The sequence below is a fragment of the Sorangium sp. So ce381 genome, assembly GCF_051473845.1.
In the GTDB taxonomy this organism is placed as follows: Bacteria; Myxococcota_A; Polyangia; order Polyangiales; family Polyangiaceae; genus Sorangium; species Sorangium atrum.
The window spans coordinates 5098383-5750000 of record NZ_CP150336.1; the positions used below are offsets into that span (position 1 = coordinate 5098383).

Consider the following 651618-nt stretch of genomic DNA (forward strand, 5'->3'; position numbering starts at 1 on the left):
GAGCGAGAGCCCGCGCGAGGCGGACAGGAGCAGGTTGCGGAACGGCAGCTGCGTCTGTCCGGCGTGCGGGGCCCAGCTGCTCCGGTGGGCGCCCGCGTTCGAGTCCGCCGTCCAGCTCACCACGGCGTCCGCGCTGACGAGCCAGCCCGCCCACCAGATCGGGCGCAGCCCCTCGACGGTCGCCGCGCGCGAGAGATCCGACGGCCGGAAGAAGCCGAGCGTCGACATCCACTGGCGCAGCGCCTGATCGGCCTGATCGGGGGGCACCCCGAACGGGAGAAGCCAGTCGGCCTGATCGATCGGGTCGACGGGCTGCTCGATCCGCGTGACGGCGCCGCAGAAGCGGCACTTCGGCGCCTGGGCCTCGGCCGAGTACGAGACCGCGGCGCCGCACTCGGTGCACCGCAGCACCTGCACCGCCTGCGGGGCCGGGGCGCGGCCCTGCGGCGCGGCGAGGCCGCAGACGGCGCAGCGCAGGTCTCCCGGCTCCAGCGGCCCCTGGCAGCGCGCGCAGCACGGCCCCGTGGCGCTCGTGGTGGCCGAGGCGACGTCCATGCTCACGCTCATCGGGTCCCTCCGGTCGGTGCAGGCCTGCCCCCGCCGGGGCGGACGCCCTCGGTCGGCGCGGGGGCGGCGGCGGGGGCGGGCGGCCGCGCGGCGCCGCGCCGTTCCGCGGGATCGCGGCCCCGGTCGCGCGCCGCGGCGAGGACGAACGGCGCCGCGATCAGCGCGAGCACGAGCACGACGGCGAGGGCGATCTTGATCCAGGAGAGGGGGGCCTTGCCGTGGATCGCGCCGGTCTGGCCGTTGATGAGGACCCGGAAGGGCGGCTTCTGCGGGTCGTGCCGGACGGCGAGCACCCAGAGGGGCACATAGAGCAGCTCGAGCGTCTCGCGGTCGAGGCGCGTCTCGTGCGTCAGGCCGTGGTAGCTGTCCCCGGGCATGAAGCCCGAGAGGTCGCGGCCGATCTTCTCCAGCGCCTCCCGCCGCGCGAGGCCGTAGCACTCGGCCTGGGTCATCGTCGGCTCCTCGGCGATCCAGCCGCTGAGCACCGCGGGCGTGTAGCGCCGCATCGTGCGGAGGTCGAACGGCTCGATCGCCTCGAGCTCGGCGTTCGGGACGGCGCGAGACGCGACGACGAGCACGTCCATGACGTAGGTCGCGTGCTGGCCTTCGAGGTGCCGGTGCTCGGTCCTGGTGACGACGCGCGTCCGGGTGACGCTGTTTCCCTTGTCGTCGGTCGTCGTGTACGTCTCGGTTTCCTGGTAGTCCTCGCCGATCTGCGCCGCGTAGCGCGTCTGCGCCATCGCGGAGTACAGGTAGGCGGGCGTGTAGACGCCGCGGATCGAGTCGACCGTCGCCGTCTTGACGCTGGACTGCGCGAAGAGGCTCCGCTTCCCCAGCCACGCCTTGACCGCGCCCTGCGCGTTCTCCCGGGTCGTTGTGAACCCGAGGACGAAGTGCGGCGACGGCCGATCGTTCGAGGGCGGCCGCTCCACGACCGACGGCGAGGCGCAGTAGGGGCACACCGCGGTCCGCTGGTCCGCTTCGACGCGCAGCGAGGCGCCGCAGGTCTCACATTCGAGTTGCACCGGCGCCCGAGAGAACCGCACCGGGGGGCGCGGCGTCAACAGGGAAGGGGGCGCGCGGCCTAACGCCCGCTCCCCCCCCATCAGTCACCAACGTGAACGTGAACGTGGTCGCGGTCGTGGTCGTGGTCGTGGTCGTCAACGGTAAGCCGTGAACGACCACGACCACGACCGCGTTCACGACCACGACCACGTTCACGACCACGACCGCGTTCACGACCACGACCACGACCACGACCACGACGTTCGGATGTCGGAGAACGCGGCGCGACTCTTGGCTAACACGGAACGGGCGGCGGGCGGCTCCCGAGGTCGGCGGGAGATGCCGAGTCGCCGGTGTCCTGCTGCGGTGTCTGCCGGACCAGCGGTGAGCGCGAGCTCCGCGCCCAGCGCCTGACCGCGGCGTCCGGCCAGGGCTGCCACCGGGGGCTGGCCTGCGGGGCGCGCGCCCCGGCTGCGGACGCCCGCGGCGCGCGCGCCCCGGCGCGCAGGCGCGCGGCAGGCCGCGGCTCGTCGAGGAAGCGGAGGAGATCGGGGGCGAGCTCGCTCACCGCTTCCCGGTGCGGGTAGTGCCCCGCCTTCGCGAAGCGCCGCACGGCCACGCCCTCGAGATAGCGATCGATGTCTGCCGCGTGGCGCGCCGGGATCACCTGGTCGCGCTCGCCCCAGTAGACGGCGAGCGGCGGTATCTCCGGGAGCCGATGAGCGATGTCCATGAGGTGAAGGCGCTGGCCGCGCAGGTCGATCGCGTGGCGGAGCGTGCGCGACAGGGCGCGCGCCGTGCCCGGGCGCGCGTTCATCCGGGCGAGGTGCCTGCGCTCTTCCGCGTTGAAATCGCCGCCGAGCACCAGCACCCCCGCGTGCGTGCCGACGCCCATGAGCACCGGCGCGGCCATCTCGATCAGCCCGGTCACCGCGGCGAGGCGCAGCGGCAGCGCGACCTCGGTCCCGATGCCGCCCGCGGCGACCAGCCCGACGCGGTGGATGCGCCCTGGCCGCTCGGTGGCCACGCACATTGCAATGCTGCCGCCGAACGAGTGCCCCACCAGATCGAAATCGCCGAGCCGGAGGGCGCGGATCCATTCAGCGACCACGCCCGCATACCACGCGACCGTATAGGGAGCGTCGGGCCGGGCCGAGTCGCCATGGCCGGGCAGGTCGAGCGCGACGACCCGGCGCCCTGCCGCAGCGAGCGCGGGGGCGAGGCGGTTCCAGGTCCTACAGCTATCGGACAGGCCGTGCACCAGGACCACGGGACGCTGGCCCTCGCCGCCGTTCCGGGAGGGGCTCCACTCTTGCCAGTGGACCTCGCCAGCAGAAAGCACGCGAACATGGCTGCGACACGTGACCGACATGTTCTTCATCAAGAGTTCGCACGAAGTGCCGCATCTGTCCAGATTGCACGGATGAGATGGGAAGCTCGGGGGAGGGGGCGCCGCGAAGCGAGCTTCGCGTCCAGTGTGGGTTTTGCAGCGCCGGCGTACGTGATCCTGGGCGCACTCGCGGGGTCCCCGGAGGGCCGCCGCCCCTGCCTCTGCCCTGGCCCGGCATGTCCCTGCCGCCGTCCCACTCCCTTGTCGCCTTCCCATCCTGGGTCAGCGGAGCAGTGGGGCGCCTGATACACTGACCGTCCGCCACGCATTGGTGCGCGGCCAGAGTCTGTGTCCCTGATCACCCACCAAAGAGATCAGGAGCTATCACGAGCGTTTGGAGACCTTGTTGCGCTCGTCGAGATCGTGGCGAGCCGCGTGCGTCCTCGCCGAATACGAATACATTTACCTTCGAGCGACATCTACAGGCCGTTAGTGGTATATCGTGATGGGACCTACCCAGGCGTACCCGCCGGGCTGAGACTCCCATCGAGCGTAGTACTCTTTCGGGTACCCCGGCCACTGGCCGAAGAGCTCGGAAAAGCTGAATCCGTGGATGATGCCGCCACCGCTGATTGTCTTGCTTGCATGGTCCACCCCCCAGGGCTCGTACGTGCCAACCTTGAGGTACATCGTGCCTGCCGTGCTGAAGTTCGAGCCGTCCGCTTTGCTAATGGTGAAGGTTCCGGTCCCGCTGGCGGAAATTGACACACACGTCCTGAGAATAGCGCCCCACGTACCTCCTCCGCTGACTGTGCAGTCCGTGCTCGACGTGTAAGCCGACGCGGCCTCGTCGGCGTCCGCCAGCGTTTCTGGCGACTCCTCTACCCCGGAGAGGTCTTCGTTACCACTGTAGGCCACGCAGCCGCCGGCACCGAGGCTGAGGCCAGTCATCACGGTGAACAGAAAGAACACGTTGGTTGAGCTGTGGCACATGGCTGTCTCCTGTCCCGAGGGAGCTCCCGGCCAGCAGTCGCTCCAATCAGCGCATCCAGCGCAGATAGCCTCCCATCGATTGGCCTATTATGGGAGAGCGCTGGAAGCCGCTGCCATACGCAAATCTACGAATCGACGTGACCCCCCCTGACTCTCCCGCGCGTTCTTGCTCCTCTCCTCGCTGAGCTCGCTCGCGCTGGCGCCCGCCTCCTTACTCGACCCAGCTTCCGAGTTCGTCGGGCCAGCTGGAGATCCAAGTCGATCGAGCACGACCGACCGGCGCGGCGAAGCGGCGCCGTGGTGGAGTCCATCCTCGTTCTCCTCCCTGGCCTCGAATTACGGTTTTCAGTCCATGACTTCCGTCATGGACGACGATGCTCCTTTATCATAACCGCAGTTGTATCCAGAGCTACGCGAATCCATGGTAGGATTCGCTGGATGAGCAGCGCGACGTGCTGTACCACATACGAGGAGGATCCATGAGCGTGCTAACCGGCAGCGAAAGAAGGCGCATCGATACCGCCGCTCGCGCACTGCGGCGCGTTCCCGCACAGGGATCGCCGGAGGCCGTGCTCGACGCGCTCGCGCGCTGCGCTCCCATCGTTTGCGGGTCCGTCGGAACAATGAGCGGACGGGAATCCAATTCGATCGTGAGTCATTTCATACGGCTCCCACCCGAGGTGTCCGAGGGATGGGTGACCACGCCGCGCGCTCACCTCACACGTATGCTATCATCCCTCGTGCCCGCGTCGCCAGGTACGCTCATCTCCGACACAGAGGCGATCACCGGTCATTTTCGAGAGGAGCTGGTGCTCCTTCAGCGGCTTCGCGCCGCTGGGTTGGGAGAAGGTGCTGGCTACAAAGTCTCAGCTCGGCCCACGGAGGCCGGGACGAGAGCGCATCGCTTCATGACGTTTGCCCTCGATGATGGCCAGACGTTCACGCGCGAGCACCATCACCTGCTCGCGCAGTTGCAGCCCGCCGTTCACGCGGCACTCGACCGCCTGTGCGTACCGCTCGTCGCCTCCCAGTCTATTCTCGCCCAGATCGTGGAGGAGCAGACCATCGGCTTCATGTGCCTCTCGAAGAACCGCGCGATCGTCGAGACCAACGAGCGCTTCCATGAGCTCGTGATGCGGTTTTCACATGCTGCCAGCGTGGAGGGCGGGCGCCGCGTGCTCCTCCAGTTCGTGGAACGGATACTGGATGAAACACGAGGGCAACGCGTCTGGTGCTTGCAACACAAGGACGGCGCTGCTCAGGTCAAAATATCGACGCATCACCTCGCGAAGGAGTCGCATCTCGTCGGCGAGGACGTGCAGCTCGTCATGATGCAGGAGTTCTCGGCGCATCCACCTGCGAGGCCGCTCGATCTCGCAGGCCTGACAGGCAGGGAGCAGGAGATCGCAAGACTGCTCATCGAGAAAGGCCTCTCTTGCAAGCAGATCGCTGATCATCTCGCCGTTAGCCCCCGCACGGTCGGCAAACATGTCGAAAACATATACCGCAAGCGGAACGTGCATAGCCGTCCAGAGCTCGTCGCCCTCTTTCGCTGAGCGATGATGCCCCCCATGTCAGGGAAGCTGGTGCGCCCGGCATGCGCGCGGAGCTGGTGTCTCGAACCGTCGCGTGCAGCGGAGCGACACCGCGCCGTGACGCGCGCTCACTCCAGCAGGAAGTAGCGTGCGTCTCGCTTGATATCGAAATGGAAGTGGTTCGCGTGCGCCTCGTTCGCGTTGGGCGTGAGGACGACGTTGAACAGCCCGCTCGTAGAAATGGCGCAGATCAGCTCCCTCAGCTCGAGCGCGTGGGCGCTGGGCGCCGTCGGCTCCGACCCCGGACCGCACGGCGGCGCGCCGATGGCGCCGAGCCAGTCGGCCTTCACGTCGAGTCGAGTCCCGTCGGCCTTCACGAAGGCAGCCACGTCGATGGCGAGCCCGAGGGCGTGCTGGTTGGGGCGCCCGGGCGCCGCCGCCGGCTTCTTCGCGGCGTGTTCACCCGGCTTCGCCGCCTTGCCGGCGGCCTTCGGGGCCTTCTTGCCTGCCGGCGGCTTCGCGGGCGCTTTCGTCGGCGACACAGCGCCCGCTGGACCGGGCCGGTGCATGCTGAAGTGCACCACCTCGACGATCCCGCGCGTCGCGAGGAAGGCGGCGAGCTCGTCGAGCGCGAGGGCCAGCCGGCAATCGGCGATGTCGAACGGGGAGGCCGACCTGGGCTTCGCCACGCCGTCGCCGCGGAAGGTGACCCCGTGCAACGCGCCCGTGATCCTGATCGGCCGGTCGACCAGCGGGGCGCCGCGCGCCGGGGCGTGCGGGATCCCGCGGCGCCTCATCTCCCTGTCGCACGCGTCCGCCGAGAGCCCTCCGTACGTGGCCGCGCGGGACGAGGCGGACCACTCGGGCAGCTCGAACCGCGCGCCGACCACGTCCCCGCCGCCATCCGCGACGCCGGCCCCGCCGCCATCCGCCAGCGAGAGGGCCTCGCCGCCTTCCAGGCTCGCCCCTGCGTCCGGGAGCGCCGTCGCCGCGCCGGCGGACCCGGACGTCGCCGCAGCTGGATCTCCGGCCTGCGCATCGACCCGCTCCGCCTCGGCGCGGCGCAGGGAGGCAATGCCGAGCGGGGTCAGCAGCGCACCGCCGAGAAACACCGCCCCGAGGGCCAGCGCACGGCGAGAGCGGGAAGGGAGCGCGCTCATCCTCGGCGCAGCTTACCTCCCTCCGGCGTGAGGGAGCACGCCTTGCCGCTGTCCACGGAATTTGCTCGACTCCCGCGATGTCTCACCCCCGCGCCGCGCTCCTTCATCACACCGCCGCCCTCGGGATCGCGCTGGCCGCGCTGCTCGCGCCCCGCCAGGCCCCGGCGCGCGGCGCGCCGGCCGGCGGCGGGCCAGCGCCGTCTGCGCGCCCCGGCGCGCCCTCGCTCGTGACCGAGGCCGAGCGGACCGGCTTCCGGCGCACGGGTCGTTATGCCGAGGTCGAGCGGCTATGCCGCGCCTTCGAGGAGGCCTATCCGGGCCGCGCCCGCTGCATCCGTTTCGGCACGACGCCCGAGGGCAGGCCCATGCTCGCCATCGCCGCCTCCGACGACGGCACGCTCGACCCCGCGGCGGCGCGGGCGAAGCGGCGCCCGGTGATCCTGTTCCAGGGCGGCATCCACGCCGGGGAGATCGACGGCAAGGACGGCGGCTTCTGGGCGCTCCGCGAGCTGCTCGACGGCGCGATGGCGCCCGGCGCCCTCGCGGCGGCCACGGCGGTGTTCGTGCCGGTGTTCAACGTCGACGGCCACGAGCGGTTCCGTCGAAACCAGCGGCCCAACCAGCGCGGCCCCGAGGAAATGGGCTTCCGTGTCACCGCGCAGAACCTCAACCTGAACCGCGATTACATGAAGGCCGAGGCGCCCGAGATGCGGGCGATGCTGGCGCTCCTCGACGCCTGGGATCCGGTGGTCCAGGTCGACCTGCACACGACCGACGGCGCGAAGTTCCAGCACGACATCGCGGTGGTCGTGGAGCCCTCGGTGCCTCACCCCGGCGGGCTCGACGCCGTGGCGCGCGCCCTCTCGGGGGAGCTCCAGGCGCGCCTCACGGCGCTCGGTCACCTGCCGCTCCCGTTCTATCCGGCCTTCCGCGAGGACGACGATCCCTCGTCGGGGATCTCCACCGAGCCGGGGCCGCCGCGCTTCTCGCAGTCCTACAGCGCCGCCCGCAACCGCATCGGCGTGCTCGTCGAGACGCACAGCTGGGCCACCCACGCCGAGCGCGTGCGCGCGGTCCACGACCTCCTCGCCGCGCTCTTCGAGCGCGTCTCCTCCGGTTCCGGCGCGGGCGCGCTCCAGGCCGCGGCCGAGCGCGCGGACGCCGCGAGCGCGCGCCTCGCCGGCGCCCCGTTCGCCCTCACGCACCGCGCGGGGCCGGTCTCGCGCATCTTCCCGTTCCGCGGCTTCGCTTACGAGAAGCGCGCCTCGGAGATCTCGGGCGGCACGTGGACCCGTTACGACGAGTCTCGCCCGGAAGTCTGGCGCGTGCCGCTGTTCGACCGCATCCAGCCGGACCTGACGGTCACCGCGCCCGAAGCCGGCTATGTCATCCCGGCGGCGTACGCGGCCTGGGTGGCCGACAAGCTGCGCCTGCACGGCGTGCGTTACCAGGTCCTCCCCGCGGCTCGCCCCGGCTTCGCCGTCGAGGCGTTCCGGGCCGACACGGTGACGTTCGAGCGGTCCTTCGAGGGTCGGACGCCCGTGGAGCTCCAGGGCGCCTTCCGGCCGGAGCGGCAGGATCTTCCGGCCGGCTCCCTGTTCGTTCCCATCGCGCAGCCGCGGGCGCCGGTCGTCCTGCACCTCCTCGAGCCGCTCGCGCCCGACTCCCTCGTCGCCTGGGGCTTCTTCAACGCCTCCTTCGAGCGCAAGGAGTACATGGAGGCCTACGTCGCCGAGGAGGAGGCGCGCCGCATGCTCGCCGCGGATCCGGCGCTGCGCAGCGAGTTCGATGCGCGCCTGCGCGATCCTGCGTTTGCGAAGGACGCAAAGGCTCGTCTCGATTTCTTCTACAAGCGTCATCCATCCTGGGACGAGCGCGTGAATCTCGTCCCGGTGTTCCGCGTCGCCGCGCCGCCGCTCCCGGGGCCGCCCTCCGCCGGCGCAATGCGAGGAGGGCCGTCCCCCGCCGCCGCGCCGTCGTGAAGCGGCAGCCTGGATGCTCGGGATTCTTCAGCGAGGGCGCGACGGCGCGAGTTCCGAAGGCGCGCCGGGGCCACGAGCCTCCGTGACAGGCCTCTCCTTCGTTTCGTCTGCTTCGCCTGCAGTCCGGCTCTGGTCGAATGTCCGTGAGCCCCACAGGCCTCACATCATTCGATGGATTCCGGCCAGTCTGCGGCGCCGCGCCGGGCGAGGGGGCGCCGCGCGGGTTGCGCGGAGCGCGCCGCCATCGCATGCTCGTCACGACATGTCGGCCGGCGTGCGACAGCGGTGACGCGCGCGCGCCGGCGACGACGCACGGCGATGTGATGTCGCCTGACGGCGAAAGGGGGGGACGATGTTCCTGCGATGGGCGTTCGGCTTTTGTTCGGCGTTTTTCTTCGCTTTTCCTGCGCTGGCGCAGAATACGCGGATCGCGAACTTCACCTATGCTGGCAGCGGCTGCCCTGTCGGCTCCGCTGCGGGGGTGATCTCGCCTGATCAAAAGGCCTTGACCGTCATCTTCGACCAGTTCGAGGCGCACACCGGCCCGGGCATCGGCCGCGCCGCGAACCGCGCTTTCTGCCAGCTGGCCGTGGATCTGCGGTTCGATCCGGGGTGGCAAGTCGCGGTCTTCGACGCCACGTACCGGGGGTTCGCCGACCTGGAGGCAGGCGTCCAGGGGCTCCACGAGACATCGTATTACTTCTCGGGGTCGCCGCTCACCTCGGGGCCGCTCACCTGGAGCATGATCGGACCGTTCACGAACAACTTCTCGCGCACGGACACCTTCACGACCTCGGTCTGGTCCGAGTGCGGCACCGTGCGGCCGCTCAACATCAAGACGAGCCTCTATGTCACGAACCGGCTTGCGCCGTCGAGCTCCGGGGTGTTGACCAACGACACGACCGACGTCCAGGTCCGCATCGAGTACGGCCTCATGTTCCGGCCCTGTCCCGGCCCCTGAGGTCGGCAGGGCGCCCGGCGAGCCTGGCGCGGCGGTGCCGCGCCGGGCTCGCTCACGCCGTCAGGCAGCCGGCCGACGACCCTTGCATCGGCACGATGGCCATGATCTCCCCGGTGTCCCCGAAGATCAGGAGCCGCGCGACGATGGCCTCCTTGCCTGTGCCGCACAGGGGCAGGAGCGCGAGCCGGACCGCTGGCCCGTTGCCCCCCTCGAACTTGAGGGCGAGCAGCTGTTTGTCGTCGCACTCCTCGAGGAGCTCCACGTCCGCCTCGATCTGGACCGGCGCCACCCGCGTGCACGCCTTGGCCTCGCCGAAGCTGTCCACCGTGCAGCGGTTGGGATCGAGCGAGATACAGACCCGAGGCGAGCCCTGTCCGCCCACCGTGGTGATCTGGATCTGATGAACCGCAATCCCCTTCTGGAGCGGGATGGGCTCCACGAGATAGCCTGTTTCCAGCCGCAGATTCTTGATTTTCATCGGACCCCCGCCTCTCGGCCGTGCGTCCCGCGATCTCCGCCCATCGCGGCGCCGCGGCGGCGCGCCTGCTTCCAGGAGAAGCACCGGTTGTGCCGGCGCGCGCGCGCGGAGCCCGCACGCGCGCCCTGCTCCACCATCGCGCTCGGCGGAGCGCCGTAAGCCGCCGCGCCGCCCGCTCGTCGAGGCTCAGACGAGCCCGAACTTGTAGGTATCAAGGAGCCTGGCGAGGAGCGCGGCGTTCGCCGGATCCACGAGGGAGCCGAGCCGGGTCACCTCGAGCTCCGCGCTGACGCGCTCGAAGAGGGCGGCGCAGATGCGGGTCGGATCGTGGCGCGCGGCGTACGCGATGCCGTCGGGTCGCCTCGGGTGGTCATGGATCGCGCGCGCCCAGCGGTTGGCGGCCCGATAGGACTCCCCCGACGTGAGGCGGGCGTCGGCCCCGAGGCGCGCGAGCCCCGCTCCCGTGAGGTTCACGAGCCGCAGCGGCCGCCGCGGCGCGATGCGCGCGAGCCCCCGCGCGGCGAGCTCGCTCTGCTCCACGAAGCGCACGCCGGTCGCGTGGCCGAACACCTCGATGAACGCGCAGCGCGCGTCCTTGCCGGCGTACAGCACGCCGAACTCGCCGTCCGGCGCGTCGAAGCGGTTGTCGCCCGAGCGACCGAAGTGCATCGGATCGCGCGTGAGCCAGTGGATCCGGAACCAGCTCCTCCGGAAGATCGCGATGGGGAGCGGCGACGCCGCGAGGTCGAGGGGCGGGTCCGGATGGGCCTCGAGCGTTGTCTTCATGGCGACTCTGTTCCGCACGGACGAGCGACAGGACGGTCGACGCGCTCGACGTCCAGCACGTGCTCCGAACCCGCGTGTCCGGCGTTCTTTGCGCGGAGCGCATTCGCCCGGATCCCTGGCGAGCGCGACGCCCTCGTCATCGCGGCGCGTTCTCAGGCCGCGCCTTGCTCACCGAAGGTGCGCGCGGCGAGCCGCACGGGGTCCAGCTCGCCGCGGCGGAGCCAGTCGAGCGGCCGCTCGCCGTCGAGCCGGAGGTTGCCAGAGAGGAAGAAACGGATCTTCGCCAGCGGGGGGTGCTCGTCGAGGAGGGCCAGGATCTCCTCCATTCCCGGCAGCAGGCCCTCGTCCGCGAACTGCCATGCGGGGTAGAGGTGGCCACGACCGCCGATGCTGACGGCCAGCAGCCTTCCGGCGGCGCGCCGCGCTTCGATCGCCTGGGGCGAGAGGTGCAGCCCCTCGCCGACCTCGTCGGCGGTGAGCGTGCCCCCTTCGGCCGCGAGGAGCGTGTCCCTCGCCTGCAGGCCGCGGAGGCGGGCCGGCATGAGCGGATCCGCAGCGGAAAAGAGGCCGACGGCGCTCGGCTGCGTCAGCGCCGTCACCAGGGCATCCGCGTTGCTTGGCGACGCGACCACCTCGCCAAGCTCGCTCTGATCGAGCCGCTCCGCGACCTGGGTGAGCGCGTCGATGCCGCGCGCCAGGAACTGGACCCGCAGCGGCTCACCGTCGTACTGGTGGAGTCGCTCTGCAATTTCCGCCAGCGCGCTGGAGTCCCGATCCTTAGCCATGGCCGACCCAGTGGACGATGCAGCGCGCGCGCAACGCCGTCAACCAAGCGCGCGCCGCCTTTCTGCGTGATTACGACCATGCTGAACGGAACGTCAGTGAAAACCATTCCCGGTATCGCTGGTGTCGTTCTTCTTCGGTGAGCTCACCGGGTCCTGAGTTTGTCGGGGGCGTCGGGAATCGGGAAGAGGATCAGAGCCCGATCTGTTTCAGCATCGCGCTGGTGATCGACTGGCGCACGCTCGTGAGCTCCGCCCACGGGTCGCGGATCGTGGCGAGGCGCTGCGGCACGGTCTCGATGGTGAACGAGGCGGGATCGAGCGGCGCGTCGAGCTCGTCCCACGCGAGCGGGGTCGCGACGGCCGCGCCGGGGCGCGCCCGCGTCGAGTAGGGCGCCACCGCGGTGGCGCCGCGCCCGTTCCGCAGGTAGTCGACGAAGACCTTGCCGGTGCGCTTCGCCTTCGACATCGTCGCGGTGTACCTCGCCGGATCGAGGCGCACGAGCGCGTCGGCCACGGCCTTCGTGAACGCCTTCACCTCGTCCCAGCCCCTGCGCGGCGCTATCGGGACCACGACGTGGAGGCCTTTGCCGCCGGTCGTCTTGACGAAGCTCTGCAGGTCCAGCGACGAAAGGAGGCGCCGGGCCGTCCTCGCGGCGTCCGCCACGCGCTCCCACGGGAGATCCGGCGCTGGATCGAGGTCGAACACCATCCTGTCGGGCTGCTCGATCCGGTCCACGCGGCTCCCCCAGAGGTGCACCTCGAGCGCCCCCATCTGGACCAGCGACACGAGCCCTTCGGCGGTTTCGATATAGAGATAGGTGCGCTCGCCGTCGTCCTCCTCGACGGCCATCCGCTGGATCGCCTCGGACAGCCCCTCGGCCTCGTGCCTTTGAAAGAAGCATGGCTTGCCCTGGCCCGCTGGGCAGCGGACCAGCGTGAGCAGCCGCTTCTCGGCGTGGGGCAGCATGTGCTCGGCGATCTGTTCGTAATACCGGGCCAGAGCGAGCTTCGTGATCCCCTGCGCGGGATAGAGCACCTTGTCGGGGTTGGTCAGCGGCACCCCGGCGAGATCGACCCGCCCTGCGCCGCTGCTCCGGCCCCCGCGCGCGGCCTTGCCCCCCGTCGTGCTCGCGGTCCTCCTCGGCGCCGCGCCGGTCGCTCTGGTTGGCGCCGCATCCGCGGCTCGGCTCGGCGTCGCGCCCGCCGCCTCGCCGGGCGGCGATCGCGGCGGCGGCTGTTCGCGCTCGACGGTGACCGACTCCGGGGTGCGGTCCTCGCGGAGCCCTTCGAAGGAGGGGTGTCGCAGCCGTCCGTCGCGCGTCCACGCGGAAAAGCGGACCTCCGCGACGAGCCTGGGCTCGACCCAGCGCGCGCCCCGCATGCGCGGCGCCCCTGAACACGCCGGCGTGGAGCGTACGATCGACTCGAGGCGGCCGCGCAGGGTCGTCAGCGTCTTGCTCGTGAAGCCCGTGCCGACCTTGCCGGCGTAGGCGAGCTTGCCTGATCGGTTCACGCCGACGAGGATCGCCCCCAGCCCTTTCCGGGCGCCGGACGGCTCGGTGAATCCGACGATCACGAACTCCTGGCGCCGGCCGCACTTCACCTTGAGCCAGCTGTCGCCGCGCCCGCTTCGGTAGGGAGCCTCCGGGCGCTTCGCGATGACGCCCTCGATCCCGAGCTCGCACGCGTGCTGGACGACGGCCAGGCCGTCCTCCGCGACGTGCTCTGTGTAGCGGAGCGTCCCTTCCTCGGGCGCTTCCGCGAGCAGCGCCTTGAGCGCCCGCTTGCGGGTGAGCTGTGTACACCCGCGGAGATCGCGGCCGTCGAGGTAGAGCAGGTCGAAGGCGAAGTACATCAGGCGCCCCTCGCGGCTGCCATTCCCGTCGCTGAGCGCATTCTGGAGGGCCTGGAAGTCGGTCACGCCGTCCGGCCTCACAACGACGATCTCGCCGTCCAGCACGGCCTCCCGCGCAGGCAGCTGGGCGAGGTCGTCGCGCACGCCCGCGAACCGCTCGGTCCAGTCCTGGCCGCGGCGGGTCAGGAGCGTCACGCGACCCCCGCTGAGCTTCGCGAGCATGCGATAGCCATCGAGCTTGACCTCGTAGAGCCACCCCTCGCCCGGGGGTGGCTCGGTGACGAGCGTCGCGAGCTGGGGCTCGATCTCTCCCGGGAACGGCCCCTTCCGGGCGCCTTCGAGCGCATCCGCGTAGGTCAGCGTCGGGCGCGGGATCGCCGCGGTCGCGTCCGCCTCTCCCGTCGCCGCGGACGAGCGCTGGATGTCCACGTCGGCCGCCGTTCCGCCGCGTTTGCGGCGGGCGATGAGGGTTGCTGGTCGCACCGCTTGAGTCCGCCGCGCGGTGCCCTGCGCTTTCCTTTGTCCGGCTATCATGATGCCACCGTCTCTTTTTGTGGAAAAAGCAATTCCGATACCGCAATGGCATCTTCGTCTGCCGGTGATTTCCCGCTCCCAGGCCGTGGCGCAGCCGGCTGAGCTCGGCACGCGCGCCCCAGCCTGCGGCGATCTGCCACGCACGCATCCTCACCCCTGGCGGGCCAACCGCAGCTCTGCGCAGCGGAAGCTCCTCGGATCCCGGGTGCACAGGCTCCCGCGCAACATCCGAGTTTCCACGCCTGCCACGGCGTCTGAAATGAACAGGTGCGCAGGACCGCAGCAGTGGCTTTAGATCAAGGAAGGACGGACTCGGGGAAATCGGCGATAGAACGCGCGCGGCGACGATGGTGATACGCGTTATCGCCGCTGTGATCGTTGGATGGTCGTTCCGGACAGCGTGGACGGGTCAAGCGCTGCCGTAAGGGGCGAGCGACAGGGGTACGCCCGGTGCCGGACCGAGCTACTGCAGCGCCTCGGAGGCGCTCGTCGCGGTGATGGCCTGGTCGTGCCACCGCTCCAGGGTCGCCAGCTCGACGCACGCCTCGATGCGAGCGTCGTCCAGCGGGCTCAGCGCGAGTTGCCGGCGAGCGATCACACGTCGCAAGGCGGCGCGGGCCTCGGCCAGACGTCCCTTGCCGATGCCCCTCTCGACGAGCCGCTCCTGGACCTGTGGGCTCGCTTCGAGAAGCACCTCGAGGATGCGCTGCCGCCGGGCCTCCACCTCCGGGTCCTCGGCCTTGCCGAACCTCCACAGGAGCTCCTCTCGGGTCGTCGCTGACATCGCCAGGTACTCTAGCATGGCCAGCACCCACTCGATGGGCCGACGTCCGGCTACCCACCGGCCGAACTCGTCGAGGGCTCGCCCGGAACGGGCGACCAGGAAAGCGATCAGCTCGTCACGGAGGGGGAGCTCGTTCGCCGCGACCCACAGCACCCAGTGCCCGAGCGGCTCCACGCGGTAGCAGCCGGGCGCGAACCGCGTGGGCGCGTACACCCGTTGCAGCCACTCCGGCACGTGCGGAGCGACCAGCCAGAGCGGCTCGTGGCCCACCCAGGGCGGCGCCTCCTCCTCCTGCTCGACCCGCTGCAACTGCCTCGCCTGCCGCCGCAAGAGGGCTCGCTCTATCGCCTTCCGATCCACGTGATCCCCGGCGAGCTTCAGCTCGACCATCACCTCCTCGTGACCACGCGCCTCGGGCCAAGGCGCTGTCAGCTCCACCAGGAGAGCCGGGCGGTGGATCAGGAGCAGGCCATCGCACTGCACCTTCTCGAGCCGGATCTCCGGTGGGTCCTGCCAGGTGATGGCGCCTCCAGTGAGGCGCTCCGTCTCTTCGGCGAACGTTCGTTTGGCGAACAGGTCCGGTTGACCCATCGCGCAGCGCGGTAGCAGAGGACGATCGCTGGAGCCAGGGTCAATCGCAGCTCAACGAGATCCGGTGGCCGCCTTTCTCACCAGCACTCGTAATCTATATGCCCAAGGCCGCCCCGTGACGAATTCTCAAATGAAGACGCCCCGGTCTCCGTAATACGCGTCTCCGTACCGACAGCTCGCGCGCCCCCGACACGCCACCCCTCATTGCGCGGGCGGCTCGCTCCAGTAACGCACCAGATCAGGCAGGGCGGTCTCCGCCATGCGGGTGAGGTGCCTCACGTGATCTGGCTTCTGGGTGCCCGGATAGCCGCGGACGTGGAACGCGCCCCTGTGCGCCTCGGAGAGGGGGGCGAACCGGAGCTTCGCCTCGCTCGCCTCCCCGGTCAGGTCGTAGATCGCCTGCTCGTCCGCGCCCGGGCCCGGGGTGCGCTGCGCGCCCGTGAGCTTGAGGAGGGCGTCCGTGCTCTCGTGGGTGCCGGCGTAATCGCCGTTCGGGGTGATCTCCGAATGGGTGATCGACATCAGCTTCTTGCCCTCGGCCGCCAGCTCGGCGAAGCGGCTGAACGGCTTGAGGCGCTCCATGTCCAGGCTGTGGTCGAGCGGCATGTAGCCGGTGTGAATGCCATCCAGGAGAAGCACGGCGTCCACCTTGTCGGTGAACCCCGGCTGGTTCAGGAGCCCGCGAACCGCGCCGTACCCGGCGCTGAACGCCGAGAGGGCGACGCGCCGGAGACGGGCGCCGCGCAGCCCGCGCGCCTCGAGCGCCACCTGCGCCTTCGCCATCAACGCCGGCAGATAGGAGCGGATCGAGAACTGGGTCTCGTACGCCCCGGAGCTGATACCCAGATTGACGATCATCACAACCGCGTTGAGCCGGGCGCGATCGAACCCCGCCTGCACAACGTCGTTGACCCCGTGGAAGTGGATCACCAGATCGTACGCCCCATCTGCCGACGCGAAGCCCGCGGGGATGGTGATGATCCCGTCTGGGATGGGGATCACCGCGGTTCGATCGAGCGTCGCGTCGGCACGATCGGCGGCAGCGAGGGCCGGCGCCGCCGTTGCTGGCGTCGCCTGGAGCGGCGCGGCCGTTTCGGCCTTCGCCTCGACCCGCGCCGCCACCCCCGTTGATCGCAAGACGGCCGCGGCGGCCGCGGCAGGCTGGAGCGCCGAGCCCGCGCGGAGATCGAAGCCCGCCGCGCCGAGCTGCATCGAGACGAGCGCGCCCACCACCGCCGCGAAGCCCAGACCGGCACCCGCGCTCAAGGCGATCAGGCGCGACGTGGAACGCCGCGTCGGAGATGCCATGACCGGAGCCGGCGATTCGAACGGCATCGCCATGCCCCCAATCGACGCCGGCGGACGACGGAAAATTAAAGTGGGCTCGTCATCGTCATGCGGCAGTTGGACCTCCGCGCAAGGGGGCTCAGCGGGGAACATGTCAGCGATGATGCGAGGCCTATGCCACTTATGGCAAGAGCTAAAATTCTTCATGATAGGTTCGCATGCGCATGCGTCAAGGAAGTGGACCTGGTCCGACGTAGTCCCATGGTGGTTCATCGATTGCCCAGGGAAGCGCCCAGGGAAGCACCTTGCCCGCTCGCTCGCGCACGTGGCCCCACGATTCGTGAGCGCTCGTGAGCACCTGTCAGCCGTCCGTGCTCCAACGTGGCACGGCGTGGTACGACGTGAATTATCAAGCGCCAGCAGATCAGAAATGACGCGTTCCGGCAAAATCTCTCATGAATTGGCCACTATACACCGCCGCCTTGGTCGCGCTGCGTCATCGCCTGTGCCTCATGGGAACTCGGGACGCCCGAGCGCCGGCGCGGTGGGGTCGAGGCCGTGCCGAAGCAGGCCAGTCCGCCCTCCGAGGATGATCTGGATGGCTCCCGCGCTTCGCGCGGAGCGCGTAATCGACTTCGCGCCATCCACCGCACGATCGCTCATGGCCGGACTGACCTCCATGCGCCGGGGTGTCTCGCCGGTCCCTGCACGTCGACCGTTGCACGTCCAACGGTTCACCGGGAGGGCGCGCTGAGCGCGGCGCGCGCCCGGCGGGCGATCTGGCGCGACAGGTGCCGCCCCGACGTCAGCGACGGACGGACGCTGCGCTGCGCTCTGGAAATACGGCGCGACCGAGGCGCGGCGCACGTGGACCTTGACAGCGAGGGGCGCCTCTGGATCTCCTCTTTCCTCCCCACTCACCCGCACGGGCCCCCATGACCAGCTTCCCCCGCGTCTACGACGACAACACCCAGAGCATCGGCCGCACGCCGCTCGTGCGCATCCGCCGCGTGATCGACGGCGCGCGCGCGACCGTGCTGGCGAAGATCGAGGGCCGCAACCCGGCGTACTCGGTCAAGTGCCGCATCGGCGCGGCCATGGTCTGGGACGCCGAGCAGCGGGGCGTGCTCGGCCCAGGCAAGGCGATCGTCGAGGCGACCAGCGGCAACACCGGCATCGCGCTGGCCTTCGCCGCCGCCTCGAGGGGGCTCGAGTGCGTGCTCAGCATGCCCGAGACGATGAGCATGGAGCGGCGCAAGGTGCTCGTCGCCCTCGGGGCCAAGCTCTTGCTGACGCCGGGCCCCAAGGGGATGAACGGCGCGATCGCCAAGGCCGAGGAGCTGGCCGCCTCCGACCCTGGCCGGTACGTGCTGATGCGGCAGTTCGAGAACCCGGCGAACCCCGCGATCCACGAGACCACCACCGGCCCCGAGATCTGGGACGACACCGGCGGCAACGTCGACGTCCTCGTCTCGGGCGTGGGCACCGGCGGCACGATCACCGGCGTCAGCCGCTACTTCGAGCGCGGCCGCGGCCGCGCCCTCCACTCCGTCGCCGTGGAGCCGGTCCACTCGCCGGTCATCTCGCAGACGCTGGCCGGCCAGCCGCTCACCCCGTCCCCGCACAAGATCCAGGGCATCGGCGCCGGCTTCGTCCCCAAGAACCTCGACATCTCCTTCGTGGACCAGGTCGAGACGGTCTCGAACGAGGAGTCCATCGCCATGTCCCGGCGCCTCGCGTCCGAGGAGGGCATCCTCTGCGGCGTCTCCTGCGGCGCGGCCATGGTCGCGGCGGGCCGGCTCGCGAAGGATCCCAAGTGGGAAGGAAAGACCATCGTGGTCATCCTCCCGGACGCCGGAGAGCGGTACCTCTCGGGGCCGCTCTTCGAAGGCATGTTCTCCGAGGTCGAGGCCATGAAGGCCTCGTGAGGTCGACGTGAGCAAGAAATGTGATGCTGCCCCCTCCGAGGCGTCGGCCGACCTGCACGGCATCGTCGACGCGCTGATCGCGAGCTACCGGGCGGATGCGCGCGGGCATCACATCAACAAGCGCTTCACCCCGTCGCGCCAGGAGATCACCGAGATCATCGATCTCCTGCTCCAGATCTTCTACCCGGGCTATCACGGGCGGCAGGACCTGTCGGACGAGGATCTGCTCTACCACGTGGGCACCCTGGTCTCGACGCTGCGGGACAAGCTGGAGCGGCAGATCGAGCGCTGTCTGTGCTTCCAGGACGAGACCGTCGACGCGGGCCGCCTCGACGTCCCGAGGTGCCGGCAGCGGGGGCGCGACGTGGCGCGGATGTTCATCGCCCGGCTGCCGGAGGTCCGGCGGCGCCTCCTGCTCGACGTGCAGGCGGCCTACGACGGTGATCCGGCGGCGGCCTCGATGGACGAGGTCATCCTGGCCTATCCGGGCCTCCTCGCCGTGACGGTGCACCGGGTCGCGCACGAGCTCTATCAGCTCGGCGTGCCGCTCATGCCCCGGATCATGAGCGAGTGGGCGCACACGAGGACGGGCGCCGACATCCATCCAGGCGCCAACATCGGTGACAGCTTCTTCATCGATCATGCCACCGGCGTCGTGATCGGCGAGACGACCGACATCGGCGAGCACGTCAAGCTCTACCAGGGCGTGACGCTCGGCGCCCTCTCCTTGCCCCAGCACTCGCGGGGCGCGCGCGGCCTGAAGCGCCACCCCACGGTGGAGGACAACGTCACCATCTACGCGAACGCCACGGTCCTCGGCGGCAAGACGGTGCTGGGGCAGGGGAGCGTGGTCGGCGGCTCGGTGTTCCTCACGAAGAGCGTCGCCGGCGGCCAGCGCGTCGCGATCGAGGCCCCGAGGCTGCGCGTCGCGTCGCCGCCCCATGGCACCCCCGCCGTCGGCGGCTCCGAGCTCGACAGCATCCTCGACTTCGACATCTAGAGCGACGGTCACCCGCTTCGGATACGGGCCCACCTCGACGTTTTCGGTGCTCAGCGCACCGGAGTGCGCTTGCGCGCCGAAAACGCCGATCTGGGCCCGTCTCCTGTGCGGGAGACCGCCGCTCTGCATGGTGCAGAGGGGGGCGGAAACCGCTGTAGAGGCCGGGCACCTCTCATCGATCGGAGTGGCCGAGAGGGCGCTCGGGGGCGACGCGGTCGCGGATCGCCTGCTTGAGCTCCTTGGGCTCGGGGAAGCGCCCTTCGACGGCGCGCGAGAAGAGCAGCGCGCCGTCGAGCGTGATGTCGAAGATGCCGCTCGCGCCCGGCGACAGGAGCACGTCGATCTCGTCAGGGAAGGTGATCAGCAGCTCCTGAGCGAGCCAGGATGCGCGCGTGAGCCAGCGGCACTTGGGGCAATACCGGATCGCGACGAGCGGCCGTTGCGGGGCGGGGGCGGTGTCCATCGCAAGATCGTAGCGCGAGCGCGCCGCGGGCGGGCAGGCTCAGACGAGGAACGCCCTGGCGAGCCCAAGGAAGATGAAGAAGCCCATGCTGTCCGTGGTGAACGTGAGCAGGACGCTCGACCCCTGGGCCGGATCGCGGCCCAGGCGCTGGAGCACGAGCGGCACCGCGCACCCGACCATCGCCGCCACCACGAGGTTCAGCTGGATGGCCGCGGCCATCACCAGGCCGAGCGGGACGCTTCCGTAGAGGGCGGCGGCGGCGAGCCCCACGACCGTGCCCCAGACCGCGCCGTTCATCAGGCCGACGAAGAGCTCTTTCTTCAGGAGGTGTCCCGTGTTCGCCCGCGTGAGCCGGTCGAGCGCGAGGCCGCGGATCACGAGCGCCACCGTCTGATTGCCCGTGTTGCCGCCGACGCTCGCCACGATGGGCATCAGCGCTGCCAGCGCCACGAGATCCTGAATGGTGCTCTCGAAGAGGCCGATGACCCGCGAGGCCAGGAATGCCGTGAGCAGGTTGACGAAGAGCCAGAGCCAGCGGTTCTTCGCGCTCGTCCACGCGGGCGCGAAATAGTCCTCCTCTCCCGCGAGGCCCGCGCGCAAGAGCGCCTCGCTCTGGGCCTGCCGCCGCAGGAAGTCCATCACCACATCCACCGTCAACCGGCCGACGAGCTTGCCCCGCTCGTCCACCACCGGCGCGGCGATGAGGTCGTAACGCTCGAACGCCCTGGCCGCGTCGCTCGCGCGCTCCTGGGGCGTGAAGCTCACCACGTCCGTGGACATGATCGCGCTCACCTGCGCGCTCGGCTCGCGGAGCAGCAGGTCCTTGAGCGAGAGCGCGCCGCGGAGCACGTTGCGCGCGTCGACGACGAACAGCGCCTCGGTGTGCGGCGGCAGCTCGCCCCGCCGGCGCACGTCCTCCAGCGCGCCGCCGAGGTCCCGGCCGTCGCGCACCGAGACGAGCTCCGGGCTCATCAGGTGGCCCACCGAGCCGTCCGGGTACGCGATCGTCGACTGGAAGAGCGACTGCTCGCGCGCGTCGAGCGACTGGTACACCTCCGCCACGATCTCCGGATCGACCGACTCGCTGATGTACGCCAGATCGTCCGGATCGAGCTGGCCGAGCAGCGCGACGAGGCGAGGGCGCTCCGTCTCCGCGACGAGCCAGTCGCGGACCGACCACGAGGACTCGAGCAGCACCTGTGCGGCGCGGTAGGGCTCGAGCTCAGCCCACACCACAAGGCGGTCCGCCTGCGGGAGCACCTCGATGATGTGGGCGAGGTCCGCCGGGTGCAGATCCCTGAGCTTCCTCTGCAGCAGGGCGAGATTTTGCCGGTGGACCAGCGCCTCGACGAGCTCTTTGTTCTTGCTCTCCTGCTTGTGCGTCAGCGTCTCGATGACGCGTTGCTTTTCGAGCAGCGTAGTCACCAGGTTCAGGCTCTCTTGCAGTCTCTCCTGGGACCTGGACGTGCTCATGGCGGCTCCGGACGCGGGGGCGCGCCGAGCATAGCCCGGGTCCGCGCGGCCGGGCGTATGCCGCGTGCGGTCGCGCTCGCCGTATTGACCGGACCCCATGGCTCATGGTTCTGTCGCCCCGATGAAGCGCGCGTTCGATTTGTGCGTGGTTGGGCTCTCGCTCGGAGCGATGGCCTGTGGACCGGGCCTGGAACCCGAGGTGGTCGTGCATCCTCCCCGGCCCACTGTCTCGCCGGAGAGCACCGCGACCACGACCAGCGGCGGGTGTCCTGCCATCGGCCACGCCGAGCCGCTCATCGTCGACTGGCTCACGACACGCCGCTCCGATCTCGGGCTCGCGATGAAAGACGGCATCGCCGTCGTCTCCTACGACTGCACGACGCTGAAGCTGCTCGCGCAGTGCAAGCTCCCAGGGAGCTACTCCTTCGCTGGCGTGACCCGGGCAGAAAAAGTAATACAATTAACAAACCCTGCGGAGATGCAGGCGAACGTGCCCTTCGGGGCCCCGGCGCTGAGCACCGCGATCGAGGGCGGCGGCTCGGCCGCGATCGACGTGGCGCTCGTGCCGACGGGGAAGATGGCGACCACGGTGGCCTCCTCCTCCGCGCAGGATCTCTCGGGCAGCTGCGATGGCGCCACGCACTTCGTGCGCGCCGCGCTCCTCGGGGCCTTCGCGATGGCGCCGGGCAGCCGGGGCACGGCGCGAACGGTGGATCAGGTCTTCACGGCGGTCGGGGCGGCCGCGGCGGCGAGCCAGGGTGGCACAACGAGCAAGGAAGGGGAGCTCGACGCCTGCCGGGCCGCGAAGTCCGACGCGCAGGCGCCGACGGAGCGCTGCCATGCGCCGCTGCGCCTGGAGCTCGTCCCGCTGCTCACGAAGAAGGCGGCGGCGGCCGAGGCTCCGGTGAAGCAGGCAGAAGACGAGTTCCCGAAGCTGTCGAGCCCGTGCCCGCTCGGGACGGTGCTGAGCGGAGCGAAGTGCTCCCCGCCTGCGCTCGCGCCAGCGCACCTGTGCGAGCCCACCGACGCCAGAGCCTGCGCGGCGGAGTGCGGGAAGGGCGATGTCGGCAGCTGCTATCACCTCGGGATTCAGCACCTGGGCGGCAAGGATTTTCCGCGCGATGACGCGAGGGCGGCGGAGCTGTTCGAGAAGGCGTGCGGCGCCGGCGTCACGCAGGCCTGCTATGCGAGGGCGAAGCAGCTCCTGCGGGACATGAAGAGCGCCAAGGTCCCCCCGGACGCCGCGGGGCGGGCCAAGGTGCGAGAGTTCGCCGACAAGGCGTGCGAGATGGGCGACGGCTGGGCGTGCTTCAGCGTGGCCGAGTGGTACCTCAGCGAAGGCCCGCAGGCGGTCCTCCCGAAGGACCCGACGCGCGCCGTCGCGTTCCTCCGGCGCGGCTGTGATCTCGGGCACGGGCCGAGCTGCAGCGCGCTGGGCAAGATGCTGGTCGAGGGGAAGCTCGCGGCGAAGGACGTCGGGGTCGCCGTGGGCGTGCTCCAGCGCGCGTGCGAGGGCGGCCAGTCCGAGGACTGCGTCGATCTCGGGGACATCCTGCGCAAGGGGCAGGGCGCGCCGAAGGACGGGGTGAAGGCGATCGTGGCATACGGCAGAGGTTGCAGCCTGGGGGACATGCGCGCCTGCAACGCCGCCGGCGCGGTCTACGCGCAGGGCGACGGTGTTCCGAAGGACGTCGCGAAGGCGTATGCGTTCTTCGAGAAGGGCTGTCCGGAGAAGGGGTTCGGGGCCGAGGCGTGCTTGAGCCTCGCCGGGATGTACGAGAAGGGGAACGGCATTCCGAAGGACATGGCGCGCGCGGCGGCGCTCTATGAGAAGGTGTGTGGCACGGGCGGCTGCCTGCGGGCCGCGGAGATCTGGCAGCGCGGCGACGGCGTGACCGCCGATCCGGAGCGGGCCTACTCGCTCTACGAGAAGGCCTGTACGCAGTGGGGCGAGAAGAGGGCGTGTGAAGCGTTCGGCCCGCTCCTGGAGCGCAAGGACAAGGAGCGGGCTCGGACCTTCTACGCAGATCAGTGCATGCGGACGCAGGACAAGGCGGCATGCGCGGCCCAGAAGCGGCTCGGCGGCGCCCCGCGTTAAAATAGCTTCATCTGACGATCGGCCCCGGCGCGTGATCCCCTCTGCGCCTCGGGCGACGGGCCGACCCGCAGGAGCAGCCGCTCCTCCACCTCGCGCACGAACGGCGATACCTCGGTCTCAACCACCTTGCCGTGCCGCGCGCGTTGCATGGCGCGGGTGAGGAACAACCGCTCTCGCGCCCGCGTCATGCCCACATAAAAGAGCCGGCGCTCCTCGGCGACGTCCGTCTCGTCCCTGCCGGGGAAGCGGAGCGGGAGCAGGCCGTCCTCGCACCCCACGAGGAAGACCACCCGGAACTCGAGCCCCTTGGCCGCGTGGAGCGTCAGCAGCGAGATGCGGTCGGCCCGCGGATCCCACGCGTCGATCTCGGCGCACACCGCGAGCTCGATCAAGAAGCGATCGAGATCGCCGCCGCAGCGCTCCGCGAGCGCGAGGTGCAGCTCCAGCGCCGCGTCGACGTCGGCCTCGCCGAGGACCACCGCGCCCTCCTCGGCCGCGCCCGCGGCGGGTGGAGCGCCGTCGAGCCCGGGCTGCGCGACCTCCTCGCGGAGGCGCGCCGCGGCCGCCTTGAGGCGCGCCGCCAGCGGCCCCGGCGGGGCGCCGGCGACTGCCCGCGCAAGCGCCTCCGAGCCCGCGCGCTCGGCGAGGCGGCGATCCGACCGCCGCTGGAACGGCATCCCCGAGCGGGCGAACGCCTCCCGGAGCCGCTCGGACTGCGCCTCGGTCCGGTAGAGGACCGCGAAATCCGAGAAGGAATACTCGCCGCTCCCGGCAGGATCACCCACCCGCCCGCTATCCATCGAGAAGAACGTGGACCCGCCGAGCATCCGCTCGATCGTGTGGACCACGCGCTCGGCTTCGGCGGCTTCCGTCGGCGACTCGTGGACCGCCACGAGCTCCACGCCGCCCGCGCTCGGCAGGAGCTCCCGCGCGCCGAGCGTCGGTGAGGGCGCGATCACCTGGAGCGCCGCCTCGACGATGGGGCGCGACGAGCGGTAGTTCCGCTTCAAGCGCACAACGTGCGCCGCCGGGAAATCTTGCTGGAAACGGAAGAAGAAGCCCACGTCCGCGCCGCGGAACCCGTAGATCGCCTGATCGGGATCGCCGATGGCGCAGACGTTCCCGCCGGGAGCGACGAGCGTGCGCACCAGCCGGTACTGGCGCTCGTCGATGTCCTGGTACTCGTCGATGGAGAGATACCGGGCGCGCTCGCGCGCCACGGCGAGCGCTCCGCTCTGCTCCTCCAGGAGCAGGACGGCGTGGCCGATCAGGTCGTCGAGGTCGAGGAGCCCGCGCGCGGCGAGCTCGTCCTCGTACACCTTCCACGCGCGATCGACGTGGTGGTCGATCTCGCCGGCGGCCAGCGCCCCGCGCGCGTCGGCGTGACGCGGGTAACGCCGTTTCAGCGCGGCGATGTCGGCGAGCAACCTGGCCGCCCGCCGGTCCGGGACGCCGAGCGCCGCGGCGAGCAGCGCCGTCCGCTCGCGCTCGCCGGCGATCGCGGGCGGCGCGGCCCCCGCGCCCTGCGCGTGCTCGCGGAGCAGGGAGAGGCCGAGCGCGTGGAAGGTCATGGCGGGCACGCGGCCGCCGGCCTCGCCGAGCAGCGCGCCGAGCCGCTCCCGCAGCTCGTCGGCGGCGCGGCGGGTGAAGGTGATCGCGAGGCACTGCTCCGGCGGGACCCCGAGATCGAGGACGAGGTGCGCGATCCGGTGCGTGAGCGTGCGGGTCTTGCCCGTGCCTGGCCCCGCGAGGAGGAGCAGCGCGCCGTCCGTGATCTCCGCCGCGGCCCGCTGCTCCGGGTCGAGCGCGTCGAGCGGCGCCGCGCCGCCCAGCGCAGGCGGCGCGCCGCGGGGCAGCTCGCCGGCCGGCGCCGGGCGAGGCTCCGCGTCGGCGCGGCCGCGGCGCGGAGGGGGGCGTGACGCCGCGGGAGGGCGCGCCCCCGAGGGAGGCGGCCGCGATGGCGCGGCCTCCGGCTGGAAGAGGAGCCCGCCGCCGCGGCGCTGCGCGAGCTCCTCCTGCTGGAAGACCCGGATCGCGCCGTACTCGCCGTCGTAGCCCGCGTCGCGGATCACGCGCCCTTCGCGCATCCGCGCGATCGCCTCGGCGAGCAGGGGCGTGCCGGCGCGCTCGATCTCGTCGAGCGGGGCGTCGCCGAGGAGGAACAGCTCGGGGCCGATGCGCGACAGCACCCCGTCGTAGCTCCGCTGCACGACCTTGCTGGAGGCGCCGACGCCGTGGAGCTCGGCCAGCACCTCGGGCAGCGGCACCAGGTTGCGAAACTCGCTCGCGCCCTCGGGGCGCACGCCCTCGTCGCGATCGGCCAGCTCCTCGACCCGGTGCAGCACGCCCACCGTGACGGGGTGCCCGCACACGGGGCAGGCGAGGGAGAGCGCCCGCGTCTCCGCCGGCGAGAGCACGACATTGCACTTGCGGTGGCCGTCGAGGTGGTATTTGCCCTCTTCCGGGAAGAACTCCACCGTGCCCCCGAAGCCCTGACCGGTCTCCAGGGCGCGCCGGATCGCGAAGTAGTCGAGCGGGGCGTCGAAGGCCGTGGCCTCGCGCCCGAGCTTCGCGGGCGAGTGGGCGTCCGAGCTCGAGACGAGCCGGTACCGATCGAGCCCGGAGATCCGCCAGTTCATCGCAGGATCGGACGAGAGCCCGGTCTCGAGCGCGAAGATGTGCGGCGCGAGATCGCCATAACACTCCTCGACCGCGTCGAAGCCCGCCTTGGAGCCCAGCACCGAGAACCAGGGAGTCCAGATGTGCGCCGGTACGAGGTAGGAGCCCTCGTCGGACTCCAGCACGATCTCGAGCAGGTGGCGCGAATCGAGCCCCAGGATGGGCCGCCCGTCGGCGGTCAGGTTGCCGATCTTGGCGAGCGCGCGGGCGATGCGCTCCGCCGCGTCGAAGCTTGGCGCGTAGAGGAGGTGATGGATCTTCCGCGTCCGATCTCCCTTCTTGTAGATCGTCGAGATCTCCACCGAGAGGACGAAGCGCGTCGCTCCGCGGCACGCCCCGGGGAGCCGCTCCGAGACCGCGCGGCCGAGATCGTCCCGCAGGCGGAAGAGCCCGGGCTCGGCGGGCACGAGGTGCTCGCGGAGCTCGGCCATCCACGCTGGATGGGTGAAGTCCCCCGTGCCCAGCACCGTGATGCCCTTGCGCTGAGCCCAGTAGCTCAGATGCGCGAGGTCGCAATCGCTGCTCGTCGCGCGGGAGTACTTCGAGTGCACATGGAGGTCTGCATAAAAACGCATGGTGTTCCGCCGTGGGGTGTCGTTTACCTATCGAGCGCCCTCGCGCTGTCAATCGCGGATACCAGCAAACTCGATGAAATCTGGCTGGAAATTGAGGTGAGCTGACCGCAATGCGCTGCGATGCATGAGAGTCGCAGTCCTGTGACAAAATGTGCTCGCTCGATGCAATGCGGTTCAACGGGCGCGCTCGTGTGGCAAAACGCGTCCGCTCGGTGCAAGGCGATTCAACGGGCTCGCCTGGACGACACGTTCACGTTCACGCCGTGAGGGCCGACCGCGCCGCAGGAGCCGCACGAGGCCGCACGGCGAGGACCGACCGGCGCCGGCAGCCGCCGCGCCGCGCGCAGCGGTCGGGCTGGCAGGCGTCCGCAAGCCTTCGACGGCGGCTCGATCCGAGCCTACACGCGTGGGCGCGCGGCCCGGTCCGGAGGGGACCGCCGGCCGCAGCGAGGCGTCACGGGGTGGCGGTCGAGGGCGCCGGGGTCTTGCGGGTCAGGTAGAAGAAATCGCGCAGGGAGCGCTTGCGGATGTACTCGTCTTCTGAGAACTCGAAGCCGCTCGCCAGCGCGACCGGCGCGAGGGCGCCGCCCTCACCGGGCTCGTAGAGAAGGAACTTCGGGTACGACCAGTTCACGTCGAGCTGCGCCACCGTCGAGGCGCCGGCGTGCTGCATCCCGAGCGCGATGGCGGGCGCCGTCGTGTGATTGCTGATCCCGACGTAGAGGACCTTGCCGTCGCGGTCGAGCCCCACCGCGGAGCGGCGGATCACCGTGTTGCCGTCCAGCGTGGCGCCCCAGTTGCGGACCTGCGGCGCGCGGAGCAGCGGGTGCAGCTCGCCCTCGTCGACCATGCAGCTCGGCGTCTGCCGCCACCACTGCATGTCGCTCTCCTCCGTCGAAAGCCTGGTCCACGGCGCGATCTGCATCCGCCCGTCGCGGCGCCGCGCGAGCGTGCAGCCCTGGTCCCGGGGGCGCACAAGCGTCACGCCGTCGACCCGCATCCCCCACTGGCCGTGCTCGGTCATGAAGCCGCCGTTGAACGCCGCGAGCAGCCGCTCGTGGTCCGCCTCCGGGATCTTCGCGGGCCGCTCGTAGGGCTTGCCCTCCTCGGTCGTCGCCGCCGGCTCGCGGGAGCCGGCCATGAGGTGCACATCGACCCTCGCGAGATCCACCGCCACGATGAACAGCTCCGCCCAGGAGCGGTTCGGATCCGGGTGGAGCAGCGTCTTGTAGAGGCGCGGCGCGTCGCTCGGATGGACGCGATCCGCGATGGGCACCCACCGCCCGTCGCCGGGGGCCGACCAGGCCGCGTGCGCGGGGCCGACGTCCGTCGGCCGGAACGCCGCCGGGCCGGCGCCCCCCGCCGCCGAGCCCGGCGTCGCCGCCGGAGGCGGTGACGCCGTCGTGGCAGGAACCGGTTGCTCGGGCACCTCCCAGTACGTCTTCGGCGGCTCGTCCTTGCGCCAGAACCGCTGGACGCGATCCTCCAGGGCGTACGCCGTCTCCTCGAGCGCTGTCACGTTCTCGGCCCCGATCACCGAGCGCAGCCCGTTCGCGACGAGCGGGCCCATCCATGGAATGCGGTGCACCGCGATCCACAGGCCGGCGCCGGAGAGCACCGGGATGGCGACGGCACCGAGCGCCCAGCGCCGCAGACGGGATCGGGGCAACCGAAGGCCGGGGCGCTCCGGAGCGGAGTGCCCGACCCGAGCCGGCGTTTTCGAGGCTTCGGCGGTTTCGGCCATGGCGTGCTGCACTGCTTCGAAGGAGCGGGAAGACGCTGGAAGTCGCGGGCGGATGCGACGCGAACCACGAGCGCGAGCGCACGAGAAGCAGGCCCTCCGCTCGGGCGACGGTCTAGCACGGTGCGCCGCGCGCGCGGAGCCCGCTCCGCGCACCGCGAGCGGAGCGATGCGATCGCGGCTCGGGCGGCGTCGTAGCAGGTAACCGCAGCGGGAAGCGCGAAGCGAGAAGCGGCCAAGGCAAAGCCGGAACCCGAAGCCGAACAACGAGCGACGTGAGCAACGCGTGACGGCTCGCTGTTGGCTCGCGGTCGCTGCTCGACTTCCTCACCACGCCGTACTAGAGTCGCGGCCTCGGACTGACCTGGCACGGGTCGCGGTGCTCGGTCGCTGTCATTGGTCCTCGCAGCCTCCGCTCAGGGGGCGCGAGGCGGCAGCTCTCCGTGATCGAACCCTCTCCACAAGGAGGGCGCGGTGCCGCGGCGTACCTTCCGTCCTTGCTCAGGAGGGGCTGTCCTCCAGCCCGATGTCCATGCAATTTGCCGATCTCAAGCTCATCGAACCGCTGCTCCGCGCCATCGAGGCCGAGGGGTACAGCGCCCCGACGCCCATCCAGCAGCAGGCCATCCCGCCCATTCTCGAGGGCAACGACCTCCTCGGCTGCGCGCAGACCGGCACGGGCAAGACCGCCGCGTTCGCGCTGCCGATCCTGCAGCGCCTCGCGCAGAGCGGCGGGCCGAAGCAGGGCGGGCTCCGCGTGCTCGTGCTCACCCCGACGCGCGAGCTCGCGGCGCAGGTCGCCGAGAGCTTCACCACGTACGGCAAGAACCTCGGCCTGCGGACCGCGGTCGTCTTCGGCGGGGTGGGGCAGCGCCCCCAGATGGAGGCGCTGCGCCGCGGCGTCGACGTGCTCGTGGCGACGCCGGGCCGGCTGCTCGATCTCTGCTCGCAGGGCATCGCCCCGTTCGGTCGGCTCGATACGCTCGTCCTCGACGAGGCCGATCGGATGCTGGACATGGGGTTCATCCACGACATCCGGCGCGTGCTCGCGATGCTGCCCGAGCGCCGGCAGACGCTCCTGTTCTCGGCCACGATGCCGCCGGACATCCTGAAGCTCGCGAACAGCATCCTGCGCAGCCCGGTGCGCGTCGAGGTCGCGCGGATCGCCACGACGGCCGAGAACATCGACCAGCGGGTGGTCTTCGTCGAGCGCGGCGACAAGCGCGCGATGCTGGAGCACGTGCTCAAGGATCCCGCGCTCCGCCGGGCCATCGTGTTCACCCGCACCAAGCACGGCGCCAACCGCGTGGTCCAGCAGCTCAGCCGTGCGCGCATCGAGGCGGTCGCCATCCACGGGAACAAGTCCCAGGGCGCGCGCGAGCGGGCGCTCGCGAGCTTCAAGCAGGGGACGACGAGCGTGCTCGTCGCGACCGACATCGCGGCGCGCGGCATCGACATCGACGACATCTCGCACGTGATCAACTACGACCTCCCGAACATCCCGGAGAGCTACGTGCACCGCATCGGCCGCACGGCGCGCGCCGGGGCGTCCGGGGTGGCGCTCTCCTTCTGCGACAGCGAGGAGCGCGCCTATCTCGCCGACATCGAGCGCCTCATCCAGAAGCGCCTCCCGCTCCTCGCGGACCCCGGGGTTCCGGTCTTCCAGATCGATCCCAGGCCCGCATCGCAATCGCACGGGCAAGCTCGGCCGCAGGCGCAGGGCCGGCCCCAGGGACAGGGCCGTCCACACCCGCAGGGGCAAGCTCGGCCCCAGGGGCAGGGCCGCCCACAGGGGCAAGCTCGGCCGCAGGGACAGGGCCGCCCGCACCCGCAGGGGCAAGCTCGGCCCCAGGGGCAAGCTCGTCCGCAGGGACAGGGCCGCCCACACCCGCAGGGGCAAGCTCGGCCGCAGGCGCAGCCTTCCGCGCAGGCGCAGCCCCCGGCGCGGCCGCAGCCGCGGCACGACACCCCTCGCTTCGAGAACTGATCCTCACCGCGCTGCCCGCCGCGCTCGATCCATCCCGCCGCGCATCGTCTGATGCGCGCGGCGTCGCGGCCCGGTGCTCGTGGCGCTCGTCACGCGCCAACGAGGGTGAGGGTGCCGCGCCGAGGCGCGCACGTCGTCTGCAAGGCGCACGGGTCGTTTGCGACCGGTACATGCCTGCATGACGCGCATCGACATTATCTCGTCGATGCGCGGAAACTCTGGCACGATCGCCGCCATGCGCGTCCCCGTCATCGTTGTAAGCCTGCTCACGATCGCTGCCTGCGATCGCGGTGCTCCTTCTTCGAGCTCGTCCACCACGGGCGCCCAAGCCTCCGCCGATCCGGCGCCGATTGCCTCCGCCGCCCCGCCTGCTTCCGCGAGCAGCGCGCCGGCCGAGGCGCCCGACGCCAGCGCCGCCCCCGCGGCGGCCGACACCGCCGATGCCGCGGCGAGCGCGGCGCCGGCCGACGCCGGGCCCCCCGCGGCCGACGCCGGGCCCCCCGCGGCCGACGACAGCCGCCTCGCGGTGGAAGGGCGTGCCGTCCAGGGAGGGCTCCTGCGCGCCAAGCTGAACGGCAAGCTGCGCCGCATGGCGTTCCCCGGCCACCGCGTGACCGTCAGCGACGAGGGGGAGTTCCTGATCGCCTTCTCGCGCAACGCGCCAGCGCAGGAGAAGCTGACCATCACGTTCGACGACGGGCAGGTGCTGGAGAAGCTCTTCGACGTGGAGCCTCGCAAGTTCGAGGTCGACAAGGTCGACCACCTGCCGGAGAACATGGTCAAGCTCGACATGGCGACGCGCGTGAAGCTCACGCAGGCCGAGAAGAAGCTCGACGCGATCCGGAACAAGTACACGAAGAGGAACTGCTACAAGAACGGCTTCATCTGGCCGTCGAAGGGCCCCATCACCTCGCGGTACGGCCAGCCGCGCCTGCTCAACGGCACGGACGGAGGTATCCACTGGGGCGTGGACATCGCGGTGCCCGTCGGGACCCCGGTGCGCGCGCCTGCCTGTGGCAAGGTAGTGCTCGTCGAGAAGGACCTCCCGCTGAGCGGTCACACCATGATCATCGATCACGGGCAGGGACTGACCTCCACGTTCATCCATCTGCACGGCTTCGCGGCGAAGGTGAACGACGAGGTCAAGCAGGGTCAGGTCATCGGGACCGTCGGGATGACCGGCCGCACGAACGGGCCTCACCTCGACTGGCGCATGAATCTCTTCGAGACACGCGTCGATCCCGAGCTCCTGATCTCCGCCGCGAAGTGACGCACGGCGGGGCAATCTGCCACACGAACAGCGAGCATGGCTGAGGCCCTCCGGGCGGAAACGTGGCTCGGGTCGGGCTGTCGAAGCGGCCGGCGCCTCCAGGCGCACGCCCGCTGTTCTTTTTTTCCTGGCCGATGGATGATCGAATGGCCGCCGTGGTCGCCGCGGAGGATAACCTCTCTCCGCGAGCCTCTCGACGGCATACCCCTTGCAAATTTCCGGGCCGACAAAGGCACTCAATCCGGACATCGATTTTGCAAGGAGTCGGTCATGAAGATGCTGTCGCCTCGAGCTCATGGGTTTGTGGACTATGCGGTTGCGGCCCTGTTCCTGCTGGCCCCTTCGCTGTTCGGCTTCGGCGGGCTCCCCGAGACGCTCTGCTACGTCCTCGGCGCCGCGCACCTCGCGATGACGCTGCTCACCGCGTTCCCGCTGGGCGCCGCGAAGCTCATCCCGTTCCCTGTCCACGGAGCGATCGAGGCCACGGTCGCCGTGCTCCTCGTCGCGGCGCCTTGGCTGTTCGGCTTCGATGAGGAGCCCGCGGCGAGGAGCTTCTATCTCGTGTCGGGCGTGGCCGTCGGCCTGGTGTGGCTCGCGACGGACTACCGTTCTTCCTACGCCACGACGACGGCGAGCGCTCGTTACCGGCCGGAGCACCGGTCGTTCTCCTGAAGGTCACGCGCGCGTGGCTCGCGATCGGCGCGGCGGCCGGGGTGGTGGATCGGCCGGATTTACGGCAAGCTCATGCGTGGCGGGAGGACAGACGCCGTGAGCGACCTGAAGAAGCCGGATCCGATGAGCCTGCGGGTGGGTGACTTCCTCGTGAAGGTGGTGCCCGTCGGCGAGACGAGCGACGCCCTCGATACCGAGGCGAACCGCGAGCGGGCGCAGCGGGCCGAGGAGGACCAGCGGGCGGCCCAGCTCGGCGCGGGCGGCGAGGGGGCAGGGGAGGCCGCACGGGAGGCAGCGGAGGCAGCCGTGGACGAGGCGATCGAGGAGGCGCGAGCGCGCTTGAGGGGCGCCGGCGAGGACGTGCCGATCTTGCTGCGCGATCCCGTGACAGGAGCGGCGTTCACGATCGAGTGACGGAGGTCGGCACCGTCCATCCGGCGTCCCTGCGCGCAGCGGCTGCGCCTGGCTCCTCGTTCCCACACGCACCTCGACCGCCATGGAACGGCCTTCCGGCGCCTGTTCTCCGAGACTCCCCTCCTGAGCGCGCCCGCTTCACGGGCCCTGTTCGGCCAGGGCGGCAGCGATGGCTGCCGTTATCGTGGATGTTCCTCTGTTTGGTTCGGCCGTCCATCCGCTCCGTCCGGAGCCCTGTCCGCTCCCGTGGAGGAAAGCACGGCGCTCCAAGTCTTCAATATTGCTCCGATCCGCTCAGGGAGTTACGCCACTTCCCGCAACGACTGACCGAGGGGAGAGCCATGATGAACATGCCGATGAGCGCGATGCCGATGATGCCGATGATGGGCATGATGCCGAACATGATGGGCATGATGCCGAACATGATGGGCATGATGCCAAACATGATGGGCATGATGCCGAACATGATGGGTGGCATGATGCCGAACATGATGGGCATGATGCCAAACATGATGGGTGGCATGATGCCGAACATGATGGGCATGATGCCAAACATGATGGGCGGCATGATGCCGCACATGATGGGCATGATGCCGAACATGATGGGCATGATGCCGAACATGACGGGCATGATGATGCCCGCGATGATGATGCCGAACATGATGGGCATGATGATGCCCGGCATGAGGATGGCGGCCTGAACCAAGGAACGTTGGCCAGCGGCTCAACTCCGATGGTCGGTAGCGGGCGCTCCTGATCTGCGGGGCGCGACGCCTCCGCTGCGAGGCGCCGCGTGTGGGGGCTCGCCCCGTCCGGTCACGCGCCCGCTGATTCCTGCGGCTTCGGGTGCTGATCCCGCGACACGAACACCGCTGCTGCCAGGTCCCCCACCACGTTGATCACGGTCCGGCACATGTCGAGGAACCGATCCACCCCGAGGACCAGGCCGAGCCCCTCGGGCGGGATGCCGAGCATCCCCAGGATCATCGCGATGACGGGCAGCGAGCCGGCAGGGATGCCCGCCGTGCCGATCCCACCGAGCACCGAGATGAGCATCACGGTCGCCTGCTGCCCGAAGGTCAGCGAGACGCCGTATACCTGCGCCAGGAAGAGCACCGTCACCCCCTCGAACAGCGCCGTCCCGTTCTGGTTCATCGCGGCGCCGGCGGTCAGCACGAAGCGCGCGATGGACGGCGGCAGCTTGAGCTCCTCCTCGGCCACCTTCAGCGCGGTAGGCAGCGTAGCGTTCGACGAGGCGGTCGAGAACGCCGTCACGATCGCCGTCCGGCTCCCACGAAAGAACGCGACCGGCGACATCCCGCCAAGGAAACGGACCGAGAGCGAGTAGACCACGAACATGTGCAGGCCGAGGCCGAGCAGCACCGTGAGCACGTACGCCGCCAGCTGCTGCATGATGCCGATGCCCATGCGGGACGTGATCGTGAAGAGCAGCGCTCCCACGCCGATCGCCGCGAACCGGAGCACCCCCTCGATGAGCCGCATCGAGACGTCGAGCAGCCCCTGGATGCACTCGCGGAGCCGCGCCGCCGCGTCGGTCTGGGTGAGCGACAGGCCGATGCCGAAGAGCAGCGAGAACGTGATCACCGCGAGCACGTCGCCCCCTGCCGCCGCCTTGAAGATGTTGTCCGGCACCATCGCGATGATCATCCCCACCGGCGAGGTGTCGACCGGCGCGGTCGCCGCCTTGATCCCCCCGCCGTGCGCGAGGTTCCGGACCGCCTCGGGAAGGCCGTCCCCCGGGCGGATCAGGTTCACCAAGACGAGGCCGATCAGCACCGCGATGCTCGAGACGACGGCCGTGTAGCCCAGCGTCCGCAGGCCGAGCCGGCCGACGTGCTTCAGATCGAGCTCGCAGACGCCCATGACGAGCGCCGAGAACAAGATCGGGAGCACGAGCATGAACAGCAGGCGCAGGAAGATCTGGCCCACCGGGTAGGTGATGTGATCGACGATCCAGGTGAGCGTCGGGTGCCCTGCCGCGACGGCGTTCGCCGTGAGACCGCCCGCTGCCCCGACCGCGACGCCGAGCAGCATCGTTCGATGCGATGACATGGCGCCACCTTACACAAGCCGCGGCGCCGCGATCCGTGGAGTTGACGCCTCGCCCCCGGGCCCTCCGCGGCCAACGGGGCGTCCCGCGGCCGCGGATCGACCTCCACACGCGCCGCTCCCGGCCAAGGGCCGCCTGTCCAAGCCCGCGCGGATCCATTAGGCTCCCCGCCGGCAATGCTGAAGCCGGGCGATTCGTTCGAGCGGTACACGATCGAGGCCGCCATCGGGCAGGGGGGGATGGGCTGCGTCTACCGGGCGCACGACGCGCGGCTCGGGCGGCGCGTCGCGGTCAAGGTGATCGCGGGCGGCGCCGTGGACGAGGACGCCGGCGCGCGCCTGCTCCGCGAGGCGCGCGCCGCCGCGGCGCTCGACCACCCGAACGCCGTCTCGATCTTCGACGTGGGTGAGCTCGATGGGACGCCGTTCATCGTGATGGAGCTCGTCCCGGGCCGCACCCTGCGCAGCGCCATCGACGGCGCCGACGCGCCGGCCTCGACGCGGGTCGCCTGGCTCGCCGACGTCGCCCGCGCGCTCGCTACGGCGCACCGGCGGGGGCTCGTCCACCGGGACATCAAGCCGGAGAACGTGATGGTCCGGGACGACGGGGTGATCAAGGTGCTCGACTTCGGCATCGCGCGCCGCGCCGCCGGAAACGCCGATCCGAGCGCGTCCACCGAGGCCCCCGCGCTGCCGACGCTGACCGCGCTCGGCGTCAAGCTCGGAACGCCGGTCTACATGGCCCCGGAGCAGATCCGCGGCGCCGAGCTCGACGGGCGCGCGGACCAGTTCGCGTGGGGCGTGCTCGCCTTCGAGCTCCTCACCGGCAGGCTGCCCTGGCGCGGCGCCGGCGACGTGCTCGCCGTCGTCGCGTCGATCCTCACCGACGAGGCCGACCGCGCCCTGCTCGACGCCGCCGCCGTCCCGCCCGCGGTGAGCGCGGTCGTGCTGCGCGCGCTGTCGAAGCGCCCCGACGATCGGTTCGCGTCGATGGACGAGCTCCTGCGCGCCCTCGAGGCGGCCGGCAGGGGTGAGGCGCCCGCCGCGCCCGCGGCCGCGACGTCGGCGACGTCCGCGCCGCCCGCGCAGGCGCCCGGCGCGAAGGGGAGCGAGGCGCCTCGCGGCGGCGAGACCGCGGCGCAGCGGTTCTCGACCGAGGAGGTCCGCGACGTCCTCGCGCAGGCGATCGAGCGCCAGGCCGCCGCCGACGGAGGCGATGCGCGCGCCCCGCGGGGCGACGCGCGCCTCGGCTTCGACGACCTGCTCGCCGCGGCCGAGGAGGTGGGCGTGGCCCCCGAGGCGCTGCGCGAGGCGAGCCGCGCGCTCCGCGCGCGCGAGCGCGACGACGTGGAGCGGAGGTCGAGCGCGGCGACCGCCGCCGAGCGCGCGGCGTGGCTCCGGCGCAAGCGCCGCGATTTCTACCGGCACCTCGGCGTTTACCTCATCGTCAACGCGGTGCTCCTCACGCTCGGCTTCCTGCTCGGCGTCGCGTTCTGGGTGTCGATCGTCCCGCTGCTCTGGGCCATCGGCCTCGGCATCCACGCGCTCGTCGCGTTCACCGCGCACGAGGACGACTGGGCGGAGGAGGCCGAGCAGATGCGGTGGTGGCACGAGCAGCATCGCCGCAGGCACGAGGTGGCCATGGCGAGGGCGATCGGGAAGGACTGGCGCCCTGCGGCGGCCCCACGCCAGCGCATCGGCGCGGCGGAGGAGGGGGACCGTCGGGGCAAGCTGCGCGTCGAGACGGACACCGCGCGCTCCGCGGCGGAGCAGGCCGAGGAAGAGGCCGCGGTCGCGGTGAACAAGCCACAGAGGCGGCGGCGCTGACGTGAGGGCCGCGCCGCTCACGGCCTGATGAGGCGCCGGGCCGGCATGCGCTAAGCTCGCCTCCGGAGGGTCTATGTCCCAGCTGAACTTCATCGCCCGCTCGCTCGCGCCGCTCCAGGCGCTTCCGTCCTTCCTTCGCACGCGCGCGCAGAGCGTGCTGTTCCAGCGCATGGTGCCGTTCACCGGGACCGCCGGGGTCCAGTTCGACGAGGTGAGCTCGGATCGGGTGGCGCTGCGGCTCGCCAACGGGGGAAGGGTGCGCAACCACATCGGCGGGGTGCACGCCGCCGCGGCGGGGCTCCTGGCCGAGACGGCGACCGGCTTCGTCGTCGCCGTCAACCTGCCCGAAGACAAGCTGCCGCTCCTGCGCAGCATGAAGATCGACTACACGCGCCGCGCCCGAGGCGGCCTTCGCGCGGTCGCGACCCTCACGCCAGAGCAACGCCAGTCCTTCCTGGACCAGCCGAAGGGGGACGTGACAGTCGCCGTCACGGTGACGGACGAGAGCGGCGCGTCGCCGATGGAGTGCGAGTTCGTCTGGGCCTGGGTGACCAAGGGGGTGTGACGCCGCGGCGCGAGCGCTGTCAGTTGCGGCGGAGGCGCTCGATCTCGGCCCGCGCCTCGGCGAGCTGACGCTCCAGGTCCGACGCGCGCCTGGCCTCCACCTCGGCGCGCCTGGCTTCCGCCTCGGCGCGCCTGGCCTCCACCTCGGCGCGCCTGGCCTCCGCCTCGGCGCGCCTGGCCTCCGCCTCGGCGCGAAGCTCCGCCTCCTCGGCGCGGCTGGCCTCGTCCGCGGCGCGCAGCTCCGCCTCGTCCTTGCGCGTGAGCACGTCGTCCAGCATCACGCCGAGCCGCGCGATCAGCTCATCCGCCTCCTCCAGCTTCGCCGTCCCGCTGAAGAAGCGCAGCTTCGAGCCCTCCACCGCGAGCTCCAGCCCGAGCACCTGCGACGCGAACCGGCCTGCCTGGGGCAGGACGGGCTGGTAGCTCCGCGCCCTGCGCGCCGTGTCGGCCGGCGGGAGCCTGTACCCGCGGAGGCTCAGCCGGCGCCGGTCGAAGATGAAGTACTCGGAGATGCCGAGCCGGGCGTAACGCTCGACGTTGGTCTCGAAATCCTTCGTCAGGTTGCCCGCGTAGGCCACCTCCAGGACCAGATCGAGCCCCTTGCGCTCCGCGCCGACGACCCATTTCATCCTTTCGCCAGGCTCCACGTCGAGGACGGCGAGCAGATCCGGCGCGAAGGCAGGCTCGTCCGGGTAGAACACCGCGAGGTTCGAGGACAGGTAGATCCTCCGCCCGCTCCGGCGGAAATAGGCGTCGAGCGTCGCGATCACCTGCGCCGCGGCCACGCGGTGCGGATCGCCCTCGGGCGGCTCGAGCTCGAACTCGGACGGAAGCATGTCCACGACCCGCGCGCGCTCCTCGTCGGTCATGCGCTCCCACGTCGCCTCGGAAGGCGCGCGCGGGTCGTCGGGATCGAACGCGTAGCCGTGCTCGAGCGCCTGCCGCATGGGCCATCATCCTAGCATTTCCCAGGATCCTCGGCCTGCGAGCGCGCGGGCGCAGGCCTCAGCGCGGCGCTCGGAGCGTCAGGAGAGCGTCAGGATCTCGCAGCCGTCCCGCGTGACGAGCACGGTGTGCTCGAACTGCGCCGAGAGGCTGCCGTCCTCCGTGACCATGGTCCACCCGTCGTCGAGCGTGCGGATGCGGTGCGAGCCCAGGTTGACCATCGGCTCGATCGTGATGGCCATCCCGGCGCGGAGCCGCATGCCCGCCCCACGCACCCCGGTGTGCGCGACGTGCGGCGGCAGGTGCATCCTCCGCCCGATGCCGTGCCCGCCGACCTCGCGGACCACGCCGCACCCCTCCGCCCGCGCGATCTCCTCGATGGCCGCGCCGATATCGCCGAGCCGCGCCCCGTCGCGCACGACCGCGATGCCCGCGTCCCGGCAGCGCCTGGCGACGTCCACCACGTGCAGCGCCTCGGGGCTCGGGTCCCCGATGAAGAACGTCGCGGAGGTGTCGCCGTGGTAACCGCCGAGCTCCGTGGTCACGTCGACGTTGACGATGTCGCCCGGCAGGAGCACCTCGTCGCGCCTCGGGATCCCGTGGCATACGACGTGGTTCCGGCTCGTGCACACGGCCGCAGGGAAGCCCTTGTAGCCGAGCTGACTGGGGCGGCCGCCGCGCCGCGCTGTGTCCTCGCGCACCCACTGATCGATGTCCGCCGTCGTCACGAAGGGCTGGAGCCGCGCCCCGACGGCCGAGAGCGTCGCCGCCGCCGCGCGCCCTGCGCGCCGCATCGCCTCGCACGCGTGAGGCCTGAGGAGTTCCACGTTCATGCGAGGCGTATGCGCGCGCAGCGAGCGGCCATCCAATACCGTTTTGATCTCGGGTCCTCGCGCGCGGCTCCCCGCGCGCGGGGTTCGGGCTAGAATCGGCCGCGTGAGCCTCTCGCAGATCCGTTACTTCATCGCCGTCGCCGAGGAGGGCCACGTCGGCCGCGCCGCTCGCCGGCTCCACATCGCGCAGCCGCCCCTCAGCCGGCAGATCCGCGGCCTGGAGGACGAGCTCGGCGCGCGGCTGTTCGAGCGCACCGCGCGCGGCATGCGGCTCCTGCCGGCCGGCGCGGCGTTCCTCGACCACGCCCGCACCATCGTCGCGCAGGTCGACGCGGCCGTCGCCGATGTGCGCGGCTACGGCGCCGCGCCTCCCCCCGGCGATCTCGACGCCGGCCACCGCCAGCGCGCCGACCTGGGGTAGGGTGCCTCGCGTGGAACCAGGGGAACGGCATGGGCTACGACGCTGAGCTCACGCTGGCCGTCGATGCGGCGCGACGCGCTGGCACGCTCCTCCGCGCCGAGTTCCACCGCCCGGGCGGCCCACGCGGCGCCGGGACGAGCGCCGACGTCGACGTGGAGGTCGAGCTCCTGCTGCGCGACGCGCTCACCGGGGCCACCCCCTACGCGTTCCTCGGAGAGGAGACCGGCGCCCTGAACGGCGTGGACCCGTCGCACCGCTGGGTCGTCGATCCGCACGACGGCACCGCGTCCTTCCTGCACGGCTACCGCGGCGCCTCGGTCTCCATCGGCCTCCTCCGCGAGGGCACCCCGGTGCTCGGCGTCGTCTTCGCGTACGCCTATCCCGACGACGACGGCGATCTCATCGCCTGGGCCGAGGGCGCCGGGCCGATCCGGCGCAACGGCGCCGCCGTCTCGTCGTCGCTCTCCGGCGGCGCGCTCGATCGCTACGCCGTCGTGCTGCTCTCGCAGTCGGCGGATTACCTCCCCGCCCGCAACGCCCGCTGCGTCGCCCCCGCGCGGTTCCTCGCCCTCCCGAGCCTCGCCTACCGGCTCGCCCTGGCCGCGGCCGGCGAGGGCGTCGCCGCGGTCTCGCTCAGCCGGCCCCGCAGCTGGGACTATGCCGCCGGGCACGCGCTCGTGCGCGCCGCGGGCGGCGAGCTCGTCGACGACGACGGCGCGCCCATCACCTACACCGCGCAGGGCGACGGCGAGGTCTGCCGCCTCTTCGGCGGCGCCCCCGCGGTCGTGCGCGAGCTCGCGCGCCGCCCGTGGAACGCCGTCATCCACGGCCGCATCCCGCCGCCGCAGGGCACGTACGGGCTGCTGCGCCCCTCGCACAGCCTGCTCGTCGAGGGCGCTGGCACGCTCTCACGCGCGCAGGGCTGCCTGCTCGGCCAGCTCGCGGGCGACGCGCTCGGCGCGCTCGTCGAGTTCCGCACGGCGGAGGCGATCGCGCCGCTCTACCCGGACGGCGTCCGCGACCTCGCCGACGGCGGCACGTGGGGCACGCTGGCCGGGCAGCCGACCGACGACTCCGAGATGGCGCTCATGCTCGCGCGCTCGATCGTCCGCAAGCGCGGCTTCGTCGCGGAGGCCGCGCTCGACGCCTACGTGCACTGGTACGGCTCAAGCCCGTTCGACATCGGCAACACCACGGCGGCCGCGCTCAGGGCCGCCGCGGGCGCGCCGCTGCCCGGCGCGCGGCGCGAGCGCGCCCGCGCCGCCGCGAGCCTGACGAGCGAGGCGAACGGCTCGGTGATGCGCGCGGCGCCCCTCGGCGTCCTCGGCGCTGGCCGCCCGCGGGAGGCCGCGGCCTGGGCGCGCGACGACAGCGCGCTCACGCACCCCCACCCGGTCTGCTGCGCCGCCTCCGCCGCCTTCGTCGCGGCCATCGCGGCGGCGGTGGGCGGCGCCGGCGTCGAGGGTGCCTTCGCGGCCGCCCTCGACGAGGCGGAGCGGAGCGGCGAACGCGCGGTCGTCGCCGCGCTCACGGCCGCGCGCAGCGCGCCGCCCCGGAGCTTCTCGCACCAGGCCGGCTGGGTCCTCATCGCCCTGCAGAACGCCTTCTACCAGCTCCTCCACGCGCCCTCGCTCGAGCGGGGCCTCATCGACACGGTGATGGCCGGCGGCGACACCGACACGAACGCCGCGATCGCCGGCGCGCTGCTCGGCGCGGCGCACGGCCGGGACGCTGTCCCTGACCGCTTCCGCCGCCTCGTGCTCAGCTGTCGCCCGCTCCCCGAGGCAGGGGCGAAGCACCGGCGTCCGCCCGAGCTCTGGCCGGTCGACGCGATGCTCCTCGCCGAGGCGCTCCTCGCCTCGGGGCGCTAGGATCGCGACTCGACCTCGCCAGCGCTTCATCGTTCTTCGGCGCGGCGTGTGGCGCTCCTGACCAGGCGTCTTGCATGAGCATGAGAAAGCGGGGGAGGACGGGTCACTCCACGCTGCGCAGCCACCGCCCCGCGAACGCCACCTCATCGGCGGCCGCAAGCACGGCCTCCTCCCCTCCGGCCTGGCGAAAGACGCGCGCGAGCTGCGCCACGCTTGCCCATCCCTGGAAGACGCCGGCCAGCGACGGAATCCCCGAGGCGTCGAACAGGCTCGTCGAGAGCAGCCGTGCCGCCTCGGCAGGGCTCATCCACGGCGCAGCCTCGCAGAGCTCGCCGAGCACGTCGGCGTCTGCGCCTGCTGCCTCGAAGGCGAGCACCGCACGTCGGGCCGCCTCGGCGCGCATCGCTTCAGGAAGCGCCTTTACAAGCCGTGCCAGTGCGACGGCCCGAACGTAGCTCCCGGAGGACTCGACGCAGTCCCCTGCGATACGTAAAGCCGCTTCCGCCCCCAGGAGCGCGACCGAAGCGGAAGGGTGCTCTTTGATCAAATTGCATCGCTCCTCCGGGGCGAGCTCCTCGAAGAGGGCCTGGACCTCCTCCACCGGCCGCCGCCCCGGAGGGAGCCTCTCGCCGAGGCGAAGCAGCGCGTCCGCCCGGTACCTTGCGCTGCTCGCCGCCCATCGCAGCACGAGCGCGCGAGCGTCGGCCTCTCGCCCGAGCGAGATTAGCCTCGCCCCGAGAGCGTGCACCGGCCAGACCGGGACCTCCTCGAGCGCCCTCTCCAGGAGAGCGTCGGACAGATAAGGCGCCACCGCCTCGGCCTCCTTCTCGCTCTCGAAGCACCAAGGCGTCCAGAGCCGTTCGATCTCCTGGACAGCGTGAACCTTCGCCTCTTTCGGCAGGTCCGCGAGCAACCGGGCGAGGACGCGAACTCGCTGGGGCGCTGGCAGGGAACGCGAAGCTCGCTCCAGCGCGACGGCGGAAGCCTCGCTGACGCCAGGCTCAGGCACGATCGCGGGCGGCGCTCCTCCCGCGCGCGCGATGGCTTCTGCGGCGACCTCCTGGGCTTCCTCTTCGGGGAGCAGGCCCGCCGCCACGACGAGCGCCCGGGGCGCATCTTCCCCGTCCGACTGGCGCGCAGCTTCCAGCGCGGCGCGCGCATACCGGGTGCGCCTCTCGCCCTCCGCGGCCTCGGCCATGGCGATCAGCGCCGAGGCGCTCGACCACCGCGCGCCCGTGCGATCGGCGATCTCGAGCGCTCGCTCGCAGACCCCGGCTTGGGCGGACGGTGAGACCTCCGCAGCGAGGGCAAGCAATGCCAACGCGCGCGCCGCGTCCGCATCGAGCAGTGGAGTCGCGAAATCTGCGTCGGCACTCTCCCACGGCTCCGCATTTCCCAGCGTCGCCGCCGCGCCCTGCGCTGCCGCGCAGCGGACGAGCGCTGCGGCGAGGGGGGGAGGCAGGCTCCTGCAACGCTCCACCTCTTCTCCTATTCGATCGCGCAGGCGGCGGAGATCTGTGAGGGCATACGCGAGCGCCTCGGCAGAGTTACCCGCTACCCAACCCGGCTCGGCAAACGCGAGCATCGAAGCGATGGGAGCGCCGCCGAGCGCGAGGTGTGCGCTCGCATAGCGGCGGAAGTAGGCTGGCCGGCGGCCGGCGGGCTCCGCCGTCCATCGCGCGATCGCGCCGCGGTAACGCGCCTCGATCGCCTCCTCCCGACCGGCGTTCCTCTGCTCCCACGCGACCCGCAGCGCCTCGTGCTGGAATCGCACCGCGCGCGCCGGCCCATCCCGGCGCAAGATCCGATCGAGGATCGATCCGTACACGAGCAGGCGACCGCGCACGGCACGGACCTCGATCTCCAGGAGCTCCGCGACATCCTCTGCATCGAGCGGCGCGAGCGCGCGGGCCAGCACGGAGAGCATCTCCAGCGCGACATCTCCGTCCTGGAGGAGTCGGAGCTCACGCTCGACTTGCGCGGCGAGCGCCTCCGGCCCGCCGTGGCCCCCTGCTGCTGCCCAGCTCGGCATGCCTCGCCTCTCCGCTGCCGCGGGGGAAGGTGGCGCAACCTCGACGAGACGCGCATCACAGTCCATCCACCCGAGGCGCTCCCTCCAGGCGTGCGCCTCACCCTCGCCGCCGGTGACGGAGACGATGCACCGAACGCGCTTTCCGAGCTCTCGAAGCGTCGATTTCCAGGCGTCGCGAGGCCAGTCGACGCATTCCTCGAGACCGTCGAGCACGAGGAGTACTTCGGGCTCGTCCTCATCCTGGCCATTCGCCAGCCTGTTCCGGAGATCGGAGCGCAGCTTTAGTGCATCCCGCGGAGGGTGCAGCACGTCTTCGCCGAGCTGATCGAGGAGCGATGCGAGGATCTCATGCTCGGAGATGAGGCGGCTCGCTCGTCCTACCTGCACCGCTGCGGCGCATACCCCGTCACGCTCGCCCGCCTCGGCGACCAGCCGTGTACACAGCGCCGTCTTGCCGGCTCCAGGAGGGCCGTGCAGCAGGCACGCGGAGCCCGGAGCAGCGCGCCATCGCTCGATCGCTTCACGGGCGCGCTCTTCCCCCTCGGTCCAAGAGACGGCCTCGGGCGATCTTTCCTTTTCCTCACGATGCATTCGCACCTCGGTGGGGGACTCTCGTCTCCTGTTCTAGGTGTTCTAGGCCCGGTAGACTCCGTATTGACCTTTCTTGCCCTTCATCCCGACGACGTGCTCTTGAATGCCGAGCCTTTCGAACATCGCTCCGCATCTCTCGCACGGGTCGACCCGCTTCCGCATCTTCGCGCTGTCGTACGTCTCGATCGAGAGGCCTTCGTCCTGGAACTTCTTTTTGATGCGTCGGTTCACCTCGGCGTCGACCTGCTCGGGGGTCATGCGATCCTGAACGCGCACCTTCTTCTGCTCTTTCATCACGTCTCTTCGAATGTTCTCCCCCATGACCGTCAAGACCTGCGCCTCCGCGCACGGCTTGTCGCTGATGTGACCGGCGGGCGTGACCCTGCCGCCCTCGCTCGGGTTCCTCCCCACATACGGCTTCGTACTTTGGTCTTCATCCACGTACGTAAGGATATTGCCGTCCTTGTCGAGGATGCGGGAATAGATGAGCCCATCGGGATCGACGATCGTCCACGGCTGGTTGCGCGCGTACCAGTAGGCGTTCAGCTCGCCGTCGATCTCTGCGGGATCGGGCGAGATGTACCTCCCGAGATCTGGATCGTAGTAACGGTGCCTGTTGTAGAAGAGCCCCGTCTCCACGTCCTCGTACTGCCCCAGGAAGCGAACCTGTGTCGGCGCGCTGCATCCGGCTTTGGACGTCACCTTCCCCCATGCCGTGCGGAGCAGCTCGCCCGCGACCTCACCTTTCCCATCGACGAGGCGCTCCGGATAGCCCGTCATGGCTTCGTTCAAATAGAAGAGCCATGGCCCCGCTACCGACCCCTCCCCAGTATGCCTCGTGTCGCGGTGAGCCCAGGGAGCCCCGCTCTCATCGAAGCAGTAGGTGCGCTCCTCGATCTCCCCGCCGGGGATCCCCGCGATCTCGTGGGCGAGGGTCATCGCGTCCCAGCAGAAGCGCGTCGTGCGCAGGAGGCGCACATCACCGCTCTCTCCCTTCTGCCGCACGGTCTTCTTCACCCTCCGCGCAAACGCGTCGTACATGAACTCAACCGTCATCCCCTCTGGCCCCTCGATCTTCGAGAGCATTCCGCTCGCCGACCAAGCATAACGTGTCACGTGGTCGTCCCCGGCGGCGTCTCGCGCCCTTTTCTCGATCAGCCGGCCCTGCGCGTCATAGAGGAAGCGGGTGGAGCCCTTGGTCTCCAGCCGGCCCCCGCTCTCGTAGCGGCGCACCTCCGCCCCTTCGCCGTGCTCATGGAGGTTTCCGGCGGCATCATAGCGGAAGCGCTCGACAGCATGGGGCCACCTGGCCGCGAGCCCATCGCGCGCTTCCTCGGGGATCACGGCCAGCAGCTGGCCGAGCGCATCGTGTTCGAATCGCTTGTGTCCGAAGTGCGCATCCCACGCGGCTGCCAGATGCCCCGCCGAGGTATATTGAAACGCCTGATCCACGGTCACGTTGGGCATACGGGGCCCCATCCACTCCGGCTCGCCTGGACGCAACGCGGGCGAGCTGGATGAGGACCACACCCGCCGTGCAACGAGCCTGCCGATCGCGTCGTACCGCGCGTCGATGCGGCCTCCGCCCGGCAGGTGGGTCTCGACCGTGAGTCCCCGTTCGTCGTGGCGCGAAAAGATCTCGTCGCGGCCGTCGAGCCGCGTGCGCGTACAGCGCCCGGCCTCATCAAAGGCCCACTCTACCGTATGACCTCGGGACGTCGCCCTCCGAAGTGCAGTCCCGACCCGATCGCAGGTCACCTCGACCTGAAACGCCTCGCCGTCCACGACCTGCTTCTCCCCGATCACCCATCCGACCGCGTTGCGTCGCAGCTCGACCGTACAGCCGCTCCCCTCCGCCAGGATCACCTCGCCACGGCCGTTGTATGAGAAGTGCTCCTCGGCTCCGTCGTCGTAGATTTTCTTCACCACGCGTCCGGCGAGGTCGCGCTGGAGCTCTGTTGTTTCGCTTCCACGACGGATCAGGAGGACGCGCCCGAGCGCGTCGCGTTGATAGCGAATCTCCCGACCATCGAACGTCCTCTCCGCGATCGGGAGGCCGAGAGCGCCGACCTCGATCGAGTACACCTCCCTGTTCGCATTGCGGATCTCGACGAGGCGCTCCTCGCGGTCGTACCGGAGCTGAATGACGCTCCCGTCCGGCAGGATGGCGTCCGCCAGCGAGCCGGTGCCTCCGCGCACGAGGCGGGTCGTCCGGCCGTCGACATCTGTCACGCAGATAAGGTTCTCGTCTCCATCGTAGTCGTAACGCGTGACAGCGCCATTCGGTTCGTGCACCGCGAGGAGCAGCCCCTTGTTGCTGTAGGAGAACTCGGTCACGCTTCCGATCTCGTCGCGCTCCGCCGTCCGCCTCCCGAGCTCGTCGTACGCGGCCGTCCAGCGCGTGCCGGAGGCGCGGAGCACCTCGACGAGATTGCCGTGTTCATCGTGACGGTAACGCGTCTGATGCCCCGTCGGAGCCACGGTCGCTTCCATGAGGCCGCGAGCGTCGAAGTGGACCTCGAAGGTCGCGCCGACCGGATCGGTCCAGAAGATCGCTCGCTCGGCGTACCCAACCTCCGTCATGCCGCCTTCCGGATCGATGATCTTGCGGATATCGCCGTTCCGCAGCCGCTCGATCACCGTCACGTTCCCGAGCGGGTCCACGATTCGTGTCTCGTTCCCGAAGATATCGCGCGTCCAGCAGGTCGTCGCTCCGAGTGGATCGGTGAACGAGCGCAGGTGGCCCCGCTCGTCATACGTGCGCGTATACACGCTTCCGGCTGTGATGGCCTTGTCGACCTTCCCGTGCTCATTGCCGAAGTAACGGTGAAATGTGACCGAGTCGGTGGCCTCCGAGTAGCCATCGGGATAGAAGTCGAGTCGAACGTGGTGCATTCCCTTCGCCGGCGTCTTGCCATCCGACAGAAGCGCCGGGACAGAAGCGGCGAGGCACGGGTCGACCGCGCCGGGGTAGTCTGCCCATGTCTCGACGCATCGTCCGGCGGGATCGTATCGGTAATGGAACGTCAGCCCGGTCGGCCTCTGCTGCCAGACGAGCCGGTGCTCGTCGTCGTAGCCGTACTTCGTGGTGTTTCCATCCGCATCGGTCACTGCGACGAGATCGCCTGCTTGGTCGTGCTGGTAGCGCGCGAAGACGAGCGAACGCCCCGTGGACACGCGGCTCACGAACTCGATCTGACCGATACGTCCCGCGGACGCTGGTCGAATCCGTAGTACGCGCCCCACGCTGTCGGTGACCTGGGCCAGGCGACCTTCACTATAGGTGAGGGCGATTCTGTTGTTGAATGCATCTACCTGCGCGGCGAGGCGGAAGCGATGCTGCGTGCGGTCGCCCGGATCCGGCTCGAACAGCAGTCGATCTCCGTCCGGAAAATCGAGGGGAAAGCCGTCGCCCTCCTTGTGGAGGACCCAGCCATGCGGGCCGAGGACGCCAGCGTCCCGCGGAACGAGTCCGAATTCCTCCTCGTTGCCGTCGGCCGTGACGACGATGGTGGTCCGCCGGCGAAGCTCGATCACCCATGCGAGGCTGTGGGTCCATCCGAAGCCGAGCCCGACGTCCCGCCCACGCGCCTGGCTGCCGTACGACCGAACGATCTGGAGAGGAAGGGGACCCGGGATGTCGACATCCGTCTCAGGGACGGTGAACACGCGGCCGGTGACCACATCGACCGGATCGCCCTGGGCGATCTTTCCGCTTCCGCGGCCCCCATGGTGGTTCGGGCAACCGCCGCCGTCTTTACCTGCGCCGCAGGCGTTTTTTCCACCGCCCTTCGCCTTGTCACCGCCGTTCTTGCCGCTGGCCCCCTGTCCTCGCGCCTTTCTACCGCCTGAGGCTCCGCCGCGCCCACCGACGACGGCGCCTCCTCCCATGATAAATACTCCCGGGTTCATGCCAGGAATCGCCGGAATGTTCGGGACAGGGGCGGTGCGGGCCATGACGGCAACGCTGCCAGAGGTCGGTTCTGGCCGTCAATCTCGCCTCAGCCCCCCGTGGGGCGCTCCAGGTGCCCGCCGAACTTGTGCCGCATCGCGGAGAGGACCTTCTCGGCGAAGGTGTGATCGTGGCGTGAGCGGAAGCGCGCGTAGAGCGCGGAGGACAGCACCTCGGCGGGGACGGCCTCCTCGATCGCCGCCATCACGGTCCAGCGGCCCTCGCCGGAGTCCTGCACGAACCCGCTGTACCCGGCGAGCTCCGGGCTCTCGGCGAGGGCGATCGCGGTGAGGTCGAGCAGCCACGAACCCACCACGCTGCCCCGCCGCCAGACCTCGGCGATCTCGCCGAGGTCGAACGCGTACCGGTGCTCCTCGGGCAGGCGCTCCGTGGCGGCGTTCTTGAGGATGTCGAACCCCTCCGCGTAGGCCTGCATGAGGCCGTACTCGATGCCGTTGTGGACCATCTTCACGAAGTGCCCGGCGCCGACTGGGCCGCAGTGCAGGTAGCCGTCCTCCGACGTGCTCTGCGCGCCGCCCTGGGCCTCCTGCCTGCCCGGCGTGCGCGGGATGTCCCCCGGCCCCGGCGCGAGCGTCCGCAGGATCGGCTGCACCAAGGCGAACGCCTCGGGGGCGCCGCCCACCATGAGGCAGTAGCCGCGGTCGATCCCCCACACGCCGCCGCTCGTCCCCACGTCGACGTAGCGGATGCCCTTCGGGGCGAGCGCCCTGGCGCGGCGGACGTCGTCCTTGAAGTAGGTGTTGCCCCCGTCGATGATCACGTCGCCCTCGCCGAGCTGCTCGCCGAGCTCTCCGACGACGCGCTCGGTGGGCGCGCCCGCGGGCAGCATGACCCAGACCACGCGCGGCGACTCGAGCTGCGCCACCGCGTCGCCGAGGGAGGAGGCCGTCGCCGCGCCCTCCTCGCCGAGCCGCTTCACGCTGTCCTGGTTCAGATCGAACGCGACGACCTCGTGGCCGCCGCGCATGAGCCGGCGCGCCATGTTGGCGCCCATCCTGCCGAGTCCGATCATCGCGAGCTTCATCCGTCACGCTCCTGTGTGGGACCGCGGGCGTATCACAGCGGGCGGCGCGCGGCGCGCGGCGCGGTCGACACCGCTCCGGTCCGGGCGCTCCTCCGGCTGCGGCGGCTACCGGCGCGCCGGCTGCGCCTGCTGCCGCAGCGCGCCCACCGCGTGCTCGAGCGCGCTCTTCAGCGTGCTGAACACCGGGATCCCGTCGAGGCTGCCGCCGGACTCCAGGATGCGCCCGACCATCGCCGTCGGGACGCCGGAGACGATGCACCGGCTGCCGAGCAGCCTCGTCGCCGCGAAGATCCGCAGCAGGTGATCGATGGTCGAGGTGTCCGCCGCCTGCGCGCCGGTGAGGTCCACGATCATGAAGCGGGCGCCGTGCCGGACCACCGCGTCGAGCACCTCTTCCATCATGCGGGCCGCCCTCGCGCTGTCGATCGTGCCGATCACGGGCAGCGTGAGCACGCCGTCCCACACCTGGATGATCGGCGTCGACATCTCGAGCATCGCCTCGTGCGCCGCGCGGACCCGGTCGAGCTGCAGGCGCAGCTCGATCTGGACCCGCTCGAGCTCGTCGTTCTGCTCGCGCAGCTGCGCGCTCGCGGCGGCGAGGTCGAGCGAGTTCTTGAGCGTCGTGTACGTGGCCCCGACGTACAGCGCGTACGTGGTCGCGCTCGCCAGCGCCTTCCGGTCGATCTGGCGCTGGTCTTCCAGGGCGAAGAGCATCGTGCCGATGGTCTTCTTGTAGACCTGGATCGGCACGTGGAAGACGACGTCGGGTTCGTCCGCGAGGAGCCACGCGCGCGCGCGATCCGCCTCGCGCGCCTCGTCCCACGGCCCCCTGAACCACGCGGGGCGCTGCGCCTCCAGCGCCGCTACCATCCAGGCGTCCACGACGACGCCGCCGCCCTCGGGCGCCCCGTACTCGAAGGTGCCGCGCTGGTACCTCGCCGCGATCCTGGCGCCGCCGCCGTCGTTGGCGAGCACGACGCAGAGCCGCTGGGACGGGACGATCCAGCGCGCGCTCGCGCAGACCTCTTCCCACAGCGACCGCAGGTCCGGCTGGTTGGCGAGCTTGAGGAGGATCTCGTTCAGGACGCCGAGGACGATCCATCCGCCGCCGCCGGCTTCGGGGGGCTGGCCAGGCTCTGGCGTCAGCATCAGCGATCGTCGGATCTCGGCACGGTGAACACTCCTCGCGCTCGGCGCGCAGCCGCATCCTACCGCGCAATCCGCCCGCGGTGGAGGGGCTCTTGCCCGAGGCGGCGGGCCGGGGGCTGCCGCGCGGGAGAACGCGCTCGACGCTCCTGCGTGCTACCGCTAGGTCATGAAGATCAAGGCACGCGACGGCAAGGTCTACGAGGTTGCCCCTGCTCCGCCCGGCGGGAGCCACGAGGTGCGGCTCGACGGCAAGGTGGTCGGCTCGTTCGTGCTCCTGCCGGATGAGACGCAGGTCACCGTGAAGAGCAAGCCCGCCACCGACGCGCTCCTCGTGGACATCGCCGATCGGTTCGTCGCCGAGGGTGGCGCGCCCATGGGGATCAGCTGAGCCGTTACCGGCGTCCTGCGCCCCGCCGTCCGGCGCCGTCGGGGCGCCCGCGTCGGGACCTCCCGCGCCCTGCGCCTCCGAGGGAAAGGAGAGCTTGCCTGGACGAGACGACAGGATCACGGAGCGCACATTGGACGTCGAGCCCGCGAGGTACACCACGTCGGCGCTCGCAGCGGCCATCCCCGTGGGCGAGAGCCCCTGGCCCTTGGGGAACGTCGCGCGCGTATAGACACCCTCCCTTTTTCCGGTGGAACAGCTCCACCCCGTCGCCCTCACCGAGCAGGATCCAAAGCGAGCCATCGGCGGTCGCGAGCGAGGCGTCCGTGATCGGCTTGGTCGAGGGGAGCGACAGCGGCACGGCCGTCGCGCCGGCCTCCGCCACGTCGATGCGCGCGAGGGTGCTCGACGCGAACGCGTGAGAGTCGTGCTCGGCGCGAGCGTCAGGGCGGTGGCGAGGAGCAGCGCGGCGGGGGGCTTGGCCGGCAGGCATGCCTCGTCGTGCATCGACCAACGATTACTTCTGCCGCTTCCGCGCGGCGAGCGGAGCCGGTGGACTGTACCTGCCCGCTGGCATCCGGCCGTCCATGCAATCGGGCGGGCGTCCTGGGCTATCCAGCCCAGGGAGAGGTCTGTAAACTCGCCGGAGCAAACTGCAGCTCTGTGCGCGCATGCCGAAGCCGGTTCGTCTCTTCATCTCGTCTGCCCCGGAGGACGCCGCGTTGCGTGCCGAGGTCGAGGTCCACCTGAGGCCCATCGAGCGCAGCGGGTTGATCGAGGTCTGGCACGACGACCGGATCGCCGCAGGGGGAGAACCGGCGGCGGAAGCGCGCGCGCAGATCGAGGCGGCTGAGGTGGTGGTGCTGCTGGTGAGTCCCGCTTTCCTCGCCTCCGATCGTCACTTCGATGAGGAGGCAGCGCGCGCTCTCGCCCGGCGCGCCGCAGGCGAGGTGGTGGTCGTGCCCGTGCCTGTCCGACCTTGCGACTGGGGTTGGACCGAGTTCGGCAAGCTTGCTCCGCTCCCCGAGGGCGGGCGGCCTGTCGAGGGCTGGCCGGTTCGGGGCGAGGCGTGGACCGAGGTGGTGCGTGGCTTGCGCGCCGTGGTCGAGGGCGTGATGAGCCGGCGGGCGGCTCCGGGAGGACGGAGCGCCCTGGCCGCGGGGCTGCCACCGGCGGAGCTGTGCATCGGCCGGGGTCTGGAGGTGGAGGCCATCGTCGCGGCGCTGGTGCGCGAACCGCCGGGACGCGTGCTGCTCCTCGGCGCTGCGGGCGTCGGCAAGAGCACGGTCAGCCTGGCGGTCCTGCACCGCCCGGAGGTGGTGGCTCGCTTCGGGGAGCGGCGCTTCTTCGCGCGGCTCGACGCTGCGCCAGATGCCGAGTCTGCAGCCGTCGCGCTGGCCGGCGCGCTGCGCGTCGCCTCCGGGCCGGATCTGTGGCAGCGGGCGATGTCGTTCCTCGCAGCAGGCCCGGCCGTGCTCGTGCTGGACAATCTGGAGACGCCCTGGGATGGCGACGACCAGCCCGGGACCGAGGCGCTGCTCGCGGAGCTCGCGGCCGTGCCGGGCCTGTCGCTCGTGGCGTCGGTGCGCGGCGCGGGCCGGCCGGGGAGGGTGACCTGGAATTCGCCGATTGATCTCCGAGCGCTGCGACATGCCGAGGCGGAGGCAGTGTTCTGCGCCATCGCGGGCGAGGAGCACCGGAGCAAGCCGGCGCTCTCGGCGCTGCTTTCCCTGATGGAGGGTATTCCGCTGGCGATCGCGTTGCTCGCGCACGCGACGCACGGAAACGACCTCATCAACCTGAAGGACGAGTGGGAGGCGCGCCGCACGGCGGTGCTGGAGCGCGACGGCGGCGCGCGCGATCGGCTCCGGAGCTGGAAGGCGTCGCTGGAGCTCTCGATCGGCTCGCCGCGGATGACAACCGGCGCGCGTCGGCTGCTCTCGGTGCTGGCGGTGCTGCCGGACGGAATCGCGCAGCGGGATCTCGCGGTGCTCCTGCCGGGAATGGGGCCGGCGGCGGCGCGCGCGCTGGCGCAGGTGGGGCTGGCCTACTTCGAGGGCGGCCGGTTCAAGATGCTCTCGCCGGTGCGCGAATACGTGGCAGCGGAGTACCCGCCGATCGTGGAGGACCTGGGGCGGGCGATGGATCACTATGGGGACCTCACGTGCACGCTCGGGCCAGTGCCGGGGAGTCGCGGCGGCACAGAGGCGGCGGCGCGGCTCGCGCCGGAGACAGCGAACCTGGATTCGGTGATCCGACGCGGGCTCACGGAGGTCGAAGCGGGGCGATGGATCGACGCGGCGACGGCGTTGACCAACTTCGCGCGTTTTTCCGGGCATTCGGCTTCATTGCCCCTTGGTCGGGCGCTGGAGGTGGCGCAGCGCACCGGGGACGGACGGCGAGAGGCGCTGTGCGCCCAGAGCCTTGGAGACGTCGCGCTCTCGCGCTCTCAGCACGACGAGGCGAGAGCGCGCTACCAGCAAGCCCTGCCGCTCTACCGGCAGGTGGGGGATGTGTTCGGTGAGGCCGACTGCATCAAGAGCCTCGGAGACATCGCGCTGAGGCGTTCGCAGCACGACGAGGCGAGGGCGCGCTACCAGCAAGCCCTGCCGCTCTACCGGCAGGTGGGGGATGTGCTCGGTGAGGCCGACTGCATCAAGAGCCTCGGAGACATCGCGCTGAGGCGTTCGCAGCACGACGAGGCGAGGGCGCGCTACCAGCAAGCCCTGCCGCTCTACCGGCAGGTGGGGGATGTGCTCGGTGAGGCCGACTGCATCAAACGCCTTGGAAACCTCGCGCTCTTGCGTGCGCAGCACGACGAGGCGAGGACGCGCTACCAAGAAGTGCTGCCGCTCTACCGGCAGGTGGGGGATGTGCGCGGTGAGGCCAACTGCATCAAGAGCCTTGGAGACATCGCGTTGAAACGTTCGCAGCACGACGAGGCGAGAGCGCGCTACCAGGAAGCGCTATGGCTCTACCGGCAGGTTGGGGCTGTGCTCGGGGAGGCCAACTGCATCCAGAGCCTTGGACACGTCGCGCGGGAGCGTTCGATGCACGATGAGGCGAGGGCGCGCTACCAGGAAGCCCTGCCTCTCTATCGGCAGGTGGGGTCTGTGCTCGGTGAGGCCGACTGTATCAAGAGCGTTGGAGACATCGCGCTGGAACGTTCGCAGCACGACGAGGCGAGGGCGCGCTACCAGGAAGTGCTGCCTCTCTATCGGCAGGTGGGGTCGGTGCGCGGTGAGGCCAACTGTATCAAGAGCGTTGGAGACATCGCGCTGGAACGTTCGCAGCACGACGAGGCGAGGGCGCGCTACCAGGAAGCCCTGCCGCTCTACCGGCAGCTGGGGTCTGTGCACGGCGAGGCCAATTGCATCAAGAGTCTTGGAGACATCGCGCTGGAGCGCTCGCAGTACGACGAGGCGAGGGCGCGCTACCAAGAAGCGCTGCCGCTCTACCGGCAGGTGGGGTCTGTGCGCGGCGAAGCCGACTGCATCAGGCGCCTCGGAGAGATCGCGCAAGCCCACAGCGATACAAGCGCAGCCCGTGCTCGCTACGAAGAAGCCCTCGCGCTGTACCAGCGCATCCCGGAGCCCTGCTCCATCGGCCGGACCCATCACCGTCTTGCCACCATCGCGCCCGACGCTGTCACCCAGCGCCAGCATGTCGAGGTTGCGCGCAGCGCATGGCAAAGGATCGATCGGATAGACCTGATCGCTCGTTTGGACCAAGACTTCCCCTCCTGAGCTCTGGCGACGCCGTACGGTCGTCCGGGAGCGAGCGCACCAGCGGTAACTCCTCGCTCGCGGCGCTTTCGGCCCGCTCACAGCGCGGATGGTTGGCCCCGCCCGCCCAGTTCGATAGAGATGCCCCTTGGGCACGACCCGGACAGCCTGGCCTACTACGTCGACGAGCCCGAGCGCCTCGAGCAGCGGAGCGATCTGTGCGGCGTGCCCTACCGTTCACTGCGCGCCGTGTACCCCGCTGTTCACTGCGCGCCGTGTACCCCGCTGTTCACTGCGCGCCGTGTACCCCGCTGTTCACTGCGCGTCGCGTATCCCGCCGTTCACTGCGCGTCGCGTATCCCGCCGTTCACTGCGCGTCGCGTATCCCGCCGTTCACTGCGTGCGACGGCGCCAAGGAGCCATGCAACAGATGCACGCGCACCAGCCAACCAAAAACCTCTCAGGGTTGTTGTATGTTGTCTAAACTAAGAATATAAGAAGAATCATGCGATACTTCCATACGAGCGCTGCTAGCGCTTGCTTCTCGCTCCTCGTGCTCGCAGGGATTTCCGGGACGGCCTTGGGAGCACCGACCGCGATCACGTTCACCATCAACCACGCCGATTGCGGCGCCGGCGCGTTCTCGCTGTACCTGAATGGGGTCCACCTCGACACGGTCGCGAGCACCAACGGCTGCGATTGCAATACGGCGACGCTCCAGAGGACGTTCACCGAGCCCGACGTCCTCGCCCTCTACAATCCCGCAGCATGCAATGATCTCCAGGTCGATGTCGTCGACGGCGGGTCGACGGCCGTCGGCTTCGCCCGCGTGTACGTCGAGGCGACCGAAGGCGCGTCGCTCCTCTGCCTCTACGATGCGGTCTCCGGCCCGATCCCCTGCGCGGATCGCGACGTCTGCGACGGCTACGAGATCGGGCTGTCGTCGCTCTCGAGCGACGACGGCGACGACATCGCGCCGGGCCTGGGCGCGGGTTGCGACAACTGCGCCAACCGCGACAACCCGGACCAGGCCGACGCGGACGGAGACGGGATCGGCGACGCCTGCGATCCTTGTCCGCTCGGCGATAGCGACGGCGATTCGTTCTGCGATGCGATCGACAACTGCGCCAGCGTCGCCAACTGGGACCAGACCGACAGCGACCTCGACGGGATCGGCGACGCCTGCGACAATTGCCCCGCTGCCGCGAATCCAGATCAGCTCGACAGCGATGCTGACGGCCTCGGAGACGCGTGCAAAGACGTGTGCGTCACCCTGCAGCGAGGCGTCTTCGGCGCGGTCGAGGACGCCGATATCTGGGAAGCCTTCCCCCGCTACAGCGACGGCCACATCCCTTACAACTACTCTGGCGACACCCGCGGCGCGCGCAAGCAGGCGCTCTACCGGTTCGGGCTCGACGGCATCCCCGCCGGGGCCACCGTCACGTCGGCAGAGTTCGGCGTCGTCGCCTTCGGATCGAGCGACCAGACCGTCCGCGCTCACCGGATCACCGCGCCGTGGCGCGAAGACACAGTGACCTGGCAGGATTTCGCCGCGAGCTACGACAAGGCCGCCGCGGCGGAGCTCACCTATGTCGGCCCCTATGCCATGAGCGCCGATCTGACCGGGCTCGTCCAGGCGTGGGTCGACGGCACGACCCCGAACTACGGCTTCCTCGTCGAGGAAGGTCCGGACGGGCGCACGTCGTACCGCTCGAGCGATCACCCGCTCCAGAGCGACCGCCCCTGGCTCGAGGTCTGTTATCTCGCCCGCTGATCCATTCCGCGCGGGGGCTCCTCCGCCCCATCACCCACACCACGCAGCCGCTCCTCGGCGCTCCGATCCACGCCGCGCGGCCGCTCCTCCGCCCCGTCGTCCGCCGGGTAAGGCTTCCCGAGCGCCGCGGGAGGCGTCGCGTCGAACGCGCGCAGGAGCGGGCGGCGCGCGGCGCTGGGCAGCAGCGCGGAGGCGCGCTCCAGGAGCCCGCTCGAGGTGAGCCCGAGGACCGCGATCATCAGCGCGAACGGCGCCACGCTGAAGACCTGCGTCGGCACCGAGGGGAGCGCGCTCTGGCCGAGGCTCGCCGCCGACGAGAGCACCCCGAAGAGGTACGCGCCGAGCGCCGCCCGCACCGGATGGAAGCCGCCGAAGATCACGATCGCCAGCGCGATCCAGCCGTAACCCGCCGTGTGGCGGTGGCTCCAGCCGGCCTTGAAATCGAGCGAGTACGCCGCGCCGGCGATGCCCACGAGCGCCCCGCCCGCGAGCGTCGCCGCCGTGCGCACCCGCGTCACATGCGCCCCGCGCGCGTGCGCCGCCGCCGGCTGCTCGCCCACCGCGCGGAGGAGGAGCCCCGCGCGCGTGCGGTAAAGGAAGAGCCACGCGCCGGCGACGAGGACGTAGCTGCCGTACACCAAGGGATCGCTCTGGAACAGCAGCGGCCCCACGAGCGGCACGTCCCGCAGCACCGGGATCGACGCCGCCGGCACCGTCGGGCCAGGGACGCGCACGTACGGGCCGCCGAGCACCGACGAGAGATCGGCGCAGAGCATCGCCAGGACGAAGCCGACCGCGATCTGGGAGCGGCCGAGGTAGATCCCGCCGATCGCCACGACGAGCGCGACGAGCGCTCCGGTCGCGGCCGCGGCGGCGAAGCCGGCGAGGACGCTCCCGGTCGACAGGGCGGCCGCGAAGCCGACCATCGCCGAGAGCATCATCGCGCCCTCGGCCGAGAGGTTGATGACCCCGGCCCGCTCGGTCAGCGTCTCGCCGACCGCCGCATAGACGAGCGGCGTCGACGCCGCGAGCGCGGTCGCGAGCAGCGAGAGGAACTCGGCGCCGCCGTCGCTCATGAGGGCTGCTCCTCCCATCCGAGGCGTCGTTCCATCACGCCTGCCCCCATCGGCCTCGTCCCTTCGGGCCTCGTCCCATCAGGCCACCTCCGAGCGGCCGCCGCCGCGCGCCGCCCTGGGGGACAGGAGCGCGAACAGGACGAGCGCGCCCTGGAGCACACCCGCCAGCGAGGACTCCAGCCCGAGGGTCATCGGGAGCTCCAGGCTGCCGACGTTGAGCGCGCTGAAGAACAGGGCGATCGGCGCGACGAGCGCGGCGCGCCGGCCGGCGAGCATCACAACGAGCAGCGAGAGGAAGCCGAGGCTGCTCGAGACGCTCGGGATGAGCCGGTGGAACGTGCCGAGCACCTGCAGCGCGCCGGCGACGCCGGCGAGCGCGCCGGAGACCGCGAACGCGAGCAGCACCTGCCGCGCCGCGAGCACGCCGAGCACCTCCGCGGCCGGCGGGCTCAGCCCCACCGCCCGCAGCCGGAGCCCGAGGTGGGTCCGCCCGAGCACGACGGCGGTCCCGAGGAGCGAGAGGACCCCGAGCAGGAGCGCGACGGGGCTCAGATCGGTGCCGCCCAGCGTGGAGAGCCAGAGCGCGCCGTCGAGCGGCTCGGTGCCGGCCATGGATGCGACGCCAGGGCGCTTCCACGGGCCGAAGACGAGGTACAGGACCAGCCCCTGGGCCACGAAGTTCATGCCGAGGCCGGCGAAGATCTCGCTCACCCGGACGCGCGTGTGCAGCGCGCCCGTGAGGGCGCCCCAGAGCACCCCGCCGAGCGCGCCTGCGCCGACGCAGAGCGCGACAACGGCCCCCGCCGGGAGGTGCGGCCACAGGGCGCGCGCCGCGCCCGTGGCGCAGACGGCGCCGAGGACGAGCTGACCCTCGACGCCGAGGTGGTACAGGCCGGCGCGGAACGTGAAGAGCAGGCCGCTCCCGCAGAGGAGCAGCGGCGCCAGCGTGGCGAGCACCCGCGCGGCGCGGTCCGTGGAGCCGAACGCACCCTGCCACAGGCCCGCGGCCACCGCCGCCGGCGAGGCGCCGAGGAGCGCGCAGAGGCCCGCCACGAGCGCGAACGCCAGGGCGAGCGGCGCGAGGCGGAGGAGGAGGGAGACGGCCCCGCGGCGCGCGGCGGGCACCGATCGTCGAGCGGCCGGATCGGAGCTCATCGGTCGGACCCCGCGGGCGCCGGCGGCGGCGCAGGTGCAGCGAGCGCCGAGGGCAGGGCGGCGTCGTCGAGCTCGCCGCCGATCATCCGCCCGAGCCGGTCCAGGGTGAGGTCGGCGGCGCCGACGGGCGGCGAGACGCGCCCGCCGCTGAACACGAGGACACGGTCGCTGTAGCGCATCAGCTCGTCGAGGTCGGACGACGCGAACAGGAGCGCCGCGCCGGCACGGCACCGCGCGAGGAGCTGCTCCCAGACCCAGCGCGCCGACGCGATGTCGAGCCCCCGGGTCGGCTGCTCCAGGAGGAGCAGCGCGAGATCCGCGGGGAGGAGCGCGAGCTGGGTGCGCTGCTGGTTGCCGCCGGAGAGCCGCTCGACGGGCGTGTCGGGCCGGCCCCGGATCCGGAGCGCCTCGATCGCCCGCTCGGCGGCGCGCCGGATCTCCCGCGGACGCAGGAAGAGCCCGGGCCGCGGCGCGCGCAGCGCGACGTGCTCCTCGATGGAGAGGCCCGCGATGAGGCCCTCGCGGCGGCGATCGGCGGGCAGGTAGCCCACGCCGGCGCGCAGGAAGGCCGGGTAGGGGCGGCCGGTCAGGTCGGCCCCGCCCACGACGACGCGCCCCCGCCGCGCCCGGAGCAGCCCCGCGCAGGCGCGCAGCAGGAGGCGCTGGCCGCTCCCCTCGAGGCCCGCGAGCCCGAGCACCTCGCCGCGGCGGACGGCGAGGTGGGCGATGTGCACGTTGAGCCGGTGATCGCCGAACGCCACGCCCTCGAGGGCGAGCGCGTCGCCCCCGCTCGGCTCGGGGAGGCGCTCCAGCGGCGCGAGCGCCGCGCCGCCGCCCGCCTCGAGGGATCGCTCCTGAGACGCGAGCGCCTCGCCGAACATCAGCGCGACGAGGCGATCGGCCCCGGCCGGCATCTCCGCCTCTCCCGCCACCTTGCCGTGCCGCAGCACCGTCACGCGATCGCAGAGCGCCTCGACGTCCGAGAGCTTGTGCGACACGAGGACGATCGCCTTGCCGTCCGCCTTGAGCCGCCGCAGCGCGGAGAACAGGGCTTCCTGCTGCGCCCCGGAGATCCCCGTCGTGGGCTCGTCCAGGAGCAGCGCTCGGACGCCCAGCGAGAGGAGCCGCAAGAGCTCGATCTGCTGGCGCTCCCCGAGCGTGAGCCGGGCGACGTGCTCGTCCGGGTCGACGGAGAAGCCGAAGCGCGCCGCGAGCGCGAGGAGCTCCTCTCGCGCCGCGCGCCGGGGGAGGAAGACGCCCGCGGCCCGGCCGTGGCCCGGAAGCAGCGAGCGCGCACCGCCGCCCGCGCCGGCCGCGCGGGGCCGGGCGACGAGGTAGCTCTCCAGGACGGTGAGCGGCGGGAAATCGAGCGGCTCCTGGTGGAGCACGCCGACGCCGGCGGCGAGCGCGTCCGCCGGGCTCGCGAGCGCCACCGGGCGGCCATCGAAGAGCAATCGGCCCGCGTCCGGGCGGACGAGCCCGCCCAGGATCCGGAGGAGCGTGCTCTTGCCGGCGCCGTTCTCGCCGAGCAGCCCGTGGACGGCGCCGGCCTGGATCGTCAGCGACACGCCGTCGTTGGCCTTGACCGGGCCGAACCGCTTCGCGACGCGCTCGATCTCGATCCGCATGGATCACCGCCCCGAGGCGGCTACTTGCTCGGCCCGGTGATCCCTCGGACCAGCTGCGGCAGATACCAGATCTGCTGGGGCGTCGCGGCCTCGCCGTCCTTCAGGAACTCGGTCCCGTCCTGGAACTTGAGCGGCCCCTTGAAGAGGTCGAGCCCGTTGGCGAGCTCGATGACGAACGCGCCGAGCGGCGCCTGCGCCTCTCCCAGCGCCGCGCCGGGCCCGAAGCCGACGACCGACGAATCGCCGTTCAGGTCGCGGAAGTCCGGCCCTTGCCAGACGAACTCGCTCGCGTACTTGCCCGCGCGCGCCTTCTCGATCGTGTCGCGGTAGAGCGGCGCCCAGTTGTAGTACGCGACGCCGAGGCAGATCTCCGGCGCCAGGTCGCAGCCGGCCTTGTGATCGTAATGGACGTACTTGACCTTCTTGCCAGCGCCGCTCGCCTTCTTGGCCTGCAGCGCGGCCTCGGGCGTGTCGAGCCCGGTCATCAGCACGTCGAAGCCGCCGCCGATGAAGTCGTCAGCCACCTTGGTGGGGTCGAGGGTGACGCCCGGGATGTTGAACCAGAAGCCGATCCACGTGACCTTGAACGTGAGATCCTCCGGCTTCTTCTTCTGGTACTTCTCCCAGCAGTACCGCGCGCCGAGGTACGCCGCGGTGACCAGCCGGCGGGTCTCGTCGTTCACGAGCGGGCCGACAACCCCGATCTTGCCCGTCTCCGTGCCGAGCGCCGCGGCGCACCCGGCGATGTGCTGGGCCGTCTCGATACGCCCCATGAAGTTGCCCAGGTTGGGCTGGGGCTTGTGGTTCTTGCCCTCCTTCCAGGCGTAATCGCCGGAGACGTGGATGACCGTGACCTCCGGGTGCTTGCGCGCGGTCTCGAGGGCGTCGTCCTTGTAATCGTCGGAGTTGTAGACGACGAACCGCGCGCCCCGGGAGATGAGATCGTCCGCGACCTGGGACCCCTTCACGTTCGGGCGATCGGACGGGTTCACCTTGTCCACATACTCGAAGCCGACGTCCGGCATCTTGGCGAGGACCGACCGGATCCCGTCGTAATGCGCCTGGTTCCACCCTTTGTCGTTGTAAGGGCCGACCAGCACCATGCCGACCTTGTATGCAGCGGCCGGCGCCGCGGGCGCAGCGCTCGCCGGCGCCGCGGCGCTGGGGCCGGCGGTCTTGTCCGAGGGCGGGCTCGTGCTCGTCGATGAGCCCTGGCACGCGCCGGCCAGCAGCGACAGCGCAACGGTGAGGACGGCGGGCGGGCGGGCAGCCGGGCGCGGGACAGCGAAGGCCTCAGGCGACTTCGGCGGGCGATGTGTCACCCAGGCATCGTGGGCGGGAATGTCGCAGGGTGTCAAGAACCACCGAGACGGACGACGCCGAGCGCAGGTGTGCTCGGTGTCGTCCGTGTTTCACTGCGGTATCTCGATCACGTCTTCGCAGGTGAAGTCGACCCCCAGGGCCGCTTCGGGGTCCGCCTGGATCGTGGCGCACGTGCTGTCGCAGAGCACGATCTGGCTCGGGTTCGCGGCGCTGTCGTAACGCCAGGCGTTCTCGCTGGCGCACTCCTGGTCGTAAGCGAGCGCCGTCGGGTTACCTCCGCCGCTCTGGTACGTCACGCGGACCCGCTGCGCGTCGAAGGTCCGCCCGTCGGGAGCGGGCGGGATCTCGACCGTGCAGGAGACCGACGCGCCGCGGATCGCGTCGATCGCCGCCTTGAATGCGGCCGAGGTCGCCCCGGGATTGCCCGTGTCGATCAGGTAGGCTTGCCCCGTCCCGCCCGCGTCGGCGATGTCGTGCAGATTGTCGAGGTCGTGGGGCGCGCCCTCGACCGGCGGGTTGTCGACCCCGATGACGTACGTCGGGACGCCGTCCCCGAGCGCGCCGGCCGCCGCGTCCGCCACGGGCTGGATCCTGTTGGCCCGATCGCCGCAGCCCGCAGGATAGCCGTCCGTGACGAGGACGATGGCGTACCTGCCAGGCGTGGCCTGCCGCTGGGCCTCGACGAACGAGATCGTCCCCTGCATGACGAACAACGTGGGCGTGCCGCCGCGCCAGTCGGCGCCGGGCGCCGGCGTGACGGCGTCGATCGCCTCGGCGAAGCGCGCAGAGGGCAGCGCCGTCATCGGGACCTCCGGTGTCTCGTAGGTCTCTGCCGAGCACTTCTCGTCGCGGTCCTCGTCCTCGCTCGGAAAGAACCTGAGCGACGCGTTGATGCCCTCGGAGAGGGGATCATTGAAGAACTGCTTCGTCGCCGCGACGACGGGCTCCCACTTGAGCTCCCTGTCGTACCAGGGCTCGTCGCCCATGCCCATGCTGCCGGACACGTCGAACGCGAAGGCCAGGTACACGGGCTGGAGGTCGGCGCTGGCCGACTGGGTGGCGCACGCCCCACCTTGGCCCGAGGAGCTGCCGTTGCTCGAGGAGCCGCCTTGCCCCGAGGAGCCGCTTGCGCCCGGACCGCCCGACCCGAAATCGCCGGTCGTGCTCTGGGAGCTCCCTTGGCCAGAGCCCCCGCTCCCCGAGCCGCTCTGCGAGCTCCCGTCGCCGTCGGTGGCGCCATTGCCCCCACATCCAACGCCGATCGCACCCACTGTCAGCAACACAATGGCCATCGTGGGCAATCTCATAAGTCGAACCCTCCATGAAGCGCGGCCCGGCGCGTGTCGCCGGCGCCAAAGCCGTCGATTCTGCGTGAGGCACCCGGAGCAGACACGGCCGTGAAGCTCGCTCCCGGTGCCCGCCATCCGGGAAGCATAGCTGACCGATGTGGCAGCCGTACGACGCACGGACCAGAAATGATGCATTGCGGCCAGACGCCGCAGCGACCCTGCATATCGTGCAATGTAGATTTCTGTCTCACCGCGGACTCGGCTGTGTCCGGCGGCGCCGGCGCGACGGGCCCGGCATGCCGCCCTCCGCTTCATCGGAGAATCGGCGCTGACTTTACTGAGCAGTCGTGTCGCTCATCTCACGACACGGCCGCCTCGGCTGGGGCCGGCGGCGCGGGCACGGCAGAGCGTGCAGGGCGGAGCGGGTGCGTCTCGACGCGCCAGATGCCGTCTTCCGTCAGGCGGATCGCCGCGAACCTGGCGACGCCATCGAGATAGCCATCGGTCTCGTGCCCGAGCGTGGACGAGGGGTGCGCGTACACGCTGACGCGGCCGCCGCTCTTCGAGCGGTAGTGGCCGAAGAACGCGAGGTGCTTGTGCCCGTGGAGCACGAGCGCGCTGTTCTTCTTCGGGTTCTTCTGCTGATACGCCGCGAGCATCTCGAGGAGGCGCGGGCCATCCATCGCGATCATGAACGTGTCGTTGAGCGAGATCGGCCCCGCGAGGCGCGCCACGTGGTGGTGCAGGAGCACGATGACGGGCCCGGACCCCCGCCTCAGCGCGCGGGCGAGTCGGCGGAGCTGCGCGCCGCCGATCTGCCCGATCGCGTTCGACCCCACGAACCGCGAGCGGTAACGGTTGGAGTTGAGGCCGAAGATCCGGATACCCCCCTCGAGATCGAGCCGCCTCGGATACAGGCCGGCGATCGCGCGCAGCCGCCGCCGCGCGCGCTTGCGGGCGGGGACATGAAGGGGAGGCTGGAAGGGGCCGCGCTCCACGCGGGTGAGCACCTCGATGAAGCGCTGCTCGCGCTCCGCCCGCTTCGTGAGGTACGGGTCCGGCGCCGTGCCGACGTTGATGGCGACATCGTGGTTGCCAGGCACCATGAGCACCTGCGAGGAGGCCGGTATGCCGGAGAGCGCCGCCTCGAGCTCGTCCCACTGCGCCTCTTCCCCGAGATCGGTCATGTCGCCCGTCAGCGCGACGAGCGGCGGCTTCATGGCGGCGATCTCCGCCACGAGCCGCCGGAGGCGGCCTGTCAGCTCGGCGGTGTCGGGGCGAGGGGCCCCTTCCGGCCACGCGGCAGAGCCCTCCTCGATCTCGTACGGCTCGCGGCCGCCCGCCGTGATGTGGAGATCGGAGATCTGGCAGAGGACGAGCCGCCCGCCGGGGATCGCGTCGCCGGGATCGGGGAAGAGCGTCGCCGCGCCGCCATACCGCAGGATCACGCGGGTCGCCTCGCCCAGGGCAGACGCGAGCCACGCATAGAGCGAGAGCCCGAGCGCGAGCGCCGCGAGCGCCGTGCACCCGGCCAGGACGAGCGCGGCCCCGCCCCCGAAGGAGAGCCGGCCGCCCGCGGGGAACAAGGACGCGAGGAAGGAGAGGAACGACCCATCCAGCCACGCGGAGAGCCAGGCGGGCACCCCGATATCGAGCAGGTACACGGCGAGCCCGCCGGCGCCGCAGGCCGCGGCGAGGACGACGAACATCAGGATCAGGCGATCGCGGACGACGTCGATGACGTCGACGACCTCGCCGAGCCTCCCCCGGAACGACGAGCGGAAGTAGCGGCTCCCGTAGGAGATCTTCTTCCATGTCTCCGGCCGCCACACGCGGCCTTGGCTCGCGACGCTCGAGACGACGAGCACTGGGGCGACGACCAGCGCGAGCAGGACGAGCACCGGCAGGAGCGCCAGGTAGAGGACTCGGAGGGCCGCCCTTCGCGCCATGCCTCATTTGACGTGCCCCGGGCAGGACCGTCAAGGAGCGGCTCGGTCGGCGAGCGCCCTGAAAGTTGCCGGAATCGATGGATGCTCGTAGCAGTAAGCGCGAGCTCGCGCGCCGATGTCCTGCACCGAGACGCCGATAGAGCCGCCCTGCACCCCGCGATCACCCGCGTCGAGCGACCCGCTGCCGGCGCTCTCGACCGGCGCGCGCGCGGCCCCTGCGCGCCGGCGCGGCAGAGCCGCGGCCCTCGTCGTTGCGGGCGCTGCCGGCGCGGGAGCGGCCGTGTGGACCAGCGCGGCCGTGGCCGTGTGGAGCGGGGCGCCCGCGACGGCGGCGCGCAGCGCGGCGCCGCTCGTGGCGAGCGCGGCGAGCGCGCTGCCGGAGGGCGCGCCGACAGCGCCACCGGAGCGCGTGACGCTCACGGCGGATGACGAGGACGACGAGCCCGGCACGCTGGAAGAGCAGCGCCTCCGGCTGTTCGCGCGGATGCGGCGCGAGCTCGCGCTCCCCGACGAGGCGATGCGGCAGGTCGAGGCGATCTTCGCGGCGTCGACGGTGCTCGGCCAGGGCAACCCCGCGCTGACGCGCCACCCGATGTCGCGATCGGAGTGCCGCCGCATTCGAGCGCTCTCGGGCGTCGAGCCGGCGCGCGAGCCGGCCTGCGGCGCGCCGGGGATGGTGCCGCTCTTCGATCCCACGCGCGGTCAGACCGCGGCGGACGCCCCCGTGTGCATCGATCAGCTCGAGTTCCCGAACGTGCCCTGCGAGTACCCCGTCGTGCACGTCCGGGCGCGCGAGGCGGCGCTCCTGTGCAGGGCGGTCGGGAAACGGATCTGCGATGCGCACGAGTGGGAGGGGGCGTGCGCCGGCGCCCTCCGGGATCCGGACGTCGAGTACGAGTGGGCGCGGCCCCGGAACGAGGCGAGCTGGCACCACAACCTCCTGCGCGAGAAGGTGTGGAGCTACGGCCCCGCAAAGAACCACGCGCTCTGCGGGACGGGGAGCTACCGCACGCCGGGCTGTCCAGGCGGCGGGTGGGACCGCTGCGGCTCCAACACGTATCCGGCCGGCGCGTTCCCCGCGTGCCGGAGCAGCCTCGGTGTCTTCGATCTGCACGGCAACGTCGCCGAGCACATGAGCCTGCCCATCCTGCCCGAGGAGCTCGCGCGCTACGGCGATCGGGGCTTCACCGAGATGAAGGGCAGCTGGTTCGCGTTCTCGTCGATGGAGGTCCACGCCGACGACTGCCGCTTTCGCGCCCCCGACTGGCACGCGACGCGCCTCATGAGCAAGGGCAGCCACGCGAACTACCACCTTGGATTCCGCTGCTGCAAGGACATCGCGCCACCGGACGGCGCCGAGCGGGGCGAGGGCGTCGACCACCGGGGCGCCAGCGGCGCGCAGAGATAAGGACATCACGAAGAGGGGGCGGCGATCAGGCCTCCTGGAACCCATCATGGCGAGCGGCCCGCGGCCCGCGGCCCGCGGCGTGCGCCGGGCCCTTCCGTCTCGCTCGATATGCGCACGCGCCCTCCGGAGAAAAGTCCTTCAGTTCGCCGGCCGTGGTTGGGCCGCCGGGTGCGCACACGACGTGCGTACGATGAGCGGCTGGAGCCACCCACATAGATTTGACCACATGATCCCACGTGCGCGCATCGGGTGGTCTACAGGCGCAGGATCTCGCTGACGCGGCTCGTTTCGAGCGCCCGCCGCGAAGTTACGGTGGCGGAGGCAGAAGATTACGGCCCGAGGCGATCGATTCGTGTCGTGCCTCTGTTGATGCACAAACGGCGCAGCCTGAGCACGTCAGGCGCAGAGGGTCCGACCTCGTGCGCAGGTTGCGGCCCGGTCAGACGGGCGGCGGGGAGGCGCCGCGCGCCGTCGTCAGCGGGCCTCGCGCGGGGCTCGGCGGCTCTCGTTCACGACGGCCGCGGTGCGTGCGGGAGCGCAGGTGCTCTGCTCGAAAGCCCGCGAGAGCGGCGCTGCGCGTGGCGCTCGGCGCCTGCCGCCGAGGCGTTGAGTTCGCCATCTCCAGCATGCGGCGCGCGGGCCGCGGGCGATACGCCCTCCCATCGGGGGCCGTCCCGCCGGTCTCCGCGTTGAGAACCCGGAAAACCAAGGCCGGCGTCGATCCAGAGAATGCCTTTTTGCGGATGCGGCAAGGCCAGTGACACGAGCTCGCAGCGGCAGTGTCTGCACACGAGGGCTGAGGCACACACCCTGCTCTTCGATGAGCCCAAGGTGGCTCGGACCTTCCGGCCATCACGGGATATTGAGGAGGACGACACATGCTCTCGATTCATGGCAAGGTGCTGGGGCTCGCGGTGGTGATGGCGGCGCTGGGCACGGGGTGCGCCGTTGATGCGGTGAGCGACGCGGATCGCGACGAGGCCGGCATCGACGAGGTCGAGCAGGTCGATTCGACGACCGCGGCGCTCGAGGCTGGCGCGTCGGCGAGGGGCGGGTATCAGGGGCCGTACGGTGGCAAAGGCGGGCCGATCGGCGCGCAGGGCCCCATGGACCTCGGCCAGGGGCCTGTCGGCGGGCAGGAACCGGTGAGCCCCGGCCTGCAGGCGCCGGTCGGCCAGCTGGGGCAGGGGCCTGTCGGCCAGGGGCCTGTCGGCCAGGGGCCCGTGGGCCAGGGGCCTGTTGGCCAGGGGCCCGTGGGCGGGCCGGGTGGTGTGCCGGGCGTCGGCGGCGTGCCGGGCGTCGGTGGCGTGCCGTTCGGCGGCGTGCCGTTCGGTGGTGGCTTCGGTGGCTTCGGCGGCTTCGGCGTGCCTGCGGCGCTCATCTCGAGTTGCACCACCTTCAACACCGCGTTCGTTCCCGACTGCTTCCCGTGCAACAACTTCGGTCCCCCCTGCTGCTGCAACCGGCCGCCCCACAACCCCTGCAATCCGGCGGGCATCGGTGGGCCGCTCAACGGCGGGTTCTCGGCCGGCCCCTGCGGCGGCGGGTGGCCGGGCCCCTGCGGCAACAACGCCGGGTTCGCGGGGAGCCCCTGCGGCGGCGCTGGGTTCGCGGGGAACCCCTGGGGCGGCGCCGGGTTCGCGGGGAGCCCCTGCGGCGGCGCTGGGTTCGCGGGGAACCCCTGGGGCGGCGCCGGGTTCTCGGGGGCCTGCGGCAACAACAACGGGTTCGGCTGGTAGCGACAGGGCCTCGGGCCTCGGCTGCTAGCGCCGACCCCGGCGGCCAGCGGACGGCGGGGACGTGACGGCAGCGCTCGAACGGCTGCAACGGCAGAGGCTGGGCCCGCGCCGGCGGGGGCGACCCATGTGAGGTGAGGTCGTCGCCGCCAGCGCGGGTCGCGGACGCAGGGGGGACGGCGCCACACGGCCGTGCCCCCGCGGCTCGCGCGGGATGGCGGCGTGGCGGGAGGATGGATGGCCGGTGTGAGACGCGCTGCGCCGCGGGAGCGCGGCGCGGTCCGCGAAATTGCAGCCGAATGCAGCGAGGCCGCGCCGGCGGCGTGCGCCGCCTTCACGGGCGTTGCTACGCCGTGCGCAATCCCTTAGAGTGGCCCTAACGCTGTGATCGGCACGATCATCGACGGCAAATATCAGATACGCAAGCTCCTCGGCGAGGGCGCCATGGGCTCGGTTTACGAGGCCGAGCACACGGGGACCGGCCGGCGCTGCGCCGTGAAGGTGATCAGCTCGGCCGATCTCACCCGCGACCCGAAGGTCGTGAGCCGCTTCCAGCGCGAGGCGCGCGCGGCAGGCGCGATCGACACACAGCACATCACGCAGGTGCTCGACGCCGGCGTCGATCGTGGCTCGAACCTGCCGTTCCTCGCGATGGAGTTCCTCGCGGGCGAGGATGTCCACGAGCTCATCAAGCGCGTCGGACCGCTCGCGCCCGACCTCGCGCTGCGCATCGTCGCGCAGTCGTGCATCGGGCTCCAGAAGGCGCACGAGGCGAGCGTCGTCCACCGCGACATCAAGCCGCACAACCTGTTCCTCGCGCGCCGCGACGCCGGCGAGATCCTCGTCAAGCTGCTCGATTTCGGGATCGCCAAGGTGAAGATGGACCGGGCGAACGAGACCGAGAGCGCCGATCTGACGCGCACCGGGAACCTGATCGGCTCGCCGCTCTACATGTCGCCCGAGCAGGCGCGCGGCCAGAAGGAGATCGACCACCGCACCGACATCTGGTCGCTCGGCGCCGTGCTCTACCAGCTGCTGACCGGGCGGACGCCGTACCATCACATCACCGCGCTCGGTGAGCTGATCATCGCGATCTGCTCGGATCCTCCGCCGCAGGTGCAGGACTTCGCCCCGTGGGTGGCGCCCGAGATCGCGGCGATCGTGCACCGATGCCTCCTCCAGGCCCCCGGGCAGCGCTACCAGAGCGCGCAGGAGATGTTCGGCGCCATCCGGCCGCTCCTCCCGTACGGCTGGGGCATCCACGAGAGCATGCTCGTGCCGCTGCCGGAGGCCGTGCACCGGCAGTCCGCGCCGCGGCTCGCGGCGAACGCGCCGGCCACGAACCAGGGCGGCGCGTATGCAGCGGCCTCGCCGGCAAACCAGAGCGGCGGGTACCCCGCGATCTCGCCCGCGAATCAGGGCGGCGCGTACGCCGCGACCGCGCCGGCGAACCAGAGCGGCGGGTATCCCGCGGTCCCGCAGGAGCACCGCGGAGGCTACTCGTCGTTCGCGCCGCCCCCGCTCCAGAGCGGGCCGCCGGCGGCGATCATTCCGGCCACCAACCACGCTGGCGCCGCGACGACGGGGGCGCTCACGCAGTCGCACCGCGGCACGCAGCCCGGCGTGCCGCGGGTGCCGGTGGTGGCCGGCGCCACGCTCGCCGCCGCGGTCATCGCGGCCGGCGTGTACTTCATCAGCCGGCCCTCGGCGGAGCCGATCGTGCAGCCGGAGACGAAGGCGACCGTCGAGACGCTCCCGCCTGCGGCGGCCACGCTGACATCGACAGCCCCGACGCCGACGCCGGCCGCGACGCCGACGACGCCGGAGGTGGTCGCGGCGGCGGTCGAGCCGCAGCCGAAGCGCGTTCAGGTCGTCATCCTGCCCGCCGACGCCTCGGTCGAGGTCGAGGGCAAGCGCGTGACGACGCGCAACGGGATCCTCGATATCACCGGGCCGCCCGGGAGCGTGCACAGGGTGCGCGTCTTCAAGAAGGGTGGAGGCGAGGCCATGGCCGACGTCGTGGTGACCGACACCGGCGCGTTGCCGCCGAAGGTCGAGCTCACGCCGACGTCGGGGAAGGGCGGTCCTGCGGCATCGGCGAAGAGCGCCTCGGCCGCGTCGCCAGCGCCTCCGCCCGGGCCCACGACCCCCAAGGGGATCATCGACAACACCGACGAGTTCGGAAAGTAGCAGCGGAACGACAGGCTGAGTACGGTGCTCGATCGAATGGATCTGCGTACGCGGCGCGGCGGCTCTCGTCCTCTCTCCCTCGCGCGGCGTGCCCGCGCGGCGCCGCGGCTGCGCGCGCTCTCGGCCGCGATCGCGGCCGCGGTCGCCGCCGGACCGGCGCTCGCGCAGCCGGCGCCGCCGGCCAAGGAGCCCGCCACGCCGGTCAAGGAGGGCGCCGCGCCCGCCGCTGAAGCCGGCGCGCCGGCCAGGGAGGGCGCCGCGCCCGCCACGGGCGCTGCGGTGCCGGCCGAGGAGGCGCCCGTCTCCGAGACGGACCGGCAGGTGGCGCGGCTCCACTTCGAGAAGGGGCTCACGCTGCTGCGCGAGGAGGCCTGGGGCCCTGCGCTCGCTGAGTTCCTCCTCTCGCGCAAGCTCTTCCCGACGCGCGTGGCCACGAACAACGCCGCGATCGCGCTGCGCAAGCTCCAGCGCTACGACGAGGCGCTCGAGATGTTCGAGACCTTCCTCCGCGATTTCACCATGTCGACCGCCGAGCGCGCTGCCGCGCAGCGGGAGATCGCCGAGCTGCGGGCGCTCGTGGGGACGCTCGACATCACGAACGCGGAGCCCGGGGCGTCCATCGTGGTGAGCGGCGAGGAGCGCGGGCAGTACCCGCCCGTCAAGCCGATCCGCGTGGCGGCGGGCGCGCACGTCCTCCGCGTCTTCAAGGAAGGCTACGAGCCGGTGGAGACGCGCGTCGACGTCGCCGGCGGGCAGACCGTCACGGTCAACGCGAAGCTCCGCAGGCTGACCCGCTCCGGCCGGCTGCGCGTGGTGGAGCGCGCCGGCAAGACGGTCGACGTGCTCGTGGACAACGTGGTCGTGGGGCAGACCCCGTGGATCGGCGCGCTGTCGGTCGGCGATCACATGGTGGCGCTGCGCGGCGCGGGGAAGCTCGGGACGCAGCCGACCGCGGCGCCGGTGAAGCCGCAGGAGCTCACGACGCTGTCGCTGCTCGCCGAGGATCTCGACGCCTCGCTGCGGGTCGACCCCACGCCGCCCGGCGCGAGCGTGTGGATCAACTCGGTCAACGTGGGCAACGGCGTCTGGCTCGGCCGGCTCAAGGTCGGCACGCACCGGGTCGAGGTGAAGGCCGACGGGTTCGTCACCGGGACGCGCACGGTGACGCTGCAGAAGGGCCAGCGCCAGAGCCTCGACATGGGGCTCGAGCGCGACGAGGACGCGGACATCTGGCGCAAGCCGCCGAAGATCACGCTCGACGTGAGCGCCTCGTTCCTGCTGGCGCCGACGCTGGGCGGCGAGATCACGGACGGCTGCGACTCGGGCTGCTCCAGCTCGCTCGGCCTCGGCGGGCTCGGCATGATCCACGGGGGCTACGAGCTCGGCTCGGGGATCGGCGTCGGGATCGAGCTCGGCGGCCTGTTCGCGGCGCAGCAGCTCGACGAGCGCTCGGCGGCGCTCAGGCCGGTCGGCTACCGGGATCCGCTCGACGGCACGGCGAGCGACACGCTCCGCCTGGGCGGCTTCCTGGCCGGCGCGACGTTCGGATACCACTTCGGCGAGCGCTTCCCGGCGCTGCTCCGGCTGGGCGCGGGGGTGCTCGTGGGCGAGGTCCGCGACGAGCGGACCGGCAGGTTCAGGACGACCGGCGGGGAGTCGTTCAACACGTTCCCGGTGGTCGACTTCGCCTCGGCGACCTACTTCTACGCGGATCCTGAGGTGCGGCTCGGCCTGCGGCTCGGAGAGCGGTGGGAGGTGGCCGGTGGCGTGAAGCTGCTTCTCCTGATCGGCCTCAGCAAGCCGAAGTGGGACAGGACGATCGAGCTGGCGGCGGCGAGCGACGGGATCGGCACGTACGAGCCGGAGTCGCTCATGGGCGATTTCGTCCTGATGATCTCGCCTGGGGCGAGCCTGCGTTACCAGTTCTGACGAGACCCGAGCCGGTGCGCCGTGCGCGGTCGCGAGGCGCCGCTCCGCGTCGCGTGCTCCCGATCCCGCTCGGCGCTGCTCGTACCTGACGAGGCGCGGCACCGATGTGTGGGCGCGCCTCGTCTGCCCTTGGCAACCTAGCGATGGGAGGTCCGCCGGCGGCGAAGCCCGGCCAGCGCTGCGGCGACGCCGAGGAGGACGGAGAGGCGCGCGGCATTGCGCTCGGCGGGGGCGCCGACGACGCTGCAGGAGCAGGACGGGACCTCCGACGGATCGATCTGCGGGACGCACTGGTTCGCGAGGTTGCACACCATGCCATCGACGCAGTCGGCCACCGATCTGCACGGTGAGGCGCAGGCGCTGCCGCCCGGCGGGCAGGTGTACGGGGTGCAGTCCGTGTCAGCGCCCGGGGACCGGAGCGTGTGCGCGCCGTCGCAGCTCGGTCCGATCTCCTCGAGGTCGGCGCAGACGCCGTCGAGGCAGACGAAGTCCTGGATGCAGTCGTCGTCGGAGGCGCAGGATGTCTTGCAGGCGGTCTCGTCCGCGCACTTGAACCCGCCGCAGCGCTCGACCACCGGCTCGTTCTCGCCGCCGTCTCCAGCGCAGAAGAAGCGCGTGAGCGTCGCGGGACCCACGATGCAGCCCTCGTCCGGGCAGGAGCACGTGAAGGTCCTCGCGACCGCCCCCTCCACAGGGAACATGCACTTGGCATCGGTGGCGCCGCCGCAGTAGCCGGCGCACGCGCCGTCACCGGGGCACGCCTCGCGCTGGAAGGTGCCGCCCTCGTTGGGGTGCGGCGATTCGTGGTCGACAGGCGTCCCGACGTTCGTGCACCTGCCGACGTTGTTCACCACGTCGCATGCCTGACACTGGCCATCGCACGCGAAATCGCAGCAGAACCCGTCGACGCAGTGGCCCGAGATGCACTGGCGATCGCGAGCGCACTCGGCGCCGTTGGCGAGTCGATCGAGGCACAGACCCGACCCGGGCGGTGCGCCACCGGATCCTGCGGACGCGCCGCCTGCACCCGCGCCGCCCGATCCAGCGGACGCGCCGACTGCACCAGCGCCGCCCGATCCGGCGGACGCGCCCCCTGCGCCCGCGCCACCCGACCCGGCGGATGCGCCGACTGCACCAGCGCCACCCGACCCAGCGGATGCGCCCCCTCCGCCCCCTGCACCTCCGCCGCCTCCAGCAGATGCGCCGCCTGCACCAGCGCCACCCGATCCAGCCGATTCGCCGCCCGCGCCCGCGCCGCCCGACCCAGCGGACGCGCCGCCTGCGCCACCTGCACCCGCGCCGCCACCACCCGTCCCGGAGGACGCACCTCCGGCGCCGCCGGCCTCGCCGCAAGCGTTCGGATCGCCGACGCCGACGTCGCACCAACCGCTCTCGTCACAACCGCAGTCGTCGAGGCAATAGAGAATGCACCTGTTGTTGCTGCCGCAGCGGCCCGGCTTGCAGTCCTTGGTGGATTCATGAGCCAGCGCGTGCCCCAGGCCATCGCAGCGGTTGTGCACTTCGATCTGGTTGACGCAGACGATCGGGAGCTCCGTGTCGAGCTTCGCAGGACCACAGGTGCCATCGCTGCCCGTCCCCTTGCCCGACGCCGTGCACGAGAAGCACTCCTGATCGCACGCCTCGTTGCAGCAGACGTTCTCCGTATCGGAGCAATGCCCTGATGCACACTCCTGATCGTGCGCGCACGCCTCGCCGTTCGCCTTGATGAGCAGCTGCGCGCTGGCGAGCGGCTGCGTGCTGGTCGCCCCGATGCCGCCCGCGACGAGCACCGCCCGGCCTGCGACGCGGTCCGTGCCGGCGTTGACGACGACGGCGACGTGCTCACGACGAGCCTCCTGCGCAAGCGAACCGGCCGGCAGGCTGAGGGGGCTGAACTTCCTGGTCAGCGGATCATAGATGGCGGCGCTCGAGAGCGAGGTCGTGCCGTCGAACCCGCCGGCGATGAGGACGTCGCCCGTCGGCAGCAGGCTCGCCGTGTGGTTGGCGCGCGCGTTCGCCATGGAGATCGGCGTCGGCTGCAGCTCGAAGCCCCGCTTCGTCGGATCGGTCACGCCGTCGTGGTAGATGTCGATGGTGCGGACGTAGGCGCCTCCAGAGACGCGGGTGGTGCCTCCGACGAGGATCACCTCGCCTGAATCGAGCGACGTCGCCGTCTGACCGCCCAGCGCCTCCGTACGGTCGATGAGCGTCGCCGTGTGGAAGCCGCGGAGGGCGCTCATCTGCGCCGTCATCGGGGTCGCGGAGGGCGAGAGGACGGAGATCGGCCGGAAGACGCCCTCGTCCTCGTGGAAGATCTCGGCCGAGGTGAGCGCGGCGCCCGAGAGGACGAAGCCGCCAGCGACGAGCACATTCCCCTTCTTCAGGCGGACCGCCGTGTGGGCGTGGCGCGAGGTCGCCATGCTGCCCACGGCGGCGAGCGTGCTCGTGACGGGCGCTCCGCCGTTCGGTCCGAAGGAGCTGAACGTGTAGAGGGAAGCGGTGCTCGTGGGCTGGTTGAGCGGATCCGCGAGGCCGCCCGCGACCAGGACCTCGCCAGGAACGAGGAGGGTGGCCGAGTGGTTGAACCGGCCCAGCGAGGCCCCCGCGTCCCTGATGAACTGGCCGGTGGCCGGGTTGTAGACCTCGATGGCAGCGACCGGCGTGCCGCTCGTGCGCTGGCTGCTGCCGCCCACGACGACGACCGCCGGCGGCGGAGGCGCAGGATCCGACGGCGCCGCCGGGGCGAGCTTCGTGACCGCCGTGGCGGTGTGGGCGCCGCGCGCGACGTCCATCGCGTCGGTGCTCGCGAACGTGCGGTCGAGCGGAAAGTACAGCTCCGCCGTCGCCAGCGCGCCCCCGGACGCGTCGAACCCTCCCGCGAAGAGCACGGGGCTCGCAGGGTTCGCCGGGTCGATCACCGTGGCGGTGTGACGGGCGCGCGGCGTGATCATCTGGTTCGTCGTGGCGATCCACTGCGGGTCGAGGAGCGCCGGGTACTGAACGCCGGCGGGCTGCCATCCGACGATCACCGTGCACGCCGGCGCGCCCGGCGGGGTGACCGGCCGGCCCCACGGGGCGCGAGGGCTCGTGTCGACGGCGCAGCCCTCGACGGAGAGCGAGGCCGGAACGCGCGCGCCGGTCGCGTCGACGAGGTACGGGGGCGCGACGCGCAGGCGGGGCGAGCCGCCGGCGTCGAGGAACTCGAGCGTACGCTCCACGAGGCGGAGGCCCGCGGCGGCGGTGACATCGACCCGGTAGCGGAGCTCCTTGCGCGCTGGCTCCTGCTCGAAGACGACGAAGTCCTCGGTGCCGTTCGGGAGGACGCGGTGGAGGACGTCGCGTGCGCCGCCGTCGGCGCGCAGCGCGCCTGCGTAGAGGACGAGGCCGCTGTCGACCGCCGCCGGCACGTCGGCGGCGTCGACGAGGGAGAAGGCGATCGAGACTCGAGACGCGCCATCGGCGAGGCGCACCGGACCGGCGGCGCGCGCCGGGAGCTCGACGGACGCCGCGGCCCCCTCCGGGGCTGCCGCGCGCAGGGCGCCGGCCGGGGTCGGCGCGACGATCTTGACGGGGCTCGAGGCGATGGCGTCGGCGAAGCGCGCGCGGATCGCGGCGATGCGGGCGCGCGCTCCGGGCGGCGCAGCCTGAGGTGACGCGGCGCCGGGCGGTGGGGAGCGGCGCGACGCGCCCTCGTCGGAGCAGCCAAGGACCTGGGGGAGAATGGCGCACGCAGAGAGCAGCGCAGCCGTTCGCAGCCTGAAGCCGAGTCGCAGCACGCGGTGGTTTCGCAAGGGTCGTTCCGTGGTCGGCGCGGCGCGCGCGACGTGAGGGGGCGGATCTGGGCCATCCTAACAGAAGGCGGCCCGCAGCCGAACAGCGAGGCGGCGCGTGCGCGTCGCCAGAGCGGCGCGGCTCCTCCGACGTGGCGTCCGACAGGGGACGCGGCGGCGGGCGATCGCCGCTCCCTCGAGCGCGCGGCCGAGGAAAACCTCCCCAGGAGGAGGGCGAAACTGGGTAGGCTTACGGGGGCGCTGTCGCGTACGGCGCGATCTGTCTGGAGGAGCCGCGATGACTTTCCCCGCCTTGCCCTGGATGTCCCGCCACCTCGCGCACGCCGGCGCCGCGCGACGCGGGATCTTGCCGCTGCTCGCGGGCCTGCTCGCGCTCGTGGCGCTCGCGCCCCGGCCGGCGAGCGCGACGCTGTGGGACACGGACAACGACGAGGTCGCGAACGCCGTCGACAACTGCCCTGGGGTCAGCAACCGGAGCCAGTACGACGGCGATGGCGACGGTCAGGGCGACGCTTGCGACGACGACGACGACAACGACGGCATCCCGGATGACGCGGATCTTGACGACGACAACGACGGGCTAGCGGACACCGCAGACAAGTGTCCGACCATTCCCACGCCCATGGCTGCGGATCCAAACTTCGACGGCGACGGCGACGGCGTCCCGGATGTCTGCGACAACTGCGATGGAGATCGCAACGAGGATCAGCTCGACAGCGATCGCGACGGGCGGGGGAACATCTGCGAGACCGATAACGACGCGGATGGCGACAGCGACTTCAACGATAACTGTCTCAACGTCTCGAACGGCGACCAGCGCAACGCCGATAGCGACAACTACGGCGACGCCTGCGACAACTGCCCCACTGCATTCAACAACGATCAGCGGGACAGGGACAACGATGGCATCGGGGACGACTGCGACAACTGCGCAAACGCACCGAACACCGATCAGCACAACCCTGACGGCGACCTCTTCGGCGACGTCTGCGACAACTGCCCGGACGCGGCCAATAACAGCCAGGTTGACAGGGATCATGACGGGATCGGCGACGCGTGCGACAACTGCCCGGACACGGCGACGACGAACCAGGCTGACGGCGATCGCGACGGGGTCGGCGACGCGTGCGACAACTGCCCGGACACGCCCAACAGCGGCCAGGAAGACGTGGACCACGACGGGGTCGGCGACGCGTGCGACAACTGCCGAGACCGCGCGAACGCGGACCAGGCGAACAGGGACGGCGATACGGTCGGCGACGCGTGCGACAACTGCCCTGGCGCGCGCAACGACGACCAGGTTGACGACGACCGTGACGGGACGGGCGACGCGTGCGACAACTGCCTGGGCCGCTCGAACGATCAGCAAAACGAGGACGGCGACGCCTTCGGAAACGCGTGCGATCTCTGCCCGTACGTGGCAACCCTGACCCAGGTCGACACGGACGGCGATGGCTTCGGCGACGCGTGCGACAACTGCCCGCGCCTCATCACCGCGAACCAGGCCGATGGCGACGGGGACAATGTCGGCAACGCTTGCGACAATTGCCCTGAGGTCGCCAACACGGATCAGATCGACAGCGACGGCGACGGCCTCGGCAACGCGTGCGACAACTGCGCCAGCATCGCCAACGCCGGCCAGCTCGACGATGACCACGATGGGGTCGGCAACGTCTGCGACAATTGCCCCGCGACACCGAACGGGCCGCACGACACGAACAACCAGGGCGACAGCGATGGCGACCGGATAGGCGACGCGTGCGACAACTGCCCGACCACGGCGAACGCGAGCCAGACGAACACCGACGCAGCCACCGGCGACACGCAGGGCGACGCGTGCGATGACGACGACGACGCCGACGGCGTGCCCGACACCGCCGACAACTGCCCGACCGAGCCGAACACGAGCCAGCGCAACACGGACCGGAACCTGCCCGGCGGCGACGCGCTGGGCGACGCGTGCGACACCGACGACGACGCCGACGGCGTGCCCGACGCCACCGACAACTGTCCGCTCCAGCGCAACCTCGATCAGACGAACACGGACGAGGACCTGACCGACGGCGACGGGTTCGGCGACGCGTGCGATGACGACGACGACGCCGACGGCGTACCCGACGTGAACGACAATTGCGTCACGACGCCGAACAGCGCGCAGGCCAACACCGATCTGCACCTGCCCGGCGGCGACGCGCTGGGCGACGCGTGCGACACCGACGACGACGCCGACGGCGTGCCCGACGCCACCGACAACTGCCAGTTCGCACCGAACAGCACGCAGATCAACACCGACCAGAACCTCGCCGGTGGCGACGCGCTGGGCGACGCGTGCGACACCGACGACGACGCCGACGGCGTGCCCGACGCCACCGACAACTGCATCACCACCCCGAACCCGGGGCAGGAGAACAACCGGAAGAACGGGCCCGAAGACGCGCTTGGCGACGAGTGCGACGATGACGACGACAACGACCGCGTCCTCGACGTCGACGACAATTGCCAGTACGACATCAACACCAACCAGGTCAACACCGACAGTGCCCAGGGCGACGGCGATGACGCCGGGGACGTCTGCGACGACGACGACGACAACGACCTCCTCACGGATGCAGAGGAGGCGGCGCTCCGGACCGACCCGACCAGCGTCGACTCCGACGGTGACACCATCGGGGACTTCGAGGAGGTGCTGAACCGCGACAATCCTGGCGATCCGGTCAACAACACCGACGATGACGCGTTCATCGACGCCGTGGACCCGGACAGCGACGGGGACGGGGTGCTCGACTCCGAAGAGGCCGGGGATGCTCTGCTGAACACGCCGGCAATCGACACAGACGGCGATGGGACCCCGGACTACCGGGACACCGACTCGGACGACGATGGCGTGCTCGACGGCGACGACAACTGCCGCCTCATGCAGAACCCGCCGCCTGCGCCGGGCGAGCCGCAGGTCGACACCGATGGCGACGGCAAGGGCGACGTGTGCGACGGCGACTCGGACAACGACGGCAAGCTCGACGTCGACGACAACTGCCCGAGCGTGCCGAACGCCGGGCAGCAGGACGCCGACCGCGACGGCATCGGGGACGCGTGCGATCCTGACGGCGATCCGGACGCTGACGGGGTGATCAACGACGACGACAACTGCGATTTCGCGGCGAACCCGCCGCCTGCGCCCGGCGAGCCGCAGTCCGACCTCGACAGCGACGGCCTCGGCGATCCCTGCGATGATGACGCCGACGGCGACTCGATAGCGAATGATGACGACAATTGCCCGCTGATCGTGAATCCCCAGCAGGAAGACGCCGACGGCGACCGCCACGGCGACGTCTGCGACAATTGCCCGCTCCTCCCGAACGCCGGGCAGGAAGACACGAACGGCGATGATCTCGGCGACGCCTGCGATCCCGACGGAGACGGTGAGGTGACGGAGACCGACAACTGCCCGACCGTGGCGAACCCCGAACAGACCGACACGGACAAGGACGGCGTGGGTGATGCCTGCGAGACGCCGGATCCGACCAGCGGCGGCGGCGGCGGAGCCGGCGGAGCGGGCGGCGCCGGCGGCATGGGCGGCGCCGGCGGGGAGGCCGTGGCGACGACGGCGACGAGCGGCGGCGGGACGTCGCCCGATTTCCAAGGTGGCTGCGACTGCCGCATGGGACGCGCGCCGATGCCCCGGGAGGCATGGGGGATGCTGCTGATCCTCGCCGCCGTGCTCCGGCGGGGAGGCCGGCGGCAGCCACGGCGGGCGGCGTGATTCCACGCCGCGGAAACTGGGCTCTGGCGATCAGCTGAGATATACGCCCGGCGAGCGCGACGGCTCCTCGTCGACGCAGCCGTCCGATACCGTCAATCTTGGATAGCGAGGTGCAGATCCGTGTGATACGGGCTCAGCCGCCAGGCAGGCGAATGAGGCGTACGAAAGTACGCCGCAGCGCGCCGAACGAGGCGGATGAGCCCGCAGCGCACGAAGATGCGCCCCGCTAACTACGGAGCTTCAAGGAGGACCCTCATGCAGGCATCTCGGTGGATCGCGGTATGGATGGCGATGGGCGCATTCGTCATCGCCGGCACGGGCGCGGGGTGCGGCGGTGATGACGGCATGGGGGAGGCGACGACCTCGAGCTCGACGACGACCACCACCGCGGGTGAGGGCGGCACGAGCAGCGCGGGAACGGGCGGCGAAGGCGGCGCGGGAACAGGCGGCTCTGGCGGTGCGGAGACAGGCGGCGCCGGCGGCACGGGAACAGGTGGCGCCGGCGGCTCAGGAACGGGCGGCGAAGGCGGCGCGGGAGTGGGCGGAGCGGGAGCGGGCGGCGAAGGCGGCGCGGGCGGCACATCGGGCGAGAGCTTCAACTTCACCCTCCGCGGCACCGGTTACGTTCCCGCCTACACCGCTGGTGACATGGTCTACGTGGCCGTCGTCGCCGCCGGCGAAGCCGCGCCGGCCCTGAGCGCTTCGGACGCGATCGAGGCCGACGGCACGTTCACCGTGACGGGACAGATACCCGGCGACAAAGCGTACAAGATGCACTGGTACGTGGACCTTTCCCAGAATGGGACTTGCGACGCGGCTCCCACGGATCACGTCTGGACGCAGGACATCCCCACCGTCACGGCGGATATCACGCGCAGCGTCGTACCCAACAGCGCCTTCGGTGACTGTCCGTGAGGCGCCGCGCGCGGCCATCCCATAGCCGTTGATCGTCCCTGGCACGTCGCGCGCGCTCTGCGCACCGTCGTCCCGTGGCCACCCCAGTGGCAAAGTCAAACGCGGCGAGAGCGCGGGCGCTGACCGCCACCTGGACCTCGCCCGGGATCGCCGCGGCCAGGGAAAGCGGATGTTGCCCCCCGCCACGCGCCCCCGCTATCGTGCCCGGCCGATGAGGCCTTCCTCCGTCGCAGCGGTCGCGTCCACGGCCGTCCTCATGACGCTCGCCGGCGCCTCGCGCGGTCAATCCACCGGCGGGTTCTCCCTCGACCGGTTCGAGCCGGCGCCCGCTGGAGACGCCTTCTTCGGCGTGCCCTCTCCGGCCGCTCCCGGCCACCTCGCGCCGCGCGCGTACGTGATGCTCGATTACGCCCACCGCCCCATCCACACCAGCGGCGACACCCCCGTCGACCTCGTCTCCTCGCAGACGTTCCTCCGCCTCGACGCCTCGCTCGCGCTGTGGGATCGCCTGCTGCTCTCGATCGACGCCCCCCTCGCCGTCGCGCAAGGGGGCGACGATCCAGGCATCCCCGGCGTCGTGTTCACCGAGCTGACGGCCCCCGAGCTCGGCGACCTCCGCTTCGGCGCGCGCCTCCGCGTGCTCGGGAAAGACGCAGGCCCGTTCCAGCTCGGCATCGGCGGCTACCTGTTCGCGCCCACCGGCTCGCCGGCGCAGTACACCGGCGACGCGGAGGCCCGCGGCGCCGTCCACGCGAGCCTCGGCGGGCGCGTCGGCTCGGCGGAGTCGTCGCTCGGCTTCCTCTGGAGCGCGAGCGGCGGCGTCGAGCTCGGCGGCGGCCCCAACCGGCCGCAGCGGCTCACGTTCGGCGGCGCCGCGGGGCTCCTGATCGGCGGCGATCTCCTCCAGCTCGGCGCCGAGGCGTACGGCGGGGCGCCGCTCGGCGAGGAGCTCCTGCTCTCGAGCACGCCGGTGCAGCGCGACCAGGCGAGCGTCAACGCCGAGCTGCTCTTCGGCGCCAAGCTGCGCGTCCTCGACGGCCTCACGTTCGGCGCCGCGGTCGGGCCGGGCCTGACGAACGCCATCGGCACACCGCCGGTCCGCGCGGTCGGCATGGTCGGCTGGACGCCGCTCCCGAAGCCGGCCCCGGAGCGCGCTCAGACCGCCGCCGTCGCGGGCGACAAGGACGACGACGGCATCAACGACGACATCGACGCCTGCCCCGACGTGAAGGGCGATCCGTCGCCCGATCGCGCGAAGGACGGATGTCCTCCGGCGGATCGCGACGGGGACACGGTGCTCGACATCGACGACGCGTGCCCGACCACCCCGGGCGCCCGCAGCGCCGACGCCACGCAGAACGGCTGCCCCGAAGACTCGGACGACGATGGCTTTCACGACGGCATCGACGCCTGCCCCACCGTGCGCGGCGGGGCGAGCGACGACCCGAAGAAGGTCGGCTGCCCTGGCGACGCGGACGGCGACGGCATCGCCGACGCCTCGGACGCCTGCCCCAAGGTCAAGGGACCGGCGAACCGGGACCCGAAGCAGAACGGCTGCCCCGACGATCCGGATGGAGACGGCGTCCGCGGCGCCGCGGACGCCTGTCCGAACGAGCGGGGGCCCTCCGACCCCGATCCACGACAGAACGGCTGCCCCAGGTTCGTTCGCGTCAACGCCGACGAGATCAAGACGTCCAAGCCGGTGCAGTTCGTCGTCTACGGCAAGACGCGCGCGGAGACGGTCGATCCCATCTCCGACGAGATCCTGTACGAGGTGCGCGACGCCATCCAGCAGAGCCCGGACATCGAGCTCATCGAGGTGCAAGGCCACACCGACGACAACGGGACCGAGGAGTACAACCTCCGCCTGTCGCAGCAGCGCGCGGACGCGGTCCTCTCGTGGCTCGTGGCCGCCGGGGTGCCCCGGGAGAAGCTCGTCGCCAAGGGCTACGGCTTCGAGCAGCCGCTCGGGGACAACCGCGTCAAGACAGGGCGCCAGAAGAACCGCCGCGTGCAGTTCGTGATCGTCAAGCGCAAGGGAAAGCCCTAGCGGGCAAGCGGCGGCGGGCGGCGGTGTGGTGCAACGACCACGACCACGACAACGAGCGACACAACGCCCAAGACACCACAAATCCCGACAGCCGCCCAGACGCGCAGGCGCCGATACCTCGCAGTCCAGGGCGATCGCAGCGTCGCGGCACGTCATGCTGCGCCGCGCCCGCATGCGCCTCCGCCATCACCCGACCCCCGGCCGTGACCGTTCCCTGACGGCCATGGACGGGCGCGTGTGTCACCTTATCGAATGCTCCATACGGTGGCGATCTCAGATATCCATCTTTGCGAGCTCGAGCCGGGTGACGGCCTGTGGATGCGCTACCGCCAGGCTCCTTACTCCCCCGACAGCGAGGTCGCGGCGATGCTGGACGCGCTCCGGGACGAGATGAGGCAGGGCACGGCGCGCGGCGCCGGGCGCGATGAGCTCACGCTCGTGCTCAACGGCGACGTGTTCGACTTCGATGCGCCGCGCGTGATCGATCAGCAGAGCGTCTTTCACGATCTCCCCCGCAGCGCCGAGCACGCGGTCCCTGCGATGGCGGCGATCCTCGCAGATCACCCGGTGTTCATCGAGGCGCTCGGCCGCGTCGTCGCGGACGGGCACACCGTCGTGTTCATCTCCGGCAACCACGACGTCCAGCTCACGTTGCCCGAGGTGCGCGACCTGGTCCGGGCCCGCGTCGTCGAGGCGGCGCTCGCGGCGCTGGGCGACGCGTCGCTCTCCGGCGCCCCGCACGCGCGCGCGGCGCTGGGCGCGCGCGTCGTGTTTCGCGCGTGGTTCCACAAGACGCCCGACGGCATCATCGTGGAGCACGGCAACCAGTACGACGCCTATTGCAGCTACCGGTACCCCATGGTCCCGTTCGGGCGGAAACCGGGCGAGATCCAGCCCACCATGGGCTCGCTCGTGTGCCGGCTGCTCGTGTCGCGGATGGGCTACTTCAACCCGCACGTGGACTCCTCGTTCATGCTGTCCGCGTTCGGGTACCTCGCGCACTGGGCGCGTTACTACATGTTCTCCCGCCGCTCGCTCGCGGGGGCGTGGGCCCTCGGCGCGCTCCGCACGCTCGTCGAGCTCGTGCGCCGGCGCGAGCCGGAGCGGCGCGCTCGCCTGCGCGAGAGCCTCGCCGCCGCGGCGCAGGAGACGGGCGCCCCGCTCCGCGCCGTGGCCCGTCACGCCCGCCTGTTCGCGCCCCCGGCCGAGGATCGGCTGGGGCTCGTCGCGCGCGAGCTGTGGCTCGACCGGGCCGCGCTGGGGCTGCTCGCGGTCGCGGTGGCGCTCGTGTGGCTGCTGCTCGCCCCGCTCTGGTTCGCGCCGGCGGCGCTCGTCGCGCCGGCGGCGCTCATCGTCTATGAGCGCCTCGTGCCGAAGCTCCCGCTCGACGCGACGTGGCAGCGCGTCAGTCGCGCCGCGCGCCAGGTCGCCCGCGCCCATCGCGCCAGAGCGGTCGTCTTCGGTCACACGCACACGCCCGAGGGCACCTGGGAGGGCGGGCTGTTCTTCGGCAACACCGGCTCATGGTCCGCCGCCTTCGAGGACGTGGCCTGCACGAAGCCGGTCTTCGCCGCGCGCCCCCTGGTCTGGCTGAGATCCGAGCCGGGGGCGGGCAGCGCCGCGCGCCTCTCGGGAGGCCTCGTGACCTGGAAGAACGGCCGCTTCGAGGCCCTCGCGGCCAGCGTACCGCCCCCTGCCGGGCAGCGCAGCGAGCCGCAGGGCGCCCATCCGGCGCTCCAGTCGCCCGCGACCGCTGCGCTGCGCACGTGACCCGCGTGACGCGGATGACGCCCGTGCCCAAGCAGGCCGGCGCTCTTCGCCCGAATTGAGCGCCTTCCTGACTTGCGCGAGGCGTCCCGCCGCTGGATGCTCCGGGCATCGACACGCGTCCCGCTGACGAGGAAGCTCTGTGAACCCCCCGCTCCATATCGAAGCCGCCGGTGACAGCGACGTTGGCCACCAGCGCGAGCACAACGAGGACAGCTTCGCGGTCGATCTGGATCTCGGCCTCTTCGTCGTCGCGGACGGCATCGGCGGCGCCGCCGGTGGGGAGGTCGCGTCGCGGATGGCGGTCGACATCGTGCGCTCGTACTGCAAGGACGGCGAGGGCGAGATCACCCAGCCGACGGGGTACGACGAGGAGGTGACGCCCCTCGAGCTGCGCCTGGTCTCGTCCATCTGGCGCGCCAACGAGCGCATCTTCGAGGTCGGGCAGCGCGACCCGCTCTGCTACGGCATGGGGACGACGTTCGCGGGCGTCTACGTCGACGGGAGCTCGGCGTGCATCGCGCACGTCGGCGACAGCCGCGTCTACCGCTACCGAAAGCACAGGCTAGAGCGGCTGACCGAGGATCACTCGCTCTGGAACGAGCACCTGAACAGCGGCGAGCAGCTGCCTGACGATGTGGATCCGCTGCTCGCCCGCAACGTCGTGACGCGCGCGCTCGGGATGGGGAAGACCGTCGACGTGGCCACGCGCGTCGAGCGGCCCGAGGCCGGAGATCTCCTGCTGATCTGCTCCGACGGGCTCTCCGGCCCGGTCTCCGAGCCGGAGATCGCCGAGCTGCTCGCGCAGGAGAGCGACCTCGCCGCGACGGCGCGGTCCCTCATCGACCGCGCCAACCAGCACGGCGGCCCCGACAACGTCACGTGCGTGCTCGTGCGGTGGAACGCCGGCGGCTGACGCGGCTGACAGCGCCGCGCCAGAGCGGGATGCAGGCTCGTGTGAACCGGGCTCAGCCGCCAGGCAAGCGAGTGAGGCGCGCGAAAGTAGGCCTCGACGAGCCGAACGACGGGGATGAGCCCGCAGCGCACGACGATGCGCCCTGCTCTACGGGAGCGTCTTGAGCCGGAGCAGATCGGCGGACCTCGTCATGTCGCTGGCGAGCGTGCCCGGGGTCGCGTCGTCGCTCTCGTGCTCCACGAGCGAGAACAGCTTCCCGAACGGCGTCGCGAGCTGCTCGTCGGTCGGCTCCGCCTCGCTCCACCCCTCCGGAAGCGGCGGCAGCGCGTCGCCTTCGATCGCGTCGTACGCGCTCGACAGCCGCTCGAAGCCGTCGAGCACCGCCTTGTCGACCTCCGCGCCTTCGGCGCCCTTGGTCAGGATCCACGGCTGGAAGGCCTCGTAGGTCGCCACGCCGGCCGCGATGTTCGCGCGCATGTCGGCGAGCGTGTACTGGGCGTAGCGCGACTCCTCCTCTCCGGTCGCCGCCTTGCTGGTCTTCTCCACCTGCTCCGCGATCGAGGCGATGACCCCGCGGTAGGCGGACGGCGCGTCGAGCGCGAGCGAGCGGAAATCCGATTGCATCTTCGCCGCGTCGGCCGCGAGGCGCGCGCAGAGCTCGTCCTTGAACGAGGCGGCCTCGGCCTCGGTGGCAGGGAAGGCGGCCTCGCTGTAGTTGTCGAGCTCCGACTCGAAGGCGAGGACGGGCTCCGGGATCGCGTCGGCCCAGAGGATGCGCTCGATGGCGTGCACGCCGGTCACCCCCTCACCGTCGAAGAGGTCGTCGTCGGCCTGGACCTCGATGAACGCGTCGTAGCGGGCGTCCGTCGAGTAGTCGAGATCCGGAAAGACGACCGCGATGGCTCCTTCGATGCTCTCGTAGGCTTGCCGTGCCTTCTTCCACTCGGCCTTCATGGCATCGACGGCCTCCTTGTCGCTCGTCGCGCTCCACCCGTCGGCATCTGGCGCGGGCGCGGCCGCCTGAAGCGCGGCCGTGGCGGCGGCGAACTGGTCGATGTTGCCCTGGATGAAGGTCTTCACGTCGGACACGGCCTGCTGCTCGTACTCCGCGTCGGTGAGCAGCGTCTCGTTGTCGCTTCCACACGCAGGAAGCGAGAGGGCGGCGGCGGCGATGGCCAGACCGGACCGCAAGCGGGCGGGGATGTGCATGATGTTCGAGCTCCTTGTCACCGCTCGCGCGGGGCGAGCGCGCGATGCGGATTGGTGCGTGTGCGTCGCGGTGGACGTCGATCAGAGCGAGCGCACGAAGTCGATGAGCGCCCCGCGATCCTCGTAGGAGAGCGCGCGGAACGCGGCGATCGAAGCCGCGGCCTCCGAGCCGGGGCCGTCATGGAGCAAGATGGCCTGCTCGATGGTCCTGGCGCGGCCGTCGTGGAGGTACGCGGTGCTGTGGCGCACGCCGATGAGCGGCGCCGTCCGCCAGGCGACGGAGCTGGCCGACTCGTCGGCCAGCCCATCGGCGAGATCGGGGCCGAGGTCGTGCAGGAGGAAATCCGTGTAGACGGGAGCGTCGATGTCCGCGAGCTGCGCGATCGGGTAGTCGGCGCGCGTCCTCAGCGAGGGGACGTGGCAGGCGGCGCAGTCGGCCTCGACGAAGAGCGCCTGGCCGCGCGCGTCGGCGGGCGCGCGCCTCGGGATCTCGAGCAAGCGCATGTAGTCGGCGACGGCGTTCACCGTGTCGAGGACCACGTCCTCGCCCAGCTTGGCGTCGTCCGTGAGCCCGTCGGGGTTCGGCAGCTCGTCCGGCCGGAGCGGCGAGGTGATGCCCATGTCGCCCTGGTACGCGTCGGCCGTGAAGTCGTCGAGCGTGGCGACGCGCGCCTTGAACCCGAAGCGGCCGATGAGGTTCTCGTCGCCCTCGACGAAGGCGCTGAACGACTCGTCCCCGCTCTTCTTCGAGTGGAACACCACGCGGTTGATGCGCCCGCGGATGGCGTCGCCGCGCGCGGCCTGCTCGGCCGCGACCCGCTCGATCTCGGCGTCGTCGACCGCCTCCATGTAGCCGCGCCCGAACACCGGCGGGCCGAGGCGCTTCGAGACCTTGATCGTCGCCTCGGTCTCGGGCTCCGAGAGCGTCGTCGCCCCCCCGACGGCGTAGGGCCGCAACGTGTGGCCGTAGGGGAGCCCCCCCTGATCTGCCGCCGGCGTCACGCCGTCGTCCTCGACGAGCGCCATCTTCTGGACCGCGCCCGGGCCGCGCGAGGCGCCGTCGTGGCAGCCGGCGCACGCCGCGCGGATGTAGAGCGGCCCGAGGCCGTCGCGCTCGCGAAAGACGAAATCGAAGAGCGCGTCGCCGTCCTTGAACCGAGCCACCTGCTCCGCAGAAGCGTCGTGCAGCGGAATGTCGGTGAGGTCATCGCTGATCAGCTCGATGCCAGCCAGAGGATCGTCGGGGGCGGGCTCCGAACCGCAACCCATGTTGAAGACCAGCGGGAGCGTGAGAAACAGGGCAAATCGTGACATGTCGTCGCCCGGAACCGTAGCCGTAAATGAAAGTCAGTGTCAATAACCCACGCGGCGCGCTCGCCGGGCTGGTGTGAAGGATCGCGCACGGGCGGATCCCTCCTCCTTGCGAAGCGTGGCGGAGGCTCGGGCGTTACATTGCCCGAGCCGGCGCGGACGGGCTCACGCTGGAGGGCAGCGGATGAAGCAGCGAGATGACGAGCGACGCGCGGCCTTGAAGGCCCTCCGGGACGGATTGCGGGAGATCGAGCGGAACGAGGAGCGCCGCGCGGCGCACAAGGAGCTCAGCGCCAGCTGGCTCCGGTACATGGGCCCCGGCTACGGCAACGACGTCTGCTCGATGTGCGGCGCGCTGCTCGAGCGGGGCACGGCCTACATGCACTGCGCGCCCTGCCTGGCGACGCGCGGGATCGACGAGCAGGCGCTGCTCGGCGTGTGCGCGCAGGCGATGGCAGAGGACTGGCCGTTCGAGGATCGCCGGCTCGACGGCGGGCGCTGGGCGCGCGCGCTGATCGCGTTCTGGCGGAACCACGTCGATCCGATGGAGTCGAAGGCGATCCCGTACCGGAACAACACGCTCCAGTCTGCCTTCTACTACATGAAGCGGCGCCTCGCAGAGGCGGGGGTCGCGGAGATCTGGACCGTGCCTGACGAGAGCCAGCGCGGGCTCGATCCTGCGATGGTCGTGCGGGCCCGCGGCGGCGCGCTGGCGATCGGCGTCGCCACCCAGCGGCGCATCGCGACCGCCGACGATGGCGCGCGCGGCGCGCACATCGCGCTGTTCGACGAGTTCCTCCGCCTCGCGGGCGCGCGGGAGGGCTTCCTGGTGGTCGAGAAGCTGAGCCGACGCGCGCGGCGCGACACGCCCGTTCGGGAGATCGTGGTGACCACCGCGGAGGGAAGGCGCGTGACGCAGCTCCGCTGCATGCAGGAGGATCGGAGTTGGCCCGCGCCGGCGGCGCCCGGTTAGCGCGGGCCTCACGCCGCGTTACTGCCTGAATTGCTGCTCGATATCGTAGATCTCCGCCGCCACGCCGTCGGCGCCGTCATACGCCTGGCTGGCCCCGCGCCCTCCGATCCCGGCCTCACCGACCTCGATGGTCGTGTTCGTGAGCGAAGGCTTGAAGCCCGCGTACGCGACGGCGATCGAGTGGCCGCCGAGCCCGCCGCCGCCCCGGCCGCCATGACCGCCCCGGCCACCCCGACCGCCGGGGCAGGCGGCGTTCAGCCCCGTAGCCTCGCCTCGGGACCCGGCTGCCCCGTGGTCGCCGCCCTCGCCGCCCGCCTGGCCCTCGCCCCCAGCGCCGCCATTGCCGCCGCGGCCGGTCTTCAGGACCACGTCGTTCAAGTCGACGACCGCGCTCCCCACGAAGAGGGCGATGCTCACCCCGCCGGCGCCTCCGCCGCGGCCGCCGAGCCCCCCGCACCCGCCTGCGCCCCCGGCGCCGCCGCCGGCGCCGGCCGCAGAGGCCTCGAATGGACACATCTGCGCGCCGGTGCCGCCCTTCGCGCCGCCGCCTCCTCCGCCGCCCTGGCCCCGCCTGCCCGGCGCCCCGTCGCCGGCGAGCGGACCGGTATACCCATCCAGGAACAGATCGCCGAAGCCCGTCGCACCGGCGCCCGGACTCCCGTCGACCCCGTCCGCGCCATCCTGCCCCGCGGTGCAGCGCCGGGTGCTGGTCTCGCCCTTGCCGCCGTTCATCACAGTAGTCGGAACCCCGTTGGTTCCATCACCCCCGGACGCCAAGCCACCCGTCCCTCCCGTGCCGCCGCGCGAGTCGTCCGACCGATCGTCGGGCGTCCCGCAGCTGTTGTTCACGGGGAGTCCGCCGGAGACCGTCGCGGCCGAGCACGCGGCGTTGCCGAAGTTGCCGATCATCCCCTTCGCGGCAGCGCCGTCCACGAACGCCCCGTCGCTCGCCCCCGGCGCCCCGTCGCCCGCCTCGAGGATGCACCGCGTGAAATCGACAGGGACCCCGGAGCTGTTCGCGGCGATCGCCGATCTGCCTGCCAGCTCGGTGTGGGTCGCCGGGATCGAGCGCGCGATCACGTGGAGATCCTCGATCACCGCCACGCCTTCGCCGTTGTCGAACGAGAGCGGCGTTTCGCCTTCGGGAGCGGTGAGGGTGGTCTTCTGCTTGTCGCCTGTCCAGCGCCAGCCGTCGTCGCAGTCGAGCCCGCCGAACAGCGCGTGTCCTCCCGGCACGATCACCGCCTCATCGAACGTCTGGGCGCATATATAGATGCGCCTTCCCCTGTCCGGGGAGAGCTGGAGCGCCTTCGAGATCGTCTTCAGGGGCGCCGTCGAGGTCCCCGCGTTGCTGTCGTGCCCAAGGGAGCTCGAGACCCACACCCCGCAGCCCGAGGGGACCGTCTCGTGCTTGCTCGCAGTGCAGGCCTCGTCGGACACCTCGTCTTCGATGTTCCCGATCCCGATGATATCTGCTGGCTCCTCGAAGCAGCCGCTCAGCGCCATCGCGACCGGAATGAGCCCCAACACCCGTGCATCAACCTTGAATCGAATCCTCATACTATTCTTATTCCGGTCAGCCCTGCGCGTTTTCCAAGCAAAGCGACCTGCGCGTGACGCCAGTCGCGATCGCCACGCCTGCCCCGTCCTTATTCCGGTCAGCCCTGCGCGTTTTCCAAGCAAAGCGACCTGCGCGCGCCGCCAGGCGCGATCGCCGCGCCTGCCCCGTCACGTACGCGCTCGCCGGGGGCGTCCCCGGAGAGGGAGGGGCCGCCCGGGTGGCGAGCGCGTGAGCGCGCAGCCGCCCCGCGCCTGCCGGCGCAGGGCGCGTCGGCCCAGTTGCCCATCGCCGGGTATTCCGTGCGAACATCCGCCCATGAGCGCGAACCTGAGGGACCTCGTGCGCGAGCTGATCGAGGCCGGCGGCGGCGAGCCGATCGAAGGCGGTCGCTTCCTGCCGCTCGTCACGCTGGAGTCCGGCGCCCGGGTGGGGCTGGACGGCTCGGGCGCCTGGATCTTCGCGCCCGAAGGCGGAGGGGCGGCTCAGGTCATCGCGGCGGAGCGCGGGCGGGCCTTCTTCGAGGTGCTGGAAACGAAGCGGGACGACTTCGACGCGAGCATCGAGGCGGCGGCGACGGCCGCGGGCCTGCCCCCCGAGGAGGTGGCCTTCTCGTTCCCCGCGGCCGACGTCGTCCGCGCGGTGCTCGCGAGAGGCCTGCCGAGCATGACGCGGCTCGCGCTCTCGTGGCTCCGGTTGACGGAGGTCCGCGCGCTCCGCGCCGAGATCATGGCCGTCTCGCGCGACCCGACGATGCCCGTGCCCGTCCGGGACCTGGCGGAGCGGCTCACCGTCCCCGAGTGAGCCCGCGCCGCGCGGCCGGGCCCCCGCCCGGAGGCGGGGCCGGCGCGGGGAGGGGGGTCAGACGGTCGCGAACGCGTCGGCCGGGATGTCGAGCGCGGACGAGTCCTCGCGCCCGAGGATCTCGGCGGAGAACTTCGCGTGCGGCAGCACGTTGGCCGCGAAGTAGAGGGCCGCGTGCTTCTTGCCCTCGTAGAAGGCGCGGTCCTTCGCGCCGGCGTCGCCGGCCGGGAGGCCCTCCATCGCCTTGAGCGCGATGACCGCGCCGTCGAGCAGGAGCCAGCCGATCGCGAGCTCGCTCATCATCTCGAGGAAGCGGTTCGCCGCGAGCGGCACCATCGGCATCTTGCCCATCTGGAACCACGAGAGCAGCCGCATCGCGGTGCCGGCGACGGCCTCGTGCGCCTCGCGGAGCTCCTTGATGCTCGCGGCGAGGACGGGGTGCTTCTCGTTGGCCTTCACGAACTCGGCCACGTCGTTCAGGAAGGCCTGCAGGTTGACCCCGCCGCCCTGGCCGAGCTTCCGCCCGACCAGGTCCATCGCCTGGATGTGGTTCGTGCCCTCGTAGATCGAGAAGACCTTCGCGTCGCGGCAGTACTGCTCGACCGGGTAATCCTTCGTGTACCCGGCGCCGCCGAAGGTCTGGATCGCCGTCTCGCAGACGCGGAACGCCTGGTCGGACGAGTAGGCCTTCACGAGCGGCACGAGCAGGTCGACCTGGCCCTGGTTGTAGGCGGCCGCGCGGTCGTCCTTGCCCTGGTAGACGGCGACCGCGTCCTGGTGGCGCGCGAGCTTGATGATGAGCGCGCGGATGCCCTCCACGCGGCTCTTCATGTCGAGCAGCATCCGCCGCACGTCCGGGTGATCGATGACCGGCACGCGCGGCGCGGTCGCGTCCTTCCACTGGAGGATCGACGAGCCCTGCTTGCGATCCTTCGCGTACTCGAGCGCGTTCAGGTACGCCGAGGACGCGACCGACACGCCCTGCAGGCCCACGGAGATGCGCGCGCCATTCATCATCCGGAACATCTGCGGCATGCCCTGGTGCTCGACGGTGCCGACGAGCTCCCCGAGGCACGCGTCGCTCTCGCCGAAGTTGAGCACGCACGTCGACGACCCGTTGATGCCCATCTTGTGCTCGATGTTGCCGACGACGACGTCGTTCGACCCGCCGAGCGAGCCGTCGTCGTTCACCCGGATCTTGGGCACGACGAAGAGGCTGAGCCCCTTCGTGCCGGGGGGCGCACCCTCGACGCGGGCGAGCACGAGGTGCACGACGTTCTCGGTGAGGTCCTGATCGCCGCCGGAGATGAAGATCTTCGTGCCGCGGATGAGGTACTTGCCGTCCTTCTGCTTCACCGCGCTCGTCCGCGACGAGCCGACGTCCGACCCGGCCTGGGGCTCGGTCAGGCACATCGTCCCGCTCCACTGCCCGCCGTACATCCGCTTCAAGAAGAGGTCGCGCTGCCTCGGCGTCCCGAAGTGCTCGATCACCTCGGCCGCGCCGTACGTCAGCCCGGGGTACATGTTGAGCGCCGCGTTGGCGCCGCAGAGGAACTCCTCCACCACCGTGTAGAGCGTGAAGGGACCGCCCTGGCCGTCGTAGGTGGGCGAGACCGAGACCGACTTCCACCCGGCCTCATACAGCTTGTCCCACGCCTCCTTGAACCCCGGCGGGGTCTTGACCTGCCCCCCCTCGATGCGACAGCCGACCCGATCGCCGACCGCGTTGAGCGGGCCGAAGACATCGCACGCGAACTTGTACGCCTCGTCGACGACCATCCCGACCTCGTCGCGTCCCCACGCGTCGTAGGGCGCGCTGCCGAGCAGCTCGTCCAGGCGGAATTGCTCGAAGAGGAGGAAGCGGATCTCGCGGAGGTCGGCCTTGTAACGGTTCTGTTGGGTTTGAGCGTTCGACATGGGAGACCTCCTCGTTGCCGCGGCAGGGAGGCGCTGGCAGCCGGTTCCCTTCCCGGTCTTCCGCGCAGCTGCGGCACAGTTCTGCATTCGCCTAGCATGTCGCCGCGGCGCGTCAACAACCGTCCGCAACATGTGGAGAATCTCGTGGAGATCCGTGAAGATCGGGGCATCCGAGGCGGGTCCTCGGCGGGGCTTCCGCGCCGGGATTCATGGCGTTGAACTGGCGAGCGGCGCGGCGTAGGCTCGCTCGCGCTCGACCATGTCCGACCCGGCTTACATCACGCCCAGCGGGGCCAGGAGGCTGTCCGAAGAGCTCGCGCGGCTCCGCTCCGTGGAGCGGCCTCGCATCGTCCAGGAGGTCGCCGACGCGGCGGCGCAGGGCGACCGCTCCGAGAACGCCGAGTACATCTACGGCAAGAAGAAGCTGCGCGAGATCGACCGGCGGATGCACTACCTGACCAAGCGGCTGGAGAAGGCCGTCGTGGTCGATCCGTCCGAGCAGCGCGGCGACAAGGTCTTCTTCGGCGCGACGGTCGAGATCGAGGACGAGGACGGCGCGCGCCGCACGTACCAGATCGTGGGCGAGGACGAGATCGACAGCGCGGCAGGGCGCATCAGCTGGCGCTCTCCGGTCGGTCGATCGCTCCTCGGCAAGCGCGCGGGGGACGTGATCACGGTGCGCCGCCCGGCGGGCGAGGCGGAGATGGAGCTCATCTCGGTGCGTTACGGCTGAGCGCCGCGCTGGCGCCAGGGCCGGAGAAGGAGACGGGAATCGGCATGAGGATCTTGCACACGATGCTTCGGGTCGGCGATCTCGAGCGCTCGATCGGCTTCTACAGGGACGTGCTCGGGATGCAGCTCCTGTCGCGGCAGGACTACCCGGAGGGCAAGTTCACGCTCTGCTTCCTCGGCTACGGGAAGAACCCCGAGCACGCCGAGCTCGAGCTCACGTACAACTGGGGCGTGGACAAGTACGAGCTCGGCACGGCGTACGGGCACGTCGCGCTCGGGGTCGACGACATCCGCGGGGCCTGCGACCGCATCCGGGCGGCGGGCGGGAAGATCACGCGCGAGCCGGGCCCGATGAAGCACGGCACGACCGTGATCGCGTTCGTCGAGGATCCGGACGGCTACAAGGTCGAGCTCATCGAGGAGTCGAGCCGGAGCCGGTAGCCGGAGCTCGAGGCCGGCAGATCGAGGTCATCGAGGCGCGTCGACGCAGGGGAGGGCGCGGAGCGGCCGGAGGCCCAGAGGAGCCTCCGCGCTGCCCGCGCCTCATCCCTGCTGCGCGCTCGCTTCGAGTCCGCGAGGCGCGGACGATCAGGCGCTCACGACCGGCGCGGCGTCGTTCGCCGGCTCGGGGGACGAGAGCTCGCCGCCCTCTGCCGCGGACGCCTCCTCGTCGGGCGCCTTGGCCGGCGCCTCGGACGAGGCGCTGCTCGCGGCCGCCGCGGCCTTCTCGGCGTTCGGGCGTCGGCCGCGCGGCTTCTGCAGCAGCGACGGGGCGAGGTCGCCGTCGCCGCCCTCGTGCCAGCGCAGGTACGCGACGGCGCGGCGGCACTCCTCGTACGCCTTCGCGACCAGCGAGATCGCGCGGGCGCGGCGATCGGCGGCGTCGGTGATCTTCGGCGCCGCGGACGAGCCCTTGCCGGGCTTCGCGGCGAGCGCGGCGAGGAGGCGCACGCCGAGATCCGCGGCGCGCTCGAGCTCCTCGTCCTCGACCGCCGTCTTGGCGCGGACCTTGTCCCAGGAGCCGCGGAAGAGCTCGGCCAGGGCGATGAGATCGCTCGCGAGATCCGCGTGCCCCTTGCCCTTGCGGATGTCGGCGACGCGCTGCTTGTCGAGCAGGTTCCTGTGACCGAGCGCCTCGGCGGCGACGAGGAGCCCCTCGCGCAGCGTGCTGGCATCTTCGGTGAGCTTCTTCGCATCGAGCTCGCTCGCGGGCGTGCTGTAGAGGAGATCGGCGTACCAGGCCGCGAGGGCGTAGTCCTCGAGCTCGTCCAGCATCGCGATCGGATGGTTCGGGAGATCCCGGACGATCTCGTCGCGGAGCTCGCGCAGGTGGGGCAGGGCGGAGAGCACGGAGCTCACGGCCCTGGGGACCTCGACGTAGACGGTCACGAGATCGTCGGGGCCGAGCTCGAGGAGCTTCGGCTCAACGCGGCCGTACGCAGCGAGCGCGGCGGCCGGCGAGGACGGGAGAACGGGAGCAGGTGCTGCTTTCGGGGGTCTCGCCATACAGGTGTCTCCAGCGGAGGGCGCGCACACTGCCAGACGGAAGCGCGAAGGGAAAGGGGGACCGCGCGATTGCCGCCGGAAGCTCGGCCGGAGAGCGCCCTGGCGCGAACAGACTCTCCGACCGGGCGCGCTGTGCTCTGGTAGATTGCGGCGCGAGGACTCACGACATCATGTACGCGATTGCGATCATTCGTTACAGGCGACCGCTCGACGAGGTGCTCCCGGCCGTCGACGCCCACCGCGCCTATCTGAAGGGGCTCATCGAGCAGGGACTCGTGCTCGTGTCAGGGCCGCTCGATCCCCGCTACGGCGGGGCGCTCCTGCTCCGGGTGCCCGACGAGGCGGCCGGGGCGACGCTGGATCGGATCCGGGACGGCGATCCTTTCACGGAGAAGGGGCTGGCGCAGTACGAGCTCCTGCCCTGGGCGCCGGTGTTCGGAAAGGAGGAGCTCGACCGGGCCTTCGCCCCGAAGCCCTGAAGGGGGCGCCGGGCTGTTCATCGCCCCGGCGCCGTCCGCGCGGCCGCGGCGCGTTGCGCGCTACGGCGTGTCGAACGAGAGCACGCCCGCGTCGTCCGTCGTGGTGCGCCCGCCCGGCGTGATGCGCATCGCGAGCTCCGGCTCCCGGGAGACGACGGCCACGTCGTAGCCGGTCTTCGGCAGGAGGCCGGTGATCACATGCCTGCGCGTCGCGCAAGGCACCTGATAGGACAGCGGCGCCGAGCTCGGCTGCGGGTCCGAGCGCAGATCCGAGCGGAAGAGGACGACCGTGCCTGCCACGAGCGCGCCGTCGAAGCCGGAGCCCTGCGCGCTGTCGATCCGCGTCGCCGTATCCACCGCCGCGCCCGCGTCCGCCCCTTGGAGCACGTGCAGGAAGCGGACGTCCGTCGGAGCGGTCGGATCCTCCACGACGAGGCGGTGGGTCGTCGGCTCCATGGCCGCCGGCTTGTCGACGTTCTCGATCGGCACGGCCGTCATGCGGGCGTTCCGCGGCAAGAGGCTCTGGATGAACAGCGTCTGCCCCCGCGGGGTCACGGAGCTGGCCGTCCGGCCGGCGATCCGCGGCGCCGAGGTGGTCATCAGGTTGAACCGCTTGAACCGGCCGGCGGTGCGCGACGTCGCGCGGTCGTAGAGGACCACGTGATCCGGCTGCAGCCAGACGACCGACCGGCTCGCATGGACCATGTCGCGGGCGGCGTCCGTCGGCGTCCAGACGTTCTCGCGGGTGTTGTACAGATCCGTCGCTATCCCCTCGGCGAACACGTAGCCGGCGCCCCGGGTCATGCGCGTGATCGGATCGCCGGCGGCGCGCCCCTCGCGCCACTGGCCGCCTCGCGCGACGATCTCCTTCTCGAACCAGCGAATGTTCGACGGCTTGTCGTTCTGCAGCGAGAGGGTGTTGTGGTAATCGGTCGTGGCCCCGATCAGGTTGTTCGAGTAACTCGTGTGCTCCTTCGTCAGCCACTCTCCCTTCCGGTAGAGCTCGATCTGATTGCAATCGCCGATCTGGTGGTTGATGGTGACCCAGCCGCACCGCCAGGTGAACCACGTCGCGCCCGCCGTCCAGTCCGAGCGCGCGCGGAGGGAGCCGCGCCCCTGCGCTCGCTCGAAGAAGACGGTGGGCATCGCCGGGCGGGGATCCGGCGGGAGCGGCGCGGCCGGATCGAAGAGCATGAAGCTCAGGATCGCCCGGCTCGGGGCGGGCGATCCCCAGATCTTGGACGTGCGCGCGTAGAGCTCGGGCGCGCCGCCCGCGATCGTGTTGGCCACGATCCAGCGCGACCTCTGCAAGCGCGCCGTGTTGCCCGTGAGCTGGTCGTAGACGCCCAGCGAGCCGAACAGCTCCGCGAAGCGCGGCTCGACCCAGCTCTGCAGCGTGTCGCCGTAGTTCGCCACCTCGTAGACCGGCCCGAGGTCGCTCCTCGACGGGTAGGTGATCGGGCCCGGCGCAATCGAGTGCAGGAACCCGTCCGTGAAGCGGTCCCAGGTTCCGCTGCGCAGCAGCCCGATCTGAGGTCCTGACTGGGCCTGGGCGCCGTAGCCGGCCGTATAGAGCCCGAGCAGCGCCTGGTGGAGGGTCGCGACGCCGCCGCTGCCGTAGAGGAAGCCCTCCACGGGCATGCCGCCGCTGGCCACGCCGAGCCCGTCGGACGGGACCCCGAGCTGCTTGGCCGCGGTCTCGGAGGCCTCGAAGACGGCGAAGGCCTGGTAGAGCCACGCCCCGGTCGCGTCCGCGCGGTAGCTGCGCAGCGTGTTGCCGAGCGCCCCCGCCGGCGCGCTGGGATCGAGCGGAGGGTCGTCCGCGTCGTCCATCGAGAGCGACATCAGCGTGACGTTGCGCAGATGGCCGAGATAGTAGTTGTTCGCAGCCCACCTGAGCTGGAGCGGATCGCGGAGGAGCGCCGGATCGTTCATGACGCCGACCGGGTGGGGGTGCTCGTTGCCCGCCGTCGAGGCGTGGAGGTTGTCGTCAATCCACCTGAGAAAGACCTGCCGTATCTTGGCCTTGTCTCCGGCGGAGAGCACCGGACGGCCGCCGCTGTCGGTCGCGCCGTAGATCCAGTCGACCGTCAGCGGGAAGCCTTCACCCCACCAGCGCGAGCGGTCGCCGGTCGCGAACCCCGGGCGGCGGAAGGGCTCGCCGTCGGCCCTGCCCTTGCTCGCCTCCTCGATGGCATGCATCAGGAGGTTGCGCGCCCTGACAGCGTGGGTGGGGCGGGCCGCTGCGTCGGGATCGATGAGCGACATGAACGCGAAAAACTCGGCATACGCCTCGGTCGGATACTGCTCGTAGGCGTTCGTGCCGCCGTCCGGCCACGTCGGGTTCGGCCGGCCATTCGGATAGAACCGGCCTTCGTAAGCTGCGATCGCGCCCCGAAGCGCGGGCACCATGGCTTCCGTGTACACGCGGTTTCGGCCGTCCGCGGCCCACCCGCGCAGCCTGGGGAGGTGTTCGTTCGTGAGCCAGAGTCGCGGGTGACCGGCGACAGGCTGCGCGGCGGCGCGCCCCTGCGCCCCGACAAGGCCCAGAGAGAGCACCGCGGCGGTGAGGATGTGGTGAATCGGTCGCATGCTGGTTCTCGGTATCGCTGGGCGCGAACAGCCGCGCCGGCCAGCGTTGACCCACGCTGAACAGCACGCGTCGTGCCGAGTATCTGCGTGCGCGCCGCGCGTCGCCAAGGAAGGAGCAGTGCGCGTCCGTGTCACATGGCCAACATCGACGGCGCCGCCGAGCGGCCCGCGCGCTGCGACCTCATCAGCCCTCGGGCCGAGACGCGCGCATCATCCCTGTGATCGAGCGGCGGAGGACGGCGCCGCGCACGTCGCGCCGGTGGTAATGTCGCATACCATTCATCTGAGAAGGAGACGCCATCGCGGATGAGGTGGCGCTCGCGCATCGTGGGGCAGGACGGCGGCGACGTAGAGCGGCGTAGAGCGGCGTAGAAATAGCGAGCGCAATCGAAATATCGAGCGGGGTGAGCCCTCGCCTCCGCGCCCCTCCGCGGCCCCGGAAGGCGCGGACACCTCGGAACCTCGGAGGACACGCGCACGGCGGACCGAGGGCACATGACGCGAATCCGCCACACCTCCGCGCGGATCTGTCGCTATACTCGGCGAAGATAGGAGCGCTCTGCAGTATGCCGACGCCAGACTCCTCCCAGTTCCTTGGCGATCCTCGGATCCTCCGCGAGGGGAACCTCGTGAAGGGCACCCTGATCAGCTCCCGCGCCGAGGCCCTGAGGCAGAGCTATGGCGAGCGGGTCGTGGCGGATCTGAGCCGCCAGCTCTCGCCGCAGGCGGCCCGCTACCTCGACGATCCGCCGATGCCGCTGGCCTGGCACGACATGGCGCCGCTCCTCGAGATCGACTGCGCGCTCCTGCATGGGCTCTTCGGCGGCAGGATGGAGAAGATGCGCTTCTTCGGCGCGGAGATCGCCCGGAAGGACCTGACGACGACCTACAAGACGATGGCGGCGGTGGGCTCGCCGTCGGTACTCTTCAAGCGCTTCGGCCTAGTGTACAAGACCTATTTCAGGTACGGCGACTTCAGCGCGACGGCCATCAGCGACGCCGCGGGGAGGGCCACCCTCTCGGGCGGCGGTCTGCCGCTCTACATGTGCAGCCATGGTATCTCGGGCTGGGTCGAGGCGGGCCTCGCGCTCCTCGGCAGCCGGCGCAGCTCGGTCGAGCATACGTCCTGCAGGCACCGCGGCGCGCCGCGGTGCACCTGGTCGATCTCGTGGTGATCCGCCCTTGGCTCTACTGCGGGAAGTCGGCCGGGGAAGCGAACCGCCAAGCCGCCAAGGGCGCCAACAAAACCGGGGAATAGGGGGGATGCCCGGACGGCCCCCTTTCCCCTCTTCCCTTGGCGGCTTGGCGACTTGGCGGTTTTTCTGCTGATCCGGGGCAACTTCCCGGAGTAGAGCTACGCGGCAGCCCGCCCGTCGTCCCCGAACGCCGCCCGCGCGAGCAGCCGCCGCAGCGCCTCGGCGCTCTCCTCCCACGACGGCGGCGCCGCCTCGGCGAACGCGTCCTCGTCCCAGGCGCGCGCGAGCGCCTCGCGGAGCGCCCGGCCGAGCGCCCCCGCATCGCGCGGCGGGACGAGCAAGCCGGTGCGCCCCGGCGTCACCACGTCCGGGATGCCCCCGACGCGCGTGGCCACCACAGGACGCGCGGCCGCGAGCGCCTCGAGCACCACGTTCGGGGTTCCCTCCGCCCAGCTCGGAAGCACCAGCAGATCCGTCGCGGCCATGTGGCGGGCAACCGCGGAGAGCGGCCGCGCCCCGACGGCGATGATCCGGCCGCGCCCCTCGCGCAGATCGGCCGGCGCGCGCTCGCGATCGCGCCGCGCGGCGGCCTGCTCGACCGCAGCCCGCTCCGGGCCGTCGCCGACGATCACGAGATGGACAGGCTCGCTGCCGTCGCTGCCGAGCGCCTCGAACGCGCGCAGCAGCTCGTGGATCCCTTTCTCCCGGCTGACGTGCCCGACGAAGGTGACGATGCGCCCGTGCGCCGGGAGCCCGAGCTCGCGCCGGGCCGCGCGCCGGTCGGCAGGGCGGAAGAGCGCGCGGTCGACCCCGTTGCGGACGAGGACCGCGCGTTCCTTCGGCGCGCCGAGCGCCACGAGCGCCTCGACCATCGGCCGGCTCACGCCGATCGCGCAGGCGGCGGACCGGAGCGCGCTGCCGACGAGCGGCCGCACCGAGCGCCAGCGCGCCACGACGTTCACGTCCGTGCCGTGGGCCTTCACAGCGTAAGGGAGGCCGAGCATCCGGGCGAGCAGCGCCGCGGCGCAGGCGTCGGGGTAGAGCCACGCCCCCAGCACGACATCGAACCGCCCCCGCAGCCGCGGGACGTACGGCAGGAGCCCCGCCAGGTAGAGCGGCGCGTTCACGGGCGCCAGCACCCGACCCGCCCCCGGGAGGTACGGCGCGCGCGCGTGGACCACCGGGACGCCATCGATCTCGTCGCGCGCAGGCACCGCCACCAGCCGGCCCGGACGCGTGCGCTCGCCCAGGAGCGATACGCCCGGGTGGTACGGGATCGCCGCGAGCACCTCCACCGCACAGCGGCGTGACAGCGCCGCGAGCTGCTGCCGCTGGAATGCGCACGACAGCGGCTCAACCCGGTTCGGAAAGATGCGCGTCACCCAGAGGACGCGCGGCTGCCTCGGCCAGCCCGCCTCCTTCATGCCCACGTTCACGCCAGGCTTCATGGTGTAACATTTGTTACACTCCATGGGTCCGCCCTCAGCGGGGCAGCGATGGACTCCGAGGTACGTCCTGCCCTGTCGGCGCACGTCCACACCGCGAGCGCGCGCCTCGCACGACCTGGCCCGCTCTCCGGAGCGTCCCTGGCAGCGCCGCGCAAGCCCGGCGCGCCGCGCTCCCGTGACATGCGCATGCCGAGGCCAGATTTGTAATGTTGCAAACATCATCGAACGTGGGACGCTCCGGGCGCCGGGCGTGCTGCCGGGGAGGGGAGGGCGGCCGATTCGGGTCGCTCCGTGCCGCGGGGCTTGCCGCTCGACAGCGAGGGGGCGCGTGTTCTCGTTCGTCTTGCCGATGTGGGACTCCGACGTGACGGCACGGGCGGCGGTGGAGCAGAGCGTGGCGTCGAACGTCGGGGACGTGGGCTCGGGAGCGCTGATGGCTGGCGTCGTGGGCTCGCTCGAGGGCTCTCTCCGGGGCGAGGTGTCGCGTTATGGACTGAGCGTCGATGGGAGCTACGAGCGGGTATTTCAGGTCTCGCTCGACTCGGCTCGACTCACGCCCTCCGACAGCGCCTCGGCGCGGCTCGGCGGGGGAGCGGGCTGGACGCTCTCGCCGCTCGCGGACCTCTCCATGGCCGCGGCCGGCTACCTCGCGACCCGCCTCGGCGTGCGCGCCGACGACGCGCTCGCCGCGCGCGATCCCTTCCTGTCCGGCGATCGCCTGCAATACACGCTCTCCGCCGGGCCGGCCCTCTCCATCACGGCGTCGCGGCGGTCGTCGGTGCGCCTCGGCGCCGGCTACGAGCAGGCGGGCGCGCTCTCGGCCGACGACCCTGCCGCGGTCGGGATCGACGCGCACACGGGGCGCGCCGAGGTGAGCACCTCGTTCGACCTCGGCGCGCTGGACACGCTGACACCCGAGCTCCGGTACGAGGTCACCCAGTACCGTCACGCGCTGCTCGACACCGATCTCACGCGCGGCGCGGCCCGCGTCCACGCCGGCGCCGCGCTCCTCTCCGAGTCCCACGAGCTCACGCGGAACGTCTCGACGCGCGTCGCCGGCGGCGTGACCGTCGCGAGCCCGCCGCCCGTGCTGTCGTCGCGCGACGCGGTGATCGCGCCGGCGGCGCGGATCGGGCTCACCTATGTCGAGCAGCGCTATCGGCTGACAGCAGGCTACGCCTATGCCTACACGTCGCTCGGGCCGAGGATCGGATTCGGGCACGAGCACGAGGCGTCCCTCGAAGCGAGCTTTCGGCCCGCCCGGGGCGGCGCGACCCGCGACCTCATCGTCACCGGCGTCGCCCGCTTCTCGACCGGCAGCGCCCCCGTCGCCGCCAATCCGCCGCTCCACCTCACCCCCGGCGCGCCGGCGCCCTCCAGGGAAGGGTCGCTGTCCACGACCACGGCGCTCGCCGGCGCGCAGATCTCCTATCCCCTCTGGCGCGGGATCGCGCTGAGCGGCGGCGTCGATCTCGAGTACATGCGCGCCGCGCTCGATCCGGCGCCGAGCGCAGGCGAGGCCGGCGGCTCGCTGAGGAGCATCGTCAGCGCCGGGATCTCGGGGACGCTGTCGACGGATCGACACCGGACGCTCCGCCGCGATCCCGACGGCGCATGGGATGACGAGCGCCGCAGCGCGATGATCCAGGGGATGCCCTCGGGCCGCTGGCAGGCGCCCGAGCCAGGCCGCGAGCTCGACGATGGCGGCGACGCCGCCGGCGAGACCCCAGACGCCTCCGGCGAGACCCCGCCCACGCGCGCCGCGCAAGCCGGCCCGCGCGCGATGCGCGACACGCGATAACCCCCCTCGACACGCCAATCGCTCTGCCGGCCGGGAGCGGCGCGCCCACCCGCGCGACGGCTCAGCCGCCGGAGAGCCGCCGAGACTACAGCGCACCGAGCGGCGCCCCCCTGACGTGGCGCGCAGCGGCTCCGCCTCGGTCCACATGACGCTAAGGACTCGACGTATGCAATCCGTCGACGGCGTTACTCGTGCCGCGACTCCCCACGACAGCGCGCACGTCATCGTCGCAATCCGGCCGCGAAATCGCCAATTTCGCCGGGCCCGGCCCCGCGCGCGGCGGCTCAGTCCGCCGTCATGAAATGAGATTCGTCGGAGGCATCTGGCGATCTGCCCCGGTCTGCTCTAATGTAGGTTCAACTACAACCGTATGTGCCCTGTCAGAGGCGACGCGCCGTGGTGTGCGGCCGCCCGGGGCCGACGAGTGGAGGGACGATGCTGGAGCTGTTCCGGTCGCCGCGCCGGGCCATGGTGTGGTTTGTCGAGGCCAGCCTGGTCTCGCTCCTGGTGTGCTGCGCGCCGGGCGTGCTCGTGGGCTGGGAGCACACGCTCGATGGGGAGCGCTTCGGACGGACGGCGAGCATCTCGTTGGTGGCGCTGGCGTCGCTCTATTATCACGGCCTGTACGGGCCCGAGCCTCCCAGGGCACGGGCGCTGGTCCTGACGACGTTCCGGGCGCTCGGCCTGGCGGCGGCGGTGCTGTGGCTCGCGTTCTGGCTCGTGCCGGACGCGCAGATCAGCGATCGGGTGATCCTGACGTCGCTCGGGGCGGCGGCGCTCGTGCTCCCCGCGTGGCGCGCGGCGTGTGATCGGGTGATGAGGAGCGAGAGCTTCTCGAAGCTCGCGGTCGTGCTGGGCTCGGGCGAGCTCGCCCGCTCGTGCGCGGCCCTCATCCGGAAGGATGGACAGGTCCTCGGGCTGCGCCTCGCCGGCCGGCTCGTCCGCGACGAGGAGCCGATCGACGAGGCCGAGATCGCGGGGAGGTACCGAGACCTCCGGCGCCTCGTCGAGCAGCGCGGCGTCGGGGCGGTGATCGTGGCGACGTCCGAGCGCCGCGCCGCCTTCCCGCTGGAAGATCTGCTCGATCTGAAGCTCCGCGGCGTCGAGATCGAGGAGGGCATGGATTTCTACGAGCGGGTGACCGGCAAGATCTGCGTGCGCGAGCTGAAGCCGAGCCAGATCATCTTCTCTCACGGGTTCAGCGTGCGGCGGCGGACGCTTTTGGCGAAGCGGATCTTCGACGTCGTGTGCGCGACCGTCGGGCTCGTCCTCGCGCTGCCGCTGATGGCGCTCACGGCCGCCCTGGTGAAGCTCGACTCCAGGGGGCCGGCGCTCTATTCGCAGATCCGGACAGGCGCTCTCGGGAAGCCGTTCAGGATCCACAAGTTCCGCTCGATGAGGACCGACGCCGAGAAGGACGGGGCGGCGTGGGCCACCGAGAACGATCCGCGCGTCACCCGCGTCGGGCGGTTCATCCGGAAGACGCGGCTCGACGAGCTGCCGCAGCTCTGGAACGTGCTGGTCGGCGAGATGAGCATGGTGGGGCCGCGGCCCGAGCGCCCCGAGTTCATCGACGCGCTGGAGAAGCAAATCCCCTTCTTCCGGCAGCGGCTCTTCGTGAAGCCGGGAGTGACGGGACACGCACAGGTGCGCTGCCGTTACGGCGCGTCCGCCGAGGACGCGCTGGAGAAGCTCCAGTATGATCTCTACTATATGAAGAGCTTCTCGCTCTGGTTCGATATCTCCATCCTCATCGACACCGTGAAGGTCGTGCTCTGGCGCATCGGCGCACGGTGAAATGATCCGGCTGCCGCGCCGTGCAATGGCTGCGCTCTTTAACGCCGGGCCCGGTGGCGCGCCCTCTGCAGAGCACGCGCCAGAGATCGGCGGGCGTCGGTCTCCGGGGGGATTCGGCGATGAAGACGTGGAGATGGGCGAGCGTCGTGAGCTCGGTGCTTCTGGTGCAGGGCTGTGCGGAGCTCGACCCGACGCCGGGAGAGAGCGTCGCCGTCGCGGAGAGCAGCCTGAACGTCTCGACCTTCCGCTTCACGGAAGGCGGAGAGTTGCCCTATGTGCTCGGCTTCTCGCCCGAGACCGGCCAGATCCTCGGCGGCGCGCACCAGCTCCTCATCCCTCGAACCGGCGGTCGTGAGGCGATCGACGGCGCCAACCTGCCCTCGCAGCTGCACCCCGACCTCCGGGGCTCCCTGCTCCAGCTCAACTCGACGCTCCGGGAAGGCGAGGCGCAGTCGACCGCGTTCGCCTCGAACTGGTGGCCGCAGCGGCAGAACGGGATCGCCGATCGCTGGAACTCGGCCAACAAGAACTACTCCGATCGGACGTCCGACCCGGACAACCTCTCTCCCGCCGAGAAATACGATGTCCTCTTCCATCCGGGGCAGATGGAGAGGCTCGGGGGCATCGCCGCGTGGAGCATGGACGACCTCAGGCGGCCTCCGTACCTGCGCAATCCTCCCTATATCCAGCCGGCGGTGGTCGTGGCCGGCCCGGTCACGCGCTGGGAGCTACAGCATCACGGGCTCTACCAGGGTGTCTATCCGGAGTACTGGTGGGGGCATTGCAACGGGTGGTCGGCCTATGTCGCCGCCGAGGGGGCCGGGCCGCGCCGCGACGTGCGGGTGAAGCTCTCCGGCTCGACCGTGACCGAGTGCGCCGCGGCGGAGACCGGCTGCGTCCTGTTCCGCATGGCGGACATCGAGGCGCTCATGAGCGAGCTCTACTTCAGCGACTCGGTGACCTTCTCGGGGCGCCGCTGCGAGACGCGGGCGGATCGGACGATGCGCGACGTCTACGGCAGGCCCATCGACCCCGCCTGCCGCGACCTCAACCCGGCCACGATGCACGTGGCCATGACCGGGCTGCTCGCGGTCGGAGCAAAGCCGCTCCACGGCGACTCGACAGAGCGACAGAAGCTCATGTTCATCGTCGACCACACCTGGGACGTCGAGGTGTGGAGCTTCCCCGTCAAGCAGTTCTCGATCGATGTCATCGAGGAGGTGGACGCCCAGCAGGCCGCGCGGCTCCTGTGCGGCGGCGCGTACATGGGCGCCGACTGCTACAATTACCGGTTCAACCCGAGCGCGACGCGCTTCGTCCGCGTCGCCGCGCGCTTCTGGATGATCTCCGATTCGGTCACCGGCGAGACGCTGCTCACGCCGCCCGAGCAGCGAACCGTCCCGCTCTCCGTGTCGGAGCTGCACTATGTGCTCGAGCTCGACGACAACCTCAACATCCTGGGCGGCGAGTGGATCAAGAACCCCTCGATCGTGAACGGGATCAACGGCAAGGAGCTCCACCCGGATTATCTCTGGATCCCGGTGCGGGCCCAGGGCGCGGGCGAGGACGACGACGATCTCGGGGGCAGCGAGGACAACCCCTACATCTCGTACTCGAAGGTCAAGGCGCTGCTCACGCTCTCGCGGCGGGACGACTGAGGCGCAGCGCCTTGCACGCCACGCGCGCCAGAAGCGCCCGGTCCCGCCAGGAGCGGCGGGCGACCGCGGACGGCGGCGCGGCGGAGATTCAAGAAGCGTTGGCGGGGTGGACGGGACTCGAACCCGCGGCCTCCGGCGTGACAGGCCGGCGTTATAACCAACTTAACTACCACCCCAGACGTCAGCGAACCGATCGCTCAGCGAGCGCCGAGCCTGCTCGGCTTTCCTTCCCATGAGCAAGCTCGCCACGAGCCAGACCTCCTCGCCTGGCCTGCACCGAGCGATGCAAGCCAACCGAGGGAGGCTCAGGCGAGCATCGGCTCAGATGATAGGGAAGAAAGCTGGCGGGGTGGACGGGACTCGAACCCGCGGCCTCCGGCGTGACAGGCCGGCGTTATAACCAACTTAACTACCACCCCAGACTGACATCACTACAGATCACCCAGGCCCCTAGACCCAGGAAGTGGGCGGGACAGGGGTCGAACCTGCGACCATCGGCTTGTAAGGCCGACGCTCTGCCGCTGAGCTACCCGCCCCGTCGGAGAGGTGCGCGACTGTACTCGCCGAACGGAGTCCGTCAAGATTTATTTCTCGCGGCCTCCGTCCCTGGCTGATCGAGCCCGCGTCTGCTCCGGGATCTCCGTGGCTTTCGCCACGCGCCGCGCGCCTGCCGCGCGCCCGTCGCCACGCTCGCGATCCGCGTCCAGGCCTCGCGTCGCTCGTTTGCTGCGATGGCAAGCGCCGTCACGAACGCCGAACGGACGTGCGAACAGAGCTGCTGAACCGTGTGACAACCTGATTCATCGATACACTTATGGCGCAAAATTCCCGTGTGTCCGCGCTACGCTGTGCGTCAGCGGCGCCAGCCGCGCGTAGGCGTAGTGGGAGGAGCAAGCAACGTATGGCGGAGAAGATCGGCATCCTCGTCGGCTGGGAACAGTCGTTCCCTCAGGCGTTCCTCGAGAGGTGCAACAAGGTGCCCGGCGTCCGGGCGGAGATCGCGAAGCTCGGCGGGACGCCCGAGCGGTTCGAGAGCCCGTACCGGGTGCTCATCGACCGGATCAGCCAGGAGGTGAAGCACTACCGCTTCTACCTGAAGGCCGCCGCGCTCGGCGGGGCGTTCGTGATCAACGACCCGTTCTGGTGGAGCGCGGACGACAAGTTCTTCGGCTACTCGCTGGCGTCGCAGATCGGCATCGCGACGCCGCGCACCGTCATGCTGCCCCAGCGCGACTACATCCCGGCGATCGTCAAGGAGCGCAGCCTCCGCAACCTCGAGTATCCGCTCAACTGGGAGGCGATCGTCGACTACGTGCGCTTCCCGGCCATCCTCAAGCCCGCGGACGGCGGCGGGTGGAAGGACGTGTCGGTGGTGCGGAGCCAGGAGGAGCTGCTCGCCGCCTACAACGCCTCGGGGCAGAACGTCATGACCCTGCAGGAGTTCATCGACTTCGACGACTACGTCCGCTGCATCTGCGTCGGCAAGGATCGCGTCCTCCCGATCCAGTACGACCCCAGGGCGATCGGCCCCACGGGGCTCCGCGGCTGCTACGTGCAGCACGACAGCGAGCGGTGGCTCCCGAAGGCGCTGCACGACCGCGTCATCGAGGACGCGATCAAGATCAACAAGGCGCTCGGCTACGACATGAACTCGATCGAGTTCGCGATCCGCGACGGCGTCCCGTACGCGATCGATTTCACGAACCCGGCGCCGGACATGCACATCGAGCACCTGCGGGAGCGGTACTTCAACATCGCCGTCGACTGGATGGTCGCGTTCGCCGTGGAGTGCTCGCGGGGCGACCGGCGGACGCGGGACGGCTACGCGTGGTCGAGGCTCGTCCGGCCCTCCGTGGGCAAAGTTCGGCTCGGGGCCACGTCATGACCGACGTCGAGGGGCTCCTCGACGGCCAGTTCACGCTGGGCATCGAGGAGGAGTTCCAGATCGTCGACGCGGAGACGCGCGAGCTGCGGTCGTACGTGAGCCAGCTGCTCGAGGGGGGGCCGGGCCACGAGCTGCTGCGCGGCCGGGCCCGCCCCGAGATGCACCAGTCGGTCGTGGAGACGGGCACCGGCGTCTGCCGCGACATCCGGCAGGCGAGGGGAGAGCTCACCGAGCTGCGCGGCAGCCTGAACACGCTCGCGCGGCGAGGGGGGATGCGGATCGTCGCGGCCGGGACGCACCCGTTCAGCGACTGGAAGAAGCAGGACATCACGGACGGCGAGCGCTACCGGTGCATCGTCGAGGACCTGCAGGACGTCGCCCGCGCCAACCTCATCTTCGGGCTGCACGTCCACGTCGGCGTCAAGGACCGCGAGGTGGCGATGGCCCTCGCGAACCAGGTCCGCTACTTCCTGCCGCACATCCTCGCGCTCTCCACGAGCTCGCCGTTCTGGCTCGGCCGCCCCTCGGGGCTGAAGAGCACGCGCAGCGAGATCTTCAAGCGCTTCCCGCGCACCGGGATCCCGGGGCCCTTCGAGTCGTACGGCCACTTCCAGCGCTTCGTCGACCTGCTCGTGAAGACGGGCTGCATCGACAACGCGAAGAAGATCTGGTGGGACGTCCGCACGCACCCGTTCTTCGACACGGTCGAGGTCAGGATCTGCGACATGACCACGCGCCTCGACGACACCGTGGCGCTGGCCGCGCTCGTCCAGGCGGTCATGGGCAAGCTCTACCTCCTCTACCGGCGCAACCTCGGGTTCCGCGAGTACCGGCAGGAGCTCATCGAGGAGAACAAGTGGCGCGCCGTGCGCTACGGCCTCGACGGGCAGCTCATCGACTTCGGGAAGCAGGAGCAGGTCCCCGTCCGCCACCTCGTCGGCGAGCTCCTCGAGTTCGTGCGAGAGTCGGCGGAGATCTTCGGGTCGCAGGGCGAGCTCGAGCGGATCCGGGCGATCCTCCGCGACGGGACGAGCGCGGATCGCCAGCTCGCGGTCTACGCCCGGACGAAGAGCTTCCACGCCGTGGTCGACGACCTGATCGAGCAGTCGAGCCTCGGGCTGTAAGGCCCCGAGCGGCCCGGCGGCGGAGGCCGCCGCGGGGATGCCGCGCGCCGGGAGGGGTCCTCCTCCCGGCCGCGGGCGCCTCCGGCGGAGGCGCTCGGCGGGGCATGGGCGGCGGGACGGCAGGACGCACCGCGAGGTGGCCGCCGGTCGAAGGGCGCCGCCGTGCGAGAATTTCTGCTCGCGCGCCGGCTCTGCTACCGTGCGGCCGTGGGAAACGCTCCGCATCGCTGCGCCGCAGCTCTCTCGGTGGGCTGTCTGCTCGCGCTGTCCGCCGCCGCGGGCGCCGCGGGTTGCGCGTCGACCGAGTACGTCAACGAAGGTCCTGGGCAGCCGACGCCGCGGGCCTCCGGCTCGCTGCCTCCCGGATCGGTGGGCGCCTGCAAGCAGCCGTTCACGAAGCGGCCGCCCATCGTGAGCGAGGAGCTCTGGGCGCACGCGAAGCCGTGCACGCCGCGCACGCCGCCCTCGTACATCCGGCTCGGCTACGCGAAGGACGGCTCCGCGGGCGCCGATCCGGAGGCGGAGCAGCTGGTCGAGAAGGTGCTGGCGGCGCTCGCCGAAGGGACGAAGCCCGACGGCGGCAACAACCAGGTCACGAGCGCGATCCGCGCGGTGCGGTCCTACGCGGCGAGGAAGGACGAGCTACGCGCCCGGATCGCGCGGGACTCCGCCTCGGATCAGGCGTGCGACGTGACCTACCTGCTCAACACGATGTCCGCCGCGCGGAGCAAGCTGTCCGGAGGCGACGCCTGCACCGCGGAGGTGTTCGACCCGGAGACGCGCGCCGACGCGTGCCTCTTCGACGCGAAGCGGCCCGAGGGGCTCTGGCTGTCGAGCGGCTGGTCGTGCATGACGTTCACCGGGGAGCTCGGGAACGAGGCGTCCTGCCATCAGCTCTGCGGTTACGACGACTACTGCGCGCGGCAGGTGTACTGCGCGGCGGGCGACGTCAACCTGCTGCTCTGCACGCTCGGCGTCTGCCTGCCGGAGCCGTCCGCCGGCATCAAGTGACGGCCGCGCGGCCGCGCGAAGCTGGTCGGCGTTAATCGGCGCTAATCGGCGCTAATCGGCCAATAGCGCGCTCAGCCGCTCGAGGACGCCGCGGAGCACCTCGCGCGCGCCGCGCAGGAGCGCGCGCACGTCGCGAAGGGCGTCGTGGACCTCGCCGGGCACGGGCAGGAGGCCCGCGCGGGCGGCGAGCGCCGCCCCCGAGACGAGCAGCAGCACCACGACCAAGGCCAGGAAGACGCGGCGGGGCCACCGCCGCCGTCGGCGGGGCGCCGGCGTCATCAGGGCCGGAGGCGCGGACTTGACCGGCAGCTTGCGGCTGGACGGTGGCGGCGGGAAGGAGGACTTGGGCGGCGGCTCGTCGAGAGAGACGGGGAGGATGCCGGCGAACGTGGCGGGGAGCGGCGTGTTCCCGGCGGGCGGCCGCTTGCTGCTGCGCGGCTCGCCTCGCCGCCCGGACGTGGAGCGGGGCTCCCCGCGCGACGACAAGCGGCTGTCCGCGAGCTGGATCGCCGTCGCGAGCTTCTTCCGGCGCTCGGCCACGGCGTCCCCGAGCGTCTCGCGGACGAAGCGGCCGACGTCGCCCTCCGTGACCGCGGCGCCGAGAGAGATCGCGATCTGGTCGAGCGTTCGCTGGAACGACGCGCAGTCGCTCCAGCGGTCCGCCGGATCCTTGGCCAGCGCGCGCTCGATCGCCAGCGCGAGATCGAAGGGGACGTCCGGCACGAGCTCGCGGATGGGGACGGGGGCGAAGCGAATGATGTTCTCCATCGTCTTCGCGTCCGTCTTGCCGCGGAACGGGTGATAGCCGCTGAGGGTCGTGTAGAGGAGGACCCCGAGCGAGAAGATGTCGGCGCGCCGATCGACCTTGCCCGACGTGAGCTGCTCCGGCGAGAGGTACGGGATCTTGCCCTTGAGCTGGCCGGCGACGTGCGTCTCGTGCAGGCGGCCCGTGGCCTTGGCGACGCCGAAGTCGACGATCTTCACGATGCCGTCGAACGACACCATCACGTTCTGCGGCGAGATGTCGCGGTGCACGAGGTCGACGAGCCTGCCCTCGTCGTCGCGCAGCTCGTGCGCGGCGTGCAGGCCGGCGCAGATGCTCGAGGCGATGCGCAGGAGGATCGGCAGGGGGACGCCGACGCCCCCGGTCGATTTCACCTGCTTGTTCAGCGTGGCGATCGTGTCGCCGTCGACCCACTCCATCACGATGTAGAGCACGCCGTTCTCGTCGCCGAGCTCGACGATCTCGACCGCGTGGGGGTGCCGGATGCGGGACGCGAGGCGCGCCTCGTCGAGGAACATCGCCTCGAAGGCGGGGTCGTCGCCGAACTCCGGCAGCATCGTCTTGATGGCGACGATCTTCTGGAAGCCGCGGGATCCCACGAGGCGCGCCGCCCAGACGGCCGCCATCCCTCCGCGGGCGACCGGCATGAGGAGCTCGTAGCGGCCCAGCGTGTCTCCAGGCTTGAGGTCCGACAGGATCTGCACGCGGTGGTCGTCCTACTGGATGGGGAGGCGGAGTTTGGAGGGGTAGGGATCGAGTGCCGCCGTTACGTTCGTGGAGGCCCGTAGCCTCGACGTCTGCCGGAGCGACGCAGCGCCATCGCGCCTGCACGTCACGAAGGAGGTCCCGCAAAGCCAGGGTGCCACGAAGCGTATACGGACCTCAAGCTCGGGGGCGAAGGCGCCTCGGATGGACGCATCGCAGCGGAGGGTAGGCGAGCGCGGCCCGAAGAGAGAGCGCAGCGAGCGCGGCCAGGGCGATCGATGTGACGCGCGAGGAGATCGGAACGGATGCGAAGCGATGCGAAGCGACGGGAACGGATGCGAACCGATGGGAACCGAGCGCCGCGAAAGGGAATGATTCGTTGCGTGTAAAGACGCGTGTAAAAGTGCGCGTAAAGGTGCGAAAAGTGCGCCAGCTCGCGTTGAAGACGCGGGCGCTGGAGTCGTGATACACGGTGAGCGACCTGCTCGACGAGGCCTCATGGAAGCCAATTTGCGCCCGATCCCGCCGCCGCACGACGAAGACAACGAAGACGTGCACTGGGCGCTGTCGACCGCGACCGCGCTGTGGGGGCGCGGGGAGCGTGACGAGGCCCTGAAATGGCTGCGCCGCGCCGCGGAGCAGGCCTCGGATGCCAACGCCGACCTGCGCGCCCTCGAGCTCTTCAAGGCCGCCGCGGAGGTGGCGCAGAAGATCGCGGCGCTCGAGGCGGACACGGCCACGGCCTCGCAGCCCCCGACCGCGAGCGCGCCGCCGAACGCGGCCTTGAGCGCGCCGCCCCAGGGGTCCGGCGCTCCTCCCGCAACGGCGAGCGCGCCGCCGCCCAGGCCGAGCGCGCCGGGGGCACCGGCGAGACCGTCGCGTCCGCCGGGCGCGGAGGCAGGGCGAGCCGAGCGCGGCGGCGCGGGCACGAGCGCGCCGCCCGCCGCGATGCGGGCGCCTTCGGTCCGCGCGCCTGCCGGCGACGCGCCGACAGGGCCGCTCACCTCGGCGGTGGCGACGTTCCGCGACGGAGCCGTGCCCAGGCCCGCGGCGGGGCTGGGCCGGCCGGCGTCGGTGGTGCCGGGGCGCGCCCCTGCGCCGGTGAGCGCAGCGGCGCTGCGCGAGGTGACCCCGACGCAGCTGTCGCCCGCGGCCCGCACGCCCAGCCACGCGCCAGGGCTCCCGGCGCGCCCCGGCGCGGCGACGAAGACCGGCGCCCCGCCGGGTGCGGCTGCCTCGACGGTCGGATCGCCGGGCCGCGCTGTCCCGGCGAACGCGCGTGCGATCACCGGCTTCGCGGCGTCGCCCCACGGGAGGGTGTCGTCGACGACCGCGGTGACCGAGGAGGTCCCGGTGGTCAAGCTCCCGGCCGCGAGCGCGTTCGCTGGCCAGGAGCCAGGGCAGGGCGCGTCGGAAGCGGCACGCGAGAGTGACAGCGGGGAGCAGCCGGCCGACGCGGATCCGCCGGCCGATCAGCGCGCCACGGTGCCGACGCCGACGGCCATGGCCGCGGCGCTGGCGCGGCGGCCGGCGGTCCCGCTCGGCGCGGGCTCTTCGCAGGAGGCGACCGAGCGGCGCCCGGGGCTCTGGCCGAGCACGGACGAGGAGGGCACCGCGCGCCGCCCCCTGACCCCGCAGGAGCAGCGGGTGCTGATGGAGCTCCGGATCGAGGACCTGGACGAGGAGACGCCGATGCTCGCCCTGGAGCAGCTGGCGGGCGACGGCAAGGCGCCCGCTGCCGCACCGGAGGCGGGCCCCGCGTCCGATGACCGCGCCGACTGGACCGAGGCGGAGCCGGATGAAGCCGACGCTGGCATCGCGTCTGCGGATCAGCAGGGAGACGGGGAGCCCTCGGACGCGGTGCAGGGCCGGGGCGCGGAGGAGGCGGCGTCCTGGTCGCAGGGAGCTCCCATGGACGATCGTGGAGGCTCGTCGGAGGACTCGTCGTGGAGCGATCCGCCGTACGAAGGGGAATGGCAGGCGCCGCCGCCGCGGCTGCCCGCGTCGCAGATCGAGCCGCTGCCGGCGCTGCGGATCGCGGTGATCGGCATCTCGAGCGCCGGGGAGCTCCGGCTCGTCCCGATGGACGGAAGGAACGCTCCGCCGCGGGGCGCAGCGCTCGGGATCCTCGTCCCGTTGAGCCCCGGGGACGGCGAGACGATCGCGCGGCTGCTCCAGCTGCGCAGCTGAGCTGCCGCGGCGCCGCGCGTGCACGTTCGGCAAGAAGTGGGGCATCCCGCGCATCGGCGGTAGCCTCGGGGGATGCATGACGAACGGACGGCCCCGAAGCGGATCCGCGTGACAGGACTGCAAGAGGCCCAGCTGCCGGCGCTCGTGGCGCTGGAGCAGGCCTGTGCGGCGATGCACCGCGAGGCTGGCCCTGGGGTGGCGGAGGTCGAGGCGCGGACGCTCGCCGATCTCGCCGCGCTGACGCGGCGGCACGACGTGCGCGTGGCAGAGGCGGACGACGAGGTAGCCGGCTACCTGGCGTGGCGCGACGAGGCGCCTGGGGTCGCAGTCCTGGAGGAGCTCTCGGTGCACCCGGACCACCAGCGATGCGGCGTCGGCACGCGGCTGTTCGCGGAGCTCCAGGAGCGGGCGCGCGAGCTCGGCCTGGAGCAGGTCGTGGTGCGCTCCAGGGAGAAGGCGAGCTGGACGCGCGCTTTCTGCGAGAAGATGGGCTTCGAGCGGCTCGGCGACGGCGCGCCGGCGAAGGTCCGGACGTGGTGGAGCGAGCAGGAGGACTCCGGGAGCCCGCTGACCCGAGCCGGCGAGGTCATCCTGTGGGCGGCCATCCCGCCGCAACGCCCCGAAGCGCTGGACGAGGGCGACGCGGGCGACGAGCGCGGCGAGAGCTGAACCCGGCGGGGTGAGCCGTTCGCTCGGGGCCGTCGTGAGCCGGCGGGCGCCCGGGCGAAGGCGCGCGGTTGCAGAAGCGCGCGGACGACTCGACCAGGGTTCGCCTGGCTGCGCTCGGACCAGCCGTGGGGCCTGGAACCCCGCCCGGGCGCGCGAGTTTACATAATGTTTCTTATGCGATCCAAGGCCGGTGCGGCGGGCAGGGGAGCTCGGCTCGATTTCACGAGCAAATTCATGCATCTGGGGCCGATCGGGCCGCATCCCGCGGCGGTCGCCGCCGTTGCCGCAACCCCGGTCGGCTTCGCCCACGGCAACCTGGGTCCGGCGCACCGGTCGCCGCCGTTGCCGCAACCTGGGTCGGTCGCCTCGCCGTTGCCGCAACCCCGGTCGGCCTCGCCCACGGACGGCAACCTGGGTCGGCCTCGCCCACGGACGGCAACCTGGGTCGGCCTCGCCCACGGCCGCCGCCCCGCCGGTGCTGCCCGCCACGAGACCTGGCCGGAGGCCCCCGTCCAGCGTCCCCCCGAAGCACGCCTCAAGGCGTCGGCAGCAACGCCCTACGCGCCCCTCGGCCCGCCGGCATCAAGCCGCCGCGCTTCAGCCTGTGCGTGTGTTCAGCCCTTCGGAACCGGGGGCGTCTCGACGTCCAGGCTCAGCAGCGAGCCGCCGTTCGTCAGGACGAACGCGCGCCGGCCGTAGGCCGCCGGCGTCATCGCGATCCCGCCGCCGGTCTCGATGCCGTCGATCACGGCCCCGTCCAGCGGAGAGAACAGGAAGATCCCGTAGCGCGTGGTCGTCACCAGCAGCGCCCCCGAGAACGGCACGGGGGCCGAGATGCCGCCGTCAGGCAGGTCCCGGCGCCAGATCGTGCGGCCATCCTCCGGATCGAGCGCCCACAGGCCGGTCATGCCGGAGGACGCGAGCAGCACCTTCCGCGCGGGCACGCTCGGACCGCCTCCGCTCCGAGGCTGGTGCGCAGGCTGCTCCCACAGGAGAAGCTCGGTCACGCCGACCGCCGCCTCGTTCACCCAGGCCCGGGTCCCGTTCTCGGCGTCGAGCGCGAAGACCCCGCCCGCGTAACCCGCCACGAAGACCACATCGCCCGAGGCGATCTTCCCGAGGACCGGCGTGGTGTCCGTGTCGAGGTACTTCGGCGTCTGGCCGCCCGCGCTCTGCTCGGCCTCGGCGGCCAGGTCGACGAGCGCCCACTGCTCGGACCCGTCCTTGAGGTCGTAGGCCATCACGACCCCGTCCGAGAACGCGGTGTAGACCTTGTCCCGGCCGAGCGCCGGCCCCGCGTACCCGGCGATCTCCATCCCGCCCGCCGGCGTCCTGTGCTGGTGCCAGCGCATCGCCCCCGTCGCCGCGTCGAGCGCGATCAGCGTGTCGTTCGCGTTCGTCACGTAGAGCACGCCGTCGCGCAGCACCGGCCGCCGCGCGACCTTCGCGTTGGTCATGAAGCGGTAGAGCAGCGTGCCGTCCGACGCGCGCACCTTGTAGAGCGCGCCGTCGTCCGAGCCGAAATAGACCGTGTCCGACGCGGCGTCGTAGAGCGGCTCGCACTGCACCGGGCCGAGCGTCTCGAAGCGCCACAGGACGTCGCTCGTGTCCGCGCGCACCGCGTACAGGCCGTGATCGCTCGATCCGACGAAGACGCGCCGGTGCGCCACGTCGATCTCGGGGCGGCCGCGCTCGTAGGCCTCGCCGACCTTGCGCGTCTCGGCGGTGATCTCGCGGCGCATGGTGATGCCGAGCGCGCCGCCTGGATGGTGCAGCCAGAGCGGCGCATCGGGCGCCGCAGCGACGCCCAGGTTGCCGCAGCCGCTGAGCGGCGCGAGCCCCAGCCAGACGAGCGCGACGCCCGCTGCGCGGCTAGTGCGGCGCATCGCCCGCCTTCTTCTCCGCGTTCTCACGCGCCCGGCGGAGCAGCTGCTCGATCTCCTCCGGCGTCATCGACTGGCCCTTCGGACCGCCGAACGCGGCGCGAGGCGGCACGGCGGCCGGATCGATCTTGCGCAGCATCTCCTCGACGACCGCCTCGAGGAACTGGAACGGGCGGCCCTCCGTCGACGGCGCCTGGAGCTTCTCGTGCGCGCTCTTGAGCAGCTCCTTCGCCTTGTCGGTGTCGCCCTTGGCCAGGTAGAGCCGCGCCTGGTGGTACAGCGCGAGCTCCTTGTAGCCCTTCATGTCGATCGCCTCGAGCTCCTTGAACGACGCGAGCGCGCCGTCGAGATCACCCTTGCCCTCCCGGGCGAAGGCGATGCCCTCGATGGCGCGCCCCTTCACGTCGGGATCGGCCCCGGCCAGCGGCGACGAGACCACGACGCTGTACGCGTCCAGCGCGTGAGCGTAGTCCTTCTTGTCGAGCAGCACCCCGGCCTGCCCGAGCTTCGCCAGGGTCGCCGCCCCGGTGCCGGCGTGCTCGTCGATGACCTTGTTGTACTCGGCGAGCGCGGTGGCCGACCGCTCGTCCGCGGTCTTGAAGGTCCTCGTGACGTCGAGCTCCTTCTCCTCGTCGGTGCGCGTGTCCTCGGCGAGCACCCTGCCCCGATCCGCGGCGACGGCCGCGACGAGCGCCGACGTGGACGCGGCGTCCTTCTTCTCGGCCCGCGACAGGTAGAACAGGGCGCCGCCGGTCGCGACGATCGCCGCCACCACGCCCCACTGGACGATGTGGAAATTCGTCTTGATCCACCGGCCAGCGCCGCTGGTCATCCGGCTGAGCGCGTCCTCGACCATCTCGCCCGGCAGCAGCTGGACGGGGCGGCGCCCCTCGGCCTGCTCCCTGCGGCGAGCGAGCAGCTCCTTCGCGCGGGCGTTCTTGTCCTTGGGCAGCTCCTCGCCGGTCGCCTTCTTCTTGCGGCGGCGCGCGGTGGCCTCGTCGCGGCGGCGGGCCGCGCGGTTCGGCGCTACCTCGACCGCCTCCTCGCCCGCCGCCTCGCCCGCCGCCTCCGGCGCGGTGGCATCTTCCGCCTCGCCGACGCCGAGCGCGTCGGCCACGCGCTGCGCGGCCTCGTCGTCGCCATCGCCGCCGGCGTCCTTCACCGGAGCGCCGCGCGGCGGCCTCGCCGGGGCCGCCTCCGCGGCCCCGTCCTCGTCGCCATCGCTCCGCGTGGCAGCGACATCGCCATCGCTCTGCGCGGATTTCTCTTCGGCCTGCTCTCGGTCCTTGTCCGACACGCGGCGGACTCTAGTCTCGCGGCCTGCGGCGTCAATCTGGCCGGTGAGCGGCGGGTGCTTCGTCGCCCGAGCGCGCCGGCGCCCCGGCCTCGTCGGGCGACCAGGGCGCAGGCGGCGGGGGCGGGATCTCGTCGGCGAGCGGGACGACCGCGCACGCGGACACCTCGACGTTCTGGGTCGCGTACACCACGAAATCGCCGTAATTGCCGGCCTGCGCGCCCGCCGCGGGCGGCAGCGTCGCGAACGCCTCGGTCGGCTCGCTCCCCGGCGGGATCGCGAGCGTGACCGCGCGCTCCGCGTCGAGCTCCGGCGCGCTGGCCGGGACGAGCGACGCGCCGTCCCGCTTCGGCGGGCGCCAGCCGCGCGTGGGCCTGCCGAACCGCACCTCGCCGGGGCGGCCGTCGTCGGTCCGCGCGCGGCAAATGACGCGCACGCCCTTGCCGTTGCCGGCCTTCGGGATCACGACGCCGAGGCCCACCCCGCTCTTCGCGAAGCGGCGCAGGCGGCCGAGATCGCGCTCGCGCGGCCCGCCGAGCAGGTCGAGGATGTCGGCCCGGAGCGCGAGCCCGAGCCCCCCCGGAAGCGGATCGGGCGTGCCGAGCATGCGCAGGAGCGGCGCCCGGAGCTCGGGGCCGGCGCCGAGCTTCACGAGGGCCTCGGCGATCGCGACCCGCGCGGTCTGGTACGGCTCCTGACTCAGCCGCTCCGCGAGCGCCGGCCGCGCGGCGTCCTCGCCGATCGCCGCGAGCGCGGCCGCGGCGTACGGGCGGAGCCGCACGTCGCCGAGCGCCGCGATGAGCGGCGGCAGCGCCGCCTTCACCCGGATCTTGGCGAGCGCGTCCACGATCTCGCGCGCCCGCTCGAACGAGGTCACCTCGCCCGCGTCGGCGCCGCCGTCCTGCTCGGGGCCGCGGACCACCTGCCGCAGCCACGCCACGAGGACATCGTCGCCGCGGCGATCGCCCGACTCCGCCAGCGCGAGCGCCGCGAGGCGCCGCCACTTGCGATCGCGATCGACGACGAGATCGCGGGTGAGCGGCGCGCCCTCGCCGAGCCGCGTGAGGGTCAGCGCCGCCCAGCGCCGCACCTCGTCGTCCTCGTCGCGCACGAGCGCGAGGCGCAGCGAGGGCGCCGCCTCGGAGCGGCGCAGATCGAACAGCACCTCGCCCGCCTTGCGCCGGATGGCGACGTCCGCGTCGTCGAGCAGCGCCGCGACCTCCACGACCGCGTCGGCGTCGCCCGCGATGCCGCGGCGGAGCGCGTCGGGCCATCCCTTGCCCTCCTGCCGGAGGCCGCGGACCTCGTAGCGCCCGTGCGACGCCTCGATCGCGCGCAGCTCCGACCGCATCGCGCCGAGCTCCGCCGGGCGCAGCGCGGAGATGTCCTCCAGCTGGCGCGGATCGGTCGCCACGTCGTAGAGCGCGCACGCGCCGATCTTGCGCGCGCAGACGAGCCGCAGCGTGCCCTTGGCGAGCAGCGTCTGCGCGTCCGTCTCGGCGAAGGCGAAGCCCGGGAGCGAGGGCGGCCCGCCCGGCGGGGCCGCCTTGCCCTGCTCCGCCGCCTCGTCGCCGGAGGCGAGCAGCGGCCCGAGGTCGGCGCCGCGCACGCGCGCCGGCCTCGGGATGCCGAGCCCCGCGAGCACCGTCGGCAGGAGATCGACGAGCTGCACCGGCGCCCGGACCACGCGCGGCGAGAGCAGGCCGGGCGCGCTCACCACGAGCGGCACGCGCGCCTGCTCCTCGTACACGGTCGTGCCGTGGTAGCGACCGCCGTGCTCGCCGAACTCCTCGCCGTGATCGGCCGTGACGATCACGACGGCGTCCGGGCGCCCCTTGCGGACCTCGTCCACGATCGCCCCCACCCCCGCGTCCGCCACGGCGATCTCCGCGTCGTAGCGGTCGATGTCGCGGTCGCCGAGCGGGTGCTCCGGGTGCGCCTCGTACGGCTCGTGCGGCTCGAAGAGGTGCACCCACATGAACGCGCGCTGCTCCGGCCCGAGCCCGCCGAGGTAGCTCCGCACCTGCTCCAGACGGAGCTGGACGCTCGCGAACTCGACCTTCCGGTACTCGAAATCGAGCGCCCGGTCGCGCAGCGCGCCGAAGCGCTCGCCGTCGATGAAGAACACCGCCGGCGGGTAGAAGCCCGCCGTCTTGTAGCCGTAGCGGCGGAGGTGCTGCGCGAAGGTCTCGGAGTCCTCCCCGAGCCCTTGCAGCACGAGCGGGCGGATGTACTTGCCCGTCATGAGCGACGACACGGCGTACGACGTGTGCGGCGTCGGCGTGTACGCCGCGTCGAACCGCACGCCCTCGGCCGCGAGGCGATCGAGGTTCGGGGTGATCTTCCTGTCGTAGCCGTACGCCCCCACGTGGTCGGCGCGCAGGGCGTCGATGCTGATCAGCACGATGTCGCGCCCCCGCAGATCGATGGCGTGCCCGCTCGCGCGCTCGTCGAGCGGCGCGGCGTCGAGCGCCTCGGGCGGCGACAGCACGGCGGCGAGCTCGACCACGTGGCCGAGCAGCGGGCTGTGCGTCGCGTAGATCAGCCGGATGTTGTCCGCCAGCGCGAGCCTGTCCGCCGCGCCGGGCGCTAGCGCGGCGCCGAACGCGAAGAGGACGAGCGCGAGCGCCGCGCGCACCAGCCTGGGCGAGCGCCGCCCGTGCGCGTCCTCCAGGCGGGCCGCGCGCGCAGGCAGCGCCGGCGTCGCGAAGGTCGCCGCCGCGAGCGTGAGCGCCGCGAGCCCCAGGTGGAAGGCGGCGTAGAGGCGCGGCAAGACGCGCACGTTCGCGACCTCGAGCAGCACGATCGCGCAGATCGCCGCGAGGAGGAGCCACCTGCCGGCGGCCGCGGCGCGCGCCCGCTTCAAGGCGCGCGCGGCGCGCGGCGCCGCGGCGAACGTCGCCGCGGCGGCGAGGAGCGCGAGCGCCGCGATGAAGGGCGCGCGCCGGCCGCCCTCGAGCATGCGCCCCGTCGAGACCCCGAAGGCCACCGCGCCGCCGAACGCGCCCGCGATCAGCGCTGCCGCGGCGCGGAACGCCTTGCGCTCGGCGCGCATGACGATCTCGAGCACCGCCCCGAGGACGGCGGCGCACGGCGCCGCGGCCGAGAGCGCGAGCGGCAGGAGGTCGCGCAGGGCGCGGCCGAGCTCGTAGGGCCCGAGGAGCTCTCGCCACCGCCACGCGCCGACGACCAGGAGCTCGGCGAGCGCGAGCGCCGCGATCGCGAGGTAGGCGTCCGCCATGCGCCACCCGATCTCCGTCTCCAGCTTCCGCGGAGGCGCGTCGGAGTTCCCGCTCGGGAACGTGGCGCGGCTCGGCGCGGGCGCCGGCGTGGACGGGCGCGCCGGCCCGGTCTGCGGGCGCGGCGCCGCCGGGGCCCGGTGGCCGGCAGGCCCCGGAACGACGCCCTCCCCGGCGGCCGTCGTGTCAGGCCGGCTCCCCAGCAGGGGCCGCCCGGAGGGCACGGGCCCCCCGGGAGGCCGGCCGGCGCCCCCATGGCCCCGCGGGCGCATCGGAGCGGCCCCGTTGCGCTCGGTCATGCGAAGGAGACTTCGAGGATCTCGTACGTGCGCGGCCCGGCCGGCATGTTCACGCGGACCTCCTCGCCGACCTCATGGCCGAGCAGCGCGCGCGCGAGCGGCGACGCGATGGAGATGCGCCCGACCTTGAGATCGGCCTCCTCGGGCCCGACGATCTGGAAGCTCTGCTCCTCGTCCGTGTCCACGTTCGCGAGCTTGACCTTGGCGCCGAACTGGACCTTGCTGCCGCTCAGCTTCGACGGATCGATCACCTCGGCGCGCGAGAGCGTCTGCTCGAGGTAGCTGATGCGGGCGACGATCATGCCCTGCCGCTCCTTGGCGGCGTGGTACTCGGCGTTCTCGGAGAGATCGCCGTGCTCCCGGGCCGTGCCGATGTCCTTGACGACCTGCGGCAGGTCGATCTCTTTCAGCCGTCGCATCTCTTCGCGGAGCCGCGCTTGCCCCTCGGGCGTCATCGGTACTTTCTCGGACATGGTGGGACGCTTTTAGCATGGCTCCCGGCCGGGAGACGACGGCCCTGGGCGCGCCGATCGCCCGAGGCGCCAGGCGCCCGGACCGCAGCGCGGGCTCCGCGCCGCCGTCGCCTAGCCGCGCCAGCGGACGATCTTCCGCGGCAGCCGCCGCGCATGGGCGTCCGCTGACTTGGTCGCGCTCCGAACGAGGGCCGCCGCCGTCTTGGAGAGCTCCTCGGGAGACGGTCCGCCGTGCGGGACGGCCGCGGCGTCCACCGTCGCCGTGGCCGCGCCGGTCGCCTCGGCGACCCGCACCTCGACCGGGACGTCCGCGGCCGGGAGCCGCACGAGGCCCCGGTACACGAACTCCCCTGGCGTATCTCCGGCGTCGGCCTGCTCCAGCACGTAGCGCGCGCCGGAGGACGGCCGCCCGACAGCCTGCGTCACAGCTGCGGCCCCGCGGGGGCGCGGCCCGACGCCGCCTTCTTGGCAGGCGCGCCACGCGGCCGGCCGGCGCCCATCTCGTCGAGGAACCGGCGCGCGGTCACGGCGAACGGGCCGCCCCAGTCCCGGATGACCGACTCGAACACGGCGCGCGCCTCGTCGGACTTCTTCATCTTGAGGAGCGTCTCGCCCTTGAGGACGAGCGCCTCCGGATCGAGCCCGGAGCCCGGGAAGGTCCGCAGCGCGTAGTCGATCCGCGCGAGGGCCGCGTCGAACGCGTCTTCCTTGAGGTAGTAGCGCGCGACGTAGAGCTCGTGGCGCACGAGCCGCCCCGTCACGACCTCGAGCATGTAGGCCGCGTCCTCGCGGTACCGGCTGCGCGGGTACTGCCGGAGGAACGTCCGGATCTCCTTGTAGGCCTCGAGCGTGGTCGCCTGATCGCGCTCCTCGGCCGGCGGCAGGAACACCGTGTCGTCGATGTCCAGGTAGAGCGCCTTCGCCATCCGGTACTTCGCGTACTCGACGTTCCGGTCCGTCCGGTGCTCCTGGATGAACGCGCGGTACTCCGAGATCGCCTCCGGGTACTTTCCCTGCTCGAAATCGAGATCCGCGATCCTGAGATCGGCGAGCCGGGCGTAGCGGCTGTAAGCGAAGAGCCGCTTCACCTCGCCGAAGAGGGCGCGCGCGTCCTCCCAGTCCTTGGCCTGGAAGGCGGCCATCGCCTCGTTGTACGCGGCGCGCGCGTCCTCGGTGTACGTGAGGGTCGCGGTGCGGCCGTCGTTGAGCTCGAAATCGCAGCCCACGAGCCCGCCGAGGGCAGCGAGGCACCCGGCGAGGGCGAGGACAGCGGCGGAGGGTCTCATCGAGCAGGCCTCGTACCCAATCCGGCGCCGGCGCGCCAGGGCTTCCGCCGCGGGGCCGGGCCTGTGCTCCCTCGCTCCCCGCGTCGTGGCGCACGGCTGAGCTGGGGTATGGTCGACCCATGCCCGCTTCCTCTCCGCCGCCCGCCGCCCCGCCCGGAGGCGCCGCCGCGCCCACCGTGCTCGTGGTGGACGACGAGCGCAACATCCGCCGCACCCTCGCCCTGGTGCTGCAGGGCGAGGGCTACCAGGTCGCGGAGGCGCCGAGCGCCGAGGCGGCGCTGGAGCTGCTCGCGCACGGCGACAGCCCCGTCGACCTCGCCCTGGTCGACCTGCTCCTGCCTGGCATGAACGGCCTCGATCTCCTCCAGCGCGTGCGCCAGGACGACGCCACCCGCGAGCTGCCGGTGATCGTGATCAGCGGCCACGCGACCGTCAACGACGCCGTGAAGGCCATCAAGCTCGGCGCCAGCGACTTCTTCGAGAAGCCGCTGAACCGCGAGCGCGTCCTCGTCGGCGTGAAGAACGCGCTGCAGAACTCGCGGCTCGCTCGGGAGGTCGAGGACCTCAAGGCGCAGGTGCAGGCGCGCTACGAGATGATCGGCCAGAGCGCGGCGATGCAGCGGCTGTTCAAGGAGATCGATCGCGTCGCGCCCACGAAGGCGAGCGTGCTCATCACGGGCGAGAGCGGCACGGGCAAGGAGCTCATCAGCCGCGCCATCCACCGGCTGTCGCCGAGGGCGCGGGGCCCCTTCGTCCGGGTCAACTGCGCCGCGATCCCGCGCGAGCTCATCGAGAGCGAGCTCTTCGGCCACGAGCGCGGCGCGTTCACCGGGGCGAGCGGACCGAAGCGGGGCTTCTTCGAGCAGGCCCACGGCGGCACGCTGTTCCTCGACGAGATCGGCGACATGGACCTCGCCGCCCAGGCCAAGGTGCTGCGCGCGCTGCAGTCGGGCGAGATCTGCCGCGTCGGCAGCGAGCACAGCCGGCACGTCGACGTCCGCGTGCTCGCCGCGACAAACAAGGACCTCTCGCGCGAGGTCGCCGCGCTGCGCTTCCGCGAGGATCTCTTCTTCCGCCTCGCCGTGTTCCCCATCAAGAGCCCGGCGCTGCGCGACCGCATGGACGACCTGCGCGCGCTCGCCGACGCGTTCATGGCGGCGTTCTGCAACGAGAACGGCCTCAAGCAGAAGGGCATCGATCCCATGGTCTACGCCGCGCTCGAGCGCCGGAGCTGGCCGGGCAACGTCCGCGAGCTCAAGAACGTGATCGAGCGCGCCGCGATCCTCTCGGGCGACGTCGTCACGATCGCCGATCTCCCGGAGGATCCACACGAGAACCCGTTCGAGGACGACGCGCAGGGGGCCGCCGGAGACGGCCCGGCGGCGCCCCCCGGCGCGGCCGAGCCGCCCGCGGGCGCGGCCCGCCACGAGCCGGAGCGCCCTCGCCTCACGCTCCGCGAGTTCCGCGATCGGGCCGAGCGCCGCTACATCGTCGAGGTGCTGGCCAGCCTCGACTGGAACATCTCGCGCGCGGCCGTGCTGCTCGGGGTCGAGCGCACGAACCTCCACAAGAAGATCCGCGCGTACGGCATCAAGCGAGGTGAGGCGCCGTAGGCACGGCCTGCGCGTCCCGCCTACGCGGCCCCCTCGAGCGCCCTGCGGACGGCGCGGAGGAGCGACTCGGCCGTGAAGGGCTTCCCGAGCACCGCGGCGCCTGGCCGGACGGCGAACGGGCCGTCGAGGGCGTCGCCCGTGTAGCCGGACATGAAGAGCACCTTCATGTCCGGCCTGAGCTTCACGAGGCGAGCGGCGAGCTCGCCTCCGGACATCTCGGGCATCAGCACGTCGGTGAGCAGGAGGTCGACGCGCCCGCGCTGCGCCTCGCAGACGCGCAGCGCCTCGCGCGGCCCGCGCGCCGTCAGCGTCGTGTAGCCGTGCTGCCCCAGGATCCGGCTCGCGAGCGTGACCACCGCGTCCTCATCGTCGGTGACGAGCACCGTCCCGCCCTCGCCCGGGCGCGGCGCGGCGCGGCGCTGGTGCGCGGCGCGCGCGCGCCGCGAGGACGCCCCGCGCGCGGAGAGCGGCAGGTAGATCTCGACGCGCGTGCCCTGTCCTGGCTGGGAGGCGAGCTCGATGTGGCCGTGCCACTGCTTGACGATCCCGTACACGGTGGCGAGCCCGAGGCCGGTCCCCTTCCCCCTCGGCTTCGTCGTGAAGAACGGCTCGAAGGCGCGCGTCCGCACGTCGTCGCACATCCCGCTGCCGGTGTCGCTCACGACGAGGCGCGCGTACCGGCCAGGCGGGACCGCCGGGTGCGCGTCGTGCAGGCTCCCCGCGGCGCCGACGCGGACCGCGCGCGTCTCGATCGACAGCCGGCCGCCGCCTTGCATCGCGTCGCGCGCGTTCAGCGCGAGGTTCATCACCACCTGCTCGAGCTGCCCTGCGTCCGCCAGCACCCGGCAGGCCGACGGGCCGAGCGCGATCGCGAGATCGATGCTGCCGCCAACGGCGGCGCGGAGCGCGCCATCCATGCCGCGCACGACGTCCCGCAGATCCAGCACGACCGGCTGCGCGAGCCCCCGCCGGCTCACCGTGAGCAGCTGCCGCGTCAGCGACGCGGCCCGCTGCGCGGCGCGCTTGATCTCGGCGAGATCCTTCTGCACCGGGCTCTGCTCGTCGAGCTCCTCGATCACCAGGCTCGTGTAGTTCAGGATGATCGCGAGCAGGTTGTTGTAGTCGTGGGCGATCCCGCCCGCGAGCCGCCCCACCGCTTCCATCTTCTGCGCCTGGCCGAGCTCCTCCGAGAGCTCGCGCCGGCGATCTTCGGTGCAGCGCGCGGAGGAGACGTCGACGATGGCCCCGACCACGAGCCGCTCGCCGCGCGCTTCCGCGACGGTCTCGGTCCTCATCACCCGGACCGCCGACCCATCGCGGCGCGTGAGGAAGCCGTCGACCACGCCGGCCGACGTCGGCGTCGCGCCCGCCGCGCCCCCGCCGAGGAGGAGATCGGCCGCCGCGAGCGCCTCCTCCCGCGAGCCATAGCCGAGCAGCCGGGCGAGCACCTCGTTGCAGTCGACGAGCTGGCCGCCGGGCGCGGCGACGTAGAGCCCCGCCGGCGAGCAAGCCGCGAGCAGCGGGCTGTGCGCCACCGGATCCCTCGACGATCGTCCGCTGCTCATCGACGCATTGCCGTTGAAAAACGTTCCGTCGGAGAGACATCTCCGACAACCAGAACTGAAGCGCGGACTCCCCGTCTTTGCAACGTCGTTCACACCGGCCGCACCGCGAGCGTCACTGCAGGGCGGCGCGGCGAGCCGCGCAGCGTGGACGGTGTCGCCGTCTGCCCTTCTCCCCTTCTCTATTGCATCGAACTGGCCTAGACCGCGCCGGGGCTCGCGCGAGCCCGCTGGAGCGATCCATGTTCTTCCTCGACAGCTCGAACCCGGACGAGATCAAGGAGCTCTTCTCCTGGGGCGTGCTCGCCGGCGTGACAACGAACCCGCTCATCCTCTCGCGCGACGCGGGCTGCGTCGATCTCGAGCGGCGCATCCGCGAGGTGCTCGCGGCGTCGGCGGGGCCGGTGTCGGTCGAGCTGACGAGCGAGGACGAGGCGGCGATGCTCGACGAGGCCCGCGGCTATCACGCGTGGGCGCCCGAGCGGATCTGCATCAAGGTCCCGTTCGGCGACGTCGGCCTCAAGGTGACGCACGCCCTCGCGAAGCGCGGCGTGCGCACCAACGTCACGTGCGTGATGAGCTTCAACCAGGCGTACCTCGCGGCGCTCGCCGGCGGCGCGTACGTCTCGATCTTCAGCGGGCGCATCCGCGACATGGGCTACGCCGCGACCCCGGTCATCGAGCGCACGCGCGCGAGGCTCGATCGCGAGCGGCTGGGCGCCGAGATCATCGTCGGCTCGATCCGCCACCTCATGGACGTGAACGAGGCGCTCGACGCCGGCGCGCACATCGTGACCGTGCCTCCCGCCATCTTGCGGAAGATGCTCCACAACCCGAAGACCGAGGAGACGATCCGCGAATTCAACGCCGCCTGGGAGAAGCGTGCTAAGTAGCCGCGCGTGAACGCCGAGCCCGGCCACGCGCGAGCAAACGGGGACGACGGGGACGACGGAGAAGATCGCGGGCCGCGCCCTCTGGATCACGGAGACGCCCCGGGTCGGCGCTCGCCGCCCCGCGCCGCGCCGGAGGCCCTCGCCGGGCGCAAGTACGCGGTCGAAGAGGTGAACCGGGCCCTCGTCGCCGCCGCCGGCCGGCCTCGGACGGCGCTCGACGTCGGCTGCGGGATCGGGCTCAACGGCGCGGCCGTCAAGCGCACCGGCGCGCGCGTGACCGGGATCGAGATCGCGCCCGGCTCGCTCGCGCGCGCCGGCGCGGCGCTCGACGAGGTCCTCGCCGCCGACATCACGAGCGACGCCGCCGTGCGCGAGGCGCTCGGCGACCGGCGCTTCGACCTGCTCCTGTTCGCCGACGTCCTCGAGCACACCGCCGACCCGCTCGCCGTGCTCTGCCGCTTCCTGCCCCACCTCGAGGAGGACGGCCACGTCATCGTCTCGCTCCCCAACGTCGCGGCCTGGCCGGTGCGCCTCGGCCTGCTCGCCGGCCGGTTCGACTACGAGCCGAGCGGCATCCTGGACGACACGCACCTCCGCTTCTTCACCCGCGCGTCGGCGGTCCGGCTCATCGAGCGCGCCGGGCTCGAGGTGCTCCGCGTCGAGCAGAACCCGATGCTCGTCCGCGGCGCCAAGGGGCTCATCCTCCGCGGCCTCGGCGCGGGCGACGACCCCACCGATCTCGCCAGCTCGCTCCCCTACAAGGCGTATCACGCGCTCGTCCGCCCGCTGGAGGACGTTGTCGCCGACCGCGCGCCCGGCCTCCTCGCGTTCCAGCACGTGATCGTCGCCCGGAAGCCGCCGCGCCCGCGCCGGATGCGGCTCACCGTCGGCATGCTGACCATGGATGAAGAGGAGAGCGTCGGCGCCATGATCGGCGAGATCAGGAAGGCCGCGCCCGACGCGGAGATCCTCTGCGTCGACAGCTCCACTCGGGACAGGACCCCCGAGATCGCGGCCGGCCTCGGGGCGCGCGTGCTCCGGCAGGTGCCGCCCCGCGGCCACGGGCCGGCCATGGAGCTCCTCATGTACAGCGCCGCCGCCCGGAGCGATCTCCTCATCTACCTCGATTGCGACTTCACCTATCCGGCCGAGAACATCCCCGTGCTCAGGCGCCTCGTCGAGGAGGAGGGCGCCGACGTGGTGAACTGCGCGCGCACCCGCACGAGGCCGGCGGCCATGCCGGTCCCGAACTACATCGCCAACCGTGCCTTTGCCGCCATGACACACGCGATGCACGGCATCCCGACGTCGGACGTCCATAGCGGAATGCGCGCCTACCGCTGCTCGGTGATTCGCGCGTTCGATTTCGACGGTGAGGGCGACGCGTTGCCCATCGACACGCTGCTCTTCCCCGCGAAGTGCGGCTATCGCGTGGTGGAGATGCCCATCGAGTACAACGAGCGGGTCGGCACCTCGAAGCTGCGCAAGCTGGCTGGCACGGTGTGGACCATGATTCGCCTGCTGCGCGCGCTCCCCGTCGGCGCCCGGCTCGGCGACCGCTACGAGCGCCGCTAGGCGTCGCGCCGAGCTCCGCAGGGCGTCGCGCTCATCGGGGCGTGACGTGAATGTGGCGATAGCGACGCGGTGCGGCGTCACCCCGACCGCGTGGTCATCGCATTTCCGCCGCCTATACTCCGCACCTTGCAACACCGAAGGAGGCAAGAGATGCGGTTTTTGAAGTGGTTTTGCGTACTAGGTGTGTCCGCATTGATGGGCTCGGCGGCGGGGGCGGGGTGCGGGGGCGATGACGCCGGCGAGACGAGCTCGAGCTCAGCAGGGGGGACCGGCGGCGGGGCTCCTGGCGACTGTACGCCGAAGAACCCGGTCTGCACGGCTGTCGCTTCCGATTGCATTGCCGTCCACGACAATCAGGGCGCGACCAAGTTCGGTCTGCGGATGGCGCAGCTGACGGTCACGAAGCCCGACGTGCTCGCGGTCGGCTATATCGCCCGCCTCGTCGCCGAGGGCCTGACGATGAATCTGCCCGTGTGCAACTTGAATGGCACCGGGACCTTTTCCTGGTTGCTCGAATTCGACACGGCGACCGGCAAGCTGCGCACCGGCGGCGCGATGCCCACGAGCGACCCGCTCGCGGGCTACTGCTTCGCCAACATGTCTGCAGGCGAGTTCGAGATCGCGCCGAAGGAGCTCGACGCCCCGCTGACCGACGGCGCCTGGAGCGGCGCGGCCGACATCCTGAACGTCCCGATCTTCCTGGACACGGGCGCGGGAGACGCGGCCGCCGAGCCGATCGTCCTGCCCATGCACGAGGTGCAGCTCACCGACGCGAAGGTGTCGGCGGACAACAACTGCATCGGACGGTACAACCGCGAGGGGCTCGACCCGACGGAGGCCTGCCTCCCCGGCCCGGACGGCGATCCCCCTGCGTTCATCAACGGCGGCAAGCTCACCGCGTTCATCACGCTGGAAGAGGTCGATCGGGTGATCATCCCCGGGATCGAGCAGAGCCTCTGTGTCGTGCTCTCGGGCGATATCGGAGAGTACGGCACCGGTGAGACCCCGAATACGTGCAAGCGCGACGAGAGCGGCAAGATCGTGCTGAAGGGCGACTGGTGCAGCGCGACGAACTCGGCCGCGACGGACGACTGCGCCGACGCCTATGCGCTTGGCGGCGAGTATGCCGCGAGCGCGGTCAAGATTACCGGTCTCTGTCCGCAGTAGCGCTTGCGGGGGGCTCTCCGGGGAGCGTACGATCTGTCGTGGCGTCCTGAAGCCCGCGTCCAGCGGGCGCGGCGCTGCGGGTCGCGCTCCCCCGGAGGGTTCCTTATGCCCCGCCTCATCAAGCATTTCTCCGCCATCCTTGCTCTCCTCATCATCGCCGGATGCGCCGCTTCGGGCGGCGGGTGCGCCGGCTGTGGAATGACCCCCCTCCCCGCCGGCTTCAAGCCCGCGGATCGCATCGAGAACGCCGGCGCGGCGCGGCTCACGCAGTCGGGCGTCGAGTTCCTCGAGCAGAACCTGGGTGTCCTCGGGCGCGCGCTGCTCGGGGGTGGGGACGGCGGCGTGATCACGTTCTCCATCCCCAGGTCTTCTGGGACCGGCTACACGGTCTGTCCCGGCGGAGCCGACCCGAACGCGAGCCCGCCCAGGTGCACGGCGGAGATCGACGTGGGGAGTGCAGCGCTCCAGATCGAGCCGAGGACGCCGCATAACCTGCGAATCCGGGGATCTCTGCCCGTGCGCCTGCAGAACCTCCCGATCCTGGTCAACCTGCTCATCACGGACAGCACGGTCATCGCGACCCTCAACGGCAACGACGCGTGCCCACCCGACGACCAGACCTTCACGAACATCAACCTCGACGTCGAGCTCTCCGTCGAGATCGACGTCAATCCGCAGCACTCGCGGCAGGGCTACTCGCGCGTCAAGATCGTCCGGCTCGACATCGGCAAGGATCAGCTCGAGTCGAGGCTGCGGCTCAACTGCGGCGACTCCATCGCCGGCGACATCCTCGATTTTCTGCGCCCCATCGTCCTCCCCCTCCTGACCGGCTCGCTCTCTGAAACGCTGAAGGCCCAGCTCGACCAGCAGCTCTGTCTGAAGGCGGATCCGACGCAGGACCAGGCCTGCCCCGACGGCACGAACGACATCGGCGGCGTCTGCCGCTACGGCACGCACGCGAACGACGAGTGCGCCTCGATCCTGCTCGGGGTCGAGGGCCACATCGATCTCGGCCGGCTGCTCGCGAGCATCTCCCCCGGCACGCAGGGCGGGTTCGACCTCCTGCTCGCCGGCGGCGGCATGAGCGAGCGGGACGACGGCTCCGATCTCGCGTGGGGCGACCTCAACCCGGTCGGCGACGGGCTCACCCTTGGCCTCTATGGCGGCGCCGAGCCGGTGCCGACATCGAAATGTGTGCCGCTGTCGAACATGGCGCTCCCGGCGGGCATCCCGATTCCCGATGAGCTCGTCGCCAACACCCTCTCCGACTGGCCAGCCGACCTTCCCGGCCCTCACGTCGGTCTCGCGATCTCCGAGCGCTTCGTGAATTATGCCATGAACGGTCTCTACAACAGCGGCCTGCTCTGTCTCGGCATCTCCACGGAGACGGTGCCTCTCCTCAACTCTGGCACGCTGGGGCTGCTGACCCCTTCCGCAAAGGATCTCGCGCTGCAGCGCGAGTCGCAGCAGGTCGCTGTCGTCATCCGCCCGCAGGCGCCGCCTCGGGTCACCTTCGGTGATGGCACGAACGGAAGTGACGACCCGCTGATCCGCATCCGGCTGGACCGGGCGAGCTTCGATTTCTACATCTGGTCGCTCGACAGGTTCATCCGGTTCATGACGGCGACGTTCGATGTGGACGTGCCCATGAACCTCTCGGTCACCCCCGAGGGTCTCACGCCGGTGATCGAGGCGCTCAGGGTCGAGAACGGCGAGGTGACGAACAACGGGCTGCTCCGGGAGAACCCCGAGAACATCGCGGAGGCGCTGGGCGGCCTCCTCAGCGGTCAGCTCGGGCAGCTGATCGGCGGCGGCATCCCGGCGATCGATCTCGACGGGCCGCTCTCGGCGCTCGGGCTCTCGCTGGTCATCCCGGAGTCGGCCGAGGGCGCGGGCTCCCCCGGCCTGAGGAAGCTCACGAAGGGGCAGGACAACTACCTCGGCATCTTCGCGGCGTTCGGAACGACGGCGCAGCAGCGCTCGCCGAGGAGCGACACGCAGGCCGAGCTGAGCCGCAAGGAGGTGCGCGCCGAGGGGCTCCGCCTGCCCACGATGACCCGCGACAACGGGCCGACGGCGCGTCTCGTCATGAGCTCGCCGCTCGACGACGGCACGCGGACCGTCGAGTACTCGTACCGGATCGACAGCGGCGTGTGGCGCCCGTTCAGGCGCGAGCGCGTCGTCGACCTGCACGACGACTGGCTGCGGCTCCAGGGGCGTCACGTGATCTCGGTGCGATCGCGGATCGCGGGCGCTCCCCTGTCGCTCGATCCCACGCCGGCGACCGTCGAGATGGTGGTCGACGTCGATCCGCCGGTCATCTCCGTCGGCGCCGCGGTGGACGGCCGGGTGCCGATCGAGGTGAGCGATCGGGTCTCGGACGCCGCGCGCGCGAAGGTGCGCGTGCGGCTCGATGACGGCGCGTGGTCGCCCTGGTCGACGGCGGCGGAGACGACGTCGGTGGAGGTGGGCGACGCCGTCGAGATCGAGGTCGAGGCCGTGGACGAGGAGGGGAACCTCGGCACGGCGCGGCAGGCGATCCTCCGCGGCCGGGTCCCCGTCGACCCGGCGGCGGGCTGCGGATGCGTCATGGCTGGCGGCGCCGGCGAGGCGCCGTCGGGCGTCCGCTGGCTCGGCCTCGTCGTCGCGGCGGCGGCCTTGCGGCTCGCGCGGCGCGGCGACCGGGGCTCGTCGCCTCGGCGCCCTGCGCGGCGCGGCGCGCGCGGCGTGAAGGGCGCGCTGGCCGGGGCCGCCGTCGTCGCGCTCCTCGGCTCGCACGCCGGATGCTCGTGCAGCGAAGAGCCGGAGGAGGTGGAACAGGGGTGCGTCGCGCCCGACTGCACGACGCTGGAGCACGGGCTCATCGGCGCGTACACCTCGGTCGCGGTCGCCGCCGACAAGCGCACGGTCTGGGTCGCCGGCTACGCGGAGGCCGACTGGCGCAACGCGTTCGCTTGGGGCGACCTCGTGGTCGGCACGTGGGACGGCGAGGCGGTCGCGTGGGAAGCGATCGACGGGGTGCCCGCGGAGCCCCCGGTCGACCCGGCCAGGTTCGACGTGAGCGGGTTTCGCGGGGGCCAGACCGAGCCCGGCGACGACGTCGGCCTCTGGACGTCCATCGCGGTCGGGCCGGACGGAAACCCGGCGGTGGCCTACTACGACCGCACGAACCGCGCGCTCAAGTTCGCGCAGCGGCAGGGAGACACGTGGGCGGTGAGCTTCGTGCAGCAGGCGCCGAGCAGCGATATCGGCCGCTACGCGAAGCTGCTCTTCGTGAAGGAGTTGCCCGTCATCGCCTACCTCGCGATGGAGCCCGGCGAGGGCGGCTCGGTCACGTCGAGCGTCCGGATCGCGACCGGCGAGAGCGCCTCGCCCGGGGAGGGCGCGTGGCGGTTCGAGGACGTGGCGAAGGACGAGGCGACGCCGTGCCGCGCGTTCCTCTGCGGCGCCGGGGCGAAGTGCATCCGGAGCACGGGGCGCTGCGCGACACCGCGCGCGGCCGGCGACTGCGAGCCGGGGTGCGCCTCCGGGCAGGCGTGCATCGACGACGGCGGCTCGCCGGCGTGCGCCGCGATCTCCGACGGCAACCGGCTCGAGACGTACCCCGAGGCGATCGGCGACTACATCGCGATGGCGCCCGACGATGCGGGCGGGTTCGGCCTGGCGTTCTACGATCGCATCCACGGCGACGTGGTGATCGCGTCGAAGTCGATGGGCGCGTGGGAGACCCGCATCGTGGACGGCGCGGCGCCGGACGGGACGGACACGGGCGACGTGGGCATGGGGACGTCGCTGTTCATCGATCGCGCTGGCGACTGGCACCTCGCCTACGCGGACGGCCGCTCGGAGGGGCTGCGGTACGCGCGGGTGAAGGGAGGCACGGAGGTCGAGCCCTCCGAGGTGGCGGACGACGGGCTCGGGATCGAGGGCGCCCCCTTCGAGGACGGGCAGCACCTCATCGGCGACGACGCGAACGTGTTCGTGACGGCGGCCGGGGAGGTGCGCATCAGCTACCAGGACGCGACGAGCGGGACCCTGCGGCTCGCGATCGGGACGAAGAGCGGCGACGGCCACAGCTGGCTCATCCGGGCGATCGAGCAGGAGGGCTTCGCGGGCGCCTTCTCGCGGATCGTGGAGGTGGACGGGCGGCTGCTCATCGCGAACTGGTGGCGCGTCGGCGGACAGACCACGAAGGGAGACGTGGCGCTCGTCGCTCCCTGAAGCGCGCGCCGGGGCGCGAGCGCCTGGGCCGTGAGATGACCGGATCGCCGCGTGCGGCGTCCCCCTGGAGCGCTCGGCCGACGGATCGCCGTTGAGCAGGCGATCCGCCGACTGGGTATGCTCCTGGGTCGGCGCGGCCAGGGCGCGGGTGCGCCTTCTGCGAGGATCTGCAGGCAGAGCGAAGCGTCACAGGAAAGGCTTGGGACGATGAGAGCGACGGAACGAACGAGCAGCAACGCGGTGAGCAACGCATCTGCGCCATCCGGTGGAGCGCAGGACCAGGCCGGCGCGCCCGCGCGGCGCGCCGCGCGGCGGCGGATCGGCGTCCCGTTCTCTCTGTGGCTGCTCCCCGCCGCGTCGGCCGTCGCGGCGCTGCACCTCGCCGGGTGCTGGCCGCTGTCCTACGCCGAGGATTGCAAGGAAGACTCGAGGTACTGCCCCCCCGAGCCGACGGGCGGCGGCAACGACCCTGGCCCCACGTGCGAGCCGGACCCGACCCAGGACGCGAGCACGGTGGTGGACCGGTGCGCGGTGTTCGCGAGCGCGGGCGCGGCGTCCGGAGGAGACGGGACGAAGGCGAGGCCGTACGCGTCGCTCTCGGAGGCGATCGCGAGCGCGAACGGCAAGCGGGTGCTCGTGTGCTCGAGCGGCGTGTTCGAGGAGAGCGTCACGGTCAATGCGGCCATCGAGGTGATCGGCGGCTTCGACTGCAACGCCGGCTGGACGTGGAGCCCGGCGGCGCGAAGCACCATTGGAGGGCCCGCGAACAAGGTGGCGCTCACGCTGACCGAGGACGCGGGCGGAACACGGGTGCGGAGCTTCACGATCAGCGCGGCCAACGCGACGGCTACGGGCGGGTCGTCGATCGGCGTGGCGGTCGCGGACATCGACGCGCAGCTCGATCACGTCGACGTCATCGCAGGCAACGGGATGAACGGCGCGAACGGCGAGACGCCGGCGGTCGCGCAGGACGGCGCGAACGCGCTGGAGGACGTCTCGAGCGCGTGCCTCGTGGCGGTCTACAGCGGCCAGCCCGGCGTGACGACGTGCGAGGACGGCGAAACGAGCGGCGGCGTCGGCGGCCTGGGAGGACAGCCCGCGGTGGATGAGGGGCGCGGACAGACCGGTGGCGACGGCACGCCTCCGGCGGTCTCCCCGACCGAGCTCGGCCTCGGCGGCACCGGACACGGACAGACGGGGGGTACGGGAGAGACGACCGAGTGCAGGGACGGCGCGAGCGGCGCGAGGGGCGCCTCCGGCAGCGCTGGCGCAGCTGGCGACCGCACCACGCTGACGCTGGTCGGCGTCACCGGAGGCGACGGCGGCGCAGGCGTCAGCGGGACGCGCGGTCAAGGCGGCGGCGGCGGCGGTGGCGCGAAAGCAGGACGCTTCTGCATGGCCAGCGGAGGTGGCTACATCGACGGCGCGGGCGCAAGCGGCGGCGGCGGCGGGGCCGGCGGCTGCGGTGGAACGGGAGGCGGCGGTGGCAAGGCCGGCGGGTCGAGCGTCGGGATCCTCAGCCTGGGGACCAAGCTGGCGCTGACCGATGTGACGATCGCCGTCGGCAAGGCGGGCAATGGAGGCGAGGGCGGGGGTGGAAGCCCCGGTGGCTCGGGCGGCATGGGGGGCAAAGGGGGCAGTCGCGTCGCCGGCGCCGGCTCGCTCGCGGGTTGCATGGGCGGCAAGGGCGGTGCGGGCGGCGATGGCGGCCCTGGCGGCGGCGGCCGAGGCGGCCACGCGGTGGGCATCGCCTACAAGGTCACGCCCAGCCCCGCGGCCGCCGAGGTGCCGTTCACCGGAGGCACGGCTGGCAACGGCGGCTCCGCCGGGCTCGGTGGCTCCCCCGGGAGCGACGGCGCGGCCGGGGTGAGCGGCGCCTGCTGGGATTTCGCCGGCAACACGAGCTGCCCGCAGCAGTGATCGGCGCCGACGCGCCGTCAGGCGACCAGCGACGCCGCGCCGATCTCCGCCGTCGCCGGGCCGCTCACGCGCGCGCGCTCCGCGGCCACGAGATCGAGGAGCTCTTTCCGGGTCGCCTGCCCGCTGTCGAGCAGCGCGCGCATCGCGCCGTCGACGCAGCCCTTCACCCGCGCCAGGCGGGGAGCGCTCTCCCCGCCCTCCTGCGCGGTCAGCATGTCGTGCAGCATCCGCCTGAGCCCCGCCATCGCTTCGGTCTTCGTGCGCATCGCCATCACCTCGCCCGATCGGCCTAGCGGAGGCGGCGCGATCCGGCCAAGTTTCAGGCGCGCGGCAGCTTGCCCAGCGCGAGGTCCGCAGCGTCGCGCTCGATCCCCGCGAGCGCGACCCCCGGGCCCTTCCGCGGGACGAGCACCACGCGGCAGCGGCCGCGCGTCGCCGTCTCCAGGTGCGACAGCCCGAAGTCGAGCGCCGCGCCGAAGGCGAAGACGAGCGCGCCCATGCCGAGCAGCTCCGGGGAGCCCGCGCGCGCGCCGTCGACGAGCAGCGACACGCCCAGGTACGTCCCCAACCCCAGCGCGACGAGCCCTGCGTAGAGGGCGAGCCGCGGGTAGCGCACCTCGCGCGTCGCCCGGAGGAGCGCCTCGACCGGGATGTACGTCTCCCGCTCCCGCAGCGTCCGGCCGAACAGCTCTGTCCGGCTCCGGACGGTCACGCCCTTCGGGCCGACCTCCAGCTCGGCGGGCCGGCGGTACCGCAGAAGGAACCGCCCGGCGAGCCGGAGGACGTGCATCACGAGCAAGATCCCCGTCGCCGCCAGCAGCACGAGCGCCACCGGCCCGCGCGGCGGCGGTGACAGCTCGCCCGCGAGCCGCGCCGTCGCCCCGCCGTCGCGCTCCGGCGCCCACCTCTCGTCCCCGGCGGCCCCGGCGCCCTCCTGCGCGGCCCCGCTGGCGCTCGGCGCGCGGCTCGGTCGCCTGCCGGGCGAGAGCGCGTCGCGCAGCAGCGAGCGCACGATCGGATCGCGCACGTCGTCCACCAGCGCCGCGGCCTCGGCGCGCGCGTCGGGCGAGGTGCTCCCCCGCACCGCCGCCGCGGCGATGATCGCGCCCGCCCGGCCGAGCTGCGGCAGCGCGCCCTGGTCGGCGCGCCGCACCAGCGCGGCGATCGACCGCCAGAGGCCCGCGGCGCGCTCGCCCAGCGCGGCGTCCAGCGCGGTCAGCGCGTCGACGGAGGTGTACGTCGCCAGCCAGACGAGCGCCTCGGCGACGCGGCCCTCCGCCTCCGGCCCGTCGGGCGGTGAGAGAGCGACCCCGCGCGCGAGCAGCGTGGCCAGGAGCACCCGGGTCGCGCTCCCCGCGCCCTCGCTCGTGCCGCGCTCGAGCGCCCGGACCACGTTGCCGAACCGGGTCTCCGCGTCGGCGACCGACAGTCCCGCCCGGTCGACGAGCTCCGCGAGGCCGCCCTCCAGGGTCGTTCGCCGCTCATCCGCGGCGGCAAAGGCCGCGGTGTGGACGACCCGCGCGAGGTCGTCGCCGCGGGGGTGTCCGGCAAGCTCATCGAGCACGGCGTACGGAGAGTGTTCGGGCGTCATCGGCGCGGGCTGGTCGGATTAACTGAACGCCGCCGCTTTGGCTAGTGTTCCGCGCGGCCCGGGCGGCACTCCGCCCCGGCGCGGCCGCCTTCGCCCCGGCGCGCTACGGCTTCCGCGCGCCGCCCTGCTCCAGAAGCGCCTTCTCCACGAACCCCATGATCAGCTTGAGCTGCCGGTTCGTGACGTGGAGCTTCGACCAGATGACCTTCCCGTCGGTGTTGAAGGCGATCTCATCCACCACATCGATCCTCGTGATCCCCAGGTCGATGGTCCGGATCGCGTTCAAGGTCTTCGTGAGCTCCTGCGCGTGAACCAGCGCATCTTCAGCGGATTCATCGCCCGCCGTGAGGGCGAGGTCCGCGCCCCCATCCTTGGTCGGCGTGACGGTGAGCCGCATCCACGCGAGGCTGCGCGGGATCGCCTGGACCCCGCGGAAGGCGTTCGCGGGCGTGAGCATCGAGATGACGATGCCTGCCGCCGAAGATTTGTTGAATCCTTTCATGGACTTCAACTTGTACAGCTGATCTTCTTCAGCAGCGGGAAGGACCACGAGCAGGCGCCGGTCCGGGACCATCGCGAAGATGCGCTTGCTGCGGTCGGCGGTGGCCCGGGCGGCGGGGACGGGGGCGTCTTCGATCCACGAGCCGTTCGATCGCTGCACGATGACGTCGACCGCCGCGCGCATGGTCTCCTCGGGCGCCCGGTAGTCCATGACCGCGACGACCTTGCTGGAGTCGCGGAGCTGCGGCCCGGCGATGAGGAGGTGGTCGATGTCCCGGATCGGGTCGACGGCGGTGTCGCTGAAGAAGGACTGCCACTGGGGGATGGTCGTCAGGATCCGGCCGAACCACGCGCCGAGCTCGTGGCTGCGGAGCCGGTCGCCGGCGATGAGCACCTGGACGTTCGGGTCCTTCGACGCGAGCTTGCCCGGCGCGCCCGCGGCGCTCAGCGGGGTCCGCAGGTTCGGGTGATCGCCGTCGTTCTCCGTGCCCCCGTCGCCCGACGCGTCCGGGCCTGCGTCGCCAGGCGGCTTCCGGCGCGGCCGTTCGGGCGCGCCCGCGTCCGGCGCCTCCGGCGAGGCGCTCGCCGACGCCGTGGGCGGCGTCGCGGGCGACGGCGTCGCGGGCGCGGCGGCGCCCGCCCCGGAAGGCGCCCCCTCACCGCCGCTCGCGGAGGGCGCCGCCGCCACCGCGCTGGGGTCGTCCGCGAGGAGATCCAGATCGATCGGCACGATCGTCTCGCCGGCGTCGTAGTCGGCCAGCTCGCCCCGGAGCGCGAACATCGCGTCGAGCCACGCGAACAGCGGGGTCGGGAGCAGGGGCAGGTGCAGGAGCGCCGCGACGGCGGCCGCGGTGACGAGCGCGCGCCTGGATGCGGCGCGAACGAGCGGAACCGCCGCGGTGCCACGGCCCACGCGCTGGGCCTCCGTCGTGTTGTTCAAGCCACGCCCCGGGGTCCGTTCCGCCACGGCGGTACCCTAGCAGCAGCCGTCCGAACGGCATCCGAGCCCCGGAGCGCGCCCTCACCGCGCGTCGCGGCTCCGTGGCACGTCGTTCGCTCGGGCGATGGTCATGCGATGCCGCCTGCCCCGGCGCCCGCCATCGCCAGCTCGAGGGGCGCGCGCTCCGCAGAGAAGTGGATCGACACGTGAGTGACCAGGTACTAAGACCGCCGAGCCGACCCGACCCTACGGGTCGATCATCAGACCGCGAGGATCGGGAAGGCCGGTCCTCGCCCAACGCTGTGGATGCGATGAACCGCTCTCAGGCGCCCCGCCCCCGCGGGCAGAAGGACCCCGCTCGATCGCACGGCAGCGGCAATGTCCGCACCGACGACCTGCGGAACCCGCAACCGGCGCCGGGCGCCGAACGCGCCGGGGGCGGCGGCGTGCGCACCTCGCTCGTGTCCAGCGTGCTCGGGTTCGTCGCCGCGGCGGCCTTCGCCGGCACCGCGGCGTGGGCGAGCGGATGCCAGGGCGAGGCCCCTCCTGGCCCCTCCACCGAAGGCAACTCGCCGCCCGAGCGGACCTCGTCCCTCCCCCGCCCCACGCCGACGTCCTCCGCGCGCGCCGCCGCGTCCGCCGAGGCGCCCAGGGAGGCCCCGGCCGCCGCGCCCTCCGAGGCCCCGGAGCCCCCCGCGCCCGACAAGCCGTACACGGGGCCGCTTCTCGGCTCGATCGTGCCGCAGGCGGCGGTCTATCCGACGATGGAGTTCTCCAAGCAGCGGCTCGGCTACATCCGGCTCGGCGGCAAGGTGCCGGTCGATCCGAAGCCCATCAAGGGCGGTAGCTGCGCCAAGGGATGGTACCGCCTCCTCGACGGCGGCTACGTCTGCGGGAGGTCGGCCACGACGGACCTGTCGAACCCGCAGGTCCGCCTCGGCATCACGCCGCCGAACCTCGACGACGTCCTCCCGTACAAGTACGCCTTCAACACGACGCACGGCACGCCCCTCTACCGCTCCGTCCCGTCGAAGGACGAGATGATGCGCTACGAGCCGTACCTCGAGTCCGCGAAGCGCAAGCGGAAGGAAGAGGAGAAGCAGCGCGCCGAGGCGCTCTACGAGGAGACCGAGAAGGAGGTCGCCGCGGCGGCCGCCGCCCGCGCAGAGGCCGCCGCGAACCCCGCGCCGGTGGCCGCGATCGCGGCGGATCCGGCAGCAGTCGAGGACAAGGCGGCGGCCGTCGCCGAGGCCGCGTCGCTCGGCATCGCGCCGGCGCCCGTCGAGGAGGAGCCCGAGAAGCCCTGGTGGGAGAACGTCGACGACAAGGGCAGGCCGCGCAGCGTCACGCTCGCCGATCTCGACAAGGACGCCGACTCGACGGTCGCGAAGCGGATGGTCAAGGGCTTCTTCGTCGCGGTCGACAAGACCTTCGGCTGGAACGGCCGCAGCTGGTACAAGACGACCGCGGGCCTCGTCGCGCCGAGCGACCGCATGTACATCATCAAGCCGCCGGCCTCGCAGGGCATCGACTTCCCCGAGGGCGCGAAGTCGGTCGGCTTCATCCTCGCGAAGTCGGCGAGCAAGTACCAGTTCGACGCCGAGAAGAAGTCCGTCACCGTGGCCGGCTCGCTCGAGCGCTTCGCGGCGTTCGGCCTCACGGGCGAGTCCCACACCCACAAGTCGACGGTCTACCGGAAGACCACCGAGGGCTGGTGGATGAAGGGCGCCGACGGGACGTACACCGATCTCGGCACCCCGCCGCCGGATCTCGCGCCGGGCGAGAAGTGGATCGACGTGAACCTGTCGCGCAAGACGCTGGTCGCGGTCGAGGGCGACAAGCCCGTCTTCGCGGCGCTCATCTCGCCGGGGAGGCGCTCGAAGGACAAGAAGAAGGATCACCCCACGCACACGGGGGTGTTCCGCATCCGCGAGAAGCACATCGCGACCACGATGGACGGCGACGGCACGGTCGCGGGCGATCTGCCCTACAGCATCGAGGACGTGCCGTTCGTCGCGTATTACGACGGCTCGTACGCCCTCCACGGCGCCTTCTGGCACGGAAACTTCGGCCGGGAGATGAGCCACGGCTGCGTGAACCTCTCGCCGCTCGACGCGAAGAAGGTGTTCTTCTGGAGCGAGCCCAGGCTCCCGCGCGGCTGGCACGGTGTCTGGGCCACGCCGGAGAACCGCGGCACGCTCGTGTCCATCCACGAGTGAGCGGGCCGCGCGCCGATCGGCCGCGCGGACGAGGACGCAGCAACACGGTGCGCTCCACCTCGAGCGGGCCGCGCGTGGACCGGCCGGACCGGGCTCTCCGCGACGCATGAGGACGCCGGACCGGGCTCTCCGCGACGCATGAGGACGAGCGCGCGTCGGAGCCGCGCCGCGCCTCGCCTGGGCCCGCCAGCGGGCCTGCCCGCCCGCCGCCCTGCCTCCGCCGGTCGCTGGAAATCCGGGCGGGTCGTGCTCGCAACAGCTTGAACGGTCGCTTTGACAGGGCTCCCTCTTGACTCGGGGCTCCCCTTCGCACACTTGTGGAGCCGCCATGGACCAGTTCTCGGCGCACCTCGACCGCGGGTGGGATCTCGTCCAGCGCGGGGACACGCGCGGAGCAGAGGCGTCGGCCCGGCGGGCGCTCGAGCTAGATCCGAACTCGCCGGAGGCTCACAACCTGCTCGGCTTCGTCGCGGCCCTCGAGGGCGAGGGCGAGGAGGCCATCGAGGCGTACCGCCAGGCGATCGCCCTCGATGACACCTACTTGGAGGCGATGCTCAACGCCGCCGAGGTGTACATCCATCCGCTCGGCGATTTCGATCAGGCGATCGAGATGTGCGACCAGGCGCTGGATCTGGCCGAGGTCGACGAGGAGATCATCGACGCGCTCCTCCTGAAGTTCGACGCGCTCCTCGGCAAGGGCGATCTCGACGAGGCGGCCCAGGTCGCGGCGAAGATCCCCGAGGGCCCCTACGACAACCCGAACCACACCTTCCTCGTCGGCCGCGCGTTCTACGAGATCGGCCAGGCTGACAAGGCCGCCGCGCTCATCGAGGAGGCGGCGCTCAAGGACCCGCGGCACGCCGAGGCCCACTACTACCTCGGCCTCATCCGCGACGAGCGGGGCGACGTCCGCGGCGCGACGCAGGCCTTCCTGCGCTCCCGCGAGCTCGACGTCGAGCTCGGCATGCCCCCCTGGGCGCCGAGCCGCGACGGCTTCGTGACGCTGGCGCAGAAGACGGTCGCCGCGCTCAACCCCGTGCTCCGGCGCTACGTCGAGGGGGCGGAGCTCTACATCTCCGACGTGCCCGGGATGGAGCTCGTGGCCGAGGGCGTCGATCCCCGCGCGCTGGTCCTCCTGGACGGCCTCAACGCCGACGAGCGGGAGCGGGGCCTCCGCGGCAGCGCCGATGTCCATCCGTGCGCGCGGGTCTTCGTCTACGCCCTCAACGTCGCCCGCCTCGCGGGCAGCATCGAGGCGCTGGAGCGCGAGATCAACCTGGCGCTCGAGCGCGAGATCACCGCGACGTTCCTCGAAGCCGAGCAGAACGAGCGGACCGAGAAAGAGCTCAACTGAGCGGGCGAGGGCGCTCCTCGCCACGGCCGCCGTGCCGCGTGGGCGCGCGGGCCGCCGCTTACTTCCACTTGACGGCGATGATCTCGGTGCTGATGCCGGGTGACGAGCGGATGATGACCGAGCTCATCAGCCGATGCACGGCCCCGAGCCCGACGCCGAGCCCCTGACCGGGCATCCTCGGCGTCAGCCGCGCAGAGCTCGACGAGGACGGGCCGCGATCGCTCTTCGGCCCTACCTCCTCGAGCAGCGCCAGCTTCGGGTCCAGGCCTGGGCCGGAGTCGCGCACGATCACCTCGACGCCCCACCGACCGCCGCCCGTCTGCGTGTCATCGCGGAGCGCGCGGATGCTGATGCTCCCGCCGCCGCCGTGGCGCACCGCGTTCGACACGAGCTCGGCGATCGCGATCGCGAGCTCGTGCTGGGCGCGCTCCGAGAGCCCTGCCCAGCGCGCGATGTGCGCGCCCTCGGCCGCGCAGGCGAAGCGATCCTCCTCGCGCGTGACGGGGATGCTGAACGCGGGCGGGGACCTCTGCGTCACGCCGCGCCCCTGTCGCGGACCACGGCGACGACGCACGTCGCGTCGTCGAACGACTTCTTGTGGACGTCGACGATCCGGCGCGCCATCTCCTCGGGATCGAGGTCGCGGAACGCGCCGAGATCGAAGCCGCTGGAGATCCCGTCGGAGTGAAGCAGGACGACGTCGCCGGGCGAGATGGGGAAGCGAAAGCTGCGGAGCCGCCGCACGCGCCGCCCGAGGATCCCCGCCGAGCAGAAGCTCGGCATGGCCGTCCGCGTGATCGCCTTCATCGCGATGTTGCCGACGCCCGAGAACTCGAGCTCGCCCACGCTCTCGTCGATGCGCAGGAGCGCAGCCGCGGCCCCTCGCGTCGACGCGAGCTGCTCCCCTGCCCCGGTCAAGAGATCCTCGATCGGCATCGACGCGTGCTCCTCGACGTACCGGCAGAACGCGGAGGCCGCCTGCGCGGCGTGGGGACCGTGACCGAGCCCGTCGGCGAGGCCGATCAGCACCCAGGGGGACTGTCGGACCACCACCACCTCGTCGCCGGCGATCTCCTCGCCGGCGGCGACGCAGCACGCGGTCCCGATAGCGACCGTCATCCGAGGTACTTCCTGACCGTCACGGTCGTCCCCGCGCCGGGCGCCGTCTTGACATCGAACGCATCCATCAGCGCCTTCGTACCGCGGAGGCCCGCGCCCATACCGTGACGCGAGCGGTACTTGCCGCTCAGGATCTCCGGCAGGTTCGTGATCCCGGGCCCGTTGTCCTGCGCGACGATCTCGATCGCACGCATCGGCGAGGTGAGCGAGCGGACGACGACCTGTCCGCTGCCCGCGTACCTGACGATGTTGCGCCCGAGCTCCGAGATCGCGGTGACGATCTTCGTCTGCAGGACATCGCTGACGAGGTGCTCGATGCAGAGCTCGCGGCCGGCTGACCGCGCGCGCAGCACGTCCTCCTCGTTGCGCACATCGATGGTGATCTCGCGCGGCGCAGGGGCGGCGTGGTCGAGCTCGCCGAGCTCGGAGATACACCGATCGAGCTGCGCCTGGTCGCGGACGAACAGCTTCACCCCGCGCTTCACCTCGACGAGGAGGCGCCGGAGATCACCCTCGCGCGCGACCATCGGATCGACCTTCGCCTGCCGGATCCCGCAGTCGATGACGCTCTTCCTCACCGCAGGCGAGAGGAACTGCGCCAGCACCGTCTCGATCTGATCGGTGATCGAGCGGCCGACGATCTGCGGAGACGACGGCACGGGGCCTCGCGCCGACTGCGGCGTACCCGGCATGCGCGTCGACACCGGTCCGCTGGACCGGCTCGACGGCGGCCCCGTGGCGCCGCCGCTGGAGGGCGGTCCGTCACGAGGAGGGATCTTCATGCGACACCTCGTTCGTGAGCTCCGGCGGCATCATGTCGTCCTCCGCGGACGGCGCGAGCATCTCGACGGCGCGCTCCAGGTTGAGCGCCGTCACCACGCCAGGGATCTCGAGATCCATCTCCACGAGCGCGATCGCGACCGCGGGGCGCAAGCCGCACACCGCCGTCCGGACGCCCATCAGCCGGGCCGTGAGCGCGATGTCACGGATGGCGCGGGTGAGATAGCTATCGAGAATCTCGACACCGGAGAGGTCGACGATGAGGCCACGGGGCGATCGCGCTTCGATCGACCCGGTCACATCGTCGCGCAGCTGCTCCACCTGGCCGTCGGTGAGCCCGCCCTGCACCGAGACGATTAAGTTCCCGAAGAGGCCCACGATGGGGACCCTACCCGCTTGCATCAAGTGGACGTCTCCTTCCTCGCGCTGAGCTGCAGCTGTGTCGTGGTCATTGCACCGCTGCCCGACGGATCGAAGGCGGCCCGTGGGCCGCCAGGGGTGAACGGCTGTCCTGTCTGCTTCTCGTTGTCTTTGGCCGCGCCGCGGCGGGCCCCCATGAGGGACGCGGGCGTCGGCTTCTGGCCGGCGAGCGCCATGCTCTCGCGCAGCGCATGCTTGAGGTTGCGCGCTGCGCGCACGGTGCCGAGGTTGATGCCGAGCTCGACCATCGTCTGCGCGACGGCGGGCCTGACGCCGGTGATCCGGCACCGCGCGCCGAGCAGCTCGACCGCCTTCATCAGCTTCATGAAATGGTCGGCCGTCCGCGTGTCGATCACCTCGACGCCCGTCACGTCGATGATGACGTAGCGCGACTGGCGGCGGACGATCTCGTCGAGCAGCCGCTCCATGATCTGGGCGCTCCTGCGCGAGTCGACGACGCCGATGATCGGCAGCGCCAGGACGTCGTCCCACAGCTCGAGGATGGGCGTCGAGATCTCGTCGATCGCGTAACGGAGCCGCTCGACGAGCTCGCCCTTGGCGCTCTCGCTCTCCACGAGATCGCGGTTCTTCGCCTCGAGATCCTCGATGAGGCGCTTCTTCTCGGTCGCGTCGCGGAACACGGCGACGGCCCCGGAGATCGACCCGTCCTTGCCCCGCATCGGGCTGGCGCTGACCGTCAGGAACAGGCCGGACACCGGTCCGTGCTCGATGCGCGGCTCGGTGAACAGCGAAGGCACGCGGACCGACCGCGGCTCGACATCGTCCCCCTGCGGCCCCGCGGTGGGCGCGAGGGTCGGCATCGCGCCGCCCGCCATGCCGTTGGAGCGGCGGGCGACCCGCCCGTCCTGGTCGGCGGACTTCCTCGCGAAGAGCTCGACCTGATCGACCGTCTCGCCGCGCAGCGCGCGCGACAGCGGGTGCTCGGACATCGGCCAGGGGGTCGCGCGATCGGGGAAGAACAGCGTGGCGTCGCCGGGCCCCACGTCGTCCCCCGAGGTGAGGTCGAGCGGCGCGCGGCCGAGCATGTGCTCCGCGGCCGGGTTGCGCATCAGGAGCTCGCCCCTGTCGTCAACGACGGCGACGCCGTCCGCCATGCTGTCGAGCACGAGCTTGAAGATGCCAGCCTGTCGCCGCAGCTCCTCGTCCGATCGGGCCAGCTGCTCGCCGCGCTCGCGCGCCTCGCGCGTCGCCCGGTCGAGCTGCGCGGCCTGCTCCTTCGCCGCGCGCTCGTGCCCCTCGATCTGCTGCTCGAGCGTCGCGATGCGCTCCGTGAGCCTCGCAATCTCTTGCCGCAGAGCTTCTTCGCTCATCGCGAACTCCCCGTCGTAAGCCCGCGCGCGCCGTGCGTGGCGCTAGGCAGCGCGTCCCTCCGGTGCGCGGCGCCGCGGATCCCCTTGCAGGATCGCTCCACATGCGCGTGCCGGGAGGATGAGCCGCGCGGGCCAAACGAGACGGCCGCGGAGAGCGCGTGGCTCTTCGCCGTCCTGTCCGTCCTTTGCACGCTCGTGACGCTCATTTCTTCTCCTCGCAGGGTGCCCTGTCCCGAGCGGGGACCGTGTCCAGCACCAGTCGAGAAACACAGCTTATCGCCAACCGGGCAACCCACCGTCAAGCTTCGCGTCGGCCATGCGTGTCGCTTATGGCGACGGCATCCACCGTCGCCCAGCCGAGGTAGCCCGTGTCCGCACAACTGCGCCCGTGCCCCGCGTCACGATCGACCACGCCAGCAGCAGCCTATGCCGCGCCGCAGCGCAGCCGAGCTCGGTCGGCGCGCACCTTCTGCTTCCGCTCCTCGGATGTGCGGATGGAGAGGGCCGGAGCTCACGTGAGGTTCCCCCCATGCGACGCGGGCTGTTCACCAGCGCGGATCGCGTGATCGGAGCCACGCGCGGGACGATCGAACTCAATCGCCGAGGCTCTGACGCTCGCGAGCGCGCCGTCGCTTGGCCTTGCGCTTCGAGTCGGCCGGGCGCTGAGGGTCTGGGCCGCTCTCGCCCGTGGTCGGAGCGCCCGCGTCGAGCCAGCGCCACAGCGCCATCTGATCCGCGGTCGCCCCGTGACGGATGGCGCGCTTCAAGATCTTCTTGGCGAGCACCAGCTTGCCGCATCGGGCGAGCGCGTGCGCGTAGCTCGCGGCGATGTCGGCCTCGCCTGTCTGCGCCTCGGTGGCCTGCGCCAGGAGCGGCAAGGCGTCGTGCGGGCGGTTCAGCGCGACGTCGTAGAGGTGCCCCAGGTTGTGCGCGTACCACGGGTTCTCGGGCACGATGGCCAGCGCGCGCTCGTAGGCGCGCGCGGCGTAGCGGTAGTTGCCGAGCAGCGACTGCGCCAGGCCGAGCACAGCCCAGGCGCCGTCGTCCTCCTCGTGGAACTGCAGCACGCGGCGCGCGAAGAGCGCGGCGCGCCACGGATCGTGCTCCACGCCCATCTCCGCGAGGTGGCGGTGCGCGTAGAGCCACGGCTCGCTCCCGGGCGACGTCGCGCGGGCTAGGCGCGCGAGCAGCGGGAGAACCCTGTCCGCGTCGAGCTTGTCAGCAAGCGCTCGATCGATGTCCCGTCGAAGCCGGTCGATGTCCTCCGCTCCACTGCGCCCCATCCCTTCCGTGATACGACCAGTGGGCGAGCTTGGCTAGCGCGTTGCGCGCCGAGAGGCGACGCCTGGACGACGTCGCACGCAAGCCCTCACCTGCGTACCATCGACGTGCGCCGGCGGGCGGTGTCGTGCGCGCGCGGAACCGCGCGAAACGCCGCGTGGAGCCCGCTCCGCCGCCATGTGGCGGCGGACAGACGCTTTTGCGACGATCCGCGCGACTCGCGCGACCCGCGCTCAGGCGTCCTCCGCCACCTCTTCGGCGCTTGACGTGCGCTCACGAGCCTGCTCCGCGCGCGCCTCCTTGCCCGCGATCGTCGCGCCGTTCAGCGTGGCCACGACCCGCGCGAGCTCGGCCTTCGGGACGCTGACGAACGCGTTGCGCTCGCGCACCCGGATGCGCCGGATGTCCCCCTTGGCCATCCCGCCCCGCTCGATGAGCGCGCGCTGGAAATCCGCCGCGCGCGCGCCGTCGCGGCGGCCGAGGTTGATGAAGACCTCGACGAACTCTCCGTCCGCCTCGTCGCGCGCGGGCTCGGCGCGCGGCGCTTCGCCGGCCTCGCCGCTCTCGATCTCGACCGCGGCCTCGCCGGGGGCCGACGGCACGGCGCCGCTCGCGCGCTCTCGATCGCCGCCGCGCGACACAGGCGAGCCGGGCGCCGGCGACGGAGGCTCGCCGAGGATCGGCTCGTCGTCGCCCTCCTCTTCGGGCGGCTGCCACATGGTGAAGTCGGCGTGACGCGAGAACGGCTGTCCCGCCGTGCCGCCGTGAGGCCTGCCCGGCGCGGCGCCAGCGGCGCCAGGAGCGCCGGCGGTGCCAGGAGCGCCGGCGGTGCCAGGAGCGCCAGCGCCGCGGCGCGCCGACAGCAGCGTCGCTGCGGGCCGTTCGCGCAGGCGCTCCGGGCCGCGGCCCGACCCGCCCTCGCCTCGCGGCGGCTCGATCCGCATCAGCGGCTCCGGCCGCGTGAGCGGCTCGACCGAGACGGGGCCGTCGTCCCGCGTCCGCGCCCCCTCGGGCCGGCGGGGCTCTTCCCCCCCGGGCGCGTCCGCGCCGCGAGGGCCTCGCCGCCCCTCGTCCCGGCGGAGGCGCAGCGATCGCCGATCGCGCTCCCGCCCCCGGTCCCGCTCGCCCTCGCGCGCGAGCTCGCTGCGCTCTGTCTCGGGCGAGCGCGGCTCGGCCGAGTCGGCCGCGCGGGGAGTCGCGTCCCGCGCGGCCCGCCCGCGCGCCGCCGGCTCGGGCTTGGTCGACGGATCCGTGCCGCGCCCCTCGCTGTCGCGCGCCGCCGCGCGCTGCGGCTGCTGGGCGCGCCGCGCGGCGCTCGCCTCCTCTTGCGCCGTCGGCCGCGCGCCGAGGTGATCGCGCAGGAGGCCCGCCACGATCGCCTCGGCCTGGTCGTGCGTGAGCAGCCGGCGCGCGAGCGAGAGATCGTCGCGGTGCGTGCCCTTCGACAGGAACGCCTCCGCGAGCATCGCGACGAGATCGGCCTCGGCGCGCGTCTTGAGCTCCCCCTCCGAGGGGAGCTGCTTCTCGAGCGGGCGGATCTTGTACGTCAGCCGGAGGATGTAGAGCGGCCCGACGTCCTGCGGCGTGATCAGCGCGATCGCGGTGCCGGTGCGGCCCGCGCGGCCGGTGCGGCCGGTGCGGTGCACGTACGCCTCGGCGTCCTGCGGGAAGTCGTAGTTGATGACGTGCGTGAGGTGCGAGATGTCGATGCCGCGCGCGGCCACGTCGGTGGCGACGAGGAAGCGCAGGCGCCCCTCTCGCGTCGCGCTCATCACCTTCTCGCGATCGGACTGCGGCAGATCGCCGTTCAGCCAGTCGGCGTCGTAGCCCTGGCGCTTCAGCGCCCCGGCGACCGCCTCGGTCTCGTCCTTGGTGTTGCAGAAGATGACCGCGTTCTCGGGGTTCTCGACCTCGATGATGCGGACGAGGGAGGTCAGCTTGTCGCCCGTGATCAGGTAGACGTAGTGCTGGATCTGGAGCGCGCCGACGGCGTCGCCCGAGAGGGTGATGAACTCGGGCGACCGCAGCTTGCTGCGCGCGATGCGCTCGATGTCGGGCGGGAGCGTCGCCGAGAACAGGAGCGTCTGCCGCTCCGGCGGCAGCTCGGCGAGGATCGCGGTGAGCTCGCGCTCGAAGCCCATCGAGAGCATCTCGTCGCACTCGTCGAGCACGAGCAGCCGGATGTGCTTGGCGACGATGGTCCCGCGGCGCAGGTGGTCGAGCACGCGGCCCGGCGTGCCGACGATGACCTGCGCGCCCGCGGCGAGCGCGTCGATCTGCCGCTGCATCGGCGCGCCGCCGTACACGGCGACCACCTTGATGCCCTTGCGCTTGCCGAGGCGCTCGACCTCCGCCGAGACCTGGAGCGCGAGCTCCCGCGTCGGGCACAGCGCGAGCACCTGCGCCTGAGCGAGCGAGCGCTTCACGGCGTGATCGACGATCGGGAGCCCGAACGCCGCCGTCTTGCCGGTGCCGGTGCGCGCCTGCACGACGGCGTCGCGCCCGCGCGTCACCGGCTCCCAGACGGCGAGCTGCACCGGCGTCGGGTGGACGTAGCCAATCTCCGCGAGGGTCTCGCGCAGCTCGGACGACAGGGGCAGCACATCGAAGGTAGGCGGCGGCTGGGGCTTGTCGCCGGTCTGCGCTTCACCCGCCACTGCGGCAGGGGGAGAAGGAACGGTCATGTCGGTCATATCGTCCTGCGTGATCGCCGCGTCGGGGTATTATCTCGGGGACGCGGGCCCAAGCTGGCCATCGACGATCGCCCGGACCCGCCGCCGCAGCGGAGCCAGATCGCCTGCCTCGCGCCGCGCTGCGTGCTCCTCCGCATAGCGGAGCCGCTCGATGGCGTCGAGAGCGCGCTCGTTGTCCTCAGAGCCCCGGCACGAAGCGGCGACTCCGTCCCGGTAAGTCCACGCCGGAGCGAGCGTGCTCCTGAACCGGGCGAGGGCGGCGTCCTCCCCGTCGGTCCCTGGGGCGGCCTCCCGGGCGCGCTCGACGGCCCGGACGAGCGCCAGGAGGCCCTCCTCGCAGCTCGCGTAGGGCGACGGCGCGGCCGACAGAAAGAAGACCTGCCGGATCAGCTGGAGGGTGCACGAGGTGATGATGAGCGCGGCGAAGCTGTAGTACGCGACCAGGGCGATGCGCCGGCCACGGGCGCGGGGCCCGCCAGGGCGGCGCCGCGCTCCAGGAGGGCGCGCTCGCGCCTCGGTCCCTGGCACGGCCGGGGCGGGAGCGATGGGCGCGGGAGCTTGAGCGGGCATGAGAGCTGCGATTCCTCGGGCGGGCAGGGGTGCGCGGCCGCCGCCGGTCGGGCTCCGCTTCTGCGGTCCCTTCCTTGCGGGCCAGTGCTATCACCTCGCCGCGGGCGCGACGAGATGCTGTTGGACGGGAGCAGCGCGAGGTGACCGACATGACCGCGGCGCTCCGCATCATCGCCCGCCGATCCGCTGCGGCGCTCTCCGCGCTGGCCCTCCTCCTGGGCCTCCCCGGGGCCGCGCTGGCTCAGCCGCTCCAGGACAACGCCTACACCATCGACCTCTTCCAGGGGCCCATCCTGGCGCCGCTGCGCGTGACCGGGATCGCCGGCGCTTACGCCGGCTACGCCGAGGGGATCGCCGGCATGGTCGCCAACGCCGCGGCGCCCGCGCTCCGCGAGCCGTTCAGCATGCGCTGGTTCGAGTGGGACGTGGCCGCGTCGATCTCGCTGCCCATCGAGCTCTTCGAGAACAACGACTTCGACAACAGCGGCGACATCGATCTCGATTACTCGAATTTCGTGTACCTGACCCTCGGCGGCCAGCTCCAGGCGGGCGACTTCGGCGTCGGGGTCAACGCCGAGCTGCAGCGGTACTCCCTGACGGACGAGGCCGGCGCCGAGACCACGGTCGTGATCGGCAAGTACCATTTCCTCGGCGGCGTCCGCCTCCTCGGCGACGCGCTCGTGCTGGGCGCCGGCGCGCGCGCGGTGACGCTCAACCTCGGCGCCGAGCAGACCGACCTGACGATCGCGGGCATCTCCCCGGAGCTCGGGGTGCTCGTGCGCCCCGACTGGGCCTCCTACCGCCTCGGCGCCACGTTCCGCTTCCCGGTGAACGGCGGCGGCTTGCTCGGCGAGGGCGTGGTGATGGACGGGAAGGTCCGCCGCGCCGGCGGGCTGATCCTGCCGAACGAGGTCGTCCTCCCCTGGGAGCTCGAGGTCGGGCTCGCCGTGCAGGTCGGACCGCGCCCGCTCAACCCGGCGTGGATCGATCCGCACGTGCAGGAGCGGGAGCTCCGCGAGGCCGTCGCGCGCAGGCAGGCCGCGCGGGAGGAGCGGAGGGAGCGCGAGCTCGGCGCCATCCACGACCCGGAGGAGCGCGCGCGGCGCGAGCGCGTCTTCACGATGGAACGGGCGCGCGAGCGCGCCGCCGACGAGCGCGAGCTCGCCGCGGGGCCGGCCGTCCTCGAGGCGGAGCGGCGCGCCCGCTACTGGAACTGGCCGCGCGAGCACCTGCTCATCACGGCGGAGCTCCTCGTCACGGGCCCTGTGTCGAACGGGGTGAGCCTGGAGCGCTTCCTGGCGCAGAAGCAGCCCGGGAGCGAGCACGGCCCGTCGGCGGTGGGCACCTCGGGCGCGCACGTGAGCTTCTCGCCGCGGTTCGGGATCGAGACGGAGCCGATCCCGGGCCGCGTGCACACGCGGTTCGGCAGCTACTACGAGCCGAACCGCTTCGGGCGCCTGGGGAGCGGGCGTGTCGGCCGGCAGCACTTCACGTTCGGCGCGGACGTCCGCGTGCTGTCGACGACCTTCTGGGGCCTGGTCCCCGACACCGCCTTGACGCTGCAGGCGTCCATGGATTTCGCGCCTCGCTACGACAGCGTGAGCGCCGGCATCGGCGTCTGGCACTGAGCGCCGCGCCGCCGCTCACGCGCCGATCACGCTGACAACGTGCGGCGGTGCTGCTCCGCGAGCAGCACGCGGAGGTGGCTCATCCGGGCGGGGTCGCGCTTGCCGAACTCGTCGAGCGCCGCGGCGACCGCGACCGGAGCGCCGCCGCGGGGCTCCTTCCGGAGCGCCCTCGCCGCCAGCGCGAGCGCGCGGGGGCACAGCACCTCCTCGATGCAGAGCCGCGCGGGCGGCGGCCGCCACGCGGCGTCGCGGTAGCCCCCCGGCGGCGTGGGCTCCGCGAGGAGCGCGAGGCCGTCCGCCTTCGCTTGCAGCGCCGACAGGATCTCGCGCTCGATCGCGCTGCCCTCCTCGCGATCGCCGCAGCGCTCGATCGTGAACATCGGCATGGGCGCGCCGCGCCGCGGGGCGCCGAGCCAGCCCTTCCGCCAGCGCACCGCCGTGGCCCTGCTGATGGTCGCCTCGCCGCGCGCGACGAGGCCGGTGAAGGCGCTGAGCATCAGCACCTCGAACGGCGAGAACGCGTCGCCGCCCTTGGCCCCCGCGATGCGCGAGAGGTTCGCGGCGACGACGGGGAGCCCCGCCTCGATCGCATCCGAGGAACAGAAGAGCGTCGAGCCCGCGCTCGTCGGGTGGAACCCCGTCAGGCTCACGCCCTCGCCGGCGCCGTACCACCCGAGGAGCGTGCGCACGGTCCCCCGGCGGGCGCCGTCGGCCGTGCAGTAGGCCCACGTCGTGCCCCAGAGATCGAACAGCGACCGCACGATCCACCGCGCGAGCCTCGCGCCGAGCAGGACGCTCGCCGCGAACAGCGCCGCGGCCGGCAGGGAGTCGTCCGCGGCCCCGGCCAGGCCCGAGAGGAGCAACCCGTAGAGCGCCGTGTACGCGAGCAGCAGCCCGCTCGTGATCGCGCTGAGGAACAGCTCGATCTTCGGCGACGCGCCCCGCGGCTCGGACCGCCGCCACACGGCGCGGTGAGGCGGCTCGCCGCAACGAGCGCAGGGGTCCGCGGGGCCGCATCGCCGCCGCGTACCGCAGCCGAGGCAGATGTCGATCGGGGGCAACCGGCTTGGCATCGGTGGTCCAGAATAGTGGCGCATCCGCGTTTCGTCGCCACGACCGTGACCCACGGCGGGGGCTCGCCGCGCCCACGGTTTCGCACACGCGCACAGGGCGGGAGCCCGCCCCTGCCCGCTTCGGGCTTGTCGTCGCGCCCTGTCCGGCGCATCGAGTCGCGCATGCTCCATCGCCGGCTCCGCATGGTCGCTGTCAGCCACCTCGCCGTCCTCGCCCTGTGCCAAGGCGTCGCCCTCGCGCAGCCGGCGCCTCCCCAGGGCCGACCGGGCCAGCAGGCTCAGGCGCGACCGGGCCAGCAGGCGCCCGCAGCAGCCGCAGCGACGGCGCCCCCGACGGCGGCCGCCGCGCCGGCGGCGATGCCGCAGCGCATCGAGGTGAACGACCCGGCGCTCGCGCCGCTCCCCCCGCCGGCGCGCACGCTGGCGAGCTGGAACGACGCGCGCGCGATGATCGAGCAGCGGTCGGTCGACTTCGCCATCGCCGTGCAGGAGGTCGCCCGCGCCGAGGGGGTCGCGCGGCGGGCGCTCGCCGCGGCGCTCCCGAGCCTCGACGCGCGCGGTGAGGTGAATCACGAGCTGGCGGGCGGCGGCGCCGTGAGGCTCCCGCCGGGCCTCGCTCCCGCCCCTGGGGAGCCGACGGGAGCGTTCCAGGATGTCGAGGATGCGCCGACGACCTTGAGGGCGTCGCTCACGCTCCGCCAGCCCATCCTCGCCCCGCGCGCCTGGTACGGCATCGGCACCGCCAGGCGCTCGGTGGACGTCGCCAGGCTGAGCCTGGAGGATCGACGCCGCATCACCGTCGGCGCCGCGGCGGACGCCGTCGTCTCGATCGTCACGGCCGAGCGGGTCAGCGAGATCAACCGGGTCGGCCTGCGCAGCGCGCTCGAGCGGCTCGAGCTGACCCGGCGGCGCGAGCGGCTCGGCACCGGCACGAAGCTCGATGTCGTCCGCGCGGAGCAGGACGTCGCGCTCGCCCGCGCGACGCTCGTGTCCGGCGACGAGGCGCTGCGCAAGGCGCGGGAGGCGCTCGGGGCCGTGCTGGGCGAGCGCGGCGAGGTCGGCGTCCCGCAGGGCTTCTCGCTGAACGCGATCGCGGCGGAGGTGCAGTCGCAGTGCGCCGAGGCGCGCTCGGATCAGCGCGCCGACGTCCGCGCCGCCCGGGCCGAGCTCGAGATCGCGGAGCGCAACCTCACCGACGCGAAGCTCGCGTTCGCCCCGTACGTCGATCTGTCGAGCACGCTGAGCGCTCAGACCTCGCTCGGGGACGAGTCCACCCGCCGGGCGCGGTCCTGGGGGTGGTCCATCGGCGCCGTGCTCACCGTCCCCCTCTGGGACGGCGGGGCGCGCTACGGCGATCTCGAGATCAACCGGGCCGTGGTCGAGCAGCAGCGGGTTCGCCTCGGGGCGGTGGAGCGCACCGCGGGGCTCGAGACGACGCAGGCGGTCCGGGGCGTCGCCGTCGCCGAGCAGGCGCGCGCGGTCGCCGAGCAGTCGCGCGACCTCGCGCGCGAGACCGCGCGCCTCACGCAGGTCGCGTTCGAGGCCGGCACCGCGACGAGCTTCGATCTGGTCGAGTCCGGCCGCAGGCAGCGCGAGGCCGAGCTCGATCTCGCGGTGAAGGAGTTCGAGGTGGTGAAGGCGAAGATCACGGCGCTGCTCTCGTCCGCCTCGTGCAAATGAGGTGCGCGCAGGACGTGCGCGCGCCGAGCGCGGCCGCAACGCGGCGCGCACCGAGCGCGACCGCAACGCCGCGCGCGGCCGCGACCCGGCGCGCGCCGAGCGCGACCGCAACGCCGCGCGCCGCCCGGCGCGGGGGTTGTGCCGAGCGACCGCGCGAGTAGGCTACGCGCCCGATGGAGCGGCTCGAGAGCTACGTCCAAGGTCAGTGGCGCGCCGGCCAGGGCGCGCAGCACGTGCTCGTCAACCCCGCGACCGAGGAGCCGCTCGCCGAGACGAGCACGGACGGCCTCGACCTCGCGGCCGCGGCGGTGTTCGCGCGCGCCGAGGGCGGACCCGCGCTCCGCGCGCTCACGTTCGCGGAGCGCGGCGAGCTGCTCCGCGCCATGTCGCGCGCCGCGCACGCCGAGCGCGACGCGCTCATCGACGTCGCCATCCGCAACGGCGGCAACACGCGCAGCGACGCCAAGTTCGACGTCGACGGCGCGATCGGCACGCTCGCCTACTACGCCGACCTCGGCGCCCAGCTCGGCGACGCGCGGCTGCTCACGGACGGCGACGGCGTGCAGCTCGGGCGCTCGCCGCGCTTCTTCGGCCAGCACATCCTCGTCCCGCGCCCCGGCGTCGCGGTGCACATCAACGCCTTCAACTTCCCCGCGTGGGGGCTCGCGGAGAAGGCCGCCTGCGCGCTCCTCGCGGGCATGCCCGTCATCACGAAGCCCGCGACCAGCACCGCGCTCGTCGCGCTCCGGCTGATGAAGATCTTCACCGAGCGCGCCCCGCTGCCGCGCGGCGCGCTCTCCTTCGTCGCCGGCCCGCCGGGCGATCTCCTCGCGCACCTCGGCGGCGAGGACGTCCTCGCCTTCACCGGATCGAGCGCCACCGGCGCCGCGCTCCGGCTCATGCCGGGCCTCGCGCGGGAGGGCGTCCGCGTGAACGTCGAGGCCGACAGCCTGAACGGCGCCGTCCTCGGCCCCGACGCCGCCCCCGGCTCCGAGACGTACGCGATGTTCCTGCGCGACGTCGCGCGCGACATCACCCAGAAGGCCGGCCAGAAGTGCACGGCGATCCGCCGCATCTTCGCGCCCGCGGCCGTCGTCGACGCCGTGCGCGACGACCTCGTCGACCGCCTCCGCGACGCGCGGGTCGGCGATCCCACGCAGGACGGCGTCACGGTCGGTCCGCTGACCACGGCCGATCAGCTCCGCGGCGTGCGCGCGGGCATCGAGCGCCTGGCCGCGGATGCCGCGGTGGCGCTCGGCGGCGCCGGGCCCTTCGAGGCGATCGGGGTGCCCCCGGGCAAGGGGTACTTCGTGCCGCCGACGCTGCTCGTCGCGAGCGACCCCGACGGCGCGCCCGCCGCGCACGAGCACGAGGTCTTCGGCCCCGTCGCCACGCTCTTCCCGTACGACGGCGGCGCGGCGCACGCCGTGGCGCTGCTGCGCCGGGGCCGCGGGAGCCTCGTCTGCTCCGTCTACAGCGACGACCGCGCCTTCGCGGCGGAGGTGCTGCTCGGCGTCGCGCCGTACCACGGCCGCGTCCTGCTCGGCAGCGAGAAGATCGCCGATCAGGCGCCAGGCCCGGGCACCGTCCTCCCTCAGACGATCCACGGCGGCCCGGGCCGCGCCGGCGGCGGCGAGGAGCTCGGCGGCCTGCGCGGGCTCCATTTCTACTCGCAGCGCACCGCCGTGCAGGGGTCGCGGCCGGTCCTGGAGGCGATCCTCGGGGCGAAGGGCGAGCCCCGCCCCGCGCCGGCGAAGCCGTAGATCGCGAAGGCCGTGGTAGCTCTTTCCGTGGACTTTATGGTGAAGTCTCGCCCATGAGCGCCGGCCCGCAACTCATCGGCAAGACGATCGCAGGGCGCTTCCGCGTCACCGGGTTCATCGGCGAGGGCGCGATGGCGGCGGTCTACCGCGGCGAGCAGGACGCGGAGCCGCGCGACGTCGCCATCAAGATCATGCACCCGCAGCTGCTCGGCGACGAGACGTTCGTCACCCGCTTCTACCGGGAGGCGAAGGCGGCGTCGCGCCTCCACCACCCGAACACGGTGCAGATCCTCGACTCCGGCGTGGAAGGGCACCTGCCGTACATCGTGATGGAGCTCGTCGCCGGGCAGGACCTGTTCGAGGTCCTGCTCGCCGAGCGCCGCTTCTCCGAGGCCCGCGCCGCGCGGTTCCTGATCGGCATCACCGACGCCCTCGCCGCGGCCCACGCGCGCGGCATCGTGCACCGCGATCTCAAGCCCGAGAACGTGATGGTCGTGCGGGATCCGGCGGATCCGGCGGTCGAGCGCGTGAAGGTGCTCGACTTCGGGATCGCGAAGATGGTCGAGAGGAACGGCCGGTCCGGCGACGACGGGCCGAACAGCGCGCCCATCAGCGTCTGGGGCTCGGTCACCACGGTCGGCGTGGTCGTCGGCACGCCCGCGTACATGTCCCCGGAGCAGTGCCGCGGCGACGTCATCGACGGGCGCAGCGACGTGTACGCGTGCGGGGTGCTCCTGTTCCTGCTCGTCACGGGCCGGCTCCCCTTCCCGCCGACGGCCGCCGCGTGGGAGGTGGCGATGGATCACCTCCGGAAGCCGCCGCCCGCGCCGAGCCAGTTCCTGCCGCAGATCCACCCTGCCCTCGAGGCGATCATCCTCACCGCGCTCGCGAAGTGGCCCAACCAGCGCCAGCAGAGCGCGGCCGAGCTGCGCGACGAGCTCGAGCGGCTCCTCCCCCACCTGTCGGACGCGCTGCTCCCAGCCGCCCGGACGAGCGCGCCCGAGGACGCTCCGACCCTCGAGGTGGCGATGCCGCCGTCGCTCCGGAGCTCCATGACGGCCGCGCCGCCGATGCGCGAGGGCGACATGCCGCCGCCGGCGCAGCGGGGCGAGGCGCTGGCGAAATCCGTGTTCCGCGAGGCGCCGCTGACGGAAGGGCCGCCGTCGAGCGCGATCCTGTCGCTCGCCGCGACGCTCCCTGGCGTCGCCCTCCCGCGCGAGGCGCCGGCTGGACCGACGTCGGACGACTTCTCGCGCACGCTCCCGGCGGTGCGGCGGCTCGTCGCGCCGACGAGCGATCCGCCGGCGAGCGACGTCGTGATCCACGATCGCAAGGACTTCGGGCCGCTCTTCCCCGCCGCGGGCGCCCGCGCGCCGTCCCCCCGGCCGGACGCGCCGCGAGGCGCCGGCGCGACCGCCGCCGCGCCGCCGCGGCCGCCCTCGCGGTCCTCGGCCGAGAGCGTCATCGAGATCGCGCCGGCGCCGGTCCGGCGCGACCGCCGCCCGCCCGCGCGCCCGACGGACCTGTGGATGGTCAAGCTCGTGGTGCCGCTGGCGCTGGTGATCGGGCTGGCGCTCGGGGTGCTCGCCTTCTTCCTGAGCCGCTGACGCCTCGCGCGCCCGGCGCTGACGGGCGCCTCGAAGGCGGCCGTTCTTCCCGAGCCGCGGGCGCCTCGCCCCTCAGGCGCTGGCCGGCGTCACGCGCGCCTCGAAGGCGGCCCGGAGCGCCTGCGCGCGCAGCTCGACCGCCGCGGACGCCGGCGGCGGGACCGGCGCCTCCGCCTCCGCCGACAGCGCCATCGCGAACGCGTCGATCGCGGCCTCGACGACGCCCTCGATCGGGCGCGCCGCGAGCTCGTCGGGCGCGTCGTGCACCGCCACCATGCCCATCAGGACGGCGCGCACGTGGGCCGCCGCCCGCGGCGACGGCGCGGCGCCCCCTTCGTCGGCGCCGCTCGCGCCGCGCACGCCGCGCGCCGCCGGCTCCGCGCCGGCCCGCGCCGCCCTCGCGATCTCGGCGGAGAGCGGCCAGCTCAGCCGCGCCACGAGCCGCTCCTGCACGTAGGCGCGGACGCTCGCGTCCGTGCGCTTGCGCTCCTCGGGCAGCGCCGCGATCGGGCGCAGGTCGGACGCGAGCTCCCGGCGCGCCGGCTCGAGCGCCTTGTCGATCGCCGCGGCGAGCGCGCGCCGCTCGCGGCGCAGGTACGCCGCGCTCGCGCGGAGCCGGTCGGCCTCGGCGCGCGCCCTCCGCCCGGCCTCGCGGTCCTCGGCCGCGCGCGCCGACGCCGTCTGGGCGAGCTCGGCCGCGATGCGGCCCGCCTTGCGGCGGAGCGCGCGCTCGCGGAGCGCGTCGCTCGCGTCGACGATCTGCTCGGCGAAGAGCGCCTCGACCTCGGCCCACCCCGACGCGGCGAGCGCCGCCTCGTCGCCGAGGCGCCCCTTCAGCGAGAGCCGCGCAGAGAACGCGATCGGCGGCGTCAGCGAGGCGATGGCGCTCGCCGCGAGGCTGTCGCGCACGTGCGCGAGCACCGTCTCCAGGGCGTCCGGCTTGAGCCGGTCGGCCTTGTTCGCGAGGATCTGCACGGGCACCCCGAGCGCGCTGATCTCGGAGAGCACCCGCCGCTCCGACTCCTTCATCGCCTGGGGCGCGTCGAGCAGCCAGATGGCGACGTGGGCCTCGTCGAACGCCCGCCGCGCCTCGGCGATGTGATCGGGGTCGGGCGCGTTGAAGCCGGGCGTGTCGAGGATCTCGACGCGCTTGAGCCGCTCGATGGGCGCGTAGATGAACACCCGCGCGACCTTGTCCCCGGCCGCCGCGAGCGCGCGCAGCGTGTCCTTCAGCGCCGCGTGCGGCACGACGCGGTCCTGCCCGCCGCGCACGACGATGCGCGCGAACGGATCGGGCGCCCAGGCGACCCAGTGGAGCGTCGCGGTCGTCGGCAGGACGCCGGTCGGCGCCACGTCCTCGCCGAGCAGCGCGTTCAGGAACGTGCTCTTGCCCGCGTTGAACTCGCCCACCACGGCCGCGCGGAGCGGCCGCTCCCGCTCCACCGCGAGGGCCTCGATCGCCGCGAGCAGGTCGAGCCGGTCGAGGAGCTTGGCCGTGCGCGCGAGCTCGCGCAGCACGTCGCTCCACGCGGCGGCGGCGCGGGCCCCGGCGGGGCCGTCCGCGGGGGGCACCCACGCCTGCGCGATCGCGCGGCGCATGTCGTCGGCCCACGCCGCGCCCTCGCCGGTCACCGCGTCGAGCGCGTCGAGCGCGCCGCTCCCCTGCCCCGCGGACGCCATCGCGGCGGCGTCGCGGAGCCGGACGAGGTCGGGCGGGAGCGGGGGCGCGGCCGCTCCGCGCGGCTCCTCGTCGTCGTCCTTGGCCTTGCCGCGCGCGGCGAGCGCGTCGAGCGCGCCGAGGTCGCGCGTCTCGACGGCCATGCGGAGCAGCGCCGCCGCGGCGGCGCGGTCGCCCGCGGAGAGGCCGCGCGCGAGCGCCTGCCGCGCGTCGTCGCGCCGCCCCTCGGCGAAGGCGAACGCGGCGGCCCAGGTCGGCTCGTCGAGCGCGCCGGCGGCGCGGACGACGCGGCGCACGCGGTCGACGACGAGCACGTCGCGGGAGGCGGCGACCAGGGCGGCGCAGAGCTCCGCAGCGCCGGGGACATCGAGCACGAGCGCCCGCAGCCCGAGGTCGAGCGCCCGCCCCACCACGGCGGGCGGCAGGGCCGCGGAGGAGCCCGCCGCGGAGGAGGCCGCCGCGGCGCTCGCCTCGGCCAGCGCGAGCCGGGCGAGCACGAGGGCGGCGCGCCCCTCGATCGCGGTGGGCTCGCCGAGGATCTCCGCGGCGGCGCGCGCGCCGTCGAGATCGCCGTAAGCGAGCGCGCACTCCGCGCGGCGGAGGGCCACGTCGCGGTCGGGCACGGTCGTGAGCGGCGCCGGGATGCGGTCGAGCCAGCGCTGCGCGCGGGCCGGGTCGCCCGCGGCGAGGTCGAGGTCCGAGAGATCGAGCAGCGCGAGGCGCGCCGCGTCGCGCTCCTCCGGCGCCGACGTGGCCCGCTCGATCGCGTCGCGCGCGCCGTCCCAGCCGACGCGCTGCCCCGCGCGCCCGAGGCGGAGCCACACGTCGGCGCGCCAGGGGACGCGCTTCGCGAGATCCGTGAGCGCGGCGACGACCTCCTGGTCGAGCCACGCGTCCTCCGCGGCGTCGGCCCAGAGCGCGAGCCCGACGGCCGAGTCGGGCAGCACGGACAGGATGGTGCGGGCGTGCTCGCGGGCCTCGAGGGGCATGCCCTTCGCGAGCGCGACCTCGGCGGCGCTGCGCTCGTTCTCGAGGCCGAGCGCGAGGATCTCGACCCGCCCGAAGAACCGGTTCAGCGCCTCGACGAGCCTCGCCATGGGCCGGATGAAAGCCTTCCGGGAGGGCGGTCGTCCAAGGAAAAACGAAGGCCGGCGCGGCGGGCGGCGCGCGGCGGGGGATCAGGCCGGGGGCCGGCCAGGACTTCGCCGGAAGGGCTATGGGTCGCGCGCGAGGTCATCGGCAGTGGAGCCGGCCGGGTGACCGCAAGCAGCGCGCTGGCCTTCGCTGGTGCTGCGCATGCGCCACCGACGGACGGACCGGCAAGGACAAAAGGTACGCCGTGCCAACACGCTTGGGGTACTTACGAGGGCGCCGCGGACCGCGCCGCGGGGGTCGGTAGCGATCGTCATGCCAGACAACCGCATCACGGAGATTCACGTAAGGGGGCTGCGCTCGCTCGCCGATGTGCGGCTCCAGCTAGACGGTCTCACCGTCCTCATCGGGGACAACGGCAGCGGCAAGAGCAGCCTGATCGAGGCATGCGAGCTGCTACAGCGCGCGGCCAGCGAGAGCTTCTTCGAGGATCTGAACAAGATCCACGGCGGTCTCGGGGGCCTGCTCCGCGTCGGCGCCGAGCACCTGGAGCTCGGCCTGGTCTTCGCGCCCGACGCTGACTCCTACACCACGTACGAGTACTCGTTCGCGCTCGACAGGACCGGAGCCATCCTGCGCGAGCGCCTTGATTGGGTCCGCGGTGAGCTCGATGAGAGCGGCGCTGTCGTCGAACAACGTATCGGCATCATCTCGCGCGAGGGAGGGCTCTCCAGGAGTAGCTCCTTCAGGTTTCTGATCGACGAGACAGAAACTCCACCTATCGAAAGACCCATCGATCCCAGGCGGCTTGCGCTCTCTTCCTTCGGCGAGTTCCCACCGCATTGGCTCGTGCGTGAAGCGCTCGCCGTGCTCCGCGCGATCGACGTCCACGTTCCCTTCGACACCACGGCGCGCTGGGTGCAGCGCTCGCGCGGCCAGCCTTCGCCCTTGCGCGGCGCGGCGACGATCGAGCCGGCGGAGGCGCTCTCGCGTTTCGGGGCCAACCTCCCGAACGCATGGAGCGCGCTCAAGAACGATCTCTCCGAGGCACACTGGCGCGAGACGATGGACTACGTCCGTCTGGGCCTCGGTCCCGATGTCGAGTCCGTCAACGTGCGCGCCGATCCAGGCGGCGGTTCGATCGCCCTGCGGCTCAAGTACGCCGGCCTCGACGAGCAGATCCCTTCGTTCGCGATCTCCGACGGCACGCTCGCGTACCTCGCGTTCGTGGCCCTCTACCGGCTGAACACGAAGAAGCGCCTCATCGCCTTCGACGAGCCCGAGACCCACCTGCACCCCGAGCTGCTCCAGCGCGTGCTCGGGTTCTTCGAGGCCATGGCGAAGGAGCGTCCGGTGCTGCTCGCGACGCACTCCGACCGGCTGCTCGACGGCCTCTCCGACCCGGCCCGCTCGGTCGTCCTCTGCGAGCTCGATGAGCGCCGCGCCACGAGGCTGGTGCGACCCGACCCCGAGGCGCTGCGGGACTGGCTCACGGACTACCGCGGGCTCGGCGACGTGCGGGGAGCCGGCCACGCCGCCTCGGTCCTGACGCGGCGGGAGGGGGCGTGACCCCGCTCGCGGTGATCCTGTACGAAGATCAGCGAGGCCCGGAGAAGGAGTTCGGCCTGCACAACCTCGTCGTCGCGTGCGTGGCCGACGACGCCGGGGAAGACCGCTTCGCGCTCCGGAGAACGCTCGACGGCCGGCCGATGAAGGGCGTGCAGAACCTGCTGCGGAGCTGCCGGAAAGACATCCGCCGTTTGAGCGCGAAGGGCCAGCAGGTCTTTGCGCTCGTCGACAACGACGCCATACGCCACCAGCTCAAGCATGAGGGCATCACGGAGAGCGCCGACGACGCGGCGGTGGTGCGTGCAGGTGCGACGCTCCGGAGCGGCTCCACGTGTTCCTGTTGAAGGAGAACACGGAGACCGTCATCAAGGCAGCCGAGCAATGCGACAAGGACCTCGCGCGATCGCTGGTGGCGCAGGCGCTCCAGAAGGACGTCAACGCCCGCGACGCGATCTTCAACAGGATCTCGTGGCAACCGGATCGCGCCGTGCGCGATTGCATCCGACAGCGCGTCGAGGCGATCCTGGAGATCGTGAAGGCGCTGACCGCGCTCGTGCGCGGAGGCGACATGAGCGCCTGAACGGGGGCGGACGAAGTCGGCCGGGTCTCGACCTGGACCACGCCCGCAAACGAGGGGGCCGACAGGCGCGGGCCCAGCTCAGCGCCTGGCGACGAGCGCTCGGACAGGTCTCGACCTGGACCGGACCTTGAAAACGAGCGGATCGCCAGATCTGGGCCTAGCTCCGCGCCTGGCGACGAGCGCCTTGCCAGGTCTCGACCTGGACCGGGACCTGAAAACGAGGGGGCCACCAGATCTGGGCCTAGCTCCGCGCCTGGCGACGAGCGCCTTGCCAGGTCTCGACCTGGACCGGGACCTGAAAACGAGGGGGCCACCAGATCTGGGCCTAGCTCCGCGCCTGGCGACGAGCGCCTTGCCAGGTCTCGACCTGGACCGGGACCTGAAAACGAGGGGGCCACCAGATCTGGGCCTAGCTCCGCGCCTGGCGACGAGCGCTCGGCTGGATCTGGACCCGGTCACAGCCTGGCCACGCGCGCTCGGCCAGGTCTCGACCTGGCCCGAGCCCGGAACGTGAGCGCTTGTTGTTAGAGTGGACCCGTGCCAGCGGACATCGTTACAGGGCGCGTCGACGCGCTGATCGTCACCGCGCTGCAGGACGAGCTGGAGGCGGTGCTCGCCCTCGGCGCGGGCGGTCGAGACGGCTGGCGGGAGGCGCGGGATCCGGGCGGGTTCCCGTACTTCGTCCGCGACCTCCCGAACGACCGCGGCGAGCCGCTCCGCGTCGCCGCGGCGTGGTCGGGGCGGATGGGCGAGAGCGCTGCGGCGGCGAGGGCGCAGAGGCTCATCGAGGAGCTCGATCCGGGGTGCCTCGCGATGTGCGGCATCTGCGCCGGCAAGCGCGGCGAGGTGTCGCTCGGCGACGTCATCGTCGCCGACCGGGTCTACAGCTACGACGAGGGCAAGCGCGTCGCCCAAGGCGGCGGCGAAGGCGCGTTCTTCCACGGCATCGAGACGTACAACCTCGAGCGCACCTGGAACATGGATGCCGCGCTCTTCGCGCGCGAGTTCGAGCGGCAGGCGGCGTTCGCGGCCGAGCGCCCGCCGTCGAGGCCGTCGCAGGCGTGGTGGCTCCGGCACGCGCTCTACGAGAGCCAGGTGGAGGGGGGACCGCCGCCCGTCTCGCGGCCGGAGCGCGCAGCGCGTTGCCCGGGCTGGACCGAGCGCATCGGCGAGCTGGAGGCGGCGGGCGTGCTCCGCATCGGCGACGCCGGCCTCGAGCTCACGGAGGCGGGCGTGGCGCAGGTCCGCCGGGATCGCCTGCTCCACCCGGACGGCCCGCCGCCGGCCCGGCCGTTCCGCGTGCACATCGGCCCGATCGCCACGGGCAAGGCGGTGCAGGAGGACGCGGGGCTGTTCGAGCGGCTGAAGCCGATCGGGCGGAAGGTGCTCGGCGTCGAGGTGGAGGCCGCGGCGATCGGCCACGTCGCGGAGCGCCTCGGGAGGCGGTCGATCATCGCGAAGGCGGTCTCGGATCACGCCGACAACGACAAGGACGACAGCTCCCGCGCGTTCGCGTGCCGCGCCTCGGCGGAGTTCCTCGTCGCCTTTCTGAGGCGCTATCTCGCGCCTGCGCGCGCCGAGCACGCCGGCCGAGGCCCGAGGCTGCGCCGCTTCCCGGCGCGGGCGCGGGGCGGCCACGCGGATCCGCACGGCGACGACATCCTCCTGCCGGGGGAAGGGCGCAGCGACGATTTCCTCTCGCGGGTCGAGCGCGTGTGCAGGCTGCGCGAGCCCGAGGGCGTCAAGATCGAGTGGTTCGACGCGCCCCTCCCCTTCGGCGTCTACCTTCGCGTCTCGGTCAACGAGGGCGGCATCGTCCGGATCGCGCCGCTCGCGGCGCTCGAGAGCGGCATCTCGACCGAGGCGGTCTCCGCGTTCATCGAGAGCATCGACGCCTCGTACCGGCGCGAGGATCCGGGCCTCGTGTCCACGCTGGTCTACGGCGGCGAGCCAGCGCCGGAGGAGCTCGTGCGTTACGCGAGCGCGCGGCGCGTGCGCCTCGTGCGGTTCCTCGAGTACCAGGGGCTCATCGACTTCCGCGGCTACCTTGCGTGGCAGAACGCGAGCCTCGAGCGAGACCCCACGTATCCGCCGGATCTCTACGTCGACCAGCGCGTCGCGCTCACGACGGGCCAGGAGGAGGTGGCGCGCGAGCGCGCGCTCGACGCCGTCGCGGAGCTGCTCGACTCGGAGCACAGCCGGTTCGTGCTGGTGCTCGGCGACTTCGGCACGGGCAAGACGTTCCTCCTGCACGAGCTCGCGCGGCGAATGGGCAGGGCGGGCGGCCCGCTGACGCCGGTGCTCATCGAGATGCGCGCGCTGGAGAAGGCGCGCGACCTGAACGCGCTCATCGCGCAGCACCTGGCGCTCGCGGGGCTCGGCAAGATCGATCTGCCCGCGTTCCGGCACATGCTGGCCGAGGGGCGGATCGCCCTCCTGTTCGACGGCTTCGACGAGCTCGCCTTCCGCGTGACGTACGACCGCGCGGTCGAGCACTTCGACACGCTGATCCAGGCGGCGCAGGGCAAGGCGGCGAAGGTGGTGGTCACGAGCCGGAGCCAGCACTTCATCTCGGAGCAGCAGGTGCGGTCCGCGCTCGCGGAGAAGGCCGCGCTCTTGCCCGGCTACCGGCTCGCGCGGCTCTTGCCGTTCACCGAGGCGCAGATCCGCAGGTTCCTCCTCAACCGGCTCGGCGGCGAGGAGGCGGCCGACGCGCGCATGCGGTTGCTCGCGGACGTGAAGGATCTGCTCGGCCTGTCGGCGAACCCTCGGATGCTGGGGTTCATCGCCGAGATCGAGGAGGCGCAGCTGCGGCAGGCGAAGTCGGGCGACGGCGAGATCACCTCGGCGGGGCTCTACAGGCTGCTCCTGGATCGGTGGCTCGTCTGGGAGTACGAGCGCGCGCACCCGAAAGGCGCGCAGCCGGGGCTGTCGGTGGCGCAGCGGTGGCGGGCGGTGACGGAGCTCGCGACCCGGCTGTGGCAGCGGACGGAGCAGAGCGTGAACGTGCGCGAGCTGCCGGCGGAGCTCATCGCGGCGCTGCAGGCGCTCGGACGGCACGAGCTCGATGTCGGGGTGACGGCGCACCAGATCGGATCGGGGACGCTGCTCGTGTGGGACGACCAGGAGAACTTCCGGTTCATCCACCAGTCGGTGCTCGAGTGGCTCGTGGCGCGGGAGGCGGCCGAGGAGGTGCAGCGCGCCGGGCAGGCGGCGGCGCTCGAGCAGCGCGAGCTGAGCGACCTCATGGCCGATTTCTTCGGGGCGCTCGCGGGCCGGAAGGCGGCGGAGGCGTGGGTACGCGCGGCGCTCGGCGGGGCGTGGGGGACGGTGGCGGCGGCGAACGCGCTGCGGATCGACGGGCGGATGGGGCTCGGGGTGAGCGAGCGGATGAACCTCGCGGGGGCGGACCTGCGGGGGCAGGACCTCTCGGGGAAGGACCTCAGCGGGTGCGACTTGCGGGGGGCAGATCTACGGGAAGCCAAGCTCGTAAGGGCGAACCTGAGCGGTGCGCTGATGGCGAAGGCGCTGCTCGACGGCGCGGACCTCACCGGCGCGAACCTCACCGGGGCGGATCTGACGGGGGCGACGGCGATCCGGGGGCGCCTTGTGGGCGCGGATCTGACGGGGGCGACGCTCGCCTCGACGAGGCTGCGCGGGGCGAAGCTCGTGGGGGCGCGGGGGGCGCGCTTCGACGGGTGCGACACGTTCGGCGCGGCGATGCCGGAGGCGGCGAGGTTCGAGCCCGCCTGGGTGCAAGGGAGCCGGTGCAACGCCGTGGCGATCAGCCCCGATGGGACCCTGCTCGCATCGGGTCACTCCCACGGGATCGTGGTGTGGGACATGGCGACCGGGAGCGCGCTGCGCAGGCTGGACGGCCATACCGACAGGGTCACGAGCGTCGCCTTCAGCCCTGACGGGGATACGCTCGCGTCCAGCTCGGCCGATTGCACCGTCCGGCTGTGGGACGTGTCGACTGGCAACGTGCTCTGCGTGCTCAAGGGGCACTCTCGACACGTGAACAGCGTGGCGTTCAGCCCTGATGGCGAGACGCTGGCCTCCGGCTCTTCCGACCGCACCGTCCGGCTCTGGCAGGTGGCCACCTTCCAGCAGATCGCCGTGCTCCTCGGCCATCTGGATGGAGTGATGGCCGTCAAGTTCAGCCCTGACGGCGAGACGCTGGCCTCCGGAGCCCACGACACCATCATCCGGCTCTGGAAGGTCGCGACGGGCGAGACGCTCCGCATCTTGAGCGGCCACCGGGCTGGCGTGCTCAGCGTCGCGTTCAGCCCCGACGGCGAAAGGCTGGCCTCCGGCTCCCTGGACTACGACATCGGCCTCTGGCGCGTATCGACGGCCGAGGTGCTGCACATGCTGAAGGGCCACGCGCGACATGTGAGGAGCGTCGCGTTCAGCCCCGACGGCGCGACGCTCGCCTCTGGATCGAGCGACGGGACCGTGCAGCTGTGGAATCGATCGGGCGTCGCGTTACACGCGCTCGAGGGCCACTCGGGTGGCGTGACGAGCGTCGCGTTCAGTCCTGACGGCGCGACGCTCGTCTCTGGCTCGAAGGACAGCGCGGTGCGGCTGTGGCACGTGACGACCGGCGGCGCCTTGCGCGTGCTGGAAGGACAGCCGAACGTGTCCATGGCGATGGCGTTGAGCAGCGATGGCGCGACGCTCGCGCTCGCCTCCGAGGACTTTGGCGCTCATCTCTGGCGGATGTCGACGTGGACCGCGCTGCCGCCGCTCATGGATAGCGGCATCTCCTCCGCGAAGCTGGCCTTCAGCCCTGACGGCACGACGCTGGCGTTCGCACAGCGCGACCACACGGTCTGGCTCCGGAGGCTCGGCGCAGACCGCACGGCGCGCGTGTTGAGCGGGCATTATCATGACATCACGGAGTTCGCCTTCCGCCATGACGGTGCCGTGATCGCGTCAGGCTCGCTCGACAGGACAGTGCGACTCTGGCACGCCGAGACAGCGGAGCCGCTTCGCGTGCTGGAAGGCCACGACGATGCAATCAGCAGCGTGGCGTTCAGCCCTGATGGATCGACGCTGGCCTCAGGATCGGTCGATCGAACCATCCGGCTGTGGAAGGTGGACGGCGAAGGAGCGGTGCGCGTGCTGGAAGGTCATGGCCACGTCGTGCAGAGCGTGGCGTTCAGCCCTGATGGATCGACGCTGGCCTCGGCATCGGACGACACGACCGTGCGGCTCTGGCCCCTCGCCGAGGGCGGTGAGCCACGCGTGCTGCGCGGCCACGCCGGCCCGGTGATGAGCCTGGCTTTCGGCCCCGACGGTACCTGGCTCGCATCGGGGTCCGACGACGGCAGCGTTCTCCTCTGGCGCGTGTCCGCCGGCGAGATGGCGCGCGTCCTCCAGGGGCACACCGGCGAGATCGTGAACGTGGCCTTCATGCCGGATGGCGAGACGCTGCTCTCCAGCTCCACCGACGGCACCGTCCGCTTCTGGGACGTGCTGACCGGCGCTTGCCGCGCCGTGCTCCTCAAGCTCCCCGAGGGCTGGGTCGCCTTCAGGCCCGACGGCCGCTACAAGCTCGGCGGCAACGTCGCGGGAGGCTTCTGGCACGCCGCGAACCTCTGCCGCTTCGAGCCGGGCGAGCTCGACGCGCTGGTGCCTGGCCTGCGCATCCCGGACGACGAGCCGCTGCTGCCCGTGTCGCCTGCGCTCCACGCCTCGACGGCCAGGGAGAGCGTCTCGACGACCAACCGAGTCCGCCTCTTCTTCAGCTATTCCCACGAGGACGAGGGGCTCCGCAACGACCTGGAGAAGCACCTCGCCCTCCTCGAGCGCGACGGCCTGGTCCGGGGCTGGCACGACCGCCGTATCGCGGCCGGCGATGACTGGGCTGGCCAGATCGACAGGAACATCGAAGACGCGGACGTGATCCTGCTCCTCGTGAGCGCCGATTTCCTCGCCTCCGATTACTGCTTTGACAGGGAGATGAAGCGCGCCCTCGAGCGGCACGACGCCGGTCAGGCCCGCGTCATTCCGGTCCTCCTCCGGCAGACCGACTGGCACGGCGCCCCCTTCGCCCGGCTCAAGGCGCTCCCGGCCGATGGCAAGCCGGTCACGTCCTGGCAAAACCAGGACGAAGCCTGGACCGAGGTGGCCAAGGGCATCCGGCGCGCGGTCGAGGCGCTCCGCGTCGCCAAGGCGCGCTGAGGGCTCGGTTGATCTCCTACGCCGTCTCGCCGATCGCCTCGATCACGATCCCGCCGAACCGGGCCTCGTCGGCGCGGCACCGCACGCTCCGGATGACGCATGCGTGGCTGTCCCGAGGCTCGCCGGTATCCGCGTAGCGCGCCCTGAAGCCACCGTCGAACGACGTGTTGAAGAACTCGAGAGGTCGCCCGGCCTCGTCCGTGGCCTCGTGCTTGCAAAGCCCGCACACCGCGCGCGGGTGGCGTGGCCACATGTCCAAGGGATCGCCGCAGATCGGGCAGCGGTGCGTCCCGTCCGGCATCCCGCTCCCGTCGGCGGTCACGAGGCGCGCGCCGCGCTCGCCCGCGGCGGACCGGTACGGGCCGCTGACCCCAGCGATGCTGGCGCGGTCCTCGCTCGCGACCGCGAACAGGCCGGCGCCGGCGAGGGTGACCGCGTCGAGCGCCGCCGCGAAGCCGGGCCGGTCGCCGATGTCCTCCCCGCGATCCTCGTGCCAGGCGGCGATCTCGACGCCTTCCCGGCTGGCCCAGGCCTCGATCGCCTGGCGCTGCTCTGGAGCCGAGGCGCACGCGGCGTCCGTGGAGATGCGGACGTAAGCCACGGCGCGCGCGGGGCTGCCGCGCTTGAACCGGCGAGGTGTCATCCGGGGTGAGAGAATCCTGGACGGCGATAGTTGTCCAGCGGGGCGTGATCGCGCGGACACGGGTGGCTCGTCTACGAGCGGCGCGCGCCGGAGGTTCGCAGCGCTTACTGTCAGCTCAGAGGCGGCGCCTGCGCGCTGCGCGTCTTCGAGATCGACGCGGCCGCAGAGGCAGAGGACGACGATCTGCTACGCTTGTTCGGGTTCGGCGAGGCCCGGACCGCACAGGCTCGACGATGGCTCGTGCGGCAGCTTGGATCCGAGGAGATCGCCGTGAAAGTCAAAGACTTGGAGGGCTTAGAAGAGGAGATCCTCACGCTCCTGGCCACCCTCCCGCCCGAGCGGGTGTTGTCGGCTTACACGCCCGAGCAGCGGATGGCGGGGCTGTCGCCCGAGCAACGGATGGCACGGCTCCTCTCCTCGTCCTCTCGATCTCGTTCGCGCTGTTCGTTGTCCTCGGGCGCCTCGGCGTCAGGCACCTCGGGAGCTGGGTGACCTGCTTGCGGTACGCCCTCGCGGCGATGTTCCTGCTGACCGGATCGGCCCACTTCGGGAGCCGGCGCGCAGAGCTCGTGGCGATGGTGCCGCCGGCGCTGCCCTACCCCGAGGTCCTCGTGGCCGCGACGGGGGTCCTTGAGATCGCAGGCGCGGCGGCGCTCCTGGTGCCGCGGCTCGCGCCGTGGGCGGCCGCGGGGCTGACGGTGCTGCTCGTGGCGATGTTCCCTGCGAACGTCCATGCGGCGCGCGCGGGGCTCACGCTGGGCGGCACCCCGGTGACGCCGCTGGTGCCGCGAACGCTGATGCAGATCGTGTTCGTCGGTGCGACGGTCGCCGTGGCGATCTGCGCCCGTGGCGGGGAGCGGACAAAGCGTGAGCGAGCTCGGGGTGCGCTGCGCGGCGCGCCAAGCGCTGCCGATCGAGGCGACCGCGCCAGCCGGGTGACGGGTTAGCTCAGGTCGTCTCCCAGTCCTCCAGACGGAGCTTCGTAACGCGGGAGAACTCGGAGATGTTGTGCGTCACCAACGTGAGATCGTTTGCGAGCGCGATCGCGGCGATGAGCAGGTCGTTGGCTCCGATGGCCTGTCCGCGTCCCTCGAGATCAGCTCGAATCACGGCGTACCTCTCTGCGGCCAAGTCGTCGAACGAGAGCGATCTGTAGCGAGCGAAGAAGGTGCGCTGAACGGCGAGGTTCCGTTCGCGCCGCGCGCTTCGCTCCGACCCGTAGAACATCTCCGCCTTGACGACGCTGCACACGCAGATGTCTTCATCGGGTGTCTCGGTCAGGCGATCGATGAGCACCTGCGACCGTTGGTTGAGGAATCGGATGCAGGTGTTGCTGTCGAGGAGGTACTTCATTCGATCGGCAGCCGGGTCTCGAGGAGCGGCTGTACGGGACGCGCGATGGGATCATCGGACAAGGCGCCGGCCAGCGCCTCGAGCTCGGCCCGCTTCTTCTCCAGCGCCTCCGGCGGGATTTGGGGGGCATCGATCTCCTGCCAGACGAGCACGACCTCGACTCGACGGTGAGGTGCGCCGACCTCCAGGTCAACGCGCACTGTGCCTTGCTCGTCGCTCTCGTACAGCTTGCGAACCGTGTTCATCCAGGGTGCTCCTCCGGCACGAGCGGATAGGGTGATCTTTCTAGCACGTGGAGCCGGCGATGAGGCAGCAGGCTCAATGCTGCGGCTACCGTCGCTTCTCCTCGCGCCGGGTTTGACGTTCGGATCGCTGGGACCGGCGCTGCAGCGGATCGAAGGGGGGACGCGGAGACGCTCTGCCGCTCGCGCCAACGAGGAGGTCGTCTGTTAGACTTCCGCGGTGGCGAGAGACCTCATCGACTTCGGCATCGAGCGCAGCCGCCACGAGCAGTTCTTCGGTCGAGAGGACGTGCTCGCGGCCATCGATCGCCACATCGATAGTGCGGGCGCGTCGGGCCGCTGGGTGCTCGTCACCGGCGGGCCCGGCATGGGCAAGAGCGCGATCCTCTCGCGGTGGCTCGACGTAGAAGAGCAGCGCGGCCACAGGGCGCCGCACCACTTCCTGCGGCGCGACGTGATGGACTGGGATCGCCCCGAGGCGGTCGTGCGCTCCCTCTCGGCGCAGATCGAGGCGCTCTACCCGGCACAGAAGGACCCCGAGGCGCGGCCAGAGAGCCGGCTGATCGAGCTCCTGGCGAAGGTCTCCAAGCACGAGCTCGTCCCCCGCGGAGAGCGCCTGGTGCTCGTCGTGGACGGCCTCGACGAGGCGCGGAGCGACGGCGCCGGGCAGAACCCGCTGCCGAGCTTCCTGCCATACGCGCTGCCGCCGCGCGTGCACGCGCTCTGCGCCTCGCGCCCGCAGTACCCGCACCTCGGCTGGCTGCAGAGCCGCGGCAAACTGCGGCGCATCGACCTCGACGCGCCCGCGTGGGCAGGCTCGAACGAGCAGGCCTGCCGCGCGTTCTGGAGCGATCAGGCGCCGCGGTTCACGCCGCGGCTCGGCCCGAGGCTTGTACCCGAGGCTTGTAGAGGAGGCGGTCGCGCGGGCGGAGGGAAACCTGCTCTATGCGGTGAAGCTGCGGGAATGGCTTGAGGAACAGCCGGTCGAGCAGAGGCGCGTGGAGCGCCTGCCTCGCGGACTGAGCGGGTTCTTGGAGCAGATCTGGCAGCAGCTGCGGAGCCTGCCGCGCGAGCAGTTCGGGCTGGTCGCGAGCGGTCTCGGGCTGGTGTGCGCAGCGCGCGAGGCGCTGCCGATCGAGGAGATCGACGCAGCGGGGGGCTGGAACGAGGTGGAGACCGGCGAGGACTTCCTTCGCGCCGCGCGGACGCTGCTCCTGGAGGAGCCGGCGTCGTGGCGCGGCGCGCGGGCGTACCGGCCGTACCACGAGGCGTTTCGCGCGTTCGTCGCGGAGAAGCTCGGGCCGAAACGCATGGCCGAGCTGCACCGGCGGCTGCTGGAGACGACGGCGCGGTGGCCGGTGGAAGAGGGCGAGAGCGATTTCCGGAAGAGGTATGCTGCGCGCCACGCGATCGCACACGCGCTCGCGGTGGACGAGCGGGAGAAGGCGCGGGGGATGTGCCGGGATCTCGGGCTCCTGGAGGCGCTCTGCTGCGACGAGGGACCTGCGGCGCTCGAGGACGCGCTGCGCCTCGGCGCGAAGGAGCTCGGGGATGGCGAGCTCGACCTGCTCCACAGGGCGGTGCAGGCCGAGTCGCACTGGCTCCGTGATGCGCCGGGGGCGCTGTCAGCGCTGGTCTACAACCGGCTGCGCTCGGCCGGATGGAAGGCGGAGCGAATCGCGCGGACGCTGCAGTTCCCGCGCGGCTTGCCGAAGATGCGGCTGCGGCATCCGATACGAATGTGGACTGGAGCGGAGCGCACGCTGCCGGGCCACTCCGGTAACGTCACGGCCTGTTCGATCAGCCCCGACGGCCAGCGCATCGTCTCGGCCTCCGACGACAGAACGCTCAAGGTGTGGGACCTTGCGACCGGACAGCTCCTCTCCACCCTCGAAGGCCGCTCCGATCGCATCAGTCCCTACGCGATCAGCCCGGATGGCCAGCGCATGATCTCGACCTCCTTGAACCACACGCTCAAGGTGTGGGACCTTGCGACCGGGCAGCTCCTCTCCACCCTCGAGGGCCACGCCTATCACGTCGCTGCCTGCGCGTTCAGCCCGGATGGCCAGCGCACCGTCTCAGCCTCCTACGACAAGACGCTCAAGGTGTGGGAAACGTCGACAGAGGAATGCCTAGATACGGTGCATGGAATCATGCCCATTCGTGAGCGTGGCGGTATCGCAACAGCTTGTCTGCGCAGGCGACGCACACGGCAACCTTTGGCATCTCTATGCCATGGCTCCGACACTTCTTGGTCAAGGCCTTCCGACGAAGCAGACCATCCGCCTCTTCTTCAGCTATTCCCACAAGGACGAGGCGCTCCGTGACGAGTTGGAGATCCACCTCGCCCTCCTCGAACGCGAGGGCCTCCTCCAGAGTTGGCATGACCGCCGCATCGCTGCCGGAGACGCGCGGGCTAGCCAGATCGACAAGAACCTCGGCGAGGCCGAGGTGATCCTCCTCCTCGTCAGCGCCGACTTCCTTGCCTCCGATTACTGCTTCGACAGCGAGATGACGCGCGCCCTCGAACGTCACGACGCCGGCCAGGCCCGCGTCATCCCGGTCCTCCTTCGGCCGACCGACTGGCACAGCGCGCCCTTTGCCAGGCTCCAAGTGCTACCCAAGGATGCCAGACCGGTCACTCTCTGGCAGAACCGGGACGAAGCGTGGACCGACGTGACCCTCGGCATCCGGCGTGCCGTCGAGGCGCTCCGAGGGCGCGCCGAGTAGCTCCGCAGGCCCTTTGCCGGGCGCACGCACACCCCGAGCCATATCGCGACATGCCTGCCCGCCCTGCCGGCAAGCCGCCGCCGATGTCGCGACATGACCACCTGCCCTGCCGACCAGCCGCCCGCCCATATCGCGACATGCACACCTGCGCCGCCGACCAGCCGCCCGCCCATATCGCGACATGCCTGCCCGCCCTGCCGACCAGACCCGGGGCCATATCCGACATGCCGCCCCGCCCTGCCGACCAGCCCCCGGCCATATCTCGTCCCCGCCCTCGCTCCCCCTCACCGATACGGCCCGCCCCGCCCCTCCCCCCGCATCTGCCGCGCGAGCGCCAGCATGGGCCGCAGCACCTCCCGCGCCGCCGCCGGATCCGCGAGCGGCGCCCCGATCACCACCGCGATCGCGCCCGGCGCCACCGCGACCCCCTCCTCCGCATCCGCAACGCCCCCGACGCGCGCCGCCTGCTCCAGGATCGCCGCTGCGATCGCCTGCTCCGCCGCGTTCCTCGGCCTGGCCGCGCCCTCGATCGGCGGATCCAGCCGCAACGAGACCCGTGTCCTCGCCGGAACGGCCCCCTTGAACAGCGTCTCCAGCTCGAAACGCGCCCCTTCGAGCGTCCCCGAGAGCCGCATCGAACCGGCCCGGAGCGCCCCGTCGCTCTCCTCCGCGAAGCGGCGCCACGCGGGCAGCCACGCCGCCATCGCCGCAGGCGGCGGCAGCGCCGCGCCGGCCTCCGCGAGCGCCTGCGCGAGCGCGTTGACCTGCGCCAGGAACGCGTCGAGCGCCTGCTCGTCCGACGCCTCCGCGGCGCTCCACACCCACGCCTCCCTGTCGTCCACGTCGGCCCGATGGAAACCACGCAGCGCACGCCGGAGCGCAGGCCCGAGCGCGGCCAGCACCTGCGCCTCCTCCCGTCCCACCACCCGGAAGCGCCGATCGAACCCCTCCTCCCCCGTCTCCAGCCCATCGAGCTCCAGCACGCGCCGCCACTGGACGTCGAGGCGCAACCCCCAGGGCTCCGCGAACCGCACCGTCGCGCCAAGGCCGGGCCTCAACCCCTTCACGGCAGAGGTCACCTCGACGGTGCAGCCCGCGCGCACGCCGCGGAGCCGCAGCCCCCGCTCCAGCGAGAGCCCCACCCGCTTCCCCGCGCGCGCCCAGACCGCGCGCCAGCGATCCGCGCCGACCCGGGGCCGCTTGCCATCGCGCCCGGTCCGCGGCTCGAACAGGCCGACGATCACCGGCACGCGGTGTCGCACCAGCTCCCCGCCCGCCAGGTGCTCGATCGTCACCTCCAGCGCGTACTCCAGGGCAACCTCGCGGAGGCTGAAGGACGGCGCGAGATCGCTCGGCAAGGAGATGCGGAAAGGCACCTCCGTGCCCTCGGCGATCCCTGTGACATCTTGAAAGAACACGTTCGGGCAGCTCTCGTACGAACCGCTGCGCGCGTTCACCTGCTCCACCCCATTGCCGACCAGCGCGACGCGGAGCCCGAAGGGGTAGCGCCCCGGGAGACCACCGAAGGCGACGGCCCCGGTCAGGATCGCGCCCGGGGTGAGGGTCCGGCCCGGCAGCGACACCTCGACGAAGGCGCCGCGCCCGCGGTGGCTCGCGTCGATGAACGGCCCGTCTTCCGGCCGCTGCGCAGACCTGGGCCGGACGAGGACCTCCTGGCTCTCCCGCGCGTCGAGCCACCATGGAATGGAGACGTGCGCGCGGACCTCGCACCGGCACGCCTGGAAGGCGCCGGCGAAGGTCGGCGGGAGATCACCAGGCAGCGCGAACGAGACCCGGTAGCGGTGTATCCCCTCGCCGAGCCGCCCCTCCCCGGCCACCTCCTCGCTGAGGAGGAGCAGGTCGCGAACCTCGAAGGTCCCCTCGCCCGGAACCATCTGCTCGTGCGTGTGCCGCAGGGCCACGCGGACGAAGTTGATGGGCGTCTTCGCGGCGCTTTCGAGCGAGAGCCCGACGTCGAACGCCTCGCCCGGATGCACGACCCTGGGGAGGCGCAGCGTGATGAAAGGGCGGCTCCTCATCGCCGCCGTTCAGTGTAAACGACCTGGCCGACCGCCCTTCGCCGGGACGCCATGCCGCTCGTCGAACGACGGCGCGGTTGCCCTACGCACCAGCAGCGCGCCCTACCCACCGGCAGCGCGCCCTACCCGCCGTGCAGCGCACCTCCGCCGCGCGTCATGTACGCGGCGAACAGCGCCGGCGCGAGCCGCTTCATCGCGCGCCGCGCCTCGATCACCGCCTCCCCGGAGCGGCGCGCCTCGCGCGACGACGCCTCCGCGAGCGCCGCAACGAAGCGGCGCGCCCTCGAGAGCGCCTCGGCCTGCCCGGCCGCTCGCGGGCGCTCGTCGACGGCTCCCCCGGACGCGACGCGCTCCGCGAGGCCCACCTCGTCCAGCGCGATCCCCACCGGCGGCGGCAGCACCCCCGTCACGATCCCCACGGGCGCCGACCACGCGGCCGGCTCCTCCTCGATCTCGAGCTCGTAGCGCGCCACGTCGGGCAAGCCGCGCACGGCCTCGTCGCGCGCCGACGCGAGCGCCGCGTCGAATGGATCGCGGAGGAGCGCCTCCAGGTAGTATCGCCGCGCCGCGGGCTCCCCGAGCGCCGTCGCAGCGTCCGCGAGCAGGAACAGCGTGCGCGCGCTCCGCCGCACCTGCGCCGCGCTCGACAGCGAGGCGCGCGCCTCGGCCGCGTCGCCCGTAGCGAGCCAGTAGTACCCGGGAGGCTGCCCCTCGAGCCGCCCGTCGTCGCCCTCGGCCTCGCGGAGCGCCTCTGCCACACGGCGCAGGAGCACGCTGTGCAGCGACGCGAACACGCCGCTCGCGGGATCGAGGCCGCGCGCGATCCCGAGCAACGCAGCCGCCGGCGCGGCGGAGCCCCGCGCCCGCGCGAGCTTCCGCTCCAGCGCGGCGACCCGCTCTGACTGGCGGCGGAGGTCGGCGTCCGCCGGATGGATCGCCACGAGCTCCGCGAACAGCCGCCGCGCCTCGCGCAGCTCCCCCGCGGCGATCGCCTCGGACGCGAGCGATAGCCGCAGCGTGCGCTGCGCGAACAGGTCGAGCTGCCCTGCATGCGCATCCTCGCCGGGCGAGAGCGCCGCGGCGCCGTCGACCGGGACCGGCTCCACCGGGAGTGCGCGGCCTTCGAAGAGAGACAGCTGTCGCATCGCGAGATCGAGCTCCGCGCAGGCGCGCCGAGCCTAGCTCGAGCGGCCCAGGGTCGATGGCATTGCATCGACAGCGGCCGGTTTGCCGTTTCCTGGGATGTGGCCACGTCGCCGCCAGCCGCACCGCGTAACCGCTCGCGCGCATGCGTCCGCGAGCGGGGGTGTCGCACCACCCGCTCGCCAGCGGCGACGAGCGCGCTCGGCTACTCCGCCGCCTCGCCCAGCCACGCGCGCGCGAGCTCGAGCGTGCGCGCGTTGTCCGCCGCCCGCTCCAGGAAGTGCGCCCGGAACGCGCGGTCGCTGATCTTCCCGGCGCGCGCGAGCAGGCGAGCGCGCGCCTCGGCGATCGCGCGCGCGGCCTCGGCGCCACGCCCGCAGACCGACAGCGCCTCGGCGTAGACCAGGCGCACCACCGACTCGCCCTCCTCCACGCCCACCTCGTCGAGCAGCGCGCGCGCACGCTCGGCGGCGGCGAGCGCGTCGCCGGGGCTGCCGAGGTGGAGCAGCGCGCGCCCGAGCACCGCGACGGCGTAGGCGCGCATCGGCGGGGCCCGCTCGAGGATCGCGTCCGCGGCCCGCGCCTCGCGCGCCGCCGCCTCGGGATCGCCCGCGAGGAGCAGGATGCTCGCGAGGTAGACGCGCGCGCAGCCCTCCATGCGCACGTCGCCGTGGCGCTCCAGCATCGCGCACGCTGTCTCCTCGACCGACCTCGCCTCGTCGAGCCGGCCTCGGTGGGCGAGCACCAGGCCGAGGTTCTGGAGGACGTACGCCGTGGTGCCGCGCAGCTCCATCCGCTCCGACTCGGCGAGCGCCAGCCGCAGCGCCGCCTCGGCCTCCTCGAGCTGACCCACCTGGCCGTAGGAGTAGCCGAGGTTCATCCGCGCCATGCACGCCCGCCGCACGTCGCCGGCCTGCTCGAACGCGGCGAGCGCCGCCTCGATGCCCGCGAGGCTCGCGCCGGGGTCGCCGCCCGTGTGCGCGCGGATGGCGCGCGCCTCGTGGAGGTTCGCCACGGCCTCGAGATCCGGCGCCGGGGCGCCCTCGATCGCGCGCTCCGCGCCCTCGATCAGCGCGTCGGCCAGCGCGTAGCGGCCGCCGAAGATCAGCATGAGCGCGGCGGAGCTCAGGCACACGCTCTTCGCGGAGCTCCCGTCCTCGAGGGGCGCAGGCGTCTCGCGCGCGACGGCGGCCCAGCGCTCGACGCGCTCGAGGCTGCCCGTGGCGCCCGCGGCGATGATGATCCGGGTCAGCGCGGCGAACCAGGCGGCGGAGCCCTCCGCGAGGTGCTCCGCGGAGACCGCGGCGCGCTCCTCGGCGAGCGCGAGATCGCCGCGCCAGAAATGCGCCTGGCTCTCGAGCAGGCGGAGCTCGCCCACGGTGGCGGGCGCCGGATCACACGCGATGCCGCGCGCGGCGCGCGCCAGCACCGCGCCGAGGTCGTTGCCCCGGAGCGCCTGCCGCGCGGCCGCGAGGTACGCCGTGGCCGCGCGCGCGGGCTCGCCGCCGCGCTCGAAGTGCTCGGCGAGCGCCATGGGATCGGCCTCGCCGCGCTGCGCGAGGAAGCCGCCCGCGAGCGCGTGGCCGAGCCGCCGGTCGCCCTCGGTCAGCATGCTATAGGCGGCCTCGCGGATGAGCGCGTGGCGGAACCGCAGCGCGGCGTCGCCGGCCGCGCTCCGCGGCCCGATCCGCACGATCGCCTCGTGCCGCACGAGCTCGTCGAGCTCGCGCGCGACCTCCGCCCGGCCCACGAGCGCGGCGACCCCCGCCTCGGAGAACGCCTCGCCGAAGACGCTCGCGGCGCGCAGCACGCGGCGCGCCTCCGGGTCGAGCGCGTCGAGCCCGGCCTGCACCATCGCGAGCACCGTCTCCGGCGGCGCCGCGGTCCGGCCGCGGGCGGCGGCGCGGATCTGCTCCTCCAGATAGAACACGTTGCCGTCGGCGCGCTCGACGAGCGTCCTCACGAGCTCCGCGCTCGCCCGGGCGCCGAGCGCCTCCCGCACGAGCTGCTCGCCGCCCGAGGGCGCGAGCGGCGAGAGGCGGACCTCCCGGACGAGGTGAGGCCCCCAGAGCCCCGGGAAGAGCTCGTGCACGCCGGGCCGCGCCAGCGCGAGCACCGCGAACCGCCTGCCCTTGAGGTTGCGCAGCGCGGCCTCGACCAGCGTCACGGTCGGCAGATCGCCCCAGTGCAGGTCGTCGAGCACGAGGAGCACCGGCTGGGCGGCGCACTCGGCGTCGAGGAAATCCTCCCACGCGAGGCGCAGCTGGTCGCTCATCAGGAGGGGGCGCCGCCGCGCCGCCCTGAGCTGCACGTCGTCGTCGTCCGGGAACGGCGCGCCCGCGAGCTCGCCGAGGAAGGGTGCGATGCGCGCGGCCGCCGCGGCGCCGCAGCGGCGCTCGACGCGCGCGCGGATCTTGCGCCGCTTCGACTCGAGCGGCTCGCCGTCGCGCAGGCCGAGCCCGCGGCGGAGCGCGCGCTGGAGCAGGCCGAAGGCGGAGCCCGCGCTCATCGGATCCGCCTGGCCGAGCCACACCGCGAGGGGCTCGGCGCGCGACCCGAGCGCGCGGACGAGCTCGTAACAAAGGCGCGATTTGCCCGACCCCACCGCGCCCGTCACCAGCACCGCGCCCGGCGCCGCCCCGCGGACGCAGGCGTCGATCTCGGCCTCGATGAGCCCGAGCTCGCGCTCGCGCCCGACGTAGGGCGCCGGCCGGCCGAGGAGCGAGGGCTGCGTCTCGGGCTCCTCGCGCGCGCCGTGGAGCCAGCACCCCGACGCGTCCCGGGTGGCGTCGAACCGCGCGCCGAGCAGGCCCGCCGTCGTGTCGTCGATGCGGATCGCCGCCGGATGGAGGGGCTCGCGGCTGCCCTGGACGAGCTGCACGAGGCGATCGATCACGGCGCCGACCGGCAGCCGCGCCGCGACCTCGGCGCGGCCGGTGACGAGCGAGAGGCGGGCGCCGCCGAGCAGCTCCCTGAGCGAGAGGGCGCAGCGGGCCGCCTGCGCCGCGAGGTCCGTGGGCGCGGCCGAGCCCGAGAGCGTCACGAGCAGCCACCGCGCCTCCAGGAGCTCGATCCGGCCGCGGTGGCGCTCGACGATCTCGCGGATCGCCCGCGCCCTCGCCTCGTCCTCGACGTCGGAGAGCGTCGCCGCCGCGTCGGCCTGGCCCTCCCGGGCGAGGAGGAGGCACATGACCTTCCGCTCGCTGGTCGTGATCTCGCGGCCGCGCTGCGCCGGCGGGTGGGACGACGGGGGCTGCAGCGACGGCGGGCCCGCGTCGAGGCGCGGATCCAGCGCCTCCGCGGCGAGCGCCGCCGCGACGACGCCCGCGTCGCGCGGCCGGGACTCCCGCGCCTTCGACAGCATCCGCGCGACGAGCCGGTCGAGCCAGGCCGGGACGTCGTCGCGGAGCTCCCTGAGCCGCGGCGGCTCCTCGAGGAGGACCTTCATGAGCACCGAGAGCGGGTCGCTGCCGCCGAACGCGGCGCGCCCGGTGACGCACTCGAAGAGCACGCTGCCGAGCGCGAACACGTCGGCGCGCGCGTCGATCTGCGGCTCGCCGCGGGCCTGCTCCGGGGCCATGTACTGGGGCGTGCCGCGGATGTCGCCGAGCGTCGGGAACTCCTCTTCATCCCCGGAGAAGCGCGAGACGCCGAAGTCGATGAGGCGGACGCGCTGGAGGTCGCCGCCCTCGAGGATGAGGTTGTCCGGCTTCACGTCGCAGTGCACGAACCCCAGCTGGTGGACGGCGGCGAGCGTCTCGGCGATGCGCGCGGCGAGCGTGGAGGCCTCGGCGAGCGTGAGCGGGCCGCGATCGAGCCGCTCCGAGAGGGTCTCGCCGTCGAGCCACTCCATCGCGAGGTAGAGCCGGCCCCCGCCCGTCGCTCCGTGCGCGACGTAACGGGCGACGCCGGGGATCGCGAGCGTCGCGAGGGCGAGGTGCTCGCGCGCGAGGGCGCTCAGCGACGCCGTGGCGGCTGTCTGGAGGAGCTTGAGCGCGACGAGCTCGCCGGACCGGAGGTCGCGCGCGCGGTACACGCGCGCCGTCGCGCCCGAGGCGGCGTGCTCCTCGATCTCGAACCGGTCGTCGACGACCTCTCCTGCCTGCATCGAGCTGACGCGCTCCTGGCGGGCGCTCTGCCGCTATTGCACAGCGTGCCAGCGGCGCGCGCCGTCCGTCCACTGTCACCTCGCTCGACGCCGCGCGCCGTGCGTGCCGGCTCACCGCGGCCGATCACCGCGCGGGGACGCATGTCGCGGCGCAGGCGCTCGCGTCGGCGCGGCGCACACGCTGGCGCACCGGCGCGCCTCGCCGACTCACCTACCTGTCGCGCTGCGCGCCCGTGTCAGGGGGCGCTTCGCCTGCATCCGCGTCGCCTGCGCGCCGCCGCAGCACCACGTAGCGGAGGTGCGGGACGCCGCTCACCGCCACCGGAGCGAACGCGTCGCCAGCGCCGGGCAGGCGCGCGACGCGCTGCTCCACGCCGCGCGCGAACCGCGATGCGGTCCACGGCGACGCGGGCGCCTCGCCCTCGGCGAGCAGCAGCACCAGCGCGTCCACCCGGCGCGCGTCCAGCAGCGCCCCGGGGATCCGCTTCGTGGTGTGCCCGCCGGGCAGCGCCGCGATCGCCGGATCGGTGACCCCCGCGAGATCGACGAGGGTCGCGCCCGTCGCCGCCCCGAGCCAGCCGATGTCGAGCGCCGCGACGACCTCCGCCCCGGCGAGCGCGCCGCGGAGCTCCTCGACGACGCGCAGCCGGTCGCTGCCCACCCGCGCGGCGGTCGGCCCGACCCGGACCATCACGAAGAGCTCCCCCGCGAGCGCGAGCGCGAGCCGGAGCGCCGTGGCGCGCGCGTCGGCCACCGAGGCGACGTGGGCCGCCGCAAGCACCACGGCGGGCAGCGCCGGGACGACGAGCCGCGAGAGCGGCATCCAGTCGCCGCCCGCCGCCGCGACCGCGAGGAAGTGCGCCGCGACCGCCGCGAGCAGCCCGCGCGGCCACGCGGGGAGCGCGCGCCACGCGGCCGGCGCGATCAGCGCCACCGGCCCGGTCAGGAGGAAGCACGCGAGCGCGTACCGGGCCCCGAGCGCCGCGTCCGGCGCCTTCGCCAGCGCAGAGAGCGGCGCGGCCCGCCCGAAGATGGAGAGGCGCGCCACGGCCACGGCGACGAAGGGGAGGCCCGCGAGCGCGAGCGCGGCGAGCGCTCGGGCCCACGCGGGCCGCGGCGGCGCGTCCCCTGCGGCGTCGCGGCGCGGCGCCGCCTGGGCCGAGAGCGCGACGATGAGCGCGAACGGCAGGAGCTCCGGCCGGAGGGCCGCCGCCGCCCCGGCGCAGGCCGCGCCGGCGAGCGCGCCGCCGAGCGCTGGCAGCGCGACGGCGAGCGCCCCGAGCGCCGCGACGACGCCCGTCTCCATGCCCGCCACGCTCCAGGCGGCGAGCGGCGCCGACGCTGGCACGAGCGCGAGCGCCGCGAAGCGCGCGGGCCGGGCGGACGCCCGATCGACCGCGAGCGCCAGGACGCCGGCGGCGAGCGTCCACGCGAGGGCGCCGAGCGCCTTCGCGGCCGCGAGCGCGGCGAGCGGCCCGCCGGCCGCGAACGGCGCCAGCACGAACGCCCACCCGAGCGGCGTCACGCCGTCGGTCACCGGCCCGGCCGCGTTGAAGCGGTAGCCCAGCCCCCGAGCGAGGTGGTGCGCATAACGCGCCGTGATCAGGGCATCGTCGACCGTGAACCCCGAGAGCGCGAGCGCCGGGAGCAGCGCCGAGAGCGCGCCGGCGAGCGCAATGAGCAGCGAACGCTCCCGCCGCGTCACGCCGCCTGTGCGTCCGCGCGGCACTCCGATGGACACGAGGCGGAGGCGCCCGCGCTGGACAGCAGCCCGCGCCGCTCCGCGCGATCTCCATCGAGGACGCACCGACAGCGGAGCAAGCGCTCAGGGTGGACGGCGATCAGCACGCAGCGATCCTGTGACAGGCGCACGAAGGACGCAATTGCGCTCGTCTGCTCGCAATCATGCGAGCAGGCGAGATGCGAGATGCGAAACGTGACCACGCGGACGCGCGGTCACGTGCGCGAACGTCGCGAACACCTGGGCTCGCCGCGGGGCGCACGCCTCGGACAGCGGCTGCGCCGCTGCGCCTGGTGGCAGCCATGCGCCCTCGTGGACGGTATAGTTCCCCGCATGGCACTTCCCGCCGCGCTCCTGGCCGCCGTCGAGCGGCATTCGTGTTTTACCGGCTGCTATCGCAGCGAATCGGAAGTCCAGGTCTGCATCGATCCGGCGCAGGCGCTCGCGTCGACGGTGCCTGTCTGTTGCAGCGATTGCCTGAACTTCCACCCGGCGGCGCTCGTGAGCCTCTTGCCCCTCGGCATGACGTCGTACGCGCTCGCGAACGCGCTGACGACACACGTGCGCTCGCTGCGCGGGTACAAGTGGGCGACCGGCGGCTATCACACCGCGGGCACCGGCTTCTGGCTCAACGCCGCCTACTACGGCAATGGCCTCTTCCTGGTCGACGCCGCGCGCAACCGCAACGCGAGGACGGACGTCGACATGCTGATCGAGGCGTTCCAGCACGGGATCGTGCAGCCAGAGGATCCGCGCATGCTCGATCCGGCGCTCTACACGATCGAGCTCGCCTACATCAACATGTCGCGTCCCATCCTGCCGGTCCGCAACAAGCAGGATCTCCTCGCGTCGCCGCAGCGCAGCGCCACGCCGAGGCAGGGGTTCTCGCGCGTGTCGATCGTGGAGTTCCAGCCGCTCGCCGTCGCGGGACCGTCCCCTTCCGCGCAGCCGGCGAAGCCGGCGCCGCAGCCCCGGGAGCTCAAGCTCGGCGAGACGTGCCCGACGTGCGGCGCCGCCGTGATGGAGCGACCGCTGTTCTCGGGCACATTCGTGGGCTGCCTCTGCTGAGGGCGCGCCGCGGGCCACGTCGACGACCGGCTCGGCGACCGGCTCGGCGACCGGCTCGGCGACCGGCTCACGGCGACGGCGGCGTGGTCGCGCGCCACGCGGTCTCGCCGGTCGCCGGGTCGATCGCGCGCAGCGCAGCGCCGCTCACCGCGGCGCCGCTGACGACGTAGACGTAGGGGCCCGACGCCTTCGCCGCCGTGAGCCGGTCGCCGAGGTAGGCCGCGGCGCGCTCGTACCGCACGGCCCCGGACACCGGATCGAGGGCGATGATCCGCGGCTCGGTGCCGTTCACCACGTCGACGCCGACGACGACGGCGGCGCCGCCGCTCGCGACGAGGAACAGGTCGGGCCGCCCGCCGGAGAGCGGCGCGCGGGCGGCGAGCTCCTTCTTCCAGAGCGACTCGCTGCCGCGCCGCCCCTCGGCCGTGAGCCGCGGCGGGCCCTCGGTCGGCACGGTGAGCACGACCTCCACGCCGCCGGCCTGGACCACCTGGGGGTTCTTCTTGCGCTCCCAGAACTGCCCCGTGATCGCCGACGGCTGCGGCGCCGTCGGGCAGTCGGCCGCCGCGCCCCCTTCGAGCTTGATCCCGGTGGCCGTGCCGTCCTTCATCACCACCGTCGCGCAGCCGTTGCCCCCTGCGATCTCGTCGGGGACCCCGGGGAGGTTCGCCACCCACCGCTCCTTGCCGGTGCGGGCGTCGAGCGCGCGCAGCGCGGCGTCGCCCCCGCCCGCGAGCACCATGTTCGGGTCCGGGCAGGCGAGCGCATCCGGCTCCTCGATCTCCCGCGAGGCCCAGATCCCCTGCCCGCTCCGCCCGTCGATGGCCACCACGCGCCCGCGGGTCTTGCCGTCCTGCCACAGCACCGGGTCGGGCGCGTCGTCGCCGTTCGCGTCCACGAAGCAGAGGGCGTCGAGCTGCGTGGAGAGTGGGCGCGCGCGCGGCGCGGGCTCCTGCGGCGGCTCGACGCGCGCGAAGAACATCACCGCGAAGCCGATCCCGACCGCAGCCATCGCCACGGCGAGGAGCACCTTCGTCGCCCGGGACGGCCCCGGCGCGGGCGCGGGCGCGCCCTGCGGTGCAGCCGCGCCTGCGACGCCGGGGGCATCAGCGCCGCAGCGCGGGCATGCGATCCCATCATGACTTGCCTCCAGCGAGGCACCACAGCTCCTGCAGGGCCGCATCCGGGCAGTCTATCGCCGCCGGGTGCCCGTGATCGAGAGCGACCGTGCGCGGCCCGCCGGACCGGGGGCTTGCCTCTGCTACTTCGCCCAGAGCACCGAGAGATCGATCTCGATGGCCTCGAAGGGCACGGCCCGGACCCGCGCCGCGTCGCGGTGGACGGGGCCGGGCTCCCAGCCCCCGCCCGCCGCGAGCGAAAAGACCTCGAGGGTGCGCCGGATCGGATCGACGAGCCACGCGTGGAGCACGCCTTCGCGCGCATAGAGGGGCATCTTCTCCGTGCGATCGACGTCCTCGGTCGACGGGCTCAGGACCTCGCAGATCCAGTCGGGAGCGAGCGGGAAGAAGGCCGTCTCGGGCAGCTCGGGCATGCGCTCGATCCGCCATCCGGCGAGGTCGGGCACGAGCGCGTCGAACTCACCAGCCGTGTGCGGGTCGGGGAAGTGCAGCTCAGGCTCGACCAGGATGGTCCAACCGCCGGGCCCGCCTTCGCCCAGGTCGAAGGGGCCGGACAGCTTCCCTCCAAGCCTGGACGCGGCTCGCGCATGTCGCGGCGCCGGCCGGGGGAACACGTGCAGGGTGCCGCGGACGAGCTCCGCCACCTTGTTCGACGGGACGGCTTCGAGGTCGGCGTACGTGGCGCGGGGCTGCTTCTCGGCGGGCTGGCCCATGACCGGAGCCTGCCTGGGCGCCCAGGGAGAGGCAAGTCGTGTGGCGTGACGAACCCGAGCGAGGCCGGCGCGCGTCGGCGCGTACCCGCCCCTCCCCGGCGCGCGTCGGCGCGCGCCCGCCCCTCCCCGGCGCGCGTCGGCGCGTACTCGCCCCTCCCCGGCGCGCGTCGGCGCGCGCCCGCCCCTCCCCGCTACGGCTTCGGTATCCTCAACGTGCCGCTGACCATGGCGCTGCCGCTCACGGCATAGACCAGGCTGAGCGGGTGGAACACCCAGGGGCCGATCGCGATGGACCCGAGCCAGAGCTGCTCGTGCACGCGCTCCTTGGCGAAGAGCACCCCGAAGAGCAGCACGATGAGCAAGCTCGTGGGGATCGGCGTCCCCTCGTAGTAACGCACCTTTCCCCGCTCGTCCGACAGCTCGGCGGCCGTCACGTTGTACCGCGCGAGGCGGCTGATCCCGCAGGCGACGAAGTACACGAGGGAGGCGGCGTCCCACAGCCCGCGCAGGCCGAGCGCGAAGCCGAGCACCGCGGGCGCGACGCCGAACGAGACCACGTCGGCGAGCGAGTCGAGATCGGCCCCGAGCGGCGAGTGCTTGCGACGCCAGCGCGCGATCGTGCCGTCGAGGATGTCGCACGCCAGCGCGAACGGCAGGAGCCCGAAGGCCACCCAGATGTACATGCGCTCGCGCTCGGCCACATAGTTCAGGCAAAGCAGGATGCTCAGCGTGCCGCTCGCCGCGTTCGCCAGCGTGACGAAGTCGGCGAGCGCGAACGATCGGAGCATCGAGAAATGGGGCGGTCTATCAGGAGGCATGGCGCTCGGGGCGCGCAGTGTCGCACGTCCGGTTCGATTGCCAAACAACCTGCGCGGCGCGCGCCGCCGTCATCAGGCCGTCATCGACCCATCGACGCCTCCTCATCGTCGCCTCGTCGCAGGGCGCCTGGGGCCGCGGCGCGCCCGGCGCGCCCGGCGCTGGCGCCGTCTAGCCAGGTGGCACGTGCTTGTCCACTCCGCGGCGATCCGCGCACAAAACTTAGGATCAGGCCGCGCGCTGCCTAGCATCCGTCGGCGGATGCCCGGACTGTCACTTGTCGCCGACAACACCCGATGCTCACCGGAGCCCGAGCGCACGTCGCTGCACGATGTGCTCGACTTCGTCCTGGAGGGGGCGCGCAACGCGTCTCCTCCGCTCGATGGAGCGGCGCTGCCGCTACGCGCCGAGGCCGAGGCGCTGCCGCTGCTCTGCGAGCTCGCCGAGGCCGCGGGGGAGCTCGCCTCCGGACGCCGCGCGCGCGCCGTCGTGCGCCTGTGCCTCGAGCCCGACCCCTGGGAGCTCGGGCTGGAGCGCGTGGGCCGCGACCTCCTCGTCACCGTCTTCCAGGGCGGAGACGTGCCCGAGGTCGCCCTGCACGAGCGGCGCTTCGACGGCGAAGCGCTCTGCGCGCGCCTCCTCGCGGCCATCGACCGGTTCGCCTCGCGCAGGGGCCCGGGCGCGCGCCGCGACGCCGCCTTCGCCGACAACGACGCGGATCTCGGCGGGCTCGGCGGGCTCGGCGAGCAACGGCTCTCGGCCGCCCGGCGGTGCCTCGCCGCCTCCCTGCCGTTCTCGCCCGACGAGGCGGGAGGAGAGCCGGCGATCGTGGGCGTCGAGCCGACCGGCGAGATCCCGATCGCCATCGCGGCCGAGGCGCTCCTGCGCACGTCGCAGGGCGCTGCGCTCACGCAGCCGGCCGTGCTCCGGGCCGACCTGTTCTCGCTCCTCTTCCGGGGCAAGATCCGCGTGCTCGTGGGCGAGGAGGCGCGGGAGCTGCCCGACGTCTTCGTCTTCCCGTTCGCCGAGCAGCTCGCGTCGCTGTCGCTCGAGTCGCTCGACGCGTGGGCGCGGCGCCAGCCCTACCACCGGCGGCTGACCGTCGGCGGCGCGATCCTCGGCGTCCGGCTGCACAGCGAGGGGGCGCTGTCGCTCACGCTCGGCGTGCCCCGCGTGGGCCGCGTACCCTCCGCCGATCCCCGCGCGCCCGGCCCTGGCCGCGCACCCTCGTTCGCGGCCGCCGAGGAGCGGGCGCAGACCTGGACCTTCCCGGCCGTCGACGTGGCGGCGCTCGCCCAGGGCGTGGTCGCGTTCGGGCGGGCGCTCGCGCGCAGCCTGGTGCGCCGCGATCGCGGGCAGACGTCGAACCTGCGCCTGTTCGAGTTCCGGGCGCGCGTCCGCGAGCTCGCCGAGCGGCTCCGCGAGCTCACGCGCAACGACGCGAAGATCAACGTGGCCCCGGAGACGTACCGCGCCTTCGCGGCGGCGGCGCGCCCGCAGGCCGCGGCCGAGGACACGTTCGGGCGGACGCGCCTGCGCTTCACGGCCCGGTGGATCGCGGCGATCCCGTCGCTCGACCTCCGCGCCACCTTCCTGTGCGGCGACGTGCTCGTGGTGGGCTCGACGCGCGAGCTGACGTGCATCGATCGGCGCACCGGCGAGTGCCTGTGGCGCAAGCCTGCGCCCCGCGCGGTCTCGGTGATGACGCCGGTCGGCCTCGGGAGGCTCCTGCCCGACGGCACGCTGCAGCTGCACGATCTGGCGAGCGGCGAGGTCGCCTGGTCGACGCGGCTCTCGCCGCGCGTCGGCGCGAACGCCTCGGGCGCGGTGGTGAGCGCCCCCGGGCTGCCGCGGATGCTCATCGTGAGCGAGGGGACGCGCCACCTCGCGGCCGTGGACCTCTACTCCGGCGAGGTGCGCTGGCGCTACGCGGCGCGGCGCGGCGAGAACTTCCGGCTCCGCCGCGCGGGCAAGCTCGTCCTCGTGGGCAGCGGCGAGCCGGCCCTCGCGGCGCTCGACGTGCTGAGCGGCGAGGTCGTGTGGCGCTTCTGCGACCGGCTCCCGTTCGCGTCGCCGGTGGCGGTCGATCACGACGCGCTCTTCGCGCTGGCCGGCGACGGCGCCTTCGTCGGCCGCGGCGGGGCGCGGCTGCACCACCTCGACCCGTGGTCCGGCGAGGCGCGGTGGACGGTCGATCTGCCGAAGCACGTGGCGCCGGTCGGCGCGCCGCTGCTCGGGCCCGAGACGGTGTGCGTGGTGACCCACGGGCGGCGCGGCACGGGTCTCGTGGGGATCGATCGTCGCACCGGGGCGACGCGCTTCGACCTGACCGCGTGCGCGGCGACGGCCTCGTGCCTCATGGTGGACGATGTGGTCGTCGTGAACAGCGAGGCAGGCGAGATCGTCGGTGTCGGCGCGCACGACGGCGCGGTCCGGTACCGGCACGTCATCGCGGGCGGCGTCGAGGGCGACAGGCCGCGGCGCCTCGAGCCGGTGCTCCGCTCGGGCGCGCTGTTCGTGCCGCAGAGCGAGGTGCACGTCGTCCGGCCGCGCGACGGCGCGCTGCTCGGCAAGGTGCCGACGGACCTCATCCCGGATCTCCTGCGGGTGGACGAGCGGTGCGACGTCTACGTCGCCGAGGAGAGCGGCCACCTCGCGGCCTTCGCCGCGGCCCCGCGGCTCAGCCTCGTCCAGTAGGGGCCGCGGCGCGCGCAGTAGGGGCCGCGGCGCGCGTCAGCGCGGCCCCCGGGCCGGTTTCCAGATGAGCTCGAGCGTCACCTGGGTGATGCCGTCCTCGATGAGCCCGATCCGCTCGGCGGCCTTGCGCGACAGGTCGATGATCCTGCCGCGCTTGAACGGGCCGCGGTCGTTGATCCGAACGCGCACGCGGCGGCCGTCCCGGCGGACCACGTCGACCAGGGCGCCGAAGGGCAGCGTCCGGTGCGCGGCCGTGAGCGCGCGCGGGTTGTAGCGCTCGCCGCTCGCGGTGCGGCGGCCGTTGAACTTGTCGGCGTAGTAGGTGGCGCGCCCGCGCTGGATCGGTGTCCCTTTCGCCGCGCTCCGCGCGCTGTGGGGCGCCATCGGCGTGGAGATGCCGTCGCCGTCGTCCGCCTCGTCGCCCTCGGCCTGGTGGCGCCGGGGCGCCGGCGGGGTGCTCGGCGCGACGCCGAGCGCCATCGGAGCGTCGGCTCCCGTGCGGGGCGCTGCAGGCTGGTGAGCGGAGCAGGCGGGGGTGAAAAAGAGGAGGAGGAAGGCGAGCGTCCTCGCCACGCCGCGGCGTCCACCCGGCATCATCACGTCGCCTCGGGCGCGGCGCGATCGGCCGACGAGGGGTCGAGGTCGGCCGCGGGCGAGGTCACCGCGGCGACCAGGGCCAGGGCCGAGGGCTCGCCGCTCCCTGCCCCGTCAGCGGACGGCGCCGCCTGGGCCCTGGCCTTGGCCCGCACGAACCCGGCCAGCTCGCGGAACGGCACGCCGGTCGGGCAGATCCTCTCCTTCTCGGCGAGCACCTCCTCCGGCACGTGCGCGAGCGCGAGCGCCGCGGCGTCGAAGTCCGGCATGCTCCGCGACGACGCGAGCACCACGGTCATGAGGCCGCGGTAGGCCCCCTTGGAGGCCGCGATGCGCTCGGCCTCCCCGAGATCGCAGCGCCCGCACGCGATGCAGCGGGAGAAGCGGGGCAGGGCCGCGCGCTCGGCGGGCGAGAGCGGCGGCAGGCCGTCGGCGTCGTAGTTCTCGCGGAAGAGCGCAAGCCCGCTCGGACCGTCGTCGAAGAGACGGCGCACCGCGACCTTGAGGAGCGACCACGCAAGGACCGCGAGGGCCAGGGCACGACCGGAGAGCACGATCCGTCCATAACCCGAAACAGGCCCGCGCGCCGAGCCGATGCGCGCGGGGTCTCCAGAACGGCGCCGGGCACGTGAACCCGCGTTAACAGCGCCTCGCGCACGCGCAGGTCCGCGACGACCCGCCGCCGCTGCGATGACGCCTGCGGCGCGCGCTCGTCGCCCGATCTCCGCGGCGCCCGAGATCGCGGGCCGCGCCGGCGAGTCGCGGAAGATCGCGCGACGGGGGCCGCCGCCGGGCGAGGACGCCGCGCAGCGACGCGACCCCTCCGCGCGTCGGTCCTCGCTGGCACGTCGGGTGCACAGGCGCCAGGCATGCCCAACGACTTGCTTCTCTGCGACAACGGACGCTCGGAAAACCTCGGCGAGCTCGCCGAAGGTGCGCTGGTGGAGGCGATGATCGCGGGGGACGAGCGCGCCTGGCGCGCCTTCCACGCCCGCTACGATCGGCTCGTCCACCGCTGCATCAGCGGCGTGATCGCCCGCTTCTCTGCTGTGGTCGCGCAGGACGACATCCGCGACATCCACGCTACGCTGCTCGTGCAACTGCTCTCGAACGACATGCGCAAGCTGAGGAGCTTCGACGCGGGCCGCGGAACGCGGCTGAGCTCCTGGATCGGCACGCTCGCCGTCCACTGCGCGTACGACCATCTGCGCTCGAGGAGGCGCGCGCCGCGCTGTGCCCCGCTCGACGACGCGGCGGTCGAGCTCCCCTGCGAGCGCCCCTCGCCGCAGGAGCAGGCCGAGCGCCGCGAGCGCGCCGCGCTCGTGGGGCAGGTGCTCCACGCCTTCTCCAACAAGGACCGCGAGTTCGTCGCGCTCTACTTCGCCGAGGGCCTGCCCCCGGAGCAGATCGCGGAGCGGATGGGGATCAGCGTGAAGACGGTGTACTCGAAGCGCCACAAGATCCAGAGCCGCCTGGAGGCGATGCTGTCCAGCGTCAGCCTCGCGGCGTGACGTTTCCCTCCCCCGAAGGGGGCTCGGCGGCCGTCGGCCCTGTGGTATGAGCCGGAGTGGATGGCTCGACCGCCCCGCACCTGCTCCGCGCTCCCGCTCATCGCGGCCGCCGCCCCGCTGCTCGGCGCGTGCGGCGGCGGCGACGGAGACGCCACCGCGATCCCCCTCGCCGACGAGCGCGGCGGCGGCGCTCGCATCGCCGAGATCGTCGGTGACGCCGGGTGGCTCGCCCCGGAGGACGAAGAGAGCCGGCGCTGCGCCGTACCGCCCGCTCGCCGCGCGCACGTCACCGGCGCCACGGTCGTCGCCATCGACCGCTTCGACGAGACCGGCGAGGGCGCGCGCGGCAACTACTACGTGCAAGACAGCGCCGACGAGCCGGTCCCCTACTCGGGGATGACGGTCTTCCAGCCCGCGTTCAGCCCCCCGGACCTGCGGCTCATCCCCGGCGACGTCATCGACGTGCTCGGCGAGATCACCGAGTTCCTCGGCCCCTCCGCCGGCCGCTTCGGCGGCTGCCGCACCCTGCCCGAGATCGGCGGGACCTTGAGCTTCCGCTTCGAGGACCACCCCGCCGTTCCGATCCACGTGCCGCTCGCCCACCTGAGAGGCTACGCGTCGGCGCGCCCGTACATCGGCATGCTCGTGCGGGTCGAGGGCGTCAGCATCGCCGGCGACCCCTCGAGCCGCGACGGCCGCTACGCGGCGTCGATCGACGTCGGGGCCGGCGTGCCCCCCGCCGAGGTCCCGCGCCTCTCGAACGAGCTCTACGACCTCGAGCGCGAGGGGCCGCCCCTCGCGGACGGCGCCTCCTTCCGGTCCGTCACCGGCGTGCTCACCTACTTCTACGGCTTCAAGATCGCCCCGCGTTGCGCGGCCGATTTCCAGCTGGAGGGCGCGCCGCCGCCTTCCGACGACGCATGCGCTCCCTGAGGCCCGCGCTCCTCTCGCCGCTCGTCCTGCTCGCGGCCTGCGGCGGCGCGCCGCCCGGCGGCCCGCCGGCGCCGGGGCACGCGCTCGCCTCGACGCCCGAGGGAAGCGTCGGGCGCATCGAGGTGCGCAACCTCGACGCCCGGCCGCGGCTCACGCTCGTCTCGCGCGACGGCGATCCCGCGCCCGCGCTCGTCGTCTCGGTCGCGACCGATCTCGGCTCGGTCGCGACCACGGCGCTCGCCAGCGTGGTCGAGGCGCGCCTGCTCGCGGCCGGCTTCGACGTGGACGCGCGCATCGACCGCAGCGCCTTCCGCGTGCGCCTGCTCGTCAGGGACGCGGCGCGCGTGGCGCCGTTCCTGCGCGCGCTGTCGGCGGCGTTCGCGCAGCCCATCGCGGCCGGCAGCCCGGAGGTCGCCCGGGCCGCGGAGCGGACGCAGGCGCTCCGATCCAGCCCGCTCGACGCGCCGGAGCTCTCGCCGATCGCGGCGTGCACCGGCCAGCTGGGCCTCGCGGGCGCGGAGCCCGTGGTCGACCTGGCGACGCCCGCAGGCGCGCGGGAGCTCGAAGGGTGGCGCGCCGCGGCGCTGCACGCCGGGCGCACCTCGATCGCCGCCGTCGGCCCCGCCGCGTTCTGCGAGGAGGCGGCCCGTGCCGCGGAAAGCATCGACGCCTGGCCGGCGGGCAGCCCGCCCGCGGACCCCTGGCCGGCGGCGGACACGGTCGGCGTGTACACGACGAACCAGCTCGGGCGGCGGGCCGCCCGCGTCACCGTGGCCGCGCGTGTCGCGAGCCCCCAGGCGGCCGTCGCCGCGGCGGAGCGGCTCGGCGCGCCTGGGTCCCCGCTCCGGGCGCGCCTCTCGGCGCTCCCCTCCCCGTTCCGCGCCGTCGAGGTGCTCGGGGTCGCCCGCCCGCGCGGCGGCTGCGTGAGCGTGACCATCGAGGCCGCCGATCTGCCCACGGCCCCGGCCGTCGAGGCCTCGGCGGCGCTCGCGGCGGCGGTGGCGCGGCAGGAGATCCGCCGCGGCCTCTCGGCGCCGCCGAGCCCCGCCGTCGCCACGCGGCAGGTCCTCACCGCGCAGGACCCCCGCGACGCCGGCGCGCGCGCCTCGTGGTGGGCGCTCTCCGGGAGCGCCCCGGGCGCGCCGCCGGAGCGGTGGGCGACGGCGCTCGGCCTCCCTCCGAGCGCCGACCCGCCGAAGCCCGCGGCGCCGGGCGAGGCCGGCGCGCGGCGCTTCGAGGCCGAGCTCTCGCGCGCGCTCGCGCCGGGAGCCCAGCCCGCCCTGGAGCGGCGGGCGCTGGTCGAGCGCGGGCAAGGCGAGGTCTGGGTCCTGCTCGCGAGCCCGTGCGGCGTCGCCGAGGAAGGGCTGTACGACGCCGGCGCGACGGCGCTCGCCGCGCTCGCCGCCGTGCAGACCCGGCGGCGCGAGCTCGACGTCACGATCGAGCCGTGGGTCACGGCGGATGCCGTCGGCGTGATCGCGCACGCGCCGTTCCGCGACGAGCGCGAGACCCCGGCCGAGCTCGGGCGCCGCGTGGCGAACGCCGCCGCGCGCACGGTCGCGGCCACCACGCCGGGCCCCGAGGCGCTGACGCTGGCGCGCGCCGCGGCGCTCCAGCACCTGGAGCACCTCTCCGGAGGGCGCGCCGCGGCGCTCGAGGCCTTCGCCTCCGCGATCGCGCCCGACCACCCGTCCTGGATCGAGCCGTTCGGCGTCTGGGACCGGGTGGCGAGCGGCGCGCTCGAGACCGTGCAGCTCCGCTGGCAGGCGCTCGCGACCGGCCCGCTCCGGCTCGCGGTCCTCGCGAACGCCGACGCTTCCCAGGCGGCCGCCGCGGCGGAGGCCGCCGAGCGCTGGCTCGCGCCGCGGCTCACCGCGCGCGGGTGCGGCTCACCGGACGGCGCGGTGGTGCCCCGGCTCGGTCACCACGACGCCCGCCTGCCGGCCGCGGCGGCCCTCTCGCAGGCCGTCGTCGGCGCGCGGCTCCCTGCGGCGCGCGAGGCCGCTCCCACGGCGCGCGAGCTCGCCGAGCTCACGGTCTCCGCCCTCAACGGCGAAGGCGGCCTGCTCGCGGCCGCGCTCTCTCCTGCGGCGAGCACGGCGTCCCCGGCTCCGGCCAGCGCGGCGCCGGCGAAGCGGCCGCTCGCGGCCCGCGCGAGCGCGCGCGTCCTCGGCGGGACACGCGCCGCGGCGCTCGCCGTCGAGATCAGGGCAGAGGCCGGCGAGCTGAGCGAGGCCTCGGCCCGCGTGAAGGAGCTCCTGGCCGGTCTGGCGCAGCGGGTGACCGACGCCGATCTCGGCCGCGCCGACGCACACCTCGCCCGGCGGGAGCGCGACGCGCTCGCGGAGCCCAGGCGCAGGCTCATCCAGGTGTTCAACGGCCGCCCCTCCCGCGCGGCCGCCGCGAAAATCACGCTGGCCGCGTGGCGCGCCTTCCTGGCGGGCGCGCTCGGCGCGGACGCGATCGTGACCGTCGAGGCCCGGCCCGACTGATCACTCCCCGCCGTCGAAGTCGCCGGCGTCCTCGAGCTCGGCCGTCCGCCCGGCGCGGGTCGCCTCGAGGCCCTCGTCCTCGGCGTCACCGTCCGCGCTCGTGGCCTCTTCCTCGTCCCCGTCCTCGTCGACCTCGTCCTCGTCGTCGTCGTCCGGCTGGGTCAGCACGGGGAGCCGGCGCTTGCCGACCGGACCCTCATCGACGTAATCGCGCAGCGCCATCATGTCCTTCAGCGCCTCTAGCTTCGCGAGCGCCTTGACCTCGACCTGGCGGATCCGCTCGCGGGTCAGGTTCATGATCGCCCCCACGTCCTCGAGCGTCGTGCCGCCGCGATCCGCGACGTCGAGCGCGCACGTCTCGTTCATGTCCCAGACCTCGAGATCGGGGAAGTTCAGCTTGATGGCGCCCGTCCTGGCGGAGACGTCGAGATAGAGGTGGTGCTGGCACGAGACGTACGGGCACGGCCTCGGGCCGTCGACGCACTCGGCGCGGGCCCGCGGCTTGTAGTAATCGGTCTCGGGGTAGAGCATCCGGCCGATCTCGAGCTCGCGCTTGGTCATGCGCTTGACGCTGATCGTCCGCGCCCGGATCTCGCGCTTCCGCCGCGACCTGCGCTGCTCGCGCGTGATGGCGTTCCCCGACTCCGCGGGGTCCGCCTGGAGCGCGAGCGCGCCCTCCACGACGGGCTCCGTCGAGCCCCCGGGGTCGCGATCGCCCTCCGCCGCATCCGCACCGTCCAGGCTGAAGATCTCGAGCTCGCTGTCAGACACCGTCGCCATGCGCTGCCTCCGTTTGGTAGCGTCTCCGCTCTCAAGCGCGCGCGTCTCTCCCCGTACGTCCGAGTCCCAGCTCGAGCGCAGAGGGATCCGCTCCTTAAGCCCGACGTAAAGCCGGATGCCGTCCCTAAAAAATTGCGACGAAACGAGCCGATGCCCGTCCCGTCGATCGCATCAAACCCAGGCGGGGCCGCGCCCGCGGCCCCATCTACTTCACGACGACGAAAGCCCCGCGACTCGGCCCCTCAAGAGGAAGCCGCCTGTTTCGTGAGCCGCGCCTGCGCCATCAAGCGCTCTTCTATCAACGCCAGCTTGGCGACGAGCTCCCGCGCGAGCGACTCTGCGCTCGCGAGGTCCTGGGCTATCGCCCTGCCGCTCGTCTCGCTCCGCCTCTCTTTGGCGGCATCCCTGAGCGCATTGAAGACCTTGGCCATCGTGCGCTCGAGCTCCTCGATATCACCTCTCACGAACAGGAATTCACGCTGGATCTCTTCGATGGTGTAGTCCTGGGCCATCATCTCTTTGATGCGCTGAACCTGGCGGACTACCGTGGCCGGATACATCCCCTGCGAGCCCTGGTGCTTGCCCTTGCGCCCCACGCGCACGCTGCGCGGGAGCAAGCCGAGCTGCACATACTTCCGGAGCGTCGCCTCGCTGAACTTGATGCCATGAGCCGCGAACAGCTCGAGGATATCGCTCGAAGTGATCCCCTGGGCGTGCTCCCGCTCGATGCGATCAAGCACCTCCTCGGGGATCCTCTGCACCGGTCCTCCCATCGATTGCCGGAGGCCCTACCCAACCGACGCGGGCGACTCTATTCCACTGAATGGAATACAGTCAATTGACGCGACTACGATTATTGTGTGGCTGTCGCGAGACGCGGTGCTTTGCCGGGGTTCTTGACATGCCTCGGACATTTTTCGTCCGTCGGAACGACGCGTCGGCCCGCCCGGCACGGCGCAGGTCGGCGGTCGGGGTGGGAAAAAAGCGACGCTCGGTGCAATGGGTGCGAGCAAGGGGGCGTCCGACACCCAGCGGGGCTCGTGCAGCGGCATGCCCCGCACCCTGACACACATCGGTCATTTCAGACAAAAGGGCTGATAGTCTCGCCGCCATCATGGCCAAGACCCTCGCCAGCGAGGGTCGGAGCTCGGCCTCGCCCGCCGCCCCCCGACCCGTCGAACGCGTCATCAGGGATGTCACCGCCCGGGGTGTCAGGATGCGGGTCCTGGTCGCCGGCGCGGGCAACGGCCCGGCGCTGCTCCTGATCCACAGCTTCCTCGTCAGCCACCTGGAGTTCGATGACGTGATCGACACGCTGGCCCAGCGGTTCCACGTCATCGCCCCGGACCTCCCGGGCTTCGGCGAGAGCGAGAAGCCGAGCCCGGCGCGGTACGCTTACGGCATCGAGACGTTCGCCGAGGCCGTGGCCGACCTCATCGCCGCCTTCGGCGTCGGCCGCGCGCACCTCGTCGGCCACGCGATGGGCGCCGCCGTCGCGATCACGCTGGCCGCCAACCACCCGGAGCTCGTGCAGCGGCTCGTCCTCGAGGACGCGCTCTGTTACCCGTTCCCGATGAGCTTCAAGATGAAGCTCCCGCTCCTGCCGATCGTCGGCGGCATCGTCTTCAAGCAGCTCCACGGCCGCGGCACGTTCCGGTCGTACTTCCGCGACGATGTGTTCCGGGCGGACGCGGCCGTGCCGCTATCGCGCGTCGATCGGCACTACGATCTCTTCAACGCCCCCTCGGCGCGCGAGAGCGCCCACGCGGTGATGCGCGCGGTGCTCGACGCGCGCCCCGTCGTCGCGCGCCTCACCCGGATCACGGCGCCGACCCTCGTCGTGTGGGGGCGCGACGACCGCATCTTCCCGGCGGCGAGCGCGCAGCGGCTCGCCCGGGAGATCTCCGGCGCGATGCTCGAGATCATGGACGCCGGACACTCGCCCCACGAGGAGCGCCCGGGGGAGTTCGTCGCGCTCGTGACGCAGTTCCTCGAAGGGAAGCGGTGACGGCGGCGGCGCGCTGGGCTCGGCTTTCGCGCGGCGCGGCGCGAGCGGCCGAGCGCGCGGGGCGCGCCGTCCTCGGCGAGGACGCGGCGCGGCGGTTCCTCGGGGACCGCTCGGCGCTGCTCGGCCTCGGGATCGTCGCGCTGCTCTCGCTGTTCGCCGCGGTGGGGCCGGCCGTCATCGCCCACGACCCGAACGCGAGCGACTTCACCCTGGCCCGCGACGCCTCCGGAGCGCCGCCCGGGCCGTCGGCCGCCCACTGGCTCGGGACGGACCCGCTCTTCCGCGACCTGCTGGCGCGCCTCGCGCACGGCGCGCGGCTCTCCCTCGCCATCGCGCTCTCGTCGACCGCCCTCGCCACGGGGCTCGGCGCGCTCGTCGGCGTCACGGCCGGCATGGCCGCCGGCACGCGGGCGGACGCGCTCGACGGCGCGCTCATGCGGCTCGTCGACGTGATCCTCGCCCTGCCGTACCTCCTGTTCGTGACCGCGATCGGCGTCGCCGTGGGGCGCGCGGACGTGGGGACGATCCTGCTCGTGCTCGGCCTCACGGGGTGGACCGGCGCGGCGCGGGTGGTCCGGGCCAAGACGGCGGAGCTCGCGCAGCGCGATTTCGTGGCCTCCGCGCGCGCGCTCGGCGCGGGGCCGCTGCACGTCGTCCGCCGGCACGTCCTGCCGAACGTCGGCGGGACGCTGCTCGCGCTCGCGACGATCAGCGCCGGGCAGATGATCCTCGCGGAGGCCGCCCTCGGCTACCTGGGCGTCGGCGCGCAGCCGCCGACCGCGACCTGGGGCCGCATGCTGCACGAGGCCGAGCCGTACCTCGGGGTAAGGCCGCTCCTTGTGGCCGCGCCGGGCTTCGCCATCGTGCTCGCCGTGCTCGGCTTCCACCGCGCGAGCGAGGGGCTCCGCGACGCGCTCGATCCGGCCGGCGCGGCGCTCCCGCGCGGCCGTCGTCTGCCGGTCGATCTGCTCGTCGCGGGCGCTGCGCTGCTCCTGCTCTCGGGCGGCTCGGCGGGCGGCGTCCGCGCGCCCCTCGGCGGCGAGCCGGCGTCCGGCGCGCCCGTGCGCGGCGGGACGCTGCGCCTCGCGACCACGGTGAACGCGCGCGCGCTCGATCCGGCGATCGCGTACGACGAGCTCTCGAGCACCGTCGCGGAGCTCGTCTTCGCCCGCCTCGTCGCGTGGGACCAGGGCGGCCGCATCACGCCCGATCTCGCGCGCGCGATCGAGGTGGAGCGCGGGGGGCGGACGTACGTCTTCACGCTGCGCGAGGGCGTGCGGTTCCACGACGGCGCGGAGCTCCGCGCCGCCGACGTGAAGCGCTCGATCGAGCGGACGCTCCACCCGAGGACGCCGAGCCCGGGCGCGAGCCAGTACGACATGATCGAGGGCTTCGCCGCGTACCGCGCGGGCGCGGCGCCGCACCTCGCCGGCGTGCGGGTGCTCGGCGACCATGCCGTGGCGATCGATCTGCGCGCGCCGGACGCGACGTTCCTGCCCCTCATGACGCTCGCGTTCATGGCGCCGGTGTGCCCCTCGTCCGGGGCCGTGGTCGACGCGGCGAGCCCGCCGCCGCCGTGCGGCGCCGGCCCGTTCCGCGTCGCGCGGTGGGACCAGGACGGCAGCATCGGGCTCGCCCGCCACGAGGGGTACTTCCGCCCGGGCCTGCCGTACCTCGACGCCATCGAGTGGCAGACGGGCGTGCGCGCGACGACCCAGCGCTACAAGTTCGAGGAGGGCGAGCTCGACACCCTGCGCGATCTGACCGCGATCGACGCGGCGGCCTACCGCGCCGCGCCCGGGTGGGAGGGGCACAGGCGCTGGGTGACCCGCAACAGGACCAACGCCGTCTTCCTCAACACCGAGCTCGCGCCGTTCGACCGGCTCGCCGTCCGGCGCGCGGTCGCGTTCGCCCTCGACCCCACCGTGCTGGAGAAGGTGCGCCCCGATCTGCTCGCGCTCGACCGGGTGCTGCCGCCGTCGATCCCGGGCCCGCTGCGCGACGCGCCGATGCGGCAGCACGACCTCTCGCGCGCGCTCGAGCAGATGGCCGCGGCCGGTTACCCGTTCGATCCGGCGACCGGGAGGGGCGGCTACCCGGGCGTCATCGACTACATCGCGGTCCCGGACACGCTGGAGCAGGCGATCGGCGAGATCGTCCAGCAACAACTCGCCAGGATCGGCCTCCGCGTCCGCCTGCGGCTCGTCAGCTGGGCGACCTACCTCGCCGAGGCCTCGCGGCGCCGCGCCGTCCCCATGGGCTGGGTCGGGTGGCAGGCCGATTTCCCCGACCCGGCGAGCGTCTTCGAGCCGACGCTCTCCACGCGCGCCATCCGCGACGAGGGCTCGCAGAACTACGCCTTCTTCAGCGACGAGGAGCTCGATCGCACGCTCGACGCCGCCCATGCCGAGCAGGATCGCGCGCGGCGCCTCGCGCTCTACGACCGCGCCGAGCGCATCGTCCGCGATCGCGCGCCGTGGGTGCCCACGTACACGGCGCGGCAGCTGGAGCTCTGGCACCCCTACGTGCGCGGCCACGAGGGCGCCGCCGCGCTCACGTCCCGCCTCCACGAGGTCTGGCTCGACCCGTCCGCGCGGCCCGCCGCCGGCGGAGGGCCGCGCGCCGCCGCGCCACGAACCGCGACGCCCCTCCGCGCGTTGCTCGCGCGCGCGGCCCTTCCCCGATGAGCACCACGCGCGCGCGCCGCGCCTCCACGCCCCGCCCGGGCCGCGCCTCCGCGGTGGGCTCCGCGCTCGCGCGCCTGCTCCGGCGCCTCGGCTGGGCCGCGATCGTCATCGCCGGGGTCACCGCCGTCTCGTTCGGGATAGCGTACCTCCTGCCGGGAGACGCCGCGCGGATGCTCGTCGGGCCGCAGGCCTCGGCGGCGGACCTCGAGCGCGCGCGGGCCATCCACGGGCTGGATCGCCCGGTCCCCGTGCAGTTCGCGCGGTTCGTACGGCGGCTCGTCCACCTCGGCCCCGCGCGGGGCGGCGACGGCAGCGCCGCTGGCCCCGACGCGGGCGCGCGCGCCGATCCGGAGCACCGCAGCTGCGCGGCGGGTCCGCTCGGCCTGCACGTCGACCTCGGGTACAGCTTCCATTACCGCAAGCCGGTCGTGGATCTGCTCGAGGCGAAGGTGCCGCGATCCGTCGAGCTCGCGCTGGCCGCCCTGCTGGTGCAGCTCCTGCTCGGCCTCTCGCTCGGGATCGTCGCGGCGGCCCGCCGCGGGACGGCCTGGGAGGACGCGGCGCTCGGCGCCACGCTGCTCGGCGCCAGCGCGCCGACCTTCGTGATCGGCCCCGCCCTCCAGTACGTGCTCGCCTACAAGCTCCGGCTCTTGCCCTACGACGGGTACGGCGCCACGGCGGCCGATCACCTGCGCTCCCTCATCCTGCCGGCGCTGACCCTCGGCGTGTTCGGCAGCGCCCTCTACGCGCGCATCGTCCGCGAGGAGCTCCGGACGCTGCTCCGCCAGGACTTCATCCGCACCGCGCGGGCCAAGGGCGCCTCTCGCCTGCGCGCGCTCGTCGTCCATGCGCTGCGCAACGCGCTCTTGCCGCTCGCCACGCTCGCCGCGCTCGATCTCGGGGCGCTGGCGGGCGGCGCGATCGTCACGGAGAAGCTCTTCCGCTGGCCCGGCGTCGGGAGCATGGCGGTCGAGGCGCTCCAGAACCGGGACGGCCCGCTCATCGTCGGGACGGTGCTCTTCTCCGCGGCCACGATCGTGCTCGCCACCGTGGCGCTCGATCTCGCGGCCCTGGCCCTCGATCCCCGGCTCAGGTCGCGGTCGCGCTGAGCGCGGGCCGCGCGCTCACTGCATGCCGGCGAGCGCGCGGCACTCGGCGCCGAGCGAGGACTCGGGCGAGGAGAGCTCGGCGCACTTGCGGAACGAGGCCCGCCCACCGCGCCCGGCTGCCTGCTCTGCAGCGCCGCGCAGGTGCCACGCCGCGGCGCTCCCCGGGGAGGCGGCCGTGAGCTGCTGCGCGAGCTGCACCGCCTTGCCGGTCTGCCCCGACTCCAGGGCGCGCATCACGCGCGCCGAGAGCGGCCCGCCTTCCTCGTCCGGCGCGGCAGGCGCGGACGCGGCCGGCGCGGACGCGAGCGGAGCAGCCGTGCGCTCCGGCTCCCGCGCCGGTGCGGCGGCCTGGCTCGCGGTCGCCGCCGCGCTCGGCGGCGCCGCGTGGGCGGCCGGCGCGTGCTCGGAAGGCGCTCCGACCGGCGCGATGGGTTTCGCCCGCGCGCTCGCCGAGGCTGGCGCGGCCGGCTGGCCCGCCGGAATGTCGGCAGGGGTCGTAGGGGTCGTCGTGGAGAGCCCCGCCGCCGAAGCGGTGGCCGGCTCTCCCTCCGGCTCCGGCGCGGCCGGAGCCGCCGCGGTCGCGGCCGCGGAGCGCTGCCCGACCAGCACCTCCTCGGGCGAGGGCGCATGGACCGGCGCCGCTGGCACGGGGCGCCCCGTCTGGCCGACCAGCCACACGCCGGCGGCCCCGAGCGCGAGCGCCGTGGCCAGGCCGGCGACGATCCGCGCGATGCGGCCCCGGCGCTCTTCGTGGCGGGGCCCGAAGAGCGTGGCCTCGACGGCGCCGGCGGTCGTATCGGCGTCCTCGGCCGAGCGATGGTCCTGCGCCGCCATCCCCTCCGGCGCGACGGCCCCGCCGCCGAGGAAGAAGCGCTCGCTCTCGCTGATCGGCCCGGGATCGCCCGGGGGCGCGTCGTCCTGCGCCGCCGCGAGGCTCGCCGCCGGGGCGGCGCCGGCCGGCGCGGCGTTCGGCAGCGGCGGAGGCACCGCGATCGGGCGCGCCTCCGCGGCCTTCGCTTCGATGGGCTGCAGCGCCTGCGCCCGCTCCGCCCCGCGCGGGACGGCGACGGGCGGCGGCGCATCGCTCGGCGGGCGGGGGCGCAGCGTGGGGCTCGTCGAGGCCGCCGCGGCGCGCTCCTCGCCGGCGGGCGGCGCAACGCCTGCCGCCGCCGCAGGCGCGGGCGGCGCTGCCGCAGGCGCGGCCGGCGCCGCGGGCTCGGGCTGCGCCGCTGCGGGCGCCTCGGGCGCCGCGGGGGGCGTAGAGCGAACGCGCTGCTCGGCGGGAGCGGCCGCGGCAACGGGCCTGTCGCTCCTCGTGGAGCGCTGCTTCTGCGCGAAGCTGCGCGGCGTCACGAGCGGTCGCGTGAGCGGGGCCTCATCGCTGCTCGCGAGCGTGGTGTCCTTGTCGAGATCGATCTCCGCGCGCGACCGCGTAACCCGCGCGGCCTCGGCACCCGATGCGGCGTTCCGCGGCGGCTCCGACGGCGCTCGGCCACCCGCCGCACCGGGGTGCGCCACGGCGGTCCGCGGCGGCTCCGACGGCGCTCGGCCACCCGCCGCACCGGGGTGCGCCACGGCGGTCCGCGGCGGCTCCGACGGCGCTCGGCCACCCGCCGCACCGGGGCGCACCACGGCGTTCTGCGGCGGCTCCGACGGCGCTCGGCCACCCGCGGCCCCGGGGCGCACCACGGCGTTCCGCGGCGGCTCCGACGGCGCTCGGCCCGCTGTCGCACCGGCGCGCGCCGCCGCGGCCGACACGGTGCTCCGCGGCGGCTCCGACGGCGCTCGGCCCCCCGCCGCGCCGGAGCGCGCCGTCGCGGCCGACACGGCGCTCCGCGGCGGCTCCGACGGCGCACGCGCGCCCTCCGGCGCGGACCGCGCCACGGCGGCGCTCGCGCTGGCCGCTCGGCCGACCGCCCCTGGCCCGTGCACCGCGCTGCGGGTCGTCACGGGGCGCCCGGGGGCCTCCGCGTCCGGGTCCCCCGCCGGCGAGTGCAGCTCGTGACCGGGCCGGGAGCGCGGGAGCACCGCCGGGGAGACCCGATTCGAGAGCGGCGCCGGGACCACGGCGGCGTCCTCGAGGTCGTCCGAGCCGGCGTTCCCCGGGCTCCCGTCGGGGTAGTTGGAGCGCCGCGCGCTCGACGGCGACGAGAGCGGCGAGAACTCGTCGTGGAACGCCGTCTCCGGCTCGCTCGGCACCACGTCGTCGGGCGGGAGCGCCGCCGCGGGCACCAGCAGCCCCTCGAAGTAGAGCTTCGAGATGGTCGAGAGCGTCGAGAGGTCCTCGAACGGGGACGCGTCGACCACCTGCATCAGCGTGCGCTTGCCGTCGAACAGGCGCAGGATCCCGTTCAGCTCGTCGGGGATCTCGTTCAGCCGCTCCAGGAGCTCTTCGCTGTCGACCTCGAAGACGGTCGCGAGCGACGGCAGCGCCTCGAGGAGCCGGCCCCACTCGTCGACGCGGCGCATCCCCTCCATGAGGAGGCCCTGCGTCGACGTCTCGATCCCGTCGGGGTTGTCGACCTTGCAGAACTCGACCTCGAACGTCCCCTCGTTCCACAGCAGCGCGCGGTAGACGGCCTCCTCGCCGCAGAGCCGGCCGAGCGTCGCGTCGACGACCTTGCCCTCGCGGAAGTAGACCTGCGCCTCGTTGTCCGCGTGCGACAGGTGGACGATCCCGCTCTTCCGGCTCACCTCGAACGTCTGCAGAAGATCCACGACGTTCATGTCGAGGATCGACCCGGAGAACCTGGTCCGCCCCGTCGTCGAGAAGTGGCGCGTCGTGATCCCCTCGCGCGTCCGCCGCGCGAGGAGCAGCGTCACGCGCGCGATGAGCTCGCGCACGAAGATCGGCTTGGTGAGGTAGTCCTCGACGCCGAGCTCCAGCCCGCGGATCTTGTCCTCGATGGACCGCTGGCTCGTGAGGAAGACGACCGGGATCGAGGCCCAGTCGGCGTGCTCCTTCATCTTGCGGACGAGGGCATATCCGTCCACGTTGGGGAGGCGCGTGTCGCTGAGGACGAGGTCCGGCGTGGAGACCTCGAGCTTCGCGAGAGCGTCCGCTCCGTCCTTCGCGGTGGTCACGCTGTAACCGGCCTTTTTCAGGCTGACCTCGAGGACCCGAACGCTGCGCGGATCCGCGTCGACCAGGAGGAGCTGTTGCTTGGCCACTAGAGGTTTCCGCCTCGCGAAGGATGGCGAGCCAGAACGGACGCTGTCAAGCGCCCCGCCCTGAGCGTCGCCGCTGCCGTCGATCGCTTGTCCCGCGGCCGCGGGCCCGGTGCTCGACGTCGTCCATCGTGCACACAGGACGGCGGGGAAGGCCAGGTTTCGTCGCGCGCCGATCGGGCGATCAGCGCTTCCAGGGATCGACGATATCGCCGGTTGCTTGCGGCCTTACCATGGAGGCCGTGGGCGCCGTGGTCGCCGCCGGACGGCCCGTCGCCGCGGTCGGCTTCGCCGGGATCGGGACGGCTGTGCCCTGGGTGCGGGGCGGCTCCTGCGCGAGCGGCGCGGGCGCCGCCGTCGCTGCCGCGGTCGCGACCGCGGGCGGCTCGTCGATCACCCTGGCAGGCGCCGTCTCCGCCGGGAGGGCGCCGGGAGCGCCGGCGGAGGCGGCCTCGGGCGGCTCCTCGGCCGCCGCCTCGGGCGCCGAGGCGCGCAAGGCGCGGACGCCGAGGGCGATGACGATGGGCACGAGGACCGCCGCGAGCGCGATCGCCACGCGCGCGGCCATCGAGAGCGGCTCGGGCGGCTCCGCGGGCGCCTGCACCGGGGCGAGCATCTCCTCGTGCGCGCGCGGCCGGATCGACTCGTGCGCGCGCGGCCGGATCGACTCGTGCGCGCGCGGCCGGATCGACTCGTGGCGAGGCAGCTCGCCCGGGGGCGCGACGGAGACCCCGCGGCCCGGCGGATCGAGGGCGAGCTCGATGGCCTCGACGAGGTCGGCCATCGAGGAGAAGCGCTCCTCGGGGTTCTTCGCGAGGCATCGCATGACGATCGGGCCGAACGCGCCCAGCGTGGTGGCGTCGGGCATCACCTGCTCGAGCGGCTCGGGCGACATGTACATGTGCTTGGTCAGCACGCCCATGTACGTGTCCGCCTCGAAGGGGACGCGCCCCGCGAAGCACTCGTACATGAGGACGCCGAGCGCATAGATGTCGGCGCGGGCGTCGATGCGCTTCCCCTCCGCCTGCTCCGGGCTCATGTAGTGCGGCGTCCCGAACACCATGCCGATGCGCGTGAGCCGCTTGCCGCCGGTCACCTTCGCCACGCCGAAATCGAGCAGCTTGACGAACTCCTGATCGCCGTTGCGGACGAGGTACACGTTGTCGGGCTTCAGGTCGCGGTGGATGACGCCCGCGGCGTGCGCAGCCCCGAGCGCCGCGGCGCACTGGAGCATGATCTGCCCGACCCTGTCGGCCGGCAGCGTCTTCTCGGTGCGCAGCAGCGACGCGAGGGAGGTCCCGGAGAGGAACTCCATGACGAAGAACGGCAGCTCTGCCTGCCCCGTCTCGACCTCGATCGCGCCGAAGTCGCTCACCGCGACGATGTTGGGGTGGCCGATCGCCGCGGCCGCCTTGGCCTCCTGGATGAAGCGGGCGACGAGCTCCGCGTCCTGCGCGATGTCGTGCCGGAGCACCTTGAGGGCGAAGAGGCGGCCGAGCGACTTGTGGCGCACCTCGTACACCGTCCCCATCCCCCCTTCACCCACGACCGCCTGCACCTCGTAGCGGCCGTCGATGGTGCGCCCGAGCATCGGATCGGCCGACGGATTCCAGTCGGGCGCGTCGGCGAGCGGGTCGCCGTCGAACGGGCAGAAGCGGGAGTCGCCGGAGAAGGTCTGCTTGCAGGTCGGGCAGCGGCGCGCGCGCGGGGTCTGCTTCGCCCTCCCCCGGCGCGCCGGCCCATCGAAGCGCGCCGGCAGCGGCGGGATCGCCGGGCGCGCGTCGACGGGCGCTGGCAGCGTATCCGCGCGCGGCGGCACGTCGCTGCGGAACGGCACATCGCTGCGGGGCGGCGCGTCGCTGCGGAACGGCACGTCGCTGCGGGGCGGCACATCGCTGCGCAGCGGCGCGTCGCTTCGGGCTGGCGGCACATCGCTGCGCGCCGGAGGCAGATCGCTTCGGGCTGGCGGCACATCGCTGCGCGCCGGAGGCTGGGCAAATGGCTCGTCTCCGTGCGGCCGCGGGATGTCTTCCCGATGGAACAGCTCGGCAGCCTCGGACTCGCCGGCGGTCATCTCGGGCTGAGCATCCCCGGCCATGCGGAGCGTCACTGGCACCCCATCGAGTCTAGCCGAAAGCGCGCTCAGTGGTTCGGATCAGATGGCGCCAGTTTGGCGACCGCCGTGGAGCGCCCCCCCGAGGGTCGCCGCGCGCGGCGGACAGCGCGCCTGGAAGGACTCAGATCTCTTCCAGAATCTTCGCCTTGCGGGCCTGGAACTCCTCGTCGGTGATGAGGCCCTTGCTCTTGAGCTCCCCGAGGCGCTCCAGGCGCTGCTCGATCGACGGCGCTGCGGCGGGGGCAGCCTGCGGCGCGCCCGGATAGCCCTGCGGCGCGCCCGGATAGCCCTGCGGCGCGCCCGGGTAACCCTGCGGCGCACCCGGGTAGCCCTGCGGCGCACCCGGCTGCTGCATGTGCGGCGGCACGAACTGCGGCTGGCCCTGCGCCGCGAGCGCGGGGTTCATCGCCTGCGCCAGGCCGGCGCCGATCGCCACCTGGGCGCCCAGCCCCGCGACGCCGCTGCCGTCGCCGCCCTGCGCCATCCCCTGGCCGGCGCCCATCATGGCCTGGCCGGCGGCGTAGTTCTGCCAGTTGCCCGCCAGCTGCTGCACGTACCGAGCGTCCTGCTGGAACCGCTGGTCGAGCTCGAACTGCTTCGCGCGGGCGGTGTCCTGCGCGATGCCGACGCCGCGGCGCGCATCGCCGCGCGCCTTGTTCGCCTCGCGGAGGAGCTTCTGCTCCTCGGCCGAGAAGTTGATGTTGAAGTTGCCGATCTCGAGGATCTTGCAGCCGATCTCCTCGAGGTTCGGCGCGGACTGCACGATGCGGGCGCCGAGCTCGATGCTCATGCCGCCGAGGTTGAGCAGGCTCTTCTGCTGCTGCGCGCAGACCTGGCCGATCACGGTCTTCACGCTCATGAAGAACTTGCCCTTGATCCAGCTCAGGACGACGTCGTTGTCGCCGCTGCCGCCGCACTGCCCGTGGTACCCGACGACGAACCGCACCGGATCGACCACGACCAGCGAGAACTCGCCGAAGATGCGCGGCGTCACGAACTCGAAGAGGACGGGGTCCTCCATCGACTCCAGCGGCCCGCCGAACGGCACGCCGCGGACCGGCTGCGTCTTGACGAAGAAGATCTCGGCGATGAAGACGTCCCCGCCCGTGAACTTGTTGACGAGGTTGTTCAGGAACGGGATGTTCTGGGTCTGGAGGGTGTGGCGCCCTGTGGGCAGGTAACCCATGTACCTGCCGTCCTTGAAGAAGAGGGCACACTCATCGCTGTCGACCGTCAGCTGCGACCAGAAGGGGACGTTCTGATCCGGGTGCTTGTAGACGATGAGATGCTTCGCCGCGTCCGGGCGCGCGATCATCATCTCGCGGACGCCGCTCTTCACGAAATCGAAAATCCCCATGTCGCGCTCCTCTTCGGTGTGCTCGGTGTGCTCGGTGTGCTCGGTGTGACGGACCTGCCGGTCCCCTGCCCCCCGGGACCTCGGGCTTCATTCCGGCAGGCGGCGCGCAGGGCCCGCGCCGTTCGTTCTCCGTTGACGATCGCCGCGCCTTTCAGGCACACAGCGGCCTCAGGATAATCCGCAGATCGCAGGGCAGCAATGCCCGCCGGGAGGACCGTATGCCCGTTGCTCCGCTCGCTCTGCCAGCTCTGCTTGCTCCGATCGAGCCGCTGGCGCCACATGGGGCCGCGCCGGCGAGGGCGCCTCGATGACCGCGCCGATCGACGTCGGCGCCCTCTCGGCGCCCGCGCAGAAGCTGGTGCAGCCGAGCGCGCCGCAGAAGCTCAGGGAGATGGCGGCGCGCGGCATCGCCCCCGGGCTCAAGCCGGGCGATGTCGTGACGGTGCTCGTGCTGCTCGCCTCGCGCGAGGACGAGCCGGCCCGCGAGACCGCGGAGAAGACGCTGGCGGCGCTCCCCGAGCCGCTGCTCCAGGGCGCGCTCGGCGCGGATCTGCAGCCGCCGGTCATCGATCGGCTGGCCCGCGCATACGCAGACCGCCTCCCCGTCGTCGAGAGGCTCTGCGCGATGCCGGGCATCGCCGCGGAGACGCTCGAGGAGCTCGCGCGGACCGGGGGCGAGGCGGTGACGGAGCTCATCGCCGTCAACGAGGAGCGGCTGCTCAAGAACCCGCGCGTCATCGAGAAGCTCTACCTCAACAAGAACACGCGGATGTCGACCGCCGACCGCCTCGTCGATCTCGCCTCCCGCAACGGGGTCGAGCTCACGGGCATCCCGGCGTGGCGCGAGGTCAGCGTCGCGATCAAGGACGAGCTCATCGCGGAGCCGTCGCCCGAGCCCACGCCGGACGACGTGCTGTTCAGCGAGACGCAGGCGCTCGCGGAGGCGCTCGCGGCGGACGAGCCGGTCGACACCCACGTCGAGGACGAGGAGGGCAAGGAGGAGATCAAGGAGCAGTACGTCCCGCTCTACAAGCGGCTCGCCGACATGACCATGTCGCAGCGGATCCGGCGGGCGATGCTCGGCTCGCGCGAGGAGCGCATGCTGCTCGTGCGCGACTCGAACCGCCTCGTGGCCAGCGCCGCCGTGCGCAGCCCGCAGATGCAGGAGGAGGAGGTCGTCCTCATCAGCCGCAACCGGAACATCTCGGACGAGGTGCTGCGGATCATCTCGACGACGCCCGAGTGGCTGAAGAGCTACACGGTGAAGCGGAACCTCGTGGAGAACCCGAGGACGCCGGTGCTCGTCGCGACGCGGCTGGTCCAGCACCTGCGCGAGTCCGATCTCCGGGGCATCGCGAAGAGCAAGAACGTGACGTCGCCGGTGAAGGACGCCGCGAGGCGGCACCTCGAGCGGCGCAAGAGCTGAACGGGGGACGAGCGATGAGCGACCTGGTCCGCTTCGGCGTGGCGATGGATCGCGCGCTGCTGGCCGACTTCGATCGGCGCATCACCGCGCAGGGCTACGAGAACCGCTCGGAGGCGCTGCGGGATCTGGTCCGCGCCGACCTGACGCGCGCCGCCCTGGACGAGGGGGCCGAGGTGGCGGCCACGCTGACGCTCGTCTACGAGCCCGAGGTGCGCGAGCTCGTGCTGCGGATCTCCGAGCTGGAGGAGCGGCGCGCGGGTTTGGTGGTCTCCAGCCTGCTGGTCCGCCTCGACGCGGCCCGGCTGCTCCAGGTGATGGTGCTGAAGGGCCGCGGACAGGAGCTGTCCGAGCTCGCCGGGCAGCTCGCCGGGGCCAAGGGGGTGCTGTCCTGCGCGCTCACGCCGGCCGCGGCGCTGCCGGGGGCGGCGCGCCGGTAGCAGCGGCGGCGCCCGGCCGCTGGGCTGACGCGGCGGGGCGAAGGCGGTCACTTGCGCAGCTTCACCACCGTGCCGGCCCCCTGGTTCGCCCAGTACACGTAGCTGTCGTCGACCGCGATGCCGCTCGGACCGTCCTGCTCCGAGGCGAGCACCTCGGCCTCGCCGCCCGCGATGGGCACCCTCATCACCGAGCCGTTCGCCGAGCCCTCGGCGCCGGCGTTCGTCCAGTAAACGTGGTCGCGGTCCACGGCGAGGAACCCGGGGTGGTCCTGCCGGACGCGAGCTCGACCGGATCGCCGCCGCCGAGCGGCGCCTTCATGACGGTGCCGCCGTCGCTGGTCGTCCAGTAGACCGAGCTGTCGTCGACCGCGATGGCCCTCGGGTTGTCCTGCTCCGTGGCCACGTCTCGGTACGTCTCGTCGACGAACGACCAGGCCCGGATCGCGTCGTCTCCCGCGGTCGCCCAGTAGATGCTCTGGCCTTTCACCGCGACGCCGGTCGGGTCGTTCGCGCCTTCCCAGACATGGATCACGCCGGGCGTCTGGATCAGCAGCGCCTGGACGTGGTTGGTCCCGCGGTTCGTCCAGTAGACGTCGCCGCCGGAGACCGCGAGGCCCACGGGGCCTTGCCGCCCGGTGACGACCGGGTCCGGCTTCTCGCTGCCGTCGAGCGACACCTTCATGATGGTGCCCTCGTCAGGCCTGTTCCCCGCGTAGTTCGTCCAGTAGACCCAGCTCGCGTCGACGGCGATCCTGACCGGCTCGTCGAGCCCGTCCTGGAGCGGCGGAGGCGTGGTGCTGCTGCCGTCGAGCGGCGCCCTGAACACGGAGCCGTCCTTCGCCTCCGGGGTGCCGCGGTTCACGCAGTAGACCTGCGTCGCGTCCACGGCGATGCTGACCGGCCGGTTCTGGCCCTCGGCCAGGACGAAGGGGGCGCACACGCCGATCGGGCACCCGCCGCCGGAGCCGCCCGACCCGCCGGAGCCACCCAGCCCCCCTGAGCCGCCGACTCCGCCGGAGCCACCGACTCCACTGGAACCACCGACTCCCCCTGAGCCGCCGGAGGCCCCTGCGCCGTCGAACCCGAGCTCGTCCAGCCCCGAGAGCGCGTTGCACCCGCACAGCGCTCCAAGGCTCGCGACGAGGAACGTCATCGCGGGCGGCGACAGCACGCGCCGCGCCGTTCGTGCAGACATCGGATGAGGGCTCTCCAGAGCTCCTGGTTTACGCGTCGTCACCGGGGCTGTCAGCCACTTTCACCGTGGTCTTGGGCGGGTCGACGATGAACGTCACGAGGCGCTCCTTGGCCTCGAACTCCTGCCGGTAGATCACGGCCGAGCGCTTGTACTTGAAGGGGCCCACGCGCACCCGGTGCCAGAGGCCGCGGCCCTTCACGTACGCCGGCTCGACGTACGCCTTGTGCCCGCGCCGGCGCAGGGCCGCCGCGAAGTTCTCCGCGTCGGTGGGGTCCTTGAACGAGCTCACCTGGAGCTGGTAGGCGCCAGGCCCTCCCCGCTCGGTCTCGGGCCCCTCCTCGCGCGACACGTGGCGGGCCATCGCCGTGAGCGTGTCGTTCGGGGCGACCTCGCCTCCGGAGGGCCCGAGCACGTGCTGCGCCGGCAGCGGGACCACGGGCAGCCGGTCCGCGGCAAGCGGCGGGGCGGGCGCGGCAGCGAGCGCCTCGGCGGAGGTGGCCGCCTTGGCCGCCCGCGGATCGCGCACCGCCTCGAGCGCTGTCGTCGGGTGCTCCGCGTCCGAGAGGACCGCGGGGAAGGTCACGTCCTCCCCGATCGTGGCGGGGCGCGGGGCCGGCTTCACGCCGGCCGGGTGGGCGCGCGCGACCAGATCGCCGAGCGGATCGGCGTTGACCGGCCGCTCGCGGTGCGGGGCGCGCAGGAGCGCCACCGCCGCGAAGACGATGCACGCCCCGCCGAGCGAGGCCAGCACCAGCGCGCCCGCGCGCGACGGGCGAGCCCCGGGATCCTCTTCCTGGATCTCCTCGAGGTTCCGCACCGCCCCGGTGTCCATGCTCTCGCCCTTGCTGCGCCTCATGCGTCCTCCTCACCCCGTCTACCCTGCCCCGCCGGCGGCCAACAACTTTCGTGTGCTACTTTATCCTACATCTTCCGGACGGGTCCGGTCGCTGCGAGCGCTCTCGGGCGAGCGCGCGCTTCGGCGGGGCCGGGCAGCCTCGCATGCGCGGCGCGCGCGGGGAAAGTTCTCGGCCGGCGCCGGGCGCGCGCTGCCCGCCCTGTTCCCGCGGGCTTCGTCCGCGGTGAGCCGTCCCGCCACGCTGCCGTGACTCAAGGGGGCCGATCGGATCACGAGCGGCAGGAGGCGTTCGGTCATTCCCAGCGGAGCCCCACGACCATGGTGATGCGCGCCGGCGCTCTCGCCCCCCCGCGACGGCTCGGCGTGGTCGCGTACGCGAGCGACGAGGCGCTCGTGGAGGGCCTCCGCGCGAGGCATCCCGCCGCGCTCTCCGCCTTCCACGAGCGCTTCTCCGGGCACGTGCTCCGCGTCCTCGGCCGGCTGCTCGGCGGCAGCCGCGACCTCTCCGACGCTCATCACGACGCCTTCGTCCGCGCGCTGTCCTCCCTCGACACCCTGCGCGATCCGGCAGCGTTGAAGGCGTGGATCACCTCGGTCGCCGTGTTCACGGCGCGGACCTGCATCCAGCGGCGCGCGCGCCGGAAATGGCTCCTCTTCTTCGCCCCCGACGAGCTCCCACACCTCGTGGAGCCCCCGTACCAAGGTGAAGTCCACGAGGCGCTGCGCGCGACCTATCGCGCGCTGGAGCGGCTCCCGGCCGACGAGCGCATCGCGTTCGCGCTGCGGCGCATCGAGGGGATGGATCTCCAGGAGGTCGCCGGCGCCTGCGGCGTCTCGCTCGCAACCATCAAGCGAAGGCTGGCCCGCGCCGAGGTCCACTTCCTCGAGGCGGCGCGGGACCAACCCGCCCTCGAGGAGTGGCTGAAGGGAGGCACGCCATGAGCGATCATCCGTCGCTCGATCGTCTTCGTGAGCTCCGCCGGGCCCAGGATGAGGAGCTCGCGGCGCAGGGTCTCGATGGTGCGCGCCGGCGGTTCCTGGAGGTCGCGGCCGGCGGCTCCTCCCGTCCCGGGGCTGCCCGCCTCGGCCCCGCGCGTGCTCGGTGGATCGCGCCGGCGGCCCTCGTGGCGCTGGCAGGAGCTTGCGCCGCGCTGCTCCTCGTCCTGCTCCCCTCGTCGCGGTCGCTCTCGTTCGCGGTCGGCTCGGCGCAAGGCCAGGTCGGGGCGTGGATCGCCGCCGGCGCGGACGCTCCTCTGGCGGTCGCCTTCTCGGACGGCACGTCCCTGGCGCTGGACGCGAACGCCCGGGCGCGCGTGGTGGCCGCCGACGCGCGTGGCGCGCGCGTGCTGCTGGAAGGCGGCCGGCTCACGGCGACGGTGACCCACACCGCGACGAGCGCCTGGAACTTCGACGTCGGCCCGTTCGACGTGCTGGTCACCGGCACGCGCTTCGAGCTGAGCTGGTCCCCGGTGAGCGAGGAGCTCAAGCTGGTGCTGCGGGAAGGATCGGTCGCCGTGTCGGGGCCGCTCGTGGGGGGGCGGCGCACCGTCGCTGCGGGAGAGACGCTCGATGTCTTCTGCAAGGAGCAGCGCTTCGAGCTCACGCGCGGGGAGCTGCCCGCCGCCGCCCGGCCTCCGCCGTCTTCCACGCGCATCGATCAGGCGGCCTCCGAGCCGGCCCCCGCGGCCACCGGCACCAGCGAACGAGCGAGGATCGCGAAGGCCGCGGACGCCTCCCCGCGCCCGCCGAGCTGGCGCGATCTCGTGGCGGGCGACAGGTACCGAGAGGCCATGACCGCGGCCGAGGCCGAGGGCTTCGACGGGCTCGTCGCCCGCGCGAGCGCGGCGGATCTGCTGATGCTCGCGGACGTCGCCCGCTTCTCCGGGAAGCCGGATCGCGCCGCGGCGGCGCTCACCGCGGCGCGGCGCCGGTTCGCGGGCTCCGGCGAGGCGGCGAAGGCCGCCTTCCACCTCGGCCGGATGGCGTTCGACCAGCGGCGATCGTACGCCGAGGCCGAGCGCTGGTTCCTCGTGTACCTCGAGGAGCAGCCGGGCGGCTCCTTTGCGCAGGAGGCGCTCGGAAGGGTCATCGAATGCCGGGAGTCGATGGGGTCGGCCGGCGAGGCCCGCGAGGCCGCGCGCCGCTACCTGGCGCTGTATCCGGCGGGGCCGCACGCCGCGCACGCCAGGGATCTCCTCGAGGGGGAGTGAGTGCCGCCTCGAAAACCGGCTCGCGCGGCGCACGGCGGAGCCTGGGCGCTCGGGCTCTGCCTCCTCGTCGCCCCCGAAGCGCGCGCGGCGCCGCCCGAGCCGCCGCCGGAGCCGCCGCGCCCGAAGGTCGTCCTGATCGCCGATCGCCGCTCGGACCCCATCATGGCGCGCGTCTACGCCGAGCTCGCGACGCTCGGATTCACGGTGGAGGTCGTGCGGGTGCGAGGCGCCGATGCGCCCTCCCACGGACCCCTCGAGACGAGCGCGCGCGAGGCCGGAGCGGCGGTGGCGCTCCGCGTGGCGGAGGTGCCAGGCGGCGTCGAGGTCTCGATCGACCAGGGTGCGACGGGCAAGTCGGTCCAGCGCACCGTGATGGCCGACGATCCCGCCACGATCGCGATCCGCGCGGTGGAGCTCCTGCGCGCGAGCCTCCTGGAGGTGCGCTCTCCGTCGCCATCGCGGGGCGAGGTTGAAGCCGATCCGGCGGCCCCCGCCGTCGTCGACGCGCGAGAGCCGCCGCCGGCCAGGCCCGCGCCCGTCGCCGCCCCCCTCCCGCGAGCCGACGGCGCCTCCCAGGCGCGCCCTCCTCCGCCATCCACGCCGGTCGCACCCCCACGAGCACCGGCGACGTTCGGAGTCGGGGCGGCGCCCGCGCTGCTGTGGAGCGCAGGCGGCCTGCCCGCGACCCCGATGCTCGACGTATCGGGCTATGTGATGATGGGAGCGCGGCTGGGGCTCTCCACCTTCGTCCAGATCCCGCTCACCAGCGCGAGCCGCGAGGGCAAAGAGGGCACACGGCGCACGCGCGTGGCGCTCGCTGCCCTGGGGGTGCGCGTCCCGCTCGGCCCCACCGACGCCGCGTGGCTGCCATCGGCCGGCGCAGGGCTCGCCGCCGCCTGGCTGCACGTCGAGGGCGAAGGCCGCTCGCCCAGGTACGCCGGCAGGTCGGAGGACGCGTACGCGGTCGCGGCGTACCTGCGCGCAGGGCTCTCGTTCGCGCCGACTCCTCACCTGCGGATCAGCGAGCACCTGCTCGCCGGGATCGCGGCGCCGCGCATCGCGATCGACGCCGCAGGCCGCGCGACCGACACGTGGGGTCGCCCGTTCCTGGGCGCGTCTCTCGGGGTGGAGCTCGCGCTGCCATGAGCCGAAACGGGCAGCTGCCGTGACCTCAGCGCAGACCATCTGGACGCCGGGCGCGTCGGCGCGCGGCGTGGAGGATCCAATGAAGATCACGGCTACGAAGCTCTGGGCTCTGGGCTTGTCGGCGGCCTTCGCGTCCGCGCAGGCGGCGTGCGGCGACCGCCATGTCGATCCGATCGTGGAAGTCCACCTGGCGACCTCCGTCGAAGGCGCCACCGAAGGGCCGTGGGCTGCCTGCGTCTCCTCCGGGGACGAGGGCAACTTCGCCCTCCCCCACGTCTGTCCGGATCCCGAGCCGAGCGGAGAAGAACGCAGGTGCAGGGTGGCGTACGTGGCCGAGCGACAAGACGATGGATCGACGTGGTGCGATGTGGCGGCGCAATGCAATTACGAGTGCGAAACGGCGGAGGACTGCCCGCGGCCGCCGAGCGGAACCGCAACGCCGGTGTGCAACTCGATCTGCGAGCTGCCCTGCGACGAGAACACAACGTGCCCGAGTGGCATGGAGTGCTGGCACATGTTCCACGGACCTGGCCTCTCGGACGAACAGGGCTTCTGCATGTGGAAGTACGAATGTGACTGAGGGTCGACAGGGCGATCGCAACGCCGCCCGCCTTCGTGGCACGAAGCTGCAGGCCGACGACGGCCAACGCTGCGTGAACCGCGCGAGCGTCTGCGGATCAGGCTCGGCACCGCAATACTTGTCGAGCGCCGCAACGAGCGCACCCTCGTTGGCAGCGGCGCGTGCGAACAGGGTCATCGACGAGCGAGACTTCATGTCCTCGGGACTATCGCAGATGTCGTACAGCGAACGCCCCTCGACCTGGTTTATGAGGCGAGCCCACTCAAGCAACCTCGGGCCGCGCGTCGGGTGCTGCAGATAGGCTTCGGCTTCGGCCTTCGGAGCGATGCCATACGTTCGAGCCATGGCGCTGTGGCCCGGAGCGTTCGACCTCACCCGTTCGCACCGGACCCGTTCCCACCCGCGACGCTGGGTACAGGAGGCAGCTGGAGGTCGGCGGAGGCGTAGAGCGTGTAGACGAGCCCGAGGGGATTATGCCGGTGCAGCAAGGCCCAGCGCGCCTCCAGCAGCGCGTCGGCCGCGGTCTCGCCGCGGAGGAATGACGCGAGAAAGAGCTCGCCGAACTCCGCGGCGAGCGGCTCCCAGACCTTCACTTCGGTCGTGATGACACCGCCCGCGCCGCGATCGTCCACGAGCGCCTGGAGGAACGGGCTGAGCGCTTTGGGCGAAAAACCGCCGGTGCTGCAGGCGTTGAGGAACACGAGCGGCGCGTTCTCCCAGCGCATCCCGCTCGATAGCGCCCTCGCCGTGATGGTGCCCTCGCTTCGGCCGATCGCCTGGACCAGCAGCGCAGGATCGAAGCTTCCCTTCGGGCCCTCGCGCCGCGCGTGGCAGTAAAAATAGATGACGTCGAGCAGCGGATTCTGGAGGCAATCGAGGATCGGGTTGCGCTCGTCACGGCTGTCCACGCGCGCGACGCTCGGCTCGGCCTGCTTGAGCGTGGCGAGGTGCCGCTCCGCAAGCGGCAAGCTCGCGTTGCGTCCGACGAACACGCTCGCTGGGCGCCCGCCCGACACTCCATTTCTCGCCGGCGGGCCGTCCTGTCCGATGATGCCGTCCATCGCCTGCGTCTGCCGCTGGGGCAGCTCGATCCGGTGCTGGAAACCCCAGAAATGCAGCGGGCACACGACGGTCCGGGCGTCGGGGGCGCCGGCGCGTCGCAGGACGCAGGACGGAGCGTCGCTGCAGCGCTCGGGGCGAGGCCGGCCCTGGAGCGGAGCGAGGCACACCGTCGGCTCCCCTCGCTCCGGGTCGAACTCGCGATCGTAGACGACCGCCCATGGCACGACCTTGTCGCGGACCACGTGCGCGGCCTCGATGGTGCGTCCGGAGCCGTCGAGCAGGCGCGCGATCCGCTCGCGATCGTGGCTTGGAACGAGGGCTGCGAAGATCTGGAAGCCGTACTGCGCGAGCCTCTGGAGGGCGTCGCGCAGATCGGCCTCGCTCCCGCGGTTTTCCTCGCCAAAGCGGTACGCGGGGGGCGCGTCGAGGTCGTCGGGATTGAGGCAGATCGTCGACAAGTCGTCGATCGTGCTGCGGACGTTCGTCACGTAGTCGGGCAGGTTCTCGTCGATCCGGACGTCGAAGCGGCCGGCGCTCTTCACCGAGAGGACGTACCGGCCCTCCCAGTCGTTGGCGACGATGCTGAGCGCACGCTTCGGCCGCCTGCGAATGGCTTCGAACCCGGTGACGCCCCCGTACTCGGCACGGAGCAGGTAGCCCGCGTCGCGGAGCCGCTCGTCGTCGGGCTGCGCGTCGACCGCGGCGGCGAGCGCGCGCCTGCGGAGTTGAGGCGCCACGTCGGGCTCGCCCTCGGCGAGGACCAGCGCGGCGAGGCGGAGCGACTGCACGACGGCGTTGCGGAAATACAGGCACACGCGCAGCCGAGCGGCTCCGGGTGCGCGCGGGCGCACGGCGAAATAGAGCGGCTCGCTCGACCCCTTCCGCGGCAGCCAGAGCTCCTGCACCGGATCGCCGATCACGTCGAAATCGAGCCCGGTCACCGCGACCTCCAGCCAGGCGCCGTGCTCCTCCGGGCTCAGCTTGATGACCTCGTCGAGGAGATCGAGCGCGCCGACGACGGGCACGGGCCGCCTCCCCGGTCCGATCTGCACCTCCAGGTGGTAGACGCGGCCCGCACGGAGGCGGCCGTCTCGCGGATCCACGAAGACGAGCGCGCCGTCGTCGCCCGCCTCGTGGAGGGAGGCGCTCGTATAGCGGCGCTCCTCACCGGACGTGCGGCGGGGATCCAAGGTCTCCGGAGCCATACCTTCCAGAGCGGCGCGGCGCGCGCCGGGCTGCACCTGGTCGCGGAGCTTGGCAAGGCTCTTCCCGAACGAAACGAGCTGCTCGGGCCGCTCCGGCTCGAACCTCTCGGCGCGCGTCACGACTTCCGAGAGGGCTTCGTCGAGCGCGTCGGGCGGCGGCCCCAGCGCCAGCTCGTACAGCTCGTCATCGACACCCGGAGCGGCTGCCTCGTCCTCGTCGATCACCTCCTCGAAGCTCTCGAACGCGTCTTCATCGCGGCGCCGCCGCACCGCGCTTGCGAGCTTGAGATGATCCTGGATCGCGCCGAGCCGCGAGATCCGCAGCCCCTCTTCTCGCCCGGCGCCGACATGCAGCGCGCTGCGGCGGCCCCACCATCCCCGATTGCGGGCGTGTGTCGCGTCGAGCGGCTCGTCGCGGAAGAGCGCCGCGACGGCTTCGGTGACCCGGCTATCGTCCTCCCACCAGGGTACGACGAGCACGGCCGGGCCTCCCCGCCCCACGAGCGCGGTAGCGAGCTCGGAGAGGTGGCTGCGTCCACCCCGGTGCGGCCAATCCCACGGCCAGAGGCCCGGGTCGCGCAGCACCAAGAGGCGGGTTTGCCAGCGTTCGGTCAGACGGGCAAGCCAGCCGAGCGTATGCGGGCGCTCGGGGTCGGCGGTGGAGAGGAGCGACTCCTTGTCGTCCAAGGGCCACGCGGTGCGCTCGAAATACACGACGTCGGCCGTGGGCCAGTCGCCGCGAAGGCTCTCCAGCTCACGCACGGGCCGCGCATCGGTGCGTACGACGCTGTCGAGGCCTTCGCGCTCCCGCATGTCGAAGGCGGCGCGAACCGCAGCGTCGAGCGGACGCGCCTCCTCCGGATCCACGTGGAGCAGGCGCAGCGGGAGCGCGAGCGGGATGCTGCGCGCGCGAGGGAGCACGGGCGATACCCGCGCTATGCACTCGCCGACCTCGAGCAGCCCCTCGAGCAGCGTCTCCCACGGCACCGCGGCGAGCTGCGCGTCGTCGAGAAGGAGGGCGAGGCGCGGCACGACCCGCACCGACGGGTCGGTCGCGGCGGTCGCGCAGCGCTCTCTCCACGCCGCGAGGCGACGCCGGAAGCCGATCTCGCCGAGGAGCACGAGCACGGAGGCCCAGTCGCCCCGGTCCAGGTCCGCGATCGGCAGCCGGCCCTCCGCATCCGCGCCCGTCCCAAGGATCGCGGCGCTGCCGTCCGGTGAGCGCCGCACCTGCAGCTCGAGATCGATACGCCGGTACCGTGTCGCCACCCCCCTGCCTCCTCACTCGCCGAGCTGCCTGCGCAGCGCCGAGATGCCGCCGAAGACCGCGCCCGAGACCTGATGGAGGCCGAGCCCCCACAGCAGGGCCTCGAGCTGGTCGATGCCCGTCCCCCACGTCGGCCCCTGGAGCTTCAGCGCGTGGACGCCGGAGACGATCGCAATGGCCACGAGCACCAGCGCCACGCCGGCCTCGGTCAGCTCTGTGGAGCGGTCGAAATCGGCAAGCTCGGGGAAGAAAGGCGCCTCTCCGGACCCGTACAGCGTGACCGGCTCCATCGCGCTCGCCGGACCGGGGGGCGCGGGCTTCTGGGGGATCTGCCCCGGCGAGCCGAGCTGCGTCCCTGTGATCGCTGCGATCGCCTTGTCGAGGTCCTCGCCTGCGGAGACGGCGTCCGCATACTTCCTCACTGCGCGGCCGAGGCTCATCTCGTCCAGCGCCTTCGCGGCGTCATTCTTTGCGGTAGTGAAGGTCGTGACGTCGACCTGCTTCGCGCTGTATTTCTCGGCTGCAGCCTTGTACGTCTCCGCCTTCACCGCGAGGGCGCCGACGAGCTGGCGCAGGTAGTCGAGGTGCGTCGACCGGTAGCGCTCCAGCGCGCGCGCGCCTTCGGTCTCCTCGGCGACGGCCCTGAGGAGCCGGATCGTCCGCGCGCTCACCTCTTTCCATGCCTCGTCCTTGAACCCGGCGGGCCTCGTTTCGGGGAGCGAGGCTTCGAGGGTCCGCGCCAGCGAGCGCGCGTAGTCGCGCTGCACTTCGTCGATGAGCGGCCGCGCTCGCCACGGCGCGCCTGCATCGAGCGCCTGCTTCGCTTCGCGGAGCTTCGGGGTGAGCACCCGTCGGAGCTCCGCAGGCTGCTCGGCGAGCTCGTTCTCGATCGTGCTGAGCGGCTTGCGCAGATGCGTATCGATCGCCTTCGCGAGCCCGGGTTCCGCGCTGGCGAGCTCGCTCGCACAGGTGTCCAGCTTGGCGGACGCCGCCCCCGGATCGCAGAGTGCCTTGGCCGCGTCGGCGATGGCCCGATCGATGGGCTCCGCCGCTGTTGCGTCGAGCCCGGCAACCGCCTCCGCGCGGCGGCGCATACGCAGCCACGGGTCCACGAAGAGCTCGACCTTCTTCTCGATCGCCTCGATCTCGGCTTCAGCCGGCGCGGAGAGGCCGGCGTAACGGCGCGCAGAGATCCGTCGGATCTCGCGGTAGATCTGCTCGATCACCGCGCCCTCGTCCGCTTTGAACGGCGCCGCCGACGCGCGGGTCGCCTCGAGGCGGCGCAGCGCGAGCATCGCGCGGCGCCTAATCGAGCGCGATGGGCGGGAGACCACGAAATGGCGGCGAAGCAGGTACGAGATCGCCACGCCTAGCGCGACGAGCGCGACTCCACGCCAGGGGCTGCGGCGGAGCAGCACCTTCACCGTCTTCTGGGCTGGCTCAGCGCCGTCGACCGCGAGCACGAGGTCGACCTCGCACGCTCCTGCGGATGGCAGCCCGTTGACCTTGAGCGTCGGCGTGCTGGTGCCCTCGGGCGCGGTCGCGATCGGCGGAGAGTCGAGCGTCACGCCACCCGGGTCGGCTTCCGCCGCATCTCCGGCCTTGCAGCGCACCCCGACGAGCCGGGGTGTCGGCGTCGACGGGGGCAGGACCCTCTTGTCGCGGACGAGAAGCCGGATGGTCGCGCCCCCGTCCTCTCCGGCGACGACCGCGGGCGCGCTCACGTCCCATGGGGTTGGGCCGAGGGCGCGCGTGATCTGCAGCGGTCTAGGCTCGCGCTTCGCGTGCACCAGCACCAGCGCGCCGGAGTGGACCCCGACCAGGCCGAGCGTGGCGCTGAGCACCACGTCGGCCGAGCCGTACCTATCGAGGCGCACGCCGTCCTTGCAATCGCGCCCGGCGATCGCGCACACGACGGGGACGGCGCTGCCGTCGGGGCCCGTGAGTCGCGCATCGACCCGGAGCGACGGCACCTCGGCGCCGCCGGTCTCCTCGATGTGGAGCGTCCTCTCGAGGCCGGCGGACAGCTGCGTGACAGCGATCTCGTTGCCTGGCGCCTCGGCGATCGTGAGCACCGGGCCGCCGTCGCCCGCCGCCGGACGGACTGCTGCAAGCCCCGCCGCGAGCGTCAGTACAGCCGCCGCGCTCCGCCTCGCGCTCATCGTCCGGTGCCGTCGAGCATGTCGGGCCGCTGCATCCAGAGCAGCGCGAGCGCCGCCAGCGTGAGCCCGTCGTAGAGCTTGCCCTCGCGCTGAAGCGCCAGAAGCTCGCGCCGCGAGAAGAAGGCGATCCGCCCCAGGATGCCCTCGGACGGCTCATCGACACCGGCGGCGTCCGAGAGATCCATGCTCCCCCACGTGGCCACAGACAGGTGCGGGCTGAACGCCGTGTTGTCGCAGATCGGGCCGAGCGCCTGGACCTCGACAACGCGGCCTCGGGTCTCCTCCGCCGCCTCTCGCGCGGCCGCGCGCTCGGAGGGCTCGCCCCGCTCGCTGAAACCACGCGGCACCTCGTACGAAATGCGCCCGAGGCCGGCCAGGTCGACGTCCGGAAGGGACGCCGTGTATCGCTCAGGCTCGCGCGCCTGCGGGCGCCACACCGGCTGCAGGCCCACGCGGCCCCGCTCGTCGATCGGCACGAAGACCCCGCCGCCCCGCTCGGCGCGCAGGACCTGATCATAGAGAATCCGCTCGCCGTCCATCAAGGCGACCCGCACGAGGTAGACACCCAGGCGGGGGTTCTCCAGCACGCTGCCGCGCCCGGCCATCCAGCCGGGCTCGACGCCTTGCGCGTGGAAGAGGGCGGGCTCGAATCTCGCGATGCGTCGGGTCATGGCAGCGATCCCTCGGGGGTATAAGGTCATCCGCTCCGGCGCCTCAAAGATAGAGCGCGAGTGGGCAGGCCTCGATGGCGTCGCTGACGAGCTCCCACTTCGCACAGCGCTTGGCGTAGGTGCGGCGCAGGTGCTCGACCATGTCGAAGACCTTCCGCGTGTCGCGCGCCCACGCCGCGCCCTGGAAGAGGGCATGGATGGTGCGCTCGACCTCGATGTTTCGCACGTTCCAGTGGGTCAGGCCGATCGCACCGCTGCCGGCGGCCATCAACGCGCGCAGGAAGCCGCCGATCTCGCCGCCATCAAGGCTAGCCCCGCGACCGGTGACGCAGGCGCCGAGCAGCGTCAGTTTGTTGCGCGGCAAGCTCACCTTCTGGGCGACATCGAACTGCGTCAGCCGGAGATCGCCGAGGACGAGCACGGGACCGATGTCGGCGTGCGCGTCGTCGAACTCGCCATGGCCCGAGAACACGACGAGCTCCGGACGGAGCTCGGCGATCTGCTGCAGCGCCTCGTGCGCGTCGCCGGAGAGCGCCGTATAGGCCTCGCGCTTCAGTCCAACCGGCGCGTTCCCGAAGACATGGAACCGATCGGCCGGCCACCGCAGGCCGATGAGCTCACGCCCTTTGGCCGCCTGGTCGGCGTGGACGAGCGCGCAGAGGTCGTCCATGGCGGCCACCCGGAAGCGGCCAAAGCGGTGGCGGTCCCGATCGACATGGGCCACCGCGCTCACGGAAAAGCAGAGCTGAGTCGCCGCGGCGAGCGGCAAGCGGCCCGTTTGCTCGCCGAGCGCGACGTGGAGGGGGAGGCTGAGCAGCTCGTCGGCCGGCACGAGGACCAGCCGGGTACTGGCATCCAGGGGCCCCACGCAGCGCGACACCGGCTCGATCAGGCGGGAGAACATCAGCTCGGCCAGCTCGAGGGGTGGCGCCTTGAACAACGCCCAGGCCTTCGCGTGCTCGAGGACCGGTCCGATATCGAGCGGCTTGCCGAGGATCTGGCTCTCCCCCCGGCGTGAGACGAAGGCGCGAAGCCGCCGGCCCTCGCTGCCGTTCTCATAGAAATAGCGAACGAGGACACGCCGGTCGTCCTCGGCGGTGAACATCCGGATCGCATGCGCGATCTCGGCGTTCACGCTGACGGTGGCGACGGGCGCGCGCAGCGCGGCCTGCTCGAACGCCGCGTACTGGCGCACCAGCGCCTGCACGGCGTCCTTCGAGAAGGCCATGTTCCGGCGCTCGCGGCGGAGTTCCAGATCGGTGCCGTCCTCAGGCTCTGCCCGGGATCCGCTCGACAGGGGGGCGTCGCTCGGGGGTGCCGGCGATCCGCTCGCCGGTGCCGGCGATCCGCTCGCCGGAGCACCACTATCCACGTCGCTCTCGGGGATTTCTTCGTACGGGTCGCGCCGTGCGCCCATGCTCGCGGCAAGCGCGTCGAGCAACTCGCGCCCGGTCGCCTCTTCGGCGAGGAGCAGCACGCTGTCGTCGATCTTCTCTCGCACGCGAGCGTCGCTCACCTTCGCGGCGCGCGCGAGGCGCAGCGCGGTCTCGGCGCGGAGGGCGGTGACGACGTGCCTCGCGTAGTCGCGCTTGTACTGCGCGACCTTAACGATCCGCCGGACGGTCCGGATGGAGTGCAGCCGCTCGCGCCTCGCGCTGCGCCGGAGCTCGCTGTACTGCTTGCCGAGCCGCCCCTCGTGCTGCCGTATCAGCTGCTCGAAATGGTCGATCGTCGTCGCCTCGAACGGCAGATCGTCGCCGATCTCTGCGCCAGGGCGCGCCCGTTCGCGCGCGAACTCGGCGAAGAGCGCGCGGTAGGCGTCGACAGCCTTCGACACCGCGTCGTCTCCGGTGCCTTCGCCGGTGATGCGCGCGAGGTGCTGGGCGGCGATCCGCCGCCCCCGCCCCCAGCCCAGCCGGGAAACCTCTTCGAAGCGGCGCCGCGCGTGCGCGAAGTCGCGCTGCGCAACGTCGTGTCGGTCTTCCTTCGAGGCGAGCTTACCGCGGTCGAACAGGAGCCGGCCCTGGTGCACGAGCACCTGCGCGCGCCGGTAGTCATCGCGCAGGGCATGACAGAGGCGCTCGGAGAGCTCCGATTTCGCGAGCGATGCCTCGGTGTCCTTGGCGCTGTCGAGCGCGATTGCGCTGTTGTGGAGCACGTTGGAAAGGCCCCGGAGCAGCTCGCGCGCCTCGACGGATCGATCGCGAAGGTCGTCCGGGCATCGCTCCAGCTCGGGCAGCCCGAGCGCGCGGGCCTCGACACGGACCTCCACTTCGAGCTCTGCGTACTGCGCGACGAGCGGCGCGTAGTCGACGCGTGCCTCGGCGAACGACGCACGCGCCGCCCGCTGCTCCTCGAATGCGGCGCGGATCTTGTTGCTGCGGAGGTCGGGCAAGCAGCTCGTGTGGTGGCTCTTCCTCGCTTCGGCGATGGCGCTCTCGAAGCCCAGCCGTGCGGTGGAGAAGTCGCCTAGGCGATAGTCGATCTTCGCCTTGGCATCGAGCCAGCGGGCGAGGGCGTAGCGCGCGAGCTCGACCCCGTCGGCGCCCGGCGCCTCCTCGATCTGCTGCCGAAGCCGCTCGGCGCCGAACTGCGAATCGGCGATCGCTTCGAGCGCTTCGAGGTACCGGTACCCGATGTCGGCCCGAACGATCCGGCAGATGCCGGCCGTGATGAAGCCGAGGAGTTGGTCCGGATCGTCGTCGTCGGGGAGGTCGGTGGCCCCAAGCAGGATGAGCAGGCCGAGGCAGCGGTCGTGCTTGAGCGGAACGTCGAAGTCGACGTCGAAGCGGCGGGCGATCTCGCGGATGAGCCGCCTCCTTGCAGCCTGGTCGCCGAGTGCGGAGTCGATCGCCTCGCGACATCGTAGGAGCTCGTCCGTGCTGTGATCCACGCCTGGTCCCTCCGGATCCGCGAAGCTTTCCCCAGCGCCGCGGATAGTACAGGGACATTCCGACTTTGGGAATTGGACGCGAACTGCTCCTGGAGATGGCCCACCCCTACAATCGCCGGCGTCCGCGTAACCATTGACGATCCCTCAGGGATACCGCGCCTTCGCCCGGGTTGCTCCTCGATCTCCATCCGAGCCTCCCGCGCGACGCGCGGGGCGCAGCTCGTGATGACCGTTTCAACCACGATGACGGTTCCGGCCTCGCGACGAGGGCTTCTCCTCAATGCATCGTGGGCATGGCCCCCGCGAGCCTCCGCGGAGGATTCGATCCATCGGAGCGCCGCCGACGCGCTATGACTCCGCCCCATGGACCACCCCGACACCGCGTCGCGCCCTGCGGGCGCTCGGCCTGCTCTCCGCGGCGCGACGGATCCAGCAGCGCCGCGCGACGGCTCGCCGCAGGGCGGCGCAGCTCGACCGGATGCGGCCACGGCCGGGGCGCACGGCCACCACGGCGGCGCGGCCGCGCTCGCCCTGGCCGCGCTCGGGGTCGTCTTCGGCGACATCGGCACGAGCCCGCTCTACGCGCTCAAGGAGTGCGTGAGCGCGACGCACGGCGTCCCGCCGACGCCCGACAACGTCCTCGGGCTGCTCTCGCTCCTCTTCTGGTCGCTGATGATGGTCGTCACGGTCAAGTACGTCACCTTCATCACCCGGGCCGACAACGACGGCGAGGGCGGCATCCTCGCCCTGCTCGCGCTGGTGCCGGAGCGGCTGCGCGCCAGCGGGACGCAGGGCGTCGGCTGGCTCGCCGGGCTCGTGGTGCTCGGCGCCGCGCTCCTCTACGGCGACGGCGTGATCACGCCCGCCATCTCGGTGCTGAGCGCCATGGAGGGCCTCGAGGTGGCGACGACCGCGCTCAAGCCGTTCGTCGTGCCGCTCACCTGCGCGATCCTCGTCGGCCTCTTCAGCGTGCAGCGCTGGGGGACGGCGCGCGTCGGCAAGGTCTTCGGCCCCATCATGGTCGTCTGGTTCACAGCGCTCGCCGCGCTCGGGCTCGTGTTCATCGCCAGGAACCCGGCGGTGCTCGCCGCGCTGAGCCCCGTGCACGCGGCGCGCTTCTTCGTCGCCCACGGCCTCCACGGGGTCGCGATCCTCGGGTCGGTCGTCCTCGTCATCACGGGGGGCGAGGCGCTCTACGCGGACATGGGGCACTTCGGGCGCGGCCCGATCCGGCTCGCCTGGTACGCGCTCGCGCTCCCGGCGCTCGTTCTCAACTACTTCGGCCAGGGCGCGCTCCTGCTGCGAGCGCCCGAGGCCGCCGCGAACCCGTTCTTCGCGATGGTGCCGAAGGGCCCCCTCACCTACGCGCTGGTCGCGCTCGCCGCCATGGCCACCGTGATCGCGTCGCAGGCGCTGATCTCGGGCGCCTACTCGCTCACGCACCAGGCGATCCAGCTCGGGTACCTGCCGAGGACCCAGGTGCGCCACACATCGAGCGAGGCCGCGGGGCAGATCTACATCCCCCTGACGAACTGGGCCCTCGCGGCCGGGTGCCTCGCGCTCGTGCTGATCTTCCAGCAGTCGAGCCGGCTGGCCGCGGCGTACGGCATCGCGGTGACCGGCACGATGGGGATCACGTCGATCGTCTTCTTCGTCGTGATGCGCCACACGTGGCAAGCCCCGCTCGCGAAGGCGCTACCGCTGCTGATCCTGTTCCTCTCCTTCGATCTGCCGTTCTTCGGGGCCAACCTGATCAAGTTCCTCGACGGCGGGTACGTGCCGGCGGTCATCGCCGCGGTCCTGTTCATCATGATGGTGATCTGGAAGCGAGGCCGCGCGATCCTGGCCGAGCGCTTCACGCGGGCGGCCCCCTCTGTCGACGCCTTCGTGCGCGAGCTCGACGCGAAGTGCCGCGCGCGGGTCCCCGGCACGGCGGTGTTCCTGAGCTCGCGCGCAGGCAAGACGCCTTATGCGCTGACGCACCACCTCAAGCACAACAAGGTGCTCCACGAGACGGTGGTGATCTTGACGGTGGTGACGGAGCACGTCCCGCGGGTCGCCGACAGGGAGCGTCTCGACGTGACGAGCCTCGACAAGGGGGTTCACCAGGTCGTCATCCGCTCGGGCTTCATGCAGTCGACCGACGTGCCGGCGCTCTTGCGGCGCGCCGCGGCCACGCATGGACTGCCCATCGATTTCGCGGACGTGGCGTATTACCTGGGCCGCGAGACGATCCTCGCCACCGACAGGGGCCGGATGGGCAGGATCACGGAGACGATCTTCGCGGTGATGGCGCGGAACGCCGGCGCCGTGCCCGACTACTTCAGGCTGCCGCCGGAGCGGGTTGTGGAGATCGGCGTGCAGGTCGACCTGTAGCGGGTGGTGGAGATCGGCGCGCGGCGCGATCGGCCCACCTCCGCTGGGCTTTCGCGCGCCCGAGGCGCTATGACTCGGCCCTCATGAAGATCCCGCCCCTAGGCCGTGTCCTGCCCGCGCTCGGCCTGTCGCTCCTGGGCTGCGCGTCCGAGCCGTGGACGCTCACGGTCGAGGTCGTGCCGGGGCACGAGGCGACCGCCTTCCAGGAAGATCCGCCCGTCGCCCGGATCGAGGTGACCGCGACGGCGGCCGAGGGGGACGTCACCGTGTCGGCGGCGGCGGCGCCGGGCGGCGAGCTCGATTTCGGCGAGATCCCGGCGCAGCGGGCGTACACGTTCGAGGTGCGCGGCCTCGACGCGGGCGGCGCGACGGTGGTGCGAGGCCGCTCCGCGGCGGGCATCTACCTCGCCGCGCTGACGGGCGACGTGCTGCCGCTCTTCGCCCAGCGGACCGGCCGGTGGGCGCGGCCGCCGGGCGAGCTCGCGGCGTCGCGCGTCGGCGCGCCCGGGGCGGCGCTCGCGGAGCGGTACCTGGTCCTCACCGGCGGGGCCGCGGCCGGGGGCGCCGCGGCGGGCGACGTGGACCCGGCCCGGCTCGACGGGTACGATCTCGCTGTGTGGGGCGGGAGCGCCTCCAGCGGCGCGCTCCCGCGGGCGGCGCGGTCGCTCGTCGTCCGGGGAGACCTGCTGCTCACGCTGGACGACGAGGGCGCGACCTGGACCGACCTCGCGGGGGGGCAGAGCGCCGAGGCGTCGCTGCCCGAGGGGCTCGGCTCGTTCGCGGAGGTGGCGGGCGGCCGGACGATCGAGGCCTCGGACGGGCGCTCGTTCGTCGTCGGCGCGACGCGCTCGGGCGCGGCCACGGGGGCGCCGGGCGAGCCCTCGGACAAGGTGCTCGTCGTCGGCGCGGACGGGGCGCTCTCGGTGGCGAAGCTCCGCCATGCGCGGGCCGGCGCCGCGGCCGTGTGGGTGGAGGGGCTGGGCCTGGTCGTCGCCGGCGGGAGCGCGGACGGCGCGGGGCTGGAGGTGCTCGGCGACGGCGCCACCGCGTTCTCGCCGAGGCCGTTTCCCCCGGACCCGTCCGAGGGGGCGGGCGCCGCGGTGACCGGTCCCGGGGAGATCGCGCTCGTCGGCGGGGTCCAGGGCGGCGCCGCGGCGCCGACGCGGCGGCTCGCGCCGGGGTGCGCCGCGACCTGCGCGGCGGTGGAGGTCGAGGGCGCCGCGCTGACCGCGGCCCTCGGGGGCGTCGCCGCGTTCGCGCTGCCCGGCGGCCGCATCCTCGCGGTGGGCTCCGAGGCCGGCGAGGCCGGGCTGACGCGGAGCTTCATCGTCGACGTCGCGGCGGCCCAGGTCGAGGAGCGGCCGCTGCGGGAACCGCGGCGCGGCGCCGCCGTGGTGCCCGCGCCGAACGGGACGCTCGCGGTGCTCGGCGGGGTCCGCGAGGACGGGACGCCGGCGGTCACGGTCGAGACGTTCTTCCCGGAGTGAGCGGGCGACAGGCGGGCTCGCCGGGCCGGCGCAGTCGGCGTCTTCACAGTTCGAAATAATTCCTTCGTTCGCGTAACACAATTTCGTCACAGGATCTCCATCGACCACGCGAGCACGGGAGTGAATCGATGGAGATTAGATTCCTTACGACCACGGCGACGGCCGTTGTGCTGGCCACCGCGGCGCTTCAGGGCTGCGGCGACTCGGCCCCTGACTCCGACGGAACCACGGGGGCGACCGCCAGCACGGGGATGGGAAGTGGAGGCGCAGGGGGAGCGGGCTCGGGCGGCGGGGAAAACGACGCCAAGGAGGACCCCGACTACGATGCTGCGTTTCCGCAGGACCGCGTGCCCCGCCTCGATATCACCATCACGCGGGAGAACTGGCAGGCCATGCTCGACGACATGACCGCCCAGGTGGGCGCCTTCGGCGAGGGCGGCCTCGGCGTCCCGGGCGGGCCGGGCGGCGAGGGCGGCAGCGCCCCGGGCGGCCCCGGCGCGCCGCCGCAGGAGCTCTTCGACGCGTGCACCGGGCTCACGCTCGGCGACGCCTGCGCCGCGCAATTCGCAGGGAACGAGCTCGCGGGGACATGCGCCGAGTACAGCGACGGCAGCCTGTTCTGTGAGCCGAGTGGTGGGGCGGGAGGGCCGGGAGGGCCGGATGGCGGCAGCATCGATCTGATCGACGACACGCCCATCTACGTCGAGTGCGACGTCGCGACCGAGGACCGGGAGTGGCATCACGTCGGCATCCGCTTCAAGGGCAACTCCAGCCTGGCCATGTCCTGGTCGCAGGGCAGCTTGAAGCTCCCGCTCCGCCTGTCGTTCGATAAGTTCGAGGACGATTACCCGGAGATCAAGGACCAGCGGTTCTACGGCTTCAAGAACCTGAGCCTGGCCAACGGCACGGGGGATCCATCGCTCGTGCGCGAGAAGATCGCGACCGAGATCTTCGCCAGAGCGGGCGTCCCGTCGCCGGCGACCGCCTTCTACCGCGTCTTCATCGACCACGGAGAGGGGCCCACGTACTTCGGGCTGTACACCGGGATCGAGCTCCCCTCGGACAAGGTGTTCCTGAAGACCCAGTTCGACAACGACGAGGGCAACGTCTACAAGCCCGACGGCGCCGGCGCGACCTGGGCTACGTGGGATCCGGACACCCTCGGCAAGGAGAACAACGAGGACGAGGCCGACTTCTCGGACGCGCAGGCGCTCTTCGACGCGTTGCACGCGGACCGGACCGACGCCGCGGCGTGGCGCGCCGGGCTGGAGGCTCACCTCGACGTCGAGGGCTTCCTGCGCTGGCTCGCCGTCAACACCGTGATCGAGGACTGGGACCAGTACGGCCGCATGGCGCACAACTACTTCCTGTACGCGGACGAAGACAGGGACGGCCAGTTCCGGTGGATCCCCTGGGATCACAGCTTCGCGTTCGCGACGAGCGGGGGATTCGGCCAGGGGCTGTCCCTCTCGCTGGACGAGTTGACCGACGAATGGCCGCTGATCCGCTTCCTCCTCGACGATCCGGTCTACGCCGAGACGTACCGGGACGACCTCGCCCAGACCGTGCAGGTCGATTACGAGCCGGCCGCCGCCGAGCAGCGCTTCCGCGAGGCGCACGCGCTGATCGCACCGTACGTCGTCGGCCCGGAGGGCGAGATCGAGAAACACACCTTCGTGGAATCGGAGGCCTCGTTCAACGAGGCCCTGGACGAGCTGATCGCCCACGCCAGCACGCGCCACGAGGACGTGACCACGTTCCTCGGGCAGTGACGCACAGGGATCGCTGACCGGCGAGCGCCGCGCGGAAGGGCCATATGAACGAGCTGTTCGAGCCTGTCATCACCGGGAGCGCCTTCGAGTGGCGCAGGGCCGTGGTCGCCCTCCTGCTCGCCTTCGGGCTCGGCCAGGTGATCGCCGCCGTGTACATGGCCACCTTTCGCGGCCTGTCGTACGCGCGGACCACCGTGCATGGGATGGCCATGGGCAGCATCATCACGTGCATGCTGATGCTCGCCGTCGGCGCCAACGTCGCCGCGGGCGTCGGCGTCGCGGGCGGCCTGAGCGCGGTCCGCTTCCGCACCACCATGCGCGATCCGCGCGACATCATCTTCGTCTTCGCGGCGCTCGGCGTGGGGATGGCGAGCGGCCTCCAGGCCTACGGCGCCGCCATCGCGGGGACGCTGATCTTCGGGGGCGGGGCCGTGCTCCTCCACGTCACGGGCTACGGCGCGCGCCGTCAGCCGGATGGCCTCCTCCGCTTCGTCGCGCCGCCGGAACAGGGGGTCGAGGAGGCGATCGCCAGGATCCTCCGCGCGCACTGCCGCACGTTCTCCCTGGTGACGCTCCGCGAGGCCGCGCAGGGGACGCTCATGGAGCACGCCTACCAGATCAGCGTCCTCACCCCCGAGCTCCGCACCCCGCTCGTCACCAGCCTTCAAGCCCTCCCGGGGATGCGCGACGTCGCCCTGATGCTGCAGGAGCCGACCCTGGATCTCTGAATCAGGGGCCTCGGATACCCACGCTACCGCCGGCCCCTGCCGGCTGCTTCCTTGCGCACCGCGTGGAGCCAGAGACCCAGAACGAGCTTCGAGGGCAGTGGACAAGTGCCGTTGATTCATTGCGCTGTTCAGCGCGCGAGGATCCTTCCATGATGATCACCCACCGACTCCGCGCGGCGCTCCAGGACGCCGCCCCCTGGATCTGCCTGGTCGCCACCCTCGGCGTCACCTCGTACCTCCATTTCGGCGGCGACGATCGCGGGCCCATCGTCGGCTTCGAGCAGCCGGTGCTCCAGGCGCTCGCCCCCACCGAGATCGCGCGGGTGGCGTCGATCCACGTCGGCCTCAACGACGAGGTGGCCCCGGGGCAGATCGTGGCCACGCTGGACACCTCCGCGATCGACGCCGAGATCGCCGTCGCCCAGGCGGAGGTGGCGCAGATCGAGGCCGAAGCGCGGGCCGAGCAGACCCTCCTCGCCCACGAGCTCGACCTGACCGTCGAGGAGCGTCAGCGCGATCTGGCGCGGCAGCGCGAGGAGCAGCTCCAGGCGAGCGCAGAGGCCAAGGTGCTCGGCGACGAGGTCGCCAGGGTCAAGCAGCTCGTCGAGGACCGGCTGGCGGTCGTCGACGACCTCTCCAAGCTCACCGTGCAGCAAGCCGGCGCCGCGGCCCTCGCCGCGGAGAAGCCCCGCACGCTCGGCCTCCTCTCCCGGCAGATCCAGGTCGCCGAGCAGCGCCGGCAGGAGGCGGAGGGGCAGCCGCCCGCGGCCGCGGCCAAGCTGGAGGCCGACCTGCTCGTCGCCCGGCGCAACGTCGAGGTGCTCGAGCAGCGCCGGGCGGGCTACGCGCTCCGCGCCACGAGCGGCGGGCGCGTCGCCGGCATCGACAAGCAGGTCGGCGACGTGGCCGCGCCCGGCGAGCCGGTGGTGCGCGTGGTGAGCCCGCGCGGCAGCGTGGTCGCCTGCGTCCCGGAGCGCTCCGCCCTCGGCCTCGCCGAGGGGGACGCCGCCCGGCTCTGGGTCCGCGGCCAGCGCGGCGAGCCGCTCCCCGGCAAGATCGCCGCGCTGGGCCCGCTCGTCGCCGAGCTGCCCATGCGCTGCTGGACGTCGCCGCGGCAGCCCATGTGGGGCCGCGAGGTCACCATCGCGCTCGACTACCCCGTGGACGTCCCCGCTGGCCAGGCGTTCGACGTGGTGTTCAAGCCCGGCCACGCCGCGCTCAGCGCCGCCCCACCGTCGCCCGCCGCGGCGGTGCGCGCGCTCGCCATGCGGGTGCCGCCGGCGCTCTCGCAGCGATCGCGGTTCGAGCCCTCGGGGCTCCTGGTTCGCCCCGCCGAGGGGCGCTACCTGATCATCAGCGACGACACGGGCCATGACGGCAAGGACGACGAGGGCGCGCCGTGGCTCTTCGCGATGTCCGCGACCGGCACCGTCGACCCGGAGCCTGTCGTGGTGCAGGGCGTCGACGAGCTCGTCGACGTCGAGGGGATCGCCGCCGGCGACGCGGGCGAGATCTACCTCCTCTCCTCGCAGAGCTACAACAAGAAGGGGCGGCGCAAGCCGGGCCGCACGGCGCTCCTCCGCCTGCGCAGCGACGGGCAGGGCTTCCGCGTGGACGGCGAGGTCCACCTCGCCGAGATGCTCGACGCGAGCGCCGAGCGCGCCGCGGCGCTCGGGCTCCCGCGCGGCACGCGCGAGCTCGACATCGAGGGCATCGCCTTCCACCAGGGCTCGCTCTACCTCGGGCTGAAGGCCCCGCTCGACGCGCAGGGCAACGCGATGATCTGGCGGATCGCGTCGCCGGGCGCGCTCTTCCCGGAACGGCGGCCCGCGACGGGCAACGCTGGCAAGGGCAAAGGGAGCGAGCCCCCGGTCGACCCGAAGCTCCTCGAGGACTCCGGCCTCTCGCTCTGGGCACGCGCGCGCGTCGACGTGGATCTCGCGGGCCGGCCCACGCCGGGCGGCATCTCCGATCTCCTGTTCTTGCCCGACGGCTCGCTCGCCCTCACGTCGACGCCCTCCACGGCGGACGGCGACGCGGGCGCGCTCTTTCGGGTCGACGGCCCGCAGCCCGGCACCCTCGCCCCGCGCCTCGTGCAGCGCTTCCCTGGGCTGAAGCCCGAAGGGATCGCCCCCTCGCTGTCCGCGGGCAAGCTGATGGTCGTGTTCGACGCCGGCAGCGGCGTGCCGTCGTTCCAGGAGATCTCGTGGGACCGCTGAGGGTCGAGCGCGTCCTCCTCGCCGCGCTGGGCCTCGCGCTCGCGGGCTGCTACGCGCCGAGCAGCGCGCCCGGCGTCGAGCGCGCCGTCGCCCTCTACCGCCAGGACCACGCGCGCGGTGGCGCTCACCCCGCGCCGCGAGGAGGCCCCACGCTCCACCCCCGCGCGCGCGCGGGGGGGCGGAGCGCGGCGCCCGCCACGCTGACCGTGGACCAGGCGGCGGCCATGGCCAGGGACAACAACCCGCGCCTCGCCGAGCTCACCGCCCGCGCGGACGCAGCCGCAGCCGCAGCCTCGCCGGAGAGCCACCACGAGAACCCGGAGCTCCGCGTCTCGCAGCTGCGCCTCGACGAAGTCCTCGCCGGCGAGCCACGGCTGGCTGCCGGGGTCCGCTTCCGCCCCGCGCGCCCGGGCGAGATCGACGCCGAGGTCGCCGCGGCGCGCGCCGAGGAGGCCGCCGCGCGCGCGGAGGCCCACGCCGAGGCGCTCGCCGTCGAGGCGGACATCCGCTGGCTCTTCGACGACGCGGTCCTGATCGAGGCGGAGATCGCGGCCGCGGACGCCCTCGTCGCGGCGCGCCGGGCCATCGCCGCGAACGCCAGGACCCGGGTCCAGGCTGCCGCGGCCACGGCGCTCGACGAGGCCAAGGCGGAGCTGTCCGCGATCGAGGCGGAGCAGGATAGCGTGGACCACCGCGCGCGCCTGCGCGCCGCGCGCGGCGAGCTCCTGGAGCGCGTCGGGCTCGACCCCGCCGCGCCCGTGCGCCTCGTCGGCGATCCGCTGGCCGCGTGGCCGCCCCCCGCGCTCCCCTCGGAGGACGCGCTGATCGAGACGGCGCTCAGAAACCGCCTCGAGGTCGCCGCCGCGGCCGCGCAGATCGACGCCGCCGACGCGCAGGCGTTCATCGAGCGCCGCAAGCGCTGGCCCTGGTTCTCGTTCCTGGAGCTCGGCTACGAGTTCTCGCCTGGCACCGAGCGCGGGCTGGGCTGGACGTTCGAGGCCGGCATCGAGCTGCCCATCTTCAACTCCAACCGCTCGGCTACCCTCGCCGCCGAGACGGCGACCCGCGCGGCGCGGAGCGGCCTCGCCGCCCAGGTGAGGCTGGTGGCGCGCGAGGTGCGCGCGCGCCTCCGGGAGGTCGAGGCCGCCGCGACGCTGGTCACCGAGCTCCGCGCCCGGGCGCTCCCCGTCGCCGAGCGCGCGTCCACGGCGGCCCGGCGCGCCCTCGAGGACCGGGCCCTCCCCGCCGTGGACGCCCTCTCCACCGACGAACAGCGCCTGGAGATGGAGATCAAGCTCCTCGAGCTCCTGCGCCGCCATCGCACGGCGCTCACCGAGCTGCGCCGCGCCGTCGGCGGCCACCTCCCCGCGGCGCCGGGCGGCGCTGCGCGACGATGAAGATGAAGGGTGGATGATCGGCGGCTCACCCGCCGCGCCCACCCCTCCGAAGAGCGGCGCGCGCTCAACGCGCTTGATCGTAAAACAACCGACGATGGAACTCGCAAGAGGAGGAGTCGACTCCCATTGTTTTCATTTGTTAACGAGGTGTTTTGGTTCGTTTGCGCGCGTTGACGCGCCCCGGGATGGCGGATTATCAACTCGGCATGGGATTAATCCAGGACGCCTTCTTCTTCGACGCCCTCGCCGAGCACGCGCAGAAGAGCGCCACGGCGAGCAAGCTCCTCCTGGAAATGCTCGACCGGCTGGAGGACGCCCCGGCCATCGCCAAGAGGATCAAGGAGATCGAGCACGAGGGGGACCGGATCACGCACAGCTGCCTGGCTGCGCTGCACAAGACCTGGATCACCCCCCTCGATCGGGAGGAGATCCACGCGCTGATCACCCGGCTCGACGACGTGCTCGATTGCATCGAGGCTGCCAGCGAGCGTATCGTCCTCTTCGAGATCCGGAGCGCGATACCGGAGGCGCGCCTCCTCGCGGAGTCGGTGGTGGCCGCGTGCTTCACCATGAGCGCGGCGACCAGCTCGCTCCGCGACGTGAAGAACCGCGCCCGGCTGCTCGAGTTCTGCGTCGAGATCAACCGCCACGAGAACGCCGCCGACGCGCACTACCGTGTGGCCCTGGCGGCGCTCTTCAAGCAGGGCAGCGACCCGCTGCTCGTGATGAAGTGGCGTGACATCTACGATCAGCTCGAGAACGCCACGGACCGGTGCGAGGACGTCGCCAACGTCATCGAGGGCGTGGTGCTCGAGCACGCATGACGACCTACGTCATCGCCATCATCGTCGTCGCGTTGGCCTTCGACTTTATCAACGGCTTCCACGACGCCGCCAACTCCATCGCCACCGTGGTCTCCACGCGGGTGCTCTCCCCGCGGAGCGCGGTGGTCTGGGCCGCGCTCTTCAACTTCATCGCGTTCGCCCTGTTCGAGCCGACGGTCGCCCGCAACATCGCCAAGGGCGTCGAGCCGGCCTTCATCACCCCCAACGTGATCCTCGCGGCGCTCGCCGGCGCGATCCTCTGGAACCTGCTCACCTGGTGGTGGGGCCTGCCCTCGTCGTCCTCGCACGCGCTCATGGGCGGCTTCGCGGGCGCGGCCGTGCTCAACGCCGGCCGCGTCTCTGTGCTCGACGCGAAGATCTTCGGGACGACCGCGGCGTTCATCGTCGTCTCGCCGCTCGTGGGCTCCGCGCTCGGGTTCGTGCTCATGCACGCCATCCGGCGGCTCGGGCGGCGCTCGACGCCCGGCACGGTGGACATGCGGTTCCGGCGTCTGCAGCTGCTCTCGGCAGCGGCCTATTCGCTCGGGCACGGCGGCAACGACGCGCAGAAGACCATGGGCATCATCACCGCGCTGCTCGTCTCGACCGGCGTCCAGGAGGGCGGCGCGAAGATGCGGCCCATGCTCTGGGTGGTGCTGGTCTGCCACGCCGCCATGGGCCTGGGCACGCTGTCGGGCGGGTGGCGGATCGTGAAGACCATGGGGATGAAGATCACGAAGCTCAGGCCCGTGGGCGGCTTCGCCGCGGAGACCGCGGGCGCGGCCACGCTCTTCAGCGCGACCGCGCTGGGGGTCCCGGTGAGCACCACGCACACGATCACCGGCGCGATCGTCGGCGTCGGCGCCGTGAGCGGCCGGCTGTCGGCTGTGCGCTGGGGCGTGGCTGGCCGCATCGTCTGGGCCTGGATCTTCACCATCCCGGCCTCGGCGCTGCTCGCTGCCCTCACCTACGCCGCGGCCCGCGCGGTGACCGGAGCGCCCTGACCGAGGCCTGCCAACGCGGGGGCCGGGGCGCCGTGCTCGCCTCGAGGCGAGCAACACAATCGCTCACAATCCGTTCACACCTCCAGAACAGAGATCCCGCAGGCTCGGGGATACAGCTCTATGGAAAAGAAAGTCTCGTCGCTGTTCGCCCTCGCACTCTTCACCACGCCGATCTCGATCACCGCGTGCTCCAGCGAGCCTCCGGCGCAGGACCCGTCCACGGCGCAGGGAGGATATCCCCAGCAGGGAACCACGCAGGCATACCCGCAGCAAGGGTATCCGCAGCAAGGGTATCCGCAGCAAGCATACCCGCAGCAGGGGTATCCGCAGCAAGCCTACCCGCAACAGGGGACCACCGCGGCGCCCACGACGACGGCGACCGCGGCCGGAATCACGACAAACCCTCTGGCGTTGCCGTGTCAGTCCGACTCGAGCTGCGGGACGCACAGGTGCAACCTGACCGCGCAACGATGCTCGTTCCCGTGCGCCGGAGCGCAGGACTGCGCGGCCGGCAACAGCTGCATGATGGGCCTCTGCGTGCCCGGGGCGGCCCAGTGACGCCATGCGAGGCCCGCCGGCTCGGGCCTGGAACGTCGTTATCCCGCGACCGCCGGGGGCGGTGGCTTCCTCGAAACACCTAGAGCACCGATCGGCTTGGAAGCCGCGAGATCAACGCAAAGGCGCAAAGGCGCAAAAAAGAGATCTTCTCTTTGCGCCTTTGCGCCTTTGCGTTGAATTCTCGCGCCTTCTTCGCCTTTTCAATCCGTTTGTCGCTCTAGCCTTTGCCGCGATCATGCGCGGGCATCGAAGGTGACCGGCGGCCGCGGCACAGGCGGAGGCCTTCGACCACGCTCGGCTCTCCTCAGGGCTCGACGCGACCGTCGTCGCGACCAGCCGCCGGCGCGCGCGCGATCGGGAGCCGCACGCGCGCGCGCGTCCCCTTGTTCGGGGCGCTCACGAGCTCGATCTGGCCCCCGTGGGCGTCGACGATGCGCTTCGCCAACGTAAGGCCGAGCCCCAGGCCTCCAGTCGTGCGGGTGCGGCTCCTGTCGGCGCGAAAGAACGGTCGAAATACGCGCGGAAGGTCCGCGGCGGCGATGCCGACGCCTTCGTCGATCACCTCGATCGTGACCTCGCTCCCACCGCGCGCGACGAGCTCGATCGCGGCGGAGGTCCGCTCCGTGTACTTGTGGGCGTTCTCCAGCAGATTGTCGATGACGCGCCGGAGGAGCACGGCGTCGGCGTCGATCGAGGGCAGATCCTCGGGCACGTCGATCCGCAGCGTCCGCTTCGGATGCGCCGCGCAAAAGCGCGACGCCGCGTGCGCGAGCAGACCGGCGACGTCCACGTGCTCGCGCCGGAGCGGGGGGATGCCGCCTGGCGAGGCGGCGTCCTCGAGGTCGAGCCGCGCGGCGGTGAGGACGTCGGTGATGAGCCGCTCGAGCTCGTCGAGGTCGCCGCCGACGTCGGCGAGCAGCTCCCGCGCCACGGCGACGTCTCCCTCCGCCTCGGAGATGAGCGCGAGTGCCATCCGGATGCGCGACAGGGGCGTGCGCAGCTCGTGCGAGACGTTGGCGAGCAGCTCCCTCTCGGCCCGCAACAGCGCGGTCACGCGATCGGCCATCTCGTCGAAGGCGCGGGACACCTCGCCAAGCTCGTCCCGGCTCGGGAGGACGGCGCGGGCCTTCAGGTTGCCGCCGCCGAAGGCGCGCGCGGCAGCCGACAGCTGGCGCAGCGGGCGCGTGAGCGTGCGCGCCAGGAGCCACGACGAGACGCCGACCACGACGAGGACGAAGGCGATCACGCGCAGCCCGCTGAACGGCGGCGGCGGCGGCGGGGCCATCAGCTCGACCAGCCCGTCCCGGCCGTCCGGAAAGCGTACCGGAGACGTATAGCAGCGCGGTGTCTCGGAGTCCGGCGGCCAGGCTGAGCCCGTCGGGGCGCAGCGCAGCGCCCCCGCGGGGGCGCCGCTCGCGCGGACCGCGCCGTCCGGATCGATCACGGTGATCGTGGCGCCCAGCTCTTCGCGCGCGCTCGCGAGTACGCCCTCGAGCGCGCGCGGATCGTGCGGATCGTGCGGATCGTGCGGATCGTCGATCGAGCGGGCGATGACGCTGGCGATGAATCGGAGCTGTTGCCTGCCGGGGCTCTGGCCGGTCCGCCGGTTCAGCTCCATGACGGCGATGAAGCCGGCCACGACGACCGCGATCTGCGCGAGCCCCACGAGGTAGATGCGGAGCGCCAGCCGCCCGCGCAGGAGATCCCGGATCGCCATGCTTCACGCGTCGTCAGCGAAGACGTAGCCGATGCCGCGGACGGTCTTGATGATCCGGGGGCTCCTCGGATCGTCGCCGAGCTTCCTGCGCAAGTGGGAGATGTGCACGTCGATCGACCGATCGAACGCCTCGTCGGCGCTGCCCCGTACGAGATCGACGAGCTGCTCGCGCGTGAGCACGCGCCCTGCGCGCCCGGCCAGCGTGTAGAGCAGATCGAACTCGTAGGTCGTGAGCGACAGCTCGGCGCCGTCGAAGATCGCCCGCCGCGCGGCCGGATCGATGGCGAGCGAGCCGGTGACGAGGCGGCGCTCCGAGGTGGGGCCCGCGAGCCCGCGGGCGCGCCGCGCCTGCGCCCGGATGCGCGCCAGGAGCTCCCGCGCCGAGAACGGCTTGGCGATGTAGTCGTCCGCGCCGCCTTCGAGGCCCAGCACGCGATCCGTCTCCTCGCCGCGCGCCGTCACCATGATGATCGGCGTATCGACGCGGGCGCGGAGCTTCTGGCAGACCTCGAAGCCGTCGATCTCGGGGAGCATGAGATCGAGGAGGATGACGTCGGGGCGCTCGCGCAGGACGCAGGCGATGCCCTCGCGGGGCTCGGCCGCGACGGTGACGCGCATGTTGTGCGATTCGAGGTACCGCGCCGTGAGCCGCGCGAGCTTCTCGTCGTCCTCGATGTACACGATCGACGCTGCGCACCTCTCCACTGCCATCGTCACCGAAGCGTAACATTCGCGCGCTGGGCGGAGGCGCCCGCTAACCGTTGCTTAACATCGATGCAGCGGGCATGCGGCCGCGAGCGTTGCACGAGCACCGAGGCCCCCTGCCGTGCGCATGACTCACGCCGCCTCCCCCGCCTCCGCCGGCAGCGCGATCCGCGCCGTCGTCCCCTCGCCCACCCGGCTCTCGATCTCCAGCCGGCCGCCGTGCGCCTCCACGATCCGGCGCGCCAGCACCAGGCCGAGGCCGACGCCGCCGGTCGCGCGGGTGCGGCTCCGGTCGCCCCGGAAGAAGGGGCGGAAGAGGTTGGGCCGATCCTCCTCGGGGATGCCGGCGCCGCGATCCTCCACCTCGATCACCGCGGCGCCGCCCTCGACACGTGCGTAAAGCCGCACGGGCGCGTCGGGATCCGAGTACTTCTGCGCGTTGTCGAGGAGGTTGTCGATCGCCCGCCGCAGCAGGGATCGATCGGCCGTGAGCCACGCGGGCCTGTCGAGATCCACCACGAGGGCGAGCTGTCGCTCGGGGGAGCGCGCGCGAAAGCGGGTCGCCGCGCCCTCGACGAGCGCGCCGAAATCCATCGGCGCGCGCTCGAGGCGCGGGAGGCCGCCCGGAGCGATCGCGAGATCCAGCCGCGCGGCGGTGAGCACGTCGCCGACCAGCCGCTCGAGCTCGCCCAGATCCTCCGCGATCTCGCCGAGGTAGCCGCGGACGCGCTCGGGATCGCCCTCGCTCGCGAGATCCAGCACCACCCGGATCCGCGAGAGGGGCGTGCGGAGCTCGTGAGAGACGTTGGCGAGCAGCTCCTTCTCGGCGCGGCGCAGGACGACCAGGCGATCGGCCATCTCGTCGAAGGAGCGGGCGAGATCGCCGATCTCGTCCTGCCGCGCGATGGCCGAGCGCTCCTCGAGCCGGCCCGCGCCGAAGGCCTGAGCCACCGCGCGCAGGCGCTCGATGGGGCGCGCCACGGATCGCGCGAGCGGGATGGATCCGACCGCGAACACCAGCAGGACCGCGAGGAAGGCGACCACCGCGGGCGTGAGGCTCGGGGCGGGCGCAGCGCCTCCGGTGATCGCGTGGCCGACGCGGCGGCCGCCGACGACGAAGGCGACAGCGTGCCTGTGCAGGGGCTCGATAGGCAAGGTGACGCCGGGCTCGAGGCGCGCCGCCTCCTCGGCGGGGAGCGGTGGCAACGGGGGATGGACGTTGGTCGCGATCAGCGCGCCGCGCGTGTCGTAGAGGGACAGCTGGATGTCCAGGCGGTCCCGGACGGCGGCGATCTCGCGCTCGAGGCGCGCCGGATCGCCGGCGGAGAGGGCCGCCTGGTCCACCACCCAGGTGACCATCCCGTAAAGCCGCTGGTCCATGGCGGGGCGCGCCATCAGCTCCAGCACCAGGAAGACCGAGGCGCCGGCGAGGAGGATGAGGAGCAGACCGTGGAGATAGACCCGGACCAGAAAGCGGCGCAGCGCGCGGCCGATGCGGCTCACGGGTCCACCTCGTCGTCGGCGAGCACGTAGCCGGCGCCGCGCACGGTCTTGAGCAGCCGCGGTCGCTTCGGGTCAGTCTCGAGCTTCTGCCGGAGGCGCGAGATGCGGACATCGATGGAGCGATCGAAGGCCTCCTCCGCGGCGCCCTTGGCCAGATCGAGCAGCTGCTCGCGGGTGAGCACCCGGCCCCGGCGCTCGGCCAGCACGCGGAGCAGGGTGAACTCGTAGGCGGTGAGCGCGAGCTCCCTGCCGCCCAGGGTGGCCCGCAAGCTGCCGGTGTGGAGCACCAGAGGGCCCACGCGCAGCACCCGCGGCCCCGAGGTGACCTGGCCGCGGGCGCGGCGGACCATGGCGCGGATACGCGCGAGCAGCTCGCGCGAGGAGAAAGGCTTGATGAGGTAATCGTCCGCGCCCATCTCCAGGCCGAGGACGCGATCGGCCTCTTCGGCCCGGGCTGTCACCATGAGGACCGGCACGTCGGAGCCCTCGCGCAGGGCCTGGCAGACGTCGAGGCCGCTCCGGCGCGGGAGCAGGAGGTCGAGGATGATCACGTCGTGGCCGCCGCGCCGGCCCTCGCGCAGCCCGGCCTCGCCGTCGGCGGCGTGGGTGATGGAGACGCCGTGCTCCTCCAGGTACTCGCAGGTGAAGCGGGCGAGGCGCTCGTCGTCCTCGACGAGGAGGGCGCGGATCGGAGGCTCCAGGGTATCCATTCGAGATCCGAAGATAGCCCCGGGCGGGGCGGGGCGAGCCCGCCTGAAACACTCCGACACAGTCCAGCAACGACGCCCACATGGCGTGCGGCCATCGTCGCGGGCGGGCCGGGCGGACGTGGAACGCCTTCGTGAGGAGAGCGGCCTTCCTCCTCTCGATCACCGGCGTCGCCGGCCGAGCAAAGAAGGCGCCAAGGAGAACTGACATGGTTCACGCTCGATTTCTGCGATCGGCGGCAGGGCTTCCAGCCCAGGCCGCGCCTCTCGGCCGCTCGGAGCGACTCATGTTGAGAGACGTGGGAACGGACTCCGCCTCCTCGGGCCGGGGCAGCGGGAGCGCCAGAGGGCTCTCGCCCATCGCGCTCTTGCTCGTCCTCGTCCCGGCGTCGTGCACGAAGACGACCGATGATGCGCAGGCCGACACGGGCACACACACCGGAGAGCATGCCCTATGCGGCACACCCTACGATCTAGATCCGCGCGACGCGACGATGACCGGGGAGCCCATCCGGATCACCACGAGCGAGGGCGACCCGGACGATCCCTCGGACGACCAGTACGACCTGCAGTTGCCTCAGGAGATGGTCGACTGGCTCGAGGAGCAGAACTGGGTCCAGGAGCACGGCGACTGGCACAACATCCGGCGCTGGGATCTGGGCTGCATGCAGAGCCCCCCAGGAGGAGGCGTTTGCGAGGGCGCCGAGGTCATGGAAGCGCGTGGCTTGTGGCGCGCCGAGATCCAGGAAGGCGAGCCCGGCGACGGCTATGCGTTCCTCGTGATGCATCGCCACATGATCCGTGGATTCAAGGAAGCGTTCCCCGAGCACGCCGCCCTCATCAGCGGCTTCAAGGAGGTGCCGCTGACCCAGGACGATCCCGAGAACCCGTTGCCGTGGGTCGACATCCGCTGGAGCGAGGACCAGCTGGCAACGATCGCGCTCCTGCAGGACATCGAGAACAACCTCGATCTGTTCGAGAGCGAGGACGACTTCGGAAAATGGATCCAGCTGGGAGACGGCGGGTTCCCGCCCGGCGGGCTCCCGCCCGGCGAGTTCCCGCCGGGGGGTCCTCCCGGCTTTGGCGGTGGACCGGGCGGGAGCGACGGCGGACCGGGCGGGAGCGACGGTGGAACGGGCGGGAGCGGCGGATCGGGCGGCGGCGACGGAACGAGTGGAGGTGGTGGCGGATCGGGTGGGAGCGGTGGCGGATCGGACGATTCCGGCCGTCCTTCGGGCAGCATCCACGGCGGGCTGCACTCACAGTGGGCCGTGCCAGGCTCGCCGTACAACCTGGTCAACAACAACGTCAATGTCGTCCTGGTGTCCTTCTGGCGGCTGCATGGCTGGATCGACGACATGTGGGAGCGCTATCGGGTCGCGAAGGGCATCGGCGAGGACGACGCGAGTTACAAGACCGAGATGCTCGCCCAGTGCGAGGAGATGCATGCGCTCGGTCACGCGGCGCCGCCGTCCAGCGGCCCGACGACCACGGAAACGGGCGTGTTCTCGGAGAAGGTGGCGCCCATCCTGAACGCGTACTGCACCGGCTGCCACGGCGCGGTGGCTGCTTCCCAGGGGCTGGTGCTCAGCGGTGTGGCCGCCTCGAAGGTGCGCGAAGCCCTGGTCGGGGTGACGGCCACTGAGGTCGAATTGCCGCTGGTCGATCCGGGCTCCCCCAGCACGAGCTGGTTGATCCGCAAGCTGACCGGAGACTTCAGCGACATCGAATGCACCGAGTGCGGCACGGCGATGCCCCCCGCCGGCGTGAAGCCCACGGACGAGGAGATCCAGACAATCCGCGCCTGGATCGAGGCGGGCGCCACCGCGGAGTGACGCGCGCCGGGCGGCCAGGGGCCACCAGGCGTTCTTCGCTCAGCGGCGGCGCTGACCGCCACGAGACGTCGGATGTTCCAGGAGGAAGAGATGAGAGACGAGATGAAGCAGAGAAAAGCGCCACGTGCCCTCACGCGGCGCGATGTTCTTCATGGCCTCGGCCTCGCCTTGTCGGCGGTGCCCCTCGCTGGCCTCGCCAGCTGCGACGATACGAGCGCGAGCGCCGGCAGCGGCGGCGCAGGAGGCGCCGGCGGCGCTGGGGGTACGGGGGGCACCGCGAGCGCCGGCGGCTGGGCCAGCGGCGGCACGGCGTCGATGTCCGGCGATTACCCCGATCCCTTCAAGGACGGTGTCGGCGCCACGTGCGCCATGACCTGCGCGCTCATGCTTGGCCCGTGTTATGCCGAGACCATCGAGCGAAGGGACATCAGCGAGGGGTACCCGGGCCTGCCCGTCCGGCTCGCGCTCCTCGTCGTCGACGAGTCCTGCGAGCCTGTCGAGGGCGCTTCCGTCGATATCTGGCACACCCGCAATGCAGGCCTGTACTCTGGCAATGACGCGGTGGACATGTGCACGTTCGATGACGCCGACGCGGAGTCGCACCGTTACTTCCGCGGCGTACAGACGACCGGCGCCGACGGCCGGGTCGACTTCAACACCTGCTATCCGGGGTGGTACCAGGGGCGCGCCGTCCACATCCACTTCACCCTGCGCGTCGGAGGTCAGGAGTACGTCACGTCCCAGCTCTTCTTCCCCGAGGATCTGACCGCGCAGCTCTTCGCCGAGCACGCGGACTACAAGGAGTTCGGGCAGCCGGACACGAGCAACTCGGCAGATAGCATCTACGCGGGTGACGGGGCCCTGCTCTCGACCGCGCTCCAGCCCGACGGCGCGCTGCTCGCGTGGAAGGTGCTCGTGATCCGCTCGTCGCTGGAGGAGACGCTCTGTGGCGACGCCGACGGCCCGGTCCCGCCCGGCGCCGGCGGTGGCCCGCCCGGCTTCGGCGGTGGTCCGCCCGGCTTCGGCGGTGGTCCGCCCGGCTTCGGCGATGGCCCGCCCGACGACTGAGCCGCAGCGACCCGTCGAGGCGAGCTGGCTGCCACCTCGGCGGCCCTTGGGGCCTTTGGAGCAGCCATTTCACCGATGGGCTTCGCCCGGAGATCGGGTGCAGCCCGTCGGCCGTCCGGCGCCTCCGAGGGCAGCCACCGACCGAGCGCAAGATCCTCCAAGTCGGCCGGCCCGCCGACGCGTAACTTCCACGAGGTCGGAAGGAGGACTCATGATCGGTGGCATCAAGCGCGCGCAGGCCAAGACGGGTTCCGAGGCGGAGTTCGAGGCGATCTTCAGGACCCACGCGGCTGCGGTCCGGGCCCATGAGCGGGGCACGCTCAGCTACGACCTGTTCAGGGACGGCGCGCCCGGGCGCTATGTGGTCCTGGACCGCTATCAGGACGGGGAGGCGCTGGCCGCCCACTGCGGCTCGCCTCACGGAGCCGCCTTGTTTCCCCGCATGCGTGCGCTGCTGGAGCGCCTGGAGGTGAGCTACTTTCCAGGCCACGAGCCCGGGGACACGCGATATACAGCCCTCGCCCTGACGCGCGCTCCCCTGGACACGGCGTTCCGTCTGGCCGCGGACATCCGCCTCCTGCCCCGCTGGGGCACCCGCTTCTGCCAGGGAATGCGACAGGACGGGGAGCGCTGGATCGTGAGCTCCCCCCAGGGAGAGGTGCGCTTCCGCTACGAGGCAGATCCGTCCGCGGGCGTCGTCTGGCACTGCGTTGATCCAGGCAGCGGAGAGCTGCGGATGCCCATGCGCATCGTGCGACACGGCCCCGGGAGCCTGCTCCTCTTCACCCTACAGAGGCCGCCGGGGTGCTCCGAGGCGGCTTTCGACGAGCAGAGAGGATGGGTGGATCAGGAGCTGACTCAGCTGCGAGATCTTGTCGAGGGGTCTTGAGCACTACAGCCGCCTCGGACCCAATACGGCTGTAATACCAGAGCTCGCCGACGCCCCCATCGATCGGCTCGCCGCCCGTCACCGCCCCGGCGGCACGGGCAGCGACTTCGCGGCCTGGGCTTGCTGCCAGCCGCGGACGCAGCGGAAGCCGACGTCGACGAACTCCATGACGAAGAAGTGGAAGCCGCCGTCCTCGCCGTGCGGCTCGATCACCCGCACGACGCCGTGGTGATCGAGCCCCGCCATGCGCTGGGCCCCCCGGAGGAAGCGCTCGCGCCGGATCGCGTCCTCCGCGAGGCTCGAGTGCAGCGCCTTGATCGCGACGACGTGGCCCTGCTCGTCGTCGCGAGCGCGCCACACGTTCGCGAGGCCGCCTCGCCCGACGCGATCGAGGAGCAGGTACCACAGTCCTCGCGGGTTCGTACGGCTCGGCCTGACCTGAGCCCCTGGAATTGACTCTTAACGTAACCGCCCTGGCCTGGCCGACGGCACTCTTTGCGACCTGCCCTCTCGCGCGCACCGGGGGCGGCAGCGCCCCCCACAGCTCGTGTCTCCGCGTGTCGCCCTCCAGGTTCCATACAGTTCCTGGCGGGCGGTCAAGCCGTGAACCTGCTTGATCAAAGGACAACCGACCTTCCGGTCGGCGATTGTTCGGCCGGTCAGACTCGCACACGGCTCATCCGCCGTCGTCTTGATGACGACCTCGCAAAATGTTGCAAGCGATGCAGATGCGATGCAGACCGCGCAAACAGTGCAATTTGCAAAATTTTGCGGGTGATGCGGATGTGATGCAGTCGTTGCGGACCACGCAAACAATTCAACGATGAACGAGCTGCCGGGTGCCGGCATCCCATGTCCGAACCACGGAATCATCGTCTTCACGTCTTGACATGCATGCGTGAGCGGCAGACCATGGATGGATATTTGTCTTGGGCTTTTGCAGCGACTCACGCCGCACCTCGCCTCGTTCCCAGCGCTCATGACCGTGGGGCTACACGACTCTGGCCTTGCGCGCGGCGAAGCCTTGCGCGGCGAACCACAACGTCTGTCATGGAGAACCTTTGTATGAGAGATAAGATGAAACTACTCAGCGCCCTGTGCGCGGGCGTGGCGAGCGCCCTCGCGGCCTCGTGTGGCGCCGATCCCGGCGGCGCGGGCGACGGCGGCGGCGAGAGCGCGGCGCGCGCCGCGCAGGCACTATCGACCGAAGGACAGGTGTGCACCACCGTCCAGCGCGGCGCCGGACCAGCGGGCGTGGACGATGTCGTGCTCTGGCAGAACGCGCCGACCTGGAACGACGGCGCGAACGTGGCGCTCAGCTCGGGGACGAGCGCGAGCGGCGGGATCCGGCGCAGCCTGCTCCGTTCGACCTCTCCGGCCTCCCATCGAACGCCGAGGTCGTGTCGGCGAACCTGTCGCTCTCGCAGATCTACAAGACGGACACCAGCACGGTCCGCATCCACCGCGTCACGAGCGCCTGGGCGGAGTCCACCGCGACCTGGGGGAGCTTCGGAGAGTCGTTCGATCCAGCGATCGTCGCGTCGTTCACCGGCGGCGGGGCGGCCGGTGTCCGCTCCTCCGACCTCACGGCGCTGGCGCGCGCGTGGGTGAGCGGCGAGGCCGAGAACCACGGCGTCCTCATCGAGGAAGATCCGGTCGTGAGGAGCGAGTTCAAGAGCAGCGAGCGGCCGGAGATCGCGAGCCGGCCGAAGCTCGACGTCTGCTACGTCACGTGCGACGACGGGATCCAGAACGGCAGCGAGAACGGCGTCGATTGCGGCGGCCCGTGCGCGCCCTGCGGCGGCGAATCGTTCGAGGGGCCGCCGGGCGGGAGCCCCGTCGACCTCGAGGGCACCGGCGCGACCTATGCCTGGTCGGTCGGCGATCTCGACGAGCTGCCGGAGTCCATCGCAGCGCAGGGCACGCAGGAGCCGTGCACGACCGGCGAGGACTGCCAGTTCGACCAGCACTGCGACAACCCCGCGCAGGGCGCGTGCGCCCACGATCCATGCGCGACGGGCTCCTCGCTGCTGTCGACGTGCAGCGGCTGCGTCACGAAGGTCTGCGACGCCAACCCGAACTGCTGCACGCCGACGGCCGTGCCGGGCGATTGCGCGCACGACGCCTGCGTGGCGGCTCCCGGCGCCGCGACCAATATGACGACGACCTGCGGCGACGCGTGCATCGCGACCATCTGCGCGAACCATCCGCGCTGCTGCGACATCACGTGCAGCACGACGGCGCAGTGCACTGCGATCATCGGCACGGGCAGCACCTGCGTCTTCCCAGGCCGCTGCACCGCGCCCAGCGGCGCATGTCCCCCGGGAACCATCCTGTCAGGCGGCCGCTGCACGGGGGTCTGGAGCGCGACCTGCGCGGGTTATGTCGCCACCGAGTGCGCCCCCAAGACGTGCAGCGCGACCACCCCGCAATGGGACGCGAGCTGCGTCGCCCTGGCCGGGTCGTTGTGCGGCTCCAGCTGCGAGACCGATCCGGGATGCGCGCACGACAAGTGTTACACCGGCGAGCGGTTGAACGCGGGCTGCAACGCGTGCGTGTCGCAGATCTGCGATGTCTCGCCGAGCTGCTGCGCGCCGGGCGGCGCCTGGACACAGAGCTGCGTCGACCTCGTGGAGAGCGTCTGCGGCGAGACCTGCCCGGAGCAGGGCAGCTGCAATGCCTACCTGCCGGGTGAGACGAACCCCGCATGCTCCCTCCCGGACCTGACGATCGGCGTGCCCTGTGGCGGGACGATCCCCGTCTGCAACCGCGGCACCACCCAGGCGCCCGCGGGCATCGCCATCCACCGCTATGCTGCTGGCGCGGGCCAGCTCCCCTCCTCGGCTCCGAGCCGGATCCTCGACGTCTGCAGCCCGAGCGGCGGCACCCTCGCCTGCACGACGGCGTAGCCGATCGAGCCGGGCGAGTGCATCAGCGTGACGGGCTGCACCGGCGTCACCGACGGCATGGAGCTCATCGTCAACCCGCCGGGCGCGGGGCAGATCGCCGAGTGCCAGTGCGGCAACAACGGGAGCGTCTATCAATCGGGAGAGTGTGGGTCGCCCGCCTGCACCGCCACGGCCAGCGCCACGCAGTCGAGGCCGGTCACGATGTTCGTGGCGCTCGATCGATCCACCTCGATGCGGCGGAATCTGAGCTCATCGTTTGACGACACGATCAACGATCGATGGATTCCGGCCACGAACGCCCTCAAGGCATTCTTCCAGGATCCGGCGTCGGCGGGGCTCGGCGTCGCGTTCCGGTTCTGGCCGCTCGACAACCCGGGCCCGTGCAACGAGACGCCCTCCTGTCCGCCCGCCGGCGGCGGCGGCTGTGCGCTGCCGCTCGTCCCGTTCAACGGCGCCGCGGCCGACAGGCTGATGGAGGAGTCTGGGGCGATGGGGGACCAGCAAGAGATCAAGCTCATGCAGGCCTTCAGCAGCTTCCCGACGCCCACCGGCGAAACGCCGATGTACCCGGCGCTGGACGGCGCCACGACCTGGGCGATCAACTACAAGAACGCCCACCCCGAGGAGGCGGTCGCGGTCGTGTTCATCACCGACGGCGTCCCGTCGAGCTGCAACACCGTGCCCAACGCCATCGGAAACCTGGCGCGAAACGCCTTCGTGAACCACGGCGTTCGCGTGCACGCGGTGGGCTTCGGCAACTCGAATACGACGCTCATCAACCTCATCGCGGATCAAGGCGGAGGTCAGGCGTACAACCTCATCGCTGGCCCGACGTTGCAAGCGAGCGTCCTCGATGCGCTCGTCTCGATCCGCGGAGAGGCGCGGTCCTGCGACGTCGCGGTCGCCAGCGCGGGCGCCTCGGATCCCGCCTCGGTGTCCGTCGTTTACGAGAACGCCGCCGGCGTGGAGACGACGCTCACGCCCCGGGCCGGTCTCGGCAGCTGCGGCACGGGCTGGTACTTCACCGACGCGACGCACACGACCGCCAGGCTCTGCCCGCAGACCTGCTCCGCCCTCCGCGAGAACCCCGGCGGCAAGATCCGGGCGACCGTCCCGTGCGCGGCCGAGACCCTCTCGCCCATCACCACGGCGTGGGAGCGCTACCACGGCGTCTGCCCGCCGGGGACCAAGGCCCGGTGGGAATACCTCACCTACAGGACGACCACCCCGGGCGACTCGAGCGTCGAGTTCTTCGTGCGATCGGCGGACGACACCGCCGATCTCGGCGCAGCGGCCGTCACGCTCGCCGCAACCGCCCACGCCACGCCGGCCGATACCCAGGTGTGCGACGGCACCTCGACGCCGCCGTGCGCCGTCGATCTCGGCGCGCTGCCGGGAGCGCAAGCGGATTACCTCGAGCTCCAGGTGACGCTGAATCCGACGAGCGACGGCGCGGGCGGAGTCCAGGTGCAGGACTGGGAGATCGGGTATTCGTGTCCCGACGCGGAATGAGCCTGGGCACGTTCGCGATCCCTCCGGTGTCGGATCACCTCTTCCTGCCCGCGCGCTGAGGCGCCGCCGCGCCGCGCGCCCCGTAAACCGCTCGTAGATCCTTCGCGATCTCCCGGAGCCGCGCCCGCAGCGCCGCCGGCTCGACCACCTCGACGCACCTGCCCAGCCCGACGATCTGCGAGATCGCGATCGACTCCCGCTCGAAGTCGACCGTCACGGCGCTCGTCCCGTCGCGCCCGCGCTTCCCGCGCCCCCACCGCTCGTGCTCGCCGCCGGGCCGGACCCGCCGGAGCGCCTCTTCCCCCTCCCCGGTCACGCGCAACGTCACCACGTAGCTCGCCCTGCGCTCCGCGAACCGCCCGCTCAAGGCCTTCCAGCACGCCGCCAGGTCGAACCCCTCCGGCCGCGCAAACGCGGCTTCGAGGAGCCGCGCCCCCGCCACCCGCGCTCCCCGGAAGATGCTCGGCCCCCGCTCGGTGCCGGCGACGAGGTACCAGCGGTCGGCCTTGATCACGAGCCCGTACGGCTCCACCACCCGCTCGCTCGCCTCGCCGTCGAAATCCCGGTACGCGAGCCACACCTTGCGATCCTGCCAGACCCCCTCCCGCAGGACGTCGAGGTGCGGCACCACCTCCCTGCCCTGGAACCACCCCGACGCGTCCACGTGGAGCCGCTGCCGCGCGTGCTCGGCCAGCGACCGATGCACGGCCGGCAGCGCCGCCGACAGCTTGATCAGCCCGCTCTCCAGCGCCGCCGAGAGCCCGATGTCGGCCAGCGCTCCGGGCGCGGCGACCGCGGCGAGCGCCTGCACCTCGGGCTGCGTCAGCCCGGTCAGCGTCGTCTGCCACCCCTCCGCCAGCGCGATCCCGCCGCTCGGGCCGCGCTGCGCATAGACGGGCACGCCCGCGGACGACAGCGCGTCGAGGTCCCTGTAGATCGTCCGCGCCGAGACCTCCAGGCGGCGCGCCAGGTCCTCGGCCGTCAGCTGCCGGCTCTTCGCCCGCTGCAAGAGCAACATCAAGCTGAGCAGCCGATCCGCGCGCATGACCGTCCGTGGCTCCCGACCCCGAAATGACCCGCCCGAGAGGCTACGCGCAATTCATGACAGGAGACGTCAGGAATTCTCCCGTAGCGTCGCGGGACGACCGGAACAGGCCGGAATGCAAGGGCGCGCGCCGCAGGAGCCCGCGCGCGTCCGCGGCGACGCCGGTCGCCAAGGAGGAGACATCGTATGAGACCGCTCGAAGGACAGGTCGCCCTCGTCGCCGGAGCCACGCGCGGCGCGGGGCGCGCCATCGCACGCTCGCTCGGCGAGGCCGGCGCCACGGTCTATTGCACAGGGCGCAGCGTCCGCGGCCGGCCCGCCACCGGCCAGCGCCCCGAGACCATCGAGGAGACCGCCGAGCTCGTGGCCGCGGCGGGAGGGCGCGGCGTCGCCGCGCAGGTCGACCACACCGTCGAGGAGCAGGTCGAGGCGCTCTGCGCCCGGATCCGGCAGGAGCAAGGGAGGCTCGACGTCCTGGTCAACGACGTGTGGGGCGGCGATGAGCTCACCGAGTTCGGCCAGCCGTTCTGGAAGCTCTCCCTGCCCAGCGGGAGGATCCTGCTCGAGCGGGCCGTCACCTCGCACATCATCACGAGCCGCCACGCGGTGCCGCTCATGCTCGAGCGCGATCGCGGCCTCATCGTCGAGATCACCGACGGCGACCACTTCGGTTACCGCGGCAACCTCTTCTACGATCTGGCGAAGATGTCGGTCATCCGCCTGGCCTTCGCCATGGCCTGGGAGCTGCGCCGCCACCCCGCCGTGACGGCGCTCGCGGTGACGCCCGGGTTCCTGCGCTCGGAGGCCATGCTCGACCACTTCGGCGTCACGGAGGCGAACTGGCGAGACGCCGCCGAGAAGGAGCCGCACTTCATCGAATCGGAGACGCCGTTTTACGTGGGCCGCGCCGTCGCGGCGCTCGCCGCCGATCCGCGCGTCGCGGCGAAGTCCGGCCGCGTGTTCAGCTCGTGGGATCTCGCGAGGGAGTACGGGTTCACCGACGCCGACGGCCGGAAGCCCCACTGGGGCGAGTACTTCGAGCAGCACCTCGGCAGGTACAACAGGGCCGGCGAGGCGGCCTATGCGAGCTGGTTCAACGGACCGATGGAGCTCGCGTGCCCCGACTGGCCCAAGGAGTGACCGGCGCTCCGCCTCAGTGGGCGTAGGGCTCGCCGCGCAGCAGGGTCATCGCGCGGTAGAGCTGCTCGATCAGCACGAGCCGCGCGAGGCGGTGCGGGAACGTGAGCGGCGAAAGGCTCCATCGGTCGTCCGCCGCTGCGGACACGTCGGGCGGCAGCCCGTCCGCGCCCCCGATCAGGAACGTGACAACGCCCTTGCCGCGCGAGCCCCAGCGCTCGACGCCGGCCGCGAACGCCTCGCTGCCGAGCGCCTTGCCGCCCACCTCCATGGCGATGACGCTCGCCCCCGCCGACGCGCGCGCAAGGAGCGGCCCGACCTTCGCCGGCGGGCCGTCCTGGATCTCGATCTCGTCGCACGCCACGTAGCGGCGGATGCGGCCGAGGTACTCGTCCATCGCCGCGCGCAGCGGCTTGTCCTTCACGCGCCCGACGGCGGCGACGACGAGTCGCACGGCGCGCTCAGCTCGGATCGAACCGCGGGGCGGGCTGCGCCCCCGGCGGCAGGCTCTCTTCCGGGACCGGGACGCGCCCCGCGTCGATCCAGAGCCCCTCGATGTCGTAGAGGCGGCGCGTCTCCTCCTGGAACACGTGCACCACCACGTCGCCGAAATCGATGAGCACCCAGGTCGCCGCGGCGAGGCCCTCCATCGAGAGCGGCGCGAGCTTCTGCTTGCGCACCGCCTCCTCCAGCCCCGTCGCGATCGCGTGGACGTGCCGGTCGGAGCGGCCGGTCATGATCACGAGGTAGTCCGCGTAGTCGACGCGCCCCACGACCTCCAGGATCTCGACGCCGATCGCCTTCTTGTCGAGCCCCGCCGCGGCCAGCGTCAGCGCGAGCTCGCGCGCGGGTGCCGACGGCTCGGGGACGGGCGGCGGCGTGCTCCTGCGCGAGCCGGCGCGCTTCGGGCCGGTGAGCGGCGACTTGGCGCGCGCGGGCGACCGCGCCGCGAGCGGCAGCACCGCCTTCGCGCCGCCCTCGCCGCCGCCGCGCGCGACCCGCGGGGCCGGCGCGTCGCCGTCGTCGCGCGCCGGACGCCGCGCCCTCGAAGCCGGCCGATCCGCGGGGATCGGCCGCTCCGCGCGCTCCAGCGGCTCCGCCTCGCCGCCCGCGCGGCGCGCGCGGACCACCTTCTTCTTCGCGCCGGCCTCGCCGACGCCCGCGTGGGAGGCGCGGATCCGGGGAGACGCCGGCCGCTTCGGCTTGGCCGCGGACGACGCCCGGCCGGCCGCGCCCGCCTTGGCGGTGGTCGCCTTCTTCCGCGCCGGCGCGCGGGGCTCCGCGCCCTCGCCCGCCTTCGACCCCGACTTCGCCCGCGGCTTGCTGCTCCCCTCGCCTGCGTCCTTCTTGCTCGCCAACGTTCTCTCGCTTTCTTGCGCCCGGTCGATGACCGGCGCCCCTCGTCTCGCCCGCGTCAGCGGGTCTGGCCCTCGCCGTACGCGATCCACTTGAGCGTCGTCAGGCTCGCCAGCCCCATCGGGCCGTAGGCGTGGAGCTTCGTCGTGGAGATGCCGATCTCCGCGCCGAGGCCTAGCTCGCCGCCATCGTTGAACCGGGACGACGCGTTCACGAGCACGCAGCTCGCGTCGACCTCGCGCAGGAACCGCTGCGCGTGATCGTAGCGGGGCGTGCAGATGACCTCGGTGTGCATCGAGCCGTAGCGGCCGATGTGCTCGATCGCCTCGTCGAGCGACCTCACCACCCGCACCGCGAGGATGGGCGCGAGGAACTCCCGCCCGTAGTCGTCCTCCGCGGCCTTGCGCGCCGACGGCACGAGCGCGCAGGTGGCGGCGTCGCCGCGCAGCTCGAGCCCGCGCTCCGAGAGTGCGGCCACGCGCCCGAGCAGCGGCGCCGCGACGCCCTCGTGGACGAGCAGGCACTCCAGCGCGTTGCAGACGCCGGGGCGCTGGAGCTTGCCGTTCTCGACGAGGCGGTAGGCCATCTCGACGTCGCAGCCGGCGTCGGCGAAGAGGTGGTTCACGCCCTTGTAGTGCTGGATCACCGGGACGCGCGCGTTCTCGGCCACGAACCGGATGAGGCCCTCGCCGCCGCGCGGGATGGCCAGATCGATCATGCCGGTCAGGCCGAGCAGGATCCGCGTGGCCTCGCGGTCGAGCGAGGGGACCATCTGCACGGCGTCGGCTGGCAGGCCGACCGAGCGCAGCGCGTCCGAGATCAGCTCGCCGAGGGCCGCGTTCGAGCGAGCCGCCTCCTTGCCGCCGCGGAGGACCGCGGCGTTGCCGCTCTTCAGGCAGAGCACCGCGGCGTCGACCGTCACGTTGGGGCGCGACTCGTAGATCATCGCGATCACGCCGAGCGGGACGCGCACCTGCCCGACGAGGAGCCCGTTCGGCCGCCGTTCCATCCCGACGACCTGCCCGACCGGATCGCTGGCGGAGGCGACCTCGAGCACCGCGCCGGCGATCGCCGCGAGCCGCGCCTCGTCGAGCACGAGCCGGTCGACGAGCGCCTCGGAGACGCCGGCGGCGCGCGCCGCGGCCACGTCCTCGGCGTTCGCGGCCAGCACCGCGGAGCGCTTGCCCTCGCCGGCCTCGGCGCGCAGCCGCTCGGCGATCGCGCGCAGCGCGCGGTCCTTCTGGGCCCGGTCCAGCGGGGCGAGGGCCCGGGCAGCCGTCCGGGCGCGCTGGCAGAGCGCGCGAAGCGTGCCCTCTAGATCGATGTTGCTCTGTTCCACAGCGGGAACCTAGCTCGCCTCCCTGCGCGGGCCAACCGTTCTCCTGCGCGTCCATGCTAGCGTACCCGCCGTGTCCGGCGATCTCCGAAGCTCGAGCCAGGCGTCCTTCGCACCCGGATCCCGAGACGCCGGCCGCGCGCCGCGGGCAGGCAGCGCGCGGCGCGGCGCGGCGCTCCTCGCGGGGGCGCTCGTCGCCGTGATCGCGCCGGCGTGCCGCGGCTCGGACGCAGGCGCAGACGCGCCCGCCACGGCGAGCACGGGCATCCCCCTCGCGGCGCCGGGCGCGCTGGGGGCGCCGCTCGACGCGCCGCCGGCGGCCCCCTCCGTCCCCTCCTCGCCTTTCGCCGATCCGGAGGGGCTCCAGGTGCCGCCCGATCCGGCCGGCCCTCCCGAAATACCACCGTATCGTGCTCCTCCCGCGAACAGCGGGGGGAGCGGAGTGGAGCTATGACACGCGCCCGCCACGCCTCGCCGATCGCCGCGCTCGCCGCGATCCTCGCCGCGCACCTCGCCGCGGCGTGCTCCTCCGCCGCGCCGAAGCCGCTCCCGCCCGGTCCGCCGCCCGAGTACGAGCGCCCGCGCGCGTATGACGGCGGCGTCGGCGACGCGCCCGCCGCGCCGCCCGACGAGCCGGATGCGACGCCGGGCGCGCCGCTGCTCGCCCCGTCGCCGGGCGCGCCGCCCGCGTCCACGCAGCCGCCGCCCACCACGCCGCCGCCGCCCACGCAGCCGTAGCGCAGGGCGCCGCGAGCGGGCGTGCGGCGAGCGCCTCGGCCGCGCGACTCTGGCGGATCCAGCCCCGCCATGCTAGCGGCAGCCATGCTCTCACCCCGGCGGGACTTCGTCGTCATCCTCGATTTCGGCTCTCAGTACACGCAGCTCATCGCCCGGCGCGTGCGCGAGTCTGGCGTCTACTGCGAGATCCACCGCTTCGACGTGCCCATCGCCGAGCTGCGCCGGCTCGCGCCGCGGGCGCTCATCCTCTCGGGCGGCCCCGCCAGCGTGTACGGAGACAACGCTCCCCGCTGTTCCCGGGAGGTGCTGGAGCTCGGCGTCCCGACGCTGGGCATCTGCTACGGGCTCCAGCTCATGGCGTATCACCTCGGCGGCAAGGTCGAGCGCGCGCACACGGGGGGCGAGTACGGCCCCGCGGCGGTGCGCGTCGAGCGCCCGACGGGCATCTTCTCGCGCTTCGCCGAGGGCGACTCCCTCGACGTCTGGATGAGCCACGGCGATCGGCTCACCGCGATGCCGGAGGGGTTCGTGTCGCTCGGCACCACGACCGGCAGCCCGCTCTGCGCCGTCGCCCGCGAGCGCGACAAGCTCTACGGCCTCCAGTTCCACCCCGAGGTCGTCCACACGCCGCGCGGCAAGGAGATCCTCCAGTCCTTCCTGTTCGACGTCGCCGGCCTCTCGCCGACCTGGACGCCCGCGTCGTTCGTGGAGGAGGCGATCGCCGCGGTCCGAGAGAAGGCCGGGCCGAGCGACCGCGTCATCCTGGGCCTCTCGGGCGGGGTCGACTCCTCGGTCGCCGCCGTGCTCTGTCAGCGCGCCCTGGGCGACCGGCTGACGTGCATCTTCGTCGACAACGGCCTGCTGCGCGAGGGCGAGGCGGAGAGCGTCGAGCGGACCTTCCGCGGCCACTTCCACATGAACCTCGACGCCGTCGACGCGTCGGCGCGGTTCCTCGAGGGGCTGCGCGGCGTCGTGGATCCGGAGCAGAAGCGCAAGGTGATCGGCCGCCTGTTCATCGAGGTGTTCGAGGAGGAGGCGAAGCGGGTCCAGGGCGCGAAGTGGCTCGTGCAGGGCACGCTCTACCCCGACGTGATCGAGAGCGTCTCGTTCAAGGGTCCGAGCGCCGTCATCAAGAGCCACCACAACGTCGGCGGCCTGCCCGAGCGGATGAACCTCGGCCTGATCGAGCCCCTGCGGGAGCTCTTCAAGGACGAGGTGCGGGCCGCCGGCGAGGCGATGGGCATGCCGCGGGACATCCTGTACCGCCAGCCGTTCCCCGGCCCGGGGCTCGCGGTGCGCTGCCTCGGCGAGGTGACGCCGGAGAAGCTGCGCGTGCTCAAAGCGGCCGACGCCATCTTCGACCAGGAGATCCGCGCCGCCGGGCTCTACGAGTCGCTCTGGCAGAGCTTCTGCGTGCTCCTCCCGGTGCGCTCCGTGGGCGTGATGGGCGACGAGCGCACCTACGACGAGGCGATCGCGCTCCGCGCCGTGCACTCGACCGACGGCATGACGGCCGACTGGGCGCGGCTGCCCTACGACCTCATCGCCCGGGTGAGCTCGCGCATCATCAACGAGGTGCGCGGCGTGAACCGCGTGGTGCTCGACGTGTCCTCGAAGCCGCCCTCGACGATCGAGTGGGAGTGACGATGGCCAGCGCGAGCGCGAAGCGGACGCGCGCCACGGCGGCGCTCCTGATGCTCGGGCTGTCGGCGTGCGTCGCTCGGACTCCGGCGACGGTCTCGCTGCGGGTGAAGGGGAACGTGCCCGACGCGTCGGTCACCATCGACGACCAGTACATCGGCGCGCTCGCCTACGTCGCCGCCCACGGCGTCGCGCTGCCGCCCGGCGCGCACCGGATCACCGTGGAGAAGGTCGGCTACTTCGCCTGGGACCGCCTGGTCGAGGCCAGGAGCGGCGCCCCGCCGATCCACCTCCAGGTGCAGCTCACGCCCGTGCCGGATTGACGATCTCGCGGGGCCGACACCGGCCGGCCCCGGCGCCGCCGCACATCCGCCGGCGCGCAGGCGAGAGGGCACAGGACGAAATCATCCCCAGGCGGTCTCCGTAATTCATGCGGTGGATGCACGTGGCATCCATCGCGATCTCAACCTTACGGGGGACCGAATCATGCCGAATCGGAGCAGTCCGAAGGCGCGCGTGACGAAGACGCGCGCGCCTTCCATGCACAAAGCAGCCCGGCGCGCCCGCCGGTGCGCCACCCTCGATGTGTGCGGTCCCGAGAGCTGTCGCCCGGGAGGCCGCCTGTTTCACGCCCTGTGCGATCTCGCCGATCGCTTCCTGCAACGCCGGGGAGATCCGCGGGCGATGCAGCTGGGCACCGTGCTGTTCTATGTCGCGTTCCACAGCGCCCGGGCCGCCGAGGACGACGACTTCCGCCTCTCTCTCCGGACCTCCCTGGACATGCTGGTCGAGCTCGAGCCGGTCGAGCGCTGGCTCCGGCCGCCGCCGGCGTCCGATCTGCCGGCCGGCCGGCCTGCGCCGCGCCCCTACCCCACCTGCGCCGGCGCGGAGCTCCCGGCGCCGCGAGGGTCCGGATGACGCCGCCGCGTTCCTCGCCGTCCGCGCCGCCGTCCGCGCCGGCGCGCCCGTCGTTCGAGACGGTCTATGCCGTGGGCTTGCCGTTCCTTCATCACGCGCTCCGCTGGCTGGGCGTCTCGGTGAACGATCTGGACGACATGCTCCAGGAGGTCTTCCTCGCGGCCTATCGGGGCCTGGCCAGCTACGAGCCATGGCGTTTCCACGCGGCCCCTGCGGGCGGCCTCTCCGCGTCAGGGCCGCCGCCCCTTCGCATCACGCCCGAGGCGGCGCTGCATCGGTGGCTGTTCGGCATCGCATGGAGAAAGGCGAGCCACTACCACGCGCGCGCTCACCGGCGCCGCGAGATCCCCTCCGGGGCCGGCGTGTCCTGGCCGTTCGACGGGCGCGCCCCCGCGCCGACGCCGGAGCAGTCGCTCGCGAGCGCGGACCGCGCCGAGATCGTGACGGCGCTGCTGCTGAAGGTCGCGCCCGAGCGGCGCGTGATCCTCGTCATGTACGATCTCCTCGGTGTCGCGGTGGCCGACATCGCCGGCGAGCTTTCGCTCAACGAGAACACGGTCCGCTCCCGCCTGCGCCTCGCCCGCGAGGACTTCCGCGCCGCGGTCGCGCGTCAGTCGGCCGAGCGCCGCAGCGCCCTGTGCGCCCTCACCGCGTCGGAGCGCCCCGTCCACACGAGCGCCGCAACGATGCTCCACACCGTGCGCGCGTTCCCTGCCGTCCCCGCGCCCGCTGCACGCGCGCTCTGGCGCCGCCTCCAGCAGCGGATCGCCGAGCGCTCCGCGATTGCCAGGACCACCCCGCCAGCGCTGTGGTAAGTGCCAGCGGGCCAGCGCCACAAACGCAGGGACGATAGGGACAGAACGCAGCGCACACGGCGCCGCACACGACAACGCAACACGCGACCACGCGACCACGCGACAGCAAGAAGCAAGACGAGAGCGAAAAATACGAAGCGGGCGACCCCACTGGCAGCTTGACGCCCCGGCACGTTTGTGTAGTCTCCGCCGCCCTCGCAGAGAAAGTCCTACGATCATGGCCAATACTCCGAAGTGGAATGTCCGTCTGCGTCACGAATGGCTCGCCACCCCGCTCAAGAAGAAGCGCCTGAAGCGCTGCCAGAAGGCGCGGATCGGCCTGCTCGATGCGGAGCAGCGCAAGGCTGCCAAGCAGAAGCCCGTCCAGGTCGAGCAGCCCGCGAGCTGACGGGGCGACCACCCGTTACGCACCGCGCGACACTTGCCAGTCCGGCCGCGCGAACACCTCGAAATCACGAGCCGCTCACGGTTCCGCAGGTCGGCGCCCTCGCGCGCCGCGATCCGTGGTAGCGTCGCCTCGCGGTGTTCGCCCGCGCGTTGGCGACGAATCGTCGATCCCCACCTCTGGTGAGGGTCGACCCGGATCCATGGGAGCGAGGCCCTGAGCGTGTCGGATTCGAGCTTTTCGCCCGGTCGCTCGGGCACTCCTGCCGTGCCATCGTCCCGCGCGCCCTCCACGGGAGCCGAGGAGGGCGACGGACCCACCCGCGTCATGAGCGACACGGAGCGGCAGGCCGCGCTTGCCGCCGTGCGCGGAGCGCAGGCCGCGGCAGCCGCCGCTGCCGCCACCTCCACGACCGCGGAGACGGTTCGCCCTCCGCCTCCCCCTCCGCCCGCGGCGGGCGCAGCGGCTCACGAGCTGGCCGCCGAGACGGTCCGCCCCGCTGCCCTCCCCAAAGGGCTGGCAGCGGCGGCGGCGCACGACGCGACCGCCGACACGGTCCGTCCACCCGCTCCTCCTGCGGGGAGCGCGGCGGGCCCCCCGGACAGCGCGGCCGGCGGGCAGCCGGCGGAGGCGGACCCGCTCGTCGGCACCACGGTGGCGGGCGCGTACCACGTCATCCGCATGCTCGGCGAAGGCGGCATGGGCCGCGTCTACGAGACGCACCACACCCGCATCCCGGGCAAGCGGTTCGCGCTGAAGACGCTCCACCCCGAGCTCGCCCAGCAGCCCACCGTCCTCGCGCGGTTCCAGCGCGAGGCCGAGGCCGCGGCGTCGATCCGGAGCCCGCACGTCGTCGAGATCTTCGACGTGAACCGGCTGAGCGACGGCCGGCCGTGCATCATCGCCGAGTACCTGGAGGGCAAGGGCCTCGACGAGCTCCTCGCAGGGTCGGGAGGGCGGCTGCCGGCCGGCGCCGCGGTGCGGATCGCGCGCGAGGTATGCGAAGGCATCGCGGCCGCGCACGCCGCGGGCATCGTGCACCGGGACATCAAGCCGGAGAACATCTTCCTCACGGGCGACCCTGCGTGCCCGACGGTGAAGGTCCTCGATTTCGGCATCTCGAAGACCTCCGCGCCGTCCACGCTCACGAGGACGGGCATGGTGCTCGGAACGCCGGCGTACATGGCCCCGGAGCAGGCGAAGGGGGAAGATATCGACCCTCGAGCCGACATCTACTCCGTGGGGGCGGTCCTCTACCACGCGCTCACGGGCCAGCGCCCCTTCGAGCGCAGCGACCCGACGGCGGTGCTCCTCGCCGTCATGACGGAGGAGCCGCCGCCGCCGCGGTCGCTGAACCCGGAGATCCCGCCGGGCCTGGAGGTCATCGTCCAGCGCGCCATGGCGAAGCAGCGAGAGGGCCGCCACGCCTCGATGGGCGAGCTCGCCGGCGAGCTCGCGCCCTACGAGGAAGCGGCCGCGCCCGGGCCGCCCAGCGCTCGCGCGTCGCTCGCGCGCGCGTCCGTCGTGCTCGGGCGGCCTTACGCGCTCTCGCACGCGTTCGGCCTGCCCGGCTCCGCGTCGTCCGAGGCGTACCTGACGCGGCAGATGGTCTTCCTCGTGGTGAGCCTCGGCCTGGGGTGGCTCGGCGCGGGCCTCGTCAGCTGCCTCGCCGGCTTCGCGCGCGCGGCGCGCGGCGACGCCGCCGCGATGTCGGGCCAGGGAGCCACCTTGCTCACGCTCGGGATCCTGTGCGCCCTGTTCGGCGTCGGGCTGCTCGGCGGCTTCTATATCTTTCGCCGCGTCTGGCGGGACGACGCCCGGATGAGCGCGCTCGCGCCGCGGCTCACGACGCCCGTCGTGCTCGCCCTCGTGGCCTACGGGTCCGCGTCGCTGCTCGTGCGGCTCGTCGAGGCCGTGTTCCTGCAGCGCGCCATCGGCATCGCGTGGCCGGTCTGGGACGCGTTGCTCTTCCTCATCAGCGTGCTCGCCGCGGGCGCCGCCGCCCTGTTCCAGTGGCGAGGCCAGCGGCGATGAGCCCGCGGCCGGGCCACCGGACGTGAGCCATGGGCCGCCGTCCGGGCGTGTGTTAGGGGAGCGGGCCATGCCAGCGCAGGCATCTGGGACGGGCGCCAGCCAGGCCAGCACCCCTGACAGACCGGGCGCACAGGCGGGAACAACCACCGTGCTCGGCGCAGGCGGCAACGCCTCGGGCTCGCGCCCCTCCCTGCTGGCGCGGACGCCGCCCGCTGCGCTGTGGCTTGTCACGGGCGCGGCTGCCCTCGTGGCCGTCGTGATCGCCGCGGCGCTGCTGCGCGACGGCGACTCCCTCTCCCGGCTCGAGGCGGCCTCGCTCGCCGAGCGCGCGACGCCGTCGAGCTCCGGCCTCCGGCGTCCGGTCGCGCCGAAACCCTCCGATGCCGTCCCCGCCGACGAGCTCGCGACGGCGACCGCGGGCGGCGTGCTCGCGCTCGAGGCGCTCGCCTCGCGCTACCCGAAGGATCCGGCGATCTTCCGCGCGCTGATGCTGCGCCACGCGCTCCCGCCGCCTTACCACGCCGCCGCGCTCACCGCGGCGAAGCGGCTGCTGGAGCTCGATCCGGGGGCGGCGGCCGACGACGACGTGGAGCGCATCGTCTCGAGCGCCGCCGGCGGACCGCCCGAGGTGGCCTCGGCCGCGCTCGATCTGATGGCGAGCGGCATGGGGAGCTCCGGGCCGGATCTGCTCTACGAGCTCGCGGTGGGCAGCTCCGCGCTGAAGGAGCGCGCCGCGAAGCGGCTCGCGGAGGCCGCGGTCCTGGGGCGAGCGACGCCCGCGCTGCGCATCGCCAACGAGCTCCGGGTCGCGCCCTCCTGCAAGGCGAGGCAGGCCTTGCTGGCGCGCGCGACGACCGACGGCGATCGGCGCGCCATCGATGTCCTCGCGCCGCTCATCACCAGCAAGGGCAAGGGGTGCGGCTTTCTGGGCATGAGCCGCTGCACGGCGGCGTGCGCCTCGATCGCGGGAGAGATCAAGGCGGCGATCCAGGCGATCGAGGCGCGCACCGGGCCATCGCCCCGGGCGGCGGACGCGCCTGCGAGCCGATGACCGCGCCTGCGAGCCGATGACCGCGCCTGCGAGCCGACGACAGCGTCGGTGAGCCGATGACCGCGCCCGCGAGCCCATCGCCTCACGCTCGAATCGATGACGTTGACCGAGGGTTGCGCAGGTGGGAGCCTTGACATAGTAGGGCTCAACTCATGTACGTTCCTGCTCAACCCTGGTCGCCGGATTCATGGCGTGAACGTTTCAACGCTGCGCCCCTCCCGTATGACGAGCCCGAGGCCGTCCAGGCGGCCGTCGAGAAGCTCCGGGCGTTACCGCCGCTCGTGACCTCGTGGGAGGTCGAGCGACTCAAAGGCTATCTGGCCGAAGCGCAGCTCGGCCGCCGGTTCGTGCTCCAGGGGGGAGACTGCGCGGAGACGCTCGACGACTGCCGCCCGAACATCGTCACGAACAAGCTGAAGATCCTGCTCCAGATGTCGCTCGTGCTGGTGCACGGCGCCCGCCGGCCGGTGGTGCGCCTCGGGCGCTTTGCCGGGCAGTACGCCAAGCCGCGCTCCAGCCCGGTCGAGACGCGCGATGGCGTGAGCTTGCCCAGCTATTTCGGGGATCTCATCAATCGTGCTCCCTTCGACGCCTCCGCCCGGCGCCCCGATCCGAACCTGATGATCGCGGGATATCAGCACGCGGCGATCACCCTGAATTTCATCCGTTCCCTGTCGGAGGGTGGCTTCGCCGATCTGCACCACCCGGAGTACTGGGACCTGAGCTTCCTCGAGCGGGCGGATCTGCCCGGCGAGCTGCGCGAGCGATACCAGCGGATGACGGAGCAGGTCGGGGAGGCCCTTCGGTTCATGGAGGCGCTCGCGGAGGTGCCGGTCGGGGAGCTCTCGCGGGTCGAGTTCTTCACGAGCCATGAGGGGCTCAACCTGCACTACGAGTCCGCGCAGACGCGGAAGGTCGCGCGCCGGCCCGGCTTCTACGACCTGACGACCCACCTGCCCTGGATCGGCGAGCGCACGCGGCAGCCGGACGGCGCGCACGTCGAGTTCTTCAGCGGCGTGGAGAACCCGCTGGGCATCAAGCTCGGCCCGAAGACGCTCCGGGACGACGTGATTCGCCTCCTCGACAGGCTCAACCCGGCGGACGAGCCGGGCAAGATCGTGCTCATCGTGCGCATGGGCGCGGGCCGCGTGCGCGACGGGCTCCCGCCGCTCATCGAGGCGGTGCGGTCCGCCGGGCGCAAGGTGCTCTGGATGTCCGACCCGATGCACGGCAATACACTGACGACGTCCGGCGGGATCAAGACACGGAATTTCGAGGATATCCTCACCGAGATCGAGGGGAGCTTCGAGGTGCACGAGTCCATGGGATCCCACCTCGGCGGCGTCCACTTCGAGCTCACGGGCGACGATGTCACCGAGTGCGTCGGGGCCGGGCTCACGGAGTCCGATCTCGACCAGCGCTACGCGAGCCTGTGCGACCCGAGGCTGAACTACCGCCAGTCCCTCGAGATGGCGTTCCGCATCGCCCACCGCATGACGGAGGCCTCCCGGCGCGCGAAAGGCTGAGTCGAAGGGCAGGAGTCCCCTGCTGGCGTTCCGTCGAGACTGCCCAATGAACACCCGCAGGGGGTAGTTCGCCATGCAGACCATCTCGACGGAACAGGGTGAGAGCCGACAGGGCGGAGAGCAAGCCACGGATGCCTCGCACGGGTGCCCGCAGCGCTCCGGCGCCAGCCCCACGCTGCTCGAGCATATCCTGCCGGAAGCCGATATCGTCATGAACCACGCGATCGTGGTGATGGCGCCACCGGAGGTGACGTACGCCACGCTGAAGAGGGTGGATTTCGCGAGGAGCCGCTCTCTCCTCTTGCGCGCGGTCTTCGCGCTCCGCCTGGCCGCCGTGCGGCGCGCCCGGCGCAGGCTCCGCCTCGCGCCGCTCCCGGCGCGCGCGCGGATGTCGCTCCAGAACATCGAGGATTACGGCCAGTCCAAGCTCGCCGAAAAGGAGGGATCCGAGATCGTCATCGGCTCGATCGCGCGCCTGTTCAACGTGGAGAGCATGTTCACGAGGCGGACCGCCGCCGAGTTCAAGTCGTTCGACTGCGCCGGTCACTTCAAGGCGGCGGCGGGCTTCGTCGTGATGCCCTACGGACAGCGCCGGACGCTGCTCGCGTACGAGGCGCGCGTCCGCGCGACCGACACGCGGACGAGGCGGCGGCTGTTCCTCCTGGACGCGCTGACGGCGCCGCTCGGGAGGCTCGTCATGCGCCGGATGCTCCGCGTCGTCGCCAGGGTCGCCAAGTACCAGTGCGCGGCGCCGGCGCATCATCGCCAGCAGGCCATCTAGCGCGATCACCGGCGATCACCCCGCCGGGAGCGCAGCCGGGGCGCGCCTTGCGCCTCGGCCCTCGCTCGTGCACCCTACGCGGCGAAGGAGGCCCGCCATGCACCCCATTGCATCGACGAGCCTCGGCCTGACGCGCCGCTGAGCGCGCCGGCGAGGCTCACATCCCCGAGCTCATCTCGCGTGTCGCTGGAACCGCGCGGCCGACGCGTAGGTGCGTCGCCGCGCCCTCGGGAGCATGGCATGGGCAAAGATCGATCGCGGAGCCGCGAAAGCGCGCGCTCCGTCGTGGATGCAGGTTCGTTGTTCGGTGGGACGGCGGCGCGGAACGCGCAGCGCAAGGAGCGCCAGCTCTGCCGTCAGGTGCAGGAGGCGGTGAGCGACGCGCTCGCCGCGCTCCGCGACGACGTCCTCCAGGGCGTCTGGGTGATGGGGGTGGAGCCGGCGCCGGACGCCAGCCGGCTCGCGGTGGTCGTGCAGGTCAGGCCTGGCACGCCGCCGGAGCTGGCGGCGGCGCGGCTGGAGAAGGTGGCGGGCTACGTGCGCTCGGAGGTCGCAGGGGCGATCACCCGCAAGCGCGCGCCGACGCTCGCGTTTCAGGTGCTGCCGCCGGAGGGAGAGCCGTGAGCGCGCGCATCTCCGCGTGGCTCCCGGAGGGCGCGAGCGCGGCGCTCAGCGCGTCGCTCTCGCGGCTCGCGCGCACCGAAGACGTCGCGCACATCGCGGTCATGCCGGACGCGCACGTGGCCGACGACGTGTGCGTCGGCACGGTGACCGCCACGACCCGCCGCCTCCTGCCGGCGGCGGTCGGCGGCGACATCGGCTGCGGCATGGTCGCGCTGCGGCTCCGCGCGGACGCCGATCTGCTCGCGGATCGCGATCGCGCGGCGCAGCTCCTCTCCGCGCTGTGCCGCCGCGTCCCGCACCTGTTGCGCCCCGCCGCCGGCGCCCCGCCGCTGCCCGGCGATCTCGCCGAGGCGCGGCTCGCCGCGCCTCGCCTCGAGGCGATGAAGCACCGCGAGGGCCGGATGGAGCTGGGCACGCTCGGCCGGGGCAACCATTTCCTGGAGGTGCAACGCGACGAGGAGGGCGCGCTGTGGCTGCTCCTCCATAGCGGCTCGCGCGCCATGGGCCCCGCGATCCGGCAGCACCACGAGGCGCTCGCGGCGCGCGACGCGTCGGGCGTCCGCTTCCTCGACGCCGACAGCGAAGCCGGGCGCGCGTACCTCGATGACGCCGCCTGGGCCGCAAGGTACGCGCGGGCGAGCCGCGCGCGGATGGTCACCGAGGCCCTCTCGCTCTTCGCCGAGCTGTTCGGCGTCGACGCCGACGCGTCGTCGCGCGTCGAGGTCGATCACAACCACGTCCGGCGCGAGGAGCACGGCGGACGCGCGCTGTGGGTGCACCGCAAGGGCGCCATGGGGCTCCGCGAGGGGGAGCTCGGCGTCGTGCCCGGGTCGATGGGGAGCCCGAGCTTCCACGTCGAGGGGCGCGGCCACCCCGAGGCGCTCGGCTCGTCGGCGCACGGCGCCGGGCGCGCGCTGCCGCGGGGCGAGGCGCGCCGCCGCATCGGCGCGCGGCAGCTGCTGCGAGAGGCCGAGGGCGTGTGGTTCGATCACCGCCTCGCGGACCGGCTGCGCGAGGAGGCGCCCTCGGCCTACAAGGACATCGGCGTGGTCATGCGGGCGCAACGCGACCTCGTGCGCGTCGCGCGCCGGCTCTGGCCGGTGCTCGTCTACAAGGCGCCATGAGCGGACCCGTCACGGCCGATCGAGGGTGACGACAGGCGACGTCCACGTCTCCCAGTGCGCCTCGTTGTCCGGATCGCCGAGCGCACGGAGCGCGCGGAGCTTGATCAGGTAATCCCCGTCCGGCACGACGGTCAGCCTCCCGTCGAGCGTCGTCGTGCCCTTCCATCCGTACCGCGTGACCGACGTCGCGGAAGCGCTCTGACCGACGTGGGACAGCATCAGCGCGCGCCCCCACGGCTTCGCCGTGGCGGCGTCGACGATGTCCAGCGTCAGGCGCTCCGCGCCGTGATCGAGGTGGACGACCACATACGGCACGTCGTCCGACTGCAGCGTGTAGGCCGCGCCGCGCGGCTGCTGGGTCAGGCGCGCCCCGCTCAGCTTGCCGAGCCACGGAGCCCCGAGACCCGACGGCTTGAGGACGGGCAGGCTCTGATAATCGCCCTTGAAGCCCGCATACGGCACCCGCAGCAGGCCGTCGGCCGCGCCGCCCCGCGGCGTGAACACGAGGTAGCCGCCGAACAGGCCGCCTTCCGCGAGCGCGTCGCTCGCCGTGACCGTGACGGAGACGGTCGCGCTCCCGGCGGCGGGCACCGTGACGCTCGCGGCGCTGAAATCGACGCGCGCAGCGCCGGTCGTGGCGCTCGCCGGCGCCCAGTGGTCGCCCGCGGTCGCGCACGCCGCGGGCACGTGCGACAGGTCATAAGTGACGTCGTGCCCGCTCGAGTTCTCGAGCGTCAGCGTGCGCGCGGCGGGGCCGGCCTCGCTCTCTCCCAGCGAGAGCTTTCCAGGGATGATCATGGTGGTCGCGCGGATCGCCCGGTCGACGCGGATCACCCCTGCGCCCTGCCGATGCGCGCTCTCCGGCACGCCGGCGCCCAGATCTCCGCTCCACGGCGCGGGGACCGCGGTGTTCTGCAGGACGTCGCGCACGCGCGCCGCGGACAGCTCCGGGCGCGCGGCGAGCAGGAGCGCGACGGCCCCGGCCACGTGCGGCGCCGCCATCGACGTCCCGCTGAGCGTGTCGTACGAGCCTTGCTCGATCGGCACCGTCGAGTAGATCGTGCCCCCGGGCGCCGCGAGATCGGGCTTGAAGGACAGCGCCGCGCTCAGGCCGTACGAGCTGAAGCGGGAGACGAGGCCCGCGGTGCCGTTCCGCGCGGCCACGGCCCGATGGGTCCAGCTCTGGGTCACGGATCCCGCGTCGAGGCGCGCGTTGAGGAGCTCGCCGTCCGCCTGCGCGATCCCCACGACCGGGATGGTGATCGGGTCGTCGCCCTCCACGGACGGGCTCATCGCCCCGGCCCGGTCGTTGTAGAGCACGACGCCGACGGCGCCCGCGGCCTGCGCGCGCGCGGCCTTCAGGTGGAACGAGCAGCCGCCGCGCCGGACGAGCGCGATCTGGCCCGCGAGGCTGCCGGCGGGGAGAGCGGCGCACGCGTCGCGCGCGCTGGTGATCGTCCCCGTGCGCGCGAGGGCGGCGCTGCCCGAGAGCGGCGCGGGCGGGCTCCCGGCGGCGCGAGCGTAGCCGATCACGGCGTCGCCCGGCGAGACGGTGAACGACAGGGTGGTGACGCGGGAGCTGTCGACGGACGCGGTGCCGATGACCGCCTCTCCCACGCCGGGCGCGCCGGCGGCCCAGAGCCCCTTTTCGCCGCTGTTGCCGATCGACGCGACGACCACGACGCCGCGCCCGACGAGCGCGCTCGCCGCCGCCGCCGTCGGGTAGTCAGGCCACTGGAACGGCGTTCCGATGCTGATGTTGATGACGTGCATGCCGTCGCTGGCTGCCCGCTCCATCGCCTTGAGGATGATGTCCGCGCGAGAGCCGCCGCGGCAGCCGAACACGCGGTAAGCGCCGAAGGTCACGTCCGGGGCCACGCCCTGCACGACCCCGTTCGCCCCGATGATGCCGGCGACGTGCGTGCCATGGCCCAGGCAATCGTCGGGCTGTCCGTCGGGCACGGGCGGCTTGCTCGGGTCGCCGGCGACGAAATCGTCGCCGACGAAATCGTAGCCAAACGCCACGCGGCAGCCCGGGCCGAAGCAGCCTCCGAGATCGGGGTGATTGTAGTCGATGCCGCTGTCGATCACGCCGACGCGGATGCCCTCGCCGGTCACGCCGAGCTCTCGGCGCACGACGTCCGCGCCCGACATCTCGCCTGCGACGGCGAGGTCCGGGTCGACCGTCGGCGCCGCGCGCGTGGTGTCGAGCTCCACCGGCACCACGGGGTAGACGGCCTTGACCCCGGGCATGTCCGCGAGCGCGGCAGAGCTCTCCTGCGCGACCCGGACGGAGAGGCCGTTCCAGAGCTCCTCGAACGAGAATCGTTGTTTGTACCGGAGCCCGCGGGCCGCGGCGGCTCGCCGGAAGAGCTCCCGCTCCTCCTCGGCAAGGCGCTTGACGCGGTCGCCCCCGCTGTCCCTCGCGGCCGGCGCTCGCTCGAACTCCACGAACCAGAGCTCCGTGGCCTCCGCCGGCGCGAACGTCGCTTCGCCTGGCTCCGAGTCGTCTGGAGGGGCAGTGTCGTGGCCCGCCTCCTTGTCTCCAGTCTCTCCGCTGCACCCTGAAATGGCGAACCAGAGAGATGCCAGAACGAGCCGGCAACCACCGCACCTCACAAGCCCCTTTCCGCGCGCTCCGATCATCGATCAGCTATGTTCGATGACGCGAATCGGTCAAGCGTGAGCGGCGCGAGAACGGCGAGAGGCGCGCGCCACGGACCGTCATTGTCGCAGAGCATGGAAGAGTGGTTGTTTCGGAGCAGCCGCCCATTCGGGTGGGGCGTAACGAGGACCGCGCTGTGCGGCCCTGCCACGCGCGGCGGAGCGGTGTCCACGAAGCCCAGGGCGCCCTGAGAAGCCCCCTCGAGAGATGTCGTTATCTCGCGATGTCGTCGCTGTCCTGCCATGCCGCGGCGTCCGAGCTCGTCGCGCTCACGAGGCCGCCTCGGCCTCCAGCGGCGCGTGTCCGGCCCCGGGCGTTGCCGGTCCTCGGGCGCTCGACTAGCGTGGCGCGGCTCTCCGGCGCGGGCGGCGCCGGGGCTCGGATGCACGATGACGGTCCTAGAGCGCGCCTTGTTCTCCTTGCACCATCGCCTGGTCCACGTGCCGCGCGTGGCCCGCGTCGCGCGGGCGCTGGCCGCGCAGGTGGGCCCTGCGGCGTCGCTGCTCGACGTGGGCGCGGGCGACGGCACGGTCGCGCTGGAGGTCGCGCGCCTGGTCGGGGCGCCCCGCGTCGTCGGCGTGGACGTGAAGGCGCGTCCCGGGGCGGCGCTGCCGGTCATCGGCTATGACGGCGAGCGCCTCCCCTTCCCCGACGCGGCGTTCGAGGCGGTGCTCCTCTCCGACGTGCTGCACCACGCCGCGCGCCCCGGCGCGCTGCTCGCCGATGCGCTGCGGGTCACGTCCCGCGTCGTCGCGCTCAAGGATCACTTCCGGTTCGGCCCGGTCTCGGAGCGCGTGCTGCTCTGGATGGATCTCGCCGGGAACGCCGCGCCCGGCGTCGAGGTGCGGGGCACGTATTTCACGCCGGGCGGGCTCGTCGATCTCGTGCGCGGCGCGGGCGGTCGCATCACCGGCCTCGAGTGGCCGCTCCGGATCCACGATCTGCCGTTCCGCCTCGTGACCCAGGATCGCCTCCAGTTCGCGGCGCGGATCGAGCGCCTGGCCTCGGGGATCGCGGGAGCCGCGGGAGACGCGTGATGAAGGAGCTCAGGTCGTTCGTCGTCGGCGGCGCCGGGTTCATCGGGAGCCACCTTACCGATCGCCTGGTCGAGCGCGGCCCCGTGACGATCTACGACAACCTCTCTGTCGGGCGCCGCGCGTTCGTGGCGCCGCACCTCGCCTCCGGGCGCGCGGCGCTCGTCGAGGCCGACGCCCTCGATCTGGAGCGGCTCACCGAGGCCATGGCGGGCCACGACCTCGTCGTGCACCTCGCGGCGAACCCCGAGGCGCGCTGGGGGCTCGCGCGGACGCGGCTCGACCTCGATCAGGGCACCATCGCTACGTACAACGTGCTCGAGGCGATGCGGCGGACGGCCGTCGGCCGGCTGATCTTCTCGTCCTCCGGGACGGTCTACGGCGACACCGCGCGTCGGTGCGCGGAGGGCGATCTCGGCGCCTTGCCCATCTCGCTCTACGGCGCGAGCAAGCTCGCGGGCGAGGCGCTCATCAGCGCCTATGTCGAGTGCTTCGGCCTCACGGCGTGGATCTACCGCTTCGGCAACGTCGTCGGGCCGCGCGGGACGCACGGCGCGGCGCTCGATTTCCTGAAGAAGCTGCGCGATCGGCGGACGGAGCTCGAGGTGCTCGGCGATGGGCGCCAGTCGAAGCCGTACCTCGATGTCCGGGACTGCGCGGAGGGGATCCTGTTCGGCTTCGATCAGGCCAGGGAGCGGCTCAACATCTACAACCTCGCGCCCGAGGACACGACGAGCGTCTCGCGCATCGCGGAGCTGTGCGTGGCGGCGTCGCCCTATCCGGACGCGGTGATCCGGTATCAGGGAGGCGAGCGCGGGTGGCCTGGGGACGTGCCGCGATCGCGGATGGATCCTGGCAAGCTGGCGGCGCTGGGCTTCCGGGTGCGCCACACGAGCGACGAGGCGGTCCGCATGGCGGTGGAGGCGCTGGCGAGCGAGGTGTTCGGGGGCGAGCTGGCGCGACGAGCGCGGTGAGCGCGCCGTCGACGCGGCCGCCGCCGCGCGTGTCGACCGCGGTGGTAGACTCCGCGGATGGCTGAGCTCACCCTCTATATCGGGAACAGGACCTATTCCTCGTGGTCGCTCCGGGCCTGGCTCGCCCTGAAGCAGGCTGGCGCCGATTTCGAAGAGGTGGTGATCCCCCTCCGGGCGCCCGGCACGCGCACGCTCGAGATCCAGCGTTACTCTCCGTCGGGCAAGGTGCCGGCCTTGCAGCACGGGGCGCTCACGATCTGGGAGTCGCTCGCGATCGCCGAGTATGCGGCGGAGATCTTCCCCGCGGCGAAGCTCTGGCCGGAGGCGCGCGACGCGCGCGCCGTCGCGCGATCGGTGAGCGCCGAGATGGCGAGCAGCTTCACCGCGCTCCGCACCGCGCTGCCGATGAACGTGCGGCGGAAGATCCAGGGCGTGGCGCTCACCGAGGCGGCGTCGGAGGACATCGCGCGCGTCCAGGTGATATGGAACGACTGCCGATCGCGCTTCGGCCAGGGAGGCGAGTTCCTGTTCGGGCGCTTCAGCGTGGCGGACGCCATGTACGCGCCGGTCGCGACGCGGTTCGACACGTACGGCGTCGAGCTCGACGCCGTCTCCCGGCGCTACGTGGCGTCGATCCTCGGGCTGCCCGCGATGCAGGCGTGGGTCGCCAAGGCCAGGGAGGAGCCGCACATCATCGAGGCGTACGAGGCCATCGGCGTCGTGGGCGTGTAATAAGTGAATATGTAAGCAGAGGCGAGCGGTCCGGACCGCGCTCGCGATCGCCGGCGGCGCCGCACCGCGATGCGGCGGCCGGCGACGGAAAGCGCTAGACCCGGACATGCCGCACGAACTCGACCTCATCCTCACGATCACGGGCGGGCTCACCGCAGCCCTGGCGCTCGGCTTCGTCACCCAGCGCCTGAGGCTCTCTCCCATCGTGGGCTACCTGCTGGCCGGCCTCCTCGTCGGCCCCTTCACCCCGGGGTTCGTGGCGGACAAGCGGCTCGCGGACCAGCTCGCGGAGATCGGGGTCATCCTGCTGATGTTCGGGGTCGGCCTGCAGTTCCACGTCCGCGAGCTCCTCGCCGTGCGCAAGGTCGCCGTGCCAGGCGCCCTCATCCAGATCGCGGTCGCCACGGCGCTCGGCGCCATGGTCGGCCGCGCCGCGGGCTGGACGTGGGGCGCGGCGGTCGTGTTCGGCGTCGCCATCTCGGTGGCGAGCACCGTCGTGCTCACGCGGGTCCTCAGCGACAACGACGTTCTGCACACCCCCGCTGGCCACCTCGCCATCGGCTGGCTCGTGCTCGAGGACGTCTTCACCGTGCTGGTGCTCGTGCTGCTCCCCGCCGTGATGGGCGAAGCCGCGGGCGCGGGCGCGGCGGGCGTCGCCGTGTCCGTGGGGATCGCGGTCCTGAAGCTCGCCGGGCTCGTGGCGTTCATCTTCATCGTCGGACAGCGCGTCATCCCCGCGCTGCTCGGGTACGTGGCGAAGACCGGCTCGCGGGAGCTCTTCACGCTGACGGTGCTCGTCGTCGCGCTCGGCGTCGCCGTGGGCTCGGCCATCCTCTTCGGATCGTCGATGGCGCTCGGCGCCTTCCTCGGCGGCCTGGTCGTCGGCCAGTCCGACTTCAGCTCGCGCGCCGCGTCGGAGGCGCTCCCGATGCGCGACGCGTTCGCCGTGCTGTTCTTCGTCTCGGTGGGGATGCACCTCGACCCGGCGCAGCTCGCCGTGGGCTGGCAGCTGGCCGCGGGGACGCTCGCGGTGGTGCTGATCGGCAAGCCGCTCGCCGCGCTCGCGGTGACGACGCTGCTCCGCCGCCCCCTCCAGACCGGCTTCGCCGTGGCCCTCTCGCTCGCGCAGATCGGGGAGTTCTCGTTCATCCTCGCGGCGCTCGGCAAGAAGCTCGGCGTCCTCCCGGTCGAGGCCGAGCAGGCGCTCGTCGCCGCCGCCATCGTGTCGATCACGCTGAACCCGGTGCTCTTCGGCCTCCGGGATCGCCTCGCGCGATGGACGTCCGCGCTCTTCCTGCGGCGCGAGGCGGCAGCCGAGGCCGCTCCGGCGGACGAGCACGCCCACCGCACCGTCGTGGTGGGCTACGGCCCTGTCGGGAAGACGCTGACGCGGCTGCTCCGTGAGAACGGCATCGCGCCGACCGTCGTCGAGCTGAACCTCGACACGGTGAAGCAGCTGCAGGACCAGGGCATCCGCGCGATCTACGGCGACGCCACGCAGCGGGAGATCCTCGAGCGGGCCGGGGTCGGGACGGCGGACAGCCTGCTGTTCACGGCGGCGGGCGCGCCCGGGGACGGCGTCATCGAGCAGGCGAAGGGCGTGAACCCGCGGCTGTTCGTCCTCGCCCGCGCCTTCTACCTGCGCGAGGTGACCGCGCTGAAGAAGGCGGGCGCGGACGTCGTGGTGACAGGCGAGGCGGAGGTCGCGTTCTCGATGACCGAGCGCCTCCTCGTGCGGCTGGGCGCGACGTCCGAGCAGCTCGAACGCGAGCGCGATCGCGTCCGGAGCGAGCTCTTCGGCGGCGGCTCACCAGGGCCTCGCCCCGCGGTGCACGACGCCTGACCTCGCGGCGGGCATGCGCCGCGCCCCGCGGCCCCGGCGCTCCCGAGCGGGGTGCAGGTTCACTTCGACTTGCCGAGCCAGGTCACTCCGCCCACGACCAGCGCGAGCCCGGCGACCTGCTGCCACGTGGCCGGCTCGCCCAGGATGACCCAGGAGAACGCGATCGTGAGCACCGGGCCGAGCGTCGAGAACGTCGCCGCGCGGCCCGCGCCGAGCCGCCGGATGGCGGCGGCGAGCAGCACGATGGGGAGCACCGTGCTGATCGTCGCCATCGCCGCCGCGTACCCCCACACCGACGCCGGGAGCTCGCCCAGCCTGGCCGGGCTCCCCGTCACCGCGTAGTGCGCGAGCACCATCACGCACGAGGCCGCCCCGCAGTAGGCGGCGAGGCGCGTCGAGCCGACCCTGGAGGCGAGCTTGCCGACGCCGATGTAGTAGAGCGCGTAGGTCACCGAGCTCGCGAACACCCACGCTCCGCCGACGGCGACGGCCCGCACGTCTCCGGTTTGCTCGAGATCGTGCCAGACCGCCGCCGCGAGCCCGAGGTAACACACGGCGAGCGCTCCCCAGGCCTTCCCGCGCACCGGCTGCTTCAGCCACGCCGCGCCGATCAGGAGGACCAGCGTCGGATACACGAACAGGATCAGCCGCTCGAGGCCGGTGCTGATGTACGTGAGCCCGATGAAGTCGAACAGGCTGGAGAGGTAATATCCGACGAACCCGACGATCAGCACACCTCCCCAGAGGCGGGGCGTCAGGGGCCCTTCGGCGGCGCCGTGCTCCCTCCGGGCGAGCCACAGGAAGAACGGCAGCGCGATGCCCATCCGCAGCGCGAGCAGCGTCACCGCGTCGACGGGGTGCGCCGCGTAGGCGAGCTTCACGAAGATCGCCTTCAGCGCGAACGTCGCCGCCGAGAGGACGGCGAACGTCCGGCCGTCGTCGAGGAGGCCAGCCCGGATCTCGCCCGTCGACGCGCCCGCGCCCTCATGAGGGGACATCGCATCTGCTTCTCTGCTCTTCACCAGGCTCGCTCCACCAGGGATCGGACATCGTCGCCGACAGCCCGCCTCCGGGCCGGCGCGCTCCTCCGGCGAGGCGCGCCGGCATTGCGCGCAGGAGCGCGCGTTCGCCATCGCACGAGACGGCCTCGGGGTGAGGCGGGCACATTTCAGGTAGAGGACGATCTCCTGTTTGGGTAGCGGTCTCGACCTCTCGGGCGTCGGCCTCCCGGGGCGCCAGATCGCGCCGCGCTCCCCGGGGGCCTTGGGCTAAGCTCCGGTCTCCCATGACGTCTCCTGCTGGCCCAGGCACCGCCGCGCGCGCTCACGGCGGCGGCGCGCTCGCCTCGTCCGGCGCGCCTCCCGCGCCACCCGTGAAGCGGCCGCGCGCGCCGCTCGCGCAGGAGCCCTCCGGCGTCCACCAGCTCGGCGGCTCGTTCCTCCAGATCGCCGCCACCGTGGGCGGCATGGCCGTGCTCGCGGGCAAGATCGCGGCGCGCGTGGCCACGCTCCGCGTCGATGGCGCCGAGTTCATGCGCAACCTCTACAGGATGGGCGTCAAGTCGATGCCCATCGTCATCGTGACCGCCCTCTTCACCGGCGCGATCATGGTCATCCAGGCGGCGCCGCTGGTCGAGCGCTTCGGCGCGCACGGCCTGCTCGGCTGGGGCGCCGGCTTCGGCACGCTCCGCGAGATCGCCCCGCTGCTCACGGCGCTCATGATCAACGGCCGCGTCGGCGCCAACAACACCGCCGAGCTCGGCACCATGGTCGTCACCGAGCAGATCGACGCCCTCCGCGTCCTCGCGATCGACCCGGTGAGCTTCCTCATCGCCCCGCGCTTCCTCGCGATGGTGCTGACGCTGCTCCTCTCGGTGATCTTCGCCGACGCGCTCGCCCTGCTCGGCGCCGCGCTGACCGGCGACCTCCTCCTCGGCGTCGCGCCGGCCGTCTTCTACAACGGCCTCACGAGCGGGCTGCTCGACATCGGCGACGTCACGAGCGGCCTCGTCAAGAGCGTCGTCTTCGGCGTCGTCCTCGCGCTCTCGAGCTGCCAGTACGGCCTCGGCGTGACCGGCGGCGCGCCCGGCGTCGGCCGCGCGGTCAACGCGACCGTCGTCGCCTCGGCCGCCGGCATCTTCATCCTCGACTACTTCGTCTCGTTCACGCTCGACTGATCGGCGGCGCCGCGCATGCCCTCCCCGGACAAGAGCTCCCCCGATCGCCCGAGCGCCGGCCCGCCCTCGAGCGAGCTCAGGGATCTCGCGCCGGAGGCGTCCGGCGTCGCCGCGCTCGGCGCCGCCGCGCTGTCCCTCTTCCGGTCGGCGCACGAGCTCTACTCGGTATTCGTGAGGACGCTTTACTACTGCGCGAAGGGGCGCCGCGAGCCGGGCGCGGTGCTCCTCCAGATGTACGAGATCGGCAACAAGTCGCTGTTCTTCCTGACGGTCGTGATGGGCTTCATCGGGATGATCATGGTCTTCCAGGCCGGCCAGCAGGCGAAGCGGGTCATCCCGGATCTGACCATGCTCGGCGCGACGTACCTCGAGCTGCTCGTCCGCGATCTCGCCGCCTCGATCGCCGCGCTGATGCTCGCCACGCGGGTCGGCGCGGGCATCGCCGCCGAGATCGGCTCGATGGTGGTGACCGAGCAGGTCGACGCGCTCCGCATGTGCGCGGCCGATCCGATCGACTACCTCATCAAGCCGCGGTTCATCGCGAGCGTCCTCATGACCACGTGCCTCATCGTCTGGAGCGCCGCGGTCTCCTTCACCACCGGGATGATCACCGCGTACAGCATGTTCGACGTCAGCCCCGAGACGTTCATGAACGTCAGCCTCGTCGACGCGGGTGATCTCGCGACCGGCCTCGCGAAGTGCGTGGCCTACGGCGCCGCGATCCCGGTGGTCTCCGGCCACTCCGGCCTGTCGACCTTCGGCGGCAGCGAGGGCGTGGGCTGGGCGACGACGCGCGCGGTCGTGAACTCCTCGCTCGCGGTCATCGTGCTCAACATGCTGATCTCGGCGGCCGCTTTCCTGATCTTCCGCTAGGCGGGCGGCCCCGCCGCGCCGCGCCGGCGCCTCACTCGATCGGCCCCTCGGCGCTGCCGGTGATGAACTGCTGCACGACCGCATCCGGCGAGCCCTGGAATGCCGCGCGATCCCCGAGCAGGCGGACGAGGCCCTGATAGAGCATGACGATGCGGTCGGCGATCGTGAAGATGCTGACGAGGTCGTGGCTCACGACGATGCTCGTCACGCCGAGGGTGTCGCTGAGCTCGCGGATCAGCTTGTCGACGCGCCGCGCGCTCACCGGGTCGAGGCTGGTGGTCGGCTCGTCGAAGAGCACGTAGCGCGGGTCGAGCGTGAGCGCGCGGGCGATGGCGACGCGCTTGCGCATCCCGTCGCCGAGCTCCGGCGGGAAGCGGTCCCCGAACTCGCGCATATGCACCTGCTCGAGCCGCCGCCGCGCCTCCGCGAGCGCCTCCTTCGGCCTGAGCCCCTTGTGCTTGCGGAGCGGGAGCGCAACGTTCTCGGCGCACGTCATCGAGTCGAACAGCGTCGAGTGCTGGAACACCATCGCGCACTTCATCCTCACCGGGTACATCCGGGCTTCGTCGAAGCGGCTCACCTCCTCTCCGTCCAGCCAGATCTCCCCGCCGTCCGGATAGAGCAACCCCACGAGGTGCTTGATGAGCACGCTCTTCCCGACCCCCGACTGCCCGATGATGAAGAACACCTCGCCGTCCTCGACGTCGAACGAGACGTCCTTGAGGACATCTTTGGGGCCAAAGGATTTCCTGACATTCCGGAACGAAATCATCGGGGCCTGGCAATCTGGGAAGAGGCGGGAAGAAGCGAGAAGCGCGGTTGCGTCAAAGCAATGGCTGCGCGAAGCGTCACGCCGCCCGCTCGAATATCGCGCCGCGGCAGGCGGATCTTGGCCTATTTCCCTCACCCGGCCGCCGCCAGATCGGAGAAGATAACGAACTCATGGCAAGCCCGCGATCGATCGAGGTCAAGGTCGGGATCCTCATCCTGACGGCGCTCGGGCTCCTCGCCACGTTCATCCTCGTGATGGGCGGGGTCAACTTCCAGCCGAAGTACTCGATCTACGTCGAGTTCGACAACCCGGGCGGCCTCCAGACCGGGGCGCCGGTGAAGATCGCGGGCGTGGAGGTCGGCAAGCTGAGCGAGATCCACTTCAGCGGCGGCAAGCTCGGCAAGGACGGCAAGCGCGAGCCGCTCGTGCGGATCCAGCTGCGCCTCGAGGAACGCTACCAGCAGAGCATCCACGACAACGCCACGTTCTACGTCACCACGCAGGGCGTGCTCGGCGAGCAGTTCCTCGCGATCGAGCCCGGCTCGACCGATCGGCCCGTGATCCCGCCGAACGCCGTCGTCCGGGGGCTCGATCCGCCGCGCCTCGACATGCTCCTCGCCGAGGGCTACGAGCTCCTGCACGCGACGGTCTCCGCGATGCGCGAGCACCGCGAAGAGGTCGGGGAGGCGTTCGACGGGCTCCGGAAGACGCTGAAGGGCACCGGCGACTTCATGCACAGGAACCAGGATCGGCTCGATCGCATCGCCGAGAACGTCGAGCAGATGAGCGTCGACGGCACCGATCTCGTGAAGGACGCGCGGCAGCGGTACGTGAACAACCCGCAGATCGACCGCATCCTCGCGAACACCGATCAGCTGACGGGGACGGCCGCGCGCGATCTGCCGCCGCTCATGGCGGACGCGCGCGAGACGCTGGCGAACGCGCGCCGGCTCTCGACCACGGTCGGCGGGGAGACGGAGCAGGTCAAGATCAGGAAGACGCTCGACGACATCGCCGAGATCGCGGGCAGGGCGAGGGCTGCGACCGCCGACGCCCAGGAGGTCCTCGCCCACGTCAAGCGCGGCAAGGGGACGGTCGGCGCGCTCGTGATGGATGAGCAGCTGTTCGACGACCTGCAGGAGCTCGCGCGAGACCTCAAGCACAACCCCTGGAAGTTCTTCTGGCGCGAGTGAGCGGCGCGGCGCGCGTCCTGCGAGGGAGCGCCGCCACGCGACCGCACTCACGCGCCGAGCGAATGACCCGGGCGTGAGCGCGATGTACGTCCGTGGACGGTCGGGCCCCCGCCCGCCCTGACAGCCGATCAGGCCAGCCTGACCAGCGGGGCGCCTTCCGTGACGGCTGCCCCCTCGGTGATGAGGATCTCCTCGACCGTCCCCTCTTCCTCGGCCTCGACGGGCATCTCCATCTTCATGGACTCGAGGATGACGACGACGGTCCCCTCTTCGACCTCGTCGCCCGGCTTGACCTCGATCTTCCAGACCGTACCGGTGATGTGCGCCTTGATGAGCTTCGCCATGGGCGCGCGACGCTACCGGAGAGCCACCGAGAATCCAACGGGGCCGTCGTCAGCGACGGTGCTCTCCGTCGGGCGGCCCCCTCTTCCGTGATGCCCCGGGCGCCCTCCACGACGGACCAGTTCGTCTGGCGGCGCAGGCGCGCGGTGAACGACCGGGGGGAAGCGGAGGTGAGCCAAGGAGGACCGAGGGCGCCCGACGTGGCCGACGTGACCTACGTGAAGACGTGGAGGTGAGGTGGAAGGGACGGAGCGCAGCGATTTCCGCTGGTACCTGCGGTGCACCACGGCGATACTCTGGCTGGCGGCTCCGCGGCGCCTCGACATCACGAGGGTCGTGGCGTTCGCGAATAATTGCGTCAAAGCCGCTCTGCGGGTCAGAATCGTCCTGCTCGGTGGCCCTCCGAGGGCGACCTGCAGGTCCCCGCACCGCCCCTTGGTAGCCAAACCGCACGCGCTCGATCGAAGGAGCCACGAGGTCATGTCGGAACAGAAGGAAAGCTCGGTCCTGTTCTCGCTCAAGGAGCTGATGAACCTCGAGGAGGATCGCATCAAGAGCGAAGAGGCCCAGAAGGCCGCCGCCGCCGCCGCCGCCGAGAAGGCGCGCGTCGAGGCGGAGCGCGCCGCGCGCGATGCCGAGGAGCATCGCATCCGCACCGAGGAGGAGCGCCGCCGCAACGAGGAGCGCCGGTCCCGCGAGGAGGCGGCGCGGCTCGAGGCGATCCGGCAGGCCGAGATCGAGAAGGCGCGCGTCGAGGCCGAGCAGAAGGCGCGGCTCGAGGCGATGGCCGCGCAGCAGCACCACGAGCGCTCGCTCGCTGCGCTGCAGCAGGACGAAGGGAAGAAGAAGCTGCGCAAGCTCCTCATCGGCGGGGCCATCGCGAGCGTGCTGGTGATCGGCATCGTCACGGTCGTCGCCGTCGACTCGGCGCAGAAGAACGAGGCGCGCATCCAGGCCGAGGCCGCGAGGGCCCGCGAGCTCGAGGAGGCGAACAAGCGCCTCGAGGCGCAGTTCAAGGAGTCCGAAGGCAAGATGGCCGGGCTGCGCGATCAGCTCGCGACCGCCAAGGACGAGGCCACGCGCCTCGCCCTGCAGAAGCAGCTCGAGGCCGAGCAGCAGAAGCAGGAGCAGCTGCGCCGCGGCGGCGGCGGACGCCCGGCCGCGGGCGGCGCGCCGGCGAGCGGCGGCGGCACCAAGGCGCCCTGCAACTGTGCCCCTGGCGATCCGCTCTGCAGCTGCCTCTGACGCGGAACGGGGTCCCCGCATGGTCAACTTCAGCTCCGTCAGGCAGAGAACGAGCCTCGGCAGCGGTTCGCTCGACGAGGCGCGCCGCAGGCTCGTCTTCCCGCTCGACTACGCGAACCTCGACGACGCCAGGGCGGCGGCGACCCGCATCGCCCCCTCCATCGGCGTGCTCAAGGTCGGTCTGGAGCTGTTCGTCCGCGAGGGGCCGAGGGCGGTCGAGTTCGGCAAGTCGCTCGGGCTCGACGTCTTCCTCGATCTGAAGCTGCACGACATCCCCGAGACGGTGGCGCGAGCGGTGGCGGGCGCCGCCGCGCTCGGGGTCCGGTACCTGACGGTGCATGCGGCCGGCGGCGCCGAGATGCTGAGGCGCGCGGCCCTCGAGGCGGCGCGCTCTCAGGACATGATCCTGCTCGCCGTCACCGTGCTCACGTCGCTCGACGACGACGATCTCACCGCGCAGGGCGTGCAGGGCAGCGCGTCCGAGCACGTGGTCCGGCTGGCGCAGCTCGCGCGCGGCGCCGGCATCCACGGGTTCGTCGCCTCGCCGCACGAGGTGCCCGCGCTGCGGGAGGCGCTCGGGCGGGGCGAGCTCATCGTGACGCCGGGCATCCGCCTCGGCCCAGGCGCAGGCGGCGCGCAAGGCGATGATCAGAAGCGCATCGCCACCCCCTCGGCCGCGATCTCGGCCGGCGCAGATCTCCTCGTGGTCGGCCGGCCGATCCGCGACGCGGCCGATCCGCTCGCCACGGCGCGCTCGATCGTCCAGGAGATCGCGCACACGCTCCACCCCCCGCGCTGACGTGAGCCGCCTCGTTTACGGTCTCCAGCCGGTTCGTGAGGCGATCCGCGCGCACGGCGCGCGGGTCGGGTGGGTCCTCGTCCAGCGCGACGGCGGCCCGAAGCTCGACGCGCTCGCGCGCCTCGCGGAGGGTCAGGGCATCCCGACCGAGCGCGCGCCCCGCAACGAGCTCGATCGCCGCAGCGCCGGAGGCCGCCACCAGGGGGCCGTGGCCTCGGCGCCCGAGCTGCGGATCGTCGGTGTCGACGAGATCCCGGTCGTCGAGGAGGGCCAGCCCGGCGCCGGCACGATCACGGTGGCGCTCGACGGCGTCATGGACCCGCAGAACTTCGGCGCTGTGATCCGCAGCGCCGTCGCCCTGGGCGCCCGGGCCATCCTGTGGCCCGAGCACAGCTCGGCGCCGCTCACCCCGGCGACCTTCCGGGCGTCCGCGGGCGCGATCGAGCACGCGAGGCTGTGCCGCGTCCCCTCCTTGCCCGACGCCCTGGAGGCGCTCGCCGCCCGAGGCGTCGCCGCGATAGCGCTCGACGCCCAAGGTCCGGTGGAGCTCGGCGAGCTGCCCCTGACCGGCCCTGTCGCGATCGTCATCGGCGCCGAGGACAAGGGCACGCGCCGCTCGGTCCGCCGCGTCTGCCAGCACGTCGCCCGGCTCCCCATGACCGGCCCCATCGCCTCGCTGAACGCCTCGGTCGCAGGGGCGATCGCGCTCTACGAAGTCGTCCGGCAGCGCCGCGCATCGAGCGCGTAACGCGTAATCGGACAGCAAGCTCGGCCTCTCGCGAGGCGCCTCCAGGTGATGGTGACCCGGGCGCTCGCGCGCCGTGACGTCGCCTGGCAGCGCCGCACGTCGAGCGCGAGGTCACCCGAGCGCTGACCAGGACGCCCCTCGATCAATGCATCCGGAGCCAGCGTGATCGCGCGCCGCGAGCTCGTCGGGCAGCGCCGCAGGGTGACCCCTTACATCAACAAAATTGACAACAAATTCGAACAGATACAAACGAAACCTGAAGCAGAATCGAGCACCTCGTCGAACGCTGAACAGGCTCACAGCAAAACGACCGATTCGATCCATTCAATGGATCGACCTAAAGAATCCACAGCCCCCTCAAAAAGCTCAATCGCTACGAAGAGATACCCCTGTGGACTCACCCTTTTCTGCGCGCTAATCCGGAATGGCTCGAGGGATGGTTCAAGAATCGACGGGTTCCCGGTAAGCGACGGGATCGGCTCAGCTTCCGGCTCGAAGCGATCGCAGGCGGGAGAGCACGCGGGCCACGCGGCGCGTGGCTTCGACGAGCTCGGCCTCGGTCGTGTCCTCGCCGATCGAGAAGCGCACGGCGGACGCCGCGCGCTCTGGCCCGAGCATCGCCGTGAGGACCGGGGAGGGCTCGGCGGTCCCGGCGCTGCAGGCCGCGCCGCTGGACACGGCGACGCCCTCGAGGTCGAGCGCGGCGCACAGCTCGTCGCCGCGCCAGCCGGGCCAGGAGAGGTTCGTGACGTGGGGGGCGCGGTCGCCGTCCCCGTTGCGGATCGGCGCGGCGCCCGCCGCGCGCCCGATCTCGACGAGCTCGGCCTCGAGGCGATCGCGGAGCGGGGCGAGCGCTGCGTAGCGGGCAGGACCGCCGATCGCGCGCCGCGCGGCGACGGCGAAGCCGGCCGCCGCGAGCGGGTCCTGCGTCCCGGGCCGCAGCCCGCGCTCCTGGGCGCCTCCGAGCAGGACGGGGCGGAGCCGGATGCCCGGCCGGACGGCGAGGGCGCCGATGCCCTTCGGCCCGCGGAGCTTGTGGGCCGCGACCGACGCGAGATCCGCCCCGGCCCACGCCTCCGGCGGGAGGCGTCCCACGGCCTGGACGGCGTCCACATGGAGGCGCGCCCCGCGGGCGTGGACGATCGCCGCTGCCTCGGCGATCGGCTGGATGACCCCCGTCTCGTGGTTCACCGCCTGGAGGCTCACGAGGCGCACGGGCGCGACGGCCGCCGCTCGATCCACGGCGGCAGCGATCGCCTCCGGCGCGACCCGGCCGGACGGCTCGGGATCGATCCACGCGACGTGCACGCCGCGGCCGGCGAGCGCCTCGGCGGCGCGGGTCACCGACGGGTGCTCGATCCGCGAGACGACGAGCGCCCCGGATCGCTCGTCGAACGCGTGGCAGAGCGCGAGGTTGTTGGCCTCGGTGCCGCCCGAGGTGAGGACCACGTCGCGCGCGTCGAAGCCCGTCAGCCGGGCGACCGCCTCGCGCGCCTGCTCGATGAACGCGCGCGCCCGACGCCCGGGTCCGTGGACGCTCGCGGGGTTGGCCCAGGCCACCTCGGCCGCGGCCTGCATCGCCGCCAGGACCTCGGGGTGCGGCGGCGTCGTGGCGTTCCAGTCGAGGTAGATGGCGCGAGCGGCCGGGTGCATCAGATGGACGACGAGGGATCGGTGGGCGGAGACGAGGGCGGGCCGAGCCGGCCGGGGGAGCTGCCATCGTCCTGGAAGGGCGCTCGCCGGGCGACCGTCAGGTAGAACGCGGCCCCGGTCAGCGTCTCCCCCTCGATGATCTCGTTGCTGGGAGACGCGACGCGCACGTCGCCGCCGAGCCCCCGGGCGGTGCGCCGCGCGATCGCGAGCCCGACGCCGACGCCGCCGTAGGCGCGCGTGGCCGAGCCGTCGACCTGGTAGAACGGCTCGAAGATGCGCGACTGGCGGTCCGCCTTGACCCCGGGCCCGGTGTCGGCGACGCAGAGCTCGTAGTGCCCCGACTGGAGCACGGTGACCCGCACGCCCGCGGTGCCGCCGGCCGGCGTGAACTTCGCCGCGTTCTCGAACAGCTGGATCATCGCCCGCTGCAGGCGGCCCGCGTCGCCCCACGCGGGGAGCGGGCCGCGCGGAAGATCCTCGACCAGCTGGACCTTCCCCTCGGCGAAGCGGTCGGCGACCTGGGCGAGGGCGCGCCGCGTGGTGTCGAGGAAGTCGTACTCGGAGTGCATGAAGCGCATCCGGCCCGTCTCGATGCCGGTGACGTCGAGGAGGTTGTCGATGAGCGAGCGGAGCCTGCGGACGCAGTCCTCCATCGCGAGGAGCGCCTTCTTCTGCGCCTTGTTGAGCGGACCCAGCTCCTCGTCGGCGAGCAGCTTCACGTACCCGACGATCGGGGTCATCGGGGTCGCGAGCTCGTGGGAGATGTTGCGGTAGAACTCGGTGCGCGCGGCGTCGAGCTCGCGGAGCCGGGCGTTGGCGCGCGAGAGCTCGGCCACCTTCTGCTCCAGGTGGGCGACGATGCGCTGGCTCTGCTCGCGCAGCCGGAGCGGCCCCTGGGACGCGGGGAGCTCCTCGCGCGCGCCGCTGAGGTACCGGGCGATGATCGACGGGAAGGAGCGCGCGTCGATCGGCTTCTGGAGGAAGCCGTCACAGCCGACGGCGAGGCTCGTGTCCCTGTCGCCCTCGGCGGTGATCGCCACGATGGGGACGCCGGCGAGCGACGCCTCGCCGCGCAGGCGCAGGGTGACCTCGAATCCATCGAGGCCCGGGATGTTCAGGTCGACGAGGACGAGGTCGGGGTGCTGCGTACAGGCGAGACGTACCCCTTCGAGCCCGTCGGCGGCCTCTAGGACCTCGTAGCCCGCGTTCTGGAGCAGCTTGCGGACGAGCAGGCGGTTCGCGGGGTCGTCCTCGATGTGAAGGATTTTCGACATGGGCTCTGCGTGCGCATAGTAGTCGCGATCGCGGGGGTTCAGGCACGTTCTGCGCGAACTTCCACCGCCTGGCCAGGCTGCGCGGGCGCGCCCAGCGCCGGGATCGTCCGCTCGGAGCGCTCGTTTGCGGTGCGGGTTGCCAGGCTCGCGCCGAGCGGGTCGCCAGGCTCGCGGCGAGCGGGTCGCCAGGCTCGCGCCGAGCGGGTTGCCAGGCTCGCGCCGAGCGGGTTGACGGAGGGGCAGCGTCCCTTCAATACGGGGGCCGCCATGCTCGGCCCTTCCAGGTTCCACCGCGCCGCCGTCACGACGGCGCGCTGCCTTCCCTTCCTCGGGCGCTCCCGATGACGACCGCGCACCAGCAAGAGAGCGAGGCTGCCGTCGCAGACGCCGGGGGTGGAGAGACCGCCAGCCTCCCGCTGCCGGACGCGCCGCGCAGCGGGGGCGCCCCCCCGGCGAGCGCGGGGAGCGCCGCCCGCGCGCTGCCCGCCCGCCTCGCCTATGCGCTCGCGGCGCTCAGCGGGCTCTTCTACTTCCTCGGGTTTCCTGGGGTGGATCTCTGGCCGATCTCGTTCTTCGGCCTCGTCCCGCTGATCGTCGCGCTGCGCGGACAGACGCCCGGGCGCGCGGCGCTGCTCGGCTGGATCGCCGGCTTCGTCATGACGATGACCGGCTTCTACTGGCTGCTCGAGATGCTGCGGGTGTTCAGCGGATTCCCCACGGTCCTCTGCGCGCTCTTCATGGCCATCCTCTGCGGCTATCAGGCCGGGAGGATCGCCCTGTGCGGCTGGCTCTACGGGCGGGCCGAGGCGCGCGGATGGCCTGGCTCGGTGGCCTTCGCGCTCGCGTTCGTGGCGAGCGAGCTCGTCTACCCGCTGCTCTTCCCCTGGTACTACGGCGCCTCGGTTCACAACGCGCCGGTGATGGGCCAGGTCGCGGATCTCGGCGGCCCCTACCTCGTCGGCCTGGTGCTGGTCGCCGCGAACCTCGCGATCGCCGAGCTCGTGATGCACCGGCTGGATCGCGCGCCCCCGAGCCCCGCGCCGGGCGACGCCGTCCCGCCGCGGCGCGGCCGCCCGCTGAACCGCGCGGTCCTCGCCGTGGGGATCGCCGCCCCCGCCCTCGCCGCCGTGTATGGCGTCCTCCGGATCCGCGCCGTGGACGCGGCCGCCGCCGCGGCCGAGCCGATCAAGATCGGGATCGTCCAGCCGAACCTCGCGCTCTTCGACCGTGGGAACGCGCTCAAGATCCACGTGAGCCGGACCCGGGAGCTCGCGCAGCAGGGCGCGGAGCTCGTCGTGTGGAGCGAGGCAGGCGTGCCGCAAGCCTTCCGCGAGTCGGCCTACCAGAGAGAGGTCCAGCGGTCGCTCACGCGCCGCCTCGGCGTCCCGACGGTGGTCGGCACGGTCATCCACCGGCAGGCGGCCGACCGGAACGAGCGCGGCGTGAGCTTCAACACGGCGCTCATGGCCGGCAAGGACGGCGAGATCCTCGGTCGGTACGACAAGCAGTACCTGCTCGCGTTCGGCGAGTACCTCCCGTTCGGCGAGATGGTCCCGTACCTCTACAAGCTGTCGCCGAACTCGGGCCGCTTCAGCTCCGGCACGTCGTTCGCTCCGCTCGAGTGGGAAGGCCACAGGCTCGCGACGATGATCTGCTACGAGGACATCCTGCCCCACTTCGTGAACAAGCTGGTCGCCCAGGGCGATCCCGACCTCCTCGTCAACCTCACGAACGACGCCTGGTTCGGCGACTCGACGGAGCCGTGGATCCACCTCGCGCTCGCGAAGATGCGCTCGATCGAGCACCGCCGCTACCTCGTGCGCGCCACGAACAGCGGCGTCTCCGCGATCGTCGACCCGGTCGGGCGGGTCGTCACGCACAGCGACACGTTCAAGGAGCAGTCGCTCCTCGGCGAAGCCCGGTTCATGCACGGGCAGACCGTCTACGGAACCGTGAACGACATCCCGTGGTACGTCGCCGCGGCCGCGAGCGCCGCGATGGCGCTGTTCACGCGGCCGAAGCGCTGGCGGCTCCGGCGCGGCGAAGCCTGAGCTGCGCGCGCATTCGCGTCGTACTCGCCGACGCCGCGCGCGCGGCGCGGCGGACGCTGGAGCGACGGAGCGACCAGAGAGCTGCGGTCACCCGCACAGGAGACGGGCCCAGATCGGCGTTTTCGGCGCGGAAGCGTACTCACGTACGCTGAGCACCGAAAACGTCGAGATGGGCCCGTCTCCGAAGCGGGTGACCGCAGCTCTAGAGCTTCATGGCCTTTTTGAAGCGCTTCGCGTCGGCGAACATGTCGACGTTCGTGAACACGTACGTCGCGTCGTCGTGCTTCGCGCCGCGCGCGATCTCCGCGAGCCGCTCGATCGCCGGATCCTCGTAGCGCGACTTGTGCCCCGCGGGACCGTGCAGGCGGTAGTAGGCCACCTTCAGCCGCGAGAGGCCCGCGTTCAGCGGATCGCGCGCGGCGAGCGCGCCGACCTCCTGGGTGAGCTCGTCGCACTCGTCCGGATCCCACCCCGGCGGAGGCTCGAAGACGACGCGCTCGAAGCGCTTCTTCACGTTGACGAGGAAGTCGCGCAGGATGGCCTTGTTCGCGCGCGTCGGCGTGAACTCCGGGGGGCCGACGAAGACGGCGAGCTTCGCCTCGAGCTCGTCCGCGACCGCCTCGATGCTCTTGAGCGCCGTCTCGATCACCTTGCCGTCCCGAAACCCCTCCTGCCCGATCTCGCGCGGACCGAGCAGGGCGAAACGAAAGCCGCCCGGAGCTTCGCGCCGCCAGCGCCGGATCGTTCCAGGTCCCGGGAGGGACACATGGGTCTCCTGCACCTCCACGAACATGAACTCGCGGAAATAGCGCGTCGCTGGGACGGGAAAACCGGCGCAGCCGACGGTAATCATCGCCCCCACCCTAGCCCACGCGCGAGCTGGCGAGAAGCCAGACCGATGGATTTCTCGCTCGGCTCGCCTGGACGCCCGAACGAGACGCGGCGCGCGGCGAGGTTGCGGGTGAGAGGACGCAGTGGATGCCCGCTCACTCCTCGCCCTCGCGCCGCGGCGCCGCTGGCTCGGAGCCTGGGCGCGCCGCAGCGCCGTCGCCCGCGCCCGCGCCCGCGCCGGCGGCTTGCCCGAACGGCAGCGCGAGCACGGCGGCGCTGCGATCGACCTTGCGCTGCAGGCGGGCTCGGCGGCGGGCCTGCGCGGGCTCGGGCTCCGCGGTGCCCTGGTCGGCCAGCTCGAGGGCGCGGGAGAAGGCGCGCACGTGGTGCTCGTAGAGCTTCGCGAGCTCGAGGCGCACCGAGGGGTCGTCGATCTCGGCGGCGAGCGCCTCGTAGTCCGCGAGCGCCCGCGCCTTGTCCCCGCGCGCCTTCGCGATGTCGCCGCGCGCGCGCCGCGCGACCGCGCCGCCGCCGCGCTCGACGGCCGCGTCCGCGAGCTCGGCCGCGCGATCGAGCGCGCCCGCCCGCCGCAGCGTCGCGGCCGCCCCGGCGAGATCGCCGGCGGCGAGGCTGCCGAGCGGCTCGCCGTAGAGGCCGACCAGCGCGACCATCGCGAGGACGTCGGCGGCGTTGTGCTCGACGACGCCGAGCAGCGCCTCCTCGTCGCCGGTGCGCAGGAAGTGGGCGTAGCACGCGACGATCTCGCCGCCGGGCACGTCCCCGACGCGCACCCGGCCGAGCACGTCGTGCTCGAGGGCGATGAGGGTGCGGCTCTTCAGGCGGGCCTTGTGGATGCGGCGCGCGACGTGGACGAGATCGAGGTGCGGCAGCTCCGGCGGCGGCGGAAGGCGGTTCATCACGTAGCGCGCGCGCAGGAGCGGCATGTCGAACGCCTTGCCGTTGTACGTGACGATCATCGAGGCGCCGGCGAGGCGCTCGGCGAGGCGGCGCAGGATGGGCTCCTCCTCGCCGAGGCGGCGCAGGAGGAGCTGCTCCATGACGAAGCCGTCGGACGAGGGCTCGCCGAGCGGCCCCGCGCTGTCCGCCCCGGGGTCGAACCAGGCGAGGCCGATCAGGAACGGCACGGTGCCCGTGCCGCCTGCAAGGCCCGTGGTCTCCGTGTCGAGGAACAGCGCCCGCCGCACGTCGCAGCCGGCGAGCGCCGGGTCGAGCGACAGGAGCGCGAGCATGGCCGGGTCGGCGTCGCGCGCGGCGACGAGCGGCGCGCGGCCGACGCGGGCCGCCGCGAGCGAGCGGGTGCGGCTCGCGTAGAGAGGCCCCCCGGGCGTCTGCTCGACATGGAAGGGGAGCTCGCCGCGCGCGGGATCGGCCCTGGGGGTCGGCGGCGCGCCCCGGGCGACGATGCGGGAGATGCGCTCGCGCAGATCGTCGAGCGACGGTCGAGCGACGCCCGTGGAGGGAGACGCAACCACCGCGGCCGGCGCCGCGTCGCTCAGAGCCGGCGCCGCGGGCGGCGGTGCGGGAGGAGCATCGGAGGGGCCGGCGCCGTCCACAGCGGGCTCGCGGTCGCGCGACGCCGGCGCGGGGGCGAGCGGCGCAGCGCCGCGCCGCTCCGCCGGGAGCGGCCCGAGCCGCGCGAGCTTCGACTTGAACGACGTCATCGGCCGGTCGCGAGGTTTCCACGCCGGGCACTGCGCATCAAGTCAGTGGTCCAGCGGATGCCGATCAGGGATCCTGGCCCGATCCCTGGCGCGCGGCGCTGGGACCGACACCGAGCTTCGCCCGGATCGAGGCGAGCACCTCGTCGGCTTGCCGCTCGGTCGCGGCGCGATCGCCGGAGTTCTCGATGACGTAGTCGGCCACCGCGACCTTGCGGGCGAGCGGGAGCTGCGCGGCGAGCCGGGCCCGTACCTGGTGTTCGGTCGCGCCGTCCCGCGCCATCGCGCGGGCGATCTGGACCGCCTCGGGCACAGCGACCACGACGAGCGGGCGAAACGCGTCGGCGACCCCGTTCTCGACGAGGAGCGCCGCCTCGTAGCAGGCCAGCGGCTCGCCCTGCGCCTGGAGCTCGGCGGCGCGCTCCAGCGTGAGCGCGGTGATGCGCGGGTGCACGACCGCGTTCAGCTGGCGCCGCTTGTCCGGGTCGGCGAACACCACAGCGGCGACGCGCGCGCGATCGAGCGAGCCGTCCGGCGAGACCACCTCCGGGCCCAGGGTGCGCACCACCTCGTCGAGCCCCTCGGTTCCCTTCGCCACCACCTCGCGGGCGAGCGCGTCGGCGTCGATGACCGGAAGCCCCCGCGCGCGAAAGTGAGCCGCCACCGTGCTCTTGCCGGATCCCAGGCCGCCGGTGAGCCCGAACAGGACGATCCCCATGGCCGCCTCACCCCCCTCCCTGGAGCGACCGGCACGCCTCGCCGCTGCCTGATCTCGACCCAGCGTCATAACGCATAGCGTTAAATCTGACCTCATCGTCCTGGAGGTCGAGCGCGGCGGGCGCCGGAGGAACGTGCAACCTGCGTCGGCACCCACGTCTGCCCGGAGCGCCTGCTCGCCTCGTGACCACCACGACCCCAGCCTACCTCGAAGGGGGGTCTGCGACCGTCGAGTTTCCTCGCCGTCGGCGCTTAAGAAGTCCGCTTCTCCGGGAATGCAACTACCATAACTGGGTGGTGGCAAAGATCGATGACCGGCCGGAGTCGAGCCTGCACGCCGCGTTCGATCGCTCGGACGTGCACCGCGGCTCGCCGGACAAGCAGCTCGTGGCGTGGTTGTCCGAGCTCGACGTCGGCGTGATCGAAGTCGACGCCGAGCAGCGCGTGGTGCGCGTCAACGGCGCAGCGGAGCGGCTGACCGGCTGGTCGATCGTCGAGGCGCGCGGCGCGCTGCTCGATCGCGTGCTGCGGCTGATCCCGGCGGCGGGGACGACGAGCGGAGATCCGGACATCGACGTCGGAGAGATGACCGAGCTGTTCGACGAGGGCGCGCCGGCGAAGGCCGCTCCGCCGCCCGCGCTCACGCCGCGGCGCGAGCCGGTGGCGCCGCTCGCGCCGGTGATCATCGACGAGGGCGCGCTGCGCACGCCGGGCGCGCCGCTCGCCGCGCCGGACGCCGCCGCGGCAGGTAGACCGACGTCCGCGCGGTACACCGCGCTGCTCGAGCGCCGCGACGGCTCCGTCATCCCCGTGCTCCACACGATCGGCGCGCTCGCGGGGCGCCCCACGCGCGAGAGCCAGCGCGACTCGAGGCCGCCGCCGCCCCCGCCCGGACAGATCATCCTCTTCCGCGAGCTCGGCGCGCCGGGGCCGTTGCCGATCCACCCGGCCAAGCCCCGCTACGACGCGCTGACGCGGCTCCTCGATCGGTACGCGATCATCGATCGCATCGAGGAGGCGCTGAACGACTGCAGGGCGAACAACACGCCGTACGCGCTCTGCTACATCGACCTGGATCGCTTCCGGCTCGTGAACGCCACCTGCGGGCACGAGGCGGGCGACGATCTGCTCCAGTGGGTCGCGACGCGCGTGCACGAGATCGTCGGCCCGAAGGACGCGGCCGGGCGGATCGGCGGCGACGAGTTCGTCCTCTTGCTCGCGGACAAGAACGAGCGGGAAGCGGAGCGGATCGCGCGCGATCTGCAGATCTGCCTGCTCGAGTTCCGGTTCGGGTGGGCGGAGAAGACGTTCTCGATCGGCGCGAGCATCGGGCTCGTGGTGCTGACCCCGCACTTCGAGCGCGCGGTCGACGTGCTCGGCGCCGCCGATCACGCGTGCCGGATCGCGAAGGAGAACGGGCGCGGGAGGCTGCAGGTCTACCTCGACGACCAGCAGATGACGACGAGCCGGCGCTCGATGCAGTGGGTCGCGAGCCTGCAGCGCCACCTCGCCGAGGGGCGGCTCCGGCTCTACTCGCAGGGCATCCACCCGCTCATCAAGCCGGGCGCGGCGCACACCCCCCGCGGCGCGCACTTCGAGGTGCTCGTGCGGCAGCTCGGCGAGGACGGCCGGTTCTACTCGCCGGTCGGCATCATCCAGGCGGCGGAGCAGAGCGGCCTGATCCACGTGATCGATCGCTACGTCGCGCGCCAGGCGTTCCGGCTCATCGGCGCGCTGCCGCAGCACGCGCTGAGGCGCCTCGACACGTGCTCGATCAACCTGTCGGGCGTGTCGCTGCTGCGCGAGGGCCTGCTCGACTTCCTCGTCGAGCAGCTGCACCGGGCGCAGGTGCCGCCGAGCAAGATCTGCTTCGAGATCACCGAGACGGCGGCGCTCGCCAACCTCGGCGAGGTGCTGTGGTTCATGCAGGAGCTCGGCGCCATGGGGTGCCGGTTCGCGATCGACGACTTCGGCAGCGGGCACGCGTCGTACGGCTACCTGGAGAGCCTGCCTGTCGACTACGTCAAGATCGACGGCATGTTCGTGCGCGATCTGAAGGACAACTCGCTCCACCGCGCGATCGTGGAGTCGGTGCACCGCATCGGCGACACGCTCGGCATCAAGACGGTCGCCGAGCAGGTGGAGAACCAGGAGATCGCCGAGCTGCTCACGTCGATGGGCATCCACTACGCGCAGGGGTGGCACTTCGACAAGCCGCAGCCGCTCGTGGACCTCTGCGGGTCCCTGCGCGCCCAGGGAGAGCCGAGCATCCCGGACGCGACCGGCTCGCCGGAAGGCCGCTGACGCGATCGCGGCGGGCGCGCGGCCGCGCCGCCCGCCGGGCTCGCCGCGCGATCCGCTGGATCCTACCTAAAAGAGGAGCGCCGACGACGTCGTGAGCGTGACGCCTGCGGCCTGCATCTCGGCGAGCGCGGCGGCGACCCCGGCCTCGGTGATGCCGGCGACGGCGTCGGTCAGGAGCGCCGTGCGGTAGCCGCGCTGGGCGAGGCCGAGGGCGGCGGCGCGGACGCAGTAGTCGGTCGCCACGCCGTAGACGACGAGCTCCGGCGCGTCGCCGAGCGCCGCGGCGAGGTCGCGCAGGAACGCCTCGGCGAGCGGGTTCGCGAAGAGGCTGTAGACCTCCTTCTCGAAGTAGACCGCGTGGCTCCGGCCCGCCGCGAGCTCGCGCACCGCCGCGTCGATGGGCGCGCGCTCCACGTTCGGGAGGAAGCGGAAGCGCGGCGGCAGCGTCCCCTCGACCTTCAGCCAGCCCGGCGTCCCCTTCACGCAGTGGTCAGGGAAGCCCGGCTTGCCGCCCTCGGGGGCCGGCGTGTCGTTCGACGCGAACTCCCACGCGTCCCACGCGTGCGAGTCGACCGAGCCGACGATGGGGATCCCGTGCGCGACGGCGTGCTCGGTGAGCCTCCGGAACAGCGCGTTCGGCGAGCCCTGCACGTAAAGCGCGCCGGTCTCCTCGCAGAAGTCCCGCTGGACGTCGACGTCCACGAACACCCTCGGGGGCGATGATTGCCGCGTCCATTTACCGCTCGCCATGTGCTCGTCTCCTGTCGTGGGGGGAGCGCGCGGCCGCGGCCGCGCACGCCAGGGGTCTCGCTCGCTACGGGTGTCCTGCGCCGGAGACGACGCGGGCGCGCACCGCCTCCACGAGCGCGCCGAGCCGCGGCGACACCTCGGCCGCGAAGGGCGCGCCCGGCTCGGGCTCGTCGTCGATGGAGAGGAGCGCCTCCGGGAGCCCGGCGAGCTGCGCGCGCGCGCGCAGCCGGACGGCGTCGAGCCCCTCGCGCGGCGCGACCCGGGCGCCGCGCGCCATCACGGGCGCGAGCAGCGGCTCTGCGTCGGGGCTCATCGGCTCGCCCTCGAGCGCGATCACGTCGCGAGCCAGCTTCCCCGAGCGATCGCGGAAGCGGTGCACCTGGTGCGCGCCCGGCAGCGTCGCCTTCCCTTCCGAGAACTTCGCGATGGGCGTGCGCTCTCCGCCGGCGGCCCGCTCGACGTCGCCGATCTCCACGAGCTTGTAGACGCCGCCCAGCGCCGGAGCGTCGATCGACGTCACGAGATCCGTCCCGACGCCGTAGAGGTCGATGGGCGCCCCGGCGCGACGGAGCTCGGCGATGCGGTGCTCGTTCAGATCACCCGAGGCGACGATCTTCGCCGACGTGCAGCCTGCGTCATCCAGGATCCTGCGCACGGCCACGCTGAGCGCGCCGAGGTCGCCGGAGTCGAGCCGGACCCCCTTCAGCTTGTCGCGCGCGATCGCCGCGGCGCGCGCCGCGCCGACGAGCGTGTCGTAGGTGTCGATGAGCAGGATCGCCGCGCTCGGGAAGACGGCGACGTAGGCCTCGAACGCGGCCTGCTCCGTCGGGTGGGCCATGGTCCACATGTGCGCGGCCGTCCCGAGCACCGGGATGCCGAAGCGCATCCCGGCCTCGACGTTGGAGGTGCCGACGCAGCCGACCGCGTACGCGGCGCGCGCCGCGTCGATCGCCGCCTCCGGGTGGGCCCTCCGGGTGCCGAACTCGATGACCCCGGCGTCGCCGGCGGCCAGGACGATCCGCGCGGCCTTCGACGCGATCGCGGTGGCGTGGTTGATGGCGGACAGGGCGAACGTCTCGATGAGCTGCGCCTCGATGAGCGGCGCCGTGACGCGCAGGACCGGCTCGTTCGCGAAGAACACCGTCCCCTCGGGGATGGCCCAGACGTCGCCGTGGAAGCGAAAGTCCCGCAGGTAGCTGCAGAACGCCGGCGTCATCGCGTCCGCGAGGGCGGGCAGCGCGCTCAGATAGGCGATCTGCTCTTCGGTGAAGCGGAGCTCCTCAAGGTAGCGCACGACCCGCGCGAGGCCCATCGCGACGAGGAAGCGCCGGTGCGGCGGAAGCCGCCGCACGAAGAGCTCGCACGTCGCGACGCGCGAGGCCATGCCGCGGTGGAAATAGCCCGCCGCCATGGTCAGCTGGTACAGATCGGTGTGCAGCGCGTCCACAGATCATGGCTAGAGACGCTGGAGGTACGGGTCAACCCGAAGATGGCGTGACGTGAGGCGGTGAGCCGGCCATCCTCACGATCGGGCCACAGGCCGCTGCCGGCAGCGCCCCCGCGGCGGCCGCGGGTGGACTAAGCTCCGCGGCGATGGCGGCGAAGATCCTGGACGGCAAGGCGATCGCGCAGAAGGTCCGCGACGAGGTGCGGGAGGGGGCGGCGCGCTTCGCGGCCGCCCACGGTCGGCCCCCCGGCCTCGAGGTGGTGCTCGTCGGTGAGGACCCGGCCAGCGTGACCCATACGCGGAGCAAGGAGAGGATGTCGAACGAGGTCGGCATTCGAGGCCGGCTCCGCACGCTCCCTGCCGCGACGACCGAGGCCGAGCTGCTCGCGTGCGTCGCGGAGCTCGACGCGGACGACACCGTCGACGGGATCCTCGTCCAGCTGCCGCTGCCGGCGCACATCCGCGCGCACGCCGTGCTCGACGCCATCGACCCCGCGAAGGACGTCGACGGCCTCCACCCGATGAACGCAGGGCTGCTCGCGATGGGCCGCCCGGGCGCCATCGCGCCGTGCACGCCGGTCGGCTGCATGCGCCTGCTCGCGGAGGCGGGCGTCGAGCTCGCCGGCGCCCGCGCGGTGGTGGTCGGGCGGAGCAACCTCGTCGGCAGGCCGATGGCGCAGCTGCTGCTCGCGCGGCACGCGACGGTCGCGATCGCCCACACGCGCACGCGCGATCTGAAGGCGCTCTGCCGCGAGGCCGACGTCCTCGTGGCCGCGGCGGGCAAGGCGAAGCTCATCGGCGGCGACTGGATCAAGGAAGGGGCCACGGTGATCGACGTCGGCATGAACCGCGACGACGCGGGCAAGCTGGTGGGCGACGTCGATTTCGACGCCGCCAGGGAGCGGGCCGCCTGGATCACGCCGGTGCCCGGCGGCGTCGGCCCCATGACGATCGCCTCGCTGCTCGCGACGACGCTGCGCGCCGCGGAAGCGCGCGTCGCGAAGCGGTAGCGCCGCCGTGACCAGGGAGCACGCGCCCGCGCCGCAGCGCGACGCCGACGCGGAGGCCGCCTCCGCCGCCGAGCGCGCCGCTGCGTTCGTCGCGCGCGAGACGGCCGTCGCCTGTCCGCCGTTCGTCCCCGAGGTCAGGCTCCACCTGGCGACCGAGGTCACGCCGCTCTGGCACGCGACCGAGGCGGCGCTCGCGCGCGCGGGCGTGCCGCCGCCGTACTGGGCGTTCTCGTGGGCAGGCGGGCAGGCGCTCGCGCGGTACCTCCTCGATCATCCCGCGACGGTCGCCGGCAAGCGCGTCCTCGACCTCGCCTCCGGCGGCGGCGTCGTCGCGATCGCCGCGGCGCTCGCCGGTGCGGGGCGCGTGAGCGCCGCCGACATCGATCCGTTCGCCGCGGCGGCGCTCCGGCTGAACGCGGCCCTGAACGGCGTCACCGTCGACGTGATCACCGAGGATCTCACGGCGAGCGCCGCGACGACCGCGTGGGACGTGATCGTGGCGGGCGACGTCTGCTACGAGCGCGCGATGGTCGACCGCGTGCTCCCGTGGCTGCGCCAAAAGGCCGCGGGCGCCACCGCGGTGCTCGTCGGCGATCCCGGCCGCGCCTATTGCCCCTCCGAGGCGATCGAGGAGCTCGCGCGGTACCTCGTCCCCACGCCGCTCGACCTCGAAGGGCGCGAGCAGCGCGAGACGCGGGTGCTGCTGCTGCTGCCGCGCCCTTCGGACCGCGGCGAGGGGCAGCCCAGCCCGTAGGCGGCGTCCGGGGGCGCGTCGCCCCGCGGGCCGAGGCGCCCGCCCCCTACTCCTCGCTGAGCCGCCCTCCGTTCAGCCGGCGCACGTGCCCCCCGATCGCCGCCGCGAAGGCCGTGTCGTTCGTCGTGAGGAGCGTCGCCTTCCCCTCCGCGCGGCGCTGCTCGATGAGCTCCAGCACCGTGCCCGCCCCCTCGGCGTCCAGCCCATTGGTCGGCTCGTCGATCACGAGCAGCCAAGGATCGCCCACCAGCGCCGCGAGCAGGAGCGCGCGCTTGCGCTGACCGAACGACAGCCCGGAGAGCCGCTGCCGGTAGAAGGCGGCCGCGCCGAGCCGCTCGATCCACGCGCGCCACACACCGTCGAGCGGCGGCGCCAGCTTGAGCGCGCGCACGAGGGCGCAGAGCTCCGCGACCTGGAGATCGGGCAGCGCCTCGGTCGCGTCGGGCGCGTAGCCGAGCCGGCGCCGCGCCGAGGCCGCGGCGCCGTGGACGGCCTCCCCCGAGAGCGTCACGGCGCCGCGATCGGGCTCCAGCAACCCGACGACGACGCGCAGCAAGGTCGATTTGCCGGCGCCGTTCTCGCCCATCACGACCGCCACCTCCGAAGGTCCGCAGCGGAGGTCGACGCCCGAGAGCACGTCCCTGCCCGAGAGCCGCTTGTGGATCCCCGTCGCCTCCAGCGTCACAGCGCCCTCCCCTCTCCTGCCGCCGCGCCGCGCCCGCGGCGCGGGGAGATCCAGCGCGCCCCGACGGGCCCCGCGAGCAGCGCGGCCGCCGGGGCGAAGGCCGCGAGCGCGAGCTCGCCCAGCGTCCACGCGGCCGCGATCGACGCCGCGATCGCGGCGAGCACCGAGAGCAGCACCCGGCTGCTGTCGCGGCCGTCTTGCCGAACGGACCACCGGACGCAGCCGAGCGCGATCGCGGCGAGGAGCAGCCCCGCGAGCCCCGCGCCGCCGACCAGGCGCAGCGCCAGCGACGGCGCCGCGCCGGTGAGCGCGCCGACCACCGCGCCGTGCCCAAGCGCGAGCGCCGCGAGCGGCGCGGCCACCGCCGCGGCGACGGCGCCCGCGCGGAGCCCGGCCGCCGTGCCGCACGCGTCGAGGAGCCACGCGAGCCGCCGCTCCTCGCGCAGGACCGGACCGGAGAGGCCAGCGCCCGCGCAGAGCGCGACCGGCGCGAACGCGACGAGCGACGCCGCCGCGAGCGGCTCACCCCCGAGCCGCCCGCTGTTCCGGGCCCAGGCCGCCGCGGCGAGCGCGCCGATCGCGGCGAGCGCGAGGCCCCGCACGAGCACCGCGCGGTGGCCGCGGAGGAGCGCCGCCAGGTAGGCGAACGAGAGCGCGACGAGCGCGGGCGCCGCCGATGGGATCATCGAGCGCTCGCGGCCGGCAGCGACCTCCGGCGCGCGGACGACGGCCGCGCGCAGCCCGACGGCGAGCGCCGGCGCGGCGCACGCAAGCAGGACCGACGCCGGGGCCCCGAGCGCGATGGCGCCCGCGAGCAGCGCGAGAGCCGAGAGCTCGCGCGCCCCGCGCGGCCGGGCCAGGAGCATGCAGCGCGCCGCCAGCGCCGCGGCGCAAGCGGCGCAGCCGGCGAGCGCGCCGGCGCCGACCGCCCAGAGCGCCACCCACGGGAGCTCCGCGACGGCGAGGAGCAGCGCATGAGCCGAGAGCAGCTCGCGGCGCGGGACCGGCAGCGCGCGGAGAAAGAACGTCGCCGGAGCCCCGAGCAGCGCGCGCGCCGCCGGCGTCCCGACGAGCAACCACGCTCCCCACAGCGCGACCCGGAACAGGGGCGACTCGCCCGCGAGGCCCGTGAGCTGCGACGGGTGCATCCCGTTGCCGCCGAACACGACCGCCGCGACGAGGCCCATGCCCATGTACAGCGGCATGGCGCGCGCGAAGGCGTCCTTCCCGGCCGTCGAGACCAGGACGCGCAGGACGAGGGCGAAGCGGCGCAGCACGCCACGTGCTTGTACCCCACGGCCGCCCGGATGCTCCCCTCGGAAGCGCATGCGCCACCGGCGCAGGCCGGCGCTGCCGCTCCGCGCCCGGCGCGCCGCCCGTCCCCCTGCCGCGCTGGCCAGCGCAGCGGCCCTCCCCGCCCGCGTGGCCGATGTCGCGGAGCGCGCCGGAAGCAGTAGACTCGACCGGGTGAGCCGCTCCCCTGGGCGCCGCGGCGCCGACCCATCGCAGCTCTCGCTGTTCGGTCCAGCGCCGGAGCCCGCCGCTGTCGAGGCGGCGCGCGAGCGCGACGCGATGGCGGCGGTCTACGACGACGCCGCCCGCCTGGCGGCGCGGCTACCGCCGGGGCTCCACCTCGGCACGAGCTCGTGGAGCTTCCCCGGCTGGCAGGGCCTCGTGTACGCCGCGCGGCACAGCACGGAGGAGCTCGCGCGCGATGGCCTCGCCGAGTACGCCCGGCACCCGCTGCTCACGACGGTCGGGATCGACCGCAGCTTCTACGCCCCCGTCCCCGACAGCGATTTCCGCCGCTACGGAGCGCAGCTGCCGGACGGCTTCCGCTGCGTATCGAAGGCGCTGCACGCGGTCGTGTCCCAGACGCTGGAGCGATCGCAGACCCCGCCGGGCGAGGACGAGGGGCGCAGCGCGGGCCCCGCTCGCCTCGAGCCGAACCCGGATTTCCTCTCGGTGCCGCTCTTCCTCTCGCGCGTCGCCGCGCCGCTGCTCACGGTCTTCCGGGCGCACGCGGGGCCGGTGCTGCTCGAGCTGCCGCCGGTCGGCCCGCCCCACCGGCTCCCGCCTCGCGCGTTCTTCGAGCGGCTCGACGCGTTCCTCGGCGCGCTGCCGCGCGAGCTCTCGTACGCGGTCGAGCTCAGGGAGCGCGCCTATTTCACCGGCGAGTACCGGGAGATCCTCGGCGCCCGCGGCGTCGCCCACGCCTACAGCTACTGGCGCAACATGCCGTCTCCCGGGGCCCAGGCGGAGGTCGTGCCCGTCTCGAACGCCCCGTTCGCGGTCGTCCGGCTCTCGCTCAAGCCCGGCCGCCGCTACGAGGCGGAGAAGCGCCGGTTCCACCCGTTCAACCGGGTGGTCGAGCCGGATCCCGAGATGCGCGCGGAGGTCGCGCGGATCCTGTGCGAGGCCGCGGCGCTGCGCATCGAGAGCTTCACGCTCGTGAACAACAAGGCCGAGGGCTCGGCGCCCCTGACCGTGCGCGCCATCGCCGAGGACGTCGCCGCCGCGTGGCGCGCGCCGACGGCGCCCACGACGACCGCCGGCGGGTGAGCCCGACCAGGGCAGGACGGAGCGGGCCGGAGCGACGCGCGCGCCTGCGCCGTGGAGAGGACAGGCTGGAAAGGGTCGCCGTGCGGGCGGCCTCGGGGCCGGCGCTGCGCATCCCCCCGGCTACCGCGCGCGAAAAGGACTCTCCTCGCCGCACCATCCGTGCAACACCTCGTGCGCCACGGCCCGAACGCCGGCGCGCCGGCCGCGGCAGAGGACGCGCACAGCGCTTGGAGGTGCCCAGTGAAACCCAGTGAAGCTCCGGCCCGCGCCGATGTGGTCATCGTCGGCGCCGGCCACAACGGTCTCGTCGCCGCGGTCCTCCTCGCCCGCCGCGGGCTCGACGTGGTGGTGCTCGAGGAGAAAGACGCGGTCGGCGGCGCGGTGAAGACCGAGCACCCCTTCCGGAACGCGCCGGGCCTCGGCGTCTCTAGCGGCGCCTACCTGCTCGGGCTCGCCCCCCCCGAGCTGCTCCGCGAGGTCGGCGTCACCCTCCCCCTGCGGCGGCGCGATCCGCACTATTTCCTCCCGACCACGGACCGGCGCTACCTGCTCTTCGGCTCGGATCAGGCCGCGATGAAGCGGCAGTTCCTGGAGTTCTTCTCCCAGGCGGACTGGGACGCGAACAGCGCGCTCCAGGCCGAGCTCGCCGCGCTCCGGGACGACATCGCCCCGACGTGGCTCGAGGAGCCGCTCTCCATCGAGGAGACGGCGGAGCGCTACGTGCGGCCCGCCCTCCGGCAGACGTTCGTGGCGCTCTGCCGGGGCACGATCTCCGACTACCTCGCGCGGTTCGGCTGGAAGAGCGACCTCCTCCAGGCGATGTACGCCGTGACCGACGCCTTCTCGGGGCTCGCGGGCGGCTTCGAGTCGCCCGGCACCGGCATGAACTTCCTCATCCACAACATGTGCCGCCTCCCCGGCGCCGACGGGACCTGGATGATCGTCGAGGGCGGAATGGGCACGATCTCCCGCCTCTTCGCCGAGAAGGCGAGGGCCGAGGGCGCGACGATCGTCACCGGCGCCCGCGTCGCGCAGATCGAGTCGTCCGGGGGCGCCGTCTCCGGCGTGCTCCTCGAGGACGGCGCGCGCATCGCCGCGAAGGTGGTCGTCTCGAACGCCGATCCGTACCGCACCCGCGCGCTCGCCGGCGAGGCGGCGATCGGGGCCTCGCTCTCGGCGCGGCTCGGCGCGCTCGCGAAGGACGGCTCGACGCTCAAGGTCAACATGGCGCTGACCGGACTGCCCACGTTCACGTGCCTCCCGGAGGACCGCGGGCAGTTCGGGCCGACCATCCACCTCCTGCCGGACGAGGACGTCGTGATGGACACGCTGCGGCAGGCCCACCGCGACGCGATGAGCGGGCGCCTCCCGGAGTTCCCCGCGATCGAGTGGTACTTCCACACGCCGATCGACCCGAGCCTGCGCGACGCGGAGGGCCACCACAACGCGGCGCTCTTCGTGCAGTGGGTGCCCTACGCGCTCGCGAGCGGCGAGACGTGGGACCAGGCCGCGCCGCGCTACGTGAAGCACCTCCTCGCGATCTGCGATCGCTTCGCGCCTGGGATGAGCGACCTCGTGCTGGAGACGTTCACGCTGGCGCCGCCGGACATCGAGCGGCACTTCGGGATCACGAAGGGGCACATCCACCACATCGACAACAGCTTCGGCTTCGCCGATCGCGTGCCCTACCGGTTCGGGCTCGCCGGGCTTTACTCGTGCAGCGCGGGGACGCACCCGGCCGGGTCGGTCATCGGCGCGGCGGGGCACAACGCCGCGAAGGCCGCGCTCGCCGACCTCGGGAAGTGAGCCGCGCGCGGCGGTCACGCCGCCGCGCGCGCGACCGTCCCCTTCGCCGTCACCACCGCCCGCTCGAGCGGCGCTCGGGCCAGCGCGCCCGGCCACACCACGCACCCGCGCAGCGCGCCGGCCCCCTCGACCCGCGCCCCCGCGCCGACCACGCTGCCCGCCACATCCACGCCCTCCGCGACGGACGCCCCCGGGCCGACGTAGCTCCGCTGGCCGCGCTGCGAGAGCCAGCGCGCGTTCGCCGCGAGGTAGGCGGCCGGCGCGCCGATGTCGTGCCACACGGCGGGCGCCGCGAACGTCGCGAGCGAGCGCCCCTCGCGCAGCCAAGGCAGGTACACGTCGCCCACCATGCACCCGCGCGGCGGCAGCCTTCGCCGGAGCGCCTCGCCGATCACGTGGACGCACACGAAGTCGCCGCCCGCGATCTCCTCGCCGAAGCGCTCGCCGCGCAGCCGCACCACCTCGCCCCGCGCCCCGACGCCCACCGTCCCCTCCCCGGCCGGCCGCGGCGCGACAGCGAGCGTCGCGCCCGCGCCGCGCGCCGCGTGCGCCGCCGAGAGCGCCGCCACGTCGAGGTCGATCAGGACGTCGCCGTTCCAGATGACCACATCGCCCTCGCCGAGCGCGCCCGCCGCGTTCGCGAGGCCCCCGGCGGTGCCTAGCGGCTCCGGCTCGTGCAGGACCTCGACGGGCACCGGGAACGCCGCGAGCAGGTCGCGCGAGAAGCGCTCCGCGAGGTGGGACTTGTTCACCACGGCGCGCTGGACGCCGCCCGCGGCGAGCCGCTCGGCGATGTGCGCGATGAGCGGCCGATCGCCGAGCCACAGGAGCGGCTTCGGCATCTCGTCCGTGAGCGGGCGGAGCCGGGTCCCGAGCCCCGCGGCCAGGATCATGGCAGAGGCCATGGCCGCGAGGATCCCCCCATCACGAGAAACTTTCAAGAAATCGAGGGCGAGGCGACCGCGCCCCGCGCCAGGGGAGCTCGAGGCCATCCAGCCGCCGGGAGCCGGCTCCCTCGTTCAGCTCACTCCCCCCGCTCGGGCAGCCCCCGCGCCGCGCGCTCGAGCAGCTCGTGCCCCGTCGCGTCCCCCTCCTCGAGGTGCGCGACGCCGATGCGGAGGGTCATCCGGAAGGGCGTCGTGGCTGCGCGCCGGAAGCGGTGCTGGCGCACCTTCTCGCCGAGCACCTTCGCGAACGCGGACGACCGGGTCCGGCCGATCCCGGGGCAGACGATCGCGAGGGTGTCGCGGCGGTAGCGCCCCAGCAGCCCGCCTTCCGGCACATAGATCCTGACGATGCGCGCGAGGTCGCCGAGGATGCGATCGACCCCCGCGCGCCCCTGCGTCTCCTCGACGCCCTGGAGCCCCTCCACGCTGAGCAGCAGCAGCGAGAGCCTCCTCGTCCGCTGCTCCTTGGCGCGCTGCACCTCTTTCTTCAGGAAAGCCCGGAGCCGCTCCTCGTGGACGACCGCGGCGAGGTCCTCGTCGCGGTGGCGTGACTCGCCGGCCTTGGGCCCAGGCTCCGGGGGCTTGGGCCCCGGGTCCGACGGCGAGCTGGCGCGCCGGTCGTCCGTCTCGCCCCCGCGGCTCTCGACCCCGCGGCGGGACGACGGCGGCGGGTTCGTGGGCCGATCGGGCGCCGGGGGCGGGGTCGACGGGGCGGGCGCGCCGAGCGCCTCCGCCATCAGCGTGACGGCCGCCGTCGCGCGCTCGAAGCGGTCCTTCGGGTCGATCGCGGTCGCCTGCTGGAACCACGCGTCGAAGGCGGGCGGCAGCCGGATGCTGCTGCGGCGCCGCGCGGCGCGGACGCTCGGCGGCTCGGGCAGCCCCGCCACCATCCGCTGGAGGAGCGCGTAGACCGACGGCAGGACGTTGGCCTCGGTCAGCCAGTACGGGCTGCCCACGAGCAGCGCGAAGGCGACGTGCGCGAGCGCATGGATATCGGTCTTCGGCCCGACGGCGACGTCGCCGCGGATCTGCTCGGGCGCCATGTAGAGGGGCGTCCCGACCATCGCCGTGCGGTCCGCCACGCTGCGGTGCGCCACGACCTTCGCCAGCCCGAAATCCAGGACCTTCACGCAAGGGGAGCCGTCGTCCCGCCTCGTCAGGAAGAGGTTCGCCGGCTTGAGATCCCGGTGGACGATGGCGGCCGCGTGCATCTTGTCGAGCGCGCGCGCGACCTGGCCCAGGTAGAGGACCACCTCGGCCGGCGGCAGCGGGCCGCGGCGCGCGGACAGGCTCGCGAGCTCCTCGCCCTGGAGCAGGTCCATGACGAGGAAGGGCATCCCCGAGTCGGCGTCGATGCCGGCATCGGAGATGTGGACGATGTGATCGCTCTCGATCGCGCCCGTGATCCTGGCTTCCTGGGCGAACCGGGCGCGCTGGGCCGGGTCCTGGATGGATCCGGGGAGCATCACCTTGAGCGCTCGGCGGCGGTCCGTGACCTCGTCCACGACCTCGTACACCGCTCCCATCCCGCCCGTCTTGATGGGGCGCACGACGCGGTACCGCCCATGGAAAGGCGTGTCGGGTCGGAGCTGCGCGAGGCTCGGCGGATCCATGGGGTGATCGCGGCCCTTGGAGCATAGATCGGACCGGGCCCTGTCCGGTCGCCGTTCGCGCCCCCGAGGTGGGGTGGGCAGCTGGTGTGCCTGAAAACTCGACGCCTCCGGCGGCCGCGTGGTAGCTCCGCCGGGTGGGTTCGTCTGCGCTCGCCGTCCTCTCCGCCGCGAGGCGGAGCTCCGCGCCCTGGGCCGCGGCCGCGTTGCTCGGCCTCGGCGCCGTGACCGTCATCACAGCGCCGAGCTGCGGCAACGACGCTGTGGGCGTCGACGCCTGCCGGCGCATCGAGCGTGCCCGGTGCGAGGCGGCCGCCGTGTGCCCGGAGTGGATCGGCTCTGGGGACGCCGAAGAGCGGGTGAACACCTGCGTCGAGTTCTACTGGGACCAGTGCCTGCACGGCATCGAGAGCGGCGCCGGCGGCGGCCCGGCCGCTGCAGAGCCGACGACCGCCCAGGTCGATGCCTGCGTCGCCGCCGTCGGCGAGGCGCGCGCCTGCGCCAGCGCGAAGGTCGCCTCCATGGCGGAGTGCTCCGCGGCGCCGCTCGCCGAGGGGATCGACCGCGCGATCAGCCCCTGCGTGGTGATCACCGCGCAGGCGGAGGCGCTCGAGGCCTGCGCGTTCGTGGCCGCCCCGAACGGCGGCGGCGCCGGCATCGGCAGCGGGGGCTCTGGCAGTGCGGGCAGCGGCGGCTCTGGCAGTGCGGGCAGCGGCGGCTCTGGCAGTGCGGGCAGCGGCGGCTCCGGCGGCGACAGCGCCGGCAACGGTGGCTCTGACGGCGCGGGCAACGGTGGCAGCGGCGGCTCCGGCGGCGGCAGCGCGGGCGGCGGTGGCAACGGCGGCTCCGGCGGGCCCTGATACCGCTGCAGGAAGGTCCCTCGGACCGCTCTCAGGCTGATCGCCCACCCCGCACCAACCTGCTAGGTTCAGGGAGGAGTTCGACCATGGCTACGCCGGCAACAGTCCACGTTGATGTGGAGCTCCCTTCCGATCTCGCGCAGCTCCGCCTCCCGGCGGGGGTCGATCGCAGGCTGCAGGCGCTCCTGGACAAGCAGGACCGCGGGGAGAAGCTGTCGGCGGATGAGGCCATCGAAGCCGAGGGGCTCGTCGATCTCGCCGAGCTGCTCAGCTTGCTGCGCCTCCGCGCATCGCGGAAGGAGCCTGCGCTGACGCGATGAGCCGCGACAGCGTGCCCGCGGCGCTCCAGCGTCGCGTCCGCAAGCGTGCCGCCGATCGATGCGAGTATTGCCGGCTCTCCCAGGTCAGCCAGGAGGCCGCGTTCCATGTCGATCACATCCAGCCGCGGCACGCAGGTGGCCTGACCACCCCGGAGAACCTGGCGCTCGCCTGTGTGTCGTGCTCCCTGCGCAAGGGAGCGCGGACCCATGGAGAGGATCCGACCACGGGCGACCACGCGAGCCTCTTCCACCCTCGCTGGGGTCGCTGGGAAGACCACTTCGACGTCACGAGTGATCTGTTGATCGCCGGAAAAACACCGACAGGCCGCGCCACGGTCGCGCTGCTCCGGATGAATCGGCCTCTCGTCATCGAGATTCGACGTGAAGAGGCGTTGCGGGGTCGATTCCCGTAGAGGGCGCCCGCTGCTTCCGCGAGCTCATTTCAAGCCTTGCAGCGGCCAGGCCCCCGGCGTCCAGGCGCAGCCGCGGCGCCGCCTCGCGCGGGCGGCGCATCGGGCAGCTCGCCCGCGAGCGCCGTCGTCCCCGGCGCCTCCTCCCGCCGGCCTCGCTCGGCCGCGCGCCGCGCCGGGCGCGGCGCCCGCGCAGCGGGGCCGCGTTTCATGTGGCGCCGTTCCCCGGCTTGGACTAGTGCCCCCTGCCGATGGGCCGAGCTCGAGCTGGTTTCGGAACCTTGTTCGCAGCGGATCGCGCGCGCGGGCGCTCCCCGCGACCCCGGGCCGTCCGGTGCGCCCTGGCGCTCGCCGTGCTCGCGCTCACGGCCTGCGCCGACGGGTCCAACAGCGACGACGACCTGCAGCTCGGGACGTCGGTGACCATCGACCCGCTCGCCTTCCTTGGCGACGTCCAGTGCTCGGGCTCGGACGAGCCGGAGGCCATCCGCAGCTACGTCGCCACGCTCACCGACAACAGCGCGGAGGGCGGGCCGTCCCCCCTCGCCTCGTCGCCGCCGATCTCCTGTGCGTGGAGCGTGTCGTTCACCTCCGTCGTCGAGGGGCACAAGTACACGGTCAGGATCGACGGCTACGGGGGGGAGTTCGCCGACGAGCTCACGCCCGAAGGTGGCGAGACCTCCGGGAACCCCGACATGCTGCTCCCCAACGGCGACAAGGCCGACCCGATCTGGACGTGGGAGTGCCCCGGCCCCGACCCCGACGCCCCGGACAGCGCCGGATCGATCGTGGCGGAGAAGGACGTAGAAATCGTCGTCCGGAACTGCGCCCCGCCCACCCGCTTCGAGCCCTGACCCTTCCGGCGCCCCCGTTGCGCCGCCTCAAGCTCCCGCCGCGCTGTCCAGCGCCCCCGCCCAGGACGCTCCTGCGCTCCCACCGCGCTGTCCGGCGCCCCTGATGCGCCCTCGGCAGCGCCTCGCGGCGTCCGCAGAGGAGCCGGCGGCAGGCCGCGATCCGCGCCCGCCGCGCGCGGGGAGGAACGCCCTCTGAGGCCGGCAAACCCTTTGCGCCAGCCTGCCCCTTGGAGTACCTGAACGCATCCGTCGCATCCCCTGAACAGCGTGGGTCATAGGGCGCGCGGCGAAGGCCGGGCTCCACCTCGTCGCTCGTCGATCGAGGCCAGGGCCGCTTCTGCCGCTCCGCTCGACGCTCGATCCGCGCTGGGATGGGCCTCTACGACGGGGGCCGAGCGCGCGCCGCGCCCGCCCCCCGCGCCTCGGGTGCAGGTCCCCCATGGAAGAGACGTCGAACATCCAGCAGAAGGTTCCGGTCAGCATCCAGGACGAGCTCCGGACGAGCTACCTCGACTACGCGATGAGCGTGATCATCGGCCGCGCGATCCCGGACGTGCGCGACGGCCTGAAGCCGGTGCACCGCCGGATCCTCTACTCGATGAACGAGCAGAAGATCGGCCCCACCGGCGCGCACAAGAAGTGCGCGCGCGTCGTCGGAGACGTGCTCGGCAAGTACCACCCGCACGGCGATCTCGCGGTCTACGACGCGCTCGTCCGGATGGGGCAGACCTTCAGCCTGCGCTACCCGCTCATCGACGGGCAGGGCAACTACGGCTCGGTCGACGGCGACTCGCCCGCCGCCATGCGGTACACGGAGTCGCGCCTGTCGCGCATGGCCGTCGAGCTGCTCGCCGATCTCGACAAGGACACCGTCGACTTCGTCCCGAACTACGACGACTCGGAGCTCGAGCCGAGCGTCCTGCCGGCGAAGTTCCCGCAGCTCCTGGTGAACGGCTCCGGCGGCATCGCCGTCGGCATGGCGACGAACATCCCGCCGCACAACCTCGGCGAGATCATCGACGCGACGATCGCGATCATCCGCAACCCCGACGTCACCCTGGAGGAGCTGCTCCACCTCGTCCCGGGCCCCGATTTCCCGACCGGCGGCCTCATCTACGGCAAGAGCGGCATCGTGCAGGCGTACACGACCGGCCGCGGCTCGATCACGATGCGCGGGCGCAGCCAGGTCGAGAAGACGATGAAGGGCGACCGCGAGCAGCTCGTCTTCACCGAGATCCCCTACCAGGTGAACAAGGCCCGGCTGGTCGCGAAGATCGCCGAGTGCATGAAGGAGAAGCGCATCGAGGGGATCAGCGAGGTGCGCGACGAGAGCGATCGCGAGGGGATGCGGATCGTCGTCGAGCTGAAGAAGGACATCTTCCCGCAGGTGGTCCTGAACCAGCTCTACCGGCTGACGGATCTCCAGGCGACGTTCGGCGTCATCAACCTGTCGATCGCGAACGGCCGCCCCGCGGTGCTGAGCCTGAAGGACACGCTCTCGCACTTCATCGAGCACCGGCGCGAGGTCGTGACGCGGCGCTGTCGGTTCGAGCTCCGGCAGGCCGAGTCGCAGCGCGAGCTCGTCGAGGGGCTCGGGATGGCGACGAGCGACATCGATCGCATCGTCGCGACGATCCGCGCGTCGAGCGATCCGGACGACGCGCGGGAGAACCTGCAGAAGCTGCCCCTCCGGGGGCTCGGCGAGTTCCTCCGGCGCGCCGGCCGGCCGGAGCCCGAGTGCGCCGAGGCCGACACGCGCGGCGACTACTTCCTGTCGGAGCGGCAGGCCAAGGCGATCCTCGAGATGCGGCTGTCGCGCCTGACCGGCCTCGAGCGGGAGAAGCTCGCGAAGGAGTACGGCGAGCTGTCGCAGACCATCGAGCGGCTCCGGGCGATCCTGGCCGACATGGGGCTGCTCATGAACGTGATCGTGATGGAGCTCGAGGAGATCAAGGCGCGCTTCGGCGACAAGCGGCGGACCGAGATCGTGCCGGCCGAGGCCGAGATCCAGATGGAGGACCTGATCCAGGAAGAGGACATGGTCGTGACCATCTCGCACGCCGGCTACCTGAAGCGGACGCCGACGTCGACGTACCGGGCGCAGCGCCGCGGCGGCAAGGGGATGGTGGGGATGGAGGCGCGCGAGGAGGACTGGGTGAGCCAGCTCTTCGTGGCGTCGACGCACTCGTACGTCTTCTTCTTCAGCGACAAGGGCAAGGTCTTCGTCAAGAAGGTCTACGAGATCCCGCAGGCGCCTCGGAACGCGAAGGGCCGGGCGATCGTGAACTTCGTCGGGATGGAGCCGGGGGAGAAGGTCGCGGCGATCACGCCGGTGCCGAGCTTCGACGGCGAGACGTTCGTGGTGACGCTGACCCGCCGCGGGCAGATCAAGAAGACGGCGCTCAACGAGTACGAGAACTACCGGGACAAGGGGATCATCGGCGTGCGGATCGAGGAGGGCGATCAGCTCTTCACGGCGGCGCTCACCGACGGCAAGCGCGAGCTCGTGATCGCGACGCGGAGCGGGATGAGCATCCGCTTCCCCGAGGACCAGGTGCGCCCGACGGGCCGCGCGACGATGGGCGTGAAGGGCATCGAGCTCGACGAGGGCGACGTGGTGGTGGGCCTCGGCGTGAGCGGCGACGGGCGCGACCGGGTGCTCGCGGTCTGCGAGCGCGGGTACGGCAAGCAGACGCCGCTCGAGGAGTTCCGGCTCCAGAGCCGCGGCGGCAAGGGCGTGATCCTGATCGACGCGAGCGAGCGGAACGGGCCGGTCGTCGGCGTCGCCATGGTGAGCCCGAGCGACGAGGTGCTGATCGTGACCGATCGCGGGCAGATGATCCGCACCAAGACGAGCGAGATCCGCGAGACGGGGCGCAACGCGCAGGGCGTGCGGATCATGCACGTCGGCCAGGACGAGCGGGTCGTCGCCGTCGAGGCCTTCGCGGCGGAAGCGGCCGAGGCCGAGGAGGGCGGGTCGACGCCGCCGGCAGCCGGCGCGGACGGGACCAACGGGGTCGCGGATCACGCCGGCGGGAACGGGAGCAGCGAGGTCAACTAGAGGTCGACCGGGCGCCGAGCTCGGTCGACGGCCCGTCCGCAGCCCCCGCCGCGCGACCGCCACACGAGGGGCCGACGGTGGTCCTCGGGTCGACCGGACGGGGAGCTCGGTGGCCGACGAGGGCCGCTAGCTCGGTCACGTGCTCGTCGTGGGCGCCCATCGCCACGAGCGCGTCGGCGAGCCGCAGGACGTACTCGACGTTCGAGCCGCTCGGGCCGTGCGACGCGAGCACCTGCGCGGCGATCTCGGGGAGCGGCGCAGCGCCCAGGTAATCGGGGTTATCCGGCGTGGCCAGGTACACGATGGCCGACCGGGCCGTGATCTCCGCCCGCACCGCCGCCCCGTCCACGAGGTGGAGCGGCACGTCGTGGCGCGCATATCCGCCCTTCTCGCGGTGGTCCAGCGCGCGGAGCACCTCGCCGAGCTCGGCCTCGCCAACGCGATAGGCCATCCCCCAGCAGAGGGCGCCAGGCGACGGGATGAGCGTGACCACCCGCCCGGGCGCCCCGGGGACGCCCCGATGGTCTGTGGACCCCTGCCAGAAGCGGCGGGCCCACCCCGTGATGTACCCGGGCACCATCTGCTCGAAGCGGAAGGCAGGCCGCCAGATCAACGAGCCGTAACCGAAGATCCACGCCTCGCGGTCCACGGGGCGATTGTACCAAACCGCGCCGGCCGTCAGCCGCTGCAGCTCACCCCTCCAGCAGCTCGAACCGGATCCCCGCCGCCTGAAGCCGCTCGATGAGCCGCTCCCCCATCGCGACGGCCGGCGTGATGACCCCGGCGCGCGCCGGCAGCCGCTCGCGGTCGAACGCCATGCAAAGCGCCGACTCCGCCACCATCTTGGCCGTCTCCGAGTACCCCGGATCGCCGCCGCTCACCCGCGTCACCACCTTGCGCGACGCGCTCTTCCCCTGGAAGGTCACCTGGAACCAGCTGCGCGCCCGCTCCTCCGCGCTCGGCCCCTCCCCCGGACTCCGCACCTTGCGGAGCAGCTCCCGCGTCGGTCCCACCTTGGCCAGCGCCGTGACCGCGCCGAAGCCGGCGATCCCCATCACGAGCTGCAGCCCGGACTTGACCTGCACGTTGTGGCTGTACTGGAAGTCGGGGCCGTAGGCGTCGAGCTCCCGCGCGCTCCGGAGCACGACGAGCGGATCGATGCTGGGCATCGGACAGAGCCATGCGCGCAGCCCCTTCTCGTAGCGGATGCGCGCCTTGAGCCCCCGCACCCTGCGCGCCCCGTGCGCGCCCTCGCCGCGCGCGGCGCCCTTCCTGGGGCCGGCGTGCGCCATGATCTCGAGCAGCGACTGCCAGGTGCCGCCGGAGAAGCTGCCGTGCGCGCGCACGATGCCCTCCACCACGATCGGCTCGCCCGCGGGGAGCTTCGTCACCGTGAAGAGCACCCCGAGGTCGTGCGGGATGCTGTCGAAGCCGCAGCAGTTGACGATCCGCACGCCCCGCGCGCGGGCAGCCTCGTGGTGGCGCTCGATGAGGCGGTCGACGAACCCAGGCTCTCCGGTGAGATCCGCGTAGTCGGTGCCCGCGCGGATGCACGCCTCGACGAGCGGCTCGCCGAGCGCCGTGTAAGGACCGACCGTCGTGATGACGACGCGCGCCTGGCGAGCCATGCGCTCGAGCGACGCCGCGTCGTCCGACGCCGCCTCGATGACGCCCAGCGAGGAGCACGCCGGATCGATCGCCTCCATCGCCGCCTTCACCTCGGCGAGGCGCCCCGCGTTCCGGCCAGCGATCGCCCAGCGGATGGGCCGCTCTTCTGCGCCACGGGCGGAGGCGTCCTTGCCCTTGGTGGCGAGATACTCGGCGACGAGGCGACCGGTGAAGCCGGTCGCTCCGAAGACGATCACGTCGTACGCGCGGTCGCTGGTCATGGGGGGCAGCCTTGATACCACGACCGCGGGCGGGAACGGTCAGCGCCGGCACCACGAGAGAGACGGCGGCACCCAGCCGCCGAACGAGCGCTCCAGGTGCTCCGCCACGGCGATCGTCACGTGATCGTTGCCGTGGATCGCCGCCACCTGGACGCCGAGCGGCAGCCCCTCGCCGTTGAGGCCCAGCGGCACCTGCGTCGCCGGCATCTCCATGACGTTGAGCACCGCGGTGTATGTCCACTGGAAGGGCGGCAGCAGCGGCGCGTAGTGCCGCGGCGCGGGGCTCGGATAGGACGGGTAGAGCATCACGCCCTGCTCGCCGATGCGCGACACGAGCTCCGCGCGCAGCGCCTTGCCGAGCTCCAGGGCGCGCTCGACGCGCGCCGGCAGCAGCCCGCCGACGTCCTCCAGCAACGCGAGCCCCAGCGCGGGCAACGTGTGCGTCGAGCGGCGGACCGACCAGCGGGCGAGCTCACGCGGCAGGCTGACCGGGCGGCCGCCACCGAGCAACGCCCGGAACGTGACGCCCCCGGACGTGCCCACCATCGCCGTCCAGATGTCGAGCGCCCGCGCGAGGAGGTCGATCCTCGCCTCGACCACCGTCGCCCCGCAGGCGGCGAGCGCCTCCGCAGCCTTCCGCTGCGCGGCCACGAGATCGGCGCTCACCCGGCGCACGCCGTCGTGCTCGACGGAGAGCACCGTCAGCGCGCCGAGATCGACCGAGGCCGGATCGCCGAGCGGCAGCGGCGCACAGCCCGGATCGCGCGCGTCGGGGCCGGCGAGGATGCGGAGCACCGGCATGAGATCCTCGGCGCGCCGCGCGATCGGGCCCGTCGTCATGAAGCGGAGCCCCCGCTCGCCCGGCAGCGGGAACTGGCCCGTGGTCGGCACGAGCCCGCCGGTCGGCTTGTGGCCGAAGACGCCGTTGAAGAACGCGGGCATGCGGATGGATCCGCCGATGTCCGAGCCGAGGCCGACCGGCGCGCCGCCCGCGCCGATCACCGCGGCCTCGCCGCCCGAGCTGCCGCCCGCGGTGCGCGCCGGGTCGTAAGGGTTGTTCGTCCGGCCGTAGAGCCGGTTGTTCGTCTCCATCCACATGCAGAGCTCCGACACGTTGGTGACGCCGAGCGGGATGAAGCCTGCGGCGCGCAGGCGCGTGACCGTCACGGCGTCCTCCTCCGCGCGCACCTCGGCGCGGGCGACGAGCCCCGCGGAGTTCGGCATGCCGGCGACGGCGAAGCTCTCCTTGATGGAGCACGGGACGCCGAGGAACGGCGGCGCGCCCGCGGCCCCGCCCTGATCGAGGAGCGCGTCGACCGCGCGCGCCTCGGCGCGGGCGGCCTCGAACCGGTCCGCCACCATCGCGTTGAGCGTCGGGTTCACGCGCTCGATGTGCCGGATATGGGCCTCCACGACCTCGGCCGACGTCACGGCTCGTTCGCGGATCAGCGCAGCGAGCCGGGTCGCGGAGAGCAGGAGCAGCGGATCTCGTGAAAGCATGCGTGCGACCGAGGATCAGGCTCGGGACGACCACCCAGGTCAAGGGTCCGTCACCCCGGGTCCGTCGATCGCCCCCGCCCCATCCCGGGCGCGAGACGCGCGCGGCCCTCGCCGAGCGTCCTCCTGGGCGCCGGGGGCGCTGGCCGCCTACTCCTCCGCGGCCTGCGCCGCGCCCCCTGCCTGCCCAGCGCCCGCAGCCTGCCCCGCGCCCGCGCGCTGCATCGGCGTGGCGGCGACCGCGCGCTCCCGCGCTCGCTGCGGGAAGGCCCAGCGCACCGCCCCCGTCACCAGCCAGTCGACCGCCCCCCGGTCGTCGACCTGGATGCCGGGATCGAGGTATACCTGCACCCGTTCGCTGAGCTCTGCGCCGACCTCCAGCACGCTCGTCGACACGACGCGGTGCGCGCCGCGGTGGTCGATCGAGAACGCCTGGTCCGGGCTCACCCAGAACCCGCGCGGCAGCTCGATGATGGCGAATTCCCTTATCGTCGACTTCTGGATGGCGTTCCGCCCCGGGTCGCCGCCGAACGACACAGAGTGCTGCAGCTGGGCCCCGAGCCGCGCGGGCCGCGCCACGCGGACGTACGCCTGGACGAGGGGCGCCACCTGGTTCTTTCCCGAACCGAGCGCGCGCTTCGTCGCCGAGTCGAGGACGAGATCCGTGCCGAGGACCAGCGCGAACCGCGGCGTGCCGACCACGCGGACGAGCGGCCGGATCAGGATGTCGCCGAGCCCCACGTCGCGCTGGCCCTCGATGTCACCCGCGTACGCGAGCGGCAGATCTGCGCGCAGCGAGAACGTCCTGGTGAAGGCGTAGTCCCCCCGGAGCACCGCCGCGTTGAAGAAGCTGGTCTTGCTTTGCGAGTAATCGTTCCGGAGCTCGAGGAACGTGCTGAAGTTGGCGGCCGCCCTCGGTTGCGTCCGGGGCGCCGCTGCGGCGGGCCGCTCCGGCGCAGCAGGTGGCTGTGCAGGCGGCGCGGGCGGCAGCGACGGCCGCGCGGGCTGTGCGCCCGCGAGCGCCATGGGATCCGCTGGATGCGCAGGATCGGCGCGGGCCGCGGCGGCGCCGGTCGAGGCGCCGCTCAACACGAGGAGCCCGACCGTGCCGAGAGAGGCCACGCGGCGGCGCTGCAGACCACAGGGCGAGACCGGTCGATCGGCAGGGCGCGCCTGCGCGACGCGATGCGCTTGCATGCCAGGTTCATGGGTGTGTCGCGCGATCTGGCGGCAGTCGGTTCAAGACAGCAGTCTGCACCTCGGGCGCGCATGATCCGACGTCCGGTGTTTGCGCACCTCTCCCCCGGCGCCGCGGCATCCTGGCCGCGCCCTCGCCTCCGCGCGCTCCACGCGACGCGCTCGGCGCGCCTCGCTCGACTCGCCCGGCGTCGCGAACGAGTCGCGCTCGAGCGACGCATTCGTGCACATCGAGCGCGGTGCATCGCCGTTCGAGACATCGCCGCCCGAGCTCCCGGACATCGCCGGTTCGTGCCGAACATCACGCGGTTCACGTGCGCGTGCTCGAACAAAAAACTGCACGAAATGCCGCAGAAACAAGCGTTCTGTAAAGAAACAACTTGACGCGACGCAGCAGCTCTGTAGGGTAGAAGCATCTACGCCATGCAGAAGCCGATGTGCACCACCAGCGCCCACGCCTCCGGCGACGGGACCCCCGCTGAGAAGGTTGTGCACCACGCTTCGTTGGCGTCCTCGACGACGCGTTCGTTCGTCGTCGTCGAAGGCGGCGTGTCCGTCGGGCTCCTAGCGGGCCTAGCCATTCCTGCGCTCTTCAGCCTAGTTGACGTCGTCGGGCTGATTCGCGTCGGGAACGGTTGCGGGCCGCCGCTCTGAGCTGAAACAGCATGGAGATTGGCCCCCGCACCGAGATGGTCCGGGGGCTTTCGTTTTTTCGGCCTGAGGGTTCACGGAGAGCAGCCGTCGTCGAAGGAGGATCAGGTGAGCAAGGAACATTCGAGGAAGAATCGGGAGGACGCCTCTATCGAGGCCGTCGACCAGCGCATCGCGGAGCTCGCAGAGCTCGTCGCAGCGGGATGTGGGGGGCCCGTCGCGTCGAGCGCCGTGCGAGAGGAGTTCGAGGCGCTCGTCGACGAGATCCGCGCCCGAGCCAGCGGGGGCGCCGTCCGCGCGCCCCAGCGCTCCTCGACGCACCTCAAGGGCGCGCGCCCGCACGGCGACGCCGCGGAGGCCTCGTTCGAGTTCCATGCTGACCCGCCCTCCGCTCGCTCCAACGTGGACCAGCGCGCCAAGCCGGCGAGCGCACCGAGCAGCTCGCGCGTCGTGTCGCTCGACGACGCGCGCAGGGTGCTCGACGCGCTCCGCCGCGAGGAGAGCAGCGGCGGCGGCCCTCGGGAGGATCTGCAGCGCGCGATCGCCTAAGTAGCTGAGCCTCTGAGAAACGGCAGAACCCCGCGGCCAAGGCGCCCCCATGGGCCCCACCTTCACCCGCGTGACTCGATGGAGTCGGGAATTATGAAACGAACCGGTGCACAGATTATCTGGGAAGTCCTCGTCCGCGAAGGCGTGGACGTGGTCTTTGGCTATCCGGGCGGCGCAATCATGCCCGCCTATGACACGATCCTCGGCTACCCGATCCGCCATGTGCTCGTCCGGCACGAGCAGGGCGCGTCGCACATGGCAGACGGGTACGCCCGCGCCTCGGGCAAGGTCGGCGTTTGCGTCGCCACCTCGGGGCCGGGCGCGACGAACCTCGTCACCGGGATCGCGACTGCGATGCTCGACTCCTCGCCCATCGTCTGTATCACCGGGCAGGTCTCGTCCAAGCTGCTCGGGACCGACGCCTTCCAGGAGACGGACATCACGGGCGTCACCCTGCCCATCACCAAGCACAACTACCTGGTGACCGACGTCCAGGACATCGCTCCTACCCTCCGCGAGGCGTTCTACATCGCGCGCTCGGGCCGCCCGGGCCCCGTGCTCGTGGACATCACCAAGGACGCCCAGCAGGCGTCGATCGATTTCGAGCCGCCGAAGGGCGAGGTCCGGCTGCCCGGCTACCGCCCCTCGCAGCACGCCGTCCAGACGGACATCGAGAAGGCGATCGACCTCATCGACGAGGCCGAGCGGCCGCTCATCCTGGCTGGTCAGGGCATCGTCAGGGCGGAGGCGACGCGCGAGCTCCTCTCCTTCGTGGAGAAGACGGGGATCCCCGTCGCCTCCACGCTGCTCGGCCTCGGGGGCTTCCCGGCGACGCACCCGCTCAGCCTCGGCATGATGGGCATGCACGGCGAGGCGTGGGTGAACAACGCCATCCAGGAGGCCGACCTCCTCATCGCGCTCGGGATGCGCTTCGACGACCGCGTGACCGGCAACCTCAAGACCTACGCCGTGAAGGCGAAGAAGATCCACGTCGAGATCGACCGGTCCGAGATCAACAAGAATGTCAAGGTCGACGTGGGCCTCATCGGCGACGTCCGGGACACGCTCCTGTCGCTCATCCCCGGGTGCAAGCAGCGCAACCGGGGCCCGTGGGTCGAGCGCATCAACCTGCTGAAGGGCGACTCGGCGGTCCGTGACATTCAACAATTGCCGTACAACGATAAATTGTACGCCGCGCACGTGATGCACGACCTCTGGCGGCTCACCGACGGCAAGGCGCTTGTGGTAACCGACGTCGGCCAGCACCAGATGTGGGAAGCGCAGTACTACAAGCACGATCACCCGCGGAAGCTCGTCACCTCCGGCGGCCTCGGCACGATGGGCTTCGCCCTGCCGGCGGCGATCGGCGCGCGCTTCGCGAAGCCGGAGGACGAGATCTGGGTGGTCGTGGGCGACGGCGGCTTCCAGATGACCGCGTGCGAGCTCTCGACCTGCGCGCAGGAGGGGCTCAAGGTCCACGTGGCCGTCATCAACAACGGCTACCTCGGCATGGTGCGGCAGTGGCAGGAGTTCTTCTACAACCGGCGCTACTCGGCCACCCCGATGCGCAGCCCGGATTTCGTGAAGCTCGCCGAGGCCCACGGGCTGACGGGCATCCGCGTCACGAAGCGTGAGGAGATCGCCGGCGCCGTGGAGCGCGCCCGCGCCACGCCGGGCACCGTGGTGGTCGACTTCCGCGTCGAGCAGGAGGATAGCGTCTATCCGATGGTCCCCGCCGGCGCCGACCTGAACGACATGATCCGGCGCCCGAGCCCCATCGTGGAGACCGGGGAGGATCCGTGAACGCGCCCGTAGACCCACGCGCCCAGGGCGCGCGCTCCAGCGTGAGCGTGCGCCCGTCGGACGGGCGGGGCGCGCCCGAGCGCGCCGCGGCTGGAGCCGCGCGCACCATAGACAAGAGGGACTTTCAAGAGGCATCCATGGATCGACCCATCCTGCGCACGTTCATCGCCTACGTCGAAGACCGCCCCGGCGTGCTCAACCGCGTCGCGTCCCTCTTCCGGCGGCGCGCCTACAACATCGAGTCGCTGAGCGTCGGGCGCACCCACATCGCCGGGATCTCGCGCCTGACCCTGGTCCTCGAGGCGGACGAGGACGGGGCGCGGCGCCTGGAGGCGAACCTCTACAAGCTGGTCAACACCCTCTGGGTCCGGGACGTCACCCACACCGCCTCCGTCGCGCGCGACCTCGCGCTCATCAAGGTGAAGGCGGACGCGACGAGCCGGGCGCAGGTGCTCCAGCTCTGCGAGGTGTTCCGCGCGCGCACCGTCGACGTCGCCCCCGAGGCGCTGACCATCGAGATCACCGGGACCGGCGACAAGATCGAGGGCCTGCTCGAGGTGCTCCGCCCCTTCGGGATCATCGAGATGGTGCGGACAGGGATGATCGTGATGACCCGCGGCGCCGAGGAGGCCGAGGCCAGGTTCGACTCCATCCCCGTGCGCACGGCCGAGAACGGCGCCTCCTGACGGCGCAAGACGGTGTAAATAGCGCGCGCCAGACGTGAATGACGTGAAGGACGGGAGCCGCGAGGTGCGGGTCCCGGTTGTAAGGAGAGAGAGATGGCTAAGATTTTTTACGATAACGACGCGGATCTTTCGCTCATCCAGAGCAAGAAGGTCGCGATCGTGGGCTATGGCTCCCAGGGGCACGCGCACGCGCTGAACCTGCGCGACAGCGGCGTCACGGTGATCGTCGCCCTGCCCGAGGGCAGCAAGAGCCGGCCCAAGGCGCAGGCCGCGGGGCTGCAGGTGGCCACGGTGTCCGAGGCCGCGAAGGCCGCCGACGTCATCATGATCCTCGCCCCCGACACGTCGCAGGCGCGCATCTACAACGAGCAGATCGCGCCGCACCTCGGCCCGGGCAAGACGCTCATGTTCGCGCACGGGTTCAACATCCGCTTCAACACGATCACGCCCCCCCCGTCGGTCGACGTGTCGATGATCGCCCCGAAGGGCCCTGGCCACCGGGTGCGCGAGACGTTCGAGGCCGGCGGCGGCGTCCCGGCCCTCCTCGCCGTCCACCAGGACGCGAGCGGCAAGGCGGAGGCCCAGGCCCTGGCCTACGCGAAGGGCATCGGCGCGTCGCGCGCCGGGGTGCTCCTCACGACGTTCGCGGAGGAGACCGAGACCGACCTCTTCGGCGAGCAGGCGGTGCTCTGCGGCGGCGCGAGCGAGCTCGTGAAGGCAGGGTTCGAGACGCTCGTCAACGCCGGCTACCAGCCGGAGATCGCGTACTTCGAGTGTCTGCACGAGCTCAAGCTCATCGTCGACCTCATGTACCGCGGCGGCCTCAACTACATGCGGTACTCGATCAGCGACACCGCCGAGCACGGCGACTACGTGTCGGGCCCGCGGGTCATCACCGACAAGACGCGCGAGGAGATGAAGCGCATCCTCGGCGAGATCCAGAGCGGCGAGTTCGCGCGCAAGTGGATCGCGGAGAACGAGGCGGGCCGGCCGAAGTTCGAGGCGACGCGGGCGAAGGAGCGGGAGCAGCGGCTCGAGATCGTGGGCGCCAACCTGCGCAAGATGATGCCGTTCATCGATCCCGTCACCATCAAGCCCGGCGACTGAGCCTCTCCACTCGTGGGAGGCGGCGGAGAACACCATGCCTGAGATGATTGCCAATCAAGCGATGCCCCCGTCCGATTACGTCCGCATCTTCGACACGACGCTGCGCGACGGCGAGCAGTCGCCGGGCGCGACGATGACGTCGTCGGAGAAGCTCGAGATCGCGCTCGCGCTGGCGAAGCTCGGCGTCGACGTCATCGAGACGGGCTTCCCCGCCGCCTCCCCCGACGATCTGCTCGCCGTCCAGACGATCGCCGAGCGCGTGGGCGCGGCCGCGGTCCCCGGCCGCCCGGCCGCGACCCCGCCGATCATCTGCGCCCTCGCCCGCGCCACCAAGGTCGACATCGACAAGGCGTGGGAGGGCGTCGCTCGGGCCGCGCACCCGCGGATCCACACCTTCCTCGCCACGAGCGACATCCACCTCAAGCACAAGCTCCGGATGACCCGGACCGAGGTGCTCGACCGCGTGCGGGCCATGGTCGCGTACGCGCGCGACCTGTGCGCCGACGTGGAGTTCAGCCCCGAGGACGCCGGCCGGAGCGAGCCGGAGTTCCTCTACCAGGTGCTCGAGGCCGCGATCGCCGCCGGGGCCACCACGCTCAACATCCCGGACACGGTCGGGTACACCATCCCGAGCGAGTTCGGCGCGCTCATCGCCGGGATCCGCAAGAACGTGGCGGGGATCGACCGCGCCATCGTCTCGGTCCACTGCCACAACGACCTCGGGCTCGCGACGGCCAACGCGCTGGAGGGCATCCGCGCGGGCGCGCGCCAGGCCGAGGTGACCATCAACGGCATCGGCGAGCGCGCCGGCAACACCGCGCTCGAGGAGATCGTCATGGCGCTCGCGACGCGCCGGGCCGTCTTCGGGCTGCGCACCGGGATCGACACGACCCAGATCGCCACCGTGAGCCGCCTCGTCAGCGCGGCGACCGGCTTCAACGTCCAGCCGAACAAGGCGATCGTCGGCGCCAACGCCTTCGCGCACGAGTCCGGCATCCACCAGGACGGGATGCTGAAGCACCAGGAGACGTACGAGATCATGCGGCCGGAGATGGTCGGGGTGACGCAGACCCGGCTCGTCCTCGGCAAGCACTCGGGCAGGCACGCGCTCCGCAACCGGCTGGAGGAGCTCGGCTACCACCTCGACGAGGCCCAGCTCGCGGCGGCGTTCGCCAGCTTCAAGGCGCTCGCGGACAAGAAGAAGCACGTCACCGATCCCGACATCGAGGCGATCGTCTCGACCACGCGGGCGCAGGCCGACGATCTCTACACGCTCGACGCGCTCCAGGTCGCCTGCGGGACCACCGGCATGCCCACCGCCACGGTCCGCCTGCGCGGGCCGGACGGGGCGCTGCACGTCCGCGCCGCGATCGGCACCGGGCCGGTGGACGCCGCCTACCGGGCGATCGACGAGATCGTCCGCGTGCCGAGCAGCCTCCTCGAGTTCTCGGTGCACGCGGTGACCGAGGGCATCGACGCGCTCGGCGAGGTGAGCGTCCGCGTCCGGGCGGACGCGACGTCGAACAAGCGGCACCCGCAGCACGACGCCGCGGCGCGGGTCTTCCACGGCCACGGCGCTGACACCGACATCCTGGTGGCCAGCGCGAAGGCATACCTCACCGCCCTGAACCGGCTCCTCGCGACCTACGGCGTCGAGCCCAAGGACGACGCGGGGGCGTCAGAGAGCAACCAGAGCGGCCACGGCGCCGCCGTCGAGACCGCGAGGTAGGGCCGTGCGCCGAGCGCAGGAGGCCCCCCGAGGGGCGACGAGCTCGGCGACCCGATCTCGCTGCACGAAGGAAGTCGAATCTTATGAATCCGCCTCATAACGGCGCGGAGCAGGGCGCCCGCCCCGCGGACCGCGTCGACGTCTACGACACAACGCTACGGGACGGCACCCAGCGCGAGGGCATCTCGCTCGCGTGCGAGGACAAGCTGCATATCGCGCGCCACCTCGACGCGTTCGGCCTGGCCTTCATCGAGGGCGGGTGGCCTGGCTCGAACCCGAAGGACGCGCAGTTCTTCGAGCGGGCGAAGGACATCGAGTGGAAGCACGCGAAGATCGCCGCGTTCGGCTCGACGCGCCGGGCCTCGCTGGCCCCCGAGGACGACCCCGGGCTCCGCGCGCTCCTCGCCGCCGGGACGAGCGTCTGCACGATCTTCGGCAAGAGCTCGGTCCAGCACGTGACGGCGGTGCTGCGCACGACGCTCGACGAGAACCTCCGGATGATCGAGGAGACCATCGCCTTCCTGCGCGCGCACGGCCGCCGCGTGATCTACGACGCCGAGCACTTCTTCGATGGGTTCGCGCTCGACAGGTCGTACGCGACCGAGACGCTCCGCGCCGCCGTGCGCGGCGGGGCGGAGGTGGTCACGCTCTGCGACACGAACGGCGGCTCGATGCCCTGGCAGATCGAGGCGGTGGTGGCCGAGATGAAGGCGGCGCTGGGCCACCCGCTCGGGATCCATGCCCACAACGACGGCGAGTGCGCGGTCGCCAACTCGATCGCCGCCGTGCGCGGGGGCGCCCGCCACGTCCAGGGGACGATCAACGGCTACGGTGAGCGCTGCGGGAACGCGAACCTCTGCGCGATCATCCCGAACCTGGAGCTCAAGCTCGGCCTCCGGGCGCTCCCGGACGGGGCGCTCCGCGGGATCACCGAGCTCTCGCACTACGTCGCCGAGGTGGCGAACCTCTCCCCCGACGATCACATGGCCTACGTCGGGCGGAGCGCCTTCGCGCACAAGGGCGGCGTTCACGTCGCGGCGATGCGGCGCGAGCCTGCGTCTTACCAGCACATCGATCCCGCGCTCGTGGGCAACGCGATGCGGACCGTGGTCAGCGAGCTGTCGGGCCGCGGCAACCTCCTCAGCAAGGCCGAGGAGTTCGGGCTCGATGTGCCGACGGGCGCCGAGGTCGAGGTGCTGGAGCAGATCAAGGAGCGCGAGGCGCGCGGCTCGTCGTTCGAGGCGGCCGAAGCGTCCGTCGCGCTCCTGCTCCGCCGGAGCTCGCCGGGCTACAAGCCGCCGTTCCGGCTGCTCGACTTCAAGGTCATCGCGGGCCAGCGCGAGGGCGTCGGCACCTTCGCCGAGGCGATGATCAAGATCGCGGTCGACGACGAGGTGGTGATCACGGCGGCCGAGGGATCCGGCCCCGTGAACGCGCTCGATGGCGCGCTCCGCAAGGCGCTCGCGCCCGTGTTCCCGGCCGTGCGTGACATCCAGCTCGTCGACTACAAGGTGCGCATCCTCGACGGACGCGACGGCACCTCGGCGACGACGCGCGTGCTCATCAACAGCCGCGACGCGCACCGCGAGTGGAGCACCGTCGGCGCGTCGACCAACATCATCGATGCGTCCTGGCATGCGCTCGCGGACGGGATCGAGTATGGGCTCACGCTCGCAGCGAGAGAGCCGCAGCAGTTCACATCCACGTTGCCTGCCAGCGAGGTCGCATGAAGGCCAATATCGTTCTTTTGCCCGGCGACGGCATCGGCGTCGAAGTTGTCGCCGAAACCCGCGCCACACTCGACGCTGTCGCCGCCCAGTTCGGCCACAGCTTCAGCTACTCGGAGCACCTCATCGGCGGGTGCGCGATCGACGCGACCGGCACGGCGCTGACGCAGGAGACGCTCGACGCGTGCCGCGCGGCGGATGCCGTCCTGCTCGGCGCCGTCGGCGGCCCCAAGTGGGACAACCCGAGCGCGAGCGTCCGCCCCGAGCAGGGGCTGCTCGCCCTGCGTCAGGGGCTCGGCCTGTACGCCAACCTGCGGCCGATCCGCCTGTTCCCGGAGCTCATCCAGGCCTCTCCCCTCAAGGCCGAGCGGCTCGCGGACGTCGATATCCTGGTCGTCCGTGAGCTGACGGGCGGGCTCTACTTCGGCAAGCCGCGCATCCGCGAGGAGGTGAACGGGCGCCGGCGCGCTGTCGACACGCTCGAGTACACGGACGAGGAGATCCAGCGCGTCGTCGAGCTCGCGTTCCGCCTCGCGTCGTCGCGCAGGCGCCTCGTCACGTCCGTCGACAAGGCGAACGTCCTCGAGTCGTCGCGGCTCTGGCGCACGGTGGCGACCGAGGTCGCCGCCCGCCACCCGGAGATCCGCATCGAGCACCAGCTCGTCGACTCGTGCGCGATGCGGCTCATCACCTCGGCCGCGGCGTTCGACGTCATCGTCACCGAGAACATGTTCGGCGACATCCTGACCGACGAGGCTGCCGTGCTCGCCGGCTCGCTTGGGCTCTGTCCGAGCGCGTCGCTGGGCGATGGGACGCGCGGTGTCTACGAGCCGATCCACGGCTCTGCGCCCGACATCGCCGGCAAGGGGATCGCCAACCCGATCGGGACGATCCTGAGCGCCGCGATGCTGCTCCGGCACTCGCTTCGGCTCGACAAGGAGGCGGCCGTGCTCGAGCGCGCGGTGGCGCAGGCCATCGCCGGCGGCGCACGGACGGCGGACCTCGGCGGCAAGCTGTCGACCCAGGGGATGGGCGACGCGGTCCGCGCGAAGCTCGCGGGCTGAGCGCTCCCTCCAGGCGGCCTCGGGCGAGCCCCTCCACGGAGCTCGCCTCGCGCATCGACGGCGCGCTCGCGCTCTTCGCGCCCCTTCCCTTCGCAGCCATCGACGCGTGGACACAAGGCCCCTTCGCGGGCCGCTCCTGCGCGTTGCTCCCACGTCGTCCAGTCCACCGCGTTTCTTTCGCTCGAATCCACCGGTCTTCGCACCCGACTATCGACCAGGACGGGACGTGGCGCGCCGTCGGCTGGTTCGACGATGGGCCTGACCCTCTCCGGTGCGAACCGCGAGCGCATGTGCTCCGAAGGCGCAGTTGCGGAAATCTCCTCATCGCCTTCACGCTGGAGATCCGGGCGGACGACACGGTCGCGCGAGCCTTGATGAAGCCGCGTTCGCCGCGCGCTGCGCCTGCCGCGCGGCGATCCCTCGCGGCAAGCGCCTGGGTGCTCCGCGCCATCCGCTCCATCTCCGTTGATCGAGCTGTTCACTTTCCAGGCACCACCATCGCAGCCTCATGAGGACAGGCCCTCCCGGGGCCGGTCCTCGCCAGCATCGCAGTCCGGCGCGCCTGCGCTCCTCCGCGCTGGCCAGCGAGAGCGATGACGCTGCGCCCGGCGCGCGGGATCAGCGCAGAGCGCGCGGCCCCACCGGAGGGCGCGGGGGCCGGTGAACGCCGCGCGGCCGCGCCTCGCGCCCTCGCGGAAGGAGCGCGCGATGCTGCCCTCTCCGCGCGCCGCCGACCTCGCAGAAAGCGTCCATGGTGTCTCAGGTGTCCTTTATGGGGTAATCGACATCACCTCCCGGACACCACACATGATCGTGCGGCGGGGGATCTCAGGTCCCCGCGTGTCAACGCTCGTCGCCATGACGGGCGATGACTCCATTCGACATGGATTGATGTGCACAGGAGAACGGGAACATGAGCCAATTGACGAAGTTCGCATCGCTCATCGCCCTCTCGACGGCCCTCTCTGCGGCAGGTTGCATGGCCGAGGCGGCGACGTCGGACGCGCCCACCGACGACGTGATGAGCGAGACCGACGAGGCGAAGCAGGCGTTCCAGGCCGAGACGGATTCCGCTGATCAGGAGTCGAGCGCGAATCCGGCGATGGACGAGAGAGCGACGGACCCCAGCGCAGCAAGCGCCAGCGCGCCGGCCCCCGGCGCGCCCGATGTCGGCGCCGCGGACCCCGGCTCGACGAGCGAGAAGCCCGATGCGGCGCGCTGGTGGGGCGGCGGCTGGGGCGGCTGGGGCCGGCCCTGGGGTTGGGGCGGCGGCTGGGGCGGCTGGGGCCGGCCCTGGGGCTGGGGCGGCTGGGGCCGGCCCTGGGGCTGGGGCGGCTGGGGCGGCTGGGGCGGCTGGGGCCGGCCCTGGGGCTGGGGCGGCGGCTGGGGCGGCTGGGGCGGCGGCTGCGGCGGCTGGGGCGGCTGCGGCTGGTAGCGTGCCGCGCTCGCCATCACGGCTACCCGCATGACGGGGAGCCCTGCTGACGCTCGCTCCGCGCCCCCTGCGGCGCCGCCGCGGCTCGGTCCTCGCCATGGCGAGGCGCCGGCAAGGGGTCATGAGCGGGCGATGAAGCGACGGGCCCCCTGACGGGTCGAAGCTCCCTCACGCGGCCGCGGACGGAGCCTCGACCGCCACCACGGTGCCCCCGGATCGCCCGCACGGGTCTGCGAGCGGTCCGGGGTACTCCGGGCTCAGGCGTCGGCCTCGGCGAGGCTCGGGGCGCAGCGTAGGAGGAAGCGGGGCCTCATGCAGCACCACCACATGACCCCCATGCAGGTGAGGTAGTCAAAGTCGACATCGCTCCTCCTCACCGAGATCGGGGCGCTGCCGCCATGAACCATGGCGAATCGGAGCGGCCGAGGCACGTTCAACCCACGCTCGACATCGATCCTCATCTCCTACATTGAATGATCCGAAAGCGCAGCTTCTCGTGCGTTTCCGCGCCGCTTCGATGCGCTTCTACCGTGCAGCGTCGATACCGCGCGGTCGCCGGCGCGGCGCGACGGCGCGCTGGCTCTATCGGGCGGAGGCGGTCCGCGTCGAGCCCCCGCGCGCCGTCGTGGGGCGCTCGAGCGGCGCTTCCGGGCGGCCGAGCTTCTCCGCGCGCTCGGTCACCCAGAAGCGCTCCGCGTCGGCCGCCGTCCAGGCAGACTCGTCGAGCAGCGGGAGCAGCGCATCGAACAGCGCGCGCGCGCTCTGGAAACGGTGGCGCGGGTCCTTGGCGAGGCACCGCAGGACGAGGCGATCGACCGCGCGAGGGACGGTCGGGCCGCGCCGCACCGACGGCGCGTGGGGGGCCTTCGTCATGTGCGCGACGAAGAGCTGCCCCGACGACGAGCCCTCGAACGGCAGCTCCCCGGTGAGCAGGAAGTAGAGCGTGCCCCCGAGCGAGTAGATGTCGCTGCGCGCGTCCGCCCGATCACCGCGACACACCTCCGGCGCCATATAGGCCGGCGTCCCGCAGAGCATACCGCTGTTCGTGAGCTCGGCGTCCCGGCCGCCCTCGACCATCCGCGCGACCCCGAAGTCGAGCAGCTTGAGGAAGTCGTGATCGTCGCCCACGCGGGTGACGAAGAGGTTCTGCGGCTTGATGTCCCGGTGGATGATCCCTGCCTCGTGCGCCTCGATGAGCGAGCGGCAGGCCTGCAAGGCGAAGCGCAGGGCGCGCGCCACGGGCATGGGGCCGTAGCTGCGCACGATCGCGGCGAGATCGGCCCCGCGCAGGTGCTCCATGGCGATGTAGTAGATGCCGTCGTCGCTCGCTCCGAAATCGAAGATCCGGATGGTGTGCGGATCGCTGAGCTTGCTCGCCGCGTGCGCCTCCTGCTCGAAGCGCTTCGGCACCGCGGGGTCCGGCGCGTCTCGCGTCCTCAGGAGCTTGAGGGCGACGTCGCGGTGGAGCGTCTCGTCCCACGCGAGCCAGACCTCGCTCATCCCCCCTTTGCCGATCGGCGCCTCGAGCCGGTACCTCCCCAGCTTGCGCGCCTGATAGACCTGCTGCTGCGCGGCCCACACGACGTGGCTCGACAGCGCCCCGATCACCCCCGAGGCGGGGACGAAGATGTAATGGCTCGCGGCCGTGAGCAGCGTCGTCGGATCGAGCCACGCCGCCTGGATCGACGGGGAGAAGATCGCGGCGATGCCCATCGTCGCCGGGAAGGCGAGGAACATCGGCGCGGAGGCGAGGAGCGCCTTGCTGAACGGCGCGGGGACGAGCGCCGTGCGGAGCAGCACGACGATGGAGAGCCCGTGCATGTACGCGCTCGTCAGGCCGCCGAAATCGAGCGCCATCAGCGAGATGAAGATCGCGGCGGTGAGGAACGCGGCCTCGTACCCGAGGAGCACGACGCGCCCCGAGAGCGTCGGGCGCCCCGAGAGCCGGTACACGGCCAGGGAGAGCGCCTGCTCGACGACGCGCAGGACGATGCAGCGCCACACCGGCGCCGCGGGGTACAGCACGGTCGCCATGAACATGTCGACAAGCGTGAACGCGGGCCATATCCAGAGCGCGACCCGGAAAGCGCGGCGGACCGCGCGGCGGACGCTCTCGGTGTCGTGGGCGCCCGTTGCGCTGCGCCGCGTGCCGAGCGCGCGAGTCTCGCGCTCTCTGAGCATGCGCGCCGCGGCCGATCGCTCAGCGCGGAGAGCCTCTCGGAGCAGCGCACGCTTCATGGCAATCTCGAGGGTCGCCAGAGCCACGCCGAACGTCAAGCGAGCGTTGTTGGCTTCTCGCGCGGCTGGTTTCCTCGGCCACGACGCCGGGCTGCGGTGCCCGCCGTCTCCCACCCCGGATCTCGTACCAACATGACCGTTCGCTGCCCCACATGCCGTGTTCGTCCACCCTGCGCACACAAGCCCGCGAGGTCATGAATCCTGTCAGCGCCTCGGGGGAGCGGCGTGACGGGACGCCGAAGCGCGGAGAGGTGACCGGGGCGCCTGGGGTCTCGCTCTCGCCTCGGCCGCCGGCCCGCGGCCCTGGGCAGCCGCGACGCCGCTCGCGCCTCGACGCCGCGGGCTCGAGCTCAGCGGGCCCTTGCGCCTCGTGCCGAGGCGGTCGCCCTGGTCAACCGGCCGGATCCATGCTTGAAAGCTCGCCACCGTGCCGCTCTCGCCCGAAAGCTTTCGCCGGCTGTTCGCAAGCCGCCCCGTCGTCCTCGCGCCCATGGAGGACGTGACGGACGCCGTGTTCCGCCGCATCGGCCGGGAGCTCGGCGCCGAGCTGTGCGTGACGGAGTTCGTCAACGTCGAGGGGCTGCTGCGCGGGTGCAAGACCGCGCGGCGCAAGCTCGCCCTGGCCGACGGCGATCAGCCGACGGCGATCCAGATCTACGGCGCCAACCCGGAGCGCCTCGCCGAGGCCGCGCGCGTCGCCGAGCAGGCCGGGCCGGCGTTCCTCGATATCAACTGCGGCTGCTGGGTGCCGAAGATCGCCGGTCGAGGCGCGGGCGCGGGCTGGCTCCGCGATCCGGAGGCGATGGTGGCGATGGCCCGCCTCGTGACGCGCTCTGTCGCGCTCCCGGTCACCGTGAAGACGCGCATCGGCTGGGGACCGGAGTCCCATATGCCGATCGTCGACCTCGCGCGCCGCCTCGAGGACGCCGGCGTCGCCGCGCTCACGATCCACTGCCGCACGGCCCAGATGGGGCACAGCGGCGCCGCCGACTGGGGCTGGGCCGCCCGGGCGCGCGAGGTCGTGTCCATCCCCGTCGTGGTGAACGGCGACATCAAGACCGCCGACGACGCGGCCCGCGCCCTCCGCGAGACGGGCTGCGCCGGCGTGATGGTCGGCCGCGCCGCCATCGACCACCCCTGGATCTTCCGCGAGGCCCGGGCCCTCCTCGACGATGGCGTGCACCTCCCGCCGCCGACGGCCGAGGAGCGGCTCGCCCTGTGCCGCGCGCACCTCATCGCGAACACCGAGGCGCGCGGCGAGCCGCACGGCGTGCGCGTGACGCGACGCCACCTGACCGGCTACCTCCGCGGCCTCCCCGGCGCGTCGGCCCTCCGGCGAGAGCTGCTCTTCTGCGACAGCCTGTCGGGGTGCCTCGACATCCTCGACAGCGCCGCGCAGCGGCTCGCGGCCTGAGGCCGCCGCCGCGCGGCAAGCCGGCGCCGGCGCCGGCGCCGCCTACATGCCCACGGGCGTCGCGTCGTCGACCGGGGCGGGCTCTCCGTTCTGCCGCTCGGCGCCCGGCGGTGCGCCCATGGGATCGTGCGGCAGGCTCCCGCGGTGCGAGCGGAGCAGCACGTGAGGCGTCGCCAGGAGAAAGTTGGAGACGCGGGACGTGTAGATGTCCGCCGAACGCTCGATCTGCCGGGCCAGGTGGCTCTTGTCGTTGCCCGTGCGGAGGAGCAGCCCCCACCTCGGGTTCAACGTCTCGGCCGACGCCTTCGCGAGCGGCGCGATCCGCGCGTCGAGCGCCGCGAGGCTCGCCTTGAGCTCGTTCATCTTCACCTGGATCTCGCCCTCCGTCGCCCCGGAGACCGGCCCGTAGCCGGCGCGCATCCGCTGGAGCTCCAGGCGCAGCCTGGCATAGACGCGCTCGGCGTCCTCCTTCTCCCGCATCCAGAGATCGAGGCGCGCCTCGGCCCCGCGCGCCTCCTCGATCGCGACGATCTCGTCCTCGAGCTCCCGGATGATGAGCGCCGTGCGCCACCGCAAGGCGCTCTTCGACACATGCACATCTCCATAGATGTGATCGCCGATGTAGAGGATCTCGTCGCCGGACAGCCCCAGGTGGTGCTCGACGAGCCCCGCGTTGCCGCCCAGGTAGTGCCCGCCCACGCGCAGCCGGCCGGCCGGGCGCAGGAGGCCGTCCTCCGTGACCACCTCGAAGAGCGGGCTGCGGCTCGAGAAGAACTCCGGCTTTCGCGCGGAGACGATGACCACGTCGAACAGGTCGCGCCACGTCATGCCGCCCGGCAGGAAGCGGTCGAACGCGTAGCTCATCATCGCGCGCGTGTAGACCCACTCCGAGTTCGTGATCAGGACGAGCTTCTTGCCCGCCTCCCTCTGGTCGAGCAGCGTGAGCGGGATCTCCGGATCGAGCAGCACGAACCGGTCCGGATCGCCGATGATCTCGGCCTTCAGCTGCCCCTCCATGTGCGTCGCGTCGAGGCGATCCTTCACACGGCGATAGAGATCGCTGTAGCCGAGCACCTCGGGCAGCCGGCGCTGATCGAGCAGATCGACCAGCTTCGCGTACATGCACCCCTCCGAGAGCGAGAAGAGCGTGTTCAGGAAGACGTAGCGCCCGTCCGCGAGGTCGACGATCGTCCGCGCGTACGTCGCGCGCTGTGTCTCGAAGTCGATCGGCTTCGTGCCATGGTAGGCCCGCTTCACGTAGCCGAACCGATTCACCTTGAGCAGATTGCCGAGCTCGGTGTCCAGGATGAGCCCTCGGATCACGAGGTCCGGCTCGAACGTCAGGTCCCCGACCGGCCAGCCCTCGCTCTCCAGGAGGTGCCGGAGGTGCTCATAGGCCCGACGCTCCCACGCCTCCACCCGGTAGTGGATCAGCGTGTAATCCATGTCGTATCCGATCGCCTTGATCGAACGGAGATTCAGCGTCCGGTTGCAGAAGATCCCCCGCTGCTTGGGCGGCGGGGCGGCGAGGCAATCCAGCTTGTCCATGGTGATCGCCCGGAGAGCGGTCGTGAGGCATACCAGGGACCCACGGCGTTGCCCACCCGGACAATCACCGTCACCCTGCCGTCAGGCGGGCGCGTTCGGCGTGTCGATGGCGTCGTAGACGTAGACGCGCACGCTCGGCCTCAGCGGCGCCTGAGCCGGCTCTTCCCGCTCTGCCGCCGATCGAGGCTCGTCGTGGGCCGAGGTGACCGCCCGTTCGTCGGCGATCGGCGGGCGTCGCCGCGGTCGTCCGCCTCCCACCCGTCGTCGTCCTCGTCGTCCTCGTCCTCGTCGTCGAACAGGTCGTCGTCGTCCTCGTCGTCGTCCTCGTCGCGCGCCTCGGCCCTGCGCACCTCGAGCCCGAGCATCGTGAGCGCCTGCTCGAGCGTCAGCGCCGTCTTCACGGCCTCGAGCTCGACCCCCATGGCCTGGAGCGTCATCGCTATCTCGGGGCTCAGCCCGGACAGGATGGTCGGTGTGCCCATGAGCCGCGCGGCGGAGGCAAGGTTCGAGAGCACCGCGCACAGGTGGCTATCCATGATCCAGACGGCCGTGAGATCGATGACCAGCCCCTTCGCGCCGCTCTCGTGGATGGCCCGCAGCACCTCGGTGTTCAGCTGCTCCGCGAGGTCATCGGTCACGTCCCCCTGGATGGGCACCAGGATCCGGTCCCACAGGTTGATGATCGGAAGGCGCTTGAGCTCCATGGTCATCCTAAGGTTCGATGTCGGCGATCAAGACCGTTGAGTCATCGTGCGAGCGCCGGTGTCGGCTCATGAGGGCGCGGCAGGCATCCGCGGCCTTCATTCCACGAAACAGCGATAGATCGAAGCGAGGGGAGACCCCGTCGGTGAACACGACGAGACGGTCGCCCCGCGCGAGCTGCGCATCGAAGATCCGGACCTTGCTGAGCGATGCGCCGAGGATGCCCGGGCTCTGGAGCCACTGGACGCGCGTGCCGTGCGACATCAGCTCGACGTTGCCGATGCCGCAGCCCTGGAGCCGCCCCTCCCGGAAGCGACAGATCATGCCGGCGGCGCCGCGGGTGCCGCGGAGCCGCACGTGGAGACGATCGACGAGGGCGCGGACGTCCTCGCCGCTCGGCGCGTCGGCGAGCGCCTTGAGCGCGACGTTCGCCGCGGCCGCCGCGTGCTCGCCGTGGCCGAGGGCGTCGATGACCGCGAAGAGGACGCCGTCCTCCCCGGCCCGCACGAACGCGGCGTCGCCGCTCACGAGCTCTCCGTCCTTGGGGAGGATCGCGTACTCCACGGAGAGCTTCACAGGTGGACCTCGATCTCCACCCGCGTGCCCTTCGGCCCCGAGTCGATATGAAAGCGATCGGCCAGCCGCTTGACCCCGATGATGCCGCGCCCCATACCGGTCTTGCTCTTGTAGCGCCCGGCGAGGATCTCCTGCAGGTTCTGGATGCCTGCGCCCTCATCCACGGCGACGATGAGGAAGCGGACCGGGCTGTCGCGCTGCACCGCGAGCTCGATCGTCCCTCCAGGGGTATAGTGGACGATATTTCGCGCGAGCTCGCTGACGATGGTCGCGACCTTGTGCGACGTGAAGCTCTTTGCGCCGGCCGCATCGCAAACGGCCTTCGCGCTCAGGCGCGCCTCGCTGATGTCGGCCTCGACGTTGATGGCCATGACCTTCGAGCGCCGAGAAGGCCGATCGCCGCCAATCGCCGAAATTTCCGACCTGAGCCGACCGAGCCGCGTCGGATCGACATAGAGACGGGCTCGGCGCTCGATGCTCGGAAGGATGTCGGGGAGGTCCTCGAGCGAGAACTCCTCGGGCTGGATCTCCGCCTCCCGCATGGCCCGGAGCAGGACTCCCTCTGCGTTCATCGCCGAGAGATAGCCGAGCAGGACGTTGAGAATCTGTTCGTGCGCGGGAGTCATCCGGAAAGCGCCTGGACCGGCAGGGTACCGGGGCCCTGGGTCCGCGTCGAGTACGCGGCGACGGCATCGCCGGGTTCGCCAGCTGTGACGCGGAAAACGCCGGGCTCCGGCCGGTCAGCGCCAGCAGGGCTCGGTCGGTCCGTCGTCTGCATCGCGCACGGCGTCGCCTGGCCCGTGCCCGCGCCGACCGGACGGTCTACGGTCGGCTCCAACGAATGCGCGGCCGGATCCAGGCAACGTGCGGCCGGATCCAAGCAACGCTCGTGCCTGGCTGGCCGGCCCATCGATGTCGCTCAGGCCGGGTAGTACGACGTCTGGCCTTGACGCAGCTCCTCGGTGATCTTGTTCTCCGCGAGGAGCTTCTTGAGCGGCTCTTGGAGCTCCGCTGCAGGGGTTCCCATCGCCAACGCAAGGTCGTCGATCCCTTGCCCAGGCTCGATCTCCACATGGGCGAGCAGCGCCTCGGCGATCTCGTCCCCGGAGCTCCCGGACGGCAAGCTCACCGGGCTCGCCGGAGCGGCCTGTTCGGCGGCTTTCACGGGGGCCGCGACGGCGGGCGCCGGGGTGCGCGCGGCGCGCGCCTTCGGCGGAGCGGCGGCCGGACGCGCGCCACCACCGGTCGTCCGCGGCGCGGCTGCCTTCTTGCGCGGCGCAGCGCGCGTCGGCGTCTTGGGCGACGGGGCGCTGCGCGGAGGTGCGGCCGGGCGGCTCGGCGCCGGAGCGCGCTCGGCCTTGCGGACCGGCTTGGCGGGAGTCGCGGCCGGCCCGGTCGATATCCCTGCGACGCTGATGTCGACTTGCAGGTACTGCGCAGCGGCCCGGAGAACGTCCTTACGGACCAGCGCTCTCATGCCCTCCAGGAACTCGGCCACGGAAGCACGAATCTCATTCTCGATCTCGACATCGGATATCACGCAGCCGCCGTCTCATGAATCCCCCGGAATGTCAACGTCTTCCACGCACAGTGGCCCGCACAGGCCGGAGAAACCAGGCGTTCCTGCGCCGGTCGGCGCTCGCGACCGGGCGCCGGATCCCTCGCTGGGGCCGCGCGCGTCCGCTGTGAATTTGCCGTTTTATCAAATGAATTGCTGGCAAGTTCTGAAACGCATCGACAGATCATGTCGGGCCCCTCCGTCCGCACACATGACCCTCGCGCTCGGGCAGAGGTCGACTCGCCGCTCGCGGCCACGCCAGGGGGGCGGCCCTGCGGGTGTGCTCAAGCAGCCTTGACAGCGCGGAGCGACGCGCGGCGCAACGGGCGAAGCTGCGACGCCGCAAAGGCCGCGCCGAGGGCGAGCCCGCGGAGCGTCAGCCGCATGTGAAGGACGTCGAGATACCCCTCGCGGTGCAGGGCGGTGATCGCCCGGCGGACGTCGGTCCGGCGCACCTGAAGGGCCGTGGTCAATGTGTCGAGGGTCACCGTCTTGCCCTCGCTCTGGAGGGCAACCAGCGTCCGGAGAAGATGCGGAGCGAGGTCCTTGTTGGTCATGGCGCGCACCGTAACCGCCGCCTGAACGGCCGTACAGTTTGTGGCGATGTTTTCTCCGAGCCGCCTGCGGGGAGCGCTGGAGACGCCCCGAAGACAGCCGTCGTCTGTGGTAGGTCCTGCCCGTGCGCGCCGACGTCTCACCCCCTCAAGCCGTGATCCTCGCCGGCGGGCTCGGCACCCGGATGCGCCCCCGGACAGAGCGCACCCCGAAATTCCTGCTGCCCGTGGCCGGTCGGCCGTTCGGGGCGTGGCTCCTCGAGCGGCTCGCCGCGGCGGGCTTCGCCGAGGTGGTCCTCTGCGTGGGTCACCTCGGCGACGCCATCCGACAGGCGATGGGCGACCGGTTCGCGGGTCTGCCGCTCCATTATGCCGACGACGGCCCCGATCTCCTGGGCACGGCCGGCGCGCTGCGCCGCGCGCTGCCCCAGCTGGCTCCTGTGTTCCTCATGACCTACGGCGACTCCTACCTCCCTTTCGACTACCTGGCCCCGCTCCGGGACCTCTGCACACACCCCGGCGCGCTCGGCACGATGGCCGTGTACCGGAACGAGGGTCGGTTCGACGCGTCGAACGCCGCGATATCGGGCGATCTGGTGGTGCGTTACGAGAAGCGGCGCGCGGGCGCGCCGTCGGACCCTGCGCTCGACCACATCGATTACGGCGCGACCGCGCTCCGCCGCGAGGTCGTCGAGGCGCTGCCAGCCGACGCGCCGCTCGGCTTCGAGGTGGTGCATCGCGACCTCGCGGCGCGCGGCCGCCTCCGGGCCCTCGCGGTCGCGGCGCGCTTCTACGAGATCGGCTCGGAGCAGGGCCTCCGCGATCTCGAGGCCGCGCTCGCGACCGCGGCCGCGACGGAGGCGCGGGGATGATCGTCTCTCGCGCTCCGGTCCGCTTCTCGCTCGGCGGCGGCGGGACCGATCTGCCTGCGTACTCCGGCCGCTTCGGCGGCTACCTCGTGTCGGCCGCCATCGACAAGTACATCTACGTGACGGCCAACAAGCGCTTCCACCGGGACATCCGCCTCGCGTACTCCAAGACCGAGATCGTCCCCTCGGTCGACGCGATCGAGCACCCGATCTTCCGGGAAGCGCTCCGGATGCTGGGAATCGAGCACTCGATCGAGCTCACGAGCGTCGCGGATCTCCCCGCGAACTCGGGCCTCGGCTCGTCGAGCTCGTTCACGGTCGCCCTCCTCAACGCCCTGCACGCGTACAAGCGCGACTTCGTGTCGTCCGAGCAGCTCGCCCGCGAGGCCTGCTCCATCGAGATCGAGCGCCTCGGAGAGCCGATCGGCAAGCAGGACCAGTACATCGCCGCTTACGGCAACGTCACGGCGTTCACGTTCTCTCCGGACGGCTCGGTGCACGTCGAGCCCGTCCCAGTCCGCGACGAGGTGCTGGACGAGCTCGAGAGCAACCTGCTCATCGTGTGGAGCGGCGTCGAAAGGCCGGCCAGGATCGTGCTCTCGGAGCAGGGCCGGCGGCTGCAAGACCTGGAGCCCGAGGTGGTCGAGCGGATGCACCGCATCAAGGAGATCGGCCGCGACGTGCACCGCATCCTCGTCACGGGCAGGCTCGACGACTACGGCGAGCTCCTGCACGCTCACTGGACCCAGAAGCGTAAGCTCGCGTCCAAGATGACCGACGAGGTCCTCGACGAGATTTACGAGATCGCTCGAGGCGCGGGGGCGCTCGGCGGCAAGCTGATGGGCGCCGGCGGCGGCGGCTTCTTCATGTTCTACGTCCGGCCGGCGGAGCGGCGCCGGGTGCTGGAGGCGCTCGCCGCGAAGGGCCTGCGCGTCCTGCGCTTCCGCTTCGATCTCGACGGCGCGCGCATCGTCGCGAACCTGCACCGATCGTGAGCGGGCGCGCCGGCGCGCCCCCTCCTGCTGGGCATTTCAGCGGGACTCTGGCTATAGATCGGCCATGCCTCAGAGCACGCACGACTTCGTCGAAAAGTACCTCCGCGAGACGTCCGAGATCGCCCTCGCGACGAGCCCCGACGACATGGCTCGCGTCATCGAGATCCTCTTCGATGCGTACAGGAGCGATCGCACCATCTACACGTGCGGCAACGGCGGCTCGGCGGCCAACGCGAGCCACCTCGCCTGCGACATCGCCAAGTTCACGTGGGTCGACGGCAAGCGGCGCTTCAAGTGCACCTCGCTCTGCGACAACGCGGCGCTCCTCAGCGCCCTCACCAACGACGTCGGCTTCAACCGGATCTTCCTCGAGCAGCTCGACGGCCGCGTGGTCGCGGGCGACGTGCTCGTGTGCCTGAGCGTGCACGGCGGCTCGGGCGCCGATCGCGCCGGCCCGTGGTCGCAGAACCTCGTCGCCGCCGCGGATTTCGCGAAGAAGGCGGGGGCCAAGGTGGTCGCGCTCGTCGGCTACGACGGCGGCGCCCTGCGCCAGATGGCCGACGCCAGCGTGATCGTGCCGAGGACGCGGGCGGGCTACACGTCGACGCCGCACGTGGAGGGCTTCCACGAGGTTTACCACCACCTCATCTGCGAGCGGCTCCTCCAGCTCGTGGCCGAGAGCTGAGCGCCGCATGGCGAGGCGCGGGATCCTGCTCGACCGCGACGGCACGCTCATCGACGTGGTGCGCGATCCCGAGCTCGGCGTCGTCGTGACGGCGTTTCATCCGGATCAGATCCGCCTCCTCCCCGGCGTACTCGAGGGGCTGCGGCGCCTCGCGGGTGCCGGGTTCCTGCTGGCGATCGCGACCAACCAGCCCGGCGCGGCGAAGGGCCAGGTCCCGTGGGGGGCGATCGAGCGCACGAACCGCGCGCTCGTCGATCGGCTCCGCGAGGCCGGCGTCGCGATCGCGGCGCTCGCGGTGTGCCCGCACCACCCCGAGGGCGGGCCGGGCGGCGATCCGGCGCTCATCGGCCCGTGCGATTGCAGGAAGCCGAAGCCGGGCATGCTCACCGCGCTCGCGCGCGATCTCGATCTCGACGCCGCGGCGAGCTGGATGATCGGCGACGCGCCGAGCGACGTGGCGGCCGCACGCGCGGCGGGCATGCGGGCGGGCCTCATCATGGATGGACGCCGCTGCGAGCTGTGCCCGCTCCGCGGCGAGGCCGATCTCCCGTGCCCCGATCGCGCGGCGCCGCGCCTCGATCTCCTGGCCGCCGAGATCCTCGCCGAGCCGCGCGGCTAGCGGGCTCTGGCGCGCCACGCCGCGCCGCGCCGCCCGATAGCCCGCGCGCGGTGTGCTACCGTCCCGCCGTGACGCCTCCTCCGGATCACGACGGCGGCGCGCTCGACGATCGGGGCGCCCGCGACGACACCCCGGCCACGGCGGCCGAGCTCGATGCCCGCCTCTCGGCGGCCCGCTACATCTCCGATCCGTCGACCTCGCTCGCGCTCTGGCTCGCCCTCCGGATGGATCGGCCGCTCCTGCTCGAGGGGCCGGCGGGCGTCGGCAAGACCGATCTCGCCCGCGCCGCCGCCGAGGCGCTCGGCCGAGGGCTCATCCGGCTCCAGTGCTACGAGGGCCTCGACGAGGCGAAGGCGCTCTACGAGTGGGACTACGCGAAGCAGATGCTCTACACGCAGCTGCTGCGCGACGCCGTCGCGAAGGAGATCGCCGGCGCGGCGAGCCTCGCCGCGGCTGCGCGCGCGATCGCGGGCAGCGAGGCCTCGTTCTTCAGCGAGCACTTCCTGATCGCGCGCCCGCTCCTCGCGGCGCTCCGGAGCGCCGCGCCGGTCGTCCTGCTCATCGACGAGGTCGATCGTGCGGACCCTGAGTTCGAGGCGTTCCTCCTCGAGGTGCTCTCCGACATGCAGGTCACGATCCCCGAGCTCGGCACGATCCGCGCCGCGCGCCCGCCGCTCGTCCTGCTGACGACGAACGCGACGCGCGAGATGACCGAGGCGCTGCGCCGCCGGTGCCTGCACGCGTTCCTGGACTACCCGCCGCCGTCGCGCGAGGTCGCCATCCTGAAGGTCGCCCTCCCGGGGATCGAGCCCCGCCTCGCGGCGCAGATCGTGGCGTTCGTCGGCGCCCTGCGGGCCATGGATCTGCGGAAGTCTCCCGCGATCAGCGAGACGATCGACTGGACCCGCGCGCTGCTCCTGCTCGGCAAGCGCGCGGTGACGCCGGAGATCGCGCGCGACACGCTCGGCGTCCTGCTCAAGCACCAGAGCGACCGCGGCGACGCGGAGGCGAAGCTCGGCGCCCTCGTGCGGGCCGCCGAGCACGCGGGCGCGGGCGAGCCGGCTACCTGAGCTCGGCCACCTTCTCGCCGAACAGCTTCTCGAGCCGCCCGAGCATGGCGTCGTTGGGCTCGACGCGGAGATCGCGCCCCAGCGCCAGCACCGCCTCTGCCCCGTCGTCGAGCTGGATCACGAGCTGCACCGGGCACACCCCGGGGCTCGCCCGCAGGAGCGCCCCGAGCCGATCGATGTGCTCGCGCCTGGCGCTGCGCGACTTCAGCGTGATCGCCACGCTCCGGGTCTGCGCGAGGATGGCGTCGGCGAGCGGCTGCACCTCGTCGAGCAGCAGGGTCGGCTCGCGCGGCGCGGCCTCGGCCTCCTCGGCCCCCTCGTCCACCATCGGGAAGCTGATCTTCCCGGAGATCAGGACCGGCTCCCCTCGGTTCAAGAGGTCCGCGTAGCTCTCGATCTGCTTCTCGCGCACCTTGACCTCGACCCGGCCCGTCGTGTCCTCGAGCACGAAGAACGCGATCTTTCCGCCGCCCCCCTTGAAGATGCGCTCGCGGTAGCCCTCGACCATCCCGCCGACGCGCACCCTGGCCCAGGCATCCATGCCGGCGAGCGCGCTCACCGCTGTCACGTCGAAGCGGTTCAGATCCACGCCGTACCGATCGAGCGGGTGCCCCGAGACGTAGAACCCGAGCGACTGCTTCTCCCGCGAGAGCGTCTCGCGCAGATCCCAGTCCTCGGTCATCGGGTAATCGTCCAGCCTCACCTCGCTCTTGGACGCCACCGCCGCGAACAGGCCGATCTGCGCGCTGTTCCGCTCCTTGCTCGCGGAGCGCGAGCGCTCGAGCGCCCTGTCGATGCCGGCGAACGCCCTCGCCCGCGAGATGCCGCGCGCGTTCAGGCTCGCGTCGAACGCGCCGCACTGCACGAGCGCCTCGAACACTCCCTTGTTGACCCGCCGCGGATCGACCCGCTCGGCGAAGTCGAACAGATCCGCGAACGCGCCGCCCGCGTCCCGCGCCTCGAGGATCGCCTCGAGCGCCGACTCGCCGACGCCGCGGATCGCGCCCATTCCGAAGCGGATCTTCGGGTCGTACGGGTCCCTCACCCGCGAGCCTCCGCGGCGGGTGCCGGCCATGCGCTTGCCGTTCGTCGCCGGCTTCGCGCTGTAGACGACGGTGAAGTCCGTCTTGGACTCGTTGATCTCGGGCGGGAGGATCTCGACCCCCCACGCGCGCCCCTCCGCGATGATCCGCACGACCTTCTCGATCTTGTCGCGGTCGGCGGTCATCAGCGCGCAGAGGAACTCGACCGGGTAATGCGCCTTGAGGTACGCCGTCTGGTAGGTGAGCAGCGCGTACGCCGCCGAGTGGCTCTTGTTGAAGCCGTAGCCCGCGAAGTACTCGAGGAGCCCGAAGATGCGCTCGGCGTCCTCGCCCTTCACCCCGTTCTTGAGCGAGCCGTCGACGAACGTCGCCTTCTGCTTCGCCATCTCCTCGGGCTTCTTCTTGCCCATGGCGCGCCGGAGCAGATCGGCGCCGCCGAGCGTATAGCCCGCGAGCTTCTGGGCGATCTGCATGACCTGCTCCTGGTAGACGATGACGCCGTACGTCGGCTGGAGGAGCTCGTCGACGAGCGGGTGCATCTTCTCGATCGGCTTGCGGCCGTGCTTGCAGTCGACGAAGTCCTTCACCATGCCGGTGCCGAGCGGACCGGGCCGGTAGAGCGCCACGGCGGCGACGATGTCCTCGAAGGCGTCCGGCTTGAGGTCCTTGAAGAGCTGCTGCATGCCGCTCGACTCGAGCTGGAACACGCCCGTAGTCTCGCCCGACTGGAGGAGCGCGTAGGTGGCGGTGTCGTCGAGCGGCACCGTGTTCACGTCGAAGCGCTTGCCCTCCTTGTCCGCGAGGTCCGGCCGCGCGTTCACGAGCCGCACCGCGATGTCGATGACGGTGAGCGTCTTCAGCCCGAGGAAGTCGAACTTCACGAGCCCGGCCAGCTCGGCGTCGTCCTTGTAGTACTGCGTGACGAGCTGCTCGCCGTTCTTGAAGCAAGGGACGTGATCCCAGAGCGGCCCCTCGCTGATCACGACGCCGGCGGCGTGCATGCCCGCGTGCCGCGTCAGCCCCTCGAGCTTCTGCGCCTGCTTCAGGAGCTCCGCGACCGTGGGATCGCTCTCCTTGAGGGCCTTGAGCTTCGGCTCGATGTCGAGCGCCTCCGGGATCGTGTACATGATCCCCGGGCTCTTCTGCGGGATGAGGCTCGCGATCTTCTGCGCCTCGTTCGCGGGGAACGCCATCGCCCGCGCGACGTCCTTGATCACGCTCCGCGCCTTGAGCTCGTGGAACGTCGCGATCTGCCCGACGGAGGGTTTGTCGGCCTCCTTGCTGTACTTCTTGGTGACGTAGGAGATGACCTCGTCGCGCCGGTCCATGCAGAAATCGACGTCGAAGTCCGGCATGCTCACGCGCTCCGGGTTCAGGAAGCGCTCGAACAGCAGGTTGTACGGCAGCGGATCGAGATCGGTGATCTCCATGGCATAGGCGACGAGCGAGCCCGCGCCCGAGCCGCGGCCCGGCCCGACCGGGATGCCGTGGTCCTTGGCGTACTTGATGAAGTCCCAGACGATGAGGAAGTAGCCTGGGAAGTCCATCTGAACGATGACGTTGAGCTCGACGTCGAGCCGCGCGCGGTAGGTCGCCTCGTCCACTCTCCTGCCCGTCTGCGCGATCTGGGCGAGCCGCTTCGTGAGGCCGTCGTGCGCCACGTGCCGGAAGTACGACGCCGAGTCCGCGAACCCGCTCGGCAGCGGGAACGTCGGGAGCATCGGCTTGCCGAGCTTGAGCTTGAGCGTCGAGCACCGCTCGGCGATCTCGAGCGTCGAGCGCACCGCCTGCGGGTGGTCGCGGAACAGGTGCATCATCTCGTCGGCGGGCTTGAGGAACATCTCGAAGCTGCCGTGGTGCGCGGCGCTCGCCTCCGCGAACGTGCGGTTGGCCGCGATGCACGACAGGTAGAGCTGCCCCTCGCCGTCCTCGCGCGCGCCGAAGTGCGCGTCGTTGGTCGCGACGAGCGGAAGCCCCAGATCGCCCGCCGCCCGCGCCAGGATGCCGTTGAGCACCGACTGCTCGACCAGCCCGTGGTCCTGCAGCTCGACGTAGAGGCTCCCCGGCTGGAAGCAGTCCCTGAGCCGGCTGAGCGCCTCGCGCCCCTCCCCCTCGCCCTGCTCGAGGATCCGCTGGGCGACCACGCCGCCCATGCAGCCGGTCAAGCCGATGAGCCCCGCGCTGTACTGCGCCACCGTGTCGAGCCGCACGCTCGGCGCGAGCCCGCTCGCGGGATCGACGTGCCCCTTGGAGACGATGCGGACGAGGTTCTTGTAGCCCTCCTCGGACGCGGCGAGCAGCACGAGGTGATCGACGGGCGTCTCGTCCACGCCCGAGCGCGACACCTGCCCCGCGGACGCGCCCCAGCTGCGGGCCACGTTGACCTCGCAACCGATGATCGCGCCGATGCCCTGGTCCTTGCAGGCCTTGTAGTGCTGAATCGCCCCGAACATGTTCCCGTGGTCGGTCAGGGCGACGGCGCGCATTCCCAGCGATTTGGCGCGTGCGGCGAGGTCCTTGACGCGCAGCGAGCCGTCGAGGAGCGAGTACTGCGAATGCACGTGGAGGTGGATGAACTCAGCGGTCACAGCAGGCTTCCAGGTGGCTTCTCATCGTGGTGGTAGTCGGGAAAGACCGGTAATCGGGGAGAGGGCGCGGCGAGCGAGAGCGGGAGGCGTCGGGACAATCCACCAGCGCTCGCCGGCGAGCTCACATATAGCGCATTGCGCAGCGGGGATCGCGCTTGATGAGCCGCGCAGGCCGGCGCTAGCATGTGCGCCCGTCTGAGAGCACTTGCCTGATCTGGGGTGGGGTTTCCAGAAAGTGAGGTCGATGATGCGTCAATCCCGTATCGCCGTCGCGGTGTATTTGGCGACCGCGCTCGTTTCCGTTGCCGGTTGTGGCTCCGAGGCCGCGGCGCCTGTCGTTCAAGACGTCGACCTCGGTCAGCCGCCCGCGCCGGGCCCGGAGCAGGCAGGGGATGGCGAGGGCGTCGCGTTCGCGATCGACCGGCTCTTCCTCGGCGATACGGATCGCGACGGGAGGAAGGCGGCCGGCAGCTGGAAGCAGTACGGATTCAACCTCGACGGCAAGGTGTCCAGCACCGTATCACAGGACCTGTGCAAGCCGGTGGACGACACCGGCCCTTCGGAGGTCTATCCGGACGGCGCCGACGGGATCGACAACTCCTTTGGCAGCAAGCTCGTCGGCCTCATCTCCAACCTCCTGACCGACCCGTCGACCAGGGTCAGCGACGCCATTGGTAAGGGCGATTTCACGGTGATCTTCAAGGTCGACGGGCTCGGCGAGCGGCCTTCCTACAACCCCCTCACCGCGAAGCTCTACGGCGGCGCCACGCTGGGCGCGGCGCCCACCTGGGATGGCACCGACCGGTGGCCTGTCGTGCCTGAGCTCCTTGACGACGCTCAGGACGTCGAGAGCTCCAAGGTCGTGTTCCCGGCCAGCTACGTCGTCGACGATACATGGGTGTCGGGCCCGGATTCACAGGTCACGTTCCGGCTGAACCTGACGGTCTCGGACACCATCATCGGTCTCACGATCCGCAATGTGAGGATCGCGATGGATCTCGCGCCCGATCACAAATCGGTGGTCAAAGGCACCATCGCGGGTGTGCTCGAGACGGCTGTCCTCGTCGAGGAGCTCCGCGGCGTCATCGGCGCCGTACAGCCGAATTTCTGCGAAGGCGCGGCGCTGGAGACGATCCTCGACCAGGTCCGCCGCGCGTCGGACATCATGAAGGATGGCGGCCAGGACCCGAGCAAGGAGTGCGACGCCATCTCCATCGGCATCGGGTTCACCGCGAGAGCGGTCCAGCTGGGCGAGATCGCGCCGCCTGCCGTGACGACCGGCGTGCCGTGCCAGCCGGCGCCCGCAGACGGAGGCTGAGCGCCGCGCGACTCCCCTCCACCGGCGGCCGCTGCGTCGAGCACGCCTCCTGGGCTTTGCGGGCACCTCCCGGGTGCCCGCGCCCGCCGGAATCCACACAGCCTGCGACGTACAACCTGCTCGGTCGGCTCCGACCGTCCGCGAAGATCGTGCTCGCGCTTGAGCCGTCGCGCCCCCTGCGAGCGTCTCAAGGAGCGACCCCGCCCGTCCAGGGTACGCGCTCAGGCGAGGGAGGTCTTGCCAGCGCGCTCTCTCGGTCCGCCCGCTGGTGGGCGGGCCGCGAGGCGCCCTCTTCCTGGTTTCGTTCGTCCTGACTTTTCGCTAGAAGGCGGCATCGCTTCGAGCGTCCACCACGCAAGTACCCGATGGCGGTGAAGATTCATGGCGAGCTGCCGTCCAAGGGCGTCAGCCCGGCGGGTCGCCGACGCGAGCTCTGGCTCGTGCCCCTCAGAGGAGAACAAGGTCCATGCGTAGATACGTCGCTTCCGTTCTGTGCGCCGTGATGATGATTGGCGCTGCCGCCGCGACGGCGGGTTGCACGGCCAGCGCCTCGTTCGGCTCCGGCAAGGAGCCGGCGGCCGCACCCCCGCCCCCGCCTCCGCCGGAGCCGAAGCCCGAGCCGAAGGAGGAGAAGAAGCCCCGCCCGCGCTTCAAGCTGACGTTCAAGCTCAAGGGCAACGAGGTCGCTCTCCCCGGCCCGGTGGTCTTCGAGACGAACAGCGACAAGCTGCTTCCCGAGAGCGACGAGGTCCTCAACCTCGTCGACGACTTCCTGAAGCAGCGGGAGGACGTCAGCCTGCTCCGCATCGAGGGCCATACCGACTCGGACGGTGAGGACGCCGCGAACCAGACGCTGTCCGAGAAGCGCGCGATGGCGGTCGCTCGCTGGCTCGTCGCGAAGGGGCACGACTGCAAGCGCTTCATCGCCGTCGGGTTCGGCGAGACCAAGCCGGTCGCCGACAACGGAACGCCCGAGGGCAAGGCCCAGAACCGCCGCACCGGGTTCTTCATCGCGGCGATCAAGGGCAAGGCGGTCGACAAGCAGCCCGTCGACGGCGGCGGCAAGGTCGCCGGCGACGCCTGCAAGTGATGCCGCTGCGCCCGGGCGCGCTTCGGGCCGCGCACCGCGATCACCGCGGGCACGGGCCGTCGGGGCGTTCGCCTTGGGCTGATGGCAGACGGCTGCACCCGGTGGCCGGCGCGCAGCGCCCTTCGGGGCGTGCCGGCCGCCGGCGCCGCTGCGTTCTCCGCGCTCGCCGGAGGCCAGCGCCGCCCCGCGATCCTTCTTTTCTTGCCTCCCCCACCAGCTTCACTATCGGTACGTCTCCACGACATGCGGAGACGTCACGACAAGTCCCTGGGTCGCCTCCTTTCCATAGCCGTCCTCTGGGTCGGCCTCTTCGGCTGCAACTCCGGGGCGGGCGACGTCCGCCAGTGGACGCGGGACGACCACGATCCGCCGAACCCCGGCGAGGGGCAGGGCGGCAAGGTAGCCGCTCGACCGATCGCGTCGGATGAGACCGATCCGGGGCTGATCGAGCTCGCCTGGCAGCGGAACTGCTCCACCTGTCACGGCAGGGCCGGGCGCGGCGACGGCCCGCAAGGTCCGATGGTCCGCGCCCCGGACCTCACCGATGCGGCGTGGCAGGATCGGGTGACCGACGCCCAGATGGCCGACACGATCAGGAAGGGCAAGAACAAGATGCCCGCGTTCGACCTGCCGCAGCCGGTGATCGAGGGCCTCGTGAAGCGCGTCCGCACCAACCGCGCGCGCTGAAGCCCGATGAGCTCGACCTCGCAGCACGATCTCGATGAGGCGCCGGAGGAGAGGCCGCCGGAGCCGGAGACCCGACCGCCGTGGCTCCGACGTCTCGCGCCAGCGCTCCTCCTCCTGGGTGCGCTTTATGCGGGGAGCATCTTCTTCAAGCGGATGCCCGAGGAGCGGGAGGTCGAGCTGCGGCTCGATGACGCAGCGACGGTCGAGCGGCTCGACGTGACGTGGACGGATTCTTCTTCGGGCGACCGCGCGGACGACGCCGCGCCGGTCATCGACAGCTCATGGCGGTTCGCCGAGGGGACGGCCCCACGGGCTGTCTTCACGAAGGTGTCGCTCCCGGACGGCGTCTACCAGGTGGCGATCACGGTCAGCAGGAAGGGCGAGCACGACGTGACGAGCCGGGCCGTCACGCTCGCAGACGAGTCCCGGATCACGCTGTTCGTCCACTGAACGGCGCCCCGCGCGCTCCCGCAGGCCTCGCGGAGCGCGCTTCGGTCGGCGCTCCTGGAGCGAGCCCAACAGCATCCAGATGGGCCGGAGACCTGCTGCCGCTCATTGCGGTCGCCCGGCGCACGAGACCGTTGACGCCCGGAAACCGACAAGCAAGGCAGCGCCGTGAGTTGGAGGCGTGTCTCTGAGGTACCACCTCGCGTCCAGCAAGCCGCACGCAGTCCTTGATGAAAAACCTTCGTCTTTGAATACAAGACATTGTTATTGCTGATGTTTTACTGCTTCCAGTGGCAGCGTTTCGGGTGGGAATGGAATGTGAGAACGAATTCCCTTGATGCGTTCCCCCCGAAACCGCTACTTCTTGGCCCGCGGAAGCAGGGCGTGGCACCTTATCCTACAACCACTTACACGCTCTAACTGGGACGACCGTGGTGCATCGTGGTGCCCCCCCGGAGGGAGCGACCATGCGGCCTTTACAGTGCCGCTGGAGGCGGAGAAGGAGAACCGATGAGGATCACCCCGTGGTATCTGGCTGCGCTCGCCCCGTTCGCCGCCATTGGTTGCAGTGGCGCCTATCTCGGCCACGCCGCCGTTGTCGCATTGACGATCGGCATCTTCCTCGGGACCCTCTCGCTCGGCCGCACCCCGAGCTCGAGCCCCGCCCCGCCGAACGCCCCTGTCTCCTGACTTTCTCGCCCAGCTACCGCCTGCTGCACCTCGACGCGAGGGTTTCCCGAGCGCACGACAGCGCTGGCGCTTACGCTCGGGGAGCGTGAGGTCATGACGCAAGACGCCTCCGTCGGCCGACTCAAGCGGCTCGAAGAGTTCACGCTCATGGACCTGGAGTCCGTGCACCTCATCCTGCGCGGCGACTCGGTCATCGACTGGAGGCGGCTCAACCTGCAGGGCGAGCAGGCGGCGCGGGATCTCTTGCTGGCGCAGGAGTTCCGCCCGGACGAGCCGGGGGATCGCGCCCACCTCGAGAGCGTCAAGAACGAAGCGATCGCGTACCTGCGCCGCCATTTCGAGTTCCCGATCCCGAGCCCTGTCGCTCGCGCCTCGGTCGAGGAGATCCTGCTGCTCGCCTCGGGCAAGGGCCACCGCCAGCTCTGCGCCTGCACGATCCTCAAGGCGATGCACATCATCCATCACCTGGCCGGGCGCGAGCTCCTCTTCTCGATCCCCATGTCGGACCAGGACGTCTTCCACCTCGTCGAGGAGAAGGTGTACCGGGTGATCGGCGGCATGCTCGCGGCGGGCTTCCCGATCACCGAGTTCATCGGCGGCCGGAAGAACAAGGACTCGCTCTACACGAAGCTCCTGTCGAAGACCGACACGACGGCGGCGGCCATCTACGACAAGCTCCGCTTCCGCATCGTCTGCCGCACCGTGGACGACCTGCTGCCGGTGCTCCTGTACCTGTCCGAGCGGCTGTTTCCGTTCAATTACGTCGTGCCTGGCGAGAGCACGAACACGATCCTGCGGTTCCGGAGCTACTGCGAGACGCGGCCCTTCCTTCAGCCGATGCTCGACGCGTTGCAGACCGACGTCGACGACGGACTCACGGCTGGCGACAACAGCTTCAGCGATCGGAGCTACCGCGTGATCCACTTCGTCGTCGATCTGCCGGTCCGACTCCCCGCCGAGATCCTCGACATGGCGCCGCCCGCGGCCTGGGCGCTCGGGCCGATCATCTTCGTGCTGTGCGAGTTCCAGCTGATCGACCGAGAGACCGAAGCGGCGAACGAGGTCGGCGAGGCGAGCCACGCCAGGTACAAGGAACGGCAGAAGCAGGCCGTCATGCGCAGGCTCAAGCTCGGGGTCCGCTCCACCCGTGACCCGGCGAGCGGCGGACCCAAGCGAGAGCGCTAGGCGCCGCGGGATACCGTCGAGACGCCACGGCGACGAGGCCGCCAGCGCGCAGCGCACTGGACCGGGCAGCGAGCCTGTACCGCGCGGCGAGACCAGGCCACACAGCGCACTGGACCGGGCAGCGAGCCTGGACCGCGCGGCGAGCCCACGCCGCGCAGCACACCCGACCGCGCAGCGCACGGACAGGATGTCCGCGGCGGATGTGTTGGGGCAACACCGCGACGAATCGAGCGGGCAGACCGGAGAGATCCGCGGAATATCCAGGGGTGGGTGCCTGGAGAGAGGAACGCGTGAGCAGCGCGGCGAACGCCGCTGCGACGCCGGGAGCAGTAGGGCTGTCGGAGCAGAGGCCGCCGAGCGAACAGCCTGGACGGTGCCCGACGGCGCTCGATCGAGGAGGCCTTGGGACCCCTCAACGACACCGACGGACGAGCGGGCTCAGATGCGGCCCTTCAGCGCGTCGCGATCGAGGACGACGATACGGCGGCGATCGATCTCGATCACCCCCTTGCGACGGAGATCGCCCAGGGTGAGCGTGACGGTCTCGCGCGTGGAGCCGATCATGCTCGCCATCTCCTGATGGGTGAACGGCGCGGAGATGAGCACCCCGCGCGGATCGGGGATGCCCCAGCGCGTCGCGGCCTTGAGCAGGAACTCACAGAGGCGGGCCTCGACGTTGCGGAAGAGCATGGACGCCAGGCGCTCCTCGGTGTCCGTGTGCCGCTCGACCAGCGTGGTCACGATGGCGGCGGCGAAGTTGGCGTCGCTCGCCATCAGGTTGCGCACCGTCGCGAGCGGGACGAGGAGCGCCTCGACGTCCTCCGTGGCGATCGCGCTCTCCCGGTGGGCCGTGACGCCCCCGAGCGCAGCCTCGCCCAGCACGTCGCCGGCCCCTCTGTAGCCGAGCGATAGGCTGCGCCCGTCGCTCATCCCACGCACCAGCCGGACTCGGCCGAGGCTGAGCATGGCGAGCGCGGTCGCGGCGTCGCCCTGCGTCACGAGGTGACGCCCTTTCGCGACGCGTTGAATCGTCCCTCCGTCCGCCAGCGCCGACTGCGTGGCCGGGGAGGCCGCGTTGCCGATCGCGCCGCGCCGGACAACCCGCCGCTTGCGGGAGTCCAGGTCGAGTCCACCGTCGTTCCCGAGCGCGCCAGGCTGGACCCTGACGCTCCGTGCCATCGCATCCTTACCCATCATCATCGCGGCTGCTCCTGCGGTTTGCGGTGTCGCGGTCCTACTGTTCCGGGGGGCCCCCACCGGCCGGGGGGGGCCCGACTTGTGCCGGAACCTCCCACTTGCGTTGACATCCTGGATACGCGGCCCGTACCTTTCGGTTCGAGCCGGGCACGCCCCGTGAATGAACCCCTGCACGGGGGAGCCAGTTCGACCGCTCCTCCAGCTACGGACGTTGGATGCGCCTCTTTAGCGGCAAAATTACTCCCCTCACAGAAGAACTCGTCCGCGCGCTCGTGGACAACCGCGATATCGAGTGCGAATCGAAGAAAGAGGTCGCGCTCGACGTCGAGTCGGTCTTCACGAGCTACCTGCACGCAGAGCGGGAAGCGACCGAGCGGGCGAAAGAGATCCTCCAGGCACGCGGACTGCCTCAGGGCGAGTTCAACCGGGTCAAGCGCCTGGCCGCGGAGCAGAAGGGGATCAAGACCGGCGAGGAAACAATGGATTATCTCCTCGATCAGCTGCTCGAGATGCTGATGCACTCGAACAACGTCGAGGAGGTGTTCGTCGAGGACCACGACCTGCGCCGCCGGATAAGGCCCATCCTCCGGAAGTACCTCGAGATGGACGAGGCGCTGGACACCGAGGTGCGCGGCAAGCTCCGCCACGTGCAGGAAGGGTCCCGCACCTGGGAAGTCGAATACCAGCGGGTCATGGGCGAGATCCAGCGACGCAAGGGCCTGCTGTAAACGCCGCCGCCGCCAGGCAGGCCAGCTCTACACCGAGCGAGCGAACCGTCTGTGACGTTCGCTGGTCCAGCAAGACCCCACGCGACCCCGCAGCGCTCGCTTCGCGGGACGCCGCTGTGGGATAGGCACGCACTATCTACGACCGTACCCTCCGCGGAGCGTTCCTTCTGCCAGATCGGGCTTCGTCGTGGTACCGGAGGACATCATGAGCTGGATTCCGAAGGTCGAGGCGAAGCGCCACTTCTGTCATAAATGCAAGAACGAGCTCATCTTCGAGGTGAAGCTCCAGCGTGCGGACACCTGTCCCCACTGCGGTGTCGACCTCCACTGCTGCAGGAACTGCGAGAACTGGGACCCGGCCGCGCACAACCAGTGCAAGGAGCACATCGCCGAGTACATCCCGGATCGGGAGAGAGCGAATTATTGTACTTTCTTCACGTTCAAGAACGGCGTACCGGAAGACAACTCGAAGCGCATCGCGGATTCTCGCTCCAAGCTCGACAACCTTTTCAAGAAGAAGTAGGCGCCCGCTGGGGGAGCACGCACATGTCCACGCCTCGCTACTTGGTCACCGGCGGTGCCGGGTTCATCGGAAGCAACCTCGTCGCGGCGCTGACCGCCGCCGGCGAGCGGGTCCGCGTCCTCGACAACCTCGCGACCGGCCGATGGGAGAACCTCGACGGGCTCCCCCACCAGTCGCTGATCGAGCGCATCACGGGGGACATCCGAGACGCGGCGGCGGTCGCGGCGGCGGCCAAGGGGGTCGAGGTCATTCTCCACCAGGCCGCGCTCGGCTCGGTCCCGCGCAGCGTCGAGTCGCCCATCGAGTCGAACGCCGTGAACGTCGGCGGCACGGTCACGGTGCTCGACGTGGCGCGCCGGCAGGGCGTGCGCCGCGTGCTGTTCGCCGCGTCGTCCAGCGCGTACGGCGAGACGCCCGTCCTCCCGAAGCACGAGGGCATGGAGCCGATGCCGCTGTCGCCGTACGCGGTCACGAAGCTCGCCTGCGAGCACTACATGAAGGTCTTCGCGGGCATCTACGGCATCGAGACCCTGAGCCTGCGTTACTTCAACGTCTTCGGGCCGAACCAGACGCCGGACGGCGCCTACGCCGCGGCGATCCCGCGGTTCGTCGACGCCGCCCTGCAGAACCGGCCGATCCCGATCTTCGGCGACGGCGAGCAGACGCGCGACTTCTGCTTCATCGAGAACACCGTCCTCGCGAACCTCCTCGGCGCGACGTCGTCGAAGAAGTTCAAGGGGGAGGTCATCAACATCGCCGGCGGACGCAGGATCGGGCTGAATGAGCTCTGCAAGGAGATCTCGCGGGCCCTCGGGCGGGACGTCGCGGTCGAGCACCTCCCCGCCCGCGCCGGGGACATCCGCCACTCGCTCGCCGACATCTCGCGCGCGGCCGAGCTCATCGGGTACGAGCCCCGCGTGCGCTGGGAGGACGGCATCGCCCCCACGGTCACGTACCTGCGGACGCTCCGTGAGAAGGGCCCCGCGGCCGCGTCGGCCACGGTCACCTGTGGCAAGGTTCCGCTGCCCAAGGCCCAAGGGGCCTCGGACATCGGACAGAAGGCGAGCTAGGTAGAGCGGGGCGGCTCGTGCGGAGCATGACCGGCTTCGGGCTCGGTGACGCTTCGCTCACCGATGGGCGTGTCGTCGCCGAGATCCGCTCGGTGAACCAGCGCTTCCTCGACGTGCGCGCGCGGCTCCCGCGCGAGCTCGTCGATCTGACGATGTTCGCCGAGCAGGTGGCGCGCGAGCGCCTGCGGCGGGGGCGCATCGAGATCATCGTGCGCACCGAGGGCGCGGTGCTGGCCCCGAGCACGCTCGACAAATCGAAGGCGCGCGCGGCGTTCCACGCCCTGGCGGAGCTCCGCGACGAGCTGGCGCCGGGCGCCGACGTGCCGCTCTCGCTGCTCTGCGCCGTGCCGGACCTCTTCGCCCCCGCCGGCGGCCACGAGATCGCGGCCGTCCGCGCGGCGCTCAAGCTGGCCATCGAGCGCGCGATCGACGCGATGGAGGGCATGTGCCTGCGCGAAGGCGAGGCGCTCGCCGGCGACATGCGCGGGCGGGTGGCCACGCTGCGCGCGCTCGCGTCCGAGGTCGTGGCGCGCGCGGACGAGGCGCGCGAGGCGCTCAGGCGCCGCCTGCGCGAGCGGGTCGAGCGCCTGCTCCAGGGGGTCGAGGCGGGCTTCGAGGCGACGCGGATCGAGGCGGAGGTGATGCTGCTCGCCGAGCGCAGCGACATCACCGAGGAGATCACCCGCCTCCGGAGCCACCTCGACCAGTTCGGCGGCGCGCTCGCGGCGCCGGGCGGCGACCCTTGTGGAAGGAGGCTCGACTTCCTGCTTCAGGAGATGGTACGCGAGGCGAACACGCTGGGCTCCAAGGCGCAGGACGCCGCCATCTCCCATCACGTCGTGGCGATGAAGGTGGAGCTCGAACGCCTGCGGGAGCAGGTCCAGAACATCGAGTGACAGGAGAGCATGTCGACCGAAGCACTCAGTGACGACTTCCTCCTCCTCATCGTGTCGTCCCCGTCCGGCGCGGGGAAGACGACGCTCTGCGGGAGGCTGCGCAGCGAGTTCCCCGATCTGCGCTTCTCGGTCTCCCACACGACCCGGCGCCCGCGCCCGAACGAGGTCGACGGCCGGGAGTACCACTTCGTCGACCCGAACACGTTCGAGCAGATGATCCGCATCGGCGCGTTCGCCGAGTGGGCCAGGGTGCACGATCACCTCTACGGCACGAGCCTGAAGGAGATCGAGATCGCCCGCGCCACCGCGCGCGGCGTGCTGTTCGACATCGACCACCAGGGCGCGCGCCAGATCAAGGCGAGCCTGCCCGAGGCGGTCGCCGTGTTCATCCTTCCCCCGTCGCTCGCCGAGCTCGAGCGGCGCCTGCGCGGGCGCGGGACCGAGGACGAGCCCACGACGCTCCGCCGCCTCCGCAACGCGAAGGGCGAGATCGAGCATTACGGCTTCTTCGATTACGTCATCGTGAACGACGAGATCAACCGCGCCTACGAGCAGCTGCGGTCGCTCGTCTTCGCCGAGCGGTGCCGCCGCCAGCGGCGCGCGGCCCTCTGCGAGCGGCTGCTCTCCGAGCGGAGGTTCGAGCGATGAGCGCCAGCGGCGCGGGCGACGTGCTCGCCATCATCGGCGGCAGCGGCGTCTACGAGATGGGGTGGCTGGAGGACGTCGAGGAGGTCTCTGTCTCCACGCCCTTCGGGCTGCCGAGCGACGTGGTGCTCCGCGGGCGGGTCAAGGAGGGCGACGCGACCGTGCTCTTCCTGCCGCGCCACGGCCGCGGGCACCGCTTCTCGCCGTCGACGATCAACTACCGAGCGAACATCTGCGCGCTGAAGATGCTCGGCGCCACCCACGTGCTCAGCGTGAGCGCGGTCGGCTCCCTGCGCGAGGACATCGCGCCTGGCGACCTCGTCGTCGTCGACCAGTTCATCGATTTCACGAAGCGCCGGATCTCGACGTTCTTCGACGAAGGCCTCGTCGCCCACGTGCCGTTCGCCGATCCGGTGTGCCCGATCCTGGCGAGCGCGGTCCATGACGCGGCGCTCGCCACCGGCGCGCGCGTCCACCGCGGCGGCACCTATGTCTGCATCGAGGGCCCGCAGTTCTCGACGCGGGCCGAAAGCCGCATGTTCCGGACGTTCGGCGCGCACGTCATCGGGATGACCAATCTGCCCGAGGCGAAGCTCGCCCGCGAGGCGGAGCTCCCCTACGCCACGCTCGCGCTCACCACCGACTTCGATTGCTGGCACGTCGGCGAGGAGGCGGTGAGCGTCGAGGCGGTCATCACCGTGCTCAACCGCAATATCGTGGTTGCGCGGGACGTCGCGAAGTCCCTCGCCCGCAATCTCCCCGACGTGTCGCAGAGCCCGGCCCGCCACGCGCTGGAGAAGTGCATCATGACCTCGGCCGGCGCGTCATCGCCCGACGCAGAGGCGCGGCTCGAGTGGCTCATCGGCCCTCGGCGCAAGGCCGGCTGAGCCGCCCTCGGGCCCACTCGGCTCTGCGCCCGCTCCTGGAGGGGGCGCAGCGGGCGGGAGGGGCGCGGCCGGCTCTGCTGGCGTCGGGTGCGGCCGCGGCGCAGCGGCGCCGTCGCAGAAACGAAACGCGCGGCTAGCGGCTACGAACAAACCTGGCTAAGAGGCGTCCTGTGACGACCTCATCCGCGATCCTCATCATCGGCTCGATGGCCTTCGACGACCTCGAGCTCCCCTCCGGCAACGAGAGAGACGTCGTCGGTGGCTCGGCCACCTACTCGGCGTTCGCTGCCTCGTGCTTCGCTCCGGTGCGCACCGTGGCCGTGGTGGGCGATGATTTCCCCGAAGAGACCCTCGCGGCGATGCGATCCCGAGGGATCTCGATCGAGGGCGTCGAGCGCGCTCCTGGGAAGACGTTCCGCTGGGCCGGGCGCTACGACGTGGATCTCATCCATCGCACGACGCTGGACACGCAGCTCAACGTGTTCGCGTCGTTCGCGCCGAAGCTGCCGGAGACCTACCGCGACACGCCCTTCCTCCTGCTCGGCAACATCCATCCCGCGCTCCAGCTCGACGTCCTCGAGCAGGTCCGCACGCCGCGCTTCGTCCTCGCGGACACGATGAATTTCTGGATCGAGGGGGAGCCGAAGGCGGTCGCGGCGATGCTGCGCCGCATCGACACGCTCGTGGTCAACGACGAGGAGGCGCGCCAGCTGTCGGGCAAGTACAACATCCGCCGCGCGGCGAAGGAGATCCTGTCCCGTGGTCCGCGCCGGCTGATCATCAAGCGCGGAGAGCACGGCGCGCTGCTCTTCGACGAAGAGGGCGTGTTCGCCGCGCCCGGCTTCCCGCTCGAGGACGTCATCGACCCCACGGGCGCCGGCGACGCCTTCGCCGGCGGGCTCATCGGTTACCTGGCGTGCCAGCCGGAGATCACGCCGCTCGCGCTCCGGCGCGGTATGCTCCATGCGACGGCGACGGCTTCGTTCTGCGTCGAAGCGGTTGGCACGCGGCGGATCGCGACGGTGACGCGAGCCGAGATCGCGGCGCGACTGACCGAGATCCGGGCGCTGTACGAGTTCGGCGCGAGCACGATGTGAAGCAGTCTGCCCTGGAGCGGCGCTGGCGCGAGGGCCCGCCGTGTGCGGTCGCTGTTCACCTTCCGGCGCATAGCCGTGCTAGACGACCGTCAAAGTGAACATGAACCTCACCACCCGTACTTTCGCAGGCATCGCCTTGCTGGCCCCCCTCGTCTTCGGCTGCGCGGCCCGTACTGCGCCGTTCGACGAGATGGACAAGGCGCAGATCACGGTCCTCCGCCTCCAGGGGCAGGAGCTGGCTCCGACGCCCGCGGCGACGACCGGGGCCCCCACCCTCATCCCGGGCATCCCGCCCGAGCTCCAGCAGATGGGGCAGGCAGCCCTGCAGGGGCTGCAGCAGGCGCTGCCCGGGCTGATCCCGCCGAACCTCATCCCGGGGCAGACCGCCAGCACGCCGGTCCTGCCGGCGCAGCCGCGCTTCAAGAACTTCGTCATCCTCCAGCAGCGTCAGCTCACGACCAGCGACGCCGACGAGGAGCTCAAGGACCAGATCCTCGACGTCTTCGGCGACGAGGACAGCTTCACCGCGGACCGCGGCAACTGCTTCTATCCCGGCCTGGGCATCTCGCTGGTGCGGCCGAACAACCCCACGCCGGTCGATCTGCTCATCTCCTTCTCGTGCAACCAGGCCATGGGAGACGGCTTCCGCTGGCCTTACGCGACGAACGGCTTCTCGGCCGAGACCCACCAGAAGCTCAGCGAGATCTACCAGCAGCTCTGGGGACAGGCGGTCCCGCCCGGCGCGTGATCCCCTGCCGCGGCGAGGAGTTCGCCGCCTAATTTGTAATCAGCACCACATATCGTGACCGCAGGGTCCGGATGGCTAGACTTGATCGAGCTTCCGAGGTCCCGCGTATCGGTCAGGAGCGCGCCGCACGACGTCATGATCCCCCAACCCCAGCTGTTGCCGGGAAAGGAGCTCGGGCACTACGAGCTCCTCCTGCCCATCGCGCAGGGGGGGATGGCCACGGTGTGGGCCGCGCGCCACAAGGGTCGTCGTGGCTTCCAGAAGACGGTCGCCATCAAGACGATGCTTCCGTCGCTCTCGGATGATCCCCAGTTCGAGAAGATGTTCCTCGAGGAGGCGAGGCTCGCCTCGGGGATCCATCACCCGAACGTCGCCGAGATCCTCGACCTCGGCGAGCAGGACGACGTCCTCTACATCGTGATGGAATGGGTCGACGGCGAGGCGCTGTCGGTCATCGCGAAGGCGGCGAGCAAGAGCGGCGTGGCCATCCCGCTGCGCATCGCGCTCCGCATCCTCGGCCGCGCTTGCCTCGGTTTGCACGCCGCGCACGAGCTCCGGGACCCGCAGAACGATGATCTGCTGCTCGGGCTCGTGCACCGCGATGTGTCGCCCCAGAACATCCTCGTGACGTACGACGGCCACGTGAAGCTCGTGGACTTCGGGGTCGCCAAGGCGACCAACCGCGGGCACAACGATACGACCGCGGGACAGATCAAGGGCAAGGTGCCGTACATGTCCCCGGAGCAGGCGCGAGGCGATCGGGTCGATCGGCGCACCGACGTCTTCGCGATGGGGATCGTGCTCTACAAGTTGACGACCGGAGAGCACCCCTTCGCCGCAGAGAACGATCTCCTCACGCTGAAGTACATCACCTCGCGACCGGCGCTCTCACCTCGCCTGAAGAACCCGGATTTCCCGCCCGAGCTGGACCAGGTCCTGATGACGTGCCTGCAGAAGGAGCCGGAGCGCCGATACCAGACGATGCTCGAGCTGGAGCGCGCGCTGGAGGCCGTGCTGGCCAAGGAGCCGACGGTGACCGACCACGACGTCGGGGCGTTCGTGCGCGGGCTCCTGGGAGAGCGCAACCAGCGCCGGCGCGCAGCGCTGCGGGACACGGTCCGCGTGCTCGACGAGCGCGCCTCCAGCCCGCCCGAGGTGATGCTCCTTCGCGACAGCATCAGCGAGCTCTTCTTCACGCAGCTCCCTCCTGGTCAACCGAGCGCCCAGCTCCCCGCGCCTCGCCGGAGCACCCCCGCGCCCTCGCGGCCGGCGCTGCCATCCGAGTCGCTGATCCCGAGCTCGCCTGGCCATGAAACGCAGCTGGGCCCGATCGAGGTCCCGGCGGCGCGCCGCCGCTCGGGGACGCGGGTGGCAGCCGCCGCGCTCGCGCTCATCACGTTGCTGGGCGCCGGGGTGATGTGGTTCGGGCGACCCGCGCCGGAGCAGAGCGCGTCCGAGCAGCTCCCGGCGCACGCCCGCGGCGCTGACCCTGCGGCGACCGCAGCCGCGACGGGCGCACCGCCAGGGCCGGACGGCGCACCCACGCTCCTGGCCGACCACGTGGGCGTGGGAGCTCAATCCGCCCCCGAGGCGAGCGACCCGGGGCGTGGAGCGAGCGCTCCGGACCCGACGGCCAAGGGCGCGACGGCCACCGCAACCCCTAGCGCGACCACTGCTGGATCGAGCACCAGCGCGCGTAGAACCAACCCGGGCAAGCGCCCCTCGACGAAGTGGGTACCTACCGTGACCAATCCCGGGTTCTGAGCGGCCGCAGGGCACGGCAGCTCCGCGACGCGCTCCTCCTGGTAGCAAGCCTGGGCGTTGTCGGCGGCGCCGTGTCGTTGCGGCGGAGCCGAGCGTCCAGCGCGTCGCCGACCCCGGCGCTGGCGAGCGCGCCCGCGGAACCGTCGCCCCTGCCCAGGGGCGGTGAGACCGAGCGCGCAGCGCTCGACGAGGATGAAGCGCAAGCAGGGTGCGGCTTTGCCGACCATGGCTTCGGCGTCTACGAGCGATGGCGCCCGCTCCCGCTGGGCAGGCTCCTCGTCCCGCCGGCAAACGCGATTCGCTCGGACGGCGGCTACGATCTTCTGATCCACTTCCACGGCGCCGAGCCTGTCCGGAAGGTGCTTGCTCCGAGGGGCATGGATCTCGTCATCGCCGGGGTCGACCTGGGGACCCGCTCGAGCGACTACGCGCGCGCCCTCGAGGGCGGCGGCTGGGACGCGCTGCTCCAGGCGATCGATCGCGAGGTCGAGAGCGCCTCCGGGAGCGCGGGCGCACGCGTCCGCCGCCTGGTGCTGTCCTCCTGGAGCGCTGGATCCGGCGCGATCGGCAGGATCATCGAGCGCGGGAGCAGCCACGTGGATGCGCTGATCCTGCTCGACTCCCTCTATGGCTCCTACATGCCGGGGCAGACGTCGCTCGCGCCGGGGCAGCTCGCCCCCTACGTGGCGCTGGCCAACGCCGCCGCGCGCGGCGCGCCGGTCTTCTACCTGACGCACACCGACATCCCGACCAGCGGCTACGCGTCCACGAAAGAGGCGGCCACGTTCCTACTTCGTGAGCTTGGAGCCACCCCCATCGCGGTGACCTCGAGCGGGGACGACGGGCCCTCCGCTGCGCCGGGCGATCGCGCCGAGGGGGCAGGAGACGCGCTGCGGCTCACCCGGATGTACGACGGCGGCAGCCTCTACGTGCGCGGCTACGCCGGAACGGGCCCCGGGGAGCACTGCGCGCAGCTGCGGCTGCTCCCCGCGATCCTGACGGAGCACGTGCTCCCCGCCCTTCGCCGTTGAGGCGCCGCTGCTGCAAGGAAGCGCGCGGCGCCTTTTCCGCGCCGACGGGTCGGCGCACGCCCGGCGAACCGCGGCGGCTCAGTACGACTTCGCGAACACCACGCGCCGCGGGCTGGGCTTGCCGGTGAAGATGCACTGCCCTTCACCCGTCAGCGCGTCGGCCCACGGCGCCCCTTCGAACCCCCCGGTCGGGATGCAGCGGATGGTCACCTTGTGCGCATCCTTCACTTCCGTCTCGATCTCGGGATCGCCGGACCAGTGCGCCAGCGCGAACCCGCCTTGCGCCTCCTTCCCCCCGGTCGACGCGAAGAACGCGTCGAAATCTGCGCGGCTGTTGATGACGTGCGTGTTGCTGTCGCGCACGGCGAGCGCGCGCGCGTAGAGCGTCGCCTGGATGTCGCCAAGGATCTCCGTGATGCGCCCCACGAGCTCCCCGCGCGCGATGCTCGACTTGTCCTTCGGCGAGCGGTCCCTGCGCATCACCATGGCCACGCCGGCGTCGACGTCGCGCGGCCCGATCTCGATGCGCAGAGGGACGCCCTTCTTCACCCACTCCCACTGCTTCTCGCCGCCGCGGATGTCGCGCCGATCGATCTCGACCTCGACGCGGCGCTCGCCGAAGCGCTGCGCCCGGAGCTCCTTCGCGAGCCCGTCGATGTACTCGTCGATCTTGGCTCGCGTGTCGTCGCCCCGGTAAACGGGGAGGATCACGACGTGCGCGGGCGCGAGGCGCGGCGGGAGCACCAGGCCGTCGTCGTCGCTGTGGGTCATGATCAGCCCGCCGACGAGGCGCGTCGACACGCCCCAGGACGTCGTCCAGGCGTACTCCTCGGTCTCCTCCTTGGTCTGGAACTTGATGCCGCTCGCCTTCGCGAAGTTCTGCCCCAGGAAGTGGCTCGTCCCGGCCTGCAAGGCCTTCCGGTCCTGCATCATCGCCTCGATCGCATAGGTGTCGACCGCCCCGGGGAAGCGCTCGCTCGCCGTCTTCGGCCCCTCGAGGACGGGCATCGCCATGAAGTCGCGCGCAAACGTCGCGTAGACCCCAAGCATGCGGAGCGTCTCCTCGCGCGCCTCGGCCGCGCTCGCGTGCGCCGTGTGCCCCTCCTGCCACAGGAACTCCGCCGTCCGCAGGAACAGGCGCGTCCGGAGCTCCCAGCGCACGACGTTCGCCCACTGGTTGATCAGCAAGGGGAGATCCCGGTAGCTCTGCACCCAGCTCGCGAACGCCGCGCCGATGATCGTCTCGGACGTGGGGCGCACGATGAGCGGCTCCTCCAGCCGGGCCTGAGGGTCGGGAATGAGCCCGCCGCCAGGGCCGGGGACGAGCCGGTGGTGGGTGACCACGGCGCACTCCTTCGCGAACCCCTCGACGTGCTCCGCTTCCTTTTCGAGGAACGACTTCGGGATGAACAGCGGGAAGTAGGCGTTCTTGTGCCCGGTCGCCTTGAACATGCTGTCGAGCTCGCGCTGGATGTTCTCCCAGATCGCGTAGCCCCACGGCTTGATGACCATGCAGCCGCGGACCGGGGAGCTCTCCGCGAGGTCGGCCGCGCGCACGACCTGCTGGTACCACTCCGGGTAGTCCTCGTTGCGGGTGGGCGTAATAGCGGTCTTCGGCGCTTCGTTCTTGGCCACGGTCTCTGCTCTCCTCGATGGGCGGCTCGGCCGGCGGCCTTCGACCGGGCCGCCTTCGTCCCGCTGCGGACGGTCGGCTGGCGCCGGCCCCCGCTCCGGGCTGAGCGCGCGACGTATCAGGAGCGCGGCAGGGTGTCGAGCGCAGCGGTCCCAGCGCCGGAGCCTCGCGGCCCTCCCGCTGGCTGGAGCGATGCCGCTCGCCCCGCCGGCCGCCGCGCGCCAGGCTGCCTTCGCGGCGGCGCGCCGTCGTGGTACGCGCAGGAGAACGACGTGAACTACGTCATCCTCACGCACGGCGGGGTGACCGCGCCGCAGAGCGGCTCGGAGAGCTGCGCCAGGGCCGCCGACGAGGCGCGCCGCGCGCTGGACGCGGGCGGAGAGGCGCTCGCGGCGGCGATCGGGGCGACCGCGCGCCTCGAGGACGACCCACGCTTCAACGCCGGGACGGGCTCGAACCTCCGCCTCGACGGGCGGACGGTCGAGATGGATGCGGCCGTGATGGCCAGCGATGGACGGTTCGGCGCAGTGGCGTGCATCGAGCGCGTGAAGAACCCCGTCCTTGTCGCCGCGAAGGTGGTGGAGACGCCGCACCTGCTCCTCGCCGGCGCCGGGGCGACGGCGTTCGCTCGCCGGCTGGGGTTCGCGGACCATGATCCGGTCACCGAGGAGGCGCGCCGGAAGCACGAGCGCGCCCTCGCGGCGCTGCGAGGCGAGGGCGGAGACGACGAAACCACGAACGATGCGGCGCGCTTCCATGCGCTCACGGCGACGCGGTTCTGGAACTTCGACGCCGAGCCGATCGAGTGCGACACCGTCGGGGCCGTCGTTCGCGACACGCACGGCCGGTTCGCCGCCGCGGCGTCGACGGGCGGGTCGACCTACTCGCTCCGCGGCCGCATCGGGGACGTGCCGCTCCTCGGCGCGGGGATCTACGCCGGCCCTCACGGCGCCGTGGCGGCGACGGGCGTCGGCGAGGAGATCGCGCGCCGCTTCCTCGCGCGGACCGTGTACGACTGGCTCGCCGACGGCGTCGCGCCCGCGCGCGCCGCGCAGCGCGGCGTCGCGATGTTCCCCGACGTGCTCGCGGTCGGCGTGCTCGTCGTGGGGCGGAGCGGCCAGGCGATCGCCTCGAACCGCACCATGCCGAGCGCGCAGCTCGTGGGCTGAGGAGCCGCAGACGACGATGCAGAGTGGAGACCCTGATGCGATCGTGGTGGGCGCGGGACCGAACGGCCTCACAGCGGCGGCGTACCTCGCCCGCGCGGGCTTCTCGGTGCTCGTCCTGGAAGCCGAGCGAGAGCCGGGCGGCGCGGTCCGCACGCGCGAGGTGACCCTCCCGGGGTTCCGACACGATCTCGGCGCGGCGTTCTTCCCCTTCGGGCAGACGAGCCCGGCGCTGGTGCCGCTCGATTTGCCGGGGGCCGGCCTCGTGTGGCGGCACGCGCCGATCGACAGCGCTCATCCGGCGCCCGACGGGACGTGCGCCTCGATCGCGCGGGACGTCGAGGCGACGGCGCGGTCGCTCGGCGAAGACGGCCCCGCCTGGCGCCGGATCGCCGGCTGGCACGCGGCCACCCGCGAGCGGATGCTGAACGCGCTCCTGTCCACGCCGCCCGCCCTCGGGCAGCTGCTCCGGCTCGGGCCCCTCAACCTGCTCCGCCTCGCGCAGGTGGCCCTCTCGAGCGGACGTGGCTTCGCGACGCGCACCTTCCGGACCGAGGCGGCCCGACGCGTCGTCCCCGGGCTCGCCCTCCACACCGACGTGGGCCCGGACGATCCCTGCGGAGCGATCGTCGGCTTCATGTTGACCGTGCTCGCCTCGAGCGGCGGCTTCGCGGTGCCCGAGGGCGGCGCCGGCTCGATCACGAGCGCGTTGCTCCGGCGCGTCGAGGAGCGCGGGGGCGCCCTCCGCTGCGGCGCCCGGGTCGACCAGATCATCGCCAGGCAGGGCCGGGCGGCCGCGGTCCGGCTCGACGACGGCCAGGAGATCCGCGCCCGCCGCGCGATCGTCGCCGATCTGGCCGCGCCGACGCTCTACCTCCGCCTGCTCGCGTCAGAGCTGGTTCCCGAGCGGGTGCAGCGCGCCATGCGCCGGTTCCGCCAGGGGTTCGGCACCTTCAAGATGGACTGGGCGCTCGACGGCCCGACGCCGTGGTCCCACGAGGACGCCGCGCGCGCTGCGGTCGTGCACGCGGGCGACAGCCTCGACGATCTCTCGGCCTTCACGCGGCAGGTGCGCGCCGGGTCGCTCCCCGAGCACCCCTATCTCGTGATCGGGCAGCAGTCGCTGGTCGATCCGACGCGCGCGCCGGCCGGCCGCCACACCCTGTGGGCCTACTCCCGCGTCCCCTCCTCCATCGAGGGCGGCTGGGCGGGCTCGCGCGAGCGCTTCGCCGATCGCATCGAGGCGCGGATCGAGGAGCTCGCCCCCGGCTTCCGGCAGAGGATCATCGCCCGGACGATCTGGGCGCCGGACGATCTCGAGGCGATGGATGCAAACCTCATCGGCGGCGATCTCGGCGGAGGCTCGGCCGACATCCGGCACCAGCTCATCTTCCGGCCGGTGTTCCCCTATTTCCGCTACCGGACGCCGCTCCGCGGCCTGTACCTAGGCTCGTCCTATGCGCATCCCGGCGCCGGGGTCCACGGCGCGTGCGGGCGCAATGCGGCCCTGGCGGTGCTGGAGGACGAGGGCTAGCGCGGCGCGCTTCGCTATTTCGACCGCGACGACGGGCCGTCCCGGTAGTCGGAGCGCTTCAGTCCGTGGCTCGCGATCTTCTCCTGGAGCGTGCGCAGCGGCATCCTGAGCCGCCGGGCGGCCATCGCCAGGTTGCCGTTGGTGCCGCGGAGGGCATCGAGGATGATCTCCGTCTCCAGACGGTCCATCTGTGCCTTGAGCCCGATCGCCGGCGCGGAGCTGGGCGGCCCTGCGAGCTCGATGGGAGGCCGATCCGGCGGCGGCGTGGTGCGTTTGGGCGCCGAGAGGGAGTGGATGCTCTCCGGCAGGTCGAGCGGGGTGATGACATGCCCCCGCGCGATGACGACGGCGCGCTCGATGGCGCTGCGCAGCTCGCGCACGTTGCCCGGCCAGGGATACTGCTCCAGGAGCGCGAGCGTCTCCGGATCGAGCGAGCGCACGTTCCTGCGGTGCACCTCGCTCGCCTGCCGGAGGAAGCGCTGCGCCAGCGGTCCGATGTCCTCGCGCCGCTCGCAGAGCGGCGGGATGCGCAGCGGCACCGCGTTGAGCCGGTAGAGCAGATCCGAACGGAACGTGCCCGCCTCGCACATCGCCTCGAGATCGCGGTAGGTCGTCGCGACGACCCGCACGTCCACCTCGATCTCCTTGGTCGAGCCGACGCGGACCATGCGACCGGTGTCGAGGACGTGCAGCAGCGCGGCCTGGCAGGACGGAGGGAGGTCGCCGACCTCATCGAGCACCACGGTGCCGCCAGCGCACGCCTCGAAGACGCCCTCTTGCGCGTGGATCGCGCCGGGGAAGGCGTCGGCCTCGTGGCCGAAGAGCGTGCTCTCGAGGAGCTGGGCAGGCACGCCGCTGCATCCGACGCGGATCATCTGCATCTTGTGGCGGGGGCCAGCCTCGTGGATCAGCCGCGCGAGCACGTCCTTGCCGGTCCCCGTCTCACCCTGGAGCAGCACAGGCGCGGACGAGCGCGCGAGGCGCATGGCGGTCTCGAGCACCGGGCGCATCGCGGGGCTGCGCATCACGAGCCCCTCGTCGCCGACCGTGCGCAGCGCGCCCACCGGCGTGGGTCCGCCCACCAGGTTCTCGATGCTCGGCATCTTTCTCCGTTCCGGGGCGCCACGACGCCCGTCCAGCGCGTCGAGGTTCAGCACCGGCAGCTCGGCGCTCGCGATCACGCGCAGCGACGCCGTGATCTCCCCGAGCACCACCTCGTCGCCGGGCTTCAAGACGCCGTGCTCGACGCGCTGCCCGCTCAGGAAGGTGCCGTTCGTGGAGCCGAGATCCTGGATGAGCACGTCGCCGCGCTGGAACGTGAAGCGCGCGTGGCGTCGCGACAGGCTGCGCTCGGGGATCGCGACATCGGCGCTCGGATCGCGGCCGATGACGACGCCGACCCCCTCGATCAGCCGCACCGTCTCGGCGCCCTGCCGGTGGTAGATGATGAGCAGCACGTGCGGCTGCGTCCCGCGCTCGCGGCTCAGCTGCGTCAACGCATCACGGACCTGCGACATGGCGATCGGGTCCGTCACGCCCAGCTGGGACTCGTACTGGACGTCCTGTGCTCCGAGATCGTCGTGCGGCATGGATGGCCGTGCGACCTTGGTCTCCACAGGCAAGTCGACGCCAGCGTGGCCTTCCTCGGACGCGCCCGGCTCGCGGACGTCCGGCGAAGATAGACTCGTCGGAGCGGCCGGACGCGGGTGATTCATGCCTTCTCTCTCATGCGTGCCCGAGGAGCCTCCGGCTCGAAATGTTGGCCCGCGAGCCCTGCTCGCGCTCGTCCCGTTATCCTATGACCATAAGCTAGAGGTCGCCCAGCGCGCAAGGCGCGAGCAGCACTTCGTCGGCGCTGCGGCGTTGCCGCACGCAGCACGCGCAGGCATCCACGTAGCCACGCAGCCACGCAGCCACGCAGCCACGCATCAGGCGCCACGCGGCATGCAGCCCACTGAGCCGCACGGCTCTCCGCCCCTTCTCTCCCTTTTACGACTTTACCGCTTTGTTTCCTCCCCTTCCTCCTCTCGCTCGCTGCCTTTGTTGCCTTTGCCTCTACTGCCTCTACCTCCGAGTTCTTTCTCTTTCGTTTCTGCAGTGTAGCCCTCGGACGCACACTTGCAGGCGGCCTCGGCGCTCCGCTCAGATCTCGCGCACAACGCGTTCGCCAGAGCCGGGCGATCGCGTGGGCGGCGCGGACGCCTCCTCGGCGCGGCAGTGCGCGTTGAAGCGAGAGCACGGGACGTCCTCGAGCGATGGGAGCTCCGCATAGCCGCGGGGACCGGCGATCTCGTTGAAGCAGCGCCCGAGCCAGCCCGGAATGACGAGCGCGTAGGTGCGCGCGAGCCGGCGAGGATCGTCGAGCGTGCGCAGCATCGCAAGATAGGTTACTTCTCCATAGGCCGCCTTGAAGGCAGCCGCCTGCTCAGGGCGCGCCAACCAGCTCATGACGCCGGCGCGATCCGCTTCCGGGTGGAACTGGACCGCCTCGACGCCGGGCGCGACCTGCAGACCGAGGATCGCCCGACCCTTGGAGATGCCGTCACGGCTCTCGCGGGCGAGGAGCTGGCCGCCGAGGGAGCTCAGCCGGCGCTCGTCGAGGTTCACCGCCTCCCAGTTGCGGTGCTCGAACGCGAAGAGACGGTCGCCGAACGGCGCCAGGAGCGGGTGTTGCTGGCCGACGGGGGTCGTGTAGATCGGCATGACGCCGAACTTGCGATCGGCGCGCGGCACCACGTCGGCCAGCTTGTAGTGATGGACGACGAGCTCGAACGAGTAGCAGATCGCGAAGAGAGCACGCCGGTGCGCGCCCCCCTGGCTCGCCGACTCGACCACGCCGTCCACGAAGCGCGCAAAATCCTGCGTCCAGGGCTCGCCCTCCCCATCAAAGGGAGAGCCGGGCCCGCCTGACGCGAGGTACAGATCGCAGTCCGTGGGGATGGGTGCGTTGGTGTCTCTGGGAGATACCTCGACGACCTCGCAGGATAGGCCGGGATTGTGCGCCTGGACGCGTTCGAAGAACCCCGCAGCGAGCCCGCGTAGACAGCGCATCGCCTGGTTCACGTGGCCATTGTTCATGTCCACGATGCACAACCGCAGCGGCCGGCCGTTCGCGACGGTAGCTTGCCGGCCGGGAGTAGGTGGAAGTGGATTCGAGCTCATCGGAAGGTGACTGTTTGCAGACGTAGACCCCCGCGTTTTTTACCCATACCACCCCTCCGACCTCGCGGAAAGAATGGTTTTCTCGGTTACGCCGGTTACGCCGGTTACGCCGGTTACGCCGGTTACGCCGACTGTTCCCGCTACTTCGACTTCATCGGTCGATCCCTTTACATCGACCACATCCGTCACATCCGTTCCGCTCGTTATGCCAATCACACCAGTTGCGTACCTTACAACGGTTACATCTGCTTCAGTTACGTCCGCTACGTCCGTTTCATCGATTACGCAGCGGACGATTCGTCACCTCTGGAGGAGACCAAAACTCCTTCATCGGCCCCGCGTTCGTGCGAATCCTGTGTGTGATGAACAAACGGAATGGTTCGACGCGTGATCCTCTGACCCGCCGCCATGTGCTGACCGGGCTCGGCGCTGCGCTCGGCGCCTCGGCCTTCGGATGCAGCACCCCAGAGGGCGCGATGGTGCTCGACAACGCCCCGCCGAGCATGGGCGGCGCGGGCGAGAGCGACGGAGCGGGCGGCGCGGGTGGCTCAGGAGGAACAGTCAGCTCGGGACAGCCGGAAAATGGCGAGGCCGGCGGCGCTCTGGATCGTTGCGCGGAGACCGGAGGTCTGAGCCCGGCGGAGCTGCTGGCGCCCATCAACACCATCGTCGTTCTCTGTATGGAGAACCGCTCCTTCGACCACTATCTCGGCTCGCTGCTGCTGAAAGAGGGCCGGCGCATCGACGGTCTGACAGGCACAGAATCGAACCGAGCGCTCGATGGGACGCTGATCTCGCCCTTCCAGCTCGACAACTTCACGCCCGCCGACCCGCCGCACAGCTGGGACGCAGCCCACACGCAGTGGAATCAAGGGAGGAACGACGGGTTCGTCATCGCGCACGCAGGGCCCGACCAGCGCGACGTCATGGGCTATCACGTGCGGGAGCAGCTGCCGATCCTCTACGCGCTCGCAGACGCGTCGGCGATCTGCCAGCGCTGGTTCTCCTCGGTGCTCGGCCCGACGTGGCCGAACCGGTTCTTCCTGCACGGCGCCACGTCGAGGGGCGTCTCGAGGAACGTGCCGGTCACCGGCTTCACGAGCGTGTTCGAGCTGCTGAGCGACGCAGGGATCTCGAGCAGGAACTACTTCCACGACGTCCCGTGGTGCTCGGGTGCGTACTTCAGATTCAAGGGCGTGTCCGGGATCGAGCGCTTCTTCGAGGACGCGGCCGCGGGGATCCTCCCCTCGTTCTCCGTCATCGATCCCCAGTTCTTCGGCGCCACCGCGAACGACGATCACCCGGACCACGACGTTCAGCTCGGGCAGGTGCTCATCGCCAGCATCTACAACGCGCTGGCGAAGAGCCCGCAGTGGGGCCAGTGCCTCCTCGTGATCACCTACGACGAGCACGGCGGCTTCTTCGACCACGTCGCGCCGCCGACGACGACGGACGACGACCCCCTGTTCACCCAGCTCGGGTTCCGGGTGCCGTCGATCGTCGCGGGCCCGTTCGTCCGGAGGGGCTGCGCGGTGAGCACCGTGCTCGACCACGCGTCGGTGATCCGCACGCTGGAAGCGCGCTTCGATCTCCCCTCGCTGAACGCGCGCTCCGCCGGCGCGAACGATCTCTCGTGCTGCGTCGATCCGGCGCTCCTCCGCGATCCTCAGGCGCCGATCCTGCTGCCCGCGATGGACATCTCCCTGTCGCGGCTGCGCTCGCGCGCCGAGTCCGGGATCTCTCAGCCGGAGCTGTGGGAGGCCGCGGAGCGCGGGCTCATCCCGCGGCACCTCGACCGCCGGGGCGAGGGTCCGGCCATCGCCCGGCGAGTGCTGGCGCACGCGGAGCGGCTCGGCACGGCGAGGCTCAGGGACTGAGGTGCCGGCCAGCCGGCGCCGAGGTCGCCCGGAGGCGGGAGGTCTGATAGAAGCGCCGCCGTGCCGCCCGATCTCGATCCGCCCGCCGCCATTCAGGCAGGGACCACGCCGGCGAGCGCAGCCCCGGGCGCGCCCGCGGCGACCAGCGCAGGCCCGCCGGCGGCCGGGCAGGAGACGGCGACCAGCGCGGCGCGCTCCTCGGCGATGGTCACCGCAGGGATCATCCTCTCGCGGCTCGTCGGGCTGCTCCGCCAGCGGGTGACGGCGCACTTCTTCGGTACATCCGAGCTCGCGGACGTGCTCGCGGCGGCGTTCCGCGCGGGGAACATCACCCAGAACCTGCTTGGCGAGGGGACGCTCTCCGCGACCTTCATCCCCGTCTACGCGCGCCTCCGCGCGGCCGGCGACGCGCGACGCGCGGCGCACTTCGCCCTCTCCGCCCTCGGGCTCCTGCTCGTCGCCGCCGCGGCCGCGTCGATCGCCGGCGTGCTCGCGGCGCCGTGGCTGTCCTTCGTGGTCGCGGCAGGCTTCGACGCCGACAAGCTCGCCAGCACGACCCGGATCGTCCGGATCATCTTCCCGATGACGGGCCTGCTCGTGCTGTCGGCGTGGGGGCTCGGCGTGCTGAACGCGCACCGGCGGTTCTTCCTCCCGTATGCCGCGCCCGTCGCGTGGAGCGCCGCCCAGATCGCGGGGCTGCTCGCGTGCGGCGCGTGGCTCGGCATGCGCGGGGAGCCGCTCGCCGAGGCGCTCGCGTGGAGCGCGCTCGCGGGCGCGGCGCTGCAGCTCTCGCTGCTGCTCCCGTCGGCGCGCGCGCTGCTCGGCGGGCTCACGCCGCGCCTCGACGCGCGCGACCCGAGCGTCCGCGAGGCCGGCAGCAAGCTGCCCGCCGCGCTGCTCGGCCGCGGGATCATCCAGGTGTCCGGGCTCGTCGACACGCTCCTCGTGAGCTTCCTCGGCGCGGGCGCGAACGCGGCCTTCAACTACGCGCAGACGGTCTACCTCCTGCCGATGAGCGTCCTCGGCGTCGGCGAGGCCGCGGTCGCGTTGCCCGAGATGGCGCGCGACACGGCCGAGGCCGACGTCGCGCGGCGCAACGAGGCGCTGTCGCGCCGGCTCGGGGCGTCGCTCGCGCGGATCACGGTGCTCACCGTGCCGGCCGCGGCCGTGTTCATGGTGCTCGGACGGGAGCTCATCACGCTGCTGCTGCAGACCGGGACGTTCGACAAGGCGTCGACGGCGCGGGTCGAGCCGCTCGTGTGCGCCTACGGGCTCGCGCTGCTCGGGAACGCCGCCGGGCGCGTGCTGATCACCGCCTCGTTCGCGCTGGGGGACACGAGGACCCCGGCCCGCTACGCGCTCTATCGCGTGGTCGTCAGCACCGCCGTCGCGCTCCTCCTGATGCGGTGGCTCGACGTGCTCGGCGTGGTGCTCGGCGCCGTCATCGCAGGGTGGGTCGAGGCGATCGCCCTCGGGCACCGCGTGCGGCGCGAGATCGGCGGGCTCGGGCTGGATCAGATCCGGATCGGCCGCGTGGCCTTGCTCGCGGCGATATCGGTCGGCTGCGGCGCCGCGTTGAAGGCGGCGCTGCCCGAGGCGGCGGCCGCGGCGCCGTGGGGTGCCGCGCTCATCCTCGCTGCGTGCGGCGGCGCCTTCGCCGTCGCGGCGCCCGCGCTCGGGCTCTTCAGCCTGAAGTCCCTCCTGCGCCGGAGGTGATCCCGGGCGGCGCCGCGCGCGCACCGCCCTCCGCGTGCTCTCGGTGCCACGCGACGTAGCGCTCGACGAACGCGCGCTGCGCGGGGCTCAGCGCGACGCGCGGGCGCCGTCGCTCGATGAGGGCGAGCGCGTCGCCCACCTCGATGCCGCCGCGGGTGGCGAGGTAGCAGAGCGCGAGCGTCACGCTCCTGCCCACGCCGCTCGCGCAGTGGACGTGGACACGGTGGCCAGCGACGATATGCCGCTCGAGGAACGCCACGCCGCGCGCGGCCTCCTCGAGCGCGGGAGCGCACATGTCCCAGCAGGGGATGCGCAGGTACTCGACCCCCGCCGCGCGCAGCGCGAGCACCGGATCGTACAGCTCGCGCGACACGTTGATCACGGCGCGGACGCCGAGGCGACGGAGCTCGGCGACGTCGCCCGGAAGAAGGAACCCCCCGATCAGGAGGTTCGAGCTCACCCACGTGCGCCACGGGTGCCGCGGCCGGAGCGACGCGGAGGCGCGGCGCAACGCCAGGAATGCATAGAAGACGAGGGCGTACGGCGCGAGCAGGAGGAACACCAGCGCAGGGCGAAGGCGCACGCGCACCTCATGGCGTCGACGCTGGCGCTGTGCCAGCGGCCGGGCGGCACGCGCGCTGATGACGCGCGCCCATGACACGCGCGCCGAGCGGACCGACGATGCGCCGGCGACGCCACGGAACTTGGCCCAGCGCGCGCCAGCCGGGCATGCATCGACGGATGCCGCTCGCTTCCATGCCGACGGATCTCTCCCGCTCGGCCTCGTCTCCGCGCCGCCGGACGCCGCTGATCTGCGCGCCACGGCGCACCGAGGGCGGCCCCCGCGCGCGACGCGTCGATGGGCGGCTCGCAAGCTTGCTCGTCGCGCTGACCGTGTGCGGATGCAAACCGGCGGGCGCGGCGGTGGAGCTGTCGAAGGAGGGGGCGAGCGACGACGGTGCGCTCGAGGTCGCCGCGCTGCCGGCGGACGGCCCCAAGCTGGTCGCGCTTCGCGCAGGGACGCCCGTGCTCGCGGGTCCGCAGGCGGGCGCTCGCAAGCTCGGCGAGCTCTATCCTGGCGCCGCCGTCGTGAGGTCCTCGGAGCCGTACGGACGCGCGGGGTGCAGCGGCGGATGGTATGCGGTCCGCCCCCGCGGGTTCGTCTGCGCAGGCGACGGCGCGACGCTGAACACCGACGTGCTCGCGCTCTTGCCGGCTCCACCCGACACGTCGCGGCCCCTCCCCTACCGCTACGGCCGCGCGCGCACCCAGGGCACCCCGGTGTATTTCGGGGTGCCCAGCCGCGAGGAGGTGCAGCACGCCGAGCCGGATCTCGATCGCCACCTCGAGCGTGTGCAGCGCAGCGACGCGCAGCTCGGCGCGTCAGCCAACGACGTCCCGCTGGACGCGCGCGGCGTCTCCTCGGGGCCCCCGGTGCTGCTGCCGCGCGGCGACGGCATCGGCGAGGACGGGCGCAGGACCGAGGCCGGATTCTTCTTCTGCCCGATCGCCGACGCGGTCGCGCCGCTCCCGCCCGTCGCCGCGCTCGGCATCGACATCGGCAGAAAGGACGGCGCCCACGTCGATCTGCGCGCCGCGCTGAAGACGGTGGCGCTGCGCAAAGGCAGCGGGGTCGCGATCACCCGCGCGTTCACGGCGGGAGCGGCCGACGGGCGCAGGTTCGGCGTGACGCCCGACGGACGGCTCATCCCGGCCGACCGGCTCCAGGCCGCGCTCGGATCACCGTGGCACGGCCTCGATGTCGAGAAGCTCGGCCTGCCTGTGGCCTTCGTCCATCGCCACGACGTCCACACGTGGTCCCTCGGCCGCGGCAAGGCGAGCGAGAACGACGAGGAGCTCGAGCGCCACACGGGCGTGCCGCTCACGGGCAGGTTCAGGACGGTGGACGGCGTCCGTTTCGAGGAGGCGCGCGACGGCTTCTGGCTGCGCGCGCAGGACCTCGTCGTCGTCGTGCGTCGCACCAAGCTCCCCGACTTCGCCAAAGGCTCGCAGCGCTGGCTCGACGTCAGCCTGGTGAACCAGACGCTGACGGCCTACGAGGGGCAGAAGCCCATCTACGCCACGCTGATCTCGTCCGGACGCGACCAGCTGCGCGACCCTGAATCGAGCGCGTCCACCGCGCGCGGCACCTTCCGCGTGCGGAGCAAGCACGTCACGCGCAACATCGATCCGCGCGAGGTCGCCGACAGCTTCGACGTCACCGACGCCCCGTGGGTGATGGACCTCGCGCCGGGCCAGGCGATCACCGGCATGTACTTGGGCGCAGGGGTCGGCGAAGCGCAGGGCTTCCACGACATCGCGCTGACGCCCATCGATGCGCGGCGCATCTTCCTGTGGGCCGAGCCGGAGCTCCCCGAAGGCTGGCACGCTGTGTACAGCAACGACGAGGAAGGAACCCTCGTCCACGTGCGGCCTTGATGTTCACTCAGCCACCGCTGGCCCTCCGAGGGAGGCCAGCGGCCGACTGTCACCACTGCTGGTGCCGAAGGAGGGAATCGAACCCCCGACCCGGCGCGTATGAAACGCCTGCTCTAGCCAGCTGAGCTACTTCGGCAAAAGTGAGGGCGGACTAGTACCGCCACGTCTCCACTCTGTCAAGCGAGGTCGTGCGCGTCGCGACACACGGTCATCGCGGTCATCGCGGTCATCTCCGTCTTCACGGTCATCACGGTCACCGCAGTCATCCCAGAAGATTGCTCGGGATCACCGTTCGCGCTCTCGGTGCTTCGGCAGGACGGCCGGGTTTTTCGCGTCGAACGGCATCGACCACCGGAAGCTCTCGCCGAGCTCGGGCGGCACCGGAGGGTACGGCGAACCGCGCAGCACCGCGCGCCGGCAGTTCTCATCGAACTCGGGGATGCCGCTCGGCCGCGTCACCGACGCGCTTCCCACGGTCCCATCCGCGCGGATCACGAAGGTCACGATCACGGTCCCCTGAAGCCCCTCGCCCGCGGCCCACTTGGGAAACGCGTCGGCCCACAGCGGGTGCAGCTTGGCCATGACCTGCCTCATGTAGTGGCTGCGCCTGCGATCGAGCGGATCGTTGTCGAGCAGCCGGCCGCGCCCCGAACCGAGCGCGCTGGAACGCGCACCGCGGCCCGCCACGCCACCCGCGCCGGTCGCGCCCGGTCCTTCCTGTCCGCCTGGCCCGAACCCACGCGCCCCTCCGGCCGAGCTGGCGTGGACGAGCGACTGGATCGCCGTCGCCACCTCCTGCTCGCTGTCCACCGTGTCGTTCGGATGCCCCACGGCGTCGGCGGGGACGGATGGCGTGCCCACCGCGACCATCGGCCGGGCCAGCGGAACCGCCGCGCTCTCGCGGTGATCCTCGCCGGGCCGCGCGTCGCGAACGCCCAGCCCCGCGGACGCGCGCTCGCCTCCCTCGACGGCGCCGCCGGTGGCGCGCGGGCTCGCCCCCAGGGGGAGCGTCGCGTCGCGCGCAGCGGGCACGTCGCTCGCGCCGTCGATGCCTGCAGGCTGGGCCGCAGCGCCGAGCACGCCGCCTCGACGCTGGGGCGCGCCGCCATCGCGCGCCCCGAGCGACGGATCGCGCTCGGCCGACGTGCGTCGCTCGGACCGGCGGCCCACCCGCCCTCCCGCGAGGAACGTGAGCTCCATGGGCTCCCGGCTGGCTCGCCAGTCCTCGCGCGACGCGCGCTGGGGCGACGAGCGGATACGCTGGATCTGGCTCCTGTCGAGGCGCGAGCGGATCTCTGGAGACAGGAAGATCGCGTCGTCCCTGTCGGCGAGGTTCAACGCAGGCAGCTCCGCCGCGTCGGTGCCGCCGCGCCCGCTCGTCCCCGTGTCCGGCCGCGGTGCGGCTTCCCCTCCGCCCCGCGAAAGGAGGACGGCCGGCTCGGGCGCGGTCGCCGCCGCGCGGTCGAGCGTGCCGTCCGAGACGACGGGCAGCTCGATCTCGATCGGCGCGCTCACCGCGGCTGGCGACCCGACCGTCCGTGCGCGCGCGACCTCACGTGCCGAGAACGAGCCTGCGACGGCCAGCGCGCCTGCGCCCACCAGCCCTGCGTGGGCTGCGACGGAGAGCGCCCACGCGGAGGCGATCCGGCGGCCGTCGCGAGACCTCTGCGCCATCGTGCTGTCACTATGCCTCGAGGCGTGCCTGGGGCGAGCCCGCAGGCGCAGACCGCGCGCGCTCGTCTCAGCCGGTGGGCGCGCCGTCCAGCGGGAGCCGCAGCCGCCTGCGGGTGTTCTCCGCCGTGCGCGCGGCCAGCGCCTCGAAGGGCTCGCCCCGGAGCTCCGCGACGAAGCGCGCCGTGTGCAGCACGTGCCCTGGCTCGCACCGCTTCCCCCGGAACGGCACCGGCGCGAGGTAAGGGCTGTCCGTCTCGACCAGGATCCGATCCGCCGGAGCCCAGGCGGCGACCTCCTGGATCGCACGCGCGGTCTTGAAGGTGACGATGCCCGAGAACGAGAGGTCGAAATCGAGCGCGAGCGCCCGCTCGGCGAACGCGCGATCCTCGGAGAAGCAGTGAATGATGCCGCCCACGTCGCTCGCCTGGGCGCGCTCCAGGATCGCGAGCGTGTCTTCCGGCGCCTCGCGCGTGTGGATGACGATGGGCTTCTCCACCCTCCGAGCGAGGGCGACGAGGTCGGCGAAGACGCGCTGCTGTGTGTCCTTCGACGAGTGCATGTAGTGGTAGTCGAGGCCGATCTCGCCGACGGCCACGACCTCGGGCCGGCGCGCGAGGACCTCGAGCTCCGCGAGCATCCGGTCGTCCACGGCGGAGGCGTCGTGCGGATGGACGCCGACCGCGGCGTGCACGTCGGCGCGCCGCGCGGCGAGATCCGCGGCGAAGCGCGCCGCGGAGAGATCCGCGTCGACGCCGACGACCACGAACGCGTCCACGCCGGCGGCCCGCGCGCGGTCCAGGACGGCGTCCGCTCCCTCGCGGAAATGACGCGGATCGACGTGGCAGTGGGAGTCGATGATCATGCTTCGCTTCAGGTGACGAGCTCCGCGAAGCGCGCGCGGAGCAGCGCGCTCGCGGCGTCGAGCGCGCAGCGGTCGCAGTAGCCCATCCCGCGCAGCCGCTCGAGCGCGCGGGTCGCGTTCCTGCGCTCCTCCTCGCGCAGCTCGCCCCAGCCCTTGTCGGACTTGCCGTCGCCCTGCGCGTCGCGGAGGAGCGCGACGAGATCGCGAACCAGGAGCGCCACGCCCTTGCGCCGCTCCGTGAACACCGCCTCCCGCAGCTTGCGGATCTGCTGCGGGAACACGACCGCGTTGACGATCTTCTGGCCAGGGTGGTCGATGGCCCACGCCGCGATGGCCGAGATCAGGCCGCGCCGGTGATCGTCGTGCTTCGTGCGGACCCCGAGGAGCGCCTCCACCTCGCGCATCATGCGCTCGTCCGGGTTCTCGAAGTCGCCGGTGTGCGGGTTCCTGATCTTCTCCCCCTTCACCCAGACGCCGACGTGGGAGACGTACCGATCGAACAGCTCGGCGTAGCGCGTCTCGTCGACGAGGCCGCTGGCCGTCCGCATCTCCTCCTCGGTCGTGTCGAGCAGGCGCGTGCGCACGACCTCCCGGAAGAGCCGGTGATCGTGGTAGCCGCCCGCGAGCTGCTTCTCCTTGAGCCAGTCGTACTCCGCCTGGCGCTTGCAGAGCGCGTCGAGCTCCGAGAGCACGGCGAACGGGGAGAGGCACGCGTGATCCTCGCTCTGCGCCGCGTCGAGCAGGAGCGTCCGAACCTCCCGCGGCGAGACGCCGAGGCGCCCCTCGAAGTCCACGGACGCGTCGCTCTCGTGGTAGATCGCCTCGATGCCCGCGCGCAGGACCTTCTGCGCCTCGGCGTCGAACCGCTCCGGCGCCGTGCCCGTCGCGAACAGCTCCATCTTCTCGACGGCGGTGAGGCTCGAGACGAGCGGCGCGAGCGCGTCGGGGTACCGCTTCGCCTCCGGCTGCCGCATCCGGGTGAGCACGGCGAACTGCGCGGCGACGCGCGTCGCGTGCGGGGCGACGTGGCGGGTCACGAACGGGACGATCTGCGTGTCGTAGATCGCCTGCTCGTCGGGGTAGCTCCGGAGGTAGGGCGCGCGCAGGAGCTCGAAGCGCCCGCGGAAGCTCGGGAACTCCGGGTGCTCCCGGAAGGCGTTGAGGTGCACGTCGTTGGCGCTGCCGATCATCACGACGTTCGTCTGCACGGTCTGCTGCGGCAGGCTGACCTCCCCCGTCTCCAGCGTGAGCTGGAGGTACCGGAAGGCGTCGAGCGGTCGCTTGAGGAGATCGCTGAACTCGAGCACGCCCCCGGCGGCCTCGATGAGCTCACCGTGCGCCTCGAAGAGCGTCGTCGCCTGGAGCGATGTCGGGAGCGAGGCGAGCGAGCGATCTGCCGTGATCTGCCGCTCGCCGGCGTCGACCGAGAGCTCCGGGCCGATCGTGACCGCGCCGACGCGGTAACGGCGGGAGATGAAGTACCGCTCGACCTGGACGTGCCGCAACGTCTCGACGAGCGAGCCGCCGCTCGCCACGAGGAGCGCCTCGAAGACCTGCTGGTTCTTGTGGGACAGCTTGCCGCTCATCAGCCACTCGGGCGGCGGCTCCGTCGCGCCGGCGTCCTCGTAGAGCTTCAGGATGAGCGCCCGCCGCTCTCGCACCGGGAGCAGGAACAGCGGGTGATCCCTGAGCTCGATCACGAGCCGGGCGTCGATCTGATCGTCCTCGAGGTGGGCGTAGCTCGTGCCGTCCGCGGCGCTCGCCTTCACGTCGCCGCCGAAGCCGATCGAGCCGCGCATCGTCTTGCGGCTCGGGAACACCCAGTGGAAGCGGTACACGGCTCCCTCATCGAGGGTCGAGTAGTGCTCCAGGGCGCGCAGGATGCAGGCGGCGAGCGTGCTCTTCGCCGAGCCGTTCGGCCCGTGCATCAGGACGAGCCTGTTGGCCCTGCCCTCGCGCACGAAGTTGCAGAGCACCCGGTAGACCTCGGCCTGGAGCTCTTCGTGGCCGATCAGCGCGAAGTCCCGGCCGTGGTAGGAGGCCGCGGCCGGCGCGCCCTGCTGCGCGGGCTCGGTCGCGGGGAGCTCCCACGGCAGATCGAAGAGCTGGAACCGGGTCAGCTCCCCCCAGGGCTTCTTGATCGTCCGCGTGCCGAAATGGTCGAACATGTCGCGGACGTAGCGAGCCGCGTCGCGTCCGAAGCGGACCGGATTGGAAGCGAAGAGCTCCAGGTACTGCTGGAACGAGAGGACCCGCTGCTCTTCGTTGAAGCGCCGCGCCATCGAGGAGGCGATGGCATCGAGCTCGGAGAGGGCCTTTCGAGCCCGCTCAGCCGCACTGCCTTGGACCGTCTGGCTGGGGCCGACCTCGCTGGGCTGGCCCCCCTGGCAACCGGAGGTGTCGTTGTTCACGTGAGGCTGAGTTTACCGTTCTGCCTACTGCACGTCGACGACCGCCTCGAGCTCCTGCTTCTGCATCAAACAATTCGCGGCGCTGCAGATGCTGAAGGAGAGCACGCCCGCCACCTTGGTCTTGCCCTTCTTGGCCGCCACGAACGGGACCTTGAGGAGGCCCTTGCTCTCCTCGAAGGTGCCGTCTTCGCGCTTGAGCAAGGGCTTCGGGTACGAAACGCCCTCGGCGGCCGCCTCGGTGACCTTGAACTTGATGGGGTATTTGTCGTTGATGTGGTAGTCGCCCTTCGACAGGAGCGACACCTCCACGAGCCCCTCCTGGCCGGCCTTGTACGTCCCCGTCGGCTTCATTTCGAGGGTGTAGACCGCATCCTCGACCTTCGATTTTCCGCCCTGGGGTGGGGCCGCAGGTGCTGCCTCGGGGGCGCCGCGAGAGGTCGCCGCTTCGCTCTGGCTACAGCCGAGGACGGGGAGCCCGGAGAGCGCGATCAGGCACATCGCGGCGGAGAGGGGCTTGCGGGTCCGAGTTGAAGGATGAGTGCTCATGGTCAACACAAATAACACAGCGGCGGCGCCAGCGCGAACGCGGGGCCCCGGCGCCCAGGACGATGGCGCACTGAACCGGAGCGCGCGCGCTTTACGCCCCAGCCGCCGCCGCGGCGCGTAAGGCGCAACGTTGCACGAGCGCGCGGCCCGGCGCCGCCGTCAGCGCGAAATCAGCAGCGCGACGAGCGCACAGAGCAGCACCGCCGCGCCAGCCGCTGCGGGGATGACCCAGCGCGGCAAGCGCTGTGGCACGCCCATCACGATGTCCTCGGCAAACGCCTCGGCAGCGTCCGGCGAGGGCGCGATGGCCGCGGCGGCGATCGATCCGCCGCTCGCACCGGCGGGGACCGCGCCGACTCTCGCCGGGGCATGCGCCTGGCGGGCCAGGACCGACGGCAGCGCGGCGCGGATCCGGGCCGCGAGCTCCTTCTGCGGCAGGTACGCCCAGTCGCGGTGCGACCCCGCGAGACCATACGCCTGGCCCACGCGATCGGCGAGCAGGCCGACGGAGGGGAGGCGCGCCTCCGGGCTCTTCATGAAGGCCTCCTCCATCACCGGATCGAGCGAGGCCGGCGCCCCGTAAGCCTTGCCCGCCACGCTCGGAGGCAGCGGGTTGCTGCCCATGATGGCCACGAGGATCATCGGACCGGTCGGCGCGTGGAACGGGACCTTCCCCGTGACGCACTCGAACACGATCGCCGCGACCGACCAGACGTCGGCGCGATGGTCGAGCGCGAGCAGCCCCTGCGCCTGCTCGGGGGACATGTAGAAGGGCGATCCGATCGTCGTGCCGACGACGGTCAGCTTCTTCGCGCCCTCGCTGTTGTCGCGCACGCTGCCGAAGTCGAGGATCTTCACCATGTCGCCGTCGTGCGTGCCGACCAGGAAGATGTTGTCCGGCTTGAGATCGCGGTGCACGACCTTGCGCTTGTGGGCCTCCTCGAGGCCGAGCGCGATCTGCGACAGCATCCGCACCAGGCGCTCGGGGGGCAGCACCTTGTCGCGCTTGAGGACCGTCCGCAGCTCCTCGCCCTCGAGGTACTCCATGACCAGCGCGAAGCTGTGGTCCTCGGTCTTCTCGAAGGCGAGCACGTCGACGATCTGTTCGTGGGGCAGCGACGCGCTGACCTCGAACTCGCGGTGAAAGCGCTCGACGCTCACCTCGTCGAGCGCGACCTCGGGGTGGAGGATCTTCAGGGCGACGCTGCGGCCGGTCCGCAGATCGAGCGCCTGATACACGCGCCCCATGCCGCCGTCGGCGACGATCCGCCAGACCTGGTAGCGCCCACCGCAGAGGGTCGCGCCGACGCGCCTGTCCTCCGGGTGGACCGGCGGCGATACCTCAGCGACCGGGATGAGGCGCTGCCCGTCGACCGGACAGAAGCCGCTGTCGTGCGAGAAGAGCCTGAAGCAGGCGGAGCACGTCTTCAAGCCGCACCCGGGATCAGGCGCGGGAGGGGTCCGCGGCCGGCGTGCTGCCCGTCGCGGGCTCCGGCGGCATGTAGTAGAGGATCCGGTTGCAGTTCGGGCACCGCTCGAACTCCTCCTGGCGGCGCATCTTCTGGAACATCATCGGCGGCACGGACAGGTGGCAGCCGAGGCATGTGCCGTCGTAGGTGCGGGCGATCGCGACGGGCCTGCGCGTCCGGATCGACTCGTAGCGGCGGTACAGGACGACCGGCAGCTTGCCGACCACCTGCTGGCGCGCCTCGGCGCGCTGGCCGCGCTCGGTCTCGAGCGCCGCCAGCGACGCCTGCGTCCCGGGCGCGCTGCCGTCGATCGCCCCCGCCAGCTCGACGCGCTTCGCCTCCGCCACATCGATCGCCGAGCGCGCCCCCTCGGAGGCCGAGTTCAGCCGCTCGATCTCTTCCTCGCGATCGCGGTGCAGCTTGCGCAGCTCCTCGATCTCGCGCTGCGCCGCGTTGGACTCGCGCTCGTTCCGGGAGCGCTGCAGCTTCTCCCGCGAGCGCTCGATCTGGCTCGACATCTGGCGGAGCTCGACGACGAGCTCGGAGCGCGTCTTCTCCATCGCCGCCAGGGTCTCCCGATCGCCCTTCAGCCGCTCCTCTAGCCGCTTCAGATCGGACCGCATCCCTTCCAGGCTGCCGCGCTGCTTGTCGAGCTGCTCATCGATGCGGCGGATCTCGCTGTCGATGGCCGACAGCTCTTCGAGGAATGCGATCTGCTCGCGGATGCTCACGTGCTTCCTTGTCTCCTTCTGTTTCGTGGCTTTCGTGGGCCCACCTGGACTCGAACCAGGAACAGCCCGGTTATGAGCCGGGGGCTCTGACCGATTGAGCTATAGGCCCTGGTACAAGGGCGAACCCCCGATCGGGTCCGCCCACTTTCGCACCGGCGGACAACGTAGTCCAAGCGGCGCGCAGTTGGAAGGGGAGCGGTTCGGCCGGACCGGGTTCCCCGATGGCGCCACGGCGATCAGGGGTGGCTCGGCCGTGAAGGAAGCCCGTCCGCGGACGGGGCGCAGCGCGACGAGGGGCCTCGCCGGACATCGCGCACGGACATTGCGCCGGCGTGCGCGGTCAGTCCGCGCCCGAGGCCACGCCCGAGGCCACGCCCGAGGCCACGCCACAGGCCGCGGCCCCTCACGGCCCCTGCCGCCCGCCCGGATCGACCATCGGGCTGCGGCGCGGGATGCGCGCCGTTTTGGCTGCCGGGGTCACGGCCTTGCCGCCGTCGAGCGCGTCGGAGCAGCACCGGAACCCGACCTGATAGAAGCGGAACCACCGGTTGTGCGTCGACGTGACCGGGCGGCATCGCGAGCGGATCGGCCCCCAGTACCCCCCTTTCAGCGTCGATCGAAACGGCTTCTCGTCCAGCATGCCGAGCTCGTTGTTCACCCACTCGTCCACGTTGCCGGTCATGTCGCGCACGCCGAAGGGGCTGACGCACCGGCTCATCTCCCCGGACGCAACCCGGCGATCGAGCCGCTCGACCTCCGCCGAGATCTTCCATGGGTCAGCGAACGTCTCGAGCACCGGCATCGAGATCTTCCTGTCGATGTTGCAGGCGTCGGGATCGCGAGCGATCCCGTAGGGATAGGGCCACATCTGCGGCCCCTCGCAAGCGAACTCCCACTCCTCGCCGGAGCAGAGCCGCTTGCCCTCGATCTCGCAGGCGCGCTTCGCCTCCAGCCAGTTGACCATCACCACCGGGCGGACGCCCTCGATGTTCGGGTACTCGAAGACGTCGATGCAGAAGCGCCGGTGCTGGAGGCGCCCCTCGCAGAGGACCTCCGGCTCGAACCGCGCGCAGATGTCCTTCTCCTCGTCGATGTACGCGGCGCAGTGGTGCCCGACGTACGGGCAGTAGATGCCGTCGACGAGCACCATCCCGCCGAGGCACGCCGTGCGGCTCTCCGGGTCGACGCGCACGTACGCAGGCAGCGGCGGAGGCGCCTCGGGCGCCAGCGCGGGCGCCGGCGGGGCCGGCTCCGGCGGGGCGACGCTCGCGACCGGGGCCGCGCTCGCCGCGTCGAGCGGCCCAGGCGGCCTCTGGAAGCGGGGGGCAAAGAGGAGCGCGCTCACCAGGGCGGCGACGACGAGGGCGGCGATGAAGGCGATGCGCTCGCGCATGTCAGTCGTACACGCCGTCCTTCTCGCGGTCGCGCTCGATGAAGGGCCGCGGCGGCGGCGTGACGACGCCGTCGACCGTGTCCGCGCAGCAGCGGAAGCCGACCTGGTAGAACTTGAACGTCGGCCCGTGCCCTCCGGTCGTGAGGCGGCAGGTGTTCCGAACAGGACCCCAGTAGCCGCCGTTGAGCGTCGCCGGGCGCGATGTGCCCGGATCGTCGGCGAGGTTGTCGGTCCACTCGTCGACGTTGCCGGAGAGGTCGTACGCGCCGTAGGCGCTGATGCAGTTCGGGTGCGATCCGATGGGATCCGCCTGCCACAGCCGGGCGATCTCGCCCTCGCGGGTCGCCTCGTCCACCATGGCGTCGATGTCGAACTCGATCGCGGCGCGGTCAATGTTGCAAGGGCTGGGCGTGCGCACGAAGCCCCAAGGATACGGCAGGCGCTTCGGGCCTTCGCAAGCGAGCATCCACTCGGAGCGCCGGCACAGCCGCCTGCCGATCGAGGCGCAGAGCGACTTCGCCTCGTACCAGTCGACGTAGACGCGCGGGAGCTCGCCCACCCGGTTCGGCCACTCGTGGCGGTCGATGCAGAAGCGCCGGTGATCCACCGGAGCCCTGCATCGAGCGCCGCGCCCGTACTCGGGGCAGCCATGGCCAGCTCCCTCGCCGCTGCGGGTGCAGACATACGGGAGGGATGGACAGAAATCGCCCTCCACGAAGGTCATGTCGGCGGGACACGCAGCGCGCGCTACCGGATCCGCCGCGAAGGGATCGACCAGCGGGGCCGCCGCGGTCGCCCGCGGGCTCGCGCTTCGCGAAACCGCGGCCGCACCGGGAGGCGAGCCCGGCGCGGGCGCCGCTGGCTCTCCCTGACCGACGGCCGTTGCGGGTGCTGGCGTGAACGACGCGGGCGCCGCGGGCCCGGCAGAGCGCGCCGCAGCGGGACCGGGCTCGAAGCGCCCGGACGGAGAGGGCGGCGCGAGCAGCAGCGCGTCGAGCTCAGGCGCGTACCGCGCAAGGAGCGCGACCACGCCGAGCGCAGCGCCGGCGCCGACCGCCATCAGGACACTCCTTGCACGCGCTTCCACCTGCGCGCCCTCTCATAGTCCAGCTCGCAGCGCAGCGACGTGAGAAGAATTGCAAGACAACCGGAAGACCGCGCCCGCGCCGTGCGCGGCGCGTCGCGGCGCGCGACGACGGGGCGGGGCAACAGAGCCGACCGAGCAGCGAGCGGCGAGCAGGAGCGGCGCCACGCCCGCTTCCGTGTGTGATAGCTCTCCGGTTCCCCCTATGGATCGACTGGTCGTTCGAGGCGCCCGGCAGCACAACCTCAAGAACGTCAGCGTGTCGCTTCCGCGCGACCGCCTGGTGGTGATCACGGGCCCGAGCGGCTCGGGCAAGTCGTCCCTGGCGTTCGACACCATCTACGCGGAAGGGCAGCGCCGCTACGTCGAGTCGCTCTCCGCCTACGCGCGGCAGTTCCTCGAGCAGCTGTCCAAGCCGGACGTCGAGTCGATCGAGGGCCTCTCGCCCGCCATCGCGATCGAGCAGCGCGCGCTGGCGAAGAGCCCGCGATCGACCGTCGGCACGGTGACCGAGATCTCGGACTACCTCCGCCTGCTCTTCGCGCGGGTCGGCACCCCGCACTGCCCCGCGTGCGGCAAGCGGATCGAGGCCCAGACCGTCCAGCAGATCGTCGACCGCATCCTCGATTTCGGCGACAAGACGCGGGTCACGATCATGGCGCCCATCGCGCGAGGCCGCCGCGGAGAGCTGAAGCTCGACATCGAGCGGCTGCGCCGGGAGGGCTTCGTGCGAGCGCGCATCGACGGCGAGATCGTCGATCTCGGCGACGAGATCGTCCTCGATCGGACGCGCGCGCACGACCTCGATGTGGTCGTGGACCGGATCGTGGTCAAGGACGGCATCAAGGGCCGGCTCACCGACTCCGTCGAGCTCGCGCTCAAGCTGGGCGAGGGCAGGCTGCTCGTCGACATCTCCAGCGACGGCATGAAGATCGAGCCGCTCTGGATGAGCGAGCGCTTCGCGTGCATCGACTGCGGCATCTCCCTGCCGCCCATCGAGCCGCGGATGTTCTCCTTCAACGGCCCGCACGGCGCGTGCCCCGCCTGCGACGGCATCGGCGCGAGGACCCGCATCGATCCGGACCGCGTGGTCCCCGATCCTCGGCGCACGCTCCGCGAGGGCGCGGTGGTGGCCTGGGGGCGGCGCGGCTCGCTCTCGCTCGCCACGGAGACGGAGCGGGCCGTCAGCGCGCTCGGCTGCGATCCGGACGTCCCGTGGGCGAAGCTGCCGGCGGCGGTGCGGCAGGCGATCCTCGAGGGGAGCGACGCCCCGGCCGCCGGCGGTCGGGGGAAGAAGAGGGCCGCCTACGAGGGGATCATCCCGCGGCTCGAGCGCCTGCTGAGCAGCGGCGAGCCCGCCCTCACCGACGAGGAGGAGGCCGATCCCGACGAGGACAGCGCCGCGCTCTCCGACGAGATCGGCCGCTTCGTCATCACGCGCGTGTGCGACGCCTGCGACGGCAGGCGCCTGCGCCCCGAGGCGCTCGCCGTGCGCCTCGGGGATCGCAACATCGCGGACGTCGGCACCCTGCCGCTGCGCACGCTGCGCGTCTTCCTCGAGGGCCTCATGCCGCCGAAGGAAGGGGCGCCGCGGGCCCGCGCCGATGGGCAGGCCGCGGGCGAGGCCCACGTCGACGGGGCGCTCGCGCCGCGCGAGCGCGCGATCGCCGAGCCGCTGCTCCGGGCGGTGATCGCTCGCCTCGGGTTCCTCATCGACGTCGGGCTCGACTACCTCACGCTCGACCGCTCCGCGCAGACCCTCTCCGGCGGCGAGGGCCAGCGCATCCGCCTCGCGACGCAGATCGGGGCCGCGCTCGTCGGCGTGCTCTACGTGCTCGACGAGCCCTCGGTGGGCCTGCACGCGCGCGACAACACGCGCCTGCTCGAAGCGCTCAGGCGGCTCGTGGACCTCGGCAACACCGTGGTCGTCGTCGAGCACGACCGCGACGCCATCCTCGCGGCAGACCACATCGTGGACATGGGCCCGGGCGCGGGCGTGCACGGCGGCAACGTGGTGGCGCAAGGCACGCCGGAGGAGCTGAGCGCCGATCCGGCGTCGATCACGGGCCCCTACCTCAGCGGCAAGAAGCAGCTGGCGATCCCCACGAAGCGCCAGCGCCCCGACGGGCGCTTCATCCGCGTGAGCGGCGCGCGGGCCCACAACCTCCTCAACGTCACGGCCGAGATCCCCGTCGGCCTCTTCTGCACGGTCACCGGCGTCTCCGGCTCGGGCAAGTCGAGCCTCATCGTCGACACGCTGCTGCCGGCCGCGAAGAACGAGCTGTACAGGAGCTCCGCCCCGATCGGCGCGTGCGACGGCATCGAGGGCCTCTCGCACATCGACAAGGTCATCTCGATCGATCAAGCCCCGATCGGCCGCACGCCGCGGTCCAACCCGGCCACGTACACGGGGGTCTTCGGGCTCCTCCGCGAGCTCTACGCGGGCCTCCCGGAGGCGAGGACGCGCGGATACAAGGCGGGCCGCTTCTCGTTCAACGTGAAGGGCGGCCGCTGTGAGGCCTGCCAGGGCGACGGCGTGCTCCGGATCGAGATGCACTTCCTGCCCGACATCTTCGTGACGTGCGAGACGTGCGGCGGCCGCCGGTACAACCGCGAGACGCTCGAGGTGCTCTACCGCGGGATGTCGATCGCCGACGCGCTCGACCTGACGGTCGAGCAGGCGATCGACCAGTTCGAGTCGCTCCCCCGCGTCCGGGAGCGGCTCGCCGCGCTCGCGCGGGTCGGCCTCGGCTACATCACGCTGGGGCAGCCGGCGACGACGCTCTCGGGCGGCGAGGCGCAGCGCGTGAAGCTCGCGCGCGAGCTCGCGCGCAAGGCCACCGGTCGCACGCTCTACGTGCTCGACGAGCCGACGACGGGCCTGCACTTCTCCGACATCGAGGTGCTCACCGCGAGCCTGATGAGCCTGCGCGACGCGGGGAACACGGTCCTCGTGATCGAGCACAACCTCGACGTGATCGCCTGCAGCGACTGGGTGATCGACCTCGGCCCCGAGGGCGGCGAGCGCGGCGGGACGATCGTCGCCGCCGGCACCCCGGAGGACATCGCGCAGGAGGAGGCGTCGTTCACCGGCGCGTACCTGCGCGATGTGCTCACGGCGGCGAAGCGTCGCACCCCGCAGCAGCCGCGCGCCCGCGCGGTCGCCCGCAAATAGCAAAACGGGCGTGGCCCCGTCCCGTCCGCACGACACGGACCAGGAGCGGGAGCGCACGCCCGACGGCGCGGAGGCACCATCGCGCGTGGAGGCCACCGACGGGCGGCCTCCGCGCGCGGCGCAGCGTCAGCCGTAGTCCTTCTCGACCCGCTCCTGATCCTCTTTGCAGCGGATGCACAGGGTCGTCTCGGGGCGCGCCTCGAGGCGCTTCGCCGAGATCTCCTCCTCGCACTCCTCGCACTTGCCGAACGAGCCGTCCTCGATCTTCACGAGGGCCTTCTGGATCTTGTCGAGGAACGACTTCTCGCGGCCGCGGAGCCGGAAGGTGAACGACTGCAGGTACTCGCTCGACGCGAGGTCCATCTCGTCAGGGAGATCGTTCGCGTCGAGCATCATGTCCTCGGTCAGCGTTTGCTTGGCCTTCTTGACGATCTCGTCGCGCTTCGTCTCAAGCAGGGTCTTGAACTTTTTCAGCTGGGCCTTGTTCATAGGTCCTCTCGCGTCGAATGCGCCGTTCGGCGCTGCCGTCCTGAGCTCCCTGGCGCATGCAAGCCGCGGGGCGCTGACCCCGGCTGCCGGGACGGGGCTTACGGCTCCGCGACATGTCCGGAGAGGCCAGACACCCCCCCGAAATTGCGAGGCGCGGGATTCTAGGCGTGGGAGCCGAGCCCGTCAACGACGCCTCCGTCGCAGGCAGAGATCGCCCGATATCACCGCGGCCGACGCCTCTCGATTCGCCATCAGTCATCACGCGCATCACGCGCATCACGCGCATCACGCGCATCACGCGCATCACGCGCGTCACGCGCGTCGTCACGCGCCATCTCGCCCGCGACCGACCGGACGCTGCGGCATCGGTCGGCATCGGTTGTCGGGACAGCGTGGAAAGCATCTGCGGGAAGTCCCCGAGCCACCGGAAAAGGCGGCGGACTTGGCCTCAAATCCGCATGCTCGCCACAGAGCACGCCGGAAGTGAGACGCAGCGGACGGTTTGACGAAAGGCAGCTCACGTGGAACAAATTTATCCCATATTGCTGGATTTCGATCAGAACCGAACCCCTGTCCGTCCCCGCGATGCCTCGACGGTGATCGTCCTCCGTGACGGTCGCGCGGGGATCGAGGTGTTCTGCGTTCGCCGCCACGCGAGCTCGAGCTTCATGGGAGGCGCCGTGGTGTTCCCCGGTGGGAAGGTGGACGCGCAGGACGGCGCGGAAGTCTGGAGGGATCGGGCGACCGAGCCGCCGGCGCGCGCCGCTGCGTTCGCGACGGGCGAGACGCCTGCGCGAGCGCTGTGCGTGGCCGCGTGCCGCGAGACGCTGGAGGAAGGGAGCATCCTGCCGACCGATCCGCCGCTGTCTGGCGATGACGTCGACGAAGTCGGGCGGGAGCTCGCCGCCGGGGCGCCGCTCGATGCGGTCCTCGCGCGGCGTGGCCTGAAGCTCGCCCTCGCGGCGCTCGTCCCGTGGGCGCGGTGGATCACGCCCGTCGCCGAGGCGCGGCGCTTCGACGCGCGCTTCTTCCTGTTGCCGCTACCGCCGGGCCAGATCGGGCGACACGACGGACACGAGACGACGATGAGCTTCTGGGCGGCGCCGTCCGAGGTCCTGGAGCGCGCCGCGCGTGGGGAGATCCTTCTCGCTCCGCCGACTTCACGCACGCTCGAGCTCCTCGCCGCGGCCCTGGACGTGCGCAGCGCCGTGGCGCTCGCGGAACGCCAGTCGCTCTTGCCGATCTGTCCGCGCTTCGTCCCGGGCGACGGGGCCGAGCCGCCTTACCTGGCGCTGCCAGGCGACCCTTCGCACGAGGCGCGCGATCGGCGCGCCGAGGGGCCGACCCGTTATGTCCTGCGCAACGGGCGCTTCGTCGCCGAAGAATGCTGCGCACATGGATCCCTGATCCACATCAAACAGGAACGAGAGCCAGATCCACCCGTGCCGACCAGCTTCGACGCCCCCCAGACGAATGCCCCCTCCGTGCCGGCGACGCCTGATCTCGAGGAGTGAGCCATGGAAACGAACCCGAAAGAGAACACGACGCAGCCCGAGCTGTTCACCGCGAGCGACGTCGCGCGCTTCTGCCAGGTGGACCTCAAGACCATCCACAATTGGGCGGACAAGGGGGAGATCCGCCACTTCCGCACGCCCGGACGGCACCTCCGCTTCCGGCGGCTGGACGTGCTCGATTTCCTCCGAAAGTACGGCTACCCGATCCCGGAGATCCTCCGGATGGGCAAGCCGAAGGTCGTCGTGGTCGACGACGACCCCTCCGTCCTCGCCGCGCTCCGCAAGACGCTCTCGCGGCGGTTCGACCTGACCACGTTCCAGGATCCGTTCGACGCGCTCGTCGCGGTGGGCAACCTCCAGCCCGACGCGCTCATCCTGGACATCATGATGCCGGGCCTCGACGGCGTGCGCTGCCTGGAGCGGCTCCGCTCCATCGACGCGACCTCGCACATCCGCTGCATCGTGTACTCGAACCACGAGGACATGAAGAAGAACGCGACCGAGGCGGGCGCCTACGACTTCATCAAGAAGGGCGAGGCCGGCGAGCTGCGCGACTCGCTGGAGCGGCTCATGGGCCTCGAGCGAGGGTGACGCCAGCGCTGGCGACGCCAGCGCGGCCCGCGCACGCCGGCGGCGCCCCTCACTTGCCCTCGCGGTAGGCGCGGATCGCGTTGACGATGGCGTCCGCCATCTTCTGCCGGAAGTCGGCGGTCGCGAGGCGAGCCTCGTCCTCGGGGTTCGAGATGAACGACGTCTCGAACAGCGCGGCCGGCATGTCGGCGCCCGCGAGGACGAAGAAGCCCGCGCCCCTGACGCCCTGATCCTTCGTGTCGGGGTAGCGGGGCGAGAGCGAGGCGAGCGACGACCGCTGGAGGAGCTCGGCGAAGTGGCGCGAGCGAGCCGCCATGTCGCCGACGTTGAGGTTCGACAGGATCGCCGCCACCTCGAGGCGGGCGCCGGGATCACCCAGGTCCACGCCCTGCCCTCCCCGCTCGGCGCGGGCGGCGTTCTCGCGCGCCGCGAGCTGCGCCGACGTCGCCTCGCCGTCGTGAGGGGCCGCGAGCGAGAACGTCTGGACCCCACGAGCGCGGCCGTTCTCGCTCGCGTTGCAGTGGATCGAGACGAACAGGTCGGCGTGGAACGCGTTCGCGCGCGCGGTGCGGAGCTCCAGCGGCACGTAGGTGTCGCTGTCCCGCGTGAGGAGCGTCTCGATCTTGAGCTCGCGCGCGAGGAGCGGGGCGACGCGGTGGGCGACGTCGAGCGTCACGTCCTTCTCCTTCAACCCCGTGGGGCCGACGGCGCCGGTGTCGTTCCCGCCGTGCCCCGGGTCGATCGCGACGCGCCGGACCTCCCGCGCGCCGCCGGGGTTGTCCTTGTCGTCGCGCAGCGGAGCGCGGGTGCTCACGTCGACGACGATCCGGAACGGATCGGGGAGGTAGAAGACCCGCCGGTGCAGGTTGGCGGCGAGATCGAGGACGACGCGCGTTCCGTTCGGCTGGACGCCGACGCGCACCCGCCGCAGGACGCCGCCGACCTCGATCTCCCGCGCGACGCCGCGCGACGTCGCCCTCGCGATGTCGACGAACACGCGCGCGTCCTTGCCGGCGCTCTCGTCCGCCGCGAGCGTGCCGACGTCGAACGTCGTCGGCGCGGAGAGCTCGACAACGACGCGCGCCCCTTTGTCCGAGCCGTGCCGCTCGATCGAGGTGATCTTCACCGGGCCGGTGGGCGCGGCCGGCGCCCGGGGGGCGACGACGACATCGCCGGTGGCTTCGGCGGTCGTCACCTGCACCGGCGCCGCGGTCGCGGAGCTCGCGGGCGCGGCGGAGGAGCCCGGCGCGGGCCCCGCTGCGAGCGCGAGCGCGACGCCCTCGACGCGGTGCCCCTCCTGCTCCAGCGCGCGGAGCGCATCCCCGCTCGGCCGGTAGGCGGCGGCTTGCGCGAGCGCTAGCGCGAGCGCGCCCAGGCACTGCGAGCGCGGCCCGCCGCCGGACGGCGCGGGCGGGGCGAGGGCCGCGTAGCGCCGCGAGACCAGGTAGAGCTCGCGGTACGCGACGGCCGCGTCGTGAGCGAGCTCGCCGGCGAGCAGCGCGCGGCGGCGCTCGGCCTGGCACGCGCGCTCGACGTGGGCCGGATCGGCCGAGGCGCGGAAGGCCGTCGCCGCCGCGCCGTAGAGCTCCATCGCCTCGCGCGCGTCGGTGACCGCCTGATCGAGGCGGAAGAGCCGCATGCGAAGATCGCCGGCCAGCTCCGCGAGCGAGGCCGCCTGCGCCGGCGCCCCGGCGCGCGATGACGCGATGGCGACCGCATCGGCGAGGGCGACCGTCTCGGCGCGGGGGGGGAGGAGCGCAGCCGGATCGAGCAGCGCGGCGGCGCGCTCCTCGTCGGAGATCCCGGCGGGCGCGGCCGGCGCGCTGCCCTCCGCGCTGCACCCGAGGGTGGCGTGCGCCACCACTGCAAAAAGCGCGATCGCCGCGAACGCCGGGGCGCTACGATGCAACCACGCCGGGCTGATGAGCTGTCGGCTCGCCAGTTCAGCCCCGCGCGCCGAGCGACTGGCGATGCGTCCAGGAGGTTTCACGTGCCCGACCTCACGCCCACTTCATCCACAGGACCCCTCTACGCGGACCGCGCGTCGGGGGAGAGGTTTGCCGACGCGACGAGCATGGTCAACGCGTATCTCGCCCGGTACAACGCGAGCTCTCAGGGCGGGGCGAGATCGCCGAGCGGCGCTGGCGCCAGCACGCTCGACGAGACGGGATACGCGCAGCTCCAGCACGGGAGCGCGACGATCGGCGTCAACGTGCTGGAGGCTCAGGGCGTCCTGATGGTCTTCTCGCCCATCATGGCCGTCCCCCTGAGCGGGCGCGAGGCCTTCTACAGGCGCCTCCTGGAGCTCAGCTTCGTCATCACCTCCGACGCGGCCTTCGCGATCGACAAGTCGCGCAACGAGGTGGTGGTGCGCTGCCTGCGGCGCCTCAGCGCGCTCGAGTACGAAGAGTTCGAGGATATCGTGACGACGGTGAGCCAGGTCGCCGACACCTGGGATGACGCGTTGCTGCGCGAGGTGCGCGGCGGGTGAGCCGTTCGCTGTGGTTTCCGGGGGCGCCAGGGGGCGCGCGTTCCCGCCGTGCGCGGCAGCCGGTGATGCGCCGATCCGTCGCGAGATTGCGGTGCAGCAGACGCGGGTGGTAAGTTCCTCACCGCGATGACTGCGGGGGAGCAATCGACAACCGCGGAACCTGGTGAGCGCTCCCTCTCTGCGGAGGAGGCGGAGCGGATCGCTTCGTCGATCCGGCCATCCTGGGAGGGGTTCGACGAGCTGTCGGGCGCCCGAGGCGACGCGCGCGGCGGCGCCGTAGCTCAGGAGCCCGGCGCATCCGCTGCGAAATCGTCGGAAGCTCAGACGGCCTCCCCCGCCGAAGCGCCGGCGGCGAAGCCTGGACCCGCGGCGGCGCCTTCTCCTGCTGCACCCGCGGCGCCCACGACGCGCGTGCTCGAAGCCCTCCCAGCCGGCGCGGCCGGCGTGTCCGACACCGTGATCGAGGGGGTCCCGACCATCGCCATCGGCGACGACCCGCCGGGGCCGCCCGCGGCGGGGGCCACGTCCCGCGACGCGGGAGCGGCGGGGGCCAGTGAGCAGGCCGGCCCCGCGCCGCAGGCGCTCATCGACGCCCGGACGGCCGGCGGCGCCGCGGACGCGGGCTCCCCGATCGCCAAGGAGAGCGGCGCGGTGACGCGGGACCAGCACCCCGCGCCTGCCGGGAAGACACAGATGGGAGTGGGTGAGCCGGCGTCTGAGGCTGGCGCGCCAACCGCCGAGCCGGAGGCCGCGGGCGGCGCGCACGCCGCAGAGCCGCGGCCGCGGGTGAAGCAGTCCCCCTCCCCGCCCCCGGAGAATGAACCGCCGTCGGCCCGGCCGGCGCGCAGGGGCTCCCGCGCGGCGCAGCCGGCCAGGGAAAGCGCTGATTCCGTGGCCGCGTCCGGGGTCCGCACGGAAGACCACGATCCGATCGAGATCCCCGTGTCCACGCCGAACAAGACGGCGCTGCGGGTCGTGCTCGCCCTCGCGGGCCTGGCCTTGCTGCTCGTCGTCGTTCGCACCTTGCGTCGAGACGACGCCGGAGAGGATCCCGGACCCCCGGCGGCATCGTCGGTGGCGGAGACCCCCGCCACAGCGACCACGCCCCCCGCCGCCTCGCAGGCGCCCCACGGTCCATCGACCGCCGCCGCGGCTGCGGACGACGGCGCCTCGCCGGCGCCGAGCGCGTCAGCGCCGTCGCCTCCTCCGGCTCCCGCTGCGACGACATCTGCCGGCGCGACGCCGTCTGCCTCTGTCGCGGCGCCTCCCGCGGCCACGGCGCCTGCTTCTGCCACGGCGCCCGCTTCCACCGGGAGCGCAGCGACGCCCGCGGTGCCAGCGACCAGGCCGATGGCGGCCCCCCCTGCACAGAGGCCCGCGCCTCCAGCGCCCGCGCAGCGTGGCACGAGCTCGACCGGTGGCAGCAAGGGCGGCGGCATCATCCGCGATGCGCCGTTCTGAAGCGCACCTCTTTCTCGCCTCGGCAGCGAGGCCTGCTGCAATCGTACCCTTTCGCGGACGCCGACGAGGCGAAGCCCGATCTGAGGAGCCATGAAAACACGCGCCTGCGCCCCAGTCCTCCTGCTCTCGCTGATCGCTCCCGCCGTGCTCACGGAGGCCGGGCTCCCCCCTTCTCTCCTCAGCGAGCCGCTGAGCTTCGCGCAACCGTCCGATCCCGTGACCGAGGTCGCGCGCCAGCGCTACGAGGAAGGGGTCAAGGCGTACGACGGCGGTCGCTTCGAGGAGGCGCGCACCGCCTTCCTCCAGGTCTACGCGCTCAAGCGACACCCGGCCGTGCTGCTCAACCTCGGACAGAGCGAGCTTCGCTCCAATCACCTCGAAGACTCCGGCAAGCACCTGCAGCAGTTCCTGCGCGAGCACGCCGCGGCGACCCCGGAGCAGCGCGCCGCAGCGGAGAAGGCGATCGCCGATGTGAAACGGAAGACCGGCTTCCTCATCGTGAGCGCCGACGCGAATGGCGCGGACATCAGCGTGGACGGCGTCCTCATCGGCAAGGCGCCGCTGCTCGATCCGGTGTTCGTGAAGCCCGGCAAGCACACCTTGTTCGCGACCTACCAGGACCGATCAGCGACCACCCAGGTGGACGCGAAGGTCGGCACAGCCACGCCCGCGACGCTCACCCTGGGGACGACCGGCGCGACGCCCGCAACGCCGCCTGTCGGCGCGCCAACCCCGGCGACGCCGACCGGTGCGCCCACCTCAACCACGGCGCCGCCGGCGCCAGCACCGCCTCCAGCGACGAACATCGCGCAGCCGGCGCCGGGCGCGCCCGCCCCCGGCGCGACGCCTCCTGGCGCAGCCGCGCCGAGCCCCTCACCATCACCCGCAGCGCCGACGGGCTCCGGCGGCTTCAGCGTCTCGACGAGCAGCACGATGGGTTCCATGGGCCCGGCGCAGGCCTCCGGCGGACGCGAGCCGTTCTTCCACTGGTACGCGCGCAAGCCGCTCGCCTGGGCGGGGACCGGCGTCGCCGGGGTCGGCCTGGTCATGGGGATCGTCGGCTCGGCCATCACGGTCGACGCGCGCAGCAGCGCCGACGACATCGGGGGACAGATCGAGGCGTACGTCGCGGGTCACCAGAGCGCGATCCCCGCGAACCGCAGGTCTCAGCCGTGTGGCGCGCGCGAAGATCCGTCGGGCGACCTGCCCGACTTCAGGAACGCGTGCGGAAAGCTCCGCGAGAAGCTCGACCGCTTTGACGGCGCGGTCCCTTGGGCGATCACCGGGTGGGTCCTCTTCGGCGTTGGGGTCGTCGGCACCGCGACCTACGCCATGATCGATTGGTACCCGCAGAAGCAGCAGACCGCGGCGGACGGGCCGCGCATCACCGCGATAGCGCCGTTCGTGGCGCCAGGTCAGGCCACGCTCAGCGTCGCGGGTACCTTCTGAAGAGATCGAGCGCGCCAAGAGCGACATCGGAGTGGGCGTCCTTGTAAAGCTGGCCGACGTGCTCGGCGTCCGGCCTGGGGTGCTGTTCCGCCAGCGGGAGCTACCGGCGGTGAAGCGTGGCCGGCCACGCAAGGCACGACGCGCATCGACGGGCCGATGTACGCTACGTACCTCGCCATCACGGACGAGGTGACCGAGGCGGAACGCGACGACTACCTGCGGCTCTTCAGCCATCGCTCCGCCCTGCCGGGCGAGGCAGCACGGTGGCTGAAGCAGTGGATGAGGGACACGAGGATGAAGCAGCCGGACATCGAGGAGCTCCCGGGGTACGAGGAGATGTTCCAGAAGCTGGTCGAGGCGATGCCTGTGGAAAAGCGGCTCGCCGGGCTCGCCCCCGAGCAGCGGCTCGCCGGGCTCGCCCCCGAGCAGCGGCTCGCCGGGCTCGCCCCCGAGCAGGTGATCCTCGCGCTCCCGGTGGAGGTGCTGCGCATGCTCTCCGAGGAGCATCTCCATTCGCTCCCCGCCGACGTTCGGGAGACGATCAAGAAGCGCCTGCGGGGCACCGCCCATTGACGCGCGGATCGCGAGAGCAAGGCCAGCCCTGGCGGAGCGCGACCGGTTGAGGCAGGCGCTCCTGCCAGCGTGACAGCGGGGTTGCGGTGCGTCCGCAGCGCTGACACGCCGCGTTTTCGATCGGGAGTGGCTTCAGACCGGCGAGGGCTCGACGGGCTTGGTCTCGACGGGCTTGGCGTCGGTGGGCTTGGTTTCGACGGGCGCCGGCTCGTCCGGCGCGGCGGCGCTGCCGCGGCGCTTCGGGCGGAGCCTCCGCAGTGCGTCGCGGAACGAGGTGGCGCTGAAGCGGCGCTTCGCCTCGGGGATGTCCCAGCACGCGTTGACGCCGGCGGCGCGCGCCTCGTTCCCGAGCAGCGTGGCATACGTCACGATGGAGTTGCGCAGCACCATCGCCTCTTCCCGGTTCCGCAGACCGAGGATGCCGAGCAGGTCACGGCCGCTCACCTCGTCGAGCAGCGCGCTGCCTTCGCGCAGGAAGTCTTCGGTGAGGCCGACGGGCGAAAGGCGGGCCTGGTGCTGCTTGGCGAGCCGGAGCAGCATGGCGAGATCGCTGGTCTCCTCGGTGAGCGTGCCGCTCGTGTTGACGTCGGCGAACTGCTCGGCGACGTCCGGCTCGAACGCGAACGCCTGATCGGCGAACGCCTTGAGCCGCGCGCGCCACGGCCGGCTCGCCTTGATCACCTGGTCGACGGGCCGGACCTGGTAGGCGCCGGTGCGCTTGCCCTCGCCGAACCAGAGGTTCGCGGTGTCGAGCAGCTGGATGGCGCCGCGGAGCAGCGCGCGGCGCTCGGGGCCGTAGGCCTTGCTCGTGAGCTGCGCCTCGTACTGGACGACGGCCAGATAGAGGTCCCGGAGCTCCGTGAGGGTGGTCGAGATGGGTTGGCTCGGCTCCATGACCTCGCGGACGATGCGATCCATCTCGGGCCGCGCGGTATCGAGGAGGGCCTGAAACTCCGCGGGGGTCGCGACCGCGCGGGTCTCCTTCAGAACGGCGTGCTGCTCTTGTGAGAGTTCGATTCGCATAACCTACCTCCAGTGGGGTGGCGATCGGGCAGGCGTAGCACGACGGCAGAGCTCGCAGCAGCCCACGCAGGCTCTGGCGATCCGGAGAGCACGGTTGTGTCGCCATGGGCTGCGCCAGCGCGCCCGGAGTGCGCCCCAGCCGACCGGCGCGCGACTCCAGCGCGCCCGGAGTGCGCCCCAGCCGACCGGCGCGCGACTCCAGCGGACCGGGAACGCGACCAGCACCGCCGAGACGGCCGGGAGTCGTGTCAGCAGCGCCGGGGAGTCGCACCAGCAGCTCCGAGGGGCGGTATCAGCAGGTCCGAGGAGCTGCACCAGCAGGTCCGAGGAGCTGCACCAGCAGGTCCGAGGAGCTGCACCAGCGGATCCAGCGAGCCATACCAGCAGGTCCGAGGAGCCGTACCAGCAGGTTCGAGGAGCTGCACCAGCGGGTCCGAGGAGCTGCACCAGCAGGTCCGAGGAGCCGTACCAGCGGGTGCTGGCAGGCATCCCGGGGTTGCTGGGGAGCCGCCGGGAGGCGCTGGCATGGCGCCGGGAGGTGCTGGCAGGGCACGGCGGTGCGCCGGGAGGCGCGCTCCAACGGTCGGCTCTGTGCTGATGGCGTCTGGCTGCGTGCGATGGATGGACGCCTCGCTCCGGCACGTCCAGGGGGCGCGCTTCGACCGTGCGCCTCTCTGCGCCGCGACATCTACCCGCTCGAGCGCTGCACGGCCATCGACGCCTCGCTCGCGCGCCGCGCGGCGAGCACCTGCCGGCGCATCGAAGGGGGAGAGCCCGCTCAGGACGGCGAGGAGCGCGGGGACGATGGGCCGTTGCCGGTCCGCCGTCCCTCGTTCCGCGACGTTCATCCATCGCGTATGCTGCGTGGGCTTTGATCGGGGCGATGTTCAACGGAAAGTACCGGGTGCTCCGCTTGCTCGGCCAAGGGGGGATGGGCTCGGTCTATGAGGTCGAGCTGGTCGAGACCGGCGAGCGCCTGGCGCTCAAGTGCGTCGAGAGCGAGCTGCTGAACCGCAGCAAGACCAGCGTCGGGCGCTTCCAGCGCGAGGTGAGGGCGATGGGAGCGCTCGACACCGAGCACATCGTCCGGGTGCGCGACGCAGGGACCGATCCTGCGACCGGGGCGCCCTACATGGTGATGGAGCTCCTGGACGGGGAAGACCTCCAGCGCCTGCTCGACAGGGTCGGCAAGCTCGAGCCCGACACCGCCCTTCGCATCGCGGCGCAGGTCTGCGTGGGTCTTCAGAAGGCCCATGAGGCGCGCATCGTCCACCGGGACATCAAGCCCGCGAACCTCTTCCTCGCGCGCCGCGCGGAGGGTGAGGTCGTGGTCAAGATCCTCGATTTCGGCATCGCCAAGATCAAGCCGGAGCCGCACCAGGGCGGCCCGACGACGGGCCTCACCCGCACCGGAGGGATCCTCGGCTCGCCGCTCTACATGTCGCCCGAGCAGGCGCGTGGCCTCACCGACATCGACTATCACACCGATCTCTGGTCGCTCGGCGTGGTCCTCTACCGCGCGCTCTCGGGGAGGGTTCCGCACGAGCACATCGAGGCGTTTGGCGATTTGATCATGGCGATCTGCTCTGTGCGCCCCGAGCCGATCCAGGATCTCGCGCCCTGGGTCGGCCCGGAGGTGGTGGCCGTGGTCCACGGCACGCTGAAGTTCGATGCCGGCGATCGCTTCCCGAGCGCGGCGGCGATGCTCGACGCGATCCGCCCGCTCCTCCCCCACGGCTCTTCGCTCCGCGAGGAGCACCTGGTCCCGGTCAGCGAGGCGACATGCGCCGTGATCGCGCCGAAGCGTCCGATGTCGCTCCCACTGGACGACGCACACCGGCAGAGGATCACGCGGATCGCGGTACGCGTGGGGCACGCGGCCTCCGAGTCGGCGGCGACCGAGGAGTCGGCGGCGACCGAGGATGCGCCTGGGATCCTGCGAGAAGCCGCCGCCGGCTCCACGACGATCGGGCAGTCGACCGTCACCAGGGGCAGCGGCGACGCGGCGGCGCGGTCGAACGGCCGGAGCGATTCTCGCTCCCGCGCGCGCCGCGTGGCCGCCACGGCGATGGGGCTCACGGCGGCCGCCGGCGTCATCGCCTTCAGCTTCTCGATGGCGGCGAACCAGCAGGACAGCGTCTCGCCCAGCGAGGCCGCGGCGATCTCGGCCCCTGCGACGGAGCCGGCGCCGGCCGCGCTGCCGGAGAGCACGGCGCCCGTCGTCGCCGTGCCTCCCCCTGCCCTCCAGCGTGCGAGGCTCGCCGTGTCGCCGGCCGACGTATCGGTGGAAATCGACGGGGCGCCGGCGAAGGTCGACGGCGGTGAGGTGACGCTCGAGGGCGCGCCCGGGAGCCGGCATCGCGTCCGGCTCTTCAAGGGCAAGGACGAACTGCGGGGCGAGGTGATCCTGACGGAGGCCGGCGCCGCTCCGGCCAGGATCCAGCTCGACGTGGCAAAGCCGAGGCCTGCGGCGCCGGCGGTCGGGAGGGTGACGGGCGCACCGGCGGCGACCGCGGCGCCCGCGCCCCCGAGTGCGACCGCCACGGCGGGGTCGTTGATCCCCGACACTTTCCGATAAGCTGTATTCTCCCCCACCGTGCTCCGGAGCCGAACCAGAGCGATCGCGGTCCTGCTTGCCGCCTCGCTCGTGTCGCCGGGGGCTGTGCTCGCTCAGCCTGAACCGCAGGCCGGCGAGAGCGCGCCGCCCGAGGACAAGAAGGGCGAAGCGGCGTCGCGCTTTTACAAGGGCAGGAAGCTCTACCAGGAGGGCGCCTTTAGCGCCGCGCTCGCGGAGTTCCAGGCATCGAGGGAGCTCTACCCGAGCGAGAGCGCGACGGTCGGCGCCGCCGAGAGCCTGAAGCGCCTCCAGCGCTTCGACGAGGCGCTCGATCTCTTCGAGGTCGTGCTGCGCGACTTCTCGGAGGCCCTGGAGGCCCCGAGGCGGGACGCGATCCAGCGCGAGGTGATCGCGCTGCGCGGGCTTGTCGGCACCGTCGAGCTCGAGCAGGCCGAGCCCGGCGCGGCGGTCACCGTCGACGGGCAGCGCCGGGGGGATTTTCCGCTGCTCGCGCCGCTCCGGGTCGCGGCGGGCAGCCACGGCGTGCGCGTGTACAAGGAGGGGTTCGAGCCGTTCGAGACGCGCGTCGAGGTCGCGGGCGGGCAGACCGCGCGCGTCGCGGCGCGCCTGGTCCGGCTGAAGCAGGTGGGGACGCTCCGGGTCGTCGAGGCGCGCGGGCGGGATCTCTCGGTGGTCGTCGACGGCGTCGAGGTCGGCAGGACCTCGGGGGCGCCGCTCTCGGTGCCGCTCGCGCCCGGCGCGCACGTGGTGCTCCTGCGCGGCGCGGGCCGCCTCGGCACCGCGCCGGTCCGCGTGAGCCTCCGGGTGGACGAGGTCGCGCTGGTGCGGCTCGAGGCGGAGGAGCTCGACGCCGCGCTGCGCATCGCGCCCGTGCCCGTGAACGCGCTCGTGTCGCTCGACGGCGTGTCGCTCGGCCGGGGTCCGTGGGAAGGGCACGTCCGCGCGGGGAAGCACACCGTCGAGGTCACGGCCGAGGGGTTCCTACCCCTGACGCGCGCGATCGCGCTCGCGCGTGACGGGCGGGAGGTGCTCGCGGTGGAGCTCGAGCGCGATCCCGGGTCGCCCTTCTGGCGCAAGCCGCCGCCGCCGCCGCGCTTTCTCGTGGAGCTGGGGACGGCGTTGCTGATCGTGCCGAGCTCCGGGGGCGACGTGGCGGGCACGTGCGGGACGGGGTGCAGCGCGGGGGTGGGCGCCGGGAGCTACGGCGTACTCCGCGGTGGGTACCAGCTGAGCTCGGGCATCGGGTTCGGGGCGTCGATCGGCGCGCTTTCGGTGACGCAGGCGCTGCGCGGGCGGCGCACGTCGCTCAACCTCATCGGGGATCCTGCGCGGGCGACGAGTGCGATGGACGCCGCGGGCGCGGGCGATACGGCCGTCGCTGGCCAGGTCGACGACGTGCTCCGGCTGCGCGGCCTGTTCGTCGGCGCGTGGGTCGGCTACGCGCTCGACGCGGGCTTGCCGATCCACTTCCGGCTCGGCGCGGGCGGCGTCTTCGGGTCGATGTCCGACGCGCGGCGCGGATCGTTCACCGCGCGCACGGCGGGCGCGCCGGATTACTCGGTGGGAACGGTCGTCGGGACGCAGGCGGCGCGCTTCGTGTTCGCCACGCCGGAGGTGCGCGTCGGGTGGTCGCTCAGCGAGCATGTCGAGCTGAACGCGGGGCTGGAGGTGCCGGTGCTGTTCCCGGTGTCGCGGCCGGCGTGGCGCGAGGCGGACGGTATCCACGCCGGTCCCGACGGCTATGGGTGGTTCAGCGCCGAGACGCTGGTGGGTCGTGTCGTCGTCGGCGTGGCGCCGACCGTGGGGGCGCGGTTCGATCTTTGACGCTTGCGGGAGAGGTCATGGGTTTCGCGTTGCTGCCGAGGTGCGGGCTGCTTGGCTGCTGGGTATTGCTGCTCGTGCTGGCACTCGGGGCGCTGGTCGGATGCAGCGGCGCGGGCGAGCCTTCGCAGGGGCCGAGCGAGGTGCTGCGCGCGCGCTTTCCGGAGCAGGTGACGCAGGTGATCGCGGCAGGGGCGGGGTTCGTCGCGACCGGTGAGGGGTTTGTGGCGAGGTCGCGGGGGGAAGTGCCGGGAAGGTTTCGGCCGGCGGGAGAGACGATCGAGGCGGTGCTGCCCGCGAAGGGCGAGCAGGGGCTGCGCTTCCGCGGGCAGCGGGGGTTTGCGTTCGCGGTGCGCGAGATCGGCGTGGCGGGCGAGGCGGCGCTCGAAGGCAGCGCGGTGACGTATGCGCGAACGGGAGGTCGGTCGTACTGGACGGCGATGACGGGCGGGGGCGTGGAGGAGTGGCTGCTGCTCGAGGCGGAGCACGTGACGAGCGATGCGCCGGTCGCCGTGTGGGAGGTGGACGGCGCGGCGCTGCGGCAAGAGGGCGAGGCGGTGGCGGTGGTGGACCAGGGCGGCAGAGCGCGGATGCGGGTCATGGCGCCCGAGGCGCATGCCGACGGGGGGAGAGCGATCGAGGCGCGGCTCGCGGCGCGGGGGCAGCGGATCGAGCTGTGGGTGCAGGCCAGCGGGGAGGCGGTGCTGGTCGATCCGGTGTGGCAGGGGACGGGGGGGATGAGCACCGCCCGCTCTGGTCACACCGCGACGCTGCTGCCGAGCGGGCAGGTGCTCGTCGCGGGCGGCTTTGACTGGGCCTCCGGTGGTCCTCGCGCGAGCGCGGAGCTGTACGACCCTGCAAGTGGAAACTGGCAGCCCGCCGGCTCGATGGGCACCGCCCGCTCTGGTCACACCGCGACGCTGCTGCCGAGCGGCCAGGTGCTGGTCACGGGCGGCTTTGACGACATCTTCGGTGCTTCTTTCGCGAGCACGGAGCTGTATGACCCGGAGACGAACACCTGGCAGCCCGCCGGCTCGATGGGCACCGCCCGCTCTGGGCACACCGCGACGCTGCTGCGGAGCGGCCAGGTGCTGGTCGCGGGCGGCGTTGACGACCCCTCCCTCGCAAGCGCGGAGCTGTACGACCCGACGACGGGAACGTGGCAGCCCGCCGGCTCGATGGGCACCGCCCGCTCTGGTCACACCGCGACGCTGCTGCCGAGCGGGCAGGTGCTCGTCGCGGGCGGCTTTGACCGGGCCTCCGGTGATAATCTCGCGGGCGCGGAGCTGTACGACCCTGCAAGTGGAAACTGGCAGCCCGCCGGCTCGATGGGCACCGCCCGCATTGGTCACACCGCGACGCTGCTGCCGAACGGGCAGGTGCTCGTCGCGGGCGGCCATGGCAACGTCTTCGATGGTTCTCTCGCGAGCGCGGAGCTGTACGACCCCGCGACGGGAACGTGGCAGCCCGCCGGCTCGATGGGTACCGCCCGCTTTCTTCACACCGCGACGCTGCTGCCCAGCGGGCAGGTGCTCGTCGCGGGCGGCGTTGACTATGTCTCCGCCAATTCTCTCGCGAGCGCGGAGCTGTACGACCCGGCGACGGGAACGTGGCAGCCCGCCGGCTCGATGGGCACCGCCCGCTCTGATACCACCGCGACGCTGCTGCCGAGCGGGCAGGTGCTCATCGCGGGCGGCGACGCCTTCGGTGATGCTCTCGCGAGCGCGGAGCTGTACGACCCGGCGACGGGAACGTGGCAGCCCGCCGGCTCGATGGGCACCGCCCGCTCTGGTCACACCGCGACGCTGCTGCCCAGCGGGCAGGTGCTCGTCGCGGGCGGCTTTAACTTTGCCTCCGGTGATTCCCGCGCGCGCGCGGAGCTGTACGACCCGGCGACGGGAACGTGGCAGCCCGCCGGCTCGATGGGCACCAACCGCTATGACACCACCGCGACGCTGCTGCCCAGCGGGCAGGTGCTCGTCGCGGGCGACAGCGGCTCCCGTAATTCTCGCGTGAGCGCGGAACTGTACGACCCGGCGACGGGAACGTGGCAGCCCGCCGGCTCGATGGGCACCAACCGCTTTAGTCACACCGCGACGCTGCTGCCCAGCGGGCAGGTGCTCGTCGCGGGCGGCAACGGCACCGCCGGCCCGCTGGCGAGCGCGGAGCTGTACGACCCGGCGACGGGAACGTGGCAGCCCGCCGGCTCGATGGGCACCGACCGCCGTGATCACACCGCGATGCTGCTGCCGACCGGGCAGGTGCTCGTCGCGGGCGGCGTTGACTACGCCTCCGGTGATTCTATCGCAAGCGCGGAGCTGTACGACCCGGCGACGGGAACGTGGCAGCCCGCCGGCTCGATGGGCGCCGACCGCCATGATCACACCGCGACGCTGCTGCCCAGCGGGCAGGTGCTCGTCGCGGGCGGCGTTGACCACGCCTCTGGTTCTCTCGCGAGCGCGGAGCTGTACGACCCGGCGACGGGAACGTGGCTGCCCGCCGGCTCGATGGGCACCGCCCGCTCTCGTCACACCGCGACGCTGCTGCCGACCGGGCGGGTGCTCGTCGCGGGCGGCGTTGACTACGGCGCCTCTGGTTCTCTCGCCAGCGCGGAGCTGTACGACCCGGCGACGGGAACGTGGCTGCCCGCCGGCTCGATGGGCACCGTCCGCTCTGAACACACCGCAACGCTGCTGCCCAGCGGGCAGGTGCTCGTCGCGGGCGGCGACGCCTCCGAAGGTGATCTCGCGAGCGCGGAGCTGTACGACCCGGCTGGGCGCTGGGCAACCGCGGGGTCAATGCTCACCGGCCGTGTCCACCCCACCGTGACGCCGCTGCCCGACCGTCGCGTGCTGGTCGTCGGGGGACTCAGCCACGCCGGCTACGAGGCGCGCGTAGAGCAGTACGATCCGGCAAGCCGAACCTGGCTCCCGGCCGCCAGGATGAACAGCGCCCGTCACGCCCACACCGCGACGCTGCTGCCGAACGACCACGTGCTCGTCGCGGGTGGCAACAGCTCCGACGGCCCTCTCGCGAGCGCGGAGCGGTACGACCCGGCGAAGGAAACCTGGCTGCCCGCCGGCGCGATGAACCGCGCCCGCACCTACCACGCTGCGGTTCGGCTCAAGAACGAGCAGGTGCTGGTCGCCGGCGGTTGGGGGAGCGGCGGCGCGCTCAGCGATGTCGAGCGATACGACCCGGGCACCGGTCAATGGACACCCGGCGGCGCCATGCAGGCGGCCCGCTGGCAGTTCACCGTGACGCTGCTGCCGAACGGACAGGTGCTGGCTGTCGGAGGCTGGGGAGATGTTGGCGCTCGCAGCGACGCAGAGCTGTACGACCCGAGCACCGATCGCTGGGAGCTGGTTCCCGCAGCGATGAGCAACGCCCGCACCGGCCATAGCGCCACGCTTCTGCGGACGGGTCACGTCCTGATCGCTGGAGGCGCGGGTAGCGATGGCGTCCTTGTCCGGGCAGAGCTCTTCGATCCGGAGACCATGTCCTTTTCGCTCGCGGCGCCCATGCGCCATGCGCGCACGGGCCATGTGGCCACGGAGCTGCCGGACGGACGGGTGCTGGTCGCGGGTGGCGCCGACACCGGCGGCCCGCTGGCGAGCGCGGAGCTCTACGACCCGACCGCGAATGTCTGGCACGACGCCCGCTTGTTGAGGACGCCCCGGAGCAAGCCCGCGGGGCTGTTGCTCGACGATGGGACGGTGCTCGTGGTCGGTGGCGTCGGTGCGGGCGGGATCCCGCTGGCCACCGCCGAGCTGTTCGAGCTCTTCTCCAATGGCACGCTGTGCCGCCAGACGGCCGACTGCCAGAGCGGCTTCTGCGTCGACGGCGTCTGCTGCAACGCGGCCTGCGACGGCTCCTGCGACGTTTGCGCGGTCACCACGGACATCGCCCTCATCCCCATCGGCGCCCGGATCCCAGGCACCTGCGGGCCGATTGACGACGTCGCCTGCGACGACGGCGACGCGTGCACGCAGAGCGACGTTTGCCAGGGCGGCGTATGCGTGGCCGGCGAGCCGAAGACCTGCGCATCGCATGCGTGCGACAAGGTCACAGGACAGTGCCTGACCCTCTGCAAATCGGTCCGCGATTGCATGGACGGCAAGGTCTGCGACCGGACGCATCAGTGCGTCGATGCGCCGCCGGACGCGTACCACCACGACACCAGCGACTGCGCCCTCGCTGCTCCCGACGCCCCTCCCCCCTCGCCCCGGGCGCTGACGGCGCTCTTCGTGCTCGCCCTCGCCGCCCTGGCTGCCCGGCGCCCGCGCGCCGTGGCATGAAGGCGCCCGCGATCGATCGCGACACGGGAGACCCGCCGACCCCGCATCCACGCCCGTAGCGCCGAGGGGAGGGTCTGCGCGGCGGCCGCGGGTGGGCGCGATCCAGCACCGACCGAGGTGCCATAAGGTCCCTGCAGGCTCCACGTCTCAGGCGCGCCTTGTGTGGCGCGCGACGAAACGTCCCAGGTGGCATGGCCCGAAGGGAGACATGCCGGGTGGTGTTTCATGCGCAAGCTCCCCCGTCCCCGTCTTGGCGGATGGCGAGCGCCCACCCGCGGCCGCCGCGCAGACCCTCCCCTCGGCGGGTGCTCCCAGGAAAGCGCCCCGGCCCCGAGCGCCGCCCTCACCTCTCCTTCGCGACACGAAGCAGGTCCCGCATCGTCGACCGCGGGATATCCGCAAGCCGCGCCGCGGCGCTGACGTTGCCGCCCACCTCCTCGAAGGCGCGGAGCGCATCGGCGGGCGTGATCTTCCGGCGGACCGGGGGCTCACGATCGGCGATGACCGCCGTGATGTGCTCGGGCAGCACACGGCCGTGCGCGCGCAGCGCGGCCTGAATCAGCACGTTCCGCAGCTCCCGGACGTTGCCTTGCCAGCGGTGCGCCCTCAGCGCGGCGAGCGCCCCAGGGGACAGCTGGCGCCGGCCGATCTCCGAGCTCGCCAGGAGGTGCTCGGCCAGGAGCGGGATGTCGTCGGCCCGATCGCGCAGCGCGGGGAGCTGGATACGGCACACCGCCAGGCGCTCGTAGAGATCCGCGCGGAAGCAACGCTCGGCGACGAGCGTCTCCAGCGGCTCGCAGGTCGCGACGATGAGCCGCACGTTGATCTGCATCGCCCTCTCTGCCCCCAGCGGGCGGACCATCCCCTCCTCCACCACGCGCAGCAGCTTCGCCTGGACCTCCAGCGAGAGCGCCGCGATCTCGTCGAGGAAGAGCGTCCCGTGGTTGGCCTCGACGAACGCCCCCTGACGCTCCCGAACCGCGCCGGTGAACGCGCCCCGACGATGGCCGAAGAGCTCGGATTCCGCGAGCTCGCGCAGGATCGTGGCGGCGTTGAGGACCACGAACGGCCGGTCGGCCCGCGTGCTCTCCGCGTGGATCGCCCGGGCCACGACGTCCTTGCCCGTGCCCGACTCGCCGCGCAGCAGCACGGGGAGCTGGAGCGGCGCAACCCGCCGGACCGCCGCGGCGAGCTGTCGCATGGGCCGCGAGCGGCCGATGAGACCGGGGAGCGGCGGCCCATCCTCCTCGATCACCGGCACTTTTCGAGCCGACTCGACGCACATCGCCGTGCGACCGATCTCGAAGCAGCCGCCAGGGACGAGCATCGCCTGCCGCACGCGGACGCCGCCGACGCGAACGCCGTTGCGAGAGCCGAGGTCCGTCACCTCGATCGAGGCGCCGCGGTGCGCGACGCGGCAGTGCCGGGCGCTCACCGCGGCATCGTCGAGCCTCACGTCCGCAACCGGAGCGCTGCCCAGGGTGAGCTCGGCCCCGGGCGCGACGGCGATGCGCACCGGAGCGCCTCCGCCGGGGTGCTCGCAGCGGAGCCACACCGTGGCGAGCACGTCGCTGTCGTCCACGAGCTCGAGCGTGACGTCCCGGGTCGAGAAGGGCTCGCCACCGCGCACGCCAGGGTCCGATCGATCGCCGGGCGCTCCGGCGAGCGCTCCCGGCAGCGCCATGAGGGGCGCGGCCGGCGCCGGCGGCGGCGCGGACGCCGCCCTATCGCGGCGAGCAGAAGTGAGGGGTCTGGAAGGGCTGTCGTGGTCGCTGCAGATCGGTGCGTTGTCCATGTCCAGGAGGTCTGTCGTCGGCACGCGAGGAGCAGTTGCGTCGAGTCGCGTCGCCCGCACCCCCCGGGCGACATTCCTGCTCGTCGGCGCGCGCCCCCTTTGCGCTCGGGACCGCGCTGTTCTAGAGGCCGTTCGTGAGATCGCGCTCGACAAGGTGGACCGCGCCGGCGCTCGGCGTGGCGGCAGCGGGCTGGGTGCTCTCGGCCAACCAGGCCCTCGCCCAGCCCGCAGATCAAACGACGGCCGCAGCCGAGGTAGCTGAGGAAGAAGAGGCCGGGCCGGAAGCCGGGGTGAAGCGCCCCGCCGGGCCCGACGAGCGGAGCGGACACCTCCTGCTCCAGGGGCGGGCCGCGTACAGCCAGCCGTTCGGCGGCATGGCCGCCGGTCAACCGGCCACCAACACGGTCTCGGGAGGGTTCGCCTTCGGCGCCAACCTCGGCATCGGCTTGAGCCGTGTGACCGTCCTGGAAGCAAGCGGCTCCTACACCCTGCTCCCGGCAGCGGCAGGCTGCAGCGACTGCTCCGGCCGAAGCCTCGACCTGGGTCTGGGGTTCGTCTACCACGTCGCCCAGGGGATCGCGGTCGACCCCTGGATCAGCTACGGCGTGGGGTACCGGCGAGCGGTCTTCACATGGCCGGAGGCCTCGACGGCCGGTTCATCAGCGACCGATCACGTGTTCCACGGTCTCGATGTCGCCCGCATCGCGCTGGGCGCCGACTTCTACCCGGCGCCGATCCTTGGCGTCGGTGTGTTCGCCGAGCTCGACGCCGGCACCTACCTCTCGCGCCCTGACGAGGGCTCCGACCCCACGGCTTACGGATTCTTCCAGATCGGTGTGCGCCTCGCGCTGGATCCCCTACCCCGGGGCACGCGACCACCGGCGGCCTCGGCCGGTACATCACCGAGGATCGCCGCTCAGGCGACCGGCTCCCAGGGAGCAGCCCGCCGCTAAAGCAGCCGGAATGTGGGCGGTCGAGAGCGAGGGGCAGGTATAATCTGCCGCGAATGGGCGAGTTCAGGACGAGCAGCCGCACCCGACCCGTCGCGGCTGCCGTGACCGACGTAGGTCGCCAGCGAAAGCACAACGAGGACAACGTCCTCGTGAAGTCCGAGCTCGGCCTCTTCGTCGTGGCGGACGGCATGGGCGGGCACAACGCGGGCAACGTCGCCAGCGCGCTCGCGACCAAATCGCTCGACAACTTCTTCGAGGCGACGCGCGCCGGCAGCCTGCCGGGTCCCGTCCCGGCCGACGAGCAGGAGCTCGATCCGGAAGCGCGGCGCATCGTCGCGGCGATCCGCAAGGCGAACCACGATGTGTTCGTCATCTCGAACACGTACACCCAGCACCAGGGCATGGGCTCGACGGTGGTCGCCGCCTACGTGTCGTGCGAAACCGAGCAGATCCACGTCGGGCACGTCGGCGATAGCCGCTGCTACCGGATCCGACACGGCGAGATCGAGCAGCTCACGAAGGACCACTCGCTCATCAACGACGCCCTCGCGCTCAAGCCCGACCTGAGCCAGGACGAGCTGGCGAGGCTCCCGAAGAACATCATCACGCGCGCGCTCGGCATGAAGGACGCCGTGAAGGTCGACATCCGCTCGGAGCCCACCCAGCCCGGCGACGTCTTCCTGCTCTGCTCGGACGGGTTGAGCGGGATGATCTCGGAGCAGCAGATGCTCGATGTGGTCGACATCACCCAGGATCCGCACGAGGCCTGCGAGCTCCTCATCGAGATGGCCAACGAAGCGGGCGGGACCGACAACATCTCGGCGCTGATCGTCCGCATCCAGCTCGACGCGCAGGACGAGCGGCAACCGAACAGCGCCGAGCTCGACGACACCCGGCCCCTCCACGTCGATGAGTTCGGCGACGCGCTTCCGCCCGCGGTGGTCAACGACGCACAGCTCCCGGGCGAGGAGGTCGATCTCGACGCGGCTGCCTCGTCAGACAGCGAGCGCATCGCGGCGCACCAGATCCACTCCATCGCGGACAACGGCCTGCGGAGCCAGGCCCACGGCGCGCCTGGCGCGGTGTCGCGCATGGCCGCCGCGCCGCTCACGGATCGGCGCTCGCGGGCCGCCGCTGGCTCGGGCCGCTACGCTGCCGTGACGACGGCGGCGAGGCCTCCCGTGAAGGAAGCCCCGTCATCGAAGCCCGCGAAGCGCCAGACCGAGGTGCGGGTCGCGCGGTGCGCGCACTGCAAGCACGAGCTCTTCATCGGCAACCGGTTCTGCGTCGAGTGTGGCGCCCCCATCAAGCCGTGAGCAGCGCCGCGGGCGCTTCGTCCACGTCGACCTGCGCACCGCCCCGAGCGCCGGTCGCGCGCAGCGGCCGACGCAGCGGGGCCGACGCAGCGGATCACTTGACCGCGAGCAGCTCGACCTCGAAGACGAGGGTCGAGTTCGGCGGGATCACGGGCGGGAAGCCGCGAGCGCCGTAACCGAGCTCCGGCGGGATCGTCAGCTTGCGGAGGCCGCCGATCTTCATCCCGGCGACGCCCTGATCCCATCCCTTGATCACCTGCCCGGCCCCCAGCTTGAACGAGAAGCCCTGGCCGCGGTCGCGCGAGCTGTCGAACTTGTCGCCGTTGGTCAGCGTGCCGACGTAGTGCACCGTCACGAGCTGGCCGTGCTTCGCCTCGGCGCCTGTGCCTTCCTTGAGATCCTCGATCCCGAGCTCTGCTTGCATGGTCGATTCCTTTCGGCGCGATGGGAGGAGCGCTGCGCGGTCGCGTCAAGCCGAAGCAGCAGACGAGCTCTCCGGACGAGCGCCCGCGAGCGCAGAGACGCTCGGGAAATCGTGGCTCAGCCGCCGAAACCGGGGAACGTGAACACGGGCGCGCCTCCGGTCATCCGCCAGGTGTTGGCGGTCTGCTGGACGACGGGCTGCCGCAGCAGCGGGTGCGGGTGCGTCTGCTCGAAGGCAAACAGGATCGAGGCGGGCGTGAGCTGATCGAGCGACGCGAAGAAGCCGAGCGTGAGCATCGCGCCCCCCTCGGTCCAGCGGTACCCCTGCTGCCGCGCGCCAGCGGAGAGCAGGTTGTTCACGCCCGCCACGTCCGCCGCGATCTCGTTCGGCTGGTTGAAGATGGGGAGCGTGCGCGACAGCATCCGCCCGAGATCCGCGGGCGTGACGCCCCGGCTCCCCCCCTGCCCGTTCGCGCAGCCCGTGTGCCCGAGGTGGTGGTGGCCGAGCTCGTGGCCGAGGACGAACGCGAGCTGCTCGTCGTAGAGCTGGCGCTGCCGCTCGACCTTGCGCGCGTCCGTGTGCTGCACCGGATCGACGAAGCCCGCCGGCGGCCGGATGATCGGCTGCCCAGGCCGCTGTCGCTGCGCGAGCATCCGCAGGAACTCGTCGAGCTTCCTCGTCCCGAAGACCTCGTCGGTCGCCTTGAACTGCGCGATCTGCGCCTCTACCTCGAGCAGCCCGTCGGTGATCGCCATGAACGGCATCCGCTGGTCGTCACAGCCGGCGAACGCGTTCACCTCGCCCACCGTCGGATCGGCGATGAACGGGATGCCCCTCACCTTCTGCTGCGAGGCCGCCGGCAGCGCGCCGATCAACGCGCCCATGACGACGCCGGCCTCGGACTGGAGCCAGCCGATGTTGATGTCGTTGATGGGATCGCCGAGCACCGGCAGCCCCGGCATCGTGGGCACGGTGAAGGTAGGCGCCGGCACGGGCCCGGTCTGCGCCGGCGGATACCCGGGCTGCTGCGGATACCCGGGCTGCTGCGGGTACCCGGGCTGCTGCGGGTACCCGGGCTGCTGTGGAGGAGCACCCTGCTGGGGCGCGCCGTACGGAGGATAGGCCTGGCCGTACGACGGCTGAGACGCAGGCCGGCGCGAGCTGCCTCGCTGACAGCCTGCGACCAGTCCGAGAGCCAGAACGAGGGCGCCGATCGGTCGAAGCAGATTCATCGCCGCGAGCATAGCGCACGGCGAGGGGGTCATCCTCGCCGCGGCGCACGCAAGATCTCGGCGCGCGGCCGCGGTCCGCGGCGCGCGCCGCGGCGCCGCGATGAGCCGAAAGCCGGGCGCCGGGCGTCAGGCGCAGGAGGACCGATGAACAGACACCGTGCCTGGTCTCCCGCAGCCGCCACCCTGTGGATCAGCGCCGCCGCGCTCTCGGGCTGCGGCGGAGCCTCCGTCGCGCAAGCCCCCGCGGCGCCGGAGGCCGCCGGTGCGACCTCGATGTCGCCGCACAAGGGAGGCTCCATCGAGACGGCCGACGAGGCGCTCGCGGAGCTCGAGCGCGCGGAGGACGAGCTCGATCAGGCGATCGGCGCGCCCGCGCAGCGCGACGAGGGCCGGGCCGTGGCGGAAGCGGCGCAGCCGGGAGCGCCGCCGCCGGCGGCGCCTTCACCGCCGAGTCCGATCGTACCCGACAGCCGCACCGCGCCGTCACCGCGGGCGACGGCCGCCGGCGGCGAGCCCCCGGCCAAGAAGATCGAGGCCGAGCCGAGGTCTGCGCCGCCCTGTGAGACCGCGTGCCGCGCGCTCGCGTCCATGAGCCGCGCCGCGCAGCACCTCTGCGGGCTCGCCGGCGATGCGGACCAGCGGTGCGATGCCGCGCGCGCCCGGGTCAAGAGCGCGACGGACCGGGTCGAGGCGCGGTGCCCGCGCTGCGCCGAGCTCTGAGCCTCGACCAGGGACGCACCGCCGACGGCTCCAGCTCGACCTGAGCGGCGCTGCCGTCATGCACAGCTGTACCCACCTCGAGACGGGCCGAGCGCGCCTCCCGCTCGGACGACGGCGTCAGGGGCTCGGCGCGAGGAGCTGAAGCAGCCGCACATTTTTGTACATGTCCCCGAGCGAGCCCGCCGCCGCATGGCCGGCCTTCGCGAGCAGCTCGATCTCCTCGGGGCGCACCTCCGCCTGCACCGTCAGCCGGCCGGCGCCCGGCTCCACGGCGAGCGTCGCGCGCTTCGCGATCTCGGCGAGCGCCGCCCCGGGCTCCGGTCCGACGAGCGCCTTCAGCGCATCGACGTTCGCGCGCTTCTCTTCGAGGAGCTTCCGGAGCTCTTCGGCCGCGTCGGCCGACGCGGCGTCGATCGCGACGGTCACCGAGAGCCCGCCCTTCGTCGAGACGCCGACGGTGACGGCGCGCGGGCCCGTGGAGCCGGTGAGGATCGCGCGGAGGCTCGGCTTGCTCTCGGAAAGGAGGGCGACGCCCAGGAGGGGACGATCCCACCCGATGTGCGCGAGGCGCGACGTCGCCTCGTCCCGGCTCGCCAGCGACGTCCCGGCCTCCTCGGCGTCGATGCTCGCGCGGATATCCGGCTCGGCGCCGTACAGCAGGATCGACCCGTTGCGCACGGCGATCGCGTCCTCGCCGGCGCGGAGCAGGTACTTCACGCCTTTGTACTCTGCCTGGACGTAGCTGTGCGTCGCCAGGCGCTCCGCGAGCTTCTGCTCGTTGAAACGCCCGCGCGCGACCACGAGCGACGGGGCGACGACCAGCTTGTCGACGTCGAACCCGAGATCGATGCCCGTCGCCTTCTTGATGTCGTCTCGGGTGCGCTCGATGTGCAGCCGCACCGAGCCCCCCTCCGCGCCGAGCGCCTTCAGGTCGATCTGATGAGGGTCGACGATCACCACGCCCGGGACGCTGCCTTGGACATATTCGAGCAGCGATTCGTCTCTCGGGAATGTTGCAGCGCGGAGGTGCGCCACGCCGAAGCCGAGGAGCCCCGTCTGCTGGGCGAGGACGACGATGAGCACGAGGCCGACGAGCACGATGTACTTGGCCTTGCCCCGCTTCTTCGTAGCTCCGGCGACCTGGACCGGCTTCGACGCGCTCTCGGTGCTCATCTGTGCTCGCTGCGCCCTCTCTGGGATGCCGCACGCCGCCAGGGCCCTGCGGGGACCGCCTCCGCAGGACCGCGAGCGCCGCTCGTGGACCCGGGGCGCGCTGCGGCAGAGCATAACCGGAAGCGAGACGCCGGCCAGGCCTTCCGCCGGGGCCGCTGGCCGGTTAGAACCGACGCGACGTGCCTCGATCCTCGTCCTCCGATGGCGGCGGCGCGCTCGCACAGCCGAGCGATAGCTCCGTGCTGCCCGCCGCCCTCGGCCGCTACCACGTGCAGCGCCTCCTCGGCGAGGGAGCGATGGGGCGCGTGCTGCTGGCGCACGATCCGCTGCTCGATCGCGACGTCGCGCTGAAGCACCTGCGCGACGACCTGCGCATCCCGCGCGACGTCCGCGAGCAGCTGATCGTGAGGATGCGCCACGAAGCGCGCGCCGCCGCCCGGGTGACCCACCCGAACCTCGTCACGCTCCACGACGTCGGCGAGGACCCGGACTTCGGGCTCTACCTCGTCTTCGAGTACGTCGAGGGGCCGACGCTCAAGCAGCACCTCCTCGAGCGGCCGCTCTCGGCGGCGCAGGCGGCGCGCCTCGCGCGCGAGCTCGGCGAGGCGCTCACGATCGCGCACAGGGCAGGCATCGTCCACCGCGACATCAAGCCGGAGAACATCATCCTCTCGATGAACGGCGGCAAGATCGCCGACTTCGGCATCGCGCGGATCCCGGACTCGACGCTGACGCACCAGGGAGGGCTCATGGGGACGCCCGCGTACAGCGCGCCGGAGACGTTCCGCGTCGGGAAGTTCTCGCCCGAGAGCGATCAGTTCTCGCTCGCCGCCGTCATGTACGAGGCGATCTCCGGGAGCCGCGCGTTCCCGGGCGACGACGCGGTCTCGGTCGCGTCGCGGATCGCGACCGACGAGCCGCCGCCGATCGCGAGGGAGCTCGGCCTCCCGCCGTCGCTCGATCAGGTGCTCGCGCGCGGGCTGTCGAAGCGACCCGAGGACAGATACCCGAGCTGCGACGAGTTCGGCGCCGCGTTCGCGAACAGCCTCGAGTGGGCCGCCTCCAGCCAGATGCCGAGGCGGATGCTGGACAGCGCCGTCACGGCGACGCCGGCGCTGTCCGCCGAGCCAGCCGCGGTGCGCGCGGATCCGCTCGACATCAACTTCCCTCCCCGCGAGCGGAAGGCGGGGCAGATCGCCGTGGGCGCGGCCGTGGTCGTGGCCACGGCCGCGCTGCTCCTCCACACCGCGCTGCGATCTGCAGACGCGCCCGCCGAGGAGCCCGCCGTCGGAGCAGCGCCGATCGCGTCGTCGGCGACGACGGCGCCGCGACCGCGCCCCGCGCCGTCGACGCGGCCTGCGCGCCCGAAGCACGACCCCGCCGACACCACCGCGCGCGCGACGGTCAGCGCGGAGCCCAGCGCCGCGGAGCCCAGCGCCGCGGAGCCCAGCGCCGCGGAGCCCAGCGCGAGCGCGCCGGGCAGCGCCGCGCCCTCGCCCGTGTCGACCGCGCTCCCCGAGGACGAGCAGGCCGCGGACGCCGGAACACCGGAGACCGACGACCTCGACGTCCCAGAGACCACAGAGCCCGGCGCGCAGGACGCCGGTGGTGCCGATGCTGCTGCGCGTTGAACGCGTGACATCGCGGATGCGTTGTCACGCGGAAAAAACTCCCGTAAAGGAGCCCGAGTAAGCACCGTCGCTGTCCTGCACGGCCGACGTCAAGCGGCTCGCTGGGTCCATCGCAGGACCCGGAGAGGCGCCCTGGATTCACGCCGACCTCTGCCCTAGCGACTGTCTGAATTGCTGTTCTGCCCCTTGAGATCTCCGCGATGACTACCCTGACAAACGGCGACGATCTCCATCTGTCGCTCTACCGAAAGATGTTTCAGATACGCCGCTTCGAGGAAGAGGCGGCCCGCGCGTACGCGCAGAGCAAGATCGGTGGGTTCCTTCACCTGTACATCGGTCAGGAGCCCATCGCCGTCGGTGCCTCCGCGGCGCTCCGCCCCGACGACTACGTGATGACCACCTACCGCGATCACGGGCTCGCGCTCGCCCGCGGGATGAGCCCGCGCTCCGCGATGGCCGAGCTCTACGGCAAGGTCACCGGGTGCTCGAAGGGGCTCGGCGGCTCGATGCACTTCTTCGACAAAGAGCACAACATGCTCGGCGGCTACGGCATCGTCGGCGGGCACATCCCCATCGCCGTCGGGACCGCGTTCGCGTCGAAGTACCGCGGCGAGGACCGGGTCTCGATGGTGTTCTTCGGCGAGGGCGCGGTGAGCATCGGCGACTTCCACGAAGGGATGTCGCTCGCGGCGCTGTGGAAGCTGCCGATCGTGTTCGTCTGCGAGAACAACGAGTACGCGATGGGGACGCCGCTCTCCCGGACGCTCTCGGTCGAGGACGTCTCGCTGAAGGCGCTCGCCTACGGGATGGAGCGCGATCGCTTCAACTCCGAGCACGTCCTCCAGGTGCGCGATCGCCTCGCCGAGGCCGTCGCGCGGGCGCGCACGAACTCGGAGCCGACGCTGGTCGAGATCAGGACGTACCGCTTCCGGGGCCACTCGATGAGCGATCCCGGCAAGTACCGGACGAAGGAGGAGCTCGAGGAGCGCAAGAAGAAGGATGTGCTCCTGCGCTCGCGCATCGAGCTCGAGGAGAAGGGCCACAAGGCCGCCCTCGAGGCGATCGAGAAAGAGGTGGAAGACGAGATCACCGACGCGATCCGCTTCGCCGAGGAGAGCCCCGAACCCGGGCCCGAGGTGCTCGAGCCCACAACCTATGCAGGACCTTTTGCGCGATGACCGTCCTAAGATTCCGTGAGGCGGTTCGCGCCGCCATGGTCGAGGAAATGGAGCGCGACGAGCGGGTGTACCTCGTCGGCGAGGAGGTCGGGCACTACCAGGGCGCCTACAAGGTGACCGAGGGGATGCTCGACAAGTTCGGGAGCAAGCGCGTGATCGACGCTCCCATCACCGAGAGCGGGTTCACGGGCATCTCGATCGGCGCGGCGATGGTCGGGCTCCGGCCGATCGTCGAGTACATGACGTGGAACTTCTCCGCCGTGGCGTTCGACCAGATCCTCAACAACGCGGCGAAGCTCCGGCAGATGTCCGGCGGGCAGCTCAGCATCCCGCTCGTGCTGCGGGCGCCGAACGGCTCGGCGAAGCAGGTCGGCTCGCAGCACTCGCACGCGATGGAGCACTTCTACGCGCACGTCCCCGGCCTCAAGGTCCTCGCGCCCGCGATGCCGGCGGACGCCAAGGGTCTCCTGAAGTCGGCGATCCGGGACGACAACCCGGTGCTCTTCATGGAGAGCGAGACGCTCTACGGCGTGAAGGGCGAGGTGCCCGACGATCCCGATTTCATCGTGCCGCTCGGGGTCGCGTCGATCGTGCGCGAGGGGACCGACGTCTCGATCATCGCGTGGAGCCGGATGGTGCACGTCGCGCTCGAGGCGGCCGCGGAGCTGGAGAAGGAGGGCATCAGCGCGGAGATCGTGGACCTGCGATCGCTGCGCCCGCTCGACGAGGAGACGATCGTGAAGAGCGTCACGAAGACGCACCGCGCGGTCGTGGCGCACGAGGGCTGGCCGTACGGCGGCGTCGGCGCGGAGATCGCCGATCGCATCCAGCGGCTCGCGTTCGACGAGCTGGACGCGCCCGTGCTGCGCGCGACGACGCTCGACGTCCCGATGCCCTACAACGCGCGGCTGGAGCAGTACGTGATCCCGCAAGCGTCGCGGATCATCGAAAATGTTCACCGCGTTCTCTACAAAAGCTGACTGAGCGGACCCACATCCCCGATCAAGGTTGATAGACCCATGGCGAAGGTTCTGGAACTTCCGAAGCTGTCCCCGACCATGGAGGAGGGGCAGATCAGTGCCTGGCACAAGAAGGAAGGCGACGCGATCGACATCGACGATCTGCTCGCAGAGGTCGAGACCGACAAGGCGACCATGGAGTACAAGTCCTTCGATCGAGGGACGTTGCTCAAGATCCTCGTGCCTGCGGGCAGCGTGGTTCAGCTCGGCCAGCCTGTCGCGATCATCGGCGCCCCGGGCGAGGACGTAAGCGCCCTCGCCGGCGGGAGCGGCGGCGCTGCCGCGGCGAAGCCGAGCGCGGCGGAGGCCCAGCCCAAGGGAGAGCGCGCCGCGCCGCAGGCCGGCGGCGATGCGCCCGTGACGAGCCCGCCGCCCGCGGCGCGCGGCGAGGCGGTCTCGCCGCCCACGCAGCCGGCCGCGCCGCAGCCGTCGTCGAACGGGCGCGTGAAGGCGTCGCCCTACGTGCGGAAGCTCGGCCGTGAGCGCGGGCTCGACCTCAGCAGCGTCGCCGGCAGCGGCCCGCGCGGGCGCATCGTCGCGCGCGACCTCGAGGGGCTGAAGCCGGCGCCGGCCGCCGCGGCGGGCAAGGCGACCGCCCCCGGCGAGCTCGCTGCGCCGGAGGTGCGGCCGCTCAGCATGATGCGCAAGGCGATCGCCCGGCGCCTCACCGAGTCCAAGCAGACGGTCCCGCACTTCTACCTCTCGATCGACGTCGACGCCGATCCGCTGAACGCGCTGCGCGAGCAGATCAACGCGGATCTCGCCGCGACCGCCGCCGAGGGGGAGAAGCCGGCCAAGGTCAGCTTCAACGATCTCCTCGTCAAGGCGTGCGCCATCGCGCTCGTGCGCGTCCCGGAGTGCAACGCCCAGTTCACCCCGGACGCGATCCTCGTCCACCAGCGCGTCGACATCTCGGTCGCGGTCGCCGTCCCCGAAGGCCTGGTCACGCCGGTTGTGCGCGACGTCGATCGCAAGCAGGTGCTCGACATCGCGGCCGAGGTGCGCGAGCTCGCCGGGCGGGCCAAGGCGAAGAAGCTGCGGCCCGAGGAGATGGCGAACGGCACGTTCTCGATCTCGAACCTCGGCATGTACGGGATCGACAACTTCGGCGCCGTCATCAACCCGCCCGAGGGCGCGATCCTCGCCGTGGGCCAGGTCCGCCAGGAGCCCGTCGTGCGCGGCGAGCAGATCGTGCCGGGCCGCCGCCTGAGCATGACGCTCTCCTGCGATCATCGCGTCGTCGACGGCGCGGTCGGCGCGACCTTCCTCAAGGTCCTGCGCCAGCTCCTGGAGCACCCGACGCAGATCCTGCTCGGCTAGCTCCGCACACCCAGGCTCAAGGAATAGCCAGGACGCAGCGAACGCCGGGGCTCTTCGCCCTGGCGTCCTCCTTGCGGGGCGCTCAGGTCGCCTCGGCGCTGCTCCCGAGGGCGTCGCCGAGGCGCGCAAGGTTCCGCGAGAAGATCTGCACGGACGGGTGCGACGGCCCGAGCGCCTTCGTGGCGATCGCCACGGCGCGCTCGATCTGCTGCCACGCCCCCGACAGATCGCCGAGCGCCTGCAAGACGCGCCCGAGGTTGTTCACGATGCTCGCCACGACCGGATGATCCGGACCGTACGTGGCTTGCGCGATGCCGAGCGCGCGCTCCAGCTGCTCGCGCGCCCCAGGCAGCTCGCCGAGCGCTTGCAGCACGCTGCCGAGGTTGTTGCAGCCGATCGCCACAGCCGGGTGGTCCGGGCCGTAGGTCGCCTCGGCGATCTTCAGCACGCGCGCGAAGTTCGCGCGCGCGCCCTCGAGATCGCCGAGGTCCCGCAGCACGCTGCCGAGGTTGTTGATGTCCCGCGCCACGTCCGGGTGGTCCGGCCCGTAGGTGTCCTCGACGATCGCGAGCGCGCGCTCGAAGTCGGCGCGCGCGCCGGCCAGATCGCCGAGATCGCGCAGCACGCGCCCGCGGTTGTTCAGCGCGAGCGCGAAGCGCGGGTGGTAGAGGCCGTAGCTGTGCTCGTCGATCTTGAGGGCCTCCTCGAACTGATCGCGCGCTCCCTTGAGGTCGCCGAGATCGTGGAGCAGCCGACCGAGGTTCGTGCGCCCGATCGCGACCGTCGGGTGATCGGGACCGTAGGCGCGGATGTCGATCGCGAGCGCCCGCTCGAGGTGCACGCGCGCGCCCGCGAAGTCGCCGAGGTCGCGGAAGAGCGCGCCCAGGTTGTTGAGCCGTATCGCGACGCTCGGATCGTCCGGGCCGTACGTCGCCTCGTCGATGGCGAGTGCGCGCTCCAGGTGCTTGCGGGCGCCCGGCAGATCGCCCTGATCCATGAGGACGCTGCCGAGGTCGTTCACGTCGCGCGCGACGTCCGGGTGATCGGGGCCGAAGCTCGCGATGTCGATCGCCAGCGCGCGCTCCAGGTGTGCCCGCGCGCCGCCGAGATCGCCGAGGTCGTGGAGGACGCTGCCGAGGCTGCGCAGCACGGCCGCGACCTTCGGATCGTCGTGGCCGAACACCGCCTCGTGGAGCGCGAGCGCCCGCTCCAGGTACCCCTTCGCCTCCGCGAACGCGGCGCGCCCCTGCAGGTAGACGGCGAACCGGGCGAGGAGCCGCCCGCGCACCTCCCTCGCGACGTCGTGCGCTTCGGCCTGGCTCGCCGCGGCGAGCGCGTGCGGCAGCCATCGGGCGCAGAAGGGCCACGTCTCCACATCGTCGCTGCTCTCGGGGAACGCGTGGTCGACGAGCCGGACCGCCGCCTCGGCCCACACCTTCCGGTCCTCGGGCGAGAGCCGATCGCGGACCACCGCCTGGACGAGACGGTGGACCGAGAGCGCGCCTTCGTGCACGTCGATGAACGAGTAGCGACGGAGCGCGGCGACCGCCTCGTCGAGCATCAGCGGATCGCTCAGCGCCTCCGCGAGCGCCGCCGGCAGGTGCGGCGCGGCGTCGGCGAGGCCCTCGCGCGGGATGTCATCGGGCGCCAGGTACGCGCACAGGCTCAAGAGGTCGACCGCGACGGGCGAGAAGCGCTGCGCCTCCTGGAACGCGAGGCCCCAGGTCGTGGCGATCGGCGTCGGGTAGTCCATCGGCATGCCGCGGAGCAGGAGCCCGCGCTGGTGATCGCCGAAGGCGGCGTGGTAGGTCGCGATCGACGATCCCGTCTCCTTGATGGTCGCCGCCGCCTGCACCAGCGCGAGGGGGAGATCCCCGAGCGTCTCGGCGAGCTTCTCCGCGGCGCGCGCGTCGCTCTGCCCTGTCCGATCGAGCAGGAACTTCACCGAGTCGGCGCGGTCGAGCGCCGGCACGGTGAGCGGGGTGGCGATGCCGCGGAAGCTCGGGTTGCGCGAGGTGATGAGGATGTGCCCGGTGCGCGGGTGCGGCAGGTACGGGGCGACGTCCTGCGGATCGTTCACGTTGTCGAAGATGAGGAGCCACTTGTCGTTGCGCGACAGCCACGACCGGGCCGCCTCGATCGCGATCCGGTGATCGGCCTCGTTCTGCTCTGGCAGGTCGAGGGCCGCGGCGAGGCGCGCGAAGTCCTCGGCCGCCGTGGCCGGCTCCTCGGCGCGGATCCACCAGACGACGTTGTACTGGCTCGCGTACCGGTGCGCGTACTCGGCGACGAGCTGCGTCTTGCCGACGCCGCCGAGGCCGCTGATCGACTGCGTGAGCGCCGCGGGCCCCCCCGTCGTGAGCGTGCTCCGCAGCTCGCTCAGGAGCTGGTCGCGCCCGGTGAAGCCCGGGTTGCGCGGCGGCAGCTTCTTGATGTGCGGCTCCGCGTCGGGCGAGCTCGACGGCCTTCGAGCGGCCGGCCGCTGCGTCGGCGGCTCCGTCTCGCGGACGGCGCTCCGGATCCCCTTCGCGATCTCCGTGAACGCCTCGCTCTGGTTGGGGTAGCTCGTCACGGGCCGCGCGCGGCTCGGCAGCGGCTGCAGCGCACCGAGCAGCGTCTTCTCCCAGGCACAGGGCCGCAGGATCACGGGGATGACCCGGCACTCGCCGGCCTCGTGGCGAGCGATCGCCTCCCGCATCTCCGGAGAGAGCCACGCGTCGGTGGAGAGGAAATCCGCGCTCACGAGCAGCAGCACGACCCGGGCCTCGCGCAGCCTCGCGGCGGTCGCCTCTCGCCGCTCCCGCCCTCCGCCGAGCGCGAAGCCCTGGTAATTCCGGATGACCCCCTGCCGTTTCAGCGCGTCGAGGTGGGTCTCGATCTTGGGCCGCAGGTCCTCGTCCCTCGGAGAGTACGAGAAGAACACATCGGCGGGGCTCGTCGCCAAGGCAACCATAGTTCCTCTCGCGGGCCTTAAAGTCTCACGACGGACCTGACGCGCAACGAGAATACGCGGTCGGAAAAGACCCAGGAAGAGACGGTAGTTGACGCTGTCGGCGGGTACATGCGGGTCGAACCTCCATCGTCTCGTGGGGGGCTTGCCTTACCCCGACTCCGGCTCCGTCCTACCTTCGCGCTCTTCTTCCGTGCTCGGGGGGATCCGGCCGGAAGCCTGAACGATGCGGCGCGCCGCTTCCATCCATCGCCGCCGATCGTCCCGCCGCAGCTGGTTGCGGACGACGATCTTCACGAGGCGGTGGACGCTGAGAGCGTGCGGCCGCACCTCGATCAGCGAGTGCAGCCGCAGCATCGCGATGGCGTCGTCGAGCGCGAGCGGGTCGTACTCGCCGAGCGACCGCCGAGGGATCGCGTCCATCGGCAGGAACGAGCACAAGCTGAGGAGCTCTGCCGCTGCCTGGTGGCTGAACACGGCCGCGAGCGCGCTCTCCCAGGCGGTCGCGACCGTCACCGGGAAGCTGGCGGGGCGCTCCAGGAGCGCGGCCGGCCGCTGTCGGAACAGGGCGAGGTACTCCGCGAGCGGGCGCCCGGTCTCCTCGATGTACGCGCCGGCCTGCGCCAGGGCGAGCGGCAGATCGCCGAGCTCCTCTGCGAGCGCGTCGGCCGACTCCGCGTCGGTCTCGCCCGTGCGCTGGAGCAGGAAGCGCACCGACTCGGCGCGCTCGATACCGCGGACGTTCACCGTCGTGAGACCGCGCCAGATAGGGTTCTGCGACGTCGTGAGCACGCGGCCGCCGTGGGAGACGCTCGGGATGTAGGGCTCGACCTCGCTCGGGTCGCGCACGCCATCGAAGAGGAGGAGCCAGCGCCCGCGACGCCCGAGCTTGCTGCGCACCGCGGCGACGGCGCGCGCGGGATCCAGCTGCTCGTGCTCGGGCAGCCTCATCTCCGCGGCGAGCGTGACGAAGGAGGCGTCCATCGTCGCCTGGCTCTGGCCGTCGATCAGGAAGACGGTGTCGTAGGCGCCGGCGTTGCGGTACGCGTACTCGATCGCGAGCTTGGTCTTGCCGGTGCCGCCGAGCCCGCAGAGCGGCGCCACGCCGCGCCTGGCGAGCGCGGCGCCGATCTCGGCGAGCAGATCGTCGCGCGCGGCCAGGTTCCGGCTGGTCGACGCGGGGACGCTCCAGATCCCGGGCGGCGGTGGCACCTCTGAATTGCTCACCGGCTGGGCGCCGGCGCTCGGTGAGCTCAGGAGGGGTTTTGGGTGAGCTGCTCGACCTGCTTTCGGATGCCCTTTGCGATGTCGGTGAACGCCTCGCTCTGGTTGACCCAGCTCGTCACCGGGCGCCCGCCCCGCGGCAAGCTGGCCAGCCTGCCGAAGGGCGCGCCCTCCCAGTCGCAGGCGTCGAGGATGACGGGGATGACGCGCGCCTCACCCCGATCGTGGCGCTCGATCGCCTTCTGCATCTCGACGTCGTAGCAGAAGTCCGACGCGAGGAAGTCCGCGCTGATGAGCAGGAGGATGACCTTCGCGGTCTCGAGGTGCTCGGCGAGCGCCGTGTCGCGCTCCTCGCCAGCGCCGATCTCGCCGTCGTGCCACCCGCGGATGACGCCCTTGCGCTTGAGGATGGCGAGGTGCGTCTCGAGCTTGTCGCGCAGCTCGCGGTTGCTCTCCGAGTACGAGAAGAACACCTCGATCGGGCTCGCAGGGGGCTCGGAGACGCGCTCGCGCCGCGCCCCTTCGAGCGCCCCCGTCATCGTGACCGTGTCGTCGTACGCGGCCGAGTCGGGCGGGAGGTCGTACGGCGCGCCGAGCGGCGACGAGGAGGGCGGGAGCTCGAGATCGGGGATCGGGGGCGGAAGGATCGAGCGGCCGCGCGACGTGACCGCGCGCGGCCGGGGCGCGCACGTGCGCTCGAGGATCGCGAGCACCCGGTCGTGGCTGCCGTCGGGGGTGTCGTAAGGCAGGAGCAGGAACCCCATGTCCGCGAGCGTCTTGCGGCGGTGCGGCGTCAGGCTCGCGCCCGGGGCGATGACGAAGCGGGGCGGCGGCGAGGCGCCCGAGAGCGCGTGGATGTCCGCCAGCATCTCGTCGAAGTTGCCGTCGGCGCGCCCGAAGCCGATGAAGAGCACGGGGCACCGCGAGAGCACGGTCGTGAGCGACTTGCGCACGTCGGGCGGCGCGATCGACGCGAGGAAGCGCTCGCGCGCGAACACCCAGCTGTGCGGCTCCTTCAGCGTGCCGTGCAGCTTGAGGATGAACCGCCGCCGCCACGCGACCTCGTCGGTGACGCGCCACAGGGTGTCCCACTCGAAGCCGAAGGCGCGCTCGAGCAGGTGGTTCAGGTTCGTGGTGAGCACCGCGCGCAGCTTGTCTCGCAGCGCGGCGATCGCGATCGCGATCCGCGGCGGATCGAGCCCCTCGTCGTCGAGCGCATCCTCGACGAACGCGTTGAACTCCGCTGGGCCGAGCGCTTGCTCCGCCGCGCCCAGCGCCTCGCTGTAGCGCTGCGATCGCGCGAGCGCCGCGACCTCGGCGATCGCGACCTCGTCGCTGGCCTGCTCGCGCACCCTCTCGACGAGCAGGTCGACGAGCTGACGCCACGTCGGCAGCCCGGCCGCGGCCGAGATGCCTCCCCCCACGAAGAGCACGAGCTCTCCGCTCTCGAGCGCCTCATGCAGCGCCTCGATCACCGCGGCGTCGACCTCCGCGCTCACCGTGTTCGCGTTGTCCATAAGGGTTGACATCGAGCCCCTCGAGTCTATCGCTCCTCGGCGCCCAGCGCACTTTTGCGGCGCGTCGCGCGGCGAGCGCCACGCGTGACGCGCGGCGAAGGTGCGCCGCAAAAGTGCGTCGCGCGACGCTGGATCGACCGCTCGACCAGGCGACCCGCCGTGTTCCTGACGTCCCAGACGACCGACCGCCGCCTCGAGCGAAGTCGGAAGAGGGGGAAACAGTCCGCGAGGCTGGAGCATGCTACGTCTCCGACATGCGCCCGGCGGCCCTCTTCACGCTGGCCACGGTGGCCTCGCTCGTCGCCTTCTCCCTGGCCGGCGCGGCCGCTCCACCGCCCCGCGCGCGGCGCGCCCCGCGCCTCCCGGCGCGCCCGGAGGCCGCGCTCTCGGCGGGCGCCGAGGGCCAGCGCGCGCGCTCGCCCGCGAGCGTCGTCGCGCTGCGCGCGCCCGGCCCGCCCGCCGTCCTCGTGCGCGCAGGGAGCTTCATGATGGGATCGAGCGAGGTCGAGATCGCGCACGCGGTGACGCTCTGCAAGCTCGAGCCGGCCGGTGAGCTGTGCGTCGATGAGACCGAGGCGAGCTTCGCCAATGAGCTCGTGCCCCACGAGGTGTACCTGTCGGATTTCTGGATCGATCGAACCGAGGTGACCGTCGCGAGCTACCGCCGGTGCGTCTCGGCCGGCGTCTGCGCCGAACCCCCGTACGCCTCCGGCGGGCAGCGGTTCGATCGGCCCGAGTATCCGGTGGTGCTCGTCTCGTGGAGCGACGCGCAGCGCTACTGCGTCTGGGCCGGCGGTCGCCTGCCGACCGAGGCCGAATGGGAGCGGGCTGCGCGCGGCGTGGCCGGGCGCCGCTACCCCTGGGGCCATGTCTACAACCCTTTCCACGCGAACCACGGGAGGCTGTCGTTCGACGAGCTCGACGACGGCGACGGCTTCCTCGAGCTCGCGCCCGTCGGCTCGCTCGTGGCCGGCCGCACCCCCGACGGCATCGACGACCTCGCCGGCAACGTCGAGGAGTGGGTCGCTGATTACTACCATCCCGAGTATCCAAGCGGCAGCGCGAAGAACCCGCGTGGGCCCGACATGGGGGAGGAGCGCGTGCTGCGGGGCGGCAGCTACATCCTGGGCCGGCCCTGGCTGCGCGGCGCAGCGCGGGGCCACGACTCGCCGACCAGCCGCCGCGCGTGGCGCGGCTTCCGCTGCGCGCGCGACGCCTGAGCCGTTGCGGGCGACGCTCGATCCCAGGAGCGCGGCGGTGGGCCGCCGCGCGGGCCGAGGCGCGCGGCGGTTGGCCGCCGCGCCGGAAGAGCCCATACTGCGCTCGTGAGGATCGCGCACCTCTCCGACCTGCACCTCCTCTCCCTCGAGGGGGCCATCCCGTTCCGGCTCCTGAACAAGCGTCTCACGGGCTACCTCAACCTCCGCTTCCGGCGCCACGCCATCCACAAGCCGCACGCGGTGCACGCAGCAGCGCGGGAGATACGGCGGCTCGGCGTGGACCACGTCGTCATCACCGGCGACGTCTCGAACCTCGCGCTCGAGCGAGAGTTCGTCCTGGTCCGCAACTTCTTGCAGAGCGATCTCGGTCTTCCTCCCGAGCGGGTGAGCATCGTCCCGGGGAACCACGACGCGTACACGAAGGGCGCGCACCGCTCGCAGCGCTTCTCTCGGTACTTCGCGCCGTACCTGCGCTCCGACCTCGTCCTCGACGCGCCTGGGAAGAGCGACGACGGCGGGGCCGGCCGCGATGACGCAGGTTCGGCGTTCCCCTTCGTGCACCTGCGCGGGCCGGTCGCGATCATCGGCCTCTCGACCGCCTGGCCGCGTCCCCCGCTGGTGGCATCCGGGCGGCTCGGCCCGGTCCAGCTGCGCGCGCTCGAGCGAGCGCTAGCGCACCCGGAGGTGCGACGGCGAACGCCGGTCGTGCTCCAGCACCACCCCTTCCATAACCCGGCGAGCCGGGCGAAGACCTTGCTGGAAGGCCTGGGTGACGCCGCGGCCGAGGGGCGGTTGCTGCGGCAGGTTCGCCGCGGCTTGCTGCTGCACGGGCACCTGCACCGGCGCATCCACCGCAAGCTGCACACCGAGCGGGGTCACATCGACGCCGTGGGCGCCACCAGCGCTTCGCTCCTTCACGACAGCGATGAACGGATGGCCGGGTTCAATGTCTACGAGATCGACGACGCGGGGACGATCGGGGGCATCACGTCGCACCGCTTCGTCCCGGGTCAAGACGCGTTCCGCGAGGTCCCGGTCCCCGAGCGATGAGCCCGCCGCGCGCTCGGCCCTCCGCCGAGCGCTCCCCTTCGAATCGACGCTCCGCCGAGCGCCCCACCGGAGCCGCGCGCAATCCATCCGCCACGCGCAGGGCCCTCCAAGCGGGCGCGCGATGTTCGGGGCTCGGCGATGCCGTGACTCGAGCGCAGCGGGGGCGCTGCGCGGGCAATCCGGTGGGGCTCGGGTCAGGAGGAAAGTCAGGCGGTGGCGCGGATCACGTTGACCGCCTGCAGACCTTTGGGACCTTCTTTGATCTCAAATTCAACGGTCTCGTCCTCGAAAAGACGGCGGCGCCCCTCCCCGTTGATCTGCGAATAGTGAACGAAGACGTCGGGGCCAGTCTCTTGCTTGATGAAGCCCCAACCCTTCTCGTCGTTGAACCACTTAACCTTGCCAACTGCCATATTTCCTCCACTTCAGAGCTCGTCGATACCCGAGGCGCGCAGGCTGGCAGTCGGGAGGTGACCACGGGTGCGGTCCCTGATTCCGATGCGGGCTTGGCTGCATGCAGCAAACCCCCCTCGTAGACAGATCCAGCTTGCGCAGGGCGGCTGCCCAGCCGCTGGTTGATGTGCGTGCGCGGCGACTTCGACGATTCTCCCCGGTCCGAGCGGGCGCCAACGTAAACGGCTCGATGCGCCAAGGTCAAGCAGCGATGATGGTTCGGCCGGTGCTTACGCGAGGCAGTACCGCTTCACCGGCAGTCTCCGGTTGCAGCAGCCTCCGACGAGAATTTCGCGCCGTACAGCGGATCCCGACGGCAGTACACGATCACGCGTGGTGACGGCGCGCCGTGGGGTGCGAAGCAGGATTCGCGCAACCGTCAAGATTTGCGCTCTTATCGAAGAGCCTTGTCCTTCGACCCGCGCAGGGCGTCGCTTGATCCGTGAGGGCCTCGGCATGTCACGCAGCGAGCCTCGCACGTCGGGCGGCGATCTCCTGGCCTCCGCCGCGATGGGGCGCGGGGCGCGCTCCTCGTGCAGCGCGCTCGCCGAGCGCGAGCCAGGCGCTTGCCGAGCGCGAGGCAGGCGCTTGCCGAACCTTGCAAAGAACATCGATCGAGCGCCTCACCTGAGCAGGCGGCCTGCTCGGAGGGCGCCAGGCGCCGGGCGGCACCGGCTCAGCCTGTTCGACGAGGTGCTCCCGACGCACGGCTGGGCCGGAAGCTCGGCGGATCGATCCCAGGACCGGCGTCGCGCGCTCGACCTGCACCGCGCCGCGTGCGCTCAGGGGCGCAGGCGGCTCAGTCCCGGGCTCGAGCCCGCTCGCCGCCCGGGAGCAGGAATCGAAGGCACCTCGTTGACATGTCTGTTCGAGCTTGCTCGTATGGCGTGGCGAGGGCATCGGGTCTCACCTCCGCCCTGGCCCCGCGAGGCGACGAGATGTTCTCGGTGATCATCAGCGAGAAGGGGGGCGCGGAGCGCCGCGAAACCTTCGACCGGACAGAGATCAACGTCGGCCGCGTGCAGGGCAACGACCTGATGCTGCCGAAGGGCAACGTGTCGAAGCGGCACGCTCGGCTGCTCTTCCGCGACGGGCGCTTCATCGTCACCGATCTCAAGAGCACGAACGGCACGTACGTCAACGGCCGGAAGATCGCTCAGGCGACGATCGTCCGCGAAGGCGACAAGATCTACATCGGCGACTTCGTGCTGCGGATCGAGACGGCGGCGGCCGGGACGGCCCCTCCGGACAGCACGGCGCCCCCGCGCGCGCCGGAAGAGATGTCCGGAGAGCCGGGACCTCTGCCCGATCGCGGGCCGCCGCCGTCCGCCGAGAAGGGGCTGCACCGGTCGGCGCCGCTGCCGCTGATCAACGAGAGGGGCGAGCCGTCGCGCACCAGCCAGGGCGTGATCAGCCACTTCCCCCTCGAGAACGATCCGGACGAGTCGGTCGACGCGGCCGCGGCCATCCCCGTCCCCGGTCCGCCGCGCATCCCCTCGCCTCGCCCGCCCCTCTCGCCGAGCGGCGCGTCCATCCCGCCGCTGCCTGCGCACCCGGCGGCGACCAACGCCCCGCCGGCGCGCGACGGCCGCGCCGTCAACGCCGCCATCCCGCCCCCACAGGCGCCGCGCCCGTACGCGACAGCGACCCCGCTCCCGGCGCAGAGCGCAACGAGCACCGCCGCGGTGTCGCCGCAGGGCGCCTCGAACGTCGCCGTCCACCCCAGCGTGGTCCCCATCCCGAGCCGGCGAGCCATCCCGCCCGTCTCGGATCGGGTCGACCGGGGACAGGGGGACTCGGCGCAAGCCGTGGCGCACCGCCGGGCGCTCGCGCGCCTCATGGAGCGGCTCGCCGACGTGGTCGACCTCGCGGCGCTCGACGGCGGCGCCCCGCCGGACAGCGCGCTCGCCCCGCGCATCACGCAGGCGATCGCCGCGGGCGCGGAGGCGCTGCGCGCGGCGGGCGAGCTCCCCCCCGAGCTCGACGTCGAGGCGCTCCTGGCCGACGCGCAGCGGGAGCTCTTCACGCTCGGTCCGCTCGACCGCTTGCTCGAAGACGCCGAGGTGAGCGAGATCCAGGTGTTCCGCTACGACCACGTGATCGCGATGCACGGGCGCCGGCGCGTCATCGCGGAGGTCGGGTTCAGCAGCGAGCGCGCGGTCGGCCGGGCCATCCGCCGGCTCTGCATGACGGCCGGCCAGCCCATCGAGGCGGGCGCGAGCTTCATCGAGCGGACCCTGCCGAAGGGGCGCCGGCTGTTCGCCGTGCTGCCGCCGGCCGCGAGCTCCACCCTGGTGATCCGGAAGCCGCAGCGCCCCGACGTCACGCTGGACGACCTGGTGCGCAACGGGACGATCTCGCGCGCGATGGCCGGGCTGCTCGCCCAGTGCGTGCTCGGTCGCGGCAACCTCCTCGTCACCGGGACGCGGGACGCCGGGACGGGCTGGCTGCTCGGCGCGCTCGCTGCCGCGGCGCAGCCCGACGACCGGTTCGTGGTGCTCCAGGAGGAGGACGAGCTCGCCCTCGATCAGCCGAACACGCTGTCCATCGCGCTCGGCGCCACGACGGACGAACGCACCCGGGCCGTGCGGGCGGCCGTACGGATCCGGCCGGAGCGGGTCGTCGTGAGCTCGTTCTCGGGCCACGTCGCGGCCGAAATCGTGGACGCCATCGGCGGCGGCATGGACGGCGTGCTCGCGGCCTCACGGGCGCCGACGCTGCGGCAGGCAGTGACGAGGCTCCCCGCCGACATCGCCGCGACCCGCCCCGGGATCACGCCGGAGACGGCGCGCGAGTGGCTGGCCTCGTCCTTCGACCTCGCGATCGAGATCGCGCTGCTCCGCGACGGTCGCCACCGGGTGCTCCGCATCGCGGAGCTCGCGGTGGAGGGCGGGCAGATCGCCATTCGCGACGTCTTCACGTTCGTGGTCGAGCGGACGGCCGCCGGCGGCGCGCTCGAGGGGACGTTTCACGCCTCCGGGCTGGTGCCGGACATCGTGGAAGATCTTCAGTCCCGCGGGCTCAGCGTCGATACGTCGACCTCGTTCCGACGAAATCGCTAGCGGCTGGCCGTACAAACGGCGGCCGACGCGAAGCACGCAGAGCACGCGGAACCCGCGAGATGAGAGCGTCTTGACGAGCGCCGGCTAGGAACGGAGGTTATGATGCTCAGTAGCCATGGCCATCCGCACCATCCTCCACTATCCCGACCCGCGCCTGCGCCAGAAGGCACAGCCGGTCGGGGACATCACGCCCGAAATCACGAAGCTTATCGACGACATGGCCGAGACCATGTACGCGGCGCCCGGCGTCGGCCTTGCGGCCACGCAGATCGGGGAGCCACACCGCGTCTTCCTCGTTGACATCGCCGCAGACAACGAGCCGAGCAACCTCCTCGTGTTCATCAACCCGGAGATCGTGCGCCAAGAGGGGCAGCTGACTGGCCCCGAAGGGTGCCTCTCGTTCCCTGGCATCAGCGAGGACATCAAGCGAGCCGAGCGCGTCACCGTCCGCGCCCGCGGCCGCGACGGGGCGACCTTCGAGATCGCGGCCGACGGCCTGCTCGCCGTGGCCATCCAGCATGAGCTCGACCACCTCGACGGCGTGCTGATGATCGACCGGATGGGCACGCTCAAGAAGCGCATCGTCCAGCGGAAGATGCAGAAGCGCGGCGCAGAAGCCGCGAGCTGACCGGCCCGGGCGCCCCGCGCTCAGCTGCGCGCCGGGAAGGCGAGCGGGCCGTTGACGTATGCGTCGCGGCCGCAGAGCTCCCAGCGAGGATCGACGATCCGGGGCGCGTCGCCTGGCGTGTCCGGGCCGGCCCAGTCGACGGCGCCCGGTCGGCCGCGGGGGCCGAGCAGGATCGGGGCGACGAAGGCGTGCAGCTCGTCGGGCAGGCGCGACGCGAGCAGGCTGCCGGCGAGCTCGGCGCCTCCCTCGACCAGGATGGAGACGATCCCCTGCGAGGCGCAGAGGCGCATCGCGGCGGTCACGTCGACCCGGCCCTCCGCCGAGGTGGGCGCGCGCAGGACGACGCAGCCAGCGTCGACGAGCACCTGCTCCGCCTCCTCGGGCGCGTCGGCGCCCGTGAGCACCCAGGTCGGCACCTCCCGCGCCGTCTGGGCGAGACGCGTGTGGAGCGGCAGCCTGAGCCGCGTGTCGAAGACGAGCCGGATGGGGCTCCGCCCCCCGGGCGCGAGCGCAGGCTCGCGCAGGGTGAGCCGAGGGTCGTCGGCGAGCGCCGTGCCGATCCCGATCGCGACCGCGTCGTGGCGCGAGCGGAGCTCCTGGACCTTGGCGCGCGCCTCGGGGCCGGTGACCCACTTCGAGGCCCCCGTGCGGGTCGCGATGCGACCGTCCAGCGACAGGGCGAGCTTGAGCGCGATGTGGGGGATGCCCGTCGTGATGAACTTGGTCCAGGGCGCGATCAGCGCGCGAGCCTCGGCGCCGGCCACGCCGATCTCCACGGCGAGCCCGGCGTCGCTGAGCCGCTGCGCCCCGCCGCCGACCACCGCAGGGTTCGGATCGGGCGCGCCGACCACGACGCGCTTGATGCCGGCGCTCAGCACCGCATCCACGCAGGGCGGCGTGCGCCCCTCGTGGTTGCAGGGCTCCAGCGTCACGTAGAGCGTCCCGCCGCGCGCCGCGTCGCCGGCGGCCGCGAGCGCCAGCCCCTCCGCGTGGTCCTCGCCCGCGCGCGCGTGGTGCGCGACGGCGACGACCTCCCCCGCGGCGTTCAGCACCACCGCGCCGACCGGGGGGTTCGGCGACGGCATCGCCTTGTGCGCCTCCTCGATGGCGAGGCGCATCATCGCGACGTCGAGCTCGGGATCGGGGCTGGGGGGCTTCGCAGACATCGAAGTGCCGGATCTACTAGGGCGCCTTGGCCTTCACAAGCTTGCCAAGCTCGACCATGAACTGGTCAATGTCCCGAAAGGAACGATAAACACTTGCGAACCGGACATAGGCGACCTCATCGAGGGTACGCAGGTGGTTCATGACCCGTTCGCCCAGCTCGGTCGACAAGATCTCCCGCCGCTCGGACTCCTGCGCCTCGCGCTCGATCGCGTCGGCGATGGCCTCGATCTGGTCGGTGGACACGGGCCGCTTGTTGCACGCGATCCGCAGCCCTCGCACGAGCTTCTGTCGGTCGAACGACTCGCGCCGACCGTCCTTCTTGACGACCGTCGGCAGGATGTCCTCGACGCGCTCGTACGTCGTGAACCGGCGCTCGCACGAGGCGCACTCGCGCCGACGCCGGATCACCTCACCCGCGCCGCCAGCGCGGGAGTCGATGACCCGGTCCTCGAGATGGCCGCAAAATGGGCACTTCATCGAGTCATCCAGCGCGGCGCGCGATCAGCCGTCGAACTGGGAGAACACGAGCGACACGTTGGTGCCACCGAACCCGAACGAGTTCGACATCACATGCTTCAGGCGGCGCTCGCGAGAGGTGAACGGCACGTAGTCGAGGGTGCACTCGGGGTCGGGATCGTCCAGGTTGAGCGTCGGCGGCACGGCGCCGTGGCGCAGCGCGAGAGCGCAGACCGCCGCTTCGACCCCACCTGCGCCCCCGAGCAGGTGGCCCATCGCGGATTTCGTCGAGCTCACCCAGAGGCGCTTCGACGCCGCGTGATCGCCGAACGTCTTGAGGATCGCCCGGGTCTCCTCGATGTCCCCCTGCGGGGTCGAGGTGCCGTGAGCGTTGATGTAGTCGATCGCGTCCGGCGCGAGCTTGGCGTCGTCGAGCGCCATCTTCATCGCTCGCTGCGCGCCAGCGCCGTCGGGCGCCGGCTTCGTGATGTGGTACGCGTCGCACGAGGCGCCGTACCCGACGACCTCTGCGTAGATCTTCGCGCCGCGCTTCTTCGCATGGGAGAGCGACTCGAGCAGCAGCGACCCGGCGCCCTCGGAGCAGACGAAGCCGTCGCGTCCCTTGTCCCAGGGGCGGCTCGCCCGCTGCGGCTCCTCGTTGCGCCTAGAGAGGGCGAACATCGCGCAGAAGCCGCCGATGCCAAGGCCGGTGATCGTCGCCTCCGCGCCGCCCGTGAGCATGATGTGCGAGCGACCTCGGCGGATCCACTCGAACGCCTCTCCGAGCGAGTGCGCGCTCGACGAGCACGCGCTCGTGTTGCAGTAGCTCGCGCCCCGCAGGTCGAGCGCCAGCGCCACCTGCCCTGCAGCGAGGTTGGCGATGACCGTCGGGATGAAGTAGGGGCTGACCTTGTGAGGCCCCTTCTCGTGCAGCGTGATCGAGTGCTGGAACAGGTACTCGAGGCCCCCGAGGCCGACACCGATGAACGTGCCGCACTGATCGCGGTCCTCGTCGGTGAGCTCGATCCCCGAGTCCTGCATGCACATCTGCGATGCGGCGACGGAGAGCTGGGCGAAGCGGCCCATCTCCTTCACCTTCTTCTTGGGGATGTACTCCTCAGGCACGAAGCCCTTCACCTCGCCGGCGAAGCGCGTGGGAAACGTGCTCGCGTCGAAGAGGGTGATGGGTGCGATACCCGACTGACCAGCCAGCAAAGATTGCCAGGTGGCCTGCGTCCCGAGGCCGTTGGGCGTAGCGAGCCCGATGCCGGTGATGACAACGCGTTCCATGGCTCTTCTTGCCCTAGCGCCACCACAGAGGTGAGAGCGCGTGCATCGGCGAAGAGCAGACCCTTCGCTGGCTCACGCGCCAACCCACCTCCATGGTGACGCCGCGTCCGGTAGGGCGGTGGGGACGCTACTTCTTGTCCTTGGCATTCCTTTCGATGTAGTCAATCGCATCCTGGACAGTCCGGATCTTCTCCGTGTCCTCGTCCGGAATGTCGATCTCGAACGCCTCCTCGAACGCGAGGACAAGCTCCACCAGGCCCAGCGAATCGGCGCCCAGATCGTCGATGAAACTCGCCTCAGGCTTGATGTCCTTCTCGTCGACGTCGAGCTGTTCCTTGATGATCCGCTTTACTTCGGCCGTGATGTCGCGACCTTCAGCCATGGTATTCCTCCCGGGAAAACGGAACCCCTAGTAGCCCATCGCCATCAGCGTTGCACCATCGAATTACCTGCGACCGCTTTTTTCGTGTGCGCCTGGTTTGCCGCTGTGCGTGACGCCTGGCAGACGGGGTCCTCAAGCCAGCGCTCTCACACGTACATTCCGCCGTTGACGCGCAGCGTCTCGCCCGTCACGTAGCTCGCCTCGTCGGAGCATAGGAATGCGATCGCCGCGGCGACCTCCTCCGCTCGGCCCGTGCGCCCGAGCGGGACCATCTTCGTCAACCCCTCTTTCATCTCCGCGGTGATCGTCGTCGTCATGTCGGTGTCGATGAACCCGGGCGCCACGGCGTTGACCGTGATGCCGCGCCCCGCGTACTCGCGGGCGAGCGACTTCGTCACGCCGAGCAGGGCCGCCTTCGTCGCGGCATAGGCCGCCTGGCCCACGTTGCCCATCTCCGCCACAACGCTGGAGAGGAACACGATGCGGCCCGTGCGCGCGCGCATCATGACCTTGGTCGCGGCGCGCGCGGACGCGATCGAGCCCTTCACGTTCACGGCGAAGAGGCGATCGAGGTCTTCCTCCTTGATCCGCAGGAGCAGGCCGTCGATCGCAATCCCCGCATTCGCGACGAGGATGTCGAGCCGGCCAAGGCGCTTCGCCGCCTCGGCGATGGCGGCCTCGGTCGCCTGCAGGTCCGCGACGTCGAAGCCGAGCGCCTCGGCCTTGCCGCCGCGCGCGGTGATCGCCTCGACGACCGCGCGCGCCTCGGCTTCGCCGCGCACGTAGTTGACGATGACGTGCGCGCCCTGCGCCGCGAGGGCCTCCGACGCGGCACGCCCGATTCCTCGCGATCCACCCGTGACGATCGCAACTTTGCCCGTAAGGTCGAACATCGATGCCTATGCCTCCGAAAGGAACGCGTTCACGCGCTCAATCCCCGCCATGTCGCTCACGCTGAGCACCTTGATCTGCTTCGTGATCCGCTTCACCAACCCGGCGAGCACCTTGCCAGGGCCGATCTCGAGGGCGTGCGTCACGCCGTCCTCCGCCATGCGCTCGATCGTCCGCATCCACTGCACGGTTCCATCGATCTGGCGCAGGAGGAGCGACCGTACCCGCTCCGGATCGGCGTTCGGCGTGGCGTCGACGTTCGCGATCACGGGGAAGGCGAGCGGCATCAGCTGGGTGCGCTCGAGCTCGGGACGCAGGCGTTCCGCCGCGGGTCGCATCAGCGCGCAGTGGAAGGGGGCGCTCACCTTGAGCGGGATGGCCTTGCCGCCGCGGGCGACGGCGAGCTCGCCCGCGCGCGCGACCGCGCCGGCGTGCCCGGCGATCACGATCTGCCCCGGCCCGTTGTAGTTCGCCGGGGCGACCACCTCGCCTTGCGCCGCCTCGGCGCAGATCGCGAGCACCACCTCCTGGTCGAGCGCGATGAGCGCCGCCATCGCCCCCTCGCCCGCCGGCACGGCCTCCTGCATGGCGCTGCCCCGGATCCGGCAGAGCCGCACCGCATCCTCGATCTCGAGCGCGCCGGCGGCGACCAGCGCGCTGTACTCGCCGAGCGAGTGGCCGGCCGCGTACAGCGGCGGCTCGAGGTTGGGCAGGTGCTCGATGAGGGCCGCGGCCACGGCGCAGCTCGTCGCGACGATGGCGGGCTGGGTGTTGCTCGTCTGCGTCAGCGCCTCCATCGGCCCCTCGAAGCAGAGCCGCGAGATCGGCTCGCCGAGCGCTGCGTCCGCTCGCGCGAACGCGCCGCGCGCGGCCACCGAGGCCTCCGCGAGGGCCTTGCCCATCCCCACCTCTTGCGCCCCTTGCCCTGGAAACAGCCAAGCGATTTTCACGTTTGCCCTCAATTCCAAGCCAGGGAGGCGGACGCCGTCCGTCCCCCGAACCACGTCATGCGGCCGGCGCGCGCGAGACTACCTCAGGCCGGATCGCCCGGCGAGCTCGACCGCCACGTGTAGACCCCGACCCCGACGCAGGCACACGCGCATGGGCCCGTTCACATCCGGATGACGGACGCGCCCCAGGAGATGCCAGCGCCGAGCGCGCAGAACAGGACGTTTTGCCCCGGCTTGATGCGCCCATCGCGGACCGCCTCGTCGAGGGCGATGGGGATCGATGCGCTCGACGTGTTGCCGTACTCCTCGATGTTGAGCACGAACCTCTCCAGGGGGAGGTTGAGCCGCGCGGCGACCTGGCTGATGATCCGCAGGTTCGCCTGATGGGCGACGACCCAGTCCAGGTCCGCAGCCGCCATGCCCGCCGTGTCGAGCGCGATCAGCGACGCGCTGGACAGGTTCTTCACGGCGACCTTGAAGATGTCCTGCCCCACCATGTGGACCTTGTTGCGGCTCTGCTCGATGCCCTCGGCCGTCAGCGGCTCGGCCGTGCCGCCGCCCGGGATGACCAGCGAGTTCGCGAGCACGCCGTCGCTGAAGATCCGGGTCGAGATGATGCCCCTGCCGTCGCCCGACGCAGGCCCGAGCACGACCGCGCCCGCGCCGTCGCCGAACAGGACGCACGTCGTTCGATCCTTCCAGTTCAGGATGCGCGAGAGCAGCTCGACGCCGATCACGAGGACGTGTCGGGCCACGCCGTTCGCGATGAACTGATCGGCGATCGTGAGGCCGTAGACGAAGCCGGCGCAGGCCGCCGAGATGTCGAACGCGGGGATCTCCTGAGCGCCGAGCTTCTGCTGCACGTACACGGCGCAGGAGGGCATCGGGGTGTCGCCGCTGATCGTCCCGACGATGATCATGTCGAGATCGGCCGCCGAGAGCCCGGCGGCGTCCAGAGCAGAGCGGCCAGCCGCGGCGGCCATGTCGCTCGTGAGCTCTCCCTCGGCAGCGACATGGCGCCGACGGATCCCCGTTCGCTCGCTGATCCAGCTGTCGGAGGTGTCGACGATCTTCTCGAGATCGGTGTTGTGAAGGACTCGGGCGGGCGCGTAGCTGCCCGTCCCGAGGATGCGGCTCCTCGGCTGCGTGGAGCTCATGCGACGGCCCCTCGCGCATCCGCGCGAGCCGGCGCCGCGCCCAGGTGCGCGGGCGCAGCGTTCGCGCGCGCCGGCGCACCCGCGCCCGTCATGAGGCCGCGGTCGCCTTGGTCGCCTTCGCCTTGCGCCCGTTGTAGTGCCCGCAGGCGCCACAGGCGCGGTGCGGGAGCCGGGCTTCCCCGCAGTTCTCGCAAGAGACGAGCTGGACGGGGGTCACCTTGTCGTGGTTGGCGCGCCGCATGTCGCGCTTGCTGGGGGTGGTTTTCCTCTTGGGGACGGCCACGGAACTACTCCTTCTTGGTCTTCTTCTTCGGTGTCCCGGCCTTGGCCGGGGGGGTCGATGCAGGTTCTGCGCGCCTGTCAGAGCCGCTGGGCTTCTGTCCAAGCTTCTCTCGGAGCGCGCTGAGCGGCGCGAGCCGCGGATCGAGGCCTGGAGCGGCCTCATCCTCCTCCGCCACCCCGCGGACGAGGGCCGAGGAGCCGCCTTCGCGGTCCTCTCGGGACGCGGCAGGACCGATACCCGGGCAAGCCTCCGAGCACAAGGGGAAGTTCGGCATCTCGAGGAGAATGGCCTCGCGGATGAACGGATCGAGCTCGACCGTCTCGCCGTCGTACGTGTCGACGTCGGCCTCTTCCGACGTGAACTCGTACTCGGGCTCCTTGGCCTTGCTGCCCCCCGCCTTCGCCGCGCCGTTGCGGGCGGCGTCGTCCCGCCGGTGGTGGCCGTGGCCGTGCCCGTGGCCGTCCGCCTTCGGGGCAGGACGCAAGAGGAGCGAGAGCTCGGCGTCGATGTCCAGCGCAGCAGGGGCAAGGCACCGCGCGCAGGGCGTGGCGACGGGCGCCTTGACGCGGCCGCGCACGACGATCTCGTTCCCCGTCCGCGAGAGGCGGGCCGTGATGTGGCCTGGCGCGCGCCCGGTGACGTCGGCGTCAGCGAGCGTCGCGTTCATCCAGTCGAGCGGCAGCGGCAGGTCCAGCGAAATGCCGGAGATGTCGATGTCGTTGGCGGAGACGGCAAACTGGGACATGGGTTCCGGTCCAGTGAAAGCGGAGCGTTTAGCGCGGGGTGCGTTGGCTCGCAAGAACGACCCGCAGCCGCCGTCACATCGGGCTGCATGATAGCGTCGCCCGCGCATGGACCGCAGCGCCACGCCCGAGGCCAGGCCCCCGCCGCCGCCGGGCGCCGCCGATCGGCGGCCGGAACCTTCAGGGGAAGCACGGCGAGCAGGCCGCCGCGCGGCGATTGCGATCGCCCTCTATGCGCTCGTGACGCTCGCGTACGCCGCGAGCTCCTCCCGCGAGATCTTCGGCGTCCACACGCCCTACAACCACTACGCGCTGCTCGCGGAGGCGTGGCTCCACGGCCGCCTCGATCTCGGCGGACCGCCGCCGGCGCACGCGGGCGGCAACGACTTCGCCGTGTTCGGCGACCGCTACTACGTCAGCTTCCCCCCCTTCCCCGCGGTCCTCATCGCGCCGCTCGTCAAGCTCGCCGGCGGCGCCGAGCGCGTGCGCGACGGGCAGTTCTTCCTGGCGTTCGCCGGCATCGGGCCGGCTGTCCTCTTCCTCGCGCTGGAGAAGCTCTCGGCCTCACGCCGCAGCCACCGCGCGCAGGCCGAGAACGTCGCGCTCTCGCTGCTCTTCGCGCTCGGGAGCGTCTACTGGTTCAGCGCGGTGCAAGGGACGGTGTGGTTCGCCGCGCACGTCGTCGGCGTCGCGCTGGCGTGCGTCTATCTCTACTGCGCGCTCGAAGCCGCCCATCCGCTCGCGGCGGGGCTCGCCCTGGGCCTCGGCTTCGCGACCCGCACGCCGCTCGGCTTCGCCCTGCCGCTGTTCCTGTTCGAGGCGCTCCGCGTGGACCGCTCGGACCCGCGCGCCCTCTTGCGCCGGCTCGCCCTGTTCGCCGCGCCGGCGGCGCTCGTGCTCTCGGCGCTGCTCTGGCACAACCACGCGCGCTTCGGCGACGCTGTCGAGTTCGGCCACCGGTACCTCCACATCGCGTGGCGCGCGCGGATCGAGAAGTGGGGGCTCTTCTCGTACCACTACCTGCCGCGCAACCTCGCGGTGGTGCTCACCGGTCTGCCGTACACCCATGTGCAGGGCGCCCCCTTCCAGATCAACGCTCACGGGCTCGCGCTCTGGGTGACCACGCCGATCTATGCGTGGGCCCTCTGGCCCCGGCGCACGCCGCCCCCGTTCTGGGCGCTCGCCGCTACGGTATCCGCGGTCGCGCTGCCGAGCCTCCTCTACCAGAACACCGGCTGGCTCCAGTTCGGCTACCGCTTCTCCAACGATTTCGCCCCGTTTCTCTTCGCCATGATCGCCGTCTCCGGCCGCCGCTTCGGCGTGCCGTTCTACGCCCTCGGGGCGGCCGCGATCGCCGTCAACGGGTTCGGAGCGCTCACGTTCCAGCGCGCGGGCTTCGAGCGGTTCTACTTCGTCGAGCGCACCCAGCGGGTGCTGCACCAGCCCGACTGAGTCGGCCCACGCCTCCGCGCCGCTGCCGCGACGCCGCGCCGAGGACGCTCCTCCTCCTCGGCACGCGGCCGGAGGGGGCGCGCTCCCTCGGGCGCGCGGGCGATCCAGCGGGCGGCGCACGCGGCCCTTGGGTGCAGGGCGCTCGCCGTGCTAGCCCTCGCCGCGCCATGGAAGCTCTGCTCGACCCGGCCGCCATCGGACGCGGCCTGCGGCGCGTCGCGCTCCAGATCGCCGAGCGCGGCCGCGGCATAGACGATCTGGCGCTCATCGGGATCCGACGGGGCGGTGAGCCGCTGGCCAAGCGGCTGGCCGCGCTGCTCCTCGAGATCGAGGGGCACGCGCCGCCGGTCGGCGCCGTCGACATCACGCTCTACCGCGACGACGCCGCGACCGCCCTGCCGAACCCGCGCATCGGCCCAAGCCACATCTCCTTCCCCGTCGACGGCCGGCGCATCGTGCTGATCGACGACGTGGTCTACACCGGTCGCACCATCCGCGCGGCGCTCGACGCCGTGCTCGACTACGGGCGACCGCAGCGGATCGAGCTCGTCGCGCTCGTCGATCGCGGCGGCAGGGAATTGCCGATTCACCCCGACTACGTCGTCCGCGCGGTCGAGCTCGCCCCCGGGCAGCGCGTCGACGTCGTGGAGCGCGCGGGCGAGCTCTGGGCTCTCGTCACCGCCGCCGGCACAAAGCTCTCGGAGCCCCCCCCGCCACCGGAAGGAACGTAAGCCAGCGCATGAGGAGGATCTACCCGCACCGACACCTGCTCGGCATCGAGGGTCTCTCGCGTACCGAGATCGTGGCCCTCCTGGACGCCGCCGAGTCGCTCTTCGACGTCTCCCGGCGGAGCGTGCGCAAGGTGCCCACGCTCCGCGGCAAGACGGTCGTGAACCTCTTCTACGAGCCGTCGACGCGCACACGTACGTCGTTCGAGCTCGCGGGCAAGCGGCTCAGCGCCGACGTCATCAACATCAGCGTCTCCACGTCGAGCGCGGTCAAGGGGGAATCGCTGCTCGACACGGTGCAGAACCTCCAGGCGATGCAGCCGGACGTGCTGGTCATCCGGCACGCCGCGTCGGGCGCGCCGCACCACGTCGCCGCGCACACGCGCGCCGCGGTCGTCAACGCGGGGGACGGCACGCACGAGCACCCGACGCAGGCGCTGCTCGACGCGTTCACGATCCGGCGCGCGAAGGGCCGACTCGAAGGGCTGGAGGTCGCCATCTGCGGCGACATCGTCCACAGCCGCGTGGCCCGCTCGAACGCGCACCTGCTCACGACGATGGGCGCGCGGGTCCGCTTCGCCGGCCCGCGCACGCTCCTTCCGGTCGCGGGCGAGTCGCTCGGCGCGACCGTCTACGACCGGATCGAGCCCGCCCTCGAGGGCGCCGACGTCGTGATGATGCTGCGCGTGCAGCGCGAGCGGCTGAGCGGCAGCTTCCTGCCCAGCACGCGCGAGTACAGCCGCACGTTCGGGCTGAACCCGGCCCGGCTCGCGCTCGCCAAGCCGGACGCGATCGTGATGCACCCGGGGCCGATGAACCGCGGCGTCGAGATCGATCCGCGCGTCGCGGACGGCGCGCAGAGCGTGATCCTCGACCAGGTCGAGGCCGGCGTCGCGGTCAGGATGGCCGTGCTCTGGATCCTGGCCGCGGAGGCCAACGAGTTCTCCGCGACCGGCGAGCCACGCCCAGCGCCCTGACGACCGCCCCGGCCGCCCGAGCGGGGCGTGGCGGCGTGGCCGGGGCAGACGGACGCTCTGGCCCATGGAACCCACGGAAGCATGATGAAAGACGCGGCCCCCGCGCGCGGCTCCCGCCGGCATATGCCCGCTCGCAGCGAACAGGGTTCCCTGTTGCGCCCCGTTTTAATAGGCTGGTCCATCTTTTTGAAAGGGTGGAGCCAACCATGTTTTCGCGAGACGTCCTCAGGATCGATGCCCCGGCAGTAGCGCAAGAGATCGAGCAGGCCATCCGGGATCAGGTGTTCGGTACGCTGCGGCGGCGCGGGGCCGTGGTCGGGATCTCGGGCGGGATCGACAGCTCCGTCGTCTCGACGCTGTGCGTCCGCGCGCTCGGCAAGGACAAGGTGCTGGGCATCTTCATGCCCGAGCGCGACACCTCCGATGACGCGCTCCGCCTCGGCAAGCTGCTCGCCGAGGGGCTCGGCATCGAGGCGGTCATCGAGAACATCAAGCCCGCGCTGACCGGCCTCCGCTGCTACGAGCGGCAGGACGAGGCGATCCGGATGGTCTACCCGGACTACAACGAGAGCTGGAAGTTCAAGATCACGCTCCCCTCGATCCTCGAGAGCGACAGGCTGAACGTCTCGCAGCTGACGGCGCAGCCGCCCGGCGAGGAGCCGCGCGTGAAGCGGATCCCCCTGAACGCGTACCTGCAGCTCGTCGCCGCGACGAACTTCAAGCAGCGCATCCGCAAGATGATGGAGTACTACCACGCGGACAGGCTCAATTACGCCGTCGCCGGCACGCCGAACCTGCTGGAGTACGATCAGGGCTTCTTCGTCAAGCAGGGCGACGGCGCCGCGGACTTCAAGCCGATCGCGCACCTGTACAAGAGCCAGGTCTACGCGCTCGCCGAGTACATCGGCGTCCCTGCCGATATCCGCAGGCGCGCGCCGACGACGGACACGTTCTCGATGCCGCAGGGGCAGGACGAGTTCTACTTCGCGCTCCCCTACGACAAGATGGACCTCTGCCTGTACGCCTACAACAACAACGTCCCGGCCGCGGACGCGGCGGCCGCCGTCGGCATCACGCCGCAGCAGGTCGAGCGCGTGTTCAAGGACATCGAAGCGAAGCGCCGGGTAGCGCAGTACCTCCACGCGCAGCCGATGCTCGTCCGCGATCAGGGCCACGCCTGACGAGCCGCGCCGCCGGACCGCGCTCGTCGCTGTCAACGGCATTCTCAACCTGGTACGCCGTTCCCCTGGCGTGAAACCCGCCGGAAACAGCGTGGAGCCGCGCTGACATTCACTCCCGTTGACGACGGTGACGGACGGGCTCGCAGCGAGATCGTCAGTCGCCAATCTCACCTAAGCGGCGTGCCCTGGCGGCGGTCTTCGGACGCGGACGGCACGGGGGACGCCGCACACGAACGAGCGCGGACGCGAGCGTGAGCGATGAACCGCAACCGCAACGGAAGCTGCGTCCTGCCGCGATCCGCGCGTTGGCCGTCGCTCCGCGGAGTGTTCTCGACACGAAAGCCGGGGGGGTGATAGACGTTGAGACTACCTCCATGAGCACTTCCAACATCGAATCGACGATTCGCAACTTCCTGGTCACCTCGTTCGGATACCGGGGCGCTACCGCCGATCTCGGGTCCGAGGTCGCTTTGCTCGATCAGGGGATCCTGGACTCGACGGCCGTCCTCGAGATCGTTCAGTTCCTCGAGCAGGACCTCGGCATCCAGGTCGCCGACGAGGAGATGGTGCCGGAGAATTTCGGCTCGATCGCCAGGCTCGTCACCTACGTGAGCGGGAAGAAGAACAGCAACTAGCCCGAACCCCGGGGGGCGCATGAGCACGCAGCAGACCGCTCGTCGCGATCCGCGCTCGGATCGCTTTCTCATCGACTCCGGGCTGCGATCGTTCGCCGCCTCGCGCCCCGACCACGTCGCGCTGGTCTGCGAGGGACGGCGGATCACGTACCGGGAGCTCGACGCGCTCGCCGATCGCTGCGCCGCCCTGTTCCGCGAGGCGGGCGTGCAGCGCGGCGATCGCGTCATGGTCGCGCTCGACAACGGCGTGGACGCGGTCATCGCGTACTACGGAGCGCTCCGGGCCGACGGCGTGCCGTCGCTGCTCGGCACCGCGATGCGACCGCGGCGCCTCGGTCAGGTGATGGAGCTCGCCGCCCCCCGCGTGTTTGTGGCGGCGCGCGGCATGCGCGAGAGCCTCGCCGCCGTGGCCGAGCTCCCGCCCGGCGCGAGGCCGGCGGCGACCTTCCTGAGCGGCGCGGCTCCCCCGGCCGCGGCCGGGCCCCCGCCCGACGGGCGCGACTTCCAGGAGGCCCTGGCCGGCGCGCCCGGCGAGCCCCCTGCGCGCCGCGCGATCGAGCTCGATCTGGCGACGCTCTGCTGGACGAGCGGCAGCACGGGCGAGTCGAAGGGGGTCATGCTGACGCACCAGAACCTCCGCAACAGCACCGCGGCCATCGGCGCGTACCTCGAGCAGACGGCGGACGACGTGATCCTCTGCGTGCTGCCCCTGTCGCACACCTACGGGCTCTTCCAGCTGCTCGTGACGCACGCGTTCGGCGGGACCGTCGTGCTCGAGAAGGGCTTCTCCATGCCGTGGCCCATCGTCCAGCGGATGGCCGAGGAGCGGGCGACCGGCTTCGCGGGCGTGCCGACGATCTTCGCGTCGATGCTCTCGCTCAAGAACTTCGCGAAGGCCGATCTCTCGGCGCTCCGGTACATGACGAACGCCGCGTACGGGCTCCCGGCGCCGCAGCTCCTGCGCCTCCGCGAGCTCCTGCCCAACGTCTCGTTCTTCGCGATGTACGGCCAGACCGAGTGCACGCGCGTCTGCTACCTGCCGCCCTCGCTGGCGCTCGAGCGGCCGTCCTCCGTGGGCATCGCGATGCCGAACGAGGAGCTCTGGATCGAGCGGGAGGACGGCGCGCACGCGGAGCCGGGCGAGGTGGGCGAGCTCGTCGTGCGCGGGCCGAACGTGATGCGCGGCTACTGGAGGAACCCCGAGGCGACCGCCCGCGCGCTCCGGCCGGGGCCCCTCCCGGGGGAGGTCGTGCTCCACACCGGCGACCTCTTCAAGATGGACGAGGACCGGTACCTCTACTTCGTCGCGCGCAAGGACGACATCATCAAGACCCGCGGCGAGAAGGTGAGCCCCCTCGAGGTCGAGTCCGTGATCTGCAAGGTCCCGGGCGTCGTCGAGGCGGCGGTCGTCGGCGTGCCGGATCAGGTGCTCGGGGTCGCGGTGAAGGCCGCCGTGGTGAAGGCCCCTGACGCCGCGGTGACCGCCGACGACGTCCGCAAGAAGGTGCGGTCCGAGCTCGACGAGGTCGCCGTGCCCAAGTTCGTCGAGTTCATGGATTCGCTCCCCAAGACGGCGAGCGGCAAAGTCAAGAAGAGCGAGCTCATCTGATATGTGCGGTATCGCCGGCCTCATCAACCTACGCACCGACGCGCCGAACCCCGACCGCGAGCTGGCCCTCAAGATGGCGCGGGCGCTCCGCCACCGCGGCCCCGACGGCTTCGGCATCTACCGCGATCGCCACGTCGCGCTGGCCCACTCGCGCCTGTCGATCATCGACCTCGACGGCGGCTGGCAGCCGATGGCCAACGCCGACGAGACGCTCTGGGTCTGCTTCAACGGCGAGATCTTCAACTACATCGAGCTCCGCGAGGAGCTCACGGCGAAGGGCCACCACTTCCGGACCAAGAGCGACACCGAGGCGCTGATCCATGCCTACGCCGAGTACGGCGAGGCCATGGTCGATCGGCTGAACGGCCAGTGGGCGTTCGTCATCTGGGACGTCAAGCGGCGGCGCGCGTTCTTCTCGCGCGACCGCGTCGGCATCAACCCGCTCTTCTGGACGGTCCACCGCGGCGTCCTCCGGTTCGCCAGCGAGGTGAAGTCGCTCTTCCAGGACCCCACCATCCCCCGCGCGATCTCGCGCGAGGGCCTCGACGAGGCGCTGACGTTCTGGGCGCCGATCGCCCCGCTCACGCCGTACGAGGGCATCCAGCAGATCCCGCCGGGCGCGGTGGCGACGCTCGATCTCGATCGCGACGTGGCGCCGCGCGTCTCGGTCCGCTTCCGCCCCGAGTTCCCCATCGGGCGCGCGCCCGGCGGCGACGAGGCCGGGCTCGTGTCCAGCGTGCGCGAGGCGGTCCGCGGCGGCTCGACGATCCGCCTGCGCGCCGACGTCCCCGTCGGCAGCTACCTGAGCGGCGGGCTCGACTCCACGATCGTCGCGGCGCTCATCGCGTCGAACCGCGAGGTGCCGCTGCGCACGTTCTCGGTCGAGTTCGCCGAGCGCGAGTTCGACGAGGCCGAGTACCAGCGCGCCGCCGTCGCGCACCTCGGCACGTCGCACGCGTCGATCCAGTGCGGCGACGCCGACATCGCCGGCGTCTTCCCGGAGGTCGTCTACCACGCCGAGGCCCCGCTGCTGCGCACCGCCCCGGCCCCGCTGTTCATCCTGGCGCGCCTCGTCCGGCAGAGCGGCTACCGCGTGGTGCTGACGGGCGAGGGCGCCGACGAGTTCTTCGCCGGCTACGACATCTTCCGCGAGGACCGGGTGCGCCGCTTCTGGGCGCGCCACCCGGACAGCAAGCTCAGGCCGCAGCTCCTCCTCCGGCTCTACCCCTACCTCCAGCGGTCGCCGGTCGCGCAGGTCGAGATGGCCAAGGCCTTCTTCGGGCGGAACCTCGCGCAGACGGACGACCCGTTCTACTCCCATCGCCCGCGGTGGGACGCCACGAGCCGCATCAAGCTGATGCTCGATCCCGCGATGCGCGAGGGCATCGGCGACACCGCCGCGGCAGATCGCCTGAGGGAGCAGCTGCCGCGCGACTTCATGCGATGGACGCCGCTCGCGCGCGCGCAGTACCTGGAGATCACGACGCTGCTCTCCGGCTACCTGCTCTCCTCCCAGGGCGAGCGCATGATGATGGCGAACTCGGTCGAGGGGCGCTTCCCGTTCCTCGATCCCAACGTGATGGACGTGGCGGACGCGCTGCCGGACGCGCTCAAGCTCCGCACCCTCGACGAGAAGCACGTGCTGAAGCGCGCGATGGGCGATCTCCTGCCGCCCGGCGTCCTCGAGCGGAAGAAGCAGCCGTACCGCGCGCCCGTGGTGCAGCCGTTCTTCGGGAGCGGGACGCCGGACTATGTCGAGGCGTGCCTGTCGCCGGACGCCATCAAAGACGCCGGCATCTGGCAGGCGCAGCCCGTCGCGGCGCTCGTCGCGAAGTGCCGCAAGACCGGCGGCAAGTCGATGAGCAACACCGACGACATGGCGTTCTGCGCCATCCTCTCCACGCAGCTCATGGCGCGCGACATCATCCAGGGTGCGCGCGTCGTCTCGGCCGCCGACGACACGTCCGGCCGGCTGGGCGTCGATGTCGACCGGGTGCGCGACGCCGCGGGCTGAGCGGGCGCGCGCAGCGCCGCGCTGAGCCGGGGCGCGGCGCCGCGGGGCGCATGGGAGCCGCCCCTCAGCGGGCCCGCTTGCGTATCGTGCCGCTGCTCTCGTCCGCCCAGAAGACGAACCCGCCGGCGAGCGCGATACCGCGCGGCGTGCCGCCCTCGTACAGCGGCCGCGCCCTGCCGGTGCCGTCCTTGCGCTTCCGCATCACGCGGGGTGACCCCTGGTCGGTCCAGTAGACGAACTCATCGAACCCATCCACGGCGATGCAGTCGGGAGACGCATGCGCCACGTCATCATCCTCGATGGCCGTCCAGACAGCCGCCGCGTCCTCCGAGCCGTCCTTTGGCGCCCTCATCACCGCAGACAGCTCGCCGGCGTGATCCCCGCGCGGGCTGTTGGTCCAGTAGACGTGGTCGTCGTCCACGGCGATCGCGTACGGAAACAGCTGCTCCCTGGCCAGTCGCTGCGTGTCGCCGGTCGCCCGCTGCGTCCGGTTCACCGAGCCGCGCAGGCTCCGATCGACCCAGTACACGTGCTCTCGGTCGATCGCGATGAGGTGCGGCGACACGTTGTTGTCCTCGTGGAACTCGTCGTCCACCTCCGCATCGGGCATCGTGATCTTGCCGATGAGGCTCCCCTCGCCCGGCGTGCCGATGCCGGCCGCGCGCTGCGCCCAGAACACCGCTTCCTCGTCCGCGGCCACGCCGAGGGTCGCGAAGTCCGAGTCGAAGAGCACCTCTGGCGTGCGTGCTCCGTTGCGGTCCACCGTCAAGACGTCCTTGTCGTTGAGGTTGGACCAGAAGACGCCGTGCTGGTTGACGGCGATCCCGTACGGAGCGTTCTGGCCGACGGCGAGCGTCGTGACGGCTCCGCCGAGGACCGACACTTTTTGCACGCTGCCATCCGTGCCTTCGCCCGCCGTCCAGTAGACCTCGCCCTGGTAGACGGTGAGCAGGTTCGCGTTCGGCGCCTCGATGGTCGGAAACCCGCGCGCGATCTCCGTGACCCCGCTGCAGCCGGTCGCGCTGCACCTCCCGCCGTCCAGGCACACAGCGCCGCAAGCGCCGCAGTTCTGCGGGTCGTCGAGCAGGTTCACCTCGCAGTCGTCGGGGTTGCCGTCGCAGTCCGCCGTGCCGGCCGCGCACCCATCGCCTCCACCGGCCGAGCTCGCGCTGGCTTCGCTCACCGTGAAGTCCCCGAGCACGCTGGTGCATGCCGCGGCGGTCATGATGGCAACGCAGAGCATCGAGCCGATTCCGAACGCCTGGCGCATCAGAAACTCCCCTTCGCCCCCGCGGAGCCGAGCCCGATCACGGGCGTGATCGATATCCCGGCGCGCTGCGGCGACCTCGGCGCTGTGAGCAGCAGGACCGTGCCCGCGCCGACGCCCACCGCGCCGATCGCGAACCCGATCGTCGAGAGCGTGCCCATCGCGTGGTAGCTGTCGAGCTCGCCCTTGAGCGACGGGTCGCACCGGCCGCCGGGGCAGCGCTCCGACAGATCGCCGTGCTTGCCGAGCGCGAGCACGCCGCCGACGGCGCCGGCCGCGAGCCCGGCCCCGCCGAGCCCGAGCGCGGCGATCGCCAGCACCGTGCGGCTGCTGCCGGAACCGGAAGCAGAAGCGCCCTGATCTGGCCGCGGCGCCACAGGCGGACGCGGCTTGACCGGAGGCGGCGGCGCGGCCGGCTTGAGCTCCAGCGCGACGGTCTCGCTGGCGCCCTCGGCGAGCGTCACCTTCACCTCGATCGGAGCGAACCCCGCGGCCGACGCCCGGACGACGTGGTCGCCTGGATCGACCGGCCGCCGGACCCCGAGCGCGGCGCGCGGCACCGGCGCGTCGTCGATCGTGACCGTGGCGGTGTCCGGCCCGATCACCGAGATGAGCACCTGCGGGATCCGGGGCGCGAGCGCGTCGAGCTCGCGCTGGGCGGCCGCGATCGCCTCGAAGAACTGCTCGGGCGACTTCTCCGGCGCTCCCTCGCGGAGGATGCGGCTGTACGACTCCTGGGCCGCGATCCACTGGCCCGCGCCCACCTGGGCGCGGGCGACGCCGAGCAGCAGCGTCGGCGCGTGGATGATGGCGTCGGCGCGGCTGAACCGATCGAGCGCGGCCGCGAAGTCCTTCCGCTCGAGGGCCTCCTGCCCCTCCACGGCGAGCGAGCGCGCGGTCGCGCGATCGGCGTCCGAGACCTGCGCCAGCGCGGCGGGCGCGCAGGTCAGGGCGAGCAGCAAGGAAGCGATCCCTAGTCGACGAGCCATACGAAGGAGGTCCGTGCGAAGTGCTGCGGGTGAACGTCAGATGCCGAAGTCCGTCGGCTTCGGCTTGCGGCGCGCGCTCCCCGGCGGCGCGGGGGAGCGCGGCTTCGCCTGGGCGGGCTGAGCCGCTGGCACACGCGGGCCGCTCGCCGGCGTCGCCGAGACCGGGGACGCCGGCATAGACGCCGCGGGCGCCGTCGCAGAGCCCGCGGCCGCCGGGGCCACAGAGGAGGGCGGCTCCGGCGCCTGTGCGGAGGCCGTGGCCGGCGCCACGACGTCGGGCCACCGCGGCGCATCGGACACCGACGCGTTGGGAGCCGGCTGCGCGAGCGGCCGCCCCGTCGCGTCAGGGCTCCCGCCGCGCAGGGCGAAGAACGCGACGGCCACGAGAACGACCGCGCCGGCCGCCGCGGCGGCGAGCGCGCGTCCGACGACAGGCCGCCGGACCGGGGTAGACACCACCGAGACCAGCGCGCTGGCGGTCTGCGACCGCATCTGGCGGCCGACCATCGCGGACGCGGCCTCCGCAGCTCCTGGCGAGGCCACCGTCGCGCCGGGCCCGGCCGAGGTCCGCGCGACCTCGGCGTCCGACGAGGCTATCAGCGTGACCGCGTCGCCGAACGAAGGCGCCGCGCTGTCGGGCCCCGCGTCGGGGAGCGCCGCGCTCTCCCTCGATCGTGGCGCGAACCCGAGCTCCACCGAGATGCGCTCTCCGGACGCGCGGAACGGGCCGACGATGCTCGTCCTGGGCTCGAAGCTCTCGCTCGCGAGGTCGAGCGCGATCGCGAGCGCGTCGCAGAACTCCTTCGCGCTCTGGAACCGCGCCTCCGGCTCGCGCGACGCCGCGCGGGCCCACCAGGCGTCGAAGCCGGGCGGCACGGGGGCGAGCTGCGACGGCACGGGCAGCGGCTTGACCATGATCTTGAGGAGCAGATCGCCGAACGCCTCGCTGTTGAACGGGAGCTTGCCGGTGAGGCACTCGAACACGACGACGGCGAGCGACCAGAGGTCCGAGCGGTGATCGATGCTCTTGGTGCCCTGCGCCTGCTCCGGGCTCATGTACGCGGGCGTCCCGAGCAGCGAGCCGGTCTTCGTGGTGGAGGTCACTTGATGCGTGCTGTCCTTCGCGATGCCGAAATCGAGCACCTTGGCGATCTCCCTGTCGTCGTCCCGGACGAGGAAGATGTTGGCCGGCTTGAGGTCGCGATGGACAAGGCCGCTCGCGTGAGCCTTCGTGAGCGCGCGCGCCACCTGCGCCGTGATCGCCATCGTGTCGTGCGGGTCGAGCCGCCCCACGCGCTGGATGCGGGTATCGAGGTCTTCCCCCTCGAGGTACTCCATCGCGATGTACGGCGTGCCCTGCCAGACGCCGTGGTCGAGGATCTGCACGACGTGCGGGCTGCGGATCTGCGCGGCGACCTTCGCCTCGCGCTCGAACCGGTGCCGCACCTCCTTCGAGACGCCCTGCGCGTTCATGAACTTGATCGCGCACGGGATGTCGAGGCCGAGGTGCTGGGCGAGCCACACCGAGCCCATCCCACCTTGCCTGAGCGGACGCACCAGGCGAAAGCGATCGGCAACGGTGTTCCCCGCGGCGGGTGTCACGGAGCCTCCCAGACCTTCTGGAATAACACAGGTCGTCGTCCAGGGTCACGTTCACGCCGTGCAAAAGTGAGCTGGGGCCGACAGCGCGAAATGGCGCAGAAGCGCCGCCATCCCCCGCGCGCGCCCTGCATTTGCACCGTTTGCGATGCTTGCATCAGTTGCATCAGTTGCATCAGTTGCACCAGTTGCACCGCTTGCGACGTTTACGACGCTTCGCGGCGGAGGCTAGCGAGAACCCGAGCTCGCGGCGGCGGGCTCCTGCAGAGGCCGCCGCGCGCCGGGCCGGCCCGGAAGCGCGGCGCCGTCGGTCGTGTCCGTCTTGTCCGCCTTGTCCGTCTTGCCGAGCGGCGTGCCCGTCGTCTGCGCGAGCTGGCTGCCCCGCGGATCGTCCGGGAACGCGTCGAGGAACTTGCGGACGTGGTGGCGCGACTCCTCGACGATGCCCGCGCGGAACGTCAGGAGCGCGAGGTTGTAGCGCGCATCGGCGCTCCTGGGATCGGCCTTCAGGGCGGCGAGGTAACCCTGACGTGCGCCGTTGTAGTCGCCGCGCTTGTCGGCGATGAGCGCGAGGTTGTAGAGCGCCTCGGCGTCCGAGGGATCCTGCTCGGCGAGCGGCGTGAGGCGCGCCTTCGCCCCGTCGAGATCCCCGGCCAGGATCGCGAGCGCTCCCGCGAGGAGCTGCGCCTTCCGGCCAGCGCCGGCGTCGATCGCGCGATCCGCCTCGGCCCTGGCCTCGGCCAGGCGACCCGCGCGCTCGAGCGCGAGCGCGAGCGCATAGCGGAGCCGCGACGGGTCGCCGCCCTCCTCGAGCGCGGCCCGCGCCTCGGCCTCGGCGCGCTCGGGGCGGCCGGCGACGGCGAGCGCCTCGGCCAGGACCGCGCGCGTGCTGCTCTGCTCCGGGCACCGCTCGCGCGCGGACTCCGCGTCGCGGAGGGCGGCGCCAGCGTTGCGGGCGTGCAGCCTCGCCTCGGCGCGCAGCGCGAGGCAGGCACACGTGACGGGCGCGGCGGGCGCCGCGGCGGCGGCGGGGTGCATCCTCAGGCAGCGCGCCGCGACGCCGTCGAGATCGTCGAGCTTGCGCCGCTCGCGGAGCGGCCTCGCGAGCTCGTCGATCGCGCGCAGGTGTGCGCCGTCGCGGCGAAGCGCCGCCCACCACATCCGCTCGCGCGACCCGAGCAGGGGCGCTGCCCCGTTCAGCTGGACGACGCCGAGGCCGATCACGACGATCGCGGCCCCCATGCGCCGGTGCTTGAAGCTCGAACCGAGCCAGCGCTCCGCGGCGGCAGCGGCGAGCGTCGCGAGCGCCGCCCACAGGGGCAATGCGACGAAAACGACCCCCTGCGCGAGCGGCGCGCGAGGCCCGCGGTAGTAGAGCGTGGCCGCGAGCGCCGCGGCGAGCGCGATCCACAGCAGCGCCGCGCCGTTCCTGGCGAGCCGCGTATCGAGCCGCGCGGCGAACCACGCCGACAGGCCGAGCGCCGCGGCGAGCGCGGCCGCCGAGAGCGCTCCCGAGAGGGCGAGCGCGCCGGCCGGGAGCGGCTCAGGCGAGAGCCACGTGGGCGCGACCGCCAGGACCAGGAGGTGCAGCGCGCGGCAGAGGTGCAGGGCGAGCTCGGCAAGCCAAGGCACGGCGTGACCTTAGCCCACCGCCCATCGCGGACCAAACGGCGGAGAGGCATCGCTGCAGCGCGTCCGCCGCGGCGAGGGCGCGCTCACGGCCACGGCGCGCTCATGGCAGGGTCATCTCGACCGCGACCGAGACGCGGTTTCCGGGCGGCGGCACCACGAGCCCGAGCGGCATCATCCGGAGGCATTGCGCCGCGTCGGGACGATCCATCCCGCGCACCTCGCTGATGCCGCGGGCGATCTCGTTCCCCGACGCATCGAAGGTCATGTTGAAGATGTACCTGGCGCGGGCTGGAGCCGGGTTCTTCCTGAGCGAAGGCTCCCAGCACTGCTTCACGAAGAGCGACCGGCGCGCTTCGAGCTCCTTGGCGGCGTCCCCCTCGACACGCTTGTAGAGCTCGCTCGTCAGAGGCGAGGCCCCTGCCGACGCGGGCTGAGGCGCAGGCAGCGAAGGAGCGGGCGCGTCCGCGAGCGCAGGCAGCGCGCCCGCGCGCGCCGTCGAGGCCTCCACGCTGGCCGACGGAGGCGCAGGTGGCGGCGGCGGACGCTGCAGCCCGAGGTAGAGCCCTGCCGCGATGAAGAGGCTGCCGAGAAGGATCGCCGCGGGGGTCATCAGCTCCTTCTGCATGGTGGCGATCGGAGGGCAGCCGCCGCGCACCTCGCGGCGCGCGAGGTTGGCCGCCCGGCCCGACCTTATTGCATCGAGACGACAGCGGAGGTGTACGAATAGTCGTTGTTGGTCCAGAAGGGGCTATCGGACTTCCCGCAGAGGCCGACGTTGTACTGGCCCGGGGGCGGCGACAGCACGGCGCTCAGCCCCACGGGGATGCGGGTGTGCGCCGGGACCTGGACCGCATAGACGCCCGTCCCTTCTGGGCTGAGCTCCCCGAGAGGCGAGAGCTGCTGAGAACAGATCCAGAGGTGGAGCTGATCCGCGGGGGTCGACGCCGCTCCGAGCGCCTTGTTCGAGACGACGACGACGCGCTGCCCCGGGGCCGTCACGCTCACGGTCGCGGGCGCAGCCAGGAACTGCAGCGATTTCTGAGGGGCTGCGCCCGCGCCGGAAACGTAGGTGCTCGAGATGACGCCAGGGGGTCCCTGCGGCCCCTCCGCCCCCGGCGCACCCTGCGCACCAGGCGGCCCGGCAGCACCAGGCGGCCCAGCTGGCCCGCTCGGACCGGCCGGTCCCACCGCGCCGGGCGGGCCCGCCGGCCCCGGCGCGCCCTGCAGGCCGATCGGATCGCCGACCCACACGCCGCTGCTGTCGACGACGAGGCGACCGCCGATGGAGATCGAGTTCGGCGTGATGTCCCCCGCGACGTTGCTGGCCTGGAGCGCATACGGAACGCTCGCGATCTTGGCGCGCGGCAGCATCTCGGGGTCGTCCCCCACGGTGATCCCCAGAAAGCGCGCCGTGCCGTCGAAGACCGGCTTGTCGACGGGCGCGAGCTCGCCGAGGTCGACCGAGAAATAGCCTTGGTCGAACGTGACGGTGTGGAGCTCGCTCCAGACGGGCACGGGCGCGTCGGGCGCGTCGTAGAACGCGAACACCACGTCGAGCGTGTCGTCGATGGGCTGGCCCACCGAATCGAAGAGGCGCCCCTGGTGGGTGATCGTGACGGGGACCGCCGCGGCAGCGGGCCCGGACAGCGCGGTCACCGCCGCAAGGACCGGCGCGTGGATGGTTCGTGCCTTCATCGCGAGCTCCCCTGGTTCGCCCTCGCGAGCCGGCGCAAGGTGCGCCGTGGCAGACATCGCGCGGCGCGCGCTGAGCAATCGCGCCCGGAGGCGTCGATGATCCTGGAGCGGGCCGCGAGCCCTGCCACGATCTCGCGAAGGAGCAGCGCCTTGGATGCCAGCGGCCGACGGGCGGTTCCGATCGCGCTCCCGGTCGTCCGACGCCGCTCGGGCAGGCCGCCAGCGTCGCGAGCGCCGAGGCCTCGCCGCCGCGGGGCGAGGCCGCCCGAGACGGCGCGCGCCCGGGTTTCGCGGCCTGCGCGCCGCGACGTGATCGCCCTCGGCGCGGCGCCGGCTACTCGAGATCGTACGGCTCGACCTTCACCTCGGCCAGCTTCGGGACGGCCGCGGCGATCGCCTCGCCGATCTCCTCGTGCGTGCCGACGACGCCGATCACGAGATCGTCCTCCGAGATCCGGCGCCGCACGGCGGCGTTCGCCTCATCGAGCGTGACGTCCTCGATCCGCTTCAGGTAGGTCTCGTGGTACCCCTCCGGCAGATCGTACAGGAGCTCGTCGAGCTTCTGGTGCACGCGCTTCCTCGCGGTGTCGATCTCGAACGCGTGCGAGCGGACGAGGTAGCGCTTCACGAACGTGAGCTCGTCCTCGGTGATCCCGTCGCGCCGCAGCGCCTCGAGCAACCCGAGCTGCAGGGAGAGACAGGCGGGGGCGTCCTGCGCCGCGGGCGCGGTCCACATGGTGAACGCGTCGCGGTGCCGATCGAAGCCCGCGCGCGACGAGGCGCCGTAGGACCAGCCACGCTTCGCGCGCACCTCCTGCATCAGCCGCGACGAGAAGGTGCCTCCGAAGGCGGTGTTCGCGACCAGGAGCGCCATGTGATCGGGGTCGTGGGCGTCGGTGCCGAGCCCGCCGATGACCATCTGCGTCTGTGTCCGCTCGGGTTTGTCGACGAACACGAGGCAACGCCCCGGCCTCGCCCCGGGATCCGTCACCGGATCGGGGATCGCCTCGCCCTCGGGCAGGCCGGACAGGAGGCGCTCGGCGACCACGTGCGCCTCGCCGGGCTCGATGTCGCCCGAGATGGCGACGATCGCGTTGCGCCGGGTGTAGTGCCGCGCGTAGAACGCGGCGACGTCGTCGCGCGTGATCTCCCGCAGCGTCGGGATGGTGCCCGCGGTGCGGCGGCCGTAGGGGTGCCCGGCGAACAGGGTGCGCCGGAAGGCGCGGCTGCAGAGCGAGCGATCGCTGTCGCGCGCCTCGATGAGCTCGGCCTCGGCCTCGCGCAGGAGCCGCGCGAGCTCCGGCGGCGAGAACGTCGGGCGGGCGAGGAGCGTGGCCCCGAGCTCGACGAACCGATCGAGCGAGCGCTTGATCACCTCGAAATGCACCGTCGTCGCGCTCGTCGCCACGTCGGTGCCGAACTCCCCGCCGAGCGCGTCGATCGTCTCCTCGATCTCGTTCGCGCTGTAGCCCTCCGCGCCGCGGCGGAGCATGCGCGCCGTGACGCGCGCGAGCCCCTCGCGCCCGGCCGGATCGTGCGCCGAGCCGGAGGCGAACGCGACCACGATGCTGACGATGGGGAGCGCGTGGCTCGTCTCCACGAGCACCGCGCCCTCGCGGGGCGCCACGCGGCCGCCCGTCGCTCCCCTGCCCTGCCCCTCGGCGCCCCAGGCGAGGCCGCTCTTCACGCTCTGGCTCACGATGCCTCCTCGCTCTCCGCGTCCGTCCCGTCCTCGTCGTCCTCGTCGCTCGTCCCGTCCGGGATCACGTGGATCACCGTCCGCGCCGAGGTCACCAGGTAGCGCCGCGCCACGCGCAGCAGATCCCCGACGGTCGCCCGCCGGTAGGCGGCGAGCCGCTCGAACAGGGCCGCGGGATCGCCGAGCACCGTCTCGTAGAAGCCGATCTGCTCGGCCTTGCCGGCGACGGTCTCGAGCCCTTGCAGGACCGAGAGCTCGATGCGCGCCTTCGCGCGATCGAGCTCCGCCTCGGTGACCGGCGCGCGGCGCACCGCCTCGAGGAGCGGCTCGAGGGCCGCGAGCAGCGCCTCGCCGGTGTGCTCGCCGCGGGCCGAGAGGTAGATGTCATAGAGCGAAGGATCGCGGAACGAGCCGACCCAGCCCCGGATCTCGCTCGCGATCTCCTGCTCCTGGACGAGCGCGCGGTGCACGCGCGACGACCGCCCGGAGAAGAGGATCTCGTTCAGCAGGGCGAGGGGCGCGTGGTCGAAATCCCCGAGCGCCGGCGCGCGATAGCCGATCGCGACCTTGTGCGTGGCGGTCGGCTTCACCACCTCGGCGCGGCGCTCCGCGATCTGCGGCGGCTCGGGGCACACCTCTTCGACCGGGATCTTCGACGGCTCCTGCGCGCCGTAGTGGTCCTGCACCCCGCGCAGCGCCTCGTCGAGCGCGACGTCGCCGACGATGACCAGCGCCGCGTTGTTGGGGGCGTAGTACGTCCGGTAGAACTCGACGCAGTCCTCGGTCGTGAAGCCCTTGATGTCCTCCATCCAGCCGATGGTCGGCCACCCGTAGGCGTGCTTGGTGAACGCCTCCTTGTAGAGCAGCTCGCTCACCGCCCCGTCGACGTCGTCGTCGACCCGCTGCCTCCGCTCGTTGGCGACGACCTCCTTCTCGCTCGACACCTGCGGATCGCGGAGGACGAGCCGCGCCATGCGCTCCGCCTCGAGGCGGAGGGTGAGCTCGAGCGCGTCCTTCGGCAGGTTCGTGTGGTAGTAGGTCCAGTCGAGGAACGTCGCCGCGTTCGTCTCGGCGCCGGCCTCCTCGAGCATCCGGTCGAACGCGCCGTGGGCGACGCTCTCCGTCTCGCCGAACATGAGGTGCTCGAAGAGGTGGGCGATGCCGGTCTTGCCCACGCGCTCATGGCGCGAGCCGACGCCGAACCAGGTCTGAAGGCAGACCACGGGCGCCGAGGGGTCGACGAGCACGAGCACCTTGAGCCCGTTCCCGAGGGCGAAGCGCTCGACGCGCATCGTCGGGCCGAACGCGACGGTGGCGTCGTGGCGCAGCCGGGCGAGCGGCGGGCGTTCGCGGTTCAGCTCGACGAGCATCTCGGCGAGCGGACCCATTCGAGGGAGCGCGTTGGCGCCGGGGACCGAGTAGGCAAGCGTCTCCTGCATGGCAGGCGCAGCCCATACCACGCTCAGCGCCGCGGCGCTGCGTGGCACAAGACGTCGCTCGGATCCCGCGTCGACTGGTGGCACTCCCACCGGTCGTCGTGGCAGGAGACGACGAGGATCCCGGCGTCGTACGCCTCCTTCAGAGAGGAGCCTGCCCGCTGCGCGAGCAGGTTGGACGGGGTGCGCTCGGTGCACCCCTTGCCCATGTCGACCTCGATCTTCCTGTTCCCCTTGGTCGCCTTGACGGGGTTCGGCGGCGTCTTGCCCTTGTCGGCGGTGCGCACCGCCACGGCGAGCTTCGGCAGGATGCCCTCGAGGTACGGCTTGTCGACGAGCGGGTCGGTCGACCGCGGTGACACCATGGCGAGCGTGTACTGGATCGCCATCATCTGCTGCTCCGGCGGCGCGCTCGGCTGGATCGGCCCGCTCGACCCGATCGGGATCGGCCGCGGCGGCATATCTCTCTTCGCGGCCTCCGCGGCCGCGGGGGTCGCCGCGGCGCTCGGGGCCGGCGCCGCGCTGTCCGCGCCCGGCGGCGCCGAGGCCGAGGCGGACGCTTGAGGCGCCGCCGCGCGCGGATCGTCGCATGCGAGGACGGCGAGGCCGAGGGCGAGGGCGAAGGCAGGGGTCGCCGCGCGGAGCTCGCGCGGCCGGACGGGGGCGGGCTGCATGGGCGGCTTATACGAGCGAGCGCCGCGCGCCGCCACGCTCGCGTGGCCGCGCGGCGCTCGCAGACGGCGCGCCGCGACCGGCGCCCCCGCACGTCAGTCGATCTTCAGGATGGCGAGGAACGCCTCCTGCGGGATCTCGACGCTCCCGACCATCTTCATCCGCTTCTTGCCCTCCTTCTGCTTCTCGAGGAGCTTCCGCTTGCGGCTGATGTCGCCGCCGTAGCACTTGGCGGTCACGTCCTTGCGCATCGCCTTCACGGTCGTCCGCGCGATGACCTTCGACCCGATCGCCGCCTGGATCGCGACCTCGTACTGCTGGCGCGGCACGATGTCCTTGAGCTTCACCGCGAGGTCCCGGCCCCGGGCGTACGCCTTGTCGCGGTGCACGATGACGCTGAGGGCGTCGAGCGGGTCGCCGTTCACCAGCATGTCCAGCTTGATGAGATCGTCGGCGCGGTACCCGACGAGCTCGTAGTCCATCGACGCGTAGCCGCGCGACACGCTCTTCAACTTGTCGTGGAAGTCGAAGAGCACCTCGCTGAGGGGCATGTCGTAGGTGATGATCACGCGGTCGGACGAGGCGTACTGGATCGACTTCTGCTCCCCGCGCCGCTCCTGGCACAGGGCGAGGACCGCGCCGACGTACGCCGAGGGCACGTGGACGGTCATCCGGAAGATCGGCTCCTCGATGCGATCGGTGAGGTTCGGCGGCGGGAGCTTCGCGGGGTTCTCGATCGACTTCATCGAGCCGTCGTTCAGGTAGCAGTGGTAGACGACGCTCGGCGCGGTCGTGATGAGGTCGAGGTTGTACTCGCGCTCCAGCCGCTCCTGGATGATCTCCATGTGGAGCAGGCCGAGGAAGCCGCACCGGAAGCCGAAGCCGAGCGCCTCGGAGGTGTCGGGCTCGAAGACGAACGCGGCGTCGTTCATGTGGAGCTTCGACAGGGCGTCGCGGAGGTCCTCGTACTGGGCCGAGTCCGTCGGGAAGATCCCGGCGAAGACCATCGGCTTGACCTCCTTGAAGCCGGGCAGCGGCGTCGTCGCGGGGTGGACGGCGTCGGTCACCGTGTCGCCGATCTTCGTGTCGACGACGCTCTTGATGTTGCCGACGAGGAAGCCGACCTCCCCCGGGCCGAGCTCGGTGATGGCGGTCGCGTGGGGCGTGAACACGCCCATCTCCGTGACCTCGTAGTCGCGGCCGGTCGCCATGAAGCGGACCTTCTGGCCCTTCCGGATGACGCCGTCGACGACGCGCACCATGACGACCGCGCCGCGGTAGCTGTCGTACCAGCTGTCGAAGATGAGGGCGCGGGGCGCCGCGTTCAGGTCGCCCTTCGGCGCCGGGATGCGCGCGACCACCGCCTCGAGGATCTCCGCGATGCCGATCCCGGTCTTGGCGCTGGCGGGGATGGCGCCGGAGCAGTCGAGGCCGATGACGTCCTCGATCTCGCGCGTCGTCCGCTCGACGTCGGCCGAGGGGAGGTCGATCTTGTTGAGGACCGGGATGATCGCGAGGTTGTTGTCCAGGGCGAGGAAGACGTTCGCGAGGGTCTGCGCCTCGACGCCCTGGGTGGCGTCGACGACGAGCAGCGCGCCCTCGCACGCCTGGAGGCTGCGCGAGACCTCGTAGTTGAAGTCGACGTGCCCGGGCGTGTCGATGAGGTGCAGCCGGTACGTCTGCCCGTCCTTGGCGGTGTAGTCCAGGCGAACGGTCTGGGCCTTGATCGTGATCCCCCGCTCGCGCTCGATGTCCATCTTGTCGAGGAACTGCTCCTTCTGCTCGCGGGCGGTGAGCGCCCCGGTCGCGTCGAGGATGCGGTCGGCGAGCGTGGACTTGCCGTGGTCGATGTGGGCGATGATCGAGAAGTTGCGGATGAGCTTGGAATCAACGGGCATAGCGAGCTTCAGGGCGCGGCGACCTGACCAGCGTTGGCGGCCGCAGCGCGCGGCCTCGACCGAGATGGGAGGGAGCGGACTGGAACGTCCGTGCCCCTCCGGGGAGCGAGCCGCTGCGCGCGGCTCTACGAGCGCCGAGGGAAATGGTGGACCGCGGCGTGCCTGCTCCTAGCGCGACCCGCGCCGCGAAGCTATCCACCCCGAGCGACGGGCGCCAAGGCGTCCGGCCTCCCAGGGCCAGAGCCTCGCGGCCCCCGGCGCCGGTCATTTCTTCGGGATCGGCGGCGCGGCGACCGGCGGGCTCTCCAGGGACATCTGCCCTGGCAGCACGTGCTCGTAGTGCTTGAGGACCATATCTATCCCTTCGCGGATGTAGACGGCGATCGGGACCTTGGTGCGTTCGTGCAGGATCTTCAGCCGCTCGGCCTGCTCGGGCGTGATGTAGATGGTCGTCGAGACTTTCTTCCGCGACATGTCACGCCCGGGAGGGTAACCCGCCAGTCTCGAAGGGGACGACTGACAAGACGTTACCCTAGATGCCGGTACGTATGATGTCAATCGGAATGGCGCCACCGAGCTCGCCGGGGTTCGGGGATCGGCTCGGGCTGGGTGGTGGGTCGCGTCCGTCGCGTCCGTCGCGTGCGTCGCGTCCGTTGCGTCCGGCGCGTCGCGTCGGGCGGGCTTCTTGATGTGCGCGCGGGCCGCGGTCTAGACTGCGGCCGAAGCTGGTCCGCGTCGGGACGGCTCGCCCGGCGCGTCGAGCTTCTGTCCCGAGGGTTCCGGGCTGGCCGGAGGAATCTCTTGATGACGCGATTCCCGCTCACCTGGCCGTCGCCCAGGTGCTCGCTCGTGGCCCTGATGACCATCTCCGTCGCTTCCTGCGCGTCCTCGACGCCGGAGCCCTCGAGCGCGAAGGGCTCCACCAGCGAACGGGACACGGCGATCGTCCACGAGCCCTGCGACAAGGACTCCGCCTCTGCGGAGAAGGTCGATGTGAACGGCGACCGGATACCCGACATCATCCACGTGAAGAAGGACGGTCGGGAGGTCTGTCGGGTCGTCGACCTGAACCTGGACGGCGCGATCGACGCCTTCATCTACTACGACGGCAACGGGGTGGAACGGCGGCGCGAGTCGGACTTCGATCGCGACGGGCGGGCCGACGAGATCGCGCACTACGAGCGCGGCGCCGTCGTGTTGAAGGAGCGCGAGACCAACTTCGACAACAAGCTCGACACCTGGGACTACTACGAGGGTCCGCGCCTCGCGCGCCGTGAGCGCGACTCCGACGGCGATGGGATCATCGACCAGTGGTGGCAGTTCAACAACCCGAACGACGCGAAGTGCGCGGTCGTGGCGAGCGATCAGAACGCCGACGGCAAGGCCGATCCCGGAAGCGTGGTCGATCTCTGCGCCGAGTCGTACGGCGCGCCGAAAGCGCCCATGACCCCGCCGGGCGGCGCCGCGCCCCCGGAGGGAGGGGCGGGAGCAGGGCAGCCCGCGGCCGCCGGGGCGCCGGGCGCCGCGCCCACAGCGACCCCCGCCGCGGGCGCGCCTGCATCGGCGACCCCCGCGCCCACATCGGCCCCGGCTGCGGGCGCGGCCACGGCGGCGACCGCCGCGCCCGCGGGCTCCGCGCCCGGCCAGCCGGCCGCCAAGAAGGGACCGTGACATGAGGACACAAGCGCTCATGGCGCTGGCCACGCTCAGCCTGCTCGGCGCGGCGTGCAGCTCGGATCCAGGGTTCGAAGGCGCGAAGGCGCCGAAGGTCGAGACGGCTCGCAACGCCGACGGCAGCATCGACGATCGCTCGATGTGCGACTGGAAGGGCAAAGAAGATCGCGAGACGAGCGAGACCGCCGGGCCAGGCGCGATCCAGCCCAACGTGAGGCGCGTCTGGCAGATCGTGGGCACGGGCGAAGACCGTCACAGGGCGCTCGTCTGCCGCGAGATCGACACCAACTTCGACGGGGTGAAGGACGTCGTCCGCAAGTACAACGACAAGGGCGAGAGCCTTCACGAGGAGTCCGACTCGAACTACGACGGCCGGATCGACACATGGCTCACGTTCGCCGGCGGAAGGCTGGCCGAGGTGAGGGTCGACTCCGATCACGACGGCAACCCCGACGAGTGGAAGTACTACAGCGGCGGCAAGCTCGCGCGCATCAAGCGCGACACGAACCGCGACGGCAAGCCGGACGTCTGGGAGATCTACCGCATGGGCCGGCTCGAGCGGATGGGCGTGGACATCGACGCCGACGAGCGGGTCGATCGGTGGGATCACGACAACGAGCTGAAGCGCCGCCTCGAGGACGACGAGCGCAAGAAAGAGGACGAGGCCGCCGCTGCAGCCGCGAAGAAGGCCGCGGAAGATCAGGCGGCCGCGGACAAGGCGAACGAGGCCGTGGACGACAGCGGGAGCGCGGCGCCCTCCAGCGACAAGAAGAAATAGAGCGCGCCTCCTTCGAGTCGAGCGGAGGTCGATTTCGCCCCCTGCCCTGACGGCGCGAGCGCGCCCAGGTGCTCTCTTGCAGCCGGCGCTCGCCGGGGCAGGCGCGCAGGCGCACCGGCGTCGGCCTCGAATCCGGGCAGCGCACCGCCCAGGTCGGTCGACGCGGCGCGAGGGGCGTGCTTATCAGTGCCGTCGGCCGACACCACCGCGTCGGCGTAGGTCCCGAGCACACCATGGAAGAACGTCTGCAGAAGATCATCGCGCGCGCCGGCGTCGCCTCGCGCCGCGCATCCGAGGAGCTCATCCTCGCCGGGCGGGTGCGCGTGAACGGGCGCGTCGTGACCGAGCTCGGCATGAAGGCCGACCGGCAGAAGGACCGCATCGAGGTGGACGGCAAGCGCCTCGTCTCCGAGGCGCCGGTCTATGTCGCGCTGCACAAGCCACGGAACGTCGTCTCGACATTGCGCGATCCCGAGGGGCGGCCGACGGTCGCCGACCACGTGCGCGGCACGGGGGCGCGGCTCTACCCCGTGGGTCGGCTCGATTTCGCGACGAGCGGTATCCTCCTCATGACGAACGACGGCGACTTCGCCAACGGGCTGCTCCATCCGCGCGGCGGCGTGCCGAAGACGTACGTGCTGAAGGTGCAGGGCGTCATGAGCGACGACGACCTCACGCCGTGGCGCGAGGGGATCCGCCTCGAGGACGGCGTCACGCTGCCGGCCGAGGCGCGGCTGCTCCGCCACGAGGGCGACAAGACGTGGCTCGAGGTGACCCTCCGCGAGGGCCGCAACCAGCAGATCCGGCGCATGGGCGAGGCGACCGGCTGGCCCGTGATGCGCCTGGCCCGCACGACGTTCGCCGGCGTGAGCTCCGAAGGCCTCCGGCCGGGAGAGTGGCGCGCCTTGACGGTGGATGAGCTCCTCCACATCCGCGAGGCGTTCGGCGTGCCCAAGCGGATCCGAGGCGCGGTGATGGGCGCGTCGTCAGGTCCGGTCGACTACCGCCGCAAGGCCAGCTCGGCCCGGTCGGACGCGAAGGCGTCACCTCGGCCTGCGCCGGAGGCCGCCGGTGCAGCCGCCCGCAGCCGAGGACCGGCGCAGCCCAGGGTTCGCTCAAGAGCGAACGCCGACGTCCCGAGCGCACCTGGGCAGAGCGCGACCGGGCGGATGGCTCGCTCCAGGACCGACGCCGCCCCGGGCACGCCCGCCCGGAACCCGGCTGGGCGTACGGCTCGCTCCAGGACCGACGCCGCCCCGGGCACGCCCGCCCGGAACCCGGCTGGGCGTACGGCTCGCTCCAGGACAGACGTCGCCGCGCCGGCCGCGCCCGGACCGGGCGCCGCTAGATCTGCGCGAAGCGCCCGCTCCGAAACGAAGCCTCGAGCAGCTGAGACACGCGCGCCTCGAGCTCGCGGGCGCGAGCGTCGTTGATGCCGGCGAGCGCCTGTTTGATCTCGCCGAGCGCCTTCAGCTGACTGAACAGCTGGACGTCACCCAGCGAGGCGCCGCCCGTGAGGATCTGCCGGATCCGATCGATCTCCGCGGCGAGCGCCTCCACGCCGACGCCGAGCGCGCCGACGCGGCGGCGATCCGGGTGCTCACGAAAGAAGGCCTCGAGCACCGGCTGCACGATGCCCTCGAGGATCGCCGCCTGATCCTGGTTGTTCCAGATGTGCTTGAGCACGAAGAAGTCGCTCGCGTCGGTCGTCTGGCGGCCATCGAGGTACGCGCTCGCCGCGAAGAGCTTGAGCATCTTCACGACACGGCGATCCGAGAGCGATATCCCTTCGGCGCGGATCTGGAACACCAGCCCCTTGTAGGCCGATAGGAATGCATCTCCGAAGTTCATCCGCGCGCCGAACCCTCGGCCGAGCTCGGCGAGCTCGCGCGCCGCGACGAGCGGGCGGAGCGGCTCGCCGGCCATGTGCCGGATCTCCTGCTGGATGCCGCGCTGGAGCAGCTCGCTGAAGTGGTAGGCGTCGAGGTTGTCGGACTGCACCCGCAGGAGGAAGCGGTCGAAGATCGCGGTCAGCGTCTCGTCGCCGGGCACCTCGTTCGAGGCCGCGAAGACGCTGATGAGCGGGCAGCGGAGCACCTGGCCGCCGCTCGCGAACTTGCGCTCGTTCAGCAGCGTGAGCAGCGCGTTCAGGATGGCGCTGTTCGACTTGAAGACCTCGTCGAGGAACACGATCTCCGCCTCGGGGAGCATCCCCGAGGTGTTCCGGCGGTAGACCCCCTCGCGAAAAGCACCGATATCGACCGGGCCGAAGATCTCGTTCGGCTCGGTGAAACGCGTGAGCAGGTACTCGAAGTACCGGGCCTGCATCAGCTCGGCGAGCGTGCGGATGAGCGCGCTCTTCGCGGTCCCCGGCGGGCCGAGGAGCACGCAGTGCTCGCCCGCGACGACCGCGATCATGAGCAGGCGGATGATCTCGTCCTTGCCTAGGAACTGCCGCTCGAGGCTATGGGCAAGCAGGCGCAGGCGCTCGTGGAGCGGAGCGGACATGAGGCGAATCCTCGTATCACAGGCCCGCCGCCTGGCGTACCGATCGCCGCATCGCCCCGTGCGTTCCCAGGACGCCGCCGCGCCGAGCGGTTGAGCGAAATGTTGAACAAAACACAGAGGCCGGTGGGTCACACCGGCCTCGCAGGGTCTGCTCGCTGTCGCAGAGCCTATATCGTGGAGCGGGAGACGGGATTTGAACCCGCGACGTCAACCTTGGCAAGGTTGCACTCTACCACTGAGTTACTCCCGCAGATGTCAATCACTTAATTCAGGAAACCACATCTCAAGGCGTTTGTCAGAAAAATCCTGATTCGCGCCAGGTCATCACCGGAGGTTCGCTCCGTCGATGCGTGGCGGATGAGTACCAATCGGCGTGGTGAGAGTCAAGCTCTCAACAACAAAACCTCAAAACTTCCGTCGCCGGCAGGTTGCACGGCCGCTCTGGTCGAGTATTGTGTGGCCATTGCGAGCGAGGGGGCTCGCCAAGCAGCACCGCGCACGGTGCCGCTCACAAAAGCCTTCGCGTTCGCGACAGCGGCACCGTGTGGGGGGCTCTTACATCATAAGGGTGCCCGCCACTCGGCGCGCTCTTGGTTGGCCTGGGTCGACCAGGCAGGTCCTTTGGACTTGGGGGGAGCATGAACGAACAGACTGCTTTGCGAGTGGACGTTGCGGAGACAACGGCGCCGGTCCTTCAGAAAGAGTACCGGTCCGGAGTCCACGCCAAGCGACAGGATGACGACGGCGGGTGGGGGCTCGTCCTGATCGGGCTCGACGCTCCGCCGCGGATCGTGAGCCTCATGGACGGCGCCGTGATCGGCAGCGCCGCGCGCGACGGCCGCATCGAGGGCCAGGGGATCGCGCCGGAGCACGCGAAGATCAGCGTCCGCTCCGACGGTTGCTACATCGAGGACATGGACACCCACGACGGCACGTGGGTAAACGGCGTCCGCGCCCGGCGCATCGGCGTGATGCACGGCGACGTGGTGCGCCTCGGGCATCAGCTCGCCGTCTTCGTCGAGCGGCACCTCGCGCTGTACGACGGCGCGCCGTCGCGGCTGGGGCCGCTGGTGTTCGGCTCGAAGCAGCGCAAGGACTGGATCGATCCGGTGATGAAGCTCGTTCAGTCGGGCTCCAGCGTCTGCATCGAGGGCGCGCCCGGGGTCGGGAAGCGGACGCTGGCTCGCCTCGCGGCCGCGGTGCGCGAGGGCCTGGGTGAGACGCTGGTCGTCGACGGCAGCGCCGAGACGAAGCCGGCCATCCCGCCTGGCGCGCGACCGATGACATGGCTCGTCCTCGATGCCGATCGCCTGCCGCGCCCGCAGCAGCTGGAGATCGCGCACTCGGTCGGCCGCTCGAACGGCGTCAGCATCATCGCGACGACCGGACAGCCGCTCGACCGGGCCGCCGGCGACGGGCGCGTGGCGCCGTGGTTCGCTTCGCTCTTCTCCGGCAAGCGGATCACGATCCCGACGCTCGAGATGCGGCGCGAGGACGTTCCGCTCATCGTGCGCGACATCGCGGAGCGCAACGCGATCGGACTCGATCGCTTCACCCCGCAGCTCCTGGAGGCGCTCGTCCGCGCCGGCTGGCCGGGCGGCGTGCCGCAGCTCGAGTCCGCCATCGTGACCGCAGCCCAGGCTTCGCCGGACGGTCCGCTCTCCGTCACGCCGATCGCGGGATCGCTCGCGCGCGGCCCGCGCGTCAAGCCGAACCTCCCGCCTGCGACGGATCCGTCGCTCGCGCGCGCCCGCCTCGAGGACGCCCTCGCCCGGGCCAACGGCTCCGTCGCGTCGGCTGCGCGTGCCCTGGGCATGTCGCGGCAGGCGATCTACCGCGAGGCCGACCGGCTCGGCCTCGACATCGCGCGCCGCAGGGTCCCGCGCGGCTGAGCTGGCGCCCGTCACACGGCGCGTGAGCCTCGCGTGGCGCCATCGCCGAGGGGGCTCTCGGCGGGCTTCGTGACGAAACGCCAGCGTGCGCCGGGCGGACGCCCAGGCGCGGATCTTCAACCGAAAAATCCGAGAGACGTATGGCTGACGATCGATCCCTCCTCGGGGTCGACGCACTGCTCGTAGTGCAGCATCTCGCCGCGCGATGACGGCGGGAGCGCGCGGAGCAACGTGTAGATGGGGCCGAGGCCGCAGACGCGGCGGCTGGCGAGGTCCCCAGCGACGTCGACGAAGAAGCCCGGCGCATCGATCGACGTCGCGCGCTCGATCGATGCGAGGTCGCGGTCGCGCAGCGCCGTCCGCTGGCGCTCGTCGAGGGGCGCAGGATCACCGAAGCGCGGGCCGACGTGGGCGAGGTCCGCTCCTGCGATGACGAGGACGCGACCGGGACGCTTCGCCAGGGCGTCGCCGAGCGCCCTCAGGAACGACTCGGCCCCATCGTCTTGCGCGGGGTCGCGACGCCGCGCCTGACACTCCGAGAGGCCGCAGAGGATGGGCACGATCGACGCCGCGCGGCCGCCGAGGAGGTGCCGCACGAACACGGCCTGAAACTCGATCGAGTGCTCGTTCTTGTGGAGGTACTGGTCCTCGCGCACGTCGAAGCGGCTCGCCGCCGCGAGCTCCGCGATCATCTCTCGATCTGGCTCGAGAGGACCGAGCGGCGTCGCGAACGTCTTCTCGCAGACGGCGTACGGACGGCGCATCGCGGCGTGCGACGTCCCGAGCAGAACGAACGTATCGACCTTCTCGAGCCCTGGGCCCGCCAGCGCCTGCTCCAGCGCTGCGTAGGCGTGCCCGTAGCCCGTCGCGGCGCGCCAGAGATCCATGTGCGGCGCGCAGAGCCCGACCATGCGCGTCGGCGCGCCTCGCGAGGCGACCGTGCGCGTCGCTCCGCCCTGCGGTCGCGCGACCTGGAGGCACTTTCGCTCGATGAAGTCGGCGAGCTTCCGCCGATCGCCGTGGTACGCGCCGCCCGCGTGCGCGGCCATCCTGATCGGCGCCGCGTCGAACGATTGCACGACGCTCCGCCGGCGCGCGTGGAATCGCGGGCTGTCGAGCATCCACGCGCGTTCCAGCTCGTCGGCCAGCTGCGACACATGGGCGGCGTCCACGGGCTGGCCCGTCGACCGGGCGGCGTCACGCGCGATCTCGTCGATCGATCGCCTCCCGTCGAAGCGCGCGAGCACGGCAGCGCTCGCGGCAGGAACGACGACAGGAGCCGGCGCGATGCCCTCGGTGTCGCGCAGCATCAACGCGCGGCCATGGCGCTCATCCTGGATGACGACGATCTCTAGAGCTCGAAGCTTCGGGCGCAGCACCGGCATCCACCGCGAGAATAGCGCGTGCGCGCTCGCCGCCCAGCGCGCGGCATCGCGGCATCGCGGCAGGGGGAAGGGAACAGCGCCGACGCCCCCGCGATCACAGCGGCAGCTTGCTCCAGAACGGACGGCGCTGGTGCCCCGCGTCAGAGCGCGCGTCACGATCGCGGATTGCCGCTTCGCAGCGGCGCCGCGTGGAACTAGGGTCGCCCCTTGGAGCTCCGCCCCCCTCCCCTTGCGCCGCAGCCGCTTCGGGCTGGCAGTACGTCCGATCACCACGAGAGCGCCTCCGAACGAATGCGTCGAACCACGCCCCTCGATCCACCCGTCCGTGAAGCCGATCTGCTCACCGAGCTCGCGGCCGTGTACCGCGAGGCAGAAGAGGTCTTCAGTGGCTGGACGTGCGAGGCCTCGACCGAGTGCTGTCGGTTCGGCATCACGGGCCGCGAGCCGTACGTGACGTCCGTCGAGCTCGCTGCCGTCCGGCGCGCGATCGCGGCTCGCGGGGGCCGCCGAGCGCTCGAGGGGATCGTGCGAGCAGACGGGGCGGGACCGCCCGAGCCGGGGGTATCCGCCGGCGGCCCGAGCCGGCGACGCGCGCTGCCGCAGGCATCGGAGCGGCGGTGCCCGATGCTCACCGACGCCGGCCGCTGCGCGATCTACGCGGCGAGGCCCCTCGGGTGCCGCACGTTCTTCTGTGATCGCGCCTCCGCTGGATCCCCGGTCCGCCACAACGACGTGACCCGGCTCGTCCGCAAGGTGCAGGAGATCGCCGCACGACACGAGCCGAGTGGCGACCTCGGCCGTCCGCTCACCCGCGCCCTGGCGGAGGCTGGACCGAGCGCCGCGGGCGCGCCGCCCAGGACGAGCAGCGCGGCGCGCGCTCGCCGCGGCCGCTAAGGTCCGCCGCTCAGGTCCGCTCGACGGCCATCACGCCGGGGATCCGCTGCAGGCGCCGGATCACGCTCTTCAGCTGCGCGAGGTCGGAGCAGAGGAACGTGAACGTGTTCATCGCCCGGCCGTCGTCGCCCGCCCGACAGGTCGCCTCGCTGATGTTGATGCCCTGCTCGTGGAACGTATGGCCGACCGTCGCGAGGATGCCCGGCCGGTTCGCCGTCATCACCTTGATCTGCACGGGGCGGTTGATCTTCGCGCGCGCGTCCCAGGAGATCTCCACGCGGCGCTCCGGGTCCGTGTCGAACGCCTTGGCGCAGTTGCGGCGGTGGACGGTGATGCCGCGGCCGCGCGTGATGAAGCCGACGATCTCGTCGCCTGGGAGCGGGTTACAGCACTTCGTGTAGCGGACGAGGACGTCATCGATGCCGTTCAGCCGGATGCCGTGGCTGTCGCGCCCGGTGACCTTGCGGACGAGCGACTCGATGCGCCCCTCCTTGATCGACTCGGGCGGCGGGGTCGGCGTGCCCTTCTCGTTCTCCTTGGGCGTGGGCGCGAGGAACTCGCACACCGCGCGGACGCTCACCTTGCCGTAGCCGACCGAGATGAAGAGCTCGTCGGCCGAGGTGACCCCGAAGCGCTCCATGACCTTGCGCAGCTCGCCCTCGTTCTTCGTGAGGCGACTCAGGCTCATGCTCCGCTGGTGCATCTCCTTCTCGAGGAGCTCGCGACCGAGCTTGAGCGACTTCTCCCGCTGCTCCGTGCGCAGGAAGTTTCGGATCTTCGAGCGCGCGCGGCTGGTCGAGACGTAATCGAGCCAGTCCTTCGAAGGGTGCTGGCTCGGGTTGGTCATCACCTCGACCACATCGCCGTTCCGGAGCTTCGATCGGAGCGGGACGATGGCGCCGTTGACCCGCGCCCCGGAGCAGTGCTCGCCGACCTGCGTATGGATCGCGTAGGCAAAGTCGATGGGCGTCGATCCGCGGGGGAAGACGCGCACGTCGCCCTTCGGCGTGAAGACGTACACCTCGTCCTGGAACAGGTCGACCTTGACGCTCTCCAGGAACTCGGCCGGATCCTTGAGCTCCTTCTGGAACTCCATCAGCTGGCGGAGCCAGCCGAACCGCGCGGCGTCCTTCGGGTCGATGCCGCCGGAGTTGTTCTCCTTGTACTTCCAGTGCGCCGCGATGCCCTGCTCCGCGACGCGGTGCATCTCGTGGGTGCGGATCTGGATCTCGATCCGCTCGCGCCCGGGTCCGATGACCGTCGTGTGCAGCGACTGGTACATGTTCGGCTTGGGCAGCGCGACGTAGTCCTTGAAGCGGCCGGGGACCGGGGTCCACTGCGAGTGGATCACGCCGAGCGTCGCGTAGCAGTCCGCCACCGACTCGACGAGGACCCGGAACGCGATGACGTCGTAGACCTGATCGAAATCGCACTGCTGCGCCTGCATCTTGCGCCAGATCGAGTAGAGGTGCTTCGCGCGGCCGGTGACGTCGACCGCGAAGCCCTGCTCCGCGAGCTTGCCCGCGAGCACCTTCGAGACCTCGTGGATGTACTTGTCCCGCTCCTTCGCGGTCGTCTTGACCTTCTGCGAGAGGTCCGACCAAGCCTCGGGCTCGATGTACCTGAACGACAGGTCCTCGAGCTCGCTCTTGAAGCGCGCGATGCCGAGGCGGTTCGCGAGCGGCGCGTAGATCTCCATCGTCTCCCGGGCGATCCGGTCCTGCGCCTCGGGCTTCATGAACTCGAGCGTCCGCATGTTGTCGAGGCGGTCGCACAGCTTCACGAGGAGCACGCGGATATCCCGCGCCATCGCCACCAGCATCTTGCGGAAGTTCTCGGCTTGCCGATCTTCCTTGGAAGCGAAGTTGATCTTCGAGAGCTTCGTCACGCCGTCGACGAGGAACGCCACCTCCTGGCCGAAGCTGTTCTCGATGTCGGTGGTCGTCGCGAGCGTGTCCTCCACGACGTCGTGCAAGAGCCCGGCGCAGACGCTCGCCGTGTCCAGCTTGAGCTCGGTGATGATCGCGGCGACGCTCGCCGGGTGGGAAAAGTAAGGGTCGCCGCTCTTGCGGGTCTGCCCCTTGTGAGCGTCAGAGCTGTAGGCGTAGGCCCGGGCGATGAGATCGACGTCTGCAGCCGGCTGGTAGGTCCGAACGCGATCGACAAGCTCCGTCAACGTCAGCATGAAGAGTTCGGTGGGCGCAATGCGCCCCCTCCCTTTCGCACGCTAACACCGCGATCTAGACCCCGCAATTGTGTCACCATGCGCGGCGCGCGCGCTGCCCGGCGCAGGGCACGCGCGCTCCGCCGCGCGTCCTCGTCGTCCTCGTCGTCCTCGTCGTCCTCGTCGTCCTCGTACGTGTTGCACGCGTCCTCGTCCTCATCTCCGTTCATCTCGATTCATCTCGGAGTTTCCGCTTCGCCCTCCTGCGTCGGGTCGAAGGTTGTCGCGGATTCATGAAAACCATGGAGCCGATCACCGTCTACGTCCACTTCCCCTGGTGCCTCAAGAAGTGTCCCTACTGCGACTTCGTGTCTTTCGCGAAGGCGCGGGACGCGATCGACCACCGCGGCTATGCCGACGCCGTGCTGGCCGAGCTCCGGAAGCGGGAGGATGTGCTGGGCGAGCGCGAGCTCCGGAGCATCTTCTTCGGCGGCGGGACGCCGTCCCTGTGGGAGCCGGACGAGATGGGCAGGGTGCTGTCGGCCATCACCGCGGCCGCCGGCCAGCTCTCGCCGGACCTGGAGGTGACCGCAGAGTGCAACCCGACCTCGCTCGATGAGCAGCGGGCCCGAGCGTTCCGAGCGATCGGAGTGAACCGGCTCAGCATCGGAGTTCAGGGCCTCGACATCGAGCGCCTCCGGTTCCTCGGGCGCCTGCACGACCCAGAGGGCGGTCTCGGCGCGCTCTCGGCGGCGCTCCGGTCCGGGATGCCGCGCGTGAGCGGCGATCTCATCTACGGTGTCGCGGTCGGAACGGCGGAAGCGGCGCGGGAGCAACGCCCCGAGCACGCCGCCGCCGAGGCGCGCGCCGTGGCCTCGACGGGGGTGACCCATATCTCGGCGTACAGCCTGACGGTCGAGCCCGGCACCTCGTTTGGAGAGCTCGCGCGGCGCGGTCGCCTGCCGCTCGCCGGAGACGATGGAGTGGCGGACACGTTCTTCGCCATCGACGAGGCCCTCGAGGCAGAGGGGCTCGCCCACTACGAGGTGTCGAACTACGCGAGGCCGGGCCACGAGGCGCGCCACAACCTCGGTTACTGGCAAGGCATCGACTACGTCGGGCTCGGGTGCGCCGCCTACGGGACGGTGTCGCGGCCGGATCCGCGCTGGGGCCTGCGCTCTGGCGGCGCGGAGGGCCAGGGAGAAGCGTTCGCGGTCCGGTACCGGAACATCGTGAGTCCGGAACGGTACATGGCTGCGATGGCCGAAGGCGACGAGGCGATCGCCGTGGAGAGCGAGGAGCGGCTCGAGCCGGAGACGCGGCTGTCCGAGCGGATCATGCTCGGGCTGCGGCTGCGCGAGGGGCTCGATCTCGAGGCCGCTGCGGCGGCGCTCGGGGTGCCGGCGTGGCCGCCCTCGCGGCGGAGGGCCGCGGAGCGGCTCGAGCGCGCCGGCCGCCTGGAGGTGGCCGGCGGGCGGGTCCGCGTCCCGCGAGCCGCCTGGGTCTTCGCCGACGGCATCGCGGCCGACCTGTTCTGAAGCAGCGCCGCGAGGGCAGCGCCCGGGCTCGCGGTGGACGCCGGGCCGGGACCGCGCTCCGATGATCGTCCCATGAGCCGTTTGCCTACCGTCGAGGACATCCGCGGCGCCGCCGTGCGCATCGCGCCGCACGCCCACGTGACGCCCGTCATGACCAGCCGCACGATCGACGGCATCGCGGGGGCGCGCGTCTTCTTCAAGTGCGAGAACCTGCAGCGGGTCGGCGCCTTCAAGTTCCGCGGCGCGTGCAACGCGGTGCTGTCCCTCTCGGACGAGGAGGCGCGGCGCGGCGTCGCGACCCACTCGTCGGGCAACCACGCCGCCGCGCTCGCGCTCGCGGCACGCATCCGCGGCGTCGCCGCGTACATCGTCATGCCCGAGAACGCGCCGGCCGTGAAGCGCGCCGCCGTGGAGGGCTACGGCGCCCGGGTCGTGGGCTGCGCCCCCACGCTTCGGTCGCGCGAGGAGACGATCGCCCGCGTGATGTCCGAGACGGGCGCGGTCCTCGTCCATCCGTACAACGACGCGCGCGTCATCGCCGGCCAGGGCACGGCCGCGCTGGAGCTCGCGGCCCAGGTGGACGATCTCGACGCCGTGGTCGCGCCCGTGAGCGGCGGCGGGCTGCTCTCCGGGACGGCCATCGCCACCGGCTCGCTGTCGCGCGCGCGCACGATCGGCGCCGAGCCCGAGGCCGCGGACGACGCCGCGCGATCGATGCGCGAAGGGAGGATCATCCCCTCGAACGACCCGGTCACGATCGCCGACGGCCTCCGCAGCTCGCTCGGCGAGCTCACCTTCGCGGTGCTGCGCGAGCGCGGGGTCGAGATCGTCACCGTGAGCGAAGAGGACATCGTCAAGGCGATGCGCGTCGTCTGGGAGCGGATGAAGCTCGTCATCGAGCCGAGCGCGGCCGTCGCGGTGGCGGCGGTCCTGCGGCGCTCGGTTCAGGGAGCACGGATCGGCGTCATCCTGAGCGGAGGCAACGTCGATCTGGCCCGGCTCCCCTTCACCTGAGCGCGATCGAGGGAGCCCCGCGGGATCCCCGGCTGCGCCGCGCCCGCGCGGGGCAACGCGATCCTTTGCCCGAGCGCGATCGGCGTTCGATCCTCTCCGCGAGGGCGCGCTGGCGCTCCCCGCTCCCCCTCAGGTACCGCGCCGGTCTCGGGCGAAGCGCAAGGTGGCGCGCACCGCGCTCGGCCCCGGGCCGGGCGGCGCCGCCGCGACCGACCGCCCTTGCGCGTCGAGGATGCGCGAGCCGCCCTGGCCCTCGAGCGCAGGGCGGGACGGCCCCCAGTTGGCGTTCACGATCGAGATGCGATGGCGCCGGGCGAGCGCGGGCAGGAGGTCGGCGCGCATGTCCCTTTCCCCGGGAGAATCGACCCACGCCGTGGGGAAGAGCAGCAGATCGGCCTCATCGAGCGCGTCGCCCGCGTCTTCGGAGAGGAAGTGAACATCGAAGCAGATCGCGACGGTCAGCTTGATGCCGCGCAGATCGAGGACCGGAGTCCCCAGATCTCCCGGCGCCGCCCAGCGCTCCGGGAACCACGGATGACGCTTGCGGTAATGGCCCACGCGCCGTCCGTCGCCGTCGAAGACGAGCAAGCTGTTGTAGAAGCGGCTCCCGCTCGCCTCGACGAGGGGGCCGGCCAGCGCGAGGCCGTGTCTTCGCGCGAGCTCGGCGAGCCGCGCCGCCGACTCCCCGTCGATCGGCTCCGCGAAGCGCCGCAGATCGCTGTCGCCCCGCGGCGAGACGTAGCCCGTGAGGATGAGCTCGGGCAGCAGCACCAGCTCGGCCCCCGCGAGCGCGGGCGAGCCGAGGAGACCGTCGATCTCGGCGAGCGCGCCCTGCCGGTCGCCGAAGCGCTGCGGCAGCTCGAGCGCGACCACGTCGAGGGAGCGATCGCTCAAGGGCACCACCGGACGCGCCCGCACCGCGAGCAGGCTCCCGCGCCGCCCGGCGGCGATCCGGTCGCGTCGCCCTGGACAGCGCAGCGCAACGCCACGGGGCGCCCCCGGCTCAGCGGTGGTTCCGCGCGACCTGGAGCTGGTGGAGGCTCACCGCCAGGTCGACCTGGCGGCGCAGATCCGAGGCGATCCAGGGCTTCGTGATGATCCGGAAGGCCGCGCTCTCCCGGGAGATCTTCTGGATCTGCTCGACGTCCGTCGGCGCGCAGACCAGCACCGGGACGTAGCTCAGCCCCTGCCGACGCAGCTCGCGCAGCAGCGCGAGCCCGCTGAAATGAGGCATCCGATAGTCGGCGACGACCACGGCGGGCGGCTCCTTCACCGCGGCCGCCAGCGCGCGGCGAGGATCCCCGAAGGTGCGGACCTGGTAGCCGGAGCGGAGCGCCCGATCCATGAGGTCCAGGTTGAGCTCCTCATCGTCGACGGCGTAGAGGAGGGCTCCTTGGCCCCGACCACTCGAAGGTGGCGGCATGCTGCCGGAGTGCGGGGCATTGCCCATCAAGCGCGAGGGTATCAGACCTCTTCCTCCCGCACCACGCGCTCAAGCCGAGGCGATCTGGTTGCCTGCATCACGCCCAGCGAAGGGCAGCCGAGCACGCGACACCGCGGGAAGGCCGGTAGAGGTGGGACTCGCGTCGACCCGACACCCGGCGGGCCCGCCTGCCTCGCGTCGCTTCAGCCCGCCTCGAGGCGCCGCGAGCGATCAACCTGGTCCGGCAGCGGCGTTCACGATCCACTCCGGCAGCGTTCGGCGGTAAGAGATCAGGGGATGCCCGCTCGCGATGGATTGCTCGAGGTCGGCGCGCTGGTGGACGGCCGGTATCAGGTGCTCGGCCACCTCGGGAGCGGCGGCCATAGCGTCGTCTACGATGCGCGCCAGATCGTGACCACCCAGCGCGTGGCGCTCAAGCTGCTGCGGCCCGAGGTGCTGCGGCGCTCGCGCGAGTCGAGCTCCCAGGAAGCGCGCTTCGAGCGGGAGATGCAGGTCATCGCCCAGCTGAGCCACCCGAACATCGTTCGCCTGCTCGACGCCGGGCGCCTGCCCGATGGCGAGCTCTACCTTGCGCTCGAGTACGTCGACGGCGAGACGCTGACCGCGCGCTGCCAGCGCACGAGGGGGGTCGAGCCGACCGAGGCCAAGCGGCTGATGCTGCAGGTGCTCGACGCCATCGGCTTCGCCCACGAGCGCGGCGTCGTGCACCGCGACCTCAAGCCGCACAACATCATGGTCGCCGGGTCGGGCAAGCGGACACACGCCAAGGTGCTGGATTTCGGCATCGCCGCGCTCATCGGCGAGGCCCGGTCCGCCGACTACCGCGCGCTCACCCCCACCGGGGAGTTCAACGGGACCCCGGCCTACATGGCCCCGGAGCAGCTCGTGCAGTCCACCCCGACCACAGCGGCGGACATCTATGCATGGGGGCTCACCTTTCTTGAGTGCCTGATCGGCGCGCCCGTGATGCACGAGGCGACGGTCGCGGAGGTCATCTTCCGCCAGCTGAGCCCCGAGCCGGTGCCGATCCCCCGCGCGCTCCGCGGCCACCCCCTCGGCGCGCTGCTCGAGCAGGCGACCGCCAAGTCGCCGGCGCACCGCTTCCGGTCCGCCCGCGAAGCCTACGAGCTGCTGGACGAGTGCGACGTGTCGGAGATCCCGTGGCCGCTGCCGCCCGATCCCGGCCACGCCGCCTCGCAGAAGGAGCGCGGCGGCGCCCTGGAGCAGCGGGCGATCGTGACGCGACCGGCGCGACACGTCGAGGCCGAGCAGGAGACCCAGCTCGTGCCCTCCGAGCAGATCGAGCCGCCGCCGGGCACGGTGCGCAAATCCCCCGAGCAGCAGCGGCAGGACGAGCGGCTCGGCGCCGCGCCGACGCTCGCGATCCCAGGCCGCAACCTCGCGCCCGCCGCGGCGCCGGCGATGCCGATCCGCAACGCGTCGATCCACCTGGGCGCCTCCGGGAGCCCGCAGACGGCGCCGGCGACGAGCTTCACCTCCCGCCCCAGCGTCGCGCCCGGGACGCGGCCGATGTCCACCAGCGGGCGCGGCGAGCGCCGCCAGCTCACCGTGCTGGTCTGCGGGCTCGCCGGCGCCGAGCGCATCGCGGACACGGTCGACAGCGAGGCGTTCCACGAGCTCGTCCAGATGTATCAGGCGGTGTGCGCCCAGGTGATCGGGGCGCACGAGGGGGTCTTCCTCCGCTCTCCAGGCGAGGAGACGATCGCGTATTTCGGCCACCCCGTCGCGAGGGAGGACGACGCCCTCCGCGCCGTGCAGGCGGCGCTCGATCTGGTCGAGCAGATGTCCCGCCTGAACGCGCGCGAGCTCGTGTCCATGCCGCTGTCCGTGCAGGTCGGCGTGCACACAGGGATCGTCGTCGTGGCGGACAGCGACGCCGCGCCCTCGCTCGCAGGCCCGACCTTGAACGCCGCGACGCAGCTGAAAGCCCACGCGGAGCCGGGCACGGTGCTCGTGAGCCGCGCGACGCTGAAGCTCGTCGAGGGCTATTACCACGTGGACGCGCTCGGCGAGATCAGCCCGAAGGAGGCGCGCCAGCCGATCGATGTCTTCGCGGTGCACGGGCGCACGACCGCGCGGGACCGGCTGGACGCGAGGATGCAGCACGGGCTCACGCCGCTCGTCGGGAGAGACAGCGAGCTCGACGAGATCGCCGCCCGGTGGACGCGGGCCGCGGGGGGCGCGGGGCAGGTCGTGCTGATGACGGGCGAGGCGGGGATCGGCAAGTCGCGGAGCGTGCGCGCGTTCCGCGACCGGCTGGCCGGGACGCCGCACCTGTGGCTCGAGGCGCGCTGCTCGCCGCAGCTCCAGAACAGCGCCTTCTATCCGGTGATCGAGCTGCTCAATGCGCTGCTCGCGGGCGATCGCGAGCGCGCGAGCACGCTGAGCGGCGCCGCGCCGTCGACGGAGCGCGGCGCAGGGATCGAGCCGCGCGAAGACCGGCTCGCGCGGCTGGAGAAGCTGCTCGCCGAGGCGGAGGCGGGGCCGCTCGCCGTCCCGCTGCTCGCCGCGCTGCTGTCGATCCCGACCGAGGGACGCCACCCCGTGCCGGCGCTCACCCCGCAGCGCCAGCGGCAGGAGACCATCTCCTCGCTCCTGCAGCTCTTCCTCGGGCTCGCCGATCGGCAGCCGCTCGTGCTCACGGCCGAGGACCTGCACTGGGCCGACCCGTCGACCCTGGAGCTGCTCGGCCGGCTCATCGACGAGGGGCGGCCGTCTCCGCTGCTGCTGCTCCTGACCGCGCGCCCGACGTTCGCGCCGCCGTGGCCGGTGCGTTCGCACTTCACCCAGATCTACCTCGCCCCGCTCAACGCCGAGCGGATGCGGGCGCTCGTCCAGCAGCTGGCCGGCGCGTACGCGACGAGCGGCGCGCCGGGCATGAAGGCGTCGCTGCCGGACGAGGTGATCCGGACGCTCGCCGAGCGCAGCGACGGCGTCCCGCTGTTCGCCGAGGAGCTCACGCGCATGGTGGTCGAGTCGGCCGCCGCGCAGGCCGCCGCAGGGGAGTCGACCGGCGCGCCGAGCGCCGCGCGCCCGGGGGTGGGCGCGCTCGAGATCCCGACCACCCTCCAGCACTCGCTGATGTCGCGCCTCGATCGCCTGGGCCCTGCCAAGGAGGTCGCGCAGCTCGGCGCGGTGTTCGGCCGATCGTTCGGCTACGAGGCGCTCGAGCAGTGCGCGGCGGGCAGCGCGGGCGCCGAGCCGCTGCTCATGGCGTCGAGCCCCGAGGCGCTGCGCGAGGCGCTCGCGCAGCTCGTCGACGCCGAGCTGCTCTTCCAGCGGGGGCGCCCCCCGCGCTCGACGTACACGTTCAAGCACGCGCTGGTGCAGGACGCCGCCTACCAGTCGCTGCTCCGCAGCACCCGGCAGGTGTACCACGCGCGCATCGCCGCCGTCCTCGCCGAGCGCACCACGGATACGCCGCCCGAGCTGCTCGCGCGGCACTACACCGAGGCCGCGCTGATCGGCCCCGCCGTCGCGGCGTGGCAGCGCGCTGGCGAGGCCTCGCTGTTCTCGTCGGCGCACGCCGAGGCGATCAGCCAGCTCAGCCGCGGGCTCGAGCTCCTCAAGCAGCTGCCGGAGACCAACGAGCGGACGCGCCACGAGATCACGCTGCAGACCACGCTCGGCGTTCCGCTGATGATCACGCGCGGCTACGCCGCCCCGGAGGTCGAGGCGACGTACGCGCGCGCGCACGCGCTCTGCCGCGAGGCGGGCTCCTCGCCGCAGCTCTTCCCCGCGCTCTGGGGGCTCTGGATCTTCTTCCACGTCCGCGGCGACTACGCGCTGGCGGAGCAGCACGGCGAGCAGCTGCTCGCGCTCGCCGAGAGCACGGGCGACGCCGGCATCACGCTGGGCGCCCACCAGGCGCTCGGCGCGACGCGCTTCCTCCGCGGGCACCTCCGCGAGGCCCGCGAGCACTTCAACAAGGTGCTCGCGCTCTACGATCCCGCGCGTCACCTCCCGCTCGCCTTCCTCTTCGGCCAGGACGCCGCGGCGTTCTCCCTGTCCCACCTCGCCTGGATCGCGTTCCACCTCGGCGAGCCGGAGCGCGCCAGGGCCTCGGTCGACGAGGCGATCGCGCTGTGCGAGGAGCTGAACCAGCCCGTGAGCCGCGGCTTCGTCGAGCACTTCGCGGCCGTGCTGTGCTGCCTGCTCGGCGATCTCGCGGGCGCGGAGGCGCACGCGCACGCGCTCAGCAAGCTCTCCGAGGAGGTGGGCATGCCCCACTGGGCGGCGCTCAGCCAGATCGACCTCGGCTGGGCGACGGCGGCGCGCGCTGCCGAAGGCCCGGCCGGCGAGGCGGCGCGCGCGCGCTACGCGGAGGGCGCCGCGCGCATCCGCGGAGGCCTGGCGATGCTGACGGGCGTCGGCAGCCGCGTGTCGCTCACCTACTGGCGGTCAGCGCTCATCGAGGCGGAGCTCGGCGCGGGCAACGTCGACGAGGCCAGCGCGCTGCTCGCCGACACGCGGGCCTTCGTCGAGAAGAGCGACGAGCGCTACTTCGAGCCAGAGCTCTATCGGCTCGAGGGCGAGATCGCCCTCGCGCGCGGCGCGCCGACGGCCGCGGAGGCGCGAGATCGGGCCGAGGCGGCCTTCCGGCGCGGGCGCGAGATCGCGGAGGGTCAGGGCGCGCTCGGCCTTCTGACGCGCCTCTCCGAGCGCCGCGCGGCGCTCCCCTAGAGCGGTCCCCACCCCCTCCGGTACACCCGACGCAGAGCGGCGGTCTCCCGCACAGGAGACGGGTCCAGATCGGCGTTTTCGGCGCGGAAGCGCACTCCTGTGCGCTGAGCACCGAAAACGACGAGATGGGCCCGTATCCGAAGCGGGTGAGCGCCGCTCTAGAGCGCGCCGTGACTGGGCATCGGCACCCGCCAGGCGACGATCTCGGCGTGCTGCTCGCGGCTGAAGGGCCGCTCGAGGAGCCGCGAGCAGGACTGCCGTGAGCGGAACAGCTCGAGGATGTAGCCCATGCGCTCGGGCAGCGACGCCCAGTCCTCTGCGCCGCAGCCGTAGGTCGTCTGGTCGTGCGCGTCGTACTCGCTCAGGAGCTCGAGGAGCTCGCGATCCTCGATGGTCGCGAGCTCGGCGCAGTGGAGCGGCAAGCCGGGCGGCGCGGGCAGGTCGTGGCCGAGATCCAGGAGCTCGTCCGGCAGGCGCATGGTCATCATTTCCTTCGTGGCCAGCAGGCGCCAGAGCGTCTGCACCTTCTCGGCCTGCTCCCGGATGACGGACCTCAGCGCCTCGGGCAGGAGCCGTCCGGGGACGCCGACCGAGTCGCGCACGCAGCGGACGGGCGCGTTGAGCGCCCGCGCGATGTACGGCTGGAGCCGCACCTGCTCGTGCAGCCCGACGAGCGCGTTGGCGAGGAGGATCAGCTCCGCTTTCCGGTCCGTGTCCTCCGTGAGCATCGCCTCGTGGTAGCGCGCCACGGCGCTGCGGAGCAGCCCCTGTCCGCCCTCCCGAGACTCCCCTGTCTGCAGCCCGTCGAGCAGGGCGGCGAGCTGCGCGTCGCCGGGCCGCGGGCACTCTCGATAGACCTGGATCATGCGGACGAACAGGGGTCCGAGCTCCTCGAAGACCTTGAGATTGCCGAGGGCGATGTCCGAGCTCAGCTCGCGCAAGATCCGCTCTGGGATCTCCATCAGATCGAGTCCATGACCCCACCAGGGCGTGAGCAGGTTGACGCCGCTGACGAGCGGAGCGCGCTCGGACTCGCCCCTGCCGCGCCCCGTCGTGATGCCGGCGCGCTGCGAGATCACCTCCCGCTCGTCCTCGTCCGAGAGGATCAGCTCCCGGAGCACCGCCGGCACCTCCTCGTTGCGGATGAAACGCCCGGCCGTCTTCGAGGCCCACGTGGCGAAGGTGCACCAGTGGGCGTTGCGTCCGCCGAGCAGCTTCACGAGCTCCGCGGAGATCTCGTAGTAGCACTGGGTGATGAGCAGGTTGCGCAGCACCGGCTGCCGCTCCAGCCCGATGACCGCAGGCACATGGTCGAGCAGCGAAGGCAGCTCGGACACCTCCGAGAACCGCACGCCGGAGTGCGTCCTCGCGGTGGTCCGCGCCGGGCGCTCCACGACGCCGCTTCGCGTCACCCGGAGCGCCGGCGCCTCCGCGGGCGACGAGAGGGAAGGCCGATAGACACCATCCTGGAAATGGCCGGAGTGCTCGCTCGCCGGTACCGCAGCCATCAGCGGCTTCACAGGGGTCGTCATTCTCCCGTGCTATCTCCGATCACTACCAGCTGTCCATACCTGTCCATAAGTTCATGGTGAAAAAGGCCGGCTGGCACACGGGATGCTGAAATTGTGATTCCGGTCACATGGCGGCATGTTCAGCGGCGTTTAACCACGTTCGGGCATGCTCGGGCATGCTCGGCCGCGTTCGGCCGATTGAACAGGCCCAGCGGCCTCAGGGCTGCGGAGGAGCGGGCGGCGGGGGCGCTGAAGAGGCCGCCGTCGCCACGGCGCTTCCGCCGCGAGGCCAGGTCGTGACGCTCACCCGACGCTCTCGGCCGAAGGTCCGCGCGACGACGGCGCGGACGTCGGCCGGCTCGACCTCCTCGAGCGCGCGGAGCAGCCTCGGCAGGCTGCCTGGGTCGAGCGCAGCGCGCAGCCGCAGGTCCGTGATCGGCCGAGGGGACGCGGGCGGCGGCGCGACCGTGGCGCGCCGCGTGAGCTCTCTCTCGAGATCCAGCTTGAGCAAGGCCTTCGCGAGGGCCAGCTCCTTCCAGGTGGGCCCGGACGCCGCGAGCGACGCGAGCTCGGCGTCGAGGCGCTGCTCCAGCTCGGCGGCGCTCCGCGACGGCGCAGGGGTGAGCTCGATGGCGGCGACGCTCGCCTGCGCGCCGAGCGACAGGCGCCCCGTCACCTCCGACGCGAGCTGCCCCTCCGTCACGAGGGCCTTCGCGAGCCGCGCGACGCGCGGGCCGACGAGGATCTCCATCGCCACCCGGAGCGGCGCCTCGTCCGTGCCTCCCTCCGGCGGCGCGATCCAGCCATAGAGCAGCCGCGGCGCCGGCACCGCGTCGTCGATGACGATCCGCTCCTCGCGCGGATGCGGCCCGATGGGCCGCTCCGGCTCCTCGACGGCGCGCTGGAGCGAGCGCGCGAGCGCCTGCTCGACCGCCGCGCGAGAGACGTCGCCCGAGAGCGAGATCGTCGCCTGGGCCGCGGCGCGCTCGCGCCGGAGCGACTCGGCGAGCAGGAGCTCGCTCGCCGCGCCTGCGTCGCCGCGCGCCCCTATCAAGGTGCCCTCCAGCGGGTGGCCGGCGGGGAACAGCGCGTCCCCGAGCGCCAGCCACGAGGGGCCGTACGGCGCCCGCTCGAGCGCGCGCCGCGAGGCCGCGCTGGCCTGCCGCCTGAGCTCGGCCACGCGCGCGTCGCTCGCCTCGCCGAGCAGCATCCTGAGCCGCGCGGCGACCAGATCGATGCCGACGTCGAGATCCCGCGGAGGCACGGTGATCGCGACGCGCGCCTCGCTGGCAAGCGCGGGCCCCGCCGCGCCGGCGTCGCTCGCGGACCGCACCGGGACGGCGACCGCCGCGCTGATCGAGACGAGCGGCGCCGCGGGGTCTTCGCGCAGGTCGACCGCGATGCCGTTCGGGAGGCGGAAGCGCTGCACCTGCTCCTGGCCTCGCCCCGCGAGGAGCCCGATCTGCTTCTCGATCGCCGCCTCGCGCCCCTTGAGGGCGCGGCGCGCGCTCGGGCCTCCGACGTCGTCGAAGGGCGACGTCGAGGCGAGGCGCCCGCTCCGGACGCCGAGCGGGTCGTCCTCGAAGGCAGGGCGAAAGCCGACGCCGCCGCCGATCATCACGATCGGGAGCCTCGCGTCGAGCGCCTCCGGGTTGCCGAGGAGCGGCATGGGCGCCGGCGCCTGGCCGGGCGGGGTGAAGAGGGGGAGCCGGTTCCGGCCGAGCGACACGGGGCGGGGCGGCAGCGACGCGCCGTCCAGCGCGAGCTCGCCCATCGCGGCGCGCTGCGGCAGCCCGGCGCTCGCCGCGCCGTCGCCCTCGTCCTCGTCGAGCTCCTCGTGGTCGAGGTAGGCGGGAAAGAGGGCCATCGCGCGCGCGACGCGCTCGGCGGGCAGCGAGATCAGGTGGTCGACGCGGCCGGGCGGGACACGGTCGCGCAGGAGCTCGGGGTTGTGCTCGCGCAGCACGGCCGTCGAGATGCCCGCGGCGCGCGCGATCGTGCGGAGCCGCGTCCCCGGCGGCACCGCGACCTCGCCGAGGTCGAGCGGCGGGAGCGGCGCGACGTCGGGCAGATCCAGCCCGAAGCGCCCGCGGTTCGCCGCGACGATCGCGAAGGCCATGATCTGCGGCACGTAGTCCGCGGTCTCCTTGGGGATGGCGCCGGCCTGCGAGAGCTCCGCGAGCCCGATGGGCCCGCGGGCCTCGGGATCGCGCGTCGCCGCGACCTTCGACAGCGCGCGGAGGACGCCCTCGTGACCGAGGTTGTACGCCGCCAGCGCGAGGTCCCAGCGGCCGAAGCGCTCGTACAGGTCGCGCAGGTGCGCGGTCGCGGCGTCCGTGGCCCGCGTGATGCCCATGCGGGCGTCGATCCACTCGGACTGCTCGAGCCCGTAGGCCTCGCCCGTCCTCGGCATGAACTGCCAGAGCCCCGCCGCGCCGGCCGGCGAGACCGCCCGCGGGTCGAAGCCGCTCTCGATCGCCGCGACCCAGAGCAGATCCTCCGGGAGGCCCGCCTCGCGGAGCGAGCGCTCGATGATCTCGCGGTACGCGCCGGCGCGCCGGAAGCGGCGCAGGAAGAGGGCGCGCCCCTCCTCGGACTGCGCGAAGAAGCGGACGAACCGCATCGCGCGGCGCGTGAGGGGCACGTCGAGGTCCGGCATCGCCAGCGTGGCCAGCACCGCGCCCTCGGGGTCCTCGAGATCCTCGTCCGCCGCGGGCTGGAACTCGTGCACGAGGAGCGCCGTGAGGGCGGGCGGCGCGTCGCCAGCGGGCGGAGGGCAGGCGTCGGCCGTCGCCGCGAGGGCGGGCGCGCGGTCGAGCAGGCTGGGATCGCGGAAGGCGCGGTACGCCGCCGAGAAGGACGCGCGCACCGACGGCGCCTGGCCGACGGCCGCGCCCGAGATGCAGAGCAGCGCGCCGAGCCCGGTCCACAGAGCGGCTCGCCGTGCCCAGCTCATCGACGTGGATCTTGCTCCGAAACCGCCCGCCGGCGCTACGGCAAAGCGCGGAGACAACGACGGCGCTGTGGGTAGCTCGACATCGTCGCCCTTCCCGGTCCGTGCCGGCGCGCCCGCGGCGATCCGCGGCTTCCTGCGATCTTCCCGCTCGATATTCTCGGCGATCTGCCCCGGCGCCGCGCCCCGCGCGCGCCCGGGGCCGACGGCCCTCGCTGCGACCAGCACTAGCCGCCCGCGTCCGGGCGAGCTAGCAAGCGTCAGCGATGCGCTCGTCTCAAGCCGGCCCCCCTTCAGAGAAGAGCTCTCGGCTGGGCGAGGTGCTCGACTTCATGAAGCTCCTGTGGGCCGTCGATCACGGCCTGCAGTCGACGTCGAAGCGCATGGAGTCGAAGATGGGCGTGACGGGCCCGCAGCGGCTCGTCATCCGCATCGTCGGCCGCTACCCCGGGATCTCCGCCGGGCAGCTCGCCGAGATCATGCAGCTGCACCCGAGCACCCTCACGGGCGTGCTCAAGCGGCTGCAAGAGCGCGGCATCATCGAGCGCCGGGTCGACCCGAAGGACGGGCGCCGCGCGCTCCTGGGCCTCACCGCGCGCGGGCGCGAGCTCGACAGCCTCCGCACCGGCACGGTGGAGGCGGCCGTGCGACAGGCGCTGAAGTCGGTGCCGCGGCGCAAGCTCGACGCCGCGCAGGACGTGCTCGCGGCCGTCGCCGAGGCGCTGCAACCGCAGCAGGACGACGAGTAGCGGCGCTGGTCGGATCGGCGCGCGCGGCGCGCGATCCAGCGAGGGCAGCGCCGGTCGGAGAATGCCTGCAGGCGCGCACGGCGCTGGAGCCGCCGCGCGCCGAGCGAACGGCGCTTCGCGCCCCGAAGCTCGGCGCGCGGGTGTGATCCGCGCGAAGCGCAGGGCTGGACCGCGACCCGCAGCCCCTCCGGACATCGAACGGAGAAACGGCGGTCGTCCCGCACGGCGATCCGCTCCTCGCCGTCTCCGTGACAGAGGATGTCGCCGCGCCGGACCCGTGAATCGAGGCATTCGGCGCGATCTCCGCGCGGCGCGCGCGGCGTCGAGCGCCTTCCATCACCACGACGGGGGAACAATGAGGCACTGGGTTCTTGGCTCCATCAGCGCGGCGATCCTCGCCGCGGCGTGGGGCTGCGGCTCCGAAGAACGAGTCGGAAAAGCAGAGTCGGGGGGCGGCGAGCACGCAGGGGGAGGCGGCGGGCACGCCGCGGGGGGCGGCGGGACCGGCAGCCAGGCCGCAGCCTGCACGATCACGGCCGCGGGGCTGAAGGTGAGCAGCGGCCGCGGGATCACGCCCTCGATCGCGTGGACCGGGGCGGGCTTCGCCATCGCCTGGCAGGAGCGCGCGGCCGACGAGGGCGACATCCACCTCGCCATGGTCGACGGGGAGGGCAACAAGCTGCGGGAGGAGGTGATCGATGACGGGCCGGGCGTCTCCAGCCACCCGAGCGTTCACCGCGACGGGCAGGGCCTGCTCGTCCTCTGGCAGGATCAGGACGGCGCGGGCAGCGTCGTGCGCGGCCGCCGCGCGACGCTGGAAGGCGTGGCCGAAGGCGCGGCCTTCGATCTGGCCAGGAGCGGAGCGGCCGAGTCCTGGCCCACCGCGGCGGCGAGCCAGGACGGGACGCTCGTCGCGTGGATGGACGCGGGCGGGTCGCAGCTCGGCCACCTCGACAGCGGCGCGCTGAGCAGCTCGGTGCCGCTGGATCAGGCGCAATTTCCGGCCGTCGCCTCGGACGGCGAGAAGACCGCGGTGGTCTGGACCCAGGGCGACGCGCTCGACTTCGCCAGGCCGGGCCAGGAGAGCGCTCCGCTCGATCCGATCGCGCACCAGGGCGTCACCGCGAAGCTGCCGCGCGTCGTGCTCGGCGGGGACGACGCCTTCCTCGTCTGGGAGGACACCCGCAGCGGCACGGAGCAGATCCGCGCGCTCCGGATCTCCGCGCAGGACGAGGTATCGCCCGAGGTCATCGTCTCGCGGGGCGAAGGCAGCGCCAACTGGCCGGCGCTCGCGTGGACAGGGCACGGCCTCGCCGTCGCGTACTACCAGTTCCGCGACGGCCCCCCGGGCGTCTTCGTCACGCTGCTGAGCCGGGATCTCGAGCCCATGGGCGGCGAGATCGAGGCGAGCGGCGGCGCGACCGCCCGGTACCCGGCGCTGGCCTGGACAGGCCAGGAGCTCGGAATCGCCTACACGGAGCAAGACCAGGGCATCCGGCTCTCGCGCGCCAGCTGCCCGTAGCTCGTCGCGCCCGCGCGGCGCGGTCCTCCGCGACGGTTCATCGCATCCCGCGCCGCGCGCACGGCGGCGCGCGGGGACGCGGCCTGGCCGCCCGCGACGGCGCGAGGTCATCGCTCGACGCAGCGCAGCTCGATCGGCCGCGGCGAGGCGCCCGCGTCGCCTGACGCGGCCCGGATCGAACCCTGCAACCGCCCTCGGTGTGGCCGTCCTCCCCTGCGCCGTTGCGATCCTAATCTGCACAGCCGTGCTCGGCGCCTACGCCGTGCGCGTCGCGCGCCACGGCCGACCCGCGATGCCGCGGCTCGGCGCGTCTCCAGGGAGCGCGCTGCTCCCCAGGCCGGTGGTCGAGGCCTTCTACTGGTCCTTCCACGCCCCCGCGCGCGCGCTCGTTCGCCTCGGCGTCTCGCCGGACGCGCTCACCTACCTCTCGCTCGGCCTGTCGCTCGCCTGCGCGCCGCTGCTCGCGGCCGGCCGCTTCCGGTCCGGCGCGGCGCTGCTCATCGCCGGCGCCGTCCTCGACGCGCTCGACGGCATGGTGGCGCGCGAAGGCGGCAGGGCGTCGCGCGCCGGGGCGGTGCTCGACTCGTGCCTCGACCGCCTGTCCGACGCCGCGCCGCTCATCGGCCTCGCCGTCTTCTACAGGGAGCACCCCGCGGCGCTCGCGATCCCGCTCGTCGCGATGGTCGCGTCGTCGCTCGTGAGCTACGCGCGCGCCAAGGCCGACGCCTACCGGATCTCGCTGCCCGACGGGCTGATGCGCCGGCACGAGCGGCTCGCCTACCTCGTCGCGGCGCTCGTCTTCGGCCCGGCCGTGCCGGCCATGCGGCTGACCGGCGCCCTCCCCTTCCCGATCACGCTCGGCTGCCTCGCCCTCGTGGCGGTCGTCGGCCTCGCCGCGGGCCTGCGGCTCGTGCAGCGCACGCGCGCCGCCCTCGCGGCGGCCGACGCGGCGGCGCTGCCTGGGCCGAGGACGACCGCGCGCTCCGGTGGAGAGCACCCGCGCCTGCTCCGCAGCGGAAAGGCCACGAGCGCGCCGCTGTGATGCCGACCAGGGCGGCGCGGCTCAGGCCGGCGGCGCCTTGCCGCTCGCCGAGGCGTCGGGCTCCCAGAGGAGCTCCGGCGTGCCGAGGAGCGCGGCCGCCCAGCGGCTCCAGACGAAGAGCGCGTCGCTCAGGCGGTTCAGGTAGCGGACCGCGTGCGGATCGGCGTGGCCAGCCTGGGCGAGGCGCACGCAGCAGCGCTCCGCCCGGCGGCACACCGTCCGCGCGACGTGGAGGTCGGTGTTGAGCCGCGAGCCGCCGGGGAGGACGAACGAGCGCAGCGGCGGCAGCTCGGCCTGGCAGCGGTCCATCTCGGCCTCGAGGAGATCGATCTCGGCCTGCGTCACGCGCGGCTGCTTCGGGTGGACGTCCTCCGGGAGCGTCGCGAGGATCGACCCGAGGTTGAAGAGCTCGTGCTGGACGCGGAGCAGCGTGTGCCCGAGCTCCACGAGGCGCTGGGCGCCCTCGCCCGGCGCCCCCGGGAGCAGCTCGATCAACGTCTGCCGCGCGGCGCCGACGAGCGCGTTGAGCTCGTCGACGGTGCCGTAGGTCTCGATCCGCGCGTCGTCCTTCGGGACGAGCTGCCCGCCGACGAGCCGGGTCAGCCCGCCGTCCCCCTGCCGCGTGTAGACGCGGTTGATCGTGATCTTCGGCTCCTTGAAGACGCGCGATCCGCTGCTCTCCCGGGCAGCAGGCTCGTGGTCACCCGTCCTGCGCGTATCGTCGTCGCTCACGGGGAGCTCACGTAAGGCGTCGTCGCACGAGGGTCAAGAAACGCCGCCGGAGGCGATGTTGACGTTCCTCCGGAGGAAGTGGAACAGTCCTGTCCTATGCGCTCAGCAGGGCCGCTGCTCCGTCATCCCCTCTCCCTCGTCCTCGTCCTCGCCGCGATCCCCGTCGCGGCGGGCTGCGCCGCCGAGCCCGCCGCGCGACCGGCGCCGCAGCCCGCCGTCACGGCGGAGATGGCGCGCATCGCGGAGAGCCAGCGCCGCGTCGACGAGGCGAGCCGCGCGCTGTCCGACAAGCGGTACGCCGAGGCGCGCGGGCTGCTCGACAAGGCGAGCGGGCTCGGCGTCGACTCGCACCGGTACCAGATCGGCGAGCTGCGCGAGAAGGTCGACAGACGCGAGGCGAAGGACTGGGCCAACGACGCCGCCGAGCTGCTCGACCAGAAGGAGTGCGAAGCCGCGTTCGACAAGCTGTCGGCGCGGATCGACGAGCTGAAGAGCGAGGCGTTCACCCACGAGGTCCGGCGGCTCGTGGCGTCGCAGGCCGCGGCGTGCGCGAGCAGAAAGGTCGACGACGCGACCATCGCCGGCAAGCTCGCCGAGGCGCGCGCGTTCCTCGCGGCCCCGCCGACGAGGACGGTCCTCGGCGACGCCGCCACGGACCGGCTCACGGCGGAGCTCGACGCCACCATCGCCGAGGTCCTCTATGGCCAGGTCGAGGCGGACGTCTCGGCCGGACGCTGGGCGAGCGTGGTCGAGAAGCTCGACGCCGCCGTCAAGCGGGGAGACGTCTCCGAGGAGCAAGGGAGCGCGATCCTCGGGCGGGTCCGCGCGGCCGCGGGGCCACGGCTGGCCGAGCTCGCCGGCAGAGCGCTCGGCTCCCAGAACGCAGAGGCGGCGCTCGGGCAGCTCGACGCGACCATCGCGCTCCTGCGCTGGGAGGCGCTCGCGCCCGACGGGGCCGAGCTGCCAGGGAGCGGCGCGCTGCCCGAGCCGCTCGCGCGGAAGCGCGCCGCCCTCGCGGCGTGGGTCGAGGCGCGGAAGGTCGGGATGAAGCCCATGAAGAAGCCGGAACAGCGCTGGTCTCACGGCACCGTCGAGGCGTCGCCTGCGTCGGACAGCGACGGCGAGCCGAAGCGCAGCCTCCCGCCCTCGACCCCCGTATGGGTCATCGGCCAGACCAAGGACCTCGCGCTGGTGACCGCGGTCGACCCCGGCACGGCGGTGGTCACGGCGGCGTTCGACGTCGCGATCGGGTGGGTGCCGCTGGCGCGCCTCGCCCGGGAGCCGACCGTCGACTGGCTGCCGCCGAACGACCAGCTGAAGGGCGAGCGCGTGTGGGGCCCGCTCCGGGAGAAGCAGCCGACGCTCGAGCTCGGTGTGGTGAGCGACGTCCAGGGGGCCGACATCACCGTCCGGCGGCTCGCCGACGACGCCGAGATCAAGCTGCCGCGCAAGCAGCTCCGCAGCGGGCGCCTCGCCCCGGGCACCAAGGTGCTCGCGCTCTGCAAGTCGGAGAACGAGCCGGCGACGATCATCGACGTGCCGCCCGCAGGCCGCGTCGCGCTCATCCAGTGCGAGGGGAGCATGCAGAAGGAGGAGCCCCTCGCCTCGCTCCGATCGCGGCCCGAGCTCTTGCCCCGCAGCCGCTAGCGCCGCGCTCGCGAGCCCCTCCGGCCCTCCGGCCGCCGCCGAGCGGCTGGCCGCACCGCACCGGCAGACCGAGCCGCCGCGCCTCGCCTCTGCCGACGCGCGCAGCGATCGCTCTGCCCGCGTGGCCACAATTATCGACCGCCGGCCGTCCGTCGTTGACTCGTAGCGCCGGGCACCTAAGTCTCTGCATCCCTGAGGAGCCACGATGCCCACGACCTATAGCGACCTCATCTCCGACGTCCGCAAGTCCATCCGCGAGCTCTCGCTGACTGAGCTCAAGCGCCGCCTCGACGACAAGGTCCCGATGGTGCTCCTGGATGTGCGTGAGAAGGAGGAGTACCGCGCCGGCTTCATCCCGGGCGCGCTCTCGATCCCGCGCGCGTTCCTTGAGATGCAGGTGGAGCAGAGGCTGCCGGACAAGTCGGCCCACATCGTGGCCTATTGCGCCGGCGGCACGCGCTCGGCGCTCGCCGCGAAGACGCTCCAGGAGCTCGGTTACACCAACGTGGAGAGCGCCAACCCGGGCTTCTCCCGCTGGAAGGACATGGCGTACCCGGTCGAGATGCCGCCCAACCTCACGGACGCGCAGCGGGATCGGTACTCCCGGCACCTGCTCCTGCCCGAGGTCGGCGAGGCGGGGCAGGCCAAGCTGCTCGCCTCCAAGGTGCTCCTGCTGGGCGCCGGCGGCCTCGGCAGCCCGGCGGCCCTGTACCTGGCCGCCGCCGGCGTGGGGACGCTCGGCCTCGTCGACGCCGACGTCGTCGACAACTCGAACCTCCAGCGGCAGATCCTCCACGCGACCTCGCGGGTCGGCATGCCCAAGGTCGACAGCGCCGAGACGGCGATCCGCGACCTCAACCCCGACGTGAAGGTCGTGAAGTTCCAGGAGCGCGTCGACAGCGGCAACGTCGACCGCATCTTCGAGCAGTTCGACATCATCGTCGACGGCTGCGACAATTTCCCGACGCGCTACCTCGTGAACGACGCCTCGGTCTTCAAGAAGAAGCCGGTCGTGCACGGCTCGATCTTCCGCTTCGAGGGCCAGGTGACGACGTTCATGCCGGGCGTCGGCCCCTGCTACCGGTGCCTCTACCCCGAGCCGCCGCCCCCCCACCTCGCGCCGAGCTGCCAGGAAGCGGGCGTGCTCGGGATCCTGCCGGGGATCATCGGCATCATCCAGGCGACCGAGGCGGTGAAGCTGATCCTCGGCAAGGGGACGCCCCTCATCGGCCGGCTCCTCACCTACGACTCGCTGCGGATGAAGTTCGGCGAGCTCAAGCTGCGCCGCGACAAGAGCTGCCCCGTCTGCGGCGAGTCGCCGACCATCACGAGCTACATCGACTACGAAGGCTTCTGCACGCTCGGCTGAGCGGACACGCCAGGCGCGGCGCGCTCGACGACGAGCGCCCGCGATGCGGGGCGCTCGTCCACGACGACGACCACGACCACGTCCACGACGACGACCACGTCCACGACGACGACCACGAGCGCCCGCGCCGTACGGCGGGGGCGCTCAGCCGTGTCACGAGGGGTACTGGAGAACCGTGGCCTTCTCGGGCCGCTCGATCGACTCCACGCGGCTCGTGACGATCTGCCGCTCCATTCCGTCCTGATCCATCTGGGTGAAATAGATGGGGGAGCCGATGCGCGCGTTCTGCGGCTCCGGGATCACGACGCCGTTCGCGTTGATCCGAACCGCGCCCTGGAGCTTCAGGTGCAGCGCGAGGTGGGCCGGCCTGAACTTGCGCGCGGCCCGATCGCGGACCGCGACGCAGATGTCGTCGCGGACGTGATACTCCGTGTTGCGGGTGATGAAGACCCGGTGCTTGCGGCGCTCCTTGCCGGTGTAGTCCATGCTCGCTCCTTCGCGCCCTTCGGCGCGGCGCGCATCGTGGCAAGGCGCGCCGCGCGTGGCCAAATTCGTCGCGGCCGCGCGGCTCCCGGCGTCCCGCACGAAACCAGGCGCCGCAGCAACTTTGTGCGAATCTCCGCGCGCTTTTGGGACGCGGCGCGCGGCGGTGCCACGATCGCGATCGCCATGTCGCGCAGCGAGCGTCTACCCGGTCCCGGTCTGGCGAAGGTCCAGCGTCCCCCGCTCCTCCAGCGGAGGCACATCGAGCTCGTGACCTGCTCGACGGGGCGCCTCCACGCGCTGTTCGACAGCGCCGACGTGCTGAGCGAGGGCAGCACCCGCGACGAGGGGGGCGCGCTCGTCTACTATGGGTCGACCAGCCTGCACGTCGCGCTGCCGTCGGACGCGCCGCTGGCGGCGCTGCTCGATCGGGCGCTCGCGCTCGACCCCCACCTCCGGCTGCGCGCGCTCCGCGTGGCGCACCGAGAGGCGGCCGCGCGCGCGGGGGGCCCGCTCGGGCCGATGCAGGCCGAGATCCGCTGCGGCCTCGCGCAACGCGCGACGGCGGTCTCGTTCGCGCTGACCGTGGACGTCACGGCGCGCGTGCTGATAACGACGGACAGGACGGCGCGCGCGTGATGGCGATGCAAGGACCTTCCCGACGACCGCTCGGCGGCGCGCGTCCCTCGCGAGCGCGCCGCACGACGCCCTCCGCTGCAGGCTCGCGCTCCACGGGATCGAGCGTGTCGACCGTGTCAGCGGAGACCGTGAGCGCGACCGCGCGCCGTGCCCCCTTGACGCGCGTGTCGACGTGGAGAACGGGAGCAATCCGGCTCGAGGCGGGGTACGCTCCCCACGACGCGCTCTGCCCCCCGCCGATCGTCGACGCGGAGCCGGTGACGCTGCGATGAGCAAGAAGGATCGTTCCGCCTCCGGAAATTCCGACAAGGTGATCCACGTCGTGTTCGGCCCTGGTGGCGGGCGGGTGTCGCAGCCCCCGCCTGCGCCGCGGGCGGGCGCGACGGAGGCGCCGCTCCCTGCGCCGGGCGCCCGCGAGCCGGTCACCGACATGTTCACCGGCACCGAGGTCGCGCGGCTGCTCGGCATCTCGCCCGGGCGGCTGCGCTCGCTCGATCGCGCCGGCATCGCGGCGCCGAGCGGTCGGCGGCGTGGGCGGCGCGCGTACACGTTCTCGGACCTGATCGCGCTGCGCGCCGCGCGCGACCTGATCGCCCGCAAGGTGCGCCTGCGCGACGTCGCGCGGGCGATCGAGAACATCCGGACCGCGCTCCCCAAGGTGACGCGCCCCCTCGCCGAGCTCCGCGTCGCCTTCGACGGCAAGGCGGTCGTGGTCAGGGGCGCGTCGGGCGCGTTCGAGCCGCTCACGGGGCAGATGGTGCTCGACTTCGAGGTGAAGGAGCTGCGCGACGACGTCGTGCGCGTGCTCCGCCCGAAGGTGGGCCGGGAGCGCGCGCGCACGGCCTACGAGCTCTACATGCAGGCCAGCCAGCTCGATGAGGATCCGGCGACGATGGACGAGGCCGAGGCGCTCTACCGTCGCGCGCTCGAGATCGACCCGTGGCTGGCCATCGCCTACACGAACCTCGGGAATATCTGCTTCCGGCGCAACGCCGAGGAGCAGGCCGAGGCGCTCTACATGAAGGCGCTCGATCTCGACGCGGCCCAGCCGGAGGCGCAGTACAACCTCGGCTACGTGATGCTCGAGCGCGGCCAGGCGGCGGAGGCCATCCGCTATTTCCGGGGAGCGATCGAGAGCGATCCGCGCTTCGCGGACGCCTATTACAACCTCGCGATGGCCTACGAGCAGATCGGCGATCCGACGAAGGCGCGCCCGTGCTGGCGCAGGTACCTCGAGATCGAGCCGACCGGCACGTGGGCCGAGATCGCGCGCAGGCACCTCTGAGGCGGGCGGTGAGCTCGGGGCGAGCGGCGCGGGCGTCGCCGACGCGCCCGCGACGTGGCAGGTCTTGGCGGTCGGAACCAGCGAGTGAGCGCGAGAGGTTGCTGCAGCGCGCTCCGATTCAGGAGAGGTGAACGAGATGAGCGACGTGGGATCGGCCCGGCGGGCCAAGGACGAGCTCAAGGCCAAGATCGGCGGCGAGCCGTGGTGTGTCGGCATCGGCGTCGAGCGGGAGGACGGGGTCGGCTTCATCGTCCGCGTCAGCATCCGGTCCGGAGGAGCCGACGCAGCGCGCGCGGTCATCCCGGACCGCATCGGCGGCGTGCTGATCAAGGTGATCGAGAACGACCCCTGAGCACGGCCGATCCGCGGTCTTCAAATATCGCCAGGCCGCGCAAACCGTGTAAGCTGCGCGCCTCGTGAACGAGCGCAATCTCTCCCGCCGACTTTCCACGAGCATCGTTGACGCGTTGAAGGCGCACGGGCACATCCTCGTGGCCAGGGGCGGCGCGACGGCGCTCGCGCGCGAGCTGGAGGACAAGATGGCTGCGGACATCGCGGCCATCACGCCCCGGCTCGAGCCGTGGGCCCTCGTCGACGGAGAGCCCACGACCACGTTCGGCACCGACGAGATCGACGACCAGGTCGAGGAGCTCGTGGCGAGCCTCACGAGCACGTTGATGGAGTCCGAGCACGTCGAGGACATCTTCACCGAGGACAACGTGATCAAGCGGGATGTCTTCCGCGTGATGCGCGACGCGCTGCTCGGGCCGCGGCCAGAGATCGGCCTCGAGGACGACGGCCCGGTGCACGTGCGCCTGGACATGCTCGGCTACGTCGCCTCGACGGTCGGCAAGCGCGCGCCGGCGCAGGTGCTGCGCGAATCGCTGACGCGCGCGGCCCAGAGCGCCGGCGGCAAGCTGACGGGCTACGACGCCGAGCTCCGCGAGGCGACGTTCTCGCTCGAGAGCAGCGATCCCGACGCGCGGCTCGAGATCGAGGAGGCGGTGGCCGATGAGCTCTCCGACCTCGTCGAGGCGAAGGTCGTGACGCTCCCGATGCTGGAGCGCCGCTTCGAGCTGCAGCGCAAGATCGAGGCCGGAGCGCGCGGCGGTCTGCGCCAGCGGATCGACTCCATCGCCTCGAAGATGCTGCGCGAGGGCGGCTGCGCCGCGTCGTGGGAGCTCGCGGGCGACCGCGTCCTCAAGCTCAAGCTCACGCCGCTGTCCGAGCAGGATGCGCTCGAGGTCGACAGCCACATGACCGACTTCAAGCGCGAGATCGCGGTGGTGCTCGGCGACCCGCTCGACGAGCTCGACGTCGCCGGGAAGCCGGCCGCCGCTCCGCCGGGCAACGACGTCCCGCCGTCGCGACGCCGCGAGCCTGCTCCGGTGGCGGTGGCGGTGGAGGAAGAGGACGAAGACCTCGACGACGAAGACCTCGACGAGGAGGACGAGGACCTCGACGAGGAGGACGAGGACCTCGAGGAAGAGGGCGAAGATCTCGACGAGGACGCGGACGACGAGGACGAAGACCTCGACGAGGAAGAGGACGAGGATCTCGACGAGGAGGAGGCGCCCTCCAGGAAGGCCGCTCCGCGTGAGAAGCCCCGCAAGCCGGCCGAGCCGGCGGTGGAGCAGCCCGCGGCGAGCAAGCCCAGGGCCGTGGCGGTCCGAGGCGCGAAGAAGGAGCCGGCGAAGAAGCCGGCGGCCGCGACCAAGAAGGCGAGCGCGCCGGCAGAGAAGGCGGCGACCGGGAAGACCGCGGCGCCGGCCTCGGTGAAGAAGGCGGCGGCGAAGGCGCCCGCCAAGAAGGCCGCGAAGGCGCCCGCCAAGAAGGCCGCGAAGGCACCCGCCAAGAAGGCCGCGGCGAAGAAGCGCTGATCGCGCTCAGCGGGCGCGGTTGCGGTAGACGAGGATCACCGGCACGCCGTCGGGCCCGGCGATGTGATCCGGGCTCGTGGTCCCGAACGCGACCCACGCCTGGTACGCCTGCCCCAGCATGTGCTTCTCGTGGTGGTAGAGGGCGAAGTCCGCGCCCGCGACCGCCCCCACGCCGCGGATGTCCTTTCGCAGGCGCCCGTCGCGCAGCAGCATCTCCCACGCCGGGCCGGCGGTGTCGTGGATGTACACAGTCCCTCGGGGTGGGACGTGCTCGTTGAGGTACGCGACGACCGCGCCCGTTGTGTACCCCCAGAAGGTGCGGTTCAGCCCGAGGTTCGCCGCGCCGGGCGCGCCGCCGACCAGCGGCGTGTAGCTCGAGAGCGCCCACGGGTGCGCGTGCAGCGTCTCGGCGATGGGCGCCGCGACCACCGCCGCCCCGAGCAGCGCCGGGACCAGCGGGCCGCGCGCGAGCGCGGCCGCGCGCGTGGCGACGCCGGCCCGCGCGCCGGAGCCGCGCCGGACGAGCAGCAGCGCGCGTAGACCGACGCGAGCGCGCCGCACGGCCGCGGAGAACGCGGCGCCGGCGAACAGGGCGATGAACGGGTAGGCCGTCATCCAGTGCTTCGTGCCGCCGAAGATCGGCGTGCTCGACGAGAGCCAGGCGCCGTACACAGCCGCGATGGCGAGGAACCAGAGGAGCGCCGTGCCGCCGGGGTCGTCCGCGGGCGGACGGAGCCGCGCGGCGAGCGCCCGCTCTGCGGCGCGCGCGAGCCTCCCGCCTTCCGGGGCGAGCCGCGCCGCCGCGCACGCGAGCGGATGGAGGAGGCGCTCGCGCGCTGCCGCGCAGAGCCCCGCGGCGAAGAGGCACAGGGTCACGAGGGGGACCGTCGCCGCCGTCATCACGGGCGCGTAGGCCCTTGGCATCGGGGGCGTCCAGTAGTTCCGGCCGAGGAACTCCATGTTGTAGTACTCGTGGTTCAGGTGAAACGACGCGTACTCGCGGAGGCGCGGCAGCGTGTCGCGCCAGATCCACGGCCAGAGCGCGTAGAATACGAGGGGGCCGATCGTCGCCATCGCGGCGAGCGCGGCGAGAGGTCGCCGGGCGCCTCCGGCCCGCGCAGGCGAGGCCGCGGCGGCCGCGGGCGCCGCCCCCGCCGCGCTGGCGCGCGCGACGATCCGGTCCCTGACCTCCATGCCGACGGCGTGCGAGACGCAGACGATCGGCAAGAACCAGGAGTTGTGCTTCGTGTCGAGCGCGAGGCCGAACGCGACCCCGGTGAGCACGGGCCACAGCGCGCCGCCGTCCCGCAGCGAGCGCCAGTAGGCGTACGCGCACAGGGCCCAGACGGTGACGATCGGCGCGTCGAAGCAGGCGAGGTGCGCCTGGTAGAAGTACCGCGGCAGCATCGCGAAGAGCGCGGCCGCGGACGCGCCGGCGAGCCGATCGCGCGCCTGGGTGCCCCAGAGGTACACGAGCGCCACCCCGACGCCCGACAGGACCATCGCGGGGAACCGGTAGCTCGTGCCCTCCAGGGCGAAGAGCCCGAGCCGCTTCTGCAGGACGAGGTTGGAGAGCGCGAAGAGCGACTTGATGAGGCCGGGGTGCTCGTGGTTCACCGACCACGCGGCGTCGACGATCTGCGGATCGAGCGCCGCGCGCGGCGCGTCGAGGAGCGCCTGGAACCACGCTCCGTAGCGGTTCGCGGCGAAGAAGTAGAAGCCCTCGTCGCGCGCGTAGCCGAGATCGCCCGCGGTCGCGAGCAGCAGGGCGACGTACGCCGCCGCGAACGCGAGCGCGATCAGGCCGTCGGCGGGCGCGAGGGGCGCCGAGCGCTTCATCGGGTGTCCGCCTCGAAGCAGTAGTGGCGGTGCGTGTAGTCGGCGGATCTCACGGCGAACTCCACCTCGGCCTCGGCCGCGCCCGCGTGGGCGCCGAGCGGGAACTCGAACGCCGCCCACCCGTCGCCGTCGGCGTGCGTCGCCTCGCCCACGGCCTCGCCGTTCACGCGCACGGACAGCGTGACCGGCGCGCCGCGCCGCTCCCGCTCGATCATCCAGTACATGCCCGCGTGCCCTCGGATCACCGAGCCGAGCGGGACGCCGCGGAAGCGCGTGACGATCTCGCCGTCCCTCGGCGGGTGCGACCAGATGCACCGGCGAGGGCGGAACTCCTCGTCCGCGATCACCGTGACGCCCACGTTGAAGAACGGGCCACCGGGGCACTCGAAGCGCTCGGCGGGGAACGTCGGGTTCCCGCCGAGCCCGCCGGCGGCGATGCGCGCGCGCGCGTTCCAGCGGCACGCGGCCGGAGGCTCCGTGACCCGCACGTCGGCCGACGCCGGCGCGACGTTGTCGACGAAGTCGTAGACGATGCGCGCGGGCGACGGGTTCACGAGGCGCCGGAGCACGAAGGGGCCGCGCTCCTGCAGCGCCTCCTCGCGGAAGCCCGCGAGCTCCTCGGCGCGCTGGCCGAGGACGCTGATCTCGACCGCGGCCGCGTAACGGCTCTCGTCGGGCCGGGCGGCGTCGCGCAGCGGCATCAGCTCGTCCCCGAGCGCGCGGCGCGCGGCCGGATCGGCCCATCCCGGCGCGACGACCACGAGATCCCCGGGCTGCTTGATCGCCGCGAGGGGCGCCGCGACCTCGCGCCAGGCGTCGAAATCAGGAGCTCTTTCGCTGAAGTAGACGTGCGCCACGAGCTCTCCGAGGCCGAGCGCCGGCAGGCCGAGGAGGGCGATCAGGCCGAGGGCGCGGCGACGGCCGCGCGCGCTCGGCGCTCCGCCCGCGGGCGAGGTGGTCTCGCGGGGTTGCGCCGGGATCACGGAGAGCCCTACAGCTCGATCGCGTAGACGACGCTGCCGAGCGGCATGCGCTGCATGCGCTCCTCGATCACCCCGCGGAGCGCCTTCCAGGCGCCGGGCTTGTCGACGTAGGTCTCGCGCAGGCGCAGCGCGCCGGCCTTGTCGCCGCGCGCCTTGATCCCGAGCACCGTCCTCGCGAGCGCCTCGGCCGCGGCGGGCAGCTTGTCCGCCTGGATCGAGAAGCACCCCTTGTCCGCGCCGTTCGCCGCGGTCTCGCCGCGGTAGAAGCCGAGCGCGCCCGCGTCGAGCAGGCTGCCGAGCTGGATCGCGGCGAGCTGGCCGTAAGGACGCGCCTCGCCGCCTGCGGTGTACATCCCCTGCCCCGCCTGCCCGAGCGCCCAGATCACGTCCCTCACCTCGGACATGCGGGCGAGCGCCGGGTCGAGGACGCCCTTCTGCGCGAGCCAGCCGGTGAAGAAGAGCGCGCCGGTCTGGGCCTTGAGCTCCTCGAGCATCGAGGCGAGCGGCCCGCCGAAGATCTCGTCGTCGGTCTTGCCGTGCACCTTGTAGCCCTGCGCCGGGCCCAGGTTGTGGGACGCCTCGTGCAGCACCGTCCCGAGCGCGGCCACGGGGCCCTCTAGGGACACGCTCTCCATCGTGGTCTTGCAGAAGAGCGACGCGGCGGCCTCCCGGAGCGCGGCGCGGCTGTCGTCGTCCTGCAGGAGGTTCACCATGGCCACGGTGCGGCCGCGGCCTTCGGTCGCGACCGGCCCCCAGTTCGGCAGGCTCTGCCCCGACGTCCCGCCGGTCGGGGCGCGCGACTCGCCGGCGTTCAAGAGGATGTCGATGAAGTCGGGCAGGTGGAAAGCGACCTTGCGCGCCCTGTACGGCGCGCCCGCGAGGCTCGCGAAGGCCGCCTCCATGTCGGACTTCACCGGATCGAGCTTCTTCTGCCAGGTCAGCGACTCCTGGTTGATGCGCGCGAAGCTCACGTGGAAGCCCGCCTTGCGGCTGCACGGCTCCCAGTAGGTCTCGTCCGGCCCCACGCGCAGGTACCACGCCGAGTTCTCGGCGTTCATCTTCGCCCACGGCTCGTCCGCGAGCTCCCAGCGGTTGTCGAGGAACGCCTGCGACGCCGCGAGCAGGTACGCCTTAAAGGCGGCCTCCTTCGGGCTCTGGATCGCCTCGGCCGCCGCCTTGAGCTCCCGGCTCACCGCCTCCATCTCGGGCTTGTAGGCCTCGCTGTAAGGCACGGCCTTGAGGGCGCCGCGCTCCTCGACCACCACGGTGAACGGGGAGAGCAGCGCCTTCTGATCCGGGCGCGCCTCGAGCGCGGCGCAGAACTTCTTGTCCTGCTGGAGGCGCGCCGGATAGACGCCGGTGACGCGAGGCGGCCTGCTCGGCAGCGCGCTGCAGTTCGGATCGTCGCGCGTCCTGGGTTGCTGGCACCAGGGCCCCTGGTTGCGCCAGAACAGCGCCCGGCTGGCGGGGTCGTCGGCCGGGATCTTGTCGGCCATGCCGGCGGAGCCGAGCTGCTTCGCGTGGATCTGCTCGATGAGCTCGGCCACCTTGAGCAGGTGGCCGACGATGGCGCGGTCCTCGGCCGACGCGCCGCGGAGGTCGGCCCGGAGGAGCGAGGGGCGGCCGGCCGCGAGCTCCGCGAGGACGGCATCGCGGCGGCGCACCTCGGCCTCGTCGAGGCCAGCGCGCAGGTGGCCCTCGGCCTTGACCTTGGTCATCGCGGCATAGGCCGACGTGAACGCCGGGGTGAAGGCCCCGGAGGCGACCCAGGCCGGCGCCGGGGAGTGATACCAGAGGGCGGAGACCTCGTCGGGATCGACGGCGCCCGAGCTGTTGCGGTCGGCGATCCAGAACAGCGGGAGATCGAGCTCCACGGCGATGCGGTTGAACTCGAGCCGGGGGATCTGATCGAAGCGTGGGGCCTGGGGCGCGGCCTGGGTGGGTGTGGGCGCAGGAGGAACGGCCTGGGGCGGCTCGGCTGGCAGAGGGGGGTGCGGAGCAGAGCAGGCGGCGACGGCGGCGAGCCCGGCGAGCCCAGTGAGCGCGGCGCGGCGGAACGGCGGGATCGGGAGGGGGATCTTCATGGCTGGAGCTCCGAGGGGCCCTTGACCTGCGAGGCGCGCGGGACGGCCGGGAGGCCAGCGAGAGCGAGGAGGCGCGCCGCGAGAGCGCCCGGCGCCCTGGTCGCGCCGCGAGAACGCCTCCCCGCGCGATCGGCCGCCGGACTGCCAGGCACGCGGGAGCGTAGATCAAGGACGCCCGGAGAGGGGGTGTTTCTACGCGCGGGCAGGAAGGAGCGTTAATCAACGACGCGGGAGCGGCCTCATGCGGAGGGACGGACGCCTGCCGCCCTGGGCAGCCGCTGCCCGAAGACGCCTGCCAGGAGCTCCCCTGCGCCGTAGTAACAGAGGTAGCCGGCCAGCGCGAACTTGAGCGGCACGGCCGACGCGGGCAAGAGCAGCAGGACGAGGCCGGCGACCGTCGAGCCAGCGCCCACGACGAAGAGCCACCTCGACTCCACCATTCCCTTGAGCACGATCGACGCCGCGACGCGCAGCGCGCCGGAGATGAACGCAAAGAACCCCACGAGGACCACGAACATCTCGACCATGGTTCCGCGACGGAGCACGACGAGGCCCAGAAGGAGGCTCGCCACGCCGCGCACGCGGGAGAGGAGACGTCGGATGGGCGGCTCCCGCAACGCACCGACGAGCGACAGGGCGCCATCGACGAGCGCGTAGGCAGCGAAGGCCGAGACGAGCAGGCGCCACCCCGCGGAGGAGCCCTGACCGGCGGAGATCGCCAGGGCGCCGGCGCCCACGGAGAGCGCGAGGGCGCCTTGCGCGATGAGGATCCATCGGGAGCGCTCCGGGCGCGTCGGCTTCGGGAACATCGTCCTCGCGGCGGAGATGGCCGCGGCGACCGGGCTCTTCGTCGCCGAACGTGCGCGATCGGGCTTCGCATCCGGGAGCACGAGGGGCATCGCGCGCTCGACGGCGCGACCGTCTTTCCACTCGAGATAGCGGACATGTCCGTCCGGAGAGATGCGAAGGAACGAGTTGAGAGGCCCGGCCCATGAACCGCTGTTGAAATACCAGTCACCGATAGAGCCTGCCTTGTGGGTGTGCCCGAGGACAGCCACGTCGTATGCGCCCGTGTCGAGCTCCGCGCGGACCCCGATCACGTGCTCGCCGAGCCGGTCCGGGTTCTGCGCCGGCGTCAACGCCCCGCGGGGGGAAGGGTCCCGCTCCGTCACGCGCTGGCTCATCGTCGCCAGGGTGCGTTTCCAGATCGTCAGTATCGAGTCGCCGAATTTCTCGAGGACGTCCTCCACGCTCTCGCCGCCCTTGAGGAGAGGAGAGCCGTTCTCGTCCTCGGCGACGCCGGCGAGGATGGAGAACATGCGGCCGAAGCCAGGCTCGTCCCCGGCGTTGAACGGATCGGTCTCGTGCCCGTGGCAGAAGTGGAACCGCTTGCCGTCGAGCTCCCGGGTGAACGGCGCGCGCATGCACGCGAAGAAGGGGTGATTGAGGAGGTCCGTCTCGATGAAGTGCACGAGATCGACGTCATGGTTGCCGGGCACGTAGACGAGCCTCAGCGCGGCGAGCTGGTCGAGGAGCGCCCGCCGCTTCACGAACAGGAGGCTGAGGTTCATCTGCCAGAGCTCGAAGAGGTCCCCGAGGATGAAGAGCTCGCCCCCCTCGCTGCCCACGTGGTCGAGGAATGCACGCAGCTGCGACGTCTTCTTGCCTGCCTCGAAGTTGTCGCGCGCGCCGCCGTCACCGATGTGCAGATCGCTGATGACGAAGATATCCCTGGCTGCGCCATCCATTGCCCTGCTCCAGGGTGGAGCGATCCCGCCATGCGCGGCGGCCGCGTCCCCCACCCCGCGTGACTCGCAAGCCGCGTGCCGCGACGATCCGCAGGAGGGCGAGCGCCGGCCGAGCGGGCGGCGCGGTCGGCAGCGACGCGCCCGTCGGCAGCGATGCGCCCGCCGGCTCGCCGCCGTTCGGAGCGCGCGAGCGCCCCCGGGCGGTCACTCGCACAGGGCGTGCGAGCGTGCCCGAGCGATCACTCACACAGGGCGGTATCGACGAGGCCGAGGACGTCCATGTACGCCTGCTCGGCGCCCTCTTCGCCGTACAGGAAGTACGGCAGCACCGTGATCGCGACGGTGACGGCGCGGCCGTCGTCGGTGACGCCGCCGCGGGTGTGGTAGCCGGGAATGTCGCCGCCGTGGCCCCAGACGAGGCCGCCGCAGCTCAACGGGGTGCTGACCACGCCGAGCCCGTACCGGGCGCCGGGCCACATGGCGGGGGCGTCGACCGTCGTGCGGAGCTCCTCCAGCTGCGCCGGCTCGAGGAGATCGCCGCCGAAGAGGGCGGTATAGAAGCGGTTGAGGTCGCTCGGGGTCGCGATCACCTGTCCGGCGGCCCATCCCCATCCCGGGTCGAGCTCGGTGATGTCTTGCAGCGGCTCGCCGGGCACGTCCGTGTGATAGCCCTTTGGATGGCACCCGCGGATGCCCTGCTCGCCGACGCCGGGGAGGTAGGTGTGGCGCAGCCCGATTCGCTCGATGATCCGGCGCGTGATCTCCTCGTTCAGAGGGCGGCCGGTGACCTTCTCGATGATCATGCCCGCGAGAACATAGTTGGTGTTGCTGTACGCCCATTCGGAGCCGGGGGTCTTCCCCGGCTGCGCCAGCGCCATGTCGAGCAGCGCGTGGGGATCGAGGTAGGTGTGCTGGAGCTTGAAGACGCCCTCGGCCAGGAGCACATCGTCGTAGTCGGGCAGCCCGCTCGTGTGCTGCAGCAGCTGCCGCACGGTGATCTCGCGGCCGTCGATGCCGTCGCCGCGCACGAGGTCCGGCAGGTAGGTCTCGATCGGCGCGTCGAGGTCGACATCACCCTCGCCGACGAGCTGGAGGACGACCACCGCGGTGAAGCTCTTGCTGCTGCTGCCGATGCGTACTTGCCCGTCGACAGGCACTTTCGCCTCGGTCTCCAGGTCGCCGACACCTGAGGTGTAGTGATGGGTCTGCCCGTCGCGATCACCGACCGCGACCAGGACGGCGGGGAACTTGAGGTCGCCCACCAGATGATCGGCGCCTTGCTGCACCGGATCGTCAGGATCGGTGTTGGCGCCGTCCGTGGAACCATCGGTGCACTCGCCCGACGGATCGCCTCCGCCGCCGCTGCCGGCGTCCTGGCCGCCGCTGCCGGCCTCCTGACCGCCGCTGCCGGCCTCCTGACCGCCGCTGCCAGCGTCTTGACCGCCACTGCCGGCGTTCTGACCGCCACTGCCGGCGTCCTGACCGCCGCTGCCGGTGTCTCCGCCCACGCCGGCACCGCCGCCCGTGTTCTCCGGCGTCCCACCGGCGTCGGAGCAGCCCGCGAGCAGGGCCGAGGATCCGAGCAGCGCCGAGACGAGGACCATCGAAAAGACGTTTCGCAAGCTCATCGCTGCTGCGCTCGCAGCCGCGGTTCTCGGAGAAGTGAAATGACGGTGCAGAGATCTCATGATCGGCTCCTGGTCGCGTGCGGGCGCCCTCTGTTCACCGCTGCGAGCCGGAGGCTTGCGCCGCCGGGCATCGCCACGCTGTTCGGAGAGCGCCCCTCGTTTTCATAACGCTGTTCCCGGACTCGTGAGGTTCGTTCATGCCTCCCACGAGTCTGTCTTAAGAACTCATCCTCTGGATCCCGTCGACGCGGCGGTCGTGACCACCGGCGCGGGGGCGCGCCCGCGGCTCACTCGCACAGCGCGGCGTCGGAGAGCGCGAGGACGTTGGCGTACGCGGCGTAGGCCTCCTCGCGGGTGTGGACGCTCGGCACGGCCGAGGGCAGCGCCGTGACGGCGACGGTGACGGCGCGGCCGTCCTCGGTGACGCCGCCGCTGGTCTCGTAGCCGAAGATGTCGCCGCCGTGGCCCCAGAGGACGCCGCCGCAGCTCAGCGGGCTGCTGCTCAGGCCGAGCCCGTACCGGTAGCCGGGCCACATGGCGGAAGCGTCCACGGTCGTACGCATTTCCTCGAGCTGCGCCGCATCGAGCAGCTCGCCGCCGAGCAGGGCGGAAAAGAAGCGGTTCACGTCGCTCGGCGTGGAGATGATGTTTCCGGCGGCCCCCGCCTGGGACGGGTCGAGCTCCGTGACGTCGCGCAGCGGCTCACCGAGCGCCGCGTGATAGCCTCTGGGATGGCACCCCCGGATGCCCTGCTCGCCGACGTCGGGGATATAGGTGCTGCGCAGCCCGATGCGCTCGATGATCCGGCGCGTGATCTCCTCGGCCAGAGGGCGGCCGGTGACCTTCTCGACGACCAAGCCGGCGACGATGTAGTTCGTGTTGCTGTACGCCCATTCGGCGCCAGGGGCGAACGTCGCCGGCTGCGTCAGCGCCAGGTCGAGCAGGGCGCGGGGCTGGAAGTAGGTGTGCAGGACCTCGAAGACGTCGTCGCCCAAAGCCAGCCCGACGTAATCGGGCAGGCCGCTCGTGTGCTGCAGCAGCTGCCGCACCGTGATCTCGCGGCCGTCGATGCCGTCGCCGTGGAGCAGATCGGGCAGGTACGTCTCGATCGGCGCGTCGAGGTCGACCTTGCCCTCGCCGACGAGCTGCAGGACGACCACCGCGGTGAAGGGCTTGCTGTTGCTCCCGATGCGCACCTGTCCATCGACAGGCACGCTCGCGCCGGTCCCCAGGTCGCCGACACCGGCGGTGTAGTGACGGGTCTGCCCGTCGCGATCGCGGACCGCGACCAGGACGGCGGGGAACTTGTCGTCGCGCACCAGGCGGTCCGCACCCTGCTGCACAGCGTCGTCGGGATCGGTGTTGGCGTGGAGGGTGGGATCGCCGGTGCACTCGCCTGACGGCTTTCCTCCGCCTTCGCCTCCGCCGCTGCCGGCGTCTTCGCCGCCACCGCCGCTCTCGTCTCCACCTGCACCGCTCTCGGCGCCACTGCCGCCCGCGCCGCTCGCGGCGTCCGTCGTCGCCGGCGCCCCGCTGCCGTCCGAGCAGCCCGCGAGCAGGGCTGAAGACCCGAGCAGCGCCGAGACGAGGGCCGTCGAGAGCGCGCTTCGCAAGCGCATGGATGCTGTGCGGGCGGCCGGTGTTCTCGGGGAAGCGAAGCGATGGTGCGGAGATTTCATGATCGGCTCCTGGTCGTGTACCGGCTCCCTCGAATCACCGTCGCGAACCGGCGGCTCACGCCTCCGGGGATCGCCACGTTGCTCGAAGCGCGCCGCTCGATTTCGGAGCTCTGTGCCCGGACTCGGAAGGATCGTTCACGTCCGGAGGCGAAATTTCTCTCCAGGACGCCGTCGATGGCGGGTGATGGACGTTTGAACGCCCTCGGCGCCGTTGCGCATCACCACAGCAGGTTCCACGTCGACCTCGCCGCAGCGGGAGGGCGGGTGGTCGTCTTGCGTCACCCTTACCTCGGTGCGCTCGATTCCCGTTCGTGAGGGGGGCTGTCAGGATCGTTGGTGTTCCGCGCCGCACGCGCGTTGGCGGCCGCGCGCGGCGCGGTAGGCTACGCGCCGCTTACGGCGACACCGCGACAGCGGGTTGAGAGACGGCGCCGTGGCTGGCGTCCTCGCCCGCGTCCTCGCCGCCGCCCGCTTCTGCCTCGACCTCCTCGCTCATGTCGTCGACAGTGGTGCTCGACACGCGCGACAGGAGTTTCGGGGTCACCTCCTCGAACGCGTCGCCATGGAAGTAATACCCGATCTTCCGGAGGTCGGCGTAGCGACGGACCAGGAGCGTCCAGAGCCGGTCGCGCATCGTCTCGGCCTCGCCGCGCTGCTTTGCCACGGGCCGGCGAGCCCCCTCGGGGGTGAGGGTGTCGAGCAGCCACTCGCTCGCTTCCCGCAGCTGGTCGAACTCCTCCTGGCTGAAAGGGTGTTTTCCGCGGAGCGCGACCGCGTGCTCGTCGTACAGGTGGGCCAGCGCCATCCCGTCGCTGGCGAGATCGTACTTGCCGCTGCCGGCCCGGATCTCGGCCACGACGTCCTTCGGCAGGAGCCCCCGCTTGGCCAGGGTCTCGGCGAGCGTGAGCATCGGCTCGCGCAGCTCGATCACGACCTTCAGCTTGGCCTCGATCTCACCGGAGCTGGCCGGCTTCGCCGTGACACGTGTAGCGGCGAAGACCAGGGCCCGGCCGAGGTCGGGCAGCGCGAGCACGTCGTCGAGCGGCAGCTCGGGCAGCGCCTTCCGGATCCGCGCGGGATCCGCGCAGGCGGCCTGGACGCCGCGCTTCACGTTGGCGAAGGCGATCCGCACATCCGCCCGACAGACCTCGACGTCGCGGTCCGGGAGCGCCGCGGCCTCTGGGGCAAAGCGCTTGTAGCAGGCGTGGTAGGTTGTCTTTGCCGTGGGAGTCGCCGTGGGCGCCTTCCCGGTGTGTGCTTGTTGGGTCTTGGCTTTGGCCATCTTGGGAACGTACGTCCAAGCGAGCGCGACGGTAGGTCACAGCACCGCCGGATGTGTGCTCGGAGGAGCGCAAGATCTCGACGCGAGGGGGATGGGGCTGCGAGGAGAGGCGCAACCCGTGGCCGCGGACCCCGGGCGGGGATGGATGGGGTCACGTAGTGTCATTTCGCAGGCCGATCTGTAAACGGTTGGACACACGTAGTGTCATTTCGCAGGCCGATCTGCAAACGGGGGGACACACGTAGTGTCACGCGGCAGGCCCTGCGGCCTACGATCGGACATGCGTAGCGTCGCCCGGTACGACGCTGCTGCGGTGGAGTCGTCCATGTTGCCTCCGCTGGCGCGCCGTCCGGCATCCGAGATCAGCAGCGGGTGGCGCTATGGCGCAGGGAGCCGGCGCAGCGCGAGCCGGCGCAGGTGAGCGCGGAGAGCCGGCGAGGGCGGGACGGCGTGGGCGTCGAGGCCGGCGAAGGCGGCGCGCTGGAGGCGGCAGGAGGCGCAGACCGCGAGGTGCGCGGCGATGGCGGCCGGCGGGGGCAGGCCGAGGGCTTGCGTCGCCTGCGTGCCGAGGAGCGGATCGGTGCACGCGGGCGGCGCCGGATAGGGCGACGGGCTCATGACGGCTCCTCCTCGGCGAGCGCCTCGCGCAGCTTGCCGAAGGCGCGGTGGCGGAGCTGGCGCACGTAGTTCGGGGTGATGCCGAGAGCGAGAGCGATCTCGGGGCCGTCGCGATCGTCGAGATCCATGGAAACGACCTCTTGCTCCAGCGGATTGCAGGCGCGCTCCAGAAGAGAGGCGAGCCTCTCCGCGGTTTCCCGCTGGAGCAGCGCGCTGAGGCCGCCCTCGTCGAGGGAGAGTTCACGGTCGTCTGGCGGGTCCACGGCTGCGTCGCGCGAGCGTGCGGCCAGGAGGCGCGCCGCCTTGTTGCGCAAGGTGCCGAAGAGGAAGCCGGGGACGTTCACGGGCTCGTGGGCGAGCACGGCCTCTGCCTTCTGGAAAAGGACGAGGAAGGCTTCCTGCACGGCGTCGGCGGCGTCGGCGGGCTGGAGCCGCAGCCGCCGTCGCGCGTAGCCGTTGAGCCTGGCGGCGTGGCGATCGAAGAGGGCGTCGAAGGCCGCGGCGTCGCCCCGGACGAGGGCGGCGAGCAGGGCCTCGTCGCTGTCGGCGAGGCGCGGAGGACGGCCGCGCAGGTCGCCAGAGGGCACCCAGCCGGTCGCGCGCAAACGCCCGAAAAGGAGCCCCCGGAGCCGCGTGAGATCGGTCGCGTCGGCAGGAGCCGAGAGCATGGCGGCGCGAGCGAGGAGGTCGGCGAGGGGCACGGGTGGAAAGAGATTAGCCTGGCTGCTTCTGTGCAAGGGCGCGAAAGTTCTGCAGAATGGGGTGGGCCGGCATGTGCCTTCTGAGGACTTCCAAGCCGTGCCGCACGAGCTCGACGCCGCTCTCCTGCTGACCCAGGCGGGCTACCGCCCACCCGAGTGCCACCTCCGTTTCAGCCAATATATAGTGTTCAAGCGTGCCGACACACCGCTCCTGGATGGTCATCGCGCGGCGATAGTACAACACGGCCTGTTCGAGCTCACCTTCGCGCGCAAACAGATCCGCGAGAGTGCGCAGCAACGACGCATCGGCCAACTGCCCGTCCCCGTCATCGATATTTCTTCTCAAAGCTAGCAAGCGTTCCAGCGCCTGACGTGCTCCTCCCATGTCACCCCGCATCATTAGAACACTACCCAATAGTCGGAGCGCCTCCGCTACAGCACTGTGTTCCTCGGTGCCATGCAGGTGCCTCAACAAGCCGTAGGCACGGGTCAGCAATTGATGCGACATCGTCAGGTCGCCCTGGGTCATCAGAACGCAACCCAGCATGAGCAGGGACGCCGCCACGTCGGGGTGCTCGTCCGTACCGTGCAGCTTCACCAGGATGGCGAGCGAGCGCTCCAGCAGCTCCCGCGCTCGCTTCCGGGGACCTTGAGCTAGGAAAACGCTAGCCAGCACATGTAACGCCGCCGCCACGTCGGGGTGCTCGTCCGTACCGTGCAGCCTCACCAGGATGGCGAGCGAGCGCTCCAACAGCTCACGCGCTCGCTTCCAATCGCCCTGTAACATGAGAATACTACTCAGCGCAGTCAGCATCGCCGCCGTGTCCGGGTGTTCATCTGCACCATACACGTCCTCCCGGATGGCAAGCGAGCGCTCCAACAGCTCACGCGCTCGCTTCCAATCGCCCTGCATTAGGAGAATGCGACTCAGCCCATACGACGCTGCAGCTACATCGGGATGTTTATCGGTGCCGTGTGCCTTTACCAAAAGATCGTGCGAGCGTTCCATCGTTTGCCGCGCGCCGTTCAGATTTCCCCGCTGCAAGAGAACGCACCCTAGTGCTTGGAGCGCTGCCCCGAAATCCCGGCAGTCCTCACTACCATGTATCTTGGCTGAGATGCTGCATGAACGCTCCAGCGCCTGCTGCGCCGCACCAAGATCGCCCTGCACCATCAGAGCGCCACCGAGCGCGCGCAGCACCATTGCGATCCGAGTATGCTCCTCCGTGCCGAGCACACGGACGAAAAGCGATTTACTTCGCTGGATGTGCTCCACGGCGCACGATGGCGGCTGTCCCGCCTTGAGCGCAGCGGAGCCGGCCCACAGATGGCCATACGGAGAGTCCGGCAGCGCCGTCAAATGACGCTCGGCGAGCCGGAAGCTGTCGGCATACAGGCCGGCATGTTCGAGCGCTCCGTCGAGCTGGCTGGCAAGAGCTTCAGCCCACTCGACGTGCCCGCCCCGCAATGCATGCTCCCACGCCGCCTGCGTACGCTCGATCCGCACTGTTGTCGACACCGCGTTCGCAGCCATCTTCTTCCAAGCCCTCGCCGCCACCAAATGCCACCGCGTCGCGTCAGCCAGATCGAACCGCGGCTCAACGAGCGGGCTCACCCGGTACGCCCGCGCGCCGTCGAGCTCACCCACCTCCAGCAGCCCCCAGCTCGCCAGCACATCGAGGTCGCGGTCGAGGTCGACCGCGAGCCCCTCGGCGAGCGCTGCGAACGCTTCCCTCGGCACTGCGGCCTCGAAGACGCGCGCCCTCTTCACGAACTCGAGCGCCGGCTCACCGAAGGCAGCGCGGGTCTGCTCGCAGGCCATGTGGCGCAAGAACAGCCCCGCCAGCTTGGCGTGCTCCTCCTCGCTCGCCTCGTCGCCCGGCGCCCAGATCGGAAGCGCCGCCGACGCGCTCGCAGCAACGGCGGCGAGCTCCTTGTCCGGCTTGCCCGCGAGCAGCGAGCGCGCCCATGCGAGGACACGTGCATTGCGCCCCAGCCGCTCGGCGAGGTCGTGCCAGCTCTTGAGCGACACGCTCGCGAGCTCGTTCGACGCCTGCCCCCGCATCCAGAGCTTTCTCACGGCAGCGCTGTCGAGCGCGCCGAGCGGCACGAAGGCGAGCGCCCGGTCGTTCGCTCCCGGGACCCGGAACTCGGCCGTCGACGTGATCAAGAGCTTCGGCTTGCCGGTGGCGCAGGTGGGCAGGAGCGCCTCGAGCAGCGCGGCCGCCTCGGGCTTCACGAGCCAGGGGCCGCCCGTGCTTCGCTCGAGGTTCTGCTCGAAGTCGTCGAGCACGATGACCACGCGCAGCCTGCGCCAGTGCTCCATCACGCGCCGCACGCGCTGGAGCACGCTCTCCTCGGCGCGCGCGAGCATGTCCTCGGCGGCCTGGTGTGCTCCGCCAGCTCGGGCGGCCTGCTGAAACGCTTCAAGCACACCGCGCTCGTCGATCACACCGTGCAGGACCACCATACCGAGCTCCGGCGTGTGCTGCTTGGCGCGCTCGATCGTCCGGCCCACCGCGCACGACTTGCCGACGCCCTTCATCCCGAAGACACACGCGCCCGCCACGTCGCGCGCCCCGCCCTTCTGCATGTCTTGCCCGCGCAGGAGCACGCGGACCAGGCGCTGCACGAGCCGCCGCCGGCCCACGAAGCCCGCCTTGAGCACGCGCATGTGGCTGCCCAGGAAGCTGTAGATCTCGTCGCGATCGGCGCGCTCGCTCAGCGGCTCGGCGCCATCGTCGATGCGGAACCCAGCCGCCGAGCCGCTGACGAGGTGCAGCGTCCCCCAGGCATGGGACGGCGCGGACGCGCCCTCCTCGGTGCGTCGCATCCGCTCGCGCGCGACCTGCGCGGCCTCGACCGGGGTCTTGCCGGTACCGATCTGCTCGTACACAGCCGACGCCGCCAGCGTGGCGAGATCGTCACGAACCGGACGCGTCCAGCCGAGCACGTTGGGAGCGCCCCCTGACACGAGATCCGCCGCGAAGCTCGCGACCGAGCCGCGGACCTCGGCGCTGTGGCAACACGACACCATCACGAGCTCCGGCATGACCTTCGCGCGCTCCAGCGCGTCGAGGAGCTCCGCCGGCGAGACGAGGCGCTTGCCGCCGAACTCGTCCTCCATGACGAGCCGCGGTCCGTCAGGCGTCAGCACCCCGTGTCCGCTCAGGTGCACGACGTCGAAGCGCTCGACGAGCAGCGCGGCGCGGAGGTCTTCCAGCGTGCCCTCCTCGACGACGCGCAGGCGGGCGCGGCGGCGCTCGGCCAAGGGCGCGATCGCGGCGAGCAGCTCCTCTTCTTCCCGCTCGAAGTCGAGCTCTGGCGGCGCGTCGTGGGGAGAGAACGCCATGAACAGGATGCGCAGGCCGCCGCTGTCCAGCAGGCGCGGCGCGGCGAGATCCTGGGGCCCGAGCTGCAGCACGACCGTGAGCGGCGGCGCGCCACGGTGGCGCGTCTCCGCAAAGGGCAGGAGCTCCCATCGCATCCACGTGGCGGGGTGCGCGCGCAGCGCGCCGCGGTCGTCGCTCCGCGCACGCACGACGAGATCGAGCCGGCGGCGCTCGGCCTCCGCCCTCGCGATGCGCTGCGCGAGGGCGCGCTCGGGGCCGTCGAGCAGCTCGAAGAGGGCGGCGCTCAGCGCGGTGCGGGTGCTGACGATCGCGGCGCTCTGCTCTGCGCTCTCCGCGAGGCTCACCGCGTCGGCCAGGCGCTGGAGGCGCGCGATCTCGTCGCGGCGGAGGATCTTGTTCCTGGCGCCAGGCGCCTCGGCCCAGCTCAGGATCAAGTCGCCACCCGAATCCAGCCGGAGGTCGACCATCGCGGGCAGCGGCGCAGCCATGTGAGGCACCGTACGTGACGAGAATCGGGGGGCCAAGGGCGCGGTCATCAGGGTCCTTTCGTCGAAGCCACCGGCTCATCCCGCGAGCAGGCCCGGGCGTTACAGCCGCCTGCGCGTTTCTGGCTCGAGCGACGTGGCTCCCCGCTCCTGGACGCGGGCGTACCTGCCGATGGCCCCGCACCCGCGACGAGGGCTCAGGCTCTCGCTGCCGGCGTCACCATCGGCCCGCGGCGCAACGACGTTCAGAGCAAGCCGCGCATCCAGCCGATGGCTGGGAGCTCATCACCACGACAACGGCGTCACCCCTCTGCCGCCGTCGCAACCTGGGAGAACGGGTCTCGGTAAATCTCGCCGACCGACAGAGCGCACCCGATCGCCTCGAGGTGCGCGCCCCCTCCAGCGCGGGCCTCCCGGAGCGTCCACGAGTCGTCCGGATTGCGGTGAAACACCTCTATGCGCTGCTCGTGCTGCGAGACGAGCACGTACTCCCTGAGCGAGGGGATCCGCCGGTAGTGCGCGAACTTCTCGCCCCGATCGTACGCCTCCGTGCTGTCGGAGAGGACCTCAACCAAGACGATTGGGTTGAGCGCTGCGTCCTTGTCCTCGAGATCGCGCTCGAGCCTCCCGCAGAGGACGCTGACGTCAGGGTACGTGGAGAGCCCGGTCGCCTGCACCCGGACGCGCAGATCGGCGGAGTAGACCGCGCAGGGCCGCTCGCGGAGCTGCGCCCGGAGCTCCGCAATCACGTTCGCGCACAGGCGCGCGTGCTCCGGCGTTCCGCCGGCCATCGCGAAGATCTCGCCGTTCAGGAACTCGTGCTTCGTCGGGCTCGCCCGCTCCTGCTCGAGATACTCGGCGTATGTCCAGACGATCCTGCGCGCCGGCTCGTTCATGGTCGGGCAGTATGCCACGCCAGCGCGTCACGGCCCTATCCTCGGCGCCATGCCCACGATCCAGAGCACCGCCGAGATCGACGCCGCCTGCGACGCGCTCTTCGCGCTGTCCCAGGACTACGACCTCCGGCTCGAGTGGGACCCGTTCCTCCGCGAGATGCGCTACCGCGACGGCGCGACCGAGCCCGCCGTCGGCGTGCGGGTGTGGGTGCGGGCCAAGAACGGGATGTCCATGGAGGCCCGTTACATCACCCTGAACCCGCCGGAGCAGGTGGCCATCACCATGGTCGAGGGGCCGCGGATCTTCCGCCAGTTCTCGGGCGCGTGGCTCTTCAAGGCGCAGTCGCCGCGACGGACCCGCGTCACGTTCCGCTACAACTTCACCGCGCGCCCGCAGGTCCTCGCCCCGGTGCTGGAGCCGGTGATGGCGACCGTGCTGAAGCGCGACATCGAGCAGCGCCTCGCCGGGCTCAAGCAGAGCGCCGAGACGACGGACATCCTGCAGCGGCTGCCGCCCCGCGCCCGGCCCTCATCCGCCTAGCCGCTCGAGCGCCTCCCGCGTCGCCGCGGCCCCGGGGTGGCGCAGGCGCGCCCGCAGCGCCGCCGCCTCGGCGAGCAGCTCCCGCCCTCGCGCGCGCTCCTCGCCGCGCGCCGCCGCCGCGCGCGCCACGCCGGCCCAGTGCAGCCCGTCCGCCCTCGCCCACGCGTCCTCGCCCGCCCACGCAACAGCCGAGTCGGCGAGCGCCGTCGCAGACGCCGCCGCCCCCGCGCCGCGCGCCAGCGCGCACCGCGCGGCGACGACCGCGAGCCGCGCGCGGAACGGGCCGAACCCGCACGCCTCCGCGACATGCAGCCCCTCCAGCGCCTGCCGCGCGCCGTCGTCGAGCCGGCCAGCGGCGAGCGCGATCCGCGCCGCGAGCTCCTGGCACCGGAGCGCGACCTCCACCTCGCCCGTCGCGGAAGCCCAGCGGCGCGCCTCGACGAGGTGCGCCTCGGCCGACGCGACGTCGCCGCCGTCGCCGTCGCCTCCGTCCAGCAGCGCGAGGCCGAGCAGCGTGTGGCCGTGCGCGACGTGCCCCTCCCATCCCCTCCGCCTGCACTCGGCGATGTTGCGCTCCGTGGCCTCGCGCGCCTCGTCGCGGCGCCCGAGCGCGAGCGCGTGCTCCGCCTCCCAGAGCGCGCGGCGCGCGACCGGCGCGTCGCCCAGCTCCCGCAGGCGCGCGAAGCGCTCGCCCGCCGCGTCGACCTCGCCGAGGTCGTGCAGCACCGCGGCGAGCAGCGCCAGCGCGCGCACGGCGTGGAGCTGGTCCGCGGCGCGACGGGCGCTCCCCGCGGCGCCTCCGGCGATCTCCGCCGATCGCTCGAGCAGGCCGCGCGCCCCGGTCAGGTTGCCCCGCAGCCGCTCGGTGTACGCCAGCGTGCGCAGGCCCATCGCGAGCAGCGCCGGGTCGCCCAGCGCACCGGCGAGCTCGTTGTGCGCCTCGTAGCAGGCGCAAGCGAACGCGAGATCCCCGAGCGCACCGGCGTAGAGCCCCGCGTCGTAAACGCGCGACGCCCTCGCGCGCGCGGGCAGCGAGGCCGGCATGTCCCGAGGGTCGTCGCCGCCGGCGAACGCGCGCAGGATGCGGGCGCCGCGGGCCATGTCGCCGAGCTTGAGCCCGAGGTGCGCGAAGCCCCCGAGGGCGAGCGCGTAGATCTCGTACGCCTCGCCCGCACGCCCGGCGCCGAGCAGCTCGGTGAGGATGGCCTCGTACGCGTCGACCGCCTCGCGTTCATGCGGCGCCCGGCGCGGCGCCTCGTCGAGGCGCGGCGGCGGCGCGGCGCTCCCCGCGGCGTGGACGCGCTCCGGCGGCACGCCGAGCAGCGACTTGAAGTGCTGCCGCACGAAGGGGTGCGTCGAGTAGCAACGCTCGCCCGGACGCGCCGCGAACACGAGCCCCAGCCGCTCCAGCCGGGCGAGCCCGCGCGCGAGCTCCGCGGCGCCCCACCCCGCCATGGCGCCCGCGATCTCGCCGCCGGCCCGGATCAGCTGGTGCAGCGCCTCCTCGCCGGCGCCGCCGGGGAACACCGAGAGGCGCGCGAGGAGGTCCCGCTCGCCCGGCGGCAGCGCGCGCGCGTAGGCCGACAGCACCGAGCTCAGGCGGCGGGCGAGGACGTCGTCGTGCTCGGCCTCGGCGAGGTGCGCCGCTTGCGCCGCGGAGAGCCGCCCCGCGTCGCCGCCGAGGAACGCGCCCACGTAGGAGCCGAGGACGGCGACCGAGAGCGCGTGGCCGCCCGTCCTCTCGAACAGCGCGCCGAGGGCGCCGTCGTCGCCGTGGATGCCCCAGCGGCGCAGGAGCGACGCAGCGTCGCCCTCGCAGAGCGGCTCCGGCCGGATCGTCGCGAGCCCGCCCTCGGCCCAGGCGGACAGATCCGCGAGCTCGAAGCGCGACGTGACGAGCGCCCGCGCGCCGCCGAGCCCGGACGCGACAGCGCAGAGCAGCCGCCGGAGGAGCGCATCGTGCAGCTCGCCGTGCGCGCGCCCTGCGCCCCCTTCGGCCTGCACGGTCTCGAGCCCGTCGAGCACGAGCAGGTGCGGCGGCCCCTGCCCCAGCGCCTCCTTCAGCCGCGCGAGCTGCTCTCCGGGCGCCGCCGGCGGCCGCGCCGCCCCCGGACCCGAGGCGCCCGCGCCCGGCGCGAAGTAGGCCGCCGCCTGGTCGAGGAACGCCTCGCTCCTGGGGTCGTCGTAGAAGCTCCAGACGAGCACCCCGCCGGGCCGCGGAGCGTCGCCGAGCCGCTGGAGGAAGCGCTCGGCGATCGCGGTCTTGCCCGCCCCGCCCACGCCGAGGAGCGCGATCACCCGGGGGCACGGCGGTGACGCATCGGCCCACGCGGAGAGCCGGTCGAGGATCTCCCCGCGCCCGACGAAGTGCCGCGCTCGCTGGAGCGTGTGCGCGTGCAGCGGGCGCCACGCCGGGGCGGGCGCCTCCGCGGCCTGGCTCGCTGCCCCCGCTTCCTCTGCGGCGGGCTCCGCCCCCGGCGCCGCCTCGACCCCGACGACGAGCAGCTCGCCCTCGGCGAGGCCGAGCTCGGCGCCGAGGCGCTCGATGATGCGCCGCCGGGACGGGCTCCGGACCGAGAAGCCGAGCCGCGGATCGTTGACCGCGCCCGACTCGTAGCGGCGGTAGGTCCGCACGTCGACGCCGATCGACGCGGCGACCTGCTCCTGCGTCAGGTCGAGCTCGAGCCGCGCCCGCTGGAGGAGCGTGTGGTTGAAGCGGACCGCGGGCTCCGCGCTGCGGCCCGCCCTGGAGACCCGTGCCATCGGTGCGAGCGCCCGATCATCGGCGATGCCGCGCTCTCCTGTCCACCGCGCTGCCCGGTCCTGCCCGGTCCTGCCCGGGTCCCGCCCTTCCGGATCCGGTCCGCCCGGGCCCACGCTCCACGCATGAGCACCCTGCACGCCGAACGAACCGCCCAGTGCACCGACTACACCGACAATCTCCGCATCTTCACGGTGACGAACGTCCTGTCGCCCGACGAGTGCGCGGGCTTCATCGCGCTCGCCGAGGCGCGAGGCTTCGAGCAGGCGCCGATCGGAGGGACCGAGATCATCAACCTCGAGGTGCGCAAGAACGGCCGCGTCATCGTCGACGATCCGGAGCTCGCCGCGAGCCTCTGGGAGCGGCTCGCGCGGTGGATGCCGCCGAGCTTCGGCCTCCACCGCGCCGTCGGGCTGAACGAGCGCTTCCGCTACTATCGGTACACCGAGGGCGAGTATTTCAACTGGCACGGCGACGGGTCGTTCGTGCGATCCGACGGCGAGCGGAGCCTTTACACCGCGATGATCTACCTGAACGACGACTTCGAGGGCGGCACGACCGATTTCTGGGGCGGTCGGAGCGTCGCCCCGCGGCGCGGGATGGCGCTCCTGTTCGAGCACCGCCGGCTCCACCGCGGCGCCGCCGTGACGCGGGGGAGCAAGTACGTCCTCCGCAGCGATGTGATGTACCGGCGCGGGTGATGCCGGCGCCGCGCGTGCGCCGGCGCTCGGCGCCTCACCAGGGCGCTGAGGTCGCGCGGACGCCGAGCGCGTCGGCGAGCCGCGGCAGCACCTCGCCGGCCCGGGCCTCGATCTTGAGCGCGCCGAGCTCCTCGCCGCGCGCGGAGCCGAGGTTGATCATGGCGATCGGCATGCCTCGCTGCGCGGCGCGCAGCACGAAGCGGTAGCCCGAGAAGACCGCCAGCGACGAGCCGACGACGAGGAGCGCGTCCGCCGCGTCCAGGAGCGCGAACGCCGCGTCGACGATCGGCCGGGCCACGTTCTCGCCGAAGAAGACGACGCGCGGCTTGAGCGGCCCCTCGCAGCGGAGGCACGGCGGCGCCCGGAAGCCCGCCACGTGCTCGGCGGGCAGGTCGGCGTCGCCGTCGGGGGCGAGGTCGGCCGCGAGGCGCAGCCAGCCGGGGTTCTGCGCGAGGAGCCGCTCCTGGAGGGCGGCGCGCCGCTCCATCGCGCCGCACGCGAGGCAAGCGACCTCGGAGAGCGTCCCGTGCAGCTCGATGACGCGGCGGCTGCCCGCGGCCTGGTGGAGGCCGTCGACGTTCTGCGTGATGAGGCCGTCGAGCTGCCCGCCGTGCTCGAGCTGCGCGAGCGCGCGGTGGGCGGGGTTCGGCTCGGCCCTGGAGAACCGCTCCCAGCCGATCACGGCGCGCGCCCAGTACCGCTGCCGGATCTCGGCCGAGCGCGAGAACTCCCGCCCCTGGATCGGGTTCCGCGCGCGGCGCCGCGTCTCGGGACCTCGATAATCCGGGATGCCGGACTCGGTGCTGCACCCCGCGCCCGTCAGCGCCACGATCCGCTTGCCGCGCAGGAGCGCGACGAGGTCGTCGAGCGGATCGGCCGGACGCGCTTCGCTGAGCGGCATATGCCCGGGTTGTGGCCCGCCACGGCGCGCACCGCCAGGCCAGCGTGTGTCGACCGCGCGTCCGAGCTCCCGGAACATCTCGCTTGACCGGTCGGCCGCGCGGCAATATGTAAGCACCCATGTTGGTGCCCCTGGCTTCGCCCGGGGCTCAAAAGGGAACCCGGTGTGAATCCGGGGCTGCCCCGCAGCGGTAAGCGAGAACGATCTCCACGACGAGCACTGGCCCTCGGGCTGGGAAGCGGTGGATTGTAGGAACCCGGCGAGAGCCGGAGCGCTCGTGAGCCCGAAGACCTGCCAGCATCCTGCGCTGGGGAGACATCCCGCGCCGGTTTGACCTGGAAGCCTCGAGGGAGGCGGGTAGGTCCGAGCTGGCGCAGACTCTCGCGCCTGTCCCGGTTCCGACCCGTCCCCCGCGTCTCTTCCTTCACAGTCGCCCGCGGGGGCGAAGGGTCGGTCCGATGTTCTCTCATCGAAGGTTCAGCGTGTCCGCGCCTCCTGGCCGGCTCCTCCGTACCTCGCGAGCTCGCGCCGAGCGGGCTCGCGCAGCTCCGGACGAAGCAGGCGAGGAGTCGTGTTGTGCTGAGCGTTCCCGGTAGAGGGTCGGCACGACGCGCTCGCCACATCCGCGGTCGCGACCAGGCTTGACGGCGCGCTCCCCCGCTCTCGGCCGAGGGCTCGGCCCTCGAGCGAGGCGTGGTGTGCGCCGGCTCGCGACTCCTCCTGTTGGCAGTAGAGGTGGAAAGGGAATAGGCCTCATGCGCATTTCTGTATCTTCCGTCGCCGCGACGCTCCTCCTGCTCTCGCCGTCGGCGTTCGCGGACGCCTTCGACGAGTACGGGGGCAACCCGTATTATACATTCAATCTGCCCACCATCACCGATGGGTGGTCCACGGCGCTGGACGGGTTCCCCACGACGGCCCAGGAGATCGATGGCTACGAGCTGGCCGGACGGCTCCTCGTCGCCAACGATCAGACCCTGTATCTCCAGAAAAACTATGGATCGAGCGTCTACGTGCCCGTCGCCACCCTGAGCGACGGGCCGATGGATCCGAGCTTCCTCGCCATCTCGCCGGACGGCGGCACGATCGCGCTCGGCGTCGGCTACGGGGCGCCGCTGCTCGTGTTCCCGAGCTCGATCCTCAGCATCACCTCGCCGCCCGACCTGCTCAGCGACGGGCAGGTGATCGAGCTCGACGTCGATTACTACGACGGGGCCTGGTACGGGAACGACGCGCTCGTCATCAACGGCGGCTATAGCGTCCAGGGTGTCTACACGAGCGGCGTCTATGCCCTCGACCTGACCGCGTCGCCCATCGTGGAGATCCCGCTGATCACGAGCATCCCGGGCGCCTCCGGGGGGATCGCCATGGACTCCGGGGGCAACCTCGTCACCGGGATCGGCTATCAGCCGTCGCCCAACCGGACCGGCGAGCTCCGCATCTGGGCGGCGGCCGACATCCAGGACGCCATCGACGGCACGTCGGGCCCGTATGCGTTCGGCGGCAGCGAGGGCTCGCTCCTGGCGAGCAACGTGCTGAACGCGGCGGCGCTCGGCTTCGACGAGGACGACACGCTGCACGTGGGCGGCGGAGACGCGTTCGGCGTCGGCGGCGCGAGCGAGAACGGATACGCGGCGCTCGTCCGCGCCAGCGTGGTCACGGCCGTCCTCGGGGGCAGCCAGACGCCGGTCAACGAGGCGAGCTCGTCGCAGTACCTCGAGTTCACGCCGGACCCCTGCGAGGACGACAGCTCGACGTCGCCCATCGCGTTCGTGGGCCACACGAGCGCCCTGGCGATCGTGTGGAACCCATCGGGCGACGAGTACTCGTCCCCCGCGGGGCAGTGCTACTCGGCCGGGAGCGCCTGGGACTACTGGGAGGTCGGCGTGACGCCGAAGGTGACGCTGTACTTCCCCGACGGCGCGCCGGACTCGGACAGCGACGGCGTGCCCGACGGCGCGGACAACGCCTACCTCACGGCGAACGCGAACCAGCGCGACACCGACGGCGACGGCTTCGGGAACATCGCGGACGCGGATCTCGACAACGACGGCGACGTGGACACGGGCGACTACACCATCCTCAGCGCCGCGATGAACACCCAGCTGGGCAACCCAGGGTACAACCAGCACGCCGACTTCAACGGCGACGGGTACGTCAACACGGCCGATTACAACATCTACCTCGCGCGAAACAACACGTCGGCGCCGTTCTATTGATGTGTGGGCGCGGGCAGCGCCGCGTCGGGGATGCTCCGATGGAGCGCGCCCCCGCCCTCGGAGGTCTCATGGTGTCTCGCATGGCGCGCGCGGGCGCGCTCCTTTCGATATTCGCGCTCATCGCCTGCGGATCCGAGAGCTCCCCGTCCGGGAGCGGGACCGGCGGCGCGGGTGGCGGAGCCGCGCAGGGGTCCGGCGGCGCTGGCGGTGAAGGCGGAGCGGGCGGAACAGGCTCCACCTCCGGAGCTGGAGAGGTCGGTGGCGCTGGCGGCGCTGGAGGCGCCGCTGGCTCTGGCGACCCCGGCAGCACCGGAGGCGCCGACGGCTCCGGCGGCTCCGGAGGAGCAGATGGTGCTGGCGGTGCCGGCAGCACCGGAGGCGCTGATGGCTCCGGCGGCGCTGGCGGCACCGGAGGCGCCGATGGCTCCGGCGGCGCTGACGGCGCCGGAGGCGCTGATGGCTCCGGCGGTGCCGGAGGCACCGATGGCGCTGGCGGCTCCGGAGCCGCCGGCGGCGCAGGAGAAGGCTGCACCGGCACGGAAACGGTGTTTGCTTCCGAGGTGATCAGTTATCGCTTCGGGCCGGGTCAGACCTTCGGACAGGACAAGTTCCCGGACATCGCCTTCGGTCCTCCCAAGGGTGGGGGTTGTTGCGGCGGCTCCGCCGACGTGGTGTCTCTCGGCAACGGCGGCACCGTCACCTTCGGTTTCTCGGGCAACCTCATCGTCGATGGCCCGGGGCCGGATTTCATCGTCTTCGAGAACGCGTTCCAGAGCACCCCGACCACCGTGTTCGCCGAGCTCGCGACCGTCGAGGTCAGCCAGGACGGCGTCGACTGGAAAGCTTACTCGTGCAAGGCCACGGCGGCTCCCTATGACGACTGCGCCGGCTGGCACCCTGTGCTCGCGAACCCCGAAACGAACTCCATCGATCCCACCGATCCCGCCGTCGCGGGCGGCGACGCCTTCGACCTCGCCGACGTCGGCCTCGCTTTCGCCCGCTATGTGCGGATCACGGATCGCGCGGACATGGCCGGCCCGAACGGCAATTTCGATCTCGACGCCGTGGCGATCGCGAACGCATCCTGCCCGTGACCATCCAGGGCAAATACGCCGCTGGCACGCCGATGGTACGCCGATGGAATGACAGCATGTCGATCGCCCCGCTCGTCCGGCCACCCACAACATATCGCTTGACCTGCGCTCGGCACCGCAATATGTAGTGCCTCATGTTGGTGCCTCGGGCTTCGGCCCGGGGCTCAAAAGGGAACCCGGTGTGAGTCCGGGGCTGCCCCGCAGCGGTAAGCGAGAACGATCTCCACGACGCGCACTGGCCCTCGGGCTGGGAAGCGGTGGATCGTAGGAACCCGGCGAGAGCCGGAGCGCTCGTGAGCCCGAAGACCTGCCAGCATCCTGCGCTGGGGAGACATCCCGCGCCGGTTTGACCTGGAAGCCTCGAGGGAGGCGGGTAGGTCCGAGCTGGCGCAGACTCTCGCGCTTGTCCCGGTCCCGACCCCCTCCCGCGTTGTCTTCCTTTCGCCCGCGGGGGCGAGCGGTCGGTCCGAGGGCTCCTCCAAAGAGCCTGGCGCACCCGTGCGCATCGGCTGGCTTTCTCGTTCTCGCGGCATCGACGCGAGCGGTCCGAGACCGCTCGGAACGAGCACGACGAGGAGGATGCCATGCTGAACGAACCGTTGGTGAAGAGCAACGGCGCGGCGCCGTTGCGCGCGCCCCACGCACTCCAAGCACCCCACGCACCCCATGCGCCCGCCATGACGAGCGGCGGCGCGGAGGAGACGCTCCCGCACACGACGATGCGCGTGAAGAAGCGCAACGGATCGAGCGAGCCAGTCGACGTCAACAAGATCGTCCGGGCCGTGAGCCGCTCCTGCGCGGCCCTGTCCGACGTCGACGCGCTCCGCGTCGCGACCAAGACCATCAGCGGCCTCTACGACGGCGCGACGACGCGCGAGCTCGATCAGCTCTCCATCCAGACGGCGGCCTCGCTCATCGCCGATGAGCCCCAGTACGCGAAGCTCGCGGCGCGCCTGCTCGCGACCTACATCGACAAGGAGGTCCGCAATCAGGAGATCCACGCCTTCTCGCAGTCCATCGCCGTGGGGCGGCGGCTGGGCCTCATCAACGATCGGCTCCACGGCTTCGTCGCGCAGAACGCACGCAAGCTGAACGACGCCATCGAGCCGGGGCGCGACCACGAGCTCGAGTACTTCGGCCTGCGGACGCTCTACGACCGCTACCTGCTCAAGCACCCCGAGACGCGCCTCGTCATCGAGACGCCGCAGCAGTTCTTCCTGCGCATCGCGTGCGCGCTCTCCGAGACGGCGGCGCAGGCCGTCGAGCTCTACCGGCTCTTCTCGTCGCTCGATTACCTCCCGAGCTCACCGACGATGTTCAACTCCGGGACGAGCCACGAGCAGCTCTCGAGCTGCTTTCTGCTCGACTCGCCGGACGATCACCTCGAGACCATCTACCAGCGCTACACCGACGTCGCGATGCTCTCGAAGTTCTCGGGCGGCATCGGGCTCGCCTACCACCGGGTGCGCTCGCGCGGCTCGCTCATCGAGAGCACCAACGGGCACTCCAGCGGGATCGTGCCTTGGCTCAAGACGCTCGACGCGTCCGTCGCGGCCGTGAACCAGGGCGGCAAGCGCAAGGGCGCCTGCTGCGTCTACCTCGAGCCGTGGCACGCCGACGTCGAGGAGTTCCTCTCGCTGCGCGACAACACGGGCGACGAGGCCGCGCGCACGCACAACCTGAACCTCGCGAGCTGGGTCCCGGATCTCTTCATGAAGCGGGTCGAGGCCGACGGCGAATGGAGCCTGTTCGACCCGAAGGACGTGCGCGATCTCCCCGATCTCTACGGTGAGGAGTTCGATCGTCGCTACGCCGAGGCCGAGCGGGCGGGCCTCGCCAAGAAGACGATGAAGGCCCGCGAGCTCTACGCGCGGATGATGCGCACGCTCGCGCAGACGGGCAACGGCTGGATGACGTTCAAGGACAAGTCGAACCGCGCCTGCAACCAGACGGCGCTGCCGGGCCGGATTGTGCACCTCTCGAACCTCTGCACCGAGATCCTGGAGGTGACCTCGAACGAGGAGTCGGCCGTCTGCAACCTGGGCTCGATCAACCTCGCTCGCCACACGACCACACTGGCGGACGGCGCGATCGTGTTCGATTTCGAAAAGCTCGCGCGCACGGTGCGGACCGCGATCCGCCAGCTCGACCGCGTCATCGACCTCAACTACTACCCCATCCCCTCGACGAGGCGATCGAACCTCCGCTGGCGGCCTGTCGGGCTCGGGCTCATGGGCCTGCAGGACGTGTTCTTCCAGATGCGCCTGCCCTTCGACGCCCCGGCCGCGCGGGAGCTCTCCAGGCGGATCTCGGAGGAGGTGTATTACCACGCGCTCTCGACGTCCGCGGACCTCGCGGCGGAGAAGGGGCGACACCCGGCGTTCGACGAGACGCGCGCCGCGCGCGGAGAGCTCCAGTTCGACGCGTGGAACGTCGTCCCGGAGGACACGGCCCGCTGGGAGGCGCTCCGCGCGCGCGTCCAGGCCGAGGGGCTCAGGAACTCGCTGCTCGTCGCCATCGCGCCGACGGCCACCATCGCGTCGATCGCGGGCTGCTACGAGTGCATCGAGCCGCAGGTGTCCAACCTCTTCAAGCGCGAGACGCTCTCTGGGGACTTCCTGCAGATGAACCGCTACCTGGTCGCCGAGCTCAAGCGGCTCGGCGCCTGGAACGACGCGGCGCGCGCCCGGCTCAAGCTCGCGGAGGGCTCGGTCCAGGGCATGGACGAGCTGCCCGAGCAGCTGCGCGCCGTGTACCGGACGGCGTGGGAGATCCCGATGCGCTCGCTCATCGACATGGCCGCGGATCGCGGCGCCTTCATCGATCAGAGCCAGTCGCTGAACCTCTTCGTCGAGAACCCCACCATCGGCCAGCTCTCGAGCATGTACTTCCACGCATGGAAGAAGGGGCTCAAGACGACCTACTACCTGCGATCGCGCCCCGCGACGCGCATCGCCAAGGCGACCGTGGAGGCGGCGCCCGACCGCACGCCCGAGGGCGGCGCCGCGCCGCGCCGCGAGGGCGGCTGGGGACAGGCGCCGCCGGCGAACGCGGCCGCGGACGTGGCGTGCGCGCTCGAGAACCCCGAAGCCTGCGAGGCCTGCCAGTGAGCCGCGTCAGCCGCCCCGCGCGCCTCCTGGATCCGGGCCAGTGCCTCACCCTTCGCCCGATGGCCTATCCGGCCTTCTTCGAGATGTACCGCTCCGCCATCAAGAACACGTGGACCGTGGAGGAGGTCGACTTCTCCACGGACGTGGGCGACCTGCGGAAGATGACCGACGCGGAGCGGCACCTCGTGCAGCGCCTCGTCGCGTTCTTCGCCACGGGAGACTCCATCGTGGCGAACAACCTCGTCCTCAACCTGTACAGGCACATCAACGCCCCGGAGGCGCGGATGTACCTGTCGCGGCAGCTCTACGAAGAGGCGCTCCACGTCCAGTTCTATCTGACGCTCCTCGACACGTACATCCCCGATCCCGAGGACCGTCACCGCGCCTTCGCGGCCGTCGAGAACATCCCCTCGATCCGGCAGAAGGCCGATTTCTGCATGCGGTGGATCGATTCCATCGAGTCGCTGGGCCGGCTGGACTCGCGCGCCGATCGGCGGCGGTTCCTGCTGAACCTCATCTGCTTCGCCGCGTGCGTCGAGGGGCTCTTCTTCTTCGGCGCGTTCGCGTACGTGTACTTCCTGCGCTCGCGCGGCCTGCTCCACGGGCTGGCCGCGGGGACGAGCTGGGTCTTCCGCGACGAGAGCGCGCACATGCGCTTCGCCTTCGAGGTCGTGAGCACGGTGCGGCGCGAGGAGCCCGAGCTCTTCGACGCCAGCCTCTCGCGGTCGATCCTCGAGATGATGGATGAGGCGATCGCCTGCGAGGCCCGGTTCGCCGAGGATCTCCTCGGCGCCGGCGTGGCGGGAATGTCGGCGCGCGACGTGCGCCGCTACCTCGAGTTCTGCGCCGACCAGCGGCTCGCCACGCTCGGCATGCCGAAGCGCTACGGGGCGAAGAACCCGTTCTCGTTCATGGATCTGCAAGACGTCCAGGAGGTCACGAACTTCTTCGAGCGCCGCGTCTCCGCGTATCAGGTCGGCGTCTCCGGGGAGGTCGTCCTCGACGCCTCGTTCTGACGCGATCGACCTACCGCCCGCAGGGCCGATCAGAGCCCGCCGATCCCTCGCGGCGGGAGCCCGATCTCGGTGTCGACGGTCGCGTCCTCCAGCGGCTCGAGCGCGCCGTTCGCCGTCACCTGCCAGCGCCGGAGCTTGTTCTTCTCCGCGTCGCTCAGCAGGCAGACGTCGCCGCAGCCGGGCGAGCAGTGGACGCCGCCGAAGGCGTAGGCCTGGGTTGCCAGGGCGAGCGTCGTGACCTCGCCCGTGGCGATGCTCACGGAGAAGGCGCGATCCCCGGCGGACGTGCTGCCCGCGTAGGCCGTCCCGAGGAGGACGTCCTCGGAGGCGAAGGCGAGCGTGGGCTGGACCGCGGCGCCGAGCGCCCTCGCCACGCCGAGCCGCTTGATCTCCTCCGGGGGCGAGGTGCGAGCGTCGTAGATCACGATGTCGCTCGTCGCCGGATCGTACTCCATCGTCTCGGCGTTGAAGCGGCTCGAGCAGGCCACCGCCAGCCGCTCTCCCGAGGGCGACACGGCGAGGCGCCCGCAGCCGTAGAGCCCCTGCACGTCGACCGTCCATGTGACAGCGCCCTGCTCCGGCGAGACGCCCACGAAGCGCCCTTCGCCCGCGGTCGAGAGGTCCGCGGCGAGCCGGCCGAGCGATACGACCACGTCGTCGCCGACGCGCGCCATCCCCGACGGGCGCGGCAGGAGCCCCTCTTCCTCCTCCGGCAGGGCGATGCGCCCCGCGATGGAGTACTCCTTCGTGTCGACGATCAGGAGATCGCCGCCCTCGTCGAACGGCTCCACGCCCGGGCTCGGGTTGCTCCCGTAGCGCGACACGAGCGCGCGGTCCGCGCCCACCTCGATGTAGTCCTGCGGGTTCGACTCGAACCCCTGCCCGACCGGGAGCTGCGCGAGGACCTCGGCGGTCTCGAGATCCATCCAGGTGATCACGTTCGTGCCGAACCGATCGAGCAGGACCACGCGGCCGGACGGCGGCGCCGCCCTCGGGACGTCGACGTCGCCGGACAGCGCGAGGCTGAGCCCCGGCTTCGCCGCGCCGCTCGACACGAAGGAGGGCGACAGGGTGGTCCCGTCGAGCTCCGACACAACGATGTTCGTCGACTGGTAGTCGCTCGTCACGATGACGACGCCGCTCTCGCACGCGTCGCCGTCGCCGCCGCCGTGGACGCCGCCCGTCGACGGCGGCGGTGAATCCACGTTGCAGCCGAGGAGCGGAATCGAGATCGCGATCGCAGATAGACTGATCTTCACCATGTTGACTCCAGTGTGAAAAACACGCTCCGTCCCGGGAGCGGATACCCGACGACATCCGTGCGCCGCGCGTCCAGCAGGTCCGCGACGCGACCCCTCACCGCGAGGTGCCCGCCGAGCCACCTCGCCTCCGCGTCGAGGTCGACGGTCGCTTGCTCCGCGATCACGCCGAGGCCGGCGGGATCGGCGTACCGGCTCGACTGGTACACGGCCCGGAGCTCGCCCGACGCGCCCGAGAACACGGCGCCGTCCGGACGGTTCCACTCGGCGTGCAGGCGCGGCGCGACGACGAGGCGCGAGCGGAACGGGAGGATGTCGTTCCTCGTCGTCCGCCCCGGCGTCGTGTCCCGCGGATCGAGCAGCGTCGCCGCGATCTCGGCGCGGAGGAACGGGGTCACCTCGACCCCGGCCAGGAGCTCTGCGCCCACGACGCGGGCGCGGCCGACGTTGTACGGGCTCACGTAGCCCTGGCCGGATTTCTCGTACGCGACGAGCCCGGAGACCGCGCTCCCGAACGCGAACGCGTCGATGAAGGCGCCGCGCACGACGGCGCCGCGCCCCGTCTGCGCCCGGATCCCGGCCTCGATCGTGGCGCCGGACTCCGGCTCGAGCTCCACGTTGCCGTGGACGACGCCGGAGACGCCGTACACCTCGCCGAGCGTCGGGACGCGGACGTAGCGGCCCACGGTCGCGAGGAGCCGGATCCGGTCGCTCCCCGCCTCCACGCCGACCCGCCCGGTCGGGACGAGCACGTCGCAAGGGCGCTCCCGGTCCGCGCCGGTGGCGTGGCACTCCCCGCTCGCGAGGGCGTGCAGCGCGAGCCCCTCGCCGAGGCTCACCTCCGCGCTGACGGCGCCGCGCGCGAACGAGCGCCGCGCGCGCGCGAGCGGGACGTCGTCCGGCGCGCGCGAGATGCCCTCGCGCGCGACCGAGAGCACGGGCCGCACCCGGAGCCGGTCGGCGAACGAGAGCGTCGCCCCGAGCGTCTGCTCCAGGCGGCGGCCCGCGAGCCGGAGCTCCGGCGTGAGCAGCGCGAGCTCGAAGAGGGGATCGTGGACCTCCGAGCGCGCCTCGATGAACGAGGTGCGCGCCTCGATCGCGTGCTGCGCCTCGCCGCCGAACGGCACCCGCGCCACGACGGACGTCAGGACGCGCCGCGACTCCCCCCGCGCCCTCCGGGATGGCAGGAGCGCGAGCCTCGGCATCCCCTGCTCGCGATCGGTGCCGTTCGCGATCACGTCGACGATCGCGCCGCCCCCGAGCTCGACGCGCGCGAGCGCCCACGCGTCGATCGTGCGCACGTCGGCGTTCTGCCGGCGCTCCAGGGTGTCGTCGCTCTCGTCGAAGAGCGTCCCGCGATCGTCCACGAACGTGTAGCGGTTCTCCGCGGCCTCGGCGCTCACCCCGACGATCGAGCTCACCGGCCCCGCGCTGGCGCCGGCGAACGCCCACCCGCGCCGCGCGCCGAGCGAGCCCGCCATCGCCCCCACGCCGGCCGTCGTCCGGGAAGGCCGCCGCGGCTCGAAGAAGATCGCGCCGCCGGGGCCGAGGCGGTCGGCCTCGATGGGCGCGTTGCCGCGGTAGATCTCGACGCGCTCGATGAGCCAGAGGGGCACGAGCGAGAGATCCGCCGTCCCCACGACGTCGTCGTTCAGGCGGACGCCGGCGAGGTACACAGGCGTCTGCGTGGCGGTCGCTCCCCGGAGGGCCGCGGTCGCCGGCCCGCCGAAGCCGCCCGACTCCTCCACGCGGACGCCCGGCTGCGTGCGGAGCACGTCCGCCGCCCCGAGCCCCGCGCCGGTGAGGCGATCGCGGCTCAGCACCGACCCCGCGACGGACCTGTCCTTGGGCGGCGCGGGCGCGCGCAGGCGATCCCCCTCGACGCGCACCTCCAGCGGGGCTGTCTCCGGCGGAGCGGCAGCGCGATCGCCCCCCTGCTCGCCCGCCGGCCTGCGCAGATCGTCAGCGCGGGCAGCCGGCAGGGCTGCCACGGCGCTGCCGACCGCGAGGGCGAGCCAGCACGCCGCGCCGGCGCTCCGGCGCCGACGCGACCGACGATCAGAGGAATCAACCATTCACGCGCCGCCTGCCCGCGTCGACCCAGCGCTGCTCCGGGTGAGCCGAGAGCCGAAGCGAGGGGGCTGCGTGACGGGCCACGGCACCGCGCGCGAGCGAGGTGGTCGAGGGCCTGCGCGCCTTCCCCTCGAAGGCTCAGGTCAGCGCGCGCCAGCGCACCGGCGCGCGCACCTTCGGCAGGTCTTCGGACTCACGGGCGCTGCGGCCGTCGCCGGCCGCTCTCCTACGGATCACCGCTTCCCAGGCTGCTCTGGTGCATGCCCAGTGCTTCTTGGTGATCGTCGTTCCCGTTCACCGCTGCGGGGGCAGTCCCGGATTCTCACCGGGTTCCCTTTTCAGCTCGCCCGGCGATGGCCGGGCGAGCACCGATGGCGGGGCGACTCGTCGCACCCGTCACGCAGGATGTCAACGCAGAAGCGAAGCCCCGGAGCGCCCCGTCCACGGGCCCCACCGACGGCACACACCCGAGACAGAATCGGGAGTCCCTTGACAGTTTCGATCTTCCGTGCCATGAGTTACTTGAAACTGATTTTCTTTATCATAATCAAGCGGCCCGAGACCTGACGTCCAGCGCCCGATGACCCGAGCCCACGTGGCTCTCGACGCCCATCGGAGCTGAATGTGACGAGTTCCATCTCGATGCCGGCCTCTGCCGCGCTGCCCGCGGTGAACGCAGGGCAGCTGTTGAAGCAATACACCCCTGAGTCGGCGTTCTTCTTCGCGTCGCCGACACGCACCCTGCTCGCGCAGGGCGTACACGACATGATCCTCGAGCCGAACGGCGCGGATCAGGGCGACCGCCTCGCGGACCGCGTCACAAGGGTGCTCGCGGCGGCCTCGAGGGCCGGCGCCGGCCAGGGCCTCCCCATGGTGGTCGGCGCGGTGCCGTTCAACAGCACGTCGCCCGCTCACCTCATCGTGCCGCGGACGATCCAGAGCGCAGGCCCGCTCAACCACACGTCGGAGTCGCCGAGAGCGCACCTGCCGATTGCCATCCAGGAGCTGCGCCAGGTCCCGGAGCCCCGCGACTACGTGCGCGGCGTCGAGACGGCGGTGGGCCTGATGCGGTCCGAGGTGCTGAGCAAGGTGGTCCTCTCCAGGATGCTGGAGATGGTCCTGCGAGAGCCGGTCGATCTCCGCCTCGTCCTCCAGCGCCTCTCGCAGCAGAACCGGAACGGCTACACCTTCGCCGCGAACCTCTCGGATCCGACCGCGGGGCTCTCCGGCGCGGAGCGCGGCGTCGCGATGTCGCGCGCGCGGACGCTCCTCGGCGCGAGCCCGGAGCTGCTCCTGTCGCGCTCCGGGCTCCGGGTGATCGCCAATCCGCTCGCCGGCTCCGCGGTCCGCAGCCCGGACCCCGACGAGGACCGCCGGCGGGCGATCGCCCTGCTCGCGTCCGAGAAAGACCGGCACGAGCACGCCATCGTCGTCGACGCCGTGGCCGCCGCGCTCCGGCCGTTCTGCCGGCGCCTGAGCGTCCCCGACGAGCCTTCGCTCACGCAGACCCCGACGCTGTGGCACCTGTCGAGCCGGCTCACCGGGGAGCTGCGCGATCTCTCGATCTCCTCGATGAAGCTGGCCACAGCGCTGCACCCGACCCCCGCGGTGTGCGGATACCCGACGGACCGCGCCCGCGACGCCATCGAGGCGATCGAGCGGTTCGACCGCGGGTTCTTCACGGGGCTCGTGGGCTGGTCCGACGCCAGCGGCGACGGCGAGTGGGCGGTCGTCATCCGCTGCGCCGACGTCGCCGGCCGGGCGCTCCGCCTCTATGCCGGGGCCGGGATCGTCATCGGCTCCAGCGGCGAGCACGAGCTCGCCGAGACCACCGCCAAGCTCGGGACGATGCTGAACGCGCTCGGCCTCGACCGGGCGCCGGAGCGGGCATGAGCGCTCCGGAGGAAAGCCCGCAGGCGCCCGCGCAGGCGCGGAGGCAGGCGCTCGACGGCTGGACTCCGTGGCCGGCCGAGATGGCCGATCTCTACCGGCGCGCCGGCTACTGGCGCGGCGAGACCTTCGGGCGCCTGCTCCGCGAGCGGGCCGCGCGGCACCCCGATCGGATCGCGCTCGTCGGCGGCGATCGCCGGGTGAGCTACGGTGAGCTCGATCGGCGCGCCGATCGCCTCGCCGCGGGCCTCCTGCACCTCGGGCTCCGGCCGGGGGATCGCGTCGTCGTCCAGCTCCCGAACATCGCGGAGTTCTTCGAGGTGTGCTTCGCGCTGTTCCGGCTCGGGGCGCTCCCCGTGCTGGCCCTGCCCGCGCACCGGCGCGCCGAGATCGCGTATTTCTGCGAGCACACCGAGGCGGTCGCGTACGTCATCGCCGACCGGGACGGCGGGTTCGATTACCGGGAGCTGGCGAGCCAGATCCGGCGCGACGTCGGGACCTTGCAGCACGTGCTCGTGGCCGGCGAGCCGGGCGAGCACACAGCGCTCTCGAGCCTGGACCGGGAGCCCGTCGAGCTCCCGGAGCCCGCCGCGGGGGACGTCGCCTTCTTCCAGCTGTCCGGCGGGAGCACCGGCGTACCGAAGCTCATCCCGAGGACGCACGACGACTACCTCTACAGCGTGCGGGCCAGCGCGGAGATCTGCGGGCTCGACGAGGGCAGCGTCTACCTCGCCGTCCTCCCCGTCGCGCACAACTTCACGCTCAGCTCGCCCGGGAGCCTGGGCGTGCTCCACGCCGGAGGCCGCGTTGTGCTCTGCCGCCGCCCCAGCCCGGACGAGGCGTTCCCGTGGATCGAGCGGGAGCGGGTCACGCTGACCGCGCTCGTGCCGCCGCTGGCCTCGGTCTGGCTGGAGTCGGCCCGGGCGGCGCGGCACGACCTGTCGAGCTTGAAGGTGCTCCAGGTGGGCGGCGCCAGGCTCCCCGCGGAGGTCGCGCGCCGCGTGGGGCCGACCCTGGGCTGCAAGGTGCAGCAGGTGTTCGGGATGGCGGAGGGGCTCGTCAACTACACCCGCCTCGACGACCCCGACGCCATCGCGCTCGAGACGCAGGGCAGGCCCATCTCGCCCCACGACGAGGTCCGCGTCGTGGACGACGACGACCGCGACGTCGAGCCCGGGCAGGTCGGCCACCTGCTCACGCGAGGGCCCTACACGATCCGCGGCTATTACAGGGCCGACGCGCACAACGAGAAGGCGTTCACGCGCGACGGCTTCTACCGCACGGGCGATCTCGTGCGGCGGACCGCCGCCGGCTACCTCGTCGTGGAGGGCCGCGCCAAGGATCAGATCAACCGCGGCGGCGAGAAGATCGCGGCCGAGGAGGTCGAGAACCACGTCCTCGCCCACCCGGCGGTGCGCGACGCGGCGCTCGTCGCCATGCCGGACGCCCACCTCGGCGAGCGATCGTGCGCGTTCCTCGTGGCGCGCGGGCAGCCGCCGCCGGCGAGGGAGATCAACGCCTTCCTGCGCGAGCGCGGCGTCGCCCAGTACAAGGTGCCCGATCGCATCGAGTGGCTCGACGCCCTCCCGACGACGAGCGTCGGCAAGGTGGACAAGAAGGCGCTCCGCCGGTGGATCGCCGACAGGCTCGCGCAGGGAGCGCGCGCCTGAGAGGGCAGCGCGGGCCGAGGCGGCGCAGCGACGCCCGCGGCCCGTTCCATCGACAGGAGCGCTGCGACCAGAAGAGACGAGGAGAGAGAGGAACGACCATGGCCATCCCCCGCATCCAGACCTATCGCATGCCACGAGCCGACGAGCTCCCGGAGAGCCGGGCGTCATGGCGGCCGGATCCGGGGCGCTCCGTCCTCTTGATCCACGATATGCAGGAGTATTTCCTCGGCTTCTACGACGCGAGCGCGTCCCCGATGGTCGAGCTGATCGAAAGTGTCCGCCTGCTCCGGGAGCGGTGCGCGGCGAGCGGGATCCCGGTCGTCTACACGAAGCAGCCCGCCGAGCAGACGAGGGCCCAGCGCGGTCTGCTGACGGATCTCTGGGGGCCCGGTCTGACGCAGCAGCCCGACAAACACGAGATCGTGCGCGAGCTCGCGCCTGGAAGCGCCGACACCGTCCTCACCAAGTGGCGCTACAGCGCCTTCCAGCGCACGGAGCTCCTGGATCTCATGCGCCGGTGGGGCCGCGATCAGCTGATCGTGTGCGGCGTGTACGCGCACATCGGGTGCCTGCTGACCGCGTGCGAGGCGTTCATGAACGACGTCCAGCCGTTCCTCGTGACCGACGGGACCGCCGATTTCTCCCGGCAGCAGCACGACATGGCCATCACCTACGTCGCGCAGCGGTGCGGCGTCGCGCTGCCCACGAGCGACGTCCTCGCCGCGCTCGCGCCCCGCGAGCGGGCGAGCCCCCTGCGGCGCGAGGCGCCGGCGCCGGCGCCGCTCGGGGGGACGCAGGACCGGACGCCGTGGGTCGAGCGCCTGCGCGGCGAGGTGGCCGAGGTCCTCGACCAGCTCCCCTCGGCGATCTCCGATCGCGACAACGTCCTCGATCTGGGGCTCGACTCGATACGGCTCATGACGCTCGTCGAGCAGTGGCGCGCCGCGGGGATCGACGTCGCGTTCGTGGACCTCGCCGAGCTGCCGACGCTCGGGCACTGGTGGGAGCTCCTGTCGACCCGGCTGCCGCGCGAGGCGAGGCCAGCGCCCCGGCACCGCGCGGAGGCGCCCATCCAGGAAGCCACCGGCTGACCGGCCGAGCTTGCCCCACGACGGCTTCCCCATGGCACAGGTCACCATGAATCGCGTCGCGACATCCCCACCCGGGCCGGTGGCGCGCACCCCGCCGCGCCTGCTCGAGGTGCTGCGCACGACCGCGATCTCCCCCCGCATGCGGCGGATCACGCTGGGCGGCGAGGCGATCGCGGGGTTCCCCGCGCGCTGCGGCGGCGCGCACATCAAGGTCTTCTTCCCGCGCGGCGACCAGGCGGCGCCGGAGCTGCCCACGCTGGGCCCGGACGGCCCCGTCTGGCCTCCGATGCCTCGGCGGCCGATCACGCGCACGTACTCGGTGCGCAGGTACGACGCGCAGGCCGGCGAGCTGGACGTGGACTTCGTCCTGCACGGGGACGAAGGCCCCGCGTCGCGGTGGGCCCACCACGCCAGGCCGGGCGACCGCATCGGCATCGCCGGACCGGGCGGCCCCGATCCGATGCTCGGTCCCGCGGACTGGTACCTCCTGGCCGGCGATCTCTCCGCGCTGCCGGCCATCGGCGCGCTGCTCGAGGCCCTGCCGAAGACGGCGCGCGGCCACGCCGTCGTCGCGGTCCCCGACGCGGCGGACGTGCAGGAGATCGATCACCCGCCGCACGTCGCGCTGACCTGGATCTACCTGCAGGGCGAACACGCCCCGGGCCCCCGGCTCGAGGCGGCCGTCCGCGCCCTGGGGTGGCCAGACGGCCGCGTCTTCGCCTGGGTCGCGGGCGAGTCGTCGTCCGTCGTCGCGATCCGCGATCACCTGCTCGACGAGCGCGGGCTCGGGCGCGAGGCGCTGTATGCGATCCCCTACTGGAAGGCCAGCCAGTCCGAGGAGGCGTACCACGCGGAGCGGCACCGGATCATGGACGGGCTCGACAGGGCCTGACGGGAGCGAGCGATGGAGTTCAAACACAAGGCGGCGCTCGTCACGGGCGCGGCCCAGGGGATCGGCGAGGCCGTCGCCCGGAGGCTCGCCGCGCGGGGCGCCGCGGTGGCGGCGGTGGACGCGAACCGGGAGCGCCTGGGCGCCGTGGTCGCCGATCTCCAGGCGAGCGGCCATCGCGCCGCGGCGTTCGCGGTGGACGTGGCCGACGGCGAGGCGGTCGACGGCGCGGTGGAGCGGATCGAGCGCGAGCTCGGCCCGCTCGAGATCCTTGTCAACGTGGCCGGCGTGCTGCGCGTGAGCGCCGCCCTCTCGCTGAGCGACGACGACTGGGAGCGCACCTTTGCGGTCAACACCAGGGGGGTGTTCAACGTGAGCCGGGCCGTGGCGCGCCGCATGGTGCCGCGCCGATCGGGGTCGATCGTGACGGTCGGGTCCAACGCCGCGCGCACGCCGCGGATGAACATGGGCGCTTACGCCGCCTCGAAGGCCGCCGCGGCCCAGTGGACGAAGTGCCTCGGCCTGGAGCTCGCGCAGCACGACATCCGGTGCAACGTGGTGTCCCCTGGCTCGACGGACACGCCGATGCAGCGCGCGCTCTGGGCGGACGATCGCGGCGCTCAGGCGGTCATCGCCGGCGCTCCCGAGGCGTTCCGGCTGGGTATCCCGCTGCGCCGGATCGCCACGACGGACGACGTCGCCAGCGCGGTGCTGTTCCTGCTCTCGGACGAGGCGCGGCACATCACGATGCACGACCTCTGCGTCGACGGAGGCGCCACGCTGGGCGCGTGATCCTCGTCTTGCTTCGTTCGAGCGAGGGATGAGCCGCCAAGGCGTCAAGATTTCAAATTCATTATCTTCTTGGTGACTTGGTGGTTCATTCTCTGGTTTCCGAGCTGAGCGGTGTTCTGAGCACCGATCACATTGAAACCCGGAGAATTTTCACAGGGAGGCGGGGAGGCGGGGAGAAAGAAGCAAATGAATTTCTCCCTCTTCCTCTTGCTGTCTCTCGCTCCCCGCCTCCCCGCCTCCCTGTGAAATTCCTGCTCTTTTCTGGGGGTTTCAACCCGTTTGTCGCTCTAAGGGCCTTCCTTGCCGACGTGTCCGAACAGCGCGTCCGACGCCGTGCCGACCATCACCACCGCGGCGAGCGCCACGGCGGCGGCGATCGCGAGGGCGCCGAGGACCCGCGAGGGCTTCATCTGCCACCACATGGCGAGGCCGCTGAGCGCCCACACGACCAGCGTGATCCCGGTGATGTCCGCGAAGAGCGCCCAGAGCCAGGCCACGCCGCCGTGCACGGGGAAATGATGCGTCTTGTGAAGCGTCTCGAGCACCTCGACGAAGCGAGGCCACCCCCGCGCGCCGGCGTGCCGCCCGTCGAGCCGCCCCGTGCCCAGGTTGTATGTGACGTTCCAGGCGCGGCCGTCCGCGTCCCGCATACCGAAGCGCAGCTCGGGGCTGATCTTCGGGTGGGCGCGCAGCGGCCCCGCGGCGTCGACGCCGATCTTGGGCAGGAGATCCTTTATCTGCTCCTGCACCGCCGCCATCCTGTGTCCGGGCAGGTCGATCGCGACGCCGGCGAACGGGGGCGCGGGGGCCTCGGGCTCGGGAGGATGGCTGGAGACCGTCGCGCTGCCGTCGTCGAGGCGCAGGATCACCACCTGGCGTCCCCCGCCCGCGCTCGGCGCCGCGAGCAGCGGCCACCCGGAGAACGCGCCTGGGGTCCCCGGATCGAGCGTGTAGCGCGAGGGCGAGCCGGCGTTGAGCTGCTCGACGACCTGGCGCGCGAGCTCGCCGGGATCCCAGGGCTGGAACCCGGTGAGCGCCGACAGCTGCTCTCCCGAGAGCGACCGGCTGTCGATGTCTCGCCCGATCTGCGGGTGATTGAAGAGCGTGCCGCTGATCCCGAACAGCAGTATCCAGGGGAACAGCAGCAAGCCCAGGTACATGTGCACGCGGCGCACGACCTTCATGATCGCGCCGTAACGCGGCCGCCCGCGGGAGCCCCGTGGCGAACGGGGCCCTCGCGCGGCGTCGTCCCTCATCGCTTCTTCGTGATCGGGCGCGAGCGTCATCGGATCTTCGCGACGGAGAACGTGAGCCCAGGCGCGCTCACGCCCGCCTCACCGGGCCCGTCCTCGCCAATCTCGCGGAGCGTCGTCGACTCCTGGCCCTCGAACTCCAGCAGGTAGGTGCGGTCGCCGAGCGCGACGGACAGGACGCTGCCGCCGCCGGGCGCGGCGTCGAGCACCGTGGCGGTCGGCGTATCGCCGAGCGTTACGCTGGCCCACCGCCACGCCGCGGCGCTCGCCAGCACGCGCGGGTGGGTGTCGTCCGCGATCGCGAAGAGGCTCTCGTCGAGCACGCGCAGGAACGCCTTGCCGTCCGGGCCGCCGAAGAGCGAGCCGGCGGTGTCGCCGTCGAACAGCGCGCTCAGCTCGACGTGGAACTCGGGATCGAACTGCCTCGTCTCGGGGTCGAAGCGCAGCATGCACGGGGCAGCAGCGTTGTCGGGGTTGAGCCGGTGCACCGCCGCGCCGTACGCCTCGGTGGCCACGTAGATCATGCCGTCGGGCCCCTCGACCCCATCGCGCACATAGCCGCAGCGATCGTCGGTGACGACGGTCGCCTCGTCCGTCGTGCTGTCCACGACGATGACCGCGGCCACGCTCGGGACCTCCGGGCCGACGCGCCACCCGCCGAAGGTGATCACGTCGTCGCCCTGGCGAAGCGGCGGCGAGGAAGAATAGGTGAGCATGGCGTCCGGGATCACCAGATCCTCGAGCGGAATGTCTCCGGTCACCGCCATCTCCGCGGGATTCCAGACCACCACCTGGGCGGTGGGACCATCGAAGAAGTACGCCTTGGTCTCCGAGACGAAGTGGAACTGCGTGCCGTACTCGCCGATCTTCGCGAGGCCCTTGCCCTGGAAGCTGATGGTGTCCCCTTCCTCGAGGCTGCCGTCCTCCTGGAGGTCGTAGCGGGTCACGGTCGCCGCGGCGTCGCTCGCAACGAACACCGCGCCTCCGCCGTCCAGCCCGACGCCGAGGGCGCGCCCCTGCACCTCGATCGCGTTCTCCAGCGACAGCGCCTCGGCGGAGTCGATGTCGTCCGTCACGGCGATGTAGCTCTGGGTGTCGCCGCCGTCCGGCCCGAACACCTGGATCGTGAGGGCGTACGCCGGCCCCGCGCTGGGTGTCCCCCCCGTGCCGCTGGTGGCTCCGCCGGCGCCGGTGCCTTCACCGCCGCCGCCCCCCGCGCCGCTGCTCGTGCCATCGCTCGTGTCGTCGCCGCAGGCGGCGAAGCACGGGAGGAGCAGTGTCAAGAGGAGGGCATTCGCGTAGCGCGCACGAAATAACATGAAGGATCTCCTTGTGTCGGGTTTCAACTGCCGTCGCACGAACATCGGCTCACAGGCTCAAGGCGAGCTTGGCGTACGCCGCTCGCCCGGGGCGCTGGATGCCGTGGAAGCTGAAGGCCTTCTCGTCGGTGAGGTTCTGCACCTCGACGGTCGAGCTCACCGTCCATCCGCCGCGCTCGACCAGGTACGTGAGCGCGAGCGTGTGCAGGAGCTGCGACGGGATCTCCGCCTTGGAGCGGGCCGCGCCGCGGCCTTCCGGGCCGACGAAGAACGCGTGTACGTAATCCGTGATCCAGGTCAGCGACAGGACATCGCGCCGCGCCGCGATCTCCGGCCACTGCGCGCGCGCGGCGACGCCGCCGAACAGGTACGGGAGGTTCTGGATGCGAACGTCGGTCGAGCCGTCCCGGAAGTCCTGCCATGTGACGTGACCGTCGACCGACAGCCAGTCACCCGGAGAGGTCCACCCGGCCGTCGACTCGAAGCCGACCGAGCGCGCCGACAGCGTGTTGCCGTACGCCGAGTAGCCGAGGAACCTTTGCAGCGTGATCAGATCCTCGGTGAAGCGACCGAAGCCGTTGACGTTGAGCCGGAGCTGTCCCACGGGGGTCTCCGCGCGCTCCAGGGTCACGCCGAGGTTGACGTTGTGGCTCGCCTCCGGCTCCAGGTGGACGTTCGAGACGACGAGCCCTCCGTCGCCGAACAGCTCCTCCGGCGTCGGCAGGCGGGTGGCGACCTCGTACGAGGCCTTGGCGTAGATGGCGTCGGTGAAGCGGAAGCGCAGGCTGTCCCCTGCCCCCACGCGGTGGGTCGCCCGATCGACGTCGCCGATCCGGCCGCTCGGCAGGTGTTCCCGGGTGCGGACCGACTGCAGGTAGAGCTTGGCGAAGGCGATGTTCGCGAGCCGGCCCTCGAGCGGCCTCGCCTCGTACTCGACGCCTGCCACCCCGCTCCACAGGTCCCGCTCCGCGGTCAGCGGGTCCTTCTCGCGCTCGGCCACGATAAGGTTCCTCCCGGTGCGCGTCACGTGGGTCGGAGAGAGCCCGAAGCGCAGGAGGTGATCTGTCGCGGGGTGCCACGCCGCGTTGACGCGGGCGAAGGCGGTGTGCTGACGGACTTGCTGGTCGTTCGCGTCGTCCCCGACCTCCCCCCGATACGGGCGCGGCTTGCAGCGGTCGGACCAGTCGTAGGTGCACGTGGCCGTGTCGAGGAAGGTCGTGCGCGCGTACGAGTACCCCGCGAGGGCGTCGAGCCGCGCCCTCCCGAAGAACGGCTGCGCATACCGCAGCAGCGCGCCGCCGGTCTGCCTGCCGAAGGTCGCCTCTCCGAAGGGCGGCGACGTGACCCTTCCGTCGAGCATGGTGACGAGCGGGCCGTGCTGCAGCTCCTTGTCGTGCGAGGTGAAGAAGGCGCGAACGAGCAGGCGGTCAGCCCACGGCCGCCGGATGACCCCCACCTCGGCCGCGCCGCCGGCCGCGACGTAGCCATCGTGGAACCGCCGGGCGCGCGCGGGCGACGGGCGCCCGCTCTCGTCGAACGCCATGACATCGACCGGGGTGTCGTTCCGCGCGCGATCGACGAACCCGCTCGCGCGGGCGAAGAGGCCGCTCGGCGCGTGCGCGTGGCGCGCGCCGAGGGTCAGCCGGTACGTTCCGAAGGAGCCGACCTGGTAGGACGCCGCAGCGCCCGTGCCGCGCGTGTCCTGATCGGTCACCAGGTTCACCGCGCCGCCGAGCGCGTCCGAGCCGAAGCGCAGCGGGACGACGCCGCGGTAGATCTCGGCGCGCTCGACGAGGTTGACAGGCACGTTGGCGACCCCGAAGGAGTGCCCGGCGAGATCGAGCGGCACGCCGTCGAGGAAGAAGCGGATCCGGTCGTCGGTGAGGCCGTTCAGCGAGAAGCGCGCGTCGGAGCCGAGCCCGCCGAGGCGGCGCACGCTCACGCCCTCGGCGCGCGACAGCACCTCGCCGAGATCCGCGGCCTGCCGCCTGGCCTCGACGGTCTCGATCACCTGGACCGCCTGCGCTGAGGTCCGGAGCCGCTCGGCCTCGGAGGCCCCCCGCACGCTCACCTCGATCGCGGGCAGAGCTGGCCCGGCGGCGCCCGTGGCCGGCGCGGCCCCGGCGGCGCTTGCAGCCGGCGCGGCCCCGGCGGCGCCCGCGACCGGCGCGGCCGCGGGGCCCCCCCGCCCGGCCGGCATCCCCGCACCGGGGCCGGCCGCGGGGGGCGGCGCAGGCAGCCGGAAGTCGTGGCGGTAGAGGATGCGCGACGCGACGCTCCGGTCGCCCCGCCGGGCCGGCGTGAAGCGGAAGCGCAGCGCGGCTTCCCGCGCGGCCTCGTCGAACCCGTGGCCCGCGGGCTCGGCGACCTCTGCGCTCGTGACGCGCCCTTCCGCGTCGATCGTCAGCCGCAGCACGACGCTCCCCTCCAACCCCGCCTCGCGCGCCGCCTGCGGATACGCCGCCTCGACGGCGCCCGTGAGCTCGGGCGGGCGCACCGCGGGCGCGGCGCCATCGCCCGGGGCGCGCGCCGCCGGCGCTGTCTCGGCCTGGGGAGCCGCTCCCTCGACGCCCTCGTCGGCAGGGGCCTCGTCGCTCGCCCGCGCGTCCGCTGCGAAGGCCAACAGGGCACCGCAGGGGGCGAGGACCAGAGTCCCGGCCAGCGCGGCGCAACGCAAAAGGCGTAATCGAATCATGAGATCACCGGGCATGCTCACCGGAGCGTGACGATGCGGCGCTCTGGCCGGCTCTGCGCAAGCTGGTTGTCGTGGCGTCTCGCTCGCCGGCGCCTCAGGCCTCTTCGGACGGCGCGAACCGCGCTGGCCAGGGGTCGCCGCCGCGAGCTGTCATGTCAGGGCTCTCGGGGATTCAACCGCTCACGTCCTCCGCCGCCGGGACCGGGACGACGACGACGCGCTTGCACCGCCGGCACTTCAGCTCGACGCCGCCGGGCACATACCGGGCGAGCAGGCTGCCGCACCCGCAGCGCACGGCGTTGGGCTCGGCATGTCCAGCAACGCCGCAGTGATCACACCGGCTGTCGAGCGGAGCCGTCGCCTTCGACATCAGGTTGTCCATCGTGGAACCCCATTTTCAATATTGAAAGTCACTTTCAATTTCAACATGAAACCTGCCATGCTACCAACGACGTTGTCAAGCGAAAGCGGTCGGGCAGCGTCCGCGACGTCCGCGGAGGGCCGCGATGGTCCGCAGGTCCGAGCAGCGCGAGATCGCGGCCAAAACGGAGGCGATGTGCGCGATCGGCGCGCTCGCTCGGGTCGCCGGCGCCGTGCCTCGATGGCGCGGGCGGCCCCCCCCACTGGACGGTGGCCCGCGGCTGGGGTCTCAGCGAATTCACTTGACAATGCCTACCCTACCTCACCATAAACGAACTTGAAAGTAGTTTTCATTTTCACTCAATCGTCGATGCCGAGGTGGCTGCGCCCATCGCGGGGTCGTCGAGCTGTGTCCGCCGTCGAGACGATGTCCGGCGCCCCTGCCCTGCGTGCTCTCGGGGCTCGGGCCCTGCTGCGCCGGCGGGCGCCGCTTTCGCTCCAACGGGGCTGGCTCGGGCGTCACGGCCGTCTTTGCACCGCCGTCGCGGGGCGCGGATCGCCTGCCGCGAGCGTGCCTGTGGCGGCTGTCCCGTCGAGCGCCGGTTGAACCAGGAGGGTTGTCGTCATGGTCGCTCCTCAGGACGCGCGCTGGCCGCTGTCGGCCGCGCAACACGGTATCTGGCTAGGCCAGCAGCTCGACCCGGCGAGCCCTGTGTACAACGCGGGCGAGTGCGTCGAGATCTGCGGGCCCATCGATCTCGCCACCCTCGAGGCCGCGATACGCCAGGCCGTCTCCGAGGCAGAGACGCTGCACGTGCGCTTCACGAGCGAGGCGGATGGACCGCGCCAGCGACTCGACCTGTCCCCTGACTTCCCTGTCCACCGCGTCGACGTCAGCGCGGCGCCGGACGCGTTCGCCGCGGCCGAGGCGTGGATGCGCGAGGATCTCGCGAGGCCGGTGGATCTCGCGCGCGGGCCCCTCTTCACGGAGGCGCTGTTCACGGCGGGGCCCGACAGGCTCTTCTGGTACCAGCGCGCGCACCACATCGCGCTGGACGGCTACGGCTTCTCGCTGACCGCGCGGCGGGTGGCCGAGATCTACACCGCGCGCGCCGAGGGCCGATCGAGCGAGAGCGGCGCCTTCGGCTCGCTGCGCCGGGTCGTCGACGAGGATCTGGCCTACCGCGCCTCCCGCGATCTGGAGCGCGATCGCGCGTTCTGGACGCGGCGCTTCGCCGACCGGCCCGAGCCCGTGAGCCTCGGCGACGAGCCGGCGCCTGCGTCGCGCGCCTGCCTGCGCCGGACGGCCTCGCTCGCGCCGTCCACCGTCGACAGGCTGAAGGAGGTAGCGCGCCAGGCCAAGGCGACGTGGCCGGACGTCGTGGTCGCCGCGACCGCGGCGTACGTGCACCGGCTCACCGGCGCGCCCGAGATCGTCCTGGGGCTGCCCGTGATGGGGCGCCTCGGCTCGGTCTCGCTGCGCATCCCGAGCATGGTCATGAACATCGTCCCGCTCCGGGTGCCGATCCCGGAGGGCGCGAGCTTGTCCGCGGTCACCCGGCAGGTCGCGGCCGAGCTCGCGGCCATCCGGCCCCACCTGCGGTATCGCTACGAGCAGCTCCGCCGGGATCTCAAGCTGATCGGCGGCAGCCGCCGGCTGTTCGGCCCGGTGATCAACATCATGCCGTTCGATTACGACCTGCGCTTCGCGGGGCATCGCGGCATCGCGCACAACATCGCCGCAGGCCCGGTCGAGGATCTGTCGTTCGGCATCTACGCGAGGTCGGACGGGCGCGGGCCGCGGCTCGACCTCGACGCCAACCCGGCCTGCTACGGCGACGAGGACCTCTCGGCGCACCAGCGCCGGTTCCTCGCGTTCCTGGAGGCGGTCGCCGCCGCCCCCGAGCAGGCCCTCGACCGCGCCGAGATCGACCTCCCCCGGGCCGCGGCGCGCGCGCCGGGCGCGCAGGCGGCCGCGGCCGGGCGGCCCGGCGCGCTGCTCGACGGGGGCCCGCTGCCCGCGCCGGCGCGCCCCGTCGTCGAGCAGATCGCCCTGCGCGCGCGCGAGCAGCCGGACGCGACCGCCGTCCACCACGACCTCGAGCGCGTGACCTACGGCGAGCTCGACATGGCCGCCCGGCAGCTCGCCGCCCGGCTCGCCGCGCTCGGCGCCGGGCCCGACACGCTGGTCGCGGTGCTCCTGCCGCGCAGCGTCGGCGCCATCACCGCGATCCTCGGCGCGCTCTACGCCGGCGCAGGCTACCTCCCCCTCGATCCGGACGGGCCGCAGCCCAGGACCACCGCGATCCTCGACGACGCCAGGCCGGCGATCGTCGTCACGACGTCGCAGCACGCCGCGAAGGTGGGGAGCGATCGCGCGGTGCACCTCGTGCTCCTGGACGAAGCGATCCACGGCGCGCCAGCGCCGGCGCGGGCGCCGGTCCAGGGCGCGGCGGAGCACCTGGCGTACGTGATCTACACGTCCGGCTCCACCGGCCGCCCGAACGGCGTCATGATCGAGCGCGGCGCGCTGGCCCACTTCGTGGCGGCCGCGACCCACCGCTACGATCTGCGCCGCGACGACCGGGTGCTGCAGTTCGCGCCGCTGCACTTCGACGCCAGCGTCGAGGAGATCTTCCTGACCCTGTGCGCGGGCGCCGCCCTGGTGCTGCGCACGGACGAGATGCTGCAGTCCGTGCCGCGGCTGCTCGACGCCTGCGAACGGCACCGGATCACCTTCCTGGATCTGCCGACGGCGTTCTGGCACGAGCTCGCCTACGGACTCTCCACCGGCGCGGCGTCGCTCCCCGCGAGCATCCGCACCGTCATCATCGGCGGCGAGGCGGCGCTGCCCGAGCGCGTCGAGCGCTTCCGCAGCGCCGTCGGTCGGCGCGCGCGGCTGCTCAACACCTACGGCCCCACCGAGGCGACGGTCGTCGCCTCGGCCGCCACGCTGAGCGGCGGCGATGCGCCGGACGATGAGCACGAGGCGCCGATCGGTACGCCGCTGCCCGGCGTCCGCGCGGCCATCGTCGACACACACGCGCACGGCCGGCTGGTCGCGCAGGGCGCCGTGGGCGAGCTCCACCTCATCGGGCCCGGCCTGGCGAGGGGGTACCTCGGGCGGCCGGACCTCGACGCCGCGCGCTTCGTCGTGCTCGACCAGCTCGAGGGCAGCCCGCGCGCGTACCGCACCGGCGACCTGGTCCTCCAGCGGGCCGACGGGCAGATGGTCTTCGTCGGGCGCGTCGACGACGAGCTCAAGATCAGCGGCCATCGCGTCGATCCGATCGAGATCGAGGCCGCGCTCCTGCGCCACCCTTCCGTGCGGGAGGCGGCCGTCATCGGGCACGCCTCGGCCGGCGGCGGCAAGCGCCTGTCCGCGTTCCTCGTCGCCGGGGACCCAGCCCCTTCGCCGGCCGAGCTCCGCAGGCACGCGCGCTCGCTGCTCCCCGCGGCCGCCGTCCCCTCGGCCTTCGTGCTCACCGATCGGCTGCCGAGGACGAGCTCCGGCAAGATCGATCGCAAGGCGCTGCGGGAGGCGCCGATCGCCGCGACGGCGGAGCCGCCTGCCGCCGCGACGGCCCTCGAGCGGCAGGTGCTGCAGATCTGGGAGCAGGTGCTCGGCGTGAGCGGCCTGTCGGCGCACGACGATTTCTTCGAGCGCGGCGGCCAGTCGCTGCAGACGATCCAGGTCGCCAACCGGCTCAGCGTCGATCTCGGGCGGGAGATCCCCGTCGCGATGGTCTTCCGCCACCCGACCGTCGCGGCGCTCGCGCGCGCTCTCGACGAGGCGCAGGGCGCGGCGGCGGCGGCGGCGCAGACGAGCGGCGGGCCCCCCGGCGCCATGCTGGCCGACGCCGAGCTCCCCGAGGACGTCGTCCCCCGATCGCTCGCGTGGTCCGGCGGCCGCGGTCGCCCGCGGCAGGTCGTGCTCACGGGCGCGAGCGGCTTCGTCGGCGCGCACCTGCTCCATGAGCTCCTGACGCAGACCGACGCGACCGTGGTCTGCCTTGTGCGCGCCGAGAGCGAGGCGCGCGCAGCGGAGCGGATCCGGCAGGCGCTCTCGAAGCAGCGCCTGCCGGTCGACGGCATCGACGCGCGGGTGCTGGCCGTGCCCGCCGACCTGACGCAGCCCCGGCTCGGCCTGAGCGCAGCGCGGTTCGGCCAGCTCGCCGCGGCGTGCGACGCCATCTACCACAACGCCGCGGTGGTCAGCCTCGTGCGCGACTACCGCAGCCTGCGCGCCGCCAACGTGATCGGCACGCGCGAGGCGCTCCGCCTGGCCGCGGCGGCGCGCCCGAAGCCGCTGCACCACGTGTCGACGCTCGCCGTGGCCCCGGGCATCGCGGCGAGCCCCGAGGTCGCGGAGGCGTTCGTGCCGCCGCACCCCGGCCTGCGCGACGGCTACCAGCAGAGCAAGTGGGCGGCCGAGCGCCTCGTGCAGCAGGCCGGAGAGCGCGGGCTGCCGGTCGCCGTGTACCGCCTGGGCCGCGTCGTCGGCGCGCCCGGCACGGGCGTCGTCAACGAGCAGGATCTGGTCTTCCGGCTGCTGCGGGCCGGCATCCCGGCCGGCGTCCTGCCCGATCTCGACGTGAGGGAGGTGTGGACGCCCGTCGACTACGTGGCGCGCGCGATCGTGCGGCTCTCGCTCACCACGCTCACCGCGCAGCCCACGGGCGCCGTGGTCAACGTCGCCCCTGCGCCCGAGGTCCGGCTGACGGAGCTCTTCGACTGGGCGCGCGACTACGGCTATCCGGTCGAGCGGCGCCCGGTCGCGGCGTGGCGCGCGCGGCTGAAGGACGGCGCCGACGCCGCGGACAGCGCGACGCTCGCGTTCTTCGATCTGCAGTCGGCCCCGGCCGACGGAGAGGCGACCTTCGGCATCGGGCGCGTGCGCTGCGACACCCTGGAGCGCGGCCTCGCCGGCACCGGCATCGCGTGCCCGCCGATCGATCGCGCGCTCTTCTACCGCTACCTCGATCGCTGCGTCGAGGAAGGCCTCCTGCCGCCCCCTTCCAGCGCGGCGCGGCGGGCGCCGCGACGCTCATGACACCGGCTCACGGACGACAACCTCCAGCCTGAGAGAACGACAACGATGACCACACAGACGATCGACACACGGGACAGGAAGCAGGGAGGCGGCGCGCCGCAAGGCGCCGCGGAGGGGCTCCGCCTCGACCGCTCGAACGCGCTGCTCGCCGAGGCGCGAAAGCTCATCCCCGGCGTCACGCAGTCGCTCATGAAGCGGCCGGAGATGTTCGCGCTCGGCTCGTTCCCCGTGTACCTCGAGGGCGGCGAGGGCGCGCTGGTGCGCGACGTCGATGGCAACCAGTACATCGACTACATCTGCGGCCTCGGGGCGAACACGCTTGGGCACAACCACCCTGCGGTCGTCGACGCCATCCGGCGGCGGCTCGACAGGGGCATCCTTCACTCGCTGCCGACGGAGGTCGAGGTCACCGCCACGCAGGACCTCGTCGCGCTGACCCCGGGCGCCGAGATGGCGCGCTTCTTCAAGACCGGCGCGGACGCGACGTCCGCGGCCGTCCGGCTCGCCCGCCACGTGACGGGCAAGCAGAAGGTCGTCACCGTCGGCTACAACGGCTGGCACGATCACTTCATGTTCGACACCCCCGGCGTCCCGGCGGTGCTGCGCGAGTACACACACCGCATGCCGCTCATGGCCGAGGCCGACGAGCAGCCGCTGCTCGATCTCATCGCGAGCAAGGGCTCGGAGCTCGCGCTCGTGCTGCTCTCGCTGCCCTACAAGCGGTGCGTCTCGGCGGAGTACCTGCGCAAGGTGCGCGAGGCGTGCCGCGCCCACGGCGTGCTGTTCGTCCTCGACGAGGTGGTCACCGGCTTCCGGCTCGCGCTCGGCGGCGCGCAGCAGTTCTACCAGATCGAGGCTGATTTCGTGTGCCTCTCCAAGGGCATCGCCGCGGGCATGCCGCTGTCGGCGATCGCCGGGCCGCGCCAGGTGATGAGCCGGCTCTCGGAGCTCCAGGTGTCGACGACGTTCGGCGGCGAGATGCTCTCGCTGGAGGTCTGCAGGGCGGCGCTGCGCGCGTACCGCGAGACCGACTACATCTCGAAGGTCGCCGCGCTCGGGAAGCGGCTGCGCGAGGGCATCAACCGGCGCGCAGAGCAGGGCGGCTTCCCGCTGCGCGTCGTGGGGTACGACGCGATCCCCTTCTTCCTCATGGCCGAGGATCTGGCGGTCCACACGAAGCGCATGGAGCCGTTCGTCGGCGCGATGGCGAGGCGCGGCGTCCTGCTGCGGCGCGACGTCAACTTCCTCTGCGGCGCGCACACCGAGGCGCAGATCGATCACACGATCGACGCGGCGCACGACGCGCTGCTCGAGCTGGCGAGCCGCGGCGTCATCGAGCGCGGCGCGGGCCCGAAGGCCCAGAGCTGAGCCCACCGTCGTGCAGAACGCTCCCTCCGAACGGACCCTCCTGTTCCTCATCGCCGCGGTCCAGTTCGTCAACCTGCTCGACTTCATGGTCGTCATGCCGCTCGGGCCGGACTTCGCTGTCGCGCTCGGCATCCCGATGTCCGACATCGGCCTGATCGGCGGCAGCTACACAGCGGCGGCGGCGGTCTCGGGGGTCGCCGGCGCGTTCTTCCTGGACCGCTTCGACCGGCGCAGCGCGCTCGCCGTCGCGATGCTCGGCCTCGTCCTCGGCACGGCCGCGGGCGGCCTCGCCACCGGCCTGCCGAGCCTCCTCGCCGCGCGCGTGCTCGCCGGCGCCTTCGGGGGGCCCGCGACCTCGATCGCGTTCTCCATCGTCGCGGACGCGATCCCGCCGGAGCGGCGCGGCAAGGCGATGGGCGTCGTGATGGGCGCCTACTCCCTGGCCGCGGTGCTCGGGGTGCCGGCCGGCCTCGAGCTCGCGCGGCGCGGCGGCTTCCAGGCGCCGTTCTTCGCCGTCGCGGCGCTCGGGCTCGCCGTCGCGGGGCTCGCGCGGCTGCTCCTCCCCTCGATGCGCGGCCACCTCGCCGGGGCGCGGGCGCGCGCCGAGGAGGACGCCCTGCGCGAGCTCCGCGCGCTCGTCGGCCGTCCGCTCGTCCTGCTCTCGTACGCGACGACGGCGGTCATGACGATGGCGTCGTTCCTCGTCATCCCGAACATCTCGGCCTACGTGCAGCACAACCTCGGCTATCCGCGCGAGCAGCTCGGCCTGCTCTACCTCGTGGGCGGCGCGCTCACCTTCGTCGTGATGCGCACGGCGGGCGCGCTGATCGATCGCATCGGCGCGTTCCGCACGAGCCTGGTCGGGGCAACGACGCTCGTGGCCGTCCTCTATGCCGGGTTCCACGCGTACGTGCCGGGGCTGCCCGTGCTCGTCGTCTTCGTCGCCTTCATGACGGGAACGGCGATCCGCAACATCTCCCACGGCACGCTCGCCTCGAAGGTGCCGCTCCCCTCCGAACGGGCGCGCTTCGGATCCATCCAGTCGGCCGTGGATCACCTTTCGTCGGCGCTCGCCGCGTTCCTCGCGGCCCGGATGCTGCACGAGCTCCCCGATCAGCGCCTCGACGGCATGGGCGCCGTGGCCGCGCTGGCGATCGCGTTCACTCTCGCGTCGTCGTGCTTGATCTTCCTGATCGAGCGACACCTCGCCCTCGGCGCGTCGAGCAGCGCCGGCGCCGCGCGCGCTGGAGGGACGGGGCTGGTCGACGAGCGCGAGAGTCCAGAGAGCGCGACTCCAGCCGGGCGCCCCTCACCTGGCTGACCTGCTTTCCATCTCCGATTCCCCTCGGTAGAAACACCAACCTATCGGAGGCACCTCCGCTTCTGATGCTGGAGAAAAGGTCCAGGAGTCGGCTTGCACGGCCGCTCCTCACATGCTCTTTGTCGATGACCTCATCAATGGTGTCCCCGTCTCTCGTCCCGCGCCTCGCGGGATGCCTTGGCTGCCTTGTCGCGGCCCTCGTCCCCCGCATCGTCGTCGCCGTCATCCCGGCCGGAGCATCGCCTCCTCCGGTGGCGGCGGTCGCGCCAATCACGGAGGTTCCGCCGCTCGCAGAAGGCGCGCCTGGGTCCCTCATCGACGGCGCCGCGCGCGGCGTCGTCGCCGTGGCCGTGTCCCATCCGGGTCCTCTGGGCGGCGAGCGACGCGTGAGCCTGTGCAGCGGCGCGCTCGTCGAGCCGAACCTCGTCTTGACGGCGCGTCACTGCATCTCGCGCAACCTGACCGCGGCCCCTCGCTGCGATCGCTCGGGCAAGTCGCACAACGGCGATCACGTCGGCGCAGACATCGATCCTTCCGAGATCGCCATTTACACCGGGGACCATATCGATGTCTCCCGCGACGCCGCGCGGGCGCGCGCCGTGGCCACGCTGCACGGGAAAGAACGCGTCCTCTGCGACGCGGACATCGCCTATCTCGTGCTCGATCGGCCCCTCACCGACGTGGCGCCCCTGCGGATGCGCGAGGTCGGGGCGATCGATCCAGGCGACAGCGTGATCGCCGTCGGGTACGGCGGCGGAGCGTCCAACCGGCTCGGCGTCCGCGCCGCGCGCGGTCCGCGCCTCGTCGCCGCCGTCGGGCCCCGCGCCGATCCGGCGACCGGCAAGGTCCTCGGTCCCCGCGAGTTCGAGATCGAGGGGGCGACATGCGCCGGCGACTCGGGAGGCCCGGTGATCGACGCCGACCGCGGCGACGTGGTGGGCGTCACCTCGCGAGGCGCGGGGTGCACCGCGGCCGGCAACCACGTTTATACGCGCACGGACGCCTTCGCCGCGCTGACGGCCGAGGCCCGCACAGCCGCGCTCGCACAGCGCTGAGCTCCGCGCGCCATCGCCGCCGGCTCGCCTCGGCGAGCATGAGCGTGGGGACGCGCGCGGCAGGAGCAGACCGTGTGCAGCCGCGGCACAGCCCGCGATGCGCGGTCGTGCCGGCACGTCGCTCGCATCGCGCAGACTCGACGGAAGACAGACGAAGACAGACGAAGACAGACGAAGACAGACACGGGATCGACGCTCATGCGGTCAGGGTCGCGTCCGCGATGACGCTGCCTCGCCCGCGCCGATGACCACTTTCCCGGAGGGATCGGAACCATGTCGTTGCTGGACACCACCAGGGGCTTCTTGACGCCCGAGCTCATCTCGGCCGCAACGAAGGGGCTGGGCCTGAGCGATGAATCGCCGACGAGCGTGCGCGCCGCCGCGGAGAGCTCGGTGCCGACGCTGCTCGCCGGAATGGCTCAGGTCGCCTCTTCGGAGGGCGGCGCAGCGCAGCTGTTCAGGATGATCACGGAGCGGGACTACGAAGGCCTCCTCGGGAGAGCAGGGCCCCTCCGCGCCGAGCAGGCCGAGGAGCTCTCGCATCATGGGCAGTCGATGATCGCCCGCCTGTTCGGAGAGCGCGCGAGCGGGATGATCGAGCTCATCTCCCGCTCCTCCGGCGCGGAGCAGCGGTGCTCGACGGCGATGCTGGGCCTGGTCGCTCCCATCGTCGCGTGCGTGCTCGGCCGCGAGGTCAGGTCGAGAGGGCTGACCGCGCGGGGGCTCGCCGATCTGCTCTCCCATCAGAAGCAAGCCTTCAAGGACGATCCACGCGCCCCGGCGGGCCTCCCTGGCTTCCTCGCTCCCTCGATCGCGGCGAGCGCTCCTTTCGTCGCGGCGGCGCGCGAACGGCCGCGCGATGCGGTGTCGTCAGTCCCGTCCCGAATGGCGGCCTCTTCGACCCCGCTTTCCTCACGTGAAGGGCTCCTCCGCAGCACGCAGACGCGAGAATGGCTGCTCCCGACCTTGCTGGCAGCGGCGGTGCTCGGAGGCCTCTGGGCGTTCGTCCGCGAACGAAGGCTGGACCGCGCCGCCGCCGAGCCCACGCACGAAGCCCCGATCGCGGCGGCTCCGAGGGAGGACCTCGCTCGGCCCGTCGCGCCGCCGCCGCAGGCCGAGCCGCCGCGCGCCGAAGCGCCCACGGCCGCCGCGCCCAGCGAGGCGCCGCCCAGCGCGCCGGAGATCGTCGAGCAGCTCAAGATCACGGCCGGAGAGATGACGCTCCCGGGCGGCAAGGTCCTCTCCGTCGACGAGCACGGCTCCGAGGCGGAGATCGCGCGGTACCTCGACGCCGGAGCCGCGGATGGCCCCAAGCGCTTCTCGATGGAAGGCATCAACTTCCGGTTCGGGACCACGGAGCTGACCGAAGCGTCGCGACCGAAGCTCGACGCGCTGGCCACCATCCTCGACGCCTATCCCTCCGCGCGGGTGCGCATCGAAGGGCACACCGACTCCGTGGGCGGCGCCGAGGGGAACCAATCGCTCTCTCTGGCGCGAGCCCAGGCGGTGCGCGACGAGCTCGCCGCACGGCAGATCGCTCCCGATCGCATCGAGGTGGCCGGGATGGGCGCCGATCAACCGGTGGCGCCGAACGACACCGCCGGGGGACGCGCGCAGAACCGCCGGATCGACGTCACGGTCCTGAGCCGCTGAAGCGGCGGCTCACCCCCTCCACGCCAGGAGCAAGGCACCGGCGCCGGCCTGCGGAAGCAGGGTACCGGCGCCGATCTTCAGATCTCCCCGTAGGCCCTCGCGATCACCCGGCGGGCCACCGACTGGATGCCGGTGTGCTCGAAGTAGTTGGTGGCGAGATCGACCGCGGCCGCGAGGCCATCGAGCTTGCCGCCCGCCGCGCCGAGGTGCCCGCTGATCCGCTCGAGCACGCCCTGCCGCTCGATGCCCTTCTTCGCAATGAAGCCGGCGATCGCCGTTTGCGACGCGCCGAGGCTCTCTTTCATGATCTCGCGCTTGGCATCCACGCTCCCGCCTGGCAGGTATCCCAGCAGGCGCGCAAAGCGGCTTTGCTGGCCGAGCTGCTCGTCCGTCGCGCTCGAAACGGTGTCCACGACCCGAGCGAGGAAGTCGGGGCCGAGCGGGATCATGCCGTCGCACACGATCCAGGCGGCGAGGCGCATCGCGTCGTCCTTCTCGTAGCTGGCGAGCGAGGCGGCGAAGTCGCCGATGCTGTCGCCCGGCAGCCCGTTGATCGAGCAGAACGCCGCGAGCTCGGCGACGAGCTTCACGCCCGCATCGATGGCCTGGGTGGTGTCGGCCTTGGGCGTGATCTTCGACAGGAAGGAGAGAAAATCGGACGCGTCGCCGATCTTGCGCGCGATCGTCGCCACGCCGGCGAGGCCGCTCGTGTCGTCGACCAGCCGGAAGATCCGGACCGCGCGCTGGTAGCCCTGCTCCGACTCCGCATAGAGGGCGATCGCACGCTCGCCGACCTGCTGGATGAGGCCCTGATCCTCCTCGCCGGTGACGAGCTTGATCATCTCCTCGAAGCTCGTGACGTTCTTCCACTCGCCCGGCACGATGTAGTCGAGCGCCCCCAGCAGCCGAGTGGTCATGTTCGACTTCGGGAGGTCTTCGAGGATGGAGTGAATCGATTCGCGCGTCATGGGGCCCCTTCAGAGGTTCGCTAGACCGCTCAGGTCAAATCGCTTCAGCCATTCTTTTCGCGCCTCGGGGTCCAGGGTCTGGGATGACACCTTCACCTGGAAACGATTCTTGACGAGGAGCGCGGACTGGTTCTTCCCGACGGTCACGACCGGCATGCCGGCGAGGTGATCCGTCGCGCTCGCGAACTTGGCGACGACCTGGGGATCGCCCGCCGTGTCGGAGATGGATAGGGAGGCCACGTCGCCGCCGTCCTTCCGCAGCTTGGCCTCCGCGTAGCCAGGCTTCTCCGCGGTGAAGACGCGGCTCGTCCCCTCGGCTCCCTCCGGCGGGAAGAACGCATTGAACGCGGATCCTGGCTTGGTGTCAGGGGCGGCGCTCACGGCAGGCGTGGGCGCCTTGGCCGCCGCCTCGTCCCAGCGCGAGGGAGGTTCCTTCTTGCAGGCGACCAGCAAGAGCGCGGCGGCGAAGAGCAGGGACGGCGTTCTCGTGTTCATCGTGTCTCCGGTCCGGTGCTGGCGCTGCGTGCACCCCCGCGACGATCGCCAACGTCCAACGGCCAACGTCTGAGCATCGGCCGTGCCATGTCGCGGCGACTGCCGTGGCGAGGAGAGACACCGTCTCGGAGCAGGATGGCGACGAGCGGCCGCTCGTTGGATAGGCGTGCAGGACGTGCTCACGCCCCTCCGCCGTGACGGCGCGTGACCGCGGTCCCGCCGGCGCCGCCCGCTCGTCTCGGCCCCACAGGGCGTTCTCCGCTACGCGAAGGGCCAGCTCATGGCTTATCGCTGCTTACGTGTGCACTCTCGGGAGCACTTGCTCGAGGACGCCGACGGTGCCGTTGTCCTTCTCCACGTGAAAGCGGACCGACAGGTTGTTGTTCCTGTCCCAGTCATCTCCGCCGTCGCTCGGATCGAGGATCGCAAAGTTGCGGTGGGTGACGCAGTACTTGTGGTCCGATCCCGCGATCTCCCGGAGCGACCCCTTGATGTCTCCGTTGAACAGGTTCTGGCTACCGCCGTTGGTCAGCACCGAGAGGATCATGCCGAGCATCCCCTTGGGAGGTGGGCGCGCGATGCCGGATGCGGTCACCTGGTACAGGCGCGGCCGCGAGCGCGGCTTCCCGAACCCGAGGCCCGTGTCGATGTGCGCCATGGTGCCCACGTGGATATCGCCGCCCAGGAGCGTCACCTGGGTGCCAGGGCTGAAGCCGGCGAAATTCATGAGAGACATCAGGAAGCGCCTGCATTCGTTCTGGTTGTTGGAGGCCGCCCAGCCGTCCCGGATATCGTCGAGTGTGGCCTTGCTGAACACGCTCGAGAGCGCCTCGGCGGCCGCGAGCGGCAGGTAGACGACCGGCGTGCCGACCACGACAAGGAGGTGCCTGAGATCGAGCGCCGCGAGCTCGTTGAGCCTCAGCTCGAGGTCGTCGAGCTGCTGCTTGCCCAGGATCGTCCCGTTCTTCCACGAGCGCTGCGACCGCCCATCGACAGCGAGGATGGCGATGTCGCCATACTTCGCGATCCAGCCGAACCCCGAGCTGCTCAGGCGGTCCCTTGGGCTCAGCGCCATCTGAAACTCCTTGAACGCCTGCTCCGCGGCCCTGTAGCGCTCCACGGCCTGCGCGGTGCCGTCGTTGTTGTTCGACCCCCAGCCATCGTAGATCTCGTGGTCGTCCCACATCATGATGTTCGGGCAGCTCCCGAGGACCGCCGCCACGTCAGGGTGCGACCACGTCTGCGCGTAGTGCCTGCGGTACGCGGCGGTGCGCCCCTCCGAGGGCGACCACCCCGTGGGATCGCCGTCGCCGTAGATCTGGTCTCCGGCGTGGACAAGGAGGTTCACCTTGCCTTCGTCCACGAGGGCCTTGAGCGCCCGCCACATCGCCCCGCGCCGCTCCTTGGGAAACTCGTGATTGTCGATGTCGTTGCAGCTCACGAGGCCGATACGGATCGGCCCGTTCGCGACGGTGCGGAAGGCGGAGCCGTTGATGCTCAGGTTGTCCGCGGGTGTAGGGAGCGGATCTCCTGCGTCGTGCTCCACGACGCCGTAGCGAACCCTCTCGCCGCTCAGCCCGCTCAGCTCGAACGTGGCGAGCCCGAAGGGCGGCGCGCTGTTGATCGGCACGTCGAGCGTGCGAACGCCGTTGTCGTCCGCGAACGCCAGCCTCGCCCTCGCCTTGGGCCTCTCGAAGACGGCCAAGATCCTGCTGGTTGTCTGCGTCGTGTGTCCGATGACTGCGCTTTTGAACGCCATGGTCCGCCTCCCTGGCGAGAGCTCGTCAGCCTCGTTGTCTACCTGCGGTTCCGGGCAACCCGCGCGATCCGGCCCGGGGCCCCGCCTCCCGTCGACCTGGCGGGCATGATCCCCTATGTTTCGTCGCGGGCGGCCGAACGCAAGTTTTTCGGCTCGCGCCGAGGCGCTCTCACGTCTCGCGCTCACCGCGTCGGGGGCGGGAGCGCGGCGTCGGCGGGCGCGACGCCGGCGGCGACCACGGGGTAGCCCTGGCCGTCGCGCGTCCCGGCCGCCTGCGTGACGAAGAGCAGCGAGAACCCGGGGTAGATCGCCACCGAGGGTGCGCGCGGCGAGAGCGCGGACGACGCGCCGAACACCGGCGCGACAGCGCGCTCCAGCGGGCCGTCGTGGCCCAGGCGGGCGGCCAGGCCGATGGCCGAGCGCCCAGCGCTGTCCCTCCCGGCGTAGTAGACGCGAAGGAGCGGGCGACCCGTGGCGGAGACGGCGAGCGCCGGGGCGGGATCGGAGACGGCCGCGCTGTCGAAGGGCTCGCCCTCCCCCTCCGGCGCGCCGGCGCCCTCCGGGGCACCGGCGCCGACGATGGACGCCGGCGCGAGCGCGGGACCGCCGCCGACGCGCTCCCAGGCGAGGCCGTCGTCGCTGCGCGCCTCGCCAAGGAACGAGGCGCCCGCCTCGCCGGCGACCTCGTAGAACATGCGCAGCGAACCGTCGGGCAGGCGGACCACGCCGGGGCTCCTCGGGATCGCGCCGCGCTCCCAGTCGTCGCCGTCGGTGGCCGGCGCGAGCACGGGCGCCGGCTCGCGGGTGAAGGCGAGCCCATCGGCGCTGCGCGCGAGCCCGATGCCGCCCGCCGCCGCGTAGTAGAGCCAGGTCTCGCCGCGCACGAGCACCGCCGAGGGGGCCGCCACCGTGCCGCCTTCCCAGGGCAGCTCCGGCGCGAGGACCGTCACCGACGATCGCTCGAACGAGCGGCCGTCCGCGGCATCGTAGCGGACGACGGCGTTCGGCGGAGCGAGGGGGTCTGGCGGGGCGTCCTCGGGGTGGAGGGTGGCCGCGAAGAAGCCGGCGGCGGCGAGCGTCGAGGGATCGCCGTCGAGATCGACGACGGACGCGTCGCGCGCGAAGCGCTCGTCGTCCTCCATGACGTGCGGAGCCGTCCGCGCGTTGCCGAGCTCCTCCCCCGCGATCTCCCGGAACGGGCCGGCGTGGGCGTTCGGCAGGCTGCCCTCGCCGCCCTCCGACGGGAGCGTCGCGCAGGCGGCGAACAACCCTGCTGCGACGAGCGCGAGCGCCCGCAGAGACGATGGCTGCAACGCCAGACGTGGCCCAGTCCCTGGCGAACAGGCGGTGACACGACATGTGTGCCGACGTTCATCGATCTGCATGTGAAATGCCACGATGTGTGCGCCGCCTCAGAACGCCGCCGTCACCGTCGCCCCCAGGTTCAGCATCGTCCCGTCGGCCCGGTAATCCCCCACGAAATCCGCCGGATTGTCCTTCTCGACCACCACCTCCGGCAGCACCGACAGCTGCCCGTGCAGGTCGATCCGGAGCGACCCTGGCAGCTCCTCCAGCGGCCGGTTCAGCACGACGCCCGCCCCCAGCGACATCGTGTGCCGGTCCGCGTCGACGTAGTTCGTCACGCCCTCCTGCGGCGGCACCGGGGACCTCTCGTAGACGTAGCCCGCGCGGAGAGGGATCTCGATCGCGCGGCGCTCGCCCTGCCCGGCCACCTTGCGCAGGCCCCCCGCCGCCGGGATGACGTACTCGACGCCCAGCCTCGGCACGAACCGACCCCCGAACCGGAGCGGCGCGACGGCCGTGGGCCTCGGATCGTCGGGCAGGTCGATCGGCACCTCCGGCGGAGGCGCCGCCTCGAGGTGCGCCCTCGTCCTCGCCACCGGGCTCTCGTAGGCCGACCAGTTCACCCACGTCACGTCCAGGTTCACGCGGAGGCCGCGGATCCGCTGGAAGCTCGCCCCCACGACGACCTGCTGCGGCAGGAACGCGTCGACGGTGCGCGACTCGAGCTCGTACAGGAGCGGCACCTCGATGCCCGCGAAGTCCACGACCCCCTGCAAGCGCGCGTCGATCGCGAGGGGGAGCTTCGCCTCCCCGCGGTAGGCGATGCCCACGAAGCCGAGCTCTCCGGCGCGCACCCGGGCGCCGAGGTGCGGATAGCGGATCGACGTGAGATCCGCGTCCACCTCGTGCCGGAGCGCCGAGTCGTAGGGAGACAGCGCGTCCGCGCGGCCCGTCACCGCGAAGCGGCCCCGCGTCGAGGCGAGGAACGCGACGCCGCCGCCGAGCTCGAGGAACGGGAGCGGGCGGACCGCGACGCTCGCGGCGAGGAAGAGGATCGACAGCCGGTCGTCGTAGAGCTCCCAGCGCGGCGTCTCCTGGCGGATCGCCTTGATCCGCGACAGCCCGTCGTCCGGCAGGAACGTCGCCAGGCCGAGCGCGAACGGCACCCCGAGCACCTCGCCGGGCACGACCAGGCCGCCCGCGAGCCCGTGGACGTCGCGCACGCCGCTGTCGCGGCCGTTCGTGCGCAGGCGGTTCGACGCGTAGCCGTAGCCGATCGAGAGGCCGAGGCCCGTCGCGCCGCAGAGGCCCGCCGGGTTGTAGTAGCTCGCCGAGAAATCGGTCGCGTCCGCCACGAGCGCGCCGCCCATCGAGGCGCCGCGCGAGCCGAGGCCATACGCGTCGGGCGCATGCGCGCGCGCTCGCCCCGCGGCGGCGAGCGAGAGCAGCGCGGCAGCGGCGCAGGGGAGCCGGCGCATCAGAACGCCACCCCGAGCGTCGTCCCGCCCGCGACGAGCACGCCCCGCGTGCGCACGGGGCCGGCGCCGCCCTCCCCCACGCCCGCCGCTCCCTCCTCCCGCTTCCGGTGCGCGCGCGGCAGGAGCAGCTGGACCTGGCCGAACAGGTCCAGCGTCAACCGCGGCAGCGGCGCCGAGAGCGCGAGCCCGTAGCCGAGCGAGAGCGCGACGCGCGCGTTGTCGTAGACGTTGGACGCGCCCGTCTGCTCGGGCGCGGGCGACGGCTCGAAGAACGCGCCGGCGCGCGCGTGCGCCGTGGCGCCCCGCCCCAGCGCGAGGCTGCGCTCCACGCCGGCGCGCGGCACGACCGTGTCCGAGTACCCCGGATCCTCGGGCGCCGGCGCCACGCACGAGCCGGCGAACGGCTCGCCCGTCTCGGGGTCGACCTCCGGGCAGCGCACCGTCGCCTCGAGCGCTCCGGGGTAGTCCGACCAGCGCTTGTACGTCGCGCCGATCGCCACCTTCCACGGCCCCTTCACGCGCGCCACCTCGAGCGCGATCTGCGCGGGATCGTACTGCGCGATCCCCGCGATGTGGAGCGGCGGCACGGCGATTCCCCCGAGATCCTCGGCGTGGATGACGACGTTGAACCGCCCGACGAGCGCGCCGCGGAGCGTGGCCCCGACGCGGTAGGCGCCGACGTCGTAGCTCGCGCCGAGGATCGGCCCGTAGCTCGCGACGAGCGTGTCCTCGACGAGGGTGCCCACGCGGCCGGAGGCGTCGGTCGCCACAGTCACCGCGCCGGACAGCGCCGCCAGCGCGGCGAAGCCGGCGCCCACCCGGACGCCGCGGCCCAGCCGCGCGCCGAGCGCCGCCTGCACCGCGACCGACTGGGTGCGATCCGCCAGCGGGAACTGCGGCGTCTCCGGGTAGAGGATCCGCCCGCGGACCACCACGTCGAACGGCGCGAAGAAGCCGAGGCCGATCGTCACGCGATCCGCGAGCGCGCCGCCGAACGGGATCGGCACCGTCGCGCCGATCACGCTGCCGCGCAGCGGCGCGTAGGACAGCCGCACGTCGCCGGCGCGGAGGTCGAAGATCGCGCCGGCGAGCCCCAGCGTGAGCCGGCGCTCGCGCGACAGCGACAGGAGCGCCGGGTTCGCGTGGACGGCCTCGTAGCCCTCCGCTGCCGCGGCGCCGGTCGCGCCCAGGGCGCTCGATCGCGCGCCGAAGCCGAGCACGTCCTCCGGCGACGCCTGCGCCGCGGCGCCGTGTGCGAGGGCGAGCCCCGCCGCCAGGAGCGGCGCGAACCCGCGCCCCCTCCGGCGGATCCGGCGAAACATGCGCGCGCGACCGTAGACTGGGCCGCCCTGGCGCGCTAGTCGGTATCCGCCGTGGATCTCAGCCCTCGAAGCAGCCCGGACGAACGCCGCCCCCGCCTCGCGCTCCAGGCCGTGCTGCCGGAGGAGCTCGCCGGAGCGTGCGGCATCGACATCGCGGACGCGCGCCGCATCGTCTCCCTGGCGCACCGCCTCGGCGAGCTCCCCTCGCGCGCGCCCGCGACCGTCCGGCGCGCCGCGCTCGACGCGGCGCGCTCGGCGGGCGAGATCAGGACGCTCGCGCTCGTCGAGCGGCGCGCGAGCGCCGAGGATCCGTTCGTGAAGTACGCCTTCCGCCTCGAGGACGGGGCGATGGTCGAGTCGGTGCGCATCCCGCTCGAGCGGCCGGGCCGGTACTCGGCGTGCGTGAGCTCGCAGGTCGGCTGCGCGCTCGCGTGCGCCTTCTGCGCCACCGGGCGCATGGGCCTCACGCGCAACCTGGAGGCCTGGGAGATCGTCGAGCAGGTGCGGCTCATCCGCCGCGATCTCGACGCCACCGTCGGAGGCGGCGCGCGCGTCCATGGAGTGCTGTTCCAGGGCATGGGCGAGCCGCTCGCCAACGCCGACCGGGTCATCCAGGCGATCCGGGTGCTCTCCGAGCCGAGCGCGCAGGCCATCGACATGCGCAACATCACCGTCTGTACGGCGGGGCTCCCGTCCGGCATCCGGCGGCTCGCGGCCGAGGTCCCCGCGGTCCGGCTCGGCCTGTCGCTCGGCTCGGTGCGCCCCGGCAAGCGGCGCCTGCTCATGCCGATCGACGGCGCGCACCCGCTCGACGAGGTCCTCGCGGCCGTGGGCGAGCACGCGCGCGCGAGCGGGCACGCGCCGATGTGGGCGTACACGCTCCTCGCGGACCAGAACGACACGGACGACGACGCCGCGTGCCTGGCCGCGCTCGCCCGCGGCTTCGCGGCGCAGCACGGCATCTCTCCCCGGCTCAGCCTCATCCCCTACAACGCGATCGGCGCGCCCGGCGATCTTCTGCCCTCGCCGGGCGGCGGCGATGAACGCGGCGCGTCGGCCGATCCGTTCGTGCGCTCGGCGCGGCTCGACGCGTTCCGCGCGGTCCTCTCCGCCGCCGGCGTCGGCTCGATCGTGCGCTACTCGGGCGGGGGCGACGTCGGCGCGGCGTGCGGGCAGCTCGCGCGGCCTTTGGCGGACGCGCAGCGGCCGGGCGGCCGCCGGGCGCCGCCCCGCGCCGGGGCGGCCGCGGGCGCGGCCGACGCCGGGGCGGCCGCGGGCGCAGCCGACGCCGGGCCAGGCGCGCCGCCCAGGCCAGCGTGAGCGTCGCTATGGATCCCCGCTCCCGCGCGCGCTAGCTTGCGCGCGTGTTCGGCTTCAGCTTCAGCGAGATCATGGTGCTCGCCATCGTGGGCATCATCGTGGTCGGTCCCCGGCGACTGCCAGCGATGATGCGGACAGCGGGGAGCTGGGTCGCCAAGCTCCGCCGCTTGAGCACGGATCTCCGGACGCAGAGCGGCATCGACGATCTGATCCGCCAGGAGGGGCTGGAGCGTGAGCTCCGCGAGCTCCGCGCCCTGTCGCGGGTCAACGTGATCGAGACGCTCGTGAACCCCGTCGTCGGCGCCGTGACCGCCGGTACGGTCGCCTCGTCCACGCCGCGCGTGAGGCCGCCGGATCCCGAGCCGCCGCCGCCGCCCGACGTGAAGCCGCTCCGGGAGCGCGAGTACCCCGTCCTCGGCTGCGACGCCTACGGCGTGACGCTGGACGCGGCGCCGGACGGCGCGACCAGCCTGCCGGCCGCAGCAGAGAGCGCGACCCCCACGGAGACCGCGAACGCGGCGGACGCCACGGCCGGCGTGGCCGGCGCAGACACCACGGCTGGCGCGGCAGACGCCACGGCCGACGCGGGATCAGCCGCGGCGACAGCGACAGCGACCGCGGCCGCAGACACCGCCACGGTCACAGCGACCGCGGCCCCAGACACCGCCGCGGCGACGCAGGGCCTGGCGACCGGAAACGGAGCGACGTCATGAGCCAGGAGCAGGCGGCGGCGGTGAAGAGCGGCTCCCCGGAGGCGACGGGCGCGCCGAGCGACGCCGCGGCGGAGCCCGACGAAGACAAGCCGATGTCGTTCTGGGAGCACCTCGACGAGCTGCGCAAGCGGCTCGTCCGGAGCATCCTTGTCTTCTTCGCGGCCTGCGTCGTGGGGTGGGAGGTGCGCGAGGAGCTCTTGCACTTCCTGACCGTCCCGTTCGTGCAGGCGTGGCGGGAGCAGAACCTGCCGGGCAACCCCTCGCTCCACTTCGGCGCGCCCGCGGCCGCCTTCGTCGCTTACTTCAAGCTGTCGATGATCGGCGGCGCGGCGATGGCCTCGCCGTTCATCTTCTACCAGCTGTGGGCGTTCGTCGCGCCCGGCCTCTACGCCCGCGAGAAGCGCTACGTCATCCCGTTCGTCCTGTTCTCGACGATCCTGTTCGTCGGCGGCGGCCTGTTCGGCTGGCGTGCGGCCTTCCCGATCTCGTTCGGTTACTTCCTCAGCCTGGCCGGCACGGTCGGCGGCGACGGGGTGACGATCACGCCGACCGTGATGATGGGCGACTACCTCGACTTCGTCGCCCAGCTCCTGCTCGGCTTCGGGATCATCTTCGAGATCCCGCTCATCGTGCTCTTCCTCTCCATCGCCGGCCTCGTCAACTACATCCAGCTCATCATGTTCGGCCGCTGGTTCGTGTTCGGCGCCTTCGTCGTGGCCGCCGTCCTGACGCCGCCGGACGTCACGAGCCAGCTCGTCATGGCCGTGCCGATGTGCCTGCTCTACGTGCTCTCGATCGGCCTCGCGTACATCTTCGGCAAGCCGCCGACCGACGCCCAGCGCGCGGCCTACAAGGCGCGCAAGGACAAGGAAGTCACCAAGGGCTGACGGGCGGCGCGGCGCAGCTCGAAACGCTGCGCTCTCTCGTCCGTGCGCCCTCCTCGGCGACCGGCGCAGCTCGATACGCTGCGCTCTCTCGTCCGCGCCGCCCTCCTCGGCGACCGGCGCAGCTCGGTACGCTGCGCCCCCTCGGCGACGGCGCAGCTCAAAACGCTGCGCCCCCTCCTCCGCGCACCGTCCTCCGCCGCGGCGGAGGTCAGGCGGCGGGCGCGGCCGCCGCGGGCGCTGCCTTCCGGGTCCGCGCCACGTGGATCGCGACCGCGGCGCCGGCCATCGCGAGCCCGATGAGCTGCGACGTCGACAGGCCGAGGAGGCCCCCGCGGTCGTCGGCGCGCACGAACTCGAGCACGAAGCGCCCGAGCGCGTAGAGGCCGAGGAACGTCGCGAAGACCTGCCCGTCGTACCGCTTCCGGCCGTGCACGTAGAGCAGGCAGATCGCCGCGATGGCGAACGACATCGCCGACTCGTAGATCTGCGTCGGGTGCACCGGGTGCGACGGCAGGCGCGGGCTCGTGAGCTCGAGCAGCTTGAACTGCGCCTCGCTCGCGGGGCTGTTCGGCGGGAACGAGAGCCCGAACGCCCCCTCGGTGCGCAGGCCGAAGCAGCAACCGGCGAGCAGGCAGCCCATCCGGCCGAACCCGAGGCCCAGCGGGACGGCGAAGCCCGCCATGTCCGCCGCCTTCCAGAACGGGAACCGATCGCGCTTGAGCAGCCAGTACGCCATCCCCGACGCGCCAAGGAAGCCGCCGTAGTACGTCAGGCCGCCGGCCCAGAACTTCGCCCACGCCAGGCAATCGCGCTCGATCGGGTGGCAGACCCCCTTCGCCGCGTCCCAGACGCCGTGGTACCGCGACGCGCAGAGCGCCTGCTCGACCTTCCAGTCGACGAGCGACGGGTCGGTGCACAGGTGCACGTAATCCCAGAAGTAGCCGTCGGCGACGACGTGGAGGAGCCTGCCGCCGACGACACCCGCGAGCAGGCAGGCGAGCCCCAGGTCGACGATCACGTCCGGATTCTGGCCAATCCGCCGCGCCCACAGCGCGCCGATGGCCGTCGCGAAGAGGAAGCCGGTCAGCAGCAGCAGGAAGTAGGCGGGGAACGCGACGTCGAGCAGGCGGAACAGCTCGGGCCGCATGGTCAGCCCGCGGACGCCTTCGCGCCGGACGCCTTGCCGGCGAGCTCGGGGCGGTGGGGGGAGAACATGTCGATCGCCATCAGCCCGACGCCCACGACGATCGCGATGTCGGCCACGTTGAACGTCGGCCACACGAACGTCGAGGTGAGCCGGATCTGGATGAAATCGATGACGAACCCGTAACGGATGCGGTCGACGAGGTTCCCGAGCGCGCCGCCGAGCACGAGCGGCAGCCCCCACCTGAGCGCGATCTGGGAGGGGTGGAGCTTGCGGTACAGCGAGACGATGAAGACGATCGCCGCGAGCGAGACCAGCAGGAAGAACGGGCGGCGGATCGCCTCGCTCTCGTCGCCCAGGATGCCCCACGCCCCGCCGTGGTTCTTCGCGAAGATCAGGTTCAGGTGATCCTTGATCACCTCGATCTTCCGGAACGAGAGCGGCCGCGGCGCGGCGGTGAGGTCCGTGAGCGCCTGCGGATCCAGCCGGTCCTTGGCCCACCACTTCGAGCCGAGATCGGCGGCCAGGGTGATGGCCGAGACGGCGATCAGGAACACGTACGACGGCCGGTAGGTGGGCTTCGTCGGCGCGACAACGTCGTCGGCGTCCCCCTCCTGCGAGGAGCCGCGCCCGTCGTGGTCGCGTTCGCCGGCGGAGGCCAGCGGCTCGCCGGCCGGCGCGTTGTTCACGGGGGCGGAGCGATGCGACTCCGCATGGGCACCTTCGTTCTCGGCGGGAGCGTCTCGCGGCGTCGCTTCTTCAGTCATGCGGAGCGCGTTCCTCTACGACAAACCGAGCGCTCCGGCAAAGGCTTCCCTCCGCGGGCGCCGCCGCGCGCGTCTTTCACGTCTTGCGCGTCGCAGGTGCCTTGCGTGACTTGCGTGACTTGCGCGCGCCGCGTGCCATCCGCTCCGGCCGAGCCGCCCGCTCGCGTCCTTCAGCTGGCCGGCGGCACGGGCGGAGGCGCTTCCGTCGATAGCGGAGGGGTGGGGTCGCCGCCTGCCAGGCCCTCCGAGGCGCCGCGAGCGTCTGGGGACGGCGCGTTCGCCCTGCGGGTCGCGACGATCATGTCCTTGGACATCAGGAGGACCCCCGCGACGATCGCGATGTCCGCCACGTTGAACGTCGGCCAGTGAAACTCGCGACCACCGCGGATCACGTACACGTCGATGAAGTCGATGACCCAGCCGTAGCGGATCCGGTCGACCAGGTTGCCCATCGCGCCGCCGAGCGCCAGCGCGAGCCCCCACTTCATCCCGGTCTGGTCCCTGTGGACGCGCCGGTAGATCGAGAAGATGAAGACCATCGCCGCGGCGGAGACGAACAGGAAGAACGGCCGCCGCAGGCCGTCCGGAAGGCCGCGCAGGAAGCTCCAGGCGCCGCCGGGGTTCTGCGCGAAGATGAAATCGAGGTGGTCCGGGATGATCGTGAGCACCTTCGCGCCCGACCGCTTCGGGTCGAACCCTGTGAGGCGCGCGTGCGCCCACCCCTTCGTCACCAGGTCGGCGGCGCACGAGACGAGCGCCACGACGGCCAAGAAGCGGAGCGAGGCGCGCTCCTCGCTGGGGAGGTCGTCGGGAAGGTGCGCGGCGGGCGACGCTTGCGGTGCGTCCGAGGACATCGTCTTCGCTTCTACGCGATGGCGTGGCACGGAGCAAACAGCCTCGAGCAGAGCGATGCCCGGCGGCGGTTGCCTCCGTGCTTCCATGCTTCCGCGCTTCCCACGCTTCCCACGCTTCCACGCTTCCGTTCGTCCGTCTCGCGCCTTCCGGTTCCGTCTTCCGTTCTCGCCCGCGCCTCCTCCGTTCTCGCCCGCGCCTCCTCGGCCGATCGCCGCGCCGGTTCACCTCCGGTTCAGGATCACCAGCGGACGCTCCGGGGCGCGTGATCGCGCCGGCGCCTTTTCCCGTCCGGGAGGATCGGCCGGAGCGGCCGGGTCGACCGCCGGCGCCCCCCTCCTTCGCAGCGCGAGGTGCACCTCGCCGTACGCCTGGAGGGCCGCGCCGCGCTGCCGCTCCGTGGCCGCCGTGCGCCCCAGCGACTCGGCCAGCTGCGCCCGGCGCCCTGCGAGGTACGCGAGATCCCTCGCCTCGGCGAGCTCGCTCCCCCCGGCGAACGCGCGCTCCGCGCGCTCCATCGCCTCGGTGGCGCCCCGCAGGTCCGCGGGCGCGAGCTCTGCCGCCGCGCTCGTCCGGGCGCGCTCGTAGCTCTTCCTCGCCTCGATGAGCTCCTTCGGCGGGAGCGGGGCGCTCGCGCACCCCAGGAGACCGCCGACGAGCAGAATGGCCACCGTCCCGTGATTGGTTCGCATGATTCCGCGCCTCCTCTCCGTGTCCGTGAGCCCTAGCGGAGCTGCCGCTGGATGGATCCGACCTCCTCGAGCGCCTCGTGCGTGCGGGCCTGAGCCTGCGCCTCGCGCAGGAGGGCGAGCGCGAGCTCCGCGTCCGCCTGCGCGCGCAGGAGCATGCGTTGCGCCCGCTCGGGCACGCCGTCGGCCGACAGCCTCGTCGCCCGCTGCACCTGCTCTCTGGCGAGGCGGAGGTGGGCTTCCGCCCGCGGGTCCTCGTCGGCTCCGACCTCCTCGACGGCTCGAATCATCGCCTCCGACGCGCCGAGCCGCTCGCCGAAGCTCGGAGCGTACGCGGCGCACCCCGCCGCCGACGCGCCGAAGAGCGTCAAGAACACTGCGTTTTTCATGTGCGACACCTCGTTGCCAGCCCCGGACGAGAGATCGCCCGGAGAAGGCGGGTGAAAGAGCGGATGGGATCATCGACTCCGGATCTCCGTCGTCGATCGGCTCTTCCTCAGGCAACCAGCACACCAGGGCCGACGGCCTCCGGGCGTCGCCTGACCCCGCCCGCGAGAGGCGCCGCCCTGCGTCCGTCGGTGCGGGAGGAATCACGACGGCACTGAGACATCGCCTCACGCGCCGTATCCGGGCTTCCCATCCGTTGCGCGCAAACGAGCCATTCGCCGGAGCGCCCGCGTATGTCGCGCGCCGCGGCTGCACCACGGGAGAGCCCCAGACACCGGATCTCGTTCGAGGACGGGAGAGGCCCTCTCTCCGCTGTACGCCCGCCTGCCGCGGCGGTCCGCCGCGACCGCGTTCCGCGCCGGTCTGCTACGCCTGCCTGCCGCGCCGATCCGCCGCGTCAGCGCTTCGCCCGCGCGCCGCCGTCCCCTCGCCCGCGCGCCGCCCCCCCTCGCCCGCGCGCCGCCTGCCGAGATCCCGGCCGCGCAGGCCAGCGCAGCGCCACGCCGGCCGACGTGTGCGTCGCGCCCGATCCGGTTGAGTGACACGGCGCATCTGTTTAGTATACCTGCGTCATGCCGTCGCCCCCCTGGAAGATCGAGACCGGCGTCGAGACCGTCATCTCGTCGTGGCTTGCCTCCGGCTACGTCCGCCCTTGTTTCACCGCGGATCGCGAGCTTCCGCCGACCGACGCGCGCACCTCACCGATGCCCGACGCGCTCTCGCCGGCGCTCCGCGGCGCCCTGGAGCGGCGCGGCATCTCCCGGCTCTACGACCACCAGGCGCGGGCCTTCGCGGCGGCCCGCGCGAAGCCCGCAGTCCCGCGCGCCGCGGCGGAGCCGGCGCAGGCGGGGCGGCACGTGGTCGTCGCGACGCCCACCGCCAGCGGCAAGAGCCTCTGCTTCCATCTCCCGGTGCTCGACGCGCTCGCCGAGGGCGCCGCGTCGGGCCAGGGCGGCAGCGCGATCTACCTGTACCCCACCAAGGCGCTCGCCCGGGACCAGGAGGCCGGCCTGCACGCGCTCATCCGCGAGGCGGGGCTCACGATCCCGGCGATCGTGTACGACGGGGACACGCCGGGCGACGCCCGGCGGGCGGCGCGCGAGCGCAGCCCGATCGTCATGACCAACCCCGACATGCTCCACGCGGGGATCCTGCCGCACCACGCGCACTGGGCGCGGACGTTCCAGCGCCTGCGCTACGTCGTGCTGGACGAGCTCCACACCTACCGCGGCGTGTTCGGGTCGCACGTCGCCCACGTCCTCGCCCGGCTGCGCCGGGTCGCCGCGTTCCACGGATCGAGCCCGACCTTCCTCTGCGCGACGGCGACGATCGGCAACCCGCGGGCGCACGCCGCGCGCCTGCTGGGCATCGCCGAGGACGAGCTCGAGCTCATCGACGAGTCCGGCGCCCCGCGGGGGCCGCGGCGTTTCTTCCTGTACAACCCGCCGGTGGTGAACGCGGAGCTCGGGGTGCGCGCCAGCACCCTGAAGAGCGCGGTGCGCCTCGCCGGGGATCTCGCTCGCGCCCGCGTGCCCACGCTGGTGTTCGGCCAGTCGCGCAACTCGGTCGAGATCATGCTGAAGTACCTGCGCGAGGGCGTCGGCAAGGAGATCGGGGCGGAGGACGCGATCATGGCGTACCGCGGCGGCTACCTCCCGGAGACGCGCCGGCGGGTCGAGCGGGGGCTGCGCGAGGGCGAGATCCTGTGCGTCGTGGCCACGAACGCCCTCGAGCTCGGCATCGACATCGGCGAGCTCGACGCGGTGATCTGCGCCGGCTACCCCGGATCGGTCGCCGAGACGTGGCAGCGCTTCGGCCGGGCGGGCCGGCGCGGCAAGACGAGCATCGCGGTCCTGTGCGCCACCAGCGCGGCGCTCGACCAGTACCTCGCGAGGAACCCGGCTTACCTGCTGGAGCGCGGGGCCGAGTCGGCCCGGATCGATCCGCAGAACACCGAGATCCTCGTGCAGCACCTCAAGTGCGCGGCGTTCGAGCTGCCGTTCCTCAAGGGGGAGCCGTACGCGGCGATGCAGCCGGACGACACCGTGGCGGCGCTCCGCTTCCTGCAGGACAACGGGGTCGTGCACGAGTCGAACGATCGCTTCCACTGGGCGACCGACGCGTATCCGGCGAACCACGTGAGCCTGCGCTCGGTGGGCTGGGACAACTTCGTCATCATCGACAAGGCCCTTGGCAAGACGCTCGCGGAGCTCGACTGGCGCGCGGCGCCGACGATGCTCCACGAACAGGCCATCTACCAGCACGACGGCGAGCAGTACCAGGTCGAGCGGCTCGATTACGAGAACCACAAGGCCTTCGTGACGAAGGTCGTCCCCGACTATTTCACGACCGCGCTCACCCACCGGAAGGTGAGCATCCTCGACGAGAGCGCGGCCGCCCCGCTCGGCCGGGCGACCGCCGCCTTCGGCGAGGTGAGCATCGTGGAGAAGGTGGTCGGGTACAAGAAGATCAAGTTCTACACGCACGAGAACACGGGATATGGCGACGTGCGGTTGCCCGACATCCAGATGCACACGACCTCGTTCTGGCTCACCGTGCCCGAGCCGCTCTGCGAGGAGCTCGGCCTCGGCCGCGCGACCGCCATCGACGCCCTGCGCGGGATCGCGCGGGCGCTGGAGACGGTCGCGACGCTCTCGCTCATGTGCGATCCGCGCGACATCGGCCAGACCCTCGAGGACGGGAGCGAGGCGCGGGAGGCCCCGGCCGGCGGAGAGGTGGCCGGGGTCTTCGATCCGACGCTGTTCCTGTTCGACAACGTGCCAGGCGGCGTCGGGCTCTCCGAGCGCATCTACGAGCAGCGCGACGAGCTCCTCGCGCGCACGCGGCAGCTCATCGCCGGGTGCGGCTGCGACGAGGCCGGCTGCCCGCTCTGCGTCGGCGCCACGGAGACCATCGACGCGAAGCGCAAGCGCGCGGCGCTCGGGCTCCTCGCGATCTTGCTCCACCAGGCGTGAGCCCGGCGGCGGTCGCCCCGACGCGCGCGTTAACTCCGTTTCACGGCGAAGCCGGCGTACGCCTGCATGACGGGCATCAGCTCCAGCCGGTTCACGTTGACGTGCTCCGGGAGCGTCGCGCACCAGACGACGGCCTCGGCCACGTCCTCGGCCGAGAGCGGCTTCACTCCCTGGTACACGGCGGCGGCCTTGTCCCGATCGCCCTTGAAGCGCACCACCGAGAACTCCGTCTCGGCGAGCCCGGGCTCGATGTCGGTGACGCGAACCCGGCTGCCGAGGAGATCCGCGCGCAGGTTCAGCGAGAACTGCGCCACGAACGCCTTGCACGCGCCATAGACGTTGCTCCCGGGATACGGCGTCTCGGCCGCCACGGAGCCGATGTTGATGACGTGCCCCCGGTCGCGCGCCACCATGCCGGGCAGGAGCGCCCGCGTGCAGTGGAGCAGCCCCTTGATGTTGGTGTCGACCATCTGCTCCCAGTCGTCGGGATCCGCCGTGTGCGCCGGCGAGAGGCCGATGGCGCCGCCCGCGTTGTTGACGAGCACCGACACCTCCGACAGCTCCGCCGGGAGCTCCGCGATCGCCCGGTCCACCGCGGCCCGATCGCGCACGTCCAGCCGGACGAGGTGGACCGCCGCGGCCCGCGGCCGCGCGCCGTCGCTGGATTCGCGTGACGCGCCCGCCCCACCCATGAGCTCGGCGGCGAGCGCCTCCAGGCGCTCGTAGCGGCGCGCCGCGAGGACGAGGCGGGCGCCCAGGCCGGCGAAGCGGCGGGCGATCGCGGCGCCAAATCCAGCAGAAGCGCCCGTGATGAAGACAACCGGCGCGGGATCGTTCGTGGCAGCGTGCATCATGTCCGGAGCGGACTTGTACCAGACCCACGCAGATCCAGCGACATCCACCTGGCTCCGCGCCCCCGAGCCCCTGCCGCGCTCGCGATGGGCGCTCGTCGTGGACGTGTCGCCGCCGCCCGCGCTGGCGATCGTGACAGCCATGTTTCGGCACAAAGGGGAACACCGCGAGTCGATTTGTGCAATCGACCGCAGCATCTCTGGAGATCGAGCGCTGTCGCCCCTTTACCCCGCCCCTCGGTGCAATCTAGAGTCGGGGCACCGTGGAGAGCGCGCCATCGAGGGGGGTTGTTCTGGGGCGTTACGCCATTGGACCGCGGATGGCGCGCGGCGGGATGGGCGAGGTGTTTCGCGCGGTCGCGCTCGGGCCGGACGGCGAGGAGGTCCCGGTCGCCATCAAGCGAATCGTCCCGATGCACGCCGGCAGCGACGATCTCAGGCAGCTCTTCATCGCCGAGGCGAGCATGATGACCCGCCTCAAGCACCCCAACATCGATGAGGTGCTCGACTTCGGCGTCGACGAAGCGGGCGACTTCTACCTGGTGCTCGAGCTCGTGTCCGGAACGGATCTCGGGCGACTCTGCAAGGGGCTCTGGGCGCGCGGGGAGTCCGTGCCGGTGCCGATCGCGCTCTTCGTCGCCGCCCAGGTGCTCGAGGGGCTGGGCTACGCGCACGAGCGCTCGGCCGCCGAGGGGCGGCTGATGGTGCACCGCGACGTGAGCCCTGGAAACGTGCTCATCTCGCTGAGCGGCGTCGTGAAGATCGCGGACTTCGGCGTGGCGATCGCCACGCGGGGCGAGGTGGGGGACGCCGCCAGGCGCGACCTGGTCGGGAAGCCGAGCTACATGCCGCCCGAGCAGTTCGATGGCGAGCGCGTCGACGCGCGCGCCGACGTGTTCGCCCTCGGGGTGGTCCTCTTCCAGATGCTCACCGGGACGCGGCCCTTCCCCGGGAGCAGCGCCGCCTCGCGGATGGCGGCGGCGCGCGAGGGGCAGATGCTGCGGGCGAGCGAGCTGCGCCTGGAGGTGAGCCCCGCGCTGGAGGCGATCCTCGCGCGCGCGCTCGCGCCGCGCCGGGACGACCGCTTCCCCGACGCGCGCGCGATGCTGGAGGCGATCGGGGCGCTGCGCGAGGCAGGCCACGAGATCGGCACGCCGGAGGACCTCGGGGCGCTCGTGAGCGCGGCGCTGAAGGAGTCGCCGGAGTCGCGTCCGCCGGGCCCCCACACGCCCGAGCTCCCCGAGGACGAAGACGACCTGGAGGGGGGCGAGCTGACGCGCGCCGACGCGGACAGCCCCTTCACCCTGCGCGCGACGCGGCGCCCCGGCGCATCGTCGCAGGTGCTCGGCGGCGAGGCCGAGGCGCTCGATGCGCTCGATGGCATCGACGCGGCGCTCCCGGCGCCGTCGAGCGCCCCGGTGAGCGGCGGGTTCCACGCCGTGGCGCCGGCGTCCGGCGACGACGGCTCGCTCGATCCGCTCCCGGCCTCGAGCCTGAAGGGGGCGGTCTCCTTGGCGCCGAGGCCGCGCGACGAGGCGCGGCCTCCGTCCTCGGCGCCGGGCGCGGTCCTCCCGCCGGCCGGGGCGACGCGGCAGCGCCTGCTCGCGGGGGCGATCGCCTGCGCCGCGCTGGCGGGGATCGCGATCGCCAGCGTGCGCGTCGGCGGCGGCGGACCGAGCGCAGCCTCCCCCGCGGCCGTGCACCGCGTCGTTCGGGCAGTGCAGCCGCAGATCGCCGCCGCCGTGCAGGCCGCGCTGTTGCCCTTGCGAAGAGCTCCTTCCCCTGCGAGCCGCGCCGAGGGCGCTGCGCCGGCCGCGGGCTCTACCGCGGGCGCTGCGCCGGCCACGGGCTCCACCGCGGGCGCTGCGCCGGCCACGGACACCCCGTGAGCCGCCTCCCTTGCGGCGCTCGGTCCGCTCGGTTAGCAGCGCGCCATGCGACGCCCTCACGTCCTCCTCGCCCTCGCCCTGACCGCGCTCGCCGGCTGTAGCGCCTCGCCGCCCGCAGCTCCGCCTCCGACGGCTGCGCCTCCGGCTCAGCCCGACGCGCCGCCCGCTGCGGCGGCCCCCGCCTCAGGCGACGCGGCCGCCTCGACGCCGCCGCCGGCCACCTCGGTCGACGTGCCCGCTGCCCTGCGCGCCGTCGTCGACGCCGCGGATCGCGCGGACGCCGACCGGGCGCTCGATGCCGGCCGTAAGCCTGCGGAGATGCTCGCATTCTTCGGCATCCAGCCGGGGATGAAGGTCGCGGAGCTCGCGGCGGGGGGCGGCTACTCGGCCGAGCTCCTGGCTCGGGCGGTCGGGCCGGGAGGGGTCGTCTATGCGCAGAACAACCGCTTCGTCCTCGAGCGCTTCGCCGAGAAGCCGTGGAGCGAGCGGCTCAAGAAGCCCGTGATGAAGCCGGTGGTCCGGGTCGATCGCGAGCTCGACGACCCGTTGCCGCCCGAGGCGCGCGATCTCGACGCCGTGTTCCTCGTGCTCTTCTACCACGACACGGTGTGGATGGAGGCGGACCGGGCCGCGATGAACCGCGCGGTCTTCCGCGCGCTCAAGCCCGGCGGCGTGTTCGCGATCGTCGATCATGCGGGGCGCGCCGGGACGGGCGTCACCGAGGTGAAGACGCTCCACCGCATCGAGGAGAAGATCGTGCGCGAGGAGATCGAGCGGGCCGGCTTCCGTCTCGCGGCCGAGGCGACCTTCCTCCGGAGCGCCGCGGACACGCGCGACTGGAACGCCTCGCCCATGGTGGCGGGCGAAAAGCGGGGCACGAGCGATCGCTTCGTCCTGAAGTTCGTCAAGCCCGGAGGCTGATCCGCCGCGGCGGCCTGGGCTCATCGCTGGCAGCGGGTGGGCGGCGGCGGCGCGCGCCATCCGCCGCCTCCGCCGCCCCTCGGGGCGAGGGCGGCGCTCACCCGTCGGAGCGAACGCAGCGCGCGAGCCGCCGATCGCGGACCGTGTGGTCCTGCGATGCGCCGTTCGTGAAGTTGACGAGGACGGCCTTCTCCGCGCTGCCGATGGCGGGTGTCGACGACCAGAAGACGTCGGACGGCGTCCCCGGGAAGGCCTCCAGGTCGATCGCCGGCCCGGACAGCCGATCATCGACGATCGAGAGCAGCTCCTTCGCGCTCGGCAGCCGCCAGTCGCTCTTCGCGGCGAGGTCGAGCCCTTCGCAGTGCGCGAGCGCGTCGCTCCAGATGAACCGGGTCTGGGAGGCGTGGCGCTGCCAGACGAGCCCCGTCGAGCGATCGAGCACCCAGTCCTCGCCGGGCGAGAGATCGGCCGGCGCGATCCCCTTCACGCCTCCGACGCACAGCGCCCGCGCGCCGGCCGTGTCGTCCTTCGGGAAGAAGCCGAGGGACGCATCGCTGGCCAGCACGCCCCAGGCGAACGACGTGTCTGCGGCGACGTCGGTCGCGGACCAGTAGAAGCTGTCCTGGCTGGACGTGAAGAAGATATCGGGAAACGCCGTGGTATGGCCGAAATCAAGGATGGAGACGAGCTCGATCCGCGTCGGCAGGCGCCAGTCCGAGAGGCCGCCGATCCCCTGGGCGCTGAGCGCCGCGCAGTGCTCCTGCGCGCCGACCAGCGTGAACATCGCGTTCTCCGCCACCTTTTCCCAGGTGAGCCCGGTCACCGAGTCTTTCACCGCGCCGTTGGCTTCTGTGTAGGAGGGAACGGTGATCTCGTAGTTCCCGTCCTGTCCGAAGAAGGGCTCCGAGGGTCCTGGGCACTCCTCCAGCACGGTCGTCCCGTTCGAGCAGCGCGTCGTCGGCGAGTCTGGCCATGTCACCGGCACGGGCGGCGGCGGCCCTCCGCCGGTCCCTCCCCCGGCGCCCCCGCCGCCGATCGGCTCGCTGCCGCCGCCGCCGATCGGCTCGCTGCCGCCGCCGCCGGTCGAGCCCACGGTGCCGGTGCCGCTCTGAAAGGGCTCTCCGATGCATCCGGCCAGCGTGACGGACTCCACGAGCAACGCGGCCAACAGCCAGGTGAAGCGAAGGGCGTGAGGGGTCTCGTTGGGCATGGGCAAGCGGCGGCGCCTCTAAAGGATCCGGGCCAGCAGCCTATCATTCACCGGGGCACGGGGGTCGACTTCCTCGCAGGCTCCTCGCGCGGCAGGCTCGCGTCGTCGCCGCCCGCCGGCCGCCCGCCGCTTCTTTCCCCCTGCGCGCGGCTGCCCGCGCCCGCGTCGACCGCGTTCGCGCCGCCCGCGCGGGTCGGTCGGCCCGTGAGAGGCGAAGCGAGCATGATGGAAGAACGACGCGCAGCGGAGAGTGGGGTTGAGCCCCTGCACCTCGGTGCCTCTCCGCCGCGTCGATTTCTTCTACGCAGGTCGCGTCTGGCGCCCTCTCCGCCTTTGCGGACCGGGGGGCCGTCGCGTCACGGCGTCGTGTAATCGACCTTCACCGTGTACGTGCTCTCCGCGTATCCCTGCACGAGGAGGAAGGCCTCCGACTGCCCTTCCGGGACCGTCAGCTCGCACGTCTCGTCCGCCCCGTCGAGGTAAGGCCGGCAGTCGAAGGCGCTCAGCGTGGGCTGCTCGCCGAACCGCACGTAGAGATCGGGATCTCCGGTGCCGCTCATCACGGCCCGGAAGGTCGTGCCAGGGACCACCGAGATCGGCCCATGGGACGCCGTCTCGCGCCGCGAGACGCTGCCCTCGAAGCTCTTCGAGGTCTCGGTGCCGCCGCCTGCGGGCTCGCCACCGGGCGCCTTCGGCGCGGAGTAGCGCACCTCGATGTCGTAGGTCGAGGCCGTGAAGCCGTTCACCTTGACGAAGGCCCTCGTCTTGCCCGCGGGCACATCGAGCGTGCATGTCTCGTTGGCGTCGCTGAGGTAAGGCCGGCAATCGAACGATCTCGCCGTCGGCGCGTCGCCGAACTTCACGAAGAGATCGGGGTCTCCGGTCCCGGTCATGACGACGGTGAGGGTCGTCCCGGGCACGACCTCGAACCCCTCGGCGGGCCCGACCGCCTCGAAGGCTCCCCGGGCGAGGCGCCCGCTGAAGTGCTCGGTGGTCGGCTCCCCGGTCGGCTCCCCGGTCGGCTCCCCGCCGCCTCCGCCGCCTCCGCCGCCTCCGCCGCCTCCGCCGCCTCCACCACCTCCGCCGCCTCCGTTCGGCGTGCCGTAGAGCGATTGGACGCCCGCGATGTCCTTCTGCGTGAGGACGAGCGTGCTGTCGCCGGTGCCGTTGCACTGGGGATAGTGCATGACGGACGCGCCATCGTACTCGGTGAGGGCACGCCAATTGTCGTCCTCGAAGCAGGTGCCCGACTCAGGACGGGTGTGCTCGTGGCGGAAGCCAAGGGTGTGCCCTAGCTCGTGGCGGAGAATGCCCGTGAGCGTGGGCCGCGTGCTGTCGAAAGCGTTCCCGTCGATCAGCACGTTCCGCGAGTACCTCGACTGGCCGGGGAAGAAGGCGCGCGCCAGGTACTGACCGCCCGTGTTGACGGGGTTCACGTCGAACAGGACCTGGCTGGTGCTCGATGTGCAGTTCGCGTCGGCCGACTCGACATGGATGAAGTCGACGTCCGTGACGTCCTCCCAGGCCTTGACGGCATCCGCCATCGCCGTCACCACCGCCTCGTACTTGGCCCCGAATCTCTTGCTCACGCAGTAGGAGAGGTTGTGCCGCTGCTCCGCCGTCCAGATGACGTCTTCCCCCCCTTCCTGGTTGACGATCAGCGCACCATCGCGCACATGCGCCTCCCAGAACTCGCGCAGATGCTTGATATCTACGACCGGCGTGTCCCCGTTAACAATGTAGATGCCAGTGTCAGGCTCGCGGAACACCGTCCGCTCGAACCGCTCAAATCCCAGCTGATTCGTGGCGACTTCCTCGGTGTCGGCGCCACCGACGTCTGCCGAGCAACCGGCCGCGGCGGCGGTCAAACCAGCGATCACCAAAACGAGCTTACGGGCGATCACATTGCTCTCGTGCGGCTTTGCAGGATGCATTTGGAGCTCCTTTCGGGGGAGGCGAATCACGCTGTCCACGCGAACTCGATGAGACCCAAATGCCTTAACCCGATTTGACCCTCAGTCGGATAGCCAAATCTGACCGCCGTTCATAAAAAGGGTTCGGGATTGTAAAAAATTTCGAAGAGAGTGGACGCGGTTCCCTTGTCACGAGAAAATTCCTGTCACACGCAAAGTGAAGAGATCGTGTCGGACAGATACACTGGAAAACAACACATCCTGAGCTCGGGCAATGCGTACTTGCATCGCAGCGGCATCAGGATCCTCCTGCCTTCGTTGCGCCGATGAAAGGCGCGGAACGCACGCATGCAACGCGACGGCTGCGGCGCGGCGCGTGCGGGCGCAGCTGCGAGCGCCGTGGCAGCCGACGACGCGCGGACGCCTCCGCGGACGCCGAGCGCGGCGCGATCGTTCAGGGTGGCGTCGGAACAGTCGGAGCAGCGCGCAGCGCTCGTCGCGCGGGACGACGGCGCGCGTTCACCCGCGCGCTGACAGGATCCGGCTGAAGGCCTCGCCGACGGCGCGCGCGAGCTCGACCATCCGGCGCGAGCCGCTCGAGGTGTCGAGGATCCGATCGGCGACCAGGATCATCGCGGGCCGGCCGACGACCTGCACGGCGACGGCGGCGACGTCGAGGCTCGGGTTGACCATGACGTCGAGCAGCGGCGCGTGGGTGGGGGTGCCGGGGATCGGGCCGACGTAGAGGTGGGTCGCCACGGCCGTGGCGAGCACGCTCGGCTGATCCATCGGGAGGGAGAGCTTGCGCAGCGCCTCCTGGTCGCCGAACTCCGCGTTGCACGCGAACCCGCGAAAGACCCCGCGGTGCGCGGCGAAGATGGCGACACGCCCGGCGAACAGCCGCAGCCCGCGGAGCGCGAGCCGGACGACGTCGTCGCGCGTGCGCGCGAGGTACAGCGCGTCGATGACGTCGCTCAGATCGACGAAGGGCTGCGGCGGCGGATCGTCGTCGAGGGGATCGGCGAGCTCCGGCTCGGGCGCCGGAGGCAGCGCCGGGAGCCGCCCGGAGCGCCGGCTCGACGGCGGCGCGGCGCTCTCCGGGCGAGCCCTGCCGCTGCCCGGCGCCGGGGCCTCTGCGGTGGCGGAGCGGCGGCGCGAGAGCGGCGGGAGGCCGGAGGGCGCGTCGAGCGGCAGCCGGCCGAGGCGCCGCGTCGAGGGGGCCGGCTCCCGCCCGGCGCTGTCCGGCGCGCGGTCGGGGCCAGGCGAGGCCTGGGGCATGATCGAGGCGAGCAGCTTGAAGGGCGGCGAGATCTCCACCGGCGGAGGCGGCGGAAAGGAGACGGCGGGCGGCTCCACCGCCGGCGCGCGCAGGGCCGCCTGAAGCCCGGTCGCCCTCCCGCCCGCGCCGCGTTCGGCGTCCGCTGTGCGGCGAGCGCTCGAGGGAGAGCCGCGCGCGCCGGGGGCCGCCTTGGCGTGGCGGAGCGGCAGGATCGCGTCCTCGTGCGCCGCCGGCGTGTCCGCGCGCTGAGCGTGACCGTTGTGCGCCGCTCCGCGGTGGCCGTGCTTGCCGCTCGGCGCCTCGACGAGGCTCGCCTCGTCGAACGAGGGCACCGAGGCGCGACGGATCAGCGGGATCGGCACCTCGGACGACGGCGGCGGCGGGATGGTCGACTGGGGCGCGCCGTGCGGAAACGCCGGGGTCGCGCGCCGCGCGCGGGAGGGGACCTGCTCCCGCTCGTCGAGATCCAGGGCGCGGATGGCCTCCTCGACCGCCGTGATCGGCGCGCGGAAGATGCGCACCGGCGCGCCGAGGTGGAAGCTGAACTCGTCGGCGATGTGGCGATCGAGCGGATCGGCCGCCGCGACGTCGATGGTGCCGACGCCGGGATCGATGCGGATCGGGACGGCGCCGAGGCGGCGGCACATGGCGCGCGGCAAGCGCGCGACGAGATCGCGTGCGCCGACGACCTGCCGGAGCGCGAGGCCGCCGTGGCGATCGAGCTCCTCCTCGAGGGCGCGCTCGCTGATGGCGGCGCGGTCGATGAGGGCGCGAGGGAACGGGATGCCCCGCAGGACCGCCACGAAGAGGGCGGCTTCGACCTCAGCCTTGGAGACGGCGCCGGCGGCGATGAGGAGGCGGCCCAGGTCTAGCGACACTCGCTGCACAATACCAGAAAGGACGCTGCCAGCGTGCAGCGCCCCGCATCCGGTCACGACGGACGCTGCGCCTCCTGGACGGGCGGCTGGGGGGCAGCGGGCGCGTTCCCTCGCCAGCGCAGGCGGCGGGGTGGCGCGCGCTGGGCGAGCGAGCGGGCCAGGCGAGCTCATGCGCTCACGCCGAGCGCCGGCTCACGTCCCGGCGCGGAGCGCTGGCTCACGCCCTCACGTCGAGCGCTTCCGCGGCGGAGCCCTGTGGCCGATACAACAACAGGCCTGGGAAGGGCCGAGAGACCTCGAATCCTCAGCGGGAGAACTGAAAGACCACCTCGCTCTGCCGCACGAGACCCAGGTTGTCGCGCGCGATCCTCTCCACGGCGGTCGGGTCGTCGCGCAGGCGCGCCACCTTGCCGCGGAGGGCCTCGATTTGCCGCCCGAGGTCGGCATTCTCCTCCTCGACGTCGGCGAGCTCTCTCTCGAGCTCTCGCAGGCGGGGCAGCCCCTGCGGCGAGAAGATCATGATCGGTGCGCCCACGACGGCGACGATGAGCACCGCGATGGGGAGGGTCCGCTCCAGGAACTGCGCTATTCGACGCACAGACATCCGCTCGCACGTCGTCCGCGCTCCTGTCAACTTTCCTCCAGGGTTCCTGCAACTCCGCGTTACCTTTTACCCGGGCTCTCGGCGGGCAGGCGCGGTGAGCACGACCCCGCGCGCCACGTCGATCCACGTCGATTGCGCCCACGTCGAGCGCCGCCGTCGCGCCGCGCGCCGCGGAAGCGCCCTGCAAAACAGGCGATCGTCGGATGTCGCATGGAGCCCCAAGCTTCGCTAGCATGCCCCACGTCCCCCGCCGTCCGGTAGGTCCGCTGCGCGCGCAACGCCGGCACGATGGCTCGGCCCGAGGAGTCCCATGTCCATTGATATCGTTCGAGGCGAGCTCGAGCGCCTCTTTTCGCTCGATGAAATGATGGCCCTGTCGTCCGACCTCCTCGGCTTCAACCCGGCCGAGATCGGGGGCAGCGCCTCCAAGGCCTCCTTCGCGCGCGCCCTCACGGATCATTGCGTGGAGCTCGACGCCATCGATGCGTTGATCGATGCCGTCATCGCCTCACGCGCAGAGGTCGACGCGCGCGTCCGCGCCCTCGGCGCGCATGGGCTCGGCCTGCCGGAAGAGATCGGGCCAGGCGAGGCGTTCGGCGACTACATCGTCACGAGAAAAATCGGCGAGGGCCCCCGGGGCCTCGTCTACGCGGCGACCCGGGGGACCGAGCCGCGGACGCTCAAGGTGCTCCGGCGCGAGGCGACCCGCGACAGCCGGGCGGTGCGCAGGTACCTCACCCACGTCCGCCTGGCCGCGCAGGTGCACCACGAGAACCTCGCGAGCGGCGTCGACGCGGGGATCGTGGGCGGCCGGGCGTTCGTGGCGTACGCGCACGTCGACGGGCTGCCGCTCTCGGCGCGCCTCGCGCGCTCGGGGCCGCTCCACATCAACGAGGCGAAGCCGCTGCTCCGAGGGATCCTCGGCGGCCTCGCCGCGCTCCACGAGCAGCGCCTCGTCCACGGCGCGCTCAAGCTCGAGAACGTCGTCGTGGCCCGCGGCGAGGACGGGGAGCCGCTCCCTGTCCTCGTCGACGTCGGCGGCGACCGGCTCGGCGCCGGGTGGTCCAGCCCGGAGCTCGTCGAGGCGGCCAGCCCCGAGCAGCTGCGCGGCGAGAGCGTCGGCCCCGCGAGCGATCTCTACGCCTTCGGCGCGCTGCTCTTCGAGCTCCTCACGGGCAAGCCCGTGTTCTCGGGCGCCGCCGCTGTCGACATCGCCGTCGCGCACCTCATCGAGCCGCCCCCGCCGCCGAGCGCTGTCGCGCCGCGCGGCTGGGTGGGCAAGGACGTCGACGAGCTCTCGGGCCGCCTGCTCGCGAAGGCGCAGGACGCCCGGCCGAGGGGGACGCGCGCGGTGCTCGACGCGATCGAGCCGCTCGGCAAGCCGCAGCAGAAGGAGGCGGCGATCGAGGGCGCGCAGCTGAACGACCTCATCGATCGGCTCGTCGCGAGCCCGATGGACACGGAGCTCGCGCTCGCCGTCGAGGCGGCCGTCGATCGGGGAGCGGACCCGGGGCGCGTGGCCGAGGCGCTCGTGATGGCCTCGGAGCAGATCGACGCGGGCTCGGCGCCCGGCCAGGGCGATGACCAGGGCGTCGCCGCGAAGAAGCTCCTGCACTTCCGGGCGGCCAGGATCTACGAGAAGGGGCGGCTGCACGACAAGGCGGAGGCGGTCTACCTGCGCCTCCTCGAGCTCGCGCCGGGCGACGACATCGCCTTCAGCGCGCTCGAGGAGCTCCGCAAGGCGCTGGGCAAGCACGAGGAGCTCGTGGAGATGCTCCTCCAGCGGAGCGAGCGCGCCGAGACCGCCGGCGAGCGCGCCCGGGCGCTCAACGAGATCGGGCACCTCTACGTGCGGGAGCTCGACGACAAGGACCAGGGGGTGTTCGCCTTCGCCCAGGCGCTCGCGCAGGATCCGGAGCAGGACGCCTACGCCGTCGACCTGGAGCGCGCGGCCGGCAACGACATGAAGATCTGGTCCGAGGCGCTCCAGATCCTGAGCCAGGCGAGCACCGACGAGGCGATGCCGGCCGAGGCGAAGCTCGCGCTCTTCAACCGGCTCGGGCCCTGGTATGCGGAGAAGGTCGCGCGGGCGGACCTCGGGATCCCGTGCTTCCAGTTCGTGCTCGGGCTCGACCCCGCGAACGAGGAGGCGCTGGAGGGGCTCTCGCAGGTCTACCGCCGCGCCCAGCAGTGGCAGGAGCTCGTCCAGGTGCTGCTCTCGCGGGCCGACCGCGCCGCGACCCCGGGGGAGGCGCGCGATCTCCGCGCCGCGGCGGCCGATCTCCTCGAGACGAAGCTGAGCGACGCAGGCCGCGCGCGCGACCTGTACGAGCAGATCTTCGCCGAGGATCCGGGGCACACGAGGACGTGCGAGGCGCTGCTCAGGATCTACCGGCGCGCCGAGGATCACGCGGGCTACGCCAAGATCCTCGAGCGGCGCGCGGAGGCGCAGCGGGGCGAGGAGCGCGTCGACACGATCTGCAAGCTCGCCGAGCTCTACGAGGACCGGCTCGGGGACCTGGGCGAGGCGACGCGCCGCTACGAGGCGGCGCTCGAGCTCGATCCGGCCAGCCTGACGGCCCTGCGCGGGCTCGATCGCATCCACAGCCGCGCCGGCAGCTACGCGGCGCTCCTCCAGAACCTGGCGCGCCAGATCGACGTCAGCGCGACGCCGCGCCAGAAGATCAACCTCTACGAGCGGATCGCCGGCATCCACGACGAGGAGTTCCTCGACCACGCGAAGGCGGCCGAGGCCCTCGAGGCGATCCTCGGGATCGACAGCGCGCACGAGGGCTCGCTCGCCGCGCTCGGGCGGCACTACCGCGCCCTCGAGCGCTGGGAGGACGTGGTGTCGCTCTACGAGCGGCAGCTCGTCATCGTGTCCGACGACAAGCGCCGGGAGGAGCTGCTGCTCGCGATGGGGCGCGTGCTGCTCGAGCAGGTCGGCTCGCCCGAGCGCGCCCGCAAGGCCTACGAGCGGGTGCTCGCGATCGATCCCCACCACGCCGGGGCCCTCGAGTCGCTCGCGCACGTGCGGGCCGCGACGGGCGACGCCGCGGCGGCGCTGAGCGCGATCGAGTCGCTCGCGGCGACGGCGAAGACCGCGGAGAGCCGGGCCGATCTCTGGATCCGCGCGGCGAAGATGCTCGAGGAGAAGGGCGATCGGGACGGGGCGATCGAGCGCTACAAGATGGCCCTCGACGCGCAGCCGCAGAACGCGGGCGCGTCCTCGGCGCTGCGCGCGGCCTACCTCGCCAGGGGCGACGCGACGAGCGCCGTCGAGCTCATCGCGCGCGAGGCCGAGGCCGCGGAGGGCAACCTCGCCAAGGGCCGCCTGTACGGCGAGATGGCGCTGCTGCTCCGGGAGCGCCTCAAGGACGACGGGCGCGCGGCGGAGGCCGCGACGAGGGCGGTCGACCTCGATCCTACGGGCGTGCCCGGGCTCATGATCTCGGGCGATCTCGCGTTCGAGGCGGGCCGCTTCCTCGAGGCGGCGCGGCACTACGAGCTCCTGGCGAGCCGGGTCGACGTCCTGCCGAAGGAGCAGGGGCTCAAGCTGCTCCTCCGCTACGTCGACGCGCTCGGCAAGAGCGGCTCGAGCGGCAAGGCGATCGGCACGGTGAAGGCGCTGCTCGCGCTCGCGCCGGACGACCCGGCCGCGCTCTCGCGGGCCGCCAGGGTCAACCTCGACGCGGGCAGGGCCAGGGAGGCCGCGGAGCTCTACGGCCGCCTCGTGGACCGCTTCGGCGCCGGCCTGCCGGAGCGCGACCGGGCGGAGGCGCTCCTCGGGCTCGGCGAGGCGCGGCTCGCGGCCGGCGATCCGGACGGCGCGGTCGCCGCGCTGAACGGCGCCGCCGATCTCCTCCCGGAGTCCCCTGCCCCGCTCGCCCTCCTCTCCAGGGTGTTCGAGGCCAAGGGGGACTGGGAGGAGGTCGTGCGCCTCAAGCACCGGCGGCTCGACGTGGTGACCGGCGAGGAGCGGAGCGCGCTCCTGCTCGAAATCGGCGACCTGCTCGCGGCGCACCTCCACGACCGGGCGCGCGCCGCGAAGAGCTACGTGGCCGCGCTGGACGAGCGCCCGGACGACCGGAAGATCCTCACCAAGCTGATGCAGCTCTACAGCGAGGAGAAGGACTGGTCGAAGCTCGTCGACATCGTCCTCAAGCTCGCCGCCAAGATCGACGACAGCCGGCAGAAGGCGAAGTACCTGCACACGGCGGCGATCGTGAGCGCGCGGCAGCTCGGCGATCTCGACCGGGCCGCCACGTTCTACGACGAGGTGCTGGCGCTCGACCCGTCGCTCACCCGGGCGCTCGCGGAGGCGATCGAGCTCCGCGGCGAGAAGGGCGACCACGAGGAGGTGGAGCGCCTGCTCAAGGTCGAGCTCGACAGGGCGACCGAGGAGAACGACACGGCGAAGATGCTCGAGACGTTCGACCGGCTGGGCGCCCTCTACAAGGACAAGCTCGGCTGGACGAGCGAGGCGATCGACGCCTACGAGGCAGCGCAGACGCTCGATCCCGACAGCGAGGAGCGGAACGAGCTCCTCGTGAACCTCTACGCCAGCAACCCGGCGGAGTACCTGGACAAGGCGGTGGCCGCGCAGGCCCCGATCCTGCGGCGCAACCCGTACAAGCCGGACGCGTACCGGCTGCTCCGGAAGATGTACACCGAGGCGAAGCGCGCCGACGCGGCCTTCTGTCTGTGCCAGGTGCTCTGCTGCCTGAGCGCCGCCGAGCCGGACGAGGAGCGCTTCTTCCGGCGCCTGCGCCCCGACACGGCCGCGGCGGCGCAGCAGCCGCTCGACGACGACGCGTGGGCGACCGCGCTCGTCCACCCCGACGCGGATCCGCTCCTGACCGCGGTCTTCGGCGTCATCGAGCCGGCCGTGCTCAGGAAGAACGGGCAGCCGCTGGAGGAGCTCGGTTACCAGCTCGCCTACCAGCTCGATCTCTCGCGCCACCCCTACCCGATGTCGCAGACGCTCTACTACGCGGCGGGCGTCCTCGGGCTCTCGCCGCCGCTCACGTTCCAGGATCCGAACGACGGCGGCGGCGTCTCGTTCCTCCACGCGCACGTCCCGGCGATCGTGCTCGGCGCCGCGGCGCTCCAGATGGACCTGCCCACGCAGGCCGCCGCGTTCATCGCCGCCCGCCACCTCACCTACTACCGGCCGGGCATGTACCTCCGGCACCTGGTGCCGACGGGCACCGGCCTGCGCGCCTGGCTGTTCGCGGCGATCAAGCTGATCTCGCCCACGTTCCCGATCACGAAGGAGCTGGAGGGGCCGGTGATGGACGACCTGGCCGTCCTGGAGCCCATCCTCGTCGGGCCGGCGCGCGATCAGCTCGCCAGCGCCGTGACGAAGCTGCTCCAGGCCGGCGCCATCGACCTGAAGCGCTGGGTGTCCGGCGTCGACCTGACGGCCGACCGCGCGGGGTTCCTCCTCGCCAACGACCTCGAGCTGGCGCAGGAGATGATCAAGGCGACCGACGAGGCGAGCGCCGCCCTGCCCCACAAGGAGAGGCTCAAGGAGCTCACGCTCTACGCGGCCAGCGAGGAGTACTTCGCCATCCGGCAGCGGCTCGGCATCAACATCGACAGCTGAGGGCCGTCCCTCGGCCGCGGAGCGCTCGCGCCCGGGCCTCGAGCCACGCCTGCCGGGACCGCCGCCGGTGAAATCTGGCAGGCCGGGTCAACTGGATCATCGGCGATCCAGCTGCGGGATGTCGCTTCCTGCCCACTTCCGCACCGGACTGGTTGACGGATAAATCCTCAAATTGCTAGGCTGCTGGCCGGCATTAGGCCCTTTTCGATCGTATGTTAGCTCGCCGCAGCGTGGCAGCGGGCAGCCTGAGCGATTGTGTGAAAGCACGCCCATGGCGGCAAAGAAGACCCGAAAAACTTCGAAAAAAGACCGGAAGAGAGCGACCAAGGCCAGCGCGGCAAGCTCGAGGCGAGCAACCTCGACAGCGCGGACGCGGAAGGCGAAGCCTGCCGCCCGTTCGGCCGCGCGCAAGCCGAAGCGGAAGGCCGCATCCTCTCGTCCTGCTGCGCGACGCACCGCTGCCGTGAAGGCCGCAAAGCGGCGGAAAACCACGACAAAACGGGCGACCACCCGCAAGTCGGCGGCCCCGGCGCGGCGCAAGGCGGCGCGCACACCGGCGCGGGCAACCCGTACGGGCGCGAGGAAGAAAGCGGCGGTCGGGAGGGCGAAGAAGGCCACCCGCGCGGCCGCGAAGCGAACGAGCGCGTCGAAGGCGAAGAAGGCCGCGGCCAGGACGAAGGCCAGGTCGACGCGCACCGCCGCCAAGCTCAGGACGACCAAGGCCAGGGCGAAGGCCAGGGCGACGAAGGTCAAGGCGAGGGCGGCGAAGGCCAGGGCGACGCGGGCGAAGACGGCGAGGGCCAAGGCCACGAAGGCCAGGGTGACCCGCGCCAGGGTCGCAAAGCCGAGGGCCGCGAAGGCCAGGGCCGCGAAGACCAGGGCGGTCGCCGGGCGGGCGCGGAAAGCGAAGGCCGCGAAGACGAAGGCCGCGCGGGTCAAGGCCACGAAGCCGAGGCTCGTGCGGGTCAAGGCCGCCAAGCCGAGGCTCGTGCGGGTCAAGGTCACGAAGCCGAGGCTCGTCAGGAGAAAGGTCGCGGCGCGCTCCGAGCGGGTGCTCGCGGCGCCGGCGGCGGAGCCGACGAAGCTCCGCAAGAAGCTGAAGCTGAGGCTCGACGATCAGCCGAAGCTCAAGGAGAAGCTGAAGCTCAAGGACGTCGCGGAGCAGGCCGCGCCGAGCGAGGTCGAGCGACCGCGTCGGGCCAGCGACAGGCCGTCACGCACGAGCGACAAGCCGGTCGCCGACAAGAAGAGCGCGCGGCCTGGCGGGGCGAAGGGGAAGAGCGCGGGGGCGTCGATCGAGCGCCGTCCGGGTCGCGTCCCGCTCCGGGAGGCGCCGCGGGTGGTCACCCTGCCGCTGCCGATGCTGCCGCCGCCTCGGCGAGCCACCATCGAGGAGCGCAGCGCGATCATCGAGCAGCGGTTGAGCGCGCAGTCGGAGGACTTCCGGCGGCGCTACATCGACAGCCTCGATATGTCGTGGATTTACCACGACAGCGCGCTCGAAGGGGTGGTCTACACGTTCGACGAGCTGCGCGCGGCCCTCGCCGGCCCGGCGCCGCTCGTCACGGACTCGAGCCTTCAGCCGACGTACGATGACATCCGGCGTCACAAAGAGGCCATCGCGTACGTGCGCGAGCAGGGCGAGAACAAGCGGGCCCCGCTCACGCTCGACTGCATGAAGAAGCTGTACCTGATCCTCCATCCGGAGGAGGGGGATCTCAAGACGGTCAAATACCGCAAGGACATCCCCCAGCATCGGCTCTACTTCCACGAGTACGCTCCGCCGGACAAGATCGCCTACAAGGTGCGTCAGATCATCGACTGGCTGAACGACCCCGAGACGCGGAAGACGCGGAACGGCATCCGGATCGCCGCGCGCGCGCACTACGATCTGCTGCGGGTCTATCCGTTCCCGAACGACAGCGGCAAGGTCGCGAGGCTGTTCATGAACATGCTGCTGCTCCGCACGGGCCTGCCGCCGTCGATCATCCACTCGACCGAGCGGCAGCGCTACTACGAGGCGCTGAAGGGCTCGGCGACGACGGTGCTGCAGATGGTGCAGGAGTCGGTGGAAAACGCGCTCGCGAGCGTCGAGAAGCTCCTCGATGAGCATGAGACGCGGAAGCGCGCCTTCGTCAGCTGAGACGGCAGAGGGCGGTCGCGCGCGAGACCTCGCCCTGACTGGGCGGGGCGCGCGCCGACCGCCCGCGTCGGTCGCTGTCCATCCCGCAGGTCCACATCGAGACGAGGGCGTCGCCGCACCGGTGAAGCGGCCGAGCAAGGCGGCTCCCGGGGGTGCCCCCAGGGCGGCGAAGACGCGCGCGCCGAGGCCCAAGGAGGCAGCGGTCGCCGACGCGGCTCGGCCGACGCCGGCACGCGCAGCGCCGAGCGCGCCGCAGGCCACGTTCGCGCGGCTGCGCGCGCTGCACCCGGACGCCCACTGCGAGCTGGATCATCGGTCCTCGTTCGAGCTGCTCGTCGCGACGGTGCTCAGCGCCCAGACGACGGACGTGCTGGTCAACAAGGTGACACCCCACCTGTTCGGCGCGTATCCCGACGCCCGCGCGCTCGCCAGCGCCGACGCCGCCGAGGTGGGCGCGCTCCTCCGGCGGCTCGGGATGGGCATGTTCAACCAGAAGGCGAGGAACATCGTGGGGCTCGCGCGAGGCCTCATCGAGCGGCACGGCGGCGAGGTGCCGAGGACGCTCGCCGAGCTCGTGAAGCTGCCTGGCGTCGGGCGCAAGACGGCGAACGTGGTGCTCGGCGTCGCCTTCGGAGCGCCGGAGGGCGTCGTGGTCGACACACACGTGCAGCGCCTGTCGCAGCGGCTCGGGTGGACGACCAGCGACAAGCCAGAGCAGATCGAGCGCGACCTCGTGGCGCTCTTCCCGCGGCGCGACTGGGACATGCTGTCCCACACGCTGATCTTTCACGGCCGCCGGATCTGCTTCGCGAAGAAGCCAGCGTGCGGAGGCTGCGGGATCAGCGACGCGTGCCCGAGCGCATTCCACGCAGAGAACGTGGGGCGCAAGCCGCCGCGGCGCCGCGGCGCCGCGCCGTGAACGTCAGCCGCGCTCGGCGCCTCGGCGCACAAGCTGGGTGTCGAGCGCACCGACGGAAGGTGAAAGCAGGCGAACGCGGCGCATCGCCGCTCGGCGCCCAGCGAGCTGTTTATCGCGCTGGAGCCGAGGACGCGGGATAAACTTGGGCCAATGAAGGCTTCGCACATGATCCTCGCCCTCGCTTGCCTCGTCACCGCCGCGTGCAGCCCTCTGGAGGACGATCTCTGCGACTACAAGTGCGACTGCGAGGGGTGCAGCGACCGCGAGTACGGCGACTGCCTCGATCGCTACGATCACAGGTACGTAGACGCCGACCGCCGCGACTGTGTCGACGAGTACGACGCTCTCCTGGAGTGCGAGGACGACACCGGGGTCTGCAACCGCGACGATAAATGGAGTACGTCCTGTAAGTACGAGAACGACGCTCTGAATCGCTGCATCGACTAGTAGCACCGGGCGCCCGACCGGCGCCGGCCGCCCGCCCTCGTGGCAGCCGGCTCAGGTCCCGCCGCCGGGCGCGACGGCGGCGCCGGGCGCGACGGCGCCAGCGCTGCGGAAGGCCGCGACGAGCTGCTCCGACGCCGTGTAGGGGTCGACCTTGCGCTGCGCGACGGCGTGCACCGCGGCCTCGAGCGCAGGGCCGAGCGCGGCGACGGCGGCGTCGGTGAGCGCGTCGCGGAGCTGCACGTGCATCGCTTCGCGCAGGCGCTCCTCACGGCGCGCAGCGCCGGCCTCGGTCCCGAACAGCCACGCTCGGTGCCCCTCCAGCTTGTCCACGAGCGTCGCCACGCCCTCGTTACGTGTGGCCACGGTCCGCGCGATCACGGGCTCCCACGGCCCTTCGACTGGCTCTCCTCCGGGAGGTGGCGCCCCCTGCGCGCGGGCGTGGAGCGCCGCGGCGCTGTGCCCGCGCGCCCGCCCGGAGGCCGCCGCCACCTCTCCGCCGAGCGCGATCATGAGCTCCAGATCGCGCACCGCCGCGTCGGCCCCGTCCCGGTCGGCCTTGTTCACGGCGAAGACGTCGGCGCACTCCAGGATGCCCGCCTTGATCGCCTGCACCTCGTCGCCCATCCCCGGCGCGGCGACGACCAGGGTGGTGTGCGCCATCCGGGTGATCTCGAGCTCGTCCTGCCCGACGCCGACGGTCTCGACCAGCACGACGTCCGCGCCCCAGGCGTCGAGCACCCGCACGACGTCCACCACCGAGCGCGACAGCCCGCCGAGCGCGCCCCGGGTCGCCAGCGACCGGATGAACACGTCGGGATCGCTGAAGTGGGCCTGCATGCGGATGCGATCGCCGAGGATCGCGCCGCCGGTGAACGGGCTCGTGGGATCGACCGCCACCACGGCGACACGGCGGCCCTGCCCCCGGAACACGCGGATCAGCCGATCCGTGAGCGTGCTCTTGCCTGCCCCCGGGTTCCCCGTCACGCCGAGGATCCAGGCGCGGCCGGTATGGGGGAAGAGATCCTTCAGGATCGCGGCATAGTCGCCGACGCGGTCGTCGACGAGCCGGCAGGCCCGCGCCGTCGCGCGCGTCTCGCGGGCGAGGACCTTGTCTGCGAGCGGATGCACGCGAGCGGCTTAGGCCCGGCGATGCCGGAACACAACCGGCCCGCGACCGACGCGGCGCCGCCCTACCTACCCTGCCCCGCCGCCGCCCGCCGTGCCATCACCGCCGGCCGTGCCGCCGCCCGCCGTGCCACCGCCGCCCGCCGTGCCATCACCGCCGGCATCACCACCGCCGGCCTCACCGCCGCCGCCGGACGAGCCGGCGCCTGCTCCGCCCTCCCCGCTCGCCGACGAGCCGGCGCCCCCGGCGCCCCCGACGGCGTCGAAGATCGGCCGCGTGTCGCCGCACGCGACGACGAGCAGAGCCCAGAGCACAGCGCACGAGGTGAAAGCGAGAGCGCGTTTCCACATGGGTACGTCCTTGCCACGAGTCGCCGGGCGGCGCGCTCGCAAAATTCAGCGACGTGCTCCTGTCATGGCGCCGCGCGCGGCTGCCGCTCGAAGCGCCGCCAGCGGCCATCGATGAGCCGCTCGTGCGGCAGGTACTGCGCCTTGTAGACAAGCCGCGAGCAGCGCTCGACGTACAGGCCGAGGTACAGGTACCGGAGGCCCCAGGAGCGGCACAGCTCGAGCTGCTTCAGGATCGAGAAGACACCGGGGCTCAGCGGCTCCAGCTCGGGCTCATAGAACGAGTAGACCGCGGACAGGGAATCCTGCCCCCGATCCACGACGGCTACCCCGACGAGACGGCCGCCGACGCGATAGCGCATCTCGAACGTCTCGCAGCAGCTGTCCACGAGGAACGCCTCGTACCCCGCGGCGCCGAGCGGGCCATCGTCGCGCATCAACCCCCGGCCGTGCTTGTGCCGGTTGTACAGGACGATCTTCTCTCGCGTGGTCACGGGCGGGCCGATCTCCACGTCCACCACGCGCTCTCCACGGCGGAGCACCCGGCGCTGCGTGCGGCCGGGGACGAAGTCACGAACGACGATCCGGATCGGCTCGCACGCGCGGCACGAGGGGCACTGGGTGCGGTAGAGCAGCTTGCCATGGCGACGGTTGCCCGCGACGAGCCTCTGGTCGAACTCCGCACGGGTGAGCGGGCGGATGGGCACGCGCAGCGGCATCCGCGCTTCGGCTTCGGGCAGGTACGGACAGGGGCTCACCTCGTCATGGACCGTGAGCTCGATAGGGTTCGCTCCCTCGTCCAGCCGAGGGAGCTCGGCGTCCTGCCCCGCTACCGAATCTCGCTCGCTCGATGAGCCCATGTCGGTGTCGATCCGAGCGCTCGATCCCCCATCGAGCTCCCGGCCGCTAGATCAAGGGGATGCCTGTTGCACTGCCACGTCAAGCAAAACCCAGAGCGGCCCGGGCCCGCTGAGAGCTCCGCCCGCTTGCGCCCCGCTGGCCCATGTCGCACATCTACCCATGCAAACCCACGTGCTACCCACGTACGCTGCATCCTCCGGTTTTCCGGCTCCGGGCCTGGGCGATCCGGGCGTTGCGCGAAGAGCCCGAGCCCGCGCGGCGCGCCCTTTTCGCTCGGCCCGGAGGCCAGTATGACCGCGCGCGCGACCGCGACAGGGACGTCCCATCGACCATCGAGCGCCCGAGTCGCGCGAGCGCCTCAAGAAAGGCCGAACGCTTTGGATCTGACAGGAAAGCAGCGCCGCCACCTCCGCGCGCTGGGGCATCACCTCGACCCGGTCGTGCAGCTCGGCAAGGCCGGCTTGACCGACGGCGTCGTCGCGGCCGTCGACGCCGCCCTGGAGCGGCACGAGCTCGTGAAGATACGCCTGGGCACCGAGTGCCCGGACGAGCTCGACGACGTCGCGGACTCCCTCTCCGAGAAGCTCCGCGCCGCCGTCGCGCAGACGCTGGGACGGACGATCCTGCTGTACAGGCGCCACCCCAAGGAGCCGAAGATCAAGCTGCCCGCGGGCAGCTGAGCGCAAGCGCCCGCAGCGCGCGCCCACCCCATGGGCGGCCTCGGGCGCATCGACTCGACGAGACCTCGACGAGACGCCGCCGAGGCCGCCTTCCGACATGCCGCGGCGGCGAGGCCTCGGATCGCCGAGGCCCCGGAGCCGACGTCACACGTGTCGGAGCGTGGGGCGCTCGGCCAGCAGGTGATCGAGCCAGGCGTTCGACAGCTTCTCCTGCACCGTGTTGGCCCGGAGCCTCGCGGCGAGGTTCTTGAAGTCGACGTGGTCGATGAGCTGGTCCTGGTTAAAGCACGAGAAGACCAGCGTCTCCTTGCCCGTCTCCGGGTCCACGTGCCGCTGGAGGCACTGCGCGCAGACCTCCTTCATCATGCACTGCATCGGCGAGTTGATGCTCGCGATGCCCACGTGCTTCGGATCCAGGTGCGGCGCCAGCACCCCGTGCCGCGCCTCGCGCACGGCGTTCATCATCTTGTCCGAGCCGATCGCGATGATGCGCCGGACCTCCGAGAGGGCCGCCAGCTCGCCGCCGAACTGGCGCTCGGCGTAGGCCCGCATCGCCTGGACGATGTTGCCGCGGAAGTGGCGGTCGGTCGCGCGCCGCGGGGTGACCTCGGCGCCGCCGTCCGTGCACCAGATGACCTGGTCGGTCGCCACCTCGATCTCGTCCTGCTTGAAGAGATCCTCGCCCCGCCTGTAGCCGGCGAAGTAGATCACGCGGGCGCCGCGCGCCTTGAGCGCCTTCGCGATCGAGAACAGGACGGCGTTGCCGAGCCCGCCGCCGGCGAGCAGCACCGTCTCTCCCTCGGGGATGTCCGTGGGCGTCCCGGTCGGCCCCATCACGACGACCTCCTCGCCCGGGCGCAGCGCGGCGAGCAGGCGCGAGGACGCGCCCATCTCCAGCGCGATGAGCGACAGCAGCCCCTTCTCCTTGTCGACCCACGCGCCCGTGAGCGCGAGGCCCTCCATCGCGAGCCGCGTGCCGCGGATCACGGGCGAGCGCACCTCGTAGTTCTGCAGCCGGTAGAACTGCCCGGGCTCGAACTTCCGCGCCGCCGCGGGCGCGCGCACGACCACCTCGACGATCGTCGGCGTGAGCCGCTGGACCCGCTCGACCACCGCGCCGAGGTCGTGATCGAGGCGGGCGAAGAGGTCGCGCCTCCGCGCGTCGCGCGCGGCCTGCGGCTCCTCGCCGAGCCGGGCGATGTCGTGGCGGAACAGCGCGACGACGGACGGGTACGCGTCCTTGGCGCTCGCCATCGCCTTCACGACGCTCCCCGCGTAGTGGGGGTGGTTGTCGCCGTAGAAGCTCACCGCGTGCTCGCCGTCGTTGTAGCTCGTGAAGAAGCCCTCCCGCGGCTTGGCCGGCTCCACCTTGAGCGCGCCGCCCTCGTCGACGTAGGCGCGGTGCGGCTGGAAGAACTGCCGCCACTTGTCGAACACGAACGAGCCCGGGCGCTCCTTCTCGTACGTGACGTTGGGGCTCGTCCCGGCCGCGACGCACACGGTGCGGGCGGGGATCGAGACCGCCTGCCCCGCGCTCCGCCACTTGCCGTCCACGATCTCCTGCCGATCGAAGACGAGCGAGGAGACGCACCCGCGCTCGTCGAGCACCGCCTCGACCGGGGCGAGGTTCTCGACGTAGCGGATCCCCTCCTCGAGCGACTTGGCGACCTCCTCGTGGTTCAGCCGGTACGCCGGCGAGTCGATGAGCCGCTTCCGGTAGACCAGCGAGACGCCTCCCCACGCGTCGATCAGGCCCTGGAACCGCGGCGGGCGCCCCTCGCGCGCGGCGCGCGCGCGCTCGTCGCGGATCTCCTCCGCGTGGCGCCGCTGCTCGGCCAGGAACTCCCGCTCCTCCTCGTCGAACATCGCGAGGACGGCCGCCTCTCCGCGCTCCGCGACCAGCGCGTCGAGCCGGTCGGCCGTCTTCTCGGCCTGCACGACGTAGTACGCGGCGAGCTCCGTCGCGGTGTCGATCGCCGTGAGGCCGCCGCCGATCACCACCGCCGGCAGGCGCACCTGGAGGTTCGCGAGCGCCGAGCGCTTGTAGGCCCCGGCCAGCTGGAGCGCCATCAGGAAGTCCGACGCCTTGCGGATGCCGCGCGCGAGGTTGTTCTTGAGCGGGATGATCGTCGGGCGCCCCGCGCCCGCCGCGATCGCGACGTGGTGGAACCCGAGCCGGAAGGCGTCGTCGAGATCGATCGTCCCTCCGAACCGCACACCGCCGTGGATCCGGAGCAGCCGCTGTCGGGCGAGCGTGACGTACAGGACGGTGAGGAAGTTCTTGTCCCATCGCACCGTGATCCCGTACTCGCTCACCCCGCCGAAGCCGAGGAGGACGCGCTCGTCGAGCTCCGTGTAGAGCCGCTTGAAATCCTTGACCGGGCGCGGCGGGCGCGACTCGTCGCCCGTGAGCTCGACCGGCAGCGGCTCGATCTTCAGCCCGTCGATCGCCACGCACGCGAAGCCCTGCCGCGTGAGGTGGTGCGACAGCGTGTAGCCGGCCGGGCCGAGGCCGACGACGAGCACGTTCTTGCCGTTGTACGGCAGCGCGTGCGGCCGCAGCGCGTCGAGCGGGTTCCAGCGCGTGAGGAGCCCGTAGATCTCGAGGCCCCACGGGAGCGACAGCACGTCCGTGAGCACCGCGGTCTCGATCTGCGGGATGTCCACCGGCTCCTGCTTCTGGAAGACGCACGCCTTCATGCAGTCGTTGCAGATGCGGTGACCGGTGCCGGGGCACATCGGGTTGTCGACGCAGACGAGCGCGAGCCCGGCGATCGACTCGCCCCGCCCCCGCATGGTGTGCATCTCGCTGATCTTCTCGTCGAGCGGGCAGCCGTTCAGCTCGACGCCGAGCGGGTTCGCCTTGATCGCCCCGGTCTTGTTGTCGCGCAGGCCCTTCGAGCACGAGTCCTTGTCGCGATCGTGGCAGAAGAGGCAGTAGTCGACCTGGCTCTCGACCTCGCGCGGCGGCGCGCGGCGGTCGGTCAGCGCGAAGCCGTCGCGATCCCTCCGCTCGTGCTCGGGGCCGACGAGGAGCTCGGCCGAGCCCGGGCTGCCGTTCGCGCCCTTCCTCTGAAGCTGGACGAGCTCCTGGTAGTCCAGCGTGCGCGGCGCCTTCAGCGTCGGCCACCGCCGCGCCGGATCGTGCTCGTCCGCGCGGCGCGCCGCGAGCCACGCCTCGACGGCGTCGAGCGCGAGCGCCACGACCGCCCCGTCCTCGGCCTCCGTCGGCTCCGCGCCGGCGACCGCCGCCGCCGGCGCCACGCTCTCGGCGAGCGCCTGGTCCTCCCGCAGCGCCGCGCGCACCTTCGCCGCCCGCTCGCGGAGCTCGTCCGTCCACTTCGCGCCGCCGGCCTTGGCGGCCTTGCGGGCGATCTCGTCGACCTCGATCAGGGCGAGCGTCGCGCGCGCGATCGCGAGCTCCTCCGCGGCGGAGCCGCCGTCGAGCGCGCTCGCAGGCGCGCCCACGGCCGCGAGCGACCGCCGCGCCGCGTGCGCCGCCTCGACGTGCGTGCCCCGCCACGCCTTCCCGGGGTTCGGCTTGAACAGGCGCTTCTTCGAGAACTCGCGCTTGAAGTCCCAGAGCGCGCTCCGCTCGAGGGTCGCGTCGATCTGCGCCTGCGTTTCCCGCTCGACCCGGAAGAGCATCGCCACGAAGCGGCCGACGTGGGGCGCCGCCGCGAGGAGCGCCTCCGAGACCTGCTCCGGCGTGAGCGCGGGCCGACTCGCGTCGCCCTCCGCGCCGGAGGCCTCCGCCTGCGCCGCGCGCAGCGAGGTCCGGTACGCGTCGAAGCGCGCGTAGGCGCCCTCGTCCGCCGCGTGGAAATACTCCTCGAAGCGCTCCGTCAGCTCGGCGAGCTTCGCCGGGTCGAAGAGGTCGGCGTAGCCGAAACCAGGGAGCCCGAGCTCGAGCTCGGAGGCATCCGAGGTCGCCTGCACCCACGAAGAGAAGTCAGCCTGCACTCCAGCGTTCGCTTCCATACCCGCGGCAAATGCTTTCTATTTCAAGGAGGGTTCGCTCACCCGACGATGGCCTGCCCACGCGGCCTCGAGAGCGACGTAAGGTAGCACCTGGCCGCACCTTCGACCTGTCGCTCGGGCAACAATCATCGCAATCGGATTGCGTCTGTCAGCTCGACGAACGCGCAACGGCTGCGCGCTCATCGACGTGGCGACCGGCAGCGCGGAGCGTCAGAACCCCTGCGAGACGACGCGCTCGATCGTGTGCGTCGAGATGTTGCCCGCGACGACCTCTGGATCGCGCAGCAGCGCCTGGTGCAGCGGGATGTTCGTGCGGATGCCGCCGATGATGAACTCGTCGAGCGCGCACCGGAGCCTGGCGATCGCCTCGGCCCGGTTCGCGCCGTGCGCGATCACCTTGGCCACCAGCGAATCGTAGGAGCTCGGCACGCGGAAACCGCCGTACACACCGGAGTCGACGCGGATCCCGACGCCGCCGGGCGAGTGGTACTCGGTGATGAGGCCCGGCCACGGCACGAACGAGCGCGCGTCCTCGGCGTTGATCCGGCACTCGATGGCGTGGCCACGGAAGCTCCAGGGCCGCGTGTCGGGCAGCGAGAGGCGCTCGCCGGCAGCGGCGAGGATCTGCTGCGCGACCAGGTCGACGCCGGTCACCATCTCGGTGACCGGGTGCTCGACCTGGACGCGGGTGTTCATCTCCATGAAGAAGAGCTCGCCCCGCTCATCCATCAGGAACTCGAGCGTGCCCAGGCCGGTGTAGCCGGTCTCGAGGATCGCGCCCCTGATGATGTCGCCCATCCGGGAGCGCTTCTCGTTGTCCATCGCCGGGCTGGGCGACTCCTCCATCACCTTCTGGTGCCGGCGCTGGAGCGAGCACTCGCGCTCGCCGAGCGTCCACACGCCCCCGTGCTGATCCGCGAGCACCTGGAACTCGATGTGGCGCGGCGCCTCGACGTAGCGCTCGAGGTAGACGTCCGGGTTCTTGAAGCCGCTCAGGGCCTCCTGCGTCGCGATCTCGAACGAGCGCTGCACCTCGCCGGCCTCGCGGACGATGCGCATGCCCCTGCCGCCGCCGCCGCCGGAGGCCTTCAGGATCACCGGATAGCCGACGCGCTCGGCCTGCTCGGCCGCGTCCGCCGCGCTCTTGAGCACGCCCGTGCCGCTGAGCATGGGGATGCCGAAGCGCTTGGCGACCTCGCGCGCGGACACCTTGTCGCCCCAGGTCCGCATCGCCTCCGCGGTCGGCCCGATGAAGGTGAGGCGGCACTTCTTGCAAAGCTCGGCGAACTTCGCGTTCTCCGAGAGGAACCCGTAGCCCGGATGGATCGCGTCGGCGCCCGTGACCTCCGCGGCCGCGATGATCTGCGGGATGTTGAGGTAGCTCTTCGACGCCTCGGCCGGGCCGACGCACACGGCCTCGTCCGCGAACCGGACGTGCAGCGCAGCGGCGTCCGCCTCGGAGTGGATGGCCACCGTGCGGATGCCGAGCAGGCGGCAGGCGCGGATGACACGCATCGCGATCTCGCCGCGATTGGCGATCAGGATCTTCTGGAACACGGCACCCTCGCCCGGGCAGCGCTAGCTGCGCCGCACCTTGAAGAGACGCTGCCCGAACTCGACCGGCTTGCCGTTGTCGACGAGGATCTCGACGATCGTGCCCGGAGAGTCCGCCTCGATCTCGTTCATCAGCTTCATCGCCTCGATGATGCAGAGCGCCTGACCCACGCGGATCGCGCTGCCCACATCGACGAACGGGGGCGCGTCGGGCGACGGCGACCGGTAGAACGTGCCGACGAACGGCGACGTCACATAGGAGATCCCCTCGTCGCTCGCCGCCGCGGGCGCGGCAGGGGCCGCCGGCGCGGGCGCTGCAGCCGGCGCAGGTGCCGCCGCGGGCGGCGACGCCGGCGCGGCGACCGGCGCGCTGTGGATCTGGAAGGCGGCGGGCGCGAGGTGCGGCGCCGCGCCCTGCGGGATGACGCCTCCGCGCGTGAGGCGAATGCGAACGTGTTCGTCCTCGAACTCGAAGTCGCTCACGTTGCGCTTCTCTAAGATGCGTACCAGCGCCCGCAACTGCTTGAGGTTGATGTTCATGGAAGGACGTTCGGCCATCGATGTTTGCCGCCTTTCAACCAGAGTGACGGCGCATGTTCAACCTCTTTCGTCGGATCGCAGCTTCTCCAGATGCCCGAGCAGGCCGATCAGCCCAAGGACGTACGAGCTCGCACCGAAGCCCGCGACGCGCGCCATGCACGCAGGCGCGATGCGGGAGCGACGGCGGAACGGCTCTCGGCCGTCCGGGTTGGAGATGTGCACTTCGACGGTAGGAAGCGCGCTCGCGCGGATCGCGTCATAGAGCGCGATGGAGGTGTGCGTGTAGGCACCGGCGTTGAGGAGGATGCCGTGGAAGCCGCGATCGCCAGCGTGGCTGATCGCGGTCACGAGCTCCCCCTCGCAGTTCGATTGCATGCACGACACCGAGGCGCCGTGGCCCTTCGCGGCCTCCTCGACGGCGCGGTGGATGTCATCCAGCGTGGCCTTGCCGTAGATCGCTGGCTCGCGCTTGCCCAGTCGATCGAGGTTCGGCCCGGAGATGACCGAGATGCTGAAGCCGCTCAGGCGAGCTCCTTCAGCAGCACCGGCACCTTGGTGCGCAGGAGGTACCGAGCCTTGCCGATGTTCGCGTCGGGCGTCATCGAGAAGGCCACGAAGTACGAGTTGTTCACGACGCGGATCAGGGTCGTGACCTTCTCCGCCTGGATCGCGATCTCGGCGGCATTGCCCGCGTCGAGCATCTCGGCGGCGCGCTGGATCGACTTCAACACGACGCTGAACTCCGCGCCGATGGTGGTGATGTCGAACGCGGCCCCCGGCTTGGAATAGCTGTCGACCGGGATCCCCTCGAAATCCATGAGAAGGGTCGCGATGCCGCCCTCGGTGTTCTCTACGACTTCCTTCAGCACGGCCTGGAACATGCGCCGAGATTACCCAAGCGCGGCACGATCGGGAAAACAAACGAACCTGGGCCGGCATCTCGCGCCGCAGCCCGGGAGAGCCGGCGCTCCTCATCGTCGCCCGACCCGCTCGGCCGCGCGCGAGATGATGCGGGGCCGATGGCGACCGGCCGCGCGCGGCGGTGGCGGACGGCGCCGCGCGGCAGCGGCGCGAGGGAGCGCGGGCGCAGCGCCACGAAAGCTCGATCCGGCCGCCTGCCACCGGACCAGCGGGACGAGCGCAACCGACGCAACCACGCAACCGACGCCACAAGACGCTGACGAGACGCCACGAGACGCGACAGACGAAGCGCTGCGAAACGTTGGACCGGGCGGGCGCTTTGCCTCTTGCATCCTGGTCCCAGCCGGGCGATTCCCGCCCCTGGGGGCCCGCTCCAAAGCACGCCTTGACCCTCGTCCAGGCGAGCGGCTAACGTGCGGCCGTTCTTTCGCCTCGCGGCAAGGCCCGGAGGCGGATCCCACCGGCGCGTCTCGCCGGGGGGCCGACGTCAAACGTGGTCGGGAGCGGCGTGCGCCGTACCCGCCATCTCATCAAGAAAAACAAGGACGGCCCAACATCTATGCGTGCTCGAGCCGGGGATCCCCCCCGCACGATGCCCCAGAAGATCCTCGCCGGGCGGGCGGCGGATCCTCAGCTGCGCGGTGATCTCGTCCAGGTCAAGGTCGACCAGGTGATCCTCTCCAGGGCGCCGTCGCGCGCGCTGGCCGAGGCCATCGCCACGGGCATGAAGAAGACGCCGGTCGAAGTCGCCGTCGCCTACGACGGCACCTGCGTGGCCGACGCGAGCTCGCTCGCGGATATCGACGAGGGCAGCCCGCACTCGGTGTCGCCCGAGTTCCCGACCTACAACATCCCGATCGCGCGGCCCGGCATCGGCTTCCCTGCGCCCGTTCACCTGGAGCGCTTCGCGGCGCCGGCGCGGCTCGCCCTCACGGACGACCCGCGCCTCACGACCGTCGGCGGCATCGGCATGCTGTCGCTCGTCGTCTCGCCGAGCCAGCTCGGGCAGGCGCTCGCCACGGGCTCGATCTGGCTCCGGCCGCCCCGCAGCGTGCAGATCCACCTCTCGGGCAGGGTGCGGCCCTTCGTCTGCGCCAGGGACGTCGCCCTCGAGCTGCTCCGCAGGAACCTCGACGAGGTGGTGCGCCGCATCGAAGGCGAGCACCACGCGCCGGTGATCCTCGAGTTCGCCGGGCCGAGCGCGCGGCTCCTCTCCGTGGGCGACCGCGCGGTGCTCTGCGGCATCGCGCCGCAGGTCGGCGCGGCGGCGGCGCTGTTCGTGAGCGACGAGAAGACGGAGGTCTTCCTCCGCGATCAGCGCAGGTCGAAGGCCCACCGCGCGCTCGTGCCTGATCCGGGCGCGCCGTGCGAGGAGGTCGTCTCGATCGATCTCGGCACGGTCGATCCGCTGCTCATGGACGAGGAGGGCGTGGTCCGGCCCGTCCGCGATCTCGCCGGCAAGCCCGTGGCGCAGGTCGTCCTCGGCGGCGACTCCGGCGTGACGTTGCGCGACATGCTCGCGGCCGCGCTGCTGCTCAAGTCGAAGCGTGTGCCGTCGCGGCTCGACCTGCTCGTCGCGCCGCCGTCGCGGCAGGTGCTCGAGGTGCTCGCGCAGTCGGGCGCGCTCGTCGATCTCGTCGCGACGGGCGCGCGCATCGTCGAGCCGGACAGGCGCGTCGTCACGTCGGAGATCTACCCGCCGCCGCCCGGCAGCCTGTCGCTGCGCACGGCGGATCCGGAGCCGCGCATCGCCGGGGCGCCGTCGTTCGTCGTGGCCTCGGCGGAGACCCTCGCCTACGCGGTCGCCACCGGCGCCGTCGGCGATCCGCGGTCGTTCAAGCGGCCGGTGCGGGTGACCGTGCCGCGGGCGCTGCCGACCGACGACGTGCTGATCCTCCGCGACAAGAAGGGGGAGCAGGTGAGCACGAAGAAGCCGCCGCCGGCGCCCGCGGCGGTGCCGTGGAAGGGGCCGCTGACGCTCGACGTGCTCGCCGGCGTACCGAAGGTGAACGGACACGCGGCGGTCGGGGCACCCGGGCGCGCCGCCCCTGCGCCGGTCGAGGCGCCCGCGGCGGCCGCCGCGGATCAGCAGGGGCAGGCCGCGCCGGCGGAGGGCAAGGCGGCCGGCGGCGTGGCGCTCGTCCTGTCGACGCTCGACGAGGTGCGGGCGGTCGCGGAGCGCGCGACCGATCTCTCGACGGTGCGCGCGGTGGTCGCGCCCTTCGTCCCGAGCACCGCGGTGTCGGCGTTCGCGAGCGAGGGGATCGCCACGTTCCTCGTCGGCACGGAGGCGCTCGGCAGCATCAAGGAGCAGAAGAGCGTGGAGCTCCCCGCCCCCGCGCAGTGGGGCGATCGCGTCGCGGCGATCTTCGGGAGCGAGCGCGTCGAGGTGGCCTGGCTCGCGACCGGCATGGAGCGGAGCTGGACCCACGCGGGCACCGTGCGGCAGCCGGCCAGCTCGAGCAAACCAGCGAGGTAGCCGGGCCGAGATCCCGGTGGCGAGGCCGCCCCCACAGAGCGGGAGCCGCCTTCCACCGGGGACCGGGGAGCGGGAGAGCAGCGCTCAGGGAGCCGCGCGCACGGGGGCCAGCGGGGCGAGGAGCTTGATCTCGTTCGTGAGATCGCGGAAGCGGATCTGCTGCTCGTTGATCTGCATCTCGAGGACGATGATGCGCTTCGTGATCTCGTCGAGGCGCGCCGACGCCTTCGCGAGCCGATCCGTGAGGTCGCGGCGGAGCTCGTCGGCGGTCTTGTTCTTCTCGATGGCCCTGAGGTTCTGGCGGAGCTCGTGGCTCTGCTGCTCGAGGCGCTGCTGCTCGGCGAGGATCCTGTCGCGCTCGTCGATCGCCGGGCGGAGCTTGCCCCGGATGTCCCAGGCCTGACCGAGCTGCTTGGCCACGGCCGCGTCGGCGCGCGGGTCCTTCAGGTAGCCTTGCACCGCGTCGTCGGCGAGCTGGTCGAGCCAGTCGATCTGCTGCCGGAAGAGCCGCCGCTCGTCCACGTCGAGCACGGCCGTCCCCCGGCGCGGCACGTCGACCGGCACGAGCGCGCTGCCCGTGCCGACGTTGTCCTCCGTGCCCTTCGGGGGCGCGTGCAGGCGCGTCCCGTGCAAGCGGGGGTGCTTCACGAGCGTCCTCGCGGCGAGGTCGCCGCCGTTGCGGACGGCGTACTTCGTGTGCGTGACCCAGTCGCGCTCGATCTCGAGCGCGCCGGCCTCGATCTTCGCGATGCGCGCGCCCTCCGCGCTCTCCTCGCGCGTCGTGTCGACGGCGAGGCCCCGCTCCAGCGCGAACGGCACCGTCGTCGTGGCCCCCGGCGGCAGCGGCTCGACCATGCCCTGGCCGAGGAACGCGCCGTTCTCGAAGACGGCGATGGGGCCGCGCTCGAGGAGCCCCTTCGTGTCGTTCGTGAAGCGCGCCACCCGGAACGGGTGTGAGCTCGACGCGGGCACGCCGCCGTCGGGCGCGAACAGGAAGATCGACTCGCCCGGGACCGGCCTGGCCAGCAGCAGGACCATCGTCGCGCTCTTGTCGGGGATGTCGACCGGGAACGGGATGTCGTAGCGGGTCGTGCCCGCCTCCATCGCGACCGCGGCGAGGGCGCTCATGTTGCGCGGCGGAGAGGGGTTCATCGCCATGGGCGGCGGCGCCTGCGCCGCCGCCGGCGCTGACCGCTTCAACTGCGGCCCCGCGTGTTGCCCGCCGGCGCGCGCCTCTTCGCGGTCGGCTAGCCTCGGCATCGGCTTCGCGGCGGGTACCGTGGCCACCGCGCTCCGCCTCGCGGACCGCAGCTTGCCGCCGCCCTTCTCCATTTCGAGCTCGGCCTCGTCGGCGAACGCGTACCCCTCCCCGTCGTCGCCCGGCGCCGCGGGCGCAGGCGCGACGGGCGGCGGTGGCGGCGGCGCGGCCTCGGTGGCCAGCGTCGTCTCGCTCGTCGGCACGGACGCGATCACCTCGCCCTGGTCGCTGACGACGGGGCGCGGCGGGATCGCCGCCTGATCGAGCGTCGCCTGGAACGCGAGCGGCGCGCCCGCCACGAGCGACAGCTTCACCCCCTTCCAGTCCTCGCCCGAGAGGTTCTGCACGATGCCCCACGCCTGGAGGTGCGCCTGCTTCGCGTCCGCGCGCGGCGCTGCGCCCTGCGCCCCGCCCGCGCCCATCACGAGCCGGTACGATGGCCTCCACACGGGCGTCTCCGCCACGTAGCCGACCACGAGATCGTGCTCCCGCCCGTCGAGGGTGAGCTTCACCTTCTCGTGCTCGTCGTCGCGCTTCTTCTCCCCCGCGGCCGCGCCCTTGTCCTTCGGCGGCGGCGTCGGCGTCACCTCGGGCCCGAGCTCATCCGGCGCCTCGTCCTCGCCGGATCCGTCGTCGACCTCGACCGGGAACGACGCGCTCCGGACGCTGCTGCCGCCGGCCTCGATGACCGCGAGCGTCGCGAGGAAATCGCCGACCTTCTCCTTGCGGACCCGGAAGGTCACCTGATCGGCGTCGATGAGCCCCCGGCGCTCGAAATAAGCGACGCCGTTCCTGTAGATGACCACGCGCCGCAGCGCGAGCCCCGAGGCGTCCACATCGGGGCCGCGCGCGCAGCCGGCGAGCAGCGTGAGAGCGAGGAGCAGGCCGGAGCCCGCCCGCGCGACGTCGTACCGTCTCATGAATGTCCCTGGGTTTTCGCTTGAGTCAGCTGTCGGAGGGCGCCGTCGAGGCGCGGCGCCAGTCGGGCGGCAGGTCGAGAAAGCCCTCGTTGCAGAGGAACTCGTAGAGCCCCTCGCAGACCTCGCCGCAGATCATGCTGAAGAGGTGGGGATCGGTGATGAAGAGGATCGTCTCGTCGCGCTCGGCGCCCGCCGTGTCCGCGAGCTGGGCGACCAGCTCGTCCTCGGCGAAGCCGACGAGCATCACCATGAGGTGGCGCTCGAACGCGCTGCGGAAGCGGGGGAACGCCTCGCTCGTCAGCTTGTACGCGTACGCCCTGCCCTCGAACGTCCGCGCGTCCTGCACGACCCGCGCGGAGATCTCGCCGAGGCTCTGGGCGAGCTGCACGCTGAAGAAGTCGACGAGCACGGCGTGCACCACCGAGACGATGCGCCTGAGCTCGCTGGATCGGCGCGAGAGGAAGGCGTCCTGCATGTCCTTCGTGAGCTTCGCGAGCAGCTCGAACGACTGCTCCCGCGCGTCCTCGGACGCGAACTCGAAGCCGTCGAGCTCGGCCTCGATCCGGTTCTTGTAGCGGGTCAGCACGTAGAAGAGCGCCTGCTCGCCGTGGTGGATCACCTTCGGCGCGCCGTCGCGGCCGCGCGTCTTCTCGTGGAGCTCGGACTGGAAGAACAGGCGGGCGAGGTTCCTGTGGATCTTCTTGAGCCGCCGCTCGACGAGCAGCGAGATGCCGTCCTCGCGGATGACCCGCTCGAGCAGGGCGCAGAGCGTCTTCTCGTGCGCGTCGCGGATCGCGTCGCGGTTCTTCGCCCCGCGATCCGCGGCGCCCGCCGACGCCTGGATCACCTTCAGCTGGGCGACGACCTGCGCGGTGACGGCGTCGAGCTCGGGGTTGGTCTCGAGATCGGCGCGGTAGTGGACGATGCGGGCCTGCATCTGCTCCTCGAGCAGGCCGAGCGCCATCTCGGTGATGTGGTCCTTCAGCGCCTGGCTGACGTGCTCGCCGACGCGCCGCGGCGCGTCGGGCGGCAGCGGCCTCGGCGGCTCGGGCGCCGGCCTCCCCCCCGGTTGCGATCGGCCCGAGGGCGGCAGCGGCGGAGGGTTCCGAGGGACCGGGGCCATGACCCGACAGCATAGCGGAACTGGTCCGTGGTGTGCGGTTTTGGCGGAGCGGCGCGAGTCGGAGTAAGACGGCGGCCATGCACACGCTCGCTTCATCGATGTGCGCCGGGGGACCGGAAGGCCCTCGGGCGCCCTCCTCGCCGGCCCCCTCGCCCATGGCGCACCCGCGCCTGGTTCGCCGGCGCGTCGCGGCGGCGCTCGCGCTCGCGCTCGCCAGCGCTGGAGCGGGCTGCTCTCGCGACGGCGACGGCCAGCCGCCGCCCGCGCGCACGCCGGAGCCCGCGGCGCGGCAAGAGCCCGCCGCGACGGCGCCGGCCGCCACGGCAGAGGGCCCCGGGGCGGCCGCCGCGACGGACAGGAAGGACGGCGCGGCGGCGCCGCCGGCAGGTCAGCGCGAGAGGTTGAACGTCCTCGTGGTCTCGATCGACAGCCTGCGCGCGGACATGCCGTGGAACGGCTACGAGCGCGACATCGCGCCCGCGCTCACCGCGTTCGAGAAGAAGGCGGTCAGCTACACGCGCCACTACGCGATCTCGTCGTACACCTCGATGAGCGTCGGCGGATTCCTCGCCGGCCGGTACCCGAGCGAGGTCGATCGCAGCGGCTACTTCTTCGGCAACTACCCCGACAGCGTCCTCATGTTCCCGGAGCTCCTGCAGAAGGCCGGGGTGCGGACGATGAGCGCGCACGCGCACTTCTACTTCGACCAGAAGGCGGGCTTCCGTCAGGGCTTCGACGTGTACGAGATCGTGCCGGGGCTCTCGGCCGACAACACGACCGACCGGAACGTCACGAGCCCGGGGCACCTCGAGCTCGCGATGAAGATGCTCTCCGACAAGGCGAACACGTCGGGCACCTTCTTCGCGTACTTCCACTTTCTCGATCCGCACGACGTGTACATGACGCACGAGGGGTTCCCGCAGTTCGGCAAGCGGGCCCGCGACAAGTACGACGGGGAGGTCAGGTTCACCGACATGCACGTCGGCAAGCTGCTGGACTTCGTCGCGCAGCAGCCGTGGGCCAAGGACACGGCGATCATCGTGACCGCGGACCACGGCGAGGCGTTCGGCGAGCACAAGATGTTCCGCCACGGCTTCGAGGTGTGGGACGTGCTCGCCCACGTGCCGCTGATGATCCAGGCGCCCGGGATCACCCCGCGCCGGATCGACGTGCCTCGCAGCTCGATCGACCTGGCGCCGACGATCCTGGAGCTGACCGGCGCCCCGGCAGAGCCGTCGTTCCCGGGCAAGAGCCTGGTGCCCGAGCTCCACGGCGCGACGCCGGAGCCGCGCGACGTCATCGTCGATCTTCCGCGCACGAGCGACAACGACCGGCGCAGGGCGCTCGTCCACGGGCAGTACAAGCTCATCGCGTACGGCGACGACGACGCGTTCGACCTCTTCGACGTGGTCGCGGATCCGGGGGAGACGAAGGATCTCAAGCGAGCGCAGGCGCCGGTCTTCGAGGAGATGAAGGCGCTCTACAAGGAGCGCTCCGCGGCCATCAAGGACGTGTGCCCGAAGAACACGGCGAAGCTCAAGGGGAAGAAGAGCAACAAGCGGTGCTAGCGCGCGGAGCGGAGCGCCGCGCCGCAGAGCAGCAGCGCTAGCGCGCCGGCGGGGCGACGGTGAGCGTCACGACGTCGTCCTCGCCCGCCTCGATCCCAGCGCGCGCCACGAGGCGGGCGCCTTCGCACTCGAGGTGGAGCACGACGGGCGCCACCGCCTGGCGGCCGCACGACGGATCGCTCGAGACGCGCGCCGCGAAGGCGCTGCGAGCGAGCTCGACCGCCAGGGCGATGCCTCCGATGCGGCCCATCGCGTCGTCCGGGGCGACCTCGCGCGCCGAGCGCGCCTCCTCGAGGCGCGTGAAGAGGGCGGGCCCGCGGATCGCGACCTCGATCGGGCGGCCCGCCGCGTCCTCGAGGACGGCGACCTCGATCTCCGCCTGCCGCGGCGCGCTCTCCCCCTCGGCCGTCACCACGAACCAGAGCGGGATCCGCTTCGCGCAGACCGCCGCGCCCGGGCCCGCGCGCTCGTCGGCGGGCGCGCAGCGGGGAGGCGGGAGCGCCAGGCTGAACGGGACGATCACCTCCGCCGGCGCCTCTGCGAGGGGCCGCCCCCAGGCTCGCCTGTCCAGGAACCGGCGCAGCCACGCGGTGACCTCCTCGCCGATCCGCGCGCGCTCCGCCCGCTGCATCGCGAGCTGCGCCTCCGTCTGCTGAGCGGCGCGCGAGAGGACGTCGCCTGTGTTGCGCTCGCGGACGAGCTCGCGCAGCCGGTGGGTCGCCTCATCGCGGAACGCGCCCCTGGGCAGCGTCGCGAGGTACGCGGTGAGGCCCGCGGCCGTCCTGCGCTTCGCTGCGTAATAGATCGGCTCGGCGCGCGTGAGGTAGGCGCGCACCTCGTCGGCGAAGGCCCCGCGCGGATGGCGCTCCAGGTAGGCCGACGCCGCCGCGAGCCGCCCCTCGAGGGTCCTCGACACGCGCGTCGCGCGGTACGCCGCGTAGTCGTCGTAGCCCGCCAGGAGCGCCGGCGTCGAGGCGCACCCGGACAGGACGGCGACGAGCGCCGCGAACGAGAACATCCGAGCGGAAGTCGCAAGGCGTCGGCGGGAGGCGACTGCGCCACGCCCGCTCATGGCGCCTCTTCCAATGGGCAAAAATTGCACTCCGTCGGGGTCGACGCGCCTTCGTCGGCCATGTGGCCGCGGTACTCGTCGCAGCTCGCGAACTTGAGCTTGTGCAGGCACACCTCGCCGTCGTGGACCAGCGGATAGCAGCCGGTCGGGAGCTCCGGCGCGACCTCGAAGCCGCAGGCGGCGTCGCAGGCGCGCGTGCGCAGGCCGCACTCGTCGCACCGGGCGCAGTCGATCTGCGCCTTCAGGGCGAAGAACTTGTAGGGGTCGAGCTCCTCCGGCGCCTGGCCGCAGCTGCCGATGTCCCCGACCACCGGCGCGATGCCCACGAAGAGCAGCAGCGCCGCCGCGCCGGCGATCTCCTTCGCCCGTGGGCGCCCGCCTCGACGCTCGCGCTCCGGCAAGCTCATGGAAGGAGCTCGTGATCGATCATGAGCCCGAGCTGCGCCGAGACGACGGGATAGACGGTGTACGCCGCGTCGTACGTCGCGGCGCCATAGAAGAGATCCCCGACGATCTCGCCCGAGAGCGCGACGCCCGCGAGCAGGGAGTACCCGAGCCCTAGGGCGAGCTCGCCTCCGACGTTCACGTCGGGCTCGATCAGGATCGCCGCGCCGAGCCGCCCGTACCCGAGCACGCGCGTGAGGCCGCGGTAAGCGACGAAGTAGCTCGGCGTGAGCGACTCCTGCGGGACGCCGCCGACGGCCACCGAGAAGCGCAGCGCCCCGCCGTGCTGGACGCCGTCGGCCGGCCCCAGCGCGAGCGCGACCCCGAGATCGAGGTACCCCGCGGTGAGCGAGAGCGACTCCGCCGTATCGCCGAGCTGCGTCTGCAGCCGGTAGGGGTTGTTGAAGCGGATCCCCTTCCCCATCGCGACGGTCGACACGACCCGCCCCGCCGTCCCCGGTGGCCGCGCGAGCGCGCGGTACGCATCGAGCTCGGCGCCGCCGCGATCCTCGCCGGACAGCGACGCCGCGGCCCCCTCGGCGCCGCTGTCTGCGGCAGGCTGGGCCGCGGCGGCGCGCCCCCAGGATGCCCCGAGCAGAACCGCCACCAGCGCAAGCCCGGTCCGGAGTTCCAGCATTGCCACGAGCTTTCTACCCCGAGGCAGCGCCCGCTGGCACGCTCAATTGCGTCCCGCCCGCACGCCGCGCGGGCCTCGCCGCGGCATCGCCGCCCGGCGACGGCGCGCCGCGTGCCCCCGGCACGGTGCTCGCCACCGCTGCGTATCCGCCCGCTTCACCTGCGGACCGGACCCTGCATGGTGAGACCACCGTGAGCAATTCAAGCACCCGAGGCAGGCAAGGCACCGCCGCACAGCCGTCGGCGCTGCGCGCGCCGCGCGCCAGCGCGACGCGGCGTCGAGAACGAGAAGATCGAAGCGAACCGGGAAGGCCGCGCGACCCGGCCCAGGAAGCCGCGTGGACCGGCGCGGGCGAGCTGGACGAGCCGTTCATCGACATGCTCGACGCCGCGGCGGCGCCTCCGCTGCGGGGCAAGGTGAACCCGCGCAGCGAGATCAGCGACGTGATCCCGACGCTCGACGACGAGGTCCGCGGCTACCACCACCACCCGAACGACGCCGGCTGCACCGAGTTCGAGGTGAACCCCGACGCCGCCGACGCCGCCGCCGATCTCGCGAGCGACCTCGGGGCGGAGTTCCTGGAAGGCGCGACGAGGGGCCAGGACATCAGCGACGTCGTGATGTCGCACGACGATGACGACGGCGACCTGCCCTATCTCCTGGAAGACGAGGACGTCGAGTCCGTCGAGCCAGACGCCGAAGGAGAGGACGAGCAACCGGTGACCCAGCGGATGCGGCGGCACGCGGGCTGACGGGCAGCGCGCGACGGCGCGAGGTCGCGGCGCGCCGCCACGCGCGGCGCGCGACGAGGTCTGGCCCGGTCACGCCTGACCGAGCACGGGCAGCTCCGCCACCACCTCTCCGTCGATGCGGATGAAGGCCAGCAGGCCTTCGTCCTCGTAGGCCAGCACATCGAGCACGATCCGCTCGCACAGCGGCAGCACGTACAGCGCTCCGTCGTCCGCCATCACCGTCATGGATCGCACAGGTGCGCTCGCCGTGGGCAGCGTCTCTGTGGTCCGTCGTCGCGCATCCATGTCGCTTGAGCTCCCAGGCTTGAGTCGAGCTCCGGCCACCGCCGGCGCCGCGAGGCTAGAGGGCCTGCCCGTCATCTCACCAAGCGCCTTCCATGCCACAACGCTGGCGCAGCAGCGCCGGAGCCCGCGGCGTTCCACGGCGACATATGGCTTTCGCCCTGGCCCGCGCCGCTGCGTCGCTGCGGCTCAGCCACGAGCGGCGCCGCTCCCCGCCCGCAGCGGAGCGCGGCGCGCCCGGAGCGCCGCAAGACCGCGATTTCGAGCCGTCTCCGGCCTCGCCGACGGCCGATGCGCGCAGGCGTTCAGCCCGCCTGCGCGCGGTCATCGCGGTCTTCGCGCCGTTCCGACGTCCGGCGCCGATGCCGCGGACAGGACCTTTCGCGCGAGCTTGGAAACGCCGATATCCAGCGCGCCCGGATCGAGCCATGCCGCCTTCTCGTAGGGGGAGGCAAGCTTTGCCCGGAAGCGCCAGGGGGCCGCCACCTCGGCGCGCGCCACCGTCACGTCGAGGCGCCGGTGCGTGAGGATGTGGCGCACGCGGCCGACCTCGCGGAGCGGCGCGTCACGCGCGACGCCCACCAGCTCCAGGAGCGCGCGGGCGTCCGCGAGGGTGCGCGCCTCGACCATGGGCGGCTCCCAGAGTCCGCCGAAGAGACCTCCCTCCGCGCGCCGGACGAAGAGCACGCGATCGCCCGACCGCACCACGGCGGCGACCATCGCGACCGCCGGGACGTCGCGTTTCGGGGCGATCACCGGCAGATCCGCCTGCCGCCCCGCGGCGCGCGCGACACACGCGCCGTCGACGGGGCAGGCATCGCAGCGGGGGTTCCGGGGCGTGCACACGGTGGCGCCGAGCTCCATCAAGGCCTGGTTGAAGCGTCCGGGATGGACGCTGCTCGGCGCGCCCCGCACGAGGCGTTCGGCTGTCGACCAGAGCTTACGCGTGCCCGAGGCGCTGCGGATGTCGTCGTCGATGCCCTCGATGCGGGAGAGCACCCGGGCGACGTTGCCGTCGACGAGCGGCACCGGCTGATCGTACGCGATGCTCGCGATCGCGCCCGCGGTGTACGCGCCGACGCCGGGCAGGGCGAGCAGCGCGGAGACGTCGCGAGGGAGCGCCCCGTCGTGGCGGGCGGTGACCTCGCGCGCGGCGAGGTGGAGCACGCGGGCGCGGCGGTAGTAACCGAGGCCGCTCCAGAGCGAGAGCACGTCGTCGATCTCGGCGGAAGCCAGGGCGAAGACCGTCGGGTAGCGGGCGAGGAAGCGCTCGTAGTACGGGATCACCGTCTCGACGCGGGTCTGCTGGAGCATCACCTCGCTCAGCCAGATCGCGTAGGGGTCGCGCGTCCTCCGCCACGGCAGATCGCGCGCGACGCGGCCGAACCAGGCCTCGAGGGCGGCAGCGATCTCCCGGTCGCGCTCGCCCGGGTCCGGCGCTGCCGGCGGAGGGGCGCCCGCGCCCTGCTCGCGGGACGAGGCGCGGCGACGCGGAGAGCGCTGCGGCTCCTGATCATCCTCGCGCGCTCTCGCACGGCTGCGCGCGGGTTCTTGCTGGTCTGCGCTCGCGCGCTTGCGCGCGGGTTCTTGCTGGTCTGCGCTCGCGCGCTTGCGCGCGGGTTCTTGCTGGTCTGCGCCCGCGCGCTTGCGCGCGGGTTCTTGCTGGTCTGCGCCCGCGCGCTTGCGCGCGGGCGGCCGCGACGTCGTGCTCACGCGCGAAAGGCCCTGCCTCTGCGCTGTCGACGCGGATCGCCGAGGTCGCACGGATCGCTGAGGTTGCGCGGCTGCCGCTCGCGGTGCTCAGAAAACGCTTCCATCGCGCGGGACTCTAGCGCAAGAGCCGACCGCGGTGTCGTCCCGGCGCCCCTGCCCACCCCAGCTGCTCCCTCGGGCAGCGCGCCTCTGCGCCGCGCTGTTCCTCGGGCTCGTCGCGCCCGGGTGCCGCGACGAGCCGCGCCCCTGGGAGGGCAAGCCAGGCCCCGCGGTCGTGCTCTCGGCAGCGCCGCCTCAACCTGCCGCCACGATCGGGACCGGCGAGCTCCCGGACGCCGACGCGGGACAGGGCGACGGCGACGCCGGAACGCGCGCGGATCTCGATCTGCCGGTCCTCCCGGTGCGCGTCGGCGGTCCCTGGGTACGCTGCTATGGGAACTTCAGGATCAGCGGCGATCCGCTGAAGGACGTGACGCGCCTGTCGCTGCTCTGCGGCCCGGAGAACGGCATGCGCCGGATCTCGCCGAAGCCGATCGAAGGTCAGGTGGCCGAAGGCGGCGCGATCGTCACGGAGAAGCTGCAGGCGGTCCGGGGCGCGTGTTACCGGGTATTCGCCGTCGGCGGACCGGGGGTCCTCAACCTGGACGTCGCCGTGCGGAGCAGCCGCGGGGCGATGATCGCGAGCGACGGCACCGAGGACGCATGGCCGATCGTCCAGCCGGATCGGCCCTTCTGCCCGCTCGAGGACGACGACGCCACCGTGGAGATCAGCGCCCGCCGCGGCAGTGGCCGGTTCGCAGCGGAGGTCTGGATGCTGAAATCCTACAAACGAGCGCGCCAAGGCGACGCCGGCACCGAAGCAGGAGAGGACGAGACGTACGAAATGAACAACGAGACGGACACCTACGAGGAGCTCTGAGCTGGTGTCCTCTCGACCATCGCCCGAGCCACAGACATCGCGGCGTCACGATTTCCGTCCGGGTCACTGCAGTGTCCGCTGCCGACAGCTGCAAGGAAGAGCTCTGCTGGCTGCCGGACGCGCGCGAAAGGCTCCCCATCGTCATCAAAATCCGGCAGATCCATGGACCATGGCGCGACGCCGGCACCCTGCACGCACCCCTGCATTGACGTGGCCGCCCCGTCCCGCTAGGGGAGCCCGAGCCATGGCCGACGACACCGAGCCGCTCCGCGAGGACGAAGGGGACAAGGTGGAAGGCGAAGGCGAGAAGAAACGCCTCTTCGAGCGCGCTATCCCCGAGATCTTCAAGCGCGTGGTCGAGCGCGCCGTCGAGAGCGGCATCGACAAGCTCAGCGAGGGGCCCGAGAACCTCCGGCACTTCGTGGGCGACCTCAAGCTGCCCAAAGAGGTCCTCCACTACCTCTATACCCAGATCGACGAGACCAAGAACGGTCTCTACCGGGTCGTCGCGAAGGAGATCCGGGACGTGCTCGAGCACACCCAGTTTGCGGACGAGATCACGAAGGTGCTGACGAAGCTCTCCTTCGAGATCAAGACCGAGATCCGCTTCATCCCCAACGAAGCGGCGAAGCGAGACGACAGCCAGGACGAGCCGAGGACCGGGTTGCCGAAGCCGGAGGTCACCGCTCAGGTGAACGTCAAAGACCGAAGCAAAGAGACCGGGCGAGACCGGCGCCGTGAGGAGAAGTGACGACGAAAAAGCTTAGGACAGGCGGCGAAGTCGACGCCTGGTGCACCAAGTGCCGCCTCGATCTTACCCATCGGATCATCGCGATGGTCGGCGACGTGGTGAAGAAGGTCGAGTGCAAGACGTGCATGTCGCACCACCTCTACCGCCAGCCGAAGAGCGAACGGGAGAACCGCGCGGCGGCCCGCGCCTCCGCTCGGAGCAGCAGCGAGCCGCGGGCGGCGTCGAGCTCGCCGCGCGGCGGCGTGGAGCGCCTCACGGCCGCCCAGCGCGCCGAGCGCGATCAGACGCTCGCGTGGGAGCGCGCCATCGCGGGGCAGCCGTCCGGCGCGTTCAAGCCGTACCGCGTCACGCTGACCTTCGGCGAGGGCGAGCTGATCCACCACAGCAAGTTCGGCGACGGCGTGGTCGCGAAGGTCATCGATCGGGGCAAGATCGAGATCCTGTTCAAGGACGGCCCCCGCACGATGGCGCACGGGCAGCCGTAACGAGCGCCGCGGCGCTCGCTCGAAGCCCGAAACTTGGGGCTGCCCGCGCGATCGGGTAGCCTCGGTATCGCCTTGGACAACCCTTCGCCCCCTCCTGCGAGCGGGTCCCTGCGCAGGCGGCGATCCCGCGCTGGCTTGCCCGAGCGCGCGCTGCGCTGCGCGGCGATCTGCGCGATCGCCGTCGAGGCGCTCTGGTACGGCATCCACGAGGTCCGCGGCTTCGGCCCGGCCCTCGCCGACGGCGTGCGCGCCGTGGTCGGCCCTGCGCCTGTCGCGTGGGCCGAGGACGTGGCCTACGGCGTCGCCGATCGGCTGAACCGGGCCATCTACCGCCACGCGGCGCCGAAGACCTTCTGGGAGCCCCCGCCCGCCGCCGTCGCCGCGGAGGCCGTGAAGAGCGCCGAGGGCCCGGAGGCGGAGCCGGTCACGCCGCCCGCCTCGTTCCAGCCGCCCTTCCCCGAGGTCGCGGCCACCGGTGATGGCGTCTGGACGCCGATCGCCGACAGCGCCGCCCGGCCCGGCGAGGCTCAGGTGCTCTGGAAGAGCGTCGTGCACCCCGACCCGAAGCGCGTGTTCGCGGCCATCGCGGTGGTGGCGATCGATCTCGGGCGCGTCGACCTCCGGCTCGTCGCGGGCACCAAGGAGCCGTTCTCGCCGGACATCCCGGCAGAGCGGCGCCCTGGGCTCGTGCCAGGAAGCCACGCCGCGGAGCTCGTCGCCGCCTTCAACGGGGGCTTCAAGGCGATGCACGGCCACTACGGGATGATGCTCGACGGCGACACGTTCCTGCCGCCGCGCGACAGGGCGTGCACGATCGCGCTCTACCGCAGCGGCGCGGTGCGGATCCGGACCTGGCCCGAGCTGCGCGACGACGAGGCCCGCATGGCCGGGTACCGGCAGACGCCGCCTTGCCTGGTCGAGCAGGGCGAGCTCCACCACGCGCTGTACGACTCGAACCGGGACTGGGGTGCGACGGTGAGCGGCGAGACGGTGATCCGGCGCTCGGCGCTCGGCGTCGACGCGACGGGCAAGCTGCTCTTCTACGGGCTCGGCGAGGCCGTCACGGCCCGCAGCCTCGCCCGCGGGATGAAGGCCGCGGGCGCGCACGACGTGGCGGAGCTCGACGTCAACCACGCCTACCCGCGCTTCCTCCTGTACGCCCGCGGCGCGGACGGCGCGGGGCCGCGCGCCAGCTCGGCGCTGATCCCGGACGTGCAGTTCAAGCCCGAGGAGTACGTCGCGGAGCCGGCGCAGCGCGACTTCTTCTACCTGCGACGCCGTCGGCCGCCGGCGCCGCTCGGGATCGCCGATCCGGCGCCCGAGAGCGACGTCCTCGATCGCGGCGGGCGGTGACCACCGGCCCTCGCCGCGACTAGCGGCGATCGAGCAGGTCGCGCAGCCGCTGCGCGAGCGTCTCGGGGGTGAACGGCTTCTGCAGCAGCGCGAGCTCGCGATCGGGCTCGGCGCCCGCGAGGACGTCCTCGGCGTAGCCGGAGATGTACAGCACGCGGGCGCGCGGGTGGATCGCGACGGCGCGCTCGGCGAGCTCGCGGCCGTTCATGCCCGGCATCACGAGATCGGTGAGCAGGAGATCCACGGTGTATTCCCCCTCCCGCGCGAGCACCGCCAGCGCTTCCTCACCGCTCGCGGCCGAGAGCACGCCGTAGCCGCGCCGCTCGAGCACATCGACGATGAGCTTGCGGACGGCGTCGTCGTCCTCGACGACGAGCACCGTCTCGTCGCCGCCCGCCGGCGACGGCCGCGCGCGGGCGGGCGCCACCTCGGCGCGCTCCTCGACGCGCGGGAAGTAGACGCGGAACGTCGTGCCGCGCCCGGGCTCGCTCTCGACCTCGATGAGCCCGCCGCTCTGGCTCACGATCCCGTACACCGTGGCGAGGCCCAGCCCCGTGCCCTTGCCTCGCGCCTTCGTCGTGAAGAACGGCTCGAACAGGTGCGAGAGCGTGTCGTGATCCATCCCGTTGCCGCTGTCGGTCACCGAGAGCACGACGTAGGGAGGGCCCCCGGCGGCGGGCGCGTCGTCGTCGTCCCGCTCCGCCGGCGCGAAGGACCTCGCCGCCGGGCTCTCGCCTGGCTCGCCCAGGGAGGTCTCGACGACGAGCTTGCCGCCCCTCGGCATCGCGTCGCGCGCGTTCACGACGAGGTTCAGGATGACCTGCTCCAGCTGGCTCTTGTCGACCTTGATCGAGCCGAGATCCCGGTCGACGTTCGTCTGCAGATCGATGTCCTCGCCGATGAGGCGCTGCAGCATCGTCTGCATGTCGAGCACCACCGCGTTGATGTCGAGCGCCTCGCGCTGCAGCGCCTTGCGGCGGCTCATCGCGAGGAGCTGCCGCGTGAGCGCCGCGGCGCGCTCCCCGGCCTTCGTGACCTGGAGGGCGTCGCGCCGCAGCGCGCTGTCGGGCCCGAGCCGGCGGATGAGGAGCTCGCCGTAGCCGAGCATCACCATCAGCATGTTGTTGAAGTCGTGCGCGATGCCGCCGGCGAGCCGCCCGAGCGCCTCCATCTTCTGCGACTCGCGCGAGCGCTCCTCGCGCTGCCGGAGCGCCTCCTCGGTGCGCCGCCGCTCGGTGATGTCGCGGACGAGGACGAGGACGTGCCCCTCGAGGAACGGCATCACCCGCGCCTCGACGTGCCGCTCTCCGCCGGCGCTCGCGACGGCGTGCTCGAGCGCGACAACCGCGCCCGCCTCGTGAGCCTCCTGGCTCGCCCGCTCGAGCCGCTCCCCGAGATCCAGCGGGAGCACCTCGGTCATGCGCTTGCCCGACAGCGCCTCCGCCGCGACGTGGAGCTCGGAGAGCCGCGGCTGGTTGAAGTCGACGATCTGCAGCTCGGCGTCGAGGCGGAAGCAGAGATCGGGGATCGCGTGAAATAGCGCGCGGAGCTCGCCCGCGGCGCGCGCGCCCTCCCGCTCGGCGCGCCACCGCTCGATGCTCTGCCCGATCTGGCTGCCCACGGACGCGAGGACGCGGAGCAGCTGCTCGTCGCCGCGGTGCGGGGCGCGGCTCCTCAGCTCGATCACCCCGGCGACGCGGGGGCCGCACGGGATCGGGACGGCGCACGCCGCGCGCTCCCAGTCCGGCGCGCGCGCGGCATGCTCGCCGACGTCGACGACGCCCGCGCTGGCGCGGAACACCGGCGAGGCGCGCCGGAAGGCCTCGCCGACGAGATCGGACTCGGCGGCGAGGGTAGGCTCCTGGCGAAGCACCTCCGCGAGCGCCTCGCGATCGACGTGCGCCGCCGACCGGGCCTCGACGCAGCGGAGCGCGCCCGCCCTCGCCGCGGATCGCGGCGCGTCGCCCGCGGCGCTCGGCTCCGGCTCCGCGAGCCAGAGCGCGGCGACGTCCCAGCCGAGGTGATCGATCAGCGCGGCGAGCACGCGCGGAGCGGCCTCCGCGAGCGAGGCCGCCCCGCACAGCGCGCTCGTCGTCGCGAGGTGCGCGGCCAGCCGGGCCTCGGCCTGCCGGCCCTCGGTCGGATGGACCTCGGCGAGACCGCCCGGCGCTGCCCCGGCGTAGGCCTGCCCCTCGGGATCGAGATCGTCGTGTGGCACGTGAAGCCGCGGAGCCCCCATGCGCTCAGCCGCCGGTCTTCTCTGCGGCGCCGCTCTCGAGGTGCACCGTCCAGCATACGGCGCCGGAGGCCGGCTCACCGCCGGGCGGCCCCACGCTGACCTCCGCGCGGGCCGGCCCGACGGCACGGACATAGAGCCGCTGTCCGACGGCGCCGCGCCCGAGCGCGCAGACCGCGCGGCGCACGCGCGGATCGTCCGCCGCGACCTCCCCCTCGTCGTCGGCAGCCATGAACAGGAGCTCGACCTCGGGCTTCAAGCAAGCGCCGATCTCCCGCCAGACGTCGTAGTCGACGGACGGATCCAGGACGTCGGCGAGCTGCCCGTGGCGGGCGCGCCCGACGCGGTAGCGGAACGCGTCGCGCTTCTCCGCGCGGAGCGTGGCCCCGATCCGATCGAACCGGAGCGACAGCGCGCCGAGCGCGGCGGCCATCTTCACGGTGGGCGCGCCCAGGTTGGCCTTGTCCGGCTCCTTGAAGCGGTGCACCTGCACGCCTGCCGGCAGCACGCCGGCGAGCAGCTCCGCGAAGCGCTGGTTCATCCCGAGGCGCCCGCCGAGCAGGATCCGGAGCCCCTGGTAAGGATCCGGCTCCCTCCCGATCTTGGCCACCGCGCCCTCGAGGTGCCGGCGGACCACCTCGACCCCGTCCCGGAACCACGCGTCGATCGCGCTGCTCAGCGCTCCGCGATCGATCGAGAGCGGCACGACGGCCGGCACCCCGTCGAGCCCGACCAGCGAGAGCCGCTCCGCGACCGTCGCGCTCGGCCCCCCCTCGAGGAGAGGCCGCAGCAGCTCCTTGAGGGCCCACGCGTTGGCGCGCCCATCGGGGGACGAAACGAGCAGATCTTCCGCGCCGTCGATCGGGTCCTCCTCGGGCGGTCGCTCGAAGGGGATCCGGTGATCGAGCATCGCGGCTCGGCTGGACGAGTACACCCTGTAGGCGATCCGGTGGAGGAGCCGCTCGCCCCCGAGCCAGGGGATCGCCGTGGGCTCGAGGTACTCGACCATCCGCTCCAGCCCCTGCGCGGCCTCGTGCGCCTTCGCGCTCCGCAGGATGCCGAAGGCGAGCCCCGCCTCGCTGGCCCCTGCGTCGACGACGCAGAACGGGACGCCGCCGTCCCGCGGCTGGATCCCGAACATCCGGAACGCCTGGACCGCATAGGCGATCGCGGACGGCCCCCCGTCGACGACCTGCAGGCCGTCGAGGTCGTGGTACTCGCAGAGGCCCGCGGGCAGGCTCCGGAACAGGCCGCGGCGGAAGGCGATGAGCACGCTCTCGCGGCGCTCGGGCGACCAGCCCGTCGGCATCGTGATCGCGTAGCGCGTGGAGAGCCCCCGCGAGCGCTGGTTCAGGTGCAGGCCGACGTAGTACGCGTAGAGCTCGAGCGGATCGAACGGGTCGTGCGCGCCGATCCCCTCCTCGTCGATGATGGGCGGCGCCGGCTTCTTCAGCGCCTCCGTCGTGTCGGGGTCGCTCCTGCCCCGGAGGCGGAACGGCTCGCCGCGCTCGGTCCGCTCGCGCAGGAGCGGGAGGGCCGGCAGCGAGGCCGCGGCGCGCTCGTGGACGTCGGCGCCCGGCCGGAGGCGCATGTCGCGCGCTGCGTGCCCGACGAGCACGTCGCCCCAGCGCGTCATGGGCAGGATCACCCGATCGCGCCAGGCCTTCGTCGTCCGGGCCAGCGCCTCGAACGCGACCTCGCTCGGGTTCTCGTTGTCGGCAGACACCCGGACCGGCGCGTCGGCGCCGATCCGGACGAACTCGGCGCCGCCGCGCTCGCCCCGGACGGCGACGGCCGTCGACGCCGCGCCGACGTCCACGGCGACCCAGTCGGCCCGCACGTCGAGCCGGGGATCGCGCCGCTTCACCTCCGGCGGGATCGGGTCCTTGTCGGTCTTGCCGGTGCGGCGATGCAGCCCGACCACGCGGCCCTGTCGGACGATGGCGATGGACGTCGCGCCGAGGAAGCGCGCGCCGGTCCAGAAGCCCTGCGCGGGATCGACCAGCGTCGTCCCCTTCACCGGATCGAGGTTCGCGACGACCTTGGGGAAGAAGTCCGCGATGTGCTCCGGCGACGCCACCCCGTCGTAGCGCTCGACCTTGATCGGCGGCGAGTAGTAGTTCTGGAGCCCTTCACCGTAGATGCGCGGACTGACCTGGATCAGCTTCAGGTAGGGGATCGGGCAAGTCTGCTCGTCCAGGCGGAACTCCTGGTAGAGCGCGGTCGGGGCGATCGTGTTCTCCATCTCGGGCGCGATACGAGGCACGCTCGCGCTCATCTCGGTGCCGAAGTACATGAACTTCGTGCCGGCGCCCCCGGTGAACGCGGCAATCCTGACCTCGTTGAACGTCGCCTGCCCGACGATGAGCGGCGGTAACGCGATCACGTAATCGAGCACCAGCGTCGTGAGCCAAGGTTGGTCGAAGAGGCGCGATTCCCAGCGCATGACGAGCGTCGGGAACGCGCGGCCCTCGAGGGAGACGATCTTCTCCGCCTCGCGAACCAGCGCACCATCGACGGACAGCTCGTAAACCGGCATACGTGGGCGACGTTATCACGAAGATCCCCTGCGCCGGCCCGGGGATCGCGGGGGCAGGGCGTTGGTTATCGGGCGCTCCGGCGGCCGCGCGCTCGCGCCATCGCTCTTCCTGTGGGGTGTCCACGCCGCACGGCGGCGGGTGAAGGCGACGCCCGTCGTCGCCCTGCGAGGGCGTAGGCCGGGCTCGGGCGACCGTGCTAGCCTGGCGGCGTGATTTGCTTCTCCGGACCGGGAACGCTGTCATGAATCCGTTGGTCGGCGAGATCATCGACGGCAAGTACCGGATCGTCCGGCTGCTCGGCCAGGGGGGCATGGGCGCGGTCTTCGAAGGCGAGAACGTGCGCATCCGGCGCCGCGTCGCCATCAAGCTGCTGCACGCGAACATCTCCAGCCAGGCCGAGTCCGTCGCGCGCTTCGAGCGCGAGGCCCAGGCCGCCGCCCGCATCGGCTCCGATCACATCTGCGAGGTGCTCGACCTCGGCGTGCTGCCGGACGGCACGCGGTACATGGTCATGGAGTACCTCGAGGGAGAGACCCTCGGGGCCAAGATCGAGCGGATGGGGCGGCTCGGGCCCGAGATCACCGTGCCGATCATGGTGCAGGTGCTCGAGGCGCTCGGCGCCGCGCACGCCGCGGGGATCATCCACCGCGATCTCAAGCCCGACAACATCTTCGTCATCCCGTCGAAGGCCGGCCTCAGCAACTTCGTGAAGGTGCTCGATTTCGGCGTCTCGAAGTTCTCGCAGCTCGCCGGCTCGGAGATGAGCATGACGCGCACGGGCGCGGTGGTCGGGACGCCGTACTACATGTCGCCCGAGCAGGCCCGCGGCTCCAGCCCCGTGGATCAGCGGACCGACATCTACGCCATGGGCGTTCTGCTCTTTCAGGCGACGACCGGTCAGGTGCCGTTCGATGCGGCGACCTTCAACGAGCTGCTCTTCAAGATCGTGCTCGAGCCGGCCCCCCTGCCCCAGCAGCTCGTGCCCGACCTCGACGCCGAGTTCTCCGGGATCATCCAGAAGGCGATGGCGCGCGAGCCGGGGGGCCGCTTCCAGAGCTGCGCGGAGTTCAAGAACACGCTCCTCGCCTGGGCCGCAGCGCGGCCCAGCCTGGCCTTGCTGACCACGGGACGGACGTCCTTCCCCCGGCTGTCGCTGCCGTCCCAGCCCGATACGACCACACCTCCGCCGACCCGCACCGAGCCGCCATGGGGTGGCCAGCATGGGGCGGCGGTGCCCGGCATGGGCCAGACGCCGCAGCTGACCGCGAACTCGTGGGGCGCCTCGTCAGGGGTCACGGGCCGCTCGACGCGCCCGGCTTCCAGGATGCCGCTCCTCGCCGCGATCGCCGGGGCGGCCAGCTTGTTCGGCGCGGGCGTCGCCGTCTGGCTCGCCTTCGGACACAGCGGGACGACGGGCGCGGCCAGCGCGGATCCGAGCGCTGTCGGCGCGACCGCCATCCCGGCGCCCTCGCCCCCGCCTCCCGCACCGCCGACCGCCCCGCCGACCGAGCCGATCGTCACCGCGAGCGCCACGGTCGCAGAGCCTGCTCCGTCCGTCACCGCCGAGCCCGTCGCGGCGCCGACGGCCTCCTCGGCCCAGGTGAAGCCGCCCCCGCCGCGCCCACAGCCTCCCCAGACGAAGCCGTTGCCGGTCACGAGGCCGCCGCACACGGCCCCGTCGACGAAGCCGAGCACGTCACCCCAGAAGCCGCAAAAGCCGGGGGTACCGGGCGACTTCGGCTACTGACGCCCGCGCCGCGCAGAGCGCTCGGATCAGAACGCGCCGCGCAGCCCGAGCCCGGTCGGCGTTACGTAGGGGGCGATCCAGGCGGAGCTCGAGGGCTCTGGCTTGGACGTCAGCTCCAGCACGAGCAGCGTCACGCCGCCGGCGAGCAGCACGCCACCCCCGATGAGGCCGGCCGCGCCGATCGTCTGCTGTGACGCAGCATCGGAGTCGAGCGACTTGATCTTGGCCTGGATCAACGGGCCGCACTCCGCGCCGACACCGCTCTGCGATTCGCACCCGCGCGAGGCGCTGAGATCGTTCGCTTCCTTCTGCGTACCGCTGCTCTTGGCCAGGAACACCGAGCCCATCACGACACCGCCGAGCCCGAGCGCCGTGGCCGCGATGCCCCCGCCCAGCATCACCGCGTTCGTCTTTCGCTCCTGGGTGCCGTGCGGGGCGACAGGGGGCACCTCGGTCTGCCCACCGCCCCAGGTGCCCTGCCCCTCGACCGAGCCTCCCGGCGGGGGGACCACGGCCGGGCCTTCCGGGACCGGGATCTTCAGCTCCTTCCGCTCGCCGTCGCCGATGGTGACCCCCTGCTCGATCGGCGCGAGGCCCGGCGGAACCACGGTGACCACGTGATTCCCCGGATCGATCGGGCGATGCACGCCGAGCAGCGCGTCCGCGACCGGCTGGCCGTCCAGCTTCACGCCGATCTTCCGGCCGGCGGCGCCCTCCAGCGCGATGCGCAGCGACGCGATCTTGGGCTCGATCGCGGCGAGCTCCTCCCTCGCGTCCTGCTGTGCCCTCTTGAACGGAGACGGCGCGGTGGGCGGGAGCTCCTCGCGGACGATCCTCAGGTAGGTCTCCTTCGCAGCGACGAGCCGGCCGAGGCGCACCTGTGCGCGCGCGATCAGCAGGAGGTGCGTCGGAGCGTGCACGAGCGCCTCGGCGCGACCCAACAGATCGATCGCCTCCTCGAAGCGGCCGGACGTGAACGCTTCGGCGCCCTGCGTGGCCAGCGACCGCGCCGCTGCTCTGTCCTGGTCCGACTGCGCAAGTGCCTCGCCCGTCGGGAGCAGCAGGAACAGCGCCGCAGCGAACGGAACGCATCGTCTCAAGAGCACTCAGGCCTCCTCGCGCGCCACGCTATCACACGCCGTCGACAACGGAACAAATCAGCCCTCGCGGCGCCCTTGCACGGGCGTAGGCGGCGCTTTCCCTCGCGAAATGCGCGCGGCGTGCTGGCCGCTCGGCCCAGCGCCGCGAGCGCCGGCGCAGGGCGCCCGCGGCGCGGCCGCGCCCGACGCTCCGCCTCGCGGCCCCTGTGAACCGTCCGCACAGCGCGATGGCACCCATTCTGCTGCGTGGAACGCGCCATGGATTGCCTCCGCTCCTCCGCGCCCCTCGACGCGGGACTCCCGTCCTCGGAGCGATTCCTCAGGGGACGCCTTCTCGGGGGGCGGTACCTCGTCGAGCACATGATCGGCGCCGGCGCGATGGGGCGCGTCTACCGGGCGCGGCACCTCGGGCTCGGGCGCGCGTGCGCGGTGAAGGTCATCCACGAGCGCGTCGCCGCGCCGCGCGTGAGCGGCAGAGCGAGCCACCGCGTCTGCACGACGCGCGTCGCCGCGTCGCCGCGCGGCGAGGGCGCCGGCCACCGAGGATCGAGCGGCGTGAGCGAGAGGTCGCGCTCCGAAGAGAGATCGCGCTCCGGGGGCGTCCGCGCCGGAGACGCCGTGCTGAGGTTCCATGTCGAAGCGCTCGCGGCGAGCCGGCTCGATCACCCGAACATCGTGCGCGTCCTCGACTTCGGCTGCGAGCCCGTGAGCCTACACGGCGCGCTCGGCGCGAGCGCCGGCGGACACGAGGCGGAGCCGCCCAGCCTCTGGTACCTGGTCACCGAGCACCTCGACGGCGAGGACCTCATCGACCTCCTGAACGCCGCCCCGATCCTGCCCCCGGAGCGCATCGTCTCGATCATGCGCCAGCTGTGCTCCGCGCTGCAGCACGCGCACGACGCGGGCGTCATCCACCGCGACGTCAAGCCCGAGAACATCCGCCTGGTGCCCCGCGTCGACGACGACGGGGCGCCGTTCGAGCAGGTGAAGCTCCTCGACTTCGGGACGGCGAAGCTGCTCCACGACGACCGATCCGGCGCGTTCGGCGGCTCGCCCCTGCTCCCCGTGCCCGACGAGGACAACGGCAGGCTCGTCATCGGAACCCCGGCCTACATGAGCCCGGAGCAGGCCGCAGGGCAGCCTGTCGATGCGCGGAGCGACGTCTACGCGTGCGGCGTGCTGCTCTTCGAGATGGCCACGGGGCGGCTCCCCTTCGAGCGCCCGACGCCCGTCGCGCTCGCCGCCGCGCACGTCGAGTCCCCGCCGCCCCGACCGAGCGCGCTCCATCCGGCGTTCGATCCCGATCTGGAGGCGCTGATCCTCCAGTGCCTGCGCAAAAATCCAGAGGACCGCCCGCAGAGCGCGCGCGCGCTGCGCGAGGCGCTCGGGCACATCGCGCTTCGCCGGGCGCGCTCCGCCGCCGACGAGCACGCCGCGGTCAGCCGCTCTCCGCGCACCTCGGAGAGCGCGCGCCCAGCGACGCCGTCCTCGTCGCGCCGGAGCTCCTCCGCGGAGGACGCCGCCACGGCGCGCTCGGCGGGAGCCTCGACGTGGGTGGGCCATCGCTCGCCGTCTCTGCCGGAGAGCGCGCACCTCGAGCGCCCCGGCTCTCCGCCGACCGCACAGCGAGACGAGTCGTCCGCTCCAACGTGGGTCGGCCACCGCTCCACGCCTTGTCACCCGGCTGCGCTCGTCGAGGCGGCCTCGCCCCACGCGCCGGCTGGCGCGCCGCCGGCGGACGTGGCACCCCCGCCCGCCCAGGCGTCACCTCCCGCGCACGCTCCGGCCAGCGCCCAGCGCGCACCGGCGCTCGACGCGACGATCGAGCCGCTCTCTTTGCTTCGAGCGCACCGCTCCTGCGGATCGCGGAGCCTGGTCGCGCTCCGCCGGCGCCGGCGCGGGCGTCTCGCGCCGGTCGTGATCGGCACCGTCGCTGCCACGGTGCTCGGCGGATCGCTGTGCCTGCTCTTCAACGCTGCAGGCGCGGCGCTCGCCACGCTCACCTCGCCATCGCCGGAGCGCGAGAGCGAGGCGCCTCCGACCGCCGAGGGACGCGCATGGCCGGCGCGCGCGCCAGAGCCGGACCCCACCTGCCCTGCGGGACCACCGCGTTGAACGCCCCAGCCGGGCCGCACGCCGGGTACGCCCCGGGGCACGGCGGGCCGACGGGCGCGGGCGACGCGCCCGCTCACGCGACGCCCGGATCGGGCTCGGAGCGCTCAAGGAACGACGCGAAGCAGACCGACGGCGAGGGCCAGGGCGCGCGCGGTGCGAACGAAGCGCTCACCCCACGCCGGGAGCGCGCCGAGCGCGCCGCGATCCTCGATCCCGCCCGCGCCGCCGCGCGCCGATGTACAGCCGATGCCCAGCGCAGCGCGCTCGATGGCGACGCAGTTCACGCTGGCCACCGGGTCTCCGCTTCATGGCGGTGCGAACGTAGCTCACCGCGCGCGGCACGTCGTCTGCAGACGCTGGCGCAGACGCTGGCGCCGGGCGAAACGCTGGACGCTGGCCTCCGCGTCGACGCGGGAGGACGGCCCTCGGCGTCACGCGGTGTCGAGAGGAGCGAACCATGTCCGTGCTGTTGTGGATCCTGTTTGGCCTCATCGTCGGCGTCATCGCCAAGCTGCTGACCCCTGGCCGCGACCCGGGTGGCTTCGTGGTCACGGCGCTGCTGGGCGTGGCCGGCTCCTTGCTCGGCGGCTTCATCGGCCGGGCGATAGGGCTCTATCCGTCGTATCAGTCGAGCGGCGGCTTCTTCACGTCGATCCTGGGCGCCATCGTCATCCTCGCCATCTACAACGCGACGATCGGCCGGCGAACGACGAGGCCCTGATCGCTCCCACCATCGACGGGCTCGCCCCGCCTCGAGGCAGAGAGCTGCCCGAGCAGCGCGGCGGCGGGCACCACGCGGGCCGGCGCGGCGCGCCGATCCAGGCGGAAATCGAGCGCGACGTCCGGCGGCAGCGGCCGGATGGCGCCCGCGCCGTAGCAGCGGTGATAGACGAGATCGCCCGGCCCCGCGCCCCGCCCGCCGAGCTGGTGGCTCCACCACCGCGAGTAGACGGTGGGGCGTTCGGGATCGACCGAGAGCAGATCCGAGCGCTCGAGCCGCACATCGCCGTGATCGCCGCCGTCCGCTGCGCCGCGCTCTGCGGTGAGCCGCCCCCCGTCGCCAACGCTGTAGACGATCCTGAACCCCTCCACATCGCCCTTGCCGTAGACGGCGCGCTGGACTCCCGGAGCGAAGAGCAGAGCGTGCGTGTAGACGAGGTCCACGGCGAGCGCGGGCAGCACGGTCCAGGTCAGCCAGTTGTTGCCCCACGGCCGTTCCTCCGAGAAGAACGCGTAATAGCCGACGGAGACCTCGCCGCGCTCTCCGACCGAGCTGCGGTAGTACAGGACGTCGCCGAGCTCGCCCGCGCTCGCGACCGTCGAGCCGACACAGACGGGCTGCCGCTCGATGGCCGCGCCGAGCTCCGTCGGCTCCGCCGGATCACCGGCGACCGTGCACGGCAGCGCGCTCCCGCTCGTGGAGCTGGCGAGGAGGGGGACGGCCAGCGCAGCGATCGGGAGGGAACGGCTCAGGAGATTCCGGACGGGCATCAGGGCGGACAAGGCTAGCGAGCCCGTCGCTACCCGCGCCAACGCCAACGGCCGTTCTCGTTCGACGACTCACACCAGCGGCGCCGAATGGAGATCTCCGAGAGCTGACGGCTCCCCGCGCTGCGGCGCCGGCCTTGGAGCGCTCGTCACTCGCGGGGCGCGCCGCCGCTCGCCGGCGCAACGCCGCCGTCGAACGCGCCGATCGCCCTGCCGGCGAGCGCCCCGGCGGCGAAGGTCACCGCCGCGATCACGAGCCAGGGAAGGAGTCGAACGCGCCGCAGCGGGCGCGCGTCCCTCCAGTGCGGCGTGACGGCGCTCCTGGCCTCGCTGCGCTCGCTCCCTTCTTCCGGCGCGCATGGGCGCGCGTCTGTCCCGCGCAGCGTTGGCGTCACCTCGCCGCGATCGTCCCCTGAGCGGCCCGCGGCGGTCCGCCGCGCGACCGTGCGCCCGCGAGACCCGGCGGATCTCCGGCAGCCCCGCACGAGCAGCGACCGGTGCCGATCGCGCCCGCTCGCGACCTCGCGCACGAGCGCGGCGATCTCCTGGCCCGCGAGCAGCCCGCGCTCGCTCGAGCTCGGCTCGTCGCCGCCGCTCGGCGCTCGGCGCAGCGAGGCGAGCACCTCGGCGAGCGCCTCTTCCATCTGTGCCGCGGTCTCGAAGCGGCCCTCCGGATCGCGCGCGAGCGCGCGCCGGATCGCCTCCTCGAGCAGCGCCGGGCACGCGGGGCGGAGCGGCGCGATCGCCGGCACCTCGCCGGAGAGCACCGCGCCCATCGTCGCGCCGTCGTCCTTGCGGTGGAACAGGCGGCGCGCCGTCAGCAGCTCGAAGAGGATCACGCCGACCGCGAAGAGATCGGCCCGCGCGTCGACCCTCTGCCCGCGCAGCTGCTCGGGCGCCACATAGCCGAGCTTGCCCTTCACCGTGCCGCCGCCGCTCGACGGGGCCGCGTCGTCGGACGAGCACGGGGAGCCGAAGGGGCCGGCGTCCTCCGCGCTGCTCATCGCCGTCATCTGCGCGACGCCGAAGTCGATGAGCTTGATCTCCCCCTCGAGCGAGAGGAGCACGTTCTGCGGGCTCACGTCGCGGTGCACGAGACCGACGAGCTTCCCGCCGTCGTCGCGGAGCCCGTGCGCGTGCCCGAGCGCCCGCAGCACGCCCAGGCCGATCTCGATGGCCGCCTCGAGCGGGAACGGCCGCCCCTCCGCGAAGAGAGAGCGCGCCGCGGCGGCCAGATCGCAGCCCGGGACGTACTCGATCACGAGGTGATGGCGTCCTTCGTGAACGACGAAGTCGTGGAACCGGATCACGTTGGGGTGCTGAAGCCGGGCGCTGATCCAGGCCTCCCAGAGGAACATCCGCACGATCGACGGATCGCGCCTCGCCTCGGGCCGAAGGCGCTTCACGACGACGGGGTGGGCGATACCTGCCGGCCCGCGCCGGCACGCGAGGAACAGCTCCGCCATGCCGCCCGCCGACAGGCGCGCGAGCAACGCATAGCCGCCGTCGCCCATGGGCAGGTCCATCTCTCGACCCCTCCACGGCAGCTCTGCCGCGCCCCCCTCGCTCCGCGCCGGCATCCCGAACGCGCGAAGCGAGGACGGCCGCCGCGCCATCCACTGCCGGAGTCGCCCCACCCCGGCCAGCCCCCGGACTTGCCCGCGCCGCCACATCGCGCCTTCGCTATTCACGCTGCATGCCACGGAAAGTGCTGCGGCACCGTCACCTCCGAGCCATGGGCGTCGCGCGGTCCTGCGTGGATCCCGCCGGATGAGAGCGCATGTCGGCAGCCGCAGAGAGCCGCGGCGAGCGCTGCTCCCCGCGGAAAATGCGGAAAACTCGATGGCCCCGTGTTCCGCACAGCGGCGCAGAGGAGCGCGCGCAGCGCCGGGCCCGCCCGCGATGGAACGCAGGTCAGGCCACGGTGGCCGGTGAGGCGCGGACGCGGCGCGCGAGCAGCGCGCGCAGCTCACGGAAGGAGACGACGCGCAACGCGAGGAGGAGGACGGCGTAGACAGCGACGCCCACCGCGATCGACGCCCACATGCCCGCGAGGACGCGCGCGACGTAGGCCGCGGTGACCATGGCCGCGGTCGCGGCGAGGACCGCGAGGATGCGGCCGAGCTGCACGACGTGGGCCCAGCGCGCGGAGATGCCCCACGACGCGACCAGCGCGCCGGCGCTCACGGCCAGGGTCGCGCACGCGGCGCCCATGGCGCGGTAGCGAGGCAGCAGGAGCAGGTTCAGCGCGACGTCGACGACGAGCGCCGCCGCGAGCAGCTTCACCATCGCGACCTCGCGCTTCGCCGCGAGCAGCGGCAGCGTCACGACCTGGAACGCGAACGTCACGGGGACGCCGCACGCGAGGATCCGGAGGACGTCGGCCGCCGGGGCGTAGTCGCCCGCCCCTCCGTAGACGAGCTGGATGACGTCTGGCGCGAGCAGGAAGATACCGGCGGCGACGGGCAGCCCGAAGAGCGCGGCGACGAGCATGCAACCGCCGTAGAGGCGCCCGAACGCGTCGCGATCCTGGACGTAGAGGCGCATGCCCGCCGCGAAGGCGGCGCCGAGCAGGACGTCGGGGAGCATCCTGAAGTTCTCGCTCAGCACCCAGGCGGCGCTGAAGACCCCGACGGCCTTCTCGTCGCAGAGGGCGCGGAGCATGACGCGGTCGATCTGGAGCAGCGCGCTCGAGAGCGCCCCGAGCGCGCCGATCGGCAGGCTGAGCTTCGCGATCTGCCAGAGCTCGGCGGGGGGCGTCGTGAGCTCGGGTCGGTAGAGGCGGGAGCGGAGATAGTGCGAGGTGATGGCGAGCTCCAGCACGTTGCCGAGCAGGAACGCCGCGGCCGCGGCGACGACGCCGCAGCCGAGCGCGAGCAAGGCGGCCGAGAGCGCGATGACGAACAGCCGCGCGCCGAGCTCCGCGTACAGGATGTACTGGAACCGCTCGTGGGCCTCGAACGAGAGCCACATGGTCGAGTAGAGCAGCGTCGCGAGCTGGGAAGCCGCGGCGAGCACGATGAGCTGCGCGCCGAGCCCCGAGCGCGTCGCCAGCACGACAGCCACGGTCGCGCCGAGCACCACCGTCCCGGTCACGCCCCGGATGGCGAGCGCTGCGCCGAGGTGACGCGGCCCGAGCTCGGGCTTCACGGCGACCTCTCGGGCCAGATATCCCCTCACCCCGACGCCGGCGGCGATCGTGACGATCCCCGCGATCGCGAGCGACGCCTGGAACTCCCCCCAGGCGGCGACCCCCACCTTCCGCGCGAGATAGCCGACGAACACGACGCCAAGGACGGCCATGATCGCCTGCTTCAGGAGCATCAGCGCCGCGTTCAGCGCGATGCGCCGGCCATCCTTCATGAACACCTCCTGGTGTTCCCCATGCTGTCGGGCACCGCTGTCCGCGCAGCGGGATCGGCCCCCATTCGAGCGTCGTGCGCCCCCAGAGAGCGTCCGTCTCGCGCAGCGAGCGCTGCCCGGCCGCGCGCGCGCGGCCTCGGCTCAGCGAGCGCCGTCGCTGGAGCTCGGCACGAAGCGCCGTTTGCAACGGCGCTCCAACGCGAGCCGCCCATCAACCTCGAAGCACCCGAAGTGCAGGAGGATCGCCAGCGCAAAAGGGGGTCGGCGATCCTCGGAGCGGGACACGGGATTCGAACCCGCGACCCTCAGCTTGGGAAGCTGATGCTCTACCAACTGAGCTAGTCCCGCGCGAGGTGGAGGAAGCTTCTACCGAATCCGGTGCCGCTTAGCAACCCCTTCATTTCGTTTTCGATCCCGACGTCTTCGCGCCTTCACGTCTTCACGTCTTCGCCTGGTTCGACGGGCGCCGGGGCTCGGCGCGCGCTCCACGTTCGTTCCAAGCCGCGCCGTTGGCGGCCCAGCCGCGCCGCGAGCGGCCCAGCCGCGCCGCTACCGGCGCGCGCGCGCGCGGAGCGCAGGCGCGTCGAGCGCCTCACCCGGCAGCGGCGAGCGCGCGCGGATGGCGCTGTCGCAGTCGCTGGTCGCCGCCGCGATCGCGCTGGAGATCTCGATCGTGCCCGCGTCCGGCGGGATCCAGGGCAGCTCGTGCAGGATGGGCCTGTCCGACGGCAGCCAGCGCAGGCTCCGCGTGACGAGCACGACCGGGTGGTTGCTGTCCACGAGCTCGCTCGCGAGGCGCGCGCCGCCGAGCGGGGCCGGCGGAAGATCGAGGCAGACGAGGCAAGCGTCGAACCGTTCGGTCGCCGACGCGAGCAGGGCGTCGTCGATCGACGAGGCGTCCACGATCTCGACGTTCGTCAGCGCACCCTCGATCGCACGGGCGAGCGCGTCGCAGGTCGCGGCGCGGGCGTCGTGCGCGAGCAGGATCCTGAAGCCGCGCACCGAGCGCGGCCCAGGCCGGCGGGCCTCGACGACCTGCAACCTGCCCGAGGGCGGCGTCTCGCGCTCACGAGGTGCACGTCGAACGGTCATGGACTCCCCTTCCTCAGCTACACCAGGGCAACCGTGCCCCAGGCTAACACCCCTTGAGCTCAAACTGACCAACCTTTATATGAGGGCGCGCTTCTTTCCTCGTCGCCGGTTCTTGGTTCTCGTTCGTCTCGGTTCTCGTTCGTCTCGTCTCGGTCGTCTCGGTTCACAGCCACGCCGCGACGCGGCATGCCAGCAAGGTCTACGGAAACATCTACGAAGGACGGTCACGCATGAGTCGGTTTCTCATCTCCACTCCTTGCGAGTGCCAGGCAAGCCTGTCAGCCACCCTGGACGAGCACCGGCACGTCACCGCCGGGTGGGCCACCCGGAGTCCCCGCGGCCGGTCGGCCGCCGGTGAAGCCGACAAGGAGCTCGCGCCGGCGCACAGCATCAACGCTCACCTCGACCGGTTCGACGTGGCGTGGTTGTGCCCCTACTGCGGGCGCAACACGCTCCGCACCTTCGATGCGGGTGCCATGAGGCGGCTGCCTGCGGCGAGCGCATCGCCCGCGGCAGGGCTCGTTCCTCCCGGCACGACCCCCTCGCCGTGAGGCCCCCGATGCGCCGCGACCTCCTCGGTCCGCGCGTCGCGCCGATCCATCCGCCGCGCGCCTGAGCCTGGGCGGGCGCCACGCTGTCGCGGCCGCGCGGCCCCGCGCGGCGCCGCTGCGCAGCATCTCCCGCGCAGGCGCGAGCATCCGGGCGCGACCGATTCATGGCCCCTCAACCTGCCGCGCTCGGGGCCCATTCCCACCCTGTCGATGATCGGCACCGGCGCGCTCCGGAGCGCGCCGCTCTCCGGCTCAGCTGCCTTTTCCTGCCTGCGACGTGCCCATCGTGCCGAAGATCCAGTCCCAGAGCGGCGACGACACGCCCCACCGGGCATTTTCTCCCGTGTGGTGATGGACCATGTGATGGCGCTTGATCCACTTCCCCCAGCGCGAGCTCATCCGGAAGTGATGAATGGCATAGTGCGTCCCGTCGTACGCCAGGTATCCGAGGCCGAAGCCGATGAACAGCGGATCCGCCGGAACAGGGCCAAAGACGACGCGGAACAGCGTGTAGAACGCCACGCCGAGGGGGATGCTGGCGCCGAGCGGCATCACCAGCCGGTCGGCATCCTGCGGAAAATCATGGTGCACCCCATGGAGAACGAAGTGCATCCGGCGCTGCCACAGGCGCGGCCCGACGTAGTGAAACACGTATCGGTGCAGGACATACTCGGCCAACGTCCATAGAAACAGGCCGACCAGCACGAGCCCGAGCCCGGTCAGGAGGCCGACACCATGCCGGGCGGCGCGGACGCCCAGATAGCTGTAGACCGGCAGCCAGAAGACGAACGGCGTGATCGGATGGATCCGCGAAAACCGCTCGATGAGCGGCGTCTCGAACATTTGGCATGTCGCTGGACGCGCGGTGCGCTCGGTGGAGGTGACGGTCATCGTGCACCCCTGGTACCGCATTTATCCATTGTCGGCCAGCGGTAGGCCCGCGCCCAACGGCCCGCTGGACGCCGGGAAATGACCATGATCCCGTCACGGTGAGCGCTCGCCGTCGCGATCCTTCCGCGGCGGCGACGCGCTCGGGTCGGGCCTGCGTCCGCCCCGAGCCGCGCGGCGCGCCCGGGGCATGCGCGCGCGATCAGCTCGCGAAGGAGGCCTCGTAGAGATGGCGGAGATCGTCGCGCGAGCAGGGGCGCGGGTTGCTCGTGTGGCACGCGTCCTGAGCGGCGAGATCGGCCAGCGCGTCGAGCTTGTCGCGGGGGACGCCCGCCTTCTCGAGGCCGGCCGCGAGCCCGATCCGGGCGCGCAGGGCGCGGATGGCGTCGGCGCACGCGGCGGCGTCCTCGGGAGCGCCGAGCAGGGCCGCGACGCGCGCGAGGCGCGGCGCGGCCGCGGCGACGTTGAACTCGACCACCGGCGGGAGGCAGAGGGCGTTGGCGAGGCCGTGGTGCAGGCCGCACTCGCTCGAGAGCGGGTGCGCGAGCGAGTGGCACGCGCCGAGCCCCTTCTGGAACGCGACGGCGCCCATCATCGCCGCCTTCATCATGCCGCCGCGCGCCTCGAGGTCGTCGCCGTGCGTGACCGCCCGCGCGAGGTGCGCGGCGGCGAGGCGGATCCCCTCGAGCGCGATCCCGTCGGCCATCGGGTGATCGCCCTTCGCGACGTACGCCTCGATGCAGTGGGTGAGCGCGTCGAAGCCCGTCGCCGCCGTGAGGAAGGCCGGCATCGACCGCGTCATCACCGGATCGAGCAGCGCGGCGTTCGCGAGCAGGTGCGGCGAGAAGATCACCGTCTTCCGGTGGTTCACGTCGAGCGTCACGACGCCCGAGCGGCCGACCTCGCTGCCGGTCCCGGCCGTCGTGGGGATCGCGAGCATCGGCGGCACGTTGGGCGTGATGAAGCGATCGCCGCCCGTGGCGTCGTCGTAGTCGACGAGCGGCCGATCGTGGTTCACGCCGAGGCGCACGAGCTTGCCGACGTCGAGCGGCGAGCCGCCTCCGAGGGCGACGACGAGATCGGCGCGGGCCGCGCGGAACGCGGCGACGCCGTCGTGCACGTTCTTCTCGATGGGGTTGCCGAGGACGTCGTCGAAGACGGCGACCTCGAGGCCCTCCTTCCGCAGCGACGCGGCGACGGGCTCCAGCAGCCCCGAGCGGACGACGCCCTTGTCCGTGACGACGAGCGCCCGCGCCGCGCCGAGCCGGCGCGCCTCGGCGCCTGTCTGCTCGACGACGCCGGCGCCGAAGAGGATGCGAGTGGGAAAGCTCCAAACCGTGAACTGGCTCATGATCACACCGCCTCGAAGTAACGCTTCAGCTCCCAATCCGTGACCGCGCGCTCGTACTGCCGCACCTCCCAGTCGCGCGTCAGGACATAGTGCTCGACGAATTTCTCGCCGAGGATCTCGCGGGCCATCTTGCTGCCCGCGAGCATCCGGGTCGCGTCGGCGAGCGTACGGGGCAGCGACAAGCGCGAGGACTCGGCGGACGACGCGTCCCCGGAGGCCTGCGCCGGCGGCTCGACGCCGTGCTCGATGCCGTAGAGCCCCGCGCCGAGGCACGCGGCCATCGCCGTGTACGGGTTGATGTCCGCGGCCGTCTGCCGGTACTCGACGCGCGCGCCGGGCGTGCCGAGGCCGATGAGGCGGATCGCGGCCGTGCGGTTCTCGACGCCCCAGCTCGCGGTGAGCGGGGCCCAGACGCCGGGCACGTACCGCTTGTAGGCGTTGATCGTCGGCGAGTAGATCGCCGTGAGCTCGGGCATCAGGGCGATCTGGCCGCCGACGTAGTGGCGCAGCGCCGCCGGGATCCGATCGGGCGACGACGCGTCCTCGAAGACGTTGCGGCCGTCCTTCCAGAGGCTCTGGTGCAGGTGCCCGCTCGAGCCGGGGAGCTCGGCGTTCCACTTCGCCATGAACGTGACCGCGAGGCCGTGCTCGTGGGCGATCTGCTTCATGGCGACCTTGAAGAGCGCGGCCTTGTCCGCGGCGCGGAGCACGTCGTCGTAGCGGATCGCCGCCTCGTACACGCCCGGGCCGGTCTCGGTGTGCAGGCCCTCGATCTCGACGTCGAAGGCCTGCATCTGATCGAGGATGGCGGCCATGAGCTTCTTGTTCTGCCCCTCGCGGACCCACGAGTAGCCGAACATGCCGGGGCTGAGCGGCGTCAGGCCGGCGAACCGCTTCTCGTGCAGCGAGCGCGGCGTCTCCTCGAAGAGGAAGAACTCGAACTCGCACGAGAACTTCGCCGAGAACCCCATCCGCTCGCCCTTCGCGATGACGCTCCGGAGGAGCGAGCGCGGGCACGCGGGGTGCGGGCCGCCGCGCTCGTCGCGGAAGTCGGCGAGCATCGCGACGGTCCCCGGCTCCCACGGGATGTCGCGCAGCGTGCTGGGATCGAGGACGGCGTGCGCGTCCGGATAGCCGGTGTGCCAGCCGGTGACCTTGGCGTTGTCGTAGAGGACGTCGGCGATGTCCCAGCCGAAGATGACGTCGCAGAAGCCGAAGCCGCCCTTGAGCGCGCTCTTCAGCTTCTCGAGCGAGACGTACTTCCCGCGGAGGATGCCGTCGATGTCAAACCCGCCGATCTTCGCGCGGGTGATGCCCCGCGCTTCCAGATCGGAGAGGAGCTTCTCGGAGGTCGAGGCGGTCATGAGCCGCGACGATAGCAGGGGAACGGGGCGGCATGGCAAGCGCCCGCGCGAGCCCTCGGGCGGCGCCCCGCCGTCTGGAAGCGCGCGTCCGGCGCGCGCTCACTTCACCCGGACGACCTGGATCGGGTAGCGCTCCGCGAGCGGCACGAGCACGCGCTCGACGAGCTCGCGGACGCGCGCGTAACGCTGGTGGTTCGTCGCGGCCGGATTGCGCTTCGAGTCGACGACGCCGATGCGGATGTCCAGCGTGCGCGCGTCCTCGACCCCCCCTGTCACGAACGCGTCCGGGTGCACCTTGTCGAGCTCGACGTTGAGCTCCGCCGCCTCCGGCGCCGCGCCGACGAAGGTGACCTCCAGCGCCTCGCCCAGGCCGTTCAGCACGGCGTTCAGGTTCTCCACCGGGAACGGCTGGCGCGCGAGCCACGCGACGACCGCGCGACGCGCGCCGCGCAGCGCAACGCTGACGACGAGCGCGACCGAGATCGGCGCGAACACGAGGACGCCGAGCGCGCGCGCGACCTCGGGGCCCGCGTCGCGGCCGAGCGCCCCGAGGAAGACGAGCAGGAAGACGCCGGAGGCGAGCGCCACGAGCGGCGGATCGGTGAGCACGCCCCACCGCGAGGTCGACGCGTTCATCAGCCGCGTGAAGCGGGCCGACACGCTCTGATCGGCGCGCTCGCCCGCGGCGGCGCTCCCGTGCGTCAGCTCAGGCATCTCCAGCATCTCCGAGCATGCGCCAGAAGAACAGCCCGACGCCGAAGAGGAGCAGCACGCCGGCCACCCAGAACGAGCGCACCGGGCCGAAGCTCAGCGCCTCGCCCGATTGCTTCATGATGAGGTCGGCCACCGTGACCACGCACGCGAACACGATGCAGACCACGGGCAGCGCGAGCTGCTGGAGGAGCGTCGGCCCGGTGAGCGGCTTCGGATCCGGCGGGCGCGGCCGCGCGTCCGCCGGCGGACGCGCCGTCGGCCGGTACCTGCTCGACGGCATGTCCGACAGCGAGCGCACCGCGGCCGGCGCTACCGACGTCGTCGTGCGCGGCGCGACGCTGAGCGCCATCTCCAGCGGCGGCGTGCTCTCGATCATCCCGCCCATCCCGCCCCCGCGCGCGAGCATGCTCGGCGCGGCGCTCTCCATCCCGCCGCCGCGCGGGAGCGCGCCCACGGGCGTCGCCTCCGCGAAGCCGGCGCGACCTCGCGCGCTCGTCGGCACGCTCTCCGGGACGAGCGCGCCCATGCCTCTGCTGTGCGGGCTCTGCGGCGCCTCGGGGAGGTCCATCTCGAGCCCGGCCGAATCCGAGGGCGGCGGCGGGCGCACGCTGCTCGCAGGACCTTCGCGGCGCCCTCCCCTCGGCGCGCGCATCGAGGCCGGGGCCACGTCGAGATCGAGCTCGAGCGACCCGGCGTCGCTGGGCGTGTCGAGCCACACGTGCGCGGCGCGCTTGACCTGCGGGGCCGCGCGCATCGACGACGACGGCGGCGGCGGGACGGAGTACGCGTCGTCCTGCGCGGAGGTCCGCCCGAACGTGGACGGGAGCCCCATCGCCGCCTCCAGCTCCGTCCAGAAGGCCTCGATGTCGCGCGTGCGGTCGCGCGGGCTCACCGCGAGCGCGCGCTCGAACACCGCGTCGACCTCCGGCGGCACGTTGGCGCCCTCGGCCCGGGGCGTGGGCCGGCGCTTCACGTCGAGCGCCGTCCCCATCATCGCCTGCGCCTCGCCGTCGATCACTTGCCGCCCTACGAGCGCCTCGACCATCGTGAGCGCGAGACCCCAGACGTCGGTCCAAGTTCCCGCCTGCCCGAACCGCTTCGGCGCCCACTGCTCCGGGGCGCCGTACGCCGGGGAGAACGCGTTCAGCGGGTCGCCGTTCGTCACCCGTCCGACCGCCTGCTCGGCGAGCGTCTTCGCCTGCGCGATGCCGTAGTCGAGGATCTTGAGGCGCTCCGTCCCCTCCTGCGTCGTGATGAAGATGTTCTCGGGCTTGAGGTCGCGGTGGATGATCGACACCGTGCCGTTCGGGCTCGGGAAGCGGTGCGCGCGCGCGATCGCCTGCGCGATGGGGCGCATCATCTTCATCAGCCTGTGGAGCGGGATCGGCGGCTCTCCCTTGAGCCTCCGTCGATCGATGACCTTGTCGAGCGACTCGCCCTCCAGCCACTCGAGGGCCAGGAAGGGGACGAACTCCCCTCGCTTCAGGTGCAGCACGTCGACGTGGAGCGGGCGGACGACCTCCGGGATCGAGGCCGAGAGCCGGAAGAGCAGCTGGGCCTCCTCGCGGAACTTCTCGAGGAAGAGCTGCCGCTCGCGCGGGGTCTTCGCCTCGGACACCTTCAGGCATTTCAAGGCGACAGGCGCGCGGAAGCCGGCGTGGAGCGCGCGGTACACCACGCCGAACCCTCCCTCCGCGACCACCTGCTCGACGTGGAAATTACCCGCCTGCGTGGTCCCGACGATGCCGAAGACGTCGTCCGCCATGCTCCCTGAGCCATAGCGCACGGGGCCGCTGGACCGAAGGGTGAAACCTAATTTTCCTGTTCGATCGTCCCAGGTCCACCGGTCCCCCCGCGTTGGGGAGGGGCCGGGGTGACCAGATGGGCGTAGAGGACGGAGAAGGGAGCGAGGCCGGCCGTTCAACGCGACCGCACGTGGCCCGAGGCAGCCGCGCGGCCGGGAGGCGCCGGCTCAGCTCCGGAGATGGGAGGAGGCGTCGCGGTGGGCCCGGTCCTCCTCCTGGAGGATCGTGAACACCAGGCCGGCGCCGATGATCGGCAGGAGCCAGACGAGCTGCGCCTGCCAGACCTTCTGCTTGGGCTCGTAGACGCGGCTCCGGAAGACGCGCACGGTGACGTAGACCTGGAAAGCAAGGACCGCCGCGATCGCGGCACCGACGAGGATATCGAAGAGCGTCATGGGTGGGCCGCGGACAGCCTAGCCACGAAGGGCCTCCCTGCAAGGCAGCGGGGCCTGCCGTCGCGATTTCGTCCCCGGCGGGCACGGAGCCGACGCACCGGCGGGCGGGCAACCGAGCGAGGTCGTCCGCGGCTACGTCACGTCGGGCATGGCCTGATGGTTCATGAGCCGATCGGGATCGACGCTCGCCACGGAATTGTTGAAGGAGAGCGCCATCGACGTCGATCGCCACCCAGGGCGCCTCGCCGCATTCCGGCTGCTGCCGCTTGCCTGCCGACAATGCTACAAAGTAGCTCATCTTACATTAATCGCCCACCGGAGGCGTCTCGCCGCATTCCAACTCGCGCGGATCGCCTCCGGTGGCACTTCCTGCCTCCCCCGCGGCCCGCTCCTTCTGATCGTGTCCAGACAAGGGGCCAATGTGCCCCCCTCGTCGGAGCGAGCATGGGCCATGAGCGCGAGCACAGACTGCGCGTCCTCTACATCTCGGATCTCCACACGCGCGGACCGCGCGCAACGGAGGGCTGGCCCCGGCGGCGCGTGATCGGTGAGGCGTGGGAGAGGAACCTCGATGATCTCGTGAAGGATGGGATACCGATCGATCTCGTCTGCTTCACGAGCGATGTCGCCGACCACGGACCCCTGGAGGAGTACGGGCCAGCGACGGAGTTCGTGAAAACGACGCTCGAGCGGCTCCACTTGCCGAAAGAGCGGTTCTTCTTGTTGCCAGGGAACAACGATATCCATCGCAGGAAGAGCCAGGCTGCGTGGAGCGCGCCTCTTCCCTCTTCAACGCGCACCGCGCTCGGCTCGTTGCCCGCGGGACACTTGAGGACAGGGCTGCGATCGGGTGGAGATCGCGAGGCCGCTCACTGGCTCGAGGGTCGCATCCAGTACCCGGGCCGCCGCTTCGCGTGAGCGAACGCGACGATCTGGATCCCAGCGCCTTCGGCCGTGAAGAACACGACAAAAGGGAAACGGCGCAGAACATATTTTCGGTAGGGGTAGCCAGCCTGCCATCGAGGCCATGATTCGGGCGCCTCGGCAATCGCGTCGAGGGCAACCTCGATGGCTGTCACGAACTCGACCCCGAGCCCAGGACGGCGACTCTCATACCAGCTCGCAGCTTCTTCCAGCTCCGCCTGCGCGTCGACGCGAACGATGATCGGCCGGGTCAACGAGCGCCCAGTCGCGCGAGGACCCGCGCCCGAACCTCGGACCACGCGTCCCCCCCGCTTCCCCCATCGCGCACGGCCTGTTCCCTGCGCTCGAGCTCCTCGAGCCACGCAGCGTTCCAAGAGTCGTCGTACGGCTCCTCGACGCTGGCGAGCAGCTCCGACGCGATCCTGAGGCGTTCTCCTTCAGGAAGGGACAGGGCGGCAGCGAGGATGTCCTGGGTGGGATGCGCCATGGGGTGTCCAGCGTACCTCGGCTCGCGTCCCGGATCGACCCGTCGAGCCATGCCGGCCGGTTCAGCGCGACAGCTGTACGTACTACAGTGCGCGCGTGCCTCAACCCCAGCCCCGGCGCCGCCCGTACCGAACCTCGACGCTGGACCTTCCCGGCGTCCGGCACTGCCGTGCTCTGCTCGCCGGCGCCGCGGCGTGGCTCGCGGCCGCGTGCTCCACGCCGTCGTCGGGGGTCGACGGCGGCGACCTTCTCGGCGTCTTCGAGCAGGACGCCGGCGCAGCCGCGGCCGACGGCGGGCAGCCGCGGCCTTCGGCGGCCCGGCAGGACGCCGGCGCCCGCGCGGCCGGTCCGGCGAGCGCGGCCGCGCCGCCGACGAAGCCGCCCGAGGCGAGGCCGCCCAGCGAAGGGAGCTGCGTCGCCGAGCAGGGGCGCCCCGGACGAGAGCTCCGCAAGACGCTCGGCAGGCCGCCGTGCCGCGGCGCCCAGGTGCTGGAGACGCGCGACGCCGAGGGATCGCCCCGCTACGCCTGCGTGATCGCGCCGAGCGGCGTGGAGACGCGCGCGCCGCTGCCGCTCATCGTCTTCTTCCACGCCGACGGCGACAACCCGACGAGCGTCGACAAGGAGACGGGCCTGCGCAAGCTCGGCGCAACGTGGAACCTGACCGGCGACCCCGCCCACGCGGGCTTCATCGTGCTCGCGCCCCAGGGCCGCGCGTTCAAGGCGCCGAGCCAGGCCGAGCGCGAGCGCGGCACGAAGATGTACACGGCGACCGCGCCGTTCGACGTCGAGTTCACCGGCGAGGGCAACGTCGACGTCGTGACCGTCGACGCCTTCGTCGACCAGCTGCTCGAGAAGAAGCTCGTCGACAGGCGGCGCATCTACGCGCTCGGCGGTTCCTACGGCGGCCACATGGCGGCGACGTACGCCATGATGCGCGCGGACCGCGTCGCGGCGTTCGCCACCTTCGGCAGCGACGCGCCGCCCGCCGAGTGGGCGTGCCCCGGCCCCCCCCCGCCCGCGATGGCGGTCTACCGCGCGTGCGACGACATGTTCCCGTGTGAGTCGGTCGAGCGATGGCTGCGCGCGCGCGACGCGCTCTCCGCGAACACCTCGTTCCTGCGCCTCGACGAGGCCAGCAGGGACGAGCCCCACTGCGCGCTCCGGAACCGCTGCTCCGCGAAGAAGGGCGCCATCAACCACGCGCGCTGGCCGAAGTCGCGCGAGACCGACCTGCTCCGCTTCTTCGCAGGGCACGTCCTGGCGCTCGGCGCGGACGCCGTCGCCCGAGACCGCTGAGCGCCCCCGGGCGCAGATCGACACCAGCGCGCGCTGACGGACGCCGGCCGCCGCACCCGGACGCAGACGCACGCAAACGTACGCAAACGCGCGCTGACGGACGCGCACGGACGCTGACCGACACCAGCGGGCGCAGACCAGCGCAAACGCGCGCTGAACGCGCGCAGACGGACGCTGACGCCGCAAGCGCACGCCGTCACTGCTCGTCCCACGTGCGCGCCAGGCTTCGCCGCACGTCGACACTGCAACGTTGCGGTGCGGCGTTGAGCGGACCCGGCGTGTTGTCGTAGTGTTCGTCCCCGATGTCTTCTCAGGTTCAGCCCCTGCTCACACCCTTGCCGGCCGGAATGTCCATCCCCGCCGGCACGCTCCGCGCCGAGATGGAGTCGCGCCGCGCGACCGGTCGCCGCTTCGACATCCGCGAGGCCATCGGCCTCGCCGTGCCGCTCTGCACCCAGCTGCACGAGCTGCACGCGCAGGGGCGGACCATGTTCGTGCACCCCTCGTGCCTCGGTCACGGCGCGAACGGCACGATCCAGCTGATCGAGGAGCTCGCCCACACCCCTCCGCTCCTGCCGCGCGACCGCGCCTGCCTGGCGCCCGAGGAGCGCAAGGGCAACGAGGGCGACGCGCGCGCGAGCGTCTTCGCGATCGGGGCCATCCTCTACGAGATGCTCACGAACAGCAGCGTCGGCCCCGGGATGCGGCGTCCGGCGGACGTGATCCCGGACCTGCCGCCCGCGCTGGAAACGGTGCTCGGCAAGTCGCTCGTGGCCGATCCGAAGCACCGCCCGGCGGATCTCGCCGCCCTCGCGCAGGCGCTCTATCAGATCGTCCCGACCGCGTCGGAGCAGCCCCCGAGCGCCGACACGTCGCACCTCGATGCCGACGGCGAGTTCGAGGTCGACGTCAACCTCTCGATGATGCCGCCGACCGGGCACCAGGAGGAAGCGCGCGTCCCGTCGGCGCCGTCCGTGCCGAGGATCCAGGCGGTCTCCGGGGATGGACCGTTCGCGGTCGCCATCCCGGTCAACCAGCCGCAGCGCCTGCACGGCAACGATCCGACCCGCAAGCTCGCGGATCTCAAGGCCGCCCTCGAGTCGGATCCGCGGCCGCGGTACGTCGTCATCAAGGACGGCATGGACCATGGGCCGTTCTCGTCCGTGGAGCTGCTCCAGCAGATCGCGTCCGGCTCCTTCACGGGGGATCAGGTGCTGCGCGACACGTTCTCCGCGGAGGAGCGCGCTATCCAGGACTGGGAGGAGTTCGCCCCGTTCGCCGAGCAGGCGAAGCTGAACCGGGACATCGTGCAGGAGAAGCGCGCGCTCGACGCCGTCGTGTCGGCCGAGAAGCAGGGCACGCAGTACAAGGCGCTGCTCGGCCTGGCCCTGATGGGCGTCATCCTCGCCGCGGGCGCGGGCTGGTGGTACCGCGAGCGCAGCCACAAGGAGCAGGAACTCGCGGTGCAGGGCGCCACCGACCGCGTCGCGATCGAGGTCGACGCCGGCCTCGGCAGCGGCAAGACGGGGCGCGCCGGGGGCGGGGCGCGGCCGGCCGGCGGCGGCAGCTACCCGACGCTCGGCGGCGGCCTGAGCTGTGAGGCGGCGCAGGCGCGCTACGTCGAAGAGTACAAGATCGGCAACAACGGCGCGCCCGATCTCACGGCGGGCGCCTACGGCAACGTCCTGAACCGCGGCACGTACCTGAATGCGTGCAACGTGCCGTCGAGCATGGAGGTGAACGTCTGCGCCGCGGTGCAGAACGGCCGCGCCGTGGGGGTCACCGTCACGACGAGCCCGTCGAACCCGAGCATCGCGTCGTGCATCTCCGGGCAGATCCGCGGGATGTCGTTCCCGTCGCACCCGCGGCTCGACGTCGCCCGGACGACGTTCAAGTAAAGGAGACCGGCGCGCCCCTCCCCCTCCGAACGACGAGGCCGGCGCGCCCCTCCCCGGCGACCGTGTCCACGCGACCGATGATCCAGATCGAGCAGCTGACGAAGAGCTTCGGGGGCATGCCGGTCCTCCGTGGCGTCGACCTCGACGTGCCGGCCGGCTGCCTCTACGGGCTCATCGGGCCGGGTGCCTCGGGCAAGAGCGTGCTGCTCAAGATGATCACCGGGCTCCTGCGGCCGGATCACGGGCGCGTGCTCGTCGATGGAAAGGACGTCCACGCGCTCAGCGAGCTCGAGCTCCAGACGTTCCGCCTCAAGTTCGGGATGCTGTTCCAGAACAACGCGCTGTTCGACTACATGACGGTCGGAGAGAACATCGCGTTCCCTCTGCGCCGTCTCTACGATCTCAGCGAGGACGAGATCGAGGAGCGGGTCGCGGAGCGGCTCCGCGCGGTGTCTCTCGCGGGCTTCGAGGCGCGGACGCCGGCGGGGCTGTCCGGCGGCCAGAAGAAGCGCGTGGGCGTCGCCCGCGCCACGATCGCGCGCGGCGAGATCGTCCTTTACGACGAGCCCGCGGCCGGCCTCGACCCGGTCACGTCGCAGCGCATCTTCGACCTGCTCCGCGCCGAGCAGAGGGCGATGAACGCGACCGTGGTGATGGTCTCGAGCGATCTCGACCGGCTGCTCACGGTCACCGACCGGGTGGGGATGCTCTACCGCGGACGGCTCATCTTCGACGGCACCACCGCAGAAGCGAAGGCGAGCGACGACCCGCGCGTGAGGCAATTCGTCCACGGGCTGACCGAAGGGCCGCTGTAGAGCGGCGCCCGCGCCGCGCAGGGCGCCCCCGGAACAAGAGAGAAAGGCGTCAAGAGGAGACGGAGAGGGATCTCTGCTCTCGATGTCTCCGGCGTTCTTTCGGTTCGTATCCTCCTCTCCTCCTTTGCGTGCTTTGCGCTCATCGGTCCACTTGCGGTCTTCTCCGCTGTTCAGCTCAACCCGCCCCGCCCTCCGCCGGCGCGACCGGGCCGTCGCCGGAGAAGTGGAACCACTGCGTCGGGTGAGCCCGGACGAAGCGCTCCAGGGCGCCCATCATCTCGGCCGCCGCCGCGTCCCGTTCCTCCTCGGTCGCCCGGCGGGCGAGCCGGATCGGCGGCGCCACGACCGCCTCGTAGTCGAGGAAGCCGAGGCGGTGCGTGAACACGGGCAAGATCGGCGCGCCGCTCATCGCGGCGAGCGCGATCGGCCCCTCGGGCGCTCGCCAGCGGCCGCCGAGGAAGGTGACCTCCCGGCTGCGCATCCCGGGCGGCACGCGATCGATCTGCATCGCGACGGCGCCTCCTCGCTGCAGGTGCTTGAGGAGCGGCAGGGCGTCCAGCGGCCCTTCGCCGATGTGGACCACCTGGACACCAGCGCGCTGCCGCGCCGCATCCTGGATCGCGCGCGCCTCGGCGTCCCGTTCCCGCTGCATCGCCAGCATGACGCCCGCCGGATGCACGACGCCGAGGATCTGGCCGGCGATGTCCCAGCCCCCGGTGTGCGCGGTGACGATGATGACCCCCCGGCCTGCCGCGGCGCACGCGTGGTAGTGCTCGACGCCCCGGGAGCGCCGCACCACCGTGTACCCGCGATCGCTCGCGAGCAGCAGCGCCTCGGTGATGCAGCTTCCGTAGGCGGCGAACACCGCGCTGCTGTCGAGCAGGTCGACGAGGCGCGACCGCGGCCCGCGAACTCGGCGGAGGTTCTCCTCGACGCGCCGGCGCAGTTCGGGGAGCGCGGCCGCGAAGATCACGCCGAAGAGCGGAGGGCTATGGCGCACCAAGGGGTCCGGCCCGCGCGTGACACCCGCGGTGAGGGCGCGGCGCCAGAAGGCCGAGTCATGTCGTAGACCGGAGAAGAGCGCTCCGCGCGGGCGAGGCATGAGGCAGCCTATCTAGCGCAAACATAACGGCCAAGGGAGAGGCATCGAGCGCGGGCCCCGCGCCGCCGCGGCGAAGCCTGCCGAGGGCTCGTCACGAGACGCGCGGGCTGCGGGCTCCTAGAGCGCGTGCGTCCCCACCGAGGCATAACGCCCCGCTCGGATGAAACGACGTTCCAGGGCCATCGTCCCGACGTCGATTTCTCTCCTGCGCTCGTCCAAGGCGATTCTGCGAGGAGCCCAGTCCAGCACCACAGGAATCGAATCAGCGTCTCCAGGCGGATCCTTACCGAGAAAACAGGTTCATGGAGCTCAAAGCAGTCTGTTACAAGGCCCTTTGGTAAGGGGGGCCTTCGACATGAATATCCTGCTCGTCGATGACCAGAACGTCGTCCGGGAAGCGCTGGCGTACGCGCTGACGTCGCAGCCGGGGGTGAGCGAGGTCGTTCAGGCTGCAAGCGGGCAGGAGGCGCTCCGAGCGCAGGAGATCCACCGCTGTCAGGTGGCGGTGATCGAGCTCGGCCTCGCCGACCGCAGCGGCGTCGAGCTCATCCGGGAGCTCAAGGGCATCGCGGAGCTCCGCGTCATCGTGCTCTCGATGCACCGCGATGAGTTCCGGGTCGCCGAGGCGATGCGGGCTGGAGCCGATGGATATCTGTCGAAGCAGAGCCGGCTCGCCGATCTCGTGGAGGCGCTGCGCACCGTCGTCCGGGGGCGCACGGCCGTATCGCCGGACGTGAGCGCCGCGATGGTGCGCGCGCTCCAGCGGCGGGACGGCGCCGCCCGCGGCGACATGGTGGCCGCGCTGAGCGACCGGGAGCGGCAGGTGCTCCGGCTGCTCGCGATGGGTCTCTCGGCGAAGGAGGTCGCCGTCCAGCTCTCGATCAGCGTGAAGACGGTCGAGACGCACCGGGCGCGGCTCTGCGCGAAGGTGGCGACGCACAGCGTGGCCGACCTGACCCGCCTCGCGGTGCGAGCGGGCCTCGTCGAGGCCTAGGATGCGGCGTCGCGCGGGGGCGCGTGGCGAGCTCTGGAAGCTCGCGCGCCGCCCTCACCGCGCGCGGCGTGCAGCGCGGCGCTGGCTCACGCCGCCGCGGTGGAAGCCCGCGGGGCGGCCCGGAGCGCCGGCAGCGTCTTTCCGATGAGCGCCGAGCCGATGGCGAACCCGGAGAGCGTGAGTCGCATGTGGAGCACGTCCAGCATGCCCTGGCGGTGGAGCAGGGTCAGCGTGCCGCGGACATCCCGGCGGCGAACGCGCAGCTTCTCGACCAGCGAATCGAGCGTCTCGGAGCGTCCTTCGCGTTGAGCCATGGCGAGCGCCTGCAGGAGAGTTGCGGCTAAAATTTTCTTGTCCATGAGAGCACCCTAGGAAGGGTTCACTTGAGGTGCCCAATTTTCGGTGACGATTTTTGTGCAGAATGTCGCTCGCAGCTTGGACGATGGACTCTCCGTACTCTGCTCATCCTGCGCCTGATACCCACCTCCCCGTATCGAGGGTTCGTCAGCGGTGGTGTCCAGGTCGCCGCCAGCAGAGGCGCGTCGCGTCACATCGAAAAGATGCCGTCGATGGGAGCGAGCGCACCCGGTTGGGCGACCATTCGGCCAATCCATTGCCTCGGATGGCCCGGTGCGTCAGCGGGGCCCCGCGGCGCGCATGGAGATGCGCCCCGCTTTTTCAAGGAGACGTGTAGGTCGCGCTGAGCTGATATGTGCTGGCCGCGAAGCCGTTCACCGAGAGGAAGGCCTGCGTCTGCCCCGCCGGGACCGTCAGATTGCAGGTCTCGGCGGCGCCGTCCAGATACGGACGGCAGTCGTACGAGGTCAGGGTCGGCGCGGCGCCGAACCTCACGTAGAGATCAGGGTCGCCGGTGCCGGTCATCACGAGCCGGAAGCTCGTGCCAGGAACCACCGAGAGGGGCCCGTGCGACGCCGATGCGCCCGCCGCGAGGCGACCGCTGAAGGTGGCCGACGTGGCCGTGCCGCCGCCGCCGCCGCTCGGTCGGGTATAGGTCACCGCCACGTTGCAGCTGGCCGCCGTGTACCCTCTTACCTTGACGTACGCCTTGGTTTGCCCTGTCGGCACGGTCAACGTGCAAGTCTCGGACGCCCCGGAGAGGTACGGGCGGCAGCTGTACGAGGCGGTCGTGGGCGCTGATCCGAACTTCACGTAGAGGTCGGGATCGCCGGTGCCCGTCATCACCACGGTGAGGCCCGTCCCCGGAGTGACAGCGAAACCGGCGCTCGATCCGATGTCCACGAATGCACCAGCGTTGACGCTGCTGCTGAAGTTCTCGGTCACCGTCGTGCTGCCGCCACCACCGGCTCCGCCGCCACCACCGGCTCCGCCACTACCACCAGCTCCGCCGCCGCCACCAGCTCCGCCGCCGCCACCAGCTCCGCCGCCGCCACCAGCTCCGCCGCCGCCACCGGCTCCGCCGCCACCACCAGCTCCGCCACTACCACCGGCTCCGCCGCCACCGCCTCCTCCACCAGGCGGGCCGTAGAGCGCCTGGGCGCCCTGGATGTCTCTTGCGGTCAGCGCGAAGCCCCAGTCGCCGGTGCCGTTGCACTGGGGATAGTGCATGACGGAATCCGAGTCATACGTGGTCAACGCGCGCCACGCATTGTCCTCGAAGCAGACGCCCGCCTCGGGGCGCGTGTGCTCGTGCCGGAAGCCGAGCGTGTGGCCAAGCTCGTGCCGCAGGGCTGCCTCGAGCGCGACGCCGGATCCCTGGAGCTCGTTGAAGTCGATGAGCACGTTCCGCACCGACCGCGTATCGTTGGGGAAGAACGCCCGCGCGATGTACTCGCCGCCGGAGTTCGTCGGCCTCACGTCGAAGACGACGTTGCTGTTGCCAGCAGTGCAGCTCGCGTCCTGAGCGCTCTGGTAGACGTAATCGACATCCGCGGCGCTCTCCCAGGAAGCCGTGGCGGAAGCCATGGCCGCCACGACGGCGGAATAGCGCGCGCCGAAGGTCGTGCTCACGCAGTAGGTGATGCTCTTCTTCTGGGCCGCCGACCAGACCACATCGCTGCCGCCGCTGCGTTGCACGATGAGGGCGCCATCGCGTACGTACGTCTCCCAGAACTCCCGGAGATGCTTGATGTCGGCGACGGGCGTGTCCCCATTGACAATGTAGACACCAGAGTCGGGCTCGCGGAACGCTGCCCTCTCGAACGCCTCGAAGCTTTCCCGGCTGCTGCCGACGTCCTCGACCGGCTCGTCCTCGAGCTCCGATACGCAGGCCGTAAGGGCAAATACACCCACGGTCATTATGCCAAGCTTGAAGCTGGCCGAGCCGCAGACACGCGATCTACGCGATCTCACAGAGCGCATTGAGAGCTCCTTCCGCTCGAAGAAATGATTCTTTGTTCCAGCGAAGAGTCGTTCGGCCGACCGGGAGGTTATATAACCTGATCTGAGCGGGGCAGGATCACCAAATCGTCATGAATCGATAATAATGACGACGATACTCAAGCGTTGAAGCCAGCCAGCGCACCCGATGGCATTTCACCTCGGTGAAATTTTTCATTTTCACAGGAACCGGCTCCCTCCACGGCGCCGGCTGGCGATTGCGCTCGATCGTGTCCGACCAGCGAGGCCCACCGCGCATGGCCGTCGGCGAGCGCCTTGGCGCTCCCGGACAGGCCCGGAAGCGCAGCCGCGGGTGGTTTTACAGCTTGCCCCTGACGTAGGCTCGCTGGATGGTCAGCTTGGGCGGACCGGCGGAGATCTCGAACGCTTCCGGACGGCCGTCCGGAGCGAGGCTGCCCACGAGGCGCATGGTCTTCAGAGAGACCGTGACGGCGCCCGATGCGTCGCGGAGGTACTGGACGTCGACCGGCTTCGTCGGATCGACGCTGGGCATGTATTCCTGCTGCTTCAGGTCGAAGGAGCCTTTCTTCTTGAGGAGCCGGGCGAGCGCCGAGGCGGTGGCGACGGGCGACGCGAGCCACGCCTTGGCCGCCGGCGTGAACGTCCCTTGGACCTTCTTGCCCTCGACCTCTCCCGAGTACTCGTACTCGAAGTTCTTCCTCTGGGACAGCTCGATACGGTGGTTCGCCTTGCCTCCCGACGTCTCGATCCAGACGCCTTCCTTGATCTGCCCCTGAGGATCGATGAGCACGTTCGACGCCTCGTCCTCGATGTGCAGAGATTTGGGGTCACGAGGAAGGAAGGAGGCCGAGCGGGAGAGCCATCGCCGCTGGCCGGCGTCGTCCTTGAGCAGATCGCTCGTCTCGAAGCCGACAGGGACCTTGTCGAGGCGCAGGATCACGGTGTCCGTGTACTCGGGCTTCGGGGCGGCGCTCTTCGACTCGAACGAGTCGAAGAGCCCCTTGGCGAGCCGCTCGAACGTGCGGACATACCCGACCTCGTCATGCAGGCAGGCAATGGGGCGCGCCCTGTCCGCGTGCAGCGCGATCTTGAGCAGGCCGGCCGCCTTCCCGCCGGCGGTCGGGACGAGGTAGAGGGCCTGTACGAACACCGCGGGGCTCTCCCGGTGCACGCTCACCTCCCAGGGAACGACGCGAGCGACCTCCACCTTCGCAGGGTCGAGCAGCTCGATGAAGTTCCTTATCACCTCGCCCGAGTCGAGCATCGTATTGTAGACGAAGCACTCGACATGGGTGTCCGTGCCGAGCGGGATGGAGATCGCGACGAGCTTCTCCTTCGGCTCGATCTTCGCCTCCCCTGCCCCGAACACGCGCGCCGACCAGTCCGCGGCGCGGAGCTCCCTGGCGGGCAGCTCGCCGGCCTCACGGGCGAGCGCCTCCTCGATGTCGAAAGGCTCCTTTGCCGCGGGCGCGGTCGCGGGGCCCGGCGCAGGGGTTCCCGCGGGCGCCGCGCCGCTGGCACCGCCGCAGCCGGCGAGGAGCGCCATGGATAGCGCGACCAGGCCCGCGCCGCGCGCGCAGCCCGGAGAGCGGCCGCACGCGCGGCGAGGCCATGATGTCATGTTCGTTGAGCAGAGCTGGCCCCCATCGAGACGGGCCCCCTGGATCGCAAGCGCCATGTGAATCTCCTGCAATGCCGTCACCCCGGCCGCCCGGAAGCCTCGTCGTCGGGCCGGGCGCTGAAGGTGATGATGCAGTGCAACGAGAGCGGCAGCGGCATCGTGTTGTCAAGGCGCGACGCGCCAGCGCCGCAGCCCTTCGACGCCCCGCCTGAAGGCCGCCGTCACAAGACCGTCAAGGTGGCCCCTCGGCCATCGAGACGCAACCATGTCACCGCAAAATAACAACTCCACGAGAATCAACGGGTCCGTCGGAGCGGACAGAACGCAAGGGAGCCATCCGAGATGCCAGACGCTCGATCCTCAGCAGCGGCGGCCGCGCAGGTGAATCCTGACCTCAGCAGCGGCGGCCCCGCAGGTGAATCCTGAAGGGGCCACGGTGAGCTCTTGTGTTGCGCAATGATGACAGTCATCTCGCCGGCTCGTTCGATCAGCGAGAGAGATAGAAGACGATCCGAACGACCGGCCGCGTCCAATGAGCCTGTCACGGCGGAGCTCGCAGAGTGGGGCGACCAGACACGGCGGCGCGCACAGTGAGGCAATTTGCCACAGCGAGCCCTCGAGAGGACACGCCCGGCGACGCGACGGTCATCAATTGTCCGGCCTCGACGCATCGGCAGATTCGTCCGAGCTCCCCGCCTGGCACCCGCGTTGCAGCATGGCCCCCTGCGTCGCCGGCACCGCCGGCCTGATGTGGCCAAGCGGCAGGTAGCCACGGTCGTCGCGTGGCGTTCACGAGGCAATCCATCCGAGGAGTGATTCATGGGACAAACCAGCGAGAGCAAGCGAGGCTTCGCAGCGATGAACGCGGAGCAGCAGCGCCAGATCGCGAGTCAGGGCGGGAAGGCAGCTCATGAGAAGGGCACGGCGCATGAGTTCACGTCCGAGGAGGCGCGCGCAGCGGGCCGCAAGGGCGGCGAGGCTGTCAGTCAGAACCGCGAGCACATGGCCGAGATCGGGCGCAAGGGCGCCGAGGCGCGAAGTCAGGCGACGAACGGCGAGGGCCGGAGCCGGAAGGGCCGCGGCGGAGGCCATGAGCAACATGTGAAGGCGGAGGAGCACCCCCAGCAGAACTGAGCCGTCCTGGCGCGCCGCTCGGGATCCCCCGAGGGCGCGAGGACCACGAAGAGCCGCCGAGGAACCACGAAAGGGATCTTCCTTTCACGGTTGCTCGGCGGTCCTTCTTGGCGCCGTCGACACGCGCTTGGCGCTGTCGACGCGCGCGACGCTGCAGCGCTCCCGCCGCCACGCCCGTGCGCTGTCGACGGTGGGTGAATGCAGACGCCAGTGGTCGGAATCACGGGCTCGAAGAGGGCCATTCCGGCCCCTGACCGATGGCTACTCCGGGCCGTCGTCGATCCCCGCTCCGTCCTCGAACATCGCCGGATCGTCGTCGTCGAGGTCGCTCTCGTCCGGCGCGCCGCCCTCCGCGGCGTGTGCGCCGCCCTCGGGTGCGCCGGGGGGCGACATCCGCCATCCGCCGGTCGGAGGCCCGGAGGGCCACGAGCGGAGCCCGGGCGGCGGCCTGAAGCCGTCGACCTCGTCCTCGGGTGCATCGAGGCCCGCCGCCGCCGCGCGGCGAGCCCAGTCGGGCGCGTTCGCGGGCGGTACGTGCCGCGGCCGCCACCCGCCCCCCTCGGGCGTGATGGCGCGCTTGAGGTAGCCGTGCGCTCCGGAGGTGAAGCCCACGTTCGAAAGCGCGCGCGCGAGGGGGGAGCTGTGCGCAGGCTCGCCGTCGATCGTGGCCACGAGCACGGCGCGCCGCCGCCCCTCGTCGACGAGCGCCCCGAGCGCCGACGCGATGGCCCGGATCGCGTCGCCGCGCTCCGGCTCGGCCTCCGGCAGGAACGTGGTGAGGCTCCGCTCGGTGCGGCCCATCCAGGCGAGCAGCCGGCCGTCGTGCAGGATCACCAGGGCGCCCGCGGCCCGCTGCGGCCGGACCGGGCCACGGACGGCGCCCTCGGAGCCGCCGTCGACGGGCGCGGGGAGCTCGGGCCATCGGACGGCGGCGCCCCAGGGGCTCGCCGGATCCGTGGCAGCGAGGACGAGCGTCCGCGGATCGTCGGACGGCTCGCGGCAGGCCCGGAGGCGATCGTCGGCGCCGGGCACCGCGAACTGCGCGGCGCCCAGCCCGGCGACGAAATAGCCGCGCCGCGCCTGACCGGCCTCCTCCATGGCGCGGAGCACGTCGTAGACGGCGGAGAAGCCGCCAGCGAGCCCCTCGACCGCCGCCGCCTCACGCGTGAGCACACCGTGGCGCTCGAGCAGCGCGCGGGCGAGCGCCGCGCGTCGCTCGGTCTCGCCGGGCGCGCCGGGCGGCGCGCCGCCGGACGCGCCGGACGTGCCGGGGAACGACAGCAACGACCAGCGCCCTTCGCTCCCCGGCGGGCCGATCCGGCGCGCCCGCAGCGCCGAGAGGCCGCGGCCGGCCGCAGCGCGGTCCCGGTCGCGCCGGCGGCCGCTCGATCCGGACGCGCGGCCGAGGGCGCGCAGCGGGGCGAGCGTGTCGTTCGTGACCTCGCCGGTCCACACGAGATCCCAGAGCGCGGCGAGCAGGTCCGCGCCGAAGGCGCCCGTCTCGCGCGACAGGTCGGAGAAGAAGAGCGCGCCGCGGCGCGCGAGCGCGGCGCGGATGCCCTCGGCGAGCGCCCCCTCGGCGCGGCCAGGCGGCGGGGCGAGGTACGGAAAGGCCTCGGCGAGGTAGAGCGCGACGCGGCCGTCGCCGTCGCCGACCGGCTCGACGCCGCGCCAGAGCACCTCGCCGGCCGCGCAGAGCGCGTCGAGATCGCCGGGTCGGTAGCCCTCGACGCGGGCGGGCAGGATCTCGGCCTCCAGGGCGGAGGCCGAGAGGGGCGCGCCCTGGAGCTGCTCGAGCGCCGCGAGCAGGCCGTCGAGGCCGCGCCGGCGGCGGTGCAGGCCGTGCCAGTCGGCGAGGAAGCGGGCGTAGGCCTCCGGCGGGACCGGCTCGACCTCGGCGCGCAGCCGGGCCAGCGAGCGGCGCTTCAGCGAGCGCAGCACCTCGGCGTCGCAGAACTCCTGGCCGCGGCCGCCGGGGAGGAACTCGCCCTCGACCACGCGGCCTCGCTCGGCGAGGCGCGCGAGCGCGGCCAGCACAGGCGCAGGGCCGAGGCCGAAGCGCCGGGCCACGTCGTCGGCGCGGAAGGGCCCGTGCGTGCGCGCGTAGCGGGCGACGAGCTCGCCGAGCGGGTCGGCGACGGGCTCGAGGAACGCGATCGGGAGGCCGAGCGGCGGCACCACGCCGAGGGCGTCGCGCAGCCGGCCCGCGTCCTCGGCGGCGGCGACGCGGCGCTCGGCGCCGATCTGGACCTCGATGGCGCGCCGATCCCGGACGAGCTCGTCGATCCATGCGTCGGCGCGCTCGCGGGCCGCGTCGGGCGGGGCGTCCGGGCCGACCGCGCGCCGGGCGATCTCGTCGCGCGTGAGGTCGCCGAGCGAGAGCAGGAGATCGTGCGCCTGGTCCTCGTGCTTGAGCGGCGCTCGGCCGTCGAGGCGCTGGAGCGCCGCCTCGAGGGCCAGCACGGCGTCCGCGTCGAACAGCTCGCGCAGCTCGGCCTCGCCGAGCAGCTCGCGCAGGCGGCTGTGATCGATGGTGAGCACCTGCGCCCTTCGCTCGGCGAGCGGCAGATCGCCCTCGTAGATGAAGTTGCCGGCGTAGGTGAAGAGCAGCGTGGCCGCGAACGGCGAGGGCGCGCGGACGTCGACCGTGACGACGCGGACCTTCCGGGCGGCGATCTGCCGGAGGAGATCCTCGAGCGCCGTGAGGTCGAAGACGTCGCGCAGGCACTCGCGGTAGGTCTCGAGCAGGATGGGGAACGAGCCGTAGCGCGAGGCGACGGCGAGCAGGTCGGCGGCGCGCTTGCGCTGGGCCCAGAGCGGCGAGCGCTTGCCGGGGAACTTGCGCGGCAGGAGCAGCGCCCGGCCCGCGCACTCGCGGAAGCGCGAGGCGAAGAGGGCGGTGTCGCCGAGGGCGCGGACGAGCAGATCCTCCACCTGGTCGGCCTGCGGCAGGAGCTGCTTCGCGTCGGGGGGCGACTCCGACTCGGGCAGCCGCAGGACGATGCCGTCGTCGGTCCACACGGTGTCGACGGCGAGGCCGAGCTCGAGGCGGCACCGCTCGGCGATGCAGGTCGCGAGCGGCGCGTGGACGCGGCCGCCGAACGGCGAGAGGAGGCAGATGCGGTGGTCGCCGACCTCGTCGACGAAGCGCTCGATCACGAGGGTGCGGTCGCTCGGGACGTCGCCCGTGGCCGCGGCCTGGTCGCGCACGTACCGGACGAGGTTCGAGGCCGCGCGCTCGTCGAGGCCGAGCTCGTCCGCGAGCGCGCGCTCGGCCTCGCCGTCGGGAAGCGCGGCGAGGCGCCGCGCGAGGGCGCCGATGGAGGCGCCCAGCTCGGCGTTGCGCCCGGCCTGGTCGCCGCGCCAGAACGGCATCTTGCCCGGCTCGCCCGGGGCGGGGACGACGAGGACGCGGTCGTGGGTGATGTCGGTGATGCGCCACGAGGAGGCGCCGAGGAGGAAGACCTCGCCCTCGCGGGCCTCGAAGACCATCTCCTCGTCGAGCTCCCCGACGCGCCGGCCGGGGCGCGCGGCGTCGCCGCCGGTGTCCAGGAAGACGCCGTAGAGGCCGCGGTCGGGGATGGTGCCGGCGTTGACGACGGCGAGGCGCTTCGCGCCCTTCCTGGCGCGCACGGCGCCGCCCACGCGGTCCCAGACGATGCGGGGCCGGAGCTCGGCGAACTCGTCGGAGGGGTAGCGGCCGGAGAGCATGTCGAGCACGCCCTCGAAGCTCGCGCGGGGCAGCTCGGCGAAGGGCGCCGCCCGGCGCACGAGCGAGAAGAGCGCGTCGACGTGGAGCGTGTCCATCGAGGCGATGGCGACGATCTGCTGGGCGAGGACGTCGAGCGGGTTCCTCGGGTACAGGGTCGCCTCGACCTTGCCTTCGCGCATGCGGGACGCGGCCGCGGCGCACGCGAGCAGGTCGCCGCGGTGCTTCGGGAAGACGACGCCGCGCGACGTGCCCGAGACCTCGTGCCCTGCGCGCCCGACGCGCTGGAGCCCGGCGGCGACCGAGGGCGGCGCCTCGAGCTGGATCACGAGGTCGACGGAGCCGAGGTCGAGGCCGAGCTCCAGCGACGAGGTCGCGACGATGCACGGCAGGAGGCCCGCCTTGAGCCGCTCCTCGATCTGCTGCCGCTGCTCGCGGGCGATCGATCCGTGGTGCGCGAGCGCGATCTCGGCGCCGGCGGTGTCGTTGAGCGCCGCGGCGAGGCGCTCGGCGAGGCGCCGGCTGTTCACGAAGATCATCGTGGTGCGGTGGGCGCGGACGAGCTCGACGAGGCGCGGGTGGATGCTCGGCCAGATCGAGCGCTGCGCCGGCTCGGCGGGCGCCCCCCTCGGGCCCTCACCCGCGCGGGCGGCCTCGCCGAGCTTGGTCATGTCCTCGACGGGCACCTCGATGCGGAGCTCCAGGGCCTTGGGGGCGCTGGCGTCGACGAGGGTCACCGGCCGCGGCGCGAAGCGCCCGCCGGCGCCGTCGGTCTCGCCGCCGCCGAGCAGCCGCGCGACCTCGTCGAGCGGCCGCTGCGTGGCGGACAGCCCGATGCGCTGCATGGGCCGCGGCGCGGAGCGGAGCGCCTCGAGCCGCTCGAGGGACAGGGCCAGGTGCGCCCCGCGCTTCGTAGCGACGAGCGCGTGGATCTCGTCGATGATGACGGTCTCGACGGCGCGCAGCCGGTCGCGCGCGGCGGCGGTGAGCAGGAGGTAGAGCGACTCCGGGGTGGTGATGAGGATGTCCGGCGGCTTCTTGGCGAGCCGCGCGCGGTCCTCGGGCTTTGTATCGCCGGAGCGCACGCCGACCTGGGGGACGCGGTAGGGCAGGCCGAGGCGCTCGGCGGCGGCGGCGATGCCGGCGAGCGGCGCGCGCAGGTTGCGCTCGACGTCGATCGCGAGCGCCTTGAGGGGCGATACGTAGACGACGCGGCAGCGCTCGGCGGCCTCGGGCTCGGGCGATGCCATGAGCCGGTCGATGGCCGCAAGGAACGCGGCGAGCGTCTTGCCCGAGCCGGTCGGGGCGAGCAGCAGGGTGGAGGCGCCGTCGAGGATGGGGGGGAAGCCCTGCACCTGGGCGGGCGTGGGCGCGTCGAAAGCCGCGCGGAACCATGCCTGGGTGGCGGGGTGGAAGCGGTCGAGCGGATCGGGTGCGGGGGGGCGTCTCTTGGCCATCGGCGGCGCTCGCGCGGTCCCTGCCTGAGCGGGGATCGCTGGTATGCAAGAGCCATCCCTCGCGGCGGGAGGCGGCGCAACAGATCGTTCCAGCCGCGCCGACGGGTGGGTCCACGCGGCCCAGCCGCGCCGGCGGGTGGGTCCACGCGGCGGGGGCGGGCGGGCGCTGGCCATCCGCCAAGGCGGGGACCTGGAGCTTACGCATGGAACACCGCCCGGCATGTCTCCCTTCGGGCCATGCCACCTGGGACGTCATGTTGCGCGCCACATAAGGCGCGCCTGAGACCTCTAGCCCCCTGGGGGCCTCATGGCACCTCGGTCGGTGCTCCAGCGCGCCCGCCCGCCCCCGCCGCGTGGACCCACCCGCCGGCGCTCACCCAAGTTTGAAGGGGACCCAGACGGCCACGACCGATCCGATGGACGCCCCCGGAGGGGTGCTTTTAAGGGGATCCAGCCGGCCACGGCCGATTCCGGCGGACGCCCCCGGAGGGGTGCTTCTCGGCGGCCCGCCGATCCGACCCTCGAACGCTCCGGCAGGTCGGACCAAATGCCAGATGGAAGGCAAAAAAAAACCTGCGCACAGAGAATCTCTGTGCGCAGGTTCGAAGAAACCCCGGCGGCGTCCTACTCTCCCACCAGGTTGCCCTGGCAGTACCATCGGCTCCAAGAAGCTTAACTTCCGAGTTCGGTATGGGATCGGGTGTGACCTTCTCGATATCACCACCGGAAACTTGCGGGCGCGTCCATTCCGGTCGGACGCTCGGCGGAGCCCGCTTCTCGCGGCGCCCAACGCCTTGCCAGCCGTGCTGGCGTGCTCGTCGCCCTGTCTTCAGGGGCGACGGGATCGCTGCTTGCCCTGGGAGCAGCGACCAGCCGCAGTCTCGCGGCCAAAAGCCTGCGCGCCGATGTCAGCGCGCAGGCTCATAAAAAAAATCCCGGCGGCGTCCTACTCTCCCACCAGGTTGCCCTGGCAGTACCATCGGCTCCAAGAAGCTTAACTTCCGAGTTCGGTATGGGATCGGGTGTGACCTTCTCGATATCACCACCGGAAACTTGTGGGTGCGTCCAATCGGAACCCGGCGGAGCCCGCTTCTCGCGGTGCTCTGTTCCATGTTTTCCATGTTTACGCCAGGCCAGCTGTGTCACGCTGCTCGTCACCCGAACTCCGGGCGCGACGCTTCGATGTTTGCCTTAGAAGTATGGTCAAGCCGCACGACCTATTAGTACCGGTTAGCTCCGCCGATTGCTCGGCTTCCACACCCGGCCTATCAACCTCGTGGTCTACAAGGGGTCTTTAGGGG

The 651618-nt window shown here is 72.0% G+C and carries 496 protein-coding genes, 7 tRNA genes, 3 rRNA genes, 1 pseudogene and 3 riboswitches (2 of these 510 running past the window's edge); of the genes and pseudogenes, 251 read left to right on the top strand and 256 right to left on the bottom strand.

All coding sequences use genetic code 11. From position 1 onward, the window contains the following. The 5 genes from WMF29_RS19135 to WMF29_RS19155 all read right to left on the bottom strand — a co-directional run. Positions 1-567, bottom strand: the 5' portion of a protein-coding gene (locus tag WMF29_RS19135) for a zinc ribbon domain-containing protein (protein WP_437330220.1). It extends 450 nt beyond the left edge of the window; 567 of the gene's 1017 nt are visible here — the first part of the coding sequence; its start codon is at positions 565-567; the stop codon falls past the left edge of the window. After that, positions 564-1631, bottom strand: a complete 1068-nt coding sequence (locus WMF29_RS19140) for a hypothetical protein (RefSeq protein ID WP_437330221.1) — start codon at positions 1629-1631, stop codon at positions 564-566. Before WMF29_RS19140 ends, WMF29_RS19135 begins: the two co-directional genes overlap by 4 nt. Continuing rightward, a complete protein-coding gene (locus WMF29_RS19145) occupies positions 1576-1830 on the bottom strand; it encodes a hypothetical protein (protein ID WP_437330222.1) in 255 nt (84 codons plus the stop codon). The genes WMF29_RS19140 and WMF29_RS19145 overlap by 56 nt, the downstream gene beginning before the upstream one ends. 37 nt (positions 1831-1867) lie before the next feature. Further along, on the bottom strand, positions 1868-2914 hold the full coding sequence (locus WMF29_RS19150) for an alpha/beta fold hydrolase (protein ID WP_437330223.1): 1047 nt from the start codon (positions 2912-2914) through the stop codon (positions 1868-1870). A gap of 477 nt (positions 2915-3391) precedes the next feature. Beyond that, positions 3392-3895, bottom strand: coding sequence for a hypothetical protein (locus WMF29_RS19155; RefSeq protein WP_437330224.1), 504 nt, complete (start codon positions 3893-3895; stop codon positions 3392-3394). Positions 3896-4374: 479 nt separating this feature from the next. Here WMF29_RS19155 and WMF29_RS19160 point away from each other — a divergent pair, with 479 nt between their 5' ends. Then, on the top strand, positions 4375-5451 hold the full coding sequence (locus WMF29_RS19160; RefSeq protein ID WP_437330225.1) for a helix-turn-helix transcriptional regulator: 1077 nt from the start codon (positions 4375-4377) through the stop codon (positions 5449-5451). Positions 5452-5558: 107 nt separating this feature from the next. On the opposite strand, the gene WMF29_RS19165 is transcribed toward WMF29_RS19160, so the two are convergent. Further along, the gene (locus WMF29_RS19165; RefSeq protein WP_437330226.1) at positions 5559-6590 is read right to left on the bottom strand and encodes an extensin family protein; all 1032 of its coding nucleotides are present in this window, start codon (positions 6588-6590) and stop codon (positions 5559-5561) included. 77 nt (positions 6591-6667) lie between these two features. On the opposite strand from WMF29_RS19165, the gene WMF29_RS19170 reads away from it, so the two are divergent. Both WMF29_RS19170 and WMF29_RS19175 read left to right on the top strand, forming a co-directional pair. Continuing rightward, positions 6668-8572 carry a M14 family zinc carboxypeptidase gene (locus tag WMF29_RS19170; RefSeq protein ID WP_437330227.1) on the top strand — a complete coding sequence of 635 codons (1905 nt, stop codon included), beginning with the start codon at positions 6668-6670 and terminating at the stop codon, positions 8570-8572. A 352-nt stretch (positions 8573-8924) separates the two neighbouring features. Beyond that, positions 8925-9533: a DUF4360 domain-containing protein gene (locus WMF29_RS19175; protein WP_437330228.1), complete on the top strand. Its 609-nt coding sequence runs from the start codon at positions 8925-8927 to the stop codon at positions 9531-9533. A 52-nt stretch (positions 9534-9585) separates the two neighbouring features. Here WMF29_RS19175 and WMF29_RS19180 read toward each other — a convergent pair whose 3' ends face one another. The 6 genes from WMF29_RS19180 to WMF29_RS19205 all read right to left on the bottom strand — a co-directional run bounded on the left by WMF29_RS19180 (position 9586) and on the right by WMF29_RS19205 (position 16786). Then, positions 9586-10011: a hypothetical protein gene (locus tag WMF29_RS19180; protein WP_437330229.1), complete on the bottom strand. Its 426-nt coding sequence runs from the start codon at positions 10009-10011 to the stop codon at positions 9586-9588. 186 nt (positions 10012-10197) lie between these two features. Then, the gene (locus WMF29_RS19185) at positions 10198-10797 is read right to left on the bottom strand and encodes an RES family NAD+ phosphorylase (RefSeq protein WP_437330230.1); all 600 of its coding nucleotides are present in this window, start codon (positions 10795-10797) and stop codon (positions 10198-10200) included. A 152-nt stretch (positions 10798-10949) separates the two neighbouring features. Further along, the gene (locus tag WMF29_RS19190) at positions 10950-11582 is read right to left on the bottom strand and encodes a hypothetical protein (RefSeq protein ID WP_437330231.1); all 633 of its coding nucleotides are present in this window, start codon (positions 11580-11582) and stop codon (positions 10950-10952) included. Positions 11583-11772: 190 nt separating this feature from the next. After that, the gene (ligD, locus tag WMF29_RS19195; RefSeq protein WP_437330232.1) at positions 11773-13920 is read right to left on the bottom strand and encodes a DNA ligase D; all 2148 of its coding nucleotides are present in this window, start codon (positions 13918-13920) and stop codon (positions 11773-11775) included. Positions 13921-14434: 514 nt separating this feature from the next. Further along, complete coding sequence (locus WMF29_RS19200; RefSeq protein ID WP_437330233.1) at positions 14435-15346, bottom strand: hypothetical protein; 912 nt, start codon at positions 15344-15346, stop codon at positions 14435-14437. A gap of 201 nt (positions 15347-15547) precedes the next feature. After that, on the bottom strand, positions 15548-16786 hold the full coding sequence (locus tag WMF29_RS19205; RefSeq protein ID WP_437330234.1) for a hypothetical protein: 1239 nt from the start codon (positions 16784-16786) through the stop codon (positions 15548-15550). Positions 16787-17568: 782 nt separating this feature from the next. On the opposite strand from WMF29_RS19205, the gene cysK reads away from it, so the two are divergent. Then, complete coding sequence (cysK, locus tag WMF29_RS19210) at positions 17569-18561, top strand: cysteine synthase A (RefSeq protein WP_437330235.1); 993 nt, start codon at positions 17569-17571, stop codon at positions 18559-18561. A gap of 7 nt (positions 18562-18568) precedes the next feature. Further along, a complete protein-coding gene (locus tag WMF29_RS19215; protein ID WP_437330236.1) occupies positions 18569-19561 on the top strand; it encodes a serine O-acetyltransferase in 993 nt (330 codons plus the stop codon). Positions 19562-19733: 172 nt separating this feature from the next. Here the strand turns inward: WMF29_RS19215 and WMF29_RS19220 are convergent, their stop codons facing one another. Beyond that, complete coding sequence (locus WMF29_RS19220) at positions 19734-20024, bottom strand: SelT/SelW/SelH family protein (RefSeq protein WP_437330237.1); 291 nt, start codon at positions 20022-20024, stop codon at positions 19734-19736. 39 nt (positions 20025-20063) lie between these two features. Next, positions 20064-21497 carry a magnesium transporter gene (gene mgtE / locus WMF29_RS19225; RefSeq protein ID WP_437330238.1) on the bottom strand — a complete coding sequence of 478 codons (1434 nt, stop codon included), beginning with the start codon at positions 21495-21497 and terminating at the stop codon, positions 20064-20066. A gap of 478 nt (positions 21498-21975) precedes the next feature. On the opposite strand from mgtE, the gene WMF29_RS19230 reads away from it, so the two are divergent. Beyond that, a complete protein-coding gene (locus WMF29_RS19230) occupies positions 21976-23595 on the top strand; it encodes an SEL1-like repeat protein (protein ID WP_437330239.1) in 1620 nt (539 codons plus the stop codon). Here the strand turns inward: WMF29_RS19230 and WMF29_RS19235 are convergent. Beyond that, positions 23592-26849 (bottom strand): UvrD-helicase domain-containing protein, encoded by a 3258-nt coding sequence (locus WMF29_RS19235; RefSeq protein ID WP_437330240.1) that lies wholly within the window; start codon positions 26847-26849, stop codon positions 23592-23594. The two genes, WMF29_RS19230 and WMF29_RS19235, sit on opposite strands and share 4 nt — an antisense overlap. A gap of 454 nt (positions 26850-27303) precedes the next feature. Further along, complete coding sequence (locus WMF29_RS19240; protein WP_437330241.1) at positions 27304-28518, bottom strand: hypothetical protein; 1215 nt, start codon at positions 28516-28518, stop codon at positions 27304-27306. Positions 28519-29122: 604 nt separating this feature from the next. Here WMF29_RS19240 and WMF29_RS19245 point away from each other — a divergent pair. The 5 genes from WMF29_RS19245 to WMF29_RS19265 all read left to right on the top strand — a co-directional run bounded on the left by WMF29_RS19245 (position 29123) and on the right by WMF29_RS19265 (position 33634). Continuing rightward, positions 29123-30577, top strand: coding sequence for a DEAD/DEAH box helicase (locus WMF29_RS19245; RefSeq protein WP_437331142.1), 1455 nt, complete (start codon positions 29123-29125; stop codon positions 30575-30577). Positions 30578-30812: 235 nt separating this feature from the next. Beyond that, positions 30813-31847 carry a M23 family metallopeptidase gene (locus WMF29_RS19250; protein WP_437330242.1) on the top strand — a complete coding sequence of 345 codons (1035 nt, stop codon included), beginning with the start codon at positions 30813-30815 and terminating at the stop codon, positions 31845-31847. Positions 31848-32117: 270 nt separating this feature from the next. Further along, positions 32118-32519, top strand: coding sequence for an SPW repeat domain-containing protein (locus WMF29_RS19255; RefSeq protein WP_437330243.1), 402 nt, complete (start codon positions 32118-32120; stop codon positions 32517-32519). Between the two features lie 96 nt (positions 32520-32615). Continuing rightward, positions 32616-32933 (top strand): hypothetical protein, encoded by a 318-nt coding sequence (locus WMF29_RS19260; RefSeq protein ID WP_437330244.1) that lies wholly within the window; start codon positions 32616-32618, stop codon positions 32931-32933. Positions 32934-33274: 341 nt separating this feature from the next. Then, entirely contained in the window at positions 33275-33634 is a 360-nt protein-coding gene (locus WMF29_RS19265; protein WP_437330245.1) for a hypothetical protein, read from the top strand. Between the two features lie 115 nt (positions 33635-33749). Here WMF29_RS19265 and WMF29_RS19270 read toward each other — a convergent pair whose 3' ends face one another. Then, complete coding sequence (locus WMF29_RS19270) at positions 33750-35006, bottom strand: dicarboxylate/amino acid:cation symporter (RefSeq protein WP_437330246.1); 1257 nt, start codon at positions 35004-35006, stop codon at positions 33750-33752. A gap of 174 nt (positions 35007-35180) precedes the next feature. On the opposite strand from WMF29_RS19270, the gene WMF29_RS19275 reads away from it, so the two are divergent. After that, entirely contained in the window at positions 35181-36830 is a 1650-nt protein-coding gene (locus WMF29_RS19275) for a protein kinase domain-containing protein (protein ID WP_437330247.1), read from the top strand. Positions 36831-36903: 73 nt separating this feature from the next. Further along, positions 36904-37395: a hotdog fold domain-containing protein gene (locus WMF29_RS19280; RefSeq protein WP_272099112.1), complete on the top strand. Its 492-nt coding sequence runs from the start codon at positions 36904-36906 to the stop codon at positions 37393-37395. Between the two features lie 19 nt (positions 37396-37414). Here the strand turns inward: WMF29_RS19280 and WMF29_RS19285 are convergent, their stop codons facing one another. Both WMF29_RS19285 and map read right to left on the bottom strand, forming a co-directional pair. Beyond that, the gene (locus WMF29_RS19285) at positions 37415-38341 is read right to left on the bottom strand and encodes a Uma2 family endonuclease (protein ID WP_437330248.1); all 927 of its coding nucleotides are present in this window, start codon (positions 38339-38341) and stop codon (positions 37415-37417) included. Positions 38342-38419: 78 nt separating this feature from the next. Next, complete coding sequence (gene map, locus WMF29_RS19290) at positions 38420-39172, bottom strand: type I methionyl aminopeptidase (protein WP_272099116.1); 753 nt, start codon at positions 39170-39172, stop codon at positions 38420-38422. Between the two features lie 103 nt (positions 39173-39275). On the opposite strand from map, the gene WMF29_RS19295 reads away from it, so the two are divergent. Together WMF29_RS19295 and WMF29_RS19300 are read left to right on the top strand one after the other, a co-directional pair. Then, a complete protein-coding gene (locus WMF29_RS19295; protein WP_437330249.1) occupies positions 39276-39593 on the top strand; it encodes a LysR family transcriptional regulator in 318 nt (105 codons plus the stop codon). Between the two features lie 29 nt (positions 39594-39622). Beyond that, a complete protein-coding gene (locus WMF29_RS19300) occupies positions 39623-41464 on the top strand; it encodes an inositol monophosphatase family protein (RefSeq protein WP_437330250.1) in 1842 nt (613 codons plus the stop codon). A gap of 103 nt (positions 41465-41567) precedes the next feature. Here WMF29_RS19300 and WMF29_RS19305 read toward each other — a convergent pair whose 3' ends face one another. The 4 genes from WMF29_RS19305 to WMF29_RS19320 all read right to left on the bottom strand — a co-directional run bounded on the left by WMF29_RS19305 (position 41568) and on the right by WMF29_RS19320 (position 50233). Next, entirely contained in the window at positions 41568-44087 is a 2520-nt protein-coding gene (locus WMF29_RS19305) for an AAA family ATPase (protein ID WP_437330251.1), read from the bottom strand. Positions 44088-44129: 42 nt separating this feature from the next. Next, positions 44130-48044, bottom strand: coding sequence for an RHS repeat-associated core domain-containing protein (locus WMF29_RS19310; RefSeq protein WP_437330252.1), 3915 nt, complete (start codon positions 48042-48044; stop codon positions 44130-44132). Positions 48045-48088: 44 nt separating this feature from the next. Next, positions 48089-49084: a phosphogluconate dehydrogenase (NAD(+)-dependent, decarboxylating) gene (gnd, locus tag WMF29_RS19315; RefSeq protein ID WP_437330253.1), complete on the bottom strand. Its 996-nt coding sequence runs from the start codon at positions 49082-49084 to the stop codon at positions 48089-48091. Positions 49085-49189: 105 nt separating this feature from the next. Then, positions 49190-50233 (bottom strand): STAS domain-containing protein, encoded by a 1044-nt coding sequence (locus WMF29_RS19320; RefSeq protein WP_437330254.1) that lies wholly within the window; start codon positions 50231-50233, stop codon positions 49190-49192. Positions 50234-50399: 166 nt separating this feature from the next. Between WMF29_RS19320 and WMF29_RS19325 the strand changes: the two genes are divergently transcribed. The 3 genes from WMF29_RS19325 (at position 50400) to WMF29_RS19335 (ending at position 56117) form a co-directional block, all read left to right on the top strand. Beyond that, positions 50400-50621, top strand: coding sequence for a hypothetical protein (locus WMF29_RS19325; protein WP_012236178.1), 222 nt, complete (start codon positions 50400-50402; stop codon positions 50619-50621). Between the two features lie 668 nt (positions 50622-51289). Next, positions 51290-54364, top strand: coding sequence for a tetratricopeptide repeat protein (locus WMF29_RS19330; protein ID WP_437330255.1), 3075 nt, complete (start codon positions 51290-51292; stop codon positions 54362-54364). Positions 54365-54923: 559 nt separating this feature from the next. Next, complete coding sequence (locus tag WMF29_RS19335) at positions 54924-56117, top strand: DNRLRE domain-containing protein (RefSeq protein WP_437330256.1); 1194 nt, start codon at positions 54924-54926, stop codon at positions 56115-56117. Here WMF29_RS19335 and WMF29_RS19340 read toward each other — a convergent pair. From WMF29_RS19340 to WMF29_RS19365, 6 genes are all read right to left on the bottom strand, one after another. Further along, complete coding sequence (locus tag WMF29_RS19340; protein WP_437330257.1) at positions 56102-57193, bottom strand: ABC transporter permease; 1092 nt, start codon at positions 57191-57193, stop codon at positions 56102-56104. The two genes, WMF29_RS19335 and WMF29_RS19340, sit on opposite strands and share 16 nt — an antisense overlap. 78 nt (positions 57194-57271) lie before the next feature. Next, positions 57272-58348, bottom strand: coding sequence for an ABC transporter permease (locus tag WMF29_RS19345; RefSeq protein WP_437330258.1), 1077 nt, complete (start codon positions 58346-58348; stop codon positions 57272-57274). Beyond that, positions 58345-59976 carry an ABC transporter ATP-binding protein gene (locus tag WMF29_RS19350; RefSeq protein WP_437330259.1) on the bottom strand — a complete coding sequence of 544 codons (1632 nt, stop codon included), beginning with the start codon at positions 59974-59976 and terminating at the stop codon, positions 58345-58347. Before WMF29_RS19350 ends, WMF29_RS19345 begins: the two co-directional genes overlap by 4 nt. Positions 59977-59996: 20 nt before the next feature. Continuing rightward, positions 59997-61298 (bottom strand): BMP family lipoprotein, encoded by a 1302-nt coding sequence (locus tag WMF29_RS19355; protein WP_437330260.1) that lies wholly within the window; start codon positions 61296-61298, stop codon positions 59997-59999. Between the two features lie 90 nt (positions 61299-61388). Beyond that, positions 61389-62606, bottom strand: coding sequence for a vWA domain-containing protein (locus tag WMF29_RS19360; protein ID WP_437330261.1), 1218 nt, complete (start codon positions 62604-62606; stop codon positions 61389-61391). A gap of 341 nt (positions 62607-62947) precedes the next feature. Beyond that, positions 62948-64537, bottom strand: coding sequence for a metallophosphoesterase family protein (locus WMF29_RS19365; protein ID WP_437330262.1), 1590 nt, complete (start codon positions 64535-64537; stop codon positions 62948-62950). Positions 64538-64652: 115 nt separating this feature from the next. On the opposite strand from WMF29_RS19365, the gene WMF29_RS19370 reads away from it, so the two are divergent. The 4 genes from WMF29_RS19370 (at position 64653) to WMF29_RS19385 (ending at position 71800) form a co-directional block, all read left to right on the top strand. Continuing rightward, positions 64653-65945, top strand: a complete 1293-nt coding sequence (locus WMF29_RS19370) for an SUMF1/EgtB/PvdO family nonheme iron enzyme (protein WP_437330263.1) — start codon at positions 64653-64655, stop codon at positions 65943-65945. An 878-nt stretch (positions 65946-66823) separates the two neighbouring features. Beyond that, the gene (locus WMF29_RS19375; RefSeq protein ID WP_437330264.1) at positions 66824-67684 is read left to right on the top strand and encodes a hypothetical protein; all 861 of its coding nucleotides are present in this window, start codon (positions 66824-66826) and stop codon (positions 67682-67684) included. Positions 67685-68065: 381 nt separating this feature from the next. Beyond that, entirely contained in the window at positions 68066-69871 is a 1806-nt protein-coding gene (locus tag WMF29_RS19380; RefSeq protein WP_437330265.1) for a serine/threonine protein kinase, read from the top strand. A gap of 36 nt (positions 69872-69907) precedes the next feature. Beyond that, on the top strand, positions 69908-71800 hold the full coding sequence (locus tag WMF29_RS19385; protein ID WP_437330266.1) for a PEGA domain-containing protein: 1893 nt from the start codon (positions 69908-69910) through the stop codon (positions 71798-71800). 137 nt (positions 71801-71937) lie between these two features. Here WMF29_RS19385 and WMF29_RS19390 read toward each other — a convergent pair whose 3' ends face one another. Beyond that, positions 71938-75591 (bottom strand): kelch repeat-containing protein, encoded by a 3654-nt coding sequence (locus WMF29_RS19390; RefSeq protein WP_437330267.1) that lies wholly within the window; start codon positions 75589-75591, stop codon positions 71938-71940. A 277-nt stretch (positions 75592-75868) separates the two neighbouring features. Here WMF29_RS19390 and WMF29_RS19395 point away from each other — a divergent pair, with 277 nt between their 5' ends. From WMF29_RS19395 to WMF29_RS19415, 5 genes are all read left to right on the top strand, one after another. Further along, positions 75869-79351, top strand: a complete 3483-nt coding sequence (locus WMF29_RS19395) for a thrombospondin type 3 repeat-containing protein (RefSeq protein WP_437330268.1) — start codon at positions 75869-75871, stop codon at positions 79349-79351. A 255-nt stretch (positions 79352-79606) separates the two neighbouring features. Beyond that, positions 79607-80266, top strand: a complete 660-nt coding sequence (locus tag WMF29_RS19400; RefSeq protein ID WP_437330269.1) for a hypothetical protein — start codon at positions 79607-79609, stop codon at positions 80264-80266. A 211-nt stretch (positions 80267-80477) separates the two neighbouring features. After that, complete coding sequence (locus WMF29_RS19405; protein WP_437330270.1) at positions 80478-82316, top strand: OmpA family protein; 1839 nt, start codon at positions 80478-80480, stop codon at positions 82314-82316. A gap of 264 nt (positions 82317-82580) precedes the next feature. After that, on the top strand, positions 82581-84086 hold the full coding sequence (locus WMF29_RS19410) for a hypothetical protein (protein WP_437330271.1): 1506 nt from the start codon (positions 82581-82583) through the stop codon (positions 84084-84086). Between the two features lie 139 nt (positions 84087-84225). After that, positions 84226-84999 (top strand): PP2C family protein-serine/threonine phosphatase, encoded by a 774-nt coding sequence (locus WMF29_RS19415; protein WP_437330272.1) that lies wholly within the window; start codon positions 84226-84228, stop codon positions 84997-84999. 147 nt (positions 85000-85146) lie between these two features. Here the strand turns inward: WMF29_RS19415 and WMF29_RS19420 are convergent, their stop codons facing one another. Together WMF29_RS19420 and WMF29_RS19425 are read right to left on the bottom strand one after the other, a co-directional pair. Beyond that, positions 85147-86208, bottom strand: coding sequence for an EfeM/EfeO family lipoprotein (locus WMF29_RS19420; protein WP_437330273.1), 1062 nt, complete (start codon positions 86206-86208; stop codon positions 85147-85149). A gap of 81 nt (positions 86209-86289) precedes the next feature. After that, a complete protein-coding gene (locus tag WMF29_RS19425; protein ID WP_437330274.1) occupies positions 86290-87522 on the bottom strand; it encodes a di-heme oxidoredictase family protein in 1233 nt (410 codons plus the stop codon). Between the two features lie 181 nt (positions 87523-87703). Here WMF29_RS19425 and WMF29_RS19430 point away from each other — a divergent pair, with 181 nt between their 5' ends. After that, a complete protein-coding gene (locus WMF29_RS19430) occupies positions 87704-88492 on the top strand; it encodes a hypothetical protein (RefSeq protein WP_437330275.1) in 789 nt (262 codons plus the stop codon). An 18-nt stretch (positions 88493-88510) separates the two neighbouring features. On the opposite strand, the gene WMF29_RS19435 is transcribed toward WMF29_RS19430, so the two are convergent. Continuing rightward, positions 88511-90022, bottom strand: a complete 1512-nt coding sequence (locus tag WMF29_RS19435) for a PGRS family protein (RefSeq protein WP_437330276.1) — start codon at positions 90020-90022, stop codon at positions 88511-88513. 346 nt (positions 90023-90368) lie between these two features. On the opposite strand from WMF29_RS19435, the gene WMF29_RS19440 reads away from it, so the two are divergent. After that, complete coding sequence (locus WMF29_RS19440) at positions 90369-90854, top strand: hypothetical protein (protein WP_437330277.1); 486 nt, start codon at positions 90369-90371, stop codon at positions 90852-90854. Between the two features lie 57 nt (positions 90855-90911). Here the strand turns inward: WMF29_RS19440 and WMF29_RS19445 are convergent, their stop codons facing one another. Beyond that, a complete protein-coding gene (locus tag WMF29_RS19445; protein WP_437330278.1) occupies positions 90912-92771 on the bottom strand; it encodes an acyl-CoA dehydrogenase in 1860 nt (619 codons plus the stop codon). Positions 92772-93030: 259 nt separating this feature from the next. Here WMF29_RS19445 and greB point away from each other — a divergent pair, with 259 nt between their 5' ends. Both greB and gloA read left to right on the top strand, forming a co-directional pair. Beyond that, positions 93031-93504: a transcription elongation factor GreB gene (gene greB, locus WMF29_RS19450; RefSeq protein WP_272099185.1), complete on the top strand. Its 474-nt coding sequence runs from the start codon at positions 93031-93033 to the stop codon at positions 93502-93504. Positions 93505-93548: 44 nt separating this feature from the next. Next, positions 93549-93944, top strand: a complete 396-nt coding sequence (gene gloA, locus WMF29_RS19455; protein ID WP_437330279.1) for a lactoylglutathione lyase — start codon at positions 93549-93551, stop codon at positions 93942-93944. Between the two features lie 147 nt (positions 93945-94091). On the opposite strand, the gene WMF29_RS19460 is transcribed toward gloA, so the two are convergent. Next, positions 94092-95009 (bottom strand): hypothetical protein, encoded by a 918-nt coding sequence (locus WMF29_RS19460; protein WP_437330280.1) that lies wholly within the window; start codon positions 95007-95009, stop codon positions 94092-94094. A gap of 170 nt (positions 95010-95179) precedes the next feature. Between WMF29_RS19460 and WMF29_RS19465 the strand changes: the two genes are divergently transcribed. Beyond that, positions 95180-95488 (top strand): YciI family protein, encoded by a 309-nt coding sequence (locus WMF29_RS19465; RefSeq protein WP_437330281.1) that lies wholly within the window; start codon positions 95180-95182, stop codon positions 95486-95488. Between the two features lie 60 nt (positions 95489-95548). Here the strand turns inward: WMF29_RS19465 and WMF29_RS19470 are convergent, their stop codons facing one another. Further along, positions 95549-98080 (bottom strand): hypothetical protein, encoded by a 2532-nt coding sequence (locus tag WMF29_RS19470; protein WP_437330282.1) that lies wholly within the window; start codon positions 98078-98080, stop codon positions 95549-95551. 566 nt (positions 98081-98646) lie between these two features. Here WMF29_RS19470 and WMF29_RS19475 point away from each other — a divergent pair. After that, positions 98647-99255 carry a hypothetical protein gene (locus tag WMF29_RS19475; RefSeq protein ID WP_272099193.1) on the top strand — a complete coding sequence of 203 codons (609 nt, stop codon included), beginning with the start codon at positions 98647-98649 and terminating at the stop codon, positions 99253-99255. Between the two features lie 179 nt (positions 99256-99434). Here the strand turns inward: WMF29_RS19475 and WMF29_RS19480 are convergent, their stop codons facing one another. Continuing rightward, on the bottom strand, positions 99435-100724 hold the full coding sequence (locus tag WMF29_RS19480) for a glycosyltransferase family 4 protein (RefSeq protein WP_437330283.1): 1290 nt from the start codon (positions 100722-100724) through the stop codon (positions 99435-99437). A 328-nt stretch (positions 100725-101052) separates the two neighbouring features. Between WMF29_RS19480 and WMF29_RS19485 the strand changes: the two genes are divergently transcribed. The 3 genes from WMF29_RS19485 (at position 101053) to WMF29_RS19495 (ending at position 105980) form a co-directional block, all read left to right on the top strand. Beyond that, complete coding sequence (locus tag WMF29_RS19485; RefSeq protein WP_437330284.1) at positions 101053-102525, top strand: hypothetical protein; 1473 nt, start codon at positions 101053-101055, stop codon at positions 102523-102525. A gap of 435 nt (positions 102526-102960) precedes the next feature. Beyond that, the gene (locus WMF29_RS19490) at positions 102961-104322 is read left to right on the top strand and encodes a sugar transferase (protein WP_437330285.1); all 1362 of its coding nucleotides are present in this window, start codon (positions 102961-102963) and stop codon (positions 104320-104322) included. Between the two features lie 119 nt (positions 104323-104441). Next, positions 104442-105980, top strand: coding sequence for a hypothetical protein (locus WMF29_RS19495; protein ID WP_437330286.1), 1539 nt, complete (start codon positions 104442-104444; stop codon positions 105978-105980). A 99-nt stretch (positions 105981-106079) separates the two neighbouring features. On the opposite strand, the gene WMF29_RS19500 is transcribed toward WMF29_RS19495, so the two are convergent. The 3 genes from WMF29_RS19500 to WMF29_RS19510 all read right to left on the bottom strand — a co-directional run bounded on the left by WMF29_RS19500 (position 106080) and on the right by WMF29_RS19510 (position 106516). Next, positions 106080-106156 (bottom strand) — tRNA-Asp (locus WMF29_RS19500). Between the two features lie 166 nt (positions 106157-106322). Next, positions 106323-106399: transfer RNA gene (locus tag WMF29_RS19505), tRNA-Asp, on the bottom strand. A 45-nt stretch (positions 106400-106444) separates the two neighbouring features. Then, positions 106445-106516 (bottom strand) — tRNA-Val (locus WMF29_RS19510). A gap of 365 nt (positions 106517-106881) precedes the next feature. Between WMF29_RS19510 and WMF29_RS19515 the strand changes: the two genes are divergently transcribed. The 3 genes from WMF29_RS19515 (at position 106882) to WMF29_RS19525 (ending at position 110000) form a co-directional block, all read left to right on the top strand. Next, positions 106882-107865: an ATP-grasp domain-containing protein gene (locus WMF29_RS19515; protein ID WP_437330287.1), complete on the top strand. Its 984-nt coding sequence runs from the start codon at positions 106882-106884 to the stop codon at positions 107863-107865. After that, positions 107862-108989 (top strand): carboxylate-amine ligase, encoded by a 1128-nt coding sequence (locus WMF29_RS19520; protein WP_437330288.1) that lies wholly within the window; start codon positions 107862-107864, stop codon positions 108987-108989. Before WMF29_RS19515 ends, WMF29_RS19520 begins: the two co-directional genes overlap by 4 nt. Positions 108990-109196: 207 nt before the next feature. Beyond that, positions 109197-110000, top strand: coding sequence for a hypothetical protein (locus WMF29_RS19525; RefSeq protein ID WP_437330289.1), 804 nt, complete (start codon positions 109197-109199; stop codon positions 109998-110000). A 51-nt stretch (positions 110001-110051) separates the two neighbouring features. Here WMF29_RS19525 and WMF29_RS19530 read toward each other — a convergent pair whose 3' ends face one another. Then, a complete protein-coding gene (locus WMF29_RS19530; RefSeq protein ID WP_437330290.1) occupies positions 110052-111488 on the bottom strand; it encodes a serine/threonine protein kinase in 1437 nt (478 codons plus the stop codon). 499 nt (positions 111489-111987) lie between these two features. Between WMF29_RS19530 and WMF29_RS19535 the strand changes: the two genes are divergently transcribed. Then, positions 111988-113679, top strand: coding sequence for a hypothetical protein (locus tag WMF29_RS19535; RefSeq protein WP_437330291.1), 1692 nt, complete (start codon positions 111988-111990; stop codon positions 113677-113679). 72 nt (positions 113680-113751) lie between these two features. Beyond that, entirely contained in the window at positions 113752-114348 is a 597-nt protein-coding gene (locus WMF29_RS19540; RefSeq protein WP_437330292.1) for a GNAT family N-acetyltransferase, read from the top strand. Positions 114349-114962: 614 nt separating this feature from the next. Here the strand turns inward: WMF29_RS19540 and WMF29_RS19545 are convergent. The 6 genes from WMF29_RS19545 to WMF29_RS19570 all read right to left on the bottom strand — a co-directional run bounded on the left by WMF29_RS19545 (position 114963) and on the right by WMF29_RS19570 (position 122822). Continuing rightward, positions 114963-116234 carry an outer membrane protein assembly factor BamB family protein gene (locus WMF29_RS19545; protein ID WP_437330293.1) on the bottom strand — a complete coding sequence of 424 codons (1272 nt, stop codon included), beginning with the start codon at positions 116232-116234 and terminating at the stop codon, positions 114963-114965. Continuing rightward, complete coding sequence (locus WMF29_RS19550; protein WP_437330294.1) at positions 116221-117528, bottom strand: tetratricopeptide repeat protein; 1308 nt, start codon at positions 117526-117528, stop codon at positions 116221-116223. Before WMF29_RS19550 ends, WMF29_RS19545 begins: the two co-directional genes overlap by 14 nt. Before the next feature lie 31 nt (positions 117529-117559). After that, positions 117560-121063 carry a sulfatase-like hydrolase/transferase gene (locus WMF29_RS19555; protein WP_437330295.1) on the bottom strand — a complete coding sequence of 1168 codons (3504 nt, stop codon included), beginning with the start codon at positions 121061-121063 and terminating at the stop codon, positions 117560-117562. Continuing rightward, positions 121060-121536 (bottom strand): transcription elongation factor GreA, encoded by a 477-nt coding sequence (gene greA, locus WMF29_RS19560; RefSeq protein WP_272099218.1) that lies wholly within the window; start codon positions 121534-121536, stop codon positions 121060-121062. Before greA ends, WMF29_RS19555 begins: the two co-directional genes overlap by 4 nt. Before the next feature lie 111 nt (positions 121537-121647). Further along, positions 121648-121962, bottom strand: coding sequence for a hypothetical protein (locus WMF29_RS19565; protein WP_437330296.1), 315 nt, complete (start codon positions 121960-121962; stop codon positions 121648-121650). Beyond that, positions 121959-122822 (bottom strand): outer membrane protein assembly factor BamD, encoded by an 864-nt coding sequence (locus tag WMF29_RS19570; protein WP_437330297.1) that lies wholly within the window; start codon positions 122820-122822, stop codon positions 121959-121961. The genes WMF29_RS19565 and WMF29_RS19570 overlap by 4 nt, the downstream gene beginning before the upstream one ends. A 119-nt stretch (positions 122823-122941) precedes the next feature. Here WMF29_RS19570 and WMF29_RS19575 point away from each other — a divergent pair, with 119 nt between their 5' ends. Beyond that, positions 122942-124435, top strand: a complete 1494-nt coding sequence (locus WMF29_RS19575) for a sigma-54-dependent transcriptional regulator (protein ID WP_437330298.1) — start codon at positions 122942-122944, stop codon at positions 124433-124435. A gap of 20 nt (positions 124436-124455) precedes the next feature. Here WMF29_RS19575 and WMF29_RS19580 read toward each other — a convergent pair whose 3' ends face one another. Continuing rightward, positions 124456-126000, bottom strand: a complete 1545-nt coding sequence (locus WMF29_RS19580) for an ATP-binding protein (RefSeq protein ID WP_437330299.1) — start codon at positions 125998-126000, stop codon at positions 124456-124458. A 239-nt stretch (positions 126001-126239) separates the two neighbouring features. Between WMF29_RS19580 and WMF29_RS19585 the strand changes: the two genes are divergently transcribed. The 5 genes from WMF29_RS19585 to WMF29_RS19605 all read left to right on the top strand — a co-directional run bounded on the left by WMF29_RS19585 (position 126240) and on the right by WMF29_RS19605 (position 135773). Beyond that, positions 126240-126890 (top strand): transaldolase family protein, encoded by a 651-nt coding sequence (locus tag WMF29_RS19585; protein WP_272099225.1) that lies wholly within the window; start codon positions 126240-126242, stop codon positions 126888-126890. A gap of 6 nt (positions 126891-126896) precedes the next feature. Next, positions 126897-128465 carry a methyltransferase domain-containing protein gene (locus WMF29_RS19590; RefSeq protein WP_437330300.1) on the top strand — a complete coding sequence of 523 codons (1569 nt, stop codon included), beginning with the start codon at positions 126897-126899 and terminating at the stop codon, positions 128463-128465. 150 nt (positions 128466-128615) lie between these two features. Next, a complete protein-coding gene (locus tag WMF29_RS19595; RefSeq protein ID WP_437330301.1) occupies positions 128616-129632 on the top strand; it encodes a hypothetical protein in 1017 nt (338 codons plus the stop codon). A gap of 105 nt (positions 129633-129737) precedes the next feature. After that, on the top strand, positions 129738-133853 hold the full coding sequence (locus WMF29_RS19600; RefSeq protein WP_437330302.1) for a hypothetical protein: 4116 nt from the start codon (positions 129738-129740) through the stop codon (positions 133851-133853). Between the two features lie 240 nt (positions 133854-134093). Further along, positions 134094-135773, top strand: a complete 1680-nt coding sequence (locus tag WMF29_RS19605; RefSeq protein ID WP_437330303.1) for a hypothetical protein — start codon at positions 134094-134096, stop codon at positions 135771-135773. Between the two features lie 17 nt (positions 135774-135790). On the opposite strand, the gene WMF29_RS19610 is transcribed toward WMF29_RS19605, so the two are convergent. The 3 genes from WMF29_RS19610 to WMF29_RS19620 all read right to left on the bottom strand — a co-directional run bounded on the left by WMF29_RS19610 (position 135791) and on the right by WMF29_RS19620 (position 138832). Beyond that, positions 135791-136039, bottom strand: a complete 249-nt coding sequence (locus WMF29_RS19610) for a hypothetical protein (protein ID WP_437330304.1) — start codon at positions 136037-136039, stop codon at positions 135791-135793. Between the two features lie 53 nt (positions 136040-136092). Further along, positions 136093-137364, bottom strand: coding sequence for a hypothetical protein (locus tag WMF29_RS19615; protein ID WP_437330305.1), 1272 nt, complete (start codon positions 137362-137364; stop codon positions 136093-136095). A 103-nt stretch (positions 137365-137467) separates the two neighbouring features. Beyond that, positions 137468-138832, bottom strand: coding sequence for a hypothetical protein (locus WMF29_RS19620; RefSeq protein ID WP_437330306.1), 1365 nt, complete (start codon positions 138830-138832; stop codon positions 137468-137470). Positions 138833-139116: 284 nt separating this feature from the next. Here WMF29_RS19620 and WMF29_RS19625 point away from each other — a divergent pair, with 284 nt between their 5' ends. Next, complete coding sequence (locus WMF29_RS19625; protein WP_437330307.1) at positions 139117-141024, top strand: L,D-transpeptidase; 1908 nt, start codon at positions 139117-139119, stop codon at positions 141022-141024. 328 nt (positions 141025-141352) lie between these two features. Further along, the gene (locus tag WMF29_RS19630) at positions 141353-142378 is read left to right on the top strand and encodes a tetratricopeptide repeat protein (RefSeq protein WP_272099242.1); all 1026 of its coding nucleotides are present in this window, start codon (positions 141353-141355) and stop codon (positions 142376-142378) included. Between the two features lie 58 nt (positions 142379-142436). Here the strand turns inward: WMF29_RS19630 and WMF29_RS19635 are convergent, their stop codons facing one another. The 8 genes from WMF29_RS19635 to WMF29_RS19670 form a co-directional block, all read right to left on the bottom strand. Next, positions 142437-142916 carry an ATP-binding protein gene (locus WMF29_RS19635; protein WP_437330308.1) on the bottom strand — a complete coding sequence of 160 codons (480 nt, stop codon included), beginning with the start codon at positions 142914-142916 and terminating at the stop codon, positions 142437-142439. Next, the gene (locus WMF29_RS19640) at positions 142913-143497 is read right to left on the bottom strand and encodes a SpoIIE family protein phosphatase (RefSeq protein ID WP_437330309.1); all 585 of its coding nucleotides are present in this window, start codon (positions 143495-143497) and stop codon (positions 142913-142915) included. The genes WMF29_RS19635 and WMF29_RS19640 overlap by 4 nt, the downstream gene beginning before the upstream one ends. Further along, positions 143494-144279, bottom strand: coding sequence for an anti-sigma regulatory factor (locus WMF29_RS19645; protein ID WP_272099248.1), 786 nt, complete (start codon positions 144277-144279; stop codon positions 143494-143496). Before WMF29_RS19645 ends, WMF29_RS19640 begins: the two co-directional genes overlap by 4 nt. After that, positions 144260-144655 (bottom strand): STAS domain-containing protein, encoded by a 396-nt coding sequence (locus WMF29_RS19650; RefSeq protein ID WP_157906757.1) that lies wholly within the window; start codon positions 144653-144655, stop codon positions 144260-144262. The genes WMF29_RS19645 and WMF29_RS19650 overlap by 20 nt, the downstream gene beginning before the upstream one ends. 23 nt (positions 144656-144678) lie before the next feature. Further along, a complete protein-coding gene (locus WMF29_RS19655; protein WP_437330310.1) occupies positions 144679-146028 on the bottom strand; it encodes an STAS domain-containing protein in 1350 nt (449 codons plus the stop codon). A gap of 593 nt (positions 146029-146621) precedes the next feature. Then, positions 146622-147311 carry a hypothetical protein gene (locus tag WMF29_RS19660; protein WP_272099254.1) on the bottom strand — a complete coding sequence of 230 codons (690 nt, stop codon included), beginning with the start codon at positions 147309-147311 and terminating at the stop codon, positions 146622-146624. A 231-nt stretch (positions 147312-147542) separates the two neighbouring features. Further along, on the bottom strand, positions 147543-149993 hold the full coding sequence (locus WMF29_RS19665; RefSeq protein ID WP_437330311.1) for a DEAD/DEAH box helicase: 2451 nt from the start codon (positions 149991-149993) through the stop codon (positions 147543-147545). Between the two features lie 39 nt (positions 149994-150032). After that, a complete protein-coding gene (locus WMF29_RS19670) occupies positions 150033-150572 on the bottom strand; it encodes a hypothetical protein (RefSeq protein ID WP_437330312.1) in 540 nt (179 codons plus the stop codon). A gap of 149 nt (positions 150573-150721) precedes the next feature. Between WMF29_RS19670 and WMF29_RS19675 the strand changes: the two genes are divergently transcribed. Next, positions 150722-152200 carry a hypothetical protein gene (locus tag WMF29_RS19675; protein ID WP_437331143.1) on the top strand — a complete coding sequence of 493 codons (1479 nt, stop codon included), beginning with the start codon at positions 150722-150724 and terminating at the stop codon, positions 152198-152200. A gap of 26 nt (positions 152201-152226) precedes the next feature. Here the strand turns inward: WMF29_RS19675 and WMF29_RS19680 are convergent, their stop codons facing one another. After that, the gene (locus WMF29_RS19680) at positions 152227-153273 is read right to left on the bottom strand and encodes a hypothetical protein (protein ID WP_437330313.1); all 1047 of its coding nucleotides are present in this window, start codon (positions 153271-153273) and stop codon (positions 152227-152229) included. Positions 153274-153435: 162 nt separating this feature from the next. Here WMF29_RS19680 and WMF29_RS19685 point away from each other — a divergent pair, with 162 nt between their 5' ends. The 3 genes from WMF29_RS19685 (at position 153436) to WMF29_RS19695 (ending at position 158323) form a co-directional block, all read left to right on the top strand. Then, positions 153436-154953 (top strand): TolC family protein, encoded by a 1518-nt coding sequence (locus WMF29_RS19685; RefSeq protein WP_437330314.1) that lies wholly within the window; start codon positions 153436-153438, stop codon positions 154951-154953. A 173-nt stretch (positions 154954-155126) separates the two neighbouring features. After that, the gene (locus WMF29_RS19690; RefSeq protein ID WP_437330315.1) at positions 155127-156716 is read left to right on the top strand and encodes a 3,4-dehydroadipyl-CoA semialdehyde dehydrogenase; all 1590 of its coding nucleotides are present in this window, start codon (positions 155127-155129) and stop codon (positions 156714-156716) included. A 53-nt stretch (positions 156717-156769) separates the two neighbouring features. Next, a complete protein-coding gene (locus tag WMF29_RS19695) occupies positions 156770-158323 on the top strand; it encodes a protein kinase domain-containing protein (protein WP_437330316.1) in 1554 nt (517 codons plus the stop codon). A 72-nt stretch (positions 158324-158395) separates the two neighbouring features. Here the strand turns inward: WMF29_RS19695 and WMF29_RS19700 are convergent, their stop codons facing one another. Then, a complete protein-coding gene (locus tag WMF29_RS19700; protein WP_437330317.1) occupies positions 158396-161098 on the bottom strand; it encodes a dynamin family protein in 2703 nt (900 codons plus the stop codon). A 199-nt stretch (positions 161099-161297) separates the two neighbouring features. Between WMF29_RS19700 and WMF29_RS19705 the strand changes: the two genes are divergently transcribed. The 4 genes from WMF29_RS19705 (at position 161298) to WMF29_RS19720 (ending at position 169431) form a co-directional block, all read left to right on the top strand. Further along, the gene (locus WMF29_RS19705) at positions 161298-162662 is read left to right on the top strand and encodes an AAA family ATPase (protein WP_437330318.1); all 1365 of its coding nucleotides are present in this window, start codon (positions 161298-161300) and stop codon (positions 162660-162662) included. Next, complete coding sequence (locus tag WMF29_RS19710; RefSeq protein WP_437330319.1) at positions 162659-163006, top strand: hypothetical protein; 348 nt, start codon at positions 162659-162661, stop codon at positions 163004-163006. Before WMF29_RS19705 ends, WMF29_RS19710 begins: the two co-directional genes overlap by 4 nt. Then, complete coding sequence (locus WMF29_RS19715) at positions 162994-163242, top strand: hypothetical protein (protein WP_437330320.1); 249 nt, start codon at positions 162994-162996, stop codon at positions 163240-163242. The genes WMF29_RS19710 and WMF29_RS19715 overlap by 13 nt, the downstream gene beginning before the upstream one ends. Positions 163243-163779: 537 nt before the next feature. Next, positions 163780-169431, top strand: a complete 5652-nt coding sequence (locus WMF29_RS19720) for a pentapeptide repeat-containing protein (RefSeq protein WP_437330321.1) — start codon at positions 163780-163782, stop codon at positions 169429-169431. A gap of 16 nt (positions 169432-169447) precedes the next feature. Here WMF29_RS19720 and WMF29_RS19725 read toward each other — a convergent pair whose 3' ends face one another. After that, entirely contained in the window at positions 169448-170074 is a 627-nt protein-coding gene (locus WMF29_RS19725; RefSeq protein ID WP_437330322.1) for a recombinase family protein, read from the bottom strand. Positions 170075-170562: 488 nt separating this feature from the next. Here WMF29_RS19725 and WMF29_RS19730 point away from each other — a divergent pair, with 488 nt between their 5' ends. Further along, on the top strand, positions 170563-171021 hold the full coding sequence (locus WMF29_RS19730; protein ID WP_437330323.1) for a DoxX family protein: 459 nt from the start codon (positions 170563-170565) through the stop codon (positions 171019-171021). 1 nt (position 171022) lies between these two features. On the opposite strand, the gene vapC is transcribed toward WMF29_RS19730, so the two are convergent. Then, positions 171023-171427 carry a type II toxin-antitoxin system tRNA(fMet)-specific endonuclease VapC gene (gene vapC, locus WMF29_RS19735; protein WP_437330324.1) on the bottom strand — a complete coding sequence of 135 codons (405 nt, stop codon included), beginning with the start codon at positions 171425-171427 and terminating at the stop codon, positions 171023-171025. Beyond that, entirely contained in the window at positions 171424-171672 is a 249-nt protein-coding gene (locus tag WMF29_RS19740; RefSeq protein WP_437330325.1) for a hypothetical protein, read from the bottom strand. Before WMF29_RS19740 ends, vapC begins: the two co-directional genes overlap by 4 nt. 217 nt (positions 171673-171889) lie before the next feature. On the opposite strand from WMF29_RS19740, the gene WMF29_RS19745 reads away from it, so the two are divergent. From WMF29_RS19745 to WMF29_RS19755, 3 genes are read left to right on the top strand one after another with little or no spacing between them, the layout of a single operon-like run. Then, the gene (locus WMF29_RS19745; RefSeq protein WP_437330326.1) at positions 171890-172642 is read left to right on the top strand and encodes an ATP-binding protein; all 753 of its coding nucleotides are present in this window, start codon (positions 171890-171892) and stop codon (positions 172640-172642) included. Positions 172643-172667: 25 nt separating this feature from the next. Then, positions 172668-173996 (top strand): WD40 repeat domain-containing protein, encoded by a 1329-nt coding sequence (locus WMF29_RS19750; protein ID WP_437330327.1) that lies wholly within the window; start codon positions 172668-172670, stop codon positions 173994-173996. Between the two features lie 4 nt (positions 173997-174000). Further along, positions 174001-174399: a toll/interleukin-1 receptor domain-containing protein gene (locus WMF29_RS19755; protein WP_437330328.1), complete on the top strand. Its 399-nt coding sequence runs from the start codon at positions 174001-174003 to the stop codon at positions 174397-174399. A gap of 284 nt (positions 174400-174683) precedes the next feature. Here the strand turns inward: WMF29_RS19755 and WMF29_RS19760 are convergent, their stop codons facing one another. The 4 genes from WMF29_RS19760 to WMF29_RS19775 all read right to left on the bottom strand — a co-directional run bounded on the left by WMF29_RS19760 (position 174684) and on the right by WMF29_RS19775 (position 183430). Beyond that, positions 174684-176438 carry a hypothetical protein gene (locus WMF29_RS19760; RefSeq protein WP_437330329.1) on the bottom strand — a complete coding sequence of 585 codons (1755 nt, stop codon included), beginning with the start codon at positions 176436-176438 and terminating at the stop codon, positions 174684-174686. A gap of 122 nt (positions 176439-176560) precedes the next feature. Beyond that, on the bottom strand, positions 176561-177583 hold the full coding sequence (locus tag WMF29_RS19765) for a hypothetical protein (RefSeq protein ID WP_437330330.1): 1023 nt from the start codon (positions 177581-177583) through the stop codon (positions 176561-176563). Positions 177584-177786: 203 nt separating this feature from the next. Further along, on the bottom strand, positions 177787-181689 hold the full coding sequence (locus WMF29_RS19770) for a serine/threonine-protein kinase (protein WP_437330331.1): 3903 nt from the start codon (positions 181687-181689) through the stop codon (positions 177787-177789). A gap of 211 nt (positions 181690-181900) precedes the next feature. Next, positions 181901-183430, bottom strand: coding sequence for a hypothetical protein (locus WMF29_RS19775; protein ID WP_437330332.1), 1530 nt, complete (start codon positions 183428-183430; stop codon positions 181901-181903). A gap of 333 nt (positions 183431-183763) precedes the next feature. Here WMF29_RS19775 and WMF29_RS19780 point away from each other — a divergent pair, with 333 nt between their 5' ends. After that, complete coding sequence (locus WMF29_RS19780; RefSeq protein WP_437330333.1) at positions 183764-184498, top strand: hypothetical protein; 735 nt, start codon at positions 183764-183766, stop codon at positions 184496-184498. Positions 184499-184565: 67 nt separating this feature from the next. Here WMF29_RS19780 and WMF29_RS19785 read toward each other — a convergent pair whose 3' ends face one another. The 3 genes from WMF29_RS19785 to WMF29_RS19795 form a co-directional block, all read right to left on the bottom strand. Next, complete coding sequence (locus WMF29_RS19785; RefSeq protein WP_437331144.1) at positions 184566-185510, bottom strand: outer membrane protein assembly factor BamB family protein; 945 nt, start codon at positions 185508-185510, stop codon at positions 184566-184568. Positions 185511-185759: 249 nt separating this feature from the next. Continuing rightward, the gene (locus tag WMF29_RS19790; protein ID WP_437330334.1) at positions 185760-186350 is read right to left on the bottom strand and encodes a Uma2 family endonuclease; all 591 of its coding nucleotides are present in this window, start codon (positions 186348-186350) and stop codon (positions 185760-185762) included. 191 nt (positions 186351-186541) lie between these two features. Then, positions 186542-187168 (bottom strand): CDP-alcohol phosphatidyltransferase family protein, encoded by a 627-nt coding sequence (locus tag WMF29_RS19795; protein WP_437330335.1) that lies wholly within the window; start codon positions 187166-187168, stop codon positions 186542-186544. Between the two features lie 259 nt (positions 187169-187427). Here WMF29_RS19795 and WMF29_RS19800 point away from each other — a divergent pair, with 259 nt between their 5' ends. Continuing rightward, complete coding sequence (locus WMF29_RS19800) at positions 187428-189863, top strand: PQQ-binding-like beta-propeller repeat protein (RefSeq protein ID WP_437330336.1); 2436 nt, start codon at positions 187428-187430, stop codon at positions 189861-189863. Between the two features lie 36 nt (positions 189864-189899). On the opposite strand, the gene WMF29_RS19805 is transcribed toward WMF29_RS19800, so the two are convergent. Then, a complete protein-coding gene (locus tag WMF29_RS19805; RefSeq protein ID WP_437330337.1) occupies positions 189900-190460 on the bottom strand; it encodes a septal ring lytic transglycosylase RlpA family protein in 561 nt (186 codons plus the stop codon). Then, a complete protein-coding gene (locus WMF29_RS19810) occupies positions 190460-191011 on the bottom strand; it encodes a hypothetical protein (protein WP_437330338.1) in 552 nt (183 codons plus the stop codon). The genes WMF29_RS19805 and WMF29_RS19810 overlap by 1 nt, the downstream gene beginning before the upstream one ends. Positions 191012-191326: 315 nt before the next feature. Here WMF29_RS19810 and WMF29_RS19815 point away from each other — a divergent pair, with 315 nt between their 5' ends. From WMF29_RS19815 to WMF29_RS19825, 3 genes are read left to right on the top strand one after another with little or no spacing between them, the layout of a single operon-like run. Continuing rightward, positions 191327-191968 carry an RNA polymerase sigma factor gene (locus WMF29_RS19815; protein ID WP_437330339.1) on the top strand — a complete coding sequence of 214 codons (642 nt, stop codon included), beginning with the start codon at positions 191327-191329 and terminating at the stop codon, positions 191966-191968. A gap of 60 nt (positions 191969-192028) precedes the next feature. Continuing rightward, the gene (locus WMF29_RS19820) at positions 192029-192901 is read left to right on the top strand and encodes a hypothetical protein (protein WP_437330340.1); all 873 of its coding nucleotides are present in this window, start codon (positions 192029-192031) and stop codon (positions 192899-192901) included. Next, a complete protein-coding gene (locus WMF29_RS19825; protein ID WP_437330341.1) occupies positions 192889-195393 on the top strand; it encodes a hypothetical protein in 2505 nt (834 codons plus the stop codon). Before WMF29_RS19820 ends, WMF29_RS19825 begins: the two co-directional genes overlap by 13 nt. Here WMF29_RS19825 and WMF29_RS19830 read toward each other — a convergent pair whose 3' ends face one another. Next, a complete protein-coding gene (locus WMF29_RS19830; protein WP_437330342.1) occupies positions 195394-196173 on the bottom strand; it encodes a sigma factor-like helix-turn-helix DNA-binding protein in 780 nt (259 codons plus the stop codon). It lies immediately after the preceding gene. Between the two features lie 242 nt (positions 196174-196415). Next, positions 196416-196934 carry a MerR family transcriptional regulator gene (locus tag WMF29_RS19835; protein WP_437330343.1) on the bottom strand — a complete coding sequence of 173 codons (519 nt, stop codon included), beginning with the start codon at positions 196932-196934 and terminating at the stop codon, positions 196416-196418. Positions 196935-197389: 455 nt separating this feature from the next. Between WMF29_RS19835 and WMF29_RS19840 the strand changes: the two genes are divergently transcribed. The 3 genes from WMF29_RS19840 to WMF29_RS19850 are packed head-to-tail and all read left to right on the top strand — an operon-like array spanning position 197390 to position 201977. Then, entirely contained in the window at positions 197390-198181 is a 792-nt protein-coding gene (locus WMF29_RS19840) for an alpha/beta fold hydrolase (protein WP_437330344.1), read from the top strand. Further along, positions 198178-200868, top strand: coding sequence for an ABC transporter substrate-binding protein (locus WMF29_RS19845; protein WP_437330345.1), 2691 nt, complete (start codon positions 198178-198180; stop codon positions 200866-200868). The genes WMF29_RS19840 and WMF29_RS19845 overlap by 4 nt, the downstream gene beginning before the upstream one ends. Continuing rightward, on the top strand, positions 200865-201977 hold the full coding sequence (locus WMF29_RS19850; protein ID WP_437330346.1) for an ABC transporter permease: 1113 nt from the start codon (positions 200865-200867) through the stop codon (positions 201975-201977). Before WMF29_RS19845 ends, WMF29_RS19850 begins: the two co-directional genes overlap by 4 nt. Positions 201978-201992: 15 nt before the next feature. On the opposite strand, the gene WMF29_RS19855 is transcribed toward WMF29_RS19850, so the two are convergent. The 3 genes from WMF29_RS19855 to WMF29_RS19865 form a co-directional block, all read right to left on the bottom strand. Next, positions 201993-205148: a response regulator gene (locus WMF29_RS19855; RefSeq protein ID WP_437330347.1), complete on the bottom strand. Its 3156-nt coding sequence runs from the start codon at positions 205146-205148 to the stop codon at positions 201993-201995. A gap of 181 nt (positions 205149-205329) precedes the next feature. Then, a complete protein-coding gene (locus WMF29_RS19860) occupies positions 205330-207261 on the bottom strand; it encodes a protein kinase domain-containing protein (protein WP_437330348.1) in 1932 nt (643 codons plus the stop codon). A gap of 121 nt (positions 207262-207382) precedes the next feature. Next, positions 207383-208618, bottom strand: a complete 1236-nt coding sequence (locus tag WMF29_RS19865) for an SPFH domain-containing protein (RefSeq protein WP_437330349.1) — start codon at positions 208616-208618, stop codon at positions 207383-207385. A gap of 307 nt (positions 208619-208925) precedes the next feature. Between WMF29_RS19865 and WMF29_RS19870 the strand changes: the two genes are divergently transcribed. Both WMF29_RS19870 and nikR read left to right on the top strand, forming a co-directional pair. Beyond that, a complete protein-coding gene (locus tag WMF29_RS19870) occupies positions 208926-210044 on the top strand; it encodes a hypothetical protein (protein WP_437330350.1) in 1119 nt (372 codons plus the stop codon). Between the two features lie 14 nt (positions 210045-210058). Continuing rightward, a complete protein-coding gene (gene nikR, locus WMF29_RS19875) occupies positions 210059-210481 on the top strand; it encodes a nickel-responsive transcriptional regulator NikR (protein ID WP_437330351.1) in 423 nt (140 codons plus the stop codon). Positions 210482-210528: 47 nt separating this feature from the next. On the opposite strand, the gene WMF29_RS19880 is transcribed toward nikR, so the two are convergent. The 3 genes from WMF29_RS19880 to WMF29_RS19890 are packed head-to-tail and all read right to left on the bottom strand — an operon-like array spanning position 210529 to position 212532. Further along, the gene (locus WMF29_RS19880) at positions 210529-210666 is read right to left on the bottom strand and encodes a hypothetical protein (RefSeq protein WP_437330352.1); all 138 of its coding nucleotides are present in this window, start codon (positions 210664-210666) and stop codon (positions 210529-210531) included. Further along, entirely contained in the window at positions 210666-211676 is a 1011-nt protein-coding gene (locus WMF29_RS19885) for a hypothetical protein (RefSeq protein ID WP_437330353.1), read from the bottom strand. The genes WMF29_RS19880 and WMF29_RS19885 overlap by 1 nt, the downstream gene beginning before the upstream one ends. A gap of 28 nt (positions 211677-211704) precedes the next feature. Beyond that, a complete protein-coding gene (locus tag WMF29_RS19890) occupies positions 211705-212532 on the bottom strand; it encodes an SPOR domain-containing protein (RefSeq protein ID WP_437330354.1) in 828 nt (275 codons plus the stop codon). 318 nt (positions 212533-212850) lie between these two features. Between WMF29_RS19890 and WMF29_RS19895 the strand changes: the two genes are divergently transcribed. The 4 genes from WMF29_RS19895 (at position 212851) to WMF29_RS19910 (ending at position 216468) form a co-directional block, all read left to right on the top strand. Further along, positions 212851-213474, top strand: coding sequence for an RNA polymerase sigma factor (locus WMF29_RS19895; RefSeq protein ID WP_437330355.1), 624 nt, complete (start codon positions 212851-212853; stop codon positions 213472-213474). Then, positions 213471-214742 (top strand): tetratricopeptide repeat protein, encoded by a 1272-nt coding sequence (locus WMF29_RS19900; RefSeq protein ID WP_437330356.1) that lies wholly within the window; start codon positions 213471-213473, stop codon positions 214740-214742. Before WMF29_RS19895 ends, WMF29_RS19900 begins: the two co-directional genes overlap by 4 nt. Further along, positions 214743-215888, top strand: coding sequence for a hypothetical protein (locus WMF29_RS19905; RefSeq protein ID WP_437330357.1), 1146 nt, complete (start codon positions 214743-214745; stop codon positions 215886-215888). 79 nt (positions 215889-215967) lie between these two features. Further along, positions 215968-216468 (top strand): hypothetical protein, encoded by a 501-nt coding sequence (locus WMF29_RS19910; RefSeq protein ID WP_437330358.1) that lies wholly within the window; start codon positions 215968-215970, stop codon positions 216466-216468. A 93-nt stretch (positions 216469-216561) separates the two neighbouring features. On the opposite strand, the pseudogene WMF29_RS19915 reads toward WMF29_RS19910, so the two are convergent. From WMF29_RS19915 to WMF29_RS19935, 5 genes and pseudogenes are all read right to left on the bottom strand, one after another. Next, positions 216562-216813, bottom strand: a pseudogene (locus tag WMF29_RS19915) (DUF1810 family protein); the annotation flags it as partial. 26 nt (positions 216814-216839) lie between these two features. Then, a complete protein-coding gene (locus tag WMF29_RS19920; protein WP_437330359.1) occupies positions 216840-220004 on the bottom strand; it encodes a CHAT domain-containing protein in 3165 nt (1054 codons plus the stop codon). A gap of 12 nt (positions 220005-220016) precedes the next feature. Beyond that, positions 220017-222164, bottom strand: a complete 2148-nt coding sequence (locus tag WMF29_RS19925) for a hypothetical protein (RefSeq protein WP_437330360.1) — start codon at positions 222162-222164, stop codon at positions 220017-220019. Continuing rightward, complete coding sequence (locus WMF29_RS19930; RefSeq protein WP_437330361.1) at positions 222161-222835, bottom strand: NUDIX domain-containing protein; 675 nt, start codon at positions 222833-222835, stop codon at positions 222161-222163. The genes WMF29_RS19925 and WMF29_RS19930 overlap by 4 nt, the downstream gene beginning before the upstream one ends. Before the next feature lie 43 nt (positions 222836-222878). Next, entirely contained in the window at positions 222879-225728 is a 2850-nt protein-coding gene (locus tag WMF29_RS19935) for a CHAT domain-containing protein (RefSeq protein ID WP_437330362.1), read from the bottom strand. 363 nt (positions 225729-226091) lie between these two features. Between WMF29_RS19935 and WMF29_RS19940 the strand changes: the two genes are divergently transcribed. The 9 genes from WMF29_RS19940 to WMF29_RS19980 all read left to right on the top strand — a co-directional run bounded on the left by WMF29_RS19940 (position 226092) and on the right by WMF29_RS19980 (position 238093). Next, on the top strand, positions 226092-228104 hold the full coding sequence (locus WMF29_RS19940; RefSeq protein ID WP_437330363.1) for a potassium transporter Kup: 2013 nt from the start codon (positions 226092-226094) through the stop codon (positions 228102-228104). An 83-nt stretch (positions 228105-228187) separates the two neighbouring features. Next, the gene (locus WMF29_RS19945) at positions 228188-229591 is read left to right on the top strand and encodes a hypothetical protein (protein ID WP_437330364.1); all 1404 of its coding nucleotides are present in this window, start codon (positions 228188-228190) and stop codon (positions 229589-229591) included. Positions 229592-229719: 128 nt separating this feature from the next. Beyond that, entirely contained in the window at positions 229720-231363 is a 1644-nt protein-coding gene (locus WMF29_RS19950; RefSeq protein ID WP_437330365.1) for a CotH kinase family protein, read from the top strand. Between the two features lie 44 nt (positions 231364-231407). Further along, the gene (locus tag WMF29_RS19955) at positions 231408-232091 is read left to right on the top strand and encodes a DUF4956 domain-containing protein (RefSeq protein ID WP_437330366.1); all 684 of its coding nucleotides are present in this window, start codon (positions 231408-231410) and stop codon (positions 232089-232091) included. A 149-nt stretch (positions 232092-232240) separates the two neighbouring features. Beyond that, positions 232241-234310: an HlyD family efflux transporter periplasmic adaptor subunit gene (locus tag WMF29_RS19960; protein WP_437330367.1), complete on the top strand. Its 2070-nt coding sequence runs from the start codon at positions 232241-232243 to the stop codon at positions 234308-234310. Beyond that, positions 234298-235707, top strand: a complete 1410-nt coding sequence (locus tag WMF29_RS19965) for a TolC family protein (RefSeq protein ID WP_437330368.1) — start codon at positions 234298-234300, stop codon at positions 235705-235707. Before WMF29_RS19960 ends, WMF29_RS19965 begins: the two co-directional genes overlap by 13 nt. Positions 235708-235913: 206 nt before the next feature. Then, a complete protein-coding gene (locus WMF29_RS19970; protein ID WP_437330369.1) occupies positions 235914-236531 on the top strand; it encodes a DUF47 domain-containing protein in 618 nt (205 codons plus the stop codon). Next, the gene (locus WMF29_RS19975) at positions 236528-237535 is read left to right on the top strand and encodes an anion permease (RefSeq protein WP_437330370.1); all 1008 of its coding nucleotides are present in this window, start codon (positions 236528-236530) and stop codon (positions 237533-237535) included. The genes WMF29_RS19970 and WMF29_RS19975 overlap by 4 nt, the downstream gene beginning before the upstream one ends. Positions 237536-237655: 120 nt before the next feature. Then, positions 237656-238093, top strand: a complete 438-nt coding sequence (locus WMF29_RS19980) for a hypothetical protein (protein WP_437330371.1) — start codon at positions 237656-237658, stop codon at positions 238091-238093. A gap of 304 nt (positions 238094-238397) precedes the next feature. Here WMF29_RS19980 and WMF29_RS19985 read toward each other — a convergent pair whose 3' ends face one another. The 4 genes from WMF29_RS19985 to WMF29_RS20000 all read right to left on the bottom strand — a co-directional run bounded on the left by WMF29_RS19985 (position 238398) and on the right by WMF29_RS20000 (position 242728). Next, positions 238398-239810 carry a HAMP domain-containing sensor histidine kinase gene (locus WMF29_RS19985; protein WP_437330372.1) on the bottom strand — a complete coding sequence of 471 codons (1413 nt, stop codon included), beginning with the start codon at positions 239808-239810 and terminating at the stop codon, positions 238398-238400. A gap of 3 nt (positions 239811-239813) precedes the next feature. After that, positions 239814-240521 carry a response regulator transcription factor gene (locus WMF29_RS19990; RefSeq protein ID WP_437330373.1) on the bottom strand — a complete coding sequence of 236 codons (708 nt, stop codon included), beginning with the start codon at positions 240519-240521 and terminating at the stop codon, positions 239814-239816. 126 nt (positions 240522-240647) lie between these two features. Further along, on the bottom strand, positions 240648-242018 hold the full coding sequence (locus WMF29_RS19995) for an ATP-binding protein (RefSeq protein ID WP_437330374.1): 1371 nt from the start codon (positions 242016-242018) through the stop codon (positions 240648-240650). After that, the gene (locus WMF29_RS20000) at positions 242015-242728 is read right to left on the bottom strand and encodes a response regulator transcription factor (protein ID WP_437330375.1); all 714 of its coding nucleotides are present in this window, start codon (positions 242726-242728) and stop codon (positions 242015-242017) included. Before WMF29_RS20000 ends, WMF29_RS19995 begins: the two co-directional genes overlap by 4 nt. Before the next feature lie 284 nt (positions 242729-243012). On the opposite strand from WMF29_RS20000, the gene WMF29_RS20005 reads away from it, so the two are divergent. The 3 genes from WMF29_RS20005 (at position 243013) to WMF29_RS20015 (ending at position 246517) form a co-directional block, all read left to right on the top strand. Next, positions 243013-244560, top strand: a complete 1548-nt coding sequence (locus WMF29_RS20005) for a hypothetical protein (protein ID WP_437330376.1) — start codon at positions 243013-243015, stop codon at positions 244558-244560. Positions 244561-244662: 102 nt separating this feature from the next. Further along, the gene (locus WMF29_RS20010; RefSeq protein WP_437330377.1) at positions 244663-245628 is read left to right on the top strand and encodes a protocatechuate 3,4-dioxygenase; all 966 of its coding nucleotides are present in this window, start codon (positions 244663-244665) and stop codon (positions 245626-245628) included. A 211-nt stretch (positions 245629-245839) separates the two neighbouring features. Next, positions 245840-246517, top strand: coding sequence for a putative quinol monooxygenase (locus tag WMF29_RS20015; protein WP_437330378.1), 678 nt, complete (start codon positions 245840-245842; stop codon positions 246515-246517). A 78-nt stretch (positions 246518-246595) separates the two neighbouring features. Here the strand turns inward: WMF29_RS20015 and WMF29_RS20020 are convergent, their stop codons facing one another. Then, positions 246596-246970 (bottom strand): protein kinase, encoded by a 375-nt coding sequence (locus WMF29_RS20020; RefSeq protein ID WP_437331145.1) that lies wholly within the window; start codon positions 246968-246970, stop codon positions 246596-246598. Positions 246971-247917: 947 nt separating this feature from the next. Here WMF29_RS20020 and WMF29_RS20025 point away from each other — a divergent pair. Together WMF29_RS20025 and WMF29_RS20030 are read left to right on the top strand one after the other, a co-directional pair. Beyond that, a complete protein-coding gene (locus tag WMF29_RS20025; RefSeq protein ID WP_437330379.1) occupies positions 247918-249426 on the top strand; it encodes a DNRLRE domain-containing protein in 1509 nt (502 codons plus the stop codon). Between the two features lie 27 nt (positions 249427-249453). Then, a complete protein-coding gene (locus WMF29_RS20030; protein ID WP_437330380.1) occupies positions 249454-250938 on the top strand; it encodes a hypothetical protein in 1485 nt (494 codons plus the stop codon). 34 nt (positions 250939-250972) lie between these two features. Here the strand turns inward: WMF29_RS20030 and WMF29_RS20035 are convergent, their stop codons facing one another. Then, positions 250973-251983, bottom strand: a complete 1011-nt coding sequence (locus WMF29_RS20035) for a helix-turn-helix transcriptional regulator (protein ID WP_437330381.1) — start codon at positions 251981-251983, stop codon at positions 250973-250975. Between the two features lie 186 nt (positions 251984-252169). Here WMF29_RS20035 and WMF29_RS20040 point away from each other — a divergent pair, with 186 nt between their 5' ends. Next, on the top strand, positions 252170-253123 hold the full coding sequence (locus WMF29_RS20040) for an SDR family oxidoreductase (RefSeq protein ID WP_437330382.1): 954 nt from the start codon (positions 252170-252172) through the stop codon (positions 253121-253123). A gap of 13 nt (positions 253124-253136) precedes the next feature. Here WMF29_RS20040 and WMF29_RS20045 read toward each other — a convergent pair whose 3' ends face one another. The 3 genes from WMF29_RS20045 to WMF29_RS20055 are packed head-to-tail and all read right to left on the bottom strand — an operon-like array spanning position 253137 to position 255815. Then, entirely contained in the window at positions 253137-253574 is a 438-nt protein-coding gene (locus tag WMF29_RS20045; protein WP_272099347.1) for a 23S rRNA (pseudouridine(1915)-N(3))-methyltransferase RlmH, read from the bottom strand. A 7-nt stretch (positions 253575-253581) separates the two neighbouring features. Then, complete coding sequence (rsfS, locus tag WMF29_RS20050; RefSeq protein ID WP_437330383.1) at positions 253582-254478, bottom strand: ribosome silencing factor; 897 nt, start codon at positions 254476-254478, stop codon at positions 253582-253584. A 56-nt stretch (positions 254479-254534) separates the two neighbouring features. Beyond that, entirely contained in the window at positions 254535-255815 is a 1281-nt protein-coding gene (locus tag WMF29_RS20055; RefSeq protein WP_272099351.1) for a glutamate-5-semialdehyde dehydrogenase, read from the bottom strand. Positions 255816-255885: 70 nt separating this feature from the next. On the opposite strand from WMF29_RS20055, the gene WMF29_RS20060 reads away from it, so the two are divergent. The 13 genes from WMF29_RS20060 to WMF29_RS20120 all read left to right on the top strand — a co-directional run bounded on the left by WMF29_RS20060 (position 255886) and on the right by WMF29_RS20120 (position 267449). Beyond that, complete coding sequence (locus WMF29_RS20060; protein WP_437330384.1) at positions 255886-256266, top strand: hypothetical protein; 381 nt, start codon at positions 255886-255888, stop codon at positions 256264-256266. Continuing rightward, the gene (locus WMF29_RS20065; RefSeq protein ID WP_437330385.1) at positions 256263-256550 is read left to right on the top strand and encodes a hypothetical protein; all 288 of its coding nucleotides are present in this window, start codon (positions 256263-256265) and stop codon (positions 256548-256550) included. The genes WMF29_RS20060 and WMF29_RS20065 overlap by 4 nt, the downstream gene beginning before the upstream one ends. Before the next feature lie 69 nt (positions 256551-256619). Then, complete coding sequence (guaA, locus tag WMF29_RS20070; RefSeq protein ID WP_272099353.1) at positions 256620-258194, top strand: glutamine-hydrolyzing GMP synthase; 1575 nt, start codon at positions 256620-256622, stop codon at positions 258192-258194. Between the two features lie 2 nt (positions 258195-258196). Continuing rightward, positions 258197-258514 carry a PEGA domain-containing protein gene (locus tag WMF29_RS20075; RefSeq protein ID WP_437330386.1) on the top strand — a complete coding sequence of 106 codons (318 nt, stop codon included), beginning with the start codon at positions 258197-258199 and terminating at the stop codon, positions 258512-258514. 217 nt (positions 258515-258731) lie between these two features. After that, positions 258732-259109, top strand: a complete 378-nt coding sequence (locus WMF29_RS20080) for a hypothetical protein (RefSeq protein WP_437330387.1) — start codon at positions 258732-258734, stop codon at positions 259107-259109. Continuing rightward, positions 259106-259924 (top strand): RNA polymerase sigma factor, encoded by an 819-nt coding sequence (locus tag WMF29_RS20085; RefSeq protein ID WP_437330388.1) that lies wholly within the window; start codon positions 259106-259108, stop codon positions 259922-259924. The genes WMF29_RS20080 and WMF29_RS20085 overlap by 4 nt, the downstream gene beginning before the upstream one ends. Before the next feature lie 217 nt (positions 259925-260141). Further along, positions 260142-260312: a hypothetical protein gene (locus tag WMF29_RS20090; RefSeq protein ID WP_012236312.1), complete on the top strand. Its 171-nt coding sequence runs from the start codon at positions 260142-260144 to the stop codon at positions 260310-260312. A gap of 324 nt (positions 260313-260636) precedes the next feature. Continuing rightward, entirely contained in the window at positions 260637-262343 is a 1707-nt protein-coding gene (locus tag WMF29_RS20095) for a serine/threonine-protein kinase (RefSeq protein ID WP_437330389.1), read from the top strand. Between the two features lie 148 nt (positions 262344-262491). Next, positions 262492-263394, top strand: coding sequence for a hypothetical protein (locus WMF29_RS20100; RefSeq protein WP_437330390.1), 903 nt, complete (start codon positions 262492-262494; stop codon positions 263392-263394). A 152-nt stretch (positions 263395-263546) separates the two neighbouring features. Then, positions 263547-264920, top strand: a complete 1374-nt coding sequence (locus tag WMF29_RS20105; RefSeq protein ID WP_437330391.1) for a 3-deoxy-7-phosphoheptulonate synthase class II — start codon at positions 263547-263549, stop codon at positions 264918-264920. A gap of 73 nt (positions 264921-264993) precedes the next feature. Continuing rightward, complete coding sequence (locus tag WMF29_RS20110) at positions 264994-265701, top strand: hypothetical protein (protein ID WP_437330392.1); 708 nt, start codon at positions 264994-264996, stop codon at positions 265699-265701. Positions 265702-266001: 300 nt separating this feature from the next. Further along, positions 266002-266325, top strand: coding sequence for a ribosome-binding factor A (locus tag WMF29_RS20115; protein ID WP_437330393.1), 324 nt, complete (start codon positions 266002-266004; stop codon positions 266323-266325). Then, complete coding sequence (locus tag WMF29_RS20120; RefSeq protein WP_437330394.1) at positions 266322-267449, top strand: RtcB family protein; 1128 nt, start codon at positions 266322-266324, stop codon at positions 267447-267449. The genes WMF29_RS20115 and WMF29_RS20120 overlap by 4 nt, the downstream gene beginning before the upstream one ends. Before the next feature lie 9 nt (positions 267450-267458). On the opposite strand, the gene WMF29_RS20125 is transcribed toward WMF29_RS20120, so the two are convergent. Next, positions 267459-269900 (bottom strand): S8 family serine peptidase, encoded by a 2442-nt coding sequence (locus WMF29_RS20125; RefSeq protein WP_437330395.1) that lies wholly within the window; start codon positions 269898-269900, stop codon positions 267459-267461. 603 nt (positions 269901-270503) lie between these two features. On the opposite strand from WMF29_RS20125, the gene WMF29_RS20130 reads away from it, so the two are divergent. The 4 genes from WMF29_RS20130 to WMF29_RS20145 all read left to right on the top strand — a co-directional run bounded on the left by WMF29_RS20130 (position 270504) and on the right by WMF29_RS20145 (position 274697). Then, positions 270504-271151, top strand: coding sequence for a class I SAM-dependent methyltransferase (locus tag WMF29_RS20130; RefSeq protein WP_437330396.1), 648 nt, complete (start codon positions 270504-270506; stop codon positions 271149-271151). Continuing rightward, positions 271151-272122 (top strand): NAD-dependent epimerase/dehydratase family protein, encoded by a 972-nt coding sequence (locus WMF29_RS20135; RefSeq protein ID WP_437330397.1) that lies wholly within the window; start codon positions 271151-271153, stop codon positions 272120-272122. The genes WMF29_RS20130 and WMF29_RS20135 overlap by 1 nt, the downstream gene beginning before the upstream one ends. 57 nt (positions 272123-272179) lie before the next feature. After that, positions 272180-272854, top strand: a complete 675-nt coding sequence (locus tag WMF29_RS20140) for a glutathione S-transferase family protein (RefSeq protein ID WP_437330398.1) — start codon at positions 272180-272182, stop codon at positions 272852-272854. Between the two features lie 106 nt (positions 272855-272960). Then, the gene (locus WMF29_RS20145; RefSeq protein ID WP_272099379.1) at positions 272961-274697 is read left to right on the top strand and encodes a cation:proton antiporter; all 1737 of its coding nucleotides are present in this window, start codon (positions 272961-272963) and stop codon (positions 274695-274697) included. 59 nt (positions 274698-274756) lie between these two features. Here the strand turns inward: WMF29_RS20145 and WMF29_RS20150 are convergent, their stop codons facing one another. Further along, positions 274757-275695 carry a DMT family transporter gene (locus WMF29_RS20150; protein WP_437330399.1) on the bottom strand — a complete coding sequence of 313 codons (939 nt, stop codon included), beginning with the start codon at positions 275693-275695 and terminating at the stop codon, positions 274757-274759. A 287-nt stretch (positions 275696-275982) separates the two neighbouring features. On the opposite strand from WMF29_RS20150, the gene WMF29_RS20155 reads away from it, so the two are divergent. Beyond that, positions 275983-276873: an MlaE family ABC transporter permease gene (locus WMF29_RS20155; RefSeq protein WP_272099383.1), complete on the top strand. Its 891-nt coding sequence runs from the start codon at positions 275983-275985 to the stop codon at positions 276871-276873. Positions 276874-276888: 15 nt separating this feature from the next. Beyond that, positions 276889-277746, top strand: a complete 858-nt coding sequence (locus tag WMF29_RS20160; protein WP_437330400.1) for an MlaE family ABC transporter permease — start codon at positions 276889-276891, stop codon at positions 277744-277746. 31 nt (positions 277747-277777) lie between these two features. Here the strand turns inward: WMF29_RS20160 and WMF29_RS20165 are convergent, their stop codons facing one another. Then, positions 277778-278518 (bottom strand): ABC transporter ATP-binding protein, encoded by a 741-nt coding sequence (locus tag WMF29_RS20165; RefSeq protein ID WP_437330401.1) that lies wholly within the window; start codon positions 278516-278518, stop codon positions 277778-277780. A gap of 170 nt (positions 278519-278688) precedes the next feature. On the opposite strand from WMF29_RS20165, the gene WMF29_RS20170 reads away from it, so the two are divergent. Next, the gene (locus tag WMF29_RS20170) at positions 278689-279711 is read left to right on the top strand and encodes an MlaD family protein (protein ID WP_272099388.1); all 1023 of its coding nucleotides are present in this window, start codon (positions 278689-278691) and stop codon (positions 279709-279711) included. A gap of 128 nt (positions 279712-279839) precedes the next feature. Here the strand turns inward: WMF29_RS20170 and WMF29_RS20175 are convergent, their stop codons facing one another. Beyond that, positions 279840-280055: an acetyl-CoA carboxylase biotin carboxyl carrier protein subunit gene (locus tag WMF29_RS20175; protein WP_437330402.1), complete on the bottom strand. Its 216-nt coding sequence runs from the start codon at positions 280053-280055 to the stop codon at positions 279840-279842. Positions 280056-280145: 90 nt separating this feature from the next. On the opposite strand from WMF29_RS20175, the gene WMF29_RS20180 reads away from it, so the two are divergent. Genes WMF29_RS20180 through WMF29_RS20195 form a run of 4 tightly spaced genes read left to right on the top strand, consistent with a single transcriptional unit; the run spans position 280146 to position 282845 of the window. Next, on the top strand, positions 280146-280289 hold the full coding sequence (locus tag WMF29_RS20180) for a hypothetical protein (protein ID WP_437330403.1): 144 nt from the start codon (positions 280146-280148) through the stop codon (positions 280287-280289). Between the two features lies 1 nt (position 280290). Next, the gene (locus tag WMF29_RS20185) at positions 280291-281298 is read left to right on the top strand and encodes a hypothetical protein (RefSeq protein WP_437330404.1); all 1008 of its coding nucleotides are present in this window, start codon (positions 280291-280293) and stop codon (positions 281296-281298) included. A 19-nt stretch (positions 281299-281317) separates the two neighbouring features. Further along, positions 281318-282097 carry an orotidine-5'-phosphate decarboxylase gene (pyrF, locus tag WMF29_RS20190; protein ID WP_437330405.1) on the top strand — a complete coding sequence of 260 codons (780 nt, stop codon included), beginning with the start codon at positions 281318-281320 and terminating at the stop codon, positions 282095-282097. 1 nt (position 282098) lies between these two features. After that, the gene (locus WMF29_RS20195; RefSeq protein WP_272099394.1) at positions 282099-282845 is read left to right on the top strand and encodes a TrmH family RNA methyltransferase; all 747 of its coding nucleotides are present in this window, start codon (positions 282099-282101) and stop codon (positions 282843-282845) included. Positions 282846-283325: 480 nt separating this feature from the next. Here the strand turns inward: WMF29_RS20195 and WMF29_RS20200 are convergent, their stop codons facing one another. Further along, complete coding sequence (locus tag WMF29_RS20200; protein WP_437330406.1) at positions 283326-284498, bottom strand: cysteine desulfurase family protein; 1173 nt, start codon at positions 284496-284498, stop codon at positions 283326-283328. Beyond that, positions 284498-285772 (bottom strand): hybrid sensor histidine kinase/response regulator, encoded by a 1275-nt coding sequence (locus WMF29_RS20205; protein WP_437330407.1) that lies wholly within the window; start codon positions 285770-285772, stop codon positions 284498-284500. The genes WMF29_RS20200 and WMF29_RS20205 overlap by 1 nt, the downstream gene beginning before the upstream one ends. A 341-nt stretch (positions 285773-286113) precedes the next feature. On the opposite strand from WMF29_RS20205, the gene lnt reads away from it, so the two are divergent. Next, complete coding sequence (lnt, locus tag WMF29_RS20210) at positions 286114-287823, top strand: apolipoprotein N-acyltransferase (protein WP_437330408.1); 1710 nt, start codon at positions 286114-286116, stop codon at positions 287821-287823. 202 nt (positions 287824-288025) lie between these two features. Here the strand turns inward: lnt and WMF29_RS20215 are convergent, their stop codons facing one another. From WMF29_RS20215 to coaE, 3 genes are all read right to left on the bottom strand, one after another. Continuing rightward, positions 288026-288676, bottom strand: coding sequence for a DUF72 domain-containing protein (locus WMF29_RS20215; RefSeq protein ID WP_012236337.1), 651 nt, complete (start codon positions 288674-288676; stop codon positions 288026-288028). 133 nt (positions 288677-288809) lie between these two features. Next, positions 288810-290336 carry a ribonuclease H-like domain-containing protein gene (locus WMF29_RS20220; protein ID WP_437330409.1) on the bottom strand — a complete coding sequence of 509 codons (1527 nt, stop codon included), beginning with the start codon at positions 290334-290336 and terminating at the stop codon, positions 288810-288812. A gap of 64 nt (positions 290337-290400) precedes the next feature. Next, complete coding sequence (gene coaE, locus WMF29_RS20225; protein ID WP_437330410.1) at positions 290401-291051, bottom strand: dephospho-CoA kinase; 651 nt, start codon at positions 291049-291051, stop codon at positions 290401-290403. 296 nt (positions 291052-291347) lie between these two features. On the opposite strand from coaE, the gene WMF29_RS20230 reads away from it, so the two are divergent. Continuing rightward, complete coding sequence (locus WMF29_RS20230; RefSeq protein WP_437330411.1) at positions 291348-293354, top strand: putative bifunctional diguanylate cyclase/phosphodiesterase; 2007 nt, start codon at positions 291348-291350, stop codon at positions 293352-293354. Positions 293355-293420: 66 nt separating this feature from the next. Here the strand turns inward: WMF29_RS20230 and WMF29_RS20235 are convergent, their stop codons facing one another. After that, complete coding sequence (locus tag WMF29_RS20235; RefSeq protein WP_437330412.1) at positions 293421-294104, bottom strand: cysteine hydrolase family protein; 684 nt, start codon at positions 294102-294104, stop codon at positions 293421-293423. Between the two features lie 64 nt (positions 294105-294168). Next, positions 294169-295551 (bottom strand): nicotinate phosphoribosyltransferase, encoded by a 1383-nt coding sequence (locus WMF29_RS20240; protein ID WP_437330413.1) that lies wholly within the window; start codon positions 295549-295551, stop codon positions 294169-294171. 146 nt (positions 295552-295697) lie between these two features. Here WMF29_RS20240 and folD point away from each other — a divergent pair, with 146 nt between their 5' ends. Together folD and WMF29_RS20250 are read left to right on the top strand one after the other, a co-directional pair. Continuing rightward, the gene (folD, locus tag WMF29_RS20245; protein ID WP_437330414.1) at positions 295698-296561 is read left to right on the top strand and encodes a bifunctional methylenetetrahydrofolate dehydrogenase/methenyltetrahydrofolate cyclohydrolase FolD; all 864 of its coding nucleotides are present in this window, start codon (positions 295698-295700) and stop codon (positions 296559-296561) included. A gap of 7 nt (positions 296562-296568) precedes the next feature. Beyond that, complete coding sequence (locus tag WMF29_RS20250; RefSeq protein ID WP_437330415.1) at positions 296569-297315, top strand: class I SAM-dependent methyltransferase; 747 nt, start codon at positions 296569-296571, stop codon at positions 297313-297315. 46 nt (positions 297316-297361) lie between these two features. On the opposite strand, the gene WMF29_RS20255 is transcribed toward WMF29_RS20250, so the two are convergent. Together WMF29_RS20255 and WMF29_RS20260 are read right to left on the bottom strand one after the other, a co-directional pair. Further along, entirely contained in the window at positions 297362-298000 is a 639-nt protein-coding gene (locus WMF29_RS20255) for an ATP-binding cassette domain-containing protein (RefSeq protein ID WP_437330416.1), read from the bottom strand. Beyond that, positions 297997-299277 (bottom strand): hypothetical protein, encoded by a 1281-nt coding sequence (locus WMF29_RS20260; protein WP_437330417.1) that lies wholly within the window; start codon positions 299275-299277, stop codon positions 297997-297999. The genes WMF29_RS20255 and WMF29_RS20260 overlap by 4 nt, the downstream gene beginning before the upstream one ends. Positions 299278-299467: 190 nt before the next feature. Between WMF29_RS20260 and WMF29_RS20265 the strand changes: the two genes are divergently transcribed. Continuing rightward, positions 299468-300562: a DUF72 domain-containing protein gene (locus WMF29_RS20265; RefSeq protein WP_437330418.1), complete on the top strand. Its 1095-nt coding sequence runs from the start codon at positions 299468-299470 to the stop codon at positions 300560-300562. A 240-nt stretch (positions 300563-300802) separates the two neighbouring features. After that, positions 300803-302368: a phytoene desaturase family protein gene (locus tag WMF29_RS20270; protein WP_437330419.1), complete on the top strand. Its 1566-nt coding sequence runs from the start codon at positions 300803-300805 to the stop codon at positions 302366-302368. A gap of 14 nt (positions 302369-302382) precedes the next feature. On the opposite strand, the gene WMF29_RS20275 is transcribed toward WMF29_RS20270, so the two are convergent. Together WMF29_RS20275 and WMF29_RS20280 are read right to left on the bottom strand one after the other, a co-directional pair. Then, positions 302383-303273, bottom strand: a complete 891-nt coding sequence (locus tag WMF29_RS20275) for a nucleotidyltransferase family protein (RefSeq protein ID WP_437330420.1) — start codon at positions 303271-303273, stop codon at positions 302383-302385. A gap of 119 nt (positions 303274-303392) precedes the next feature. Then, positions 303393-304928, bottom strand: coding sequence for a protein kinase domain-containing protein (locus WMF29_RS20280; protein ID WP_437330421.1), 1536 nt, complete (start codon positions 304926-304928; stop codon positions 303393-303395). 134 nt (positions 304929-305062) lie between these two features. Between WMF29_RS20280 and WMF29_RS20285 the strand changes: the two genes are divergently transcribed. The 5 genes from WMF29_RS20285 (at position 305063) to gyrA (ending at position 310430) form a co-directional block, all read left to right on the top strand. Then, positions 305063-305785: a hypothetical protein gene (locus WMF29_RS20285; RefSeq protein WP_437330422.1), complete on the top strand. Its 723-nt coding sequence runs from the start codon at positions 305063-305065 to the stop codon at positions 305783-305785. 86 nt (positions 305786-305871) lie between these two features. Then, positions 305872-306105, top strand: a complete 234-nt coding sequence (locus WMF29_RS20290; protein ID WP_044965251.1) for a hypothetical protein — start codon at positions 305872-305874, stop codon at positions 306103-306105. Continuing rightward, entirely contained in the window at positions 306102-306518 is a 417-nt protein-coding gene (locus WMF29_RS20295) for an HNH endonuclease (RefSeq protein ID WP_437330423.1), read from the top strand. The genes WMF29_RS20290 and WMF29_RS20295 overlap by 4 nt, the downstream gene beginning before the upstream one ends. 278 nt (positions 306519-306796) lie before the next feature. Then, on the top strand, positions 306797-307369 hold the full coding sequence (locus WMF29_RS20300; RefSeq protein WP_437330424.1) for a hypothetical protein: 573 nt from the start codon (positions 306797-306799) through the stop codon (positions 307367-307369). A 439-nt stretch (positions 307370-307808) separates the two neighbouring features. Continuing rightward, the gene (gene gyrA / locus WMF29_RS20305) at positions 307809-310430 is read left to right on the top strand and encodes a DNA gyrase subunit A (protein ID WP_437330425.1); all 2622 of its coding nucleotides are present in this window, start codon (positions 307809-307811) and stop codon (positions 310428-310430) included. On the opposite strand, the gene WMF29_RS20310 is transcribed toward gyrA, so the two are convergent. The 4 genes from WMF29_RS20310 to WMF29_RS20325 form a co-directional block, all read right to left on the bottom strand. After that, positions 310423-311079, bottom strand: a complete 657-nt coding sequence (locus WMF29_RS20310) for a gamma-glutamylcyclotransferase (RefSeq protein ID WP_437330426.1) — start codon at positions 311077-311079, stop codon at positions 310423-310425. The two genes, gyrA and WMF29_RS20310, sit on opposite strands and share 8 nt — an antisense overlap. Positions 311080-311122: 43 nt before the next feature. Continuing rightward, positions 311123-312319 (bottom strand): saccharopine dehydrogenase family protein, encoded by a 1197-nt coding sequence (locus tag WMF29_RS20315; protein WP_437330427.1) that lies wholly within the window; start codon positions 312317-312319, stop codon positions 311123-311125. A gap of 39 nt (positions 312320-312358) precedes the next feature. Continuing rightward, on the bottom strand, positions 312359-313819 hold the full coding sequence (locus WMF29_RS20320) for an amidase (RefSeq protein ID WP_437330428.1): 1461 nt from the start codon (positions 313817-313819) through the stop codon (positions 312359-312361). Between the two features lie 147 nt (positions 313820-313966). After that, positions 313967-315013, bottom strand: a complete 1047-nt coding sequence (locus WMF29_RS20325; RefSeq protein WP_437330429.1) for a hypothetical protein — start codon at positions 315011-315013, stop codon at positions 313967-313969. Between the two features lie 423 nt (positions 315014-315436). On the opposite strand from WMF29_RS20325, the gene WMF29_RS20330 reads away from it, so the two are divergent. The 9 genes from WMF29_RS20330 (at position 315437) to WMF29_RS20370 (ending at position 325764) form a co-directional block, all read left to right on the top strand. Beyond that, positions 315437-315667, top strand: coding sequence for a hypothetical protein (locus WMF29_RS20330; protein ID WP_272099445.1), 231 nt, complete (start codon positions 315437-315439; stop codon positions 315665-315667). Between the two features lie 105 nt (positions 315668-315772). After that, complete coding sequence (locus WMF29_RS20335) at positions 315773-316213, top strand: hypothetical protein (protein WP_437330430.1); 441 nt, start codon at positions 315773-315775, stop codon at positions 316211-316213. Between the two features lie 93 nt (positions 316214-316306). Then, positions 316307-318016: a biosynthetic-type acetolactate synthase large subunit gene (gene ilvB, locus WMF29_RS20340; protein ID WP_272099449.1), complete on the top strand. Its 1710-nt coding sequence runs from the start codon at positions 316307-316309 to the stop codon at positions 318014-318016. A gap of 137 nt (positions 318017-318153) precedes the next feature. After that, on the top strand, positions 318154-318702 hold the full coding sequence (ilvN, locus tag WMF29_RS20345) for an acetolactate synthase small subunit (protein WP_012236361.1): 549 nt from the start codon (positions 318154-318156) through the stop codon (positions 318700-318702). A 93-nt stretch (positions 318703-318795) separates the two neighbouring features. Then, complete coding sequence (gene ilvC, locus WMF29_RS20350) at positions 318796-319809, top strand: ketol-acid reductoisomerase (protein WP_437330431.1); 1014 nt, start codon at positions 318796-318798, stop codon at positions 319807-319809. A gap of 34 nt (positions 319810-319843) precedes the next feature. Next, positions 319844-321538 (top strand): 2-isopropylmalate synthase, encoded by a 1695-nt coding sequence (locus WMF29_RS20355; protein WP_437330432.1) that lies wholly within the window; start codon positions 319844-319846, stop codon positions 321536-321538. An 83-nt stretch (positions 321539-321621) separates the two neighbouring features. Next, a complete protein-coding gene (cimA, locus tag WMF29_RS20360; RefSeq protein ID WP_437330433.1) occupies positions 321622-323268 on the top strand; it encodes a citramalate synthase in 1647 nt (548 codons plus the stop codon). Next, on the top strand, positions 323265-324329 hold the full coding sequence (gene leuB, locus WMF29_RS20365; protein ID WP_437330434.1) for a 3-isopropylmalate dehydrogenase: 1065 nt from the start codon (positions 323265-323267) through the stop codon (positions 324327-324329). The genes cimA and leuB overlap by 4 nt, the downstream gene beginning before the upstream one ends. A 913-nt stretch (positions 324330-325242) precedes the next feature. Beyond that, complete coding sequence (locus WMF29_RS20370) at positions 325243-325764, top strand: hypothetical protein (RefSeq protein ID WP_437330435.1); 522 nt, start codon at positions 325243-325245, stop codon at positions 325762-325764. A gap of 582 nt (positions 325765-326346) precedes the next feature. Here WMF29_RS20370 and WMF29_RS20375 read toward each other — a convergent pair. Continuing rightward, the gene (locus tag WMF29_RS20375) at positions 326347-327945 is read right to left on the bottom strand and encodes a serine/threonine-protein kinase (protein WP_437330436.1); all 1599 of its coding nucleotides are present in this window, start codon (positions 327943-327945) and stop codon (positions 326347-326349) included. A 484-nt stretch (positions 327946-328429) separates the two neighbouring features. Here WMF29_RS20375 and dusB point away from each other — a divergent pair, with 484 nt between their 5' ends. Continuing rightward, positions 328430-329416 carry a tRNA dihydrouridine synthase DusB gene (dusB, locus tag WMF29_RS20380; RefSeq protein ID WP_437330437.1) on the top strand — a complete coding sequence of 329 codons (987 nt, stop codon included), beginning with the start codon at positions 328430-328432 and terminating at the stop codon, positions 329414-329416. A gap of 42 nt (positions 329417-329458) precedes the next feature. Here the strand turns inward: dusB and WMF29_RS20385 are convergent, their stop codons facing one another. From WMF29_RS20385 to WMF29_RS20410, 6 genes are all read right to left on the bottom strand, one after another. Continuing rightward, entirely contained in the window at positions 329459-330964 is a 1506-nt protein-coding gene (locus WMF29_RS20385; RefSeq protein ID WP_272099464.1) for an HAD-IG family 5'-nucleotidase, read from the bottom strand. A 140-nt stretch (positions 330965-331104) separates the two neighbouring features. Then, entirely contained in the window at positions 331105-331668 is a 564-nt protein-coding gene (locus WMF29_RS20390; protein ID WP_272099466.1) for an STAS domain-containing protein, read from the bottom strand. 7 nt (positions 331669-331675) lie between these two features. After that, entirely contained in the window at positions 331676-332242 is a 567-nt protein-coding gene (locus tag WMF29_RS20395; RefSeq protein WP_437330438.1) for a SpoIIE family protein phosphatase, read from the bottom strand. Next, positions 332239-332814, bottom strand: coding sequence for an ATP-binding protein (locus WMF29_RS20400; RefSeq protein ID WP_437330439.1), 576 nt, complete (start codon positions 332812-332814; stop codon positions 332239-332241). Before WMF29_RS20400 ends, WMF29_RS20395 begins: the two co-directional genes overlap by 4 nt. A gap of 347 nt (positions 332815-333161) precedes the next feature. Next, the gene (locus WMF29_RS20405; RefSeq protein ID WP_437330440.1) at positions 333162-333740 is read right to left on the bottom strand and encodes a hypothetical protein; all 579 of its coding nucleotides are present in this window, start codon (positions 333738-333740) and stop codon (positions 333162-333164) included. A 344-nt stretch (positions 333741-334084) separates the two neighbouring features. Further along, positions 334085-334357, bottom strand: a complete 273-nt coding sequence (locus tag WMF29_RS20410) for a hypothetical protein (RefSeq protein WP_272099474.1) — start codon at positions 334355-334357, stop codon at positions 334085-334087. Positions 334358-334479: 122 nt separating this feature from the next. Here WMF29_RS20410 and WMF29_RS20415 point away from each other — a divergent pair, with 122 nt between their 5' ends. From WMF29_RS20415 to WMF29_RS20435, 5 genes are all read left to right on the top strand, one after another. Beyond that, positions 334480-335226 carry a nucleotidyltransferase family protein gene (locus WMF29_RS20415; RefSeq protein ID WP_437330441.1) on the top strand — a complete coding sequence of 249 codons (747 nt, stop codon included), beginning with the start codon at positions 334480-334482 and terminating at the stop codon, positions 335224-335226. Then, complete coding sequence (locus tag WMF29_RS20420; protein ID WP_272099477.1) at positions 335223-336218, top strand: GHMP family kinase ATP-binding protein; 996 nt, start codon at positions 335223-335225, stop codon at positions 336216-336218. The genes WMF29_RS20415 and WMF29_RS20420 overlap by 4 nt, the downstream gene beginning before the upstream one ends. A gap of 64 nt (positions 336219-336282) precedes the next feature. Then, on the top strand, positions 336283-336903 hold the full coding sequence (locus WMF29_RS20425) for a D-sedoheptulose-7-phosphate isomerase (RefSeq protein WP_272099478.1): 621 nt from the start codon (positions 336283-336285) through the stop codon (positions 336901-336903). Between the two features lie 7 nt (positions 336904-336910). Then, positions 336911-337522 (top strand): D-glycero-alpha-D-manno-heptose-1,7-bisphosphate 7-phosphatase, encoded by a 612-nt coding sequence (locus WMF29_RS20430; protein ID WP_437330442.1) that lies wholly within the window; start codon positions 336911-336913, stop codon positions 337520-337522. 68 nt (positions 337523-337590) lie between these two features. Then, positions 337591-338592, top strand: coding sequence for an AAA family ATPase (locus WMF29_RS20435; RefSeq protein WP_437330443.1), 1002 nt, complete (start codon positions 337591-337593; stop codon positions 338590-338592). Here the strand turns inward: WMF29_RS20435 and dnaE are convergent. Beyond that, positions 338585-342223 carry a DNA polymerase III subunit alpha gene (gene dnaE, locus WMF29_RS20440; protein ID WP_437330444.1) on the bottom strand — a complete coding sequence of 1213 codons (3639 nt, stop codon included), beginning with the start codon at positions 342221-342223 and terminating at the stop codon, positions 338585-338587. The genes WMF29_RS20435 and dnaE overlap by 8 nt on opposite strands. Positions 342224-342467: 244 nt before the next feature. On the opposite strand from dnaE, the gene WMF29_RS20445 reads away from it, so the two are divergent. The 6 genes from WMF29_RS20445 to WMF29_RS20470 all read left to right on the top strand — a co-directional run bounded on the left by WMF29_RS20445 (position 342468) and on the right by WMF29_RS20470 (position 347640). Further along, on the top strand, positions 342468-343541 hold the full coding sequence (locus tag WMF29_RS20445) for a hypothetical protein (protein WP_437330445.1): 1074 nt from the start codon (positions 342468-342470) through the stop codon (positions 343539-343541). 466 nt (positions 343542-344007) lie between these two features. Then, a complete protein-coding gene (locus WMF29_RS20450; RefSeq protein WP_272099486.1) occupies positions 344008-344631 on the top strand; it encodes an OmpA family protein in 624 nt (207 codons plus the stop codon). Positions 344632-344874: 243 nt separating this feature from the next. Further along, entirely contained in the window at positions 344875-345318 is a 444-nt protein-coding gene (locus WMF29_RS20455) for a c-type cytochrome (RefSeq protein WP_437330446.1), read from the top strand. Positions 345319-345324: 6 nt separating this feature from the next. After that, positions 345325-345768, top strand: coding sequence for a hypothetical protein (locus WMF29_RS20460; RefSeq protein WP_437330447.1), 444 nt, complete (start codon positions 345325-345327; stop codon positions 345766-345768). Between the two features lie 507 nt (positions 345769-346275). Then, positions 346276-346455, top strand: a complete 180-nt coding sequence (locus tag WMF29_RS20465; protein ID WP_012236385.1) for a hypothetical protein — start codon at positions 346276-346278, stop codon at positions 346453-346455. A 93-nt stretch (positions 346456-346548) separates the two neighbouring features. After that, a complete protein-coding gene (locus tag WMF29_RS20470) occupies positions 346549-347640 on the top strand; it encodes a TIGR04552 family protein (RefSeq protein WP_437330448.1) in 1092 nt (363 codons plus the stop codon). A gap of 438 nt (positions 347641-348078) precedes the next feature. Here WMF29_RS20470 and WMF29_RS20475 read toward each other — a convergent pair whose 3' ends face one another. Beyond that, a complete protein-coding gene (locus WMF29_RS20475; protein WP_272099495.1) occupies positions 348079-348819 on the bottom strand; it encodes a Crp/Fnr family transcriptional regulator in 741 nt (246 codons plus the stop codon). A 233-nt stretch (positions 348820-349052) separates the two neighbouring features. Here WMF29_RS20475 and WMF29_RS20480 point away from each other — a divergent pair, with 233 nt between their 5' ends. The 10 genes from WMF29_RS20480 to WMF29_RS20525 all read left to right on the top strand — a co-directional run bounded on the left by WMF29_RS20480 (position 349053) and on the right by WMF29_RS20525 (position 358226). Beyond that, on the top strand, positions 349053-349565 hold the full coding sequence (locus tag WMF29_RS20480) for a DUF507 family protein (protein WP_437330449.1): 513 nt from the start codon (positions 349053-349055) through the stop codon (positions 349563-349565). Between the two features lie 205 nt (positions 349566-349770). After that, positions 349771-350088, top strand: a complete 318-nt coding sequence (locus tag WMF29_RS20485) for a hypothetical protein (RefSeq protein ID WP_012236389.1) — start codon at positions 349771-349773, stop codon at positions 350086-350088. A 23-nt stretch (positions 350089-350111) separates the two neighbouring features. Further along, complete coding sequence (locus WMF29_RS20490) at positions 350112-351158, top strand: SDR family oxidoreductase (RefSeq protein ID WP_437330450.1); 1047 nt, start codon at positions 350112-350114, stop codon at positions 351156-351158. Between the two features lie 26 nt (positions 351159-351184). Further along, positions 351185-352054, top strand: a complete 870-nt coding sequence (locus WMF29_RS20495) for a YicC/YloC family endoribonuclease (protein WP_437331146.1) — start codon at positions 351185-351187, stop codon at positions 352052-352054. 9 nt (positions 352055-352063) lie between these two features. After that, positions 352064-352702, top strand: a complete 639-nt coding sequence (gmk, locus tag WMF29_RS20500; protein WP_012236392.1) for a guanylate kinase — start codon at positions 352064-352066, stop codon at positions 352700-352702. Beyond that, positions 352699-353586, top strand: coding sequence for an S-methyl-5'-thioadenosine phosphorylase (mtnP, locus tag WMF29_RS20505; RefSeq protein WP_437330451.1), 888 nt, complete (start codon positions 352699-352701; stop codon positions 353584-353586). The genes gmk and mtnP overlap by 4 nt, the downstream gene beginning before the upstream one ends. Before the next feature lie 170 nt (positions 353587-353756). Further along, the gene (locus WMF29_RS20510; protein ID WP_437330452.1) at positions 353757-354683 is read left to right on the top strand and encodes a PfkB family carbohydrate kinase; all 927 of its coding nucleotides are present in this window, start codon (positions 353757-353759) and stop codon (positions 354681-354683) included. A 100-nt stretch (positions 354684-354783) separates the two neighbouring features. Then, a complete protein-coding gene (locus WMF29_RS20515; protein ID WP_437330453.1) occupies positions 354784-355431 on the top strand; it encodes a hypothetical protein in 648 nt (215 codons plus the stop codon). A gap of 135 nt (positions 355432-355566) precedes the next feature. After that, a complete protein-coding gene (locus WMF29_RS20520; protein WP_437330454.1) occupies positions 355567-357195 on the top strand; it encodes a serine/threonine protein kinase in 1629 nt (542 codons plus the stop codon). 71 nt (positions 357196-357266) lie between these two features. Continuing rightward, positions 357267-358226, top strand: a complete 960-nt coding sequence (locus tag WMF29_RS20525) for a hypothetical protein (RefSeq protein WP_437330455.1) — start codon at positions 357267-357269, stop codon at positions 358224-358226. A 78-nt stretch (positions 358227-358304) separates the two neighbouring features. On the opposite strand, the gene proS is transcribed toward WMF29_RS20525, so the two are convergent. Then, the gene (gene proS, locus WMF29_RS20530; RefSeq protein ID WP_437330456.1) at positions 358305-359861 is read right to left on the bottom strand and encodes a proline--tRNA ligase; all 1557 of its coding nucleotides are present in this window, start codon (positions 359859-359861) and stop codon (positions 358305-358307) included. 270 nt (positions 359862-360131) lie between these two features. On the opposite strand from proS, the gene WMF29_RS20535 reads away from it, so the two are divergent. Continuing rightward, entirely contained in the window at positions 360132-361028 is an 897-nt protein-coding gene (locus tag WMF29_RS20535; RefSeq protein WP_437330457.1) for an isoaspartyl peptidase/L-asparaginase, read from the top strand. A 16-nt stretch (positions 361029-361044) separates the two neighbouring features. After that, entirely contained in the window at positions 361045-362559 is a 1515-nt protein-coding gene (locus WMF29_RS20540) for a phytoene desaturase family protein (protein WP_437330458.1), read from the top strand. Positions 362560-362573: 14 nt separating this feature from the next. On the opposite strand, the gene WMF29_RS20545 is transcribed toward WMF29_RS20540, so the two are convergent. Together WMF29_RS20545 and WMF29_RS20550 are read right to left on the bottom strand one after the other, a co-directional pair. After that, on the bottom strand, positions 362574-364274 hold the full coding sequence (locus WMF29_RS20545; protein ID WP_437330459.1) for a sigma 54-interacting transcriptional regulator: 1701 nt from the start codon (positions 364272-364274) through the stop codon (positions 362574-362576). A gap of 427 nt (positions 364275-364701) precedes the next feature. Continuing rightward, positions 364702-365637: a hypothetical protein gene (locus tag WMF29_RS20550; protein WP_437330460.1), complete on the bottom strand. Its 936-nt coding sequence runs from the start codon at positions 365635-365637 to the stop codon at positions 364702-364704. Positions 365638-366083: 446 nt separating this feature from the next. On the opposite strand from WMF29_RS20550, the gene WMF29_RS20555 reads away from it, so the two are divergent. Together WMF29_RS20555 and murJ are read left to right on the top strand one after the other, a co-directional pair. Then, positions 366084-367598 carry an alkaline phosphatase family protein gene (locus WMF29_RS20555; RefSeq protein ID WP_437330461.1) on the top strand — a complete coding sequence of 505 codons (1515 nt, stop codon included), beginning with the start codon at positions 366084-366086 and terminating at the stop codon, positions 367596-367598. A 60-nt stretch (positions 367599-367658) separates the two neighbouring features. Beyond that, the gene (gene murJ / locus WMF29_RS20560; RefSeq protein WP_437330462.1) at positions 367659-369314 is read left to right on the top strand and encodes a murein biosynthesis integral membrane protein MurJ; all 1656 of its coding nucleotides are present in this window, start codon (positions 367659-367661) and stop codon (positions 369312-369314) included. On the opposite strand, the gene WMF29_RS20565 is transcribed toward murJ, so the two are convergent. After that, complete coding sequence (locus WMF29_RS20565) at positions 369283-369897, bottom strand: protein-tyrosine phosphatase family protein (RefSeq protein ID WP_437330463.1); 615 nt, start codon at positions 369895-369897, stop codon at positions 369283-369285. The genes murJ and WMF29_RS20565 overlap by 32 nt on opposite strands. A 158-nt stretch (positions 369898-370055) precedes the next feature. Between WMF29_RS20565 and WMF29_RS20570 the strand changes: the two genes are divergently transcribed. Then, a complete protein-coding gene (locus tag WMF29_RS20570; protein WP_437330464.1) occupies positions 370056-371753 on the top strand; it encodes a L,D-transpeptidase in 1698 nt (565 codons plus the stop codon). A gap of 59 nt (positions 371754-371812) precedes the next feature. Here the strand turns inward: WMF29_RS20570 and WMF29_RS20575 are convergent. The 10 genes from WMF29_RS20575 to WMF29_RS20620 form a co-directional block, all read right to left on the bottom strand. Continuing rightward, positions 371813-371889, bottom strand: a tRNA-Met gene (locus WMF29_RS20575). A gap of 149 nt (positions 371890-372038) precedes the next feature. Continuing rightward, on the bottom strand, positions 372039-373427 hold the full coding sequence (locus WMF29_RS20580) for an energy transducer TonB family protein (protein ID WP_437330465.1): 1389 nt from the start codon (positions 373425-373427) through the stop codon (positions 372039-372041). Positions 373428-373494: 67 nt separating this feature from the next. Beyond that, on the bottom strand, positions 373495-374289 hold the full coding sequence (locus WMF29_RS20585; protein ID WP_437330466.1) for a TatD family hydrolase: 795 nt from the start codon (positions 374287-374289) through the stop codon (positions 373495-373497). 8 nt (positions 374290-374297) lie between these two features. After that, a complete protein-coding gene (locus WMF29_RS20590) occupies positions 374298-376700 on the bottom strand; it encodes a PrkA family serine protein kinase (RefSeq protein WP_437330467.1) in 2403 nt (800 codons plus the stop codon). A 24-nt stretch (positions 376701-376724) separates the two neighbouring features. Continuing rightward, positions 376725-377246 carry a hypothetical protein gene (locus tag WMF29_RS20595; RefSeq protein ID WP_437330468.1) on the bottom strand — a complete coding sequence of 174 codons (522 nt, stop codon included), beginning with the start codon at positions 377244-377246 and terminating at the stop codon, positions 376725-376727. A 159-nt stretch (positions 377247-377405) separates the two neighbouring features. Then, positions 377406-378677, bottom strand: a complete 1272-nt coding sequence (locus WMF29_RS20600) for a serine/threonine-protein kinase (protein ID WP_437330469.1) — start codon at positions 378675-378677, stop codon at positions 377406-377408. A gap of 13 nt (positions 378678-378690) precedes the next feature. Next, positions 378691-379446, bottom strand: coding sequence for a zinc ribbon domain-containing protein (locus WMF29_RS20605; RefSeq protein ID WP_437330470.1), 756 nt, complete (start codon positions 379444-379446; stop codon positions 378691-378693). 35 nt (positions 379447-379481) lie between these two features. Then, positions 379482-379555: transfer RNA gene (locus WMF29_RS20610), tRNA-Ile, on the bottom strand. Positions 379556-379849: 294 nt separating this feature from the next. Further along, positions 379850-380839 carry a formylglycine-generating enzyme family protein gene (locus WMF29_RS20615; RefSeq protein ID WP_437330471.1) on the bottom strand — a complete coding sequence of 330 codons (990 nt, stop codon included), beginning with the start codon at positions 380837-380839 and terminating at the stop codon, positions 379850-379852. A gap of 1 nt (position 380840) precedes the next feature. Next, positions 380841-381899, bottom strand: coding sequence for a formylglycine-generating enzyme family protein (locus WMF29_RS20620; protein ID WP_437330472.1), 1059 nt, complete (start codon positions 381897-381899; stop codon positions 380841-380843). A gap of 229 nt (positions 381900-382128) precedes the next feature. Here WMF29_RS20620 and uvrA point away from each other — a divergent pair, with 229 nt between their 5' ends. Continuing rightward, positions 382129-385098 carry an excinuclease ABC subunit UvrA gene (gene uvrA / locus WMF29_RS20625; protein WP_437330473.1) on the top strand — a complete coding sequence of 990 codons (2970 nt, stop codon included), beginning with the start codon at positions 382129-382131 and terminating at the stop codon, positions 385096-385098. Between the two features lie 126 nt (positions 385099-385224). Here the strand turns inward: uvrA and WMF29_RS20630 are convergent, their stop codons facing one another. Then, a complete protein-coding gene (locus WMF29_RS20630) occupies positions 385225-385587 on the bottom strand; it encodes a TraR/DksA family transcriptional regulator (RefSeq protein WP_012236416.1) in 363 nt (120 codons plus the stop codon). A 596-nt stretch (positions 385588-386183) separates the two neighbouring features. Here WMF29_RS20630 and WMF29_RS20635 point away from each other — a divergent pair. Together WMF29_RS20635 and WMF29_RS20640 are read left to right on the top strand one after the other, a co-directional pair. Further along, complete coding sequence (locus WMF29_RS20635; protein WP_437330474.1) at positions 386184-387101, top strand: NUDIX hydrolase; 918 nt, start codon at positions 386184-386186, stop codon at positions 387099-387101. A gap of 3 nt (positions 387102-387104) precedes the next feature. After that, positions 387105-387692: a response regulator gene (locus WMF29_RS20640; protein WP_012236418.1), complete on the top strand. Its 588-nt coding sequence runs from the start codon at positions 387105-387107 to the stop codon at positions 387690-387692. A 49-nt stretch (positions 387693-387741) separates the two neighbouring features. On the opposite strand, the gene WMF29_RS20645 is transcribed toward WMF29_RS20640, so the two are convergent. Then, positions 387742-389553 carry an N-acetylmuramoyl-L-alanine amidase gene (locus tag WMF29_RS20645; protein WP_437330475.1) on the bottom strand — a complete coding sequence of 604 codons (1812 nt, stop codon included), beginning with the start codon at positions 389551-389553 and terminating at the stop codon, positions 387742-387744. 213 nt (positions 389554-389766) lie between these two features. Between WMF29_RS20645 and WMF29_RS20650 the strand changes: the two genes are divergently transcribed. The 4 genes from WMF29_RS20650 (at position 389767) to WMF29_RS20665 (ending at position 393666) form a co-directional block, all read left to right on the top strand. Beyond that, positions 389767-390183, top strand: coding sequence for a YbjN domain-containing protein (locus WMF29_RS20650; protein WP_437330476.1), 417 nt, complete (start codon positions 389767-389769; stop codon positions 390181-390183). A 411-nt stretch (positions 390184-390594) separates the two neighbouring features. Then, positions 390595-391644: a hypothetical protein gene (locus WMF29_RS20655; RefSeq protein ID WP_437330477.1), complete on the top strand. Its 1050-nt coding sequence runs from the start codon at positions 390595-390597 to the stop codon at positions 391642-391644. Between the two features lie 90 nt (positions 391645-391734). Next, entirely contained in the window at positions 391735-393093 is a 1359-nt protein-coding gene (locus WMF29_RS20660; protein WP_437330478.1) for a hypothetical protein, read from the top strand. 156 nt (positions 393094-393249) lie between these two features. Further along, positions 393250-393666 (top strand): hypothetical protein, encoded by a 417-nt coding sequence (locus WMF29_RS20665; protein WP_437330479.1) that lies wholly within the window; start codon positions 393250-393252, stop codon positions 393664-393666. Positions 393667-393798: 132 nt separating this feature from the next. On the opposite strand, the gene WMF29_RS20670 is transcribed toward WMF29_RS20665, so the two are convergent. Further along, on the bottom strand, positions 393799-394689 hold the full coding sequence (locus WMF29_RS20670; protein WP_437330480.1) for a hypothetical protein: 891 nt from the start codon (positions 394687-394689) through the stop codon (positions 393799-393801). An 883-nt stretch (positions 394690-395572) separates the two neighbouring features. Here WMF29_RS20670 and WMF29_RS20675 point away from each other — a divergent pair. From WMF29_RS20675 to WMF29_RS20685, 3 genes are read left to right on the top strand one after another with little or no spacing between them, the layout of a single operon-like run. Then, positions 395573-397267 (top strand): protein kinase domain-containing protein, encoded by a 1695-nt coding sequence (locus tag WMF29_RS20675; protein ID WP_437330481.1) that lies wholly within the window; start codon positions 395573-395575, stop codon positions 397265-397267. Between the two features lie 18 nt (positions 397268-397285). Further along, positions 397286-399091: a PEGA domain-containing protein gene (locus WMF29_RS20680; RefSeq protein WP_437330482.1), complete on the top strand. Its 1806-nt coding sequence runs from the start codon at positions 397286-397288 to the stop codon at positions 399089-399091. Between the two features lie 17 nt (positions 399092-399108). Further along, positions 399109-403386, top strand: coding sequence for a kelch repeat-containing protein (locus WMF29_RS20685; protein ID WP_437330483.1), 4278 nt, complete (start codon positions 399109-399111; stop codon positions 403384-403386). Between the two features lie 343 nt (positions 403387-403729). Here the strand turns inward: WMF29_RS20685 and WMF29_RS20690 are convergent, their stop codons facing one another. Further along, positions 403730-405181, bottom strand: coding sequence for a sigma 54-interacting transcriptional regulator (locus WMF29_RS20690; protein WP_437330484.1), 1452 nt, complete (start codon positions 405179-405181; stop codon positions 403730-403732). A 134-nt stretch (positions 405182-405315) separates the two neighbouring features. On the opposite strand from WMF29_RS20690, the gene WMF29_RS20695 reads away from it, so the two are divergent. Together WMF29_RS20695 and WMF29_RS20700 are read left to right on the top strand one after the other, a co-directional pair. Then, positions 405316-406134, top strand: a complete 819-nt coding sequence (locus WMF29_RS20695; protein WP_437330485.1) for a hypothetical protein — start codon at positions 405316-405318, stop codon at positions 406132-406134. A gap of 53 nt (positions 406135-406187) precedes the next feature. After that, the gene (locus WMF29_RS20700; protein ID WP_437330486.1) at positions 406188-407450 is read left to right on the top strand and encodes a Stp1/IreP family PP2C-type Ser/Thr phosphatase; all 1263 of its coding nucleotides are present in this window, start codon (positions 406188-406190) and stop codon (positions 407448-407450) included. A 94-nt stretch (positions 407451-407544) separates the two neighbouring features. Here the strand turns inward: WMF29_RS20700 and WMF29_RS20705 are convergent, their stop codons facing one another. Both WMF29_RS20705 and WMF29_RS20710 read right to left on the bottom strand, forming a co-directional pair. Continuing rightward, positions 407545-407874, bottom strand: coding sequence for an FKBP-type peptidyl-prolyl cis-trans isomerase (locus tag WMF29_RS20705; protein WP_012236426.1), 330 nt, complete (start codon positions 407872-407874; stop codon positions 407545-407547). A gap of 116 nt (positions 407875-407990) precedes the next feature. Beyond that, entirely contained in the window at positions 407991-409106 is a 1116-nt protein-coding gene (locus tag WMF29_RS20710; protein WP_437330487.1) for a M48 family metalloprotease, read from the bottom strand. A 144-nt stretch (positions 409107-409250) separates the two neighbouring features. On the opposite strand from WMF29_RS20710, the gene WMF29_RS20715 reads away from it, so the two are divergent. After that, positions 409251-409826, top strand: coding sequence for a hypothetical protein (locus WMF29_RS20715; RefSeq protein ID WP_437330488.1), 576 nt, complete (start codon positions 409251-409253; stop codon positions 409824-409826). Positions 409827-409943: 117 nt separating this feature from the next. Here WMF29_RS20715 and WMF29_RS20720 read toward each other — a convergent pair whose 3' ends face one another. Further along, positions 409944-410999, bottom strand: coding sequence for a hypothetical protein (locus WMF29_RS20720; RefSeq protein WP_437330489.1), 1056 nt, complete (start codon positions 410997-410999; stop codon positions 409944-409946). 179 nt (positions 411000-411178) lie between these two features. On the opposite strand from WMF29_RS20720, the gene WMF29_RS20725 reads away from it, so the two are divergent. The 4 genes from WMF29_RS20725 to WMF29_RS20740 all read left to right on the top strand — a co-directional run bounded on the left by WMF29_RS20725 (position 411179) and on the right by WMF29_RS20740 (position 416147). After that, the gene (locus WMF29_RS20725) at positions 411179-412630 is read left to right on the top strand and encodes a protein kinase domain-containing protein (RefSeq protein WP_437330490.1); all 1452 of its coding nucleotides are present in this window, start codon (positions 411179-411181) and stop codon (positions 412628-412630) included. A gap of 200 nt (positions 412631-412830) precedes the next feature. After that, positions 412831-413808, top strand: coding sequence for a pyruvate dehydrogenase (acetyl-transferring) E1 component subunit alpha (pdhA, locus tag WMF29_RS20730; protein WP_437330491.1), 978 nt, complete (start codon positions 412831-412833; stop codon positions 413806-413808). Further along, the gene (locus WMF29_RS20735; RefSeq protein WP_437330492.1) at positions 413805-414788 is read left to right on the top strand and encodes a pyruvate dehydrogenase complex E1 component subunit beta; all 984 of its coding nucleotides are present in this window, start codon (positions 413805-413807) and stop codon (positions 414786-414788) included. Before pdhA ends, WMF29_RS20735 begins: the two co-directional genes overlap by 4 nt. A gap of 39 nt (positions 414789-414827) precedes the next feature. Beyond that, positions 414828-416147 carry a pyruvate dehydrogenase complex dihydrolipoamide acetyltransferase gene (locus WMF29_RS20740; protein WP_437330493.1) on the top strand — a complete coding sequence of 440 codons (1320 nt, stop codon included), beginning with the start codon at positions 414828-414830 and terminating at the stop codon, positions 416145-416147. 82 nt (positions 416148-416229) lie between these two features. Here WMF29_RS20740 and fxsT read toward each other — a convergent pair whose 3' ends face one another. The 3 genes from fxsT to WMF29_RS20755 all read right to left on the bottom strand — a co-directional run bounded on the left by fxsT (position 416230) and on the right by WMF29_RS20755 (position 421850). Beyond that, a complete protein-coding gene (gene fxsT, locus WMF29_RS20745; protein WP_437330494.1) occupies positions 416230-419100 on the bottom strand; it encodes an FxSxx-COOH system tetratricopeptide repeat protein in 2871 nt (956 codons plus the stop codon). A 147-nt stretch (positions 419101-419247) separates the two neighbouring features. Beyond that, complete coding sequence (locus tag WMF29_RS20750) at positions 419248-420324, bottom strand: ATP/GTP-binding protein (RefSeq protein WP_437330495.1); 1077 nt, start codon at positions 420322-420324, stop codon at positions 419248-419250. A gap of 26 nt (positions 420325-420350) precedes the next feature. After that, a complete protein-coding gene (locus tag WMF29_RS20755; RefSeq protein WP_437330496.1) occupies positions 420351-421850 on the bottom strand; it encodes an SIR2 family protein in 1500 nt (499 codons plus the stop codon). Between the two features lie 242 nt (positions 421851-422092). On the opposite strand from WMF29_RS20755, the gene WMF29_RS20760 reads away from it, so the two are divergent. Both WMF29_RS20760 and WMF29_RS20765 read left to right on the top strand, forming a co-directional pair. Continuing rightward, the gene (locus WMF29_RS20760) at positions 422093-423058 is read left to right on the top strand and encodes a formylglycine-generating enzyme family protein (protein WP_437330497.1); all 966 of its coding nucleotides are present in this window, start codon (positions 422093-422095) and stop codon (positions 423056-423058) included. A gap of 105 nt (positions 423059-423163) precedes the next feature. Next, the gene (locus tag WMF29_RS20765) at positions 423164-424108 is read left to right on the top strand and encodes a metallophosphoesterase family protein (protein ID WP_437330498.1); all 945 of its coding nucleotides are present in this window, start codon (positions 423164-423166) and stop codon (positions 424106-424108) included. Between the two features lie 206 nt (positions 424109-424314). On the opposite strand, the gene WMF29_RS20770 is transcribed toward WMF29_RS20765, so the two are convergent. Then, a complete protein-coding gene (locus WMF29_RS20770) occupies positions 424315-424521 on the bottom strand; it encodes a cold-shock protein (protein ID WP_012236438.1) in 207 nt (68 codons plus the stop codon). A gap of 900 nt (positions 424522-425421) precedes the next feature. On the opposite strand from WMF29_RS20770, the gene WMF29_RS20775 reads away from it, so the two are divergent. Beyond that, entirely contained in the window at positions 425422-427623 is a 2202-nt protein-coding gene (locus tag WMF29_RS20775; RefSeq protein WP_437330499.1) for an ATPase, T2SS/T4P/T4SS family, read from the top strand. Between the two features lie 115 nt (positions 427624-427738). Further along, a complete protein-coding gene (def, locus tag WMF29_RS20780) occupies positions 427739-428251 on the top strand; it encodes a peptide deformylase (protein ID WP_437300843.1) in 513 nt (170 codons plus the stop codon). 20 nt (positions 428252-428271) lie between these two features. Here the strand turns inward: def and ribD are convergent, their stop codons facing one another. The 9 genes from ribD to WMF29_RS20825 all read right to left on the bottom strand — a co-directional run bounded on the left by ribD (position 428272) and on the right by WMF29_RS20825 (position 435572). Further along, the gene (gene ribD / locus WMF29_RS20785) at positions 428272-429417 is read right to left on the bottom strand and encodes a bifunctional diaminohydroxyphosphoribosylaminopyrimidine deaminase/5-amino-6-(5-phosphoribosylamino)uracil reductase RibD (RefSeq protein ID WP_437330500.1); all 1146 of its coding nucleotides are present in this window, start codon (positions 429415-429417) and stop codon (positions 428272-428274) included. A gap of 16 nt (positions 429418-429433) precedes the next feature. After that, positions 429434-429895, bottom strand: coding sequence for a transcriptional regulator NrdR (gene nrdR / locus WMF29_RS20790; RefSeq protein ID WP_012236442.1), 462 nt, complete (start codon positions 429893-429895; stop codon positions 429434-429436). Positions 429896-429919: 24 nt separating this feature from the next. Beyond that, positions 429920-431164, bottom strand: coding sequence for a beta-ketoacyl-ACP synthase II (gene fabF, locus WMF29_RS20795; protein ID WP_437330501.1), 1245 nt, complete (start codon positions 431162-431164; stop codon positions 429920-429922). 127 nt (positions 431165-431291) lie between these two features. After that, positions 431292-431546: an acyl carrier protein gene (acpP, locus tag WMF29_RS20800; RefSeq protein ID WP_012236444.1), complete on the bottom strand. Its 255-nt coding sequence runs from the start codon at positions 431544-431546 to the stop codon at positions 431292-431294. 146 nt (positions 431547-431692) lie between these two features. Beyond that, positions 431693-432439 (bottom strand): 3-oxoacyl-ACP reductase family protein, encoded by a 747-nt coding sequence (locus WMF29_RS20805; RefSeq protein WP_437330502.1) that lies wholly within the window; start codon positions 432437-432439, stop codon positions 431693-431695. A 6-nt stretch (positions 432440-432445) separates the two neighbouring features. Beyond that, positions 432446-433387 carry an ACP S-malonyltransferase gene (gene fabD / locus WMF29_RS20810; protein ID WP_437330503.1) on the bottom strand — a complete coding sequence of 314 codons (942 nt, stop codon included), beginning with the start codon at positions 433385-433387 and terminating at the stop codon, positions 432446-432448. 161 nt (positions 433388-433548) lie between these two features. Beyond that, complete coding sequence (locus WMF29_RS20815) at positions 433549-434544, bottom strand: beta-ketoacyl-ACP synthase III (protein ID WP_437330504.1); 996 nt, start codon at positions 434542-434544, stop codon at positions 433549-433551. Positions 434545-434632: 88 nt separating this feature from the next. Then, on the bottom strand, positions 434633-434827 hold the full coding sequence (rpmF, locus tag WMF29_RS20820; RefSeq protein ID WP_012236448.1) for a 50S ribosomal protein L32: 195 nt from the start codon (positions 434825-434827) through the stop codon (positions 434633-434635). A 4-nt stretch (positions 434828-434831) separates the two neighbouring features. Then, positions 434832-435572, bottom strand: coding sequence for a YceD family protein (locus WMF29_RS20825; protein ID WP_437330505.1), 741 nt, complete (start codon positions 435570-435572; stop codon positions 434832-434834). Between the two features lie 106 nt (positions 435573-435678). On the opposite strand from WMF29_RS20825, the gene WMF29_RS20830 reads away from it, so the two are divergent. From WMF29_RS20830 to asnB, 7 genes are all read left to right on the top strand, one after another. Then, a complete protein-coding gene (locus tag WMF29_RS20830; protein WP_437330506.1) occupies positions 435679-437022 on the top strand; it encodes a hypothetical protein in 1344 nt (447 codons plus the stop codon). 167 nt (positions 437023-437189) lie between these two features. Continuing rightward, positions 437190-437753 (top strand): bifunctional pyr operon transcriptional regulator/uracil phosphoribosyltransferase PyrR, encoded by a 564-nt coding sequence (pyrR, locus tag WMF29_RS20835; protein WP_272099607.1) that lies wholly within the window; start codon positions 437190-437192, stop codon positions 437751-437753. 8 nt (positions 437754-437761) lie between these two features. Next, on the top strand, positions 437762-438727 hold the full coding sequence (locus WMF29_RS20840; RefSeq protein ID WP_437330507.1) for an aspartate carbamoyltransferase catalytic subunit: 966 nt from the start codon (positions 437762-437764) through the stop codon (positions 438725-438727). Positions 438728-438933: 206 nt separating this feature from the next. Then, on the top strand, positions 438934-439908 hold the full coding sequence (gene nadE / locus WMF29_RS20845) for an NAD(+) synthase (RefSeq protein ID WP_437330508.1): 975 nt from the start codon (positions 438934-438936) through the stop codon (positions 439906-439908). 374 nt (positions 439909-440282) lie between these two features. Then, positions 440283-440543 (top strand): acyl carrier protein, encoded by a 261-nt coding sequence (locus WMF29_RS20850; protein WP_437330509.1) that lies wholly within the window; start codon positions 440283-440285, stop codon positions 440541-440543. A 19-nt stretch (positions 440544-440562) separates the two neighbouring features. Next, positions 440563-442152 carry a class I adenylate-forming enzyme family protein gene (locus WMF29_RS20855; protein WP_437330510.1) on the top strand — a complete coding sequence of 530 codons (1590 nt, stop codon included), beginning with the start codon at positions 440563-440565 and terminating at the stop codon, positions 442150-442152. 1 nt (position 442153) lies between these two features. Continuing rightward, a complete protein-coding gene (gene asnB / locus WMF29_RS20860; RefSeq protein ID WP_437330511.1) occupies positions 442154-444166 on the top strand; it encodes an asparagine synthase (glutamine-hydrolyzing) in 2013 nt (670 codons plus the stop codon). Positions 444167-444230: 64 nt separating this feature from the next. On the opposite strand, the gene WMF29_RS20865 is transcribed toward asnB, so the two are convergent. From WMF29_RS20865 to WMF29_RS20915, 11 genes are all read right to left on the bottom strand, one after another. Then, entirely contained in the window at positions 444231-445436 is a 1206-nt protein-coding gene (locus WMF29_RS20865) for a lipoprotein receptor (protein ID WP_437330512.1), read from the bottom strand. After that, positions 445436-446422: a hypothetical protein gene (locus WMF29_RS20870; protein ID WP_437330513.1), complete on the bottom strand. Its 987-nt coding sequence runs from the start codon at positions 446420-446422 to the stop codon at positions 445436-445438. The genes WMF29_RS20865 and WMF29_RS20870 overlap by 1 nt, the downstream gene beginning before the upstream one ends. A 36-nt stretch (positions 446423-446458) precedes the next feature. Continuing rightward, positions 446459-448024 (bottom strand): protein kinase domain-containing protein, encoded by a 1566-nt coding sequence (locus WMF29_RS20875; protein WP_437330514.1) that lies wholly within the window; start codon positions 448022-448024, stop codon positions 446459-446461. Positions 448025-448249: 225 nt separating this feature from the next. Beyond that, positions 448250-449653, bottom strand: coding sequence for a tetratricopeptide repeat protein (locus WMF29_RS20880; RefSeq protein ID WP_437330515.1), 1404 nt, complete (start codon positions 449651-449653; stop codon positions 448250-448252). Between the two features lie 100 nt (positions 449654-449753). Further along, positions 449754-450278 (bottom strand): hypothetical protein, encoded by a 525-nt coding sequence (locus tag WMF29_RS20885; protein ID WP_437330516.1) that lies wholly within the window; start codon positions 450276-450278, stop codon positions 449754-449756. A 65-nt stretch (positions 450279-450343) separates the two neighbouring features. Continuing rightward, entirely contained in the window at positions 450344-451348 is a 1005-nt protein-coding gene (locus WMF29_RS20890; protein ID WP_437330517.1) for a collagen-like protein, read from the bottom strand. Positions 451349-451682: 334 nt separating this feature from the next. Further along, a complete protein-coding gene (locus WMF29_RS20895) occupies positions 451683-453047 on the bottom strand; it encodes a M16 family metallopeptidase (protein ID WP_437330518.1) in 1365 nt (454 codons plus the stop codon). After that, positions 453044-454486, bottom strand: a complete 1443-nt coding sequence (locus tag WMF29_RS20900; protein WP_437330519.1) for a M16 family metallopeptidase — start codon at positions 454484-454486, stop codon at positions 453044-453046. The genes WMF29_RS20895 and WMF29_RS20900 overlap by 4 nt, the downstream gene beginning before the upstream one ends. A gap of 23 nt (positions 454487-454509) precedes the next feature. Then, positions 454510-455157: a hypothetical protein gene (locus WMF29_RS20905; protein ID WP_437330520.1), complete on the bottom strand. Its 648-nt coding sequence runs from the start codon at positions 455155-455157 to the stop codon at positions 454510-454512. Between the two features lie 93 nt (positions 455158-455250). Then, positions 455251-457053, bottom strand: a complete 1803-nt coding sequence (gene lepA, locus WMF29_RS20910; protein ID WP_437330521.1) for a translation elongation factor 4 — start codon at positions 457051-457053, stop codon at positions 455251-455253. Positions 457054-457317: 264 nt separating this feature from the next. Continuing rightward, positions 457318-457527 carry a ribbon-helix-helix domain-containing protein gene (locus WMF29_RS20915; protein ID WP_012236467.1) on the bottom strand — a complete coding sequence of 70 codons (210 nt, stop codon included), beginning with the start codon at positions 457525-457527 and terminating at the stop codon, positions 457318-457320. Positions 457528-457857: 330 nt separating this feature from the next. On the opposite strand from WMF29_RS20915, the gene WMF29_RS20920 reads away from it, so the two are divergent. The 3 genes from WMF29_RS20920 (at position 457858) to WMF29_RS20930 (ending at position 460938) form a co-directional block, all read left to right on the top strand. Continuing rightward, positions 457858-458724 carry a hypothetical protein gene (locus WMF29_RS20920; protein WP_437330522.1) on the top strand — a complete coding sequence of 289 codons (867 nt, stop codon included), beginning with the start codon at positions 457858-457860 and terminating at the stop codon, positions 458722-458724. Between the two features lies 1 nt (position 458725). After that, on the top strand, positions 458726-459505 hold the full coding sequence (locus WMF29_RS20925) for a hypothetical protein (RefSeq protein WP_437330523.1): 780 nt from the start codon (positions 458726-458728) through the stop codon (positions 459503-459505). Between the two features lie 233 nt (positions 459506-459738). After that, entirely contained in the window at positions 459739-460938 is a 1200-nt protein-coding gene (locus tag WMF29_RS20930) for a pseudouridine synthase (protein ID WP_437330524.1), read from the top strand. Here the strand turns inward: WMF29_RS20930 and WMF29_RS20935 are convergent. Next, on the bottom strand, positions 460850-462013 hold the full coding sequence (locus tag WMF29_RS20935; protein WP_012236471.1) for an AAA family ATPase: 1164 nt from the start codon (positions 462011-462013) through the stop codon (positions 460850-460852). The two genes, WMF29_RS20930 and WMF29_RS20935, sit on opposite strands and share 89 nt — an antisense overlap. A gap of 175 nt (positions 462014-462188) precedes the next feature. Then, positions 462189-462263 (bottom strand) — tRNA-Gly (locus WMF29_RS20940). A 412-nt stretch (positions 462264-462675) separates the two neighbouring features. On the opposite strand from WMF29_RS20940, the gene WMF29_RS20945 reads away from it, so the two are divergent. Further along, the gene (locus tag WMF29_RS20945) at positions 462676-463905 is read left to right on the top strand and encodes an FHA domain-containing protein (RefSeq protein WP_437331147.1); all 1230 of its coding nucleotides are present in this window, start codon (positions 462676-462678) and stop codon (positions 463903-463905) included. 116 nt (positions 463906-464021) lie between these two features. Here WMF29_RS20945 and amrB read toward each other — a convergent pair whose 3' ends face one another. Continuing rightward, entirely contained in the window at positions 464022-465290 is a 1269-nt protein-coding gene (amrB, locus tag WMF29_RS20950; protein WP_437330525.1) for an AmmeMemoRadiSam system protein B, read from the bottom strand. A gap of 291 nt (positions 465291-465581) precedes the next feature. Here amrB and WMF29_RS20955 point away from each other — a divergent pair, with 291 nt between their 5' ends. Then, a complete protein-coding gene (locus WMF29_RS20955; RefSeq protein WP_272099644.1) occupies positions 465582-466184 on the top strand; it encodes a YkgJ family cysteine cluster protein in 603 nt (200 codons plus the stop codon). Between the two features lie 10 nt (positions 466185-466194). Here WMF29_RS20955 and WMF29_RS20960 read toward each other — a convergent pair whose 3' ends face one another. Next, the gene (locus tag WMF29_RS20960) at positions 466195-468369 is read right to left on the bottom strand and encodes a RelA/SpoT family protein (RefSeq protein ID WP_437330526.1); all 2175 of its coding nucleotides are present in this window, start codon (positions 468367-468369) and stop codon (positions 466195-466197) included. Between the two features lie 272 nt (positions 468370-468641). On the opposite strand from WMF29_RS20960, the gene hemW reads away from it, so the two are divergent. Then, the gene (hemW, locus tag WMF29_RS20965) at positions 468642-469886 is read left to right on the top strand and encodes a radical SAM family heme chaperone HemW (RefSeq protein ID WP_437330527.1); all 1245 of its coding nucleotides are present in this window, start codon (positions 468642-468644) and stop codon (positions 469884-469886) included. Between the two features lie 72 nt (positions 469887-469958). Continuing rightward, complete coding sequence (locus WMF29_RS20970) at positions 469959-470900, top strand: pyridoxal-phosphate dependent enzyme (protein ID WP_437330528.1); 942 nt, start codon at positions 469959-469961, stop codon at positions 470898-470900. 129 nt (positions 470901-471029) lie between these two features. On the opposite strand, the gene WMF29_RS20975 is transcribed toward WMF29_RS20970, so the two are convergent. Both WMF29_RS20975 and WMF29_RS20980 read right to left on the bottom strand, forming a co-directional pair. Continuing rightward, positions 471030-471800: a carbon-nitrogen hydrolase family protein gene (locus WMF29_RS20975; protein WP_437331148.1), complete on the bottom strand. Its 771-nt coding sequence runs from the start codon at positions 471798-471800 to the stop codon at positions 471030-471032. Between the two features lie 103 nt (positions 471801-471903). Next, positions 471904-472350, bottom strand: coding sequence for a response regulator (locus WMF29_RS20980; RefSeq protein ID WP_012236479.1), 447 nt, complete (start codon positions 472348-472350; stop codon positions 471904-471906). A 270-nt stretch (positions 472351-472620) separates the two neighbouring features. Between WMF29_RS20980 and WMF29_RS20985 the strand changes: the two genes are divergently transcribed. Beyond that, positions 472621-477048, top strand: coding sequence for a protein kinase domain-containing protein (locus tag WMF29_RS20985; protein WP_437330529.1), 4428 nt, complete (start codon positions 472621-472623; stop codon positions 477046-477048). Positions 477049-477206: 158 nt separating this feature from the next. On the opposite strand, the gene WMF29_RS20990 is transcribed toward WMF29_RS20985, so the two are convergent. Next, complete coding sequence (locus WMF29_RS20990) at positions 477207-478580, bottom strand: hypothetical protein (protein WP_437330530.1); 1374 nt, start codon at positions 478578-478580, stop codon at positions 477207-477209. A 196-nt stretch (positions 478581-478776) separates the two neighbouring features. After that, a complete protein-coding gene (locus WMF29_RS20995; RefSeq protein WP_437330531.1) occupies positions 478777-481515 on the bottom strand; it encodes a transglycosylase SLT domain-containing protein in 2739 nt (912 codons plus the stop codon). 263 nt (positions 481516-481778) lie between these two features. Between WMF29_RS20995 and WMF29_RS21000 the strand changes: the two genes are divergently transcribed. The 3 genes from WMF29_RS21000 to WMF29_RS21010 all read left to right on the top strand — a co-directional run bounded on the left by WMF29_RS21000 (position 481779) and on the right by WMF29_RS21010 (position 484825). Next, complete coding sequence (locus WMF29_RS21000; RefSeq protein WP_437330532.1) at positions 481779-482261, top strand: MarR family winged helix-turn-helix transcriptional regulator; 483 nt, start codon at positions 481779-481781, stop codon at positions 482259-482261. A gap of 355 nt (positions 482262-482616) precedes the next feature. Next, a complete protein-coding gene (locus tag WMF29_RS21005) occupies positions 482617-483783 on the top strand; it encodes a hypothetical protein (protein ID WP_437330533.1) in 1167 nt (388 codons plus the stop codon). A gap of 244 nt (positions 483784-484027) precedes the next feature. Next, the gene (locus WMF29_RS21010; RefSeq protein ID WP_437330534.1) at positions 484028-484825 is read left to right on the top strand and encodes a CDP-alcohol phosphatidyltransferase family protein; all 798 of its coding nucleotides are present in this window, start codon (positions 484028-484030) and stop codon (positions 484823-484825) included. Between the two features lie 21 nt (positions 484826-484846). Here WMF29_RS21010 and WMF29_RS21015 read toward each other — a convergent pair whose 3' ends face one another. Beyond that, the gene (locus WMF29_RS21015) at positions 484847-485557 is read right to left on the bottom strand and encodes a cob(I)yrinic acid a,c-diamide adenosyltransferase (RefSeq protein WP_437330535.1); all 711 of its coding nucleotides are present in this window, start codon (positions 485555-485557) and stop codon (positions 484847-484849) included. Positions 485558-485653: 96 nt separating this feature from the next. Between WMF29_RS21015 and WMF29_RS21020 the strand changes: the two genes are divergently transcribed. Then, positions 485654-487204, top strand: a complete 1551-nt coding sequence (locus WMF29_RS21020) for a hypothetical protein (RefSeq protein ID WP_437330536.1) — start codon at positions 485654-485656, stop codon at positions 487202-487204. A gap of 205 nt (positions 487205-487409) precedes the next feature. Next, on the top strand, positions 487410-488573 hold the full coding sequence (gene moeB / locus WMF29_RS21025) for a molybdopterin-synthase adenylyltransferase MoeB (protein WP_437330537.1): 1164 nt from the start codon (positions 487410-487412) through the stop codon (positions 488571-488573). Here the strand turns inward: moeB and WMF29_RS21030 are convergent. Next, positions 488546-488689 carry a hypothetical protein gene (locus WMF29_RS21030; RefSeq protein WP_437330538.1) on the bottom strand — a complete coding sequence of 48 codons (144 nt, stop codon included), beginning with the start codon at positions 488687-488689 and terminating at the stop codon, positions 488546-488548. The genes moeB and WMF29_RS21030 overlap by 28 nt on opposite strands. A gap of 37 nt (positions 488690-488726) precedes the next feature. Then, positions 488727-489059 (bottom strand): hypothetical protein, encoded by a 333-nt coding sequence (locus WMF29_RS21035; protein WP_272099667.1) that lies wholly within the window; start codon positions 489057-489059, stop codon positions 488727-488729. A 183-nt stretch (positions 489060-489242) separates the two neighbouring features. On the opposite strand from WMF29_RS21035, the gene WMF29_RS21040 reads away from it, so the two are divergent. The 4 genes from WMF29_RS21040 to WMF29_RS21055 all read left to right on the top strand — a co-directional run bounded on the left by WMF29_RS21040 (position 489243) and on the right by WMF29_RS21055 (position 492860). Beyond that, a complete protein-coding gene (locus tag WMF29_RS21040; RefSeq protein WP_437330539.1) occupies positions 489243-489695 on the top strand; it encodes a hypothetical protein in 453 nt (150 codons plus the stop codon). 268 nt (positions 489696-489963) lie between these two features. Then, on the top strand, positions 489964-490980 hold the full coding sequence (locus WMF29_RS21045; protein ID WP_437330540.1) for a tetratricopeptide repeat protein: 1017 nt from the start codon (positions 489964-489966) through the stop codon (positions 490978-490980). A gap of 136 nt (positions 490981-491116) precedes the next feature. Then, complete coding sequence (locus WMF29_RS21050; RefSeq protein ID WP_437330541.1) at positions 491117-491332, top strand: hypothetical protein; 216 nt, start codon at positions 491117-491119, stop codon at positions 491330-491332. A gap of 64 nt (positions 491333-491396) precedes the next feature. Beyond that, on the top strand, positions 491397-492860 hold the full coding sequence (locus WMF29_RS21055) for a hypothetical protein (protein ID WP_437330542.1): 1464 nt from the start codon (positions 491397-491399) through the stop codon (positions 492858-492860). 6 nt (positions 492861-492866) lie between these two features. On the opposite strand, the gene WMF29_RS21060 is transcribed toward WMF29_RS21055, so the two are convergent. The 11 genes from WMF29_RS21060 to WMF29_RS21110 all read right to left on the bottom strand — a co-directional run bounded on the left by WMF29_RS21060 (position 492867) and on the right by WMF29_RS21110 (position 510156). Then, on the bottom strand, positions 492867-494699 hold the full coding sequence (locus WMF29_RS21060) for an ArnT family glycosyltransferase (RefSeq protein WP_437330543.1): 1833 nt from the start codon (positions 494697-494699) through the stop codon (positions 492867-492869). After that, a complete protein-coding gene (locus WMF29_RS21065; protein WP_437330544.1) occupies positions 494696-495682 on the bottom strand; it encodes a hypothetical protein in 987 nt (328 codons plus the stop codon). The genes WMF29_RS21060 and WMF29_RS21065 overlap by 4 nt, the downstream gene beginning before the upstream one ends. An 8-nt stretch (positions 495683-495690) precedes the next feature. After that, complete coding sequence (locus WMF29_RS21070; RefSeq protein ID WP_437330545.1) at positions 495691-497766, bottom strand: hypothetical protein; 2076 nt, start codon at positions 497764-497766, stop codon at positions 495691-495693. Positions 497767-498005: 239 nt separating this feature from the next. Continuing rightward, positions 498006-499514 (bottom strand): metallophosphoesterase, encoded by a 1509-nt coding sequence (locus tag WMF29_RS21075; protein ID WP_437330546.1) that lies wholly within the window; start codon positions 499512-499514, stop codon positions 498006-498008. Between the two features lie 239 nt (positions 499515-499753). Continuing rightward, complete coding sequence (locus WMF29_RS21080) at positions 499754-501202, bottom strand: serine hydrolase domain-containing protein (protein WP_437330547.1); 1449 nt, start codon at positions 501200-501202, stop codon at positions 499754-499756. A gap of 227 nt (positions 501203-501429) precedes the next feature. Then, on the bottom strand, positions 501430-502821 hold the full coding sequence (locus WMF29_RS21085) for a serine hydrolase domain-containing protein (protein ID WP_437330548.1): 1392 nt from the start codon (positions 502819-502821) through the stop codon (positions 501430-501432). 394 nt (positions 502822-503215) lie between these two features. Next, positions 503216-504103 (bottom strand): hypothetical protein, encoded by an 888-nt coding sequence (locus WMF29_RS21090; protein ID WP_437330549.1) that lies wholly within the window; start codon positions 504101-504103, stop codon positions 503216-503218. 378 nt (positions 504104-504481) lie between these two features. After that, positions 504482-504721, bottom strand: coding sequence for a hypothetical protein (locus WMF29_RS21095; protein WP_437330550.1), 240 nt, complete (start codon positions 504719-504721; stop codon positions 504482-504484). Beyond that, positions 504718-505458: an RNA polymerase sigma factor gene (locus tag WMF29_RS21100; protein ID WP_437330551.1), complete on the bottom strand. Its 741-nt coding sequence runs from the start codon at positions 505456-505458 to the stop codon at positions 504718-504720. Before WMF29_RS21100 ends, WMF29_RS21095 begins: the two co-directional genes overlap by 4 nt. Beyond that, positions 505436-509263, bottom strand: coding sequence for a tetratricopeptide repeat protein (locus tag WMF29_RS21105; RefSeq protein ID WP_437330552.1), 3828 nt, complete (start codon positions 509261-509263; stop codon positions 505436-505438). The genes WMF29_RS21100 and WMF29_RS21105 overlap by 23 nt, the downstream gene beginning before the upstream one ends. A 299-nt stretch (positions 509264-509562) precedes the next feature. Beyond that, the gene (locus WMF29_RS21110) at positions 509563-510156 is read right to left on the bottom strand and encodes a Uma2 family endonuclease (protein ID WP_437330553.1); all 594 of its coding nucleotides are present in this window, start codon (positions 510154-510156) and stop codon (positions 509563-509565) included. A 49-nt stretch (positions 510157-510205) separates the two neighbouring features. On the opposite strand from WMF29_RS21110, the gene WMF29_RS21115 reads away from it, so the two are divergent. Further along, positions 510206-510697 (top strand): type II toxin-antitoxin system RatA family toxin, encoded by a 492-nt coding sequence (locus tag WMF29_RS21115; protein ID WP_437330554.1) that lies wholly within the window; start codon positions 510206-510208, stop codon positions 510695-510697. On the opposite strand, the gene WMF29_RS21120 is transcribed toward WMF29_RS21115, so the two are convergent. Next, positions 510686-513460, bottom strand: coding sequence for a helix-turn-helix domain-containing protein (locus WMF29_RS21120; protein ID WP_437330555.1), 2775 nt, complete (start codon positions 513458-513460; stop codon positions 510686-510688). The genes WMF29_RS21115 and WMF29_RS21120 overlap by 12 nt on opposite strands. A gap of 123 nt (positions 513461-513583) precedes the next feature. On the opposite strand from WMF29_RS21120, the gene WMF29_RS21125 reads away from it, so the two are divergent. After that, the gene (locus WMF29_RS21125) at positions 513584-514159 is read left to right on the top strand and encodes a prolyl hydroxylase family protein (RefSeq protein WP_437330556.1); all 576 of its coding nucleotides are present in this window, start codon (positions 513584-513586) and stop codon (positions 514157-514159) included. A 34-nt stretch (positions 514160-514193) separates the two neighbouring features. Here WMF29_RS21125 and WMF29_RS21130 read toward each other — a convergent pair whose 3' ends face one another. After that, a complete protein-coding gene (locus tag WMF29_RS21130; protein ID WP_437330557.1) occupies positions 514194-515060 on the bottom strand; it encodes an NAD-dependent protein deacetylase in 867 nt (288 codons plus the stop codon). Positions 515061-515166: 106 nt separating this feature from the next. After that, a riboswitch (cobalamin riboswitch) is annotated at positions 515167-515373 on the top strand. A 442-nt stretch (positions 515374-515815) separates the two neighbouring features. Here WMF29_RS21130 and WMF29_RS21135 point away from each other — a divergent pair. From WMF29_RS21135 to WMF29_RS21155, 5 genes are all read left to right on the top strand, one after another. Further along, the gene (locus WMF29_RS21135; protein WP_437330558.1) at positions 515816-517279 is read left to right on the top strand and encodes a dockerin type I domain-containing protein; all 1464 of its coding nucleotides are present in this window, start codon (positions 515816-515818) and stop codon (positions 517277-517279) included. Between the two features lie 258 nt (positions 517280-517537). Beyond that, positions 517538-517843, top strand: coding sequence for a hypothetical protein (locus tag WMF29_RS21140; RefSeq protein ID WP_437330559.1), 306 nt, complete (start codon positions 517538-517540; stop codon positions 517841-517843). Further along, complete coding sequence (locus tag WMF29_RS21145; RefSeq protein ID WP_437330560.1) at positions 517840-518373, top strand: hypothetical protein; 534 nt, start codon at positions 517840-517842, stop codon at positions 518371-518373. The genes WMF29_RS21140 and WMF29_RS21145 overlap by 4 nt, the downstream gene beginning before the upstream one ends. 121 nt (positions 518374-518494) lie before the next feature. After that, positions 518495-518702, top strand: a riboswitch (cobalamin riboswitch). Between the two features lie 348 nt (positions 518703-519050). Beyond that, the gene (locus WMF29_RS21150; protein ID WP_437330561.1) at positions 519051-521483 is read left to right on the top strand and encodes a ribonucleoside-diphosphate reductase subunit alpha; all 2433 of its coding nucleotides are present in this window, start codon (positions 519051-519053) and stop codon (positions 521481-521483) included. A gap of 59 nt (positions 521484-521542) precedes the next feature. Then, entirely contained in the window at positions 521543-522499 is a 957-nt protein-coding gene (locus tag WMF29_RS21155; RefSeq protein ID WP_437331149.1) for a ribonucleotide-diphosphate reductase subunit beta, read from the top strand. A 29-nt stretch (positions 522500-522528) separates the two neighbouring features. Here the strand turns inward: WMF29_RS21155 and WMF29_RS21160 are convergent, their stop codons facing one another. Together WMF29_RS21160 and WMF29_RS21165 are read right to left on the bottom strand one after the other, a co-directional pair. Further along, positions 522529-523761, bottom strand: coding sequence for a hypothetical protein (locus WMF29_RS21160; protein ID WP_437330562.1), 1233 nt, complete (start codon positions 523759-523761; stop codon positions 522529-522531). Further along, complete coding sequence (locus tag WMF29_RS21165; protein ID WP_437330563.1) at positions 523755-525749, bottom strand: TonB-dependent receptor domain-containing protein; 1995 nt, start codon at positions 525747-525749, stop codon at positions 523755-523757. Before WMF29_RS21165 ends, WMF29_RS21160 begins: the two co-directional genes overlap by 7 nt. Before the next feature lie 243 nt (positions 525750-525992). Next, a riboswitch (cobalamin riboswitch) is annotated at positions 525993-526219 on the bottom strand. Positions 526220-526455: 236 nt separating this feature from the next. Here WMF29_RS21165 and dhbC point away from each other — a divergent pair. The 5 genes from dhbC (at position 526456) to WMF29_RS21190 (ending at position 532163) form a co-directional block, all read left to right on the top strand. Then, entirely contained in the window at positions 526456-527724 is a 1269-nt protein-coding gene (dhbC, locus tag WMF29_RS21170; protein WP_437330564.1) for an isochorismate synthase DhbC, read from the top strand. Beyond that, positions 527721-529391: a (2,3-dihydroxybenzoyl)adenylate synthase gene (locus WMF29_RS21175; protein ID WP_437330565.1), complete on the top strand. Its 1671-nt coding sequence runs from the start codon at positions 527721-527723 to the stop codon at positions 529389-529391. The genes dhbC and WMF29_RS21175 overlap by 4 nt, the downstream gene beginning before the upstream one ends. A gap of 98 nt (positions 529392-529489) precedes the next feature. Beyond that, complete coding sequence (locus WMF29_RS21180) at positions 529490-530482, top strand: isochorismatase family protein (protein ID WP_437330566.1); 993 nt, start codon at positions 529490-529492, stop codon at positions 530480-530482. A gap of 46 nt (positions 530483-530528) precedes the next feature. Beyond that, a complete protein-coding gene (locus tag WMF29_RS21185) occupies positions 530529-531374 on the top strand; it encodes a siderophore-interacting protein (RefSeq protein WP_437331150.1) in 846 nt (281 codons plus the stop codon). 12 nt (positions 531375-531386) lie between these two features. Next, entirely contained in the window at positions 531387-532163 is a 777-nt protein-coding gene (locus WMF29_RS21190) for a 2,3-dihydro-2,3-dihydroxybenzoate dehydrogenase (protein WP_437330567.1), read from the top strand. 287 nt (positions 532164-532450) lie between these two features. Here the strand turns inward: WMF29_RS21190 and WMF29_RS21195 are convergent, their stop codons facing one another. The 4 genes from WMF29_RS21195 to WMF29_RS21210 form a co-directional block, all read right to left on the bottom strand. Further along, positions 532451-533347, bottom strand: a complete 897-nt coding sequence (locus WMF29_RS21195; protein ID WP_437330568.1) for a PepSY domain-containing protein — start codon at positions 533345-533347, stop codon at positions 532451-532453. Between the two features lie 98 nt (positions 533348-533445). Then, positions 533446-534735 carry a hypothetical protein gene (locus tag WMF29_RS21200; protein WP_437330569.1) on the bottom strand — a complete coding sequence of 430 codons (1290 nt, stop codon included), beginning with the start codon at positions 534733-534735 and terminating at the stop codon, positions 533446-533448. A 49-nt stretch (positions 534736-534784) separates the two neighbouring features. After that, entirely contained in the window at positions 534785-537358 is a 2574-nt protein-coding gene (mxcH, locus tag WMF29_RS21205; protein WP_437330570.1) for a TonB-dependent siderophore myxochelin receptor MxcH, read from the bottom strand. Positions 537359-537602: 244 nt separating this feature from the next. Beyond that, positions 537603-537812 carry a hypothetical protein gene (locus WMF29_RS21210; RefSeq protein WP_272099725.1) on the bottom strand — a complete coding sequence of 70 codons (210 nt, stop codon included), beginning with the start codon at positions 537810-537812 and terminating at the stop codon, positions 537603-537605. A gap of 603 nt (positions 537813-538415) precedes the next feature. On the opposite strand from WMF29_RS21210, the gene mxcG reads away from it, so the two are divergent. The 5 genes from mxcG (at position 538416) to WMF29_RS21235 (ending at position 548240) form a co-directional block, all read left to right on the top strand. Further along, the gene (gene mxcG, locus WMF29_RS21215; RefSeq protein WP_437330571.1) at positions 538416-542843 is read left to right on the top strand and encodes a myxochelin non-ribosomal peptide synthetase MxcG; all 4428 of its coding nucleotides are present in this window, start codon (positions 538416-538418) and stop codon (positions 542841-542843) included. Positions 542844-542888: 45 nt separating this feature from the next. Then, positions 542889-544211 (top strand): aminotransferase class III-fold pyridoxal phosphate-dependent enzyme, encoded by a 1323-nt coding sequence (locus WMF29_RS21220; RefSeq protein WP_437330572.1) that lies wholly within the window; start codon positions 542889-542891, stop codon positions 544209-544211. Positions 544212-544221: 10 nt separating this feature from the next. Further along, entirely contained in the window at positions 544222-545532 is a 1311-nt protein-coding gene (locus WMF29_RS21225) for an MFS transporter (protein WP_437330573.1), read from the top strand. 137 nt (positions 545533-545669) lie between these two features. Continuing rightward, positions 545670-546587 (top strand): trypsin-like serine protease, encoded by a 918-nt coding sequence (locus tag WMF29_RS21230; protein ID WP_437330574.1) that lies wholly within the window; start codon positions 545670-545672, stop codon positions 546585-546587. A 273-nt stretch (positions 546588-546860) separates the two neighbouring features. Continuing rightward, positions 546861-548240 (top strand): OmpA family protein, encoded by a 1380-nt coding sequence (locus WMF29_RS21235; RefSeq protein WP_437330575.1) that lies wholly within the window; start codon positions 546861-546863, stop codon positions 548238-548240. A gap of 77 nt (positions 548241-548317) precedes the next feature. On the opposite strand, the gene WMF29_RS21240 is transcribed toward WMF29_RS21235, so the two are convergent. The 6 genes from WMF29_RS21240 to WMF29_RS21265 all read right to left on the bottom strand — a co-directional run bounded on the left by WMF29_RS21240 (position 548318) and on the right by WMF29_RS21265 (position 555567). After that, a complete protein-coding gene (locus tag WMF29_RS21240) occupies positions 548318-549208 on the bottom strand; it encodes a hypothetical protein (RefSeq protein ID WP_437330576.1) in 891 nt (296 codons plus the stop codon). A gap of 9 nt (positions 549209-549217) precedes the next feature. Further along, positions 549218-549703 carry a hypothetical protein gene (locus WMF29_RS21245; RefSeq protein ID WP_437330577.1) on the bottom strand — a complete coding sequence of 162 codons (486 nt, stop codon included), beginning with the start codon at positions 549701-549703 and terminating at the stop codon, positions 549218-549220. 295 nt (positions 549704-549998) lie between these two features. Further along, positions 549999-551462: an alkaline phosphatase D family protein gene (locus tag WMF29_RS21250; protein WP_437330578.1), complete on the bottom strand. Its 1464-nt coding sequence runs from the start codon at positions 551460-551462 to the stop codon at positions 549999-550001. A gap of 182 nt (positions 551463-551644) precedes the next feature. Continuing rightward, a complete protein-coding gene (locus WMF29_RS21255; protein ID WP_437330579.1) occupies positions 551645-552775 on the bottom strand; it encodes a hypothetical protein in 1131 nt (376 codons plus the stop codon). Between the two features lie 99 nt (positions 552776-552874). Further along, on the bottom strand, positions 552875-554245 hold the full coding sequence (locus tag WMF29_RS21260; protein ID WP_437330580.1) for an OmpP1/FadL family transporter: 1371 nt from the start codon (positions 554243-554245) through the stop codon (positions 552875-552877). Beyond that, on the bottom strand, positions 554245-555567 hold the full coding sequence (locus WMF29_RS21265; RefSeq protein ID WP_437330581.1) for an OmpP1/FadL family transporter: 1323 nt from the start codon (positions 555565-555567) through the stop codon (positions 554245-554247). Before WMF29_RS21265 ends, WMF29_RS21260 begins: the two co-directional genes overlap by 1 nt. A gap of 51 nt (positions 555568-555618) precedes the next feature. Here WMF29_RS21265 and WMF29_RS21270 point away from each other — a divergent pair, with 51 nt between their 5' ends. From WMF29_RS21270 to tatC, 3 genes are read left to right on the top strand one after another with little or no spacing between them, the layout of a single operon-like run. Then, positions 555619-556887 carry a radical SAM protein gene (locus WMF29_RS21270; protein WP_437330582.1) on the top strand — a complete coding sequence of 423 codons (1269 nt, stop codon included), beginning with the start codon at positions 555619-555621 and terminating at the stop codon, positions 556885-556887. Positions 556888-556931: 44 nt separating this feature from the next. Next, complete coding sequence (tatB, locus tag WMF29_RS21275; protein ID WP_437330583.1) at positions 556932-557600, top strand: Sec-independent protein translocase protein TatB; 669 nt, start codon at positions 556932-556934, stop codon at positions 557598-557600. After that, a complete protein-coding gene (tatC, locus tag WMF29_RS21280; RefSeq protein WP_437330584.1) occupies positions 557597-558487 on the top strand; it encodes a twin-arginine translocase subunit TatC in 891 nt (296 codons plus the stop codon). Before tatB ends, tatC begins: the two co-directional genes overlap by 4 nt. Before the next feature lie 208 nt (positions 558488-558695). Here tatC and WMF29_RS21285 read toward each other — a convergent pair whose 3' ends face one another. From WMF29_RS21285 to WMF29_RS21305, 5 genes are all read right to left on the bottom strand, one after another. After that, positions 558696-559634 carry a prolipoprotein diacylglyceryl transferase gene (locus tag WMF29_RS21285; protein WP_437330585.1) on the bottom strand — a complete coding sequence of 313 codons (939 nt, stop codon included), beginning with the start codon at positions 559632-559634 and terminating at the stop codon, positions 558696-558698. Positions 559635-559636: 2 nt separating this feature from the next. After that, entirely contained in the window at positions 559637-560398 is a 762-nt protein-coding gene (gene lspA / locus WMF29_RS21290; RefSeq protein WP_437330586.1) for a signal peptidase II, read from the bottom strand. Positions 560399-560568: 170 nt separating this feature from the next. After that, entirely contained in the window at positions 560569-561252 is a 684-nt protein-coding gene (lspA, locus tag WMF29_RS21295; RefSeq protein WP_437330587.1) for a signal peptidase II, read from the bottom strand. A gap of 222 nt (positions 561253-561474) precedes the next feature. After that, positions 561475-561942, bottom strand: a complete 468-nt coding sequence (locus WMF29_RS21300; protein WP_437330588.1) for a DUF4398 domain-containing protein — start codon at positions 561940-561942, stop codon at positions 561475-561477. Between the two features lie 32 nt (positions 561943-561974). Then, positions 561975-562328: a DUF4398 domain-containing protein gene (locus WMF29_RS21305; protein ID WP_437330589.1), complete on the bottom strand. Its 354-nt coding sequence runs from the start codon at positions 562326-562328 to the stop codon at positions 561975-561977. Between the two features lie 630 nt (positions 562329-562958). Here WMF29_RS21305 and WMF29_RS21310 point away from each other — a divergent pair. Next, positions 562959-565361: a DEAD/DEAH box helicase gene (locus WMF29_RS21310; RefSeq protein ID WP_437330590.1), complete on the top strand. Its 2403-nt coding sequence runs from the start codon at positions 562959-562961 to the stop codon at positions 565359-565361. 29 nt (positions 565362-565390) lie between these two features. Here the strand turns inward: WMF29_RS21310 and WMF29_RS21315 are convergent, their stop codons facing one another. Next, complete coding sequence (locus tag WMF29_RS21315; RefSeq protein ID WP_437331151.1) at positions 565391-566215, bottom strand: SDR family NAD(P)-dependent oxidoreductase; 825 nt, start codon at positions 566213-566215, stop codon at positions 565391-565393. A gap of 317 nt (positions 566216-566532) precedes the next feature. Between WMF29_RS21315 and WMF29_RS21320 the strand changes: the two genes are divergently transcribed. Both WMF29_RS21320 and WMF29_RS21325 read left to right on the top strand, forming a co-directional pair. Continuing rightward, a complete protein-coding gene (locus tag WMF29_RS21320) occupies positions 566533-568101 on the top strand; it encodes a protein kinase domain-containing protein (RefSeq protein ID WP_437330591.1) in 1569 nt (522 codons plus the stop codon). 45 nt (positions 568102-568146) lie between these two features. Then, positions 568147-569022 (top strand): class I SAM-dependent methyltransferase, encoded by an 876-nt coding sequence (locus WMF29_RS21325; RefSeq protein ID WP_437330592.1) that lies wholly within the window; start codon positions 568147-568149, stop codon positions 569020-569022. A gap of 97 nt (positions 569023-569119) precedes the next feature. Here the strand turns inward: WMF29_RS21325 and WMF29_RS21330 are convergent, their stop codons facing one another. The 5 genes from WMF29_RS21330 to WMF29_RS21350 all read right to left on the bottom strand — a co-directional run bounded on the left by WMF29_RS21330 (position 569120) and on the right by WMF29_RS21350 (position 574906). Further along, entirely contained in the window at positions 569120-570232 is a 1113-nt protein-coding gene (locus WMF29_RS21330) for a DUF1566 domain-containing protein (protein WP_437330593.1), read from the bottom strand. A 47-nt stretch (positions 570233-570279) separates the two neighbouring features. Then, the gene (locus WMF29_RS21335) at positions 570280-570456 is read right to left on the bottom strand and encodes a hypothetical protein (protein WP_437330594.1); all 177 of its coding nucleotides are present in this window, start codon (positions 570454-570456) and stop codon (positions 570280-570282) included. Positions 570457-570588: 132 nt separating this feature from the next. Beyond that, a complete protein-coding gene (locus tag WMF29_RS21340) occupies positions 570589-572166 on the bottom strand; it encodes a pre-peptidase C-terminal domain-containing protein (RefSeq protein ID WP_437330595.1) in 1578 nt (525 codons plus the stop codon). A 498-nt stretch (positions 572167-572664) separates the two neighbouring features. Continuing rightward, positions 572665-574302, bottom strand: coding sequence for a hypothetical protein (locus tag WMF29_RS21345; protein WP_437330596.1), 1638 nt, complete (start codon positions 574300-574302; stop codon positions 572665-572667). Between the two features lie 304 nt (positions 574303-574606). After that, a complete protein-coding gene (locus tag WMF29_RS21350; RefSeq protein ID WP_437330597.1) occupies positions 574607-574906 on the bottom strand; it encodes an FtsB family cell division protein in 300 nt (99 codons plus the stop codon). Between the two features lie 310 nt (positions 574907-575216). Between WMF29_RS21350 and WMF29_RS21355 the strand changes: the two genes are divergently transcribed. Continuing rightward, positions 575217-580514 (top strand): protein kinase domain-containing protein, encoded by a 5298-nt coding sequence (locus WMF29_RS21355; RefSeq protein WP_437330598.1) that lies wholly within the window; start codon positions 575217-575219, stop codon positions 580512-580514. A 96-nt stretch (positions 580515-580610) separates the two neighbouring features. On the opposite strand, the gene WMF29_RS21360 is transcribed toward WMF29_RS21355, so the two are convergent. Beyond that, positions 580611-581492: a hypothetical protein gene (locus WMF29_RS21360; RefSeq protein WP_437330599.1), complete on the bottom strand. Its 882-nt coding sequence runs from the start codon at positions 581490-581492 to the stop codon at positions 580611-580613. On the opposite strand from WMF29_RS21360, the gene WMF29_RS21365 reads away from it, so the two are divergent. From WMF29_RS21365 to WMF29_RS21375, 3 genes are all read left to right on the top strand, one after another. Next, a complete protein-coding gene (locus tag WMF29_RS21365) occupies positions 581473-582657 on the top strand; it encodes a Fic family protein (RefSeq protein ID WP_437330600.1) in 1185 nt (394 codons plus the stop codon). The genes WMF29_RS21360 and WMF29_RS21365 overlap by 20 nt on opposite strands. 121 nt (positions 582658-582778) lie before the next feature. Next, positions 582779-583576 (top strand): endonuclease III, encoded by a 798-nt coding sequence (nth, locus tag WMF29_RS21370; RefSeq protein WP_437330601.1) that lies wholly within the window; start codon positions 582779-582781, stop codon positions 583574-583576. Positions 583577-583726: 150 nt separating this feature from the next. Next, a complete protein-coding gene (locus WMF29_RS21375) occupies positions 583727-584023 on the top strand; it encodes a hypothetical protein (protein WP_437330602.1) in 297 nt (98 codons plus the stop codon). A 51-nt stretch (positions 584024-584074) separates the two neighbouring features. Here the strand turns inward: WMF29_RS21375 and meaB are convergent, their stop codons facing one another. The 3 genes from meaB to WMF29_RS21390 all read right to left on the bottom strand — a co-directional run bounded on the left by meaB (position 584075) and on the right by WMF29_RS21390 (position 586356). Then, complete coding sequence (gene meaB, locus WMF29_RS21380) at positions 584075-585151, bottom strand: methylmalonyl Co-A mutase-associated GTPase MeaB (RefSeq protein WP_437330603.1); 1077 nt, start codon at positions 585149-585151, stop codon at positions 584075-584077. Positions 585152-585217: 66 nt separating this feature from the next. Then, positions 585218-585499, bottom strand: a complete 282-nt coding sequence (locus WMF29_RS21385) for a hypothetical protein (protein WP_437330604.1) — start codon at positions 585497-585499, stop codon at positions 585218-585220. Positions 585500-585561: 62 nt separating this feature from the next. Continuing rightward, positions 585562-586356: an arginyltransferase gene (locus tag WMF29_RS21390; RefSeq protein ID WP_437330605.1), complete on the bottom strand. Its 795-nt coding sequence runs from the start codon at positions 586354-586356 to the stop codon at positions 585562-585564. A gap of 378 nt (positions 586357-586734) precedes the next feature. Between WMF29_RS21390 and yhbY the strand changes: the two genes are divergently transcribed. Next, positions 586735-587037, top strand: coding sequence for a ribosome assembly RNA-binding protein YhbY (gene yhbY / locus WMF29_RS21395; RefSeq protein ID WP_272099793.1), 303 nt, complete (start codon positions 586735-586737; stop codon positions 587035-587037). A 144-nt stretch (positions 587038-587181) separates the two neighbouring features. On the opposite strand, the gene WMF29_RS21400 is transcribed toward yhbY, so the two are convergent. The 5 genes from WMF29_RS21400 to WMF29_RS21420 all read right to left on the bottom strand — a co-directional run bounded on the left by WMF29_RS21400 (position 587182) and on the right by WMF29_RS21420 (position 593993). Continuing rightward, on the bottom strand, positions 587182-591018 hold the full coding sequence (locus tag WMF29_RS21400) for an FAD-dependent oxidoreductase (protein ID WP_437330606.1): 3837 nt from the start codon (positions 591016-591018) through the stop codon (positions 587182-587184). 210 nt (positions 591019-591228) lie between these two features. Beyond that, positions 591229-592575, bottom strand: coding sequence for an acetyl-CoA carboxylase biotin carboxylase subunit (gene accC, locus WMF29_RS21405; RefSeq protein WP_272099797.1), 1347 nt, complete (start codon positions 592573-592575; stop codon positions 591229-591231). 21 nt (positions 592576-592596) lie between these two features. Continuing rightward, a complete protein-coding gene (gene accB / locus WMF29_RS21410) occupies positions 592597-593130 on the bottom strand; it encodes an acetyl-CoA carboxylase biotin carboxyl carrier protein (RefSeq protein ID WP_437330607.1) in 534 nt (177 codons plus the stop codon). A 39-nt stretch (positions 593131-593169) separates the two neighbouring features. Further along, positions 593170-593637 carry a type II 3-dehydroquinate dehydratase gene (locus WMF29_RS21415; RefSeq protein WP_272100043.1) on the bottom strand — a complete coding sequence of 156 codons (468 nt, stop codon included), beginning with the start codon at positions 593635-593637 and terminating at the stop codon, positions 593170-593172. Next, positions 593634-593993, bottom strand: coding sequence for a roadblock/LC7 domain-containing protein (locus tag WMF29_RS21420; protein WP_012236555.1), 360 nt, complete (start codon positions 593991-593993; stop codon positions 593634-593636). Before WMF29_RS21420 ends, WMF29_RS21415 begins: the two co-directional genes overlap by 4 nt. A 632-nt stretch (positions 593994-594625) precedes the next feature. Between WMF29_RS21420 and WMF29_RS21425 the strand changes: the two genes are divergently transcribed. After that, positions 594626-596512: an aconitase family protein gene (locus WMF29_RS21425; RefSeq protein WP_437330608.1), complete on the top strand. Its 1887-nt coding sequence runs from the start codon at positions 594626-594628 to the stop codon at positions 596510-596512. Positions 596513-596596: 84 nt separating this feature from the next. On the opposite strand, the gene WMF29_RS21430 is transcribed toward WMF29_RS21425, so the two are convergent. Continuing rightward, positions 596597-598690, bottom strand: coding sequence for a hypothetical protein (locus tag WMF29_RS21430; RefSeq protein WP_437330609.1), 2094 nt, complete (start codon positions 598688-598690; stop codon positions 596597-596599). 25 nt (positions 598691-598715) lie between these two features. Next, a complete protein-coding gene (locus WMF29_RS21435) occupies positions 598716-599813 on the bottom strand; it encodes a hypothetical protein (protein WP_437330610.1) in 1098 nt (365 codons plus the stop codon). A gap of 155 nt (positions 599814-599968) precedes the next feature. Here WMF29_RS21435 and WMF29_RS21440 point away from each other — a divergent pair, with 155 nt between their 5' ends. Beyond that, positions 599969-601381, top strand: coding sequence for a sulfatase (locus WMF29_RS21440; protein WP_437330611.1), 1413 nt, complete (start codon positions 599969-599971; stop codon positions 601379-601381). Positions 601382-601418: 37 nt separating this feature from the next. Here the strand turns inward: WMF29_RS21440 and WMF29_RS21445 are convergent, their stop codons facing one another. The 3 genes from WMF29_RS21445 to WMF29_RS21455 are packed head-to-tail and all read right to left on the bottom strand — an operon-like array spanning position 601419 to position 603534. After that, positions 601419-602399, bottom strand: a complete 981-nt coding sequence (locus WMF29_RS21445; RefSeq protein ID WP_437330612.1) for a hypothetical protein — start codon at positions 602397-602399, stop codon at positions 601419-601421. Between the two features lie 50 nt (positions 602400-602449). Next, positions 602450-602860 carry a hypothetical protein gene (locus WMF29_RS21450; protein ID WP_437330613.1) on the bottom strand — a complete coding sequence of 137 codons (411 nt, stop codon included), beginning with the start codon at positions 602858-602860 and terminating at the stop codon, positions 602450-602452. Then, complete coding sequence (locus WMF29_RS21455; RefSeq protein ID WP_437330614.1) at positions 602857-603534, bottom strand: hypothetical protein; 678 nt, start codon at positions 603532-603534, stop codon at positions 602857-602859. The genes WMF29_RS21450 and WMF29_RS21455 overlap by 4 nt, the downstream gene beginning before the upstream one ends. Positions 603535-603725: 191 nt before the next feature. On the opposite strand from WMF29_RS21455, the gene WMF29_RS21460 reads away from it, so the two are divergent. After that, entirely contained in the window at positions 603726-604286 is a 561-nt protein-coding gene (locus WMF29_RS21460; RefSeq protein ID WP_437330615.1) for a hypothetical protein, read from the top strand. 69 nt (positions 604287-604355) lie between these two features. On the opposite strand, the gene WMF29_RS21465 is transcribed toward WMF29_RS21460, so the two are convergent. After that, positions 604356-604511: a hypothetical protein gene (locus WMF29_RS21465; RefSeq protein WP_020736650.1), complete on the bottom strand. Its 156-nt coding sequence runs from the start codon at positions 604509-604511 to the stop codon at positions 604356-604358. 381 nt (positions 604512-604892) lie between these two features. Then, the gene (mutY, locus tag WMF29_RS21470; RefSeq protein WP_437330616.1) at positions 604893-606281 is read right to left on the bottom strand and encodes an A/G-specific adenine glycosylase; all 1389 of its coding nucleotides are present in this window, start codon (positions 606279-606281) and stop codon (positions 604893-604895) included. Positions 606282-606417: 136 nt separating this feature from the next. On the opposite strand from mutY, the gene WMF29_RS21475 reads away from it, so the two are divergent. The 4 genes from WMF29_RS21475 (at position 606418) to WMF29_RS21490 (ending at position 609789) form a co-directional block, all read left to right on the top strand. Further along, entirely contained in the window at positions 606418-607200 is a 783-nt protein-coding gene (locus tag WMF29_RS21475) for a hypothetical protein (protein WP_437330617.1), read from the top strand. A gap of 244 nt (positions 607201-607444) precedes the next feature. Beyond that, positions 607445-607951: a hypothetical protein gene (locus WMF29_RS21480; protein ID WP_012236567.1), complete on the top strand. Its 507-nt coding sequence runs from the start codon at positions 607445-607447 to the stop codon at positions 607949-607951. After that, positions 607948-608436, top strand: coding sequence for a hypothetical protein (locus WMF29_RS21485; RefSeq protein WP_272099823.1), 489 nt, complete (start codon positions 607948-607950; stop codon positions 608434-608436). Before WMF29_RS21480 ends, WMF29_RS21485 begins: the two co-directional genes overlap by 4 nt. A 72-nt stretch (positions 608437-608508) precedes the next feature. Then, positions 608509-609789, top strand: coding sequence for a phosphodiester glycosidase family protein (locus WMF29_RS21490; RefSeq protein ID WP_437330618.1), 1281 nt, complete (start codon positions 608509-608511; stop codon positions 609787-609789). A 19-nt stretch (positions 609790-609808) separates the two neighbouring features. Here WMF29_RS21490 and WMF29_RS21495 read toward each other — a convergent pair whose 3' ends face one another. Both WMF29_RS21495 and WMF29_RS21500 read right to left on the bottom strand, forming a co-directional pair. Beyond that, positions 609809-612007 carry an ATP-binding protein gene (locus WMF29_RS21495; RefSeq protein ID WP_437330619.1) on the bottom strand — a complete coding sequence of 733 codons (2199 nt, stop codon included), beginning with the start codon at positions 612005-612007 and terminating at the stop codon, positions 609809-609811. Positions 612008-612032: 25 nt separating this feature from the next. After that, a complete protein-coding gene (locus WMF29_RS21500; RefSeq protein WP_437330620.1) occupies positions 612033-614564 on the bottom strand; it encodes a hypothetical protein in 2532 nt (843 codons plus the stop codon). 242 nt (positions 614565-614806) lie between these two features. Here WMF29_RS21500 and WMF29_RS21505 point away from each other — a divergent pair, with 242 nt between their 5' ends. After that, entirely contained in the window at positions 614807-616312 is a 1506-nt protein-coding gene (locus tag WMF29_RS21505; RefSeq protein ID WP_437330621.1) for a serine/threonine-protein kinase, read from the top strand. 26 nt (positions 616313-616338) lie between these two features. On the opposite strand, the gene WMF29_RS21510 is transcribed toward WMF29_RS21505, so the two are convergent. After that, positions 616339-617418 carry a hypothetical protein gene (locus WMF29_RS21510; RefSeq protein WP_437330622.1) on the bottom strand — a complete coding sequence of 360 codons (1080 nt, stop codon included), beginning with the start codon at positions 617416-617418 and terminating at the stop codon, positions 616339-616341. Positions 617419-617670: 252 nt separating this feature from the next. Here WMF29_RS21510 and WMF29_RS21515 point away from each other — a divergent pair, with 252 nt between their 5' ends. Then, a complete protein-coding gene (locus tag WMF29_RS21515) occupies positions 617671-619527 on the top strand; it encodes a serine/threonine-protein kinase (RefSeq protein ID WP_437330623.1) in 1857 nt (618 codons plus the stop codon). 104 nt (positions 619528-619631) lie between these two features. On the opposite strand, the gene WMF29_RS21520 is transcribed toward WMF29_RS21515, so the two are convergent. Continuing rightward, positions 619632-619820, bottom strand: a complete 189-nt coding sequence (locus WMF29_RS21520; RefSeq protein ID WP_437330624.1) for a hypothetical protein — start codon at positions 619818-619820, stop codon at positions 619632-619634. Positions 619821-619984: 164 nt separating this feature from the next. Here WMF29_RS21520 and WMF29_RS21525 point away from each other — a divergent pair, with 164 nt between their 5' ends. Continuing rightward, positions 619985-620248, top strand: a complete 264-nt coding sequence (locus WMF29_RS21525) for a GlsB/YeaQ/YmgE family stress response membrane protein (protein ID WP_437330625.1) — start codon at positions 619985-619987, stop codon at positions 620246-620248. On the opposite strand, the gene WMF29_RS21530 is transcribed toward WMF29_RS21525, so the two are convergent. The 5 genes from WMF29_RS21530 to WMF29_RS21550 all read right to left on the bottom strand — a co-directional run bounded on the left by WMF29_RS21530 (position 620209) and on the right by WMF29_RS21550 (position 625470). Then, positions 620209-621018, bottom strand: a complete 810-nt coding sequence (locus WMF29_RS21530; protein ID WP_437330626.1) for a hypothetical protein — start codon at positions 621016-621018, stop codon at positions 620209-620211. The two genes, WMF29_RS21525 and WMF29_RS21530, sit on opposite strands and share 40 nt — an antisense overlap. 146 nt (positions 621019-621164) lie before the next feature. Next, entirely contained in the window at positions 621165-622541 is a 1377-nt protein-coding gene (locus tag WMF29_RS21535; protein ID WP_437330627.1) for a serine/threonine-protein kinase, read from the bottom strand. A gap of 388 nt (positions 622542-622929) precedes the next feature. Further along, positions 622930-624378: a flippase gene (locus tag WMF29_RS21540; RefSeq protein ID WP_437330628.1), complete on the bottom strand. Its 1449-nt coding sequence runs from the start codon at positions 624376-624378 to the stop codon at positions 622930-622932. 275 nt (positions 624379-624653) lie between these two features. Beyond that, positions 624654-624726 (bottom strand) — tRNA-Gly (locus tag WMF29_RS21545). Between the two features lie 201 nt (positions 624727-624927). Beyond that, the gene (locus tag WMF29_RS21550) at positions 624928-625470 is read right to left on the bottom strand and encodes a hypothetical protein (RefSeq protein WP_437330629.1); all 543 of its coding nucleotides are present in this window, start codon (positions 625468-625470) and stop codon (positions 624928-624930) included. Positions 625471-625700: 230 nt separating this feature from the next. On the opposite strand from WMF29_RS21550, the gene WMF29_RS21555 reads away from it, so the two are divergent. Then, positions 625701-626021, top strand: coding sequence for a hypothetical protein (locus tag WMF29_RS21555; protein ID WP_437330630.1), 321 nt, complete (start codon positions 625701-625703; stop codon positions 626019-626021). 252 nt (positions 626022-626273) lie between these two features. On the opposite strand, the gene WMF29_RS21560 is transcribed toward WMF29_RS21555, so the two are convergent. The 6 genes from WMF29_RS21560 to WMF29_RS21585 form a co-directional block, all read right to left on the bottom strand. Next, on the bottom strand, positions 626274-626912 hold the full coding sequence (locus WMF29_RS21560; RefSeq protein ID WP_437330631.1) for a sterol desaturase family protein: 639 nt from the start codon (positions 626910-626912) through the stop codon (positions 626274-626276). Positions 626913-627111: 199 nt separating this feature from the next. Further along, positions 627112-628266, bottom strand: a complete 1155-nt coding sequence (locus tag WMF29_RS21565; RefSeq protein ID WP_437330632.1) for an iron-containing alcohol dehydrogenase — start codon at positions 628264-628266, stop codon at positions 627112-627114. Continuing rightward, complete coding sequence (locus WMF29_RS21570) at positions 628263-629624, bottom strand: glutamine synthetase family protein (protein WP_437330633.1); 1362 nt, start codon at positions 629622-629624, stop codon at positions 628263-628265. The genes WMF29_RS21565 and WMF29_RS21570 overlap by 4 nt, the downstream gene beginning before the upstream one ends. Positions 629625-629723: 99 nt before the next feature. Beyond that, entirely contained in the window at positions 629724-630338 is a 615-nt protein-coding gene (locus WMF29_RS21575; RefSeq protein WP_437330634.1) for a hypothetical protein, read from the bottom strand. Further along, positions 630331-632103 (bottom strand): serine/threonine protein kinase, encoded by a 1773-nt coding sequence (locus tag WMF29_RS21580; RefSeq protein ID WP_272099854.1) that lies wholly within the window; start codon positions 632101-632103, stop codon positions 630331-630333. The genes WMF29_RS21575 and WMF29_RS21580 overlap by 8 nt, the downstream gene beginning before the upstream one ends. A 207-nt stretch (positions 632104-632310) precedes the next feature. Then, the gene (locus WMF29_RS21585; RefSeq protein WP_272099857.1) at positions 632311-632538 is read right to left on the bottom strand and encodes a hypothetical protein; all 228 of its coding nucleotides are present in this window, start codon (positions 632536-632538) and stop codon (positions 632311-632313) included. 444 nt (positions 632539-632982) lie between these two features. On the opposite strand from WMF29_RS21585, the gene WMF29_RS21590 reads away from it, so the two are divergent. Beyond that, complete coding sequence (locus tag WMF29_RS21590; RefSeq protein WP_437330635.1) at positions 632983-633456, top strand: metallophosphoesterase; 474 nt, start codon at positions 632983-632985, stop codon at positions 633454-633456. On the opposite strand, the gene WMF29_RS21595 is transcribed toward WMF29_RS21590, so the two are convergent. Beyond that, on the bottom strand, positions 633408-633824 hold the full coding sequence (locus WMF29_RS21595; protein WP_437331152.1) for a type II toxin-antitoxin system RelE/ParE family toxin: 417 nt from the start codon (positions 633822-633824) through the stop codon (positions 633408-633410). The genes WMF29_RS21590 and WMF29_RS21595 overlap by 49 nt on opposite strands. Beyond that, entirely contained in the window at positions 633713-633949 is a 237-nt protein-coding gene (locus tag WMF29_RS21600) for an addiction module protein (RefSeq protein WP_437330636.1), read from the bottom strand. The genes WMF29_RS21595 and WMF29_RS21600 overlap by 112 nt, the downstream gene beginning before the upstream one ends. A 95-nt stretch (positions 633950-634044) precedes the next feature. Between WMF29_RS21600 and WMF29_RS21605 the strand changes: the two genes are divergently transcribed. The 3 genes from WMF29_RS21605 (at position 634045) to WMF29_RS21615 (ending at position 637960) form a co-directional block, all read left to right on the top strand. Then, positions 634045-635247, top strand: a complete 1203-nt coding sequence (locus tag WMF29_RS21605) for a prolyl oligopeptidase family serine peptidase (RefSeq protein ID WP_437330637.1) — start codon at positions 634045-634047, stop codon at positions 635245-635247. Positions 635248-635594: 347 nt separating this feature from the next. Next, positions 635595-637145, top strand: a complete 1551-nt coding sequence (locus WMF29_RS21610; RefSeq protein WP_437330638.1) for a hypothetical protein — start codon at positions 635595-635597, stop codon at positions 637143-637145. A 62-nt stretch (positions 637146-637207) separates the two neighbouring features. Further along, a complete protein-coding gene (locus tag WMF29_RS21615; RefSeq protein WP_437330639.1) occupies positions 637208-637960 on the top strand; it encodes an ABC transporter ATP-binding protein in 753 nt (250 codons plus the stop codon). Between the two features lie 175 nt (positions 637961-638135). Here WMF29_RS21615 and WMF29_RS21620 read toward each other — a convergent pair whose 3' ends face one another. Then, positions 638136-639062 (bottom strand): lysophospholipid acyltransferase family protein, encoded by a 927-nt coding sequence (locus WMF29_RS21620; RefSeq protein ID WP_437330640.1) that lies wholly within the window; start codon positions 639060-639062, stop codon positions 638136-638138. A 355-nt stretch (positions 639063-639417) separates the two neighbouring features. On the opposite strand from WMF29_RS21620, the gene WMF29_RS21625 reads away from it, so the two are divergent. After that, complete coding sequence (locus WMF29_RS21625) at positions 639418-640056, top strand: response regulator (protein ID WP_437330641.1); 639 nt, start codon at positions 639418-639420, stop codon at positions 640054-640056. A gap of 86 nt (positions 640057-640142) precedes the next feature. On the opposite strand, the gene WMF29_RS21630 is transcribed toward WMF29_RS21625, so the two are convergent. The 3 genes from WMF29_RS21630 to WMF29_RS21640 all read right to left on the bottom strand — a co-directional run bounded on the left by WMF29_RS21630 (position 640143) and on the right by WMF29_RS21640 (position 644017). Beyond that, complete coding sequence (locus WMF29_RS21630) at positions 640143-640415, bottom strand: hypothetical protein (protein WP_437330642.1); 273 nt, start codon at positions 640413-640415, stop codon at positions 640143-640145. Positions 640416-640734: 319 nt separating this feature from the next. Beyond that, the gene (locus WMF29_RS21635; protein WP_437330643.1) at positions 640735-642396 is read right to left on the bottom strand and encodes a M57 family metalloprotease; all 1662 of its coding nucleotides are present in this window, start codon (positions 642394-642396) and stop codon (positions 640735-640737) included. Positions 642397-642733: 337 nt separating this feature from the next. Continuing rightward, complete coding sequence (locus WMF29_RS21640) at positions 642734-644017, bottom strand: hypothetical protein (protein ID WP_437330644.1); 1284 nt, start codon at positions 644015-644017, stop codon at positions 642734-642736. An 819-nt stretch (positions 644018-644836) separates the two neighbouring features. On the opposite strand from WMF29_RS21640, the gene WMF29_RS21645 reads away from it, so the two are divergent. Then, on the top strand, positions 644837-645151 hold the full coding sequence (locus tag WMF29_RS21645) for a KGG domain-containing protein (RefSeq protein WP_437330645.1): 315 nt from the start codon (positions 644837-644839) through the stop codon (positions 645149-645151). A gap of 261 nt (positions 645152-645412) precedes the next feature. Here the strand turns inward: WMF29_RS21645 and WMF29_RS21650 are convergent, their stop codons facing one another. The 4 genes from WMF29_RS21650 to WMF29_RS21665 all read right to left on the bottom strand — a co-directional run. Then, positions 645413-650317: an Lhr family helicase gene (locus WMF29_RS21650; RefSeq protein WP_437330646.1), complete on the bottom strand. Its 4905-nt coding sequence runs from the start codon at positions 650315-650317 to the stop codon at positions 645413-645415. Between the two features lie 611 nt (positions 650318-650928). Beyond that, positions 650929-651045 (bottom strand): 5S ribosomal RNA (gene rrf, locus WMF29_RS21655). A gap of 205 nt (positions 651046-651250) precedes the next feature. After that, positions 651251-651367: ribosomal RNA gene (gene rrf, locus WMF29_RS21660) — 5S ribosomal RNA — on the bottom strand. A 149-nt stretch (positions 651368-651516) separates the two neighbouring features. Further along, positions 651517-651618: ribosomal RNA gene (locus WMF29_RS21665) — 23S ribosomal RNA — on the bottom strand (it continues 2905 nt past the right edge of the window).

Excerpts from the sequence above, each read along its gene's own strand:
- WMF29_RS19155 (WP_437330224.1), bottom strand. The coding sequence starts at position 3,895 with ATGTGCCACAGCTCAACCAACGTGTTCTTTCTGTTCACCGTGATGACT.
- WMF29_RS19160 (WP_437330225.1), top strand. The coding sequence starts at position 4,375 with ATGAGCGTGCTAACCGGCAGCGAAAGAAGGCGCATCGATACCGCCGCT.
- WMF29_RS19165 (WP_437330226.1), bottom strand. The coding sequence starts at position 6,590 with ATGAGCGCGCTCCCTTCCCGCTCTCGCCGTGCGCTGGCCCTCGGGGCG.
- WMF29_RS19170 (WP_437330227.1), top strand. The coding sequence starts at position 6,668 with ATGTCTCACCCCCGCGCCGCGCTCCTTCATCACACCGCCGCCCTCGGG.
- WMF29_RS19175 (WP_437330228.1), top strand. The coding sequence starts at position 8,925 with ATGTTCCTGCGATGGGCGTTCGGCTTTTGTTCGGCGTTTTTCTTCGCT.
- WMF29_RS19180 (WP_437330229.1), bottom strand. The coding sequence starts at position 10,011 with ATGAAAATCAAGAATCTGCGGCTGGAAACAGGCTATCTCGTGGAGCCC.
- WMF29_RS19185 (WP_437330230.1), bottom strand. The coding sequence starts at position 10,797 with ATGAAGACAACGCTCGAGGCCCATCCGGACCCGCCCCTCGACCTCGCG.
- WMF29_RS19190 (WP_437330231.1), bottom strand. The coding sequence starts at position 11,582 with ATGGCTAAGGATCGGGACTCCAGCGCGCTGGCGGAAATTGCAGAGCGA.
- WMF29_RS19200 (WP_437330233.1), bottom strand. The coding sequence starts at position 15,346 with ATGGGTCAACCGGACCTGTTCGCCAAACGAACGTTCGCCGAAGAGACG.
- WMF29_RS19205 (WP_437330234.1), bottom strand. The coding sequence starts at position 16,786 with ATGTTCCCCGCTGAGCCCCCTTGCGCGGAGGTCCAACTGCCGCATGAC.
- cysK (WP_437330235.1), top strand. The coding sequence starts at position 17,569 with ATGACCAGCTTCCCCCGCGTCTACGACGACAACACCCAGAGCATCGGC.
- WMF29_RS19220 (WP_437330237.1), bottom strand. The coding sequence starts at position 20,024 with ATGGACACCGCCCCCGCCCCGCAACGGCCGCTCGTCGCGATCCGGTAT.
- mgtE (WP_437330238.1), bottom strand. The coding sequence starts at position 21,497 with ATGAGCACGTCCAGGTCCCAGGAGAGACTGCAAGAGAGCCTGAACCTG.
- WMF29_RS19230 (WP_437330239.1), top strand. The coding sequence starts at position 21,976 with ATGCAGGCGAACGTGCCCTTCGGGGCCCCGGCGCTGAGCACCGCGATC.
- WMF29_RS19235 (WP_437330240.1), bottom strand. The coding sequence starts at position 26,849 with ATGCGTTTTTATGCAGACCTCCATGTGCACTCGAAGTACTCCCGCGCG.
- WMF29_RS19245 (WP_437331142.1), top strand. The coding sequence starts at position 29,123 with ATGCAATTTGCCGATCTCAAGCTCATCGAACCGCTGCTCCGCGCCATC.
- WMF29_RS19250 (WP_437330242.1), top strand. The coding sequence starts at position 30,813 with ATGCGCGTCCCCGTCATCGTTGTAAGCCTGCTCACGATCGCTGCCTGC.
- WMF29_RS19255 (WP_437330243.1), top strand. The coding sequence starts at position 32,118 with ATGAAGATGCTGTCGCCTCGAGCTCATGGGTTTGTGGACTATGCGGTT.
- WMF29_RS19265 (WP_437330245.1), top strand. The coding sequence starts at position 33,275 with ATGATGAACATGCCGATGAGCGCGATGCCGATGATGCCGATGATGGGC.
- WMF29_RS19270 (WP_437330246.1), bottom strand. The coding sequence starts at position 35,006 with ATGTCATCGCATCGAACGATGCTGCTCGGCGTCGCGGTCGGGGCAGCG.
- WMF29_RS19275 (WP_437330247.1), top strand. The coding sequence starts at position 35,181 with ATGCTGAAGCCGGGCGATTCGTTCGAGCGGTACACGATCGAGGCCGCC.
- WMF29_RS19280 (WP_272099112.1), top strand. The coding sequence starts at position 36,904 with ATGTCCCAGCTGAACTTCATCGCCCGCTCGCTCGCGCCGCTCCAGGCG.
- WMF29_RS19285 (WP_437330248.1), bottom strand. The coding sequence starts at position 38,341 with ATGCGGCAGGCGCTCGAGCACGGCTACGCGTTCGATCCCGACGACCCG.
- map (WP_272099116.1), bottom strand. The coding sequence starts at position 39,172 with ATGAACGTGGAACTCCTCAGGCCTCACGCGTGCGAGGCGATGCGGCGC.
- WMF29_RS19300 (WP_437330250.1), top strand. The coding sequence starts at position 39,623 with ATGGGCTACGACGCTGAGCTCACGCTGGCCGTCGATGCGGCGCGACGC.
- WMF29_RS19305 (WP_437330251.1), bottom strand. The coding sequence starts at position 44,087 with ATGCATCGTGAGGAAAAGGAAAGATCGCCCGAGGCCGTCTCTTGGACC.
- WMF29_RS19310 (WP_437330252.1), bottom strand. The coding sequence starts at position 48,044 with ATGGCCCGCACCGCCCCTGTCCCGAACATTCCGGCGATTCCTGGCATG.
- gnd (WP_437330253.1), bottom strand. The coding sequence starts at position 49,084 with ATGAAGCTCGCGATGATCGGACTCGGCAGGATGGGCGCCAACATGGCG.
- WMF29_RS19320 (WP_437330254.1), bottom strand. The coding sequence starts at position 50,233 with ATGCTGACGCCAGAGCCTGGCCAGCCCCCCGAAGCCGGCGGCGGCGGA.
- WMF29_RS19325 (WP_012236178.1), top strand. The coding sequence starts at position 50,400 with ATGAAGATCAAGGCACGCGACGGCAAGGTCTACGAGGTTGCCCCTGCT.
- WMF29_RS19330 (WP_437330255.1), top strand. The coding sequence starts at position 51,290 with ATGCCGAAGCCGGTTCGTCTCTTCATCTCGTCTGCCCCGGAGGACGCC.
- WMF29_RS19340 (WP_437330257.1), bottom strand. The coding sequence starts at position 57,193 with ATGAGCGACGGCGGCGCCGAGTTCCTCTCGCTGCTCGCGACCGCGCTC.
- WMF29_RS19345 (WP_437330258.1), bottom strand. The coding sequence starts at position 58,348 with ATGAGCTCCGATCCGGCCGCTCGACGATCGGTGCCCGCCGCGCGCCGC.
- WMF29_RS19350 (WP_437330259.1), bottom strand. The coding sequence starts at position 59,976 with ATGCGGATCGAGATCGAGCGCGTCGCGAAGCGGTTCGGCCCGGTCAAG.
- WMF29_RS19360 (WP_437330261.1), bottom strand. The coding sequence starts at position 62,606 with ATGAGATTGCCCACGATGGCCATTGTGTTGCTGACAGTGGGTGCGATC.
- WMF29_RS19365 (WP_437330262.1), bottom strand. The coding sequence starts at position 64,537 with ATGGCGCGAAGGGCGGCCCTCCGAGTCCTCTACCTGGCGCTCCTGCCG.
- WMF29_RS19370 (WP_437330263.1), top strand. The coding sequence starts at position 64,653 with ATGTCCTGCACCGAGACGCCGATAGAGCCGCCCTGCACCCCGCGATCA.
- WMF29_RS19375 (WP_437330264.1), top strand. The coding sequence starts at position 66,824 with ATGCTCTCGATTCATGGCAAGGTGCTGGGGCTCGCGGTGGTGATGGCG.
- WMF29_RS19385 (WP_437330266.1), top strand. The coding sequence starts at position 69,908 with ATGGATCTGCGTACGCGGCGCGGCGGCTCTCGTCCTCTCTCCCTCGCG.
- WMF29_RS19395 (WP_437330268.1), top strand. The coding sequence starts at position 75,869 with ATGACTTTCCCCGCCTTGCCCTGGATGTCCCGCCACCTCGCGCACGCC.
- WMF29_RS19400 (WP_437330269.1), top strand. The coding sequence starts at position 79,607 with ATGCAGGCATCTCGGTGGATCGCGGTATGGATGGCGATGGGCGCATTC.
- WMF29_RS19405 (WP_437330270.1), top strand. The coding sequence starts at position 80,478 with ATGAGGCCTTCCTCCGTCGCAGCGGTCGCGTCCACGGCCGTCCTCATG.
- WMF29_RS19420 (WP_437330273.1), bottom strand. The coding sequence starts at position 86,208 with ATGCACATCCCCGCCCGCTTGCGGTCCGGTCTGGCCATCGCCGCCGCC.
- WMF29_RS19425 (WP_437330274.1), bottom strand. The coding sequence starts at position 87,522 with ATGTCACGATTTGCCCTGTTTCTCACGCTCCCGCTGGTCTTCAACATG.
- WMF29_RS19430 (WP_437330275.1), top strand. The coding sequence starts at position 87,704 with ATGAAGCAGCGAGATGACGAGCGACGCGCGGCCTTGAAGGCCCTCCGG.
- WMF29_RS19440 (WP_437330277.1), top strand. The coding sequence starts at position 90,369 with ATGAGCGCGAACCTGAGGGACCTCGTGCGCGAGCTGATCGAGGCCGGC.
- WMF29_RS19445 (WP_437330278.1), bottom strand. The coding sequence starts at position 92,771 with ATGTCGAACGCTCAAACCCAACAGAACCGTTACAAGGCCGACCTCCGC.
- greB (WP_272099185.1), top strand. The coding sequence starts at position 93,031 with ATGTCCGACCCGGCTTACATCACGCCCAGCGGGGCCAGGAGGCTGTCC.
- gloA (WP_437330279.1), top strand. The coding sequence starts at position 93,549 with ATGAGGATCTTGCACACGATGCTTCGGGTCGGCGATCTCGAGCGCTCG.
- WMF29_RS19460 (WP_437330280.1), bottom strand. The coding sequence starts at position 95,009 with ATGGCGAGACCCCCGAAAGCAGCACCTGCTCCCGTTCTCCCGTCCTCG.
- WMF29_RS19465 (WP_437330281.1), top strand. The coding sequence starts at position 95,180 with ATGTACGCGATTGCGATCATTCGTTACAGGCGACCGCTCGACGAGGTG.
- WMF29_RS19470 (WP_437330282.1), bottom strand. The coding sequence starts at position 98,080 with ATGCGACCGATTCACCACATCCTCACCGCCGCGGTGCTCTCTCTGGGC.
- WMF29_RS19475 (WP_272099193.1), top strand. The coding sequence starts at position 98,647 with ATGCCGACGCCAGACTCCTCCCAGTTCCTTGGCGATCCTCGGATCCTC.
- WMF29_RS19480 (WP_437330283.1), bottom strand. The coding sequence starts at position 100,724 with ATGAAGCCTGGCGTGAACGTGGGCATGAAGGAGGCGGGCTGGCCGAGG.
- WMF29_RS19490 (WP_437330285.1), top strand. The coding sequence starts at position 102,961 with ATGCTGGAGCTGTTCCGGTCGCCGCGCCGGGCCATGGTGTGGTTTGTC.
- WMF29_RS19495 (WP_437330286.1), top strand. The coding sequence starts at position 104,442 with ATGAAGACGTGGAGATGGGCGAGCGTCGTGAGCTCGGTGCTTCTGGTG.
- WMF29_RS19515 (WP_437330287.1), top strand. The coding sequence starts at position 106,882 with ATGGCGGAGAAGATCGGCATCCTCGTCGGCTGGGAACAGTCGTTCCCT.
- WMF29_RS19520 (WP_437330288.1), top strand. The coding sequence starts at position 107,862 with ATGACCGACGTCGAGGGGCTCCTCGACGGCCAGTTCACGCTGGGCATC.
- WMF29_RS19535 (WP_437330291.1), top strand. The coding sequence starts at position 111,988 with ATGGAAGCCAATTTGCGCCCGATCCCGCCGCCGCACGACGAAGACAAC.
- WMF29_RS19540 (WP_437330292.1), top strand. The coding sequence starts at position 113,752 with ATGCATGACGAACGGACGGCCCCGAAGCGGATCCGCGTGACAGGACTG.
- WMF29_RS19545 (WP_437330293.1), bottom strand. The coding sequence starts at position 116,234 with ATGCGCCGCACTAGCCGCGCAGCGGGCGTCGCGCTCGTCTGGCTGGGG.
- WMF29_RS19555 (WP_437330295.1), bottom strand. The coding sequence starts at position 121,063 with ATGACCGAGCGCAACGGGGCCGCTCCGATGCGCCCGCGGGGCCATGGG.
- greA (WP_272099218.1), bottom strand. The coding sequence starts at position 121,536 with ATGTCCGAGAAAGTACCGATGACGCCCGAGGGGCAAGCGCGGCTCCGC.
- WMF29_RS19570 (WP_437330297.1), bottom strand. The coding sequence starts at position 122,822 with ATGAGACCCTCCGCCGCTGTCCTCGCCCTCGCCGGGTGCCTCGCTGCC.
- WMF29_RS19575 (WP_437330298.1), top strand. The coding sequence starts at position 122,942 with ATGCCCGCTTCCTCTCCGCCGCCCGCCGCCCCGCCCGGAGGCGCCGCC.
- WMF29_RS19580 (WP_437330299.1), bottom strand. The coding sequence starts at position 126,000 with ATGAGCAGCGGACGATCGTCGAGGGATCCGGTGGCGCACAGCCCGCTG.
- WMF29_RS19585 (WP_272099225.1), top strand. The coding sequence starts at position 126,240 with ATGTTCTTCCTCGACAGCTCGAACCCGGACGAGATCAAGGAGCTCTTC.
- WMF29_RS19595 (WP_437330301.1), top strand. The coding sequence starts at position 128,616 with ATGCGGTTTTTGAAGTGGTTTTGCGTACTAGGTGTGTCCGCATTGATG.
- WMF29_RS19600 (WP_437330302.1), top strand. The coding sequence starts at position 129,738 with ATGCCCCGCCTCATCAAGCATTTCTCCGCCATCCTTGCTCTCCTCATC.
- WMF29_RS19610 (WP_437330304.1), bottom strand. The coding sequence starts at position 136,039 with ATGCGCACGAAGACCGAAGCGATGGCGGGGCTCAGGCGGATGCTGCAC.
- WMF29_RS19615 (WP_437330305.1), bottom strand. The coding sequence starts at position 137,364 with ATGACGCCCGAACACTCTCCGTACGCCGTGCTCGATGAGCTTGCCGGA.
- WMF29_RS19625 (WP_437330307.1), top strand. The coding sequence starts at position 139,117 with ATGAACCGCTCTCAGGCGCCCCGCCCCCGCGGGCAGAAGGACCCCGCT.
- WMF29_RS19630 (WP_272099242.1), top strand. The coding sequence starts at position 141,353 with ATGGACCAGTTCTCGGCGCACCTCGACCGCGGGTGGGATCTCGTCCAG.
- WMF29_RS19640 (WP_437330309.1), bottom strand. The coding sequence starts at position 143,497 with ATGACGGTCGCTATCGGGACCGCGTGCTGCGTCGCCGCCGGCGAGGAG.
- WMF29_RS19645 (WP_272099248.1), bottom strand. The coding sequence starts at position 144,279 with ATGAAGATCCCTCCTCGTGACGGACCGCCCTCCAGCGGCGGCGCCACG.
- WMF29_RS19655 (WP_437330310.1), bottom strand. The coding sequence starts at position 146,028 with ATGAGCGAAGAAGCTCTGCGGCAAGAGATTGCGAGGCTCACGGAGCGC.
- WMF29_RS19660 (WP_272099254.1), bottom strand. The coding sequence starts at position 147,311 with ATGGGGCGCAGTGGAGCGGAGGACATCGACCGGCTTCGACGGGACATC.
- WMF29_RS19665 (WP_437330311.1), bottom strand. The coding sequence starts at position 149,993 with ATGACCGTTCCTTCTCCCCCTGCCGCAGTGGCGGGTGAAGCGCAGACC.
- WMF29_RS19670 (WP_437330312.1), bottom strand. The coding sequence starts at position 150,572 with ATGCCCGCTCAAGCTCCCGCGCCCATCGCTCCCGCCCCGGCCGTGCCA.
- WMF29_RS19675 (WP_437331143.1), top strand. The coding sequence starts at position 150,722 with ATGACCGCGGCGCTCCGCATCATCGCCCGCCGATCCGCTGCGGCGCTC.
- WMF29_RS19680 (WP_437330313.1), bottom strand. The coding sequence starts at position 153,273 with ATGCCAAGCCGGTTGCCCCCGATCGACATCTGCCTCGGCTGCGGTACG.
- WMF29_RS19685 (WP_437330314.1), top strand. The coding sequence starts at position 153,436 with ATGCTCCATCGCCGGCTCCGCATGGTCGCTGTCAGCCACCTCGCCGTC.
- WMF29_RS19690 (WP_437330315.1), top strand. The coding sequence starts at position 155,127 with ATGGAGCGGCTCGAGAGCTACGTCCAAGGTCAGTGGCGCGCCGGCCAG.
- WMF29_RS19695 (WP_437330316.1), top strand. The coding sequence starts at position 156,770 with ATGAGCGCCGGCCCGCAACTCATCGGCAAGACGATCGCAGGGCGCTTC.
- WMF29_RS19700 (WP_437330317.1), bottom strand. The coding sequence starts at position 161,098 with ATGGCGAGGCTCGTCGAGGCGCTGAACCGGTTCTTCGGGCGGGTCGAG.
- WMF29_RS19705 (WP_437330318.1), top strand. The coding sequence starts at position 161,298 with ATGCGCCACCGACGGACGGACCGGCAAGGACAAAAGGTACGCCGTGCC.
- WMF29_RS19725 (WP_437330322.1), bottom strand. The coding sequence starts at position 170,074 with ATGACACCTCGCCGGTTCAAGCGCGGCAGCCCCGCGCGCGCCGTGGCT.
- vapC (WP_437330324.1), bottom strand. The coding sequence starts at position 171,427 with ATGAAGTACCTCCTCGACAGCAACACCTGCATCCGATTCCTCAACCAA.
- WMF29_RS19740 (WP_437330325.1), bottom strand. The coding sequence starts at position 171,672 with ATGAACACGGTTCGCAAGCTGTACGAGAGCGACGAGCAAGGCACAGTG.
- WMF29_RS19760 (WP_437330329.1), bottom strand. The coding sequence starts at position 176,438 with ATGAGGAGCCGCCCTTTCATCACGCTGCGCCTCCCCAGGGTCGTGCAT.
- WMF29_RS19765 (WP_437330330.1), bottom strand. The coding sequence starts at position 177,583 with ATGCGACAGCTGTCTCTCTTCGAAGGCCGCGCACTCCCGGTGGAGCCG.
- WMF29_RS19770 (WP_437330331.1), bottom strand. The coding sequence starts at position 181,689 with ATGCAGGCAGGAGAGGTCGTCGACGACCGGTTCGAGATCGAGGAGCAC.
- WMF29_RS19780 (WP_437330333.1), top strand. The coding sequence starts at position 183,764 with ATGGCACTTCCCGCCGCGCTCCTGGCCGCCGTCGAGCGGCATTCGTGT.
- WMF29_RS19785 (WP_437331144.1), bottom strand. The coding sequence starts at position 185,510 with ATGGCTGCGGTCGGGATCGGCTTCGCGGTGATGTTCTTCGCGCGCGTC.
- WMF29_RS19790 (WP_437330334.1), bottom strand. The coding sequence starts at position 186,350 with ATGGGCCAGCCCGCCGAGAAGCAGCCCCGCGCCACGTACGCCGACCTC.
- WMF29_RS19795 (WP_437330335.1), bottom strand. The coding sequence starts at position 187,168 with ATGCCTCCTGATAGACCGCCCCATTTCTCGATGCTCCGATCGTTCGCG.
- WMF29_RS19800 (WP_437330336.1), top strand. The coding sequence starts at position 187,428 with ATGCCCGGACTGTCACTTGTCGCCGACAACACCCGATGCTCACCGGAG.
- WMF29_RS19805 (WP_437330337.1), bottom strand. The coding sequence starts at position 190,460 with ATGATGCCGGGTGGACGCCGCGGCGTGGCGAGGACGCTCGCCTTCCTC.
- WMF29_RS19815 (WP_437330339.1), top strand. The coding sequence starts at position 191,327 with ATGCCCAACGACTTGCTTCTCTGCGACAACGGACGCTCGGAAAACCTC.
- WMF29_RS19820 (WP_437330340.1), top strand. The coding sequence starts at position 192,029 with ATGGCTCGACCGCCCCGCACCTGCTCCGCGCTCCCGCTCATCGCGGCC.
- WMF29_RS19825 (WP_437330341.1), top strand. The coding sequence starts at position 192,889 with ATGCGCTCCCTGAGGCCCGCGCTCCTCTCGCCGCTCGTCCTGCTCGCG.
- WMF29_RS19830 (WP_437330342.1), bottom strand. The coding sequence starts at position 196,173 with ATGGCGACGGTGTCTGACAGCGAGCTCGAGATCTTCAGCCTGGACGGT.
- WMF29_RS19840 (WP_437330344.1), top strand. The coding sequence starts at position 197,390 with ATGCGGGTCCTGGTCGCCGGCGCGGGCAACGGCCCGGCGCTGCTCCTG.
- WMF29_RS19850 (WP_437330346.1), top strand. The coding sequence starts at position 200,865 with ATGAGCACCACGCGCGCGCGCCGCGCCTCCACGCCCCGCCCGGGCCGC.
- WMF29_RS19865 (WP_437330349.1), bottom strand. The coding sequence starts at position 208,618 with ATGGGGATTTTCGATTTCGTGAAGAGCGGCGTCCGCGAGATGATGATC.
- WMF29_RS19870 (WP_437330350.1), top strand. The coding sequence starts at position 208,926 with ATGACCGCGCCGATCGACGTCGGCGCCCTCTCGGCGCCCGCGCAGAAG.
- nikR (WP_437330351.1), top strand. The coding sequence starts at position 210,059 with ATGAGCGACCTGGTCCGCTTCGGCGTGGCGATGGATCGCGCGCTGCTG.
- WMF29_RS19880 (WP_437330352.1), bottom strand. The coding sequence starts at position 210,666 with ATGAGGGTGCCCATCGCGGGCGGCGAGGCCGAGGTGCTCGCCTCGGAG.
- WMF29_RS19885 (WP_437330353.1), bottom strand. The coding sequence starts at position 211,676 with ATGTCTGCACGAACGGCGCGGCGCGTGCTGTCGCCGCCCGCGATGACG.
- WMF29_RS19890 (WP_437330354.1), bottom strand. The coding sequence starts at position 212,532 with ATGAGGCGCAGCAAGGGCGAGAGCATGGACACCGGGGCGGTGCGGAAC.
- WMF29_RS19895 (WP_437330355.1), top strand. The coding sequence starts at position 212,851 with ATGGTGATGCGCGCCGGCGCTCTCGCCCCCCCGCGACGGCTCGGCGTG.
- WMF29_RS19900 (WP_437330356.1), top strand. The coding sequence starts at position 213,471 with ATGAGCGATCATCCGTCGCTCGATCGTCTTCGTGAGCTCCGCCGGGCC.
- WMF29_RS19910 (WP_437330358.1), top strand. The coding sequence starts at position 215,968 with ATGAAGATCACGGCTACGAAGCTCTGGGCTCTGGGCTTGTCGGCGGCC.
- WMF29_RS19925 (WP_437330360.1), bottom strand. The coding sequence starts at position 222,164 with ATGAGCGCGAGGCGGAGCGCGGCGGCTGTACTGACGCTCGCGGCGGGG.
- WMF29_RS19930 (WP_437330361.1), bottom strand. The coding sequence starts at position 222,835 with ATGACCCGACGCATCGCGAGATTCGAGCCCGCCCTCTTCCACGCGCAA.
- WMF29_RS19940 (WP_437330363.1), top strand. The coding sequence starts at position 226,092 with ATGGACCACCCCGACACCGCGTCGCGCCCTGCGGGCGCTCGGCCTGCT.
- WMF29_RS19945 (WP_437330364.1), top strand. The coding sequence starts at position 228,188 with ATGAAGATCCCGCCCCTAGGCCGTGTCCTGCCCGCGCTCGGCCTGTCG.
- WMF29_RS19950 (WP_437330365.1), top strand. The coding sequence starts at position 229,720 with ATGGAGATTAGATTCCTTACGACCACGGCGACGGCCGTTGTGCTGGCC.
- WMF29_RS19955 (WP_437330366.1), top strand. The coding sequence starts at position 231,408 with ATGAACGAGCTGTTCGAGCCTGTCATCACCGGGAGCGCCTTCGAGTGG.
- WMF29_RS19960 (WP_437330367.1), top strand. The coding sequence starts at position 232,241 with ATGATGATCACCCACCGACTCCGCGCGGCGCTCCAGGACGCCGCCCCC.
- WMF29_RS19970 (WP_437330369.1), top strand. The coding sequence starts at position 235,914 with ATGGGATTAATCCAGGACGCCTTCTTCTTCGACGCCCTCGCCGAGCAC.
- WMF29_RS19975 (WP_437330370.1), top strand. The coding sequence starts at position 236,528 with ATGACGACCTACGTCATCGCCATCATCGTCGTCGCGTTGGCCTTCGAC.
- WMF29_RS19980 (WP_437330371.1), top strand. The coding sequence starts at position 237,656 with ATGGAAAAGAAAGTCTCGTCGCTGTTCGCCCTCGCACTCTTCACCACG.
- WMF29_RS19985 (WP_437330372.1), bottom strand. The coding sequence starts at position 239,810 with ATGGCGATCCGGGATCTCCTGCGCGGGCGGCTGGCGCTCCGCATCTAC.
- WMF29_RS19990 (WP_437330373.1), bottom strand. The coding sequence starts at position 240,521 with ATGGCAGTGGAGAGGTGCGCAGCGTCGATCGTGTACATCGAGGACGAC.
- WMF29_RS20000 (WP_437330375.1), bottom strand. The coding sequence starts at position 242,728 with ATGGATACCCTGGAGCCTCCGATCCGCGCCCTCCTCGTCGAGGACGAC.
- WMF29_RS20005 (WP_437330376.1), top strand. The coding sequence starts at position 243,013 with ATGTTGAGAGACGTGGGAACGGACTCCGCCTCCTCGGGCCGGGGCAGC.
- WMF29_RS20010 (WP_437330377.1), top strand. The coding sequence starts at position 244,663 with ATGAAGCAGAGAAAAGCGCCACGTGCCCTCACGCGGCGCGATGTTCTT.
- WMF29_RS20015 (WP_437330378.1), top strand. The coding sequence starts at position 245,840 with ATGATCGGTGGCATCAAGCGCGCGCAGGCCAAGACGGGTTCCGAGGCG.
- WMF29_RS20035 (WP_437330381.1), bottom strand. The coding sequence starts at position 251,983 with ATGCGCGCGGATCGGCTGCTCAGCTTGATGTTGCTCTTGCAGCGGGCG.
- WMF29_RS20040 (WP_437330382.1), top strand. The coding sequence starts at position 252,170 with ATGAGACCGCTCGAAGGACAGGTCGCCCTCGTCGCCGGAGCCACGCGC.
- WMF29_RS20065 (WP_437330385.1), top strand. The coding sequence starts at position 256,263 with ATGACACGCGCCCGCCACGCCTCGCCGATCGCCGCGCTCGCCGCGATC.
- guaA (WP_272099353.1), top strand. The coding sequence starts at position 256,620 with ATGCTAGCGGCAGCCATGCTCTCACCCCGGCGGGACTTCGTCGTCATC.
- WMF29_RS20075 (WP_437330386.1), top strand. The coding sequence starts at position 258,197 with ATGGCCAGCGCGAGCGCGAAGCGGACGCGCGCCACGGCGGCGCTCCTG.
- WMF29_RS20080 (WP_437330387.1), top strand. The coding sequence starts at position 258,732 with ATGCACAAAGCAGCCCGGCGCGCCCGCCGGTGCGCCACCCTCGATGTG.
- WMF29_RS20085 (WP_437330388.1), top strand. The coding sequence starts at position 259,106 with ATGACGCCGCCGCGTTCCTCGCCGTCCGCGCCGCCGTCCGCGCCGGCG.
- WMF29_RS20090 (WP_012236312.1), top strand. The coding sequence starts at position 260,142 with ATGGCCAATACTCCGAAGTGGAATGTCCGTCTGCGTCACGAATGGCTC.
- WMF29_RS20095 (WP_437330389.1), top strand. The coding sequence starts at position 260,637 with ATGAGCGACACGGAGCGGCAGGCCGCGCTTGCCGCCGTGCGCGGAGCG.
- WMF29_RS20105 (WP_437330391.1), top strand. The coding sequence starts at position 263,547 with ATGTACGTTCCTGCTCAACCCTGGTCGCCGGATTCATGGCGTGAACGT.
- WMF29_RS20110 (WP_437330392.1), top strand. The coding sequence starts at position 264,994 with ATGCAGACCATCTCGACGGAACAGGGTGAGAGCCGACAGGGCGGAGAG.
- WMF29_RS20130 (WP_437330396.1), top strand. The coding sequence starts at position 270,504 with ATGACGGTCCTAGAGCGCGCCTTGTTCTCCTTGCACCATCGCCTGGTC.
- WMF29_RS20135 (WP_437330397.1), top strand. The coding sequence starts at position 271,151 with ATGAAGGAGCTCAGGTCGTTCGTCGTCGGCGGCGCCGGGTTCATCGGG.
- WMF29_RS20140 (WP_437330398.1), top strand. The coding sequence starts at position 272,180 with ATGGCTGAGCTCACCCTCTATATCGGGAACAGGACCTATTCCTCGTGG.
- WMF29_RS20145 (WP_272099379.1), top strand. The coding sequence starts at position 272,961 with ATGCCGCACGAACTCGACCTCATCCTCACGATCACGGGCGGGCTCACC.
- WMF29_RS20150 (WP_437330399.1), bottom strand. The coding sequence starts at position 275,695 with ATGTCCCCTCATGAGGGCGCGGGCGCGTCGACGGGCGAGATCCGGGCT.
- WMF29_RS20155 (WP_272099383.1), top strand. The coding sequence starts at position 275,983 with ATGACGTCTCCTGCTGGCCCAGGCACCGCCGCGCGCGCTCACGGCGGC.
- WMF29_RS20160 (WP_437330400.1), top strand. The coding sequence starts at position 276,889 with ATGCCCTCCCCGGACAAGAGCTCCCCCGATCGCCCGAGCGCCGGCCCG.
- WMF29_RS20165 (WP_437330401.1), bottom strand. The coding sequence starts at position 278,518 with ATGATTTCGTTCCGGAATGTCAGGAAATCCTTTGGCCCCAAAGATGTC.
- WMF29_RS20170 (WP_272099388.1), top strand. The coding sequence starts at position 278,689 with ATGGCAAGCCCGCGATCGATCGAGGTCAAGGTCGGGATCCTCATCCTG.
- WMF29_RS20175 (WP_437330402.1), bottom strand. The coding sequence starts at position 280,055 with ATGGCGAAGCTCATCAAGGCGCACATCACCGGTACGGTCTGGAAGATC.
- WMF29_RS20180 (WP_437330403.1), top strand. The coding sequence starts at position 280,146 with ATGCCCCGGGCGCCCTCCACGACGGACCAGTTCGTCTGGCGGCGCAGG.
- pyrF (WP_437330405.1), top strand. The coding sequence starts at position 281,318 with ATGGTCAACTTCAGCTCCGTCAGGCAGAGAACGAGCCTCGGCAGCGGT.
- WMF29_RS20200 (WP_437330406.1), bottom strand. The coding sequence starts at position 284,498 with ATGCACCCGGCCGCTCGCGCCATCTACCTCGACTGGAACGCCACGACG.
- WMF29_RS20205 (WP_437330407.1), bottom strand. The coding sequence starts at position 285,772 with ATGTCGAAAATCCTTCACATCGAGGACGACCCCGCGAACCGCCTGCTC.
- lnt (WP_437330408.1), top strand. The coding sequence starts at position 286,114 with ATGACGACCGCGCACCAGCAAGAGAGCGAGGCTGCCGTCGCAGACGCC.
- WMF29_RS20215 (WP_012236337.1), bottom strand. The coding sequence starts at position 288,676 with ATGATTACCGTCGGCTGCGCCGGTTTTCCCGTCCCAGCGACGCGCTAT.
- WMF29_RS20220 (WP_437330409.1), bottom strand. The coding sequence starts at position 290,336 with ATGACGTCGTTCAAGTCGAAGCTCGCGCGGCTCGGGCCGCTCCCGGCG.
- coaE (WP_437330410.1), bottom strand. The coding sequence starts at position 291,051 with ATGGGGATCGTCCTGTTCGGGCTCACCGGCGGCCTGGGATCCGGCAAG.
- WMF29_RS20235 (WP_437330412.1), bottom strand. The coding sequence starts at position 294,104 with ATGGCGAGCGGTAAATGGACGCGGCAATCATCGCCCCCGAGGGTGTTC.
- folD (WP_437330414.1), top strand. The coding sequence starts at position 295,698 with ATGGCGGCGAAGATCCTGGACGGCAAGGCGATCGCGCAGAAGGTCCGC.
- WMF29_RS20275 (WP_437330420.1), bottom strand. The coding sequence starts at position 303,273 with ATGGCCTCTGCCATGATCCTGGCCGCGGGGCTCGGGACCCGGCTCCGC.
- WMF29_RS20280 (WP_437330421.1), bottom strand. The coding sequence starts at position 304,928 with ATGGATCCGCCGAGCCTCGCGCAGCTCCGACCCGACACGCCTTTCCAT.
- WMF29_RS20290 (WP_044965251.1), top strand. The coding sequence starts at position 305,872 with ATGGCTACGCCGGCAACAGTCCACGTTGATGTGGAGCTCCCTTCCGAT.
- WMF29_RS20295 (WP_437330423.1), top strand. The coding sequence starts at position 306,102 with ATGAGCCGCGACAGCGTGCCCGCGGCGCTCCAGCGTCGCGTCCGCAAG.
- gyrA (WP_437330425.1), top strand. The coding sequence starts at position 307,809 with ATGGAAGAGACGTCGAACATCCAGCAGAAGGTTCCGGTCAGCATCCAG.
- WMF29_RS20315 (WP_437330427.1), bottom strand. The coding sequence starts at position 312,319 with ATGACCAGCGACCGCGCGTACGACGTGATCGTCTTCGGAGCGACCGGC.
- WMF29_RS20320 (WP_437330428.1), bottom strand. The coding sequence starts at position 313,819 with ATGCTTTCACGAGATCCGCTGCTCCTGCTCTCCGCGACCCGGCTCGCT.
- WMF29_RS20325 (WP_437330429.1), bottom strand. The coding sequence starts at position 315,013 with ATGCAAGCGCATCGCGTCGCGCAGGCGCGCCCTGCCGATCGACCGGTC.
- WMF29_RS20330 (WP_272099445.1), top strand. The coding sequence starts at position 315,437 with ATGCAGAAGCCGATGTGCACCACCAGCGCCCACGCCTCCGGCGACGGG.
- ilvB (WP_272099449.1), top strand. The coding sequence starts at position 316,307 with ATGAAACGAACCGGTGCACAGATTATCTGGGAAGTCCTCGTCCGCGAA.
- ilvN (WP_012236361.1), top strand. The coding sequence starts at position 318,154 with ATGGATCGACCCATCCTGCGCACGTTCATCGCCTACGTCGAAGACCGC.
- ilvC (WP_437330431.1), top strand. The coding sequence starts at position 318,796 with ATGGCTAAGATTTTTTACGATAACGACGCGGATCTTTCGCTCATCCAG.
- WMF29_RS20355 (WP_437330432.1), top strand. The coding sequence starts at position 319,844 with ATGCCTGAGATGATTGCCAATCAAGCGATGCCCCCGTCCGATTACGTC.
- cimA (WP_437330433.1), top strand. The coding sequence starts at position 321,622 with ATGAATCCGCCTCATAACGGCGCGGAGCAGGGCGCCCGCCCCGCGGAC.
- leuB (WP_437330434.1), top strand. The coding sequence starts at position 323,265 with ATGAAGGCCAATATCGTTCTTTTGCCCGGCGACGGCATCGGCGTCGAA.
- WMF29_RS20370 (WP_437330435.1), top strand. The coding sequence starts at position 325,243 with ATGAGCCAATTGACGAAGTTCGCATCGCTCATCGCCCTCTCGACGGCC.
- WMF29_RS20375 (WP_437330436.1), bottom strand. The coding sequence starts at position 327,945 with ATGCTCAGAGAGCGCGAGACTCGCGCGCTCGGCACGCGGCGCAGCGCA.
- WMF29_RS20385 (WP_272099464.1), bottom strand. The coding sequence starts at position 330,964 with ATGGACAAGCTGGATTGCCTCGCCGCCCCGCCGCCCAAGCAGCGGGGG.
- WMF29_RS20390 (WP_272099466.1), bottom strand. The coding sequence starts at position 331,668 with ATGGAGCTCAAGCGCCTTCCGATCATCAACCTGTGGGACCGGATCCTG.
- WMF29_RS20400 (WP_437330439.1), bottom strand. The coding sequence starts at position 332,814 with ATGAACGCAGAGGGAGTCCTGCTCCGGGCCATGCGGGAGGCGGAGATC.
- WMF29_RS20410 (WP_272099474.1), bottom strand. The coding sequence starts at position 334,357 with ATGACCAACAAGGACCTCGCTCCGCATCTTCTCCGGACGCTGGTTGCC.
- WMF29_RS20420 (WP_272099477.1), top strand. The coding sequence starts at position 335,223 with ATGATCGTCTCTCGCGCTCCGGTCCGCTTCTCGCTCGGCGGCGGCGGG.
- WMF29_RS20425 (WP_272099478.1), top strand. The coding sequence starts at position 336,283 with ATGCCTCAGAGCACGCACGACTTCGTCGAAAAGTACCTCCGCGAGACG.
- WMF29_RS20430 (WP_437330442.1), top strand. The coding sequence starts at position 336,911 with ATGGCGAGGCGCGGGATCCTGCTCGACCGCGACGGCACGCTCATCGAC.
- WMF29_RS20445 (WP_437330445.1), top strand. The coding sequence starts at position 342,468 with ATGATGCGTCAATCCCGTATCGCCGTCGCGGTGTATTTGGCGACCGCG.
- WMF29_RS20450 (WP_272099486.1), top strand. The coding sequence starts at position 344,008 with ATGCGTAGATACGTCGCTTCCGTTCTGTGCGCCGTGATGATGATTGGC.
- WMF29_RS20455 (WP_437330446.1), top strand. The coding sequence starts at position 344,875 with ATGCGGAGACGTCACGACAAGTCCCTGGGTCGCCTCCTTTCCATAGCC.
- WMF29_RS20460 (WP_437330447.1), top strand. The coding sequence starts at position 345,325 with ATGAGCTCGACCTCGCAGCACGATCTCGATGAGGCGCCGGAGGAGAGG.
- WMF29_RS20465 (WP_012236385.1), top strand. The coding sequence starts at position 346,276 with ATGAGGATCACCCCGTGGTATCTGGCTGCGCTCGCCCCGTTCGCCGCC.
- WMF29_RS20470 (WP_437330448.1), top strand. The coding sequence starts at position 346,549 with ATGACGCAAGACGCCTCCGTCGGCCGACTCAAGCGGCTCGAAGAGTTC.
- WMF29_RS20475 (WP_272099495.1), bottom strand. The coding sequence starts at position 348,819 with ATGGCACGGAGCGTCAGGGTCCAGCCTGGCGCGCTCGGGAACGACGGT.
- WMF29_RS20480 (WP_437330449.1), top strand. The coding sequence starts at position 349,053 with ATGCGCCTCTTTAGCGGCAAAATTACTCCCCTCACAGAAGAACTCGTC.
- WMF29_RS20485 (WP_012236389.1), top strand. The coding sequence starts at position 349,771 with ATGAGCTGGATTCCGAAGGTCGAGGCGAAGCGCCACTTCTGTCATAAA.
- WMF29_RS20490 (WP_437330450.1), top strand. The coding sequence starts at position 350,112 with ATGTCCACGCCTCGCTACTTGGTCACCGGCGGTGCCGGGTTCATCGGA.
- WMF29_RS20495 (WP_437331146.1), top strand. The coding sequence starts at position 351,185 with ATGACCGGCTTCGGGCTCGGTGACGCTTCGCTCACCGATGGGCGTGTC.
- gmk (WP_012236392.1), top strand. The coding sequence starts at position 352,064 with ATGTCGACCGAAGCACTCAGTGACGACTTCCTCCTCCTCATCGTGTCG.
- mtnP (WP_437330451.1), top strand. The coding sequence starts at position 352,699 with ATGAGCGCCAGCGGCGCGGGCGACGTGCTCGCCATCATCGGCGGCAGC.
- WMF29_RS20515 (WP_437330453.1), top strand. The coding sequence starts at position 354,784 with ATGAACCTCACCACCCGTACTTTCGCAGGCATCGCCTTGCTGGCCCCC.
- WMF29_RS20520 (WP_437330454.1), top strand. The coding sequence starts at position 355,567 with ATGATCCCCCAACCCCAGCTGTTGCCGGGAAAGGAGCTCGGGCACTAC.
- WMF29_RS20540 (WP_437330458.1), top strand. The coding sequence starts at position 361,045 with ATGCAGAGTGGAGACCCTGATGCGATCGTGGTGGGCGCGGGACCGAAC.
- WMF29_RS20545 (WP_437330459.1), bottom strand. The coding sequence starts at position 364,274 with ATGAATCACCCGCGTCCGGCCGCTCCGACGAGTCTATCTTCGCCGGAC.
- WMF29_RS20550 (WP_437330460.1), bottom strand. The coding sequence starts at position 365,637 with ATGAACAATGGCCACGTGAACCAGGCGATGCGCTGTCTACGCGGGCTC.
- WMF29_RS20555 (WP_437330461.1), top strand. The coding sequence starts at position 366,084 with ATGAACAAACGGAATGGTTCGACGCGTGATCCTCTGACCCGCCGCCAT.
- WMF29_RS20570 (WP_437330464.1), top strand. The coding sequence starts at position 370,056 with ATGCCGCTCGCTTCCATGCCGACGGATCTCTCCCGCTCGGCCTCGTCT.
- WMF29_RS20580 (WP_437330465.1), bottom strand. The coding sequence starts at position 373,427 with ATGGCGCAGAGGTCTCGCGACGGCCGCCGGATCGCCTCCGCGTGGGCG.
- WMF29_RS20585 (WP_437330466.1), bottom strand. The coding sequence starts at position 374,289 with ATGATCATCGACTCCCACTGCCACGTCGATCCGCGTCATTTCCGCGAG.
- WMF29_RS20595 (WP_437330468.1), bottom strand. The coding sequence starts at position 377,246 with ATGAGCACTCATCCTTCAACTCGGACCCGCAAGCCCCTCTCCGCCGCG.
- WMF29_RS20615 (WP_437330471.1), bottom strand. The coding sequence starts at position 380,839 with ATGCGCGAGCGCATCGCCTTCATCGCCGCCCTCGTCGTCGCCGCCCTG.
- WMF29_RS20620 (WP_437330472.1), bottom strand. The coding sequence starts at position 381,899 with ATGGCGGTCGGCGCCGGCGCTGCGCTCGGCGTGGTCGCGCTCCTTGCG.
- uvrA (WP_437330473.1), top strand. The coding sequence starts at position 382,129 with ATGGATCGACTGGTCGTTCGAGGCGCCCGGCAGCACAACCTCAAGAAC.
- WMF29_RS20630 (WP_012236416.1), bottom strand. The coding sequence starts at position 385,587 with ATGAACAAGGCCCAGCTGAAAAAGTTCAAGACCCTGCTTGAGACGAAG.
- WMF29_RS20640 (WP_012236418.1), top strand. The coding sequence starts at position 387,105 with ATGGAAACGAACCCGAAAGAGAACACGACGCAGCCCGAGCTGTTCACC.
- WMF29_RS20650 (WP_437330476.1), top strand. The coding sequence starts at position 389,767 with ATGGTCAACGCGTATCTCGCCCGGTACAACGCGAGCTCTCAGGGCGGG.
- WMF29_RS20660 (WP_437330478.1), top strand. The coding sequence starts at position 391,735 with ATGAAAACACGCGCCTGCGCCCCAGTCCTCCTGCTCTCGCTGATCGCT.
- WMF29_RS20665 (WP_437330479.1), top strand. The coding sequence starts at position 393,250 with ATGTACGCTACGTACCTCGCCATCACGGACGAGGTGACCGAGGCGGAA.
- WMF29_RS20670 (WP_437330480.1), bottom strand. The coding sequence starts at position 394,689 with ATGCGAATCGAACTCTCACAAGAGCAGCACGCCGTTCTGAAGGAGACC.
- WMF29_RS20675 (WP_437330481.1), top strand. The coding sequence starts at position 395,573 with ATGTTCAACGGAAAGTACCGGGTGCTCCGCTTGCTCGGCCAAGGGGGG.
- WMF29_RS20685 (WP_437330483.1), top strand. The coding sequence starts at position 399,109 with ATGGGTTTCGCGTTGCTGCCGAGGTGCGGGCTGCTTGGCTGCTGGGTA.
- WMF29_RS20690 (WP_437330484.1), bottom strand. The coding sequence starts at position 405,181 with ATGGACAACGCACCGATCTGCAGCGACCACGACAGCCCTTCCAGACCC.
- WMF29_RS20700 (WP_437330486.1), top strand. The coding sequence starts at position 406,188 with ATGGGCGAGTTCAGGACGAGCAGCCGCACCCGACCCGTCGCGGCTGCC.
- WMF29_RS20705 (WP_012236426.1), bottom strand. The coding sequence starts at position 407,874 with ATGCAAGCAGAGCTCGGGATCGAGGATCTCAAGGAAGGCACAGGCGCC.
- WMF29_RS20710 (WP_437330487.1), bottom strand. The coding sequence starts at position 409,106 with ATGAATCTGCTTCGACCGATCGGCGCCCTCGTTCTGGCTCTCGGACTG.
- WMF29_RS20715 (WP_437330488.1), top strand. The coding sequence starts at position 409,251 with ATGAACAGACACCGTGCCTGGTCTCCCGCAGCCGCCACCCTGTGGATC.
- WMF29_RS20720 (WP_437330489.1), bottom strand. The coding sequence starts at position 410,999 with ATGAGCACCGAGAGCGCGTCGAAGCCGGTCCAGGTCGCCGGAGCTACG.
- pdhA (WP_437330491.1), top strand. The coding sequence starts at position 412,831 with ATGACTACCCTGACAAACGGCGACGATCTCCATCTGTCGCTCTACCGA.
- WMF29_RS20735 (WP_437330492.1), top strand. The coding sequence starts at position 413,805 with ATGACCGTCCTAAGATTCCGTGAGGCGGTTCGCGCCGCCATGGTCGAG.
- WMF29_RS20740 (WP_437330493.1), top strand. The coding sequence starts at position 414,828 with ATGGCGAAGGTTCTGGAACTTCCGAAGCTGTCCCCGACCATGGAGGAG.
- fxsT (WP_437330494.1), bottom strand. The coding sequence starts at position 419,100 with ATGGTTGCCTTGGCGACGAGCCCCGCCGATGTGTTCTTCTCGTACTCT.
- WMF29_RS20755 (WP_437330496.1), bottom strand. The coding sequence starts at position 421,850 with ATGTCAACCCTTATGGACAACGCGAACACGGTGAGCGCGGAGGTCGAC.
- WMF29_RS20760 (WP_437330497.1), top strand. The coding sequence starts at position 422,093 with ATGCGCCCGGCGGCCCTCTTCACGCTGGCCACGGTGGCCTCGCTCGTC.
- WMF29_RS20770 (WP_012236438.1), bottom strand. The coding sequence starts at position 424,521 with ATGGCAGTTGGCAAGGTTAAGTGGTTCAACGACGAGAAGGGTTGGGGC.
- WMF29_RS20775 (WP_437330499.1), top strand. The coding sequence starts at position 425,422 with ATGTCTGTTCGAGCTTGCTCGTATGGCGTGGCGAGGGCATCGGGTCTC.
- def (WP_437300843.1), top strand. The coding sequence starts at position 427,739 with ATGGCCATCCGCACCATCCTCCACTATCCCGACCCGCGCCTGCGCCAG.
- ribD (WP_437330500.1), bottom strand. The coding sequence starts at position 429,417 with ATGTCTGCGAAGCCCCCCAGCCCCGATCCCGAGCTCGACGTCGCGATG.
- nrdR (WP_012236442.1), bottom strand. The coding sequence starts at position 429,895 with ATGAAGTGCCCATTTTGCGGCCATCTCGAGGACCGGGTCATCGACTCC.
- fabF (WP_437330501.1), bottom strand. The coding sequence starts at position 431,164 with ATGGAACGCGTTGTCATCACCGGCATCGGGCTCGCTACGCCCAACGGC.
- acpP (WP_012236444.1), bottom strand. The coding sequence starts at position 431,546 with ATGGCTGAAGGTCGCGACATCACGGCCGAAGTAAAGCGGATCATCAAG.
- WMF29_RS20805 (WP_437330502.1), bottom strand. The coding sequence starts at position 432,439 with ATGTTCGACCTTACGGGCAAAGTTGCGATCGTCACGGGTGGATCGCGA.
- WMF29_RS20815 (WP_437330504.1), bottom strand. The coding sequence starts at position 434,544 with ATGAGCTCCACGCAGCCGAGGAGCCGCATCCTCGGGACGGGCAGCTAC.
- WMF29_RS20825 (WP_437330505.1), bottom strand. The coding sequence starts at position 435,572 with ATGTCCCAGTTTGCCGTCTCCGCCAACGACATCGACATCTCCGGCATT.
- WMF29_RS20830 (WP_437330506.1), top strand. The coding sequence starts at position 435,679 with ATGGACCGCAGCGCCACGCCCGAGGCCAGGCCCCCGCCGCCGCCGGGC.
- pyrR (WP_272099607.1), top strand. The coding sequence starts at position 437,190 with ATGGAAGCTCTGCTCGACCCGGCCGCCATCGGACGCGGCCTGCGGCGC.
- WMF29_RS20840 (WP_437330507.1), top strand. The coding sequence starts at position 437,762 with ATGAGGAGGATCTACCCGCACCGACACCTGCTCGGCATCGAGGGTCTC.
- nadE (WP_437330508.1), top strand. The coding sequence starts at position 438,934 with ATGTTTTCGCGAGACGTCCTCAGGATCGATGCCCCGGCAGTAGCGCAA.
- WMF29_RS20850 (WP_437330509.1), top strand. The coding sequence starts at position 440,283 with ATGAGCACTTCCAACATCGAATCGACGATTCGCAACTTCCTGGTCACC.
- WMF29_RS20855 (WP_437330510.1), top strand. The coding sequence starts at position 440,563 with ATGAGCACGCAGCAGACCGCTCGTCGCGATCCGCGCTCGGATCGCTTT.
- asnB (WP_437330511.1), top strand. The coding sequence starts at position 442,154 with ATGTGCGGTATCGCCGGCCTCATCAACCTACGCACCGACGCGCCGAAC.
- WMF29_RS20865 (WP_437330512.1), bottom strand. The coding sequence starts at position 445,436 with ATGCGCCAGGCGTTCGGAATCGGCTCGATGCTCTGCGTTGCCATCATG.
- WMF29_RS20870 (WP_437330513.1), bottom strand. The coding sequence starts at position 446,422 with ATGGCTCGTCGACTAGGGATCGCTTCCTTGCTGCTCGCCCTGACCTGC.
- WMF29_RS20885 (WP_437330516.1), bottom strand. The coding sequence starts at position 450,278 with ATGCAGAAGGAGCTGATGACCCCCGCGGCGATCCTTCTCGGCAGCCTC.
- WMF29_RS20890 (WP_437330517.1), bottom strand. The coding sequence starts at position 451,348 with ATGAAGGCACGAACCATCCACGCGCCGGTCCTTGCGGCGGTGACCGCG.
- WMF29_RS20900 (WP_437330519.1), bottom strand. The coding sequence starts at position 454,486 with ATGCAGGAGACGCTTGCCTACTCGGTCCCCGGCGCCAACGCGCTCCCT.
- WMF29_RS20905 (WP_437330520.1), bottom strand. The coding sequence starts at position 455,157 with ATGCAGCCCGCCCCCGTCCGGCCGCGCGAGCTCCGCGCGGCGACCCCT.
- lepA (WP_437330521.1), bottom strand. The coding sequence starts at position 457,053 with ATGCCCGTTGATTCCAAGCTCATCCGCAACTTCTCGATCATCGCCCAC.
- WMF29_RS20915 (WP_012236467.1), bottom strand. The coding sequence starts at position 457,527 with ATGTCGCGGAAGAAAGTCTCGACGACCATCTACATCACGCCCGAGCAG.
- WMF29_RS20920 (WP_437330522.1), top strand. The coding sequence starts at position 457,858 with ATGACGCGATTCCCGCTCACCTGGCCGTCGCCCAGGTGCTCGCTCGTG.
- WMF29_RS20925 (WP_437330523.1), top strand. The coding sequence starts at position 458,726 with ATGAGGACACAAGCGCTCATGGCGCTGGCCACGCTCAGCCTGCTCGGC.
- WMF29_RS20930 (WP_437330524.1), top strand. The coding sequence starts at position 459,739 with ATGGAAGAACGTCTGCAGAAGATCATCGCGCGCGCCGGCGTCGCCTCG.
- WMF29_RS20935 (WP_012236471.1), bottom strand. The coding sequence starts at position 462,013 with ATGTCCGCTCCGCTCCACGAGCGCCTGCGCCTGCTTGCCCATAGCCTC.
- amrB (WP_437330525.1), bottom strand. The coding sequence starts at position 465,290 with ATGCCGGTGCTGCGCCCGAAGCTTCGAGCTCTAGAGATCGTCGTCATC.
- WMF29_RS20955 (WP_272099644.1), top strand. The coding sequence starts at position 465,582 with ATGCGTCGAACCACGCCCCTCGATCCACCCGTCCGTGAAGCCGATCTG.
- WMF29_RS20960 (WP_437330526.1), bottom strand. The coding sequence starts at position 468,369 with ATGCTGACGTTGACGGAGCTTGTCGATCGCGTTCGGACCTACCAGCCG.
- hemW (WP_437330527.1), top strand. The coding sequence starts at position 468,642 with ATGAAAACCATGGAGCCGATCACCGTCTACGTCCACTTCCCCTGGTGC.
- WMF29_RS20970 (WP_437330528.1), top strand. The coding sequence starts at position 469,959 with ATGAGCCGTTTGCCTACCGTCGAGGACATCCGCGGCGCCGCCGTGCGC.
- WMF29_RS20980 (WP_012236479.1), bottom strand. The coding sequence starts at position 472,350 with ATGGGCAATGCCCCGCACTCCGGCAGCATGCCGCCACCTTCGAGTGGT.
- WMF29_RS20985 (WP_437330529.1), top strand. The coding sequence starts at position 472,621 with ATGCCCGCTCGCGATGGATTGCTCGAGGTCGGCGCGCTGGTGGACGGC.
- WMF29_RS20990 (WP_437330530.1), bottom strand. The coding sequence starts at position 478,580 with ATGACGACCCCTGTGAAGCCGCTGATGGCTGCGGTACCGGCGAGCGAG.
- WMF29_RS20995 (WP_437330531.1), bottom strand. The coding sequence starts at position 481,515 with ATGAGCTGGGCACGGCGAGCCGCTCTGTGGACCGGGCTCGGCGCGCTG.
- WMF29_RS21000 (WP_437330532.1), top strand. The coding sequence starts at position 481,779 with ATGCGCTCGTCTCAAGCCGGCCCCCCTTCAGAGAAGAGCTCTCGGCTG.
- WMF29_RS21005 (WP_437330533.1), top strand. The coding sequence starts at position 482,617 with ATGAGGCACTGGGTTCTTGGCTCCATCAGCGCGGCGATCCTCGCCGCG.
- WMF29_RS21020 (WP_437330536.1), top strand. The coding sequence starts at position 485,654 with ATGCGCTCAGCAGGGCCGCTGCTCCGTCATCCCCTCTCCCTCGTCCTC.
- moeB (WP_437330537.1), top strand. The coding sequence starts at position 487,410 with ATGCCCACGACCTATAGCGACCTCATCTCCGACGTCCGCAAGTCCATC.
- WMF29_RS21035 (WP_272099667.1), bottom strand. The coding sequence starts at position 489,059 with ATGGACTACACCGGCAAGGAGCGCCGCAAGCACCGGGTCTTCATCACC.
- WMF29_RS21040 (WP_437330539.1), top strand. The coding sequence starts at position 489,243 with ATGTCGCGCAGCGAGCGTCTACCCGGTCCCGGTCTGGCGAAGGTCCAG.
- WMF29_RS21045 (WP_437330540.1), top strand. The coding sequence starts at position 489,964 with ATGAGCAAGAAGGATCGTTCCGCCTCCGGAAATTCCGACAAGGTGATC.
- WMF29_RS21050 (WP_437330541.1), top strand. The coding sequence starts at position 491,117 with ATGAGCGACGTGGGATCGGCCCGGCGGGCCAAGGACGAGCTCAAGGCC.
- WMF29_RS21060 (WP_437330543.1), bottom strand. The coding sequence starts at position 494,699 with ATGAAGCGCTCGGCGCCCCTCGCGCCCGCCGACGGCCTGATCGCGCTC.
- WMF29_RS21070 (WP_437330545.1), bottom strand. The coding sequence starts at position 497,766 with ATGAAGATCCCCCTCCCGATCCCGCCGTTCCGCCGCGCCGCGCTCACT.
- WMF29_RS21075 (WP_437330546.1), bottom strand. The coding sequence starts at position 499,514 with ATGGATGGCGCAGCCAGGGATATCTTCGTCATCAGCGATCTGCACATC.
- WMF29_RS21080 (WP_437330547.1), bottom strand. The coding sequence starts at position 501,202 with ATGAGATCTCTGCACCGTCATTTCACTTCTCCGAGAACCGCGGCTGCG.
- WMF29_RS21085 (WP_437330548.1), bottom strand. The coding sequence starts at position 502,821 with ATGAAATCTCCGCACCATCGCTTCGCTTCCCCGAGAACACCGGCCGCC.
- WMF29_RS21090 (WP_437330549.1), bottom strand. The coding sequence starts at position 504,103 with ATGGCCAAAGCCAAGACCCAACAAGCACACACCGGGAAGGCGCCCACG.
- WMF29_RS21095 (WP_437330550.1), bottom strand. The coding sequence starts at position 504,721 with ATGAGCCCGTCGCCCTATCCGGCGCCGCCCGCGTGCACCGATCCGCTC.
- WMF29_RS21105 (WP_437330552.1), bottom strand. The coding sequence starts at position 509,263 with ATGGCTGCGCCGCTGCCCGCGATGGTCGACCTCCGGCTGGATTCGGGT.
- WMF29_RS21110 (WP_437330553.1), bottom strand. The coding sequence starts at position 510,156 with ATGAACGAGCCGGCGCGCAGGATCGTCTGGACATACGCCGAGTATCTC.
- WMF29_RS21115 (WP_437330554.1), top strand. The coding sequence starts at position 510,206 with ATGCCCACGATCCAGAGCACCGCCGAGATCGACGCCGCCTGCGACGCG.
- WMF29_RS21120 (WP_437330555.1), bottom strand. The coding sequence starts at position 513,460 with ATGGCACGGGTCTCCAGGGCGGGCCGCAGCGCGGAGCCCGCGGTCCGC.
- WMF29_RS21125 (WP_437330556.1), top strand. The coding sequence starts at position 513,584 with ATGAGCACCCTGCACGCCGAACGAACCGCCCAGTGCACCGACTACACC.
- WMF29_RS21130 (WP_437330557.1), bottom strand. The coding sequence starts at position 515,060 with ATGCCGCTCAGCGAAGCGCGTCCGGCCGATCCGCTCGACGACCTCGTC.
- WMF29_RS21135 (WP_437330558.1), top strand. The coding sequence starts at position 515,816 with ATGCGCATTTCTGTATCTTCCGTCGCCGCGACGCTCCTCCTGCTCTCG.
- WMF29_RS21150 (WP_437330561.1), top strand. The coding sequence starts at position 519,051 with ATGACGAGCGGCGGCGCGGAGGAGACGCTCCCGCACACGACGATGCGC.
- WMF29_RS21155 (WP_437331149.1), top strand. The coding sequence starts at position 521,543 with ATGGCCTATCCGGCCTTCTTCGAGATGTACCGCTCCGCCATCAAGAAC.
- WMF29_RS21160 (WP_437330562.1), bottom strand. The coding sequence starts at position 523,761 with ATGGTGAAGATCAGTCTATCTGCGATCGCGATCTCGATTCCGCTCCTC.
- WMF29_RS21175 (WP_437330565.1), top strand. The coding sequence starts at position 527,721 with ATGAGCGCTCCGGAGGAAAGCCCGCAGGCGCCCGCGCAGGCGCGGAGG.
- WMF29_RS21180 (WP_437330566.1), top strand. The coding sequence starts at position 529,490 with ATGGCCATCCCCCGCATCCAGACCTATCGCATGCCACGAGCCGACGAG.
- WMF29_RS21185 (WP_437331150.1), top strand. The coding sequence starts at position 530,529 with ATGAATCGCGTCGCGACATCCCCACCCGGGCCGGTGGCGCGCACCCCG.
- WMF29_RS21190 (WP_437330567.1), top strand. The coding sequence starts at position 531,387 with ATGGAGTTCAAACACAAGGCGGCGCTCGTCACGGGCGCGGCCCAGGGG.
- WMF29_RS21195 (WP_437330568.1), bottom strand. The coding sequence starts at position 533,347 with ATGAAGGTCGTGCGCCGCGTGCACATGTACCTGGGCTTGCTGCTGTTC.
- WMF29_RS21200 (WP_437330569.1), bottom strand. The coding sequence starts at position 534,735 with ATGTTATTTCGTGCGCGCTACGCGAATGCCCTCCTCTTGACACTGCTC.
- WMF29_RS21210 (WP_272099725.1), bottom strand. The coding sequence starts at position 537,812 with ATGGACAACCTGATGTCGAAGGCGACGGCTCCGCTCGACAGCCGGTGT.
- mxcG (WP_437330571.1), top strand. The coding sequence starts at position 538,416 with ATGGTCGCTCCTCAGGACGCGCGCTGGCCGCTGTCGGCCGCGCAACAC.
- WMF29_RS21220 (WP_437330572.1), top strand. The coding sequence starts at position 542,889 with ATGACCACACAGACGATCGACACACGGGACAGGAAGCAGGGAGGCGGC.
- WMF29_RS21230 (WP_437330574.1), top strand. The coding sequence starts at position 545,670 with ATGGTGTCCCCGTCTCTCGTCCCGCGCCTCGCGGGATGCCTTGGCTGC.
- WMF29_RS21235 (WP_437330575.1), top strand. The coding sequence starts at position 546,861 with ATGTCGTTGCTGGACACCACCAGGGGCTTCTTGACGCCCGAGCTCATC.
- WMF29_RS21240 (WP_437330576.1), bottom strand. The coding sequence starts at position 549,208 with ATGACGCGCGAATCGATTCACTCCATCCTCGAAGACCTCCCGAAGTCG.
- WMF29_RS21245 (WP_437330577.1), bottom strand. The coding sequence starts at position 549,703 with ATGAACACGAGAACGCCGTCCCTGCTCTTCGCCGCCGCGCTCTTGCTG.
- WMF29_RS21250 (WP_437330578.1), bottom strand. The coding sequence starts at position 551,462 with ATGGCGTTCAAAAGCGCAGTCATCGGACACACGACGCAGACAACCAGC.
- WMF29_RS21260 (WP_437330580.1), bottom strand. The coding sequence starts at position 554,245 with ATGCGCCGGCTCCCCTGCGCCGCTGCCGCGCTGCTCTCGCTCGCCGCC.
- WMF29_RS21265 (WP_437330581.1), bottom strand. The coding sequence starts at position 555,567 with ATGTTTCGCCGGATCCGCCGGAGGGGGCGCGGGTTCGCGCCGCTCCTG.
- tatC (WP_437330584.1), top strand. The coding sequence starts at position 557,597 with ATGAGCCAGGAGCAGGCGGCGGCGGTGAAGAGCGGCTCCCCGGAGGCG.
- WMF29_RS21285 (WP_437330585.1), bottom strand. The coding sequence starts at position 559,634 with ATGCGGCCCGAGCTGTTCCGCCTGCTCGACGTCGCGTTCCCCGCCTAC.
- lspA (WP_437330586.1), bottom strand. The coding sequence starts at position 560,398 with ATGACTGAAGAAGCGACGCCGCGAGACGCTCCCGCCGAGAACGAAGGT.
- lspA (WP_437330587.1), bottom strand. The coding sequence starts at position 561,252 with ATGTCCTCGGACGCACCGCAAGCGTCGCCCGCCGCGCACCTTCCCGAC.
- WMF29_RS21300 (WP_437330588.1), bottom strand. The coding sequence starts at position 561,942 with ATGCGAACCAATCACGGGACGGTGGCCATTCTGCTCGTCGGCGGTCTC.
- WMF29_RS21305 (WP_437330589.1), bottom strand. The coding sequence starts at position 562,328 with ATGAAAAACGCAGTGTTCTTGACGCTCTTCGGCGCGTCGGCGGCGGGG.
- WMF29_RS21310 (WP_437330590.1), top strand. The coding sequence starts at position 562,959 with ATGCCGTCGCCCCCCTGGAAGATCGAGACCGGCGTCGAGACCGTCATC.
- WMF29_RS21315 (WP_437331151.1), bottom strand. The coding sequence starts at position 566,215 with ATGATGCACGCTGCCACGAACGATCCCGCGCCGGTTGTCTTCATCACG.
- WMF29_RS21320 (WP_437330591.1), top strand. The coding sequence starts at position 566,533 with ATGGCGCGCGGCGGGATGGGCGAGGTGTTTCGCGCGGTCGCGCTCGGG.
- WMF29_RS21325 (WP_437330592.1), top strand. The coding sequence starts at position 568,147 with ATGCGACGCCCTCACGTCCTCCTCGCCCTCGCCCTGACCGCGCTCGCC.
- WMF29_RS21330 (WP_437330593.1), bottom strand. The coding sequence starts at position 570,232 with ATGCCCAACGAGACCCCTCACGCCCTTCGCTTCACCTGGCTGTTGGCC.
- WMF29_RS21335 (WP_437330594.1), bottom strand. The coding sequence starts at position 570,456 with ATGCTCGCTTCGCCTCTCACGGGCCGACCGACCCGCGCGGGCGGCGCG.
- WMF29_RS21340 (WP_437330595.1), bottom strand. The coding sequence starts at position 572,166 with ATGCATCCTGCAAAGCCGCACGAGAGCAATGTGATCGCCCGTAAGCTC.
- WMF29_RS21350 (WP_437330597.1), bottom strand. The coding sequence starts at position 574,906 with ATGTCTGTGCGTCGAATAGCGCAGTTCCTGGAGCGGACCCTCCCCATC.
- WMF29_RS21355 (WP_437330598.1), top strand. The coding sequence starts at position 575,217 with ATGTCCATTGATATCGTTCGAGGCGAGCTCGAGCGCCTCTTTTCGCTC.
- WMF29_RS21375 (WP_437330602.1), top strand. The coding sequence starts at position 583,727 with ATGAAGGCTTCGCACATGATCCTCGCCCTCGCTTGCCTCGTCACCGCC.
- WMF29_RS21385 (WP_437330604.1), bottom strand. The coding sequence starts at position 585,499 with ATGTGGAAACGCGCTCTCGCTTTCACCTCGTGCGCTGTGCTCTGGGCT.
- WMF29_RS21390 (WP_437330605.1), bottom strand. The coding sequence starts at position 586,356 with ATGGGCTCATCGAGCGAGCGAGATTCGGTAGCGGGGCAGGACGCCGAG.
- WMF29_RS21400 (WP_437330606.1), bottom strand. The coding sequence starts at position 591,018 with ATGGAAGCGAACGCTGGAGTGCAGGCTGACTTCTCTTCGTGGGTGCAG.
- accB (WP_437330607.1), bottom strand. The coding sequence starts at position 593,130 with ATGGCCGAACGTCCTTCCATGAACATCAACCTCAAGCAGTTGCGGGCG.
- WMF29_RS21420 (WP_012236555.1), bottom strand. The coding sequence starts at position 593,993 with ATGTTCCAGGCCGTGCTGAAGGAAGTCGTAGAGAACACCGAGGGCGGC.
- WMF29_RS21425 (WP_437330608.1), top strand. The coding sequence starts at position 594,626 with ATGCCCCAGAAGATCCTCGCCGGGCGGGCGGCGGATCCTCAGCTGCGC.
- WMF29_RS21430 (WP_437330609.1), bottom strand. The coding sequence starts at position 598,690 with ATGAGACGGTACGACGTCGCGCGGGCGGGCTCCGGCCTGCTCCTCGCT.
- WMF29_RS21435 (WP_437330610.1), bottom strand. The coding sequence starts at position 599,813 with ATGGCCCCGGTCCCTCGGAACCCTCCGCCGCTGCCGCCCTCGGGCCGA.
- WMF29_RS21440 (WP_437330611.1), top strand. The coding sequence starts at position 599,969 with ATGGCGCACCCGCGCCTGGTTCGCCGGCGCGTCGCGGCGGCGCTCGCG.
- WMF29_RS21445 (WP_437330612.1), bottom strand. The coding sequence starts at position 602,399 with ATGTTCTCGTTCGCGGCGCTCGTCGCCGTCCTGTCCGGGTGCGCCTCG.
- WMF29_RS21450 (WP_437330613.1), bottom strand. The coding sequence starts at position 602,860 with ATGAGCTTGCCGGAGCGCGAGCGTCGAGGCGGGCGCCCACGGGCGAAG.
- WMF29_RS21455 (WP_437330614.1), bottom strand. The coding sequence starts at position 603,534 with ATGCTGGAACTCCGGACCGGGCTTGCGCTGGTGGCGGTTCTGCTCGGG.
- WMF29_RS21465 (WP_020736650.1), bottom strand. The coding sequence starts at position 604,511 with ATGACGGTGATGGCGGACGACGGAGCGCTGTACGTGCTGCCGCTGTGC.
- WMF29_RS21480 (WP_012236567.1), top strand. The coding sequence starts at position 607,445 with ATGGCCGACGACACCGAGCCGCTCCGCGAGGACGAAGGGGACAAGGTG.
- WMF29_RS21500 (WP_437330620.1), bottom strand. The coding sequence starts at position 614,564 with ATGCCGGTTTACGAGCTGTCCGTCGATGGTGCGCTGGTTCGCGAGGCG.
- WMF29_RS21505 (WP_437330621.1), top strand. The coding sequence starts at position 614,807 with ATGAATCCGTTGGTCGGCGAGATCATCGACGGCAAGTACCGGATCGTC.
- WMF29_RS21515 (WP_437330623.1), top strand. The coding sequence starts at position 617,671 with ATGGATTGCCTCCGCTCCTCCGCGCCCCTCGACGCGGGACTCCCGTCC.
- WMF29_RS21525 (WP_437330625.1), top strand. The coding sequence starts at position 619,985 with ATGTCCGTGCTGTTGTGGATCCTGTTTGGCCTCATCGTCGGCGTCATC.
- WMF29_RS21530 (WP_437330626.1), bottom strand. The coding sequence starts at position 621,018 with ATGCCCGTCCGGAATCTCCTGAGCCGTTCCCTCCCGATCGCTGCGCTG.
- WMF29_RS21535 (WP_437330627.1), bottom strand. The coding sequence starts at position 622,541 with ATGGACCTGCCCATGGGCGACGGCGGCTATGCGTTGCTCGCGCGCCTG.
- WMF29_RS21540 (WP_437330628.1), bottom strand. The coding sequence starts at position 624,378 with ATGAAGGATGGCCGGCGCATCGCGCTGAACGCGGCGCTGATGCTCCTG.
- WMF29_RS21550 (WP_437330629.1), bottom strand. The coding sequence starts at position 625,470 with ATGACCGTTCGACGTGCACCTCGTGAGCGCGAGACGCCGCCCTCGGGC.
- WMF29_RS21555 (WP_437330630.1), top strand. The coding sequence starts at position 625,701 with ATGAGTCGGTTTCTCATCTCCACTCCTTGCGAGTGCCAGGCAAGCCTG.
- WMF29_RS21560 (WP_437330631.1), bottom strand. The coding sequence starts at position 626,912 with ATGACCGTCACCTCCACCGAGCGCACCGCGCGTCCAGCGACATGCCAA.
- WMF29_RS21570 (WP_437330633.1), bottom strand. The coding sequence starts at position 629,624 with ATGACCGCCTCGACCTCCGAGAAGCTCCTCTCCGATCTGGAAGCGCGG.
- WMF29_RS21575 (WP_437330634.1), bottom strand. The coding sequence starts at position 630,338 with ATGCCTGAGCTGACGCACGGGAGCGCCGCCGCGGGCGAGCGCGCCGAT.
- WMF29_RS21580 (WP_272099854.1), bottom strand. The coding sequence starts at position 632,103 with ATGGCGGACGACGTCTTCGGCATCGTCGGGACCACGCAGGCGGGTAAT.
- WMF29_RS21585 (WP_272099857.1), bottom strand. The coding sequence starts at position 632,538 with ATGACGCTCTTCGATATCCTCGTCGGTGCCGCGATCGCGGCGGTCCTT.
- WMF29_RS21590 (WP_437330635.1), top strand. The coding sequence starts at position 632,983 with ATGGGCCATGAGCGCGAGCACAGACTGCGCGTCCTCTACATCTCGGAT.
- WMF29_RS21600 (WP_437330636.1), bottom strand. The coding sequence starts at position 633,949 with ATGGCGCATCCCACCCAGGACATCCTCGCTGCCGCCCTGTCCCTTCCT.
- WMF29_RS21610 (WP_437330638.1), top strand. The coding sequence starts at position 635,595 with ATGTCCATCCCCGCCGGCACGCTCCGCGCCGAGATGGAGTCGCGCCGC.
- WMF29_RS21620 (WP_437330640.1), bottom strand. The coding sequence starts at position 639,062 with ATGCCTCGCCCGCGCGGAGCGCTCTTCTCCGGTCTACGACATGACTCG.
- WMF29_RS21625 (WP_437330641.1), top strand. The coding sequence starts at position 639,418 with ATGAATATCCTGCTCGTCGATGACCAGAACGTCGTCCGGGAAGCGCTG.
- WMF29_RS21630 (WP_437330642.1), bottom strand. The coding sequence starts at position 640,415 with ATGGACAAGAAAATTTTAGCCGCAACTCTCCTGCAGGCGCTCGCCATG.
- WMF29_RS21635 (WP_437330643.1), bottom strand. The coding sequence starts at position 642,396 with ATGCGCTCTGTGAGATCGCGTAGATCGCGTGTCTGCGGCTCGGCCAGC.
- WMF29_RS21640 (WP_437330644.1), bottom strand. The coding sequence starts at position 644,017 with ATGACATCATGGCCTCGCCGCGCGTGCGGCCGCTCTCCGGGCTGCGCG.
- WMF29_RS21645 (WP_437330645.1), top strand. The coding sequence starts at position 644,837 with ATGGGACAAACCAGCGAGAGCAAGCGAGGCTTCGCAGCGATGAACGCG.
- WMF29_RS21650 (WP_437330646.1), bottom strand. The coding sequence starts at position 650,317 with ATGGCCAAGAGACGCCCCCCCGCACCCGATCCGCTCGACCGCTTCCAC.